Annotated in this window: 815 protein-coding genes, 10 tRNA genes, 1 other RNA gene, 9 pseudogenes and 3 riboswitches (2 of these 838 running past the window's edge); of the genes and pseudogenes, 376 read left to right on the top strand and 459 right to left on the bottom strand. The window is 72.4% G+C overall.

Features of this window, described 5'->3' with window-relative positions:
• On the bottom strand, positions 1–921 hold the 5' portion of the coding sequence (gene rpsA / locus R2D22_RS28000) for a 30S ribosomal protein S1 (protein WP_318107465.1). It extends 573 nt beyond the left edge of the window; the window shows 921 of its 1,494 coding nt (coding positions 1–921); its start codon is at positions 919–921; the stop codon falls past the left edge of the window.
• A gap of 346 nt (positions 922–1,267) precedes the next feature.
• On the opposite strand from rpsA, the gene R2D22_RS27995 reads away from it, so the two are divergent.
• Positions 1,268–2,089 (top strand): class I SAM-dependent methyltransferase, encoded by an 822-nt coding sequence (locus R2D22_RS27995; RefSeq protein ID WP_318107464.1) that lies wholly within the window; start codon positions 1,268–1,270, stop codon positions 2,087–2,089.
• An 86-nt stretch (positions 2,090–2,175) separates the two neighbouring features.
• On the top strand, positions 2,176–4,716 hold the full coding sequence (hrpB, locus tag R2D22_RS27990; protein ID WP_318107463.1) for an ATP-dependent helicase HrpB: 2,541 nt from the start codon (positions 2,176–2,178) through the stop codon (positions 4,714–4,716).
• On the opposite strand, the gene pgfA is transcribed toward hrpB, so the two are convergent.
• From pgfA to R2D22_RS27975, 3 genes are all read right to left on the bottom strand, one after another.
• A complete protein-coding gene (gene pgfA / locus R2D22_RS27985; protein WP_318107462.1) occupies positions 4,703–5,665 on the bottom strand; it encodes a cell envelope lipid trafficking protein PgfA in 963 nt (320 codons plus the stop codon). The two genes, hrpB and pgfA, sit on opposite strands and share 14 nt — an antisense overlap.
• A gap of 11 nt (positions 5,666–5,676) precedes the next feature.
• Positions 5,677–5,817 carry an SPW_0924 family protein gene (locus R2D22_RS27980; RefSeq protein ID WP_318107461.1) on the bottom strand — a complete coding sequence of 47 codons (141 nt, stop codon included), beginning with the start codon at positions 5,815–5,817 and terminating at the stop codon, positions 5,677–5,679.
• Between the two features lie 146 nt (positions 5,818–5,963).
• On the bottom strand, positions 5,964–7,706 hold the full coding sequence (locus R2D22_RS27975; protein WP_318107460.1) for a lytic transglycosylase domain-containing protein: 1,743 nt from the start codon (positions 7,704–7,706) through the stop codon (positions 5,964–5,966).
• A 219-nt stretch (positions 7,707–7,925) separates the two neighbouring features.
• On the opposite strand from R2D22_RS27975, the gene R2D22_RS27970 reads away from it, so the two are divergent.
• Positions 7,926–8,789 (top strand): DUF4184 family protein, encoded by an 864-nt coding sequence (locus R2D22_RS27970; RefSeq protein ID WP_318107459.1) that lies wholly within the window; start codon positions 7,926–7,928, stop codon positions 8,787–8,789.
• Positions 8,790–9,520: 731 nt separating this feature from the next.
• Here the strand turns inward: R2D22_RS27970 and polA are convergent.
• Complete coding sequence (gene polA / locus R2D22_RS27965) at positions 9,521–12,241, bottom strand: DNA polymerase I (protein ID WP_318107458.1); 2,721 nt, start codon at positions 12,239–12,241, stop codon at positions 9,521–9,523.
• Positions 12,242–12,387: 146 nt separating this feature from the next.
• On the opposite strand from polA, the gene R2D22_RS27960 reads away from it, so the two are divergent.
• The 9 genes from R2D22_RS27960 to R2D22_RS27920 all read left to right on the top strand — a co-directional run bounded on the left by R2D22_RS27960 (position 12,388) and on the right by R2D22_RS27920 (position 23,130).
• A complete protein-coding gene (locus tag R2D22_RS27960; protein WP_318107457.1) occupies positions 12,388–14,670 on the top strand; it encodes an FdhF/YdeP family oxidoreductase in 2,283 nt (760 codons plus the stop codon).
• A 91-nt stretch (positions 14,671–14,761) separates the two neighbouring features.
• Positions 14,762–15,253 (top strand): PaaI family thioesterase, encoded by a 492-nt coding sequence (locus R2D22_RS27955; RefSeq protein WP_318107456.1) that lies wholly within the window; start codon positions 14,762–14,764, stop codon positions 15,251–15,253.
• A 210-nt stretch (positions 15,254–15,463) separates the two neighbouring features.
• A complete protein-coding gene (locus R2D22_RS27950; protein WP_318107455.1) occupies positions 15,464–16,351 on the top strand; it encodes a trypsin-like serine protease in 888 nt (295 codons plus the stop codon).
• 49 nt (positions 16,352–16,400) lie between these two features.
• Positions 16,401–16,853, top strand: a complete 453-nt coding sequence (locus R2D22_RS27945; protein ID WP_318107454.1) for a hypothetical protein — start codon at positions 16,401–16,403, stop codon at positions 16,851–16,853.
• A gap of 442 nt (positions 16,854–17,295) precedes the next feature.
• On the top strand, positions 17,296–18,525 hold the full coding sequence (locus R2D22_RS27940; RefSeq protein ID WP_318107453.1) for a branched-chain amino acid ABC transporter substrate-binding protein: 1,230 nt from the start codon (positions 17,296–17,298) through the stop codon (positions 18,523–18,525).
• Between the two features lie 105 nt (positions 18,526–18,630).
• The gene (locus tag R2D22_RS27935) at positions 18,631–19,563 is read left to right on the top strand and encodes a branched-chain amino acid ABC transporter permease (RefSeq protein WP_318107452.1); all 933 of its coding nucleotides are present in this window, start codon (positions 18,631–18,633) and stop codon (positions 19,561–19,563) included.
• A gap of 5 nt (positions 19,564–19,568) precedes the next feature.
• Positions 19,569–21,341 (top strand): branched-chain amino acid ABC transporter permease, encoded by a 1,773-nt coding sequence (locus R2D22_RS27930; protein WP_318107451.1) that lies wholly within the window; start codon positions 19,569–19,571, stop codon positions 21,339–21,341.
• A gap of 5 nt (positions 21,342–21,346) precedes the next feature.
• Positions 21,347–22,417 carry an ABC transporter ATP-binding protein gene (locus R2D22_RS27925; RefSeq protein ID WP_318107450.1) on the top strand — a complete coding sequence of 357 codons (1,071 nt, stop codon included), beginning with the start codon at positions 21,347–21,349 and terminating at the stop codon, positions 22,415–22,417.
• Positions 22,414–23,130, top strand: a complete 717-nt coding sequence (locus R2D22_RS27920) for an ABC transporter ATP-binding protein (protein WP_318107449.1) — start codon at positions 22,414–22,416, stop codon at positions 23,128–23,130. Before R2D22_RS27925 ends, R2D22_RS27920 begins: the two co-directional genes overlap by 4 nt.
• Positions 23,131–23,192: 62 nt before the next feature.
• On the opposite strand, the gene R2D22_RS27915 is transcribed toward R2D22_RS27920, so the two are convergent.
• A complete protein-coding gene (locus R2D22_RS27915) occupies positions 23,193–23,846 on the bottom strand; it encodes an ANTAR domain-containing response regulator (protein ID WP_318107448.1) in 654 nt (217 codons plus the stop codon).
• Positions 23,847–23,946: 100 nt separating this feature from the next.
• Between R2D22_RS27915 and R2D22_RS27910 the strand changes: the two genes are divergently transcribed.
• Positions 23,947–24,021, top strand: a tRNA-Leu gene (locus R2D22_RS27910).
• Positions 24,022–24,130: 109 nt separating this feature from the next.
• Positions 24,131–24,913, top strand: coding sequence for a helix-turn-helix domain-containing protein (locus R2D22_RS27905; protein WP_318107447.1), 783 nt, complete (start codon positions 24,131–24,133; stop codon positions 24,911–24,913).
• Positions 24,914–24,917: 4 nt separating this feature from the next.
• Here R2D22_RS27905 and pyk read toward each other — a convergent pair whose 3' ends face one another.
• Entirely contained in the window at positions 24,918–26,348 is a 1,431-nt protein-coding gene (pyk, locus tag R2D22_RS27900) for a pyruvate kinase (protein WP_318107446.1), read from the bottom strand.
• A 135-nt stretch (positions 26,349–26,483) separates the two neighbouring features.
• Entirely contained in the window at positions 26,484–27,158 is a 675-nt protein-coding gene (locus R2D22_RS27895) for an SIMPL domain-containing protein (protein ID WP_318107445.1), read from the bottom strand.
• 132 nt (positions 27,159–27,290) lie between these two features.
• On the opposite strand from R2D22_RS27895, the gene R2D22_RS27890 reads away from it, so the two are divergent.
• The gene (locus R2D22_RS27890; RefSeq protein WP_318110019.1) at positions 27,291–29,090 is read left to right on the top strand and encodes a bifunctional metallophosphatase/5'-nucleotidase; all 1,800 of its coding nucleotides are present in this window, start codon (positions 27,291–27,293) and stop codon (positions 29,088–29,090) included.
• Positions 29,091–29,094: 4 nt separating this feature from the next.
• Here R2D22_RS27890 and R2D22_RS27885 read toward each other — a convergent pair whose 3' ends face one another.
• Together R2D22_RS27885 and R2D22_RS27880 are read right to left on the bottom strand one after the other, a co-directional pair.
• Positions 29,095–30,507 (bottom strand): lysine N(6)-hydroxylase/L-ornithine N(5)-oxygenase family protein, encoded by a 1,413-nt coding sequence (locus R2D22_RS27885; RefSeq protein ID WP_318107444.1) that lies wholly within the window; start codon positions 30,505–30,507, stop codon positions 29,095–29,097.
• Positions 30,504–31,889 (bottom strand): pyridoxal phosphate-dependent decarboxylase family protein, encoded by a 1,386-nt coding sequence (locus tag R2D22_RS27880; RefSeq protein WP_318107443.1) that lies wholly within the window; start codon positions 31,887–31,889, stop codon positions 30,504–30,506. The genes R2D22_RS27885 and R2D22_RS27880 overlap by 4 nt, the downstream gene beginning before the upstream one ends.
• Before the next feature lie 329 nt (positions 31,890–32,218).
• On the opposite strand from R2D22_RS27880, the gene R2D22_RS27875 reads away from it, so the two are divergent.
• Complete coding sequence (locus R2D22_RS27875) at positions 32,219–33,802, top strand: polymorphic toxin-type HINT domain-containing protein (RefSeq protein WP_318107442.1); 1,584 nt, start codon at positions 32,219–32,221, stop codon at positions 33,800–33,802.
• A 51-nt stretch (positions 33,803–33,853) separates the two neighbouring features.
• Here R2D22_RS27875 and pepN (R2D22_RS27870) read toward each other — a convergent pair whose 3' ends face one another.
• From pepN (R2D22_RS27870) to R2D22_RS27855, 4 genes are all read right to left on the bottom strand, one after another.
• The gene (gene pepN, locus R2D22_RS27870; protein WP_318107441.1) at positions 33,854–36,349 is read right to left on the bottom strand and encodes an aminopeptidase N; all 2,496 of its coding nucleotides are present in this window, start codon (positions 36,347–36,349) and stop codon (positions 33,854–33,856) included.
• Positions 36,350–36,504: 155 nt separating this feature from the next.
• Positions 36,505–37,485, bottom strand: coding sequence for an asparaginase (locus tag R2D22_RS27865; protein ID WP_318107440.1), 981 nt, complete (start codon positions 37,483–37,485; stop codon positions 36,505–36,507).
• On the bottom strand, positions 37,485–37,820 hold the full coding sequence (locus tag R2D22_RS27860; protein ID WP_318107439.1) for a chorismate mutase: 336 nt from the start codon (positions 37,818–37,820) through the stop codon (positions 37,485–37,487). Before R2D22_RS27860 ends, R2D22_RS27865 begins: the two co-directional genes overlap by 1 nt.
• 20 nt (positions 37,821–37,840) lie before the next feature.
• Positions 37,841–38,719, bottom strand: a complete 879-nt coding sequence (locus tag R2D22_RS27855; RefSeq protein ID WP_318107438.1) for a helix-turn-helix domain-containing protein — start codon at positions 38,717–38,719, stop codon at positions 37,841–37,843.
• An 82-nt stretch (positions 38,720–38,801) separates the two neighbouring features.
• Between R2D22_RS27855 and R2D22_RS27850 the strand changes: the two genes are divergently transcribed.
• Positions 38,802–40,583, top strand: a complete 1,782-nt coding sequence (locus R2D22_RS27850; protein WP_318107437.1) for a glycoside hydrolase family 35 protein — start codon at positions 38,802–38,804, stop codon at positions 40,581–40,583.
• 47 nt (positions 40,584–40,630) lie between these two features.
• Here the strand turns inward: R2D22_RS27850 and R2D22_RS27845 are convergent, their stop codons facing one another.
• On the bottom strand, positions 40,631–41,398 hold the full coding sequence (locus R2D22_RS27845) for a S1 family peptidase (protein WP_318110017.1): 768 nt from the start codon (positions 41,396–41,398) through the stop codon (positions 40,631–40,633).
• Between the two features lie 198 nt (positions 41,399–41,596).
• Between R2D22_RS27845 and R2D22_RS27840 the strand changes: the two genes are divergently transcribed.
• Positions 41,597–42,475 carry a hypothetical protein gene (locus R2D22_RS27840; RefSeq protein WP_318107436.1) on the top strand — a complete coding sequence of 293 codons (879 nt, stop codon included), beginning with the start codon at positions 41,597–41,599 and terminating at the stop codon, positions 42,473–42,475.
• Between the two features lie 56 nt (positions 42,476–42,531).
• Positions 42,532–43,989, top strand: a complete 1,458-nt coding sequence (locus tag R2D22_RS27835; RefSeq protein ID WP_318107435.1) for a HEAT repeat domain-containing protein — start codon at positions 42,532–42,534, stop codon at positions 43,987–43,989.
• Positions 43,990–43,998: 9 nt separating this feature from the next.
• On the opposite strand, the gene R2D22_RS27830 is transcribed toward R2D22_RS27835, so the two are convergent.
• Genes R2D22_RS27830 through hsaA form a run of 5 tightly spaced genes read right to left on the bottom strand, consistent with a single transcriptional unit; the run spans position 43,999 to position 49,106 of the window.
• Positions 43,999–45,660: an FAD-dependent oxidoreductase gene (locus R2D22_RS27830; RefSeq protein ID WP_318107434.1), complete on the bottom strand. Its 1,662-nt coding sequence runs from the start codon at positions 45,658–45,660 to the stop codon at positions 43,999–44,001.
• Positions 45,657–46,118, bottom strand: a complete 462-nt coding sequence (locus R2D22_RS27825) for a flavin reductase family protein (RefSeq protein WP_318107433.1) — start codon at positions 46,116–46,118, stop codon at positions 45,657–45,659. Before R2D22_RS27825 ends, R2D22_RS27830 begins: the two co-directional genes overlap by 4 nt.
• Positions 46,119–46,129: 11 nt before the next feature.
• Entirely contained in the window at positions 46,130–47,026 is an 897-nt protein-coding gene (locus tag R2D22_RS27820) for a VOC family protein (RefSeq protein WP_318107432.1), read from the bottom strand.
• Positions 47,027–47,070: 44 nt separating this feature from the next.
• Positions 47,071–47,931 (bottom strand): 4,5:9,10-diseco-3-hydroxy-5,9,17-trioxoandrosta-1(10),2-diene-4-oate hydrolase, encoded by an 861-nt coding sequence (gene hsaD, locus R2D22_RS27815; protein ID WP_318107431.1) that lies wholly within the window; start codon positions 47,929–47,931, stop codon positions 47,071–47,073.
• Positions 47,931–49,106 carry a 3-hydroxy-9,10-secoandrosta-1,3,5(10)-triene-9,17-dione monooxygenase oxygenase subunit gene (gene hsaA / locus R2D22_RS27810; protein ID WP_318107430.1) on the bottom strand — a complete coding sequence of 392 codons (1,176 nt, stop codon included), beginning with the start codon at positions 49,104–49,106 and terminating at the stop codon, positions 47,931–47,933. The genes hsaD and hsaA overlap by 1 nt, the downstream gene beginning before the upstream one ends.
• Positions 49,107–49,418: 312 nt before the next feature.
• Here hsaA and R2D22_RS27805 point away from each other — a divergent pair, with 312 nt between their 5' ends.
• The gene (locus R2D22_RS27805) at positions 49,419–50,297 is read left to right on the top strand and encodes an IclR family transcriptional regulator (protein ID WP_318107429.1); all 879 of its coding nucleotides are present in this window, start codon (positions 49,419–49,421) and stop codon (positions 50,295–50,297) included.
• Between the two features lie 527 nt (positions 50,298–50,824).
• Here the strand turns inward: R2D22_RS27805 and R2D22_RS27800 are convergent.
• From R2D22_RS27800 to R2D22_RS27770, 7 genes are all read right to left on the bottom strand, one after another.
• Positions 50,825–51,832, bottom strand: a complete 1,008-nt coding sequence (locus tag R2D22_RS27800; RefSeq protein WP_318107428.1) for a ferredoxin--NADP reductase — start codon at positions 51,830–51,832, stop codon at positions 50,825–50,827.
• Positions 51,822–52,052, bottom strand: coding sequence for a hypothetical protein (locus tag R2D22_RS27795; RefSeq protein ID WP_318107427.1), 231 nt, complete (start codon positions 52,050–52,052; stop codon positions 51,822–51,824). Before R2D22_RS27795 ends, R2D22_RS27800 begins: the two co-directional genes overlap by 11 nt.
• The gene (locus tag R2D22_RS27790) at positions 52,052–53,206 is read right to left on the bottom strand and encodes a 3-ketosteroid-9-alpha-monooxygenase, oxygenase component (protein WP_318107426.1); all 1,155 of its coding nucleotides are present in this window, start codon (positions 53,204–53,206) and stop codon (positions 52,052–52,054) included. The genes R2D22_RS27795 and R2D22_RS27790 overlap by 1 nt, the downstream gene beginning before the upstream one ends.
• Positions 53,203–54,243, bottom strand: a complete 1,041-nt coding sequence (gene dmpG / locus R2D22_RS27785) for a 4-hydroxy-2-oxovalerate aldolase (RefSeq protein WP_318107425.1) — start codon at positions 54,241–54,243, stop codon at positions 53,203–53,205. Before dmpG ends, R2D22_RS27790 begins: the two co-directional genes overlap by 4 nt.
• On the bottom strand, positions 54,240–55,133 hold the full coding sequence (locus R2D22_RS27780) for an acetaldehyde dehydrogenase (acetylating) (RefSeq protein WP_318107424.1): 894 nt from the start codon (positions 55,131–55,133) through the stop codon (positions 54,240–54,242). Before R2D22_RS27780 ends, dmpG begins: the two co-directional genes overlap by 4 nt.
• Positions 55,134–55,140: 7 nt before the next feature.
• Complete coding sequence (locus tag R2D22_RS27775) at positions 55,141–55,923, bottom strand: 2-keto-4-pentenoate hydratase (protein ID WP_318107423.1); 783 nt, start codon at positions 55,921–55,923, stop codon at positions 55,141–55,143.
• Positions 55,924–56,044: 121 nt separating this feature from the next.
• The gene (locus R2D22_RS27770) at positions 56,045–57,445 is read right to left on the bottom strand and encodes an MFS transporter (protein WP_318107422.1); all 1,401 of its coding nucleotides are present in this window, start codon (positions 57,443–57,445) and stop codon (positions 56,045–56,047) included.
• Between the two features lie 115 nt (positions 57,446–57,560).
• On the opposite strand from R2D22_RS27770, the gene R2D22_RS27765 reads away from it, so the two are divergent.
• Complete coding sequence (locus tag R2D22_RS27765; protein WP_318107421.1) at positions 57,561–58,028, top strand: MarR family transcriptional regulator; 468 nt, start codon at positions 57,561–57,563, stop codon at positions 58,026–58,028.
• Between the two features lie 51 nt (positions 58,029–58,079).
• Here R2D22_RS27765 and R2D22_RS27760 read toward each other — a convergent pair whose 3' ends face one another.
• A complete protein-coding gene (locus R2D22_RS27760) occupies positions 58,080–58,496 on the bottom strand; it encodes a hypothetical protein (protein WP_318107420.1) in 417 nt (138 codons plus the stop codon).
• 148 nt (positions 58,497–58,644) lie between these two features.
• Positions 58,645–59,616, bottom strand: coding sequence for an AraC-like ligand-binding domain-containing protein (locus tag R2D22_RS27755; protein WP_318107419.1), 972 nt, complete (start codon positions 59,614–59,616; stop codon positions 58,645–58,647).
• Positions 59,617–59,925: 309 nt separating this feature from the next.
• On the opposite strand from R2D22_RS27755, the gene R2D22_RS27750 reads away from it, so the two are divergent.
• Positions 59,926–60,666: a class I SAM-dependent methyltransferase gene (locus R2D22_RS27750; RefSeq protein ID WP_318107418.1), complete on the top strand. Its 741-nt coding sequence runs from the start codon at positions 59,926–59,928 to the stop codon at positions 60,664–60,666.
• Between the two features lie 444 nt (positions 60,667–61,110).
• Here R2D22_RS27750 and R2D22_RS27745 read toward each other — a convergent pair whose 3' ends face one another.
• Entirely contained in the window at positions 61,111–61,989 is an 879-nt protein-coding gene (locus R2D22_RS27745) for an SDR family oxidoreductase (RefSeq protein ID WP_318107417.1), read from the bottom strand.
• Between the two features lies 1 nt (position 61,990).
• A complete protein-coding gene (locus tag R2D22_RS27740) occupies positions 61,991–62,755 on the bottom strand; it encodes an SDR family oxidoreductase (protein ID WP_318107416.1) in 765 nt (254 codons plus the stop codon).
• Positions 62,756–62,823: 68 nt separating this feature from the next.
• Here R2D22_RS27740 and R2D22_RS27735 point away from each other — a divergent pair, with 68 nt between their 5' ends.
• Genes R2D22_RS27735 through R2D22_RS27715 form a run of 5 tightly spaced genes read left to right on the top strand, consistent with a single transcriptional unit; the run spans position 62,824 to position 67,147 of the window.
• The gene (locus R2D22_RS27735) at positions 62,824–63,582 is read left to right on the top strand and encodes an enoyl-CoA hydratase family protein (RefSeq protein WP_318107415.1); all 759 of its coding nucleotides are present in this window, start codon (positions 62,824–62,826) and stop codon (positions 63,580–63,582) included.
• Positions 63,579–64,460, top strand: coding sequence for a CoA transferase subunit A (locus R2D22_RS27730; RefSeq protein ID WP_318107414.1), 882 nt, complete (start codon positions 63,579–63,581; stop codon positions 64,458–64,460). Before R2D22_RS27735 ends, R2D22_RS27730 begins: the two co-directional genes overlap by 4 nt.
• Positions 64,457–65,167, top strand: coding sequence for a CoA-transferase subunit beta (locus tag R2D22_RS27725; protein ID WP_318107413.1), 711 nt, complete (start codon positions 64,457–64,459; stop codon positions 65,165–65,167). The genes R2D22_RS27730 and R2D22_RS27725 overlap by 4 nt, the downstream gene beginning before the upstream one ends.
• Positions 65,167–66,216 carry an NAD(P)H-dependent flavin oxidoreductase gene (locus R2D22_RS27720; protein ID WP_318107412.1) on the top strand — a complete coding sequence of 350 codons (1,050 nt, stop codon included), beginning with the start codon at positions 65,167–65,169 and terminating at the stop codon, positions 66,214–66,216. Before R2D22_RS27725 ends, R2D22_RS27720 begins: the two co-directional genes overlap by 1 nt.
• A 28-nt stretch (positions 66,217–66,244) precedes the next feature.
• A complete protein-coding gene (locus tag R2D22_RS27715; RefSeq protein ID WP_318107411.1) occupies positions 66,245–67,147 on the top strand; it encodes a tyrosine-protein phosphatase in 903 nt (300 codons plus the stop codon).
• A gap of 55 nt (positions 67,148–67,202) precedes the next feature.
• Here R2D22_RS27715 and R2D22_RS27710 read toward each other — a convergent pair whose 3' ends face one another.
• Positions 67,203–68,834, bottom strand: coding sequence for a DEAD/DEAH box helicase (locus tag R2D22_RS27710; protein ID WP_318107410.1), 1,632 nt, complete (start codon positions 68,832–68,834; stop codon positions 67,203–67,205).
• 221 nt (positions 68,835–69,055) lie between these two features.
• Between R2D22_RS27710 and R2D22_RS27705 the strand changes: the two genes are divergently transcribed.
• The gene (locus R2D22_RS27705) at positions 69,056–69,922 is read left to right on the top strand and encodes an SCO6745 family protein (protein WP_318107409.1); all 867 of its coding nucleotides are present in this window, start codon (positions 69,056–69,058) and stop codon (positions 69,920–69,922) included.
• Positions 69,923–69,964: 42 nt separating this feature from the next.
• On the opposite strand, the gene R2D22_RS27700 is transcribed toward R2D22_RS27705, so the two are convergent.
• From R2D22_RS27700 to R2D22_RS27685, 4 genes are read right to left on the bottom strand one after another with little or no spacing between them, the layout of a single operon-like run.
• Positions 69,965–71,122 (bottom strand): acetyl-CoA C-acetyltransferase, encoded by a 1,158-nt coding sequence (locus R2D22_RS27700; RefSeq protein ID WP_318107408.1) that lies wholly within the window; start codon positions 71,120–71,122, stop codon positions 69,965–69,967.
• A gap of 17 nt (positions 71,123–71,139) precedes the next feature.
• A complete protein-coding gene (locus tag R2D22_RS27695) occupies positions 71,140–71,766 on the bottom strand; it encodes a TetR/AcrR family transcriptional regulator (protein WP_318107407.1) in 627 nt (208 codons plus the stop codon).
• A gap of 25 nt (positions 71,767–71,791) precedes the next feature.
• On the bottom strand, positions 71,792–72,577 hold the full coding sequence (locus tag R2D22_RS27690) for an SDR family oxidoreductase (protein ID WP_318107406.1): 786 nt from the start codon (positions 72,575–72,577) through the stop codon (positions 71,792–71,794).
• Entirely contained in the window at positions 72,574–73,716 is a 1,143-nt protein-coding gene (locus tag R2D22_RS27685; protein WP_318107405.1) for an acyl-CoA dehydrogenase family protein, read from the bottom strand. The genes R2D22_RS27690 and R2D22_RS27685 overlap by 4 nt, the downstream gene beginning before the upstream one ends.
• A gap of 47 nt (positions 73,717–73,763) precedes the next feature.
• On the opposite strand from R2D22_RS27685, the gene R2D22_RS27680 reads away from it, so the two are divergent.
• Genes R2D22_RS27680 through R2D22_RS27665 form a run of 4 tightly spaced genes read left to right on the top strand, consistent with a single transcriptional unit; the run spans position 73,764 to position 77,312 of the window.
• On the top strand, positions 73,764–74,651 hold the full coding sequence (locus R2D22_RS27680) for an enoyl-CoA hydratase (protein ID WP_318107404.1): 888 nt from the start codon (positions 73,764–73,766) through the stop codon (positions 74,649–74,651).
• Positions 74,651–75,796, top strand: coding sequence for an acyl-CoA dehydrogenase family protein (locus R2D22_RS27675; RefSeq protein ID WP_318107403.1), 1,146 nt, complete (start codon positions 74,651–74,653; stop codon positions 75,794–75,796). The genes R2D22_RS27680 and R2D22_RS27675 overlap by 1 nt, the downstream gene beginning before the upstream one ends.
• Positions 75,796–76,860: an acyl-CoA dehydrogenase family protein gene (locus R2D22_RS27670; protein ID WP_318107402.1), complete on the top strand. Its 1,065-nt coding sequence runs from the start codon at positions 75,796–75,798 to the stop codon at positions 76,858–76,860. Before R2D22_RS27675 ends, R2D22_RS27670 begins: the two co-directional genes overlap by 1 nt.
• 32 nt (positions 76,861–76,892) lie before the next feature.
• Positions 76,893–77,312, top strand: a complete 420-nt coding sequence (locus tag R2D22_RS27665) for a hypothetical protein (RefSeq protein ID WP_318107401.1) — start codon at positions 76,893–76,895, stop codon at positions 77,310–77,312.
• Between the two features lie 33 nt (positions 77,313–77,345).
• Here R2D22_RS27665 and R2D22_RS27660 read toward each other — a convergent pair whose 3' ends face one another.
• Both R2D22_RS27660 and R2D22_RS27655 read right to left on the bottom strand, forming a co-directional pair.
• On the bottom strand, positions 77,346–77,816 hold the full coding sequence (locus R2D22_RS27660) for a pyridoxamine 5'-phosphate oxidase family protein (RefSeq protein ID WP_318107400.1): 471 nt from the start codon (positions 77,814–77,816) through the stop codon (positions 77,346–77,348).
• A 42-nt stretch (positions 77,817–77,858) separates the two neighbouring features.
• Positions 77,859–78,233: a VOC family protein gene (locus tag R2D22_RS27655; protein ID WP_318107399.1), complete on the bottom strand. Its 375-nt coding sequence runs from the start codon at positions 78,231–78,233 to the stop codon at positions 77,859–77,861.
• Positions 78,234–78,348: 115 nt separating this feature from the next.
• Between R2D22_RS27655 and R2D22_RS27650 the strand changes: the two genes are divergently transcribed.
• Complete coding sequence (locus R2D22_RS27650) at positions 78,349–79,752, top strand: M1 family metallopeptidase (RefSeq protein WP_318107398.1); 1,404 nt, start codon at positions 78,349–78,351, stop codon at positions 79,750–79,752.
• 19 nt (positions 79,753–79,771) lie between these two features.
• Here R2D22_RS27650 and R2D22_RS27645 read toward each other — a convergent pair whose 3' ends face one another.
• The 3 genes from R2D22_RS27645 to R2D22_RS27635 form a co-directional block, all read right to left on the bottom strand.
• Positions 79,772–80,488: a vWA domain-containing protein gene (locus R2D22_RS27645; protein ID WP_318107397.1), complete on the bottom strand. Its 717-nt coding sequence runs from the start codon at positions 80,486–80,488 to the stop codon at positions 79,772–79,774.
• A 103-nt stretch (positions 80,489–80,591) separates the two neighbouring features.
• On the bottom strand, positions 80,592–81,638 hold the full coding sequence (locus R2D22_RS27640; RefSeq protein ID WP_318107396.1) for an acyl-CoA dehydrogenase family protein: 1,047 nt from the start codon (positions 81,636–81,638) through the stop codon (positions 80,592–80,594).
• On the bottom strand, positions 81,635–83,182 hold the full coding sequence (locus R2D22_RS27635) for a FadD3 family acyl-CoA ligase (protein ID WP_318107395.1): 1,548 nt from the start codon (positions 83,180–83,182) through the stop codon (positions 81,635–81,637). The genes R2D22_RS27640 and R2D22_RS27635 overlap by 4 nt, the downstream gene beginning before the upstream one ends.
• Positions 83,183–83,326: 144 nt before the next feature.
• On the opposite strand from R2D22_RS27635, the gene R2D22_RS27630 reads away from it, so the two are divergent.
• The gene (locus R2D22_RS27630; RefSeq protein ID WP_318107394.1) at positions 83,327–83,941 is read left to right on the top strand and encodes a flavin reductase family protein; all 615 of its coding nucleotides are present in this window, start codon (positions 83,327–83,329) and stop codon (positions 83,939–83,941) included.
• Here the strand turns inward: R2D22_RS27630 and R2D22_RS27625 are convergent.
• Positions 83,839–84,483 carry a PadR family transcriptional regulator gene (locus R2D22_RS27625; protein ID WP_411977085.1) on the bottom strand — a complete coding sequence of 215 codons (645 nt, stop codon included), beginning with the start codon at positions 84,481–84,483 and terminating at the stop codon, positions 83,839–83,841. The two genes, R2D22_RS27630 and R2D22_RS27625, sit on opposite strands and share 103 nt — an antisense overlap.
• Positions 84,484–84,561: 78 nt before the next feature.
• Between R2D22_RS27625 and R2D22_RS27620 the strand changes: the two genes are divergently transcribed.
• The 3 genes and pseudogenes from R2D22_RS27620 to R2D22_RS27610 all read left to right on the top strand — a co-directional run.
• Positions 84,562–85,698: an LLM class flavin-dependent oxidoreductase gene (locus R2D22_RS27620; protein ID WP_318107393.1), complete on the top strand. Its 1,137-nt coding sequence runs from the start codon at positions 84,562–84,564 to the stop codon at positions 85,696–85,698.
• Positions 85,695–86,420 (top strand): glucose 1-dehydrogenase, encoded by a 726-nt coding sequence (locus R2D22_RS27615; protein WP_318107392.1) that lies wholly within the window; start codon positions 85,695–85,697, stop codon positions 86,418–86,420. Before R2D22_RS27620 ends, R2D22_RS27615 begins: the two co-directional genes overlap by 4 nt.
• A pseudogene (locus R2D22_RS27610) lies at positions 86,417–87,214 on the top strand (alpha/beta hydrolase); the annotation flags it as partial. The gene R2D22_RS27615 and the pseudogene R2D22_RS27610, both read left to right, overlap by 4 nt.
• A 75-nt stretch (positions 87,215–87,289) precedes the next feature.
• Here the strand turns inward: R2D22_RS27610 and R2D22_RS27605 are convergent.
• Positions 87,290–87,472, bottom strand: a complete 183-nt coding sequence (locus R2D22_RS27605; protein WP_318110011.1) for a superinfection immunity protein — start codon at positions 87,470–87,472, stop codon at positions 87,290–87,292.
• Between the two features lie 275 nt (positions 87,473–87,747).
• On the opposite strand from R2D22_RS27605, the gene R2D22_RS27600 reads away from it, so the two are divergent.
• The gene (locus R2D22_RS27600; RefSeq protein WP_318107391.1) at positions 87,748–89,604 is read left to right on the top strand and encodes a vWA domain-containing protein; all 1,857 of its coding nucleotides are present in this window, start codon (positions 87,748–87,750) and stop codon (positions 89,602–89,604) included.
• Positions 89,605–89,717: 113 nt separating this feature from the next.
• Here the strand turns inward: R2D22_RS27600 and R2D22_RS27595 are convergent, their stop codons facing one another.
• The 3 genes from R2D22_RS27595 to R2D22_RS27585 all read right to left on the bottom strand — a co-directional run bounded on the left by R2D22_RS27595 (position 89,718) and on the right by R2D22_RS27585 (position 96,953).
• Positions 89,718–91,178, bottom strand: a complete 1,461-nt coding sequence (locus R2D22_RS27595; protein ID WP_318107390.1) for a glutamate synthase subunit beta — start codon at positions 91,176–91,178, stop codon at positions 89,718–89,720.
• The gene (gene gltB / locus R2D22_RS27590; RefSeq protein WP_318107389.1) at positions 91,171–95,733 is read right to left on the bottom strand and encodes a glutamate synthase large subunit; all 4,563 of its coding nucleotides are present in this window, start codon (positions 95,731–95,733) and stop codon (positions 91,171–91,173) included. The genes R2D22_RS27595 and gltB overlap by 8 nt, the downstream gene beginning before the upstream one ends.
• Before the next feature lie 491 nt (positions 95,734–96,224).
• Positions 96,225–96,953 carry a VIT1/CCC1 transporter family protein gene (locus R2D22_RS27585; protein WP_318107388.1) on the bottom strand — a complete coding sequence of 243 codons (729 nt, stop codon included), beginning with the start codon at positions 96,951–96,953 and terminating at the stop codon, positions 96,225–96,227.
• Between the two features lie 228 nt (positions 96,954–97,181).
• Between R2D22_RS27585 and R2D22_RS27580 the strand changes: the two genes are divergently transcribed.
• The 7 genes from R2D22_RS27580 to R2D22_RS27550 are packed head-to-tail and all read left to right on the top strand — an operon-like array spanning position 97,182 to position 105,072.
• Complete coding sequence (locus R2D22_RS27580; RefSeq protein ID WP_318107387.1) at positions 97,182–98,180, top strand: ADP-ribosylglycohydrolase family protein; 999 nt, start codon at positions 97,182–97,184, stop codon at positions 98,178–98,180.
• Positions 98,177–99,448 carry an ADP-ribosylglycohydrolase family protein gene (locus R2D22_RS27575; RefSeq protein ID WP_318107386.1) on the top strand — a complete coding sequence of 424 codons (1,272 nt, stop codon included), beginning with the start codon at positions 98,177–98,179 and terminating at the stop codon, positions 99,446–99,448. The genes R2D22_RS27580 and R2D22_RS27575 overlap by 4 nt, the downstream gene beginning before the upstream one ends.
• A gap of 48 nt (positions 99,449–99,496) precedes the next feature.
• On the top strand, positions 99,497–100,684 hold the full coding sequence (locus R2D22_RS27570; RefSeq protein WP_318107385.1) for an ADP-ribosylglycohydrolase family protein: 1,188 nt from the start codon (positions 99,497–99,499) through the stop codon (positions 100,682–100,684).
• Positions 100,681–102,111 (top strand): ADP-ribosylglycohydrolase family protein, encoded by a 1,431-nt coding sequence (locus R2D22_RS27565; RefSeq protein ID WP_318107384.1) that lies wholly within the window; start codon positions 100,681–100,683, stop codon positions 102,109–102,111. The genes R2D22_RS27570 and R2D22_RS27565 overlap by 4 nt, the downstream gene beginning before the upstream one ends.
• On the top strand, positions 102,108–103,052 hold the full coding sequence (rbsK, locus tag R2D22_RS27560) for a ribokinase (protein ID WP_318107383.1): 945 nt from the start codon (positions 102,108–102,110) through the stop codon (positions 103,050–103,052). The genes R2D22_RS27565 and rbsK overlap by 4 nt, the downstream gene beginning before the upstream one ends.
• The gene (locus R2D22_RS27555) at positions 103,049–104,278 is read left to right on the top strand and encodes a CaiB/BaiF CoA transferase family protein (RefSeq protein WP_318107382.1); all 1,230 of its coding nucleotides are present in this window, start codon (positions 103,049–103,051) and stop codon (positions 104,276–104,278) included. Before rbsK ends, R2D22_RS27555 begins: the two co-directional genes overlap by 4 nt.
• A complete protein-coding gene (locus R2D22_RS27550) occupies positions 104,275–105,072 on the top strand; it encodes an HpcH/HpaI aldolase/citrate lyase family protein (protein ID WP_318107381.1) in 798 nt (265 codons plus the stop codon). Before R2D22_RS27555 ends, R2D22_RS27550 begins: the two co-directional genes overlap by 4 nt.
• A gap of 69 nt (positions 105,073–105,141) precedes the next feature.
• On the opposite strand, the gene lgt is transcribed toward R2D22_RS27550, so the two are convergent.
• The 11 genes from lgt to hisI all read right to left on the bottom strand — a co-directional run bounded on the left by lgt (position 105,142) and on the right by hisI (position 114,273).
• Positions 105,142–106,206, bottom strand: a complete 1,065-nt coding sequence (gene lgt / locus R2D22_RS27545) for a prolipoprotein diacylglyceryl transferase (RefSeq protein ID WP_318107380.1) — start codon at positions 106,204–106,206, stop codon at positions 105,142–105,144.
• Positions 106,207–106,312: 106 nt separating this feature from the next.
• Positions 106,313–107,134, bottom strand: a complete 822-nt coding sequence (locus R2D22_RS27540; protein ID WP_318107379.1) for a thioredoxin domain-containing protein — start codon at positions 107,132–107,134, stop codon at positions 106,313–106,315.
• 63 nt (positions 107,135–107,197) lie between these two features.
• Positions 107,198–108,013 (bottom strand): tryptophan synthase subunit alpha, encoded by an 816-nt coding sequence (gene trpA / locus R2D22_RS27535; RefSeq protein WP_318107378.1) that lies wholly within the window; start codon positions 108,011–108,013, stop codon positions 107,198–107,200.
• Entirely contained in the window at positions 108,010–109,248 is a 1,239-nt protein-coding gene (gene trpB, locus R2D22_RS27530; protein WP_318107377.1) for a tryptophan synthase subunit beta, read from the bottom strand. Before trpB ends, trpA begins: the two co-directional genes overlap by 4 nt.
• 375 nt (positions 109,249–109,623) lie before the next feature.
• The gene (gene trpM, locus R2D22_RS27525) at positions 109,624–109,833 is read right to left on the bottom strand and encodes a tryptophan biosynthesis modulator TrpM (RefSeq protein ID WP_318107376.1); all 210 of its coding nucleotides are present in this window, start codon (positions 109,831–109,833) and stop codon (positions 109,624–109,626) included.
• 6 nt (positions 109,834–109,839) lie between these two features.
• Positions 109,840–110,649: an indole-3-glycerol phosphate synthase TrpC gene (trpC, locus tag R2D22_RS27520; protein WP_318107375.1), complete on the bottom strand. Its 810-nt coding sequence runs from the start codon at positions 110,647–110,649 to the stop codon at positions 109,840–109,842.
• A 145-nt stretch (positions 110,650–110,794) separates the two neighbouring features.
• Positions 110,795–111,307, bottom strand: a complete 513-nt coding sequence (locus R2D22_RS27515) for a DUF2752 domain-containing protein (RefSeq protein WP_318107374.1) — start codon at positions 111,305–111,307, stop codon at positions 110,795–110,797.
• A 79-nt stretch (positions 111,308–111,386) separates the two neighbouring features.
• The gene (locus R2D22_RS27510) at positions 111,387–111,638 is read right to left on the bottom strand and encodes an HGxxPAAW family protein (RefSeq protein ID WP_318107373.1); all 252 of its coding nucleotides are present in this window, start codon (positions 111,636–111,638) and stop codon (positions 111,387–111,389) included.
• 102 nt (positions 111,639–111,740) lie between these two features.
• Positions 111,741–112,406: a TIGR02234 family membrane protein gene (locus R2D22_RS27505; RefSeq protein ID WP_318107372.1), complete on the bottom strand. Its 666-nt coding sequence runs from the start codon at positions 112,404–112,406 to the stop codon at positions 111,741–111,743.
• Between the two features lie 14 nt (positions 112,407–112,420).
• Positions 112,421–113,911: an anthranilate synthase component I gene (locus R2D22_RS27500; RefSeq protein ID WP_318107371.1), complete on the bottom strand. Its 1,491-nt coding sequence runs from the start codon at positions 113,909–113,911 to the stop codon at positions 112,421–112,423.
• An 11-nt stretch (positions 113,912–113,922) separates the two neighbouring features.
• Entirely contained in the window at positions 113,923–114,273 is a 351-nt protein-coding gene (gene hisI, locus R2D22_RS27495) for a phosphoribosyl-AMP cyclohydrolase (RefSeq protein ID WP_318107370.1), read from the bottom strand.
• 84 nt (positions 114,274–114,357) lie between these two features.
• Between hisI and R2D22_RS27490 the strand changes: the two genes are divergently transcribed.
• Positions 114,358–114,993, top strand: coding sequence for a TIGR03085 family metal-binding protein (locus R2D22_RS27490; protein ID WP_318107369.1), 636 nt, complete (start codon positions 114,358–114,360; stop codon positions 114,991–114,993).
• Here the strand turns inward: R2D22_RS27490 and R2D22_RS27485 are convergent.
• From R2D22_RS27485 to hisD, 10 genes are all read right to left on the bottom strand, one after another.
• Complete coding sequence (locus R2D22_RS27485) at positions 114,990–116,243, bottom strand: MFS transporter (RefSeq protein WP_318107368.1); 1,254 nt, start codon at positions 116,241–116,243, stop codon at positions 114,990–114,992. The two genes, R2D22_RS27490 and R2D22_RS27485, sit on opposite strands and share 4 nt — an antisense overlap.
• Positions 116,244–116,267: 24 nt before the next feature.
• Positions 116,268–116,855, bottom strand: coding sequence for an ArsR/SmtB family transcription factor (locus R2D22_RS27480; RefSeq protein ID WP_318107367.1), 588 nt, complete (start codon positions 116,853–116,855; stop codon positions 116,268–116,270).
• Positions 116,856–116,972: 117 nt separating this feature from the next.
• The gene (gene hisF / locus R2D22_RS27475; protein ID WP_318107366.1) at positions 116,973–117,728 is read right to left on the bottom strand and encodes an imidazole glycerol phosphate synthase subunit HisF; all 756 of its coding nucleotides are present in this window, start codon (positions 117,726–117,728) and stop codon (positions 116,973–116,975) included.
• Positions 117,725–118,126, bottom strand: coding sequence for a RidA family protein (locus tag R2D22_RS27470; protein ID WP_318107365.1), 402 nt, complete (start codon positions 118,124–118,126; stop codon positions 117,725–117,727). Before R2D22_RS27470 ends, hisF begins: the two co-directional genes overlap by 4 nt.
• Entirely contained in the window at positions 118,123–118,854 is a 732-nt protein-coding gene (gene priA, locus R2D22_RS27465) for a bifunctional 1-(5-phosphoribosyl)-5-((5-phosphoribosylamino)methylideneamino)imidazole-4-carboxamide isomerase/phosphoribosylanthranilate isomerase PriA (protein ID WP_318107364.1), read from the bottom strand. Before priA ends, R2D22_RS27470 begins: the two co-directional genes overlap by 4 nt.
• On the bottom strand, positions 118,854–119,501 hold the full coding sequence (gene hisH, locus R2D22_RS27460) for an imidazole glycerol phosphate synthase subunit HisH (RefSeq protein ID WP_318107363.1): 648 nt from the start codon (positions 119,499–119,501) through the stop codon (positions 118,854–118,856). Before hisH ends, priA begins: the two co-directional genes overlap by 1 nt.
• Positions 119,498–119,662, bottom strand: coding sequence for a hypothetical protein (locus R2D22_RS27455; RefSeq protein WP_318107362.1), 165 nt, complete (start codon positions 119,660–119,662; stop codon positions 119,498–119,500). Before R2D22_RS27455 ends, hisH begins: the two co-directional genes overlap by 4 nt.
• Positions 119,659–120,252, bottom strand: a complete 594-nt coding sequence (hisB, locus tag R2D22_RS27450; RefSeq protein ID WP_058941846.1) for an imidazoleglycerol-phosphate dehydratase HisB — start codon at positions 120,250–120,252, stop codon at positions 119,659–119,661. The genes R2D22_RS27455 and hisB overlap by 4 nt, the downstream gene beginning before the upstream one ends.
• Positions 120,249–121,382, bottom strand: coding sequence for a histidinol-phosphate transaminase (locus R2D22_RS27445; protein WP_318107361.1), 1,134 nt, complete (start codon positions 121,380–121,382; stop codon positions 120,249–120,251). Before R2D22_RS27445 ends, hisB begins: the two co-directional genes overlap by 4 nt.
• Positions 121,379–122,722 (bottom strand): histidinol dehydrogenase, encoded by a 1,344-nt coding sequence (gene hisD, locus R2D22_RS27440; protein ID WP_318107360.1) that lies wholly within the window; start codon positions 122,720–122,722, stop codon positions 121,379–121,381. The genes R2D22_RS27445 and hisD overlap by 4 nt, the downstream gene beginning before the upstream one ends.
• Positions 122,723–122,877: 155 nt before the next feature.
• Between hisD and R2D22_RS27435 the strand changes: the two genes are divergently transcribed.
• From R2D22_RS27435 to ybaK, 4 genes are all read left to right on the top strand, one after another.
• Positions 122,878–124,479 carry an oxidoreductase gene (locus R2D22_RS27435; RefSeq protein ID WP_318107359.1) on the top strand — a complete coding sequence of 534 codons (1,602 nt, stop codon included), beginning with the start codon at positions 122,878–122,880 and terminating at the stop codon, positions 124,477–124,479.
• A gap of 172 nt (positions 124,480–124,651) precedes the next feature.
• A complete protein-coding gene (locus tag R2D22_RS27430; protein WP_318107358.1) occupies positions 124,652–125,677 on the top strand; it encodes a hypothetical protein in 1,026 nt (341 codons plus the stop codon).
• Positions 125,678–125,682: 5 nt separating this feature from the next.
• Positions 125,683–126,420 carry an LON peptidase substrate-binding domain-containing protein gene (locus R2D22_RS27425; protein ID WP_318107357.1) on the top strand — a complete coding sequence of 246 codons (738 nt, stop codon included), beginning with the start codon at positions 125,683–125,685 and terminating at the stop codon, positions 126,418–126,420.
• 24 nt (positions 126,421–126,444) lie between these two features.
• Positions 126,445–126,990: a Cys-tRNA(Pro) deacylase gene (ybaK, locus tag R2D22_RS27420; protein ID WP_318107356.1), complete on the top strand. Its 546-nt coding sequence runs from the start codon at positions 126,445–126,447 to the stop codon at positions 126,988–126,990.
• Between the two features lie 10 nt (positions 126,991–127,000).
• Here the strand turns inward: ybaK and R2D22_RS27415 are convergent, their stop codons facing one another.
• From R2D22_RS27415 to R2D22_RS27400, 4 genes are read right to left on the bottom strand one after another with little or no spacing between them, the layout of a single operon-like run.
• Complete coding sequence (locus R2D22_RS27415) at positions 127,001–127,639, bottom strand: DUF2567 domain-containing protein (RefSeq protein WP_318107355.1); 639 nt, start codon at positions 127,637–127,639, stop codon at positions 127,001–127,003.
• A 48-nt stretch (positions 127,640–127,687) separates the two neighbouring features.
• Positions 127,688–128,512 carry an ABC transporter permease gene (locus tag R2D22_RS27410; protein WP_318107354.1) on the bottom strand — a complete coding sequence of 275 codons (825 nt, stop codon included), beginning with the start codon at positions 128,510–128,512 and terminating at the stop codon, positions 127,688–127,690.
• Positions 128,513–128,556: 44 nt separating this feature from the next.
• Positions 128,557–129,528 carry an ABC transporter ATP-binding protein gene (locus tag R2D22_RS27405; protein WP_318110009.1) on the bottom strand — a complete coding sequence of 324 codons (972 nt, stop codon included), beginning with the start codon at positions 129,526–129,528 and terminating at the stop codon, positions 128,557–128,559.
• 20 nt (positions 129,529–129,548) lie between these two features.
• The gene (locus R2D22_RS27400) at positions 129,549–130,868 is read right to left on the bottom strand and encodes an NYN domain-containing protein (protein WP_318107353.1); all 1,320 of its coding nucleotides are present in this window, start codon (positions 130,866–130,868) and stop codon (positions 129,549–129,551) included.
• Between the two features lie 227 nt (positions 130,869–131,095).
• On the opposite strand from R2D22_RS27400, the gene R2D22_RS27395 reads away from it, so the two are divergent.
• Positions 131,096–131,269, top strand: a complete 174-nt coding sequence (locus R2D22_RS27395; RefSeq protein WP_318107352.1) for a hypothetical protein — start codon at positions 131,096–131,098, stop codon at positions 131,267–131,269.
• An 81-nt stretch (positions 131,270–131,350) separates the two neighbouring features.
• On the opposite strand, the gene dnaE is transcribed toward R2D22_RS27395, so the two are convergent.
• Positions 131,351–134,893, bottom strand: coding sequence for a DNA polymerase III subunit alpha (gene dnaE / locus R2D22_RS27390; protein WP_318107351.1), 3,543 nt, complete (start codon positions 134,891–134,893; stop codon positions 131,351–131,353).
• A 170-nt stretch (positions 134,894–135,063) separates the two neighbouring features.
• Here dnaE and R2D22_RS27385 point away from each other — a divergent pair, with 170 nt between their 5' ends.
• From R2D22_RS27385 to R2D22_RS27365, 5 genes are all read left to right on the top strand, one after another.
• Positions 135,064–136,389 (top strand): DUF2252 domain-containing protein, encoded by a 1,326-nt coding sequence (locus tag R2D22_RS27385; protein WP_318107350.1) that lies wholly within the window; start codon positions 135,064–135,066, stop codon positions 136,387–136,389.
• Positions 136,390–136,471: 82 nt separating this feature from the next.
• Positions 136,472–137,161 (top strand): hypothetical protein, encoded by a 690-nt coding sequence (locus R2D22_RS27380; protein WP_318107349.1) that lies wholly within the window; start codon positions 136,472–136,474, stop codon positions 137,159–137,161.
• Positions 137,162–137,210: 49 nt separating this feature from the next.
• On the top strand, positions 137,211–138,026 hold the full coding sequence (locus tag R2D22_RS27375) for a DsbA family protein (protein WP_318107348.1): 816 nt from the start codon (positions 137,211–137,213) through the stop codon (positions 138,024–138,026).
• Positions 138,027–138,191: 165 nt separating this feature from the next.
• On the top strand, positions 138,192–139,838 hold the full coding sequence (locus R2D22_RS27370; RefSeq protein ID WP_318107347.1) for an alkaline phosphatase D family protein: 1,647 nt from the start codon (positions 138,192–138,194) through the stop codon (positions 139,836–139,838).
• Between the two features lie 316 nt (positions 139,839–140,154).
• Positions 140,155–141,114, top strand: a complete 960-nt coding sequence (locus R2D22_RS27365; RefSeq protein ID WP_318107346.1) for a zinc metalloprotease — start codon at positions 140,155–140,157, stop codon at positions 141,112–141,114.
• Between the two features lie 78 nt (positions 141,115–141,192).
• On the opposite strand, the gene R2D22_RS27360 is transcribed toward R2D22_RS27365, so the two are convergent.
• From R2D22_RS27360 to R2D22_RS27335, 6 genes are all read right to left on the bottom strand, one after another.
• Positions 141,193–141,762, bottom strand: a complete 570-nt coding sequence (locus R2D22_RS27360; protein WP_318107345.1) for a dienelactone hydrolase family protein — start codon at positions 141,760–141,762, stop codon at positions 141,193–141,195.
• Positions 141,763–141,783: 21 nt separating this feature from the next.
• Positions 141,784–143,370 carry a Na+/H+ antiporter gene (locus R2D22_RS27355; RefSeq protein ID WP_318107344.1) on the bottom strand — a complete coding sequence of 529 codons (1,587 nt, stop codon included), beginning with the start codon at positions 143,368–143,370 and terminating at the stop codon, positions 141,784–141,786.
• Positions 143,371–143,479: 109 nt separating this feature from the next.
• Positions 143,480–143,953: a GNAT family N-acetyltransferase gene (locus R2D22_RS27350; RefSeq protein ID WP_318107343.1), complete on the bottom strand. Its 474-nt coding sequence runs from the start codon at positions 143,951–143,953 to the stop codon at positions 143,480–143,482.
• Positions 143,950–144,891: an RluA family pseudouridine synthase gene (locus R2D22_RS27345; protein WP_318107342.1), complete on the bottom strand. Its 942-nt coding sequence runs from the start codon at positions 144,889–144,891 to the stop codon at positions 143,950–143,952. Before R2D22_RS27345 ends, R2D22_RS27350 begins: the two co-directional genes overlap by 4 nt.
• A gap of 17 nt (positions 144,892–144,908) precedes the next feature.
• Entirely contained in the window at positions 144,909–145,478 is a 570-nt protein-coding gene (gene lspA / locus R2D22_RS27340) for a signal peptidase II (RefSeq protein ID WP_318107341.1), read from the bottom strand.
• A gap of 60 nt (positions 145,479–145,538) precedes the next feature.
• Positions 145,539–146,276, bottom strand: coding sequence for a TraR/DksA family transcriptional regulator (locus R2D22_RS27335; protein WP_318107340.1), 738 nt, complete (start codon positions 146,274–146,276; stop codon positions 145,539–145,541).
• Between the two features lie 602 nt (positions 146,277–146,878).
• Between R2D22_RS27335 and ileS the strand changes: the two genes are divergently transcribed.
• Positions 146,879–150,049 (top strand): isoleucine--tRNA ligase, encoded by a 3,171-nt coding sequence (gene ileS, locus R2D22_RS27330; protein WP_318107339.1) that lies wholly within the window; start codon positions 146,879–146,881, stop codon positions 150,047–150,049.
• 503 nt (positions 150,050–150,552) lie between these two features.
• Here ileS and R2D22_RS27325 read toward each other — a convergent pair.
• The 16 genes from R2D22_RS27325 to rsmH all read right to left on the bottom strand — a co-directional run bounded on the left by R2D22_RS27325 (position 150,553) and on the right by rsmH (position 168,286).
• On the bottom strand, positions 150,553–151,638 hold the full coding sequence (locus tag R2D22_RS27325) for a DivIVA domain-containing protein (RefSeq protein WP_318107338.1): 1,086 nt from the start codon (positions 151,636–151,638) through the stop codon (positions 150,553–150,555).
• A 55-nt stretch (positions 151,639–151,693) separates the two neighbouring features.
• Positions 151,694–151,981, bottom strand: a complete 288-nt coding sequence (locus R2D22_RS27320) for a YggT family protein (RefSeq protein ID WP_318107337.1) — start codon at positions 151,979–151,981, stop codon at positions 151,694–151,696.
• Between the two features lie 82 nt (positions 151,982–152,063).
• Entirely contained in the window at positions 152,064–152,687 is a 624-nt protein-coding gene (locus tag R2D22_RS27315) for a cell division protein SepF (protein WP_318107336.1), read from the bottom strand.
• A gap of 141 nt (positions 152,688–152,828) precedes the next feature.
• A complete protein-coding gene (locus R2D22_RS27310) occupies positions 152,829–153,548 on the bottom strand; it encodes a YggS family pyridoxal phosphate-dependent enzyme (protein ID WP_318107335.1) in 720 nt (239 codons plus the stop codon).
• Positions 153,549–153,557: 9 nt separating this feature from the next.
• Positions 153,558–154,292, bottom strand: coding sequence for a peptidoglycan editing factor PgeF (pgeF, locus tag R2D22_RS27305; RefSeq protein ID WP_318107334.1), 735 nt, complete (start codon positions 154,290–154,292; stop codon positions 153,558–153,560).
• A complete protein-coding gene (gene ftsZ / locus R2D22_RS27300) occupies positions 154,289–155,503 on the bottom strand; it encodes a cell division protein FtsZ (protein ID WP_318107333.1) in 1,215 nt (404 codons plus the stop codon). Before ftsZ ends, pgeF begins: the two co-directional genes overlap by 4 nt.
• A 280-nt stretch (positions 155,504–155,783) precedes the next feature.
• Positions 155,784–156,590 carry a cell division protein FtsQ/DivIB gene (locus R2D22_RS27295; protein ID WP_318107332.1) on the bottom strand — a complete coding sequence of 269 codons (807 nt, stop codon included), beginning with the start codon at positions 156,588–156,590 and terminating at the stop codon, positions 155,784–155,786.
• 21 nt (positions 156,591–156,611) lie between these two features.
• Entirely contained in the window at positions 156,612–157,706 is a 1,095-nt protein-coding gene (gene murG, locus R2D22_RS27290; protein WP_318107331.1) for an undecaprenyldiphospho-muramoylpentapeptide beta-N-acetylglucosaminyltransferase, read from the bottom strand.
• 6 nt (positions 157,707–157,712) lie between these two features.
• Positions 157,713–159,053: a putative lipid II flippase FtsW gene (gene ftsW, locus R2D22_RS27285; RefSeq protein ID WP_318107330.1), complete on the bottom strand. Its 1,341-nt coding sequence runs from the start codon at positions 159,051–159,053 to the stop codon at positions 157,713–157,715.
• A 60-nt stretch (positions 159,054–159,113) separates the two neighbouring features.
• On the bottom strand, positions 159,114–160,625 hold the full coding sequence (murD, locus tag R2D22_RS27280; RefSeq protein ID WP_318107329.1) for a UDP-N-acetylmuramoyl-L-alanine--D-glutamate ligase: 1,512 nt from the start codon (positions 160,623–160,625) through the stop codon (positions 159,114–159,116).
• On the bottom strand, positions 160,607–161,677 hold the full coding sequence (mraY, locus tag R2D22_RS27275; protein ID WP_315890924.1) for a phospho-N-acetylmuramoyl-pentapeptide-transferase: 1,071 nt from the start codon (positions 161,675–161,677) through the stop codon (positions 160,607–160,609). Before mraY ends, murD begins: the two co-directional genes overlap by 19 nt.
• Positions 161,674–163,098, bottom strand: a complete 1,425-nt coding sequence (locus R2D22_RS27270; RefSeq protein ID WP_318107328.1) for a UDP-N-acetylmuramoyl-tripeptide--D-alanyl-D-alanine ligase — start codon at positions 163,096–163,098, stop codon at positions 161,674–161,676. Before R2D22_RS27270 ends, mraY begins: the two co-directional genes overlap by 4 nt.
• A complete protein-coding gene (locus R2D22_RS27265; protein WP_411977084.1) occupies positions 163,095–164,768 on the bottom strand; it encodes a UDP-N-acetylmuramoyl-L-alanyl-D-glutamate--2,6-diaminopimelate ligase in 1,674 nt (557 codons plus the stop codon). The genes R2D22_RS27270 and R2D22_RS27265 overlap by 4 nt, the downstream gene beginning before the upstream one ends.
• 42 nt (positions 164,769–164,810) lie before the next feature.
• Positions 164,811–166,775 (bottom strand): peptidoglycan D,D-transpeptidase FtsI family protein, encoded by a 1,965-nt coding sequence (locus R2D22_RS27260; RefSeq protein WP_318107326.1) that lies wholly within the window; start codon positions 166,773–166,775, stop codon positions 164,811–164,813.
• 4 nt (positions 166,776–166,779) lie between these two features.
• Positions 166,780–167,310, bottom strand: coding sequence for a cell division protein FtsL (ftsL, locus tag R2D22_RS27255; protein WP_318107325.1), 531 nt, complete (start codon positions 167,308–167,310; stop codon positions 166,780–166,782).
• Between the two features lie 16 nt (positions 167,311–167,326).
• Positions 167,327–168,286: a 16S rRNA (cytosine(1402)-N(4))-methyltransferase RsmH gene (gene rsmH / locus R2D22_RS27250; protein WP_318107324.1), complete on the bottom strand. Its 960-nt coding sequence runs from the start codon at positions 168,284–168,286 to the stop codon at positions 167,327–167,329.
• 332 nt (positions 168,287–168,618) lie between these two features.
• On the opposite strand from rsmH, the gene R2D22_RS27245 reads away from it, so the two are divergent.
• The 4 genes from R2D22_RS27245 (at position 168,619) to R2D22_RS27230 (ending at position 174,259) form a co-directional block, all read left to right on the top strand.
• Positions 168,619–169,167: a beta-class carbonic anhydrase gene (locus tag R2D22_RS27245; RefSeq protein ID WP_318107323.1), complete on the top strand. Its 549-nt coding sequence runs from the start codon at positions 168,619–168,621 to the stop codon at positions 169,165–169,167.
• 195 nt (positions 169,168–169,362) lie between these two features.
• Positions 169,363–170,382, top strand: a complete 1,020-nt coding sequence (locus R2D22_RS27240; RefSeq protein WP_318107322.1) for an AAA family ATPase — start codon at positions 169,363–169,365, stop codon at positions 170,380–170,382.
• Positions 170,382–171,833, top strand: coding sequence for a DUF58 domain-containing protein (locus R2D22_RS27235; protein ID WP_318107321.1), 1,452 nt, complete (start codon positions 170,382–170,384; stop codon positions 171,831–171,833). Before R2D22_RS27240 ends, R2D22_RS27235 begins: the two co-directional genes overlap by 1 nt.
• A complete protein-coding gene (locus R2D22_RS27230) occupies positions 171,830–174,259 on the top strand; it encodes a transglutaminase TgpA family protein (protein ID WP_318107320.1) in 2,430 nt (809 codons plus the stop codon). Before R2D22_RS27235 ends, R2D22_RS27230 begins: the two co-directional genes overlap by 4 nt.
• A gap of 176 nt (positions 174,260–174,435) precedes the next feature.
• Here R2D22_RS27230 and R2D22_RS27225 read toward each other — a convergent pair whose 3' ends face one another.
• The 4 genes from R2D22_RS27225 to R2D22_RS27210 form a co-directional block, all read right to left on the bottom strand.
• Entirely contained in the window at positions 174,436–174,825 is a 390-nt protein-coding gene (locus R2D22_RS27225; protein ID WP_318107319.1) for a DUF3040 domain-containing protein, read from the bottom strand.
• 270 nt (positions 174,826–175,095) lie between these two features.
• Positions 175,096–175,884, bottom strand: a complete 789-nt coding sequence (locus R2D22_RS27220) for a class I SAM-dependent methyltransferase (RefSeq protein WP_318107318.1) — start codon at positions 175,882–175,884, stop codon at positions 175,096–175,098.
• A 65-nt stretch (positions 175,885–175,949) separates the two neighbouring features.
• Positions 175,950–176,480, bottom strand: coding sequence for an SAV_6107 family HEPN domain-containing protein (locus R2D22_RS27215; protein ID WP_318107317.1), 531 nt, complete (start codon positions 176,478–176,480; stop codon positions 175,950–175,952).
• A 192-nt stretch (positions 176,481–176,672) separates the two neighbouring features.
• Positions 176,673–178,130 carry a purine-cytosine permease family protein gene (locus tag R2D22_RS27210; RefSeq protein WP_318107316.1) on the bottom strand — a complete coding sequence of 486 codons (1,458 nt, stop codon included), beginning with the start codon at positions 178,128–178,130 and terminating at the stop codon, positions 176,673–176,675.
• Positions 178,131–178,200: 70 nt separating this feature from the next.
• Between R2D22_RS27210 and R2D22_RS27205 the strand changes: the two genes are divergently transcribed.
• The 7 genes from R2D22_RS27205 (at position 178,201) to R2D22_RS27175 (ending at position 186,698) form a co-directional block, all read left to right on the top strand.
• A complete protein-coding gene (locus R2D22_RS27205; protein ID WP_318107315.1) occupies positions 178,201–178,926 on the top strand; it encodes a TetR/AcrR family transcriptional regulator in 726 nt (241 codons plus the stop codon).
• 30 nt (positions 178,927–178,956) lie between these two features.
• Positions 178,957–180,582 (top strand): amidohydrolase, encoded by a 1,626-nt coding sequence (locus tag R2D22_RS27200; protein WP_318107314.1) that lies wholly within the window; start codon positions 178,957–178,959, stop codon positions 180,580–180,582.
• Positions 180,583–180,737: 155 nt separating this feature from the next.
• Positions 180,738–181,577 (top strand): ATP-binding cassette domain-containing protein, encoded by an 840-nt coding sequence (locus tag R2D22_RS27195; RefSeq protein ID WP_318107313.1) that lies wholly within the window; start codon positions 180,738–180,740, stop codon positions 181,575–181,577.
• The gene (locus R2D22_RS27190; protein WP_318107312.1) at positions 181,549–183,636 is read left to right on the top strand and encodes a YhgE/Pip domain-containing protein; all 2,088 of its coding nucleotides are present in this window, start codon (positions 181,549–181,551) and stop codon (positions 183,634–183,636) included. The genes R2D22_RS27195 and R2D22_RS27190 overlap by 29 nt, the downstream gene beginning before the upstream one ends.
• Before the next feature lie 28 nt (positions 183,637–183,664).
• Positions 183,665–184,276, top strand: a complete 612-nt coding sequence (locus R2D22_RS27185; RefSeq protein ID WP_318107311.1) for a TetR/AcrR family transcriptional regulator — start codon at positions 183,665–183,667, stop codon at positions 184,274–184,276.
• A gap of 387 nt (positions 184,277–184,663) precedes the next feature.
• Positions 184,664–185,278: a DUF4126 domain-containing protein gene (locus tag R2D22_RS27180; RefSeq protein WP_318107310.1), complete on the top strand. Its 615-nt coding sequence runs from the start codon at positions 184,664–184,666 to the stop codon at positions 185,276–185,278.
• Between the two features lie 10 nt (positions 185,279–185,288).
• Positions 185,289–186,698, top strand: a complete 1,410-nt coding sequence (locus R2D22_RS27175) for a phytoene desaturase family protein (RefSeq protein WP_318107309.1) — start codon at positions 185,289–185,291, stop codon at positions 186,696–186,698.
• Here the strand turns inward: R2D22_RS27175 and R2D22_RS27170 are convergent.
• The 5 genes from R2D22_RS27170 to R2D22_RS27150 all read right to left on the bottom strand — a co-directional run bounded on the left by R2D22_RS27170 (position 186,692) and on the right by R2D22_RS27150 (position 190,988).
• On the bottom strand, positions 186,692–187,552 hold the full coding sequence (locus R2D22_RS27170) for a hypothetical protein (protein WP_318107308.1): 861 nt from the start codon (positions 187,550–187,552) through the stop codon (positions 186,692–186,694). The two genes, R2D22_RS27175 and R2D22_RS27170, sit on opposite strands and share 7 nt — an antisense overlap.
• Before the next feature lie 55 nt (positions 187,553–187,607).
• A complete protein-coding gene (metF, locus tag R2D22_RS27165; RefSeq protein ID WP_318107307.1) occupies positions 187,608–188,525 on the bottom strand; it encodes a methylenetetrahydrofolate reductase [NAD(P)H] in 918 nt (305 codons plus the stop codon).
• 150 nt (positions 188,526–188,675) lie between these two features.
• Positions 188,676–189,326 (bottom strand): thiamine phosphate synthase, encoded by a 651-nt coding sequence (gene thiE / locus R2D22_RS27160; protein WP_318107306.1) that lies wholly within the window; start codon positions 189,324–189,326, stop codon positions 188,676–188,678.
• Between the two features lie 86 nt (positions 189,327–189,412).
• The gene (locus R2D22_RS27155; RefSeq protein WP_318107305.1) at positions 189,413–189,778 is read right to left on the bottom strand and encodes an Rv2175c family DNA-binding protein; all 366 of its coding nucleotides are present in this window, start codon (positions 189,776–189,778) and stop codon (positions 189,413–189,415) included.
• 43 nt (positions 189,779–189,821) lie between these two features.
• On the bottom strand, positions 189,822–190,988 hold the full coding sequence (locus R2D22_RS27150; protein WP_362738811.1) for an NAD(P)/FAD-dependent oxidoreductase: 1,167 nt from the start codon (positions 190,986–190,988) through the stop codon (positions 189,822–189,824).
• Between the two features lie 195 nt (positions 190,989–191,183).
• Positions 191,184–191,296: riboswitch (TPP riboswitch) on the top strand.
• On the opposite strand from R2D22_RS27150, the gene thiO reads away from it, so the two are divergent.
• From thiO to R2D22_RS27120, 6 genes are all read left to right on the top strand, one after another.
• Positions 191,294–192,457, top strand: a complete 1,164-nt coding sequence (gene thiO, locus R2D22_RS27145; RefSeq protein ID WP_318107303.1) for a glycine oxidase ThiO — start codon at positions 191,294–191,296, stop codon at positions 192,455–192,457. (Overlaps the previous riboswitch by 3 nt.)
• On the top strand, positions 192,454–192,660 hold the full coding sequence (gene thiS, locus R2D22_RS27140; protein WP_318107302.1) for a sulfur carrier protein ThiS: 207 nt from the start codon (positions 192,454–192,456) through the stop codon (positions 192,658–192,660). Before thiO ends, thiS begins: the two co-directional genes overlap by 4 nt.
• A 5-nt stretch (positions 192,661–192,665) precedes the next feature.
• Complete coding sequence (locus tag R2D22_RS27135) at positions 192,666–193,460, top strand: thiazole synthase (RefSeq protein WP_318107301.1); 795 nt, start codon at positions 192,666–192,668, stop codon at positions 193,458–193,460.
• A 79-nt stretch (positions 193,461–193,539) separates the two neighbouring features.
• A complete protein-coding gene (gene pknB / locus R2D22_RS27130; protein WP_411977083.1) occupies positions 193,540–195,462 on the top strand; it encodes a Stk1 family PASTA domain-containing Ser/Thr kinase in 1,923 nt (640 codons plus the stop codon).
• Positions 195,463–195,468: 6 nt separating this feature from the next.
• Complete coding sequence (locus R2D22_RS27125) at positions 195,469–196,320, top strand: deoxyribonuclease IV (RefSeq protein ID WP_318107300.1); 852 nt, start codon at positions 195,469–195,471, stop codon at positions 196,318–196,320.
• A gap of 82 nt (positions 196,321–196,402) precedes the next feature.
• Positions 196,403–197,035, top strand: a complete 633-nt coding sequence (locus tag R2D22_RS27120) for a DUF4396 domain-containing protein (RefSeq protein ID WP_318107299.1) — start codon at positions 196,403–196,405, stop codon at positions 197,033–197,035.
• Positions 197,036–197,064: 29 nt separating this feature from the next.
• Here R2D22_RS27120 and R2D22_RS27115 read toward each other — a convergent pair whose 3' ends face one another.
• The gene (locus tag R2D22_RS27115; RefSeq protein WP_318107298.1) at positions 197,065–197,694 is read right to left on the bottom strand and encodes a sulfite oxidase-like oxidoreductase; all 630 of its coding nucleotides are present in this window, start codon (positions 197,692–197,694) and stop codon (positions 197,065–197,067) included.
• A 155-nt stretch (positions 197,695–197,849) separates the two neighbouring features.
• Here R2D22_RS27115 and bfr point away from each other — a divergent pair, with 155 nt between their 5' ends.
• On the top strand, positions 197,850–198,326 hold the full coding sequence (gene bfr, locus R2D22_RS27110) for a bacterioferritin (protein WP_318107297.1): 477 nt from the start codon (positions 197,850–197,852) through the stop codon (positions 198,324–198,326).
• Positions 198,327–198,342: 16 nt separating this feature from the next.
• Here the strand turns inward: bfr and R2D22_RS27105 are convergent, their stop codons facing one another.
• Both R2D22_RS27105 and R2D22_RS27100 read right to left on the bottom strand, forming a co-directional pair.
• Complete coding sequence (locus R2D22_RS27105; protein WP_318107296.1) at positions 198,343–198,588, bottom strand: (2Fe-2S)-binding protein; 246 nt, start codon at positions 198,586–198,588, stop codon at positions 198,343–198,345.
• Between the two features lie 120 nt (positions 198,589–198,708).
• On the bottom strand, positions 198,709–200,061 hold the full coding sequence (locus R2D22_RS27100; RefSeq protein WP_318107295.1) for a class II 3-deoxy-7-phosphoheptulonate synthase: 1,353 nt from the start codon (positions 200,059–200,061) through the stop codon (positions 198,709–198,711).
• A 92-nt stretch (positions 200,062–200,153) separates the two neighbouring features.
• On the opposite strand from R2D22_RS27100, the gene R2D22_RS36155 reads away from it, so the two are divergent.
• Both R2D22_RS36155 and R2D22_RS27095 read left to right on the top strand, forming a co-directional pair.
• Positions 200,154–200,210 (top strand): trp operon leader peptide, encoded by a 57-nt coding sequence (locus R2D22_RS36155; RefSeq protein ID WP_078513512.1) that lies wholly within the window; start codon positions 200,154–200,156, stop codon positions 200,208–200,210.
• A gap of 97 nt (positions 200,211–200,307) precedes the next feature.
• Positions 200,308–202,179, top strand: coding sequence for an anthranilate synthase family protein (locus R2D22_RS27095; protein WP_318107294.1), 1,872 nt, complete (start codon positions 200,308–200,310; stop codon positions 202,177–202,179).
• On the opposite strand, the gene R2D22_RS27090 is transcribed toward R2D22_RS27095, so the two are convergent.
• The 5 genes from R2D22_RS27090 to R2D22_RS27070 form a co-directional block, all read right to left on the bottom strand.
• Entirely contained in the window at positions 202,176–203,192 is a 1,017-nt protein-coding gene (locus tag R2D22_RS27090) for a 2-hydroxyacid dehydrogenase (RefSeq protein WP_318107293.1), read from the bottom strand. The two genes, R2D22_RS27095 and R2D22_RS27090, sit on opposite strands and share 4 nt — an antisense overlap.
• A 90-nt stretch (positions 203,193–203,282) precedes the next feature.
• Positions 203,283–204,311, bottom strand: a complete 1,029-nt coding sequence (locus tag R2D22_RS27085; protein WP_318107292.1) for a 6-phosphofructokinase — start codon at positions 204,309–204,311, stop codon at positions 203,283–203,285.
• Between the two features lie 144 nt (positions 204,312–204,455).
• On the bottom strand, positions 204,456–205,130 hold the full coding sequence (locus R2D22_RS27080; RefSeq protein ID WP_318107291.1) for a response regulator transcription factor: 675 nt from the start codon (positions 205,128–205,130) through the stop codon (positions 204,456–204,458).
• Positions 205,127–206,356, bottom strand: coding sequence for a MacS family sensor histidine kinase (gene macS / locus R2D22_RS27075; RefSeq protein ID WP_318107290.1), 1,230 nt, complete (start codon positions 206,354–206,356; stop codon positions 205,127–205,129). The genes R2D22_RS27080 and macS overlap by 4 nt, the downstream gene beginning before the upstream one ends.
• Positions 206,357–206,388: 32 nt before the next feature.
• Positions 206,389–207,120, bottom strand: a complete 732-nt coding sequence (locus tag R2D22_RS27070) for a lysophospholipid acyltransferase family protein (protein WP_318110005.1) — start codon at positions 207,118–207,120, stop codon at positions 206,389–206,391.
• A 222-nt stretch (positions 207,121–207,342) separates the two neighbouring features.
• Here R2D22_RS27070 and R2D22_RS27065 point away from each other — a divergent pair, with 222 nt between their 5' ends.
• Positions 207,343–208,125 (top strand): alpha/beta hydrolase, encoded by a 783-nt coding sequence (locus R2D22_RS27065; protein WP_318107289.1) that lies wholly within the window; start codon positions 207,343–207,345, stop codon positions 208,123–208,125.
• Complete coding sequence (locus tag R2D22_RS27060; protein ID WP_318107288.1) at positions 208,118–208,783, top strand: hypothetical protein; 666 nt, start codon at positions 208,118–208,120, stop codon at positions 208,781–208,783. The genes R2D22_RS27065 and R2D22_RS27060 overlap by 8 nt, the downstream gene beginning before the upstream one ends.
• Positions 208,784–209,048: 265 nt before the next feature.
• Here R2D22_RS27060 and R2D22_RS27055 read toward each other — a convergent pair whose 3' ends face one another.
• From R2D22_RS27055 to R2D22_RS27030, 6 genes are all read right to left on the bottom strand, one after another.
• On the bottom strand, positions 209,049–209,801 hold the full coding sequence (locus R2D22_RS27055) for an endonuclease/exonuclease/phosphatase family protein (RefSeq protein WP_318107287.1): 753 nt from the start codon (positions 209,799–209,801) through the stop codon (positions 209,049–209,051).
• A gap of 79 nt (positions 209,802–209,880) precedes the next feature.
• Positions 209,881–210,822, bottom strand: coding sequence for an ROK family glucokinase (locus R2D22_RS27050; RefSeq protein WP_318107286.1), 942 nt, complete (start codon positions 210,820–210,822; stop codon positions 209,881–209,883).
• A gap of 66 nt (positions 210,823–210,888) precedes the next feature.
• Positions 210,889–211,338: a DUF5304 domain-containing protein gene (locus R2D22_RS27045; protein WP_318107285.1), complete on the bottom strand. Its 450-nt coding sequence runs from the start codon at positions 211,336–211,338 to the stop codon at positions 210,889–210,891.
• An 86-nt stretch (positions 211,339–211,424) separates the two neighbouring features.
• Positions 211,425–212,603, bottom strand: coding sequence for an ArsA family ATPase (locus tag R2D22_RS27040; RefSeq protein ID WP_318107284.1), 1,179 nt, complete (start codon positions 212,601–212,603; stop codon positions 211,425–211,427).
• A gap of 43 nt (positions 212,604–212,646) precedes the next feature.
• Positions 212,647–213,090 (bottom strand): SRPBCC family protein, encoded by a 444-nt coding sequence (locus tag R2D22_RS27035; protein ID WP_318107283.1) that lies wholly within the window; start codon positions 213,088–213,090, stop codon positions 212,647–212,649.
• Positions 213,091–213,175: 85 nt separating this feature from the next.
• Positions 213,176–213,943, bottom strand: coding sequence for a metallophosphoesterase family protein (locus R2D22_RS27030; protein ID WP_318107282.1), 768 nt, complete (start codon positions 213,941–213,943; stop codon positions 213,176–213,178).
• 258 nt (positions 213,944–214,201) lie between these two features.
• Here R2D22_RS27030 and R2D22_RS27025 point away from each other — a divergent pair, with 258 nt between their 5' ends.
• Positions 214,202–215,998 carry an AMP-dependent synthetase/ligase gene (locus R2D22_RS27025; RefSeq protein ID WP_318107281.1) on the top strand — a complete coding sequence of 599 codons (1,797 nt, stop codon included), beginning with the start codon at positions 214,202–214,204 and terminating at the stop codon, positions 215,996–215,998.
• A 206-nt stretch (positions 215,999–216,204) separates the two neighbouring features.
• On the opposite strand, the gene R2D22_RS27020 is transcribed toward R2D22_RS27025, so the two are convergent.
• Positions 216,205–217,347, bottom strand: a complete 1,143-nt coding sequence (locus R2D22_RS27020; RefSeq protein ID WP_318107280.1) for a glycosyltransferase family 4 protein — start codon at positions 217,345–217,347, stop codon at positions 216,205–216,207.
• Between the two features lie 105 nt (positions 217,348–217,452).
• Between R2D22_RS27020 and R2D22_RS27015 the strand changes: the two genes are divergently transcribed.
• Positions 217,453–218,727: a glycosyltransferase 87 family protein gene (locus tag R2D22_RS27015; RefSeq protein WP_318107279.1), complete on the top strand. Its 1,275-nt coding sequence runs from the start codon at positions 217,453–217,455 to the stop codon at positions 218,725–218,727.
• Here the strand turns inward: R2D22_RS27015 and R2D22_RS27010 are convergent.
• Entirely contained in the window at positions 218,691–220,019 is a 1,329-nt protein-coding gene (locus tag R2D22_RS27010; RefSeq protein ID WP_318107278.1) for an MATE family efflux transporter, read from the bottom strand. The two genes, R2D22_RS27015 and R2D22_RS27010, sit on opposite strands and share 37 nt — an antisense overlap.
• Positions 220,020–220,112: 93 nt before the next feature.
• On the opposite strand from R2D22_RS27010, the gene R2D22_RS27005 reads away from it, so the two are divergent.
• Positions 220,113–220,637 carry a PadR family transcriptional regulator gene (locus tag R2D22_RS27005; RefSeq protein ID WP_318107277.1) on the top strand — a complete coding sequence of 175 codons (525 nt, stop codon included), beginning with the start codon at positions 220,113–220,115 and terminating at the stop codon, positions 220,635–220,637.
• A 6-nt stretch (positions 220,638–220,643) separates the two neighbouring features.
• Here the strand turns inward: R2D22_RS27005 and R2D22_RS27000 are convergent, their stop codons facing one another.
• The 5 genes from R2D22_RS27000 to R2D22_RS26980 all read right to left on the bottom strand — a co-directional run bounded on the left by R2D22_RS27000 (position 220,644) and on the right by R2D22_RS26980 (position 226,040).
• Positions 220,644–221,879, bottom strand: coding sequence for a hypothetical protein (locus R2D22_RS27000; protein WP_318107276.1), 1,236 nt, complete (start codon positions 221,877–221,879; stop codon positions 220,644–220,646).
• Positions 221,880–221,895: 16 nt separating this feature from the next.
• Positions 221,896–222,906: a C40 family peptidase gene (locus tag R2D22_RS26995; RefSeq protein ID WP_318107275.1), complete on the bottom strand. Its 1,011-nt coding sequence runs from the start codon at positions 222,904–222,906 to the stop codon at positions 221,896–221,898.
• Between the two features lie 208 nt (positions 222,907–223,114).
• Complete coding sequence (locus tag R2D22_RS26990) at positions 223,115–224,143, bottom strand: C40 family peptidase (RefSeq protein ID WP_318107274.1); 1,029 nt, start codon at positions 224,141–224,143, stop codon at positions 223,115–223,117.
• 256 nt (positions 224,144–224,399) lie between these two features.
• The gene (locus R2D22_RS26985; RefSeq protein WP_318107273.1) at positions 224,400–225,764 is read right to left on the bottom strand and encodes an NYN domain-containing protein; all 1,365 of its coding nucleotides are present in this window, start codon (positions 225,762–225,764) and stop codon (positions 224,400–224,402) included.
• Positions 225,765–225,797: 33 nt separating this feature from the next.
• A complete protein-coding gene (locus R2D22_RS26980) occupies positions 225,798–226,040 on the bottom strand; it encodes a hypothetical protein (RefSeq protein ID WP_318107272.1) in 243 nt (80 codons plus the stop codon).
• Between the two features lie 93 nt (positions 226,041–226,133).
• Between R2D22_RS26980 and R2D22_RS26975 the strand changes: the two genes are divergently transcribed.
• Together R2D22_RS26975 and R2D22_RS26970 are read left to right on the top strand one after the other, a co-directional pair.
• Positions 226,134–226,910, top strand: a complete 777-nt coding sequence (locus tag R2D22_RS26975) for a rhomboid family intramembrane serine protease (RefSeq protein ID WP_411977081.1) — start codon at positions 226,134–226,136, stop codon at positions 226,908–226,910.
• Positions 226,907–227,188, top strand: coding sequence for an Lrp/AsnC family transcriptional regulator (locus tag R2D22_RS26970; protein ID WP_318107271.1), 282 nt, complete (start codon positions 226,907–226,909; stop codon positions 227,186–227,188). The genes R2D22_RS26975 and R2D22_RS26970 overlap by 4 nt, the downstream gene beginning before the upstream one ends.
• Before the next feature lie 70 nt (positions 227,189–227,258).
• Here the strand turns inward: R2D22_RS26970 and R2D22_RS26965 are convergent, their stop codons facing one another.
• From R2D22_RS26965 to ctaE, 6 genes are all read right to left on the bottom strand, one after another.
• A complete protein-coding gene (locus R2D22_RS26965) occupies positions 227,259–228,692 on the bottom strand; it encodes an aminotransferase class V-fold PLP-dependent enzyme (protein WP_318107270.1) in 1,434 nt (477 codons plus the stop codon).
• A 205-nt stretch (positions 228,693–228,897) separates the two neighbouring features.
• Positions 228,898–229,014: riboswitch (SAM riboswitch) on the bottom strand.
• Positions 229,015–229,124: 110 nt separating this feature from the next.
• Entirely contained in the window at positions 229,125–230,189 is a 1,065-nt protein-coding gene (trpD, locus tag R2D22_RS26960; protein ID WP_318107269.1) for an anthranilate phosphoribosyltransferase, read from the bottom strand.
• A gap of 116 nt (positions 230,190–230,305) precedes the next feature.
• Positions 230,306–231,931, bottom strand: a complete 1,626-nt coding sequence (gene qcrB / locus R2D22_RS26955; protein WP_318107268.1) for a cytochrome bc1 complex cytochrome b subunit — start codon at positions 231,929–231,931, stop codon at positions 230,306–230,308.
• Entirely contained in the window at positions 231,928–232,980 is a 1,053-nt protein-coding gene (qcrA, locus tag R2D22_RS26950) for a cytochrome bc1 complex Rieske iron-sulfur subunit (protein WP_318107267.1), read from the bottom strand. The genes qcrB and qcrA overlap by 4 nt, the downstream gene beginning before the upstream one ends.
• Positions 232,977–233,786, bottom strand: coding sequence for a cytochrome bc1 complex diheme cytochrome c subunit (gene qcrC, locus R2D22_RS26945; protein WP_318107266.1), 810 nt, complete (start codon positions 233,784–233,786; stop codon positions 232,977–232,979). The genes qcrA and qcrC overlap by 4 nt, the downstream gene beginning before the upstream one ends.
• Positions 233,787–233,859: 73 nt before the next feature.
• On the bottom strand, positions 233,860–234,480 hold the full coding sequence (gene ctaE / locus R2D22_RS26940) for an aa3-type cytochrome oxidase subunit III (protein WP_318107265.1): 621 nt from the start codon (positions 234,478–234,480) through the stop codon (positions 233,860–233,862).
• Between the two features lie 177 nt (positions 234,481–234,657).
• On the opposite strand from ctaE, the gene R2D22_RS26935 reads away from it, so the two are divergent.
• Positions 234,658–235,059, top strand: a complete 402-nt coding sequence (locus R2D22_RS26935; protein ID WP_318107264.1) for a DNA-binding transcriptional response regulator — start codon at positions 234,658–234,660, stop codon at positions 235,057–235,059.
• Between the two features lie 18 nt (positions 235,060–235,077).
• On the opposite strand, the gene R2D22_RS26930 is transcribed toward R2D22_RS26935, so the two are convergent.
• The 4 genes from R2D22_RS26930 to ctaC all read right to left on the bottom strand — a co-directional run bounded on the left by R2D22_RS26930 (position 235,078) and on the right by ctaC (position 239,539).
• The gene (locus R2D22_RS26930; protein ID WP_318107263.1) at positions 235,078–236,331 is read right to left on the bottom strand and encodes a L,D-transpeptidase; all 1,254 of its coding nucleotides are present in this window, start codon (positions 236,329–236,331) and stop codon (positions 235,078–235,080) included.
• Between the two features lie 120 nt (positions 236,332–236,451).
• The gene (locus R2D22_RS26925; protein WP_318107262.1) at positions 236,452–236,850 is read right to left on the bottom strand and encodes a cytochrome c oxidase subunit 4; all 399 of its coding nucleotides are present in this window, start codon (positions 236,848–236,850) and stop codon (positions 236,452–236,454) included.
• Entirely contained in the window at positions 236,847–238,577 is a 1,731-nt protein-coding gene (ctaD, locus tag R2D22_RS26920; protein WP_318107261.1) for an aa3-type cytochrome oxidase subunit I, read from the bottom strand. Before ctaD ends, R2D22_RS26925 begins: the two co-directional genes overlap by 4 nt.
• Positions 238,574–239,539, bottom strand: coding sequence for an aa3-type cytochrome oxidase subunit II (ctaC, locus tag R2D22_RS26915; RefSeq protein WP_318107260.1), 966 nt, complete (start codon positions 239,537–239,539; stop codon positions 238,574–238,576). Before ctaC ends, ctaD begins: the two co-directional genes overlap by 4 nt.
• Positions 239,540–239,818: 279 nt before the next feature.
• On the opposite strand from ctaC, the gene R2D22_RS26910 reads away from it, so the two are divergent.
• On the top strand, positions 239,819–241,207 hold the full coding sequence (locus R2D22_RS26910; protein ID WP_318107259.1) for a cysteine desulfurase/sulfurtransferase TusA family protein: 1,389 nt from the start codon (positions 239,819–239,821) through the stop codon (positions 241,205–241,207).
• Between the two features lie 48 nt (positions 241,208–241,255).
• Here the strand turns inward: R2D22_RS26910 and R2D22_RS26905 are convergent, their stop codons facing one another.
• Positions 241,256–242,230 (bottom strand): carbohydrate kinase family protein, encoded by a 975-nt coding sequence (locus R2D22_RS26905; RefSeq protein WP_318107258.1) that lies wholly within the window; start codon positions 242,228–242,230, stop codon positions 241,256–241,258.
• Between the two features lie 132 nt (positions 242,231–242,362).
• On the opposite strand from R2D22_RS26905, the gene R2D22_RS26900 reads away from it, so the two are divergent.
• Together R2D22_RS26900 and R2D22_RS26895 are read left to right on the top strand one after the other, a co-directional pair.
• Positions 242,363–242,569 carry a hypothetical protein gene (locus tag R2D22_RS26900; protein ID WP_318107257.1) on the top strand — a complete coding sequence of 69 codons (207 nt, stop codon included), beginning with the start codon at positions 242,363–242,365 and terminating at the stop codon, positions 242,567–242,569.
• Positions 242,570–242,765: 196 nt separating this feature from the next.
• On the top strand, positions 242,766–244,262 hold the full coding sequence (locus R2D22_RS26895; protein ID WP_318110002.1) for a hypothetical protein: 1,497 nt from the start codon (positions 242,766–242,768) through the stop codon (positions 244,260–244,262).
• Positions 244,263–244,343: 81 nt separating this feature from the next.
• Here R2D22_RS26895 and R2D22_RS26890 read toward each other — a convergent pair whose 3' ends face one another.
• Entirely contained in the window at positions 244,344–244,700 is a 357-nt protein-coding gene (locus R2D22_RS26890) for a HesB/IscA family protein (protein WP_318107256.1), read from the bottom strand.
• A 274-nt stretch (positions 244,701–244,974) separates the two neighbouring features.
• Between R2D22_RS26890 and nadA the strand changes: the two genes are divergently transcribed.
• The gene (gene nadA / locus R2D22_RS26885) at positions 244,975–246,153 is read left to right on the top strand and encodes a quinolinate synthase NadA (RefSeq protein WP_318107255.1); all 1,179 of its coding nucleotides are present in this window, start codon (positions 244,975–244,977) and stop codon (positions 246,151–246,153) included.
• 81 nt (positions 246,154–246,234) lie between these two features.
• Here the strand turns inward: nadA and R2D22_RS26880 are convergent, their stop codons facing one another.
• The 5 genes from R2D22_RS26880 to R2D22_RS26860 all read right to left on the bottom strand — a co-directional run bounded on the left by R2D22_RS26880 (position 246,235) and on the right by R2D22_RS26860 (position 252,712).
• Positions 246,235–249,402, bottom strand: coding sequence for an efflux RND transporter permease subunit (locus R2D22_RS26880; RefSeq protein WP_318107254.1), 3,168 nt, complete (start codon positions 249,400–249,402; stop codon positions 246,235–246,237).
• Positions 249,403–249,573: 171 nt separating this feature from the next.
• Positions 249,574–250,260 carry a response regulator gene (locus R2D22_RS26875; RefSeq protein WP_318107253.1) on the bottom strand — a complete coding sequence of 229 codons (687 nt, stop codon included), beginning with the start codon at positions 250,258–250,260 and terminating at the stop codon, positions 249,574–249,576.
• Positions 250,257–251,495, bottom strand: a complete 1,239-nt coding sequence (locus R2D22_RS26870; RefSeq protein ID WP_318107252.1) for a sensor histidine kinase — start codon at positions 251,493–251,495, stop codon at positions 250,257–250,259. Before R2D22_RS26870 ends, R2D22_RS26875 begins: the two co-directional genes overlap by 4 nt.
• 109 nt (positions 251,496–251,604) lie before the next feature.
• A complete protein-coding gene (pspAA, locus tag R2D22_RS26865; protein WP_318107251.1) occupies positions 251,605–251,883 on the bottom strand; it encodes a PspA-associated protein PspAA in 279 nt (92 codons plus the stop codon).
• 25 nt (positions 251,884–251,908) lie between these two features.
• The gene (locus tag R2D22_RS26860) at positions 251,909–252,712 is read right to left on the bottom strand and encodes a PspA/IM30 family protein (protein WP_318107250.1); all 804 of its coding nucleotides are present in this window, start codon (positions 252,710–252,712) and stop codon (positions 251,909–251,911) included.
• 267 nt (positions 252,713–252,979) lie between these two features.
• Between R2D22_RS26860 and R2D22_RS26855 the strand changes: the two genes are divergently transcribed.
• Positions 252,980–253,576, top strand: coding sequence for a DUF3043 domain-containing protein (locus R2D22_RS26855; protein WP_318107249.1), 597 nt, complete (start codon positions 252,980–252,982; stop codon positions 253,574–253,576).
• 71 nt (positions 253,577–253,647) lie between these two features.
• Positions 253,648–254,394: a class I SAM-dependent methyltransferase gene (locus R2D22_RS26850; RefSeq protein ID WP_411977167.1), complete on the top strand. Its 747-nt coding sequence runs from the start codon at positions 253,648–253,650 to the stop codon at positions 254,392–254,394.
• A gap of 69 nt (positions 254,395–254,463) precedes the next feature.
• Here R2D22_RS26850 and R2D22_RS26845 read toward each other — a convergent pair whose 3' ends face one another.
• On the bottom strand, positions 254,464–254,670 hold the full coding sequence (locus R2D22_RS26845) for a hypothetical protein (RefSeq protein ID WP_318107248.1): 207 nt from the start codon (positions 254,668–254,670) through the stop codon (positions 254,464–254,466).
• A gap of 92 nt (positions 254,671–254,762) precedes the next feature.
• Here R2D22_RS26845 and R2D22_RS26840 point away from each other — a divergent pair, with 92 nt between their 5' ends.
• The 3 genes from R2D22_RS26840 (at position 254,763) to R2D22_RS26830 (ending at position 259,488) form a co-directional block, all read left to right on the top strand.
• Positions 254,763–255,965 carry a bifunctional adenosylcobinamide kinase/adenosylcobinamide-phosphate guanylyltransferase gene (locus R2D22_RS26840; protein ID WP_318107247.1) on the top strand — a complete coding sequence of 401 codons (1,203 nt, stop codon included), beginning with the start codon at positions 254,763–254,765 and terminating at the stop codon, positions 255,963–255,965.
• A gap of 558 nt (positions 255,966–256,523) precedes the next feature.
• Positions 256,524–257,636, top strand: a complete 1,113-nt coding sequence (gene cobT, locus R2D22_RS26835) for a nicotinate-nucleotide--dimethylbenzimidazole phosphoribosyltransferase (RefSeq protein ID WP_318107246.1) — start codon at positions 256,524–256,526, stop codon at positions 257,634–257,636.
• 91 nt (positions 257,637–257,727) lie between these two features.
• Entirely contained in the window at positions 257,728–259,488 is a 1,761-nt protein-coding gene (locus R2D22_RS26830; RefSeq protein ID WP_318107245.1) for a phosphatidylglycerol lysyltransferase domain-containing protein, read from the top strand.
• 7 nt (positions 259,489–259,495) lie between these two features.
• Here R2D22_RS26830 and R2D22_RS26825 read toward each other — a convergent pair whose 3' ends face one another.
• Complete coding sequence (locus R2D22_RS26825; RefSeq protein WP_318107244.1) at positions 259,496–260,245, bottom strand: hypothetical protein; 750 nt, start codon at positions 260,243–260,245, stop codon at positions 259,496–259,498.
• 88 nt (positions 260,246–260,333) lie between these two features.
• Between R2D22_RS26825 and R2D22_RS26820 the strand changes: the two genes are divergently transcribed.
• Entirely contained in the window at positions 260,334–261,098 is a 765-nt protein-coding gene (locus R2D22_RS26820) for an adenosylcobinamide-GDP ribazoletransferase (RefSeq protein WP_318107243.1), read from the top strand.
• A 35-nt stretch (positions 261,099–261,133) separates the two neighbouring features.
• Here the strand turns inward: R2D22_RS26820 and R2D22_RS26815 are convergent.
• The 6 genes and pseudogenes from R2D22_RS26815 to R2D22_RS26790 form a co-directional block, all read right to left on the bottom strand.
• A pseudogene (locus tag R2D22_RS26815) lies at positions 261,134–261,966 on the bottom strand (IS5 family transposase).
• Positions 261,967–262,003: 37 nt separating this feature from the next.
• Positions 262,004–262,810, bottom strand: a complete 807-nt coding sequence (locus R2D22_RS26810; protein WP_318107242.1) for an endo alpha-1,4 polygalactosaminidase — start codon at positions 262,808–262,810, stop codon at positions 262,004–262,006.
• On the bottom strand, positions 262,807–263,424 hold the full coding sequence (locus R2D22_RS26805; protein ID WP_318107241.1) for a spherulation-specific family 4 protein: 618 nt from the start codon (positions 263,422–263,424) through the stop codon (positions 262,807–262,809). The genes R2D22_RS26810 and R2D22_RS26805 overlap by 4 nt, the downstream gene beginning before the upstream one ends.
• Positions 263,425–263,576: 152 nt before the next feature.
• Complete coding sequence (locus R2D22_RS26800; protein WP_318107240.1) at positions 263,577–265,202, bottom strand: hypothetical protein; 1,626 nt, start codon at positions 265,200–265,202, stop codon at positions 263,577–263,579.
• Entirely contained in the window at positions 265,199–266,719 is a 1,521-nt protein-coding gene (gene pelF / locus R2D22_RS26795) for a GT4 family glycosyltransferase PelF (protein WP_318107239.1), read from the bottom strand. The genes R2D22_RS26800 and pelF overlap by 4 nt, the downstream gene beginning before the upstream one ends.
• A 31-nt stretch (positions 266,720–266,750) precedes the next feature.
• Positions 266,751–268,796, bottom strand: coding sequence for a hypothetical protein (locus R2D22_RS26790; protein ID WP_318107238.1), 2,046 nt, complete (start codon positions 268,794–268,796; stop codon positions 266,751–266,753).
• Positions 268,797–269,097: 301 nt separating this feature from the next.
• On the opposite strand from R2D22_RS26790, the gene R2D22_RS26785 reads away from it, so the two are divergent.
• From R2D22_RS26785 to R2D22_RS26760, 6 genes are all read left to right on the top strand, one after another.
• Positions 269,098–270,612: a leucyl aminopeptidase gene (locus tag R2D22_RS26785; protein WP_318107237.1), complete on the top strand. Its 1,515-nt coding sequence runs from the start codon at positions 269,098–269,100 to the stop codon at positions 270,610–270,612.
• A gap of 343 nt (positions 270,613–270,955) precedes the next feature.
• Positions 270,956–272,344, top strand: a complete 1,389-nt coding sequence (gene lpdA, locus R2D22_RS26780) for a dihydrolipoyl dehydrogenase (protein ID WP_318107236.1) — start codon at positions 270,956–270,958, stop codon at positions 272,342–272,344.
• Between the two features lie 63 nt (positions 272,345–272,407).
• The gene (sucB, locus tag R2D22_RS26775; protein ID WP_318107235.1) at positions 272,408–274,171 is read left to right on the top strand and encodes a 2-oxoglutarate dehydrogenase, E2 component, dihydrolipoamide succinyltransferase; all 1,764 of its coding nucleotides are present in this window, start codon (positions 272,408–272,410) and stop codon (positions 274,169–274,171) included.
• A gap of 130 nt (positions 274,172–274,301) precedes the next feature.
• Positions 274,302–274,925: a GntR family transcriptional regulator gene (locus R2D22_RS26770; protein ID WP_318107234.1), complete on the top strand. Its 624-nt coding sequence runs from the start codon at positions 274,302–274,304 to the stop codon at positions 274,923–274,925.
• Positions 274,926–275,381: 456 nt separating this feature from the next.
• On the top strand, positions 275,382–278,087 hold the full coding sequence (gene aceE, locus R2D22_RS26765; RefSeq protein WP_318107233.1) for a pyruvate dehydrogenase (acetyl-transferring), homodimeric type: 2,706 nt from the start codon (positions 275,382–275,384) through the stop codon (positions 278,085–278,087).
• 99 nt (positions 278,088–278,186) lie between these two features.
• Complete coding sequence (locus R2D22_RS26760) at positions 278,187–279,152, top strand: helix-turn-helix transcriptional regulator (RefSeq protein ID WP_318107232.1); 966 nt, start codon at positions 278,187–278,189, stop codon at positions 279,150–279,152.
• A gap of 212 nt (positions 279,153–279,364) precedes the next feature.
• Here the strand turns inward: R2D22_RS26760 and R2D22_RS26755 are convergent, their stop codons facing one another.
• A complete protein-coding gene (locus tag R2D22_RS26755; protein ID WP_318107231.1) occupies positions 279,365–280,288 on the bottom strand; it encodes an SDR family oxidoreductase in 924 nt (307 codons plus the stop codon).
• A 100-nt stretch (positions 280,289–280,388) separates the two neighbouring features.
• On the opposite strand from R2D22_RS26755, the gene R2D22_RS26750 reads away from it, so the two are divergent.
• Positions 280,389–280,907: a DUF4240 domain-containing protein gene (locus R2D22_RS26750; RefSeq protein ID WP_318109998.1), complete on the top strand. Its 519-nt coding sequence runs from the start codon at positions 280,389–280,391 to the stop codon at positions 280,905–280,907.
• A gap of 155 nt (positions 280,908–281,062) precedes the next feature.
• Here R2D22_RS26750 and R2D22_RS26745 read toward each other — a convergent pair whose 3' ends face one another.
• Positions 281,063–281,896 (bottom strand): SDR family NAD(P)-dependent oxidoreductase, encoded by an 834-nt coding sequence (locus R2D22_RS26745; RefSeq protein WP_318107230.1) that lies wholly within the window; start codon positions 281,894–281,896, stop codon positions 281,063–281,065.
• Positions 281,896–282,690, bottom strand: coding sequence for an SDR family NAD(P)-dependent oxidoreductase (locus R2D22_RS26740; protein ID WP_318107229.1), 795 nt, complete (start codon positions 282,688–282,690; stop codon positions 281,896–281,898). The genes R2D22_RS26745 and R2D22_RS26740 overlap by 1 nt, the downstream gene beginning before the upstream one ends.
• 128 nt (positions 282,691–282,818) lie before the next feature.
• Between R2D22_RS26740 and R2D22_RS26735 the strand changes: the two genes are divergently transcribed.
• Entirely contained in the window at positions 282,819–283,454 is a 636-nt protein-coding gene (locus R2D22_RS26735; protein WP_318107228.1) for a TetR family transcriptional regulator, read from the top strand.
• A gap of 46 nt (positions 283,455–283,500) precedes the next feature.
• Here the strand turns inward: R2D22_RS26735 and R2D22_RS26730 are convergent, their stop codons facing one another.
• Positions 283,501–283,992, bottom strand: a complete 492-nt coding sequence (locus R2D22_RS26730) for a GNAT family N-acetyltransferase (protein WP_318107227.1) — start codon at positions 283,990–283,992, stop codon at positions 283,501–283,503.
• A gap of 44 nt (positions 283,993–284,036) precedes the next feature.
• Here R2D22_RS26730 and R2D22_RS26725 point away from each other — a divergent pair, with 44 nt between their 5' ends.
• The 3 genes from R2D22_RS26725 to R2D22_RS26715 all read left to right on the top strand — a co-directional run bounded on the left by R2D22_RS26725 (position 284,037) and on the right by R2D22_RS26715 (position 287,039).
• On the top strand, positions 284,037–284,930 hold the full coding sequence (locus R2D22_RS26725) for a TIGR01777 family oxidoreductase (protein WP_318107226.1): 894 nt from the start codon (positions 284,037–284,039) through the stop codon (positions 284,928–284,930).
• 40 nt (positions 284,931–284,970) lie between these two features.
• Positions 284,971–285,510 (top strand): hypothetical protein, encoded by a 540-nt coding sequence (locus R2D22_RS26720; RefSeq protein ID WP_318107225.1) that lies wholly within the window; start codon positions 284,971–284,973, stop codon positions 285,508–285,510.
• A 185-nt stretch (positions 285,511–285,695) separates the two neighbouring features.
• Positions 285,696–287,039 (top strand): NAD(P)/FAD-dependent oxidoreductase, encoded by a 1,344-nt coding sequence (locus R2D22_RS26715; RefSeq protein WP_318107224.1) that lies wholly within the window; start codon positions 285,696–285,698, stop codon positions 287,037–287,039.
• Here the strand turns inward: R2D22_RS26715 and R2D22_RS26710 are convergent.
• The gene (locus R2D22_RS26710) at positions 287,036–288,496 is read right to left on the bottom strand and encodes an NsdA family TPR-like regulatory protein (protein ID WP_318107223.1); all 1,461 of its coding nucleotides are present in this window, start codon (positions 288,494–288,496) and stop codon (positions 287,036–287,038) included. The genes R2D22_RS26715 and R2D22_RS26710 overlap by 4 nt on opposite strands.
• 353 nt (positions 288,497–288,849) lie before the next feature.
• Here R2D22_RS26710 and lipB point away from each other — a divergent pair, with 353 nt between their 5' ends.
• From lipB to R2D22_RS26690, 4 genes are all read left to right on the top strand, one after another.
• Entirely contained in the window at positions 288,850–289,665 is an 816-nt protein-coding gene (gene lipB, locus R2D22_RS26705) for a lipoyl(octanoyl) transferase LipB (RefSeq protein WP_318107222.1), read from the top strand.
• Positions 289,666–289,779: 114 nt separating this feature from the next.
• Positions 289,780–290,733: a lipoyl synthase gene (lipA, locus tag R2D22_RS26700; RefSeq protein WP_318107221.1), complete on the top strand. Its 954-nt coding sequence runs from the start codon at positions 289,780–289,782 to the stop codon at positions 290,731–290,733.
• Positions 290,734–290,980: 247 nt separating this feature from the next.
• Positions 290,981–291,193, top strand: coding sequence for an SCO2195 family GlnR-regulated protein (locus R2D22_RS26695; RefSeq protein ID WP_318107220.1), 213 nt, complete (start codon positions 290,981–290,983; stop codon positions 291,191–291,193).
• A gap of 10 nt (positions 291,194–291,203) precedes the next feature.
• Positions 291,204–291,911, top strand: coding sequence for a DUF4191 domain-containing protein (locus R2D22_RS26690; protein ID WP_318107219.1), 708 nt, complete (start codon positions 291,204–291,206; stop codon positions 291,909–291,911).
• An 82-nt stretch (positions 291,912–291,993) separates the two neighbouring features.
• Here R2D22_RS26690 and R2D22_RS26685 read toward each other — a convergent pair whose 3' ends face one another.
• Positions 291,994–292,461 (bottom strand): RDD family protein, encoded by a 468-nt coding sequence (locus tag R2D22_RS26685; RefSeq protein WP_318107218.1) that lies wholly within the window; start codon positions 292,459–292,461, stop codon positions 291,994–291,996.
• A 220-nt stretch (positions 292,462–292,681) separates the two neighbouring features.
• Between R2D22_RS26685 and glnA (R2D22_RS26680) the strand changes: the two genes are divergently transcribed.
• Positions 292,682–294,106: a type I glutamate--ammonia ligase gene (glnA, locus tag R2D22_RS26680; RefSeq protein WP_318107217.1), complete on the top strand. Its 1,425-nt coding sequence runs from the start codon at positions 292,682–292,684 to the stop codon at positions 294,104–294,106.
• Between the two features lie 78 nt (positions 294,107–294,184).
• On the opposite strand, the gene R2D22_RS26675 is transcribed toward glnA (R2D22_RS26680), so the two are convergent.
• A complete protein-coding gene (locus R2D22_RS26675; protein ID WP_318107216.1) occupies positions 294,185–294,454 on the bottom strand; it encodes a hypothetical protein in 270 nt (89 codons plus the stop codon).
• 147 nt (positions 294,455–294,601) lie between these two features.
• Between R2D22_RS26675 and R2D22_RS26670 the strand changes: the two genes are divergently transcribed.
• Positions 294,602–294,961, top strand: a complete 360-nt coding sequence (locus R2D22_RS26670) for an arsenate reductase family protein (RefSeq protein WP_318107215.1) — start codon at positions 294,602–294,604, stop codon at positions 294,959–294,961.
• Between the two features lie 3 nt (positions 294,962–294,964).
• On the opposite strand, the gene R2D22_RS26665 is transcribed toward R2D22_RS26670, so the two are convergent.
• Entirely contained in the window at positions 294,965–295,825 is an 861-nt protein-coding gene (locus R2D22_RS26665) for an alpha/beta fold hydrolase (protein WP_318107214.1), read from the bottom strand.
• Positions 295,826–295,892: 67 nt separating this feature from the next.
• On the opposite strand from R2D22_RS26665, the gene R2D22_RS26660 reads away from it, so the two are divergent.
• The 3 genes from R2D22_RS26660 to R2D22_RS26650 are packed head-to-tail and all read left to right on the top strand — an operon-like array spanning position 295,893 to position 298,490.
• A complete protein-coding gene (locus R2D22_RS26660; protein WP_318107213.1) occupies positions 295,893–296,363 on the top strand; it encodes a MarR family transcriptional regulator in 471 nt (156 codons plus the stop codon).
• Positions 296,360–297,778, top strand: a complete 1,419-nt coding sequence (gene pdxR / locus R2D22_RS26655; protein ID WP_318107212.1) for a MocR-like pyridoxine biosynthesis transcription factor PdxR — start codon at positions 296,360–296,362, stop codon at positions 297,776–297,778. The genes R2D22_RS26660 and pdxR overlap by 4 nt, the downstream gene beginning before the upstream one ends.
• A 55-nt stretch (positions 297,779–297,833) precedes the next feature.
• Entirely contained in the window at positions 297,834–298,490 is a 657-nt protein-coding gene (locus tag R2D22_RS26650; protein WP_318107211.1) for an RlpA-like double-psi beta-barrel domain-containing protein, read from the top strand.
• Here the strand turns inward: R2D22_RS26650 and R2D22_RS26645 are convergent.
• Entirely contained in the window at positions 298,487–299,449 is a 963-nt protein-coding gene (locus R2D22_RS26645; RefSeq protein ID WP_318107210.1) for a Gfo/Idh/MocA family protein, read from the bottom strand. The genes R2D22_RS26650 and R2D22_RS26645 overlap by 4 nt on opposite strands.
• Positions 299,450–299,709: 260 nt before the next feature.
• On the opposite strand from R2D22_RS26645, the gene R2D22_RS26640 reads away from it, so the two are divergent.
• The 5 genes from R2D22_RS26640 (at position 299,710) to R2D22_RS26620 (ending at position 305,319) form a co-directional block, all read left to right on the top strand.
• Entirely contained in the window at positions 299,710–301,119 is a 1,410-nt protein-coding gene (locus tag R2D22_RS26640) for a hypothetical protein (protein WP_318107209.1), read from the top strand.
• A complete protein-coding gene (locus R2D22_RS26635) occupies positions 301,116–302,282 on the top strand; it encodes an ARPP-2 domain-containing protein (RefSeq protein WP_318107208.1) in 1,167 nt (388 codons plus the stop codon). Before R2D22_RS26640 ends, R2D22_RS26635 begins: the two co-directional genes overlap by 4 nt.
• 137 nt (positions 302,283–302,419) lie before the next feature.
• A complete protein-coding gene (gene glnII / locus R2D22_RS26630) occupies positions 302,420–303,454 on the top strand; it encodes a glutamine synthetase (RefSeq protein WP_318107207.1) in 1,035 nt (344 codons plus the stop codon).
• An 83-nt stretch (positions 303,455–303,537) separates the two neighbouring features.
• On the top strand, positions 303,538–304,449 hold the full coding sequence (locus R2D22_RS26625; protein ID WP_318107206.1) for a DUF6891 domain-containing protein: 912 nt from the start codon (positions 303,538–303,540) through the stop codon (positions 304,447–304,449).
• Positions 304,450–304,779: 330 nt separating this feature from the next.
• Positions 304,780–305,319, top strand: a complete 540-nt coding sequence (locus R2D22_RS26620; RefSeq protein WP_318107205.1) for a winged helix-turn-helix domain-containing protein — start codon at positions 304,780–304,782, stop codon at positions 305,317–305,319.
• A 7-nt stretch (positions 305,320–305,326) separates the two neighbouring features.
• Here R2D22_RS26620 and R2D22_RS26615 read toward each other — a convergent pair whose 3' ends face one another.
• Together R2D22_RS26615 and R2D22_RS26610 are read right to left on the bottom strand one after the other, a co-directional pair.
• The gene (locus tag R2D22_RS26615) at positions 305,327–306,760 is read right to left on the bottom strand and encodes a PepSY-associated TM helix domain-containing protein (protein WP_318107204.1); all 1,434 of its coding nucleotides are present in this window, start codon (positions 306,758–306,760) and stop codon (positions 305,327–305,329) included.
• Between the two features lie 45 nt (positions 306,761–306,805).
• The gene (locus tag R2D22_RS26610) at positions 306,806–307,480 is read right to left on the bottom strand and encodes a hypothetical protein (protein WP_318107203.1); all 675 of its coding nucleotides are present in this window, start codon (positions 307,478–307,480) and stop codon (positions 306,806–306,808) included.
• 107 nt (positions 307,481–307,587) lie between these two features.
• Between R2D22_RS26610 and R2D22_RS26605 the strand changes: the two genes are divergently transcribed.
• Both R2D22_RS26605 and R2D22_RS26600 read left to right on the top strand, forming a co-directional pair.
• The gene (locus tag R2D22_RS26605; RefSeq protein ID WP_318107202.1) at positions 307,588–308,634 is read left to right on the top strand and encodes an NAD-dependent epimerase/dehydratase family protein; all 1,047 of its coding nucleotides are present in this window, start codon (positions 307,588–307,590) and stop codon (positions 308,632–308,634) included.
• 32 nt (positions 308,635–308,666) lie between these two features.
• Complete coding sequence (locus R2D22_RS26600) at positions 308,667–310,085, top strand: DUF1996 domain-containing protein (RefSeq protein WP_318107201.1); 1,419 nt, start codon at positions 308,667–308,669, stop codon at positions 310,083–310,085.
• Between the two features lie 3 nt (positions 310,086–310,088).
• On the opposite strand, the gene R2D22_RS26595 is transcribed toward R2D22_RS26600, so the two are convergent.
• Positions 310,089–310,514 carry a hypothetical protein gene (locus R2D22_RS26595; RefSeq protein WP_318107200.1) on the bottom strand — a complete coding sequence of 142 codons (426 nt, stop codon included), beginning with the start codon at positions 310,512–310,514 and terminating at the stop codon, positions 310,089–310,091.
• Positions 310,515–310,628: 114 nt separating this feature from the next.
• Here R2D22_RS26595 and R2D22_RS26590 point away from each other — a divergent pair, with 114 nt between their 5' ends.
• The 4 genes from R2D22_RS26590 to R2D22_RS26575 all read left to right on the top strand — a co-directional run bounded on the left by R2D22_RS26590 (position 310,629) and on the right by R2D22_RS26575 (position 315,431).
• The gene (locus tag R2D22_RS26590; protein ID WP_318107199.1) at positions 310,629–311,420 is read left to right on the top strand and encodes a tyrosine-protein phosphatase; all 792 of its coding nucleotides are present in this window, start codon (positions 310,629–310,631) and stop codon (positions 311,418–311,420) included.
• A 56-nt stretch (positions 311,421–311,476) separates the two neighbouring features.
• Entirely contained in the window at positions 311,477–313,363 is a 1,887-nt protein-coding gene (locus R2D22_RS26585) for a hypothetical protein (RefSeq protein ID WP_318107198.1), read from the top strand.
• 74 nt (positions 313,364–313,437) lie between these two features.
• A complete protein-coding gene (locus R2D22_RS26580; RefSeq protein WP_318107197.1) occupies positions 313,438–314,322 on the top strand; it encodes a metal-dependent hydrolase in 885 nt (294 codons plus the stop codon).
• A complete protein-coding gene (locus tag R2D22_RS26575) occupies positions 314,319–315,431 on the top strand; it encodes a PDR/VanB family oxidoreductase (RefSeq protein WP_318109996.1) in 1,113 nt (370 codons plus the stop codon). Before R2D22_RS26580 ends, R2D22_RS26575 begins: the two co-directional genes overlap by 4 nt.
• A 40-nt stretch (positions 315,432–315,471) precedes the next feature.
• On the opposite strand, the gene R2D22_RS26570 is transcribed toward R2D22_RS26575, so the two are convergent.
• Positions 315,472–315,900 (bottom strand): hypothetical protein, encoded by a 429-nt coding sequence (locus R2D22_RS26570; RefSeq protein WP_318107196.1) that lies wholly within the window; start codon positions 315,898–315,900, stop codon positions 315,472–315,474.
• A 38-nt stretch (positions 315,901–315,938) separates the two neighbouring features.
• On the opposite strand from R2D22_RS26570, the gene R2D22_RS26565 reads away from it, so the two are divergent.
• Positions 315,939–316,652: a TetR/AcrR family transcriptional regulator gene (locus R2D22_RS26565; protein ID WP_318107195.1), complete on the top strand. Its 714-nt coding sequence runs from the start codon at positions 315,939–315,941 to the stop codon at positions 316,650–316,652.
• On the opposite strand, the gene R2D22_RS26560 is transcribed toward R2D22_RS26565, so the two are convergent.
• Positions 316,637–316,969 carry a 5-carboxymethyl-2-hydroxymuconate Delta-isomerase gene (locus R2D22_RS26560; RefSeq protein WP_318109994.1) on the bottom strand — a complete coding sequence of 111 codons (333 nt, stop codon included), beginning with the start codon at positions 316,967–316,969 and terminating at the stop codon, positions 316,637–316,639. The genes R2D22_RS26565 and R2D22_RS26560 overlap by 16 nt on opposite strands.
• 54 nt (positions 316,970–317,023) lie before the next feature.
• On the opposite strand from R2D22_RS26560, the gene R2D22_RS26555 reads away from it, so the two are divergent.
• Positions 317,024–317,539: a GNAT family N-acetyltransferase gene (locus tag R2D22_RS26555; protein ID WP_318107194.1), complete on the top strand. Its 516-nt coding sequence runs from the start codon at positions 317,024–317,026 to the stop codon at positions 317,537–317,539.
• Between the two features lie 56 nt (positions 317,540–317,595).
• On the opposite strand, the gene pulA is transcribed toward R2D22_RS26555, so the two are convergent.
• From pulA to R2D22_RS26520, 7 genes are all read right to left on the bottom strand, one after another.
• Positions 317,596–322,875 (bottom strand): pullulanase-type alpha-1,6-glucosidase, encoded by a 5,280-nt coding sequence (gene pulA, locus R2D22_RS26550; RefSeq protein WP_318107193.1) that lies wholly within the window; start codon positions 322,873–322,875, stop codon positions 317,596–317,598.
• A gap of 67 nt (positions 322,876–322,942) precedes the next feature.
• Positions 322,943–324,625, bottom strand: a complete 1,683-nt coding sequence (locus tag R2D22_RS26545; RefSeq protein ID WP_318107192.1) for a carbohydrate-binding module family 20 domain-containing protein — start codon at positions 324,623–324,625, stop codon at positions 322,943–322,945.
• 122 nt (positions 324,626–324,747) lie between these two features.
• Positions 324,748–325,815 (bottom strand): LacI family DNA-binding transcriptional regulator, encoded by a 1,068-nt coding sequence (locus R2D22_RS26540; RefSeq protein ID WP_318107191.1) that lies wholly within the window; start codon positions 325,813–325,815, stop codon positions 324,748–324,750.
• Positions 325,803–327,455 (bottom strand): glycoside hydrolase family 13 protein, encoded by a 1,653-nt coding sequence (locus tag R2D22_RS26535; protein ID WP_318107190.1) that lies wholly within the window; start codon positions 327,453–327,455, stop codon positions 325,803–325,805. Before R2D22_RS26535 ends, R2D22_RS26540 begins: the two co-directional genes overlap by 13 nt.
• A 65-nt stretch (positions 327,456–327,520) precedes the next feature.
• Positions 327,521–328,372, bottom strand: coding sequence for a sugar ABC transporter permease (locus R2D22_RS26530; protein WP_318109992.1), 852 nt, complete (start codon positions 328,370–328,372; stop codon positions 327,521–327,523).
• Between the two features lie 11 nt (positions 328,373–328,383).
• Positions 328,384–329,394, bottom strand: coding sequence for a carbohydrate ABC transporter permease (locus tag R2D22_RS26525; RefSeq protein WP_318107189.1), 1,011 nt, complete (start codon positions 329,392–329,394; stop codon positions 328,384–328,386).
• 24 nt (positions 329,395–329,418) lie between these two features.
• Positions 329,419–330,693 carry an extracellular solute-binding protein gene (locus R2D22_RS26520; RefSeq protein ID WP_318107188.1) on the bottom strand — a complete coding sequence of 425 codons (1,275 nt, stop codon included), beginning with the start codon at positions 330,691–330,693 and terminating at the stop codon, positions 329,419–329,421.
• Between the two features lie 289 nt (positions 330,694–330,982).
• On the opposite strand from R2D22_RS26520, the gene R2D22_RS26515 reads away from it, so the two are divergent.
• The 3 genes from R2D22_RS26515 to R2D22_RS26505 all read left to right on the top strand — a co-directional run bounded on the left by R2D22_RS26515 (position 330,983) and on the right by R2D22_RS26505 (position 334,707).
• Positions 330,983–332,635 (top strand): glycoside hydrolase family 13 protein, encoded by a 1,653-nt coding sequence (locus R2D22_RS26515; RefSeq protein WP_318107187.1) that lies wholly within the window; start codon positions 330,983–330,985, stop codon positions 332,633–332,635.
• Between the two features lie 25 nt (positions 332,636–332,660).
• Entirely contained in the window at positions 332,661–333,695 is a 1,035-nt protein-coding gene (locus R2D22_RS26510; RefSeq protein WP_318107186.1) for a LacI family DNA-binding transcriptional regulator, read from the top strand.
• A gap of 103 nt (positions 333,696–333,798) precedes the next feature.
• Entirely contained in the window at positions 333,799–334,707 is a 909-nt protein-coding gene (locus R2D22_RS26505; protein ID WP_318107185.1) for a phosphatase PAP2 family protein, read from the top strand.
• A 46-nt stretch (positions 334,708–334,753) separates the two neighbouring features.
• Here the strand turns inward: R2D22_RS26505 and R2D22_RS26500 are convergent, their stop codons facing one another.
• A complete protein-coding gene (locus tag R2D22_RS26500; RefSeq protein ID WP_318107184.1) occupies positions 334,754–336,322 on the bottom strand; it encodes an amidohydrolase in 1,569 nt (522 codons plus the stop codon).
• The gene (locus tag R2D22_RS26495) at positions 336,268–337,824 is read right to left on the bottom strand and encodes an APC family permease (protein ID WP_318107183.1); all 1,557 of its coding nucleotides are present in this window, start codon (positions 337,822–337,824) and stop codon (positions 336,268–336,270) included. Before R2D22_RS26495 ends, R2D22_RS26500 begins: the two co-directional genes overlap by 55 nt.
• A 103-nt stretch (positions 337,825–337,927) precedes the next feature.
• On the opposite strand from R2D22_RS26495, the gene R2D22_RS26490 reads away from it, so the two are divergent.
• A complete protein-coding gene (locus R2D22_RS26490; RefSeq protein ID WP_318107182.1) occupies positions 337,928–338,542 on the top strand; it encodes a TetR/AcrR family transcriptional regulator C-terminal domain-containing protein in 615 nt (204 codons plus the stop codon).
• 23 nt (positions 338,543–338,565) lie between these two features.
• On the opposite strand, the gene R2D22_RS26485 is transcribed toward R2D22_RS26490, so the two are convergent.
• Positions 338,566–341,553, bottom strand: coding sequence for a bifunctional [glutamine synthetase] adenylyltransferase/[glutamine synthetase]-adenylyl-L-tyrosine phosphorylase (locus R2D22_RS26485; RefSeq protein WP_318107181.1), 2,988 nt, complete (start codon positions 341,551–341,553; stop codon positions 338,566–338,568).
• A 156-nt stretch (positions 341,554–341,709) separates the two neighbouring features.
• On the opposite strand from R2D22_RS26485, the gene R2D22_RS26480 reads away from it, so the two are divergent.
• Together R2D22_RS26480 and R2D22_RS26475 are read left to right on the top strand one after the other, a co-directional pair.
• Entirely contained in the window at positions 341,710–342,213 is a 504-nt protein-coding gene (locus R2D22_RS26480) for a pyridoxamine 5'-phosphate oxidase family protein (RefSeq protein ID WP_318107180.1), read from the top strand.
• 9 nt (positions 342,214–342,222) lie between these two features.
• Positions 342,223–342,654, top strand: a complete 432-nt coding sequence (locus tag R2D22_RS26475; RefSeq protein WP_318107179.1) for a VOC family protein — start codon at positions 342,223–342,225, stop codon at positions 342,652–342,654.
• 1 nt (position 342,655) lies between these two features.
• Here the strand turns inward: R2D22_RS26475 and R2D22_RS26470 are convergent, their stop codons facing one another.
• Entirely contained in the window at positions 342,656–343,171 is a 516-nt protein-coding gene (locus tag R2D22_RS26470; protein ID WP_318107178.1) for a GNAT family N-acetyltransferase, read from the bottom strand.
• Between the two features lie 131 nt (positions 343,172–343,302).
• On the opposite strand from R2D22_RS26470, the gene R2D22_RS26465 reads away from it, so the two are divergent.
• The 4 genes and pseudogenes from R2D22_RS26465 to R2D22_RS26450 all read left to right on the top strand — a co-directional run bounded on the left by R2D22_RS26465 (position 343,303) and on the right by R2D22_RS26450 (position 344,942).
• Positions 343,303–343,563: an RICIN domain-containing protein gene (locus R2D22_RS26465; protein ID WP_318107177.1), complete on the top strand. Its 261-nt coding sequence runs from the start codon at positions 343,303–343,305 to the stop codon at positions 343,561–343,563.
• Positions 343,564–343,577: 14 nt separating this feature from the next.
• The gene (locus R2D22_RS26460; RefSeq protein WP_318107176.1) at positions 343,578–343,949 is read left to right on the top strand and encodes an RICIN domain-containing protein; all 372 of its coding nucleotides are present in this window, start codon (positions 343,578–343,580) and stop codon (positions 343,947–343,949) included.
• Positions 343,950–343,967: 18 nt separating this feature from the next.
• Positions 343,968–344,117 (top strand): annotated as a pseudogene (locus R2D22_RS26455) (ATP-binding protein); the annotation flags it as partial.
• 174 nt (positions 344,118–344,291) lie between these two features.
• On the top strand, positions 344,292–344,942 hold the full coding sequence (locus R2D22_RS26450; protein WP_318107175.1) for a hypothetical protein: 651 nt from the start codon (positions 344,292–344,294) through the stop codon (positions 344,940–344,942).
• A 399-nt stretch (positions 344,943–345,341) separates the two neighbouring features.
• Here the strand turns inward: R2D22_RS26450 and glnA (R2D22_RS26445) are convergent, their stop codons facing one another.
• Entirely contained in the window at positions 345,342–346,703 is a 1,362-nt protein-coding gene (glnA, locus tag R2D22_RS26445; protein WP_318107174.1) for a type I glutamate--ammonia ligase, read from the bottom strand.
• A 275-nt stretch (positions 346,704–346,978) separates the two neighbouring features.
• Between glnA (R2D22_RS26445) and R2D22_RS26440 the strand changes: the two genes are divergently transcribed.
• The 4 genes from R2D22_RS26440 (at position 346,979) to R2D22_RS26425 (ending at position 349,272) form a co-directional block, all read left to right on the top strand.
• Complete coding sequence (locus R2D22_RS26440) at positions 346,979–347,344, top strand: hypothetical protein (protein WP_318107173.1); 366 nt, start codon at positions 346,979–346,981, stop codon at positions 347,342–347,344.
• Between the two features lie 79 nt (positions 347,345–347,423).
• Complete coding sequence (locus R2D22_RS26435) at positions 347,424–348,101, top strand: DUF3105 domain-containing protein (RefSeq protein ID WP_318107172.1); 678 nt, start codon at positions 347,424–347,426, stop codon at positions 348,099–348,101.
• Between the two features lie 2 nt (positions 348,102–348,103).
• Positions 348,104–348,730 carry a DUF305 domain-containing protein gene (locus R2D22_RS26430; RefSeq protein WP_318109990.1) on the top strand — a complete coding sequence of 209 codons (627 nt, stop codon included), beginning with the start codon at positions 348,104–348,106 and terminating at the stop codon, positions 348,728–348,730.
• Between the two features lie 122 nt (positions 348,731–348,852).
• Positions 348,853–349,272 (top strand): CBS domain-containing protein, encoded by a 420-nt coding sequence (locus R2D22_RS26425; protein ID WP_318107171.1) that lies wholly within the window; start codon positions 348,853–348,855, stop codon positions 349,270–349,272.
• On the opposite strand, the gene R2D22_RS26420 is transcribed toward R2D22_RS26425, so the two are convergent.
• Both R2D22_RS26420 and R2D22_RS26415 read right to left on the bottom strand, forming a co-directional pair.
• A complete protein-coding gene (locus R2D22_RS26420; protein WP_318107170.1) occupies positions 349,257–350,102 on the bottom strand; it encodes an alpha/beta fold hydrolase in 846 nt (281 codons plus the stop codon). The two genes, R2D22_RS26425 and R2D22_RS26420, sit on opposite strands and share 16 nt — an antisense overlap.
• Complete coding sequence (locus R2D22_RS26415; protein WP_318107169.1) at positions 350,099–350,821, bottom strand: DUF998 domain-containing protein; 723 nt, start codon at positions 350,819–350,821, stop codon at positions 350,099–350,101. Before R2D22_RS26415 ends, R2D22_RS26420 begins: the two co-directional genes overlap by 4 nt.
• A gap of 165 nt (positions 350,822–350,986) precedes the next feature.
• Between R2D22_RS26415 and R2D22_RS26410 the strand changes: the two genes are divergently transcribed.
• Positions 350,987–352,741: an NAD+ synthase gene (locus R2D22_RS26410; protein WP_318107168.1), complete on the top strand. Its 1,755-nt coding sequence runs from the start codon at positions 350,987–350,989 to the stop codon at positions 352,739–352,741.
• A 21-nt stretch (positions 352,742–352,762) separates the two neighbouring features.
• On the opposite strand, the gene R2D22_RS26405 is transcribed toward R2D22_RS26410, so the two are convergent.
• From R2D22_RS26405 to R2D22_RS26395, 3 genes are all read right to left on the bottom strand, one after another.
• Entirely contained in the window at positions 352,763–353,785 is a 1,023-nt protein-coding gene (locus tag R2D22_RS26405) for an endonuclease/exonuclease/phosphatase family protein (RefSeq protein ID WP_318107167.1), read from the bottom strand.
• A gap of 171 nt (positions 353,786–353,956) precedes the next feature.
• A complete protein-coding gene (locus R2D22_RS26400; protein ID WP_318107166.1) occupies positions 353,957–354,568 on the bottom strand; it encodes a TetR/AcrR family transcriptional regulator in 612 nt (203 codons plus the stop codon).
• A 35-nt stretch (positions 354,569–354,603) separates the two neighbouring features.
• The gene (locus tag R2D22_RS26395; RefSeq protein WP_318107165.1) at positions 354,604–356,220 is read right to left on the bottom strand and encodes a DHA2 family efflux MFS transporter permease subunit; all 1,617 of its coding nucleotides are present in this window, start codon (positions 356,218–356,220) and stop codon (positions 354,604–354,606) included.
• A gap of 203 nt (positions 356,221–356,423) precedes the next feature.
• On the opposite strand from R2D22_RS26395, the gene panB reads away from it, so the two are divergent.
• The 3 genes from panB to R2D22_RS26380 all read left to right on the top strand — a co-directional run bounded on the left by panB (position 356,424) and on the right by R2D22_RS26380 (position 359,295).
• Positions 356,424–357,287 (top strand): 3-methyl-2-oxobutanoate hydroxymethyltransferase, encoded by an 864-nt coding sequence (gene panB, locus R2D22_RS26390; protein ID WP_318107164.1) that lies wholly within the window; start codon positions 356,424–356,426, stop codon positions 357,285–357,287.
• A 155-nt stretch (positions 357,288–357,442) separates the two neighbouring features.
• Positions 357,443–358,444, top strand: a complete 1,002-nt coding sequence (locus R2D22_RS26385) for an ATP-binding cassette domain-containing protein (RefSeq protein ID WP_318107163.1) — start codon at positions 357,443–357,445, stop codon at positions 358,442–358,444.
• Complete coding sequence (locus R2D22_RS26380; protein WP_318107162.1) at positions 358,441–359,295, top strand: ABC transporter permease; 855 nt, start codon at positions 358,441–358,443, stop codon at positions 359,293–359,295. The genes R2D22_RS26385 and R2D22_RS26380 overlap by 4 nt, the downstream gene beginning before the upstream one ends.
• Positions 359,296–359,343: 48 nt before the next feature.
• Here R2D22_RS26380 and R2D22_RS26375 read toward each other — a convergent pair whose 3' ends face one another.
• On the bottom strand, positions 359,344–363,018 hold the full coding sequence (locus R2D22_RS26375) for an AfsR/SARP family transcriptional regulator (protein ID WP_318107161.1): 3,675 nt from the start codon (positions 363,016–363,018) through the stop codon (positions 359,344–359,346).
• 159 nt (positions 363,019–363,177) lie between these two features.
• Between R2D22_RS26375 and R2D22_RS26370 the strand changes: the two genes are divergently transcribed.
• Positions 363,178–363,972, top strand: coding sequence for a site-2 protease family protein (locus tag R2D22_RS26370; RefSeq protein ID WP_318107160.1), 795 nt, complete (start codon positions 363,178–363,180; stop codon positions 363,970–363,972).
• 16 nt (positions 363,973–363,988) lie between these two features.
• On the opposite strand, the gene R2D22_RS26365 is transcribed toward R2D22_RS26370, so the two are convergent.
• Together R2D22_RS26365 and npdG are read right to left on the bottom strand one after the other, a co-directional pair.
• Positions 363,989–364,219 carry a hypothetical protein gene (locus R2D22_RS26365; RefSeq protein ID WP_318107159.1) on the bottom strand — a complete coding sequence of 77 codons (231 nt, stop codon included), beginning with the start codon at positions 364,217–364,219 and terminating at the stop codon, positions 363,989–363,991.
• Positions 364,220–364,290: 71 nt separating this feature from the next.
• Positions 364,291–364,995 carry an NADPH-dependent F420 reductase gene (npdG, locus tag R2D22_RS26360; RefSeq protein ID WP_318107158.1) on the bottom strand — a complete coding sequence of 235 codons (705 nt, stop codon included), beginning with the start codon at positions 364,993–364,995 and terminating at the stop codon, positions 364,291–364,293.
• Between the two features lie 117 nt (positions 364,996–365,112).
• On the opposite strand from npdG, the gene R2D22_RS26355 reads away from it, so the two are divergent.
• Both R2D22_RS26355 and R2D22_RS26350 read left to right on the top strand, forming a co-directional pair.
• A complete protein-coding gene (locus tag R2D22_RS26355) occupies positions 365,113–365,724 on the top strand; it encodes a hypothetical protein (protein WP_318107157.1) in 612 nt (203 codons plus the stop codon).
• 65 nt (positions 365,725–365,789) lie between these two features.
• The gene (locus R2D22_RS26350) at positions 365,790–367,061 is read left to right on the top strand and encodes an MFS transporter (RefSeq protein WP_318107156.1); all 1,272 of its coding nucleotides are present in this window, start codon (positions 365,790–365,792) and stop codon (positions 367,059–367,061) included.
• Here the strand turns inward: R2D22_RS26350 and R2D22_RS26345 are convergent.
• Positions 367,055–367,510: a copper-binding protein gene (locus R2D22_RS26345; protein WP_318107155.1), complete on the bottom strand. Its 456-nt coding sequence runs from the start codon at positions 367,508–367,510 to the stop codon at positions 367,055–367,057. The two genes, R2D22_RS26350 and R2D22_RS26345, sit on opposite strands and share 7 nt — an antisense overlap.
• Before the next feature lie 171 nt (positions 367,511–367,681).
• Between R2D22_RS26345 and R2D22_RS26340 the strand changes: the two genes are divergently transcribed.
• A complete protein-coding gene (locus R2D22_RS26340; RefSeq protein ID WP_318107154.1) occupies positions 367,682–368,257 on the top strand; it encodes an RNA polymerase sigma factor in 576 nt (191 codons plus the stop codon).
• Positions 368,254–368,985: a zf-HC2 domain-containing protein gene (locus R2D22_RS26335; protein WP_318107153.1), complete on the top strand. Its 732-nt coding sequence runs from the start codon at positions 368,254–368,256 to the stop codon at positions 368,983–368,985. The genes R2D22_RS26340 and R2D22_RS26335 overlap by 4 nt, the downstream gene beginning before the upstream one ends.
• On the opposite strand, the gene R2D22_RS26330 is transcribed toward R2D22_RS26335, so the two are convergent.
• Positions 368,982–369,212, bottom strand: coding sequence for a hypothetical protein (locus tag R2D22_RS26330; RefSeq protein ID WP_318109988.1), 231 nt, complete (start codon positions 369,210–369,212; stop codon positions 368,982–368,984). The two genes, R2D22_RS26335 and R2D22_RS26330, sit on opposite strands and share 4 nt — an antisense overlap.
• Before the next feature lie 65 nt (positions 369,213–369,277).
• On the opposite strand from R2D22_RS26330, the gene map reads away from it, so the two are divergent.
• Together map and R2D22_RS26320 are read left to right on the top strand one after the other, a co-directional pair.
• Positions 369,278–370,135: a type I methionyl aminopeptidase gene (map, locus tag R2D22_RS26325; protein WP_318107152.1), complete on the top strand. Its 858-nt coding sequence runs from the start codon at positions 369,278–369,280 to the stop codon at positions 370,133–370,135.
• 115 nt (positions 370,136–370,250) lie between these two features.
• Positions 370,251–370,901 carry a biliverdin-producing heme oxygenase gene (locus R2D22_RS26320; RefSeq protein ID WP_318107151.1) on the top strand — a complete coding sequence of 217 codons (651 nt, stop codon included), beginning with the start codon at positions 370,251–370,253 and terminating at the stop codon, positions 370,899–370,901.
• A 36-nt stretch (positions 370,902–370,937) separates the two neighbouring features.
• Here R2D22_RS26320 and R2D22_RS26315 read toward each other — a convergent pair whose 3' ends face one another.
• Both R2D22_RS26315 and R2D22_RS26310 read right to left on the bottom strand, forming a co-directional pair.
• Entirely contained in the window at positions 370,938–371,630 is a 693-nt protein-coding gene (locus R2D22_RS26315; RefSeq protein WP_318107150.1) for a PhzF family phenazine biosynthesis protein, read from the bottom strand.
• Entirely contained in the window at positions 371,611–372,465 is an 855-nt protein-coding gene (locus R2D22_RS26310) for a hypothetical protein (RefSeq protein ID WP_318107149.1), read from the bottom strand. The genes R2D22_RS26315 and R2D22_RS26310 overlap by 20 nt, the downstream gene beginning before the upstream one ends.
• Before the next feature lie 224 nt (positions 372,466–372,689).
• On the opposite strand from R2D22_RS26310, the gene efeO reads away from it, so the two are divergent.
• Genes efeO through R2D22_RS26290 form a run of 4 tightly spaced genes read left to right on the top strand, consistent with a single transcriptional unit; the run spans position 372,690 to position 376,989 of the window.
• Positions 372,690–373,844, top strand: a complete 1,155-nt coding sequence (efeO, locus tag R2D22_RS26305; protein ID WP_318107148.1) for an iron uptake system protein EfeO — start codon at positions 372,690–372,692, stop codon at positions 373,842–373,844.
• Positions 373,845–373,858: 14 nt separating this feature from the next.
• Positions 373,859–375,133 (top strand): iron uptake transporter deferrochelatase/peroxidase subunit, encoded by a 1,275-nt coding sequence (gene efeB / locus R2D22_RS26300; RefSeq protein ID WP_318107147.1) that lies wholly within the window; start codon positions 373,859–373,861, stop codon positions 375,131–375,133.
• 28 nt (positions 375,134–375,161) lie between these two features.
• Entirely contained in the window at positions 375,162–376,118 is a 957-nt protein-coding gene (gene efeU, locus R2D22_RS26295; RefSeq protein ID WP_318107146.1) for an iron uptake transporter permease EfeU, read from the top strand.
• Positions 376,000–376,989, top strand: coding sequence for an SCO2278 family lipoprotein (locus tag R2D22_RS26290; RefSeq protein WP_318107145.1), 990 nt, complete (start codon positions 376,000–376,002; stop codon positions 376,987–376,989). Before efeU ends, R2D22_RS26290 begins: the two co-directional genes overlap by 119 nt.
• An 83-nt stretch (positions 376,990–377,072) precedes the next feature.
• Here R2D22_RS26290 and R2D22_RS26285 read toward each other — a convergent pair whose 3' ends face one another.
• Positions 377,073–377,855 carry a bifunctional DNA primase/polymerase gene (locus R2D22_RS26285; protein WP_318107144.1) on the bottom strand — a complete coding sequence of 261 codons (783 nt, stop codon included), beginning with the start codon at positions 377,853–377,855 and terminating at the stop codon, positions 377,073–377,075.
• A gap of 420 nt (positions 377,856–378,275) precedes the next feature.
• Between R2D22_RS26285 and R2D22_RS26280 the strand changes: the two are divergent.
• A pseudogene (locus tag R2D22_RS26280) lies at positions 378,276–378,482 on the top strand (glycerophosphodiester phosphodiesterase family protein); the annotation flags it as partial.
• Here R2D22_RS26280 and R2D22_RS26275 read toward each other — a convergent pair.
• Positions 378,445–379,089 (bottom strand): TetR/AcrR family transcriptional regulator, encoded by a 645-nt coding sequence (locus R2D22_RS26275; protein WP_318107143.1) that lies wholly within the window; start codon positions 379,087–379,089, stop codon positions 378,445–378,447. The pseudogene R2D22_RS26280 and the gene R2D22_RS26275 overlap by 38 nt on opposite strands.
• Positions 379,090–379,274: 185 nt before the next feature.
• Between R2D22_RS26275 and ddaH the strand changes: the two genes are divergently transcribed.
• Complete coding sequence (ddaH, locus tag R2D22_RS26270) at positions 379,275–380,099, top strand: dimethylargininase (RefSeq protein WP_411977080.1); 825 nt, start codon at positions 379,275–379,277, stop codon at positions 380,097–380,099.
• Between the two features lie 27 nt (positions 380,100–380,126).
• Here the strand turns inward: ddaH and R2D22_RS26265 are convergent, their stop codons facing one another.
• On the bottom strand, positions 380,127–381,119 hold the full coding sequence (locus tag R2D22_RS26265; protein ID WP_318107142.1) for a small ribosomal subunit Rsm22 family protein: 993 nt from the start codon (positions 381,117–381,119) through the stop codon (positions 380,127–380,129).
• 264 nt (positions 381,120–381,383) lie between these two features.
• Here R2D22_RS26265 and R2D22_RS26260 point away from each other — a divergent pair, with 264 nt between their 5' ends.
• The gene (locus tag R2D22_RS26260; protein ID WP_318107141.1) at positions 381,384–382,670 is read left to right on the top strand and encodes a hypothetical protein; all 1,287 of its coding nucleotides are present in this window, start codon (positions 381,384–381,386) and stop codon (positions 382,668–382,670) included.
• A 50-nt stretch (positions 382,671–382,720) separates the two neighbouring features.
• Here the strand turns inward: R2D22_RS26260 and R2D22_RS26255 are convergent, their stop codons facing one another.
• Together R2D22_RS26255 and R2D22_RS26250 are read right to left on the bottom strand one after the other, a co-directional pair.
• Positions 382,721–384,016 carry a Bcr/CflA family multidrug efflux MFS transporter gene (locus R2D22_RS26255; protein WP_318107140.1) on the bottom strand — a complete coding sequence of 432 codons (1,296 nt, stop codon included), beginning with the start codon at positions 384,014–384,016 and terminating at the stop codon, positions 382,721–382,723.
• Positions 384,017–384,097: 81 nt separating this feature from the next.
• Positions 384,098–385,741: an alkaline phosphatase D family protein gene (locus tag R2D22_RS26250; RefSeq protein ID WP_318107139.1), complete on the bottom strand. Its 1,644-nt coding sequence runs from the start codon at positions 385,739–385,741 to the stop codon at positions 384,098–384,100.
• Between the two features lie 133 nt (positions 385,742–385,874).
• Between R2D22_RS26250 and R2D22_RS26245 the strand changes: the two genes are divergently transcribed.
• Positions 385,875–386,615 carry an SDR family oxidoreductase gene (locus R2D22_RS26245; protein ID WP_318107138.1) on the top strand — a complete coding sequence of 247 codons (741 nt, stop codon included), beginning with the start codon at positions 385,875–385,877 and terminating at the stop codon, positions 386,613–386,615.
• Between the two features lie 140 nt (positions 386,616–386,755).
• A complete protein-coding gene (locus R2D22_RS26240) occupies positions 386,756–387,202 on the top strand; it encodes an SRPBCC family protein (protein WP_318107137.1) in 447 nt (148 codons plus the stop codon).
• A 37-nt stretch (positions 387,203–387,239) separates the two neighbouring features.
• On the opposite strand, the gene R2D22_RS26235 is transcribed toward R2D22_RS26240, so the two are convergent.
• The 8 genes from R2D22_RS26235 to R2D22_RS26200 form a co-directional block, all read right to left on the bottom strand.
• Complete coding sequence (locus R2D22_RS26235) at positions 387,240–388,445, bottom strand: cytochrome P450 (protein ID WP_318107136.1); 1,206 nt, start codon at positions 388,443–388,445, stop codon at positions 387,240–387,242.
• A 90-nt stretch (positions 388,446–388,535) separates the two neighbouring features.
• Positions 388,536–388,859, bottom strand: a complete 324-nt coding sequence (locus R2D22_RS26230; protein ID WP_318107135.1) for a nuclear transport factor 2 family protein — start codon at positions 388,857–388,859, stop codon at positions 388,536–388,538.
• Entirely contained in the window at positions 388,856–389,548 is a 693-nt protein-coding gene (locus R2D22_RS26225) for a class E sortase (protein ID WP_318107134.1), read from the bottom strand. Before R2D22_RS26225 ends, R2D22_RS26230 begins: the two co-directional genes overlap by 4 nt.
• Entirely contained in the window at positions 389,545–390,330 is a 786-nt protein-coding gene (locus tag R2D22_RS26220; RefSeq protein ID WP_318107133.1) for a glycosyltransferase, read from the bottom strand. Before R2D22_RS26220 ends, R2D22_RS26225 begins: the two co-directional genes overlap by 4 nt.
• Positions 390,263–394,084 (bottom strand): hypothetical protein, encoded by a 3,822-nt coding sequence (locus tag R2D22_RS26215; protein ID WP_318107132.1) that lies wholly within the window; start codon positions 394,082–394,084, stop codon positions 390,263–390,265. The genes R2D22_RS26220 and R2D22_RS26215 overlap by 68 nt, the downstream gene beginning before the upstream one ends.
• Positions 394,081–395,199 (bottom strand): glycosyltransferase family 4 protein, encoded by a 1,119-nt coding sequence (locus tag R2D22_RS26210; protein ID WP_318107131.1) that lies wholly within the window; start codon positions 395,197–395,199, stop codon positions 394,081–394,083. The genes R2D22_RS26215 and R2D22_RS26210 overlap by 4 nt, the downstream gene beginning before the upstream one ends.
• Before the next feature lie 4 nt (positions 395,200–395,203).
• Entirely contained in the window at positions 395,204–397,420 is a 2,217-nt protein-coding gene (locus R2D22_RS26205; protein ID WP_318107130.1) for a glycosyltransferase, read from the bottom strand.
• 11 nt (positions 397,421–397,431) lie between these two features.
• Positions 397,432–398,115 (bottom strand): hypothetical protein, encoded by a 684-nt coding sequence (locus R2D22_RS26200; protein ID WP_318107129.1) that lies wholly within the window; start codon positions 398,113–398,115, stop codon positions 397,432–397,434.
• Positions 398,116–398,378: 263 nt separating this feature from the next.
• Between R2D22_RS26200 and R2D22_RS26195 the strand changes: the two genes are divergently transcribed.
• Positions 398,379–399,392, top strand: coding sequence for an FkbM family methyltransferase (locus R2D22_RS26195; RefSeq protein ID WP_318107128.1), 1,014 nt, complete (start codon positions 398,379–398,381; stop codon positions 399,390–399,392).
• Complete coding sequence (locus tag R2D22_RS26190; protein WP_318107127.1) at positions 399,389–400,126, top strand: class I SAM-dependent methyltransferase; 738 nt, start codon at positions 399,389–399,391, stop codon at positions 400,124–400,126. Before R2D22_RS26195 ends, R2D22_RS26190 begins: the two co-directional genes overlap by 4 nt.
• A 51-nt stretch (positions 400,127–400,177) precedes the next feature.
• Here the strand turns inward: R2D22_RS26190 and rnpB are convergent.
• Positions 400,178–400,577, bottom strand: an RNA gene (gene rnpB, locus R2D22_RS26185) — RNase P RNA component class A.
• A gap of 87 nt (positions 400,578–400,664) precedes the next feature.
• Between rnpB and R2D22_RS26180 the strand changes: the two genes are divergently transcribed.
• Together R2D22_RS26180 and R2D22_RS26175 are read left to right on the top strand one after the other, a co-directional pair.
• Positions 400,665–401,456 carry a MerR family transcriptional regulator gene (locus R2D22_RS26180; protein ID WP_318107126.1) on the top strand — a complete coding sequence of 264 codons (792 nt, stop codon included), beginning with the start codon at positions 400,665–400,667 and terminating at the stop codon, positions 401,454–401,456.
• A 216-nt stretch (positions 401,457–401,672) separates the two neighbouring features.
• Positions 401,673–402,479 carry a hypothetical protein gene (locus tag R2D22_RS26175; RefSeq protein ID WP_318107125.1) on the top strand — a complete coding sequence of 269 codons (807 nt, stop codon included), beginning with the start codon at positions 401,673–401,675 and terminating at the stop codon, positions 402,477–402,479.
• On the opposite strand, the gene R2D22_RS26170 is transcribed toward R2D22_RS26175, so the two are convergent.
• Complete coding sequence (locus R2D22_RS26170) at positions 402,430–403,863, bottom strand: RNB domain-containing ribonuclease (protein WP_318107124.1); 1,434 nt, start codon at positions 403,861–403,863, stop codon at positions 402,430–402,432. The genes R2D22_RS26175 and R2D22_RS26170 overlap by 50 nt on opposite strands.
• 94 nt (positions 403,864–403,957) lie before the next feature.
• Between R2D22_RS26170 and yaaA the strand changes: the two genes are divergently transcribed.
• Both yaaA and eda read left to right on the top strand, forming a co-directional pair.
• Entirely contained in the window at positions 403,958–404,725 is a 768-nt protein-coding gene (gene yaaA / locus R2D22_RS26165) for a peroxide stress protein YaaA (protein WP_318107123.1), read from the top strand.
• A 58-nt stretch (positions 404,726–404,783) separates the two neighbouring features.
• Positions 404,784–405,398, top strand: a complete 615-nt coding sequence (gene eda, locus R2D22_RS26160; protein WP_318107122.1) for a bifunctional 4-hydroxy-2-oxoglutarate aldolase/2-dehydro-3-deoxy-phosphogluconate aldolase — start codon at positions 404,784–404,786, stop codon at positions 405,396–405,398.
• A 40-nt stretch (positions 405,399–405,438) separates the two neighbouring features.
• Here eda and R2D22_RS26155 read toward each other — a convergent pair whose 3' ends face one another.
• The 4 genes from R2D22_RS26155 to R2D22_RS26140 form a co-directional block, all read right to left on the bottom strand.
• The gene (locus R2D22_RS26155; RefSeq protein ID WP_318107121.1) at positions 405,439–406,836 is read right to left on the bottom strand and encodes a bifunctional RNase H/acid phosphatase; all 1,398 of its coding nucleotides are present in this window, start codon (positions 406,834–406,836) and stop codon (positions 405,439–405,441) included.
• Positions 406,836–407,579 carry a zinc ribbon domain-containing protein gene (locus tag R2D22_RS26150; RefSeq protein WP_318109984.1) on the bottom strand — a complete coding sequence of 248 codons (744 nt, stop codon included), beginning with the start codon at positions 407,577–407,579 and terminating at the stop codon, positions 406,836–406,838. The genes R2D22_RS26155 and R2D22_RS26150 overlap by 1 nt, the downstream gene beginning before the upstream one ends.
• Positions 407,576–408,394 carry a Nif3-like dinuclear metal center hexameric protein gene (locus tag R2D22_RS26145; protein WP_318107120.1) on the bottom strand — a complete coding sequence of 273 codons (819 nt, stop codon included), beginning with the start codon at positions 408,392–408,394 and terminating at the stop codon, positions 407,576–407,578. Before R2D22_RS26145 ends, R2D22_RS26150 begins: the two co-directional genes overlap by 4 nt.
• A 77-nt stretch (positions 408,395–408,471) precedes the next feature.
• On the bottom strand, positions 408,472–409,512 hold the full coding sequence (locus tag R2D22_RS26140; RefSeq protein ID WP_318107119.1) for an ABC transporter substrate-binding protein: 1,041 nt from the start codon (positions 409,510–409,512) through the stop codon (positions 408,472–408,474).
• A gap of 245 nt (positions 409,513–409,757) precedes the next feature.
• Between R2D22_RS26140 and R2D22_RS26135 the strand changes: the two genes are divergently transcribed.
• The gene (locus R2D22_RS26135) at positions 409,758–410,894 is read left to right on the top strand and encodes a hypothetical protein (protein WP_318107118.1); all 1,137 of its coding nucleotides are present in this window, start codon (positions 409,758–409,760) and stop codon (positions 410,892–410,894) included.
• Positions 410,895–410,944: 50 nt separating this feature from the next.
• Positions 410,945–411,067 carry a hypothetical protein gene (locus R2D22_RS26130; protein ID WP_318107117.1) on the top strand — a complete coding sequence of 41 codons (123 nt, stop codon included), beginning with the start codon at positions 410,945–410,947 and terminating at the stop codon, positions 411,065–411,067.
• Between the two features lie 364 nt (positions 411,068–411,431).
• On the opposite strand, the gene R2D22_RS26125 is transcribed toward R2D22_RS26130, so the two are convergent.
• The 3 genes from R2D22_RS26125 to R2D22_RS26115 are packed head-to-tail and all read right to left on the bottom strand — an operon-like array spanning position 411,432 to position 414,340.
• Positions 411,432–412,376, bottom strand: a complete 945-nt coding sequence (locus R2D22_RS26125; protein ID WP_318107116.1) for a 3-oxoacyl-ACP reductase — start codon at positions 412,374–412,376, stop codon at positions 411,432–411,434.
• A gap of 11 nt (positions 412,377–412,387) precedes the next feature.
• Positions 412,388–413,464 carry a Zn-dependent alcohol dehydrogenase gene (locus R2D22_RS26120; RefSeq protein ID WP_318107115.1) on the bottom strand — a complete coding sequence of 359 codons (1,077 nt, stop codon included), beginning with the start codon at positions 413,462–413,464 and terminating at the stop codon, positions 412,388–412,390.
• 21 nt (positions 413,465–413,485) lie between these two features.
• On the bottom strand, positions 413,486–414,340 hold the full coding sequence (locus R2D22_RS26115) for a MaoC/PaaZ C-terminal domain-containing protein (RefSeq protein ID WP_318107114.1): 855 nt from the start codon (positions 414,338–414,340) through the stop codon (positions 413,486–413,488).
• 296 nt (positions 414,341–414,636) lie between these two features.
• Between R2D22_RS26115 and R2D22_RS26110 the strand changes: the two genes are divergently transcribed.
• The 5 genes from R2D22_RS26110 (at position 414,637) to R2D22_RS26090 (ending at position 419,770) form a co-directional block, all read left to right on the top strand.
• Positions 414,637–415,548, top strand: a complete 912-nt coding sequence (locus R2D22_RS26110) for an ABC transporter ATP-binding protein (RefSeq protein ID WP_318107113.1) — start codon at positions 414,637–414,639, stop codon at positions 415,546–415,548.
• On the top strand, positions 415,545–416,267 hold the full coding sequence (locus tag R2D22_RS26105; RefSeq protein WP_411977079.1) for an ABC transporter permease: 723 nt from the start codon (positions 415,545–415,547) through the stop codon (positions 416,265–416,267). The genes R2D22_RS26110 and R2D22_RS26105 overlap by 4 nt, the downstream gene beginning before the upstream one ends.
• A gap of 12 nt (positions 416,268–416,279) precedes the next feature.
• A complete protein-coding gene (locus R2D22_RS26100; RefSeq protein ID WP_318107112.1) occupies positions 416,280–417,449 on the top strand; it encodes a sensor histidine kinase in 1,170 nt (389 codons plus the stop codon).
• Positions 417,446–418,051 carry a response regulator gene (locus R2D22_RS26095; protein WP_318107111.1) on the top strand — a complete coding sequence of 202 codons (606 nt, stop codon included), beginning with the start codon at positions 417,446–417,448 and terminating at the stop codon, positions 418,049–418,051. Before R2D22_RS26100 ends, R2D22_RS26095 begins: the two co-directional genes overlap by 4 nt.
• 75 nt (positions 418,052–418,126) lie before the next feature.
• Positions 418,127–419,770: a serine/threonine-protein kinase gene (locus R2D22_RS26090; protein WP_318107110.1), complete on the top strand. Its 1,644-nt coding sequence runs from the start codon at positions 418,127–418,129 to the stop codon at positions 419,768–419,770.
• Positions 419,771–419,817: 47 nt separating this feature from the next.
• Here the strand turns inward: R2D22_RS26090 and R2D22_RS26085 are convergent, their stop codons facing one another.
• The 4 genes from R2D22_RS26085 to R2D22_RS26070 all read right to left on the bottom strand — a co-directional run bounded on the left by R2D22_RS26085 (position 419,818) and on the right by R2D22_RS26070 (position 425,314).
• Entirely contained in the window at positions 419,818–421,281 is a 1,464-nt protein-coding gene (locus R2D22_RS26085; RefSeq protein ID WP_411977078.1) for an MFS transporter, read from the bottom strand.
• Between the two features lie 73 nt (positions 421,282–421,354).
• A complete protein-coding gene (locus tag R2D22_RS26080) occupies positions 421,355–422,551 on the bottom strand; it encodes a lipid-transfer protein (protein ID WP_318107108.1) in 1,197 nt (398 codons plus the stop codon).
• Positions 422,552–422,560: 9 nt separating this feature from the next.
• Positions 422,561–424,759: an acyl-CoA dehydrogenase family protein gene (locus tag R2D22_RS26075; protein WP_318107107.1), complete on the bottom strand. Its 2,199-nt coding sequence runs from the start codon at positions 424,757–424,759 to the stop codon at positions 422,561–422,563.
• A gap of 84 nt (positions 424,760–424,843) precedes the next feature.
• On the bottom strand, positions 424,844–425,314 hold the full coding sequence (locus R2D22_RS26070; RefSeq protein WP_318107106.1) for a quercetin 2,3-dioxygenase: 471 nt from the start codon (positions 425,312–425,314) through the stop codon (positions 424,844–424,846).
• A gap of 96 nt (positions 425,315–425,410) precedes the next feature.
• Between R2D22_RS26070 and R2D22_RS26065 the strand changes: the two genes are divergently transcribed.
• From R2D22_RS26065 to R2D22_RS26050, 4 genes are read left to right on the top strand one after another with little or no spacing between them, the layout of a single operon-like run.
• Complete coding sequence (locus tag R2D22_RS26065) at positions 425,411–425,824, top strand: DUF4259 domain-containing protein (RefSeq protein ID WP_318107105.1); 414 nt, start codon at positions 425,411–425,413, stop codon at positions 425,822–425,824.
• Positions 425,825–425,844: 20 nt separating this feature from the next.
• Positions 425,845–426,267, top strand: a complete 423-nt coding sequence (locus R2D22_RS26060) for a helix-turn-helix transcriptional regulator (protein ID WP_318107104.1) — start codon at positions 425,845–425,847, stop codon at positions 426,265–426,267.
• A gap of 10 nt (positions 426,268–426,277) precedes the next feature.
• Positions 426,278–426,691: a VOC family protein gene (locus tag R2D22_RS26055; protein WP_318107103.1), complete on the top strand. Its 414-nt coding sequence runs from the start codon at positions 426,278–426,280 to the stop codon at positions 426,689–426,691.
• A gap of 8 nt (positions 426,692–426,699) precedes the next feature.
• Positions 426,700–427,083 (top strand): hypothetical protein, encoded by a 384-nt coding sequence (locus R2D22_RS26050; protein ID WP_318107102.1) that lies wholly within the window; start codon positions 426,700–426,702, stop codon positions 427,081–427,083.
• A 16-nt stretch (positions 427,084–427,099) separates the two neighbouring features.
• Here R2D22_RS26050 and R2D22_RS26045 read toward each other — a convergent pair whose 3' ends face one another.
• From R2D22_RS26045 to R2D22_RS26025, 5 genes are all read right to left on the bottom strand, one after another.
• Positions 427,100–427,963 (bottom strand): alpha/beta hydrolase, encoded by an 864-nt coding sequence (locus R2D22_RS26045; protein ID WP_318107101.1) that lies wholly within the window; start codon positions 427,961–427,963, stop codon positions 427,100–427,102.
• A 186-nt stretch (positions 427,964–428,149) separates the two neighbouring features.
• The gene (locus R2D22_RS26040; RefSeq protein ID WP_318107100.1) at positions 428,150–429,388 is read right to left on the bottom strand and encodes a cytochrome P450; all 1,239 of its coding nucleotides are present in this window, start codon (positions 429,386–429,388) and stop codon (positions 428,150–428,152) included.
• A 28-nt stretch (positions 429,389–429,416) separates the two neighbouring features.
• Positions 429,417–430,850, bottom strand: coding sequence for an NAD(P)/FAD-dependent oxidoreductase (locus R2D22_RS26035; RefSeq protein WP_411977077.1), 1,434 nt, complete (start codon positions 430,848–430,850; stop codon positions 429,417–429,419).
• Positions 430,798–431,043: a ferredoxin gene (locus R2D22_RS26030; RefSeq protein ID WP_318107098.1), complete on the bottom strand. Its 246-nt coding sequence runs from the start codon at positions 431,041–431,043 to the stop codon at positions 430,798–430,800. The genes R2D22_RS26035 and R2D22_RS26030 overlap by 53 nt, the downstream gene beginning before the upstream one ends.
• A 110-nt stretch (positions 431,044–431,153) precedes the next feature.
• Complete coding sequence (locus R2D22_RS26025; RefSeq protein WP_318107097.1) at positions 431,154–431,792, bottom strand: hypothetical protein; 639 nt, start codon at positions 431,790–431,792, stop codon at positions 431,154–431,156.
• Between the two features lie 114 nt (positions 431,793–431,906).
• Here R2D22_RS26025 and R2D22_RS26020 point away from each other — a divergent pair, with 114 nt between their 5' ends.
• Both R2D22_RS26020 and R2D22_RS26015 read left to right on the top strand, forming a co-directional pair.
• Positions 431,907–432,254, top strand: a complete 348-nt coding sequence (locus R2D22_RS26020) for a VOC family protein (protein ID WP_318107096.1) — start codon at positions 431,907–431,909, stop codon at positions 432,252–432,254.
• Between the two features lie 418 nt (positions 432,255–432,672).
• Entirely contained in the window at positions 432,673–433,044 is a 372-nt protein-coding gene (locus R2D22_RS26015; RefSeq protein ID WP_318107095.1) for a hypothetical protein, read from the top strand.
• A 72-nt stretch (positions 433,045–433,116) separates the two neighbouring features.
• Here the strand turns inward: R2D22_RS26015 and R2D22_RS26010 are convergent, their stop codons facing one another.
• From R2D22_RS26010 to R2D22_RS25980, 7 genes are all read right to left on the bottom strand, one after another.
• Positions 433,117–433,686 carry a hypothetical protein gene (locus R2D22_RS26010; protein WP_318107094.1) on the bottom strand — a complete coding sequence of 190 codons (570 nt, stop codon included), beginning with the start codon at positions 433,684–433,686 and terminating at the stop codon, positions 433,117–433,119.
• Positions 433,687–433,731: 45 nt separating this feature from the next.
• Complete coding sequence (locus R2D22_RS26005; RefSeq protein ID WP_318107093.1) at positions 433,732–433,920, bottom strand: hypothetical protein; 189 nt, start codon at positions 433,918–433,920, stop codon at positions 433,732–433,734.
• A 20-nt stretch (positions 433,921–433,940) separates the two neighbouring features.
• A complete protein-coding gene (locus R2D22_RS26000) occupies positions 433,941–434,084 on the bottom strand; it encodes a hypothetical protein (RefSeq protein ID WP_318107092.1) in 144 nt (47 codons plus the stop codon).
• 446 nt (positions 434,085–434,530) lie between these two features.
• A complete protein-coding gene (locus tag R2D22_RS25995; protein WP_318107091.1) occupies positions 434,531–435,022 on the bottom strand; it encodes a DNA-binding protein in 492 nt (163 codons plus the stop codon).
• Positions 435,023–435,154: 132 nt separating this feature from the next.
• Positions 435,155–435,526, bottom strand: coding sequence for a hypothetical protein (locus tag R2D22_RS25990; RefSeq protein ID WP_318107090.1), 372 nt, complete (start codon positions 435,524–435,526; stop codon positions 435,155–435,157).
• Entirely contained in the window at positions 435,523–435,726 is a 204-nt protein-coding gene (locus R2D22_RS25985; protein WP_318107089.1) for a DUF397 domain-containing protein, read from the bottom strand. The genes R2D22_RS25990 and R2D22_RS25985 overlap by 4 nt, the downstream gene beginning before the upstream one ends.
• Entirely contained in the window at positions 435,692–436,534 is an 843-nt protein-coding gene (locus tag R2D22_RS25980; RefSeq protein ID WP_318107088.1) for a helix-turn-helix domain-containing protein, read from the bottom strand. Before R2D22_RS25980 ends, R2D22_RS25985 begins: the two co-directional genes overlap by 35 nt.
• 85 nt (positions 436,535–436,619) lie before the next feature.
• Between R2D22_RS25980 and R2D22_RS25975 the strand changes: the two genes are divergently transcribed.
• The 5 genes from R2D22_RS25975 to R2D22_RS25955 all read left to right on the top strand — a co-directional run bounded on the left by R2D22_RS25975 (position 436,620) and on the right by R2D22_RS25955 (position 440,743).
• Positions 436,620–437,006, top strand: a complete 387-nt coding sequence (locus tag R2D22_RS25975; RefSeq protein ID WP_318107087.1) for an ATP-binding protein — start codon at positions 436,620–436,622, stop codon at positions 437,004–437,006.
• A 46-nt stretch (positions 437,007–437,052) separates the two neighbouring features.
• Entirely contained in the window at positions 437,053–437,688 is a 636-nt protein-coding gene (locus R2D22_RS25970; protein WP_318107086.1) for a class I SAM-dependent methyltransferase, read from the top strand.
• Positions 437,689–437,790: 102 nt separating this feature from the next.
• On the top strand, positions 437,791–438,672 hold the full coding sequence (locus R2D22_RS25965) for an N-acetylmuramoyl-L-alanine amidase (RefSeq protein WP_318107085.1): 882 nt from the start codon (positions 437,791–437,793) through the stop codon (positions 438,670–438,672).
• Between the two features lie 92 nt (positions 438,673–438,764).
• On the top strand, positions 438,765–439,634 hold the full coding sequence (locus R2D22_RS25960; RefSeq protein ID WP_318107084.1) for a DUF5336 domain-containing protein: 870 nt from the start codon (positions 438,765–438,767) through the stop codon (positions 439,632–439,634).
• Positions 439,635–439,735: 101 nt separating this feature from the next.
• Positions 439,736–440,743: an LLM class F420-dependent oxidoreductase gene (locus R2D22_RS25955; protein ID WP_318107083.1), complete on the top strand. Its 1,008-nt coding sequence runs from the start codon at positions 439,736–439,738 to the stop codon at positions 440,741–440,743.
• A gap of 9 nt (positions 440,744–440,752) precedes the next feature.
• Here R2D22_RS25955 and R2D22_RS25950 read toward each other — a convergent pair whose 3' ends face one another.
• Positions 440,753–441,298: a hypothetical protein gene (locus R2D22_RS25950; protein WP_318107082.1), complete on the bottom strand. Its 546-nt coding sequence runs from the start codon at positions 441,296–441,298 to the stop codon at positions 440,753–440,755.
• Between the two features lie 247 nt (positions 441,299–441,545).
• Between R2D22_RS25950 and R2D22_RS25945 the strand changes: the two genes are divergently transcribed.
• The 3 genes from R2D22_RS25945 (at position 441,546) to R2D22_RS25935 (ending at position 443,979) form a co-directional block, all read left to right on the top strand.
• Positions 441,546–442,403: a helix-turn-helix domain-containing protein gene (locus R2D22_RS25945; protein WP_318107081.1), complete on the top strand. Its 858-nt coding sequence runs from the start codon at positions 441,546–441,548 to the stop codon at positions 442,401–442,403.
• A 113-nt stretch (positions 442,404–442,516) separates the two neighbouring features.
• The gene (locus R2D22_RS25940; protein WP_318107080.1) at positions 442,517–442,972 is read left to right on the top strand and encodes a peptidase inhibitor family I36 protein; all 456 of its coding nucleotides are present in this window, start codon (positions 442,517–442,519) and stop codon (positions 442,970–442,972) included.
• 89 nt (positions 442,973–443,061) lie between these two features.
• Complete coding sequence (locus R2D22_RS25935) at positions 443,062–443,979, top strand: hypothetical protein (RefSeq protein ID WP_318107079.1); 918 nt, start codon at positions 443,062–443,064, stop codon at positions 443,977–443,979.
• Here R2D22_RS25935 and R2D22_RS25930 read toward each other — a convergent pair.
• The 4 genes from R2D22_RS25930 to R2D22_RS25915 all read right to left on the bottom strand — a co-directional run bounded on the left by R2D22_RS25930 (position 443,963) and on the right by R2D22_RS25915 (position 448,209).
• Positions 443,963–444,751: a DUF2690 domain-containing protein gene (locus R2D22_RS25930; RefSeq protein WP_318107078.1), complete on the bottom strand. Its 789-nt coding sequence runs from the start codon at positions 444,749–444,751 to the stop codon at positions 443,963–443,965. The genes R2D22_RS25935 and R2D22_RS25930 overlap by 17 nt on opposite strands.
• A gap of 149 nt (positions 444,752–444,900) precedes the next feature.
• Positions 444,901–445,974, bottom strand: coding sequence for a prenyltransferase/squalene oxidase repeat-containing protein (locus R2D22_RS25925; RefSeq protein ID WP_318107077.1), 1,074 nt, complete (start codon positions 445,972–445,974; stop codon positions 444,901–444,903).
• Positions 445,971–446,702, bottom strand: coding sequence for a class I SAM-dependent methyltransferase (locus R2D22_RS25920; protein WP_318107076.1), 732 nt, complete (start codon positions 446,700–446,702; stop codon positions 445,971–445,973). Before R2D22_RS25920 ends, R2D22_RS25925 begins: the two co-directional genes overlap by 4 nt.
• Positions 446,703–446,877: 175 nt before the next feature.
• The gene (locus R2D22_RS25915; RefSeq protein WP_318107075.1) at positions 446,878–448,209 is read right to left on the bottom strand and encodes a glycosyltransferase family 4 protein; all 1,332 of its coding nucleotides are present in this window, start codon (positions 448,207–448,209) and stop codon (positions 446,878–446,880) included.
• Between the two features lie 208 nt (positions 448,210–448,417).
• On the opposite strand from R2D22_RS25915, the gene R2D22_RS25910 reads away from it, so the two are divergent.
• Positions 448,418–449,044, top strand: coding sequence for a TetR family transcriptional regulator (locus R2D22_RS25910; protein ID WP_318107074.1), 627 nt, complete (start codon positions 448,418–448,420; stop codon positions 449,042–449,044).
• A 26-nt stretch (positions 449,045–449,070) separates the two neighbouring features.
• Here the strand turns inward: R2D22_RS25910 and R2D22_RS25905 are convergent, their stop codons facing one another.
• From R2D22_RS25905 to R2D22_RS25895, 3 genes are all read right to left on the bottom strand, one after another.
• On the bottom strand, positions 449,071–449,604 hold the full coding sequence (locus tag R2D22_RS25905; RefSeq protein ID WP_318107073.1) for a hypothetical protein: 534 nt from the start codon (positions 449,602–449,604) through the stop codon (positions 449,071–449,073).
• Between the two features lie 104 nt (positions 449,605–449,708).
• Positions 449,709–449,942, bottom strand: a complete 234-nt coding sequence (locus tag R2D22_RS25900; RefSeq protein ID WP_318107072.1) for a ferredoxin — start codon at positions 449,940–449,942, stop codon at positions 449,709–449,711.
• Positions 449,942–451,411 (bottom strand): aldehyde dehydrogenase, encoded by a 1,470-nt coding sequence (locus R2D22_RS25895; RefSeq protein WP_318107071.1) that lies wholly within the window; start codon positions 451,409–451,411, stop codon positions 449,942–449,944. The genes R2D22_RS25900 and R2D22_RS25895 overlap by 1 nt, the downstream gene beginning before the upstream one ends.
• Before the next feature lie 129 nt (positions 451,412–451,540).
• Here R2D22_RS25895 and R2D22_RS25890 point away from each other — a divergent pair, with 129 nt between their 5' ends.
• From R2D22_RS25890 to R2D22_RS25860, 7 genes are all read left to right on the top strand, one after another.
• Positions 451,541–452,581 (top strand): MBL fold metallo-hydrolase, encoded by a 1,041-nt coding sequence (locus tag R2D22_RS25890; protein ID WP_318107070.1) that lies wholly within the window; start codon positions 451,541–451,543, stop codon positions 452,579–452,581.
• 32 nt (positions 452,582–452,613) lie between these two features.
• Positions 452,614–452,779: riboswitch (cobalamin riboswitch) on the top strand.
• A 61-nt stretch (positions 452,780–452,840) separates the two neighbouring features.
• A complete protein-coding gene (locus tag R2D22_RS25885) occupies positions 452,841–454,103 on the top strand; it encodes a prenyltransferase/squalene oxidase repeat-containing protein (protein ID WP_318107069.1) in 1,263 nt (420 codons plus the stop codon).
• Positions 454,100–454,750 (top strand): SCO2322 family protein, encoded by a 651-nt coding sequence (locus tag R2D22_RS25880; protein WP_318107068.1) that lies wholly within the window; start codon positions 454,100–454,102, stop codon positions 454,748–454,750. Before R2D22_RS25885 ends, R2D22_RS25880 begins: the two co-directional genes overlap by 4 nt.
• A 1-nt stretch (position 454,751) precedes the next feature.
• On the top strand, positions 454,752–455,864 hold the full coding sequence (locus R2D22_RS25875) for an energy-coupling factor transporter transmembrane component T family protein (protein ID WP_318107067.1): 1,113 nt from the start codon (positions 454,752–454,754) through the stop codon (positions 455,862–455,864).
• Entirely contained in the window at positions 455,861–457,744 is a 1,884-nt protein-coding gene (locus tag R2D22_RS25870) for an ABC transporter ATP-binding protein (RefSeq protein ID WP_318107066.1), read from the top strand. Before R2D22_RS25875 ends, R2D22_RS25870 begins: the two co-directional genes overlap by 4 nt.
• Entirely contained in the window at positions 457,741–458,604 is an 864-nt protein-coding gene (locus tag R2D22_RS25865; protein WP_318107065.1) for an ECF transporter S component, read from the top strand. The genes R2D22_RS25870 and R2D22_RS25865 overlap by 4 nt, the downstream gene beginning before the upstream one ends.
• Positions 458,605–458,890: 286 nt before the next feature.
• Complete coding sequence (locus R2D22_RS25860) at positions 458,891–459,298, top strand: aggregation-promoting factor C-terminal-like domain-containing protein (RefSeq protein ID WP_318107064.1); 408 nt, start codon at positions 458,891–458,893, stop codon at positions 459,296–459,298.
• A gap of 84 nt (positions 459,299–459,382) precedes the next feature.
• Here the strand turns inward: R2D22_RS25860 and R2D22_RS25855 are convergent, their stop codons facing one another.
• Positions 459,383–460,561, bottom strand: a complete 1,179-nt coding sequence (locus tag R2D22_RS25855) for a steroid 3-ketoacyl-CoA thiolase (RefSeq protein ID WP_318107063.1) — start codon at positions 460,559–460,561, stop codon at positions 459,383–459,385.
• A 261-nt stretch (positions 460,562–460,822) separates the two neighbouring features.
• On the opposite strand from R2D22_RS25855, the gene R2D22_RS25850 reads away from it, so the two are divergent.
• From R2D22_RS25850 to R2D22_RS25840, 3 genes are all read left to right on the top strand, one after another.
• Positions 460,823–462,064: a cytochrome P450 gene (locus R2D22_RS25850; protein ID WP_318107062.1), complete on the top strand. Its 1,242-nt coding sequence runs from the start codon at positions 460,823–460,825 to the stop codon at positions 462,062–462,064.
• A gap of 66 nt (positions 462,065–462,130) precedes the next feature.
• Complete coding sequence (locus R2D22_RS25845) at positions 462,131–463,219, top strand: DUF2330 domain-containing protein (protein ID WP_318109982.1); 1,089 nt, start codon at positions 462,131–462,133, stop codon at positions 463,217–463,219.
• Positions 463,216–463,884: an O-methyltransferase gene (locus tag R2D22_RS25840; protein WP_318107061.1), complete on the top strand. Its 669-nt coding sequence runs from the start codon at positions 463,216–463,218 to the stop codon at positions 463,882–463,884. Before R2D22_RS25845 ends, R2D22_RS25840 begins: the two co-directional genes overlap by 4 nt.
• On the opposite strand, the gene R2D22_RS25835 is transcribed toward R2D22_RS25840, so the two are convergent.
• Entirely contained in the window at positions 463,881–464,192 is a 312-nt protein-coding gene (locus R2D22_RS25835; RefSeq protein ID WP_318107060.1) for a hypothetical protein, read from the bottom strand. The two genes, R2D22_RS25840 and R2D22_RS25835, sit on opposite strands and share 4 nt — an antisense overlap.
• Before the next feature lie 38 nt (positions 464,193–464,230).
• Between R2D22_RS25835 and R2D22_RS25830 the strand changes: the two genes are divergently transcribed.
• Positions 464,231–464,425, top strand: a complete 195-nt coding sequence (locus R2D22_RS25830) for a hypothetical protein (protein ID WP_318107059.1) — start codon at positions 464,231–464,233, stop codon at positions 464,423–464,425.
• 82 nt (positions 464,426–464,507) lie between these two features.
• Here R2D22_RS25830 and R2D22_RS25825 read toward each other — a convergent pair whose 3' ends face one another.
• Positions 464,508–464,738 carry a hypothetical protein gene (locus R2D22_RS25825; protein WP_318107058.1) on the bottom strand — a complete coding sequence of 77 codons (231 nt, stop codon included), beginning with the start codon at positions 464,736–464,738 and terminating at the stop codon, positions 464,508–464,510.
• Between the two features lie 113 nt (positions 464,739–464,851).
• Here R2D22_RS25825 and R2D22_RS25820 point away from each other — a divergent pair, with 113 nt between their 5' ends.
• Complete coding sequence (locus tag R2D22_RS25820; RefSeq protein WP_318107057.1) at positions 464,852–465,145, top strand: DUF3533 domain-containing protein; 294 nt, start codon at positions 464,852–464,854, stop codon at positions 465,143–465,145.
• A 27-nt stretch (positions 465,146–465,172) separates the two neighbouring features.
• On the opposite strand, the gene R2D22_RS25815 is transcribed toward R2D22_RS25820, so the two are convergent.
• Entirely contained in the window at positions 465,173–466,048 is an 876-nt protein-coding gene (locus tag R2D22_RS25815) for a PhzF family phenazine biosynthesis protein (protein WP_318107056.1), read from the bottom strand.
• A gap of 134 nt (positions 466,049–466,182) precedes the next feature.
• Here R2D22_RS25815 and R2D22_RS25810 point away from each other — a divergent pair.
• The 3 genes and pseudogenes from R2D22_RS25810 to R2D22_RS25800 form a co-directional block, all read left to right on the top strand.
• Positions 466,183–466,338, top strand: a pseudogene (locus tag R2D22_RS25810) (antibiotic biosynthesis monooxygenase family protein); the annotation flags it as partial.
• Positions 466,339–466,407: 69 nt separating this feature from the next.
• Positions 466,408–466,737 (top strand): antibiotic biosynthesis monooxygenase family protein, encoded by a 330-nt coding sequence (locus R2D22_RS25805; RefSeq protein ID WP_318107055.1) that lies wholly within the window; start codon positions 466,408–466,410, stop codon positions 466,735–466,737.
• 274 nt (positions 466,738–467,011) lie between these two features.
• Positions 467,012–468,364, top strand: coding sequence for an outer membrane protein assembly factor BamB family protein (locus R2D22_RS25800; RefSeq protein WP_318107054.1), 1,353 nt, complete (start codon positions 467,012–467,014; stop codon positions 468,362–468,364).
• Here the strand turns inward: R2D22_RS25800 and R2D22_RS25795 are convergent.
• Positions 468,288–468,617, bottom strand: a pseudogene (locus R2D22_RS25795) (recombinase family protein); the annotation flags it as partial. The gene R2D22_RS25800 and the pseudogene R2D22_RS25795 sit on opposite strands and share 77 nt — an antisense overlap.
• A 268-nt stretch (positions 468,618–468,885) precedes the next feature.
• On the opposite strand from R2D22_RS25795, the pseudogene R2D22_RS25790 reads away from it, so the two are divergent.
• Both R2D22_RS25790 and R2D22_RS25785 read left to right on the top strand, forming a co-directional pair.
• Positions 468,886–469,092, top strand: a pseudogene (locus R2D22_RS25790) (antibiotic biosynthesis monooxygenase family protein); the annotation flags it as partial.
• Positions 469,089–469,565 (top strand): GNAT family N-acetyltransferase, encoded by a 477-nt coding sequence (locus R2D22_RS25785; RefSeq protein WP_318107053.1) that lies wholly within the window; start codon positions 469,089–469,091, stop codon positions 469,563–469,565. The pseudogene R2D22_RS25790 and the gene R2D22_RS25785, both read left to right, overlap by 4 nt.
• A 6-nt stretch (positions 469,566–469,571) precedes the next feature.
• Here R2D22_RS25785 and R2D22_RS25780 read toward each other — a convergent pair whose 3' ends face one another.
• Positions 469,572–471,626: an MFS transporter gene (locus tag R2D22_RS25780; RefSeq protein ID WP_318107052.1), complete on the bottom strand. Its 2,055-nt coding sequence runs from the start codon at positions 471,624–471,626 to the stop codon at positions 469,572–469,574.
• 259 nt (positions 471,627–471,885) lie between these two features.
• Here R2D22_RS25780 and R2D22_RS25775 point away from each other — a divergent pair, with 259 nt between their 5' ends.
• The 3 genes from R2D22_RS25775 (at position 471,886) to R2D22_RS25765 (ending at position 474,299) form a co-directional block, all read left to right on the top strand.
• Positions 471,886–472,827, top strand: coding sequence for a peptidoglycan-binding domain-containing protein (locus R2D22_RS25775; protein ID WP_318107051.1), 942 nt, complete (start codon positions 471,886–471,888; stop codon positions 472,825–472,827).
• A 160-nt stretch (positions 472,828–472,987) separates the two neighbouring features.
• Positions 472,988–473,638 carry an HAD family hydrolase gene (locus R2D22_RS25770; protein WP_318107050.1) on the top strand — a complete coding sequence of 217 codons (651 nt, stop codon included), beginning with the start codon at positions 472,988–472,990 and terminating at the stop codon, positions 473,636–473,638.
• 253 nt (positions 473,639–473,891) lie between these two features.
• Entirely contained in the window at positions 473,892–474,299 is a 408-nt protein-coding gene (locus tag R2D22_RS25765) for a hypothetical protein (protein WP_318107049.1), read from the top strand.
• A 171-nt stretch (positions 474,300–474,470) separates the two neighbouring features.
• Here the strand turns inward: R2D22_RS25765 and R2D22_RS25760 are convergent, their stop codons facing one another.
• Positions 474,471–475,055, bottom strand: coding sequence for a TMEM165/GDT1 family protein (locus R2D22_RS25760; protein WP_318107048.1), 585 nt, complete (start codon positions 475,053–475,055; stop codon positions 474,471–474,473).
• Between the two features lie 499 nt (positions 475,056–475,554).
• Here R2D22_RS25760 and R2D22_RS25755 point away from each other — a divergent pair, with 499 nt between their 5' ends.
• From R2D22_RS25755 to R2D22_RS25740, 4 genes are all read left to right on the top strand, one after another.
• Entirely contained in the window at positions 475,555–476,211 is a 657-nt protein-coding gene (locus R2D22_RS25755; RefSeq protein WP_318107047.1) for an HNH endonuclease family protein, read from the top strand.
• Positions 476,212–476,337: 126 nt separating this feature from the next.
• A complete protein-coding gene (locus R2D22_RS25750; protein ID WP_318107046.1) occupies positions 476,338–478,032 on the top strand; it encodes an alkaline phosphatase D family protein in 1,695 nt (564 codons plus the stop codon).
• Positions 478,033–478,143: 111 nt separating this feature from the next.
• Positions 478,144–478,614, top strand: a complete 471-nt coding sequence (locus tag R2D22_RS25745; RefSeq protein ID WP_318107045.1) for a DoxX family protein — start codon at positions 478,144–478,146, stop codon at positions 478,612–478,614.
• Positions 478,615–478,946: 332 nt separating this feature from the next.
• On the top strand, positions 478,947–479,549 hold the full coding sequence (locus R2D22_RS25740) for a DedA family protein (protein ID WP_318109981.1): 603 nt from the start codon (positions 478,947–478,949) through the stop codon (positions 479,547–479,549).
• Here the strand turns inward: R2D22_RS25740 and R2D22_RS25735 are convergent.
• Both R2D22_RS25735 and R2D22_RS25730 read right to left on the bottom strand, forming a co-directional pair.
• On the bottom strand, positions 479,515–479,757 hold the full coding sequence (locus tag R2D22_RS25735) for a DUF2277 domain-containing protein (RefSeq protein WP_318107044.1): 243 nt from the start codon (positions 479,755–479,757) through the stop codon (positions 479,515–479,517). The two genes, R2D22_RS25740 and R2D22_RS25735, sit on opposite strands and share 35 nt — an antisense overlap.
• An 82-nt stretch (positions 479,758–479,839) precedes the next feature.
• Entirely contained in the window at positions 479,840–480,082 is a 243-nt protein-coding gene (locus R2D22_RS25730; protein WP_318107043.1) for a hypothetical protein, read from the bottom strand.
• 214 nt (positions 480,083–480,296) lie between these two features.
• On the opposite strand from R2D22_RS25730, the gene R2D22_RS25725 reads away from it, so the two are divergent.
• Complete coding sequence (locus R2D22_RS25725; RefSeq protein WP_318107042.1) at positions 480,297–481,055, top strand: GntR family transcriptional regulator; 759 nt, start codon at positions 480,297–480,299, stop codon at positions 481,053–481,055.
• On the opposite strand, the gene R2D22_RS25720 is transcribed toward R2D22_RS25725, so the two are convergent.
• Together R2D22_RS25720 and R2D22_RS25715 are read right to left on the bottom strand one after the other, a co-directional pair.
• Positions 481,056–481,616 (bottom strand): hypothetical protein, encoded by a 561-nt coding sequence (locus R2D22_RS25720; RefSeq protein ID WP_318107041.1) that lies wholly within the window; start codon positions 481,614–481,616, stop codon positions 481,056–481,058.
• A 300-nt stretch (positions 481,617–481,916) separates the two neighbouring features.
• Positions 481,917–482,540, bottom strand: coding sequence for a LysE/ArgO family amino acid transporter (locus R2D22_RS25715; RefSeq protein WP_318107040.1), 624 nt, complete (start codon positions 482,538–482,540; stop codon positions 481,917–481,919).
• A gap of 69 nt (positions 482,541–482,609) precedes the next feature.
• Between R2D22_RS25715 and R2D22_RS25710 the strand changes: the two genes are divergently transcribed.
• Positions 482,610–483,536, top strand: coding sequence for a LysR family transcriptional regulator ArgP (locus tag R2D22_RS25710; protein ID WP_318107039.1), 927 nt, complete (start codon positions 482,610–482,612; stop codon positions 483,534–483,536).
• Between the two features lie 3 nt (positions 483,537–483,539).
• On the opposite strand, the gene R2D22_RS25705 is transcribed toward R2D22_RS25710, so the two are convergent.
• The 5 genes from R2D22_RS25705 to R2D22_RS25685 all read right to left on the bottom strand — a co-directional run bounded on the left by R2D22_RS25705 (position 483,540) and on the right by R2D22_RS25685 (position 486,178).
• Positions 483,540–483,845, bottom strand: a complete 306-nt coding sequence (locus R2D22_RS25705) for an Imm32 family immunity protein (RefSeq protein WP_318107038.1) — start codon at positions 483,843–483,845, stop codon at positions 483,540–483,542.
• Between the two features lie 5 nt (positions 483,846–483,850).
• Complete coding sequence (locus R2D22_RS25700) at positions 483,851–484,441, bottom strand: SMI1/KNR4 family protein (RefSeq protein WP_318107037.1); 591 nt, start codon at positions 484,439–484,441, stop codon at positions 483,851–483,853.
• Between the two features lie 61 nt (positions 484,442–484,502).
• Positions 484,503–484,847 carry a hypothetical protein gene (locus R2D22_RS25695; protein WP_318107036.1) on the bottom strand — a complete coding sequence of 115 codons (345 nt, stop codon included), beginning with the start codon at positions 484,845–484,847 and terminating at the stop codon, positions 484,503–484,505.
• A gap of 856 nt (positions 484,848–485,703) precedes the next feature.
• Entirely contained in the window at positions 485,704–485,862 is a 159-nt protein-coding gene (locus tag R2D22_RS25690; RefSeq protein WP_318107035.1) for a hypothetical protein, read from the bottom strand.
• Positions 485,863–486,103: 241 nt separating this feature from the next.
• A tRNA-Val gene (locus tag R2D22_RS25685) sits at positions 486,104–486,178 on the bottom strand.
• A 162-nt stretch (positions 486,179–486,340) separates the two neighbouring features.
• Here R2D22_RS25685 and R2D22_RS25680 point away from each other — a divergent pair.
• From R2D22_RS25680 to R2D22_RS25670, 3 genes are all read left to right on the top strand, one after another.
• Positions 486,341–487,105 carry a DUF4097 family beta strand repeat-containing protein gene (locus tag R2D22_RS25680; RefSeq protein WP_318107034.1) on the top strand — a complete coding sequence of 255 codons (765 nt, stop codon included), beginning with the start codon at positions 486,341–486,343 and terminating at the stop codon, positions 487,103–487,105.
• 72 nt (positions 487,106–487,177) lie between these two features.
• Positions 487,178–488,545, top strand: coding sequence for a hypothetical protein (locus R2D22_RS25675; RefSeq protein ID WP_411977076.1), 1,368 nt, complete (start codon positions 487,178–487,180; stop codon positions 488,543–488,545).
• Positions 488,546–488,651: 106 nt separating this feature from the next.
• A complete protein-coding gene (locus tag R2D22_RS25670) occupies positions 488,652–488,870 on the top strand; it encodes an FmdB family zinc ribbon protein (protein ID WP_318107033.1) in 219 nt (72 codons plus the stop codon).
• Positions 488,871–488,910: 40 nt separating this feature from the next.
• Here R2D22_RS25670 and R2D22_RS25665 read toward each other — a convergent pair whose 3' ends face one another.
• The gene (locus tag R2D22_RS25665) at positions 488,911–489,567 is read right to left on the bottom strand and encodes a response regulator transcription factor (protein WP_318107032.1); all 657 of its coding nucleotides are present in this window, start codon (positions 489,565–489,567) and stop codon (positions 488,911–488,913) included.
• A complete protein-coding gene (locus tag R2D22_RS25660) occupies positions 489,558–490,715 on the bottom strand; it encodes a sensor histidine kinase (protein ID WP_318107031.1) in 1,158 nt (385 codons plus the stop codon). Before R2D22_RS25660 ends, R2D22_RS25665 begins: the two co-directional genes overlap by 10 nt.
• Before the next feature lie 108 nt (positions 490,716–490,823).
• Here R2D22_RS25660 and R2D22_RS25655 point away from each other — a divergent pair, with 108 nt between their 5' ends.
• Positions 490,824–491,450: a DedA family protein gene (locus R2D22_RS25655; protein ID WP_318107030.1), complete on the top strand. Its 627-nt coding sequence runs from the start codon at positions 490,824–490,826 to the stop codon at positions 491,448–491,450.
• Here R2D22_RS25655 and R2D22_RS25650 read toward each other — a convergent pair.
• Genes R2D22_RS25650 through R2D22_RS25640 form a run of 3 tightly spaced genes read right to left on the bottom strand, consistent with a single transcriptional unit; the run spans position 491,413 to position 495,908 of the window.
• Positions 491,413–492,291, bottom strand: coding sequence for an HAD family hydrolase (locus R2D22_RS25650; RefSeq protein ID WP_318107029.1), 879 nt, complete (start codon positions 492,289–492,291; stop codon positions 491,413–491,415). The genes R2D22_RS25655 and R2D22_RS25650 overlap by 38 nt on opposite strands.
• A complete protein-coding gene (locus R2D22_RS25645; protein WP_318107028.1) occupies positions 492,288–494,720 on the bottom strand; it encodes a phosphoribosyltransferase in 2,433 nt (810 codons plus the stop codon). Before R2D22_RS25645 ends, R2D22_RS25650 begins: the two co-directional genes overlap by 4 nt.
• A 12-nt stretch (positions 494,721–494,732) precedes the next feature.
• Positions 494,733–495,908, bottom strand: a complete 1,176-nt coding sequence (locus tag R2D22_RS25640; RefSeq protein ID WP_318107027.1) for an HpcH/HpaI aldolase/citrate lyase family protein — start codon at positions 495,906–495,908, stop codon at positions 494,733–494,735.
• A 190-nt stretch (positions 495,909–496,098) separates the two neighbouring features.
• Between R2D22_RS25640 and R2D22_RS25635 the strand changes: the two genes are divergently transcribed.
• Positions 496,099–496,878, top strand: coding sequence for a TerD family protein (locus R2D22_RS25635; RefSeq protein WP_318107026.1), 780 nt, complete (start codon positions 496,099–496,101; stop codon positions 496,876–496,878).
• 39 nt (positions 496,879–496,917) lie between these two features.
• On the opposite strand, the gene R2D22_RS25630 is transcribed toward R2D22_RS25635, so the two are convergent.
• The 6 genes from R2D22_RS25630 to R2D22_RS25605 all read right to left on the bottom strand — a co-directional run bounded on the left by R2D22_RS25630 (position 496,918) and on the right by R2D22_RS25605 (position 501,309).
• The gene (locus tag R2D22_RS25630) at positions 496,918–497,655 is read right to left on the bottom strand and encodes a TerD family protein (protein WP_318107025.1); all 738 of its coding nucleotides are present in this window, start codon (positions 497,653–497,655) and stop codon (positions 496,918–496,920) included.
• Positions 497,656–497,772: 117 nt separating this feature from the next.
• On the bottom strand, positions 497,773–498,921 hold the full coding sequence (locus R2D22_RS25625) for a DUF475 domain-containing protein (RefSeq protein ID WP_318107024.1): 1,149 nt from the start codon (positions 498,919–498,921) through the stop codon (positions 497,773–497,775).
• Positions 498,922–498,951: 30 nt separating this feature from the next.
• On the bottom strand, positions 498,952–499,527 hold the full coding sequence (locus R2D22_RS25620) for a TerD family protein (RefSeq protein ID WP_318107023.1): 576 nt from the start codon (positions 499,525–499,527) through the stop codon (positions 498,952–498,954).
• A 92-nt stretch (positions 499,528–499,619) separates the two neighbouring features.
• The gene (locus tag R2D22_RS25615; RefSeq protein ID WP_318107022.1) at positions 499,620–500,195 is read right to left on the bottom strand and encodes a TerD family protein; all 576 of its coding nucleotides are present in this window, start codon (positions 500,193–500,195) and stop codon (positions 499,620–499,622) included.
• A 129-nt stretch (positions 500,196–500,324) separates the two neighbouring features.
• Positions 500,325–500,783 (bottom strand): peroxiredoxin, encoded by a 459-nt coding sequence (locus R2D22_RS25610; RefSeq protein WP_318107021.1) that lies wholly within the window; start codon positions 500,781–500,783, stop codon positions 500,325–500,327.
• A gap of 103 nt (positions 500,784–500,886) precedes the next feature.
• On the bottom strand, positions 500,887–501,309 hold the full coding sequence (locus R2D22_RS25605) for a DUF3052 domain-containing protein (RefSeq protein WP_318107020.1): 423 nt from the start codon (positions 501,307–501,309) through the stop codon (positions 500,887–500,889).
• 418 nt (positions 501,310–501,727) lie between these two features.
• Between R2D22_RS25605 and aceE (R2D22_RS25600) the strand changes: the two genes are divergently transcribed.
• Both aceE (R2D22_RS25600) and R2D22_RS25595 read left to right on the top strand, forming a co-directional pair.
• Positions 501,728–504,460, top strand: coding sequence for a pyruvate dehydrogenase (acetyl-transferring), homodimeric type (gene aceE, locus R2D22_RS25600; RefSeq protein ID WP_318107019.1), 2,733 nt, complete (start codon positions 501,728–501,730; stop codon positions 504,458–504,460).
• A 46-nt stretch (positions 504,461–504,506) separates the two neighbouring features.
• Positions 504,507–505,301, top strand: coding sequence for a potassium channel family protein (locus R2D22_RS25595; protein WP_318107018.1), 795 nt, complete (start codon positions 504,507–504,509; stop codon positions 505,299–505,301).
• Here the strand turns inward: R2D22_RS25595 and R2D22_RS25590 are convergent.
• Positions 505,282–505,677: a peptidase inhibitor family I36 protein gene (locus tag R2D22_RS25590; RefSeq protein ID WP_318109977.1), complete on the bottom strand. Its 396-nt coding sequence runs from the start codon at positions 505,675–505,677 to the stop codon at positions 505,282–505,284. The two genes, R2D22_RS25595 and R2D22_RS25590, sit on opposite strands and share 20 nt — an antisense overlap.
• 152 nt (positions 505,678–505,829) lie before the next feature.
• Positions 505,830–507,446, bottom strand: a complete 1,617-nt coding sequence (locus R2D22_RS25585; RefSeq protein WP_318107017.1) for an MFS transporter — start codon at positions 507,444–507,446, stop codon at positions 505,830–505,832.
• A 115-nt stretch (positions 507,447–507,561) separates the two neighbouring features.
• Between R2D22_RS25585 and R2D22_RS25580 the strand changes: the two genes are divergently transcribed.
• The 7 genes from R2D22_RS25580 to R2D22_RS25550 all read left to right on the top strand — a co-directional run bounded on the left by R2D22_RS25580 (position 507,562) and on the right by R2D22_RS25550 (position 515,360).
• Entirely contained in the window at positions 507,562–508,203 is a 642-nt protein-coding gene (locus R2D22_RS25580; RefSeq protein WP_318107016.1) for a TetR/AcrR family transcriptional regulator, read from the top strand.
• Positions 508,204–508,416: 213 nt separating this feature from the next.
• On the top strand, positions 508,417–509,634 hold the full coding sequence (locus tag R2D22_RS25575) for an alpha/beta hydrolase (protein ID WP_318107015.1): 1,218 nt from the start codon (positions 508,417–508,419) through the stop codon (positions 509,632–509,634).
• Between the two features lie 87 nt (positions 509,635–509,721).
• The gene (locus R2D22_RS25570) at positions 509,722–510,588 is read left to right on the top strand and encodes a DUF4429 domain-containing protein (protein WP_318107014.1); all 867 of its coding nucleotides are present in this window, start codon (positions 509,722–509,724) and stop codon (positions 510,586–510,588) included.
• Positions 510,589–510,731: 143 nt separating this feature from the next.
• Positions 510,732–512,204 (top strand): sensor histidine kinase, encoded by a 1,473-nt coding sequence (locus tag R2D22_RS25565; protein WP_318107013.1) that lies wholly within the window; start codon positions 510,732–510,734, stop codon positions 512,202–512,204.
• Positions 512,201–512,887, top strand: a complete 687-nt coding sequence (locus tag R2D22_RS25560) for a response regulator (protein ID WP_318107012.1) — start codon at positions 512,201–512,203, stop codon at positions 512,885–512,887. Before R2D22_RS25565 ends, R2D22_RS25560 begins: the two co-directional genes overlap by 4 nt.
• Positions 512,888–513,120: 233 nt before the next feature.
• Positions 513,121–514,167, top strand: coding sequence for an alpha/beta hydrolase (locus tag R2D22_RS25555; protein WP_318107011.1), 1,047 nt, complete (start codon positions 513,121–513,123; stop codon positions 514,165–514,167).
• On the top strand, positions 514,164–515,360 hold the full coding sequence (locus R2D22_RS25550) for an acyltransferase family protein (RefSeq protein ID WP_318107010.1): 1,197 nt from the start codon (positions 514,164–514,166) through the stop codon (positions 515,358–515,360). Before R2D22_RS25555 ends, R2D22_RS25550 begins: the two co-directional genes overlap by 4 nt.
• Positions 515,361–515,441: 81 nt before the next feature.
• Here the strand turns inward: R2D22_RS25550 and R2D22_RS25545 are convergent, their stop codons facing one another.
• Together R2D22_RS25545 and R2D22_RS25540 are read right to left on the bottom strand one after the other, a co-directional pair.
• Positions 515,442–516,455: an aldo/keto reductase gene (locus R2D22_RS25545; RefSeq protein ID WP_318107009.1), complete on the bottom strand. Its 1,014-nt coding sequence runs from the start codon at positions 516,453–516,455 to the stop codon at positions 515,442–515,444.
• A complete protein-coding gene (locus tag R2D22_RS25540; RefSeq protein WP_318107008.1) occupies positions 516,452–516,862 on the bottom strand; it encodes a MerR family transcriptional regulator in 411 nt (136 codons plus the stop codon). The genes R2D22_RS25545 and R2D22_RS25540 overlap by 4 nt, the downstream gene beginning before the upstream one ends.
• Positions 516,863–516,949: 87 nt before the next feature.
• Here R2D22_RS25540 and R2D22_RS25535 point away from each other — a divergent pair, with 87 nt between their 5' ends.
• Entirely contained in the window at positions 516,950–517,768 is an 819-nt protein-coding gene (locus R2D22_RS25535; protein ID WP_318107007.1) for a serine hydrolase domain-containing protein, read from the top strand.
• Positions 517,769–517,789: 21 nt separating this feature from the next.
• On the opposite strand, the gene R2D22_RS25530 is transcribed toward R2D22_RS25535, so the two are convergent.
• From R2D22_RS25530 to R2D22_RS25510, 5 genes are read right to left on the bottom strand one after another with little or no spacing between them, the layout of a single operon-like run.
• Positions 517,790–518,482, bottom strand: a complete 693-nt coding sequence (locus R2D22_RS25530) for a hypothetical protein (protein WP_318107006.1) — start codon at positions 518,480–518,482, stop codon at positions 517,790–517,792.
• Positions 518,479–520,026 (bottom strand): ATP-binding protein, encoded by a 1,548-nt coding sequence (locus tag R2D22_RS25525; protein ID WP_411977075.1) that lies wholly within the window; start codon positions 520,024–520,026, stop codon positions 518,479–518,481. Before R2D22_RS25525 ends, R2D22_RS25530 begins: the two co-directional genes overlap by 4 nt.
• Positions 520,023–520,706, bottom strand: a complete 684-nt coding sequence (locus tag R2D22_RS25520) for a response regulator (protein WP_318107004.1) — start codon at positions 520,704–520,706, stop codon at positions 520,023–520,025. The genes R2D22_RS25525 and R2D22_RS25520 overlap by 4 nt, the downstream gene beginning before the upstream one ends.
• A 54-nt stretch (positions 520,707–520,760) precedes the next feature.
• Positions 520,761–522,350: a murein biosynthesis integral membrane protein MurJ gene (murJ, locus tag R2D22_RS25515; RefSeq protein ID WP_411977166.1), complete on the bottom strand. Its 1,590-nt coding sequence runs from the start codon at positions 522,348–522,350 to the stop codon at positions 520,761–520,763.
• A gap of 56 nt (positions 522,351–522,406) precedes the next feature.
• Positions 522,407–523,585 (bottom strand): lipid II:glycine glycyltransferase FemX, encoded by a 1,179-nt coding sequence (locus R2D22_RS25510; RefSeq protein ID WP_318107002.1) that lies wholly within the window; start codon positions 523,583–523,585, stop codon positions 522,407–522,409.
• A 191-nt stretch (positions 523,586–523,776) separates the two neighbouring features.
• Here R2D22_RS25510 and R2D22_RS25505 point away from each other — a divergent pair, with 191 nt between their 5' ends.
• Entirely contained in the window at positions 523,777–524,943 is a 1,167-nt protein-coding gene (locus R2D22_RS25505) for a L,D-transpeptidase (RefSeq protein ID WP_318107001.1), read from the top strand.
• Here the strand turns inward: R2D22_RS25505 and R2D22_RS25500 are convergent.
• Positions 524,936–525,607, bottom strand: a complete 672-nt coding sequence (locus R2D22_RS25500) for a pirin family protein (protein ID WP_318109975.1) — start codon at positions 525,605–525,607, stop codon at positions 524,936–524,938. The genes R2D22_RS25505 and R2D22_RS25500 overlap by 8 nt on opposite strands.
• Positions 525,608–525,690: 83 nt before the next feature.
• Between R2D22_RS25500 and fasR the strand changes: the two genes are divergently transcribed.
• The 5 genes from fasR to fabF all read left to right on the top strand — a co-directional run bounded on the left by fasR (position 525,691) and on the right by fabF (position 530,568).
• Positions 525,691–526,872 (top strand): fatty acid biosynthesis transcriptional regulator FasR, encoded by a 1,182-nt coding sequence (gene fasR, locus R2D22_RS25495; RefSeq protein ID WP_318107000.1) that lies wholly within the window; start codon positions 525,691–525,693, stop codon positions 526,870–526,872.
• Positions 526,873–526,961: 89 nt separating this feature from the next.
• Positions 526,962–527,873: an ACP S-malonyltransferase gene (locus tag R2D22_RS25490; RefSeq protein WP_318106999.1), complete on the top strand. Its 912-nt coding sequence runs from the start codon at positions 526,962–526,964 to the stop codon at positions 527,871–527,873.
• Between the two features lie 16 nt (positions 527,874–527,889).
• A complete protein-coding gene (locus tag R2D22_RS25485) occupies positions 527,890–528,891 on the top strand; it encodes a ketoacyl-ACP synthase III (protein WP_318106998.1) in 1,002 nt (333 codons plus the stop codon).
• Positions 528,892–528,977: 86 nt separating this feature from the next.
• Positions 528,978–529,226, top strand: a complete 249-nt coding sequence (locus R2D22_RS25480; protein WP_084897295.1) for an acyl carrier protein — start codon at positions 528,978–528,980, stop codon at positions 529,224–529,226.
• A 79-nt stretch (positions 529,227–529,305) separates the two neighbouring features.
• A complete protein-coding gene (gene fabF, locus R2D22_RS25475) occupies positions 529,306–530,568 on the top strand; it encodes a beta-ketoacyl-ACP synthase II (RefSeq protein ID WP_318106997.1) in 1,263 nt (420 codons plus the stop codon).
• 455 nt (positions 530,569–531,023) lie between these two features.
• On the opposite strand, the gene R2D22_RS25470 is transcribed toward fabF, so the two are convergent.
• Both R2D22_RS25470 and R2D22_RS25465 read right to left on the bottom strand, forming a co-directional pair.
• Positions 531,024–532,646: an outer membrane protein assembly factor BamB family protein gene (locus tag R2D22_RS25470; RefSeq protein ID WP_318106996.1), complete on the bottom strand. Its 1,623-nt coding sequence runs from the start codon at positions 532,644–532,646 to the stop codon at positions 531,024–531,026.
• A gap of 97 nt (positions 532,647–532,743) precedes the next feature.
• Entirely contained in the window at positions 532,744–533,238 is a 495-nt protein-coding gene (locus R2D22_RS25465; protein WP_318106995.1) for a DUF3145 domain-containing protein, read from the bottom strand.
• Positions 533,239–533,499: 261 nt separating this feature from the next.
• Between R2D22_RS25465 and R2D22_RS25460 the strand changes: the two genes are divergently transcribed.
• On the top strand, positions 533,500–534,378 hold the full coding sequence (locus R2D22_RS25460) for an SGNH/GDSL hydrolase family protein (protein WP_318106994.1): 879 nt from the start codon (positions 533,500–533,502) through the stop codon (positions 534,376–534,378).
• A 65-nt stretch (positions 534,379–534,443) separates the two neighbouring features.
• Here R2D22_RS25460 and R2D22_RS25455 read toward each other — a convergent pair whose 3' ends face one another.
• Positions 534,444–536,897 (bottom strand): glycoside hydrolase family 3 protein, encoded by a 2,454-nt coding sequence (locus tag R2D22_RS25455; RefSeq protein WP_318106993.1) that lies wholly within the window; start codon positions 536,895–536,897, stop codon positions 534,444–534,446.
• 170 nt (positions 536,898–537,067) lie between these two features.
• On the opposite strand from R2D22_RS25455, the gene R2D22_RS25450 reads away from it, so the two are divergent.
• Positions 537,068–537,640 (top strand): TetR/AcrR family transcriptional regulator, encoded by a 573-nt coding sequence (locus R2D22_RS25450; RefSeq protein WP_318106992.1) that lies wholly within the window; start codon positions 537,068–537,070, stop codon positions 537,638–537,640.
• Here the strand turns inward: R2D22_RS25450 and R2D22_RS25445 are convergent.
• Positions 537,637–538,473, bottom strand: coding sequence for an NAD(P)-dependent oxidoreductase (locus tag R2D22_RS25445; RefSeq protein ID WP_318106991.1), 837 nt, complete (start codon positions 538,471–538,473; stop codon positions 537,637–537,639). The genes R2D22_RS25450 and R2D22_RS25445 overlap by 4 nt on opposite strands.
• A gap of 58 nt (positions 538,474–538,531) precedes the next feature.
• Between R2D22_RS25445 and R2D22_RS25440 the strand changes: the two genes are divergently transcribed.
• Together R2D22_RS25440 and R2D22_RS25435 are read left to right on the top strand one after the other, a co-directional pair.
• The gene (locus R2D22_RS25440; RefSeq protein WP_318106990.1) at positions 538,532–539,470 is read left to right on the top strand and encodes a LysR family transcriptional regulator; all 939 of its coding nucleotides are present in this window, start codon (positions 538,532–538,534) and stop codon (positions 539,468–539,470) included.
• A gap of 8 nt (positions 539,471–539,478) precedes the next feature.
• Positions 539,479–540,207: a carbon-nitrogen hydrolase family protein gene (locus R2D22_RS25435; protein ID WP_318106989.1), complete on the top strand. Its 729-nt coding sequence runs from the start codon at positions 539,479–539,481 to the stop codon at positions 540,205–540,207.
• Here the strand turns inward: R2D22_RS25435 and R2D22_RS25430 are convergent.
• The 4 genes from R2D22_RS25430 to R2D22_RS25415 all read right to left on the bottom strand — a co-directional run bounded on the left by R2D22_RS25430 (position 540,195) and on the right by R2D22_RS25415 (position 544,350).
• The gene (locus R2D22_RS25430; RefSeq protein ID WP_318106988.1) at positions 540,195–541,028 is read right to left on the bottom strand and encodes an EI24 domain-containing protein; all 834 of its coding nucleotides are present in this window, start codon (positions 541,026–541,028) and stop codon (positions 540,195–540,197) included. The genes R2D22_RS25435 and R2D22_RS25430 overlap by 13 nt on opposite strands.
• 18 nt (positions 541,029–541,046) lie before the next feature.
• Positions 541,047–542,723, bottom strand: coding sequence for a serine/threonine-protein kinase (locus tag R2D22_RS25425; RefSeq protein WP_318106987.1), 1,677 nt, complete (start codon positions 542,721–542,723; stop codon positions 541,047–541,049).
• A 122-nt stretch (positions 542,724–542,845) separates the two neighbouring features.
• The gene (locus R2D22_RS25420; RefSeq protein WP_318106986.1) at positions 542,846–543,268 is read right to left on the bottom strand and encodes an organic hydroperoxide resistance protein; all 423 of its coding nucleotides are present in this window, start codon (positions 543,266–543,268) and stop codon (positions 542,846–542,848) included.
• 62 nt (positions 543,269–543,330) lie between these two features.
• A complete protein-coding gene (locus tag R2D22_RS25415; RefSeq protein WP_318106985.1) occupies positions 543,331–544,350 on the bottom strand; it encodes an NADP-dependent oxidoreductase in 1,020 nt (339 codons plus the stop codon).
• A 90-nt stretch (positions 544,351–544,440) separates the two neighbouring features.
• Between R2D22_RS25415 and R2D22_RS25410 the strand changes: the two genes are divergently transcribed.
• Complete coding sequence (locus R2D22_RS25410; RefSeq protein WP_318106984.1) at positions 544,441–544,902, top strand: MarR family winged helix-turn-helix transcriptional regulator; 462 nt, start codon at positions 544,441–544,443, stop codon at positions 544,900–544,902.
• A gap of 15 nt (positions 544,903–544,917) precedes the next feature.
• On the opposite strand, the gene R2D22_RS25405 is transcribed toward R2D22_RS25410, so the two are convergent.
• A complete protein-coding gene (locus tag R2D22_RS25405; protein WP_318106983.1) occupies positions 544,918–545,916 on the bottom strand; it encodes an SCO2400 family protein in 999 nt (332 codons plus the stop codon).
• A gap of 123 nt (positions 545,917–546,039) precedes the next feature.
• Between R2D22_RS25405 and R2D22_RS25400 the strand changes: the two genes are divergently transcribed.
• From R2D22_RS25400 to R2D22_RS25380, 5 genes are all read left to right on the top strand, one after another.
• The gene (locus R2D22_RS25400; protein WP_318106982.1) at positions 546,040–546,660 is read left to right on the top strand and encodes a hypothetical protein; all 621 of its coding nucleotides are present in this window, start codon (positions 546,040–546,042) and stop codon (positions 546,658–546,660) included.
• Between the two features lie 248 nt (positions 546,661–546,908).
• The gene (gene mreB / locus R2D22_RS25395) at positions 546,909–547,952 is read left to right on the top strand and encodes a rod shape-determining protein (RefSeq protein WP_318106981.1); all 1,044 of its coding nucleotides are present in this window, start codon (positions 546,909–546,911) and stop codon (positions 547,950–547,952) included.
• Between the two features lie 35 nt (positions 547,953–547,987).
• A complete protein-coding gene (locus tag R2D22_RS25390; RefSeq protein WP_318106980.1) occupies positions 547,988–549,505 on the top strand; it encodes a GAF domain-containing protein in 1,518 nt (505 codons plus the stop codon).
• 110 nt (positions 549,506–549,615) lie between these two features.
• Positions 549,616–551,067 (top strand): acyl-CoA synthetase, encoded by a 1,452-nt coding sequence (locus R2D22_RS25385; protein ID WP_318106979.1) that lies wholly within the window; start codon positions 549,616–549,618, stop codon positions 551,065–551,067.
• 343 nt (positions 551,068–551,410) lie between these two features.
• Positions 551,411–552,736: a carboxyl transferase domain-containing protein gene (locus tag R2D22_RS25380; protein WP_318109973.1), complete on the top strand. Its 1,326-nt coding sequence runs from the start codon at positions 551,411–551,413 to the stop codon at positions 552,734–552,736.
• A gap of 9 nt (positions 552,737–552,745) precedes the next feature.
• Here R2D22_RS25380 and R2D22_RS25375 read toward each other — a convergent pair whose 3' ends face one another.
• The 3 genes from R2D22_RS25375 to R2D22_RS25365 form a co-directional block, all read right to left on the bottom strand.
• On the bottom strand, positions 552,746–554,026 hold the full coding sequence (locus R2D22_RS25375; RefSeq protein WP_318106978.1) for an MFS transporter: 1,281 nt from the start codon (positions 554,024–554,026) through the stop codon (positions 552,746–552,748).
• Positions 554,023–554,469, bottom strand: coding sequence for a GNAT family N-acetyltransferase (locus tag R2D22_RS25370; RefSeq protein WP_318106977.1), 447 nt, complete (start codon positions 554,467–554,469; stop codon positions 554,023–554,025). The genes R2D22_RS25375 and R2D22_RS25370 overlap by 4 nt, the downstream gene beginning before the upstream one ends.
• Positions 554,470–554,564: 95 nt before the next feature.
• Complete coding sequence (locus R2D22_RS25365) at positions 554,565–555,065, bottom strand: MarR family winged helix-turn-helix transcriptional regulator (protein WP_318106976.1); 501 nt, start codon at positions 555,063–555,065, stop codon at positions 554,565–554,567.
• A gap of 111 nt (positions 555,066–555,176) precedes the next feature.
• Between R2D22_RS25365 and R2D22_RS25360 the strand changes: the two genes are divergently transcribed.
• Both R2D22_RS25360 and R2D22_RS25355 read left to right on the top strand, forming a co-directional pair.
• Positions 555,177–555,593, top strand: a complete 417-nt coding sequence (locus R2D22_RS25360; RefSeq protein ID WP_318106975.1) for an organic hydroperoxide resistance protein — start codon at positions 555,177–555,179, stop codon at positions 555,591–555,593.
• A 272-nt stretch (positions 555,594–555,865) separates the two neighbouring features.
• Entirely contained in the window at positions 555,866–557,926 is a 2,061-nt protein-coding gene (locus tag R2D22_RS25355; protein ID WP_318106974.1) for a phosphocholine-specific phospholipase C, read from the top strand.
• Between the two features lie 140 nt (positions 557,927–558,066).
• On the opposite strand, the gene R2D22_RS25350 is transcribed toward R2D22_RS25355, so the two are convergent.
• The 3 genes from R2D22_RS25350 to R2D22_RS25340 all read right to left on the bottom strand — a co-directional run bounded on the left by R2D22_RS25350 (position 558,067) and on the right by R2D22_RS25340 (position 558,458).
• Positions 558,067–558,140, bottom strand: a tRNA-Ile gene (locus tag R2D22_RS25350).
• 167 nt (positions 558,141–558,307) lie between these two features.
• Positions 558,308–558,380, bottom strand: a tRNA-Asn gene (locus tag R2D22_RS25345).
• Positions 558,381–558,385: 5 nt separating this feature from the next.
• Positions 558,386–558,458: transfer RNA gene (locus tag R2D22_RS25340), tRNA-Asn, on the bottom strand.
• Between the two features lie 147 nt (positions 558,459–558,605).
• Here R2D22_RS25340 and R2D22_RS25335 point away from each other — a divergent pair.
• The 5 genes from R2D22_RS25335 to R2D22_RS25315 all read left to right on the top strand — a co-directional run bounded on the left by R2D22_RS25335 (position 558,606) and on the right by R2D22_RS25315 (position 564,445).
• Positions 558,606–558,908, top strand: a complete 303-nt coding sequence (locus R2D22_RS25335) for a YtxH domain-containing protein (protein ID WP_318106973.1) — start codon at positions 558,606–558,608, stop codon at positions 558,906–558,908.
• Positions 558,909–558,995: 87 nt separating this feature from the next.
• Positions 558,996–560,435 carry a xylulokinase gene (locus R2D22_RS25330; RefSeq protein WP_318106972.1) on the top strand — a complete coding sequence of 480 codons (1,440 nt, stop codon included), beginning with the start codon at positions 558,996–558,998 and terminating at the stop codon, positions 560,433–560,435.
• Between the two features lie 98 nt (positions 560,436–560,533).
• Entirely contained in the window at positions 560,534–562,267 is a 1,734-nt protein-coding gene (locus tag R2D22_RS25325; protein ID WP_318106971.1) for an ABC transporter ATP-binding protein, read from the top strand.
• Entirely contained in the window at positions 562,267–564,192 is a 1,926-nt protein-coding gene (locus R2D22_RS25320; protein WP_318106970.1) for an ABC transporter ATP-binding protein, read from the top strand. Before R2D22_RS25325 ends, R2D22_RS25320 begins: the two co-directional genes overlap by 1 nt.
• A 34-nt stretch (positions 564,193–564,226) precedes the next feature.
• Positions 564,227–564,445: a hypothetical protein gene (locus R2D22_RS25315; RefSeq protein ID WP_318106969.1), complete on the top strand. Its 219-nt coding sequence runs from the start codon at positions 564,227–564,229 to the stop codon at positions 564,443–564,445.
• Positions 564,446–564,485: 40 nt separating this feature from the next.
• On the opposite strand, the pseudogene R2D22_RS25310 reads toward R2D22_RS25315, so the two are convergent.
• The 5 genes and pseudogenes from R2D22_RS25310 to R2D22_RS25290 form a co-directional block, all read right to left on the bottom strand.
• Positions 564,486–565,583, bottom strand: a pseudogene (locus tag R2D22_RS25310) (RNA polymerase sigma factor); the annotation flags it as partial.
• 139 nt (positions 565,584–565,722) lie between these two features.
• A complete protein-coding gene (gene dnaG, locus R2D22_RS25305) occupies positions 565,723–567,615 on the bottom strand; it encodes a DNA primase (RefSeq protein ID WP_318106967.1) in 1,893 nt (630 codons plus the stop codon).
• Positions 567,616–567,675: 60 nt separating this feature from the next.
• The gene (locus R2D22_RS25300; protein ID WP_318106966.1) at positions 567,676–568,935 is read right to left on the bottom strand and encodes an NAD(P)/FAD-dependent oxidoreductase; all 1,260 of its coding nucleotides are present in this window, start codon (positions 568,933–568,935) and stop codon (positions 567,676–567,678) included.
• 157 nt (positions 568,936–569,092) lie between these two features.
• Positions 569,093–570,424, bottom strand: coding sequence for a deoxyguanosinetriphosphate triphosphohydrolase (locus R2D22_RS25295; protein ID WP_411977074.1), 1,332 nt, complete (start codon positions 570,422–570,424; stop codon positions 569,093–569,095).
• 35 nt (positions 570,425–570,459) lie between these two features.
• On the bottom strand, positions 570,460–571,317 hold the full coding sequence (locus tag R2D22_RS25290) for a sirohydrochlorin chelatase (protein ID WP_318106965.1): 858 nt from the start codon (positions 571,315–571,317) through the stop codon (positions 570,460–570,462).
• 151 nt (positions 571,318–571,468) lie between these two features.
• Here R2D22_RS25290 and R2D22_RS25285 point away from each other — a divergent pair, with 151 nt between their 5' ends.
• From R2D22_RS25285 to R2D22_RS25265, 5 genes are read left to right on the top strand one after another with little or no spacing between them, the layout of a single operon-like run.
• Positions 571,469–572,386: a DUF4132 domain-containing protein gene (locus R2D22_RS25285; RefSeq protein ID WP_318106964.1), complete on the top strand. Its 918-nt coding sequence runs from the start codon at positions 571,469–571,471 to the stop codon at positions 572,384–572,386.
• Positions 572,383–577,371 carry a hypothetical protein gene (locus tag R2D22_RS25280; RefSeq protein WP_318106963.1) on the top strand — a complete coding sequence of 1,663 codons (4,989 nt, stop codon included), beginning with the start codon at positions 572,383–572,385 and terminating at the stop codon, positions 577,369–577,371. Before R2D22_RS25285 ends, R2D22_RS25280 begins: the two co-directional genes overlap by 4 nt.
• The gene (locus tag R2D22_RS25275; RefSeq protein ID WP_318106962.1) at positions 577,368–578,582 is read left to right on the top strand and encodes an ATP-binding protein; all 1,215 of its coding nucleotides are present in this window, start codon (positions 577,368–577,370) and stop codon (positions 578,580–578,582) included. Before R2D22_RS25280 ends, R2D22_RS25275 begins: the two co-directional genes overlap by 4 nt.
• Positions 578,569–582,093: a DUF5682 family protein gene (locus tag R2D22_RS25270; protein WP_318106961.1), complete on the top strand. Its 3,525-nt coding sequence runs from the start codon at positions 578,569–578,571 to the stop codon at positions 582,091–582,093. Before R2D22_RS25275 ends, R2D22_RS25270 begins: the two co-directional genes overlap by 14 nt.
• The gene (locus R2D22_RS25265) at positions 582,090–583,886 is read left to right on the top strand and encodes a hypothetical protein (protein ID WP_318106960.1); all 1,797 of its coding nucleotides are present in this window, start codon (positions 582,090–582,092) and stop codon (positions 583,884–583,886) included. Before R2D22_RS25270 ends, R2D22_RS25265 begins: the two co-directional genes overlap by 4 nt.
• A gap of 52 nt (positions 583,887–583,938) precedes the next feature.
• Here the strand turns inward: R2D22_RS25265 and R2D22_RS25260 are convergent, their stop codons facing one another.
• On the bottom strand, positions 583,939–584,658 hold the full coding sequence (locus tag R2D22_RS25260) for a hypothetical protein (protein WP_318106959.1): 720 nt from the start codon (positions 584,656–584,658) through the stop codon (positions 583,939–583,941).
• A 127-nt stretch (positions 584,659–584,785) separates the two neighbouring features.
• Here R2D22_RS25260 and R2D22_RS25255 point away from each other — a divergent pair, with 127 nt between their 5' ends.
• From R2D22_RS25255 to R2D22_RS25245, 3 genes are all read left to right on the top strand, one after another.
• On the top strand, positions 584,786–585,493 hold the full coding sequence (locus R2D22_RS25255; protein ID WP_318106958.1) for an aquaporin: 708 nt from the start codon (positions 584,786–584,788) through the stop codon (positions 585,491–585,493).
• An 82-nt stretch (positions 585,494–585,575) separates the two neighbouring features.
• Entirely contained in the window at positions 585,576–586,280 is a 705-nt protein-coding gene (locus R2D22_RS25250) for a SanA/YdcF family protein (protein WP_318106957.1), read from the top strand.
• Between the two features lie 158 nt (positions 586,281–586,438).
• Entirely contained in the window at positions 586,439–588,571 is a 2,133-nt protein-coding gene (locus tag R2D22_RS25245) for a molybdopterin oxidoreductase family protein (protein ID WP_318106956.1), read from the top strand.
• Here the strand turns inward: R2D22_RS25245 and R2D22_RS25240 are convergent.
• From R2D22_RS25240 to R2D22_RS25230, 3 genes are all read right to left on the bottom strand, one after another.
• On the bottom strand, positions 588,504–588,971 hold the full coding sequence (locus R2D22_RS25240) for a gamma-glutamylcyclotransferase family protein (RefSeq protein WP_318106955.1): 468 nt from the start codon (positions 588,969–588,971) through the stop codon (positions 588,504–588,506). The genes R2D22_RS25245 and R2D22_RS25240 overlap by 68 nt on opposite strands.
• Complete coding sequence (gene cutA / locus R2D22_RS25235; protein WP_318106954.1) at positions 588,968–589,294, bottom strand: divalent-cation tolerance protein CutA; 327 nt, start codon at positions 589,292–589,294, stop codon at positions 588,968–588,970. The genes R2D22_RS25240 and cutA overlap by 4 nt, the downstream gene beginning before the upstream one ends.
• A gap of 64 nt (positions 589,295–589,358) precedes the next feature.
• Positions 589,359–589,982 carry an NADPH-dependent FMN reductase gene (locus R2D22_RS25230; RefSeq protein ID WP_318106953.1) on the bottom strand — a complete coding sequence of 208 codons (624 nt, stop codon included), beginning with the start codon at positions 589,980–589,982 and terminating at the stop codon, positions 589,359–589,361.
• Positions 589,983–590,060: 78 nt separating this feature from the next.
• On the opposite strand from R2D22_RS25230, the gene R2D22_RS25225 reads away from it, so the two are divergent.
• The 3 genes from R2D22_RS25225 (at position 590,061) to R2D22_RS25215 (ending at position 592,260) form a co-directional block, all read left to right on the top strand.
• The gene (locus R2D22_RS25225; RefSeq protein WP_318106952.1) at positions 590,061–590,819 is read left to right on the top strand and encodes an aminotransferase class IV; all 759 of its coding nucleotides are present in this window, start codon (positions 590,061–590,063) and stop codon (positions 590,817–590,819) included.
• A gap of 193 nt (positions 590,820–591,012) precedes the next feature.
• Positions 591,013–591,525 carry a hypothetical protein gene (locus R2D22_RS25220; protein ID WP_318106951.1) on the top strand — a complete coding sequence of 171 codons (513 nt, stop codon included), beginning with the start codon at positions 591,013–591,015 and terminating at the stop codon, positions 591,523–591,525.
• Between the two features lie 111 nt (positions 591,526–591,636).
• Positions 591,637–592,260, top strand: coding sequence for a class F sortase (locus tag R2D22_RS25215; protein ID WP_318106950.1), 624 nt, complete (start codon positions 591,637–591,639; stop codon positions 592,258–592,260).
• A gap of 24 nt (positions 592,261–592,284) precedes the next feature.
• Here R2D22_RS25215 and R2D22_RS25210 read toward each other — a convergent pair whose 3' ends face one another.
• The gene (locus R2D22_RS25210) at positions 592,285–593,064 is read right to left on the bottom strand and encodes a TSUP family transporter (RefSeq protein ID WP_318106949.1); all 780 of its coding nucleotides are present in this window, start codon (positions 593,062–593,064) and stop codon (positions 592,285–592,287) included.
• 139 nt (positions 593,065–593,203) lie between these two features.
• On the opposite strand from R2D22_RS25210, the gene R2D22_RS25205 reads away from it, so the two are divergent.
• The 6 genes from R2D22_RS25205 (at position 593,204) to R2D22_RS25180 (ending at position 599,764) form a co-directional block, all read left to right on the top strand.
• The gene (locus R2D22_RS25205) at positions 593,204–594,397 is read left to right on the top strand and encodes an NAD(P)/FAD-dependent oxidoreductase (protein ID WP_318106948.1); all 1,194 of its coding nucleotides are present in this window, start codon (positions 593,204–593,206) and stop codon (positions 594,395–594,397) included.
• Positions 594,397–596,925, top strand: coding sequence for a nitrite reductase large subunit NirB (nirB, locus tag R2D22_RS25200; RefSeq protein ID WP_318106947.1), 2,529 nt, complete (start codon positions 594,397–594,399; stop codon positions 596,923–596,925). Before R2D22_RS25205 ends, nirB begins: the two co-directional genes overlap by 1 nt.
• On the top strand, positions 596,922–597,254 hold the full coding sequence (gene nirD / locus R2D22_RS25195; protein WP_318106946.1) for a nitrite reductase small subunit NirD: 333 nt from the start codon (positions 596,922–596,924) through the stop codon (positions 597,252–597,254). The genes nirB and nirD overlap by 4 nt, the downstream gene beginning before the upstream one ends.
• 46 nt (positions 597,255–597,300) lie before the next feature.
• On the top strand, positions 597,301–597,885 hold the full coding sequence (locus R2D22_RS25190; protein ID WP_318106945.1) for a TetR/AcrR family transcriptional regulator: 585 nt from the start codon (positions 597,301–597,303) through the stop codon (positions 597,883–597,885).
• A gap of 94 nt (positions 597,886–597,979) precedes the next feature.
• Positions 597,980–598,741 (top strand): SDR family NAD(P)-dependent oxidoreductase, encoded by a 762-nt coding sequence (locus R2D22_RS25185; protein ID WP_318106944.1) that lies wholly within the window; start codon positions 597,980–597,982, stop codon positions 598,739–598,741.
• A gap of 81 nt (positions 598,742–598,822) precedes the next feature.
• On the top strand, positions 598,823–599,764 hold the full coding sequence (locus R2D22_RS25180) for an oxidoreductase (protein WP_318106943.1): 942 nt from the start codon (positions 598,823–598,825) through the stop codon (positions 599,762–599,764).
• A 3-nt stretch (positions 599,765–599,767) separates the two neighbouring features.
• On the opposite strand, the gene R2D22_RS25175 is transcribed toward R2D22_RS25180, so the two are convergent.
• Together R2D22_RS25175 and R2D22_RS25170 are read right to left on the bottom strand one after the other, a co-directional pair.
• Entirely contained in the window at positions 599,768–600,178 is a 411-nt protein-coding gene (locus R2D22_RS25175) for a VOC family protein (protein ID WP_318106942.1), read from the bottom strand.
• A gap of 117 nt (positions 600,179–600,295) precedes the next feature.
• On the bottom strand, positions 600,296–601,369 hold the full coding sequence (locus R2D22_RS25170) for a hypothetical protein (RefSeq protein ID WP_318106941.1): 1,074 nt from the start codon (positions 601,367–601,369) through the stop codon (positions 600,296–600,298).
• A 193-nt stretch (positions 601,370–601,562) separates the two neighbouring features.
• On the opposite strand from R2D22_RS25170, the gene R2D22_RS25165 reads away from it, so the two are divergent.
• Positions 601,563–602,723, top strand: a complete 1,161-nt coding sequence (locus R2D22_RS25165) for an alkaline phosphatase PhoX (protein WP_318106940.1) — start codon at positions 601,563–601,565, stop codon at positions 602,721–602,723.
• Here R2D22_RS25165 and R2D22_RS25160 read toward each other — a convergent pair.
• From R2D22_RS25160 to R2D22_RS25145, 4 genes are all read right to left on the bottom strand, one after another.
• Positions 602,693–603,715, bottom strand: coding sequence for an ArsR/SmtB family transcription factor (locus R2D22_RS25160; RefSeq protein ID WP_318106939.1), 1,023 nt, complete (start codon positions 603,713–603,715; stop codon positions 602,693–602,695). The genes R2D22_RS25165 and R2D22_RS25160 overlap by 31 nt on opposite strands.
• A 543-nt stretch (positions 603,716–604,258) precedes the next feature.
• Complete coding sequence (gene ppdK / locus R2D22_RS25155) at positions 604,259–606,970, bottom strand: pyruvate, phosphate dikinase (protein WP_318106938.1); 2,712 nt, start codon at positions 606,968–606,970, stop codon at positions 604,259–604,261.
• Positions 606,971–607,362: 392 nt separating this feature from the next.
• On the bottom strand, positions 607,363–608,499 hold the full coding sequence (gene dusB / locus R2D22_RS25150) for a tRNA dihydrouridine synthase DusB (protein ID WP_318106937.1): 1,137 nt from the start codon (positions 608,497–608,499) through the stop codon (positions 607,363–607,365).
• Positions 608,500–608,606: 107 nt separating this feature from the next.
• Positions 608,607–608,780, bottom strand: a complete 174-nt coding sequence (locus tag R2D22_RS25145) for a DUF6243 family protein (protein ID WP_318106936.1) — start codon at positions 608,778–608,780, stop codon at positions 608,607–608,609.
• A gap of 213 nt (positions 608,781–608,993) precedes the next feature.
• On the opposite strand from R2D22_RS25145, the gene R2D22_RS25140 reads away from it, so the two are divergent.
• From R2D22_RS25140 to R2D22_RS25130, 3 genes are all read left to right on the top strand, one after another.
• Complete coding sequence (locus tag R2D22_RS25140; RefSeq protein WP_318106935.1) at positions 608,994–610,016, top strand: aldo/keto reductase; 1,023 nt, start codon at positions 608,994–608,996, stop codon at positions 610,014–610,016.
• Positions 610,017–610,055: 39 nt separating this feature from the next.
• The gene (locus tag R2D22_RS25135) at positions 610,056–610,643 is read left to right on the top strand and encodes a TetR/AcrR family transcriptional regulator (protein ID WP_318106934.1); all 588 of its coding nucleotides are present in this window, start codon (positions 610,056–610,058) and stop codon (positions 610,641–610,643) included.
• Positions 610,644–610,790: 147 nt separating this feature from the next.
• A complete protein-coding gene (locus R2D22_RS25130) occupies positions 610,791–611,540 on the top strand; it encodes a VC0807 family protein (RefSeq protein ID WP_318106933.1) in 750 nt (249 codons plus the stop codon).
• Between the two features lie 67 nt (positions 611,541–611,607).
• Here the strand turns inward: R2D22_RS25130 and R2D22_RS25125 are convergent, their stop codons facing one another.
• Positions 611,608–612,990: a glycine--tRNA ligase gene (locus R2D22_RS25125; RefSeq protein ID WP_318106932.1), complete on the bottom strand. Its 1,383-nt coding sequence runs from the start codon at positions 612,988–612,990 to the stop codon at positions 611,608–611,610.
• Between the two features lie 194 nt (positions 612,991–613,184).
• Here R2D22_RS25125 and R2D22_RS25120 point away from each other — a divergent pair, with 194 nt between their 5' ends.
• From R2D22_RS25120 to R2D22_RS25105, 4 genes are read left to right on the top strand one after another with little or no spacing between them, the layout of a single operon-like run.
• Complete coding sequence (locus R2D22_RS25120) at positions 613,185–614,183, top strand: metal ABC transporter substrate-binding protein (protein WP_318106931.1); 999 nt, start codon at positions 613,185–613,187, stop codon at positions 614,181–614,183.
• An 8-nt stretch (positions 614,184–614,191) separates the two neighbouring features.
• Positions 614,192–614,968, top strand: a complete 777-nt coding sequence (locus tag R2D22_RS25115) for a metal ABC transporter ATP-binding protein (protein WP_318106930.1) — start codon at positions 614,192–614,194, stop codon at positions 614,966–614,968.
• A 2-nt stretch (positions 614,969–614,970) separates the two neighbouring features.
• The gene (locus R2D22_RS25110; RefSeq protein ID WP_318106929.1) at positions 614,971–615,861 is read left to right on the top strand and encodes a metal ABC transporter permease; all 891 of its coding nucleotides are present in this window, start codon (positions 614,971–614,973) and stop codon (positions 615,859–615,861) included.
• A 46-nt stretch (positions 615,862–615,907) separates the two neighbouring features.
• Positions 615,908–616,330 (top strand): Fur family transcriptional regulator, encoded by a 423-nt coding sequence (locus R2D22_RS25105; protein WP_318106928.1) that lies wholly within the window; start codon positions 615,908–615,910, stop codon positions 616,328–616,330.
• Between the two features lie 69 nt (positions 616,331–616,399).
• On the opposite strand, the gene R2D22_RS25100 is transcribed toward R2D22_RS25105, so the two are convergent.
• From R2D22_RS25100 to R2D22_RS25075, 6 genes are all read right to left on the bottom strand, one after another.
• Positions 616,400–618,625: a hypothetical protein gene (locus tag R2D22_RS25100; RefSeq protein WP_318106927.1), complete on the bottom strand. Its 2,226-nt coding sequence runs from the start codon at positions 618,623–618,625 to the stop codon at positions 616,400–616,402.
• 169 nt (positions 618,626–618,794) lie between these two features.
• Positions 618,795–619,349 carry a YcxB family protein gene (locus tag R2D22_RS25095; RefSeq protein ID WP_318106926.1) on the bottom strand — a complete coding sequence of 185 codons (555 nt, stop codon included), beginning with the start codon at positions 619,347–619,349 and terminating at the stop codon, positions 618,795–618,797.
• Complete coding sequence (locus R2D22_RS25090; protein ID WP_318109970.1) at positions 619,346–620,179, bottom strand: isoprenyl transferase; 834 nt, start codon at positions 620,177–620,179, stop codon at positions 619,346–619,348. The genes R2D22_RS25095 and R2D22_RS25090 overlap by 4 nt, the downstream gene beginning before the upstream one ends.
• Positions 620,180–620,198: 19 nt before the next feature.
• Positions 620,199–620,948 (bottom strand): DNA repair protein RecO, encoded by a 750-nt coding sequence (gene recO, locus R2D22_RS25085; protein ID WP_318106925.1) that lies wholly within the window; start codon positions 620,946–620,948, stop codon positions 620,199–620,201.
• Between the two features lie 83 nt (positions 620,949–621,031).
• Positions 621,032–621,250, bottom strand: a complete 219-nt coding sequence (locus tag R2D22_RS25080; RefSeq protein WP_318106924.1) for a hypothetical protein — start codon at positions 621,248–621,250, stop codon at positions 621,032–621,034.
• Positions 621,247–621,444, bottom strand: a complete 198-nt coding sequence (locus tag R2D22_RS25075; protein ID WP_318106923.1) for a hypothetical protein — start codon at positions 621,442–621,444, stop codon at positions 621,247–621,249. Before R2D22_RS25075 ends, R2D22_RS25080 begins: the two co-directional genes overlap by 4 nt.
• Before the next feature lie 152 nt (positions 621,445–621,596).
• Between R2D22_RS25075 and R2D22_RS25070 the strand changes: the two genes are divergently transcribed.
• From R2D22_RS25070 to R2D22_RS25060, 3 genes are all read left to right on the top strand, one after another.
• Positions 621,597–622,430 (top strand): helix-turn-helix domain-containing protein, encoded by an 834-nt coding sequence (locus tag R2D22_RS25070; protein ID WP_318106922.1) that lies wholly within the window; start codon positions 621,597–621,599, stop codon positions 622,428–622,430.
• Positions 622,412–622,606: a DUF397 domain-containing protein gene (locus R2D22_RS25065; protein ID WP_318106921.1), complete on the top strand. Its 195-nt coding sequence runs from the start codon at positions 622,412–622,414 to the stop codon at positions 622,604–622,606. The genes R2D22_RS25070 and R2D22_RS25065 overlap by 19 nt, the downstream gene beginning before the upstream one ends.
• A 93-nt stretch (positions 622,607–622,699) precedes the next feature.
• A complete protein-coding gene (locus tag R2D22_RS25060) occupies positions 622,700–623,224 on the top strand; it encodes an RICIN domain-containing protein (protein WP_318106920.1) in 525 nt (174 codons plus the stop codon).
• Positions 623,225–623,303: 79 nt separating this feature from the next.
• Here the strand turns inward: R2D22_RS25060 and R2D22_RS25055 are convergent, their stop codons facing one another.
• Positions 623,304–623,759 carry a hypothetical protein gene (locus R2D22_RS25055; RefSeq protein ID WP_318106919.1) on the bottom strand — a complete coding sequence of 152 codons (456 nt, stop codon included), beginning with the start codon at positions 623,757–623,759 and terminating at the stop codon, positions 623,304–623,306.
• Between the two features lie 86 nt (positions 623,760–623,845).
• On the opposite strand from R2D22_RS25055, the gene R2D22_RS25050 reads away from it, so the two are divergent.
• Positions 623,846–624,700: a hypothetical protein gene (locus R2D22_RS25050; protein ID WP_318106918.1), complete on the top strand. Its 855-nt coding sequence runs from the start codon at positions 623,846–623,848 to the stop codon at positions 624,698–624,700.
• 5 nt (positions 624,701–624,705) lie between these two features.
• On the opposite strand, the gene R2D22_RS25045 is transcribed toward R2D22_RS25050, so the two are convergent.
• A complete protein-coding gene (locus R2D22_RS25045; RefSeq protein WP_318106917.1) occupies positions 624,706–625,152 on the bottom strand; it encodes a DUF3592 domain-containing protein in 447 nt (148 codons plus the stop codon).
• 92 nt (positions 625,153–625,244) lie between these two features.
• On the opposite strand from R2D22_RS25045, the gene R2D22_RS25040 reads away from it, so the two are divergent.
• The 3 genes from R2D22_RS25040 (at position 625,245) to R2D22_RS25030 (ending at position 628,175) form a co-directional block, all read left to right on the top strand.
• Positions 625,245–626,072: a hypothetical protein gene (locus R2D22_RS25040; protein ID WP_318106916.1), complete on the top strand. Its 828-nt coding sequence runs from the start codon at positions 625,245–625,247 to the stop codon at positions 626,070–626,072.
• Between the two features lie 89 nt (positions 626,073–626,161).
• Positions 626,162–626,638: a hypothetical protein gene (locus tag R2D22_RS25035; RefSeq protein ID WP_318106915.1), complete on the top strand. Its 477-nt coding sequence runs from the start codon at positions 626,162–626,164 to the stop codon at positions 626,636–626,638.
• 157 nt (positions 626,639–626,795) lie between these two features.
• Positions 626,796–628,175: an FAD-dependent oxidoreductase gene (locus tag R2D22_RS25030; protein WP_318106914.1), complete on the top strand. Its 1,380-nt coding sequence runs from the start codon at positions 626,796–626,798 to the stop codon at positions 628,173–628,175.
• 6 nt (positions 628,176–628,181) lie between these two features.
• Here R2D22_RS25030 and R2D22_RS25025 read toward each other — a convergent pair whose 3' ends face one another.
• From R2D22_RS25025 to leuA, 5 genes are all read right to left on the bottom strand, one after another.
• Positions 628,182–628,850: a response regulator transcription factor gene (locus tag R2D22_RS25025; RefSeq protein WP_318106913.1), complete on the bottom strand. Its 669-nt coding sequence runs from the start codon at positions 628,848–628,850 to the stop codon at positions 628,182–628,184.
• Positions 628,847–630,010, bottom strand: a complete 1,164-nt coding sequence (locus tag R2D22_RS25020) for a sensor histidine kinase (RefSeq protein WP_318106912.1) — start codon at positions 630,008–630,010, stop codon at positions 628,847–628,849. Before R2D22_RS25020 ends, R2D22_RS25025 begins: the two co-directional genes overlap by 4 nt.
• Before the next feature lie 58 nt (positions 630,011–630,068).
• Positions 630,069–632,147: an MMPL family transporter gene (locus R2D22_RS25015; protein WP_318106911.1), complete on the bottom strand. Its 2,079-nt coding sequence runs from the start codon at positions 632,145–632,147 to the stop codon at positions 630,069–630,071.
• A 174-nt stretch (positions 632,148–632,321) separates the two neighbouring features.
• On the bottom strand, positions 632,322–633,014 hold the full coding sequence (locus R2D22_RS25010) for a TerB family tellurite resistance protein (protein ID WP_318106910.1): 693 nt from the start codon (positions 633,012–633,014) through the stop codon (positions 632,322–632,324).
• Between the two features lie 205 nt (positions 633,015–633,219).
• On the bottom strand, positions 633,220–634,992 hold the full coding sequence (gene leuA / locus R2D22_RS25005) for a 2-isopropylmalate synthase (protein ID WP_318106909.1): 1,773 nt from the start codon (positions 634,990–634,992) through the stop codon (positions 633,220–633,222).
• Between the two features lie 294 nt (positions 634,993–635,286).
• On the opposite strand from leuA, the gene R2D22_RS25000 reads away from it, so the two are divergent.
• Together R2D22_RS25000 and R2D22_RS24995 are read left to right on the top strand one after the other, a co-directional pair.
• Entirely contained in the window at positions 635,287–636,342 is a 1,056-nt protein-coding gene (locus tag R2D22_RS25000) for a M4 family metallopeptidase (protein ID WP_318106908.1), read from the top strand.
• 3 nt (positions 636,343–636,345) lie between these two features.
• On the top strand, positions 636,346–636,615 hold the full coding sequence (locus R2D22_RS24995; protein ID WP_318106907.1) for a protealysin inhibitor emfourin: 270 nt from the start codon (positions 636,346–636,348) through the stop codon (positions 636,613–636,615).
• Positions 636,616–636,622: 7 nt separating this feature from the next.
• On the opposite strand, the gene era is transcribed toward R2D22_RS24995, so the two are convergent.
• The 5 genes from era to R2D22_RS24970 form a co-directional block, all read right to left on the bottom strand.
• A complete protein-coding gene (era, locus tag R2D22_RS24990; RefSeq protein WP_318106906.1) occupies positions 636,623–637,564 on the bottom strand; it encodes a GTPase Era in 942 nt (313 codons plus the stop codon).
• Between the two features lie 38 nt (positions 637,565–637,602).
• Positions 637,603–638,550 (bottom strand): WxL protein peptidoglycan domain-containing protein, encoded by a 948-nt coding sequence (locus tag R2D22_RS24985; protein WP_318106905.1) that lies wholly within the window; start codon positions 638,548–638,550, stop codon positions 637,603–637,605.
• Positions 638,551–638,621: 71 nt separating this feature from the next.
• Entirely contained in the window at positions 638,622–639,959 is a 1,338-nt protein-coding gene (locus R2D22_RS24980) for a beta-xylosidase (protein WP_318106904.1), read from the bottom strand.
• Between the two features lie 208 nt (positions 639,960–640,167).
• The gene (locus tag R2D22_RS24975; protein ID WP_318106903.1) at positions 640,168–640,527 is read right to left on the bottom strand and encodes a cytidine deaminase; all 360 of its coding nucleotides are present in this window, start codon (positions 640,525–640,527) and stop codon (positions 640,168–640,170) included.
• Between the two features lie 27 nt (positions 640,528–640,554).
• Entirely contained in the window at positions 640,555–641,376 is an 822-nt protein-coding gene (locus tag R2D22_RS24970) for a helix-turn-helix transcriptional regulator (protein ID WP_411977165.1), read from the bottom strand.
• 158 nt (positions 641,377–641,534) lie between these two features.
• On the opposite strand from R2D22_RS24970, the gene R2D22_RS24965 reads away from it, so the two are divergent.
• Entirely contained in the window at positions 641,535–642,935 is a 1,401-nt protein-coding gene (locus tag R2D22_RS24965) for an MFS transporter (RefSeq protein WP_318106901.1), read from the top strand.
• A gap of 7 nt (positions 642,936–642,942) precedes the next feature.
• On the opposite strand, the gene R2D22_RS24960 is transcribed toward R2D22_RS24965, so the two are convergent.
• From R2D22_RS24960 to R2D22_RS24940, 5 genes are all read right to left on the bottom strand, one after another.
• Positions 642,943–643,296, bottom strand: coding sequence for an MmcQ/YjbR family DNA-binding protein (locus R2D22_RS24960; RefSeq protein ID WP_318106900.1), 354 nt, complete (start codon positions 643,294–643,296; stop codon positions 642,943–642,945).
• The gene (locus R2D22_RS24955) at positions 643,293–644,594 is read right to left on the bottom strand and encodes a hemolysin family protein (RefSeq protein ID WP_318106899.1); all 1,302 of its coding nucleotides are present in this window, start codon (positions 644,592–644,594) and stop codon (positions 643,293–643,295) included. Before R2D22_RS24955 ends, R2D22_RS24960 begins: the two co-directional genes overlap by 4 nt.
• Before the next feature lie 19 nt (positions 644,595–644,613).
• Positions 644,614–645,111: an rRNA maturation RNase YbeY gene (gene ybeY / locus R2D22_RS24950; RefSeq protein WP_318106898.1), complete on the bottom strand. Its 498-nt coding sequence runs from the start codon at positions 645,109–645,111 to the stop codon at positions 644,614–644,616.
• Positions 645,112–645,123: 12 nt separating this feature from the next.
• The gene (locus R2D22_RS24945; RefSeq protein ID WP_318106897.1) at positions 645,124–646,149 is read right to left on the bottom strand and encodes a PhoH family protein; all 1,026 of its coding nucleotides are present in this window, start codon (positions 646,147–646,149) and stop codon (positions 645,124–645,126) included.
• 152 nt (positions 646,150–646,301) lie between these two features.
• A complete protein-coding gene (locus tag R2D22_RS24940; protein ID WP_318109968.1) occupies positions 646,302–647,372 on the bottom strand; it encodes a carbohydrate kinase family protein in 1,071 nt (356 codons plus the stop codon).
• A 298-nt stretch (positions 647,373–647,670) separates the two neighbouring features.
• Here R2D22_RS24940 and R2D22_RS24935 point away from each other — a divergent pair, with 298 nt between their 5' ends.
• On the top strand, positions 647,671–648,993 hold the full coding sequence (locus tag R2D22_RS24935; RefSeq protein ID WP_318106896.1) for an MFS transporter: 1,323 nt from the start codon (positions 647,671–647,673) through the stop codon (positions 648,991–648,993).
• A gap of 83 nt (positions 648,994–649,076) precedes the next feature.
• Here the strand turns inward: R2D22_RS24935 and R2D22_RS24930 are convergent, their stop codons facing one another.
• From R2D22_RS24930 to hrcA, 9 genes are all read right to left on the bottom strand, one after another.
• A complete protein-coding gene (locus R2D22_RS24930; RefSeq protein WP_318106895.1) occupies positions 649,077–650,117 on the bottom strand; it encodes an adenosine deaminase in 1,041 nt (346 codons plus the stop codon).
• A gap of 4 nt (positions 650,118–650,121) precedes the next feature.
• On the bottom strand, positions 650,122–651,024 hold the full coding sequence (locus R2D22_RS24925; protein ID WP_318106894.1) for a ribonuclease Z: 903 nt from the start codon (positions 651,022–651,024) through the stop codon (positions 650,122–650,124).
• 49 nt (positions 651,025–651,073) lie between these two features.
• Positions 651,074–651,433, bottom strand: a complete 360-nt coding sequence (locus R2D22_RS24920) for a histidine triad nucleotide-binding protein (protein WP_318106893.1) — start codon at positions 651,431–651,433, stop codon at positions 651,074–651,076.
• 123 nt (positions 651,434–651,556) lie between these two features.
• A complete protein-coding gene (locus tag R2D22_RS24915) occupies positions 651,557–652,669 on the bottom strand; it encodes a tetratricopeptide repeat protein (RefSeq protein WP_318106892.1) in 1,113 nt (370 codons plus the stop codon).
• The gene (locus tag R2D22_RS24910; protein WP_318106891.1) at positions 652,666–653,979 is read right to left on the bottom strand and encodes an ATP-binding protein; all 1,314 of its coding nucleotides are present in this window, start codon (positions 653,977–653,979) and stop codon (positions 652,666–652,668) included. The genes R2D22_RS24915 and R2D22_RS24910 overlap by 4 nt, the downstream gene beginning before the upstream one ends.
• 42 nt (positions 653,980–654,021) lie before the next feature.
• A complete protein-coding gene (locus tag R2D22_RS24905; RefSeq protein ID WP_318106890.1) occupies positions 654,022–654,765 on the bottom strand; it encodes a 16S rRNA (uracil(1498)-N(3))-methyltransferase in 744 nt (247 codons plus the stop codon).
• Positions 654,762–655,838 (bottom strand): nitronate monooxygenase, encoded by a 1,077-nt coding sequence (locus tag R2D22_RS24900; protein ID WP_318106889.1) that lies wholly within the window; start codon positions 655,836–655,838, stop codon positions 654,762–654,764. Before R2D22_RS24900 ends, R2D22_RS24905 begins: the two co-directional genes overlap by 4 nt.
• 297 nt (positions 655,839–656,135) lie before the next feature.
• Positions 656,136–657,275: a molecular chaperone DnaJ gene (gene dnaJ / locus R2D22_RS24895; protein WP_318106888.1), complete on the bottom strand. Its 1,140-nt coding sequence runs from the start codon at positions 657,273–657,275 to the stop codon at positions 656,136–656,138.
• The gene (hrcA, locus tag R2D22_RS24890; protein ID WP_318106887.1) at positions 657,276–658,292 is read right to left on the bottom strand and encodes a heat-inducible transcriptional repressor HrcA; all 1,017 of its coding nucleotides are present in this window, start codon (positions 658,290–658,292) and stop codon (positions 657,276–657,278) included.
• A gap of 147 nt (positions 658,293–658,439) precedes the next feature.
• On the opposite strand from hrcA, the gene R2D22_RS24885 reads away from it, so the two are divergent.
• A complete protein-coding gene (locus R2D22_RS24885) occupies positions 658,440–659,162 on the top strand; it encodes an MBL fold metallo-hydrolase (RefSeq protein WP_318106886.1) in 723 nt (240 codons plus the stop codon).
• A gap of 121 nt (positions 659,163–659,283) precedes the next feature.
• Positions 659,284–660,099 (top strand): DUF3097 domain-containing protein, encoded by an 816-nt coding sequence (locus R2D22_RS24880; protein WP_318106885.1) that lies wholly within the window; start codon positions 659,284–659,286, stop codon positions 660,097–660,099.
• A 91-nt stretch (positions 660,100–660,190) separates the two neighbouring features.
• Here the strand turns inward: R2D22_RS24880 and hemW are convergent, their stop codons facing one another.
• From hemW to lepA, 3 genes are all read right to left on the bottom strand, one after another.
• Positions 660,191–661,423, bottom strand: a complete 1,233-nt coding sequence (gene hemW / locus R2D22_RS24875; protein ID WP_318106884.1) for a radical SAM family heme chaperone HemW — start codon at positions 661,421–661,423, stop codon at positions 660,191–660,193.
• Between the two features lie 71 nt (positions 661,424–661,494).
• On the bottom strand, positions 661,495–663,387 hold the full coding sequence (locus tag R2D22_RS24870) for an AMP-dependent synthetase/ligase (RefSeq protein ID WP_318106883.1): 1,893 nt from the start codon (positions 663,385–663,387) through the stop codon (positions 661,495–661,497).
• Between the two features lie 224 nt (positions 663,388–663,611).
• Positions 663,612–665,483 (bottom strand): translation elongation factor 4, encoded by a 1,872-nt coding sequence (gene lepA, locus R2D22_RS24865; RefSeq protein WP_318106882.1) that lies wholly within the window; start codon positions 665,481–665,483, stop codon positions 663,612–663,614.
• A 182-nt stretch (positions 665,484–665,665) separates the two neighbouring features.
• On the opposite strand from lepA, the gene rpsT reads away from it, so the two are divergent.
• Positions 665,666–665,932, top strand: coding sequence for a 30S ribosomal protein S20 (gene rpsT, locus R2D22_RS24860; RefSeq protein ID WP_318106881.1), 267 nt, complete (start codon positions 665,666–665,668; stop codon positions 665,930–665,932).
• Positions 665,933–666,144: 212 nt separating this feature from the next.
• Here the strand turns inward: rpsT and holA are convergent, their stop codons facing one another.
• Positions 666,145–667,131, bottom strand: coding sequence for a DNA polymerase III subunit delta (gene holA / locus R2D22_RS24855; protein WP_318106880.1), 987 nt, complete (start codon positions 667,129–667,131; stop codon positions 666,145–666,147).
• A gap of 71 nt (positions 667,132–667,202) precedes the next feature.
• On the opposite strand from holA, the gene R2D22_RS24850 reads away from it, so the two are divergent.
• Complete coding sequence (locus tag R2D22_RS24850) at positions 667,203–667,448, top strand: hypothetical protein (RefSeq protein ID WP_318106879.1); 246 nt, start codon at positions 667,203–667,205, stop codon at positions 667,446–667,448.
• A gap of 58 nt (positions 667,449–667,506) precedes the next feature.
• Here R2D22_RS24850 and R2D22_RS24845 read toward each other — a convergent pair whose 3' ends face one another.
• The 8 genes from R2D22_RS24845 to leuS all read right to left on the bottom strand — a co-directional run bounded on the left by R2D22_RS24845 (position 667,507) and on the right by leuS (position 678,607).
• The gene (locus R2D22_RS24845; protein ID WP_318106878.1) at positions 667,507–668,049 is read right to left on the bottom strand and encodes a GNAT family N-acetyltransferase; all 543 of its coding nucleotides are present in this window, start codon (positions 668,047–668,049) and stop codon (positions 667,507–667,509) included.
• A 53-nt stretch (positions 668,050–668,102) separates the two neighbouring features.
• Positions 668,103–669,365: an MFS transporter gene (locus R2D22_RS24840; protein ID WP_318106877.1), complete on the bottom strand. Its 1,263-nt coding sequence runs from the start codon at positions 669,363–669,365 to the stop codon at positions 668,103–668,105.
• Complete coding sequence (locus R2D22_RS24835) at positions 669,362–670,024, bottom strand: winged helix-turn-helix domain-containing protein (RefSeq protein ID WP_318106876.1); 663 nt, start codon at positions 670,022–670,024, stop codon at positions 669,362–669,364. The genes R2D22_RS24840 and R2D22_RS24835 overlap by 4 nt, the downstream gene beginning before the upstream one ends.
• Positions 670,025–670,080: 56 nt before the next feature.
• The gene (locus tag R2D22_RS24830; protein ID WP_318109967.1) at positions 670,081–672,390 is read right to left on the bottom strand and encodes a ComEC/Rec2 family competence protein; all 2,310 of its coding nucleotides are present in this window, start codon (positions 672,388–672,390) and stop codon (positions 670,081–670,083) included.
• Positions 672,391–672,584: 194 nt separating this feature from the next.
• A complete protein-coding gene (locus R2D22_RS24825) occupies positions 672,585–673,490 on the bottom strand; it encodes a ComEA family DNA-binding protein (protein WP_318106875.1) in 906 nt (301 codons plus the stop codon).
• A gap of 321 nt (positions 673,491–673,811) precedes the next feature.
• Positions 673,812–674,657, bottom strand: coding sequence for a DegV family protein (locus R2D22_RS24820; RefSeq protein WP_318106874.1), 846 nt, complete (start codon positions 674,655–674,657; stop codon positions 673,812–673,814).
• A gap of 145 nt (positions 674,658–674,802) precedes the next feature.
• Positions 674,803–675,573 (bottom strand): hypothetical protein, encoded by a 771-nt coding sequence (locus R2D22_RS24815; protein ID WP_318106873.1) that lies wholly within the window; start codon positions 675,571–675,573, stop codon positions 674,803–674,805.
• A gap of 163 nt (positions 675,574–675,736) precedes the next feature.
• On the bottom strand, positions 675,737–678,607 hold the full coding sequence (gene leuS / locus R2D22_RS24810; protein WP_318106872.1) for a leucine--tRNA ligase: 2,871 nt from the start codon (positions 678,605–678,607) through the stop codon (positions 675,737–675,739).
• Positions 678,608–679,064: 457 nt separating this feature from the next.
• Here leuS and R2D22_RS24805 point away from each other — a divergent pair, with 457 nt between their 5' ends.
• Together R2D22_RS24805 and R2D22_RS24800 are read left to right on the top strand one after the other, a co-directional pair.
• Positions 679,065–680,231, top strand: a complete 1,167-nt coding sequence (locus tag R2D22_RS24805; RefSeq protein ID WP_318106871.1) for a hypothetical protein — start codon at positions 679,065–679,067, stop codon at positions 680,229–680,231.
• Positions 680,228–681,802, top strand: coding sequence for an NADH-ubiquinone oxidoreductase-F iron-sulfur binding region domain-containing protein (locus R2D22_RS24800; RefSeq protein ID WP_318106870.1), 1,575 nt, complete (start codon positions 680,228–680,230; stop codon positions 681,800–681,802). Before R2D22_RS24805 ends, R2D22_RS24800 begins: the two co-directional genes overlap by 4 nt.
• A 77-nt stretch (positions 681,803–681,879) precedes the next feature.
• On the opposite strand, the gene R2D22_RS24795 is transcribed toward R2D22_RS24800, so the two are convergent.
• Positions 681,880–681,952 (bottom strand) — tRNA-Ala (locus R2D22_RS24795).
• Between the two features lie 121 nt (positions 681,953–682,073).
• Here R2D22_RS24795 and R2D22_RS24790 point away from each other — a divergent pair.
• A complete protein-coding gene (locus tag R2D22_RS24790; protein WP_318106869.1) occupies positions 682,074–683,285 on the top strand; it encodes a glycosyltransferase 87 family protein in 1,212 nt (403 codons plus the stop codon).
• Here R2D22_RS24790 and R2D22_RS24785 read toward each other — a convergent pair.
• Together R2D22_RS24785 and R2D22_RS24780 are read right to left on the bottom strand one after the other, a co-directional pair.
• Positions 683,254–683,427: a hypothetical protein gene (locus R2D22_RS24785; protein WP_018846673.1), complete on the bottom strand. Its 174-nt coding sequence runs from the start codon at positions 683,425–683,427 to the stop codon at positions 683,254–683,256. The two genes, R2D22_RS24790 and R2D22_RS24785, sit on opposite strands and share 32 nt — an antisense overlap.
• Before the next feature lie 311 nt (positions 683,428–683,738).
• Positions 683,739–685,172 carry an MFS transporter gene (locus R2D22_RS24780; RefSeq protein WP_318106868.1) on the bottom strand — a complete coding sequence of 478 codons (1,434 nt, stop codon included), beginning with the start codon at positions 685,170–685,172 and terminating at the stop codon, positions 683,739–683,741.
• Positions 685,173–685,283: 111 nt separating this feature from the next.
• Between R2D22_RS24780 and R2D22_RS24775 the strand changes: the two genes are divergently transcribed.
• Complete coding sequence (locus R2D22_RS24775; RefSeq protein WP_318106867.1) at positions 685,284–686,180, top strand: helix-turn-helix transcriptional regulator; 897 nt, start codon at positions 685,284–685,286, stop codon at positions 686,178–686,180.
• Between the two features lie 22 nt (positions 686,181–686,202).
• Here R2D22_RS24775 and R2D22_RS24770 read toward each other — a convergent pair.
• The 6 genes from R2D22_RS24770 to R2D22_RS24745 all read right to left on the bottom strand — a co-directional run bounded on the left by R2D22_RS24770 (position 686,203) and on the right by R2D22_RS24745 (position 690,173).
• Positions 686,203–686,275 (bottom strand) — tRNA-Ala (locus tag R2D22_RS24770).
• Positions 686,276–686,404: 129 nt separating this feature from the next.
• Positions 686,405–687,058, bottom strand: a complete 654-nt coding sequence (locus R2D22_RS24765; RefSeq protein WP_318109965.1) for a histidine phosphatase family protein — start codon at positions 687,056–687,058, stop codon at positions 686,405–686,407.
• Positions 687,055–687,492, bottom strand: a complete 438-nt coding sequence (rsfS, locus tag R2D22_RS24760) for a ribosome silencing factor (RefSeq protein WP_318106866.1) — start codon at positions 687,490–687,492, stop codon at positions 687,055–687,057. Before rsfS ends, R2D22_RS24765 begins: the two co-directional genes overlap by 4 nt.
• 128 nt (positions 687,493–687,620) lie before the next feature.
• Positions 687,621–689,321: an LCP family protein gene (locus R2D22_RS24755; protein WP_318106865.1), complete on the bottom strand. Its 1,701-nt coding sequence runs from the start codon at positions 689,319–689,321 to the stop codon at positions 687,621–687,623.
• A gap of 19 nt (positions 689,322–689,340) precedes the next feature.
• A complete protein-coding gene (gene nadD / locus R2D22_RS24750) occupies positions 689,341–689,958 on the bottom strand; it encodes a nicotinate-nucleotide adenylyltransferase (RefSeq protein ID WP_318106864.1) in 618 nt (205 codons plus the stop codon).
• A gap of 53 nt (positions 689,959–690,011) precedes the next feature.
• Complete coding sequence (locus R2D22_RS24745; protein ID WP_318106863.1) at positions 690,012–690,173, bottom strand: hypothetical protein; 162 nt, start codon at positions 690,171–690,173, stop codon at positions 690,012–690,014.
• 244 nt (positions 690,174–690,417) lie between these two features.
• On the opposite strand from R2D22_RS24745, the gene R2D22_RS24740 reads away from it, so the two are divergent.
• On the top strand, positions 690,418–691,521 hold the full coding sequence (locus R2D22_RS24740; RefSeq protein ID WP_318106862.1) for a M48 family metallopeptidase: 1,104 nt from the start codon (positions 690,418–690,420) through the stop codon (positions 691,519–691,521).
• Here R2D22_RS24740 and R2D22_RS24735 read toward each other — a convergent pair.
• The 5 genes from R2D22_RS24735 to proB form a co-directional block, all read right to left on the bottom strand.
• Complete coding sequence (locus R2D22_RS24735; protein WP_318106861.1) at positions 691,518–692,603, bottom strand: SCO2583 family membrane protein; 1,086 nt, start codon at positions 692,601–692,603, stop codon at positions 691,518–691,520. The two genes, R2D22_RS24740 and R2D22_RS24735, sit on opposite strands and share 4 nt — an antisense overlap.
• Positions 692,604–692,676: 73 nt before the next feature.
• Positions 692,677–693,300 (bottom strand): SCO2584 family spore wall biosynthesis protein, encoded by a 624-nt coding sequence (locus R2D22_RS24730; RefSeq protein WP_318106860.1) that lies wholly within the window; start codon positions 693,298–693,300, stop codon positions 692,677–692,679.
• 77 nt (positions 693,301–693,377) lie between these two features.
• Positions 693,378–694,661: a glutamate-5-semialdehyde dehydrogenase gene (locus R2D22_RS24725; RefSeq protein ID WP_318106859.1), complete on the bottom strand. Its 1,284-nt coding sequence runs from the start codon at positions 694,659–694,661 to the stop codon at positions 693,378–693,380.
• A 100-nt stretch (positions 694,662–694,761) separates the two neighbouring features.
• The gene (locus R2D22_RS24720) at positions 694,762–695,250 is read right to left on the bottom strand and encodes a hypothetical protein (RefSeq protein WP_318106858.1); all 489 of its coding nucleotides are present in this window, start codon (positions 695,248–695,250) and stop codon (positions 694,762–694,764) included.
• A 142-nt stretch (positions 695,251–695,392) separates the two neighbouring features.
• On the bottom strand, positions 695,393–696,520 hold the full coding sequence (gene proB, locus R2D22_RS24715; protein WP_318106857.1) for a glutamate 5-kinase: 1,128 nt from the start codon (positions 696,518–696,520) through the stop codon (positions 695,393–695,395).
• A 229-nt stretch (positions 696,521–696,749) separates the two neighbouring features.
• On the opposite strand from proB, the gene R2D22_RS24710 reads away from it, so the two are divergent.
• On the top strand, positions 696,750–698,756 hold the full coding sequence (locus R2D22_RS24710; RefSeq protein WP_318106856.1) for a hypothetical protein: 2,007 nt from the start codon (positions 696,750–696,752) through the stop codon (positions 698,754–698,756).
• A gap of 40 nt (positions 698,757–698,796) precedes the next feature.
• Here R2D22_RS24710 and R2D22_RS24705 read toward each other — a convergent pair whose 3' ends face one another.
• From R2D22_RS24705 to rplU, 6 genes are all read right to left on the bottom strand, one after another.
• Positions 698,797–699,969, bottom strand: coding sequence for a glycosyltransferase family 2 protein (locus tag R2D22_RS24705; RefSeq protein ID WP_318106855.1), 1,173 nt, complete (start codon positions 699,967–699,969; stop codon positions 698,797–698,799).
• Positions 699,970–700,155: 186 nt separating this feature from the next.
• Entirely contained in the window at positions 700,156–702,264 is a 2,109-nt protein-coding gene (locus R2D22_RS24700; protein WP_318106854.1) for a hypothetical protein, read from the bottom strand.
• 142 nt (positions 702,265–702,406) lie between these two features.
• On the bottom strand, positions 702,407–703,906 hold the full coding sequence (locus R2D22_RS24695) for an SDR family NAD(P)-dependent oxidoreductase (RefSeq protein ID WP_318106853.1): 1,500 nt from the start codon (positions 703,904–703,906) through the stop codon (positions 702,407–702,409).
• 432 nt (positions 703,907–704,338) lie between these two features.
• Positions 704,339–705,778, bottom strand: coding sequence for a GTPase ObgE (gene obgE / locus R2D22_RS24690; RefSeq protein ID WP_318106852.1), 1,440 nt, complete (start codon positions 705,776–705,778; stop codon positions 704,339–704,341).
• A gap of 115 nt (positions 705,779–705,893) precedes the next feature.
• Positions 705,894–706,148: a 50S ribosomal protein L27 gene (gene rpmA, locus R2D22_RS24685; protein ID WP_318106851.1), complete on the bottom strand. Its 255-nt coding sequence runs from the start codon at positions 706,146–706,148 to the stop codon at positions 705,894–705,896.
• Between the two features lie 13 nt (positions 706,149–706,161).
• The gene (gene rplU, locus R2D22_RS24680; RefSeq protein WP_114036861.1) at positions 706,162–706,482 is read right to left on the bottom strand and encodes a 50S ribosomal protein L21; all 321 of its coding nucleotides are present in this window, start codon (positions 706,480–706,482) and stop codon (positions 706,162–706,164) included.
• A 391-nt stretch (positions 706,483–706,873) separates the two neighbouring features.
• On the opposite strand from rplU, the gene R2D22_RS24675 reads away from it, so the two are divergent.
• The 4 genes from R2D22_RS24675 (at position 706,874) to R2D22_RS24660 (ending at position 712,144) form a co-directional block, all read left to right on the top strand.
• Positions 706,874–708,481, top strand: coding sequence for a glycosyltransferase (locus R2D22_RS24675; RefSeq protein ID WP_318106850.1), 1,608 nt, complete (start codon positions 706,874–706,876; stop codon positions 708,479–708,481).
• Positions 708,478–709,074, top strand: coding sequence for an acyltransferase (locus R2D22_RS24670; RefSeq protein WP_318106849.1), 597 nt, complete (start codon positions 708,478–708,480; stop codon positions 709,072–709,074). The genes R2D22_RS24675 and R2D22_RS24670 overlap by 4 nt, the downstream gene beginning before the upstream one ends.
• A 127-nt stretch (positions 709,075–709,201) precedes the next feature.
• Positions 709,202–710,365, top strand: coding sequence for an acyltransferase family protein (locus tag R2D22_RS24665; protein ID WP_318106848.1), 1,164 nt, complete (start codon positions 709,202–709,204; stop codon positions 710,363–710,365).
• A gap of 180 nt (positions 710,366–710,545) precedes the next feature.
• Entirely contained in the window at positions 710,546–712,144 is a 1,599-nt protein-coding gene (locus R2D22_RS24660; RefSeq protein ID WP_318106847.1) for a N,N-dimethylformamidase beta subunit family domain-containing protein, read from the top strand.
• A gap of 108 nt (positions 712,145–712,252) precedes the next feature.
• On the opposite strand, the gene R2D22_RS24655 is transcribed toward R2D22_RS24660, so the two are convergent.
• From R2D22_RS24655 to R2D22_RS24560, 20 genes are all read right to left on the bottom strand, one after another.
• Positions 712,253–713,536 carry a nucleotide sugar dehydrogenase gene (locus R2D22_RS24655; RefSeq protein ID WP_318106846.1) on the bottom strand — a complete coding sequence of 428 codons (1,284 nt, stop codon included), beginning with the start codon at positions 713,534–713,536 and terminating at the stop codon, positions 712,253–712,255.
• A complete protein-coding gene (locus R2D22_RS24650) occupies positions 713,533–715,116 on the bottom strand; it encodes a glycosyltransferase family 2 protein (protein ID WP_411977164.1) in 1,584 nt (527 codons plus the stop codon). Before R2D22_RS24650 ends, R2D22_RS24655 begins: the two co-directional genes overlap by 4 nt.
• Positions 715,117–715,163: 47 nt before the next feature.
• Positions 715,164–716,747, bottom strand: a complete 1,584-nt coding sequence (locus R2D22_RS24645; protein WP_318106844.1) for a glycosyltransferase family 4 protein — start codon at positions 716,745–716,747, stop codon at positions 715,164–715,166.
• Between the two features lie 20 nt (positions 716,748–716,767).
• The gene (locus R2D22_RS24640) at positions 716,768–719,356 is read right to left on the bottom strand and encodes a glycosyltransferase family 4 protein (RefSeq protein WP_318106843.1); all 2,589 of its coding nucleotides are present in this window, start codon (positions 719,354–719,356) and stop codon (positions 716,768–716,770) included.
• Between the two features lie 100 nt (positions 719,357–719,456).
• Complete coding sequence (locus R2D22_RS24635; protein ID WP_318106842.1) at positions 719,457–720,473, bottom strand: Gfo/Idh/MocA family protein; 1,017 nt, start codon at positions 720,471–720,473, stop codon at positions 719,457–719,459.
• The gene (locus tag R2D22_RS24630; RefSeq protein WP_318106841.1) at positions 720,470–721,588 is read right to left on the bottom strand and encodes a DegT/DnrJ/EryC1/StrS family aminotransferase; all 1,119 of its coding nucleotides are present in this window, start codon (positions 721,586–721,588) and stop codon (positions 720,470–720,472) included. Before R2D22_RS24630 ends, R2D22_RS24635 begins: the two co-directional genes overlap by 4 nt.
• Positions 721,589–721,985: 397 nt before the next feature.
• Positions 721,986–725,891, bottom strand: coding sequence for an Rne/Rng family ribonuclease (locus tag R2D22_RS24625; RefSeq protein WP_318106840.1), 3,906 nt, complete (start codon positions 725,889–725,891; stop codon positions 721,986–721,988).
• 235 nt (positions 725,892–726,126) lie between these two features.
• Positions 726,127–726,906, bottom strand: a complete 780-nt coding sequence (locus R2D22_RS24620) for a TIGR03936 family radical SAM-associated protein (RefSeq protein WP_318106839.1) — start codon at positions 726,904–726,906, stop codon at positions 726,127–726,129.
• Positions 726,907–727,049: 143 nt separating this feature from the next.
• Entirely contained in the window at positions 727,050–728,183 is a 1,134-nt protein-coding gene (locus R2D22_RS24615) for a hypothetical protein (protein ID WP_318106838.1), read from the bottom strand.
• Positions 728,184–728,252: 69 nt separating this feature from the next.
• Positions 728,253–730,184 (bottom strand): TIGR03960 family B12-binding radical SAM protein, encoded by a 1,932-nt coding sequence (locus R2D22_RS24610; RefSeq protein ID WP_318106837.1) that lies wholly within the window; start codon positions 730,182–730,184, stop codon positions 728,253–728,255.
• A gap of 69 nt (positions 730,185–730,253) precedes the next feature.
• Complete coding sequence (locus R2D22_RS24605; RefSeq protein ID WP_318106836.1) at positions 730,254–731,876, bottom strand: CYTH and CHAD domain-containing protein; 1,623 nt, start codon at positions 731,874–731,876, stop codon at positions 730,254–730,256.
• Between the two features lie 50 nt (positions 731,877–731,926).
• Positions 731,927–733,126, bottom strand: coding sequence for a rod shape-determining protein RodA (gene rodA, locus R2D22_RS24600; protein ID WP_318106835.1), 1,200 nt, complete (start codon positions 733,124–733,126; stop codon positions 731,927–731,929).
• 4 nt (positions 733,127–733,130) lie between these two features.
• A complete protein-coding gene (gene mrdA / locus R2D22_RS24595; protein ID WP_318106834.1) occupies positions 733,131–735,359 on the bottom strand; it encodes a penicillin-binding protein 2 in 2,229 nt (742 codons plus the stop codon).
• A 19-nt stretch (positions 735,360–735,378) separates the two neighbouring features.
• Positions 735,379–736,041: a rod shape-determining protein MreD gene (gene mreD, locus R2D22_RS24590; RefSeq protein WP_318106833.1), complete on the bottom strand. Its 663-nt coding sequence runs from the start codon at positions 736,039–736,041 to the stop codon at positions 735,379–735,381.
• A gap of 12 nt (positions 736,042–736,053) precedes the next feature.
• On the bottom strand, positions 736,054–737,034 hold the full coding sequence (mreC, locus tag R2D22_RS24585) for a rod shape-determining protein MreC (RefSeq protein WP_318106832.1): 981 nt from the start codon (positions 737,032–737,034) through the stop codon (positions 736,054–736,056).
• 138 nt (positions 737,035–737,172) lie between these two features.
• On the bottom strand, positions 737,173–738,192 hold the full coding sequence (locus tag R2D22_RS24580; protein ID WP_033201091.1) for a rod shape-determining protein: 1,020 nt from the start codon (positions 738,190–738,192) through the stop codon (positions 737,173–737,175).
• Positions 738,193–738,475: 283 nt separating this feature from the next.
• Positions 738,476–738,889 (bottom strand): nucleoside-diphosphate kinase, encoded by a 414-nt coding sequence (ndk, locus tag R2D22_RS24575; protein ID WP_318106831.1) that lies wholly within the window; start codon positions 738,887–738,889, stop codon positions 738,476–738,478.
• Between the two features lie 64 nt (positions 738,890–738,953).
• Complete coding sequence (locus tag R2D22_RS24570) at positions 738,954–739,310, bottom strand: DUF4233 domain-containing protein (protein WP_318106830.1); 357 nt, start codon at positions 739,308–739,310, stop codon at positions 738,954–738,956.
• A 5-nt stretch (positions 739,311–739,315) separates the two neighbouring features.
• Positions 739,316–740,818: a bifunctional tetrahydrofolate synthase/dihydrofolate synthase gene (gene folC, locus R2D22_RS24565; protein ID WP_318106829.1), complete on the bottom strand. Its 1,503-nt coding sequence runs from the start codon at positions 740,816–740,818 to the stop codon at positions 739,316–739,318.
• A 124-nt stretch (positions 740,819–740,942) separates the two neighbouring features.
• A complete protein-coding gene (locus R2D22_RS24560; protein WP_318106828.1) occupies positions 740,943–743,564 on the bottom strand; it encodes a valine--tRNA ligase in 2,622 nt (873 codons plus the stop codon).
• A gap of 137 nt (positions 743,565–743,701) precedes the next feature.
• Here R2D22_RS24560 and R2D22_RS24555 point away from each other — a divergent pair, with 137 nt between their 5' ends.
• Positions 743,702–744,679 carry a hypothetical protein gene (locus tag R2D22_RS24555; protein ID WP_318106827.1) on the top strand — a complete coding sequence of 326 codons (978 nt, stop codon included), beginning with the start codon at positions 743,702–743,704 and terminating at the stop codon, positions 744,677–744,679.
• 76 nt (positions 744,680–744,755) lie between these two features.
• On the opposite strand, the gene clpX is transcribed toward R2D22_RS24555, so the two are convergent.
• From clpX to R2D22_RS24530, 5 genes are all read right to left on the bottom strand, one after another.
• The gene (gene clpX / locus R2D22_RS24550) at positions 744,756–746,039 is read right to left on the bottom strand and encodes an ATP-dependent Clp protease ATP-binding subunit ClpX (protein ID WP_318106826.1); all 1,284 of its coding nucleotides are present in this window, start codon (positions 746,037–746,039) and stop codon (positions 744,756–744,758) included.
• Positions 746,040–746,196: 157 nt separating this feature from the next.
• Entirely contained in the window at positions 746,197–746,859 is a 663-nt protein-coding gene (locus R2D22_RS24545; protein WP_189801817.1) for an ATP-dependent Clp protease proteolytic subunit, read from the bottom strand.
• A 62-nt stretch (positions 746,860–746,921) separates the two neighbouring features.
• Positions 746,922–747,539 carry an ATP-dependent Clp protease proteolytic subunit gene (locus tag R2D22_RS24540; protein ID WP_318106825.1) on the bottom strand — a complete coding sequence of 206 codons (618 nt, stop codon included), beginning with the start codon at positions 747,537–747,539 and terminating at the stop codon, positions 746,922–746,924.
• 235 nt (positions 747,540–747,774) lie between these two features.
• Entirely contained in the window at positions 747,775–749,160 is a 1,386-nt protein-coding gene (gene tig, locus R2D22_RS24535) for a trigger factor (RefSeq protein WP_318106824.1), read from the bottom strand.
• A gap of 183 nt (positions 749,161–749,343) precedes the next feature.
• Positions 749,344–749,420: transfer RNA gene (locus tag R2D22_RS24530), tRNA-Pro, on the bottom strand.
• Positions 749,421–749,551: 131 nt separating this feature from the next.
• Here R2D22_RS24530 and R2D22_RS24525 point away from each other — a divergent pair.
• Both R2D22_RS24525 and R2D22_RS24520 read left to right on the top strand, forming a co-directional pair.
• A tRNA-Gly gene (locus tag R2D22_RS24525) sits at positions 749,552–749,625 on the top strand.
• Positions 749,626–749,754: 129 nt separating this feature from the next.
• Positions 749,755–750,081: an amphi-Trp domain-containing protein gene (locus tag R2D22_RS24520; protein WP_318106823.1), complete on the top strand. Its 327-nt coding sequence runs from the start codon at positions 749,755–749,757 to the stop codon at positions 750,079–750,081.
• Here R2D22_RS24520 and R2D22_RS24515 read toward each other — a convergent pair.
• The 3 genes from R2D22_RS24515 to R2D22_RS24505 form a co-directional block, all read right to left on the bottom strand.
• A complete protein-coding gene (locus R2D22_RS24515; protein ID WP_318106822.1) occupies positions 750,078–750,272 on the bottom strand; it encodes a hypothetical protein in 195 nt (64 codons plus the stop codon). The two genes, R2D22_RS24520 and R2D22_RS24515, sit on opposite strands and share 4 nt — an antisense overlap.
• A 170-nt stretch (positions 750,273–750,442) precedes the next feature.
• Complete coding sequence (locus tag R2D22_RS24510) at positions 750,443–750,910, bottom strand: HD domain-containing protein (protein ID WP_318106821.1); 468 nt, start codon at positions 750,908–750,910, stop codon at positions 750,443–750,445.
• Positions 750,911–750,914: 4 nt separating this feature from the next.
• Complete coding sequence (locus R2D22_RS24505) at positions 750,915–752,060, bottom strand: SpoIIE family protein phosphatase (protein ID WP_318106820.1); 1,146 nt, start codon at positions 752,058–752,060, stop codon at positions 750,915–750,917.
• A 107-nt stretch (positions 752,061–752,167) separates the two neighbouring features.
• On the opposite strand from R2D22_RS24505, the gene R2D22_RS24500 reads away from it, so the two are divergent.
• A complete protein-coding gene (locus R2D22_RS24500) occupies positions 752,168–753,397 on the top strand; it encodes a GNAT family N-acetyltransferase (RefSeq protein ID WP_318106819.1) in 1,230 nt (409 codons plus the stop codon).
• Positions 753,398–753,460: 63 nt separating this feature from the next.
• Here the strand turns inward: R2D22_RS24500 and R2D22_RS24495 are convergent, their stop codons facing one another.
• Together R2D22_RS24495 and R2D22_RS24490 are read right to left on the bottom strand one after the other, a co-directional pair.
• On the bottom strand, positions 753,461–754,273 hold the full coding sequence (locus tag R2D22_RS24495) for an Fpg/Nei family DNA glycosylase (RefSeq protein WP_318106818.1): 813 nt from the start codon (positions 754,271–754,273) through the stop codon (positions 753,461–753,463).
• Complete coding sequence (locus R2D22_RS24490; RefSeq protein WP_318106817.1) at positions 754,273–754,767, bottom strand: ribose-5-phosphate isomerase; 495 nt, start codon at positions 754,765–754,767, stop codon at positions 754,273–754,275. Before R2D22_RS24490 ends, R2D22_RS24495 begins: the two co-directional genes overlap by 1 nt.
• A gap of 194 nt (positions 754,768–754,961) precedes the next feature.
• Here R2D22_RS24490 and R2D22_RS24485 point away from each other — a divergent pair, with 194 nt between their 5' ends.
• Positions 754,962–756,413, top strand: a complete 1,452-nt coding sequence (locus tag R2D22_RS24485; protein ID WP_318106816.1) for an amino acid permease — start codon at positions 754,962–754,964, stop codon at positions 756,411–756,413.
• 113 nt (positions 756,414–756,526) lie between these two features.
• Here R2D22_RS24485 and R2D22_RS24480 read toward each other — a convergent pair whose 3' ends face one another.
• Positions 756,527–757,120 (bottom strand): biotin transporter BioY, encoded by a 594-nt coding sequence (locus tag R2D22_RS24480; RefSeq protein WP_318106815.1) that lies wholly within the window; start codon positions 757,118–757,120, stop codon positions 756,527–756,529.
• A gap of 264 nt (positions 757,121–757,384) precedes the next feature.
• On the opposite strand from R2D22_RS24480, the gene R2D22_RS24475 reads away from it, so the two are divergent.
• The 3 genes from R2D22_RS24475 to R2D22_RS24465 all read left to right on the top strand — a co-directional run bounded on the left by R2D22_RS24475 (position 757,385) and on the right by R2D22_RS24465 (position 761,138).
• The gene (locus R2D22_RS24475) at positions 757,385–758,770 is read left to right on the top strand and encodes an amino acid permease (protein WP_318106814.1); all 1,386 of its coding nucleotides are present in this window, start codon (positions 757,385–757,387) and stop codon (positions 758,768–758,770) included.
• Positions 758,771–758,940: 170 nt separating this feature from the next.
• The gene (locus tag R2D22_RS24470; RefSeq protein ID WP_318106813.1) at positions 758,941–760,365 is read left to right on the top strand and encodes an amino acid permease; all 1,425 of its coding nucleotides are present in this window, start codon (positions 758,941–758,943) and stop codon (positions 760,363–760,365) included.
• A 128-nt stretch (positions 760,366–760,493) separates the two neighbouring features.
• The gene (locus R2D22_RS24465) at positions 760,494–761,138 is read left to right on the top strand and encodes a superoxide dismutase (RefSeq protein ID WP_318106812.1); all 645 of its coding nucleotides are present in this window, start codon (positions 760,494–760,496) and stop codon (positions 761,136–761,138) included.
• Between the two features lie 114 nt (positions 761,139–761,252).
• On the opposite strand, the gene R2D22_RS24460 is transcribed toward R2D22_RS24465, so the two are convergent.
• Positions 761,253–761,885, bottom strand: coding sequence for a mycothiol-dependent nitroreductase Rv2466c family protein (locus R2D22_RS24460; RefSeq protein WP_318106811.1), 633 nt, complete (start codon positions 761,883–761,885; stop codon positions 761,253–761,255).
• Between the two features lie 135 nt (positions 761,886–762,020).
• On the opposite strand from R2D22_RS24460, the gene pepN (R2D22_RS24455) reads away from it, so the two are divergent.
• Positions 762,021–764,576: an aminopeptidase N gene (pepN, locus tag R2D22_RS24455; RefSeq protein ID WP_318106810.1), complete on the top strand. Its 2,556-nt coding sequence runs from the start codon at positions 762,021–762,023 to the stop codon at positions 764,574–764,576.
• 148 nt (positions 764,577–764,724) lie between these two features.
• The gene (locus R2D22_RS24450) at positions 764,725–765,582 is read left to right on the top strand and encodes a hypothetical protein (RefSeq protein WP_318106809.1); all 858 of its coding nucleotides are present in this window, start codon (positions 764,725–764,727) and stop codon (positions 765,580–765,582) included.
• Here R2D22_RS24450 and R2D22_RS24445 read toward each other — a convergent pair.
• The 4 genes from R2D22_RS24445 to R2D22_RS24430 are packed head-to-tail and all read right to left on the bottom strand — an operon-like array spanning position 765,558 to position 768,082.
• Complete coding sequence (locus tag R2D22_RS24445; protein ID WP_318106808.1) at positions 765,558–766,025, bottom strand: NUDIX hydrolase; 468 nt, start codon at positions 766,023–766,025, stop codon at positions 765,558–765,560. The two genes, R2D22_RS24450 and R2D22_RS24445, sit on opposite strands and share 25 nt — an antisense overlap.
• A gap of 43 nt (positions 766,026–766,068) precedes the next feature.
• The gene (locus R2D22_RS24440) at positions 766,069–766,668 is read right to left on the bottom strand and encodes an HPP family protein (RefSeq protein ID WP_318106807.1); all 600 of its coding nucleotides are present in this window, start codon (positions 766,666–766,668) and stop codon (positions 766,069–766,071) included.
• Complete coding sequence (locus R2D22_RS24435) at positions 766,665–767,570, bottom strand: pyridoxamine 5'-phosphate oxidase family protein (protein ID WP_318106806.1); 906 nt, start codon at positions 767,568–767,570, stop codon at positions 766,665–766,667. Before R2D22_RS24435 ends, R2D22_RS24440 begins: the two co-directional genes overlap by 4 nt.
• 56 nt (positions 767,571–767,626) lie before the next feature.
• On the bottom strand, positions 767,627–768,082 hold the full coding sequence (locus tag R2D22_RS24430) for a VOC family protein (RefSeq protein WP_318106805.1): 456 nt from the start codon (positions 768,080–768,082) through the stop codon (positions 767,627–767,629).
• 140 nt (positions 768,083–768,222) lie between these two features.
• Between R2D22_RS24430 and R2D22_RS24425 the strand changes: the two genes are divergently transcribed.
• The 3 genes from R2D22_RS24425 to R2D22_RS24415 all read left to right on the top strand — a co-directional run bounded on the left by R2D22_RS24425 (position 768,223) and on the right by R2D22_RS24415 (position 773,453).
• A complete protein-coding gene (locus R2D22_RS24425; protein WP_318106804.1) occupies positions 768,223–768,765 on the top strand; it encodes a CGNR zinc finger domain-containing protein in 543 nt (180 codons plus the stop codon).
• A gap of 188 nt (positions 768,766–768,953) precedes the next feature.
• Positions 768,954–772,271: a S8 family serine peptidase gene (locus tag R2D22_RS24420; RefSeq protein ID WP_318106803.1), complete on the top strand. Its 3,318-nt coding sequence runs from the start codon at positions 768,954–768,956 to the stop codon at positions 772,269–772,271.
• Between the two features lie 162 nt (positions 772,272–772,433).
• Positions 772,434–773,453, top strand: a complete 1,020-nt coding sequence (locus tag R2D22_RS24415) for an aspartate-semialdehyde dehydrogenase (RefSeq protein ID WP_318106802.1) — start codon at positions 772,434–772,436, stop codon at positions 773,451–773,453.
• Here the strand turns inward: R2D22_RS24415 and R2D22_RS24410 are convergent.
• Positions 773,450–773,956 (bottom strand): DUF1203 domain-containing protein, encoded by a 507-nt coding sequence (locus R2D22_RS24410; protein ID WP_318106801.1) that lies wholly within the window; start codon positions 773,954–773,956, stop codon positions 773,450–773,452. The two genes, R2D22_RS24415 and R2D22_RS24410, sit on opposite strands and share 4 nt — an antisense overlap.
• 90 nt (positions 773,957–774,046) lie before the next feature.
• Here R2D22_RS24410 and R2D22_RS24405 point away from each other — a divergent pair, with 90 nt between their 5' ends.
• Both R2D22_RS24405 and pepN (R2D22_RS24400) read left to right on the top strand, forming a co-directional pair.
• Positions 774,047–775,333 (top strand): TerD family protein, encoded by a 1,287-nt coding sequence (locus R2D22_RS24405; RefSeq protein ID WP_318106800.1) that lies wholly within the window; start codon positions 774,047–774,049, stop codon positions 775,331–775,333.
• A 52-nt stretch (positions 775,334–775,385) separates the two neighbouring features.
• Entirely contained in the window at positions 775,386–777,959 is a 2,574-nt protein-coding gene (gene pepN / locus R2D22_RS24400; protein WP_318106799.1) for an aminopeptidase N, read from the top strand.
• 167 nt (positions 777,960–778,126) lie between these two features.
• Here pepN (R2D22_RS24400) and alc read toward each other — a convergent pair whose 3' ends face one another.
• Genes alc through R2D22_RS24380 form a run of 4 tightly spaced genes read right to left on the bottom strand, consistent with a single transcriptional unit; the run spans position 778,127 to position 782,203 of the window.
• Positions 778,127–779,272, bottom strand: coding sequence for an allantoicase (gene alc, locus R2D22_RS24395; protein ID WP_318106798.1), 1,146 nt, complete (start codon positions 779,270–779,272; stop codon positions 778,127–778,129).
• 59 nt (positions 779,273–779,331) lie between these two features.
• Positions 779,332–780,252 carry a LysR family transcriptional regulator gene (locus R2D22_RS24390; RefSeq protein WP_318106797.1) on the bottom strand — a complete coding sequence of 307 codons (921 nt, stop codon included), beginning with the start codon at positions 780,250–780,252 and terminating at the stop codon, positions 779,332–779,334.
• Positions 780,253–780,293: 41 nt separating this feature from the next.
• Positions 780,294–781,223, bottom strand: coding sequence for a DMT family transporter (locus R2D22_RS24385; protein WP_318106796.1), 930 nt, complete (start codon positions 781,221–781,223; stop codon positions 780,294–780,296).
• Positions 781,224–781,249: 26 nt separating this feature from the next.
• A complete protein-coding gene (locus R2D22_RS24380) occupies positions 781,250–782,203 on the bottom strand; it encodes an EamA family transporter (RefSeq protein ID WP_318106795.1) in 954 nt (317 codons plus the stop codon).
• A 143-nt stretch (positions 782,204–782,346) separates the two neighbouring features.
• Here R2D22_RS24380 and R2D22_RS24375 point away from each other — a divergent pair, with 143 nt between their 5' ends.
• The gene (locus R2D22_RS24375; RefSeq protein WP_318106794.1) at positions 782,347–782,868 is read left to right on the top strand and encodes a MarR family winged helix-turn-helix transcriptional regulator; all 522 of its coding nucleotides are present in this window, start codon (positions 782,347–782,349) and stop codon (positions 782,866–782,868) included.
• Positions 782,869–782,963: 95 nt separating this feature from the next.
• On the opposite strand, the gene R2D22_RS24370 is transcribed toward R2D22_RS24375, so the two are convergent.
• The 3 genes from R2D22_RS24370 to R2D22_RS24360 all read right to left on the bottom strand — a co-directional run bounded on the left by R2D22_RS24370 (position 782,964) and on the right by R2D22_RS24360 (position 785,633).
• A complete protein-coding gene (locus R2D22_RS24370; RefSeq protein ID WP_318106793.1) occupies positions 782,964–783,194 on the bottom strand; it encodes a hypothetical protein in 231 nt (76 codons plus the stop codon).
• Positions 783,195–783,263: 69 nt separating this feature from the next.
• Positions 783,264–785,342 (bottom strand): 4-alpha-glucanotransferase, encoded by a 2,079-nt coding sequence (gene malQ / locus R2D22_RS24365; protein ID WP_318106792.1) that lies wholly within the window; start codon positions 785,340–785,342, stop codon positions 783,264–783,266.
• Positions 785,343–785,345: 3 nt separating this feature from the next.
• On the bottom strand, positions 785,346–785,633 hold the full coding sequence (locus R2D22_RS24360) for a hypothetical protein (protein WP_411977073.1): 288 nt from the start codon (positions 785,631–785,633) through the stop codon (positions 785,346–785,348).
• A 234-nt stretch (positions 785,634–785,867) separates the two neighbouring features.
• Here R2D22_RS24360 and R2D22_RS24355 point away from each other — a divergent pair, with 234 nt between their 5' ends.
• Positions 785,868–788,918, top strand: coding sequence for a glycoside hydrolase family 84 protein (locus tag R2D22_RS24355; RefSeq protein WP_318106791.1), 3,051 nt, complete (start codon positions 785,868–785,870; stop codon positions 788,916–788,918).
• 72 nt (positions 788,919–788,990) lie between these two features.
• Here R2D22_RS24355 and R2D22_RS24350 read toward each other — a convergent pair whose 3' ends face one another.
• Positions 788,991–789,566 carry an HNH endonuclease gene (locus R2D22_RS24350; protein ID WP_318106790.1) on the bottom strand — a complete coding sequence of 192 codons (576 nt, stop codon included), beginning with the start codon at positions 789,564–789,566 and terminating at the stop codon, positions 788,991–788,993.
• Between the two features lie 242 nt (positions 789,567–789,808).
• On the opposite strand from R2D22_RS24350, the gene R2D22_RS24345 reads away from it, so the two are divergent.
• The 14 genes from R2D22_RS24345 to R2D22_RS24280 all read left to right on the top strand — a co-directional run bounded on the left by R2D22_RS24345 (position 789,809) and on the right by R2D22_RS24280 (position 809,416).
• Entirely contained in the window at positions 789,809–790,852 is a 1,044-nt protein-coding gene (locus R2D22_RS24345; protein ID WP_318106789.1) for a mechanosensitive ion channel family protein, read from the top strand.
• A gap of 174 nt (positions 790,853–791,026) precedes the next feature.
• Positions 791,027–792,241, top strand: a complete 1,215-nt coding sequence (locus tag R2D22_RS24340; protein ID WP_318106788.1) for an ROK family transcriptional regulator — start codon at positions 791,027–791,029, stop codon at positions 792,239–792,241.
• Between the two features lie 48 nt (positions 792,242–792,289).
• Positions 792,290–793,648 carry an ABC transporter substrate-binding protein gene (locus R2D22_RS24335; RefSeq protein WP_318106787.1) on the top strand — a complete coding sequence of 453 codons (1,359 nt, stop codon included), beginning with the start codon at positions 792,290–792,292 and terminating at the stop codon, positions 793,646–793,648.
• 7 nt (positions 793,649–793,655) lie between these two features.
• Positions 793,656–794,624, top strand: a complete 969-nt coding sequence (locus R2D22_RS24330) for a carbohydrate ABC transporter permease (protein WP_318106786.1) — start codon at positions 793,656–793,658, stop codon at positions 794,622–794,624.
• Between the two features lie 4 nt (positions 794,625–794,628).
• Positions 794,629–795,537, top strand: coding sequence for a carbohydrate ABC transporter permease (locus R2D22_RS24325; RefSeq protein ID WP_318106785.1), 909 nt, complete (start codon positions 794,629–794,631; stop codon positions 795,535–795,537).
• Positions 795,538–795,546: 9 nt separating this feature from the next.
• The gene (locus R2D22_RS24320) at positions 795,547–796,812 is read left to right on the top strand and encodes a 6-phospho-beta-glucosidase (RefSeq protein WP_318106784.1); all 1,266 of its coding nucleotides are present in this window, start codon (positions 795,547–795,549) and stop codon (positions 796,810–796,812) included.
• Complete coding sequence (locus R2D22_RS24315; protein ID WP_318106783.1) at positions 796,803–797,795, top strand: N-acetylglucosamine kinase; 993 nt, start codon at positions 796,803–796,805, stop codon at positions 797,793–797,795. The genes R2D22_RS24320 and R2D22_RS24315 overlap by 10 nt, the downstream gene beginning before the upstream one ends.
• Before the next feature lie 359 nt (positions 797,796–798,154).
• Positions 798,155–799,579 carry a hypothetical protein gene (locus tag R2D22_RS24310; RefSeq protein WP_411977072.1) on the top strand — a complete coding sequence of 475 codons (1,425 nt, stop codon included), beginning with the start codon at positions 798,155–798,157 and terminating at the stop codon, positions 799,577–799,579.
• A gap of 11 nt (positions 799,580–799,590) precedes the next feature.
• Complete coding sequence (locus tag R2D22_RS24305) at positions 799,591–800,643, top strand: glutamate ABC transporter substrate-binding protein (protein ID WP_318106782.1); 1,053 nt, start codon at positions 799,591–799,593, stop codon at positions 800,641–800,643.
• Between the two features lie 82 nt (positions 800,644–800,725).
• Positions 800,726–801,988 (top strand): coiled-coil domain-containing protein, encoded by a 1,263-nt coding sequence (locus R2D22_RS24300; RefSeq protein WP_318106781.1) that lies wholly within the window; start codon positions 800,726–800,728, stop codon positions 801,986–801,988.
• Between the two features lie 365 nt (positions 801,989–802,353).
• A complete protein-coding gene (locus R2D22_RS24295) occupies positions 802,354–804,819 on the top strand; it encodes a serine/threonine-protein kinase (RefSeq protein WP_318109962.1) in 2,466 nt (821 codons plus the stop codon).
• 2 nt (positions 804,820–804,821) lie between these two features.
• Positions 804,822–806,657 (top strand): protein phosphatase 2C domain-containing protein, encoded by a 1,836-nt coding sequence (locus tag R2D22_RS24290; protein WP_411977163.1) that lies wholly within the window; start codon positions 804,822–804,824, stop codon positions 806,655–806,657.
• A gap of 23 nt (positions 806,658–806,680) precedes the next feature.
• Positions 806,681–808,066, top strand: a complete 1,386-nt coding sequence (locus tag R2D22_RS24285) for a vWA domain-containing protein (RefSeq protein WP_318106779.1) — start codon at positions 806,681–806,683, stop codon at positions 808,064–808,066.
• A gap of 42 nt (positions 808,067–808,108) precedes the next feature.
• Positions 808,109–809,416: an FHA domain-containing protein gene (locus tag R2D22_RS24280; protein WP_318106778.1), complete on the top strand. Its 1,308-nt coding sequence runs from the start codon at positions 808,109–808,111 to the stop codon at positions 809,414–809,416.
• 54 nt (positions 809,417–809,470) lie between these two features.
• Here R2D22_RS24280 and R2D22_RS24275 read toward each other — a convergent pair whose 3' ends face one another.
• Positions 809,471–810,445, bottom strand: coding sequence for a methyltransferase domain-containing protein (locus tag R2D22_RS24275; RefSeq protein WP_318106777.1), 975 nt, complete (start codon positions 810,443–810,445; stop codon positions 809,471–809,473).
• A 103-nt stretch (positions 810,446–810,548) separates the two neighbouring features.
• On the opposite strand from R2D22_RS24275, the gene R2D22_RS24270 reads away from it, so the two are divergent.
• The 7 genes from R2D22_RS24270 (at position 810,549) to R2D22_RS24240 (ending at position 821,794) form a co-directional block, all read left to right on the top strand.
• Entirely contained in the window at positions 810,549–810,953 is a 405-nt protein-coding gene (locus R2D22_RS24270; protein WP_318106776.1) for a globin, read from the top strand.
• Positions 810,954–811,136: 183 nt separating this feature from the next.
• Positions 811,137–811,481, top strand: a complete 345-nt coding sequence (locus R2D22_RS24265; RefSeq protein ID WP_318106775.1) for a hypothetical protein — start codon at positions 811,137–811,139, stop codon at positions 811,479–811,481.
• A 2-nt stretch (positions 811,482–811,483) separates the two neighbouring features.
• Positions 811,484–812,236 (top strand): ABC transporter ATP-binding protein, encoded by a 753-nt coding sequence (locus R2D22_RS24260; protein WP_318106774.1) that lies wholly within the window; start codon positions 811,484–811,486, stop codon positions 812,234–812,236.
• On the top strand, positions 812,233–814,416 hold the full coding sequence (locus tag R2D22_RS24255; RefSeq protein WP_318106773.1) for a hypothetical protein: 2,184 nt from the start codon (positions 812,233–812,235) through the stop codon (positions 814,414–814,416). Before R2D22_RS24260 ends, R2D22_RS24255 begins: the two co-directional genes overlap by 4 nt.
• Positions 814,417–814,640: 224 nt before the next feature.
• Entirely contained in the window at positions 814,641–818,012 is a 3,372-nt protein-coding gene (locus R2D22_RS24250; RefSeq protein ID WP_318106772.1) for an ABC transporter permease, read from the top strand.
• A gap of 48 nt (positions 818,013–818,060) precedes the next feature.
• Positions 818,061–820,829 carry an ABC transporter permease family protein gene (locus tag R2D22_RS24245; RefSeq protein WP_318106771.1) on the top strand — a complete coding sequence of 923 codons (2,769 nt, stop codon included), beginning with the start codon at positions 818,061–818,063 and terminating at the stop codon, positions 820,827–820,829.
• The gene (locus R2D22_RS24240) at positions 820,826–821,794 is read left to right on the top strand and encodes an ABC transporter ATP-binding protein (RefSeq protein ID WP_318106770.1); all 969 of its coding nucleotides are present in this window, start codon (positions 820,826–820,828) and stop codon (positions 821,792–821,794) included. The genes R2D22_RS24245 and R2D22_RS24240 overlap by 4 nt, the downstream gene beginning before the upstream one ends.
• A gap of 510 nt (positions 821,795–822,304) precedes the next feature.
• On the opposite strand, the gene R2D22_RS24235 is transcribed toward R2D22_RS24240, so the two are convergent.
• From R2D22_RS24235 to ettA, 3 genes are read right to left on the bottom strand one after another with little or no spacing between them, the layout of a single operon-like run.
• Positions 822,305–822,961 (bottom strand): DUF8010 domain-containing protein, encoded by a 657-nt coding sequence (locus R2D22_RS24235; protein ID WP_318106769.1) that lies wholly within the window; start codon positions 822,959–822,961, stop codon positions 822,305–822,307.
• Positions 822,958–823,383, bottom strand: a complete 426-nt coding sequence (locus tag R2D22_RS24230) for an acyl-CoA thioesterase (protein WP_318106768.1) — start codon at positions 823,381–823,383, stop codon at positions 822,958–822,960. The genes R2D22_RS24235 and R2D22_RS24230 overlap by 4 nt, the downstream gene beginning before the upstream one ends.
• A 7-nt stretch (positions 823,384–823,390) precedes the next feature.
• Positions 823,391–825,055, bottom strand: a complete 1,665-nt coding sequence (ettA, locus tag R2D22_RS24225) for an energy-dependent translational throttle protein EttA (protein ID WP_318106767.1) — start codon at positions 825,053–825,055, stop codon at positions 823,391–823,393.
• Positions 825,056–825,402: 347 nt separating this feature from the next.
• Here ettA and R2D22_RS24220 point away from each other — a divergent pair, with 347 nt between their 5' ends.
• On the top strand, positions 825,403–826,785 hold the full coding sequence (locus tag R2D22_RS24220) for an ATP-binding protein (protein ID WP_318106766.1): 1,383 nt from the start codon (positions 825,403–825,405) through the stop codon (positions 826,783–826,785).
• A gap of 484 nt (positions 826,786–827,269) precedes the next feature.
• Here R2D22_RS24220 and R2D22_RS24215 read toward each other — a convergent pair whose 3' ends face one another.
• The 3 genes from R2D22_RS24215 to R2D22_RS24205 form a co-directional block, all read right to left on the bottom strand.
• Positions 827,270–827,755, bottom strand: coding sequence for an NUDIX domain-containing protein (locus tag R2D22_RS24215; RefSeq protein ID WP_318106765.1), 486 nt, complete (start codon positions 827,753–827,755; stop codon positions 827,270–827,272).
• 18 nt (positions 827,756–827,773) lie between these two features.
• On the bottom strand, positions 827,774–828,988 hold the full coding sequence (locus tag R2D22_RS24210) for a helix-turn-helix domain-containing protein (RefSeq protein WP_318106764.1): 1,215 nt from the start codon (positions 828,986–828,988) through the stop codon (positions 827,774–827,776).
• Between the two features lie 234 nt (positions 828,989–829,222).
• Positions 829,223–829,591 carry a winged helix-turn-helix domain-containing protein gene (locus tag R2D22_RS24205; RefSeq protein ID WP_318106763.1) on the bottom strand — a complete coding sequence of 123 codons (369 nt, stop codon included), beginning with the start codon at positions 829,589–829,591 and terminating at the stop codon, positions 829,223–829,225.
• Positions 829,592–829,736: 145 nt separating this feature from the next.
• On the opposite strand from R2D22_RS24205, the gene R2D22_RS24200 reads away from it, so the two are divergent.
• The 11 genes from R2D22_RS24200 to R2D22_RS24150 all read left to right on the top strand — a co-directional run bounded on the left by R2D22_RS24200 (position 829,737) and on the right by R2D22_RS24150 (position 836,329).
• Positions 829,737–830,069, top strand: coding sequence for an SCO3933 family regulatory protein (locus R2D22_RS24200; protein ID WP_318106762.1), 333 nt, complete (start codon positions 829,737–829,739; stop codon positions 830,067–830,069).
• Between the two features lie 2 nt (positions 830,070–830,071).
• Positions 830,072–831,430: an FtsK/SpoIIIE domain-containing protein gene (locus tag R2D22_RS24195; RefSeq protein WP_411977071.1), complete on the top strand. Its 1,359-nt coding sequence runs from the start codon at positions 830,072–830,074 to the stop codon at positions 831,428–831,430.
• Positions 831,431–831,511: 81 nt separating this feature from the next.
• Positions 831,512–831,685, top strand: coding sequence for a hypothetical protein (locus R2D22_RS24190; protein ID WP_318106761.1), 174 nt, complete (start codon positions 831,512–831,514; stop codon positions 831,683–831,685).
• Between the two features lie 77 nt (positions 831,686–831,762).
• Positions 831,763–832,458 carry a DUF2637 domain-containing protein gene (locus R2D22_RS24185; RefSeq protein ID WP_318106760.1) on the top strand — a complete coding sequence of 232 codons (696 nt, stop codon included), beginning with the start codon at positions 831,763–831,765 and terminating at the stop codon, positions 832,456–832,458.
• A 14-nt stretch (positions 832,459–832,472) separates the two neighbouring features.
• Positions 832,473–832,664: a mobile element transfer protein gene (locus R2D22_RS24180; protein ID WP_318106759.1), complete on the top strand. Its 192-nt coding sequence runs from the start codon at positions 832,473–832,475 to the stop codon at positions 832,662–832,664.
• Between the two features lie 20 nt (positions 832,665–832,684).
• Positions 832,685–832,843, top strand: coding sequence for a hypothetical protein (locus tag R2D22_RS24175; RefSeq protein WP_318106758.1), 159 nt, complete (start codon positions 832,685–832,687; stop codon positions 832,841–832,843).
• Between the two features lie 11 nt (positions 832,844–832,854).
• Positions 832,855–833,202 carry a SpdD-like protein gene (locus R2D22_RS24170; protein ID WP_318106757.1) on the top strand — a complete coding sequence of 116 codons (348 nt, stop codon included), beginning with the start codon at positions 832,855–832,857 and terminating at the stop codon, positions 833,200–833,202.
• Positions 833,203–833,290: 88 nt separating this feature from the next.
• On the top strand, positions 833,291–833,485 hold the full coding sequence (locus R2D22_RS24165) for a hypothetical protein (RefSeq protein WP_411977070.1): 195 nt from the start codon (positions 833,291–833,293) through the stop codon (positions 833,483–833,485).
• Entirely contained in the window at positions 833,482–834,867 is a 1,386-nt protein-coding gene (gene repSA / locus R2D22_RS24160) for a replication initiator protein RepSA (RefSeq protein ID WP_318106756.1), read from the top strand. The genes R2D22_RS24165 and repSA overlap by 4 nt, the downstream gene beginning before the upstream one ends.
• A 2-nt stretch (positions 834,868–834,869) precedes the next feature.
• Positions 834,870–835,067 (top strand): helix-turn-helix transcriptional regulator, encoded by a 198-nt coding sequence (locus R2D22_RS24155; RefSeq protein ID WP_318106755.1) that lies wholly within the window; start codon positions 834,870–834,872, stop codon positions 835,065–835,067.
• Positions 835,067–836,329: a tyrosine-type recombinase/integrase gene (locus R2D22_RS24150; protein WP_318106754.1), complete on the top strand. Its 1,263-nt coding sequence runs from the start codon at positions 835,067–835,069 to the stop codon at positions 836,327–836,329. The genes R2D22_RS24155 and R2D22_RS24150 overlap by 1 nt, the downstream gene beginning before the upstream one ends.
• Before the next feature lie 218 nt (positions 836,330–836,547).
• Here R2D22_RS24150 and R2D22_RS24145 read toward each other — a convergent pair whose 3' ends face one another.
• From R2D22_RS24145 to R2D22_RS24130, 4 genes are all read right to left on the bottom strand, one after another.
• Positions 836,548–837,930, bottom strand: a complete 1,383-nt coding sequence (locus tag R2D22_RS24145; protein ID WP_318106753.1) for a Cys-Gln thioester bond-forming surface protein — start codon at positions 837,928–837,930, stop codon at positions 836,548–836,550.
• A 211-nt stretch (positions 837,931–838,141) separates the two neighbouring features.
• Positions 838,142–838,681: a single-stranded DNA-binding protein gene (locus R2D22_RS24140; RefSeq protein ID WP_318106752.1), complete on the bottom strand. Its 540-nt coding sequence runs from the start codon at positions 838,679–838,681 to the stop codon at positions 838,142–838,144.
• 146 nt (positions 838,682–838,827) lie between these two features.
• Complete coding sequence (locus R2D22_RS24135) at positions 838,828–840,660, bottom strand: GTPase (RefSeq protein ID WP_411977162.1); 1,833 nt, start codon at positions 840,658–840,660, stop codon at positions 838,828–838,830.
• 13 nt (positions 840,661–840,673) lie between these two features.
• A complete protein-coding gene (locus R2D22_RS24130) occupies positions 840,674–842,281 on the bottom strand; it encodes a dynamin family protein (protein ID WP_318106750.1) in 1,608 nt (535 codons plus the stop codon).
• 336 nt (positions 842,282–842,617) lie between these two features.
• On the opposite strand from R2D22_RS24130, the gene R2D22_RS24125 reads away from it, so the two are divergent.
• From R2D22_RS24125 to pucL, 4 genes are all read left to right on the top strand, one after another.
• Positions 842,618–842,690, top strand: a tRNA-Arg gene (locus R2D22_RS24125).
• A 199-nt stretch (positions 842,691–842,889) separates the two neighbouring features.
• On the top strand, positions 842,890–843,240 hold the full coding sequence (locus R2D22_RS24120; protein WP_318106749.1) for an AraC family transcriptional regulator: 351 nt from the start codon (positions 842,890–842,892) through the stop codon (positions 843,238–843,240).
• Between the two features lie 26 nt (positions 843,241–843,266).
• Positions 843,267–843,965 (top strand): class I SAM-dependent methyltransferase, encoded by a 699-nt coding sequence (locus R2D22_RS24115; protein WP_318106748.1) that lies wholly within the window; start codon positions 843,267–843,269, stop codon positions 843,963–843,965.
• Positions 843,966–844,184: 219 nt separating this feature from the next.
• On the top strand, positions 844,185–845,102 hold the full coding sequence (gene pucL / locus R2D22_RS24110) for a factor-independent urate hydroxylase (protein ID WP_318106747.1): 918 nt from the start codon (positions 844,185–844,187) through the stop codon (positions 845,100–845,102).
• A 62-nt stretch (positions 845,103–845,164) separates the two neighbouring features.
• On the opposite strand, the gene crcB is transcribed toward pucL, so the two are convergent.
• From crcB to R2D22_RS24085, 5 genes are read right to left on the bottom strand one after another with little or no spacing between them, the layout of a single operon-like run.
• Positions 845,165–845,521 carry a fluoride efflux transporter CrcB gene (crcB, locus tag R2D22_RS24105; protein WP_318106746.1) on the bottom strand — a complete coding sequence of 119 codons (357 nt, stop codon included), beginning with the start codon at positions 845,519–845,521 and terminating at the stop codon, positions 845,165–845,167.
• A complete protein-coding gene (locus R2D22_RS24100) occupies positions 845,518–845,880 on the bottom strand; it encodes a DUF190 domain-containing protein (protein ID WP_318106745.1) in 363 nt (120 codons plus the stop codon). The genes crcB and R2D22_RS24100 overlap by 4 nt, the downstream gene beginning before the upstream one ends.
• Positions 845,877–846,305: a fluoride efflux transporter FluC gene (locus R2D22_RS24095; protein ID WP_318106744.1), complete on the bottom strand. Its 429-nt coding sequence runs from the start codon at positions 846,303–846,305 to the stop codon at positions 845,877–845,879. Before R2D22_RS24095 ends, R2D22_RS24100 begins: the two co-directional genes overlap by 4 nt.
• A gap of 34 nt (positions 846,306–846,339) precedes the next feature.
• Positions 846,340–847,710 carry an APC family permease gene (locus tag R2D22_RS24090; protein ID WP_318106743.1) on the bottom strand — a complete coding sequence of 457 codons (1,371 nt, stop codon included), beginning with the start codon at positions 847,708–847,710 and terminating at the stop codon, positions 846,340–846,342.
• A complete protein-coding gene (locus R2D22_RS24085; RefSeq protein ID WP_318106742.1) occupies positions 847,707–848,669 on the bottom strand; it encodes a carbon-nitrogen hydrolase family protein in 963 nt (320 codons plus the stop codon). Before R2D22_RS24085 ends, R2D22_RS24090 begins: the two co-directional genes overlap by 4 nt.
• Before the next feature lie 215 nt (positions 848,670–848,884).
• On the opposite strand from R2D22_RS24085, the gene R2D22_RS24080 reads away from it, so the two are divergent.
• Positions 848,885–849,595 carry a TetR/AcrR family transcriptional regulator gene (locus tag R2D22_RS24080; protein WP_318106741.1) on the top strand — a complete coding sequence of 237 codons (711 nt, stop codon included), beginning with the start codon at positions 848,885–848,887 and terminating at the stop codon, positions 849,593–849,595.
• A gap of 3 nt (positions 849,596–849,598) precedes the next feature.
• Here R2D22_RS24080 and R2D22_RS24075 read toward each other — a convergent pair whose 3' ends face one another.
• A complete protein-coding gene (locus tag R2D22_RS24075; protein ID WP_318106740.1) occupies positions 849,599–850,069 on the bottom strand; it encodes an anthrone oxygenase family protein in 471 nt (156 codons plus the stop codon).
• A 59-nt stretch (positions 850,070–850,128) separates the two neighbouring features.
• On the bottom strand, positions 850,129–851,691 hold the full coding sequence (locus R2D22_RS24070; RefSeq protein WP_318106739.1) for a vWA domain-containing protein: 1,563 nt from the start codon (positions 851,689–851,691) through the stop codon (positions 850,129–850,131).
• Positions 851,692–851,910: 219 nt separating this feature from the next.
• Here R2D22_RS24070 and R2D22_RS24065 point away from each other — a divergent pair, with 219 nt between their 5' ends.
• The gene (locus R2D22_RS24065) at positions 851,911–852,654 is read left to right on the top strand and encodes a helix-turn-helix transcriptional regulator (RefSeq protein ID WP_318106738.1); all 744 of its coding nucleotides are present in this window, start codon (positions 851,911–851,913) and stop codon (positions 852,652–852,654) included.
• A gap of 33 nt (positions 852,655–852,687) precedes the next feature.
• Here the strand turns inward: R2D22_RS24065 and R2D22_RS24060 are convergent, their stop codons facing one another.
• Both R2D22_RS24060 and R2D22_RS24055 read right to left on the bottom strand, forming a co-directional pair.
• Complete coding sequence (locus R2D22_RS24060) at positions 852,688–853,587, bottom strand: ABC transporter permease (RefSeq protein ID WP_318106737.1); 900 nt, start codon at positions 853,585–853,587, stop codon at positions 852,688–852,690.
• Positions 853,584–856,259, bottom strand: a complete 2,676-nt coding sequence (locus R2D22_RS24055) for an alpha/beta fold hydrolase (RefSeq protein WP_318106736.1) — start codon at positions 856,257–856,259, stop codon at positions 853,584–853,586. Before R2D22_RS24055 ends, R2D22_RS24060 begins: the two co-directional genes overlap by 4 nt.
• Before the next feature lie 200 nt (positions 856,260–856,459).
• On the opposite strand from R2D22_RS24055, the gene R2D22_RS24050 reads away from it, so the two are divergent.
• Complete coding sequence (locus tag R2D22_RS24050) at positions 856,460–857,650, top strand: S8 family peptidase (protein WP_318106735.1); 1,191 nt, start codon at positions 856,460–856,462, stop codon at positions 857,648–857,650.
• Here R2D22_RS24050 and R2D22_RS24045 read toward each other — a convergent pair.
• The 7 genes from R2D22_RS24045 to iolC form a co-directional block, all read right to left on the bottom strand.
• A complete protein-coding gene (locus R2D22_RS24045; protein ID WP_318106734.1) occupies positions 857,647–858,243 on the bottom strand; it encodes a DUF4291 domain-containing protein in 597 nt (198 codons plus the stop codon). The two genes, R2D22_RS24050 and R2D22_RS24045, sit on opposite strands and share 4 nt — an antisense overlap.
• A 57-nt stretch (positions 858,244–858,300) precedes the next feature.
• Positions 858,301–859,461 carry a calcium-binding protein gene (locus R2D22_RS24040; protein ID WP_318106733.1) on the bottom strand — a complete coding sequence of 387 codons (1,161 nt, stop codon included), beginning with the start codon at positions 859,459–859,461 and terminating at the stop codon, positions 858,301–858,303.
• 164 nt (positions 859,462–859,625) lie between these two features.
• A complete protein-coding gene (gene mmsA / locus R2D22_RS24035; RefSeq protein WP_318106732.1) occupies positions 859,626–861,128 on the bottom strand; it encodes a CoA-acylating methylmalonate-semialdehyde dehydrogenase in 1,503 nt (500 codons plus the stop codon).
• Positions 861,129–861,140: 12 nt separating this feature from the next.
• Positions 861,141–863,012, bottom strand: coding sequence for a 3D-(3,5/4)-trihydroxycyclohexane-1,2-dione acylhydrolase (decyclizing) (gene iolD / locus R2D22_RS24030; protein ID WP_318106731.1), 1,872 nt, complete (start codon positions 863,010–863,012; stop codon positions 861,141–861,143).
• A complete protein-coding gene (gene iolB, locus R2D22_RS24025; protein WP_318106730.1) occupies positions 863,009–863,827 on the bottom strand; it encodes a 5-deoxy-glucuronate isomerase in 819 nt (272 codons plus the stop codon). The genes iolD and iolB overlap by 4 nt, the downstream gene beginning before the upstream one ends.
• Before the next feature lie 58 nt (positions 863,828–863,885).
• Positions 863,886–864,794 carry a Cgl0159 family (beta/alpha)8-fold protein gene (locus R2D22_RS24020; RefSeq protein WP_318106729.1) on the bottom strand — a complete coding sequence of 303 codons (909 nt, stop codon included), beginning with the start codon at positions 864,792–864,794 and terminating at the stop codon, positions 863,886–863,888.
• Positions 864,791–865,807, bottom strand: coding sequence for a 5-dehydro-2-deoxygluconokinase (iolC, locus tag R2D22_RS24015; RefSeq protein WP_318106728.1), 1,017 nt, complete (start codon positions 865,805–865,807; stop codon positions 864,791–864,793). The genes R2D22_RS24020 and iolC overlap by 4 nt, the downstream gene beginning before the upstream one ends.
• Positions 865,808–865,931: 124 nt before the next feature.
• Between iolC and R2D22_RS24010 the strand changes: the two genes are divergently transcribed.
• Complete coding sequence (locus R2D22_RS24010; protein ID WP_318106727.1) at positions 865,932–866,849, top strand: sugar phosphate isomerase/epimerase family protein; 918 nt, start codon at positions 865,932–865,934, stop codon at positions 866,847–866,849.
• Positions 866,850–867,060: 211 nt separating this feature from the next.
• Positions 867,061–867,255, top strand: a complete 195-nt coding sequence (locus R2D22_RS24005; protein ID WP_318106726.1) for a helix-turn-helix transcriptional regulator — start codon at positions 867,061–867,063, stop codon at positions 867,253–867,255.
• Between the two features lie 27 nt (positions 867,256–867,282).
• On the opposite strand, the gene R2D22_RS24000 is transcribed toward R2D22_RS24005, so the two are convergent.
• Positions 867,283–869,511 (bottom strand): MMPL family transporter, encoded by a 2,229-nt coding sequence (locus R2D22_RS24000; protein ID WP_318106725.1) that lies wholly within the window; start codon positions 869,509–869,511, stop codon positions 867,283–867,285.
• Positions 869,512–869,674: 163 nt separating this feature from the next.
• Between R2D22_RS24000 and R2D22_RS23995 the strand changes: the two genes are divergently transcribed.
• A complete protein-coding gene (locus R2D22_RS23995; RefSeq protein ID WP_318106724.1) occupies positions 869,675–870,337 on the top strand; it encodes a TetR/AcrR family transcriptional regulator in 663 nt (220 codons plus the stop codon).
• Here the strand turns inward: R2D22_RS23995 and R2D22_RS23990 are convergent.
• Positions 870,315–871,526 (bottom strand): cation:proton antiporter, encoded by a 1,212-nt coding sequence (locus R2D22_RS23990; protein ID WP_318106723.1) that lies wholly within the window; start codon positions 871,524–871,526, stop codon positions 870,315–870,317. The two genes, R2D22_RS23995 and R2D22_RS23990, sit on opposite strands and share 23 nt — an antisense overlap.
• A 128-nt stretch (positions 871,527–871,654) precedes the next feature.
• On the opposite strand from R2D22_RS23990, the gene R2D22_RS23985 reads away from it, so the two are divergent.
• Positions 871,655–871,966, top strand: coding sequence for a cation transporter (locus R2D22_RS23985; protein WP_318106722.1), 312 nt, complete (start codon positions 871,655–871,657; stop codon positions 871,964–871,966).
• Between the two features lie 125 nt (positions 871,967–872,091).
• Positions 872,092–874,308 carry a heavy metal translocating P-type ATPase gene (locus R2D22_RS23980; protein WP_318106721.1) on the top strand — a complete coding sequence of 739 codons (2,217 nt, stop codon included), beginning with the start codon at positions 872,092–872,094 and terminating at the stop codon, positions 874,306–874,308.
• A gap of 541 nt (positions 874,309–874,849) precedes the next feature.
• Here the strand turns inward: R2D22_RS23980 and R2D22_RS23975 are convergent.
• The 5 genes from R2D22_RS23975 to R2D22_RS23955 all read right to left on the bottom strand — a co-directional run bounded on the left by R2D22_RS23975 (position 874,850) and on the right by R2D22_RS23955 (position 882,046).
• Positions 874,850–876,139 carry a citrate synthase gene (locus tag R2D22_RS23975; protein WP_318106720.1) on the bottom strand — a complete coding sequence of 430 codons (1,290 nt, stop codon included), beginning with the start codon at positions 876,137–876,139 and terminating at the stop codon, positions 874,850–874,852.
• 133 nt (positions 876,140–876,272) lie between these two features.
• Positions 876,273–878,522, bottom strand: coding sequence for an SF1B family DNA helicase RecD2 (recD2, locus tag R2D22_RS23970; protein WP_318106719.1), 2,250 nt, complete (start codon positions 878,520–878,522; stop codon positions 876,273–876,275).
• A gap of 271 nt (positions 878,523–878,793) precedes the next feature.
• Positions 878,794–879,618, bottom strand: a complete 825-nt coding sequence (locus R2D22_RS23965) for a sugar phosphate isomerase/epimerase family protein (protein ID WP_318106718.1) — start codon at positions 879,616–879,618, stop codon at positions 878,794–878,796.
• On the bottom strand, positions 879,615–880,898 hold the full coding sequence (locus R2D22_RS23960) for a dihydrodipicolinate synthase family protein (RefSeq protein ID WP_318106717.1): 1,284 nt from the start codon (positions 880,896–880,898) through the stop codon (positions 879,615–879,617). Before R2D22_RS23960 ends, R2D22_RS23965 begins: the two co-directional genes overlap by 4 nt.
• On the bottom strand, positions 880,895–882,046 hold the full coding sequence (locus R2D22_RS23955) for a Gfo/Idh/MocA family protein (RefSeq protein ID WP_318106716.1): 1,152 nt from the start codon (positions 882,044–882,046) through the stop codon (positions 880,895–880,897). Before R2D22_RS23955 ends, R2D22_RS23960 begins: the two co-directional genes overlap by 4 nt.
• Positions 882,047–882,147: 101 nt before the next feature.
• Here R2D22_RS23955 and R2D22_RS23950 point away from each other — a divergent pair, with 101 nt between their 5' ends.
• Complete coding sequence (locus tag R2D22_RS23950) at positions 882,148–883,194, top strand: LacI family DNA-binding transcriptional regulator (protein ID WP_318106715.1); 1,047 nt, start codon at positions 882,148–882,150, stop codon at positions 883,192–883,194.
• 37 nt (positions 883,195–883,231) lie between these two features.
• Here R2D22_RS23950 and R2D22_RS23945 read toward each other — a convergent pair whose 3' ends face one another.
• Positions 883,232–883,795, bottom strand: coding sequence for an ATP-binding protein (locus tag R2D22_RS23945; RefSeq protein ID WP_318106714.1), 564 nt, complete (start codon positions 883,793–883,795; stop codon positions 883,232–883,234).
• A 46-nt stretch (positions 883,796–883,841) separates the two neighbouring features.
• The gene (locus R2D22_RS23940) at positions 883,842–884,786 is read right to left on the bottom strand and encodes an EamA family transporter (RefSeq protein WP_318106713.1); all 945 of its coding nucleotides are present in this window, start codon (positions 884,784–884,786) and stop codon (positions 883,842–883,844) included.
• Positions 884,787–884,886: 100 nt separating this feature from the next.
• On the opposite strand from R2D22_RS23940, the gene R2D22_RS23935 reads away from it, so the two are divergent.
• Positions 884,887–885,801 (top strand): LysR family transcriptional regulator, encoded by a 915-nt coding sequence (locus R2D22_RS23935; RefSeq protein WP_318106712.1) that lies wholly within the window; start codon positions 884,887–884,889, stop codon positions 885,799–885,801.
• A 168-nt stretch (positions 885,802–885,969) separates the two neighbouring features.
• Entirely contained in the window at positions 885,970–887,790 is a 1,821-nt protein-coding gene (locus tag R2D22_RS23930) for a glycoside hydrolase family 3 protein (RefSeq protein ID WP_318106711.1), read from the top strand.
• 57 nt (positions 887,791–887,847) lie between these two features.
• Here the strand turns inward: R2D22_RS23930 and R2D22_RS23925 are convergent, their stop codons facing one another.
• The 9 genes and pseudogenes from R2D22_RS23925 to R2D22_RS23885 form a co-directional block, all read right to left on the bottom strand.
• Complete coding sequence (locus tag R2D22_RS23925; protein ID WP_318106710.1) at positions 887,848–889,296, bottom strand: S28 family serine protease; 1,449 nt, start codon at positions 889,294–889,296, stop codon at positions 887,848–887,850.
• Positions 889,297–889,383: 87 nt separating this feature from the next.
• Complete coding sequence (locus R2D22_RS23920) at positions 889,384–889,758, bottom strand: hypothetical protein (protein ID WP_411977161.1); 375 nt, start codon at positions 889,756–889,758, stop codon at positions 889,384–889,386.
• A 141-nt stretch (positions 889,759–889,899) separates the two neighbouring features.
• Complete coding sequence (locus R2D22_RS23915; protein WP_318106708.1) at positions 889,900–893,655, bottom strand: ABC transporter ATP-binding protein; 3,756 nt, start codon at positions 893,653–893,655, stop codon at positions 889,900–889,902.
• 111 nt (positions 893,656–893,766) lie between these two features.
• Positions 893,767–894,599 (bottom strand): annotated as a pseudogene (locus tag R2D22_RS23910) (IS5 family transposase).
• 60 nt (positions 894,600–894,659) lie between these two features.
• Entirely contained in the window at positions 894,660–895,535 is an 876-nt protein-coding gene (locus R2D22_RS23905) for a serine hydrolase (protein WP_411977160.1), read from the bottom strand.
• Positions 895,536–895,791: 256 nt separating this feature from the next.
• The gene (locus R2D22_RS23900; RefSeq protein ID WP_318106706.1) at positions 895,792–896,217 is read right to left on the bottom strand and encodes a hypothetical protein; all 426 of its coding nucleotides are present in this window, start codon (positions 896,215–896,217) and stop codon (positions 895,792–895,794) included.
• A 100-nt stretch (positions 896,218–896,317) separates the two neighbouring features.
• Positions 896,318–898,000, bottom strand: coding sequence for a thiamine pyrophosphate-binding protein (locus R2D22_RS23895; RefSeq protein WP_318106705.1), 1,683 nt, complete (start codon positions 897,998–898,000; stop codon positions 896,318–896,320).
• Between the two features lie 42 nt (positions 898,001–898,042).
• A complete protein-coding gene (gene speB, locus R2D22_RS23890) occupies positions 898,043–899,011 on the bottom strand; it encodes an agmatinase (protein ID WP_318106704.1) in 969 nt (322 codons plus the stop codon).
• Between the two features lie 44 nt (positions 899,012–899,055).
• Positions 899,056–899,898, bottom strand: a complete 843-nt coding sequence (locus R2D22_RS23885; RefSeq protein ID WP_318106703.1) for a nitrilase-related carbon-nitrogen hydrolase — start codon at positions 899,896–899,898, stop codon at positions 899,056–899,058.
• A gap of 120 nt (positions 899,899–900,018) precedes the next feature.
• On the opposite strand from R2D22_RS23885, the gene R2D22_RS23880 reads away from it, so the two are divergent.
• A complete protein-coding gene (locus tag R2D22_RS23880) occupies positions 900,019–901,503 on the top strand; it encodes a PucR family transcriptional regulator ligand-binding domain-containing protein (RefSeq protein WP_318106702.1) in 1,485 nt (494 codons plus the stop codon).
• A 56-nt stretch (positions 901,504–901,559) separates the two neighbouring features.
• Here the strand turns inward: R2D22_RS23880 and R2D22_RS23875 are convergent, their stop codons facing one another.
• On the bottom strand, positions 901,560–902,438 hold the full coding sequence (locus tag R2D22_RS23875) for an NAD(P)-dependent oxidoreductase (protein ID WP_318106701.1): 879 nt from the start codon (positions 902,436–902,438) through the stop codon (positions 901,560–901,562).
• Between the two features lie 241 nt (positions 902,439–902,679).
• Between R2D22_RS23875 and R2D22_RS23870 the strand changes: the two genes are divergently transcribed.
• Genes R2D22_RS23870 through R2D22_RS23860 form a run of 3 tightly spaced genes read left to right on the top strand, consistent with a single transcriptional unit; the run spans position 902,680 to position 905,648 of the window.
• The gene (locus tag R2D22_RS23870) at positions 902,680–903,837 is read left to right on the top strand and encodes an acyl-CoA dehydrogenase family protein (RefSeq protein ID WP_318106700.1); all 1,158 of its coding nucleotides are present in this window, start codon (positions 902,680–902,682) and stop codon (positions 903,835–903,837) included.
• Complete coding sequence (gene tesB, locus R2D22_RS23865) at positions 903,838–904,698, top strand: acyl-CoA thioesterase II (protein ID WP_318106699.1); 861 nt, start codon at positions 903,838–903,840, stop codon at positions 904,696–904,698.
• A gap of 23 nt (positions 904,699–904,721) precedes the next feature.
• Positions 904,722–905,648, top strand: coding sequence for a cation diffusion facilitator family transporter (locus R2D22_RS23860; RefSeq protein WP_318106698.1), 927 nt, complete (start codon positions 904,722–904,724; stop codon positions 905,646–905,648).
• A 4-nt stretch (positions 905,649–905,652) separates the two neighbouring features.
• Here the strand turns inward: R2D22_RS23860 and R2D22_RS23855 are convergent, their stop codons facing one another.
• Together R2D22_RS23855 and R2D22_RS23850 are read right to left on the bottom strand one after the other, a co-directional pair.
• Complete coding sequence (locus R2D22_RS23855; protein WP_318106697.1) at positions 905,653–906,432, bottom strand: phosphatase; 780 nt, start codon at positions 906,430–906,432, stop codon at positions 905,653–905,655.
• A gap of 81 nt (positions 906,433–906,513) precedes the next feature.
• On the bottom strand, positions 906,514–907,095 hold the full coding sequence (locus tag R2D22_RS23850) for an SACE_7040 family transcriptional regulator (protein ID WP_318106696.1): 582 nt from the start codon (positions 907,093–907,095) through the stop codon (positions 906,514–906,516).
• Positions 907,096–907,182: 87 nt separating this feature from the next.
• Between R2D22_RS23850 and R2D22_RS23845 the strand changes: the two genes are divergently transcribed.
• The 3 genes in view from R2D22_RS23845 to R2D22_RS23835 are tightly spaced (at most 7 nt apart) and all read left to right on the top strand, a layout consistent with a single transcriptional unit that may run on beyond the window.
• Complete coding sequence (locus tag R2D22_RS23845; protein ID WP_318106695.1) at positions 907,183–908,790, top strand: carboxyl transferase domain-containing protein; 1,608 nt, start codon at positions 907,183–907,185, stop codon at positions 908,788–908,790.
• Positions 908,791–908,797: 7 nt separating this feature from the next.
• Positions 908,798–910,723, top strand: a complete 1,926-nt coding sequence (locus tag R2D22_RS23840; RefSeq protein WP_318106694.1) for an acetyl/propionyl/methylcrotonyl-CoA carboxylase subunit alpha — start codon at positions 908,798–908,800, stop codon at positions 910,721–910,723.
• On the top strand, positions 910,720–911,608 hold the 5' portion of the coding sequence (locus tag R2D22_RS23835; RefSeq protein ID WP_318106693.1) for a hydroxymethylglutaryl-CoA lyase. 50 nt of this gene lie beyond the right edge of the window; the window shows 889 of its 939 coding nt (coding positions 1–889); its start codon is at positions 910,720–910,722; its stop codon lies off the right edge, out of view. The genes R2D22_RS23840 and R2D22_RS23835 overlap by 4 nt, the downstream gene beginning before the upstream one ends.

Here is a 911,608-nt window from a genome sequence, read left to right as displayed (position 1 = left end):
CAGCTTCGTGACCTTACCCGGGACGACCTGGCCGATCTGGTGGGTACGGGCGAACTGCTGCCACGGGTCCTCCTGGGTCGCCTTCAGCGACAGGGAGACACGCTCGCGGTCCATGTCCACGTCGAGAACCTCGACGGTGACCTCCTGGCCGACCTCGACGACCTCGGACGGGTGGTCGATGTGCTTCCAGGACAGCTCGGAGACGTGGACCAGACCGTCGACGCCACCCAGGTCCACGAAGGCACCGAAGTTGACGATCGAGGAGACGACGCCGGAGCGGACCTGACCCTTCTGGAGGGTCGTGAGGAACGTCTGGCGGACCTCGGACTGGGTCTGCTCGAGCCAGGCGCGGCGGGACAGGACCACGTTGTTGCGGTTCTTGTCCAGCTCGATGATCTTCGCCTCGAGCTCCTTGCCCACGTAGGGCTGGAGGTCGCGGACACGACGCATCTCGACCAGGGAGGCCGGGAGGAAGCCGCGGAGGCCGATGTCGAGGATGAGACCACCCTTGACGACCTCGATGACGGTACCGGTGACGATGCCGTCCTCTTCCTTGATCTTCTCGATGGTGCCCCAGGCACGCTCGTACTGGGCGCGCTTCTTCGAGAGGATCAGACGGCCTTCCTTGTCCTCCTTCTGGAGAACAAGGGCCTCGATCTCGTCGCCGACCTTGACGACCTCGTTCGGGTCGACGTCGTGCTTGATCGAGAGCTCGCGGCTCGGGATGACACCTTCGGTCTTGTAACCGATGTCGAGCAGGACCTCGTCCCGGTCGACCTTCACGATGACGCCGTCGACGATGTCGCCGTCGTTGAAGTACTTGATCGTCTCGTCGATCGCGGCGAGGAAGGCTTCCTCGTTACCGATGTCGTTGACCGCAACCTGCGGGGTGGTGGCGGTGGTCTCGGTGCTGCTCGTCATGTGGGAAAGGGCTCCGGTTACGGACAGAAAGTCGTAGGTACTGCTACGCCGAGAGCCCGTATCGCACTGAAGAAGCCGGACAGCCAATGAAGCGCCTTCCCGACGAACGGGGGGCGCCTCGAGAACCGAGGGGACTGCAACAGTTGCGAGCGCGGCCTGCTCCGTCTGAGGCGCGCAGGCCCGCAGCGCAACCTTTAGCATACGGGGGCAGCCGGACACGGTCAATGCGCGAAGCGCACACCCGGGGCAGATCGCCCTAAACCCGGCACAAGTCGTGTCCCCCCAGGCCACCCGGCCGGGGAGTCGGCACGGCCGACACTGAGCGCAAACTACAACGACGGGCGAGATGAACCAAGACCACGGACCGGACGAGGACGCGGAGGCGACACGCCGTGACGCGGGGGACGCGGAGAGCAGCCGCGCGAGCCGCGGCTGGTGGGACCGGAACGCCGACGAGTACCAGAACGACCACGGAGCGTTCCTCGGGGACGACCGGTTCGTCTGGGGGCCGGAGGGGCTCGACGAGGCGGAGGCGGGGCTGCTCGGCCCGGCCGGCGCGCTGAAGGGCCTCGACGTCCTGGAGATCGGCGCCGGCGCGGCGCAGTGCTCGCGCTGGCTGGCGGCGCAGGGCGCCCGGCCGGTGGCCCTGGACCTCTCGCACCGGCAGCTCCAGCACGCGCTGCGGATCGGCGGGGAGGTCCCGCTGGTGGAGGCGGACGCGGGCGCGCTGCCGTTCCGGGACGGCTCCTTCGACCTGGCCTGCTCGGCGTACGGCGCGGTGCCGTTCGTCGCGGAGCCGGTGAACGTGTTCCGGGAGGTGCGGCGGGTGCTGCGGCCGGGCGGGCGCTGGGTGTTCTCGGTGACGCACCCGATCCGCTGGGCGTTCCCGGACGAGCCCGGGCCGGAGGGGCTGAGCGTCGCCGCGTCGTACTTCGACCGCACGCCGTACGTCGAGCAGGACGAGACGGGACGCGCGGTGTACGTGGAGCACCACCGGACGATCGGCGACCGGGTGCGGGACGTGGTGGCCGGCGGGTTCCGGCTCCTGGACCTGGTGGAGCCGGAGTGGCCGGCGTGGAACAGCCAAGAGTGGGGCGGCTGGTCCCCGCTGCGGGGGAACCTGATCCCGGGCACGGCGATCTTCGTCTGCGAGCGGATCGACGACTGAACCCTCCTCACCTATTAGTCGTACGAGTGGGCCGGGGCTGTGGACAGTGAGCTCCGGCCCGCTCGGCGACGTACGAGACTGAACGCGTGATCCGAAACGACGCACTCGACCGCCTTCCCGTCCGTCACGCCGTGCCCGAGCTGCTCAGCGCGCTCGAGGAGCGCGGCGCAGCGGTGCTGTACGCGCCTCCCGGCACCGGCAAGACCACGTTGGTGCCGCTCGCGCTCGCGGGTCTTATAGGGGACGGGCCGCGGCGGCGGGTTCTGGTGGCCGAGCCGCGCAGGATGGCGGTCCGGGCGGCGGCGCGGCGGATGGCCTGGCTGCTGGGTCAGGAGGTCGGCGAGGCGGTCGGCTTCTCGGTGCGCGGCGAGCGCCGGTCAGGTCCGGCGACGCGGGTCGAGGTGGTCACCACGGGCGTCCTGCTGCAACGGCTGCAGCGCGATCCGGAGCTCGCGGGTGTCGACGTGGCGCTGCTCGACGAGTGCCACGAGCGGCATCTGGACGCGGACACGGCGATGGCGTTCCTGGTGGACGTGCGGGCGACGCTCCGGCCGGAGCTGAAGCTGATCGCGGCCTCGGCGACGAGCGACGCGGAGGCGTGGGCGCAGCTCCTGACGGTGCTCGACGGCAGCGGGCCCGCGCCCGTCGTGCGGGCGACGGGCGTGGGGCACGGTTACGGGGTGCGGTTCGCCGCGCCGCCCGCGGGCATCAGGCCGGCGCACGGCACCTGGGTGGATCCGGCGCTGCTGCGCCATGTGGCGGCGACGGTCCGGCTGGCCCTTGCGACGCACGACGGCGACGTCCTCTGTTTCCTTCCTGGCACCGGCGAGATCGCGCGGACGGCGGGGCTGCTCGCGGACGTCGACGCGGAGGTCCTCCAGCTGCACGGCCGCGCGCCCGCGGCGGTGCAGGACGCGGTGCTGCGGGGAGCCGAGCCGGGCGGGCGGCGGCGGGTCGTGCTGTCGACCTCGGTGGCCGAGTCCAGCCTGACCGTGCCCGGGGTGCGGATCGTGGTGGACTCGGGGCTCGCCCGGGAGCCCCGCATGGACCACGCCCGGGGCCTCGGCTCGCTGGCGACGGTACCGGTGTCGGTCGCGGCGGCGACGCAGCGCTCGGGCCGTTCGGGGCGCGAGGCCCCCGGCACGGTGTACCGGTGCTGGGCGGAGGCGGCGGACGGCGCCCGGGCCCGGTTCCCCTCCCCCGAGATCGAGATCGCCGACCTCGCGGACTTCGCGCTGCGGGTGGCCTGCTGGGGCGATCCGACTGCGGACGGTCTGGCGCTCCTGGACGCGCCCCCGGCCGGCGCGATGGCGGCGGCCCGTTCGGTGCTGACGGCGATCGGCGCGGTGGACGCGGAGGGGCGGGCCACGCAGCGGGGCGTACGGATGTCCCGGCTCGGGCTGCATCCGCGGCTGGCCCGCGCCCTGCTGGACAGCGCGCCCGAGGTCGGGGCGCGGCGGGCGGCCGAGGTGGTGGCGCTGCTGAGCGAGGAGCCGCCGCGGGAGTACGGGGACGACCTGGCCGCCGCCTGGCGGGAGGCCCGGCGGGGCGGCGACGGGTACGGGGCGCGCTGGAAGGCGGAGGCCAGGCGGTTGGAGCGGGCGCTGGGCGAGGCGGGGGCGGGCGCGGGCGCCCGGCGGGTCGTCGGCGACGACGAGGCGGCCGGGCTGGTGACGGCACTGGCGTTCCCGGAGCGGGTGGCCAGGGCACGGGACCAGGGCGGGTTCCTCATGGTGTCGGGCAGCGGCGCGGAGCTCGCCGACGGCTCGCGGCTGCGGGCGTCCTCGTGGCTGGCGGTCGCGGTGGCGGACCGCACGGCGCGCAGTGCCACGGCCAGGGTGCGCCTCGCGGCGGTCGTCGACGAGGAGGCCGCGCGGGCGGCGGCGGGGCATCTGCTGTCCTCGGGCACGGAGGTGCACTGGGAGGACGGCGACGTGGTCGCCCGGTCCGTGGAGCGCCTGGGGGCGGTGGAGCTGACGGTACGGCCGCTGCGGGAGGGCGCCGACCCCGGGCTCGTACGGCAGGCGCTGCTCGAAGGGCTGGAGCGGGAGGGGCCCGGGCTGCTGGCGTGGAGCAGGGAGGCGACGGAGCTGCGGGAGCGGCTGGCGTTCCTGCACCGCGAGGTGGGCGTGCCGTGGCCGGACGTGTCGGACGCGGCGCTGCTCGCGCGGGTCGACGACTGGCTGGAACCGGAGCTGTCGAGGGCCCGGCGGCGGGCGGACCTGGGGCGCATCGCCGCGGGCGAGGCGCTGCGCCGGCTGCTGCCGTGGGCGACGGGTGAGGCGGCCCGCCTCGACGAGCTGGCGCCGGAGCGGATCGAGGTGCCGAGCGGTTCACGGATACGGGTGGACTACGCGGGCGAGCGGCCGGTGCTGGCGGTGAAGCTCCAGGAGATGTTCGGGCTGACGGAGACTCCGCGGGTGGCGGGGGTGCCGGTGCTGGTGCACCTGCTGTCCCCCGCCGGCCGGCCGGCGGCGGTGACCGCCGACCTGGCGTCGTTCTGGCGGGACGGGTACCGCGCGGTGCGGGCGGAGCTGCGCGGGCGCTATCCGAAGCACCCGTGGCCGGAGGACCCGACGACGGTGCGGGCGACCCGGTACACCAACGCGCGGCTCAGGAGGGAGTGAGGACGCGGGGGCGGCGTCCGCGGGCTTCCAGCCAGAGGGCGAGACCGAGGAGCAGCAGCGCCAGGACGGTGAAGCTCCAGGGCAGATAGGAGACCAGCATGAGCACCATCAGACGGTTGGACTTCACCATCTCGACGGTGGCGTCCAGATAGTCGTCGCGGATCTTCACGTGGCCGGAGAAGGCGGTCACCTTGGGCTTGCCCATCATCTTCTCGGCGTTGCGCATCTCCTCCTGGTGGACCTCCTCGGCGTTGACGGGCGCTCCGGTGACCGGCTCGACCCAGAACGACCGCTTGGTGCTGTACCAGCGGGTCATGCCGGTGCTGTTGACGATCTCGGGGGTGACGCCTTCGACGGGCATCTTCTTGGGCATGGCGACGCGGGTCCACGGGACGGTCTGCTCGAAGTAGTAGACCTCCAGGCCGCGGAAGGTGCGGGTGCCCTTGTAGTGGATGGGGGCGGCGGTGCGGGTCTGGGCGTCGAAGTACTGGTAGTCCCGCTTCTCGGTGAGGAAGGGGAACTTGAACTCGATGCCGGTGCGGCGGACGGCGTCGCCGTCGACCATCTCGCCGGTGGCGTTGACCGGGTCCTGGGTGTGGGCGTCGAAGATGTAGCGCTCCGGGATCTGGGAGACCATCTTGCCGTCGGGGCCCATCACGTAGGAGAGGGCGTCCCAGACGACGACGTCGCGGCCGGCGTCGCGTTCGATCCGCTTCGACTCCTCCACGTTGCCCTTGAGGGTCTGGACGATGGTGATCTTGTCGACCTTCTCGGCTTTGAGGGTGGAGTAGTTCAGCAGGGTCGCCGGCTTCACCTCCAGGACCATCTCCTGGTACTGGTTCGACGGGATCTTGGCCAGCCGCGGGAAGGCGTACCAGCGCAGGGTGGGGGCCATCGCGGCGAAGAACACGGCGAAGGCGAGAAGGACCAGGCTCGCTCGGCGGCGCATCGGTTCTCCCCCTACTTCTTGGGGCCGGGGTCGGCCGTGAGCAGGGGTCTGGGTGAGGTCGACCCTTCGGGCGGCAACTCCACCACCGCGACGAGCAGGACGAAGAGGAGGACAGGAGCCAGTCCGATGGCGACGGCGACGAGGGCGCGCAAGTCGACCTCCCGGTACTCGATCTGATGCGGCGTCAGGTGGGCTGGGGCACCGTAGCAACGTGGCCGCGAGATGAGAACACGTTGCGCCCCTCCGTCCGGTGTGGACGGAGGGGCGCGAGGGAGAAGGGAGGCGCGGCGCGGCCTGGTCAGGGGGTGGCCGTCGGCTCCGGGGTGTCCGACGGGGTTTCCGAGGGCGTCTCGGACGGCGTCCCGGTCGGGGTCTCGGAGGGTGTACCCGACGGCGTCTCGGCCGGCGCCGGGGCGGTGACCTCGAGTTCGATGGTCAGGGTCGCGCCGCCAGTGGCGGTCAGGCGCAGCAGGAACGTGCCGGTCTCGCCGTCCGCGTAGATCTTGGGCAGGGTGAGCAGGCCGTTCGCGTCGGTCTTCAGCGCCGCGAGGGTGCGGATCGGCTTGCCCTCGGCGTCCTTGAAGTACGGGCCCTTGTCGTTGGCCTTCGGGTCCTCCGCCGAGGTGATCATGGTGGCGGTGAGGGCGACGCCGGAGGCGGCGGCGCCGTCGAGCGTGGCCTTGACCTGGACCGCGTCCGCGAACTCGGTGCCGGTGGTGGCCTTGAGGTCCTCGTCGGCGGTGCGGGCGAGCGCGTCGGCGCGGCGGGCGGTGACGGTGGCCTCGTACTGGACGGCGGCGAGGCTGCGGCCGACGACCGTGACCTTGACGGTGAACGTGCCGGTCTTCTCTCCGGCCCGCAGGGCCGGTGCGACGGCGGTGCCGTTGGCCGCGGTCTTCAGGGTGGCCGAGGTGGCGCCGCCGACGAAGCGGGTGTCGGTGTCGCCCACCAGCTCGAACTTCAGGGAGAGTCCGGCGACCGGCTTGCCCGCCGAGTCCAGCGCGAGAACCGAGGGGCGCGCGGTGAACAGCGCGCCGGCGGGCGCGGTGAGCGCGTCGGTGCCGTTGTCCTTGATACGGGCCACGGAGCCCGACGGCGAGGGGGTCGGGGTCGGCGTCGGCGTCGGGACCGGCGGCTTGGGAGTCGGGGGCGGCGTCGGGGTCGGGGTGGGCGTGGGGGTCGGCGTCGGCTGCGGGTCCGGGGTGTCGCTGCGGTCGTTGGGCAGCGTGCCCGTGCCGTCCGGGACCTGGTGGGTGCCGCGCTTGTAGTACTCGAACCAGGAGAGCACCGTGTGCAGGTACTCCGTCGACCGGTTGTAGCTGAGGATCGCGCGGTCGAGGTCCGCCTTCACCGCGAGGTCGCGGTCGGCGGCGCAGAGGTAGAGACCGGCGGCCTGGGCGGCGTCGTAGATGTTGTTCGGGTCCTTGCGGCCGTCGCCGTTGGCGTCCCGGCCCCAGGTCGCCCAGGTGGACGGGATGAACTGCATCGGACCGACGGCCCGGTCGTGGACGGCGTCGCCGTCGTACGCGCCGTCGTCGGTGTCGGAGATGTTCGCGAAGCCGACGCCGTTGAGGACGGGGCCCAGGATCGGCGAGAGCGTGGTGCCGTTGGCGTCCACGCGGCCGCCGCGCGCCTGGCCGGACTCGACCTTGCCGATGCCGGCGAGCAGCTGCCAGGGAAGGTTGCAGCCCGGGTCACTGGACCGCAGCGCCGCCTCGGCCTGTTTGTAGGCCGCGAGGACGGTCGCGGGTATGCCCGCCTCGGCGGGGCCGGTGACGACCGGCAGATCTATGGAAGTGCCGGGCGCGTTGGGCACGTTGAGCGGCGGCAGATCGGTGTAGTACGGGGAGTCGCCGGTGGCGGAGCCGCCCGGCGGCGTGGTGCTGTCGCCGGCACCGAGGGACGTGTCCCCGCCCGTCGTGTCCGAGGGCGGCGGGATCGCGCCGGGCCCCTGCGAGGCGGAGAGCGCGGCCACGGCGGCGGCGGCGATCGCCGTGCTCGTGGCGCCCTTACGGAGCCGGCGGCCGAATTGCGCTGCCATAGGTGTGGGTCCCCTCCCCGTCGACTCGCGCTCCCCGCGCGTGGACTCAGGCGACCCTACGGCAACTCCGCGCCGCGGAACACCGGCACTTGACCGGTTTTCACTCTTTCGTCACCTTGCTGACGCCCGCTATCCGGAACCGGTGTGTCGCAGAACCGTCGCGCATACTGGGCGTCGCCGCCGGGACCGCCCGGAAGCGACGAAACGGGGGGCCCGTACATGCCGTTCACGCTCAGCCATGCCGCCGCGGTGCTGCCGGGGATCCGGCGGGACGGGTCGGGGCGCGGGCCGCTACTGCCGTCGGCTCTCGTGGCGGGGTCGTTCGCGCCGGACATGACGTACTACGCGGCGAGCGTGTTCCCGGCGGCGATGCCGTTCGGCGACGTCACGCACGCGCTGTGGGGCGTCGTGACGGTCGACGTGGCGATCACGGCGGCGTTGGTGGGCTTGTGGCTGATGGTCCGTGAGCCGATGGTGGCGCTGGCGCCGGAGCGGTGGCGGGGGCGGGTGCTCGGCTTCGTACGGGGCGGGGGCGCCGGGGGGCGTTCGGCACCGGCACTCCGGTGGTTCGTCCCCTCGGCGGTGATCGGCGCCGCGACGCACGTGGTCTGGGACTCGTTCACGCACCTGGACCGGTGGGGGACGCGGGCGATCCCGGTGCTCGGGGACGTGGTGGCCGGGTTCCCGGTGTACACGTACCTGCAGTACGGGGGGTCGGCGGTGGCGCTGGCGGTGCTGGCGTGGTTCGTCGGCACGGGGCTGCGGAGCGTGCGGCCGGTGGCGTCGGACGTGCCGGCCCTGACCCGCCGGGGCCGGTGGGCGGCATGGTCGCTGCTGGGCGCTTGCGTGGCGGTGGGTGTGGTGCACCGGTGCGTGCGGTGGTACGCGTACTGGGGCGGGATCGAGACGCCGCTCGACATCGTCCCGACGGCCTGCTTCGGCGCGGGGGCGGGGCTGGCGGCGGGGCTGGTCCTGTACGGCGCGGGGGCGCGGTGGGTGTGGCGCCGGGGCGACGCCCGTGAGGACGCCCAGTCGACGACCCCCCACGAACCCGAACCCGCGGCCCCGTCACAACGGGTGTGACTCCCCCACCCCGCCCCTTCCCGAAACCCTGCCGGGGGCTGGTGAGTTGCTGAGCGAGTGGGGCCGGGGCCCACACCCGCGGGGAGCGGCAGCTCCGCGCCGCAAAAGAAACACGGGCCCCAGGCCCCACACCCCGCGGAGCGGCAGCTTCGCGCCGCGAGACAGGCACGGGGCCCAGGCCCCGCACCCCGCCGGAACGGCCGCTCCGCGCCCCACGCGACGGCCCGGCACGCCGTCGGCGACGGCTTCGCGTCGCACTTGCTGACCCGAACACCATCGCGGCAGCTTCCGCACCGCCCGGGCCGCAGGCCCCCACCCGCCGGAACGAGGAACCCACATCGCGCGCGACTGCCCCTCGCGCGATCCTCGGCAGCACGGCCCGGCACGCCGTCGGCGACGGCTTCGCGTCGCACTGCTGACCCGAACGCCGTGGCGGCAGCTTCGCGCCGCCCGGGGCCGCAGGCCCCCACCCGCCGGAACGGCGACCCCACATCGCGCGTGACTGCCCCTCGCAGCATCCGCGGCAGCTTCGCGCCGCGCGGGGCCGCAGGCCCCCATCCAACGGAACGGCGGCACCGCATCGCGCGTAACTGCCTCGCGCGCCCACCCGCGGCGGCTTCGCGCCGCAACGCGACGTGGTGGGGCGCGCCCCACCCCGCCGCGTCCCGCCCCGCCGCGCCCCCGTTCTCGGCGGGGGCGCGGTGGGGTGGAGGGGTGGAGGGGTGGAGGGGTCAGTGGGCGGCAGAGTCCCAGTTGGGGCCTACGCCTACCGAGACGTCCAGGGGGGCTCGGAGGGTGACCGCGTTGGACATCTTGTCGCGGAGCAGGGCTTCGACCGTGTCTCGTTCGCCGGGGGCGAGTTCGAGGACGATTTCGTCGTGGACCTGGAGGAGCATGCGGGAGGTCAGGTTCGCTTCCCGCAGGGCGCGGTCGACGTCGAGCATGGCGACCTTCACGATGTCCGCCGCCGTGCCCTGGATCGGCGCGTTCAGTGCCATCCGCTCCGCGGCCTCGCGGCGCTGGCGGTTGTCGCTGTTGAGGTCCGGGAGGTAGCGGCGGCGGCCCAGCATCGTCTCCGTGTAGCCCGTCGCCCGCGCCTCGTCGACGACGCGGCGCAGGTAGTCGCGGACGCCGCCGAAGCGCTCGAAGTACGTGTCCATCAGGGCACGTGCCTCGCCCGCCTCGATGTTCAGCTGCTGCGAGAGGCCGAACGCGGAGAGCCCGTACGCCAGGCCGTACGACATCGCCTTGATCTTGCGCCGCATCTCCGCGTCGACCGCGGACCGCTCGACGCCGAACACCTGCGAGGCGACGGTGGTGTGCAGGTCCTCGCCGGAGGCGAACGCCTCGATGAGGCCCTCGTCCTCCGACAGGTGGGCCATGACCCGCAGTTCGATCTGGCTGTAGTCCGCGGTCATCAGGGCCTCGAAGCCCTCGCCGACCACGAAGCCGTGCCGGATCGCGCGGCCCTCGTCCGTCCGTACCGGCACGTTCTGCAGGTTCGGGTCGGTGGAGGACAGCCGGCCCGTCGCGGCGACGGTCTGGCTGAAGGTGGTGTGGATGCGGCCGTCCGCCGCGACCGTCTTGATCAGGCCTTCCACCGTCGAGCGGAGGCGCGCCTGCTCGCGGTGGCGCAGCATGATCACCGGCAGTTCGTGCTCGGTCTGGCCGGCCAGCCACGCCAGCGCGTCCGCGTCCGTCGTGTAGCCGGTCTTGGTCTTCTTCGTCTTCGGCAGGTTCAGCTCACCGAAGAACACCTCCTGCAGCTGCTTCGGGGAGCCCAGGTTGAACTCGTGCCCCACCGAGGCGTGGGCCTCCTTGACCGCCTGCTGCACCGCACCGGCGAACTGCTGCTCCATCGCCTCCAGGTGGTCCCGGTCGGCCGCGATGCCGTTCCGCTCCAGCCGGGCGAGCAGCGCCGACGTCGGCAGTTCGACCTCGTGCAGCAGCTCCCGCGCGCCGACCTCGCCGAGCTTCTCCTCGAACGCGGCTCCGAGGTCCAGGATCGCCCGGGCCTGCGACATCAGGGCCTCCGCCTCGGCGGTGTCGTCCGCGCCGAAGGCGAGCTGCCCGTCCGACGCGGCCGCCGGGGCGAGCTCACGGCCCAGGTACTCGACGGAGAGCGCGTCCAGTGCGAAGGACCGGCGGCCGGGCTTGACCAGGTACGCCGCCAGCGCGGTGTCCATGGTGACGCCCGCGACCGACCAGCCGTGCTCGGGGAAGACCCGCATCGCGCCCTTGGCGTTGTGCAGGACCTTCGGCCGCTCCGGGTCGGAGATCCACGCGGCGAACGCCCGCTCGTCGGCCTCGTCGAGCTCGCTCGGGTCGAACCAGGCGGCGGCGCCGCCGGCCGAGGCGAGCGCGATCTCGCTGACGCTGCCGGTGCCCAGCGCCCAGCTGTCGACGCTGGCCAGGCCGAGCGGCTCCGCGCCGTGCTCGGCGAGCCACGGCGCCACCTCGCCGGAGCCGAGGACCGTGAAGTCCAGCTCGACGCCCGCGGCCGGCGCGGGGGCGGCCTCCTCGGCCGCGCCCGGGTCGACGGCGAGCAGCCGCTCCCGCAGCGACGGGTTACGGATCTCCAGCGTGTCCAGGACGAGCGCGACGGCCGTGCGGTCGTACGGGGCGCGCTCCAGGTCCGCCACGGTCTTGGTGAGCTCGACGTCCCGGACCATCTCTGTCAGGACGCGGTTGAGCTTGACCGCCTCCAGGTGGTCCCTGAAGTTCTGCCCGGCCTTGCCCTTGACCTCGTCGGCCCGCTCGACCAGCTCGGCGAACGACCCGAACTGGTTGATCCACTTCGCCGCCGTCTTCTCGCCGACGCCGGGGATGCCGGGCAGGTTGTCCGACGGGTCGCCGCGCAGCGCCGCGAAGTCGGGGTACTGCTGCGGGGTGAGCCCGTACTTCTCCTCGACCTTCTCCGGCGTGAACCGGGTCAGCTCGGAGACGCCCTTCGTCGGGTACAGCACCGTCACGTTGTCCGTGATCAGCTGGAAGGAGTCCCGGTCGCCGGTCACGATCAGGACCTCGAAGCCCTGGGCCTCGGCCTGCGTGGCCAGCGTCGCGATGACGTCGTCGGCCTCGAAGCCGTCGACCGCGAACCGCGGCGCGTGCATCGCGTCCAGCAGCTCGCCGATCAGCTCGACCTGCCCCTTGAACTCGTCGGGGGTCTTGGAGCGGTTCGCCTTGTACTCGGGGAACTCCGTCGAGCGCCACGTCTTGCGGGACACGTCGAACGCCACCGCGAAGTGCGTGGGCGCCTCGTCGCGGAGCGTGTTCGCCAGCATCGAGGCGAACCCGTAGATGGCATTCGTCGGCTGCCCGGTCGCGGTGGTGAAGTTCTCCGCGGGCAGTGCGAAGAACGCCCGGTACGCCAGGGAGTGTCCGTCCATGAGGAGCAGGCGCGGGCGGGTCTCTTCGGTCTTCTCGGTCTTCTTCGATGCTGTCTCGGCCACGGAGCGATCCTCCCACGGACCACTGACAATCCTGTTCCGCGGACCACTGCCGTTCCCGCTCCGCGACCACCGGGCTCCGCGCCGTCGGCGGGGCGTGACAGGATCGAAGACGTACGCCACAGGTCGACCGCTCAAAGGAGAGCGCGATGGTCAGCAAGCCGCCCGCAGGCGACCCGGTCCAGGACGCGCCGCAGGTCACCCCGCCGCAGCACGCCGCCGCCGGTCTGCCCGCCATCGGTCACACCCTGCGGATCGCGCAGCAGCAGATGGGCGTGAGCCGGACCGCGCGGACGCTGCTCAAGGTCAACCAGAAGGACGGCTTCGACTGCCCAGGCTGCGCCTGGCCCGAGGAGGACAAGCGGCATGTGGCGGAGTTCTGCGAGAACGGGGCGAAGGCCGTCGCCGAGGAGGCGACACTCCGCCGGGTGACCCCGGACTTCTTCGCCGCGCACCCGCTGAGCGACCTGGCCACCCGCAGCGGCTACTGGCTCGGCCAGCAGGGCCGGATCACGCAGCCGATGTATCTGCCCGAGGGCGCGGACCGGTACGAGGCGATCAGCTGGGAGCGGGCGTTCGCGATCCTCGGGGAGGAGCTGCGCGCCCTCGCCTCGCCCGACGAGGCGCTCTTCTACACCTCGGGCCGCACCAGCAACGAGGCGGCGTTCCTGCTCCAGCTCTTCGCCCGCGAGTTCGGCACGAACAACCTGCCGGACTGCTCCAACATGTGCCACGAGTCGTCCGGCTCGGCGCTGACCGAGACGATCGGCATCGGCAAGGGCAGCGTCTCCCTGGAGGACCTGCACCGGGCCGACCTGATCGTCGTCGCCGGACAGAACCCGGGCACGAACCACCCGCGGATGCTCTCCGCCCTGGAGAAGGCCAAGGCCGCCGGCGCGAAGATCATCTCGGTTAACCCGCTGCCGGAAGCCGGTCTGGAGCGGTTCAAGAACCCGCAGACCCCGCAGGGCATGCTCAAGGGCGCCGCGCTCACCGACCTCTTCCTGCAGATCCGCATCGGCGGCGACCAGGCCCTGTTCCGGCTGCTCAACAAGCTGGTCCTGGAGACGGACGGCGCCGTCGACGAGGCGTTCGTACGGGAGCACACGCACGGGTACGCGGAGTTCGCCGCGGCCGCCCGGGCCGCCGACTGGGACGAGACCCTGGCCGCGACCGGGCTGACCCGCGCCCAGATCGAGCGGGCGCTGGAGATGGTGCTCGCCTCGGAGCGGACCATCGTCTGCTGGGCGATGGGCCTCACCCAGCACAAGCACTCCGTGCCGACCATCCGCGAGGTGGTCAACTTCCTGCTGCTGCGCGGCAACATCGGCCGGCCCGGGGCCGGGGTGTGCCCGGTGCGCGGCCACTCCAACGTGCAGGGCGACCGCACGATGGGCATCTTCGAACGGCCGGCGCCCGCGTTCCTCGACGCGCTGGACAAGGAGTTCGGCATCGTCTCGCCGCGCCACCACGGCTTCGACGTGGTGCGCTCCATCCAGGCGCTGCGGGACGGCGAGGCGAAGGTGTTCTTCGCGATGGGCGGCAACTTCGTCGGCGCCACGCCGGACACCGAGGTCACGGAGGCGGCGATGCGCCGCGCCCGGCTCACCGTCCACGTGTCGACGAAGCTGAACCGCTCGCACGCGGTGACCGGCGCCCGCGCCCTGATCCTGCCGACGCTCGGCCGCACCGACAAGGACGTGCAGCAGAGCGGGCGGCAGTTCGTGACGGTCGAGGACTCGATGGGGCTGGTGCACGCCTCGCGGGGCAACCTGCCTCCGGCGAGCCCGCACCTGCTCTCCGAGCCGGCGATCGTGGCCCGGATGGCACGGGCGACCCTCGGGGACGGCTCGGCGACGCCGTGGGAGGCGTTCGAGCGGGACTACGCCACGATCCGTGACCGGATCGCCCGCGTGGTGCCGGGTTTCGATGACTTCAACGCACGCCTCGCGGCGGACCCGGGCGGCTTCGCGCTGCCGCACGCGCCGCGCGACGAGCGCCGCTTCCCGACCGCCACCGGCAAGGCCAACTTCACCGCCGCGCCGGTCGAGTACCCGCGGGTCCCGGAGGGCCGGCTGCTGCTGCAGACGCTGCGCTCGCACGACCAGTACAACACCACGATCTACGGCCTCGACGACCGCTACCGCGGCATCAAGGGCGGCCGCCGAATCGTCCTGGTCAACCCCGAGGACGCGGCGGCGCTGGGCCTGGCCGACGGCGCGTACACGGACCTGGTCGGCGAGTGGACGGACGGCACCGAGCGCCGGGCGCCCGGCTTCCGGGTGGTGCACTACCCGACGGCCCGGGGCTGCGCGGCCGCGTACTACCCGGAGACGAACGTGCTGGTGCCCCTGGAGTCCACGGCGGACATCAGCAACACCCCCGCGAGCAAGTCCGTGATCGTCCGTCTGGAACAATCACAGCCCGCCTAAGCGTTTGCTCAGGCGTTGCGCCACACTGAGACGACGAGCGACGACGTACGACCGCGTGCGACGACGTACGACCACGAACGGAGCCGGGCAAATGGGTGAGCAGACGACTGTGAAGTTCCCGCAGGAGGTCATCGACGAGTACGCCGCGCTCGGCGTCGATCTTCCCGCCCTCTTCTCGGCCGGGCACCTCGGCAACCGGATGGGCGTGCAGATCGTCGAGGCCTCGGCGGAGAAGGTCGTCGGCACGATGCCGGTCGAGGGCAACACCCAGCCGTACGGACTGCTGCACGGCGGCGCGTCCGCCGTCCTCGCCGAGACCCTGGGATCGGTCGGCTCGATGCTGCACGGCGGGGTCTCCAAGATCGCCGTGGGCGTGGACCTGAACTGCACCCACCACCGCGGGGCCCGCAGCGGCCTGGTGACCGGTGTCGCGACCCCGGTGCACCGCGGCCGATCCACCGCGACGTACGAGATCGTGATCACGGACGAGGCGGGCAAGCGGGTCTGCACCGCCCGGCTGACCTGCATGCTCCGTGAGGTCACCGCCAAGGACGCGGAGAACCTCCCCGGCGCCTCGGCCTGACCCCCCACGCCCCCGCCCCCGGCCGGTCACCAACGGTGACCGGCCGGGGGCGCCGCGCATCCCGGCCCGGCCCCCGCACAGGCCCGCCCGTCCCGCCCCCAACTCCCGCACCACCACCCCCTCTTGCCCTCCCGGCCCCTCAGCCGCTTCACTGGCGGCCCTCCCCCACAGGAGAACGCCCGACCACCCACGACACCGAGGGGTTCCTCCTTGACCGCCGTACGACGTGCCACCGCCGCAGCCACCGCTGTCACCGCCGCGGCCTGCGCTGCCGTCCTCGCCACCGCGATCCCGTCCGCAGCGATCAACTCGTACAACGCGACACCCGCGCCCGAGCGCACCGAGGTCGGCGCCCTCGTCGCCACCTGGGACAACGACGACGACCCCGCGACGCCCGACCGGGTCGACTGGGTCTGCTCCGGCACGATGATCGACGCCGACACCTTCCTGACCGCCGCGCACTGCACCACCGACTGGCCGGCGAACGTGAAGTTCTACGTCTCCCTCGACCAGGACGTGCAGGCCGGCCTCGACCGGGCCGCCGTGGAGCACCCCGGCGACCCGGCCGCCCAGGCGCGGGCCGTCGCCGTCGAGGGCACCGCGCACAGCCACCCGGCCTACCCCGGACCCGCCTCCGACACCCACGACATCTCGGTGGTCCAGCTCCCCGCCGCGCAGGTGAAGGCCCGCTGGTCGTTCACCCCGGCCACGCTGCCGAAGGCCGGGGCGCTCGGCGCGCTCGGCCCGCAGGGACTGAACGACACCGCCTTCGTCGTCGCCGGGTACGGCACCCAGGAGGCGCGCCGCGGCCCCGGCGGCCACACCCACCCGGGCGGCGGCGTCCGGATGAAGGCACCGGTCGGGTTCGACGCTCTGAACGACGCCTGGGTGCGGCTCGCGATGACCGCCCCGCAGGGCAACGGCGGTGCCTGCTACGGCGATTCGGGCGGCCCGAACTTCGCCACGCTGAACGGCAGACTCACCCTGGTCGCCACCACCATCACCGGCGATACGCCCTGCTACGCCACCAATGTCACGTACCGGCTCGACACCCCTGGCGCCCGTGACTTCCTGAAGCCCTTCGTCCGACTTCCGTGACCCGCAAGCCTGTTGTGCATCCGTGAGGGGAGCGCCTAGCGTTCCCCTCATGGGGCTCCCGCGGCACACCCCGGCCAGGACCGCTCTCCGCGCGGCCCTGGCCGTCTGCGTCCTGGGCACCCTGCCGGGCTGCACCCAGGGATCACCGCAGTCACCCCCGGCGCCCTCCGGACCGAAAAGCGCCGCCGACATCTGCACCGACCTCGTGGCGTACTGGGTGAAAGAGGCCCTGAAGGGCAGCAAGTGGGCCGGTCTGGACTGGGAGCAGAAGGGGCTGTCGAACGAGCAGCTGACCGTGCACGACGAGGTGCTCGCCGCCGCACGGCAAAAGGAACGCACCGACGGGCGGGACGCGGCGCTGACCTTCGCCGACGAGGAGAGCCGGCGGCGGTGCGCGGCGGCGAACGGCGCCACGGGAAGCTCGGAGAACTGGAGACCTCCGGGCAGCACCCCCTCGCCCGGACCCTCCTCCACCCCTCCACCCACCCCGCCATCCCCGTAACGCTGTGTGACTTTCACCAGCCCAGGGGGCAGATCGCGCCACTCTCCGTTCCGTCCGGTGGCGCCGGGGCGCGTGTCCGATATCCGGACGCGCCCCCAGGGGGCGGGACAGGACCAAGATTCATCCAAGCCCCTTAGCGGAACTGCGCGTTCTCACTATGTGAACACCCGGCAACCGCCCGCTATACCCCGGTTTGCCCCCCGGCTACCCACCATCTCTCCCCGTCGGCATAACAAGACAGTCACATCCTGACCTGGGCGCTCCCCCGACTTCACCCCCTGCGCCTAGAGTCACGGCCAGTCACCGCGCCGCCGGGCGCGTCCACTGCACGGCCCAGTAGCAAACCCCCGTACGGCCCGGCGTTGAAATACGGCACCTCTAGCTACCCAGCTACACGGCACCACCTCAGCTCGAGGGGGCCGCGCCAGGGAAAGGATGCATTGTGCGCAACCGTTCGTTGCTCGTTCTGACCACCGTGCTCACCACGGGAGCCCTCACCCTCACCGCCTGCGGTTCGCGCGACGACGGTGGCAAGGACAACTCCAAGGGCGGCACGACCGTCGTCATCGGCGTCGACGCCCCGCTCACGGGCTCGCTGTCCGCGCTCGGTCAGGGCATCAAGAACTCCGTCGACCTGGCCGTCCAGACCGCCAACAAGAACAAAGAAGTCCCGGGCGTCACCTTCAAGATCGAGGCCCTCGACGACCAGGCCACCCCGGCCACCGGCAAGGCCAACGCCACCAAGCTCGTCGGCATCAAGGACGTCCTCGGCGTCGTCGGCCCGCTGAACTCCGGCGTCTCCCAGTCCATGCAGGCGGACTTCGACAAGGCCAACCTGACCCAGGTCTCCCCGGCCAACACGAACCCCTCGCTCTCCAAGGGCGACAACTGGGGCAAGGGCGACTTCAAGCGCCCGTTCAAGACCTACTTCCGCACCGCCACCACCGACGTCATCCAGGGCAAGTTCGCCGCGAACTACCTGTTCAAGGACGCCGGCAAGAAGAAGGTCTTCGTCGTCAACGACAAGCAGACCTACGGCGCCGGCCTCGCCGCGATCTTCTCCGACGAGTTCAAGCGTCTCGGCGGCACCGTCGTCGACACCGACTCCGTCACCGTGAAGGAGACCGACTTCTCCTCCACCGCCAACAAGATCAAGGCGTCGGGCGCCGACTCCGTCTACTTCGGCGGCCAGTACCCCGAGGGCGGCCTGCTCTCCGACCAGGTCAAGAAGGCCGGCGCGAAGATCCCCACCATGGGTGGCGACGGCATCTACGACCCGGAGTTCATCAAGGCCTCCGGCGAGGCCAACGACGGTGACCTGGCCACCTCGGTCGGCTACCCCGTCGAGAAGCTCCCCACCGCCAAGAAGTTCATCGAGGACTACAAGGCGGCCGGCTACAAGGACCCGTACGCGGCCTACGGCGGCTACTCCTACGACGCCGCCTGGTCCATCATCCAGGCCGTCAAGGCCGTCGTCGCCGACAACAAGGGCAAGCTCCCCGAGGACGCCCGCGCCAAGGTCACCGAGGCCATGGCCAAGGTCTCCTTCGAGGGCGTGACCGGCAAGGTCTCCTTCGACGAGTTCGGCGACACCACGAACAAGCAGCTCACCGTCTACCAGGTCAAGAACGGCGCCTGGGTCGACGTGAAGTCTTCGACCTTCGAGGACTGATCCCCGCACTGCCCCGCACACGCACCACCTGAACCAAGCCGCGCGAGGGCGCAAACAGCGCCCTCGCGCGGACTCATATCCGACACGCTCATCGGAGGCCCTGCGGTGAACGAACTGCCGCAACAGCTGGCCGACGGCCTTGCCCTGGGTGCCCTTTACGGGCTCATCGCCATCGGTTACACGATGGTCTACGGCATCGTCCAGCTCATCAACTTCGCCCACGGCGAGATCTTCATGATCGGGGGCTTCGGCGCCCTCACGGCATACACGATCCTTCCCGACGGCACCCCCCTCGCCGTCGGCATCCCCGTGATGCTCATAGGTGGCGCGGTGGTCTCCGTCGCCGTCGCCATGGGAGCCGAAAGATTCGCCTACCGCCCCCTGCGCGGCGCGCCCCGGCTCGCCCCGCTGATCACGGCCATCGGTCTGTCGATCGTGCTCCAGCAGCTCATCTGGGGCTTCTACCCCGGAGCCAAGAGCAAGGTCACCTTCCCCGAGTTCAAGGGCGAAAGCTTCCAGCTCTTCGACGGCCTCGCGATCTCCCGCGCCGACGCGTTCGTCCTCGTGGCCGCCCCTCTCTGCATGATCGCCCTCGGCCTCTTCGTCTCGAAGAGCCGCAGCGGCCGCGCCATGCAGGCCACGGCACAGGACCCCGACACCGCGAAGCTGATGGGCATCAACACCGACCGCATCATCGTGATGGCCTTCGCCATCGGCGCCGCGTTCGCCGCGGTCGCAGCGGTCGCCGAAGGCCTCGACAAGGGCCAGATCCGCTTCGAGATGGGCTTCCTGCTCGGCCTCAAGGCCTTCACCGCAGCCGTCCTCGGCGGCATCGGCAACATCTACGGCGCCATGATCGGCGGCGTCGTCCTCGGTGTCGCCGAGACCCTCTCCATCGCCTACGTCGAGCACATCCCCGGGATGGACCAGTTCGGCGGCGGCGCCTGGAAGGACATCTGGGTCTTCTCCCTCCTCATCCTCGTGCTCCTGTTCCGGCCACAAGGCCTCCTCGGACAGCGCACCGCGGACAGGGCGTGATCGCGATGACGACCGACACCAAGACCCCCGAGACCCCCGAGACCCCGGACACCGCCGTCGCCCCCGCGCAGACGGACCCCCAGGGCCCCGGCCTCCTCCACTGGATCGTCGCCGCCGGCGGCCTCGCCACCGTCGCGAGCACCTTCCTCGCCTGGACCTACACCAGCGAGTTCCCCGGCGACCTCACCGTCAACGGCTACCCCGGCGGCCTCCAGGTCCTCACCCTGATCGGCGGCCTCCTCGTCACGCTGTTCGCCCTCGCGGGCCTCGGCGTCAAGGGCCTGCGCTGGCTCGTCCCGGCGGGCGCCAAGAAGGCGCTGGAATTCCTCGCCCTCGGAACCCTCGCCACCACCCTGTTCACCGTGCTCGCCATCGCGGTCGAACTGGGCGGCTTCATCCACCTGGAGCCCGGCGGCATCATCGCCGCCGTCGCCTCGCTGATCCCGATGGTCGCCTTCCGGCTGCCCGACGACAGCCGCACCCCGGCAAAGCCCAAGGAGCTCCCCTCCTGGGCCGAGATCCTGCTGCTCGTCGTCGTCTTCGCCGTCGGCCTGTACGCGGTCACCTACGGCATCTCCACCGAGTACGGCGAGCTGTTCATCGGCTACCTGATCCTCGCGCTCTTCGCCGCCGTCGCCCTCAAGAAGGCCGGCCTCACCGGCCGGATCTCCGCGATGGCCTCGAAGAACCGCCAGGTCGCCGCCATCGCCGCCTTCGTCGCCGCAGCCGCCTTCCCGTTCACGCAGACCACGGACACCTACACCGTCATCGCGGTGAACGCCCTGATCTTCGCGACGGTCGCCCTCGGCCTCAACGTCGTCGTCGGTCTGGCCGGCCTGCTCGACCTCGGTTACGTCGCCTTCCTCGGCGTCGGCGCGTACACCGCGGCCCTGGTCTCCGGCTCCACCGCCTCCGCCCTGGACATCGAACTGCCCTTCTGGGGCGCCGTACTCATCGGCGCCTTCGCCGCACTGGTCTTCGGCGTCGTCATCGGCGCACCGACCCTGCGCCTCCACGGCGACTACCTCGCCATCGTGACGCTCGGCTTCGGAGAGATCTTCCGCATCACCGTCAACAACATGGACGGCGACAACGGACCGCAGATCACCAACGGCCCCAACGGCATCCCGAACATCCCGGCGCTGAACATCTTCGGCTACGACTTCGGCGAGACCCACACCATCCTGGGCCTCGAACTCGGCACGTACGCCAACTACTACCTGCTGATGCTCCTCGTCATGGTCCTCGTCGTCGTGGTCTTCAGCCGCGCACAGGACTCCCGCATCGGCCGCGCCTGGGTCGCCATCCGCGAGGACGAGACCGCCGCCACCGCCATGGGCATCAACGGCTTCCGCGTCAAGCTGATCGCCTTCGCCCTCGGCGCCACCCTCGCCGGCGTCGCCGGCACCGTCCAGGCCCACTTCCAGGGCACCGTGCTCCCCGAGATGTACGTGTTCGCCGGCCCCGTCGCCCCGAACTCCGCGTTCCTCCTCGCGGCCGTCATCCTCGGCGGCATGGGCACCATCCGCGGCCCGATCCTCGGCGCCGCACTGCTCTTCCTGATCCCCGAGAAGCTGGCCTTCCTCAAGGACTACCAGCTGCTCGCGTTCGGCCTCGCGCTCATCCTGCTGATGCGCTTCCGCCCCGAGGGACTCATCCCCAACAAGCGGGCCCAGCTGGAATACCACGAGCACGACGAGAACGCTGACAAGCTCGACGTGCCGGAACAGCGGGCCTCCGCCGAATCCGGCGTCGGAACCGCGAAGGCGGGTGCGTGAACGCCATGACGACGACCACCACCACGGCCGCGGCCACCACCACGGCCGCCACCGTCCTCGACGCCAGCGGTGTCACCATGCGCTTCGGCGGCCTCACCGCCGTCCGCGGCGTCGACCTCACCGTCCGCGAAGGCGAGATCGTCGGACTGATCGGCCCCAACGGCGCCGGCAAGACGACCTTCTTCAACTGCCTCACCGGCCTCTACGTCCCCACCGAGGGACAGGTCAGCTACAAGGGCACGGTGCTGCCGCCCAAGCCGCACCTCGTCACGAAGGCCGGCATCGCCCGCACCTTCCAGAACATCCGCCTCTTCTCCAACATGACCGTCCTGGAGAACGTCCTCGTCGGACGCCACACCCGGACCAAGGAAGGCCTCTGGTCCGCGCTCCTGCGCGGCCCCGGCTTCAAGAAGGCGGAAATCGCCTCCCGCGAACGAGCCATGGAACTCCTCGAGTTCGTCGGCCTCGACGCCAAGGCCGAACACCTCGCCCGCAACCTGCCCTACGGCGAACAGCGCAAGCTCGAAATCGCCCGCGCACTCGCCAGCGACCCCGGCCTGCTGCTCCTCGACGAGCCCACCGCCGGCATGAACCAGAACGAGACGCGCACCACCGAGGAGCTCGTCTTCGCCATCCGCGACAAGGGCATCGCCGTCCTCGTCATCGAGCACGACATGAAGTTCATCTTCAACCTGTGCGACCGCGTGGCCGTTCTGGTCCAGGGCGAAAAGCTCGTCGAAGGCACCTCCGACGTCGTCCAGGGCGACGAGCGCGTCGTCGCCGCGTACCTCGGCACCCCGTACGAGGGCGCCCCGGGCGCGGAGGAGGTCGCCGAGGTCGAGGCGGCCGAGGCGCACGCGGACGAGGCGGCGGAGGAGACGGCCGAGACGGCCGAGACGGCCGACGCCCCGGCCGAGGAGCCCGCCGAGGCCGAGGCCGAGGCCGCCGCCGACGAGTCCGACGCCGAGACGGACTCCGACTCGGACTCCGACTCGGACGACTCCGACGACGCTCCGGAAGCCGCTTCCGAGAACGCCACGGACGCGGACAGCACCACCGAAGGAGACTCCAAGTGACCGCACTTCTCGAGGTCGAGGACCTCAGGGTCGCCTACGGCAAGATCGAAGCCGTCAAAGGCATCTCCTTCACCGTCGAAACCGGCCAGGTCGTCAGCCTGATCGGCACCAACGGCGCGGGCAAGACCACCACCCTGCGAACCCTCTCCGGACTGATCAAGCCCACCAGCGGCAAGATCACCTTCGACGGCCAGGTCCTCAACGGCATCCCGGCCCACAAGACGGTCTCGCTCGGCATGGCCCACTCCCCCGAGGGCCGGCACATCTTCCCCAAGCTCACCATCGCCGAGAACCTCCAGCTCGGAGCCTTCCTCCGCAAGGACAAGGACGGCATCGAGAAGGACATCCAGCGCGCCTACGACCTCTTCCCCATCCTGGGCGAACGTCGCAAGCAGGCCGCCGGCACCCTCTCCGGCGGCGAGCAGCAGATGCTGGCCATGGGCCGAGCCCTCATGTCCCAGCCCAAGCTGCTCATGCTCGACGAGCCGTCCATGGGCCTCTCCCCGATCATGATGCAGAAGATCATGGAGACCATCGCGACGCTCAAGGCCGAAGGCATGACCATCCTGCTCATCGAGCAGAACGCCCAGGCCGCCCTGTCCCTCGCGGACTACGGCTACGTGCTCGAAGTCGGCAAGATCAAGCTCTCCGGCACCGGCCAGGACCTGCTCGTCGACGACGAGGTGCGCAAGACGTACCTCGGCGAGGACTAGCAGCCACAGACGGAAGGCCCGCCCCACAACGCTGTGGGGCGGGCCTTCTACGTTTCCGAGGGCTACTGGCCCTTCGCGGCCTTCTTCTCCTCGGAGTCCTCGATGACCGCCTCAGCGACCTGCTGCATCGACATACGGCGGTCCATCGACGTCTTCTGGATCCAACGGAACGCGGCCGGCTCCGTCAGCCCGTACTCCGTCTGCAGAATGCTCTTCGCACGATCGACCAGCTTGCGCGTCTCCAGACGCTGCGAGAGGTCCGCGACCTCCTTCTCCAGCGCCCGCAGCTCCGCGAACCGGGAGACGGCCATCTCGATCGCCGGCACGACATCGCTCTTGCTGAACGGCTTCACCAGGTACGCCATGGCGCCCGCGTCACGGGCCCGCTCGACGAGATCGCGCTGCGAGAACGCGGTGAGCATCAGGACCGGGGCGATCGACTCACCGGCGATCTTCTCGGCGGCGGAGATGCCGTCGAGGACGGGCATCTTCACATCGAGGATGACCAGGTCGGGCTTGTGCTCCCGGGCTAGCTCGACGGCGGTGGCGCCGTCGCCGGCCTCACCGACGACCGAGTACCCCTCTTCTTCGAGCATCTCTTTGAGGTCGAGGCGGATGAGGGCCTCGTCCTCGGCGATGACGACACGGGTCGTCAGCGGCGGGACGTGCGACTGGTCGTCGTCGGCGACGGGCTGGGGCGACTCGGGGGCGGTCACGGGGGCTCCTCGTTACGGGGCACGGGTACTGCTCCCTAGAGAGTACCGACCTGCGGTAAAGTTTGAGACGCAAGGGGTCCGTGACTCCTTGCTTTCTAAGGCCCCAGTACTCCAACTGGTCAGAGAGGCCGCTCTCAAACAGCGGACAGTGTGGGTTCGAATCCCACCTGGGGCACTCGACCTTCACTTCCATGGTCGCCAATCATTAGGCGATCTTCACTCGCACCGGTGAACAGGCGCTCGATTCGCCTCCTCCTCGCGAGAAAGCCGCCAAAGTCGGCCAAATGTACGACCTGCATACGCGCCAACGAGCCCTGGCTCTCGTAGCCCAGGGCCGCAGCCTCAACTCCGTGAGCAAGCAGACCGGGATCTCGCGTGCGGCCATACGCAGTTGGCAGACACGCCTGGAACCTCGCCCTCGGATATCCGTACATTGCGCGCCCTGTGTGCGCTGCCGCCCCGTACCGGGCCGTCCCGCACCAGCAGAGGCGTACGCCTATCTCCTCGGGCTCTATCTCGGCGACGGCTGCATCAGCCCGCACCCGCGCGGAGGGCACCACTTGCGCATTGCCTGCGCCGACGCCTGGCCCGGCTTGATCGAGGCGTGCCGCAGAGCGATCCAGGCCGTCCGCCCCGAGGGCAAGGCGTACACCCTGCAGAAGCAGGGCTGCGTGGCAGTCACCAGCTACGGACGCCATTGGACCTGCCTCTTCCCGCAGCACGGGCCCGGCAGGAAGCACGAACGGCGCATCGCCCTCGAACCCTGGCAGGAGGAGATCGTCGCCACGCATCCCTGGGATTTCATCCGCGGGCTCATTCACTCCGACGGCTGCCGGATCACCAACTGGACTACCCGAATCATCGAGAGCGTACGGAAGCGGTACGAGTACCCCCGGTACTTCTTCACCAACACGTCGACCGACATCGTCCAGCTCTACACCGACGCCCTCGACATGGTCGGCGTCGAGTGGAAACCGCTCAATCAGAGCCGCGCCGCCATCACCATCTCCGTCGCCCGAAAGGCCTCCGTCGCGCTCATGGACGCCCACGTCGGCCCCAAGTACTGAGACCTCAGCCCGTCACCGGGTCCCCGATGTGGTGCACCCGGACCAGGTTCGTCGAGCCCGGGACGCCCGGCGGGGAGCCGGCCGTGATCACCACGATGTCGCCCTTCTTGCAGCGGCCGATGCGCAGGAGTTCCTCGTCGACCTGGGCGACCATCGCGTCCGTGGAGTCGACGTGTGGGCCCAGGAAGGTTTCCACGCCCCAGGTCAGGTTGAGCTGGGAGCGGGTGGCCGGGTCGGGGGTGAAGGCGAGGAGGGGGATGGGTGAGCGGTAGCGGGAGAGGCGTTTGACGGTGTCGCCGGACTGGGTGAAGGCGACGAGGAATTTGGCTTCGAGGAAGTCGCCGATCTCGGCGGCCGCGCGGGCGACGGCGCCGCCCTGGGTGCGGGGCTTGTTGCGGTCCGTCAGTGGGGGCAGCCCCTTGGCCAGGACGTCTTCTTCCGCCGCTTCGACGATGCGGCTCATCGTGCGGACGGTTTCGACGGGGTATCTGCCGACGCTGGTCTCGCCGGAGAGCATGACCGCGTCCGTGCCGTCGATGACCGCGTTGGCGACGTCGCTCGCTTCGGCGCGGGTGGGGCGGGAGTTGTCGATCATCGAGTCGAGCATCTGGGTGGCGACGATGACCGGTTTGGCGTTGCGCTTGGCGAGTTTGATGGCGCGCTTCTGGACGATGGGGACTTGTTCCAGGGGCATTTCGACGCCGAGGTCGCCGCGGGCGACCATGATGCCGTCGAAGGCGGCGACGATGTCGTCGATGTTGTCGACGGCCTGGGGTTTTTCGATCTTGGCGATGACGGGGAGGCGGCGGCCTTCTTCGTCCATGATGCGGTGGACGTCGTCGATGTCGCGGCCGGTGCGGACGAAGGAGAGGGCGATGACGTCGGCTCCGGTGCGCAGGGCCCAGCGGAGGTCGTCGATGTCCTTGTCGGAGAGGGCGGGGACGGAGACGGCGACTCCGGGGAGGTTGAGTCCTTTGTTGTCGGAGATGAGGCCGCCTTCGATGACGGTGGTGTGGACGTGGGGGCCGTCGACCTGGGTGACGTCGAGGGCGACGCGGCCGTCGTCGACGAGGATGCGTTCGCCTGTGGTGACGTCGGTGGCGAGGCCGGCGTAGGTGGTGCCGCAGCGGTGGCGGTCGCCTTCGACGGGTTCGACGGTGATGGTGAATTCGTCGCCGCGTTCAAGGAGTACGGGGCCTTCGCGGAAGCGGCCGAGGCGGATCTTCGGGCCTTGAAGGTCGACGAGGATGCCTACGCTGCGGCCGGTTTCGTCGGCGGCTTTGCGCACGTGGCGGTAGCGCTCCTCGTGTTCGGCGTGGCCGCCGTGGCTGAGGTTGAACCGGGCGATGTCCATTCCGGCTTCGACCAGGGCTTTGATCTGGTCGTATGTGTCGGTGGCGGGGCCCAGGGTGCAGACGATCTTTGCTCGGCGCATGGTTCGAGCGTAGGGCTTACCTGCGGGTAGGACATGGGGTCCTGATGTCTGGCCAACATCCTTTGGATGAAAGCTTGTTGACAACTCTTGAATCTGTGCGGGGCCTTGCTCTGATGAGCGTTTCTCTGTCGGTTTTCAGAGGGTCGGGGGGTGCATGGTGAAGCGGGCGGTGACTTCGGCGGTGACGGTCTGGCGTTGGGGTTCGAGGTCGAGTGGTGGGGTGGTGTCGGCGGTTTCGGCGGCGAAGGCCATGCGGGTGGTTCCGGCGAGGGGGTTGGGTGGCTGGGCGAGGCCGGTGTCGGAGAGTTCGATGAGTGCGGCGAGGGTGGTGCCGAGGGCGGCGGCGTATTCGCGGGCGCGTTGGACGGCCTCTCCGACTGCGGTGCGGCGGGCGTCGCCGTGGGCCGGGGAGTCGGGTCGGAGTCCCCACCAGGGGCCGTCGACCTGGGTGAGGTCGAGGTCGGCGAGTCGGGTGGTGAGTTCGCCGAGGGCGGTGAAGTCGTTGAGTTCTGCGGTGAGGTGGACGCGGCCGTGGTAGGCGCGGATGCGTTCGCCGCGGCCGTGGCGGCCGAGTTCGGGGGAGATGGAGAAGGCGCCTGTCTCGAGTTTTTCGAGCGCTTCGCCGTAGGACTTGATGAGGGTGAGGACGTCGCTGTTGCGGCGTGTGAGGTCGGCGAGTGCGGTGGTGCGGTCGGTGCCGCGGGCGCTGACGGTGACGCCGATGCGGGCGATCTCGGGGTCGACCTCGATGCGGGCTTCGCCGCGTACGGCGACGTGGGGTGCTTCGGGGGTAGGGGCGTCGGGGGTCATGGTGGGCTCCCTGGTGTGGGGCGGGTGCGGTCTCGAACACTTTCCCACTCCGTAACCGTGCAGGCCTGTTGCCGGCGTGGCGTGTGGGTCAGAATCTACGCGCGTCATGCATCACGAACTTGGGGAGAACACATGCCGCTGAACCGTCGGACGTTCCTGGGAAGCTCTGCTGCCGTCGGGGCCGGTGCCGCCCTTTCCGCGGGGGTCGCCGTCCCTGCGCAGGCCGCTCAGGGGCGCGGGCCGAGGCCGGCCAAGCGGTACTCCTTCACGGTCATGGGTACGACGGACCTGCACGGGAACGTTTTCAACTGGGACTACTTCACGGACAAGGAGTTCGACGACAAGGCGCACAACGACGTCGGTCTGGCGAAGATCTCCACGCTGGTCTCCCAGGTGCGGGAGGCGAAGGGCCGTGGGAACACGCTGCTGATCGATGCCGGTGACACGATCCAGGGCACGCAGTTGTCGTACTACTACGCGAAGGTCGATCCGATCACGCAGGTCGGTGGCCCGGTGCACCCGATGGCGCAGGCGATGAACGCGATCGGGTACGACGCGGCGGCCCTCGGCAACCACGAGTTCAACTACGGCATTCCGGTGTTGCGGAAGTTCGAGGAGCAGTGTGACTTCCCGCTGCTGGGTGCGAATGCGCTGGATGCCACGACGCTGCGTCCGGCGTTCGCGCCGTACAGCATTCATCGGCTGCGTACGCCGTGCGGCCGGGATGTGAAGGTGGCGATTCTGGGTCTGACGAATCCGGGTATCGCGATCTGGGACAAGGCGAATGTCACGGGGAAGATGGTGTTCCCGGGGCTGGAGGAGCAGGCGGCGAAGTGGGTGCCGAAGCTGCGTTCGATGGGTGCGGACGTGGTGGTGGTCTCGGCGCATTCGGGTTCCAGTGGTACGTCGTCGTACGGTGACCAGCTCCCGTATGTGGAGAACGCGGCGGGTCTGGTGGCCGAGCAGGTGCCGGGGATCGACGCGATCCTGGTCGGGCACGCGCACACGGAGATCCCGGAGTACCGGGTGAGGAACAAGGAGACGGGCAAGGACGTCGTGCTGTCCGAGCCGTTGAAGTGGGGGCAGCGGCTGACGCTGTTCGACTTCGATCTGGTGTGGGAGAAGGGCCGCTGGGTGGTGGAGAAGGTCGGTGCGCAGGTGCTGAACTCCAACACGGTGGCGGAGGACCCGGCGATCACGAAGTTGCTCGGTGACGAGCACAGCGAGGTCGTGGCGTACGTGAACCAGGTGATCGGTTCGTCGACGGCGGCGATGACCACGGCGGAGGCGCCGTGGAAGGACGAGCCGATCATCGATCTGATCAACCATGTCCAGGCGGAGACGGTGAGGGGGGCGTTGGCGGGTGGGGCGTACGCGGCGCTGCCGGTGCTGTCGCAGGCGTCGTGCTTCTCCCGGACGGCGCGGATTCCGTCCGGGGAGGTGACGATCAAGGATGCGGCGGGGCTGTACCCGTTCGAGAACACGCTGGAGGCTCGTCTGATGACGGGTGCGCAGCTGAGGGAGTACCTGGAGTACTCGGCGAGGTACTACGTGCGGACGGCGGCGGGTGCGCCGGTGGACACGGCGAAGCTGACGAACGCGGACGGGACGCCGGATTACAACTATGACGCGGTGTCGGGTTTGTCGTACGAGATCGACATCGCGAAGCCGGCGGGTTCGCGGATCGTGGGCCTGTCTTTCCAGGGGAGGCCTCTGGATCCGGCGGCGCAGTTCGTGCTGGCGGTGAACAACTACCGGGCGAGTGGTGGCGGTGCGTTCCCGCATGTCGCGAAGGCGCAGCAGTTGTGGGCGAATTCGGATGAGATCCGGAACACGATCATTCAGTGGGTGAAGGCGAAGGGGACGGTCGACCCGGGGCAGTTCGCGTCGGTGGACTGGAAGCTGACCCGGGACGGGGTGCCGGTGTTCTAGTCGGTCAGTCCTGTGTGAGGGGCGTCAGCTCCGGGCCTTGGGCCGGGATGCGTGGCGCCTCTTGCTGTTCCAGGCCGAAGCTGGTGAAGGCGGTGCGGCGGGGCAGGGGGTAGGGCTCTTTGCCGGTGAGGGAGTTGAGGATGGTGGCGCTACGCCAGGCGGCGAGGCCGAGGTCGGGGGCGCCGACGCCGTGGGTGTGTTTTTCGGCGTTCTGGACGTAGACGTTGCCGGTGACGGATTCGTCGAGGATGAGCCGGTAGGCGTGGTCGATGCGGGGGCGGCCGGTGGAGTCGTGGCGGAGGTAGGGGTCGAGGCCGGAGAGCATGCGGTCGACGGGGCGTTCGCGGTAGCCGGTGGCGAGGACGACGGCGTCGGTGGTGAGGCGGGTGCGGCTGGCCTGTTGGGTGTGTTCGAGGTGGAGTTCGACTTTGGTGGTGGCGACGCGGCCGGCGGTGCGGACGCGGACGCCGGGGGTGATGACGGCGTCGGGCCAGCCGCCGTGGAGGGTGCGGCGGTAGAGCTCGGCGTGGATGGCGGCGAGGGTGTCGGTGTCGATGCCTTTGTGGAGCTGCCATTGCCGGGGGACGAGTTCGTTGCGGACGGGTTCGGGGAGGGCGTGGAAGTAGCGGGTGTAGTCGGGGGTGAAGTGTTCCAGGCCGAGTTTGGAGTACTCCATGGGGGCGAGGGCTTCGGTGCGGGTGAGCCAGTGGAGTCGTTCGGCGCCGGCGGGGCGGGCGCGGAGGAGGTCGAGGAAGATCTCGGCGCCTGATTGGCCGGATCCGACGATGGTGACGTGGTCGGCGGTGATGAGGCGGTCGCGGTGGGCGAGGTAGTCGGCGGAGTGGTGGACGGGGACGCCGGGGGCGTCGGCGAGGGGGCGGAGGGGTTCGGGGACGTACGGTTCGGTGCCGACGCCGAGGACGACGTTGCGGGCGTAGGCGCGGCCGAGGGCTTCTGCTGCGCCGTGGGTGTCGATCTGGGTGAAGTCGACTTCGAAGAGGGCGCGTTCGGGGCTCCAGCGGACGGAGTCGACCTGGTGGCCGAAGTGGAGTCCGGGGAGGTGGTCGGAGACCCAGCGGCAGTAGGCGTCGTATTCGGCGCGTTGGATGTGGAAGGTCTCGGAGAAGTAGAAGGGGTAGAGGCGGTCGAGTGAGCGGAGGTAGTTGAGGAAGGTCCAGGGGCTGGCGGGGTCGGCGAGGGTGACCAGGTCGGCGAGGAAGGGGACTTGGAGGGTGGCGCCGTCGATGAGGAGTCCGGGGTGCCAGTGGAAGGCGGGGCGTTGTTCGTAGAAGGCGGTGGCGAGGCCGCCGGGGACGCCGTGGGCGAGGGCGGCGAGGGAGAGGTTGAACGGGCCGATGCCGATGCCCACGAGGTCGTGGGGGTGATCGTGGTCGTTCCGGGGGGTGCTGCCGGTCATCGGTCGGTGCTGCCTTCCACGAGGGTGATGATCTGGTGCAGGTCGTCGGGGGTGGTGTGGGGGTTGAGCAGGGTGGCTTTGAGCCAGAGGCGGCCGTCGGCGTGAGCGCGGCCGAGGACGGCGTGGCCGTGGGTGAGGAGGGTGCGGCGGATCGCGGCGACGGTGTCGTCGGTGGCGTGGGTGGGCCGGAACAGGACGGTGGTGAGCGGGGGCCGTTCGTGGAGTTCGAGGCCGGGGGTCTTGTCGACGAGGTCGGCGAGGTGTTCGGCGAGGTCGCGGCAGGTGTCGACGAGGTCGCCGAGGCCGGTGCGGCCGAGGGCGCGGAGGGTGACGGCGGTCTTGACGATGTCGGGGCGGCGGGTGGTGCGCAGGGAGCGGCCGAGGAGGTCGGGCAGGCCGGCGTCGGTGTCGTCGTCGGCGTTGAGGTAGTCGGCGGTGTGGGCGAGGGGGGCGAGGTCGGTGGTGTCGCGGACGGCGAGGAGGCCGGCGGCGGCGGGTTGCCAGCCGAGTTTGTGCAGGTCGATGGTGACGGTGCGGGCGCGGTCGAGGCCGGTGAGGAGGGTGCGGTGGGTGTCGCTGAACAGGAGTGGGCCGCCGTAGGCGGCGTCGATGTGGAGTTCGGCGCCGTGTGCTGTGCACAGGTCGGCGATCTCGGGGAGGGGGTCGATGCTGCCGGTGTCGGTGGTTCCGGCGGTGGCGGCGACGAGGAGGGGGCCGGTCAGGTCGGTGAGTGCTTCGTCGAGGGCGACGGGGTCGATGGTGCCGTTGGGGGTGGGGACGACGACGGGTTCGGGGAGGCCGAGGAGCCAGGCGGCGCGGTGGAAGGAGTGGTGGGCGTTGGCGCCGACGACGGCGCGGACGGATCCGTGGCGTTCGCGGGCGAGGAGCAGGGCGAGTTGGTTGGATTCGGTACCGCCGGTGGTGACGAGCGCGTCGGGGCGGGGCGCGTCGGGGTAGACCTGGGCGGCGAGGGCGGTGGTGACGAGGGTTTCGAGGGCGGAGGCGGCGGGGGCCTGGTCCCAGGAGTCCATGGAGGGGTTGAGCGCGGAGGCGGCGAGGTCGGCGGCGACGGCGAGTGCGAGGGGCGGGGTGTGGAGGTGGGCGGCGCACAGGGGGTCGGCGGGGTCGGCGGCGCCTGCGGCGAGGGTGTGGGCGACGAGTCGTAGTGCCTCGCCTGCTCCGTCGCCGGCTTCGGGGAGTGCGTCGCCGAGTCGGTCGTGTACGCGCCGGGCGACGGTGTCCGGGCCCCCGCCGGGCAGTGGGCCGCCGCGCTCGGCGGCGCCGGAGCGGAGGGCGTCGAGGACGGTGTCGAGGAGTGGGCGCAGGGCGTCCGGGCCGGAGGTTCCTCCGGCGAGGGGCGGGGGCGGGGGTGCGGCACGCATGGACGACAGGGTGCCGGGCTGTGCGGGGCGTGTCCGGTGACCGCGATCACGTAACCCGAACGGGGGACAGGGTCTTGCCAGGGTGCGGGGTCCGTGGTCGCGGGGGGCCTTGTCGTGTTTGGGCCCTGGGGTGGGTCTCCGGGCTCATGCCGATCTGACGATCCGTCACTACTTTGAGTGACATGCCCATAAGACGCAGCTGTCAGGCCCGGTCAGTGCGCACAGGCCTGTCGAGCATTCGGAGTGTTCCGCGCACACGGGCCCGGCTGTTGGGCCTTCGGGCCCATCGCGGGGGTCATGGTCAGTCGGGTCAGGGCGCGTTGGAGTACGTGGCGCTGATCATGGTCGTCGCCGCGATCATCGGCTCGCTGGTGGCGACCGGGGTCGGACCGGCCCTCGCCGACAAGTTCGTCACTCAGGTCTCGTGCCTGTTCGGCGGCAGCTGCGAGAGCGGTGACCTCGACGGGGGGCCGGTGGCTCAGGAAGGGGCCCCGGCCGCGGGTGATGCCCCGGACGGCGACGCGCCACCGCCCGCCGAGCCTCCGGCGCCGCCGGCGAAGACGCAGGCCCAGCTCGACTTCGAGGCGGCGCAGCAGGCGCTGGACCTCGCCAGGACCGAGCAGCGCACCAGCGACGAGAAGGCGAAGGCGATCGCCAAGGAGCTCGCCGAGATCCTCGCGGACGAGCTGGGGCTGAAGAACCCCTTCGAGTGCGTCATGACGATGGACCTCGCGACCTGCGGGCAGGCCGCCCTCGATGTGCTGACCGGTCTGATCGGCGGCGGCGCGGCGGGGAAGTTCGCGAAGAAGTACTGGAAGCCGTGGGACTGGGAGAAGGCCGCGGGCAAGATCAAGAAGGTCGTGGGGCTGGCCTGGGACCTGAAGGGCAGGATCGGCAGCGCCATCGACGCGCGCGGCAAGGTCAAGAACGCCGAGGACACCTTCAACACCGCGAAGGCGAAGCTCGACGCCGAGAACGCGGCCAAGCCGAAGCCCGAGGACCCGAAGAAGCCGCCGAAGAAGCCGGACGAGGAGGAGGAAGAGCCGGAGAAGTGCCCGCAGCCCCACAGCTTCCTGGCCCGCACACCGGTGCTGTTCGGTGACGGCAGCCGCCGTCCCATCGAGAGCGTGCGCCTCGGCGACCGCGTGGTCGCCACCAACCCCCTGACGGGCCGTACCGCGGTACGCCCGGTCACGCGGACCATCAGGACCACGGACGACAAGCACTTCACCGTCCTGACCGTCCTCTCGGGCGGCCGCACGCAGCAGTTGACCGCCACCGACACGCACCCGTTCTGGCTCACCGACCTGCGCCGCTGGGCGGACGCCGGCGACATCGTGGCCGGCGCCGGGCTGCGTACGCCGGAGGGCCGGACCGTGCCGGTGACGGCGGTCCGCCACTACACGCAGCGGCAGACGACGTACGACCTCACGGTGGACGAGATCCACACGTACTACGTGCTGGCGGGGGCCACGCCCGTTCTCGTTCACAACAACAATTGCGAGGACAAGGTCTGGGAGCCGTACCGTGAGGACGTCTCGCACGATTTCCAGGGACCTCTTCCGGCAGATGCGGGGATTCCGCCAGGGTCACGCCTTGCGCCGGGCTATTACACCTTCATCGTTCGCCCGGACGGTTCCGTGCGCGCCATACACGACGAAGTGATGAAGGCCCTCAACCCCACTGCCGGACACGTGTCCCTGGGTGAGAATCAAGGGGTGATCATGGCAGGGCGATTCGTTGTCGATACAAGCGGCAGGATCATCGAGGTCGACAATTTCTCCGGCCACTATGCCCCGAAGGACCTCCCGGGGTTCACTCCGCTGGAGGACATCACACGTGCCGCCTTCCGGCGACATGGTTGGGACATCGGAGACTCCTGGAAATACTATCCGGGGCGACCAGGCCGCTGACCTGCAGGGACCGGCCGACGCGGCGTCGGCCGGTCCCTGGACGGTACGTGCTCAGGCCTCGCGGACCCGCAGTGCCCTTGCCAGGTCGTCGAGCTGGTCGACGAGCTTGCGGTGGAGGGCCGGGGTGAGGTCCGGGTCGGTCAGGTGCTCCTGGCCCGTCGCCAGGGAGTGCGCGTCGATCGCGTACGCGGGGAAGGCGTAGCGGCCGGCGGCTTCGGCCATGGCGGGGCTGCGGCGGGCGGCCATCGCGGGGGCGTCCGCGTAGAAGCGGGGGACGTAGTCCTGGACGAGGGTGGACTGTTCCGGCTGCCAGAAGCCCTGGGCGGTGGCGGTGAAGAGGTAGTTCGAGAGGTCGTCCGTCTCGAACATCGCCGACCAGGCCGCCGCCTTGGCCTCGGCCGTCGGCAGGGCGGCGCGGCAGCGGGCCGCGCCCTCCTGGCCGGAGGCGGAGGGGTCGCGGGCGAGTTCGGCCTCGATGGCGGCCTCGTCGGTCGCGCCGAGGACGGCGAGCCTGGCGAGGATGCGCCAGCGGAGTTCGGGGTCGAGTTCCGGGCCGCCGTGGACGGTGCCCTCGTCGAGCCAGGAGGCGATCTTGTCGGGGGTGGTGGCGCTGTCGATGAAGGTGCGGACGGCCGTCAGGCGCAGGCCCGGGGAGTCGCCGTCCTCGGTGCGGCGCAGCAGGTCGCGGGCGATCTCGGTGATCGTGGCGAGTGCGGCGGGACGGTCCTCGGGGGCGGTGTAGCGGTCGGCGACCTGGGTGCGGGCGAAGCCCAGGACGCCCTGGACGACGGCGAGTTCGGTCTCCTCGGGCAGGTGGGCGAGGGCGGTCTCCAGGTAGGCGGCGGGCTCGAGTTCGCCGTCGCGGACCATGTCGCGCAGGGTGTTCCAGACGACGGCGCGGGTGAGGCCGTCGGGGATGCGGGAGAGGCCGCGCAGGGCCGCCTCCTCGGACGTCTCGTCGAAGCGGACCTTGGCGTACGTGAGGTCGCCTTCGTTGAGGACGACGAGGTCGGGGCGGCGTCCGGCGCGTACGGCGACGGAGTCGCCCTGCGGGACGTCGATCTCGAACTGTTCGCGCAGGACGAGCCGGCTGCCGTCGCGGTCGTACGCGCCGACCGCGATGCGGTGCGGGCGGTCGCCGTCCTGGTCGACGGTGAGGTGCCAGTACTTCTTCTCGTCGCCGTCCCCGACGACGGGCCGCAGCCGGTCCACGCCCGTCGTGCGCAGCCACTGCTCGGCCCAGCCGTGGACGTCGCGGTCGGTGGCGGAGGCGAGGCTGTCGATGAAGTCGGCGAGGGTGGCGTTGCCGAACTTGTGGCGCTTGAAGTGGGTGTTGATGCCTGCGAGGAAGTCCTTCTCCCCCATCCAGGCGACCAGCTGGCGCAGCGCGGAGGCGCCCTTGGCGTAGGAGATGCCGTCGAAGTTGAGGAGCGCGGAGGCGGTGTCGGGGACGGCCTCGGGGTCGGGGGCGACGGGGTGGGTGGAGGGGCGCTGGTCGGCGTCGTAGCCCCAGGCCTTGCGGGTGACGCCGAAGTCGACCCAGGTGTCGGGGAAGCGGTCGGAGCAGGCTTCGTTGACGGTCTGGAAGCCCATGTACTCGGCGAAGGACTCGTTCAGCCAGATGTCGTCCCACCAGCGCAGGGTGACCAGGTCGCCGAACCACATGTGGGCCATCTCGTGGGCGATGACCATGGCGCGGGTCTGTCGTTCGGTGACGGTGACGGCGGAGCGGTACACGAATTCGTCGCGGAAGGTGACCAGGCCGGGGTTCTCCATGGCGCCGGCGTTGAACTCGGGCACGAATGCCTGGTCGTAGGAGTCGAAGGGGTACGGCTCCTCGAACTTCTCGTGGTAGCGGTCGTAGCACGCCTTGGTGACGTCGAAGATCTCGTCGGCGTCCGCGTCGAGGTACGGGGCGAGGGAGCGGCGGCAGTGGATGCCGAAGGGCAGGCCGGCGTGTTCGGTGCGCACCGAGTGCCAGGGGCCGGCGGCGACGGCGACGAAGTAGGTGGAGAGCAGCGGGGTGGGTGCGGCCTTCCAGCGGCCGTCGTCCTGCTGCTCGGTGATGCTGTTGGCGAGGACGGTCCAGCCGTCGGGCGCCGTGACGGTCAGCTCGAAGACGGCCTTGAGGTCGGGCTGGTCGAAGGCGGCGAAGACGCGCTGCACGTCCTCCATGAACAGCTGGGTGTAGACGTAGGTCTCGCCGTCGGTGGGGTCCGTGAAGCGGTGCATGCCCTCGCCGGTGCGGGAGTACCGCATCGACGCGTCGATCCGCAGTTCGTGCTCGCCCTCGGTGAGCCCGGTGAGGGGCAGCCGGTTCTCCGTCAGGGCCTCGGGGTCGAGCGGGGTGCCGTCGAGGGTGGCGGAGCGCAGGGTGACCGGCTTCAGCTCGACGAAGGTGTCCCCGGGGGTGCGGGCGCTGAACCGGATCAGGGTGGTGGAGTCGAAGGTGTCGTCTCCGGTGGTGAGGTCGAGCTCCACGGCGTAGTGGTGGACGTCGAGGAGCTGGGCACGGGTCTGCGCTTCGTCGCGCGTCAGTACGGACATGGGCCCATGCTGCCTGATGGGTGGCGGGCGGGGCAGGGGGCGGCGGGCGTTCCGCTGTGGGCGAGCGGGCGTGCGGCGTCCGGGCGCCCGTCCGGTGGTGTCCGCGCGCCCTGTCGTCGCGCCGCGCGCCCCCGGGCCGAGGCGCGGTCAGGCGCTCAGGCAAGGCCCGTGCCCGTGAGGTGGGTGAAGGCGGCGGTGATGCCGGGGCGGTCGTAGCCGGCGGGTCCCTTGGCGCCGCTGGAGAGCAGCGCCTGGAGGAGCAGCCGGGCTTTGGCCGGGTCGAGGGGGCCGGCCGGGACGAGGCCGCGGTGGAGCATGTCGTACTCGGAGCCGGGGCCGCGGTAGGTCTGGGAGAGCGTCGCGCCGGCTCCGGTGCGGGAGGCCAGGACGACGGGGATGCGGGTGGCGAGTGCCTCCAGCGGCTCGACGAGCCAGGTCGGGACGTGGCCGGCGCCGAAGGCGGCGACGACGAGGCCGTCGAAGCGGTCGTCGACGGCGTCGAGGAGTTCGCCGCGGTCGCCGAGGGACAGGGTGACCAGGGCGACCCGTACGTCCGGGTCGAGGGTCAGCGGGCGGGTCGTGGCCGGGGCGGCGGGCCGCAGCAAAAGCCGTGGGACGCCCTCGACGACGTGTCCGAGGGGGCCGGCACCGGGCGAGGCGAAGGTGGCCACGGAGGTGGTGTGGGTCTTGCGGACGTGCCGGGCTGCGTGGATCTCGTCGGCGAGGACGACGAGTACGCCGAGGTCGCGGCAGCGCGGGTCCGCGGCGACCGCGACCGCGGCGGCGATGTTGGCGGGGCCGTCCGCGCCGGGCAGGTCGGGGCGGCGCATCGCGCCGGTGACCGCGATCGGCTCGCGCGTCTCGCACAGGAGGTCGAGGAGGAAGGCGGTCTCCTCCAGGGTGTCGGTGCCCTGGACCACGACGACGCCCGATCCGGCGGCGACCGTCGCCCGTACCTCGTCGGCCAGTGCGTGCAGGTCCGCCAGGGTCAGCGACGAGCTGGGCAGGCGGCGGAAGTCGCGGACGTCGACGTCGACGCCGGCGCCGCCGACGACCTCGGCGCCGGTCAGCCGGCTCGCGTCACCGCCCAGTGCCGAGATGGTCCCCCCGAGCGTGAAGACGGTGACGCGTCCCATCAGCGTGTTCCCTCCGTGCCGGCGGCGGATGCCTCCGCCGTGTCGGCGATGGTCTCGTGGTGCCGGATGACCTCGGCGATGATGAAGTTCAGCAGCTTCTCCGCGAACGCCGGGTCGAGCTTGGCGCTCTCGGCGAGCTCCCGCAGCCGGGTGATCTGCCGGGCCTCGCGCGCCGGGTCGGCCGGCGGCAGCTGGTGCTGGGCCTTGAGGACGCCAACCTGCTGCGTGCACTTGAAGCGCTCGGCGAGCATGTGGACGACCGCCGCGTCGATGTTGTCGATGCTCTCGCGCAGCCGGGTCAGCTCGGCCCGTACGGATTCGTCGATGTCGCTCATGGGCAGCGAGCCTAGCCCGATCATCCGGCGATCGTCGGAGGGTGTTCGGGATCCGGGATCCGGTCGCTCCAGCCGCCGGGCACGGCGCGTCCCTGCTGCTCACGGAAGCGGACGGGCGCGGTGCCCACTCTTCGGGTGAACAGCCGGGAGAAGTACGCCGGGTCGTCGTAGCCGACCCGGCGGGCGACGGCGGCGACGGGCAGTTCGGTGGCGGCGAGGAGTTCCTTGGCGCGGCCGAGCCGGATGGTCAGCAGGTAGTCCTTGGGGCTACAGCCGGCGGCGCGCCGGACGGCGGTGCGCAGCTCGGCGGGGGTCATGCCGTGCCGGGCGGCGTGTTCGGCGACGGACAGGGACTGGAAGGCGTCGCGGGCGAGGGCGGTGAGGACGGGGTCGCCCTCGGCGTTGGTGTCGGCGCGGGCGCGGCGCAGCGCGACGAGGAGTTCGTGGACGGCGGCGCCGGTCTCGACCTCCAGGAGCGGGTTGCCGCGCCGGGCGGCCCTGGCGATCCGGCCGATGGCGCTGCGTGCGCCGGCGGCGTCGGAGAGGGGGACGACGGGGCGGTCGGGTTCGATGTAGCCGAGTTCGGTGTAGGTGGTGGTGGCCGGTCCGGCGAAGTCGACGAAGGCCTCGTCCCAGCCGGCGCCGGGGTCGGCGGAGTAGTGGTGCGGGACGCCGGGGGTGAGCCAGATCAGCGCGGGGGCGGTGACGGTGGTGCGCCGGCCGTCGGGGCCGCGGTACCAGCCGCTGCCGGCGCTGACGACGACGGCGACGTGGTGGTCGAGGGTGCGCGGGCCGACGGTGGGCAGGGCGCCGTGCTGGAGGCCGACGCCGAGGCAGACCAGGCCGAGGCGGTGGTGGACCGGGCTGGGCGTGAAGTAACGCATCCAGGTGTGGTACATCCGGCGCCGCCTCCTCGTACGTCCAAACAGCGACGATCTTTGTCCATGGACCCGTCCTTCGCCAGAGGGTGAAGGTGGGCCCATGAGCGAGTTCGCCGTGGGTGACACGGACTTTCTGCTGGACGGGCGGCCGGTGCGGTTGCTGTCGGGGGCGCTGCACTACTTCCGGGTGCACGAGGGCCAGTGGGAGCACCGGTTGGGGATGCTCCGCGCGATGGGGCTCAACTGCGTGGAGACGTACGTGCCGTGGAACCTGTACGAGCCGGAGCCCGGCCGGTACGGGGACGTGGACGCGCTCGGCAGGTTCCTGGACGCGGTGGAGCGGGCCGGACTGTGGGCGATCGTGCGGCCGGGGCCGTACATCTGCGCGGAGTGGGAGAACGGCGGGCTGCCGCACTGGCTGACCGGGCCGCTGGGGCGGCGGGTGCGGACGGACGATCCGGAGTTCGTGGGGCCCGTGGAGGGCTGGTTCCGGCGGCTGCTGCCGCAGGTGGTGGAGCGGCAGGTCGACCGGGGCGGTCCGGTGGTGATGGTGCAGGTGGAGAACGAGTACGGCAGCTACGGCACCGACCGGGGGTATCTGCGGCGTCTCGCGGACCTGCTGGCGCAGTGCGGGGTGACGGTGCCGCTGTTCACCTCGGACGGGCCAGAGGACCACATGCTGTCGGGGGGTTCGGTGCCGGGGGTGCTGGCGACGGCGAACTTCGGCTCGGGCGCGCGGGAGGCGTTCGCGGCGCTGCGCCGCCACCAGCCGCGCGGGCCGCTGATGTGCATGGAGTTCTGGTGCGGCTGGTTCGACCACTGGGGCACGGAGCACGCGGTGCGGGACGCGGCGGACGCGGCCGGGGCGCTGCGGGAGATCCTGGAGTGCGGGGCGTCGGTGAACGTCTTCATGGCGCACGGCGGGACGAGCTTCGGCGGCTGGGCGGGGGCGAACCGGGACGGTGAGCTGCACGAGGGGGCGCTGCGGGCGACGGTGACCTCGTACGACTACGACGCGCCGATCGACGAGCGGGGGCGGCCGACGGAGAAGTTCTGGCGGTTCCGCGAGGTGCTCGCGGCGTACGCGGACGGACCGTTGCCCGAGGTGCCGGAGCCGCCGGCGCGGCTGGGTGCGCCGGTGTCGGCGGTGCCGGCCGGGTGGGCCGCGGCGGCGGAGGTGCTGGAGGTGCTGGGCGACGAGGAGCGGGTGGCGCCGCTGCCGCTGTCGTTCGAGGAGCTGGGCGTGGACCGGGGCCTGGTGCGCTACCGGGTGGAGGTGCCGGGGCCGCGGCAGCCGTACGCGCTGGCGGTGGCGGGGCTGCGGGACCGGGCGGTGGTGTACGTGGACGGGGTCCGGGCGGGGGTGCTCGACGAGGAGGACGCGGTGCTGCCGGAGCCGGTGGCCGGGCCCGCGGTGGTGGAGCTGTGGGTGGAGTCGCTGGGCCGGGTCAACTACGGGCCGCGGCAGGCGGAGCCGAAGGGGATCGCGGGCGGGCTGCGGCACGAGCGGCAGTACCTGCACGGGGTGCGGGCGCGGGGGCTGCGGCTCGACGCGTTCACGGCGGAGGCGGTCGGGAAGGTGCCGTTCGCGGAGCTGGAGCCGGAGCCGGGGCGTGGGCCGGGGCCCGGTGGCGGCGTCGGCGGCGGGCCGGGGCTGTACCGGGTGGTGCTGGACGTCGCGGGTGCCGGTGACGCGGCGCTCGCGCTGCCGGGGTGGGGCCGCGGGTTCGCGTGGGTGAACGGCTTCTGCCTGGGGCGGTACTGGTCGGTGGGCCCGCAGGAGTCGCTGTTCGTGCCCGGGCCGGTGCTGCGGGAGGGCCCGAACGAGGTGTGGGTGCTGGAGCTGGAGGGCCCGGCGGGCGAGCGGGTGGAGCTGGCGTGAACGGCCCGGGGGCGGGCCGTCGGCCCGCCCCCGGGAAGTGCGTCGTGTTACAGGCTCGCCGCCGCCGACTTGATGGCGGAGGCGAAGGTGGAGACCTCGGTGTAGACACCGGGGTACCCGGCCCGGGCGCAGCCGTAGCCCCAGCTCACGATGCCGACCTGGGTCCAGGCGCCTGCGTTGTCGCGGCGGAACATGGGGCCGCCGGAGTCGCCCTGACAGGTGTCGACGCCGCCCTCGTTGTAGCCGGCGCAGATCTCCTCGCCGGCGACGAGCTCGCTGTAGGCGCTCTTGCACTCGGCGTCGGAGACGAACGGCACGGTGGCCTTGCGCAGGTACCGCTGCTGGCTGCCGCCCTCGCGGGTGGCGCCCCAGCCGGCGACCGTGAACGTGCCGCTGTTGTACGCGGTCGTCTCGGCGATCTTGAGGTTGGGCAGTGAGGTGATCGGCGAGGCGAGCTTGATCAGGGCCCAGTCCTTGCCCGTCCCGTTGTAGCCGGGGGCCTGGTAGACCTTGGTCGACTTGACCTTGATCGCGCTGCTGCTCTGCAGGTCGACGACGCCCGCGGTCGCGGTGATGCTCGTGTTGTTGCCGGAGCCGCTCACGCAGTGCGCGGCGGTGAGGACGACCTGCGGGGTGATCAGCGAGCCGCCGCAGCCCATGGAGAGCCGGACCATCCAGGGGAACTCGCCCTGGGCGGCGCGGGTGCCGCCGACGACCGGCATGGTCCCGGCGGTGGCGGTGGAGGTGGGCTGGAGGCTGACCGCGGCGAGGACGACGGCGCCGGCCGCGACCGCTCTCTGCAGGAAACGCACCAGTGTGTTCTTCAACTGACTGCCTTTCGTGGGGGGTTGTTCCAGACGCGCGCCTCAACGACATGGCATGAGCCCGTCAAGGCGCGGTCCGATTGTCGGGACCGGCGTACGGGGCTCACAAGACCGCCTTTTCGGCCACGAGGACGTGCGGGGGCGCACGTAGAGTTGAGGGTGCGTGGACACGCGGAGGGGGTACCGATCGTGGCGAACGGTAGCGAAGTCGTACACGGTTTCCCGCACCTCGACACGGTGCACCGCGCGATCACCGCGCTCTACCGGCGCCTGTCGGCCGACGGTGTACTGACCTACACGGCCAGCGTCGCCCCCGCGGACATCGCCCTCGGCGACGACGAGGACCTCCACCTCGGGGCCCAACGGGTGGCAAGGACGCTGGTGCGGCACCTGCGGCTGCCGGAGGCGCGGATGGTCGTGAGCTTCCGGGAGATGGAGCACGCGGCGGCCGTCGAACTGGAGGCGGGCCCGGAGTACTTCGTCGAGCTCAACGACCGCTTCCGGCGGCACCGCCGGGACATCGGCGCGGCGCTCGCCCACGAGATCACCCATGTGCTGCTGCACCGGCTCGACCTCGGCTTCCCCGGCCACCGGGACAACGAGCTGCTCACCGACACGGTGACGACGTACCTCGGCGCGGGCTGGCTGTTGCTCGACGCGTTCCGCGAGGACGGGATGTCGAGCCAGAAGCTCGGCTATCTGACGCCGGAGGAGTTCGGGTACGTACTGGCACTGCGGGCCCTGGTCTTCGACGAGGACCCCTCCCCCTGGTTCACCAGCCCGCAGGCGTACGAGGCGTACGGGCGGGGCCGCGAGCGGGCGCTGCGCGAGGCGCGCAGGCCGCCGCTGGCCGGGGCGGGCTGGGCGCGCCGGCACCGGTACGTGAAGGAGCGCCGGCTCGGGCGGGCGGGGCCGGACGCGCCGTACGCCTTCGAGGGCGCGGGGGGCTCGCTGCGGGTCTCGTTCCCCTGCCCGACCTGCCATCAGCGGATCCGCGTGCCGGCGACGGGGCGGCGGATCCGGGCGCGGTGCGGGCTCTGCGGGACGGTCCTGGACTGCGAGCCGTAACGCGGGTCCGTCGCGCGGATTTGGCGCCGGGGGGCTTTGCGGGGGATGGTCGGTGTATGGACGATCTGTTCGAGGCGGTGCACGCGGGGGACGACGACGCCCTCGTCCGGCTGCTGCGCGCGGGAGCCTCCGCCGAGACGGCCGACGAGGACGGCGGGACCCTCCTCTATCTGGCGTCGGTGGCGAACCGTCCGGGCGCGGTCCGGAGCCTACTGGCCGCGGGGGCCGACCCGGAGCGCGGCAGCGGGCCGGACGCCGCGGACCTGCCGCTGTGCGGGGCGGCGTGCGGCGGGCACACCGAGGTGGTGCGGGCGCTCCTCGCGGCGGGCGCGCTGGCCGACCGGCAGGAGGAGTTCGGCTTCACGGCGATGGCGTGGGCGGTCCGGCAGGGCCACACGGACACCGTCCAGGCCCTCCTGGAGCACGGCGCGGACCCGTACCTGCCGGGGCCGGACGGGCTGCCGCCGCTGATCGCGGCGGCCCGCCGCGGCTCGGCGGGCTGCGTGCGGGCGCTGCTCGGCTTCGGCGCGGGGCCGGTGGAGGACGCGCTGCGCGAGGCGCGGGGATGGCTCGGCGCGGACGTCGAGGCGGGGCTGCTGCGGTCGCTGACGGAGACGTACGGGACGGAGTACGAACCGGTCGTACGACGGATCCCGGAGGACGGGGGGATCACGGTCGTGGTCGAGCTGCTGCGGGAGGACGGCACGCCGGGGCCGGGCAACGAGCAGCAGACCGGGCACGCGGCGATCGTCACGCTCCTGGAGGGCGAGCTGGGGCTGCGGACGTCGTTCGAGGAGCTGGCGGAGCGGGCGCTGCGCTGCGGGGACCCCGAGCTGGACGACTGGACGGAGTCGGTGGCGGCGCTGTGGCGGCGCGGCGACGAGGAGACGTTCCGGGCGGCGGCCGCGTACTGCGGGGCGGCCGGGGACGAGCTGCGGCAGGCGTTCGGGGCGAGCGTGCTGGGCCAGTTGCGGGAGTTCGCGCCGCGGTCGCTGCCGCTGCTGCGGGAGCTGTCCCGGGAGGCACGGGACGGTGCGCTGGTGGAGGCGGTGGTGGCGGGGCTCGGCCAGTTCGGGGACCCGGCCGCGCTGCCGGAGATCCTGCGGCACGCGGGCCATCCGGACCCGGAGGTGCGCCGCCGGGTCGCGGTGGCGGTGACCGGCCTGGTGCCGGAGGGCGACGCCCGCGCGGTGGACGCGCTGGTGGCGCTGAGCCGCGACGCGGACTCGGGGGTACGGGACTGGGCGACGCTCGCGCTCGCGGAGGTGCCGGGGGACGCGGCGGCGGTCCGCGAGGCGCTCGCGGCGCGCCTCGCGGACCCCGATCAGGACACGGCGGCGGAGGCCGCCCGGGGCCTGGCGATCCGCCAGGACCCCCGAGCGGTAGACACCCTGGTCCGGCTCCTTTCGACCGAACCCCCGGAGAGCGCCGCCCGCGACACGGCCCTGGCGGCCCTGGAATTCATCCAGGACCCGCGCCTGCGCACCCGCCTGGAGTGGACCACGCCGAGGTGACGGCGTGCGTCAGCCGGCGGCCTCGGCGTCGCGTTCCTCCGCCATCGTGTTCACCGCGGCCCACGCGAAGGCCATCGCCGGGCCGATCGTGGCGCCCGGGCCCGGGTACGTCTCGCCCATGACGGCCGCCGAGCAGTTGCCGGCGGCGTACAGGCCGGGGATCGGGGTGCCGTCCTCGCGGAGGACTCGGGCGTCCGGGTCGGTGACCAGGCCACCCTTGGTGCCGATGTCGCCGGGGTGGACCGGGATCGCGTAGAACGGGCCCTTGTCGAGCGGGGCGAGGTTCGGGTTCTTGAGCGTCGGGTCGCCGTAGTAGCGGTCGTAGACCGAGTCGCCGCGGCCGAAGTCCTCGTCCCTGCCCGCCTCGGCGAAGCCGTTGAAGCGGGAGATCGCCGCCTCCAGGCCCGGGGCGTCGATACGGCGGGACAGGTCCGCGAGCGTGTCCGCCTCGACCACGAAGTCCTTCCAGCCCTTCGGGAACGGCTGCCCGGGGAACAGGCCCGCGAAGATGTAGCGGGCCTTCGAGCGGGCGTCGAGGATCAGCCAGGACGGAACGGTCGTCGCCTCCGGCCGGTCGCAGGCGTACATCCGGTCCACGAACTCGTGGTACGGCGCCGCCTCGTTGGCGTACCGCTCCCCCGCCGCGTTCACGATCACCATGCCGGGGATGCCCCGGTCGGCGACCAGGAAGAACGGCTTCTCGCCGGGCGGGCAGACCGACGGCGCGCCCCACACCTTGTCGAGCAGGTCGGTCGCCGCGCCCAGTTCCTCGCCGAGCCGCAGCGCGTCGCCGGTCTGGCCCTCGGAGGCGTGCGTCCAGGCGGTGGAGGTGGGCGCGGGCAGGTGCTTCTCGCGCAGCTCCTGGTCGTGCGAGAAGCCGCCGGAGGCGAGGACGACGCCGCTCCTGGCCCGTACGGTCCGGCCGTCATCGAGCCGTACTCCGGTGACCCGGCCGTCCTCCGTCAGCAGTTCCGCCACCGGCGCCGACAGCCACAGGTCGCCGCCGAGCCGGTCCAGCGAGTACCGCATCCGTGCGATCAGCGCCTCGCCGAGCGAGAGCAGCTTGCGCCGGCCGGCGAGCGCCCCGACGGCCCGCAGGCCGACCCGCAGCGCCCGCCGCTTCCCGGCCCAGGTGCGGCCGACCATGTTGAGGAACCGGAAGTCGTACGACGTCATGGTCAGCCCGTACGTGGGCAGTCCGGCCCGGCGCATCGTGGCCGCGTGCGGGCCGAGCCGCTTGAGGTCCATGATCTGGGGTTCGATGGAGCGGCCCTGCGCCATGCCGCCGAGCGCCTCGGGGAAGTAGTCCGAGTAGCCCGGGGTGTACATGAAGCGGACCTCGGTGCGCTCGTGGAACTCCCGGACCATGCGCGGCCCGTGGCGCAGATACGCGTCCTTGCGCTCCGCCGGAACCCGGTCGCCGACGGTCGCGTCGAGGTAGGCGCGGGCCTTCTCGTACGTGTCGCCGAGTCCGGCCGCGTCGAGGTGCAGGTTGCCGGGGACCCAGATCGCGCCGCCGGACAGGGCGGAGGAGCCGCCGTACCGGTCGGTCTTCTCGACGACCAGGGCGGTCAGTCCGCGCAGCCGCGCGGTGATCGCGGCGGCGAATCCGGCGGCGCCGGAGCCGACGACCACGACGTCGTAGTCGTGTTCGGTCACGTGCTCGGTCACGAGAAGACCCCCGTTGCGTAGTCGCTGCGGTAGAAGACCAGCGGCGTGCCGTCCTCGCGGGCGTCGAGGGCGTGCACCCTGGCCGTGACGACGAGGTGGTCGCCGGCCTCGTGGACGGCGTGGACCGCGCAGTCGAGGGTGGCGAGGGCGCCGTCGATGTGGACGGCGCCGTCCTCGGTGGCCGTCCAGTCGAGGCCGTCGAACTTGCCGGGCCCGGGGCGGCCGAGCGCCGCACAGACCTCACGCTGGTCCTCGGCGAGGATCGAGACCCCGAACCGGCCGACGCGCTCGACCTTCGGCCAGCTGGTGGAGTTCTTCCCGACGCAGAGCAGGACGAGCGGCGGGGCGAGGGAGAGCGAGGCGAAGGACTGCACGGCCAGGCCCGCAGGCCGGCCGTCCTCGCCGGCGGCGGCGACGACCGTCACGCCGCTGGCGAAGTGGCCCAGGACGTGCTTCATCTGACGATCGGTCAGCCGTTCCACTGGTGGCCCCACAGGCTGTCGGAGGTGATCTCCTTCGTGGTCCAGGTGGCCGGGTCGACGATCAGCCCGTCCCAGCCGTACTCGACCTGGAAGCCGCCGGGGCCCTGGGCGTAGAACGAGACCATGTGGTCGTTGGAGTGCCGGCCGAGCGTGGAGGCGATCGGGATGCCGGCCGCGTTCATCCGGTCCAGGCAGTAGCCGACGGCGTCGAGGGAGTCCGTCTCGACCATGAAGTGGACGATGCCGGGCGGCAGGGCGCCGGGGTAGAGGCCGACGCTGTGGTGGCGGGCGTTGGGGCTGAGGAAGTTCATCCAGTAGAAGTCGTGGCCGGGCGCGCCGGTGGGCACGGCGACCGGCGGCAGCTTCATCCGGTCGCGGAGCTGGAAGCCGAGCAGGTGCTCGTAGAAGGAGACGGCGGCCTCCATGTCCGGGGCGGGCAGGACGACGTGGCCGAGGCCGAGGTGGTCGCCGGTGACGAAGCGGTTGCCGTACGGGGTGCCGAGCGGGGTGTGGTCCTGGGCCTGGCCCCAGTAGATCTCCAGGGGGTTGCCGGCAGGGTCCTCGACATGGACGAGGCCCTGGACGCGGCGCTCGGCGAGGGTGGCCTCGTCGGCGTGCTTCACGGGGAAGCCGTGGGCCTCCAGTTCCTCGGCGGCCTCGGTCAGGGCGCGGGCGTTCGGCACCTCGAAGCCGGCCGCGAGAAGCCGGTCGGTCTCGCCGGCGACGAAGGAGAAACGGCGGATCCGGTCGTCGATGCGGGCGTGCAGGACGGTGTCGTCCGAGCCCTCGCCCTCGACCATGCCGAGGATGTCGAGGGCGTAGGTGCGCCAGTCGGCGAGCTTGGCGGTCTCGATGCGGAGGTAGCCGAGCGAGCGGATGTCCATGGCGGGGGTCCTCAGTTCAGGTCGGTTCGCGCGGAAGGCGCGAGTCAGTGCGAGAAGAAGTCCAGGGCGAGGCGGTTGAACGCGTCGAACGCCTCGGTCTGCGCCCAGTGGCCGCAGTGCGGGAAGACGTGCAGCCGGGCGTCGGGGATGGCCTTGAGCGCGAGGAGCGCGCCGTCGAGCGGGTTGACGCGGTCCTCGCGACCCCACGTGAGCAGGGTGGGCCGGGTGATGCGGTGGGCCTCGCGCCAGAGCATGGTGTCCTGCTGCCAGGCCGGGTTGGCGAACGCCGCGCCCATCCGGGCGCTGCCGAGGCGGGCGTCCGGGTCGACGGCCTGGGTGTAGCGCTCCTCGACGAAGGCGTCGGTGACGATCGCCGGGTCGTACGCCATGGTCAGCAGGAACGCCCGCATGAGCTCCCGGGTGGGCTCGGGCGCGGAGTTGAAGGCGAAGAGCTGCTTGATGCCCGCGGTGGGGTCGGCCGAGAACAGGTTGACGGAGATCCCGCCGGGGCCCATCAGGAGCAGCTTGTCGACCAGGTGCTGATGGTCGAGGGCGATCCGGACGGCGGTGCCGCCGCCCAGCGAGTTGCCGATGAAGTGGGCCTTCTCGATGCCGAGTTCGCCGAGCAGGCCGGCAACCGCGGCGGCGCTGAAGGAGAAGTAGTCGCGGTCGAGTTCGGGCTTGTCGGAGCGGCCGAAGCAGGGCTGGTCGATCAGCAGGGTGCGGAAGTGCTCGGCGAAGACGGGCAGGTTGGCGCCGAAGTTGGACCAGGCGGAGGCGCCGGGGCCGCCGCCGTGCAGCATGATCACGACGGGGGCGTCGGCCGGGCCCGCCTCGTGGTAGTGGAGGGTGAGGCCGGCGGCGGTCTTGGCGGTGCGGGAGGTGTTCGCGTAGTCGAGGCTCATCACAGCATCGTGTCCTGGATGTCGAGACCGAGCACCGCCTGGCCGTAGAGCGCGAGGGCTCGTTCCGGGTCGTTGGCGGCGTGACCGCGGCCGGTGTGCACGTCGCGCCAGGCGCGCTGGACGGGGTTGGGGCCGGTGCGCATCGCGCTGCCGCCGGCGTTCTCCATCAGCAGGTCGACGGCGGCGACGGCCCGTTCGGTGGCCAGCACCTGGTCGCGCCGGGTCCGGGCGCGCAGCGCCATCGGGAGCGGCTCGCCGCGACCGGCCAGTTCGTACAACTCACCGATGTTCCGGGTGAGCTGGAGCCAGGCGGCGTCGATGTCGCTCGCGGCGCGGGCGATCCGTACCTGCGCGAAGGGGTCCTGGGCGACCTGCTGGCCGTACGAGACGCGGAACCGCTCGCGGGTGGCGGCGGCGTACGCCTCGTGGGCGCCCTCGGCGATGCTGACGATCGGGGTGGAGATGGTGGTGGTGAACACCGAGGCGTACGGGAGGCGGTACAGCGGCTCGGGGTTGACCTGCTGGCCGGGCGTGTCGAGCGCGGTGACCGGTCCGAAGCTGAGCGCCCGGTGCTCGGGCACGAACACGCCTTCACAGACGATGTCGTTGGAGCCGGAGCCGCGCAGGCCGACGGTGTCCCAGACATCGTCGATCCGGTACTCGGCGCGCGGCACGAGGAAGGTGCGCATGTCGACGGGCCGGCCGTCGGCGTCGGTGACCAGTCCGCCGAGCAGCGCCCAGTCGGTGTGGTCGCAGCCGGAGGAGAAGTGCCAGCGGCCGTCGAGGACGAAGCCGCCGTCGACGGGGGTGACCTTGCCGGTCGGCGCGTACGAGGAGCAGATCCGGGCGGCCGGGTCGGCGCCCCACACCTCCTCCTGGGCCTTCGCCTCGTACAGGGCGACGTGCCAGGGGTGGACGCCGACGACGGAGGCGACCCAGCCGGTGGAGCCGCAGGCCTTCGCGATCTCCTTGACGGCGGTGTAGAACACGGCGGGGTCGGCGGCGAATCCGCCGTAGGCGCGCGGCTGGAGCAGCTGGAAGAAGCCGGTCCCGGCGAGGTCCTCGATGGATGCCTCGGGGACCTTTCGGGCGGCCTCGGCCTCGGCGGCCCGCTCGCGCAGGACCGGGGCGAGGGCCCGGACGGCCTCGAGGACGGCTCCGGTGGCGTCGCTCATCGCGTGTCCTCTCTACTTCGAAAGGGGAGTGGAAGTGGCTGGACCGTACGCCCGAGGTGTTCCGGACCGACATACGGGGTTCCCGCTGAGCGGGAACCCGTCGGACCGGGCGTGGGTCCGGGGGACGGGTCGGCGGACGGTTCGGCGGACGGTTCGGCGGACGGTGAAGATGACACATCTTCAGGTGTTTCTATTAGAAATAAGTGGCGCAGGTGTCTTCCCGCCGGCCGGGCGGGCGTGGCAGGGTCTGCGAAACGTCACGGAAACACGTCGCGATGGCGCGGCGGCGCTCTGTCACCTGGGGAGACGTCCATGACCGCTGAGCTCGTCGGCGTACCGGCACCCGCTACGGCAGCCCCGTCCCTCCTGGAGAAGGCGGCGCGGGTGCTGGCCGCCTTCGACGGGCCCGAGCCGCGTCTCTCGCTCACCGAGGTGATCCGCCGCTCCGGCCTCCCCCGCTCCTCCGCGCACCGCATCCTGGACCAGCTGGTCCAGCTGCGCTGGCTCGACCGGGAGGGCCGGGACTACCGCATGGGCATGCGGATGCTGGAGCTCGGCGCGCTCGCCGCGCACCACAACCGGCTGCGACAGGCCGCGCTCCCGCGCCTGCACGCGCTGCACGAGTCGACCGGCCACCTGGTGCACCTGTACGTGCTCGACGGCGCCGAGATCGTCTGCCTGGAACGGATCGGCGGTTCCGCCGACACCGCCGTCCCGTCCCGGGTCGGCGGGCGGATGCCCGCGCACTCCACGGCGGCCGGCAAGGCGCTGCTCGCCTTCGGGGACCCGGGGGTCGTCGAGTCGGTCCTGGCGGCGCGACTGCGGGCGCACACGCCCCGTACGGTCGTCCAGCCGGCGCAGCTCCGCTCGCGCCTGGCCGCGGTCCGGGACCGGGGCGTGGCCTTCGACGAGGAGGAGACCTTCCGCGGGGTGTCCTGCGTGGCGGCCCCGCTGCGCGGCGCGGGCCGGGCGATCGCCGCGGTGTCGGTGTCGGGCCGGGGCGCGCACCGCGAGCTCGAACGCCTCGCCCCCGCCGTGCGGGCCTGCGCCCGCGCCGTCTGGCAGGACCTGTTCGGCCCCACCCGCCCACCCCGCAGACCGACACCCACCGAGTCGCTCCCCGCCCCGGACATGTCGGAGCAGGAGATGGACACGATGATGGGCTGGCTGTGGACCAGCGAGTGGATGTAGCGAGCGCCGGGAAGGCGGCCTGAGCGGATCCCGGCCGGGGGCCGGGCCGGGGCCGAGCGCCGGGCCGAGGCCAAGGGCCGGGCCGGGGCCGAAGGCCGGGCCGGGGCTGGAGGCCGGGCCGGGCGCTGGAGGCCGGGCCGGGGCTGGAGGCCGGGGTCGGAGTCGGGGCCGGAGGCCATGGCCAGGGTCGGGGCCGCGGGGCCAGCCCCGATCGGAGCCGCAGCAGCGGCCCACCGCGCGCCGGCCGCAGGACGGCCGATCACCGGTCCGGAGCCACCGAAGCCGAACCGGCGCCGGCCGGCTCCCGCGCGTCGCCCGGGGGTTCCGACGTCCACCCCTCCGCTGCCCGCAGCACGGGCGACCACCGAGCCCGAGGCACCGAAGCCGAACCGGCACGGGCCGGCACCCGCTCGTCGCGGGGCGCTCTGCCGTCCGCCCCTCCGCCGGCCGCAGCACGGCCGACCACCGGGGCGGAGCAGGTGCCCGGGCCGCGCGTGCGTCGTCCGGGCGGTTCGGCGTCCGGCCGCTCACTCGTCGTACGTGACCTCGACGTGGTCGCTCAGTGGGACGGCCTGGCAGGCCAGGGTGTAGCCGTCTGCGAGGTCGGCGTCCGTCAGGACCTCGTTGCGCAGCAGCTTCACCTCTCCCGCGACGATCCGGCAGGTGCAGGCCGCGCAGGCGCCCTCGCGGCAGGAGTACGGCGCGTCGACGCCGGCCTTGAGGAGGGCGTCGAGGAGCGGGACGTCCCGACCGCCGGGGATCGCGTGGACGTCGCCGTCCAGGACGACCCGGGCCGTGTAGGCGGGCGCGTCCTCGGACGGCGTGTCGGCGGCTGCCGGCCGGTCGAAGACGTCGTCGGCGAGGGAGAAGTACCGCTCGCGGCGGACGGTGCGTCCGCCGGTGGCCCGTACCGCCGCCTCCGCCGCGTCCATCAGCGGGCCCGGCCCGCACAGGTAGGTGTCGCGGGCCGCGTACGGCGCGACGGTCGCGGTGAGCGCGTCGGCGGTGGGCAGGCCCTGCAGCGACTCCAGCCAGTGGATCAGCGTGAAGCGGCTCGGGTAGTCCTCGGCCAGCTCGCGCAGCTCGTCGCGGAAGATGACGGCCGGCTCGTCGCGGTTCGCGTACACGAGGGCCACCCGCGCCCGCCCCGCCGCCAGCGCCGACTTGGCAACCGACACCACCGGCGTGATGCCGCTGCCGCCCGCCACCAGGAGCAGGTCGCGGTCGAGGTCGGCGGGACCGAAGGTGCCGGCCGGCGGCAGCACCTCCAGCTCGTCGCCGACCGCCACCTCGTCGCACATCCAGCCCGACCCGACCCCGCCGGGCACCCGCTTGACGGTGATCCGCGGCGGCTCCCCGGTGTGCGGGGAGCTGGCCAGCGAGTAGCAGCGGGCGCCGCGGCCGGGAATCCGTACCGTCAGGAACTGACCGGGTCGGTACGGGAGTTCGGCGCCGCCGGCGTCGAGGACCAGCGAGACGGCGTCGGCGGTCTCGCGGACCGCCTCCACCACCCGGACCGTACGGCTACCAGGCACCCGTCACCTCCAGGTCGCCCGCCGCGACGGCGGCGTCGATGCTGTCGCGGAGCGCGGCGCAGACCCGGACCCGGGCCGACGGCTCGCCGGCCGCGACCCGCTCGGCGATGCTCGGGCAGACCGCCGCGGCCTCCTCCGTCCACTGCACGGCGGTGTGCGCGGGGCTGAACTTCTCGCACAGCACCTGGTTGCCGCAGGCCCCGCACTCCACGGCGCGCATCAGGCCTCCTGCTCCGGTGCCTCTGCCTGCTCCTGCGCCCGCCTGGCGATGTTCCCGGCGACCTCGGCGCGCCAGGCCTCGTTGGCCCGCGTCGTGTCGATCTCGAACTCGAAGCGGCGCACCATCTCGTCCTTGACGTCGGCGGTGTCGACGTAGAACTGCTCGTACCAGCGGCGGAGCTGGTAGACCGGCCCGTCCTCCTCGCTGAGGAGCGGGTTGTCGATCCGGGTCTTGTTCCGCCAGACCTCGATGTCCTGCTCGAAGCCGACGGCGAGGCCGGAGGTGAACAGCTTCGCGGCGTCGTCGGCCTGCTCGTCGGTCATGCCGGGCAGCTTGCGCACGGTCGTGCCGTAGAGCAGGACGAAGCTGTTCGCGTCCACCGGGTAGTGGCAGTTGATGAGGACGCTCTCCATCTCCACGCCGCCGCCGATGTCCGACCAGACCCGGTCGATCATGTAGGACGGGCCGTAGTAGGACGCGTCGGAGCGCAGCGGGGCGCTGAGGTTGCCGAGGTCCATGTCCTCGCGCGGCGTGGACTCCAGGTACTGGGTGGCGACATGGCCGTCGAAGACGTTCTTGAAGTACGTCGGGAACGCGTAGTGCACGTAGTAGAAGTGCGCCATGTCGACGATGTTGTCGACGATCTCGCGGCAGTGGGAGCCGTCCACGCGGGCGGCGTTCCAGGACCAGGCGGACCACTCGCCGCTCTCGAGACCCTCGATCTCGGGGATGGTGACCTCGGGCGGGGGCGGGTTGCCCTCGGGGTCGTGCCAGACGAAGAGCTGCCGGTTGCGCTCCAGGGTGGTCCAGGCGCGGGTGCGGGCGCGCGGTGGGACGCGCCGGGCGTACGGGATGCCGGCGCAGCGGCCGTCGCCGGACCAGCGCCAGTCGTGGAACGGGCAGGCGACCGCGTCGCCCTTGATCGTGCCGTGGGCGAGGTTGCCGCCCATGTGCGGGCAGTAGGCGTTGAGGACGTGGAGCATCCCGTCGTCCTCGCCCTGGAAGACGACGAGCTTGGTGCCGAACGCCTCGATCTCGTGCGGCTTCCCGTCCTTGAACTCCTCGGCGAGGCCGAGGCAGTGCCAGCCGCGGGCGAACCGGGTGGGCGGGGTGCCGGCGTCGATGACGCGGGGTCCTTCGTCGATGGCGGTCATCGCGCGTTCTCCTTCTCCTTCACGGCGCCCTGCTCCCTGACGAGTTCGAGGGCGATGTCGATGAGCTGGTCCTCCTGGCCGCCGACCAGGCGGCGTTCGCCGGCCCGGAGCAGGATCTCGGCGCCGGGGACGCCGTACCGCTCGGCCTGCCGGTAGGCGTGCTTGAGGAAGCTGGAGTAGACGCCGGCGTGGCCCATGAGCAGGGCGAGCCGGTCGAGCCGGCACTCCTCGTCCATGACGGGCCGGACGACGTCCTCGGCCGCGTCGATGATCTTCAGTACGTCGATGCCGGTGCGGATGCCCATCTTGTGGCAGACGGCGACGAGCGCCTCGACGGCGGTGTTGCCGGCGCCCGCGCCGAGGCGGCGGGTCGAGCCGTCGATCTGCAGGGCGCCCGCCTTGATGGCGGCGATCGAGTTGCCGGTGCCGAGGGCGAGGTTCTCGTGGCCGTGGAAGCCGACCTGGGCGTCGTCGCCGAGTTCGGCGACGAGGGCGGCGACCCGGTCGGCGGTCTCGTCCATGACCAGGGCGCCGGCGGAGTCGACGACGTACACGCACTGGCAGCCGGCGTCGGCCATGATCCGGCCCTGGCGGGCGAGGTTCTCGGGGGTGGTGGAGTGCGACATCATCAGGAAGCCGACGGTCTCCAGGCCCATCTCGCGGGCCAGCCCGAAGTGCTGGACGGAGATGTCGGCCTCGGTGCAGTGGGTGGCAATCCGGCAGATCTGCGCGCCGTTCGCGTGCGCGGCGCGGATGTCGTCCTTGACGCCGAGCCCGGGCAGCATCAGGAACGCGATCTTCGCCCGGCGGGCGGTCTCGACGGCGGCCTTGATCAGCTCCTGCTCGGGGGTGCGGGAGAAGCCGTAGGTGAAGGAGGAGCCGCCGAGCCCGTCGCCGTGGGTGACCTCGATGACGGGCACGCCCGCGTCGTCGAGCGCGGCGACGACGGAGCTGACGTCCTCGGCGGTGAACTGGTGGCGCTTGGCGTGCGAGCCGTCGCGGAGGGACGAGTCGGTGATCCGGATGTCGTACGTCATCGCTGGCCCCTCTTGGCGAACTCCTCGCCGACCTTGGTGGCGGCGGCGGTCATGATGTCGAGGTTTCCGGCGTACGGCGGGAGGTAGTCGCCCGCACCCTCGACCTCCAGGAAGATCGCGACCCGGGCCATGCCTCCGTTGGCGTCGGACGGGTCGTCGAACTGCGGCTCGGAGCGCAGCCGGTAGCCGGGCACGTACGCCGCGACGTCCTCGGCGACCTGCTTGACGGAGGCGGCGATCGCCTCCCGGTCGGCGTCCTCCGGGATCGCGCAGAACACGGTGTCGCGCATGATGACCGGCGGGTCGGCGGGGTTGAGGATGATGATCGCCTTGCCGCGTCCGGCGCCGCCGATGGTCTCGATGCCGCGGGAGGTGGTCCGGGTGAACTCGTCGATGTTGGCGCGGGTTCCGGGGCCGGCCGAGACGGAGGCGACGGACGCGACGATCTCGGCGTAGGCCACGGGGACGACGCGGGAGACGGCGTACACCATGGGGATGGTGGCCTGACCGCCGCAGGTGATCATGTTGACGTTGGCGGCGTCGAGATGCTCGGTCAGGTTGGCCGGCGGGACGACGGCGGGGCCGACGGCGGCCGGGGTGAGGTCGATCGCGGTGATGCCGAGTTCGGCGTAGCGCGGGGCGTTGGCGCGGTGCACGTACGCGGAGGTGGCCTCGAAGACGAGGTCGGGCAGCTCGGACCCGGCGAGGAGTCCGTCGACCCCGTCGGCGCGGGTCTCGAGGCCGAGCTTGCGGGCCCGGGCGAGCCCCTCGCTGTCCGGGTCGACGCCGACCATCCAGCGGGGCTCGATGTGCGGGGAGCGGAGCAGCTTGTACAGCAGGTCGGTTCCGATGTTGCCGGAGCCGACGACGGCGGCGGTGAGCGTGGTCATCGTGGCCTCACTGGAAGGAGAGGGAGACGGATCCGAGCCCGCGGAACTCGGCGGTGTACGTGGACCCGGCGACGACGTCGACGGCGCGGGTGCAGGACCCCGGCAGGACGAGGTGACCCTTCTTCAGCGGCACGTCGAAGCGGGCGACGGTACGGGCGAGCCAGGCGACGGCGACGGCGGGGTCGCCGAGGACGGCGTCCGAGCGGCCGTCGGCGACGGGCAGGCCGTCGCGGTGCAGCACGGCGTCGATGGCGGTGAGGTCCAGCTCTCGGGGATCGACGCCGTCTCCGGTGGCGAAGCCGGCGGAGGAGGCGTTGTCGGCGATGGTGTCGGCGATGCCGATGCGCCAGTCGGCGATCCGGCTGTCGATCAACTCCAGTGCGGGGACGACGCGTTCGGTGGCGGCAAGGACGTCGGCGACGGTGCAGTCGGCCCCCGGCAGGTCGTCGCCGAGCACGAACCCGACCTCGACCTCGACGCGCGGGGCGCAGTAGCGGGAGAGGTCGACGGGGGTGGACGGGTCGAGGGCCATGTCGTCCAGGAGGTGACCGTAGTCGGGCTCGTGGACGCCCATCATGCGCTGCATGACGGGCGAGGACAGGCCGACCTTGTGCCCGACGACACGGGCTCCGGCGGCGATCCGGGCGTCGATGTTGAGCAGCTGGATCCGGTACGCGTCCTCGACGTCGATCCCCGGACACCGCTCCGCCAACGGCGCCACGGGCACCCGCCCGAGCTCGGCCCGCGCCAGCAGTCCGGCGGCCTCGCGAAGCGCTTCAGGTGTGAGCATGCGGCGAGGCTAGGCGGGCGCCCCGGAGACGGGGGAGCCCGCATTCCCACTGTGCGGGAATGCGGGGAGGCGGGGCCGTGGAGGCCCCGGTTCGGGGGCGGAGCCCCCGGGGGCCTTGCCGTCAGGGGCGGGGTGCCCGGTGGGGAAGGGCCAGGGCGAGGAGCGCCGCCGCCGCGTACGAGGCGACGACCCACGGCATCGCGTCGTCCACCGAGCCCGCCGAGAAGAACGCCGTGCCGACCACCGCCGCCCCCAGCGCCCCGCCGAACTGCTGGGCCGTCGAGAAGATGCCGGACGCCCCGCCCGCCAGTTCGCTCGGCGCGGTCGACAGGACGATGTTCACCAGCGGCACCACCAGCAGCCCCAGTCCCGCTCCGGCGACGACCAGACCCGGCACCATCGGCCAGGCTCCCGTGTGCACCGCCGCCCCGCCGTCCATCGCCACCCACACCCAGCCGTAGCCGCCCGCCATCGCCACCGCGCCCGCGACCGGGACGATCCGGCCCAGCCGTTCCGCCAGCGGGTCCGCGGCCGGCGCGGTCAGGAATCCGCCGGCCGAGAACGCCAGCATCAGGACGCCCGCCTCCAGCGGCGCGTACCCCTGCCGGCCCTGCAGCCAGATCGCGTACACGAGGAAGAACCCCTGCATCCCGAGCGCGAACAGCAGTTGCACCGCCAGCCCGAGCGAGAACGCCCGGACCCGGAGGATCCGTGCCGGCAGCAGCGTCCCGCGCCGCGCCAGCGCGGCGATCGCGAGCAGCCCGGCGCCCATCAGCGCCCAGCCCCACGCCGGCCAGTCGTACTCGCGGCCCTGCACCAGCGGCAGCACGATCGCGACGAGACCGCCCGCGAGCACCAGGCTGCCGGGCACGTCGGGCCGCGCGGCGGACCGTTCGCGGGTCGCCGGTACGAGGACGACCGCGGCGGCCAGGGTCAGCATCGCGACGGGGACGTTCACGAGGAAGACGGCGCGCCACCCGAGCCCGAACAGGTCCGCGTCCGTGAGCAGTCCGCCGAGCAGCAGTCCGAGCGCCGAGGCGAAGCCGGCCACCGCCCCGTACAGTCCGAACACCTTCCCCCGTTCTCTGCCCTCCCGGAAGAGACTGTGGAACGAGCCGAGGACCTGGGGCATCAGGACCGCCGCGGCCACGCCCTGCACCGCGCGCGCCGCGATCAACTGTCCGGGCGTCTGCGCGACGCCGCACGCGAGGCTCGCGAGTCCGAAGCCGGCGGTCCCGGCGAGGAACATCGCCTTGCGGCCGTACCGGTCGCCGAGGTGTCCTGCGACGATCAGGGTCGCCGCGAAGCCGAGCAGGTACGCGGAGACCGTCCACTGCAGCGCGCTGTCCGACGCGCCGAGGTCCTGCCCGATGGAGGGCAGGGCGACGTTGACGATGGTGACGTCGACCAGGTCCATCAGCGCGGCGATCATCATCACGACGGCGGCGGCCCAGCGGCGCGGGTGGACGACTGCGACACCGCCCGCGCCGTGCGCGGTGGTGGTGCCGGTTGCTGCGCTCATGGCGTGACCCCTCTTTTATTTCGTTCGCCCTAACGAAATAAAAGCTGACACACGGGCACGCGTGATCGCAACCCTTTCGTTCTACCGAACGAAATATTTATGAGAAGCTGCCTCCATGAGCGAGCAGAACTCCCGCCGCGCCGAGGTGATCGCCGCCCTCACCGAGGCCGGCCGCGACTCGAGCGCCGCCTCCGTCGCCTTCCACACGGCGGTCGCGGCGAAGCAGGACCTGGGCGCCACCGAGACCAAGACGCTCGACCTGCTCGAGCGGCACGGCGCGCTCACGGCGAAGGAGCTGGCCGAGCACTCGGGCCTCGCGCCCGCCTCGGTGACCGGGCTCGTCGACCGGCTCGAACGCAAGGGCTTCGTGCGCAGGGTGAAGCACCCGACGGACAAGCGCCGGGTGCTCGTCGAACCGCGCCCCGAGAAACTCGCCGAGCTCGCCCCGCTCTTCGAGGACTGGGCCCGCGAAGTGTACGAACTCTACGAGGAGTTCACGACGGAGGAGCTGGAGACGGTCACCCGCTTCCTCACCGGCGCGACCGCGCGCCAGCGCGAGGCGGCGAAGCGCCTGGCCGAGTAGGGCCTGGGCTCGCCGCCTCGGCGGACCCGGGTGTGTCACCCCGGGGGTCGATCAGAAGTGCGGGTCGAGCTCCGAGCCGAAGGTGTACGTGGCCCGCGTCGCGGTGAACTTCGGGTCGTTGAGGTACGCCGGCTGGTAACCGGGCTGGTACAGGCTGGACTTCTGCTCGTAGGACCCGCTGTGGGGCTTGATGCAGTCGGTCCACGTGTAGGTGCCCGCGGCCAGGTAGAGATCGCGGGACGGCGTGCGGGCGGCCCCGAAGATCTGCGTCCACGTGTACCAACCGCTGGCCAGGTAGATGCTCCTGCTGGTGCACGCCTCGGCGTCGGTCTCGATCGGGTCGCCGTCCAGCCACACACTCCGCGTGTTGTACGCGTTCTCCGCCGCGCTCGCGGGCGCCCCCGCCAGCGTCACGACCGCCGTCGCCGCGGCCGCCACGGCCGCCACCTTGCCGAACAGTCCAGACATGCGATGTCTCCCCTTCGATGAATGGTCAACCCATCGGCACGCACGCCATGAGCAGCCGCCGCAACTCACGCTGTGGTGCTCTCTTCAGCGGAGAATCTAGGGCTGGGCGGCGCCCGGCAGTGTGCAGGGCGTGCTGGGTTTGTGTGCTCTAAGTGCCGTGAGTGGCACGGGAGTTCGCGCGGTGTTCGGACGGGGTGATGCCGTAGGCGGCGCGGAACGCCCGGCTGAACCCGGTGGCGCTGGAGAAGCCCCAGCGGGCCGCGATCGTCTGGACGGACCGACTCCTCGGATCCGCCGATGCGAGGTCGATCCGGGCGTGTTCGAGGCGGCTGTGGCGGATGTGTGCCGAGACGGTCAGGGGCTGGTCGCCGAAGAGGGCGTGGAGACGCCGCAGGGACATGTTGTGCCGGTCGGCGATCAGCTGCGGAGTCAGGCCGGGGTCGCCGAGATTGTTCTCGACGAAGCGGTGGATCCGGTGCAGTGTCTCCCGCGCTCGGGCCTCGACAGGCGCCAGACCGGGGTCACCGAGCCGGCGCGCGAGAAACGCGGTGGCCAGGTCGAGGGCGACGGTCCCCATCGCGCACAGTTCCTCCGGGCGGCAGTGCGGGCCGTGGGTGACCAGCGACTTCAGGAAGTCGGCGAGGACGGCCCCCGAGCCCGCGTCAGCGGCCAGGTTCTGCGCGAGGAGCTTGTCCACCCGGTCAGCGCTCAGCGTCAGGTCCTGACGGGGGATCCGCAGGAGGACCGACTCGATCCGCCCGCCGGTGCATGCCCCCTCGCTGGGCCGTGAGGTGTCGGTGAGCACGAGTCCCCCCGTGACCGCCGATTCGTTGCCCCGCTGAGAGATCACGAGAGCGCCCTGGGTGAGGAGCGCCAGCTGTACGTGCTCGGGATCGCCACGCCGGACGTGCGTCGCGGTGCGGCGCGAGTCCACCGGCGAGCAGGCCACAGCGGTCAGCCGCACCACCCCCAGATCCAGGTCCGTGATGCTCGCCCGGAAGGCGTCCGGATGCCGGGTGCTGAGCATGACGGGCATCACCTCGTCGTTCACCGTCTTGCAGAACCAATCGAAGCGCTCCTCGTCCGCCCCGACGTCATCCGACGCAACCAGCAGCCCCATGCGATCCCCCATGCGTTCCCCCGTGCCTCGCCCGTGACGGCGATTCAGTGTCAGGACGCATGCTGTCCCAGGCGGGCCCGGTCCGTTGCGGTGTTCGCCGACGAGCCGGCGAAAGGACGGGCCGAGGCAGCGCCCGAGCCCCTCCCGCTCGTACGGGCGACCGGGACGGTGTCCGGATTCTTGTGGGTTCCGCCAGTACGAACGGCCGTCCGGGTTTGGGCAGACTGCCGAACCAGAGGCCGCGGCATGCCCCGGGCTTCGGGGGGGCCGTGGTCCGGTACGTGACCAGCCACAGGGGAGGACGGCACGATGAGTGTGCAGCAGTACGACGAGATCGGCGAGGCGTACGAGGGCTTCAAGGCCCTCCCGTTGGAGCAGTACGCGGTGGTGCCCAGCTTCCTGGCGATGGTGGGGGACGTGCGGGGCAGGTCGGTCCTCGACCTGGCGTCCGGAACCGGGTTCTACAGCCGGGAGTTCCGGCGGCGCGGCGCCACCGAGGTGCTGGGCATCGACATCTCCGGCGAAATGGTCGCGGTGGCACAGCAGTTGGAGAAGAACGATCCGCTGGGTGTGCGCTACGAGGTGGGCGATGTGGCCGAACTGCGGTCCTTCGAGGAGCGTTTCGACATCGGCCTGGCGGTGCAGCTGCTCAGCTACGCGAGCGACGTCGCCACGACGGAGCGGATGTGCCGCAACGTGCACCGGAGCCTGAAGCCCGGCGCCGACTTCTTCGTGCTCAACCAGTCGCCCGACTTCCGCTTCGACGGGCCGACGCCGGAGAAGTACGGCTTCCTCAGCGAGCTCACCGGCGAGGAGGGCGAGACCGGGCCGCAGGTCCGGATCACGGCCCTGCTCGACCCGCCGGTCTCCTTCGTAGCCAACCGCCCGCGCCGCGAGGTCTACGAGGAGAGCCTGCGGGCTGCCGGGTTCACCGACCTGACCTGGGTCCCCCTGACGGTCTCGGAGGCGGGCCTGCGCGAGTTCGGCCCGGACTTCTGGGCGGACTTCCATACCAACCCACCCCTCGAAATGCTCCACTGCCGCGCCTGACGGCAGACGCGACGGGGGCGGGCGGGCGCCCGGCGCGGCGGGCCGGCGGCCCGCCCTGTCGTCCAGTGCCGGCGCCCGGCCCCGGCGCCCGAGGAACACGGACCCGACGCCCGGACCTGGCCCGAAGGCCGGCGCCCGGACCCGAAGCCCAGGGTCGGCACGCAGGCGCGACTGCTGAGGCACGACGTGAGGGGCCGCGGGAGGCGGCGCCCCGCCGAACGGCCGTCCTGGCAGTCGGCGCGGCAGACCGACGGCCGAGGCCGGCGCGAAGGCCGGCGCCCGGACCCGACGCCCAGGGTCGGCGCGCAAGCGCGACGTCCGGGCCCGGGGGCCGGCGCGACGGCCGGTGTCCGGACGCGGAGCGGCGGCTGGCGCCTGCCTCTCGGGCGCCGGCCCCAGCACCCGGTTCCCGACCCACGGCACCCGGCCCCGGCCGCCGCTCCGTCATGACGCCCCGTACACCGGCCTCGGGTCCCTCGAGTCGGCCAGGAGCTTCAGGGTCGTGTCGCCCGCCTCGGCCGGTGTCCACCGGCCGTCGCGGTTCGCGGTCGGGCCTGGCTGCCAGCCCTCCATGACCGTGATGCGGCCGCCCTCCGCCTCGAAGACGCGGCCCGTGACGCCCGCCGAGGCGGCCGAGCCCAGCCACACCACCAGCGGGGACACGTCCTCCGGCGCGCCCTCCAGGCCGCCGAAGACCTCCTCGGTCATGCGGGTCCGGGCCGCCGGGGCGATGGCGTTGACCTGCACCCCGTACCGGCCCATCTCCGCCGCCGCGACCAGCGTCAGGCCGACGATCCCGGCCTTCGCCGCCGCGTAGTTGCCCTGGCCGACGCTGCCGAGCAGCCCCGCCCCGGACGTCGTGTTGATCACCCGGGCCGTCACCTCGCGGCCCGCCTTCGACGCCGCCCGCCAGTGCGCGGCGGCGTGCTTGAGCGGCAGGAAGTGGCCCTTCACATGCACCCGCATGACCGCGTCCCAGTCGTCCTCGTCGAGGTTGACCAGCATCCGGTCGCGCAGGAAGCCCGCGTTGTTGACCAGGGTGTCGAGCCGGCCGAACTCGTCGATCGCGGTCTCCACCAGCGACGCCGCGCCCTCCCCCGTCGCGATGTCGCCGCCGTGCGCGACCGCCTCGCCGCCCGCCGCGCGGATCTCGTCGACGACCTGCGCCGCCGGACTGTCCGGCCCCGGCCGCCCGTCGAGCCCCACGCCCAGGTCGTTGACGACGACCTTCGCCCCCTCGGCGGCGAACGCCAGGGCGTGCGCCCTACCGAGCCCCCGTCCGGCGCCCGTCACGATCACGACCCGTCCGTCGCAGATTCCCATCTCAGCTCTCCTTGTTGACAGTTGCGGCATCCAGAAAGGCGGGACGCTCCCCGCCGCCGTGCACGAGCAGCGACGCGCCGGAGACGTACCCCGCCCGGTCCGAGGCGAGGAACACGGCGGCCTCGCCGATGTCGGACGGCTCGGCGAGCCGGCCCAGCGGGACGGTCCGGCCGACCGCCGCGATCCCGTTCTCGTCCCCGTAGTGCAGGTGGGACAGCTCGGTGCGGACCATGCCGAGGACGAGGGTGTTGACCCGGACCTCCGGCGCCCATTCCACGGCCATCGAGCGGGCCAGGTTCTCCAGCCCGGCCTTCGCGGCGCCGTACGCGGCGGTCCCCGGCGAGGGCCGCGTCCCGCTGACGCTGCCGATCATCACGACCGAGCCGCGCGCCGCCCGGAGGTGCTCGTAGGCGGCGAGCGTGGCGGTCAGCGGCGCGGTCAGATTGAGCCCGACGACCCGCGCGTGCCGTTCCGCCTCGCCCTCTCCGAGCAGCCGGTACGGCGTCCCGCCCGCGTTGTTGACCAGCACGTCGAGGCGCCCGTACGACTCCGCGACGGCGTCGAAGAAGTCCCGTACCGCCCCGTCGTCCCGCAGGTCGAGGGGCCGGAACTCGGCCTCCCGGCCGCCCTCCTCGACCGGCTCGTCCGGCGGTCGGCGCGCGCAGACCACGACCCGCGCCCCGGCGCGCAGAAAGGCCCGGGCGATGCCCGCGCCCACGCCCCGCGTGCCACCGGTGACGACGGCGACCCTCCCGTCCAGCTCCATCGGCTGCTACCTTTCCTCACCAAGCAGTCACCTAACAAATGTTTGGTGGAAAGGTAGCTGATCCGCTCATGGGTGTCTCCACCTCAAGCCCGGACAAGGGCATCGCCCTCGTCACCGTCGACTTCCCACCCGTCAACGCGCTGCCCGTACAGGGCTGGTACGACCTCGCCGACGCCGTCCGCACGGCCGGCCGCGACCCCGAGATCCGCTGCGTGGTGCTCGCCGCCGCCGGCCGCGGCTTCAACGCGGGCGTCGACATCAAGGAGATGCAGCGCGAACACGGTTCGGGACGGCACTCCGCGCTCATCGGCGCCAACCACGGCTGCGCCGAGGCGTTCGCCGCGGTGTACGAGTGCGAGGTCCCGGTCGTCGCCGCGGTGCAGGGCTTCTGCCTGGGCGGCGGGATCGGCCTCGTCGGCAACGCCGACGCGATCGTCGCCGCCGACGACGCGACCTTCGGGCTGCCGGAACTGGACCGCGGCGCGCTCGGCGCCGCGACCCATCTGGCCCGGCTGGTGCCGCAGCACCTGATGCGGGCCCTGTACTACACCTCGCGCACCGCCACGGCCGCCGAACTGCACGCGCACGGCTCGGTCTGGAAAGTCGTGCCGCGCGAAGAACTGCTCGACGCCGCCCTGGAGTTGGCGGGCGAGATCGCCCGCAAGGACGGCTATCTGATCCGGCTGGCGAAGGCCGCGATCAACGGCATCGACCCCGTCGACGTACGCCGCAGCTACCGCTTCGAGCAGGGCTTCACCTTCGAGGCCAACCTCAGCGGGGTCGCGGACCGCGTCCGGGACACCTTCGGGAAGGAGCGGCAGGCATGACCGACGAGAGCACCGGCGACAAGACCATGACCCCGGACGAGGCGGTGGCCGGGCTGCGTTCCGGCATGACCCTCGGGATCGGCGGCTGGGGCTCCCGGCGCAAACCGATGGCCCTGGTCAGAGCGTTGCTCCGGTCCGAGATCACCGATCTCACGGTGATCTCGTACGGCGGCCCGGACGTCGGCCTGCTGGCCGCGGCCGGCCGGATCCGCAAGCTCGTCGCCGCCTTCACCACGCTCGACTCGATCCCCCTCGAACCGCACTTCCGCGCCGCCCGCGAACGTGGTGGCTTCGAGCTGACCGAGATCGACGAGGCGATGTTCATGTGGGGGCTGCACGCCGCCGCCAACCGCCTGCCGTTCATGCCCGTCCGGGCCGGCCTCGGCTCCGACGTCATGCGGGTCAACCCCGAGCTGCGGACGGTGACGTCGCCGTACCCGAACGACGCGGGCGTGCGGGAGGAGTTCGTCGCCGTCCCCGCCCTGCGCATGGACGCCGCGTTCGTCCACCTCAACCGCGCCGACCGGCTCGGCAACGGCCAGTACCTGGGCCCCGACCCGTACTTCGACGACCTGTTCTGCGAGGCCGCCGACACCGCGTACATCTCCTGCGAGCAGGTCGTCGAGACGGCCGAGCTCACCAAGGACGCGCCGCCACAGTCGCTGCTGGTGAGCCGGCACTCCGTCACCGGGGTCGTCGAGGCCCCGAACGGCGCCCACTTCACGTCCTGCGCCCCCGACTACGACCGCGACGAGCCGTTCCAGAAGCTCTACGCGACGACCCCCTGGCCCGAGTTCGCCGAGCGGTTCCTCTCCGGCGCGAGCGAGCACGACTACCAGACCGCCGTCCAGGCCTGGCACAAGGAGCAGCAGCAGTGATCACCCGCGCGGAATACTGTGTCGTGGCCTGCGCCGAGGCGTGGCGGGACAACGGCGAGGTGCTGGCCGCCGCGATGGCCCCGGTGTCGTCCTTCGGTGCCCGGCTCGCCAAGCGGAGCTTCGCCCCCGAGCTGCTGCTCACCGACGGCGAGGCGATGCTGGTCGGCCTGGACGGCTCCGTCGAGGGCTGGCTGCCGTACCGCAGGCATCTGACGATGGTCACCGGCGGCCGGCGGCACGTCATGATGGGCGCCAGCCAGATCGACCGGCACGGCAACCAGAACATCTCCTGCATCGGCGACTGGGAGCGCCCGGCGCGCCAGCTCCTCGGCGTGCGCGGCGCACCCGTCAACACCCTGAACAACCCGGTGAGTTACTGGGTCCCGAAGCACTCGCCGCGGGTGTTCGTCGAGAAGGTCGACATGATCAGCGGGGTCGGCTACGACCACGCCGTCGGCCCGTACCACCGCATCCCGCGGGTGGTCAGCGACCTCGGCGTGTTCGACTTCGAGACGCCGGACCGGACGATGCGGCTCGCCTCCCTGCACCCCGGCGTGACGGTCGACGAGGTGCGGGCGGCCACCGGCTTCGAGCTGGCGGTCCCGGACGAGGTCCCGTACACCCGCGAGCCGACGGCCGCCGAGCTGCGGCTGATCCGCGAGGTCATCGACCCGAAGGGCGTACGCGACCGGGAGGTCCGGGCCTGATGGAGACCGCGCTCACGAAGCTCACCGGGGTGCGGCACCCGATCGTCCAGACCGGCATGGGCTGGGTCGCCGGGCCACGCCTCGTCTCCGCCACCGCCGAGGCGGGCGCGCTCGGCATCCTCGCCTCGGCGACGATGACCGTGGACCAGCTGCGCAGCGCCGTCCGAGAGGTGAAGTCCCGTACGGACAAGCCGTTCGGGGTCAACCTGCGGGCTGACGCCGGGGACGCGCAGGACCGCGTGCGCATCATCGTCGACGAAGGGGTCAAGGTCGCCTCCTTCGCCCTGGCCCCCTCCCGTGAGCTGATCGCGCGACTGAAGGACGCGGGCGTCGTCGTCGTCCCGTCGATCGGGGCGCGGCGGCACGCCGAGAAGGTCGCGGCGTGGGGCGCGGACGCGGTGATCGTGCAGGGCGGGGAGGGCGGCGGGCACACCGGCGAGGTGGCGACGACGGTGCTGCTGCCGCAGGTCGTCGACGCCGTCGACATCCCGGTGGTCGCGGCCGGCGGCTTCCACGACGGGCGCGGCCTGGTCGCCGCGCTCTCGTACGGCGCGGCGGGCGTGGCCATGGGCACCCGCTTCCTGCTGACCTCGGACTCGACCGTCCCGGACGCCGTCAAGGCGAAGTACCTCGCGGCGACGGTGAAGGACGTCACGGTGACCACCGCCGTGGACGGACTGCCGCACCGGATGCTCCGTACGGAGATGGTGGCGGCGCTCGAACGTGCGGGCCGGGTACGGGCGTTGGCGCAGGCCGTGCGCCGGGCCGCCGGCTTCCGCAAGGTGTCCGGCCTGTCGTGGACCCGGATGGTCCGCGACGGGCTGGCGATGAAACACGGCAAGGACCTGTCGTGGAGCCAGGTCCTGCTCGCCGCGAACACCCCCATGCTCCTCAAGGCGTCCATGGTCGAGGGCCGCACCGACCTCGGCGTCATGGCGTCCGGCCAGGTCGCCGGCGTGATCGAGGACCTGCCGTCCTGCGCGGAGCTCGTCGACCGCGTCATGGCCGAGGCCGAGCACGTGCTCCGCACCCTGCCATCACCAGGGTGAATCCCTCATCCCGCAAGGGAGTTCAGACATGCCCCTGACCAGACGCGCTCTGCTGGGCAGCGCGACCGCCACCGCAGTGGCGGCCGTGCTCTCCCCCACCGCGGCGGCCGCACACCGTCGCCCACGCGTCACCGCCACCGCCATCCGGCAGATCCCGCTCCAGGGCGCGGTCAACGTCCGTGACGTGGGCGGCTACCTCACCTACACCGGCGACCGGGTCCGTCAGGGCCTGGTGTACCGGGGCGACGCGCTCGGCAAGCTGACGGACGCCGACCTCACGACCCTGGCGGGCCTCGGCCTCGGCAAGGTCGTCGACTTCCGCATCCCGCTGGAGATCCAGTACGACGGCGCCGACCGGCTCCCGGCCGGCCCGGTCGCCGTCTCCCGCCAGATCACCGACAACGGCCTGTTCGGCCAGCTGATGGCCGCGATCGGGTCGCGCGACCCGGTCCGGCAGGAGCAGATGCTGGGCAACGGCCGGGCCGCCGCGTTCATGCGCGAGGTGTACCGGTCGTTCGTGACGAGCGCCGAGAACCGCGCGGCCTTCGGCGCGACGCTCCGCGACCTGGCACGCCCGGGCTCCGGCCCGCTGCTGTACCACTGCACCTCGGGCAAGGACCGTACGGGCTGGACGAGTTACCTGCTCCTGAAGGCCCTGGGCGTCCCGGAGCAGTCGGCCGTCTCCGACTACCTGGCGTCCAACACCATCCGCGCCGCGTACGACGCGAGGGTCCGCGAGGGCCTGAAGCAGAGCGGCATGATGCAGAACCCGGACCTCATCATCCCCCTCCAGGAGGTCCGCAACGAGTACCTGGACACGGCACTGGGTGAGGTCCAGTCGTCCTACGGCAGCCTCTTCCGCTTCCTGACGGCCGGCCTGGGCCTGGACATCCCCACCCTCTCGGCCCTCCAGAACCGTCTGGTCGCCTGACCCGCCGCACACACCGGCGGCCCGCCGTCCCGGGCCGCCGAGCGCGTTGAGAGGGTCAGGAACCGGCTGCGGGCCTGCGGCGGCGGGCTCGGTTGTCGGGGGTGCGGGTGCCGGCGGACGTCGTGCCGGACCGGCTCGTGCCGGACTGGTTCGCGCCTGACTGGTTCGCGCCGCCGTTGCGGCGGGAGCGGTCGCCCGAGCCGGAGGCTGCGCCCGTGCCGGAGCGGCGGGGGGTCGACTCGGCGGTGGAGCCGGAGCCTCGGCCGCCGCGGCGGCGGTTGCGGGTGGCGGAGCCGGGCCTGGAGGACTTCGCGGACGGCTGCTGCGCGGGGATGGGGACCTCGATGACGACCGGGGTGCCGGAGGGCTCGCGGGCGCCCGTCAGGGTGGCGAGCTCAGGGTCGCTGGACTTGACCTGCGCGGTGCGCGGAGTGATGCCCGCGTGGGACATCAGGCGGGTCATGTCGCGCTTCTCCTCCGGCAGGACGAGGGTGACGACGCTGCCGGACTCGCCGGCGCGGGCGGTGCGGCCGCCGCGGTGCAGGTAGTCCTTGTGGTCCATCGGCGGGTCGACGTTGACGACCAGGTCGAGGTCGTCGACGTGGATGCCGCGGGCCGCCACGTTCGTCGCGACGAGGGCGGTGACCTGGCCGTTCTTGAACTGGTCCAGGGTGCGGTTGCGCTGCGGCTGGGAGCGGCCGCCGTGCAGGCCGGCCGCGCGGACGCCGCTGGCGAGGAGCTTCTTGACCAGCCGGTCCACCGAGCGCTTGGTGTCCAGGAACATGATCGTCCGGCCGTCGCGGGCCGCGATGCGGACCGTGACCTCCTTCTTGTCCGTGGCGTCGAGGACGTAGAGCACGTGGTGCTCCATCGTCGTGACCGCGCCCGCGGACGGGTCCACCGAGTGGACGACCGGGTCGTCCAGGAACATCTTGACCAGCCGGTCGATGTTCTGGTCCAGGGTCGCCGAGAACAGCAGCCGCTGCCCGTCCGGCGCGACCTGCTTCAGGAGCGCCGTGACCTGGGGCAGGAAGCCCATGTCGGCCATCTGGTCGGCCTCGTCGAGAACGGTGATCGCGACCTCGTCGAGGCGGACGTCGCCGCGGTCGATGAGGTCCTTCAGCCGGCCCGGGGTGGCCACCAGGACCTCGGCCCCGCGGCGCAGCGTGGCCGCCTGCCGGGTGATCGACATGCCGCCGACGACGGTCGCGATCCGCAGGTGCACGGCGGTGGCGTACGGGGAGAGCGCGTCGGTCACCTGCTGCGCCAGCTCCCGCGTGGGCACCAGGACCATCGCCAGCGGCGCCTTCGGCTCGGCGCGGCGGCCGTGGGTGCGGGCGAGCAGCGCGAGGCCGAAGGCGAGGGTCTTGCCGGAGCCGGTGCGGCCGCGGCCGAGGATGTCGCGGCCGGCGAGCGAGTTCGGCAGGGTCGCGCCCTGGATCGGGAACGGCTCGGTGACGCCCTGCGCGGCGAGCGTCTTGACCAGCGCGGCGGGCATGTCCAGGGCGTCGAACGACTCCACGGACGGCAGAGCGGGGGTGACGGTCTGCGGCGGCGTGAACTCGCGCGGCGGCGGAGGCGTGGCCGGGCCCCGGCCCTTGCCGGATCCCTTGCCGCCCCTCGGGGCGGCCTTGGGGGCGGCCTTCGCGGGGCGCCGCCGGGCGGCGGGGCGTTCGGAGCGGGTCATGGGTCTGCCTTCCTGGCGGCTGGGCACAGCACTCGCCGGGCGCCCGCGTGGGGTCCCGGCGAGGGGGCGTTCTGGGGTATCCGGAGAAGTTCCGGAGCATCCCGGAAACGATGACGCGCCTGAGGGTCATTCCCGTCAGGCGCGCATGAAGTCCATGGGTACCGAAACCACAACCAAGCGACCCTAGCACGCGCGCCCCACCCGTCCCGAGAATGGTCGCCATGGACACCACAAGCCGTACGCCGGTCCAGGAACCCCTCGCCCGGACCCTCTGGACCCTGTTCGAGCCACTGCACGCCGTCACCTATTTCGCTCCCGAGTGCGCTGCCGCGTTCGAGGAGGCCGGGCTGCGGGGGTTCTGGCGGGGCTATTTCGCGGGGCGCGCGGCGCCCTTCGGAGCGACCGGTCCGGCGCCTGTGACCTCGGCGTTCTTCAACTTCGCGCCGTCGATGGCGGCCCGCGCGCTGCCCGCCGTGTGGGAGAAGGTGCCGCCCGCCGAGGCGCTGCGGCTGCGCGCGGCGGGCGCCCGGGCGGCGCTGCGCCGGCTGCTCGCCGGCCTGGAGAAGGAGACGGAGCGGGCGGCGGAGCTGCTGGCGGCCCGCCTCGACGGGCTCGACTGCGCGGGCCGCCCGCTGGCCGCGGTGAACGCCGCGCTCCCCCGCCCCGAGGACGCGGCCGGCCTGCTCTGGCACGCCGCGACGGTGCTGCGCGAGCACCGCGGCGACGGCCATGTCGCGGCGCTGGTCGCCGCGGGCCTGGACGGCTGCGAGATCCTCGTCCTGCGGGCCGGCCACGACACGACGCGCACGGAGCTGCAGCCGTACCGGGGCTGGACCGACGACCAGTGGGAGGCGGCGATGACCCGCCTCGTACGACGCGGGCTGCTCACCCCGGACGGCCGCGCGACGGCCGAGGCCGACCGCCTCCTCGCCACGATCGAGGCGGCGACGGACACGGCGGCGGCGCGCCCGTGGGCGGACCCGGAGGACGCGGACGGGCTCGCCGCGCGGCTCCGCCCCCTGGCGGTGGCCGCCGGCAACGCCCTCCGCTGGCCCAACCCCATCGGCGTCCGCCGCACCACCGACTAGACGAAACTCACAGCCGGCACGGCCGCCACACCGCTACAGCCGCTACAGCCGCTCGATGATCGTCACGTTCGCCTGGCCCCCGCCCTCGCACATCGTCTGGAGGCCGAAGCGGCCTCCGGTGCGCTCCAGTTCGTTCAGCAGGGTCGTCATCAGCCGCACCCCGGTCGCGCCCAGCGGGTGGCCCAGGGCGATCGCGCCGCCGTTGACGTTGACGCGCTCCGGGTCCGCGCCGGTCTCCTTCAGCCAGGCGAGGACGACCGGGGCGAAGGCCTCGTTGATCTCGACGAGGTCGATGTCGTCGATGGTCATGCCGGTCTTCTTCAGCGCGTACGCGGTCGCCGGGATCGGGGCGGACAGCATGCGGATGGGGTCCTCGCCGCGCACCGACAGGTGGTGGACACGGGCCCTGGGCGTCAGGCCGTGTTCACGGACCGCGCGCTCGCTCGCCAGCAGCATCGCCGCCGCGCCGTCCGAGACCTGCGAGGAGCAGGCCGCCGTGATCGTGCCGCCCTCCACCACCGGGGCGAGACCCGCCATCTTCTCCAGGGTCGTGTCACGGCGCGGGCCCTCGTCCGCGGTGACGTCCCCGTACGCGACGGTCTCCCGCGTGAAGCGGCCCTCGTCGAGCGCGCGGATCGCCCGCTGGTGCGAGCGGAGGGCGAAGTTCTCCTGGTCGCGGCGGGTGATCCCCCACTTCTTCGCGATCAGCTCGGCTCCGTGGAACTGGTTGACCGGCGCGTCCCCGTACCGGGCCCGCCAGCCCTCGCTGCCCGCGTACGGCCCCTCGGTGAAGCCGAGCGGCTCCGCCGCCTGCCGGGACGCGAAGGCGATCGGGATCATCGACATGTTCTGGGTGCCGCCGGCGACCACCAGGTCCTGGGTGCCGGAGAGCACCCCCTGCGCGGCGAAGTGCACGGCCTGCTGCGAGGACCCGCACTGCCGGTCGACGGTGACGCCGGGCACCTCCTCGGGCAGTCCGGCGGCCAGCCACGCCGTGCGGGCGATGTCGCCGGCCTGCGGCCCGACGGTGTCGAGGCAGCCGAAGACGACGTCCTCGACGGCCGCCGGGTCGATCCCGCTCCGCTCGACGAGCGCCTTCAGCACGTGCGCGCCCAGGTCGGCCGGGTGGACGCCCGAGAGGCCTCCCCTGCGCCGGCCCACCGGGGTCCGCACCGCATCGACTATGTAGGCCTCGGCCATGACGACTCCTTCATCGGTTATGTGCGTACGGCGATGCCGTCGAGCACCATCGACAGGTACTGACGGGCGATCTCCTCCGGGCTGTGCTGCCCGCCCGGCCGGTACCAGGACGCCGCCACCCACACCGTGTCGCGCACGAAGCGGTAGGTGAGCCGGATGTCCAGGTCCGCCCGGAAGACCTGCGCGGCGACCCCGCGCTCCAGCGTCCCGAGCCACGCCTTCTCGAACTTCTGCTGCGAGTCGGCGAGGTAGTGGAAGCGGGGCTGGGCGCTCAGGTGCCGGGACTCCTTCTGGTAGATGGCGACGGCGGCGCGGTGCCGGTCGATCTCCCGGAAGGACTCGGTGACGAGGGCCTCGATGGTCTCCCTGGGGCCGAGGCCGGCGGCGAGCACGCCGTCGTACCCCTCCCACAGCTCGTTCAGGAAGGTGGAGAGGATCTCGTCGAGCATCGATTCCTTGGAATCGAAGTGGTAGTAGAGGCTGCCGGCGAGCATGCCGGCCGCGTCGGCGATCTTGCGGACGGTGGTGGCGTTGTACCCCTGGGCGGCGAACACCTCGGCTGCCGTGTCCAGGAGTTCACGGCGCCGCTCGGGAGTGGCGGTCACCTGGGTCTTCTTCTTGTTCGGCGCGTTCTTGTCAGGCACGGCTTCATTGTCGTCGCTTTCGCCGCTACGCCCGCTGGCTGCTGACCGAGACGGTCTCGCCGGTCATGTAGGACGAGTAGCCACTGGCCAGGAAGACGATCACGTTGGCGATCTCCCAGGGCTCGGCGTACCGGCCGAACGCCTCCCGTTCGGTGAGTTCGGCGAGCAGCTCGGCCGAGGTGACCTTCACCAGGTGGGGGTGCATGGCGAGGCTGGGCGAGACCGCGTTGACGCGGACGCCGTACTCCGCCGCCTCCACCGCCGCGCACCGGGTCAGCGCCATCACGCCCGCCTTGGCGGCGGCGTAGTGGGCCTGGCCGGCCTGGGCGCGCCAGCCGACGACGGAGGCGTTGTTGACCACGACCCCGCCGCCGCCAACCTCCTTGAAGTGCCTCAGCGCCGCCCTGGTACAGCGGAAGGTGCCGTTCAGGGTGACGTCGAGGACCCGGGTCCACTGCTCGTCGGTCATGTCGACGAGGGCCGCGGTGCCGCCGAGGCCGGCGTTGTTGACGACGACGTCGAGCCGGCCGTGCAGCCGTACCGCCTCCGCGAACAGCGCCGCCACCTGCTCCTCGTCGGTGACGTCGCAGGGGAGGGACGAGATGCGCTCCGCACCGAACTCCTCCGCCAGCGCCTCTTCCGTCTCTTTCAGGCGGCGGGCGTGGGCGTCGCTGACGAGGACCCGCGCACCCTCCTCCAGGAACCTGCGGGCGGTGGCCCCGCCGATGCCGGCGCCCGCGGCAGCCGTGATGACGGCGGTACGGCCGTCCAGCAGGGCGTGGCCCGGGACGTACGGCGGGACTGCGGTCATGCGCGCGCCTCCTTCGGCAGGCCGAGCACCCGCTCGGCGATGATGTTCCGCTGGATCTCGCTGGATCCGGCGTAGACGGTGTCGGCGCGGGAGAAGAGGAACAGCCGCTGCCAGTCGTCGAGTTCGTACGGTGCTCCGGCGGCGAGGGTCGACGCGGCCCCGCACACGTCCATGGCGAGTTCGCCGAGGTCGCGGTGCCAGTGGGACCAGGCGAGCTTGGCGGTGGAGGCGTCCACGTCGCCGCGCAGCGCGGTGGCCCGCAGGGTCTCCAGGCCGATCCACGCCTGGACCAGCCGGTCACGGATCAACGGGTCGGCGAGAGTGCCGTTGCGCCGGGCCAGTTCCGCCAGGCCCTCCCATTCGCGTCGGAAGCCGACCTGCTGGCCGAGCGTGGAGACGCCGCGCTCGTAGCCGAGGGTGGCCATGGCGATCCGCCAGCCGTCGCCGGGCGCGCCGACGACGTGGGAGGCGGGGGTGCGGGCGCCGTCGAAGAAGACCTCGTTGAACTCTCTGGTCCCGGTGAGCTGCACGATGGGCCGGATCTCGACGCCGGGCCGGTCGAGCGGGACGAGCAGGTACGAGAGCCCGCTGTGCCGCCGCGCACCCGGCGCCTCCGTGCGGGCGACGACGAAGCACCACTGGGACTCGTGGGCGAGCGAGGTCCAGATCTTCTGTCCGGTGACGACCCACTCGTCGCCCTCCCGCACCGCCCGGGTGCGGACGTTCGCCAGGTCGGAGCCGGCGTCGGGCTCGCTGTAGCCCTGGCACCAGAGTTCCTCGACGGCCCGGATCGGGGGCAGGAAGCGGGCCTTCTGCTCCTCGGTGCCGTGCTCGATCAGGGTCGGGCCGAGCAGCTGCTCGCCGATGTGGTTGACGCGGGCGGGGGCGTCGGCGAGCGCGTACTCCTCGTGGAACGCGATCTGCTGCTCGATGCTCGCGCCGCGCCCGCCGTACTGCTCGGGCCAGCCGACGCAGGTCCAGCCGTGGGCGGCCATGTGGCGTTCCCAGGCGAGGCGTTCGGCGAACGCCTCGTGTTCCCGGCCGGGCCCGCCGCGTCCCTTCAGGGCGGCGAACTCGCCGGTGAGGTGGGCCCGTAGCCAGTCGCGGACCTCGGTGCGGAACTCCTCGACGGTGCTCATGGCCGTACGTTAACCTACCAAACACTTGTTAGGGAAGGATGCTCGGAATGACCCAGGCTCCCGTCGACCCCACCGCGCCCGACGCCCCCGAGGCGCAGGCACCGCCCGTCCGGTACGAACGCCGAGGCCCCGTCGCGTACGTCACCATGAACCGGCCCCGCTACCGCAACGCCCAGAACTCCGCGATGACCTACGCCCTGGACGAGGCCTTCTACCGGGCGGCCGACGACCCCGAGGTGAAGGTCGTGGTTCTGGCCGGCGCCGGGGACCACTTCTCCGCGGGACACGACATCGGCACCCCCGAGCGCGACGCGCACCTGCCCTTCGAACGGCGCGCCGGGCTCTGGTGGGACCACTCCGACAAGCGGGGCGCGGAGGCGCGCTTCGCCCGCGAGTCGGAGGTGTACCTGGGCATGTGCCGGCGCTGGCGAGAGCTGCCGAAGCCCGTGATCGCCGCGGTCCAGGGCGCGTGCGTGGCGGGCGGGCTGATGCTCGCCTGGGTCTGCGACCTGATCGTGGCGAGCGAGGACGCGTTTTTCGCGGACCCGGTGGTGCGGATGGGCATCCCGGGCGTGGAGTACTTCGCGCACCCGTGGGCGATGCCGCCGCGGATCGCGAAGGAGTTCCTCTACACCGGGGACCGGATGCCGGCCCGGCGGGCCTACGAGCTCGGCATGGTGAACCGGGTCGTCCCGCGCGACGAACTGGCCGCTTCGGTGGACGAGTTGGCGCTGCGGATCGCCGAGATGCCGCGGATGGGCCTGGCGCTCACCAAGCGCGCGGTCAACCAGGCCGAGGACCTCCAGGGGCTGCACGCCGGCATGGACTCGGTCTTCGGCCTGCACCACCTGGCCCACGCGCACAACGCCGAGACGGCGGCGGACTCGCTGGGCGGCATGGACGTGGCCGCGATGAAGCGGAAGGCGACAGTCTGATGGACCTTCACGAGAGCGCGTCGATACGAGACTTCCGGGCCGAGGCCCGGGAGTGGCTGCGGGCGCACGTACCCGCCGAGCCGCTGCCGTCCCTGGAGACCGGCGAGGGCTTCGCCGCGCACCGGAAGTGGGAGGCCGAACTGGCCGCCGCCCGCTGGTCGGTGGTCTCCTGGCCGGAGGAGTACGGCGGCCGGGGCGTCGACATCTTCCACTGGCTGGCCTTCGAGGAGGAGTACTGGGCGGCGGGCGCGCCCGGACGGGTCTCGCAGAACGGCATCAACCTGCTCGCCCCCACCCTGTTCGACCATGCCACCGAGGAACAGCGGGCCCGGGTCCTGCCGTCCATGGCGACCGGCGAGGTGGTCTGGGCGCAGGCCTGGTCGGAGCCGGAGGCCGGCTCGGACCTCGCGTCGCTGAAGTCCAGGGCGGTACGGACGGACGGCGGCTGGCTGCTGTCCGGGCAGAAGACCTGGTCCTCGCGGGCCGCCTTCGCGGACCGCGCGTTCGGCATCTTCCGCACCGACCCGGAGGCCCCGAAGCCCCACCAGGGCCTGACGTACCTGATGTTCGACCTGCGGGCGCCCGGCGTGACGGTCCGGCCGATCGGCCGGCTGGACGGCAAGCCTGCGTTCGCCGAGCTCTTCCTCGACCGGGTCTTCGTGCCCGACGCGGACGTGATCGGCGAGCCGGGGCAGGGCTGGCGGATCGCGATGTCGACGACCGGCAACGAGCGCGGGCTGATGCTCCGCTCCCCCGGTCGCTTCCTGGCCGCCGCCGACCGTCTCGTACGGCTCTGGCACGAGCAGGGCGATCCCGGGGACACCGCGCTGCGGGACCGGGTCGCGGACGCGGTGATCGGCGCGCGGGCGTACGAGTTGTTCACGGCGGCGGGCGCGGCGCGGTTCGCCGGGGGCGCGACCATCGGCGCGGAGTCCAGCCTGAACAAGGTGTTCTGGTCCGAGTTCGACATCGCCCTGCACGAGACGGCGCTCGACCTGCTCGGCCCGGACGGCGAACTCGCCGACGGGGAATGGGCGGAGGGCCATGTCTTCTCCCTCGCCGGCCCGATCTACGCCGGTACGAACGAGATCCAGCGCGACATCATCGCCGAGCGCCTGCTCGGCCTCCCGAAGGGCCGCCGCTGATGGGATTCCTGCTCACCGACGAACAGCGGGACTTCGGCCGCTCGCTGGACGCGATGCTCACCGCCGCGGACACCCCGGCGGCGATCCGCGCGCGGGCCGGCGGCGACGCCGGGCCGGCCCGGGCGCTGTGGGCGCGGCTCGCGGAGGCGGGCGTGTTCGCGCTCGCGGTCCCGGAGGAGTACGAGGGCATGGGCCCGCTCCCGGTGGAGACGGCCGTCGCCTTCGAGGAGCTGGGGCGCCACGCGGCCCCGGGCCCGTTCGCGGAGACGGTCGCGTCGGCCGCGCTGCTGTCCGCGCTGGCGGAGGCGGGCACGGATGCCCCGGCGAAACGCCTGCTCCCGGCCCTGGCGGCGGGCGAGACGGTCGCCACGCTGTGTGCGGGTCCCGGGCCGTACGCCGCCGACGCCGATCTCGCCGACGTGGTCCTCGTCGTCGACGGGGACCGGCTCCTGCTCGCGCCCGGCCACGGGGCGGTACGGGAGTCCGCCGATCCGGCTCGGCGGCTCGCGCGACCCGAGGAGGGCGGCGAGCTGCTCGCGGCCGGGCCCGCCGTGGTGGCGGCCGCGGAACGGGCCCGCCGGTGGGCGGCGCTGGCCACGGCCGCGCAGTGCCTGGGGCTCGGGCGGGCACTGCTGGACCGGACGGTCGCGTACACGAAGCAGCGCACCCAGTTCGGCGTGCCGGTGGGGTCCTTTCAGGCGGTCCGGCACCGGCTCGCGGACGTGCTGATCGGCCTCGAGTTCGCCCGGCCGCTGCTGCACGGCGCGGCGCTCACGATGACCGACGCGGACGTGGCGGCGGCCAAGGTGACGGCCGGCGAGGCCGCGTACGCCGCCGCCCGCGCCGCGCTCCAACTGCACGGCGCGATCGGCTACACCGAGGAGCTCGACCTCTCCCTCTGGCTCCGCAAGGCCCGCCCCCTCCGCGACACCTGGGGCACCCCGGCGGAGTGCCGCGCGATCGTCCTGGCGGCCGCGCCGCTTCGGAGGCATGATGACCCGCATGACGGTCCACTGCCGAAAGGCGTATGGGGCGTAACCGTCCCGGCGCGCTCCGCGCCCTGAGAAAGACTGCAGGCCCCCCGATCCGGCGATGGGTGGAGGAGCTGCACCCGCCCATCGACCGGCTCTCGGTTGCCACCAGTTCCGCGATCCGGATCGCGGAACGGACCGGGCCCGACTACCACCTGGCGCCGGGCCGGACCGCCGAGTGCCTCGCCGCGTACCGCCGCTTCCTGTCCCGGCCGGGCTCCCGGCTCCTGCTGACCCGGTCCGACTGTCCGGCCTGCCCGGGCTGCGCCTACGACGACGTCGCGGAGGTCCGCGACGCGCTGGAAGCGGTCATGCTCGCCCTCCCGGCGCGGCCGCGTGCCGAGCTGCGCCGGCTGCTCGGGCCGCTCGACGCCGCGTTCCTCCGCCGAACGCTGCCGAACCCGGACCCCCGGCCGGACCGGTGGGACGGCCGGCAGGGCATGCGGGAGCCGTGGTGGTACCGCAGGGCGTACGACGACGACTGACCGCCGCACGCCGACCGGCGGCGCCGCGTCGCCTCAGGTGCGGCGGATCGTGCGGACGGGGCGGCCCGGGTGCCAGGTTCGGACGACGAGTTCGTCGTTCTCGACGGTCGTGCGGACCACCTCCGTCAGGTCGAGGCGGAACAGGTGGAACGGGAGCGGCGCGCCGATCGCCTTCGCGAAGCGGTCCAGGGTCTCCTGGTCGGTGGCCTCGATCGCCCGGCCGGAGACCCGGACGTCGCCGCCGCCCATCTCCGCGCCCTCGCCCGGGTTGGCGAGCAGCGAGAAGCGCGGGTCGCGCAGCAGGTCCTGCGCCTTGCGGGAGTCGGGCATCATCGTGAGGACGAGCTCGTCGAGCGGGAACTTCGCCTCCAGGCCGGTCAGCCGGGGCGAGCCGTCCTTGCGGAGGGTCGCGAGGACGTGGTGCGTGTACTTCCCGAAACGCTCGCGCACGGTCGCGGCGAGGTCCGGCTCGGCCTGCTGGAAGTCTGCCCAGGTGGTGGTCATGGCTCCTATGAAACCCTGGATACCCGACGTCTTCTGTCCGGATTACTCTGACCGCTCGCCCGCGCTGCGCTCCACGCAGAACTCGTTGCCCTCCGGGTCCGCGAGGGTCGCCCAGCCCGTGCCGTCCTCACGGCGATGGTCGCCGACCAGCGTCGCGCCGAGCTTCAGGAGCCGCTCGACCTCCTCGTCACGGGTGCGGTCCTGCGGCTGGAGGTCGAAGTGGACGCGGTTCTTGACGCTCTTGCCCTCGGGCACGGTCACGAACAGGATGCCGGTGCCCTCGTACTCCACCAGCGCCTCGGGGTCTCCGGGGGCGTCCTCGTCGGAGACCCTGCCGCCCACCACCTCCGCCCAGAAGACGGCCTGCGCGTACGCGTCGGAGCAGTCGAAGGTCACGTGCCTCACGAGAGATGCCATGCCGGCCAGTGTTCCCGACCCGTCCGCGCCCCGGCGAACGATTTACGCGCCGGAGCGCCGAGGAACGCCCCGGAACACCCCCGTCCGGACGTACGGGCGTTCTAGCGTGCTTGTCATGACCACTCTCAGGTACGGACGGGCGCTGCTGCCCGCCCTCGCGGCGCTCCTGCTGCTCCTCCCGCAGACGGCCGCGGCACGGGACGCGCGGGACGCCCGGGAGGTGCGGGAGGCGGCACCGGTCGCGGCGACACCGGACCGGCCCTCGTACGACGTGGCGCTGCGCTCCGACGCCGACGGCTCGCACTGGACCGGCCGGCAGACCGTGTCGTTCCGCAACGCCGCCCGTACGCCGCTGCGTTCGATCGACGTCCGGCTGTGGGGCAACGGCACCGACGGCTGCGGCGCCCCGGGTGCGCCGTCCCCGGTGCGCGTGAGCAAGGTCGCCGGCGGCACCCCGCGGCCCCTCACCGTCGGCTGCACCGCGCTGCGGATCGACCTGCCCGAGCCGCTGCCGTACGGGGCGCGGGCGAGGGTCTCCTTCGACGTCGCGATCACCGTCCCGGACCGCGTGCACCGCTTCGGCCGGGACGGCGCGCACCGCTACCTCGGCAACGCGCTGCCGCTGCTGTCCGTGCGCGACGCACAGGGCAGGCACCTCGACCCGGACGTCGGCTTCGGCGAGAGCTTCCACACCCTGGCCGGTGACTTCCGGGTCGTGCTCGACCACCCGAGCGCTCTGGTGGTCCCCGCGACGGGGACCACGACCCGGCGTCCGGGCGCGCAGGGCCGCACGGTGAGCACGAGTGTCGCGCGCGGGGTGAGGGACTTCGCCTGGGCGGCTGGCCCGTTCCGTACGAAGTCGGTGACCTCGCCCGGCGGCGTACGACTCAACGCGTACTGGACCGCCGCCACCCCCGCCGAGGGCGTCGCGCTCGACCTGAAGAACGCCGTCGGCTCGGTCGACGCGTTCGGGAAGCGGTTCGGCCGCTATCCGTACGGCGAGCTCGACCTCGTCATGAGCGACAACCTCGACGACTTCGGCAACATGGAGTTCCCCGGCCTCGTCCTGCTGTGGACCGAACCCGAGGGTTCCGCGGTCGTGCACGAGATCGCCCACCAGTGGTTCTACGGCATCGTCGGCAACGACCAGTTCGCGTCGCCCTGGCTGGACGAGTCCTTCGCCCAGTACGCCAACCAGCTGTACTACGGGGAGGACAACGCGACCTGCTGGGAGGACCAGGGCGCGTGGCCCAGCGACACGGCCGCGCTCACCCGGGCCATGGGCTACTACGCGGACGGCCGGCGCTCGGAGTTCGTCAGGGTCGTCTACATGCGCGGCGCGTGCGCCCTGCACGACCTGGAACGCGTCCTGGGCGGCCCGGCGATGGCACGCATGATGCGCGGCTACGTGCGCGACCACTGGCTGGGTGTCGCCACGACCGCTGACTTCAAGCGCGCGGCCCAGGCGGCGACGGCGCGGGACCTCGGCCCGTTCTGGACGGAGCACCGGATCCGCTGACGGGTCGAGCGGCCCCGACTCAGCGCACGATGCCCTGGGTCCGGGCCGCCGCCAGCCACGACGGGAACTCGGCGACCAGCCGGTCGTACAGCTCGGCGTCCGACACCCGGCTCGGGTTCTGGCCGGCGTGGAAGAAGCCGGCGTTGTCGATCGGGCGCTTCGCGGGGACGTCGAGCTCGTCGAGCTTGCGCAGGAACTCGAACTGCCGGCTGTTCGGGTCGCCGAAGCCGATGAACTGCCAGAACAGCGGCAGCTTCGCGGCCTTGCACAGGTAGCGCTCGGCGGCGAGCTTGTTGATCGGGCCGCCGTCCGTCTGGAAGACGACCAGCGCGGGCGCGGTGGATCCGCTGTCCAGGTAGTGGTCGATGACCGCGTCCATCGCCAGGTGGTAGCTCGTCTTGCCCATGTGGCCGAGCCCGGCGACGATCCGGTCGATCCGGCCCTGGTGGTCGGCGAGCGCGATGTCGGTCTCGGCGTCGATGTCGGTGGAGAAGAACACCACCGGCACCCGGCCGTCGTCGTCGAGGTGCGTGGAGAGGCCCAGCACCCGGTCGGCGAGGGCCTGCACGCTGCCGTCGTTGTAGTACGGCTTCATCGAACCCGAGTAGTCGACGACCAGGTACACGGCGACCCGCTGCCCGTCGAGGCCGTGCCTGCGGACCGAGTCCCCGGCCGTCTTGTACAGGCTGACCAGGGCCGGGGCGGTCTCCTCGATCTTGCGCAGGCTCAGGGCCATGGGACGGGTCTCCGTTTCGGCGTGCGGCGGCGCGCGGCGGGCGGCCGACGCGACTTCGCCGAGCGTACGTGACGTACCCGGCCGGCCGCCAAGGAGTCGCCGGTCAGGCCGCGTTGAGGCCGAGCAGACCGCCGAGCCTGGCGCGGTGCGCGGCCGGAGAGCCGAGCAGCGCGGCGGCGCCGTGGGCGCGCTTGAGGTGGTCGTGGGCGGAGTGCTCCCAGGTGATGCCGATGCCGCCGTGCAGCTGAACGGTCTCGGCGGCGACCCGCTGGTACGCCTCGGCGCACGCGGACTTGGCGGCGGCGGCGAGCCGGGCGGACTCCGGGCCGCCGTCGGCGTGTGCGGCGGCGAGCGCGAGCGAGCGGGCCGCCGCGACGCCCGCGTGCAGGTCGGCCAGCCGGTGCTTCACGGCCTGGAAGGAGCCGATGGGCCGGCCGAACTGGACGCGGTCCTTGGCGTACCGGACCGTGATCTCCAGGGCCCGTTCGGCGGCGCCGACGCACTCGGCGGCGAGCGCGACCGCGCCGACGTCCCGGACCCGCGCGAGGACCGCCGCGCCGTCCTCGGTCAGCAGCCGCGCGGGCGCGCGGTCGAGGACGATCCGGGCGAGCGGCCGGGTGCGGTCGAGGGTGGGCAGCGCCACGAACTCCGCGCCGGGCCCGTCGACCGCGAACAGGCCGAGCCGCCCCTCCGGCGTCCGGGCGAACGCGTACACGAGGTCGGGCGCGTCGGGTCCGGCGAGGACGTACTCCTTCATACCGGTGAGCCGCCAGGTGCCGTCGGGACCGGCATCCGCGTGGGCGGTCAGGTCGTCCGGCTCCCAGCCGCCCGCCTCCGCCCATGCCAGCGCGGCGATCAGCGTGCCGTCGACGAGGCCGGGGGCGAGGTCCGCGTCCGCGGCGACGAGCGCGGTGACGGCGAGGACCGCCGAGCCGAGGTACGGGGTGGGGCTCAGTGCCCGGCCCAACTCCTCCGACACGACGGCGATTTCCGGCAGACCGCAGCCCAGGCCGCCCTGCCTCTCCGGGATCGCGAGGGCGGCGGCGCCGAGCTGTTCGGCCAGCGGCCGCCAGGCGGCCGCACCCCCGTGGCGGGCGAGGACGGACCGTACCGCCGCGCGGAGGTCGTCCTGTTCCGGCGTGGTCCTCATGACTCTCCTCTCGCGGCGCGTCGCAGTTCGCCCTTGAGCAGCTTGCCGCCGGCGTTGCGCGGCAGCTCCCGCAGCGGGACGAAGCGGCGCGGCACCTTGAAGTTGGCGAGCCGTTCCCGGCTCCAGGCGGTCAGCTCGGCGGGGTCGAGCTCGCGGGTGGTGACGACGAAGGCGACGCCGACCTCGCCGAGCCGGTCGTCGGGGGCGCCGACGACGGCCGCGTCGCTGATCGCCTCGTGCCCGAGCAGTACGTTCTCGATCTCGGCGGGGTAGGCGTTGAAGCCGCCGACGACGTACATGTCCTTGAGCCGGTCGGTGATGGCGAGGTAGCCGCGCGCGTCGAGGACGCCGATGTCGCCGGTGCGCAGCCAGCCGTCAGCGTCCACCGCCTCGGCCGTGGCGGCCGGGTCGTCGAGGTAGCCGCGCATCACGTGGTAGCCGCGTACCTGGACCTCGCCGGGCTCGCCCGGCGGCAGGACGTCGCCGAGCGGGGAGGCGATCCGCACCTCGGTGCCGGGCAGCGGCAGGCCGACGGTGTGGGCGAGGGTGTGCGCGTCGGCGTCCGTCGGGCAGACGGAGACGACGCCGCCGGACTCGGTGAGCCCGTACGCGGTGAACACGTCGGGCGCGCCGAGCACGGTGCGCACCTCCTCGACGAGCGCCGTGGGGACGGAGGCGGCGCCGGTGCCGGCGAGGCGCAGCGCGGACAGGTCGTGGTCGGCGCGGCGCGGGTGGTGGATCAGGCCGTGGAAGACGGTCGGCGGGCCCATCAGGCAGGTGACGCGTTCGGCGGCCATCCGCTCCAGGATGCGGTCGGCGTCGTACACCGCCTCGGGGATCATCGCGACGCCCCGGAGCAGGCAGGCGAGCACCCCGGCCTTGTAGCCGAAGGTGTGGAAGAACGGGTTGACCAGCAGGTAGCGGTCGCCGGGGCGGAGGGTGACGAGCCGGGACCACTCCGCGTAGAGGCGCAGGGTCTGGGCGTGGGTGGACATCACACCCTTGGAGCGGCCGGTGGTGCCGGAGGTGTAGAGGATGTCGCAGAGGTCGTCGGGGCGTACGGCGGCGGCCCGGGCGGCGCGTTCGGCCTCGGGCACGGCGTCGCCGGCGGCGAGGTACTCGTCCCAGCCGGGGCCGTGCAGCGGGACGGTGGAGCGCAGGGCGCCGAGGTCCTCGCCGGAGCCGTGCAGGACGGCGGCGTAGTCGGTGCCGAGGAAGTCGTGCTCGGTGAAGAGCACGGTGGCGCCGCTGCGGCGGACGATGTCGGCCGCCTCGGCGGGCTTGTAGCGGGTGTTGACGGGGACGAGGACGGCGCCGACCCCGACCGCGCCGAGCGCGGCGGTGATCCAGTGGCGGCTGTTGGGTGCCCAGATCGCGACCCGGTCGCCGGGGCCGACGCCGTGCGCGAGCGCGGCGCGGCCGGCGGCGGCGATCTCGTCGTGCAGCCGGTCGAAGGTCCAGCGGACCTCGCCGTCGGCGAGTGCTTCGCGACCTGCGTGGACGGTGGCGGCCCAGCCGGGCAGAACGGCGATCGTTGCGGGCAACTCGCCTTTGATGGTTGGCAGTTGGGCGGAGAGACGGCCTTGCAAGGAGACACCCTCCCTACTTGACGAACGAGCGTGGGCGGTATCCAATCACAGGTGTTTCGGTTAGGCATATACCTAGTAGGAACATTCTCGGGAGGTTCCATGAGCACCACGCCCACACCCACGCCCCAGGCCACACCCGCAGCCACACCCGCAGCCGGAGCCACGCCGGACATCCGGTCCGCACTCGCCGGCTTCTGCACCGGCGTCGCCGTCATCACCGCACTCGACCCCGACGGCCGTCCGGTCGGCATGGCGGTGCAGTCGTTCTCGTCCGTCTCGCTGGACCCGCCGCTGGTCTGCTTCTGCCCGGCGCACACCTCGACGACCTGGCCGGCGATCCGCGCCGCCGGCCGGTTCGCGGTCAACGTCCTCGCCGCCGACCAGGAGGAGCTGTGCCGCCGCTTCGCGGTGACCGGCGGCGACAAGTTCGCCGGGGTGCGCTGGAGCCCCGGCCCGAACGGCGCGCCCCTGCTCGACGGCGCGCTCGCGACCGTCGTCTGCGAACTCGAGGACGTCCTGGACGGCGGCGATCACGCGATCGCCCTCGGCCGGGTCACCTCGCTGACCGCGCACCGGGACGACGCCGCGCCACTGCTCTACTTCCGCCGCACCTACGGGCGGGTACCGGGCTCCGGCGCCTCGCTCCGCCCGCGCGCCTCGAGCTCCTCGATGTCGGCGAGCATGGCGTCGGCCAGGTCGCGCTCGGACGCGTAGTACCGCTCGGCCCACTTGAGGGTGAGCATGGGGTACTTCCACGCCTCCTCGGACTCCGCTCCGGACACGTCCGCCTCGGCGCGCCGCCGCATCGACTCGGCGAACTCCCGGTGCTTGCCGAGCACTTCACGCATCTGCTCGGGTTCGAGGAGATGCCCGAGCCAGAGCCGCAGCATCGGCCCGTGCTTGAGCACCGGCGGATCGACGGGCGCGGTGCGGGCCCACGTGCGGACCGCCGTCATCCCCTCGTCCGTGATCCGGTAGACGCGCTTGTCACGGGTCCCGGTCTCCTGGGCGACCATCCGCGAGGTCGCGAAGCCGGCCTTCTCCAGGCGCTTCAGCTCGCCGTAGATCTGACTGAACGACGGGCTCCAGTAGAAGAAGCGCAGCGACCAGTCGGACCACTTCTTGAGGTCGTAGCCGGACAGTTCCTCACCGTAGGAGAGCAGTCCGAGCACCGCCCAGCTCGTCGCGGGAAGCCCCGGAATCTCCGGATCCTCTGCCTGACCAGCGGTCTTCTTCTCCGTCACGTCGTCCGTCACGCGCCAAAGTCTACGCACCCCTTCCACCGCCCACGTATGCCTGCTAGAAGTATTCCTATTCGAAATACAGGAGGTCCCGTGAAGTTCTCCATGATCTTCGAGGCACAGCTCGTCGACCCCACCCCCGAACGCGAACGCCAGGTCATCCACGACTGCGTCGAACAGGCCGTGTACGCCGAGGAGATGGGCTTCGACCGGATCTGGGCGGTCGAGCACCACTCCCTCACCCAGTACGCGCACATGAGCGCCTCCGAGATCTTCCTGACCTGGGTCGCGGCCCGGACGAAGAAGATCCGCATCGGCCACGGCGTGGTCACCATGCCGTTCGGCTACCAGCACCCGGTCCGGGTCGCCGAGCGCGCCGCGATGCTCGACGTGCTGTCCGGCGGCCGCGTCGACATCGGCGCCGGCCGGGGCGCCACCAAGCAGGAGATGCGGATGTACGGGGTGAACCCCGAGGACACGTATCCGCAGATGGAGGAGGCGCTGCGGATCTTCTCCGCCGCCTGGCGCGAGGAGCAGTTCGAGTGGCACGGCTCGCTCGACATCGGCCCCGGCGCGATCCTGCCGCGGCCGGTCCAGGACCCGCACCCTCCCCTGTTCATGGCGTGCTCCAAGCACGACACGCTCAAGCTCGCCGCCGAACTCGGCATCGGCGCGCTGGTGATGGGCTTCGCCGGGGCCGACGACGTGCGCGCGATGCGCAAGGTGTACGACGAGGCCATCGCGACCCGGGGCACCGACCGGCTGGTGTCGACCGAGGTCAACGACCACTTCTCGGCACTCTGCCCGACGATCGTGCTCGACGACGCGGCGGCGGCGCTGCGCATCGGCACCCGCGGGCAGCGGTTCTTCGCCGAGTCGATCGCGCACTGGTACGGCAACGCGCCCGCGCCGACCGGCTACTCGGACGACGAGGGCGCCGAGGACCACGTGGCGGCGATGACCCGGGGCCGCGAGGAGCTGGTCGCGAAGCTGCACGACGCGAACATCCCGGCGCGTCCGGTCGACACGGGGACGTACAACGCGGAGCACGCGTACGGCGACGCCGCCACGGCCATCGACTACGTCGAGCAGCTGCGGCAGATCGGCGTCGACGAGGTGATGTGCCTGATCCAGATGGGCACGGTGCCGCAGGAGGCCTGCATGGAGACCATCCGCCAGTGGGGCGAGAAGGTCATCCCGCACTTCCGGGCGCTGGAGACCTCGTCGTGAGCACGCTCGCCGGCAAGGTCGTGATCGTCACCGGCGCGGCCCGCGGCCAGGGCGCGACGGAGGCGCGGCTGCTGGTGGCGGCGGGAGCGCGGGTCGTGCTGACCGACGTACGGGAGAACGAGGGCCGGGCGGTCGCGGCGGAGCTGGGCGACGCGGCGGTGTTCGTCCGGCACGACGTGACCTCGGCGGAGGACTGGGCGAGGGTCACGGCGACGGCCACGGAGACGTACGGACGTCTGGACGCCCTGGTGAACAACGCGGCGCTGTGGCGCACCGCGCCGGTCCAGGACGAGACGGCCGATAACTTCGAACTCCTGCTGAGGGTCAACCTGTTGGGCCCGTTCCTGGGTATCCGGGCGGTGCTGCCCGCGCTGCGGGAGGCGAGCGGCGGTTCGATCGTGAACGTCTCGTCGACCGCCGGCCTGGTCGGGATCCGCGGCCACGCGGCGTACGGCTCCTCGAAGTTCGGGCTACGCGGCCTGACGCGGTCGTCGGCGCTCGACCTGGCGCCGTACGGCATCCGCGTCAACTCGGTCCACCCGGGTGCGATCGACACCCCGATGACGGCGGCGGTCGCCGACAAGGACTGGTCGCACGTGCCGCTGGGCCGGATGGGCCGCGCGGAGGAGGTCGGGGAGCTGATCGCGTTCCTGGTCTCGGACGCGTCCTCGTACGTCACGGGCACGGAGTTCACGGTCGACGGGGGGCTGACGACGGGATGACCGACCCCCTGACCCCGACGGCCCGCGCGGTCTGCGACGCGATGTCGGCCCACTTCCCGCCCCCGGGCGCTCCGGAAGCCCTGCGCACCGCCGCCCGCGCGGGCCTCCGCCCACCGCCGGAGTCGCCGTCGACGACGGAGGACCGGGAGGCGGCGGGGGTACGGGTCCGCGTGTACACCCCGCCGGACGTTCCCGGCGCCCCCGTCGTCGTGTTCGCGCACGGCGGCGGGTGGGTGCTGTGCGACCTGGACACGCACGACGGGCTGTGCCGGGGGCTTGCCGAGCGCACCGGGGCGACCGTCGTGTCGGTCGACTATCGGCGGGCGCCCGAGCACCGGCATCCGGCCGCCGAGGACGACGTGTTCGCCGTGCTGCGGTGGGCGGCGGAGACGTACCCCGGCCGGCCGCTCGTCGTCGCCGGGGACTCCAGCGGCGGCAACCTCGCCGCCGCGGCGGCGCTGCGGGCCCGGGACGGCGACGGGCCGGCGCTCGCCGGACAGCTCCTGCTCTACCCGGTGCTCGACCATCGGCTGGACGGCGTCTCGGCCGAGGCGTACGCGGAGGGCTTCTTCCACACCACCGCCCACATGCGCTGGTACTGGGAACAGTACCTGGGCCCGCACGGCGACCCCGTGTCCGCCTCTCCCGGCCTCGCCGCCGACGTCGCCGGACTTCCCCCGGCCCTGATCGTCCTCGCCGACTGCGACCCGCTCCGCGACGAGGGCCTGGCCTACGCCCGCCGCCTGTCGTCGGCGGGCGTCACCTCCCAGGTCCAGCTGCACACCGGCATGTTCCACGGCTTCCTCGGCGCGCGGGGCGTCCTGCCGGAGGCCGACGCTGCGCTGGCATCGGCGTCGGCCTGGCTGCGGCTAGTGGCGGCGCCCCGAGACGGACATGGCGAGGGCCACGACCCAGCCTATGAGCGTCCAGCCCAGGAAGATGTTGACGACCAGGACGGATCCTCGGTTGGGCGCGTTCCTGGCGAAGCCGATGAAGGCCGGCAGGAAGTAGAGCACCAGGCCGACCAGGGCGACGGGTAAGAAGGAATCCATGCTCATGCCAAGACGTTAGGCGGCGGCCCCTCGAAAGGCCATACCACCAAAGGCCCACCCTGTCCGCCCCGAAGGCCGGCAGCGTAGTCCCCGCCGCCGGCCTTCGCCTTTGCCTCGATTTCGGTTGCGATCGAGACGATTACCTCACCCCGACACATCAGAACTACGCGAAGCGCCAGGACTTCGCGACCTCCTCGACTTGCGGAACCATTCGCATCTGCACATCGTCATAGGAGTCGAGTTCGCCCCGCACAAGCTTCCTGGAGATCACCTTCATGTACCCGAGACCACGCCGACGACGCGCGCTCGCGGCCGTTTCCGTGCTGCTGCTCGGCGCGCTCCTGTCGCCGATGGCGACCGCGAGCGCCTCCCCCGCGGCCCCCGAGACCCCCGAGTCCGCCCGGATCGACCTGGTTCTCGACCTGTCCGGGTCGATGAACGAGAACGACGCCGGCGGCGAGACCCGGCTCGCCGCCGCCAAGCAGGCGGTCACCCGGATCATCGACACGGCCCCCGAGGAGGCCCCGCTGGGGCTGCGCGTCTACGGCGCCACGTACCCCGGAGAGGACAAGAAGCGAGGCTGCGCCGACACGCAGCAGGTCCTGCCGGTCTCTCCGATGGACCGGCCGGCGCGTGCCGCAGCCAAGAAGCGGGTCGCCGGCTTCAAGGCGGTCGGGTTCACCCCGATCGGCGTCTCGCTCCGCGCAGCCGCCGAGGACCTCGGCGCGAAAGGCGAGCGCCGCATCATCCTGGTCTCGGACGGTGACGACACCTGTGCGCCGCCGCCTCCGTGCGAGGTGGCCCGCGAGCTCAAGGCCCAGGGCATCGACCTCGCCGTGGACGTGGTCGGGTTCAGGACGCCCTCCTCGGCGCGTGCGCAGCTGAAGTGCATCGCGAAGGTGACCGGCGGGTCGTACGCCGACGCCGACGACGCCGACTCGCTGACGGCCGACCTGGGCGCCCTGTTCCGCAAGGCGTGGCGGACCTATCACGCCACCGGAAGGCCGGTCGCGGGCTCCCTGACCGGCTGCCAGGACGCTCCTCTGGTCACGCCCGGCCAGTACCTGGACAGGTTCACCGGTGGGCGTGACCTCTACTACCGCGTCAAGAAGCGGCCGGACCAGCTGCTCCAGGTGAGCGCCACCGCCGTCGCCGAGGAGGGGTACGGTCGCGGTTCCCTCATCACCGTCGCGGCCGGCCCTCCGGGCGACGGTGAACCCCGCGCCTGGCTTCGGGAGTTCGAGCAGTCGATGGGGTGGGCGAACGTCATCACCACCGGAGGCCGCAGCAAGCCCGGATCGGACAACGAGAAGCCCGCGCCGGGCGACGTCGGCTGCATCATGGTCGAGAACGACGTGACCGATTCCGGCGACAAGCCGATGCCCGTCGAGCTGCTCGTCGGCATCGCCGACAGGACGACCCGGGCGGCCGGCGCGCCGACCCCGAAGCCCCGCACCGGAGCCGACGCCGAGGGCGGCTTCTCCTTCAACAGCGCCACCCCCATCGGACCGGGCACCCACCGGCAGTCCATCGCCGTCGGTGAGGCCCCCTTCTGGCGGGTGGAGCTGAAGGCGGGCCAGAAACTGACGGTCAGGGCCGGCGTGGACATCCCGGCCGACTTCCCGAACACCGGCGGCACGACCGGGTGGAACCTCGACGTCTACAACGCCCAGCGCGAGTCGACGCAGTGCAACGAGAAGAACGACTCCACCGAGCTCCTCACGGGCAGGCGCGGGCACATCGAGCGGGTCTGCGGACCCTGGGAGATCACCGAGCAGGACGGCGCGAAGAGCTCCGACCCCAAGGGCTACGACGTGCCCGGCACGTACTACATCCAGGCGCAGATCGCCGAGCCGGACGCCAGGGCGAAGGGCCTCGTCGTACCGATCTCGCTGACCGTGGACATCTCCGGCACACCCCGCTCCGGAAACGGCCCGGTGTTCTCCTTCGGTGACGACGCCGCCCAGGGCCCCTCGCGGCCCGGTACGAACGGGAACGGCGGCACCACGACGGCCGCGAAGCACGAGGACTCGCCTCTGGAGAAACTCGCGCTGCCGGCCGGTGTCGGCGCCGGGGTCCTCCTGCTCGGCGGCATCGCCTTCTACGCCCTCAGGCGCCGCACGGCAGCCTGAGCCCGAACCCGCGCCGACAAGAACCGCGGCGCTCGTCCAGAGTCCGGTCGGGGACAGGGCGAGCGCCGCGTAGTTCCGTACGTCGTTGTACGGGACATTCAGGGGGTGGTGCGTCAGACCGTCAGGGAACGGTCCGTCGGGCGGATCGGGGCCGGCAGGTCGCTGGCGCCGGTCAGGAAGCGATCCACACCGCGGGCCGCCGAGCGGCCCTCGGCGATCGCCCACACGATCAGCGACTGACCGCGACCCGCGTCGCCGGCGACGAACACGCCATCGACGTTGGTGGCGAAGTCCGCGTCACGGGCGATGTTACCGCGCTCGTCCAGGTCCAGACCGAACTGTGCGACCAGACCGTTCTCGACGTCCGTGCCGGTGAAGCCCATCGCCAGGGTGACGAGCTGCGCGGGGATCCTGCGCTCCGTGCCCGGCTTCTGGGTCAGCTTGCCGTCGACGAACTCGACCTCGACCAGGTTCAGGAACTGGACGTTGCCGTCCTCGTCGCCCTCGAAGTGGGTGGTGGAGACGGAGTAGACCCGCTCGCCGCCCTCCTCGTGCGCCGAGGTGACCTTGTACAGCATCGGGAAGGTCGGCCACGGCTGGCCCGCGTTCCGCTCCTCGCCCGGCCGCGGCATGATCTCCAGCTGGGTGACCGAGGCCGCGCCCTGGCGGTGGGCGGTGCCCACGCAGTCCGCGCCGGTGTCGCCGCCGCCGATGACCACGACGTGCTTGCCCTCGGCCGTGATCGGCGAGGTCACGAAGTCGCCCTCGACGACCTTGTTGGCGAGCGGCAGGTACTCCATCGCCTGGTGGATGCCGTTCAACTCCCGGCCCGGGACGGGCAGGTCACGAGCGGTGGTGGCGCCCGCGGCGATGACCACCGCGTCGAACCGCTTGCGCAGGTCCGTCGCCGTCACGTCGCGGCCGACCTCGACGCCGGTGCGGAACTTGGTACCCTCCGCGCGCATCTGCTCGATGCGGCGGTTGATGTGCCGCTTCTCCATCTTGAACTCGGGGATGCCGTAGCGCAGCAGGCCGCCGATGCGGTCGGCACGCTCGTACACGACCACGGTGTGGCCGGCCCGGGTCAGCTGCTGGGCGGCGGCGAGACCCGCCGGGCCCGAGCCGATGACCGCGGCGGTCTTGCCGGACAGGCGCTCGGGGGCCTGCGGCTTGACGTCGCCGCCGTCCCACGCCTTGTCGATGATGGAGACCTCGACGTTCTTGATGGTGACGGCCGGCTGGTTGATGCCGAGCACGCACGCGGACTCGCACGGCGCCGGGCACAGCCGCCCGGTGAACTCCGGGAAGTTGTTGGTGGCGTGCAGCCGCTCGGACGCCTGCGACCAGTCCTCGCGGTAGGCGTAGTCGTTCCACTCGGGGATGAGGTTCCCGAGCGGGCAGCCGTTGTGGCAGAACGGGATGCCGCAGTCCATGCAGCGGCCGGCCTGCTTGCTGATGATCGGCAGCAGGGAGCCGGGAACGTAGACCTCGTTCCAGTCCTTGACGCGCTCGCCCACGGGGCGGGTCTCGGCGACCTCGCGCCCGGTGGTCAGGAAGCCCTTGGGGTCAGCCATTGGTCGCCGCCTCCATCATCTTCTCGGTGGTCTCCTGCTCGGAGAGACCGGCGAGCTCAGCGGCGTCCTTGGCGGCGAGCACTGCCTTGTACGTGGTCGGGATGATCTTGCTGAAGCGACTCGCCGCCGCGTCCCAGTCGGCAAGGAGCTTCTCGGCGACGGTCGAGCCGGTCTCTTCATGGTGGCGGCGCACGACGTCGTGCAGCCACGCCTTGTCGGAGTCCGAAAGGGCCTCGATCGCGCCCAGGTTGCCGGAGTTGACGTTGTCCCGGTCGAGGTCGATCACGTACGCGATGCCACCGGACATGCCCGCCGCGAAGTTGCGGCCGGTCTCGCCGAGGACGACCGCCGTACCGCCGGTCATGTACTCGCAGCCGTGGTCGCCCACGCCCTCGGAGACCACCAGCGCGCCGGAGTTGCGGACGCAGAAGCGCTCGCCGGTGCGGCCGCGCAGGAACAGCTCGCCGCCGGTCGCGCCGTAGCCGATGGTGTTGCCCGCGATGGTCGAGTACTCGGCCAGGTGGTCGGCCCCGCGGTCCGGGCGGACGATCACGCGGCCGCCGGAGAGGCCCTTGCCGACGTAGTCGTTGGCGTCGCCCTCCAGGCGGAGCGTGACACCGGCCGGCAGGAACGCGCCGAAGGACTGGCCGGCCGAGCCGGTGAACGTGATGTCGACGGTGTCGGCGGGCAGACCCGCGCCGCCGAACTTCTTCGTCACGTGGTGGCCGAGCATCGTGCCGACGGTGCGGTTGATGTTGCGGATCGCGACCTGGGCGCGGACCGGCTGGGCCTCCTCGGCGGAGGCCGCGTTCAGGGCCTCGGCAGCGAGCTCGATCAGCTCGTTGTCGAGGGCCTTCTCCAGACCGTGGTCCTGCTCGATCAGGGCGTGGCGGACCGCGCCCTCGGGCAGCTCGGGGACGTGGAACAGCGGGGCCAGGTTCAGGCCCTGCGCCTTCCAGTGGTGCACGGCGCGGCTGGTGTCCAGCAGCTCGGCGTGGCCGACGGCCTCCTCGATGCTCCGGAAGCCCAGCTCGGCGAGGAGTTCGCGCACTTCCTGGGCGATGAACTCGAAGAAGTTGACGACGTACTCGGCCTTGCCGGAGAACCGGTCGCGCAGCACCGGGTTCTGGGTGGCGATGCCGACCGGGCAGGTGTCCAGGTGGCAGACGCGCATCATGACGCAGCCGGAGACGACGAGCGGCGCGGTCGCGAAACCGAACTCCTCGGCGCCGAGCAGCGCGGCGATGACGACGTCGCGGCCGGTCTTGAGCTGGCCGTCCGTCTGGACCACGATCCGGTCCCGCAGCCCGTTGAGTAGCAGCGTCTGCTGGGTCTCGGCGAGGCCGAGCTCCCAGGGTCCGCCCGCGTGCTTCAGCGAGGTGAGCGGGGAGGCGCCCGTACCGCCGTCGTGGCCGGAGATGAGCACGACGTCCGCGTGGGCCTTGGACACACCGGCCGCGACCGTACCGACGCCGACCTCGGAGACGAGCTTCACGTGGATGCGCGCCGCCGGGTTGGCGTTCTTGAGGTCGTGGATCAGCTGAGCCAGGTCCTCGATGGAGTAGATGTCGTGGTGCGGCGGCGGCGAGATGAGGCCGACGCCCGGCGTCGAGTGACGCGTCTTGGCGACCCACGGGTAGACCTTGTGGCCGGGCAGCTGGCCGCCCTCGCCGGGCTTGGCGCCCTGGGCCATCTTGATCTGGATGTCGTCCGCGTTGACCAGGTACTCGCTCGTCACGCCGAAGCGGCCGGAGGCGACCTGCTTGATGCTGGAGCGGCGCGCCGGGTCGTACAGACGGTCCGGGTCCTCGCCGCCCTCACCGGTGTTGGACTTGCCGCCCAGCTGGTTCATGGCGATGGCGAGGGTCTCGTGGGCCTCACGGGAGATGGAGCCGTACGACATGGCGCCGGTGGAGAAGCGCTTGACGATCTCGGAGACCGGCTCGACCTCGTCGATCGAGATCGCTTCCCGGTCCGAGGTGAAGCCGAACAGGCCGCGGAGCGTCATCAGGCGCTCGGACTGCTCGTTGACCCGGTCCGTGTACTTCTTGAAGATGTCGTACCGCTTCGAGCGCGTGGCGTGCTGGAGGCGGAAGACGGTCTCCGGGTCGAACAGGTGCGGCTCGCCCTCACGGCGCCACTGGTACTCGCCGCCGATCTCCAGCGCGCGGTGCGCGGAGGCGACGCCGGAGACGGGGTACGCCTTGGCATGGCGGGCGGCGACCTCCTGGGCGACGACGTCCAGGCCGGCGCCGCCGATCTTGGTGGCCGTGCCGTCGAAGTACTTCGCGACGAAGGCGCTGTCGAGGCCGACGGCCTCGAAGACCTGGGCGCCGCGGTAGGAGGCGACGGTCGAGATGCCCATCTTGGACATGACCTTCAGGACGCCCTTGCCGAGCGCGTAGATCAGGTTGCGGATGGCCTGCTCGGGCTCCAGGCCCTCGATGAAGGTGCCGGCGCGGACCAGGTCCTCGACGGACTCCATCGCCAGGTACGGGTTGACTGCGGCGGCGCCGTAGCCGATGAGCAGCGCGACGTGGTGGACCTCGCGGACGTCGCCGGCCTCGACCAGCAGGCCCACCTGGGTGCGCTGCTTGGTGCGGATGAGGTGGTGGTGGACGGCCGCGGTGAGCAGCAGCGACGGGATCGGCGCGTGCTCGGCGTCGGAGTGCCGGTCGGACAGCACGATCAGGCGGGCGCCGCCCTCGATCGCGGCGTCGGCCTCGGCGCAGATCTCCTCGATGCGGGCGGCGAGCGCGTCGCCGTCACCGGAGACCCGGTACAGGCCGGAGAGGGTCGCGGCCTTCATGCCGGGCATGTCGCCGTCGGCGTTGATGTGGATGAGCTTGGCCAGCTCGTCGTTGTCGATCACCGGGAACGGCAGCATGATGTTGCGGCAGGACGCGGCCGTCGGGTCCAGCAGGTTGGCCTGCGGGCCGATGTAGGAGCGCAGCGAGGTGACGAGCTCCTCGCGGATGGCGTCCAGCGGCGGGTTGGTGACCTGCGCGAACAGCTGGGTGAAGTAGTCGAACAGCAGCCGCGGGCGCTCGGACAGGGCCGCGATCGGCGAGTCCGTGCCCATGGAGCCGATCGGCTCGGCGCCGGCACGGGCCATCGGGGCGAGGATGACGCGGAGCTCTTCCTCGGTGTAGCCGAAGGTCTGCTGGCGACGGGTGACCGAGGCGTGGGTGTGCACGATGTGCTCGCGCTCGGGGAGGTCGGAGAGCTCGATCTCACCCGTCTCCAGCCACTCCACGTACGGCTGCTCGGCGGCGAGGGCGGACTTGATCTCGTCGTCCTCGATGATGCGGTGCTCGGCGGTGTCGACGAGGAACATCTTGCCGGGCTGCAGGCGCCCCTTGCGGACGACCTTCGCGGGGTCGATGTCGAGGACGCCGACCTCGGAGGACAGCACGACGAGGCCCTCGTCGGTGACCCAGTAGCGGCCGGGGCGCAGACCGTTGCGGTCGAGGACCGCGCCGACCTGGACGCCGTCGGTGAAGGTGACGCAGGCCGGGCCGTCCCAGGGCTCCATCATCGTGGAGTGGTACTGGTAGAAGGCGCGCCGGGCCGGGTCCATGGAGTCGTGGTTCTCCCACGCCTCGGGGACCATCATCAGGACCGCGTGCGGCAGCGAGCGGCCGCCGAGGTGGAGCAGCTCCAGGACCTCGTCGAAGGAGGCGGAGTCGGAGGCGTCCGGGGTGCAGACCGGGAAGATCCGCGACAGGTCCTTGTCGGCGCCGAAGACGTCGGAGGCGAGCTGGGCCTCGCGGGCGGTCATCCAGTTCCGGTTGCCCTTGACCGTGTTGATCTCGCCGTTGTGCGCGACGAAGCGGTACGGGTGGGCCAGCGGCCAGCTCGGGAAGGTGTTGGTGGAGAACCGGGAGTGGACCAGGGCCACGGCGGTGGCGCAGCGGCGGTCCGACAGGTCCGGGAAGAAGGGCTCCAGCTGGCCGGTGGTCAGCATGCCCTTGTAGACGATGGTGCGGGCGGAGAGCGACGGGAAGTACGTGCCCGCCTCGCGCTCGGCGCGCTTGCGCAGCACGAACGCCTTGCGGTCCAGCGCGATGCCGGTGTTCTCGCCGTCGGCGACGAACAGCTGCCGGAAGACCGGCATGGTGGAGCGGGCGGAGGCGCCGAGCAGCTCGGGGGCGACGGGGACCTCGCGCCAGCCGAGGACGTTCAGACCCTCTTCGGACGCGATCGTCTCGATCTGCGAGACGGCCTGTGCGGAGCCGTCAGCAGGGAGGAAGGCGATGCCGACCGCGTACGCGCCCGCCTCGGGGAGCTCGAATCCGGCGACCTCGCGCAGGAACGCGTCCGGGACCTGGAGCAGGATGCCGGCGCCGTCGCCGGAGTCGGGCTCCGAGCCGGTGGCGCCGCGGTGCTCCAGATTGCGGAGAACGGTCAGCGCCTGTTCGACCAGCTCATGGCTGGCTACACCGGTGAGGGTGGCCACGAACCCGACACCACAGGCGTCGTGTTCGTTACGGGGGTCGTACATCCCCTGCGGGGCGGGGCGACCGTCCATGGGCGACCAGGCGTCGGAACGCATCGGCTCTCCCGTCGTCGTCGTGGCATGTGCAGTGCCGAGGGACGACGTTGGCCCTCCGCGAAATTTCGTGCAGGTTACATGATGGCTGGCTTCTCGGGAAGCGGATAGCTCATTCCAGCATGCGGACACCGCGGGATGCGATGAAGGATGTTCCAGGGGTGCTTCGATGGCGTTTTTGCTGAGGAGATCGAGAAGAGATCGGTTGTGTCCGGGGTCTTCGGCGACTCGTCGCGAAGAGCGAGCTTCATTGCTCGCGGCGCCTACGGCTCATGCCCGGTGGTCATGCATTCGAAACCGCCGGGTAATGGCTACGTATGTTGAGCTGTGCATAGTGTCTCACCGAGCTGCGGAATCCGCACAGGGACATATGTCACAGCGCGCCGAGACGCCGCTGACCTGCACCGATACACAGAACGCCCCCGCAGCGAGGCGGGGGCGTACCGGGCAGTAGGGGTCCTACGGGGGCGAATCCGTTCGGCCGTCCGTACGGGTCAGAGCACCGCGCCGAAGGCCATGCCGAGCCCGTACGTGACGGCCGCCGCGGCTCCGCCCAGCACGAGCTGGCGCAGGCCGCTGAACCACCAGCTGCGGGCGGTGACCCGGGCCACCAGCGCGCCGCAGGCGAACAGCCCGAGCAGCGCGAGCAGCACGGCCGGCCACAGGGCGGTGGCGCCGAGCAGGTACGGCAGGACCGGCAGCAGCGCACCGAGCGCGAACGAGGCGAACGAGGACACCGCGGCGACGGTCGGCGACGGCAGGTCGTCCGGGTCGATGCCCAGCTCCTCGCGGGCGTGGATCTCCAGCGCCTGCTCCGGGTCGCGGGAGAGCTGCATCGCGACCTCGCGGGCGAGCGCGGGCTCGACGCCCCGGGACACGTACAGGGCGGCCAGCTCCTCCATCTCGTCGATCGGGTGCTTGCGCAACTGCCGCCGCTCGACGTCGAGTTCGGCCTCGACGAGCTCGCGCTGCGAGGCGACGGAGGTGTATTCGCCGGCTGCCATCGAGAAGGCGCCCGCGGCGAGTCCGGCAAGTCCGGTGATGACGATGGTCTGCTGGGAGACCGCGCCGCCCGCGACGCCGGTCATCAGCGCGAGGTTGGAGACCAGTCCGTCCATCGCCCCGAAGACCGCGGGACGCAGCCAACCGCCGTTGACGTCACGGTGGGTGTGGTTGTCGCGGTGCGCCTCGTGGAGCGGCGCCTCGGTCTCGATGATGGACATGCTTCTCCCCTGTGTTTCCGGCGGGTTGGCTCACCCGCCGCCCCTCGACACCTCGAAAATACGCGCTATGTAAGGGGCTCGCCAGCAAGGCAGGCCGTACTTAGTAAGGCCCACCTGACTGCTGCGGAGGGGTGTCAGCCGGGTGACAGAGCCGTTTCTCCGACAGACCGGGACGCGCACGTGGCAGACATCGAGGAATCGGATCGATGCACGTGAAAGGCGAGCGAGATGGTGACGATTGCATGCGATCTGCGCGAGCGCGCCCGCGGTGCGCTGCTCGGCCTCGCGGTCGGTGACGCCCTCGGGGCGCCCGCCGAGAACATGCGGCCCTCGGAGATCCGCCGCCGATGGGGCAGGATCGAGGGCTTCGTGACGGACGCTCCGGCGGGGACGGACGACACCGAGTACGCGATCTTCTCGGGACTGCTGCTCGCCCGGCACGGTTCGGCGCTGACCGTGTCCCATGTCGAGCGCGCCTGGCACCACTGGATCGCGGACCTGGACGAGGGGCCGTTCCGCGGGGCGGGTTTCAGCGAGCGGGGCACCCTGGAGAACCTGCGGCGCGGTCTCGCCGCGCCCATCTCGGCGCAGCACCGGCACGCGTGGAGCGACGGACTGGCCATGCGGGCCGCCCCGTTCGGGGTGTTCGCGGCGGGCCGCCCGGCGGAGGCGGCCCGGCTCGTCGCCATCGACGGCAGCGTCAGCCACGACGGCGAGGGCATCTACGGCGGCCAGGCGGTCGCGGCGGGCGTCGCGGCGGCGATGACCGGCGCGTCGGTGACGTCGGTGATCGCGGCGGCGCTGTCGGTGGTCCCGATGGATTCGTGGACGGCCCGCTCCATGCGCCGCGCGGTCGTCGCCGCGCAGCGCCTCCAGCCGGACCCGCTGATCCGCGAACGGACCGTCCGCTCGGCCGTCGTGATCGGCGGCTACCCGTGGACGGATCTGGCCCCGGAGGCGGTCGCGCTGGCGTTCGGCGCGTACGCGGCGGCCCGCGGGGACTTCCGTACGGCGGTCCTGACCGCGGTCAACATGGGCCGCGACGCGGACACGACGGCCGCGGTGGCCGGCGCCCTCGCCGGCGCGAGCAGCGGCGCGGCCGCCATCCCGGAGGAGTGGGGCTCCGCGATCGCCCCGGTGGCCGGCAGCTGCCTGCCCTCGATGCGCGGCTATCACGTGCTGGACATCGCCGACCTGCTGACCCCGGACGAGGAGGAGGCCGCATGACGACGACGGACCCGACGCACAGGACGTACGGCACGGCCGAGACCGTGATGCCCGCCGCGGGCGGCGCGTGGGCACCGGCGCGGGAGACGGACGCGCTCGGACTCGCGGGACCTGGGGTCGTCCCGGTCCCGGTGGTCGCCGCAGCACCGGTCGCGCTCGGCACGGACCGGATCGAGGGGCTGCTGCTCGGCATCGCCGCGGGCGACGCCGCGGGCTGGCCGGCCGCCCGGCACCGGGCCGCCCGGATGCCCGAATGGACCCGGCGCCTCACCCGCGAACTCGACACCTTCGCCGAGCAGAACGCGACCACCACGCTGCCCGTCCCCATCGCCCTCAACCAGCCCCCCGAGCCGCTCCGCCTCGGCCCCTCCGACGACGCCGAGTGGGCGGTGTTCACCGCAGAGGCGGTGCTCGCCGCCGGCGGCCCGCTGTTCCGCGGGCTCGCCCCCGCGCACCGGCTGCGCGCCGCCGTCGACCTGGCCTGGAACTCCCTGGCCGGCCAGGTGGCCGCCGCCGCGGACCGCGCGCCCGAGGTCGAGTCGGCGGTGCTGCCGCTGCGCGCCCGGATCTCCGTACGGGCCGGACTCGGCAATCTGGCCACGGGGTTGCGCCCGCCCGCCACCGGTCACGACAACCCGCACTACTTCGACGATGCCGCCTGCGTCCGCGCCACCGTCCTCGCGCTCGTCCACCCCGGCGACCCGTCGGCCGCCGCCGAGCTCGCCGAGTTCGACGCGCGGTACACGCAGGACGGCGACGGCGTCCACGGCGCCCGCGCGATGGCGGCCGCGGTCGCGGCGGCGCTCGGCGGCGCGCCCGTCGACGCCGCGGTCGACGCCGCGCTCGAACAGCTCCCGTCCAGCACCGAGATCGGGCGCAACGGCCGGCACGCCGTGAAGATGGCCCGCGACGCGGCGACCGCGTTCGAGCTCGTCCCGCTGCTGGAGCACCAGATCGTCGACCACGTCTACAGCTACGGCATCGCGGCCGCGGAGACCGTGCCGGTCGCCCTCGCGCTGGCCACCGCCGCGCGCGGCGAGGCGTCCGCCGCGGTACCGGCGGCGGCGTGCCTGTCGCGCGTCGCGGACTCCGCGCCGGCCCTCGCGGGCGCGCTGACCGGCGCGCTCGGCGGGGCCGCGTCGCTCCCGGCGACCTGGCGGGACGCGTGCCGGACGCTCGCGGGCTGCGCGCTGCCGCGGCTCGCGGGCACGGATCTGGTGGAGCTGTCCCAACTCCTCGCGTACGCCCGGCTCGGCCGGGACCACTAGGGCGTGTTCCCGGGGCCACCAGGGGCCCCGGGATGGACAATTCGCCTCATGGCACCCACACCCCCCACACCCCTGGTCCCCTCCCCCGGCCCCTCCCTCGACGACCGGATCACCGGCAGCCTCGTCGGCGCCGCCGTGGGCGACGCCCTCGGCGGCCCGGTCGAGGGCTACACCCCCGACCAGATCCTCGAGCGGCACGGCGGGCGGATCACCGGCGTCGTCGGCCCCTGGAACGGCGACGCGTGGCGCACCGCCCGCCCGATCGCCCCGTACCACAAGGGCGACGGGCACGTCACCGACGACACCTTGATGACGCACGCGCTGATCCGCGTGTACGGGAAGGTCCGCGACCACCTCGACGCGTACGCGGTGGCGGACCACCTGGTCCCCGAGCTGGTCGGGAGCCCGGTGTGGATCCCCGAACTGGAGGCGGAGGCACTGCCCCTCCAGCGGATCTTCCTCGCCGAGAAGTGGATCGTGGCGCGGCTGCACTACGGCCACGTCGATCCGCGCGAGGCCGGCAACGGAAACATCGTCAACTGCGGTGCGGCGATGTACATGGCGCCGGTGGGCCTGGTCAACGCGGCGAACCCGGCGGCGGCGTACGCGGAGGCGCTGGACGTCGCCGGGGCGCACCAGTCCTCGTACGGGCGGGAGGCGGCGGGCGTGTTCGCGGCGGCGGTGGCCGCGGCGTGCGCGCCGGGCGCGACGCCGGGGTCGGTCGTGGACGCGGCGCTGCGCCTGGCGAAGGACGGCACGGCGGCGGCGATCGAGGCGGTCGCGGAGACGGCGGGACGCCACACCGACTTCGAGTCGGCCCTGGTGCCGCTGCGGGCGGCGGTCGCGCCGTTCGACTCGGTGGGCCCGGACTACCGGGCGCCGTCGCTGGGTGCCCGGCGCCCGTCCCGGCTGCACGCGATCGAGGAACTCCCGGTCGCCCTGGGCATGTTGCTGGTCGGCGCCGGCGACTACCGGCGTACGGTGCTGGGCGCGGTCAACTACGGCCGGGACTGCGACTCGATCGCGACGATGGCGGGCGCGATCGTCGGCGCGCTGCGGGGCGAGGCGGCGGTGCCCGCGGACTGGGCGAAGCAGGTGGCGGAGGCGAGCCGGCTCGACCTGCACGCACCGGCGGGCGTCCTGGCCGAGGTCGCCCACGAGGTCTTCGCCCACGACGCCCGACGCCGCCGCGCCCACGAGTCGGCGTACGCGGCCCTGACGGACTCGGCCCGATGAACCTGCGCGTGACCTGGGTCCAACCGGAGGACCTGGTGGGCCACGAGCTCCGCCAGGCGGCGGAGGACGGCCGCGACGCGACGGCCCTGGCCGCCCGCTGGCGGACAGCCGGCGGCCCGGCGGCCCCCACCACGGCAGGCTCCTCCCCCACCCCCCGCCCCGACCTCCGCCGACTGTCCGAGGACCTCCTGACAGCCCTGGCCGCCCTCCCGACCCCCTTGACCCCCGACGAACCCACCACCCTCCCCGCCATCCACGCGACCGCTTCCGGACGGAGGGACGGGGGCGGAGCCCCCGGTCTCGTCAGGGTTTCGGGGTGGGAGCCTCCCCCAGAGGCAGCTCTGGGGGAGGGCGGGGTGGGGCAAGTCCACCCGCTCCGGGCGCGGCTGCACGCCGCCTGGCTGGGGCGGGCCGCCGGGTGCCTGCTCGGGAAGCCTGTGGAGAAGCTGCCGCTGCACGCCATCCGGGCGCTCGCCCGCGCCGCCGGCAACTGGCCGCTCACCACCTGGTTCACCGAACGCGGCGTACCCCCCGCGCTCCTCGCCGCGCACCCCTGGAACCGCCGCTCCGCCGCCACCTCCCTCGCCGAGAACATCGACGGGATGCCCGAGGACGACGACCTCAACTACCCCCTCCTCAATCTGCTCCTCCTCCAGCGGTACGGCCGCGACTTCACCACCGCCGACGTCGCCCGCCTCTGGCTCGACGAACTCCCCGCCGGCCGCACCTTCACCGCCGAGCGCGTCGCCTACCGCAACCTCCTGGACGGCATCGAGCCCCCGCTCACCGCCGTCCACCGCAACCCGTTCCGCGAGTGGATCGGCGCGCTGATCCGCGCCGACGTGCACGGCTGGACGCACCCCGGCGACCCGCACGCCGCCGCCGCGCAGGCGTACCGGGACGCCTCGCTCAGCCACACCGCGAACGGCGTCTACGGGGCGATGTTCGTCGCCGCCGCCCTCGCCACCGCCGCGACCGGCACCGCCGACGTGCACCGGTCCCTCGCCGCCGGGCTCGCCGTGGTCCCGCCCCGCTCCCGGCTCGCCGTCGCCGTCCGGTTCGGCATCGAAACCGCCCGCACCACCCCGGACTTCGACACGGTCGTGGACCGTCTCCACGCCGCCCTCGGCGGGTACCACTGGGTCCACGCCGTCCCGAACGCCGCCCTCCTCGCCGCCGCGCTCACCCACGCCGACGGCGACTTCTCCCGCTCCATCTGCGCGGCGGTCTCCGGCGGCTGGGACACCGACTCCAACGGCGCCACCGCCGGCTCGCTCGCCGGGCTGCTCGCCGGCCACCCCGACCGGCTCCCCGAGCGCTGGACGGGCCCCCTCAAGAACCGGCTCGCCACCTCGGTCCCCTCCTTCGACGGGATCGGCTTCGACTCCCTCGCCGCACTCACGCACCAGGAGGCCGTACGCCCATGACCAGCATCGTCGTGCTCGGCAGCACGAACATGGACCTCGTCGCCTACGTCGCGAAGGCCCCCGCCCGCGGCGAGACCGTCACCGGCCGGGAGTTCCGCACGGTGCCCGGCGGCAAGGGCGCCAACCAGGCCGTCGCCGCCGCCCGCGCCGGCGCGGACGTCTCGATGATCGGCGCGGTCGGCGCGGACGAGTTCGGCTCCCGTCTCCGTGCCGCCCTCGAGCACTCCGGTGTCGACACCGACCTGCTCCGCACCTCGGAGGGCCCCTCCGGCACCGCCCACATCGTCGTCGACGACGAGGGCGGCAACGCGATCGTCGTCGTCCCCGGCGCGAACGCCACCGTCACCTCCCTCGACCACGGCGACGAAGCCCTGATCGCCACCGCCGACGCGCTGCTCCTCCAGCTCGAACTCCCCCTCTCCGCCGTCACCGCGGGGGCCGTCACCGCCCGCGGCCTCGGCGTGCGCACCGTGCTCACGCCGGCCCCCGCCCAGCCCCTGCCCAACGAACTCCTCGCCGCCACCGACCTGTTGGTGCCCAACGAGCACGAGGCCGCCACGCTCACCGGACTCGCCGACCCGCACGCCGCCGCCGAAGCGCTGCTGCGCAAGGTGCCCGAGGTCGTGGTCACCCTCGGCGCGGCGGGCAGCCTGTACGCGGCCCGGGGCGCGAAGCCCCTGGTCGTCCCGGCGCCCCGGGTCCGGGCCGTGGACACCACCGCCGCCGGGGACACCTTCGTCGGCGCTCTCGCCGTCGCCCTCGGCGAGGGCCGGCCGGTTCCGCAGGCCCTCGCCTGGGCGTCGGCCGCCGCCGCGCTCTCCGTCCAGCGCCCCGGCGCCTCGTCCTCGATGCCGTACCGCACCGAGATCGACACCGCATTCGACCCGACGCACGCCCGCCGTGACGACCGCGACGACCGCCAGGAGGCCGACGCCGTATGACCGACTCCGCCCCCACCTCCCCCGCGTCCGCCCCCACCTCCCCCGCCCCGCTCCACGGTCTCCGTGTCCTCGACCTCGCCACCCTCTTCGCCGGGCCGCTCGCGGCGATGATGCTCGGCGACTTCGGCGCGGACGTCGTCAAGGTCGAGCACCCCCGCAAGCCCGACCCGTCCCGCGGCCACGGCCCCGCCAAGGACGGTGTCGGTCTCTGGTGGAAGATGCTCGGCCGCAACAAGCGGACGATCACCCTCGATCTCTCGGCCCCCGGCGGCCGCGACACCCTCCTCCGGCTCGTCGCCGACGCCGACGTCGTCGTCGAGAACTTCCGCCCCGGCACCCTGGAGCGCTGGGGCCTCGGCTGGGAGGAGCTGTCCACCGTCAATCCGGGCCTGGTGCTGGCCCGGGTCACCGGCTTCGGCCAGTTCGGCCCGTACTCCCACCGCCCCGGCTTCGGCACCCTCGCCGAGGCGATGAGCGGCTTCGCCGCCATCACCGGCGAGCCGGACGGCCCGCCCACGCTCCCCCCGTTCGGTCTCGCCGACTCCGTCGCCGCTCTGGCGACGGCGTACGCGGTGATGACCGCGCTCACCGCCCGCACCGCCACCGGCCGCGGCCAGGTCGTCGACATGGCGATCATCGAGCCGATGCTCGCGGTCATCGGCCCGCACGCGCTCTGGTACGACCAGCTGGGCCACGTCCAGCCGCGCACCGGCAACCGCTCCCAGAACAACGCCCCGCGCAACACCTACCGGACCTCCGACGGCTCCTGGGTCGCCGTCTCCACCTCCGCCCAGTCGATCGCCGAACGCGTGCTGCGCCTGGTCGGCCGGCCGGAGCTGATCGACGAGCCCTGGTTCGCCGACGGCACCGGCCGCGCCGCCCACGCCGACGTCCTCGACGAGGCCGTCGGCTCGTGGGTCGCCCGGCACACCCGGGAAGAGGCGCTGGCGGCGTTCGAGAAGGCGGAGGCGGCGATCGCCCCGGTCTACGACGTCCGGGACGTGGTGGCGGACCCCCAGTACCGCGCCCTGGACACCGTCACCGAGGTCCCGGACCCCGAGCTGGGCCCGATCCGCATGCAGAACGTCCTCTTCCGGCTCTCCGAGACCCCCGGCGCGATCCGCTGGGCCGGCCGCCCGCACGGCGCGGACACCGCCGACGTGCTCGCCGAACTCGGCCTCTCCCCCGGCGAGATCACCGCCCTGCGGAGCGAAGGAGCCGTATGACCTTCCCCCTCACCTGGCTGTACGCCCCCGGGGACCGTCCGGACGTGGTCCGCAAGGCGCTGGCGTCCGGCGCCGACGTCGTGATTGTCGATCTGGAGGACGCGGTGGCCCCGGACCGCAAGGCGTACGCCCTCGACGCCACCGTCGACCTGCTGTCCGACCCGCACCCGGTCCCGGTGCACGTGCGCATCCACACCCCGCGCGACATCCCCCCACTGGCCACCCTCCCCGGCCTCAGCGGTTTCCGTGTTCCCAAGGTGACACAGGCCACCGACATCCGCCGGATCGCCGACGTCGTCCCCGGCCTGCCCCTGTTCCCGCTCCTGGAGAACGCCCTGGCCGTGGAGCACGCGTACCACATCGCCACCGCCCATCCGTCGGTGCACGGGATCGCCCTGGGCGAGGCCGACCTCCGCGCCGACCTGGGCGTACGGGAGGACGCCGGGCTCGACTGGCCGCGCAGCCGGATCGTGCTCGCGGCCCGCGCGGCGGCCCTCCCGCCGCCGGCCCAGTCGGTCCACCCGGACGTCCGTGACCTGGAGTCGCTGGCGGTGAGCTGTGCGCGGGGCCGCTCGCTCGGCTTCCTGGGCCGGGCGGCCATCCACCCGCGCCAGCTGCCGGTCATCGAGCAGGCCTATCTGCCGACGCCGGACGAGGTCGCCGGCGCGGAGGAGGTCGTCAAGGCCGCCGAGGCGGACGGCGGCGCGCTCGCGCTGCCGGACGGCCGGTTCGTCGACGCGGCCGTGGTCGAGGGCGCGCGCCGGGTCCTGAACCTGGCGGCCCGCAGGGGCTGACACGAACGGGACGGGCCGCCGGGACCTCATCGGTCCCGGCGGCCCGTCGCCGCGTCGTGATGCCGCCGGTCAGCTCTTGCCGGCCGCGCCCGCCCCGTTGCCCGCGCCGTCCTTCGACAGGTCGGTGACCCCGCCCTCGGCCGGGGTGTCCTCGGGGATGTCGTCCGAAGCCGCGTCCGAGGCGGCGTCCGCGACGTCCCGGTCGGCGGAGTCGTCCGCGTCCTTGCCGGCGTCACCCTCGGCGTCGGAGCCGGCGGCGTCGGCCTCCTTCTCCACGCCCGTCCCGGCGGCCTTCTCGGCGGCCTGCTTCGCTTCCTCGACCGCCGCCGGCTCCACGACCTCTTCCCGGCCCGGGCGGACCCGCGCCGAGACGACCATGTAGACGACCGCGAGCACGAAGACGCCGATCGCCGTCCAGACGTTCAGCCGCAGGCCGAGGATGTGGTGCGCGTCGTCGATGCGCAGGTACTCGGTCCAGACGCGACCCGCGCAGTAGGCGGCGACGTACAGCGCGAACGCGCGGCCGTGGCCCAGCTTGAAGCGGCGGTCGGCCCAGATGACCAGGAGCGCGACGCCGATGCACCACAGCGACTCGTAGAGGAACGTCGGGTGGTAGATCCCGGCCTCGCGGTTCGCGCTCGCGGAGATCTCCAGACCCCACGGCAGGTCGGTCGGCTTTCCGTACAGCTCCTGGTTGAACCAGTTGCCCCAGCGGCCGATCGCCTGCGCGAGGGCGATGCCGGGCGCGATGGCGTCCGCGTACGCCGGCAGCGGGATGCCGCGCCGCCGGCAGCCGATCCAGGCGCCCACCGCGCCGAGCGCGATGGCGCCCCAGATACCGAGGCCGCCCTCCCAGATCTTGAAGGCGTCGACCCAGTTCTCACCCTCGCTGAAGTACAGCTGGTAATCGGTGATGACGTGGTAGAGCCGGCCGCCGACGAGGCCGAAGGGCACCGCCCAGACGGCGATGTCGGCCACGGTGCCGGCTTTGCCGCCCCGGGCGATCCAGCGCTTGTTGCCGAGCCAGACGGCGACGAAGACACCGATGATGATGCAGAAGGCGTAGCCGCGCAGCGGAACCGGTCCGAGGTAGATCACACCGGTCGAGGGGCTGGGAATGTAGGCAAGGTCCATGGCAGGTCCGACGCTACCCTGCCGGGCGGGCGCTGCGGCAGCCCACCCGGCAACGTCTGCGTAACTAACCCCACAGAACCCAGCAGCCACACGGGCTCCAGGGGCCTCAGCCCGTGGTCGACGGGGAGGCGCTGCCCTTCTTCTTGCCCTTGTTCGCCTCGGCCACCCACTTCTTCAGGTTCGCCGGGGAGATCTGCTCGTTCCCCTTCGTCGGGAAGATCGATTCTCCGTTGAGCAGCACGGACGGCGTGCCGTTGAACGAGCCGCTGCGGAACGCCTCGTTCGACTTCTGCACCCAGGTGTCGTGCGTGCCGTCCTCGACGCAGCTGCGGAAGGCGGGGGTGTCCAGCCCCTCGACCTTGGCCGCCAGCTCGATCAGCTTGGCGTTGTTGCCGTAGGCGTCGTCCGTCTCCTCCGGCTGGTTCATGTAGAGCACGTCGTGGTACGGGGTGAACTTCCCGGCGTCCTGCGCGCAGGCCGCCGCGTTCGCCGCGCGCAGCGAGCCGCTGCCGCCCATGTTGCCGTCGATGAGGGTGGCCAGGTGGTAGTCGGTCTTGATCGCGCCCTCCGCCTCCAGCTCGTGGATGGTGTTCCGGAACGCGTTCTCGAACTGGGCGCACGCGGGGCAGCGGAAGTCCTCCCAGATCGTGAGCGTGGAGGGGGCGTCGGCCGCGCCCGTGGGGATGGCCGGCTTGTCGTCGCCGGTCGCGCCGCTGGGGGTGACGACCGGGCCGGCCTTGTCGGACCCCTCGTCGTCGCCGCCGCTCGCCGCGATCACGCCGATCACGGCCGCCAGACCGAGGACGCCGACGATCGCGGCGGACACGATCAGTACGCGCCGCTGCTTCTCCCGCGCCTTCTCGCGGTCTCGCTGTTGCTGGAGGCGCGCCCGGGCGCTCCGGTTTCCGTCATGGTTCTTCTCGCTCACGCCCGGCAAACGAACCGGGGAGGCACGGGCGTGCCTCCCCGGTCGCAGATCCACCCGTACGGGCTACGCGGTGCGGCGCACGCCCTCCGCGAGTTCGGCCGCCAGTTCCCTTACGGCGGCCAGTGCGGTGGCCTCGTCGGCGTCGAGCATCCGCTTCACGAAGGCGGAGCCGACGATGACGCCGTCGGCGAAGCCGGCGACCTCGCGCGCCTGAGCGGCGTTGGACACGCCGAGGCCGACGCAGACGGGAAGGTCGGCCGTGGCGCGGGTGCGGCGGACCAGGTCCGCGGCCTCGGCGCCGACGGACTCGCGGGTGCCGGTGACGCCCATCAGCGAGGCGGCGTAGACGAAGCCCGAGCCGGCGGCGGTGATGGTGGCGAGGCGCTCGTCCTTGCTGCTGGGCGCGACGACGAAGACGGTCGCGAGACCGTGCTTGTCGGCGTGCCGGCGCCACACCGCGGACTCCTGGACCGGCAGGTCGGGCAGGATGCAGCCCGCGCCGCCGGCCGCGGCCAGCTCCTCGGTGAACCGCTCGACGCCGTAGCGGTCGATCGGGTTCCAGTACGTCATGACCAGGACCGGCTTGCCGGTGGCCGCGTGGGCCTCCTTCACCGTGCGCATGACGTCGGCGATCCGGACGCCGCCGCGCAGGGCGATGTCGTCGGCGGTCTGGATGACCGGGCCGTCGAGCACCGGGTCGCTGTGCGGCAGTCCGACCTCGACGATGTCGGCGCCGCCGTCGAAGACGGCCTTGATCGCCTCGATGCCGCCGTCGACGGTGGGGAAGCCGGCCGGCAGGTACGCGATGAGCGCGGCGCGGTTCTCCGCCTTGGCCGTGGCCAGGGTGTCGCTCAGCAGCTGGATGTTCCCGGTCGTCACTTGGAGCCCTCCCCGTCGTACAGCCCGAAGTAGCGGGCCGCCGTGTCCATGTCCTTGTCGCCGCGCCCGGAGAGGTTGACGACGAGCAGCCCGTCCTTGCCGAGCTCCTTGCCGACCTCCAGCGCGCCGGCGAGGGCGTGCGCCGACTCGATGGCCGGGATGATGCCCTCGGTACGGGAGAGCAGGCGCAGCGCCTGCATGGCGGCGTCGTCGGTGACGGCGCGGTACTCGCCGCGGCCGGTGTCCTTGAGGTACGAGTGCTCCGGGCCGATGCCCGGGTAGTCCAGGCCGGCCGAGATGGAGTACGGCTCGGTGATCTGGCCCTCGTCGTCCTGGAGGACGTACGACCGCGAGCCGTGCAGGATGCCGGGCTCGCCGGCGGTGAGGGTGGCGGCGTGCTCGCCGGTCTCGACGCCGTGCCCGGCCGGCTCGCAGCCGATGAGGCGGACGTCGGAGTCCGGGATGAAGGCGTGGAAGAGGCCGATGGCGTTGGAGCCGCCGCCGACGCAGGCGATCGCGGCGTCGGGGAGCCGGCCGGCCCGCTCCAGGATCTGGCGGCGGGCCTCGACGCCGATGACGCGGTGGAAGTCGCGGACCATGGCGGGGAATGGGTGCGGTCCGGCGACGGTGCCGAAGAGGTAGTGCGTGCGGTCCACGTTGGCGACCCAGTCGCGGAACGCCTCGTTGATGGCGTCCTTGAGGGTGCGGCTGCCGGACTTCACCGGGATGACCTCGGCGCCGAGCATGCGCATCCGGGCGACGTTCAGCGCCTGGCGCTGGGTGTCGATCTCGCCCATGTAGATGGTGCACTCGAGGCCGAACAGGGCGCAGGCGGTCGCGGTGGCGACGCCGTGCTGGCCGGCGCCGGTCTCGGCGATGACGCGGGTCTTGCCCATGCGCTTGGTGAGCAGGGCCTGGCCGAGCACGTTGTTGATCTTGTGCGAGCCGGTGTGGTTGAGGTCCTCGCGCTTGAGGAACACACGGGCGCCACCGGCGTGTTCGGCGAACCGGGGCACCTCGGTGAGGGCGCTCGGGCGGCCGGTGTAGTTGACCATCAGGTCGTTGAGTTCGCGGGCGAACTCGGGGTCGGCCTTGGCCTTGTCGTACTCGACGGCGACCTCGTCGACGGCGGCGACGAGCGCCTCCGGGATGAACTTGCCGCCGTAGGCGCCGAAGTAGCCCTCGGCGGAGGGGACTTGGCCCTCGGCGTCGGGAATGAAGAACTCGCTGGACATGCGGATGCTCCTCGCGGGGCGGGTGCCCCGGGTGACGTGCGGTTGATGGTCACGTTACGCGCGCGCACGCGTCGCCGAGGCCACGCCGTGGCCCGACCACCTGGTCCCACCGCCGTGTGGGCAATCGTCCCGCGGGCGGGACGGGGTGGGCACACGGGACGGCACCCTGGCGGGTGCGTTCCGCCCAAGCACCCCGGCGCCCACGGGTGCGGCGCGCCTGCAAGCGTGGCCGCACACGAGGTGCGGGTACGAGCTTGGGGCGGACGCGCCCGCCAAGGGCGCCGTTCCGTTGTGCCCACCCGTTCCGCCCCAGCGGAACGAATGCCCACAACGGGGGGTGGGGTGGGCGCCCACGGCGGGCGGGGCCGGGTGCGGTCAGGCGTGGCTGGCGTATGTGGAGACGCGCGCTCGGCGCGGGCGCCATCGCATGCCGTTGACCTGGCCCGGCTCGTCGCCGATCACGTAGCGGACCCGTCGCCCGTGCACCCGCCGGGCCGGCGCACGGCAGCCGCGCGGACGGCAGCCGCGCGCCAGAGGCGCGTGGCAGGGCCCGGCGGCGGTACGCGCGGCGTGGCGGAGGGGCATGGAGTGTCAGCCCCGCCCGTGGCGGAGGGCCGGGTGGGCGCCGGCGGCGACCAGGTCGGCGACGGCGGCCTTGGGGTCACGGCCGGTCACCAGGGACTCGCCGACCAGCACCGCGTCGGCGCCGGCGTTGGCGTAGGCGATGAGGTCGTGCGGGCCGCGGATGCCGGACTCGGCGACCTTGACGATGCCCGCCGGGACCTCGGGGGCGACGCGCTCGAACGTGGAGCGGTCGACCTGGAGGGTCTTGAGGTTCCGTGCGTTGACGCCGATGATCCGGGCGCCCGCGTCGACGGCGCGCTCGACCTCCTCCTCGTCGTGCACCTCGACCAGCGGCGTGAGGCCGATGGACTCGGCGCGCTCGATGAGGGAGACCAGCGCCTCCTGCTCCAGCGCCGCGACGATCAGCAGCGCGAGGTCCGCGCCGTAGGCCCGGGCCTCCCACAGCTGGTAAGCGGTGACGATGAAGTCCTTGCGCAGCACGGGGATGTCGACCCGGGCGCGCACGGCCTCCAGGTCGGCGAGCGAGCCACCGAAGCGGCGCTGCTCGGTGAGGACGGAGATGACGGCCGCGCCACCCGCCTCGTAGTCCGCGGCGAGTCCGGCAGGGTCGGCGATCGCGGCGAGTGCCCCCTTGGACGGGCTGGAGCGCTTGACCTCGCAGATCACCTTGACGCCGTCGCCACGCAGTGCGGCGACGCCGTCCTTGGCCTGCGGGGCCTTCGCGGCGCGCTCCTTGAGCTCGTCGAGGGTGACCCGCGCCTGCCGCTCTGCGAGGTCGGCGCGCACGCCTTCGATGATCTCGTCGAGCACACTCACGCGAGAGGCCCCCTTCCGGGACGTTGACGGTGACGGTGCTGACTCCGGGGAACCGGGATCAGCACAGTCGATGGTATCCGCAGGACGGCTGAGCGCCCGCATCCGGTTGACGTGCGTCCCATTTGCTGGGATCGCGCCGCGCAGCTCATGGCGCGAGCGCGGACCCGAACGGCAGGTTCCGCACCACCGTGAAGACGACGAGGAGCGCCCCGAGCCCCCACCACCAGGTGTTGGGCACCGAGGTCCGCACGGGGAGCCCACGGACGGCGCGGACCAGCCACACGCCCATGAGGGCGGCGAAGATCACGTAGCCGGTCACGGCGAGCGCGTTGGAGCCGAAGGCGGCCGCGAACTCACCGTGGACGAACGCGTGCGCGCTGCGCAGGCCGCCGCAGCCGGGGCAGTACACGCCGGTGAACCGCAGCAGCGGGCAGACCGGGTAGTGGCCGGGCTCGTTGGGGTCGACGGTCCCGACGTACGCGAACGCGGCGGCGACGCCGGCGAGCGTGCCCAGCGGGGCGACGAGCCGGCGCGCGAGCGGCCGGGACTCCGGCCGCGGCGGCGGGGGCGGTACGTACCGGCCGGCCTGTGCCCAGGCGGTGCCGGGCTCGGCGGTGTCGCCACCGGCGGTCACGGAAGGTGTCGGCTTCACATCCACCTCGTGATTGTCCCCGCAAAGACATGAAGGCGCAGCCCGGTCGTGCCGGGCCGCGCCTTCATGTCGTACGCCAGGGGTCTCAGCGGGCCTGCACGGCGGCGGCCGCACGGGCGCGGGCCGCGATGGAGGCCTCGGACTCCTTCGGCGTGCCGAGGCCCATCATCTTCATGACGCCGCCGACGACAGCGCCGAGCAGGATGAGCGCCGCACCGGCCCAGAAGCCGGGCACGTTGGCAGCGACCATGAAGACGCTGGCGACGCAGAAGCCGATGAAGGAAATGGTGACACCGGTCCAGGCGGCAAGGGTGTGTCCGTGGGCGCTGCCCGCCATGAGTTGCTCCTCGGTAGCTGTAGCTCGGGGTGAGTGCCGTCTGTCTGCGCGGCCACTCGTGGACCATTGTCCCGCACGCAGGGTCACGGGGTGAACCGGGGGTCAGGCTTCGCGCGTCGGGTCCTCGCCGCGGTCGAGGGCCTTCCACAGGTCCTCGGGCCGGTCCGGGTCGACCGTGCCGCCGCCCCCACGGCGTGCGGCCGAACGAGGGGCTCCGGCCCGCTCGTACCGGCCACCCATGGCGGGCCAGCGGCTGCCGAAGCGGAGCGCGAGGAGCCCGGCCAGCAGGATGAGCACGGCGCCGGCGGTGGTCACGTACGGCCAGGCCGTGTGGGTGAGGCTCTGCACGGCCGCGGCGGTGTCGCCGCTGATCCGGGCGGCCTCCGCGTTCAGGGCGTCGCTGTCGGACGCGCCGAGGTACGCGGCGAGGGCCGCTCCGGCGCCGCTCAGCGCGAGCAGCCCGGAGACGAGGGCCCGGCCGGTGCGGCGGACGGCGAAGACGGCGACGAGGGCGGCCAGGCCGACCACGGCCAAAGCCGTCGGCACGCCGGTGACGGCGCCGCCGTCGGCCTCGACAGGCACGGTGCCGCCGCCCACGGCGGCGACGCCCTCGGCCCACGTCTGGCCGGAGGACAGCAGCACGACGGTGGCGCCGAGGGCGCCCAGGAGAAGGGCCACGGCCAGGCTGCGGCGGCCGGCGGAGGCGGCCGGTACGCCGGCGCGGGCGGCGCGGGGCTGGGGTACGGGTACGGCACTCACGTACCCCACTATCCCCTACGCGGTCAGCCGGCGTTCATCCGGTTGGCGGTGTGGACGGCGCGGAGCACCGCGGCGGCCTTGTTGCGGCACTCGGTGTCCTCGGCGACCGGGTCGGAGTCGGCGACGACTCCGGCGCCGGCCTGCACGTACGCGGTGCCGTCGCGGAGCAGGGCGGTGCGGATGGCGATGGCGGTGTCGGAGTCGCCGGCGAAGTCCAGGTAGCCGACACAGCCGCCGTACAGGCCTCGCCGGGACGGCTCCAGCTCCTCGATGATCTGCATCGCGCGGGGCTTGGGCGCGCCGGAGAGCGTGCCGGCCGGGAAGCAGGCGGTGAGCACGTCGAAGGCGGTACGGCCCGGGGCGACGCGGCCGGTGACGGTGGACACGATGTGCATGACGTGCGAGTACCGCTCGACCGACATGAAGTCGACGACCTCGACGGAGCCGGGCTCGCAGACCCGTCCGAGGTCGTTGCGGCCGAGGTCGACGAGCATGAGGTGCTCGGCGCGCTCCTTGGGGTCGGCGAGCAGTTCCTCGGCGAGGTCGTGGTCCTCCTGCGGGGTGGCGCCGCGGTGCCGGGTGCCGGCGATGGGGTGGACCATCGCCCGGCCGTCCTCGACCTTGACCAGGGCCTCGGGCGAGGAGCCGACGACGTCGAAGCCGTTCTCGAAGCGGAAGAGGTACATGTACGGGGACGGGTTGGTGGCCCGCAGGACCCGGTACACGTCGAGCGCGGAGGCCTCGCACGGGGTCTCGAAGCGCTGCGAGGGCACGACCTGGAAGGCCTCGCCGGCCCGGATGCGCTCCTTGATGTCCTCGACGGCCTCCTGGTACGACTCGCCGCCCCACAGGGCGGAGAACTCGGGCAGCTCGGACGGCGGCAGGGCGACCGGCACGGTCTCGACCGGGCGGGCCAGGTCGGCCTCCATCGCGTCGAGGCGGGTGACGGCGTCCGCGTACGCCTCGTCGACGCCGGTGTCGAGGTCGTTGTGGTTGATCGCGTTGGCGATCAGCAGGACGCTGCCGTCCCAGTGGTCGAGGACGGCGAGGTCGCTGGTGAGCAGCATGGTGAGCTCGGGGAGCCGCAGGTCGTCCCGGGTGCTGTCGCCGATCCGCTCCAGGCGGCGGACGATGTCGTAGCCGAGGTAGCCGACCATGCCGCCGGTGAAGGGCGGCATCCCGGACGCGAGGTCGCGCGGGGTGTGCAGGGCCTCGACGGTGGCGCGCAGGGCGGCCAGCGGGTCGCCGTCGACGGGGACGCCGACCGGCGGGGTGCCGAGCCAGTGGGCCTGTCCGTCGCGCACGGTGAGGGTGGCGTCGCTGCGGACGCCGACGAAGGAGTACCGCGACCAGCTGCGGCCGTTCTCGGCGGATTCCAGCAGGAAGGTGCCGGGGCGTTCGGCGGCGAGCTTGCGGTAGAGCCCGACCGGGGTGTCGCCGTCCGCGAGGAGCCGGCGGCTGACGGGGATGACGCGGCGGTCGGCCGCCAGCTTGCGGAACGTCTCGAGATCCATGGCGCCCGACCCTACTGTCCGAGGGGGAGCACGTCGGCGTCGAAGCAGGTCCGCGCGCCGGTGTGGCAGGCGGCGCCGACCTGGTCGACCTTGACGAGCACGGTGTCGGCGTCACAGTCGAGGGCGACGGACTTGACGTGCTGGACGTGGCCGGAGGTGTCACCCTTGACCCAGTACTCCTGGCGGCTGCGGGACCAGTAGGTGCAGCGGCCGGTGGTGAGGGTGCGGTGCAGGGCCTCGTCGTCCATCCAGCCCAGCATGAGCACCTCGCCGGTGTCGTACTGCTGGGCGATGGCCGGGACGAGTCCGTCCGGGCTGCGCTTGAGACGGGCGGCGATGGCCGGGTCGAGGTTGCTGCTCATGCGGCCATTGTGCCGTGACCGGCGGGTCTTCTCGGCGGACCGTCCACTGGGCGGACCGGTGTCGGGCGCCGTACGCTGGCGGGCATGTCGACCCATGCGAAGCGTGAACGGCTCCTTCTCGCCGACCTGTTGGAGGCGGCGGGCCCCGATGCGCCGACGCTGTGCACCGGCTGGCGGACGCGTGATCTGGCCGCCCATGTGGTGGTGCGCGAGCGCCGCCCGGACGCGGCGGCGGGGACGGTGGTCCCGGCGCTCAAGGACCGGCTGGACCGGGTGCAGGCGGAGTTCGCGGAGAAGCCGTACGAGGAGCTGATCCAGCTGATCCGGACGGGTCCGCCGCGGATGTCGCCGTTCACGATCAAGCAGATCGACGAGGGCGCGAACACGGTCGAGTTCTATGTCCACGCGGAGGACGTGCGGCGGGCCCAGCCGGCCTGGTCGCCGCGCGAGCTGGACCCGGTCTTCTCCGACGTGCTCTGGTCGCGCCTGGAGAAGGGCGCCCGGCTGCTGGGGCGGAAGGCCCCGGTGGGCCTGGTGCTGCGGCGTCCGGACGGCCAGACGGCCGTGGCCCACAAGGGCACGCCGGTGGTGACGGTCACCGGGGAGCCCGGGGAGCTGACGATGTTCGTCTTCGGCCGGCAGGACGCGGCGAAGGTGCAGCTGGACGGCGACCAGGAGGCGGTGGCCCGCCTCCACGAGGCCAAGCAGCTCGGGATCTAGGCGGCCGGAGCGGCCGGCCCGGGCAGCTCCGCGTGGCGCAGGCCCTTGACGGCGAGGCCGTAGACACCGCTGAGGGCGCAGATCGAGGCGCTGACGACGAAGACCGGGCCGAGGCCCCAGGCCCCGATGGCCGCGCCGGCGACCGGGAGGCCCAGTGGGGCGATGCCGAGGCTGCCGAGGCTGGAGACGGCGCTCACCCGGCCCAGGTAGGCGGGGTCGCACTCGGTCTGGATCAGGGCTCCGCACAGCGCCCCGGAGAGCCCGGCGAGCAGGCCGATCGAGAGGGCGACGGCGACCGCGACGGGCAGCAGCGGGACGTACGCGAGCGCGCCGATCGACACGGCTCCGACGACCATGGCCGCGTTGAGGACGGCGCCGGCCCGGGGTATCCGGCCCCTGACGGCGAGCAGCAGGGAGGCGCCGCCCGCGCCCGTACCGAAGCCGGCGAGGACCCAGCCGATGCCGGAGGCGCCCCAGCCGCGCTGCTCGCACAGCAGCGCCAGGCCGACGTTGAGCGGGCCGGCGAAGCCGAGGTCGCCGAGAAGGACGACGATCATCAGCGGGCCGAGGACCTTGTGCCGGCGCAGGTAGCGCATGCCTTCGGCGAGGTCGCGCAGGGCCGTGCCGTCGCGCGGCTCGTCGTCGCCGGGCATGGGGCGGATCTTCAGCGCGCAGAGCAGGGGCACGGAGACGGCGAAGAGCAGTGCGGCGACGCCGAAGGCGGTCGCGGGGCCGCCGAGGGCGACGGCGAGGCCGCCGAGCGGGGCACCGACCACGGCGCCGAGCCGGTAGCCGATGCCGCGCATGCCCTGGACGCGGGCGAGCTGCTCGCGCTCGGCGATCCGGGGCGGCAGGGCGCCCACGGCGGGCAGGAAGACGGCGTCGACGGTACCGAAGACGAGGGCGACGACGGCGAGGACCCAGAGGCCCGGTGAGGCGAGGAAGAGGACGGCGGCGAGGCCGAAGGTGACGAGGCAGCGGACGGCGTCGGAGCCGATGACGACCCGGCGCGGCCCGAGGCGGTCGGCGATCACTCCGCCGAAGAGCATGAGCAGGGCGCGCGGGACCGCGGAGACGGCCATCACCAGTCCGGCCTGGGCGGGGGTGCCGCTGCTGACGGCGGCCCAGGACAGGGCCAGGTAGTAGATGCTGTCGCCGAGCGTGGAGGCGGTGAACGCGCCGAGCCAGCGCAGCACGTTGGGGTCGCGGTGGGCGGGGCGGGAGGCGGCGGGAGGGGACGGAGCCGTCATCGTGCGCGTCGTCATGGCCATCGGTCAGCCCCGGTACGGGAAGCCGTGGAGGTGGACGGCGACCTTCTCGCGGCCCTCGGTGTCGCCGGCGTCCTCGGCGGCGCGGGCCCGCTGGTCGTACTTCTTGAGGACGGCGTCGAGTTCCTCGCCGAGGGCGGCCAGTTCGGCGGCGGTCAGCCGGGGCAGCCACTCGGAGCTGATCGCGGCGGAGCGCCACTCGTCGGACCAGGTGAGCCGCTCGTCCATGAAGCGGCGGTGGAGTTCGGTGCGCTGCTCGTTGACGGTGCGGCCGACGGCGTCGCTCGCGGCGGCCATCTCGGGGTTCCCGCGGACGTCCTCGTCGCGGATCGACACCCCGTACGAGCTGGGCTGCCACCAGCGTTCGCGGCCGTCGGCGGACTGTGCCTCGGCCTCCTCGATGAGTCCGTGCTCGGCGAGCTTGCGCAGGTGGTAGCTGACGAGGGAGACGGCCTCGTCGACCTGCTCGGCGAGCTGGGAGGCGGTGGCGGTGCGGGCGACGAAGAGGGCCCGGTAGAGGCGCATGCGCAGCGGGTGCGCGATGGCCTTCAGCGTGCCGAGGTCGGTGATCCGGCGGTTCTCCTGCGAGGTCATGTCCACGACCGTAGATACGAAAGAAATCTTGCGCAATAGAATTTGCACAAATAATCCTGCGTATCCGGGAAAGAAGAAGGGCCGCCGTGGGGGCCCTTCAGGAAACCGGAACCCGGCTCAGCGGACCGGGTGGCCCGCCTCCCGCAGCGTCTCCTTGACCTGCGAGATCCGCAGGTCGCCGAAGTGGAAGACGGAGGCCGCGAGCACCGCGTCCGCACCGGCCTCGATCGCCGGCGGGAAGTCGGACAACCTGCCGGCGCCGCCGCTGGCGATCACCGGCACGGTCACGTGCTTGCGCACGGCCGCGATCATCTCGGTGTCGTAGCCGTCCTTCGTGCCGTCCGCGTCCATCGAGTTGAGCAGGATCTCGCCCGCGCCCAGCTCGGCGGCCCGGTGCGCCCACTCGACGGCGTCGATGCCGGTGCCCTTGCGTCCGCCGTGCGTGGTGACCTCGAAGGAGCCGGACTCGTTGCGGCGCGCGTCGACCGACAGCACGAGGACCTGGCGGCCGAACCGCTCGGCGATCTCGCGGATCAGCTCGGGCCGCTCGATGGCCGCGGTGTTGACGCCGACCTTGTCGGCGCCGGCCCGCAGCAGCTTGTCGACGTCCTCCGGCGAGCGGACGCCGCCGCCGACCGTCAGCGGGATGAAGACCTGCTCGGCGGTGCGGCGCACCACGTCGTAGGTGGTCTCCCGGTTGCCCGAGGAGGCGGTGATGTCGAGGAAGGTCAGCTCGTCGGCGCCCTCGGCGTCGTACAGCTTGGCCATCTCGACGGGGTCGCCCGCGTCGCGCAGGTTCTGGAAGTTGACGCCCTTGACGACCCGGCCGTTGTCCACGTCCAGGCAGGGGATCACGCGTACGGCGAGACTCATGCGGCACCGTCCCCTCGGTAGGCCTCGACCTCGACCTCGACGACCAGTCGGGGGTCCACGAAGCCGGAGACGATGATCATCGAAGCGGCCGGGCGGACCGCGTCGAACAGCTCCTTGTGGGCGCGGCCGACCTCGTCCACGTCCCGCGCGTGGGTGATGTACATCCGGGTACGGACGACGTCCTCGGCTCCCAGACCCAGCTGCTTCAGGGCGTCGAAGGCCACGTTGAAGGAGTTGACGGTCTGCTCGTACGGACCGCCGTCGGCGATCGCGCCGCCGACCACGGAGGTGCAGCCGGCCACCAGGACGGTCCCGTTCGGCAGCTCCACCGCGCGGGAGTAGCCGAACTGCTCCTCCCAGGGCGCGCCGGTGACGACCTTGCGCACGGACTCGGTCATACGGCGGCCACCGCCTTCAGCGCCTCTTCCAGGGTGAACGCCTTGGCGTACAGCGCCTTGCCGACGATCGCGCCCTCGACGCCCTCGTCCACCAGGCCGGACAGCGCGCGCAGGTCGTCCAGGGAGGACACGCCGCCGGAGGCGACGACCGGCTTGTCGGTGGCCTTGCAGACGTTGCGCAGCAGCTCCAGGTTGGGGCCCTGCAGCGTGCCGTCCTTGGCGATGTCGGTGACGACGTAGCGGGCGCAGCCCTCGGAGTCGAGGCGGGCCAGGGTCTCGTACAGGTCGCCGCCGTCGCGGGTCCAGCCGCGGCCGCGCAGCGTGGTGCCGCGGACGTCCAGGCCGACGGCGATCTTGTCGCCGTGCTCGGCGATGACCTTGGCGACCCAGTCGGGGGTCTCCAGGGCCGCGGTGCCGAGGTTGACGCGGGTGCAGCCGGTGGCGAGGGCGGCGGCGAGCGTGGCGTCGTCGCGGATGCCGCCGGACAGCTCGACCTTGATGTCCATGGCCGCGGTCACCTCGGCGACCAGGGCACGGTTGTCGCCGGTGCCGAACGCGGCGTCCAGGTCGACCAGGTGGAGCCACTCGGCGCCGGAGCTCTGCCAGGCGAGCGCTGCCTGGAGCGGGGATCCGTACGAGGTCTCCGTGCCGGACTCGCCGTGCACGAGCCGGACGGCCTGGCCGTCGCGGACGTCTACGGCGGGGAGCAGTTCAAGCGTGCGGGACATCAGAGCGTTCCGATCCAGTTGGTGAGGAGCTGCGCGCCGGCGTCGCCGGACTTCTCGGGGTGGAACTGGGTCGCCCACAGGGCGCCGTTCTCGACCGCCGCGACGAACGGCTCGCCGTGCGTGGCCCAGGTGACCTTGGGGGCGCGGATGTTCTTGTTCCCGACCTCCAGGGTCCACTCGCGCACCCCGTAGGAGTGCACGAAGTAGAACCGGGCGTCGGCGTCGAGGCCGGCGAACAGCTCGGTGTCCGCCGGCGCGTCGACGGTGTTCCAGCCCATGTGCGGGACGACCGGGGCCTTCAGCGGCTCGACGGTGCCGGGCCACTGGTCGAGGCCCTCGGTCTCGACGCCGTGCTCGATGCCGCGCTCGAACAGGATCTGCATGCCGACGCAGATGCCCATGACCGGGCGGCCGCCGGAGAGCCGGCGGCCGACGATCCAGTCGCCGCGGGCGTCCGTGAGGCCCTTCATGCAGGCGGCGAAGGCGCCGACGCCGGGGACGAGGAGCCCGTCGGCGTTCATGGCGCGGTCGTAGTCGCGGGTGATCTCGACGTCCGCGCCGACCCGGGCGAGGGCCCGCTCGGCGGAGCGGACGTTGCCGAAGCCGTAGTCGAAGACGACGACCTTCTTCGGGGACGCGCTGCTCATGACCACACGTCCAGTCGCAGCACGCCGGCGGCGAGGGAGAGCGCGGAGGCCAGCGCGAGCACGGTGACGACGCTGCGGGACTGCTTCTGCTTGACGAAGGAGTAGACACCCCCGAGCAGGAACAGACCGACGATGATCAGGACGGTCGACAGGCTGTTCACAGGGCGCCCTTCGTGGAGGGAAGAATTCCGGCAGCGCGCGGGTCGCGCTCGGAGGCGTAGCGCAGGGCGCGGGCGAGCGCCTTGAACTGGCACTCCACGATGTGGTGGGCGTTGCGCCCGTACGGCACGTGGACGTGCAGCGCGATCTGCGCCTGGGCGACGAAGGACTCCAGGATGTGCCGGGTCATCGTCGTGTCGTAGGAGCCGATCATCGGCGCCATGTTCTCGGGCTCGGTGTGCACCAGGTACGGGCGGCCGGAGAGGTCGACGGTGACCTGGGCGAGCGACTCGTCCAGCGGGACGGTGCAGTTGCCGAAGCGGTAGATGCCCACCTTGTCGCCGAGCGCCTGCTTGAAGGCGGCGCCGAGCGCGAGGGCGGTGTCCTCGATGGTGTGGTGGGAGTCGATGTGCAGGTCGCCGTCGGTCTTCACGGTGAGGTCGAACAGACCGTGCCGGCCGAGCTGGTCGAGCATGTGGTCGTAGAAGCCGACACCGGTGGCGACATCGACCTTTCCGGTGCCGTCGAGGTCGATCTCGACGACGACGGACGTCTCCTTGGTGGTCCGTTCGACCCGTCCTACGCGGCTCATGCCTGCTGCTCCTTCTTGAGTGCGCGAACCGCTTCCAGGAACGCGTCGTTCTCTTCGGGGGTGCCCGCGGTGACCCGCAGCCAGCCCGGTACGCCGTTGTCCCGGACCAGGACGCCCCGGTCGAGGATCTTCTGCCACGCCTCGTGGGAGCCGGCGGCGCCGTCGAAGCGGCCGAACTGCACGAAGTTCGCGTCGGACGCGGTGACCTCGTAGCCGATCACGCGCAGTTCGTCGACGAGCCGGTCCCGTTCGGTCTTCAGCTGCTCGACGTAACCGAGCAGCGTGTCGGTGTGTTCCAGGGCGGCCAGTGCGGTGGCCTGGGTGACGGCGGAGAGGTGGTACGGCAGCCGGACCAGCTGGACGGCGTCGACCACGGCCGGGTGGGCCGCCAGGTAGCCGAGGCGGAGCCCGGCGGCTCCGAAGGCCTTGGACATGGTGCGGGAGATCACCAGGTTGGGGCGGCCCTCGATCAGCGGCAGCAGCGAGTCGCGGTGGCTGAACTCGACGTACGCCTCGTCCACCACGACCAGCGACGGCTTGGCGGCCTGGGCGGCCTCGTACAGGGCCAGGACGGTCTCCGCCTCGACCGCCGTGCCGGTGGGGTTGTTGGGCGAGGTGATGAAGACGACGTCCGGCGCGTTCTCGGCGATGGCCTGCTCGGCCGCCGTCACGTCCACGCGGAAGTCGTCGTCGCGCGGGCCGGAGATCCAGCCGGTGCCGGTGCCGCGCGCGATCAGCGCGTGCATCGAGTACGAGGGCTCGAAGCCGATGGCCGTGCGGCCGGGACCGCCGAAGGTCTGCAGCAGCTGCTGGAGGACCTCGTTGGACCCGTTGGCCGCCCAGACGTTCTCGACCGTGACCGGGTGCCTGCCGGTCTTGGTGAGGTACGCGGCCAGCTGGGTGCGCAGCTCGATCGCGTCCCGGTCGGGGTAGCGGTTCAGGCCGCGGGCGGCCTCGGCGACCCGCTCCGCGATCCGGGCCACCAGCGGCTCGGGCAGCGGGTACGGGTTCTCGTTGGTGTTCAGCTGGACGGGCACGTCGAGCTGCGGCGCGCCGTACGGGGACTTGCCGCGGAGCTCGTCGCGGATGGGGAGGTCGTCGATGCCGACGGTCCTGTCGTTCGTGCTCACTTGCTGTCCGGCACCTTCCATCCGAACCTCGCCTTGAGGGCCGCGCCGTGCGCCGGCAGGTCCTCGGCCTCGGCCAGCGTCACCACGTGGTGGGCGACCTCGGCGAGCGCGTCCCGGGTGTAGTCCACGATGTGGACGCCGCGCAGGAAGGACTGCACGGACAGGCCCGAGGAGTGGCAGGCGCAGCCGCCGGTGGGCAGCACGTGGTTGGAGCCGGCGCAGTAGTCGCCGAGCGAGACCGGGGCCCAGGGGCCCACGAAGATCGCGCCGGCGTTGCGGACCCGGGCGGCCCACGCGGCGGCGTCGGCGGTCTGGATCTCCAGGTGCTCGGCGCCGTACGCGTCGACGACCTTGAGACCGTCCTCCAGGTCGCGGACCAGGACGATCGCGGACTGCTTGCCGGACAGGGCCGGGACGATCCGGTCGTCGACGTGCTTGGACGCGGCGACCTGGGTCTTCAGCTCCGCCTCGGTGGCGGCGGCCAGCTCCTCGGAGTCGGTGACCAGGACGGAGGCGGCCATCGGGTCGTGCTCGGCCTGGCTGATCAGGTCGGCGGCCACGTGCACCGGGTCGGCGGTGGAGTCCGCGAGGACCGCGATCTCGGTCGGGCCGGCCTCGGCGTCGATGCCGATGCGGCCCTTGAGGAGGCGCTTGGCGGCGGCGACGTAGATGTTGCCGGGGCCGGTGACCAGGTTGACCGGGGCGCAGCCGGGCTCGTCGGCGGTGCCCTCGGTGCCGTACGCGAACATGGCGATGGCCTGGGCGCCGCCGGCGGCGTAGACCTCGTCGACGCCGAGCAGGGCGCAGGCGGCCAGGATCGTCGGGTGCGGCAGGCCGCCGAACTCCTTCTGCGGGGGCGAGGCGATGGCCACACCCTCGACGCCGGCCTCCTGGGCCGGGACGACGTTCATCACGACGGAGGACGGGTACACGGAGCGGCCGCCCGGCACGTACAGGCCGACGCGCTCGACGGGGATCCACTTCTCGGTGACCGTGCCGCCGGGCACGACCTGGGTGGTGTGGTCGGTGCGGCGCTGCTCGCGGTGGACGAGGCGGGCGCGGCGGATGGACTCCTCGAGGGCGGCGCGGACGGGCGGGTCGAGCTCTTCGAGGGCGCGGGCGATCGCCTCGGCGGGGACGCGGAGGCCGGAGACCCGCACGCCGTCGAATTTCTCTCCGTAGTCGATGACCGCTGCGGCGCCATGATGCCGGACGTCCTCGCAGATTGGCCGCACCGTCTCCAGGGCGGCTTCCACGTCGAACTCGGCACGGGGCAGCAGGTCGCGCAGCGCGCCACCCTGCGGAAGGGTGTCGCCACGCAGGTCGATTCGAGAGATCACGGGTCAATTCTCGCAGACCGCTTTCGGCGCCGGTCGCCCGTATCACTGGCTGATACAAGCCACACCGGGCACGGACTGTCACAGCTGACCGTTAGCGTTCAGTCCGTCACAGAGCGGGAAGAACGGCCGTACGAATCCGGAGACAGGGGGCGGCAGTGACCGAGCCGCGCGACGACAGTGCGCCGGAGGATCTCACCGGCGCGGAACGGATGATGTGGCAGGCGTTCAGGATCGGGGCGACCTGCGATCTGAGACAGGGCAGCCCGGTGCTCGACGATCCGTTCTCCGGGCGGGAGTGGCCGGCCGAGCGCACGGTCCGGGCGGACGTGGTGGCGCTGCTGCTGCTCGACGGACCGCCGGCCCGGTCCGGGCGTGTCTCGGCGCTGAAGCTGCGCGGGGCGCGGATCACCGGGACGCTGAACCTGGCGGGCGGCCTGATAGCGCCGTACGTGGAGCTGAACGGCTGCCGCTTCGACCACGAGCTGGTGCTGCCGGAGTCCCACTTCAGAACGCTGCGGATGGTGGAGTGCGCGATTCCGCGCATCGAGGCGGCGCGCCTGCACACGCAGGGCGACCTGCATCTGCCCCGGTGCCGCGTGGAGCGCGGGATCCGGCTCACGGACGCGCAGATCGGCACCGACCTCCTGATCAACCAGATCCAGGTGTGGCCGGACCGGCGGGGCCGGGCGATCACCGCGGACGGCCTGTCGGTGGCGCAGGACCTCCAGGCCGAACTGATCGAGACACACGGCGAGTTCAGTCTGCGCGGGGCGAAGGTCGGCGTGTCGCTGAGCCTGCGCGGCAGCCGGCTGCGCGGCGCGCGCGAGCGCCGCGCGCTGAACGCGCCGCAGCTGACGGTGGAGCGCTCGCTGTACCTGAACGCGGCCTGGGTCTACGAGCAGACGGGGAACTCCACGTCCACTCCCCCGTTCGGGGTCGGCGCCACCCCGGTGCACGGGGCGCGGCGGCAGCCGGTCGAGTGCCACGGCGGGGTGCGGCTCGACGACGGCCGGTTCGGGGACTCGGTGGACCTGCACCACGCCCGGTTCCTGCTGTCCGGGGCGCGCCGCGAGGAGGTGTCGCTGCGCCGGATCGTCACGCCCGAGCTGCGGTTCAACGGGGAGCGCCCGGCGGAGGGCCGGGTGGTGCTTAACGGGGCGAAGGTGGTGACGCTGATCGACCTGTCGACCAGCTGGCCGGGTCCCGGCGGCCTGGCGATCAACGGGTTCGGCTACGAGAACCTGGTGCCGTACGGGCACTTCCCGCTGGCCCGGCGGCTCGAATGGGTGGCGGCGGCGACGCCGGAGTACGCGCCGGAGCCGTACGAACGCCTGGCGACGGTGCTGCGCAACAGCGGTGAGGACGCCGAGGCGCGGCAGGTGCTGCTGGCCAAGCAGCGGCGCCGGCGCGAGACGCTGCCGGTGGCGGGCAAGCTCTGGGGATACGTACAGGACTGGACGGTGGCGTACGGCTACCGGCCGGGCCGGGCGGCGCTGTGGATGGCGGTGCTGTGGGCGGCGGGGGCGCTGGCGTTCTCGCGGTACGACCCGGTCCCGCTGAAGGCGGACGAGGCCCCGGTGTGGAGCGCCCCGCTGTTCGCGCTGGACCTGCTGCTCCCGGTGATCAACCTGGGGCAGGACGGGTACTGGCGGCTGACGGGTCTGTGGCAGTGGACGGCGGCGGCGCTGATCCTGCTGGGCTGGGTGCTCGCGACGACGGTGGCGGCGGGCGCGTCGCGGCTCCTGACCCGGGGCTGAGACCGGCGTGTCGCACGGGCGCGGGATGTGCGGGAGGGGCGTGCGAGGTGGCCGTATTCGCCCCCTCGCGTCCGCTTCCTTTGCATCTTCTTGACGTTCCGGAATACAACCATTCCGCCGCTACCAAAGCTTCACACTCGCCCACTGGCGCGGCCCCGACCTGCGGTTTTCAATGGTCCGCACCATGCCATCGCTCCGTGCCCTGTTCACCGTCCGCAGGGTCCGGCCCACCCCGCCGACCACGGGGCTGCCGCCGGACGGCGACGTGCTGCTCGACGCGCCGGACGACCGGCTCGGTCCGGCGCTGGTCGCGGCCGCCCTCGGCGACCACGAACCGGCCGCCAAGCTGCTCGCCACCACGCGGGACGCCGCCGAGTGGGAGAACCGGGACCGGTACACGGCCCGCCTGGCGACCTTCGCGCACAGCCGCGGCGAGTGGCTGGCCCAGTGGCTCGCCACCTCCCCCGGCGACCCCGACGCGCGGCTCGTCGAGGCGGAGCTCGCGGTGCGCCGGGCCTGGCAGTCGCCGACCCGGGCGGAGCGGCTGCGCGAACTCTCCCCGCTCGTCGACGCCGCGGTGGCAGCCGATCCGGCGGACCCGGTGCCGTGGCGCCTCGCGCTGGACCACGCGCGCGGCGCGCACACCGGCGCCGCCGTCTTCGAGGCCCGCTGGGAGCAGGCGGTGCGCCGCTCCCCGCACCACTACGGCTGCCATGTCGCCGCGCTGAAGTACCTGTCGGCGCCCTGGCACGGTTCGCACGGCGCGTGCTTCGACTTCGCCGAGCAGGCCGCCGACGACGCACCGGCGGGCTCGCTGGTGCAGGCGCTGCCGGCCCGCGCGGCCCTCGCCCAGCTGTTGAGCGGCGACGCCGCCGGAGCGGTGCCGGAGGCGCGGATCGACGCGGCGGCCGAGCGGGCGGTGGCGCTGTCCGCCGTGTACCCGGTCGGCGACCCGTGGCCGGCGGAGGTGCGCAACAAGCTGGCGTACGTGCTGATCGAGCGCGGTCGCCGGACGGAGGCGCTGGAGCAGTTCGGCCGGATCGGCCGGTACGCGACGTCCTTCCCGTGGGCGTCCGTCAGCGACGATCCGCTGGCCCGGTTCCTCGAGGCCAGGGACGCGGTGCGGTCCTGCGCGCCGGCCGCCGTGCCACGGTTCGGACGGGCCGGACACGGCCGCGCCCACGGCCATTACGCTTGACCGCTGTGACCACCGCTCGTCTGCCTCTCTTTCCCCTGAACGGGGTGCTGTTCCCGGGCCTCGTGCTGCCCCTGAACGTCTTCGAGGAGCGTTATCGCGCCATGATGCGCGAGCTGCTGAAGACCGCCGAGGACGAGCCGCGCCGTTTCGCCGTCGTCGCGATCCGCGACGGCCGCGAGGTCGCGCCGACCGCCCCGGGGCTGCCCGACCAGACCGCGCTGCCCGAGAAGGGTCCGGCGGCCGGGTTCGGGACGGACCCGATCCAGGCGTTCCACCGGGTCGGCTGCGTCGCCGACGCGGCGTCGATCCGGGAGCGCGCCGACGGCAGCTTCGAGGTGATGGCCACCGGTACGACCCGGGTCAAGCTGCTCTCCGTCGACGCGACCGGCCCGTTCCTGGAGGCCGAGCTGGAGGAGCTGCCGGAGGACCGGGGCGAGGGCGCGGGCGCGCTCGCCGAAGGCGTGCTGCGGGCGTTCCGCGCGTACCAGAAGCGGCTGGCGGGGGCCCGTGAGCGCTCGCTGACCACCTCCGAGCTGCCCGACGACCCGTCGGTGGTGTCGTACCTGGTCGCCGCCGCGGCGGTGCTCGACACCCCGGCCAAGCAGCGGCTGCTGCAGGCCCCGGACACGGCGACCCGGCTGCGCGAGGAACTGACCCTGCTGCGCAAGGAGACGGCGGTGCTACGGCATCTGCCGTCGCTGCCGGCGGTGGACCTCACCCGCGCGCCGACCAGCCCGAACTGAGCCCGAGCCGAACGAGGACTTCCGGTGGCGAAGAAGCAGAAGAAGCAGGCAGATGGGGCGCGCGAAGCGCATTCGAACAAGGGTGGTGGTGGGCGACGGGCGGGAACCCCGGCGACCGTCGCGCTGACGGCGGCCGGCACGCCCTTCACCCTGCACGCGTACGACCACGACCCCGCCTCGGCCTCGTACGGCGAGGAGGCGGCGGAGGCCCTCGGCGTGTCGCCGGACCGGGTCTTCAAGACGCTGGTCGCGGACGTGGACGGCGAACTGACCGTCGCGGTGGTGCCGGTGGCCGGCCAGCTCGACCTGAAGGCGCTGGCCTCGGCGGTCGGCGGCAAGCGGGCCGCGATGGCGGACCCGGCGGCGGCCGAGCGGACCACGGGCTACGTGCGCGGCGGGATCTCCCCGCTGGGGCAGCGCAAGCGGCTGCGTACGGTGCTGGACGCGTCGGCCTCGTCGCACGACACGATCTGTATCTCGGCGGGCCGCCGCGGCCTGGAGGTCGAACTCTCCCCCGCCGACCTGGCGGCCCTCACCTCGGCGGTGCTGGCCCCGATCGGCCGCGGCTGACCCGGGGTTCTCAGGGCTCGGTGCGGCGCGGCGGGACCTGCTCCCACGGGCCCCACTCCGGCTCCGCGTCGCGCGGGCCGAACAGGGTGGTCAGGGCGAGGTGCAGGATCATCGCCGCTATGGGCCAGGCCAGCAGCGCGCCCACGGTGTTCAGCTCCAGGGGCGCGTCGAACGCGACGCCCTTGCCGACGGCCCTGGCGTGCGCGACCACGTCGTCCGTGGGGCCTAGGAAGCTGCCGACGCCCCAGGCGACCGCGGAGCCGGCCAGGCCGCCCGCCGCCAGGCCGAGCACCAGCCCCACCCCGCCGTGCCGGCGCCAGAGGAACACCAGGAGCCCGGCGAGCGCCCCGAAGCCGAGGCCCAGCAGCGCGAACGTGCCGTCCGCGCCGATCGCCGCCTCGCCCTCGCTGTTCTTCAGGAAGACCGCCTTGCCGTCGGAAATCAGCGGGATCCGGGGAGCCAGCCACAGCCACAGCAGCCCGAACACCACGCCCGCGAGGGCCGAGAGCGCCACCACCCCGAGCGCGTCCCGCACCTCGTGCCGCGCGCCCGGGACGTCCGGGGCGGGCTTCGGGAAGGGCTCCGGCCACGGCGTGTCGCCGTGGGGCTGGGAGTGCGGCTGGTGAGGCGGCGTCAGAGGTGCGGTCACCCCGCCATCGTGCCAGGCGCACCGGCGGAGCGCCTCACCGAGGGGATCTCAGCGGACGGCGGCCCGCCGGTACGCCCGCGTCGCCAGGGCCAGCGAGACGACGCCGACCGCGCCGCACACGGCGAGGTCGAGCGCCACGGCGGCCCAGTCCGGGTGCCTGTCGAACGTCCGGGCCAGCGCCTCCACGCCGTAGGTGGACGGCAGCAGGTCGCGGGCGTACCCGACGAGTCCGGGCAGCCGCTCGGCCGGCAGCACGCCGAGCAGCAGCGCGGCCGACATGCCGAGCTGGCCGAGCAGGGTGGCCAGCTCCTGGCGGGGCGCGAGCAGGCCGAGGGCCGCGCCGAGCCCGGCGAGCGCGGCGCCGGCCAGCGGCACGACGGCCGCCAGGATCCACAGGTGGGTGAGCGGCAGCCCGTACAGCAGCGAGCCGGCGACGGCGGTGAAGGCCGCGCCGGGCGCGGTGAAGGAGGCGTACGCGGCGGCCGTGCCGAGCACCACCGAGGCGGGCGGCACGGGCAGCGTGGCGTAGTGGTCGAGCCCTCCGCCGGACCGGAGCTGGCCGAAGTACTGGGCGAGCAGGTTGAGCGCGACGAACGCGACGACGAGGACGGAGGAGCCGGCGACGACCGCGCGGGCCTCGGGGCCGCCGTCGACGACCCCGCGCATCAGCACCATGATCCCGACGGACTGGAAGGTCGCCACGAACAGCAGCGGGATCCGGGCCACCCGGGCCCGGGAGAGCTGGGCCCGGTACACCGCGGCGAGCGCGGGCAGCGCCCGGGCCCGCGGCGCGAGCGGGGCGGCCTCCTCCTCGCCGGACCGGGCGGGGGCGCCGAGGGCTCCGGAGGGGGCCTCCGCGGGCACGGTGCTCACCTGACGCTGCTCCTGTCCGATTCCACTGGGGGTACGCGTGGGGCTCACGCCTTCACCAGACCCTTCGCCGCCCCGCCGAGCGCGAGGTAGACGTCCTCCAGGCTCGGGGTGGCGAGGGTGAAGTCGTCGAGGGCGGCGAAGGCCGCTCCGCCGGTGACCGCGGCGACGGCCGCGCGGGCCTCGTCGGGGGCGAGCCGGAACACCCAGCGGCGGCCGGACTCGGTGGCCGACGCGCGCAGCGCGGCGACCTCCGGAACGTCCAGCGGGGGCCGCTCGCGCCAGACCAGCTCGACCCGGACCTCGCCGGCGACGCGCTCCTTGAGCCCGGCGGGCGTGTCGCAGGCGATGACCCGGCCGCGTTCCAGGACGGCGACCCGGTCGAGGACGGTCTCCGCCTCGATGACGTTGTGGGTGACGAGCAGGACGGTCGTGCCGTGCTCGGCGCGGCGGCGGTCGACGGCGGCCCAGACGGCGCGCCGGGCCACCGGGTCCATGCCGGTGGTGGGCTCGTCGAGGACGAGGACGGGGCGTTCGCCGACCAGGGCGGTGGCGAAGCAGGCGAGCCGGCGCTGGCCGCCGGAGAGCTTCTTCAGCGGCCGGCCGGCGATGCCGGTGAGCCCCAGCTCCTCCAGGACGGCGTCCCGCTCGGCGCGGGCGGCGGGCGCTGACAGTCCGCGCAGCCGGCCGGTGGTCTCGGCGGCGAGCGCGACGGTCAGCTCGTCGAGCGCGGTGGACTCCTGGCCGAGGTAGCCGATCAGCCTGGCCGCGCGCTCGGGGTGGCGCACGAGGTCGTGGCCGAGCATCCGGACGCTGCCGGAGTCTGGGCGCATCAGACCGGTGAGCTGGCGGACCAGGGTGGACTTCCCGGCGCCGTTCGGGCCGAGCAGGCCGAAGATCTCGCCGCCGCCCACGTCCAGGCGGATGCCGTCGGTGGCGCGCACCTCGGGCGTCGCGGGGGTCCCGCGTCTGCCGCGCGTGGCGGGGTACGTCTTGACCAGATCCCGCACCACGCACACCGTACTCACGAGGGAGGAGCCTACGCCGGTCCTCGGGTCTGCTCCGGGGCGGGGGCGTGTTCTGCGGCGGCCCGGACGTCGATCTCGCGCCAGAAACCGGCCCGGATCGCGTACCGGTCGTGCTCGTCGATCTGGTCGTCCTTGTGCGCGAGCAGGCCGAACCTGGCCGCGTACCTCAGCAGTTCGCCGTCGATGCGGTGCGGGACGCGCGGGTACATGCCGGCCAGGCGCTGGACGTGACTCTGTTCCGGAAGCCGTTCCATCCAGCGGCGGGCGAACACCTGGCCGACCTCGAAGGGGTCGCCGCCGACGGTCGTGATGTCCTCCTCGCGGTCGGCCCAGCGCTGCTCGGCGCTGGTGAGCTGGGCGAGGGTGGGCAGCGACGCGGTCTCGGCGGGCTCGCCGAGCGGGCCGCCGGGACGGTCGACCCAGCCCCGGTCGGAGGACCAGCGCAGCGTCGCGCCGCCGGCCGGTGCGGCGGGCGCGTGGCCGCCGGGGCCGCGCAGGCCGGCGAGGTCCTTGGGGGTGGGGACGCCCTTGACGCCGTGCTGCGGCGCGGCGGGCGCGCCGTTGACACCGTTCAGCCCGTTCTCGTCGGGCGCGGCGGACGGATCCGCGGGCGCGTCGACGCCGCCGTTCGCCGCCGCGGCGGCGGCAGCGGCGGCCGCGGCCTCGGCGGCCCGTTCGGCGGAGGCGGCGAGCGCGGACTCGGGCAGCGGCGCGGAGAGGATCGCGGCGATCTCGGGGCGCGGGGCGGGCGGCGGCGCGCAGATGCCGGTGAGGTCCTTGGCGCGGACGGCGCGGGTGATCCAGGTCCGGTCGAGCACCCGGCGTTCGTCGGCCTCGGCGACGAGGTCCTCGGACTGGTTGTAGTCGCCGTCGGCGGCCTGGACGGCCCAGAGGTGGACGGCGACGCCGTGTTCCTTGGCGGACATCAGGCCGGGCAGCAGGTCGCCGTCGCCGGTGACCAGCACGACGTCCGAGCAGGCGCGGTTCCTGGCCAGCTCGGTGAGCTCGGCGTGCATGGCGGCGTCGACGCCCTTCTGGGCCCAGCGGCCGTCGCTGCGGGTCAGCGCGCCGAGCCGGACGGTGACCCGGGGCATCACGCGCAGCCTGCGGTGCTCCGGCTGGGGCACCCGGTCGGGCGCGCCGTCGAACCAGTAGATCCGCAGCAGCGGCTGGGCGGTGTCGGCCTCGGCGCGCTCGCGCAGCCCCTGGATGAGGGCGGCGTGGTCGACCGTGATGCGGGAGCGGGCCGGTTCCCCGGCGAGCAGGCTCGCGGCGGCGCCCAGCAGATAGCCGGCGTCCACCAGAACGACGCAGCGGTCCACGTGTTCCACCCTCTTTCGGGAACCTCGGGATCGGGAGTGCTTCGGGTTGCTTCGAGTCTGCCCGACCGTCGCGGCGCAGACAGCGGGAACTCGATCATCGGCGTGGCGGAAGTCACTCGGTTTCTCCGGCGCGCCGCGATTACGGTCCGTAATGATCCAAAATGCGACGCTTCTCCCCCTGTGTGAGTCTGACAGCGGCCCTGGCCCCCAGACCCCCTTGAGGAGGCATCACTCCCATGGCCAAGAACCGCAAGCAGAACCGCAGTCAGCAGTCCGCTTCGCCGGCCGAGCGCGGAACCCAGCAGGCCCAGCAGATGTCGATGGAGTCCGAGGCGCAGAACCGCGCCTCTCAGGTCACTCCGGGCGACATCGCCCGCAAGGGTCGGCAGAAGCGCTTCGGCCACAACTGATCAGGCCTGAAGCCGTAGGCAAAGGGGCGCGCCCGTGACGACGGGCGCGCCCCTTGCGCGTGCGGCGGAAGGTCCGGCGGATCAGCCCGCCAGGCAGGACGGGCCGAGCAGCACCTTCAGGTCGCCGAAGAGCGCCGGATCCGGCTGGACGCGGTGCCGGTCGAGCCGGAGCACCGTGGTCGTGCGCGGACCCTGGAGCTTGATCCGCACCTCGGTGTTGCCCTTGTGGTGGCTGAGGATCTCACCGAGGCGGCTGACCATCGGCGGGGTGATCTTCAGGGCGGGGATGGTGAGGATCACCGGCGCGTTGGTCCCGGCGTTCGACAGGTCGGGGACCATCAGCTCCATGGCGACCAGCCGGGGCACGTCCTCGCGCTTGTCGAGGCGGCCCTTGACGAAGACCACCGCGTCCTCGACGAGCTGGGTGGAGACCAGCTGGTACGTGGCCGGGAAGAACATGCACTCGATCGAGCCGGCCAGGTCCTCGACGGTGGCGATGGCCCAGGCGTTCCCCTGCTTGGTCATCTTCCGCTGGAGTCCGGAGATGATGCCGCCGATGGTGACGACCGCGCCGTCCGCGTGCTCGCCGCCGGTGAGCTGCGAGATGCCGGCGTCCGTCTTGTCGGACAGCACGTGCTCCAGGCCGAAGAGCGGGTGGTCGGAGACGTACAGGCCGAGCATCTCGCGCTCCTGGGCCAGCAGGTACGCCTTCTCCCACTCCAGCTCGGAGAACTCGACGTCGAGGCCGAAGCCGGGCTCGCTGCTGTCCTCCTCGCCCATGCCGCCGAACAGGTCGAACTGTCCCTCGGCCTCCTTGCGCTTGACCGCCACGACGTTGTCGATCATCGGCTCGTGCTGGGCGACCAGCCCCTTGCGGGTGTGGCCCATGGTGTCGAAGGCGCCGGCCTTGATCAGCGACTCGATGGTCCGCTTGTTGCAGACCACGGCCTCGACCTTGTCGAGGAAGTCGGGGAAGGAGGAGTACTTCCCCTTGGCCTTGCGGCTCTTGATGATCGACTCCACGACGTTGGAGCCGACGTTCCGGACGGCGGTGAGGCCGAAGAGGATCACGTCGTCGCCCTGGGCGGCGAAGTTCGACTGCGACTCGTTCACGTTCGGCGGGAGCACCTTGATGCCCATCCGGCGGCACTCGTTCAGGTAGACCGCGGACTTGTCCTTGTCGTCCTTGACCGAGGTCAGCAGTCCCGCCATGTACTCGGCGGGGTAGTTCGCCTTGAGGTAGGCGGTCCAGTAGGAGACCAGGCCGTACGCGGCGGAGTGCGCCTTGTTGAAGGCGTACCCGGCGAACGGGACCAGCACGTCCCAGAGGGCCTGGATGGCCTGGTCGCTGAAGCCCTTCTTCTTGGCGCCGGCCTGGAAGATGGTGAAGTTCTTCGCCAGCTCGTCGGGCTTCTTCTTGCCCATCACGCGGCGGAGGATGTCGGCCTCGCCGAGCGAGTAGCCGGCGATGATCTGGGCGGCCTTCTGCACCTGCTCCTGGTACACGATCAGGCCGTAGGTGACGTCGAGGACCTCCCGGAGCGGCTCCTCCAGCTCCGGGTGGATCGGCGTGATCTCCTGCTGCTTGTTCTTGCGCAGGGCGTAGTTCGTGTGCGAGTTCATGCCCATCGGGCCCGGGCGGTAGAGCGCGGACACGGCGGAGATGTCTTCGAAGTTGTCGGGCTTCATCAGCCGCAGCAGGGACCGCATGGGGCCGCCGTCGAACTGGAAGACGCCGAGGGTGTCACCGCGCTGGAGCAGTTCGAAGGTCTTCGGGTCGTCCAGCGGCAGGGCGAGCAGGTCGAGGTCGATGCCCTTGTTGGCCTTCACCATCTTGACGGCGTCGTCCATGATCGTGAGGTTCCTGAGGCCCAGGAAGTCCATCTTGATCAGGCCGAGCGACTCGCACTGGGGGTAGTCCCACTGCGTGATGGTGACGCCGTCGGTGTGCCGCACCCAGATCGGCGCGTGGTCGACGATGGGCTCGCTGGACATGATCACGCCGGCCGCGTGCACGCCCATCTGCCGGACCAGGCCCTCGACGCCCTTGGCGGTGTCGATGACCTTCTTCACGTCGGGCTCGTTCTCGTACATCGCCCGGATCTCGCCCGCCTCGCTGTAGCGCGGGTGCGAGGGGTCGGTGATGCCGTTGAGGTCGATGCCCTTGCCGAGGACGTCGGCGGGCATGGCCTTGGTGAGCCGGTCGCCCATCGCGTACGGGTAGCCGAGCACGCGGGCGGAGTCCTTGATGGCGTTCTTCGCCTTGATCTTGCCGTACGTGCCGATCATGGCGACCTTGTCGGCGCCGTACTTCTCGGTCACGTACCGGATCACCTCGACGCGCCGACGCTCGTCGAAGTCGATGTCGACATCGGGCATGGAGACGCGCTCGGGGTTGAGGAAGCGCTCGAAGATCAGTCCGTGCGGGATGGGGTCGAGGTCGGTGATGCCCATCGCGTACGCGACGATCGAGCCGGCCGCGGAGCCTCGGCCGGGGCCGACGGCGATGCCCTGGCTCTTCGCCCACATGATGAAGTCGGCGACGACGAGGAAGTAGCCCGGGAACCCCATCTGGATGATGACGTCCATCTCGTACTCGGCCTGCTTCTGCCGGTCCTCGGGGACGCCTCCGGGGTAGCGGCGGGCCATGCCGCGCCGCACCTCCTCCTTGAACCAGGTGACGTTGGTGTAGCCCTCTTCCGGGATGTCGAACTTCGGCATGAGGTCACGCGGCTCGAACATGCCGGTGGTGTCGACCTGCTCGGCCACCAGGAGGGTGTTGCGGCAGCCCTCCTGCCAGGCGTCCGAGGAGTCGACGGCGTACATCTCGTCCGTGGTCTTCAGGTAGTAGCCGGTGCCGTCGAACTTGAAGCGGTCCGGGTCGGAGAGGTTCTTGCCGGTCTGGATGCAGAGCAGGGCGTCGTGGGCGGTGGCCTCGTGCGCGTACGTGTAGTGCGAGTCGTTGGTGACCAGCGGCGGGATGCCGAGCTTCTTGCCGATCTCGAGCAGCCCGTCACGGACCCGGCGCTCGATCTCGATGCCGTGGTCCATCAGCTCCAGGAAGTACCGGTCCTTGCCGAAGATGTCCTGGTACTCGGAGGCCGACTTCAGGGCCTCGTCGAACTGGCCGAGGCGGAGCCGGGTCTGCAGCTCGCCGGAGGGGCAGCCGGTGGAGGCGATCAGGCCCTCCGACCACTGGGAGATGGTCTCCTTGTCCATCCGCGGCCACTTCTGCAGCCAGCCCTCGGCGTACGCGTCGGATGAGAGCCGGAAGAGGTTGTGCAGACCGGTGGAGTTCGCCGCCCAGATGGTCTTGTGGGTGTAACCGCCGGAACCGGAGACGTCGTCCCGCTTCTGGTGCGGCTGGCCCCACTGGATCTTGCGCTTGTTCCGCCGGGACTCCGGCGCCACGTACGCCTCGATGCCGATGATCGGCGTCACACCGGCCTTCTTGGCCGTGTGGAAGAAGTCGTAGGCGCCGTGCAGGTTGCCGTGGTCGGACATGGCGATATGGGTCATGCCCATCTCGTTGCACGCGTTGAACATGTCCTTCAGCCGCGCGGCACCGTCCAGCAGCGAGTACTGGGTGTGGACGTGGAGGTGCGTGAAGGGCGGCTTGGTCACGGTGGGAGGCCTCCAGGAAACGGCGGACGACAGGCTGCGGACAGTCTGGGGGGTCAGCGTGGAAGTCTACGTCGGCCGACTGACAACGGGTGGGCACTCGGGGGTACCGTCGCGCGTTGGAGAACAACGAACACGCTGTCCCATTTGTCATGCACCAGGAGGCACCTTCGATGTCGGTCCCGCAGCCCACCGCAGCCGAGCGCGGTGAGCAGATCCTCACCGTCTTCGACACCGCCTTCGGGGAGCTCCTGGCCGCCGACCCGGCCGCTTTCCGGGTCAAGTTCCGCAAGATGGCCGGCTCCGCTTTCGCGTTCTACCGGGGCACGGCGTGCCTGTTCTACAAGGACCTGGAGGACGAGGCCGAGACCGGCCCGTACGTGGACGAGCGGACCGGCCGGGTCTGGATCCACGGCGACCTGCACGCCGAGAACTTCGGCACGTACATGGACGCCACCGGCCGGCTGATCTTCAACGTCAACGACTTCGACGAGGCGTACGTCGGCCCCTTCACCTGGGATCTGAAGCGGCTGTCCGCCTCCCTGGCGCTGATCGGCTACACCAAGGCGCTCAGCGACGAGCAGATCTCCCACCTGGTCCGGATCTACGCGGCCGCCTACCGGGAGCGGATCCACGCCCTGGCGACCGGCGCGAAGGACGACGACGTGCCGCCGTTCACGCTCGACACGGCGCAGGGCGCGCTGCTCGGCGCGCTCCGCGACGCCCGCTCGCTGACCCGGTTCGGGCTGCTGGAGTCCATGACGGAGATCCGCGACTTCGAGCGCCGGTTCGCGCCGGGCGGCGGCTCGATCGAGCTGGACGCGGCGACGCGGTACAAGGTCCTCGCGGCCTTCGACGGCTACCTGGAGACGCTGCCGGAGTCCTCGCTGGCCCGCCCGGACTCGTACCGGGTGAAGGACGTCGTCGGGCGGCGCGGGATCGGCATCGGCTCGGCCGGCCTGCCCTCGTACAACATCCTCCTGGAGGGCAACAGCGACGCCCTGGAGAACGACGTCGTCATCTACATGAAGCAGGCGCAGACGCCGGCGGTCTCGCGCCATGTGACGGACCCGGCGGTGCGCGGCTACTTCCGGCACGAGGGCCACCGCACGGTGATCTCGCAGCGGGCGCTGCAGGACCACGCCGACCCGTGGCTGGGCTGGACGGAGCTGGACGGGGCGGGTCAGCTGGTCGCCGAGGTCTCGCCGTACGCGGTGGACCTGGACTGGTCGGACATCGACGACCTGGACGAGATCGCGGTCACGGTCGCCGACCTGGGCCGGGCCACGGCGACGATGCACGCGGCGGCGGACGACGAGAGCGGCCACTCACTGGTGCCGTTCTCCACGGAGCGGGCCATCGACGCGGCGATCGCGTCGGACGAGGAGGGCTTCGCGGAGCTGCTCGTCGACTTCGCGCACGCCTACGGGGCGCGGGCCCGGGCGGACCACCAGATCTTCGTCGACCTGTTCCGCAACGGCCGGATCCCGGGCCTGTAGTCCGCTCCCACACGCCGGGCGGCCCGTTCTCATGGGGTTCTTAGGACGCTCCTACAGGAAGGCGTGGCACACTCACACCGCTATGGACATGTCTGGGACGCGGCTGAGGGGGCTGCGGGCGGCGATCTTCACGACCGTGGTCGTGACGCTGTCCGCCGCCTCCCATGTGCTGCTGTCCCGGGTCCCGCTGCCGCTGCTGACCGTCGCCGCCGTCGCGGCCGGCGTCTTCGCGGTGGCCTACGCGCTGGCCGGCCGGGAGCGGGGCTTCGGCCCGATCGCGGGCCTGCTGGTGCCGCTGGAGCTGGCCGCCGACACGGTCTTCACCTCCGGCCAGGACGTCTGTTACGGCCCCGCCGGCGGCCCGGTCGCCGGATCGCTGCGGTCGGTCGGGGTGGACGTGTTCTGCGGCGGCGCCGTGGGCGCGCCGCTTCCGGGCGTGGCCGCCGCAGGGAACGGCCACCCGGCCGCCGCCCTGCTCAGCTCCCCCGATCCCGCGCTGCCGTGGCTGCTGCTCGCCGCCCACGTGGTGGTCGGGCTCGGTGCGGCGGTCTGGCTGCGACACGGCGAGCGGGCGCTGGCCCGGCTGGCCGGCGCCGCGGCCGCGGGCGCGTTCCGGCCGCTTCGGCTGGTCGCCGCCCTGGCCCGTGCCCCGCGTCCCGCGCTCCGGCGCGGCGCGCGCCCGGCGGACCGGCCGCGCCGGTCCGTCCCGCGTCTTCTCGTGCACTCCGTCGGACGGCGTGGACCGCCGTGCCCGGGCTTCGTCCTCGCCTGAGCACCGCAGTCCCCCTTCCCTCTTTCTTTCCCGTACGGAGATCACGAACATGAGTGCACGCAACAGCCAGGCCAACAAGGCGGCGGCCCGCGAGCGACTGCGCCTGGAGCGCGAGCGCCAGGCCAAGAAGGACAAGGCGCGCCGGCAGGTGATCGTCGGTGTGTCCGCGGTGGCCGTCCTGGCAATCGCCGGCGGCATCGGCTACGCCGTCGTGCAGGCCAACAAGCCCACCCAGTGGGAGGCCGCGAAGGACGCCAAGAACGTGACCGCGCCGAAGAACACCGAGGGCGCGAACGGCACGACCGTCCTCATCGGCAAGCCGGCCGCGAAGAAGACGCTGGAGCTGTACGAGGACTCCCGCTGCCCGGTCTGCGCCAGCTTCGAGCAGGCCGTCGGCGAGACGGTGAAGAAGGACGTCGACGCCGGCAAGTACAAGATCAAGTACGTGGGCGCGACCTTCATCGACAACGCCACCCGCGGCGAGGGCTCGAAGAACGCCCTGTCGGCGCTGGGCGCGGCGCTGAACGTGAGCCCCGAGGCCTTCATGCAGTACAAGGCGGCGCTGTACTCGGCGAAGTACCACCCGGAGGAGAACGACGACAAGTTCGCGAAGGACTCCTACCTGCTGGAGGTCGCGAACACGGTGGACGCGCTGAAGGGCGACGCGGAGTTCAAGAAGAACGTGGAGAACGGCACGTTCGACGCGTGGGCGATGAAGATGTCGGCGGCGTTCGACAAGAGCGGCGTGAAGGGCACGCCGACGCTGAAGATGGACGGCAAGACCGTCACCGCGGCGGGCAGCGAGAACCCCCCGATGACGGCGGCCGAGTTCACCACGGCGATCGACAAGGCCCTCAAGAGCTGACGTCCCCGACGGCACACGCCGCGGCCCCCGGACCCCTCGACGGGTCCGGGGGCCGCGGCGTCGGAGGCGCAGCGCCTCGCGGGTCGCGACGTCCGGTCGAAGATTCGGCGAACTTTCCGGTTTTCGCCTGCGTGTTCGCCATACCGGTCAGTAATCTGACGACCCGTGACCAGTCTCATTCCCTCGGCTCCGAGCCGCCGCTCCGTCGTCAAGGCCGCCGCCGTCACGGCCGTCGCCGCCCCCGCCCTGGCCGCCGCCGCCTCGCCCGCCGCTGCCGACTCCTCCGCCCCCGCGTTCCTGCACGGCGTCGCCTCCGGCGACCCGCTGCCCGACGGCGTCCTGCTCTGGACGCGCGTCACCCCCACCCCCGACGCCGTGCCGGGCTCCGGCAAGGGCCCGGACGTCGCGGTCTACTGGGAGGTCGCCGAGGACCGCGACTTCGCCCGGACCGTCGCCCGCGGCACCGCCACCGCGACCGCCGGCTCCGACCACACCGTGAAGGCCGACGTCCGCGGCCTGCGCCCGGCCACCGCCTACTGGTTCCGCTTCACCGCGGGCGGCACCGTCTCCCCGGCCGGCCGGACCCGCACCACCCCGGCCGTCGACGCAGCCGCGCCCGGCGTCCGCTTCGGCGTGGTCTCCTGCTCCAACTGGGAGGCCGGCTACTTCTCCGCGTACCGCCACCTCGCCGCCCGCTCCGACCTGGACGCGGTGCTGCACCTCGGCGACTACATCTACGAGTACCAGAGCGGCGGTTACCCGGCAGAGGACCAGGTGGTGCGCCGCCACGAGCCGCTCCACGAGATCGTCTCGCTGTCCGACTACCGCACCCGGCACGGCAAGTACAAGACCGACGCCGACCTGCAGGCGCTGCACGCCGCGCACCCGATGATCGCGATCTGGGACGACCACGAGTTCGCCAACGACGCCTGGTCGGGCGGGGCGGAGAACCACACCCCGGAGACCGAGGGCGCGTGGGCGGCCCGGGTCGCCGCGGGCAAGCAGGCGTACTTCGAGTGGATGCCGGTCCGCGCCTCCACGGAGGGCACGGTCTACCGACGGCTGCGCTTCGGCAAGCTGGCCGATCTGCACCTGCTGGACCTGCGCTCGTTCCGGTCCCAGCAGACGAGCGTCGGCAACGGCTCGGTGGACGACCCGGAGCGGTCCATCACCGGCCGTGCCCAACTGGACTGGCTGAAGGCGGGGCTGGCCGGCTCGGACGCCACCTGGAAGCTGGTCGGCACCTCCGTGATGATCTCACCGGTCGCCTTCGGCGCGCTGCCCGCACACCTCCTGGAGCCGCTGGCCGAGTTGCTGGGCCTGCCGAAGGAGGGCCTGGCGATCAACGTGGACCAGTGGGACGGGTACACGGACGACCGTAAGGAACTGCTCGCGCACCTGACCCAGCGCGCCGTCCAGAACACGGTCTTCCTGACCGGTGACATCCACATGGCCTGGGCCAACGACGTGCCGGTGAAGGCGGCCACTTACCCGCTCTCGGCCTCGGCGGCCACGGAGTTCGTGGTGACCTCGGTGACCTCGGACAACCTCGACGAGATGCTCAAGGTCGCCCCGGGCACGCTCTCGGTGGTCGCGGCCACGGCGATCAAGGCGGCCAACCGCCATGTGAAGTGGGTGGACATGGACCACCACGGCTACGGCGTGCTGGACGTGACCGCCGAGCAGTCGCAGATGGACTACTACACGGTCTCGGACAAGCGCCGGCCGGACGCGACGTCGGCCTGGTCGCGCTCCTACCGGACGCGCAAGGGAACGCAGAAGGTCGAGCGGGTGTACGCGCCGGTGCGCTGAGGGTCGATTTTCAGCCACTCGGCGAACTGTTAACAGGAGATCACAGCATCACGGCGGGTGGTGGGTCACGGCGACCGAATCCGGACACACCACCCGCCGTTGTCACGTCTTTCGTTACGTGCGCATCTCAAACTCCGGAACTGGCGCAAATTTTTCTTCCGGATGCCCCGATTCGCCCCCTGAATGATTGGGCTTGATCATCGCTCCTCTGTGTCTGACATGAACCCGTAATCTCCCGGCGGTGGCGAGGAAGTGCCTCTCCACAACCCCCCGCAAGGAGTCACGAGTGCGTGCTCTTGTTCGTATAACGCCGCGTATGTCACGTCGTCTGCTCGGCGCTGTAGCCATGGCCGGAACCCTGGCCCTGGCTCCCCTCTCCGCGCCCACCGGCGCGGCTGCTTCCACCAACACCCTGGCCGGTGCCTCCGCCGAGGAGTGCGCCGACGGCTCCGCCGCCGTGTCCGCCGCCCGCAAGGCCAAGGGCACTGCCACGAAGGCCGAGCCCAACGAGGTCTCGGCCACCCAGGCCAAGGCGATGGACGCGGACCTGAAGAAGAGACTGGAAGCGGCCCGCACGAGCGGCAGCAGCCTCGCCGCCGGCGCGACCATCCCGGTCTACTTCCACGTCATCCACAGCGGCACCACCGGCAAGCTTTCGGCCACGGACATCAACAACCAGCTGGCCGTGCTGAACGCCGCCTACGGTGGCCAGGGCACCGGCAACGTGAACACCGGCTTCCAGTTCACGCTGGCCGGAACCGACTACACGGACAACGCCACCTGGTACAACCTGTCCTCCGGCTCGCAGGCCGAGAAGGACATGAAGTCCACCCTGCGCAAGGGCGGCGCCGGCGCGCTGAACTTCTACACCGCGAAGCTCGGCGGCGGCCTGCTCGGCTGGGCGACCTTCCCGTCCTCGTACAACTCCAGCCCGTCGATGGACGGCGTGGTCGTGCTCGACTCCTCGCTGCCGGGCGGCTCGGCCGCCAACTACAACGAGGGCGACACCGCCACCCACGAGGTCGGCCACTGGATGGGCCTCTACCACACGTTCCAGGGCGGTTGCAGCGGCAGCGGTGACTCCGTCTCCGACACGCCGGCCGAGAAGTCCCCGGCGTACGAGTGCCCGACCGGCCGTGACTCCTGCGTCAACAAGACCGGTGTGGACCCGATCCACAACTTCATGGACTACACGTACGACAACTGCATGTACCAGTTCACCGCGGGCCAGGTCGCGCGGATGAGCAGCATGTGGACCGCGTACCGCGCCGGCTGAGGCGCCGTCTGACGGAATGACGGGAAGGGCGCGACGGGTTGAGCCCCCGCCGCGCCCTTCTCCCGTACCGCCGTACGGCTACAGGCTCTCCAGGAACGCCAGGGCGATCGCCCAGGTACGCTCCGCCGCCTCCTCGTCGTAGTCGGGCAGCTCCGGGTCGGTGTACAGGTGCCCCGCGCCCGCGTAGCGGTAGACCTCCACGTCCGCCCCCGCCCGGCGCATCTGCAGGTACCAGGCGGACAGCCAGTCGTCCGACTCGAAGGGGTCGGGCTCGGCCACATGCAGCTGCACCGGCAGGTCGTCGACGGACGCGTTCGGCGCGAGGTCCGAGGTGCCGTGGAGCAGCAGCAGCCCGCGCGCCTTCTCGTCGCCGAGCGCCAGGGTCTGCGCGACGGACGCGCCGAAGGAGAAGCCCGCGTAGACCAGGCCGCGGTCCGAGTACGGGGCGGCCGCCAGGACGGCCCGCTTGAGCAGCTCGTCCTTGCCGATCTCGTCCCGGATCGCCATGGCCTCCTCGACCGAGTCGGCGGTCCGGCCCTCGAAGAGGTCCGGCGTCCAGACCCGGTGTCCGGCTTCCCGCAGCCGCTCGGCCGCGGACTCCACGGCGGGGCGCAGACCGTACACGGAGTGGAAGAGCATGATGTCCATCCGGCCATCCTGCCACCCGCTCTATCTCATGCTGCGCACGTCCAGCTGTCGCAGCACCCGGTCGACGACCTCCGGGTCCGCGCCCGGCTCGCTGCGGGCGGCGAGCACCGCGTGCCGGGCGGCCGACATCATCTCCCGCTGGATCCGGTGCACCGCCTTCAGTCGCTCGGCCCGCTTCACCAGGGCTTCGCGCCGCTCGTCCCCCAGCATGTCCGGGCTGATCCGGGCCCCGATGTCGAACGCGCCGCGCAGCAGCCGCTCCTGGACCTCCTCCGAGAGCTCCTCGACCTCCTCGATCTCCTTCAGCCGCTTCTTGGCCGCCTTGGCCGCGCGGATCGCGAGCTCCCGCTCCAGCCTCCGCTCCGCGTCGGCGTCCGCCTCCACCCCGAGCCGCTTCACCAGCCGGGGCAGGGTCAGCCCCTGGACGACGAGCGTCCCGAGGATCACGCAGAAGGCGATGAACACGATCTCGTCCCGGGCGGGGAAGGGTTCGCCGTCGTCGGTACGGAGCGGGATCGCCAGGGCCAGCGCCACCGAGGCCACCCCGCGCATCCCGGACCACCACATGACGACCGTCTCCCGCCAGCTCATCGGGATCTCCTCGTCCACGTCCCGGAGCGTGTGCAGCCGCTTCGCCAGCCAGGTGGCGGGCAGCAGCCACAGCAGCCGGACGAGGACGACGACCGCGAGGACACATGCGCCCCAGCCGACCATCGTCCAGCCGCGCCCCTCCGACACCCCGAAGACGACCACGAGTTCGAGGCCGATCAGGCCGAACGCGATGCCGGTGACCAGGGTGTCGACCACCTGCCAGAAGGTCTGTCCGGCGAGCCGCCCCATCACGTCGTCGGCGTCGCTCGCGTGCTCCGCGAGGAAGAGCGCGGTCACCAGGACGGACAGGACGCCGGAGCCGTGCAGTTCCTCGGCGAGGACGTAGCTCACGAACGGCACGAGGAGGGTGAGCCCGGTCTGCAGGGTGGCGTCCCCGAGCAGGTCGATGAGCCGGTTGGCGAGCCAGCCGATGAGCAGCCCCACGGCCACCGCGACGACGGCCGACAGGACCAGCTCGCCGAGCGCCTCGGGCCAGGAGAACGAGCCGCTGACCACGGCCGCGATCGCCACGTGGTACAGCACGATGGCGGTGACATCGTTGAACAGGCCCTCGCCCTCCAGGATCGACACCAGCCGGCGCGGCAGCCCGAGCGAGCCCGCGACGGCGGTAGCGGCGACCGGGTCGGGCGGGGCGACCAGCGCGCCGAGGGCGAGCGCCGCGGCGAGCGGCAGACCGGGGACCAGGGCGTCGGCGACGAACCCGACGGCGGCCGTGGTGACGAAGACGAGGGCGACGGCGAGCAGCAGGATCGGCCGGACGTTGGCGGCGAACTGCCGCCAGGAGGTGCGCTGCACGGTGGCGTAGAGCAGCGGGGGCAGCACCAGCGGCAGGATCAGCTCGGGCGGGATGTCGACGTTCGGGACGAAGGGTAGGTAGGCCAGCGCGATCCCGATGAGGGTCATCAGGACCGGCGCGGGGAGCCCGAGCCGGTCCCCGAGCGGCACGGTGAGCACCGCCCCGAGCAACAACAGGAACAGCAGGGCCAATTGGTCCACGGGGCGCCCCTCTTGCCTTGCGGTGCGTCGGCGAGCAGGGCTCAACCCTGCCACGCCGCCGGGCGATTCCCCCGGAACGCACCACCGGGCCGATGGCCCGGTCCCGGCGTCAGAGCACGCGCCGCATGGCCCGGTGCGGAATGCCCGCGTCCGGGAACTCGGGGCCGTACGCCACGTACCCCAGGCGCTCGTAGAAGCCCAGCGCGTGGGTCTGCGCGTGCAGGTCGACGGCGGTCAGGCCGCGCTCGCGCGCCGCGTCCTCGATGCCCCGGACCAGCGCCGCGCCGACGCCGAGACCGCGCGCCGCCTTCGAGACGGCGAGCCGGCCGAGCGAGCCGACGGACGCGTCGCCGCCGGTCTTGCCCAGCGCGTCCTCGCCGTGCAGCAGCCGGCCGGTGCCCAGCGGCACGCCGTCCGCGCGGACGGCCAGCACGTGCACGGCCGTCTCGTCGTAGCTGTCGTACTCGATCTCCGCCGGCACGTTCTGCTCGACGACGAAGACCTCCCGGCGGACGGCGAAGCAGGCGTCCCGGTCGTCGTGCGCGTGGGCCTCGCGGACCTCGTACGCCTCCGGGGTGCTCACGCGCTCTCCGCGGCGATCGCGTCGAGGGCGTGCTGCAGGTCGGCCGGGTAGTCGCTCTCGAACTCGACCCAGCGGCCGTCCGACGGGTGCTCGAAGCCGAGCCGCACCGCGTGCAGCCACTGCCGGGTCAGCTTGAGCCGCTTCGCCAGCGTCGGGTCGGCGCCGTAGGTGAGGTCGCCGACGCAGGGGTGCCGGTGCGCGGACATGTGCACCCGGATCTGGTGGGTGCGGCCGGTCTCCAGCTTGATGTCGAGCAGCGAGGCCGCCCGGAACGCCTCGATCAGGTCGTAGTGGGTCACCGAGGGCTTGCCGTCGGCGGTCACGGCCCACTTGTAGTCGTGCTGGGGGTGCCGGCCGATCGGCGCGTCGATGGTGCCGCTCAGCGGGTCGGGGTGGCCCTGCACGAGGGCGTGGTAGCGCTTGTCCACCACGCGGTCCCGGAACTGCGCCTTGAGCAGCGTGTACGCCCGCTCCGACTTGGCGACGACCATGAGGCCGGAGGTGCCGACGTCGAGCCGGTGCACGATGCCCTGGCGCTCGGCCGCGCCTGACGTCGAGATGCGGTAGCCGGCCGCGGCCAGGCCGCCGATGACCGTCGTCCCGGTCCAGCCGGGGCTGGGGTGGGCGGCGACGCCGACCGGCTTCACGATCACCACGATGTCGTCGTCGTCGTGGACGATCTCCATGCCCTCGACGGGCTCGGCCACGATCTGCACCGGCGCCGGGGCCCCGGGCATCTCGACCTCGAGCCACGCGCCGCCGCTGACCCGCTCGGACTTGCCGACGACGGAGCCGTCGACCAGGACTTTCCCGGAGGCGGCGAGCTCGGCCGCCTTCGTGCGGGAGAACCCGAACATACGGGCGATGGCGGCGTCGACGCGCTCGCCCTCCAGGCCGTCGGGAACGGGCAGCGTGCGGATCTCGGGACTCGTACTCACCCGTCGAGTATGCCTTGTCAGTCCTTGTGGACGGTGCCGTCGGGGTCCAGGCCCCGGAACGACAGGATCACGATCAGGAAGCCGCCGCACACGATCGCCGAGTCCGCGAGGTTGAAGACCGCGAAGTGCGCGGGCGCGATGAAGTCGACCACCGCGCCCTCGAACACGCCCGGCGCCCGGAAGATCCGGTCGGTCAGGTTGCCCAGCGCCCCGCCGAGCAGCAGGCCGAGCGCGATCGCCCACGGCAGGCTGTACAGCTTGCGGGCCAGCCGCACGATCACGAAGATCACGACCGTCGCGATGCAGGTGAAGATGATGGTGAAGGCCTCACCCATGCCGAAGGCGGCACCCGGGTTCCGGATGGCCTCGAACTTCAGCAGGTCGCCGACGACCCGGATCGGCTCGTGCCCCTCCAGCTTCGCCACGACCAGCATCTTGCTGCCGAGGTCGAGCAGGTACGCGAGCAGCGCGACCACGAGGAGCGCGACGATCCTGCGCCTGCCCCTGGGCTGCTCGTCGGGCGTCGCCTCGGCCTGGTCGGCCCCGTCCGAATCCGGCGTACCGATGATGCGCTCCGCCTCTGCCACGTGAGTCCCTCAACCCTAGGTGCCTGACTGTGCACGAGGGTACGGCACACACGTGCGGTGTCAGCCTCGGCGTTCCTGCTTCTGCTTGTCCTCCACGCACAGCGTGGCCCGTGGGAAGGCCTGCATCCTCGCCTTGCCGATGGGCTTGCCGCAGACCTCGCACAGGCCGTACGTGCCCGTGTCGAGCCGCTCCAGGGCGTGCTCGGTCTGCTCCAGCATCTCGCGGGCGTTGGCGGCGAGCGAGAGCTCGTGCTCGCGGGTGATGTTCTTGGCGCCGGTGTCGGCCTGGTCGTCGCCGGCCCCGTCGCCCGAGTCGCGCATCAGTCCGGTGAGCGCGGACTCGGAGGCGTGGATCTCCGACCGGAGCCGGAGCACCTCGCTCTCCAGCTCCGCGCGGGCCTCCGCGACCTCGGCCGGGGTCCAGGGGTCCTCCCCCGGCCGTACGGCCAGCTCACCGGCGCGGGCCTGGGGCACGGCGCCCGCGTCGGACACGCCCTCCGTCGCCGTCGCGCTGTGCACGGTCTTCTTCGCTGCCACCGTCCTGGCTCCCGTCTTGTCCGCCGCGGTCGCGGCCCTGGTCTTCGCCGCGCCCGTGCTCCTCGCGGCCTTCGTGGTCCGCTCGGCCGCGTTCTTAGGAGCGGTCCCGGTCGCGGGTTCGGCCGCCGTCTTCTTCACGGCGGTCTTCGCCACGGTCTTCTTCACCGTCTCCTTCGCGACCTTCTTCGCGTTCGCGGCCTTCTTCGTGCTCGTGCTCGCGGCCTTCTTCGTGGCGGTCGCGGCGGTCTTCTTCGCCACCATGTCGCGGCCCCTTCACATTTTGTGATCTTGCTCGCGAATCGTGCTGGGACGATAAATCGACACCAGCCCCGCGGCAACGGGGCACGCCGCCGGTCGCACCCGCCCCGCGTGGGGTGCGCGGCGAGCCTGCATCCGTTGTGCCCAGCTCCCCGCCCCGTAATCCGCCGCAGGAGCCCACCGGAAGTCCGGCCGGCCCCATGTGGCCATTCGGGTCATGTCCGGGCCCGCCGGGGAGCCCGGGGAAACCCGGCTGCCGGGGCCTCCGGAGCCCCGTACACTGTGGGGGTCCCCCCTGCTCGAGCGAAGCCGAGAGCTTGGGGGAGAGCGAAAGGCTTGGATGGGGACGAGTAGCGTCGTACGCAGCCAGGAGCGACCCGGGGACGGTGAGAGCCCGGGGGCGAGCCCGATGTGAACCATCACCCCGGAGCCGCCGGAAGAACGCCGTGGACCCCCGCGGCCAGTAGAACCGGCATCGTGACCCCAATGAGGGGGCTCAGGGCGTCCACGCCCCGGGCCAAGGAGGGTGGTACCGCGGGAGCCGCGCACGCGCGGGCGCTCGTCCCTCCGGACGGAAGAAACAGCAGTCCGCCGGAGGAAGATCGATGACGCAGTACCGCCAGGTGCCCGCCCAGGTCGACCTGCCCGCGCTCGAGCACGCCGTGCTCGATTTCTGGCGCGAGAGCAAGGTCTTCGCCAAGACCCTGGAGCAGTCCGAGGGCCGCCCCGAGTGGGTGTTCTACGAGGGCCCGCCCACCGCGAACGGCATGCCCGGCGCGCACCACATCGAGGCCCGCGTCTTCAAGGACGTCTTCCCGCGCTTCCGCACGATGCGCGGCTACCACGTCGCCCGGAAGGCAGGCTGGGACTGCCACGGCCTGCCGGTCGAGCTCGCCGTCGAGAAGGAGCTCGGCTTCTCCGGCAAGAAGGACATCGAGGCGTACGGCATCGCGGCCTTCAACGAGAAGTGCCGCGACTCGGTGACCCGGCACACGGACGCCTTCGCCGAGCTCACCCACCGGATGGGCTACTGGGTCGACCTGGACGACGCGTACCGGACGATGGACCCCGAGTACATCGAGTCGGTCTGGTGGTCGCTGAAGGAGATCTTCGACAAGGGCCTGCTGGTCCAGGACCACCGCGTCGCCCCGTGGTGCCCGCGCTGCGGCACCGGCCTGTCCGACCACGAGCTGGCGCAGGGCTACGAGACGGTCGTCGACCCGTCCGTCTTCGTCCGCTTCCCGCTGACCTCCGGCCCGCTCGCCGGCGAGGCCGCGCTGCTGGTCTGGACGACGACCCCGTGGACCCTGGTGTCCAACACGGCGGTCGCCGCGCACCCCGAGGTCACGTACGTGGTGGCGACGAACGGCGAGGAGAAGCTCGTCGTCGCGCAGCCGCTGGTCGAGAAGGCGCTCGGCGAGGGCTGGGAGACCACCGGGCAGACGTTCACGGGCGCGGAGATGGAGCGCTGGACGTACCAGCGCCCGTTCGAGCTCGTCGAGTTCCCGAGCGTCAGCGAGGGAACCAATGGGCACAGCCCCGCCGGGGCGCACTACGTCGTCAACGCCGAGTACGTGACGACCGAGGACGGTACGGGCCTGGTCCACCAGTCCCCCGCGTTCGGTGAGGACGACCTCAAGGTCTGCCGCGCGTACGGCCTGCCGGTCGTGAACCCCGTCCGCCCGGACGGCACCTTCGAGGAGGACGTGCCGCTGGTCGGCGGCGTCTTCTTCAAGAAGGCCGACGAGGCGCTCACGAAGGACCTGGACACCCGCGGCCTGCTGTTCCGGCACATCCCGTACGAGCACAGCTACCCGCACTGCTGGCGCTGCCACACGGCGCTGCTGTACTACGCGCAGCCGTCCTGGTACATCAGGACGACCGCGGTGAAGGACCGTCTCCTCGAGGAGAACGAGAAGACGAACTGGTTCCCGGAGTCGGTGAAGTACGGCCGCTTCGGCGACTGGCTGACCAACAACATCGACTGGGCGCTCTCCCGCAACCGCTACTGGGGCACCCCGCTGCCCATCTGGCGCTGCGAGGAGGGTCACCTGACGTGCGTGGGCTCGCGCGCGGAGCTGACCGAGCTGACCGGCACGGACCAGTCCGAGCTGGACCCGCACCGGCCGTTCATCGACGACGTCACGTTCACGTGCACGGCGGAGGGCTGCTCGCTCGCTGCCGTCCGCGTGCCGGAGGTCATCGACGCCTGGTACGACTCGGGCTCGATGCCGTTCGCGCAGTGGGGCTACCCGTACAAGAACAAGGAACTGTTCGAGAGCCGCTACCCGGCGCAGTTCATCAGCGAGGCGATCGACCAGACCCGCGGCTGGTTCTACACGCTGATGGCGGTCGGCACGCTCGTCTTCGACAAGTCGTCGTACGAGAACGTGGTCTGCCTGGGCCACATCCTCGCCGAGGACGGCCGCAAGATGTCCAAGCACCTCGGCAACATCCTGCAGCCGATCCCGCTGATGGACCAGCACGGCGCGGACGCGGTGCGCTGGTTCATGGCGGCCGGCGGCTCGCCGTGGTCGGCGCGACGGGTCGGCCACGGCACGATCCAGGAGGTGGTGCGGAAGACCCTCCTCACCTACTGGAACACGGTCGCCTTCCAGGCGCTGTACGCCCGTACGGCGGGCTGGGCGCCGAGCGCCGCGGACCCGACGCCGGCCGACCGCACGGTCCTGGACCGCTGGCTGCTGAGCGAGCTGAACGCGCTGGTGGAGCAGGTCACGGAGACCATGGAGGCGTACGACACCCAGCGCGCCGGCAAGCTGCTCTCGGCGTTCGTCGACGACCTGTCGAACTGGTACGTGCGGCGCTCGCGCCGCCGCTTCTGGCAGGGCGACAAGGCGGCGCTGCGCACGCTCCACGAGGTCATCGAGACGGTGACCCGCCTGATGGCCCCGCTCACCCCCTTCATCACGGAGCGGGTGTGGCAGGACCTGGTGGTCCCGGTGACGCCGGACGCGCCGGAGTCGGTGCACCTGGCGACGTGGCCGGAGGCGGACGCCGCGCTGATCGACCCGACGCTGTCCGAGCAGATGACGCTGGTCCGCCGCCTGGTCGAGCTGGGCCGGGCGACGCGTGCCGAGTCGGGCGTGAAGACCCGCCAGCCGCTGTCGCGCGCTCTGGTCGCGGCGACGGGCTTCGCGGCGCTGTCGGAGGAGCTCCAGGCCCAGATCACGGAGGAGCTGAACGTCGAATCGCTCGCGTCGCTGAGCGAGGTGGGCGGCTCGCTGGTCGACACGACCGCGAAGGCGAACTTCCGTGCGCTGGGCAAGCGCTTCGGCAAGGGCGTGCAGGACGTGGCGAAGGCGGTCGCGGCGGCGGACGCGGCGGCGCTGTCGCTGGCGCTGCGCGGCGGCGAGGCGCGGCTGGAGGTGAACGGCGAGCAGATCACCCTCACCCCCGAGGAGGTCATCATCACGGAGACCCCGCGGGAGGGCTGGTCGGTCGCCTCCGACCAGGGCGCGACGGTCGCGCTGGACCTGGAGATCACCCCGGAGCTCCGCCTCGCGGGCCTGGCCCGTGACGCGATCCGGCTGATCCAGGAGGCCCGCAAGAACAGCGGCCTGGACGTCGCGGACCGCATCGCCCTGCGGTGGACGTCGGACTCCCCGGAGACGGTCGAGGCCCTGACGGCGCACGCGGAGCTGATCGCCGACGAGGTTCTCTCGACGGACTACGCCACGGGCCCCGCGGACGACTCGTACGGCCCCCCCTTCACGGACGAGCCCCTCTCCCTGACCTTCCACCTCCGCAAGGCATAACCCCCACCCCCCGAAAGGCCCGGCCCCGACGGCCGGGCCTTTCGCCTTCCCCCACGCCCTCGCCGGGGCCTGGGGGCGGTACGCAGCCGAGCTTTCGGTGCGCCCCCGGGCGCGGAGCTGCCCGGGACCCGGGACCCGGGGCCCGGGGCCCGGGGCGCAGCCCTGGTTTCGGCGCCCCGCCGGGCGCCAAGCCGCCCGGGGGCCCGGGGCGCAGCCCGGTCTCGATGCCCCGCCGGGCGCCAAGCCGCCAGGGGGCCCGGGGCGCAGCCCCGGTTCCCACCGGTCCGCTGGGGAGCTGGGGCGCGGCCCCCGAGCCCCACCGGGCCGGGGTCCGGGGCGGAGTCCCGGTTTCGGGGAGGGGCGGGGTGGGGGAAGGCTCGCCGCAGGCGTAACCCGCCCGCACCCGCCCGCGCACCTGCCCACGGCAAAGGGCCGGGCCCCTGGATTGCTCCAGGGGCCCGGCCCTTGACTGCCGACTGGCTACGCGCTCAGCGCGCGCCGCTTCAGTTGTCGTCCTCGTCGATCAGGAAGCCGCGCATCGGCGCCGGCGCCTGCTGCATCGGCTGCGGCGCCTGCGGGCGGACCGGAGCCATCGGCTGGGTCATCGCCGGGGACATCTGCTGCTGGCCGCCGTACGACGGGGCTCCGCCCATCGTGCCGTTGCCACCGTAGGACGGCGCGCCCGCACCGGCCGACGCCATCGACGGGGACGGCGGCAGCGACGCGGTCGCCGGGGTCCGCGGCGGGGCCAGCGAGTCGTCCGCCTGGGTCTCCAGCTGACGCAGCTGGGACTCCAGGTACGACTTCAGACGCGTCCGGTACTCGCGCTCGAAGCCCCGCAGGTCCTCGACCTTGCGCTCCAGCGTGGCGCGGGCGGACTCCAGGGAGCCCATCGCGACGCGGTGCTTCTCCTGCGCGTCCCGCTCAAGAGCGTCCGCCTTGGCGCGGGCGTCCCGCTCCAGGCCCTCGGCGCGGGAGCGCGCCTCGCCGACGATCTTGTTCGCCTCGGAGCGGGCCTCGGCGATCGCCTGGTCGGCGGTCTGCTGGGCCAGCGAGAGGACACGCGCGGCACTGTCGCCGCCGGGGCCCTGACCGGGCTGCGGCAGCTGCTGCTGCGGGTGACCCATGGGGCCGCCCATCGGCGCGCCCATCGGACCGCCCTGCATGGGGCCGCCCTGCATGGGGCCACCCTGCATCGGGCCACCCATCGGGCCGCCCTGCATGGGGCCGGGGCCGTGACCGCTGGGGCCGGCGGGAAGCTGCGGAGCACCCGAGGGAAGCTGCGGCGGACCGCCCATCGGAGGCTGCTGCTGCACCGGCGGACCGGATATGGCGGCGGGCACGGGCGCGCCCGGACCGGGACGGTCCTGCGGCTCCGGCGGCTTGCGCATCCCCTGCTGCTGGTTCTGCGCGGCGGCACGCGTCGCCGCGGCCAGCTTGGCGCGCAGGTCCTCGTTCTCGCGGAGCAGGCGGGTCAGTTCGGCTTCGACCTCGTCGAGGAAGGCATCGACCTCGTCCTCGTCATAGCCTTCTCGAAGGCGGACGGTCGTGAACTGCTTGTTCCGCACGTCCTCAGGGGTCAGCGGCATCTCTTCTTCACCTCTACGTAGTCGTCGGCAGTCGGCAAGACCGTATCGTCCACATTCACCTCGCGCTGCTCACCACGGAGATCAGGATGTAGACGATGATCATCAGAACGAAGAAGGACAGGTCGAGTGCCACGCCCCCGAGACGCAGCGGCGGGATGAACCGCCGCAGAAGCTTGAGCGGTGGATCGGTGACAGTGTAGGTGGCCTCAAGAACGACCACCATCGCCTTGCCGGGTTGCCATGAACGGGCGAACTGGAAGACGTAGTCCATGACCAGCCGGAAGATCAGCACGACGAGGAAGCACGTCAGCGCGATGTAGACCACATGCAGTGCCACGCTCATTCCGCGCTTCCCTCTCCCCTGTTTCTCGTGCTCTCGCGTTGCTCACCGGCCTCGCGGCCGGGTCGTACCCGGTGTCGTGTTCTCAGCTCTGGTTGAAGAATCCGCCCTCTGCGATGCGGGCCTTGTCCTCCGCCGTGACATCGACGTTAGCAGGCGACAACAGGAACACCTTCTGCGTCACGCGCTCAATGCTGCCATGGAGCCCGAACACGAGTCCGGCAGCAAAGTCGACAAGTCGCTTCGCATCGGTGTCGTCCATCTCGGTGAGGTTCATGATCACCGGGGTGCCCTCACGGAAGTGTTCCCCGATGGTACGGGCCTCGTTGTACGTCCGCGGGTGCAGCGTGGTGATGCGGTAGGGCTCCCGCTCGGACACGACCTTGGGCATGATCACCGGCGCGCTCTTCTCCAGGCTCGGGCGTTCTGGTGTGATGGATGACACGGGGGCGATTCGCGCCGGACGTCCGCTTTCGGCGGGGAGCGCGGCGGGCACGTGCACCGGCTCACGTTGCGCCGGCGGCGCCACGACCCTTACGGGCTCTTCACGCTCGATCTGGCGGGGAGGCTGGTGGTGCCGGCGCTCGCGCTCGGGCTCCGGCTCCAGCTCGGGTTCGAAATCGTCGTCGGGATCGAATCCCTGGCCGTCGTACCCATCGTCCTCCACGAGGCCGAGGTAGACCGCCATCTTGCGCATTGCGCCGGCCATTCTCCGAGTCCTCCGCTCTGTGGTGGATCGCCCTGGTCACACATGCCGCAGCGCCGCCAGCGCGTCCGCGATCCACGAGGTCCGCCCGCTACCTGCGGGAATGACCATATTTTCTGCTGTGGTCCGACTTGCTTCGCGACGTTACCCGAGCCGGGGGCGGACTCCGAGTACCGCCGTACCGATGCGCACGTGTGTCGCTCCGGCCGCGACGGCCTCTTCGAGATCCGCGCTCATCCCCGCGGACACCATGTTCGCAGCCGGACGTGTCGCGCGCAGGGCAGTCGACAAATCCATCATCCGGTCGAACGCCGCGCGTTGCCGCCCCGCGTACGGTCCGGCGAGCGGCGCGACGGTCATCAGACCGTCGAGCCGCAGACCCGGCGCCGCGTCGATCGCGCCGGCCAACTCCTCGACCCCGTCCGGGGCGACGCCGCCGCGCTCGCCGCGCTCGCCGTGCTCGGCGTCGAGCGCGACCTGGACCAGGCAGCCGACCTCCCGCCCGGCCTTCTCCGCGGCCGCGGAGAGAGAGGAGACGAGCTTCAAGCGGTCGACGGACTGCACCACATCCGCATAACCCACCACGGAACGGACCTTATTGGTCTGCAACTGGCCCACGAAGTGCCATCGCAGATCCAGATCCGCACACGCGGCGGCCTTCGGCGCCGCGTCCTGGTCCCGGTTCTCGGCGACGTGACGCACACCGAGTTCGTGCAGGATCCTCACGTCGCTCGCGGGGTAGGTCTTCGTGACCACGATGAGGGTCACGTCCTCCCGCTTGCGGCCGGCCGCGTCGCACGCGGCGGAGATGCGCTCCTCCACCCGGGCCAGGTTCTCGGCGAGTTGGTTCTTACGGTCCGTCATTTCACTGCCTCATCCGTCAAACCAGACATATCCCGCGAGTCGTCCTGTGGTGCGGTCCCTGCGGTACGAGTAGTGGTCGCCCGACTCCCGGGTGCAGACCTCCGACGCGCGCCGGTCCCGTACCCCCAGCGCTTCCAGCTGGGCGTGCACTCCGGCCGTGACGTCGACCGCCGGGGTGCCCCAGCTGGTCTCGGCCCAGGCGGCCGGTTCGACCGCGGCGACCTCGGCCCGCATCTCCGCCGGCACTTCGTAGCACCGGCCGCAGACGGCCGGGCCGGTGCGGGCGATCATGCGGGAGGGTTCGGCGCCGAGCTTCGTCATGGCCTCGACGGCGGCCGGGACGACCCCGGCGACCATCCCGGGCCGACCCGCGTGGGCCGCCCCGACGATCCCCGCGACCGGGTCGGCCAGCAGGACCGGGGTGCAGTCGGCGGTCAGGACCGCGAGGACGAGTCCGGGCCGGGCGGTGACGACGGCGTCGACCGGGGGGAGTTCGGTTCCCGGCTCCCGGTCGGCGCCGAGGACCGCGACGTCCGCGCCGTGCACCTGGTTCATCCACACGACACGCGCCGGGTCGAGCCCCAGCGCCCCCGCCGCGCGCGCCCGGTTGGTCCGGACGGCGGCCGGGTCGTCCCCCACCGCTCCGCCGAGGTTGAGCTCCTCGTACGGAACGGCGCTCACCCCGCCCCACCGGTCGGTGAAGGCGAAGTGGGCGCCGCTCGTGTGGTCGTGCTGCCCTATCACTTCAAGAAGTCCGGGACATCCAGCTCTTCGGCCTGGGTGTCCGGGTACGGGCGGGCCGGCGGGACGACCGGCGGGGTGACCGGCGGCAGCGGGGTCTCGCCGACCGCCGGCGCCGGCTCGGCCGGGGCCGCGGGCTCGTCGCGCGGGGTCACGGTGCCGAGGCCGCCCAGCGGGCGGGGGGTCTCGGTCGACCGGGGCGCGGGGGCCGGCTCCTCGCGCTTGGCCGAGGCCGCGCCGAGGATGTTGTCGCGCCGGGCCGGCGGCTGCCCGCCGTCGAAGCCGGCCGCGATGACGGTGACCCGGACCTCGTCGCCGAGCGCGTCGTCGATGACGGCACCGAAGATGATGTTCGCCTCGGGGTGGGCCGCCTCGCTGACCAGCTGCGCGGCCTCGTTGATCTCGAAGAGACCGAGGTCCGAGCCGCCGGAGATGGAGAGCAGCACGCCGCGGGCGCCGTCGATGGACGCCTCCAGGAGCGGCGAGGAGATCGCCATCTCCGCGGCGGCCACCGCGCGGTCGTCGCCGCGCGCCGAGCCGATGCCCATGAGCGCCGAGCCCGCCTCGGACATGACCGACTTGACGTCGGCGAAGTCCAGGTTGATCAGGCCCGGGGTGGTGATGAGGTCGGTGATGCCCTGGACACCGCTCAGCAGCACCTGGTCGGCCGACTTGAACGCGTCCAGCACGGAGACCTGGCGGTCCGAGATGGAGAGCAGTCGGTCGTTCGGGATGACGATGAGGGTGTCGACCTCTTCACGGAGCTCGGCGATGCCGTCCTCCGCCTGGTTGGCGCGCCGGCGGCCCTCGAACGTGAACGGGCGGGTGACCACGCCGATCGTCAGGGCGCCCAGCGAGCGCGCGATGTTGGCGACGACGGGTGCGCCGCCGGTGCCGGTGCCGCCGCCTTCGCCGGCGGTCACGAAGACCATGTCGGCCCCCTTGAGGACCTCCTCGATCTCCTCGCGGTGGTCCTCTGCCGCCTTGCGGCCGACGGCCGGGTTGGCCCCGGCCCCGAGGCCGCGGGTCAGTTCACGGCCGACGTCGAGCTTGACGTCGGCGTCGCTCATCAACAGCGCTTGCGCGTCGGTGTTGATGGCGATGAACTCGACGCCCTTGAGACCGACCTCGATCATTCGGTTGATGGCATTGACACCACCGCCGCCGACACCGATGACCTTGATGACTGCGAGGTAGTTCTGCGGTGCTGCCACGTCGAAGGCCTCTCGCCTCGAGTTACGTGTCGCCGCTGCGCGGTGGTAGTCGCGTCGCGACGACGGATGCCGATTGGGGCGGTCCGGAATGCCGACCCAAACCCTAACGTTGAAGTTTAGGGTTACCAGTGTCTCTGTTCGCTGGACTCTTCCGAACAGGACACTAAGTCGACAAGTGGCGCACGTTCAACGAACACGCCGAACCTCCCGTTTTTCTTTTCACCCTATGTGATCACCCGTAGCGCTGGCCAACCAGGGTGCTGGCCAGCAGTGATGCGCGTCAACTCCGTGACGCCGCAGGGGCGGTCGGGGCGCTTACGTCGAAGTGTCCCGCTTTGGGTTCCGCTTTCATCAGAGCGGTGAGGACGCGCGCCTTGACGGCACCCTCCTCGCCGCTCCCCCAGAACACGGTGCGACCCCCGGTCAGCTCCAGGGTGAGGGAGTCGTACGACGCGATCCTGACGACACGGACGTCCCGGGCGATTTTCTCCGGGAGTTCGCCCGTCACGCCCACCGCCTCCATGAGCAGGCGGTCCGCGTCGAAGCGTCGCAGGCTGGGCGACCCCGAGGCGTTCATGACGAGCCGGGGCACGCCCGCGGGCGCCCGGTCCACGGTGGCGAACCTGACGCCGCCGGAGTCCACTTCGGTGAATTTTCCGCCCTTTTCCACCAGCAGGACGGGCTTTCGCTCGGTCACTTTCAGACCGATTCCGTGCGGCCAGGACCGGGTGACCTCCACCGAGTCGATGCGGGGCAGTTTCTCGAGCAGCCGGACCTCGATCGCGCCGGTGTCCACGGAGGCGAGCGGGGACCCGAGCGGGACGGCCGCGGCGGCCTCCACTTCCCGGCTCGTGAGGACCTCGACGCCCGAAGTCTTCACATGTTCCGCACGGAGCCAGGACGACCCGTAGAGCGCCCAGACCACGCCCGCGCCGAGCGCCACGGCGGCGGCCGCGGCGACCAGCGCGCGCGGTCCGCGCAGCCGGGCGAGCCGGCCGGGGCCGGGCCGGGAGCCGGGCGGCCGGGCCGACGGACCCTTCGGTTCGCGCGTTCCGCGCTTCTCTGCGGTCGTCGGTCCGGCTGCCACGCGGGTCTCCCTCCGGCCGCGCTACGCCTGTCGGCGGGCGGCGATCGCCTCGTACACCATGCCGACGAGCAGGTCGTCGGCGTCCCGGCGGCCGAACTCGGCGGCGGCGCGGGACATCTCGTACAGCCGGTGCGGATCGGCCAGTACGGGCAGGACGTTGCCCTGCACCCACTGCGGGCTCAGCTCCGCGTCGTCGACCAGCAGTCCGCCCCCGGCCTTGACCACCGGCTGGGCGTTGAGCCGCTGTTCGCCGTTGCCGATCGGCAGCGGGACGTACGCGGCCGGGAGCCCGACGGCGGAGAGTTCGGCGACGGTCATCGCGCCCGCGCGGCAGAGCATCATGTCGGCGGCGGCGTACGCGAGATCCATCCGGTCCACGTACGGTACCGGCACGTAGGGCGGCATTCCGGGCATGTTGTCGACGCGCGGCAGTTCGTTCTTCGGGCCGACCGCGTGCAGGATCTGGATGCCGGAGCGCTGGAGCACCGGGGCGATCTGCTGGACCACCTCGTTGAGCCGGCGCGCGCCCTGCGAACCGCCGGAGACCAGCAGGGTCGGCAGGTTGGGGTCGAGCCCGAACGCCGCCCGCGCCTCGGGGCGGACCCGGGCCCGGTCGAGGGTGGCGATGGTGTGCCGCAGCGGGATGCCGATGTAGCGGGCGCCCCGGAGCTTGGAGTCCGGGGTGGCGACGCCGACCCCGGCCGCGTACCGCGAGCCGATCTTGTTGGCCAGGCCGGGCCGGGCGTTGGCCTCGTGCACCACGATCGGCACGCCGAGGCGCTTGGCGGCCAGGTAGCCGGGCAGCGCGACATAGCCGCCGAAGCCGACCACGCAGTCCGCCTTGGTGCGCTCCAGGACCTGCTCGGCGGCCTTGATCGTGCCGCGCAGCCGTCCGGGGACGGTGATCAGTTCAGGGGTGGGCTTGCGCGGCAGCGGCACGGCGGGGATGAGCGCCAACTCGTAGCCCCGCTCGGGCACGAGCCGGGTCTCCAGGCCCTTCTCCGTGCCCAGCGCCGTGATCCCCACGCTGGGGTCCTGCCTGCGCAGGGCGTCCGCGAGGGCGAGCGCGGGCTCGATGTGGCCGGCGGTCCCCCCACCGGCGAGTACGACATGCACCGAAATTCACCGCTCTCCGGACGGACGCTTCTTGACGCGCCGTCGCATCGACTTCCATCTCACCCCGACCCGCTTGCCCCAGCCGGGGCGACGCATGGCCAGGGCCGCTTTCGCGGCGGGTTCCTGTCGCGCGAAGGCGATCAGCAACCCGACGGCGAACATGGTCGGCAGCAGGGCCGACCCTCCGTACGAGAACAACGGGAGCGGGACTCCGGCGATCGGCAGCAGACCGAGCACCGCACCGATGTTGATCACGGCCTGCGCCGTGATCCAGGTGGTCACGCCTCCCGCGGCATACCTGACGAAGGGGTCCTCCGTGCGTCCGGCCACGCGGATACCCGCATAGCCTAGAGCCGCGAACAGGGCGAGTACCGACAGCGTCCCCGCCAGCCCCAGTTCCTCCCCGGTGACGGCGAAGATGAAGTCGGTGTGCGCTTCAGGCAGTTGACCCCATTTTTCCACACTGGCACCCAGTCCGGAACCGAACCATCCGCCTGATGCCAGAGCATAGATTCCGTGCGCGGCCTGCCAGCAGGGGTCCCCCTCCCCGCCGGGGTCGCTGGCGCCGATGCAGGCGAACCGCTTCATCCGGTTCGGGCTGGTCTTGATGAGGATCAGACCGATCAGCGCGGCGACCGAGAGCACGCCGGCGAAGAGCCGGGTGGGCGCGCCCGCCGTCCAGAGCAGGCCGAAGAGGATCGCGGCCAGCACGATGGAGGTGCCCATGTCACCGCCGAGCATGATCAGCCCGAGCAGCATGAACGTTCCGGGAACCAGCGGGACCAGCATGTGCTTCCACTGGGTCAGCAGCTTCATGTCCTGCTTGCGGGCGAGCAGGTCGGCGCCCCACAGGATCAGCGCCAGCTTGCCGAACTCGCTGGGCTGGAGCTGGAACGGACCGCCCAGGTAGATCCAGTTCTGGTTGCCGTTGACCGAGTGCCCTATCCCCGGGATCTGGACGAGCACCATCAGGAAGACGGTGCCCATGAGCAGCGGGTAGGCGAGCGCGCGGTGCAGCTTGACGGGCATCCGGGAGGCCGCCAGGAGCAGGCAGCCGCCGATGACCGCGGCCAGGAACTGCTTGCCGAAGAAGTACGAGGCGGGCAGCTCGTACTTCAGCGCCGTGATCATCGAGGCCGAATAGACCATCACCAGGCCGAGGGTGGTGATCAGCAGCCCGGCACCCATGATCACGTAGTACGCGGTGAGGGGCCGGTCCCAGGCCCTGCGCGCCCGCTCGTACGTCCGCCGCAGGCCGCCCCGGCGGGACGGCCGCGGGGGTGCGGGGGCCCGGCCCCCGCCGCGTACGGCGGAGGGCCTGCGCGTCCCGGCGATCTTGCTCGGCATCAGTCGCTGTCCCCTCCAGTCGTGTCCGGCGCGGCCGCGCCGGACCTGAGGCTGGTCAGGTCAGGCGGGCCCGGTGCCGGTGCCGGTCTCGTTCTCGGCGAGGGCCCGGACGGCGTCCGCGAACGCCTCGCCGCGCTTGTTGTAGTTGGCGAACATGTCCATCGAGGCGCAGGCCGGGGCCAGCAGGACCGTGTCCCCCGGCCGGGCGAGCCGGGTCGCCTCCTGGACCGCCGCCGACATCGCCCCAGTGTCGGTCCGGTCAAGGTCGACCACCGGGACCTCGGGGGCGTGTCGCAGCAGGGCTTCCCGGATCAGCGCGCGCTCCGCGCCGATCAGGACGACCCCGCGCAGCCGGCCCGCGGACCGCTGCACCAGCTCGTCGAAGTCCGCGCCCTTGGCCAGGCCGCCGGCGATCCAGACGATCGGGTCGTAGGCCGCCAACGAGGCCTCGGCCGCGTGGGTGTTGGTGGCCTTGGAGTCGTCGACGTAGGCGACGCCGTCGACGTCCAGGACGTGCTCGATGCGGTGCGCGTCGGGGCGGAAGGCCCGCAGTCCGTCGCGTACCGCCCGCGGTTCGACGCCGAAGGCGCGGGCGAGGGCGGCCGCGGCGAGCGCGTTGGCGATGTTGTGCGGGGCCGGCGGCTGGACGTCGGAGACCTCTGCGAGCTCCTGGGCGTTCTTCTGCCGGTTCTCGACGAAGGCCCGGTCGACGAGGATCCCCTCGACGACGCCGAGCTGGGACGGGCCGGGGGTGCCGAGGGTGAAGCCGATCGCGCGGCAGCCCTCCTCGACGTCGGCCTCACGGACCAGGTCCTCGGTGGCCGGGTCGGCCACGTTGTAGACGCAGGCGACCGTGTTGCCCTCGTAGATCCGGCCCTTGTCGGCGGCGTACGCCTCCATCGAGCCGTGCCAGTCGAGGTGGTCCGGGGCGAGGTTGAGCACGGCCGCGGAGTGGGCGCGCAGCGAGGGTGCCCAGTGCAACTGGTAACTGGAGAGTTCGACGGCGAGCACGTCGTACGACTCGTCGCCGAGGACGGCGTCGAGGAGCGAGACGCCGATGTTGCCGACGGCGGCGGTCTTCAGGCCTGCCGCCTCCAGGATGGAGGCGAGCATCCGCACGGTCGTGGTCTTGCCGTTGGTGCCGGTGACCGCGAGCCAGGGCGCGGCGCCCGCCCGTCGCCCACCACCACCCTTGCCTGACTGCGCTGCGCGCAGGCTCTCCCCATAGCCGCGCAGGCGCCACGCCAGTTCGACGTCGCCCCAGACCTCGACGCCCGCCTCGGCGGCGGCGGCGAAGAGCGGCTTGTCGGGCCGCCAGCCGGGGGCGGTCACGATCAGCTCGGTGCCCTCGGGCAGGGTCGCCCCGTCGCCGAGCCGGACGGTGATCCCCTCGGCCTCCAACTCGGCGGCCTGGGCCTTGGAACGCTCGTCGTCGCCGTCGTTGACGACGGTCACGACCGCGCCGAGGCCGTGCAGGACGCGGGCGGCCGGGATGCCGGAGACCCCGAGCCCCGCGACCGTGACCCGCTTGCCCTTCCAGTCCACCGTCTCGCTCACTTCTCGGATGCCCATCCCGCGTAGAAGAGGCCCAGACCCACGATGACGCACATGCCCTGGATGATCCAGAACCGGACCACCACCAGGACCTCCGACCAGCCCTTGAGCTCGAAGTGGTGCTGGAGCGGCGCCATCCGGAAGACCCGCTTGCCGGTCATCTTGAAGGAGCCGACCTGGATGACCACGGACATCGTGATCAGCACGAACAGGCCGCCGAGCAGCGCGAGCAGCAGCTCCGTGCGGGAGCAGATCGCGAGGCCGGCGAGCGCGCCGCCGAGGGCCAGCGAGCCGGTGTCGCCCATGAAGATCTTGGCCGGCGAGGTGTTCCACCACAGGAAGCCGAAGCAGGCACCCATCAGGGCGGAGGCGACGACCGCGAGGTCGAGCGGGTCGCGGACCTCGAAGCAGGCGTTGGGGTTGGTCAGGGTCACGGCGTTGGCGCAGGACTCCTGGAACTGCCACAGGCCGATGAACGTGTACGCGCCGAAGACCATCACCGAGGCGCCGGTCGCCAGACCGTCCAGACCGTCCGTCAGGTTCACGCCGTTGGACATGGCCAGGATCATGAACAGCGCCCAGACCACGAACAGCACCGGGCCGATGGACCAGCCGAAGTCGGTGATGAAGGAGAGCTTCTCGGAGGCCGGGGTCAGCCCGCGCAGGTCGGCGAACTGGAGCGAGAGCACGGCGAAGGCGATGCCGACGATCAGCTGGCCGGCCATCTTCGCCTTGGCCCGCAGACCCAGCGACCGCTGCTTGACGATCTTGATGTAGTCGTCCAGGAAGCCGACCAGGCCCATGCCCGCCATCAGGAACAGCACCAGCACGCCCGAGTACGTCGGGTCCTCGCCGGTGATGACCTTGGCGAGCGCGTACGCGATGAGCGTGGCCAGGATGAAGGAGATACCGCCCATGGTGGGCGTGCCCTTCTTGCCGGCGTGGCCGCGCGGGCCGTCGTCCCGGATGAACTGCCCGTATCCCTTGCGGGCCAGCAGCTTGATGAGCAGCGGGGTGCCGATCAAGGTCAGGAAGAGCCCGATGGCTCCCGCGAAGAGGATCTGCCTCATCGGCCGGTGACCTCACCCTCGGCGGTGTTCTCGAGCAGTGCCAGTGCGACCTGCTCGAGCCCGACGGACCGGGACGCCTTCACCAGCACGACGTCTCCCGGGCGCAGCTCTCTGCGCAACAGGTCGATCGCCGCCTGCGCGTCGGACACGTGCACCGACTCCTCACCCCACGAACCCTCGTTATATGCGCCCAGTTGCAGCCAGGACGCTTCCCTGTCCCCGACCGCCACGAGCTTGCTGACGTTGAGCCGGACGGCGAGCCGCCCGACCGCGTCGTGCTCGGCGAGCGAGTCGTCGCCGAGCTCGGCCATCCTGCCGAGCACCGCCCACGTACGAGCCCCCCGGGCCTGAGCCGCCCTGCCCATGGCCGCGAGCGCGCGCAGGGCGGCTCGCATGGACTCGGGGTTCGCGTTGTAGGCGTCGTTGACGACCGTCACGCCGTCCGGACGCTCGGTGACCTCCATACGCCAGCGCGACAGGGTGCCGGCCTCGGAGAGCGCGGTGGCGATCTCCTCGACAGGCATGCCCAGCTCATGGGCGACGGCGGCCGCGGCGAGCGCGTTCGACACGTGGTGCTCACCGTACAGGCGCAAGGTCACGTCACTGCACCCGGTGGGTGTGTGAAGACTGAAAGAGGGTTGTCCGTTCTCCATGAGCCGGACATTCTCGGCACGCACGGCGGCGTCCTCGGCTTCGCCGAAGAGCACGACGCGGGCCTTGGTGCGGCTCGCCATGGCGCGGACGAGCGGGTCGTCGGCGTTCAGGACGGCGACGCCGCCGTCCTCCGGAAGCCCTTCGACGAGCTCTCCCTTGGCCTGGGCGATCTGCTCACGGCCGCCGAACTCGCCGATGTGGGCGGTGCCGACGTTGAGGACCAGGCCGATCCGGGGCGGGGTCAGGCCGGTGAGGTAGCGGATGTGGCCGATGCCGCGTGCGCCCATCTCCAGGACCAGGTGCTGGGTGTCCTCGGTGGCGCGCAGCGCGGTGAGCGGCAGCCCGATCTCGTTGTTGAGCGAGCCTGGCGTCCACACGGTCGGCGCGTGCTTCTGCAGGACCTGGGCGATCAGGTCCTTGGTGGACGTCTTGCCCGCCGAGCCGGTGAGGGCGACGACATCGGTACCGAGCCGCTCGACGACGGCGCGGGCGAGCGCGCCGAGCGCCGCCTGGACGTCGTCCACGACGATCGCGGGCACGCCGACGGGGCGGGCGGCCAGCACGGCTGCCGCGCCCGCCTCGACGGCGCGCACCGCGTAGTCGTGGCCGTCGACGTGCTCGCCGGCGAAGGCGGCGAAGAGGCTGCCGGGCCGCACCTCGCGGGAGTCGATGACGACGGGACCGGTGACCTGGACGGACGGATCCGGTATGTCGTACGACTGCCCGCCGACGATGGCGGCGATCTCGGCGAGGGAGAGGGCGATCACTGCTGCATCCCTGACTGGTCTCGTGACGACGGTGCGTTCTGCTGATGGGCGATCGCGGCGCGCAGCACCTCGCGGTCGTCGAAGGGGCGGACCACCCCGGCGACGTCCTGGCCCTGCTCGTGGCCCTTGCCCGCGACCAGGACGGTGTCGCCCGGCCGCGCGCGGGACACGGCCGCGGCGATGGCGGCGGCCCGGTCGGGTTCGACCAGGACGTCGCCGCGCTCGCCCGAGGGCACCTCGGCGGCGCCCGCGAGCATCGCGAGCAGGATCGCCAGTGGGTCCTCGGAGCGCGGGTTGTCGGAGGTCAGTACGGCGGTGTCGGCGAGCCGGGCGGCGGCGGCGCCCATCGGGCCGCGCTTGGTGGTGTCCCGGTCGCCGCCGCAGCCGATGACGACGTGCAGCCGGCCCTCGGTGACCTCGCGCAGCGAGCGCAGCACCGACTCGACGGCGTCCGTCTTGTGCGCGTAGTCGACGACCGCGAGGTACGGCTGGCCCGCGTCGACGCGCTCCAGGCGGCCGGGCACGCCGGGCACGGCGGCCACGCCGTCGGCGGCGGTCTGCGGGTCGAGCCCGGCGGCTGCCAGGGTGACGATCGCGGCGAGGGTGTTGGCGACGTTGAACGGGCCGGGCAGCGGGGCGGTGGCGGAGATCCGCTCGCCCTTGGGGCCGACGGCGGTGAACGTCGAGTCGGCGGCGCCCAGGACGACGTCCTCGGCGCGCCAGTCGGCGGCCGGGTCGCCCGCGGCGGAGAAGGTGGTGACCGGGACGCCGGCCTCCTTCGCCAGCCGGCGGCCGTACTCGTCGTCGAGGTTGATCACGCCCTGCTCGCTGCGTTTCGGCGTGAAGAGCTGTGCCTTGGCCCGGAAGTAGTCCTCCATGTCGGAGTGGAACTCCATGTGTTCCGGGCTGAGGTTGTTGAAGACGGCGACGTCGAAGACGCAGCCGTCGACCCGGCCGAGCACGAGGGCGTGGCTGGAGACCTCCATGGCGACCGAGTCGACGCCGCGTTCGCGCATGACCGCGAACAGCGCCTGGAGGTCGGTGGCCTCGGGGGTGGTGCGCTCCGACTTGATGCGCTCGTCGCCGATCCGCATCTCGACGGTGCCGATGAGTCCGGTCCTCCGGCCGGCCGCCCGCAGCCCGCCCTCGACGAGGTAGGCCGTGGTGGTCTTGCCGGAGGTGCCGGTGATGCCGAGCTGGAGCAGGCCGGCGCCGGGCCGGCCGTAGATCTCGGCGGCCAGCTCGCCCATCCGGCCGCGCGGGTCCTCGACCGCCAGGACCGGCAGGCCGGTCGCGGCGGCGCGCTCGGCGCCGCTCGGGTCGGTGAGGATCGCGACGGCGCCGAGGCCGGCGGCCTGGGCGGCGAAGTCGGCGCCGTGCAGCCGGGCGCCGGGCAGGGCCGCGTACACGTCCCCGGGGCGTACCGCCCGCGAGTCGTGGGTGATCCCGGTCACCTCGGCCTGGCCCGCGGTCTCGACACCCAGCCGTGCGGCCAGCTCGCCGAGCGGGGTCGGGGAGGGCTGCGCCGGGCGGGGCGGGGTGGTTCGGTACTGATCAGCTTGTGGCACGGCGGTGAGCGTACCGGGCGCACCCTGCGCAGGGCTAAATGGACCCTCGGGGGTGCGGGGGTCGGGCTTCCGGTTCCCGGAATCGGAGGTGATCGTTCTCACTGGTGCTCCCACCGGATCTGGGCTCGGTGTCAGGACGTGCGGTCAGGGCTTGAAGGCGACCGGAAGCCGGGGCGGTTCGGCGCCGGTCGGGGCGACGTGCAGGGTCTTGAGGGCGAACTCCATGACCTGCTTGTAGATGGGGCCGCAGATCTGGCCGCCGAAGTGACTGCCCTTGGTCGGGTTCTGGATGGCGCAGTAGACCGTGATGCGGGGCTTGTCGGCGGGGGCGAAGCCGGCGAAGGAGGCCGTGTAGCCGTTGTAGCGGCCGAGTTCGGGGTCGACCCGGTTGGCCGTTCCGGTCTTGCCGGCGACGCGGTAGCCGGGGATGGCGGCCTTGGTGCCGGTGCCCTCCTCGTCGCCGACCACGGACTCCAGCATCTGCGCGAGGGTCTTCGCGGTCTTCTCGCTGACCACCCGGGTCTGCTTGGGCTCGGCGGACGGGGTGAACCGCCCGTCGGGCCCCTTGGTGCCGCGGACCAGCGTCGGCTCGATCCGGACCCCGCCGTTGGCGATGGTCGAGTAGACGGAGGTGGCCTGCATCGCGTTGATGGACAGGCCCTGGCCGAACGGGATCGTGTACTGCTGCGAGGTCGACCACTTCTGCGGCGGGGCGAGGATGCCGGGGGTCTCGCCGGGGTAGCCGAGCCCGGTCGGGCTGCCGATGCCGAACTTGCGCAGGTACGAGTGGAGGACCTTGTTCGACTCGGCCTGGGTGTCCCCGAGCTGGCCGGTGGCCAGGATGGTGCCGATGTTGCTGGACTTGGCGAGGACGCCGCTCAGGGTCAGGTACCAGGTTTCGTGGTCGATGTCGTCCTTGAAGAGCCGGTCGCCGCGGTGCAGCCGGTTGGGGACGGTGACGTGGGTGTCGGCGGCGGCCGCGCCCTCCTCGAGCACGGCGGCCATGGACATGACCTTGCTGGTGGAGCCGGGCTCGTACGCGTCCTGGAGGGCGGCGTTGCCCATGGCGGCTGAGTTGGCCTGGCTGAGGTCGTTCGGGTCGAAGCCGGGGGCGTTGGCCATGGCCAGCACCTCGCCGGTCTTCGTGTCCTGCACTATCACGTAGCCGCGGTCCGCCCGGGACTTCTTCACCTGCGCGGTGATGGCCTGCTGGGCGGCCCACTGGATGTCCCGGTCGATCGTCAGCTCGATGTCGTCGCCGGGCACGGCCGGGGTGCCGCGGGAGCCGGCGGTCGGGACCTCGCGGCCGCCGGACTGGGCGTAGCGAATCTTGCCGTCCTTGCCGGCCAGCTCCTTGTCGAGCATGGACTCCAGGCCGCCCGCACCGCGGCCCTCGGCGTTGACGTACCCCAGTATCCCGGCGGCGAGTTCGCCGTTCGGGTACACGCGCTTGGTGCTGGGCTCGCTGAGGATGCCGCCGAGCAGGTTGATCCCGTTGCCGCCCTGGGAGGGCCGGGACTTCTGGGCGTAGACCTTCTTCAGGTCCTTGATCTGGTTCCAGACCTGAGGGGTCTGCCGGCGGGCGAGCAGCGCGTAGCGGGACTTGGGGGTGCGCAGCTTCTTGGCGAGTTCGGCGGGCTCCTTGCCGAGCAGCGGCGCGAGGAGCGCGGCGGCCTGCTCGGGGGCGTCGGGGCGCTTGCTCTCCTCGGGCGTGAAGAGCTTCGGGTCGGCGGTGATGTCGTACGCGTCGACGCTGGCGGCGAGCGCGATGCCGGCCCGGTCGGTGATCTCGCCGCGGTCTGCGGAGAGCGTGTACTCCTGGTAGCGGTGCTTCTCGGCCTTGGCCGCGTACGCGGCTGCGTCGACGGCCTGGACCTGGAGCAGCCGGACCACGAAGGCCAGCATGACGAGGGTCAGGCCGAGCGAGACGAGGCGGAGCCGGGGCCGCGGGCTGCCGAGCTTGATGGTGCGCGCCCTCGGCCGCGGCCGGGACGCGGGGCGGGCGGCGGGGCGGGCCGGGCGGCGGGCGGCCGGGCGGGGCGCGGCGGACGGGGTCCGGGGGCGCGCGGGGCCGGGGACCCGGCGGCGCGGGGGTTCCTTGGGGGGCACTGCGTCACCTGCCGGAGGTCGTCGGGGCGGGCGCGGTCGGGAGTGTCGCGGGGTCCTGCCGAGCGTTCGGCGGGGTGTTCTGCTGGGCGTTCGGCTGCGGCTTGCCGGCGGCGGGCGGGGGCGTGCGCGGCGGGGTGCCGCTGGGCGTCGGGGAGGGTTCCGGCGGCGGGGCGGACGCCTCCGAGCGCTCACCGCGGACCTTGCCGTCCGGGTCCAGGAAGGCGGGGCTGCCGCCCGGCACCATGCCCAGCTCGCGGGCCCGGCGCTCCAGCGCGTCGGGCGCGGAGTAGTCGTCCACGTCCCGCTGGAGGGCCTGCTCCTCGTCGGTCAGCTCGGTGGTGCGGGACTTGAGGTCGCGCAGCTTGAAGGAGCCCTGGTTGAGGGCGGAGTTCAGCAGCAGCAGGGTGATCAGGCCGCCGCCGAGGAGCACGACGACGAGCAGGACGAACGGGGTCCGGGCCGCGGTGCTGGGCCCCGACGGCATGAACCGCCCGAGCCGCGCGGCCCGCCCCTTCAGTGGCCCCTGCTTCGTCACCGTGCTTCCCCGTTCCTCACGAAGGCTCGTCCTCCCGGATCCGCTCCGCACCGCGCAGCCGGGCCGGGGCCGCCCGTCGGTTCTCCGCGATCTCCTGCTCCGTGGGCAGCTCGGCGCCACGGGTCAGCAGCTTCAGGCGGGGCTGGTACTGCTCGGGGATCACCGGCAGGCCGGGCGGCGCGGTGTTCGCCGCGCCCGCCGCGAAGACCTGCTTGACGATCCGGTCCTCCAGCGACTGGTACGACAGGACGACGACCCGGCCGCCCACCCGGACCGCCTTCACGGCCGCGGGGATCGCGTTCTCGACCGCCTCCAGCTCGCGGTTCACCTCGATGCGCAGGGCCTGGAAGGTGCGCTTGGCCGGGTTGCCGCCGGTGCGCTTGGCGGCCTGCGGCAGCGCGTCGCGGATCAGCTCGACCAGCCGGGCGCTGTTGCTGAACGGCTCCTTCTCGCGCTCCCGCACGATCGCCGAGACGATCCGCTTGGCCTGCTTCTCCTCGCCGTACGCCCGCAGGATCCGGACCAGCTCGCCGGCCGGGTAGGTGTTGAGCACCTCGGCGGCGCTGATCCCGGTCGTCTGGTCCATGCGCATGTCGAGCGGGGCGTCCTGCGCGTAGGCGAAGCCGCGGTCGGCCTCGTCCAGCTGCATGGAGGAGACGCCGAGGTCGAACAGGACCCCGTCGACGCGCGGGACGCCGAGCCGGTCGAGGACCTCGGGGAGCTCGTCGTACACCGCGTGCACGAGGGTGGCGCGTTCGCCGTACGGGGCGAGCCGCTCGCCGGAGAGGCGCAGCGCCTCCTTGTCCCGGTCCAGGGCGATCAGCCGCACCTCGGGGAACTGCCGCAGCAGCTCCTCGCTGTGTCCGCCGAGCCCGAGCGTGCAGTCGACGACGACCGCGCCCGGCCGTTGCAGTGCGGGGGCCAACATGTCCAGGCACCGCTGGAGCATCACCGGGACGTGTCGGTCGTTGCTCAAAGCCGCCCTCTCAGAATCCGGCGCGGCGCTCCGTACAGCCGGGGTCACAGCCGGGCCCCCCGTACGCAGCCGCCGCCCACGCGGGGAGAAACCACTGAAATCGCGCAATGTCTCCGTGAACTGCGCGTCACTTTAGTCCACAGGTCGGTGCGGTCAATCAACCGGCTGGCGCGTCGCCGGGGGCGTCGGGGACCGATGGGCAAATCGGACACCTCACCCGTTCGGACCCACCTTCCACCCGCCTGTGGGTTACCTCACAACAAGCCTCATTGACGTTCTTTGTCCGCTCTCACAGCGGGCCGGGGCGGAACGTGACCACTAACGTCATAGACATGTCGACCTCCGCGCACCCCTCAGCCGACACCGCCGACGCCATACGCTCCGACGGGTCCGTCACCGACCGCCTCGTCGAGGCGAACGAGCGCTACGCCGCCGGCTTCACCGACCCCGGCATGGACGCCCGCCCCGTCCTGAACGTCGCCGTCGTCGCCTGCATGGACGCCCGTCTCGACCTGCACGCCGCGCTCGGCCTCGAGCTCGGCGACTGCCACACCATCCGCAACGCGGGCGGCGTGGTCACCGACGACGTGATCCGCTCCCTCACCATCAGCCAGCGCGCCCTCGGCACGCGCAGCGTGGTGCTGATCCACCACACCGGCTGCGGTCTGGAGTCCCTCACCGAGGAGTTCCGGCACGAGCTGGAGATGGAGGTCGGCCAGCGGCCGGCCTGGGCCGTGGAGGCCTTCCGCGACGTCGACCAGGACGTGCGCCAGTCCATGCAGCGGGTGCGGACCTCGCCCTTCCTGCTGCACAGCGACGACGTCCGCGGCTTCGTCTTCGACGTGCACACGGGCCTGCTGCGGGAGATCGACCCGGCGTAGCGCCCGGGGCTCCGGCACCGGTCCCGACCGGTGCCGGAGCCTGTCTCGGCCCGTCGTAATCCGGCAAACCCCGGCATATCCGCGGCACTTGTCCACAGGCGAGTGACACGACGCGGCGAGCGAACAAGAATGCCGGTGTGACACCCCCTCGGAACCACTGGGGACGCGGTGTCGCGTTTCGGCGAGGAGGGCCGGGTGACGACCTATGACGAGCGAGCGAGCCTCTCAGATCTGACCACCACAGCGGAGCGGGTGCGCCGGTCGGTGGAGAGCGTGATCGAGGGCAAGCCCGAGGTCGTACGCCTTGCCCTGACCGTGCTGCTCGCGGAGGGACACCTGCTGATCGAGGACGTCCCCGGCGTCGGCAAGACCATGCTGGCCAAGACGCTGGCGCGGTCCGTGGACTGCTCGGTGCGGCGGATCCAGTTCACGCCGGACCTGCTGCCCTCGGACATCACGGGTGTGTCGATCTACGACCAGCAGCGGCGCGACTTCGAGTTCAAGCCGGGCGCGATCTTCGCGCAGATCGTCATCGGTGACGAGATCAACCGCGCCTCGCCGAAGACCCAGTCGGCCCTCCTGGAGTCCATGGAGGAGCGGCAGGTCACGATCGACGGGCAGACGTACGAGCTGCCCAGCCCGTTCATGGTGGTGGCCACCCAGAACCCGGTGGAGATGGAGGGCACGTACCCGCTGCCCGAGGCGCAGCGGGACCGCTTCATGGCCCGCGTCTCGATGGGGTACCCGAGCCCCGAGGCCGAGCTCCAGATGCTCGACGTGCACGGCTCGGTCTCCCCGCTGGACGACCTCCAGCCGGTGGCGCACGCCCATGACATCGTGAAGCTGATCGACGCGGTCCGCACGGTGCACGTCGCCGACGCGGTGCGCCGGTACGCCGTCGACCTGGTCGCGGCCACCCGCAACCACCCCGATCTGAGACTCGGGGCGTCGCCGCGCGCCACGCTGCACCTGCTCCGCGCCGCCAAGGCGTCCGCCGCGCTCAGCGGCCGCGACTACGTGCTGCCCGACGACCTCCAGGCGCTGGCCGCCCCGGTCCTCGCGCACCGGCTGCTGCCGACCGCGCAGGCCCAGCTGAACCGGCGCAGCGCCGATCAGGTCGTCCGCGACATCCTCCAGCGCACCCCGGTGCCGCAGGCCGCGCCGCCCGCCGGCCCGCTGTACGGCCAGCAGCAGCCCGGCACCCGGCGGCTGTGATGGCGGCCGCCGGACCCGCCGCCGCGACGGACGGCGCTCCGGGCGGCGAGCGGCCGGACACCGGGCGAAAGGCGGAGGACCGGGGCGGCCTGCGGGCCGCGTTCGCCGGTCTGACCACCCGTGGCCGGTCGTTCCTGGCCGCCGGGGTCGCCGCGGGCGTCTGCGCGTACGTGCTCGGCCAGGGCGACCTGCTCCGCGTCGGCCTGCTGCTCGCCGTCCTGCCGCTGATCTGCGTCCTCGTGCTGCACCGGACCCGCTACCGGGTCGCCGGCAGCCGCCGGCTGACCCCGGTCCGGGTGCCCGCGGGCGCCGAGGCCCGGGTGCACCTGCGGATGGACAACGTCTCCCGGCTGCCCACCGGGCTGCTCATGCTCCAGGACCACGTGCCGTACATGCTCGGGCCGCGGCCCCGGTTCGTGCTGGACCGGGTCGAGCCGGGCGGCCGACGGGAGGTCTCGTACAAGGTCCGCTCGGACCTGCGCGGGCGCTTTCCGCTGGGACCGCTGCAGCTGCGGCTCACCGACCCGTTCGGGATGTGCGAGCTGACCCGCTCGTTCAGCGCGTACGACACCCTCACGGTCGTCCCCCGCACCGAGCCGCTGCCGCCGGTGCGGCTCGCGGGCGAGTCGGCCGGGTACGGCGACGGCCGGCAGCGCTCGGTGGCGCTGGCCGGCGACGACGACGTCATCCCGCGCACCTACCGCTACGGCGACGACCTGCGCCGGGTCCACTGGCGCTCCACGGCCCGCTACGGCGAGCTGATGGTGCGCCGCGAGGAGCAGCCGCAGCGGTCCCGCTGCACGGTGCTGCTCGACACCCGCCGGATCGCCTTCCAGGGCGCCGGTCCGGAGTCGGCCTTCGAGTGGGCGGTCTCCGGTGCGGCGTCCGCGTTGGTGCACATGCTGGAGCGGGGCTACTCGGTCCGGCTGCTCACCGACGACGGCACGGCCGTGCCGGGCGAATCGGGCGAGGGCTTCGCCGGTTCGTCGACGGAGTCCGCCGAGACGGCGGGCCTGATGATGGATACCCTCGCGGTCGTCGACCACTCCGAAGGGGCCGGTCTCTCGCGCGCGTACGACGTGCTGCGTGGCGGCGACGAGGGGCTGCTGATCGCCTTCCTGGGCGACCTCGACGAGGAGCAGGCGACGCTGGCCGCCCGGCTGCGGCACCGCAGTGGCGCGGCGGTCGCCTTCGTCCTGGACAGCGGCGAGTGGCTGACCGGTGGTGCGGTGAGCGGCGCCGTCGAGCGCCGGCTGCGCACACTGCGCGAGGCCGGCTGGACGGCGCTGCCGGTGCGGCCCGGCGAATCGCTCGCCGCGCTGTGGCAGCAGGCCGGTGGCGCGGCCCGGACCGGGGCGGGCGCCCACGACCCCGGCACGTACGGCTCCGGCACGCACGGCTCCCGCGCCGCGGACGCCGGTACGACGAACCACCCGGGGGTACGGTCATGAGCGGCCGCGCGAGGCTGACGCTGTGCGCGTACGCCGCCACGCTGATGGCGGCGGGCGCGCTGATCCCGCTGGTCCGCCCCTCGTCCTGGATCCTGACGGCGGCGTTCCTGCTGGCCGTGCAGAGCGGTGTCGGCGCGCTGACCCGGCGGGTTCCGCTGGCCCGGCCGCTGACGATCGCCGCGCAGGCCGTCGTCACCCTGCTGGCGCTCACCCTGGTCTTCGTCCGTGAACAGGCGGTGCTCGGCCTCCTGCCGGGCCCGCAGGCGTTCCTGGGCTTCGCCACGCTGTTCGACGCGGGCGTGGCGGACGTGACCCGGTACGCGAGCCCCGCGCCGGCCACCGACGGCATCCGGTTGATGCTGGTCACCGGGGTGCTGGTGATAGGGCTGCTGGTGGACACGCTCGCGGTGACGTTCCGCGTCGCGGCCCCGGCCGGTCTGCCGCTGCTCGCCCTGTACTCGGTCGCCGCCGGACTGACCGGCGGCGGGGCGAGCCGGCTCTGGTTCCTGCTGGCCGCCACCGGCTACCTGCTGCTCCTGCTGGCGGAGGGCCGCGACCGGCTCTCTCAGTGGGGCCGGGTCTTCGGCGGGGTGCAGCAGCCCGGCCGCGCGGGCGCTCTGGAGTCGGGCGGGACGGCGTCGGCGCCGACCCGTACCGGGCGGCGGATCGGTGTGGCCGCGATGGGCCTCGCGCTCGTCGTTCCGATGGCGCTGCCCGCGCTGAGCGGCGGTCTGCTCGGCGGGGCCGGCCAGGGCGAGGGGCAGGGGAACGGGCGCGGCGGGACGATCTCCGCGGTGAACCCGCTGGTGTCCCTGCAGGACAACCTGAACCAGCCCGAGGACCGCGAGGTGCTCAGCTACCGGACCACCACGCGCGACACCTCGGACATGTATCTGCGTCTGGTGGCGCTGGACCAGTTCGACGGGACGTCGTGGAAGTCCTCGGTCCGCAAGGTCCAGGACGTGCCCCGGGAGCTGCCCGGCCCGGAGGGGCTCGGCGACGCCGTCGACCGGACCGGGGTGACCGCCAACTTCGTGGCCTCTCCCTCGTACGAGCAGAAGTGGCTGCCGATGCCGTACCCGGCGACCCGGGTCGAGATCGGCGGGCGCTGGCGGTACGAGCCGGCCGGCCGGATGCTGGTCGGCGACGACAAGCAGACCACCCGGGGCGTGCGGTACACCGTCTCCAGCCTGAAGGTGCGGCCGACGGCCCGGCAGCTGTCGGATGCGCCGCCGGCCCCGAACGGGCTGCGGCGCGAGTACACGAAGGTGCCGGCCGCGCTGCCGCCCGAGGTGGCGACGAAGGCCCGGGAGATCACCAGGGGCGCGGGCAACCCGTACGAGCAGGCGGTCGCGCTGCAGGACTGGTTCGCCCGGGACGGCGGCTTCCGCTACGACACGGAGGTCGCGTCGGGGACGGGCGTGCAGGCCATCAGCCGCTTCCTGAAGCAGAAGGAGGGCTTCTGCGTCCACTTCTCGTTCTCGATGGCGGCGATGGCCCGGACGCTGGGCATCCCGGCGCGGGTCGCGGTCGGCTTCACCCCGGGCACTCCGCAGCCCGACGGGCGGATCACGGTCGGCATACGGGACGCCCACGCGTGGCCCGAGCTGTACTTCGAGGGCGTGGGCTGGACCCGCTTCGAGCCGACGCCGACGCGCGGCACAACGCCGGCGTACACCCGGTCGGACGTCCCGACGGGCGAGAGCAGCGGGCCCGCGGAGCCGCAGGAGAGCGAGGCGGCCGTCCCGTCGGCGGCGCCGAGCAGCTCGGACGGCTGCACGCCGCAGCTGCGGCGGCAGGGCGAGTGCGGCACGGAGGACCAGGCAGGTGCGGTCGCGGCCTCGGACGACGGGATGCCGCCGCTGCAGATGGCACTGATCGGGCTCGGGGTCGCGGTGGTGCTGACACTGCCGTTCCTGCCGATGCTGTGGCGCAAGCGGGTACGGGCCGGACGGCTCGGGTCGGCCGGCCGGGCGCCTGAGGACGTGGCGGCGCGGGCGCTGGCGGCCTGGCAGGAGATCGTCGACACGGCGTGGGACTACGGGATCACGCCGGACGAGTCGCTGACCCTGCGCAGAGCGGCGGCCCGGATCGTCCGCCTCGGGCACCTGCAGGGTGACCCGGCGGACGCGGTGCACCGGGTGGCACGGTCGTTGGAGGAGGTGCTGTACGCCCCCGCCCCGCGGCCGGCCACGGCGCCCGCCGACGAGGTGGGGGTCGTACGGACCGGGCTCGCCGCCCTGGCGACCCGCCCGGAGCACTACCGTGCGCTGCTGGCGCCGCGTTCGTCCGTCAGGGTGATCTGGGCGGTCTCGGCCCGCTGGGCGGCGTTCGCCACCCGGGTGTCGACCCGGCGGGACGACCTGCTGGACCGCTGGACGGCGGCGGGCCGCCGACTGCTGCGCCCGTCCCGGCAGCGCGGCTGAGAGTCGGCGTGGGGCGTCGTCCCGCTGAGGCGGGACGACGCCCTACGCCGTGGCCGCGCCCGCCGGGACGCACATGGCGGGGCCGGACGTACCAGGGGCTCGACATGCCGCTGCCCCGGCGCGCGGATGCGGCCGGGGCAGCGGGGAGTTTCAGGTGGAGGACCGGGGAGGGGGCGTCAGTGCCCGCCGCCCTGCTGCTCGTCGCGGCGGCGCTGCCAGCGCTCCTCGATGCGGTTCATCATCGAGCGCCGCTGGCGCGGCTGCCGCCCGCCGGCGGCCTGCTGTTCACCGCGCTTGGGCGCCTTGCGCCAACCGGTGACGGCGAGGACCGCGCACCCCAGCATGACGAGGAAACCGATCACGCTGAGCCAGACCTGAACGAGCACCATTCCGGTCATGAGGAGCGCGATACCCACCAGGAAGCCGGCGACTGCCTGGTAGACCCGTCGCCGGGTGTACGTACGCAGTCCGCTTCCCTCGAGCGCTGTCGCGAACTTGGGATCTTCGGCGTACAGCGCTCGCTCCATCTGCTCGAGCATTCGCTGCTCGTGCTCCGAGAGCGGCACGGAGTCCTCCTAGTCGTCGGTCGCGGGGGCGACCGGATGCGGCCCTTTCAGGATAGGCAGGGAATCGCCCCCGTGAAACCCGCCCACTACGCGTAATCGCCAATCCGGGCCGCCACGGCGGTTCGGCTGCTGAGGCGTAGATTCCCCGACGGCCGATCCGTCATGCCGGATGGTGTCCCCCGATCATACGGGGCGAACCGCTCGATCGGGGGTCCTGTGGCGTACTCCATCTGCGGCTGCGTCCCTGATCAGCCCGTCGGTCGGGCGCGGTCAGGCGCGCTTCTCGCCGAGCACGTGCAACTGGGTGGCGACGGCGTGGAAGGACGGCAGCTCGGCGGCCGCCGCCTCCAGCTTCAGCAGGGCCTCCAGCGCGCCCGGCTCGGTGTCCACGAGGACGCCGGGGACCAGGTCGGCGAAGACCCGGACGCCGTGCACCGCGCCGACCTCCAGGCCGGCCGCCGCGGCCAGCTCGGTGAGCTGGTCGGCGGTGAAGCGGCGCGGCACCGGGTCGGCGTCGCCCCATCGGCCGTCCGGGTCACCGAGCGCGTGCCGGGCCTCGTTGAAGTGGCCGGCGAGGGCCCGGGCGAGGACCGCCCCGCCGAGCCCGGCGGCGAGCAGGCTGAGCGCGCCGGCGGGCCGCAGCGCGGCCACCGCGTTGCGCACGCCCTCGGCCGGGTCGTCGACGTACTCCAGGACGCCGTGGCACAGCACCGCGTCGTAGCCCTCGCGCTCGACGACGTCGAACAGGCCGCGGATGTCTCCCTGCACTCCGGTGACGCGGTCGGCGACCCCCGCCTCGGCGGCCCGTCGCTCCAGGGCGAAGAGCGCGTTCGGGCTGGGGTCGACGACGGTCACGCGGTGGCCGAGCCGGGCGACCGGGACGGCGAAGTTGCCGGAGCCGCCGCCGGTGTCGAGGACGTCGAGGGTGTCTTTCCCGGAGGCCTTGGCCCGGCGGTCGAGGGAGTCCTTGAGGACGTCCCAGACGACGGCGGTACGCAGGGAGGCACGCGACGGGCGCGTGGAGGTCTCCCGGGCGAAGACAGCGGAAGGGTCCGACACGGCAGTTGACTCCTCGTGGACGGGTGCGAACGCTTCCACCCTATGGCCTCGGCCGCACTCCCCGGTCATCCCACGGCGTCGCCCGCCCCCGGCTGCCTCGGCAGCACCGGCTGGAGCACCAGCAGGCGTTCGACCAGGCGCAGGAACATCATCGCGTCGCGCACCAGATCGTCGGCGTCCCTGCTGGTGGCGGCGCCGGTGATGCCCGCCTCGGCGCGGGCCCGGCGGGCCGCTCCGGAGGCGAAGAGGGCGCTCCACTCGGTCAGTTCGGGGGCTATCTCGGGGAGGACCTCCCACGCGCTGCGGATCCTGGCCCGCCGGCGCGGGTTGGTCTCGGGCCGGCCGCGGGCGGCGAGCACGGCGGCGGCGGTGCGGAGGGCGGCGAGGTGGGCGGTCGCGTACCGCTCGTTGGGCACGGGGAGCGTGGCCGCCTCGTCGAGGCCCGCGCGGGCCTGGGCGAGCAGGTCGAGGGCGGCGGGCGGCGCGGTGGAGCGGCGCGGCACCGGGTGGACGTCGGATGCCGGACCGGCGGTCGAGGGGGCAGGGCGGCCTCCAGGGCGGCGCCGGGGTGCGGCTGCTGCGGAGGAACTGGCCATGACGAGCCTCCTGTCGTCGTGTGACGGTTCTGTCGCCGTCTGCATCCATCGTGCAGGCCGCCACTGACAATCACTCCGACCTGGGCTTTCGCCCTCCTGTGTCCCGATACGCCGGTGGCCCGGCGGAAGTGGAGAAACGTTTCCCCTTCACTTCCGCCGGGCCGCCGGGCCGCCGGCGCCGTCAGTCGCGCCTCACGCCTGGGCGCGGGCGGCGAGGACGGTGCGGTCGCGGCGCATGAGGACCGCGTAGAGAACCGACGAGACGGCCATGCCGGCCGGCAGCGAGATGTCCACGCCGCCGAGGGCGGTGGCGACCGGCCCGGTGTAGAGGGTGTTGACGGACAGGGCGGCCGCGGCCACGCCCGCGAGGAGCGCGACGGCGCCGGACCGGTTGACGCCGCCGGTGTACCAGAACGGGCTGCCCGGGGTCTCGTCCGAGAGCGCCCGGCCGTCGTAGCGGAAGCGGCGCAGCACGATGTCGGTGGCGTACACGGCCATCAGCGGGCCGATCAGGACCACGATCACCTGCAGGGCGTTGCTGACGGTGTCGAGGAAGTTCGAGACCAGCAGGCCGTACAGGGTGAGCGCGACGGACACGGCGCCGTCGAAGAGGACGCTGACGGTACGGCGGATGCGCAGGCCGACGGCCTGGAGGGCGAGGCCGGCGCTGTAGGCGGTCAGGGCGTTGATGGCGATGGTGCCGACGACCAGGGCGATCAGGAAGATCGGGGTGAACCAGCCGGGCAGGATCGTCTGCAGGGCGGTCTGCGGGTCGGACATGTCGATCGCGGTGGCGGCGAAGGCGCCGAGCGAGCAGGTGATGACGCTCGGCACGAAGGCGCCGGACGCGGTCCAGCCGACGATCGCCTTCCGGGACGAGTCGGCCGGCAGGTAGCGGGAGAAGTCGGCGCTGGTCGTGTAGGACAGCGGGCCCGAGGCGATCATGGTGGTGCCGGCGATCAGGACGGCCCACAGCTCGACGCCGCTCAGCGGCTCGGCGGGCTGGTAGGAGAAGTCGGCGTGACCGATGACCGCGACGGCGAGGACGGCGAAGGCCGCGGTCAGCGCCAGGGTGATCGGCAGGTAGAGCTTCATGATCAGCGCGTGGCCGTAAACGCTGATGGCCAGCGTGAGCGCCGCGATGACCACGATGACGGCGACCTTGACCGGAGTGGTCGCGCCGATGCCCGTCTTCTCGACCAGGGCGAAGGCGGCGGTCGCGGCGGCGGCCAGATTGAGGGCGAAGTAGCAGACCGAAACGAACCAGCCACCGATCGCGTTGTTCACGCGGTTGCCGATGACGCCGTACAGCGCGCGGGTGACCACCTCGCTGGGGGCGCCGGCGGCCGGGCCGGAGGTCGCCAGGAGTCCGGTGAACAGCCAGAACAGGTTGCCGATGACGATCACGGCGACGGCCTGCCACAGGTTCAGCCCCATGAGCACCAGCGCACCGCCGATGACCAGGCTGAGGTAGTTCACGTTCGCCGCGGACCAGACGGAGAACAGGTCCCGCGGACGGCCGTGCCGCTCCGAGTCGGGGATGTGGTCGATGCCGTGGGCCTCGATGCGCCGGGCGCTCTCCGCGGCGGGCGGGGTCTCCCCCGGCGCTTCCTCGGCGTCGGGGTGGGGCTTTTCGATCGTGGACGCCATGCGGCCCTCCGGTTGGCTGGTATTCACCGCCTGCTTGCTTATTGGTCGCACACTCAATAGCATCCTCGGTATGTCGTCAAGCGTCCAGCGCAAACGAATTCGCAAATCTCCGGACGAGCGTCGGGCGGAGATCGTCGAGGCAGCGACCGCGATCGCCCTGACCGAGGGGCTGGAATGCGTCACGCTGCGTCGGATCGCCGACGAGCTCGACGTCCGACCCGGTCTGATCAGCCACTACTTCCCCTCCGTGGAGGATCTGGTGGCGGAGGCGTTCGGCAGTGCGGCGAGCGCCGAGCTCGACCGGCTGGTGCCCGTCGACCCGGCCGGCGCGACCCCCACCGAGCAGCTGGCCGCCTTCTTCGGGCACACCTCCGGGGCCGCGTACGACGCCATCAGCCGGCTCTGGATCAACGCCCGGCACCTCAGCCGCTACCGGGACGTGTTGCGCGACCGGGTCGCCGAGCAGGAGGCCGCCTGGCGCGGCCGGCTCGAGGGCGTCGTCCGGCGCGGGGTGGAGCGGGAGGAGTTCCGCACCCCCGATCCGTACGTGACGACCATCCAGATCCTGGTCGTGCTCGACGGCCTCGGGGCGCACGCGAACACCGACACCAGCAACCGGCCCGCCGCGGTGACGCGGATGGCCGTCGCCACGGCGGAGCGCGAACTCGGCCTGCCGAGCGGCGCGCTCGACGCCCGCCCCGCCACGGCACCGGACGCGGCACCGGAACCCGCCGCGGCACCCGGCTCGGACCCCGCGGCGGAGCCCGTCCCGAACCCTGCCGCCGTCCCCAACTGACCCTCCGCCTCCGTTCCCCAGGAGCTCCCCGTGCACAACCGTCTCGTCCTGCTCTCCGCCCGCCTGCTCGACCCGGTCACCGGCCTGTTCCTGCCGGAGACCGCACTGGCCGTGTCCGGCGGGCGGATCTCCGCGCTGGGCGACGACCGCGCGATCCGCGCGCTCGCGGACTCCTCGACGACGGTGGTCGACCTCAAGGGCGCCGTGGTGACGCCCGGCCTGGTCGACGGGCACATCCACCCCGTCTCCGGCGCCGAACTCACCCACGGCCTGAACCTGTCGGGCTGCACGGACCTGGAGCAGGTGCGCGCGGCGCTGGCCGGCGCGGTTCGCGAACTCGCCCCCGGCGCCTGGCTGCACGGCTGGGGCCTGGATCCGAACGTGTTCGGTGACGCGCCGGTGGAGACCGCCCCGTTCGACTCCGTCCTCGACGGCGTCCCGGCCCTGCTGCTGTTGTTCGACGCCCACTCCATGCTGGCCAGCCACCGCGCGCTGGAACTCGCCGGCGTCGACGGCCCGCGCACCTTCGACCAGGCCTCGGCCGAGGTCGTCTGCGACGCCGCCGGGCGGCCCACCGGGCTGCTCCTGGAGGACGCGGCCTGCGAGCTCGTGGAGCGCGTGGCCCCGCAGCCCACCCGCGAGGAGCGCCGCGACCGGCTCGCCGCCGCCCTGCGCGCCATGGCCGCCGCGGGTCTGACCGGCGGTCACGCCATGGACGCCAACGGCGACAGCCTCGCGTTCTACGAGGAGCTGGACGCGGCCGGCGAGCTGCCGCTGCGGCTGCGGGTCGCGCCCTGGTGCCAGCCGGGCACGGACACCGACGGGGTCCGCGAGCTGATCGAGCAGCAGGGCCGGGGCGGCGCCCTGTGGCGGACCGACGGCGTGAAGATCTTCATGGACGGCACCATCGACAACGGCACCGCCTGGCTGGAACACCCCGACTGCCACGGCGAGTCCACGGACGCCTTCTGGCCGGACCCCGAGGTCTACACCCGGATCATCGGCGAGCTGCACCGGGCCGGCGTGCCCACCGCCACCCACGCGATCGGCGACGCGGCGGTGCGGCACGTCCTCGACGCGGTCGAGAAGGCGCAGACCGACGGCGGGCGCGGGGTGCGCCACCGGGTCGAGCACATCGAGACGGTGCCCGACGACACCCTGAGCCGCTTCGCCGAGCTCGGCGTCATCGCGTCCATGCAGCCCACCCACTGCTGCGACTTCACCCGCGCCGACCACACCGACAACTGGTCCCGCCGCCTGGGCGAGGAGCGCGCCGGGCGTGCCTGGCGCTGCCGCGACCTGCGGGACTCCGGCGCCACCGTGCTCCTCGGCTCGGACTGGCCCATCGCGCCGTACCCGCCGCTGGGCGTCATGGCGGGCGCCCGTCACCGCCGGCCGACCCGCGACCTGACCCAGGACCCGCACGGCCCGGAGCAGGCGCTGACCGCCCTGGAGGCGCTCCGCGGCATGACCACCGACGCCGCGTACGCGGCCGGCGAGGAGCACGAGGCGGGCCGGATCGCGGTGGGACACCGCGCCGACCTCACCGTCCTCGCCGCCGACCCGCTCACCACCCCGGCGACCGAACTGCCGGACGTGCCGGTGCTGATAACCGTCCTCGACGGCCGCCCGACCCACCGCGACGCGAGCGTCTGATCCCACCCCGTCCCCCGGAACGGGGCCGCCGTCCACCCGACGGCGGCCCCGCTCTGTCCGTTTCGCCCCGAACCGCCCCTGCCCCTTTGCCTGAAGGGGTGGATCGGCGGTAAGTTTTTGCACTGACCGGTCAGTTCAAATGAGGGGGAGGAACCGTGGACAGCCAGGACGCCGTCCCGGAGAGCCCGCACGGGGCCGCGGTGGAGGCCGTGGGCTTCGGGGTGAAGGGCCCGCGGGGCTGGGCCTTCCGGGACGTGGGCTTCCGCGCCGAGCCCGGCTCGCTGGTGGCGATCGAGGGCCCGTCCGGCTCCGGCCGCACCTGCCTGCTGCTCGCGCTCACCGGCCGGATGAAGCCGACGGCGGGTCACGCCGAGGTGGGCGGCCTGCGGCTGCCCCGCAAGATGGCCGCCGTACGCCGGATCAGCGCCCTCGGCCATGTGCCGGGCGTCAGCGAACTCGACCCGGCCTTCACGGTCCTGGAGCACCTGCGCGAACGGGCGCTGCTCCAGCGCCGGTACGACGGTTCCGTCCGTGCCCTGCTCCGCTCCCCCGGCCGTCGCGCCGCCGCCACGCAGGCCCGGATCGACGCGGCCCTGGTGGCCTCCGGCCTCGACCTGGACGCGCTGCCGAAGGCCGAGCGGACCTCCGTACGGGACCTCGAACGGCTGGAGGCGCTCCGTCTGTCGGTGGCGCTGGGCCTGATCGGCGAGCCCCGGCTGCTCGCCGTCGACGACACCGACCTGAAGCTCTCCGACGCCGACCGCGCGGAGGCGTGGGCGCTGCTGCGCGCCGTCGCCGCCGCCGGCACCACCGTGCTGGCCGTGTGCAGCGAGGCCCCCGAGGACGCCCTGCGCATCACCACGAGCACGACGGGCACGACGGGCACTCCGGACGCGCCCGAAGCCGCCGGGACCACCGAAGCAGCAGAGAACACCGAAGCAGACACCACCGAGGAGGGGGCAGCCGATGCGCTCGCCGAGACTGGCCGCTCTTGAGCTGAAGCGCTTCGGCAGGGGGAAGCTGCCGCGCGCCGCGCTCGTCGCCGTCCTGCTGCTGCCGCTGCTGTACGGCGCCCTGTACCTGTGGTCCTTCTGGGACCCGTACAGCAGGCTCGACCGGATACCCGTCGCGCTGGTCAACGAGGACCGGGGCGCCACCGTCGCCGGCAAGAAGGTCGAGGCGGGCGACGACATCGTCGAGGGCCTGCGCGACAGCAAGGTCTTCGAGTGGCACGAGGTGTCCGACGCCGAGGCCCGCGAGGGCGTCGAGGACGGCACGTACTACCTGTCCCTGACCATGCCCCGCGACCTCAGCACGCGGATCGCGTCCAGCTCCGGCGACGCCCCGGAGACGGGCGCGCTCAAGGTGCGCACCAACGACGCCAACAACTACATCGTCGGGCAGATCTCCCGCACGGTCTTCTCCGAGGTGCGCACCGCCGCCTCCACCAAGTCGTCGCGGACCTTCCTCGACCGCATCTTCATCTCCTTCTCCGACATCCACGACGCGACCGCCGAGGCCGCCAAGGGTGCCAACCAGCTGAAGGACGGCACCGTCAAGGCCAAGGCGGGCTCCAAGAGCCTGGCCGACGGCCTGAAGAGCGCGAAGAAGGGCAGCGGCGACCTGGCCTCCGGCCTGAAGAAGCTGGACAAGGGCGCGGGCGATCTGGAGACCGGCTCGCGTCAGGTGGCCGACGGCACGCAGGTGCTGGCCGACAAGGTCAACGGGACCGCGGACAAGGTCCGTCCGTTCCTCAAGGACAACGGCAAGTCGATCGCCGACACCGCCCGTCTGGTCCGCGACTCCGCCAAGGCCGTCCGGCACAACCTGGACGACCTGGCCGAGCGCGCCCCGGCGGCCCGCACCGCCGCCCATGTCGCCGACGACGAGCTGGAGAAGCTGCACCGCGACGCGTGCGTGCTGAACCCGGCCCCCGACGCCAAGGCATGCAAGACGCTGAAGAAGGCGAAGGTCGCGGCCGACGACGTGGCGACCATCGCCGACGACCTGCACGAGCTGACCAAGGACAACAAGGGCGACCTGAAGAAGCTGAACGGCCAGCTGGTGACCCTGGAGAAGCAGGCGGACGGGCTGATCAAGCAGGCCCCGAGCCTGCACAAGAACCTGGAAGCCGCCGTCGCGAAGATCAACGCGCTCAACACCGGCGCTCACAAGGTCGCCACCGGGGCCGACAAGCTGCACACCGGGCTGAGCAGCGCCAAGACCGGCTCCAGCAGCCTGGACACCGGTGTCGGCAAGCTGAAGAAGGGCGCCGGGGACCTCGACGGCGGTCTGTTCAAGCTGGTCGACGGCTCGGGACAGCTCGCCACCGGCCTCGAGGACGGCGTGGAGAAGATCCCGGACTACGACAAGCCGCAGCGCGACCAGCGCACCGAGGTGATGGCCGACCCGGTCCGGCTCGCGTCCGAGTCGCTGCACAAGGCGCCGAACTACGGCACCGGCTTCGCGCCGTACTTCATCCCGCTCTCCCTCTGGGTCGGCGCCATGGTCGCGTACATGATCATCCAGCCGATGAACCGGCGCGCCCTCGCCGCCGGCGCCTCCGCCTGGCGGATCGCGCTGGCCGGCTGGCTGCCGGTCGCCGTGCTCGGGCTGCTCCAGGTCGCCGCGCTGATGTCCGTGCTGCACTGGGGCCTCGGGCTGCAGATGGCCCGGGCCGCCGGGACGATCGGCTTCCTCGTCCTGGTCACCTGCTGCTTCGCGGCGATCATCCAGTGGCTCAACGCCCGCTTCGGCGCGGCCGGCCGGATCCTGGTCCTCGCGGTGCTGATGCTCCAGCTGACCTCGGCGGGCGGCACGTATCCCGTCCAGACCAGCCCGGGCTTCTTCAACGCCATCCACCCCTACCTGCCCATGACGTACGTGGTCGAGGCGCTGCGCCGGCTGATCTCGGGCGGCGGCATCGGACCGGTCTGGCAGGCGTGCGCGGTGCTGGCCGCGTTCACCCTGGGCGCCCTGGCGCTGACGGCCGTCTCCGCGCGCCGCAAGCAGGTGTGGACGCTGGACCGGCTGCACCCCGAACTGAGCCTGTGATCCGGAGGGACCTGTGACAATCGGGCTCATGGACAGCAGCAGCACCAGACGCCAGGCCACCCGGGCCAAGCTGTACGAGGCGGCCGTGACGCTCATCGCGGAGCAGGGCTTCTCGGCCACCACGGTGGACGAGATCGCCGAGCGGGCGGGCGTCGCCAAGGGCACGGTCTACTACAACTTCAAGAGCAAGAACGAGCTGTTCGAGGAGTTGCTGCGGCACGGCGTCGGCCTGCTGACCGCCTCGCTCCGTACGGCGGCCGAGGAGACCGCCGCCCGCGGCGGCTCCCGGGTCGACGCGCTGGACGCGATGACCCGGGCCGGCCTGGTCTTCATCGAGCGCTACCCGTCCTTCACGCAGCTGTACGTCGCCGAGCTCTGGCGCACCAACCGGACCTGGAACTCCACCCTGATGGTGGTCCGCGAGCAGGCCGTCGCGGTGGTGGAGGGCGTACTGCGCGAGGGCGTCGCGTCCGGCGAGCTGAGCGAGGAGATCGACGTCCCGCTGACCGCGGCGGCGCTGGTCGGCATGGTGCTGGTGGCCGCGCTGGACTGGCGGGCCTTCCAGCCCGAGCGCTCCCTGGACGACGTACACAGCGCGCTGTCGCTGCTGCTGCACGGCCGGGTCGGCGGCAAGCCGTAGCCCGACCGGCGAAGAACCCCTGGGCGCGGAACACCAGGCTCGCCCCCCCCGGGCGCGGAAATCCGGGCAAAGAACGCGGAACGCACGACGCCGGTCCGGCGAGGCTCGATCCCCCCGAGCCTCGCCGAACCGGCGCCTTTTCGTGCCCCGTGGCACCCCGTGCCCCCGTGTGCCCCGTGGCACCCCCGTTCCGGCTGGTGCGCGGGCCCGTTCCGCCGCCCCGTGACGGCGGTGCGGGCCCGCGCCCCTTCCGTGGTCTCCACTCTCCCTTCCGCCCAGGTCCGGGCCCATCCGCATGCCTACTCATCCTGGCGACTAGGTACGGATACTCAGGTCTCCGTCCGAACGCCCATACGCGCCGCGCCCCGGCTGGTTACGATCACGTCCGTGTCCGTACTCCCCCTGGTCTTCACCAGCGGCTGGGCGAGCGGGATCAACGCGTACGCGGTGGTCCTCCTCCTCGGCGTCTTCGGCGTGACCGGCGTCTCCGACGAGGTCCCCGCCGCCCTGCAGCGCACCGATGTCCTGGTGGCGGCCGGTGTGCTGTTCCTGTGCGAGGCGGTGGCCGACAAGATCCCGTACGTCGACTCCGCCTGGGACTCCGTCCACACGGTGGTCCGGCCGGTCGCCGGGGCCGTCCTGGGCGCGCTGCTGGCCGGCGAGACCGGGTCGCTGCCGGAGCTGGCGGCGGCGGCCGTCGGCGGTTCGACGGCGCTGATGAGCCATCTGGTCAAGGCGGGCACCCGGATGGCGATCAACACCTCGCCGGAGCCGTTCACCAACGTCGGGATGAGCATCGCGGAGGACCTGGGCGTAGCGGGGCTGGTCACCTTCGCCATATTCAACCCGGAGGCCGCGGCGATCATCGCTGCGGTGCTGCTCGGCCTGGGTCTGGTGATACTGATCTTCCTGGTCTCGCGGATCCGGCGGTTCCTGCGCCGGCGGGCCCAGCGCCGCGAGGAGAAACGCCTCGCCCGCGAGGGCGTCGGGGGCGGCCCATAAAATCGCCGGCATGGCACGAATCGCAGTGATCGGGGCAGGTCTGGGCGCGATGGCCGCGGCGGCCCGACTGGCCGTGGCGGGGCACCGGGTGACGGTGTTCGAGCGCACGTCGACGTACGGCGGGGCCGTCGGCCGCTTCGAGCGGGACGGCTTCGCCTTCGACACCGGCCCCGGGCTGCTGCACCTGCCGGCGGTGTACCGGGACCTGTTCGTGAAGACGGGCAAGGAGCCCCTGGAGAGCCGCGTCGAGCTGACCCAGGTCGACCCGGCGAGCCGACACGTCTTCGCCGACGGCGTCTCCGTGGACCTGCCGAACGCTTCCCGCGCCGGCACGGTCGCCGCCCTGGACACGGCGCTCGGCGGCGGCGCGGGCGAGCGGTGGGGCGAGTTCCTGGTGCGGGCCCGCGAGGCCTGGGACCGGACCCGCCGGCCGCTCCTGGAGGAGCCGCAGCCCGCGGACGTGGCCCGGCTCGGCCGGGAGCCGTACCCCGCTCCGAAGGCGGGCTTCCTGCGCCGGCCCACGACCACGCTGGCCCAGGTCGGCGCGCGGGAGCTGCGCGACCCCCGGCTGGTGGCGCTGCTCGACGCGTACGCCTGGTCCTACGGCTTCGACCCGTCGACCGCGCCGGCCGCGGCGGCCGTCCTGCCGTACATGGAGCAGACCTTCGGCAGCTGGTACGTGAGCGGTGGCGTCCGGGCGCTCGCGGACGCGGTGTACGAGCGGTGCGTGGCCCGCCGGGTGGAGTTCGCCCTCGGCGCCGAGGTCACCGGCGTGCGGACGAAGGACGGCCGGGCGGCGGGGATCGAGCTGGCCGACGGGACGGTCGTCGACGCGGACCACGTAGTCGCGGGCGCACGCGTGCCCGCGCTGGACGACCTGGGCGGCCGGCCGCGCCACGGGTCTCCGGGCACGGGCCGGGTCGTCCTCTGTCTGGCGCTGCGCGGCGGGCGGGAGCCGGACGCGGTGCACCGCACGGTCGTGCACGCCGCGGCCGGACGGCCCACGGTGACGGTGCTGCGGCCCGGGGACCCGGCGCTGGTCCCGGACGACGCGCACGAGGCGGCGACGGTCACGGCGACGGTGTCCACCGCACCCGGACAGGACTGGGCGGAGTACGCGGAACGGATGCTGGGGGCCGCCGAGTCGGCGATCCCGGGACTGCGCGAGCGACTGCTCCACCACGAGGTCCGCACCCCGGACGACACTCTGCGGGAGACGGGCTCGGCCGAGGTGCCGGGCCCCGCGCTGGGCGGCGCCGACGGCCGGCACCTGCCCGCCGGCAACGTGTCCCCGCTGCCCGGCCTGTACTTCGCCGGCGGCTGGGCACACCCGGGCGGCGGGCTCGCCCACGCGGGCATGTCGGGCGCGCTGGTGTCGGGGCTGATCGTGGAGGGCGCGGACTTCCGCGGCTCTCAGTAGCGGTACTGCTGCTGGTCCTGGTCGTAGTAGCCGTACTGCGGCGACTGCGGCGGCTGCGCGGGCGGCTGCGGATGGGGCGGCTGCTCGCCGTCCCGCTGCTGCGGCACCCACACGCCACCGGGCGGGGTGTCGTAGCCGTACGGCGGGCCGTACGGGTCGGCGTAGCTCTGCTGGCCGCCGCCGGTGCCGTAGTCGTACGCGGCGTACTGCTGGTCGGTGCCGGGGCCGATGTACGGGTCCGAGTAGGCGGCGTACTGCTGCTGCGGGGCGCCGGTGCCGTAGTCGTACCCGGGCTGCTGGGCGTACCCGGGCTGCTGGTCGTAACCGGGCTGCTGGTCGTAACCGGGCTGGTAGGTGTCGTATCCGGTGCCGTAGCCCTCGCCGTAACCCTGCCCCGCGCCGGCCCGGCCCTGCCCCTGGTCGTACGAGGTGTCGTAGATGCCGTACTGGCCGGTGTCGTCGGGCATCGGCTCGGTGGCGTAGACGGCCGCGGGCTCGTCCGGGGCGGGCTCGGCCGGCTCGTACGCGAGCTCGGTGACCTCCAGGCGCGGGCCCTCGTCGGGGGCCCGGCCGGACCTGCGGCGGCGGCTCGCGCCGGGGCTGCCGCCGAGCGCCCAGCCGGTGGAGAAGCCGCGGCGGTAGGAGAGCGTGACATACGTCTGGCCGACGGCGAACGCGATCGCGCCCGCGATGATCACCAGAATCGACGGGAGCAGCACCCCGAGCACGACGCACAGGAAGCCGCTGAAGGCCAGCAGCCGCCAGCGCAGCCGCGCCTTGTACTGGAGCAGGACCTCACCGAGCAGCCACAGCGCGACGATCCCGAACGCGATGTAGAGAACCGTCCACCCCATGCCCGCCCGCCCCTCTCCTGCGGCCGTCGCCGCGGGTCGGGGCGGTTACGGCCGGTCACGACTGCTCGTGCAGTCCGAGATTCTCGTAGATCTCGAGCGTCGCGGTCGAGTTGTTCAGCGTGATGAAGTGCAGCCCCGGGACACCCTCGGAGAGCAGACGCGCGCAGAACTCGGTCGCGAACTCGATACCGATGGAGCGTACAGCGGCGGGATCGTCCTTGACGGCGAGCATCCGTTCTTTCACGTCCGCCGGGAACGCCGCGTTGCTCAGCTGGGGCAGCCGGTCGAGCGTCCGGGCGTTCACAACGGGCATGACCTCAGGGATGATCGGCGTCTCGCAGCCGGCCCGCTGGACACTGTCGCGCAGCCGCAGATAGTTCTCGGGATCGAAGAACATCTGGGTGATGGCGTAGTCCGCGCCGGCGCGGCACTTGTCCACGAAGTGCCGGATGTCCGTGTCCCAGTCGGAGGACCGGGGGTGCATCTCGGGGAAGGCCGCGACGCCGACGCAGAAGTCCCCGGACTCCTTGATCAGCCGCACCAGGTCGGCGGCGTACCGGACACCCTCGGGGTGCTCGATCCACTCGCCGAGCGGGTCGCCCGGCGGGTCGCCGCGCAGCGCCAGCATGTTCCGGATCCCGGCGTCCGCGTACTGGCCGAGGACGTTGCGCAGTTCGGCGACCGAGTGGTCGACGGCGGTGAGGTGCGCGACCGGGGTGAGGGTGGTGTCGGCGGCGATCTCCTGGGTGGCCTTGACGGTGCCGCCGCGGGTCGAGCCGCCGGCGCCGTAGGTCACCGAGACGAAGCTCGGGCCCACCGCCTCCACGCGCCGCAGCGCGTTCCACAGGCTCCGCTCGCCCTTCTCCGTCCGGGGCGCGTAGAACTCGAACGAGTACGAGGTCTTGCCGGACGCGAGGATGTCGCGGACCGTGCGGGCACGGTCGGAGCGGGTGGACGCGGTTCCTAGAGCCATAGGGGCAGGTTAGACGGGGTCCATGTACGGACGAAGGGGAGTCCACGGGCTGGACAGTTTTTTGGACACCTCTGGAGCAGGGCTGGACGCCGGCTGGACCAGCGCTGGACACGGCCGGACGAGGGACGAGGGATTCCGCCCGCCGGGGGGCTAGGCGAGCCGGTCGCGGACCCGCTTCGCCAGATCCGCGGCGGCCGCGGCCGGGTCGTCGGCCTCGGTGATCGCCCGGACGACGACGATCCGGCGGGCTCCGGCGTCCAGAACTTCGTCCAGATTCGACGCGTCGATGCCGCCGATGGCGAACCACGGCCGGTCCTGCGGGAGCGAGGCCGCGTACCGGACGAGGTCGAGGCCCGGGGCGTAGCGGCCGGGCTTCGTCGGGGTGGGCCAGCAGGGGCCGGTGCAGAAGTAGTCGACGCCGGGCTCCACGGCCGCGGCGGCGGCCTCGGACTCGGCGTGGCAGGAACGGCCGATCAGCACCCCCGCGTCGAGGATCGCGCGGGCGGCCGGCACCGGCAGGTCGCCCTGGCCGAGGTGCAGCACGTCGGCGCCGATGGCGTGGGCGACGTCGGCCCGGTCGTTCACGGCGAGCAGCTTGCCGTGCCGGCGGCAGGCGTCGGCGAACACGGCGAGGTGCTCCAGCTCCTCGCCGGCCTCCATGCCCTTGTCGCGCAGCTGGACGATGTCCACGCCCGAGGAGAGCACGGCGTCGAGGAACGCGAGCAGGTCGCCCTGGCGCTTGCGGGCGTCCGTGCACAGGTAGAGCCGGGCGTCGGACAGCTGGGCGCGAGGCGTGGACATGAGGCGTTCCCCCCGGGTGGTGCGGCGGTGCGCGGTCCGGGCGTCACCCGGACCGCGCACCGCCTGTCGGTCGTTCCTTGACGGCGTCAGAAGGCGAGCGCCTGGGCGCGGCGCTTCACCTCGGTGCCGCGATTCTCGCTGAGGGCCTGCGCGGGCGTGCCCGGCAGGGTCGGGTCCGGAGTGAACAGCCACTCCAGCGCTTCTTCGTCGGTGAAGCCGTCGTCCTTCAGCAGGGTCAGGGTGCCACTGAGGCCCTTGACCACCTTGTCGCCGTCGATGAAGGCGGCAGGCACCTGCAGAGCCCGGTTCTCACCGCGGCGCACGGCGATGAGCTGGCCCTCCTTGACCAGCTGGCGCACGCGCGTCACCTCGACGTCGAGCATTTCGGCGATGTCGGGGAGGTAGAGCCAGGCGGGGACGAGAGCATCGGTCTTTGCGTCAATCTCGGTCACGGGACAAGCCTGCCATCCCGGACTGACAGCCGGTAGTCGGGCCCTACCGGGCTGCGGCCTTCAGAGGGACGGCGGGGTCGGCGGCGCGCTCCGGATCGACCGGGGTGCCCGCCTCGATCAGCTTGCGCCCCTGGGCCAGGTCGCGCGGCCGGCCGACCGCGAGGAGGGCGACGGGGACCCCCTCGCGCAGCCAGAGCACCGACCAGGAGGCGTCGTCGGGGCCGCCGCGCCAGACCTCGGCGTCGGCGTGCGCGTGGTGCCCGGCGTACTGGACGAAGCGGCCGAACTGCTCGGACCAGAAGTACGGCACCGGGTCGTACGGCGGGGCGGCCGGTCCGTCGGCGATCCCGGCGGCGACGGTGCGCGGGCCCTGCAGCGCGTTGTCCCAGTGGTGGACGAGGAGCCGTTCGCCGTAGCGGGCGGACGGGAAGGAGGCGCAGTCGCCGACCGCGTACACGTCGGGCAGCGAGGTGCGCAGCCGGTCGTCGGCGGTGACCGAGCCGTCCGCGCCGAGCGCGATGCCGGAGCCGTCCAGCCAGCGGGTGGCGGGCCGGGCGCCGATGCCGACGACGACGGCGTCCGCGGGCAGCGTGCGGCCGTCGTCGAGGACGACCTCGCCGGGGGCGACCCGCGCGACGCGCGCGCCGGTGACGAGCTCGGCGCCGCTCTCGGCGTACCAGTCGGCCATCGGCCCGGCGACGTCGTCGGGCAGCGCTCCGGCGAGCGGCCGGTCGGCGGCCTCGACGACGGTGACGGCGCAGCCGGCCTGGCGGGCGGCGGTGGCGAACTCGGCGCCGATCCAGCCGGCGCCGACCACCACGATGTCGTGCCGGCGCTCCAGGACGGGCCCGAGGCGGACGGCGTCGTCGAGGGTGCGCAGCAGGTGCACGCCGGGGACGCCCTCCGAGCCCGGCAGGGTGACCGGGTTCGCCCCGGTGGCGAGGACGAGCACGTCGTACGGGACGGGGCCGGCCTCGGTGTCGACCTCGTGGGCGTCCGCGCGCAGCCCGGTCACCTCGACGCCGAGGCGCAGCTCGACGTCGAGGGCCTCGAAGTCGATGTCGAAGGCGGAGCCCTCCGCCTTGCCGAGGAGGACCGCCTTGGACAGCGGCGGCCGGTCGTAGGGCTGGTGAGGTTCGGCGCCGATGAGGGTGACGGTCCCGGTGAAGCCCTGCTCGCGCAGGGCGACGGCGGTCTGGACGCCGGCCATGCCCGCGCCCACGACGACGACATGCTGGGGTGCCTGCTTCTGCTCGCTCACCCGTCCACCTTACGCATCTGACGACTCGTCAGGAAGTCGGGTGGTCCGGCCCGTGGTCCGACCCGTGGCCGGGCGCTCCCCTCCCGCCCCGCCGGTCCCGCCCTTACAGCCCCCGGACGGCTGGGGTTAGGCTGACCGTCGACGTAGAGCACACGCGGGAGCCCGGACGCACCGGGCTGAGAGGGAGGCTGGGCGGCCTCCGACCGTACGAACCTGATCCGGGTCATGCCGGCGAAGGGAGGGGCTGGACGCCCATGCACGCACGTACCGAATCGGATGTCCTCGTCGTCGGGGGCGGGATCATCGGCCTGGTCACGGCCTGGCGCGCGGCCCTGCGCGGGCTGCGCACCGCGGTCGCCGACCCGGAGCCGGGCGGCGGCGCCGCGCGGGTCGCGGCCGGAATGCTGGCCGCGGTCACCGAACTCCACTACGGCGAGGAGACGCTGCTGGGCCTCAATCTGGCCTCCGCGCGCCGCTACCCGGACTTCGTCGCCGAACTCGCCGACGCCACCGGCCAGGACGTGGGCTACCGCGCCTGCGGCACGCTCGCCGTCGCCCTCGACGCCGACGACCGGGCGCACCTGCGCGAACTGCACGCCCTGCAGACCCGCTGCGGCCTGCAGTCGGAGTGGCTGAGCGGTCGCGAGTGCCGGCGCCTGGAGCCGATGCTGGCGCCGGGGGTGCGCGGCGGGCTGCGGGTCGACGGGGACCACCAGGTGGACCCGCGGCGGCTCGCCGACGCGCTGGTCACCGCCTGCGAGCGGGCCGGGGTGGTCTTCCACCGGTCCTGGGCCGAGCGTCTGACGGTGGTACGGGACCGGGCGGCGGGCGCCGTGCTCGCCGGCGGGACGGAGGCGGCGGCCGACCAGGTCGTGCTGGCCGGGGGCAGCCTGAGCGGCCGGCTCGACGGCGTCCCGGAGGAGGTGCTCCCGCCGGTGCGGCCGGTCAAGGGGCAGGTCCTGCGGCTGACCGTGCCGCCCGCGTACGCGCCGTTCCTGTCCCGGACGGTCCGCGCCGTGGTGCGCGGCAGCCATGTCTACCTGGTGCCCCGGGAGAACGGCGAGCTGGTCGTCGGCGCGACCAGCGAGGAGCTGGGCTGGGACACCACGGTGACCGCGGGCGGGGTGTACGAACTGCTGCGCGACGCGCACGAGTTGGTGCCCGGCCTCACCGAACTGCCGCTCACCGAGACCCGCGCCGGGCTGCGCCCCGGCTCCCCCGACAACGCGCCGCTGCTCGGCGCGACCGCGCTGCCCGGACTGCTGCTGGCGACCGGGCACTACCGCAACGGGGTGCTGCTGACGCCCGTCACGGGCGACGTGATGGCCGAGGTCCTGGCCACCGGGGTGCTGCCGGAAGAGGCGCGCCCGTTCAGCCCCCGCCGTTTCTCCTCCGTACGTCAGGAGCAGCCCGCATGAGTCTGAAGGTCTCTGTCAACGGGGAGCCGCGCGAGCTCTCCGGCCCCGTCGCGCTCGACGCGCTCGTCGCGACGCTGACGACGTCCCCGTCCGGGGTGGCCGCGGCCGTCAACGAGGCGGTCGTGCCGCGCAGCGAGTGGTCCGCGACCGTCCTCGGCGAGGGCGACCGGGTCGAGGTCCTCACCGCCGTGCAGGGAGGGTGAGCGCGATGGCCGACGACGTGTTCGTGCTGGGCGGGACCGAGTTCTCCTCCCGGCTGATCATGGGGACGGGCGGCGCGCCCAGCCTCGACGTCCTGGAACGCTCGCTGGTGGCGAGCGGGACGGAGCTGACGACGGTGGCGATGCGCCGCCTCGACCCGACGGTGCAGGGCTCGGTCCTCTCCGTCCTGGACAGGCTGGGCATCCGGGTGCTGCCGAACACGGCGGGCTGCTTCACGGCGGGCGAGGCCGTGCTGACGGCCCGGCTCGCCCGGGAGGCGCTCGGCACGGAGTGGGTCAAGCTGGAGGTCGTCGCCGACGAGCGGACCCTGCTGCCGGACGCGGTGGAGCTGCTGGACGCCGCCGAGACGCTGGTGGACGACGGCTTCACCGTGCTGCCGTACACCAACGACGACCCGGTCCTCGCGAAGAAGCTGGAGGACGTGGGCTGCGCGGCGATCATGCCGCTGGGCTCGCCGATCGGCTCCGGCCTGGGCATCCGCAACCCGCACAACTTCCAGCTGATCGTCGAGCAGGCCGGCGTGCCGGTGATCCTGGACGCGGGCGCGGGCACCGCGTCGGACGCGGCCCTGGCGATGGAGCTGGGCTGCGCGGCGGTGATGCTCGCCTCGGCGGTCACCCGCGCCCAGGAGCCGGTCCGGATGGCGTCCGCGATGCGGTACGCGGTGGAGGCCGGCCGGCTGGCGTACCGGGCGGGCCGCATCCCCCGCCGCCACTTCGCCGAGGCGTCCTCCCCGCACGAGGGCCGCGCCGCGCTCGACCCGGAGCGGCCGGCGTTCTGAGGCCCCCGCGCGTCACAGCTGCGCTGCAGTGCCGCTGTGACGCGCGGAGGGGCTCCGGACGGCTCGTAGACTCGACGCCGTGGACACGACCCTCAAGGACCCTTCCCCTAGCCCTTCGGGCTGGGGAGGCCCCAACGTCGGACAGCTGCTCGACGGCCGCTACCGCGTCGACGCGCGCATCGCCGTCGGCGGGATGGCCACCGTCTACCGGGCCATGGACACCCGCCTCGACCGCGTGCTCGCGCTGAAGGTCATGCACCCCGACCTCGCCACCGACGCGTCGTTCGTCGAGCGGTTCATCCGCGAGGCGAAGTCCGTCGCCCGGCTCTCGCACCCCAACGTGGTCGGCGTCTTCGACCAGGGCGCGGACGGCGCGTACGTGTACCTCGCCATGGAGTACGTGGCCGGCTGCACGCTGCGCGACGTGCTGCGCGAGCGCGGCGCGCTGCAGCCGCGGGCCGCGCTGGACGTCCTGGAGCCGGTGCTCGCCGCGCTCGGCGCCGCCCACCGGGCCGGGTTCGTGCACCGGGACATGAAGCCGGAGAACGTCCTGATAGGGGACGACGGCCGGGTCAAGGTCGCCGACTTCGGTCTCGTACGGGCCGTCGGCTCCACCACGAACACCACCGACACCGTCCTCGGCACCGTGTCCTACCTCGCCCCGGAGCAGATCGAGCACGGCACCGCGGACACCCGCGCCGACGTGTACGCCTGCGGCGTCGTGCTGTACGAGATGCTGACCGGCGGCAAGCCGCACACCGGCGACACCCCCGCCCAGGTCCTCTACCGGCACCTGAACACGGACGTCCCGGCCCCGTCCGCCGCCGTGCCCGGCCTCGCCCTCGAACTGGACGAGCTGGTCGCGGGCGCGACCGCCCGGAACCCCGACGTCCGCCCGTACGACGCGGTGGCGCTGCTGGCGTGGACCCGGGAGGCCCGCGCCACCCTCACCGACGAGCAGCTGGACCTGGTCCCGCCGCAGGCGCACCCCGAGGCGGAGCCCACCGACACGGACGACCGCACCACCGTCATCCCGCGGCCCTCCGCCACCTCGCGGCTCGCCGCGCCCCCGCCGGAGCCCCCGGCGCCCGCCCCGGCCCCCGGGCCCCTTCCGGCGTTCCGGCGCCGCGGCCCGCTCGTCGCGGTCCTCGCGGTGCTGCTCGTCCTCGGGATCGGCTCCGGCGTCTGGTACATCAACTCCGGGCAGTTCACCCGCGTCCCGAGCGTGCTCGGCCGGACCGAGGCCGAGGCCACGAAGCGGCTCGCCGACTCCGGGCTCGACGTCGCCTCGACCAAGCGCGCCTTCAGCGACGCGTACGCCCGCGGCACCGTCATGGACACCGACCCGGACCCGGGCGAGCGGATCCGCGGCAACGACGCGGTGACGCTGACGATCTCCCGCGGCCCCGAGATCGTGAAGGTGCCGAACCTCAAGGGCAAGCGTCTCGCCGAGGCGAAGAAGCTGCTGGCCGCCGACGGCCTGGTGCCCGGCGTGATCACCCAGGCGTTCAGCCAGGACATCCCGCAGGGCGCGGTGATCAGCTCAGACCCGGAGCCGGGCACCGAGCGCCGCCCCGACTCCGCCGTCGCCCTGGTCGTCAGCAAGGGCGTCCCGGTCGACGTCCCGGACGTCACCGGCGAGTCCGTCTCCGAGGCCACCACGACCCTCCGTGACGCCGGGCTGAAGGTGAAGGTCGCCCCCGAGCAGGTGTTCTCCCCCGAGGCGGCCGGCTCGGTCGCCGCCCAGTCCCTCGCCGAGGGCAGCCGGGCGGCCGCGGGTGACGTGATCACTCTGACCGTCTCCAAGGGCCCCCGCATGATCACGGTCCCCGACGTCACCGGCAAGGACGTGGACGAGGCGCGGGCGGCCCTGGAGGGCCTGGGCTTCGAGGTGAAGGTCCAGCGGACCTTCCCGTACCTCGGGACGACCGTCGCGAGCCAGGACCCGACCGGCACCGCCCCCGAGGGCAGCACGATCACCCTCAAGACCAAGGGAATCTAGAGACTCATGCGCAACCCCGTCGGCGGCCACGTCCCCGTGGCCGGCGGCCTCGCCAAGGTCGGCCTGGGCTATGCCCGCGAGCTGCGCGCCGAGACCGTCCAGGTCTTCGTCGCCAATCCGCGCGGCTGGGCGACCCCGCCGGGCAACCCGGCGCAGGACGAACTGTTCCGCGAGCAGTGCGCGGCCGAGGACATACCCGCGTACGTGCACGCCCCCTACCTGATCAACTTCGGCTCGCACACCGAGGCCACCGTGGACCGCTCCGTCGAGTCGCTGCGTCACTCGCTGCGCCGGGGCCGGGAGATCGGGGCGCTGGGCGTGGTCGTGCACACGGGCTCCGCGACCGGCGGCCGGCCGCGCGCGGAGGCGCTGGCGCAGGTACGGGAGCGGATGCGGCCGCTGCTCGACGAGCTGACGCACGACGACGACCCGTTCCTGCTCCTGGAGTCCACGGCCGGCCAGGGATCCTCGCTCTGCTCCCGCACCTGGGACTTCGGCCCGTACTTCGAGGCCCTGGACCACCATCCCAAGCTGGGCGTCTGCCTCGACACCTGCCACATCTTCGCGGCAGGCCACGACCTGGCGGGCCCGCACGGCATGATCCAGACGCTGGACCTGCTGGTGGAGACGGTCGGCGAAGGACGCCTGAAGCTGATCCACGCCAACGACTCCCAGGACGTCGTCGGCGCCCACAAGGACCGGCACGCCAACATCGGGGCGGGGAACATCGGCGCGGAGCCGTTCCGCGAGCTGATGAAGCATCCGGCCACCGAGAACGTGCCCTTGATCATCGAGACTCCGGGCGGCCGGGAGGGTCACGCCGCGGACATCGCGCGGCTGAAGGAGCTCCGCGACTGAAATTCCTGTTGAGGAATACCCCAGGGGGGTATACGGTTCCTGCTGTACGCAGGAACCGCTACCTGACGTTGGGGGCCTTCTCATGCAGCACGAAACGCACGCGGCGCACGACCGGCACGGCCACGAGGGCCACCACGACCACGCCCAGCACGCCCAGCACGCCCAGCACGCCGGTCACGACCACACCGCGCACGCGGGCCACGACAACCACGGTGCGCACGCCGACCACGGCGCGCACGCCGGACACGACGCCCACGCCCATCACCAGCACGGCGGCAAGGTGTCCTGGGCGATGGCCGCGCAGGCGACGCTGCACTGCCTCACCGGCTGCGCCATCGGCGAGATCCTCGGCATGATCATCGGCACCGCGCTCGGCTGGGGCAACATGCCGACGATGGCCCTCGCCATCGTCCTGGCGTTCTTCTTCGGCTACGCGCTCACCCTGCGCGGGATCCTGAAGGCCGGGGTCGACTTCAGGACCGCCTTCAAGGTCGCGCTCGCCGCCGACACGCTGTCCATCGCGGTCATGGAGATCATCGACAACGGCGTCATCGCCCTGTGGCCCGGCGCCATGGACGCGCACCTGACCGACGCGCTGTTCTGGATCGTCCTCGCCATCGCGCTCGGCGCGGCGTTCGTCCTCACCACTCCGGTCAACAAGTGGATGATCGGCCGCGGCAAGGGCCACGCCGTGGTCCACCAGTACCACCACTGACCATCGGTCAGCGACGAATCGGGCGCCGGTCAGAGTTCGGGACCGTCGCCCGGTTCTTCCTGGTACGAGTACCGCTGCTCGGTCCACGGGTCACCGATGTTGTGGTACCCGCGCTCCTCCCAGAAGCCGCGCCGGTCGGCGGTCATGTACTCCACGCCGCGGACCCACTTGGGCCCCTTCCAGGCGTACAGGTGCGGCACGACGAGCCGCAGTGGGAAGCCGTGTTCGGCGGTGAGCAGCTCGCCGTCCTTGTGGGTGGCGAAGATCGTGCGGTCCGAGTCGAAGTCGGAGAGCCGCAGATTGGCGCTGAAGCCGTACTCGGCCCAGACCATGACGTGGGTGACGTTCGGCGCCGGCGGGGCGAGTTCGAGGATCGTCCGGGCGGGCACCCCACCCCATTCGGCCCCCACCATGCTGAATTTCGTGACGCAGTGCAGATCGGCAACCACCGTGGAGAACGGCAGGGCCGAGAACTCCTCGTGGTTCCAGCAGCGCTTCTCGCCGTCCGCGGTCGCGCCGAAGACCCGGAACTCCCAGCGGTCCGGCTTGAACCGCGGCACCGGGCCGTAGTGGGTGACCGGCCAGCCGCGCTGCAGCCGCTGCCCCGGAGGAAGTTCCGACTGCCCTGCTTCCCGCTCTCCGCTGTCCGGCTGACCCATGTCATCCATGGTGACAGACCGGGAGGGGTGGTCATGACCAGGGCGCACCCCAACCGGGCAAGAGCTACTAAGCGTGTACTTACTGGACGCTCCCCATCCCCGGTGCGAGGATGCGCCCATTCTGCCCAGTGACATGCGTGGAAGGAGCCGCTGCGATGCAGGGCGACACCGAAGTCCTCGAGTTCCTCAACGAGCAGCTGACCGGTGAACTGACGGCCATCAACCAGTACTGGCTGCATTACCGCATCCAGGACAACAAGGGCTGGACGAAGCTCGCGAAGTACACCCGCGAGGAGTCCATCGACGAGATGAAGCACGCGGACAAGCTGACCGAGCGCATCCTGATGCTCGACGGCCTGCCCAATTACCAGCGGCTCTTCCACGTGCGCGTCGGTCAGACGGTCAAGGAGATGTTCGAGGCGGACCGGCAGGTCGAGGTCGAGGCGATCGACCGGCTGAAGCGCGGCATCGAGGTCATGCGGGCCAAGAACGACATCACGTCCGCCAACCTCTTCGAGGAGATCCTGGCCGACGAGGAGCACCACATCGACTATCTCGACACCCAGCTGGAGCTGATCGAGAGCCTGGGTGAGGCGCTGTACATCTCGACGCTGATCGAGCAGCCGAGCTGACCGGCCGAGCGGCGGCTCAGGCGGCTTCGGAGAGGCCCTCAGGGGACGAGGTGAGGGCCGGCAGCCCCTGCTCGACCAGATCCCGTCGCGGACAGTTGCCGCGCCCGAGAATGGCCTGAATGCGCCGTACACACGAGCCGCAGTCGGTTCCGGCCTTGCAGGCGGAGGCTATCTGGCGAGGGGTGCAGGCGCCCGCGTCCGCGTGCTCCTTGACCTGCTTCTCCGTCACGCCGAAGCACGAGCAGACGTACACGCGGTTCACCTCCCGCCGAGATCGATAAGGCTAACCTAACCTTACCCGGCGACCCTCAGGTGTAAAGACCGGAAAAGACTGTGGGGCGCGGATCACATGGATCCGCGCCCCACAGTCGTAGGAAGCTACTTACTGATCGCGGTACATCTCCGCCACCAGGAAGGCCAGGTCCAGCGACTGGCTGCGGTTGAGCCGCGGGTCGCAGGCCGTCTCGTAGCGCTGGTGCAGGTCGTCGACGAAGATCTCGTCGCCGCCGCCCACGCACTCCGTGACGTCGTCGCCGGTGAGCTCCACGTGGATGCCGCCCGGGTGGGTGCCGAGCTCCTTGTGGACCTCGAAGAAGCCCTTGACCTCGTCGAGCACGTCGTCGAAGCGGCGGGTCTTGTGGCCCGAGGCCGCCTCGAAGGTGTTGCCGTGCATCGGGTCGGTCACCCAGGCGACGACCGCGCCGGAGGCGGTGACCTTCTCGACGAGCTCCGGGAGCTTGTCCCGGACCTTGTCGGCGCCCATGCGGACGATGAAGGTCAGCCGGCCCGGCTCGCGGTCCGGGTCCAGGCGGTCGATGTACGTGAGCGCCTCGTCGACCGAGGTCGTCGGGCCCAGCTTGATGCCGATCGGGTTCGCGATCTGCGAGGCGAACTCGACGTGGGCGTGGTCGAGCTGGCGGGTGCGCTCACCGATCCAGACCATGTGGCCGGAGGTGTCGTACAGCTTGCCGGTGCGCGAGTCGGTACGCGTGAGGGCGCCCTCGTAGTCGAGCAGCAGCGCCTCGTGGGAGGCGTAGAACTCGACCGCGCGGAACTCGGCCGGGTCGGTGCCACAGGCCTTCATGAAGTTCAGCGCGTTGTCGATCTCGCGCGCCAGCTGCTCGTAGCGCTGGCCCGACGGGGACGACTTCACGAAGTCCTGGTTCCAGGCGTGCACCTGGCGCAGGTCGGCGTAACCGCCGGTGGTGAAGGCGCGTACCAGGTTGAGCGTGGAGGCGGACGCGTTGTACATCCGCTTCAGGCGCTCGGGGTCGGGAACACGGGCCTTCTCGTTGAAGTCGAACCCGTTGACGGAGTCGCCGCGGTAGGTCGGCAGGGTCACCCCGTCGCGGGTCTCGGTCCCCTTGGAGCGGGGCTTCGAGTACTGCCCCGCGATGCGGCCGACCTTCACCACGGGCACGGAGGCCGCGTAGGTGAGGACGGCGCTCATCTGGAGCAGCGTCTTGAGCTTGGCCCGGATGTGGTCGGCGGACACGGCGTCGAAGGCCTCGGCACAGTCGCCGCCCTGGAGCAGGAACGCCTCGCCACGGGCGACGGCTCCCATCCGGGCGCGCAGCTGGTCGCACTCGCCGGCGAAGACGAGCGGAGGATACGACTCGAGGTCCGCGATCACATCGCGCAGAGCCTCGGCATCGGGGTACTCGGGCTGCTGCGCCGCGGGCAGGTCTCGCCAGGTCGCCTTGGCGACGGCGTGGGATTCAGCGTTCACGGTCACGCATCCCACAGTACGTGTCGAATTGCTCCGTCCACGCCAGTGACCGATGGATGAGACGGACCTGACTCGAATCATGCGTTACGATCACCCCCATGTTCGCGCAGACGACCCAGAACTGGTGGTGGACCGCTCATCCGGCGGCCCACTGACTGCGCGTACACCGACACACGCGAAGGCCGCCCGAGGGGCGGCCTTCTTCGTTTTCCCGGGCCGTTCCTCCCTCACTCCGATGGAAGGAACGCACGCATGGACCTGTCCCGTCTGCTGGACGACTCCTGCCCCCCGTTCGCCCTGCTGCGCCGCCGCACCCCGGGTCGCGACCACGACACCGTCGAGGTGCTGATCGGCGCGGTGCACGAGGCCGAGCGCCTCGCCGACCTGCCCGTACGGGAGCTGCCGACGCTGGCGCTCGTGCCGTTCCGGCAGATCCGCGAGCGCGGCTTCGACGTCCGTGACGACGGCACGCCGCTGTCGGTGCTGGTCGCCGAGGAGGCGTACGAGCTGCCGCTCGCCGACGCGCTCGCGCAGCTCCCGACGCACGACGTGCGGGTGGAGGGCGGCGGCTTCGACGTCTCCGACGAGCAGTACGGCCGGATCGTGCGGCGGGTGATCGACGAGGAGATCGGCTCGGGCGAGGGCGCGAACTTCGTGATCCGCCGCACCTACACCGGCGAGATCCCGGGCTTCGGGCGGGCCGACGCGCTCGCCCTGTTCCACCGGCTGCTGGCGGGTGAGCGGGGCGCGTACTGGACGTTCGTCGTGCACACCGGGGACCGGACGCTGGTCGGGGCGAGCCCCGAGGTGCACGTCCGGATGTCGGGAGGCACCGTCGTGATGAACCCGATCAGCGGGACGTACCGCTACCCGGCCGGGGCCGCGCCGACGCCCGAGGACCTGCTGGAGTTCCTCGCCGACCGCAAGGAGACCGAGGAGCTCTCCATGGTCGTCGACGAGGAGCTGAAGATGATGTGCACCGTCGGCGACATGGGCGGGGTGGTGATCGGGCCACGGCTCAAGGAGATGGCGCACCTCGCCCACACGGAGTACGAGCTGCGCGGGCGGTCGTCGCTGGACGTGCGGGAGGTGCTGCGCGAGACGATGTTCGCGGCCACCGTCACCGGGTCCCCGGTGCAGAACGCCTGCCGGGTGATCGAGCGCCACGAAGTCGGTGGGCGGGGCTACTACGCGGGTGCGCTGGCGCTGCTGGGGACGGACGCCAACGGGGCGCAGACCCTGGACTCCCCCATCCTGATCCGGACGGCGGACATCGCGGCGGACGGGACGCTGCGGGTGCCCGTCGGGGCGACGCTGGTCCGGCACTCCGACCCGGCGTCCGAGGTCGCCGAGACGCACGCGAAGGCAGCGGGCGTGCTGGCCGCTCTGGGGGTGCGGCCGGGGAGGCCGGCCGAGGCGACCGGGCCCGTACCGCCGCGACTGGCGGACGATCCGCGGGTGCGGGCCGCGCTTGACGCCCGGCGGGCCGACCTGGCGCCGTTCTGGCTGAAGATGCAGGTCCGATCCGCGGAGCTGACCGGGCACGCGCTGGTGATCGACGCCGAGGACACCTTCACCGCGATGCTGGCGCATCTGCTGCGCTCCTCCGGCCTGGAGGTCTCGGTGCTCCGCTACGACGAGCCGGGGCTGCGGGAGCTGGCGCTCGCGCACGAGGGCCCGGTGGTGCTGGGCCCGGGGCCGGGCGACCCGGGCGACGCGGCCGACCCGAAGATGCGGTTCCTGCGCGGCCTGACCGCCGATCTCGTCCGGGACCACCGTTACGGTCTGCTCGGGGTCTGCCTGGGGCACGAGCTGATCGCGGCGGAGCTGGGGCTGGACATCGTCCGCAAGCGCACGCCGTTCCAGGGGGCGCAGGTGCGGATCGATCTGTTCGGGCAGGAGCAGACGGTCGGCTTCTACAACAGCTTCACCGCCCGCTGCGACGACCGGACGGCCACCGAGCTGGCGCTGCACCGCATCGAGGTGAGCCGGGACGCGGAGACCGGCGAGGTGCACGCGCTGCGCGGGCCCGGCTTCGCCTCCGTGCAGTTCCATCCGGAGTCGGTGCTGACGATGGACGGGGCCGCGGTGACGGCCTCGCTGCTGGCGGGGGTGCTCGTCTAGTCGTCGCCCTCCTGGACGACGGCGGCCGGGACCAGGACGTTCTCGCCGCGCCGGCCCGCGGTGTGGTCGAGGACGTTCTGGAGGGTCGCGGCGACGATCTGGGCGACCGCTTCCTCGGTGTAGTACGCCTGGTGCGAGGTGACGACCACGTTGGGGAAGGTGACCAGCCGGGCGAGGGTGTCGTCCTCGACGACCTCCAGGGACCTGTCCTGGAAGAAGAGCCCGGCCTCCGCCTCGTACACGTCGAGCCCGACGCCGGTGAACCGGCCCGCGCGCAGCTCGCCGACGAGGGCGTCGGTGTCGATCAGGCCGCCGCGGCTGGAGTTCACCAGGATCGCGTCGTCCTTCATCGACTTGAGGGCGCGCCCGTCGACGAGGTGCCGGGTGGCCGGTGTCAGCGGCACGTGCAGGCTGATCAGGTCGGACTCGGCGAAGAGCCGTTCCTTGTCGGTGTACGTCATGCCGAGGGCGACGCAGACCGGGTTCTCCGTGATGTCCCAGCCGAGCAGCCGGGTGCCGAAGCCGTGGGCGATCCGGGTGAACGCCTCGCCGATCCTGCCGGTGCCGAGCACGCCGACCGTGCTGCCGTGCAGGTCACGACCCATGAGCCCGTCGAGCCGGAAGTCGAAGTCGCGGGTCCGGGTGGCGGCGCGCACGATCCGCCGGTTGACCGCCATGGCCAGCGTCCAGGCGAACTCGGCGACCGAGTACGGGGAGTAGTGCGCGACGCGGGCGACGGTCAGGCCCAGTTGCTGGGCGACGCCGAGGTCGATGTTGTTGAAGCCGGTGGAGCGCTGGGCGATCAGTTTCGTACCGCCGGCGGCGAGGGTGCGCAGCACGCGAGCGCCGAGGTCCGCGTTGACGGACGTCGAGACGATCTCGTAGCCGGCCGCGATCGGCGCGGTGTCCTCGTTGAGGAAGACGTCCAGACAGCGCACCTCGTGGTGGCCCTCGAAGGCGGCCTCCAGCAGCGGCTTCTCGTCGGCCTGTACGCCGAATGCCAGGATCTCCACGACGCCCCTCCGGGGTTTGTGCCGTATTTGTCCGGTCACCGGCGAATATACGACCACCCCGGAGGAGGCGCGCGGGCCACGGCCCGGGCGTCAGCCGAAGAAGACGCCGACCTCCTGGTAGAGCGCGGGGTCGACCGTCTTGAGCTTCGCGGTGGCCTCGCCGATCGGGACGCGGACGATGTCCGTGCCGCGCAGGGCGACCATCTTGCCGAAGTCGCCGTCCCGGACCGCGTCGATGGCGTGCAGCCCGAAGCGGGTGGCGAGCCAGCGGTCGAAGGCGCTCGGGGTGCCGCCGCGCTGGACGTGGCCGAGGACCGTGGTCCGGGCCTCCTTGCCGGTGCGCTGCTCGATCTGCTTGGCCAGCCACTCGCCGACGCCGGACAGCCGGACGTGCCCGAAGGAGTCCAGCGTGCCGTCCTTGAGGACCATGTCCCCGTCCTTGGGCATCGCGCCCTCCGCGACGACGACGATCGGCGCGTACGAGGCCTTGAACCGGGAGGTCACCCAGGCGCAGACCTGCTCGACGTCGAAGCGCTGCTCGGGGATGAGGATGACGTTCGCCCCGCCGGCCAGGCCGGAGTGCAGCGCGATCCAGCCCGCGTGCCTGCCCATGACCTCGACGACCAGGACCCGCATGTGGGACTCGGCGGTGGTGTGCAGCCGGTCGATGGCCTCGGTGGCGATGCCGACGGCGGTGTCGAAGCCGAAGGTGTAGTCGGTGGCGGACAGGTCGTTGTCGATGGTCTTGGGCACGCCGACGCAGGGCACGCCGTACTCGTCGGAGAGCGTGGCCGCGACCCCGAGGGTGTCCTCGCCGCCGATCGCGATCAGCGCGTCGATCTCGGCCTTGGCGAGGTTGTCCTTGATCCGGCGGATGCCGTTCTCCTCGCGCAGCGGGTTGGTGCGCGAGGAGCCGAGGACGGTGCCGCCGCGCGGCAGGATGCCGCGGACGGCGGGGATGTCGAGCGGCACGCTGTAGCCCTCCAGCGGGCCGCGCCAGCCGTCCCGGTAGCCGGTGAACTCGTAGCCGTACTCCTGCACGCCCTTGCGGACGATGCCGCGGATGACCGCGTTGAGGCCGGGGCAGTCGCCGCCCCCGGTCAGTACTCCGACCCGCATGGAAGGTCCCTTCGCCGTCGTGGGTGACGTATGCGGGTCACGCTAGTGTGACCCGCGTCACCACAGACACGGCAGGAAAGGTGAATTCCGGGCAGATCGACGGCAGTTGACCGCCCTATTTCCACTCGATCGAGTGAAAGGTCGTCAGGCGTCGTCGAGACCGCGCTCGATGGCGTACCGGACGAGCTCGACCCGGTTGTGCAGCTGGAGCTTGCCGAGGGTGTTCTGGACGTGGTTCTGCACGGTCCGGTGCGAGATCACCAGGCGCTCGGCGATCTGCTTGTAGCTCAGACCCTTGGCGACCAGCCGGAGCACCTCGGTCTCCCGCTCGGTGAGTTGCGGGGCCTTCGGCTCGTCCCTGCCCTCGGCCGGCGCGGGTTCGGAGGCGAGCCGGCGGTACTCGCCGAGGACGAGCCCGGCCAGGCCAGGGGTGAAGACCGGGTCGCCGACGGCGGTACGGCGCACCGCGTCGAGGAGTTCCTCGGTGCTGGCGGACTTCAGCAGGTAGCCGGTGGCGCCGGACTTCACCGCCTCGAGGACGTCGGCGTGCTCGCCGCTCGCCGAGAGCACCAGGACCCGCAGCGTCGGGTCGGCACCGACGAGCTCCTTGCACACCTGGACGCCGGGCTTGGCCGGCAGGTTGAGGTCGAGGACCAGGACGTCGGGGGCGGCCGCGTGGGCACGGCGCACGGCCTGCTCGCCGTCGCCGGCCGTGGCGACCACGTCGAAGCCGTTCTCGGCGAGGTCGCGGGCGACCGCGTCCCGCCACATCGGGTGGTCGTCGACGACCATCACCTTGATCTGCTGCTGTTCGCTCATCGTCCGCGTCCTGCCTTCCCCCGTCCGTCACGGGAAGCCCGTGGAACCTTCAACTCGACCTCCGTGCCCTGGCCGGGGACCGAGATCAGCTCGGCGGTGCCGCCGATGTCGCGCAGCCGGCCCCGGATGGAGAGGGCGACGCCCATCCGGCCCTCGCCCTCGGCCTGGTCGAGCCGCCCCTCCGGGATGCCCGGCCCGTCGTCCCGGACGGTGACGATCACCTCGTCCGTCCAGTCCTCGACCAGGATCCACGCCCGGGCGTCCGGCCCGGCGTGGACCGCCACATTGTCCAGCGCGGCGCCGACGGCCGCGGCCAGTTCCCGGGCGGCGGCCGGCGGCAGCGGCACCGGGGCGCCGGGGTCCGCCAGGCTGACCTTCGCCCCGGCGCGGGGGGCGAGCAGGGTGCGCAGGTCGACCGGCGTGTCGTCGTCCGCGTCCGGCTCCTCGACGACCCGTACGACGGCTCCCTCCGACTCGTCCTCGGAGACCAGGGACGGCCGGGTGAGCCCGCCCGCGACCAGGGTGCGCAGGGCGATCTCCTGCTCGCCGGCCATCCGTCCGAGCTCGGCCGCCTCGCCGCCCAGCGCGGTGCCGCGACGCTGCACCATGGCGAGGACCTGGAGCACGCTGTCGTGGATGTCCCGGGCGAGCCGCTCCCGTTCACGGTTGGCGGCCTCGATCTCCAGGGCGCGGGCGAGGGTGCGCTCGGAGGCGCGGGCGACCTCGACGATGTAGCCGACGGCGACGGAGGCGACCCACACCAGGAGCACGTTGTGCAGGGTGTCGAGGCTGGGCGTGCCGCGCTCGACGAGGTTGGCGGCGGCGATCAGCGAGGAGGCGAAGGCCGCCCAGCGCCAGCCGCCCTTGATCGCGTACGCGAGGGCCACGCCGGCGGTCCATATGGACGGCAGGGTGGGCCCGTCGATGCTCTGTGCCTGCTCGTCGGCGAGCGGGGTGAGCAGGATGCCGGTGAGCGCGACGGTGAGGTCGACGGCCAGGAACCGCTTGGTGCAGCGGATCGCGCCGGACACCTGGGGCAGCGTGGCCAGGGTCCAGACGCACATCACCGCGAGGAACGCGATCGCGACCCAGGGGTGCTCGAAATGGTCCCGGCCGAAGACGAACAGCAGGACCGCGTAGATCATCGTCAGGACGCGGTAGCCGGTGAGCGCGCGCCACAGCGGCTGCTCGACCGACATGCGCACGACACGCTCGCGCTTGGCCATCTCCCCCACCCCCCGGCACCCCTCGCGGGGAGCTACGCGCCGGACTCTTCCCGCGCGGCGATCTCTTCCTTCACGGCCTCCTTGGCCGCCTTCTCGGCATCCGCGATCTGCCGCTTGGCGGCGGTCGCGTAGATGTCGACATACTCCTGCCCCGACAGCTTCATGATCTCGTACATGACCTCGTCGGTCACCGAGCGGAGGATGAAGCGGTCCGCCTCCATGCCCTGGTAGCGGCTGAAGTCGAGCGGCTTGCCGATCCGGATCCCCGGGCGCATCAGCTTGGGAACCACCTTGCCGGGCGGCTGGATCTTCTCGGTGTCGATCATCGCGACCGGGATCACCGGGGCGCCGGTCGCCAGCGCGACGCGCGCCAGGCCGCCGGGCTTGCCGCGGTAGAGCCGGCCGTCCGGGGAGCGCGTGCCCTCCGGGTAGATGCCGAACAGCTCGCCGCGCTCGATGACCCCGATACCGCTCCTGATGGCGGCCTCGCCGGCGCCGCGGGCGCCCGAGCGGTCCACCGGCAGCTGGCCGACGCCCTTGAAGAAGGCGGCGGTCAGCTTGCCCTTCACACCGGGCGAGGTGAAGTACTCGGCCTTGGCGATGAAGGTCACCTTGCGGTCCAGGACCGCCGGCAGGAAGAAGGAGTCGGAGAACGACAGGTGGTTGCTGGCGAGGATCGCCGGCCCCTCGGCGGGAATGTTCTCGAGGCCCTCCACCCAGGGCCTGAAGGCGAGCTTCAGCGACCCTCCGATGGAGAACTTCATTGCGCCGTAGATCAAGACCAGTCCTCCTGTGTTCCGTCGGTCGAAACCTTAACCCGTGCGGGCCCGCGCTCCCCCGCACGGGGGCGCGACGGCCCTGGTCGGTGTCGGTCCCGTCGCGTACGGTGAAGGCACCGTACGCACAGTCCCGTACAGCCCCGTTCAGCCCGTACTCCCGCGCACTCCCCCGTACGTCCCACCAGACCTCACGAACAGGAGACCGAGGTGCCGGTCCTTCCTGGAGCCGAGCCGTACCGCCACGAGGGCGGAGAGGTCGGCGTCCTTCTCTGTCACGGTTTCACCGGATCCCCGCAGTCGCTCCGCCCCTGGGCCGAGTACCTGGCCGAGCGCGGCCTCACGGTGTCGCTGCCGCTGCTGCCCGGGCACGGCACACGCTGGGAGGACATGCAGGTCACCACCTGGGAGGACTGGTACGCGGAGGTGGACCGGGCCCTGGAGGAACTGCTCGCGCAGTGCAGGACGGTCTTCGTCTTCGGACTCTCCATGGGCGGCGCGCTGTCGCTGCGGCTCGCGGCGAAGCACGGCGACCGCATCGCCGGCCTCGTCGTCGTCAACCCGGCGAACAAGGTCCACGGCCTCTCGGCGTACGCCCTTCCGGTCGCCCGGCACCTGGTGCGGACGACGAAGGGGCTCGCCAGCGACATCGCCAAGGAAGGCGTGGCGGAGGTCGGCTACGACCGGGTGCCGCTGCACGCCGCGCACTCGGTGCGGAAGTTCTTCCGGATCGTCGACAAGGAGTTGCCGCAGGTCACGCAGCCGATGGTGCTGCTGCGCAGCCCGCAGGACCACGTGGTCCCGCCGGCCGACTCGGCGCGGATCCTCAGCCGGGTGTCGTCCACGGACGTCACGGAGATCGTGCTGGAACAGAGCTACCACGTGGCGACGTTGGACCATGACGCGGAGCGCATCTTCGAGGAGAGCTGGGCCTTCATCGGCCGGCTCGCCACGGGCGTCGGGACGGCGAAGGGAAGCACGAGCGGTGGCTGAGCAGCAGGACGGCGGCGAGCGGGAGCCGCAGCCGATCGACGAGGAGGCCGCGTGGGCGGCGATCGTCGCCGGCTACGGCGAGGAGCCTGCCGACCCGCCGGGCGCGAAGCCCTTCAGGTCGGTGGAGGATCTCGCGCTGCCCGCGTACGAGGAGGGCTCCGACGAGACGGAAGCGGACTCCGGCTCCGCCGAGGACGACGACGCGGATGAGGACGGGGACGAGGACGAGGACAGAGCCGTCGACGGGAAGGCGGCCGGGGACACCTGGAAGCCCACCCTCGGCAGCTCGATCGTCTTCGCGCCCGGCGTCGGCCCGGGCGCCGGCCCGCGCGACTACTCGATCGCCGAGCCGGACGACGAGCCGGTGGCGCGCAAGAAGAGCAAGGGCGACGACGAGGACGACGAGGGCCACTTCGTCCCCCCGGAGCCGCCGCCGCTGCCGGAGGCCGACGCGACGACGAAGTTCGCCTGGATCGGCGTCATCGGCGGCCCGGTCCTGATGCTGCTCGCGGTCCTCTTCCAGTGGGAGATGACCTGGTGGCTGACGACGGTGTGCGTGGTCGGCTTCCTGGGCGGCTTCGCCACGCTGGTGGGCCGCATGAAGCACGACGACGATGACGACGGCCACGACGACCCGGGCCGCGGCGCGGTCGTCTGAACCACCGGACGCCGGCGCTCGCACCGCTCGGCGCCGGGGCGCCTCCCCGGCTTCGGCCGGCTGCGCCGGACTCCGTCCGCCGACGGGGTCCTCGGCCCCGTCAGCCCGTTACCCCGCCGGCACCCGCAGGGCGGCCAGGACCGGGAGACGGGCTGGATCCTTCCGACGCCGGCGCTCGCACCGCTCGGCGCCGGGGCGCCTCCCCGGCTTCGGCCGGCTGCGCCGGACTCCGTCCGCCGACGGGGTCCTCGGCCCCGTCAGCCCGTTACCCCGCCGGCACCCGCAGGGCGGCCAGGACCGGTAGATGGTCCGTGGCCGCCTTCAGGTCCGTGTCCGTGACGCCGGGGAGGTCGGTGGGGACGCCGCAGCCGAGGACCTCGACGCCGGGCGTGGCGAAGATCCCGTCGATCCGGCGGCGCGGGTCGCCCGGCGTGAACGTGTACTCGCCGCCCCAGGGGCGTACCGCCCGGCAGTCCTGGAGCTCGGTGGCCAGCCGTCGGAAGCTCCGACCCTCCGGGCGTTCGTTGATGTCCCCGGCGACGATGCCGTGCGGGACGTCCATGGCCTTCAGGTGGTCCAGGAGCATCCCGGTCTGGGCGTACCGCTCCTCGTCCTGCAGGCTGAGGTGACAGCTGATCAGCCCGAGCCGGGCACCGGCGATCCGTACGACGGCGGTGGCCAGGCCCCGCCGGTGCAGCCCGGGGGTGCGCGGCAGCAGCACGTCCTCGGTGCGTTCCACGGTGGCCCGGAGCGAGCACAGCAGCAGCGGGCCGGCGGCCGTCCCGCCGCCGCTCAGGATGAGCAGTTCGCTCCTGGCGGCGAGCCGGGCGGCGTGCTTGCGCCAGCGGAAGAAGACCGGCGCCTCCTGGACGAAGACCAGGTCGGGCGCGCAGGCGCGGACGACCCGGACGAGCGCGTCCTCGTCGTCCTTCAGTGAGCGGACGTTGTAGCTGAGCACCCGGAGCACGGCCGAACCGTCCGCCTCGGTCCGGGAGTCGGGCAGCGCGGAGTTCCCCATGTCCGGCAACATACGACACGTCGCCCGCCGCACCCAGAGGGCACGACGGGCGGGTGACGGTGCGTCGGGTGCGAGCCGGTCAGCCCTGGCGGGCCAGGTCGGCGGCGCCGACCAGTCCGGCCTTGTTGCCGAGCCGCGCCGCGAGGACCTGGGCGTGCGGGCGCCACTGGGCACCGATCAGCCAGCGGCGGAAGGACTTCCGGATCGGGTCGAGGACCAGCTCGCCCTCGTCCGAGACGCCGCCGCCGACGATGAACGCGGAGGGGTCGAAGAGCGATGCCAGGTCGGCGAGGCCGGCGCCGGCCCAGCGGGCCAGCTCGCGGAAGGAGTCCACGGCGACCGGGTCGCCCTGCCGGGCCGCCGCGCTGATGTGCTTGCCCTCGATGCCCTCGGGCGTGCCGTCGCCGAGCCCCAGCAGGATCCGGGCGTGCTCCGGGGTCGCGCTCGCGCGCTGCTTCGCGTATCGGACGAGGGCGCGGCCGGAGGCGTACTGCTCCCAGCAGCCCTGGCTGCCGCAGCCGCACAACAGGCCGTCCGGGACGACCCGGATGTGCCCGAACTCCGCCGCCACGCCGAAGCGTCCCCGGCGCAGCTTGTTGCCGATGATGATGCCGCCGCCGAGGCCGGTGCCGAGCGTGATGCAGATGACGTCGTCGTGGCCCTGGCCGGCGCCGAAGCGGTACTCGCCCCAGGCGGCGGCGTTCGCGTCGTTCTCCACGACGACGGGCAGCCCGACCCGCTGCTCGACCTTGTCCTTGAGCGGCTCGTGCCGCCAGTCGATGTTCGGCGCGAAGAGGACGGTGGCGCGCTTGTCGTCGACGTAGCCCGCGGCGCCGATCCCGACCGCCTCGATCTGGTACCCCTTGCCGGCCTCGGAGACCGCGGCGCAGATCGCGTCGACGATGCCTTCGGCGGTCGGCGGGGTGGGCACCGTGTGGGTGTCGAGGATCTTGCCGTCTTCGTCGACCACGCCGGCCGCGATCTTCGTTCCGCCGATGTCGACGCCGATGGTGAGTCCCATGTGTCCCTCAGTATTCGGTCGAGCCCCGCTAGGGCCAACCGTACCCGAGGGGGCCGGTCCTCCCGGTCAGTCCAGGTCGATGCTCTCGCCCGGTCCGGGGCCCTCCTCGCGCGGGTCGTCGCGCGGGTCGTTCTTCTCCGGGGCGCCCGCGCCGCGGGTCCAGCGGCTTTCCTGCCCCTCGACGGCGGAGCGGTACGCGGCGAGCAGTTCGTTGCCGGCCGCGGCGAGGTGGTCGAAGACCTGCGGGTTGCGCTCGATGACCGGCTCGACGACGGCCTTGGCCTGCTCGACGAACTGCTGGACGGCGCCCTGGGCGGCCATGCCCATCAGCGGTGACTTCAGCCCGGAGACCTTGTCGGCGACGGCCTCGAAGAGCCTGCGGAACTCATCGGCGGCCGAGCCCGGCTCCTGGCCGGCGGCGGCGCGGCGGCGGGCCTTCTCGGCCTCCAGGTCCTCGGCGCAGGCCCTGGCCCAGGCGTCCGAGTCGACGGAAGGACGCTCGGTGGCATCGCTCATGACGCTCTCCTCGGACGGGCCTCGTGGCGGGTTGTGCCGGGTTGCCGGTTTCTACGCTCGACGTTACCCGAACGGCGGCATCCCGTTCACGGGGTCCGCTCGGACGGAACGGCGTCCTTCGGCCACAGGCCGGGGTCGGGCGTGAAGCGGATCCGCAAGAAGCCGTCGACGAGCGCGGCGCCGGAGACGGTGCAGCGGCGCAGGACCGGGGCGAGCGGCAGGACGCGCCGGAACGGGCCGACACCGAGGAGCAGTTCGTCGCCGCGGCGGACCAGCGAGATGTCCCGCTTGGCGGCGCCGGGCACGGGCAGCCGCCAGGTGAACACGCCTCCGGGTTCGGCCGGGTCCTCGATCGCCGCGCGGGGAGCCGGGACGAGCCCCGGGTCGGGTGCGTCGGTGCCTTCGCCCGGGGCGAGCAGGGCAAGGTCCTCGGGACCGCGCGGGGCGCGGCCGAGGTGTGGGACTTCGTGCACGGAGCCGTACGCGGCGCGCAGGCTCTCCAGGTGGGTGCGCTGCTGTGCGGCGAGCCCGGCCAGCCACGGGTCCGGGGAATCGGCGGGCAGAAGGCGGTTGGCGACGACCCGGTCGACGGTGCGGCCGTGCAGGGCGAGGCCGAGGCGGGCGGTGCGCAGGGCGTCGTCGGCGGCCGGTCCGGGTTCGGCGACGACGCGTACGGAGGTGCTCGGCGCGTCGACGACGGCCTGTACGGCGGCGAGCTCGGCCTCCCAGCGGGCGGCGGTCCCGTACAGCCACTGGGCGGGCATGGGGACGCCCGCGAGCTGGGCCAGCATCGGGCGCAGCGCGCGGGCGGCCTGCCGCTCCGGCGGCAGGATCCGGCGCAGGTAGCGGCGGAGCTGCTCGGGCAGGGCGAGCAGGGCGACGGCCTCGGGGAGCGGCGGGAGGTCGGCGACGACGAGGTCGTGGTCTCCGGCGGCGGCCGTGCGCAGGGCGCGGAGCAGGGCGAACTGGGTGCTGCCGGGCAGCTCGGTCAGCTCCGCGTCCTCGAAGGGCACCGCGCCGAGCAGATCGAGCGCGGCGGCGGACCGGCTCTGGAGGGCGAGGAACTCCCGCCGGAAGTCGGCGGCGGGGTCCGGGCGGAGGAGGGCCGGCCCGGGGACGCCGTCCGCACCTTCGCCGAGGACGGCGTCGGCCTCGGCCGAGACCAGGAGCACCCGGCGTCCGGCCCGGGCCGCGGCGAGCGCCGTGGCCGCGGCGACGGTGGTGCGGCCTGAGCCGCCGGGGCCGGTGACGAGGATGATCCGCATGGGGTGACGGTACCGAGGCCCGGCGGAGCGCCGCGCGGCGGTCTTACGCGCCCGACTCCACGCGCTTCTTCAGGCCGGCCAGGGCGCGGTCGATGATGACCTTCTCCGCCTTGCGCTTGATCATGCCGAGCATGGGGATCTTGACATCGACCGTCAGCTGGTAGGTGACCTCGGTGCGGTCGCCGCCGCCCGTCGCCTTCAGCCGGTACGAGCCGTCGAGCGCTCGCAGCATCTGGGACTTGACCAGCGTCCAGCTGACCTCGTCGTCGCCGGTCCAGGTGTACGCCAGGGTGTGGTCGTCCTTGATGGCACCCGCGTCGAGGAGCAGCCTGACCTTTTCCGCGCGGCCGGCCTTGTCCGTCTCCAGGACCTCGGCCTCCTTCACCTCGCCGGTCCACTCCGGGTAGCGGGCGAAGTCGGCGATCACGCCCATGACGTCGGCCGGGGCCGCCTCGATGGTGATGCTCGAGCTGGTGTGTTCCGCCATCGCGGTGGCTCCTCGAGTGAGCGAAGGAAGAGGACGGACGAAGGCTATCGCGTGGCCCTCCGTCCCCGCCCCACCGCCCGGGGCGTCACCACTCCAGGGCCCACGGCCGTCCCGTCGCGGCGAAGTGACCGACGTTCACGCACTCCGTCGCGCCGATCCGCATCCGCCGGGCCAGCGGCTGGTGCACGTGCCCGAACAGGGCGTACTTCGGGCGGGTGCGCCGTATCGCCGCGAGCAGCGCCCCGCTGCCGCGCTCGAAGCGCCGGGCGACGGTGTCGTAGGTGAGCTCGGGGACCTCCGGCGGGATGTGCGAGCAGAGCACGTCGACCTCGCCGAGGGCCTCGACCTTCGCCGCGTACTCCTCGTCGGAGACCTCGTACGGGGTGCGCATCGGGGTGCGCAGCCCGCCGCCGACGAAGCCGAAGACGCGGCCGCCGATCTCCACCCGCTCGCCGTCGAGGACGGTGGTGCCGGGGCCGGCGTACTCCGGCCAGAGGCCGGGGATGTCGACGTTGCCGTACGTGGCGTACGTCGGGGCGGGGAAGGCGGCGAACAGCTCGGCGTACTGGCGGCGTACGGCGAACTCGATGGCGGTGTCGCGGTCGATGTCGAGGTCGGCCCACAGGCTGCGGCCCAGGTCACGGGCCTCTTCGAAGCGGCGGGCGGTGCGCAGCGCCACGATTCTGTCGGCGTTCTCGACCCCGAAGAGATCGGGGAAGATCCCGCGCGAATGGTCGGCGTAGTCGAGGAAGAGGACCAGGTCACCGAGGCAGACCAGCGCGTCGGCCCCGTCCCCCGCCTTGGCGAGGGCCTCGCTGTTGCCGTGCACGTCACTGACCACATGGACTCGCATGTCCCACACCTTAGGGCGTCGGACCTGCGGTTACTTGGGAGTCGTGAGAGCTGTGGATTACTGTGCGCGAAGCACAACCACGTGTGTGTGATGCACGGAACATCTGACCGGGACCCCCTACCGGGAACCGTGTACTGGTGGGTAACGTCCGGGCAGTCCAGTCGTGCTCTTCCCCCCACGAGAGCACCTCCCGGTCATGGACCGCACCGGTGCATCACACAGAGCCGTGGCGCCGGCGCCCGATGAGGAGCAGCAGTCTTGCGCGAGTTCAGCCTTCCGGCCCTGTACGAGGTCCCCACGGACGGCAACCTGACGGATCTCATCCGCCGCAACGCCTCCCAGCACCCAGACGTCGCCGTGATGGCGCGCAAAGTGGCGGGCGCCTGGGCCGACGTCACCGCCAAGCAGTTCCTCGCCGACGTGCGCGGGGTCGCCAAGGGCCTGATCGCCGCGGGCGTGGGGGTCGGCGACCGGGTCGCGCTGCTGTCCCGGACCCGGTACGAGTGGGTGCTGCTGGACTTCGCGATCTGGAGCGCGGGCGCGGTCACCGTGCCGGTGTACGAGACCAGCTCGCCGGAGCAGATCCAGTGGATCCTCGGCGACTCGGGCGCGACGCTCGTGCTCGTCGAGTCGGCGGCGCACCAGGAGTCGGTCGCCTCGGTGCAGGCCGAGCTGCCGGCCCTCAAGGGCGTCTGGCAGATCGAGGCGGACGCCGTCGCGCAGCTCACGGCGACCGGCGCTGACGTCTCCGACGAGCTGCTCGACGAGCGGATGTCGACGGCGCACGCCGACGACCCGGCGACGATCGTCTACACCTCGGGCACCACCGGCCGCCCCAAGGGCTGCGTGCTGACGCACCGGGCGTTCTTCGCCGAGTGCGGCAACCTGGTCGAGCGTCTGAAGCCGCTCTTCCGCACCGGCGACAGCTCGGTGATGCTCTTCCTGCCGGCCGCCCACGTCTTCGGGCGCATGGTGGAACTCGCGGCGGTCATGGCGCCGATCAGGCTCGGCTGCCTGCCGGACATCAAGAACCTCACCGACGAACTCGCCTCGTTCCGGCCCACCCTGATCCTCGGTGTGCCGCGCGTCTTCGAGAAGGTCTACAACTCCGCCCGGGCGAAGGCCCAGGCGGACGGCAAGGGCAAGATCTTCGACCGGGCGGCGCAGACGGCGATCGCCTACAGCCGGGCCACCAGCACGCCGCAGGGCGCTTCGCTCGGCCTGAGGATCAAGCACAAGGTCTTCGACAAGCTCGTCTACAGCAAGCTGCGTGCGGTGCTCGGCGGGCGCGGCGAGTACGCCATCTCCGGCGGCGCGCCGCTGGGCGAGCGGCTCGGCCACTTCTACCGCGGGATCGGCTTCACCGTCCTGGAGGGCTACGGCCTGACGGAGTCCTGCGCGGCGACGGCGTTCAACCCGTGGGACCGGCAGAAGATCGGCACGGTCGGTCAGCCGCTGCCGGGCTCGGTGGTGCGGATCGCCGACGACGGCGAGGTGCTGCTGCACGGCGAGCACATCTTCAAGGAGTACTGGAACAACGAGGCGGCCACGGCCGAGGCGCTGGCCGACGGGTGGTTCCACACCGGCGACATCGGCACCCTGGACGAGGACGGCTACCTCGCCATCACCGGGCGGAAGAAGGAGATCCTGGTGACGGCGGGCGGCAAGAACGTCGCCCCGGCGGTCATCGAGGACCGGATCCGCGCGCACGCGCTGATCGCGGAGTGCATGGTGGTCGGCGACGGCCGCCCGTTCGTGGGCGCGCTGGTCACCCTGGACGAGGAGTTCCTCACCCGCTGGGCCGCCGACCACGGCAAGCCGGCCGGCGCGACGGCGGCGACCCTCCGCGACGACGCGGAGCTGCTGGCGGAGATCCAGCGCGCGGTGGACGACGGCAACGCGGCGGTCTCGAAGGCCGAGTCGGTCCGCAAGTTCCGGATCCTGTCGGCCCAGTTCACCGAGGAGGCGGGGCACATCACCCCGTCCCTGAAGCTGAAGCGCAACGTGGTCGCGAAGGACTTCGCGGACGAGATCGAGGCGATCTACCGCGCGTAGCGCGGGAGTCGGACACCGAAGCCCGTGGCGCCCCTGAAGGGGGCGGCCACGGGCTTCGGTGCATCCCGGGGGAGAGAAGGCCGGGGACCGTCCGGCATCCGCACGGGGGCGCGCAGGGCTCGCCGGACGCCCGTCGCGGCGGCGACGGCCTTCGCGGCGCCCCGCGCGGGCCGTTCCCGGCAGGGGTTTCGCGGCGAACGGGCGCGCTACAGCAGCTTCTTCAGGTTCTCCGCGAGGAGGTCCCAGCGCCACTTCTCCTCGACCCATGCGCGGCCGCGTTCGCCCATGCGCCGGCGGAGTTCCGGGTCCTTGAGGAGGGTGACGACGCGCTCGGCGGAGTCCTCCGGGGCGGTGCCGCGGACGACCCAGCCGGTCTCGCCGTCGAGGACCGCGTCGGGGGCGCCGCCGGAGTCGCCGGCGACGACCGGCAGACCGGTGGCCGAGGCCTCCAGGTAGACGATGCCGAGGCCCTCGACGTCCAGGCCGCCGCGGCGGGTGCGGCAGGGCATCGCGAAGACGTCACCGGCGCCGTAGTGCGCCGGCAGCTCCTTCCACGGCACCGCGCCGGTGAAACGTACGGAATCGGCCACGCCGGTTTCACGGGCGAGCCGGTGCAGGGCGGCCTCGTACGGGCCGCCTCCGACGATCAGCAGCACCGCGTCCGGCACCTCGGCCAGGATCGCCGGCATGGCCCTGATCAGCGTGTCCTGACCCTTGCGCGGGACCAGCCGGGAGACGCAGACGACGACCGGGCGGTCCGTGAGCCCGAGGCGTTCGCGCACCTCGGCGCCGCCGGAGTCGGGGTGGAAGGTCTTCTCGTCCACGCCCGGCGGGAGCTGCGTCATCCTGGCCGCCGCCTCCGGCGTGAGCGCGGAGGCGATCCGGGAGCGGGTGTACTCGCCGAGGTAGGTGAGCGTGTCCGTGCCCTCGCCGATGCGCCGCAGCAGCTGCCGCGCGGCCGGGAGCTGCGCCCAGCCCGCCTCGTGCCCGTGGGTCGTCGCCACGATCCGCCGGGCGCCCGCGCGGCGCAGGACGGGCGCCATCAGGCCCAGCGGCGCCGCCGCGCCGAACCAGACCGACTCGCAGCCGTGCTCGCGCAGCAGCCCGACCGCGCGCGCTGTCACCCGGGGCGTGGGCAGCAGCATGGTGGTCCGGTCGCGCACCACCGTGAAAGGCTGCTCCGCGTCGAACGCCGCGGTGGCCGCCAGGCCCTCGCTGCCGCGCTTCCAGGTGGAGGCGTAGACGACGATCCGCTCGGGATCCAGACGGAGCGCCATGTTGTGCAGGAACGCCTGGATTCCACCGGGCCGTGGCGGGAAGTCGTTGGTTACGATCAAGGTCTTGTGCATCGCCGCCGACAGTAACCGACGGTCCCGCACGCTGGCTCGCGCACAACCCCGCCCGGCATCACAAACCCCGCATGTGCGGACATACAGGACAAGGACGAGGTAGGTATGACGGGCGCGACCGCGCGATCGACGATGACCGCACTCCGGCTCCCCCTCGCGGTGTGGGCCGTCACCCGGATCGTCCTGCTGCTCTGCGTGTTCAAGGTCGTCGTGGTCCCGGGCCCGGACGTCACCAGCGACATCTCGGTGATCTACCAGGGCTGGTACGAGGTCCTGAAGACCGGCACGTACCCGCTGGACGACGTCACCTGGCAGTACCCGCCCGGCGCCGCCCTCGCCGTCCTCTCCCCCGGCCTGCTGCCCTTCCTGGACTACCCGTCCGCCTTCTTCCTGCTCGCCTGCGCCGCCGACGCCGTCGTGTTCGGACTGCTGCTGTACGCGGGCCGGCGCCCGGGCCGCACCCTGCGCGGCGCGTGGCTGTGGGTCGCGGGCGTGCCTCTGCTCGGCCCGACCGCGTACGCCCGCTACGACCTGATGGTGACCGCGGTCGCCGCCGCCGCGCTCCTGGCGGGCCTGCGCCGCCCCGGCGTCCTCGGCGCGCTGGCCGCGTTCGGCGCGCTCCTGAAGGTGTGGCCGGCGCTGCTGCTCGCCGGTACCCCGCGCGGCCGGGCGACCCTGCGCTCCTGGTCCTCCGGGGCCGCCGTGGGCGTGGCGCTGCTGCTGGTGTTCAGCGCGTGGATGCCCGGCGGGTTCGCCTTCCTGACCTTCCAGCGGGACCGCGGCACGGAGGTCGAGTCGCTGGGTTCGCTGGTCTTCCACGTGGCCCGGCACTTCGGCTGGGAGGGCCAGGTGCTGCTGAACTACGGCTCGGTGGAGTTCCTCGGCCCGTACGTCCCGCTGGTCAGCACGGCGTCGATGGCACTGACCGCGGCCGTGTTCGGCTGGCTGCTGCTGTGGCGCATCCGAGCCCGGGAGTTCACGACGACGACCCCGGCGGACGCCGCGTTCACGGCGGTGCTGCTGTTCACGCTGACCAGCCGGGTGATCAGCCCGCAGTACATGATCTGGCTGGTGGGGCTCGCCGCGGTGTGTCTGGCGTACCGGTCCAGCAGGATGCGCAGGCCCGCCCATCTGGTGCTCGCGGCGACGGCGGTGACGCAGTTCGAGTTCCCGGTGTGGTTCTCGCACGTCGTGGACAGCGACCCGCTCGGCCTGGCCCTGCTGGTGCTCCGCAACGGCCTGCTGGTCTGGGCCTCGGTCGCCGCCTGCCGCGTCCTGTGGTTCCAGACGGTCACCGAGCCCCGGCTGCGCGCCACCGTCCCCGCGCCGTCCCGCGAGGCGGCTCAGCCCACCCGCGACAAGAGCCTGCTCGGCTCCTGATCCGCCGTCCGACCGGTGCGCCGGCGCAGTACGGCGAGGGCACCGCACTGCGCGGCCATCGCGAGCGCCATCGCCAGGCAGATCCCGGGCAGCCCCAGGCCGGCCGGACCTGACAGGCCGTACGCGAGCGGCAGCTGGAGCAGCACGCCCGCGAAGGTGATCCGGGCGAGCACCGGACTGGCGCCGCCGCCCTCGAACACCCCGGCCAGGGCGATGAACCCGGCCATGAGGACGAGGTACGGGCCGAGGCAGCGCAGGAACAGCGCCCCGGCGGCGGCGACGTCCGGCGCCGCGCCGAAGCCGCGCAGCACGAGGTCGGCGGTGAGCAGCAGGAGCACGGCCGCGGCCGTGCCGAGCGCGCCGCCGACCACGAGGGCCTGGCGGCCGACGACCCCGCGCGCGTCGTGGCCGGCCCCGAGCAGGTGGGCGGTGTGGATGGCGGCGGCCTGGCGCACCGCGTAGAAGGCCATGGTGGCGACGTACATGGCCTTGGTGGCGATGCCGTACGCGGCGACCTCGACGACGCCGAGGCGGGCGACGGTCGTGACGAGGGCGAGCGTTCCGGTCATCCGGACGACGAAGTCGACGGACATCGGCAGTCCGGTGGCGGCGGTGCGGCGCAGCGCCGCGAGGGTGCCGCCGGTGCCACCGGCCCGGGCGGACTCCTTCAGGAGGGCGTTGCGGCGCAGCGCGAACAGCCCGGCGGCGAGCGCGACGGCGCGCCCCGTGACGGTGGCGACGGCCGCGCCCCGGATCCCGTACGCGTGGATGAGCAGCGGGTCGAGGACCAGGATCAGCCCGTTGGCGAGGAAGGCGAGGCGCATCGGGGTGCGGGTGTCGCCCGCGCCCTTGAGGATGCCGTCGACGACGTTGCCGGCGAAGAAGACGGCCGTGCCGGGCAGCGCGATCGCGAAGTAGCCCGCGGCGAGCGGGAGGGCGGCGGAGTCGCCGAGGAGCAGGCGGGCCAGCGGCTCGCGGAGCAGGAAGCCACCGACGGCGACCGGCGGGATCAGCAGCGCGCAGAGCGCGGTCCCGCCGCGGACGGCGGCGCGCACACCGGCCGGGTCGTCCGCGCCGCGCGCCCGGGCGACGAGGACGGTGGTGCCGGAGCCGGCCATCAGCACGACGCCGAGCAGCACGTTCTCTACGTTGCCGGCCACGGCGACGGCGGCGACGGCGGCCGGTCCGAGACGGGCCACCCAGACCATGTTGATGACCCCGGCGGCGACGGACGCGAGCAGCTCGAAGTAGACGGGGTACGCGAGCGAGACGAGTCGCCTGCGGTGTTCCATGAATCCCCCTCGAATCGCGTACCTCGTTTCGAGGCACCTCGATGAGAGGTACCATGATGAGGGCAGACGCGACAAGTCCGAGAGGAGAGCGGGTTGCTGGAGCTGACGATCCTGGGCTTCCTGCACGACGGCCCGTTGCACGGCTACGAGTTGAAGGAGCGCATCCAGGCGCTGAGCGGCCACGTCCGGCCGGTCAGCGACGGCGCGCTGTACCCGGCGATCACCCGCATGGTGACGGCGGGCCTGCTGGAGAGCCGCACCGAACCGGGCGCGGGCGGAGCCTCGCGCCGGACACTGTCGCTCACGGACGCGGGCCGGGCGAGGCTGCGGGCCCTGCTCGGCGAGCCGAAGGACGCGGACATCTCCGACGGGCAGCGCTTCAACACCGTCCTGGCGTTCCTCGGCGTCCTCGGCGACCCCGCCGCGCAGGCCGCTGTCCTGCGCCGCCGGCTGGATTTCCTGGAGACCCCGGCCAGCTTCTTCTACCGCGACGGCGAACCGGTCCGCGCGGAGCGCGAACCGGACGTCTTCCGCGCCGGAATGCTCCGCATCGCCCGGGCGACGGGCACGGAGGAGAAGGCGTGGCTGCGGGAGACGCTGGCGGTGCTGGAGGGCTGACGCCCGTCAGGCCAGGCGTTCTCGCAGGTACGCCCGCCACTCGGCGGTGAAGGCGTCCGGTGTCGTCGACAGGACGTCGTGGAGGGCCTTCTCGACCGCGCCCGCGCGCCCCGGGTGGGCACCGACCGCCGCGTAGAACGCGGTCAGCTTCGCCTCGCCCCAGCGCTCGGCGACGAGTTCACAGGCCAGCCAGCCCGACTCGTACGCGCGGGCCAGCGCGTCCCCGTCGCCCGAGAAGGCGAACGCCTCGTCCTCCGGGAGCCGGTCCGGGGGCGTGCCGTCCTGGACCGCGCGGCGGAGTTCGGGCGCCGCCTGGGCGGCCGTGCGACCGCTGCCCCGGTACGCGGCCCAGTCCGCGAAGCCCTCCGAGAGCCACATCGGGGTGGCCGCCGAGGTGTGCGCGCGGGTCGCCACATGGGTCGTCTCGTGGGTCAGCACGACCTGTCGGCCGAAGGTGCCGAGCACCCCGTACGCGTCCGGGTTCACGATGACCCGGTCCGCGGGCGCGTCCGCCCCGCCGCCGGTCTCGCCGGTGGTGACCGCCGCGATCCCCCGGTACCCGGCCGCCGGGGCGCCGAGGAGCCGCCCCATCGCGTCCAGCGAGGCGGGCACGAGGATGACCACCCGGCCGGTCCAGGGCCGCGGCCAGGCGGCCGAGACAGCGGGCACCGCCCGGTCCGCCTCGGCGGCGATCGCACGCAGCCGCGCCGCGCTCTGGCCGACGCCCAGGACGAGGCTGCGCCCGCCGCGCACCACCTCGACGTCGCCCTGCTGCCAGAGCTGCTGGGAGGCCCCCGCGCCGTCGCGCTCGGCGGTGACGTACCAGCGGTCGTCCCGCTCGGTCAGCTCCAGCTCGCGCGGGGTCGTGACGGGGCCGGAGTCGTAGCCCCGGATCCGGTACCGGAGATCCGCGCGGACGACAGCCCGCCCCGGCCCGGTCCGGTCGATGTCGGTCACCCGGTACGTCCACGATCCGAACGGCACGTCCGCCAAGTGGTCGTACTCGCGCCGCGCGGCCGTCACGGCCGCCGTGGCACCGGGGTCGAAGGCGGCGACGTACCCGGCCGGATCGTGGCGGAGCACCGCCCCCGCACGGGAGTCGAGGAGCCGCTGGATCTCGCGGGCCGCGGGGTCGGCGGGCCCGGAGGCGGTCACACAGCCGGCGAGCAGCCCGGCGAGCGCGAGCAGGGTCAGCAGGACGACGACCGCGCGTCGCGCCCCTCCACTCCCCTGACCTGCCACCCTTCCGATCGTACGGTCACACCCGGGTGACCGTGACGTGGGACATCATCCCGACCGGGTCGTAGCGGACCTTGGCGCCCGGGTAGGGGGCGTGGATCACCTGCCCGTTCCCGGCGTAGATCGCCACATGGCTGGCGTCGCCCCGGTACGTCACGAGGTCGCCCGGCCGCGCCTGCGAGAGCGGCACCTGCCGGCCGGCGTGACGCTGCGCCTGCGAGGTGCGCGGCAGGCTGACGCCGGCCTGCCGGTACGACCACACCATCAGGCCGGAGCAGTCGAAGCCGGACGGGCCGGTCGCGCCCCACACGTACGGCCTGCCGACCGCGCTGCGGGCTGCCATCACGGCCGCGGCGGCCCGGGACGAGGAGGCGCCGAGGCCCTCCAGCGGCGGGAGTTCGCCGTCCCGCCCGGACCGGGACGCCCGGTCGAAGTCCGCCCGCTCGTCGGCGGGCAGCGCCGCAAGCACCCGCCGGGCCTCGGCGAGTTTGCGTTCGACGGTGCGCTTGTGCCGGGCCACCTGCTGTCGGCTGCGCTCCAGTTCGGCGAGCGCGCGCCCGGCCTCCTCGCGCACCTGCGCCGACCGGCGCAGTTCCTCGCGGAGTTCGCGGAGCGCGTCGCTCTGCCGGGCGGTCACCCGGTCGAGCACCGCGGCCCGGTCCAGGTAGGTGTCGGGCTTCGAGGAGAGCAGCAGGTCGAGCACCGGGTCGATGCCCCCGGAGCGGTACTGCGCCCCGGCCAGCGTGCCGAGCGCGCCGCGCATCCGGTTGATCCGCTCCTGGCCGCGCGCCACGCCGTCCCGGGCCCGGGAGACCTGCGCGCGCAGCCGGTCGGCGCGCTCGTCGGCCTTGTTGTAGCCCTCGGTGGCGCGTTCGGCCTCCTCGAAGAGCCGGTCGACGGTGGCCCTGGTGGCCTCCGGGCCGCCCTGCGGATCGGCGTTCGCCGGGACGGCGCCGCCGAGGGCCGCGGCGGCGGTGGCCGCCGCCGCGGACAGAACGGTGGCCTTGGAGGGCCGGCGATGGGACGCCACGTACGGCGCTCCTTTCCGCTGGACGCACAGGTCGCGTGCACGACGTGTGTGACGCCTGAGGCGTCGTCGCGACGGCAGACAGTAACCCGTCGACCACGGAGCGACCAACGAACGCGCCGCGTACGCACAGTGACGCCCCGCCGGAGATCACAGGTCACCGGCGGGGCGTGGAGTCAGCGGAGGAACGGGCGATTCGCCCGATCGGACGTCAGATGCGGACGCCGAACTGGAAGGTGCCCATGTAGTCCATGGACTCGTAGCGGACGACCGCGCCCGGCTTCGGGGCGTGCAGGATCGTGTTGTTGCCCGCGTACAGGCCCACGTGCGAAAGGCTGTTGAAGAAGACCAGGTCACCCGGCTTGAGCTGGCTGCGGCCGATCTTCACGCCGTCGTTCTGCTGCGTGTAGGTGGTGCGGCTGAGCCGGACACCGGCCTGCCGGTACGACCACTGCGTGAGACCGGAGCAGTCGTACGAGTTGGGGCCCTCGGCGCCGGAGACGTACGGCTTGCCGAGCTGCGTGGCGGCGGCGTTGAGGGCGGCGGCGCCGCGCTGGGAGGCGGGGACCTCGTTGCCGAGGTCGACGCGGTCACCGGCGGCGCGGCTGGCGCGCTGCTCCTCGGCCCGCATCTTGGCGCGCTCGTCGGCGGTCAGCGTGTTGAGCAGCTTCTGCGCCTCGGCGAGCTTGCCCTGGAAGGACTTCTTCTTCTCGCCGAGCGTCTTGCGGACGCTCTCCAGGTCGGCGAGCTTCGTGGTCGCCTCGGCCCGCTGCTGGGCGAGGGTCCGCTGCTTCTCCTGGATCGACTGGAGCACATCGGCCTGCTTGGCGCTCAACTGGTCGATCGCGGACGCCTTGTCGAGGTAGGTGTCCGGGTCGGAGGAGAGGAACAGCTGGATCGACGGGTCGATGCCGCCGGACCGGTACTGGGCGCTGGCGACCGAACCGATGCTGTCGCGCAGCGTGTTGAGCTCGGCCTGACCGCGGGCCACCTTGTCCTGAAGGGCGCTGATCTCCTTCTGGAGGTTGCCGCGGCGCTCCTCGGCCAGGTTGTACTGCTCCGTGGCCTCCTCGGCCTCGTGGTGGAGCTTGTCGACCTTCGACTTGACCTCGTCGACCTTCGGCTTCGGCGCGGCCTGGGCGCCGGCGTTGGCGGACAGGGCGACGGCCGCGGCGGCGGTGGCGGTGAGCACGGTCACGCGGGTGCGGCTCGGCTGCTTGGGACGACGGTGGGACGCCACGAAGGCGATCTCCTTCTGCCTCGAGCCGCCTGGCCGCGGGTGGGCAGGCGGTCCTTCACTGCCATCCCGGATGGATGATCAACCGCGCGAAGGTTCGAGGCCCGACCCTAGTGACCAAGTTGTGATCAGTTCAAATCCTCATGCGAAAAATCTCGCCCACGCAGCACATTATTTACATACACCACACGGGCAGTAGCGGCCACTTGACCCTGCGCCCTCCAGAATTCGGGCATTGCGCCCAGGAGTTGCCGAGCCCTCACGAGAGGCGCGAAAGGCGCTTCAGCAACAAGACGGACGCGACCGGCCGGGCGCCGGCCTTGGCGACGCCGTCGGCGACCTCGCGGTCGGTGGACACCACGACCACCGGCCGGCCGGGCGGCTCGGCGCGGACCAGCTGGCGGATCAACTCGTCCGCGGTGACGCCGGGCTTGGAGAACAGCACGCGCACCCCGCGCGGCGGCGCGAGCAGCACCGGGGCGGCCAGCTCGGCCCCGTCGAAGACGCAGGTGACCTCGGCGCCCGAACGGGCCGCGAGCGCGGACAGGCCGCCGAGCAGCCGCAGCCGCTGCTTCTCCAGCGGCATCGTCGGATAGCCGGTCTTGGTCACGTTGTAACCGTCCACCACCAGGTGCGCCTGGGGCAGCGCGAGCAGCTGGTCGAGGAGCGCGGGGTCGGTCTCGGACAGCGCGCGGTTGGCGATGTCCTTCGGCGACATCCGGCCCGGCTCCACCGCGTCGACCGTGTCGGCGGGGTGCACGGAGACCGGGGGCAGGGCCAGTTCGCGGCGCAACCCCTGCGCGGCGTCGAGCACGGTGTCGAGCAGCAGCCGCAGCCGCATGTCCTCCACCGAGCGCCCCTCGCGGGCGGCGCGCCGGCTGGCCTCCAGGGCCGCCTCCACCTCGCCGAGCCGGGACTTGAGCCGGCGGCTCTCGCTCTCGGCGGCCGACACCTGCGCTCCGGCCTCGGCCCGGATCGCGTCGATCTCGCCCTGGGTGCGGCGCAGCGCGGCCTCGCCGCGCTTCACGTCGCTCTGGGCGCTGCGCAGCTTGCGGTGAAGCGATTCCGCTTCCTTCCGGGCCGCCTCCAGGTCGTGGCGCAGCTGCTCGGTCTCGGCGCGGCCCCGCTCCTTGGCGGTCGCGACCTCCTCGCGCAGCCGCTCCAGTTCGCGCCGGCCGGCCTCGTCGGCCCGCTCGGCGTCGGCCCGCTGGGCCTCCTCGCCCGCGGCGGCCACCAGCTTGACCCAGCCGGCCGGCCGCAGCACGTACGCGGCGGCGGCGACGTCCACGGGATCGGCCGCGGCCGGCGGGGCGCCGGACTCGACCGCCCCGGCCAGCTCCGGCTCGGCCTCCCGGAACCGCTCGCCGATCCGCTGCCGGAACAGCGGGTCGCCCTCCAGGGCGGTGGCCATGGCGTTGCCCGCGAACTTGGCTCGGCGACTCGGGGTGAAACGGGCGTACTGCCGCAGAGCAGCCGGAAGCTCAGCGACCGTCAGCCCGCCGAAGGCGTCGGAGACCAGCGCGACGACCCGTCGCCGCACGCCTTCCGGCAGCGGTCGGTCGAGCGCCTCGGCGGCGTCGCCGGCCGCACCGGCCGGCTCACCGTCCCGTGCGGGCTGCTCCACGTTCCGTCACCTCGTTGTCGTCCGCGCCGTGCGTCAGGAAGCCGTACCCGGCCTGTCCACCAGTTCGATCTGGTCCACCGCGTTGCACCAGCGGCAGCGGACCGACTCGATGGTCTCACTGACCACCTCGCGCTCCTCCACGGTGGGCTCGCCGGCCAGGTCCAGATGGACGTACTCGACGACCTTCGAGGACCGTGTCACGTCGAAGCGGGTCAGGTTTCCGCAGAGCGTGCAGCGCCAGCGGGTCTCGGCGGTCGGCTGGGGAACCGTCGTCATCGTGCCGTCCTTCTTTTCCTGTCCAGGGGGCCCGCGGTGCGCCGTCGAACTGCGGAGGTACTGCCCGCAACCCTACGGCCTCCCGGGTATCCCATGTCGCGGCGAGGCACTCTGTCCCGCTCGGTCCCGGTACGACATGATCTGGGAGTGATCGACTGGCGGGGAACGGCGCGCAACGTGAGGCACGGACCGACGGTGACGTACGGCCTCATCGCGGCCTGCTGCCTGGTCTTCCTGATCGGTCCGGTGTCCGGGTTGAACCCGGTGTACGGCACGGGCGACCAGCTCCTCGCCGCGCAGAGCGACTGGTTCCGCCGCTGGGGGGTGGTCCCCGCCGAGCTGATGAGCAGCGAGCCGCACGCCCTGCTCACCCCGCTGACCGCACTGTTCGTACACGGCAGCTGGCTGCACCTGCTGGGGAACATGCTCTTCCTCTCCGTCTTCGGCGCGATGGCGGAGGAGCGGATGGGCGCGGTGGAGTTCCTCCTCTTCTATCTGGGCTGCGGATACCTCGCCCTGTTGGCGTACGCGGCCGCGCACGCCAACAGCGAGCAGACGCTGGTCGGGGCCTCGGGAGCGATCTCCGCGGTGCTGGGGGCGTTCCTGTTCCTCTTCCCCCGCGCCCGGGTGACCAGCCTGTTCCCCTTCCTGCTGTTCCTGCCGCTGCGCTTCCCCGCCTGGATGGTGCTGGTCTTCTGGTTCGTGCTGCAGTGGCTCGCGGCCCGCTCCGCGGGGCCGGGACCCGGCGTGGCGTACCTGGCGCACGTGGTGGGGTTCGCGGCCGGCTTCCTCTACGCCTGGGGACGCTTCCGCGGTGGCGCTAAGGTGAAGGCTCCAGCCGCGGCGACCGAGGGAGAACGCCAGCCATGATCACCGCGATCGTGCTCATCAAGACCAGCGTGGACCGCATTCCCGAGATCGCCGAGTCGATCGCGGCGCTCGAGAACGTCAGCGAGGTCTTCTCGGTGACCGGCACGTACGACCTGATCGCCATGGTCCGGGTCTCCCGCCACGACGACCTGGCGGACGTGATCCCCGGCCGCATCAGCAAGATCCCCGGTGTCGAGGGCACGGACACCCACGTCGCGTTCCGCACGTACTCGCAGCACGACCTGGAGGCGGCCTTCGCCATCGGCCTGGAGTCGTAGCGGGCCCTCATGACGGCACGGTGAAGGGGTCTCCCGTCCGGGGGACCCCTTCACTCGTACGAGTGGGTGCTCAGCCGCGGTCCGGGACGCAACGGCCGTCCTCGGTGCGGTAGTTCCACTGCGCGCCGTCGCGGACCAGCTCCTTCACGGCCCGCACGAACCGCTCCACGTGCTCGTCCGGCGTACCGGCGCCGAAGCTCACCCGGATGGCGTTGAGCGACCTCCCCCAGCCTTCGGCCGGGGGGACCCCCACCCCCGGCTCCGCCTCCGGCGCGCCGCACTCGCCGATCTGCTGCGGGTCGCTGCCCAGCAGGGTGCGGACCAGCGGGTGGGCGCAGAACAGGCCGTCGCGGACGCCGATGCCGTACTCGGCGGAGAGCGCGGCGGCGAAGTGCGAGCTGTTCCAGCCCTCGACGACGAACGAGATGACGCCGACGCGCGGCGCGTCGTCGCCGAACAGGGAGAGCACCTTCACCTCGGGCACCTCGGCCAGGCCGGCCCGGACGGTGTCGATCAGGTGCTGCTCGCGGGCGACCAGCGTGTCGAACCCGGCCTCGGTGAGCGCCTTGCAGGCGGAGGCGATGGAGTAGACGCCGATGACGTTCGGCGAACCGGCCTCGTGGCGCGCGGCGGTGGTGTGCCACTCGACGTCCACGCCGCCGTCGGTCCGGCGGGCCACCTTGCGCGACGCGCCGCCGCCGGCGAGGTACGGGGCCGCGTCCTGCAGCCAGTCGGCGCGGCCGGCCAGCACGCCGGAGCCGAACGGCGCGTACAGCTTGTGCCCGGAGAACGCGACCCAGTCGACGTCCAACTCCCGTACGGAGACGGGGTGGTGGGGGGCGAGCTGGGCGGCGTCCAGGACGATCCGGGCGCCGTGCGCGTGGGCGGCCGCGGCCAGCTCCCGTACCGGCCACAGCTCGCCGGTGACGTTGGAGGCGCCGGTCACGCAGACGAGGGCCGGGCCGTTGGGCTCACGGCCGGCGAGCGCGCGCTCCAGGGTGTCGACCGCCTGCTGCGGGGTGCGCGGCGCATTGAGGTAGGTGACCCGGGCGTCCTTCCAGGGCAGCAACGAGGCGTGGTGCTCGGTCTCGAAGACGAACACCTGGCAGTCGGCGGGCAGGACGGCGGCGAGCAGGTTGAGCGAGTCGGTGGTCGAGCGGGTGAAGACGACCTGGTCGTCCTCGCGGCAGTCGAGGAACTCGGCGACGGTGACCCGGCTGTTCTCGAACAGGTCGGTGGAGAGCTGCGAGAGGTACCCGGCGCCGCGGTGCACGCTGCCGTAGTACGGCGCGTACGCGGCGACGTCGTCCCACACCCGCTGCAGGGCCGGCGCGCTGGCCGCGTAGTCGAGCGCGGCGTACGTGACCTCGCCGCCGATCACGAGCGGGACGGTGACGTCGCGGCCGAGGACGGGCAGCGGGGCGGCACAGCAGGGGTCGGCGGCCGGCTCGGCGACGGCGGAGGTGGCGGCGGTGGCGACGGCGGCGTGCGGGCGTGCGGACATGGCGGTATCTCCCGGCAGGACAAGGCGAAAGGCGTGAAGGGGCCCGCAGGGCAGCACGAAGTGACGTGCCGGACACGGGTGTTGCCTCGACGCACGGCGAGAAAGGGGCCGCACGGAGGTGGGGAGGAGGGGGCCGGAGGCCCTAACGCATTCGCTTGCTCACGAGACTGCTCCCTTGAGGACCAGGACCCCAGGGTGTCGCAGGGGTCCGCGCTTGCCGTGGACCTTGCTGTCCACGGCCTGGTCTTCACCCGGGGCACCCCGCCACGGACGGAGGGTTGCCGGACAGCGAGCCGGGGCTTCGTAGCTGTCACTCATGACCTGGCCAAGAAGTTATGCCACGTGATCGCCCCGACGCAACCCGTGTCCGGGATCCGGGACGCGAAAGAGGGGCCCGGACGACCCCGGACCCCTCTGCCGCACGCCCAATCGCTACGCGTTGCTCACGGCCACCCAGCGCTCCAGCGCCCGGCGCGCGGACCCCGAGTCGATCGACTCGGCGGCCTGCTCCATTCCGGCCCGCAGCTGCTCCGCCAGGGTGCCGCTGCCGGGGTTCAGGGCGGTCAGTGCCGCCGCCGAATTGAGCAGGACGGCGTCCCGTACCGGACCGGTCTCGCCGGCCAGCAGGCGCCGGGCCACGTCCGCGTTGTACGAGGCGTCGGCGCCGCGCAGCGCCTCCACGGGGACCAGCTCGATGCCGACGTCCCGCGGGTCGAAGGACTCCTCGCGCACCGCGCCGTCGCGGACCACCCACACCTTGGAGGTGGCGGTGGTGGTCAGCTCGTCCAGGCCGTCGTCGCCGCGGAAGACCAGGGCGGAGGAGCCCCGCTCGGCCAGTACGCCGGCCATGATCGGGGCCATCCGAGGGTCGGCCACACCGGTCGCCTGTGCCTTCACCCGGGCCGGGTTGGTGAGCGGGCCGAGGAAGTTGAAGACGGTGCGCACGCCGAGCTGGCCGCGGGCCGCGGCGACGTGGCGCAGCGCCGGGTGGAACTTCACCGCGAAGCAGAAGGTCACGCCTGCCTCCTCGGCGACCTCGACGACCCGCTTCGGGGTGAGCTCCAGGTTGACGCCGAGCTTCTCCAGGACGTCCGAGGACCCGGAGGCGGAGGACGCGGCCCGGTTGCCGTGCTTGACGACCTTGGCCCCGGTGCCGGCCACCACGATCGCCGACATGGTGGAGATGTTGACCGTCTTCGCGCCGTCGCCGCCGGTGCCGACGATGTCCACGGAGGGGCCGGAGACGTCGATCAGGTTGGCGTGCGCGTACATCGCCTCGACCAGACCGGTCAGCTCCTGGACCGTCTCCCCCTTGGCCCGCAGCGCCACCGCGAAGCCGGCGATCTGGGCGTCGGTGGCCTCGCCGCTCATGATGCGGTCCATCGCCCACGCCGTGGCCTCGGTGCTCAGGTCCTCACCGGCCAGCAGGGTGTTCAGGACGACGGGCCAGGAGCGGCCCGCCGTGGTAGTGCCTCCAGCGGGGGTCACAGCGCTCATGGTCGCTCCTCGTCGTACGGAAAGTGGTTACCACCCTATCGATCTCCGGGGACGGCAAAGAGCCCCGTCCATCGAATGGACGGGGCTCTTGCCGTGGCGACCTTCAGGTCAGGGGATCAGTGGTGGCCGTGGCCGCTCTGGATCTCCTTGTACTCCTCGGCGGTGGGCTTGGCGATCTGGCTCTCCTCGCCGTAGTAACCGCGGTTGAGCTTGACCCGCAGCTTCTCCATGCGACCGATCTTCCGCTCGACACCGTTCTCGTCGACCGCCGCCGGCAGCTCGGCCGGCTCGTACTGCTCGTGCGCGGTGAGACGGTGCAGCTCGCCCTGGCTGAGCGGCGTGTGGACCTCGACGAACTCACCGTGCGGCAGGCGCTTGATGATGCCCGACTCGCGGCCGTGCAGCACCTTGTCGTGGTCGCGGCGCTGGAGACCCATGCAGATCCGCTTGGTCACGACGAACGCGATGACCGGGCCGACGAAGAAGAAGATCCGCACGAACCAGGTGATCGAGTTGATCGACAGGTTGAAGTGGGTGGCCCAGATGTCGTTGCCACCACCGACCAGCATGATCATGTACGCGGTGATCCACGCGACACCGAAGGCGGTGCGCGTCGGAGCGTTGCGCGGGCGCTGCGCGATGTGGTGCTCGCGCTTGTCGCCGGTGATCCAGGACTCGATGAACGGGTAGACCGCGATCGCAGCCAGGACCGCCGGGAAGATCGCCAGCGGGATCATCACGCCCAGGACCAGCGTGTGGCCCCAGAAGTTGATCTCCCAGCCCGGCATGACACGGATCAGACCCTCGGCGAAGCCCATGTACCAGTCGGGCTGGGCGCCGGTGGACACCTGGTCCGGGCGGTACGGGCCGATGGCCCAGATCGGGTTGATCGAGGCGATGGCCGAGATGATCGCGATGACACCGAAGACCAGGAAGAAGAAGCCTCCGGCCTTCGCCATGTAGACCGGCAGCAGCGGCATGCCGACGACGTTCTTGTTGGTGCGGCCCGGGCCCTCGAAGTGCGTGTGCTTGTGCACGAACACCAGGATGAGGTGGGCGACCACCAGGCCGAGCATGATGCCCGGCAGCAGCAGGACGTGGGCCGAGTAGAACCGGGCCACGAAGTCGCCGCCGGGGAACTCGCCGCCGAACAGGAACATCGACAGGTAGGTACCGACGATCGGCACCGACAGGATCGCGCCCTGCATGAAGCGGACACCGGTGCCGGAGAGCAGGTCGTCCGGGAGCGAGTAACCGGTGAAGCCGGTGAACATGCCCAGGAAGAACAGCAGGAAGCCGAACAGCCAGTTGATCTCACGCGGCTTGCGGAACGCGCCGGTGAAGAACACGCGCATCATGTGCACGAACATGCCGGCGAGGAAGATCAGCGCCGCCCAGTGGTGGATCTGCCGGATGAGCAGACCACCGCGCACATCGAAGGAGATGTGCATGGTCGAGTTGAACGCCTCGGACATCAGCTGACCCTGGAGCGGGATGTAGCTGCCGTGGTACTCCACCTCGTTCATCGACGGGTGGAAGAACATCGTCAGATAGACGCCCGTCAGGATGATGATGAGGAAGCTGTAGAGGCAGACCTCGCCCAGCATGAAGGACCAGTGGTCCGGGAAGATCTTCCGCATGTTGGCCTTGGCCAGCGTGTAGATCCCCAGGCGTCCGTCGGCCCAGTCGGCCACCCGCTCACCGGCGGGGGCCTTCTTCTGCGTATCCGTCACAGTGCTCATCCGCGCTCCCAGAATGCAGGACCGACGGGCTCGTCGAAGTCGCCGAGCGCCTCGAGGTTGCCCTTGGCGTTGACGCCGATCCGCAGCTGCGGCAGCGCGTGGCCGGCCGGGCCGAAGATGACCCGGGCGCCGTCGGACAGGTCGAAGGTGGACTGGTGGCACGGGCAGAGCACGTGGTGCGTCTGCTGCTCGTACAGCGAGATCGGGCAGCCCACGTGGGTGCAGATCTTCGAGAAGGCGACGATGCCCTCGTGCGACCACTCGAGCTCGCGCTTGTCCTTGATGTCCTCCGGCTGGATCCGGACGATCATCAGGGCGGCCTTGGCGATCTCGGTCTGGAAGTCGTGGTCGTGCTCCGAGAGGCCCTCGGGCATCGCGAAGGTCAGCGACCCGACCGCGACGTCCTCGGGACGCAGCGGCTCGTGGGTGTTCATGTTGATGAGCTGCTTGCCGTTGGCCCACAGGGTGACCCGGAGCTTCTTCTCGGGCAGCGGGCCCATGTCACGCAGCAGGACGATGCCGGAGAGCGGCACCATCGCGAGCGCGCCGAACATCGTGTTGCGGATCAGCTTGCGGCGGCCGAAGCCGGACTCGTCGGCACCGGCCGCGAAGTCCGCCATGACCTTGGCCTTGACCTCCGGGGAGGCGGCCATCGGGTGCCGCTCGTCCGCGATCTCGACGTCGGACATCAGGGTGCGGGCCCAGTGGACCGCGCCCGCGCCGATGAAGAAGAGGGCGAGGCCGAGGGTCCAGCCCAGCGCGAAGTTGAGCGCGCTCACCCGGCCGAACGGCCAGATGTACACGATCTTGTCGACCGGGAAGATCACGTACGAGGCGATGAAGCCGATGGTGGCCAGCATCGACAGCACGAACATGAAGGCGACCACACGCTCGGACCGCTTGGCGGCCCGCTCGTCGATGTCCTGGACGCGCGGCTTGTGGGGCGGAAGGCCCGGGTCGGCGAACGGGTCGTCGAGGACCTTCACCGCGCCGTGCGCGGTGTCCTGCTCAGCGGGCAGGTTCTCTTCTGGAATCTCTTGGCTACTCATGACTTCTTGGCCTTAGCGGTGTGGGCCGCAACCCAGACGGCAACTGCGATCAGTGCGCCGAGCCCGAAGACCCACGCGAACAGACCCTCGCTGACGGGACCGAGACCACCGAGCTTGAAACCGCCCGGGTTGTCGGCCTCATCGCTGTTGACGGCCTGGACGTACGCGATGATGTCCTTCTTCTCCTTCTCCGGCATGGTCGTGTCGGGGAAGGAGGGCATGTTCTGCGGGCCGGTCTGCATGGCCTCGTAGAGGTGCTTGGGGCTCACGCCCTCGAGGTTCGGGGCGTACTTGCCGTGCGTCAGCGCGCCGCCCTCACCGGTGAAGTTGTGGCACTGGGCGCAGTTGGAGCGGAAGAGCTCGCCACCCTTGGCGATGTCTGCGCCCTCGGGGCTGTACTGCTTCTCGGTCGGCTCGATCGGACCGGCGCCGAGCGAGGCGATGTACGCCGCCAGCTGGTCGATCTCCGCGTTCGAGTAGATGTTCGGCTTCTTGGGCACCTGGGCGCCCGGCTGCTGCGCCGGCATGCGACCGGTGCTGACCTGGAAGTCCACGGCCGCGGAGCCGACGCCGACCAGGGACGGGCCGTCAGTGGTGCCCTGACCGCCGGTTCCGTGGCAGCTGGCACAGCCGACGGAGTAGAGCTTCTTGCCCTCCTCGATGGCGAGGGACTGGGAGGTTTCTTCGGCCTGCGCCTTGTCCGCGGGTGCGAACGCGGCGTACAGCCCCCCAGTGGCCGCCAGCGCGAGAAGTAGGACGACGACCGCCGCCAGCGGATGGCGTCGTCGTGCGGAGAGCTTTTTCACGGATTACCCCGGTGTCAGGATCTTCTGCGTCGATCTTGCTGGATGTCTCGGTTCGCCTGGGTCGGCGGTCCGACTACTTGATCATGTAGATCGTGGCGAAAAGGCCGATCCAGACGACATCGACGAAGTGCCAGTAGTAGGACACGACGATGGCGGCGGTTGCCTGCTCGTGAGTGAATCTCTTGGCGGCGTACGTCCGGCCCAGGACCAGCAGGAAGGCGATGAGACCGCCCGTCACGTGCAGGCCGTGGAAGCCGGTGGTCAGGTAGAACGCCGAGCCGTACGGGTCCGACGAGAGCGAGAGACCCTCGTGCTTGACCAGCTCGGTGTACTCGAAGACCTGGCCGCCGATGAAGATCGCACCCATCACGAACGTGATGATGAACCACGCCCGGAGCTTCTTCACGTCGCCCCGCTCGGCGGCGAATACGCCGAGCTGGCAGGTGAGGGAGGAGAGCACCAGGATCGTGGTGTTGGTAGCCGAGAACGGGAAGTTCAGGGCCGAGGCCTGTTCTGCCCAGAACTCGGCACCCGTCACCGATCGCAGGGTGAAGTACATCGCGAAGAGGGCCGCGAAGAACATCAGCTCGGAACTCAGCCAGATGATGGTTCCGACGCTGGTGAGGTTCGGTCGATTGACCGACGGGTGCGCGTGCCCGGTTTCTACTGTCGTTGCTGTCGCCACGACCGACATTATGTCGGTCCCTTATCCCGCCCTCACTCCGGGGGGTGCCGTTCGGAGTGTCAGGCCCGTGTGTCCAGCCCGAACGGCCCATCGAAGCACCCTTCGAACAGGTGTTGAACGGCTGTTGACGGGGTGTGGGTCGGAGTAGCATCCGGCGCATCGGTTGATGACCTTCACGGAGGAACGATGCAGTCGAGCGCCACGGTCCTGGTCTACAGCGACGACGCGAACACCCGCGAGCAGGTGCGGCTGGCGGCCGGGCGCAGGCCCGCCTCCGACGTCCCTCCGGTGGAGTTCGTCGAATGCGCGACACTGCCCGCGGTCCTGAAGCGGCTGGACGAGGGCGGGATCGACGTGTGCGTGCTGGACGGTGAGGCGGTGCCGGCGGGCGGCATGGGCGTCTGCCGCCAGATCAAGGACGAGGTCTTCCACTGCCCGCCGGTGCTGGTGCTGATCGGGCGTCCGCAGGACGCCTGGCTGGCCACCTGGAGCCGGGCGGACGCCGCGGTGACCCTGCCGGTCGAGCCGGTCGAGTTCGCGGACGCCCTGGCGGGCCTGCTGCGCGCCCGGCTCGCGGTGGACGCCTGACGCCGGGCCCCGCGGGGCCTACAGCGACGGCCTGAGGCGGGCCGTGACGGCCGGGGTCACCGGGGTACCGGTGGACCCGGTCAGGGCGCTGCCCTTGAGCCACTTGTCCCAGGTCATGTTCCAGTCGCCGAAGCCGTTCCCGAAGGTGTCCATCGTGTCGCCGAGGCTGTTGACGGTGCGGACGATGTCGCCGGGGCGCACGGTCTCGAAGAACCAGGCCGCGTTTCCTGTCGACATGCCGACACAGCCGTGGCTCACGTTCGCGAAGCCCTGCGAGCCGACCGACCACGGCGCGGCGTGGACGTATTCACCACTCCAGGTGACGCGGGTGGCGTAGTAGACGGGCAGGTCGTACGACTCGGAGCTGCCCGCCGAGATACCGACGGTCGTGCTGCGCATCCGGACGAAGTACTCCTTGCCCAGCACCACCTTGATGCCGTTCCGGGTGGAGAAGCCCGGTTTGCCGGTGGTCACCGGAATGGTGTTGATCACTTTTCCGTTCCGGCGGACCGTCATCGTAAAGCTGCCGGCGTCCGCGACGGCCTCGAGCCGGTCGCCGATGGTGAGCGTGAGCGGCTTGACGGGGCCGCCGTAGAGCTTGTTCGCGACCTTGATGCCGGCCAGGTTGCCGGTGACCGCGACGGTCGCGCCGGTCGGCCAGTACTCCTTGGGCCGGTAGTGCAGCTTCTTGTCGTCGACCCAGTACCAGGAGCCCTCGACGGCCGGTACGGAGCGCACCTTGAGGGCTCGCTCGACGACCGCCCTGGCCTTCCTGTCCTTCACCGGCTGGTTCAGCTCGGCCGTGATGGGCTGCCCGACGCCGTACTTGCCCGCCTCCGGGCCGAATTTCACGGACAGGGCCGCCTTGGCCGGGGACGTCTCGAACGTCAGCGTACGGGTGCCTGGCGCGCCGTCGTCGTCCTCCGTGGACACGTGGACCGTGTAGCGCGTTCCGGCCGCCAGAGGGGCCGTGGAGCGCCAGCGCGCGCCGTCCGCGGACAGCTCGCCCGCCAGGTGGTGACCGGCCTCGTCGACGGCGGTCACGTCGGTGATCCGGCCGTCGCCGCCCTTGGCGGTGACCTCCAGCGGCTTGTCCGGGTCGGCCTTCTCGGGGCCGGAGGGCAGGTTGAAGGCGACCTGGCGGGTGGCGTCGTAGGGCTTCGCCGTCAGCGGATCGCCGTCCGCCCCGCCGCACGCGCTCGCTGCGGCGGTGACCGCTGCGGCCAGCAGAGTGCAGCTGAAAAGAGTCCGAATGCGCGGCGTGTCGTTCATGACATCACCGTAAGAACATTCCTTCGCCGCAGCGCGCGGAGTGACTGCAAACGAGGGGCCCGGACACTTCGTTGACGAAGCGTCCGGGCCCCTCGGGGTCCTGCGGGTGGTGCGGAGGTGCTACTGGTTCTGGTTCTCGCCGCGGTAGAACTCGAAGACCCAGCCGAAGATGCCGACCAGGATCAGCGGGGCGGAGAAGTACAGCAGCCACCAGCCGATGGCCACGCCCAGGAAGGCGAGCGCGCCACCGATGGCCAGCGACAGCGGCTGCCAGCTGTGCGGGGCGAAGAAGCCCAGCTCACCGGCCTCGTCCGCGACGTCGGCCTCCTTGTTGTCCTGCGCCATCGCGTCGACCCGCTTGGCCGTGAAGGCCAGGTAGTAGCCGACCATGATGCACAGCGCGAAGGCCAGGAAGAGGGCCGTGGTACCGGCCGGCTCCTTCGACCAGACGCCGTACAGGATCGCCATGGCGAGGATGAAGACGCTCAGCCAGATGAACATCTTGCCCTGGATCTTCACTTGCCGGCCTCCTTCTCACCCGCGAGGGCCTTCTCGCCGTGGTTCTCGAGCTGGTCGAGCGCCGCGATCTCCGGGTGGTGCAGGTCGAACGCCGGGGATTCCGAACGGATCCGGGGCAGGGTGAGGAAGTTGTGCCGCGGCGGCGGGCAGGACGTCGCCCATTCGAGCGAACGGCCGTAGCCCCACGGGTCGTCGACCTCGATCTTCTTGCCGTACTTGGCGGTCTTCCAGACGTTGTACATGAACGGCAGGATCGACATGCCCAGCAGGAACGAGGAGATCGTCGAGATCGTGTTCAGGGCGGTGAAGCCGTCCGCGTTCAGGTAGTCCGCGTAACGACGCGGCATGCCCTCGGCGCCCAGCCAGTGCTGCACCAGGAACGTGCCGTGGAAGCCGATGAACAGCGTCCAGAACGTCATCTTGCCGAGCCGCTCGTCGAGCATCTTGCCCGTCATCTTCGGCCACCAGAAGTGGAAGCCGGCGAACATCGCGAACACCACGGTGCCGAAGACGACGTAGTGGAAGTGCGCCACGACGAAGTACGAGTCGGAGACGTGGAAGTCCATCGGCGGCGAGGCCAGGATGACACCGGTCAGACCACCGAAGGTGAAGGTGACCAGGAAGCCGATCGTCCAGAGCATCGGGGTCTCGAAGGACAACGAGCCCTTCCACATCGTTCCGATCCAGTTGAAGAACTTCACGCCGGTCGGTACGGCGATGAGGAACGTCATGAAGGAGAAGAACGGAAGGAGTACGCCGCCGGTGACGTACATGTGGTGGGCCCACACGGTCACGGAGAGACCGGCGATCGCGATCGTCGCGGCGACCAGACCGATGTAGCCGAACATCGGCTTACGGCTGAAGACCGGGATGATCTCGGAGACGATGCCGAAGAACGGCAGGGCGATGATGTACACCTCTGGGTGACCGAAGAACCAGAAGAGGTGCTGCCACAGCAGTGCGCCACCGTTGGACGGGTCGAAGATGTGCGCGCCGAACTTGCGGTCGGCCTCCAGGGCGAACAGCGCCGCCGCGAGGACCGGGAAGGCGAGCAGGACCAGCACACCGGTCAGCAGCACGTTCCACACGAAGATCGGCATGCGGAACATCGTCATGCCGGGAGCGCGCATGCAGATGATCGTGGTGATGAAGTTGACCGAGCCGAGGATCGTGCCGAAGCCGGAGAAGGCCAGACCCATGATCCACATGTCGGCGCCGACGCCCGGCGAGCGGACCGCGTCCGACAGCGGGGAGTAGGCGAACCAGCCGAAGTCGGCCGCACCCTGCGGGGTGAGGAAGCCGGCCACCGCGATGATCGAGCCGAAGAGGTACAGCCAGTACGCGAACATGTTCAGCCGCGGGAACGCCACGTCGGGCGCGCCGATCTGCAGCGGCATGATCCAGTTCGCGAATCCGGCGAACAGCGGCGTCGCGAACATCAGCAGCATGATCGTGCCGTGCATCGTGAACGCCTGGTTGAACTGCTCGTTCGACATGATCTGCGTACCCGGACGGGCCAGCTCGGCGCGCATGAAGAGCGCCATGAGTCCGCCGATGCAGAAGAAGACGAACGACGTGACCAGGTAGAGCGTACCGATCGTCTTGTGGTCGGTGGTGGTCAGCCACTTCACCACGACGTTGCCGGGCTGCCTGCGTCGTACCGGGAGCTCGTTCTCGTACGAGTCCTCAGCCGCGGCCGCCCCGTGGGGTTCGTTGAGAATGCTCACAGCTTGTTCGTCTCCGCATTCCGGGCCGGGTCCGTCTGCTCAATGCCGGACGGGATGTAGCCGGTCTGCCCCTTCTCCGCCAGCTCCTTCAGGTGCTGCTGGTAGCGCTCCGGGGAGACCACCTTGACGTTGAAGAGCATCCGGGAGTGGTCGACACCGCACAGCTCGGCACACTTGCCCACGAAGGTGCCCTCCTGCGACGGGGTGACCTCGAAGGCGTTGGTGTGACCGGGGATGACGTCCTGCTTCATGAGGAAGGGGACCACCCAGAAGGAGTGGATGACGTCACGGGAGGTCAGGACGAACCGGACCTTCTCGCCCTTCGGCAGCCACAGGGTCGGACCCGGGTTGCCGGTCTGCGGGTTCCGGGTACCCGGAATGCCGTAGTCGTAGACGCCGCCGGCGTTCGCCGGGAAGTCTTCCCGGTACCTGTCCGGGATGGCCAGCAGGTTGGGGGCCTTCTGAGCGTCGCCCTTCACACCGGGGACGTCCTCGATGTAGTTGAAGCCCCAGCTCCACTGGTAGCCGACCACGTTGATGGTGTGGGCGGGCTTGGGAGCGAGTGAGAGGAGCTTCGACTCGTCGCGCGCGGTGAAGTAGAAGAGCACCGACACGATGATGAGCGGGGTGACCGTGTACAGCGCCTCGATGGGCATGTTGTACCGGGTCTGCGGAGGAACCTCGACCTTGGTGCGCGTGCGGCGGTGGAAGAAGACCGACCACAGGATCAGACCCCAGACCAGCACACCCGTGGCGAGCGCTGCCGCCCACGAGCCCTGCCAGAGGGAGAGGATCCGCGGCGCCTCTTCGGTCACCGGAGTGGGCATACCAAGGCGGGGGAAGTCTTCCCAGTTGTACGAGCAGCCGGTGGCTGTCGCCAGGATCAGGCCCGCAGTCAGCACCTGCGGCAGCTTCCGCCGCATCGGGCGCCGCGACGAGCGGTCGGAGCCGTTGGGACTCACGTAGCGCCTTCCCGAGAGTCTCGGCCCGCGCTAGGTCGGCCACGGCCGTCCGTCTCGCTGGTCGGTCGCCGCCCCGGCCGCGGGCAGGGGTTTGGATGTTTATGCGGACCAAACCCTACTGGACGCTATTTGGGGTCGCGCGGGGAGGGTGCCCAACGCGCCGCCGGAGTCCCCGAAGGGGTGGACCGCGTCATTCCGGGGGCGGGTTCCGGGGGCCCGATCGGCGGTGCGACAGGGGCATCTGACGGCCCCTCGCCCCGCTGGGGTTAGCGTGGCCGGATGCCGTACTTCGACACTGCTTCCGCCGCACCGCTGCACCCCGTCGCCCGCCAGGCGCTGCAGGCCGCACTGGACGAGGGCTGGGCCGATCCGGCCCGGCTGTACCGGGAGGGCAGGCGGGCCAGGATGCTGCTCGACGCGGCGCGGGAGACCGCGGCGGAGGCCGTCGGGTGCCGCCCGGACGAACTCGTCTTCACTCCTTCGGGGACACGCGCGGTCCACGCCGGTGTCACCGGAGCGCTCGCGGGGCGTCGGCGTGTCGGATCCCGGCTGGTCGTCTCGGCGGTGGAGCACTCCTCCGTACTGCACGCCGGAGAGGCGCACGAGGCGGCCGGCGGCACGGTCCACCAGGTGCCGGTGGGGCGGTCCGGCGCGGTGGACCCGGAGGTGTTCGCCGCCGCGCTGACGCCGGACACCGCCCTGGCGTGTCTGCAGTCCGCCAACCACGAGGTGGGCACGGAGCAGCCGGTCGCCGAGGCGGCCGAGGCGTGCCGGGCGGCGGGTGTGCCGCTGCTGGTGGACGCGGCGCAGTCGCTGGGCTGGGGGCCGGTCGCGGGCGGCTGGTCGCTGCTGGCGGGCAGCGCGCACAAGTGGGGCGGGCCGGCCGGGGTGGGACTGCTCGCGGTGCGCAAGGGGGTGCGGTTCGCGGCCCAAGGCCCGGCGGACGAACGGGAGTCGGGGCGTGCGCCCGGCTTCGAGAACATCCCGGGGATCGTCGCGGCGGCGGCCTCGCTGCGGGCGGTGCGGGACGAGGCGGCGGCCGAGGCGGTGCGGCTGCGGGCGCTGGTCGACCGGATCCGGGCGCGGGTGCCGGAGCTGGTCCCCGACGTGGAGGTGGTCGGGGATCCGGTGCGCCGGCTGCCGCACCTCGTCACCTTCTCCTGTCTCTATGTCGACGGGGAGACCGTGCTGCACGAGCTGGACCGGGCCGGTTTCTCCGTTTCGTCGGGTTCGTCGTGCACGAGTTCGACCCTGACGCCCAGCCATGTGCTGCGCGCGATGGGGGTGCTGAGCGAGGGGAACGTCCGCGTGTCGCTGCCCACGGGCACCGCGGAGGCGGACGTCGACCGGTTCCTGGAGGTGCTGCCGGGGGTGGTGGGCTCGATCCGCGAGCAGCTCGGCGTACCGGCGGTGGAGATCCGTACGGCCGCGGCGGAGGAGTCGTCGCTCGTGGTGGACGCGCTGGGGCGGCGCTGCCCGATCCCGGTGATCGAGCTGGCGAAGGTGATCGGGGACGTCCCGGTCGGCGGGACGGTCACGGTCCTCGCCGACGACGAGGCGGCCCGCCTGGACATCCCGGCGTGGTGCGAGATGCGCGGCCAGGAGTACGTGGGCGAACGCCCGTCCCCGAAGGGCGGGGTGGCGTACGTGGTGCGCCGGGTGGTGTGAGCGACACGAGGGGGTGCGGGGCGGCCGCCCCGCACCCCCTCGCTCACGTCAGGACAGGTGGGACCGGACCTCGGCCGCGGCCTCGTGGCCGTACGCCTTGGTGAAGCGGTCCATGAAGTGGGCGCGGCGCAGGGTGTACTCCTGCGTGCCGAGGGTCTCGATCACCAGCGTGGCGAGCATGCAGCCGACCTGGGCGGCCCGCTCCAGGCCGACGCCCCACGACAGACCGGTCAGGAAGCCCGCGCGGAACGCGTCGCCGACGCCGGTCGGGTCGACCTTGGCCTCCTCCTCCGCGCAGCCGACCTCGATGGCCTCCTCGCCGACCCGCTCGATGCGGACGCCGCGCGAGCCGAGGGTGGTGACCCGGTGGCCGACCTTGCCGAGGATCTCCTCGTCGGTCCAGCCGGTCTTGGACTCGATGAGCCCCTTCTCGTACTCGTTGGAGAAGAGGTACGTCGCGCCGTCCAGGAGGGTGCGGATCTCGTCGCCGTCCATCCGGGCGATCTGCTGCGAGAAGTCCGCGGCGAACGCGATCCCGCGGGTCCGGCACTCCTCGGTGTGGCGGAGCATCGCCTCCGGGTCGTCCGCGCCGATCAGCACCAGGTCGAGCCCGCCCACGCGGTCGGCGACGGCCTTGAGCTCGATCAGCCGGGCCTCGCTCATGGCACCGGTGTAGAAGGAGCCGATCTGGTTGTGGTCCTTGTCCGTCGTGCAGACGAAGCGCGCGGTGTGCAGCACCTCGGAGATCCGGACGGAGGCCGTGTCGACGCCGTGCCGGTCGAGCCAGCCGCGGTACTCGTCGAAGTCGAAGCCGGCCGCGCCCACCAGGATCGGCGCGCTGCCGAGCTGACCCATGCCGAAGCAGATGTTGGCGCCGACCCCGCCCCTGCGCACGTCGAGGTTGTCGACGAGGAACGACAGGGAGACCGTGTGCAGCTGGTCCGCGACGAGTTGGTCGGCGAACCTGCCGGGGAAGGTCATGAGGTGGTCGGTGGCGATGGAGCCGGTGACTGCGATACGCACGGCTGGCGCTCCTGACGGATACGGAAGGCGTTGACGATTCACGCTACCCGGTACCGGGGGTCGCGCCGAACAGCGGAAACTACCCCAGAGTAGGTCTTTTTTCTGTGGCGGGGGCGTGCATACGGTGCGCCTATGGCGAACCACACCGCTCCGCGCGAGCGCGACGAGTCCGAGATCACTCTGGCCGAGCTGCGCGGCGACAGCGCCCGGATGGCCCCGCACTGGGTGACCCCGGCGGCCGCCGCCCCCGCCCCGGTCTCCCCCGCGCTGATCCACGGGGTCGTCGTACCGCCCGCCTCGGCCCGGCTGGCCGACGCCGCGTTCGGGTACGGCGACTAGGCGACGGGGCGGCCGAGGGCCCGTCCGGCCGATCGGGGGAACCGCTCGCCGTCCCGTTCCGTCACACCGGTGTCTCCTGCCAGAGGAGCACGACGGACGAAGGAGCGAAGCGGTGAGCGGTACGGAGCCCCCCACCCCGGACACGCCCGACACCCCGGGCAGGCCCGGCACACCCGACCTGCCCGGCACCCCCGACCTGCCCGGCACGGCCGAGGCCCCGGGCCCGGACGACGCGCCCGAGGGCGCCCGGCGACGGTCCCGGCTGGTCGTGGCGTCGGTCGCGGTCGCCGCCCTGCTGATCGGCGGCGGCGGCGCGTACTGGGCGAGCACCGCCTCGGACGGCGGACGCGGTACGGACGACAGGGCGGCGGCCGCGGACGCGGCCGGCACTCCCCCGCCGCTGGTGCTCGACGGGCAGGGCGACGGGGGCCCGGGGATCGCCCCGGGTGAGCCCGACCCGAGCGGTGCGGTCTACAAGGCCGAGGGGCCGCTCCCGAAGGGTCCCGCCAAGGCCGCCGTCCACCGTGCCCAGGGCAAGGTGACCGCCGCCGAGGTGACCCGCCTCGCCGAGACGCTCGGCATCTCCGGCACGCCCCGGCTGAGCGGCACGCAGTGGCGGATCGCGCCGGAGAAGGACGCCGGCGGGGCGCGCCTCGACGTGGCCGTGGAGGCGCCGGGGACCTGGTCGTTCACCGTGGTGCCGGGCGCAGAGCAGGGCGACACCTGCAGCAAGGGCCCGGACTGCCCCGCGCCGGGCGGCAAGCTCCCCGGCGGCACGCCGGTGGACGAGGCGGCGGCGAAGGCGGCCGCGGCCCCGGTCCTGAAGGCGCTCGGCCAGGCGGACGCGGACGTCGACGCCCGCCAGGTGATGGGCGCGACCCGGGTGGTGAACGCCGACCCGAAGATCGGCGGGCTGCCCACCTACGGCTGGTCCACCGGCCTCCAGGTCGGCCCGGACGGCGAGCTGACCGGCGGCAGCGGCCGGCTGAAGGAGCCCGTGAAGACGGCCACGTACCCGGTGATCGGCGCGGAGAAGGCGCTGGAGCGGCTGAACGAGGCCGCCCGGGGCACCGGCCCGGTGGACATCGGCGGCTGCGCCACGGACCCGGCGGCGTCGAAGGACGGCGCGCGGCCGGCGCCCGAGTCGGGGAAGCACCAGGCCCCCTGCCAGGTGGCGTACGACCGGGTGGCACCGCAGGAGCTGACCGTGCGCGGCGCCGTCTTCGGCCTGGCCGCACAGTTCGCGGGCGGCCGTGAGGCGCTGGTGCCGTCCTGGCTGTTCGAGGTGGCGCCGACCGGGGCGAAGGCCGCGGCCGTGCACACCGTCGTGCAGACGGCGGTGGCGCCCGAGTTCCTGTCTCCGAAGCCGAGCCCGACGCCCACCCCGGTGCCGATCCCGTCCGACGACGCGGCCCCGCCGCGGCAGCTGCAGTCCTACACGGTGGACGGCACCGGCCGGAAGCTGTCCGCGACCTTCTGGGGCGGGGTGTGCAGCGACTACGGAATCACGGCGGCGGAGAGCGCCGACCGGGTGACCGTGACGATCACCGAGACGCCGCGGCAGCCTGACCGGGCCTGCATCATGATGGCCGTGGAGGTCACGAAGTCGGTGACGCTGAAGGCACCGCTGGGCGACCGGCAGGTCGTGGACTCGGCGAGCGGGGGCGTGGTTCCCCGGCAGGGCCCGAAGTAGCCCGCACGGGGACGTGTGGATACGCCGAAGGCGGCGGTCCCGGACCAGGTCCGGGGCCGCCGCCTTCGGCGTACGTACGGCTCAGCTGAACGAGTCGCCGCAGGCGCAGGAGCCGGTGGCGTTCGGGTTGTCGATCGTGAAGCCCTGCTTCTCGATCGTGTCGACGAAGTCGATCGAGGCGCCGCCCAGGTACGGGGCGGACATGCGGTCGGTCACGACCTTGACGCCGTCGAAGTCCTTCACGACGTCGCCGTCGAGCGAACGCTCGTCGAAGAAGAGCTGGTAACGGAGGCCGGAGCAGCCACCGGGCTGTACGGCGACGCGCAGCGCGAGGTCGTCGCGGCCTTCCTGCTCGAGCAGGGCCTTGACCTTGGCCGCGGCGGCGTCGGACAGGAGGATGCCGTCGCTGACAGTGGTCTTCTCGTCCGATACGGACATCTGCTTCTCTCCCGGTTTGTACGGAGACTGCTTGCCGACGGTTGCAACCGGCGGGGCCCCGGATTCATTCCGGGTCGAGGCCTTCTCTTTCCATGGCTTCTGCCTTCATGCTCGCACACCCGCCGAAGTACAGGCACCGGACCGCCGAAGGGGAACTCGTCACATCGACACTATGGACATCGTCAAAGTGACGTGAAGCGGTTATGATAGATAGCGTCATTTCGACGAAAAGCGTCTCCGCAGAAAAGTCCGCAGAAAAGAAAGGGTGTGTGACGTGACCACCGCCCAGCCCCTGGATGTCCAGCCGACGCCGCTCGCTCTCCTCCTGCTCGGCCGTGAGGCCGACCCGAAGAGCGAGCGCGGTGTGGAGTGTCCCGGTGACCTGCCCTCGCCGTCCGACCCGGACCTGGTGGCGCGCGCCCGCGCGGCCAAGGAGAAGCTCGGCGACAAGGTCTTCGTCCTCGGCCACCACTACCAGCGTGACGAGGTCATCCAGTTCGCCGATGTCACCGGTGACTCCTTCAAGCTGGCGCGCGACGCGGCGGCCCGTCCGGAGGCCGAGTACATCGTCTTCTGCGGTGTGCACTTCATGGCCGAGTCGGCCGACATCCTGACCGGCGACGAGCAGAAGGTCGTCCTGCCCGACCTCGCGGCCGGCTGCTCCATGGCCGACATGGCCACCGCCGAGCAGGTCGCCGAGTGCTGGGACGTGCTGACCGAGGCCGGCATCGCCGACGTCGTCGTTCCCGTCTCGTACATGAACTCCTCGGCCGACATCAAGGCGTTCACCGGCAAGCACGGCGGCACCATCTGCACCTCCTCCAACGCGAAGAAGGCGCTCGACTGGGCCTTCGAGCAGGGCGAGAAGGTGCTCTTCCTGCCCGACCAGCACCTGGGCCGGAACACCGCCGTCCGCGACATGGGCATGTCCCTGGACGACTGCGTCGTCTACAACCCGCACAAGCCGAACGGCGGTCTGACCGCCGACGAGCTGCGCGCCGCGAAGATGATCCTGTGGCGCGGCCACTGCTCGGTGCACGGCCGCTTCTCGCTGGACTCGGTCAACGACGTCCGCGAGCGGGTCCCGGGCGTGAACGTCCTGGTCCACCCGGAGTGCAAGCACGAGGTCGTCGCCGCGGCTGACTACGTGGGCTCGACGGAGTACATCATCAAGACCCTGGAGGCGGCCCCGGCCGGCTCGAAGTGGGCGATCGGCACCGAGCTGAACCTGGTCAAGCGCCTGGCGAACCGTTTCGCCGCGGAGGACAAGGAAGTCGTCTTCCTCGACAAGACGGTGTGCTTCTGCTCGACCATGAACCGGATCGACCTGCCGCACCTGGTGTGGGCGCTGGAGTCGCTCGCCGAGGGCAACCTCGTCAACCGGATCGAGGTCGACAAGGAGACGGAGAGCTTCGCGAAGCTCGCCCTGGAGCGCATGCTGGCGCTGCCGTAGCGGCGACCGGCACGAAAAGGGGCGGCCCCCCGCGCGATGCGCGGGGGCCGCCCCTTTCGTGGTGCGTGGCCCGGGGGCGGGTCAGACGTCGAGCGCGTCCAGGAGCGACGTGTCCGTGTCCGTGTTCGCCTCCGTCGGCTGCTCCGGGACGCCGTCCCGCTTCGCGCGCTTCGCGGCCTTCTTCTTCGCCCGGCGCTCCTTGCGGAGCTCGACCATCGCATAGAGCGTCGGCACGAGCAGCAGGGTCAGCAGGGTCGAGGTGACCAGGCCGCCGATCACGACCACCGCCAGCGGCTGGGCGATGAACCCGCCCTCGCCGGTGACGCCGAGCGCCATCGGGAGCAGCGCGAAGATCGTCGCCAGGGCCGTCATCAGGATCGGGCGGAGCCGGTGCCGGCCGCCCTCGACGACCGCCTCGACGACGCCCAGGCCCTGCGCCCGGTACTGGTTGATCAGGTCGATCAGCACGATCGCGTTGGTGACCACGATGCCGATCAGCATCAGCATGCCGATCATCGCCGGGACACCCATCGCGGTGCCGGTGATCACCAGCAGACCGAGCGCGCCGGTCGCCGCGAACGGGATGGAGACCAGCAGGATCAGCGGCTGGATCAGCGACTTGAAGGTCGCGACCAGCAGCATGAAGACGATCGCGATCGCCGCGAGCATCGCCAGACCCAGCTGGAGGAACGCGTCCGACTGGTCCTCGGAGACACCGCCGATGGACGCCGTGGCGCCCTCCGGCAGGTCGAGCGCGTTGATCTTCGACTGGAGTTCGGCGCTGACCGCGCCGGTGTTGTCGCCGGTCGGCTTCGCCGTGATCGTCGCGGCGCGGGCGCCGTCGATCCGGGTCATCGAGACCGGGCCGGGGACCAGCTTCACCTCGGCGATGTCGCCGAGCTTCACCGGGCCGAGCGGCAACGCCTTCAGCTCCGCCATCGTCTTCGCGGGCTTCGCCGCGGTGATGACGACCTCGCGCTCGGTGTCGTCCAGGATCGCCTTGCCGGCCGGGGTGCCGCGCACCGCCTGCGCCACGGCCAGGCCGAGCGTGGTGTCGTTGAAGCCGGCCTCGGCCGCCTTCGGGGTCGCCTTGACGGAGATCCGCGGCACGGACTGCGCCAGGTCGCTCTGGACGTCGGTGACGTCGTCGAGCTTCGCGACCTCGCCGCGGACCGCCTCGGAGGCCTTCTTCAGGACGTCGGCGTCGCCGGCCTTCACGACCACGCTGAGGTCCTGGCTGCCGAAGCCGTCGCCGGCCGCGATGGTGGTGTCGCCGATGCCGTCGAGCTTCGCCAGCTCGGCGTCGATCGCGTCGCGGACCTTCTCGTACGAGGCCGAGTCCGCCAGCTTCACCTGGTACGAGGCCTGGTTGGCGCCGGTGCCGCCGCCGAAGGCGGCCATGAAGCCGGACGAGCCGACGGTGACCTGGTAGTCCTTGACGCCCTCGGTGGAGGCGAGGACCTTCTCGACCTTCTTCGCCGCCTCGTCGGCGGCGGCCAGGCTGGTGCCGGGGGCCAGCTCCTGCTTGACGGAGAGGATCTCCTGCTCGCCCTGGTCGAAGAAGTTGGTCTTCAGGAGCGGGGCCATGCCGAAGGTGCCGACCAGGACGACGATCGCGATCGCCACGCTGGTGAGGCGGCGGCGGGTCGCGAACCGCAGGACCGGGACGTACAGCCGCTGGAGGCGGCTGCGGCTCTCCTTCTCCTCGGCGACCCGGCGGGCCTCGTCCGGGTCCTCGGACGTGCCCTTGGGCGCGCGCAGGAACCAGTACGAGAGAACCGGGACGACGGTCAGGGAGACGAGCAGCGAGGCGAGCAGCGCGGCCGTCACGGTGAGGCTGAACGAGCCGAACAGCTCGCCGACCATGCCGCCGACCAGGCCGATCGGCAGGAACACGGCGACGGTGGTGAGCGTGGAGGAGGTGACCGCGCCGGCCACCTCGCGGACCGCGGTGAGGATCGCCGCCTGGCGCTCCTCGCCGTAGCCGAGGTGCCGCTTGATGTTCTCCAGGACCACGATCGAGTCGTCGACGACCCGGCCGATGGCGATGGTGAGCGCGCCCAGGGTCAGCATGTTGAGCGACAGGTCGCGGGTCCACAGCACGATCAGCGCGAGCACCACGGACAGCGGGATGGAGACCGCGGTGACCAGGGTGGAGCGCAGCGAGGCGAGGAACACCAGGATCACGATGACCGCGAAGAGCAGGCCGAGCGCGCCCTCGGTGGTCAGACCGGAGATGGACTTGGAGACCGCCGGGCCCTGGTCGGAGACGACGGTCAGCTCGGCGCCCGCGCCGAGGTCCTTGCGCAGCTCGGGGAGCTTGTCCTGGACGGCCTCGGAGATGGCGACGGCGCTGCCGTCCTTGTCCATGGTGGCCATCACGGCGAGGCTGGGCTTGCCGTTGGTGCGGGTGATGGAGACCCGCGTGGACTCCTCCTGCTTCACGGTGGCCACGTCGCCGAGCCGGACCGGCTTCGCCGGCTTGCCGGAGGCGCCGGCGCCGGGCTGCGGGGCGATGCGCAGGTCCTGGATCTGCTGGAGCGAGGTGAACCCGCCGCCGACCTGGACCGTGCGGCTCTTGCCGGCCTCGGAGAAGGAGCCCGCCGGGATCGTCCCGCCGCCGGCCTTGATCGCCTCGGCGAGGGTCATGGCGTTGAGGCCGGCCGCCGCGAGCTTCGCGTCGTCGGGGGTGACGGAGACCTGGACGTCCTGGACGCCGTCGACGGAGACCTGGCCGACGCCGTCGATGTCCTCCAGGGTCGGGACGACCGTGCGCTGGAGCTGGTCGGCCAGCGCCTGCTGGTCCTTGTCGGAGGTGACGGCGAGGACGACGGTCGGGATGTCGTCGGTCGACCCGGCCACGACCTGCGGGTCGACGGAGTCGGGCAGCGCGATCCGGGCGCGGTTGACGGCCTGCTGGACGTCGGCGACGAGCTGCTTGGTGCCCTCGTCGCCGTAGTCGAAGGTGGCCATGATGACGGCGTTGCCCTCGGAGGCGGTGGCCGTGATGCCCTTGATGCCGTCGACGGCCTTCAGGGTGTTCTCGAGCGGTTCGACGACCTGCTTCTCGACCACGTCGGGGGACGCGCCCTGGTAGGGAGCGAGGACCGACACCATCGGCAGCTCGATGGACGGCAGCAGCTGCTGCTTCAGCTGCGGGATGGCGATCGCCCCGAAGACGATCGCGACGATCGACATCAGGCCTATAAGGGCCCGTTGCGCGAGGCTGAATCTGGACAGCCAGGACATGGGGTCTCTCTTCTGTGGCGTACGTACGCAGGAAGCGGGCGCCCCGCCCGAAGAGCTCAGTCAGGTACCGCCCGCCTATACCCTCCGCCACGGAGCGGGCCGTTCCGTCGGTCCCAGGTCCAGATCCTTTATGCCGCGCATACCGCGTTCGGAGTACGCCGGGGGTTCGGGCTACTCCACCCTTGGACGTACCAGGCCCGATTCGTACGCGGTTACCACCAATTGCGCCCGGTCGCGGGCGCCCAGCTTGGCCATCGCCCGGTTCACATGCGTCTTGACCGTGAGCGGGCTGACCTCCAGCCGGTCGGCGATCTCGTCGTTCGAGTGGCCGCCCGCGACGAGGACGAGCACCTCGCGCTCCCGGGTGGTGAGGGCGGAGAGCCGCTCGGAGTGCGCGCCGGGCCCGTCGCCCGGGTCCGAACCGCCGCCCTGCGCGAGGAACTTGGCGATCAGCCCCTTGGTCGCGGCCGGGGACAGCAGCGCCTCGCCGGCCGCCGCGATCCGGATGGCGTTGAGCAGTTCCTCCGGCTCGGCGCCCTTGCCGAGGAAGCCGGACGCGCCGGCGCGCAGCGACTGCACCACGTACTCGTCCACCTCGAAGGTGGTCAGCATGACGATCCGGACCGCGGACAGCTCCGGGTCGGCGGTGATCATGCGGGTCGCGGCGAGGCCGTCGGTGCCGGGCATCCGGATGTCCATCAGGACGACGTCGGCCCCGGCGGAACGGGCGAGCGCGACCGCCTCCGCGCCGTCGGCGGCCTCGGCCACGACCTCCATGTCGGGCTCGGAGTCCACCAGCACCTTGAAGGCGCTGCGGAGCAGGGCCTGGTCGTCGGCGAGCAGTACCCGGATGGTCATGCGTCCTCCCGCGTGCGGACCGTCACCGGCAGTATCGCCTGCACCCGGAAGCCGCCGCCGTACCGGGGGGCCGCGGTGAGCGTCCCGCCGAGCGCGGTGACGCGCTCGCGCATGCCGACGAGGCCGTGGCCGCCGGTGTCGTGCACCGCGGGCACGGGGCCGGGGGCGCCGTTGTCGAGGACGGTGACCTCGACGGTGCGGCCCACCCGGACGACGCTGACCTCGGCCTTGGCGTCCGGCCCGGCGTGCTTGCGGACGTTGGTGAGCGCCTCCTGGATGATCCGGTACGCGGCGAGGTCGACGGCCGCGGGCAGCGCGCCGTCCTCGTCGGCGCGGGCCACCTCGACGGGCAGGCCCGCGTTGCGGAAGGTGTCCAGGAGTTCGTCGAGGACGCCGAGGCCGGGGGCCGGTTCGGTGGGCGCCTCCGGGTCGCCGGACTGGCGGAGCAGCCCGACCGTGGCGCGCAGCTCGTTGAGCGCGGACCGGCTGGCGTCCCGGACGTGCGCGAGGGCCTCCTTGGCCTGGTCGGGGCGCTTGTCCATGACGTGCGCGGCGACTCCGGCCTGCACGTTGACCAGGGCGATGTGGTGGGCGACGACGTCGTGCAGGTCGCGGGCGATCCGGAGCCGCTCCTCGGCGACCCGCCGCCGGGCCTCCTCCTCGCGGGTGCGTTCGGCGCGTTCGGCGCGCTCGCGGATGGCGTTGATGAAGGCCCGGCGGCTGCGGACCGCGTCGCCTGCGGCGGACGCCATCCCGGTCCAGGCGAAGATCCCCAGGTTCTCCTGGGTGTACCAGGGGGTCTTGCCGAAGAACATCGCGGCGGCGGTCAGCACGGTCATGGTGAGCAGGCCGACGCGCCAGGTGGTGGGCCGGTCCGTGGTCGCGGCGACCGTGTAGAGCGCGATGACGGCGCTCATCGCGACGGGCGCGGGCGGGTCGTCGACGACCAGCTCGATCAGGGTGATGCCGACGGTGGCCGCGAGCACGGTCCGCGGGTCGCGCCGCCGCAGCACGAGCACGGCGGCCCCGAGCACCATGAACGCGACGCTGGTGGCGTCGGGGGTGCGATTGCCGAAGGTGGGCCCGTTGGGCCCGCCGTGCGGGTCGGCGAAGGACCCGGTGACCATGCAGACGAGCACGGCCACGGCGAGGCCCGCGTCGAAGGCGAGGGGATGCGCGCGGAGCCAGTCCCGACTCCGGGACAGCCCGCTACCGATGGACGTCACGTCGAGCAACGGTACGGGGTGCCGGGCCCGGGGGGCAGGCCCGGACGCGGGCGGCCCCGGCACCCTTGTGGGGCGCCGGGGCCGTCGGAGTGCGGTGCCCGGTCGGCTCGGCCCGGTGTCAGCCCGGGATCAGCCCGTTGTCCGAGAGCAACTCGCGGACCTCTTCGAGCGTGGCGTCGGGTGCCGGAAGGATCAGTTCGGAGGGTTCGAGCGCGTCGTCGGGGAGCGGTTCGCCGAGCTGGCGGATCGCGTCGAGCAGCGCGCCCAGAGTGCGGCGAAAGCCCTCCTCGTCGCCGCCCTCCATCTCTTCGAGCAGTTCGTCGTCGAGCTTGTTGAGCTCGGGAAAGCGGCTGTCCGCCACTTCCCACTGGCCCTCCCCCATGATCCTTACGATCATGACGCGTCCTTACTGCGAGTCGGGGCTACTGCTTGTCGAACCTCGGGTGGGAGGACTGCTGCGAGGACTGGGACTGCGCCTGGTCCTGCGTACCGCCCTCGATCGCCTGCTGCGAGGCGGACGGGCCGCCGGCCAGCTCGGCCTTCATCCGCTGGAGCTCCAGCTCGACGTCCGTACCGCCCGACAGGCGGTCCAGCTCGGCCTGGATGTCGTCCTTGGCGAGCCCGGAGTGGTCGTCCAGGGCACCGGAGGCCAGCAGCTCGTCGATCGCGCCCGCCCGCGCCTGCAGCTGGGCGGTCTTGTCCTCGGCGCGCTGGATCGCCACGCCGACGTCGCTCATCTCCTCCGAGATGCCGGAGAACGACTCCGCGATGCGGGTCTGCGCCTGGGCCGCGGTGTACGTGGCCTTGATCGTCTCCTTCTTCGTGCGGAAGGCGTCGACCTTGGCCTGCAGCCGCTGCGCGGCCAGCGTCAGCTTCTCCTCCTCGCCCTGCAGCGTCTGGTGCTGCACCTCGAGGTCGGAGACCTGCTGCTGGAGCGCCGCCCGGCGGGACAGCGCCTCGCGGGCCAGGTCCTCGCGGCCGAGCGCCAGCGCCTTGCGGCCCTGGTCCTCCAGCTTGGCGGACTGGCCCTGGAGCTGGTTCAGCTGCAGTTCAAGGCGCTTGCGCGAGGTCGCGACGTCCGCGACGCCCCGGCGCACCTTCTGCAGGAGCTCCAGCTGCTTCTGGTAGGAGTAATCGAGGGTCTCGCGCGGATCCTCGGCCCGGTCAAGGGCCTTGTTTGCCTTCGCGCGGAAGATCATCCCCATACGCTTCATCACACCGCTCATGGGCTTCGCGCGCCCCCTTCTGACGGACTCGGCTCAAGCACTCCAACAGAACCCACAGTACGGTTCCTGCCTCCATTACCGCACTGTTCGGGGCCGGATGCGCTCCTCCCCAAGGACGACTGCGCACCGCCCGTCTCCGGCCCAGGGAGTAGATGGACCTCGGGGGACCGTGTACGGCGTCCGGCCTCGTCCATCCAGACGCAGGCCGTTAGCGGATCGTTCCCGCCCGCACTGTGGTCCATGCCTGCCACCACGTACCCTGGCAATGTGTTCCGTAGCCGTTCGAAGGATGAGAAGGCCCCCACCGACCAGGTGACGGCGGACCTCTCCAAGCAGCCCCGCGACCCCGAGGCCCCGAAGGGCCGCCCGACCCCGAAGCGGAGTGACGCCCAGTCCCAGCGCCGCCGCGCGCAGACAGCACCGCTGGACCGCAAGGACGCCATGCGCCGGCAGCGCGAGGCGCGCCGCACGGACATGGCCAAGCAGCGCGAGGCCCTCGCGACCGGAGACGAGCGGTACCTGCCCGCCCGCGACAAGGGTCCGGTCCGCCGCTTCGTGCGTGACTTCGTCGACTCGCGCTTCGCCGTCGCGGAGTTCTTCCTGCCGATGGCGGTGGTCATCCTCGTCCTGTCGATGATCCGGGCCGGCAACCTGCAGCAGATCTCGCTGGTGCTGTGGCTCGGCGTCATCGTCATGATCGTGATCGACTCGATCGGTCTCACGATCCGGCTGCGCAAGCAGCTGAACGAGCGCTTCCCGAACGAGCCGAAGCGCGGCGCTGTCGCGTACGGCCTGATGCGCACGCTCCAGATGCGCCGTCTGCGGTTGCCGAAGCCGCAGGTCAAGCGCGGAGAGCGGCCCTGAGCACGGAGGCATTGCAGCCGGAGCCGGGCCCGGTCGTACCGGGTGTCCCGGGTGTCCCGGGCCGCGTCGGCCTGCCCGGCCTGCGCGAAGCGGTCCGGCACGAGCTGATCGCGCGCCAGCTCGACGAGCAGATAGCCGCCCGCTACCCCGTGGGGCAGCGGCTGCGGATCCTCGACGTCGGCATGGGTCAGGGCGCCCAGGCGCTGCGGCTCGCGCGGGCCGGTCACACGGTGACCGGCCTGGAGTCGGACCCGGAGCTGCTGAAGTCGGCCCGTGAGTCGCTGGCCACCGAGCCGGCCGGGATCCGCGAGCGGGTCCGGCTGATCGAGGGCGACGGCCGCGACACCGGCGTGCACTTCCTGCCGGGCAGCTTCGACGTGGTGCTCTGCCACGGCGTCCTGATGTACGTGCCCGAACCGGACGGGCTGCTCGCCGGCCTGGCCAGGATGCTGGCGCCGGGCGGTCTGCTCTCCCTGGTCGTACGGAACGCGGACGCCCTGGCCATGCGGCCGGGGCTCGCCGGGGACTGGCCGGGCGCGCTCGCGGGCTTCGACTCGGACACGTACCCGGACCGGCACGGCACGAAGGTGCGCGCGGACCGGCTGGGCTCCGTGACGGCGACGCTGGCGGGCATCGCGGCGCCGCTGCACGCCTGGTACGGCGTCCGCGTCTTCACCGACGGCGTGCCGCACGAGGCCGGGCTGCCGGCCGCGGACGAGCTGGAACGCCTGCTGGCGGCCGAGGACCGCGCGGGCCGCACCGACCCGTACCGGGGGATCGCGGCGCTGCTCCACCTGTGCGGGGTGCGGGGCCAGTAGCCCCGTCCTTCTCCACGGCGCCGGGGGTGGTCGCGTGTCGCGACCACCCCCGGTCGACCGCGGGCTCCGCTAGCCCTCCGCGTTCAGCGGCATCGGGCCGTAGATCTTCGTCGCGTCCTCGAACAGGACGACCTGGTCGGCGCCGCCCGCCAGGAGGTCCTTCCAGACCTCACCGATCCAGGACTCGGCGTCCCCCTGGGTCGTGAACTCCTCGGGTACGACCGAGGGCTCGACCTCGGTGCCGTCGGCCTTCTCGAACCGCCACGTCCATGCCATGTGCGCCTCCCGGAGCTCACCGGATGATCGGTTTCCTGCCCGCAGCGTAGCCGGGCGCGCACGCGCGGAGGGGACGCGGGAGGATCGTGACCGTGGAACTGACTCTGCTCGGCACCGGAGCCCCCGAGGGGCTCCCCCGCCCCGACTGCCCCTGCGCCCGCTGCGCCGTCTCCCGCGGTCCGTACGCGCGGGCCGCCACCGCGCTGCTCATCGACGGGGCGCTGCTGCTCGACCTGACCCCCGGGGCGGCGCTGGCCGCGGCGCGATCGGGGCACTCGCTGGCGGGTGTACGCCAGGTGCTGCTGACGCACCCGCACGACGGGCCGGCGGTCGAGCTGCCGCCCGGCCTGCCCACGGCGGGCCGGGTGCCGGACGGACGGGAGCTGACGCTGATCAGCGGGCACCGGGTGCGGGCGGTGTCGATGGACTCGCCCGGAACGGGGTACGAGGTGACCTCGCCGGACGGGGAGCGGCTGCTCTACCTGCCGCCGGGGGGCGCGCCGGCGGGGCTGCCGGACCACGGCCGGCCGCCGTACGACACGGTCGTCGGCGACGTGACCGGGCGCCCGGACGCGCTGGCGCGGCTGCGGGCGTCGGGGGCGGTCGGACCGGCGACGGACGTGGTCGCGGTCCACCTGGACCACGACGTGCCGCCCGGCCCGGAGCTGGACCGGCAGCTCGCGGCGGCGGGGGCGCGGGCGGTGCCGGACGGGACGACGCTGACGGTCGGCCTGTACCGCGAGGTCCCGGAGGTGCCGCGACGCACGCTGGTGACGGGAGGGGCGCGGTCGGGGAAGTCGCTGGAGGCGGAACGACGTCTGGAGGCGTTCCCGGAGGTGCTGTACGTGGCCACCGGCGGGACGCGGGAGGGCGACCCGGAGTGGGCGGAGCGGATCGGCGCGCACCGGGAGCGCCGGCCGGGCTCCTGGCGGACCGCCGAGACCTGCGACCTCGTCCCGCTGCTGGCCGGGGAGGGTCCGGCGCTGCTGATCGACTGCCTCGCGCTGTGGCTGACGGACGCGATGGACCGGGTCGACGCGTGGGACGACGAGCGGTGGGCGTCCGGCGGCCGGGAGTCGCTGCGCAGGCGGATCGACGAGCTGGTCGCCGCGGTCCGGGCGACGCGGCGGACGGTCGTCGCGGTCACCAACGAGGTCGGCTCGGGCGTGGTCCCCGCGACAGCGGCGGGCCGCCGCTTCCGCGACGAACTGGGGCGCCTGAACGCCGCGTTCGCCGACGAGTGCGAGCAGGTCCTGCTGGTGGCGGCGGGCCAGGCCCTGGTACTGCGCGACTGACGCCGCGGCCCGGCGCGGAGCGGCCCTGTCGCTGGTGCCGCGCGGCTGACGCCGCCGTACGCCGCGGCCCGGCGCGGGCCGGCGCGGGCCGGCCCCGGCCGAGCCCCGGCTCCGGCCTCCGGCCGGGTCGGGCTCCCCCACCCCGCCGCTCCCCGAAACTCTGACGAGACCGAGGGCTCCGCCCCCGACCCCCCGCCGCGCCGGCTCCGCGGCGCGAACACCCGCCCCGGGCGGGAGCCTGCGCACGTCGTGCGCCGCTGCGCCCCGAGGTGGGGGCGGGGCACGCGCGGCGGAGGCGGCGCCGGGGCAGAGCCCCCCTGGCCCGATGAGGGGCACCCGGGCACGCGCCGCGAGCCGGCGCGGCCCCACGCCGCCGGCGCCTGCGGACGCGGTGCCGGGGGGAGCCCCTGGCCTGGTGAGGGGCGCCCGGGCACGGCGCCCAGCCTGGGGAGCCGGTTCTGGTCGTGGGTGGCGAGCGGGCTGGCGGCTCGTGTGGGGTGGGGGCGGCGATATTGTTCCGGGACGGACCTGAAATCGATGACGTCACAAGGCGGACCCTTGAACCTGGACGACTTCTCCGATCTGATCGAGCGCCCCGACGGGGGGATACGGCGTGACGCCGAGGAGCGGCGCGAGCGGCTGGGCGTGGCCGTCGGGGCGCTCGGGCGGCTGGACGAGTTGGGCGAGTGGCTGGCCGCCGCGCAGCACTCGGTCCCGGTCCGAGCCGTCGAGCGGCCGAGGGTCGTGCTCTTCGCGGGCGACCACGGGGTGGCCTCGCTCGGGGTGTCCGGGCGGGAGGCCGTGGGTGCGTACGAGCTCGTCCGGGCCGTGCTGGAGGGCGCCAGTCCCGTCTCCGTGCTCGCCCGGCGCATGAACGTTCCGGTGCGGGTCGTCGACGCGGGCGTCGACTGCGACCCGGAGCTGCTGCCCGCCGAGGTCGTACGGCGCCGCGTGCGCCGCGGCACCGGGCGGATCGACGTCGAGGACGCGATGACCGCCGACGAGGCGATCGCCGCCATGGAGCTCGGCATCGCGATCGCCGACGAGGAGGCCGACTCCGGCACCGATCTCGTCGTGCTCGGCGATCTGAGCGTGGGCGGCACCACGCCCGCCTCGACCCTCGTCGCCGCGCTCTGCGGCACGGACGCCTCCGTCGTCACCGGCCGCGGCGGCGCGGGCATCGACGACCTGGCGTGGATGCGCAAGTGCGCGGCGATCCGCGACGCGCTGCGCCGCGCCCGCCCCGTCCTCGGCGACCAGCTCGCGCTGCTCGCGACCGTCGGCGGCCCCGACCTCGCCGCGACGACCGGCTTCCTGCTGCAGAGCGCCGTGCGCCGGACCCCGGTGATCCTGGACGGCGTGGTCTCCGCGGCCTGCGCCCTCGTCGCGCAGCGGGCCGCGTTCCGCTCGCCCGACTGGTGGCTGGCCGGCCAGCTGACCGGCGAGCCGGCACAGGCGAAGGCACTGGACCGGATGGCGCTCAACCCGCTGCTCGACCACGGCGTCCGTGTGGGTGAGGGAACCGGGGCGTTGCTCGCACTTCCCCTCGTCCAGGCCGCCGCGGCGCTCGCCGCCGAGCTGCCGGAGCGTCCGGCTCCCGAGCCGGAGCCCGAGCCGGAGCCGACCACTCCGGAGCAGCAGGACGAGACGGAAGCCGAGCCGAAGGGCTGATCAGGTGCCCGCACACGCCCGTCGCGCATCCGCGTGGCGGGCCGCTGCGGCACCCCGCCATGACCAGCGACGCCCCATATAGTCGCTTTTCATGGGAGAGGTCCGCTTGTCCACCGAAGGAAGGCCCCGCGGCACGGCCCGCTCGCGCCGCAGCGCAGCGTTCGCCGTCTGGTACCTGCGCGCCGTCACGTTCGTCAACTTCCTGAGCGCGGTCTGGGTCTCGCTCGGCCAGGACCTCCGCCGGCACAACACGGACGACTACTTCACCCCGTACCTGCTCACCGCCGGCTTCGCGTCCGGGGCGTTCACGCTCTTCCTCGCCGTCACCATGCGCCGCCGCAAACGCGCCGCCTGGATCCTCAACATCGTGCTCAGCGGCCTGTTCCTGCTGCTCTTCGCACTGGCGATGATCTTCCCGGAGATCCGGCAGCACGCCCAGAACTGGATCTCGCTGGGCCTGACCGCGGCCTTCGTCGTCGCCCTGCTGCTCGGCCGCAAGGAGTTCTACGCGAAGGGCGACCGCTCCAACCCGCTGCTCGCCGCGGCCGTCGCGGTCGGCGGCCTGCTCGTCACCTCGCTCCTCGCCGCCCTCCTGGTCACCTGGACCAACACGGCCACCGGCCCCTCCACCTTCCTGGAGCGCTGGCGGTACGGCGTGATGCGGCTGGTCACCCTCGCCGCGGACGACTCCCGCTTCCCCGCCATCTCCACCCCCGGCTGGGTCGACGTCACCATCAACGTGATGTCCACGCTGCTCCTGTTCGCGGTGCTGTTCGCCGCGTTCCGCTCCCGCCGGGCCGTGGACCCGCTCACCGACGAGGACGAGCACCGGCTGCGGATGCTCCTCGACAAGCACGGCGACCGGGACTCGCTCGGCTACTTCGCGCTGCGCCGCGAGAAGAGCGTCGTGTGGTCCCCGAGCGAGAAGGCCGCCGTCGCCTACCGGGTGGTCGGCGGCGTCTCGCTCGCCTCCGGCGACCCGATCGGCGACCCGGAGGCCTGGCCCGGCGCGATCGAGCCGTGGCTGGCGGAGGCCCGCGAGCACGGCTGGATCCCGGCCGTGATGGGCGCGAGCGAGGAGGCCGGCACGATCTACGCCCGGCACGGCCTGGACGCGCTGGAGCTGGGCGACGAGGCGATCGTCGACACGGCCGAGTTCACCTTGGAGGGCCGCGCCATGCGCACCGTCCGGCAGGCGTACAACCGGGTCAAGCGGGCCGGGTACGAGGTCCGGATCCGGCGCCACGAGGACATCCCGGCCGAGGAGATGGCCGTGCTGCTGGCCAGGGCGGACGACTGGCGGGACGGGGCGACCGAGCGTGGCTTCTCGATGGCGCTGGGGAGGCTGGGCGATCCGGCCGACGGGCGCTGCGTGATGCTGGAGTGCACGGACGGCAACGGCGACCTGCGGGCCGTGCTGTCGTTCGTGCCCTGGGGCCCCGAGGGCCTGTCGCTGGACCTGATGCGGCGTGACCGGGACTCCGAGAACGGCCTGATGGAGTTCATGGTCATCGAACTCCTGCAGCGCGCGAAGGAGATCGGGACCACGCAGGTCTCGCTGAACTTCGCGATGTTCCGGTCGGTCTTCGAGCGCGGCTCGAGGCTCGGCGCCGGTCCGGTGCTGCGGCTGTGGCGTTCGCTGCTGAGCTTCTTCTCCCGGTGGTGGCAGATCGAGTCGCTGTACCGCGCCAACGCCAAGTACCGGCCCATCTGGGAACCCCGCTTCATGCTCTTCGAGAAGAGCGCCGACCTGCTGCGCATCGGCCTCGCGGCGGGCCGCGCCGAGGGCTTCCTGGAGGCCCCCGGCCTGCCGAAGTGGCTGCACCGCAAGCACCTGGAGAGCGGACGCTGAGCGGCCGCTAGCGGGAGGCCCGCTCCTGGAAGCCGCCGACCACGTCCTGGAAGCGGCGGACGGCCTTGTTCCACCGCTTGTCGTGGTGGAACGCGCGCAGTCCCGCCCGGGCCCGGGCCTTCGGCCGCTTGGCGTACGCCTTGCGGGCCCACAGCGAGCCCGGGCGGGCCAGCCGGAGGGCGCCGACGATCGCCACGAACGGCACCAGGGTGCCGACGACGGCCATCCGGAACTTGCCCTTGAACAGGGCGACGAGCACGAAGAGGAAGTTCACCACCAGGGAGAGCACGAAGGCGGCGCGGTTCTCTCGCTCGTCGCTGGTGAGCTCGTTGACGCCGAGCGGCGAGAAGCCGGCCAGGGTGAGCATCACCAGGGACGCGGTGAGCACGACGACCTCGACGCTCTTGCGTCCGTCGTCGCTCCAGTACACGTCGTCCAGGTGCAGGATCAGCGCGAACTCGTCGAGGACGAGGCCCGCCCCCATGCCGAAGACGACCGCGAACACGCAGGGCGCGACGCCCTCCCGGCCGGTGGCGACCGCGCCGAAGCCGCCGACGATCGTGAGCACGACGCCCGGGACGACGTGGTGGATGTGCACCCCGCCGGCGCCGGAGACGTTGCGGAACGGCCCCTTGCCGGCCCGGATCATCCTGGTGATCGTCCGGGTGATCAGAAAGGTCAGGACGAAGGAGCCGAGAGCGAGGAAGAGCGGCAGCTTCCCCGGCTCGACGATGTTGATGTAGAACCAGTGACCCATGCCACCCTCTACCCTTTCGCCCGGTATCCGTACGGTTCATGCGGTATGCGTAACTTACCGGTCGGGGGCGGCGGCTACTGTGCCGCGCATGGACGGCATCCGGTTCGCCTTCGGCACGCTCACCGTGCTCCCCGCCCGTGTGACCCGCTGGGACCGGGACGCGGCACGGGCCGGCATGCTCTGCGCCCCGCTCGCCGGGCTGGTGGTCGGGCTCCTCGCGGGCGCGCTCGGCGGCGTGTTCCTGCTGCTCGGCTCCGGCCCGCTGCTCGCCGCCGTCGCCTCGGCCGCCGTCCCCGCGCTGCTGACCCGCGGCCTGCACCTCGACGGGCTCGCGGACACCGCGGACGGACTCGGCAGCGGCAAGCCCGCCGAGGACGCGCTGCGCATCATGAAGCAGTCGGACATCGGCCCGTTCGGCGTGATCACCCTGCTCTTCACGCTGCTCGCCCAGGTCGCGGCGCTGGCCTCGTTGTACGCCGAGGGCTGGGCGCGGGGCACGGTCGCCGCCGTCGTCGCGGCGGCGGTCGCCCGCCTCGCCCTCACCCACGCCTCGCGCTCCGGCGTTCCGGCCGCCCGGCCGGAGGGCCTCGGCGCGATGGTCGCGAGCACGGTGCCGGCCGGCCCGGCCGCCGCGCTGACCGGCGTGGTCCTGGCCGGCTGCGCCGCCGCCGGTGCGCTGTTCTCCCCGTACGACGCCCTGCGCCACGTCCTCGCGGCCGCCGCCGCCCTCGGCGTGGCGGCGCTGCTGCTGCGCCGCTGCGTGGCCCGCTTCGGCGGGGTGACCGGCGACGTGTTCGGCGCGGTGGAGGAGACGGCGGCGACCGCGGCGCTGGTGGCGCTGACGCTGGGTTAGCGCCGGAGCGGCGGCCCTAGGTCGTGTCCGGAAAGTCATGGGAGCCAGAGTCGGAGGCAGGCGAGGGTGACCATGGCTTGGTAGTGGACGGCGCGTTTGTCGTAGCGGGTGGCCAGGGCCCGGTTCTGCTTGAGCCGGCTGAAACAGCGTTCGACAACGTTGCGGCGCCGGTAGGCGGTCCGGTCGAGGCGGCAGCGTGTCTCGCCGCGGCGGATGCGCCCGTTGATCTGGTCGATCCGCTCCGGGATCGTGCAGGCGATCCCGCGTCGCCTCAGGTAGGCCCGGATCTTGCGGGCCGAGTAGCCCTTGTCTGCGACCACGCGCTGGGGCCGGGTCCGGGGCCTGCCGGGCCCCGGCCGGGCGACGCGGATCCGGTCCATGACCGCCTCGAACTGGGTGCAGTCGTTGACGTTCCCGCCGGTCAGGGTGAAGGCCAGTGGCCGGCCCTGGCCGTCGCAGGCCAGGTGGATCTTGCTGGTCAGCCCGCCGCGTGATCGGCCGAGTGCCTCGCCTTCCCAGGGCCCCCTTTTCGGGCCCCGGCCGCATGCTGATGCGCGCGGACCGTGGTCGAGTCCACGCAGACGATCGACCAGTCGACGGTCCCGACGGCGTCGGAGTGCTGCTGGACGTGGGCCAGCAGCCGGTCCCAGGTGCCGTCGGCGGACCAGTGCCGGAAGCGTTCGTAGACCGTCTTCCACGGCCCGTACCGCTCGGGCAGGTCACGCCAGGCGGCCCCGGTGGACAGCTTCCAAAGGATCCCGTTGACCACCTGGCGCCGGTCCCGCACGGGCCGGCCCATACGGCCCGGCGCCAGCAACGGAGCGATCAACGCCCACGACTCATCCGTCAGTTCATGTCGACGCACCACAAACGGAGTAACGAGCCAACAACTTTACGGACACGGCCTAGCAGGGCCGGCGCCAGGCCCCCAGCTCGTACTTCTTCAGCATCGAACTCATGCCCAGCCTGCGGGCCTCGGGACAGAACTCCCCGGTCTCCAGCTCGTACTCGACGTGGAAGACGGCCTTGCCCGCCCGGACGAACGGGGTGAGCCGCTCGCACTCGGCGTACTCGGCGCACTGCTCGTTGACCGCGAAGTCGAAGTCAAGGAGCAGGGCGGGGATCTGGTCGAGGTCGTTCTTCAGGCCGACCGCGAGTCCGCGGTCGTGGGCCAACCGGGCGATCAGGCGGTTGTAGCGGAGCTGGTCGGCCGCGGTGAGCGGAAAGCCGGTGCGGTTCGCGTAGCCGTCCATGTTGTCCGGCTCGACCGCGTCGAAACCCTTGGCGCGGCACATGTCGATCCGGGCGGCCATCAGCGGTTCGAGGAGGTCGGTGCGGCGGATGTCGAGCCAGCGCTCGCCCGGCCAGCCGTTGCTGCGGCCGAGCAGGGACGCGGGGAACTTCTCGGCGTCCGGGCGGAATTCCTCCCAGGCACCGGTGGACAGATAGCAGATCACCTTGCGGCCGCGCCGGTGCAGGTCCGCGACGGCGGAGGCGGGGTGGTCGAAGCCGTCGATGTCGTACACGGGGGCGTCCACGGCCGGATCCAGCCTGCCGCTGAGCTGCCACTGCCAGGCGAGGCCGGGCGCCGGCTGCCAGCGGTCCCCGGAGCGACCGCCGGAGCGGTCGTCCGACCGGTCGTCGTCCGGGGCGGAGGTGCAGGCGGTCAGCGCGAGCAGCAGGACGGTGAGCAGGGCGAGGAAACGTCTCACCGGGCGGCCTCCAGGGCGTGCGGCAGCGTGCCCCACGGATGCGCCCCTGCCCCCGGTACGGAGCACTGCACGCGCGAGGTGACCCGGGCGTCCGCGGGGGCGGCGTACACGAGGTGGCAGTACCGGTCGCCGGCCGGCAGATCGAGGTCCCGGTAGGTGTCCCACGGGCCCTCGAAGGTGACGAGCAGGTCGGCGAGCGGCGCGTACGAGGGGTGCGGCTGGGCCCCGTGGTTGAGCACCAGCGTCCCGGCCCCGGCGGCGCGGGCGGCCACGGCGAGGCGGTGGACGTGCGGGACGGCCTCCGGCGCGGTCGGCACCTGGTCGAGGAACGCGCCGTCGGTCCCGTACCAGTCGCGGTGCCGCAGCAGATCGGCGGCGACCTCGGCGTGCGGGCGGCGCCCGTAGTCCGTGTCGGTGTACCCGAGCACCCGCACCCGGGCCGCGCGCAGCCGCGCCGCGATGTCGGCGAAGGCCGGATCGGGCGCGGTGCCGGGGCCGTTCGCCGGGTTGAGCACCACCCCGTACAGCCGGGGCGCGGCGGCGAGCAGCGCGCCCCAGGCGTCGGGGCGCTCGGCGGGGTGCTCGTAGAACGGGACGAGGAGGGACGGGGTCACGATCGGAATCCCCCAGGGGTGTCGTGCGGAACGGGGGTGGGCGCGGGCCGTCCCGCGCCCGGGGTGCGTCGGGTGTCCGCGTGCGGGGCGGGTGCGGGCCGGGCGGGTGCGGGCCGGGCAGCGCGGGTTCGTCCGCTCGGCAAGAGGCCCCCTCACGCCCGGTGAGCCGTCGGCCGTACCAGCAGAGCACAGCTCAGGACGGCGAGCACGGCGGCGGCGGTCGCGGTGATGGCCGGGCCGGCCGCGGGGGCGGTGATCTGCGCGGCGGCGGCGAGCAGGCAGACCAGGGCGGCGCTCAGGACGGCGCCGAAGGCCTGGAGCAGCAGCCCCAGCCAGAGCACGACGCCGACCAACAACAGCGACACCGTCCGCGGGGCGTCGGGCGGGCCGGCGCCCGGCCAGGCCAGGGTGCCGGCGACGGCGAGCGCCAACAGCACGACGAGGTAGCCGGTGAGGCAGAGCGCGAGGGTGGTCGCGGCGGTGCGGCGGAAGGCGCGGGCGGTGGTGGTGACCCGCAGTCCGGCCCTGCTCTCGCCGCGGAACCGGTGCAGCAGCCACTCGGCCGGGCCCATCGAGAGGGTGAGCGCGACCGCCGAGGGGGCCGCCACCAGGTCGGCCGGGCCGGCCGAGGCGAGGACGTCGCCGACGGCCGCGTACAGCACCAACAGGCCGGTGCCGAGGCCGAACAGACCGTACGGCAGGGACGCGGCGAGCGACGGCCCGGCGCGGCGGTGCGCGCCGCCGGACGGTTCGGGTGCGGCGGCCGGCAGCAGCACGACGGCCGCGAAGGCGGCCGTCGCGGCGAGGGAGGCGAGCAGCAGCGCGATCCGGAGCGCGTCCGGCAGGTCGTACCGGAAGGCGAAGCCGGCCCCGGCGAGGGGTGACAGCGCGTACAGCAGGGCCCGTTCGCGACCGAGGACGAGCAGCACGGTCGCCGCGGCCAGGTAGAGCGCCTGCCCGGCCGCGAACGCGGCCGCCGACCACTCCCCCGGACCGGTCACGGCGACCGCCACGACCGTGCCGGCCAGCGCCCCGGCGGGCGCGCCGGTGAGCAGCGTCCGCACGGCGGCGGGCCGGTCGCCGAGGCCGAGCCAGGTGTACGCCCGGTGGGACAGCGCCTGGTTCCACACCCAGCCGGCGACCGCCCCGGCGAGCAGCGGCACCGTCCCCGAGGGCAGCCCGAACCGGCCGGGCGGCCCGGCGAGCAGCGGCGCGCCGAGCACGTACGCGAGCCCCGGCAGCGCGAACACCAGCCCGCGCAGCAGGCACCCGCCGAGCCCGGCGTGCCACGGCGCGGGCGCCGCGGCGGCGGCCGTGGGGTGCCGGCGCTCGACCCGCGCGTAGAGGTCCTCGGCGAGCGCGAAGGAGTCGGGGCGTCCGTAGGTGAGCCGGATGTGCTCGTCGGTCATGCCGTCGGACTCGAGGATCGCGGCGATCTCGTCGGGATGCACGGCAACGGCCGCCAACGCGTGCAGCCGATCGGCGAGTTCGTCGAGCGGATCCTCGGCGAGTCCGGCGTCTTCGCCGCCACGGGACCCGTGGGCGCGGGACGAGCCGTCGTCGGCGCACGGACCGTGCACGCAACCCACGCCGTCGGCACGGGACGAGCCGCCGGCAGGCACGCCGCACGCCGCCGCGGCGGCGGGGTGCCCCGGCTCGGCGTCGGCCCGTGGTCCGTCCGCGGCTTCGGCGCCGGGCGTCGCGACGCGTCGGGGGCGCGGGATCGACGGGAGGGTGTCCTGGGTCGCGCCTGGCTTCAGCCAGAGGGAGCCGCTCATGACAGGGTGCCTCCGCCGACGAGTTCCTGGCGCCAGGGGTCGGTGAGGCGGACCGTCCAGTCGGCCGCCGGGGCCTCCGGGACGGGTGGTTCGCCGGTCAGCTCGCGGTAGATGTTCCGGAAGCCGTCCACCGAACGGTGCAGGGTGAACCGGTCGACGACGCGCTGCCGCGCCCGGCGCCCGAGTTCGGCGCGCCGCGCGTCGTCCCGCAGCAGGTCCACGACCGCCGCGGCCATCACCGCGGGCTCCCGCGGCGGGACGACGAGGCCGGTGTCGCCGACCGCCTCGCGGACCCCGCCGACGTCCGTCGAGACGGTGGCCCGGCCGCAGGACATGGCTTCGATCAGCGAGAAGGGAAAGCCCTCGCTGATCGAGGAGAGCATCACGACGTTCCCGGCGGCGTACGCGCGGGCCACGTCGGAGACCCGGCCCTCGTACGTGATGCCGTCCGCCACGCCCAGTTCCGCGGCGAGCTTCTCCAGCCGGGTCCGGTAGTCCTCGCCGCCGGCCGGCACCGGGCCGAACAACCGCAGCCGCAGCTCGGGGAGTTCGGCGCGGGCGATGGCGTACGCCCGGATCAGCGTCGCCAGGTCCTTGATGGGGTCGATCCGGCCGGCCCAGCTCAGCGTGGGCGTCTCCGGCTCGGGCCCGGCGTACGGGAACGCGTGCGGGTCGACGCCGTTGTAGACGGTCCGGATGCGCTCGGCGGGCGCGCCGCCGCGCTCCTCCCAGCGCCGGTTGTACTGGTTGCAGGGGGTGATCAGACGGGCCTTGCGGTAGCCCAGCGTGTTGAGCTCCCGGTAGAAGGCGAGCAGCAGCGCCTTGACCGGCCAGCTCTGCGCCTCGGTGCGGTAGCCGAGGTAGCGCTCCCGCAGGTAGATGCCGTGTTCCGTGAGGAGGAACGGCACGCCCTCGAAGTGCTGGGCGGCGAGCGCGGGCAGCGTCGCGAGGCCGCTGGAGACGGCGTGCGCGACGCCGTCCGGGGATATCCGGGCGGCGAGCGGGCGCAGTGCGTGTTCCATCAGGTCGGTGGCGGTGAGGGCGTCGTGGACGGTGGGCCGGGCCGCGGCCGTCGGCAGGTGCGGCATGGACCAGATCCACATCAGGGAGCGCAGCACCGCCTCGGTGCGCAGCGCGGCGGTGAGCCGGCCGCGCCGGGCGAGCGCGGCCAGCGCGTACAGGCCCTCGCCGAAGTCGCAGCCCGCCGCCGGGTCGAGGAGCGAGAGCAGGAAGCGCTCGTACGTGTCGACGAAGCGGCGGCGCTCGCGCCCCACGAGCGGCCGGCGCGGGGCCGGCCCCTGCGTGGGTCCCCAGAGCGGGAAGGCGGTGTGGCGGCGGACGTTGGGCGGCAGCTCCCAGCCGACCGGCTCGCGGCCGCTGCCGGTGAGCGAGAGTACGGAGAAGTCGACCTCGGGCATGCCCCGGACGAGTTGGTCGCACCAGGTGCTGACTCCCCCGTGGACGTGCGGATAGGTGCCTTCGGTGAGCATGGTGACGTGACGGCCACTGCTCGGCATGTGCGTGTCCCCCCAGGACGTACGTGCTGTGCTACGCGGTCGGCAGCTTGAGCGTGATCGCGGTCTGCAGCGGCTCCGGGGTGGTCCAGTCGGAGCGCGCTCCGGCGTAAGGGGACCCGAACACCGCCGTACCGAGCAGGAGTTGCTTGCGGGTTCCCTCGGGCACGGTGACCGGGGCGGTCACTCCGGAGGGCGCCTTGACGGTGACGCTGGTGCCGACGCGGTACGCGGTGACCCGGCCCTCGGCGACGGCCTTCTCCCAGGCGGCGCGGCGGTCGAGTTCGGCGCCGACGTCCCGGTGGCGCGGGACGACGAGCGGGGTGTTGTCGGCGAACAGGGCGCGGTAGTCGGCGAGGACGCGGTCGAGCACCGGGTAGAGCAGCCGTTCCTCCGCGAGGTTGGACTGGTGCACGTAGTGCGGGCGCGGGTCGTTGGCCACGATGTGGGAGAGCGCGGTGCGCGCCTCCTGCGGGACGATCCGGTCGGCGTAGCCGGTGGCGGGGTCGAGCGGGGCGGGCAGGCAGGTCGAGGCGGGGTTGGACTCGCAGACGCCGCTGCCGCCGTCGGCGCGCGAGGTGTAGATCCAGTTGTACTCGTCGGTCATCTCGGCGGCGGTGCCCACGTTGTAGTACACGTTCATCGGGTGCCGGGGGACGGTCTTCGAACCGCCGACGGTCCGCTGCGCGGGTTCGCGGGAGTTGTCGGAGGCGAGCCACTTCACGCCGTTGTCGGCGAGCGCGCCGGCGAGGTTCGGGTTGTCGGCCGGCTGCTGCGGCAGGGTCTTCAGGCCGGAGTGCTCGCCGGTGACCAGCTCGGAGCGGTCCACCGAGATGCCCTTGCCGACGGCCCAGTTGTGGTTGTTCCGGATCTCCGCGGAGATCGCCGAGCGGCTCGTCCACAGCGTGTTCCCGGCGGTGTCCTCGGCGCACTGCCAGGGGACGGCGGAGGTGTCCTGCACGCAGCCGAGGAAGGGGTGGGTGTAGGTGTGGTTGACCCAGCGGTACTGGGCGCGGTCGGCGATCAGCCGGGCCGCGAGCGGGTCGGTCCCGCCGTGCGCGGTCTTCCACTGCTCGCCCTGGCCGCCGTTGTAGACCATGTCGAGGGTGAAGCCGGCGGACTTCTGCCAGGCTGCGGCGTACACGGCGTCGTCGGCGGTCATCCGGATGACGTCGCCGTCCTGCCCGTCGTCGCCGACGCAGTCGAAGTCGCCGGGGGTGCAGTTCCGTTCGGTGTTCCATCGGGCGTCGGGGGCGAAGACGTCGTCGACGTGGACGGAGAAATAGCTGCGGCTGCGGCCGAGGTGGACGCCCTGGGTCAGCCATTCGACGATGCCGCGGGCGAGTGCGCGGAACTGCCGCTGGTTGCGGTTGTAGGCGAAGGTGACGACGAGTTCGCGGCGGCCGTCGTGCGCGTACTCGCCGATCAGGCTGGCCCGGCCGCCGCCCTCGACGGGCAGGTCGAGGTAACTGGTGTAGCCGGCGCGGGGGCGGCCCGCGTAGCCGTAGCTCTCGGAGATCGCGGGGTCGTTGTCCTCGAAGGTCAGCGGCCCGTCGAGGTGCCGGAAGGGCCCGGCCCTGCCGGCCGCGGTGACGGAGGCGGTGACACCGTCCAGGACACCGGACCAGCCGCCCTCGTTCGTCCAGTCGAGGCCGACGCCGGGATGGGCCCAGGTGTAGGCGTCGACCTGCGGGATGCCGAAGGCGCTCTCGTACGCGGCGAGCGCGGACTGCTCCGCCGAGTCGGGGCCGAACGGCGCCTCGTGCGGGAGGACGACGCCCTGGTACTTGGCGCGGGGCCGGCCGTCGACCGTGTCGCTGAGGAACCCGGCGTCGACGACCGGGCGGTCCGGGTCGGTCAGATCGAGGGTGCGGTACGGGACGCCGGTGGCGCGCAGCTCGTCGGCGATCGCCCCGACGGTGGTGCTGCCGTCGTCCACGAGGAGGACGGTGAGGTCGATCCGCGGGACGGTCGCGGAGGCGGCCGGGCCGGCGGTGGGCACGACGGTGGCGAGCAGCGCGGCGGCGACGAGCGCCGCCCTCCGGGCCGTTCTGGGCATGCGGGACCGGTTCGGGTCCATCGGCTGGTTCCCCCCTCGGCAGGCCTCCGCCCCCTCGACCGGGGCGCGACCTGTGGAGATGATGCGAAGGCGCGAGTGCCGCGCTTGCGTGGACGAGGCGAGTGTGGATCAGCCAGGCAGGCCCACGGGGTAAACCTGGGACAGACACCACGGATGAGTGAACGGCCGCCGCCGTGAGCGAACCGAACGAGCGAGCGTAGGCTCGTTCACGGCGGTTCGCGGGCCGAAATACGATGCGGCGGGCACGGTCGGCCCATCCCTCGACCGCCACAGAACTCAATGGAAGCGAGATTTCACCACCGTGACTGCTCTCACTCTCAGCACTGCCGGCCCGGCGACGCTGCGCGCCGACGCCCTCGTGGTCGGCGTCGCCAAGTCCGGCAAGGGGCTCGTCGTCGCGCCCGGCGCCGAGGCCGTGGACGCGGCGTTCGACGGCAGGCTCGCCGCCGTCCTGGAGACCCTGGGCGCCTCCGGTGCCGAGGGTGAGGCCATCAAGCTGCCCGCCCCCGCCGGCGTGAAGGCCCCCGTCGTGCTCGCCGTCGGCCTCGGCACCGCCCCGGAGGGCGACGCGGAGTACGCCGCCGAGGCGCTGCGTCGCGCCGCCGGCACCGCCTCCCGCGTCCTGCACGGCTCGAAGAAGGCCGCCTTCGCGCTGCCGGTCGGCTCAGTCGAGGACGCCGAGGCGATCGCGGAGGGCGCGCTGCTCGGCGCGTACGCCTACACCGCGTACCAGGAGCAGAGCGGCAAGAACGCCAAGAAGCCGCTCGCCGAGGTGGCGCTGCTCGGCGGCAAGCCCCGCGACAAGGCATTCAAGGCCGCCGCGGAGCGCGCGCAGGTGCTGGCGGAGGAGATCAACCGCGCCCGTGACCTGATCAACATGCCGCCGAACGACCTCTACCCGGCCACCTTCGCCGCGACCGCGCAGGCCGTCGGCAAGGAGCACGGCCTCAAGGTGCAGGTGCTCGACGAGAAGGCGCTCGCCAAGGGCGGCTACGGCGGCATCCTGGGCGTCGGCAACGGCTCGGTGAACCCGCCGCGCCTGGTCAAGATCGCCTACACCCACCCGGACGCGGTGAAGACCCTGGCCCTGGTCGGCAAGGGCATCACCTACGACTCGGGCGGCATCTCGCTGAAGCCGGCCGGCCACAACGAGACGATGAAGTGCGACATGAGCGGCGCCGCCGCCGTGTTCGCCGCCGTCGTCGCGGCCGCCCGCCTCGGCCTCGCCGTGAACGTCACCGGCTGGCTGGCGCTCGCCGAGAACATGCCGTCCGGCACGGCCACCCGCCCGGGCGACGTGCTGCGCATGTACAGCGGCAAGACCGTCGAGGTCCTCAACACGGACGCCGAGGGCCGCCTGGTCCTGGCCGACGCGCTGACCCGGGCCTCCGAGGAGAACCCGGACGCGATCGTCGACGTGGCGACCCTGACCGGCGCGATGATCCTGGCGCTGGGCAACCGCACCTTCGGTGTGATGGCCAACGACGACGCCTTCCGCACCGAGATCCACGAGATCGCGGAGGAGGTCGGCGAGGCGTCCTGGCCGATGCCGCTCCCGGCCGACCTGCGCAAGGGCATGGACTCCCCGACCGCCGACATCGCCAACATGGGCGAGCGGATGGGCGGCGGCCTGGTGGCCGGTCTGTTCCTGAAGGAGTTCGTCGGCGAGGGCATCGCCTGGGCCCACCTGGACATCGCCGGTCCGGCCTTCAACGAGGGCGGCCCGTTCGGCTACACCCCGAAGGGCGGCACCGGCTCCTCGGTGCGCACCCTGGTGAAGCTGGCCGAGCGCACCGCCGAGGGCGACCTGGGCTGACCCCCGCCCGTGTGTGACGCGCCACCGCCCTCGGTCCGCCCGGACCGGGGGCGGTGGCGTTCCCCCGGCGGCCCCGCCTCGGCCCAGTCCCTGCTCACCGCTGCGGATTCCGCGGCCGGCGGCCACGGATTCCGTAGCTTCGTACGGTGCGGTAACCCCCGCGTACGGAAGATCGCCCCGTCTCAGACCGCGGCCCCGCGTCCCGTGTCCCGGCAACAAGTGCGAAGATGGGTTCTCGGCAGGACAGGGCCCCCACCACAGGGCCGAAATAAAGCGGCCGAACACCAGCCGCCGCCCGGTCAGAGAAGACCGGCGACCGGCGCACATGCATGGAGGACGTGACGTGGCGAACGACGCCAGCACCGTTTTCGACCTAGTGATCCTCGGCGGCGGTAGCGGCGGTTACGCCGCGGCGCTGCGCGGAGCGCAGCTGGGCCTGGACGTCGCACTGATCGAGAAGAACAAGCTCGGCGGCACCTGCCTGCACAACGGCTGCATCCCGACGAAGGCCCTGCTCCACGCCGGTGAGGTCGCCGACCAGGCGCGCGAGGCGGAGCAGTTCGGTGTCAAGGCCTCCTTCGAGGGCATCGACATCAAGGCCGTGCACAAGTACAAGGACGACGTGATCTCGGGCCTGTACAAGGGCCTGCAGGGTCTCGTCGCCTCCCGCAAGGTGACGTACATCGAGGGCCACGGCCGGCTCTCCTCCCCGACCTCGGTGGACGTCGACGGCCGCCGCGTCGAGGGCCGCCACGTCCTGCTGGCCACCGGCTCCGTGCCGAAGTCGCTGCCGGGCCTGGAGATCGACGGCAACCGGATCATCTCCTCGGACCACGCGCTGACCCTGGACCGCGTCCCGGAGTCCGCGATCATCCTCGGCGGCGGCGTCATCGGCGTCGAGTTCGCCTCCGCGTGGAAGTCCTTCGGCACCGACGTGACGGTGATCGAGGGCCTGAAGCACCTCGTCCCGGTCGAGGACGAGAACAGCTCGAAGCTTCTTGAGCGCGCGTTCCGCAAGCGCGGCATCAAGTTCAACCTCGGCACCTTCTTCCAGTCCGCCGAGTACACCGAGAACGGCGTCAAGGTCACGCTGGCCGACGGCAAGACCTTCGAGGCCGAGGTCCTCCTGGTCGCCATCGGCCGCGGCCCGGTCTCCGCCGGTCTCGGCTACGAGGAGCAGGGCGTCGCGATCGACCGCGGCTACGTCCTGGTCGACGAGTACATGCGCACCAACGTGCCGACGATCTCGGCCGTGGGCGACCTCGTCCCGACCCTCCAGCTGGCGCACGTCGGCTTCGCCGAGGGCATCCTGGTCGCCGAGCGGCTGGCCGGCCTGAAGCCGGTTCCGATCGACTACGACGGCGTGCCGCGGGTGACGTACTGCCACCCCGAGGTCGCCTCCGTCGGCATCACCGAGGCCAAGGCCAAGGAGATCTACGGCGCGGACAAGGTCGTCGCCCTCAAGTACAACCTCGCGGGCAACGGCAAGAGCAAGATCCTGAAGACCGCGGGCGAGATCAAGCTCGTCCAGGTCAAGGACGGTGCCGTGGTCGGCGTCCACATGGTCGGTGACCGCATGGGCGAGCAGGTCGGCGAAGCGCAGCTGATCTACAACTGGGAAGCGCTGCCGGCCGAGGTCGCGCAGCTGATCCACGCCCACCCGACGCAGAACGAGGCGCTCGGCGAGGCCCACCTGGCCCTGGCCGGCAAGCCGCTCCACTCGCACGACTGACGCTCACGTCATCACACGGGCGCGACGACCAACTTCCGCAATTCGTAAGGAGCAACCGAAACCATGTCGGTTTCCGTAACCCTGCCGGCGCTCGGCGAGAGCGTCACCGAGGGCACCGTCACCCGTTGGCTCAAGGCCGAGGGTGAGCGTGTCGAGGCCGACGAGCCGCTGCTCGAGGTCTCGACCGACAAGGTCGACACCGAGATCCCCGCCCCGGCTGCGGGCATCCTCGCCTCCATCAAGGTCGCCGAGGACGAGACCGTCGAGGTCGGTGCCGAGCTGGCGATCATCGACGACGGCACGGGCGCGCCCGCTGCCGCCCCGGCCCCGGCGGCCGAGGCCGCTCCGGCCCCGGCCGCCGCTCCGGCTCCGGCCGCCGAGGCCCCGGCCGCCCCGGCCCCCGTGGCCGAGGCCCCCGCCGCCGCCCCGGCCGGTGCCGCCTCCGGCACCGAGGTCGTCCTGCCCGCCCTGGGCGAGTCGGTCACCGAGGGCACCGTCACCCGCTGGCTGAAGTCGGTCGGCGAGTCCGTCGAGGCCGACGAGCCGCTGCTCGAGGTCTCCACGGACAAGGTCGACACCGAGATCCCGGCGCCGGTCTCCGGCGTCCTCCTGGAGATCACCGTCGCCGAGGACGAGACCGCCGAGGTCGGCGCCAAGCTCGCCGTCATCGGTGCCGCGGGTGCTGCCCCGGCCGCCGCCCCGGCTCCGGCCGCCCCGGCCCCCGCCGCCGCTCCGGCCCCGGTCGCCGCTCCGGCCCCGGCCGCCCCGGCTCCGGCGCCCGCCCCGGTGGCCCCGGCGGCCCCGGTCGCCGCTCCGGCTCCGGCCGCGCCCGCCGCCCCGGTGGCCGCCCCGGCTCCGGTCACCCCGGCTCCGACCGCCCCCGCCGCCGCACAGCCGGCGGAGGACGGCGCCTACGTGACCCCGCTGGTCCGCAAGCTCGCCACCGAGAACGGTGTCGACCTGGCGACCGTCAAGGGTTCGGGCGTCGGCGGCCGTATCCGCAAGCAGGACGTCCTCGCGGCCGCCGAGGCCAAGAAGGCCGCCCCGGCCCCCGCCGCCGCCGCTCCGGCCGCCGCCGCGAAGACCCCCGCCCTGGAGGTCTCCCCGCTGCGTGGCCAGACGGTCAAGATGACCCGCATGCGCAAGGTCATCGGCGACAACATGATGAAGGCGCTGCACGGCCAGGCCCAGCTGTCCTCGGTCGTCGAGGTCGACATCACCAAGCTGATGAAGCTGCGCGAGCAGGCGAAGGCCTCCTTCGCCGCCCGTGAGGGCGTCAAGCTGTCCCCGATGCCGTTCTTCGTCAAGGCGGCGGCCCAGGCACTGAAGGCCCACCCGGTCATCAACGCCCGGATCAACGAGGACGAGGGCACCATCACGTACTTCGACTCGGAGAACATCGGCATCGCCGTGGACTCCGAGAAGGGTCTGATGACGCCGGTCATCAAGGGTGCGGGCGACCTGAACATCGCCGGCATCTCCAAGGCCACCGCCGAGCTGGCGGGCAAGGTCCGGGCCAGCAAGATCACGCCGGACGAGCTGTCCGGTGCGACCTTCACGATCAGCAACACCGGCTCGCGCGGTGCGCTGTTCGACACGATCATCGTCCCGCCGAACCAGGTCGCCATCCTGGGCATCGGTGCCACGGTGAAGCGTCCGGCCGTCATCGAGACCGCCGAGGGCACCGTCATCGGCGTCCGCGACATGACGTACCTGACGCTGTCCTACGACCACCGTCTGGTGGACGGCGCGGACGCCGCCCGCTACCTGACGGCCGTCAAGGCGATCCTGGAGGCCGGCGAGTTCGAGGTCGAGCTCGGCCTGTGAGCGCACGCCACTGAAGCGCAAGCTACTGGGCTGTAACGAGCCTCACCTGCGGTGTCCCCGTCCGGATGTGTTTCCGGGCGGGGACACCGCCGTATTGTCTAAGAGTCAATGACTCCTAAGGAGCGGCCCCATGACCATGCCCGTCGTCCACTCCCTGCGCGAGCAGATCCGCGAGCACATCGTGGAGGGGATCGTGAGCGGCCGCTGGAAGCCGGGCGAGCGCATCGTGGAGCGTCGGATCGCCACCGAGCTGGAGGTCAGCCAGACGCCGGTGCGCGAGGCGCTGCGGGAGCTGGAGTCGCTGCGGCTGATCGAGTCGGCGCCGAACAAGGGCGTACGGGTACGGAACCTGACCGCGGCCGACCTGGAGGAGAGCTACCCCGTCCGGGCCGGTCTGGAGCAGATCGCGGCGGAGCTGGCGGCGGACCGGCTGGCGGCCGACTGCTCGGCCCTGGAGCCGCACGTGGCGGCGCTGTACGAGGCGGACGCGACGGCCGACGGGACGGCGCAGGTACGGCACACGGTGGCGTTCCACCGCGAGTTGGTGAAGGCGGCCGGGAACGGCGTACTGCTGCACACCTGGGAGGGCCTGGGCATCGAGGTCTTCACCGCGCTTTCGATCCGGTGGCTGGGCACGGTCCAGAAGTCCTACGCGGAGGAGCACCAGGAGCTCGTGGAGGCCTTCCGGCGCCGCGACCCGAACATCGGCGTCCTGGTCAAGTCCCACGTCCTGGGCTGCGCCCCCAGGGCGTAGGGGCGCGGGGCGCGCCCCGGGCTTCCCGGGTGAGGGCTGCGGGGGCGATGCCCCCGCACCCCTGCGGCAGCTTCGCGCCGCGACAAGCGCCCGACGACCGACCCCGCCGGGGTCCCCGGCCGCGTTCTTCGCCCGCCACCGCCGCCGGGCCTCGGGCGGGCCCCCGTCCGTGCCGGCGGCCGCTGTGCGCCGCGGCGCACACACGCGGGCCCGCTCATTCGTGCGAGGCCCCCCTCATCCGGCTCCTCACCTGCGAAAACAAGGCACCCGGTGCCCATTTTCGCGGCACCCTGTGCCGACTTTCTCGATCTGGAGAGGTTTTCCCCTTCCACCCTTTGATCGATCATCGATCGACGGCTTACAGTCTTCGGCGGGCCCCACCCGGCCCTTCGCCCTGTCCTGCCAGACAAGGCCCCCCTCTCCACCCCCGACCCACCTGTCCGGAAGGCGGCGATCATGACCGATCCCGTAGGCAAGATTCCGAGCGAGCTCGACCAGCTCCCGGACCGTGACACCGAGGAGACCGCCGAGTGGGCGGCCTCCCTGGACGCCGTCACCAAGGCCGCCGGCCCCCACCGGGCCGCCTACCTGATGCGCCGTACGCTCCAGCACGCCGAGGGCGCGGGCCTCGCCCTGCCCAAGCTCCTGGAGACGGACTACGTCAACACCATCCCCACCTCCGCGGAGCCGTCGATCGGCGAGTTCGGCGGCGACGAGGAGATGGAGCGGCGGATCACCGCCTGGAACCGCTGGAACGCGGCGGCGATGGTGACCCGCGGCTCCAAGCACGGTGTCGGCGGCCACATCGCGACCTTCGCGTCCGCGGCCTGGCTGTACGAGACCGGCTTCAACCACTTCTTCAAGGGGAAGGAGGGCGACGGCTCCGGCGACCAGCTGTACATCCAGGGCCACGCCTCCCCGGGCATCTACGCCCGCGCCTTCCTCGACGGCCGCCTCACCGAGGCGCACCTCGACAACTTCCGGCAGGAGTCCGGCGGCAACGGTCTGCCCTCCTACCCGCACCCGCGCCGCCTCCCCTGGATGTGGGAGTTCCCCACCGTCTCCATGGGTCTGGGCCCGCTCTCCGCGATCTACCAGGCGCGTTTCAACCGTTACCTGACGAACCGTTCCATCAAGGACGTCTCCGCCTCCCACGTGTGGGCCTTCCTCGGCGACGGCGAGATGGACGAGCCCGAGTCGACCGCCGCCCTCGCGCTGGCGGCCCGCGAGGGTCTGGACAACCTGACCTTCGTCATCAACTGCAACCTGCAGCGCCTCGACGGCCCGGTCCGCGCCAACTTCAAGATCGTGCAGGAGCTGGAGGCCCAGTTCCGCGGCGCCGGCTGGAACGTCGTGAAGTCGCTGTGGGGCAACGCCTGGGACGAGCTGTTCGCGCTCGACACCACCGGCGCCCTGGTCCGCCGCCTCCGCGAGGTCCCGGACGCGCAGGTGCAGACGTACCAGACCCGCGACGCCGCCTACATCCGCGAGGACTTCTTCGGCAAGGACGCGGCGCTCGTCGAGATGGCGAAGCTGCTGTCCGACGACAAGATCCTCGAGTGTTTCCACCTCTCCCGCGGTGGCCACGAGCCGCGCAAGGTGTACGCCGCGTACAAGGCGGCCCTGGAGTTCAAGGGCGCGCCGACGGTGATCCTCGCGCAGACCGTGAAGGGCTTCACCCTGGGCGAGGGCTTCGCGTCGAAGAACGCGAACCACCAGATGAAGAAGCTGACGGTCGACGAGTTCAAGAACATGCGCGACCTGCTCGAGCTGCCGATCTCCGACGCGCAGTTCGCCGACGGCCAGGTCCCGTACGGCCACCCCGGCGCCGACGCCCCCGAGGTCCGCTACCTCCAGGAGCGCCGCGCGGCGCTCGGCGGTCCGGCCCCGGCCCGGCGCGTCCAGCCGCTGGCCCCGCTGCCGGCCCCGGCCGACAAGACCTTCGCCGCCTTCGACAAGGGCTCCGGCACGCAGTCGGTGGCGACCACGATGGCCTTCGTCCGGCTGGTGAAGGACCTGGTCCGCGACAAGGAGACCGGCAAGCGCTGGGTCCCGATCGTCCCGGACGAGGCCCGTACCTTCGGTATGGAGTCGCTGTTCCCGTCGCTCGGCATCTACTCGCCGAAGGGCCAGACGTACGAGCCGGTCGACCGCGACCAGCTGATGTACTACAAGGAGGCCAAGAACGGCCAGATCCTCAACGAGGGGATCACCGAGGCCGGCTCGATGGCCGACTTCATCGCCGCGTCCACCGCGTACTCCACGCACGGTGAGGCGATGATCCCGTTCTACATCTTCTACTCGATGTTCGGCTGGCAGCGGACCGCCGACCAGATGTGGCAGCTCGGCGACCAGCTCGGCCGCGGCTTCCTCGTCGGCGCGACGGCCGGCCGCACCACCCTGACCGGTGAGGGCCTGCAGCACGCCGACGGCCACTCGCCGATGATCGCGGCGACCAACCCGGCCGCGCTGACGTACGACCCGGCCTTCGCCTACGAGGTCGCGGCGATCGTCAAGGACGGTCTGCGCAAGATGTACGGCGAGGCGGCCGAGGGCGAGGACCAGAACGTCTTCTACTACCTCACCGTCTACAACGAGCCGATGCCGCAGCCGGCCAAGCCGTCGGGCGTGGACGAGGGCATCCTCAAGGGCCTGTACCGCTTCAACACCGCCGAGTCCGCCGGCCTGGAGCTGCCCGCGAACGCGGCGCGGATCCAGCTGCTGGGCTCCGGCACGGCGATCCACTGGGCCCTCCAGGCACAGAAGCTCCTCGCCGAGGAGTGGGGCGTGGGCGCGGACGTGTGGTCGGCCACCTCGTGGACCGAGCTGCGGCGCGACGCGCTGGAGGCCGACGCGGCGCTGCTGCGCGGCGAGGAGCGCGTCCCGTACGTACGCCGGGCCCTGGAGGGCGTGGACTCCCCCGTCCTCGCCGTCTCGGACTACATGCGCCAGGTCCCGGACCAGATCGCGCAGTGGGTCGAGCAGGACTGGTCCTCGCTGGGCGCCGACGGCTTCGGCCTGTCGGACACCCGCGAGGCGGCCCGCCGCCACTTCGGCGTGGACGCGCAGTCCATCGTCGTCGCGGCCCTGGCCCAGCTCGCCCGTCGCGGCGAGGTCCCGGCCTCGGCCGTGAAGGAGGCGCGCGAGCGCTACGGCCTGTAAGGCCGGTCGACGAGGGGCGGCGCGCATCATCGGGGGTATGCGCACCGCCCCTCGCGCATACCCGGGAGATGCGCGCCGGCCCTCGCGCATCATGGGGGGATGCGCGCCGCCCGGCTGATCAAGATGGTCCTGCTCCTCCAGTCCCGTTCCTCGATGACGGCCGCCGAGCTGGCGGCCGAGCTCGAAGTGTCCGAGCGGACCATCACCCGCGATGCCCTCGCCCTCTCCGAGGCGGGGGTTCCGGTGTACGCGGACCGGGGCCGGGCCGGCGGCTACCGGCTGATCGGCGGGTACCGCACGCGGCTCACCGGGCTGGCGCGCGGCGAGGCGGAGGCGCTGTTCCTGTCCGGGCTGCCGGGCGCGCTGCGCGACATGGGCCTGGAGGACGCGGCCTCGGCGGCCCGGCTGAAGGTGTCGGCGGCGCTGCTGCCGTCCCTGCGGGACGCCTCCGAGTCGGCGGCGCGGCGCTTCCACCTGGACGCGCCGGGCTGGTACCAGGAGCCGGAGACGCCGGAGCTGCTGGCGCCGGTCGCTGAGGCGGTCTGGGACGACCGTCTGATGTCGGCCCGCTACCGGCGCGGCGACACCGAGGTGGAGCGCGAGCTCGCCCCGTACGGCCTGGTCCTGAAGGCGGGCGTCTGGTACGTGTGCGCCCGGCCGGCCGACGCGTCGATCCGTACGTACCGGGTGGACCGGTTCACCGCGGTCGCGGTCGGCGAGGAGCGCTTCGTCCGCGACCCGGAGTTCGACCTGCCGGCCTTCTGGACCGAGCGGGCGGCGGAGTTCGCCCGCTCCCTGCTCCGTGCCGAGGTGGTGCTGCGGCTGTCGGAGGCCGGCGTGCGGCGGCTGCCGTACGTGACGGACCGGGCGGCCGCCGAGGAGGCGCTCGCGGCGGGCACGCGGGACGCGGACGGCCGGCTGACGGCGACGCTCCTCGTGGAGAACGAGGAGGTCGCCTTCTCGCAACTGCTCGCACTGGGCCCGGAGGCGGAGGTCCTGGCTCCCCCCACCCTGCGCACCCGCTTCAGGGACGCGGCCAGGGGCCTGACCGCCCTGTACGACTGACGGCGGGACGGTCCGCCGGGCCGCCGGGCCGCCGCCGTCACGGCGCCGCTCGCCGGTCGGGGCGCTCGCGCACCGGCGCACGGCCGTGTCGTCCTCGGCCGACGGCCGCGGTCCACGGCGGCCCCGTCCGCGCACCGGACCGCGTGCTCGGTGGCCCTGACAGCCCGACACCCACGGCCACCCCGGCCACCGGCCGGCCCCGGCGCCCCGTGTCAGCGGTAGTCGTCCGGGGAGACGTTCTCGTCCGTCTCCTGGGCGATCAGGAAGCCCCAGGCGTCCGGCCGGGAGCCGTCCGTGTCGGTGAAGCCGTACTCCTTCGCCAGCCCGCCGCTGGAGAGCGAGCGGCCGTTCCAGCGGGCCCGGTCGGGGTCGGCCGCGAGTGCGGCGACCGCGCGGCCGACGTACGCGGGGGACTCGGCGACGCCGAAGCCCGGGACCTTCGCGGTCGCGTCCCGCCAGTTCTCCTCGGTCACCCCGAACGCCTCCAGCATCTGCTCGGAGCGCAGCCAGCCAGGGCTGATCGCGACCGCCGCGCAACCGACCTCCGCCAGGCCGCCGGCGAGCCCGAAGGCCATCCGGATCGGCGCGTTCTTGGCCAGGTCGTAGAAGAGGTTCTCGCGGAAGCGGGTGCCGTTGTACTCGGCCGTGCCGTCGGTGACCTCCACGACGAGGCCGCCGGAGTGCCGGACGAGCAGCGGCACCGCGAGCCGGGACGTGATGGCGTGCGTCTTCACGCCGAGTTCGAGCATGCGCAGCCCGCCGTCGAGGTCGGTCTCCCAGAACTTCTCGCCGAACTTGATCAGGTGCTCGCCGCCCCACACGTCGTTGACCAGCACGTCGAGCCGGCCGCGCTCCTTGTCGATCCGCTCGACCAGCGCCCTGACCTGCTCGATCTCCAGGTGGTCGGTGGGGACGGCGATGCCCTCGCCGCCCGCCGCGGTCACCAGCTCCGCCGTCTCCTCGATGGTCTCGGTCGTCCGCCCGACCTCGCTGGCCCTCGCCCGCGTGGTGCGTCCCGTCACGTACACCGTGGCGCCGGCCGCGCCGAGCGCCACGGCGATGCCGCGTCCCGCGCCCCGCGTCGCGCCGGCGACCAGTGCGATCCTGCCGCCGAGCGGCTTCGTCTCCGTCGTCATGAACAGGAGACTGCCAGGGAAAGGCGACACCTTCTGTCCGGTTTCATTTCGGTCGCTCCGGGTGCGTCGCCCTGTGGGAGGCCCGATGCTGGTTCCCGTGATGGACGAGACGGAGTTCTGGGAGATCATCGACTCCACCCGGGAGGCCTCTGAGGGCGACCCGGAGGAGCACGCCGACCTGGTCGTCGAGAGGCTGCTCCGGTTCGATCCGGACGCCGTGCTGGACTTCGCCCGTCACTTCGAGGCCCGGTACAACCGCGCGTACCGCTGGGACCTGTGGGGCGCCGCGTCGCTGCTGCTCGACGGCGCGGGCGACGACTCCTTCGACTACTTCCGCTGCTGGCTGATCGGCCAGGGGCGGGAGGTCTTCGAGGGCGCGGTGCACGATCCGGACGCGCTCGCGGAGCTGCTGGGGGACTTCGACGAGGAGATCGACGGGGACGGCGAGGAGCTGGGGTACGCGGCGGACGAGGCGTACGAGCGGCTCACCGGCGCCGAGGCCCCGGACCTGGGCATCCCGCCGCAGGCGGCGGAGCCGGAGGGCGTCGCGTTCGACATGACGGACGACGCGGAGCTGGCGGCGCGCTTCCCCCGGCTGTGGGACCGCTTCGGGGGTTAGGAGGGGGTGCTCCCCGAAGCGGTCCCGGTCTGTGAGGCACGGCCGTCTGTGAGGCGCGGGCCGAGGTCGGCCATAGGTGGGTACGGGCCCGGGGGCCCTACCCTCCCCCTAGGGCTTCGCCCTGGGGGGACCCCCTCCGGGCCCGTACCGGCCTGTCAGCCCACCTGGAGGGTGGGGTTCACCTGGCCGAGGATCATGTCCGTGCGCGGCTGGAGCGCGGGGAAGAGCTGCTCGGGCTGCGGGATCGCCCAGTACTTCCCCTCCGCGACCATGTCGAAGACGCGCGCGGCGTGCTCCTCCGGCGTGATCCCGAACTCGTCGCTCATCGCCTGGAGGTGGTCGGCGAAGCCCGCGAGCTCCGGCGCCGCGTCCTCGCCGGGGCGCGCCGCTCGGAAGATCTCGCTCTTGACCGAGCCGGGCGTCACCACGGACACCTGGACCGGCGCGCCCTTCATGAGCATCTCGTGGTGCAGCGACTCGGTGAGCGCGAGGACCGCGAACTTGGTGGCGCTGTACGGGGCCATCAGCGGGCTGGGCAGCAGTCCGCCGATGGACGACACGTTGACCACCCAGGCCCGCTCGCCGCGCTCCAGCATCCGGGGCACGAAGGCGCGGATCCCGTTGACGTAGCCGCCGATGTTGACGCGGAGCATCGCGTCCCAGCGCTCGGCCGGGATCTCCCAGGAGTAGCCCATGGCCATGATCCCGGCGTTGTTGACCAGCAGGTCGACGGTGCCGAAGCGGGCGTACGCCCGCTCGGCCAGCGCCTCGACGGCCGCCGGGTCGGCGACGTCGGTGACGACGGCCTCGACCTCGGCGCCGAGGGCGGACACCTCGCCCGCGGACTCGGCGAGGCGCACCGCGTCGATGTCCGCGAGGACCAGCTTCATGCCGAGCCCTGCGGCGTGCCGGGCGAGCCCGGCACCGATCCCGGAGGAGGCTCCGGTGATCACCGCCGTACGGCCGGCGAAGAGCTCCGCGGCGGACATCAGAAGTGCGTCCCGCCGTCGATCCGGACCTCGGTGCCGGTGATGAACCTGCCGTCCTCGGAGGCCAGCATGGCGACGACGCCCGCGACGGTCTCGGGGCCGGCGAAGCCCTGGCCGAGGGCGGGGGCGAGCTTGGTGAAGAGCGACCAGTCGGTGTCCTCGGGCAGGCCGGGGCCGGCGGACTGCTTGCTGGCGCCGCTGCCGTCGGTCATGCCGGAGGAGATGGAGCCGGGCTGGACGGCGGTGAAGCGGATGCCCTGCTTGGCGTACTCGGCGGCGAGCGCGTGGGTCATGGACTGGATGCCGCCCTTGCTGGCCGCGTAGGCGGCCATGTACGGGTGGGCGAACATCGCCGAGGTCGAGGAGAAGTTGACCACGGCCGCGTCGTTGCCCTGGAGCAGCGCCGGGATCGCCTCGCGGATGACGAGGAAGGTGCCGGTCAGGTTGATCCGGATGACCTGCTCGAACGCGTCGAGGCCGGTCTCGTGGGTGTGCGAGGAGCGCAGGATGCCGGCCGCGTTGACCAGTACGTCCAGGCCGCCGAGGGTCTCGACGGCGGCGGCGACGCCCTCCCGTACGGAGGTCTCGTCGGCGATGTTCACGACGAGAGTGGTGAGGCGGTCGGCGGCGTCGCCGGCCTTGGCGACGGTGTCCTTGAGGCCGTCCTCGCTGATGTCGGCGGCGACAACGCGACCGCCCTCGGCCAGCAGGCGCAGGACGGTGGCCTGGCCGATGCCGGAGCCGCCGCCGGTGACGAGTGCGCGGCGTCCCTCGTAACGGGTCAGCTGGTTCATGACGACAACCTCTCGATCTCAAGATTTCCGGAGCGATAACCACCGTACGCCTATGTGGCACGTTTTGCCATAGTTGCACGATGTGCATCTTCGGCATGATCGTCGAGCTCGGGCGTAGGCTACGTCCGGTGAGCACCAAGCCCCCCTCCCTCACCGAGCGACGCAAGGCCGCGACGCAGCTCGACATCGCCCGCGCGGCGGCCGAGCTGTTCACCGAGCGCGGCCCCGACGGCACCACGGCCGAGGACATCGCCCTGCGCGCCGGGGTCGCCCTGCGCACCTTCTACCGGTACTTCCGCTCCAAGCAGGACGCCGTCGCGCCGCTGCTCGCGGGCGGCGCGGACCGCTGGCGCGAGTCCCTGGCCGCCGCCGGGCCGGGCGCGACGGTGCCGGCCGCCCTGGAACACTCGATCGCCGAGGCGCTCGGCGCGGCCGACGAGGACGCGGCGGAGGGGCTGCGCTGGACCCGGGGACTGCTCCGGGCCGCGGCCGAGGACCCCGCACTGCGGGCGGTCTGGTACCGGGTCAACCAGGAGTCCGAGGAGAAGCTGCTGGCCGTCGTCGCGGAGCTGGCGGGCCCGGACGCGGACCCGCTGGAGGTCCGGCTGGCCGCCGCGGCGGCCACCGACGCGATCCGGGTGGCCCTGGAGGCCTGGGCGGAGACCGACGCGCCGGTACGCGGCGAGGGGGCCCCGGCCGAACTGGCGGTGCGCTGCCTGCGCGAACTGATGGGCGGCATGGGGCCGTTGACGCCGGGGCGGTGAGCCCGGCGGGAGTGGTGAGCCCGACGGAAGCGGGGACGGGCGGCGCCTAGAGCGAGCGGCCCATGAAGACGTCGTCGACGTACGCGCCGTCCAGCAGGAACTCCCCCGGCAGCACGCCCTCGACGGCGAAGCCCTCGGCCTCGTACAGGGCACGCGCGGGCGCGTTGTGACCGAGGACGCGCAGGGTGATCCGGCTCGCGCCCTGCCGCCGCGCCTCCTCGAAGGAGGCGCGCAGCAGCGCCCGGCCGACCCCGCGGCCACGGGCGTGCCCGGCCACGGCGAGGCCCTGGATCTGCCGGACGTGCGTGTGGCAGGCGAGCGGACTGGGCCGGTGCAGCCGCAGGAAGCCGTCCATGGTCCCGCCCTCGCCCTCGGCGACGAGGTAGTGCTCGGGCCGGTGGGTGGAGTCGAAGAAGGCATCGTACGGGGCCTGCGGCGCGGGCTGCACGGAGTGCAGGGTGGACCAGACGGCGCGGTCGAGTTCGCCGAGCGCAGCCTGGTCGGCGAGCCGGGCGGTGCGTATGTGCGGCGTAGTCATGCCCGCCACTGTGCCATGAGGGACCGGCGGGGCAGGATGGGCTCATGCAGCGTTCTCGTATCGCCGTCACCGGCGCGTCCGGACTCATCGGCTCCGCCCTCGTGCGCTCCCTGCGCGCGGACGGCCACGACGTCGTCCGCCTGGTGCGGCGCCCCGCCGTGGCGGCGGACGAGGTCGAGTGGGACCCGAAGCGGCTGTACGTGGACGTCGCCGGCCTGGTCGGCTGCGACGCGGTCGTCCATCTGGCGGGCGCGGGGGTCGGCGAGCGGCGCTGGACCGAGGCGTACAAGAAGGAGATCCGGGACAGCCGGGTGCTCGGGACGACCGCGATCTCACAGGCGCTGGCCTCCCTCGCGGAGCCCCCGAAGGTCCTGGTGTGCGGCACCGCGCTCGGCTACTACGGCGACACCGGAAGCAGCGCGGTGGACGAGAGCGCCCCGGCGGGCGAGGGCTTCCTGCCGTCGGTGTGCGTGGAGTGGGAGGCCGCGGCCGCCCCGGCGGAGGAGGCCGGGATCCGCGTCGCGTACGCCCGCACCGGGCTGGTGGTGGCCCGTCAGGGCGGCGCCTGGGGAAGGCTGTTCCCGATCTTCGGGGCGGGGCTCGGCGGCCGGATCGGGGACGGCCGCCAGTACTGGAGCTTCATCTCGCTGCACGACGAGGTGGCCGCGCTGCGCCACCTGCTCGACACGGAGTCCCTGTCCGGCCCGGTGAACCTGACCGCCCCTGAGCCGGTCACCAACCGCGAGGTCACGGCCGCGATGGGCCGCGTACTGCGCCGCCCGACCCCCTTCCCGGTGCCGGCCGCCGCCCTGCGCGTGGCCCTCGGCGACTTCGCCGCCGACGTCCTGGGCAGCCAGCGCGTGCTGCCCGGCCGGCTGCTGGAGTCCGGCTTCGCCTTCGCCTTCCCGACCATCGACGAATCGATCCGCGCCGCCTGAACGGCGGCCCGGATCTCAAGAGGGGGGACAAGCAGCCGTCATGAAGTGGTCCCGTGTGCTCAGGAACTCTCTCCTGTGCTGTCTCGCGCCGGCGTTCGCCGTCTCGTGCGCCGCTCCGTCCGGCGCGGGCGCCGACGGGCCGCCCCGCGCCTCGGCGAGCCCCGCGGAGAAGAAGTGCGACGTGCGGACCGAACCGGAGCCGATCAGGAAGCGCTTCCTGCAACTCGGGGAGCCGCGGCGGACCCGGTGGTGCGCCATCGTGCTGGGCGTCGAGAATTCGCGGGTGCCCGGCCCTACGGACGTGCGCATGGTCGCGGTCGTCGAGGTCACGCCGGATGCGTTGAAGAGGATCCTCGTGTACGGCACCTTCGCCCCTGCCGTGCCGGAGAACGTCCCGCCGGCCCTCGTCGACGCCGTCCCCGAACTGCGGGACGCGCGCTGGACCGCGAGCGAGGCGTTCGACGCGAGCGTGACGCGCGAGGCGTACACCGGAACCTTCTACGTCGACCGCGCGAAGCGGCTGGTTCTCGTCGACGCCGTGAACCCGGGGGCGGCCGACGCTCCCCTCGTGAGCAACTAGCCCGTACGCCCCGCAGGTCGGCGCCCTGTGCGACCCCCGTGCACCGGCTGCCCCGCCCGCACGGGGGGCGCCGCCGTACCGCGGTCCCTAGGCTCGATCTCCGAGCTCGATCCGAACTCGGGCATTCCGTGGCGCTGTTGGGGGCATGAGCCTCCCACCAGTCGCGCAGACCTGGGGAGGGGCACGTGCTCAGTAGCGCACGCCACACGGACGTCGTCGTCGTCGGAGCCGGGATAGCGGGCCTTTCCGTCGCCCACCGGCTGACCGGCGCCGGACTGACCGTCACGGTCCTGGAGGCCGCGTCGCGGACGGGCGGGCGGATGGCCACCGAGGTCGTGGACGGCTTCCGGCTGGACCGCGTCGGGCAGTTGCTCGGCGCCTCCGCGCCGGAGCTGCACGGCACCCCGGGCCTAGAGGGGTTGACGCTGCGTCCGTTCGCGTCCGGGGTCCTCGTCCACCACGACGGACGGTACGTCAGGACCATGGAACCGGCCCATGTCCGCGGGGTCCGGGCCACGGGGCCGGGAGGCTCCCACACCCTCTGGGGCGTAGGGGGCGCGCTCACCGTCGCGCGCGCCCTCGCGAGCGCCCCCCGCTCGCTGGACCAGGCCCGCCTCGGCGCGGCCCTCGCCCGCCTCGCGGCGACACCGGTCCCCCGACTGCTCGCCCGCCCGGAGCGGACCGCGCTCGACGCGCTGAACGCCCGGCTGCCCGCCCGTACCGTGCAGGGCTTCCTGCGCCCGCTGCTCGCCGCGCTGCTCGGCGACCCCGACCTGAGCACCTCCAGCCGGTGCGCCGATCTCGCCCTGCGGGCCTTCGCCCGGGGCGGGCTGTGCGTGCCGGCGGGCGGCGCGGCGACGGTCCCGGAGCTGCTGGAGGCCGAGCTGCCGCCGGGCACGGTACGCACCGGGGTGCGCGTCACGGAGGCGTCGATCAGCCGCGTGGCGACCGCCGACCACGGGGTGTTCCGCTGCCGCGCGGTGGTCCTGGCGACCGGCGGCCGGGCCGCGGCGGAACTGCTCCCGGGCCTGCGGGTCCCCGACTTCCGCACGGTCACGGTGCTGCACCACACCGCGCCCGCGCCGCCGCCGCTCGCCGAGCGGGCCCTGCTGCTCGAGTCCGATCCGGGCGGCCCGGTCGCGCACACGGCCGTGATGAGCGCGGTGGACCCCTCGCGCGCCCCGGCCGGCCGGGTTCTGGTCAGCTCCACCGTCCTGGGTCCGCCGCCGGACGATCTGGAGCGCCGGGTCCGCAAGCACCTGGCCGCGCTCTACGCCTGCTCGACGGACGACTGGGAGCTGCTCGGGCTGCACCACGACCCGGAGGCGATCCCGGCGATGCCGCCGCCGCACGACCCGCAGCGCACCGTGCGGATCCTCTCCGGCCTGTACGTCTGCGGCGACCACCGGACCACCGGCACCCCGCAGGCCGCCCTCGCCTCCGCGCGACGCGCCGCCCGGTCCCTGCTCGCGGACCTCGGCGTCCGCGAGGACCGCCGGGCCGCCGAGGAGACCCCGGTGGCCGCCTAGCCGATCGCCGCGACGCGGTCCCGGTACGTACGGACGGCGGCCGCGTCGCGGTACGGCTCCAGGCGGCGCTCGAAGTCGCGTACGTACTCCAGGGCGCGGGCCGAGCGCATCTCGGAGGCCTGCTGGGCCGCCTCCGCGCCCAGGGCGCACGCCTGGTCGAGCTCGCCGAGGCCCAGCCGGGCGGAGGCGAGCACGACGCGGCAGAACAGCCGGCTGCGGGCGAAGCCGGGGGCGCGCAGCTGGAGGGAGCGCTCGGCGTGCTGGGCGGCGGCGCGGTACTGCTGGAGGTCGCGATGGCAGTGGCCGAACTCGTCGGCGAGCTGCGCCTCGTCGAAGGCCCGTGCCCAGTAGGGCACCTCGTCGCCGGGCCGGGCGGCCTCCAGGGACCGCTCGGCGCGGGCCAGCGCCGCGCTGCACGCGCGTACCTCGCCGAGGACGCCGTGCCCGCGCGCCTCCACGGAGTGCAGCAGCGCCTGCACCACCGGCGGGGCGGAGCTGCCCACGCCCTGCTGCGCGACCCGGGCCAGCTGCACGGCCTCCCGCCCGTGGCCGAGGTAGACCGCCTGCCGGCTCATGGTGATCAGCACGTAGGAGCCGTACGCGCGGTCGCCGGCGGCCTGGGAGAGCCGCAGCGCCTGGACGAAGTACCGCTGGGCGAGGCCGTGCGCGGCGATGTCGTACGAGGTCCAGCCGGCCAGCCTGGTCAGGTCGGCGGCGGCCCCGAACAGGCGGCGACCGACGGCCTCGCCGTAGGTGCCGCGGAGCATCGGCTCGGCCTCGTGCTCCAGGTAGCGGACGAGGGCCTGGCGGGCGTGGCCGCCGCCGTAGGCGTGGTCGAGGGTGCGGAACAGCTCGCCGACGGAGCGCAGGGCGGCGATGTCCCCGGCGGAGACCCGTTGACCGGGGCCACGGTCGGTGCCGCGCTGGCGGGGCACCGAGGGCCGGCCCTGCGGCGGCACGCGGCCGCCCGCGGCGCCGGGCGGCGGCCCGGGGAGCGTCTCGCCGCGGCCGACCCGTTCGTCCGCCCGCCCGATCAGCCAGTCGCGGCTGGGCACGACGAGCCCGGCCGGGGTGAACGCGATCTTGCGCAGTTCGGCGTGGCTGCCGGAGTCCTTGCGCCACAGGCCGCCGACGATGTCCACGGCCTCCTCGGGGGTGGCCGCGAACTCGAGCCCCGCGTACACCGGCGCGCAGGCGTCGAGCCCCAGGTCCTGCGCGGAGAGCCGGCGGCCGAGGCGCCGGGTGAAGACCTCGGCGATCAGGGCGGGCGTGGTGCCGCGCGGTTGCTGGCCGCGGAGCCAACGGGTCACCGAGGTCTTGTCGTACCGCAGGTCGAGGCCGTGCTCCAGGCCGAGCTGGTCCACCCTTCTGGCGAGGCCCGCGTTGGAGAAACCGGCCTCGGCGATGAGCGCGGCGAGCTGGCGGTTCGGGATGCGCTGCGGGGGTCGTTCCGTCATCAGCTGTGCGGTCTCCTGCCTTCCGGGCCCGGGTGCAGCCCTCATGGAACGGCGTGAATTTAGCGGCCCGTACCGCCTGTGCCGCCACCTTCGCCCCACATTCATCCGATCGTGTGAGGAACGGGAGGGAGGGTTGCCGCCGGGCGGTGACCAGCGGCAACCCCGCGGGAACGGCAGCGGTCGGGCGAGGGGTCTCCGTGCCGTGCCGAGGGGTCGCTGCGCGGCAGACCGGACACCGGCCGGTCGGGGACGCGCGGCACCGCCGTACAGTGGCATGGGCGCGAATGACACATGGTGCCGCGCCGGCCCCGGGACGATCCTCGGGACCCGGCACCCGACGAGGAGGCTTTGCCGTGAGTGAGCTGCGATTCGTCCGTCTGGGCTTCGGCGGGGACGCCGTCGAGTACCAGGTGGCGTGGGACAAGCAGCGCGAGGTGCACGCCGCCCGGTTCGCCGACGAGGTCCCCGACACGTGTCTGCTCCTGGAGCACCCGCCCGTCTACACGGCGGGGCGGCGCACCGCGGAGAGCGAGCGCCCGCTGGACGGCACGCCTGTCGTCGACGTGGACCGCGGCGGCAAGATCACCTGGCACGGCCCCGGCCAGCTGGTCGGCTACCCGATCCTGAAGCTGCCGCGCCCGGTCGATGTGGTGGCCCACGTCCGCCGCCTGGAGGACGCGCTGATCCGCACGGCCGCCGAGTTCGGCCTGGAGACCACCCGGGTCGAGGGCCGCAGCGGCGTGTGGGTGCTGGGCGACCCGGTCGAGCAGCGTCCGTCGTTCGGCGGACTGAACCTGGACTTCGACCCCCGGCTGACCGACGAGGAGTTCGATCCGCGGCTCAACGGCCCGGAGTACGCTCCCTCCAACGCCGGCCAGCGACGTGAGGACCGCAAGCTGGCGGCGATCGGCATCCGGGTCGCCAAGGGCGTCACGATGCACGGCTTCGCGCTGAACGTGAACCCGGACAACACGTGGTTCGACAAGATCATCCCGTGCGGCATCCGCGACGCGGGCGTGGCCTCGCTCGCGAACGAGCTGGGCCGGGACATCACCATCGAGGACGTCCTGCCGGTCCTGGAGCGGCACCTGCGGGACGTACTGGAGAACGCGGACCTGAAGCCGCGCGAGATCGAGCGCGAGCCGGAGACGGCCCCCGCGTCCGCCTAGGGAATGCGCCGCGTTGGCCACAGGTTGGCCACACGTAAGCGCACGAAGCAAGGCAAACGAAATAACGGGCGTACTCTGGTGTGCGCCGAAGAATCGAAGCTACAGGGAGCCGATGTGTCCGCAGTCGCACCCGACGGACGCAAGATGCTGCGCCTGGAGGTCCGCAACAGCCAGACCCCCATCGAGCGCAAGCCCGAGTGGATCAAGACCCGGGCGAAAATGGGTCCCGAGTACACGAAGATGCAGAACCTCGTGAAGAGCGAGGGTCTGCACACGGTCTGCCAGGAAGCCGGCTGTCCGAACATCTTCGAATGCTGGGAGGACCGCGAGGCGACCTTCCTCATCGGCGGCGACCAGTGCACCCGGCGCTGCGACTTCTGCCAGATCGACACGGGCAAGCCCGAGGCGCTGGACCGTGACGAGCCCCGTCGGGTCGGCGAGTCCGTCGTCACGATGGACCTGAACTACGCCACCATCACCGGCGTCGCCCGCGACGACCTGGAGGACGGCGGCGCCTGGCTGTACGCGGAGACCGTCCGCCAGATCCACCAGCAGACCGCCGAGCGCGCGGCCGGCCGGACCAAGGTCGAGCTGCTCGCCCCCGACTTCAACGCGGTGCCGGAGCTCCTGGAGCAGGTCTTCGACTCCCGCCCCGAGGTCTTCGCGCACAACGTCGAGACGGTGCCGCGGATCTTCAAGCGGATCCGCCCCGGCTTCCGCTACGAGCGGTCGCTGGAGGTCATCACCAAGGCCCGTGACTACGGTCTGGTCACGAAGTCGAACCTGATCCTCGGCATGGGCGAGACCCGCGAGGAGATCAGCGAGGCGCTGCAGCAGCTGCACGCGGCCGGCTGCGAGCTGATCACCATCACGCAGTACCTGCGCCCGTCGGTCCGGCACCACCCCGTGGAGCGCTGGGTCAAGCCGCAGGAGTTCGTGGAGCTGAAGGAGGAGGCCGACGAGATCGGCTTTTCCGGCGTGATGTCCGGCCCCCTGGTCCGTTCCTCGTACCGCGCGGGTCGGCTGTACCAGCAGGCGATGGAGCGGCGCGGCGCCACCGCCGTGTGAATCGACTCACAAGTCATTACTGACGGGTAATGGCCGCATCGGCGCGGCCCGTACACCCTCCGCAGGTCGGAGCGGGGTACGGGCCGCGTCGTCGTTCACGGAGCCGTTCGTCCAGGCGCATCAACGTTTCATCAGTGTTTGACCACCGGCTCACACGCTGGTAACACCAGTCTGTGAGCCTGGCATCACTCACCGCCGCTGCTTACCCCCCACCTCATCTCATCCGCTCTTGAGGGAGGACCCCCGAATGCAGGCCGCGACGCACGTCCGCGCCACCGCCCTTCCGTCCGTGACCGACGCCCTGCGGGCCGTGGAGGCCCTGCTGCTCGGCAGCGGGCAGCGCACCGCCCGCCGCAACGCCTGGACCTCCGTCCTGGAGGACCGGCGCCGCGCCAAGGACCGGGTCGAGGCCCAGCACGTACTGGAGGCGGTGGCGGGCCGCACTTCCAGCGCCACGTAAACTTCAGGACATGGCGAGGAAGGCAAACACGAACACCGCTGGTGCCGCTGAGAACCAAGGGCGACTCAAGCAGATCGTTCTGACGTACAAGATGACCCGAAAGGCCGATCCGAAGGTCGGTCTTGTCGTCGCGGGTGTGGGCATCGTCGTTCTCGGCGTCCTCCTCGGGATCGGCTTCGCGATCGGTCACCCCATCTATCTCGGCATCCTGGGCTTCGTCCTGGCGCTGCTGGCGATGGCCATCGTCTTCGGCCGGCGGGCCGAGAAGGCGGCCTTCGGGCAGATGGAGGGCCAGCCGGGCGCGGCGGCCGCGGTCCTGCAGAACATCGGCCGGGGCTGGACCACCACCCCCGCGGTCGCGATGAACCGCAACCAGGACGTCGTGCACCGCGCGGTGGGCCGTGCGGGCATCGTGCTGGTGGCCGAGGGCAACCCGAACCGGGTCAAGACGCTGCTCGCGGCCGAGAAGAAGAAGATGGCCCGGGTCGTGGTCGACGTGCCGGTGAAGGACATCATCGTCGGCAACGAGGAGGGCCAGACCCCGCTGAGCAAGGTCCGCACGACCATGCTCAAGCTGCCGCGGGTGCTCTCCGGCCCGCAGGTGACGGCGACCAACGACCGGCTCCGGGCGATGGGCGACCTGATGAGCAACATGCCGCTGCCGAAGGGCCCGATGCCCAAGGGCATGCGGATGCCGCGCGGCGGAAAGATGCGCTGACGCGACGCACGCGAAGAAGGGCGCCCCGGCCGGATGGCCGGGGCGCCCTTCTTTCTTCGTGTCTCCGTGTCGCCCGGGGGGCTCAGATCCGGACCTGGACCGCGCCGGCGAGCCGGTCGTGCAGGCCGCGGCCGTCCCGGTCCCAGATCAGCGCCGGGATCGCGAGGCAGACCAGCACGCTGCGGACCACGACGCGGACGATGCCGAGCCGGCCGCCCTTGTCCGAGACCACGCGGAGCCCGAAGAGCCGCTTGCCGGGAGTGAAGCCGACCGTACCGACCGTGAGCACGCTCATGACCAGCAGGATCACGATCGCCCAGTTGCCGGTCGCCTGCTCGTAGCCGTCGGTGATCAGGCCGTATGCGATCAGCAGGCACAGCGCCCAGTCGACCGTGAGGGCGCCGATCCGCCGGCCCGGGCGGGCGATCGAGCCGGGCCCCTCCTCGGGCAGGCCGAGCTGCTCGCCCCGGTATCCGAAGTCGACGCCTGCGTCCTCGGCCGCCGCGCGCGGGCCGGAGAGCCATGATCCGAGTGCTTGCCTGTTGTCCACCCGACCACGGTACTGCGCCCGTTTTCGATCACTTCCGCCCGGGTGTCGACGGCGGCTGCGGAGGCCCGCCGCACCCCGCTCCGGTTAACTTGGGCGAAACAAATGGGTCATGATTGAGAAATCCCGTCTGCCTATGGTCGGGTGCAGCGTGTGCCACCGCACTGGCCGCACGACCGAGCTACAACCCCGCCCTTCCCAGGTCGGGAGTAGGAGGAGTTGGATGTCCGAGAAGCACGGGTTCCAGAACGCCGACGAGGTCCAGAAGTTCATCAAGGACAACGACGTCAAGATGGTCGACGTCCGGTTCTGCGACCTGCCCGGCGTGATGCAGCACTTCACGATCCCGGCGACGGCGTTCGACCCGACCGAGGAGCTCGCCTTCGACGGTTCGTCGATCCGCGGTTTCCAGGCGATCCACGAGTCGGACATGGCGCTGCGTGCCGACCTGTCCACGGCGCGGGTCGACCCGTTCCGCAAGGACAAGACGCTCAACATCAACTTCTTCATCCACGACCCGATCACGGGCGAGCAGTACAGCCGTGACCCGCGCAACATCGCCAAGAAGGCCGAGGCCTACCTCGCGTCCACCGGCATCGCGGACACCGCGTACTTCGGCCCGGAGGCGGAGTTCTACGTCTTCGACTCGGTCCGCTTCGAGACCTCGGCGAACCAGGGCTTCTACCACATCGACTCCGAGGCCGGCGCCTGGAACACCGGCAAGGAGGAGGACAACCGGGGCTACAAGGTCCGCTACAAGGGCGGCTACTTCCCGGCCCCGCCGGTCGACCACTTCGCCGACCTGCGCTCGGAGATCTCCCTGGAGCTGGAGAACGTCGGCCTGCAGGTCGAGCGCCAGCACCACGAGGTCGGCACCGCCGGCCAGGCGGAGATCAACTACAAGTTCAACACGCTGCTCGCCGCGGCCGACGACCTGATGCTCTTCAAGTACATCGTGAAGAACGTCGCCTGGCGCAACGGCAAGACCGCGACCTTCATGCCGAAGCCGATCTTCGGCGACAACGGCTCGGGCATGCACGTCCACCAGTCGCTGTGGTCGAACGGCGACCCGCTGTTCTACGACGAGGCCGGCTACGCGGGCCTCTCGGACACCGCCCGCTACTACATCGGCGGCATCCTGAAGCACGCCCCGTCGCTGCTCGCCTTCACCAACCCGACGGTGAACTCGTACCACCGCCTGGTGCCGGGCTTCGAGGCCCCGATCAACCTGGTCTACTCGCAGCGCAACCGCTCCGCCGCGATGCGCATCCCGATCACCGGCTCGAACCCGAAGGCCAAGCGCGTCGAGTTCCGCGCGCCGGACCCGTCCTCGAACCCGTACCTCGCCTTCTCGGCGCTGCTGCTCGCGGGCCTCGACGGCGTCAAGAACAAGATCGAGCCGGCCGAGCCGATCGACAAGGACCTGTACGAGCTGGCCCCCGAGGAGCACGCGGGCGTCGCCCAGGTCCCGACCAACCTCGAGGCCGTCCTCACCGCCCTGGAGGAGGACAACGAGTACCTGCAGGCCGGTGGCGTCTTCACGTCCGACCTGATCGAGACCTGGATCGACTACAAGCGCGCCAACGAGATCGCCCCGATCCAGCTGCGCCCGCACCCGCACGAGTTCGAGCTCTACTTCGACCTCTAAGCCGGAGCGTCCTCGACGAAAGGCCCCGCCGCCCTCCTTCGGGAGGGTGGCGGGGCCTTCGTCGTGCCGGTCGGTCGGTCAGCGGCGGAGGAGGGTGCGGACCATGCGGCAGGTGATGCCGGACGGGTTGTGCAGGCCGATGCGGTCGGCGGTGGTGCGTATCGTGGCGTCGTCCGCCTGCGAGGGCGCGTAGACGCCCGAGTCCATCAGGGCGATCGCGAGGCGCATGGCCTTCAGGCGGCGATTGTGGGTGATGTACCACTCGCGGGGCAGGCCCGCCGGGAGCGGCTTCCTCGTGAGGGGCTTCCAGGCTTCGAGGGGCAGCGTCGAGATGGTGGCGACAGCCATGCGGCGACCTCCTGGCGCAGGTGGGCGGGGGCCCTCCCCGGGACCCTCGCTTCAGCCTCTATTTTAGTGCCGCCCACTGACAATCGTCCCTGGCCAGACGGGCTTTGAGGGGGTCTGGTGGGGCTCGGGAGCGGTACCGTGGCGGGCATGGAGATCTGGATCAATCCCGCCTGTTCGAAATGCCGCAGCGCCATCAGCCTGCTCGACGCGGAGGGCGCCGAGTACACCGTCCGCCGCTACCTGGAGGACGTGCCGACCGAGGACGAGATCCGCGCCGTTCTGGACCGGCTCGGGCTGGAGCCGTGGGACATCACCCGGACCCAGGAGGCGGCCGCCAAGGAGCTCGGGCTCAAGGACTGGGCCAAGGACGCCGACTCCCGGGACAAGTGGATCGCCGCGCTCTCGGCACATCCCAAGCTGATCCAGCGGCCGATCATCACGGCCGAGGACGGCACGGCCGTGGTGGCGCGGTCCGAGGAGGCCGTGCGGGACGCGCTGTCGCGCTAGGCGCTACCGGCCGGCCGCCAGGAATTCCGCGATGCGGCGGAGGGTGTCCGGCGGCGTGGCCGGCGGGAGCGTGTGGTGCGTGGCGCCGGGGACGGTCACCGTCTCCAGGCGCGGCACCGCGGCCCGCGCGCGGGCCGCGACCCTGCGGACGTCGTGCGCCCTACTGTGCTCGGCGAGCAGGAGCAGCGTCGGCGGTGCCAGGCGCCGGAGTTCCTCTGGCCTCGGGCGGGGGCCGGTGACGGGCCGGACGGTCGGGAAGTCAGCGGTGCGGGCGTCCAGCTCCCGCCACGCGGGGTCCAGCGGGGCGCCCCTGGTCTCCCATGCCAGGAAGGCCCGGTTCCGGGCGGGGGCGGGGCGCAGCAGCATCGGCAGCGCGCGCAGCAGGTAGCGCGGGGTGAACCCGGTGAACGCGTTCGTGGGGTCGAGGAGCACCAGCCGGCCGACCCGGTCCGGCGCCCGGAGGGCGTGGTGGAGGGCGATCCAGGCCCCGTACGAGTGCCCGCAGAGCGCGGCGGACGTCAGGCCGAGCCCGTCGTACAGCGCGTCGAGCCAGGCGCTCAGGTCGTCGGCCGTACGCAGCGGCCGGTCGCCGGGGACGCTGCGGCCGGGGTCGCCGATCAGGTCGGCGGCGTACAAGCGGTGGGTCCGGCCGAGTTCGGCCGCGACGCCGTACCAGCCGGTGGAGGTCGCGCCGCCGCCGGGCAGGAGCAGCAGGGGCGGCGCGCCGTCGGGTCCGTACCGGTGGACGTGTGTGGTGCCGAAGGGCGTCGGTACGTCGAACGAGCTCGTGCCGGCGGGCCACTTGGCGAGGACCGCGTCGTACGCGGCGGAGAAGGCGGTGGAGAGGGCGGTGTCCTCGGGCATGATGCTCCTCAGTTATCTCGCCGAGCATTTATCTCGTTGAGCGAGATATTAGAGGAGGGTGGATCCGTTGTCCGAGAGTCCGGAGAGTCCCGAGCGGGAGATCTTCCATCTGCTGCGGGCCGTCACCGTCGCGTACGGGCTGCGCCAGGCCGCCTTCGCGAGCGAGAACGGGCTGCACCCCACCGACGTCCGCGCCCTGATCTGCCTGCTCGACGCTGAGCGCGCGGGGACCGACGCCACCCCCGGCGCGCTCGGCACGGAGCTCGGCCTCAACTCGGCCGGGACGACCGCGGTGATCGACCGGCTCGAACGCCTCGGCCACCTCTCCCGCGTCCGCGACCCCCGCGACCGGCGACGCGTCCTGCTCCGTGTCGACGACCGCGCCAAGGAGCTGGGCTGGGCATACTTCGGGCCGCTGATCCACCGTACGGAGGCCCTGCTGCGCGGCTTCGACGCGACCGAGGCGGCGGCGATCGACCGCTTCCTGCACGGGGTACGGGACATCCTGGCCGACGACGAGCGCGGAGCGGACACGTGACCGAGTCCGGGGCCCTCGGGGTCGACCTGCATCTGGAGCTGGCCGGCGGCGGCAGCCGGCGCGCGGCGCTCACCCGCGCCCTGCGGGACGCGGTGCGGGGCGGGCGGCTCGCGCCCGGGACCAGGCTGCCGCCGTACCGTTCGCTCGCCGCCGACCTCGGGATCGCCCGGAACACCGTCGCCGACGCGTACGCGGAGCTGGTCGCCGAGGGGTGGCTGACCGCGCGCCAGGGGTCGGGCACCCGGGTCGCCCGGATCGAGGCCCCCACGCCCGACGCCCCGGCGCCCTCCCCCGCGGTCGCGCCCGCCCCCACGTACGACCTGGTGCAGGGCAAGCCGGATCCCGCGACCTTCCCCCGCACGACCTGGGCCGCCGCCGCCCGGCGGGCACTGAACGCCGCGCCGCACGAGGCGTTCGGGCCGGGCGACCCGCAGGGGCGGATCGAGCTGCGGCAGGCCCTGGCCGCGTACCTGGCGCGGGTGCGCGGCGTACGCACCACGCCCGCGCGGATCGTCGTCTGCTCCGGCACGGCGCACGCGCTGCGGCTGCTCGCCCGGGTGGTCGGCGGGACGTGGGCGGTCGAGGAGTACGGCCTGCCGTTCCACCACCGCCTGCTTCTCGACGGCGGCGTACGGACCGTGCCGGTACCGGTGGACGAGGACGGGGCCCTGGTCGACGGGGTCCGCGGGCGGGCCGTGCTGCTCACGCCCGCGCACCAGTTCCCGACCGGCGGGCCCCTGCACCACGACCGTCGAGCGGCGGTGGTCGACCGGGCCCGGACGGGCGGCGCACTCGTCGTCGAGGACGACTACGACGCCGAGTTCCGGTACGACCGGCGGCCGGTGGGTGCGGTGCAGGGGCTGGCCCCGGACCGGGTGGTGCTGATGGGCTCGGTCAGCAAGAGCCTGTCGACGGCGCTGCGGCTCGGCTGGATGGTGCTGCCGGAGCCGCTGGTCGGCGAGGTCGTGGCGGCCAAGGGCGTACGGGAGCAGTACGCCTCCGTGATCGACCAGCTGACGCTCGCGGAGTTCCTGGCGGGCGGGGCGTACGACCGGCACGTACGGCGGATGCGGCAACGGCACCGGTCCCGGCGCGACCGGCTGACCGAGGCCCTGGCGGACCGCGTCCCCGAGGTCCGGGTGACCGGGATCGCGGCCGGGCTCCACGCCGTGGTCGAACTCCCGCCGGGCACCGAGGCGCGGGCGCTCGCGGCGGCGGAGCGACGGGGCGTCGCCGTCGAGGGGCTGGCCGGGTTCCGGCATCCGCGGAGCACGGCGGAGCCGCGGGACGGGCTGGTCGTGGGGTACGCGACCCCGCCGGAGCGGCGGTACGGACCGGCGCTCGACGCGCTGTGCGCGGCGCTCCGCGAGGCTCTGGGGCCACCGGCCAACAGAAGTGACCTGAGGGAGAGTTGAGCAGAACCGGCGTGCTACTCGTACGTAACGGCACACGGACCGAAAGGAGCCCGACGTGTCACGCAAGAGGACGCTCAGCCCGAGGAAGAAGGTCGCGCTGCTGGCCGGCGCGGTCGCGCTGGTCGGCGGGACGGCGGTGGTGGTGACCGGGACCAGTCAGGCGTCGACGGCCTGCGACGGCCTGGCCGGCGCGCTCGCCAACAACGAGAGATTCATCGCGGACCAGCGGGCGAACCCGGACGCCCTGTCGGACGCCCGGATCGCCAATCGGGAGGCGGTGATCGCGGAGATCCGCCGCAAGCAGGCCGCGTCGGGCTGCGGAGGCGAGGCGGCACAGCCTCCGGCCGCCGCCCAGCCTCCGGCCGCACAGCCTCCGGCCGCCGCACAGCCTCCTGCGGCCCAGCCCCCGGCCGCCCGGCCGCCCGCCCGACCGCCCGTTTCCGTCCAGCCGCCCGCCGCCGGCGGTGACGTGGTCTGCCCCGGCTCCACCGTCACGCTCTCCGGGGAGGGCGGCGCGCCCGCCGCGTCCAGCAACCAGTTCCCGCTCGGCACCCGCCTGAAGGTCACGAACCTGGACAACGCCAGATCCACGACCGTGGAGGTCACCTCCGTCTCCGGCAGCTGCGCACTCCTGAACAACGCGGCCTTCGAGCAGGTCCGCGAGCCCGGCAAGTTCCTGATCCGCAAGGCCCGCATCGAGCGCGTGGGCTAGCCGGCCGACGGTGCCGCCGCGCGCACGGCACCGTCCCCGGCACCACCCCCGGCCCCGACGCTCCCCTCGGCCTCGGCCAACAGCTCCGTCAGCCGGACCCCGAACCGTATGTCGCAGGCGTGCGGCACTCCCGTCCGCGCCGCCTCCAGCAGGGCGTCGACCGCGCCCGTGAACGCCGACCGGGCGTCGCCCCAGTCCGGCAGCTCCACGCTCCCCCGCTCCCCGTACAGCGTCAGGCCCACCTCCGCGGCGGCCGGCGGGGCACTCAGGGTGACCGTCGCCGTGCTGCTCGCTCCCGACGCGTGGCGCATGGTCAGGTGCCGGGTGTCGGCCGGGCCCGCCACGGCGCGTATCTCCGTGACGTCGCCCAGCACCGGCAGCAGCACCGACAGGACGTGCGGCCCCACGTCCCACAGCCCACCCTTCTCCCGCCGCCACGGCGACGCGGCGTAAGGGCTTTGGGAGCCGGAGCCGTACAGCGAGCCCAGCCAGTGCGCGCGGGCCGTGAACCAGCCGCCCGCCCCGGCCTGTTCGTCGATCCAGCGGACCGTGGGCCCGGCGAACCGCAGCGTGCAGAACACGACCGAGGCGACGCCGGCCCTCTCCGCCGCGTCGGCCGCCGCCCGCGCCGCGGCGGGCGCCGTCGCCACCGGCTTGTCGAGCAGCAGATGACACCCGGCCTCGGCGGCCCGGACCGCCAGCGGGGCCTGCACGTCCGGCGGCAGCGCGAAGGCGACCGCGTCGCACGCCGCGAACAGCGCGTCCAGATCCTCGTACGCCCGCGTGCCGTGCCCGGCGGCCAGCTCCGCCGCCGCCCCGGCCCGTCTCCCCCACACCCCGGCGAACTCCACACCGGCATGTGCCGCCAGCGCGGGCGCGTGCGTGGCCCCCGCCCAGGGGCCGGTGCCGACCAGTCCCACCCGGGTCGTACGGGGAGTGGCCACCGAAGTCTCCGTCATGCCCCAAGTCTGCCCGCCCCGCCGACTTCGCGGGCCGCCTGTGGAAAAGCCCGTCGCCTCCCGCCTCCACGAACCGCCGCCCTCCTTCACGAACCCACGGCCCGAAACTCCGTACGCCCCGCCCCTCCCCCGGTGTTACGTTTCCTCCGCCGGCCGCGGGACTCCGGTGCGACTTCCGGGACCTGCCTTTGAAGCAACGTTTTCGCTGTTCGTGCCCCCATTCCCCGGCCGGCGCCCAGACACGAGAGCCCGGGGGAGCCATGTCGGAGACGGTCACCGATCTCGTCGCCGCCGAGGACGTGCTGTTCTTCGTGAACGCGGCCGTCACCGCCACCGGGCAGCGGGAGTTCCGCTCCTCCGCCGCCGAACAGCGGCTGTCGCTCGCCTTCCTGCACGAGTACGTGCGGGTCAACTACCGGCCCCTGTACGCGGCCTGCCTGGCGCTGGACGTCAACGACCACAACGCGGCCCTGATCGTCGAGCACCTGCTGCGCACCCCGCACGAGGCCGGCGCGGAGGAGGGCCGGCTGATCGCCGCCCGCCTCGCGCTGCTGCCGCCGCAGCGGGTCTACCGGCTGTTCCGCGCGCTGCGCGCCGCGAAGGTCAACAACCGCCGCACCCGCGCGATCGTCCGCGACTGGCTGGCCGCCCGGCCCGACCTCGGCCTGGACGCGGTGAAGTACCGCGCCGGTCTGAAGGCCGCCGCCCGCCATCTCCACCTGCCGCTGCCGGACGACGAGACCGGTGACTTCCTGTTCGCGCCGCGCCGCCGGGCCCGCTACGACCACGCCCTGCTGGACGCGCACCGCCGCGCCCACCACGACCAGCGCGCGGTCTACGAGCTGCCGTTCACCGTGGCCGAGGGCTTCGCCGCCCGGCACGGCGTCCCGCGCGGGGTGTTCCTGGAGCGGATCGCGCCCCGGATGACCCGGCTCGAGCGGCTGCGCACCCAGCGGCACGCGGGTGTGGCGGCCGACCTGTCCACGATGCCGCTGACCCGGCTCGCGCTGTACGTGCTCGCGCTCCCCTTCGAGGAGCGCGCGGCGCGGCGCACGGAGCTGACCGGCGCGCTGCGGGCCGCCGCCGCACGGGCCGCGGGGCCGTACGCGGGGACCTGGGGCCGGGTCGCCGCCGTGCTCGACGACAGCTACTCCTCCTCCGGCTCGGGCGTGAAGCGCCGCCGGCCGCTGGCGGTGGCGCTCGGCTGCCATTTCCTCCTGGAGGCTCTGGCGGGGTCGTACTCCGCGCACTGGACCTCGGGCGGCACGGACCCGCTACTGGTCCGGCCGCACGGGCCGACCCCGCTCGGTCTGCGCGTGCTCGACGCACTGGAGGCCCCGGGCCCCGCCCCGGACCGGTTGGTGATCGTCTCGGACGGCTGGGACAACGCCCCGCCCGGCCTCGCGGGCGAGGTGCTGCGCGTCTGGCGGACCCACCTGGACCCGGAGCGCCGCACGGCGGCCGTGCATCTGAACCCCGTATACGACCCGGACGGCTTCGACGTGCGCCGGCTCGCGCCGAGCGTGCCGACCGCCGGCGTCCGGGACGCGGAGGACCTGCCCGCGCTGGTGGAGATCGCGCAGTTCGCGGAGGGCCGGACCGGCCTGGCGGAGCTGCGCGCCTATCTGGACCGCCGGGTGGAGCTGTTCCTGAAGGAGGCGGTCCGGTGACCGGGATCGACCTGACCGGCCTGGAGGTCCGCCCCGCGCAGGTGTGGGGCGGCGTCCGGCTGGTCCCGCTGGTGCGCGCGGCGCCGGTCGCGGGGCTGCGGCTGCACCGCGAGGTGTACGCGTGCTCGGGGCACGGGGTGGACGTCGGCGACGGCACCGCGTACACCTCGTACATCCCGCACGGCTTCGTCGCGGACTGGTCCGGCGAGGGGGCGGGCGCGGAGTCGGCGGCGTACGGCTCCCGGCTCGGGGGCGAGCCGCGGACGGTCCCGGTGCGCGGCCCGCACCACCGGCTCGCCAAGCGTCAGCGCGCGAAGAGCGGGCGGGCCGAGCCGCGGCTGCGCTTCCTGCCGCTGCACCTCGCCCTGGAGGGCTATCTGGCGCTGCATTTCGGCGGCCCGTCCACGGTCTGGGAGGAGTGGTCCCGGGAAGCGGTGCGCCAGGGTCTGTCGCCGCGCGCGGAGGCGGCGTACGCGGGCTGGTCGGTGCCCGGGCTCGGCGAGGCACTGCGGGTGTTCGAGATCCACCCGGGGCAGTGCGGTCTGATGCTGTACGTCGCCGACGCGCTCGCCGCCGCCTTCGTCGTGCCGCACCCGGACGACTACCGCCTGCTGCACCCCACCCTGGTGGAGGACCTGTACGGGGAGCTGGTGCACCAGTACGCCCACTACGGCGCGCCGGTGCCCGAGTTCACGGCGCGGATCCGGGACGCCGCCGGGGGCGGACGGACGCTCGCGGACCTGCGGGCCGCGGCCGTCGCGCAGGAGCGGGACTGGGCCGCGGGGCACGACGGGCTGATGGCCCGCGACCTGCTGGAGACCTCGTACGCCTTCGAGCGGGTGTACCGGATGGACGGCTTCGAGCTGCTGCGCTTCCTGCCTCCGTTCCGGCGGGGCGGGACGGAGCAGCACATCGGCGAGCTGATCACCGACCACAAGGGGCGCACGGCGTACCTCAAGACCTTCCGGCTGTCCGAGAACCAGATCCGGCGCGGTCATCTGCTGCAGCGGCTGGCGGACCACGACTGGCACCTGGGCCGGACCGCGGAGGCACTGGGGACCTCGTACCGGGAGCTGGTGCTGCGGATCCAGCGGGCGGGCTTCGGATCGCTGCTGAACGCCCACGAGGTCGCACGGCGACTCAGGGAGACAAAGGAAGGCTGAGTAACACGGGGTTCACAAACGGGCAACCGACGGGAAATCCCGTGTTGCGAAGCTGCGCGCATACCCCCGCAGCTCTCGCAGCGTCGCGAGCCGCAGCAAGTCTCCCGCAGCAGCAGCACGCCAAAGGATGAGGCACCGTGACCTTCAAGGCCGAGTACATCTGGATCGACGGCACCGAGCCGACCGCCAAGCTTCGTTCGAAGACGAAGATCCTGACGGGCGACGCCTCCGCCGAGCTCGCCGACCTCCCCATCTGGGGCTTCGACGGATCCAGCACGAACCAGGCCAAGGGCCACGCCTCGGACCGCGTCCTCAAGCCGGTCTTCGTCTGCCCGGACCCGATCCGCGGCGGTGCCGACATCCTGGTGATGTGCGAGGTCCTGAACACGGACATGACGCCGCACGAGTCCAACACCCGTGCCGCGCTGGCCGAGGTCTACGCGAAGTACGCCGCTCAGGAGCCGATCTTCGGCATCGAGCAGGAGTACACCTTCTTCGACGGCGAGCGTCCGCTCGGCTTCCCGGTCGGCGGCTTCCCGGCCCCGCAGGGCGGCTACTACTGCGGTGTCGGCGCCGACGAGATCTTCGGCCGTGACATCGTCGAGGCGCACCTGGAGAACTGCCTGAAGGCGGGTCTGGGCATCTCCGGCATCAACGCCGAGGTCATGCCGGGCCAGTGGGAGTTCCAGGTCGGCCCGCTGGCGCCGCTGGACGTCGCGGACCAGCTGTGGGTGGCCCGCTGGCTGCTGTACCGCACCGCCGAGGACTTCAAGGTCTCCGCGACCCTCGACCCGAAGCCGGTCAAGGGCGACTGGAACGGCGCGGGCGCGCACACCAACTTCTCCACCAAGGCGATGCGCGAGGGCTACGACGCGATCATCACCGCCTGCGAGTCGCTGGGCGAGGGCTCGAAGCCGCTCGACCACGTCAAGAACTACGGCGCCGGCATCGACGACCGTCTGACCGGTCTGCACGAGACGGCCCCGTGGGACAAGTACTCCTACGGCGTCTCGGACCGCGGCGCCTCGGTCCGCATCCCGTGGCAGGTCGAGCAGGACCAGAAGGGCTACATCGAGGACCGCCGCCCGAACGCGAACGTCGACCCGTACACGGTGACCCGCCTGCTGGTGGACACCTGCTGCGAGGCCCTGGAGAAGGCCGGCCAGGTCTGATCCGGACGAAGCACGAGCGCGCCCCCTGCCGGGACCGGCAGGGGGCGCTCCGCGTTGTCAGTGGGCTCTGTCACAGTGAGGGCATGCTCGACATCACGGTCAGGACCGAGAACTGGCAGCACCACGTGCGCGTTTCGGAGGAGACGCTGCGGGACCTCGCGCTGCGGATCGGCGGCGACGGGGACCGCTTCCTGGTGGTGCAGCGGATCCCGGACATACCGGACGAGTTCATCCAGGTGTGGCACGAGGACGGCGGCGGCTACCAGTTGGAGCACCGGGCCGGCGGCCCCGAGCGGCATTACGTCGTGGAGGGCGGCGACGCGGAGCGGGTGGCGGCGGTGATCGTCCGCTGGGCGCGCCGCGAGACCGCCTGGGACCACGGGCTCGGCTGGGCGCTCGCGGACCTGCCGCTTCCCGAGCCGGTGCCGGAGATCGACGAGGAGATCCGGGGCGTGCTGGAGGACCGGGTGCGGGAGCTGTTGCGCTGCGGCTACGACGACCGGGAGCGGCTGTCGGAGGCGGCGGAGCACCACCTGGTGGAGGGCGAGGTCCGGCCGGTGACCCGGGCGCAGGCGTCCGCCCTGGTGGACCGGCTGTGGCTGGAGCGGGTGGAGGAGATGGCCGGCTGGGCCGGGACGACCGATCCGGAGCGCGTCACGGCCGCGTTCGAGACGCTGGAGGGCGCCGGCATCACCGCCCGGGAGAACTTCACCTGCTGCCGGAACTGCGGGACGACGGAGATAGGCGGCGAGGGCGAAGAGGACGCACGGGGGTTCGTGTTCTTCCACGCGCAGTGCACGGAGGGCGCGGCGAACGGCGGCCCGCTGTATCTGCTGTACGGCGGCTTCGACGGCGTCGCGGAGACGACGACGGCGGTGGGCCGGGAGGTGACGGACGCGCTGCGCGGGCAGGGTCTGACCGTGGAGTGGGACGGGTCTCCCGAGTCGTCGATCCTGGTCACGGGTCTCGACTGGCGGAAGCGGCTGACGGGTTGACGGTCCGCCCGCCGGCCGGCGTGTCCCGCGCATGTCCGGGGCATGACGTACGTCATGGCCGGATGGGGGCTGCGCAGGGCGTTTCCCTGCTGGTTTAATAGGGATATGGCCCGCATCCAGAACGACACCGCTTCGAGGCGTTTCGACCTCGAGCCGTTCTGGCCTTCCCGGCAGCACCACGACTACGACCGGTGCTGTCGACGCGTGAGGAACGCGCCGGCCCTCTAAAGCCCGACCGGATCCGTGTCCGGTCCCTGGCCTTCGGCCGACGCGCATGACGTACGACGACGAACCGTCCGTCCGTGACTCGCGCGAAAGAGCTGAACTCTCATGGCCCACACCCAGGCTGCCGCGTTCCCCTCCCCTCTCCGTCCCCGCCTCCGTGCCGTCGCCCCCGACGAGGCCGCCGATCTCGCCGGGGTCGCCGAGTACCTCCCGCCGGGCGCCACGCTCCTGCCCGCTCCACCGCACGCCCTGCCCGCACTGCCGGGACGGCCGCCGATGGTCGGCTACCTGGTCCTGGTACCGGCCGACGCCCAGCAGCCGCCGCTCTCCGGTGCGCACACGGCCACCGCTCCGGGCGCCGCCGACGGGCCGGTGGCCATCGACGGCGCCCAGCGGATCGCCCTCGTCGACGGCAAGCCGCTGGACCTGACGTACCTCGAGTACGAGCTGCTGGCCCATCTCGTGGCCCACCCGCACCGGGTGCACACCCGCGACCAGCTGGTGACGACGGTGTGGGGCTACGGCCACGTCGGCGACGGCCGGACCGTCGACGTCCATGTGGCCCGGCTGCGCCGCAAGCTGGGCGCCGAGTACCGCCGCACGATCCAGACCGTGCGGCGGGTCGGCTACAAGTACACGCCCTGACCGAGGGTCAGTGACGCGCGGCGGGGTCCCCGGACCGGGACCTCGCCCGCGCCGCCAGGCCGAGCGCGACGTCCACGGCGAGGAAGACCAGAAGGCTGATGCCGAGCAGCGGCACGAACCAGCCGACCAGCGCGGTCCCGGCGAGCAGCGGCAGCAGCACGGTCGGCGGAACCTTCCGCCACGCGCCGCGGGCGACCGGCCGGCCGGGCCGGCGCAGCCACCACATCCGGTAGCCCCAGACGACCAGCAGGATCAGGGCGAGCGCGAGGGCGGCGAGGGCGAGCTGGTTGACCAGGCCGAGGAAGACGCCGGAGTGGGCGTCGATCCCGAACCGGGTCAGCTTCGCGAGCAACGGGTAGTCGGCGAACCTGAGCTCGTCCATGACCGTGCCGTCGGCCGGGTTCACGGCCACCGAGTCGAGGTGGACCGGGAACTGGGTGTCGGTCTCCTTGACCACGTAGCCCTTGCCCTCGGCGGGCAGCACGACCGACATGCTCCCGTCGATGCCGGCCGCGCGGGCCGCCTCGACGACCTTGTCGACGCCGACGTCGGGTCCGGTCGCGGCGGGAGCGGCCGCGCCGCCGCCGTGGCCCGCGTGCCCTTCGTGGCCGGAGCCGCCCTCGCCGCCCTCGCCTATGACGGCGGAGACGGTCGGGGTGGCACCGTCGAGCTGGGCGCGGACCAGGTCGATGTTCTCGCCCGCGTACGTCGACCAGGTGAGGCCCGTCGCGGAGAGGCCGAGCAGGCCGGCGGCGGCCCACAGGCCGAGCGAGCCGTGCCAGGAGAGCGTGCGGCGGCGGGACTTCGGACCGCGCTCGGGGACGAACAGTTCGCGCCGGGCCTTGCGCCGGCGGCCGATCCACAGCGCGAGGCCGCCGAGGGCGACGACCCACATCCAGCTGGCGGCCGTCTCGCTGTACAGGCGTCCGGTCTCACCGAGCTTGAGGTTGGCGTGGAACTCCGACAGCCAGGTGCGCACCGGCAGGGCGCCGGAACCGCCGTAGCTGGGCAGCTGTCCGCGGACCTCGCCGGTGTACGGGTCGACGAAGACGGCGAGGGACTTGCCCTCCTCGACGTCCGGGTCGTCCATCAGGACGCGGGTGGTGGCGCCGGGCTCGGCAGAGGGCCAGACGGCGGTGACGGTGCCGTTCGGGTTGACCTTCTTCGCCGCGTGGACCTGCTGCGACAGCGGGACGGTCTCGTCTCCGACGGGGACGGTGAGTTCGTGCGCGTACACGATCTTCTCCGCCTGGTAGGAGAGCGCGTACAGCAGGCCGCTGACGGCGGCGATCAGGAGCAGCGGGGCGACGAGGACGCCCGCGTAGAAGTGCAGCCGCAGGACGAGGGGGCGCAGGGCGCTCCAGGTGGATCTCCGGCCGGAGGTCTCGGGGGCGGCGGGCGCGTCGGTGCTTTCCGGGCGCGCGGAACTGTCAAGGGTCATGACTGTCCTAGGAGTCGGTGTCGACGTGGGGAACCGGCCCCCAGGTCAGACGTGTCCTCCGAGGGCCGTGGTGCGGGGTACGGACAGCCGGGGCGGCCCGCGCCGGGAGAGGGCGTGGGCGAGGACGACGCCGTGCAGCCGCCGGGCGTACGGGCGCGGGCGGACGGGGCCCGCGGGCTCGGGGGCGGGGACGGCGAGGTCGCCGACGGCCAGGAGCAGCCGCAGCGGAGTGAGGGCCGCCGCTCCGGCGGAGCGGGCCAGGGAGAACAGCGCGGCCTCGCCGCGGGCCAGCCACAGGCCGCAGACCAGTGCGGCGAGGAGGTGCGCGGCGGTCATCCCGAGCGCCCCGTGCCCGGCTGCCGCGCCGCTCATGTCCATGGCGCCGCTCGTGCTCATGGCGCCCATGTCCATCGCACCGCCCATGTCCATGCCCGCGTGGGACATCGTCGACGTCCCGGTCGCGCGGGCCTGGCCGACCGAGAAGATCTGGTGCAACGCCGTCTGGACGGCGAGGAGTCCGGCGCCGATGGCGAGCGTGCCCCGCCGCCGACCGCAGACCGCCCAGGCCGCCGCGCCCGTCACGGCGAAGGCGAGGAGCAGGGTGCGCGTCGGTATCTCGTGCGCGGACATGGACAAATGCCCCACGGCGGCCAGTGTCACGCACACGGCCGCGAAAAGTGCGGCTCGCAGGGCGCGCAGCGGCGACCGGGCATCTGTCATGTCGGCCCCATGGTGTCACCCCGCCCTCCGCCGCGGGAGACCGCCTCCTCTCTCCCGAGAGCAGAAAGACGGGCGCCGGGGTCCTCGCCCGGGGCAGAGTCGTCGCCATGACTCGACTGCTGATTCTCGGAGGCACGGAGTTCGTCGGCCGCGCGATGGCGGAGGCCGCCGTCGGCCGGGGCTGGGACGTGACCGTCTTCCACCGCGGACGGTACGAACCGCCCGCCGGGACCGTCTCGCTGCTCGGCGACCGGACCGGTCGCGACGGGCCGCCCGTGCCCGCGACGGGGAGCTGGGACGCGGTGGTCGACACCTGGTCGGCCGCACCGTCCGTGGTCCGCGAGGCGGCCCGCGAACTCGCCGGCCGCGTGGGCCGGTACGTGTACGTGTCGAGCCGTTCGGTGTACGCCTGGCCCGCGGCGGCCGGGCTGACGGAGGACGGACCGCTGGTGGCGGGTTCGCCGGACGCCGGCGACGGCGTCCCGTACGGGGAGGCCAAGCGGGGCGGCGAGCTCGCCGCCGTCGGGGCCTTCGGCGCGGACCGGGCGCTGCTGGTGCGGGCCGGGCTGATCCTCGGGCCGTACGAGAACATCGGCCGGCTGCCCTGGTGGCTGAACCGGATCGCCCGCGGCGGCCCCGTCCTCGCGCCGGGTCCGCGCGAGCTGCCGATCCAGTTCATCGACGTGCGCGACCTCGCCGAGTGGACGCTGGACGCGATCGCGGCCGAGCGCTCGGGCCCGTACGACCTGGTCTGCCCGCCCGGGCACGCCACCATGGGCGAGCTGCTCGACGCGTGCGTCCGGGCCACCGGCGCGGACGGGACGGCGGCGGACGCCCGGCTGTGCTGGACCCCGCCCGAGGCGGTCCTCGCGGCGGGCGTCGCGCCCTGGACGGAGCTGCCGGTGTGGATGCCGCCGGGCGAGTCCCACGACGCGATGCACACCTCGGACGTCTCCAAGGCCGTGGCCGCGGGGCTGCGCTGCCGCCCGGTGGCGGAGACGGTCGCGGACACCTGGGCCTGGCTGACGGAGATCGGCGGGACCGCCCCGCACCGCCCGGACCGCCCGGCGGTGGGACTGTCCGCGGAACGCGAGACGGCGGTACTCGCGACAGCACCGGCGGCGGTCCCCGTCACGAATCCCGGGGGACGCTGAACGCCCCACCCGTCCCGTCCGTATGAACGCCCATGGGAAGGACTCGAAAACGTTCGACACTCGCGAGCCGGGCCATCGTCGCGTCGGCCGCACTGATTCTGGGCGGCGGTGGCCTGGTGGCCGTCAACGTCTACGCGTCGGCGGGTCAGGGCCAGTGGGGCCAGAACCCGTCCGGCCCCCGGCAGCCCGCCATGTCCACCATCGACTGCCCCGACGTCGGCGCCGAACTGACCGAGGTGCCACAGGGAGCAAGGGGCTCCGTGGACCGGGAACTCGCCACCCTCGACGGGCAGATCACGGTGGCGTACCAGCGGTTCGCCGACAACCGGGAACGGATCGCCCAGGACCCGGAGTTCGCGCGGCAGCAGATCCTGCAGCCGCTGCAGAACGAGCGGCTGGTCATCCTGCAGCGGATCGTCGCGCTGATCGACCGGGAGGGCGGCGAGCCGCCGAAGAAGCTGGAGAGCCTGGCCCCGTGCACCCTGCGCGCGGACGACGAGAAGGGCGGCGGGGCGGGAGGCGGGGACGACGGGGCCGGGCAGGACCAGGGCAAGGGACAGGCGGGGAACGGGCCGGAGGCCTCGGACTTCGTCGACATCACGTCCGTGCAGCCGAACGTGAAGCAGCCCCGGGTGCGCAGCGGCGCGTCCCGGGGCTCGTTCACGACGAACTGCGGCCGCAACCAGAACGGCAAGTTCAACCCGGACAACGTGATCGTCGCCCCGGGCGTGAGCAACGGCGCGCACCACATGCACGACTACGTCGGCAATCAGGCCAACGACGCCTTCGCCGACGACGACGACCTCGCCAAGGGCGCGACCAGCTGCCGCAACCAGGGCGACCGGTCCACGTACTACTGGCCGGTGCTGCGGCTGCAGAACGGGCAGGCCGAGAACGACGCGCAGGCGGACGGCGGCGGCAACGACCAGAACGTCGGCGAGATCCAGACGCCGGCGCAGGTCACGCTGAAGTTCGTCGGCAGCCCGGTGTCCCGGGTGACGGCGATGCCCCGGTTCCTGCGGATCATCACGGGCGACGCCAAGGCGTTCACGAACGGGGACGCCAACGCCAACGCGTCGTGGTCGTGCACCGGGTTCGAGAACCGGCAGCTGAAGGACAAGTACCCGATCTGTCCCGAGGGCAGCAAGGTCGTCCGGACGTTCAAGTTCCAGAGCTGCTGGGACGGACAGAACACGGACAGCGCGAACCACCGCACCCACGTCGCGTTCGCCGACGCGGCCGGACGCTGCAAGAACGGCTTCCGGGCCATTCCGCAGCTGGTGCAGCGGATCGTGTACGACGTGCCGCCGGGGCCAGGTTTCGCGGTCGACTCGTTCCCCGAGCAGCTGCACAAGCCGGTGACCGACCACGGGGACTTCATCAACGTCTTCGACGAGCGGCTGATGCGGCGGCTGGTCGGCTGCCTGAACGACGGCCGCCGCTGCGCGTAGACGTCAGTGATGCGAGCCGTGCGAGCCGTGCGAACCCTGCGGCCGGTGCGGCGGGGCGGTCTCGACCGTCCCGCCGAGCCGGCCGCGCACGGCTGTCACGGTGCGCTCGTCGCCGGCGACCACCCAGCGGCGGCCGACGAGGTACGAACCGCCGTAGTCCTTGGCCTGGTTGATCCAGTCGCGCTGGCCGCGGTCGGTGGCGAAGGTCAGCAGGACGTACTTCCCGTCGTCGGTCGCGCAGGACGCCTGGCGCAGCTCGGCGGAGTCCGTCCGGACGTCGGGCCGGTCGCACCGGGCCCGCTCGGCGAGCTGCTCCAGGGTGCCGCTCGCCTCCTGGGGCACGTCCGGGCCACCGCCCGCTCCGCACCCCGCCACCAGCACCGTCGCGGCCAGAAGGGCCGCCGTCACCGCGGTTCGCTGCGTACGCATGGGGTCATCGTGCCGGTTCGACGGGGCGTCCGGGGGCCGAACGCCAGGACTGGTACGACCCGATCGATTACGGTTTCGTACGTAAATGGACGATACGTACGAGAAGAGACGCACATGCCCGCCATCCCCGCGACCACCGTGGCCAACCTCCGCGACCTGGGGAGCCTGCCGCTCGCCGGCGGCCGTACGGTCCGCCCGGGGCTGCTCTTCCGTTCCGGGCAACTGGACCGGCTGGACCCGGCGGACGGGATCGTGGCGGCCCTCGGCATCCGCACGGTGGTGGACTTCCGCACCGAGGGCGAACGGACGGACCGGCCGGACCACGTCCCGGCGGGCAGCCGGGTGGTCCTGGCGGACGTGCTCGCCGATCATCTGGCGGCCAGCGGGCTTCCGCCGGCGGCCCGGCTGAAGCGGCTGCTCGCCGACCCGGCGCTGGCGGAACAGACGCTCGGCGGGGGCAGGGTGCGGCGGGCCTTCGAGAACACCTACCGGGCGTTCGTGTCGACGGACTCGGCGCGGGCCTCGTACCGGACGCTCCTGACGGAACTGGCGGACCCGGCGGCGACCCCGCTGCTCTTCCACTGCACGGCGGGCAAGGACCGTACGGGGTGGGCGGCGGCGATCGTGCTGGCACTGCTCGGCGCGGACGAGGCGACGCTCCGGGAGGAGTACCTGTCGGTGAACCCGGCGGTGCGCCAGGCGTTCGCGCCGCTGGTGGAGGGCTTCACGGCGCAGGGCGGCGACCCGGAGCTGGCGCTGGCGATCATCGGGGTCGCGCCGGAGTACCTGGCGGCTGCCCTGGACGAGGTCGCGGTGCGGCACGGCTCGATGGAGAAGTACGTACGGGAGGGCCTGGGGATCCCGGACGACGTGGTGGACCGGATCCGCGGGCACCTGACGGCCTGACCGGCACACATCAAGATCCGGGGTGACCATCGGATCATTCGCTCGTTCTGCTGAATGTGAGCACCCAGGAACTCGACCCCGCGTCCCCCGGCCCCTCCTCCGGGCCCATCGACGTCGAGCAGGCCGAGGCCGCCCTCGTCGAGCACTATCCGCGGCTCGTGCGGATCGCATATCTCGTGCTGCCCGCCGCGCTCGGGCGCAACCGGCGGGTGCTGGCCGCGCACGCGCTGGTGCAGCGCTCGCTGCCGCGGCGGCGGACGGGCGGGGCGGCGGTGCCGGGGCCGCGGCGGGCGGAGGACGCGGTCGACCCGGGGTACGCGTACGTGCGCGGCGAGGTGCTGCGGCAGGCGCTGCGTCGCCGGGCGCGGGTGCCCTCGCCGGTGCCGCACATTTGGGGGCTGCGGGTGTTCCCACGGGCCGGCGGCACGGATGAACTCGCCCTGGACCAGCGGCTGTCGGAGCTGACCGGCGCCGGCCGGGCGGCGTACGTACTGCGCGGCCTGGAGCGGCAGGGCGACGCCGAGGTGCGGCGGGTGCTCGCCGCGGCCGGGGTGGCGGACCCGCGGGCGGCGCTGGCCGAGGCGGACACCGTCGAGGGCATGCACACGCTCCTGGAGTCGCCGGAGTTCGACCCGTGCTCGCTGCAGGCCCGGCCCACCGACCTGATGCGGCGGCGTCAGCACGGCCGGGCCGCGCTGGCCGCGACGGCCGCCGCGCTGGTCTGCGGCGCGCTCCTCGGGCTGCCCGGGGACGGCTGGGGGCCGGGCGGCGCGGCGGCCCCGGCGTACGCGCGCAATCCGGCGGCCGAGGCGGCGCTCGACCCGGGGCAGCTGCGTCGGATCGCCCCGGCGGTCTGGCAGAGCTCGGCCCGCACCGACTTCTCGGTGTGGCCGGAGCGCGGCGCGCTCACCGGCGACCGCGCTCTGCTGCGCCGGGCGCTCGCGGTGTGGGCGCGGCCGGGCCGGAAGGTGCACACCTCGGCGACGCCGGGGACGCCGCCGGGCCCGCCCATGGGACCGCCGCAACTGCTGTACGCGGGCGAGGTGGACGGCTCGCGCGTGGTGCTGTTCCACGACGGGCTGCGGGCGGTCCGGTACGCCGAGCCGGCCGAGGGCACCAGCGGCGCGGCGCTCGACTTCGCGCGGACGGACGGCGCCGACGCGGCCGGGTCCGCAGCGCTCGTGGTCTCCCGTACCTCGGCGAACGTCCGCTATCTGACGGCTCCCTGGGTCCGTTCGGCGGCGGTACGGGACCTGCTGCGGCCGGCGAAACCGGTGGTGCCGCTGACGCGGGACCAGGACGGGGTGACGAGTCCGGTGCTCAGCCCGGCGCAGGCCCCTGGCTGCTCGGCGTGGCCGGTGCTGCAGATCCGGGACGAGCGGGTCGAGCGGCTGCTCGCGGACCTGGGCGAGCTGACCCCGGCCCGGCTGACCTGGGGCGCGCCCGGCGCCGAGGCGGACGTGACGGGGCGGGCTGCGCGCGCGGCGTGGGCGCGGACGGCCTGCCTGCTGCCGTCGGTGCGCTCGCACGGGGTGCGGGCGGTGAACTCCTGGCAGTTCGCGCAGCAGCGGCTCCCGGCGGGCGGCGGGCGGGCGGACTGGCTGTGCACCCGCGCGGAGACCTGGCGGGGCACGGGTGCGCGGGTGCTGGCCCAGTTCCAGGCGCCGGGCGCGCGGACGGGCGCCGTGGCGGCCACGTCGGAGGTCTCGCCGGCCTGCGGGTCGCGCGACGCTCGGGTCCTGGCGGGCGTGCTGTGGCAGGCCCGCACCGGGCAGTGGTACGTACTGGCCGCCGGGACACGGGAGTTCACGTCCCTGAGCACGACCGGTGGGGTCCGCGCGCACGAGGAGGGCCGGTTCCTGGCCGCCGAGGCGACGCGCGGGGCGCGCGCCGACCTGACCGGACGGCTGAGCAGCGGCCTGCGGATGGCCGCACTGCGATGACCGCCACACCCCGGGCACGAAATCCACGCGCACACACCTGTTGACGGAACCGTACCCCTCAGTACATTGACATCATGTCTAATACGCAGCCTGCACCGGTGGCGTCGGAGCACATCGAGCTCAAGGCCCGCAAGGTCTCCTTCGACTGGCGCGAGACCCCGCTCCACTGGGTTCCCGGCGACCCGTTCACCACCCACACCATCAACGTGCTGCACCTGCTGCTCCCCGCGGGCGAGCGCTGGTTCATCCACGTGTACAAGCAGGTGCTCCCCTACATCACCGACGACCGGCTGCGCGAGGACGTCATCGGATTCATCGGCCAGGAGGCCGTGCACTCCCAGGCCCACGACGACGTGCTGCCGCGCCTCAAGGAGCTGGGTCTCGACCCCACCCCGTACACGGCGCAGGTCGACTGGTTCTTCGAGAAGCTGCTCGGCGACAAGACCCTGCCGCCGGGCCGGCCGCGCCGCTGGTGGCTGATGGAGCGGGTCGCGCTGATCGCCGCGATCGAGCACTACACCGCGTTCCTGGGCGACTGGGTGCTCAACGCCGAGGAGCTGGACCGGCGCGGCTGCGACCCGGCCATGCTGGACCTGCTGCGCTGGCACGGCGCCGAGGAGGTCGAGCACCGCTCGGTCGCCTTCGAGCTGTTCATGCATCTCGACGGCAGCTACCGGCGGCGCGCCCGCACCTGGGCGCTGGCGTTCTCGGCGCTGGTCTTCTTCTGGCAGCGCGGGGCGCGGTTCTTCATGGAGAACGACCCGACGCTGATCGACGGCAAGGCGTCCGTGGGCCAGTTCGTCCGCAAGGGCCGGGAGGGCGTACTGCCCTCCACGCCCGACATGCTCCGGTCGATCCCCCGCTACCTGAGCCGCGCCTACCACCCCTCGCAGGAGGGCGACACCGCCCAGGCGGTCGCCTACCTCGCGTCCTCCCCCGGCGCCAACGGAGGTCGCTGAGCATGCCCCGTCTGCGTACCGTGGTCCTGGTCGCCGGGGCCGCGCTGCTGGCACGGCGCGCCATGCGGCGCCGCATCCAGCAGTCCCCGCTGTGGCCGATGCCCACGCTCGAAGAGCCGATATCCGGCCGGGGTCCGGGCACGACGGTCCCGCGCTTCGTCCGCGTCGCCGAGCGCACCTCGCCCGCCGAAGGCGTCGCCGAGCTCCGGCTCGAAGGCTCGGGGCTGCCCGGCTGGCAGCCGGGCGCGCACATCGACCTGGTCCTGCCGTCCGGCCTGGTCCGCCAGTACTCGCTGTGCGGCGACCCGGCCGACACCGGCGCGTACACCGTCGCCACCCGGCTGATCGGCGAGGAGCAGGGCGGCCGGGGCGGCTCGGCCGAGGTGCACGAACACCTCCACGAGGGCGCCGAGATCCAGATCCGCGGCCCCCGGAACCGCTTCCCGCTGGTCCAGGCCCCCGCATACGTGTTCGTCGCGGGCGGCATCGGCATCACGCCGGTACTGGCGATGGTCCGCGCGGCGGCCGCGGCCGGCGCCGACTGGCGGCTGCTGTACTGCGGGCGCAGCCGGGCCACCATGCCGTACGTCGACGAGGTCGAGAAGCTCGGCTTGGAAGGCGGGCGAAGCGAGACGGGGGTCCCCCCGGACGGAGTCCGGGGGAGGACGACGGTCGTCGCCGAGGACGAGTCCGGGCTGCCGGACCTGGGCTTCCTGGCCGGCGTGGCGCCGGAGACGGAGGTCTACTGCTGCGGCCCGGACGGTCTGATGGACGCGGTGTCCGCGGCCGTGCCGGAGGGCCGGGCGCCGCGCCTGGAGCGCTTCTCGGCCTCCGCACCGGCCGGCGGCACCGCCTTCGAGGTCGAACTGCGGCGCTCCGGACGCACGGTGGAGGTGGCGGCCGGGCAGTCGGTGCTCGCCGCCGTCCGAGAGCAGGTGCCGGACGTCTCGTACTCCTGCGAGCAGGGCTTCTGCGGCACCTGCCGGCAGCGGGTGATCGCGGGCGAGGTCGAGCACCGGGACGAGCTGCTCACCGACGCGGAGCGGGACGACTCGATGCTGATCTGCGTCTCGCGGTGTGCGGGCGAGCGGCTGGTGCTCGACCTCTAGCTCCGGCGACGGCTCCGACCCCGACCCCGGCTCCGGAACGTCAGGGAAGGATCAGCCAGTCGGCGACCAGCGCGGCGAGCAGGCCACCGGCGAGCAGCCAAGTACCCAGACGGGTACGGCCGTTGCGGGACAGCTCGATCACGACGCCGCAGAGGATCATGGCGAGCCCGTAGACGCCGACGACGAGGACGGAGGTCCGGCTGGCCAGCCGGACCACCAGGACGACCGCCATGGCCACCAGCAGGACCGACGCGGCGGCGATCCGAAGCCGCCGTGCCTGCCGGGGAGTCAGCCCGTCGGACGCGTCCTCGTCGGCGTCGTCCCCGGTGGGCGCGTCCTCCTCGGGGGCGTCCTCCGGAGCGCCTTCGGGGGCGTCGTCGACGGGTGCGGCCTCCGCGGGAGCGCGCTCCTCGGGGGCCTCCTCGGTGGTGGTGTCCTGGCCGGTGGTGTCCTGGTCGGAAGCGCTCATGTGGTGGGAGCGTAACGGACGCCCGTTAGGCTGTTCGCATGACGACCGGGGTACGCCGCAGGATGGGCGTCGAGGAGCGCAGACAGCAACTCATCGGGGTGGCGCTGGAACTGTTCAGCCACCGCTCCCCCGACGAGGTCTCCATCGACGAGATCGCAGCCGCCGCGGGCATCTCGCGGCCGCTCGTCTACCACTACTTCCCGGGCAAGCAGAGCCTGTACGAGGCGGCCCTGCGACGGGCGGCCGACGAGCTGGCGGGCCGCTTCCTGGAGCCCCCGCAGGGGCCGTTGGGGGCCCGGCTGCTGCGGGTGATGGGCCGGTTCTTCGACTTCGTCGACGAGCACGGCCCGGGTTTCGCCGCGCTGATGCGCGGCGGTCCGGCGGTCGGCTCCTCCACCACGAACGCGATGATCGACGAGGTGCGGCAGGCCGCGTACGAGCAGATCCTGGCCCACCTGGAGGTCGGGAAGCCGTCCGCCCGGCTCGAGATGGTGGTCCGCTCCTGGGTCTCGCTCGCCGAGTCCACCGCGCTGCTGTGGCTGGACGGGCGCCGCATACCGCGCGCCGAGCTGGAGTTGCAGCTGGTGCACGACTTCGCGGCGCTGGCCGCGGTGAGCGCCGCGTACGACGACGGGATGGCGGATCTCGTCGTCCGCATGCTCGCGGACGAGCCCGCCGACGGGCCGTTCGGCGACCTGGTCGGCCGGCTCCTGGACCTCGCCCCGCGGGTGCCCGCTCAGCGGTTGCGGTAGGACGGGTCGAGGTCGCGCACCTCGGCGGAGATCCTCACCCCGTCGCTCTGCTTGAGGTGGCGCGGCAGCAGGTCGAGCACCGCCTCGGCGAGCCGCGCCTTGGCCTCCCCGGTCCGGCCCGGGAGCAACGCGATGTCGACGTGCACGACCACGTCGTCGGTGGAGCCGTCGCCGCAGACGCTCTCCTCGATCTCGCGGAACCGGGTCTTGCAGCTGTCGGTCGTGGCGTCGACCGTCGCCACGACGATCGGGTGCAGCGCGAGCGCGAAGCCGCGCCGGTCGAGGGGCGCGGAGTAGTCGACGGTGATCTGCGGCATGGAAGCGGGCTCCTGGTCGTACTGGTGTCTGGGCACACCTTTACGGTGATCACCATGACGACACAAGTGACCTTCCGGCAGGCGGACGAGCGCGATCTGGACCTTTTGGTGGGGCTGTACGAAGGAGCGGCGCGCTGGATGGCGCGGTCCGGTTCCGTCCAGTGGCGGCCCGGCGGCCGGGGCGCGGAGTACTTCCGCGGCCGGATCTCCGAGCGCGAGGTCTGGCTGGCGTACGCGGCGGAAGGCGGCCCGCTGGTCGGCTCGTACGAGCTGTGGTGGGACGACGAACCGGCCTGGGGCCCGCAGCCGCCCGTCGCCGGGTACGTGCACGGGCTGATGATCGACCGGGACACGGCACCCGCGGGCACGGGGGCCACGCTCCTCGCGGACGCGGAGGCGCGGATCACGGCCGGGGGGCGCGGGCTCGCCCGGCTCGACTGCCTGGCGCGCGTCGAGCGGCTGCGGTCCTACTACGAGAAGGCGGGCTACCGGGTCGTCGGCGAGAACACGGGCAAGCCCCAGCCCGACGGGTCCCACAACCGGTTCACGCTGATGGAGAAGTCCCTCTGAACGCCGCCGAGGCCGGCCGGGGGAGCCGGCCGGCCTCGGGGCGTGCGGGTCGCGGGTCAGCGTGCGGTGAACACCGCGACCGTCCGGGCCGGGACCGTGAAGGTGCCCGAACCCGCCTCGTACGAGGCGGACTTCACCGTGGCGTCGGCGCCGGACGCCTGGACCGGGTGAAGGGCGTAGCTCTTGTCGGCCAGGGCGGCGACCCGCTGGGCCTGCCGGTCCGGGGTGGCGTTGAAGACCACCACCAGGTCACCGAGGCGCATGGTGATCACGCCGGGGGTCTCCTCCGGGCCGGACAGCGGGAAGGACAGGGAGTCCTGGACCCGGCCGGCGGTGGCGAGCGAGAAGACCGGCTCGGTGGTGCGGATCCGCTGGAGGTCCCGGTACGCGGCCGAGGCCCCGTCGATCTGCGCGCAGCCGACGGTGAGGGCCGGGTTCACCAGGAGCGGCCTCGCGTACCCCCACTTGGACGTGTTGTCGGCGGCCGGCGGCAGCCCGCGGCCGAAGCCGTTGCCCTCCCGGCAGTCCCAGTGGACCGCGTTGAACCAGTCACCGCTGTCGTACGAGTTCCGGTCGAGCGACTTGGAGCGGAGCAGGTCGGAGCCCGCCTGGGAGAGCGCCGGGCCCTGCGAGAGGGTCGCGGTGGCCATGGCGAGGACCTGCATCCTGGCCCGGTCGGCCGGGGACGTGTCCGCCGGGAGCTTGAAGGCGAGCGCGTCGTACAGGGTCTCGTTGTCGTGCGCGTCGGCGTACGCGAGGGCGTCGCCGGGCGCGTCGGCGTACCCGGCCGCAGCGCCGTTGTAGTCGACCTGGGAGCCCTTGACCGTGCGGCCCGAGGTGTCCGTGAAGGAGTAGGACGCCAGGTTGCCGGTCAGTCCGACCTTGATCAGGTCCTGGTAGTGGAGCAGCCGGGCCTTCTGCTCGGCCGGAGTTCCGTTGGCCCTGGACGTGTTGGGGTCGGTGAAGAGGCCGGAGGCGAATCCCTGGACGCCCGGGTCCTCGTCGAAGGGCCCGCCGCCGCGGACCGCGTCGCGGGCCCGGTCGGAGAAGGTCGCGACGCCGGTCCCGGCCATGTTCTTCTGGGTGGCCTGGACGAACCGGGCGTCGTCGGCGATCTCGCCGAAGTTCCAGCCCTCGCCGTACAGGACGATCGCCCTGCCGTCGACGCCGTCCTTCTCGACGGTCAGCGCGTCGAGAGCCGCGCGGACGGCGAGGATGTTCGCCTTCGGGTGGTGGCCCATGAGGTCGAAGCGGAAGCCGTCGACCTTGTACTCCTTCGCCCAGGTGACGACCGAGTCCACGACGAGCTTGCCCATCATGGCGTTCTCGGGCGCGGTGTTGGCGCAGCAGGTGGAGGTCGCGACGGAGCCGTCGGCCTGGAGCCGCTGGTAGTAGCCGGGCACGATCTTGTCGAGGACGGACTTGTCCGACTGGCCGGCGGCGACGGTGTGGTTGTAGACCACGTCCATCACCGTGCGCAGGCCGCTGCCGTTGAGCGCCTGCACCATCCGCCGGAACTCGACGGTGCGCTGCGTGCCCTCGGGGTCGGTGGCGTACGAGCCCTCCGGCACGGTGTAGTGCAGCGGGTCGTAGCCCCAGTTGTACGCGTCCTTCGCCGCGGCGGCGGCCACGCAGGCCTGCTGCTCCTCGGAGTCGGGCGCGTACACCTTCAGGTCGCAGGCGGGGGCGGACTGGTCGGACTTCTTCTCGGGGACGGTGCCGATGTCGAAGGCCGGGAGCAGGTGGACGTACGAGGTGCCGGAGGCGGCCAGCGCCTTCAGGTGCCGGGAGCCCTTGCTGTCGGGGTCGGTGAAGGCGAGGTAGGTGCCGCGGTGGTCGGCCTTCGCCGTCGGGTCCGCGAGGGAGAAGTCGCGGATGTGCAGCTCCTGGATCTGCGCGTCGCGCAGCGGTACGGCGGCCGGCTTGGCCAGCTTCTGCCAGCCGGGCGGCGCGAGCCGGGCGTCGGCGAGGTCGACGACCAGGCTGCGGGCCGAGTCGGTGGTCAGGGCGGTGGAGTACGGGTCGGTGACCCTGTTGGTGACGAGCTTCTGGACGCTGGGCGCCCAGACCTTCACCGCGTACCGGTACGGCTTGCCGGTCCAGGTGGCCGGGCCGGTGACCGACCAGACGCCGGAGGCGTCGTCGCGGCGCATCGGGACGGTCTTCCCGTCGAGTTCGAGGGCGACGGACCGCGCGGTCGGCGCCCACAGGGACAGCGTGGGGCGGCCTGCGCGGAAGACCGGGCCGAGGGCGGCCTTGGTCGCCTTCGCCGCGTACAGGTCGTCGAGCACGCCCGCGGTCTGCACGCCGGTCGCGGCGAGCAGGGCGCCGTTGGCGGCGCGCTGGGTGGCGATCAGCTGCCCGCGCAGCGAGCCGCGGACGCGGTCGGCGTCGCGCGGGTCGACGGTGAACGCCGGGTAGTCCTCGAGGTGCGGGAACTTCGCCTTCTGCGCGTCGGTGAGGGCGCCCGGGTTCAGGCGCAGCCACCGGCCCTCGGCGCTGAGGGCCCCGTCGGTGACGGTGATGCCGCCGTCGGCCGCGTACACGAGCTGCTGGCTGGTGGCGTCGGTGGCCTTGACCTTCCAGACGACCGTGTTCCGGTCGATCCACTGCGCCTCGGCCTTGCCGAGGTCGAGGCTCGGCGTGCCGCCGGTCTGCGGGAGCAGGTACCCGGGCTTTCCGGCGAGCAGCCAGACCTCGTTGCCGTAGGTGGCGAGGTCGAGGGACTGGTCGGTGGGCAGGTCCTTCTGGTCGCCCTTGTGCAGGATGTACGAGAGGGACGTCGCGCCCGGGGAGAGCGGCACCTCGTAGACGGCGCCGTACGCGTCGACGCGTACCGGCATGAGGGGCTTGGACCAGTCGGTGGGCTGGGCGGCGCCGGTCCAGGTGTGCAGACCCCAGCCGTCGTAGTCGCCGTCGGGCCGGTTGTAGTGGACGACGGCCTTGCCCTTGTCCTGCGGCGGGTACGCGCCGTCCGGCGCGGAGTCCGCCTGGCCGGCGGCGCCCTGCGTGATCCAGACCTGGCCGGTGCGGCCGAGGCTGATGCTTCGCTGCGGGCCGTCGGCGGTCCCGTCCTTCTCGACGGTGTACGCGACGCTCGACGCGCCTTCGGCGACGGGCACCCAGGCGAACGCGCCGTAGGCGTCCCGGCCGGTGAACGCGGCCTCCTTGCCGTCGGCCTTCAGCGTCCAGCCGGCGTAGTCCCCTGCGGGGCGCTGGTAGTGCACCACGGCGTACGGGCGCTGGACGGCCACCGGCTTCTCGGCGGGCGGGACGGGCGGGGCCGTGGTCCCGGCGAGGGCGCTCGCGGTGCGGCCGGCACTGTCGACGACGACGGCCTTGTAGCGCACGGGCGTTCCGGCGGCGGCGGTGATGTGGTGGCTCACCTGGTACGGGGCGTGGTCGGCGGAGCCGAGGACCTTCCAGGGGCCGTCGCCCTGCTGGGCGGCGAAGACGACGCGGTTGAGGCCGCCGCCCCGGACGCCCGCGGAGACCTGGCCGTCCGGGGTCGCCGTCAGGGTGAGCGAGGGCGCGGCAGAGGGCGCCGCGAGCGGCCGGCCGGCCTTCAGGACGAGCGAGGAGAGCGCCGGGACGGTGACGGTGATCCGGCCGTCCTCGGCGGCGACGGCGCCCTGGCCGCCGTACAGGACGCGGAAGTCCTGGGAGCCGACGGGGAAGGTGACGGTCTTCGGCGTGGTCGCGCTGTTGGCGGCGACGACGTACTCGGTCCGCTCCTCGGCCGCGTCCGTACGGGAGAAGGCGTAGACGGAGCCCTCGGCGTACCGCTCCTGCTGGACGCCGTCGCGCAGGGCCGGGTGCGCCTTGGTGAGCCGCGACAGCTCGGCGATCGACTTGTAGACCGGGTGGTTCGGGTCGTACGCGTCGGAGGCGTGGGTGCGGGCGGTGCCGATCTGGTCGTCGTCGAGGTAGTCCGCGGTCTTCGAGGCGAAGAGGGTCTGGCGGGCGTCCTTGTCGCCGCCGGGGCCGGTGAAGCCCTGCTCGTCGCCGTAGTAGACGACGGGGTTGCCGCGGGAGAGGAACATCAGCTCGTTGGCGAGCCGGGCGCGGTCCAGGAGTTCGGCGTCGGCGGCGTCCGGGTGGTCCTGCTTCAGGAACGCGCCGATGCGGCCCATGTCGTGGTTGCCGAGGAAGGTCACCTGCTCGTAGGCGTTGGCCTTGTCGGTGGTGTACCGGTGGTCCTCGGCGAAGACCTTGGCGAGCCGGTCGGCGCCGGCGCCCTGCGAGGCGAAGGCGCGGGCGGCGTCCTGGAAGGGGAAGTCGAGGGTGGCGTCGAGCCGGCCGCGGGTGACGTACGGGGCAGTGACGGCGGGGTCGGCGGAGTACACCTCGCCGAACATGAAGAAGTCCTCGCGGCCCTGCGTCCTGGCGTAGGCGTCGAGGGCAGTGGCCCACTGGGTCCAGAAGTCGAGGTCGACGTGCTTGACGGTGTCGATGCGGAAGCCGTCGATGTCGAAGTCACGGACCCACTTCTGGTAGATCCGCTTCATGCCGTCGACGACCTCGGGACGCTCGGTCCACAGGTCGTCGAGTCCGACGAAGTCGCCGTACTCGGCGGACTCGCCGGCCCAGGTGGAGTCGCCGCGGTTGTGGTACATGGCCGGGTCGTTGAGCCAGGACGGGACCTTGCCGCCCTTGCTCTCCGGCGTGTACGGGAACGAGTCCGCGTCGACGGCCGGGATCCCGTTCCGGTCGTCGAAGGGCCGGCCGGAGGCGTCGAGGTACGGGTAGGCGCCCTTGGGGCGGTAGCCGTACTTCTTCTCGGCGTAGTCGACGGTGTCGGCGGTGTGGTTGGTGATGACGTCGAAGAAGACCTTCATGCCCTTGGCGTGGGCGGCGTCGATCAGCTTCTCGAGGTCGGCGTTGGTGCCGAAGTGCGGGTCGACCTGGGTGAAGTCGGTGATCCAGTACCCGTGGTACCCGGCGGAGGCGTCCTTGCCGGTGCCCTGGACGGGCCGGTTCTTGAAGATCGGCGCCATCCAGATGGCGGTGGTGCCGAGGCCCTTGATGTAATCCAGCTTCTGCGTCAGCCCCTTGAGGTCGCCGCCCTGGTAGAACCCCTTGTCGGCGGGGTCGAACCCGGTCTCGAGCCGGGTCCCGGTGAGCCCGCCGCGGTCGTTGGCCGCGTCCCCGTTCGCGAACCGGTCCGGCAGCACGAAGTAGAACTGCTCGCGGGTGAGGTCGTGACGGGCGGGCTGCGCGGCGAGCGTCTTGTCGGAGGGCGGGGGTGGGGGTGCCTTCGCTGTCGCGGGCAGGGCCGGTACGAGGGCCGCGCACAGGGCGGTGGCCACGACGGCCGCCGTTCTCTTGCGTATCACGGGGTGCTCCCAGGAGGTACGGGAAAGGGGTCCGCCCCGGACGGGGCGGACCTCACGGGAGGGAAGATCAGCTGCGGAAGGTGTCGTTCAGGACGACCTGGCCCGAGGCGGGAACGGTCGCGACGCGGTTCGCGCCGGACTCCCAGGTCACGTTGCCGGCCGCGTCCTTGCGGAGGTACTTGTACTCGAAGGCCGTTCCGGCGGGCAGGGAGGCCGTCAGCTTCCAGACCGGGTACGACGCAGGGTCGAGCTTGAGCGCGGCGGACGGGGACCAGTTGCCGAGTTCGGTGCGGTTGCCGGTGACGTAGATGTTCTGGCCCGGCGACGTCGTCGCGGTGACGTTGAACGACGCTCCGGCCGCCACCGGCGCCGCGCACGTCCGCGCGTTCGCGTGCAGCGCCACCGCCGTGTTCGGCGCGAGCGTCGCCGTGAACTGGCCGGAGGTATTCACCGTCACCGCCGTGTCGCGCTGCACGTCGCAGTAAGTGCCCGCCGGAAGCGACGTCTGGAACGTGCGGGTCAGCGCCCCGGCCTCGTGGTTGATGGCCACATACGCCTTCGCGCCCCGGCCGAAAGCGATCGCGTTGCCGCCGTTGTCCCACCAGTCCGTCATGCCCTGGCCGCGCGCCGCGTTGCGGAAGCCGACCATCGAGGCGATCTCGCGCCAGGCGTGCTGGCACTTCCAGCCGCCGGTGTAACACGCGCTCACCTGGCCGCCGCCCGGCGCGCCCGCGTCCTTGTCGGACCACTCGTAGCCCGAGTGGACGTCCGGCGAACCGTACGGCCAGGCGAGCATGAAGACCGACGCCAGCGTGTAGTTGGCGCCGTCCTTGTAGTTGAGCGTGTCGCCGACGCGTTCCGTGTCGTGGTTGTCGACGAAGACGCCGGACTGGCCGGACGGCATGTAGCCCCAGCCCTCGCCGAAGTTCTTCAGGTACGCGAGCTTCTCGTTCTGGAAGACCCGCTTGAGGTCCCGCGCGTAGCGGAACTCCTGCACGTCCCCGTTGCCGAGGTACTCGCTCGGCGAGACGGCCTCACCGGCCCCGTATATCGCTTCCTGCTTCCAGTACACGGACGGGTTCGTGAGGCGCGACTTGATGTTCGCGAGATCGGCCGCCGGCATGTGCTTCGCCGCGTCGATCCGGAAGCCGTCGACGCCCAGCGACAGCAGGTCGTTCAGGTAGCCGGCGATCCGGCCGCGTACCCAGTCCTCGCCGGTGTCCAGGTCGGGCAGGCCGACGAGTTCGCAGTTCTGGACCTCGGCGCGGTTCGTGTAGCCGCCGATCGTGGCGCGGCAGTCGTCCATGTCGGCGCCGGAGTAGAGCCCCGGGTAGTCGTACTTCGAGAACGAGGTCCCGCCCGTTCCCGTGCCCGACGCGTTCGCCATGTGGTTGATGACGGAGTCCGCGACGACCTTCACCCCCGCCGCATGGCAGGTGTCCACCATGCTCCTGAAGGCGGTGCGGTCGCCCAGCGGGCCCGCGATCCGGTAGCTGACCGGCTGGTACGCGGTCCACCACGCCGAGCCCTGGATGCGCTCCTGGGGCGGCGAGACCTGGACGTACCCGTACCCCGCCGGCCCGAGCTGCTCCGTGCACGCCTTCGCCACCGAGGCGAACTTCCACTCGAACATCACCGCGGTGACGTCCTTCTCACCGGGGGGAGCGGCCTGCGCGGTGGGGGGTGCCGTGACGGCCACAGCGGCTCCCGCCACGAGGGCGAGTGCAGCGGCCACGGTCCTTCTGGCCATTGTTCCTCCTGCTGACGTCGATGTCGCAAGAAGTTGCCGCAAGTAACAGCAACTGTTTTCAGCCGTGACCGTAGGGGTGCCTTGACGTCCGGTCAACCCTCCGGACGCCCCGACGCACGTCGTTACGAAAGAAGTTGCGGCCCCTGCGCGGTCGAACCGCGCACCACCAGCTCCGGCTGGAACACGAACTCCGTGCGCTGCACGGGGTTCCCCTCGATCTCCTCGATCAGCGTGCCCACCGCCGCCGTCGCCATCGCCTGCACGGGCTGCCGCACCGTCGTCAGCGGCGGGTCGGTGAACGCGATCAGCGGGGAGTCGTCGAAGCCGACGACGGAGACGTCCCGGGGCACGTCGAGCCCGCGCGCCCGTACGGCGCGGATCGCGCCCAGTGCCATCAGGTCGGAGCCGCAGACGATCGCCGTGCAGCCCTGGTCGAGCAGCAGGTCGGCGGCCGCGTGACCGCCCTCGACGCCGAACAGCGTCGGCCGGACGTGCGCCTCCGCCGCCGCCCGCTCCATGCCGAGCAGGCCGTGCAGCGCGGCGGTGAACCCCTCCGCCTTGCGCCGGGACGGCACGTACCGGGTCGGGCCGATGGCCAGGCCGATCCGCTCGTGCCCCAGGTCCACCAGGTGCTGGACGGCCATCCGTGCCGCCGAACGGTCGTCCGGCGAGACGAAGTTGGCGTCGATGCGCTCGTTGAAGCCGTTGATGAGGACGAACGGGACGCCCCGGGCGGCCAGTTCGACGTACCGCCCGGGATCGGCGGTGGCGTCGGCGTGCAGCCCGGACAGGAAGACGATGCCGGCGACACCCCGCTCCACCAGCTGCTCGACGAGTTCGTCCTCGGTCGCGCCGCCGGGCATCTGGGTGCACAGCACCGGGGTGTAGCCGTGCCCGGCGAGCACCTGCTCCACGACCTGCGCAAACGCCGGGAAGATCGGGTTGATCAGCTCCGGCACGACCAGGCCGACCAGGCCGGCGCTGCGCCGTCTCAGCCGGACCGGCCGCTCGTAGCCGAGCACGTCGAGCGCGGCCAGCACCTTGTGCCGGGTCGCGTCGGCCACGCCCACCTTGCCGTTGAGCACCCGGCTGACGGTGGCCTCGCTGACCCCGGACTGGGCCGCGAGGTCCGCGAGCCGCGGGGCGCCCCCTCCGGCGCCCCGCGGCAGGGGGATCGTCACACCGCCCACCAGACGGTGGTGTCGGCCGGCACCTCGGCGGCGCCGTCGACGATCCTGATCTCCTCGTTGGAGAGGATGTACCGGCCGGGCAGCGGGACGGTGATGGCCCGGCCGGTGGTGTTGGCGGTGCAGACGAAGCCGTCACGGCGGAAGGAGAGCACACCCTCGGGTGCCTCCAGCCACTCGACGCCCTCGCCCGCACCGAGTTCGGGTCGCGCCCGCCGCACGGCGAGCGCGCTGCGGTACAGCTCCAGGGTGGAGCCCGGGTCGCCGGCCTGCGCCTCGACGCTCAGGCTCCCCCAGCCGGTCGGCTGCGGCAGCCAGGAGCCACCGGCGCCGAAGCCGTACGAGCTGCCCTCGACGGTCCACGGGATCGGCACCCGGCAGCCGTCGCGGAAGCCGTCCTGGCCGGTGGCCCGGAAGAACGACGGGTCCTGGCGCACCTCGTCCGGCAGGTCGGTGACGTCCGGCAGGCCGAGCTCCTCGCCCTGGTAGACGTACGCGGAGCCGGGCAGCGCCAGCATCAGCAGCGTCGCGGCGCGGGCCCGGCGCAGGCCGAGCTCCCGGTCGCCGGGGGTGCGCAGCTGGGTGCCGAGGCCGGCCGGGTTGGCGAACCGGGTGGCGTGCCGGGTGACGTCGTGGTTGGACAGCACCCAGGTGGTGGGCGCGCCGACCGGGCGCATCGCCTCCAGCGAGGCGTCGATGACGGTACGCAGCTCGGCGGCGTCCCAATGCGTGCCCAGGTACTGGAAGTTGAAGGCCTGGTGCATCTCGTCGGGGCGCACGTAGTTCGCGGTGCGCTCGACGGTCGGGGTCCAGGCCTCGGCGACGAGGACGCGCTCCCCGTCGTACTCGGAGAGCACCTGCCGCCAGGAGCGGTAGATCTCGTGGACGCCGTCCTGGTCGAAGAACGGCATGACGTCGTTGCCGAGCAGCTTCAGCTGGTCGTGGCTGCCGATGTCGGGCAGGCCCTCGGCCTTGACCAGGCCGTGGGCGACGTCGACGCGGAAGCCGTCCACGCCCATGTCGAGCCAGAAGCGCAGGATGGAGCGGAACTCGTCGCGGACGGCGGGGTGTTCCCAGTTGAAGTCGGGCTGCTCGGGCGCGAACAGGTGGAGGTACCACTCGCCGTCCGCGACGCGGGTCCAGGCCGGGCCGCCGAAGATGGACTCCCAGTCGTTGGGCGGCAGTTCGCCGTTCTCGCCCTTGCCGGGGCGGAAGTGGTAGCGCTCGCGCAGCGGGGAGCCGGGGCCCTCGCGCAGCGCGCGCTGGAACCACTCGTGCCGGTCGGAGGAGTGGTTGGGCACCAGGTCGACGATGATCCGCAGGCCCAGCTCGTGCGCCTCGCGGATCAGCGCGTCGGCGTCGAGCAGGCTGCCGAACATCGGGTCGATGGCCCGGTAGTCGGCGACGTCGTAGCCGGCGTCGGCCTGCGGGGAGGCGTAGAACGGGCTGAGCCAGACGGCGTCGACGCCGAGGTCCCTGAGGTACGGCAGCCGGCTGCGGATGCCCTCCAGGTCGCCCATCCCGTCGCCGTTTCCGTCGGCGAAGCTGCGCGGATAGACCTGGTAGATCACCGCGTCGCGCCACCAGCCCGTGTCCGTGCCGGTGGTCGGGTCGGCTGCGGGGGCGGCGAGGTGCTGGGTCATGTCTTCCCTGGGTAGTAAGGGGCGAGTGCGTACGGAGGAGGGCGGCGGCCCGGACACCGCGGCGCCTACGACTTGGTCGCGCCGGCGGTCAGGCCGGAGACCAGGTGGCGCTGGACGAGTCCGAAGACCACCGCGGCCGGGGCGGCGATCAGGACGGCCGCGGCGGTCAGCGAGCCCCACTCGGCGGTGTACTGGTTGACGAAGGACTGCAGGCCGCCGGCGAGCGTGAGGTTCTCCTCGCCGGTCATGAACGCGGACGCGTAGGCGACCTCGGCCCAGCCGGTGATGAAGGTGTAGAACGCGGTGACCGCGAGGCCCGGCTTGGCGAGCGGCATGATCAGCCGCCAGAAGGTGCCGAAGGGGTTGAGTCCGTCGACCCTGCCGGCCTCGTCGATCTCGACCGGGATGCCGTCGAAGTACCCCTTCATCATCCAGGCGCAGAACGGCACGGCGACGGTGAGGTAGGTGACGACCAGGCCGACCGGCTGGTTGAGCAGCCCGAGCCCGGCGAGCAGGTTGTACAGCGGCACGATGAGGATCGCGACCGGGAACATCTGGGTGATGAGCAGCATCCACATCAGCGGGCGCAGGCCCGGGAAGCGGAAGCGGCTGACCGCGTAGCCGGTGGTGGCGGAGATGAACACGCCGATGACGGTGGTCAGTCCGACGACGATCAGCGAGTTGCCGAGCCAGGTCAGGAACTCGGTGTCCTTGATGACGTGGGTGTAGTTGCCGAGGGTGAAGTTCTTCACCAGGTGGGTGTCGAACGCGTCCGTCTTCGGCTTGAACGACGTGACCACCAGCCACAGCGGCGGGAAGACCGCGATGACGGCGGCGACGATCAGGGTGAGGTGCAGGCCGACGGAGGCCAGCGGCGAGCGTTCGCCGCGCGCCCGCACCTTGCGGGGCGTCGGCATGGTCTTGTCGGTCACCACTGGTCTCCCTGCTTCTTGAGCGCACGGCGGTAGACGACCGCGATCACCGACAGGAGGAGCAGGATCACCACGCCCCAGGCGGCGGAGGCCGCGTAGTCGCGCGGGCTGTTGACGAACGAGAGCCGGTACGCGTACGTCACGAGGATCTCGGTGGAGTCGCCCGGGCCGCCCCGCGTCAGCAGGAAGATCACCGGGAACATGTTGAAGGTCCAGATGGCGCTGAGCAGGATCACCGTGGAGGCGACCGGACGCAGACCCGGCATCGTGATGTGCCGGAAGCGCTGCCAGGCGCTCGCGCCGTCCATCTCGGCGGCCTCGTACAGCTCGCCGGGGATGGACTGCAGCCCGCCGAGGACGGCGACGAGCATGAAGGGCACGCCGAGCCAGACGTTCACCGCGATGACGGAGACCTTGGCCCAGGTGGGGTCGTTGAGCCAGCCGATGGCGTCGATCCCGCCGCCCTGGAGCAGCTTGTTGAACAGGCCGTTGCGCTCGTTGAAGAGCAGCCGCCAGGTGAAGACGGAGACGAAGGCCGGCACGGCCCAGGGCAGGATCAGGGCCATGCGGTAGAAGCCGCGTCCCTTGATCTTGCGGTTCAGCATGTTGGCCAGGACGAGTCCGAGGCCGAAGGAGAGGGCGACGCAGACCACGGTCCACACCAGGGTCCAGCCGAGCCGGTCCCAGAAGACGCTGTCGGTGAGGACCGCCTTGTAGTTGTCGAGACCGACGAACTCGTAGGTGGCCGGGATGTGGTTGACGCCGATCGTGCGCTCGACGTTCGCCTCGTTGGCGTCGGTCAGCGACAGGTAGACGCCGCGCACCAGCGGATAGCCGATGATCACGCCGATCACGATCACCACCGGGGCGATCATGCTCCAGGCGTACCAGTGGGTGGCCAGCGCGTGACGCAGCCTGCCCGGGTGCTTGTCAGTGCGGCGGCCGCGGCCGCGGGCGCTGTGCGCGCCCGCGGCCTTCGCCACCGACTGGCTGGTGTCGACAGCCATGGGTCGGTCAGCCCTTCTCACTCTTTACTTGTAGTCCTTGAGGAGCTTGCGGTACGCCTCGCCGGTGTCGGCCGCCGCCTTCTCCGGGGAGGCCTTGCCGCCCAGGACGTTGGCCATCTGCAGCTTGATCGGCTCGAAGAGCGAGTTGCCCTGCGGGATCCACGGGCGCTCGACGGCCTTGTCGACGGCCGGCTTGAAGAACTGGACCATCTCGTTGCTCGCGACGGTCGGCTGCGCGTAGACCGAGGTGCGGGTCGGCAGCAGGCTCAGCTTCTCGGTGGTCTGCTGCTGGACCTTGGCGGAGCTCATGTACTTGGCGAACTCGTAGGAGGCGTCCAGGTTCTTGGAACCGGCGTAGACGGAGAGGTTCCAGCCGCCCTGCGGGGAGCCCTGGGCGACGCTGCCGGCCGGGACCGGGGCGATGCCGAGGTTCTTCGGGTCCTTGAACTCGGCGCCGGCGCGGGAGTCCTCGATGGCCCACGGGCCGTTGAGCATCATCGCGACCTTGCCGGTCTTGAACGCGTTCTGCATGTTGTTCCAGCCGTCGGAGGCGTCGGTGATCGCCGCCTTCGAGTCGACCAGGTCCTTGATGGTCTTGTACGCGTTGACGCCGGCCGGGTTGTCGATGACGACCTTCTTGCCCTTGGCGTCGACCATGTCGCCGCCCTCGCCGTACAGGAAGGGGAGGAACCAGTACGGGTCGTCGCCGCGCAGGTAGAGGCCGGTCTTGCCGGGCGACTTCTCGCTGATCTTCTTCGAGGCGGCCTTCAGCTCGGTGAGCGTCTTCGGCACCTCGACGCCGGCGTCCGCGAGCATCTTCTTGTTGTAGAAGAGCGCCATCGTGTCGATGACCTGCGGGACCGCGTAGGTCTTGTCGTTGAACTTCGTGGACGCGGCGGCCTGCGGCAGCCAGTCGTTCTGCTTCTCGATGGCAGGGGTGCCGTCGAGCGGGGCGAGGTAGCCGAGGCTCGCGAAGTCGGCGACCCAGGCGACCTCGGTGCGCATGACGTCCGGGGCGCCCGAGTTGCCGCCGGCCGCGTTCTTGAACTTGGCGTTGGCCTCGCCGAAGGGAACGTTGACGTACTTGACCTTCACCTTGGGGTGGAGCTTGGTGAAGCCCTCGGCGAGCGCCTGGTAGGTGCCCTTCTCGGCCTCGTTCGAGGTGTCCCAGAAGGTGACGGTGCCGGAGAGCTCGCCCGAGCTCTTCTTGTCGCCGTCCTGACCGTCGTCGCTTCCGCACGCCGCAACGGTCAGACCCAGGGCCGCGACCAGCGCGGTGGCCGCTATGCCACGCCGCATGTGAACTCCTTCAACAGATCCCGGGGGGAAGAGGGGCGAAGACCTGACCTCTGCGACCGCTCCCTCGCGGCGCGCCGGGTTGCCAGGAACGTAACAGGGATGAAAACAAGCCGAAAGACCTTGCGAGAACTTTCTGCAAGGCCAGCGGATCGTTACATCCGCGTGTCCGTACAGTTGCCGACAGATCGCTTGACACGCGCGTGGACTGCGCCGTTGCGCCCTTGCAGCGCCCGTACGGGGTCTGCAAGGCTTTGCAGGACTGGTTGCAGGACCGAGAGGGACACCGCACATGGCCCAGGAACTGACCTCCCCGCCGCCGGCACGGCTTGCAAGCCCTTGCGACGGGTCTTCCGGCCCGACGGCCCCGTGGTGGCGGGACGCCGTCATCTATCAGGTGTACGTCCGCTCCTTCGCGGACAGCGACGGCGACGGCGTCGGGGACCTGCGCGGCGCCCGCGAGCGGCTGCCGCACCTGGCCCGGCTGGGCGTCGACGCGGTCTGGCTGACCCCGTTCTACGCCTCCCCGCAGGCCGACGGCGGCTACGACGTCGCCGACTACCGGGCCGTCGACCCCGTCTTCGGCGACCTCCAGGACGCCGACGACCTGGTCCGCGCCGCGCACGAGCTGGGCCTGAAGGTGATCGTCGACATCGTCCCGAACCACACCTCCGAGCGGCACCCGTGGTTCGAGGCGGCCCGGGCGGGCGCCGGCCCCGAGCGGGACCGGTACGTGTTCCGGCCCGGCCGCGGCCCGGACGGAGCCGAGCCGCCCAACGACTGGGAGTCGGTCTTCGGCGGCCCCGCGTGGACCCGGGTCGCCGACGGGTCCTGGTACCTCCATCTCTTCGCGCCCGAGCAGCCCGACCTGAACTGGAACGACGCCGGGGTCCGGGCCGAATTCGACTCGGTGCTGCGGTTCTGGCTGGACCTGGGCGTGGACGGCTTCCGGATCGATGTGGCGCACGGCATGGTCAAGGCGGACGGCCTGCCCGACATCGGGCACGGCAAGCAGGCCAGCCTCATCGGCACCCAGCGGCTGCCGTTCTTCGACCAGGACGGGGTGCACGAGATCCACCGCGGCTGGCGGCGCCTGCTGGAGTCGTACGGCCCCGGCCGCATCGGCGTCGCCGAGGCCTGGGCGCCCACGCCGGAGCGGCTCGCCCTGTACGTGCGCCCCGACGAACTCCACCAGGCGTTCAACTTCCAGTTCCTGAACTGCCCCTGGGACGCGGCGGCGCTGCACCGGGTGATCGACGAGTCGCTGCGCGCCACCACGGCGGTCGGCGCGCCGACGACCTGGGTGCTCTCCAACCACGACGTGGTCCGGCACCGCACCCGGTACGGCGGCCTGGCGCGGGCCCGGGCGGCGGCGCTGCTGATGCTGGCGCTACCCGGCTCGGCGTACGTCTACCAGGGCGAGGAGCTGGGACTGCCGGAGGTGGCGGAGCTGCCGGACGAACTCCGCCAGGACCCGGCGTTCTGGCGCGGCGAGGGACAGGACGGGCTCCGCGACGGCTGCCGGGTGCCGCTGCCGTGGACGCTCCGAGGCCCCTCGTACGGCTTCGGGCCCGGCGGCTCCTGGCTCCCGCAGCCCGCGGACTGGAGCGGGCTGAGCGTCGAGGCGCAGACCGGCGACCCGGCCTCGGTGCTCGAGCTGTACCGCCGCGCCCTGGAACTGCGCCGCGCCCACCCGGCGCTCGGCGCGGGCGAGGGCGTGGAGTGGCTGCCCGCCCCGGAGGGCGTGCTGGTGTTCCGGCGACGGGCGGCGGAGGGCGACGTGCTGGTGGTCCTGAACACCGGTGCCGACGACGTGGAGCTGGAACTCCCGGCGAAGGCGCCGCGGCTGCTGCTGAGCAGCGCGGAGGACGCCGTCGGCACTGCCCGCGAGGATGTACAGGACGTCCGGGTTGCCGCCGATTCCTGTACCTGGTGGGCAATCTGACGTGCGACCGGTACAGTCCAATCCCATGACCGCGCGGCTTGCCGACATCGCAGCCCAGGCGGGGGTCAGTGAAGCCACAGTCAGCCGCGTGCTCAACGGCAAGCCCGGTGTGGCCGCGGCCACCCGTGAGTCCGTGCTTGCCGCGCTCGACGTCCTCGGCTACGAGCGTCCGGTGCGACTGCGCCGGCGCAGCGCCGGACTGGTCGGACTGATAACCCCCGAACTGGACAACCCGATCTTCCCCGCGCTCGCGCAGGTCATCGGGCAGGCCCTGACCCGGCAGGGCTACACCCCCGTCCTCGCGACGCAGACCCCGGGCGGGTCCACCGAGGACGAGCTCACCGACATGCTGGTGGAGCGGGGTGTCTCGGGGATCATCTTCGTCTCCGGGCTGCACGCGGACACCACCGCGGACACCTCGCGCTACGACCAGCTGCGCGGCAAGGGGGTTCCGTTCGTCCTGATCAACGGCTTCTCCCCCAAGGTGCAGGCCCCCTTCGTCTCGCCGGACGACCGGGCCGCGATGCAACTGGCGGTCACGCATCTCGCGGCGCTCGGGCACACCCGGATCGGGCTCGCCGTCGGGCCGAAGCGGTTCGTGCCGGTGCTGCGCAAGATCGAGGGCTTCCGGCGCGGCATGAACGAGCGGCTCGGGCTGTCCCCGGAGGAGTCCGAGGAGCTGGTCCAGCACTCCCTGTACACCCTGGAGGGTGGTCAGGCCGCGGCGACCGCGCTGATCGAGCGGGGCTGCACGGCGATCGTCTGCGCGAGCGACATGATGGCGCTCGGCGCGATCCGGGCCGCCCGGCAGCAGGGGCTGCGGGTGCCCCGGGACGTCTCGGTGGTCGGCTTCGACGACTCCCCTCTCATAGCGTTCACGGACCCGCCGCTGACGACCATCCGGCAGCCGGTCCAGGCGATGGGCCAGGCGGCGGTGCGGGCGCTGCTCGAAGAGGTCGGCGGCACCCCCGCGCCGCACAGCGAGTTCGTGTTCATGCCGGAGCTCGTGGTGCGCGGATCAACAGCTTCCGCCCCCTCCCCCGGACAGCGAAACCCCTGATAGAACCGTGGTTCCGGCTCATCCTCGAGTCGGACCGCGTGCACCGGGAACCCGTTCGAGGGATGATCGGTCGTAGGGCGTGAATCTGGCAGACTCTCCTCCTATGGGTGAAACGACCGTGAATCGATCGGAAGGCCGCGAGGCGGCCACCCCGTCACCCCCGTCACCCATCAAGAACGGTGCCGGAGTGAGGGCACGCCTGCGCGCGCCCCGCCGCCCCCGGATCTGGTTCGAGATCCTGCTCATCGGGCTCAGCTACTGGACGTACTCGCTGATCCGCAACGCCGTGCCGGAGCAGAAGGCTGAGGCGCTGAAGAACGCCGACTGGGTCTGGCAGACCGAGAAGTCGCTCGGTCTGGCCTTCGAGGAGGCGGTCAACCACGCCGTCAACTCGGTGACATGGCTGGTCGTGTCGATGAACTACTACTACGCGACCCTGCACTTCATCGTCACCATCGGTGTGCTCGTGTGGCTGTACCGCCGGCAGCCGGGCCGTTACGCGGCGTCGCGCACGGTCCTGTTCGCCACCACCGGTGTGGCGCTGGTCGGTTACTACCTGTATCCGCTCGCGCCGCCCCGGCTGATGAACGGCCAGAACTTCGTCGACACCGTGCTGATGCACCAGACCTGGGGCTCGATGGCCTCCGGCAACCTCAAGCACATGTCGAACCAGTACGCGGCGATGCCGTCGATGCACATCGGCTGGTCGCTGTGGTGCGGACTGATGATCTTCTTCCTGGCGTCGGCCCCCTGGAAGAAGATCCTGGGCCTGCTCTACCCGGCCCTGACCCTCGTGGTCATCGTGGCGACGGCCAACCACTTCTGGCTGGACGCGGTCGGCGGCATGGTCTGCCTGGCGTTCGGCTTCGCCGTCTCGTACCTCTGGTACGGAGCGCTGCCGCAGCGGCTGCCGAAGCAGGTGGAGAGCAGGCGGGTGCAGTCGTCCGGTCCGCCTCCGCCGTCGGAGGCGGACCGGGACACCGCGCCGGAGCGGGTCCGCTCAGGCACGTGACGGGCGGGGCTCAGCCCCGGTACCTGACCGGAGCCGCCCCGGCCCCTCAGCCGCGGTACGTGACGCGGCCGCCGGCGATCGTGAGCCGGATCGGGGCCTGCTCGGTCTCGTCGGCCGGGGCCTCGGCCGGGTCGACGGCGAAGGCCGTCAGGTCGGCCCGGAAGCCGGGCGCGATCCTGCCCGCCACTGCCTCCTCCCCCGCCGCGTAGGCGGCGTGCGTCGTGACGCCCTCCAGCGACTCCAGGCCGGTGAGGCCGGGGCGGGCGGAGGCGGCGCCGCGCGGACGCTGGGCGGTGGCGAGGACCTGCCGGGCGTCGTAGTGCGCGATCGGCCAGTCGGAGCCGAGGGCGAGCGCCGCGCCCGCGTCCCGCAGGTCGCGGATCCGCCACGCCCGGCCGGCCCGCTCGTCGCCGAGCCGCTTGGACCACTCGTCCGTGTGGTCGGCGCGGGTGTACGCGGTGTGCGGGGGCTGCATCGAGGCGGCGACGCCGAGCGCGGCGAACCGGCCGAGCTGGTCGTCGGGCACGGTCTCGATGTGCTCGATGCGGTGCCGCGGGCCGCCGGGGCCCAGCGCCTCCACCGTGTCCAGGACGTTGCGGACGGCCGCGTCCCCGATGGCGTGGGTGGCGGTGCCGACCCCGGCGCGGTGCAGATGCCGCACGGCGGCGGCGTAGCCGGCCGGGTCTGGCCAGAAGGCGTCCGTGCCCTGGCCGTGGCAGTCGGCGTGCTCCAGCCAGGCGGTGCCGCCCTCGACCGTGCCGTCCATGAAGAACTTCACGCCCGCGACCTGCCACAGCCGCCCGGACCGGCTCTGCAGCCGGACCAGCTCGTCCAGCTCCGCCGCGTCCGCGCCCGGCATGCACCAGGGCGCGAGGCGCAGCCGTACCGGCAGGTCGCCCTCCGCCTCGACGGCGGCGAGCAGCCCGGGCACGTCGGGGCCGCCGAGGTCCATGACATGGGCGGAGGTGAGCCCGGTGGCGGCCATCTCGGAGAGCAGCTCGACCAGCCGGGAGCGCCGCTCGTCGGTGGACCGGACCGGCAGCACCGCGGTGAGCAGGTCCATGGCGGCGTGCTCGTTCAGGTGGCCGGTGGGGATGCCGTCGGCGTCGCAGACGATCTCGGAGCGCTGTGCGAAGCTCCGCGGGCCGTCGATGCCGGCGGCCTCGAGGGCCGGGCCGGTGGCGAGGATGGAGTGTCCGTCGTAGAGCCGGAGGCAGGCGGGTACGCCGTCGAGGACGTCCTCGATCAGGGCGCGGTGCACCGCCCGGCCGCCGAACACGTTGTGGTCGAGGCCGTAGCCGATCACCCAGCCGTCGCGGCGGTCGGCACCGGCGAGCACGGCCCGCAGCTCGTCGAGGTCGCGGACGGCCGAGAGGTCGGTGCCGGAGAACATCTCCAGGCCCCAGACGGGGTGGCTGTGCGCGTCGGTCAGGCCGGGGGTGAGGGTGGCGCCGCCGAGGTCGATCGTCTCGGTGCCGGGACCGGCCCAGGCACGGGCGTCGGTGTCGTCGCCGAGCGCGGTGATCAGTCCGGCGCGGACGGCGACGGCGGTGTGGGCGGTCAGCTCGGGCGTGCGGACGCGGGCGTTGACGAGGACGAGGTCGGGTGCGGACACGACGGCGCTTCTCCTTCGGTGGACGGGGTGTCGGTGGCGGGCGCGGTGCCGGGCTCGGTCCCGGGATCGGTCCGGGGCTCGGCGGCGAAGTTCGCGTACACCTCGGGGCGGGTGCGGCGCAGTCGCCGGGCCAGGGCGAGGCCGAGGACGAACACGGCGGGGACGACGGCGACGAGCACGGTGTTGACCAGCGGCGGGGCGGCCGTGAAGAGGTCCATGTGCGTGATCACCAGCCAGATCGCCCCGGAGAGCAGGACCACCGCGACGGCGGGGGCGACGGTGGTGCGCAGCACGCCCTCGGTGTGCGTGATCTTCCGGAAGAAGAACGGCACGGCGAGCGCGGCGAGCAGCTGGAGCGCGAGCAGGCCGATCATGCCGGGGGTGTTCACCCAGAGCAGCAGCTGCTGGTACGGGTCGGCCCCGGCCAGTGCAAAGCCGAGGACCACGACCGCGCCGAGCACGGTCTGGGCGATGCCCGCGGCGTACGGGGAGCGGTGGCGCGGGTGGATCCGGCCGAAGGACCGGGGCAGCACGCCCTCCTCGGCGAGCGCGAGGCCGTAGCGGTTGATCGCGTTGTGGAAGGCGAGCAGGGAGGCGAGGACGCTGGTGACGATGAGGACGTGCATCAGGTCGGCCGCCCAGCCGCCGACGAAGGTGGTGATGGCGGTGAAGAACAGCCCGGCCGGATCGCCGCCCGCGGCCTCGACGACCTTCGCGTCACCGAAGGCCTGGATCGCGATCCACACCACGAAGGCGTAGAACAGCCCGAGGAAGCCGACGGCCAGATAGGTCGCGCGCGGGACGGTGCGGTCGGGGTTCTTCGCCTCGCGGCGGTAGATCACCGTGGACTCGAAGCCGGTGAACGCGGCGAACGCGAAGGCGAGGACGCCCGCGGTGCCGGGGACGAGCACGTTGCCGGGGGCGAAGGAGGCGAGCGACAGGCCGTCCGCGCCGCCCTTGAGCAGCACGCCGCCGGCGAGCAGCACGAGGATGCCGGTCTCGGCGACGAGCAGGAGGCCGAGGACCTTGGCGCCGAAGTCGATCGAGCGGTAGCCGCCGTACCAGATGAGCAGCAGCCCGGCGAGCGAGACCGGGAGCCAGGGGATGTCGACGCCCCACAGGGAGTGGGCGGTGTCGGCGGTGGCGGTGCCGAGCAGGCCGTACACGCCGATCTCCATGCCGTTGTAGCCGAGCATGGCGAGCAGGGCGGCGGCGATGCCGAGGGGCTTGCCGAGGCCGCGGGTGATGTACGCGTAGAACGCGCCGGCGCTCTTCACGTGGCGGCTCATGGTCGTGAACCCGACCGCGAAGATCGCCAGGGTGATGCCGGCCAGCAGGTAGCCGGTGGGGGCGCCGATGCCGCCGAGCACGATGGCGATCGGGGCGACGCCGGCCATGACGGTGAGCGGGGCGGCGGCCGAGACGACGAAGAACGAGATGTCGGCGGTGTTGAGGGTGCCGGTTCTCAACCCCTCGGACGTGTCGGGGGTGGGTGCGGTCATAGGTGGGGAAGCCCTTCCGAGGCAGGAAACCTAAAGGCTTTCGGTTTCGGCAATGTAGCCTCGTCCCGACGATCCGGGAAGACCTGAACTGGGGGAACCGACGATGGGCCGGCCGCGCAAGGCGCTGCTCGACCGCGAGCGCATCACCAGCACCGCGCTGGAACTCGTGGACGCGCAGGGAGAGTTCAGCGTTCCGCAGATCGCGCGGAAACTGGGCGTGCAGACGGCCTCGGTGTACCACCATGTGGACGGCCGGGACGGCATCGTGGAACTCGTGCGCGAGCGGGTCTGCGCCGCCATCGACCCCGCGACGCTGCGCCTGGAGGGCTGGGACGAGGCGATGACCGCCTGGGCCCGCTCCTACCGGGCGGCCTTCGCCGCCCACCCGCGGGCGATCCCGCTGCTCACCACGTCACCGGTCCGCGCGCCGATGGTGCTGCTCCAGTACGAACAGGCCGTCACCCGGCTCCTGGACGCGGGCTTCGCGCTGCCGGACGTCATGCCGGTGATCATCGGCCTGGAGAACCTGGTCCTCGGCTCGGCGCTGGACATGGCGGCCCCCGAGGCGATGTGGGAGCTCACGGACGAGGCGGAGACCCCGCAGCTGGCCCGCGCCCTCGGCGTGACCGACACCCGCTCGGAGGCCGCGTTCGAGCTGGCCCTGACCGGGTACGTGGCGTACCTGCGGACACTGCTGGAAGCGGACGACCCGGCGTAGCCCGGCCCGGCGAAGGGCCCTGACTACGCCCCGTAGAACAGCTCCTCCACGACCGCTCGTGCCCGCCGGGTGATCCGCCGGTAGTCGTCGACCATCTCACCGACGTGGCCGGGCCCGTACCCCAGGTACCGCCCCACGGCAGCCAGCTCGCGGCCGTCCGAGGGGAACGTGTCGCCGGGCCGGCCGCGGACCAGCATCACCGCGTTGCGCACCCGGGTGGCCAGCACCCACGCCTCGTCGAGGATCTGCGCCTCGTCGCCCGGGATCAGCCCCGCCGCGTGGGCGTGGGCGAGCGCCTCGCGGGTCCGGGTGGTGCGCAGCCCGGGCAGCTCCCAGCCGTGCTGCATCTGGAACAACTGGACGGTCCACTCCACGTCCGACAGCCCGCCCCGGCCCAGCTTCGCGTGCAGGGTGGGGTCCGCGCCGCGCGGCAGCCGCTCGCTCTCCATCCGGGCCTTGAGCTTGCGGATCTCACGGACCGCGTCCTCGCCCAGGCCCTCCATCGGGTACCGCAGCGGGTCGATCAGCTCCACGAACCGCGCGCCCAACTCCGGGTCCCCCGCCATCGGCTCGGCGCGCAGCAGCGCCTGCGCCTCCCAGACCAGCGACCAGCGGCGGTAGTAGGCCTCGTACGAGCCGAGCGTGCGCACCAGCGGGCCGCTCTTGCCCTCCGGGCGCAGATCGGCGTCGATCAGCAGCGGCGGGTCGGCGGTGGGCAGTTGGAGCAGCCGTCGCATCTCCTCGACGACCCGGTTGGCGGCCCGGGCGGCCTCCTGCTCGTCGACGCCCTCGCGCGGCTGGTGCACGAAGAGCACGTCAGCGTCGGAGCCGTAACCCAGCTCGTGGCCGCCGAAGCGGCCCATGCCGATGACCGCGAAGCGGGTCGGCAGTTCCTCGCCCCAGCCGGCCCGGACGGCGGCCCGCAGCGCGCCCGCGATGGTCGCCGCGTTCAGGTCGGTGACCGCGTTGCCGACCCGGTCGACCAGGGCGCCGGGGTCGGGTTCGCGGGGGTTGTCCTCGGTGCCGTACGAGCCGATCAGGTCGGCGGCGGCGGTACGGAACAGCTCGCGGCGGCGCACTCCGCGGACCGCCGCGACGGCCTGTTCGGCGTCGTCGGCGCGGCCGACCGCGGCCAGCACCTCCTGCTCCAGGTGGTCCCGGCCGCGCGGCTTCAGGCCCTCCGGGTCGCCGAGGATGGCGACCGCCTCGGGGGCCCGCAGCAGCAGGTCGGGGGCGAGCCGGCCGGCCGACAGGACGCGGGCCAGGTTCTCCGCCGCGGCGCCCTCGTCGCGCAGCAGCCGCAGGTACCAGGGGGTCTTGCCGAGCGCGTCGGACACCTTGCGGAAGCCGAGCAGGCCCGCGTCCGGGTCGGCCGAGTCCGCGAACCAGCCGAGCAGTACCGGCAGCAGGGTCCGCTGGATCGCGGCCTTGCGGGACATCCCGGCGGTCAGCGCCTCCAGATGGCGCAGGGCGGCGGCGGGATCGGCGTACCCGAGCGCCTCCAGGCGCTGCCCGGCCGCCTGCGGGCTGAGCCGGATCTCGCCGGGCGCGAGCTGGGCGACCGCGTCGAGCAGCGGCCGGTAGAAGATCTTCTCGTGCAGCCGCCGGACCACGGAGGCGTGCCGCCGCCACTCCTTGTTCAGGTCGGCGACCGGGTCGGTGCGCAGGCCGAGGGAACGGCCGAGCCGGCGCAGGTCGGTCTCGTCCTCGGGTACGAGGTGGGTGCGGCGCAGCCGGTACAGCTGGATGCGGTGCTCCATGGCGCGCAGGAAGCGGTACGCGTCGTCCAGTTGGGCGGCGTCGGCGCGGCCCACGTAGCCGCCGGCGGCGAGCGCGCCGAGCGCGTCGAGGGTGCTGCCGCTGCGCAGCGTGGCGTCGCTGCGGCCGTGCACCAGCTGCAGCAACTGGACGGCGAACTCGACGTCCCTCAGGCCGCCGGGACCGAGCTTCAGCTCGCGGTCGATCTGCGCGGCGGGGATGTTGTCGACGACCCGGCGGCGCATCTTCTGCACGTCGGGGACGAAGTTCTCCCGCTCGGCGGCCTGCCAGACCAGCGGCGACACCGCCTCGATGTACTCGGCGCCCAGCTCCGGGTCGCCGGCCACCGCGCGGGCCTTGAGCAGTGCCTGGAACTCCCAGGTCTTGGCCCAGCGCTGGTAGTAGGCGAGATGGGAGCTGAGGGTGCGCACCAGCGGACCGTTGCGGCCCTCGGGGCGCAGGTTGGCGTCGACCGGCCAGATGGAGCCCTCGACGGTGGTCTCGGAGCAGATCCGCATCAGGTGCGAGGCCAGCCGGGTGGCGGCCTGCATCGCCTTGCCCTCGTCGGCACCCTCCACCACCTCGGCCACGAAGATCACGTCGACGTCGGAGACGTAGTTGAGCTCGTGACCACCGCACTTGCCCATCGCGATGACCGCGAGCCGGCACTGGGCGGCGTCGGCGGGCGCGGCCGTCCGGGCGATGGCCAGAGCGGCGCGGAGGGTGGCGGTGGCGAGGTCGGCGAGCTCGGCGGCCGTCTGGGCGACGTGGGTCGTGCCGCACACGTCGCGGGCCGCTATGGCGAGCAGGCAGCGCCGGTAGGCGACCCGCAGCGACAGCGGGTCGACGGCCTCGGCGAGCCCCTGCTCGAACTCGGCGACCCCGGGGTGCAGGTCGGCGGCCTCGTACGTGACCAGGGCCTGCCAGTCGCGGGGGTGCCGGGCCAGGTGGTCGGCGAGCGCCTCTGAGGACCCGAGCACGCCGAGCAGCCGGTCGCGGAACGGCTTGGCGGAGAGCAGGGTGGTGGTGAGGGTCTGCCGCTCGTCCTCGGGCTGCGCCTCGACCAGCCGTACCAGGCCGTGCAGCGCGAGGTCGGGGTCCGCGGTGGCGCCGAGCGCGTCGAGCAGCACGGAGTCGTCGCGCAGCGCGGCCAGCTCGGGCAGGTCGAGCAGCCGCTCGGCGCGGGACGGGTCGGTGAAACCGTGCCGCAGCAGCCTGCTGAACGTGCTGCTCCTGCGCCCCGGTCCGGTCATCCCGCCGCTCCCTCCAGCCGCGTCACCTCGTGCGGAACGAGCCTATCCGCAGCGATGAGTCCGCGCCGCGAGCGGAGTCTTCACCGCAGCAGGACCGCGTCGGGACTGCCTCAGGAACTGCCTCAGGAACTGCCTCAGGAATCGGGAGGAACCATCATGGAACCGCGGACCACGGAACTGGATCCCCGTTACAGCGACCCGAAGGCCGGGGCACTGCCCTGGCATCAGGCGCAGGAGCGGCTGGCGGCAGCCGAGATGTTCTGGCTGACGACGGTACGCCCGGACGGCCGCCCCCACGTGACCCCGCTGATCGCCGTCTGGTCCGCCGGCGCGCTGCATTTCTGCACCGGCCCCGACGAGCGCAAGGCCCGCAACCTGGCGGAGAACCCGGAGGTCGTGCTGACCACCGGCTCGGGCCGGTTCGACGAGGGGACGGACCTGGTGGTGGAGGGCGCGGCGGAGCGCGTCACGGACGAGACGCGGCTGCGGGCGCTGGCGGCGGCGTACGAGGAGAAGTACGGCGCGGAATGGCGGTTCGAGGTGCGGGACGGCACGTTCGTGGGCGACGGTGGACCCGCCGTGGTGTTCGCGGTCGCCCCGCGCACGGCCTTCGGCTTCGCGAAGGGCGACCCGTTCGGCCAGACCCGCTGGCGCTTCTGAGGAGGGCGCATGAACTGGACGCTGGAAGTCGTACCGGTCCCCGTCACCGACCTGGAACGGGCGAAGGAGTTCTACGCCGACAGGGTCGGCTTCACCGTGGACCTGGACAACGAGGTCGCCCCCGGCGTGCGCATCATCCAGCTCACCCCGCCCGGCTCGCGCTGCTCGATCGCGATGCTGTCCGGCATGCCGGAGGCCCCCGGCGCGGGCTCGATGGCCCCGGGCTCGCTGCACGGCCTCCAGCTGTGCGTCACGGACATCGAGGCGGCCCGCGCGGAGCTCGTCGACCGCCACGTCCCGGTCAGCGCGATCCGGCATGTCGGCGCGACGGGCTGGGAGGACGGCAGGGGCGACACCTGGAACTCGTTCATGACCTTCGCCGACCCCGACGGGAACACCTGGGTCGTCCAGGAGGCCCCGTCGGAACTGTCGGAACGCTGAGTCAGGCGGAGCCGGTGCCGGCCGCGAACTCCAGCCGGTAGTACCGCACGCGCTCGTCCTCGCCCGCGTACGTCATCCCGGCGGCCTCCATCACCCGCTGCGAGGGGAGGTTGTCCAGGTTGGCGTCGCCCTTCACGCCGGCGGCTCCGGCGTCACGGGCGATCCCGATGAGCCCGCCCAGCGCCTCGCGCGCGTACCCCTGCCCGCGCGCGTCCGGCACCAGGCTGTAGCCGACGGTCGCGAACCGCTCCTCGTCCGGCGGCCCGTGGAAGCCGATCCCGCCGATGGCGAAGCCGTCCTCCCGCCGCCGTATCTCGTACGCCCGGTACACCCCCGGGTCCCCGCGCTCCGCACAGCCGCGCAGGAAGCCACGGCCCCCGTTCCGGCTCCCGTCCTCGGGATACCCCTTGGCCCACCGGTCGCCGGGCAGGGCCTCGCCCTCGACGATCCGCTCGGCCTCGGCGACGGACAGCGGGTGCAGCAACAGCCGCTCGGTGACCACAGATTCGATCTTCACCGCCGCAGTCTCGGCGGCCCCGCCGGGCCGGGTCAACACGTTTCCGGCCGGATGCGATCACGAGTGTGGGCTGCATAGCCTGGAACCAGGGACCAGGAACTCGGGGTGCTTCGTTCGGCGGGAGGAACCCCATGCCAGAGGAACCCATCGAGAACCCCTACCGCCCGTCGTTCGAAGGGCCCCTGTTCAACACGGAAACGCAAATGGCGATGATGCCGGAGGGCGGCCTGAACGGTGAGGGATTCGGCATCGTTCGGAAATTCATCGGGCCCGCTCAGCGCTGGCGTGCGCAAGAACTCGCAGACGGTTCCTACAGGATCCTTCACACGTCCTCGGGGAAGGTATTGGACGTGGCCGGCGCGTCGATGCGGAGTGGCGCCCACCTCCCGTGAGTGGAACGACCTTCATGACGCAGCTCTACCACGATCCTGATTCGGTGCCGGATCTGCGGATTCAGTTCCAACGCGTACCGCCGTCCGGTCTCTTTCGCATCGCCACGCCGGAATTCCGGACGAACGACGATCCGGCCGGCCAGCCCAAGGTCCTCGACATCGAGGGGGCGTCCACGGCGAGCGGGGCCCGGGCCATCCTCTGGGACTGGCACGGCGGGAAGAATCAACTGTTCGCCATCAGTCCGTCGGGCGAGAAGAGGGGATACACGATCAGGGCGGAGCACTCCCTGAAGGTCATCCAGATAGGCGAGGGTGGATTCGGGGGCATCGGGCCGCTCGTCCAGGCGGACTTCACCGGCGACGACACCCAGACGTGGCTGCTCTGAGACAGGGCCCTGGGGGCCGGCAAGGTCCTCTCCGACCGCCTCGAGCGCCTCCAGCCCGTCCTGGCCGCCCGCGGCGTCGTCGTCGACCGGGGCCGCACCAAGACCGCCCGCTACATCGAGATGACCCGCCCGCCGCTCCCGTCGCCCGACGAGCAGGCCGGAATGTTCTGGACCGCGCCGCACGGGCCGCCGATGGCCGCCGCCGAGCAGTGGCCCGACCCGTGGTTCGAGCGCTGGGAGCCCGCCGTGCCCGCCGGCTGAGGGCTACGGGCCGTCAGAAGTCGTGCCCCATTGGCCGGATATGGTCGAGGCGCTCTTGCGGGCCGGTCCTACGCTGGAGGCATGGCCACCGATCCCTTGTTGAGACAAGGCCCCGACTCGACGGATCTGGTCCTGCGCGCCGGCCCGACCGGGCCGGTGTGGAACGCGCTGATCTCGGTGGGGCCGGCGCTGTTCACTCCGCTCGCCTTGGGCGGGCCGACCCTGGTCGTCGCCCTCTGGATGGCGCTGGCCGGGACGCGGGCGTCGACCGTGTTCGTGGTGGTGGGGGTGATCGCCGGGCTGGAGTACCTGATCGGCTGGTCGGCGCTGGCCTTTTCCCGGGCCCGGGACATCCTGCGGGTGGAGTTCGCTCCGGCCGGGGAGCCCGCGTCCCTGCGGCTGGTCCGGGGCGCCGGGCCGGACGTCTGGCTGCCCGTCGAGACCCTGCGCGAGGTGCGACTGACGCACAAGGTGGTGGAGCCGTACCAGGGGGACTACAAGCCGGCCGTCTCCACGCTCGCGCTGGAACTCGTCCTACGGGGCTCCCGGGAGCGGATCGCGCTCCCGTTCGGCGGCGACCCGCAGCGGCTCGCCGACGCGTTGAAGGCTCTGCTCGGCCCGGGTGGGATCGTGGTGGCGCTGCGCACCGAGCGCAGCACGCGCGATCGGCCGCAGCCCAACTCCCGCTGGACCTCTGGCGGTTCGGCCTCGGCCGGCTCGGGTGGCGGCTGACCCCGGGCTGCCCGTGACGCTCCCCGGCCGGGAGCGCCCGTCGATGCAACCGGCGGCGGGTGGTGCGGGGCAGCCTGCCGCGACCCGGGCGCGTTGAGCCGCCGGGTCGACTGTTGCGGGCGTTCGCCGGCTTCGGGGCGGCGGCACTGGATGGCTACGTTGGCGCCCTCCTGCTTGAGGATTCATCCCTGCGGCGCGCGGCTGTGGCAGCGATCAGCCGCTGGAACAGCGACGTGCCGACTGCCGCGCGACGTGTCCTGCCGCTGCTCGAACGAGGGCCCCGATCCGACGTCCGACGGCCCAGGGACGGCCCAGGCCGTGTGAGACGGCTCAGGGCCGACGGTTCGCCACCGTCGGCCCTGAGCGTCATTTCCAGGCTCTAACTGCTCTGACCTGCGCTTACAGAACCGGCAGGTTCTTCCGCAGTTCGAAGGCGGTGACCTCGGAGCGGTACTCCTCCCACTCCTGCTTCTTGTTGCGCAGGAAGAAGTCGAAGACGTGCTCGCCCAGCGTCTCGGCGACCAGTTCGCTCTTCTCCATCAGGTCGATCGCCTCGCCGAGGTTCTGCGGGAGCGGGGCGATGCCCATCGCGCGGCGCTCGGCGTCGGAGAGGGCCCAGACGTCGTCGTCGGCGCCGGCCGGGAGTTCGTAGCCCTCCTCGATGCCCTTCAGGCCCGCGGCGAGCAGCACCGCGTACGTCAGGTACGGGTTCGCGCCGGAGTCGATGGAGCGGACCTCGACGCGGGCGGAGCCGGTCTTGCCGGGCTTGTACATGGGGACCCGGATCAGGGCCGAACGGTTGTTGTGGCCCCAGCAGATGTACGAGGGGGCCTCGCCGCCCGCGCCCGCGCTGCGGGCCGAGCCGCCCCAGATGCGCTTGTAGGAGTTGACCCACTGGTTGGTGACGGCCGAGATCTCGGCGGCGTGCTTGAGCAGGCCGGCGATGAAGGAGCGGCCCACCTTCGACAGCTGGTACTCCGCGCCCGACTCGTAGAACGCGTTCCGGTCGCCCTCGAAGAGCGACAGGTGGGTGTGCATGCCCGAGCCGGGGTACTCGGAGAACGGCTTCGGCATGAACGTGGCCTGCACGCCCTGCTCGAGGGCGACCTGCTTCATGACCAGGCGGAAGGTCATGATGTTGTCGGCCGTGGAGAGCGCGTCGGCGTAGCGCAGGTCGATCTCCTGCTGGCCGGGCGCGCCCTCGTGGTGGCTGAACTCCACGGAGATGCCCATGGACTCGAGCATCGTGATGGCCTGGCGGCGGAAGTCCATGCCGACGTTCTGCGGGGTGTGGTCGAAGTAGCCGGAGTTGTCCGCGGGGGTCGGCCGGCTGCCGTCCAGCGGCTTGTCCTTCAGCAGGAAGAACTCGATCTCGGGGTGGGTGTAGAAGGTGAAGCCGAGGTCCGAGGTCTTGGCCAGCATCCGCTTGAGCACGAAGCGCGGGTCGGCGAAGGACGGCGAGCCGTCCGGCATGAGGATGTCGCAGAACATCCGCGCGGTGCCGGGGGCCTCGGCCCGCCACGGCAGGATCTGGAAGGTTCCCGGGTCGGGCTTGGCGATCATGTCGGACTCGTAGACCCGGGCGAAGCCCTCGATCGCCGAGCCGTCGAAGCCGATGCCCTCGTCGAAGGCCTGCTCGAGCTCGGCGGGGGCCACGGCGACCGACTTGAGGAAGCCGAGCACGTCGGTGAACCACAGGCGCACGAACCGGATGTCGCGCTCCTCGAGCGTACGGAGGACGAACTCCTGCTGCTTGTCCATCTACGTTCCTACCCATCCTTGCTGGTCAGGCCGCCTGCTCCCACCGCCTCGGGGCTCATCGGGGGGCACCTGAGCATCCCACCACATGGTTTCGTGCACGTTGCACACCCATACTGCCTGTTCAGATGTGGCGCAGGTAACGGGGGAGCGGCCGATCCCGACCGGTATTCGCCCGATCGTTCCCGCCCACCCTGCCGGTGGAGGGGCGCGGACCACTACGATCTCGGCCCATGGGGGTCCCGCGGCACGTCCGCATCCCACGTCACGCGCGTCCCATGGCACTGCTGAGTGCCGTGGCGGCGCTGCTCGGCGTACTCCTCCTCTGTCCGGACATCGGCCGGCCCTCGCACGGCGTCGCCGGGCCCTCGCACGGCGGGGACGGGATCACGGCCGGCCGGACGGTTGCTCCGGTCGGGCCCCATGCCCTGAACGAGTACCTCTGCCCGTACGACCGCGGCGACTGCCGTCTCCTCCCCGCCCTGAGCCCCGCGGTGCTCACCGCCCCGCCGCCGGCCGCGCCGGTCGAGGCGGCCGGTCCCGTGCCCCGCGCCGCCGCCTCGGACGGCGGCGGCCGGATCCCGCGCTCCGGCGCCCGCCCGCGCGCGCCGGACCTGCACGTCCTCCAGGTTCTGCGGACATAGCCGGGCCTGTCTGTCCCGCACGCACGTGTCCCGCATGCACGCCGACCATTCCGCATTTCACGAAGAAGGACGTTTCCCCATGGCTGCCAACCGCTCCGCCACCGCCGACCGCCGCGCCCGAATAGAGGAGATGCGCAAGGCCGAGCAGGCCCGTGAGCGCCGCAACCGGATCCTGACCCTGGGCATCGCCGGTGTCGTCACCCTCGGCCTCGTCGGCTTCGGCGGCTGGGTGCTCAACAAGGAGTCGAACGAGAAGGAGCAGAAGGAGGCCGCCGCCAAGGCTCCGGTGAAGGACGAGAAGTCCTGGGACGCCAAGAAGCTCGGCCGCAACCACGTCACCACTCCGGTGACGTACCCGATGAAGCCCGCGGTGGGCGGCGACCACCACCAGGTGTGGATGAACTGCTCCGGCGACGTCTACAAGAAGGCCGTCCCCGAGGTGAACGCCGTGCACTCGCTGGAGCACGGGGCCGTCTGGGTGACGTACAACGACAAGGCCGACGCCGGTGACGTGAAGAAGCTGGAGACGAAGGTCGGCAAGACCCCGTACTCCCTGATGAGCCCGGTGAAGGACCAGGCCGGCGCCATCATGCTGTCCGCCTGGGGCAAGCAGGTCACCGTGGACGGCGCGGACGACCCGCGCGTCGACCAGTTCTTCACCAAGTACGTCCAGGGCCCGCAGACCCCCGAGCCGGGCGCCGCGTGCACCGGCGGGATGGGCGCGGAGGGCCAGACCGGTGCGGGGATGGGTCAGTGAGGCTGAACCGCACGCACTGGGTGGCGATCACCGCGGTCGTCCTCGCGCTGCTCTTCGCCGGGTACGCGACGGTGAGCAGCGCGTGGGGCGGTGAGCCCGCCGCGGCCGCGACGCCCACCCGGGAGTCGGCGGACGCGGGTTTCGCCCGTGACATGGCGGTCCATCACCAGCAGGCGGTGGAGATGTCGTTCATCGTGCGGGACCGCACGCAGGACGAGGAGGTGCGCCGCCTCGCGTACGACATCGCCAACACGCAGGCCAACCAGCGCGGCATGATGCTGGGCTGGCTGGACCTGTGGGGGCTGCCGAAGGTGGAGTCCGGGACCGAGCCGATGACCTGGATGGACATGGGCATGCACATGCCCGAGGGCGCCCTCATGCCGGGCATGGCCACGGCCGCGGACCTGGCGAAGCTGAACACGCTGAGCGGCCGGCAGGCCGAGGTCTTCTACCTCCAGCTGATGATCGACCACCACAGGGGCGGCGTGCACATGGCCCAGGGTTGTGTCGAGCGGTGCTCCGTGGAGGTCGAGCGGAACCTGGCGCAGGGCATGGTCGACGCCCAGCAGTCGGAGATCGACCTGATGACGGACCTGCTGAAGAAGCGGGGCGCGGCCCCGCGCGCCTGAGCCCGTGCCGTACGGCCGGCCGGCCCCCGCGACCCGCTGCAGTCGCGGGGGCCGCGCCGTCCACGGACAATGAGGGGTGCTCGGGGACGTACGCACGACGTTTCTACGGAGGTACGCACCCCATGACCACGGCCAAGGACATCATGCACACCGGCGCCCAGTGGATCGCCCGGCACGAGACGCTCGACCGGGCCGCCCAGATGATGCGCGACCTCGACGTGGGCGCGCTGCCGATCGCGGACGAGGAGGAGCGGCTCTGCGGCATCATCACGGACCGCGACATCGTCGTGAAGTGTGTCGCCATGGGCCACGACCCGGCGAAGATCACCTGCGGCCAGATGGCCGAGGGCACCCCGCGCTGGATCGAGGCGGGCTCCGACGTCAGCGAGGTACTGAACGAGATGACGGGCCACCAGATCAAGCGGCTGCCCGTGATCGAGAACAAGCGCCTGATCGGCATGATCAGCGAGGCCGACCTGGCGCAGCACCTGGACGACGACCAGATCAAGGAGTTCTGCGCGCGCGTCTACACGTCGCACTGATCCAGGTCCAGAACCGCCCGGGCCACCGCGTCCGGCCGGTCCAGCATCATCAGATGGCCCGACGGCTCGACCGCCTCGAAGCGGGCGCCGAGCCGCCGGGCCAGTCCGCGCTGGCGCTCCGCCCAGCGGGGCGAGCCGTCGGGCGCGGCGAGGACGGTGACCGGGAGGCCGGCCGGCAGCGGCGACCGCGCGCGCAGCGCGAGGAGCTCGGCGGCGACGGCCCGGTAGTGGGCGTTCTCCAGGAGCGCGCCGTTCATGACCCGTGAGGTCGCGTAGCAGCGGCGGACCAGGGCGGCCGGGGCCGGGTCGCCGCCCGAGTGCCGGGAGAGCCGTACCGCGGCCCGCCGGGCGAGCGGGCCGACCGCGGCGGGCACGCCGAGGGCCGTCAGCACGGCGCCGAGGCCGCTGACCGCGGCGGTGCGCAGGGCGGGGGCGGCCGGGACGCGGGCGTGCTCCTCGACGGAGGAGTCGACGAGGACGAGCCCGGCGGTGCGGCCGGGGTGCATCCGCGCGAACGCCTCGGCGTGGAACCCGGCGAGGGAGTGGCCGACGACGGTGGCCGGGCCCGGCAGCCCGAGGGCGTCCAGCAGGCCGGCGATCCGGTGGGCCTCGGCGGCGGCGCTCGGGGCGGCGGGCGCGGGGGCGGACAGGCCGTGGCCGGGGCGGTCGAAACGGACGACGGTCCGGTACGGGGCCAGCAGCGGGACGACGGGGTCCCAGTCGAACCAGCTCATCGCCAGTCCCGCGCTCAGCACGCAGACCGGCCCGGTCCCGTCGACGACGACGTGGTGCGCCACTCCCCCGACCCGTACGAAACGCTCCGCGCTCACCGCGCCGCCCCTGCCCGGGGCCGCTCGGCCGGGGCGGCCGGGGCGGCCGCCCGGCGCTCGGCCACCGCGAGGACGACGATCCAGGCCACCACGCACAGGAGTTGGACCCGCTGCGCCGCCCCCAGCCCCCACGTGCCGTTCCCGGCCTCGAACGCGGCGATCGCGCCCAGGGTCCAGCCGGTGGCGGCGAGCCCGACGACGACCAGCACCGCTCCGGTACGGGCGAGCGGCGGCCGGTCGCGGTAGCGGCGGGCCGCGACGGTCAGGGCGACCATCCCGACCAGCGCGCCCACCATGGCGAGCGCCGAACTGGTGGCGTGCGCCGTATGGGTGAGGGGGACGAGACCGGCGGCCTCGCGGGCCGCGCACGCCGCGTCGGCGGTGGGTGTGCAGCTCAGCGGCAGCCGCGAGTCCGCCACGGTCGACGCGCCGAACAGCGCGAGCCCGGCCCACCCGACGACCGCCCAGAGCCGGCGCTCCGTCCGCAGCAGCGCCCAGCAGGAGCCCGCGAGCAGCAGCAGACCGGCGACCAGGTCGGTGGTCCGGAACAAGGTCCCGTACGGCTGGTCGGTGGCGGCGAGTTCGGAGACGTACGTCCGGACGGGGTCGAGCCCGGTCCGGACGAAGACCTCCGTCAGCCAGGCGCTGTAGGCGAGCGCACCGAGTAAGAGCAGGGTGACGGCGGCCCGCGGGGCGCCGATTCGGGGCGTACGAGACATGATGCGCCCCATGCTAGGTACCGGGAGTTAAGAAGCGCGTTCGCTCCCCCGGTGTTCCGGGCGATGTCGACGGATACCCCTCAGGGGTAGGCCGGCAGGCAGGACGACCGGTCGGCGGCCGCGATCCCAGGACATCGCGTCGATTTGACGATTACACTGGGCGGCGTGCCTCAACTACGCCTCGCACTGAATCAGATCGACTCGACCGTCGGCGATCTCGCCGGGAACGCCGAGGCGATCGTCCACTGGACCCGGCACTCCGCCGAGCAGGGCGCGCATCTGGTCGCGTTCCCCGAGATGGTGCTGACCGGCTATCCCGTCGAGGACCTGGCCCTGCGCTCGTCCTTCGTGGCGGCCTCCCGGGACGCGCTGCGCGCCCTCGCGGCCCGGCTCGCGGACGAGGGCTTCGGGGAGATCCCGGTGGTCGTCGGCTATCTCGACCGCTCCGAGAAGGCTCTGCCCCGGCTCGGCCGGCCCGCCGGCTCCCCCGAGAACGCCGGGGCCGTGCTGCACCGCGGCGAGGTGGTGCTCCGCTTCGCCAAGCACCACCTGCCCAACTACGGCGTCTTCGACGAGTACCGCTACTTCGTGCCGGGCGACACGCTGCCGGTCGTGCGGGTCCGGGGCGTCGACGTGGCGCTCGCCATCTGCGAGGACCTGTGGCAGGACGGCGGCCGGGTGCCGGCCACCCGCAGCGCCGGCGCCGGGCTGCTGATCTCCGTCAACGCCTCCCCGTACGAGCGGAACAAGGACGACACCCGGCTCGAACTCGTCCGCAAGCGCGCCCAGGAGGCGGGCTGCACCCTCGCGTACGTGGCGATGATGGGCGGCCAGGACGAGCTGGTCTTCGACGGCGACTCGATCGTCGTCGACCGGGACGGCGAAGTGATCGCGCGCGCCCCGCAGTTCTCCGAGGGCAGCGTGCTGCTCGACCTCGACCTGCCCGCGGCGCGGGCCGACGCCCCCACCGGGGTCGTCGACGACGGGCTGCGGATCGAGCGGGTGGTGCTCTCCGAGGAGCCGGTGCCCTCGTACGAGCCGCAGCTGACCGGCGGTTACGCGGACCGGCTCGACGACGACGAGGAGGTGTACTCGGCGCTGGTCGTGGGCCTGCGCGCGTACGCCGCGAAGAACGGCTTCTCGTCCGTGCTGATCGGCCTGTCCGGCGGCATCGACTCGGCGCTGGTCGCCGCGATCGCCTGCGACGCGCTCGGCCCGCAGAACGTGTACGGCGTCTCCATGCCCTCGAAGTACTCCTCGGACCACTCCAAGGGCGACGCGGCCGAACTGGCCAGGCGGACCGGGCTCAACTTCCGCATCGTGCCGATCGCCCCGATGTTCGACGCGTACATGGACGCGCTGGGCCTGACCGGGCTCGCGGAGGAGAACCTGCAGTCCCGGCTGCGCGGCACGATGCTGATGGCGATCTCCAACCAGGAGGGCCAGATCGTGCTGGCGCCCGGCAACAAGTCCGAGCTGGCGGTGGGCTATTCGACGCTGTACGGCGACTCCGTCGGCGCGTACGGCCCGATCAAGGACGTCTACAAGACGACGGTGTTCCGGCTCGCCCGCTGGCGCAACCGGGCCGCGGAGGAGCGCGGGCAGGTCCCGCCGATCCCGGAGAACTCCATCGCGAAGCCACCGAGCGCCGAACTGCGCCCGGACCAGGTGGACACCGACTCGCTGCCGGACTACGACGTCCTGGACCGGCTCCTGGAGCTGTACGTCGACCGTGACCAGGGCCGGGAGGCGATCGTCGCGGCGGGCTTCGACCCGGAGCTGGTCGCGCGGACGCTGCGGCTGGTCGACACCGCCGAGTACAAGCGCCGGCAGTACCCGCCGGGCACGAAGATCTCCGCGAAGGGCTTCGGCAAGGACCGCCGGCTCCCCATCACCAACCGGTGGCGGGAACACGCCTGACGGTTCACCGGGAACGAGGGCTCAGAGCTGCACGCGGGCGGCGACCGGAAGGTGGTCGCTGCCCGTGCGGGGCAGCGACCAGGAGGTCACCGGTTCGACGCCCTTGACCATGATCTGGTCGATCCGGGCCATCGGGAACGACGCGGGCCAGCTGAACCCGAAGCCGTCGCCGGCCGCGCCCTGGGTGGACCGCATCTGGGAGGTGACGGCCTTGAGCGAGCGGTCGTTCATGGTGCCGTTGAGGTCGCCGAGCAGGACCACCCGCTCCAGCGGCTCGTCGGCGATGGCCTCGCCGAGGTGGTCGGCGCTGTCGTCGCGCTGGTTGGCGGTGAAGCCGGCGTCCATCCGGACCCGTACGGACGGCAGGTGGGCGACGTACACGGCGACCTCGCCCTGCGGGGTGGTGACCGTGGAGCGCATGGCGCGGGTCCAGCCCATCCGGATGTCGACGGGGCGGGTGTCGCGCATCGGGTGCTTGCTCCACAGCCCGACCGTGCCCTGGACGTCGTGGTACTTGTACGCCCCGGCCAGGGCGTCCTCGTAGACCTTGACCATGTGCGGGGCGAGTTCCTCCAGGGCCACCACGTCGGCGCCGGACGCGGCGAGCAGCCGCGCGGTGCCCGCGGGGTCGGGGTTCTCGGCGTTGACGTTGTGGGTGGCGACGGTCAGGTCGCCGCCCGTCCCCGACTTGTCGGTGAGTAGCCCGCCGAACAGGTTGAGCCAGACGAGCGCGGGGAGAAGCAGAGCGATCAGCGCGGTCGCCGAGCGCCGTACCAGCGCGAGGACCAGGAGGACCGGGACGAACAGGCCGAGCCAGGGCAGGAAGGTCTCGGTGAGGCTGCCGAGGTTGCCGACGCGGTTGGGGATTTCGGCGTGGAACACCATGAGCAGCGTCAGGAGCACGGCGCACACCGCGAGCAGGACGCCGCGCCGCCAGATCCCCGGGTCGTGCCGGAGCCGTTGGGCGAGGGACCGGAACCGCGAGCGGGGACGGTCGTTCCGCACGTCGCCGTTCTCCGTCTCCGTCATGTCCACTCGCGCCATCACGCCGTCCTCACTGCCTTGCCCGTGCTGCTGTGCCGCTCCGCGACCCGACGTCGACAGTAGGCGATGACGGGTCGGCCGTACTGCCACGAGGACGACGGATCGGCGTGGCGGGTTCCTGCAGGTGGCACGGGTGGAACGGCTGTGACAGAACGCGCACATTCGTGTGGGTCAGTCCCGGGGGCGCACCCCGTCCAGGATCGCGTCGACGACCGACGCGGGGAAGTCCGGGGAGAGGTCGGCGGCGGGCTGGAGGACCGTACGGAGCAGCAGCGGACCGACGAAGAGGTCGTTGACCAGCTCCAGGTCGAGGTCGGCGCGGATCTCGCCGGTCTCGACGCCGCGGCGCAGCGCGTCGATGCCGAGCCGGCGGCGCGGCTCGATGGCGATGCGGTGGTACTGCTCCCAGAGCTTCGGATAGAGCTGCATCTGGGAGAACACGTTCCGCAGCAGCGCGGAGCGCTTGGCCAGGCCGCGCTCGCGCATCGTCGAGAGCATCACGATCAGGTCGTCGCGGACGGAGGTGCCGGGCAGGACCGGGTCCGGCGGCTCGATCGACCGGACGACGTCGACGAAGAGCTCCTCCTTGCCCTGCCAGCGACGGTAGATCGTGGCCTTGCCGACGCCGGCGGTGCGGGCGATCCGCTCGATGGACAGCCCGACGAGCGGTACGCCCTCCTCCAGGAGGGCGATCACGGCCCCGATGATCGCCTGCTCGGCCGCCTCGCTGCGGGGGCGGCCGCGCCGGGCGGGGCCGGCGGGCGGCTCTTCTTCCAGGGTCACGTTCCGCTTCACCTCTCGTCCGCGGTGATCTTTTCCTACCGCACCGATTCTCCCGCCTCCGCCGGCCGCTCCGGCACCGCGGAGGCTCCGGGGGCGGCGGCGCCCGCCGGCCCGCGGCCGGGCAGGTAGCGGGCCACCACCAGGGCGCCGACCAGGGCGACGCCCGCCGAGGCGAGGGCGGTGACGTGCATGGCGTCGAGGAAGGCGTCGTACGCGGGGGCCAGCAGCGCCTTCCCCGCCGGGCCGAGCGTCGAGGCGGCGCCGAGGGTGGCCTCGATGGACTCCCCCGCGGTCTCCCGCAGCCCCGCCGGGAGCGCGCCGAGGTGTCCCTCGATCTCGCCGCGGTAGGTGCTGGAGAGCACCGAGCCGAGGACGGCGACGCCGAGCGCGCCGCCGACCTGGCGGAAGGTGTTGTTGATCGCCGAGCCGGAGCCGGCCTTCTCGCGGGGCAGCGCCTGCATCACGGCCACGGTGACCGGCGTCATGATGTGCGCCATCCCGGCGCCCTGGACGAAGAAGACGACCTCCATCAGCCAGACCGGCGTCGACGCGTCGAAGAGCGCGAAGGCCCCGAGCCCGACGGCGACCGCGAGCATGCCGGCCGTGCACACGGCCTTCGTGCCGAAGCGCTCGACGACCAGCCGGGCCCGGGGCGCGAAGACCGTCTGCGCGACGGCCAGCGGCAGGATCAGCAGCCCGGCCTGCAGGGCGCTGTACCCCCGCACGCTCTGCAGGTAGAACGCCGAGAAGAACGTGACGCCCATCAGGGAGAAGAAGACCAGGGCGATCGCGGCGACCGCGGCCGAGAAGGCCGGCTTGCCGAAGTACGACATGTCGACGGCCGGGTGGTCGCTGCGCTTCTCGTGCCGCACGAACAGCGCGAGCACCGCGAGGCCGCCGAGGACCGGCACGAGGACGGTGACGTCCGTGACGCTGCCGAGCTCGCCACTGCGGATGATCCCGTACACCAGCAGGACCAGGCCGAGCACCGACAGGAGCACGCCCGGCAGGTCGATCCGGCCCGGCCGCGGGTCCTTGGAATCCGGTACCAGCCAGGCCATCAGCGCGAGCGCGACCAGCACCACGGGCACGTTGACGAGGAAGATCGACCCCCACCAGAAGTGCTCCAGGAGGATACCGCCGGTGATCGGGCCGATGGCGATGGCCAGGCCGACGCCGCCGGCCCAGATGCCGATGGCGCGGGGCTGCTCGTCGCGCTCGAAGACGTTCATCAGGACCGCCATCGTCGCGGGCATCACGAACGCCCCGCCGAGGCCCATCACGGCCCGGTAGCCGATGAGCTCGCCGGGTGTGCCGGACAGGGCGGCGAGCGCCGAGCCGATGCCGAAGACGGTGATACCGGCGAGCAGCACCTTCTTGCGGCCGAGCCGGTCGCCGAGGAGCCCCGCGGTGAACAGCAGCCCGGCGAAGACGAGCGTGTAGGAGTTGATGGCCCACTCCAGCTCGCCCTGGGTGGCGCCGATGCCGGTGGGCGCGGGGGCGGCGATCGTCCGGACGGCGACGTTCAGGATCGAGTTGTCGAGGACGACGATGAGCAGGCTCAGCATGAGGACGCCGAGGATCGCCCAGCGCCTGCGGTGGACGGCCTCCGGGACGCGGGACGGCGGGAGACCGAGGGAAGGCTGCGACATGCGGACCAGCGTAGCCCATTTTCGATACGAGACCGTCTCGTATATAAATTCTTTACGTTTCCCGGGTGTGAGTTCCTGGGTGTGAACAGCGCCACTGACCCGCCGCTCCGGCGTACTTCCCCCGCCGCCGCGCGAAGTGCCACCATGGATCTGGTCCGGGGACGCCGTCAGGGCGCCTCGAGATGACGAAGGAGCCGTTCACCATGACGCTTCAGGCTGCCCAGAAGCAGGCACCCGACAGCAGCAAGGCGCTGTACGGCGGCAAGGGCACGCGCCGCATCACCGTCCACGACATCGCCGCCGCGAAGACCCGCGGCGAGAAGTGGCCCATGCTCACCGCCTACGACGCGATGACCGCGTCGGTCTTCGACGAGGCCGGCATCCCGGTCATCCTCGTCGGGGACTCGATGGGCAACTGTCACCTCGGCTACGACACCACCGTGCCCGTCACGATGGACGAGATGACGCTCCTGTCGGCCGCCGTCGTACGGGGCACCAAGCGCGCCCTCGTCGTCGGCGACCTCCCCTTCGGCTCGTACCAGGAAGGGCCCGTCCAGGCCCTGCGCAACGCCACCCGGCTGGTCAAGGACGCGGGTGTCGGCGCGATCAAGCTGGAGGGCGGCGAACGCTCCCTCCCGCAGACCGAGCTGCTCGTCCAGGCCGGCATCCCGGTCATGTCCCACCTGGGCCTGACCCCGCAGTCCGTGAACACCATGGGCTACCGGGTGCAGGGCCGCTCCGACGAGGCCGCGCACCGGCTGCTCAGCGACGCGAAGGCGGCCCAGGACGCGGGCGCGTTCGCGGTCGTCCTGGAGCTGGTGCCGGCCGAGCTGGCCGCCGAGGTCACCCGCTCGCTGCACATCCCGACCATCGGCATCGGCGCCGGCGCCGGCACCGACGCGCAGGTCCTCGTCTGGACCGACATGGCGGGCCTGACCGGCGGCAAGGTGCCGCGGTTCACCAAGCAGTACGCCGACCTCCGCGCCACGCTCGGCGACGCCGCGCGCGCCTTCGCGGAGGACGTCAGCGGCGGGGCGTTCCCCGCCGAGGAGCACACCTTCCACTAGTCCCGCCGGCCCCTGCACGCACTGGCCACTGCGGTACGGACGACAGCCCGCCGACTTCCCCCATCGGCGGGCTGTCGGCGTGTCCGGGGTCTGTCGGGGGCTGTCGGCGGGGCTGTCGGCCGTCTGTCGGTGGGTTGTCGGTGGCGGCTGGTCCCATGAGGGACATGACGCGATCACACACCAACGCCGTCGAGGTACGGGGCCTCGTGAAGCACTTCGGCGAGACGAAGGCGCTGGACGGAGTCGACCTCGACGTCCGCGAGGGCACCGTCCTCGGGGTGCTCGGCCCCAACGGCGCCGGCAAGACCACCCTCGTCCGCTGCCTGTCCACCCTGCTCGTCCCGGACGCCGGCACCGCCGTCGTCGCCGGCTACGACGTGGTGCGGCAGCCCCGACAGCTCCGCCGCACCATCGGCCTCACCGGCCAGTACGCCTCCGTCGACGAGAAGCTCTCCGGCTGGGAGAACCTCTACATGATCGGCCGGCTGCTCGACCTGTCCCGGGGGGACGCCCGGCGCCGCGCCGACGAGCTCCTCGAACGGTTCTCGCTGACCGAGGCCGCCAAGCGCCCCGCGATGCAGTACTCCGGCGGCATGCGCCGCCGGCTCGACCTGGCCGCCTCGATGATCGGCAGCCCGGCCGTGCTGTACCTGGACGAGCCCACCACCGGTCTCGACCCGCGCACCCGCAACGAGGTCTGGGACGAGGTCCGCCGGATGGTCGCCGAAGGCGCGACCGTCCTCCTCACCACCCAGTACATGGAGGAGGCCGAGCAGCTGGCGAGCGAGCTGACGGTCGTCGACCGCGGCAAGGTCATCGCCAACGGACGGGTCGACGAGCTGAAGACTCGGGTCGGCGGGCGCACCCTGAAGGTCCGCCCGGCCGACCCGGCCGACCTGCCCGCGATGGCCGCAGCGCTGCGCGAGACCGGTCTCGACGGCCTGGCCGGCGCGAGCGTCGTCCCGGACGACGGCGCGCTGTACGTGCCGATCCTGAGCGACGACCAGCTGACCGCCGTCGTCGGCCTGTTCGGCGCCCGCGGCTACGCCATCGCCGACATCGGCACCCATCTGCCCAGCCTCGACGAGGTGTTCCTCGCCATCACCGGCGAGAAGGCCGCCGTCTCCGACCCGACCGCCCAGGAGGTCGCCGCATGAGCACCACCACGCTCCCCCAGTCGCCGGTCGACGCCGGCGTTCCCGCGCCCGCGAAGCGGGTGCCCGCCGGCGAGGGCCGGATCGGCCTGCGGGCCAACCTCCGCCACATCGGCGCACTGGCCCGGCGCAACGTGCTGCAGATCAAGCAGGACCCGGAGTCGATGTTCGACGCGGTCTTCATGCCGATCATCTTCATCCTGCTCTTCGTGTACGTCTTCGGCGGCGCGATCGCCGGCAAGGGCAACAACACCGCGTACGTCAACTACGTGACGCCCGGCATGATGGCGATGATGGGCATGAACATCGCCATGGGCGTCGGAGTCGGCATCAACGACGACTTCAAGAAGGGGGTCATGGACCGGTTCCGGACGATGCCGATCGCCCGGTCCTCCGTCCTCATCGCGAAGATCGTCGTCGAGCTCGGCCGGATGATGGTCGCCACCGCGATCCTGCTCGGCATGGGCTTCCTGCTCGGCATGGAGATCCAGACGAACGTCCTGGGCATGTTCGCGGCGATCGGGCTGTCCGCGGTCTTCGGCGCCTCGCTGATGTGGATCTTCATCCTGCTCGGTCTCACCATGAAGACGGCCCAGGCCGTCCAGGGAATGGCCATGCTCGTGCTGATGCCCCTGCAGTTCGGCTCCTCGATCTTCGCCCCGCCGACCTCGATGCCCGGCTGGCTGGAGACCTTCACCGACTACAACCCGCTGTCGAACCTCGCCGACGCCGCCCGGAACCTGATGATGGGCGGCCCGGTCGCCGACTCCGTGTGGATGACGCTCGGCTGGTCGCTGGCGATCACGGTGATCACCGCGCCGCTCGCCGTCGCCAAGTTCCGCAAGAAGACCTGACCGGCCCTGGGGTCGGAGGCGTACGGGGGTTCGGGGGCCTACGGGGGTTCAGGACTCGGCGCGTCTTCTGATCGCGTCGGCGCGGTCGAGCAGGGCGGCGGCCTCCTCCAAGGAGAGGCCGTCGCCTTCGGCGTACGCGGCCTCGAACTCCGCCGCGCCGAGGCGCGACCGGGCCAGCTCGGTGGCCCGGGCGAGGTTCTCCCGCTCCATCGGCGGCGGCAGGTGCGCGGCCGGGAGCAGCCCCTCGTACGCGCCGAGCAGCACCGCGGCGGTACGGGCCCCGGGGCCGCCGAGCCCCGCCAGCGCCCAGGCGGCGGTGATCAGATGGATCGCCGGCATCTGCGGGGCGACCATCATCGACAGCGCGCCCAGGGAACGGCCGTACGCCTTGCCGGCGAGCTCGAAGGCCGAGTCGTACCGCTCGTCGAGGTTGTCCACCCACGCCAGGCTGCCGAGCGTGAAGCCCTCGAAGATGGACAGGGTCTCGTTGCTGAAGTCGTCGAGCAGCCGCAGCAGATGGGTACGGGCCTCGGCGGTGCGACCGGTCCGGCCGAGGAGCAGCGCGAGGAAGATCCGGGCGGCGAGCATCGGCTCGTGGCCGCGGCCGTGCGCGCCCTCGACGACCTCCCGCAGGATCACCTCGGCCTCCTCCCGGCGACCGGTCTCGATCAGCATGTCGGCGTAGCGGGCCCGCAGCAGCGCCATCTGCGACTGGGCGCCGATCCGCTGCGCGTACTCGATGGCGGCGGCGAAATCCTCGGCGGCGCCCTTGAACTCGAGCTGCCGCTCGCGGGCCTCGGCGCGCGAGGACAGCGCCTCGGCCGCGCCCCAGGCGTCGTCGAGCCGGACGAAGATCGTCAGGCTCTCCTCGGCGTCGGCGCAGGCCTGCTCGGCCCAGTCGGAGCGGTTGGCGAGCAGATTGGCACGCAGCTGGAGGGCGTTGGCGAGCTCCCACTCGTAGCCGTGGCGGCGGCAGGCGGCCACGTTGGCGTCCAGGGCCTCGCGCATCCGGCCGGGCTCGCCGATGAGCAGGACGCCGAAGACGACGAAGGAGCCGGGCAGCCGGCAGGTCTGCGGGAGACCCGGCGGATAGACGGCGGTGATCCGCCGCAGCCGCGCGACGCCCTCGGGCCTGGTCCACCGGCCTGTCTCGTGGTCCATGTTGAGCAGCTCGATCAGCCGTACCCCGCGCCGGGCCTCCCACAGCTGCTCCTCGACCAGCGGCGGCGGCGCGGCGGTGCACGGCTCGTGCAGCGGGACGACGGGCGGGACCGACGGCCCGAACGGGTCGGGCCCGAGCGCGGCGACCGCCTCGGCCCAGTGCAGGGCGTCGGCGCGCAGGTCGCGCATCTGCCAGTACCAGAGCAGCGCGTGCACGAGGACGAGTCCCTCGTGCTCGTCCCGGGCCTCGACGGCACGCTGCAGCGCGGTGCGCAGATTGCCGTACTCGAGCCCGAGCCGGGCGACGGCCGCGACCTGGCGGCCGGTGCGCAGCTCGGGGTCGGTGAGGCGGACGAGTTCCCGGTAGTGGGTGAGGTGGCGGCGCTCCGCGGCCGCCCGGTCGCCCGCCTCGTCGAGCCGCTCGGCCGCGTACTCGGCGACGGTCTCCAGGAGCCGGTAGCGCATGCCGGTCTCGCCCGGTGTGGCGACGACGAGGGACTTGTCGACGAGGGAACCGAGCAGGTCGAGCACGTCGGGCCCGCCCGGCGTGCCGCAGACGGCCTCCGCCGCCTCCAGGTCGCAGCCGCCGGTGAACACCGAGAGGCGGCGCAGCACCGCGTGCTCCGCCTCGCCGAGCAGCTCCCAGGACCAGTCGACGACCGCCCGCAGCGTCTGCTGCCGGGGCAGGACCGTACGCGCGCCCGAGGTCAGCAGCCGGAACCGGTCGTCCAGGCGGTCCGCGATCTGGCGCGGCGTCAGCATGCGCAGCCGGGCCGCCGCGAGCTCGATCGCCAGCGGCATGCCGTCCAGGCGGCGCACGATCTCCGCCGCCGCGTCCGGATCGTCGGCGGCGTCGAAGCCGGGGCGCACCGCCGCCCCCCGCTCGCCGAACAGCCGCACGGCCGTGTCCTGCGGCAGCGGCCCCAGCGGTCGCACCGACTCCCCCGGCACGCCCAGCGGCTCCCGGCTCGTCGCCAGCACCGTCACGCCGGGACAGCGTGCGAGCAGCAGCTCCGCCAGCGTCGCCGCCGCGCCCACCACGTGCTCGCAGTTGTCCAGCAGGAGCAGCATCCGGCGCCCGGCGCAGTGCTCGACGAGCCGGCCGATCGGGTCCTCCCCGAGACGCAGTCCCTCGGCGCCTGCGCCGCGCAGGACGGTCTCGCGGGCGCCCAGCGCGCCGAGGACGGCCTCGGTGACGGCTTCCGGGTCGGTGACGGAGGCGAGTTCGACCAGCCAGACGCCGTCGGGCCAGGCTCCGCCGACGCGGTCGGCGGCCTCCTGGGAGAGCCGGGTCTTGCCCGCGCCGCCGGGGCCGAGGAGGGTGACGAGCCGGCCGGTCCGCAGGTCCTCCTGGAGGGCGGCGATGTCGTCCTCCCGCCCGACGAAGCTGGTGAGCCGCGCGCGGAGGTTGCCGAGGGGCGGGGTGTGCGGGGTGGGACGGGGGTGCGGAGCGGGGGTGGCGTGGCCGGCGCCGAGGGGCAGGCCGCCGGACCCGGCGGCGGCCTGGGCGGCCGGGCCGGGGCCGGGCGGTCCGGCGGGCGGCACCACGTGCTCCGTCCCCGGGGCTCCGGCACGGGCCGGGGCGGCAGCGCCGGCGTCCGGCGGCGACGCCTGGCCGGCCGGTGTACCACCGAAGACCGGCGGCGCCTCGCCGCGGGCGCCTGGGCCGGACGGACCGGCGGGCGGCACCGTGTGCCTGAGCCCCGTCCCGCGTGCTCCGGCACGGGCCGGGCCCACGGGGGCCGGGCCCACAGGGCCGACGCCCGGCTGCGGCGCCGAGCCGCCCGGGCCGCCGGGGCCGGACGGACCGGCGGGCGGCACCGTGTGCTCCGTCCCGGGGGACAGCAGCTCCGCGTGGAGGGCGCGGAGTTCGGGGCCGGGGTCGGCGCCGAGCCGGTCGGCGAGGAGGCGGCGGACGGCGTCGTACGTCTGGAGCGCCTCCGCGGGGCGGCCCGCCGCGCGCAGCGCGCGCAGGCGCAGGGCCTGGAGGGACTCGTCGAGCGGGTGCTCCGCGGTGAGCGCGGCGAGCTCCGGAAGCGCCGACTCCGCGCCGCCTCGCTCCAGTACGGCCTCCGCGCGGGCCCGGCGGGCCGCCAGCCGGCGGGCCTCCCAGCGGGCGGCCTCCGCCGTGCGGTCCGGCAGGTCGGCGAGGACCGGCCCGCGCCAGAGCCCGAGCGCCTCGTCGAGCAGCGGCGCCGCCTGCTCGGGGTCGCCGGCCGCGAGTTCCCGTACGCCCTCGCCGACCAGGCCGTCGAACCGGAACAGGTCCACGTCGCCGGGCTCGGCCGCGAGCCGGTAGCCACCCTCCGCCGAGGCGACGGTGTCGTGGCCGAGGGCCCGGCGAAGGCGTCCGACGAGCGCCTGGAGCGCGGCGACCCCGTCGGCCGGCGGGTCGCCGTCCCACACCTCCGCCACCAGGACGCCGACGGGGACGGCCCGCCCCGCGCGCAGCGCGAGCGCGGTCAGCAGGGCCCGCAGCCGGGGCCCGCCGACCGGGACGGGCGTCCCGTCGGCCGTGTGGACCTGCGTGGAACCGAGGACGGAGTAGCGCACGCCCCCCATTCTCCCCGTCCGCCGCCGGCGGAACGGCGAGAGGTCGCCACGCCAGGAACTCCACGGCCCCCGCGGAACGTTCGACCGGCACGACGAGCACCGATGATGAAGGACCCGCACCACCGAAACCGCGCCACCTCCACCCGCACGAGCCCGAGGAGCCGCCCAATGCCCACGGCGACCACGCGCAGGCACGAACGCCGGATCAGCCCGGTCTTCCTGGCGATCCTCGCCGTCATGGCCGTGAGCGGCTGGGCGGTGTGGACGGACTTCGCGTCCTCGCCGGGCGTGGCGATCTTCCTGTTCGTGTCGGCGGCCTGGATCGTCTCGCTCTGTCTGCACGAATACGCGCACGCCCGCACCGCGCTGCACAGCGGCGACCTGACGGTCGGCGCGAAGGGCTACCTGACGCTGAATCCGCTCGCGTACACGCACGCCGTGCTGAGCATCATCCTGCCGCTGCTGTTCGTGATCATGGGCGGCATCGGTCTGCCGGGCGGCGCGGTGTTCATCGAACGGCACCGGATCCGGGGCCGCTGGAGACACAGCCTGATCTCGGCGGCCGGCCCGCTGACGAACGTGCTGTTCGCGGTCGTCTGCACGGCGCCGTTCTGGCTGGACGCCCTCGACGGGGTGCCGCTCGCCTTCCGGTACGCGCTCGCGTTCCTCGCGATGCTCCAGATCACGGCCGCGCTGCTGAACCTGCTGCCGGTGCCGGGGCTGGACGGCTACGGCGTGGTCGAGCCGTGGCTCAGCCACGGCTTCCGGCGGAAGATCGAGCCGTACGCGCCGTACGGCTTCTTCGTGGTGATCGCGCTGCTGTTCGTCCCGGCGATCGGCGGGGCCTTCTTCGACGGGATCGACGCGCTGCTGCAGTCCCTCGGGGTACGGCCGTTCGACCGGTCCTGCGGCTGGGAGCTGTACCGCTTCTGGGAGACGGCACCGGAGGTCTGCGGGGTCTGACGGGCCCGCACGGGCGTCAGGACTGCGCGGCCGCGGTCTTCGCCCGGCGGATGTAGTACCAGGCCATGTTGGAGGACAGACCGGCGAGCAGCACCCAGATCACGCCGAGCCAGCTGCCCGAGACGAAGGAGACGACGGCCGCCGTCACCGCGAGGGCGCAGACGACGAGGGCGTACAGAGCGAGGCGGGGCATGGGGGTCGGCTCCTGTCCGGGTACGGCGTGCGGTGCCCGTCCAGTGTCCCCCATGCCCCGTTCCGGCCCGACATCGGCCGGACGTGTCCGGCGGGCGTCGGCCCGGCCTCGGCCGGGCGCGTCGGTCAGACGTCGGTGACGCGCAGGCCCGCGTGGGCCTTGTAGCGGCGGTTCACCGAGATCAGGTTGGCGACCAGCGACTCGACCTGGTGGGCATTGCGCAGACGGCCCGCGAAGACGCCGCGCATGCCGGGGATGCGGCCGGCCAGCGCCTGCACGAGGTCGGTGTCGGCACGGACCTCGCCGAGCACCATCACGTCCGTGTCGATCTCCTCGATCGACTCGTCCTGGAGCAGGACCGCGGACAGGTGGTGGAACGCGGCGGTGACCCGCGACTCCGGCAGCAGGGCGGCGGCCTGCTCGGCAGCGCTGCCCTCCTCCGGCTTCAGCGCGTACGCGCCCTTCTTGTCGAAGCCGAGCGGGTTGACGCAGTCGACGACGAGCTTGCCGACCAGCTCGTCGCGGAGCGACTCCAGCGTCTTGGCGTGCCCGTCCCACGGCACGGCGACGATCACGATGTCGCTGCGCCGCGCGCACTCGGCGTTGTCCGCGCCCTCGATGCCGAGGCCGAGTTCGGCGGCGGCGGTCTCGGCCCGCTCGGCGGCCCGGGACCCGATGATCACCTTCTGGCCCGCGCGGGCGAGCCGGTAGGCGAGGCCCCGGCCCTGGTCACCGGTGCCGCCGAGGACGCCGACGACGAGCCCGGAGACGTCCGGGAGGTCCCACGGGTCCTTGGCGGGAGCCTTCTGCGCACTGTCAGTGGAAGTCATGGCCCCGACATTACTGGCCGGTCGGCGGCGGGTGACGGGCCGCGGTCGGTTTCCCGTACGGGTGAGGTGCCCGGAACCGGCGGCGGACGGGCCGGGCCGACGGCAGGATGCGGTGCCATGGATGCCGTACGTGTCGCGTTGCTGCGTGAAGTGCTGGCGGGGACCGAGTGGCCGGCGGCGGCCCGCCGGTTCGCCGGTGCCCTGCGCTCCTCGGTGCTGCCCCACGGCGGTGGTCTGCTGCTGGTGGGCACGGCGCAGTACGAGCCGTGGCATCTGGCCGCGCACCTGGTGGACGAGGCGGCCTGGTCCGGCCGGCCCGAGCTGGCGCCGACGCTGGTGCGGCACCGGGCACGGCCCGGCGACCCGGCCCATCTCGCGGTGGGCCTGAGCCGCCTGGAGTCGGCCGGACGCGGATCGACGCTGCTGATGGTGGCGCCCCGGCGGCCGGACGCGCCGCTCCTGGAACGGGTGCACGACGCCCGCCGGGCCGGGGCGACGGTCCTGTCGCTCGACGGCGGGGACGCGGAGGTGCACGGCCTCGCGCACGAGACGCTGACCGTGGCCGAGGGCGCGGCGGAGGTCGACCTCGACACCGTGCAGCACCTGGTGAGCGCGGCGACCGGCGAGAACGGCCTGCCCACGGTGGCGCCGGGCGCGCGGCGCGGCTTCCGCGACCGGCTCTCCCGGCTCGCGGACCAGCTGACGTCCCCACCGCCCGCACGCTGGTGACACCGCACCCCACGGCGCGGTAATTCGGTTGCCGCGGGTTCCGGCGGCGCGGAGCATGGCGCCCCGTGTCCCTCTCCTCCGTTCTCCCCGACCTCTCGCCGTGGCGCTCGTCGCGCGACTTCCGGCTGCTCTGGGTCCAGGGTCTCGTCACGTACTTCGGCAGCTTCATGGCGCTGGTCGCGCTGCCGCTCCAGATCAAGGAGCTGACCGGTTCGCCGCTCGCGGTGGGCGCGATGGGTGCGGTGGAGCTGGTCCCGCTGGTGGTCTTCGGGCTGTACGGCGGCGCGCTGGCGGACGCGGTGGACCGGCGGAAGGTCATCCTCGGCACGGAGGCGGGACTCGGCCTGCTGGCCGTGGTGCTGCTGGTGAACGCGGTGGCGCCGGAGCCTGCGCTGTGGCCGCTGTACGTGGTGGCGGCGGGCGTGTCGGCACTCGCGGGGCTCCAGCGCCCGGCGCTGGACTCGCTGATGGCCCGGATCGTGCCGCACGACCAGCAGACCGCTGCGGCCGCGCTGAACTCGCTGCGCTGGCAGGTCGGCGCTATCGCCGGGCCCTCGCTGGCGGGTCTGGTGGTGGCGTTCGCGGGGCACTCGACGGCGTACGCGGTGACGGTGGGCACGTTCGCCGTGTCCGTCCTGCTGTGTCTGCGGCTGGCGCCCGCGCCGGCCGCGCACGACGCGGACCGGCCCTCGCTGCGCGGGATCGTGGAGGGCGCGCGGTACGCCTGGTCCCGGCCGGTTCTCCTGGGCACGTACGCGATCGACCTGGCGGCGATGTTCTTCGCCTTCCCGAACGCGGTCTTCCCGTTCCTCGCGGACGAGCTGGACGCGGACTGGTCGCTCGGCCTGATGTACGCGGCGGGCTCGGTGGGCTCGCTGCTGGTGGGCCTGACCAGCGGCTGGACGTCGAAGGTACGGCGGCACGGGCTGCTCGTGGCGGGCGGCGCGGCGGGGTGGGGCCTGGCGATCGCCGCGGCGGGCTGGTTCTCGAACGTGTGGCTGGTGCTGGTGTGCCTGGCGTTCGCCGGTGCGGGCGACATGCTGAGCGGGCTCGGCCGCTCGACGATCTGGAACCAGACGATCCCGGAGGAGCTCCGGGGCCGTCTGGCGGGCATCGAGGTGCTCTCGTACAGCGTCGGCCCGCAGCTGGGCCAGCTCCGCGCGGGGGCGATGGCGGGCTGGACGGGGACGCGGGCGTCCGTCTGGACGGGCGGCGTCGCGTGCGTGGCGTCGGTCGCCGTGCTGGCGGCCGCCCTGCCGAGACTCCTGGCGTACGACGCGGCGACGGACGAGGACGCCGCCCGCCGCAAGGCGGAACGGGACACGGTCGGTCAGTAGCCGGTGCCCGGGGACGGGGGCTCGTTCGTGGGGGCCTCCGCGCCGCCGACCGTGATCTCCGTCTTCATCCCTTGGTCCTTGTGCCCGTCGACCGGACAGTAGACCTCGTAGGTGCCGGACTTCAGGGTCACCCGGAGCGTGGTCGAGGCGCCGGGTTCGACCGTTTCGGACCTGTTCTCCCCGCCGGGGCCCTCGATCTCCAGGGCATGGTCGTGCCCGCCGGTGTTCTTGGCGACGAAGTCGTAGACGCCGGGTTCGAAGGTCTTCTCGGACAGCGTGATGCGGAAGTCGGCCAGATCCGCGTCGACCTTCGTCACCCCGTTCTGCGCGGGCGGAGGCGTCGTCGAGCCCCCGCCGTCGCCGTCGCCCCCGCCGCAGGCCGCGAGCACGGCCGTCAGGCCGCCCGCGGCGAGCCCGAGCGCGACGCGGTTCCGAGTTCGGGTCGTCATGGCTGAGCCCTTCGCAGAGTTCCGTACAGCAGTGGATGCGGTGGATGCGGTGGATGCCGCAGATGCAGTGGATACGGACGAACCGCGCCCGGGGATCGTCCGGGAGAATGGACGGGGCCTTCCCGCGCAATCCCCGCGGGGAGTCGGACCGTATCCACTGGTGTGCAGCACATGGGCCTTCCCAGCGGACGGGTGTCGGACGAGGCACTGCTGTCCGGCCTGACGACGGGCGATCCGGAGATCGCCGTCGCGTTCGTGCGCCGTTTCCAGCGCACCGTCTTCGGCGTCGCCGTCGCCGTCCTCGGCGATCCCCAGCTCGCCGAGGACATCGCCCAGCAGACCTTCGAGCGGGCCTGGCGGCATGCCCAGGTCTACGACTCGCGCCGCGGCTCCGTGAAGACGTGGCTGACGACCATCGCGCACAATCTGGCGATCGACGCCGTACGGGCGCGCCGGGCCGGGCCGGTCGCCCCGGAGGACCTGGACGCGCTGCTCGACCTCGTGTCGGACGCCGACACCCCCGAGCGGCGGGCGCTCGCCGACGAGACCTCGGACCGGGTGCGGGCCGCGCTCGCGACCCTGCCGCGGGAGCAGGCCCGGACGCTGGTGATGGCGGGGATCTACGGGATGACCGCGCGGGAGATCGCCGGCCTCGAGCACATTCCGCTCGGCACGGCGAAGAGCCGGATCAGGGCGGGCATGGGGAAACTGCGGACGGCCCTCGGCGCGGAGGAGTTCCGGCCATGAGCGAGCTGCGCGGGACGAGCGGCATGAACGGCGGGGACTGCGAGCGGCTGCGGGAGCTCGCCGCCGAGCTGGCCCTCGGCGTCCTCCCGGCCCGGGAACGCGCCGAGGCGGTCGCCCACCTGGACCGCTGCCCGGACTGCCGGGAGTACGTCGAGCGGCTGACCCTCGTCGGCGACGGCCTCCTCGGTCTGCTCCCGGGGGCGGAACCTCCGGTGGGCTTCGAGACCCGGGTCACGAACCGCCTGGCCCCGGCGCGGCCGGAGCCGCGCGGGCGCCCCGGCCCGCTCGGCCGCCCCCGCCCCCGCCGACGCCTGCGGCTCGCCGTCGCAGCGGCCGCGGCGGCGCTGGCCTGCGGGTTCGGGGGGTGGGCCGTCGGGACGGCGGTCGTGGGCGCCTCGGCCCCCTCCTCGCAGGTCCAGGAGCAGGACGGTCTCCTGGAGGCCGCCCTGGTCTCGGGGCACCACGAGGTGGGGCGGATCTTCGCCCATCCCGGCACGCCGGGTTCGCAGGGCTGGGTGTACATGTCCGTCGACCTGGAGCAGGCCGGGAACGGCACGGTCCACTGCCGTCTGGTGCGCGCCGACGGCACCACGGTCGCCGTGGGCTCGTTCGCCCTCAGGGACGGCTACGGCTACTGGGGCGCGCCGGTCTCCGTGGACCCCGCGACGGTGACCGGCGCCCGGCTGCTCGCCGAGGACGGTTCCGTCCTCGCGACCGCCCGGTTCTAGTCGGGGGTGTCGTCCGTGCGCGGGGTCTCGTGCCACTTGGGATCCGTGTCCCACTCCAGGTTGCGTTCCTGGGCCGTCTGCATCGCGTGCTCGGCCTCCTCACGGCTCGCGTACGGGCCGAAGCGGTCCTTCGCCGGGCACTCCGGCCCCTCCTCGACCTTCTTGTGCTCCAGGCAGTAGAACCACTCGCCCGGCTTGCCGACCGTGCGCCTCTTGAACAGGGCCATCTCCCGCTCCTTCATCCGTCGCTCTGACGCCATGCTGCCCCACCCCGCCTGGTTAGACTCGCTGCATGTCTGGCCAGTCGCTGCTCGTGCCCGGGGAGCTCTCCCCCCACCGCTCCGTCCCCGGAGCCATCCGCCGTCCCGAGTACGTCGGGAAGCCCGCCCCCGCCCCGTACACCGGGCCCGAGGTGCAGGACTCCGAGACCATCGAGCGGATGCGCGTCGCCGGCCGCATCGCCGCGCGGGCGATGGAGGAGGCCGCGAAGCACATCGCCCCCGGAGTCACCACCGACGAGCTCGACCGCGTCGCGCACGAGTACATGTGCGACCACGGCGCGTACCCCTCGACCCTCGGCTACCGCGGCTTCCCGAAGTCGCTGTGCGCCTCGGTCAACGAGGTCATCTGCCACGGCATCCCGGACTCCACCGTGCTGCGCGACGGCGACATCGTGAACCTCGACGTCACCGCGTACATCGGCGGCGTGCACGGCGACAACAACGCGACCTACCTCTGCGGCGACGTCGACGAGGAGTCCCGGCTGCTCGTGGAGCGCACCCGCGAGTCCCTGAACCGGGCGATCAAGGCCGTACGGCCCGGCCGCCAGGTCAACATCATCGGCCGGGTCATCGAGTCGTACGCCAAGCGCTTCGGCTACGGCGTCGTCCGGGACTTCACGGGGCACGGCATCAACTCGTCCTTCCACTCCGGTCTGATCATTCCGCACTACGACTCGCCCCACCACACGACGGTGATCCAGCCGGGCATGACCTTCACGATCGAGCCGATGCTGACCCTCGGCACCCACGAGTACGACATGTGGGACGACGGCTGGACCGTGGTCACGAAGGACCGCAAGCGGACCGCCCAGTTCGAGCACACGCTGGTGGTCACGGACAGCGGCGCCGAGATCCTCACGTTGCCGTAGGCCGTTCGCGGGGTAGCGTCTTTACCGACAGGCTGTCGGGAACCAGTTGACTTAGGCAAGCCTAAGGAGAAGGATCACCACTGGTTCCCGTCCCGATCGGTCCCGGAGGCCCGCCTTGACCACGCCCTTCTCCACGCTGATCCGCACCGCCTCGCAGGAGCAGCACACCGAGGCGGAGACGTCGACCTTCATGACCGACCTGCTCGGCGGCCGACTGGGCGTGGACGCGTACGCGCGCTACACCGAGCAGCTCTGGTTCGTGTACCGGGCACTGGAGGACGGCGCGGAGGTACTGCGCTCCGACCCGGTCGCGGGGCCGTTCATACAGCCGGAGCTGTTCCGCACCGCCGCCCTGGAGCAGGACCTCGCCCACCTGCGGGGCGCGGACTGGCGCGCCGGCCTCTCCCCGTTGCCGGCCACCGCGGCGTACGCCGCCCGGGTCGCCGAGTGCGCCCGCGACTGGCCGGCCGGGTACGTGGCCCACCACTACACCCGCTACCTGGGCGACCTCTCCGGCGGCCAGATCATCCGTGACCGCGCCGAGCGCGCCTGGGGCTTCGCCCGCAAGGGCGACGGCGTGCGGTTCTACGTCTTCGAGGAGATCGGCAACCCGGCCGCGTTCAAGCGGGGTTACCGCGAACTCCTGGACAGCGTGAACGCGGACGACCTGGAGCGGCAGCGGATCGTCGACGAGTGCAAGCGGGCGTTCGACTTCAACGGCGCGGTGTTCCGCGAGCTGGCGGGCGAGTTCCCGATCAGCGCGTAGCGGCCGCGGCAGGAGGCCGCGACCGCCGACGGCCGTTCAGATCGTCATCGTCCGCTCGAGCCGCACCCGGCCGCCCAGTTCGATCAGGCCGTCCGGGCCGGGAGCGGTCAGGAGCTGGGAGCCGAGGCCCTGGGTGATGTTGAGGGCGCGGCCCAGTTCGGCGGTGAGCAGCAGGGCCGCCGCGCCGGTCGCCTCGTCCTCGTCGATGCCGTCCCCGCGCCCGGGGAACCCGCGGGCGCGCACGCGGCCGGCCGCCTCGTCCTCCCATGCCCAGGCGTAGATCCACTCTCCCGGCTCGGGCACCTCGAGCGCGTCGACCTCCTCGGCGGAGGCGTACCGCCGCAGGGTGCGCGGCGGCGCCCATTCCGCGCGGGCCTCGATCCAGGTGAACTCGCCGTCCCCGCGCACCCACACCTCGCCCGCCTGCGGCCGGACGACCTCCAGGTCGAGCAGCCAGGCCGCGCCGATCAGCGGGTATCCGGCGAACGGCAGCCGCACGCCGGGGGTGTAGATGTCGACCGCACCGCGCTCGGGGTCGTCGACGAACACCGTCTCGCTGAAGCCCAGTTCCTTGGCGAGCGCCTGCCGGGACGCCTCGTCGGGATGCGTGCGCCCGTCGCGTACGACGCCGAGGGCGTTGCCGAACCGTCCGTCGCCCGCGCAGAAGACGCGCAGGACGTCGATGTCGGTGCCCCGGTCGGCGAAACGGCTAGTAGCGGTCGTGTTCATGGCGGAATTGAAGCATCAACGCGTCCCACTCCGCCGGTCCGCCCGGAATCGGCCATGCCCGCGTGGCCTCCTCGTCGTACGGGACGGCGAGGGCGGCCGCGCCGAAGGACCGGGCCAGCATCCGGCGCGCGGACTCCTCCTCCGGGGCGAGCGCGGCCATCCGCTCCTCGTAGTACGCGGTCGTGGCCGCGAGTACCGAGGCGCGCGTCGCGTCGTCCGCGCCGCGCATCAGTACCAGCGACGCCGGTTCCTGATCCTCCGCCAGGGCCGCCACCGCCCGGTCGTGGCCGTCGAGGACGACCCAGCCGTCGAAGGCGGACACCCACCACAGCAGCACCGGCGGCAGGACGCCCTCCCGGGCCTGGCGGCGGTACGCCTTGACGCGCGGCGCGTCGGCGGCGGAGAGCGGGCGCAGCGGGACGACGCCGTTCCAGCCCGCGACCCAGTCGAGATACGCCTCGGGCCAGGTGCGCGGGAGCTCCCGGCGCCACGCGCCGTACGGCAGCGTCGACCGCTCGGCCAGCAGCCAACGGCCGTCGTGCAGCGGTCCGTCGGGGGCGTCGGCGAGCAGCCCGGCGTACCCGTGGCGCCGGTCGGGCACGCGCCGGGCCTCGTCGGCGCGCAGCGGCGGGAGCGGCGAGCGGTACCCGGCGCGGCGGAGCAGCGCCACTCCGTCCCGGTCCGCGTCGACCCGTGCGAGCAGCACCGCCCGGCCGTCCTGACGCAGCAGCATGCGCCGGCCGTCGGTCATCTCCATGCGCAACGACGGCGGTTCGGCCCGGCCGGTGACGGTCAGGGCGAGCGCTCCGGGCAGGTCTTCTCGGGAGAGGCGCATGACCGCACGCTAGCGCCCATAACAAATCATTACGAAAGGCGCATCTCACCCCGCTTGACCAGTACTTGACCGATGCATGGGGACCCCGTGAACCCGCCGTGATCGAGCCGTGTCCACCCCGTCCGGCCTGAGAGGTGAATCACAGGAGGGGTGGGTATGGCTGAGGTAAGGCTCGGTTAAGTTAGGTCCGCCTCACCGCCTCTCTCCCCTCCCCAGGAGCCCACATGCGAGCCGTCCGTCTCTCCGTCGTCACCGCCGCCGCGACCGCGGCTGCTCTGACCGCCGTCACGGGCTGCACCGAGAAGAGCGACGCCAAGGGCGACGCCCACGGCGCCGTCTCCGTCGTCGCCAAGGACGACTCCTGCGAGGTCTCGAAGAAGGAGTTCCCGGCCGGCCACCTGGAGCTGGCCGTGGAGAACAAGGGCAGCAAGGTCACCGAGGTCTACATCCTCTTCCCGGACGACCGCATCGTCACCGAGCGCGAGAACATCGGCCCCGGCACCAAGGCGAAGATCACCGCCGAGGTCAAGGCCGGCGACTACGAGATCGCCTGCAAGCCCGGCATGAAGGGCGACGGCATCCGCCAGAAGGTCAAGGTCACCGGCGGCACCACCGCCAAGCGCTCCCCCGAGATGGACGCCGCCGTCGCCGCGTACCGCCAGTACGTGCAGACGCAGGCCGACGAGACCCTGCCCAAGGTGAAGGTCTTCACCGACGCCGTCCGCGCCGGCAACATCGAGGCCGCGAAGAAGGCGTACGCCGACTCCCGCATCGGCTGGGAGCGCACCGAGCCGGTCGCCGAGTCCTTCGGCGACATCGACCCGAAGGTCGACGTCCGCGAGGACGGCCTCGAGGCGGGCCAGGACCCGGCCAAGGACTGGACCGGCTGGCACCGGCTGGAGAAGGCGCTCTGGCAGGACAAGAAGATCGGCGACCGTGAGAAGCAGCTCGCCGACACCCTCGACAAGGACCTCGCCGACTGGGTGAAGCGGGTCGGCAAGGCCGAGATCACCCCGACCTCCATGGCCAACGGCGCCAAGGAACTCCTCGACGAGGTCGCCTCCGGCAAGGTCACCGGTGAGGAGGAGCGTTACTCCCACACCGACCTGGTCGACTTCAAGGCGAACGTCGAGGGCGCGCAGAAGTCCTTCGAGCTGCTCAAGCCCGTCGCGTCGAAGAACGACCCGAAGCTGGTCGCCGAGCTCGACAAGCAGTTCGCCGCGCTGAACACGCTGCTCGACAAGTACCGCGCGGACAAGACCACGTACGTCTTCACCCCGTACGACCAGGTCGGCAAGGAGCAGCAGAAGGAGCTCTCGGACGGCGTCAACGCGCTGGGCGAGCCGCTCTCCAAGCTCGCCGCCGCGGTTGTGAAGTAAGGGAGATCGCGACCATGTCCGAGACCGTCGACGAGAACGAGTCCACCGGCTCCGCCGCCCCCTCGCGCCGCAGCGTCATCGGCTGGGGCGGTGCCGGGCTCGCGCTCGGCGCCGCCGCGGCGGGCGGCGCCGCCGTCGCCCTGAACCGCGCCGGCGACGCCACCGAGAACGTCGCCGCCGCCGGCGGCGCGGTCCCCTTCCACGGTCCGCACCAGGCCGGCATCGCCTCGGCAGTCCAGGACCGGCTGCACTTCGCCGCCTTCGACGTGAAGACGAAGGACCGGGCCGAGCTGATCCAGCTCCTGAAGGACTGGACCCGGGCCGCCGAGCGGATGACGCTCGGCCAGGAGGTCGGCGAAGGCGCGTACGGCGGCCTCCCGGAGGCCCCGCCGGACGACACCGGCGAGGCCCTGGGCCTCAAGCCGTCCCGGCTCACCCTCACCATCGGCTTCGGCCCCTCGCTCTTCGACGAGCGGTTCGGGCTGAAGGACCGGCGGCCCGAGGCCCTGGTCGACCTGCCGAAGTTCCCCGGCGACAACCTCGACAGGGCGCGCAGCAACGGCGACATCTGCGTCCAGGCCTGCGCGGACGACCCGCAGGTCGCCGTGCACGCCATCCGCAACCTGGCCCGGATCGGCTTCGGCAAGGTCGCGGTGCGCTGGTCGCAGCTCGGCTTCGGCAAGACGTCCTCGACGACCCCCGACGCCCAGACCCCGCGCAACCTGTTCGGCTTCAAGGACGGCACCCGCAACATCGCGGGCACCGACACCGCCCGCCTGGAGAAGCACGTCTGGGTCTCCGGCAAGGGCGCGGAGGGCCCCTCGGCGTGGATGGCCGGCGGCTCGTACCTCGTCGCCCGCCGGATCCGGATGAACGTCGAGATCTGGGACCGCACTCCGCTCGCGGAGCAGGAGGACATCTTCGGCCGCGACAAGAAGGAAGGCGCTCCGGTCGGCAAGGCCAAGGAGCACGACGAGCCGTTCCTGCCGGCCATGAAGCCGGAGGCGCACGTCCGCCTCGCGCACCCGGACTCCAACAACGGGGCGACGATCCTGCGCCGCGGCTACTCCTTCACGGACGGCACGGACGGTCTCGGCCGCCTGGACACGGGCCTGTTCTTCCTCGCGTACCAGCGCGACGTCCGCAAGGGGTTCATCCCGGTGCAGACCTCGCTGGCCCGCTCGGACGTCCTCAACGAGTACATCCAGCACGTGGGTTCGGGCATGTTCGCCGTTCCGCCGGGCGTCCGCGACAAGGACGACTGGTGGGGCCGGGCGCTGTTCTCCTGACCCCCGCATCTCGAAGGAGGGGACCGACGTGTTCGGGAACTATCTGATCGGCCTGCGCGAGGGCCTGGAGGCCAGCCTGGTCGTCTGCATCCTCATCGCGTACCTGGTGAAGACGGACCGCCGTGACGCGCTGAAGCCGATCTGGATCGGCATCGGCGTGGCGGTCGGCGTGGCGCTGGCCTTCGGCGCCGGCCTCGAGTTCGGCTCGCAGGAGCTGACGTTCGAGGCGCAGGAGGCGCTGGGCGGCTCGCTGTCGATCCTCGCGGTCGGTCTGGTGACCTGGATGGTCTTCTGGATGAAGCGCACCGCGCGGCATCTGCGCTCGGAGCTGCACGGCCGGCTGGACGCGGCCCTGCAGATGGGCACCGGCGCCCTGGTCGCCACGGCCTTCCTGGCCGTCGGCCGGGAGGGCCTGGAGACCGCGCTTTTCGTGTGGGCTTCGGTGCGCGCCTCCTCGGACGGCACGTCGGCCCCGCTGATCGGGGTGCTGCTGGGCCTGGCGACGGCGGTGTTCCTCGGCTGGCTGTTCTACCGGGGCGCGCTGAAGATCAACCTGGCGAAGTTCTTCACCTGGACCGGCGGCATGCTGGTCGTGGTCGCCGCGGGCGTCCTCGCGTACGGCGTGCACGACCTCCAGGAGGCGCGCTTCCTCGGCGGCCTGGCCGACAAGGCGTTCGACGTCTCCGCGACGATCCCGCCGGACAGCTGGTACGGCACCCTGCTCAAGGGCGTCCTCAACTTCCAGCCCGATCCGACGGTGCTTCAGGTCACGGTGTGGGCGCTGTATCTGATCCCGACGCTCGCACTGTTCCTCGCCCCGGTAGGGTTCGGACGTCCGGTGCGGGTGGAGGAGCAGAAGGCAACCGATGAGAAGGCTGAGGCCGGCGACGGCGGTCGTGGCGACGACGGTGCTGGCGCTGACGGCGAGCGGCTGCGTGACGGTGCACGGCGAGCTGGAGCTCGTTCCGGCGGTGACGAAGTCTGAGGCCGAACAGGCCCTGAAGGACTTCACCGACGCGTACAACAAGGCCGACAAGGCCTATGACCCGGCCCTCGACGCGGGCCGGGTCACCGGCCCGCTCGGCGCCATCAACCAGGCGGGCCTGAAGGCCCGTTCGGTGACGAGCCCGGGCGGCAACCCGCGGCACAGGCCGCTGGAGCTGACGGACGCGAAGTTCACGATCCCCAAGAAGGCGGGCTGGCCGCGCTGGTTCGTCGCGGACACCGACGCGAACCGGGACCGGGCCGGCGCCAAGACCGACGACCGGTGGCTGCTGGTCTTCGTGCGCAACGGCAACGAGCAGCTGTGGGAGGTCGCGCACCTGGCGATCCTCACCCCGGACGAGGTCCCGGTGTTCAAGCAGAAGGACGGGTACGCGGTGCCGGTCGCCGCGAACTCCCAGACGCTGGCGGTCGCGCCGAAGGACCTGGGCACGCGGTACGTCTCGTACCTTCGGACGGGCGAGCCCGGCATGTTCGCGCCGGGGGCGCACACCACGTTCTGGCGGGCCTCGCGCGCGAAGAACGCCAAGCGGCTGGGTCTGGCGACGCAGTACGTCGACCAGACCATGGACGACGGCGACAACGCGCCGCTCGGTCTGGAGACCGAGAACGGCGGGGCTCTGGTGTTCTTCGGCATCCGCTACTTCGAGCGGCAGACCGCCGCGCAGGGCTACCGGCCGAAGGTCGACGCCGATGTGAAGGCGCTGATGACCGGCGAGGTGAAGAACACCGTCACCAAGGAGTGGGTGTCCGACCAGGCGGCGCTCGTGAAGCCGGCGTCCGGGGCGACGGACAAGGACGCGGTGGCGATAGCGGGACGGCTGCAGGGCGTCACGGGCGCGAAGGGCGAGTAGGGCTCGCCGGGCGCGGCGCCGGGGAAATCGACGAGGAGGGGGCGGCCGGTGGCCGCCCCCTCCTCGTTCGTCCCGCGTCGTCGTCAGTGGTTGAGCGGCCAGGCCGGCTCGTGCCGCCCCGGGTCGCCGTCCGCGGCTCGCGCGTCGGCGTACCGGGCGCAGGCGTCGGTGAGGGTCTCCAGGAGGGTCAGCGGGTCCGGGAGCGCGTGCTCCGGGCCGCGTACCCACTCCACCGTGCGGTCGTCACCGGGCAGCCGGGCCGGCGGGACGAGGACGTAGCTGCCCCGGCAGTGCCAGCGCAGGCCCGGGTGCTCGTCCATGGTCTCGGGGTGGCAGTCCAGCTCGCAGGGCCACCACTCGTCCTCGTCCTCGGGGGTGCCCCGGGTGGCGGTGAAGAACAGCATCCGGCGCTCGTCGGCGGGCAGTTCCTCCTCCGGCACGGCGGCGCCGGACTCGGCGACCGGGCCGACGTCGACGCCGTCGGCGAGCAGCCGCTCCAACGCGGCGCGACCGGCGTCCAGCGGAACGTCGAGGACGTCGTGGACCATGCCGGTCGCGGTGATGAAGTTGGCCTCGGGCTGATTCCGGGACCAGCGCTCGATCTGCGCGCGGTCCGTCGTCGACTGGGTCTGCCAGGCGAAGGAGACGGGATGCCGGGCCGGCGTGGGACAGCCGATGCGCTCGCAGGAACACCGGTAGCCGACGGGGTACGCGGCGGGGGCGAGGGGCAGACCGGCGGCGGCGGTGGCGAGGAGCAGGTTCTCGCGGCGGTCGGCGTCGTCCGCGGCGGTCCGCCGGGGGCGTCGGCGCAGCCACTGCGCGAGTTTGCTCTCCGTGCCGCGGTAGCGGCCGATGCCGTCGCCCATCTATCCCCTCACACCTGTGCTCGTCCCGGCCCACGCGCGGGTCCCGCCGCGTGTCGAAGCTGCTGCCATGGTCCCACCATCCTGCGCCCCGGGTGACCGGAGTCCCCAACCGGGGTACGCATCGCCCGTGCCGAACGCGACGCCATCGGGTCCGCTGGGCTCGCTCATCGCCCTGGCCCTGGCCTGCCAGGCCCTCGTGCTGCCGCCGCTGGACTGGGGACCGGGGCCTCGGGGGCCGAACGGGAATGGGTTCGCCCGGGCGGCCGGCAGGCGGCCCGCACCCCCGCGCGGGTGACCATCGACACACTTCCGGAGCCGTCCCGCGGGGTGGTCTGGACGGCGCACCGCGGCGGCGCGCTCGAGCCCCCGGAGAACAGCACGGCCGCACTGTCGAAGGCGTACGCGAGCGGAACGGCGCAGGTCCTGGACGTGGACGTGCGGATGCTCCGGGACGAGGACCTGCGCCGCGCGCTCCGGTCCGGCGTCCCCCGGGTCTGGGCCCACACCGTGAACACCCCCACGGACCGCGACCGCGCCCTCCGCCTCGGCTGCGACGGCGTCATCACGGACGCCCCGGAGCGACTGGGTCCTACGGGCGGGGGGCGAGCCCGCGCAGGACGTGGGTGACCAGGGCGTCCGCGTAGGCGTGGGTGAGGGGCACGGTGCGGTACTGCCAGCGCTGGGCGATCGGGGCGGTGAGGAGTTCCGCGGCGATCCGGAGGTCGGTGTCGGGGGCGATGTCGCCGTCCTCGCGGGCGGCCTCCAGCCGGCGGAGGTAGTAGGTGAGCTGGGGCTCCACCAGCTTCTCGGCCATCTGGGCGGCGAACTCGGCGCTGACCAGGCCCTCGGCGGCCAGGGCCCGGGTCGGGCCGTCGTACTTGGGGTCGCCCAGCTCGTCGACGGTGGCCCGCAGGACGTACCGCAGGTCCGCGGCGAGGTCGCCGGTGTCCGGGATGCCGCTCGCCCCCTCCTCGCCGTGGGCGGCTCCGCCGAGCGCGTCGTTCGCCTGCGCCGCGAGGTCGAGGTACGCGTCGAGCAGAACGGCCGCCTTGGAGGGCCACCAGCGGTAGATGGTCTGCTTGCCGACGCCGGCGCGGGCGGCGATGCCCTCGACGGTGGTCTTCGCGTAGCCCGCCTCGGTGACCAGCGCGAGGGCCGCGTCGAAGATGGCGCGGCGGGAGCGCTCGCTGCGGCGGGAGGCGTCGGGGGCCTTGGAGGCCTTGGCAGAGGTCATGGGGCCAGCCTTGAACGAGACGAGCCGTCTCGTCAAGCCGGTGGGCCGTCGCACGGGTGGGTGATCCGCATCGTCCCGGACTGTTACCCGGAACCACCCGATCGGTTCACTGCGCGAACGCCGCTGACGACGGACCATGGCTCCACGCACACACCGTGCGCCCTGTCTTTCGTGAGGAGCCCTCATTGCGCTCATCGCCGCGCGAGGCATCGCCCCGCCGTTATCTGATGTGCCCACCCGCGCACTTCAGGGTGACGTACTCCATCAACCCATGGATGGACCCCGCGAAACCGGTCGACCTCCGTCTGGCCCTCGCCCAGTGGGAGGACCTGCGGGACCGCTATCTGGCCCTCGGCCATACGGTCGACCTGCTCGACCCGCAGCCCGACCTGCCCGACATGGTCTTCGCCGCCAACGGCGCGACGGTCGTCGACGGCCGCGTGCTCGGCGCGCGGTTCGCCCACCCGGAGCGCACCGCCGAGGCCGCGGCCCATCTGGAGTGGTTCCGCGCCCACGGGTTCACCGAGATCCACGAGCCGGAGCACGTCAACGAGGGCGAGGGGGACTTCGCGGTCACCTCCTCGTACCTGCTGGCCGGCCGGGGCTTCCGGTCCAGTCCGCTGTCGCACGACGAGGCCCAGGAGTTCTTCGGCCGCCCGGTGATCGGTCTCGACCTGGTGGATCCGCGGTACTACCACCTGGACACGGCGCTGTGCGTCCTGGACGACGCGGCCGACGAGATCATGTACTACCCGGGGGCCTTCTCCCCCGGCAGCCGCGCGGTCCTGGCCCGGTTGTTCCCCGACGCCCTGATCGCGGGCGAACGGGACGCCGCGGCCCTCGGCCTGAACGCGGTGAGCGACGGCCGCCACGTCCTGCTCCCGCAGGCGGCGACCGGGCTGTTCGGCCCGCTCCGGGACCGCGGCTTCGACCCGGTCCCGATGGACCTGGGCGAACTCCTCAAGGGCGGCGGCAGCGTGAAGTGCTGCACCCAGGAGCTGCGGATGTAGCCTCCTGAGCGCCCGCCGGGGCGGCTCCTACCCCTCCGGGGGCCAGGCGTCGCCCCACTCCGCGTCCCGAGCCGCCTTGTACAGCGCGCCGTGCCGCTTCGTGACGGTGCTCCGCGACAGCCCCTCGTCCTCCGGGCCGCACAGGTCGAGCAGCACCTGCCCCTTGCGGATCTGCGGCCGACGGGTCACCCGGGAGAGCGCCGGGGTCGTGGCGAACCGGGTCGCCACGACGTAGCTGAACTTCTCGTCCTCGTACGGCAGCGAGCCGCCCTTCACCTGCCGGTGCAGCGACGACCGGCTGACCCGCGCCGCGAAGTGGCACCAGTCCGTGCCCGGCACGATCGGGCAGGCCCCGCTGTGCGGACACGGCGCGGCGACCCGCAGCCCGGCCCCGATCAGCAGCTCACGGGCGGCGATGATCCGCTCGTACCCGTCGGGCGTGCCCGGCTCCACGATCACGACCGCCTGCGCCGTGCGCGCCGCCTCGGTCACGACCGCGGTCCGGTCGGCCTCGGTCAGCTCCTTCAGGACATAACTGATCGTCACCAGGTCCGTCTCGTCGAGCCGCATCGCCGCGCCGATCCGCGCCCGCCGCCACTCCGCCTCGAACGCCCCGGCCGCCAACTCCCGGCCGAGCGCGAGCGCCGGCTCGGCCCAGTCGAGGACCGTGGTGCGCGGTCCGCCGTCGACCTCGCCCTCCCATGCCTCCGCGACCGCCCAGCTCGCCGAGCCGGTGCCGCCGCCGATGTCGGTGTGCGTGGCCGGCCGCCAGTCCGGCGCCGCGTCGCGCAGCGCGTCGAGCGCCGCCCGGACCGCCTCGAAGGTGGCCGGCATCCGGTACGCGGCGTACGCGGCCACGTCGGAGCGGTCGCGCAGCACGGGCGCGTCGGTCGGGGTGGTCCCCCGGTAGTTGGCGATCAGCCGCTCGACGGCCCGGGCGGCCTGGCTCGGCGGCAGCCCGTCGAGCAGCCCGGCGAGGGCGGCGCGCAGGGCGTCGGCGGTACGGGGAGAGGCGTTCACCGGGACATTTTAGGCGTGCCCCGGGACACCCGGACGAACGCGCTTCCGGTGGCCGGACGGGCGCGTTCTCGGTGGCCGGATGCGTGGCCCTACCGTCGCGTATCCATTGCTAGGCTGGCCGCCGTTGTCGGGGAGGGGGCAGAGCTGTCCAGGCGTGGTGTTTTCAGCAGATTCGGCGGATTCGGTCGCTTCGGCGGCGGCGGATCGGGCGGAGCCGGACTCGGCTCGAGCCTGGGCGCGACGCCCAGAGAGCGTTTCGTCCGCATGTCGATGCTCGGCGGCCTGGGCATCCTCCTGATGCTCCTCGTGCTGTCCATGTGCGACGCGGGCTCGGCCGCCGAGGACGCCAAGAAGAAGAAGCCGGCGAAGATCCCCGGTCCGGCGACGAAGCTCACCGTCCCGTACGGCTACGACACCGCGAAGGGCTGGGAGGCCGCCGACGCCTCCCCGGAGTACGCGGTCGCGCAGTCCTCCGGCCTCATCGGCTACCTGGAGCGCGCCGGGGACTTCCAGTACCGGCTGCGTGCGGTGGAGGCCAAGACCGGGAAGACCAAGTGGGCGGGCGAGCCGTGGCGGCCGTTGACGGCCGCGGGCAGCTTCCCGCGGGTGCTGTCCGTCACCAAGGGCGAGAGCCAGTACTTCGTGGCCTGGTCGTACGGCAGCACCAGGGCCGAGGGGCTGAACGCCGCCGGGAAGTTCATCTCGCTCGACATCTACGACACCGCCGACGGCGGCCGGCAGCGCGTGGAGGTCCCCTGGGCCGTGGCGCCCGTCGTCACCGGTACCGGCCCCGGCATCCTGATCTCGGACGGCAAGGCGAAGAGCTCGGTCGTCGACCCGGAGACCGGCGAGATCGACTCGATCCCGCCGGACAAGCTCGGCTACCCCGGGAACTGCGCCAACTGCCGCACCCTGACCGAGGTCCTCGCGATCACCGACAAGGGCCTGCTGGTGAGCGGAGCCCGGGAGTTCTGGGTGCTGGGCGGCTGGTTCAGCCGGAACCTCGCCCCGCGCGGGGCCGAAGTGACCAGCGGCCTGCCGACGTCGGTGACCTCCAAGCACGTGCTGGCCCGCTGGCACCACGCGGCGAAGACGCCCAAGGCGGCCACCCACGAGATCTGGGCGGTGCACGACCTCGCCACCGGCAAGATCGTGGTCCAGGCCGAGTGCCGCCGGCCGACCATAGCCCCGAGCGAGTACCCGCAGGCCAAGACCTCCCCGGACGGGCGGTTCCTGGTCGCCGGCAGCCTGGCCTTCGACCTGGAGGACAAGAAGGGGTACTGCTTCGAGGACCCCGACGGCACCAACCGCCTCACGCTGGTCTCGGTCACCGACGAGGGCACGGTCTTCGGCGCGGCCGGCGTGCGCAGCGCGGGCGACGCCCTCGCGGGCGCGGGCGCGCCGCTGATGGTCGACATGTGGACCGGCGAGCCGGAGCTGATGGACTCCAACGTCCGTCTCCCGCAGGCCGAGACGCTGGGCGTGGGCCTGTTCCGCTGGACGGACGCGAAGAACCGCCGGCATCTGATCGCGTACCACCTGAAGGACTGAGAACGGAGCGGCCCCGGGACCTTGCTCCCGGGGCCGCTCCGTTTCGTCGGTCAGGCGCCGGTCTCGCCCGTCGCCCCCGTCCGCCAGGGGCGGCACAGCAGCAGGAAGCAGCCGAGCGCGGCGACCGCGCAGGCGAGCTGCACCACGGCCATCGGGACCGCCGTCGCCTCGCCCGCGATGCCGACGAGCGGCGAGGCGATCGCGCCGATCAGGAACGACGAGGTGCCGAGCAGCGCGGAGGCCGAACCGGCCGCGTGCGGGGTGCGCATGAGCGCCAGCGCGTTGGTGTTCGGCATCGCGAGCCCCATCGCGGACATCAGCACGAACAGCCCCGCCGCGATCCCGGCGAGCCCCACCTCGCCGAACACCCCGGCCGTCATCAGCACCAGCGCCCCGGCCGCCAGCGTGATCACCGCGAGTCCGAAGCCGAGGGCCTTGTCCAGGCTGACCCGGCCGACCAGAAGCTTGCCGTTGATCTGGCCGACGGCGACGAGCCCGACCGAGTTGAGCCCGAACAGCAGGCTGAAGGTCTGTGGCGAGGCTCCGTAGATCTCCTGGACGACGAACGGCGAGGCCGAGATGTACGCGAAGAGCGCGGCGAAGGCGAGTCCGCCCGCGAGCATGTAGCCGGTGAACACCCGGTCGGCGAGCAGTCCGCGCATGGTGCGCAGCGCCTCGCCGACGCCGCCCTCGTGCCGCCGCTCGGGCGGCAGCGTCTCGTGCAGGAACCGCCGGACCACGAGGGTGAGCACGACGCCGACGGCGGTCAGGACGTGGAAGACTCCGCGCCAGTCGGTGATCCGCAGGATCTGGCCGCCGATGAGCGGGGCGATGATCGGGGCGACGCCGGAGATCAGCATCAGGGTGGAGAAGAACCGGGCCATCTCGACCCCGTCGTACAGGTCGCGGACCACGGCCCGGGCGATGACGATGCCGGCCGCGCCGGCCAGTCCCTGGAGCAGCCGGAAGGCGACGAGCAGTTCGACGCCGGGCGCGAAGGCGCAGACCGCGGTGGCGGCGACGTACACGATCATGCCGACGAGCAGCGGACGTCGCCGGCCCCACCTGTCGCTCATGGGACCGACGACGAGCTGGCCGAGGGCCATGCCCGCCAGGCAGGCGGTGAGGGTGAGCTGCACCGTCGCGGCGGGCGCGCGCAGCGCGTCGGTGACCTGCGGCAGGGCGGGCAGGTACATGTCCATGGAGAGCGGGGGCAGCGCCGTCAGGCCGCCCAGGACGAGGGTGACGAGCAGCCCGGCGCGCCGGGCGGCGGCGACGGGCGTGCGGGACGGTATGTGGCCTTCGTCTCGGCCCTCGGTCGTGGTGGTCCGGCCGCTCTCCGGCATCGACAAGCTCCGTTTCGTTGAATGCGGAGCCATCGTCTCAGCTCGGCCGGACCACCCGACACGGTCACGCCCCCGGCAGGGTCACGCCGGGGTGAGGCCCGGGTTCCCCGCCTCCGTCACGAGAGACGCGGCCGTCGTGACCGGCGCACCGGGCGTGGTCACGGCCGCGACCGTACGGAAGTCCGCGCGGGCCCGGTCCGGGCCGAGCTCGACCGTCACGTAGCCACGGCGCCCGTTGTAGAACTTCAGGTGCGGGTTGGCGGCGGTGAGGTCGCCGTAGTTCGCCGGGCGGTCGGAGCCGTCCTTCCCGCTGCTGACGGAGGTGGCGACGATCTCGGTGCCGACGGTCCGGGACGCCGGGTCGCGGAAGTCCGCCTTGATGTCGAGGCCGTACCCGACGTGGACGTCGCCGGTGAGCACCATCAGGTTGTCGACGCCGGCCGCCGCGGCCCCGTCGAGGATCCGCCGCCGGGATGCCGGGTAACCGTCCCACGAGTCCATGGACAGCTTGAACGCCGCGGTGGGGACGTTGCGCCGCTCCGAGAAGACGACCTGCTGCGGCACCACGTTCCAGGTGGCGCGCGAGGCGCGCCAGCCGTCGAGCAGCCAGCGCTCCTGCGTCTCCCCGGTCATCGTGCGCGCCGGGTCCTCGGACTCGGGGCCGGGGACCTGCCAGCCGTCGCCGTACGCCTGGTTGGAGCGGTACTGGCGGGTGTCGAGGATGTCGAACTGGGCCAACTGCCCGAACCGGAGCCGGCGGTACAGCCGCATGTCCGGGCCCTCGGGCCGCTGCGGGGCGCGCAGCGGCTGGTTCTCCCAGTACGCGCGGTAGGCGGCGGCCCGGCGCAGCAGGAACTCCTCCGGAGGGACGTCGTTCTCCGGGATGTCCCCGGCGTAGTTGTTCTCCGTCTCGTGGTCGTCCCAGGTGACGACGAACGGGTGGGCGGCGTGCGCGGCGCGCAGGTCGGGGTCCGACTTGTAGAGGGCGTAGCGCAGCCGGTAGTCCTCCAGGGTGAGGGTCTCCCTGTTGAAGACGGCCGGCAGGCGGCGGTCGGTGTAGGCGCGGGCGCCGCCGGTGGCGGTCACGGCGTACTCGTACAGGTAGTCCCCGAGGTGGAAGACGACATCGAGGTCCTCCTCCGCGAGATGGCGGTAGGCCGTGAAGTAGCCGTCGTGGTACGCCTGGCAGGACACGGCGGCGAGCTTCAGACCGGCGGGCCGCGCGTGCTCGGCGGGCGCGGTGCGGGTGCGGCCGACCGGGCTGATCCAGTCCCCGGCGCGGAAGCGGTAGAAGTAGGCGCGGTCGGAGTCGAGGTGGTCGACCTCGACATGGACGGTGTGCTGGAACTCGGGGTGCGCGGTGGCGCGGCCTCGCCGGACGATCCGGGTGAAGCGCTCGTCGTGGGCGAGTTCCCAGAAGACGGAGACCCGTTCGGGCGGCAGGCCGGAGTCGGGTTCGAAGGGACGCGGGGCGAGCCGCGTCCACAGGAGGACGGAGCCGGGCAGCGGGTCGCCGGACGCCACGCCGAGGGTGAACGGGTCATCGGCGATCCGCTTCCCGTCGAGCTCGGCGGCGCTCGCGCTGCCGGCCGCGGGAAGTCCGACGGAGAAGGCGAGCGCGGCGGCCGCCCCGGTGACGGTGAGGAATCTGCGGCGACCGATGTGACGGTCGAAGTGCCGTGCGGCGGCGCGGAATTCGGGATGGTGACGATCCACGGGTGTCATATGCCCCTCCCCTGTCGGCAGTGATGTGACGCATTGGAGTGGCACGGGACGTCGCTGGGTTGTCGGGTACAGAACATCCGCGTGTCGGACGGATGAGTGTTCCGTGCACCGATCTGCCGTACGCTGCGCGGCCATGAGCATCGCAGTGGTGACGGGAGCGGGTTCGGGCATCGGGCGCGGCGTCGCGCTGGCCCTGTCGGCGGCGGGCTGGACGGTCGCGCTGGCGGGCCGCCGGGCCGAGCCCCTGGAGGAGACGGCCCGTCAGGCGGCCGGGGAGACGTCGGTCGTGCCGACCGACATCACGGACCCGGCGGCGGTCGTGGCGCTGTTCGCGACGGTCCGGGACCGCTTCGGCCGGGTCGACCTGCTGTTCAACAACGCCGGCTCGTTCGCGGGCGGCGGGACCCCGGTGGAGGACCTGGCGTACGAGACGTGGCGTCAGGTCGTCGACGTCAACCTGACCGGCTCGTTCCTCTGCGCCCAGGCCGCGTTCCGGACGATGAAGGAGCAGTCCCCGCAGGGTGGCCGGATCATCAACAACGGCTCGATCTCCGCGCACGTACCGCGCCCGCACTCGGTGGCGTACACGGCCACCAAGCACGCGATGACGGGTCTGACGAAGTCGCTGTCCCTGGACGGCCGGCCGTACCGGATCGCCTGCGGGCAGATCGACATCGGCAACGCGGCCACCGAGATGACGGCGCGGATGCAGACCGGGATCCTGCAGGCGAACGGCGAGACGGCCGTGGAGCCGGTGATGGACGCGGCGGACGTGGCCCGCACGGTGGTGCACATGGCGGGGCTGCCGCTGGAGGCGAACGTCCAGTTCGCGACGGTGATGGCGACGGCGATGCCGTACATCGGGCGCGGCTAGCGGGCCGAGGTGCGCCCGTGCACCGACGCCGCCACCCTGGAAGGCATGAGTCCAGCGACACACGACGCCCTCGGCCCCCGGGGCATCGCGAGCGGGGCACGTCGTCCGGGCGTCCGCCCTCCGGAGGGAGCGTGGCCGGCGTGGCCAGGAACCGACGCCTGATCCTGAGTACTCCGTCCGAGGTCTGGGGCCTGCTGTCGGACGGCTACCGCTACGGAGAGTGGGTGACAGGAACCCAGCAGGTCCTCGCTGCGGACCCGCACTGGCCTGAAGTGGGTGCCCGCCTGCGGGTACGGGTCGGCATCGGCCCGGTGGCCCTCGAGGACACCTGTGTCGTCCGGATCAGCGAACCCGAGCGCCGCCTGGAGTTGGAGGCGAAGGCGGATCCCTTCGGCGCGGCCCGCATCGCCATGCGCCTGATCCCCTGGGCCGAGCACACCCTCGTCATCCTCGACTGGCACCCCCTTCGGGGCCCCGGCACCCGGATGCACGGGCTCCCTGTCGACTACGTCGTCGCCGTCCGCAACGGCATGATGCTGACGAAGCTGGCGCGGATCGCCGTACGCGAACACGACGGGAGCCGTTGAGCCGCGTCGCAGGACGAGGCAGGAGGACCGCATGCGTCTAGCGGGCGAACCTCAGCGGGAGGTACTTGATCCCGTTGATGAAGTCGGAGCGCATGCGCCGGGGCTCGTCCGTCGTCTCGACGTGCGGGTGACGGCGCAGCAGCTCACGGGTGAGCGCCTTGATCTGCGTACGGGCGAGTCCGGCGCCGAGGCAGAAGTGGGGGCCGCCACCGCCGAAGGTGAGGTGGTCGTTGGGGCTGCGGCGCAGGTCGAGCACGTCGGGGTCGGCGAACACGGACTCGTCGCGGTTGCCGGAGGTGTAGAAGAGCACGGCCTTCTGCCCCTCGCGGATCTTCTGCCCGCCGATCTCGGTGTCGCGGGTCGCTGTGCGCCGGAAGTTGTGGATCGAGCCGTTCCAGCGCAGGAGTTCCTCGGTGGCACTGGTCCACAGCCCGTCGTCGTCGATCCCGGCGACGAGCTGGGCGCGGGCGGCCGGGTGCCGGGCGAGGGTGAGCAGCGCGCCGGCGAGCAGGTTGCGGGTGGTCTCGTTGCCGGCGACGACCAGGGTCACGAAGAACAGGTCGATCTCGTGGGCGGTGAGCCGCTCGCCGTCCACCTCGGCGTGGACGAGGGCGGTGAGGATGTCGTCGCGGGGCTCGGCCCGGCGGCGGGCGGCGAGTTCGTCGCAGTACGCGTAGATCTCGGCCGCCGCGACCTGCCCGTCCTCCTCGGTGGTACGGAAGTCCGGGTCCTGGAAGCCCACGAGCCGGTTGCTCCACGCGAAGATCCGGTCCTCGTCGGCGGCCGGCACCCCGACCATCTCGCAGATCACCTGGAGCGGCAGCCGGGCGGCGACCTCCTCGACGAACTCGACCTCGCCGCCGCGTGCGGCCACGGAGTCGGCGAGCAGTTCGGCGCGGCGCTGGATGTCCTCCGCGAGTCGCCGGATCATGCGCGGCGAGAAGACGGTGCTGACGAGCCGTCGGTACCGGGTGTGCCGGGGCGGATCCATGCCGAGCAGGCTCAGCGCGAGGGTTTCGAGCGCCTCGGGCGTCTGCTCCCGGATGAAGAACGACCCGCGCTCGACGGACCACAGCTCCGGGTCGCGGCTGGCGGCGACGATGTCGGCGTGCCGGGTGAGCGCGAAGAACCCGTCGCCGTCGTCGCCGAGCGGGTGCCAGTGCACCGGCGACTCCCGCCGCAGGTACGCGAACTGGTCGTACGGGACCTCCCGGGCCCAGGTGTCCTCGAGCAGGTCGATCACGACGCCCCCTCGGAGTCGTACCGGCGGCAGTACGACCCCGAGGAACCCACATTCCTGACGAACTATCAAGACACGTGACGCCGAAGGCCGCTATGCCTGCCCGGTGTCGAAGCGGGCCACCTTCCCGTCCTCCACGGTGAACTGCCACTTCGTCCGCATCTCGCCCCAGGTGTCGTTCCGGTACCGCGCGACGAGTGTGAGCCCCTCGTCCTTCTCGGACTCGACCTCCATGTGTCCGCGCGAGGAGAAGATCTCCTTCTCGGTCCACTGCGCGAGATCGCGATCCGACCCGTCGTCGGACATGGTGGCCGCGGGCGTGAGCGCGAGCCGGAAGGCGTCCTCGTCGTTGGCGTTGAGCGCGGTGACGAAGGCGCGCACGGCCGCGTTGCTGAGCCGGTCCACGGGAATGGTCATCGGTCCTCCAGGTGTGGTGTGTCGTCGGTCAGGGGCACCCGCCGCGCGAGATGGCCCCACCAGATCAGCCGGTAGTCCGAGGTGAACTCCGGAGTGCAGGTGGTCAGGGTGATGTACCGGCCGGGGCTGCGATAGCCGGACTCCGGAGGGATCGGATCCAGGACCGAGTAGTTGTCCGCGTCGGTCTGCGGCAGCTGCCGGTCCAGGACGTAGTGGTACGCGGCCGACGCGGTCCTGACGACGACCTCGTCGCCGACGCGCAGCTCGTCGAGGTGGCGAAACGGTTCACCGTGCAGGTTGCGATGCCCCGCCAGACCGAAGTTCCCCTCCTCCCCGGGGAGTTCGGTGTCCGGGTAGTGCCCCACGGCTCCGTCGTTCAGGACGCGTGCCTTGTCGATGCCCTGTGCGACGGGGAACCGTGCGGGGTACCCGAGCTCGGCAAGGCGCGGGATGCTGATCTCCCCGAGCGGCGCACCGTCCTTCGGCTGCGGCAGCCTCACCTTCCGGACCGGAGGCGCCTCGGTCGCCGCCGGAGCCCCGGCGGCCGGCGGCGGAGCTTCGCCGCGCTCGGTTCCGGGGACGCCGTGGAGAACGCACACCGCGGCCGCGGCCGGCAGCAGGACGAGCAGTCCCGACCATCGCGGCAGACGGCGCCACGTCGGTACGGGGCGGGCCGGGTCCCGCGTCATGACCGCGCCCGCGGGCGCAGGCCCAGCAGCGAGAGGCCGACGGCGAGGTACTCGCAGCTCTTGAGCAGCAACAGACCGCCGACCAGCCGCGGATCGCGGCTGATCCGCCAGCCCCGCAGGCCGAGCCGTACCAGCCGCAGCGGGCTGGCCTGGATCGCGAACTGGCGCGGCTGCTTCATGGCGTACCGGTGGGCGGTGGCCGCGTAGAAGGCCTTCTTCCGCATCGTGGTGCCCAGCCGCGTCCGTCCTTCTCGGTGCTCCAGGGCGTGGCCGGTCACACCGATCCGGGCGCCGGCGGCCCGTACCCGCAGGTCCAGGTCCTTGTCCTCGCCCCAGACGAAGTTCTCGTCGTGCCCGCCGACCCGCTCGTACAGCTCGCGGGGCATGCACCGCACACCCTCGACCCGCGGATCGCCGTCGTGGCAGCTCTTCTCCAGCACCTTGCAGCGGGCCCAGAAGCCCTCCCCCACGGAGACCTCCGGGATGACCAGCGCGTCGTACCCCTGGCGGTCGATCATGTCGCGGCACTCCGACAGCAGTCCGGGGGGTGCGGTCATGTCGGTGTCGAGGTGCAGCACGAGCCTGCCCCGGGCGAGCGCCGCGCCGCGGCGGCGTCCGGCGGGCATGGTGGGGTTGTCGTGGATCACGCGGACGTCGAGGCCCTGGCCGCGGAACGCGGCCGCGGTGCCCTCGAGATCGTCGGACGAGCTCGCGTCATCGTTCAGAACGACTTCCACCCCCTCGCAGTCCTGCGCGGCCAGCGAGGCGAGCAGTGGGGTCACCAGTTGCGCACTGTTCCTGGCGGGAATCACCACCGAGATCAGCGGGCTTCTGGCGGGGGACGGCGTCAGCGTCATCTCCGGACTCCGAAAGGCGTGGGGGAAGGATGGGCGGGATCGAGGGTGAGGTGGGGGCCGGCCGTCTCCGGGGGCGGGCCGGCAGGGTGGTCCTGAGCAGGCAGAGCAGCGAGGCGGCGACGGCGGCGAACCACCAGCGGTCCGGCCCGAACCCGGCATCGAGGACGGCGTCGCCGTGCCCGCTGACCACCCAGGCCTGCCGGTAGCCGTCCACTTCGAGGGCGCGGGCGGTCCAGCCCGCCGGCAGCCCGCTCAGCCGCCACTGCGCGTGGAACGAGTCGCGCAGGGCCACGACGGTGCTCCCCCGCAGGTCCGTGAGGGTGATCCGCTGGTGGCCGGCGCCCAGGCGCCGCACCTGGGCCGCCGGTTCGGCCGGTGCCGTGGCGGGCGCCGCGGGGGTGATGCGCACGGTCAGCGGATCCGGGGTCCTGGCCACCCGCACGTCCGTGTACTCCACCCGGGTCGTCCCGGCGTCGTCGCCGTCCGCGTAGAGGTAGAGGGCCAGTTGACGGGTGCCCGGCCGGGGCGTGACGCGTGTGTCGAACGTGGTCCAGCCGGTGCTGTCGGCGAGCGGGGGCAGATCGGCGCAGCGGTCCGGTCCGTCCTGCCACAGACACATTCTGGCCGGGCTGCCGGACAGGGTGCGGTAGCGCAGGGAGAGGCGGTAGCTGCCCGTGAGCCGGCCCTCCGCGGGGTCTTCGGCGCGGTCCGGGCCCGGGTCCGCGGCGGCCACGACGGCCGCCACGCAGGCGGTGTGGGCGTTCGCCCGCAGCTGTACGGAGCCGGGCCCGAGGTGCCGTGCGGCGAGCCCCGCGGCGCGGAATCCGCGGTCGTCCCTGCGGGCGCAGTCGCCCAGCCCGCCGAACAGGGCCGGCTGGGCCGTACCGCCCGTCTGCCGCACCTCGATCCGGTGCCGGCCCGCCTGCGCACTGCCCTCGACCGTGGCCGACGGGACCTCGGGAGCCTCCGCGCTGCCGGCCACCGTCAGGGCGGCGGCATGCGCGTCGGCGTACTCCGCGACCGTGGGCATCCCGGCGCCCGGGAGCCCGTCCGCGTAGGCGTAGAGCGCCGCGGAATCGGTGCCGGGATCGAGCCTCACCACGGCGTGCCAGGTGCGCCAGGCACGGTCCGCCGGCAGAGTGCGGGACACCGCGCAGCTGTCCGGGCCGTTCTGCCACAGGCAGACGCGCGGACTGCCGGCGCCGAGCGAGCGGTAGCGCAGCGAGACGGACACCAGACCGCTGTCGGGGACACCTTCCAGCGGCATGCGAAGGCAGGTGGTCCCGGTGCGGGCCGTGACGGCCCAGGAGCCGCCGGAGCGCCGGTCCAGGCGCCGGTCGGCGCCCAGGCGGCTGCACGAGCCGTTGCCCTGCCGCGACCACTCGGACATCAGCTCGCCGGAGCCGTCGGGCACCGCTACGCCCACCTCGTCGCCCGGGCTGACGGCGACCGGCGTGTCCGCCTGCCAGGGCAGCACGGAGCCGTCGACCAGCAGGGCGGCCGGAGGCCCTTCGGTGCCCTCGTCCAGGAAGATCCGCATGCCGGGTGCGGTGGGCAGGTCGTCGCCGTCGACGCGGACCCGGTGGGCGTCCGTGAGCTCCACCTGGGGCGTCCCGTCGGCGAGGTACCGGGGCCGGTAGCTGGTGCTCGTGCCCCTGTCGACACCGATCCGGTACGTGCCCGCCCTGCGCAGGACGAGGTCCTGCGTGGTGTCGCCGGAGACGGTGAGGTGGGCGCTGTCCACCGGCGCGGAGGAGTCGGCCGTGGTCGCGGCTCCCTGCGCGGCCGCCCGGGCGGTGACCCCGGCCTCGACCGGCCGGTTGAGGACCAGTCGGCCGCCGCGGCTGGGAGCGGCCGGCAGTTCGTAGAGGTCGGCGACCTCGGTGGCGGCCGTGCGGCGCACGCCGTTCATCCGGGCCAGCGTGCGGCCGAGCCTGTCCGGGGAGGCGATCTCGTCGTCCGTGATGACGAGATCGCGCCGGACGACGACCTGGTCCACGTCGAGCGCGCGCAGCGCTCCCAGTGCGGCACCGGTGTCGCCGCGCTCCAGGCTTTCCTCCGCCAGCGCCAGCAGGTCGGCCAGTTGCGGCGAGGCGTCGAAGTAGCCGCCGGGCAGGCGCTGCAGAAGCGGCCGGGTCAGCAGTTGCTGCGGGACGGAGTCGGTGCCGTGGTAACCCCATCGGGTCAGCACCTGGTAGTAGTTCTGCAGCGGGAGTTCGAGCACCTTGCCCGGAGCCTTGGACGCGTTGGCCCGCTCGGCAACGTGGTGCCACGCGGCCGGCACGCGGACGGAGGCGGCCGGCAGCGGATCGCGGTCCTGCTCGACCAGCGCCCCGGTCCACAGCGGTGCCGGATAGGCGACCGCGCCGAGGACCACGGCGGCGGTCGCCGCACGCAGCCCCCGGCGGACCCCCCCGCGCATCGGGACGACCCGGTCCAGCACCCGTTCCACGGCCGCTCCGGCGAGCAACGACACCAGCAGCACCAGCAGCACGCCGAACTTGCTCATCGGCTCGCGGAACATCCACATGCCCGGCACGTACGTGTACAGCCAGTCGTTGAGGCCGGCCAGCGGCGGGTGCAGCCCCTTGCAGAGGAGGACCAGGACGACGCAGAATCCGCCGAGCACGCGCAGGGCGCGCCGGGTCCGCGGCGGTCCCGGCGGGAAGGCCGCCCCGGCCAGGGCGAGCAGGGGCGGCACCCAGCGCAGCGCGGCCCACGGCCAGGAGTCCATCGCCCGCGCGAACGGGTAGTACTCGCTGTAGGTCCAGCCCCAGTGGGCGTTCAGGGTGACGATGTTGGTGAGCGTGTTCCGCGCCTGGGTCCATGCCCAGGCCGCCGCGTTCGTCTGGGCGCTGAACACGGTGGCGGAGCTGCCGCCCTGAAGGGTGATCAGCTGAGGGACCAGCCACCACAGCTGCAACCCGATCACCAGCGGCGCGGCCCGCAGGGCCAGGCGCAGCACCGACCGGGCCCGGCCGGGGGCGGACAAGGCGCCCACCGCGCCGAGTACGGCGACGCCGATGAACACGATGGCCAGCAGCGGGGGGTTCATGCCCAGGTAGCACAGGGGCAGCGTGGTCAGCGCCACGGTCCGGGGCCTGACCTTCCGGCCCTGCGCGGCGCGCACCAGCTGTCCGCCGAGGAAGGCGGTGAGCGCGCCGGCCAGCGCGGGCAGCGGGTTGAGCAGGGTGACGAGGACGTACACGTTGGCGACGGAGAGCACTCCCGCGGCGGCGGCCGCGACGGGACGGCGCAGCCAGCACGAGGCCAGGAAGGAGGTGCCGGCGGCGGCCGCGCCGAGGATCAGCGCGTACAGCACGACCTGGGCAACGGGTGCGCCCAGGCCCACGGCGGCGCACAGCTTGATCAGGACGACGTCGGGGAGCCGGGAGATCTCGTACGAGGGCCCGCCCGCACCGGTGATCTGATGACTCCACACGCTGCCCAGGTCGGCGGCCAGCCCGTCCCGGACGAACGGGCCGACGTCACCGGCGGCGAAGAACCGTCCCGGCCGGAACCAGAGCAGCGGGAGGACGGCTCCGGTCAGTGCGGGCAGCAGGTAGCGCAGCAGCGGGTCCCGGTGGCGCCGGGCCCGGTCGGCGACCGCCGCCGGGCCCGGCACGCCCGCGGGACGCGGAAGAGTGACGGAGGAGAGGGGGAAGAGCCGGGAGGTCACTGCTCGGTGTCCGCCTCGTGCCTCGTCAGCCTGCCACGACGTCTTCCGGCGGATCCGGTGGCCCGCAGCGCGGTGTCCAGGAACCGTTCGGCCACCTCGTCCCAGGGCACCGCTCCGCCCGCCCAGCCCTGGGGCGCGGGAGCGGCCGCAAGACCGGGGAGTTCCCGAGCCAGCGCCGCCGCCAGCGCCGCCGGGTCGGGCGGCACCAGCGTGCCGCCCGCGGCCGCGACGGAGTCCCGCAGCCCCGGCCGGTCGTAGCCGACGGTGGGCGTGCCCATCGCCGCGGCCTCGTCCACGACGAGGCCCCAGCCCTCCCGGATGGAGGTGACGACGAGCGCGTGGGCCCTGGCGAGCAGGGCGTCCCGCTCCTCGGTGGACACCCGGCCGTGGAAGGTCACTCCGGGCGGGGCCGTGCGCTCCAGCCGGTCGCGCTGCGGCCCGTCCCCGACGATCCACAGCTGCGCCGCGGGCAGCACCCGGCGGAGCAGTTCGAACGCCGTGATGGCGTGGTCCACCTGCTTGACCGGTGCGAGCCGGCCGAGGAACACCACGGTCGGCCGTTCCTCACGGGGCACGCTCGGCCGGGGGCGGCGCGTGATCCCCTCGGGAACCAGGTGCAGGTCCCGGAGCCCGTACTCCCGCAGCGAGTCACGGCTGGAGGGCGACACGGTCAGCACCGGCGTGCCGCGCAGGGAGCGCAGCCAGTACGGCTCCGCGAGATGTCGCCCCGCCCAGGACAGCGGGGGCGGGAACTCGGCCGACCAGATCTCCCGGGCCACCTGGTGCACCAGAGCCACCGTCGGCGTTCCGCGGGCCCAGCGGGCGCACCCGAAGGGACGCGTGTTGACCTCGTCGATCAGCAGGTCGTGGCGGCCGGCCGGTTGTGCGGCGTACCACGCGCGGGCCTCCTTGTAGACCGTCAGCCGGGAGCCGCGCCGGTGGACGGTGACGCCGTCCCGGACCTCGACGGCGGGGGCCCCGTCGGCCGCACCGGCGAACCAGGTCACCTCGTGCCCGCCGGCGGCCCACCGGGTGAGTAGTTCACGGGTGTACACCTCCGCGCCACCGGCGGCCGGGTGTGCCAGGTCCTTCCAGTTGAACAAGCAGATGCGCATGGGTTCAGCCCTGGGTCTCGGGAACCGTCCGCAGCACGGGCTGCGGACCGATCGCGGTGGTGGTCGGACGGGGAAGCCCGGGCCGCCGGAGCAGCGGCCGGGTGCGGCTCACGCGGAGACTGAGCTGGACCGTGTCGATCAGCATGAGCAGCACGGCCATGAAGCTGACGGTGCTGGTAAAGCGGGTCCTGAGCCTCACGGGCACCACGGCGAAGCGCCGGAAGCCGTGCCGCTGGAGCAGTGCCAGCAGCTCCAGGTCGAAGGCGAACCGCGGCTCCCTGCACAGCGGGAGGATCGAGGCGAGGGCCTCGCGCCGGAACACCTTGATTCCGGTCTGCGTGTCGTGGACGGGTAGGTGGAACAGCAGCCGCGTCACGCGGCGGTAGGTGTGGGAACACACCCAGCGCGCGATCTCCGAGCGGTGCGAGAGCGCGGCCGGCTGCGCGGTCTTGGCCCCGATCGCCGCGTCCGCGCCCTGGATCCGGGCGACGTCCAGCAGTGTCGGGAGGAGGTCGGCAGGTACGTCCCCGTCGGCGTCGATGAAACCGATCCAGCGCCCCCGGCTGTGGGAGAACCCGGTGCGCACGGCCGTGCCCTTGCCGCCGTTCACCGGATAGCCGACCCGCACGAGCCGATGGTGCGTCACGTCGTCGAGGAGTCGCGGACTGCCGTCGGTGCAGCCGTCGGAGACCGCCACCACCTCGTACGGAAGACCGTAGCCGTCCAGGACCCGCAGGACGTCCTCGACGTGCCGACGAAGCGCGGGTCCGGGGTTGTAGTACGGGATGACGATACTGACGTCGAGGTCGGCGGCGCGGTGCAGCAGGCCGCCGCCGGCCCGCTCGGCCGGGCCGTTCGGGCCGTTCGTGCCGTTCGGCAGGGAGGGAACGACGGCCGCCGGGTGCCGGCCCCGACGGGTCCGCGGCACGTCGTACAGCGCACGGGCGACGGAGAGTCCGGCGGCGACGGCCAGCGCGGCGGCGACGCCCTCGGGGGTTCGGGGCAGCAGCAGGAGCAGTACCGCGAAGGCGAGCGCCCCGGTCCAGCCGCCGCTCATCGCGGAGCCGTTGGTGGCGTGGTAGTGCAACAGCACGGTGAGAGCGACCAGCAGGGTCACGGCGACACCGAGACACAACCCCAACAGAGCGCCGATCCGATAGGCGTCACCGAACATCAGGGGCACCAGGGAGTGCCCGCCCAGCGTCAGCGCGCCGGTCGCGACCGTGCCGGCGAGTCCCGCGGCGGCCAGCGCCATGCCGAGTGCGCGACCGGACGCGGCGGCGTCCTGCGAAGCGAGCCGGTCCAGCAGGAACAGCAGGATCACCTGGGCGGCGCACACCAGCGCCTTGGCCAGAAAGGCGGCGGCGGCGTACCTGCCGGACTCCTCGGCGGGCAGCCACCGGCGGGCGAACACCACGTCGATGCCGGTGAGCACCCACAGCCCGGTCATGGTCGTCACCGCTGTCGTCGCCACGCGCGGTGCGAGGCGCAGCACGACCGTCCGGCTGTGGGGGGCGCGCCGGCCCAGCACACGTGAGGCGATCAGCAGCGACACCGCGGTGACGGTCTCGCCGAGCACCGTCGCCGCCACGACGCCGAGCGCCCCGTGCCCACCGTGCAGGAACAGCACCGTGGCCGCCAGTCGCACCGACGCCCCGGCCGCCGTCGGCAGGACCACGGCGGCCAGGCCGTGGCTGCCGTAGGCCCAGGCCCACAGCACCGCGCAGGCGGCGCTGGGGATCAGGAAGAGATCGGCCAACAGGAGAGGGAGGACGGGAATCCGAAGGGCCGCGCCGAGCGGCCAGGCCAACGGGGCCGATACGGCGGCCAGAACGGTCGCCAGGATCAGCACCCGCCGCAGGAGCTGCTGGGGCCGGACGGCCTGTCCGCGCTCCCTGGCCCGTACGACGGTCGCGGCCAGCACGGTCTGCACCGCGGCGAGCGGTACCCCGAGCGCGGCGACGAGGGAGAGGAGGGAGGCGACGGTGCCGTAGTCGGCGGGACCCAGCAACCGGCAGGAGACGGTGTGTACGAGGAGGTCGGCCGCCCCGGACAGCACGACCAGGACCGCGCACAGGACCGTGCCCGGCAGGCGGACACGCGCGGTCGGCGCCCCGGCGGCGGGACCCACGAGCCCCGCCGCCTTGTCAGTGTTACTGCGCGCCTGGGCAGCGGTGCCGTGACGGAACACGTGCCGGCTGCGCATCTGATGCTGCGTCATGGAGCTGCAGCTCAGCCTCGCGTCCTGCGGTGCGCGCGGACCGCGAGCAGGGCGGCGCCGGCCAGCGCCGTCGCACCCAGCGCGGTGGCCGCCGCGGCCGTCGACCAGGGATCGTCCTGCGTTCCGGCGGCCAGCGCGCCCGTCGACGAGGGGGCGCCCGGCGCACCCGCGGCCAGGGTGGACCGCTCGGCGGCCGTCACCCCGGTCTCGGCCAGGCTGTGGCCCGTGCGACACGTGACCTTGATCTTGGCGGTCTCCAGCAGCGTGCCGCCCCGCGCGTCCGACCCGACGGCCTTGATGGTGTGCCAGCCCCGGTCGACGCCAACAGGCAGCGTCACCGTCTTGGTGAAGGTGCCCGTGGGCCCGGCGAAGGCCTCACCGAGGGAGTGCTCGTGGGAGTGCAGGCTCAGCCGGACGGTGGCACCCGGGGTGTAGCCGCTGCCCGAGACACCCAGCTTGGACCCGCCGCACAACTGATGGTCGTAGAACTTCAGGTGCAGCTTGCCCTTGTGCACCGGATAGTCGCCGTGGCCGCTGTGATCGCCGTCGCCCACGGGCTGCAGGACGGCGACCGCGGGCGCGGCCGCCGGGGCGGGCACGGCGACGGCCTGCGCGACGGGGCCCGCCGCGAGAGCGCTGGTCAGCAGGGAGACGGCACCGAAGGACAGTGCCCTGATTCTGATCTGACTGGTCATGGGTTCTTCCTGAGAGGAGGTCCTCGTCCGGGCAGAGCACCCGGCAACACGAGAAGGACATATCTCCGCAGACAGGGTGAATGGGGCACTTAATGCATCTTTATCACTCAGTCAGACTTGTGAGTTGCTCCGCGCGTTGAGGCACCCGGGTGGAACCGGGGGCGCTCCACCGGGGTGTTCCGCCCTCCGGCGTCCGCACCGGCCGACCATCGGTCGGAACCAGACCTCGAGGGACGCGGCACCGACCGCAGGGAGACTCATCGATGGACCTCAGACAGCGCGCCGCCATGGCGGTGATCCGCACCGGCCGACAGTGGCTCGGTCGCACCCAGGTGGCCCGGTGGCCGCTGGCCGGCGCCGTCGTCCGGCAGATCGTCCACCTCGGGTACGGCTCACGGCCGACCCGCACCGCCTTCCGCGACCTGGAGCTCACCGTCCCGCCGTCGGGCTCCTCCATCACCGCGGGCCTGCTCGGCGGGTACTACGAGACCATCGAACTCGACCTCTTCGAGCGGCTGTGCGCCGAGAGCCGGACGGTCGTCGACGTCGGAGCCAACCTCGGGGTCTACAGCTGCCTGGCGGCCCGTCGACTTCCGCCGGGCGGACGGGTGGTGGCGTTCGAACCGGTTCCCGAGAACCGCGCTCTGCTGCGCGAGAACGTCGAGCGCAACGCCGCGCGCGGCGCCGGTGAGGCCGGCGTCGACGTCGTCGTCGAACCGCTGGCCGTGGGTGCGGCGGCCGGGACGGCCGTGCTGCGTCTGGCACGGGACTGCGGACAGCACTTCGTCACCGTGGACGGGAGCCGGGGCGTGCCCGTACGGCAGGTCGCCCTCGACGACCACCTGCCCGGACTGCTCGGCGACGGCCCGGACCGCAGTCCCGTCGACGTCCTCAAGGTCGACACGGAGGGGTACGAGGGCCACGTCCTGCGCGGCGCCCGTCGCATCCTCGCCGAGGACCGCCCCACGCTGCTGGTCGAGTACTGCCGTGACACCCTGACCCGGGCCGGCTTCCGCGTGGAGGAGTTCGCCGACCTCCTCGCCGAGGTGTACGACACGATCCACGTCGTCGACGCGACGGCCGCGTGCGTCCGTACCGGCGCCCCGCGCGACCTCCTGACCCGGCCCTACGGCAATCGCCTGTTCAACATCGCAGCCGCCGCACGCCCCGAGCACGCGGCCGTCCTCGCCGCCTGGGCCGCGCGGCACACCGGCCGCCCGCGGCACGCCGCCAGACACACACGGCCCCTCGTCCCTGCCACGGAGGACACACGGTGACCACACGCACCATCGCCCCGCGCGGGCTGCGCGACTTCTACGAGGACCCTGCCGTGCCCGTCGCCTCCGGCGACGCCCGCAGCCACCGTCAGGCACGGCTGCTCGCCGCCGCACTCGGGCCGGCCGCCGCCGCGGGCCCGGCGACCGTCCTCGACATCGGCTGCGGCGACGGCACCGCCGGGAGCGTCGCCGCACGCCACCTCACGGGTCACCGGCTCGTCGGCGTGGACTGGTCCCACGACGCCCTGCGCCGCGCCCGCACCCGTCTGCCGCACGTCGTACGCGGCGAACTCAGCGACGGGGGGCTGCCGTTCGCCACCGGATCCGCCGACGCGGTGCTGTTCAGCGAGGTGATCGAGCATCTCGTCGACCCCGACGGCGCCCTCGACGAGCTGCACCGGGTCCTCCGGCCCGGCGGCCATCTCATGCTCTCCACGCCGAATCTCGCCGCCTGGTACAACCGTGCGCTGCTGCTCGCCGGCGTGCAGCCGGTCTTCTCGGAGGTGAGCCTGCGCCGCATCCACGGCCGCCCCGGCAGCGAGGTCGTCGGCCATCTGCGCCTGTACACCGCCCGCGCGCTGCGGGAGTTCGTCGGCGCGGCCGGGTTCGACGTGGTGCAGCTCGCCGGAGCGCCCTTCCACGGAGTGCCGCGCCCGCTGCGCCTCGTGGACCGCCTGGCCTGCGCGACCCCTCCCCTGTCCTCGCTCCTCCTGCTGCATGCCAGGAGGAAATGACCCGGAAGGGGAGATGACCCGGAAGAGGGGATGCCCCGGAAGGGGGTGAGGCAGACGAGTCGGGCTGTACGCCGGGTTCTGTCGCCCGGTCGCCTCGCGGCGGCCGGGGAGACGGCCATCCATCTAGGACCGGTGTTGCCACCGGCCTCGTGCGGTCTACCCGCGAACTCGGGCGGGCAGCCCTCGATCGTCCGCGCAGGAGCACCGGAGTGCTCCCTCTTGACCTTGCTCCGGGTGGGGTTTACCTAGCCGCCTGAGTCACCTCAGGCGCTGGTGGTCTCTTACACCACCGTTTCACCCTTACCGGGGACCGAGGTCCCCGGCGGTCTGTTTTCTGTGGCACTGTCCCGCGGGTCACCCCGGGTGGGCGTTACCCACCACCCTGCCCTGTGGAGCCCGGACGTTCCTCGGGAGGATCTTGCAATCCCCACGCGGCCGTCCGCCCGGCTCGTCTGCCGTGCCGACCATGCTACCCGTCGTGCGGCGTCCGGCCGACACCGCTTGACCTTGTCGCAGCGTCAGGGTTTCTACTGAGGCCATGCGTATCGGCGAGATCGCCGCGCTCGTCGGGGTCACCCCGCGGGCCGTGCGGCACTACCACCAGCTCGGGCTGCTGCCCGAGCCCGTGCGGCGGGCCAACGGGTACCGGTCGTACACCGTGCGGGACGCCGTGCTGCTCGCCCGGATCCGGCGCCTGACCGAGCTGGGGCTCGGGCTCGACGAGGTGCGGGACGTGCTCGCGGACGACGGGGGGCGGGAGCTGGTCGAGGTGCTGGAGGAGCTCGACGACGACCTGCGCCGGCAGGAGGCCGTGCTCCACGAACGGCGGTCGCGGCTCGCCGGGCTGCTCGCGCAGGCGCGGGCGGGGCGGCTCACCGCCGAGGGGCCCGTCTCCCCCGCGCTCGCGGAGCTGTTCCACGACATGGCGCAGGCGTCCGCGGGGCTGCCCGAGTCGCCGATGGCGGCCAAGGACCGGGAGATGCTGACGCTGCTGGAGACCGTGGCGCCGGCGGGGGCGGAGCGGGAGCGGTTGATGGGGGCGATGCGGGCGATGGCGGAGGCGCCGGGGGCGGCGGCGCGGGCGCACGACGTGTATGTGCGGCTCGACGCCCTGGCCGACGCGTCCGTCTCCGACCCTCGTGTGGCCGAGGCCGCGGGGGCGCTGGCCGATCTGTTGCCGCCGGAGGTCGTCTCCGGGCTCGGTGACGACGGGGGCGTCCCGGGTGACAGTGCCCTTGCCGATGTCTTCTTCGCCGAATTCTCGCCGGCGCAGGAGGCCGTGATCCGTCTCGCGCTGCGGCTGGTGCGGGAGCGCGCGGGGGCGGGGTGAGGGGGTCCGTGCGTGGTGCCGCGGGTGCCGTTCCGGGGGTCGCATTCGGGACTGCATGATTTACGGCGCCTTCGGGTCCCTCGTCCGCTCGGCGTTTCCCGCGCGCCACAAATCACGCTTCACGTCCCGAACACGACCCCCTCCACGTCCCCCGCTCCTGTCCGTCCCGTCCGACCCGACCGTGCCCTGGAGGTCCCGGTGAATCCTCTCGTCCGTGTGCTGCGCGGGGTCGCCTACACCGCGCTGCCTGCCGAGATCGTGCTTGTCGTCCTCTTCGTTGCTGGAGTGCGCGTTCCTGAATTCGTGGTGGTCGTCGCCGAAGGGGTCGTGCTCGGGTTGTTCGTCGCGGAGGTCGCCGCCTACGCGACCTTGCGGCGGCGAGGGCTGTCGCGGCAGGAGGCCGCCGGGGTGCTGGTGCCCGAGGCCGTGCTGAGGCTGATCGGGCATGAACTGCGGCTGATGGCCAGTCTCGGGTTGTGGGTGATGCGGCGGCGGGTGGGGGTGGGTGCGGCGGCGCGGGCGTTCTCTCATGCCCGTGACCAGGCCGCGCTCATGTACGGGTTCGCGTTCGTGTGTCTCGTCGAGACCGTCGGGATGTCTTATCTGCTGGCTGATCTGCCGGTCGTGCACGCCGTGGTGCTGGTTCTCGATGTGTACACGGTGATGTTCGTGCTCGGGCTGCACGCCGCCTCCGTCACTCGGCCGCATGTGTTGTCCGACGACTCGTTGCGGCTGCGGCAGGGGGCTCATGTCGATGTTCGGGTTCCGCTCGGGCTGATCGCCTCGGTGCGGCACGAGTCGTTGTTCACGCACGACAAGGCCGACGGCGAGCTCGACCTCGCCGTCGGATCCCAGACGTCCGTCACCGTCGAGCTGAGCGAGGCCGTGAACGCGCCCCGCTTCCTCGGCGGGCCCCGGGCCGTCCGCATCCTCCGCTTCCACGCCGACGAGCCCCGGGAGCTGGTACGGGCGCTCACGCAGGCGCGAACCGCACTTTCGCCGAGCCCGGGTCAGCCTGTGTGAGGCGGACGCGGAGCCATGCGCCGAGGGGGAGGTCGTCGCCCTCGACCCTGGCGACGACCGCCGGGTCGTCCAGGTGGACCGTGCCGACCGTCGGCTCCTGCTCCTTGACGTCGATCACGTACGCGTCGAAGAGTTCGCCCACGCGGGGCTGGAGCAGCGCCGCCTCCACCGTGTCCACGCACTCGCGTTCGACCGTGTTGGCGCGTCGTGCGCCCTCGGCCATCTCGTCGGGGAGTGCTGCGAGCCCGGCGGTCGCCCATTCGGGGGGTTCGCGGCCGGCTACGGCGGCGACGCAGAGTTCGCCCGCGTAGCGGTCGACCAGTCTGCGGAGGGGCGCTGTGCAGTGGGTGTACTCGTCGGCCACGGCCGCGTGGATCGCGGGTGTGGGCAGCTTGCCGTCGGTGAAGACCGTGTAGCCGGCGCCGCGCAGGAGGGTCGTGCAGTCCTGGAGGAACGCGGCGTGCCGCGGGTTGCGCGGGTCGAGGCGACGAACGACGTCGGCGTACGAGACGTGGTGCGGCCAGTCGACGCCGAGTGCCTTGGCCGAGCGCCGCAGCCGGGCGACCGCGCCGTCCGGGGCGGTGGGCAGGGTGCGCAGGACGCCCGTTCCGGCGGCGGTCATGATGTCGGCCGCGGCCATGCCGGTGAGCAGGGAGATCTGCGCGTTCCAGGCGTCGGCGGGGAGCGGGGCGCGGTAGTGCAGGGAGTACGAGCCGTTCCGGTCGACGATCTCCTGCTCGGGGACGCCGAGGGAGATGCCGCCGCGTTCGGCTTCGAGGGCCTCGCGGAGCCGGCCGATCTCGCGGAGCAGGGCGAGGGGTTCCTCCGCGGTGCCGTCGTCGATCTGCTGCTGGACTCCCGCGTAGTCGAGCCGGGCGCGGCTGCGGACCAGGGCGCGGCGGACGTCGGTGGCGACGCGGCGGCCGCCGGCGTCCAGGTCGATGCGCCAGAGGAGGGCGGGGACGGTCTGATCGGGGAGGAGGCTCGCGGCTCCCTCGGAGAGCACGGGCGGGTGGAGCGGGACCTTGCCGTCGGGGAAATAGAGGGTCTGGACGCGGTGGTGGGCCTCGTTGTCGATGGCGCCGCCCGGGGTGACGAACGCGGCCACGTCCGCGATGGCGTAGTGGATGCGGTAGCCGTCGGCGCGGCGGGCCAGGTGCATGGCCTGGTCCAGGTCCGTGGCGCCCGGCGGGTCGATGGTGAAGAGGGGGAGGTCGGTGGCGTCGTCGGCGGGGAGCCGGGGGGCCTTCGCCGCGGTCTCCGCCTCGGCCAGGACCGCGGGCGGGAAGGCGTCGGGGATCGCGAGCTCGGTACGCAGTGCGCGCAGGGCGGCCCGGAGGGGAGCCTCGGCTGCGCCGGTCACGTGGAGGTGGCGGCGGGGCATGGACCGAGCGTATGGCGGGGGGCGGGGTGCGGCACTTTGTAGGCTGGGCCGGGGCCGCACCCCCATCCCCTTGTACGTACGAATGGAGAACCACGTGCTCGTGCTGTTGCCGCCGTCGGAAGGTAAGGCCGCTTCCGGGGGCGGGGCGCCGCTGAAGGCGGAGTCGCTGTCGCTGCCGGGTCTCGCCGAGGCGCGGGCCGCGGTTCTGGACGAGCTCGTCGAGCTGTGCCTGGCCGACGAGGAGAAGGCGCGCGAGGTCCTTGGGCTGAGCGAGGGGCTGCGGGGGGAGGTCGCGAAGAACACCGGGCTGCGGACGGCGGGCGCGCGTCCTGCCGGGGAGATCTACACCGGCGTGCTCTACGACGCCCTGGGCCTGGCGACGCTGGACGCGGCGGCGCGGAAGCGGGCGCGGGCGTCGCTGCTGGTGTTCTCCGGGCTGTGGGGTGCCGTGCGGGTGGACGACCGGATTCCGTCGTACCGCTGCTCGATGGGTGTGAAGCTGCCCGGGCTCGGCGCGCTGGGCGCGCACTGGCGCGGGCCGATGGCGACGGTGATGCCGGAGGCCGCCGGGGACGGGCTCGTGCTCGACCTGCGCTCGTCGGCCTACGCGGCGGCGTGGCGGCCCAAGGGCGAGGTCGCGGAGCGGACGGCGACGGTGCGGGTGCTGCACGCGCCGACGCGGAAGGTCGTGAGCCACTTCAACAAGGCCACGAAGGGCCGGATCGTGCGGAGCCTGCTGGAGGCCGGGGCGGCGCCGAAGGGGCGGGCGGAACTGGTGACTGCGCTGCGGGATCTGGGGTACGTGGTCGAGGACGGGGCCAAGGCCGGGGTGCTCGACGTGCTGGTGGACGAGATCCACTAGCGTTGCATTCTGCGCAACGCTCGTTGCACCTCTTGCTTCGCCTGGGCAGGATGGGCGCATGATGAGCGTTGTCGACCTTGCCCCCGTCGTGCCCGTCGTCGTGATCGAGGACGCGGACGACGCCGTACCACTGGCCCGCGCGCTGGTCGCGGGCGGACTGCCGGCGATCGAGGTGACGCTGCGGACGCCCGCGGCGCTCGAGGCGATCCGCGCGATCGCGGCCGAGGTGCCGGAGGCGGTCGTCGGCGCGGGCACGGTCGTCTCCGCGGCGAACGTCACGGGTGCGTCGGCCGCGGGGGCGCGGTTCCTGGTGAGCCCCGGCTGGACGGAGTCCCTGCTGGACGCGATGCGCGCGTCCGGGGTGCCGTTCCTGCCGGGCGTCTCGACGACCTCGGAGGTCGTGGCGCTACTGGAGCGCGGGGTGCCTGAGATGAAGTTCTTCCCGGCGGAGGCCGCGGGCGGTGTCGCGTATCTGAAGTCGCTGTCCGGCCCGCTGCCGCAGGCCCGGTTCTGCCCGACCGGCGGCGTCACGCTCGCCTCGGCCCCGTCGTACCTCGCCCTGCCGAACGTCGGCTGCGTCGGCGGTACGTGGATGCTGCCGAAGGCGGCGCTGGAGGCGAAGGACTGGGGACGGGTGGAGGCGCTGGCCCGCGAGGCGGCGGCGCTGGGCTGACAGCGGGGCCGGGCGCGGTGTGCGCCCGGCCCCGCTGCGTTCAGCGCAGGTGGGACGTGTCGTTCAGGAGGCGTACGGACGCGTTGCCGTCCGCGTAGTACGCCACGGCCGAAAGCGAGGCCGCCGACAGTTCCATGCGGAACAGGGACTCCGGCGGGGCGCCGAGGGCCAGCCGCACCAGGGTCTTGATCGGTGTGACGTGGGTGACCAGGAGGACCGTGCGGCCCGCGTACTCCGCGGCCAGTTCGTCCCGGGTCGCCGACACGCGGCGGGCGACGGCCGTGAAGCTCTCGCCGTCGCCGGTCGGTTCGGCCTTCGGGGAGGCGAGCCAGGCGTCGAGGTCCTCGGGGTACCGCTCCCGTACCTCGCCGAAGGTCAGGCCCTCCCACGCGCCGAAGTCCGTCTCGCGCAGCCCGTCCTCGATCCGTACGTCCAGGCCCAGGCGGGCGCCGACCGCCTCCGCGGTCTGCCGGCAGCGCTTGAGCGGCGAGCTGACGATCTCCTGGATCGTGCCGCGCGCGGCGAGCGCCTCGGCGACGGCGTCGGCCTGACGCAGCCCGGCCGACGACAGCTCGGGGTCGTTGCCGCCGCTGCCGGAGAACCGCTTCTCCGGCGTGAGCGCCGTCTCGCCGTGCCGGAGGAGTACGAAGGTGGCGGGGGCGCCCATGTCGGCGGTGGCCCCCCAGCCCCGGGCGGGAGCGGGGGTGGCGGGCTCGGCCGCCGTACCGCCGTGCCGCACCGCGTACGCCGCGCCGCCCGCGGCCGCTTCGAAGTCGCCCGTCGCCGTGGTCGGCGTCGTCAGCGACGCCCGGGCCTGAGCGGCCAGGGTCTCGTCGGGGACGAAGAGCGGTTCGGCCGTCGTCGCGCGGGCCGTCGAGGACAGCGCCGCACGGGCCTTCGCGGCGCCCGCGGCCGCGTCGCCGGGCGGGCCGGCCGGGGCCGGCGGGAGCGCCGCCGCGTTGCGGGCCGCTGCGGCGTCCAGGCCGGCCGTCGAGTCCGACGGCTGCCACTGCTCGCCGCGCTTGCCCGCGTCCATCGCCTCGTTGGCGAGCCGGTCCGCGTGCTTGTTCCGCTCGCGCGGGATCCACTCGTAGCGGACCTGGCCGGCCGGCAGGATCCGGCCCGCCTCCGCCGCGAGCGGCTTCATGTCCGGGTGCTTGATCTTCCAGCGGCCGGACATCTGCTCGACGACCAGCTTGGAGTCCATCCGGACGAGGATCGACACGTCGGCCGCGCCGCCGGTCAGCTCGCGTGCCGCCGTCAGGCCGGCGATCAGGCCCTTGTACTCGGCGACGTTGTTCGTCGCGACGCCGATGTACTCGGCCCGCTCCGCCAGCGTCTCGCCGGTCGCCGCGTCCAGGACCACCGCGCCGTACCCGGCGGGCCCGGGATTGCCCCGGGAGCCGCCGTCCGCCTCGACGATCAGCCGGGCTGCCATTACAGGCCGGACTCCGCCGTACGGACCAGGATCCGGCGGCAGTTCTCGCAGCGCACCACGGTGTCCGCGGCGGCCGCGCGGACCTCGTTCAGCTCGGTGATGTTCAGCTCGATGTGGCAGCCCTCGCAGCGGCGCTGGTAGAGGCGGGCCGCGCCCACGCCGCCCTGCTGCTCGCGGAGCTTCTCGTACAGCTTCATCAGGTCCGCCGGCACAGAGCCGGCGACGAGCTCGCGCTCCTTGCCGACCGAGGCGGCCTCGCCGTCCAGCTCGGCCTGCGCGGCGTCGCGGCGGGCGGTCGCGTCCTCGGTCTTGGCCTGGACGGCGCCGACGCGCTCGGTCAGCTCGGCGACCCGCTCCTGCGCGGACTCGCGGCGCTCCATGACCTCGAGGACGACGTCCTCCAGGTCGCCCTGGCGCTTGGCGAGCGAGGCGATCTCCTTCTGGAGGTTCTCCAGGTCCTTCGGCGAGGAGACCGCGCCGGAGTCGAGACGCTGCTGGTCCCGGGTGGAGCGCTGGCGCACCTGGTCGACGTCCTGCTCCGCCTTGGTCTGCTCGCGGGCGCAGTCGCTCTCCTCCGTCTGCGCGGCGACGAGCAGGTCGCGCAACTGCGTGAGGTCCTTGGTCAGCGACTCGATCTCGGCGTGCTCGGGCAGCGACTTGCGCTTGTGCGCGAGCTGCTGGAGGCGGACGTCCAGGGCCTGGACGTCGAGGAGGCGGATCTGGTCGGCGGGCGCGGCGTTCAGTTGGGGGCTCCAGAGGAATCGTGGTGGGAAGACCAGGGGTCGGTGACCGTCTTCGAGACGTGGACGCGCAGGTCCCAGCCGTGGCGGTCGGAGATCTCGTCGAGCTGCGCGGCGGCCTGCTCGCACCAGGGCCACTCGGTGGCCCAGTGCGCGGCGTCGACGAGGCCCAGCGGAGATTGTTGGGTGGCCTCGGACACCGGGTGGTGGCGCAGGTCGGCGGTGAGGAACGCGTCCACACCGGAGGCCCGCACGACGTCGAACAGGCTGTCGCCGGAGCCGCCGCTGACGGCGACCCGGCGCAGGATCATGTCGGGGTCGCCTGCCACACGGATGCCCTGCGCGGTGCCGGGCAGCCGCTTCGCGGCGCGCTCGGCGAAGGCCCGCAGCGTCTCGGGGTGGTCGAGCTCGCAGATCCGGCCGAGGTTGTTCTCGGGGACGAGCGGTCCGGTGACCCGGAGGTCGAGGGCGCCGGCGAGGGCGTCGGAGACTCCGGGGTCGGCGGTGTCGGCGTTGGTGTGCGCGACGTGCAGGGCGATGTCGTGCTTGATCAGCGTGTGCACGACGCGGCCCTTGAAGTGGGAGGCCGCGACCGTCGTCGTACCGCGCAGGTAGAGCGGGTGGTGGGTGACGATCAGGTCGGCGCCGAGCGCGATCGCCTCGTCGGCGATCTCCTGGACGGGGTCGACGGCGAACAGCACGCGGCCGACCTCGGCGTCGGGGTCGCCGCAGACGGTGCCGACGGCGTCCCACTGCTCGGCCCGCTCGGGCGGCCAGAGGACGTCGAGTTCGGCGATGACTTCGGAGAGACGGGGCACGGGGGAAAGGCTACCTGTCCCCCGCGCCCCGCCGCCCTGGCCTGTGGACGGGCTTGTCCACAGGCCAGGGTCGCTCCCTACTTCTTGACGAGGTCCGCGCGCAGGTCGTCGAGGACCTCGTCCGCGGCGGTGACGCCGAGGCCCAGGTACCAGGTCTCGTCCGGGACGTCCTTGGCCTGGCCGGCCTTGACGGCCTTGAGGTTCTTCCAGAGCGGGTTGGCGATCGCGGTGTCGCGCTTGGTGGCCTTCGGGTCGCCGTAGACGCCGCTGAAGATCCAGTCGCCGTCGGCCTCGTCGATCTTCTCCGGGCTGATCTCGGCGGCGAGGTCGTCGATCTGCTGGTTCACCGGCCGGGGCAGGCCGGCGTCCTCGAGGATCGTGCCGATGAAGGAGGCGCGGGCGTACAGGCGGATCTTGCCCGGCAGGTAGCGGACCATGGAGACGGTCGGCTTGTCCGGGCCGATGTCGGTGCCGAGCTGCTTCGCCTTGGTCTCGTACGCGGCGAGCTTGGTCTTGGCGTCGGCGGTCTTGTCCAGGGCGGCGGCGTTCAGGAGGTAGTTCTCCTTCCAGGTGAAGCCGGGCCGGATGGAGAAGACGGTCGGGGCGATCTTCGAGAGCTCCTGGTACTTGTCCGCGGCGCGCAGCTGGCTGCCGAGGATGAGGTCGGGCTGCAGGTTGGCGATCGCCTCGAGGTTGAGGTTGTTGATCGTTCCGATGGACTTGGGGTTCCCGGCGTCCTTCTTCAGGTACGTGGGGATGCCATCGTCACCCTCGGACGGCGCATAGCCGACGGGCTTGATCCCGAGCGAGACGACGTTGTCCAGCTCGCCGACGTCGAGCACGACGACGCGCTTGGGGGCGGCCTTCAGCTCGGTCCTGCCCATGGCGTGGGTGAGGGTGCGGGGGAACTGGCCGGGCTTGGCGTCCGTGCCCATGGCGGCGGTCTTGGCCGCCGCGTCGCCGAAGCCCTTGCCGCCCTGGGCGACGTCCTTCTTGCCGGCCTCGGCCTTCTTCTCCGAGGTGGCGCCGGTCGCGCCGTCGCCGCCTCCGCAGGCGGCGAGGGAGAGGGCGGCGGCGAGGGCGACGGCTGCGGCGGTGCCACGGCGGCGGAGGGACATGGGGCGGACTCCTGTACGGGACGGTGACGGGTGCGGGTCGGGAGCGGCTTGGGGCGACCCCGAGCGGAGCCTCGGACTCCACTTAGGGTCGCCTTACCTTACCCATCTCCCTCATCTCCAGCACAATCACCCCCTCCCGCTCAGGAGAATCGATTCGCGGCCACCCTTATGTGTGAAGTGCCAGGTCTCGTGTTGTTCGGCAGGAAGTGCGAAAACTAGCTTCGATGGCCGGAGGTGACGAGTCGATGACAGCGTGTGCCATCGAGGCGGCCGCGGGGAACGACGGCGCGGCACGGCCGACGAAGTTCATGATCACGGCGAACGGGGCGTACGCGGCCCGGCTCGCGGGGAGCGGCGACGCGCTGTACGCGGAGCGCTGGACGCTCGACGGGCCGGAGCCGTACGCGGTGCCGCTGCCGCTCGACCAGCCGGAGGAGCCCGACACGCAGGTGCTGCCGCTGGCGGACGGCCGCGTGCTCATCTGCCGGCGGGTGGCGGGACGGCAGGCGTTCTCGCTGCTGTACCCGACGGGGCCGCGGACCGGCGAACTGCCGCTGGGCGCAGTCGGGTCCGGGGCGGACGGGTCCGGGCCGGTCGCGGAGCTGCGGCTGCTGCCGCCGTCGCCGGACGGCACGTGCGCGTACGCGACGGCCGTCGGCCCGGACACCACGGAGCTGTGGCTGGTGGCGGGCGGGGCGTTCGGGCCGGAGCGGGTGGCGGAGATCAAGGGCGCCTGCACGGGCGGGGTGTGGCTGGACCGTACGGGGCGGATGCTCGCGCTCGACCGACGCCTCGACGACGGGCCGGTGAAGGCGGTGGCGGTCGACCTGGAGCGGGGCGGTGAGGTGACGCCGCTGCTCCAGATCACCGAGGAGAGCGACGACCGGCTGCTGCTCGCGGACCCGGACAGCGGGCTGCTGATGATCGGCTCGGACGCGCCGTCGCCGGGGCGGGAGCGGCTGGGGTGGGGGGTGCTGGGGAGTACGCGACCGGTGCGCTTCCCGGAGTGCCTCCGGCCGGTGGACGCGGACGTGACTCCGTTCGCCGTGCAGCCGGGGCAGGTGCTGCTCCCGGAGAGCTGCTGGGTGGCGCTGCGGGTGGACGCGGGGGCGGGCAGCTGGGTGGGCATGTGGCGGCCCACGTCGCGCCGGTTGCTCCAACTGGCCTCGCCGCTGGGGTGGCTGGCGGGGGCGGGCCTGTGGACGCCGGAGGCGGTGCTGCGGCTGCCGTACGCGACGGACGGCGTGCCGTGCGGCCTGGCGGGTCTGGAGGTCCCGGAGGAGCCGCCTGAGCCGGCGCCGGTGGTGGAGGTCTGCCGTCCGGTTCCGCTGCAGCAGGCGCCGCTGACGGGTGCAAGTCCGCGGCCCGGCAAGGCTCGTTAGACTCACGCCCCGCTAGGCACGAAAGCGATCAACACGGGGTGAGTTCCACCATGCAGGAAACCAGCAAGGACACGACCGAGACCGCAGCAGGCCGCCACCGCGGCGCCCCGGCCCCCCAGGAGGAGCCCACAGGCGCCCCCCACGGCCGCCACCGCCGCGACGGCGAGGAGTAGGGGCCGGGCGGAAGTCCCCCACCCCGCCCCTTCCCGAAACCCTGCCGGGGGCTGGTGGGGGTGAGGGCAGGGGGCTCACGTCCCGCGCCGAACCCGCCGGGCCCACGGCCCGGCGGAGCAGAGGGACACGGGGGGGCGAAGCCCCCGACCCCCGAAGCGGCAGCTCCGCGCCGCAAGCCCGGGGACGCCCCCGGACTCCGTCCGGGGAGGGCGGGGTGGAGGGTTTGACGCTCGCCCCCGCCACAGGGGGCAGCGCCGCCGCCCCAGGCACCACCGAGCGGCAGCTTCGCGCCGCACAGGGCAGGAGCCCCCGGACTGCGTCCGGGAGGGGGAGGTGGGGGCGGTATCCGCCCCCACCTCCCCCTCAGGACTCGTGCTTCAGGCCCAGGATCTCCGCTGCCGCGAAGGTTTCGCCCTGGGGGCGGGTTGCGTAGTGGGGGGTCAGGAGGCTGTCCAACTCCTCGTACGTGAAGGTGGACTTGGCGGTGTCGAACTTCGCCGCGACCTTCGGGCGGTCCACCACCGCGACCATGCCGCCGTGGACGACCAGGAGTTGGCCGTTCACCCCGGCCGCGGCCGGGGAGGCCAGGTAGCCGACCAAGGGGGCCACGTGGTCGGGGGACAGGGGGTCGAGTTCGCCGGCGTGGGGTTCCGCGAAGCCGGCGAAGACGTCCTCCGTCATTCTCGTCCGCGCCCGCGGACAGATCGCGTTGGCCGTCACGCCGTACTTGGCCAGCGCCAGCGCCGTGGACGTCGTCAGGCCGACGATGCCGCCCTTCGCCGCCGCGTAGTTCGGCTGGCCGGCCGAGCCCGCCAGGAACGCCTCCGACGAGGTGTTGACGATGCGGCCGTAGACCCCCGTCTCCCCCGCCTTCGCGCGGCCGCGCCAGTGCACCGCGGCGAAGTGCGTCGTGTTGAAGTGGCCCTTCAGGTGGACCCGGATGACCGAGTCCCACTCGTCCTCGCTCATCGAGAAGACCATCCGGTCCCGCAGGATCCCCGCGTTGTTGACCAGGATGTCCAGCTTCCCGAACTGCTCCACCGCCAGGTCCACCAGACCCCGCGCCGTCTCGAAGTCCGCGACGTCGCCGAGGTGCGCGACCGCGCGCCCGCCGGCCGCGCGGATCTCCTCCGCGACCTGCTCCGCCGGCGCCGCCGACGCCGCGCCCGATCCGTCCCGGCCCGGCTGCCCGTAGTCGTTGACGACGACGGCCGCGCCGAGCCGGGCGAGTTCGAGCGCCTCGGCCCGGCCGAGCCCCCGCCCCGCGCCCGTGACGATCGCGCTCAGGCCCTCAAGAGGGAGTGACATCCAGGGTCCTCTCAGATCTCGATGCACGTACGCAGCGCCACGCCCGTACGCATCTGGTCGATCGCCTCGTTGATCCCGGCGAGCGGCACCCGGTGGGTGATCAGCGACGCCAGGTCGATCCGGCCCGCCCGCCACAGCGCGATGGCCCGCTCGTACGAGGTGAGCACGTCGCCGCCGCCGTACATCGACGGCAGGATCTTCTTCTCGTCGAAGAACAGCTCGAACATGTTGAGCTGCAGGAAGTCGTCGAGCGCGCCCGCCCCGACGACGCACAGCGTGCCGCCGCGCCGGGTCGTCTCGTACGCCGTCCGCGCGGTCGCGGACTTGCCGACCACCTCGAAGACGTAGTCGAAGCCCTCCCCGGCCGTGATCCGCTGCTTCGCGTCCGCCAGCGCGTCCGGCGCGACCGCCTCCGTCGCGCCGAACCGCAGCGCCGCCTCCCGCCGCGACTCCACCGGGTCGACCGCGACGATCTGGGCGGCGCCCTTCAGCTTGGCGCCCTGGATCGCGGAGATGCCGACGCCGCCGCAGCCGATCACCGCGACCGACGAACCGGCCTCCACCTTCGCCGTGTTGATCGCCGCGCCGAGCCCGGTCGTGACGCCGCAGCCGATCAGCGCGGCGATGTCGAACGGCACGTCGTCCGGGATGGGCACGGCGCAGCCGGCGGCGACCACGACCTCCTCCGCGAACGTCCCCGTCCCGGCGAAGCCGAAGACGTCCCCGCCGGGCCGCTTGAAGTTGGGCACGCCCGCGTTCATGAAGCTGGCCAGGCACAGCTGCGTCTGGCCGCGCTTGCACGCCGCGCAGGTGCCGCAGGCCGGCAGCCAGCACAGCAGCACCCGGTCGCCGGGGTTCAGCCCGGTGACGCCGTCGCCGACGTCGAGGATCTCGCCCGCGCCCTCGTGCCCGGGGACGAACGGCGCCGGCTGCGGCAGCACCCCGCTCATCGCCGAGACGTCGGAGTGGCAGAGGCCGGTGGCCCGGACCCGGATGCGTACCTTGCCGGGGCCGAAGCCCACCGCCTCGACGTCGTCGAGGACTTCCAGTTTCTCCTGGCCTATCTCGTGCAGTACGGCTGCGCGCATGGTGCGGCTCCAATCACGAAATCACGCGTGTTCGACGACGGTGTCGGCGAGGACCGGAGCGTCGTCCCGTTCCGCGGCCGTCACGGACACCTGGACGTGGCCGTCCCCGGCCCACATCCGGATGCGCAGGGTCTCGCCGGGGAAGACCACCCCGGCGAAGCGGGTGCGGTACGAGCGGACGCGCGCGACGTCGCCGCCGAGCAGCGTGTCGACGACCGCCTTGAGCGTCATCCCGTACGTGCAGAGCCCGTGCAGGATGGGCCGGTCGAAGCCGGCCAGCTTGGCGAACTCGGGGTCGGCGTGCAGCGGGTTCCAGTCGCCGGAGAGCCGGTACAGCAGCGCCTGCTCCTCGCGGATCGCCCGTTCGACCGTGCGGTCCGGCGCGCGGTCGGGCAGCTCGGTGCGGGCCGAGGGCCCGCGGTCGCCGCCCCAGCCGCCCTCGCCGCGGACGAAGATCTGGGAGTCGCTGGTCCACAGCGGCCCGTCGTCGTCGGCGGCCTCGGAGCGCAGGACGAGAACGGCGGCCTTGCCCTTGTCGTACACGGCGGCGACCCGGGACGTGGACACGGCCCGCCCGCCGACCGGGATGGGGCGGTGCACGGTGACGGTCTGCCCGCCGTGCAGCACCGCGGCGAGGTCGATGTCGATCCCGGGGGCGGACAGGCCGCCGACGACGGCCGTTCCGGCGCCCGCGACGGTGGCGAAGCTGGGCAGGACGTGGAGCCGGGACTCGAGGGTGTAGCGGAGCTCGTCGGGGTCCGTCGCGGGGACGCCCGCGCCGAGGCCGAGGTGGTAGAGCTGGATGTCCTTGTGGTCCCAGGAGATCTCGGCGCTGCGGGGCTCGGCGGCGATCGCCTTGGCGGCATCGATGGGCATGTGGATGCTGCTCCTTGAGGGAGGTAAAGACCTCGGTGCGACCGTCCGCACCGTCGGCCGCACCGAGGCCGTGCGGGACCGGCCCTGTCACATCCGTTCTGGCCGTTCTAGAACGCGTTCTAGGCCGGTGGTCCCCATGTATAGCCGAGCCTTCGGTAGTTGTGAACCCTCTTCGCTGACGAAGCGTCAGATAACCGGCGGCACACCGGCCGTCGGGGGACCCAGGACATTTGTCACCGCCGGGTCCGTACATTCACTCCTGCCGCGCCTCGCCGCCGCTCCGTAGCGTCGTCGGCATGAGGAACGAGCCCGCAGTCGCCTTCGAGACTGTCACCAAGTCCTTCGGGACGGTCCGCGCCGTGGACGCCGTCGACCTGACGATCCGGCGCGGCGAGACCGTCGCCCTCCTCGGCCGCAACGGCGCGGGGAAGTCCACCTCCATCGGCCTGCTGCTCGGCCTGGACGAGCCCGACTCCGGCCGGGTCCTGCTGTACGGGGACGCCCCCGCGAAGGCCGTCCGGGCCGGCCGGGTCGGCGCGATGCTCCAGGAGGGGCGCGCCGTCCCCCGGGTCACCGTCGGCGAGCTCCTCGCCTTCGTCTCCCGCGCCTACCCGTCGCCGATGCCGGTGGCCGAGGCCCTGGAGCTGGCCGGGCTGACCGAGTTCGCCGGCCGCCGGGTCGACCGGCTGTCCGGCGGCCAGACCCAGCGCGTCCGGTTCGCCGTGGCGCTCTCCGGGAACCCCGAGCTGATCGTGCTCGACGAACCGACCGCGGCGCTCGACGTGGAGGCCCGGCAGGTCTTCTGGGACGCGATGCGCGGCTATGCCCGGCGCGGCAACACGGTGCTGTTCTCCACGCACTACCTGGAGGAGGCCGACGCGTACGCGGACCGGATCGTGGTCGTCGACCACGGCCGGGTCCTCGCGGACGGGACGGCGGCGGAGCTGAAGCGGAACGCCGGCGGCAGCACGGTCGCCTTCGACCTGGCAGGCGGCCCCTCGGACGGCCTCGAACTGCTCCCCGGGGTCACCTCCGTGGAGGTCCGCGGCGACCGGGCCCGGCTCCGTACCGACGACTCCGACGCGACCGTCCGGGCGCTCGCCGCCGCGGACGCGGTCCGCGGCCTGGAGGTCGCGCCGCTCTCCCTGAACGACGCCTTCCTCTCCCTGACCTCCGCCCACCGGAAGACCCTGGAGACCGTCCGATGATCACCGCGTACGTGAAGCTGGAAGTCCGCCGCACCCTGCGCGACGTCGGGTTCGCGATCGGCAGCATCGGGGTGCCGGTGATGATGTACCTGCTCTTCACCAACCTCGGCGGCGGCGACGCCGGTGGGTGGAAGACCGCCTCCATGGTCGGCATGGCCGCGTACGGCGCGCTGAACGCGGCGCTCTCGGTGGGCGGCGGGGTCGCCGAGGACAAGTCGATCGGCTGGCTGCGGCAGCTGCGGGTCACCCCGATGACCCCGCGCCAGGTGGTGGTCGGCCGGACGCTGACCGGTGCGGTCGTCGTGGTGCCCGCCATCATCGCCGTGATGGCCGCCGGCGCCCTGGTCAACGGGGTCCGGATGGACGCCTGGCAGTGGCCGGTGGTGGCCCTCGTGCTCTGGCTCGGCTCGCTGCCGTTCACCCTGCTCGGCCTCGGCAACGGCTACCGCCTGACGCCGCAGGCGACGGGTGTGGTGAACATCGCCTCGAACATGGGTCTCGCGGTGGTCGGCGGCCTGTGGTTCCCGACCGAGCTGTTCCCCGGCTGGCTGCGCGCCATCTCCGGTTTCACGCCCACCAACCGGTTCGCCGAGCTGGGCCGGGCGATCGCGGAGGGCTCCGCGCCCCATCTCGTGACGGTGGCGGTCATCACCGTCTGGACCTTGCTCTTCGGCGCGTACGCGGTGTTCTCGTACCGTCGTTCCGCCAGGACGATCTGAGGGGGAGCCGGGATGCGCGCGTTCGGAGGACCGGGCGGGGAGAGCAGGCGGCGCAGGGCGTGGCGACCCGAGAGCATGGGCCCGCCGAACGGTTTCTCGTTGCTGCCGTGGCTGCTGATGGGGATGGGCGCGGTGTCCAACCTGCTGCAGGGCCGGAACCCGCATCCGGTCGCCGCGGGTGTGGGCGTGTTCCTCTTCAACTCGCTCTACGTCGCGGTGGTGATGCGGGCCTTCAACCGGAGGATGCGCGAGGCGCCGACCACGTGGTGGCTGCTGGGGCTCCTGACGGCGGTCACGCTGGCCCTGGCGATCGCCTTCGGCGGCCCGTACCTGCTCTTCTTCCCGCTCCTCGGTCTGGCCGTCGGCTCGGTCACGCGGGGCCGGCGGGTGCCGCAGGTGGTGTTCCCGCTGGTGGTGACCGCAGGGGTGGTGGCCGGGGTGCGGGACGGGTGGGGCGCGATCAACGTCGCGTACGGGACGTTCATCTCGTCCATGGTGACGGCGGCCGTTCTCGCCCTGTCGGAGACGGTGAAGGAGCTGCGTGAGACCCGGCAGGAGCTGGCCCGGACGGCGGTGGAGAAGGAGCGGCTGCGGTTCTCCCGCGATCTGCACGACCTGCTCGGGCACACGCTCTCGGTCATCGTGGTGAAGTCGGAGGCGGCGCGCCGGCTCGCGCCGCGGGACCTGGACGCGGCGCTGGTCCAGATCACCGACATCGAGTCGGTGGGCCGGCAGGCGCTCACCGAGATCCGCGAGGCGGTCACCGGCTACCGGGAGGGCAGTCTCGGCACCGAGCTGGACCGGGCCAGGGACGCGCTGACCAGCGCGGGAATCGAGCCGGTGGTCCGCCGGTCGGGGCCGCCGCTGCAGCCGCAGACGGAGGCGCTGTTGAGCTGGGTGGTCCGCGAGTCGGTGACGAACGCGCTGCGGCACAGCGGGGCGACACGGTGCGAGATCGAGGTGGCGGGCGGCCCGGAGCAGGTGCGTCTCACGGTGAGCGACAACGGCCGGGGGACGGACGACGAGTCGGGTCCCGGCAGCGGTCTGAAGGGGTTGCGCGAGCGGGTGGCAGCCGCAGGCGGCACTCTTGAATCGGGACCGGTCCCCCGGGGCGGGTTCCGGGTCGTCGCGGAACTCCCCGTAGAGGCCCTGGTGTCGACGGAGCTGGAGCCGACCGAATGATCAGAGTCCTTCTCGCCGAGGACCAGGGCATGATGCGCGGCGCGCTGGCGCTGCTCCTGGGGATGGAGCCGGACATCGAGGTCGTCGCCCAGGTGGGCCGGGGGGACGAGATCGTGGAGGCGGCGCTGGTGAACCGCCCCGAGGTGGCGCTGCTCGACATCGAACTGCCGGGCCGCAGCGGCCTGGACGCGGCGGCCGACCTGCGCGAGGAGGTGCCGGACTGCCGGGTGCTGATCCTGACGACCTTCGGGCGGCCCGGCTACCTGCGCCGGGCGATGGAGGCCGGGGCGGCCGGCTTCCTGGTGAAGGACGGCCCGGTGGAGGACCTCGCGGCGTCGATCCGCAAGGTGCTGCGCGGCGAGACGGTCATCGATCCGGCGCTGGCCGCGGCCGCGCTGAGCGCGGGCCCGAACCCGCTGACCGCCCGGGAACGCGACGCGCTGGGCGCGTCGGTGGACGGCGCGACGATCGCCGACATCGCCGCGACGCTGCACCTCTCGGAGTCGACGGTACGGAACTACCTGTCGTCCGCGATCGGCAAGACGGGCACCCGCAACCGCATGGAGGCGGTACGAGCCGCCCGGCAGCAGGGCTGGCTCTGAGCGGACCCCCTCCTCGCGCCCCCTGTCGCCCTCGTGGTCAACTGAGCGTCGATCGAGAGATCTTGGGGGGGTTCGATGACGGAGACGACGGCGGTGTTCCGGCCGCTGCGGGAGGACGATCCGCGCCTGGTGGGTCGCTATCGCCTCGCCGCCCGGCTCGGCGCGGGCGGCATGGGCCAGGTCTACCTGTCGCACACGCCCGGCGGACGACCGGTGGCCGTCAAGGTGGTGCGGCCCGAGCTGGCCGACGACCCGGACTTCCGCAAGCGGTTCCGCCGGGAGGTCGGGGCGGCCCGGCGGGTCAAGGGCGCGTACACCGCGGAACTGATCGACGCCGACGCGGACGGCGTCCGGCCCTGGCTCGCCACGCTGTACGTTCCAGGGCCCTCCTTGGCCGAGGTCGTCGCCCGGCACGGCCCGCTGCCGGCGCCGGCCGTGCTGTGGATGCTGGCGGGGGTGGCCGAGGCGCTGCAGGTCATCCACGGCGAGGGGATCGTGCACCGCGACCTGAAGCCGTCGAACGTCCTGCTGGCCGCCGACGGACCGCGCGTGATCGACTTCGGCATCTCGCTGGCCGCCGACGCCACCTCGCACACCGCCACGGGCGCCGTCATCGGCACGCCGACGTTCATGGCGCCCGAGCAGGCCTCCGGGGGCGAGATCACCGCGGCGACCGACGTGTTCGCACTCGGCCAGACAGCGGCGTTCGCCGCGCTCGGGCAGCCGCTGTACGGGGAGGGCACGTCGGCCGGCGTGCTGTACCGGATCGTGCACAACGAGCCCGAGCTGGACCGACTGCCCGCGCAGCTCCGCCCGTTGATCGCCCGCTGTCTGGCCGCGGACCCGAATCAGCGAGCCGCCCCGGCGGAGATCGTCGAGTGGTGCCGGCAGCGGCTCGGCCCGGACGCGGACGGCGGCGGGGCGCCGCCGGTCTGGCAGGAGCTGCGTGGCCCGGACCTGCCGGTCCCGGCGCCGGTGCCGCACCCCACCCCGGTCGTGACGCAGGCGGTGTACGCCCGCAACGAGCCGTTCGCCCCGCCGCAGCCACCGCCCCCGGCGAGCCCCGAGGAGCGGCGGGCCCGCCGCCGCAGGGCACTCGTCACGACGGTCGCCGTGATGGCGGGGGTGCTGCTCCTCGCGGGGCTGGTGAGCATGATCGCGGACGGCGCGGGCCGGCTCCTGGAGCGGAGCGCATCGGTGACGCCGAGCGGGAAGGCGTCCCTCGCACCGGACCCCAAGGGCACTCCGGGTACCAAGGACTCCGCCCGACCGTCGTCCCCCGGTGCGACGACCACGCCGAATCCGCGGCGCGCCCCGACGGACGCCGAACCACCGGAGGCCACGCTCTACCCCAGCCTGTGGCTCGGCATCGAGAACTCGATGGACCTCACCGAGCCGATCCGGCCGATGGGCCGGGAGGACCGCAAGGGAGACATCCGGCTCAACTGCGAGTACGGCTGCATGCTGAAGAGCCGCAGCAGTGTGATGACCCTGCTCGACGGCAAGCAGCGCGGCACGTACGCGACATGCCGCGCCGCCCTCGGCCGCTCCGCCCGCCACGACCTTCCGCTGGCCGGGGCGAAGACGGGCAGCGACATCTGCGTCAAGCTCGAGTCCGGGGACATCGCCCTGCTCGAAGTCAAGACGAAGTCGACGGCGGTGCCGTCACTGGCCTTCGTGACGGCGGACCTGAGGATCTGGCGCCCCGAACGGCCCTGACCGGCGCCACGCGCCCGGCAGGATCCGGCCTGATCCTGAAGACACCCCTAGGCCTTCTCGCTCGCCGTCCCGGAAGGCCTCGGAAGCCACAGCAGCATCAGCACCACCGCCGCGAGGAGGACGCCGGTGGCGGTGCGGAAGGCGAGGGCGTAGCCCTCCGTCAGGGCCTCGGGGCTCGTCCGGCCGCCGGTGCGGGCGGCGGCGACGGTGGACAGGACCGCGAGGCCCAGTGCGCCGCCCATGGTGCGGGAGGTGTTGACGAGGCCGGAGACGAGTCCGGCCTCGCCGGGGGCGGTGCCGGAGGTGGCGAGGGAGGCCAGCGGGGTGATCACCAGGCCCATGCCGACCATCATCAGGACGCCCGGGCCCAGGATGGTGACGAGGAACGAGCCGTCGGCGGTCATGGTCGACTGCCAGCCGAATCCGGTCGCCGCGACCAGCGCGCCGAGGACGGCGAGGTTCCGGGCCCCGGTGACCGGGATGAGCCGCGGGGCCAGTTTGGAGCCGACGATGACGCTCACCGAACTGGGCACCAGGGCGAGTCCGGCCTGGAGCGGGGTGTAGCCGAGGACGCCCTGCGCGTACACCGTCATGAAGAACCACATGCCGAACGAGGTCGAACCGACCACCAGCATCGACACGTTGGCCGCCGCGACCGCCCGCGACCGGAACACCCGCAGCGGCATCAGCGGGGCCGCCGTACGGGCCTCCACGGCGACGAACGTGCCGAGCAGCGCCAGTCCGCCGAGCAGCGGTACGAGGGTGGCCGAGGCTCCCCAGCCGGTCTGCTCCGTCTGCGCGATGCCGTACGCGACGGCCGCGAGGCCGCCGGTGACCAGGATCGCGCCGGGCAGGTCGAGCTTCCGGCCACCGCCGGTACGGCTCTCGGTCAACCACAGGACGCCACCCGCCATCACGAGCACGCCGACGGGGACGTTGATGAGCAGCACCCAGCGCCAGGAGAGCAGGTCCACCAGGACGCCGCCGACGAAGCCGCCCGCCGCGCCGCCGGCCGCGCCGACCGCGGTCCAGGTGCCGATGGCCCGGGTCCGGGCGGGCCCGGCGGGCACGGCGGCGGTGACGAGGGTGAGCGTCGCGGGCGCGAGGACGGCGGCGCCGAGGCCCTGCACGGCCCGGGCGGCCACCAACTGCCACCCTTCCTGGGCCAGTCCGCCGGCCACCGACGCGGCGGTGAACAGCCCGAGCCCGAGCAGGAAGATCCTCTTGCGGCCGAAGAGGTCCGCGGCCCGCCCGCCGAGCAGCATGAACCCCGCGAAGGCGATCGAGTACGCGTTGACCACCCATTGCAGCCCCACGGCCGACAGCCCGAGGTCGGAACGCATCGACGGCAGCGCGACGTTCACCACCGACACGTCGAGGACGACGAGGAACTGTGCGGCGCACGCGGCGAGGACGACGAGCCAGGTGCGGGGGTCGGGACGTGCGGGGGCGGGCTTCTCGGCTGCGGGTTGTTCGGCGGCGGGGGACGCGGTGCGCTCGGGGTGGGCCATGGCTGTCATGGTCGCAGACGGCCACTGCCCCGTACATCGGGATTCGGCCCCACCCCCGTACCGGTCCTGAGACCTACGACCTGCGCAGCATCGTCACCACCGCCGCGCCGCCGAGACCGATGTTGTGCGCGAGCCCGACGCGGGCCCCGTCGACCTGTCGCGGGCCCGCCTCGCCGCGCAGCTGCCAGACCAGTTCGGCGGCCTGCGCGAGCCCGGTGGCGCCCAGCGGGTGGCCCTTGGAGATCAGCCCGCCGGACGGGTTGACCACCCAGCGCCCGCCGTACGTCGTCGCGCCGGACTCGACGAGCTTGCCCGAGGCGCCCTCCTCGCACATGCCGAGCGCCTCGTAGGTGAGCAGCTCGTTGATGGAGAAGCAGTCGTGGAGTTCGACGACGTCGACGTCCTCGATGCCGAGCCCGGAGGTCTCGTACACCTTGCGGGCGGCGGCCCGGGACATCGGCCGGCCGACGACGTCGATGCAGGAGCCGGAGGCGAAGGACTCCTCGGTGTCGGTGGTCATCGCCTGGCCGGCGATCTCCACGGCCCGGTCGTGCAGCCCGTGTTCGACGACGAAGCGCTCGGAGACGACGACGGCGGCCGCCGCGCCGTCGGACGTGGGCGAGCACTGGAGTTTGGTCAGCGGCCGGTGGATGGTCTTCGCCGCGAGGATCTCCTCGACCGTGTACACGTCCTGGAACTGGGCGCGCGGGTTGTCCGCGGAGTGCCGGTGGTTCTTCGCGCCGACCGCGGCGAGCTGCGCCTCGGTGGTGCCGTACCGCTCCATGTGCTCGCGGGCCGCGTTGCCGAAGATCTGCGCGGTCGGCGGGGACATCTCGAAGCCGTGCCCGGCGGCCATCACGCCGTAGTGCCGGGCGACCGGAGACGTCTTGAAATCGCCCCCGTCGGAGCCGCCGCCGAGCGCGCCGCGGGCCATCTTCTCGAAGCCCAGCGCGAGCACGCAGTCGCTGATGCCGCCCTCGACGAACTGCCGGGCCATCATCAGCGCGGAGGAGCCGGTCGCGCAGTTGTTGTTGACGTTGTAGACGGGCACGCCGGTCAGGCCGAGTTCGTACGCGGCGCGCTGCCCGGCCGTCGAGGCCTGGAAGCAGTAGCCGACGGGCACCTGCTGCACCTGCGCGTACGCGACCCCGGCGTCGGCGAGCGCGGCGGTGCCGGCCTCCTTCGCCATGTCCCAGTACTGCCAGTCGCGTGTCTCGGGCTTCTCGAAGTTCGTCATCCCGACGCCGACGATGTACGCCTTCATGGCCATGGTTCTCCTTCAGTCCCTGGGCAGGCCGAGAATGCGCTCGGCGACGACGTTGAGCTGAACCTGCGTGGTGCCGCCGGCGATGGTCAGGCAGCGGGACATCAGCAGCCCGTGGACGGCCCGCTCCCCCGCGCCCTCGCGCACCGCGCCGGCCGGGCCGAGGAGTTCGAGCGCCAGCTCGGCGACCTTCTGCTGGTGTCCGGTCTGCACGAGCTTGCGGACGCTGGCCCCCGCTCCGGGTTCCAGGCCGGAGACCTGGAGCAGCGTGGTGCGCAGTCCGATGCAGCCGAGCGCGTGCGCCTCGGCGACGAGCGCCCCGATGCGTACGGCGACGGTGTCGTCGACCCGGTCCGCAGCCCCGATGAGGGCCTCCAGACCGGTGTCGAAGGCGACCTGGTCGGCCATGTGGACGCGTTCGTTGCCGAGGGTGTTGCGGGCGACCTTCCAGCCGCCGTTCACCTCGCCGACGACGGCGTCGGGAGGCAGCAGCACATCGTCGAACCAGACCTCGTTGAAGAGCGAGTCCCCGGTGATCTCCTTCAGCGGCCGGATGTCGATCCCGGGCCCCTCTCGAGTGTCACCGGCCTTCATGTCGACGACGAAGTACGTGAGCCCCTGGTGCTTGGGGGCGTCGGGGTCGGTCCGGGCGAGGAGGATGCCGTAGTCGGCCCACTGGGCGGCGCTCGTCCAGACCTTCTGACCGTTGATCCGCCAGCCGTCCTCGGTGCGTTCGGCGCGGGTGCGCAGGGAGGCGAGGTCGGATCCGGCGCCAGGCTCGCTGAACAGCTGGCACCACAGCAGTTCGCCGCGGAGCGTGGGGGCGAGGTAGCGCTCCTGCTGCTCGGTCGTGCCGTACGCGAGCAGCGAGGGCACGACCCAGGTGGCGATGCCGAGCCCGCTCGGGCTGACCCCGGCGGCCGTCAGCTCCTGCTGCACGGCGAGCTGCTGCACGGGCCCGGCGCCGAGCCCGTACGGCGGGGGCAGGTGCGGGGCGGCGTAGCCGGTGGGCGCGAGGGCGCGGCGGGCGGCCTTCGGGTCGAGTCCGCGGGCCGGTGCGATCGCCTCGCGCGCCTCGGCCCGGTAGGCGTCGGCCTCGGCCGGCAGCTGGAGCCGCAGCTCGCGCCGGGTCCCGGCGGCGGCGAGCCGGACGGCCCGCGCGCGGTGGGTGTCGCCCGCGCCGAGGAGCTGGCGGGCGACGACGGCGCGGCGCAGGTGGAGATGGGCGTCGTGCTCCCAGGTGAACCCGATGCCGCCGAGGATCTGGATGCAGTCCTTGGCGCAGCCGTACGCGGCGTCGAGCGCGGCGGAGGCGGCGAGGGCGGCGGTGAGGGCGCGGACGTCGTCGGTCGCGTCGGGGTCGTCGGCGGCGAGGGCGGCGTCCCAGGTCAGGGCGCGGGCCTGTTCGAGCCGGACGAGCATGTCGGCGCAGAGGTGCTTGATGCCCTGGAACTGTCCGATCGGCCGGCCGAACTGTTCGCGCGTCTTGGCGTACTCGACGGCGGTGTCCAGCGCCCGTCCGGCGGTCCCGCAGGCGTCGGCGGCGTACAGGACGGAGGCGAGGTCGCGTACGGGGCCGGTGCCGGGGCCGTAGGCGAGGACGCGGTCGGCGGGGACAGTGACGGACGCGGCGGTGACCTCGGCGGTCGGCCGGGTGGGGTCGGCGCTGTCGTGGACGCGTACGGCGAGGGCGTCGGCGTCGACGGCGGCCCAGAGGACGGTGCCGTCGGCGGTCTCGGCGGCCAGGATCATCAGGTCGGCCTGCGCGCCGCCGAGCACCGGCGGGGCGGTCCCGGTGAGCAGCAGCCCGCCGTCCTCGGCGGGTACGGCGGTCAGCGCGCCGGCCCCGAGGGCGACGGCGCCGGTCCGGCGCCCGGAGGCCAGCTCCTCGACGAGCCCGCCCTGCCCGGCGCGCCGCAGGATCTCGGCGGCGAGGACGGTCGGCAGGTACGGGCCGGGCAGCACGGCCCGCCCGGCCTCCTCCAGGACGACGGCCAGGTCGGCGAGTCCGCCGCCGCCTCCGCCGTACTCCTCGGGCAGGTGCAGCCCGAGCAGCCCCTGCTCGGCGAGCGCGTCCCAGTGACCGGGGCGGACGGTGGCGGTGCCGGGTACGTCGAGGTGCTTGCGCACCTCCTCGGCCGGCGCGACCCGGGCCAGCAGCCCGCGGACCGCCTTGGCGAGCTCCCGCTGTTCGTGCGTGATGGCGATGCCCATGGCAGGGCAGACTAGAACACGTTCCAATCTGACGGAAGGTCAGATGCGCCGGGAATCACGCGCGTAGTTGTGCGAGGACCGGCCCTAGCCCTCCGGCGACCTCACCTGCATCCCGTAGCGGGCCCCGACCTCCGCGATCCGCGCGATGTCCGGCGGTCCTTCGGGGACGGGGGGAAGCGTGTTCGACGTCGCGGGTTCGCCCACCTCGGCGAAGAACTCCTCGAAGCCTCCCGGCTGGTACACGGAAAGGAACTTGGCGGTCCCCACCGGTTCCGGCTGTTCCCAGACGCCCGCCGGAATGTGCACGAAGGACCCGGGACCCGCCTCCACGACCTCGCCGTCGAGGTGGAAGCGCATCCGTCCCTCCAGGACGTAGACCGTCTCGCTGCAGTCGTGCGTGTGCGGCGGCGGGCCCATGCCCTCGCGCACCGTGAACTCGATGACGGTCATCGCGCCGCCGGTGTCGGCGGCCCCCACCTTCACCGTGTACAGACCGCCCAGCACCCAGTACGAGCGTCCCTCCCCGGGCTTGTGCGTCACCATTTGCTCGCCCATGAGGAAAAACCTCCTCTCCTCCAGCGTCCGACCGCCCGGGGACCGCCGCAACCGCCGGAGGCGGCGTTGTCAGTGCCACCTGCCACGATGCCTCCCATGGGTACCTGGGACATCGGACACTTCGACAACGACTCGGCGGCGGACTTCGGGGGCGCCCTCGGCGACCTGCCTCGGCACGAACGCCCCGGACTGATCCGCGCGCAGTTCCTCGCGGTGATCGGGACGGGCGAGGAGTTCCTCGACTCGGACGAGGCGGCGACGGCCCTCGCCGCCGCGGCGCTCGTGGCGGCGCAGTGCCCGGGCGGCGACCCGGTCACCACGGCCTACGGCCCGGACGAGCCGCTGCCCGAGCTGCCCCTGGACCTGCGCCCGCTCGCGGTGCAGGCCCTGGACCGGATCCTTGGCCCGGACTCCGAGCTGGTGGAGCTGTGGGAGGAGTCGGCGGACGGCGGCCTGTGGCGGGACGGCGTGCTGCGCCTGCGCGGCACGATCGCGGCCGCGACGTCCTGACCCTGTGCGATCGTGGAGGGGTGACTTCGCTGGAGGATCTTGCCCGGCTGCGTCGGGCCCGTGACCAGATGGACCGGGACTACGCGGAGCCGCTCGACGTGGCCGCGCTGGCGCGGACCGCGCTCATGTCGACCGGCCATTTCGCCCGCAGCTTCCGGGCCGCCTACGGCGAGACGCCTTACAGCTATCTCATGACCCGCCGCATCGAACGGGCGAAGGCCCTGCTGCGGCGCGGCGACCTCTCGGTGACCGAGGTCTGTTTCGAGGTCGGCTGTACGTCACTGGGGTCCTTCAGCTCCCGGTTCACCGAGCTGGTCGGCGAGAGCCCCAGCGCGTACCGGGCCCGCGACCACGGCGACGTCGCCGACATCCCCGCCTGCGTCGCCAAGGTCCACACCCGACCGGTCAGGAACGGAGAAGCGAAAGCCGCGCCCCACGCCTAACGTCGTGGGCATGGACATCAACCTCTCCCAGTGCTTCATCGCCGTCGACGACCACGACAAGGCCCTCGGCTTCTACCGCGACATCCTCGGCCTGGAAGTACGCAAGGACGTCGGCTACGAGAACATGCGCTGGGTCACCCTCGGCTCCCCCTCCCAGCCCGACGTGAACATCGTGCTCGAACCCCCGCTCGCCGACCCCAGCGCCTCCGCCGCCGACCGCGAGACCTTGAACGAGCTGCTGGCCAAGGGCCTGCTGCGGGGCGTCATCTTCACCACCGACGACGTCGACGCGATCTTCGAGAAGATCCGCGCCGCCGGCGGCGACGTCCTCCAGGAGCCGGTCGACCAGCACTACGGCGTCCGTGACTGCGCCTTCCGCGACCCCGCCGGCAACATGATCCGCTTCCAGCAGCCGAGCAGCTAGCCGACGCCATGGCACGACCCATCTACTACGTCGACCGCTCCGACATCCGCGAGGGCAAGCTCGCGGATGTCCGGAGCGGTCTGCGCGACCTCGCCGCGTTCGTCGAGGAACGCGAGCCGCAGCTGCTCGCCTACCACTTCTACATCGACGAGTCCGCGTCCACTATGACCCTCATCGCCACCCACCCGGACTCGGCGTCGATGGAGTTCCACATGGAACTCGGCATGGAGCGCTTCCGCGCGTTCAGCACGCTCATCCGCATGACATCCATCGACGTCTACGGCGACCCGAGCACGGCCGTCGTCGCCCGCCTCCGCGAGAAGGCCGAGATGCTCGGCGGCGGCACGGTCACCGTCCACACGGAGCAGGCGGGCTTCAGCCGGTGGCCGTGACGGTGCCGCCGGCGCTTCAGACGAGTTTCGTCAGCAGCTCCGCGAAGACGCCGGGCCTGCTGAAGTAGCCGACGTGCGAGGCCGCGAGGGTGTGCACGTCGAAGGGATGGTGCGGGGTCAGCGCGTCCGCCGCGCGGATCATGTGGTCCTGGACCGCCAAGGGAAGGCTCCGGTCGTCGGAGAGTCGTACGTACGTGTGCGGCACCCGCCCCCACGCGTCGGCCCGGACCAGCGCTCCCGGCTCCATCACCGCGTAGGTCTCGTCCGGGTCCAGGGAGTCGAGCAACAGCCGGAACTGATGGTCGGTCGAGTCGGCCATGATGGCGGCCTTCAACGCGGCGAACACCTCCGGATCGGCGTGGGCGGCCCGCCAGTTCAGCCGGGCCACCCCCGGATCGCCCTCGCGCGGCACGGCGATCCGGGCCACCGCGGCGTCCATCAGGTTGTCGTCGGCCACGTCCCACGCCTCGGTGAGCATGGCCGGATCCGCGAGGCAGAGCGCGGAGAGGTAGACCACCCGGTCCAGCAGGGCCGGTACGGCGTTGGCCACCGCGCTGATCGTCAGCCCGCCGAGGCTGTTGCCGACCAGGACGACCGGGCCCGACGGGGCGAGCCGCCGCACGACGCCCACCACATGGCGGACGTTGTCCGCCAGCGTGACACCGCGCACCGGGGAGGGCGCGGCGGCGAACGCCGCCACGTCCTGGGGCTGCTGGTAGTAGGCGGCCGGAATGCCGGCCAGGTCGCCGTGGCCGGGCAGGTCCACAGCATGCGAACGGTAACCGAGCAGGGCCAGTTCGTTCTGCAACGGGCCCCAGGCCCGGGCGTTGCTGGAGCCGCCGTGAACGCATACGAAAACGGGGCGCGAGTCTGCGCGCATGGTGAAGATCCTCGTCATCCTGAGGTGAGGTGAATGGTGGACGTGGGACCCGGTGTCGGCGGACCGACACCACGGTCAGCGCGTCGACCGGATGCGCAGCGCGTACCAGTTGTGGATGACAGAGGACATGCGAGGCAACGTAACAGCCGGCTCCGTAACCCGCACCGCCTTTTTCGCCGACGGGCGCTAGGGGCGGATCCCGTCGCAGGTGATGTGCAGGTGGCGCGGGCCGCGCAGGACCGCGTTCTGCCGGTACGGGGGCGGGTCGTCGACCAGGCGTGGGTTCTCCAGCCTGCGGGCCAGCTCGGACAGGGCGAGTTGGGCCTCCAGGCGGGCGAGCGGGGCGCCGAAGCAGCTGTGGATGCCGCTGCCCAGGCCGAGGTGCTGGATGTCCGGGCGGTCCGGGTCGAAGCGGTCCGGGTTCTCGAAGCGCAGGGGATCGCGGTTGCCGGACGCCAGGACCAGCCAGAGGGACGAGCCCTTGGGGATCGTGACGCCGCGGACCTCGATGTCGGCGAGCGTGGTGCGCTGCGGCAGCAGCTGCACCGGCGGCTCGAAGCGCAGCAGTTCCTCGACCAGCGGCACGACCAGCTTCGGTTCGGCCCGCAGCCGCTGCAGGACGTCGGGATTGCGCAGCAGCGTCAGCATGCCGTTGGTGATGAGGTTGACCGTGGTCTCGTGCCCCGCGATCAGCAGCAGCGCCGCGGTGCTGAGCAGCTCCATCGTGGTCATCTGACCGTCCTCGCCCCTGGACGTGGCCAGTTGGGACAGCATGTCGTCCCCGGGGTTCTTGCGGCGCTCCTCGATCAGCCCGGCCAGGTACATGCCCAGCTCCATCCGGGCCTCGTTCGCACCCTTGCCCCGCTCGGCGGGATCGGCGTCCGGGTCGGGGTCCAGGCTCGCGGCGAGGGTGTCCGCCCAGGTGTGGAAGCGCGACTCGTCCTCGCGCGGCACCCCGAGCAGCCGGCAGATCACCGTCACCGGGAACGGGTACGAGAACTGTTCCACCAGGTCGATCCGGCCGGGGTCGTCGATGCCGGCGATGAGGCCGTCGACGATGTCGTGGAGCTCCGGGCGCATGTCGTCGACCCGGCGGGGCGAGTGGGGCGGGCCGAAGTGCCGGTTGGTCATGCGCCGCATCCGGTCGTGCTCCGGCGGGTCGAGCTTCAGGAAGCCCGGCGGCAGGGCGCCCTCCTGCGGGGTGGTCTCCTCGGCCAGCGGATCGGCGCCGGCCGAGGCCAGGTTGCGGGCGTCGGAGCTGATCCGGGGATCGTGCAGAAGGCTGCGGATCTCGTAGTACGTGCTGATCACGTACGGACCGCCGTCCTCGTGGTGGACGGGCGTCTTCCGCAGCTCCTCGTAGATCGGGTACGGATCGGCCCGGTTGGCGTGGTCCAGGATCTGGTGCAGCAGCGATTGCGTCATGGCAGGTCGTCCTCGTGGCCGTGCGGGGTCAGTGCGCGGGGATGAACGTGATCCGGCGGTCGGCCGGCGAGTAACCGCTGAGGGTCACGGTCGGGCCGTGGGAGGGCACGGACGGGTCGGGGAAGTCCGCGTCCATCGGCCGCTGTCCGTCCGGATGCCGGTCGACCGTGGGGAACGACGGCGGGAACGGCGCGGTGCTCTCGATCAGCTCCTGGTAGAACGGCAGCCACCGGCCGTGGTCGAAGGAGACGGCGCCGATCACGCGCCCCTGGTACCCGTAGACGCCGACGAACCGGCGGCTCTCCAGCGAGCCCTGCGCGATGAGGATCTCCGTCCCCATCGACGGCACTCCGACCGACTTGATGTTGACGCCGAACTGCGAGGACCAGAAGGCCGGTACCTCCATGTGCGGCAGGCGGTCCGTGCTCTCGCTGATCATGTTGTGCGCCGCGATCCCCGCCTGGGCGACCGCGTTGCCCCAGTGCTCCAGGGACAGGAACTGGTAGCCGAACAGGGGGTGTGGGCAGCGCGCGACGTCACCCGCCGCGTAGATGTCGTCGGTGACGATTCCTCGGATGTCGAAGGCGCGGCAGCCGGCGTCGCAGGCGATGCCGCGGGGGCCGGCCCCGAGTCCCGAACCGGCGAGCCATTCGGTGTTGCGGAGGGCGCCGAGCGAGACGACGACCACGTCGGTCTCGACCGTGGAGCCGTCCGACAGATGGGCGGCGCGCACCCGTCCCGAGGCGTCCCCCTCCAACGCCGTCACCATGACCCCGCACCGCAGGTCCACCCCGTGCTCGCGATGCAGGCCGGCGGACACCGCGCCGATCACCCCGCCGAGCGCGCCGACCAGGGGCGACGCGCCGCGTTCGGCAACGGTGACGGGGATGCCGCGTTCACGGCAGGCGGAGGCGACCTCCGAGCCGGCGAACCCGCCCCCGATGACCAGGACCCGCTTGGGCCCGTCGGCGAGCCGCCGGGCGAGCGCGGCACCGTGGTCACGGGTCCGCAGCACGAAGACGCCGTCGAGCTCCGCCTCCTCCTCGCGCGGCCACGGGCGTGCCCGGACCCCGGTGGCGATCAGCAGCCGGTCGTACGGCACCTCGTCGCCGTCGGCCAGCCGCACCCGACGGGCGGCCATGTCCAGGCCCGCGGCGGGAACGCCGAGCCGCCAGGTCGCGTCGACGGACCGGAGCCGGGGCAGCGCGGTGCGGTCCGCGCGCGCCTTGCCCAGCAGCACCTGCTTGGACAGCGGAGGGCGGTCGTACGGCTCCCCGGGCTCGTCGCCGATCATGGTCAGAGACCCCTCGAAGCCCTTGGCCCGCAGGGTCTCGGCGGCCCGCAGGCCGGCCAGCGAGGCGCCGACGACGACGATGCGGCCCTCGCGCTTGAGCTGCTCCAAGGCTCCGTCACCGCGCACCGGACACCGCCTCGGCCGAGGCGTCGACGGCGTCCACGGCATCGACCGCGTCGACGAGGATGGCCTGGACGGGGCACGCCGCGGCGGCCTGAGCCAGCTTCGCGCGCTGCGCCTCGTCGGCCTCCGGGTCGTACAGCAGCGCCTCGTCGCCGTGCATCGTGAAGATCTCGGGAGCGAGGAACGCGCACTGCGCATACCCCTGACAGCGGTTCAGATCGACGGCAATCCTGACCACGGGAACGGTCCTCTCCGACGGGCCCGGTCGAGTCCCCCGCACACACTCTGGGTGGCCGGGCGGGCCGCGGCGACGGGGAGCGGACCGTTCGAGTGAGCGGTGCGGCCGGATCAGGCCGAGGCGGCGGGCCGTGCCGTGCCGGGACGCCGCCCCCACAGGATGTTCAGGCTCAGGAGCAGCACCCAGGCCGGAAAGACCAGCTCGGACCAGGGCACGGACGCTCCCACGACGAGCAGCGTCAGGCCCGCCAGATAGCCGAGGACGACGAGCGGACGTGGGAGCGCGCCCAGCCGGCGGCCGATGCTCGAGGTGGTGATGACGAACACCGCCGCCATCCGCATGGCGTACGTGGTCAGCAGCGCGTAGGCGACGTCACGGCCGAAGGACGAGCCCTGCCCGCCCTCGTCGAGAACCGTCCAGGCCGCCGCGGCGGCGCCGAACAGGGTCGCGACGAAGATCAGACCGCTGCCCAGCAGCACGGTGGAGAGGAACTTGTCCTCGCGCTCGCCCGCCTGCTCCCGCAGCGCCCCCATGAACCACAGGAACGCGATCCCAGCGAACGGGACCAGCTCCAGCGCCGTCCGCACGGCGCTCCGCTCCCCGGCGTCGACGGTCACCCCGTCCCCGTCGGCGCCGCCCGGCAGCGCGACGCGCACCAGAACGATCGCCGTGGCCGTCAGGATCGCGAACACCACCCCGGCCACACCGGCGGCTCTGGGTGGCGCAAGGCGCTTGTACTTCCACTCCATGGTCTCCAGACACCAGGGAGCGCGGGACTCACGCCACCGGGATCACCCGGGCGGAAGACCTCGGGTGCGCCATACAGTCGTGCAGAGCCTCAGTCCTGCCACTTGGAGTAGTCGATGGCCGTTCGCCGTGTCGTACCCAATGTCCAGTCTTCGGCTGTGCGGGAGAGCCGGGACTTCTATGGCCTGCTCGGGTTCGAGGAGGTCATGAACCACGGCTGGATCATGACCCTGGGCTCCCCGTCGAACCCGGCGGCCCAGATCAGTTTCATGGCCGACGACAAGACCGCCCCGGTCACGCCCGACCTGAGTGTCGAGGTGGAGGATGTGGACGCGGCGTACGAGGCCCTGCGCGCCAGCGGCGCGGAGATCGTGCACCCGTTGCAGGACGAGGAATGGGGCGTGCGCCGGTTCTTCGTCCGTGACCCCAACGGCCGGGTGATCAACGTGCTGGGCCACCGCTGACGCTCCGCCTAGGGCCTGTTCCACGTTTGGATCATCTGGGTCAGAGGCTGCGGAGCCAGATGACGGCACCGCGCAAGTCGAGTCCGGCAAGGTAGCTGGCGGGAGTCTTGTCACAGTGGCCAGACCCCGCCACTCTTTGATCTTGGGTCGACCAGAAGCCGTAGCGTTCAGGGATGTCACGCCACGGGCTCCCTGTCACCACGCCGGCCTGAGCCTCTACCGCATCGTCCGCGAGCTACACACCCTCCTCGCGACATGGACCGGCGTATGCCCCACCTGCCACCGCGGCATACCCACACCAGCCCCAACCTGACCAAGCCCTACTAGGCTTCGCGGCGAGTTCCCGCGTGGCTGGTGGCGCTCGGCGCGATGGTGGATTACCGGAATCCGTGAACTGGCACTGACCACTGTGGCGGCTGTGACCACCGTGGTGTTCGTCGGCGAGATGGTGCGCTCCGTGCAGCATCGCAACGAGCCGAGGACCCTGGCGCGTCTGGCCGGCACGTTCGAGGGGTACGTGGCCAGCCTCTTGGCCAGCAGCGCAGGCTTGGTCGTTCTGGCCACCCTGGCGATCAAGGACAGTCTGCCTGTGGTGCTGACGGCGTTGCTGGCCGGGTGGTGTCTGCTCAACATCGCCATCAGTCCCACGGTGTTCGTCGTGGCGGCCCGGTCGAGGATCCGGCAGCCGGCAGCGTGGGCTGAGCTGGATTTCGTCGAGCAGCACGCGCCCAAGTACGGCCGGCCACCGGAGACGATTGAGGAGTACCGGGCGCAGCAGCTCCAGGAGTAGGTGTCAGAGAAAAGACAGAACCCCGTGGACATGATGTCCACGGGGTTCTGTGCTGCCTAGGTGGTGCGGCAATCAGCTGTGCTGGTTGCAGTCCTTGGCCATCAAGGCCTTCGCCTGGTCGCTGTCGGCGGGGATGAGCTGGACCTGGTCGATCGAATAGGCGAAGGTATACCCGAGCGTGATCATGCTGTTCGACATCGAGATCGAGCCGGATCCCAAGTCAGTGCCTGTCTGGTCGGAGCCGTTGACGTCGTCCCAGAGCACACTGGTCCGGCTGTCGTTGATCGTGCCGGTCGAGAGAACCTGGTACTGACCCGTGTCGGTCTTGCCGTCCTTGACGATGGAACCGTGCTTGATGTCGTCGAGGGCCTTCGTTGTCAGCTGGCACTGCTGGTCGCCAGCGGTGACGTTGATGTACGTGATCTTGTGGCCTTCGACGGCTGCGATGCCGCCGCGCTCCCCGTCGGTGATGGAGATGTAGGCACCGTCGAAGCTGGAAGCCTGGCTGCTGCTGGGGCTCCGGGAGGAAGCAGCATCGCTGCTCCCGCCGCAGGCGGTGAGCATGAGCGCGCCCCCGGCCAGGGCCACGGCGGACACGGCGATCCTGGTCCGCGTCGCATGCGCAGTCCTGGTGGTCTTCATGGCGTTCTTCCTTCGTTCGTTCTGGATGGTCGGTCGGGGTCAGCTCTACGGAGGCTGGGTCGGTGGCATCTGCGGGATCGCAGACGCCTGACGCGACGGCAACCGGATGAGGACGGCAGCAGCCAGCATCACGACCGACAGCAGCGCCAGGAGCACCACGCCTGCTCCGACGGAGGCGTAACGGGTGCCGCTGGCGGAGCCCAAGGTCCCGAAGCCGTCGATCACGTCGATCAAGCCTGCGACGGTGCCACGACTCAGGCGGTTATGCGGGACCACTTCACGTTGAGGAGGATCGTCAGGATGAACGCGGCGATGGCCACGAGCATGACGCAGAGCAGGAAGCCGACCTCGTCGCTGAAGTAGTTGACCGAGAAGCCTATGGCCGAGGTGACCGGCATGAACAGCGCGCGGCCCGCTGCTCGGCCGTGACAACGGGCGGAACCTGCGGTCGCGGCGGCACGGCCTGTGACGCTGTTGCATGGCCCTGTGTCGGCTGCTCGGGTAACTGAGGCTGATCCTCAGTCATAACCGCCCCCGCTTCATCTTGTTCAGTCCTGCGTGTCCAGGCGGTGCCATCTTCACAGGGACCAGCGTCTCGGCTCCACAGTTCCACACTGCATCCCCGAGACCCGCCTCCCGACCACGCCCGGGAGCCGAAGCTGGCCCCCTTGAGGACCACCTGACCGGCTTCCGAGCCTTCTTCTCGTACATCAGCACTTGCGAAGGCATTCACAAGCCCACTATCACTATCGCAGATTGATGTACCGGATGTACCACCTGACGACAGAAAGCCAGTCAAAGTCGCCTATGAATAGGTGACTTTGACTGGCCAGGACTCAGTCTGTCAGGCGTCTTCTCGGAGGTTGCCGAGTCGATGCTCAGTCAACGCCAGTGCGACTTCGGACTGGTTGAGCGCGTGCTCGCCGTCCTGGATGCGCCACTGCAGACGCTGCACGGGCGGGGCATCTGCTTCTTGGACTGCCAGGTCGCCGAGTTCACGCAGCTCTGCGTACACTCCCTGCAGCTGTTCCTCGTGGTGTGCTGACCGGACCCTGAGGCGGCCAGCCCACTCTTCCCACCAGCGCACCCGCGACTCGCGGTCGAGCGTGGTCTTCCCCTCGATCCAGGCACGGAGCTCGGTTGGGTCGACGTCACTCGGGAGCCCCGTGGCAAAAGGCCCCTCGGGTTCCGGCATGTCGATAGGGATGTGCGACAGCAGCACCGCGGGGGTCGTGTTGAGCACGTAGGCGATCGCGACGAGATCATCGACGGTCAGGGGGCGATCGCATCGCTCCATCTCCGCGAGAGCGTCGGCTGAGATCGGGTGATCGAGCATCGAGACACCACGCCGGCCTGAGCCTCTACCGCATCGTCCGCGAGCTACAGACCCTCCTCGCGACATGGACCGGCGTATGCCCCACCTGCCACCGCGGCATACCCACACCAGCCCCAACCTGACCAAGTCCTACTAGTCCCGCCCGAGGGCCCGGCGCAGGCGGCTCTTGACGGGCGGTTCGGCGGGGACGAGCTCCTCGGCGTGCTCCAACTGCGCGACGGAGAAGCGGACCAGGCGCGAGCTGGTGTACGGCTCCTTCTTCTCGTCGTGCCAGTGCGAACGCAGGATCTCCACGAGCCAACTCGCCTCGGAGGTACGGAAGACCCGCCGCCCGACCTGCGGGATGGTGTCCACCGGCCACTCCTTGCCGTCGTCCCGGCAGGCCCGCGTCAGCTCGGTGGCGCGCGCGACGGCCTGCGCGCGGTCGCCGTCGACGTGGACGGTCCGCAGGAGTACCCAGTCGTCGTACCGCGCGCCCTCGACCAGGACGTACCAGTCGCTCACCGACCGATCCGGTCCTGCGCCGCGGCCTCGACGAATGCCGCGAAGGCGGCGGGGGCGAGGGTGAGGACGGGGCCGGCGGGGTTCTTGGAGTCGCGGACGGCGACGTGGGGGGCGAGGTCGGCGACCTCGATGCAGTCGCCGCCGGTGTTGCCACTGAACGAAGACTTACGCCACCGCGCGTTCTTCGGGCCGCTCCCCATAACGTTCCTCCATCACGCGCAAGATCAGTTCCGCCGAATCCTCCACGGAAAGGGCGGAGGCCTGCAAGTGAGCGTAACGAAGCGTTGCTTCGCGCACCGTCTCAGGATTGGCCGTCGTGTGCCCCGAGATGACGTCCTCCGTGTAGACCACGTCAGGGTCATCGTCGAACCGGAGCAGGTTGAACGATCCGATCAAGCTGGCGTGCTCGCCTGCCTCGTACGGGAGAACCTGCACCCGGACCCAGCGCTGGTCCGAGTAACTCAACAGGCGCTCCAGTTGGTTACGCATCACATCGTGGCCGCCGATCGGCCTGTGCAGCGCGGCCTCGTCCAACACGACCCAGACCATGGGTGGGCGGTCCCTCTTCAGGATTCGCTGGCGCTCCATTCGTGCCGCGACGAGATCGCTCAACCTCTTCGGCAACCCCGTTGCCAGTACCGACCGCGCGTACGCCTCCGTCTGCAACAGGCCGTAGACCAGCTGCGACTGGTAGGTCGAGATGTACGCCGCCTTCGCCTCCAGCTCCGCGTACGCCTGGAACCACGCCGGCAGCTGACTCCGCAGCACCAGCCCCACCAAGCGACTGAACACCCCGCCCGTCAGCAGCGCCGCGTCGACCCGTTCCGAGAACTCCCGCGTCGGGACCTTCTTCGCCGTCTCGATCTGGCCGATCAGAGAACCCGTGCAGTAGACGAGCCGCCCCAGATCCGGCTGCTTGAGGTTCGCCTCCTCTCTCAGCCGTCTCAACTCGGAGCCGTAGTAGTCCAGCGGAGACGCGCTGGGATCCAGGTCACGGATGTTGCTCACCGCGCGGGTCACCCCCAAACGAACGCCCGCAGGCGTTGGGTTCGGTCCGTAGCCGAGCGTAACCAACCGACCGCACTCTGATGGCATGAATCACGTAACTGAGGCGACCTACCGCATGGGGTTCACCGTCGGTGAGCACTCCGCCCGCCACATGCGCCGCATCCTGCGCAGCTTTCTCGTCCACTGGCGGCTGCCCCACCTCGTCGACGCCGCCGAGCTCGCGCTCACCGAGCTCGTCGCGAACGTCGTGCGGCACGTGCCGGACCGGCGGTGCGCGGTGATCGTGCTGCGCGAGCCGTACGGGCTGCGGGTCGAGGTCGCTGACGGGGTGCCCGGCTCGGTCGCCGCGAAGGGCGGGGATCCGCTGGACGAGGGCGGGCGGGGGTTGCTGCTGGTGGAGGCGGTGACGGACCGGTGGGGGGTGGAGGAGGCGGGGGACGGGAAGAGGGTGTGGTTCGAGTGCGACGCGTAGGGCACGATGGGCGCCCGGACCCGCGTACCCGTCAGTAGGAGATCCCATGCCCGCCCCCGAGATCCTTTCCGCCTTCGAGTCGGCCAAGGGCTTCATGCCCGTCAAGGAGGGGCTGGCGCTGTACGAGGCCGCCGCCGAGGCGGCGAAGCTCGGGCTTCCGCTCCTCGAGGTCGGGACGTACTGCGGCCGGTCGACGATCCTGCTGGCGGACGTGGCGCGGGAGGCCGGGGTGATGGCGGTGACGGTGGACCACCACCGGGGCAGCGAGGAGCAGCAGCCGGGGTGGGAGTACCACGACCCGACGGTCGTGGACCCGGAGGTCGGACTGATGGACACGCTGCCGACGTTCCGCCGCACGCTGCGCAAGGCGGGTCTGGAGGACCACGTGATCGCCGTCGTCGGCCGCTCGCCGCAGGTGGCGAAGGTGTGGGCGGGCGAACTCGGCTTCGTGTTCATCGACGGCGGGCACACCGACGAGCACGCCACGAACGACTACGAGGGCTGGGCCCCCAAGGTCGCCGAGGGAGGTCTGCTGGTCGTGCACGACGTGTTCCCGAACCCGGAGGACGGCGGCCAGGCCCCGTACCGGATCTACTGCCGGGCCATCGAGTCGGGGGCGTTCGAGGAGATCTCGGTCACCGACTCGCTCCGCGTGCTGCGCCGCGTGGGCGCGGGGATCTGAGCGGATCCGGGCCCGTCGCCCGCCGCCTGCCGCGCGGCCGAATGTCCGGTCTGTCGCGGCGGGGCTCGAACAACTGACGGCCCCGCGCCGTAGAGTCGCGGGGTGCCCCACCACCGGAAGATCCTCGCCGTCACGCTGTCCGCCGCCGCCTGCGCCGCGCTCGCCGGGTGCGGCAGCGGCTCCGGCGCCGCACCCCGGGCCGCCGCGAAGAGCCCCACGACGAAGAGCCCCACAGCGAAGGGTCCCGACGCGAAGAGCGGGGTGAACCCGGCCGCGTCCGCGCCGGCGCCCGGCGCCGCCCGCGCCGCGCTGCCTCTCGCCGGCCGGACCGTCGTCGTCGACCCGGGGCACAATCCGGGTAATTTCCAACACACCGCCGATATCAACAAGAAGGTCGATATCGGGACCCATCCCAAGGAATGCGACACCACGGGTACCTCCACCGCGGACAACTACACGGAAGCCGCATTCACCCTGGATGTTTCACACCGTCTGCGGGATCTCCTCAAGGCGCAGGGTGCGACGGTCGTCCTCACCCACGACGCCGACCGGCCCTTCGGGCCGTGCATCGACGAGCGCGCCCGCCTCGGCAACGCCGCGAAGGCCGACGCCGTGGTGTCGGTGCACGCGGACGGTTCGGCCGCGGGACACCGGGGTTTCCACGTGATCCTGCCCGCCCTCGTCCAGTCGGGGGCCGCGGACACCTCGAAGATCGTGGGGCCGTCGCGTACCCTCGGCGAGCGCATCGCCACACACTTCGCGAGCGCCACCGGCACGTCGCCGGCCAACTACATTGGTTCCGGCACCGGGTTGGACATCCGCTCGGACCTCGGCGGGCTGAATCTCTCGACCGTTCCCAAGGTCTTCCTGGAATGCGGCAATATGCGTGATCCGAAGGATGCCGCGTTGCTCTCGAATGCGGCATGGCGCCAGAAAGCGGCGCGGGGAATCGCGGACGGCATCGGGACCTACCTGAAGGGGTAGCCCCCACGGGACGATAGATTCGTCCGTACGACGGTGCCGCCCCCGTGCCTTGCGCCACCCCGACGAGACGACCCGACGAAGGACTCTTTCACGTGAATATCCGTGCGCTCACCCGAGGCGACGGCGTGGTGATCGGAGCAGCGGTCCTGCTGTTCATCGCCTCGTTCCTGGATGTCTCCAGCTGTAACGCCGCGGCCAGCATCTGCGACCGGGTGCCCTCGACGTTCTCCTGGGAGATCTCCCAGCTCGGCTGGGGCGCCTTCTTCCTGGGTATCGCCGGCGGCGCCCTCGTGGTCGTGTCGCACGGCCTGCCGCAGCCCCGCAAGGTCGCGGGTCTGGACCTGGCCCAGGTCGGTGCCGCGTTCGCCGTGGCGGCGGCCTGGAACCTGCTGATGTGGATCTTCGAGTCCACCAACGTCGGCGCCGGTCTCATCCTCGGCACCATCGCCGCCCTGGCGCTGGCCGGTGCCGCTGTCGCCGCCCCGCTGGTGCCCGCGCTCAAGGCGCCGCTGGTGACCGCGCCGAAGCCGCAGGCCCCGCAGCCGTACGGCATGCAGCCGGGCCAGCAGGGCCACCCCGGTCAGCCGGGTGTCCAGGGCGGCTACGGCTACCCGGGCGCGCAGCAGCACCAGCCGTACGGCGCCCAGCCGGGTCAGCCGGGCGACCCGCACGCCCAGCAGGGCCAGCCCTTCGGCGCCCAGCAGGGTCAGCCGCAGCCGGGTGCGCCGGAGCAGCAGCACGGCGCCCAGCCGCAGCCGGCCGCCGACTTCGCGCCGTTCTGGTTCGCCGTCCCGGTCGCCCGCCCGCTGTACGCGGAGGACGGCTCGCAGGCGCCGATCGCCGAACTGGCCCCGGGTACCTGGTACCTGGCGGTCGACAAGCGCGGTGACGCGCTGGTGGCGCAGACCCAGGACGGGCGTCGCGGCGTCCTCCAGGACACCACGGGCATCCAGCACGGCTGATCCCGCCCGCTCCTCACCGACGGCCCCTCGCCCTTCCGGGCGGGGGGCCGTTGGCGTACAGTCCGAGCGGAACTGACAGTCCGTCAGAAAGGCTGCCGGCCATGCGACTCGGACTCGCCCTCGGCTACTGGGGCCGCGGCCCCTCCCCCGCGCACCTCGAACTCGCCCGCGAGGCCGAGCGGCTGGGCTACGACTCGGTGTGGACGGCCGAGGCGTGGGGCTCGGACGCCTTCACCGCCCTCACCTGGATCGCCGCGCACACCTCCCGCATCCGGCTCGGTACGGCCGTCGCGCAGATGGCCGCCCGTACGCCCACCGCCACCGCCATGCACGCGCTGACGCTCGACCACCTCTCCGGCGGACGGATGATGCTCGGCCTCGGCCTGTCCGGCCCGCAGGTGGTCGAGGGCTGGTACGGCCGGCCGTTCCCGCGCTCCCCGCTGACCGCGACCCGCGAGTACGTGGACGTGATCAAGCAGGTACTGCGGCGCGAGGGGCCGGTGGCGCTCGACGGGCGCTTCCACTCCCACCCGTACGCGGGCGAGGACGGCACCGGCCTCGGCAAGCCGCTCAGGCCGATCACCCACCCGCTGCGGGCGGACCTGCCGGTCCTGCTCGGCGCGGAGGGCCCGAAGAACGTCGCCCAGACGCTGAAGATCGCCGACGGCTGGCTGCCGCTGTACTGGTCGCCGACACGGTACGCGGACGTGTACGGCGTCGCCGCGTTCCCCGAGGACTTCCTCGTGGCGCCCATGGTCCGGGCACAGGTCTGCGACGACGTCGCCGAGGGCCTGCTGCCGGTCAAGGCGATGCTCGGCTTCTACATCGGTGGCATGGGTCACGCGGCCCGCAACTTCCACGCGGACCTGATGGGTCGCATGGGCTACGAGGCCGAGGCCCGGCGCATCCAGGAGCTGTTCGCGGCCGACCGCCGCGAGGAGGCCGTCCTTGCCGTACCGGACGCCTTCGCCGACGAGATCGCCCTGGTCGGCCCGCGCGAGCGGATCGCCGAACGCCTCGCGGCCTGGCGCGCGGGCCCGGTCACCGACCTGCTGGTCACGGCCCCGGACCTGACGACGCTGCGGGTGCTGGCGGAGCTGAACGCCTGACGCCCTGCCTCAGCCGCCGAGTTGGGCGAGGCTCGGCACCTTGTCGGTCACCGGGGCGCCCGCGCTCTTCCCGGCGTCCTTCACGTTGTTGATGACGCCTTCGAGCGAGCCGACGTCCGCCTCGGTCGCCTCGCCCGTGCGGAGCTTCGTGCCGAGGTCCTTCAGCGACTCGATGCCCGCGGTGAGCGGGGCGACGGCCTTGGAGAGCAGGGCGTCGCCCTTGGCGTTGTTCACCGCCGCCTTGAGCCGGTTGTACGCGAACGCGCCGGCCAGGCCCGCCTTCACCACCGCGAACTTCTGGCCGTCCGCGCCCTTCTTGAACTTGCCCGCCCGGTACGGCTTGACGATCCACTGGTAGGTCGCGCCGGCCGCCAGGCCCGCGTTGGCGACGAACCGGGTCTTGGCCAGCTTCTGCTGCTCGAACGAGGCGCTGGGCGTCGCCGCGGCGCTCGCCGCCGGGTCGTCGTCACCCCCGCACGCGGTCGTCGTCACCAGCAGGGTGCCGGACAGGAGCAGCGCGGCGGCGGAGCGGCGTATCGGGGCGGAACGGGGCACGGCGGAACCTCCCTGGGAGCTGTGGCGTCAGCCTCGCCCCGCCCCCACCGTTGCGCCACCCGGGCGACTCCGAACGGGTTCCACACCCCGTTCGCGCGTCCCTCGTTGTTGGCGTCACCGCAGGTCAGGGGCCTGGGACATCCCTCTCCGTCCCTGGGACGCCGACGTCTCTGGCCCGCCGTCCGACTCCCTCCGAGAGTGATCGTGAACGACGGCCCGGGACGGTTCCGGGCCGAGGGGGGCGAGCGTGAGACGTCGTGTGTGCGCAGCCGGTGGCTGCCAGTGGTTCATCGCGAAGCCCGATGCCCGACTCCGGTCGGGCATCGGCGCGTACCGCGGATTCCGGTCGACGGCGGGCCTGCCGCAGGAGCGGCTGGTGGTGCCGAGCGGGAGGGTGTCGCTGCTCATCGGGTTCGGCGGCGAGATGCGGCTCGGCCGGACGGGCCGCAGGGCGTCGGGGACGCCGGCGCCGGCGCCGGTGCACACCTCGGTGGTGTCCGGTCTGCACACCCGGGCCCGGGTGCTCGGACATCAGGGCGACCTCCACGGGGTGGAGCTGTCCCTCGCGCCCTGGGCGGCGTACCGCCTCCTCGGCGCCTCCCTCGGGGAGCTCGCGGACACGGTCACCGATCCGGCCGACGTCCTGGGCGGCCGGGTGCGGGACCTCGGCGCGGCCCTTGAGGCGGCCCCGGGGTGGCGGGAGCGGTTCGCGCTGCTCGACGAGGCCCTGCTGCGCTGGACGGCCCAGGCCGAACCGTCCCACGAGCCGTCCCCCGCCGTCCTGGAGGCGTGGCGGCTGCTCGACCGGACGGGAGGTGCCCTGCCGATCGGGGAGCTGGCCGCCAGGACCGGCTGGAGCCTGCGGCACCTGGAGAACCGCTTCCGGGAACAGATCGGCCTCACCCCGAAGCGGCTGGCCCGCATCCTGCGGCTGAACCGCGCGATCCGGCTGCTGGACACGGGCGCCACGGCCACCGACGTCGCGGTCGCCTGCGGGTTCTACGACCAGGCCCATCTCAGCCGCGAGTTCACGGCGATGACGAGCATGCCGCCCGGCCGCTTCCTGGCGGCGAGGGGCGAGGCGAGCGCGTGGCTGGCCGGCTGAACGGGCGGCTCCGCGCGGTGCGTTTTTGTCCAATACACAGCGGTGCGACGGGTGTCAGCCTGTCTGCGCGCGCGACCCGTCGGGTCGCACACGACAAGAAGGTGGATCAGAGGATGAGCAAGAGCACTGCCCTCCGCAAGCGGGCCGCGGCCCTCGTCGGCGCGACCGCGCTCCTCGTGGGCGGCGGCATCGCCACCGCCGGCCCGGCCGCGGCGGACTACATGTGCGACCCGGGGTACCACTGCCTCTACTGGGGCGGCTACATCGGCGACAGCGCCTCGCACGACTACTACAACAGCGACGCCGACTTCCGGAACGACACCTTCAACACGAACCCCGGCACCGGCGGCTACGGCCAGACCGTGGACGACAACGTGTCGTCCGTCAGCAACGCCAGCACCGGCGGCTACGAGACCCACCTGTACCGCGACCCGGGCTACGCCGGCGGGCTGCTGTTCTGCGTCAACCCCGGCAGTGAGGCGTGGGGCGCCGACCTGGCCGACTTCACGCAGGAGGACCAGGCCAGCTCCATGAAGCTCCGCCCGTCGACGACCATCCACTGCTTCTGATCGACGAAGCAATCGATCGGGGCCCGGCGCCACGGGGGTGTTCCGGGCCCCACCCGCTGTCCAGGATCCAGAGAAAGGCGGACGCCACCATGTCCGGGACCACGCGCCCGCGCCGCGCCGCGCTCGCAGTCGCCGTCGCTCTCGTCGGCGGAGCGGCCGTCGTCGGCGGCACCATGCTGTCCTCGTCGGGCGAACCGCGGCCTCCCCAGCGGCCCGTCGCCGCCACCTCACGGCTGCACGCGCTGCCACCGATCACCGACCGCCTCTTCACCTGGACGGACACCCACGAGCGAAGCGCCGAGGCCCAGCGGCAGGTCGCCATCGCCTGCATGGCCGAGCGCGGATTCCACTACGCCCCCGTCGCGCACAAGGGGACGGCCGGCGAGGACCAGCGGCCGCAGCTGTTCGGCCTGGAGTCCTCCTTGCCGCCCCGCGCCGCCCCGCCGGTGGCCGAGAAGCCGCCGAAGCCCGGCAGCCCGGAGACCACCGCGGCGTACGGGAAGGCGCTGTTCGGCGACAAGGACAAGCGCGTCACGGCCAAGGGCGTGCAGGGCATGAAGGTGTCCCGGCCCGGCAACGGATGTCTCGCCGAGGCCGAGACGCGGATCCTCGGCGACGGCCGGATGCGCTGGCTCCAGGTGCGGATCATGCTCTTCGAGGCACAGGAGCAGGCGCGGGCCGACCTGGAGAAGGACACATCCTTCAAGAGCGCGACCACGCGCTGGCAACAGTGCATGAAGCGCCACGGGTTCGCCGGGCAGCGCGACCCGCAACAGCTTCTGATGTCACTCCGTGACGACCAGGCCCGGCGGGGCAATCCCGTCCTCAACGCGGACCTGAGCTGCAAGCACGACACCGGCTACCTGGACACCGCCTACACACGGCTCGCCGCCGTCCAGCAGCGGTGGCTCGACCGGAACCCGGCCGTCACCAAGGACTGGACGGCGTTGCTCGCCCGTCAGGACAAGACCTCTCGCGAGGTCCTGGGCCCTACTTCTCCTCGCTAGGGATGAACCGGCCCGTGCAGCTGCGCGGTCCTTCCTTGTCGCCGACCTTCGGCAGGGCCGCGCAGACCCACACCGAGCCGTCGTCGGGGGCCGCGATCAGCGGCGTGTAGACGTCCCGGTCGTAGTGCACGACATCGGCCTGCGCGGCGCCGTCGGAGTTGTTGACGACGACGGTGGCGCCGATCTGCGCGAAGGAGATCCGTCCCCACGCCGCCTGGCACGCCTTGCTGTAACGGAGCTCGATCACCAGGTCCTTGGGGATCGAGCCGGTGCGTACGGTGACCGCGTCGGCACCGCAGTTCATCTTCTTCGGGTCCCGGCCCTCGCACCCGGTTCCGGTGCAGCCGGTAGCCGGGCCCGCGACCTTCACGGCCGGCTTCGGGGTCCGCGGCTTCTCGTCGTCGGACGCGAAGGCGGTGTAGGCGACGACAACGGCGCCCGCCGCCAGGAGGACTCCGAGCACGACCGAGAGCCACAGGGCCCGGCGGCGCCCGGGCCGCACGGGCTCGACCGCCACGTCGGCCGCGTCCTGGGCGTCTTCGCCGGCCTCGCCCTCCGACGTCCGCTCCCCCTCCGCCCGGTCCCAGAGGGCGAGCAGCGCCGCCGGGTCCTGCTCGCAGGCCCGGGCGATGCCCTCCACGGCGGCCCGCGGCGGGAACTGCTTCCCGTTGACCCACCGCTCCCACGACGACTTCGCGTAGTGGGTCCTCTCGCCGAGCTGGGCGAAGCTCAGCCCGGACGCCTTCTTCAGGGCGAGCAGTTCGCCCGCCAACTCCTCGGCCGGGGCCGTGGATCTACCACTGACAGAACCTTGACGGTCCACTGACTCTGTTCTCCCGCAACATGCGCATGTTCATGCCACTCATGAACGCGCACATATTAGAGCTCGAATGTGACGGTTCAGAGCGCGAATGTGACGGCTCAGCAGCAGTCCGGCTCCAGGCCGCGGGGCAGCCTGTCCCCGCCGAAAACCGCCACCGTCGCCTCGTCGCCGCCGAGCGCCGCGACCGCGAGCAGCAGGGAGCCGGCGGTCCAGGTGGTGAGCTCCTCGGGCCAGACCGCGCGGTCGCCCTCGAACACGTACCCCGTCCAGTACATGCCGCCCTCGGCGCGCAGGTGCTGGATGGACTGCAGGATCTCCAGGGCCCGGTCGGACTCCCCCATCGCCCAGAGCGTGAGCGCGAGTTCGCAGCTCTCGCCGCCGGTGACCCAGGGGTTGGGCAGCACGCAGCGGACCCCGAGGCCGGGGACCACGAAGTCGTCCCAGTGCGCGTCGATGCGCGCCTTGGCCTGCGGGCCGGTCACCGCACCGCCGAGGACCGGGTAGTACCAGTCCATGGAGTAGCGGGACTTGTCGAGGAACCGCTGGGGGTGCTGCCGGATCGCGTGCCCGAGCGCCCCGGTGGCGAGCTCCCAGTCCGGCTGCGGCTCCTCGCGCGCCTCGGCGATCGCGAGGGCGCAGCGCAGCGCCTGGTGGATGGAGGAACTGCCGGTCAGCAGCGCGTCGGTGACGGGCGTGCCGTCGGCCTCGCGCTTCCAGCCGATCTGTCCGCCGGGCTGCTGGAGGGCGAGCACGAACTCGGTCGAGGCGTAGACGGCCGGCCACATCCGGTCGAGGAAGCCGTCGTCGCCGGTGGCGAGGTAGTGGTGCCAGACGCCGACGGCGAGGTACGCGACGAAGTTGGACTCGCGGCCCCGGTCCGTGACGTCGTCCGGGTCGCCGTCGTGGTAGGCCGCGTACCAGGAGCCGTCGGCGTTCTGGTGCCGGGCCAGCCACTCGTAGGCGCGGGCCGCGGCGGCGTGCTCGCCGGCCGTGTCCAGCGCCATGGCGGCCTCGGTGTGGTCCCAGGGGTCGAGGTGGTGACCGCGGAACCACGGGATCGCGCCGTCCTCGCGCTGGACGGCGAGTATCCCGGCGACGGTCTCGGCGGCCTGCTCGGCGGTGAGGACGCCGGGCAGGACGAGATGCTCGGCGATCCGCTCGGGAGAGGTCACGCGTCGGCCTTGGGCAGGTGCGGCTTGGTCGCGTAGACCACGAAGCTCTTGCCGACGACCGGGTTGAGCAGTTGCTCGGTGACCCGGGTCAGGGCGGGCTTCTTCATGATGTCCCAGACCAGGAGCTTGTGGTACGCGCGGACCGGCAGCGCCTTGTCGTTGTCCACGCCGAACGCGCACTTCAGCCACCAGTACGGCGAGTGCAGGGCGTGCGCGTGGTGACTGCCGTACGGCCGCAGGCCGGCCTGGCGGATCTTGCCGAGCAGCTCGTCCGCCTTGTAGATGCGGATGTGGCCGCCCTCGACCTCGTGGTACTCGTCCGACAGCGCCCAGCAGACCTTCTCGGGGCCGTAGCGCGGGACGGTGATCGCGATCCGGCCGCCGGGGCGGAGGACCCGGACCATCTCGGCGAGGACGCCCTTGTCGTCCGGGATGTGCTCCATGACCTCGGAGATGATCACGACGTCGAAGGACTCGTCCGGGAACGGCAGGTTGAGCGCGTCGCCCTCCATCGCGGTGGCGGTCGCACCGGCCGGCGCCTCGCCGGCCTCCTTCATGGCCGCGAACCACTTGGCGACCTCGCGGATCTCCTCGCCGTTCTGGTCGAGGGCCACCACCTGGGCGCCGCGCCGGTAGCACTCGAAGGCATGCCGGCCCGCGCCGCAGCCCAGGTCGAGCACACGGTCGCCGGGAGCAAGCGGAAATCGGGTGAAGTCGACGGTCAGCACGAGGACGTCCTGCTTTCACTGGTTACGAGGGTTGTGGCGGGGGGCCCGCCAGTGGTTTGTGGGCAGGCGTTCCGCAGGGCGATGGGGGCACCCCCTGCTCGAGCGGAGCCGAGAGCTTGGGGGAGGGTGGGCACAAACCGACCACCGGGCCGCACCCGGCGACGGCGGCGAGGCGTCACCGGCGCACCCCGGCGCCTTGCCGGGCGATGGCCTCGCGGTACAGCTCCGCGGTCCCCTGGGCGGCCCGCGCCCAGGTGAACCGTTCGAGCACGCGGGCCCGGCCGGCCGAACCGAGCCGAGCGCGCAGCTCACCGTCACCGAGCATCCGCCCAAGCGCCGCGGCAAGCGCCCCCGCGTCGCCGGGCGGCACCGCGAGGCACGTCTCCCCGTCGGGCCCGGCGACCTCCGGAATCGCCCCACCGGTCGTGGCGACGAGCGCCGTCCCGGTCGCCATCGCCTCCGCGGCCGGCAACGAGAACCCCTCGTACAGCGACGGCACGCACGACACCTGCGCCGACCGCACGAGGTCGACCAGCTCCGCGTCCGAGATGCCCTTCACGAACCGGACCGCGTCCTCCAGCCCGTACCGCTCGATCGCCTGGGCGACCGGCCCGTCCTCGGCGCGCTTGCCGACGACGACGAGGTGCGCGGCCGGGTTCTCGGTGCGCAGCTTCGCGAGCGCCTCGACGAGATGGATCAGGCCCTTGAGCGGGACGTCCGCGCTGGACGTGGTGACGATCCGGCCGGGCACCTCCGCGACCGACGGGTCGGGCGACCACAGATCGGTGTCCGCGCCGATGTGCACGACGCGGATCCGCTCCGGCCGTACGCCGAGGTGCTCGACGATCTCCTGCTCGGAGGAGCCGGAGACGGTCAGCACGGACGGCAGCCGGCGGGCGACCCGCTTCTGCATCCGTGTGAACGCGTACCAGCGGCGGACCGACGCGCGCCGCTTCCAGCCGTCGGCGGCGTCCAGCTCCAGCTGCCGGTCGACGGTGATCGGGTGGTGGATCGTGGTGACGAGCGGCGCGCCGATGGCCGAAGGCCCGCCGAGCAGTCCGTACCCGAGCGTCTGGTTGTCGTGCACGACGTCGAACGCACCGCGGCGCGCGGCGAGCAGCCGCCGCGCCCGCAGGGAGAAGGTGAGCGGCTCGGGGAACCCGCCGGTCCACATCGTCGCGACCTCGAGCGCGTCGACCCAGTCCCGGTACTCCTCGCGCTTCGGCGTGCGGAAGGGGTCGGGCTGCCGGTACAGGTCGAGGCTGGCCAGCTCGGTCAGCCGGAGGCCGGCGAGGTCCTCGCCCTCGTCCAGAACCGGGTACGGCTGCGAGCCGATGACCTCGACGCTGTGGCCGAGCCGGGCCAGCTCGCGTGAGATGTGCCGGACGTAGACGCCCTGACCACCACAGAACGGGTTCCCCTTGTACGTGAGGAGAGCGATCCGCAACGGACGGTCACCGTCATGGGCACCCGCGAGGGGGCCTGCCTCTACGGCCTCGGCGGTCACTGGCGGCCCCCTGTTCGGCTTGCGTTTCGCGGGAGCGTAACCGCTCGCGCTAATCTAGAACAAGTTACAGACTTGATCGTTCTTGATCCTTCAAGAAGCATCGAATCTACCGGCAGGTAGCGCCACTGTGAGAGCCGGAGCAGGTGATTCGCGCCACGGCGCGACGCCCCGCCATACTGGCGCGAACCAACGCCACGGAACGGGACCCATGACCGCGGAAGACAGACCAGCGTCGCCGCCCCTGACGGAACGCCAGGAGGCCCGCCGCCGCCGCATCCTCCACGCCAGTGCCCAGCTGGCGAGCCGGGGCGGCTTCGACGCCGTACAGATGCGCGAGGTCGCCGACGCGGCCGGGGTCGCGCTCGGCACGCTGTACCGCTACTTCCCTTCCAAGATCCACCTGCTGGTCGCGACGATGCAGGACCAGCTGGAGGGCCTGCACACCACCCTGCGCAAGCGGCCCCCGGCGGGCGACGACGCGGCGCAGCGGGTCGCCGAGACGCTGATGCGGGCGTTCCGCGCGCTCCAGCGCGAACCGCACCTGGCGGACGCGATGGTGCGGGCGCTGACCTTCGCGGACCGGAGCGTGAGCCCCGAGGTGGACACGGTGTCGCGGCAGACCACCAAGATCATCCTGGACGCGATGGGGCTCGACCACCCGACCCCGCAACAGCTCTCCGCGGTCCGGGTGATCGAGCACACCTGGCACTCGGCACTGATCACCTGGCTGTCCGGCCGGGCGTCGATCGCGCAGGTGAAGATCGACATCGAGACCGTGTGCCGGCTGATCGACCTGACGTCGCCGGGGACCGATCCCGGCCCCCGGCACGACTGAGCGTCTCGGCGCCAGGACGTCCCGCCCTACTTCTTGTTCTTCTCCAGGTCCGCCTTGAACAGCGCCGCGCACTCCGGGCCGGTGTCGGTGCCGACGAACATGACCATCTTCAGCATGCCCATGCTGTGGTTGCTCGCCTTCAGCTGCCAGTTGCTCTTGGCCAGGGTCTTGATCGTCGAGCCGCTCTTGTCGAGGCTCTGGCCCTCTGTCCAGCCGCCCCCGGTCAGCGCCGTGACGGTGTCCGTGTAGGACTTCTTCGGATCGGCGGCCTTCTCGGCATCCGCCGTCCACGACACCATGCAGTCCTTCAGCTCGGCCGGCACCGGGTCGCCGGTGGCGTCCTGCGCGAAACCGGCGCCGGTCGCCGCGGTCTCGATCTCCTTCTTCACCGCGTCGGCCGTCAGCTTCTCGCCGCCCGCCTCCGAACCGCCGCCGGTGCCGGCCGAGGACGACCCGCCCGTCGTGGACGAACCGCCCTTGTCCGCACCGCCCTCGGTACCGCAGCCCGCGACCAGCAGCATCACACCGGCGGCCGCAGCCGCCACCATCGCCTTGCGCACGACTCTCCCAATCCTGGGTGCACGCGGGCCTGTTGCCCCCGTGATCAAGGCAGAAGTTTTGCACGCGTGAACGACTCCCCGGTCACTCCTTCGTCACCGCTGCGTCACTCCTCGGGCGGGAACACCGACTCCCCGCCGTCCAGGAGGGTGATGGTGATGGCCTCCACGGGACAGCCCTCCGCCGCCGCGAGCACCTGCTCGTCGGCGTCCGCCTCGGGCACCTGCGGGTGCGACTGGCGGGCCCCGTCGAGCCGGAAGCCCTTCGGCGCGTGGTTCACGCACATCCCGGAGCCGATGCAGACCCTCCGGTCCACCTCGACGTGCCAGCGGTCTCCCATCACGCCTCCTCCGGTCCCTCGTACCCGCCCGGCAGGTGGATCATCTTGTGCTCCAGGTACGCGGCCAGTCCCTCCGGCCCGAACTCCCGCCCCACACCGGAGTTCTTGAAGCCGCCGAACGGTCCGAGCATGTCGAGGCTGAAGGTGTTGACGTTGAAGGTGCCGGTGCGCACCCTGCGGCCGAAGTCGATGCCGTGCTCGACGTCCGCGGTCCACACACTGCCGCTGAGGCCGTAGTCGGAGTCGTTCGCGATCCGCAGCGCCTCGGCCTCGTCGCCGTACGGCAGCAGGCAGATGACCGGGCCGAAGATCTCCTCGCGGGCGATCCGCATGGAGTTGTCGACCCCGCCGAACAGCGTCGGCTCCACGTACCAGCCGCGCTCCAGGCCGGCCGGGCGGCCGCCGCCGGTGAGGACCTTCGCGCCCTCGTCCTGGCCGATCCGGATGTAGTCGAGCGAACGCTGCTGCTGACGCTGCGCGACCAGCGGGCCGACCTGCGTCGCCGGGTCGAGCGGGTCGCCGACCACCAGGGCGCCGGCCGCGGCCGCGAACGCCTCGGAGATCTCGTCGTACCGGCTGCGCGGGACGAGGATCCGGGTCTGCGCGACGCACGCCTGGCCGTTGTTCATCCAGGCGGCCGGGACGATGCCGGCGACCGCGGTCTCGAGGTCGGCGTCCGGGAGCACCACCGCGGCGGACTTGCCGCCGAGTTCGAGGGTGACCCGGGTGAGGTTGCGCGAGGCGACCTCCATGACGCGCTTGCCGGCCGCGACCGAGCCGGTGAAGGAGACCTTGTCGATGCCGGGGTGGCCGACCAGGTACTCACTGACCTCCCGGTCCGCGGGCAGGATCGACAGCACACCCTCCGGCAGCCCGGCCTCGGTCGCGATCTCGGCGAGCAGGTACGCGTCGAGCGGCGACTCCGGCGACGGCTTGAGGATCGCCGTGCAGCCGGCCAGCAGCGCCGGTCCGAGCTTGGCGGCCGCGGTGAACTGCGGGACGTTCCAGGGCACGACGGCGGCGACCACGCCGACCGGCTCCTGCCGGACGAGGATCGGCCCCAGCGCGCCGGCCCGCCGCTCCTCGTACCGGTAGCCGCGGGCGACGTTGATGGCCGCGTCCCAGACCATCATCGCGCCGAGCGCCTGCGCCATGATGCTCCACGAGTACGGGGAGCCGTTCTGCGCGCTGATGAGTTTGCCGATCTCGTCGTACCGGACGGCGATCGCGTCCTTGATCCGGGTGACGACCGCGATCCGCTCCTCCAGCGACATCCGCGGCCAGGGACCCTCGTCGAACGCCCGGCGGGCGACCGCGACGGCCTTGTCGACGTCCGCCTCCGAGGCGTGCGGCACCCGCCCGATGACCTGCTCGGTGTGGGGCGAGATCACGTCGATGACGCCGGAGCCGAGCGGGTCGGTCAACTCCCCGCCGATGAACAGCTTTCCGTGCTCCACAAGCTCGGTCATGGCTGATTGCCTCCCGTGGACCGGCGACTTCGGCGTCGACGCGGTGTCGGTTCTGACGCTGTTTCAGAACTGATATCAGTTCTAGTTATAGTGAGCAATGGCCGTACTGGTACGTGGAGATGAGGGATCATGACCCGAGTGACCGAGCATGGCGGCGGCGTCTGGTCCATCCGGGTGCCGATCCCCGACAATCCGCTCGGCCACACGCTCGTCCATCTCCTCGACACGGACCGCGGCCCCGTCCTGATCGACACCGGCTGGGACGACCCCGCCTCCTGGGACGAACTCACCGGCGGGCTCGCGGAGCTCGGCACGTCCGTGCCCGAGATCCACGGCGTCGTCATCACCCACCACCACCCCGACCACCACGGCCTCTCGGAGCGGGTCCGGGAGGAGTCCGGGGCCTGGATCGCCATGCACGCCGCCGACGCCGCCGTCGTCCGGCGTACCCGCTCGTCCGAGCCGGGCGAGTGGCTCGACTACCTCGCGCGCAAGCTGGCCGCCGTCGGCGCGCCCGAGGAGCACACCGCGCCCCTGCTCGCGGCCCGCGCCGCCGGCGGGCGGATGCGGACCCTGCCCGGGCTGCGCTCCGCCCTGCCCGACCGGGAGATCGTCCCCGGCGAACTGCTCGACCTCGCGGGGCGGCGGCTGCGCGGCATCTGGACGCCCGGTCACACCCCCGGGCACGTCTGCCTGCACCTGGAGGAGGAGCACCCGGCGAACCTGCCCGGCCGCGGCCGGCTCTTCTCCGGCGACCACCTGCTGCCCGGGATCAGCCCGCACATCGGCCTGTACGAGGACCCTGACGACGCGACCGTCACCGATCCCCTCGGCGACTACCTCGACTCCCTGGAGCGGATCGGCCGGCTGGGCGTCGCCGAGGTGCTCCCGGCCCACCAGCACGCCTTCACCGACGCCGCCGGGCGCGTACGGGAACTGCTCGACCACCACGAGGAGCGGCTGACCGGACTCCTCGGACTCCTTGCGACGCCACTGACACCGTGGCAGCTCGCCGAGCGGATGGAGTGGAACCGGCCGTGGGAGCAGATCCCCTACGGCTCCCGGAACATCGCCGTCAGCGAGGCGGAGGCGCACCTGCGACGGCTCGTGAAGCTGGGGCGCGCGGAGGCGGTGCCGGGGACGGAGCCGGTGGCGTACGCGGCAGTGTGAGGTCGGCGTGTGAGGCCGCTCGCACCCCGGCTTCACGCGGAGTACCTGCCGGTAGAGTGTGCGAGTCGTCATCATGCCCGTACGGGGGGAAGCCGGTGCAATTCCGGCACTGACCCGCAACCGTGAGCCACCGTCCATCTGGCGGTGGTGAGTCGGAATGCCCCGTCGGGACGTGACCGCCGGCACCGTCGAGGAATACGGAGCCGAGCCTGGTGCCCGAAGCGTGCCGGAGCCCGGCCCGCAGGAGAGGCCCGCCCGCATGACCACCGTCCGCCGCGCCGCCGCGGCGCTCGCCGCCACCGCCGTGCTCTGCACCGCCGGTGCCGGGATCGCCGCCCCCGCCGCGTCCGCCGCGCCCTCTCCCGCCCCGTCCCCGGTGATCCCGTCCGGCCTGTACGGCGTGAACGACCCCACCTACGACGGCGTCTGGCGCCAGTCGCTCGCGTTCATCGCGCAGCACTCGGTCGGCATCAAGCCCGCCCAGGTGTCCGTGGACTGGCTGATGGGCCAGCAGTGCGAGAGCGGCGCGTTCACCTCGTACCGGCCCGACCCGGCCAAGAACTGCGACCCGGCCACCATGCTGGACACCAACGCCACGGCCGTCGCGCTCCAGGCGCTGTCCGGCACCGAGCGGCCGAAGGTCGCCGAGGGCGGCGCCACGGACGCGGTCACCCAGGCCGTCAAGTCGGCCTCCGGCTGGCTGAAGAGCGCCCAGAACCCGGACGGCGGCTGGGGGTACAACCCCGGCAGCCCCAGCGACGCCAACTCCACCTCGATCGTCATCGGGGCGCTCGCCGCGAGCGGCGAGAAGCCCGGCGCGGTGAAGTCGACGACGGGCAGGACCCCGTACGACGCGCTGCTCACCTTCGCGCTGCCCTGCTCCGACAAGGCCGGGCCGGGCGCGTTCGCGTACCAGCCGGACAAGTCCGGCAAGCTGTTCGCCAATGCCGACGCGACGGCCGCCGCCGCGCTGGCCGGCCTCGGCAAGGGCATCCTCGCCGGCAACGTGCAGCCGCAGCAGAACCCGAGCTGCGAGGACAAGACCCCGCAGACCATCGACCGGGCCGCGCTCAACGGCGCCTCCTACCTGGCCGCCGCGCTGGAGAAGACCGGCCACCTCCTCAGCCCGCCGATGCCCGGCGCGACCGACCCGGCCGAGCAGCCCGACTTCGGCAACACCGCCGACGCGGTCGTCGCGCTGGGCGCGTCCGGCCACACCCAGCAGGCCACCGGCGCGCTCACCTGGCTGGAGAAGAACGCCCCCGCGTGGGCGAAGACCAACGGACCGGCCGCGTACGCGCAGCTGATCTTCGCGGCGAAGGCGATGGGCGCGGACCCGCACAAGTTCGGCGGCACCGACCTCGTCGAGGGCCTCAACGCGACCGGCCCGGCGCCGCAGGGTCCGGAGACGACCGGCAACCACGCCGAGGACGAGGGCTCGTTCAACATCTGGTGGATCATCGGCATCGGCACGGTCGTCGGCGTCGGCATCGGGTTCCTGCTGAGCGGGCGCAAGAAGTGAGGGGCCGACTGGGCGCCGCCGTCACGGCGGTCCTGCTGACGCTGCTCGCCGCCGCGCCCGCGCAGGCGGCCGGGTACCGCTACTGGTCGTTCTGGGACGGCGCCGCGGGAAAGTGGGCGTACGCCACGCAGGGCCCGGCGACCGCCCGCCCCGCGGACGGCGACGTCAACGGCTTCCGGTTCGCGCTCAGCGTGGACTCCGCCGACGCGGCGCGGCCGCGCACCGCCCCGGACTTCGCGAAGGTCTGCGCGGACACGCCCCCGAAGGCGGGTACGAAGCGGGTCGCGGTCGTCATCGACTTCGGCACGCCCGAGGACGCCGCGGACGGCGGCACGCCGCCGGAGCAGCGCACCGGCTGCGCGCGGATCGGCCCGGACGGGACGAGCGCGGAGGCGCTGGCGGCGGTGGCGAAGCCGCTGCGGTACAACAGCGCGGCGCTGCTGTGCGGGATCTCGGGGTACCCGAGGACGGGCTGCGGGGAGCAGGTGGAGGTCCCGGCGAAGACGGCGGGCAAGCCGACGTCGAAGCCCTCGGCGGCCGGGAAGGACGCGGACTCCGGGCCGTCGGTCGGCGTCGTGGCGGGCGGGGCGGCCGTACTGGCCCTCGGTGCGGCCGGGCTGTGGCAGGCGCGCCGCCGACGCGGCTGACATGAGATCTTCCGTCGTGGAGTCGATCCGCGCGCCTGAGGCGACCCGTTCCAACGCGCTGCACGCCGGCGCGTGGTGGCTGTGGGCCCTGGGCCTGGCGACGGCCGCGTCCCGGACGACGAACCCGCTGCTCCTCGGCCTGATCGTCGGGGTGGCGGGCTATGTGGTCGCGGCCCGCCGCACCGACGCGCCCTGGTCGCGCTCGTACGGGGCGTTCGTGAAGCTGGGCCTGGTCGTGGTGGCCGCGCGGCTGGTGTTCACGGTGGTCCTCGGCTCGTCGATCCCGGGCACGGAGGTGCTGTTCACGCTGCCGGAGCTGCCGTTGCCGCAGTGGGCGCAGGGAGTACGGATCGGGGGCCGGGTCACCGCCGAGCAGGTGGTGTTCGCGCTGTACGAGGGCGCGAAGCTGGCGACGCTGCTGATCTGCGTGGGCGCGGCGAACGCGCTGGCGAACCCGGCGCGGCTGCTGAAGTCGCTGCCGGGCGCGCTGTACGAGGCGGGGGTGGCGGTCGTCGTCGCGATGACGTTCGCGCCGAACATGGTCGCCGATGTGGCCCGGCTGCGGACCGCGCGGCGGCTGCGCGGCCGGTCGCCGGGCGGGGTGCGGGCGGTGCTGCAGATCGGGCTGCCGGTCCTGGAGGGCGCGCTGGAGCGGTCGATCGCGGTCGCGGCATCGATGGACGCGCGGGGGTACGGCCGTACGGCGCAGGTTCCGGCGGCGGTCCGGCGGACGACCAATGTGCTGACGCTGGGCGGGCTGCTCGGGGTGTGCGCGGGTACGTACGGGCTGCTGGCGGCCGAAGGCGCTTCGTACGGGCTGCCGCTGTTGCTCCTCGGGCTAGCGGCGGCGGTGGCCGGGCTGCGGCTCGGCGGCAGGCGCGCGGCGCGGACCCGGTACCGGCCGGACCGGTGGGGGGTGCGGGCCTGGCTGGCCGCCGGATCGGGCGTGGCGGTGGCCGGGCTGATGATCTGGGCGAACGGGTACGCGCCCGAGGCGCTGCATCCCGGGGTGGTCCCGCTGGTGTGGCCGCAGTTGCCGGTGTGGCCGGCGTTGTCCGTACTGCCGGGGTTGTTGCCGGCGTGGGTGGCCCCGGTGCCGAAGGAGTCGTTGTGATCGTCTTCGAGAACGTCGAGGTGGCGTACGAGGAGGACGGCGGGAAGCCGACCTTGAGCGGGGTGGACCTGACCGTCCCCGAGGGCGAACTGGTCCTGCTGGTGGGCCCGTCGGGAGTCGGCAAGTCGACTCTCCTGGGCACCGTGTCGGGTCTGGTCCCGCACTTCACGGGAGGGACGCTGCGGGGCCGGGTGACGGTCGCGGGGCGGGACACCCGTACGCACAAGCCGCGCGAACTGGCAGACGTGGTCGGCACGGTGGGCCAGGACCCGCCCGCGCACTTCGTCACGGACACGGTCGAGGACGAGCTGGCGTACGGCATGGAGAGCCTGGGGCTCGCCCCGGCGGTGATGCGGCGCCGGGTCGAGGAGACGCTGGACCTCCTGGGCCTGGCGGAGCTGCGCGACCGCCCGATCGCGACGCTGTCCGGGGGCCAGCAGCAGCGGGTCGCGATCGGCTCGGTCCTGACCACGCACCCGAAGGTGCTGGTCCTCGACGAGCCGACGTCCGCGCTGGACCCGGGCGCGGCGGAGGAGGTCCTCGCGGTCCTGCAGCGCCTGGTACACGACCTGGGCACGACGGTCCTGATGGCGGAGCACCGCCTGGAACGGGTCGTCCAGTACGCGGACCGCGTGATCCTGCTCCCCGGCCGGGGCGCGGCGCCGGTGATGGACACCCCCGAAGCGATCATGGCGACCTCCCCGGTCCACCCCCCGGTGGTGGCCCTGGGCCGCGCGGCGGGCTGGAGCCCGCTGCCCCTGACCGTGCGGGACGCCCGCCGCGCCGCCGGCCCCTTGCGGGCCCGCTTGCTGGGCCGAACCCCGGGGACTCACGTCCCCGACCCCCCGGAAAGGCCCGGGGCGGGCGGCGCACCTGCAGGCGCCGGAACGGCCGCCGGGCAGGTGGCCACGCCGGCCCGTACCGGGGGCGAGGCAACCGGGCCGTCGGGCCGCGCGGGCGGGACGCCCGGGCGCCCGGCGGGGTCCGGAGGCGCAGCCGCCGAACCGACGCGCGGCGGCGGGCCGCAGGCCGCGGCAGAGCCTCTGATGAGTACGGCCGGGACGGGGCGGGGTGGGGGACTCCTCCCGTTCCGGCGGCGCCCCGCCGCCCCCGTCACCCCCCACGACGCGCTCGTCGACGTCCGCGCCCTCGGCGTGCGCCGCGGCCGGGTCGAGGCGCTGCGGCGGGTCGATCTGACCGTCCGCGCCGGGGAGACCGTCGCGCTCATGGGGCGCAACGGGGCCGGGAAGTCCACGCTGCTCGGCAGCCTCGTCGGGATGGTCGAGCCGACCTCCGGCAGCGTGCTCGTCGCGGGGCACACCCCGCACCGCGCCGACCCCCGCGAGCTGATCCGGCACGTCGGGCTCGTCCCGCAGGAGCCCCGCGACCTGCTGTACGCGGACACCGTCGCCGCCGAGTGCGCCGCCGCCGACACGGACGCGGCGGCGGCCCCCGGCACCTGCCGCGACCTCGTCTCCGCCCTGCTCCCCGGCGTCACCGACGACATCCACCCCCGCGACCTCTCCGAGGGCCAGCGCCTGGCCCTCGCGCTGGCCCTCGTCCTCACCGCCCGCCCGCCGCTGCTCCTCCTCGACGAGCCGACCCGCGGTCTCGACTACGCCGCGAAGGCCCGCCTCGTCGACGTGCTGCGCGCCCTCGCCGCCGACGGCCACGCGATCGTGCTGGCCACCCATGACGTCGAGCTGGTCGCCGAGCTCGCGCACCGGGTGGCGATCCTGGCCGGCGGCGAGATCGTCGCGGACGGCCCGACCGCCGAGGTCGTGGTCTCCTCTCCGGCCTTCGCGCCCCAGGTCGCGAAGATCCTCTCCCCGGAGCCCTGGCTCACGGTCGCCCAGGTGCAGGAGGCCCTTCAGCGATGAGCCCCCGCCCGGTCCGTCTCGGCCCCCGCGCCGCCGCCGCCATCGCGCTGATCTCGCTCCTCGGGGTCATGGCCTTCGGCTGGCCGCTCCTCGCCGACGCGGACGCCGCCGTCACCTCGCACGCCGGCGACGCCCCGTGGCTGTTCGCCGCGCTGCTGCCGCTGCTCGTCGCCGTGGTCGTGGCGACCGTCGCCGACAGCGGCATGGACGCCAAGGCCGTCGCAATGCTCGGCGTCCTCGCCGCGGTGGGCGCGGCGCTGCGCCCGCTGGGCGCGGGCACGGCCGGCCTGGAGCCGATGTTCTTCCTGATGGTGCTGAGCGGCCGGGTCCTCGGCCCGGGCTTCGGCTTCGTCCTCGGCTCGGTGACGATGTTCGCGTCCGCCCTGCTCACCGGCGGTGTGGGCCCGTGGATGCCGTTCCAGATGCTCTCGATGGCCTGGTTCACGATGGGCGCGGGCCTCCTCCCGGGCTCTCACAGGCTCCGCGGCCGCGCCGAGCTGCTGCTCCTCGCCGCGTACGGCTTCCTCGCCGCGTTCGCGTACGGCGCGATCATGAATCTGCAGGGCTGGCCCATCGTGACCGGCCTCGGCTCGGGCGCCTCCTTCGAACCGGAGGCCCCGGTCCACGAGAACCTGCTCCGCTTCGCGGTCTATTACGTGACGACGTCCCTCGGCTGGGACCTGGGCCGCGCCGCCCTGACCGTCGTCCTCACCCTCACCGTCGGCGGACCGCTCCTGAAGGCCCTCCGCCGGGCCACACGACGCGCGAGCTTCGAGGCCCAGGTCACATTCGAGGGCCCTCACAGGCCCCTTCCCGGTGAGCCGCCCCACAGGACCCACGTCACATACGACGTGAAATAGGAGACGGTTCCGCCCCTCCGTAAACCACCCACAACCCCCTCCTACCTGCACTGATTCGGACATACCGCACCCCCACGGCTCTCCGGACATCCGATTCGTCCTAGTAAGAGGGGGTCGTTGCCAGGGCTTCCGGACCCTGCTTCTCTGGAGTCGTCGCCGGGCAGCAGCGCAACCAGCGCAGCGCCTCGGACAGGCCACTCCCCCAGTTCCCGGGTCTCCCGGGCTCTGGTTCCGGCTTGCCTGAAACGCCCGGCGACAGCCCATGTCCCCGACGTTAGGTCGCGTTTTGTTCCGCTCCATCGCCACCCGTGCCAACAACCGCAAGAAGACCCTCGCCGTCTCCGCAGCCGTGCTGCTGAGCGCCTCGGGTGCGGTCCTCGGCACGACGGCCTCGGCTTCCGCTGCTCCCACCGACGCGAAGTCGATCGCCAAGCAGATCGTCCCCGCCTCGCAGTTCGCGTCGTTCAGCAAGATCGTGGAGCACGAGTCGGGTTGGAACCCCTCCGCCACCAACGCGTCCAGCGGCGCGTACGGCCTGGTCCAGGCCCTGCCGGCCTCGAAGATGGCCTCGGCGGGCTCCGACTGGAAGACGAACCCGGCCACCCAGATCAAGTGGGGCCTGAACTACATGAACGAGCGCTACGGCAGCCCGAACGGCGCCTGGGCGTTCTGGCAGGCCAACGGCTGGTACTAAGAGCCCCGGCTCCCGGCCTCACCGCGCGACCGCAAGGCCCCGCCTCCCCTCGGAGGCGGGGCCTGCGGCGTTCCCCGAGGAGCGTCACAACCGCTGGATGATCGTCCCCGTCGCCAGTGCCCCGCCCGCGCACATCGTGATGAGCGCGAACTCCTTGTCCCGTCGCTCCAGCTCGTGCAGCGCCGTCGTGATCAGCCGCGCCCCGGTCGACCCCACCGGGTGACCGAGCGCGATCGCGCCGCCGTTGACGTTGACCTTCTCCAGGCCGTTCAGGTCGGACTCGAACTCCTGGGCCCAGCTGAGCACCACGGACGCGAACGCCTCGTTGATCTCGACGAGGTCGATGTCCTTCAGCGACATGCCCGCCTTGCCGAGCACCGCGCGGGTCGCGTCGATCGGCCCGTCCAGGTGGAAGTGCGGGTCCGAGCCGACCAGCGCCTGGGCGACGATCCGGGCGCGCGGCTTCAGCTTCAGGGCCCGCGCCATCCGCTTGGACGCCCACATGATCGCGGCGGCGCCGTCGGAGATCTGCGAGGAGTTGCCGGCGGTGTGCACGGCGGTCGGCATGACCGGCTTGAGGCGGGCCAGGCCCTCCATGGTGGTGTCGCGCAGCCCCTCGTCGCGGTCGACCAGCCGCCACATGCCCTGCCCGGCGGCCTGCTCCTCCTCGGTCGTCGGCACCTGGACGGCGAAGGTCTCCCGTTTGAACCGCTCCTCGGACCACGCGATCTGCGCCCGCTCCTGGGAGAGCAGCCCGAGCGAGTCGACGCGCTCACGCGTGAGGCCCCGCCGGCGGGCGATGCGCTCGGCGGCCTCGAACTGGTTGGGCAGGTCGACGTTCCACTCGTCCGGGAAGGGCTTGCCCGGTCCGTGCTTGGAACCGGAACCCAGCGGGACCCGGGACATCGCCTCGACGCCGCAGGAGATGCCGACGTCCACGACCCCGGCCGCGATCATGTTGGCGACCATGTGGCTCGCCTGCTGCGAGGAGCCGCACTGGCAGTCGACGGTGGTGGCGGCGGTCTCGTACGGCAGCCCCATCGCGAGCCAGGCGTTGCGCGCGGGGTTCATGGACTGCTCGCCGGCGTGGGTCACCGTGCCGCCGACGATCTGCTCGACGCAGTCGGGCTGGATGGCCGTGCGGCCGAGCAGTTCCCGGTAGGTCTCGCCCAGCAGGTAGGAGGGGTGCAGATTGGCGAGCGCGCCTCCGCGCTTGCCGATGGGGGTGCGTACGGCTTCGACGATGACGGGTTCCGCGGCCATGAGCTCGTCCTCTCCTCGCAACCCGGCGGGGGCGTCCCGGCGCCCACCCCGGGGAACTAGTACGCGTTCTAGTTCTGAGTGCAGTCTTATGACTGCTACCCCGGGTACGCAAGGGTTGTGCACCGCTCGAACCCCGGTTGCGCGCCACTTCGCGCGCGCCCCCTCCGGCAACAGTTCCCGCCACGGCCCTTGCCAGTTGTAGAACTCGTTACTACCTTTCCGGCAACATCTGACGGGCCATCAGACATGGAGTGTGCCGCGATGACGTGCCCCCATCTCCCCGAAGGGTTCGACGCCACCGACCCCGACCTGCTCCAGTCCCGCATACCCTTCCCGGAGTTCGCCCAGCTACGGCAGACCGCGCCCGTCTGGTGGTGCCCCCAGCCGCGCGGCGTCACCGGCTTCGACGACGAGGGGTACTGGGCCGTCACCCGGCACGCGGACGTCAAGTACGTCTCCACACACCCCGAGTTGTTCTCCTCCACCGAGAACACCGCGGTCATCCGCTTCAACGAGCACATCACCCGGGACCAGATCGAGGTCCAGAAGCTGATCATGCTCAACATGGACCCGCCGGAGCACACCCGGGTCCGCCAGATCGTCCAGCGCGGCTTCACCCCGCGGGCGATCCGCACCCTGGAGACGGCACTGCGCGAGCGCGCCCGCGCGATCGTCGCCGAGGCGAAGCGGAATGCCGCCGCGGACGGCTCCTTCGACTTCGTCACCCGGGTCGCCGTCGAACTCCCGCTCCAGGCCATCGCCGAACTGATCGGCGTACCACAGGAGGACCGGGCCCGGATCTTCGACTGGTCGAACAAGATGATCGCGTACGACGACCCCGAGTACGCGATCACCGAGGAGATCGGCGCCGAGGCCGCCATGGAGCTGATCGGCTACTCCATGAACATGGCCGCCGCCCGCAAGGAGTGCCCGGCGAAGGACATCGTCAGCCAGCTCGTCGCAGCCGAGGGCCAGGGCAACCTCTCCTCCGACGAGTTCGGCTTCTTCGTGCTGCTGCTCGCCGTCGCCGGCAACGAGACCACCCGCAACGCCATCAGCCACGGCATGCACGCCTTCCTCACCCACCCCGACCAGTGGGAACTCTTCAAGCGCGAGCGGCCGGCGACCGCCGCCGAGGAGATCGTCCGCTGGGCCACCCCCGTGGTCTCCTTCCAGCGCACGGCGACCCAGGACACCGAGATCGGCGGCCAGAAGATCAAGAAGGGCGACCGGGTGGGGATGTTCTACTCCTCCGCCAACAACGACCCCGAGGTCTTCGAGAACCCCGAGACCTTCGACATCACCCGCGACCCCAACCCGCACCTCGGATTCGGCGGCGGCGGCCCGCACTTCTGCCTCGGCAAGTCGCTCGCCATCCACGAGATCGAGCTGATCTTCAACGCACTCGCCGACGAACTGCCCGACCTGACCCTGGCGGGCGAACCGCGCCGGCTGCGGGCGGCCTGGCTCAACGGCATCAAGGAACTCCAGGTCCGCGCCTGAGGGTTCCGAGGTTTGGACGCCCGTGGCCGGAACCGATTGCTCCGATCGGTAGTCTCACACCCCATGATGCGGGGCAGACAAAGAATCCTGACACTGGTGTTCGCGCTCCTGGCGCTGCAGCTCGGCTCGCTGGTCTCACCGGCCTGGGCCTGCGGCTGCGGCGCCATGGTGCCCACCCGCGACCAGAGGATCGGGGTCGACCGGGAGACCTCGGTGGTGCGCTGGAACGGCCGTACCGAGCAGATCGTCATGCGCTTCACCGTGCGCGGGAACGCCCAACGGGCCGCCTGGATCATGCCGGTACCGGCCCGGGCCGACGTCGAGCTCGGCGACCCGCAGCTGTTCGACGACCTCTCCTGGCTCACCCGGCCCGAGGAGAAGGAACGGCACTACTTCTGGCCGCGCAGCGGCGACTGGCCGTTCGCGGACAGCGACGGCGCGGGCGCGGCGGCGCCCCCGCCCGGCGCGGGCGGCGGGGGCGTCGGCGTGGTCGGCCGCGAACGCCTCGGCCCCTTCGACGTGGCCCGGCTGACCGCCACCGACCCGAAGGCGCTCAGCGGCTGGCTGAAATCCAACGGTTTCGAGCTGTCGGACCGGCTGTCCGACGCGCTCCAGCCGTACGTGGACCGCAAGTGGGAGTACGTCGCCGTCCGGCTCGCCCCGGACGAGAAGGGCGCGACGCTCGGCGGCGACCTGGACCCGCTGAAGATCCGCTTCGCCAGCCACGAACTCATCTACCCGATGCGGCTGTCCCGGCTCGCCAAGACCCCGCAGTCGCTCGGCCTGTACGTGCTCGCCGACCACCGCATGGAGCCGCAGTCCCGGATCGGCGGCGCGAAGCCCGAGGTCTTCTACGCGGGCAGGATCAATCCGGAGGGGCCGGTGGCGGCCCTCACCGACGGCAAGCCGGCCTATCTCACCGCGATCGACCAGGAGTTCCCCGACCCGTCGAAGATCGACGGCGACCACCTGCTGAGCGCGGCCGACTCCGACACCCCGTACCGGGAGTACTACTACACCGACCGGCTGCTGACCGTCGGCGACGGCATCCCCGTCTGGCTGCTCACGGTCCTCGGCGTACTGGCCGCGGCCGGCGGGACGTTCGTGGCGGTACGCCGCCGACGGCGACCCGCTGCGGTACGTTCGGCCGCATGACCCAGGAGCAATGGACCACCGTCGACCGTTACTTCACCGATCTCCTCGCCCCCGCGGACGAGGCCCTGACCGCCGCGCTCGCGGACAGCGCGGCGGCCGGACTGCCGGCGATCAACGTGGCCCCCAACCAGGGCAAGCTGCTGCATCTGCTGGCGGTCGCGCAGGGCGCGCGGAACATCCTGGAGATCGGCACGCTCGGCGGGTACAGCACGATCTGGCTGGCCCGGGCGCTGCCGGTGGACGGCCGGCTGGTCACCCTCGAGTACAACCCGGCCCACGCCGACGTGGCCCGCGCGAACATCGCGCGGGCCGGCCTGGACAAGGTCGTCGAGGTCCGCACCGGCGCGGCCCTCGACACCCTGCCGCAGCTGGAGACCGAGGGCGCGGGCCCGTTCGACCTGACGTTCATCGACGCGGACAAGGTCAACAACCCGCACTACGTGTCCTGGGCCCTCAAGCTGTCCCGCCCGGGCAGCCTGATCGTCGTGGACAACGTCGTACGCGGCGGGAAGATCGCCACCGAGCACCCGGACGACGCGGCCGTCACCGGGACCCGCGAGATGTTCGAACTGGTCTCCCGCGAGCCCCGGCTGGACGCGACGGCGTTCCAGACGGTGGGCGTGAAGGGCTACGACGGCATGCTGCTGGCGCGGGTGGTCGGCTAGTCCGTCGCGCCCCCGGAGCGCGGCGCGGTCGCCTCGTCCGGGCGCGCCCACCCGCCCCGGCGCCGGGTCTCGTCCTCCTGGGCCAGGCGGCGCAGGACGGCGAGGACCGGCTCCAGCAGAAGCACGACGATGGCGGCGTGCTCGGCCAGCCTGAAGCGGTCCCCGGCGTCGTCGACCTCCTTGATCCGGTCCAGGTCGAGCTTCGCGGCGGCCGCGGCCAGCTCGGCGTAGGGCAGCAGGTCCTCGGTGCTGTAGTCCGCGCCGATGCGGCCCAGGTCCATGAGGCTCGCGGCGAGGGCGCGCCGCACTCGCCGGGCCGCTCCAGCGCGAACCGCACCCGCCGACCATGACGGTGCTGACCAACCCCGCGGCCGGCAGCTTCGGCTCCGCCATGGCCGCCGAGATCAACCGGAAGGTCGTTGCCACGACCTCCGTACAGGTGGGCTGCGGGCTCACCCAGGAGCTCGGGCGGCAGACCGCGCAGCACCCCGCGTCCGACGGGCCGGCCGTCCCGCCGCGCCCGGGGCCGCCGCCCAGCTGATGATCGCCGACCCCGTGAAGGTCCACGTCGAGGAGGGGCACCCGCTCGGCACCCACAGCGGCCTCGGTCTGAGCGCCTTCTTCTACGCCCTCGTGCTGGTCCTCGGCGGCATGCTGGGCGCGAACGTGATCCACGCCCAGGTGGACACGGCCCTCGGGTACATGGCCAACGACAAGGGCCCGTTCCGCTTCGTCAAGCCCGCCCAGCAGATGACGCGGTTGCAGCACTTCGTGGTCTGCTCGGTGCTCATGGTCGTCCTGTCGATGCCGACCTCCGCGCTCGCGATGGCCGGCGCGATCGGCGTCGTCGGCATCGACGCCTCGCACCTGGGCCTGCTGTGGATCTTCGGAGCATGCGCCACGGCGGCGATGGGCATCACCGTGCTGGCCCTGCTCGCCGTGTTCGGCACCCCGGGCCCGATCCTCGATGCTGCTCCTGATCGGCCTGGCCATCCCGTCGGCCGGCGCCACCATCCCGCTCCAGGCACTCCCGGACTTCTACCGCTTCCTGGCGGAGTTCGAGCCGTTCCGCCAGGTGGTCGACGGTGTCAGGTCCATCCTCTACTTCGGCGCGCGGACCGACGCCGGGCTCGGACGCGCCTGGATCACGACCGCTCTCGGCTTCACCGGGTCGCTCGTCCTCGGCCTGGCCCTCACCCGCCTCTACGACCGCAGGGGGCTGCACCGCTCGGCCCTCCAACTGTCCGAGGCCCGGCTTTAGACGGTCGACGGATGTCGACGGACACGGCTAGGGCATGCGGACGCTGTGCATGACCTTCGCGGCGCCGCCCAGTCGGATCAGCGGGCCCGACGGGCCGCGCCGTGTGGTGGCGGTGATCGTGGCGGGGCTGCCGAGCGAGTCGCCCATGTCGACGGCGATGTCGGTGATGCCCCGACCGGACAGGTGAGCGGCGAGACATGCGGTGCTGTTGGCGTTGGCGATGTCCTCCGGGACACCGATCGCCGGGGCGAACATGCGGGCCGCGACGCGGCCGTCCTGCGTCGGCACGGAGTGGACGAAGCAGCCGAGGAAGCCGAGACGGTCACAGGCGGACCGGAGCCGTTCGAAGTCCGGGGAGAGGGCCGCGAGAGCGGACCGCGAACGAACGGGCACCAGCAGCCGCGATCGCCCCACCCCGGCGACGCGGGTGCCCGGAGCGAGCGCGTCCGAAGGGACGCCGAGCGCGGGCAGGACGAGGTCGCACTCGATCGCGGTGGGCTCGCGCAGGTCGACGGGACCGGGGTCGAAGGCGGCTTCGACGTGCGTCTCCTTCCGTACCGACCGACCGGCGAAGACACGCCCCTCCGTACGGAGGGTCGCCCTGTACTCCTCGCCCCCGGCCCGCTCGGCGAGAAGGGCCAGAGCGGCGACCGTCCCGTGGCCGCACGCGGGCAGTTCTCCCTGGGCGGTGAAGAAGCGGAGGGAAGCCGTGGAACTCCCGGGTCGGTCCTCGCGCACCGCGACGAAGACGGCGTGCGACGTCCCCGTCAGAACCGGCACCCGCCGGCGCTCGGCGTCACTGAGCGCAGCCTCGTCCATCACCGCGGTGGGGCTGCCGCCTCCGCCGTCGCGCAGACACGCGCGCACGATCGCGACGGGCAGACCGCGTCCGCCGGTCAGCATCCGGGAAGCCGGTCGGTGAGCATCACGCGAAGCACCGTACCGACACCTCGCCCTCCCTACCCCTCACGCCGCTTCGACCGGCGGATGCAGGAGACTGCACGCACGTGATCAAGGCGGGGTGCCGTGCCCGGCCTGTGCTTCCCGAGACGTGTCGTACGCCCAGTGTGGTGAAGATCAACGTCCTGACCGTCCCGGCCGAGCAGCGCGAGGTCCTGGAGCAGCGCTTCGCGTCCCGGGCGGGGTCCGTGGAGGGCTCCGACGGCTTCGAGTGGTTCGAGCTGCTGCGCCCGCAACAGGTGCGCTGATGTACCACTCAGTTGCTCACGTCCTCCTGACAATCCTTGCGGCAGGATGGGCACATGAGCGTAGTCAAGATCAACGTACTGACCGTGCCGGCCGAGCAGCGCGAGACGCTGGAGAAGCGCTTCGCACACCGCGCCCACGCGGTGGAGAACTCCGACGGCTTCGAGTGGTTCGAACTTCTCCGCCCGGTCGAAGGCACCGACAACTACCTCGTCTACACGCGCTGGCGCGATGAGGAGTCTTTCCAGGCTTGGCTTGAGGGCCCCATGAAAGCAGCGCACCAGGGCGGCAGTGAAGAGAGCGGTGAGAAGCCCAAGCCGGCCGCCTCCGCTTCGACCTTGTGGTCCTTCGATGTAGTCCAGCAGGCTGCGCCCAAGAACGCCTAGCGAGCTCGTGCACAAGTTGGCGGTGAGACGTCGTGGACTTCGGACAAGTGCAACTCGGCTTCGGCCTCGCCGATCGACGAGGCGAAGCCGGCCGACGTCGAGCGCGAGGTTGCGGTGCCTGTCAGCGCGTAGGACCTGCACGTCGCACCGCCAGAAGCGCCCCGGATCTTCAAGGATCTGGGGCGCTTCGCCGGCTTAGGGACGATCCGGCACGGCTACGGACGAGAGCTGTGCGGGTGATCACGTCTCCCCTAGTCTGACGGAGCCTTGACGTATGGCAGCGCGCACGACCGGCGACGCGAGACCGGGACGGGAGCGGTGGCTTTCGTCCCGCGAGGGAACGCGGCGGCTCCGCCCCCTGCTCGCGGCCGTTGCCGCGCTGGTCGTCGGCCTCACTGCGGGCTGCTCCGCCTCAGGGGGCTCGATGCGCGTTGTCTGGGATGCCCCGGTCGACGACAGTGCCCGGGACTACGGCAACGGTGCCTGGCTCGTCGACGACACACTCGTCCGCAGTCGGTACGACGCCGTCACCGCCTTCGACGCCCGGTCGGGCGACCGGCGCTGGGAGTACGCACCGCCCGGTCAGGACCATGTGTGCGCGGTCGGTCGTCGTACGGCCGGTTCCGTCGTCCTGCTGGCGCGGGGGGACCGTGGCCCGGGCGGTCAGGGCTGTGCGACCGTCGCCGCGCTGGACCTCACGACCGGCCGTGAGCTGTGGCACGTACGGCGCGCCCCGGCCGACCTCACCGAGTCGCTCACCGACATGGTCGCCGCCGGGGGCGGGCTCGCCGTACTGCGGGACGGCGACGACCGATGGGCACTCGAGACGATCCAGCCTACTGTTCAAGGCTCGCAGTCCCTGCGCGCTTTCGACCTGCGGACCGGCGCCCCGCGCTGGAAGGCGGCAGTCCCGGCGGGCTGCGTGCCCGAACGGGTCGCGGCCGGCGAGCGGCTGGTCCTCGCGGTGCTCACCTGCGGCCGCACCGAACTGCGGCTGGCCGCGTTCGACAAGGCCGACGGGAAGGCACAGTGGTCCGCGCCGCTCGGCGGCCGCCCGACTCCGGGCACGGACGCGGAGGTGACGCTGCTGTCGACCGATCCCGTGGTCGTGCAGGTCGGCGGGACCGTGCAAGGCGGCCTGCCGGGCGCATACCTCGCCTTCGGCGAGGACGGGACGCCCCTGAGCCGGATCGAGCCCACCGGTGGTCACGGCACGAGCCAGTCGCACAGGCCCGAGGTTGTGGCGGTCGCGGACGGGCGGCTCTACGCCGCCGCCGAGACCAAGCGCGGTAAGGAGTACGTGAACCGGGTGGTCGCCTTCGACCTTCTGAAGGGCACCGAAGTGTGGCGGAGCGACCTGGCCTCCGGCCGCGGCTTCCTCGCACTCGAAGCGGCCGGCGGCCGAGTGACCGCCCTCGTCCGCATGCTCGCACGCAGGCATGACGACACGGACGAACTGCTGGTCCTCGACGCAGCCACCGGCGACGAACAGGACACCAGCGACACCGGGGCCGACATCGACCACAAGGCGGGCGAACTCACGGACCTGCTCATCCACGAGGACCTGGTGGTCGTCGTGCGGTGGGGCCGGGGCGTTCGGCCCTTCTCGGTGTACGAGCGCGGATGAGGTCTGGGATCGCTCCCCGTGTCGGGGTTGAGGGCGCGCGCCTTGCGGGAACGGATTCCGCAGATGCGCGGATTGCGCAGCACGGTCTTGAGTTGATGTCGACGATGGGCCGTCGGTGCCGCTCCACCACGTCGATGGCGCCCTCAAGATGGCGGTTGTCGCGCGTGAGACGGTCGATGTCGTAGACGATCAGCCCGTCAAGACGTTGTCCGTCCGGCGCTCGACCGGCCTTGAGGTCCTCCAACGCGCCTTCGAATACGGGACGGACGACGCGATGAACGAAGCGTCCGTCGGGGAGACGAACACGCTTCTTGCGCCATGCGGACGTATCCGGCTCGTATTAGATGTGCACGCAGGTGCCACCATGCCGGCCGATGTAATGCCGGGCGTCCCGCTCCTGCTCCTTGGTACTTTTGATGTCACGGCCCGTCATGGGGCTGCGTCGACGCTCTAAGTTCCCCCACTGCGCGCGAGAGACCAAGTCATCTTCGCTCATGCTTCGTAAGGTACGTATGAACACCATGCGCCCACTGGAGGGCACCGACCAGTACCTGGTGTACACCCGCTGGCGCAGCGAGGAGGACTTCCAGAACTGGATGAACGGTTCCATGAAGGCCGCGCACCAGGGCACGGCGGGCGGCAAGGGCGGGGCCGAGCGCCCGAAGCCGGCGGCCACCGGCTCCACCCTGTGGTCGTTCGAGGTCGTCCAGCAGGCGTCGCCCAAGTGAGCTGGTCCTTCCACCCCGAGGCTGTCGGCACGGCCGATTCCACGGCGCTGCGCCGCGACTACTACGACGACGTCGCCAGCCGCTACTGGAAGCGGCCCGCGACCGAGGCGGAGATCGACGAGGGGCTGACGAACGACGGCGTCGAGCTGCTCACCCCGCCGACCGGGCAGTTCCTGGTGGCCCGGTACGGGGACGAGCCGGCAGGCTGCGGCGGCGTGCTCCTGCTCGACGAGGAACGCGCCGAACTGACCCGCGTCTTCCTGCGCCACGCCTTCCGCGGCAAGGGCGGCGCGAACGCTCTGCTGCGCACCCTGGAGGACGAGGCGCGCGCCCTGGGCGCCCGGCAGATGGTGCTCAACACCCGCCTGGACCTGATCGAGGCCCGCACGCTCTACTCCCGCAACGGCTACGCGGAGATCCCGGCGTACTGCGAGGGCCCGTACATGGACATCTGGTATGGCAAGGAGCTCTGAGCTCTCCTACGGGTGGTGGTGGTCGCCGGGCGGTTCGGGGTCGTGGGGGCGCTCGCCGTCCGAGCCGCACAGCTCGGCGGTCAGCTCCTCGACCAGCTGGACCAGGTCGGTCGGGCGCTCCGGGCCCCACCAGTCGCCGAGCAGCTCGGCCAGGGACTCCTCGCGGGCGCGGGCGAGCTTCGCGGCGGCCTCGACGCCCGCGTCGGTGAGGATCAGCTGCAAGCCCTCCCGGCGGGCCAGGCCCCGTTCCTCGATCTGCCGGGCCGCCTCGGTGACCGCCCGCAGCGGCACCGTGGTGGTCTCGGCCAGCCGGGCCGGTTCGACCGTGCCGTGCCGCTTGATGCGCAGCAGCAGCCAGCTCGCGGCGGGCAGCAGGTCGTACCCGGCCTTCACGGTGATCTTCACGTACACGGCCTTGCGGCCCTCGCGGGAGCCGAGCACCGACAGGGCGCGGGCGCACTCGTCGTACGAGGACCGCTCGACCGGGTTGGACGCGAGGGTCTCGCTCGCGTCGGGCGCGGTGACCGAGCCGCGCAGCCGGTCCTCCTTGAGGAACCAGGACACGACGAAGGCGACGAGGACGACGGGCGCGGCGTACAGGAACACGTCGGTGATGGACGTGGCGTACGCGTGCAGCACCTCGGGGCGCAGGTCGGGCGGGAGTTCGGCGATGCCGCGCGGATCGCCGGCGATCCCGTCGGCGCTCAGGCCGGGCGGCAGCTCCCGGCCCGCGAGGACGTCGTCCAGCTTGTGGTTCAGCCGGCTGGTGAAGATCGTGCCGAAGACGGCGACGCCGAAGGACGCGCCGATGGAGCGGAAGAAGGTCGCCCCCGAGGTCGCCACGCCCAGGTCCTGGTACGAGACGGCGTTCTGCACGACGAGCACGAGGACCTGCATGACCAGGCCGAGCCCGGCGCCGAAGACGAAGAACGAGATGCTCATCATCCAGTCGGAGCTGGTCTCCTTCAGCTCGTTGAGCAGCAGCAGCCCGATGCCGGTGACCCCCGTTCCGGCGATCGGGAAGACCTTCCAGCGGCCGGTGCGGGAGACGATCTGGCCCGACGCGGTGGACGTGATCAGCATGCCGAGGACCATCGGCAGCATGTGCACGCCGGACATCGTCGGGCTGACGCCCTGGACGACCTGGAGGAACGTCGGCAGGTAGGTCATGGCACCGAACATCGCGAAGCCGACGATGAAGCTGATGACGGAGACCAGGGTGAACGTCCGGATCCGGAAGAGCTTCAGCGGCAGGACGGGTTCGGCGGCGCGCTGCTCGACCCGCACGAACCAGACGAGCAGCACGGCCCCGAGCACGGCGAGGCCGATGATCTGCGGCGAGTCCCAGTCCCACGTGGTGCCGCCGAGCGAGGCGACGAGCACCAGGCAGGTGGCGACCGAGGCGATGAGGAACGTGCCGAGGTAGTCGATGGTGTGCCGGGTGCCGGGGGCCGGGATGTGCAGGGCGGCGGCGATGACGAACAGGGCGACGACGCCGATCGGCAGGTTGATGTAGAAGACCCAGCGCCAGGACAGGTGCTCGGTGAACAGGCCGCCGAGCAGCGGCCCGAGGACGCTGGTCGCGCCGAACACGGCACCGAACAGCCCCTGGTACTTGCCGCGTTCGCGCGGCGACACGAGGTCGCCGACGATCGCCATCGACAGCACCATGAGCCCGCCGCCGCCGAGGCCCTGGACCGCGCGGAAAGCGATGAGCTGCGGCATGTTCTGCGCGATGCCGCAAAGGGCCGAGCCGGCGAGGAAGATGACGATGGCGCCCTGGAAGAGCTTCTTGCGGCCGTACTGGTCGCCCAGCTTGCCCCACAGCGGCGTGGCGGCGGTGGACGCCAGCATGTAGGCGGTGACCACCCAGGACAGGTGCTCCAGGCCGCCGAGTTCGCTGACGATGGTCGGCAGTGCGGTGGAGACGATGGTCTGGTCGAGTGCGGCCAGCAGCATCCCGAGCAGGAGCGCGCCGATCGGGATCATGACCCCGCGCCGGCTCGCGCCCTCCTGGGGAGCGGGGGCGCCTGCGTCGGAAGTCCGCATTTCCTGGGCCATCGGCGTCTCCTCCTGGCCGGGACGGGCTCCGGCTCAGCTCCATCCTGGGGTTTCCGTCCCGTTATGGCCTCTCGAGCGGGGATCCGTGCCCGGCCGGACATCTGCGGGCTGCATAATCACTGGCAGTTCAAGGGGAGGGAACACAATGGCCGGATACGTCTGCCCAGAATGCGGTGCGCCGCCGAGTCCGGACGGCGGGCCCGAGCTGGCCTGCGCGTGCGCTGCCCGGGCCCTGCGCGCGGCCGAGACGGCCGCGGAAATGGCCGCGGCAGAAGACTTCGACCCGCTGCGGATACGCCCGTACGTGAACCTGGAGGCGTCGGGCGCGGAGGCGGATCCGCACGTACCGATGCCGCCCGCGGACCTGCCCACGGTCGTGCCCGAGGGACTGGATCCGGCCACGGCGGCGATGCCGATGCCGATGCCGGCCGTTTCGCATGACGGCATGGATGCGGGCGCGGGTGCGAGAGCGGGCGCGGGTATCGGGTACGCGGCGGAGTCCGGGGGCGGGCCGCAGGCGTACAACGAGGGCGACGCGTCCGAGACCATGCCGCTGCTGCTCGACCGGGCCGCGTTCGGCGCGCCGCCGGAGGCGGACCCGGAGCACGAGCCGCCCGGCCGGCGCCGCGGACTGATGGTCGCGCTGGTCGCGGGCCTCGCCGTGGCCGGAACCGCGGCCTTCGCCGTCGGCGTGCTCGGCGGCGACGACCAGGACGGCCTGGCGGGCCCCGACGCCGCCAGTTCGTCGACCGCGCTGCTGGTGTCCGAGGCGCCGACACCGACGCCGTCGGAGTCCGAGTCGGAGTCGGACCGGGAGTCGGCGTCCCCGTCGACGTCCGAGTCCGCGAGCCGGTCGGCGTCGCCGTCCGCCTCCCCGTCCCGTACGGCGTCGGCCGCGGCGCCGCGCCGCTCCACGAGCGCGCCGGCCCCGTCCACCTCGTCCTCCCGGGCGGAGCCGCCCACCGGACCGGAGGACGGCGGACCGACGCTGAGCCGCGGCGACTCCGGGCCGGAGGTCCTTGAGCTGCAGCGCCGCCTGAAGGAGATCTGGGCGTACAAGGGTCCGGAGAACGGCGAGTACTCCGGGAAGGTCGAGGAGGGGGTCGCGTCCTTCCAGTCGTACATGGACATCGAGGAGGACCCCTGGGGCGTGTACGGCCCGGCGACGCGCGAGGCACTGGAGGCGGTGACCTCCGGCTGACGGGTGGGCCGAGCGAGGGCGGACGGGCGGCGCGGAGGCCGGGTGGCGCCGAGGGCCCCTCGTTTTGTATCGTGAAGAAACAAAGTGGCCCCGCTCGCACTCCCTGACCGGCGAGCGGGACCGCTTCGTTCGTCGCACCCGGCTCCCTGGAGACCACTCCATGCTCACCGCCCGCGCCCTCCTCCTCGACATGGACGGGACCCTCGTCAACTCCGACGCCGTCGTGGAGCGCTGCTGGCGCCGCTGGGCGGAGCGGCACGGACTGGACCCGCACGACGTCCTGAAGGTCGTGCACGGCCGTCAGGGCTACGCCACGATGGCCGCGCTGCTGCCGGACCGCCCGATGGAGCAGAACCACGCGGAGAACAGGGTGATGCTCGCCGAGGAGACCGCCGACCTCGACGGCGTCGTACCGGTGCCCGGCGCCCCCGCCTTCATGGCCACCGTCGCCACGCTGCCGCACGCTCTCGTCACCTCGGCCGACGAGGCCCTCGCACAGGCCCGGATGGGCGCGGCCGGGCTCCCGATGCCGGCGACCCGGGTGACCGCGGAGCGCGTCGGCGCCAGCAAGCCGGACCCGGAGGGCTTCCTGAAGGGCGCCGCGGAGCTGGGCGTCGACCCGGCGGACTGCGTGGTCTTCGAGGACTCCGAGGCCGGTATCCAGGCGGGCCGCGCGGCCGGGATGCGCGTGGTGGGCGTCGGCCCGCGCGCGGCGGCCTTCGGCCCCGACCTGCACGTGGCGGACCTGACGCGACTGCGGGTCGAACCGGCCGACGATGGCACCATCGCGCTGCACGCCGACACCGACTGACGCCACTCAAGGCACGAAAAAGGGGCACCCCCGCGAAGGGGGCGCCCCTTTTTTCGTCGCCCAGGGCAGCACGAGAGATGCACTGACCTGCGATTTCACACGCTGGCACCACCTCACGGCGGGCGTGACGCCACCTCTGGCACCAATAGAGCTCCCCAATGGCACCACACGTGTGCCGTGATGGCGTCACGAACGCGGGGCCGGTTCACGAGAACCGACCCCGAGCCGAACCACAGCCGAAGGAGCCCGCACCATGTCCCTCAACCTGACCGCCCAGGACAAGAACACCCTCCGGACCGCCGCGTACGGCGCCGTCTCGCTGCTGGCCGCCGGCGACGCCGCCGGCTCGCCCCACAAGGTCGCCACCCACGGCAGCATCGCCCTGGCCTCCGCGACCGGACCGGTGGGCCACGTGCTCGCCGAGAAGTCGAAGATCGAGAACCTGGACGGCAAGTCCGTGGCCGCGATCGCCGACAAGGTGCTGCCCGCCCTGACGGCGGCCATGGACCTGCTGAAGAAGCAGGACCCGGCGGAGGCCGACAACTTCCGCGGCATCATCGCCGTCGCGATCGAGGCCGGCACCCGGGCGCACAAGGGCGAGCCCGGCCCCGTCCTGGCCGAGATGACCCGCAAGATCAACGGGGCCCTCGACGCCGCGTGAGGGCACGGGAAGCCGCGGAACTCCCCCGCTCCCGCGACCCCCGCGCACCCGAAAGCGGCCGGACCGTCTGCGGCACGGCCGGCCGCTCCTCGCTCTCGCACCCCTCGCTCACGCGGGGCTCAGAACCTGAGCCTCGCTCACGCGGGGCTCAGAACCTGACCGACGCCGCGATCACGCCGCGATCGCCTCGTACAGGCTGAAGCCCGCCAGCGCGATCATCAGGCAGGCCGCGATCCTGGTGATCAGGCGCAGCGGCACGTACTTCATCAGCGTCCGGCCGCCGACGATGCCGAGACCGGCGACCGCCCACAGCGCCAGCACCGCGCCGATGCCGACCGAGACCGGGTTGTCGTAGCGGGCGGCGAGGTTCGCGGTCATGATCTGCGTCAGGTCGCCGAACTCGGCGACCAGGATGAGCATGAAGCCCGCCCCGGAGACCTTCCAGAAGGACTGGTCGGCCGGGGCCTTGATCTGCTCGTCGTCGTCATCGTTCTTCTTGAGCAGCAGCATCGCCGCGCCCGCGAGGAACAGCACACCGACCACGGCCTGCACCAGCCGGTGCGGCAGCAGGGTCAGCACGCTGCCCGCCGCGATCGCGAGGGCGACATGGACGGCGAAGGCGGCGGCGACACCCGCGAAGACGTACGACGCCTTGTAGCGGGTGCCCAGCATCAGACCGGCGAGCGCGGTCTTGTCGGGCAGCTCGGCGAGGAAGACGACACCGAAGGTGATCGCCAGGATCGTGAAGCTGAACACGGAGCAGGTTCCTCAATCGGTAGGGCGTGACCGTACCGAGAGATCCGTTTCAGGGGTCGCTTCGGCTCGGCAACGCCATGAAATGACACATGGACATCGCGGCCGAAGGTCTCGCTGGCGGGCCTCTGACGAGGCCGCCTCCGGGCGCCGGCTGGAACGAGTCCAGCAGTATGTCGACGGTCCGGCGAAGAGCTACTCCCCTTCTGCTCGCTCAAGCATACGACACCCCGTCGACGCCCCCGAGGGCCGAAAGTCCTTCGCCCCGGCGGCGGGTGCGGCGTGACCCAGCTCACAACCGCAACGAAACGGACATAGATTCCAGCCAACCCCAAGACGGGACAGGGGAATTGGTGAGGTGTCACCGCAGCCCTTGATGTGACGTGCCCATGTCGCCACCCTGTTACCTGGCGCACCCCCCACAGCAACCTCGCGCCACGACGATGGCCACGCCGTCCGGTGGGCGGCATGGCCAAGGTCCCCCCACGACAAGGGAGTTCGCATGTCCGGTGTCTACGCGCGTCGATTCGCGCGCCGTCTCTCCGTGCTCACCGCCACCGCCGCCCTCACCGTCACCGGCCTCCTGGCCACCGCGCCGACCGCCCAGGCGGCCATGCCCACCCCGGTCAGCGCGGCCACCGCCCGTACCTACCTCGCCTCGCTCACGGTCAAGGCGGAAGGTTCCTCCACCGGCTACAGCCGGGACCTGTTCCCGCACTGGATCACCCAGTCGGGCGCCTGCAACACCCGCGAGGTGGTCCTCAAGCGCGACGGCGCGAACGTCGTCACGGACTCCAGCTGCGCCGCGGTCAGCGGCAGCTGGTTCTCCCCCTACGACGGCGCCACCTGGTACGCCGCCTCGGACATCGACATCGACCACATGGTCCCGCTCTCCGAGGCATGGAAGTCCGGCGCCAACTCCTGGACCACGGCCAAGCGCCAGTCCTTCGCCAACGACCTCACCCGCCCGCAGCTCATCGCGGTCACCGACAACGTCAACCAGGCCAAGGGCGACCAGGACCCGGCCGAGTGGCTGCCCTCCGTCACCTCGTACCGCTGCACCTACGTCCGCGCCTGGGTGCACACGAAGTACTACTGGGGCCTGAGCGTCGACTCCGCGGAGAAGAGCGCGCTGCAGTCCGTACTGAACGGCTGCTGAGGCGCCCTTCAGGAAGGAACCCCGGAGCATTCCCCTTTCAGGAACCCGGGAGCATCCCTCCGTCGTTCCGTCGGCGTCCTTGGGTACGTACGGGCAGGACGGCGGGACGACGGAGGGGAGCACTTCATGGCGGCCGGACTCAGACTCGGTCCACTGCTGAGACACGTCGACGGGGCGGGCGGCGGCACCGCGACCGTCTGGGTCGAGGCCGACCGCCCGTGTACGGCGCGCGTACGCTGCGCGGACGACGGCAGCGGGGGCAGCGGCGCGGAGGGCAGCGCGCGCACCTTCCAGATCGCCGGGCACCACTACGCCCTCGTCCCGGTGACCGGCCTGACACCCGGCGTCGCGACCCCGTACGAGGTGCTGCTCGACGACCGCCCGGTGTGGCCGCCGCCCGGCTCCGGCTTCCCGCCCAGCACCATCCGCGTCCCCGACGCGTCTCCGGGCGCGGAGCTGCGGGTGGCGTTCGGGTCCTGCCGCTGGGCGGCGAAGCCCGTGGGCGAGCACGACCCGGTCGGTCCCGACGCCCTGGACACCCTGGCGACGACGCTCGCGGCGGCGCTCGCCGCCGATCCGGACGCCGAGCGGCCCGACGTCCTGCTCCTCCTCGGCGACCAGGTGTACGCGGACGAGACCTCCCCGGCCGTCCGCCGCCGGCTGGCGGCCCGCCGCGACCTGCGCGAGCCCCCGGGCACCGAGGTCGGGGACTACGAGGAGTACACCTGGCTCTACGACGAGTCCTGGCGGGACCCGGAGGTGCGCTGGCTGCTCTCCACCGTCCCCAGCTGCATGATCTTCGACGACCACGACGTCATCGACGACTGGAACACCAGCGCCTCCTGGCTGGCCGGCATGCGGGCCACGCCGTGGTGGCGCGAGCGCATCCTGAGCGGCCTCATGTCGTACTGGGTCTACCAGCACCTGGGCAATCTCTCCCCCGCCGAACTGGCCGCCGACCCGCTGTACGCCGAGGTGTGCGCGGCCCCCGACGGCACCGAGCCGCTGCGCCGGTTCGCGGCCGAGGCGGACGCCGATCCGGCGCGCACCCGCTGGAGCCACCGCCGCGACCTCGGCCGGACCCGGATCGTCACGATCGACACCCGTGCGGCCCGGGTCCTCGACGAGGCCGGGCGGGCCATGCTCGACCCGGACGAGGCGCGCTGGGTGCGCGAGCAGGTGCTCGACGCGCCTGGATCGTACGACCACCTGCTCGTCGCGACCTCCCTGCCATGGCTGCTGCCGCCGCTGATACACGACGCCGAGACATGGAGCGCGGCCCTGTGCCGGGGTGAACGGGGGCCGCGGTGGGCCCGGTTCGGGGAAGACCTGCGGCAGCGGTCGGACCTGGAGCACTGGGCGGCGTTCCCGTCCTCGTTCGCCTGGCTGACGGAGCTGCTGGCGGAGGCGGGCCGGGGGCCCGGGGCGCCGGCGACGGTGTGCGTGCTGTCGGGGGACGTGCACCACGCGTACGTGGCGGAGCCGGTGGGAACGGCGGGAGCAGGAACACGGGTGTTTCAGCTGACCTGTTCACCGTTGCACAACGCGATACCGGGTGTGGTGCGGCTCGGGTTCCGCTTCGGCTGGAGCCGGGCAGGAGCGCGGCTGGGGCGGGCGCTGGCGCGGCACGGCCGGGTGGGGCGGCGGTCGTTCGACTGGCGCAGGACGGGCGGGCCGTGGTTCGGCAACCAGTTGATGACGCTCACACTGAGCGGGAGGTCGGCGAGGCTGCGGCTCGACCGGACGAAGGCGGTACGGGGCGGCGGGGCGCGGCTGGTGAAGGCGGACGAGCGGTCGCTGACGCCGGAGGACGCCGACTGACGCCCACATACTGAGAAAGGCTTAATGTTGAACTTGCAAGCACTATTCAGGCTTGCCTAACCTAAGGGCTCGTCGGTGTCGTCCCCCGTGACCGAAGGAGCCCCTCCCCCCATGAACACCCTTGCGTCCCGCCTGAATCAGTCCCAGCCGTACGCCCTCGGCCTGTTCCGCATCGTCGTCGGCCTGCTCTTCGCCTGCCACGGCGCCGCGTCCCTGTTCGGCGTGCTCGGTGGCGCGGTGGGTGGCGGCACGGTCCCGACCGGCCTCTGGCCGTTCTGGTACGCGGCGGTGATCCAGCTGGTCGCCGGAGCCCTGGTGCTGCTCGGCATAGGCACCCGCAGCGCGGCGTTCGTGGCGTCCGGCTCGATGGCGTACGCGTACTTCAAGATGCACCAGGCCGAGGCACTGTTCCCGCTGCAGAACGGCGGCGAGTCCTCGGCGCTCTTCTGCTGGGCGTTCCTGCTGCTGGTGTTCACCGGCCCGGGCGCGCTGGCGGTGGACGGCCTGTTCGCGAAGCGCGGCGCGGCTGCGGGCGCGGAGGGCGAGGAGCGGACCGAGCCCAAGGCCGCGGCGCTGGCGTAGCCGTACCGACGACGGACCGGTGGCGCGGGTCCGGAAGAGGCGCGGCGCCGGAATCGTGGCGCGGGCCAGAATCGAGGCGCGGCGCCGGAATCGAGGCGCGGCGCCGAAATCGAGGCGCGGGCCGGAATCTAGGCGCGGGTCCGGATCGAGGCGCGGCGCCGGATCGAGGCACGGGCCGGAATCACGGCCTCCGCGACCGGAATCCCGGCCTCCGTGGCTGAAATCCCGGCCGAAGAACCGAAATCGTGGCCGACGGGCCGGAATCGCCGAAAGGTTCCGGCCCGTTCCGCGTACCGGCGTGATCACCGGGCGTACGCTCTACGCCTGTGAACGTGCTCGACAGCGTGGGGCCGCTGACCGCCGGCCCGTGGATCTACGCCGCCGTCGCCGCGTCGGTCCTGCTGGACGTGTTCCTGCCGGTGCTGCCGAGCGGCGTCCTGGTGGTCACGGCGGCGACGGCCGCCGCGGCGACCACCGGCGCGCCAGTCCCTTCCCTGCCGGCGCTGCTGCTGTGCGCGGCGACGGCCTCGGTGCTCGGCGACCTCGCGGCGTACCGGCTCGCCTGGCACGGCGGGCCGCGGCTGGACCGCGCGCTCGCCCGCTCGCGCCGCCTGCGCAGCGCGCAGGAACGTCTCGGCAGCGCGCTCGCGCGGGGCGGCGGGGTGCTGGTGGTCCTGGCCCGCTTCGTACCGGCCGGGCGCTCGGTGGTCTCGCTGGCCGCGGGCGCGGCCCGGCGCCGCGTACAGGACTTCCTGCCCTGGTCCGCCCTGGCGGGCGTGGCCTGGGCCGGGTACAGCGTGGGACTCGGCTACATCGGAGGCCAGTGGCTGGGCGCGACCTGGCTCGGTGCGGGGGCCTCCGTCCTGGCGCTGTTCCTGGCCGGGACGCTGGCCGGCTTCGTCATACGGCGTCCGGCACCGGCTCCGGCTTCTTGAGGCCACGCACCTCCAGGTGCTCCAGGAGGGCGCGGGTGGCGTCGGCGATCTCGTCGACGGCCCGGTCGAACACCTCCTGATTGTGCGCGGCCGGGGCGCGGAACCCGGAGACCTTGCGGACGTACTGGAGGGCGGCGGCCCGGATGTCGTCCTCGGTGGCCTCGTGGGGCAGGACGGGCGGACGGAGCGTCTTGATGCTGCGGCACATGCTTCCAGTGTGCGCCCGGGGAGACGGAAGCGGGCGGAGTCGACGGAGGAAGCGGCCGACGAAGCGCCCACTCCCCGGCCACTCAGAGCAGATCGCCGCGACTGCGGGCGTTGGCCTCGGCGGCGCGGGCGCGCAATTCGCGCAACGGGGTGGCGAGTTCGACGTCGGAGGGTCGGGCCTCCCACTCGCAGCCGCCGTGCACGGGTCGGATGAGCAACCGGCCGGCGACGCTGTCGACGTAGAAGCCGACGCGCCCGGTGGCGTTGTCCCGGACGAGATCGCCGACCTCGGGCAGGCCGGGACCGATTGCGGGGTCGTGCGTCATGGTCCCTCCGTCCTGGCCTGCGACATCTCCTACGAGTACCGGGGTGCGGATCTCCAGAGATACACCCAGAGAAGCCCTGAGACACTCCCCTGTCAATGTTTCTCTAGAGATGTCCCCCGATGGATGGATCGGGTGCACGGGACGGCGCACACGCGTGCCGCCACGCCCAGGGGCGCGCCGTAGGGTGTCCCCCGACGAAGGGAGTGGGTCCCCCATGGCTGACCAGGGCAGCGACCGTCGGCCCAAGTACCGGCGCATCGCGGACGAGTTGAGATCCGCGATCCAGGAGGGCACGTACGGGCCCGGCGACCGCCTCCCGGGCGAGAACGACCTCATGGCGACGTACGACGTGGCCAGAATGACGGCCCGTCAGGCGCTTTCGGTGCTCCGGGACGAGGGGCTGGCAGAGGCCCGGAAGGGCGCGGGGGTCTTCGTCCGGTCGTTCCGCCCGATCCGCAGACGCGGCATTCCGCGGCTGGCGCAGGGGAACTGGGGCACGGGCCGGTCGGTCTGGTCGGCGGACATCGAGGAGCGCGCGCTGCTGGTGGACCAGATCGAGGTGACGGAGGCACGGGCGACGGCGCGGACCGCGGCGGCGCTGGGCGTGCCACCGGACTCGCCGCTGTGCGTGCGGAGCCGCCGCTTCGTCCTCGACGACAAGCCGGTCCTGCTCTCGGTGTCGTACCTGCCGGCGACGGTCGCCGCCGGCACGGCTATCACGACCCCGGACACCGGCCCGGGCGGCACGTACGCGCGCCTCGCGGAACTGGGCTGCAAGCCCACCCACTTCCGCGAGGAGATCCGCTGCCGCATGCCGACGGCCGACGAGTCGGCCCGCCTGTCCCTGACACCGGGAACGCCGGTCATCCTGATCTGCCGGACGGCGTTCACGGAGCAGGGGCAGCCGGTCGAACTCAACGAGATGACCCTGGACTCGGGCTCGTACGTCCTGGAGTACGACTTCGACGCGTGATCAGTCGCCCTCGGCCAGCCCCATCTGACTCCAGTCGACGGTGAAGGGCTGCTTGAGGAACCGGAAACCGCCGGAGTCCTCGCCCTCGACGTAGAGGAGGGCACCGAGGTCTGGCTCCTCCCCGTCGGGCGGGAGGAGTTCGGCGACCGCGTTCCTCGTGTACGCGGGAACCATCTCGGGGATGTCGGTGAAGTACTCCGCCGGATCGAGTTCGAGGATCCGGCAGGCCCGATGGATGAGGCAGGGCCCGGGAGGGGTCCAGTAGAACTTCCCGCTGCAGCTGTAGTGCGCCAGGCAGTGCGCGAGCATGCCCCGCCGCAGGGGTTCCGGCTCCTTGACCCGTACGGCGAGGGAGGCCATCCGCACCGCGTACATGCCGAACATGCCGACGGCGTGCCTGGCGGTGAACCGGGCCAGCGTCTCGAACTGCCGTTGCCCGGTGAGCGCGGCGAGCGCGCTGTCGATGTCCGCGTCGAGCGGGCAGGGCAGTTCGTCCTCCTCGTACGCACGCGTCTTGAACCGCGGCGGATTCAGCCGCTCCCAGAGGTCTTCAGACAGCAAAGCGCGCCTCCCCCTGGCGGAGCTCCCCGAGCCCGCGAAGCCCGCACAGCTCCCCCGGAAGCCGCAAGCGCTCCCCACTCTTCCCCGTTTCGCTCATGCGAAGCACCCTAACGGGGAGTGGTCGGCCACTTGTTCAGGGAGTCCGGGCGCCGGCCGTAGTCATGCGCGGGTCGGCAAGCCCGGAGCCGGCCTGGACGGCCATGGGCGACCTTGGACGGACCTGGACGACCGTGGGCGGACCTGGACGGCTCTGGACGGACTTGAATGGCTCTGGACGGACCTGGACGGACCTGGACGGCTCTAGACGCCGACGACGAGCATTCCGCCCATGGCCAGCATGGTCGCCGCGACGAGCCCGTCCAGTACGCGCCAGGCCTTCGGCCGGGAGAGGATGCCGCTCAGCAGCCGGGCGCCGAAGCCCAGGGCGAAGAACCAGCTCAGGCTGGCCAGGGCCGCGCCCAGGCCGAAGGCCCAGCGCAGGTCGCCGCGGTCGGAGGCGAGGGAGCCGAGGAGCAGCACCGTGTCCAGATACACGTGCGGGTTCAGCCACGTCATGGCGAGGCAGGTCAGGACCGCCCGGCGGGCCGAGCCGGCCTCCGGTCCGCCCGTGGTCAGGGCGGCGGCCGGATCGGGCCGCAGCACGCGCCGGGCCGCGAGGAAGCCGTAGCCGAGCAGGAACGCCCCGCCCGCCAGGCCCACCACGGTCAGCGCCGCCGGCCAGGCCGTGACGACGGCGCCCACCCCGGCCACGCCGAGCGCGATGAGCACCGCGTCCGATACGGCGCAGATCGCGACCACGGCGAGGACGGCGTGGCCGCGGGCGCCCTGGCGCAGAACGAACGCGTTCTGGGCGCCGATGGCCACGATGAGGGAGAGACCGGTTCCGAATCCGGCGAGCGCGGCGGCTAGGAGGCTGCTGGTCATGGCTTCGACCATAAGGACGGCCTATGGATGAGTACAGCTAAAGATTCTTAAGTACCCTTAGCCCTACTTATGGAAGAGCTCCCCCTGGACCAGGTCCGGACGCTGCTCGCGGTGGTCGACGAGGGCACCTTCGACGCCGCGGCCGCCGCCCTGCACGTGACCCCGTCCGCCGTCAGCCAGCGCGTCAAGGCTCTGGAGCAGCGGACCGGCCGGGTCCTGCTGTTGCGTACGAAGCCGGTGCGCCCCACCGAGTCCGGCGAGGTGGTGGTCCGGTTCGCCCGCCAGCTGGCACGGCTGGAACGGGACGCCCGCGCCGAACTGGGCCTGGCGGCCGAGCAGGGCCCGGTCCGGATCCCGATCGCGGTGAACGCGGACTCCCTGGCCACGTGGTTCCTGCCCGCGCTCACGCGGGTTCCGCAGGACCCGCCGATCTGCTTCGAGCTCCACCGGGAGGACGAGTCCCACACCACCGCCCTGCTGCGCGAGGGCCAGGTGATGGCGGCGGTCACCTCGTCGCCCGACCCGGTGGCCGGCTGCACGGTCCGGCGGCTCGGGCTGGCCCGCTACCGGGCCGCGGCCACACCGGAGTTCGCCGCCGCCCACCTCACGGGATCCCTACCGGAGGACCTGGGCGTGGCCCCGACCGTGGTCTTCGACCGGCGCGACGGCCTCCAGGACGCCTTCGTCCGGTCCCTCACCGGCGGCCGCTGGGGCGCCGGGCCGACCCGCCACCTGGTACCCACATCCGACGGGTTCCGCGACGCGGTGGCCTTCGGCCTCGGCTGGGGCATGGTCCCCGAGCCCCAGGCAGAACCGCTCCTGCGCTCCGGCCGCCTGGTGGAACTGGCCCCGACGCACCCGATGGACGTCCCGCTGTACTGGCAACAGTGGAAACTGGACTCCCCCGCCCTGTCCAAAGTCGCCGAGGTGGTGGCAACAGCCGCCGCCGAAGCCCTCCTGACCGACGAGGGAAGCGCCCCCCGAGAACACCGATGACGACTACGAGGGATCCGGTCCCTCCCCATCGCTGCGCTCGAGGACCAGGCCGACGGACCCGTCCTCCAGTCCGTTGCTGTCTTCGAGGTGCAGGTGGGCGCCGTCCGGAACCCCTTCGCCGGCCAGCACCAGAAGATGCCCGGCGAGCGCCCTGAGACCCGCGGCGTTCGCCTCGATGACGACCTCACCCCCGAGGTTCCGCACCTCGATCCGGGCGTCGTCATCCCAGGAGAAGCGAAGCGCCGCCCCGTCGACGGCGGCCGTGACGTGAGTGCTCTCGACCGGCGCCGAGCCGCTTCCGGAAGTCATGGACCTCATACCTCCGCGAACCAGGAGCGACCCTGCGCCCAGTGGGTCACCCAGCCCGTGAAGCCAGGGATACCGGGCATCACGGCGTCGGACGACTGAGAACCGAAGGGCATCGCGCCCTCGCCGGCGATCTGCCAGACGTGACCGCGCTGGGGGCCGGTGACGATCAGGTGCCAGTACATGCCGCAGCCGTCGGTGCCCAGCAGCAGCGAGCCGTGGTCGAACACGGGGTCCGTTCGTGCCTCGAACTCCTCCTCCGACAGGGCCTCCTCGTCCCCCTCCGCCTCCCACAGCCACGCCGCCGTGAGCGGAAAGGGTTCGGCAAGCAGGCGCACGGGGCGCTGCGCGCCCCAGTCCGAGGGTGTTTCCGCGAGGGGCAGCAGTCCGTAGTAGGGCGGTCCGGCACGCAGTCCGTCGCAGACCTCCGCCACGAACGTGCGGTACGGCTCCGGAAGCACGACGCCATGCTCCCCCTCGAACCCCCGCACCGCCTCCCAACCAGCCGGCGGCAGAGCCTCGGGCCGACCCGCGAAAACCTCGCGAAGAACAGCCAACTCGCCCGGATCGCAGCTTTCCGTATTCATGCCGACCATCATGCAGGACCCCGAAGAACCGGCCCAGGCATCCGGATGAGGCGCACGTGTCCGGCACGCGTGCTCAGAGCTCGACCCGCTCGCTCACGACACCGTCAGCAGGCTCCCCGTAGCGGAGCACGACGTGCGCCGGCCGAAACCGAAGCGCTCGCAAGCCCGGCTCCATCACGCGGTACAGAACGACTGCGTCAGGCCCGTAGGCGAAGATGACCACCTCGCCCCCACCGAACTCATTGCCGTCGACCTCACCGACACCCGCAGCCGCGACCGCGGCCCCGATGGACCGCTCGGCCTCAAAAACCAGTGCCCACTGATCAGGTTCACCGAGATCGTCGCCACCCAGCTGGAAGCGAGCAATCACGGCGTGCTCGGGAGGTGCCGCCGGCAAGCCGAAGAGTGCGTCCTGCATGGCGGCTGTTGGGTGCCCAAGACTGCGGCGCCCGACCGACACCCGCTTGGTAGGTCCGATCAGGCTCCGTCTGAGCCCGCCTTGCCCATGGGTGTCGGGCCCTCGATGCGAACTACCCGCGAGGAGGTCGTTGGGGTGCTGGGCCAGCCGTCCAGGACGAGTGCCACGGCCGTCGACTGTGGTCGCGGCGGCTCCTGTACTTCGCTGCTGTTCTGCTCAACTGAATCCAGCCGTCCCCACTGAGCGTACGCCCGCTCGATCTCGGCTACGTACTGCCCGAGATGAAAGTGCACCTCCTCGATGGCCCTCCCATCGAAGCCCGGGTACATCAGGTCGGTCCAGACCACGATTTCGCCCTGCAGTCGTACTCCGATGCCGAGGCTGGCAGGGCCTGCTTCGGGCCGATGCTGTGTCGCGACGCTTACCTGGCGGGCGGCATCAGTGGGGTAGAGCGGTCCCCCAGGACGGAGAAGCCACCTCGGATGCAGGCCGGCCGCTCGACTGTCACTGCGCGACACCATGTCGAGGCCATCGACGAACAGGTACGTGTGTAGGGAAGTACACGCTGATGGTCCGGGACAGGTGCTGATGAGCAGGGTGCTGATCGCACCGCGGCTTCGAAGATCGGGCTGCCTGAACCGAAGCCCACGCGGGGGCCTACGCGGCATCTGCCTTCTGTGACGACATGCGCAGATCATAGCGAAGCCCCGATTCGGAAGATCTGGTCCACGGATCGCGACTGACCTGGGCAGTTTCTGATCCGGGATCTGGCCTCATTTCGGCCGGTGCTGCCCGTGATTCCCCGCCGGGTCCCGTCCGATCGGGCAAGTAGCGGGCATGGCGCCCCGGCGCCCGATCAGTGATCGACCGTGCCGCCCAGCGCGAAGAACAACATGCCAACGGCGCCCATGAGCACAATCGGCACGACGATGATCAGCAGAATGATTCGGAGAGTGCGCAGCAGGCCAGTCCCTGCCTCGGTCAGTGTGTCCCGTATCGGGTCTTGATCAGTCATGAGTCCCTCTCCGGCAGCAATGTACGGCGGGGGCGGCGGGGCGGCTTTGGCGATATGTTCTCAGGGCCCTGCGTCGGTCGGCGTCTGCGGGCCTGTCTTCCCGGACCACAGGGAATGCCACGAGCCAGATGGATCGGCTCCTGGGAGGGCACCCGCAGCCGTGATCGACCGCCCCTTGCTGCATGTGGCATCCACGTGGCATGGAGAAGCCCCCAACCGTGATCGGTTGGGGGCTTCTCGCTGGTGGGCGCGGACGGTTTCGAACCGCCGACATCTGCTTTGTAAGAGCAGCGCTCTACCCCTGAGCTACGCACCCGTGGAATGAAGCAACAGCGTACATGGCGTTCCGGTGTGTCCGGCAAACCGATACCGGGGCTGGGGGTAACCCCACCATCGATGGGGTGGTGAGCCGGATCGAGCGGGGTGGTGGGGGTGCGTAGGTTGAGGGGGCAGTCAGACGCGTCAGACGGGGGTCATCGTGGCCGCACATCGTATCCGCACGTTTCTTGCCACCGGCGGGGTCGTGATCGGCGCGCTCGGGGTGACCGGGTGCGGGAGCGCAGACGTCGGCGGTGCGCCGGTCGAGCGGAAGAACTTCGCGTTCAGCGGCGACGCGCTGACCGTGGACTCCGACAATTCGGACCTGGAGATCGTGCCGGGGGACGTGACGGACATCCGGGTGACCCGGCAGGTCGACGGGTGGGTGTTCCTCGGGGAGGGGCCGAACCCGACCTGGCGGATGGAGGGCTCGAAGCTCGTGCTGCGGGTGGAGTGCGACGCCGTCGCCAGCAACTGCGGGGCCCGGCACACCGTGACGGTGCCGCGCGGGGTGGCGGTGACCGTCGAGGACCAGAACGGGGACATGACGCTCGACGGGTTCGCCACTCCGCTGACCGTGCGGTCCGAGAACGGCGATGTACGGATCCGCAACCAGGGCGGGCCGCTCGACCTCGGCAGTGAGAACGGGGACGTCCATCTCGAGAGCGGAACTCTCAAGACCCTGGTCGCGCGGACCGAGAACGGGGACGTCGCGATCACTCTGCGCGCCGTCCCGGAGAAGGTGGAGGTGAGCAGCGACAACGGGGACGTCGACCTCCGGCTGCCGCGCGGCTCGTCGTACGACGTCGCCGGCTCCAGCAACAACGGCGACCTCAGCATCGACGTGCCCAACGACAAGGCGAGCACCCACCAGGTGTCCGCTCGTAGCGAGAACGGGGATGTCGCCGTGCGCGCGGCGAACTGACGGACCCGTGTGTTCGTCCTTACCTGGTGGGAGAATGAACCGGGCAGGGCGGACACGGCACGGGAGAGGGATGTGGCGGCGACCCATGCGAGGGGCAGTGCGGCAGGTGCCGTGCTGGGGCTGATGATCGGGGCGCCGTTGCTCGCCGTCGCGATGCTGCCCGCCGCGTTCGCCGGAAGCGGCGGTACGTCGCGGCGCTGGTTCGGCGGGCGTGCCGAGAGTCAGCGGGCCGAGGCGCAGGCCGCGAAGGACGCGGCGGCCGCCGCGTTCTACGAGCTCGACACCGCGCAGCGCGGGCTGCGGCTCTCGATCGAGACGATCACCGCCGTGGACAGCTCGCCGGGCGCCCGCCGGGCCGTGGACGACTTCGCGGCGCTGGGGCGGCGGATCGACGACGTCAGCCACGCGTACATCACGGCCGTGGACGCGCACGACCTGGACCGGGACGACCTCGATGCCTCGGTCGCCGCCCGCGCGCGGGCGGAGCTGACCCGGGCCAAGGACGAGCTGGTACGGGTGAAGGGTGAGCTCGACCGGTTCGAGCAGGGCATCGGGCCGCTGCTGGACAAGGCCGAGACGCAGCTCGCCCGCCTCGCCCCGGCCGTCGAGCGGGCGCGACAGGCGCTCCGCGACGCGAGCACCGCTCTCGACACGGTGCGCCAGTCCGGAATGAGAGCGGACGATCTCGCCACCCGCCTCGCCCAGCTCGGCCCCGAGCTCACCAGACTCAACGAGGGCGCGGGCCGGCACGGCGTCCCCGAGACGCTCAAGCGCGCCGACCGCGTCCTGCGCGACGCCGAGGCCGTACGCGCCGAGGCCCAGCGGCTCCCCGAGCGCGCCGCCGAGATCGACAAGCGCCTGGTCTCCCTCCGCACCCGCGCCCAGGCGCTGACCACCCGGGCCGACGGTGTCGAGCCCGTCCTCAGCGAGCTCCGCCGCCGTTTCGTCGCCGCCTGCTGGCAGGACCTCCAGCACGTGCCCGAGCAGGCCGCCGATCACGTCCGGCAGGCCGAGGAGAAGCTCCGCGAGGCCGGCAAGGCGCGTGACGAGCAGCGCTGGCCGGACGCCACCAGTCTCCTCGCCACCGTCCGCGCCCTGCTCAACACGACCGACGAGGCCGTGTCGGCGGCCGGTGACCGGCTTCGTCGGCTCGACGCCGTCGCCAAGGACCCCCGGCAGGAGATCGACCGGACCCGGTTCACCGTCCGCGACGCGCAACGGCTCGCCATGGACGGCCGCCACACACCCGACCCGCGCCACGCCCGTCCGCTCGACGACGCCGTCGCCCGGCTCGATCGCGCCGTCGCGGGCCTGGAGGGCCGCCACCCCGACTACTGGCACTTCCTCAACGAGATGGAGGCCGTCCGCGCCACCGCCGGCCATGTCGTCGAGCTCATCCGCGAGCAACGCGGCAGCGGCAGCCGTACGGGCCGGTCGTGATGGCCCGTACTCCGGTGAGGGCGCGGCGCTCCCCGTCCGGAGTCCCGCACCCTCACCTTCGATGATGGCGCGGAACATGCGCGGCTGGGCCGCTAGCCTGGTCGGCATGCCTCGTTACGAATACCGCTGCCGGACCTGCGACGACACCTTCGAGCTGAGCCGTCCGATGGCCGAGTCCGGTGACCCCGCCGACTGCCCCGCCGGGCACGCCGACACCGTCAAGCTGCTCTCCGCCGTCGCGGTCGGTGGCACGGCGAAGGGCGGGCCCGCGCCCGCCCCCGCGGGCGGTGGCGGCGGGTGCTGCGGCGGAGGCGGCTGCGGCTGACGGCACGGCCGCCCCTGCCCCACGGCCGTGGTTCCGGCGGTCAGCTGCCCAGGTAGCGCAGGACCGCCAGCACCCGTCTGCTGTAGCCCTCCGTCGTCCCGGTCAGTTCGAGCTTGTCGAAGATCGCGTTGATGTGTTTCTCCACCGCGCTCTGCGAGACGTGCAGCCGGGTCGCGATCGACGCGTTCGTGTGGCCCTGGGCCATGGCCGCCAGCACGTCCCGCTCGCGGGGCGTGAGGCGGGCCAGCGGGTCGGCGTGGGTGGAGCGCGCCAGCAGCCGGCGCACGACCTCCGGGTCGAAGGCTGTCCGTCCCTCCCCCACCCGCTCCAGCGCGTCGAGGAACTCGTCGACCTGAGCCACCCGGTCCTTCAGCAGATAGCCGACCGCTCCCGAGTCCGCCGCCTCGCCGGTCAGCAGCTCGGTGGCGTATCTCTTCTCCACGTACTGCGAGAGGACCAGGACGCCCACCGACGGCCAGCGCCGGCGGATCTCCAGGGCCGCCCGCAGGCCCTCGTCCGTGTGCGTCGGCGGCATCCGGACGTCCGCGACGACCACGTCCGGCGGCTCGGCCTGCACCGCCGCCACCAGCTCGACTGCCGTGCCGACGGCGGCCCGCACCTCGTGCCCCTCTTCGACGAGGAGGCGTACGAGCCCCTCCCGCAGCAGCGTCGAGTCCTCGGCCAGCATCACGCGCACGGCAGTCCCGCCCGTACCACCGTCGGCCCGCCGGCCGGACTGTCCACGGCGAAGACGCCGTCCAGTGCGGCGACCCGGCTGGCCAGACCGGTCAGCCCGCCGCCGAACGGGTCGGCCCCGCCGCCTCCGTCGTCCCGTACCCGCACGATCAGGTCTCCTCTCTCGTCTTCGGTGATCCGCACGTCGATCCTGGTCGCCCCCGCGTGCTTCACCACGTTGGTGACGCACTCGGAGACGATGAAGTACGCCACCGTCTCCACCTGCTTGTGCAGCGGGCGCCCGACCTCGTAGGTCAACCGGACGGGCAGCGGGCTGCGTTCGGCGACGGACTCCAGTGCCGCCTTCAGCCCCGCCTCGTCGAGTACGGCCGGGTGGACCCGCCAGGCGACCTCGCGCAGTTCGGCCAGCGCCCGCCGGCTCTCCTCGTGGGCCTGGAGCAGGAGTTCCGCGGCGCGCTGGGGCTCCCGGCTGCGGCGTGCCCGGCCCAGCAGCATGCCCAGCGCCACGAGCCGCTGCTGGACGCCGTCGTGCAGGTCCCGCTCGATCCTTCGGCGTTCGTCGTGGATGGCGTCCACGACATCGGAGCGGCTGGTGGCGAGCTGCTCGATGCGGCGCTCCAGCTCGTCCTGCTGGTCGCCGACGAAGCGCACCGCCAGGTGCTCCTCGAGGGTGGCGACTCCGAATATCCCCTGGAGTCCGAGGAAGAGGAGGAACAGCCCGCCGAACCCGCTCAGCATCACGAGCCAGGGGTGCTCGATGTCGGTGACCATCCAGCCGACGAGGGCGAAGACGGTGAGTCCCACGCCGTACATCCCGACGAAGAGGACGGTCATGCCGAGCAGCCCGAGCGGCCAGCGCAGGGCGAGATAGCGTATGGACTGCGCGTCCGTGTCCTCGTGTATGTCTTGATAGCCGGACGGCAGCCGCACGTCGTGGAAGTGTTCGAGGCGGCCGGCCTCGAAGCGGACGAGCCACCGGCCCACCGCTGTCACCCGGCGCAGGACCGCGCGCCGGCCGCGCGGCCAGACGAGGACCGGCAGCAGCACCACGCCCGTGAGCAGGGCGCAGACCAGCTCGATGAGCGCGCTGCCGGCCCCGATGACCAGCCCGAGCGCGTAGCGAGCGCATTTCACAGCCAGGCGTTTCATGATCGACCACGCTAGTCGCGGCGGCCGGACGGCGTACTGCGGAAAACCTCAGAAACCTCTGCGGTCGACCGCAGTCCGCCAGCGAGCCCGGAAATCCAGCATGGAGCCATGGAGAAATGGATCAACAGCCTCATGGACTCGCTCGGCGCTCCCGGCGCCGGGATCGCCGTCGCGCTGGAGAATCTCTTTCCGCCGATACCGAGCGAAGTCATCCTGCCGATGGCCGGCTTCGCGGCGGCCACGGGCCGGATCGGGCTGCTCGCGGCGCTGTTGTGGACGACGGCGGGTTCGGTCGTGGGCGCGCTCGCGCTGTACGGCGTGGGCGCGCTGCTCGGCCGGGAACGGACGCTCGCGATCGCGGCCCGGCTGCCGCTGGTGAAGGTGAGTGATGTCGAACGCACGGAGGCGTGGTTCGTCCGGCACGGCGCGAAGGCCGTGTTCTTCGGGAGAATGGTGCCGATCTTCCGCAGCCTGATATCCGTGCCCGCGGGGGTGGAGCGGATGCCGTTGCCGGCGTTCCTCGCACTGACGACGCTGGGCAGCGCGATATGGAACACCGCCTTCGTGCTCGCCGGTTACGCGTTGGGCGACAACTGGGAGCAGGTCACCGGCTTTGTGTCGGTGTACTCGAAGGCGGTGCTCGGGACGGCGGTGGTTGCGGTGCTGTGCTTCGTCGGGATACGCCTGGGCGGCTTGCTCAGGCCGGGTCAGGGAGCGCGTCGGCAGCGCCGTTGAGCGGGCCGGGCACGGTGGCGCGGTGGATCTGTGCCGCGGCGCCGAACCGGCGGAGGATCTCCTCCCCTGCCGCGACCCCGCGGTGGGCGAGCGCGTCGAGGTGGGGCGCCGTCCAGTCGCCGTCGGCGAGTTCGCCGTGGCCGGGCCGCCAGGCACAGTCGGCGGCGAGGAGCAGGTCGGCGTCGAGGAGCGAGTCGCCGGCGGCCAGGGTGAGCGTGGCGCCGGTGCGGCGGGCGACCTCCCGCATCGCGGCGCTCTTGGTGAGCGGCTTGGGGACGGCGTAGACCTTGCGGCCCTGGAGGGAGACGGTCCAGCCGCGTTCGCCGGCCCAGGCGGTGAACTCTCCGAGCCACTCCTCGGGCATCAGCTCGCGCTCGACGACCAGGTAGGCGAAGAGGTCCTCCGCGACGCGGTGCTTGCGCACCCAGGCGGGGTCGGTGGTGGCGGTGAAGCGGGCGCGGATCTCGGCGAGCGGGGCGCACTCGGCGGAGAGGTTCTGGAGGACGGAGGCGTGCCAGTCGTGGTCGGTGAGGCCGTCGACGAGGAGGTGACCGCCGTTGGCACAGATCGCGTAACGGGGGGTGGGGACGGGGAGGCGGATGCGCTGGTACTGCTTGCGGGTGCGGGTCGTCGTGGGGACGAAGACGGTGTCGGCGGCGAGCTGTTCGAGGAGCCCGGCGGCGGTCTCGGTCATGTACGACAGGGGCCTGCTCTCGTGGACCTCGACGCAGAGCAGACGGGGCGCGTGCGCGTCAGGCATGCCGAGTGCGAGCGCGGCGGACGAGTAGATGAGGGTGCGGTCGAGGTCGCTGGCGACGAGGACGGTGCCGGAGGCGGTCACTGGTTCACCACCGCCTTGCCGTCGGCGCCTGTCGCACCCCTGGTGAACTGGGGGTGGATCAGGCCGACGCAGGTATAGGGGAGTTCGTCCACCTCTTCGACGGGGACCCCACGCTGTTCGGCGAGCAGGCGGACGTGGTCGAGGTCGGCGCCGGCGCCTCGCTGGGCGAGGATCTTCCAGGGGACGCGGCGCAGCAGGACGCGGGTGGTCTCGCCGACGCCCGGCTTGACGAGGTTGACGTCGTGGATGCCGTACTCCTCGCTGATCCGCTCGACGGCGGCCCAGCCCTCCCAGGTCGGGGTGCGGTCGGCGGCGAGGAGTTCCTTGGCCTCGGCGTCGACGGCGTCGACGACCTCGTCGAAGCGGGCGGCGACGGCGTCGAGGAAGTCGTTGGAGACGTCGGCGCCGGAGAGTTCGCGGTAGTACTTGCCGCCGTGGAAGTCGTCGGGGCCGACGAGGTCGGCGCGGAGCACGGTCCGCGATATCAGGCCGGAGACGGTGGAGTTGAGGCAGGCGGAGGGGATGAGGAAGTCCTCGCGGGTGCCGTAGGTGCGGACGCAGGAGCCGGGGTCGGCGAGGACGGCGATCTCGGGGTCGAAGCCGTCGAAGTCCTTGAGAGCCTCGGCGAGTTCACGGGTGATGGCGCCCTTGCCGGTCCAGCCGTCGACGAAGACGACGTCGGCGGGGTCGTGGTGGGCGGCGAGCCAGCGCAGGGCGTTGGCGTCGATGCCCCGGCCGCGGACGATGGAGACGGCGTAGTGCGGCAGGTCGAGGCCGTGCCGGTACTGGGCCCAGCGGCGCATCAGGACGCCGACGGGGGTGCCGGCGCGGGCGAGGGAGACAAGTACGGGCCGGCCGGACCGCTCGGCGAGGACGGTCTCGGTGACGGTGCCGACGGCGCGGGCGATGCGCGTGGCGGAGGTGTCCAGGGCGGCGTGGAAGAGCTGCTGGTACTGCTCGCTCGGCTGGTACTCGACCGGCAGGGACTCGGCGTAGTGGGCGCCACCGCTCTGGATGGCCTCCTCGCGCTCCTCGGTCGGGGCCTCCAGTTCGACCTCGGAGAGGTCCTGCAGCAGCCAGCCGACCTCCTCGGGGGCGTACGAGGAGAAGGCGGGACCGCGCAGCGGCTCGGGCAGCATCGAGGCACCTCGGGGGGTGTGGGAAGGGACGACGGCGAGCACGACGTGCGGAATGTACGCAGCCAGCCGGGCGAGCAGCCCGTCGGGGGCGTGGAGTTCCGGCGTGTCGGCGGTGGAGTCGACGACGGCGACGACGGCGTCGAAGCCGGCACCCGCGACGTTGTAGGCGTAGCGGTCGCCGGGGCCGTCGGCGGGGGTGTCGTGGGCGGGGAAGACGAGTCGGGTGCGGATCGCGTACCCGGGGTCGTCGACGGCGAGTACGGGCGAACGGGTGGTGGTCGAGTACGAGACGTCGGCCCCGGTCTCCTCCAGCGCGTGGGCGAGGCGGAGCGGGGCGTACATCAGCTCCTCGTTGCCGAGGAAGAGGACGCGGGGCGGGCGGTCGTCGCCGGGGGCGGCCGTCGGCAGCGTGGCGGCGAGGCGGGCCGTCATGTCCGGGAGGGCCGTCTCCAGGAGGGCCCGGTGGGCGGGGGTGAAGCCGTGCCGGCCGCCGTCGGGGACGCCGGCGGGCCAGGCCAGGTCGACGCGCACGGGCGCGGCAGCAGTGGCCGTGTCCTCGGCGCGCGGCGTCGGGACGGCCGGTGTCTCGTGGGCCGCGACGAGTTCCTGGCCCTTGGCGAGGACGCCGTCCGGGAGGCGGACGGTGCCGCGGGCGCCGGTGACCAGGTCGATCCGGGCACCGATCTCCGCGCCGAAGGCCTCCAGCCGGCCGAGGTCGTCGGACGAGCGCATGTCGACCAGGGCCACGACGACGTAGCGGTCGCGCGGGTAGCGGCCGTGCAGGTCGCGGATGGTGTTCAGGACGGTGTTGCCGGTGGAGAACTCGTCGTCGACGAGGACCAGCGGGCCGTGGCCGGCCAGCAGCTTGGGGTCCTCGGGGAGCAGCAGGTGGGAGGTGGCGTGGGAGTGGGACTCCTCGAAGCCGCCGGCGGGGGCCACGCCGGCGACGGGGCGGCGGGTCGAGTGCAGGTACGGGACGTGGCCGAGGCCGTCGGCGACGGAGTGACCGAGGCCGGTGGCGGTCTCCGCGTAGCCGACGACGACCGCGTCCGCCGCGGCCGGGCCGAGCAGCTCCCCGGCCCGTACGCCGAGGGCGCGCCCGTGCCCGTAGACGATCGAGGGACGCTGCGGCACGTGCTTGCCGAGCACGTTCGACACGAGCAGGTGCGCCCGCTTCGGGTTGCGCCGCAGGGCGAGACCGAGGAGGTCCCGCAGATCACCGTCTCCGACCAGTTCGACGCCCAGTCGCTCGGCGACCCACGTTCCCGTCCAGACCACGTCCTCGTTCACCGTTCCCCTTCGTCAGCCGGCGAGGCCGGCGGTGAGCAGCTCCACGAAGCCGACGTCCTCCCGGGCGACGCCGAAGGCCTCGGCGCGCAGCAGGGTCCGCTCGGCCCACGCGCGGTGGGGCTTCACTTCATTCATTTTGTTCGTATATGCGGAGCGCAGCACTCCGCCGCCGCCCCGTTCGGGCCGCAGGATGTCCTGGGCGTCGCTGAACTCCTCGTGACTGACCACGGAGAGTGCGTGCACCGGCACCACGTGCGAGGGGTGGATGCAGGTCTTGCCGAGCAGTCCGTTGGCCCGGTCGAGCTCGATCTCGCGGAGCAGTCCGTCGAGGTCGTGCTCGATGAGCGCGGTGCGAAGTTCCTCCGCCCGCCCCTCCAGGAAGGGGCTGCGCCGCAGCTGCGGTTTGAACATGCGCTCCTGGACGCGGAAGTACTCCCAGACGGGCCCGGTGATGGTGAATCCGGTGCCGTCGGAGCGGCCGAGCACGTTCACCACGTCGGCGATGACATGGGCGACGAGCTGGACGTCGTACGCGGTCATGTCTGGCGAGCGGCGCAGCCCGTAGGCGGAACAGAAGTCGGTGACGCCGAGGCGCAGGGCGAGGACCCGGTCGCGGTACTTGTCGACGATCCGGGCGATGCCGGCGAGGGTCTCGGCGCGGGTCTCCAGGTGGAGCAGTTGCGGGGACTCCAGCACGGGCATGGCGAAAAGTCGCCGTCCGCTCGCGTTCTCCGCGAGGGTGAGGGCCTCCAGGAAGCCCGCGCCGCGCTCCTCGGTGAACTTCGGCAGAACGAATCCGGACAGCAGCCGGACGGTCTCGCCGAGCCGGCTCACCAGGTCGGGAATCTGGCGGGGTTCACGGACCCGGATGAAGAGCAGGGGCGTTTCCACGCCGTCGGACGCCTCGTGGGCGGCGAGATCGGCGAACTGGCGGACGAGGTTGGCCTCGGCGGCCTCCACGTCGTGGTCGTCGATCGAATCCTCCAGGCAGAGCACCATGGAGACGACACCGCGCGCGGCCTGTTTGCGCACGTCGTCGGCGAGTTTGGGGCGGGTCGCCGGGCTGTAGAGCGTGGCGCCCAGGGCCGCGGCGAGCGTGCGCGCGGGAGAGTCGGCCGTGAACTCGGCCGGCTCCTGGTGGAACAGCCCAGCCCGTGACGCGGGCGGGATGTGCCCGAAATGACGCATGTAGATCCCCCGACTGGCTTCCAAGGCCGTGACGACATGTGGCCGGTAATAGTACGTAGGTACGGGTGTCCAGAGTTCCCCGTGTGCATGAAATCCAGGTAACTCGTCCGTATCCCTCCCCTCCCGTGTGCGTACTTCGCACGGCGTGTACCGGCCCCCGCGTTGTCCGCGGGGCTGCCGGGGAGGCAGGATGACGACCATGACGCACGCGATGCAGAAGGGCTCCAACGTCCCCCTCGACACCGCGGCCGTACGGGCCGTGCTCCGCTGGACCCCGGGCCCCGGGGTCCCCGACGTGGACGCCTCGGCCCTGCTGCTCGGCTCCGACGGGCGCGTGCGTTCGGACGAGGACTTCGTCTTCTACAACCAGCCGCGCCATCCCTCGGGCCTGGTGCGGCGGCTGTCGAAGAAGCGGGAGGCGGACGGCCTGACCGACACGGTCGAGGCCGATCTGGGCGCGCTCGACCCGTCGGTGGACCAGGTGGTGATCGCGGCGTCCTCGGACGGCGGGACCTTCCGGAACGTGAGCGATCTGCGGATCCTGCTGTACGACGCGGGCGCCGCCGGCCGGGAGCCGCTGGCGCTGTTCGACGTGAAGGCGGAGACCGGCGAGGAGACGGCGGTCATCTGCGGCGAGCTGTACCGCCGCGGCGAGGGCTGGAAGTTCCGTGCGGTGGGTCAGGGCTACCCGACGGGCCTGGTCGGTCTCGCGACCGCGTTCGGCATCTCGGTGGACGAGGCGGCCGAGGAGCCGGCCGTGAACGGCACTCCGGTCCCCTCCGGTCCGGCCCCCTCCGGTCCGGACGCCGACGCGACGGTGGTGCACACCCCGATCCCGCCGCAGCCCGCCGTTCCGCCGGCCCCGATGCCCGCCTACGGCTATCCGCAGCCCGTCACGGCGTCCGCGCCGCCCGGCCCCGCGCCGGAGTTCCGGCTGCCGCCGATGGGCCCCCAGTTCGTCCGCCCGTAGGGGGACGACCGCCGCTAAGACCGGCTCCGCCGCCACGCGTCAGGCCTTCGTCTTGAAACCGCGGCCCCACTGGAGACCCCAGCCGTAGAGCCGGTCCAGTTCGGCCTGGAACCCGTAGACGAACTTGACCTCCCGGCGGACCGTGAGTTCGTCCTTGACGTTCTCCACGCTGAACACGGCGCACGAGCGGGCCTGCGGGGCGCGCTCGTCCAGTTCGATCTCGATCCGGGGGCCGTTGCTCGGGTAGAGCGTCATCTTGGCGTGGGTGCGATCGAAGGCGGGCGTCTGGTCGTAGATGTAGACGAAGAACAGCAGCCGCTTGATCTTGTCCCGGTGGTCGAGGTTGACGTAGATCGTCTCGCCGGAGGGCGAGCCGAACCGGTCGTCGCCGCTGAGCTTCACGTACGGCGGCGCGTTCACGTCGCCGAAGTAGCTGCCGAGCGGCTGCACGACGCCCTTGCTGCCGTCGGTGAGCTCGTAGAGGCAGCCGATGTCCAGGTCGACGTTGACGACGCCCTGGGTGTGCCCCTGGACGACCTCGGGCTTGAAGAGCTTGGACGGGTTCCGCAGCAGCCGGCCGCTCTGCTTGGAGCGGCCCTCGATGTCCGAGGTGCGCATCCGCCAGGAGAGGTTGACCCGCAGGTTGCCGGTGGCGGCGCCCTGTTTGGTCAGGGAGACCGACGGACGCCGCTTGGTCAGCTCGATGGCGTTGCTCGCCGCGCTGCCTGAGTCGAACTGGGCGTCCCTGCCCCGCCACAGACTGTCCCAGAAGGCCATGCCTCCCCCACCCCCACCTGTCCCGCCGTGCCGCTGTCCACGTGTCCTGACATGAGCCGCGGGGCGGCCGGGTGAACCGGCCGCCCCGCAGAGAAGCGTTCCTCATACTCCGGGGTGTCACACCCCCGACGACACCTCGGTCTTGTCGCCCGGGGCGTCAGCGTTTCCCTCGGCATCCGCGAGCCGCTTGTTGCGGCGCACCGAGGACCAGAAGGACCAGGCGATCAGCGCGACACCGATGAGGCCGGTGACGACCTCGGGGATCTGGTACTGGATCGTCACCATGAGGAGGACGGCCAGCGCGCCGATGGCGTAGTGGGCGCCGTGCTCCAGGTAGACGTAGTCGTCCAGGGTGCCCTGGCGGACCAGGTAGACCGTGAGCGAACGGACGTACATGGCGCCGACGCCGAGGCCGAGCGCCATCAGGACGATGTCGTTGGTGATGGCGAAGGCGCCGATGACACCGTCGAAGGAGAACGACGCGTCCAGGACCTCAAGGTAGAGGAACATGAAGAAGGCGGCCTTGCCGGCCAGCTGGACGACCGTCACCTGCTTGCCGCTGCGCACGGCCTCTTCCTCGGCCTCGTGCTCGCGCTCCTCCTCCTCTTCGAGCTTGTTCTCGAAGTAGCCGGAGAGACCGCCGACGATGAGGTACGTGATCAGACCGGCGATGCCGGAGATGAGCACCGTCTGGGCCTTGTCGGCGTGCGCGCCACCGTGCTGGTGGGCGTTGGTCGCGAACGTCATGGCGCTGACCAGGAGGACGATCAGGGCGATGCAGACCGACAGCATGTCGACCTTGCCGAGCTTGGCCAGCGGCCGCTCGATCCAGCGCAGCCACTGGATGTCGCGCTCCTCGAAGATGAAGTCGAGGAAGATCATCAGCAGGAACATGCCACCGAAGGCCGCGATCGACGGATGCGCGTCGGTCACGAGTTCCTGGTAGCGATCGGCATCGTTGAACGCGAGATCGACGGCCTCGATGGGGCCGATCTTGGCGCTGATGGCGACGATCACGACGGGGAAGACCAGTCGCATGCCGAAGACGGCGATGAGCACACCGATGGTGAGGAAGATCTTCTGCCAGAAGGCATTCATCTTCTTCAGGATTCCGGCGTTGACCACCGCATTGTCGAAGGACAGCGAGATCTCGAGGACGCACAGGATCGCGACGATCCCGAACGCTTCCCACCCCCCGTAGAGCACCGCTGCGACCAGACCGAGCGCCGTAATGGCGAACGACCAGCCGAAGGTTTTCAGAACCACTGTCTACCCCATCGTCTTAAGTACGCGGCTTTACGAAACGTTGACCCCGAAGTCTAGAGCGATGCCCCGGAGCCCGGACGCGTACCCCTGACCTACCGCCCTGAACTTCCATTCGCCGTTGTAGCGGTAGAGCTCGCCGAAGATCATCGCGGTTTCGGTGGAGGCGTCCTCGGAGAGGTCGTAGCGCGCGAGTTCCTGACCGTCGGCCTGGTTCACCACGCGGATGAACGCATTGCTGACCTGGCCGAAAGTCTGGCCGCGGTTGTCCGCCTCGTGGATCGAGACCGGAAAGATGATCTTGTCGCAGTACGTCGGAACCCTCGTCAGGTCCACGATGAGCGACTCGTCGTCGCCGTCCCCCTCGCCGGTGAGGTTGTCACCGGTGTGCTCGACCGAGCCCTCGGGGCTCCTGAGGTTGTTGTAGAAGACGAAGTACTCGTCCCCGAGCACGCGCCCCGACTGGCACAGCAGCGCGCTGGCGTCGAGGTCGAAGTCCGCTCCGGTGGTCGAGCGTGCGTCCCAGCCGAGGCCGACGAGCACCTGGGTGAGATTGGGTGCGGCCTTGGAGAGGGAGACGTTGCCTCCCTTGGCGAGCGTGACGCCCATGACGATGGTTCCTCCCCGGTCAGGTGTTTCTCCTACAGGCACGTCCGGCGCCGCACGGAACGTGCGGCGCCGGACGGTGTCGGGTGCGCGACTCAGACGTTGACGCCGAAGTCCGCCGCGATACCGCGCAGACCCGAGGCATACCCCTGTCCGACGGCGCGGAACTTCCACTCGTCGCCGTTGCGGTACAGCTCGCCGAAGACCATGGCGGTCTCGGTCGAGGCGTCCTCGGAGAGGTCGTACCGGGCGATCTCGGCGCCGCCGGCCTGGTTCACGACGCGGATGAACGCGTTGCGCACCTGGCCGAAGGACTGCTGGCGGTTCTCGGCGTCGTAGATCGACACCGGGAAGACGATCTTGGCGACGTCCTGCGGGACGCCGGCCAGGTTGACCTTGACCTGCTCGTCGTCACCCTCGCCCTCACCGGTGAGGTTGTCGCCGGTGTGCTCGACCGAGCCGTCCGCGCTCTTCAGGTTGTTGAAGAACACGAAGTCCTGGTCATTGCGGACCTTGCCCTCCGCGCTCACCAGAATGGCGCTGGCGTCCAGGTCGAAGTCCGTTCCGGTGGTGGTGCGGACGTCCCAGCCGAGACCGACGGTGACGGCGGTCAGGCCAGGGGCCTCCTTGGTCAGCGAGACGTTGCCGCCCTTGCTGAGGCTGACTCCCACGAGTCCCTCCATTGGTTTCCAGGGGCAGCGCCCCCGTCGTGCGTTGGCATCGGATCAACGATTGGATCCTAGTGAGCGGTTCCCGGCCAGGGCAGTCTTTTGCAGGGTGTCGGGCCGCGGGACGCCGGATCAGAGGGTGTCGAGCGCCTTGAGGTAGTCGTTCAGGTCGCGGGCGTCCGGCAGGGCGTTGACGACGGTCCAGCGGACGACGCCCTCCTTGTCGATGATGAACGTGCCGCGCACGGCGCAGCCCTTGTCCTCGTCGAAGACGCCGTAGGCGCGCGAAGCCTCGCCGTGCTTCCAGAAGTCGGAGAGCAGCGGGTAGTCGAGGCCCTCCTGGTCGGCGAAGACGCGCAGGGTGTGGATCGAGTCGTTGGAGACGGCGAGGAGCTGGGTGTCGTCGTTGACGAACTTCGGCAGGTTGTCGCGCAGCTCGCACAGTTCGCCCGTGCACACGCCGGTGAAGGCGAAGGGGTAGAAGAGGAGCACCACGTTCTTCTCGCCGTGGAAGTCGGAGAGCCTCACGGTGCGGCCGTGGTTGTCCTTGAGCTCGAAGTCCGGGGCCTTGGTGCCGACCTCGATCGTCATGACAGACGTTTCCCTTCACTGCGCCGAAGTGGTGAACCCCCAGCCTACGCACGGAGCCCCCGCCGAACGTATTCGGCGGGGGCTCCGGTGCAGCGTCGGGGGATCAGCGCTTCGGGGTGGCCAGGCGGGTGCCCGTCCAGTCCTTCGCGACGCTGATGCTCTTGGTCTGGGAGAGACCAGCTGTCTGCGCGGCATCGCTGATGTCGCTCGGCTCGATGTAGCCGTCGCGGCCGGTCTTCGGGGTCAGCAGCCACACGTTGCCGCCGTCCTCAAGGAGACCGATGGCGTCCACCAGGGCGTCGGTGAGATCACCGTCCTCGTCACGGAACCACAGCAGCACGACGTCCGCGACGTCGTCGTAGTCCTCGTCCACGAGTTCCTGACCGATGGTGGACTCGATGCCTTCACGGAGATCCTGATCGACGTCGTCGTCGTAGCCGATCTCCTGGACCACCTGTCCGGGCTCGAACCCCAGCCTTGCAGCCGGGTTGGTCCGCTCCTCCGCGTGGTCCGCGGTCGCGCTCACGGCTTGCCTCCTGATCGTTTTCGGGAATTGTGTTGCGGCCCGCGCGCGTGCGCACGGTGTTGGCCGTAGTCCACACGGGCTGGGCGGATCGCGCAAGTACCCGGCCACCGAGACCGCCGAAACGGTGACGTTTGGGGCCGTCTCGCCGCAACCTCCGGGAGCCGGACCGTACGCTCCGTGATCGCACCCACACCCTTCGTCCTGGTTTACAACCTTCCGCGGCTTCAGTCTGCCGAACTCACCGACGAAACGCATGCGCGGGTTGGGCGTAAGGTTGCGATTTGACCGACCGGGCGGCGCCCGGGGGGTTACCTCCCGGTAGAGATGACGTTTGGGTCCACGGGGTACACGATGGTTCCTCGACACCGCCGGCAACCGACCCGTCACCCGTGGCTCCACCGAACAGCGAAGGAACAGCGTGGCTTCCGGATCCGATCGCAACCCGATCATCATTGGCGGCCTGCCCAGCCAGGTCCCGGATTTCGATCCCGAGGAGACCCGGGAATGGCTCGACTCGCTCGACGCGGCCGTCGACGAGCGCGGCCGTGAGCGGGCCCGCTACCTGATGCTCCGCCTGATCGAGCGGGCCCGCGAGAAGCGCGTGGCCGTGCCCGAGATGCGCAGCACGGACTACGTCAACACCATCGCCACCAAGGACGAGCCGTTCTTCCCCGGCAACGAGGAGATCGAGCGCAAGGTCCTCAACGCCACCCGCTGGAACGCCGCGGTGATGGTCTCCCGCGCCCAGCGTCCGGGCATCGGGGTCGGCGGTCACATCGCCACGTTCGCCTCCTCCGCCTCGCTGTACGACGTCGGCTTCAACCACTTCTTCCGGGGCAAGGACGAGGGCGACGGCGGCGACCAGATCTTCTTCCAGGGGCACGCCTCCCCCGGGATCTACGCCCGCGCGTTCCTGCTGGACCGGCTGAACGAGACGCAGCTCGACGCGTTCCGCCAGGAGAAGTCGAAGTTCCCCAACGGCCTGTCGTCGTATCCGCACCCGCGGCTGATGCCGGGCTTCTGGGAGTTCCCGACCGTCTCCATGGGCCTCGGCCCGCTGGGCGCGATCTACCAGGCGCGGATGAACCGCTACATGGAGGCGCGCGGCATCGCCGACACCTCCAAGTCGCACGTCTGGGCGTTCCTCGGCGACGGCGAGATGGACGAGCCGGAGTCGCTCGGCCAGCTGACCATCGCGGCCCGGGAGAACCTGGACAACCTCACCTTCGTCGTCAACTGCAACCTGCAGCGGCTCGACGGTCCGGTGCGTGGCAACGGCAAGATCATCCAGGAGCTGGAGTCGGTCTTCCGCGGGGCCGGCTGGAACGTCATCAAGCTGGTCTGGGACCGCTCCTGGGACCCGCTGCTCGCGCAGGACCGCGACGGCGTGCTGGTCAACCGGATGAACACGACGCCGGACGGCCAGTACCAGACGTACGCGACGGAGACCGGCGCCTACATCCGCGACCACTTCTTCGGCGACGACCACCGGCTGCGGGCCATGGTCGAGAACATGACCGACGACCAGATCCTGCACCTGGGTCGCGGCGGTCACGACCACAAGAAGATCTTCGCGGCGTTCTCGGCGGCCAAGGCGCACAAGGGCCAGCCGACGGTGATCCTCGCCAAGACCATCAAGGGCTGGACGCTCGGCCCCAACTTCGAGGGCCGCAACGCGACCCACCAGATGAAGAAGCTGACGGTCGACGACCTCAAGGGCTTCCGCGACCGGCTGCACATCCCGATCACGGACCAGCAGCTGGAGAGCGGCCTGCCGCCGTACTACCACCCCGGCCGGAACTCGGAAGAGATCCAGTACATGCACGACCGCCGCAAGGCGCTCGGCGGGTACGTGCCCACGCGTGTGGTCCGCGCCAAGCCGCTGGTCCTGCCGGACGAGAAGACCTACGCGGCGGTGAAGAAGGGATCGGGCCAGCAGTCGATCGCCACCACGATGGCGTTCGTCCGGCTGCTCAAGGACCTGATGCGGGACAAGGAGATCGGCAAGCGGTTCGTGCTGATCGCGCCGGACGAGTACCGCACGTTCGGCATGGACTCCTTCTTCCCGAGCGCCAAGATCTACAACCCGCTGGGTCAGCAGTACGAGGCCGTGGACCGCGAGCTGCTGCTCGCGTACAAGGAGTCCCCGACCGGCCAGATGCTGCACGACGGCATCTCCGAGGCCGGCTGCACCGCCTCGCTGATCGCGGCCGGTTCGGCGTACGCCACGCACGGCGAGCCGCTGATCCCGGTGTACGTCTTCTACTCGATGTTCGGCTTCCAGCGGACCGGCGACCAGTTCTGGCAGATGGCCGACCAGCTCGCCCGCGGCTTCGTGCTGGGCGCGACCGCCGGCCGTACGACGCTGACCGGCGAGGGCCTGCAGCACGCCGACGGGCACTCGCAGCTGCTGGCTTCGACGAACCCGGGCTGTGTCGCGTACGACCCGGCCTTCGGCTTCGAGATCGCGCACATCGTCAAGGACGGCCTGCGGCGCATGTACGGCCCGGAGGCCGAGGACGTCTTCTACTACCTGACGGTCTACAACGAGCCGATCCAGCACCCGGCCGAGCCGGAGGACGTGGACGTCGACGGCATCCTCAAGGGCATCCACCTCTACAAGCGGGGCGAGTCCGGGGCGATCCCGGCGCAGATCATGGCCTCCGGCGTCGGCGTGCCGTGGGCGATCGAGGCCCAGCGGATCCTCGCCGAGGAGTGGAACGTCCGGGCGGACGTCTGGTCGGCGACCTCGTGGAACGAGCTGCGCCGCGAGGCCGTCGCGGTGGACGAGCACAACCTGCTCCACCCCGAGGAGGAGCAGCGCGTCCCGTACGTGACCCGCAAGCTCCAGGGCGCCGAGGGGCCGTTCGTGGCGGTCTCCGACTGGATGCGTTCGGTCCCGGACCAGATCTCGCGCTGGGTGCCCGGCCCGTACACCTCGCTGGGCGCGGACGGCTTCGGCTTCGCGGACACCCGCGGCGCCGCCCGCCGCTACTTCCACATCGACGCCCAGTCGATCGTCCTGGCCGTGCTCACCGAGCTGGCCAGGGCCGGCAAGGTGGACCGCTCGGCGCTGAAGCAGGCCGTGGACCGCTACCAGCTGCTCGACGTGGCCGCCGCGGACCCGGGCGCCGCGGGAGGCGACGCGTAGGAGTGCGATCGCGGGGGGCGAATGCGCCCCCCGCGCCCTGCCTACGATGCCCGGCATGAAGGAACGCTGGGAACGCCATACCCAAACGCCGCTGCTGGCCCTGGCAGTGGCGTTCGGCCTCGCGTACGCCGTGCCGATCGTGGCGCCGGACGCCGACCGCTGGGTCCACGAGCTGTGCCTGGCCGTGGAGTGGGTGGTCTGGGCCGCCTTCGCCGTCGACTACGCCGTGCGCTTCGCTCTCGCGCCCGCCAAGTGGCGGTTCGTCCGCGGCCATCCGCTGGATCTGCTGGCGGTGCTGCTGCCGCTCGTGCAGCCGCTGCGGCTGCTGCGGGTGGTGTCCACGCTCCTCCTCGTGGGCCGGCGGGCCCGGATGGCCCCGCAGGTGACGCTGACGACCTATGTCGCGGGCGCGGTCGTCGGGCTGATGATGTTCGGCTCGCTGGCCGTGCTGCACGTGGAGCGCACCGCCCCGAACGGCAACATCAAGACCCTGGGCGACGCGGTCTGGTGGTCGTTCACCACGATGACGACGGTCGGCTACGGCGACCACGCGCCGACCACCGGCCTGGGCCGGGTGCTCGCGGTGGGTCTGATGCTCTCGGGGATCGCCCTGCTCGGTGTGGTCACCGCGAACATCGCCGCCTGGTTCATCTCCCGCTTCGAACGGGACGACGCGCAGGAGCGCCGCCAGACCGCGCTCCTCGAGGCGCTGACCGTCGAAGTACGGGAACTGCGGGCCGAGGTCGCCCGGCTCCAGACGGCGCCGCCCGCCGCGCAGGCAGCGCAGGCCGCCGCGCCCGCGCCCGATCCCGTGCCTTCCCCTACCGCTCCCAGATCTTGAAGGCTCTGACCTGGTAGGGACTCTGCGGCACCCAGGTGCCCGTCCCCGGGTACGTCTCGAACTGGCCGGTCTCCGCGCACTCGGCGGACTGGTACGTCGTGACCGGCCGGCCGGTCCGGTTGGCCAGCGCCTGCGCGACGGCCCCGGCCGGCAGCGGGACGCAGCTCTCGATGTCCGTGTCGGCCAGCTCGTGCATGCTCGCCCTGCCCCGGAAGTCGGCCTTCGGCCAGAGGCACAATTGCCCGGCCCCGCAGGGCCCGAGCTTCGGCGAGGACGCCGCAGTCGAAGGCGCCGCAGTCGAAGCCGCCGCAGTCGAAGGCGCCGCACTCGTGGACGGTGCGCCCGCCAGGAGCGCCGGCAAAGCGATGAGCGCCATCGCCGCCGCCCAGGCCGTCTTCCTGCTCGTGTTCTCGTACATCTCGATACCCCCCCGTTTCGTCACTCTCCGTAACTGAAATCTTGGGGGATCTCACCGACCGTTGGGAAGGGGGGTCAAGCCCCCTTCCCCCGATCGGATGAACCGGCGCGTCAGATGTGGGCCGCGCCCGCGCCCGCCTCCGCGTTCTCGCCGCGCTTGGTCAGCGTCGCGACCAGCGCCGCGACGACCGCGACGACACCGGCGACGGTGAACGCCAGGCCCATGCCCGACATGAACGTGTCGTGGATGACCTTGCCGATCGTGGCGAGCAGGTCCGGGGTCATCCCCGGCACCTTCGCCAGCTCCGGCGGCACGACACCGAACTCCGCGGCCTGCTCCAGCTTCGGGTCCGCCGGGAACGGGATGCCCGCGTCCTTCCAGTTCTCCGCGAACACGTTGCCGACCTTGGACGACATCACCGCGCCGAGGACCGCCGTGCCGAGCGCGCCGCCGACCTGCATCGCGGCCTGCTGCAGACCGCCCGCCACACCGGACAGCTCCATCGGCGCGTTGCCGACGATGACCTCGGTGGCGCCGACCATGACCGGGGCGAGGCCCAGGCCGAGCAGCGCGAACCACAGCGACATGGCGAGTGTGCCGGTCTCCGGGGTCAGGCTGATCATGCCGAACATCGCGATCGCGGTGCAGGCCATGCCGCCGACCAGCGGGATGCGCGGCCCGAACTTGGTGATCAGCGCGCCCGCCAGCGGCGAGGAGACGATCATCATCGCGGTCAGCGGCAGCAGGTGCAGACCGCTGTCGACCGGGCTCAGACCCTTCACGCCCTGGAGGTAGAAGGTGACGAAGAACAGCCCGCCCATGAAGGCGAAGGCCATCAGGACCATCAGCACCACGCCGGCCGACAGCGGGACGGAGCGGAACATGCCCAGCGGGATGAGCGGCTCCTTGACCTTCGTCTCCCAGAGGGCGAAGAGCACGAAGAGCAGGACCGCGCCGCCCAGGCAGGCCCAGGTGTTGCCGCTGCCCCAGCCCCACTCGGAGCCGGCCTGGATGATGCCCCAGATCAGTGAGCCCATCGCGCCGGAGAGCAGCAGGATGCCGAGCACGTCGAAGGAGCGCGGCGCGTTCTCGGCGCGGTGGTCCTTGAGGATCACCAGGCCGAAGACCAGCGCGATCACGCCGACCGGCACGTTGATGAAGAAGACCGACTGCCAGCTGACGTGCTCGACCAGCAGACCGCCGACGATCGGGCCGCCCGCGGTGGAGGCGCCGATGACCATGCCCCAGATGCCGATGGCCATGTTCAGCTTCTCGGCGGGGAAGGTGGCGCGCAGCAGGCCGAGCGCGGCCGGCATCAGGAGCGCGCCGAACAGGCCCTGGAGCACGCGGAACGCGATCACGAGGCCGATCGAGTCCGAGAGGCCGATCGCGCCGGAGGCGGCCGCGAAGCCGGCGATGCCGATCAGGAAGGTCTGGCGGTGGCCGAAGCGGTCGCCGAGCTTGCCCGCGGTGATCAGCGCGACCGCGAGGGCGAGCAGGTAGCCGTTGGTGATCCACTGGACGTCGGCCATCGAGGCCTTGAGGTCCTTCTGGATGGCCGGATTGGCGATGGCGACGATCGTGCCGTCCAGCGCGACCATCATCACGCCGACGGCCACGGCGAAGAGCGTCAGCCAGGGGTGTCCGCGGAGCCCCTTGGCCTGCGCCGGTGCAGGGGCGGGATCCTGCGGCCGCGGCGCCTTGTCGAGCGTGGTCTGACTAGTCATGCCAGGAGGCTAATGTCAGCGACTGACAATTGACAAAGCAGTTCACACGTCGGTAACTGTCATGTTGCTCACAGGTACCCTGATCCGGTCCAAGTGGCGAGAAGAGGACCATCAAGTGACGTCTACCGGTCCGGCTACCGGGTTGCGCGAGCGGAAGAAGCAGCGCACGCGCGACGCGCTGCTGCGGGCCGCCCTGGAGCTCTTCACCACCAAGGGCTACGAGCGGACCACCGTGGACGAGATCGCCGACGCGGTGGACGTCTCCCAGCGCACCTTCTTCCGCTACTTCGCGAGCAAGGAGGACGTGGCCTTCGCCCTCCAGCAGATGGTCGAGCAGCGCTTCGTCCGCGCGCTCGAGGAACGTCCGGCGGAGGAGGGCCCGTTCGACGCGATGCGCAACGCGGTCCTGTGCGCCTGGGACTCGATCGGCGAGGCGATCGAGTCCGTCGTCCCGGTCGAGCTGTACCTGCGCACCTTCCAGGTGATCGAGTCGACCCCGGCGCTGCTCGCGGTGCACCTGCGCCGCTCCATCGAGATGGAGGACAGCATCAGCCGGCTGATCGCCGAGCGCGAGGGCCTGGACGTGGACGAGGACCCGCGGCCCCGGGTGGCGGTCGCCGCGTTCAGCGGCGTGATGCGGGTGGCCGGACAGCTGTGGGGCCGGGGTACGGACACCTCCCTGGACGCGATCCGCGCCATGACCGAGCGCTACCTCGACCACCTGGGCCCGACGCTGGCCGCCGACTGGCGGAAGTGACCCCGGAGACCTCTCGGACCCCCGCAGACCTCTCGGACCCCCGGGCCCCGCGGCGCCCCGGTCACCCCCGGACCTCCGGTCGGCTCCAGTCCTCCGGTCAGCCCCCACGCGCCTACCCACCGTCACCGGTAACCGGCGGTATTCCCTCCCTCGGGAGTGATCCCCGTCACCCCCGTCCCGGCCCAACGCGGCCGTCTCCTAGGGTGTCCCGCAGTGACTTCCTTCGACTCCTCCCCCACACTCGCCGCCTGGCGCATGCTGCTCGCGCTCGCCGTGGTGTTCGTCCTGCTCGCGACCACGGGCTGGACCAAGGTCAGACATCAGCCCGGGTCGGAGGACCCGCACCGGGCCGCGCTCGCCGCCTGGACGCACGGCTCGGCCGGTCACCGGCGGCTGCCCGACCCGTCCGCGCCCGCCCGTACGATCGCCGCCTTCTTCGACGCGATCGGCTCCGCGCGGGGCCGGCGCCTCGCCGACGAGCACCCGCTCGTCGTCGGCAACCTCAACGGCGCCCCGGTCACCCTGCGCTACCGCGCCAACCGTCTCTCCCTCGGCCGGGCGCTCGACGCCGAGCGGCACCGCCTGGACGGCAGCGGCCCGCGGCTCAGCGCCGACGGCCGGCGGGACGCCGTCCGCCGCGCCCACCGGTTCGCGTCGCTGATGCGGCCGGGCCGGCAGATCCTCGCGTTCGACCCCGTCGGGTCCGGCCGCACCGCCGAGGTCCTCGGCGACCTGAAGCGGGCCCGCCGCGTCTCGGTGATCGTGCCGGGCGTCGACACCAACCTGCTCACCTTCCAGAAGACCCACCGCAAGTACTCCGCCCCCGCCGGCATGGCGAGTTCGCTGTACGCCGCCGAGCGCAGGGCCTCGCCCCACACCCCGGTCGCCGTCATCGCCTGGGCCGACTACACCTCCCCCGTCGGCGTCGGCATCGACGCGGCGATCGGGCGGCTCGCCGAGAGCGGCGCGGTCCGGCTCGTCGACATGACGGCCTCGCTGCCCGGCACCTCGCGCGTCACCCTCTTCTGCCACAGCTACGGCTCCGTGCTCTGCGGGGTCGCCGCGCCACGGCTGCCGGAGCGCGTCACGGACGTCGCGGTGGCCGGTAGCCCCGGGATGCGGGTCGACAGCGCGGCCGACCTGGCCACCCGCGCCCGGGTGTGGGCGATGCGGGACGCGGACGACTGGATCCAGAACGTGCCCAACCTGGAGCTCGGCGGGGTCGGCCACGGGGCCGATCCCGCGGACCCCGCGTTCGGCGCGCGGTTGCTGTCCGCGGCCGGTGCGGACGGTCACACCGGCTATTTCGAGCCGGGCACGGAGAGCCTCGACAACTTCGCCGACATAGGGGTCGGTGCGTACCAGGCACTCACCTGTGCGAGCGCCGACAGCGCTTGCCGCAGTGGAATCTCCGGCGGGGTGGACGCCTGACGCGCGTAGAGCGCACGGGAGTTCGCCGGGGTATCGGCCGGGTGGGGAGGGGCGACGCCACGGCACATGCCGCATACGATGAGGCGCATGGGTGATGTGCTGGCCGGAATTCATGCCACCTGGGAGTTCGAGACCGACTCCGTGCTCATCCGCTTCGAACGGGGGATCCGTACGCCGAGACTGTTCCAGGCGCTGCGCGAACGGCGCGTGCCGCACGAGGCGTTGACCGCGGTGACGCTGACGGCGGGCAAGCGCGGGACGGTGGTACTGCACGCGGTCCCACGACCAGGGGCCGATCCGCTGATGGAGGCGGCCGCGGGACAGCTCAAGGAGGGCTGCGACCCGTACCGCCTCGTGCTGCCCGCCGACCGCGAGACGCTGGCGGAGTACTACGCGGACGAACTGCGCCCCCTGGTCGCGGCGGACGCGGGACCGTCGGACGGCTTCCTCGTACCGGCGCCGGAGGGACCGCAGTCCTTCAAGGCGTACGACGGCAGGGCGAGCTTCGACGGTACGGCGGAGGTCGCCTTCCGCTGGTCGTGGACGGGGGCCTCGTCGGCGAAGTGGAAGGCGGGCGACCAGGCGTTCGCGGTGCGCGAGCTGAGCGGGGTGGAGTGGCGCTCCCCCGACGTCCTCGACGGCTACCTGCGGCTGCTGCGGCGCGACCGGGACTCCGGTACGCAGCCGGCGCAGGCGGATCTGGACCCGGCGGCGGTCGTCTTCGGCCTCGGGTACGGGCCGGTGCACGAGTCGCTGCCGTTCGCGGCGGCGGTTCTCGCGGCGATCCGGGACGCGGACGACGACGCGCCTGCCGTGGCGGTGACGGCGGGCGCCCGGCGCGACCCGGCGGACATCGCGGAAAGGATCCGCCACCTCGGGGACCTGCACCGGGCGGGGCTGGTGACGGACGAGGAGTTCACGGCGAAGAAGCGGGAGCTGCTGGCGGAGCTGTAGGCCGGCGGCGGAGCTCTAGGCCGGCGGCAGAGCTGAGGCCGGGGCGACGGCCTTCGGGCCCGCGTCATACCTGGGTATCGGTCGCCGGACCGGTCCTCGGTATGACGTCGGGGCGGGGGCGTCCTGCCTAGGGTGGGCGCGTCATGAGTAACGCATCGCCTTCGCCCGAACCCGAATCCGCGCCCGCGCCGCCGGAGCCCGCGCCCCCGCCGCCGGAGCACCCGCCCACGCCGGCATCGGAGCCCACGTCGGCATCCGAGCCCACGCCGGCGACCGCCCGCCTCCGCGCCCTGCTCCACCGCGCCGTCCCCGCGACCGCCCGGGAGCCGCTGCACGCCCTCGGCGTCGCGCTCGCCACCCCGACCCGGCCCGGCGCGCCGCTGCTCGCCAAGGCGTCGTCGCGGTGGCTCCGGCGGCTGCCGTACGCCGTCGCCTTCGCGTTCGTCGCCACGCTGCTGCCGGTCACCATCACGGTCCTCATGAACGAATACCGGCTGAACGGCGCACTCGCCGGGGCGCTCGGCACCGCGCAGACCGCGCCGCTGCTGCTCGCCGTGACCCGCCCGCTCCAGGCCTGGTGGATCATCCTGCCCGCCGACTTCCTGGGGGCGCTCGCCCTGATCGCGGCGGACGGGACCGCCGGCAGGCCGTGGCCCTGGACCCCCATGGTCGTGGTCGGCTACCTGGCCCTGATGCTCGCCGTCGGACTGCGCGAGCCCCGCCGGACGCTGCTCGGCGTGTGGCTCCTGACCGGCCTTGCCGGGTGGGTGTGCGAGCTGCTCGCGCCCGAACTCAGCGAGCCCGTGCACGTCCTGCTCTTCGTGCTCAGCGGCGTCCTGCTCCTCATCACCGGCACCCTGCGCGAGCGCGGCGACGCGCAGCGGCGGCTGGTCGAGCAGGAGACGATCAGCGAGGCGGAGCGGGCCCGGCGCACCCTGCTCGAGGAGCGGGCCCGGATCGCGCGCGAGCTGCACGACGTCGTCGCCCACCACATGTCGGTGATCACGGTCCAGGCGGACTCGGCGCCGTACCGGATCCCGGACCTGCCGGAGGCCGCGCGGGAGGAGTTCGGCTCGATCGCCGTGGCCGCGCGCGAATCGCTGGCGGAGATGCGGCGGCTGCTCGTGGTGCTCCGGAGCGAGGGCACGGAGGGCGAACGCGCCCCGCAGCCCGGCCTGGACCGGGTGCAGCAACTGATCGAGGCGACGGTACGGGCCGGGGTACCGACGGAGCTGTCGCTGGCGGCGGAACTGGAGGACGTGCCGCAGGCGGTGGACCTCTCGGCGTACCGGATCGTGCAGGAGGCGCTGGCGAACGTGATGCGGCACGCGCCGGGCGCGCGGACGCGGGTGTCGGTGCAACCGGAGGAGAGCGGCGATTGGCTGACCGTGCTCGTCGTCAACGGACCGTCGGAGGAGCGGGGTTCGCGCCGTGGGCCGCTGGAGAGCGGCGGGACCGGGCACGGCCTGATCGGCATGCGCGAGCGCGTACGGTTGACCGGCGGCACGCTGGACACCGGGCCGCTGCCGGACGGCGGCTTCCGGGTCGCGGCGCGGCTTCCGCTGCGTACGGACCCCCTGTCGCCGACGGCCTCACCGACGAAGGGCTCTCTGTGACCATCCGCGTGATCATCGTCGACGACCAGGCCATGGTGCGGGCGGGGTTCGCCGCGCTGCTCTCGGCGCAGACGGACATCGACGTGGTCGGCGAGGCGCCGGACGGCCGGGCGGGCGTCGAGGTGGCGCGGTCCACGCACCCGGACGTGGTCCTGATGGACGTGCGGATGCCGGAGATGGACGGGCTCACGGCGGCGCGGGAGATCCTCACCGGCGGGGTGGGGGCGGTGCACCGGCCGCGCGTCCTGATGCTGACGACGTTCGACGTGGACGACTACGTGTACGAGGCGCTGCGCGCCGGGGCGTCCGGGTTCCTCCTGAAGGACGCGCCGCCGGCGGACCTGATCGCGGCGGTACGGGTGGTGGCGGCGGGCGAGGCGCTGCTCGCGCCGTCCGTGACGCGTCGCCTGATCGCCGACTTCGCGGCGCAGCGGCCGGCGCCGCGGCGCGACCGGGCGTCCCTGCGGCTGAACGGGCTGACGCCGCGGGAGACCGAGGTCCTGGAGCTGATCGCGCGGGGCCTGTCGAACCAGGAGATCGCGGATCGGCTGGTCCTGGCGGAGCAGACCGTGAAGACCCATGTGGGACGGGTCCTGGCCAAGCTGGACCTGCGGGACCGGGCCCAGGCGGTGATCTTCGCGTACGAGGCGGGAGTGGTACGCCCGGGCGACGGCGTGATGTGACGCGCCCCGCCTGACGGCCCCGGCCCCCGACCGGCCCCCGGCCCCCGGCCCCCGACCGGCCTCCGGCCCCCACCCTGGGGACAACCCCCGCCCCGGGGTGGGGACGGCCGGTCGTTCCGGGGATACCCCGGTATCACGTGCCACTTGGCCCCCCGGTGGGACGTGCCGTCACCCTTCGTCTTCCTACCTTCCTCCCGTCAACGACGTGGAAGAGGACGAAGGAGGGCCCCGGCATGCGGCGGTACAAGAGGACGCTGGCCACGGTGGCGCTCGTGGTCACCATGGTGACGGGGACCGCGGGGTGGGCTTCCGGTAACGCGCAGCAGGCCGTGACCGGGGGACCGGAGGGCGTGCGGGCGTGGGTCGCGGACGGTCTGCCCGACCCGCAGCGGATGACACCGCGCCAGATCGACGCGTTCTTCGACGAGTTGAGCCCCGCCGCGCGGGAACGGCTCGCCCTCCGCCACCCCGCGGTCGTCGGGAACCTCGACGGCGCCCCCGTACGGCTCCGGTACGCGGCCAACGCGCGCTCCCTGGAGGGGGATCCGCGGTTCGCCGGGCGGCAGGTGCTCGCCTACGACCCGCGCGGGCGGGGCCAGGTGGCCGTCGTCGAGGGTGATCTGGAGCGGGCCGAGCACGTCGCCGTCGTGGTCCCGGGGTCCGACGTCGACGCCGCCCGGAGCGAGTCGCTGCTCGACAAGGCCGAGGCGCTGTACGAGGCCACGGGCGAACGGGTCGCGGTCGTCGCCTGGGCCGGGTACACCACGCCCGTCGGCGTCGGCTGGGACGCCGCCACCGGCGGCCTTGCCGAGGCGGGAGCCGGGCGGCTGGTCCGCTTCGCCGAAGGGCTCGCCGCCACCGGCGCGCCCGAGCCCGCCGTGTTCTGCCACAGCTACGGCTCCGTGGTCTGCGGACTCGCCGCCCACGAGCTCAAGGCCCGGGACATCGTCGTCCACGGCTCCCCCGGCCTGCGCGCCGACAACGTCGCCGGACTGCACACCTCCGCCCGTGTCTGGGCCGCGAAGGACCCCGACGACTGGATCTCCAAGGTTCCGAACGTCCGGCTCCTCGGGCTCGGCCACGGCGCCGACCCCACCGGCCCCGGGTTCGGGGCCCGGCCGGTACCGGCCGCCGACGCCCAGGGCCACGACGGCTACTTCGCCCCCGGCACCCAGTCCCTGCGCGCCTTCGCCGCCATCGCGGAGGGCGACGTCGCCGACGGAGACGTCGCCGACGGAGACGTCATCGACGGAGGCGTCATCGAGGGAGACGTCCGATGAGCCTCGCCCACTCCGTCCGCGCCATCGACGCGCGCACCCCCGCCCACCGCGACCGCGCGATCGACGGGCTGCGGGCGCTGGCCCTGCTCGCCGTCCCCACCGGGCACTGGCTGCTCGGCGGGTTCACCCTCACCGCCGACGGCGCGATCCACAACGCCAGCCCGCTCTCGGCGCTCGGCGGGCTCGCCCCCGTCAGCTGGGTCCTGCAGATGCTCGGGATCTTCTTCCTGGTCGGCGGGTTCGCCTCCGCGCTGTCGTACGCGCGGCACGACGGCCCCGCCCGCGACTGGCTCAAGGGGCGGCTGGCCCGCCTCGGCCGGCCCGTGCTCGGCGTCACCGCCGTCTGGGCCGCGCTGCTGCCGCTGCTGCACCACGGGTTCGGCGTTCCCTACGGCACGCTGCGGACCGCGTCCACCCTCGTCGTCCAGCCCCTGTGGTTCGTCGGCGTCTACACGGTGATCACCGCGCTCACCCCGTACTGCGTCCGCGCCGCGCGCCGCCTGGGTGTGTGGGCAGCGGCCCCGCTGATCGGCACGGTCGCGGTCGTCGACGCACTGCGCTACGGGCCCTACGCCGACGCGGTGCCGGGCTGGCTGAGTGTCGTCAACATCCTGCCGGGCTGGATGTTCGCGTACCAGATCGGCGTCGCCTGGGCCGGGGGCCGGGTCACCCGGCGGCACGCCTGGGGGCTGCTGCTCGGCGGCGCCGCGCTGTTCGCCGCGCTGCTGCTCGTCTTCGGCTACCCGGCGTCGATGGTCGGCGTGCCCGGCGAGGCGCGCACCAACTCCCACCCCCCGTCGCTGCTGGTCCTCGCCCTCGCCGCCGCGCAGAGCGGTGCGGCGGTCCTGCTCCGGGAGCGGTTGGGCCGGCTGCTGCGCAGGCCCGCGCTCTGGGCGCCGGTCGTCGTGATCAACCTGTCGGCGATGACGATCCTGTGCTGGCACCAGACGGCGATGCTCGCCGCCGCGATCCCCGCCTCGTCCGCCGGAGAGATCACCGGCCTGCTCGGCGCGCCGGACACGGTCGGCTGGGTCCTCGCCCGGCTGGCCTGGATGCCGGTCTTCGCCGGACTGCTGGTGCTGTTCGGGCGGTACACGCGGCACTTCGAGTCGCCCTGGGCGAACACCGGGACGGCGCTGCGCGCCACGGCCGGGATGCTGGCCGCGGGGTTCGCGGTGTTCGCCCTGGGGTGAGCCGGTGGCCGGCCGGCCCCCGCCACTCCCGGCCGACGCCTGCCACTCCCGGCCGGCCCCGCCGCGCCCGGCCCGCCCTCGCTACTCCCGGGCGGCCGAGGTGAACGTCATGTCCGGGTACCGGTCCCCGGCCACCTGCGCCGCCATCGGCTCCAGCTCGGCCAGCTCGGCGTCCGTGAGCGTGATCCGGGTGGCCGCCGCGTTCTCCTCCAGGCGGGAGCGCTTGCGGGTGCCGGGGATCGGGACGACCGTCAGGCCGTGCACCGCGGCCCGCTGCTGGACCCAGGCGAGCGCGACCTGCGCGGCCGTCGCCCCGTGCGCCGCCGCGATCTTCAGGACGGGGGCGAGCAGCGCCGCGTTCCGTTCCGCGTTCTCGCCGCTGAAGCGCGGCTGGTGGCGGCGGAAGTCGCCGTCCGACAGTTCCTTCGTGGCGTCCGCGAACGCGCCGGTCAAGAAGCCCCGGCCCAGCGGCGAGTACGGGACGAACGCGACGCCCAGCTCCGCCGCCGCGCCGACCGCGCTGCGCTCCACGTCCCGTGAGAACAGCGACCACTCCGACTGGAGCGCGGTGATCGGGTGCACGGCGTGCGCCTCGCGCAGCTCCGCGCCGGTCACCTCGCTCAGCCCGAGGTGTTTCACCTTGCCCTCGCGCACCAGCTCGGCCATCGCGCCGACGGACTCGGCGAGCGGCACGGCGGGGTCGCGGCGGTGCATGTAGTAGAGGTCGACGGCCTCGACGCCGAGCCGGCGCAGGCTGCCCTCCACCGCCTGCCGGATGTACGCGGGGTCGTTGCGGACGGCCCGGTAGTGCGGGTCGTCGGCGCGCCGCTCTATGGCGAACTTGGTGGCCAGGGTGATCTCGTCGCGGTGCGCGGCGACGAACGGCGCGAGGAACTCCTCGTTGGCGCCCTGCCCGTACACATCGGCCGTGTCGATCAGGGTGACGCCGTTCTCCAGCGCCGCTTCGAGGGTGTCGCGGGCCGCGGCCTCGTCGGTCGCGCCGTAGAACTCGCTGATGCCCATCGCGCCGAAGCCCTGGACGCCGACCCGGGGGCCGTCCGTGCCGAGTCGTACGGTGTCGATCCTGCTGGTCATGGGGTCGTGCCTCCGCAGATGCTTCCGTAGTGGCTGATCTTGAAGTCGAGGACGGAGAGCGTGTCCTGGAGCTCGGCGATCCGGTCGATCACGTCGCGCCGGGTGGCCTCCAGGAGCTCGCGCCGTTCGGCGTGCGTGTGGGCTCCCGCCCGCACCAGCTCCGCGTACCGGACCATGTCGGCGACCGGCATCCCGGTCAGCCGCAGCTTGCCGACGAACTCCAGCCAGCCGAGGTCGCGTTCGCTGAAGCGGCGCTGCCCGGTGTGCGAACGGTCGACGTGCGGCATCAGCCCGATCCGCTCGTACCAGCGCAGGGTGTGCGCGGAGAGTCCGGTCAGGGCGGCCACCTCGCTGATCGTGTAGCGGTCCTTGCCGGCAAGTACGGTCGTGGTCTCGGTCACGCTCATGACCTCCACGCTAAAACGTTGGAGTGCACTCGAAGCAAGTGAGGGACGGAAGCGAGTCGGGGATGCGGGGGAAGTAGGCTCGACCGCATGCAGAGCCTGGCACTGATCGAGAACTGGCCCGTCCCCACCGCGGCCGCCGCCGTCGTCCGCGCGGACGGCACCCTGGCCGGAGCGCACGGCCCGACCGGCCGGCGTTTCCCGCTCGCCTCGGTCACCAAGCCGCTCGCCGCGTACGGCGTCCTCGTCGCGTACGAGGAGGGGGCGATCGACCTCGACGAGCCGGCCGGGCCCGAGGGCGCGACCGTACGGCACCTCCTCGCGCACACCTCGGGGCTCGCGTTCGACGAGAACCGGGTGATGGCCGCGCCCGGGACGCGCCGGATCTACTCCAACACCGGCTTCGAGGTCCTGAGGGATCTCGTCGCCAAGGCGACGGACATCCCGTTCGCCGATTACCTGCGCCAGGCCGTCCTGGAGCCGCTCGGCATGCACGCGACGACGCTGGAGGGCTCGCCGGCGAAGGACGCCGTCTCGACGGTGGACGACCTGGTGCGGTTCGCGGCCGAGGTGCAGGCGCCGCGGTTGCTCGACGCGCGGACGGTGCTGGACGCGATGACGGTGACGTACCCCGGCCTGACCGGCATCCTGCCGGGCTACGGCCACCAGCGGCCGAACGACTGGGGCCTGGGCTTCGAGATCCGGGACGGCAAGGCGCCGCACTGGACGGGGGCGGCGTCCTCGCCGCGCACCTTCGGGCACTTCGGGCAGTCGGGCACGTTCCTGTGGATCGACCCGGACGCGCGCGCGGCCTGCGTCGCGCTGACCGACCGGGCCTTCGGCCCGTGGGCGATCGAGGCGTGGCCGCCGTTCACCGACGCGGTGCTGGCGGAGCTGCGCGCGGCCTGACCGCTCCGTGGGAGCCGGGGGTCATTCGCAGCGGGCGGCCGGGAGTTCGCCGTCGCGGCCGAGGAGGATCACCTCGACGTCGCCGGAGTCGGGCGCCTCGGCGTAGGCCGCCGTGCAGATGATCTGCTGCACGGCGGCGCCGTCCAGGCCCTCCAGCCTGAGCTCGCTCCTGATCCAGATCTTCCGGGAGGGCGCGTGGGTGCTTCCGGGGGTGTGCACGGGAGTCCCACCGCTGCCGGCGCTGCCGCCGTCTCCCCCGCCCCCTACGCTCCCGCCGCTCGTCCGCCGGTCCCGGCCGCCGTGCGCCCAGGCCGCGGCGTCCTCCTCGCGGTAGGCGATCTCGAAGCCCTTCAGACCTGCCTCGGGGATGCGGCTGTGCAGGCCGGCGGCGCGCTCGGCGTCGGTCGTGCCGTGCGTCAGGGCGGCGAGTATCTTCCCGGCGCCCATCGGACCCGAGTCCGCGCTACCGGTGCCGCTCTGCGGGGCGCGCGCGTCGTCGAGCGGGTTGTACCGGGACCGGACGACCGGGACGAGCCGCCCGTCCTCGGACACGAAGAACAGCGTGATCCGGTCCGGTCCCTCGGGCGAGACCCCGACGGTCGCCGCGCCGCCGGCCTCCACCACGTCGCTCTCCTGGATGCCGCAGCCGGTGACGGCGAGCGAGAGGGCGGCGAGGGCGACCGCTGCCCGGCCCAGGCGTGTCGTTCGTGTCATGCGGTGTCCTCCCCGCCGGTGAGCGGGATCTCGACGGTGAAGACGGCACCGCCGGACGGGCCGTTGGCGGCCCGGACCGTGCCTCCGTGCAGCCGTACGTTCTCCAGGGTGATCGCCAGCCCGAGGCCGCTGCCGGCCGAGCGGGTACGGGCCCGGTCGGCCTTGTAGAACCGGTCGAACACGTGCGGCAGGACGTCCGGGGCGATGCCCGGCCCCCGGTCCGCGACCTCCGTGACGAGCCAACTGCTGAGGTCCGCCGCCCGGAACTCGGTGGTGAGCCGCACGGTCACCGGCGGGCGGCCGTGCCGCAGGGCGTTGCCGACGAGATTGGCGACGACGACGTCGAACCGGCGCGGGTCGAGGCGGGCGCGGATGCCGGTGGGAAGTTCCGTGACGACCTGTGCCGGGTCGGTCCAGTGGCGGCTCAGGAGGGTGCGCCGGATGGTCTCCGCGACGTCCACCTCGTCGGTGTGCAGCCCTGCGGCGCGGGCGTCGAACCGGGAGATCTCCATCAGGTCCTCGACGAGGACGGCGAGCTTGCCGGTCTCGGCGCTGATCAGGCGGACCGCGGCGGCCGTGTCGGGGTCGAGGTGGGCGGCGTCCTCGTCGAGTACCTCGGTGACGGCGAGCATCCCGGCGAGCGGGGTGCGCAGCTCGTGCGAGACGTCGGAGGCGAACTGGCGGGCGCGTGCCTCGGCGGCGCGGAGTTCGGCGACGGAGTGCTCGAGCGCGGCGGCGGACGCGTTGAACGTGCGGGCCAGGTCGGCGAGTTCGTCGCCGCCCTTGACCTGGATCCGGGTGTCGAGCCGGCCCTCCCCCACGTGGTGCGCGGCGCGCCGCAGATCGCGTACGGGACGCAGCACGCTGCGCGCGGCGAGCAGCGCGGGGATCAGGGCGACGGCCAGGGCGGGCAGCGCGCCGTCGCGGGCGGCGACGACCATCGCGCGGATGTTGGCGTCCTCGGCGTCCAGCTCCATCACGGCGTACAGGACGAGACCGGTGGGCCGCGCCTCGGCGCCGGGCGCGGGGGCGAACACGGCGGGGACGGCGACGGTCAGGTACGAGTGGCCGCCGCCGACCACCCGCTGGAAGCTGCCGCGCGGCGCGCCACGCGCGGCGCGGCGCAGCTCGGAGGTGATGACGGAGGAGGTGGGACTCGTACTGGACGAGAGGCGCATGCTCCCGTACTCGGCGTACACCCGCCACGGGCGCGGCTTGCCCTGCCGGGCGATCTGCTGGAGCCGCAGCTGGAAGCTGTTCGGGTCGACGGGCAGTTGGAGGTCGAGCCCCTGGATCTGGTCCCGGAAGTGCGAGACGGCGGTGTCCTGGGTCTGTTCGAGGATGGCGTTGCGCGCGGCACGGTAGGTGAGCGCGGCGGTGGTCCCGCAGGACAAGGCGGCGACCAGCAGAAACGCCACGACCAGCCGCGTCCGCAACCCGGACCGCGCCGACCGCACCCGCCGCCGGAGTCCCCCGAACCCCCGGTCCGCACCGGGGCGAGTGAGCGGCGCCGCCTCCGCGGCGCGCCTTCGTCGGGGGCTCACAGGGGCCCGAAGCGGTAGCCGAAGCCGCGGAGGGTCTGGATGTAGCGGGGGGTGCCGGGGACGTCCTCGATCTTGTTGCGGAGGCGGCGGACACAGGCGTCCACCAGGCGGGCGTCGCCGTGGTAGCTGTGCTCCCAGACGTGCTCCAGGAGCTGTTGGCGGCTGAAGACCTGCTCCGGCGCGGCGGAGAGGTGGAGCAGGAGCTTCAGTTCCGAGGGGGCCAGGGCGACCCGTACGCCCGACTTGGCGACCGCGAGGCCGGTGCGGTCGATGGCGAGTTCGCCGTGGAACTCCACGGCCGGCCGGCCGGCGCCGGGCTCCTCGATCCGCCGCAGGACGGCGCGGATACGGGCCTCGATGACCTCGGTGCGGGCGGGCTTGACGATGTAGTCGTCGGCCCCGGCCTCCAGGCCGACGACGACGTCGAAGTCGTCGCCGCGCGCGGTGAGCATGATGATCGGCAGCTGGCTGTCCTCGCGGACCCGCCGGCAGACCTGGACGCCGTTCATGCCGGGCAGCATGAGGTCGAGCAGCAGCAGATCGGGGCGGAACTCGCCGAGCAGCGCGAGCCCGGCCTCCCCGGTGGCGGCGCCCCGCACCTCGTGCCCCCGCCGCCGGAGCCCGAGTTCGACCCCTTCACGGACGGAGGGGTCGTCTTCTATGAGCAGCACACGAGGCATCGAAGCAGTATCCCAAGGTCGAATGTACGGGCGGAGTGCCGGGTGGTGGATCGCTCAGTCCGGGCGGCGCGGCCCCGCCGCCCGGCGGCGGGCCGCCGCCAGCAGCGCCTGCACCTCGCGCAGCCGCAACGGGCGGGCCAGCAGGGCGAAGACGCCCGCGATCACGAGCCCGCCGGCGGCGCCCGCGCCGGCCGGCCCCGCGGGGGCGGCCACGACGGTCGCGGCCAGGCCGAGCCCGGCCGCCGGCACCGCGGCGAGCAGCAGCCGCGCGAGCGCTGCCGGCGCGGAGTCCGCGCCCCGCCGTCCCGTCGGCCCCGCGCCCCGCAGCCGCCGGCTCAACGCCCAGCCCGTCGCCGCCCATCCGGCCCACAGCGCCACCGAGTACGCCGCCGCCATGCCGGTGACCGCCCAGCGGGCCGGGAGCACCTCGTACGCCGCCCACGACAGTGCCGCGTTCGTGCCGGCGATCAGCAGGTTCAGCAGGAAGGGGGTGCGGGTGTCCCGCAGGGCGTAGAACGCGCGGGTGAGGACGTACTGGCCGGAGAGGGCGATCAGTCCGGGCGCGAAGGCCATCAGCGTGGCGGCCATCCGGCGGATGTCGTCCGCGTCGGTGCGGCCGTACTGGAAGACCAGCGCGAGCACCGGCACGGCGAGGGCGAACAGCGCGCACGCCGCCGGGACGATCGCCGCCGCGCTCGTGCGCAGCGCGTACCCGACGTCCCGCCGCACCCCGGCCCGGTCGCCGTCCGTGGCCGCCGCGCTCATCCGCGGCATGAGCGCGGTGACCAGGGAGACCGTGACGATGCCGTGCGGCACGGCCCACAGCAGGTACGCGTTGTTGTACGCGGCGAAACCGGCGCCGCCGTCGACGCCCAGCGCCTCCGCCCGTACCCCCGCGGCCGTCGCGAGCCGGGTGGTCACCCAGTACGCGGCCTGGTTGGTGAGGACCAGCAGCACCAGCCAGCCGGCCGACCGCAGCGGCGTGGCGAGCCCGCTGCCGCGCCAGTCGAACCGCGGTCGCCAGCGGAACCGCGCCGCGCGCAGCACCGGTACGAGCGCCAGCGCCTGGACGGCGATGCCCGCCGTGGTGCCCCAGCCGAGCAGCGCGGTCTCTCGGGCGGTGACCTCCGCGCCGTCGGCCACCGCGAGGTACAGCGCGAACACGGCGATGACGACGACGTTGTTGAGCACCGGCGTCCACATCATCGCGCCGAACCGGCCGCGCGCGTTGAGCACTTGGCCGAGCAGCGTGAACAGCCCGAGGAAGAAGATCTGGGGCAGGCAGTAGCGCGCGAAGGCGACCGTCATGGTCCGCCGCGCGCCCTCGTAGTCGGTGTACAGATCGACGATCGCGGGGGCCGCGAGCACCGCGCCCGCCGTGAGCGCGAGCAGCGCGAGCCCGCAGACGGTGAGCAGCCGGTCGGTGTACGCGGCGCCGCCGTCCTCGTGCTCCTTCGCCGCCTTGACCAGTTCGGGCACGAACACCGCGTTGAGCGCCCCGCCGAGCAGCAGCATGTACACGATGGTCGGGACGGAGTTGCCGACGGCGTACCCGTCCGCGAGCGCCCCGACGCCGAGGGCCGCCGCGACGACGGCGGAGCGGACGAATCCGGTGGCCCGCGAGACGACCGACCCGGCCGCCATCACCGCTCCGCTGCGCAGCACGGACGACGCACGCCCCTCCGGGGCCGCGGTGGCCGTCACCGGCGGGCCAGATACGCCTGGAAGGCGCGGTACAGCGTGTGGTTGGCGGTGCCCTGCATCGGTGTCTCCCACTCCCCCAGCGTCTCGACGACCTGTCCGCCCGTGCCGAGCTTCCAGCGCAGCAGCCCGTGGGCGCGGTCGTCCGGATCGAGGGTGGAGGGTACTCCGCGCATGTCGTAGACGTCGGCTCCGGCGGCCTGCGCGTCCCGCATCATGCGCCACTGCAGGGCGTTGGAGGGGCGGACCTCGCGCCGGTGGTCGGCGGACGCGCCGGTCTGGTACCAGACCCGCCGGCCGACGGTGATCATCGTGTGGGCGGCGAGGATCTCGCCCTCGTGGCGGGCGAGATAGAGCTTCATCCGGCCGGGTTCCTCGGCGTTGAGGAGCGCGTACTGCCGCTCGTAGTACGAGAGGTCGCGGCCGAGCCGGAAGCCGTCGCGTTCCTCGGTGATCCGCAGCAGCCGGTAGAACTCGGGCAGGTCGGCGGCGCCGCCGACGGCGACCTCCACCCCGGACCGGTCCGCCCGGCGGACGTTGCGTCGCCATTCCTGGTTGAGCCCGGCCCACAGGTCGTCGGTGGTACGGCCGGCCAGCGGCACCTGGTAGACGAACCGGGGCTGGGCGTCGGCGCCGTCCTCCGCGTCGCCGCCGCAGCGCTGCCAGCCGCGGGCGCGCAGCCGCTCCGCGACGGCGGTGCCGAGCGGGTCGACCTCGCAGGCGAGCACGTCGGACAACCGCCGTCCGCTGCCCGTCGCGGTCTTGAGCCGGGCCGCGTCCCAGCGCCGGAAGGCGGGCGTGGGCCCGAGGCGTACGGCGAACGCCCCGGCGGCGCGCAGGTGGTGGAGCAGCGGCGTGAGCCAGCTGTCGATGTCCGGGTCCGACCAGTCGGCGACGGGGCCTTCGGGCAGGTAGGCGAAGTACTTGCGGGTGCCGGGGAACGGCCGCAGCAGGACCAGCGCGGCGCCGGTGAGCCGTCCGGACGCGGGCCCCCAGCCGAGGAACAGCGGCCGCCAGCCCTCCTTGACCCCGGCCCAGGACGGGCACTGCAGGAAGCTGGGGCCGTCGGGCTCGGTGGCGCGGGACGCGACGAACGCCCGGTAGGTCTCGGCGGTCACGGGGCCGAGCCGTACGTCCCCGGCGCCGGGTGCGGCGGCCGTCACGAGCAGCGCTGACACAACGGGAGCCTCCTTGTTCCGCCCCCTCGGTGGTGGGGGCGCACAGCAGGCTCACAGCCGAATGCGACCGCTCCACGCGGCGATTGTGACCGGACGATGACCGTTCCTCTGCAGCGGCCGTCACATGGGGTTTCCGGTGGTGGGAGCGGCCTACAGTCCGGGCATCCCACCCTTTTCCGGAGGCTTCCGTGATGTCTGCGCGCACTCGAATACGGCCCGCTCTGGCCGCCGTCGCCCTGTGTTCCGTCCTGACCGCCTGCACGTCGGGGGCGGCCGGCTCGCCGCGCGAGGCGACCGGCAGGACGACGGAGCCTCCGGCGAAGGTGACGGTGGCGGCCCCGGCCGCCGGCCGGGTCGTGACCGTGACCGCGACGGGCGGCACGCTGACCGGGGTGGAGGTCGTCGACGCGAAGGGCACGGTGCTCGCGGGCCGGGTCGCGGCCGGCGGGACGTCGTGGGTGTCGGAGCGGCCGGCGATGCCGGGGACCTCGTACCGCGTGGCGGCGACGACGCGGACGGCCGGCGGGACGACAGGGACGACCCGCTCCACCTTCTCGACCGCCGAGGCGGAGCAGGTCAACAAGCTGACCCTGGCGCCCGGCAAGAACACCACGGTCGGCGTCGGTCAGCCGCTTTCGATCGTCTTCGACCGTCCGGTGACGCACAAGGCCGCGGTGGAGAAGCAGTTGAGGGTGACCACCTCGAACGGGACCGAGGGCTCGTGGGGCTGGCTGAAGGACTGGTCGGGCAAGGACAGGGCGGACTGGCGGCCGAAGGAGTACTGGAAGCCCGGCACGAAGGTCACCCTGGACGCGCGGCTCGGCGGCACCGACTCGGGCGGCGGCTGGTTCGTCCGCGACTACCGGACCGGTTTCACGATCGGCCCGCGGCAGGTCGTGAAGGTCGACCTGGACGAGAAGCGGCTCACCCTGGAACGGGACGGCCGGGCGGTCCGCACCATCCCGGTCTCCGGCGGCACGCCCGGCGGCGACCGGCGCTCGTGGCGGGGCACGGCGGTGCTGATGGCCAAGGAGGGCACGATCCGGATGAACTCCGAGACGGTCGGGCTCGGCGACGCCTACAACAAGATGGTCTCCTATTCCATGCGGCTGACCTGGTCCGGCATGTACGCGCACGCGGCGCCGTGGAACGCGGCGTACTTCGGCCGCGCGAACCGGAGTTCGGGCTGCATCGGCATGAGCACGGCGCAGGCCTCGTCGTTCTACGAGTCCGTCCGGGTCGGCGACCCGTTCGAGATCAAGGGCGCCGAGACCAAGGGCACGGTGGCGGAGGGCAACGGCTACGGGGCGTGGAACCTGAGCTGGGAGGCCTGGAAGGCGAAGAGCGCGCTCAGCTGAAGGAGCGGCGCGGGTCGCGCATCTCCCAGAGCAGTACCTCCGCGTCGCCGGTCGCCATCAGGGCGAGGTCCCGCGCGTCGGTGATCCTGGCCGCGTCGCCCGCGGCCAGCTCCTCGCCGTCGACGCGGACCGTGCCACGGACGACGTGCGTGTACACGAAGTCGGCGTCGGGGACGGCGGTGCGCTCGCCCGCCTCCAGGCGGCGCACGTGCAGCATCGCCGCGGCCTCGGGGAGGGCGTACGGGGTGGAGTCGGCGATCCCGGGGACGATCTCGTACCCGGGCTCGCCGCCGGGGTCCAGCGGGGCGAGCCACATCTGCACGAAGACCAGCGGCACGTCGGCGTCGTTGCGCTCGACGTGCCGGACGCCGCCGGCGGAGCTGAGTCGCTGCACGTCGCCGGCCCGGACGGTGGTGGCGTGGCCCGCCGAGTCGCGGTGCGTCAGCTCGCCCTGGACGACCCAGGTCACGATCTCGGTGTGGCTGTGCGGATGCTCCTCGAACCCGGCGCCGGGCGCGAGCCGCTCCTCGTTGCAGGCGAGGATCGCGCCGAAACGCAGGTTGTCGGGGTCGTAGTGGCCACCGAACGAGAACGCGTGCGACGTCTCGATCCCGGCGGCCGGATCACCACCGGGGTACCGCTCCCCGGCCCGCTGAATGCGCATCACGGGCTTACCGTACGGCCTCGTCGTCCCCGTCCGTCCACGCCCGTGCGCGTCCCGGTACGCCGATAAGGCACCCTTAGTCCGTGCCCGAACCCACGAACGCCGCCCATCCGCACTCCGCGACCCTGAAGCGCCTGGAGCAGTCGTCGGGGCGGCTCGCCGCCCATGCGATCGCCCGCATGGACGAGACGCTGCCGTGGTACCGGGCCATGCCGCCCGAGAACCGGTCGTGGATCGGCCTGGTCGCCCAGGCCGGTATCGCCGCGTTCACCGAGTGGTTCCGGCACCCGGAGACCCCGCAGGCGATCTCCACCGACGTCTTCGGCACCGCGCCCCGCGAGCTGACCCGCGCCATCACGCTGCGCCAGACCGTGGAGATGGTCCGGACGACGATCGAGGTCATGGAGTCGGCGATCGACGAGGTCGCCGCGCCCGGCGACGAGTCCGTGCTCCGCGAGGCGCTGCTGGTCTACGCCCGCGAGATCGCCTTCGCCACCGCGCAGGTGTACGCGCAGGCCGCCGAGGCGCGCGGCGCCTGGGACGCCCGCCTGGAGTCGCTCGTGGTGAACGCGGTGTTGTCCGGCGAGGCAGACGAGGGCGCGGTGTCCCGCGCCGCCGCGCTCGGCTGGAACTCGCCCGACCACGTCTGCGTCGTGCTCGGCACCGCGCCGGACGGCGACAGCGAGCTCACCGTCGAGGCGATCCGGCGGGCCGCCCGGCACGCCAAGCTCCAGGTCCTGACCGGTGTGCTCGGCGACCGGCTGGTCGTCATCGCGGGCGGCAGCGACAACCCGCTGGCCGTCGCGAAGGCGCTGATCGGCCCGTACGCGGCGGGCCCGGTCGTGGCCGGCCCGGTCGTACCGGACCTGCTGGCGGCGACGCGGTCCGCGCAGGCCGCCGCCGCCGGACTGAAGGCCTGCTCGGCGTGGCAGGACGCCCCGCGGCCCGTCCTGGCGGATGATCTGCTGCCGGAGCGCGCGATCGCCTCCGACCCTGCGGCGCGCGAGCAGTTGGTGGAGGAGATCTACAGACCGCTGGAGGAAGCGGGCTCGGCGCTGCTGGAAACACTGAGTGTCTATCTGGAGCAGGCGAGCAGTCTGGAGGGCGCCGCGCGGATGCTCTTCGTGCACCCCAACACCGTGCGCTACCGGCTCCGACGTGTGACCGACGTCACCGGTTGGTCACCCTCCGACGTCCGGTCGGCGTTCACGCTGCGGATCGCCCTGATCCTGGGGCGTCTGGCCGACGGGGATACGCAGTCCTAGACTTTTGTCGGACATCAACAATTCCCCCGACGGTTCTTGGTCCCTGTCCTCACGGGCGTCCGGAACCGTCCACAAGAGAGAGTGTGAGGGTGCTCGTACTCGTCGCTCCCGGCCAAGGCGCTCAGACGCCCGGCTTCCTGACTCCCTGGCTCGAACTGCCCGGCGCCGCCGACCGCATCGCGGCATGGTCGGACGCCATCGAGCTCGACCTCGCCCACTACGGCACCAAGGCCGACGCGGACGAGATCCGCGACACCGCGGTGGCGCAGCCGCTGCTGGTGGCCGCCGGCCTGCTGTCCGCCGAGGCGCTCGGCATGCGGCCGAACGCCGTCGCCGGCCACAGCGTCGGTGAGATCACCGCGGCCGCCTTCGCGGGCGTCCTCGACGAGACCGCCGCGCTGCGCTTCGTCCGCACCCGCGGCCTGGCGATGGCCGAGGCCGCCGCGATCGTCGAGACCGGCATGTCCGCGCTGCTCGGCGGGGACCCCGAGGTAACGCTTCCGCACCTGGAGAAGCTCGGCCTGACCCCGGCGAACGTGAACGGCGCCGGCCAGATCGTCGCCGCCGGCACGCTGGAGCAGCTCGCCGCGCTGGAGGCGGACAAGCCCGAGGGCGTCCGCCGGGTCGTCCCGCTGAAGGTCGCGGGCGCGTTCCACACGGTCCACATGGAGCCCGCGGTGGCGAAGCTGGCCGACGCGGCGCGTGAGCTGACGGTGGCCGACCCGACCCTGCCGTACGTCTCCAACAAGGACGGCGCGACGGTCGCCGCGGGCGCCGACGTCGTCTCGCGCCTGGTCGGCCAGGTCGCCAACCCGGTCCGCTGGGACCTCTGCATGGAGACCTTCAAGGCGCTCGGCGCGACGGCGCTGGTCGAGGTCTGCCCCGGCGGCACCCTCGTCGGTCTGGCCAAGCGCGCCCTTCCGGGCGTCGAGACGCTCGCCCTGAAGACCCCCGACGACCTCGACGCGGCCCGCACGCTGCTTTCCGAGCACACAGCCTGAGAAGGAGCCGTAGCGCATGTCGAAGATCAAGCCCAGTAAGGGCGCCCCGTACGCACGCATCCTCGGTGTCGGCGGCTACCGCCCGACCCGTGTGGTGCCGAACGAGGTGATCCTCGAGACGATCGACTCGTCCGACGAGTGGATCCGCTCCCGCTCCGGTATCTCCACCCGCCACTGGGCCTCCCCCGAGGAGACCGTGAGCGCGATGTCGGTCGAGGCGGCCGGCAAGGCCATCGCCGACGCCGGGATCACGCCGGAGCAGATCGGCGGCGTGATCGTCTCCACGGTGTCGCACTTCAAGCAGACGCCGGCCGTCGCCACCGAGATCGCGGACAAGATCGGCGCGGTCAAGCCGGCCGCGTTCGACATCTCCGCGGGCTGCGCCGGCTTCGGCTACGGACTGACCCTGGCCAAGGGCATGGTCGTGGACGGCTCGGCGGAGTACGTCCTCGTCATCGGCGTCGAGCGGCTCAGCGACCTGACCGACCTGGAGGACCGCGCGACGGCCTTCCTGTTCGGCGACGGTGCGGGCGCGGTCGTCGTCGGCCCCTCGAAGGTGCCGGCCATCGGCCGGACCGTGTGGGGCTCCGAGGGCGACAAGTCCGAGACCATCAAGCAGACCGTGCCGTGGACGGACTACCGCGACGGCGAGGTCGAGAAGTTTCCCGCCATCACGCAGGAGGGTCAGGCGGTCTTCCGCTGGGCCGTCTTCGAGATGGCCAAGGTCGCCCAGCAGGCACTGGACGCCGCCGGTATCTCGGCGGACGACCTGGACGTCTTCATCCCGCACCAGGCCAACATGCGGATCATCGACTCGATGGTGAAGACGCTGAAGCTGCCGGAGCACGTCACGGTCGCCCGTGACGTGGAGACCACCGGCAACACCTCGGCCGCCTCGATCCCGCTCGCGATGGAGCGGCTCCTGGCGACCGGGCAGGCGAAGAGCGGCGACACCGCGCTCGTCATCGGCTTCGGGGCGGGTCTCGTCTACGCCGCGACGGTCGTTACCCTCCCCTAGGCGCCGTACGGATCGTTCCGGACGGGGTCGCAGCAGCACCTCAGCACCATCTGAACAACCTGATCAACCATCGAAGGAGCGCCGACATGGCCGCCACTCAGGAAGAGATCGTTGCCGGTCTCGCCGACATCGTGAACGAGATCGCCGGTATCCCGGTCGAGGACGTCCAGCTGGACAAGTCCTTCACCGACGACCTGGACGTCGACTCGCTGTCCATGGTCGAGGTCGTCGTCGCCGCCGAAGAGCGCTTCGACGTCAAGATCCCGGACGAGGACGTCAAGAACCTCAAGACGGTCGGCGACGCCGCCGATTACATCCTGAAGCACCAGGGCTGATTCGGCCCCTGCTGACTCGGTCTGCCACCCGGCGGTGGCGCCGTTTTTCGACCATCACACACGTGGAGAAAGAATTCCTGTGAGCTCGACCAATCGCACCGTGGTCGTCACCGGTATCGGCGCAACCACACCGCTGGGTGGCGACTCGGCCTCGACCTGGGAAGGTCTGCTGGCCGGCCGCTCCGGCGTGAAGCCCCTGGAGGGCGACCGCTTCGCCGAGCTGCCCGTCCGGATCGCCGCGCTCGCCGCGGTGGACCCGGAGGAGGTGCTCCCCCGCCCGCTCGCCCGCAAGCTGGACCGCTCGGCGCAGTTCGCGCTGATCGCGGCCCGCGAGGCGTGGGCCGACGCGGGCTACACCGCCCCCGCAGGTGAGGACGAGAAGATCGCGCCCGAGCGGCTCGGTTCCGTCATCGCCTCCGGCATCGGCGGTGTCACGACGCTGCTCGACCAGTACGACGTGCTGAAGGAGAAGGGCGTCCGCCGCGTCTCCCCGCACACCGTGCCGATGCTGATGCCGAACGGCCCCTCCGCGAACGTCGGCCTGGAGGTGAACGCCCGGGCGGGCGTGCACACCCCGGTCTCCGCGTGCGCGTCGGGCGCCGAGGCGATCGGCTACGCCGTCGAGATGATCCGTACCGGCCGGGCCGACGTGGTCGTCGCCGGCGGCACGGAGGCGGCGATCCACCCGCTGCCGATCGCGGCGTTCGCCAACATGATGGCGATGTCCAAGAACAACGACGAGCCCACGAAGGCCTCGCGTCCGTACGACACCGCCCGCGACGGCTTCGTGCTCGGCGAGGGCGCGGGTGTCGTGATCCTCGAGTCCGAGGAGCACGCGAAGGCCCGTGGCGCGCGGATCTACTGCGAGGCGCTGGGCCAGGGCCTGTCGGCCGACAGCCACCACATCGCGCAGCCCGAGCCGACCGGCCGGGGCATCGCCGCGGCGATGCAGAACCTGCTGGACTCGACGGACCTCAAGCCGTCCGAGGTCGTCCACCTCAACGCGCACGCCACGTCGACGCCGCAGGGCGACGTCGCCGAGATCAAGGCGCTGCGCAAGGTCCTGGGCGACGACCTGGACCACGTCGCGATCTCCGCGACGAAGTCGATGACCGGCCACCTGCTGGGCGGCGCCGGCGGCATCGAGACCGTCGCGACGGTCCTGGCGCTGCACCACCGCACGGCCCCGCCGACCATCAACGTCGACGAGCTGGACGAGTCGGTCGAGGCGGACATCGTCCGCGAGGAGCCCCGCGAGCTCCCGCAGGGCACGATCGCCGCGATCAACAACTCGTTCGGGTTCGGCGGCCACAACGTGGTGCTGGCGTTCCGGACGGTCTGACCCGCCCGCCGGACGGCGTCCGGCACAGCGCTCCGAAGCCCGCGAAGCGGTGCGAGGGGCGCAGAGGGAGAGGTCAACTCGTTCGGGTTCGGCGGCCACAACGTGGTGCTGGCGTTCCGGACGGTCTGACCCGCCCGCCGGACGGCGTCCGGCACAGCGCTCCGAAGCCCGCGAAGCGGTGCGAGGGGCGCAGAGGGAGAGGTCAACTCGTTCGGGTTCGGCGGCCACAACGTGGTCCTGGCGTTCCGGACGGTCTGACCCGCCCGCCGGACGGCGTCCGGCACAGCGCTCCGAAGCCCGCGAAGCGGTGCGAGGGGCGCAGAGGGAGAGGTCAACTCGTTCGGGTTCGGCGGCCACAACGTGGTGCTGGCGTTCCGGACCGTGTGAGTGTTCTGACGTGATCCCGAGGCCCCGTCGGCTTGTGCCGGCGGGGCCTTCGGGCTTCTCGGGCGGGGTCAGCGGAGGAGATAGAGGGACGGTTCCGGGCCTCTGGGCCAGATGTTGACGACGACGTGGCCGCCCGTCACGGGGACCAGTTCGGCGACGGTCGGGGGCCGCGGGGCCGCAGGGGCGTCGAGGGCGCCGCGCAGCGTCCCGGTGGCGTCCAGGGTCAGGATCCGCGTGCCGCGGCTGCCCTCCAGCACCGCGACCCGGCCGTCGTCCGCGCGGGCCAGCGCGTCGAAGCTCGTCCCCTCGGGCCCGTACCGCCACAGGAGGTGGCCGTCCGTCAGGGAGTGCGCGATGACCGCGTCCGGGAGCGAGGTGTTCCGCGTCGCGGCGAGGGCGATCAGCGCGTCGCCCACGACGACCGGCCGCCCCTCGCCGGCGCTGCTCGCCCACATGCCCATGGGCATGACCACGTTCCCCGCCGGACCCGAGATCGGCACCGTCACCGTGGGGCCGCGGCCCTTGTCGTCGTAGCCGAGCAGCGCGCGCGTGCCGCGCGCGTCCTCCTCGCGGATCGCGACGACCGCCGGCCGCACCGAGACCACGAAGGCCTGCGTCGGGGTCTCCACCGGCAGCCGCGCCGTCCAGCTCTCCTCGCCGGTCACGGTGTCCAGGGCGACGAGCCGGGCCGTCGCCCCACCGCACTGCTCGACGAGGAGCGTGCGCTCGGCCGTCGCGTCCAGGGCCTGGGCACCGCAGCCCGCGCCCAGCGCGCGCCGCCACCGCTCGGCGCCGGTCTCCGCCGACCTGGCCCGAACCGCCCCGTCCTCGACCGCCAGCGCGGTCGCCCCGGCGACCGCGAGCGTCCCGTGACCGAGTCCCGTGGCCACGCCCGCGCCGCCGACGCGCCGCTGCCACAGCGCCTTCCCGTCGCTCGCCCGGACCGCGACCAGCGTCGCGCAGGGCTTGCCGTGCCGGCCGTACGCGACGAGGCCGACGCCCCGCTCGGCCCGTACGGACGTCGCGCAGACCGCCTCCCGGGCGGGCGCGGGCGACGTCCAGCGCACGGCGCCGTCCTCGACGGCGTACGCGGACAGCCCGTCGAGCCGGACGTGGACGACGGCGTCGCCGAGGCCCCACACGGCGGGCGACTTACCGGCGGTGGGCCCCGGCGCGGCGACCTGCCAGGCGGCCCCGGCGGACGCCGCCGAGCGGGACGGCGACGGGGACACCGACGCCGACGCCGACGCCGATGCCGAGGGTGTCGGGCCCGCGTGCGCTGCCGGCGCCGGAGCCGTACCGGTCAGTGCCTGGTAGCCGAACACCCCGCCCGCGCCGCCCGCGACCAGGCCCACCACCAGGCCGATCGCGAAGGCCGTCTCGCCCCATGCGGGCGGGGCGGGCTTCCCCGCCGACTTCGCAGAGGCCGCCTCCACCGCGTCGCGGACCTCGCCGTCCGCCTCCGCCGTCTCCGCTTCCCCGTCCCCGTCGTCGTCCCCGTCGAGCGCCCCCACCACGCCCATCAGCACGACCGCCCCGACCCCGAGCCCGACGGCCCAGGCCAGTGTCCGGCCCCATGGGCCGCCCGTCGCCGCCAGGTACACGAAGCCGACGAACAGCACGGCGGCCACGCTCGCGACCGCCGCGCACAGCAGAACGGCGGCCGCTTCGGCCGCCGCACGTGCCCGCATGAGAAACCCCCGCCCCCGGCGCACCCCCTGCGCGCCCCGGGCGGAGACTAACGCCCCGAACCCGACCCCGACCTGAACGGAGTCGGACGACTTGGGGTCAGACGACTTGGTGGAGCCAGCGCACCGGCGCGCCCTCGCCGGCGTAGCGGAAGGGCTCCAGCTCGTCGTCCCAGGGCTTGCCGAGGAGCTTGGCGATCTCCGCCTCCAGCTCCGACTCGCCGCGCGTAGAACGGGCGAGCGCGGCCCGCAGCCGGTCCTCGGGGATCAGGATGTCGCCGTGCATGCCGGTGACGGCGTGGAAGATGCCCAGCTCGGGGGTGGCGCTGTAACGCTCGCCCTCGGCGGTCGGGCAGGGTTCCGCCGTGACCTCGAAGCGGAGCATCTGCCAGCCGCGCAACGCGGACGCGAGCTTGGCCGCCGTGCCGGTCTGGCCCTTCCAGGAGAACTCGGCTCTCCAGGTCCCGGGGGACGCGGGCTGGCGGATCCAGTCGAGCTGGACCCTCGCACCGAGGACACCCGCCACCGCCCATTCGACGTGCGGGCAGAGCGCGCGCGGTGCGGAGTGAACGTACAGAACTCCACGTGTCGTCACCGGGACCTCCAGTGTGGGACGAGGTTCGCCTTGCCCAGCGGCCTCAGTAAACAACATCGAGGGTAGAACTACGCAAACCCCCGAAAAAGGGACAGCATGTGACGTGATGTAATTTACCGGAGCCGGTCGGCGGAGACGCCTCTGGTTCGACGGGGGAAAAACTACCGTGCCGCACCCTCATTGGGGTGACGTACGGTCGGTCAAGGGGCCGGTGGACACCAAGCTTTCACTCGCCAGGACGCCGACGGAGGGGGCCGAGGGATGCGCGCGGGGCGACGATTCCGTACCGCTGTCGCCGGAGGACTGGCCGCGCTGCTGTGCGCGGCCACGCTCTCCGGCTGCGGACCGGAGACGGTCGGAGCGGCGGCGCGCCCCTCCCCCAAGCCGTCCCCGACGCCGGTCTGGGACCGCAGCCCCGCCTCGATCGCCGCCGTCGGCGACTCCATCACGCGCGGGTTCGACGCCTGCTCGGTGCTGGCGGACTGCCCCGAGGTCTCCTGGTCCACCGGCACGGAGACCGCGGTGAACAGCCTCGCCCTGCGCCTGCTCGGCCCGGCCGGGGCCGCGGCCCGCAGCTGGAACCTCGCCCGTACGGGTGCACGGATGGCGGAACTGCCGGAACAGATGGCGCGGGCGGCTGCCGAGAAGCCGGAGCTGGTGACGGTGATGGCGGGCGCGAACGACGCCTGCCGGGACACTCCGGAACTGATGACCCCGGTCGCCGACTTCAAGGCCTCCTTCGCCGCGTCGATGGCCAGGCTCCGGGCCGGCGCGCCGAAGGCGCAGGTGTACGTGACGAGCGTGCCGGACCTGAAGCGGCTCTGGTCGACCGGGCGGGACAACCCGATGAGCCGTCAGATCTGGAAGCTCGGCATCTGCGGCTCGATGCTCGCGGACCCCGAGGACCTGGGCGCGGACGCCGAGAAGCGGCGCGCGCGGGTGCACGAGCGGGTGATCGCGTACAACGGGGCGCTGCGCGAGGTGTGCGCCGCGGACCCCCGCTGCCGCTACGACGGCGGGGCGGTCTTCGGCTTCGCCTTCGACGGCGAACAGCTCAGCCCCTGGGACTTCTTCCACCCGAGCAAGGACGGCCAGGCACGGCTCGCGGAGATCGCGTACCGGCAGGTCACGCGCGTGTAGCGGCGCGCAGGACCCCGGGGCGGTCGTCAGGTTCCGCCCCGGGGCCGGTCTGCGGTGCGCCGGGGTCAGAGCCCCAGCGTCACGGCCAGCCGCTCGTCGGCGACCGAGTGCGCGGCGACGACCCGGTACTCGCCCGGCACGAACGCCCAGCCGCCCCGCTCCTCGTCCCAGATCTCGAACGCGCGGCGCGGCAGCGGGATCTCGACCTCGACGGACTCCCCGGCGCCGGCCTCGACGCTCCCGAACGCGGCGAGCCAGCGCGCCGGGCGCTCGACGGAGTCCGCGGTCGGGGCGAGGTAGATCTGCACGACCTCGCGGCCGGGGCGGGCGCCGGTGTTGGTGATCCGGACCCTGGCCGCGTCCGGGGTCGCCTCCAGGGAGTCGTACGACCAGGTCGTGTAGCCCAGGCCGTGCCCGAAGGCGTACGCGGGGGCCGCGCCGGCCTTGTCCCAGGCCCGGTAGCCGATGAACACGCCCTCCTCGTAGGAGAGTTCGCCGGCGGTCGGGGCGACCTCGGTGACCGGGGCGTCGGCGAGGGCGACGGGCCAGGTGGTGGGGAGCCGGCCGCCGGGCTCCTCGGCGCCGGTGAGGACGTCGGCGAGCGCCGCGCCGCCCTCCTGGCCGGGGAACCAGCTGAGCAGCACCGCGGCGACGTCCTCGCGCCACGGCAGCTCGACCGGGGAGCCGGCGTTGACGACGACGATCGTGTTCGGGTTGGCCGCGGCGACGGCGCGGACGAGGTCGTCCTGGCGGCCGGGCAGGGCGAGGCCGGTGCGGTCGAAGCCCTCGGACTCGACCCGCTCGGTCGTGGCGACGACCACGACGGCGGTGTCGGCGGCGCGGGCGGCCTCGACGGCTTCGGCGATCAGTTCGTCGGGGTCGCGGCGCGGACCGAGGTGGACGAAGGAGAACATGACCGCGGGCAGCGGGGCCGCGAACTCCTTGTCGAGGGTGTGCAGCAGGGACACCTCGACGGTCTCGCCCGCGGTGAGTTCGACCCGGCCGCGTTCGACGGGCGAGCCGAAGAACGCCTCGAACGGGTCGGTCTCCGGGCCCAGTTCCTGCACGCCGTCGAAGAGGGTCCGGCCGGCGACGGTGAGCGTGTACGCGCCGAGGCCGCGGGTGCCGAAGGCGTGCGCGCCGGTCTCGCGCGGGGTGAACGTGCCGACCACCTCGATGGAGGCGAGGGTCTCGTGCGTGACGCCGGCCGGGAGGTCGTCGCCGATCCACTGGACCTGGCCGCTCGGCAGCGACCCCTCGCCGAGGATCTCGCCGGCGGCGTCGCGGCAGCGCGCGCGGAGGGTGAATCCCTGGTCGGCGGGGGCGAGTTCCTCGCTCGGGTCGGCGCCGATCGCGTAGGTCAGGGCGCCCTCGGCAAGGGCGGCGGTGAGGCCGTCGAGCGGGGAGACCACGTGGTCGGGGAAGACCTGGGCGGAGCCGCCGCCGAGGACGCGGGCGTCGCGGGCGGCCGCGCCGGACAGGGCCACCGTCCGGCCCGCCGCCAGGGGCAGGGTGCCGTTCTCGTTGCGTACCAGGACGAAGCCGCGGCGGGCGATCTCACGGGCGAGCGCGTCGCCGTCGATCGCGGCCGGGGGCTCGGCGACGGCCGGCGGGGCGCCTTCGAGGGCGCCGACTCGGGCGGCGAGCCGCAGGACGTTGCGTACGGCGGCGTCGACGGCGGACTCCGCGACCTCGCCGGCCCGGACGGCGGCGGCCAGCGCCTCGCCGTAGACCGTGTCGGGGCCGGGCATCGCGACGTCGAGGCCGCCCTCGATGTCGCCGACGGTGGAACGGGCGGCCATCCAGTCGGAGACGTTGTAGCCGTCGAAGCCCCACTCGCCGCGCAGGACCTCGTTCACGAGGTGGTGGTGCTCGGTCATGGTGGTGCCGTTGACCCGGTTGTAGGCGGTCATGATGCCCCAGGGGTGGGCGTTCGTGACGATCGCCTCGAAGGGGGCGAGGTACAGCTCGCGCAGCGGGCGCGGGGCGATCCGGTTGTCGACCGTGAAACGGTCGGTCTCGGCGTCGTTGGCGACGAAGTGCTTGACGGTGGTGCCGACGCCGCCCTCCTGGACGCCCTGCACGTAGCCGGTGGCGACGGCGCCGGTGAGGTACGGGTCCTCGCTGTACGCCTCGAAGTGCCGGCCGCCGAGCGGCGAGCGGTGCAGGTTCACGGTGGGCGCGAGCAGCACGTGGACGCCCTTGCGGCGGGCCTCCTGGGCGAGCAGCCGGCCGGCCCGGCGGGCCAGGGCCGGGTCCCAGGCGGCGGCGAGCGCCGTCGGGGAGGGCAGCGCGACGGAGGGGTCGTCGGCGGTCCAGCGGACACCGCGGACGCCGATCGGGCCGTCGGACATGACCACGGAGGCCAGGCCGATCTCGGGCAGGGCCGGCAGCGACCACATGTCCTGACCGGCCAGCAGTCGCGTCTTGGCGTCCAGGTCGAGCTTGCCCAGTGCCGCCTCGACCGCCGCTTCCCTCAGCCCCTCGTCCGGACTGTCGTCCCGTGCGATGTCCGCCATGGCCGTTCCTCCTCGTTGACGTACCGGATGGCGCCCATCGTGCACCGACCTACCTGTAGATCGGTAGGTTCCGTGACGAGTTCGTTATCCTACGGCTCCGAGGATGGCGTACGGTCCTGTCCGGCGGACGCAAGAGTCCGACGGACGCACGCGGAGAGGAGGCCACGACCATGGCGCGGGCCAGGAGCGAGGAGCGGCGCGGGGACATCCTGCGCGCCGCTCTCGAAGTGATCGCCGAGCGCGGCTACCGGGGGGCGACCCTCGGCTCGGTCGCCGAGCGGGTGGGCCTCACCCAGCAGGGGCTGCTGCACTACTTCCCGACGAAGGAGGCGCTGCTCGTCGCGGTCCTCCAGGAGCGCGACCGCTGGGACACCAGCGGCGGCCGGGACCGCGAGGGCTGGCGGCTCGACCTGCTGGAGTCCCTGGTCGAGTACAACGCGATGCGGCCGGGGATCGTACAGACCTTCTCCGCGCTGCTCGGCGAGAGCGTGACGGACGGCCATCCGGCGCGGGAGTTCTTCACCGAGCGGTACGCCCAGGTGCGGGAGAACATGGCGCGGGTGCTGCGCCTGGAGTTCGGCGAGCGCCTCGCGGGCGGCCTGACCCCCGAACAGGCCGCGCCGCTGCTGACGGCGGTGATGGACGGGCTCCAGTACCAGTGGCTGCTCGACCCGGCCGCGGTGGACATGCCGGCGGCGTTCCGGGACTTCGTCCGACTGCTGACCGGCGGGGAGGAGCGCTAGCGCCGGCCCTGGCGGGCGAGCGCGGCCAGGTCCTCGGCGGCCAGCTCCGGGTCCTCGGTGAGCGCGCGGTGGACGGCTTCGAGGACCGGCAGCTTCGCCTGCGCCGTGGCCAGGGCCACGTCCTTCGCGGCGAGCGCGACCGGGAAGTGCGAGCCGGTCGCGGTGGCGCGGCCGGCGACGCCCCCGACGGGGCCGGCGGTCAGCGCCCGTACCGCGAGGTCCCGGGGCAGGCCGAGCGCGTCGGCGAGCTCCAGGGTCTCGGCGACGACCGCGACCCCGCCGATCACGGCGTTGATCAGGACGAGCTTCAGGGCCGCGCCGGTCCCCGGACCGCCACAGGCGGTGACCGAGCCGAGCCGGGCGAGCACCTCGTCGACCAGTGCGGTGTCGCCGCCCGCCAGGATCAGCAGCTCACCGGAGGCCGCCCGGTCGACGCTGCCCATGACGGGGGCGTCGATCAGCGTGACGCCGTCGGGGAGCCGGGCCTCGAGCGCGGCGACCGTGTCCGGGCCGATCGTGGAGGTGTCGATCCAGTGGGTGCCGGGACGCAGGCCCGGGATCATCGCGTCCGCGACGGCGAGGGCGGCGGCCGGATCGGCCAGCATCGTGATCACGACCTCCGCGTCCCGGACGGCCTCGGCGGGGCTCGTGGCCCGCTCGGCGCCCTCCGCGACCAGGGTGTCGGCCTTGCCGGGCGTGCGGTTCCACACGGTCAGCGGGTGTCCGGCGGCGAGCAGCCGGCGGGCCATCGGGAGGCCCATGCCGCCGGTGCCGAGGAAGGCGATCTTCTGAAGGGGTGCCTGCGAGTGCGTCGGAAGGTGCGTGGTGTCCATGGCCTCGACGCTAGGGAGGCCCGCGTCATGCGACAAGCGAATGTCTAGCATGGCATCCATGCCCACTCCGCATGGTCAGACCGGTCTGTACGAGGTCTTCCTCGCCGTCGCCCGCGAGGGCTCCTTCACCGCCGCCGCCCGCACCCTCGGCTACACCCAGTCCGCGGTGTCCCGGCAGGTCCAGACCCTGGAGGACGAGGTCGGCGCGGAGCTGTTCGAGCGGCTGCCGCGCGGGGTCCGGCTCACCGAGCCGGGCCGGGTGCTGCTGCCGCACGCGGAGGCGGTACGGGACCGGCTCGCCGCGGCCCGCGCGGAGCTGGAGGCGCTGCGCACCCTGGACGGCGGGCTGCTCCGGGTCGGCTCGTTCTCCAGCGCCAACGCCGCTCTCGTGCCGCGCGCGCAGGCCGAGTTCCGGCGCCGGCATCCGGGAATCGCGGTCACCCGGACCGAGGGCCCGTCGGTGAAGCACCTGGGGCTGCTCGCGGCCGGCGAGGAGGACCTGGCGGTGGTGAGCCCGGCCGTCCCGGTCGCCACGCCGGAGGGGGTGACGCTGCATCACCTGCTGGACGAGCCGATGCTGGTGGCCCTGCCGCGCGATCACGCGCAGTCGGGGCGGCGCGCGGTGCGGCTCGCAGAACTCGCCGACGAGGAGTGGATCGTGGGCAACGAGCGGCTCGGGGACACCCTGTTCCGCCCGGTCGTGGCCGCCGGGTTCACGCCCCGTACCGCGCTCGTGGTGCACGACTGGCTCGCCAAGCTGGGCGCGGTCGCCGCGGGCCTCGGCATCACCCTCGTACCCGCCCTCGCAGCGGCGGCGGTGCGGCGGGACGTCTCGCTGGTCACGGTCCATCCGGACGACATGCCCTACCGCCGGGTCTGCGCGGCGACCCCGCACACCCCGACGCACGCCGCCCGGGCCTTCCTCGGGCTGCTCCGCGAGACGGCGGCGGAGCTCCGGGGGTCACGGGGTTTTCCCCGGGACCCGCGGCGGCCATGATGGCGTCCATGATCGTCGCAGCAGCGCAGTTCGCCCCCGTCCCCGGGGACATCGAGGCCAACGTCCGCACCGCCGCCGGGCTGATCCGCGCGGCCGGGGCGGACGGCGCCCGCCTCGTCGTGTTCCCCGAACTCGTCCTGACCGGCTACGAACCGACCCGGATCGGCGCCGACCCGGCGCTCCACCTCGCCGAGGACGACGTCCGGCTCACCCCGCTCCGCGAGGCCTGCCGCGCGGTGTCGGCGGCCGCCGTCGTCAACGGGCCGATCCTCCGCGGCGCGGGCGACCGGCCCGGCCTCACCTCGCTCGTCCTCGGCCCGGACGGCGGGCTCCTCGCCCGCTACGACAAGCTGCACCTGCACGGCATCGAGCAGGAGGTGTTCGCCGAGGGCACCGCCGACGGCCGCTTCGAGCTGGACGGCGCCCGGTTCGCCCTCGCCACCTGCTACGACAACCGCTTCCCGGACCTCGCCGAGCGGGCCGCCGCCGACGGCTGCACGGTCTATCTGGCGAGTTCGGTGCTCGACGTCGGCAACGACTCGTTCGAGAAGGTCTATCCGGTGCGGGCCCGGGACTTCGGCCTGTACGTGGTGCTCGGCAACGTCCTCGGCGTCAGCGAGGCGGGCCGCTGCGAGGGCCGCAGCGGGGCCTGGGGCCCGGACGGCGAGCGGATCGCCGACGCGGGCACGGAGCCGGGGTTCGTCCTCGCCGTGATCCCCGCGCCTCAGGACGCGTAGGGGTTCCCCGGGACCGGCCGGTGCTGCGAGGCGGGCGACATCCGAGCGGCCGGCCGGTCGTCCGGCTCCTCGTCCGGCTCCTGGTCCTCGCCCGTCAGCTCGCGGGCCATCAGCGTCGCGCCTGCGACCGCGCCGGGCATCAGGAACACCGCGACCAAGGGCACCAGGAAGGCGAGGGTCAACGGCACGCCGAAACCGAGCGTGGCCTTCCGCCGACCGCGCAGCATCCGCAGCCGGTCGTCGAGCTCGACCTTGCGCCGCTGCAGCGCCACGGCGGTGAGCTCGTGGGTGAGGAAGAAGCCGGAGACGCAGAAGCCGATCACCGGGACGACCGTCTGGCCGATCACGGGGATGAAGCCGCAGCCGAAGAGCAGGATGCCGAACAGCGCCACGCGCAGCAGGATCTTCAGGCTGTCCCGGGCGGAGATCCACAGCTCCCGCCAGAGCGGCAGCCCGGACTCCGGGACCTCGCCGCCCTCGGAGCGGTCGACCGCCTCGGACAGCGACTCGTAGAACGGCTGGCCGATCAGGAGCGTGACGGCGGTGAAGGTGATCACCGCGAGGAACAGCCCGAAGGCGAAGACCAGGCCGGTCAGGAAACCCCGGAACAGGCTCTGCCAGGGGGAGGTCCAGTCGTCGGCGAAGGGCGTCGCCCAGGCTGTCAGGTCGTCGGCGCCGTACCCGAGGCCGACCAGCGCGCCCGCGTACAGGACCAGCGTGACGAGGCCGGGCAGCAGCCCGAAGCCGAACCAGCGCCCGTGCCGGAGAACCCACCGCTGGCCGTTCACCAGGTGACGGAAGCCCACCCCAAGATCGTGCATGCGTTCACCCTAGTGGGCCTACGGGACGAAGGACTCCACGGCCTTGTCGAAGTGGGCCCGGGTCTCCCCGGCGCGCTCCGCGGGCCCCGACACCCACACGTCGTACAGCCGGCCGTTCTGCTCCCAGCACAGGTCGTAGGTGTGCCGGGCGCCCTCCGAGGCCCTGAATCCGTTCCAAGTGAACTGCCACAGGGCGGCGGGCATGCCCTGCCGGGTGGTGGGCGTGAGCGAGTTGTCGCGGAAGCCGGGGTTGGTCTCGGAGCCGCGGGCGTCGGCGGCCCGCATCGAGGCCATCGGCCCGCCCGGTGGGATCTTGCCGACCTTGATCCCGACCCGGAAGGTCTCGTCCGGCGTGATGTAGAAGACCCGCTCGCCCTGCGGCGAGCGCTCCGCCGTCTCCGGCACCATCAGGCTGAATCCGCGGTCGTCGGTGACGTACTTGTAGCCCGGCGGCGCGTCGACGGGCGCGGACGAGGAGGCGAGCGCGGAGGGCGACGAGGAAGGGGCGGCCGTCGGTCCGGGTGCGGGCGCCGACGTGTCGGCCCCGGGGGCCGCGGTGGAGGTCGCCGTGGTGACCGGCGTCGAGCTGCCCGCGGCGACGGCTCCGGTGCCCGGGTCCCGGTCGCCGAGCAGGAGCACCGCGGTCACCGCTCCGGCGCAGGCCGCGACGGCTCCGGCGGCGATCAGGGCCGCCCGGGCGCCCCGGTGCCCGTCGCGCCCGTCCCTTCCGTCCCGCCCGTCCCTTCCGTCGCGGCCGTCGGCCCCGTCCCGCCCGCGCGGGGCGTCCGTCGCGGCCGGAGTCCGCCGGACGTGCTCGGTCGGGGTGTACGAGAGCCCCGCGCCGGCCGGCGTCCGCTCCGGGTCCGTCCCGGCCGCGCAGGCGGCGAGCAACCGACGCGCCTCCTCGGCGCCCGTCCGCTTGTGCGGGTCCCGCTCCAGCAGGCCCTGGACGAGCGGCAGCAGCGGGCCGAGCTTCGGCGAGGGCTTGATCTCCTCGAAGACGACGGCGTGCAGCACGGCGGCGATCGAGTTCCGGCGGAACGGCGACTCGCCCGCCACGGCCGCGCACAGCAGCACGCCGAGCGACCACAGGTCGGAGGCCGGGTCGGCGGCGGCGCCCTGCATCCGCTCGGGTGCGGTGTACTCGGGCGTGCCGACGAAGGCCCCGGTGCCGCTGATGGTGGTCGCCGTGCCGGGCAGGCTGGCGATGCCGAAGTCGGTCAGTACGACGCGGCCGGTGCCCGCTTCGAGCAGGACGTTCGCGGGCTTCACGTCCCGGTGCAGCACGCCGTGGGTGTGGGCGGCGCAGAGCGCGTCGAGCAGCGCGAGCCCGGCGCGGGCGGCCTCCTCGGGGGTCATCGCGCCGCCCGGGCGGGCCAGCCGTTCGGCGAGCGAGCCGCCGTCCACGAGCTCCATCACGATGCAGGGCCGGCCCTCGTGCTCGACGACGTCGTGCACCACGACGACGTGCGGGTGCCGGATCCGGGCGACGGCCCGCGCCTCGCGCAGGGCCCGCGTCGGATCGGCGTCGCCGTCCAGCGTCAGTTCCTTGACGGCGACCTGCCGCCCGAGCAGCTCGTCGGTGGCGCGCCGCACGACGCCCATGCCGCCCCGGCCGAGCGGCTCGCCCAGGCGGTAGCGCCCGCCGATGACGACCGTGCCGTCGCCCCTGTCCGGCCCGTTCTCCTGCGACACTCCGCGTCCCCCGTCCACCGACCAGGGTCATGATGCCGCACATGAGCGAAGGGCCGCACCCCGGTCGGTCGGGGTGCGGCCCTTCGCCGCGCAAGGGGTTCCGGTGGAACCCGTGGTCGAACTCAGACGGCGAGTTCGACCGTGATGTTGCCGCGGGTCGCCTTGGAGTACGGGCAGACCTGGTGGGCCTTCTCGATCAGGCTCTTCGCGGTCTCGGCGTCCACGTTCGGGATGGTCGCGGAGATCTTGACGATGATGCCGAAGCCGTCGTCGTTCTTGCCGATGCCGACCTCGGCGGTGACCGTCGAGCCGGCGATGTCGGCGTTCTCGTTGCGGGCGACCACACCGAGGGCGCCCTGGAAGCAGGCGCTGTACCCGGCGGCGAAGAGCTGCTCGGGGTTGGTGCCGGCGCCGGAGCCGCCCATGGCCTTGGGCGGGTTGACGACGACGTCGAGCGAGCCGTCGTCGGTGGCCACCCGGCCGTCGCGCCCGTTCTCGGCGGTGGCGACGGCGGTGTACAGGACGTCGGACTGCGTGATGGACATGCTGTCTTCCCTTTTTTCGTTCGCCGCGACTCGCGCCCACGATCGCGACGGCTGAGGGAAGACTAACGGGTCGCCGAGACGATCATCTTCCCGGTGTTCTCGCCGCGGAGCAGTCCGAGGAAGGCCTCCACGCCGTTCTCGATGCCCTCGACCTCGGTCTCGCGGTACTTCAGCTCGCCGGAGCGCAGCCAGCCGCCGACCTCCTGGACGAACTGCGACTGGAGACCGTAGTGGTCGCCGACGAGGACGCCCTGCAGGCGCAGGCGCTTGCCGATGATCATGGCCATGTTGCGCGGGCCCGGCACCGGCTCGGTGTCGTTGTACTGCGCGATCATGCCGCAGATGGTGGCGCGGCCGTGCACGTTGAGCGAGGAGATCGCGGCCTCGAGGTGGTCGCCGCCGACATTGTCGAAGTAGACGTCGATGCCGTCCGGGGCGGCCTCGCGGAGCTGGTCCTTGACCGGGCCGTTCTTGTAGTTGAAGGCGGCGTCGAAGCCGAGCTCCTCGACCAGGTACTTCACCTTCTCGTCGGAGCCGGCCGAGCCGATGACCCGGGAGGCGCCCTTCAGCTTCGCCATCTGGCCCACCTGCATGCCGACGGCGCCGGCCGCGCCGGAGACGAAGACCGCGTCGCCCTCCTTGAAGGAGGCCACCTCGAAGAGGCCCGCGTAGGCGGTGAGGCCGGTCATGCCGAGGACGCCGAGGTAGGCGGAGAGCGGGGCCAGGTTCGGGTCGACCCTGGTGGCGTGCTGGGCGGGCACGTCGGCGTACTCGCGCCAGCCGAGGCCGTGCAGCACGTGGTCGCCGACCGCGAAGCCCTCGGCGTTGGAGGCGACGACCTCGCCGACCGCGCCACCGTCCATGGGGTGGTCCAGCTGGAACGGCGGGATGTACGACTTCACGTCGTTCATGCGACCGCGCATGTACGGGTCGACGGAGAAGTGCAGGTTCCGGACCAGGATCCGGCCCTCGGCGGGAGCGGCGACGGGCACCTCGCGCAGCGCGAAGTCCGCGGGGGTCGGCCAGCCGTGCGGGCGGGCGACGAGGTGCCATTCACGGCTGGTGGCGGGAAGGGCGGACATGGGCAGTACCTCCTGGAAAAGTTTCACGTTATGAAACAACCATGCTCCTGAATATTTCAGGATGTCAAGCATCTGGGTAGGATGGTGCCCATGGCCACCTCACACACGACCCCGCCCTCGACCCCGCGCGTCGACCCGCTGACCCTCGAAGTCGTCGAGCTGATCGGCACGGTCGTGGCCCGGTACTACGACGAGTACGAGCACGCGGCCGCGGAGCACTCGCTGACCGGCGCGCAGGCCCGGGTGCTCGGGCTGATCTCGCTGGACCCGGCCCCGATGCGCAAGATCGCCCGGAAGCTGAAGTGCGAGCCGTCGAACATCACCGGCATCGTGGACCGGCTGGAGGGGCGCGGGCTCGTCGAGCGCCGCCCGGACCCGGCCGACCGGCGGGTCAAGCTGGCCGCGGCCACGGACGAGGGCCGGCAGACCGCCAAGGCGCTGCGCGAGTCGCTGGACTTCGCGCGGGAGCCGCTGGGCCGGCTCAGCGAGGCGGAGCGGACCATGCTCCGCGACCTGCTGAAGCGGATGCTCGGCGAGGACGTCGAGCTGTAGCGGGCAGCCGCGCGGCTACACGCACCACCACAGGAACGGGGTGCAGGAGGGACTCGGCGTCGGGCTCGACGGCGGCGTGGAGGACGTCGGCGGCCGGCCGTCGTTCGGGAGCTGCGAGGGCGTGCCGCCGGGCGCCGGGGCCGACGAGGAGGCCGACGGCGAGGCGGACCCCGAGGGGCGCGGACGTTCAGGGGTGGGGCTGGGGCTCCGCGGGACACCGGCGCCCTGGCGCGTACCGGTCCGTGTCCCCTTGCCCGTGCCGGTTCCGTCGCGCTTCACCGGGCTCGGCGCCTCGGAGGTGGCGGAGGCCGGGAGGTCGACCGGGGACGGGCCGCCGTCGGGCTGCGTCGGGTCGGCGGAGGGCTCGGACGGAAGCTCCGTCTCGGCCACGTCGTCCTGTCGTACGGCGGTGGCGGCGCCGCCCTCGTCGGACTCGGTCATGACCTGGACCAGGCCGACCGCTCCGGCCGCGAGGACCAGGCCGACCGTCCCGGCCAGGACCGTACGACCCCGGCCCCTGCGCCGGCCGCGCGAGCGGCGCGGCCGCTCGGCCGCCGCACGGCGCGAACGGGCCCGGTGCCCGGCGGAGGCGTCGCCGCCCGCGGACCCGGCGGACCGGGACGCCGCGGGCTGCTCCAGGGGGTCCAGTTCGAAGACGTGGTCCTCGACCGCGAGCGGGTCCACGGGCTCCGGCTCGACGACCGGCGCCTGCCCGTGCCCCTGCCCCTGCCACGGCGGCTGATGAGGCTCGGGCTGCGGGTGCCGCTGTGGCTGCGGGTGCTGCTGCATCGGTGCGGCCTGCGGACGCATCCACTGCTGGTCGGGATGCGGGGCCGGCTGCGGCCACGACTGCGCGGCCTGCGGCGGCTGGGGCGGCAGGAAGACCGGCCCGGGAGCAGGGGCGGGCGCGGGAGCGTAGCGGGCGTCGTACCGCAGCTCCTCTGCGGGCGTCCCGCATCCGGCACAGGCGAGGGCTCCGTTGAGATGCCGTCGGCACTGATGGCAGAAGTCCATGGCGCCCGAACGCTACGCGGCCCCCGGATCGCACAGATACCCGAGGACGTGAAGGTCCTGTGAGGAAAGCGCAGGTCATCGGCGTGCCGTCGTGTATCTCCCTCTTCGGGCAGGATGACCCACATGAACTCGGCCGACCCCGGCGCCCCTTTCGGGCCACGCTCGTTCCAACTCGTGCTGCTGCGCCGGATGGCGGACCACCAGCCGGGGCTCGTGGAGGACGCGCTGCGCGAACTCGGCGCGACCCGGTCCGAGATGCGGGAGGCCAACCGGATCTGGCAGTCGTGGGCGCACGCGCGGCGCGGACCGGGCGAACTGCACCGCTACCGGCAGGCGCTCGGCGAGCCGGTGGCCCGCCGGGCCGTCGCGGAACTGGGCGTCGCGCTCGGCGCGCTGTCCGACCCCGAGGCCGGGGCGGAGATCCTGCAGTGGGACCTCCCGCTCTGGCCCGACCTGCGCTGGGAGGTGCTGACCGGCCGGGCCGGCCCGAAGAGCCCGCCGCAGGTGTGGGGCAGCGCCCTCACCCGTACGCCGGGAGCGTCCTCCCCCGTCCTGCGGACCGCTGCCGACCTGCGGCCCTGGGGCTGCACCTTCGGCGAGGTCCGGCACGCCTTCCCGGACGCCGTGCCCCGCGAGGGCGACGCGCCGACCCGGTCCCGGCTCGACTTCACCGACCGCGACGGCACCGTGTGCGCGGCCGAGTTCACCTGGGGGCTGTTCCAGCGCCTCCGCCGACTCACGTAACCCGCCCCCTCCACCGACTCCCGTCCGGCCCTCCGGCGACCCCCGTCCGGCCCTCCACCGGCCTCCCGCTGACCCTCCGTCGGCCCCCGCGCACCCCCGACCGGCGCAGCTCGACGCGCGCTCCGGCCGAACCGGCCGCACGATGCGAAAAGCACCATCACCGCGCGCGAGACCCAGCACCTCGCGCGCACCGCACCACCCACTCGCCTACCGCACTCGTGCCAGCACCGCACTCCGGAGGGTCGGTCATGACCGTCAGTCTCGATCAGTTGCGCCGTTGCCATGTGGCCGTGGACCTGGGAGCCGCCAGAACCCGGGTCTTCGTGAAGGGCGCTGGCCTCGTCGTCGACGAGCCCAGCGTCGCCGCAGTGAACACCCGGACGGGAGCGCTGATCGCCGTCGGCGCCCTGGCCGAGAAGATGACCGGGCGCACGCCCGACTACATCCGGGTCATGCGCCCGGTGTCCGGCGGCAGCGTCGTCGACATCGAGATGGCGCAGCGGATGCTGCGTCATCTGCTCGGCGAGAAGCTCCGCCGGCAACTGCGCCGCAAGCCGCGGCTGCGGGCCGCCGCCTGCACCCCGCACGAGGCCGACCCGCTGGCGCAGCGCGCCACCGTCGAGACGCTCGTCGGGCTCGGCGCGCGCCGGGTCGAGCTGGTCGACACCCTGATCGCGGCGGCCGTGGGCTGCGGCCTGCCCGTGGAGCAGCCCACCGCGACCATGATCATGGTGTGCGGGGCGGCGACGACGCAGGTGGCCGTGCTCTCGCTGGGCGCGATCGTGACCGCCGAACGCATCCCGGTCGGTGGCGACGCCATCGACCACGCGGTCATCCAGCACCTGCGCCACCAGCACGAACTGATGCTGCCGAGCCAGTCCGTGCGCCCGCTGCAGCTCGCCCTGAGCGGCAACGGGCTGACCCCGCACGGCCCGACGTCCACCGAGATCCACGGCCGGGACGTGGCGACCGGCCTCGCCCGCTCCGTGCAGGTCGACACCGCCGCCGTCCGGGACGCCATCCACACCCCGCTCACCGCGGTGCTCGACGGCATCGGCAAGATCCTGCGGGACTGCCCGCCGGACCTGGTGGCCGACCTCGCCGACCGCGGCATCATGATGGTCGGCGGCAGCGCGCTGCTGCCCGGCCTCGACCAGATGCTGCGGGACGCGACCGGCATGCCGGTGCACATCGCGGAACGGCCGGACGTCTGCGCCATCCTCGGGCTCGGCTCGATGCTGGAGGGCCGGATCCAGCCGTTGGTGCTCGATCCGCTCGCCGAAGCCGAGTGACCGGCCGGGGGAACGAATCGGAGCCGCGGCTCCCGATGCTGCTGGAGGCCGTGCTCGACGTCGGCACCGACCTCGAACTGCGCGCCACCCTCCAGCACCTGGTGGACACCGCGACCGAGCTCACCGGAGCCCGGTACGGCGCGCTCGGGGTCGTCGACCCCGAGCGCGGCCGGCTCACCGAACTGTTCACCTCCGGCATCACCGACGCCGAACGGGAGCGGATCGGCCCGCTCCCGGACGGCCGGACCGGGCTGATCGGCACCCTGTTCCAGGACCCCCGGCCGCTCCGCGTGGACGACCTGACGACCGATCCGCGCTCCTCCGGCGTACCGCCGGGCCACCCCGGAATGCGCTCCTTCCTCGGCGTCCCGATCCGCGTCCACGCCGAGGTCTTCGGCAACCTGTACCTGACCGAGAAGCGCGACGGGCCGTTCACCGACCGGGACCTCGCGATGCTGCGGGTGCTCGCCTCCCAGGCCGGCATCGCGATCGGCAACGCCCGGCTGTACGAGACCGCCCGGCAGCGGGAGCGCTGGATCGACGGCGCCGCGGCGGTGACGACCGCGCTGCTCGCCGGGGAGCCCGCCGAGGACGCGCTGACGACGGTCGCCGAACGGGCCAGGATGCTCGCCGACGCCTCGGCCGGGGTGGTGCTCCAGCCCACCGAGGCGGGCGGCATGGAGATCGTCGCCGCGTCGACGCCGGACGACCCGGGGGACCTGATCGGCACGACGATCGCGCCGGGCTCCCCCGTACTGGAGCAACTGCTCGGCGGTGAGCCGGTGTTCGTGGAGGACTCGGCGACCGACCCCCGGATGACCACGCACGTACGGTCGCGGTTCGGGCCCTCGATGATGCTGCCGCTGCAGAGCGGCGGGAAGCTGATCGGCACCCTCGCCCTCCCCCGGCGGCGCGGCGACCGCCCGTACACGGCGGTGGAGCGGCTGCTCGCCGCGCAGTTCGCCTCGCAGGCGGCGCTCGCGCTGGTGCTCGCCGACGCGCAGCACAACCGGGAGCGGCTCGCCGTGTTCGAGGACCGCGACCGGATCGCCCGCGACCTGCACGATCTCGTCGTCCAGCGGCTGTTCGCGACGGAGATGATGCTGGAGTCGACCCGGCGGCGGGCGGCGGAGTCCGCGGAGGAGTCCCCGGACGAGAGCGTGCTGCTCGGGCGGGCGGTGGACGAGCTGGACTCCACGATCCAGGAGGTCCGCACCACGATCTTCGCGCTCCAGCAGCCGCCCGCGGAGGCGCCGACGTCGTTCCGGGGCCGCGTACTGCGCGAGACGGCGGGCGCGGCGGCGCTGCTCGGCTTCCAGCCGTCGGTGCACTTCACCGGGCCGGTGGACACGCTGGTGACCGAGCCGGTCGCGGACCGGTTGCTCGCCGCGCTGCGCACGGCGCTCGCGGCGGCCCACCGCCGCCCCGGCGTCACGACCATCGAGGTCCTCGTCTCGGCCCCCGCCCGACCGCCCGAGGGCACGCCGCCGGTGCGGCTGCGGGTGACGGAGCGGGGCACGGAGACGCGGACCGTGACATGGCCGTCGGGGTGAGGAACGTCGCAGTACGTCGGCCGTGCCGTACGGGCAGAATTCCTCTCGGCATCCCCCAAGCTCTCGGCTTCGCTCGTGCAGGGGGGACCCCCACGCGAGGAGGACGACCGTTGAGCGCGCTCTTCCCGGCCCTGGCGGCCGGCACCGAACGCCGGGACCGACCCGCCCTGCGCTTCGGCGCCGACGCCCTGACGTACGCCGAACTGGCCGCCGCGGCGGGCGCCGTGGCCGCCCGGATCGGGGACGCGGACCGGGTCGCCGTGTGGGCGACCCCCACGGCCTCGACGGCGGTCGCGGTGGTGGGCGCGCTGCTCGCCGGCGTTCCCGCCGTACCGCTCAACCCCCGCACCGGGGAACGGGAACTGGCGCACATCCTCGGCGACAGCGCGCCGGCCCTGGTGCTCGCCGGCCCGGACGAGCAACTGCCCGCGGGGCTCGCGGGCGTGGAACGGGTGGACGTGGACGTACGGGGCCGGGGCCCGGAGGTCGCCGAACCCGCCGACGCCGAGAGGGCGGCGCTCGTCGTCTACACCTCCGGCACCACCGGCCCGCCCAAGGGCGTCGTGCTGTCCCGGCGGGCGATCGCCGCCTCACTGGACGCGCTGGCGGACGCGTGGGAGTGGACGGAGGCGGACGTGCTGGTGCACGCGCTGCCGCTGTTCCACGTGCACGGGCTGATCCTGGGCGTGCTCGGCCCGCTGCGGCGCGGCGGCTCGGTCCGGCACCTCGGCGGGTTCTCGACGGCGGGGGTGGCGAGGGAACTCGGCGCCGGCGGCGGCACGCTGCTGTTCGGCGTGCCGACGATGTACCACCGGATCGCGGACGCGCTCGACGACGAACCGGAGCTGGTCCGGGCGCTCTCCGGGGCGCGGCTGCTGGTGTCGGGCTCGGCGGCGCTGCCGGTGCACGACCACGAACGGATCGCGGCGGCCACGGGCCGTCAGGTCGTCGAGCGGTACGGGATGACGGAGACGCTGATGCTGTGCAGCGTCCGCCCGGAGGCGGGGCCGCGGCCCGGGTCGGTGGGGCTGCCGCTGGGCGGCGTGGACCTGCGCCTGGTGGACGACGACGGCTCGGTGCTCGGCGCGTACGACGGGGAGACGGTCGGCGAGATCCAGGTGCGGGGTCCGAACCTGTTCACGGAGTACCTGAACCGGCCGGACGCGACGGCCGCGGCGTACGACGGTGACTGGTTCCGCACCGGCGACATGGCGGTCCGGGACGCGGACGGCGCGGTCCGGATCGTGGGCCGCCGGGCGACCGACCTGATCAAGAGCGGCGGCTACAAGATCGGCGCGGGCGAGATCGAGAACGCGCTCCTGGACCACCCGGGCGTCCGCGAGGCGGCGGTCACCGGCGAACCGGACCCGGACCTCGGCGAACGCATCGTCGCCTGGATCGTCCCCGCGGACGCGGAGAAGCCCCCGTCGGCGGAGGAACTGGCCGCGCACGTCGCGTCCCAGCTGGCCCCCCACAAGCGCCCTCGCGTGGTCCGCCACCTGGAGGCCCTGCCCCGCAACGACATGGGCAAGGTCCTGAAGAAGGCGCTCGGCCGTGCCTGACCCCCGCCCGTCCGCACGCGACGTGATCGCCCTGGTGACGGACCACTTCACCCGCGCGGGGCCCGCCGAGGCGGAGGGAAGCGGTTCGGCGCGCGAGCCGCGGCCCGGGGCACCGCGCGAGCCGGCTGCCGACTGGTTCCCCGAGGACGAGCCCTCGGCGGGCCGCGCGGCCGACTGGACGCCGGAGGACGTGGAGGCCACGCGCCGACCGGACGGCGGCAGTGCCCGTGCGGCCGGGCGGTCCGGGACGGACGGACCGACCCGGACGGCCGGCCGCGCCGGGGCCACCGGACAAGTCCCGGCGGGCGGACCGACCCCTGCGGACGGGCCGGAGGAGGCCGGCGTGCCGGCTCCCGGCGACGAGACGGCACCCGCCGCCCGACCGGCCCCGGCCGACGGCCCCATCCAGTGGGCCGGTTACGACAACGCGCGGGCCGTCGCGTCCCTGCGCACCGGCGAGGACGAGTCCGTGGTGTACGGCACCGCGAGCATCGGCGGGCGGCCGTGCGTGCTCGTGGCCTTCGAGTTCGGGTTTCTCGGCGGCTCGTTGGGACGGGCGGCCGGGGACCGGCTGGTGGCGGCGTACCGGGCGGCGGCCGAGCGGCGGATCCCGCTGGTGTCGCTGGTCGCGACCGGCGGCAGCCGGATGCAGGAGGGCATGGTCGCCCTCATGCAGCTGCAGCGCGTCGCCGCGGAGACGGTGCGGCTGCGGGAGGCGGGCGTCGCGCACGTCGCGGTGCTGCGCGACCCGGCCACCGGCGGCGGCTGGGCGACGGTCGGCGCGGGCGCGGACGTGGTGCTCGCCCTGCCGTCCGCCCAGGTCGCCTTCGCCGGCTCCCGCGTCCGCCCGCCGGACGCCGACCCGGCCGCGTACACCGCGGAGGACCAGTACGCCCACGGACATGTGGACGCCGTCGTCCGCCCGGAGGAGCTGCGCGACACGCTGGCGCTGTGGCTGCGGCTGCTGTCCGCGCCCGCCGACGGCCCCGGCGCCGGCCGGCCCGCCCCCGCTCCCCCGCCGCCGGCGTTCGCCGGTCCGGCGGGCGGCGGCGAGCCCGGCACCGGGTGGGAGGCGGTACTGCGGGCGCGGGACACCGCCCGGCCGCGGTCCGGCGCTTACCTGGACGCGTACTTCGAGGTGCGGGCGACGGTGCACGGGGACCGGGCGGGCGGGGCGGACCCGGGCGTGGAGTGCGGGTTCGGGGTCCACGAGGGCCGCGTCGTCGCGTACGCCGCGCAGGACGGCGGCGCGACCCGGCCGGCCGGGTTCCGGACCGCCGCGCGGCTGATCCGGCTCGCGGACCGGCTCGGCGTCCCGGTCCTCACGCTGGTCGACACCCCGGGCGCCGCCAACGACGCGGTGGCGGAACGGGCGGGCGCGGGCCCGGCCATCGCGGACGCGTTCGCGGCGATCGCCGCCGCCCGGGTCCCGGTCACGACGCTGCTGATCGGTGAGGGCGGCTCCGGCGGCGCGCTCGCCCTGGCCGCCCCGGGCAACACCTGGGCCACGTCGGACAGCTACTTCTCCGTGATCGCGCCCGAACTGGCCGCCGCCATCCTCAAACGCCCGCCCGCCGAGGTCCCGACCACCGCCGACCAGCTCCACATCCGCCCCCAGGACCTGGTGGAGCTGGGGATCGTGCGCGGGATCGTGCCGCGCGGGACGTGAACGCGGTCGTCAGGCAGAGGGGTTGACAGCGTCGTACCGGCGGAAGCCCGGGGCGTAGAGGGCGAGGAGGCCGATGGCGAGGACGCAGGCGATGCCGCCGCCGGTGATGGCGACGGCGGGTGAGGTCAGGTCGGCGACCGAGCCGGCCAGGAAGTCGCCGAGGCGGGGGCCCCCGGCCACGACCACGATGAAGACGCCCTGGAGCCGTCCGCGCATCTCGTCCGGGGCGGCGACCTGCATCATCGTGTTGCGGAAGATCATGGAGACGGTGTCGGAGTAGCCGGCGAGGGCGAGCAGCAGCAGGCCGAGCCAGAGGTTCCTGGTCAGCCCGAAGACCGCGACGGCGGTGCCCCAGCAGCCGACGGCGATCAGGATCGCCTGGCCGTGGTGGCGGATGCGGCCCTGCCAGCCGGAGAGCACGCTGCCGAGCAGCGCGCCGACGGCCGGCGCGGCGACGAGCAGGCCGGTGGTGCGGGCGTCACCGCCGTACCAGAGCACGGCGATGGCCGGGAAAAGCGCGCGCGGGTGGGCGAGGATCATCGCGCAGAAGTCGGACAGGAACGTCATCCGCAGGTTGGGCCGGGTGGCGAGGAACCGCAGCCCGTCGAGGACGGACGCGCGCTTGGCCCCGGTGCGCTCGGGCAGCATGGCGGGCAGTCGCCACATCGCGTAGAGCGCGGCGAAGAAGGCGACGGCGTCGATCGAATACGCGGTCTGGAAGCCGCCGACGCCGACCAGCAGGCCGCCGAGGCTGGGGCCGACGAGCATGCCGAAGGTCGTGGTCATCGAGTTCAGCGCGTTGGCGGCGCGGAGCTGCTCGGCGGGCAGCAGCCGCGGGATCATCGACGACCGCGCCGGGGAGTTGAGCGCGGCGCAGACGGCCTGCAGGGCGACGATCCCGTACAGGAACCAGACCCGTTCGAAGCCGGCGAACGCGGCGGTCGCGAGGGCCGCGGAGAGCACGGCGGAGCCGGTCGCGCTGGCGAGGCCGAGCTTGCGGCGGTCGACGGTGTCGGCGATCGCGCCGCCGTACAGACCGAAGACGATCAGCGGGACCAGGGAGAAGAGGCCGACGAGCCCGACCGCGAAGGGCGAGTGGGTGATGTCGTACACCTGGAGCGAGACGGCGAGCGAGGTCATGCCCTGGCCGACCCAGGAGACCGTGTTGCCGAACCAGAGGCGACGGTAGTGGGGCGAGGTCCTCAGCGGGGTGAGGTCGGCGAACAGGCGGCGCCGGCTCTGCTCGCGCTCACGCTCGTGCTCCTGCTCCTCCTCCTGCGTGGCGCTCACGCGACGTCGTACCGGAGCTCGGGGCGGGCCCAGTGGATCCGGTCGGCCGGTGCGATCGTCCCGGTGCGGCGCGCGCCGGTGCGGAGGTAGAAGTCCTCGGCGGGCGGATGCGCGACGACCCGTACGGAGTCCAGCCCGGCGGCCCGGGCCTGCTCGGTCATGTGCGCCATCAGCAGCCGCCCGATCCCCCGGCCCTGCGCGTCGTCGGCGACGAAGGCGAGGTCAAGCTCGGCCTCGTCGACCAGCAGCGCGTAGAAACCGAGGACGCGCCCGCGCTCGTCGACGGCGACGTGCACGACGTGGTGCTCGATGTACGTCCCTCCGACCACGTAGCCGTCGACCATGGCGGCGTAGTCGCCCCGGTACGCGGCGGATTTCCGGACGAGCTGACTGAGACGACGCGAGTCGTCGGCGGTCGCCCGCCGGAGGGTGATCGAGGACATGGGCCGAGTATAGGAGCGACCCCGGCTTTTAGTCCTTACGTTTTATCTGGCGGACGCCCCGGACCGGCCCCCGCCCCGTCGGGATGGCCCCCGGATCAGCCGCAGAGCGCGTCGCCGTCGGCGGCCAGGGCCTCGGGGTCGACGCCGTCGAGCCGGGCGGAGAGCGCGTTGAGCCGGGTCCGCAGGTCCTGGATCTCCTCCAGGGACAGCCCGGTCGCGGCGGCGATCCGGCGCGGCACGTCCAGGGCCCGGTCCCGCAGCGCGACGCCGGCACCGGTCGGCCGGGCCGTGACGGAGCGCTCGTCCTCGACGCTGCGCCGGCGTTCGACGTAGCCGGCCGCCTCCAGCCGCTTGAGCAGCGGCGACAGCGTGCCGGAGTCCAGCCGCAGCCGCTCCCCGATGCCCTTCACGGGCAGCTCGCCGTGTTCCCAGAGCACGAGCATGACGAGGTACTGGGGGTAGGTGAGGCCCAGCTCCTTGAGCGCGCCGCGATAGATCCCGTTGAACGCGCGCGTGGCGGCGTGCAGCGAGAAGCAGATCTGATGGTCGAGACGGAGGAAGTCCTCGTCCCGCACCGTGCCGAGCGTCGTCTCCATGACCCCAGAGTACGTCACATACGCGCGATTGAGTTGTGCACAACTGAATCGTGCGCTATCAATGAAGCACGACACCGCCGCAAGACCCCGACGAAGAGGACAAGGACCGACATGAACGCGCTGTACACCGCCGTCGCCACCGCCAACGGCCGCGAGGGCCGCGCCGTCAGCTCCGACGGCCACATCGACCTCCCGCTGGCCCACCCCCAGGCGCTCGGCGGCAACGGGCAGGGCACCAACCCCGAGCAGCTCTTCGCCGCCGGCTACGCGGCCTGCTTCGCCAGCGCCATGGGCGTGATCGCCCGCCAGGAGAAGATCGACATCTCCGACGTCTCGGTGACCGCAGAGGTCAGCATCGGCAAGGACGCCGCGGACGACGGCTTCGGCCTCGCCGTCGTCATGCGCGCCGAGTTCCCGGACCACCTCCAGGGCGAGCCGGGGCACGCGCTGCTCGAGAAGACCCACGCGTTCTGCCCGTACTCCAAGGCCACCCGCGGCAACATCCAGGTGGAGCTCGTCGTCGAGTGACGGCGGGCCGCGCGGCCGCGGCCGAGCGGACATCAGAACACCCCGAAAACGAACGCCCCTTGTGCGAATCTCTCGCCAAGGGGCGTTCGTATGTGGTTGTTTACGTTCGAGTACGGGGGATTCTCCGGGCGTACGACGGGAAGTCACGAGACGGCCGCCGGGCGGTGACCAGAGGGCGCTCTCCTTGGGGCGCTTTCCTCGGGACCCCGCCACCCACCCGGCAGCTCCCGCACCCGTCCACCTGTCCACTCCACCACGGAGGACCACCCCCAATGGCCGACCTCAATCGCCGCCGGTTCCTGCAGCTGGCGGGCGGCGCCACCGCGTTGACCATGCTCTCCGACAGCATCGCCCGCGCCGCCGCGATCCCGGCGCAGGGTTCCACGGGTACGATCCAGGACATCGAGCACATTGTCGTCCTGATGCAGGAGAACCGTTCCTTCGACCACTATTTCGGGGCGATGAAGGGCGTACGCGGCTTCGGCGACCCGCGCCCCGTCAGGCTCCCGAGCGGCAAGTCCGTCTTCCACCAGGAGGACAACTTCGGCAACACCACGCTGCCCTTCCGCCCGACCAGCGACAAGCTGGGCATGGAGTACCTCCAGGGCCTGAACCACGACTGGCAGGGCGGCCAGAGCGCGTGGAACAAGGGCAAGTACAACAACTGGATCCCGGCCAAGACCAAGGCCACGATGGCGTACCTCACGCGTGAGGACATCCCGTTCCACTACGCGCTCGCGGACGCCTTCACCGTCTGCGACGCGTACCACTGTTCGTTCATCGGCGCGACCGACCCCAACCGCTACTACATGTGGACCGGTTACGTCGGCAACGACGGCACGGGCGGCGGCCCCGTCCTCAACAACGCCGAGGCGGGCTACGGCTGGACTACCTACCCGGAGCGCCTGGAGGCGGCCGGGGTCTCCTGGAAGATCTACCAGGACATCGGCGACGGTCTGAACGCCGGCGGCTCGTGGGGCTGGATCAACGACGCCTTCCGCGGCAACTACGGCGACAACTCGCTCCTCTACTTCAACAACTACCGCAACGCCCAGCCCGGCAACCCGCTCTACGACAAGGCCCGCACGGGCACGAACGCGAAGGCCGGCGAGGGCTACTTCGACATCCTGCGCGCCGACGTGCAGGCCGGCCGGCTGCCGAAGGTCTCCTGGATCGCCGCGCCCGAGGCGTTCTCGGAGCACGCCAACTGGCCGTCCAACTACGGTGCCTGGTACATCGCGCAGGTGCTGGACGCGCTGACCTCGAACCCGGACGTGTGGGCGAAGACGGCCCTGTTCATCACGTACGACGAGAACGACGGCTTCTTCGACCACGTGGTGCCGCCGTACGTCCCGGCCGACGCCTCGTGGGGCAAGTCCACCGTCGCGACCTCCCTCGACTGGTTCAAGGGCAAGATCGGCTACGCGGCCGGCCCGTACGGCCTCGGCCCGCGCGTCCCGATGCTCGTGGTCTCGCCCTGGTCGACCGGCGGCTACAGCTGCTCGGAGACCTTCGACCACACGTCGATCATCCGCTTCATGGAGGCCCGCTTCGGCGTCCACGAGCCGCAGATCTCGCCCTGGCGCCGCGCCGTCTGCGGTGACCTGACCTCGGCGTTCGACTTCTCCCGCACGCAGACCACGCCGGCCGTGCTGCCGCCGACCGACGGCTACTTCCCGCCGGACCGCAACCGCCACCCCGACTTCCCGGCCACCGCCCCGGCCGTCGGCACCATGCCCCGCCAGGAGCCGGGCTCCAGGCCCACCCGCCCGCTGAAGTACGCGCCGTACGTGGACGGCGCCGCCGACACCGCGGCGGGCACCTTCCGTCTCACCTTCAGCGGCGGCCCCGAAGCGGGCGCCCAGTTCTACGTCACCTCGGCGAACCGCACCGACGTGCCGTGGACGTACACGACCGAGGCGGCGAAGTCGATCGCGGACGTCTGGAACACGAAGTGGTCGAACGGCGTCACGGACCTCACCGTCCACGGCCCCAACGGTTTCCTGCGCCGCTTCCGCAACCCCGGCAAGGCCGCGGGCCCCGAGGTCATCGCCCGCCACAACGCCGCCACCGGCAAGCTGGACCTCACCTTCACCAACGCCGGCTCCGCCGAGGCCCGCCTCACGGTCTCCAACGCCTACGCCGGCACGCCCGCGACGGTCACCGTCGCGCCCGGCGCCACGGTCCCCCTCTCCCTCGACCTGACCTCCTGCCACCACTGGTACGACGTCACCGTGACCGCCACCACGACCGCCGACTTCGTGCGCCGCCTCGCCGGCCACATAGAGACCGGTGCCTCGAGCTCCTCCGACCCGGGCATCCTCACCTACTGACCCTCGCCCCCGCCCGGCGATCCGCCGGGCGGGGGACGGAACGCGCATGCCCCCGGCGTGTCGTACGTGTCGTACGTCACGCCGGGGGCATGGTGTGGTCGCGGCACAGATGGAAACGTTCCTGCACGGGCGACCCGGAGTGGGGCGGGTGGGACTCGAACCCACGGCCGACGGATTATGAGTCCGCTGCTCTAACCGGCTGAGCTACCGCCCCTTATCGGTGTGGCGCGTACATGTGTGCGCGCCGTCTGCCGCAGCATAGCCGCTCATACGATCTCCTGCTCCGGATGCTCGGCGATGCCCGACCATGAGGACTTCGCGCCGTGCCGCGCGGTTCCCGGAGACGCGAAAAAGGACCCCGAAGGGTCCTCTTCCGTTCCGCTCCCCCGGCTGGACTCGAACCAGCAACCCTCCGGTTAACAGCCGAATGCTCTGCCAATTGAGCTACAGGGGATCGCGCTCCCCCGACTGGACTCGAACCAGTAACCTGCCGGTTAACAGCCGGCTGCTCTGCCAATTGAGCTACAGGGGATTGCTGCGTTGCACCGAACGTACCCACCTGGGGTGTTCCCGGGCGGCGCTCGCTCGCTGCGACACATACATTAGCGCAAGCAGGGGGGTGCTCCGCCAATCGGTATCCCCCAGGGACGCACCGACGCTCCAGGGAAGGATCGCAGCCATGCGGTACAAGCTGACGTTCGTCGCGGGAATGGCCCTCGGTTACGTCATCGGCACCCGGGCCGGGCGCGAGCGCTACGAGGAGATGAAGAAGTCGCTGCGCGACCTCTCCCAGAATCCTGCCGTGCGCAACGCCGCCGAGTCCGCGGCGACCAACGGCCGGGAGTACGCGGGCCGGGCGTACCACGCGGTGAGCGAGAAGGTCGGCGACAAGCTGCCCAGCTCGCTGACCGACCGGGTCCGCAAGGCACGCGGACGCGGAAGGGACGACTTCGACGACGAGTGGGGCACCAGCAACACCTGACCCACGCCCGTCGAACACCTGACACGGACCCGGTGCCGCTTCCGAGCGCGGATACGGCACCGCTCCGCGTGCGGCAGAATCTTGAGTATGGGGATAGTCGCCGGTCTGGACAGCTCTACTGGTTTCACGCGCATCGTCGTCTGTGACACGGACACGGGCGCCGTCATACGGCAGGGCTACGCCCCGCATCCCGTCGAGCCCAAGGCTGCCGACGTCGACCCGCAGGCCTGGCTGCTCTCGCTCGGCGAGGCTGCGACCGGCGGGCTGCTCGAAGGCGTGCAGGCGATCGGCGTCTCCGCGCAGCAGCACGGCCTGGTGCCGCTGGACCGGCAGGGCGCGCTGGTGCGGCCCGCGATGGTCGGCAACGACAAGCGGGCACAGATCGCCGCGGCCGACCTCGTCGAGGCCTTCGGCGGCCGGCAGGCCTGGGCCGAGGCGGTCGGCTCGGTGCCCCAGTCCGGGCAGCCGGTGGCCAAGCTGCGCTGGCTTGCCCGCAGCGAGCCGGACGCCGCCGCCCGCGTCGCGATGCTGATGCAGCCGCACGACTGGCTGGTGTGGCAGCTCCTCGGCCGGCCGGTGCGCCGGACCACGGACCGCGGCGCCGCCTCGGCGACCGGTTACTGGTCGGCGGCCACCGGCGCGTACCGTCCCGACCTCGTCGAGCTGGCCCTCGGCCACCAGGCGGCGCTGCCGGAGGTGCTCGGCCCCTCCGACGCGGCCGGGACGACGCCCGAGGGCCTGCTGATCTCCGCCGGCACCGGCGAGACGATGGCCGCCGCGTTCGGGCTCGGGGTCGGGCCCGGGGACGCGGTCGTGTCGCTCGGCGCGTCCGGCTCGGTCATGGCCGTGCACCACGAGGCGCTGGCCGACCCGCGCGGGATGATCACCTCGTTCGCCGACGCGGCCGGCATGCACCTGCCCGTCGTGCACACCTCCAACGCGGTACGGGCGCTGCGCGGCACCGCGGACATGCTCGGCGCCGAGGACCTGGCGGAGCTGTCCGCGCTGGCCCTGAAGTCCACGCCCGGCTCCTCCGGCCTGGTCCTGCTCCCCTATCTGGAGGGCGAGCGGACCCCGCAGCTGCCGCACACCGCGGGCACGCTGAGCGGGCTGCGGCGCGAGTCGATGAAGCCGGAGCACCTGGCGCGGGCCGCGTTCGAGGGCATGCTGTGCTCGCTCGCCGACGCGATGGACGTTCTGCGTGGCCGCGGGGTCGAGGTGCGGCGGGTGTTCCTGCTCGGCCAGGCCGCCGAGCTGCCGGCCGTCCAGGCGCTGGCCCCGGCGATCTTCGGGGCGCAGGTCGTCGTCCCCCAGCCGGCCGACTACGCGGCGCTCGGCGCGGCGCGGCAGGCCGCGTGGGCGCTCGGGGTCGCTCAGGGCACCCTTCCGCCGCAGACCCCGCCGGCCTGGCAGGGGGCGGCCGCCCAGGTGCTGGAGCCGGGCGACGAGCTGGCGGTGGGTCAGGCGGTGCGGCAGCAGTACACGGCGACGCGGGAGCAGATCCACCCGGGCGCGTTCTCCGCCTGAGTCCGGTCGGCCCCGGCCCGGAAAGTCGGGCGCCGGGGCCTCAAGGTCCGGCAAAACCGAGTCGTAACGCCCCGGGGGCACGGGCGATAGTAGAACCCGTGCTCATAAGACTTCTCCGAACCCATCTCGGACCGTACCGAAAGCCCATCGCCCTGTTGGTGGCCCTGCAGTTCCTGCAGACCTGCGCCACCCTCTACCTGCCGACCCTGAACGCGGACATCATCGACAACGGTGTCGTGAACGGGGACACCGGCTACATCCTGCGGTTCGGCGCGCTGATGATCGCCGTGTCCGTGCTCCAGGTCGTCTGCAACGTGGGCGCCGTGTACTACGGGGCGCGGACCGCGTCCGCGCTCGGCCGGGACGTCCGCGCGGCGGTCTTCGCGCGGGTGCAGTCCTTCTCGGCCCGTGAGGTCGGGCAGTTCGGCGCGCCCTCGCTGATCACCCGGACCACGAACGACGTCCAGCAGGTGCAGATGCTGGTCCTGATGGCGTTCACCCTGATGGTCTCGGCGCCGATCATGTGTGTCGGCGGCATCGTGATGGCGCTGTCGCTGGACGTGCCGCTGTCGGCGGTGCTGCTGGCGGTGGTGCCGGTGCTGGGCATCGCCGTCTCGCTGATCGTGCGGCGGATGCGGCCGCTGTTCCGGACCATGCAGGAGCGGCTCGACACCGTGAACCGGGTGCTGCGCGAGCAGATCACCGGCAACCGGGTCATCCGCGCCTTCGTCCGGGACGGGTACGAGGCCGGGCGCTTCCGCGGGGCGAACACGGACCTGACGGACGTGTCGATGGCGACGGGCCGGCTGATGGCGCTGATGTTCCCGACCGTCATGACGGTGGTGAACGTGTCGAGCGTGGCGGTGGTCTGGTTCGGGGCGCAGCGCATCGACAGCGGCGGGATGGAGATCGGCGCGCTGACCGCGTTCCTCGCCTATCTGATGCAGATCGTGATGGCCGTGATGATGGCCACCTTCATGTTCATGATGGTGCCGCGCGCGGAGGTGTGTGCCGAGCGCATCGAGGAGGTGCTGGCCACCGAGTCCAGCGTCGTCCCGCCGAAGGCGCCGGTACGCGAGCTGGACCGGCACGGCCACCTGGAGATCCGGGGCGCGGACTTCCGCTACCCGGGCGCCGAGGAGTCGGTGCTCCGTGACGTGCGGCTGGTGGCCCGGCCGGGCGAGACGACCGCGATCATCGGTTCGACCGGCAGCGGCAAGTCGACCCTGCTCGGCCTCGTGCCGCGGCTGTTCGACGTCACGGGCGGCGAGGTGCTGGTCGACGGCGTCGACGTGCGGACGCTCGCCCCGGAGCTGATGGCGAGGACCGTCGGCCTGGTGCCGCAGAAGCCGTACCTGTTCTCCGGGACGGTGGCGACCAACCTGCGGTACGGGAAGCCGGACGCGACCGACGAGGAGCTGTGGCACGCGCTGGAGGTGGCGCAGGCCGCCGACTTCGTGCGGAAGCTGGAGAACGGGCTGAACGCGCCGATCGCGCAGGGCGGCACCAACGTCTCCGGTGGCCAGCGGCAGCGGCTCGCGATCGCGCGGACGCTGGTCCAGCGGCCGGAGATCTATCTGTTCGACGACTCGTTCTCGGCGCTGGACTACGAGACGGACGCGCTGCTGCGCGCGGCGCTGGCGCGGGAGACGTCGGAGGCGACCGTGGTGATCGTCGCCCAGCGGGTGTCGACCATCCGGGAGGCCGACCGGATCGTGGTCCTCGACGAGGGCCGGGTCGTGGGCGCCGGACGGCACCACGAACTGATGGCGGACAACGAGACGTACCGGGAGATCGTGCTCTCCCAGCTGACCGAGGCGGAGGCTGCCTGATGGCCGGTCCTGGCGGACGCATGATGATGGGCCAGTCCGGTGAGCGGTCCATGGACTTCAAGGGCTCCGGCAAGCGGCTGCTGAAGCAGCTGGCGCCGGAGCGCGGCGCGCTGTGGCTGATGCTGCTGGCCGGTGTGCTCAGCGTGGCGGCCTCGGTGGTCGGGCCGAAGATCCTCGGCAGGGCGACGGACCTGGTGTTCGCGGGCGTCATCGGCCGCGACATGCCGGCGGGCGTCACCAAGGAACAGGCGATCGCGAAGCTGCGCGCGGACGGCGACGGCGGCATGGCGGACATGCTGTCCGGGGTGGACTTCACGCCCGGGCAGGGCATCGACTTCTCGGCGGTCGGCCAGGTGCTGCTGCTGGTCCTCGCGGTCTACGTGGCGGCCGGTCTGCTGATGCTGGTGTCGACCCGGATGTCGATCAAGGTGATCAATCGGACCGTGTACCGGATGCGCGAGGACGTCCAGGCGAAGCTGGCGCGGCTGCCGCTGTCGTACTTCGACAAGGCCAAGCGCGGCGAGGTGCTGAGCCGGGCGACCAACGACATCGACAACATCTCGCAGACCCTGCAGCAGTCGATGGGGCAGCTGATCAACTCACTGCTCACCATCGTCGGCGTGCTGGCGATGATGTTCTGGATCTCGCCGCTGCTCGCGCTGGTGGCGCTGGTGACGGTGCCGCTGTCGGTGGTCGTGGCGGCGCGGATCGGCAAGCGCTCGCAGCCGCACTTCGTGCAGCAGTGGAAGTCCACCGGCCGGCTGAACGCGCACGTCGAGGAGATGTACTCCGGGCACTCCCTGGTGAAGGTCTTCGGGCGGCAGGAGGAGTCGGCGCGGGACTTCGCGGAGCAGAACGAGGCGCTGTACGACGCCGGGTTCAAGGCGCAGTTCAACAGCGGCGTGATGCAGCCGGTGATGTTCTTCGTGTCGAACCTGAACTACGTGCTCGTCGCCGTCGTCGGCGGTCTGCGGGTCGCCTCGGGCTCGCTGTCGATCGGTGACGTGCAGGCGTTCATCCAGTACTCGCGGCAGTTCTCGATGCCGCTGACGCAGGTCGCGTCGATGGCGAACCTGGTGCAGTCGGGCATCGCCTCCGCCGAGCGGATCTTCGAGCTGCTCGACGCGGAGGAGCAGGCGCCGGACGCCCCGGAGACCGAGCGTCCGGAGCAGCTCAAGGGCCGGGTCGCGCTGGAGAACGTGGCGTTCCGCTACGAGCCGGACAAGCCGCTGATCGAGGACCTGTCGCTGACGGTGGAGCCCGGTCAGACGGTCGCGATCGTCGGCCCGACGGGCGCGGGCAAGACCACGCTGGTGAACCTGCTGATGCGGTTCTACGAGGTGACCGGCGGCCGGATCACCCTCGACGGGGTGGACGTGTCCGCCATGTCGCGGGAGGACCTGCGGGCCGGCATCGGCATGGTGCTCCAGGACACCTGGCTGTTCGGCGGCAGCATCGCCGACAACATCGCGTACGGCGCGTCGCGTGGGGTGACCCGGGAGGAGATCGAGGAGGCCGCGCGGGCCGCGCACGCGGACCGGTTCGTCCGGACCCTCCCGGACGGGTACGACACGGTCATCGACGACGAGGGCTCGAACGTCAGCGCCGGCGAGAAGCAGCTGATCACCATCGCGCGGGCGTTCCTGTCCGACCCGGTGATCCTGGTCCTCGACGAGGCGACCAGCTCCGTCGACACCCGTACCGAGGTGCTGATCCAGAAGGCCATGGCCCGCCTCGCGCACGGCCGTACGTCCTTCGTGATCGCGCACCGGCTCTCCACGATCCGGGACGCCGACGTGATCTTGGTGATGGAGAATGGGGCCATCGTCGAGCAGGGCACCCACAGCGAACTGCTGGCGGCGGAGGGCGCGTACGCGCGCCTGTACGCGGCCCAGTTCGCCCAGGCGGTGGCCGAGGTCGACTGACCGAACGACCGGAACGAAGGGGGAATCGGACGCGATGGCGGACGAGAACGGGATCGGGAACGAGAAGCAGGCGCAGAACAGCGGCATTGTTCTGTGGATGCCGATCGGACTCAGCCTGGGCATCGGCCTCGGGCTGCTGAGCGACAACCTGGGCATGGGCATCGGCCTCGGTGTCGGGCTCGGTGTCGCCATCGGCGCCGCCTTCGACGCCGCGAAGAAGAAGCGGCAGGAGGAGTCCGGCCCGGAGGCGTGAGTCCCGTACGGGGCCGGCCGGACCGCGCGCCCGGCCGGCCTCAGTCGAGGTAGCCGCGCAGCTGGTCGGCGAAGGCGTGGTCGCGCAGCTTGCCGAGGGTCTTGGACTCGATCTGGCGGATGCGTTCGCGGGTCACGCCGAAGAGCCGGCCGATCTCCTCCAGCGTGCGGGGGCGGCCGTCGTCGAGCCCGTACCGGAGCTGGACGACCTTGCGCTCGCGCTCGCCGAGCGTGGAGAGCACCGCGTCCAGGTGCTCGCGGAGCAGCAGGAACGCGGCGGACTCCACGGGGGACGCCGCGTCGCCGTCCTCGATGAGGTCGCCGAGGGCGACGTCCTCCTCCTCGCCGACCGGCGCGTGCAGCGAGACCGGCTCCTGGGCGAGCCGCAGCACCTCGCTGACCCGCTCGGGCACCAGGTCGAGCTGGGCGGCGACCTCCTCGGGGGTGGGTTCGTAGCCGCGCTCCTGGAGCATCCTGCGCTGGACCCGGACGACCCGGTTGATCAGCTCGACGACATGGACCGGGACCCGGATGGTGCGGGCCTGGTCGGCGAGGGCGCGCGACATGGCCTGGCGTATCCACCAGGTCGCGTACGTAGAGAACTTGTAGCCGCGGGCGTAGTCGAACTTCTCCACCGCGCGGATCAGGCCTAGGTTGCCCTCCTGGACCAGGTCGAGCATGGTGAGCCCGCGGCCCACGTACCGCTTGGCCACGGAGACCACGAGCCGCAGGTTCGCCTCGATGAGCCGCCGCTTCGCCATCCGGCCCATGACCACGAGCCGGTCCAGGTCGAGCGCGAGCCGGGAGTCCAGGTCGGGGGTCCGCACGAGCTTCTCCTCGGCGAACAGCCCGGCCTCGACGCGGCGGGCCAGCTCGACCTCCTCCGCCGCGGTGAGCAGCGGGATGCGGCCTATCTCGCGCAGGTACTGGCGGAACAGGTCCGAGGTGGGCCCGTTTCCGCCGAGGTCGGGGCGGCGCCGCGCCGGCTCGGGCGTCTCCTCCACGAGCTCCTCGGGGGCCGGCTCCTCCGCCGGCTCCGGAGCCTCGGCCTGCCGTTCCGCGTCCTCGGGCGCTCCGCGCTGCTCGGGCACGGCATCCGCCGGGGTGAGGGTCTCGGTCTGCACGGGGGCGACCTCCAGGGCTCCGAGGGCTCAGGCACCGGGACCCAGTGTGGCGTACGACACATCGTCGCCACGAGGGCTGTGCGGCGACTTTCTGAGTCCGGGGCGTAAGGGAACCGTTACCCAGCGAGAGCGGGGTCAAGCGAGCCCGGCCGGATCAGAGTGCCGCCGCGCCGTTCGTGCGCAGGGACTGGCCGTACTGGGTGAGCACCCACAGCTCGTTCTGCACGGCGGACACCTGCTCGGGAGCGCCGTGCGCGCCGAGGCGGGCCAGGGTGCCCTGGACGTCGCGGATCCGGCGGTCGACGGCCCGCAGCCGGACGGTGACCAGCTGGTCGCCGGCGTAGGCCTCGTCCACGGCCTTGGCGAAGATCGCCTCGACGGCCAGTTCCCGGACGAGGGACCGGACCGTGTCGTCCGGGGCGGCCTCGAGGACCGCGTCCAGGTAGTCCGCGGGAGCGTCGGTGGCGCCGCCCGCGTCCTGGACGCACTGGCGCACCGCCGCGTACGGCGGGGCCGTGAACTCGTCCACGCCGTACGCGTCGAAGGCGGGCGAGACCAGGGCCGGGTACTGGAGGGCGAGCTTGAGCAGCTCGCGCTCGGTGCGGTGAGCGGGGCTGCGCAGGTTGAGCGCGGGCCCGGCGGGCGCGACGGGGGCCTGGACCTGGGGGGCGGCCTGCTGCCGGTTCGACTGGGGCGCGGGGCCCTTGCCGCCGTTGCCGCGCTGCCAGCGGGCGATCTGCGCGACCCGCTTGACGACGAACTGGGTGTCGAGGATGCCGAGGAGCCCGGCGAGCTGGACGGCGACCTCGTGCTGCGAGGCGATGTTCTTGATCCGGGCCACGATCGGCGCGGCCTCGTCGAGCGCGGCGGCCCGGCCGGCCGGGGTCTCGAGGTCGTAGCGGTTCACGATCTGGCGCAGCGCGAACTCGAACAGCGGGGTGCGCGGCTCGACGAGTTCGGCGACGGCCTCGTCGCCCTTGGCGAGGCGGAGCTCGCAGGGGTCCATGCCGTCCGGCGCGATCGCGATGTACGTCTCGGCGGCGAACTTCTGGTCGTCCTCGAAGGCGCGCAGGGCGGCCTTCTGGCCGGCCGCGTCGCCGTCGAAGGTGAAGATCACCCGGGCCGAGCCGTTATCCATGAGGAGCCGGCGCAGGATCTTGATGTGGTCGCCGCCGAAGGCAGTGCCGCAGGTGGCGATGGCGGTGGTGACACCGGCCAGGTGGCAGGCCATGACGTCGGTGTAGCCCTCGACGACGACGGCCCGGCTGACCTTGGCGATCTCCTTCTTCGCCAGGTCGATGCCGTACAGCACCTGGGACTTCTTGTAGATCGGCGTCTCGGGGGTGTTGAGGTACTTGGGCCCGTTGTCGTCGTCGCGGAGCCGGCGCGCGCCGAAGCCGACGACCTCGCCGCCGACGTCCCGGATCGGCCACATCAGGCGGCCGCGGAAGCGGTCGATGGGGCCGCGCCGGCCGTCCTGGGAGAGACCGGAGAGGATCAGCTCCTTGTCGGAGAAGCCCTTGCCGCGCAGGAAGCGGGTGAGGTGGTCCCAGCCGGCCGGGCTGTAGCCGACGCCGAAGTGCTCGGCGGCGGCCTGGTCGAAGCCGCGCTCGGCGAGGAACTTCCGGCCGATCTCGGCCTCGGGCGAGCCGAGTTGGTCGGCGTAGAACTCGGCGGCGACCTTGTGGGCCTCGATCAGGCGGATCCGCTCGCCGCGCTGGTGGCCGGGGTTGTAGCCGCCCTCCTCGTAGCGCAGGGTGATGCCCGCCTTGGCGGCGAGACGCTCGACCGTCTCCGAGAAGGAGAGGTGGTCGATCTTCATCACGAAGGCGATGGTGTCGCCGCCCTCCTGGCAGCCGAAGCAGTGGAAGAGACCCTTGCTCGGGCTGACCTGGAAGGACGGGGACTTCTCGTCGTGGAAGGGGCAGAGCCCCTTCAGATTGCCGCCGCCGGCGTTGCGGAGCTGGAGGTACTCGGACACGACGGCGTCGATCGGGACCGCGTCCCGTACCGCCTTCACGTCGTCATCGTTGATCCTGCCTGCCACGCAGGAATTCTACGGGGCGGCGGGGGCGGTCCGGGGCGGCCGGACGGGACCTTCCGGCGGTCAGACGAGGCTCTCCAGGGGCACGGAGGGGTCTGCGAGGGCGTCCGGGTCCACGGCCGCACCGGACCGGATGAGCTTCTGGATCGCTTCTGTGACGTCCCACACATTCACGTTCATGCCGGCGACGACCCGGCCCTCGCGCAGCCAGAAGGCGATGAACTCGCGCTTGCCGACGTCGCCGCGCGCCACGACCTGGTCGTACGAACCGGGCGGCGCCCAGCCCGAGTACTCCATGCCGAGGTCGTACTGGTCGGAGAAGAAGTACGGGACCCGGTCGTAGGAGACGTTCCTGCCGAGCATGGCGAGGGCGGCGGCGGGGCCGCCGTTGAGCGCGTTGGCCCAGTGCTCGACGCGGATCCGGGTGTGGAGGAGCGGGTTCTGGGCGGCGGCCACGTCGCCGGCGGCGAAGATGTCCGGGTCGGAGGTGCGCAGGCTCGCGTCGACGGCGATGCCGCCGCCGTCGGCCCGGTCGACGAGGGCGAGCCCGGCGTTCTCGGCCAGCGCGGTGCGCGGGGCGGCGCCGATCGCGGCGAGCACGGCGTGCGCGGGGTGCTCCTCGCCGTCGGCGGTGCGCACGGCGAGGACCATGCCGTCCTGGCCCACGATCTCGGTGAGCATGGCGCCGAAGTGGAAGCGGACGCCGTGGTCGGTGTGCAGGTCGGCGAAGAGCTGGCCGAGCTCGGGGCCGAGGACACGGTGCAGCGGGGTGGGCTCGGGCTCGATGATCGTGACCTCGGCGCCGTAGCCGCGGGCGGCGGCGGCGACCTCCAGGCCGATCCATCCACCGCCGGCGATCACCAGGTGGCCGTTGTCCCGGCCGAGGGAGGCGAGGACGTGCCGCAGCCGGTCGGCGTGGGCGAGCCGGCGCAGGTGGTGCACGCCGGCGAGGTCGGTGCCGGGGATGTCGAGGCGGCGCGGCTCGGCGCCGGTGGCGAGGAGCAGCTTGTCGAAGCGGATCACGGTGCCGTCACCGAGGCGGACGGTGCGGGCGTCCCGGTCGACTGCGGTGACGGGCTGGCCGAGGTGCAGCTCGATGTCGTTCTGCGCGTACCAGGCGGGCTCGTGGACGAAGACGCTGTCCCGCTCGGCCTTGCCCGTCAGGTAGCCCTTGGAGAGCGGTGGGCGTTCGTACGGGTGGTCGCGCTCGTCCCCGATGAGGATGACCCGGCCGGAGAATCCCTCGGCGCGGAGCGTCTCCGCCGCCTTCGCCCCGGCCAGGCCCCCGCCGACGATGACGAAGGTCTGATCTGCGTCGACCACTTGATGCCTCCTCGTTGCGACCGGTTCTACGCTACGCCTTCGGGCGTACGACGGGCCGTACCGCCCCGGCGCTTCCAGCGAGCGTCCCGCACGGAGCGTGATGGCGGAAGAGGGTCCGATCCGGAGTGGCTCGTTCAGGCACGGCGGGGGCCGGGCGTCAGGCGCGACGGGCGGTGAGGCGGTCGTGCAGGGTGCGGGCGGACGCGTCGGTGAGGGACGCGATCTGATCGACGATGACCCGCTTGCGCGCACGGTCGTCGGGGGCGGCCAGGAACAGTGCCCGGAACTGCGGTTCGAGGCTGTCCGGGGCGCGTGAGGTGAGCGCCTCGGCCAGTTCGGCGAGGACGATCCGCTGGTCGGCCCGGAGTGCCTCCTGCTCGGCGCGCTGCATGACGTACCGGTCCGCGACGGCCTTGAGGACCGCGCACTCGTTGCGGGTCTCGCGGGGGACGACGAGTTCGGCGGCGTACCGGGTGAGCCGCCCGGAGCCGTACGCCGCCCGCGTGGCGCCCTCGGCGGCGAGGCAGAACCGGCCGATGAGCTGGCTGGTGGCGTCCTTGAGCCGGGCCTGGGCGACGGCGGATCCGTCGTAGCCGTGCGGCCACCAGTCCTGCTCGACGAGCCGGTCGAGCGCGTCGGCGAGCTCCTGCGGGTCGGTGTCCTCGGGTACGTAGCGGCCGACGGCGACCCGCCAGATGTCGTCCCGCTCGGGCTCGGCGTAGAGCAGGTTGGGGTCGATGTGCCCGGCGTGCAGGCCGTCCTCGAAGTCGTGGACGGAGTACGCCACGTCGTCGGACCAGTCCATGACCTGGGCCTCGAAGCACTTGCGGTGCCCGGGGGCGCCTTCGCGGATCCAGTCGAAGACCGGCCGGTCGTCCTCGTACACGCCGAACTTGGGCGAGCCGGGGTGGGCGGGGTGACCGCCGCGCGGCCAGGGGTACTTGGTGGCGGCGTCGAGCGCGGCGCGGGTGAGGTTGAGCCCGACACTGACCGGCGCGCCGGTCGCGGGGTCGGCGATGAACCGCTTGGGTTCGATCCGGGTGAGCAGGCGCAGGGACTGGGCGTTGCCCTCGAAGCCGCCGCAGTCCTTCGCGAAGTCGTTGAGGGCCTGTTCGCCGTTGTGCCCGAAGGGCGGGTGGCCCATGTCGTGGGAGAGGCAGGCGGCCTCGACGAGGTCGGGGTCGCAACCGAGCGCGGCGCCCAGCTCGCGGCCGACCTGGGCGCATTCGAGGGAGTGGGTGAGCCGGGTACGCGGGCTGGCGTCCCAGGCATGACTGCGCGTGCCCGGTGTGACGACCTGCGTCTTGCCGGCGAGCCGGCGCAGCGCCGCGGAGTGCAGCACCCGCGCGCGGTCGCGCTGGAAGGCCGTCCGGCCGGGCCGCTTGTCGGGCTCGGCGGCCCAGCGCTCGATGGCCGCCTCGTCGTAGCCGGGGGTGTCCGTGATGCCGTCGATGCCGCCGATGCCGTCCATGCCGTCCATGCCGTCCATGTCCCGAAGGTAACCGGAGGGACGGACAGGTGGGGCTAGGCGGCGGCGAGTTCTCGCCCGGGGGTGGGGGTGCGGGTGGTTCCGAGGGCATGGTCGTAGCGGTGGAGGACCAGGCGGGCCAGGGCGGGGTGGCCGGCCAGCGGGGCGGCGGCGATCCAGGGGGCCTGGGCGGCGCTGCGGGTGGCGAAGAGGCCGGGGGCGGTGAAGAGGGAGGCGACGGCGACCCGGTGCCGGCCGCGGGCGGCCAGCGCGCGGACCGCCTCGGGGACCGTGGGCGTGGCGGCGGAGGCGTACGCGGCGACGACGGGCACGCCGAGGCGCTCGGCGAGCAGGGCGGCCGTGCGGCGGATGTCGGCGGCGGACTCGGGGGCGCGCGAGCCCGCGGAGGCGAGGACCACCGCGGTGTTCCGGGAGGCGCCGTGCGCCCCGGTCCAGCCGGCCTCGACGAGGCGTTCGTACAGCGCCTCGACGAGCAGGGGGTGCGGGCCGAGCGGGGCGGCGACCCGGGTGCGCAGCGCCGCCGCGGCCGCGGCCGCGGCGGGCAGGTCGTGGGTGACGTGGTGGCCGCGGCCGAACAGCAGCGGCACGAGCACCGCGTGGCCGCCGGGGGCGAGGCCGGCGAGGGTGTCGGGGAGCAGCGGGGCGTTCAGCTCGATGTGGCCGAGGCGGACGTCGAGTCCGGGGCGGAGCTCGCGGACCCGGTCGAGCAGGTCGTGGACGGCGGGGAGCGCGCGGGGGTCGCGGCTGCCGTGGGCGACGGCTACGAGGGTGGGAGTGCTCATGGGTCTGCGCGTTCCGTCGAGTCGGACATGACTCAGCTGGGTGCCGAGCTGGGCGGTGATCCGGCCGAGCAGCTGGGTCGCGCCGGCGAAGGTGAGGTCCGGATCCGTCATGGACCGATCCTGACGGCGGCAGATTGCCGCGCCGTTGCGTGGGCGTCACGAGTGTTTTCCACAGGCTCACCGGGCGGGCCGGGGTGCTGTCAGTCCGGTCACCTACTGTGATCGCCATCGGAACCGGATGGGTCGGGGAGGCGGTCTCGCCATGGGCTGGATCGATACGGAGAGCGGCGGCTACGCCGTCACACTGGAGGGCACCAGGGTGCTCTGCCGGAACGCGGCCGGGCGCACGCTCAAGCAGGTGCCGCCGAAGCTGAAGGACGACCCGGAGGTCGTGCGGCTGCGGCAGCTCGCGGAGTGGCTCGAGCGGCACGAACGGGAGTGCCGCGAGCAGGTCGACGCGTGGCTGGTGCGCTCCCTCCCGGTGCCGGTGACCCTGCTGGCCCGGGTGTGGCCGGACCCGGCGTGGCGGGCCGCGCTGCGGGACCTGGTGGTCGCGCCGGTGGGCGCGGACGGCGCGGCGGACGTGGCGCGGGCGGGCTTCCTGCGGGACGCGGACCCGGATCCGGAGCGGGGGCTCGGGGTCGTCGACCTCGACGGCGACTCGGTGCGTCTTGGCCCGGCGCAGGGCGTGGAGTCCGTGCTGATCCCGCACCCGGTGCTGCTCCTGGACGACCTGGACGAGCTGCGCGAGTTCGCGGCGGAGCTCGGCGTGGAGCAGGGCGCGGAGCAGTTGTTCCGCGAGGTGTGGCGGCGGCCGGAGGACGCGGGGGCCGGGGAGTCCGGGGAGGGCGCCGTCGACGAGTGGCGGGCTTACGCGGACGGGAAGTTCGAGCAGTTGCGGCACGCCACGGCGCGCGCGGCGGCGCTGGGCTACCGGGTCCGCGGCGGTCACGCGGTGTGTCCGCTGGTGGAGGACGGCCGGTCGCTGGAGGCGGCGTACTGGCTGGGCGAGGACTACCCGGACGCGGAGGGCTGGACGGGCTCGCTGGAGTGGCGGGACCGGACGGGCCGGCGGCTGCCGCTGGCCGAGGTGGGGCCGGTCGCCTGGTCGGAGGGCGAGCGGATGGCCGCGCTGGTGTACGCGAGCCGGGTCGTGGACGAGGAGGGGGACGCCCGATGAGCGGGAACGACAGGAACGCGACCGCGGAGGCGCTGCTCGGGGCGGGGGCGGTGCTCCCGGTGGCGGCGGGCACGGACCGCGGGGCCGGCGCGGGGGCGGCGGCGGACGGCGTGGACGTGCTGACCGCGCGGACGTACGCGCATCCGGCGCTGGAGGACCGGCCGGTGGTGCGGCTGGTCCCCGAGGCGGTCGCGGCGGCGGAGGACCTGGCGCTGGAGTACCTCGGGTTCGCGGCCGGCGGGGCGCCCGAGCCGGTCGGCCGGGTGCGCCGGCAGTCGCTGGGCTTCCCGGCCTGGGCGCTGGTGAACGACCCGGCGAACGGGCACCACGCGCTGGCGGTGGTGAAGGAGATGGAGCGGCTCACCCGGCTGGTCGCCACCAAGCCGGGACTCGCGAAGGAGGGCTTCGACGAGATCGGCGTCCGGCTCGACCGGTCGGTGCCGCACTTCCTGCCCACGTACTACGAGCAGGTCGCCCGGCTGTTCCTTGCCGCCGAGGCCCGGCAGCAGGCGTCGACGTTCTTCGGGAAGGCGCGCGCCGCAGAGCAGCGGCACGCCCTGGCGGTCGACGAGGAGCGGCTGCGGGAGGTGTTCCTCGAGTTCGCCGGGGCGGGCGCGCTGACCGCCAAGGCGCTGCGCGACCACGCCAAGAGCCTCACGTCCCGGCTCGCGTCGGCGGAGGCGTACGACAGCTTCCGCACGCTGTCGCTGGAGCGCTGCGCGGCGGGTCTCGCCCCGTACGCGGGCATGCTGGAGGATCTGCGGCGGCTGGCGAAGGGGGCCGGTCTGGACGCGGCGGCCGAGGAGCGGACGCTGCTCGCCGAGATCGTGCAGACGGGGGCGATCGGCCGCGCGGCAGCCGGGTTCTGGAAGTCGGCGCTGCCCGGCCTCAAGGCCGCTGCGGCCGGGGACCCGGCGGTGCGGCGGCGGCTGGCGACCCTGCAGCCCGCGGCGCACGTCGAGGACGCCGCGACGTTCAACGCCTTGTGGTTGGGGCTGCTCGACGCCTGCGGGGCGACCGAGCTGCTGCTCGACGGGACGGTCCCGGCGGCACCTTGGCTGAGCACGTGGTCGGCGAACCGGCGGCGCGGCTGGGGCCAGTGCGGGCGGATGGAGGCCGAGCTGGCCCTGGTGGAGCGGATGGCGCCGCGGCTGATCGCGGACAGGACGCCGGTCCGGCTGTTCGAGGGCCGCGGCTGGCGCGGCCAGGCGGGCGCCGACGTGCTTGACCTCTGCCTGGCGCTGGGCGTGCCGGTCGCGCCCCCGGAGACGGACCAGCACATCGACATCGGCTTCTGGCTGCGGGACGAACAGCCGGGCCGGCGCGATCTGGCCGCGCTCGCCGCCGACGAGCGGTTCGGGCCGTTGCTGAGGGCGTCGGTGGAACAGATCGCGGGCACGAGCATCGGCTCGGCCCGGCTCCTGGAGATCGTGGAGCACCCGGCGCTGCGCACGGTCCTCGTGGGCTGGATCGGCGACCGGGCGGACGACCTGGAGCGGCCGATAGGACTGCCGGGACTGAACGAGCAGCTGACCCGGCTCTCGCGGTTCTCGTCCCCGGCCGTGCTCGCCGCGGCGCCGGAGGCGGTGGACCGGATCACGGCGTTCTCGGCGGCGACGGTGCTGGAGCGCACGCTGCGCGCGGGCGTCCTGGACGAGCTGGGCTGGCCCGCGCTCGAGGAGGCGCTGGACGGGCTCGGCACGGTCGACCCGAAGGCCCGTGGCGGGCGGCGCAGTCATGGAGAGCTCTGGTACCGGGTGGCGGACGCCTGGCCGGCGCTGGTGGTGCGGCTCGGTCTGGACGTGGCGCTGGTCGGCGCGGAGGAGGTGCTCGACCGGCGGACGCTGTCGCTGCCGACGCCGAGCCAGGGCCGCTGGGACGAGCCGACGATCCGCCACGTCGACGGCCAGTGGCTGGTGGCGAACGGGCACGGCGACGCCCGGCGGGCGGTCTGGTCGGGGCGGCCGGCCGACGCGTTCAAGCCCTCCGGGGAGCTGCGCGACACGTGGGACCACTTCCACGAGCCGTCGCTGGCACTGCCGGACGGCGGCCGCTGCTTCGGCGGCCGTCCGGTCCGTGCCGGGGACACCTCGTTCGCGGCCGAGCACCGCGCGGTCGCCTCGGACGGCATCTCGGTGTGGGTGCTGCACGACGACCGGTGGTGGGAGTACGACCCCGCCTCGGCGCGGCGCGGCCGGGCGGCGGCGCCCGGGTTCTTCGACTCGGCGCTGGAGGACGCGGCGGGGCAGCGGCTCGTGGAGCGGGCCTGCCGGCTGCTGCCGGTCGCGCCGGGCATGGAGTCCTCGCCGTTCGGCAGCAAGGACGGCCTGCTCGGCTGGTGGGTGCGGCACGACCCGAAGGCCGGGACGATGACGGCCTGTTCGGTGGACGGCACGACCGGCCCCGCCGTGCCGACGGCCGCCGACGCGGTGGGCGTGCACACCACGCAGGGCGTCCCGACACCGCCGCTGCGGCTGCCCGGTGGGGCGGTGCTGCAGCCGCGCGAGTCGGCGCGGTTCGACCGGCACGTCGAGCTGTACGACGCCGACGGCGTGCGGCTCTCCAAGTACGACCTGGGCGACCGGGGCGGGCGCTACGCGGCCGGTACGGAGCTGGTGCCGCCGCTGGCGTACTGGCACGCGCTGCGGCCCCGCGACGAGGCGGGTTCGGCGCGGCTGCGGGCGGTCACGGCGGCGGACGCGCGGGCGCTGCTCGACGCGGTCGCCGGGGGCGCCGCGCCGGGCGAGGCAGTGGCCCGGGTGCTGCCGGAGCTGACGCATCCGCTGCTGGCCGCCGGAGTCGCCGGGGTCGTGAAGTTCGCGGCGGAGTGCGCGGACCGGCTGGCGAAGCTGGCGGAGAAGGCGGAGCAGGGGCGGGACGAGGCGGCCGTGCGGGTCGTGGAGGAGACGCGGACCCGGTACGCGCTGGACGGACCGCTGATGTCGGCACTGCACGGCCTGGACGACGGCGTCCAGCCGAACGCCTGGCTGCCGCACGGCCCGGACGTGGACCTGGCGATGCAGCAGGTCCACCGACTCGCGGAAGTACTGGGCGGGGATGACGTGGCCGTGCCCGACGGGCGGAGCGAGCGCTTCCGGGAGACCCGGGTGCCGTGGCAGGCGTTCGCCGGGGACGGGGTCGCGAGCCTGGTGGTGCGCGCGCTGTCGCCGCTGACCGAGGACCGGGACCGCGCGGCCCTCGTCGAGTTCGTCGAGGCGCTCCTCGAGCCGGTCGCCGACGGCGACGCGGTCTTCGTGGACCCGCGCGGACGGCTGCGGACCGTCGAGCTGAAGTCCGTCTGGAACCGACAGGCTCCCAGCGGCGGCGAGCACCTCGGCGCGGTCCGGCGGGACGGACGGCGGCAGTTGCTGATCACCCGTCGCCTGCGGGTCCACGACGACGACGCGTTCTGGGAGGCGGTGGAGTACGACCCCGAGGGCCGGTTCGGGGCCTGGGAGGGCTTCACCGAGACGGAGTCCCTGGTGCTCGGCGCGCCGGGCGACCCGGTGCGCGCCCCGGCGGTGCGCGAGGCGCTGCGGATGCTGCGGGAGCGCGGCCCGGCGGCCTACCGGCCGGAGCGGACCGCTGAGTTCGCCGAGGGCGCGGGCGTGGCGCCGGCGGGCGCCGCCCTGGTGCTGCTCGGGCTGCCCGGGATGACCGGCTGGGGCCGCGACGCCCTGCTGCCGGCGGAGATCCTGGCCACGATGGGCGCGAGGGTCGCCGAGGCGGAGACGGCCCGGGAGACGGTCAAGGAGCTGTCCATGGCCGAACGGCGCGAGTTCACCGGCCTGTTGCTGCCGGTGGCGCCCGGGGACGTGGCGGCCGTGTGGGAGCACGGCTTCGACGTGGCGGCGGCGGTCGGGCGCTGGGTCGCGGTGCGCGGCCGGCGGCGGGTCCCGCCGCCGGAGCTGGTCACCAAGGCGGCGGCCGAGCTGGCGCCGAGCCGGATGGCCGAGAGCGTCCTGAACCCCGAGACGCAGCCGGAGCTGACCGGGCGCACGGTGCAGGGCATGGTCGAGCAGAGGATGCGGCCCGCCGAGCCCGAGAAGCTGCTGACCGGCGACCATCTGCACCAGTACGTCCGGGCGTTGACCTGGCTGGCGTACCGGCTTCCCTTCGGCGACCCGCTGCGCGCGGTGATGCCGATGACGCTGCGGATGCTGCGGGAGCGCCTTGCCGACCCCGGGCTGCTGCTCGACCTGCACGTCGACTGGGACCCGGAGGGCCGTTCGGCCGCGAAGGCGTTCCGGGAGCGGTGCGGGCTGCCCGCACAGGGCGGCACGGACGCGGACGGGGTCGTCGAGGTCACCGACGGGCTGGTGCTGTGCCCGATGGAGTACAACCGCGAGGCCGAGGAGGTGTGGGTGCGTCCGGCGGCGCTGCTGGACGGACCGGCCGGGCTGACGGGCGGGAACCACCCGACGGTGAAGCTGCTGGAGGCTGTGGCACGGCCCTCGCACCAGCTGGAGGCGCTGAAGACGGTGCTGAGCGACGTGTTCGAGGCGCTGCTGACGCCCGCCGGCTCGGACGGCACGGCGGGCGCGGCGCAGTACGCGGTGCACAGCGCGCCGGAGCTGGTCGCGGCGGCGGCCGGGCGGTTCGGCCTCTCCGAAGACGCGGCGGCGCTGTACCTGATGCTGCTCGCGCTGCCCGATCCGACCGACCGCAAGCAGGCCGAGTGGACCGGGTGGAAGCCCGCCCGGCTGAAGAAGGCCCGGGCCGAACTGGCCGCCGGGGAGCTGGTGGTGGAGGCGAAGCGGGCCCGTGCGGGCAGGACGCTGTTCCTGCCCGGCGGCTGGCAGGAGGCGAAGTCCCCGCAGCTGCCGATGGAGACGTGGAAGCGGTCGATGCTGCCGGCGGAGCACTACGCGTTCGTGGTGCCGGACCGTCCGGTGGCCGCGCTGTTCGCGGACGCGTGGCAGCGGGTGGTGGACGGCGACGCGCCGGGCTACGTGGAGTTCGAGGGCCGGGGAGGCAGGCGATGAGCGGGGTCGGGGACGCGACGGCCGGCGCGACGGGCGCCGGTCCGGGCGGGCGGCAGGTCGCACTGGTCGAGGACCGGTACGCGGCGGAGCTGGAGTTCCTCGCGGCGTACGACGACGGGCCGCGGCCGCCGGCCTGGCGGCTGACGCCGCGCGCGGTGGTGCTGTTCGTGTGCGGTTCAGGCGGCGAGGAGCTGACCGCCCCGGACGGGCGGCGGACGACGGTGACACGGAAGTTCGTCGGCGACCGGGCGCTGGTCGAGCGGTGTGTGGTGACGCTGGCCGGGGAGCGCGGGCTGCTGCTCGTCGGCGAGCCCGGCACGGCCAAGTCGATGCTGTCCGAACTGCTCGCGGCGGCGGTGTGCGGCACGAGCACGCTCACCGTCCAGGGCACCGCCGGCACGACGGAGGACCAGCTGCGGTACGGCTGGAACTACGCGATGCTGCTGGCCAAGGGGCCGAGCCGGGAGGCGCTGGTGCCGTCGCCGGTGCTGACGGCGATGACCCGGGGCGCGGTGGCCCGCGTGGAGGAGATCACCCGCTGCCTGCCGGAGGTCCAGGACTCGCTGGTGTCGCTGCTGTCCGAACGTCGGATGGCGGTGCCGGAGCTGGCGGGCGGCGACGGCGCGGGTGCTGGTGCTGGTGCTGGTGCTGGTGCTGGTGCTGGTGCTGACGGGACGGTGCACGCGGCGCCCGGTTTCACGCTGATCGCCACGGCGAACCTGCGCGACCGGGGCGTCTCGGAGATGTCCGCCGCGCTGAAGCGGCGCTTCAACTTCGAGACGGTCGGGCCGATCGGCGACCTCATGGAGGAGACCGCGCTGGTGCGCCGGCAGGCGACGGCCGCGCTGGAGCGCGGCGGCGCGGAGTTCGCCCTGGACGACGCCGTGCTGGAGGCGCTGGTGACCGCGTTCCGCGACCTGCGGACCGGGCGGAGCGCGGAGGGCTGGGAGGTGGAGCGCCCGTCGACGGTGATGTCGACGGCGGAGGCGGTACAGGTGGCCGCGTCGATGGGGCTGGGCGCGGCGTACCTGGGCGACGGCCGGGACGTGCTGCGCACGCTCCCGGGCCATCTGCTCGGCACGGTCCGCAAGGACGATCCGGCCGACCACGCCCGTCTCCTCGGCTACTGGGACGGCCCGGTACGGCGCCGCGCGGAAGGCGGCGCGGCGCTGTGGCGGACGCTGTGGGACCTGCGCGATGAGCTCGGCTGACGCGGCCGGGCCCGGGGAGGCCGGCTCGCCCGGGGAGGTGCTGGAGCGGCTGGCGGGGTGCCGTGAGCCGTATCTGATCGGCGTGCGGCACCACTCCCCCGCGCTGGCGGCGGCGGTGCCGTCGATGCTGGCGGCGGCCGCGCCGGACGTCCTGCTGGTGGAGCTGCCGGAGGAGTTCGCGCCCTGGCTGCCGTACCTGGCGTCCCCGGAGACGGTGCCGCCGGTGGCGCTGGCCGGGGGCGGGGCGGGCGGCGAGCTGGTGTTCCTGCCGTTCGCGGAGTTCTCCCCGGAGCTGGCGGCACTCCGCTGGGCCCGGGAGGCGGGCGTCGAGGTCGTCCCCTTCGACCTGCCGTTGTCGGAGCGCTCGGAGCGGACGGGCGCACGGGACGCGGACGGGCGCGGCGAGCGGCTCGGCGTCGTCGAGGCGCTGCGGGCGCGGGCCGGGGGCCGGGAGGACGACGACCTCTGGGACCGCCTGGTCGAGACGTCCGCGCCGGGGGCCGAGGCGGAGGCGCTGCGCCGTGCCGGGCTGCTCGTCGGCTGGGCGCTGCGCGCGGACGCGTCGTCCGTCGACCCGTGCGACCTGCGCCGCGAGGCGCACATGCGGCGCCGCCTGGCCGAGCACGCGGGCCGCCGGACGGCGGCGGTGATCGGCGCGTTCCACGCCCCGGCGCTGCTGCCGGAGCCGGACGGTCACCCCGAGGCTGACCCGGTCCCCCGGGCCCGGGGCCGCGCTGAGGTCGTCACCTCGCTGGTGCCGTACCAATACGCACTGCTGGACGAGCGGTCCGGCTATCCGGCGGGGATCCGGGACCCGGAGTGGCAGCACGGGGTGTACCGAGCCGGGGGCGATGTCGGTGCGCTGGACGAGCTGTTGATCGGGACCGCCGTGCGGATCTGCGCCGCCGTACGGGAGTCCGGGCATCCGGCCGGGCCGCCCGACGCGCGGGAGATCGTGCGGGTGGCCCGTGACCTGGCCGCCCTGCGCGGCCGGCCGGCGGCGGGGCGCGGCGAGCTGGTGGAGGCCGTGCAGTCGGTGCTCACCCAGGGCCGGTTGATGGGCCGGGGCCGGGTGGTGGCCGCCGCGATGGAGCGGACGCTGGTCGGCAGCCGGCGCGGCGTCCTCGCGCCGGGCACGCCCCGCTCCGGTCTGGGCCCGGCCGTCGAGGCGCTGCTCGCCGAGCTGGCGCTGCCGCGTCCCGACGCGCCGGAGTCGCGCGAGCTGCGGCTCGACCCGCACCGCAGCGAGCCGGACCTCCGGCGCGAACTGGCCCTGCGGCGGCTCGCGGTCTGCCGGGTGCGGTACGCGGAGCCCGGCGCGGTCGCCGGGGTGGGCGGCGCGGACGCGCTGACCACGCGGTGGACGGCCGCCTGGTCACCGGCGACGGCTGCGTCGCTGGACCTGGCCGGGCTGCACGGCGTCACCCTGGAGCAGGCCGCGGAGGGCGTGTTGCGGAGCCGTCGCGCCACGCAGGAGCAGGCGGGCGGACCGACGGCCGCGGAGGTACTGGAGGGGCTGCGCGACGCGGCCGGGTGCGGGCTGCCGGAGACGGCGGCCGAGTGGCTGACGGCGCTGGCGTCGGCGCTGCCCGCCGCGGGCACGCTGCCCGAACTCCTCGACGGACTCGCCCTGGTGGACACGCTGCGCGCGGGTCATGTGCCGGGCCTCCCGGCGGGCTGGGCGAAGGACCGGCTCGACGCCGCGTACGAGGCGCTGGCCGCTGCGGGCGTGCGTGCCCTGGACGGCCTCGCCGGCTCCACGGACCGGGAGGACGCCCGGGCGCTGGTGGCGCTCGCCTGCCAGACGGACGCGGACCGCGGCGGACTGCGGCTCGCCGACGCGCTGGCCCGCCTGGACGCGGACGGGACGCCGCTGATCCGGGGTGCGGCGGGCGCGGCACGGGTGCTGCTCGGGCAGCGCGACGCGGCGGGCTTCGGCACGCTGCTCGCGTCCCGCGCGGACGGGGCGACGACGCCCGAACTCCGTGCGGAGCTGGCCGGGTTCCTGTGCGGCACGCTGCTGGCGGCGGGCCCGCTGCTCGAGACCTCCGACGCGCTCGATCCGCTGATCGAACGTGTCGAGGCGCTCTCCGACCGCCGCTTCCTGACCCGTCTCCCGGCCCTGCGTTCCGGCTTCGACACCCTCTCCCCTGCCGCCCGCACCCGCCTGCTGACCGTCGTCGAGGACCGCACCGGCGTCCGCGCCGGCACCCTGTCGGGTCCGGTCACCGACGCGACGGCCCTGGCCCGCCTGACCGAGGCGGACCTCGCGGGCCGCGAGGCCCTCGCAAGGCTCGGCCTGCCGGTACCGGGCCCCGGTGAGGGCGCCGACTCCGCCCTGCCGCACGCGACGGGCGTCGGCGCACGGCCCCCGGCCGACGCCGCGTCCGGCGGCGGCGTGATCGCCGCCGGGGAGCGGTGGCGGCTCGTGCTGGGACGGGCCGGCGGACTGAGCGCTGACGGCGGGCGGGTGGCGGCCGCGCTGGACGAGTTGTACGGCGGGGGGCGCGGGGAGGGCGCACGGGGCGAGGAGCACGGTGCGGGCGCCGGTGACGAGGCCCCGTTCCCGGACGTGCGGGCCTGGTCGGAGGAGCTGGCCGCGCTGTTCGGGCCCGGCGTGCGCGAGGAGGTGCTCGCCGCGGCGGCGCAGGCCGGCCGGGTCGACGCCGCGCTGGAGCTGGACCCCGCCGCCGCCCGCCCCTCGGTGGAGCTGCTCCGCACGGTCCTCTCGTACGCCGGCGGCCTTCCCGAGGAGCGGCTCGCCCGGCTGCGGCCGCTCGTCGCGCGTCTCGTACGGGAGTTGACGGACGTACTGGCCCGGCGGCTGCGCCCCGCGCTCACCGGGCTCGCCCATCCGCGCCCCACCCGCCGGCCCGGCGGACCGCTGGACCTCGCGCGCACGCTGCGGGCGAATCTGGCGACCGCCCGGCGGGACGCGGAGACCGGCGCCGTGACCGTCGTACCGGAGCGGCCGGTGTTCCGGACGAGGGCCCGGCGGGAGTCGGACTGGCGGCTGGTCCTGGTGGTGGACGTGTCCGGGTCGATGGAGGCGTCCACGATCTGGTCGGCGCTGACGGCCTCGGTACTGGCCGGAGTGCCCACCCTCAGTACGCACTTCGTGGCCTTCTCCACCCAGGTCCTCGACCTGAGCGGCCATGTCGAGGACCCGCTGAGCCTGCTCCTGGAGGTCCGCGTCGGCGGCGGCACGAACATCGCCCGCGGGCTGCGGCACGCGCGGAGCCTGGTGACCGTGCCGTCCCGGACGCTCGTCGTCCTGGTCAGCGACTTCGAGGAGGGCGGGCCGACGGCCCCGCTGCTCGGCGAGGTCCGGGCGCTGGTGGACGCGGGCTGTCACGTCCTGGGCTGCGCCTCCCTGGACGACGCGGGACGGCCCCGGTACTCGGCGGGCGTGGCGGGCCAGTTGGTGGCGGCGGGGATGCCGGTCGCGGCGCTGAGCCCCTTGGAGCTGGCCCGCTGGGTCGGCGAACGGATCGGAGGTGAACGGCGGTGACGGCGACGGGACTTCCCCCGGTCGCGGCGGAGGTCGCGGCAGGCGCGCTGGACCTGCTCCCCGCACGGCTGCGCAAGCGGGTCGACGGGGCGGCGGCGAAGGCCGCCGCGTGGCGGGTGGAGCCCGCACCGGACGGCGCGAACGGCGTGGGGGCGGTACGCGTCCGGGTGGCCGACGAGACGACGGTGACCCTGACGACGACGGACGGCGTCGTCGCCTCGGCGGACGCGGCCATCTGCGACTGCCTCCTGGCTCCGGCCTGCCTGCACCGCGCGGCGGTCCTGGCGTCGGCCCCGCTGGCGGAGACGGGGCCGGGACCGGACGAGCCGGAGACAGGGCCGGGACCGGGACCGGACGAGCCGGAGACGGAGGCGGACCCCGAGCCGGAGTCGGCCCAGGAGCCCGGCTCCCCGGCCGCACCGACTCCCGCCCAGCTCCGGGCCCTCGACGCCCTGCGGGCAGTCGGCGAGCGGGTGTTGGTCGCCGGAGTCGGTGGCGCCGGGGCGGTCGTACGGGCCGAGACCGTACGGGCGGCCCACGCGGCGCGGGTGGCCGGGCTGCACCGGGCCGCCGCGGTCGGGCTCCGGATCGCCCGGCGGCTCGGCGAGGCACGGGCGGAGGAACCGGGGTTCCGGCTGGACGCGCTCGGCGCGGACCTGACGGAGCTGTTCGCGCTGGCGCTGCGCCCGACGTCGGCGGTCGGGACCGCGCGGCGCACGTACCGTCCCGCCCAACCCCTGCGGCTGACCGGGCTGTTCACCGAGCCCGTGGTCACCGCGTCCGGCTACGCGGGCGTCACGACGTACGCGCTCGCGCCGGACGGGGCCCTGCACACGCTGGCGGACGTCCGGCCGGGCGGCGCGGAGCGGGTCGCGCAGGCGGCGGCGTCGACCGTTCCGGGCGGCTGCACGGTGTCGCTGCGGGAGCTGGGTGACGGCGGCGGGGTGCTCCTCACATCGCCGACGGTGTCGTACGACGGCCGCGTCGGCGCTGGGGGCGGCGTCCGGTCGGTCGGCGTGTCCGGGACCGGGTGGTCCGAGGGGCCGGCGGACGCGCTCTGGCGGCGGCCTCCCGCCGAGCAGTTCGCGGCGTCCGACGGCGGCACGGAAGTCCGCACGCACGACGGGGACGGCGCGGAAGGCGACGACCCGCGCGCCGGCCTGCTGTTCCTGCGCGGCACGGTCGCCCCGGACGGACGCTTCGCTGTGGCGGACGGTCCGACGGTGGCCCTGTACGCGCCGGACGAGCGCCCCGAACTGCCGTACGCGGAGAACCTGCGACTGTTGGCCGCCCGGCCGGGCCTGCGGATACGCCTGGTCGCGCGGGTGGTGCCGGGGCGACCGGGCGGGGTGCACGCGCTGGCCGCGGCATGGGAGGGCCGGGACGGCGCGGTGGTCCGGGCCGACCTGGGGCTGCGCCGGATCCACCGCACGGATCTGCCCGACCCGGCGGCGACGAGCACGATGGACGCCCCGTCCGGGCCCGTTCCCGCGCTGCCGGTGGAACTTGAACTGCTGCGCCGCGCCGTGGAGCGCGCCGTCGCGGGCGGCCGTCCGGTCGCCGCGGCGGCCGACGCGGACCTGCCGCGTCGGCTCCGCGCCACGGGCCTGGCCACCGCCGCCGCCTGCGCCGAGGCCCTGCGCGGCGCCGCCGCGTCCCGGACCCACGACGCCCTGGGTCGTCTGGTCCCGGCGGACCCGGCCGCGTACGCCCGCGCCTGGCTCACGGCCTCGGTCTACGCCGCGGCGGCGACCAGGTCCCTCCTGACCGCCGCCTGGTCCCCGTCCGCCTGACCGACCCCGCCGGCACGCCCGCGACCGACCTTGCGACCGCGACCGCTCGCGCTCAGCCCGCGTCCAGCCAGACCCGCAGCGGGCCGGTCTCCGTGAAGCCGGCGGCGAGGGCGTCGGCCAGCGCGTCGCCGTGCTCGTAGCCCACGATCGGCGCCGCCGGGTGCCGGGCTGCCGCGGCGGCCACGGTGGCCGACCATGCGTCGGCCACCGGGCAGGGGCCCGTGGCGAAGAGGTTCGAGACGCCGACGACACCCGCGGCGGCCGTCAGGACGGCGCCCGCGACGGTGCCGCCCGTCGACGGGTCGAGGCCCGCGAGGACCGTCGTGGCCGGGTCGGTGAGGAGCCCGGAGCGGAAGAGCCCGGCCGCGTCCTCGTCGTCCCCGCGCCAGGCCGTCTCCCAGGCCGCCAGCTCCGCCTCGGTACGGACCGCCGCCCACTCCGTGCCCGGCACCTCGGGCCCGTTCACCGGCAGACCCGTGGGTCGCCGGATCCACGACGCCTCGAAGAGCAGGTCGAAGCCCTCGGCCGACAGGTCCAGCGTCGCGTGGCTGTCCTTGACCGAGGCGTACGGAGTGCCGCGGTCGATCCCGGGCAGGACGTCCGCCGCCGCCGCGTCGGCCGTCAGCGTCACCGCGTCCGGGTAGTACAGCGGCGTCCGGCGCGCGTTGGTCCAGGCCCGCGCGCCGAAGACGCCCGGCCGGCCGTGCGCCCGGCACATCGCCTCGCACCACTCCGCGTTGTTCCGCGCGGCGTTCATATTCCCCGTAGTCATGAAGTGATCTTGGCAGAGAGCCCCCGCCCGCCCCTCGCGCCCCCGTGCGCCCCCGGACCCCCTCTCCCCATTCTTCCGAGACATGGAATACATTTTCCGAAAACGGGTACACAAGGGGGCCGTCTTCATGAGCACTCAGCGCACGCTGCCACGCCGGGCCGTCGCCGAACTCGTCGGCACCGCGTCCCTGGTCGCCGTCGTCGTCGGGTCGGGCATCCAGGCCAGCGCACTCAGTCCGGACGTCGGCGTCCGGCTGCTCGCCAACTCGCTCGCCTCCGCGATCGGCCTCGGCCTGCTGATCGCCCTGTTCGGACCGGTCTCCGGCGCACACCTCAACCCCGTCGTCACCCTCTCCGAGTGGTGGTCGAACCGCCGCACCACCCGCGTCCGCGAGGCCGCCCTGTACATCGCCGCCCAGCTCTCCGGCGCGGTGACCGGGGCCCTGCTCGCCGAGGCCATGTTCGGGCGCGCCCCCGGCACCTGGTCCACCCAGATCCGGTCCGGGTCCCATCTCCTGCTCGGTGAGATCGTGGCCACCGCCGGGCTCGTCCTGCTCATCCGCGGGCTCCAGCGGATCGACCGCGCCGCCCTCATCCCCGTCGGGGTCGCCTCGTACATCGCCGCGGCCATCTGGTTCACGTCCTCCGGCTCGTTCGCCAACCCCGCCGCGACCGTCGGACGGTCCTTCTCGGACTCCTTCACCGGGATCGCGCCCGGCTCGCTGCCCGGCTTCATCGGGTCCCAGCTCCTCGGCTGCGTGCTCGGCATCGGCCTCGCCGCACTCCTCTACGGCCCGAACCGCGCCCCCAGGCCCGCCGACATCGCCACCGGGTGAACCGCGCGCACTCCACGAGCGTCCGATCATGTGACCGACACGATCGAAGCGCGCACGCGCACCCGCACCTGGAGGACTCCGCATGGCACGCGTACGGGACCGGCTCCGCACCGCGGTCGCGCGGGTGCGCATTCCCCGCACGCGGCGCGGTCGCCGCCGCGCCGTCCAGGCCGTCATGCTCGGCACCGCCCTCGCGCTCACCCCGGCCACCTGGATGCACACGGTGGCCGACGGCCGGCTCCGTACCACCGCCGACGTCCCCGCGCAGGACGTCGCCGTCGTGTTCGGCGCGGGTCTGTGGAAGGGGCGTCCGACCCCGTACCTCGCGCACCGCCTCGACACCGCCGCCGAGCTGTACCGCAACGGCAAGGTCAAGGTCGTCCTCGTGACCGGTGACAACAGCCGGGTCGAGTACGACGAACCCGACGCCATGCGCACGTACCTCACCGCCCGCGGCGTACCTGACGGCCGGATCGTCAGCGACTACGCGGGCTTCGACACCTGGGACTCGTGCGTGCGTGCCAAGAAGATCTTCGGCGTCGACCGCGCGGTCCTGGTCACCCAGGGCTTCCACATCCGACGGGCCGTGGCGCTCTGCGGGGCCGCGGGCGTGGAGGCGTACGGGGTCGGCGTCGCCGAACCGCTCGACGCGACCTGGTACTACGGGGGCACCCGCGAGATGATCGCGGCCGGCAAGGCGGCGCTGGACGCGGCCCTCAAGCCCGACCCGCACTTCCTGGGCGACCGCGAGCCGGGCGTGACGGAGGCTCTGGCGTCCGCCCACTGAACCCTGACCTCCGCCCCCGCCCCGCCCCCGCCCCCGCCCCCGCCCGTAGACGATCCCCGCCCCCTCACCTCCCCCACCCCCACCGGCAGAGCAACTCGCACCGCGCCCGTAATGCGGGGCGACCCCGCCCGTAACACGGCCGTCGCACGCTGGGACGCATGTCCGACGTCATCGCCGCCCCCACGCACTGCCCGTACTGCGCCCTGCAGTGCGGCATGTCGCTCCGCCCCACCGGCCGGCCGGAGCTGCCCGTCGAGGTGGTCGAGCGGTCGGACTTCCCCGTCAACCGGGGCGCGCTCTGCGGCAAGGGCCGCACCGCCCCCGCCGTGCTCTCCTCCCGGGTCCGGCTGACCGAGCCGCTGGTCCGCTGCCCTGACACAGGCAGGCTCGAACCCGCCACCTGGGAGGAGGCCCTCGCCGCCGTCGCCGATGGGCTGCGCCGGACCCGCGCCGACCACGGTCCCGATGCCGTGGGGGTCTTCGGCGGCGGCGGCCTCACCAACGAGAAGGCGTACCTGCTCGGCAAGTTCGCCCGGCTGGTGCTCGCCACCTCGCAGATCGACTACAACGGCCGCTTCTGCATGTCGTCCGCGGCGGCCGCGCACAACAGGGCCTTCGGCCTCGACCGCGGGCTGCCGTTCCCCCTGGAGGACATCCCGCACACCGGCTGCGTGATCCTCGTCGGATCGAACCTGGCCGAGACGATGCCGCCGGCCCTGCGCTACCTGACCGAGCTGAAGGCGAACGGCGGCAAGCTGATCGTCGTCGACCCGCGCCGCACCCGCACCGCCGAGCAGGCCAACCTCCACCTCGCGCCGCGTCCGGGCACCGACCTGGCGCTCGCCCTCGGTCTGCTGCACCTGGTCGTCGCCGAGGGGCGTACGGACGAGGAGTTCATCGCCGCCCGCACCGACGGCTGGGAGGCCGCCCGGGCCGGGGCGATGGCGCACTGGCCCGAGCACGTCGAGCGGATCACCGGCATCCCGGTCCCGGAACTCCGCGAGGCCGTAAAGATGTTCTGCGACGCGCCCTCCGGCATGGTGCTCACCGCCCGCGGCCCCGAGCAGCAGTCCAAGGGCACGGACACCGTCGGCGCGTGGATCAACCTCTGCCTGGCGACCGGCCGGGCCGGCCGCCTCTACTCCGGATACGGCTGCCTCACCGGCCAGGGCAACGGCCAGGGCGGCCGCGAGCACGGTCAGAAGGCCGACCAGCTGCCCGGCTACCGCAAGCTCGACGACCCGGCCGCCCGCGCGCACGTCGCCGGGGTGTGGGGGGTCGCGCCGGATTCGCTGCCCGGGCCGGGCCGCAGCGCGTACGAACTCCTCGACGCGCTCGGCGGCGAGGTGAGATCACTGCTCCTGATGGGCTCCAACCCGGTGGTCTCAGCGCCGCGCGCCGCACACATCGAGGGGCGGCTGCGCTCGCTGGACTTCCTGGCCGTCGCCGACGTCGTGCTGTCCGAGACCGCCGAACTCGCCGACGTCGTGCTGCCGGTGACGCAGTGGGCCGAGGAGACCGGCACCACGACCAACCTGGAGGGCAGGGTGCTGCTGCGCCGGCAGGCGCTCACCCCACCCGCCGGGGTGCGCAGCGACCTCCAGGTGATGAATGCCCTGGCCTCCCTGCTCGGCTGGGAGAAGGGCTTCCCGACGGACCCGGAGGAGGTCTTCGACGAGCTGCGCCGCGCCTCGGCCGGCGGCCCGGCGGACTACTCCGGCATCGACTACCGCCGCGTCCAGGAGGAGAACGGCGTCTTCTGGCCCTGCCCGGCGGGCACCGACGACAGCGCGGCGGAACACCCCGGCACCCCGCGCCTCTTCCTCGACCGGTTCGCCACCGCCGACGGCCGGGCCCGGTTCGTGCCCGTCGTGCACCGCGCCGCCGCCGAGGAGACCGACGCCGACTACCCCGTCGTCCTGACGACCGGCCGGGTGGTCTCCCAGTACCAGTCCGGGGCGCAGACCCGCCGGGTGGACGAGCTCAACGCCGCCGCCCCCGGCTCCTTCGTGGAGCTGCACCCACGGCTCGCCGAACGGCTCGGGGTTGCCGACGGCGAGCGGGTCGCGGTGGTCTCGCGGCGCGGCCGGTCGGTGGCCCCCGCCCGGATCACCGCGGCCATCCGCCCGGACACGGTCTTCATGCCGTTCCACTGGCCGGGCGAGGGCCGGGCCAACACGCTCACCAACCCGGCGCTCGACCCGGTCTCCCGGATGCCGGAGTTCAAGGTGTGCGCGGTGCGCCTGGAGCCCGCCGCGGAGTCCCCCGCGGATTCCGCTGCGGACGCGTGAGCCAGTCGCCGCCGTCGATGAGCGGGCCGAGCGCGACGCCCGGCGCGGCGAAATAGACCCAGGCCGGGACGGTCGCGCCGTCCCGCAGCCGGCGCACCTCGCACCGGTGCCGCTCGTAGAGGTTGCGCGGGTGGCCGGGCCCGAAGTAGTCCTCCAGCCGGTCCAGTACGGCGAGCAGCTCGCCGTAGGCGCCGGGCGCGGCGGTCACCAGCTCGCCCGCGATCCGGCCGTCGCCGGGGGTGGCGTACGGGTAGCCGGGGCCGTCGTACAGGAGCGCGCCTTTCAGCCGGGCGGGCTCCTCGGCGGCGGTGCGGCCGCGCAGGAACGCGTCGTGGTTGGGCTCGCCGGGGCGAAGGGTCCCGTAGACGAAGAACGGCAGTTCGCCGGCCGGATCGCTCACCGCTCGGCCGTCTCGGCGGCGATCCACTCCAGGTAGGCGGCGGAGCCGCGCACCACCGGGGTGGCCACGATCTCGGGCGTCTCGTAGTCGTGCGCGGCCAGGAGGTGCGCCTCCAGGGCGTCGTACCGCTGCTCGGTGGTCTTGAGCAGCACCTGCCACTCCTCCGCCGTCTCCACGGCATCCTTCCAGCGGTAGACCGAGGTGACGGGTCCGGAGACCTGCGCGCAGGCGGCGAGGCGCGCCTCGACCGCGCCGCGCGCCAGCGCCTCGGCCTTCTCGGCGCTGTCGGTGGTGGTGAGGACGGTCAGGGCCGCGGGCGTCACGGCGCTCTCCCTTCGCGGGGTCCGGGGACTCGGAGCTGCCCTCACCGTACGCGGGACCGTCCGCTCAGCCGGTGTACGGGACCCGGGACTTGGCGTCCTTGAGGGCACGGCCCCACCAGGCGACCTGGTCGAGCAGGCTCTTCGCGGCGGCGTCCGCCGCGGCGGGATCCTTGTGGGCGCCGTCCTCGTCGAAGTGGGAGCCGGCGTTCTGGAAGGAGACCGTGTCGCGGACGGTGACGGTGTGCAGCTCGGCGAAGACCTGCCGGAGGTGCTCGACGGCGCGCAGGCCGCCGGAGATCCCCCCGTAGGAGACGAAGGCGACAGGCTTGGCCTGCCACTCGCTGTAGTGCCAGTCGATGAGATTCTTCAGGGCGGCGGGGAAGGAGTGGTTGAACTCGGGGGTGAGGACGACATAGGCGTCGGCCTCGGCGAGCCGGGGCGAGACCCGGTCGAGTTCGGCGCGGGTGGCGGCGTCCGGGTCCCAGGAGTGAGCGGTCGGCAGATCGTGGTCGGCGACGTCGACGACGTCGACGGTGAAGTCGTCGCGCTCGGCGACGCGGGAGAGGAACCAGTCGGCGATGACGGTGCCGAAGCGCTGGGCCCGGTTGGAGCCGATGACGACGGCGAGCCTGAGAGGGGCGGTGGGGGCGGAGGCGGCGAGGGGCGCGGAAGGCGTCGTGAGGTCCATGCCGGAGAGCTTGTTACCTCAAGTTTGCTTGAGGTCAAGCACTGCCGGGAACTGCGAACCAGCACCTACGGTGGAACCATGACAATCGCGCCCGTTCACATCGAAATCGACGGCATACCCGCCCCCGATCCGGCGCTGACCGCCTCGCTCATGAGCGGGTACGGCCACTTCACCGCGATGCAGGTGTGCGACGGCCGGGTCCGCGGCCTGGCCCTCCACCTGGCCCGGCTGGACGGCGCACACCAGGAGCTGTTCGGCGCGGGCCTGGACGCCGGCCGGATCAGGATGCTGACCGACAGGGCGCTGCGCGGCTCGGGACGGCGGGACGCGTCGGTGCGGGTGTACGGGTACGAGGACGCGCTCGTCGTCACGGTACGGGAGCCGTTCACGCCGGACCCGTCGCCGCAGCTGCTGATGTCGGTGCCGTACGTGCGCCCGGCGGCGCACCTCAAGCACCTGGGCGGCTTCGGCCAGGCGTACCACCGGCAGGCGGCGGCTCGCGCGGGCTTCGACGAGGCGCTGCTGACCGGGCCGGACGGGGCGGTCGCGGAGGGCGCGATCACCAATGTGGCGTTCTGGGACGGGGAGCGGCTGGTGTGGCCGTCGGCCCCGCATCTCACCGGCGTCACGATGGCGCTGCTGACCCGGCGGCTGCCGTGCACGCTGAGCCCGGTGACGCTGGCCGACCTGCCGTCGTTCCGCGCCTGCCTGGTGACGAACTCGCGCGGCATCGCCCCGGTGACCCGCATCGACCGGGTCCCGTACCCGGTCGACGAGGCCCTGATGGCGCGGGTGGAGGCGGCGTACGAGCAGGTGCCCTGGGATCCGATCGGGTAATCCGTCACCCGTTCGGGGCGGAGTTCCGCGGCGCGCGAGGAAAACCGCTCCGACCTGCGACGATGTCACGTAGACAAGCCGACACGCCGACACTGTCGGCGCAATCTGACCCTCCATCAGCAGGCGTGCGGGGCGGGCTGCGCCTTACCTCGGAATCAGGAACACCGAACCGTCGCGCGCCCCGGAGGACCCCATGCGCACCACTGCCCGCCTGCTCACCGGAACCGCGCTGACGGTCGTCGCGATCGGCGCCCTCGGGGCACCCGCGGCGCTCGCGAACAACGTCCAGCCGCTGGAGATCAATCCGGCCTCGGCGACCCCGGGCACGACGGTCACCGTCAACACCCTCGCCTGCGGGCCGAACGGGCACGGCATCGGCGACGCCCGCTCCGTCGGCGACGGTGAGTTCCAGCTCAACCCCAGCACCCACAAGGAGGTCGTGGTCGGCCAGTTCACCGTCCCGCAGCACGCCCAGCCGGGCACGTACGGGATCTCGGTGGCCTGCGACAACGGCAAGACGGCCAGCGGCGACCTCGTGATCAGGCATCACGGCGGGCAGCCGAGCGGCCATGTGCAGACCGGTGTCGGCGGCAGCATCGGCCCCGACACCGCTCAGGTCGCGACGGGCGTGGCGGTGCTGGCCGCGGCCGTCGTGGGCGGTACCTGGCTCCTGCGCCGCCGGGCGAGCGGCGCGCAGGACAGCTGACGGGACCGGCGGCAACTGCCGTCCCGCGGACCGCCCGCCCCGCCCCCGCCACGTGCCCGCAACGGCCCGGCGGGGGCGGGGCCACTCTCCTCCTACGTCGAGGTCAGCAGCGTGAGCAGCAACAGAAGCAAGGGCTGGGGCATAGCGGTCGCCGCCATCGTCGGCGTGTGGCTGGTGCAGAACGGCTCCGGTGACGTCACCCCGCCGATCCCGTCCGCCGCGCAGGCCTTCGCCGCCGGCGGCGACTTCCACACGGACGCGGCCGCCGACCCGCTGCCACCCTCCGAGCCGGTCCGGCTGCGCATCCCGAAGATCGACGTGGACGCCCCGGTGATGCGGCTCGGGCTGGGCGCGAAGGGCGCGCTCGACGTCCCGCCGGCCGCCGACCCGAACCTGGCCGGCTGGTACAAGGACGGCACCCCGCCCGGCGCGGGCGGCACCGCGATCGTGGCCGGCCATGTCGACAACCAGCAGGGTCCCGCGGTCTTCTACGCGCTCGGCGCGCTCCAGAAGGGCCATCGCGTGGAGGTGCTGAGGAAGGACGGCCGGACCGCCGTGTTCACGGTGGACGCGGTGGAGGTGTACGACAACGACGCCTTCCCGAACCAGAAGGTATACGGCGACCGGGACCGGGCCGAGCTGCGCATCATCACCTGCGGGGGCGGCTTCGACAAGAAGTCCGGCGGCTACCAGGGCAACGTGGTCGCCTTCGCCCACCTCATCGGGGTGCGCTGACCCCCGGGTCCGGGTCTCGGCGTCCTACCCCCACTGGTCGAACGCCAGCTTCGCGACCAGCGAGAACACCACACAGAGCAGCACCCCGCGGACGAACTCGGCGCCCTTGCTGAGCGCCATCCGCGCGCCGATCATCCCGCCGGCGAGGTTGAACGCCGCAAGGATCGCGGCGAGCTGCCACAGCACGGTCCCCTGGTAGGCGAACATCGCGAGCGCGCCGCCGTTGGTGCAGACGTTGACGATCTTGGCGGTGGCGGAGGCGGTCACCAGGTCGAGGTGGAGCACGGCGGTCAGCCCGAGCACCAGGAACGTGCCGGTGCCGGGGCCGAACATCCCGTCGTAGAAGCCGACGCCGCCGCCGACCAGCAGGATCGCGGTGACCACCCGGGCCCGGTTCACCTCGCCCCGCTTCTCGGTGTCCGTCCCGAAGGACGGCTTGAACATCACGAACGCGGCGACCCCGACGAGTACCACCATGATCAGCGGGCGGAGCACCGCCTCGTTGATCCCGGCGGCGAAGAACGCCCCGGCCGTGGAGCCCGCGAGCGCCGCGAGACCGACCTTCACGGCCGTCCCGACCTTGACCGGCGCCTTGCGGACGAAGGTGACGGCGGCGCCGGAGGTGCCGACGATGGCGAGCGCCTTGTTGGTGCCGAGCGCGTACGTGTGGTGAAGGTGGGGCAGGCCCAGCAGCAGGGCGGGCAGCATCACCAGCCCTCCCCCGCCGACCACCGCGTCGATCCAGCCGGCCACGAGGGCGGCCACACACAGCAGGACGAGCGTGGTCAGCGATATGTCAGGCATGATCACGACCCTATCCACTCCGCCGCGGCACCCGGTGCCACGACCTCACATCCGGCCGGACCGCGGACTGAGGTCAGCGTTCCGTACGGGAAACAGTCGGGATGCCGTCGGGTAACACCGGCCGCGCACTCTTCCGGGTATGAGTACACGGATCGTGGTGGTCGGCGGCGGAACGGCGGGCGCCCGGCTCGCCCAGCGCCTGCCGGTCACCCTGCTCGGCGAAGAGCCGCACGCACCGTACAACAGGGTGCTGCTGGCCGACGTGCTCGCAGGCCGGTACGCACCCGAGGTGATCGCGCTGCCGGCCGCCCGGGAGCCGGTGAGGCGGGGCGTGCGGGCGGTACGGATCGACCGGGCGGCCCGCTTCGTGGAGTGCGCGGACGGGTCCCGGGTCGGCTACGACCGGCTGGTCCTGGCCACCGGGTCGAACCCGGTGCTGCCGCCGCTGCGCGGCCTGCGCGACGCGCGGCTGCCGTCCGGCGTGCACTCCTTCCGCACCCTGGACGACTGCCTGGCGCTGCGGTCCGTGGTGCGGCCCGGCGTGAAGGCGGTCGTCATCGGCGGCGGTCTGCTCGGCGTCTCGGCGGCCCGCGCGCTCGCGGCACTGGGTGCCGAGGTGATGCTGGCGCAGCAGGGCGAGCGGCTGATGGAGCGCCAGCTGGACGCTCAGGCGTCCGCGCTGCTGCGCACGCACGTCGAGTCGCTCGGCGTCGAGGTGCACACCGAGTGCCGGGTCAGCGGCCTGCGGCAGCGGGACGGCGCCGTGACCGCGGTCGAGCTGGCGAACGGTTTCGTGCTCGACGCGCAGGTGGTCGTCCTCGCCTGCGGGGTCCGGCCGCGCGTCGCCCTGGCCCGCGAGGCGGGCCTGGAGGTGAACACCGGCGTCGTCGTCGACGACGAACTGCGCACCTCCGACCCGTACATCCACGCGATCGGCGACTGCGCGGAGCACGCGGGACGCGTCTACGGCCTGGCCGGCCCGGCCCTGGACCAGGCGGACGTCCTGGCGGACGTGCTCCTGGAAGGAGCCGGTGGGACGCCGGGCTACACCGGCACCCGGGCGCTCACCCGCCTCACCCTCTCCGGCCCCGACGGCCTGGATCTCGCCGCCTTCGGCGAGGCGACCGCCGGGCCCGGCGACGACGTCGTGGAGCTGACGGACGCGACCCGACGCGTGTACCGCAAGGTCGTCGTCCGCGGCGACCGGCTGGTCGGCGGCGTACTCCTCGGCGACCTCGGCGCCGTGGGCACACTCGCCCGGACCTGGGAGGGCGACGAGGCCCTGCCCGACGCTCCCCTGCTCCACCTGCTCACCCAAGACGGAGGCTCCTGATGACCGTGCACACCCCCACCATCGTCCTGGTCGGCCACGGAATGGTCGGCCAGCGGTTCCTGGAGGCGCTCGCGGACCGGGGCGTCACCGAGCGGGCCCGTGTCGTGGTGCTCTGCGAGGAGCCCCGGCCGGCCTACGACCGCGTCCAGCTGACCTCGTACTTCTCGGGGAAGACGCCGGACGACCTGTCCATGGTCGAGGACGGCTTCATGGCGAAGCACGGCATCGAGCTGTACGTCGGCGACGCGGCGGAGACGATCGACCGCGCCGCCCGCACGGTCACCGCCCGCTCCGGGCAGGTCTTCGCGTACGACACCCTGGTCCTGGCCACCGGCTCGTACCCGTTCGTGCCGCCGGTCCCGGGCAAGGACGCGCACGGCTGTTTCGTGTACCGGACGATCGAGGACCTGCTCGCCATCGAGGAGTTCGCGAAGACCGCGACGACCGGCGCGGTCGTCGGCGGCGGCCTGCTCGGCCTGGAGGCGGCGGGCGCGCTCAAGGGTCTCGGACTCGACACGCACATCGTGGAGTTCGCGCCCCGGCTGATGCCGGTGCAGGTCGACGAGGGCGGCGGCGCGGCCCTGCTGCGCACCATCGAGCAGATGGGGCTGACCGTCCACACCGGGACCGGCACCCAGGAGGTGGTGACCGAGGACGGTCATGTGACGGCCATGCGGCTGTCGGACGGCTCCGAACTCGCCACCGACATGGTGGTGTTCTCCGCGGGTGTGCGCCCCCGCGACCAGCTGGCCCGCGACTGCGGCCTGGACGTCGGCGAGCGCGGCGGCATCGCGGTGGACGAGCAGTGCCGCACCTCCGACCCGGCGGTGTTCGCGATCGGCGAGTGCGCGCTCGCCGCGGACGGCCGGGTGTACGGCCTGGTCGCGCCGGGCTACGAGATGGCGCAGACCGTCGCGGCGGCCCTCGCCGAGGAGGCCGGGGACGGATTCACCGGCGCGGACCTGTCCACCAAGCTGAAGCTGCTCGGCGTCGACGTCGCCTCGTTCGGCGACGCGCACGGCACCGCCGAGGGCTGCCTCGACGTCGTCTACTCGGACTCCCGCTCCGGCGTGTACAAGAAGCTCGTCGTCGACGGCGAGGGCGTGCTGCTCGGTGGCGTCCTGGTCGGTGACGCGGAGTCGTACGGTCTGCTGCGCCCGCTGACCGGTTCGGTCCCGCCGGTCTCGCCCGAGCAGTTGGTGCTGCCGGCGGGCGCGGGCGCGCCGGTCGCGCTGGGCCCGTCCGCGCTGCCGGACGACGCGGTGATCTGCTCCTGCCACAACGTCACCAAGCATGCGATCGGCCAGTGCAGTTCGTTGCCCGAGGTGAAGAAGTGCACCAAGGCGGGCACCGGCTGCGGCAGTTGTGTGAAGGTGATCGAGAAGCTGCTGCCGGCGGCGGCCGACAAAGGGCTCTGCGGCTGCTTCTCGTACACCCGCAGCGAGCTCTACGAGATCACCCGCACTCTGCGGCTGACCTCCTTCGCCGAACTCCTCGACTCGCACGGCCGGGAGGAGGCGCGCGGCGGCGACGGCTGCGAGGTCTGCAAGCCGACCGTCGGCTCGATCCTGGCCAGCCTCAACAACGGGTACATCCTGGACGGCGAGCAGGCGTCGCTGCAGGACACCAACGACCATTTCCTCGCCAACCTCCAGCGCAACGGCTCGTACTCGGTCGTGCCGCGCGTCCCGGGCGGTGAGATCACCCCGGACAAGCTGATCGTGATCGGTGAGGTGGCCCGCGACTTCGGGCTCTACACGAAGATCACCGGCGGTCAGCGGATCGACATGTTCGGCGCCCGGGTGGACCAGCTGCCGGGGATCTGGACCCGGCTGGTCGACGCGGGCTTCGAGTCGGGGCACGCGTACGGCAAGTCGCTGCGCACGGTGAAGTCCTGCGTGGGACAGACCTGGTGCCGCTACGGCGTGCAGGACTCGGTGAAGATGGCGATCCAGCTGGAGCTGCGTTACCGGGGCCTGCGCTCGCCGCACAAGCTCAAGTCGGCCGTCTCCGGCTGCGCCCGGGAGTGCGCGGAGGCGCAGTCCAAGGACTTCGGCGTCATCGCGACCGCGAGCGGCTGGAACCTGTACGTGGGCGGCAACGGCGGAGCGACCCCGCGCCACGCGGACCTGCTCGCGCAGGACCTGTCGGACGCCGAACTGGTCCGGCTCATCGACCGGTTCCTGATGTTCTACATCCGCACCGCGGACCGCCTGGAGCGCACCTCGACCTGGCTGGAGCGCCTGGAGGGCGGGCTCGACCACCTCCGGGACGTGGTGGTGCACGACTCGCTGGGCCTGTGCGACGAGCTGGAGTCGCTGATGACGGCGCACGTCGCGGACTACCAGGACGAATGGGCACAGACCCTGGACGACCCCGAGCGGCTGCGGCGCTTCGTGTCCTTCGTGAACGCCCCGGACGCCCCGGACCCCTCGGTGCGGTTCGTGCCGGAGCGCGACCAGATCAAGCCGGACCTGACCGTCCTCACCCTCGGAAGCACCCGCCTGGAAGGAGCCTCGGCCCGATGAAGCTCGAACTCTCCCACGACACCGCCGCGGACGCGTGGATCGCCGTCTGCGAGACCTCCCGGCTGACGCCGGGCCGGGGCGTGGCCGCCCTGCTGCCGGACGGCCGGCAGGCGGCGCTCTTCGTGGACCGCGCCGGACGGGCGTACGCGATCGAGAACCGCGACCCGTTCACCGGGGCGCAGGTGCTGTCCCGGGGGCTGCTCGGCTCGGCGGGCGGGCGGCCGTTCGTCGCCTCGCCGCTGCTGAAGCAGCGCTTCGACCTGGAGACCGGGAAGTGCCTGGACGACGACGAGGTCGCGGTGGCGGTGTTCCCGGTCCGTACGGTCTGACCGCCTTACTTGACCGAGCGTTCCAGATGGTCGTAGGTTTGAACACGTGGCCAGGACCAAGGAATTCGATCCGGACGCCGCGCTCCAGGCAGCGCTCGAACTGTTCTGGCGGCGCGGCTACGAGGCGACGACGATGTCGGACCTCGTCGAGCACCTCGGGATCGGCCGCGCCAGCATCTACGCGACCTTCGGCAACAAGCACGAGCTGTACCTGAAGGCGCTGGACCGCTACACCCGGGCCAACACGCCGGCCCTGACCGCCGAGCTCGCCGAGCCGGAGAGCGGGCTCGACGCGGTACGGCAGGTGGTGCGGCGGTTCGCCGCCGAGGCGGGGTCGGACGAGGTCCGGCTGACCGGCTGCTTCATCACCAACTCGGCGGCCGAACTGGGCCCGCACGACGAGGTGGTCGCGCGGCGGGTCGAGCGGAACTGGGAGCAGCTCGAGACGCTGCTGTACGCGGCTCTCGTACGGGCCCGCGCCCGGGGCGAGCTGCCCGCCGACCGCGATCCGCAGGCGCTGGCCCGGATGCTGGGCGTGATGCTGCAGGGCATCCGCGTGGTGGGCAAGGCGTCGAGCGACCCGGCCCGGGTGCGCGACGCGGCGGAGCAGGCCCTGACACTGCTGGACTGATTGCTTTTCACTGGAGAGAAGGGCGCCTCGCGGCGCCTTTTCTTCGGCCCTCATATTGGAACGCACGGTCAAGAATTCAGAGGAGTCGTCACTCATGTCCGCACGCTTCACCGGCCGCACCGTCCTCGTCACCGGCGCCGGCAGCGGCCTCGGCCGCGCCACCGCGCTCGCCTTCGCCGCCGAGGGCGCCCGGGTCGTGGTCTCCGGGCGCACCGCCGCGACCCTGACGGAGACGGTCGGCCTGATCGAGGCGGCCGGCGGCACCGCCGCCGCCGTCACTGCCGACGTGGCCCGCGCCGAGGACACCAAGGAACTGGTCCGGCGCACTGTCGAGACCTTCGGCGGCCTGGACGTGGCCGTCAACAACGCCGGCATCTTCCGCGGCGGTGCGAGCACCGGCGCCTTCCCCCTGGACGCCTGGCAGGAGCTGCTCGACACCAACGTCACGGGCGTCCTGAACTCCCTCCAGGCCGAGATCGCCCACATGCGCGGCCACGGCGGCGGGGCCATCGTCAACATCTCCTCCAACCTCGGCCCGCACCGCCGTTTCCCCGGGCTGGCCGGCTACTCGGTGTCGAAGGCCGCCGTCTCCGCGCTGACCCGCGCCGCCGCACTCGACCACATCGGCGAGGGCATCCGGATCAACGCGGTCAGCCCGGGCGCGGCGGAGTCGGCGATGTCGCTGCTGCCGGGCGAGACCGAGGCCGACCGGGAGCTCCGGATGAAGGGCGCCTCGCCGCTCGGCCGGGTCACCGCGGCCCACGAGGTCGCGGCGGCGGTGCTCTACCTGGCCTCGGACGACGCCGGCGCGGCGGTCGGCACCGACCTGGTGATCGACGGCGGGGTCGCCGCCTGACCCGCCCCGTCCAGTCGCCGCCCGGCGGTCGTAGGCTGTGCGGACCTTTCCCTACTCGGAAGTAAGAACGAGGAGGTCCGCATGGCCACGACCGGCTCCGGAGCCTGGGGCATACGCAGCATCCCCGACCAGCGCGGGCGCACCGCCGTCGTCACCGGCGCCAACAGCGGCATCGGCCTGGTGACGGCGCGCGAACTCGCCCGCCGCGGGGCACGGGTGGTGCTCGCCTGCCGCAGCGAGAGCCGCGGCAGCCGGGCCGTGGAGCGCCTGCTGGCCGAAGTCCCGGACGCGACGGCCGAGTTCCGTCCGCTGGACCTCGCGGACCTCGGCTCCGTCCGGGAGTTCGCCGCGGCGCTGCCGTACGAACGGCTCGACCTGCTGGTCAACAACGCGGGCGTGATGGCGCTGCCGTACGGCCGGACCGCGGACGGCTTCGAGACGCAGTTCGGCGTGAACCACCTCGGGCACTTCGCCCTCACCGGCCTGCTGCTCCCCCGGCTCCTCGCCGCTCCCGGCGCCCGGGTGGTCTCGGTCTCCAGCGGGTTCCACGCGCTGAGCGATCTCGACATGGGCGACCTGAACAGCGAGCGGAAGTACCGGCGCTGGATCGCCTACGGCCGCTCCAAGACCGCCAACCTGCTCTTCGTGCACGAGCTGGCGCGCCGGCTCGGGGCCGCGGGCGCGGAGCTGGTCGCGGCGGCGGCCCATCCGGGCTACGCGGCGACGAACCTGCAGTCGGCGAGCGCGCGGCTGGAGGGGCGGCGGGGCGCCGAGCGGCTCATGGAGCTCGGCAACCGGATCATCGCCCAGCCGGCCGAGGCCGGGGCGCTGCCGACGCTGTACGCGGCGACGGCGGCCGGGGTGCGGCCGGACTCGTTCACCGGGCCCTCGTTCCTGATGTGGCGGGGCGCGCCGGCCCGGTCGTGGCGCGCCCGGTGGACTCTGGACGACGTCGCCGGGGAGCGGCTCTGGGTGGCATCGGAGCAGCTCACCGGCGTGACGTACGAGTTCCCCGGAAGCTGAGCCTCAGCCCTGGACGACGGCCGGGTCCATCCACATGACCTCCCAGTGGTGGCCGTCCAGGTCGGTGAAGGAGCGGCCGTACATCGTGCCGTAGTCCATCGGCTCCTTCGCGTCCGTGGCACCGGCGGCCATCGCACCGTCGACGAACTCGTCGACCTTCGCGCGGCTCTCGGCGCTCAGCGCGATCAGCACCTCGCTGGTCTTCGACGCGTCGGCGATCTCCTTGCCGGGCTTGGTGAACTCCTTGAACTTCGCCTCGGTCAGCAGCATCGCGACGATCGTGTCGCTGATGACCATGGCGGCGGCGGTCTCGTCGGTGAACTGCGGGTTGAAGGAGTAGCCGACCTTGTTCCAGAAGGCCTTCGACGCGTCGAGGTCCTTGACCGGCAGGTTGACGAAGATCATCTGAGTCATGGCAGTGTCTCTCTCGCTTCTCGCTCGGTGTCACGCTGTCGAAGGGGTAGACGGCGGTGCCTGGCGGAACTCATCGGCCTCCCGGAAAAATCTTCCGGGAATCCGGTCCGCCCCGCCTCACGAGGCGGCCGGCGGAGCGGCGAGACTCCAGCGGTGGAGCGTGCTCGTGCTCTCGTCGTAGGTGAGCCAGGTGCCGTCGCCGAGGGGCCGGGCGAATCCGTCCACCGGGCCGTCCGGATAGGCCAGCAGGCCGCGTATCTCCAGGGTGCGGGCGTCGAGGAGCCAGTGCCGGGGGTCGCCGCCCTCGTCGTCGTACTCGGTGGTGGAGCCGATGACGGTGTCGGCGTCGACGAATCCGCAGCTCCAGTCCCAGCAGGTCGGGTCCTCGTCCTCCTCCGCCTCGGGCGGTTCCCCCTCGGCGAGGACCGCACCGTCCAGCGCGTGCAGGGTCATGTCCTGCCCGTAGTGCTCCACCGTCAGGAAGCCGGCGTGCTCCTGATGGACGTCCATCAGGATGCGGTCCATCGTCTCGTTGAGGTCCCAGGTCGTCAGCTTCTCCCCGTCCCAGCGGCCCCAGTACAGCAGGATGCCGTCCTGGCCCATGCCGATGTCGAGGGCCATGTGGACGCCGTCGGGGTGCGAGAGGTGGTGCGAGCCCGACGTCACGCTGTCCAGCGGCAGCCGGGCCAGCTCACGGCCGTCCCGCGCGTCGAGCACGACCCACAGCTCGTCGTACTCGGTCTCCGGGTCGACGACGTGCGCCCACACGAGGCGGCCGTCGTCGGACACCCGACAGGAGCCGTGCTCGCTGCCCCGGCAGACCTGCTGCTCGTCGCCCGTGTGCAGGTGCCCGATCTCCTGGTCCCAGCAGCCGTGCCGGTACTGCCAGAGCGTCCGGCCGTCCGCAGCCACGGCCCGTACCTCGCGCTGGCCCGAGAACACCGCGAACGTGCCGTCCGGACTCACCGAGTGGACGCCCCAGTCCCATCCGGGCCAGGGCATGGGGAAGACGACCGAAGGCGCCCGCTCCCCGGTGAAGAGCTCGTCCAGGTCGAAGACCTCCAGCTCGGTTCCGTTCTTCAGCAGGGCGCGACGGGCGCCGCCCGCCCGGCTCTCGAAGGCGAAGCCGTTCAGCAGTCCGCCCGCGCCCAGGAGCCGTACGGAGTCGCGCAGTTGTACAGGGATCGACATGTGCCGACCGTAGCGGCCGCCGCCGACAGCGCCCCGCTCAGGCCGCGTCCTGCCCCGACCGCGACCCGACGCTTCCGCTTCATCGCTCGTTGCGGCACCGTCAACTCCGTACTCCTAGGTTCCGGAAGCGCGCGACCCCCGCCGTCCGACCGGGTGGCGGGGCGGGTCACCACCACCCCCTCTGGAGTGAGACGTGGAGCGACGCAGTTTCCTGCGCGGAGCGGTCATCGGCACGTCGGCGGCCGCCTTCGGCGGCACCCTGATGCGCGGGGCCGCCTACGCGGCTCCCGCCCAGCCCGGCCCCGGCCCCTACGGGGCCCTCGGCTCGGCCGACGCCAACGGCATCCAGCTGCCCGGCGGATTCAGCAGCCGGGTCATCGCCCGTTCCGGCCAGACGGTCGGCGGCACCTCGTACACCTGGCACAACGCCCCCGACGGCGGCGCCTGCTTCGCCGACGGCACGGGCTGGATCTACGTGTCCAACTCGGAGATCAACCCCTCCGGCGGCGCGAGCGCGGTGAAGTTCAACTCGTCGGGTTCGGTCACCGGCGCGTACCGCATCCTGTCCAACACCCGGCAGAACTGCGCGGGCGGCAGGACGCCGTGGAACACCTGGCTGTCCTGCGAGGAGGTCAGCCTCGGTTACGTCTACGAGACCGACCCGTACGGCGTGAACGCGGCCGTCCGACGCGACGCCATGGGCAAGTTCAAGCACGAGGCCGCGGCCGCCGACCCGGTCCGCAAGGTGATCTACCTGACCGAGGACGAGACCAGCGGCTGCTTCTACCGCTTCATCCCCACCACCTGGGGCAACCTGTCCTCCGGCACCCTGCAGGTGATGGTCGCCGGCACCGGCACCTCCGGCTCCTTCACCTGGCAGAACGTGCCGGACCCGGACGGCTCCCCGACGGCCACCCGCAGCCAGGTCTCCGGCTCGAAGAAGTTCAACGGCGGCGAGGGCTGCCACTACGCCAACGACACCGTCTGGTTCACCACCAAGGGCGACAACCGCCTGTGGCAGCTGAACCTCGCCAACAGCACCTACGAACTCGCCTACGACGACTCGCTCGTGGTCGGCGGCGGCGCCCCGCTCACCGGCGTGGACAACGTCACCGGCTCGTCCTCCGGCGACCTGTTCATCGCCGAGGACGGCGGCAACATGGAGATCTGCATCATCACGCCGGACGACGTCGTCGCCCCGTTCCTGCGGATCACCGGCCAGTCCAGCTCCGAGATCACCGGACCGGCCTTCTCCCCCGACGGCACCCGGCTCTACTTCTCCAGCCAGCGCGGCACCACCGGCAGCTCCTCGGGCGGCATCACCTACGAGGTGACCGGCCCGTTCCGCGCGTAACAGACCGCGCCCCGTACGGCGTCGCCGAGCAGGGCGGCGCCGAGCGGGGTCAGCGTGTGCAGGACCGCGTTGCCGTGCCGGAGCGTCGCGACCAGGCCGGCCTCGCGGAGCACGCCCGCGTGCTGGCTCGCCGAGGCGAGGGACACCCCCGTCCGGCGGGCCAGTTCGCTCGTGGTGCTGCCGTCGCCGACGGCCCGCAGCACCTCGGAGCGGGTCTGGCCGACCAGCCGCGCGAGGGACGGCCCGCCCGGCTCGCGCACGGTCGGCGACTCGCAGTGGGTGACCGGGTAGACGAGCACCGGTGGCAGCAGCGGGTCGCGCAGCACGACCGCGTTGCCCCGGCAGAAGTACGAGGGCTGGAGCAGCAGTCCGCGCCCCTCCAGGTGGATGTCTCGGTCGACCGGGTAGTCGGCCTCCAGGACCGGTGCCCGCCAGCGCAGCATCGGCGGCAGCGAGGCGAGCAGTTCGTCCGCCCCGCCGTCCAGGACGGCCCGGCCGCGGATCGCCCGGTCGGCGTCGACGCGGGCCTGCACCTGCGACCAGTACGGCGCGATGGCGGCCCGGTGGTAACCGCGCAGGGCGTCGGCGAGCCGGCCGCGCGCCTCGCCGCGGCCCTCGGCGAGCGCGGCGAGCGCGCCGGGCAGGGAGCCGTCGGTCCGGCCGGCGCGGGTGCTGCCGAGCAGCCGCAGCTCGGAGCGGAGCCTGCCGGAGGGCGTGTCGCGGAGTGCCTGGAGGCCCTCGTCGAGGCCCAGGACGCCCTCCGCCGGCGTCAGGAAGTCGGGAAAATAGCCGCGTCCGGGTACCAGTGCGGCCAGGAGTCGTGTTTCACTGTTCAACCGCTTCCGGGTTTCCGAACGCCATTCCCGGTAGACCGTCGAGCCGCGCCGGTCCCTTAACCGGTGAAAGCTGAGAATCGTTTCCCACAGAACGTCCGGCCGGGCGGCCATCCGCACCCCGGCCAGATCTTCCCCGGTGAAATGAATACGCAGCACTGAACCCACCCCTGTGCACTCGCAATCGCCCCCCGCGACGAGTATGCACACCATCACAGGATGTTACCAGGGTGTTTAAGCCACAGTTGAAACGCATCGCGGCGGACCGGCCGGAAACGAAAAGCTGTGCGTGTCGGGCAGGAAACCTTCAGGACCGAGGTGGCGCGGCGAAGACCGTGGGGGGCTTCGCGCGTCCGGCGGCGGTACGCGAGGGTTGCGGCTCACTTGCCCGGCACGGGTAATGGGCGCGGCCTCCGGGTGGGGATCCGGAGGCCGCGCCCCACCCTCCCTTTGCGGGACGAATGGCGGAAACCCATCAAGCCGACCGTGACACCGGCATTGCTCCGGAGTTCAACAGGTCCAATTTCAACCGGCCGTGAACGAACACGAGCCGACATTTCCGCAACGGGACAAAAAACGACGGGGCGGACACCTCCGCACAAGGTGTCCGCCCCGTCTCTTCTGCTGACCGGAGCCGTCGCCCATCGGTTTGAGGGTCGGGGACGAGCGACGGCTCCGGGGTCTTCGTTACTGAATGGCTGATCAGCGGCTGTCGCTGCCGGCCGATCCGGCCGCCGCGCGGCCCGCCTCGAGGCGCGCCACCGGGATCCGGAACGGCGAGCAGGAGACGTAGTCGAGGCCGACCTCGTGGAAGAAGTGCACCGACTCCGGGTCGCCGCCGTGCTCGCCGCAGACGCCGAGCTTGATGTCCGGGCGGGTGGCCCGGCCGGCCTCGACGGCGCTGCGGACCAGCGCGCCGACGCCGTCCTTGTCGATGGTCTCGAAGGGGCTGACGCCGAAGATGCCCTTCTCCAGGTACGCGGTGAAGAAGCTCGCCTCCACGTCGTCCCGGGAGAAGCCCCACACCGTCTGGGTGAGGTCGTTGGTGCCGAAGGAGAAGAACTCGGCGGCCTCGGCGATCTGACCGGCGGTCACGGCGGCGCGCGGCAGCTCGATCATGGTGCCGAGCGCGAGCTTCAGCTCGACGCCGGTCTTCGCCGAGACCTCGGCGATGACCTTCTCGGCGTCCTCGCGGACGATCTCCAGCTCCTGGACGGTGCCGACGAGCGGGATCATGATCTCGGCGCGCGGGTCGCCCTTGGCGTCGATGCGCTCGGCCGCGGCCTCGGCGATCGCCCGGACCTGCATGGTGAACAGGCCGGGGATGACCAGACCGAGACGGACACCGCGCAGACCCAGCATCGGGTTCTGCTCGTGCAGCCGGTGCACGGCCTGGAGCAGGCGCAGCTCGTTCTCGTGCGGCTCCTTGCGGGCCTCGGCGAGCGCGACACGCACCGACAGCTCGGTGATGTCGGGAAGGAACTCGTGCAGCGGCGGGTCGAGCAGCCGGACCGTGACGGGCAGGCCGTCCATGGCCTCGAAGAGCTCGACGAAGTCCTTCTTCTGCAGCGGCAGGAGGGCCTTCAGGGCCTCCTCGCGCTCCTCGTCGGTGTCGGCGAGGATCAGCTTCTCGACCATCTCGCGGCGCTCACCGAGGAACATGTGCTCGGTGCGGCACAGGCCGATGCCCTGGGCGCCGAAGCGGCGGGCGCGCGAGGCGTCCTCGGCGTTGTCGGCGTTGGCCCGTACGCGCAGCCGGCGTACTCGGTCCGCGTACGCCATGATCCGGTGCACGGCCTGGACCAGCTCGTCGGCGTCGTCGGCGCCGGCGTGCATGCGGCCCTCGAAGTACTCGACGACCGGGGACGGCACGACGGGCACCTCGCCGACGTACACCTTGCCGGTGGAGCCGTCGATGGAGACGACGTCGCCCTCCTCGATCACCACGCCGGAGGCGGTGGTCATCCGGCGGCGCTTGGTGTCGACCTCGAGCTCCTCGGCGCCGCAGACACAGGTCTTGCCCATGCCGCGGGCGACGACGGCGGCGTGCGAGGTCTTGCCGCCGCGCGAGGTCAGGATGCCCTCGGCGGCGATCATGCCGTCCAGGTCGTCCGGGTTGGTCTCGCGGCGGATCAGGATGACCTTCTCGCCGGAGCGCGACCACTTGACGGCCGTGTAGGAGTCGAAGACGGCCTTGCCGACCGCCGCGCCCGGGGAGGCGGCGATGCCGCGGCCGATCTGCTCGACCTTCGCGGTCTCGTCGAACTTCGGGAACATCAGCTGGGCCAGCTGCGCGCCGGTGACGCGCTGCAGCGCCTCGGCCTCGTCGATCAGGCCCTGGTCCACGAGCTGGGTGGCGATGCGGAAGGCGGCACCGGCGGTGCGCTTGCCGACGCGGGTCTGGAGCATCCAGAGCTGGCCGCGCTCGATGGTGAACTCGATGTCGCAGAGATCCTTGTAGTGGGTCTCCAGCGTCGTCATGATCTCCATGAGCTGGTCGTACGACTTCTTGTCGATCGACTCGAGCTCGGCGAGCGGCACGGTGTTGCGGATACCGGCGACGACGTCCTCGCCCTGCGCGTTCTGCAGGTAGTCGCCGTAGACGCCGGCGTGGCCGGAGGCGGGGTCGCGGGTGAACGCGACGCCGGTGCCGGAGTCCGGGCCGAGGTTGCCGAAGACCATGGAGCAGACGTTGACCGCGGTGCCCAGATCGCCCGGGATGCGCTCCTGGCGGCGGTACAGCTTCGCGCGGTCGGTGTTCCAGGAGTTGAAGACCGCCTCGATGGCGAGATCCATCTGCTCGCGCGGGTCCTGCGGGAAGTCCCGGCCCGTCGCGGTCTTGACGATCTTCTTGAAGTGCTCGACGACCTTCTTCAGGTCGGCGGCGTCCAGATCGGTGTCGCTGGCGACCTTCTTCGCGGCCTTGGCCTCGTCGAGGGCGTCCTCGAAGAGCTCGCCGTCGACGTCGAGGACGGTCTTGCCGAACATCTGGATCAGGCGGCGGTACGAGTCCCAGGCGAACCGCTCGTTGTCGGCCTGGGCGGCCAGACCGGCGACGGACTCGTCGGACAGGCCGATGTTGAGGACCGTGTCCATCATGCCGGGCATGGAGAACTTGGCGCCGGAACGCACCGAGACGAGCAGCGGGTTGTCGGCCTGGCCGAGCTTCTTGCCCATCTGCTTCTCGAGGGCGTCGAGGTGCGCGCTGACCTCGTCGCGGAGCTCGACCGGCTCGGAGCCGGACTCGAGGTAGACCTTGCAGGCCTCGGTGGTGATCGTGAAGCCGGGAGGAACCGGGAGGCCGAGGTTGGTCATCTCGGCCAGGTTCGCGCCCTTGCCACCGAGCAGGTCCTTCAGGTCCCTGTTGCCCTCGGTGAAGTCGTACACGAACTTCTGATCTTTGTTTTCCGACACGGGTCTCGACTCCTCGAGGACTCGGTGGCTGCCCTGACGGCGAGGAACATACCCAGATCGAAGGCGTCTGGGTATGTACGCCTACCCGTCATGCGGCCTTAACCACCCGTCCGCCAGCAGATCCAATGTTTCCGAGGAGTAGCCGACATCTTCAGACGTCGAAGGCCGCTTGACCCAGTAGTGAAGATTCTCGCTCATGTGAGCGCGGAATCGACCAGTTGCGTTCAACACTTGAACACAAAGGGGTGGCACTGAGTGCCACCCCTTTCGAGAAGTGGACCCCTCGAAACATGCTCATCTGAGCGCAAGCCTGATCAGGGGTGGCGAGAATCACGCCGCCAGAACGGCTCGATTCCCACGATCCGGACGGGCTCCGACGCCTTCCGGACCGCTCAGCCGCCCGAGGTGTCGAGTTCTGCGTCGGCGCTGATCGCAGCGCAGTCGTAAGGGTCCTTGAGCCAGCCTTCGGGCAGGACGACGCGGTTGTTGCCCGACGTGCGGCCGCGCGGGCCGTCCGCGCCCGCGGGCCACGACTGGTCCAGGTCGAGCTCGCTCAACTGAGCGCGCAGTTCGTCCAGAGATGAGGTGATCGCCAGCCTCTTACGCATCTCGGAGCCGACCGCGAAGCCCTTGAGGTACCAGGCGACGTGCTTGCGGAAGTCGATGACACCCCGTGTCTCGTCGCCGATCCACTCGCCGAGCAGCGTCGCATGCCGCACCATCACGTCGGCCACCGTCCGCAGCCCCGGCGTCGCGTAGTCGCCGGTCCCCTCGAAGCCCGCCACCAGGTCTCCGAAGAGCCACGGCCGGCCCAGGCAGCCGCGGCCCACCACGACGCCGTCGCAGCCGGTCTCGCGCATCATCCGCAGTGCGTCGTCGGCGGACCAGATGTCGCCGTTGCCGAGCACCGGGATCTCCGGGACGTGCTCCTTGAGCCGGGCGATGGCGTCCCAGTCGGCGGTGCCGCCGTAGTGCTGCGCCGCCGTACGGCCGTGCAGCGCGATGGCGGTGACTCCCTCCTCGACCGCGATCCGGCCCGCGTCCAGGTACGTGATGTGGTCGTCGTCGATGCCCTTGCGCATCTTCATCGTGACCGGCAGGTCGCCGGCGTTGCCGACGGCCTCGTTGAGGATCGCGCGCAGCAGCGGCCGCTTGAACGGGAGCGCGGAGCCGCCGCCCTTGCGGGTCACCTTCGGGACGGGGCAGCCGAAGTTCAGGTCGATGTGGTCGGCGAGGTCCTCGTCGACGATCATCCGCACCGCCTTGCCGACGGTGATCGGGTCGACGCCGTACAGCTGGATCGACCGCGGCTTCTCGGTCTCGTCGAAGTGGATCAGCTGCATGGTCTTCTCGTTGCGCTCGACCAGCGCCCGCGTCGTGATCATCTCGCTCACGAAGAGCCCCTTGCCGCCGGAGAACTCGCGGCAGAGGGTGCGGAAGGGGGCATTGGTGATGCCGGCCATCGGGGCGAGCACCACCGGGGGCTGCACGATGTGCGGCCCGATGGCGAGGGGAGAGAACGCGGTCATCCAGCCATTGTCACCCATACGCCGCACGGTCCGTCGGCTCCGGACGCGCGAGGGCCCCGGGTCATCGTGATGACCCGGGGCCCTTGCGTTCGCCTACGAGGGTGCGGCTAGGACTCGTTGCCCTGCGCGCGCTCGCGCATCTTCTTCAGCAGCTCCTGCTTCTGGTCCGCGGCCGTCCTGCGGTCGGCGTTGCGGCCCTGAGCGGCGCCGTGCTGTTCGGCGCGGGACAGCTTCTTGCGCTGTCCGCCGACGCCGAGGAGGTTGTTCCGGCCCTTGGCCATGGGTTCTCCCATCGGGGTGAGACGTGATCCGGGAATCGTCGGGGCGTCGGGCGGGCACCGGGGCCCGCCGCGCTCTCACTCGTAGATCTGGAAGAACGAGTACATGCCGGTGACGCTACCCAACCGGGCGGGGACCGTCACACCGATTTCGACTTCACGCCATGACGGATGACAGATGTTGAAATCTGTCATCCGTCATGCCATAGTTGTCGCATGGCAACCATCAAGGCACTTCCCACCCGTCCGCTGGGCGTCACCGGCCCCCAGGTATCCGCTCTCGGTCTCGGTTGCATGGGCATGTCCACCTGGTACGGCGAGGCCGACCGCGCCGAGTCGATCGCGACGATCCACGCGGCGCTCGACGCCGGCGTGACCCTGCTCGACACCGGCGACTTCTACGGCATGGGGCACAACGAACTGCTCATCAACGAGGCCCTGCGCACCGCGCCGGCGGAGGCCCGCGAGAAGGTGCTGACCAGCGTGAAGTTCGGCGCCCTGCGCAGCGTCGAGGGCGATGTCATCGGGATCGACGGCAGCCCGGCGGCGGTGAAGAACTTCGCGGCTTACTCCCTCCAGCGCCTGGGCATGGACCACATCGACGTCTACCGGCTCTCCCGGCTCGACCCGCGGGTCCCGATCGAGGAGACGGTCGGCGCCATCGCCGAGCTGGTCGAGGCCGGGCACGTCCGGCACATCGGCCTCTCCGAGGTCGGTGCGGACACCCTGCGCCGGGCCGCCGCCGTCGCCCCGATCGCGGACCTGCAGATCGAGTACTCGCTGATATCGCGCGGCATCGAGGAGAAGATCCTGCCGACCGCCCGCGAGCTGGGCATAGGCATCACGGCGTACGGCGTGCTGTCGCGCGGGCTGATCAGCGGGCACTTCACCCGCGACCTCCAGCTGGCCCCCGGCGACTTCCGCGGCTTCAGCCCGCGCTTCCAGGGCGAGAACCTGCACCGGAATCTCGGCCTGGTCGACCGGCTGCGCGCCGTGGCGGACGCCAAGGGCGTCACCGTCGCGCAGACGGCCATCGCCTGGGTGCTCAGCCGCGGCGAGGACATCGTGCCGCTGGTCGGCGCCCGCCGCCGGGACCGGCTGGCGGAGGCCCTCGGCGCGCTGGACGTGACGCTGGACGCGGCGGACCTGGCCGCGATCGAGCAGGCCGTACCGGCCGGGGCCGCGGCCGGCGAGCGCTACCCCGAGGAGCAGATGGCGCATCTGGACAGCGAGCACTGACGCATCCGGCCGCCGCGCACTGACAGGTACTGTCATTCCATGGCCGCCACCGAGACCCTGACCGCCGAGCGCATCCTCGAAGCCACGGAGGAGGTGCTGCGCCGCTACGGCCCCGCGAAGGCCACGGTCGTGGACGTCGCCCGGGTGCTCGGCGTCTCGCACGGCAGCGTGTACCGGCACTTCCGTACGAAGGCGGCGCTGCGCGAGGCGGTGACGCATCGCTGGCTGTCCCGGACGGAGACGGCGCTGGCGGAGCTCACCTCGGCCACCGGCCGCCCGGCGCCGGAGCGGCTGCACGCCTGGTTCGCGGGGCTCTTCGAGGCCAAGCGGCACAAGGCCGGGGACGACCCCGAGCTGTTCGCGACGTACGGCGTGCTGATCGACGAGAGCAGCGGCGTGGTCGAGGAGCACGTCGAGGTGCTGGTCGGCCAGGTCCGCGCCATCGTCGAGGACGGTGTGCGCAGCGGCGAGTTCACCGCTCCCGAGCCCGACGCCACCGCCCGTGCGCTGTTCAGCGCGACGGCGCACTTCCACGACCCGGCATACGCCGAGGAGTGGCGCAAGAACACCGTCGAGGCGGAGTTCGACGCGCTGGTCGGGCTGCTGCTGCGCGGGCTGCGCGCCTGACTGCGGGGCTTCGGAGGCGCGGGCAGGTTCCGGAGGGCACAGCTCCGGTCGGTTTGGTGATCATTTGGCTCGGAGTTGCCCGTTCCCTGTCCTGGACATGACTAGCGTCTTCCCGCACTGGCCGCACCCAGCACTCCAGGGGGAACCTTGTCCGCGCAGGACACACCCGCCACGACGACCGCCGACTCCCGGCCGCAGCCGCCCGCCCGCTCCGGCGCGGCCTCCGCGATCGGCTGGGTCCTGACCATCGGCCTCAACGTCGTGGCGCCGATCATCACGTACAACCAGCTGTCGGAGCACGGCTGGAGCGATTTCAGCGCGCTGCTCGTCAGTGGCGCCTGGCCGGTCCTGGACAGCGTGATCAGCCTCGCCTGGCGGCGCAAGCTGGACGAGTTCGGCATCGTCGCGCTGGTGTTCCTGGTGATCACGGCCGTCGTCTCGCTGGTCGGCACGCACTCCCCCCGCGCCCTGCTGATCAAGGACTCCGGAGTGACCGGGCTGTTCGGGCTGCTCTGCCTCGTCACCCTGTTCGCGCGCCGGCCGCTGATGTTCTACTTCGGCCGCAAGTTCGCCACCGACGGAACGCCCGCGTCCACGGCCTGGTGGAACGGCATGTGGCAGTTCGACGGCTTCCGCTCGACCATGCGCACGATGACGGTGGTGTGGGGCGTGGCGTACATCGCCGAGGCGCTCGTCCGGATCGGGCTCGCCTTCGTCCTGAGCACCTCCACCATGGTGATCGTCAGCCCGATCATGATCTACGGCGTGCTCGGCGGGCTGGCGCTGTGGACGGCCTGGTTCAGCAAGCGGCGCGCCGCCGAGGGAGCCCGCCGGCAGGCGGCCGCCGAGGCCGCGCAGGCCGCCGCGGCAGCCCGGGCCGAAGCCACGACTGCTTGAGCCCATGGCGAAGGCCCCCGGTTCCGTGCTCGGAACCGGGGGCCTTCGCCGTCGCGTGCGTGGTGCGTCAGCAGCCCAGCAGACGGCTGCCCAGGTAGCCCTGGATCTGGTCCAGGGAGACGCGCTCCTGCTTCATGGTGTCGCGCTCGCGCACGGTCACCGCGTTGTCGTCGAGGGTGTCGAAGTCGACGGTGACGCAGTACGGCGTGCCGATCTCGTCCTGACGGCGGTAGCGGCGGCCGATGGCGCCGGCGTCGTCGAACTCGATGTTCCAGTTCTGCCGCAGGTCGGCCGCGAGGCCCTTGGCCTTCGGCGAGAGCTGCGCGTTGCGGGACAGCGGCAGCACGGCGACCTTGACCGGCGCGATGCGCGGGTCGAGGCGCATCACGGTGCGCTTCTCCATGACGCCCTTGGCGTTCGGCGCCTCGTCCTCGGTGTACGCGTCGAGCAGGAAGGCCAGCATGGTGCGGCCGACACCGGCGGCGGGCTCGATGACGTACGGGGTCCAGCGCTCCTGCGCGTCCTGGTCGAAGTACTGCAGTTCGTTTCCGGACGCCTTGGAGTGCGCCTTCAGGTCGTAGTCGGTGCGGTTGGCGACGCCCTCGAGCTCGCCCCACTCGCTGCCGCCGAACTGGAAGCGGTACTCGATGTCGGCGGTGCGCTTGGAGTAGTGCGAGAGCTTCTCCTGCGGGTGCTCGAACCAGCGCATGTTCTCCTCACGGAGACCCAGACCCGTGTACCAGTTCCAGCGCTGCTCCATCCAGTACTCGTGCCACTGCTCGTCCTCGCCCGGCTTGACGAAGAACTCCATCTCCATCTGCTCGAACTCGCGGGTGCGGAAGATGAAGTTGCCCGGGGTGATCTCGTTCCGGAACGACTTGCCCATCTGCGCGATGCCGAACGGGGGCTTCTTGCGCGCGGTCAGCTGCACCTGGGCGTAGTTGGTGAAGATGCCCTGGGCGGTCTCGGGACGCAGGTAGGCGACGGAGCCGGAGTCCTGGGTCGGGCCGAGGTGGGTGGAGAGCAGGCCGGAGAACTGCTTCGGCTCGGTGAAGGTGCCCTTGTTGCCGCAGTTGGGGCAGTTGAGGTCGGCGAGGCCGTTCTCGGGGAGGCGGCCGTGCTTCTCCTCGTACGCCTCCTCCAGGTGGTCGGCGCGGTAGCGCTTGTGGCAGGAGGTGCACTCGGTCAGCGGGTCCGTGAAGGTGGCGACGTGGCCGGAGGCCTCCCAGACCTCGGTGGCCAGGATCACGGACGAGTCGATACCGACGACGTCCTCGCGCGAGGTGACCATGTAGCGCCACCACTGACGCTTGATGTTCTCCTTGAGCTCGACACCCAGCGGTCCGTAGTCCCAGGCGGCCTTCTGGCCGCCGTAGATCTCACTGCAGGGGTAGACGAAGCCACGGCGCTTGCTCAGGCTGACGATGGTGTCGATCTTGTCGGCGGCCACGGTGCTCTCTTCATTACGTCGACGGATTGAAATAGCGGCGCGAAGCGCCTCGATGGGGGGTGGTGGTCGGGAGACGGGCGGGCGAATGCCTCAGGTTACCGGCGGGCCGGGGCCCCGGATCAAATCGGTAGGGGGCTCAGGTCACTTACCTGCTTTGTTGACAATCGTTTCCACCTTTGTTGAAAATGACTGTCATGAACGTACGCCGCCTCATACCCGTCACCGCCCTCACCGGAGCCGTCGCGCTCGGTCTCGTCACGCTCTCCGCCTGCGGCGGCACCTCCGACGCGGCCGACAAGGGGTCGGACGGCAAGCTGGACGTCGTGGCGTCGTTCTATCCGATGCAGTTCCTCGCAGAGCGGATCGGCGGCGACCGCGTCTCCGTCCAGACTCTCACCAAGCCGGGCGTCGAGCCGCACGACCTGGAGCTCAAGCCGCGGCAGATCGGCCGGCTCGAGGACGCGGACGTCATCCTCTATCTCAAGGGCGTGCAGCCCGCCGTCGACGAGGCGATCGAGCAGACCGGCGTGAAGAACACCGTCGACGCCGCCACCCTCACCGAGCTGGAGGAGCACGGCTCCGGCGAGGACCACGCCCACGGCGGCGAGTCCGCCGGGGAGCACGCGGAGCACGAGGGCGAGCACGGCGGGCACGATCACGGGTCCGAGGCCGGCGCCGACCCGCACATATGGCTCGACCCGGTGAAGTACGCCGAGGTCGCCAAGGGCGTCGGCGCGGCCCTGAAGAAGGCCGACCCGGACCACGCGGCCGACTACCAGAAGAACACCGACGCCCTGGTGAAGCAGCTCGGCGATCTGGACACCGCCTTCGCGCAGGGCCTGAAGAACACCTCCACCAGGACCTTCATCACCACCCACTCCGCCTTCGGCTACCTCGCCGAGCGCTACGCCCTGGACCAGGAGGGCATCAAGGGCCTCGACCCCGAGTCCGAGCCCAGCCCCGCCCGGATCAAGGAACTCCAGGACAAGGCGCGGAAGGAGAAGGTCAGCACCGTCTTCTTCGAGACCCTTGCCAGCGACCGGACCGCGAAGACCCTCGCGAAGGACACCGGCCTGAAGACCGACGTCCTGGACCCGCTGGAGGGAATCACCGACCGGTCCGAGGGCGATGACTACTTCGAGGTCATGCAGGCCAACCTGGCCGCCCTGAAGACGGCCCTCGGCGCGAAGTGAGAGCAGTCATGAGCAACGCAGTCACGGACGCCCCCGTCATATCCGTCCGCGGCGCCACGGCGGCGCTCGGCGCGCGCCCCGTCCTGCGCGGCGTGGACCTGGCCGTCGGGCGCGGCGAGGTCGTCGCCCTGCTCGGCGCCAACGGCTCCGGCAAGTCGACCGCCGTCCGGTCCGTGATCGGGCAGGTCCCGCTCACCGGCGGCACCGTCGAGCTGTTCGGCACCGAACTGAAGCGGTTCCGCGACTGGGCCCGCGTCGGCTACGTGCCCCAGCGCACCACCGCCGCCGGCGGCGTCCCCGCCACGATCCGTGAGGTCGTCACCTCCGGCCGACTGTCCCGCCGCCGCTTCGGCCTGCTGGGCAAGGCCGACCGGGCCGCCGTCGACCGGGCGATCGACCTGGTCGGCCTCGCCGACCGCGCCAAGGACTCCGTCGCCGCGCTCTCCGGCGGCCAGCACCAGCGCGTGCTGATCGCCCGCGCGCTCGCCGCCGAACCCGAGCTGCTGATCATGGACGAGCCGATGGCCGGCGTCGACCTGGCCAGCCAGGAGATCCTCGCCGACACCCTGCGCGAGCAGGTCGCCGGCGGCGCGTCCGTCCTCCTCGTGCTGCACGAACTCGGCCCGCTGGAGCCCCTCATCGACCGCGCCGTCGTGCTCCGCGACGGCTGCGTCGTCCACGACGGGCCGCCCCCGAAGGCCGTCGGCCAGCACGCGCTGCCCGGCCACGACCACGTACATCCGCACGCGGCCGACGAGCCGCTCCGCACGGGACTGCTGAGCTGATCATGGAATTCCTGCAGGACGACTTCATGCTGCGGGCGCTCCTCGCGGCCGTGCTCGTCGGCATCACCGCGCCCGCCGTCGGCATCTTCCTCGTCCAGCGCCGCCAGGCGCTGATGGGCGACGGCATCGGCCACGTCGCCATGACCGGTGTCGGCCTCGGCTTCCTCATGTCGACCAACCCGGTGTGGACGGCCACCCTCGTCGCCGTCGCCGGCGCCGTCGTCATGGAGCTGATCCGGGCGTACGGCCGCACCCGCGGCGACATAGCGCTCGCGCTGCTGTTCTACGGCGGCATGGCCGGCGGTGTCGTGCTCATCGACCTGGCCGACGGCTCCAACGCCAACCTGCTCTCGTACCTCTTCGGCTCGCTGTCGACGGTCTCGCAGGAGGACGTCACCGCGATCGCACTGCTCGCCGCCTTCGTGATCCTGGTGACCGTGGGCCTGCGCCGCCAGCTGTTCGCGGTCAGCCAGGACGAGGAGTTCGCCCGCGTCACCGGCCTGCCGGTGCGCTTCCTGAACCTGCTGATCGCGATCACCGCCGCGGTCACCGTCACCGTCGCGATGCGGGTCGTCGGCCTGCTGCTGGTCAGCGCCCTGATGGTGGTCCCGGTCGCCGCGGCCCAGCAGCTGTCCCGCTCGTTCCGCGCGACCTTCGTGATCGCCGTGCTGATCGGCACCGGCGTGACCCTGGCCGGCACGATCACGACGTACTACCAGGACGTGTCCCCCGGCGCGACGATCGTGCTGTACGCGATCGGCGCCTTCGTCGTCCTGACCGCCCTCGCGGCCCCGCTGGCCCGGCGCCGGGCCAGGGCCGCCGAGACGGCCGCCGCCGCGTGCGACGTGGCCGTCCCGGCCACGCGCAGGGCCACGGACGACGTCACGGTCTAGCCGCCTGGCAGAATGGCAGCGGCATTCGACTTGTGAGGAGGCACCTGTGGCGACGGCAGGACCCCCCGTACGCGGCCGGTCGACCCGGCAGCGGGCCGCCGTTTCGGCGGCGCTGAACGAGGTGGACGAGTTCCGCAGCGCGCAGGAGCTGCACGACATGCTCAAGCACCGCGGCGACTCGGTCGGCCTGACCACGGTCTATCGCACGCTGCAGTCGCTGGCGGAGGCCGGCGAGGTCGACGTGCTGCGCACCAGCGACGGCGAGGCGGTGTACCGCCGCTGCTCGTCCGGCGAGCACCACCACCACCTGGTCTGCCGCGTGTGCGGCAAGGCCGTCGAGGTGGAGGGCCCGGCGGTGGAGCAGTGGGCGGAGACGATCGCGTCCCAGCACGGGTACGTGAACGTGGCGCACACCGTGGAGATCTTCGGCACCTGCGCGGAGTGCGCGGAGGCAGCCGCCGAGGGCTGACGGCCCCGGGAACCGCATCCGTACCCCGCCGTGCCGGCATCACCGGCACGGCGGGGTACGTCGCGTTCGCTACCGGTTCTCGCGGGTGACTTCCTCCTTGACGCGCTCCGCCTCCGCCTCGATGTCCCGGTGCACGGCGGGGCTGTAAGTCCGCTCGCGGATCACCTCGACCATCCGGTCCATCGTCCGCCGGGCCCGATCGGGGTCACCGGCCCTGGCCTCCATGCGGGCGCGGCGCTTCATCGCCCAGCCCAGGGTGAGGTTGTCGACGCCCCGGTCCGCCAGTGTGGCGTCGACGACCCGGTCCAGGTTCCGGATGCTCTCGCTGGGGTCGGCGGACCTCGTGGTCAGCCGCTTGTCCGCGCTGAGGTACTTGAAGTCCCGGGAGGCGTTGGCGCCCTTGACCAGCTGCGGGTAGACCGCGAGCGGGTGGTCGGAGTACCGGTCGAGCACCTCCTCCAGGGCCATGTTCCCGGAGCTGAGCATCTCGCTGTCGGAGCCGAGGAGGTGGAAGAGCATGCCCTGCTCGTCGCCCATCATCAGCTCGGCGACGTTCTCGTCCTGCTCCGTGCGGGGCGAGCGGACGGTCACCTGGTGGACCTGGGAGAGCACCCGGGAGCCGTCCGACGCGATGTACTGGGCCCGCAGCTGGTAGCGGCCGGGCTGCTGGAAGTACAGGCCGTCCTTGCCGTAGCCGATGTAGAAGCTCTCGTAGATCGCGGGCCGCTCGGCGTCCAGCCGGACCTCGGTCTCCGTCTCCACGCAGCGCGTCATCGGCGGCCGGTAGATCCTCGTCTCGCCGGACGGGCCGCAGATGGCGATGCTGGTGAGGCCGTCCTTGGGGTCCAGCCGCCCGTGGGTGCTGCGTCCACGCTGGTCGGTGGTGGACAGCCGGAGTTCGACCACGACGGGCTGGCCGAACCGGAAGGCGTTCTCGGAGCGCAGCTCCAGGGCGAGGCCCGAGTTGTCGGCCAGGGGATCACCGAAGAGGTCCGGGTCGACCTCGGCGGCGCCGAGTCCGAACGGCTGCCCGCCCATGACCACGTTGCGGTGGAAGCCGTGCCGCAGGTGGATGAGCTCGTTCTCCGTGAACTGGAAGGGGAACGCGGCCCAGTAGGCGGCGGGGCCGCCCGGTGCCGGCGGCGGGGGCTGGAAGTTCTGCACGTAGTTCATCCACGACAGATCGCCCAGACCCCCGTTGGGACCCAGGGGCTGCGGCGGGACGGCAAGGTCCTTCTGGAACGAGTGGAGCAGGTTGAACGCGTGGCCCAGCTCGTGGACGTAGGTCCGCAGCTGCGCCCGCTGGCTGGCCGGGTCGGAACCCTTGATCTTGTCATGGAAGACCGCGCTGCCCTGCCTCTGGAAGGCGCCGAGACCGTCGAACATGATCCCTCGGACGGTGGGGTCCACATAGGACGTGGCCACCAGCATCCAAAGACGCCACAGGGGAGCGTCCTGCCAGAGGCTGAAGTGGTTGACCATCGCATTGTGCAGCTCGGCGTCGTCCCACGTGGCGTCAGCGCCGGCACCGGAGGTGTCGATGACGCTGGGAACCCCGGCCGTCTGCACCTCGATGCCCGCCTCGTCGTACGCCTTCGGCACGCTCAGGACGCGCGCGGGGCTCGAGGCGGGCTGCGGAAGCGAGCCGGTGTCGTACGAGACGAACGGCACGGTCCCGGCGACGGAGTCCTGTTCCAGCTGGATGCTCCGGAAGTGCGGGGACATGAACGCGCACTGGAACGTCGCGGTCGGTGCGGACCCCTCGGGGCCCGCCGAGAACTGCACGATCGCCATGCCCGGCTGCGGCGGCCCCCCGGCCCCGCGCGGAATGGTCACGCGCACATGCCGTGAGGCGACGGGGAAGCTGAACCTTCCCTGCCCTTCGATCTTGACCACCCCGGGTTCGGAGGTGATCGTCGGCGCCTCGACGATGAAGGAACCGACGTAACTGGTGGTGGCGCCGGTGGTCTGGAAGAAGTCGCCGCTCACCCGCATGGTCGGCCTGAAGCCGTCCACGTCGACACGCAGCTCCAGCTGCTGCTGTGCACCGGCGCTGCGATACCGCCCGCGCACCAGCCGCGGTGTGGAATCCGCCGCGTCCCTGAGCGCGATGTGTGCTTCCAGCTGTGCCACTTTCGCCTGGAGCTGGGCCGTCTGTTCCGGCCCTTCGGGCAGGGTGGACACCGCTTCGGTCAGCTGCTCCACCTCGGACGGTCTGATCAGGTCCTCGATCTTGTAGACCTGCGCCGGCTGGGCGTGCCCGTCGAGTGACGTGGGGTCCGTGGTGACTGCCATGACGGTTCGTGCTCCTCTGCTCGCGGCCGAGGCCCGTCGCTTCGGCCTGGCAGTCCCAGCCGAGCACGGCGGCAGAGAACCGTCACGCGGAGCGACCCTGTTGGAGTGGCGTCCGGTTCCCTGCCGCGATGGCAGTCACTCTGCGTAGAGAAAGCCAGTTCCTCGAGACTCAGCGGCCGGCCCGCTGCGAGCGTCGGTCCAGGATCGCGCGCAGCCGGTCCGCGTCCCCCGTGGCGAGGCCGCGCTTGGGCAGGACGACGAGGCCGACCCCGTTCTTGTCGGGTGACATCATCACGAAGAGGTCGTCGGTCTCGGTGTACCGGCTCATCAACGGCCACCGGTACGTCATGTCGATGTCCCGTGCCATCAGGGTCAGTCCGGTCGCGTCGTCCACGACGGTCCGGAACTCGCCCTGGGAGGCGTACAGCCGGTGCACCTGCCGTCCCTGGAGCGTGGGCGTCAGCACCATCAGGCCCAGGATGAACACCAGCGCGAGCAGGCACACGAAGACCGACGCGTAGGCGGGACGGCCGCCCGGCCCGTCGAAGCTGACCACCAGCGAGTAGAGCGCGCCGACCGCGGCGATCAGCCCCACACCGTTCTGCAGCCGCCCCGCCGGCGTGGCCTTCCCCCGGGCCCGGATCGCGCCCACCGAGTCCGCGAGCTCCGGCACGTACGCCAGCTCCACGCGGTCCTGCACCTCGACGCCCCCCGCCCCCGTCATGCCTTGCGGGCCTTCTCCAGGACGGCGAGGTCCGCCGGGTCGACGCCGCCGAAGCGGCGGTCGCGGGAGGCGTACTCGACGCAGGCCCGCCACAGGTCACGCCGGTCGAAGTCCGGCCACAGCACGTCCTGGAAGATCATCTCGGCGTAGCTGCTCTGCCAGATCAGGTAGTTCGAGGTGCGCTGCTCGCCGCTGGGCCGCAGGAACAGGTCGACGTCCGGCATGTCCGGGTAGTACAGGTACTTCTGGAAGGTCTTCTCGTTGACCTTCGCCGGGTCCAGCTTCCCCGCGGCGACGTCCCGCGCGATCGCCTGTGCCGCGTCCGCGACCTCCGCGCGCCCGCCGTAGTTGACGCAGAAGTACAGCGTCATCGCGTCGTTGTTCTTCGTCTGCTCCTGCGCGACCTGGAGCTCCTGGACGACCGACTTCCACATCTTCGGCATCCGGCCGACCCAGCGGATCCGGATGCCCAGCTCGTCCATCTCGTCGCGGCGGCGGCGGATGACGTCCCGGTTGAAGTTCATCAGGAAGCGGACCTCCTCGGGCGACCGCTTCCAGTTCTCGGTGGAGAAGGCATAGAGCGAGAGGTTCTTCACGCCGATCTCCAGGCAGCCCTTGAGCACGTCGAGCACGACGCCCTCGCCGACCTTGTGCCCCTCGGTGCGCGGCAGGCCACGCTCCTTCGCCCAGCGGCCGTTGCCGTCCATCACACAGGCGACGTGGTTCGGCACCAGCTCACCGGGGAGCTTCGGCGGGCGGGCACCGGACGGGTGCGGCTCGGGGATCTTGTACTCCCGGCGCTGCCGTCCGAGGATTCCGCGTCGTGCGATGGCCATGGCGATGAATCTCCTAGCTCTTCTCTACGTACCGCAGGGAGCGCAGGCCGCGCTCCAGGTGCCAGTGCAGATAGGCGGACACGAGCCCGCTGCCCTCCCGGACGTGACGCGGCTCGCACGAGTCCGCCGTCGCCCAGTCGCCAGTGAGCAGCGCGCTGAGCAGGCCGATGGCCTCCGCAGAGGGTACGACGCTGCCCGGCACCCGGCAGTCACCGCATACGACCCCGCCGGCCGCGACCGAGAAGAACCGGTTCGGCCCGTGGATGCCGCACTTCGCGCAGTCGGCGAAGCTGGGCGCGTAGCCGTTCACGGCCAGCGAGCGCAGGAGGAACGCGTCGAGGACGAGGTGCGGCGCGTGCTCGCCGTTGGCGAGCGTCCGCAGCCCGCCGACGAGCAGCAGGTACTGCTGGACGGCCGGCTCGCCCTCGTTCTCGGTGAACCGCTCGGCCGTCTCCAGCATCGCCGTACCGGCGGTGTACCGCGCGTAGTCCGTGACGATGCCGCCGCCGTACGCGGCAATGGTCTCGCTCTGCGTGCAGAGCGGCAGCCCGCGCCCGACGAGATCGCTGCCGCGCGCGAAGAACTGCACGTCGACGTGCGAGAACGGTTCGAGGCGCGCCCCGAACTTCGACTTCGTCCGGCGCACCCCGCGCGCGACGGCGCGTACGCGTCCGTGACCGCGCGTGAGGATCGTGATGATGCGGTCCGCTTCACCCAGCTTCTGGGTGCGCAGCACGATGCCGTCGTCGCGGAACAGACTCATGGCCCCATTGTCCCGTACGACCGGGCCCGCCCGGACCGGTACGACGGCACGAGCGGGCCCGGAATGAACGGGTTGAGAGGGATTCAGGGCACTTCGCCACGACTCCGTGCGTTCACGTGCGCGGTGGCGGCGCGGAGCCGCTCGGCCGCGGTCGCGACCCGCACGCCGTCCGGCTCGCAGTCCCACTCCCGGCCGCCCCCGAGCGGCCTCAGCTGGAGGTACGGCCCCACGTGCCCCATGACCGTGCCGACCCGTCCGGTACGGATCTCCACGACGTACGCCCCGATGGGCAGGCCATTCATGACCGACCTCCTTCCTCCGGCAGCACGGCGGCCAGCTTTCGGGCCGTGTCCACCGTGATGCGCCCCAATTCGATGAGCGACCGAGGAGACGCGGCGGCGAGGAACAGGGCGTCCAGCCCGAGCGAGGGCAGCACGATTCCGTTGCGCTCCAGCGCCGCGCGCAATTCCTCGATCACCTCCCTCGTCTCGTTCACGGACTCCGACGATCGCTTCCTGCCCTGTTCCTGCACCGGGGGTCCCTTTCCGAATCCATTTCCCGCTTACCGCACCAAGGGTGGGGGCTCTTCCGTAGAATCGGGAGACTCACGGTCGCTACAAGTAACGCGTAGGGCAGGGGAGTTAATCCATGGCCAGAGGCGCACGGCAGGACGCGTGGGAGTTCTTCGGCGCGGAGCTGAAACGGCGCCGCGAGGCTGCGGGAATGACGCAGGGGGAACTCGGCCGGCGAGTGTTCGTTTCGGGCGGATACATCGGCCAGTTCGAACAGGCGATTCGGAAACCGCAGTTGGATGTGGCGCAACGGATCGATGAGACGCTACAAACCGATGGTTTTTTCGAGCGGCTGTGCCGCACACTGATCGACAAGTCGCCTTACGCCCACTATTTCGCGCCGGTGGCTGAGCTGGAGCGGTTGGCAACGAAGATCTGCGAGTTCGAGCCCGCCGTGATACCCGGCCTGCTGCAGACGCCCGAGTACGCGCGTGCCGTGACGCTGGCAAGCAACCCTCTCGCGACGAGCGAGTACGTCGACGAGGCGGTACGGGCACGCATGGATCGGAAGAGAATCCTGCAGAATTCCGGCCAGCCGGAGTACTGGGCCATCCTGCACGAGACCGCCCTCCGCGTCCCGGTAGGCAGCTCCGCCGAGATGGCGGAACAACTCGACCACGTGTCCTCGCTGATGCGGGAACGCCAGCTGCTGCTCCAGGTGCTGCCGTTCGCAGCCGGAGCGTACGCACAGATGGGCAAGCCGCTCAGGCTGATGGAGTTCGAGGACGCTCCCCCAACCGCCTATACAGAGGCCGTGTATTCGGGGAACCTGCTGGACGATCCGGCAGTAGTGAAGCGCGCACAGTCCGCCTACGATCTGCTCAGGGTCGCCGCGCTGTCGCCGAAGGCGTCCCTGGCCCTGCTCGAGTCGGCGGCGGAGGACTACAGACGATGCGCGAGTACGACCTGAGCACCGCCCAGTGGCGCAAGAGCAGCTACAGCGACGGCGACAGCGGCAACTGCATCGAGGTCGCTGCCGGCGTCGCCGGCATCGTCCCCGTACGGGACTCCAAGGTCCCCCACGGCCCCGTCCTGCTCCCCTCCACCGCCGCCTGGGCGGCCTTCGTGGAGTCGATCAAGAGGTAATTACCCCCCGAAGTCGATCATGGCCAACTATGATCGACCATGACCAACAGCCATGTCCTGCAAGGACTTTGGTGTTTCTTTTTGGGGGGGAACATGTTCGCAAGGATCAAGTCGAGCAAGACCGCCAGACGCGCGATGACGCTGGCCGCCGCGAGCCTGGCGATGGTCGGCGGCAGCCTCGTGACGGCACCGACGGCCTCCGCGGCCTCGTTCAGTGGCCGGTTCATCAACGTCGCGACCGATCTCTGCATGGACGGCAGCGGCAACGCCGGGCCCGGCGCCGCCGTGATCCAGTGGGGCTGCAACGGGGGTGCGAACCAGCGCTGGTACGCGAGCACCGACTCCCGCGGGCGCCAGACGATCCGCAACGCCGCGAGCGGCCTGTGCCTGGACCGGCACGACGACACCCGGATGGGCGCCACGCTGATCCTCTGGTACTGCAACGACAAGTGGAACCAGGTTTTCAGCTTCGACCCCTCGTGGGGCCCGGACGACATCCGGAACGACCCTTCCGGCCACGTGATCGACGTCCCGGGAGGGACCGGAGTCTGGGGTACCCAGCTCATCATGTGGGAGAACAACGGCGGGTCGAACCAGTGGTGGCGGCTGGCGCAGTAGCTCCGTAGCAGCATGACGCCGTCGTCCCCCTCCGCGTTCGACGCGGAGGGGGACGACGGCGTCAGGGGCTGGGGAGGGGTCAGGCGGGGCTGAGGATCAGGCCCACCACAGCCAGCACGCCCACCGCGAAGGCCAGGAGCATCATCTTCTTCGCGCCCCGCACGCCGTCCCGCCGGAACCGGACCTCCTTGCGGACTGTCGCCATCGTCCCCACGAGCACGTGCTTCACGTTGTCGGGGTGATAGACCAGCGGGTACGCGCTGCCGACCACCATCGCGGGACTGACCTTCTCCCCCGTTTGGTGAAGGACGGTGTCGCCGTTCAGGGTGCCGAACTCGAACATGCCGTGCAGGTAGCCCCCGTCGCCGATCCGTTCCAGGCCCACGAGGCGCGACTCGACCTCGATGCCCGATTCGGCCAGGTCCCTGATCTTCTTCAGTTCCTTCCCCTCGCCCTGGATCATCAACGGGCCGAAGAGGAGGCCGGCCAGGGACGCGAAGAGGGAACACACCAGCACCACGATCACCAGAATCACAGGCGGACCGTACGACACCTCAGGTCCCGACCGAAACCCCCATATTGCCTTCACCAGCAAGGACTTCGCGCCTTACGATCTCGCGCATGTCGATCACTTCGCCCATACCCGTCCTCCAGGGCGACAGGGACACCGAACTGCGCGCCGACGGCACGGACCTGTTGCTGCGCCGCCGGGACGACGAGCTGCGCATCCCGCTGGCCGCGATCACTCACGTACGCGCCGAAAGGCGTGTCGTCGCAGTCGAGTTGACGGCCCCGGCGGGCGTCGAGCCGGTCGTGTACCGGATCGAGGACGTGAGCGCGGCGGGCGCGACCGTCTTCGCGGACGTGGTGAACGCCGCGCTGCCCGAGCGCGCCGAGGGCACGGAGACGATCGACGGCTCCTCGCTCGTCGTCACCCGCAGCCTGCGGTCCGCCGCGGACGTCGATGAGGAGGCCGAGGAGGACGAGGACCTGGAAGGTCCCGGGCTGTTCGCCGCCGACCCGTGGCTGCGCCACACCCTCTGCGTCGCGGCGGGGCTCCTCGCCGTCGCCGTCGGGGTGGCCGGCCAGAGTTGGAGCCGCGGCATCGCGACGCTGCTGCTCGGGCAGGCCGGCGCGGTGGTCATCCACGTCACCCTGATGTTGATCATGTGCTGGTGGTTGCCCTGGTATCTGCCCCGGTACGGCATCACGGTGGACGCCGAGCAGGTCTACCGGAGCGGCACGACCGCCCTTGCGTACACGGACGCCGACGGGGTGACGCGTCACATCCAGGGGCTCGCGCAGAACGGCACGGCCCGGGTCGCCTACTCCCCGCGGAAGCCTCAGGTCGCGGTGGTCTCCCGGCCGTTGAAGATCGCGGCAGGCGAGCTGACCATGTTCCTCTTCATGGCCGGCATCGCCGCGCTCCTCGCGTACGGGACGTACCGGCTCGCGCTCCCCGCCTTCGGCGGATAGCGCGCTCAGGGGCTGAGGACGAAGCCGGTGATCGAGAGGACGCACACGGCGAGGGACCAGAACGCGAGCCGCTTCGCGCCCCTCAGGTTGCCCTCCCGCTCCCGGCGCTCCTTGCGGACGGTCTTCATCGTTCCCAGCTTCAGGCGGGTCGGGAACCTGGGGTGGTACACGAGGGGGTACGTGTCGCCCACGACGTGGACGGGGGAGGCAGTCACACCCCTCTGGTGCTGCAGCTTCTGACCGTCCGACCCCTGCCACTCGTAGTGGGCGATCGAAGTCCTCGTGCTCCTGGTCGGCCCCAGGTGGGTCAGACGCGCCTCGACCTCGATACCGACCTCCGCCAACTCCGCCGCCCTCTTGCCGTCTTCGCTCTCGCCCTTCATCCACATCAGGGAGAAGCCGAAGAGCAGCACGGACAGCACGGCGAAGCAGAGGAGCAATCCTTCGATCATGAGCGGACCGTACGACAGCACAGGACCCGACGGGAACCCCCACACCCCCTTCACCGGCCCGCGGTCCGGCTCCTACGATCACGTCCATGCCGATGACTTCGCCCATACCCGTCCTCCAGGGTGACCAGAGCACCGAACTCCGCTCCATGGGCGAGGAGCTGCTGCTGCGCCGCCCGCACGACGAACTGCGCATCCCGCTCGCGGCGATCGCCCGGATACGCGTCGAAAGGCGTGTCGTCACCGTCGAGTTGACGGCCCCGGCCGGGATCGAGCCGACCGTGTACCGGATCGAGGACGTGAGCCGGGCCGCCGCCGACGCCTTCGCCGACGCGGTGAACGCCGCGCTGCCCGCACGTACCGCCGGGGAGGACGCGGCCGACGGCTCCGCGCTCGTCACCACCCGCACCCTGGGGTCCCCCGACGAGGACGACGAGGACGGGCCGGAACCGGTGCCGCTGTTCGTCAAGGGTGCGGCGGTCGTCGTCGGCGTCGGGCTCGCGGCCCTGTCCGCCTTCGTCGGGGTCGCCACGGAGCACGTGGGCCGCGGGGTCGCGGTGCTGCTGGTCGGCGGCGTCGGCGCGCTGTTCGCCTTCGGCGTCGTCTCCGCACTCTGGACCCTCTGGGAGAACTGGTACCTGTCCCGCCACGGCATCACGGTCGACGCGACGCAGGCATGGCTCGACGGTCAGGTCTCGTACGTGTACACCGACACCACGGGGAAGACCCACACCCACCCCGAATCGGTCGAGGACGAGACCATCCGGGTCGCGTACAGCCCGCGAAAGCCCCGCAAAGCGATCCTCTGCCAAGGCTGGGGCCACCAGGTCAAGGGCCTGTTCGTCGTCCTGTTCCTGCTCGCCCTCGCCTCTCCCGCCGTGTACGGGGCGTACGCCCTCGCCTCCCCCGCCTTCGGCGGCTAGCCCCGACCCTGAGTTCTCCGAGGTACCCGCATCTCCTCGCCGCCGCGAAGGTGGTCGCTGTAAGACGGTTTCGACAGAGGGGGACACACATGGTCACGAAGAAGAGCCTCGCCGCCTCCGGGGCGGCGCTCGCGCTGGCGGGCACGCTGCTCGCCGGTTCGAGCGGGTCGGCCGGCGCGGCGCCGCGCGGTGAGGTCACCGCGGCGGTCACCTGCGGCGATCTCGCCTACCTGAGCGACCCGGCGGTGGCCACCGGCCAGACGACGGTCAAGCAGGCCAGCGGCGAGACCGGCACCGCGCAGATCCGGTCCGGGTGGTACAACGGCAGGCAGTACGGCTGGGCCAAGGCCTCCAGCTCCGCGTGGAGCAGCCTGAACATCGTGTTCGAGGTCGACGTGAACGGCGACCGCAAGGCGGACTGCCGCTACTCCAGCCCGGTGAGCAGCCGGATCTACACCGCGGCCAAGGCGACCCACTCGTCCAGCGCGGTCGCGTTCCGCGCCTGCATCCTGTTCTCCGTCTCCAACGGATGCGACGCCGCCGCCACCAAGACCGGCTGGTGGTAGACAGGAACCTCTAGACCCAAGGCCCGCCTATGGAACCCATAAGCGGGCCTTATGAGGTCATAGACCGGGGGTGGGTACCGATCCGCTCGGGGCGTTATTTAGGGTGACCTAAGTGTCGGTGATCTCTCCGGCACGTCGCTTGCGAAGGGAACCTGACATGCCCCGCCCCCTCCGGGTCGCGATCGTCGGCGCCGGCCCCGCCGGAATCTACGCCGCCGATGCGCTGCTGAAGTCCGAGGCCGCCAACGAGCCGGGCGTGTCCATCGACATCTTCGAGCGGATGCCGGCCCCCTTCGGCCTGATCCGGTACGGCGTCGCGCCCGACCACCCGCGCATCAAGGGCATCATCACCGCCCTGCACCAGGTGCTCGACAAGCCGCAGGTGCGGCTCTTCGGCAACGTGAACTACGGCGCCGACATCCACCTCGACGACCTGCGCGCCTTCTACGACGCGGTCGTGTTCTCCACGGGCGCCATGTTCGACCGCGAGCTGCGCATCCCCGGCGTCGAGCTGGACGGCTCGTTCGGCGCCGCCGACTTCGCGTCCTGGTACGACGGCCACCCTGACGTGCCGCGCACCTGGGAGCTGGAGGCCGAGAAGGTCGCCGTCCTCGGTGTCGGCAACGTGGCCCTCGACATCGCCCGCATCCTCGCGAAGACGGCGGACGAGCTGCTGCCGACCGAGATCCCGGCGAACGTCTACGACGGTCTGAAGGCCAACAAGGCCGTGGAGATCCACGTGTTCGGCCGCCGCGGCCCGGCGCAGGCGAAGTTCTCCCCGATGGAGCTGCGCGAGCTGGACCACTCCCCGAACATCGAGGTCATCGTCAACCCCGAGGACATCGACTACGACGAGGGCTCGATCGCCGAGCGGCGCAAGAACAAGCAGACCGACATGGTCGCGAAGACCCTGGAGAACTGGGCGATCCGCGACATCGGCGACCGCCCGCACAAACTCTTCCTGCACTTCTTCGAGTCGCCCGTCGAGATCCTCGGCGAGGACGGCAAGGTCGTCGGCCTGCGCACCGAGCGCACCGAGCTGGACGGCACCGGCAACGTGAAGGGCACCGGGCAGACCACCGACTGGGACGTCCAGTCCGTCTACCGCGCCGTCGGCTACCTCTCCGACGAGCTGCCCAAGCTGCCCTGGGACACCGCCACCGGCACCGTTCCCGACGAGGGCGGCCGGGTCGTCCAGGAGAACGGCGAGCACCTGGCGTCCACGTACGTCACCGGCTGGATCCGGCGCGGCCCGGTCGGCCTGATCGGCCACACCAAGGGCGACGCCAACGAGACCGTGGCCAACCTGCTGGACGACCACGCCAACGGCCGGCTGCTCACGCCCATCTCGCCGGAGGAGGACGCGGTCGTCGCGTTCCTGACCGAGAAGGGCCTCACGTACACGACGTGGGAGGGCTGGTACGCCCTGGACGCCGCCGAGAAGGCGCTCGGCGAGCCACAGGGCCGTGAGCGCGTGAAGATCGTCGAGCGCGAGGACATGCTGCGCGCGAGCAACGCGGTCACGCCGGAGCGGTGAGCCCCGTCACGCCGAACTGATCCCGGGTGCGACCAGGCCCGACTCGTAGGCGATCACCACGAGTTGGGCCCGGTCGCGGGCCCCGACCTTGCCCATGATCCGGCTGACATGCGTCTTCGCGGTGAGCGGGCTCAGGCCCAACGCCTCCGCGATCTCCGTGTTGTTGAGGCCCCGGGCGACGAGCCCGAGGACCTGGCGCTCCCGCTCCGACAGGTGCTCCGGGCCGCCCGTTCTCGGCGGGCCGTCCGGGACCGCCAGGACCCGGGAGATCAGCCGGGCCGTCGGGCCCGGCGACAGCAGGGACTCCCCCGCCGCCACCGTGCGGATCGCGTCCAGCAGCTCCGCCGGGCGGATGTCCTTCACGACGAAGCCCGACGCGCCCGCCCGCAGCGCCTCCACCACGTGCTCGTCGGTGTCGTACGTGGTCAGGACCAGGACCTTCACCCCGGCGAGGTCGTCGTCGGCGGCGATCAGCCGGGTCGCCTCGATGCCGTCCAGGTCGGGCATCCGGACGTCCATCACGACCAGGTCCGCACGGGCCGAACGCGCCAGCTCCACCGCCTCCCGGCCGGTGCCCGCCTGACCCACGACCTCCATGTCGGACGCGGAGTCGACGAGCATCGCGAACGACGCCCGGACCAGCGTCTGGTCGTCCGCCAGCAGGACGCGGATCACGCCATCACTTCCCTCGTACCGAGCGGCAGGCTCGCCGTGACCTCGAAACCCCCGCCGGTGCGCGGGCCGGCGTCCAGTGTGCCGCCGACGCTGCGCGCGCGTTCCCGCATCCCGAGAATCCCGTAGCCGGAGCCGCTGGTTCCCCCCGGGGCCTCGCCGTCGTCCGTCACGCTCACCGTCAGCACCTCGCCCGCCAGGCCCACATCGACCCGTACCGCCGCCGAAGGCCCCGCGTGCCGAACCGCGTTGGTCAGCGACTCCTGCACGATCCGGTACGCGGCCGCGCCGACCGCCGCCGGCACCTTCGCGTCCCCGGTCCGCACCGACAGGTCCGCCCGCGCGGACCTGACGAGGTCGGGCAGGCCGCTCAGGTCGGGCAGCGGCCCCTCCTGGAGGGCGGGCCCGTCGGCGCGGAGCACGTCCAGCGTCGTACGGACCTCGGCGCGGGCCTCCCGGCAGGTGTCCGCGATGCCGTCGAGCGCCTTCGCGAGGGCCGCCCGGTCCAGCCGGTCCGGGTCCGCGACCAGGACGTGCGCGGCGACGGAGGTCTGCACACCGATCAGGGTGATCGTGTGGGCGAGCAGGTCGTGCAGGTCGCGGGCGATCCGCAGCCGCTCCTCGGCGACCTTCCGCTCGGACTCCCGCTCGGCCTTCTCCACCACGCTCTGGACGAGTTGGCGGTAGAGCCGGATGCTCGTGCCGAACACCAGCATCGCGATCACCCAGCCGGAGACCCGCAGCACCTCGTCGACCTCGTGCGGGTTGGTGACCACCTGGATGGTGAGCGTGACGCCGGTGACCAGCACCCCGACGAGCAGCGTGCGGCGCGGGCGGCCGGTCGCGGCGACCGTGTACAGCGCGGCCATGGAGGCCGGGATCGGCGCCAGGTGCATGTAGTCGAGCGCGTGGTACGGCGCGACCAGCGCGACCACGACCAGCATCACCGCCAGCGGTCGCTTGCGGCGCCAGGCCAGCGGGACGTGCACGGCGAGCAGCAGCGCCCAGCCGAGCGCGTCCGGCCGCCGGCCGTCGTCGACGGTCAGGGCGAGCACGGTCGCGACGACGGCGAACCCGGCGGCGAGCATGCCGTCGCACCGCACCGGGTACGGCGCGGCCTGCGGGTCACGGGTGAAGGCGGCGGCGATGTCCACAGGGCCCATCCTCCCTGCGGGCGGGGGCCGTTGGCAGCCCCCGCCCGCTTTCGTGTGTCCGTCGGTGTCAGACCCCGGCGGGTGTCCTCTCGACTTCCCGCCCGGCGGGCGACGCGGGCCGCCGGGCCAGTGGGCCGGGCCACCACACCTTCCGGTTCAGGAGCACGCTCGCGCCGGTCACCAGGTAGGTCCGGACGAGGAAGGTGTCGAGCAGGACGCCGATCGCGATCACCAGGCCCAGCTCGGCCAGCTGCACCATCGGCATGTTGACCAGGACCGCGAAGGTGGCGGCGAGGACCAGTCCGGCAGAGGCGATCACGCCACCGGTGGTGCGCAGCGCGGTCAGCGCCGCGGCCCGCGGTTCGGTGCCGTCCATGCACTCCTCGCGCATCCGGTGCATCAGGAAGATGCCGTAGTCGACGCCGAGGGCGACCAGGAAGACGAAGGAGAGCAGCGGCAGTCCGGGATCGGTGCCCTCGAACCCGAGGAGTGGTTCGAAGACCAGCCCGCCGATACCGAGGGCGGCGCCCCAGACGGCGACCACGGCGACGACCAGGATCATCGGGGCGACGAGGCTGCGCAGCAGCAGGATCAGGATGAGCAGGACGGAGCCGAGGACGAGCGGCACCACCACGTTCCGGTCGCGGGCGCTGGTCTCCCTCAGGTCGAGCTGCTCGGCGCTCGGGCCGCCGACGTACGCGTCCTTCCCGAGGTCGGCCCTCAGGTCCTTGATGGTCGCGGTCTCGGCGGCGGTCTGGGGCGCGGCCTCGGCGACGACGGAGATCTCCGTCCAGCCGCCGCCGGCGCGCCCGCGCTCGGCGCTGAGCACCCCGTCGGCGGCGCGGGCCGTCCGCAGGGCACGGTCCGCGTCCGGGGTGCGGGCGATGACTGTGATCGGCTGGGTGCCCATGTCCGGGTAGGCCGCCGCCAGCGTCTCCATCCCGGCGATCGACTCCGGGGTGGAGGTGAAGGAGTCCTGCTGCTTCAGGGCCCCGGGCAGGTTGAGCGTGCCGAGCGCGAGCGCGGCGAGCGCGGCGGCGCCGGTGACGAGCACCGCGACGGGCCGGCGGCCGGCCGAGCTGCCCATGGCTGCGAACAGCGAGCGGCGCGCGACCTTCGGCTCGCTGCCGTACGCCGGGACCAGCGGCCAGAACACCCGGCGGCCGAGGACCACGAGGAGCGCGGGCAGCAGGGTCGTCATGGCGACCAGCGCGCACAGCACGCCGACGGCGGCCGTCGGACCCATCCCGCGGCTGCTGTTCATGTCGGCGGCGAGCAGGCACAGCATCCCGACGGTGACCGTGCCGGAGGAGGCGAGGACGGCCGGTCCGCAGCCGCGCAGGGCGGCGGCCATGGCGTCGTACGGGCGCGGGACGCGGCGCAGTTCCTCGCGGTAGCGGGAGACGATCAGGAGGGCGTAGTCGGTGCCGGCGCCGAAGACCAGGATCGTCATCACGCCCGTGCTCTGGCCGGAGACGGAGATGTCGAAGCCCTGGTGCAGGCCGTAGGTGACGGCCATCGACAGGAAGTCCGCGACACCGGCGACGACCAGCGGCACCAGCCACAGGAAGGGGCTGCGGTAGATCAGCACGAGCAGGATCGCGACGACCGCGACGGTCGTGTAGAGCAGCGGCCCGTCGAGGGAGTTGTAGACCTCGCCCGCGTCGGTGGCCAGCGCCCCGGGGCCGCCGACCTCGGCGGTGACGGTCTCCCGTACGTCGTGCACGAAGGTGTCGCGGGCCTTCTCGTCCGTACCGGGCTCGGTGCTGGACACCGCGTACATCAGCGTCGTGCCGTCCTTCGACGGCACCGGCCGCGGGGTGGCCGCGAGCCGGTGTTCGGCGGCGACGGCGGCGACCTCACGGGCGGCGCCGGACCGGTCCGCGGCGGTGAGCCCGCCGTCGCGGTGGTAGACCAGCACGAGGTCGGTGGACTCGCCGCCGGGCAGCTGCTCGGTGATCTTCGCGACCTGGGTGGAGTCCGCGCTCGCCGGCAGATAGTCGACCGGCCGGTCCTTCTGGACGTCGCCGAGCTTCCCGGCGAACGGCGCGGCGAGGGCGAGCACGATCACCCACAGCGCCAGCACCCCCCAGGGGACGGCCCGCCGCCCTCCGCGTTCCTCGATCGTCCTGTTCGGGGCCCCCATGACGCCCCTCCCCTCCGTGTCGTCCGATGCGTCGCTCCCAGCGTCCCGGCGGGGGCGGGCCGATTCGTCGGACCCGTGACCGAGATGGGCGGTACGACCGGAGGCGTGGAAGGACGGCGGCTACTCCCCGGGGAGTACGGCGGGGAGTACACACACGGGAGGGGCGCGGCGGAACTACAGCGGCGTGCGCGCCTCCGCGAGGAGACGGGCCGTGTCGTCCGCGGCGAGCGAGAGCGCGTTGCCGACCGTGGTCAGCACGTCCCGCTCGGACGGTGTGTACGCGCCGTCCGCGAGGGCGATCCGGGCGCCCTGCAGCAGGATCGACTCGCGCCCGGCCTGCGCCAGGTGCGGGGAGAGCGGCTCCAGCGCCTCGTGCAGCTCGATGGCGAGCGCCGCTCCGCACGGGCCGGCGTCCGGGATGAAACGTCCGGTGTCGGCGGCGAGCGCCTCGACGAGGTCGGTCAGCTGGAGGCCCGTGCAGCCGTCGAACCCGGCGGCGCGGACGGCCTGCACGGCGGTGTCCACGGCCGTGCGCGAGGAGGTGCCGCCGGCCGCGAGAACGGCGAGGGCGACGGTGTGCACCGCGTCCCGCAGCATCGCGGCGAAGCGCGAGGTGGTGGGGTGGTCGAGGGCGTCCGTGCCGAAGTGGGTCTGGCAGGCGGCGCATTCGACGACCGGTCCGGCGAATCCGCGCGGCAGCAGCGGGACGCCGAGGATCGCGAAGCGCCGACGGCCGGTACGGCGGCGGTAGTTGCGGTCTCCGCCGCACTCGGGACAGAAGAACTCGCCGTCCCCCACCGTGTTCCACGAGGTGCGAATGCCGCAGACGCGCACTTTTCGCCCCTGTCCACCTCGAAGTGAGCGCACGCCGCACCTCCGTCGTGTTTCAGCAACATTGCTGCGTGGGCGTGATGTTAGCCACATCTGTGATGTGACGTCAGCACCTCGTCATCAGTTCGCCACCGAGATGGCCGAGACACGCCATGGAAAAGGGCAGTGCCCCGCTTCCCCCGAACGGAGGAGGCGGAGCACTGCCCGGAGCGACGGAGAACCGGTACGCCGGCCCGACGCGTCAGCGCGCGGAGCGGTTGACCGCCGAGATGACCGCCTTCAGCGAGGCACGCGTGGTGTTGGCGTCGATGCCGATGCCCCACAGGACCCTGCCGTCGATGGCGCACTCGATGTACGAGGCGGCCTGCGCGGAGGCGCCCTCGCTCATCGTGTGCTCCTGGTAGTCCAGCAGTCGGGCGTCCACGCCGATCGACTGCAGGGCGTCGAAGAAGGCCGAGATCGGACCGTTGCCGGATCCGGTCAGGACGGTGTCGACGCCGTCCACGACCGCCTCCACCTTCAGGGTGTCGGTGCCGTCGGTGTCCGAGGTGGACTGGCCGGAGCGCAGCTGGATGCGACCCCATCGAGCCGCGGAGTCGTCCGGGTTCGGCAGGTACTCGTCCTGGAAGACCGACCAGATCTGCGCCGGCGTGACCTCGCCGCCCTCGGCGTCGGTCTTCGCCTGGATGATCCGCGAGAACTCGATCTGCATCCGGCGCGGCAGGTCCAGCTTGTGGTCGTTCTTCAGGACGTACGCGATGCCGCCCTTGCCGGACTGCGAGTTGACCCGGATGACCGCCTCGTAGGAGCGGCCCACGTCCTTCGGGTCGATCGGCAGGTACGGGACCGCCCACTCGATGTCGTCCACCGTCTTGCCCTGGGCGGCCGCGTCGGCCTCCATGGCGTCGAAGCCCTTCTTGATGGCGTCCTGGTGGGAGCCGGAGAAGGCCGTGTAGACCAGGTCGCCCGCGTAGGGGTGGCGCGGGTGGACCTCCATCTGGTTGCAGTACTCGCTGGTCCGGCGGATCTCGTCGATCTGCGAGAAGTCGATCTCCGGGTCGACGCCCTGGCTGAACAGGTTCATGCCCAGGGTGACCAGGTCGACGTTGCCGGTCCGCTCGCCCTGCCCGAACAGGCAGCCCTCGATGCGGTCCGCGCCGGCCATGATCGCCAGCTCGGCCGCCGCAACGGCGGTGCCGCGGTCGTTGTGCGGGTGCACGGAGACGCAGATGTGCTCGCGGCGGGTCAGGTTCCGGGACATCCACTCGAACCGGTCCGCGTGCGTGGACGGCGTCGAACGCTCCACGGTGGCGGGCAGGTTCAGGATGATCTCGCGGCCCGGGCCGGGCTGCCAGACGTCACAGACCGCCTCGCAGACCTCCAGCGCGAAGTCCAGCTCGGTGTCGGTGAAGATCTCCGGGCTGTACTGGTAGCCGAAGGTCGTCTCCGGGCCCAGCAGCTTCTCGGCGTACTCCATCACCAGGCGGGTGCCGTCGACGGCGATCTGCTTGATGTCGTCCTTCGAGCCGCGGAACACGACCCGGCGGAACGTCGGCGCGGTGGCGTTGTACAGGTGGACGGTCGCGCGCTTGGCGCCGACCAGGGACTCCACGGTCCGCTCGATCAGGTCCTCGCGGGCCTGGGTCAGTACGGAGATGGTGACGTCGTCCGGGATCGCGCCCTCTTCGATGATGGAGCGGACGAACGCGAAGTCGGTCTCGCCGGAGGACGGGAAGCCGACCTCGATCTCCTTGTAGCCCATGCGGACCAACAGGTCGAACATCTCCCGCTTGCGGGCCGGGCTCATCGGGTCGATCAGGGCCTGGTTGCCGTCACGCAGGTCGGTCGACAGCCAGCGCGGCGCCTTGGTGATCCGCTGCTCCGGCCAGGTGCGGTCCGGGATGTCGACGGCCTCGTACCGGCCGTACTTGTGGATCGGCATGCCGGACGGCTTCTGCAGGCGCGTCGCGTTGGTGATGGGCGTCGGGCGGCTGACGAACGGAGACTGGGACATTGCGTAGGGCTCCTCGGGGTCCTGCGGGAGGGACGGCCGACTGTCGAACGCAACACCAGGTCCCGCGGGGAGGGAGTCGGCCTACGACTACAGGCCCTCGCCGCGGCAGCTAAGGAGAAGCAGCCCGAAACGCATGATGTGCGAAACCATAGCCGAGGTCCGGTGGAGGCGGACGTCCCGTTTCAGTATGCGGGACGCCCCCGAAGTCAACGGCGAAATGTGGGCCATCACTCCATTTCGCCAATCATGCTCGCAGGTAGTGACACGGGAGTGACGCAGTGCCACTCTCGCGGCATGGATTCCCTTCACCCAGTCTTCTGCACGATCGTGCCGCCGCACCTTCTCGACCGGCTCGCCCGGGCCGAGAATCCGGCGATCTCCGCGGCCGCGCGCCGCACCCTGGTGTCCGACGCGGCGCGCCGGACCCAGCGCCGTCTGACCACCGTCCTGGGCGCTCCGTCCGTGGGCGCCGGAGCGGAGGCCGGCGTCCCGAACAGGAGCGTCCACGACGCGGAGCACGGCACGAAGCTGCCGGGCACCCTGGTCCGCGGCGAGGGCGACGACGCCACCCAGGACGCCACCGTCAACCGTGCGTACGGCGGGCTCGGCGCGACCTTCGAGCTGTTCAGGGCCGCGTACGGCCGGGACTCGATCGACGGCGCGGGGCTGCCGCTGATCGCCTCCGTCCACTACGACGAGAACTACGGCAACGCCTTCTGGGACGGCGAGCAGATGGTCTTCGGCGACGGGGACGGCGAGATCTTCCTCGACTTCACCCTGCCCGTCGACGTCATCGGCCACGAGCTGGCCCACGGTTTCACCCAGTACACCGCCAACCTGACGTACTTCGGCCAGCCGGGCGCGCTCAACGAGTCCGTCTCCGACGTGTTCGGCTCGCTGGTCAAGCAGTACGCCCTCGGCCAGACCGCCGAGCAGGCGGACTGGCTGATCGGCGCCGGCCTGCTGCACGAGAACGTCCAGGGCGTCGCGCTGCGCTCGATGAAGGCCCCGGGCACCGCGTACGACGACGACGTCCTCGGCAGGGACCCGCAGCCCGCGACGATGGACGACTACGTCCGCACCGGCCGGGACAACGGCGGGGTGCACATCAACTCCGGCATCCCCAACCACGCCTTCTACCTGCTGGCCACCGCGCTCGGCGGCAACGCCTGGGAGCGGGCCGGCCAGATCTGGTACGACGTGCTCACCGGCGGGGTGCTGGAGGTCGACGCGAGCTTCACCGACTTCGCGAAGGCCACCGTCAAGGCGGCGGCCGACCGGTACGGCCAGGGCGACGAGCACGAGGCCGTGGTGAAGGCGTGGTCCCAGGTGGGCGTGGGTACCCAGTAACGCATGCGCATCCAGGTACACCGCACGGGCGGGTTCGCGGGCATCGAGCGGTACGCCGAGGTCGACACCTCGGAGCGGCCCGACGCCGCGCACTGGGAGGCCCTGGCCACCCGGGCCCTCGCCCCGCACCGTGAGGACGAACCGTCGGCCGTGGTCCCGGACGGTTTCTCGTACGAGATCACGGTCGACGGCCGGTCGGTCAGCTGCCGCGACCCGCACCTGACGCACGAGCAGCGGGAGCTGATCCGGATGGTCCTGAAGGAAGGGGCGTAGCCCCGGATCAGAAGCCGAGCTTCCTGAGCTGCTTGGGGTCCCGCTGCCAGTCCTTCGCGACCTTCACGTGGAGGTCGAGGAAGACCGGGGTCCCGAGCAGCGCCTCGATGTGCTTGCGGGACTTCATGCCGACCTCCTTGAGGCGGCTGCCCTTCGGGCCGATGATGATGCCCTTCTGGCTGGGGCGCTCGATGTAGACGTTCGCGTGGATGTCCAGGAGCGGCTTGTCCGCCGGACGGTTCTCGCGCGGGATCATCTCCTCGACGACCACCGCGATCGAGTGCGGCAGCTCGTCCCGCACGCCCTCCAGCGCGGCCTCGCGGATCAGCTCCGCGACCATGACCTGCTCCGGCTCGTCCGTGAGGTCGCCCTCCGGGTAGAGCGGCGGGGACTCCGGCAGCAGCGGGATCAGCAGGTCGGCGACGAGCTGCACCTGCTTGTTGCCGACGGCCGAGACGGGGACGATCTGCGCCCACTCGAAGCCCAGCTCCTTGCCGAGCAGATCGATCGCGATGAGCTGCTCGGCGAGCGTCTTGGAGTCGACCAGGTCGGTCTTGGTGATGATCGCGACCTTCGGGGTCTTCTTGATCCCGGCGAGCTCCTTGGCGATGAAGCGGTCGCCGGGGCCGAGCTTCTGGTCCGCGGGCAGACAGAAGCCGATCACGTCGACCTCGGCCCAGGTCGTGCGGACCACGTCGTTGAGGCGCTCGCCGAGCAGGGTGCGCGGCTTGTGGAGGCCCGGCGTGTCGACCAGGATCAGCTGCGCGTCCGGCCGGTGCACGATGCCGCGCACGGTGTGCCGGGTGGTCTGCGGCCGGTTCGAGGTGATGGCCACCTTCTGGCCGACCAGAGCGTTCGTGAGGGTGGACTTGCCCGCGTTGGGGCGGCCGACGAAGCAGGCGAAGCCGGCCCGGTGGACGGCTTCGGTTTCAGGAGTGCGAGCGCTCATGGGGGCCATTGTCCCCGATGCGGGACCGCACCACGTACTCAGTGCCCGACCGCCTCGCGTCGGCGGCGCAGCAGCCACCACCCTCCGGCGCCCGTGCCGGCCGTGAGCAGCACGACGCCGACCAGCCAGGGCAGGGCCAGGAACGACGCGTGGGCGGACTCCCGCACGTCCTTCGCGGTGGCCGTGAGGGTCACCTGCCCCCAGTCGAACTGGGGTGCGTCGGCCCAGCGCTCGGTGAGCCGGATCTTCTGCCGGGGCAGCAGCTCGGAGGGGATCCTCGCGAGGTTCCGGTCGAGCAGGGTCCGGCCGAAGACGCCCTCGGCGCGCAGCGCGACCCGCGGGTTGAGGGTGACGTTGCCGCGGTTGTGCAGCGTGTACGAGACGAGCGCGCTGCTCTCCCGGGTGCCGGGGACGAGCGGCCGGTCCTGGGCGAGGGTGACGTCCTCGACGGAGAGCGCGGGGACGGTCGGGCCGTTGACCCGGAGGTAGACGCGGGCGCCGACGGCACGCTGCACGCCGACCGCGACGGAGCCGTCGCCGCCGGAGGCGATCCGCTCGTCGAGGGCGACGACGGCCCCGGGGTGGTCGCCGGGCTCGGCGTCGGCGGGGACGCTCAGGGTGAAGGGGACGGTCACCCTGGAGCGGGCCGGGACGGTGACCCGGTCGTTCGCCGGCCTGATCCAGGCCCCGGCGCCGGTCTGCTTCTCGCCGCGGGTGCGCACGGCGAAGCCGCCGTCCCGCGCGGTGTTGTAGGCGTCGGCGCCGTAGAGGCGGAAGGTCAGCGGGCCGGCGGTCTTGTTGCTGACGGTGACCTTGTCCGTGACGGAGCTGCCGGCGTCGGCGGAGAGGTAGAAGTACGGGCGGCTGCCGAGCTGCGAGGCGGCGGGGAACACGGCCCACTCGCCGTTCTCGGCGGCGTGGCCGGTCCCGGGCGCGCCGAGCAGCAGCACGAGGAGGACGACGATCAGTGCGGAGGTCTTGCGCACGGTGCGGGACTCCTGGGGTCGGAAGCGGGCCGACCGGGTGCGCGCCCGGCCCGCTGTTTTGTGGTGCCGGCTCAGGTCAGGGTCAGCGTGAGCAGGCCCGCGTACGTGCCCGGGGCCGTGAAGGCCGGGACGGCGAGCGAGACCTTGGCGCCGACGGTGAACTCACCGCCGGTGACCGTGCCGTTCGGCGTGGAGGCGAGGGTGGCCCCGCCGCTGCCGACCGATCCGGCCGAGCCCGGAACACAGGTGCTGGGGCTCCCGGCCTTGGTGGTGCAGGCAGGGGTCCAGCTGAGCTTGTCCGCGCCGATCGAGCCGCCGGCCCCGGTGAAGTCGGAGACCTTGCCGGTCAGGGACCAGCCCGCGGGGCCGCCGCGGAAGTCCTTGACGGTGACCGTCTGCAGGTCGCCGGTCGCCGCGCCGCCCTGACCGAAGTCGACGGACGACAGTTCGACGGTGTCACCGGCCTGGGTCATCGACAGCTCGCCCGCGTTGACCGCCGCGTTGAGCTTCTGGCTGCCCGGAGGCGGCGGGGTGTTGTCGATGACGGTGTACCTCGCCGGTCCGGCGCCCTTCTCCGGGTCCCAGGCGGCGCCCTCGTACGCGACGACCCCGCTGGTCGTCTTGTCGTTGACCGCCAGACGGGCGACGAAGCCGCCCTCGCTGTCCGTCGTGACCGTCATCCTGTCGGCGGTCTCGGCGGCCCCGGCCCGTCCGACGACGGTGACCTCGGCGAGCGGGGTGAACTTGGCGCCGGTGACGGTGACCCGTTCGCCGGGCGCCCCGGAGGCCGTGCCGAGCGAGATGTTCCGCTCGTTGGCGCCCGGCTGCGCGGTGGCCACGACCGTCTCGGAGACCGGTGCGGGCGGGTTGGTGACCGTACAGGGGGTGTCCAGCTCCATCAGGTAGCTGGTGTGGATGTTGTAGTCGCCGGGCGACAGGGTGATCGAGCCGGGCTGCGTGACCGTGAAGGTGCCGGTCATGGAGAACGGCGGGAAGGAGCCCTTGGGGGGCACCGGGTCGTTCTTCTTGGGGCCTGCGACGGTGACCGCGCCGGACTGGGCGCCGCCGAGGGCGACCTTGCCGGTCGGGGTCATGATGTCGGCCGGGAGGGCCAGGTCGACCGGGTTGGACGCGGCGGGCTTGGTCACCGTGTAGGTGACGGTGACCGTGTCGCCGACCTTGGGCGTCGGGTTGTCGACGGTGATCTGGGCGGTGGTGGTGCCGTCGATGGGCGGGATGCCGGCGATCGGCGGCGGCACGCAGTGCGTCGCGAAGTCGACCGGGGCCGACGCGAGTGCCGCGGCGCCGGCGGGCGCGGCGAGGGTGCCGCCGCCGGCGAGCACGAGAGCGGTGACGCCGAAGGCGGCGGTCCAGCGCCGTCTTCGGGTCCTGGTCCGGAGCAGTGCCATGTGTGCCCCTCCTCTGGGATGAGAGGGCGCCATTGACGGCCGCGCGGCAAGAGAAGTCAATGCAATCGAAATGCGCCGACTGATGACCCATCAGATACTGTCAAGATCGAGCCACAAGATCGACGTTTCCGCAGGTGGGCAGGCATGGAAGCGGGGCCCGGCATTCCGCCGAGCCCCGTTCGACCGGTTCGCCGGTCCGGCCGGTTCGTCAGCCCGCGGTGACGGCGGCGCGCAGCTTTCCGTCCGGCCCGGCGAGCAGCACCGGGGTCTCGGGGCCGCCCAGGTCCCGTACGGCGGCGCGGTCCGCGTCCGAGGCCGCCTCGGCGTTCGAGACGACGGCCGCGGCCTCGAGCGACTGCGCGCCGCTGGCGACGGCCATCGCGACCGCCGTCTGGAGCGCGCTGAGCTTGAGCGAATCCAGGGCGACGGTCCCGGCGACGTACGTCCGGCCGGTCTCGTCGCGCACGGCGGCACCCTCCGGCACACCGTTGCGGGCGCGGGCGCTGCGCGCCAGCGTGATGATCTTGAGGTCCTCGGCGCCGAGGTCGCCGTGCTCGCTGAGTGTCATGATCCGAGCATAGGTCGGCGGTCCCGCTCAGCCCGCCACCGGGTACATGGCCCCCCGCCGGCCCTCCGGCGAGACCAGCCACTCCAGCTTCGCCGCCGTGTCCGCCACCGGCAGCGGGGTGTGCAGCACGATCACGAGATCGGGACGGGCGGGCACCGTCAGCTGGGTGGACTCCACGACCAGCTCGCCGACCAGAGGGTGCTCCATCTCCTTGCGGTTCTGGCCGCCCGGCAGGATGTCCCGCCGCTCCCACAGCTCGGCGAACTCCGCACTGGCCGCCTTCGCCTCCTCGACGACCGCCTGGAACCCGTCGTCGTCCGGGCACTCCGAGCAGGCGGACCGGAACTGCGCGACGACCTTCGGCGCCAGCTCGGCCCAGCCCTTCGACCGCGCGCGGTACAGCGGGTCGGTGAAGAAGGCGATCAGGCAGTTCTGGGTGATCTCCGGCCGCATGCCGAGCACGATCGCCGCCGCGTCGTTGTACAGCACGGTGTTCCAGTACCGGTCCATGATGTGCGCGGGGAACGGCATCCACGCGTCGATGAGCCGCCGCAGCCCCTGGCACATGTCCCGGTCCTCCGGGGCCGGCTCCAGGGCCGGCGGGTTGAGCGCCGCCAGTACGTACAGATGGCGCCGCTCCGCCGGGCTCAGCCGCAGCACCCGCGCCACCGAGTCCAGGACCTGCGGCGAGACGGTGATGTCCCGGCCCTGCTCCAGCCACTGGTACCAGGAGACTCCCACCCCCGCGAGCACGGCGACCTCCTCGCGGCGCAGCCCGGGCGTACGGCGCCGGGCGCCACCGTCCGGCAGACCGGCCTCCGAGGGGCTCACCCGGGCCCGACGGCTCATCAGGAACTCGCGGAGTTCGGCCAGTCGGCGGGTTTTCGCGCCGCTGCTCTCGAGTGCGGTGGCCACGTGTGCTTCCTCCCCCTGGATGCCTGGTGGTGCGACCAACAGGATAATTTCCCGCTCCCCACGGTTGTTCCCGCGACCGGAGGGTGGACGGCATGGCAACCCTGACCACTCCCCCGTCCGCCCCCGCCGCCGACCCCGGCCTGACGGGACGCACCCGGCTGATCCTCTTCGTGCTGTGCGCGGCCCAGTTCATGGTGGCGCTCGACTTCTCCGTCCTGAACGTGGCGCTCCCCGCGCTCGGCGCCGACCTCGGACTGAGCTCCTCCGCCCTCCAGTGGGCGGTCACCGCGTTCGCCCTGCCGTCCGGCGGCTTCCTGCTGCTCTCCGGGCGGCTCGGCGACCTCTACGGGCGCAAGCGGCTGTTCCTCGCCGGGCTCGCCCTCTTCGGCACGGCCTCGCTGCTCGCCACCTTCGCCTGGGACCCGGCCTCCTTCCTGACCGGCCGGGCCCTCCAGGGCCTCGGCGCGGCGGCGATCGTGCCGACCGGCATGTCGCTGCTGACCACCACCTTCCCGGAGGGCCCGCTGCGCGACCGGGCGCTCGGCATCTCCGGCACCCTGCTCTCGCTCGGCTTCACGGTCGGCATGGTGCTCGGCGGGGTCATGACCGACACGCTCGGCTGGCGCTCGACGATGGGCCTGCTCGCCGTGTTCACCCTGATCGTGCTGCCGCTCGCGCCGGGGCTGCTGCCCGAGTCGCGGACGCCGGAGCGCCCGCGGCTCGACGTGCCCGGCGCGGTGACCGTCACCGGCGGTCTGCTGGCACTGATCTACGCCCTGTCGACGGCCGCGGAGCGCGGCTTCGGCGGCGCGGACGTACTGGTCACGCTGGTCGCCGGCATCGCACTCCTGGTGGCGTTCGTGCTCGTGGAGTCGCGGCACGACGCCCCGCTGGTCTCGCTGCCGATGCTGAAGCGGCGCACGGTCGCCTTCGGCAACCTCGGCGGACTGATCACCTTCTCGATGATGTCGACCGTCGTCTTCGTCCTGACGCTCTACCTCCAGCAGACGCTGAAGCTCTCGTCCTTCGCCACCGGCCTGGTCTTCGGCGTGCAGGGCGTCGTCTCGGTCTTCGCCGGGACGGTGGCGCCGAAGGTGATCGGCCGGCTCGGCGCCCGGCGCACGCTGGTGCTCTCGCTCGCCGGGCAGGGCCTGTTCGTGGCGGCGATCCTGGGCATCGGCGCCGAGTCGGGCGCGATCCTCGCGGCCGTCGCGGTCTCGCTGGCGTCCATGTGCCACCTCGGCGCGATCATCTCGTACGGCGTGACCGTCACCTCGGGCGTCCCGGACGAGGAGCAGGGCCTGGCCACCGGTCTGGTGACCACGACCCAGCAGGTCGGCATCACGATCGGCATCCCGCTGCTCGGCGTGCTCGCGACGACCGGCACGCGCCTGTACGACGGGGTGCGCACCGTCCTTCTGCTGGACGCGGCGATCGTGCTGGCCGCGGCGCTGCTGCTCGCGGTGGGCCTCCGCAAGGGGCGCGCCGCCTGACCGGAGCCTACGGGCGGTCGAGCTTGAGCCGCTCCGCCCGGGGCAGACCGGCGACCACGAGGTCGTACGAGTCCTCGATCAGCTCCCGGACCATCCGGTCCGGGAGCTCGCCCACGGTCACCGTGTTCCAGTGCCGCTTGTTCATGTGGTACCCGGGGGCGATCGCCGGGTACTCCTCGCGCAGCCGTACCGCGTCGTCCGGATCGCACTTGAGATTGATCGTCAGCGGTTCCCCGTCCAGCGCGCAGAGGGCGAACATCTTGCCCTTCACCTTGAAGACGGAGATCTCGGGGCGGAACGGGAACTCCTCCGTCGCGGCGTTGAAGTCCAGACAGAACGCCCTCAGCTGCTCCGCGTTCACGCACTCTCCTCCGGATCGGGTTCGGGTTCGGGCTCCGCGAGCACCGTCACGATCTTGTTCCGGCGGCCGGCCGGCGACTCCGCCGTGAGCCGCAGCGAACGCCCGTCGGGCAGCTCCACGACGGCCGAGGCGCCCGCGATCGGGACCCGGCCGAGCGCCTTCGCGAGCAGCCCGCCGACCGTCTCGACGTCCTCGTCGTCGTACTCGTCCGCGCCGAAGCCGTACAGCTCGCCGAGGTCGCCGATGTCGAGGCGGGCGGTGACCCGGTAGCGGTCGTCGCCCAGCTCCTGGACCGGCGGCAGCTCGCGGTCGTACTCGTCGGTGATCTCGCCGACGATCTCCTCCAGGATGTCCTCGATCGTGACGATGCCGGCCGTGCCGCCGTACTCGTCGATCACCACGGCGACGTGGTTGCGCTCCTGCTGCATCTCGCGCAGCAGGTCGCCGGCGTTCTTCGTGTCGGGCACGAACGCGGCCGAACGCATCGCCGTCGAGACGAGGTCCGCCTCCGACTCGCGGTTGATGTGCGTCTTGCGGACCAGGTCCTTCAGATAGACGACGCCGACGATGTCGTCCTCGTTCTCCCCGGTGACGGGGATCCGCGAGAAGCCGGAGCGCAGCGCGAGCGTCAGCGCCTGCCGGATCGTCTTGTACCGCTCGATGCAGACCAGGTCGGTGCGCGGCACCATCACCTCGCGCACGAGGGTGTCGCCGAGCTCGAAGACCGAGTGCACCATCCGGCGTTCCTCGTCCTCGATCAGCGACTCCTGCTCGGCGAGGTCGACCATCGCCCGCAGCTCGGCCTCGGAGGCGAAGGGGCCCTTGCGGAAGCCCTTGCCCGGGGTGAGCGCGTTGCCGATGAGGATCAGCAGCTGCGGGATCGGGCCCATCACGCGGGCCAGCGGCAGCAGCACGTACGCCGCCGCCGTCGCGGTGTTCAGCGGGTGCTGGCGGCCGATGGTCCGCGGCGAGACGCCGACGGCGACGTACGACACGAGCACCATGACGGCGATCGCGACGAGCAGCGCCTGCCAGGTCTCCTGGAAGTACTCCAGGCAGGCGTACGTGACGAGGACGCCGGCCGCCATCTCGCAGGCGACCCGGACGAGCAGGGCCACGTTGAGATAGCGGGTGGGGTCGGAGGCGACCTGGGCGAGCTTGTCGGCGCCGCGCCGCCCGGACCGTACGGCCTCGGCGGCGCGGAAGCTGGACACCCGGGCGAGACCGGCCTCGGCGCAGGCCGCCAGCCAGGCCACGACGACCAGGGCGACCGCGCCGAGGATCAGTGAAACGTCCATCGAGGACCCGGGCCCCCGGTCAGGAGACGGTCGGCGCCGGGGACGGGCCGGTCAGGCCCTTCTCCGCGCGCCAGCCGTCGACGATGGCCGCCTGGAGGCCGAACATCTCGGCCTTCTCGTCGGCCTCCTCGTGGTCGTACCCGAGCAGGTGCAGCACTCCGTGCACGGTGAGGAGCTGGAGCTCCTCGTCCATGGAGTGCTTCGTCGGCGCGTCCTCGCCCTGCTTGGTCGCGACCTCGGGGCAGAGCACGATGTCGCCGAGGAGCCCCTGCGGGGGCTCCTCGTCGTCCTTCGTCGGCGGACGCAGCTCGTCCATCGGGAACGACATGACGTCCGTCGGGCCCGGCAGATCCATCCACTGGATGTGGAGCTGCTCCATCGCCTCCGCGTCCACCACGATCACCGACAGCTCGGAGAGCGGGTGGATGCGCATCCGCGCCAGCGCGTAGCGGGCGATGTCGAGGATCGCCTGCTCGTCGACCTCGGTACCGGACTCGTTGTTGACGTCGATCGACATGGTGCGCTGTGACTACTTCCCGTTGGAGCCGTTCCGGCTGTCGTACTGCTCGTACGCGTCGACGATACGGCCGACGAGCTTGTGCCGGACGACATCCTGCGACGTGAGCGTCGAGAAGTGCACGTCCGGGACGCCGTCCAGGATGTCGCGCACCTGTCGCAGACCGCTCTTCGTGCCGCCGGGCAGGTCGACCTGGGTGATGTCACCGGTGATGACGATCTTCGAGTCGAAGCCGAGGCGGGTCAGGAACATCTTCATCTGCTCGGGGTTCGTGTTCTGCGCCTCGTCGAGGATGATGAACGCGTCGTTGAGCGTCCGGCCTCGCATGTACGCCAGCGGCGCGACCTCGATCGTCCCGTTCGCCATCAGCTTGGGGATGGAGTCCGGGTCGAGCATGTCGTGCAGCGCGTCGTACAGCGGACGCAGGTACGGGTCGATCTTCTCGTAGAGCGTGCCGGGCAGGAAGCCGAGCCGCTCGCCCGCCTCGACGGCCGGGCGGGTCAGGATGATCCGGGTGACCTGCTTGGACTGCAGGGCCTGGACCGCCTTGGCCATCGCCAGGTACGTCTTGCCGGTGCCGGCGGGGCCGATGCCGAAGACGATGGTGTGCTTGTCGATGGCGTCGACGTAGCGCTTCTGGTTGAGGGTCTTGGGGCGGATCGTGCGACCGCGGCTGGAGAGGATGTTCTGGGTGAGCACCTCGGCCGGGGTCTCGTCCTGGCCGTTGCCGTTCTCGCTCGCCCTGAGCATGGCGATCGAGCGTTCCACTGCGTCCTCCGTCATCGGCTGACCGGTGCGGAGCACCAGCATCATCTCGTCGAACAGGCGCTGGATCAGCGCGACTTCCGCCGCATCACCGGTCGCCCGGACCTCATTGCCCCGGACATGGATGTCGGCGGCCGGGAACGCCTTCTCGATCACGCGGAGCAGGGAGTCGCCGGAACCGAGAACGGTCACCATCGGATGCTTGGCGGGCACGGTGAACCGCGCCTGCGCCTGACCGGGCACTCCCTCGTGGGCTGTGGATGTCTGAGTCATGGGCCGGCACTGTGGCCTGCACATACCTCCCGCTGCAGGGTTCTCGCTGCTCGACAACCTCTCGGGTACCAAGCCTACGACTTGTCACTGACAAGGCCGAAGCCTTTTACGCGGGGGCGTGCGGCGGGGGCTCCACGCCGGGGGCGCGGGCCTCAGGCCGGGGCGGCGCGGAAGCCGATCGTGGGGACGGCGCGGCGCAGCGGCCAGGGGCGGGCCTCGGCGGGCAGCAGCCCCTCCAGGAAGGCGTACCGGTCGCGCAGCGCCGCCGGGTCCTGGCCGGCGTGCTCCTGGGCCTTGTGCCACCAGGCCGCGACCTCGCCCCAGCCGGGCGCGGAGAGCGAGCCGCCGAACTCCTGCACCGACAGGGCGGCGATCAGGCCGGCGAAGGCGAGGCGGTCGGCGAGCGGCCAGCCGGCCAGGGTACCGGTGACGAATCCGGCGACGAAGACGTCCCCGGCGCCGGTCGGGTCGAGCGCGGAGACCTGGATCGCCGGGACCTCGGCGGTCTCGCCGGTCCCGCCGTCCACCGCGTACGCGCCCTCCGCGCCGAGCGTGACGACCGCGTACCGGACCTTGTCGGCCAGCGCCCGGGCGGCGGCCCGGGGGCACTCGGTCCGGGTGTAGCGCATGGCCTCCACCGCGTTCGGCAGGAACGCCTCGCAGTGCTCCAGGTCGGTCAGGCCTGCCAGGTCCCAGCGGCCGGTCTCGTCCCAGCCGACGTCGGCGAAGATCCGGGCCCCGGAGCGGGCGGCGCGGACGATCCACTCCTCGCTGCGGCCGGGCACCAGGGACGCGACGGCGGCCCGGGCGTGCGGCGGGTAGGCGGGCGGCGCGCCACCGTCCAGCGGCGGGGCGTCGTGGCCGTGCGACACCATGGTGCGCTCGCCCTCGTAGGCCATCGAGACGGTGACCGGCGAGTGCCAGCCGGGAACGGTCCGGGACAGGGACAGATCGATGCCCTCGCCCTGTTCCAGGGCGTCCCAGCAGTACTCGCCGTAGTGGTCGTCGCCGAAGGCGGCGGCCAGCGAGGTGCGCAGGCCGAGCCGGGCGAGCGCGGTGGCCATGTTGGCGACGCCGCCGGGGCTGGAGCCCATACCGCGGGCCCAGGACTCGGTGCCGCGGACGGGCGCGCTGTCGAGCCCGGTGAAGATGATGTCCAGGAAGACCATGCCGGTGAGGAAGACGTCGCAGGGCGGGTCGGCCGGGCCGCGGACGGCGCCCAACGGGTCGACTCCGGCGGTGCGTTCGCTGTCTTCTCCCCTGGTGGTCACGGCAGGCTCCCGGGTCGTGGTGCGGATCTGGCCAGTGTGCCCGAAGGGGACCGGGCGACGCGGGTGACGCAGCCGGAAAGGACACTCCGCTACCCGGCAGGTCCGGCCCCAAACCCATGGTGACCCAGATCACGGATCGAAAGGGTTCATAGCGCCTTCACCAGGCGCGCGGGCGCTTGATACACATGGTGCCGCGATCCCGTGCAACACCGGGCGCTCCACCTCCCGCCCCTTGTTCTCTGGAACGCCCATGTCGTCGCGCCCGCGGGCCCCCTGGCCCCTCGTCGCCCTCTTCACGGCCGGCTACGTCGCCCCGTACCTCCTGCCCACCGTCGTCGGACGGCTCTCCGCCGGGCTCGGCCTCGCCCCGGCACAGGCCGGCCTGGCCGGCTCGGTGCTGCTGCTCGCCTCGGCGTGCGCGGGCTTCACGCTCGCGTCGCGGGTGGAGCGGATCGGCCCGCGCCGCGCGGCGCGGGCGGGCCTGCTGGCGATGGTGGCCGGCTACGGCACGGCGGCGGCGGCTTCGCTCGTCCCCCTGGTGATCGCGGGCGCGGTCGTGGGCGGCTTCGGCTCGGGCACGGCGACGGCGGTGGCCGCGGCGGGCATCGCCGGACAGCGCGACCCGCACCGCGCGTCGACGCTTGGCCTGCTGTCGGTCTCGGCGACGGCAGGCGCGCTGTACCTGACGCTCCCCCACCTGGGCCCCGGCCACGGGCTGCCTTTCGCCTCGATCGCGACCGTGGCGGCGGCGGTGTGGCCCACGACGAGGGGGCTCGCGGGGAGCGGCGTGGGGCCGACGGCCGGGACGCCCACGCTTTCCGGCTCTCCGCTGCCGCACCGGCGCGCCGGCGCGGTGCTGGCGGGGGCGATCCTGCTGTGGTCACTCGCGCAGAACGCCCTGTGGGGCGTCAGCGGGCGCATCGGCGTGACGCAGGCCGGGCTCGGCGAGGTCACGGTGGGCGCGGTGTTCGCGGTGGCGCTGGGCGCGGGCCTGGTGGGGGTGACGGCCGCGGGCGTCCTGGGCTCGCGGCTCGGGCGCGCCGTGCCGATCGGCGCGGGCACGGTGACCATCGCGGTGTGCGTGTGGGCGAGTTCGGGGGCGGACGGGCTGGCGTCGTTCGCGACGGGCGAGATCCTGTGGAACGCGGTCTACCCGATCGTCCTCTCGTACCTGATCGGCCTGGCCGCCTCGCTGGACCCGCGGGGTCGCTGGGCGGTGCTGGTCGGCTCGGCGTCCTCGCTGGGCGTGGCCTGCGGCCCCTTCACCGGCAGCCTCCTGTCGGAGGCGGCGGGCTACCCGGGGATGGGCCTGGTCCTGGGCGCCCTGCTCCTGACGGTGGCGGTCCCCATGACGGCGGTCGCCCTCCACACGTCGGGCCGCCCCCTGGTCCCCGGCTCCGTCCACCGCCGCGGCGGCGCCCCGGCAGCGGTCCTGGCCGGCCGAACACCCGCCCCGACGGGCCCCCTCCCCCAGATGGGCGCCCCGGAACAGCCGATCGCGGAGATCCCCCTGAAAACCCGCCGCACCCCCCGCACAGCGTTCCGCCTGGCCCGCCCGGGCAACCGCGGGTAGCAGGCGGGGCCGCCGAAAGGGCGCGCCCGCGGTGGGTCGCGGCGAGGTGGGGCTGGAGTCCGCCGCAGGCGCCCCCGCCCGCGCTACGCGCCGTCGAAGTCGTGCGCCTCGACCTCTGCCAGGTACCGCGCCCGCCGCGGCTCGTCGTCGTCGAGGAACGACGCTTCGAAGGAGTTGCGGGCCAGTAGCCGGAGCTGGTCCGGCGACAGTCCCAGCGTCGCTCGGACCGCGTCGAAGTTGTCGCCCACGTACCCGCCGAAGTACGCCGGGTCGTCGGAGTTCACCGTGACCACCAGCCCCGCCGCCAGCATCGACGGCAGCGGGTGGTCCGCCAGGGTGTCGACCGCGCGGAGGCGCACGTTGGAGAGGGGGCACAGGGTGAGGGGGACGCGGTCGCGGACCAGCCGGGACACCAGCTCCGGGTCCTCCATCGACCGCAGACCGTGGTCGATCCGCTCCACGCCGAGGACGTCCAGCGCCTCCCGCACGTACGCCGCCGGGCCCTCCTCGCCCGCGTGGGCGACCCGGCGCAGCCCCAGCGCGGCGGCCGCCTCGTACACCTCGCGGAACTTCGCCGGCGGATGCCCGACCTCCGCCGAGTCGAGGCCGACGCCGGTGATCCGGTCCAGGTACGGCCTCGCCGCCTCCAGCGTCGCGAGCGCCGACTCGGCGGACTCGTCCCGCAGGAAGCACATGATCAGCCGCGTCGAGACGCCGTGCCGCTCCTCGCTGCGGTCCAGCGCGGCGCCCAGGCCCTCGACGACCGTGCCGAGCGGCACCCCGCGGGCGGTGTGCGCCTGCGGGTCGAAGAAGATCTCGGCGTGCCGCACACCCTGCGCCGCCGCCCGCGCCAGATACGCGTCGGCCAGCTCGGTGAAGTCCTCGGCGGTCCGCAGCACGGCCATCAGGCCGTAGTACAGGTCGAGGAACGACTGCAGGTCGCTGAACCGGTAGGCGGCCCGCAGCTCCTCCGTGTCGCGGTAGGGAAGCTCGACGCCGTTGCGCGCGGCGAGCGCGAAGGCCAGCTCGGGTTCGAGCGTGCCCTCGATGTGGAGGTGGAGTTCCGCCTTCGGCAGGGGTCGGGACTGCGGGCGGGGCTGTGGGTGGGGCTGCGGGTGGTCCACGGTGCTATCTCTTCGGTAGGGGGACCCGCGCGAGGTCCTGGGCGATCGTCAGCTCCCCCTCGAAACCGGCCGCGCGCGCCTGCCGTTCGAACTCGGCGGGGTCGCCGTACCGCTGGGAGAAGTGGGTGAGGACGACGTGCCGCACGCCGGCGTCGCGGGCGACGGCCGCCGCCTGCCCCGCCGTCAGATGCCCGTGGTCGGCGGCGAGCCGCGCGTCCTCGTCGAGGAAGGTGGACTCGATGACGAGCAGGTCGCACCCCTCGGCGAGCGCGTGCACGCCGTCGCAGAGGCGGGTGTCCATGACGAACGCGAAGCGCTGCCCGCGCCGCACCTCGCTGACCTCGTCGAGGGTGACCCCGCCCAGCACGCCGTCGCGCTGGAGCCGCCCGACGTCCGGACCCTTGATGCCGTGCTCGGCGAGCTTCCCGGGCAGTATCCGCCGTCCGTCCGGCTCGGTGAGCCGGTAGCCGTACGACTCGACGGGGTGGGACAGCCGGTACGTGTCCAGGGTGTACGCGGGCGTCGTCGCGAGCACTCCGTCGGCGGCGACCGGCGACTCGGTCAGCTTCACCGTCTCGCGGTAGGCGGTGGCGTACCGCAGCCGCTCGAAGAAGTGCTGCCCGCTCGCCGGATAGTGCGCGGTGACCGGATGCGGCACCTGGTCGAGGTTGATCCGCTGGATCACCCCGGCCAGGCCGAGCGAGTGGTCGCCATGGAAGTGCGTGACGCAGATCCGGTTGATGTCGTGCGCGGCGACCCCGGCCCGCAGCATCTGCCGCTGCGTGCCCTCGCCGGGGTCGAAGAGGATGCCCTCGCCGTCCCAGCGGAGCAGGTAGCCGTTGTGGTTGCGGTGCCGGGTCGGGACCTGGCTCGCGGTGCCGAGGACGACGAGTTCGCGTACGGACAAGACGGATCCTTCTCGGGTACGGGTCGGCGCGCGGCGTGGCGCGGCTCGGTTATCCGGGCGGCCAGTTGAGCCCGCGGCCACCGAGCACGTGCAGGTGCGCGTGGAACACGGTCTGCCCGGCGCCGCTGCCGGTGTTGAACACCACGCGGTATCCGGTGTGCTCGACCTTCTCCAGCTCGGCGACCTCGCGGCTCTCGCGCAGTATGTCGGCGATGATGCCGGGCTCGGCGGCGGCGAGCGAGGCGGCGTCGGGGTAGTGAACCCGCGGAATGACCAGGACGTGCGTGGGCGCCTGCGGGTTGATGTCCCGGAACGCGACGGTGGTCTCGGTCTCCCGCACGATCGTGGCGGGCACCTCCCCGTCCACGATCTTGCAGAACAGGCAGTCGCTCTGCGGCTCTCCGGCCATGGACCCGGCCTCCTCGATCAGTGACGATCAGTACCCGTGCATGCTATCGGCCGCCGCGGACAGCCCGACCGCACCCGGGGCAGCACCCCTGCGTGGCCCTGCGCACGAGCCTGTGCACAGGCCCTACGCCCGGCCCGGCTCGCGGCGGCGCAGCGCCGCGCGGCTGACCCAGTAGGTGATCACCACGGTCCAGAACAGCGGCCCGCCCAGCGCGGCGACGAACCCGGCGTCCGCCTGCCACAGCGCCAGCGTCAGCACCGAGTGCAGCCCGAGCAGCCCCACCGCCGCGGCCATCGCCAGGACCGGCCGGCAGCCCCGCGCGACCAGCAGCAGCGGGCGCCGCACCCGCGGCGGCACCCGGCGGAGCATCCACAGCGCCCAGCCCGCCCACGCGCCGACGAGCACGGCCGCGCCGATCACCGCCGGGACCACCGCGTCGGCGCCGGTGCCTCCGGTGCGCAGCGGCGCGGAGCCGAGGGCGGCCGCGAAGAAGCCGATCAGGGCCACCCAGCGGGCCCCGGCCGCGGTCCCCCACGCCATGGTCTCCAGGTTGAACCGGGCCTCGCGGTCGTCCCGGTCGAGCGCCGCGGAGTCGACGAAGCCCTCCGCCGCCTTCGTCCACGCCCCGCGCCGGAACCAGCGGCCCCGCATATGGATCAGGGAGAGGTTGTTGTGCGCCTCGCTGCTCTCCGGGTTGAGCCGCAGCGCCGTCTCGTACGCCCGCTTCGCGGTGCGGTGGTCGCCGAGGCGCTGTGCCGTGATGCCGACGAGGAAGTGCGCCGCGTCCTCCTCGGGTCCGAGCTCGACGGCCCGGCGCGCGGCCTCGTACGCCTCGACCTTGCGGGCCGGCGTGCCGGACCAGTCGACGGGCCGCTGGGCGGCCGCGTCCACCGCCCGGTCGAGGGCGGCGCCGAGCGCGTAGTGGCTGCCCCAGAACTGCGGGGCGAGCTCGACGGCCCGCCGGGCGCTCTGCTCGGCCTCGGGGAAGGCCCGCAGCGCCAGCAGCACGTCGGTGCGGACCATCCAGGCCGTGACGCCGTCCGGCTCGGCCCGCAGCGCCTCGTCGACGGTGGACAGCGCCTCCTGCTCCTGGCCGAGGCGGTGCCGGCAGCGGGCCAGCAGCACGAGCGCGTCCGCGTCGTCCGGTGCGGTCGCCAGGTGCTGGGCGGCCAGGGCGGCGGCCTGCTCGTACCGTCCGGCGTCGTAGAGCGCGTCGGCGCGCAGCAGGGCGGTCACAGCTTGCGCTTCTTCTTCAGGTACGCGAGGAGGTCGTCGTACATGCCGCCGTCGTTGGCGAACGTGGCGACGTTGCGGGCGGAGGCGAACCAGGGGTCGGTCGACGGCCGGATCTGTTTGGCCGCGCCCAGCAGGTCCTTGGTGGTGATCATGCGGATGTGCCCGGTGCGGGCGGAGTCGAGCAGCGCCGTCTCGGCAGCGGACTCGCACACATGGGCCAGGTCGGCACCGGAGAAGTCCTCGGTGGCCTTGACCAGTTTGGGCAGGTCGACCGATTCGATGGGCCGCTCGCGCAGGTGGTAGCGGAGGATCGCGTCGCGGGCGGCGGCGTCCGGTGGCAGGACGAGCAGGGTGCGGTCGAGCCGGCCTGGGCGGCGCAGCGCGAGGTCCACGTCCCAGGGGACGTTGGTCGCGGCGAGCACGAACACGCCCTCGTTGGCGGCGCTGTCGATGCCGTCCAGCTCGGTGAGCAGCTGGTTGACGACGTTGCGCAGGCCGCCGTGGTGGGTGCGGGAGCGCTTGGCGCCGAGGGCGTCCAGCTCGTCGAGGAAAACCACACAGGGGGCCGTGCGGCGGGCGGTCTCGAAGATGTCGTGGACGTTCTTCTCGGACGTGCCGATCCACATGTCGAGGATGTCGGAGAGCGAGACCGACAGGAAGTTCGCGCCGAGTTCGCCGGCGACGGCGCGGGCGATGAAGGTCTTGCCGCAGCCGGGCGGGCCGTACAGGAGCAGGCCGCCGCGGAGGGACTTGCCGTACAGCTTGCGCAGTTCGGGGTTGCGCATGGGGGCGAGGAACGCGGCCTCCAGGCGGTCCTTGACCTCCTGCATGCCGCCCACGTCGGCGAGACGGACGGCGCCTGGGGCGTCGACGTCCCAGGCGGAGACGTCACCCGGGTCGTTGCCGGGGCCGTCGGCGGCGAGCGGGTCCTCGAGGCCGCTGCCGCTGTCGTCCGCGAAGCGGGGGCCGACGAGGTCGCCGACCTGCTGCTCGGCGGCGTCCCAGTCGAAGACGGGCGGTCCGGCGGGGGCGGGTGCGACCGGCCCCTCCGACGCCGCGACCGGGCTCTGCGGCGCGGTGGCCGGGCTCTGCGGCGCGGTGGGCGGGAAGCCCATCGCGCGGGCCATCAGGGCGCGGGCGTCCGCGTCGCCCGGCGCGTGCTGGAGGGCGACGGCCGCCTCCGCGACGGCCTCGTCGTTCCGCCCCTCGGCGAGCAGCAGTTCGGCGAAGTGCAGCCGCAGGGGCACGTCGGCGGGCGCGGCGGCCACCGCCGCGCGCAGGCTCCGCAGGATCGGGGACTCGTCGGACATGCAGCCACCATAGGGACGGACGGGGGTCCCCCGTCCACCGGGTCAGGACCAGCGGCCGGTGCGCCCCAGGAGCAGCGCGGTCGCGGCGGTGCCGGCGGTGGAGGTGCGCAGCACGCTGTGGCCGAGCCGGTACGGCTTGGCGCCCGCCTCCTCGAAGACCGCCAGCTCCTCCGCCGAGACGCCCCCTTCGGGCCCGACGACCAGCACGATCTCGCCCTCGGCGGGCAGCGCGGCAGAGGCGAGGGCGCCGCTGGGGTGGTCCCGGTCCTCGTGCAGCACGGCCGCGAAGTCGGCGTCCGCGAGGAGCGCGGCGACCTGCTTCGTCGTCATCGCGTCGGCGACCTCGGGGAACCGGGTGCGGCGCGACTGCTTGCCGGCCTCGCGGGCGGTGGCCCGCCACTTGCCGAGCGCCTTGAGGCCCCGGTCGCCCTTCCACTGCGTGATGCAGCGGGACGCCGCCCACGGCACGATCGCGTCGACGCCGGTCTCCGTCATGATCTCCACGGCGAGTTCGCCCCGGTCGCCCTTGGGCAAGGCCTGGACGACGGTGATCCGGACGGTGGGCGCGGGATCCTCGTACGCGGCGGAGACCTGGACGGTCAGCTGGTCCTTGCCCTCGGCGGCGAGCACGGTGCAGTCGGCCCAGGCTCCGCGGCCGTCGGTGAGCACGACGTCCTCACCGGCCCGCAGCCGCTTCACGGAGACCGCGTGCCGGCCCTCGGAGCCGTCGAGGAGGAACGTCCCGGTGCCGGGAACGGCGTCGACGACGAAGACGGGTGCGGTCATGAGGCGCTCCTGTGGGCCAGCGCGGCAAGTGCGGTGTCGAGTTCGGCGGCCAGCACCTCGACGAGCTGCCCGGCGGGCAGCTCGCGGGCCATCCGATGGCCCTGCCCGGCCCACAGGGCCATGCCCTGGGCGTCCCCGGCGGTGGCCGCGGCCTTGCGCAGCGGCGCGGTGAGGTGGTGGATCTCGGGGTAGCCGGCGGGGGCGTACGGGCCGTGTTCGCGCATGAACCGGTTGACCAGGCCGCGGGCCGGGCGGCCGGAGAAGGCGCGGGTCAGCTCGGTGCGGACGAACAGCGGGTCGGTCAGGGCCTGCTTGTGCAGCAGGTGCGCGCCGGACTCCGGGCAGACCAGGAACGCGGTGCCGAGCTGCGCGGCGTCGGCGCCTGCGGCGAGGACGGCGGCGATCTGGCCGCCGCGCATCAGGCCGCCGGTGGCGACGATCGGCAGCTGGACGGTCTCCCGTACCTGGGTGACCAGCGCCAGCAGTCCGAGGCCGGCGCCGTCGGACGCGGGGTCGTCGCGATGCGTCCCCTGGTGTCCGCCCGCCTCCACGCCCTGTACGCACACGGCGTCGGCGCCGGCCCACTGGGCGGCCCGGGCCTCCTCGGCGGAGGTGACGGTGACGATGGTGAACGTGCCGACACGCGCGAGGGCGTCGAGGGTGTCCCGGGTGGGGCAGCCGAAGGTGAACGAGACGACGGGGACGGGGTCGTCGACGAGGATGGCCAGTTTGGCCTCGTACCCGTCGTCGCGCCCGTGGTCGGCGTCGCCGAGCGCGGTCTCGTACCAGGCGGCCTCGCCGGCGAGCTGGTGCCGGTACACCTCGACGGCGCCGGCGTCGGGGCTCTGCCCGGACGGCGGCATGAACAGGTTGACCCCGAACGGCTGCCCGGTGAGCCCCCGGACCTGCTTGATCTCCTGGTACATCCCGGCGGTGGTCTTGTAACCGGCCGCCAGGAACCCCAGCCCGCCGGCCTCGCAGACCGCCCCCACCAACTGGGGGGACGAACCTCCACCCGCCATGGGTGCCTGCACGATGGGGTATCGGCAGAGATCGTTCAGCGCGGAGGACATGCGGCCATCGTGCCACGACGCGAGCGACCCCCCGAACGCACGCCGACGGGGTGCGGGCCGCGTATCGGTGAGCCGCCCGCACCACGGCTGCCGCCAGGGCCCGAGGCCGAGGGAGGCGGTGGCCTCACACCGCGGCGCGAGGCCGCCTCGGCGGGAGGCCCACGGCCTCCGGCCGCGGAGCCTGCGCGCGCTTGCGCCGCGCGGCCCTGCTGCCCGGCCCGGCCCCGGCGGACGCGCGAAGAGGGGGCGTGCCCCGCGCATCGCGCGGGGCACGCCCCCTCTTCGTCCGCTACCGGCCTACCGGCCGTTGAACGCGTCCTTCAGGCGCGAGAACAGGCCCTGCTGCCCCGGCTGGAACTGCCCCGTCGGGCGCTCCTCGCCGCGGAGCTTGGCCAGTTCGCGCAGCAGCCGCTCCTGCTCCGGGTCGAGCTTCGCCGGGGTCTGGACCTCGACGTGGACGATCAGGTCGCCGCGCCCGCCGCCGCGCAGGTGCGTGACGCCCCTGCCGTGCAGCGGGATCGACTGGCCGGACTGCGTGCCCGGGCGGATGTCGACCTCTTCGAGCCCGTCCAGGGTCTGCAGCGGCACCTTCGTGCCGAGCGCGCCCGCCGTCATCGGGATCGTCACCGTGCAGTGCAGGTCGTCCCCGCGCCGCTGGAACGTCTCGTGCGGCAGCTCGTGGATCTCCACGTACAGGTCGCCGGCGGGGCCGCCGCCCGGGCCGACCTCGCCCTCGCCCGCGAGCTGGATGCGGGTGCCGTTGTCGACACCGGCCGGGATCTTGACCGTGAGCGTCCGGCGGGAGCGGACCCGCCCGTCGCCCGCGCACTCCGGGCACGGGGTCGGGACGACGGTCCCGAAGCCCTGGCACTGCGGGCACGGCCGCGAGGTCATGACCTGGCCCAGGAAGGACCGGGTGACCTGCGAGACCTCACCGCGGCCGCGGCACATGTCACAGGTCTGCGCGGAGGTGCCGGGCGCGGCACCCTCGCCGGAGCAGGTCGTGCAGACGACCGCCGTGTCGACCTGGATGTCCTTCGTCGTGCCGAAGGCCGCCTCGTTGAGCTCGACCTCCAGCCGAATCATCGCATCCTGGCCGCGCCGCGTCCGCGACCGCGGGCCGCGCTGCGAGGCCGTGCCGAAGAACGCGTCCATGATGTCGGAGAAGTTGCCGAAGCCGCCCGCGCCGAAGCCGCCGGCCCCGCCCGCGCCGCCCGAGGCGGACAGCGGGTCACCACCGAGGTCGTAGACCTGCTTCTTCTGCGGGTCCGAGAGCACCTCGTACGCGGCGTTGATCTCCTTGAAGCGCTCCTGCGTCTTCGGGTCCGGATTCACATCCGGGTGAAGCTCGCGGGCGAGGCGCCTGAACGCCTTCTTGATCTCGTCCTGCGATGCGTCGCGGCGCACGCCGAGTACGGCGTAGTAGTCCGTGGCCACTTACGACTCCGCCAGGATCTGTCCGACGTAACGTGCCACTGCGCGTACCGCTCCCATCGTTCCGGGGTAGTCCATGCGGGTCGGTCCGACCACGCCGAGTTTGGCGACGGCCTCGTCGCCCGAACCGTAGCCGACCGCGACGACGGACGTGGACGTGAGGCCCTCATGGGTGTTCTCGTGCCCGATCCGTACGGTCATGCCCGAATCCTTGGCCTCGCCGAGCAGCTTGAGGAGCACGACCTGCTCCTCGAGTGCCTCCAGCACCGGCCTGATCGTGAGGGGGAAGTCGTGCCCGAAGCGGGTGAGATTGGCGGTGCCGCCGATCATCAGCCGTTCCTCGTGCTCTTCCACCAGGGTTTCCAGCAGGGTCGCGAGCACCGCCGAGACCGTGCCGCGGTCCTCCGCCTCGAAGGACTCCGGCAGGTCCTGCACCAGCTGCGGCACGTCCGCGAAGCGGCGGCCGACGACCCGGCTGTTCAGCCGGGCCCGCAGATCCGCCAGCGAGGTCTCGCCGAACGGCGCGGGGCAGTCGATCATCCGCTGCTCGACGCGGCCGGTGTCCGTGATCAGCACCAGCATCAGCCGGGCCGGGGACAGCGACAGCAGTTCCACGTGCCGGACCGTCGAACGGGTCAGCGACGGGTACTGCACGACCGCGACCTGCCGGGTCAGCTGCGCGAGCAGCCGGACCGTGCGGCCCACGACGTCGTCGAGGTCGACCGCGCCGTCCAGGAAGTTGTGGATCGCGCGCCGCTCCGGCGTCGACAGCGGCTTGACGCCGGCCAGCCGGTCGACGAACAGGCGGTAGCCCTTGTCGGTGGGGATGCGTCCGGCGCTGGTGTGAGGCTGGGCGATGAAGCCCTCCTCCTCCAGGACCGCCATGTCGTTGCGCACGGTGGCCGGCGAGACACCGAGGTTGTGCCGCTCGGTGAGCGCCTTGGAGCCGACCGGCTCCTCCGTCCCGACATAGTCCTGGACGATGGCGCGCAGCACCTCGAGTCTGCGTTCGCTGAGCATCGTGCGCACCTCCAGCTGTCGTTCCGGTTCCGGTTGCTCCCTGTTTGGCACTCGCCCTGCCCGAGTGCCAGGAATCCCCTGGCCAGTGTACGGCGGCGCACATCGCTCCTGGCAAGGAGGCGGCACGCCGACCGATAGCGTCACGGTATGGATGTCGATTGGGAAGAGCACGGGTGGGAACGGCTCGCGGACGGGGTCGGACGGAGGCGGCTGCCGGTCTGGGACGCCACTGTGGGCCTCGTTCTGGGCGAGCGGGCGGTGCTTCTGTACGACACGGGATCCTCGCTCCGGGAGGGCGCGGAGCTGCGGGCGCAGGTGCAGGCGATGACCGGCCGAAAAGTGACGCACATCGCACTCGGGCACCCGCATTTCGATCACGTACTCGGCACGGCGGCGTTCTCCGGGGTGGAGGTGTACGGCGCGGTCGGCCTCGACACGCTGCTGCGCGGCCGGGAGCGGGAGGCGCTGCGGCTGGACGCGGTGCGCCAGGGGCTCGACGCGGACGAGGCGGCGGAGGCGGCGGACGTGCTGGTGGTGCCGCACCACGTGGTGTCGGGCGAGTGGACGCTGGACCTGGGCGGCCGGCAGGTGCTGCTGGCCAATGTCGGCCCCGGCCACACGGGCCACGACCTGGCGGTGCTGGTCCCGGGCGCGCCGGAGGTGGTGTTCTGCGGCGACCTGGTGGAGGAGTCGGGCGAGCCGCAGGCGGGCCCGGACGCCATCCCGGCCCGCTGGCCGGCCGCCCTGGACCGGCTGCTCGCCCTGGGCGGCGAGGACGCGCTGTACGTACCGGGCCACGGCGCGGCGGTGGACGCGACGTTCGTCCGCGGGCAGCGGGATGAGCTGGCACGGCGCTTCGAGGTGGCATAACGTCCCCCAAGTGCGTGCCTACAACCCAGATCTGACGCCCCCTTGACTGCGCTCCCCGGGGGCAACCCCCGGACCCCCGGCAGAAACCCTCCTCATCGCAGGCTCGGACGGAATCAACCCGATGCGTAGCTACAACCCAGATCTGACGCCCCCTTGGAAGCGGTCCGCTCCCGTGCCGGAGGTACCGGCGGAGGCGGACCTCGTCGTCGAGGAGGTCTCGACGGGCTTCTGCGGGGCGGTGATCCGCTGCGAGGCGGGCACGGTCACGCTGGAGGACCGCTTCGGCAAGCACCGCGTGTTCCCGCTGGAGCCCCGCGGCTTCCTCCTGGAGGGCAGGGTCGTCACGCTGGTGCGTCCGTCGTCGCCGACGACGGCACACCCGACCCGTACGGCCTCCGGGTCGGTCGCGGTGCCGGGCGCGCGGGCCCGGGTGGCGCGGGCGGGCCGGATCTACGTGGAGGGCCGGCACGACGCGGAGCTGGTCGAGAAGGTCTGGGGCGACGACCTGCGGATCGAGGGGGTGGTCGTGGAGTACCTGGAGGGCATCGACGACCTGCCGGCGATCGTCGCGGAATTCGCCCCCGGCCCGGACGCGCGGCTCGGCGTCCTCGTCGACCACCTGGTCCCGGGCTCGAAGGAGTCCCGCCTGGCGGCGGCGGTGACGGGTGACGACGTCCTGGTGGTGGGCCACCCGTACATCGACGTCTGGGAGGCGGTGAAGCCGTCCTCGCTGGGGATTCCGGAGTGGCCGCGGGTCCCGTACGGCCAGGACTGGAAGACGGGCGTGTGCCGGGCCCTGGGCTGGCCCTCGGACAACACCGGGGCGGTCTGGCAGGCCATCCTGAAGCGGGTGACCTCGTACAAGGACCTGGAGCCGTCGCTGCTGGGCCGCGTCGAGGAGTTGATCGACTTCGTCACGGACGGCGGCCCGGCATGACGCCCACGGGCCGCCCGACGCCCCGAGCCGCCTGACGCCCACGGGCCGCCCCCGGCGATTCACCCGCCGGGGTGACCCGTCCACCAGGTGATCAGTCCACCAGGTCCCTGACCACCGCGTCGGCTAGTAGCCGCCCGCGCAGCGTCAGGACGGCGCGCCCCGTCTCGTACGCCTCCCGGTCGAGCAGCCCGTCCGCGAGCGCTCTGCGGGACGACTCGAGGCCCGCGGGGCGGAGGATGTCCAGCTCCACGCCCTCCTTCAGGCGCAGCTCCAGCAGGATCCGCTCCACCCGCCGGTCCTCGTCGGCGAGCAGCTCCCGCCCGGCGCCGGGCGACTTCCCGGCCGCCAGCGCCGCCGCGTACGCCCCCGGGTGCTTCACGTTCCACCACCGCACGCCGCCGACGTGGCTGTGCGCGCCCGGACCGGCGCCCCACCAGTCGGCGCCGCGCCAGTACAGCTCGTTGTGCAGGCAGCGGCCGGACTCGGAGGTGGCCCAGTTGGACACCTCGTACCACTCGAAACCGGCCTTCGACAGCACGTCCTCGGCGATCAGGTACCGGTCCGCGTGCACGTCGTCGTCCGTCATCGGGACCTCGCCGCGCCGGATCCGGCGGGCGAGCTGCGTGCCCTCCTCGACGATCAGCGCGTACGCGCTGACATGGTCCGGGCCCGCCCCGATCGCCGCGTCCAGAGAGGCCCGCCAGTCGTCGTCGGACTCCCCGGGCGTGCCGTAGATCAGGTCCAGGTTGACGTGCTCGAAGCCCGCCGCCCGGGCCTCGCCGACGCACGCCTCTGGCCGGCCGGGCGTGTGCGTCCGGTCGAGGACCTTGAGCACGTGCTGCCGGGCGCTCTGCATGCCGAAGGAGATCCGGTTGAACCCGCCGTCCCGCAGCTCGGCGAGGTAGGCGGGGTCCACGGACTCCGGGTTCGCCTCGGTCGTCACCTCGGCGTCCTCCGCGAGCCCGAACTCGTCCCGGACCGCCGCCAGCATCCGTACGAGGTCCCCGGCGGCGAGCAGCGTGGGCGTGCCGCCGCCGACGAAGACGGTCCGCACCGGCCGCGGGTCGTCCCCGAGCACCTTCCGGGCGAGCCGGATCTCCTCGACGACCTGCTCGGCGTAGTTGTCCCGGGACGCGAGCACGCCGCCGGTCCCGCGCAGCTCGCTCGCGGTGTACGTGTTGAAGTCGCAGTAGCCGCACCGCGTCGCGCAGTACGGCACATGCAGATAGAACCCGAGCGGCCGCTCCCCCGCCCCTTCCAGGGCGTGCACGGGCAGCGCCCCGTCCTCGGGCATGGGCTCACCATCGGGCAGTACGGAAGGCATGAGCCCATTGTCCCGTACCGCCCGAGGTGACCCCCCGGCCTGTGGAAAACCCCGGTCCCGGGGTCGAGGCCCTATGCCTCCCGGGCGCCCGCGTACATCTCGTCGATGAGGTGCTGGTACGTGCGCTCGACGACCGGGCGCTTCATCTTCAGGCTCGGCGTGAGCTCGCCGTGCTCGACGTCGAGGTCGCGCGGGAGCAGGCGGAACTTCTTGATCGTCTGCCAGCGCTGGAGGCCCTCGTTGAGCCGCTCGACGTAGCCCTGGATGAGCGCCTCGACCTGCGGGGAGCCGACGACCTCCGCGTACGACTTGCCGCCGAGGCCGTTCTCGGCAGCCCAGCCCTGGATGGCGGGCTCGTCGAGGGCGATGAGCGCGCTGCAGTAGTTCCGGTCGGCGCCGAGGACGACGATGTTGGAGACGAACGGGCAGACGGCCTTGAAGTTGCCCTCGATCTCGGTCGGCGCGATGTACTTGCCGCCCGAGGTCTTGAACAGGTCCTTCTTGCGGTCGGTGATCCGCAGGTAGCCGTCGGCGGACAGCTCGCCGATGTCGCCGGTGTGGAACCAGCCGTCCGCCTCCAGGACCTCGGCGGTCTTCTCCGGCAGGCCGTGGTAGCCCTCCATGATGCCGGGGCCGCGCAGCAGGATCTCGCCGTCGTCGGCGATGCGGACCTCGGTGCCGGGCAGCGGCTTGCCGACGGTGCCGGTGCGGTACGCCTCGCCCGGGTTGACGAAGCTGGCGGCGCTCGACTCGGTGAGGCCGTAGCCCTCCAGGATGTGGATGCCGGCGCCGGAGAAGAAGTAGCCGATCTCGGGCGCGAGGGCGACCGAGCCGGAGACGGCGGCGCGCAGCCGGCCGCCGAAGGCCTCGCGGAGCTTCGAGTAGACCAGCGCGTCGGCCACCTTGTGCTTGGCGGTGAGACCGAAGGGCGCGGAGGCGGTGCCGGTGCGGCGGAAGTTGTCCTGGGTGACCTTGGCGTACTCGCGGGCCACTCCGGCCGCCCACTGGAAGATCTTGTACTTGGCCCCGCCGCCCTCGCGGGCCTTGGCGGCGACGCCGTTGTAGACCTTCTCGAAGATGCGCGGGACGGCCGCCATGTAGGTCGGCTGGACCACCGGCAGGTTCACGATGATCTTGTCGATGCGGCCGTCGACGGCGGTGACGTGGCCGACCTCGATCTGGCCGGAGGTCAGCACCTTGCCGAAGACGTGCGCGAGCGGCAGCCACAGGTACTGGACGTCGTCCTGGGTGACGAGGCCCGTCGCGGCGATGGCCTTGGCCATGTACGACCAGTTGTCGTGCGGAAGGCGGACGCCCTTGGGACGGCCCGTCGTACCCGAGGTGTAGATCAGGGTGGCGAGCTGGTCGGCGGTGATGGCCGAGACGCGCTCCTTGACCGCCTCCGGGTGCTTCTCCAGGTACGCCGCTCCGCGGACCTCCAGGTCGGCCAGGGTGAGGACCCAGCCCTCCGGATCGCCCTCGGCGCCCTCCTCGATGCCCTCGGCGTCGAGGACGACGACGTGGTGCAGGTCGGGCAGCTCGGAGCGGCGCTCGCGGGCCTTGGCCAGCTGGGCGGCGTTCTCGGCGATCAGCACCCGCGACGCGGAGTCGGACAGGATGAACGCCGACTCCTCCGCGTTGGTCTGCGGGTAGATCGTGGTCGTGGCGGCGCCCGCGCACATCACGCCCAGGTCGGCGAGGATCCACTCCACCCGGGTGGCGGAGGCGAGCGCGACGCGCTCCTCCGGGTTGACGCCGAGATCGATCAGGCCGGCGGCGATCGCATACACCCGCTCGGCGGCCTGACCCCAGCTGAGCGACTTCCACTCGTCCGCGCCCTGGCCGGAAGTAGCTGGTACGGGGTAGCGGTAGGCCTCCGCATCGGGAGTCTGCGCGACGCGCTCAAGGAAGAGGGCTGCCACGGAGGGCGGCCGGTTCTCGATCAGGGTCTGTGTGTCGCTCACGACGTCCTCCGGGCGGCGGCGGTGCCTTCAGGTGGTGCGTATTTAACTGGCGAGTAACCTACGAGCCGGGATCAGAGTAGTTGGCCGAAGACCGCTGCGTAAGAGCCTGCGGCCCGCCGCTTCATACCCGGTTCATAACGAACGGGCCCCCGCGCGGTGACGCGGGAGCCCGTTCGATCGAGGCATCGGCTATCCGGCGGACACCTACCGGGGCGCTCCCCGGGTTACTTCTTGGCCTTGCCGCCGGCCGAGTCGTCGCTCGACAGGACGGCGATGAACGCCTCCTGCGGGACCTCGACCGAGCCGACCATCTTCATCCGCTTCTTGCCTTCCTTCTGCTTCTCCAGCAGCTTCCGCTTACGGGAGATGTCACCGCCGTAGCACTTGGCGAGGACGTCCTTGCGGATGGCGCGGATGGTCTCGCGGGCGATCACCCGGGAGCCGATGGCGGCCTGGATCGGCACCTCGAAGGCCTGCCGCGGGATCAGCTCGCGCAGCTTGGCGACGAGCCGGACGCCGTACGCGTACGCCGCGTCCTTGTGGGTGATCGCCGAGAAGGCGTCCACCTTGTCGCCGTGCAGCAGGATGTCGACCTTGACCAGGCTGGACGCCTGCTCGCCGGTGGGCTCGTAGTCGAGCGAGGCGTAACCACGGGTCTTGGACTTCAGCTGGTCGAAGAAGTCGAAGACGATCTCGGCGAGGGGGAGGGTGTAGCGGATCTCCACCCGGTCCTCGGAGAGGTAGTCCATGCCGAGGAGGGTGCCTCGGCGGGTCTGGCAGAGCTCCATGATCGAGCCGATGAACTCGCTGGGGGCGAGGATCGTGGCGCGTACGACGGGCTCGTACACGTCGTTGATCTTGCCCTCGGGGAACTCGCTCGGGTTGGTGACGGTGTGCTCGGAACCGTCCTCCATCACCACGCGGTAGACCACGTTCGGGGCGGTGGCGATGAGGTCGAGGCCGAACTCGCGCTCCAGCCGCTCCCGGATCACGTCCAGGTGGAGCAGGCCCAGGAAGCCGACGCGGAAGCCGAAGCCGAGGGCCGCGGACGTCTCCGGCTCGTAGACCAGCGCGGCGTCGTTGAGCTGCAGCTTGTCCAGGGCGTCGCGCAGCTCGGGGTAGTCCGAGCCGTCGAGCGGGTAGAGCCCGGAGAACACCATCGGCTTGGGGTCCTTGTAGCCGCCGAGGGCCTCCGTGGCGCCCTTGGTCAGGCTGGTGATCGTGTCGCCGACCTTGGACTGCCGGACGTCCTTCACACCGGTGATCAGGTAGCCCACCTCGCCGACGCCGAGGCCGTCGGCCGGCAGCATCTCGGGCGAGTTGGTGCCGATCTCGAGCAGCTCGTGGGTGGCGCCGGTCGACATCATCTTGATGCGCTCGCGCTTGTTGAGCTGGCCGTCGACGACACGGACGTACGTCACGACGCCGCGGTACGAGTCGTAGACGGAGTCGAAGATCATCGCGCGGGCGGGGGCGTCGGCGACGCCGACCGGCGCGGGGACGTCGCGGACGACGCGGTCGAGCAGCGCCTCGACGCCGAGGCCGGTCTTGGCGGAGACCTTCAGCACGTCCTCCGGCTGGCAGCCGATGAGGTTCGCCAGCTCCTCGGAGAACTTCTCCGGCTGGGCGGCCGGCAGGTCGATCTTGTTCAGCACGGGAACGATCGTGAGGTCGTTCTCCATCGCCAGGTACAGGTTCGCCAGCGTCTGCGCCTCGATGCCCTGGGCCGCGTCCACGAGCAGGATGGTGCCCTCGCAGGCCGCCAGGGACCGCGAGACCTCGTACGTGAAGTCGACGTGCCCGGGGGTGTCGATCATGTTGAGGATGTGGGTGTTGCCCTGCCCCTCGCCCTCGGTGGGCGCCCAGGGCAGCCGGACCGCCTGGGACTTGATCGTGATGCCGCGCTCACGCTCGATGTCCATCCGGTCGAGATACTGGGCGCGCATCTGCCGCTGGTCGACCACACCGGTCAGCTGGAGCATCCGGTCGGCAAGCGTGGACTTGCCGTGGTCGATGTGCGCGATGATGCAGAAATTGCGGATCAGAGCCGGGTCGGTACGGCTCGGCTCGGGCACGTTGGTAGGAGTCGCGGGCACGCAGGGTCTCGTCTCGGGGCGATGTCGGATCGATACGTAGGCTCCATCGTCCCATGACTGCGGTGCTGCGCTCGGTTTGGGCGGCCGTGGGGCGTCCTGATACCGTGGACAGCTGTGTTTCGTATGCCCTCTCAGCTGCGAGCACATCCTGAGGAAACATCGAACCTGTAAAGGCTCTTCCAGTGGCGAACATCAAGTCCCAGATCAAGCGGAACAAGACGAACGAGAAGGCGCGCCTGCGCAACAAGGCCGTCAAGTCCTCGCTCAAGACCGCGATCCGCAAGGCCCGCGAGGCCGCTGCCGCCGGCGACGTCGAGAAGGCCACTGTGGCCGCTCGCGAGGCGTCCCGTCAGCTCGACAAGGCTGTCTCGAAGGGTGTCATCCACAAGAACGCCGCCGCCAACAAGAAGTCGGCGCTGGCCACCAAGGTTGCCACCCTCCAGGGCTGAGCTCTGATGTAACCGCCGGAAAGGACTCAGCGGTCCCTCTCACCCGCTCCTGACCGGCCCCCGGCCTCGCACGCGAGACGCGTTCGCCACGCGTGTGCGAGCCACCCAGCACCACGTCGAAGGCCCCGCTCCCACCCTTCCCCAGGGCAGGAACGGGGCCTTCGCCGTCGGCGGGGGTCATCCGGGTCTGCGGGTCCGCGGGTCCTCTGGGGCTAGCGCCGCATGCGGGCGGCTCGGGCCACCGCCACGACGGCCTTCTCGAGCGCGTACTCCGGGTCGTCGCCGCCGCCCTTCACGCCGGCGTCCGCCTCCGCGACCGCGCGCAGCGCGACCGCGACGCCGTCCGGCGTCCAGCCGCGCATCTGCTGCCGGACCCGGTCGATCTTCCACGGCGGCATCCCCAGCTCCCGCGCGAGGTCCGCCGGCCGCCCGCCCCGCGCCGACGACAGCTTGCCGATCGCCCGTACGCCCTGCGCGAGCGCGCTGGTGATCAGTACGGGCGCGACGCCGGTCGACAGCGACCACCGCAGCGCCTCCAGCGCCTCGGCCGCCCGGCCCTCCACCGCGCGGTCCGCGACGGTGAACGACGACGCCTCCGCGCGGCCCGTGTAGTAGCGGCCGACGACCGCCTCGTCGATCGTTCCCTCGACGTCCGCCGTCAGCTGCGACACCGCCGACGCCAGCTCCCGCAGATCGCTGCCGATCGCGTCCACCAGCGTCTGGCACGCCTCCGGCGTCGCCGACCGCCCGAGGGCCCGGAACTCCTGCCGGACGAACGTCAGCCGCTCCGCCGGCTTCGTCGTCTTCGGGCAGGCGACCTCCCGCGCCCCCGCCTTGCGCGCCGCGTCGAGCAGGCCCTTGCCCTTGGCCCCGCCGGCGTGCAGCAGCACCAGCGTGATCTCCTCCAGGGGCGCGTCGAAGTACCCCTTGACGTCCTTGATCGTGTCCGCGGAGAGGTCCTGCGCGTTCCGCACGACCAGCACCTTCCGCTCCGCGAAGAGCGACGGGCTGGTCAGCTCCGCCAGCGTGCCGGGCTGCAGCTGGTCCGCGTTGAGGTCCCGTACGTCCGTGTCGGCGTCGGCCGCCCGGGCGGCGGCCACCACCTCCCGCACGGCACGGTCGAGCAGCAGCTCCTCCTGACCCACGGCGAGCGTGATCGGGGCGAGGAGGTCGTCGGTCGAAGTCTTCCTGGTTGCCATCGCCGTCCAGCATCCCACGCGGCACGGACACTCCCTTCGGCGCCGGAACGGCGATACCGGAGAATGTGCACGTGAGCGATGTGAGACACGTACTGGTACTCCCCGACCGCGATGCCGCGGAGGAGGCCGCCGAGGAGCTCGCGGACCGTTTCGGCGTCGCCGAGGAACCGCAGCTCGTCCGCGACGCCCTGGCCGGCGAGGACGACGCCGAGGACGCGCAGTGGCTGGTCGTCGTGGAGGACCCGGAGTCCCGCCTCGACCCGACCGCCCTGGACGCGTTCGCCGCCGAGTACGAAGGCTGGCTGGAGGCCCCGTAGCCCCGCTCCGCGTCCCTCAGCCCCTCTCGAAGAGTCAGCCCCGAGGCGTTACGGCCGCCTACCTCTTCGCGTCCGGCTTCCAGTCCTCGACGAGCAGCCCGAGCAGCACCTCGTCGAGGAACTCGCCCAACACCCAGGCCGAGGAGCGCAGTACGCCCTCGCGGACGAAGCCGTTGCGCTCGGCGGAGCGCAGCATGGCGTGGTTGTCCGCCAGCGTCTCGATCTGCAGCCGGTGCAGGCTGCGCACGGCGAAGCCGTAGTAGCACAGCGCCGAGACGACGTCGGTGCCGTAGCCCTTGCCGCGGGCGGACGGCAGCAGTCCGAGGCCGATGTGCGCGGACCGGTTGTGGGTGTCGATGCCCCACAGCGTCGCGCTGCCGATCAGCGTGCCGCCCTCCGACTCCACCACCGAGAAGGGGACGTGCCCCTCCTTGGTGTCGTCGGTGAAGAGCCGCGGATCCTTCGTACCGGGCGTGATCGGCCGCCAGGGCCCGCCCTCGGCCCGCGCGGCGTTGACCACGTCGTCGAAGAGCTCGGTCCGCAGGATCGGGATGTCGTCCTCGTGCCGGGCCCTGAGCCCGACCTTGCCACCTCTCAGCATGCGAGCTTCCTATCCGGCCCGGTACGCCGTCCGCAAACCAATAAGGCGGGCGGCTAGGCCGCGACGGGCTCCTCCTCAACGCCCTTGGGCAGTTCGCGAGTTCCGGGAACGGGCGACGGGAGGAGCCACAGCACGGCGAACACGGCGCCGACCGTGGCGATCCAGAGCGTCGGGCGCAGTCCGACCGCGGTGCCGAGGAAACCGGCGGCGAGCGCCCCGAGGGGGCGGAAGCCGTGGTTGAGGGTGCGGAAGGCGCCCATGACGCGGGACCGGACCGCGTCGGGTATCAGCGCCATCTGCAGGGAGCCGCTGGAGATGTCGACCAGCATCACGCCGAGGCAGGAAAGGAACTCGGCGGCGAAGAACACCGCGACGACCAGGGGCGTCGGGCCCTCGGCGAGCGGGATCAGCACCAGCGGCAGCGTGAAGCCGACGAAGCCGAGGACGATGGACGGCCCGATGCCGAAGCGCCGTACGACCGCTCCGGAGCACATCGCGCCGATCAGTCCGCCGACCGCGCCCGCGCCGAGCACCAGGCCGAGGACGCCGGCGCTCAGGCCCCGTTCCGTCGTCGCGTAGAGCACGAACAGGGTGTGGAACATGTAGTTGAAGAACTGGACGGTCCCCGCGGCCGCGAACATGGCCCGCATCGACCGGTCACGGACGACCCAGCGCAGACCCTCGGTGAAGTGGCCCTTGTCGACCGGGGCGGGTGCGGGCTCGGCGGGCGCGATCCGGGCCAGGTACCCGGCCGAGATCAGGTACGTGAAGGCGTCCGCGACCAGCGCGACGGGGGCGGTGAGGAACTGGACGAGCAGACCGCCCGCGCTCGGCCCGGCGAGCCAGGCCGCCGAGCGGCTGCCGTTGACCAGGGAGTTCGCCTGCACATAGCGCTCGGTGGGAACGAGCGCCGCGAACAGCGTGGCGTTGCAGGCGTCGAAGAGCACGCTCAGCGCGCCGACGCCGAAGGTCACCGCGTACAGCTGCCAGAGGCTGAGCACGTCGAGCAGATACGCCACGGGCAGCGTGAGCAGCAGCACCGCCCGGGCCAGGTCGGCGGCGATCATGGCGCGGCGACGCCGTGCCTGCCGGTCCGCCCATGCTCCCAGGGGGAGGTTGAGCAGGAGCGACGGGAGCAGTCCGGCCGTCGTGAGCCAGCTCATCTCGGCCGCACCGGCGCCGAGGACGAGCACGGCGGCGAGCGGGATCGCGATGAGCGTGATCTGGTCGCCGGCGAGGGAGACCGTCTGTCCGGTCCAGTACCTCCGGAACGTCCGCTCGCGCAGCAGGTCCGGTATGCGCTCGACGATGCTCACTCGTCGCCCTCCTTCTTGGATGCCTCGGGGACCTCGCGGACCTCGGGGACCTCTTCCGGGATCTCGCGGTCCAGGAAGGCGATCCGCAGCACGCTGACGGCTCGGGCCCCCTCCGGCCGCCCGCCCGGGTCGGTGTCTCGCTCTTCGTAGGGACGCAGCAACTCGCGCATCCGCTCGCCGAGTTCGGTCAGCTCCTCGGGGGTGAGGTAGACCAGGCTGTCGCCGAACTGCTCGGCCTCCCGCCACTCCCGCGGCAGCTGATGCCGCCTCTCCATGGCCCGCGTCAGCCGCTTGAAGTAGTGCTCGGCGACCGCGACGGTCAGCGAGTCGGCCGCCTGGGCGACCCCCGAGTCCTCGCTGTGGTCCGGCCAGTGGGTGAACCGGGCCGTGGCCCGCCAGGGCTTCTCCCGCCCCCGCCCGCCGGGGGCCTCCTCGACGAGCCCGTACTTGGCGAGTATCCGCAGGTGGTACGAGCAGCTGGCGACGGACTCCCCGGTCAGCTCGGCCGCCCGCGTCGCGGTGAACGGGCCGCTGCGACGCAGCAGGCCGACCAGCGCCATCCGGGTCGGGTGGGCGTACGCCCGCAGGGCCCGGGGGTCGGTGAGCCGGACACTGCGGGGCGTCTCGTCGCCCGAGGGTGGTTCGGCGCTCGGCGTCATGCATGTAAAGCTATCTTTAGAAAGACTCCTTTACAAGCACCCTCTGAGCAACTTCCCTACAAGGACCTCCACACCCGTATCCCGCCCGCCACCGCGATCGCCCCGTCCCGGTCCGTCCGCAGCACATGTGCCCCGCCGTCCCGCAGTGCCCCGACCGTCCGGGGCGAGGGATGCCCGTACGTGTTGTCCGCGCCGACCGACACCAGGGCGAGCCTCGGCCGGACCGCGCGTATCAGCTCCGGGTCCTGGTGGGCGGACCCGTGGTGGGCGACCTTGAGCACGTCCACCGGCCCGAGCTCCGGATGTGCCCGCAACAGCCCCCGCTGCGCCGGAGGTTCGAGGTCCCCGAGCAACAGCAGCGTCAGCCCGCCGGCGGTCCGCGCCCGCAGCGTCACACTCGCGTCGTTCGGCCCGTCCATGACGCCCCCTCCGCTGCCGCCCGGTCCCGCGCCCGTCCACAGCACCTCCCACTCCAGTCGTCCGACCCGCCGTCGCTCCCCCGGCATCGCCCGGACCACCGGCACCCCCGCGGCCAGCGCGGTCCGCCGCACGAACGCCGCCTGCCCGGGCGGCTCTTCGAGACCGGTCACCTGGATCGCCCCGACCGAACGGCCCCGCAGCACCCCCGGCAGCCCCGCCACGTGGTCCGCGTGGAAGTGCGTGAGCACCAGCAGCGCCACCCGGCGCACCCCCAGCTCGCGCAGACAACGGTCCACCGGCACCGGGTCGGGTCCCGCGTCCACCACGACCGCCGCGTCCCCGCCCGCCGCCAGCACGGTCGCGTCGCCCTGTCCCACCTGGCACATCACGAACTCCCAGTCCGGCGGCGGCCATCCGGAGACCAGCCGGGCCAGCGGCGGCGGCCGCACGACCGCGAGCGCCAGCAGCAGAACGCATCCGGTCGCCCACCACCGCCGGTACGGCACCCACCGCACCGCCGCGACCACGAACCCGGATGCCACGGCCAGGACCAGCCCACCGGTCCACCCGCCGGGCCAGCCCGTCTCCGCGCCCGGCAGCTCCGCCCCGGTCCGCGCGACCCCCGCGATCCACCCCGCCGGCCACCCGGCGACCCGGGCCACGACCTCGGCGACGGGCAGCGCCACCGGCGCCAGCCCCAGCGCCGCGAACCCGAGGACCGTCGCCGGTGCCACCGCCGCCTCGGCGAGCAGATTGCACGGCACCGCCACCAGGCTGACCCGCGCGGCGAACACCGCCACGACCGGGGCGCACACCGCCTGCGCCGCCAGTGCCGCGCCCAGCGCCTCGGCGATCCGGCCGGGCACCCCGCGTCTCCGCAGCGCGGCGCCCCAGCCCGGTGCGACGGTGAGCAGCGCGCCCGTCGCCAGGACGGAGAGCAGGAACCCGTAACTCCTGGCCAGCCAGGGGTCGTAGAGCACCAGTGCCAGCACGGCCGCGGCCAGCGCCGGGATCAGCGTCCGCCGCCGGCCCGTCCCGATCGCGAGCAGCGTGACCAGTCCGCAGGCCGCTGCCCGCAGCACGCTCGGGTCGGGCCGGCACACGACCACGAAGGCGAGCGTGAGCGCCCCGCCGGCCGCCGCGGTGGCCCGCAGCGACAGCCCGATCCGGGGAGCCAGGCCGCCGCGTTCGGCTCGCAGGGCCCGGCCCGGCTGCCCGATGAGCAGCAGCAGGATGATTGTGAGGTTGCTTCCGGACACGGCGAGGAGGTGCGTCAGGTCGGTGGCCTCGAAGGCGTCGCGCAGGTCGGGCGGGACACGGGAGGTGTCCCCCACGACGAGCCCGGGCAGCAACGCCCGCGCGTCCGCGTCGAGCCCGTCGGTCGCGCGCCGCAACCCCGCCCGCAGCTCCCCGGCCAGGCGCTGGGCCGCGCCGGGCGGTCCGGTGACGCGCGGCGGCCCGCTGTCGTCGACCCGCAGCATCGCCGCGTACGGATCTCCCTGCCGCATCGGCGGCGCCGCCCGCGCGGTCATCCGTACCCGGGTCGACGGCAACAGCCGCAGCCACTCCCGGTCGGCCGCCCCGGCCCGTACGACGACGAGCACGGGCGTCCTCGTTCTGACCGCCGATCCGCTCCCCAGCCCCTCGCCGCGGCCGTGCGCCGTCACCTCGATTGCCTCGCCGTCGAGGACCACCGCCGCCGGAGCCGCCCGGTCGCCGCGGACCACCGGCCGCGTCCGGCGGGGATCGGAGGTCACCGTCACCTCCGCGGTCAGGCGGCCGTGCTCCCCGGCCAGGCCGGGCAGCGGGCCGCGTCGCAGATCCGCGGCGTGCAACCCCGCCGAGGCCGCACCGGCGGCCGCGCAGAGCAGCACCGCCGCACAGGCCGTCGCCCGCAGCCCCGGTACGGGACGGCAGCGTGACGCGCGTACGCGCACCACGGCCATGAGCAGCGCGGCCCCCGCCACACAGACCCCCACCGCTGCCGCGACCCACCCTCCGGCCGCTCCCAGGGCGAGGGCGGCGGCCGCCCAGGCGGCCAGCGCCGGTGCCACCAGCCGGAGATCGGCCGGGCCCTCCTGCCACGGTGCGTCGCGGTCGCAGAGCCCGTCCGCCGCGCCCTCGTCCACGTCCCGCCGGCTCACGGCCGCACCAGCGGTTCGAGGTCGGCGAACCTGCGTGCGCCGATTCCGTTCACCTCGCGCAGCTCGGCGACGGAGCGGAAACCGCCGTGCTCCGTGCGGTAGTTCAAGATGTGCTGGGCGAGCACCGGCCCGACGCCGGGCAGCGTGTCCAGTTGTTCCACCGTCGCGGAGTTGAGGCTGACGGGCGCCCCCGCACCGGCCCCGCCCGGCGCCCCGCCCGGCGGCGCGGGGCCGCCCACGGGTCCGCCGCCCGCTCCGGGAACACCGACGACCACCTGCTCCCCGTCCATCAGGACCCGGGCGCGGTTGATCCCGGTGACGTCCGTGCCGGGGTGTACGCCGCCCGCCGCCCGCAGCGCGTCGGCCACCCGCGAGCCGGCCGGCAGACTCAGGATCCCGGGCCGCCGCACCTTGCCGCTCACGTCCACCACGACGGCCGGCGGCCGAGCCGTCGGCGACGCGCTCCCGTCCGCCCCCGCCGGAGCGGGCAGCCCCGTTCCACCCGACGCGCCAGCCCCGGGCGGTGCGGCACGGACCACCTCGGGCACCCGGACCTGCTCGGGCCGCCCGGCCAGGAAGTGCCGCCCGGCCAGGCCCGCGGCCACCACCAGCACCACCGTCAGCGCCACCAGCGTCCGGGGCTCGAGCCCGCAGCGCAGTCGCACCCACACCGGCAGCCGCTCCCGCAGCGCCTCCCCGAGCCGCTCCAGCCGCCCGGGCACCGCAGCGGACAGCGGGGGCGTCGCAGGCGTCGGACACGTCGGCGCGTCCGGCTCCGGGGCCGCCACGACCTCCCCTTCGCCCCAGTCGTCGGGCGCACCCGGCTCGAGCCCCCGGAACAGCGCGTCGCCCCGGCTCCGCGCCTCACCCCCGCCCGCGAGCGCCGCGTGCCGCCCTCGCACGTGTGCGCGCCGCGTCGCCCGCCCCGGGGGCGAGCCGCGGACGCCCCGGCGCACCCGTCCGTCCGATCCGGGCGCGCGGCCGGGCCCGCTCGTCGCCCCCGCCCTCCGCACCGGAGCCGCGGTCGCGGCCCCGGCCCCGGTCCGGGTCCCGATCGTCGAAGGAGATGTGGTCGTGTTCGTTGCCGCTGTCGAGGAATCCGCTCGAAGTCCCATGAAGTCGACGGTAGGCACATCCGTCCGAACCCGCTGAGCAGCCCGGATTCCGGTGGAAAACCAGCGAGTTGTGGAAAAACACGCCACCCTTGCGGGTGAGTACGCCGGCTAGCGCGGCGAGACGACCACCGCGAGCAGGCCCGGCCCGGTGTGCGCGCCGATGACCGCGCCCACCTCGCTGACGTGTAGTTCCGCCACCCCGGGCACCCGGTCCCGCAGCCGCTCGGCCAAGGCGGCGGCCCGCTCGGGCGCGGCGAGATGGTGCACGGCGATGTCCACCGGGCTGCCGCCCGCGCGCTCGACCGCGATCTCCTCCAGGCGCGCGATCGCCTTCGACGCGGTGCGCACCTTCTCCCTCAGCTCGATGCGCCCGCCGTCCAGTTCGAGCAGCGGCTTCACCGCGAGCGCCGACCCGAGCAGCGCCTGCGCGGCCCCGATCCGGCCGCCCCGGCGCAGGTAGTCCAGGGTGTCGACGTAGAAGAACGCGGACGTCCCGGCGGCCCGCTTCTCCGCCGCCGCCACCGCCTCGTCGAGCGTGCCGCCCGCCTCCGCGACCTCGGCCGCGGCCAGAGCGCAGAACCCGAGCGCCATGCCCATCATCCCGGTGTCGAGCACGCGGACCGGCACGGGCGCGTCCTTCGCCGCGAGCACCGCGGCGTCGTACGTGCCGGAGACCTCCGCGGACAGGTGCAGCGAGACGATCCCCGTGGCGCCGGCCTCGGCCGCCGCCCGGTAGGCACCGGCGAAGTCCTCGGGGCTCGGCCGCGAGGTGGTCACCGGCTTCCGCTTCTGCAGCGCCTGGGTGAGCACGCGGGCCGAGACCTCGGTGCCCTCCTCGAGGGCCTGGTCGCCGATGACGACGGTCAGGGGGACCGCTGTGATGCCGTGCCGCTCCATCGCCTGGGGTGGCAGGTAGGCCGTGGAATCGGTGACGATCGCGACATGCCGGGACATGAGCGGGAGGTTACCCGCCGGGGCCGCCCCACGGCAGCCCGGCCCCCGCTCCGTCCGCGCGCGCGTCGTCCGAAGCGCCCTCCCGAGCGCCGCTCACGTCCGTCTCACGTCCGGCTCACCGGCCGGAACGGCCCGCCGTCGAGGGTCAGTTCGTGGTCTCCGGGCGGGCCGACTTCTCCCACGGGTACGCCGTGCGCCGCGGGTCGCTCGCCGGGAGCTGGCGAGGCTGCTGCGGCTCGTCCGCCCCGGGCTCGGCCGCGGGCTCCGCCTCGCCGGGCCACGTCTGTCCCTGCTCGGCCTCCGGCGCCGCCGCACCGGCCTTCGGCCACGAAGCCGTGCCCGATGCCGGTACCGGCTCGGCTTCCGGTTCCGGGTCGGACCAGTGCCGCAGCGCGCCGGCCTCCATGTCGATCTCGGCGCTCAGCGAGGCCAGGTCGTCGTCCGCGAACTTGCGGGCGCGGTCCCGGGCCGCCCAGCGCAGCGACTCGGCGGACTTGGTGATCTGCTCGGTCCGCTCCCGTAGGCCCGGCAGCTGCGCCGCCACCCCGGCCCGGTCGGGCTCGCGCTCCAGGCGCTTGAGGTCCTCGTCCAGCTCGCGCCCGTGCGTGCTCAGCCGCTTGAACAGGTCGAGGGACTCGCGCAGCGAGGCGTCCTCCACCGCGCCGTGCTCCAGCGCGGCCTGCGTCGCACGCATCGACGTGCGCAGCGAGAGCCGCAGCTGCGCCAGCTCGCCCGCCACCCCGCCCTGTCCGTAGCTGCGGGCGCGCAGCGCCGTGTCCTCGACCGTGCGCTTGGCCTGGTCGATGGTGCGGTCGACGCCGCGGGCGGCCGCCCTGGCGACCCTCACGGTGGCGTACACCCCCAGCGCCACGAAGGCGAGGAGCAGCAACGCCATGATCGTGATCGCGGTTGCCATGGACCTCGCCCTCCAGCTGCTGTTGTCGTTCTTCCACGGTAAACGGAACGGGCAGGCCGAGGGTTCCATCGGAACCCCCAACCTGCCCGTAGGGGAAAACCCGGTGCCGCCCGGGCCGCCCGGGGCCCGCCCGGGAGCGGGCGCCGGGGTCGTGCTACGACCGCTACGCCACGATGTTGACCAGCTTCGGCGCGCGCACGATCACCTTGCGGATCTGCGCGTCGCCCAGCGCCGCGACGACGGCCGGGTCGGCCAGCGCCAGCGTCTCCAGCTCGGCGTCGGTGATCGACGGCGAGACCTCCAGGCGGGCCTTGACCTTGCCCTTGATCTGCACGACGCAGGTCACGGTCTCGTCCACGACGTACGCCGGGTCGGCCACCGGGAAGTCCTGGTGGACGACCGACTCGGTGCGGCCCAGCCGGCGCCACAGCTCCTCGGCGATGTGCGGGGCCAGCGGCGCGACCAGCAGTACCAGGCGCTCGGCGACCGACCGGGCCAGCGGGCCGCCCACCTTGGTCAGGTGGTTGTTCAGCTCGGTGACCTTGGCGATGGCGGTGTTGAAGCGCATCGCGGCCATGTCCTGCGAGACGCCGTCGATCGCCTTGTGCAGCGCGCGCAGCGTGTCGGCGTCGATGTCGGCGTCGGCGGTGTCCACGACGGTGGCCTCGCCGGTCGCCTCGTCGACGATGTTGCGCCACAGCCGCTGCAGCAGCCGGTACTGGCCGACCACCGCGCGGGTGTCCCACGGGCGGGAGACGTCCAGCGGGCCCATCGCCATCTCGTACAGGCGCAGGGTGTCCGCGCCGTACTCGGCACAGATCTCGTCCGGCGTGACGGCGTTCTTCAGGGACTTGCCCATCTTGCCCAGGACGCGGCTGACCTTCTCGCCCTCGTACCAGAAGCCGCCGTCGCGCTCCTCGACCTCGGCCGCGGGCACGGCGATGCCGCGCGCGTCCCGGTAGACGAAGGCCTGGATCATGCCCTGGTTGAACAGCTTGTGGAACGGCTCGGCCGAGGAGACGTAGCCCAGGTCGAACAGCATCTTGGACCAGAACCGCGCGTACAGCAGGTGCAGCACGGCGTGCTCGGCGCCGCCGACGTACAGGTCGACGCCGCCGGTGGGCATGCCCTCGCGCGGACCCATCCAGTACTGCTCGACGGTCGGGTCGACCAGCTTCTCGGAGTTGTTCGGGTCCAGGTAGCGCAGCTCGTACCAGCAGGAACCGGCCCAGTTGGGCATGGTGTTGGTCTCGCGGCGGTACTTCTTGGGGCCGTCGCCCAGGTCCAGGGTGACGTTGACCCAGTCCTGGTTGCGGGACAGCGGCGGCTCGGGGCGCGTGTCGGCGTCGTCCGGGTCGAAGGTGCGCGGCGAGTAGTCGTCGACCTCCGGCAGCTCCAGGGGCAGCATCGACTCGGGCAGCGCGTGTGCGACGCCGTCCTCGTCGTAGACGATCGGGAAGGGCTCGCCCCAGTAGCGCTGCCGGCTGAACAGCCAGTCGCGCAGCCGGAAGTTGACGGTGCCCTCGCCGATGCCGCGGTCGGTCAGCCAGGCGGTGATCTTCTCCTTGGCCTCGACGACGCCCAGGCCGTCCAGGGAGATCTCGCCGTTGGCGGAGTTGATCAGCTTCGCGTCGTACGACACGAAGGCGTTCTCCCACGTCGACGTGTCCGTGCCGCGGCCGTCGGTCGGCTCGACGACACACCGGATCGGCAGCTCGAAGGCGCGCGCGAACTCGAAGTCGCGCTGGTCGCCACAGGGCACGGCCATGATCGCGCCGGTGCCGTAGCCCATCAGCACGTAGTCGGCGATGAAGACGGGGACCTGCTCGCCGCTGACCGGGTTGGTCGCGTACGCGCCGGTGAAGACGCCGGTCTTGTCCTTGGCCTCGGCCTGCCGCTCGACGTCGGACTTCGAGGCGGCCTGCTTGCGGTACGCGGCGACGGCCTCGGCCGGAGTGGCGTGACCGCCGGTCCACACGTCGTGGGTGCCCTCGGGCCAGGCGGCCGGAGTGATCTTCTCGACCAGGTCGTGCTCGGGGGCCAGCACCATGTAGGTGGCGCCGAACAGGGTGTCCTGACGGGTGGTGAAGACGGTGATCGCGTCGTCGCCGACGGCGAAGTCGACGCGGGCGCCCTCGGAGCGGCCGATCCAGTTGCGCTGCTGCAGCTTGATGGCCTCGGGCCAGTCCAGGCCGTCCAGGTCGTCCAGCAGGCGGTCCGCGTAGGCGGTGATGCGCATGTTCCACTGGCGCAGCTTGGCCTTGAAGACCGGGAAGTTGCCGCGCTCGGAGCGGCCGTCGGCGGTGACCTCCTCGTTGGCCAGCACGGTGCCCAGGCCGGGGCACCAGTTGACCGGCGCGTCGGAGGTGTACGCCAGGCGGTACTCGCCCAGGACGTCGGCCTTCTCGACGGCGCTCAGCGCGGCCCAGTCGCGACCGCCGGGGACGTCACGGGTGCCGTTCTCGAACTGCTCGACCAGCTCGGCGATCGGGCGGGCCTTCTTCGCCTCGTCGTCGTACCAGGCGTTGAAGATCTGCAGGAAGATCCACTGGGTCCACTTGTAGTAGTCCGGCTCGATCGTGGCGAAGGACCGGCGCTTGTCGTGACCCAGGCCCAGCCGGCGCAGCTGGACCTTCATGTTGTCCATGTTGGCCTCGGTGGACACGCGGGGGTGCGTGCCGGTCTGCACGGCGTACTGCTCCGCCGGCAGGCCGAAGGCGTCGAAGCCCAGGGTGTGCAGCACGTTGTGGCCGGTCATGCGCTGGTGCCGCGCGTACACGTCCGTGGCGATGTAGCCCAGCGGGTGACCGACGTGCAGACCCGCACCGGAGGGGTACGGGAACATGTCCATGATGAACTTCTTGGGGCGGGCGACGACCGCCGGGTCCCCGGCCAGGTCACCCGTCGGGTTCGGCGCCTCGTAGGTGCCCTCGGCGTCCCAGAAGTCCTGCCAGCGTGCCTCGATGTCGGCGGCCATGGCCGCCGTATACCGATGCGGGGCCGCCGTCTCGGCAGCCGAATTCATCTCGCTCATGATCCTTGAAGCTCCATCGATCGTCTCTGCCCACTGCCCGCGAACTGCACTGCCACGAAATGAAAAATCCCCTCGCACAGGAGGGGACGCCGCGCCGATTCCGACCGGATCTTTCATCCGTCGGGACTGATCAGCGCGGCTCGCTAAGCAGAAGGCGTACGGCACGCATGGCGTCAGGGTACCGCAGGGCCCGATCGGGCCGCACCGCTGTTCCGCCCAGCGGCCGCAGAGGGCGGCCCGGGAGTCCCGGCCGCCCGGGTTACTCCGCGTATCGCCCCTATCCAGGGCAACCCCAGAGTCAGTTTGCGCGATAGCCAGGTGTAAACCCGCAAACCACCTACCCGTCGGTATGGAGCGACTTAGCATGCGGCAACGGGACCGCTTATCCGCACCATTCGGAGTCGCCCCCATGAACCCTCATCGCAAGATCCGTTCATCGCCCGGGCCGAAAGCCGGTATGAGCCGGCCGGTTCAGGGCGGAGTTTCGGTCGCGGCGCTGGTCGTCATTCCGCTCCTCGCCGTGGGCGGCGGAGACGGCTTCCGCGCCGCGCTCGACTTCACCACCGGCGTGCTCTCCCTCGTGTCGCTCACCGCGTCCGTGGCCTGGGGCCTGATAGCCACCGACCGGCTGCTGCTCACAACCCGGCAGCGGCTGCTGGCCCAGGGCATCCACCGCGCGACCGCGGTCGCCTCGCTCGGCTTCCTGCTGCTGCACGGCACGGTCAAGGTCTCCCTCGGACACGTGGAGCCGCTCGGCGCGTTCATCCCCTTCGGGCTCGGTGTCACCGGCACCGAGGGCCTGATCGGCTTCGGCTCGCTGGCCGGCCTGCTCATGATCGTCGCCGCCTCGACCGGGGCCCTGCGCAGCGCCCTGGCCGGCCGGGGCCGGATCGCCGCCCGCTGGCGGCCACTGCACATGCTGGCGTACCCGGCCTGGTGCTGCGCGCTGGTCCACGGCCTGTACGCCGGACGCGCCCCCGCGACCTGGGTGGTGGTCATGTACTGCCTGTCCCTGGCCGGGGTCGCCACCGCCGTCGCCCTGCGCATGCTGCCCGCTCCGACGCGGCAGCGGCTGGCCGACCGCCTCCTGGCACTGACCGGGCTCCGCGAGGAGCGCCCCGAGGAGCCCCGCGAAGCGAGCCGGGAGGCCGAACCCGAGCCGTACAGCTCGGGCGCCGCACAGGGCCCTCTGCGGGCCTTCACGGAGCGGTACGGAAACGCCTCCCCGGAGCCGTACGCGGCCTCGTACACACCCCCGTACGCGACCCCGTACACAAGTGAGGTCCGCCGGGAGCAGGGGGCCCGCCCGGCCTCGCTCGACACCACGACGGTCCGGACCCGTCCCCGGCTGACCGCGTCCGCCCCGGCCGCCGCTCCCTCGCCCGCTCCGACCGGCGGCTTCTCCGCCGCGTACCGGGCCGTGTCGGACCTCCCGCTCGCCGAGCGCGTGCCCATGACCGAGGAGCTGCCGATCGTCCCCGACCCCGCGCCCCGACCCGGCCACTGGCCCGCCCCCTCTCCCCCGCCGCCGGCCTACGCCAACCCCGCCGAACCCGTGCCCGGCCCGCTCGGCCGCCCCGCCCCGGGCGAGCCCTGGACCGCACCCGCAGGAGACCGCCCGTGAACGCCCCGCTCCCCGACGTCCCCGAAGTCCGTGTCGTCGGCCTTCCCCAGCTCACCCAGGGCTTCGACCTGGTGGAGCGGCTCGACCTGGCCATGCACCTGAAGGTGCACGGCCCGCTCGAACCGATGAACGGCGAGCGGCTCGCCCAGCTCGCGGACGACATATCCCTGCGCGGCCGCGGCGGCGCGGGCTTCCCGTTCGGCCGCAAACTGCGGTCCGTGGCGCAGGCCGCGATCCGGCGCGGTGTCCGGCCGGTCGTGGTGATCAACGGCAGTGAGGGCGAGCCCGCCTGCCGCAAGGACACCGTCATGCTCAACCGCGCCCCGCACCTCATCCTGGACGGCGCCCTGCTCGCCGCCGAGGCGCTCGGCGCGCGCACACTGATCGTGGCCGTCACCCGCAACTCGACGGAGATCTCGGTCCGGGCCGCCCTCGCCGAGCGCGGGTTGTCCGACCGGCGCGGCCAGCCGCTGCGCGCCCGCGTGGTGCGCACCCCGGAGCGGATGGTGTCCGGCGAGGCGTCGGCGGTGATCCGCGCGGCGGGCGGCGGCCCGGCGCTGCCGGCGGGGCGCCGCGAGCGGGCCGCCGAGTCGGGCGTCGGCGGCGCTCCGACGCTGCTGTCCAACGCGGAGACCTTCGCGCAGCTCGCCGTCGCCGCCCGGGTCGGCCCGCGCCGCTACGGCAGCACCGGCCTCGACACCGAGCCCGGGACGGTCCTGCTGACGATCTCGGGGGCCGTCGCCCGCCCGATGGTGGTCGAGGTGCCCACCGGCGTACCGCTGCGGTACGTGCTCCAGCTCGCGGGCGCCCCGCCGCTGCCGCAGGGCGTGCTCACCGGCGGGTACCACGGCAACTGGATCGACTCCGTGGCCGTGCACAACGCCGTGGTGTCGCGGGAGTCCCTGGCGGCCGTCGGCGGCGCGCTGGGCGCGGGCGCGATCCTGCCGATCGGCCCGGAGACCTGCCCGCTGGGCGAGTCGCTGCGGGTGGCGAACTGGCTGGCCGCCGAGACGGCGGGCCAGTGCGGCCCCTGCCGGCTCGGCCTGCCGGCGGCGGCCGGCGGACTGTCGGACGTGCTGAACGGCGGCGGACCGGCGGCCCTGGAGGCGCTGCGCGAGGTCACCCAGGCCGTGAAGGGCCGTGGCGCGTGCAAGCACCCCGACGGCTCGGCCCGGTTCTTCGCGTCGACCCTGTCCGCGTTCACGGACGATCTTGCCGCGCATGTCCTGGACGGCGGCTGCGGCCGTCCCACGATCGGGGTGCTGCCGCTGCCCGCGCCCGGCTACCAGGATGCGGAGGAGTCGATCCCGAGCGGCGAGAAGCTGGCGGTGGACTGGACGCTCTGCCAGGGCCACGGGCTGTGCGCGGACATCGTGCCCGAGCTGATCCGGCTGGGCCCGGACGGCTACCCGGCGCTCGCCGACGCCTCGGTGCCGGTGCATCTGCGCGGGCGGGCGCAGCGCGCGGTGCGCCGCTGTCCCGCGCTGGCGCTCCGGGTGGAGCAGGCCCCGCAGGAGCGGCCCGTGCTGCCGGCGTCGAACCGCAAGGCGCTGGGCAGCGGCCGGGGTTGACCCCTCCGCAGCCCGAGGTGTGACGTGACACACGAAGAAGCGGGCCATCCGATCCGGATGACCCGCTTCTTCTTCTGTGGAGCTAAGGAGAATTGAACTCCTGACCTCCTGCATGCCATGCAGGCGCTCTACCAACTGAGCTATAGCCCCTTGCTCTGCGTCTCCGTCTTGGTTTCCCTCGCGGCGACAGACAGAACATTAACCGGCTCCCCGTGGGATCACCAAATCGGTTTCCCGGAGGTCCGGACGGCGGCCGGTAGGGTCGCCCTCTGTGACCGTGACCGTGATCGCCGCATCCCGCGTCCGGCGCTGGCCCCTGGCCACCGCCGCGACGGCCTGCCTGTTCTCGCTCATAGCCTTCTGGGCCGCGCAGCGCGCCGCCCATGTGTCGATGCTCGACCTGATGGTCTACCGGGCCGAGGGCGAGACGGTACGGGCCGGCGGGGACCTGTACGCGATGCGCGCCACCTCGGCGAACCTCGCCATGACGTACCCGCCCTTCGCGGGTCTGCTGTTCACCCCGCTGACACTCGTCGGCGTCCCGGAGATGCGCACCCTGGCCACGGCCGGGAACCTGCTGCTCCTGGTGGCACTGGTCCATATGTCGCTGCGGCTGGTGACGCCCGGCCGGTCCCGGACCGCGCAGTGGAAGGCGACGTTCTGGGCGGCCGCCGTCCTCGTGTGGTGCGAGCCGGTGTGGACGACGCTGCGGTACGGGCAGATCAACCTGCTCATCGCGGTCGCGGTGCTCTGGGACCTGACCCGGCGCGAGGGGAACCGGTGGGCCGGCGTGGGCATCGGTCTGGCCGCCGCGGTGAAACTCACCCCGGGGCTGTTCGCGGTGCTGCTGCTCGCGGTGGGCCTGTTCCGGCTGCGGGAGGCGGGCTGGAACCACTGGCTGCGCCAGGCGGCGACGGCCACGGCGGTGTTCCTCGGGACGACGCTGGTCAGCGCCCTGATCCTGCCGCACGACTCGAAGCGGTTCTGGACCGAGACGCTGTTCGAGACCGGGCGCGTGGGCTTCGCGGAGGAGACCGCGAACCAGTCGCTGCGCGGGGTGCTGGCCCGGCTGATGCACACCGACGACCCGGGCATGTGGTGGGCGGTGTCCGCCGCGTTCCTCGGGGTGGTGGCGATGACCCTCGCGGTGCGGGCGGCGCTGCGCGGTGACAAGGCGCTCGCGGTGGTGGTGTGCGCGCTGACCGCCCTCATGATCAGTCCGATCTCGTGGTCGCACCACTGGGTGTGGTGCGTGCCGCTGCTGATCCTGCTCGCGGACCGGGTCGGCGCGGTCTGGCCGGTGGCCGTGGTGGCGCTGGCCTTCGCGTCGTTCGCCCTGTGGTGGGTGCCGCACGACCCGGGCCGTCCCGAACTGGACCAGAACGCCGGGCAGATGCTGCTGTCCGGGGTCTACCCGCTGGTGGCGACGGGACTGCTCGCGGGATACGCGCTCACGCGGTGGCGAAGGAGTAGAACCGCTTGAGCGTGCAGTGCTCGTCGAGCAGCCGCCCGTAGATCGGCTCCCCCTCGAGTTCCCGGTAGGTCTCGATGGGGTCGCCCTTTATGATCAGCGCCCGCGCGCACTCCTCGCACCAGTACTGGTACTCGGGGTTGACCGGGTCCATGTCCCTGACGATGGGCGTACCGCTGCCGCACCAGTCGCACTTCCGCCTGTGGGCACCCATCACTCAGCTCCAGCTGTGGCCGCAGGCCGTGCACACGTAGGACACTCCGCCGTTGTCGCCGAGAACCTGGGCGACATGGGACGACCCGCACGACGGACAGTGGAGGGGAGCGCGGGTCTCCGCACGGTACTCCGCCGCGGCGAGCAGATCATCCGTCTGCCCGGAACTGCTCGCGGCCATCGCACATTCCCTCCCGCCCGGACCGTCGTCCCCCTCCGGCGGTCCGATTCTGCCATGGCCCCGCAAGGGGGTCAGCGGCGTCGGCGGACCAGACCACCGATCGCGCCCAAGATCGACGCGAAGCAGAGCGCGAGGGCGCAGATCCACAGCGCGTCGGCGGAGGCGTGCGGACCCGGCGCGTCCAGCCGGTTCAGGAAGAGCGTGCCGAACGTCGCGACGCCTACCAGCTGTCCGAGCTGGGTCACGGTGGCCAGCAGACCGCTGGCGTCGGCCGCGTCCTCGGGCCGTACGGTGGCGAGTGCGCCGGTCAGCGCGGGGCTGAAGGCCAGCGAGAGGCCCGCGCCGACGGCGGCAAAGGCCACGTACAGCCCCGCCCCACCGGTCGAACCGTCGCCCAGCACCCACCCCACGGCGAGCGTTCCGGCCGCTGTGAGCGCGAAGCCGCCCGGGACCAGGAACCGCTGCCAGGAGGCCGGCCAGCGCCGCCACGTGAGCCCGACCGCGCCGAACACGACCGCGGTCGGCGCGAACGTCAGCCCGGCGCGCAGGGCGCTGAACCCGAGCCCGCCCTGGACGTGCAGGGTGAGGGTGAACAGAAAGCCCGCGTTGACGGCCATCGCCACGGCGATCCGCAGCACCGCCCGCCCCATCCCCGGGCTGCGCAGCACCCGCGGGGCGACCAGAGGGGCGCCGCCCCGGCCCGCGAGCCGGGACTCGTGGGCGAAGAACACCGCGAAGACGGCCACGGAGGCGGCGAGGGAGAGCCAGGACCACAGGGGCCAGTCCTGCTCCTGCCCCAGGACCAGCGGGACGGTCAACAGCGAGACGGAGACGGCGAGCAGGACCAGGCCGGGCAGGTCGAGCGGGCGGGCCCGGCCGGCGTCGGCACGCTCGTCGCGGGGCAGCACGCGCACCCCGAGCACCAGCAGCACGAGCCCGATGGGCACGTTGACCAGGAAGACCGGCCGCCAGCTCGCCCCGAACAGGTCGGCGCTGACCAGGATTCCGCCGGCGACCTGACCGGCCGCGGCCCCGGTCGCGAGGACCGCGGCGTACGCGCCGAGGGCACGCAGCCGCCCCTCGCCGGTGAAGTTGCGCTGGATCAGACTCAGCACCTGCGGGATCATCAGCGCCGAGCCGGCGCCCTGGACCACCCGGAAGGCGATCAACTGGCCGGTCTCCGCGGCCAGTCCGCAGGCGAGCGAGGCGGCGGTGAAGAGCGCCAGGCCGACCAGGTACATCCGGCGGTGCCCGATGCGGTCGCCGAGCCGGGCGCCGGTGATCAGCAGCACCGCGTACGCGATGGTGTACCCGGCCACGATCAGCTGAAGTCCCGCCCCGGACGCGGCGAGTTCGGTGCGGATCGTGGGCGCGGCGACATTCACGATGAAGACGTCGAGGAGTGCCATGAACTGCGCGGCGAGCACGACTCCGAGCAGCAGCCCGGACCGGTTGTCGGTGCCACCGGCTTTACTGAGTACGGGACGTGAGGTGGTCGTCGTCATGACAGTCAGCGTGCCGCCGGTCCGGTACGGGTAACGAGAGCCCGCCGATACTGGTGGTGACAGTACCTGGCAACGGCGGTACGGCTCCTCGACGATGGGGGTGTGACGACCATGGCAGCACCGACACAACGCCGCAGGCCGGAGCTGGCGGCGTTCCTGCGCAGCCGCCGGGCCCGGGTGACACCGCAGGACGTGGGGATGCCGCCCGGCTTACGCCGGCGGACGCCCGGGCTGCGCCGCGAGGAGGTCGCCCAGCTCTCCGGCGTCGGCGTCACCTGGTACACGTGGCTGGAGCAGGGCCGGCCGATCAACGCCTCGTCGCAGGTGCTCGACGCGGTGGCGCGCACCCTGCGTCTCGACCCGCCGGAGCGGGAGCACCTCTACCACCTGGCCGAGGTGGCGTACGCGCCCGACAGCGAGGACGGGGTCCAGACGGTCGGTCCGGAGCTCCAGGGCATCCTCGACGCCCTGCACCCGCACCCCGCGGTGATCTACAACGGCCGGTACGACATCCTCGCGACCAACGGCGCGTACCGGACGCTCTTCATGACGCCGGAGCACGAACTCTTCGGGGTGCGCAACGTCCTGTGGACGCTGTTCACGGTGCAGGAGGCGCGCTGCCCGCTGGTGAACCGGGAGCAGGAGCTCCCGCTGATGGTGGCCCAGTTCCGGGGCTCGTACGGGCGGCACGTGGGCGAGCCCGCCTGGGAGACGTTCGTGCGGCGACTGTCGGAGGCGAGCCCGGAGTTCGCCCGGCTGTGGGCGAGCGGCGACGTGGTGCCGCCCGGGGCCCGGGTGAAGACCTTCCGTCACGACGCCGTGGGCGAGCTGCGGATGACGTCGGTCTCGCTGAGCGTCAACGGGATGCCGGAGTGCCGGATCGTGGCGTACACGCCGAACGACGACCGCAGCCGGCGGGCGATGGCCCTGCTCTGCCCGAGCGAGGCGGAGAGCAGGGCGGGGAGCGAGGCGGGGACGACGGCGGAAACGACGAATCCCGCCCCCTGACGGGGACGGGATTCGGTGACTGTGGAGCTAAGGAGAATTGAACTCCTGACCTCCTGCATGCCATGCAGGCGCTCTACCAACTGAGCTATAGCCCCTCGTGTTCTTCGCGCTCCGCGCTGCGAACAAGAAGAACTTTAGCCTGTGACCTGCCGGAAAGTGAAATCCGGGTCCGGGCAGATCTCCCGGGGGTTGTCCGGGCGGCTTCCCGCCGGGGCGACCGGCGGTCAGTCGTCGTCGCCGAGGACCGGCTCGGGCAGCGTGCCGGCGTTGTGCTCCAGGAGCCGCCAGCCGCGGGCGCCCTCGCCGAGCACCGACCAGCAGCAGTTGGACAGCCCGCCCAGGCTCTCCCAGTGGCGGGCCTCCAGCTCGAGCAGCCGGCCGATCGTGGTGCGGATCGTGCCGCCGTGGCTGACGACGACGAGCGTGCCGTCCTCGGGCAGCTTCTCGGCGTGCTCCAGGACCACCGGTGCGGCGCGGTCGGCGACCTCGGTCTCCAGCTCGCCGCCGCCCCGGCGCACGGGCTCGCCGCGCTTCCAGGCGGCGTACTGCTCGCCGTACCGCGCGACGATCTCGTCGTGCGTCAGGCCCTGCCACTCCCCCGCGTAGGTCTCGCGGAGCGCGGAGTCGTGGGCGACCTGATGGCCGGTGAGCGCGGCCAGCTCGGCCGCCGTGGCCGCCGCGCGCTTCAGGTCGGATGCGACGATCGCGTCCGGCTTCAGGGCGGCGAGCAGCCGGGCGGCACGGCGCGCCTGGGCGACGCCGGTCTCCGTCAGCTCGATGTCCGTGGAGCCCTGGAAGCGGCGCTCCAGGTTCCAGGAGGTCTGGCCGTGCCGCCAGAGGACGATCCTGCGGCCGGTGCCGGGCTTGGCGGCGCTCAGCTCAGCTCACCGTCCGTCTCGTCGGCGCCGGTCAGCGCGGCGTGCTCGGCGGCCTTGCCGCGGGTCTTGAGGGCGTCCTCGGGCAGGGGCAGCTCGGGGCAGTCCTTCCAGAGCCGCTCCAGGGCGTAGAAGACCCGCTCCTCGCTGTGCTGGACGTGGACGACGATGTCGACGTAGTCCAGGAGGATCCAGCGGGCGTCGCGGTCGCCCTCCCGGCGGACCGGCTTGGCGCCGAGGTCCTTGTTGAGGCGCTCCTCGATCTCGTCGACGATCGACTTGACCTGGCGGTCGTTGGGTGCGGAGGCGAGCAGGAAGGCGTCGGTGATCGACAGCACATCGCTGACGTCGTACGCGATGATGTCGTGCGCGAGGCGGTCGGCCGCCGCCTGGGCGGCGGCGCTGACGAGCTCGATGGAGCGGTCCGTGGCGGTCACAAGCAGGCTTTCGTCGGTGGTCGGGAACACATCCAGGGTCTCACGGACCGCCGACACCCCGGAAAGCCATTACGTCACGCCCCGGTGGGGCCGGTCCTTCGGGGACCGGCCCCACCGGGGCGCGCGGCTCAGGATCCGCCCTTGACCTTGTAGTCGCTGCCCAGGACGACGGTGACGTCGGCGCTTCCGGCGGTCGTGCCCTTCTTCACCGAGCCGGCCGGCAGCCCCAGGGTCTTGGCGACCTCCGCGGCGGCGGCCTTGTGGAGCTCGTCCTTGTAGACGACCTGCGACTTCGACTCACGGTCGGCCTTGGCGCCGCCGAGGAACGCGTAGCCGCCGTTGATCAGCACGATCCGGGCGGCCTCGGTGGCGTCCGGGTTGCCGCTGCCGTTGCGGATCGCGACACGGACCGCCGCGCCCTGCTCGGGGGCGCTGACCTTGCCGCCGAGGATGTCCTTGACCACGCCGCCGCTCGCGGACTCGCTGAGCGCGCCGTCCTGGCCGACCGGCAGCAGCGCCGTCTTGTAGTCGCCGCCCTTGGCGTGCTCGGCGAGCTTGGCGAGCGAGGCCCCGAGGTCCTTCTCCGGCAGAGACGGGTCGAGGATCTGCGCCAGCGTCTCGACGGTCATCGTGGCGGCCTTCGGGTCGCCCGACATCTTGCGCAGCACTCCGTACATGACCTGGCCGAAGCGCTGGAGCTGCTTGGCCTCGGCCTCGCCGGCGCCGCGGTACGTGGCGTAGGCGACGGCGGCCCGGCCGTTCAGGGTCTGGTTCTCGCCGCGCTTGACCAGCGGCGCCTCGCCCTTCTTCTCACCGGGGACGTCCGCGTCGGTGGTGATGTCGATGTTGCCGACCAGCTCGACGAGCCTCTCCAGGAAGGGGGTGTCGAGCCGCCAGGTGCCGGTGATCTTGGTGCCGAGTAGGTTGCCGATGGCCTCGCGGGTGCCGGTGGAGCCGTCGTCCTCGACGGACTTGCCGAGCGTGGTCGCGGAGCCCTCGTCGTCGGCGACGGTGAGCGCGTTCGGCAGCAGGACGGTGGTGCCCTGTTTGGTGGTGGTGTTGTCGACGAGCAGCGCGGTGGACGTGCCGCCCTTCTGGGTGTTGTGCAGATGGACGACGATCACGTCCCGCTGCTGCGGGCCCGTCGCGGTGTTCTGCGGGCGTTCCCCCGACTCGCCGAGGCCCGGGAGCTTGCCGGCCGACCACAGGTAGCCGACGCCGCCGATGGCGACGAGGGCGAGGACGACGACCAGCGCGACGATCCGGTTGCGGCCGCGGCGCCGGGCCTCCTCGCGCCGCTCCGACCGGCTCTCGGTGAACTTGAGCCAGTCGATGACGTCCTCGGAGTCCTCGTCCGGCTCCTCGATGAACGAGAACTGCTCGGTGCGGTAGTCGCGGTCCTCGCCGCCGGGACCCTCCGGGGCGCCGCGGCGCTGGCCCGGGACGCCGGCGGGCGCGGCCACCGGGGCCGCGGGCGGCGCGGGCCGGTAAGGCTGCTGCTGCGCCTGTGGCTGCTGGTGACCGTACGGGTCGTAGGGCTGCTGCCTGCCCTGCGGAGGGGCCTGCGGGGCCTGCTGACCGTAGGGGTCGTACGGCGCCTGCTGCGGCGGCGCGGGCTGCTGCTGTTGCTGCTGCGCGTAGGGGTCGTAGCCGTACCCCTGCGGCTGCTGGGGCTGCTGCTGGGCGTACGGGTCGTAGTCGTACCCCTGGGCCTGCTGCGACTGCGGTGGCTGGTGCGTCTGCTGGTACACCGGCTGCCCGTACGCGTCGTAACCGATGATCTGCGGCTGCGGGTAGTACGGGTCGTACGGACTCTGCTGATCGTTCACCGGTGCCCCTCTCCGAGGCTCACTCGCCGCGGTACAACTGGCGCTTGTCGATGTAGCGCACCACACCGTCCGGCACCAGGTACCAGACCGGATCCCCCTGCGCGACTCTCCCCCGGCAATCCGTGGAGGAGATCGCGAGGGCGGGCACCTCGACGAGCGAGACCCCGCCCTTCGGCAGGCCGTCGTCGGTCAGGTCGTGGCCCGGCCGGGTGACGCCGATGAAGTGGGCGAGCCCGAAGAGCTCCTCGGCGTCGCGCCAGGTGAGGATCTGGGAGAGCGCGTCGGCGCCGGTGATGAAGAACAGGTCCGCGTCGGCGTTGAGCGCGCTCAGATCCCGCAGCGTGTCGATCGTGTACGTCGGTCCGCCGCGGTCGATGTCGATGCGGCTGACCGAGAACTGCGGGTTCGACGCCGTCGCGATGACCGTCATCAGATAGCGGTCCTCGGGCGCCGACACCGCCTTGTGGCTCTTCTGCCACGGCTCCCCGGTCGGCACGAACACCACCTCGTCGAGGTGGAACAGGGCGGCCACCTCACTGGCGGCCACCAGGTGTCCGTGGTGGATCGGGTCGAACGTCCCGCCCATCACACCGAGGCGGCGCTTGCCGCGGCCAGTAGGCACTTCCTGCTCTCCCATGCGTGCAGAGCCTACTGGCACGACGGCGCGCTCCCTCCGGGCGGTCGGCCGGATCAGCGGTCGCGGTTGAAGCGGGTGGTGATCCACAGCAGCAGGAGCAGCGCGAGGAGGGCGCCGCCGCCGGTCACGTACGGGTTCAGGCTGTCGTGGTTGCCGCCGTGCTCGGCGCCCTCCGCGAGGCTGACCAGGTTGAGGGCGGTGCTGTGCAGGCTCATCTTCGGCAGGACCAATCGATCGGGGATGGGAGCGAGACTTCGCGCACATCGTATGCGGGCGCTCCGGGCACGCTCACGCCGACTCAGTCGTTGTCGTAGTCGTCGTCACCGTGGCGGCACCTCGCACGCCCGGTTCATCCACAGCGCCGGGGTTGTCCACAGGCTCCGGCGGACCGTGGGGCCAGGACCTAGGCTGGGGTCCGTCAGGGGGACGAGCGAGATCTCGTACGAACAGGGGGCATCCATGACCGACGACACGGACAGCACGCAGGGGAAGGTTCCGAGCAGGCAGCGCAGGCGCTTCCCGGACATCTCCTCGCGGGCGTACGAACACCCCGCGGACCGGTCGGCTCTGGTCGCGCTCCGCAAGCTCAGCGGCTTCGACACGGTCTTCAAGACGCTCAGCGGGCTGCTGCCCGAGCGCAGCCTGCGGCTCCTCTTCCTCTCGGACTCCGTGCGGGTGAGTGACGCGCAGTTCACGCACCTCAACGACATGCTGCGGGACGCCTGTTACATCCTGGACCTGGAGAAGATCCCCCCGATGTACGTCACGCAGGACCCGAAGCCCAACGCGATGTGCATCGGGCTCGACGAGCCGATCATCGTCGTGACCACCGGCCTGGTGGAACTGCTCGACGAGGAGGAGATGCGGGCCGTCGTGGGCCACGAGGTGGGTCACGCCCTCTCCGGCCACGCGGTGTACCGCACGATCCTGCTCTTCCTGACGACCCTGGCGGTGAAGATCGCCTGGATCCCACTGGGCAACATGGCGATCATGGCCATCGTCACCGCGCTGCGGGAGTGGTTCCGCAAGTCGGAGCTCTCCGCGGACCGGGCGGGGCTCCTGGTGGGCCAGGACCTCCAGGCGTCGATGCGGGGTCTGATGAAGATCGCCGGCGGCAACCACCTGCACGAGATGAACGTGGACGCGTTCCTGGCGCAGGCAGAGGAGTACGAGGCCGGGGGCGACCTGCGGGACTCCGTGCTGAAGATCCTGAACGTCCTGCCGCGCACGCACCCCTTCACCACGGTGCGGGCGGCGGAGCTGAAGAAGTGGGCGGAGACCCGCGACTACCAGCGGATCATGGACGGCCACTACCCGAAGCGCTCGGAGGACAAGGACACCTCGGTGACCGACTCGTTCCGCGAGTCGGCCGGGCACTACGCCGAGTCGGTGCGGACGAGCAAGGATCCGCTGATGAAGCTGGTCGGCGACATAGCGGGCGGCGCGGGCGACCTCGCGGGCGACCTGAGCGGCAGGCTCCGCAGCCGGTTCGGTGGCAAGGACGGCAGCACCGGCAACGGCACCGGCGCCGGCACCGAGGACACCGGCAAGGCGGAGAGCTAGAGCACGGGCTGGGCCTTCGGGGAGAGGGTGCCGCAGAGCGGTGCGACGGTGTTCTCGCCGACGGCGTACGGGTCGGTGACGGCGGGGGCGCCCGTGCCGGGCGCCTGCTCCCCGGCCAGCAGGGGCCGCAGCGTGCCGCGGGAGTCCGGGACGCAGGCCTGCGGGCCGGCCTCGACGCGGCTGGTCAGCAGCTCCGCACGGTGCATCCGCAGGTCCTCGCGGTCGAACCGGAACTGCACCTCGCGGTGGACGGTGAACAGCGAGGCGGCGGGTGCCGGGCCGGAGCCGGAGACCGCGGGCCGCAGCGCGTAGGTGAAGGTGTGGTCCGAGGTCACCTCCAGCACGCCTGCGTCGATCTCCGCGAAGTGCAGGGTGCCCTGGACGCGGGTGGAGGTGCCGACGACCGCCTCCCGGGCCGAATCGAAGCGGACCAGCCAGCCGGCGGGGGCGTGCCGGCCGTCGGTCCGGGGCGATTCGAGGCTGCTGTCGAACTGGGCGAGCTGGTCCGGGTCGATCAGCAGGCGCACCGGCCGGGCGGTCGAGCCGGCCAGCACGTCCGGGTCCAGGGAGGAGGCCACGAGGTAGTCCTTGGCCACCGACAGCGCGGTGACGACCTGGCTCTCCGAGAAGTGTTCGGTGCGGCCCACGTCGGGCGGCAGGTTGATGCCGGCCGCTCCGGTGCGGTACTCGGCGGCGGGGCTGTGCGCGAGCAGCTCGGCGGGTTCGCCGCCCGGTACGCGGCCCTGGGGGGCCAGCGGGGTCATGGTGGTCCGCAGCGGCTCGGCGCGGTGCACGGCGGGCGGCTGGTACGGGTTGCGGACGCCCAGGTAGATGGCGGTTCCGAAGGCGAGGAGGATCAGCAGCACCAGCAGCAGGGGCTGCTTGGAGCGGCGGCCGGAGTCGAACCCGGGCCGGGAGCGCACGGCGCGGGCGTGCTCCCCCATCCGCTCCTGGGCGGAGAACTCCTGGAGGCGGGCAGCACGGATGAACGACTCGTCGAAGACGACGGATCGGTACTCGTCCTCACCACCGCCGGGGAGTCCCTCGGGTGTCCCCTCAGGCGGGTCGCCACTCCCTGCCATACCTTCAGGGTAGGTCGGCGGAGGCTTCGGTAAACGCCCAGGTACACGTCAAGTTCAGAAGAATGCCCACGACTCAGGGCGTAGGGGGCACGGCTGGCACAGGCGCGCCCGGGTACGGGGTGGAGGCCGAGGGTCCGACGGCGGTGGGGACGACGGCGGGGGCCACGGCCGAGGTGGCGCCCGGGGACGGGATGTCGATCCCGCTGGTGGTCGTCGGGGCCGGGGCGGGGTCCTGGCGGTTGGCCGTGGCGCCCCGGTAGACGGCGGTGAAGGCGAGGGCGACCATGCCGACGCCCATCACCAGGGCGAGCACCCAGGCGACCGGCCGGTGCCAGCGGGCTGAGTTCCGGTAGGGGCGCAGGGCGCCGCCGTGGCGGCCGTACGGCCCGGAATCGTCGTCGTCCTCGTCGCCGTAGCCGTCGTGGTCGAGGAGGCGGCCGGGGCCGTAGCCGTCCTCGTAGAGCTCGTCCTCGGAGGGGCCGCCGCCGGCTCGGGCCCGGGCGGCGTCCGCCTCGGCGCGGGCCTGGGCGGCCGCGAGCAGCCGCTCGACGGCGGTGGGCTCGTGGAACTCGGCGGCCCGGACGAAGTCCTCGTCGAACACCACGGAGGCGAAGTCCTCGTCCGCGCCTCCGCGGTCGACAGAGTCCTCGGGGTCCCCACCGTCCTGGAACGGCTTGCCCCCCACGTCGTCCGGCACGGATTCAGAGTAGACCTGGGAGGTGCTTTTGGGCAGGGAGAGTGCGAACTATCCCTGCTCGATCCGGACCCATCCGGTCACCGTACGTGACCATCGCCGGTGACGATGTACTTCGTGGAGGTCAGCTCCGGAAGGCCCATCGGGCCCCGGGCGTGCAGCTTCTGCGTGGAGATCCCGATCTCGGCGCCGAAGCCGAACTGACCACCGTCGGTGAACCGGGTGGAGGCGTTCACGGCGACCGTGGTGGAGTCGACCAGCTGGGTGAAGCGGCGGGCTGCGGCCTGGGAGGTGGTGACGATCGCCTCGGTGTGGCCGGAGGACCACAGGCGGATGTGCTCCACCGCCTTGTCGAGCGAGTCGACGACCGCGGCGGCGATGTCGTACGAGAGGTACTCGGTCTCCCAGTCCTCCGGGGTGGCGGGGACGACCGTGGCCTTGGTGCCCTCGGCACGGGCGAGGACCCGCTCGTCGCCGTGGACGGTCACGCCGGCCTCGGCGAGGGCCGCGAGCGCGCGCGGCAGGAAGGCCTCGGCGATGTCCTGGTGCACGAGGAGGGTCTCGGCGGCGTTGCAGACGCTGACCCGGTGGGCCTTGGAGTTGATCAGGATGTCGACGGCCATGTCGAGGTCGGCCTGGGCGTCCACGTAGACGTGGCAGTTGCCGGTGCCGGTCTCGATGACGGGGACGGTGGACTCCTCGACGACCGTCTTGATCAGCGAGGCGCCGCCGCGCGGGATGAGGACGTCGACGAGGCCGCGGGCGCGCATCAGCTCGCGCACCGATTCGCGGGACTCGCCGGGGACGAGCTGGACGGCGTCGGCGGGCAGCCCGGCGCCGCCGACGGCGTCGCGCACCACCTTCACCAGGGCGGTGTTGGAGGAGTACGCGGAGGACGAACCGCGCAGCAGGACGGCGTTGCCGGACTTCAGGCAGAGCGCGGCGGCGTCGACGGTCACGTTGGGCCGGGCCTCGTAGATGATGCCGACGACACCGAGCGGAACGCGGACCTGGCGCAGGTCGATGCCGTTGGGGAGCGTCGAGCCGCGGACGACCTCGCCGACGGGGTCGGGCAGGGCGGCGACGTCGCGGACGTCGGCGGCGATGGCCCGGACCCGCTCGGGGGTGAGGGTGAGTCGGTCGATGACGGCCTCGCTGGTGCCGGCCTCGCGGGCGCGGGCGACGTCCTCGGCGTTGGCCTCGATGATCTCCGCGGTCCGTACCTCGAGCGCGTCCGCGATCGCCAGCAGGGCGTCGTCCTTGACCGCGCGCGGAAGTGGCGCGATTTCGGCGGCGGCGGCGCGGGCGCGGTAACCGGCCCGGGCGACGGGGGAAAGGTTGTCGAGGGGCGTGAGCGAGGTCATGTCCGCAGGGTACTGGCACCGCCGCGGACACCCCTCGTACATCCCGGAGTACGAGACATGACCCTGGACAGGTCGAGCCGGTCGGGCCGGGTCTGCCAGGTCAGAACGGGTGCACGCCCACCGGTGCGGCGGGCGGCGGACCGTACCCCTCGGCGATCCGCTGGTGGTACGTCTCGCGGTCGATGACCTCCAGGCCGACGATCTCCCAGGGCGGCAGCTTGGCGGTCTGCCGGTGCTCGCCCCACAGCCGCAGCGCGACCGCGGCCGCGTCGTGCAGGTCGCGGGCCTCTTCCCAGTACCGGATCTCGGCGTGATCGTTGGCGTAGCGGCTGGTCAGCAGGAACGGGTGGTCGTGGGCGAGCTGCTCGAGCCCGCGCCTGACCTCCTTCAGCGGGGCCTCCGGCCCCGAGACGCTGAGCGTGATGTGCCAGAGCTTGGACACCACCAGCTCCTCGGCGCGCTGCTCGGCGCGCGACTCGTCCGCGTCCGTCCCGTTCGCCGCCGCACCGAAGTCGGCTCCGGTCTCGACGCTCGTCAGGGCGCGTTCGGACGTCCCGCGGGGCGGAGCCCCTGGGCGCGCTCGTCTCACCGGCGGCCTCCTGTTGTGATGCGTGTGGTGCTGTGCTGTACCGCGCCTCGTCTTGCCCCCGAGACAAAGTTGACCAGTCCTGGACGGGATGTGGGGCGGTTTTGGTGAAGGTCTCCGACGGATGACCGGAGTTTCAGCCGTTTCAGGTCCGGACCACGACCAGATCGTCCCGGTGTACCACTTCGCGCTCGTAGGCCGGTCCGAGCTCCTTGGCGAGCTCCCGTGTGGAGCGGCCGAGCAGCTGGGGGATCTCCTTGGCGTCGAAGTTGACCAGGCCGCGGGCGACGGCGCGGCCGGTGGAGTCGCGCAGCTCGACGGGGTCGCCGGCGACGAACTCGCCGTCGACCGCGGCGATCCCGGCCGGCAGCAGCGACTTGCGGCCCTCGACGACGGCGCGCACGGCCCCGTCGTCCAGGGTGAGCGAGCCCTGCGGGGTGGAGGCGTGGGCGAGCCAGAGCAGCCGGTCGGCGGAGCGGCGGCCGGTGCGGCGGAAGTACGTGCCGGTGTCGCGGCCGGCGAGCGCGTCGGCGGCGCGGCTGGCGGAGGTGAGTACGACGGGGATGCCGGCGGCGGCGGCGATCCGGGCGGCCTCGACCTTGGTGACCATGCCGCCGGTGCCGACGCCGGCCTTGCCGGCCGCGCCGATCTCGACGTGCGCGATGTCGTCCGGGCCGGTGACCTCGGCGATCCGTGAGCTGCCGTCCTTGGCCGGGTCGCCGTCGTAGAGCCCGTCGACGTCCGAGAGGAGGACGAGCAGGTCGGCGCGGACGAGGTGGGCGACGAGGGCGGCGAGCCGGTCGTTGTCGCCGAACCGGATCTCGTCGGTGGCCACGGTGTCGTTCTCGTTGACGACCGGTACGGCGCCCATCTCCAGGAGCTGGTCCAGCGTCCGGTAGGCGTTGCGGTAGTGGGCCCGGCGGCTGGTGTCGTCGGTGGTGAGGAGCACCTGGCCGACGCGGACGCCGTAACGGGCGAAGGAGGCGGTGTAGCGGGCGACGAGCAGCCCCTGGCCGACGCTGGCGGCGGCCTGCTGCCGGGCCAGGTCCTTGGGGCGGCGGGTCAGTCCGAGCGGAGCGAGGCCGGCCGCGATGGCTCCGGAGGAGACGAGGACTATCTCCTTCTCGCCGCCGCTGCGGACCTTGGAGAGGACGTCGACGAGGGCGTCGACGCGGTCCGCGTCGAGGCCGCCCGCGGCGGTGGTCAGCGAGGACGAGCCGACCTTGACGACGATCCTGCGGGCTTCCGTTACGTACTGCCTGGCCACTGTCACAAGTCCGAATCTATGCCAGGCGCGGCGGCGGTCGCCTCCGTATTCCAGTCGCTGGACAGGGGCTGGACAACGGCCCGGATCTCCCCTCTGTCGCCGCCCGCCGCGTAAACCCCGCGCCCGGGCCGGGTCGGTTCAGGTGAACTTCCCGCCCGTTCCGGGCGAATCGGCCACCGCGGCTCGTTTGACCCTTGCCCGGTCCCCCACCGGTCCCGTCCCCAGGAGACCCGCCGTGCCCTCTCTCGTACGTTTCCGCCGGTCACGCCGGCGGTTCGGTCCGCTCGCGGCGCTCGGCGTCGCCTTCGCCGGCCAGGTCGCCGGGGCCGTCGGCCCGGACGCCCGCGTCCTCGCCGCCTCGACCGCCGCCGGGCTGGCGCTGGAGGTGATGCTGAACCGCCGGCACCGCCGGCTGAGCCGGGTGCTCTCCAAGGCCCGCGCCGATGTGATGGTGCGCCAGCTGATCCGCGACCTGCTGCTGGTGGCCGGGCTGATGAACCTGGAGCCGCACGGCCCGGGGATGCGGTATATGCCGCTCTGTTACGGCCTGTTGCTCTGCTACGCGCTGTACTTCGCCTGCCAGGGCGCGGTGGCCAAGGTGCGCCGCTCCCGCACGCTGCCGGTACTGACCCGCAACATCGACGCCTCCGCGCTGCGGCTCCGCCCGGCGCCGCCCGCGCTGCTCACCCGGCACCCCGGGGTGCGGCTGATCGGCTCCGGGCTGCCGGCCACGGCCGGACTGGTGGCGGCGGCGCTGACCGGCGACGGCCGGTGGGCCGGGGGTGGGGTCGCGCTGTCCGTGCTGCTCGCGGGCACGGGTCTGGCGGTGTTGCTGGCGTGGCTGCTGCCGGGGCGGCGGCCGGCCGGCGAGGCGGAGGTGCTGGCTTGGTTCGACGCATGGCTGACGGAGTACCGGCCGACGGTCGGGATGTACTTCTCGGGCGGCACCAGCTCCGCGTACCAGGCCAACATGTGGCTGGAGCCGCTGGCCGCGCTGGGCGGCCGGCCGGTGATCGTGCTCCGCGAGCGGTTCATGATGCAGAAGATCGGCGCGACGGACCTCCCGGTGATCTGCGTGCCGAAGGTCGCACACCTGATGCGCCTCGAACACTCCACGCTCGGTGTGCTGATCCACCCGGCGAACTCGGGCAAGACCTCGCAGGTGCTGCGGATCCCCTCGATCAAGCACGCCTTCGTCAACCACGGCGAGAGCGACAAGCTGTCCAGCTGCAATCCGTACGCGAAGGCGTACGACGAGGTGTGGGTGGCCGGTCCGGCGGCGCGCGAGCGGTACGCGCTGGCCGAGGTGGGCGTGGACGACCGCGACGTGGTGGAGATCGGCCGGCCGCAGCTGACGCCGATCCTGCCGTACTCGGGGCCGCCGGCCGGGCGGCCGGTGACGGTGCTGTACGCGCCGACCTGGGAGGGCTGGACGGACGACCCGGGGAACACCTCGGTGATCCTGGCGGGCGAGAACCTGGTGCGGGCGCTCCTCGCCGACCCCGGCGTACGGCTGCTCTACAAGCCGCACCCGATGACCGGGTCGGTCGATCCGCGGGCGGCGGCGGCCGACGCGCGGATCCGCCGACTGGTGCAGGACGCGGCCGGTCCGGCCGCCGGCAAGGAGACGGCGGCGCGTCGGCCGGCGAAGGAGCGGCGCGCGTTCCCGGCGCGGGCGGACGGCGCGGAGCGGATGCTGCTGCAGGGCGTGCCGGAGCCGGGGCGGGCGTCGGCGCACGCCGCCGGGGAGGCGGCGTGGGACGAGGCGTACTGGGCGGCGCTCGGGCCGCGCGAGCACCGCGTGGTGACGGGGGCGCGGCCGGCCCTGTACTCCTGCTTCAACCGGGCGGACCTGCTGATCAGCGACGTGTCGTCGGTGGTCTCGGACTTCCTCGCGAGCGGGAAGCCGTACGCGGTGGCCAACACCGGCGGGCTGTCCGAGGACGAGTTCCGGGCGGTGTTCCCGACGGTCCGCGCGGCGACGGTGCTGACGCCGGACGGGCGCGGGGTGCCGGCGCTCCTGGAGGCGGTGCGGGATCCGTCGAAGGACCGGCTGGTGGCGGTGCGGGCGGAGCTGAAGGAGCAGCTCCTCGGCCCGGCGGACCCGCCGTCGCCGGTCCGGTTCGCGGCGGCAGTGGAGGCGCTGGCCCGGCGGGCGGCGGCGCGAGGCGCGCGGACGGCCGTGCCGGCGCCGCGTACGGCCACGGAGCCGGACGCCGCCGCCCGGCGGGACAGGACCTGAGGCGCGGTCCGGCGGCCCCATGGACCGCCGCCGGACAGCTCTACCTCCCGGACCCCACCAGCCTCCGCCGCACCGCGCCCGCCACTCGCCGCGCCTTGCGGCGCAGGCGCCGGTGCAGCGGCGGGCCGACGATCTCGTACGCGGCGTCCGGGATGCCGGCCGCGCGGTCGCGGAAGTGGGGCAGGGCCAGGTAGGTGCGGCCGCGGGAGGTGACCTTCTCCGCCTTCTGCCGCGTGCGCTGGAACTCCAGGACCGCCATCAGCTCCGCTCCCTTACCGAGCGCGGCGCAGGTGAGGCGGAGCCGGTCCTCGGGCTTGAGGAGGCGGGCCACGCCGGGGGTCCAGTACTTCTTCATCAGGGGCGCGGCGAGCTCCAGCTTGTGCCGCAGCGCCTCCTCGTCCTGGCGCAGCAGTACGTGGCCGAACTGCGGGAGCAGGGTGGTCGCGAAGGGCCGCACCATCAGCTGGTCCCGCTTCTTCCCGGGCCGTTCGTGCTCCGCGATCAGCTCCATCAGGCGCTGCGCGGACACGAACCGGATGTCGTAGTGCCCGGTCTTGGTGATGTGCTTCCCGTCGTCGCGGCCCACCAGGTAGTAGCAGGTGGGGTCGGCGACGACGGAGACCCCGCTGCCGCGCAGGTACGCCTCCATCGTGAACAGCGCGTCCTCGCCGGTCCGCATGGAGGTGTCGAAGCGCATGCCGTGGCGGACCAGAAGCTCGCGGCGGAACAGCTTCTGCGCGCTGAGCGTGAACTTGACGTTGGATGTGTAGATGTCGGCGCGTTCGACGGTGGCGCCCCACATCGACTTGGGAGCCCCGCGGTTGACGCCGACGACCTTGCCGAGGATCACGTCGGTGCCTGCCCGATCGCCCATCGCGACCATCCGCTCAAGGGCCTCCTCGCCGAAGTGGTCGTCGGCGTCGAGGAAGAACACGTACCGGCCCTCGGCCAGTTCGATGCCCGTGTTGCGGGGGCCGCCGGGGCCACCGGAGTTGGCCTGGTGGACGACGCGGGTGCGGACCTTGCTGCGGGCCGCGAACTCGTCGAGGTACTCCCCCGTCCCGTCGGTGGAACCGTCGTCGACGGCGACGATCTCGACGCGGTCCGCGCCGATCGTCTGGTTCTCCACGGATTCGAGGCACTTCACGAGGTACGGCATGGCCTCGTACGCCCCGATGATCACGGTGACGTCGGGGCTGGGATGTTCGGTCATCGGCACCTGCGCTTGCGGACGTACGAGAGGCGGTGGGGCGCCAGGGAGCGCGCAGTCTGACACGCCCGGCCGCGGACGTACAAAGGCCCGCGAACACTGTCGGACAGTGTTCGCGGGCCTTTTCACGTGCACGAACGCCCCTTTTCCGGGCGCGTCCGGTGCGCTGCGGCGCGCCGATCGGCAGGGTCAGCGCGCGGCCGGGGTCCGCTCCTCGGGCTCCAGGGAGTCCTCGGCCTCGCGGTCGACCTCGGGTGCGGTCGGCTGGTCCGCGAGCCGCTGGGCGAGACCGCTGTTGCGGGCCTCGGCCTTGGCCGCGAGGGTGCGCAGCGCGGTGTTGAAGCGGTCGATGGAGCTGGGAGAGTCCGGGCCCAGCAGGTACCGGCGCAGGTCCCGGCGGGCGTCGGTGAGCGTGTCGGCGACCGGGTCGGCGACCGCCTCGATCAACTGGCCGAGCTCGGTGGCCGAGTTGGTGAGGACGATGGCGGCACGGACTGCCGTGTTCTGCCGCTTGAACTCCTCCGCGCCCAGCCCGGCCGAGTCCGTCACCGCGTACGGCTTGCCGCTCGCGATGAAGTCCGAGACCACACTGGAAATGTCCGAAACCATTCCATCGGCTTCGTTGAAGCAGTCGTAGAGCTGCGGCCGGGAACCGGTGACGACCTTGTGCTCCCACCAGCCGAAGGAGCGCCAGTACGCGTCGTTCCACTCGGCCCGCAGGCGCCGGGTCTCGGCCAGCCGCTCCGGGTCGGCGAGCGCGACCCGCGACTCCTCCGACTCGTCGCCGCCCTTGCGGAACGGGTTCTCCAGGACGGCGAGGCGCTCCCCGAGCCGGGCCAGCTCGGCCCGGGCGGCGTCCTGGCCGGCGGCGGCCGAGGCCGCCTCCTTCGCCCAGCGGGGCTCGGCCGCACGGGCCGCCGCGGCGTCCGCGATCATCTTCTTGATGCGCGCGTCGACGGCCCTGGCCTTCGGATTCACCAGACCGGTGAAGGGGTGCGGCTTGTAGATGAGCCGCACCGGGGTCTTCGAGGTGAGCAGCGCGCGGACGATGTTCTCGCCGGCCAGCAGCAGCGATGTGTTGCCGGGGTTGGCGTCCCAGCCCTCCCAGGTGGGGGCGTACAGGATGGTGGGGATGGGGTTCTTCGGGGTGCCGGTCCAGCTCTTGATCGGCGCCAGCTGGGGGCGGCCGACCTCGACGATGTCCTCGTCGCGGACGCCGACGTCGGCGAGCGCGTACCGGTCGCGGCCGGCCCGGCCGGCCGTCCAGACCTCGTCGTAGACCTTGGAGAACGGGTTCACGCTGGCGAGCTTGTCGCTGTCGCCGTGGCCGATGAAGACGTGCTTCATCGTCGGCACGCGCAGCATGTGGATGTTCTTGCCGACGTTGGCGGGGTACAGGCAGACCCGCGCGGAGGAGAGGTCCAGGTTCATCATGTGGGTGCCGCCGGGCACGCAGATGATCGGGACGTTCGTGGCGGCGAGCTTGGGGACGAGGGTCCGCTCGCGCATGACGATCAGCGGGCGGCCGTCGATCTTCTCCATGGTGTCCAGCCACATGTTGACCTGGTACGCGGACTCGTCGGAGCCGGAGAAGTACAGGACGACGGTGGGCTGGTACTCGCGCGTCCAGTTGCCGATCGCCTTCATCACGGCCGGCGTGGAGGGCACCAGGCGGCTGCGGCGCAGGTACGGGACGAGGAGCAGGACGTACAGGAGGCCGAGGCCGAGGGTGACGGCGACGCCGATGTAGCCGGCGGCCGTGCGGCCGGTGCCGGCGGCCCACAGGAGGCCCGCCATCGCCGGGATGTCCAGGTGGAGCATCTTCTCGCCGGAGCGGCTCAGCAGCGCCTTCGGCGGCGCGTCCGCGATCCGCACGGCGTGCAGGTCGACGTTGCGCGTCACGACCGGCATGGTGCGGCGGATCCGGATCAGGGTCGCGATCGCGCCCTGCGGGGCCTGGAGGGCGTAGAAGAGGAGGAAGCAGGCGACCGCCGCGTAGAAGATCGGCTCCTCGGCGAGGTTCTCGCGGGCGAGCAGCAGGATCAGCAGGAGCTGGCGCACCAGGAAGCGGATCGGCAGACCCGCTCTGACCTTGGCCAACCGGTCCACCAGGTAACTGCCCTTGTGATGCAGGTACCGGTCGGCGGCGTAGGTCACGGCGCTCGCGCCGGCGAACAGCCAGATGTTGGGCATCAGGGCACCGGCGAGCACGCACGGATACCCCAGCGCCATGAGCAGAGCGGCGGCCAGCTCTGACCTGCTGCCCACGCGCGCCAGGCGAATGGCGGTCGAAATCACGAAGAACCTGCTCCAGAGGGGGGGTGCAGCTTATTCACATGGAACATGGGGGGAAATCCGAAGAAACGGACGTTCATGAACTCGGGCCTCTGCAGTGGCGCATTGGCTACTGAGAGGCCCGATAAAACACATCTGGCGAGTATTACACATCTTCCTGTCGGTCAAGCACGGCGGCCAGCGCCTGCTCGAACCCGGACGCTTCGGACGCCTCGCGGGTCGGGTCCTGCTGCCGGACGTCGATGACATGACCGGTCAGTTCGGACAGCAGGACGTCGAGCGAGGTGCGCGCGACGGCCTCGGAGGAGAGCAGCGTCCCGGCAGGCTCCTGGCCGAAGGCCTTGGTGCGCATCGGGGTCGCCGTCCGCTCCGGGTTGACGCAGTTGACCCGGATTCCGTCGCCGGCCCATTCGTCGGAGAGGGCCTGGGTGAGGTTCACCATGGCCGCCTTGGTCGACGAGTAAAGGCTGTACTCGGCGCGGCCGCGAGTGTAGCTGGAGGAGGTGTAGAGGAGCAGCTGGCCCTTGGTCTCCGCCAGATACTTGTACGCGGCACGGGCAATCTGGACCGGCGCGAGGTAATTGACGTGCAGCGCTTCCTGAATGGTCGCGTTGTCGGTTTCCGCGAGCTTTCCGATGCGGAGCACGCCGGCGGTGTTGATCACGTAGTCGATGCGGCCGGTCTCGGAGTACGCCTTGGTCAGGGCCTCGTCGATGTGCACCGGGTTCTCGACGTGGGTGCCGGTGGTGGAGCGGCCGAGGGCGTAGACCTTGGCGCCGTACCGCTCGGCGAGCGCGGCGACGTCGGCGCCGATGCCGTACGAGCCGCCGAACACCACGAGCGTGCGGCCTTCGAGGAGCTCGCGGTAGCGGGCCTCGTCGGCGGGGCGGGGGGCGGCGGAGGAGGCCAGCTGGAACAGCTTGTCGGCGATGAAGACGTCGACGGGCTGGGTGACCTTCATGTTGTACTCGTCGCCCGCGACCACGTGGATCGGCACGTCGGGCAGGTACTTGAGCACGACGCTGCAGTCGTCGGTGGCCTGGAACTTGGGGTCGCCGGCGGCGATCTCGTAGGCACGGCGGATCGTGGAGAGCTTGAACGCCTGCGGGGTCTGGCCGCGGCGGAGCCGGGAGCGGTCCGGGACGTCGGTGATGAACTCGCCGTCCTCGCCGTGGGTGCGGGTCACGATGATCGTGTCCGCGGAGGGAATGGCGACGTCGACGGCCTGGTAGCGGTCGAGGGCGTCGACACAGTCCTTGATCACGCGCTGTGACAGAAGCGGACGGACCGCGTCATGGAACAGGACGTTGAGGTCCTCGCCGTCCGCCAGGCCCTCCCCCAGGGCCGCGATGGCGCGCTCGGTGGTCTCGTTGCGGGTGGCGCCGCCCTCGATGATGCGGGTGACCTTGGTGAGTCCGGCCTTGGCGACGATCTTCTCGATCTCGGGAACGAACCCGGGTGCCATCAGCACGATCACGTCGTCGACGGACTCGGCCTGCTCGAAGATCGTCAGCGTGTGCTCGATGACCGCCTTGCCCGCGATCTTCAGCAGCTGCTTCGGGATCGCGAGGCCGACGCGCTGTCCGGTACCGCCCGCCAGGACGACTGCCGTGGTGCGGGGCTTGGCTTCATGCGGCACAGACACAGAACGACCTACCTTGCGACGACTGGGGGACGGTGTGATGGTCGCACTCTCCGTGACCGTCCCGCAAGGCGGACGGCGACGGTCCCACATCGGCCGGACATGCTCTGTTCACCGCGTGCGCAGGGGCGTTGAGCCCCTCACCGCCACGGCCCCCCGTGACCGATCCCACAACCCCGAAGGGCCGGCCACACCCGTGACCGACCCCTCGTACACCGCCCTTAGAACGGGTCGAACTCGTCGTACTCGCGCTGCGCGTCGTCGCGCTCCGCCTCGCGGTCCTTGCGGCGCTGCGCGGCCGGACGCGGGGCCTCGAGACGGTGGGCTGAATCCCTCCATGGCCACCACTCGCACCGCTCGGCCCCAGGGGGCCTCCCGGGCTTCGGGCGCCTGCGCCGGACTCCGTCCGTCGGGTCCGGCGCGGGCCCCGCCCCCTTAGAACGGGTCGAACTCGTCGTACTCGCGCTGCGCGTCGTCGCGCTCCGCCTCGCGGTCCTTGCGGCGCTGCGCGGCCGGACGCGGGGCCTCGAGACGGTGGTCCTCGCCGCGGCGGCCGAGCATCTCGGCGCCGGCCATCATGGTCGGCTCCCAGTCGAAGACGACCGCGTTCTCCTCGGAGCCGATGGCGACGCCGTCGCCGGCGCGGGCACCGGCCTTGCTCAGCTCGTCCTCGACGCCGAGGCGGTTGAGGCGGTCGGCGAGGTAGCCGACGGCCTCGTCGTTGTTGAAGTCGGTCTGGCGGACCCAGCGCTCCGGCTTCTCGCCGCGCACGCGGTACACGTCCTCGTGCTCGTCGTAGGTGACCGTGAAGCCGGCGTCGTCGACGGCCTTCGGGCGGATGACGATCCGGGTCGCCTCCTCCTTCGGCTTCGCCGCACGCGCCTTCGCCACGATGTCGGCCAGCGCGAAGGACAGCTCCTTCAGGCCGGTACGGGCGACCGCCGAAACCTCGAAGACCTGGTAGCCGCGGCCCTCGAGGTCCCCGCGGATCATGTCCGCGAGGTCCTTGCCGTCCGGGATGTCGATCTTGTTGAGGACGACGATGCGCGGCCGGTCCTCCAGACCGCCGTACTGCTTCAGCTCCTCCTCGATGATGTCGAGGTCGGAGACCGGGTCGCGGTCGGACTCCAGCGTCGCCGTGTCCAGGACGTGCACGAGCACGGAGCAGCGCTCGACGTGCCGCAGGAACTCCAGGCCCAGGCCGCGGCCCTGGCTCGCGCCGGGGATCAGGCCGGGGACGTCGGCGATGGTGTAGACGGTCGAGCCGGCGGTGACCACGCCCAGGTTCGGGACCAGCGTGGTGAACGGGTAGTCCGCGATCTTCGGCTTGGCGGCCGAGAGCACCGAGATCAGCGAGGACTTGCCGGCGCTCGGGTAGCCGACGAGCGCCACGTCGGCGACGGTCTTCAGCTCCAGGACGATGTCCCGGGCCTCGCCGGGCTCGCCGAGGAGCGCGAAGCCGGGGGCCTTGCGGCGGGCGGAGGCCAGCGCGGCGTTGCCGAGGCCGCCGCGGCCGCCCTGGCCGGCGATGAAGGTGGTGCCCTGTCCGACCAGGTCGGCGAGCACGTTGCCCTTCTTGTCGAGCACGACGGTGCCGTCCGGCACGGTCAGGACGAGGTCCTGGCCGTCCTTGCCGGAGCGGTTGTCGCCGGCGCCGGGCTGACCGTTGGTCGCCTTGCGGTGCGGCGAGTGGTGGTACTCGAGGAGCGTGGTGACGGACTGCTCGACGGTCAGGATGACGTCGCCGCCCCGGCCGCCGTTGCCGCCGTCGGGTCCGCCGAGCGGCTTGAACTTCTCCCGGTGCACGGAGGCGCAGCCGTGGCCTCCGTTACCCGCGGCGACATGCAGCTCGACGCGGTCCACGAAGGTGGTCATGGTTGTTCCTCCTGCTTTTACGGGAATGTCTACTGCTTAACACGCGAAAGGCGGACCTGCTTCCCGCCGGACGAGTCCGGGCGAGGAAGTGAGGTCCGCCTCCGCAGTGATCCGATCAGGCGACCGGAACGATGTTCACGACCTTGCGGCCACGGAAGGTGCCGAACTGCACCGAGCCGGGCTGCAGGGCGAACAGGGTGTCGTCGCCACCGCGACCGACGCCCGCGCCCGGGTGGAAGTGGGTGCCGCGCTGACGGACGAGGATCTCACCAGCGGAAACGACCTGACCGCCGAAGCGCTTCACGCCGAGCCGCTGGGCATTGGAGTCGCGACCGTTCCGGGTGGACGATGCGCCCTTCTTGTGTGCCATTGCTCAGTCCCTCTTACTTCGCAGCCGTCGGAATGCCGGTGACCTTGATCGCCGTGTACTGCTGGCGGTGACCCTGGCGACGGCGGTAGCCGGTCTTGTTCTTGTAGCGCAGGATGTCGATCTTGGCGCCCTTGTGGTGGTCCACGACCTCGGCCGTGACCTTGATGCCGGCCAGGACCCACGGGTCGCTGGTGACGGCGTCGCCGTCGACCACGAGCAGGGTCGAGAGCTCGACCGTGTCGCCGACCTTGGCAGTGGAAATCTTGTCAACCTCAACGATGTCGCCGACAGCAACCTTGTGCTGGCGACCACCGCTGCGCACGATGGCGTACACGCGGATCTCTCTCTCGCTCGAAGGGGAACCTCTGAAGCCAGCCGTCCCGGTCGAAACTGCACGGGCGGCCTCCCCCGCACCGCAAGCGGCCCGGGAGGTGAGTTGCTCAGTGGCTGGCGTGCACGTAGACACGCCGACGGTCAAGGTTACGAGGCCGGGCCCGACGGGTCAAACCGGCCCCCGGGAGGTCGTGGCGCGCGCCCCGCGCCACCGCCCGCGCCCCCTCTGCGCCACCGTCCGCGCACCCTCGGTGAACAGGGTGGACGACGTGTGTTCGGGATAAAGGCAGACAACCACCACCGGACACCTGACGGTACCCTCGACGAGGGGTTCCGCTCGGGTCCGATTAACCGTACGGTCCGTGTTCCTGCCTCGATCGTGGAGCTGCACCGTGCCGACACCCGAAATACCCGATGAACGGCTGGCGACCATTGCGCAGTGGGCCATCACCCGCATGTCCCGCGCCGAGCGGCCGCTGGTGGCCGAACGGATCCTCGGTGCCGCCGGACAGCGGGTGCGCGATCCCCGGATCAGGGCGGACATCCTCATGGACGGGGCCGAGGCCCGGCTCGCCAAGGGCCATGTGCCGCGGCACCTGACCAAGGCGTACACGGCCCAGCTGCAGCGCGCCGACGAGGAGCACGCGGCGGGCCGCTGGGCCGCCGCCGGCAGCGAGGCCACGCGGGCGCTGCTGCTCGCCTACCACCGGGTGCTGCACGTCGACGGCCTCAGCTCGCCGCTCGCCGAGCACCCCGACCGCTTCACCGGCCCGCTCCGCAGGAGCCGCGCAGCCAAGGCGCTGCGCCGGCCGCGCGGGCGCCGGGGGGCGGCCGAGGCTCCGCCGGCCGGCCGACGGCAGCGGATGCTCTTCGTCCACCACGACAACGACAACTTCCTGCGCCCCGTCATGGAGCGCTACGCCGACCACCCGGACGTGGAGGTGCGGGTCCTCGACACCGCCGCCGACCCCGTGGTCGGGCCGCTGGCGAAGGGCGTCACCCGGATCGTCCAGCGGGCGATGGGCGGCCAGGTCGCGTACGGCAAGGAGCTGGAGGCGGCGCTCCGCCCGCACCTGGACTGGGCGGACACCGTCTTCATCGACTGGTGCGCGATGGCGGCTGCGGTGTTCACCCTGGTGGACCCGGCCGACACCCGGATCGTCGTCCGGCTGCACAGCTACGAGGCGTTCAGCCTCTGGCCGCACATCGTGGACTTCTCCCGCGTCGACGACCTGATCTTCGTCAGCGAGCACCTGCGCGACATGTGCGTCGCGGCCGTGCCCGCGCTCAAGGAGAAGGGCGCGCCCCGGCTGCACGTCGTCGACAACGCCGTCGAGCTGGCCCCGTTCGCCCGCCCGAAGGCGGACGACGCCCGGTTCACGCTCGGCCTGGTCGGCGTGGGGCAGGTGGCGAAGGACCCGCGCTGGGCACTGGAGGTGCTGCGGCTGCTGCGGGAGAAGGACGAGCGCTACCGGCTGCACCTCATCGGCTCCCCGATGGACCCGGGCATGGGACCGGCGGCCGCCCGCTACCACCGTGACTACGCCCGCGAGCTGGCCCGCCTGGAGGCGGCCGGCGCGGTGCGGCACATCGGCCAGACCCCGGACGTGCCGGGCGCGCTGTCCGAGGTCGGCGTGATCCTCAGCTCCTCGGTACGGGAGAGCTGGCACCTGGGCCTGGTCGAGGGCGCGGCGAGCGGCGCGGTGCCCGTCGTCCGCGACTGGCCGTTCTTCGCGGCGCAGCCGCACGGCGCGCGGGCGCTGTTCCCGGACTCCTGGGTGGTCGCCACGCCGGAGGAGGCCGCGGCGCGGGTGCTGCGGCTGACGGCGACCGAGGAGGACTGGCGCAAGGCCGGCTCCGAGGCCGCCGCGCACGCGATGGCCGCCTGGGACTGGGCGCACGTACAGGGTGATTTCGACCAGCTGCTGCTGGCCGCGGACCGGGCCGTATGCTCACCTGACGGAGAGGCCGCAGAGGCACTGGGAAAGGCAGCAGAGTGAACTACAGGGTCCAGCCCACCGCGCAGGTCGACGAGACCGCGGAGATCGGTGCCGGCAGCAGCGTCTGGGAGCTCGCCCAGATCCGCGAGAAGGCCAGGCTCGGCGAGGGCTGTGTCATCGGCCGCGGCGCCTACGTCGGCACCGGCGTGCAGATGGGCGACAACTGCAAGCTGCAGAACTACTCGCTGGTGTACGAGCCGGCCGAGCTCGGCAACGGCGTCTTCATCGGCCCCGCGGTGGTGCTCACCAACGACCACAACCCGCGTTCGGTCGACCCGGAGTTCAAGCAGAAGCGCGGCGGCGACTGGGAGGCCGTGGGCGTGAAGATCGCCGACGGCGCCTCGATCGGCGCGCGTTCGGTCTGCGTGGCCCCGCTGGAGATCGGCCGCTGGGCGATGGTCGCGGCCGGCGCGGTCGTCACCAAGGACGTCCCGGACTTCGGGCTGGTCGTCGGCGTGCCGGCGCGGCAGATCGGCTGGGTCGGCAAGTCCGGCGTCCGCCTGGTCGAGCGCGAGGGCGAGCCGGGCGTGTGGGAGTGCCCGAGGACGGGCGAGCTGTACCGCGAGTCCGACGGGACGCTGACGGAGGCCTGAGCCCCGTTCCGCGACGTGACAAAGAGGGGACCGGTCCGCCGGTCCCCTCCGTCGTACCGTCACCCGGCCGGCGCATAGGATGGCCGGATTCCCCGCCCCCGGCGCCCCGAGCATGCGAGGCCGACACATGTCCCAGACCGACGTCCAGGTCCCCGACCGACTGGACACGAGCGACGGACCGCAGCCCGCCGGCCAGGCGGCCGCACCCAAGGCCGCACCGGCCCGCCTCTACGCCCTGGACGCGCTGCGCGTCGTCGCCGCGCTGTCCGTGCTGCTGTTCCACTTCACCGGCGTGGACGCGGCGTCCGGCGCGAACTGGGGCGTCAACCCGCGGGAGCTGTTCCCGTGGCTGTTCCCGTTCACCAAGTACGGCTCGTACGGGGTGCAGCTCTTCTTCATCATCAGCGGGTTCGTGATCTGCCTGTCGGCCTGGGGGCGGACGCCGGGCCAGTTCGTGAAGGCCCGGTTCCTGCGTCTGTTCCCCGCGTACTGGTTCTCCATCGTGGTGGCCCTGGTGGTGTGGCGCGGGCTGCCGGACGGGGAGCGCGCGGTGCCGTCGTTCAGCGACGCGCTGACGAACGTGACGATGCTCCAGGTCCCGCTGAAGGCCTCGCACCTGGTGGGCGCGTACTGGACGCTGTGGGTGGAGCTCACCTTCTACCTGCTCTTCCTGGTCGTGATCTGGAAGGGCCTGGACTACAAGCGGGTTTCGGTCTTCTGCTGGCTGTGGCTGCTGGCGAGCGTGCTGGCGCAGCAGGACCCGAACATCCCGCTGGCGGGCATCTTCGCGCAGCCGCTCAACACGGCGCTGTTCGTCGGCGGCATCGCGATGTATCTAATGTACCGGTTCGGCCCGGACCTGAAGCTGTGGGGTCTGCTGGCGGCGAGCTGGCTGGTGATGCAGAGCGACCTCATCGAGCACGCGGACGGCCAGCTGGCCAAGGGGTACGACCGCTCCCCGTACGTGGCGCTCGCCCTGGTGACGGTCTTCTACCTGCTGGTACTGGCCGTGGCACTGCGGAAGCTGGAGTGGGTCTCCTGGAAGTGGCTGACGACGGCCGGTGCGCTCGTCTACCCGCTGTACCTGCTGCACGAGGAGCTGGGCTGGGCCGCGATCCGCGAGATGTACGAGCGCGGGCTCGGGCCGTGGCCGACGCTGGCGATCACCACGGTGGGGCTGCTGGTGCTGGCGTGGCTGACGCACGTCCTCGTGGAGAAGCCGTCGGTGAAGTGGCTGAAGGCGGCGCTGGCGCGCGAGTCGGGCGCCCCGAAGGAACTGCCGCGCGCCTAGGCCCGTGCGTCTCCGGCGGGCGCCGTACGGCCCAAGAACCCCGTAGCAGAGTGGAATTCAAGCGTCCACCACGGCGGGTCGAACGCGATGTGAGCATTCTCCGAAGAAACTTCGTCGCCGGGTACAACCTCGAATGATCGAACTCCGTCTACCTCCCCGGAGTATCCGGGAGGCAGGAACATGGGGAATCGATCGCGCCGCACGGTGCTGGGGCTGCTCGGGCTCGGGACGGCCGGGGCCACCGCCTACGCACTGCGCGACCTGGGCTCGCCGGCGACGGCCGACGCCCGCGGCAGCGGGACGCCGTCGCGCGATGCCAAACCGTCGGTGACCGAGCCCGCCGTACCCGAGCCGTCGGCCTCCGTGCTGGCCGAGAACCGCCTGCCGGGCTCCCGGAAGTGGATCCAGTACCGCGACAACGTCATGTCGTCCAACGACAAGCGCGGCAACATCATGGGGTACGCGTCGACCACGTCGGCGGGTCACGGCGAGACGGTCGACTTCCACGTCTCCGTGCGCGGCAGCCAGAACTACCGAATAGCGATCTTCCGGATCGGTGACTACGGCGGCGCCGGCGCCCGGCTGATGACGACCAGCGCGCCGCTGAAGGGCGTCCGTCACCCGGTGCCCGAGGCCGACCCGAAGACCGGCGCCATAGAGTGCCGGTGGCCGGTCTCCTGGACCCTGCGCATACCCGCCGGCTGGATGTCCGGCCTGTACCAGGCCGTGTTCACCGCCGACGACGGCTACCGCAGCAGCACGCCGTTCGTCGTGCGCGAGCCGCAGCGCGCCTCCGACCTGCTGGTCGTGATCCCCTTCGCCACCTACCAGGCGTACAACATGTGGCCGAAGGACCAGCGCATCGGCAAGAACCTGTACCGGGGTTACCTGCCCGACGGGAAGCTCGGCGGCACCGAGAACCGCGCCTACAAAGTGTCGTTCGACCGCCCGTACTCCGGCAGCGGCGTGCCGAGCTGGTTCAACATGGACACCGGCTTCGTGCGCTGGACCGAGGCCGCCGGCTACGACGTGACGTACGCGAGCAGTCTCGACCTGCACGACGGGACGATCGACCCCGCCAAGTACCGCGCGGTCTTCTTCCCCGGCCACGACGAGTACTGGTCGATGCCGATGTTCGACGCCGCGACGAAGGCCTCGAAGGCGGGCCGCAACCTGGCCTTCCTCGGCGCCAACAATGTCTACTTCCACGTCCGGATGGAGCCCTCGGGCGCCGGCACCCCGAACCGGCTGATGGCCTGCTACAAGTCGGCGCACGACCCCACGCCGGACGCCGCGGGCCGCACCTCGCGCTTCCGCGAGATCACGCTCGACGGCCGCCACGCCGAACAGCAGCTGCTCGGCATCCAGTTCAACGGCATCGTGCCCGTGGAGAAGCCGGCGCCCCTGGTGATCAAGAACGCCCAGCACTGGCTGTGGGCGGGCGCCGGGGTGCGCGACGGCCAGAAGCTCGACGGCCTGGTCGGCATCGAGGCGGACGCCTTCGACCCGAGGGCCCTCGCACCGGCGGGCGCCAAGCGGACCCTGCTCGCCGAGTCGCCGTACCACGACTCGCGCCCCGAGGTCACGCACCGGACGATCCAGCACACCGCGCTCACCGAGCTGCCCAGCGGCGCGGCGGTGTTCGCGGCCGGAACGTTTCACTGGCCCATCGCCCTGGTCGACGACGACTCCTGGGGCAAGGAGAAGATCAAGGACCCGGCGGCCCGTGCCGCGATCCGCACGGCCACCGCCAACCTCGTCGACAGGATGCTCACGTAGCCCTGCCGTCCCCGGCCGTGCCGGGCCCGCTCCCCCACGGGTCCGGCACGCGAAGGGCCCCGCCCCCGGCCGTGGCCGGGAGCGGGGCCCTTTCGCGGTACGGGGGCGTCAGCCGCCGATGACGACGCGACGCACGCCGGCCCAGTTCGCCGGGTCCGTGGTGCGGCGGCCGTCGACCAGGACGGTGACGTCCGGCAGGTCGGAGGCGGCCAGCGAGCGGTACTCGGCGTGGTCGGCCTGCAGGATCGCGGCCGTGACCGTCTCACCGCGGTGGGCCGGCAGCTTGTGCGCCTCCAGCTCCTCGGCGGTGTACATCGGGTCCGAGACGAACGGGACCGCGCCGCGGGCCTTGAGCGCCTCGACGGTGCCGTACACGCCGGAGAACGCGGTCTCCTTCACGCCACCGCGGTACGCGGCGCCGAGCACGAGCACGTTCACGCCGGCCAGGTCGCCGTACGCGGCCGCCAGCAGGTCCACCGCGTACTCCGGCATCGCGGCGTTGGCCTCACGGGCCGAGCGCACGACGGTCGCCTCCGGGTCGTTCCACAGGTACATCCGCGGGTAGATCGGGATGCAGTGGCCGCCGACGGCGATGCCCGGCTGGTGGATGTGGCTGTACGGCTGCGAGTTGCAGGCCTCGATGACCTTCTTGACGTCGATGCCGTTCTTGTCGGCGAACCGGGCGAACTGGTTCGCCAGGCCGATGTTGACGTCGCGGTAGGTGGTCTCGGCGAGCTTCGCCAGCTCGGACGCCTCGGCGGTGCCCAGGTCCCACACGCCGTTCGGCTGCGGCAGGTCCTCACGCTCGTCGAAGTCGAGGATCTGCTCGTAGAACTCGACACCGGCCTTGGTGGAGGCCTCGTCGATGCCGCCGACGAGCTTCGGGTAGCGGCGCAGGTCCGCGAAGACGCGGCCGGTGAGCACCCGCTCCGGGGAGAAGACCAGGTGGAAGTCCTCGCCTGCGGTCAGGCCGGAGCCCTTCTCCAGCATCGGCGCCCAGCGGGTGCGGGTGGTGCCGACCGGCAGGGTGGTCTCGTACGAGACGAGGGTGCCCGGCTTGAGGCCCTTGGCGATGGCCTCGGTGGCGGCGTCCATCCAGCCGAAGTCCGGCACGCCCTCGGCGTCCACGAACAGCGGGACGACGACCACGACGGCGTCGGACTGCGCGACGGCGGCGGTGGTGTCGGTGGTCGCGGACAGCAGACCGGCGCCCACGGTCTCCTTGAGGAGACGGTCGAGGTCGAACTCGCCCGGGAAGGGCTCGGTGCCGGCGTTGACCAGCTCGACGACCTTCTCGTTCACGTCCGCGCCGATGACCTTGTGGCCCTTGGCGGCGAACTGCACGGCGAGCGGCAGGCCGATCTTGCCGAGCGCGACTACACAGATATTCATCGGGTCAGTTTCCTCTTCACACGGGACATCGTCTGGCGCAGTCGCTTGCCCACGCCGAGCGCCGGCTCCCAGAGCGGGGCCGTGGTGATCACGAGCCGCCCCTTGGAGTTCGCGGTGGCCGAGACACGGTACGGGACGGTCTCTCGCCAGCGCCGCGCGAGCGGCAGCGGGCGGCCGTCGGTCCGCACCGGGATCTCGTACGTCGAGCCTGCCACATCGAGATAGGCGCGGACACCGAGGGTGGCACGGGACACCTTCAGCGGGAACCGGCCGTGCAGCACGGTGCTCCGGCCGTCCTCGGCCGGCTCGCTGCGCTGCTCGCCGCCCGGGGCGGGCAGTTCGGTGCCGACGGGCAGCCTGCGGCCGCCGGCCTTGTCGGCGCTCTTGGGCATCGCCCGGTCGGCGAGCCGCAGCACCGCCGAGCCGGCCTGTCCGGTCACCGGGACGCGCACCGAGAGGGAGACGGCCAGGTCCTGACCGGTCTGGTCCCACTCGGCGGACACAAGTCCGGTGCCGGCGGACAACAGCTTGGGCACGGCCTCGCCGATCACCTCGAAGAGGCGGTCCGGCAGACCGAGTTCCGGGTCGCGGAAGCCGGGGTAGCGGACGTACGCCCGCTCGTCCTCCAGCAGGAACGGCGAGCCGTCGCCCTGGGTGTCGGCGGTGATCGCCTCGACCAGCCGGTCCACGGCCCCGGCCTGCGCCAGGGCGATCCGCACCCGGCGCTGCACGTCCATGGAGTCGCGCAGCGGCTCGGTGAAGTACTCGTCGGCGAGCTTGGCGATGCCGGCGCAGAGCTCGACCTGGGTGGCGCGGTCCAGCGACGGGAAGTCGTCCTGGATGAGTTTGGCGAGCTCCCAGGTGAAGTGCCGCTTGAAGACCCAGTCGCGCTTCGGTCCGGGCTCGATCAGCTCGGCGGTGTACGCCATGATCCGCTCGACGCAGTGCAGCCGGGCCAGGTGGTTCGCGCGGTAGGTGATGTTGCTCGCGTCGCCCCGCTTGACCGCGTAGTAGCAGGTGTAGTCGGCGACCACGGAGATCTTGCGGGCCTTGACGCACGCCTCGATGGTGAACGGCTGGTCGCTGCCGACCGGCATGTCCTCGGGGAAGCGCAGTCCGAGCTTCTCGACCAGCTCGCGGCGGAACAGCTTGGTGTTGGCCAGGGTGAACGGCAGGGCGGAGTCGTAGAGGCTCACGTCCGGGTCGTTCTTCTTGTACAGCGCCTGGTGCACGTACCGGCCGTTGGTGCCGACCATCTTGCCGACGACGACGTCCGACTCGTTCTCGTCGGCGCACTTCACGAGACGCTTCAGGGCGTCCTTGCCGAGGTAGTCGTCGGAACCTATGAAGTACACGTAGCGGCCGGTGGCCTGGTCCAGGGCCCGGTTGCTGGGCGCGGCCGGCCCGCCGGAGTTCTCCTGGTGGACCACCTTGACGGTCTTCGGGTACTTCGCGGCGAACCGGTCCAGTTCCTTGCCGCTGTCGTCGGTCGAGCCGTCGTCGACCGCGACGATCTCCAGCCGGTCCAGGCCGATGCTCTGCCCGACGAGCGAGTTCAGGCACTCGGTCAGGTACGGCATCGTGTTGTAGACGGCGACGACGACGGTGACGTCGGGGGTTCTCGTCGTCACGCTCCGGCCTCCGCGGCGCCCGGGACCAGGCGGGTGTACAGGCGGTCGAGGACCTCGGCCTGTGCCTCCCACGTCCAGGTGTCGAGCAGCCCCGGCTTGTCGTAGGCGGCCTTGTACTTGTCCGGATCGGCGAGCACGGCCTTGATCGCGCGCACCAGGTCGTCGATGTCCTCGGCCTTGCAGACCTCGCCCTGGCCGGTGGAGCGGGTGACCTCGGACATGGTCTTCACGTCGCTGACGACCAGCGGCAGCCGGGCGTGCGAGTACTCGAAGAACTTCGTGATCAGCGCGATCTCGTGGTTCGGCCAGTGGTGGATCGGGATGCAGCCGACGTTCGCCGCGGACAGGAAGCGGACCACCTGGTAGTGCGGCACGTACGGGACGGCGTGCAGCCGGTCCCCGACGCCCAGCTCGGCGGCGCGCTTCAGCAGCCCCTGGATGTAGCCGGCGGCCGGGGCGGGGACGACGAACGCCATGTGGACGCCGTCCAGCTTCGGCAGCGCCTCCACCATGTCGCCGAGGCCGCGCTGCGGACCGGGCGAGCCGCTGTAGACGACGAGCGGGACGTCCGGGCCGATGCCGCACAGGGCACGCAGGTCCGGGACGGGCTCGGCGTCCTCCAGGGCCGGGTCGGTCTCCACCGGGCGGTCGGGCGCGTTGAGGACGACGGTCGGCTGCTCGCGCAGGCCGTGGCGCTCCTTCAGCAGGTCGCCGAGGCCCTCGGAGACGGTGACGACGGCGTCGGCGTACGGGGCGAACTCGCTCTCGTGCGCGGTGTTGCCCGGGATCCAGTGGGCGTTGTCCTCCCACGGGCGGACGCCCGGCAGGAACTCGTGCGCGTCCCAGACCAGCTTGCAGACACGGCCCTTGGCGCGGGCCCGCACGGCGGCGCGGGCACCGACGCCGAGCATCCGGAAGTCGTTGGCGTGGATGAGATCGGGCTTCAGGGCGTCGATCTCGGCACCGTACGTCAGCTCGTAGTCCCAGAGCACCGGCTCCAGGCGGCGCCAGGCGCGCTTGCCCTTGGCGGCCTTCCACGTGGCGGTGAACGCGCGGTCGACCGGACCGCGCAGCGCCTTGCCGGCCTTCAGCGCCTGGCGGGACTGCCGGGCGCGGAAGCCGATCCACTTCTGCATGAACTTCGACGCCGGGCCGGCCACGACCAGGCGGGCCTGCTCGGTCTTCCGGAACAGCGGCGAACCGACGGCGTCCGGGACGACCTTCAGCGCGGCGCGCCGGGTCGCGACGTCCGCGCGCCAGGCCTTGGCCCACTGCTGGCGGTAGGCCGACATCGGGCCGGGCTGGTACGCGAACGGGCGGCGCAGCAGCGAGCGGTGCCGCTCGGCGTGCCGCTTGGCCAGCGGGGTCTTCAGCGGCAGCAGCTTGACCTCGGCGTCGCCGAGCTTCCAGGTGCGTCCGTTGCCGGAGCGCACCAGGCCGAGCAGTGTGACGTCCCAGCCGGCCGCGGCCGCGGACTCCGCGGCCTTCTGCACGCGCGAGTCACCCTCGACCTTGTTGTCGACCAGCATGACGACGCGGCCCTTGCGGGGACGAGGCGCGCCGGCACTCTGCGATTCCATGAACAGCCTTTCTGGACCGATCACTTGAGGAAGCCGCTCAGGACCTGGGCGGTCCAGGTTCCGTCGTGGTAGGTGTGGGCGAATTCGACCGAGTCACGGCCGATGCGGGCCGTGCCCTCCCGGTCGTCGAGGAGCGACTGCAGCACCTCGCGGAGGTTCTCGGGGGTCGCGCTGACGATCGGCAGCGCGCCCTCGGTGACGGCCTTGACCTCGTCGCTGATGTAGCCGACGACCGGCCGGCCGGCCGCCATCGCCTCGACGGCGAAGGTGCCGTAGCTGCCGGTGGTGAACTGGTCGAGCACCAGGTCGCTGCTCTGCACCAGCTCGCGCATCTCGGCCCACGGGATGCCCTCGGCGAGCTTGAACTCGATGACGCCCGCGTCGTGCAGCTCGGTGAGGAGCGGCATGATCCGGTCGGTGCCCTTGGTCCAGCGCTTGGAGGGGGCGTGCAGCACGACGGGCCGCTCGCGCTCCATGACCGGGTGCTCGCTCGCCCAGGACTTCACGTCGACGACGAGCGGAGCCCACTTGGCCGTGGGCAGGTCGTCGAGCAGGTCCGGGGTGGTGACGAACAGCGGCAGACCGGCCTCGTCGGCGATCTTCTTGTTCAGCTCGGCCTTGGCCTGGAGCTTCTCCGCGATGCCCTCGGGGGCGTCGTGGAACAGGGACCAGGTGTGCCGGCGCATGTGGTCGCCGGGGTGCCGGATGTCGCTGCCGTGGGCGAGCAGACCGACCTTGACCTTGGCCTGCTTGAGCGCGTCCAGGTCGCCCCGCACGGAGGAGCCGTTGAGGTAGCCGAAGACGGGCATGAACGCGTCGACGAGCAGGTGCGTGTAGCGCCCGACGACCCGCTCGACCTGCTGGAACTGGACGTCCAGCTCGCGCAGCCGGGTCGCGTCGACGTACACGTCGGCCGGGTAGTCGAAGGACTCGGGCCGCTTGTTCATCACGACCTCGACCGACACGTCGGGGTTGAGACGCGTGATGGCCTGCGCGTACGCGGCGCCCTGGCCGGCGTAGTTGGCCGGGCCGAGACCGAGCTTGACCTTCGTGTTGCCGAGCTTCTTCCAGACCGGCTGGCCGTCGGCGGTGGTGATCTCCACCTCGCGGACCGCGCCGGGGGTCTCCTGGACGGTCCAGGACACCTCGGGCCGCGGGCCGGGCGGGGTCTTCTTCGACAGCTCGCGGTACAGCTGGAGCAGCTTGCCGCTCTGCGCCTCCCAGGACAGGTCCGTCAGGACGTCCTCGGTGATCGCCTCGGCGAGCTGGTCGCGGTGCTTCATGGCACGGGTCGCGGCGGCGGCGAAGGTCTTGGGGTCGTCCCAGGTCCACACCTCGCCCAGGCGGTGCTCCTCGACGTACGCCTTGATGACCTTGACGTCGCTGGTGACCAGCGGCAGCCGGGCCTGGAGGTACTCGGAGACCTTCGTGGGAAGGGAGACCTCGCAGTTGGGGACCTTCTTGAACGGGGTGAGGCCCACGTCCGCGGAGGACAGGTAGTCGGCGACCTCGTGCTGCGGCACGTACGGCACCAGGTGGATCCGGTCGCGTACGCCGAGCGCCTCGGCCTGCGCGAGCAGCTCCTCCAGGAGCGGGGTCGTCCGGCCGACGACCAGCGCCAGGTGGTAGCCCGGCAGCTCCGGCATGCCGTCGATGACCGCGTCGACACCGCGCTCGCGGCCGATCCAGCCCGAGTAGACCATCAGCGGCACGTCGGGGCCGAGACCGCAGGCCGCGCGGACCGAATTGCTCGACTTGCCGCCGCCGATGACCTCGCGGACCGGCGAATTGCCCACGACCAGCGGCAGCTTGCGCAGCCTGTGGTCGTTCTTCAGCAGCTCCGCCATCTGCGTCGAGACCGTGACGACCGCGTCGGCGCGGCCGATGAACTCGGCCTCCATCGCCGGCAGGGCGTACGCCTGGCGCTTGTTGGGCCACTCGACGCCCTTGATGTACTCGTGCGCGTCGTACAGCCAGGCACAGCGGTGCCCGGCGGCCCGGAGCCGCGCGGCGCTGCGCGCGGCCGTGACGATCATGGTGGCGTCGTTGGCGTGGATGACGTCCGGCTTGATCTTCTCGATCACCGGGCCGAAGGCCAGGTCCAGGTCGACGACCTGCGGCCAGTCACGACGCCAGTCGCGCACCGGCGCCGGGTCCTTGGGCTTGCGCCGCTGCTCCCACTTGAAGGCCCGGACGCGGAAGCGGTGCACGGCCCGGCGGGCGCGCAGCAGCGCCTTGAGGGAGGTACGCCGCGGGGTGCCGGCCCAGCCGGCCTCGGCGGACTTCTGGCGGACCCAGGCGCGGTACGCGGCGCTGTAGCGATTCAGCGCGGCCTGGTCCTGGATGTGGAACTGGGTCGCGGCGGCGCGCACCGGGTGTGCCTTGCGCGCGTTCACCGCCCGGAGGTACTCCATGCCCACGGGAACCCGGATCACGTCGATCGGGCCCATCTTGGAGTGCTGGACGCGCTTGGTGTCGCTCCTGCCGATCAGGGTGACGTCCCAGCCGTCGCGGGCGGCCGCGACGGCGGTCTTCTGTACCCGCGAGTCGCCGGTGATTCCGTTGGCGACGATCACCGCGAGCCGCGGCCGGCGGGCTGGGGATTCCATGAGCTACTTCCTCCGGTGGAAGACTTACGTTCGGCGTCCCCGGCTTCCACCCTGGGAAGCCGGGGACCGGCGGGCAGCGGCCACCCGCCGCCGAGATGGGTCAGGCAGCTCCACCGCTGATGCCGTCGAGACGGACAGTAGTCCGGTCGGCGGCCGACTGGAGAACCGCCGCGGCGACCTCCACCGTACGCAGACCCTGGCGCAGCGTGCAGATGTCGGCGTCCTCGCCGCGCACCGCGTCGCGGAACAGCTCGTGCTCGACGAGCAGCGGCTCACGCTTGGCGATGGCGTAACGGATCATGTCGCCCTCGGACACACCGCGGAACGCCTGCAGCGCCTCCCACTCGGTCGCCTGGGCGGCGTTGGAGTAGAAGGTGAGGTCGGCGGTGAGGGTGTCGGCGATGAAGCAGCCGCGCTCGCCGGTGACCGAGGTGAACCGCTCCTTCAGCGGGCTCAGCCAGTTGACGAGGTGGTTGACCATCGTGCCGTCGGCGAGCTGACCCACCGCGGAGACCATGTCCTCGTGCGGACGGCCGGACTTCGACACCGTGTGGGCGGCGATCGAGGTGTACGACTGGCCGGTCACCCAGGCGGTGAGGTCGATGTCGTGCGTCGCGAGGTCCTTGACCACGCCGACGTCGGCGATGCGGTGCGGGAACGGGCCCTGGCGGCGGGTGACGACCTGGTACACGTCGCCCAGTTCGCCGGCCTCCAGGCGCTCGCGCAGCGAACGCAGCGCCGGGTTGCAGCGCTCGATGTGGCCCACGCCGGCCACCAGGCCGCGGGACTCGAACGCCTCGACGAGACGGCGGGCGCCCTCGACGGTGTCCGCGACGGGCTTCTCGATGAGCGCGCCGACACCGGCCTCGGCCAGCTTCAGGCCGACTTCCTCGTGGAGCGCGGTCGGGGCGGCGACGACGGCGTAGTCGATGCCGAGCGCGATGAGCTCCTCGACGGTCGACAGGACCGGAGCGCCCTGCGCCCAGCCGTTCTTGTCGCCCATCGGGTCGACGACACCGACGAGCTGGACGCCGTCGAGCCCGGCGAGCACGCGGGCGTGGTGGCGTCCCATGGAGCCGAGGCCGATCAGGCCGGCTCGCAGTGCAGCGGCAGTCACAGGTTCTCTCCCAGCGCGTTCACGGCGGTGACGATGCGCTCCAGGTCGTTCTCGGACAGGGACGGGTGGACCGGCAGGGAGACGACCTCGGCGGCCGCCTTCTCCGTCTCGGGCAGGTCCCAGTTGCGGCCGGCCTTCTGGTCCGGCTCCCAGTACGGCTTCAGACGGTGGATCGGCGTCGGGTAGTAGACCGCGTTGCCGATGCCCGCCTCGGTGAGCTTGGCCATCGCGGCGTCGCGGTCGCCCTTCACCCGGATCGTGTACTGGTGGTAGATGTGCCGCGCGCCCGGGGCGAGGATCGGCGTGACCACGTTCTCGGCGTTGATGTGCTCCGAGAGGTACGCGGCGTTGGCGATGCGCCGCTCGGTCCAGCCGGCGAGCTTGCCGAGCTGGACGCGGCCGATCGCGGCGTTCACGTCGGTCATGCGCATGTTGGCGCCGACGATCTCGTTCGCGTAGCGCTGCTCCATGCCCTGGTTGCGCAGCAGGCGCAGGGTGCGGGCGATCTCGGCGTCGGCCGTCGAGATCATGCCGCCCTCGAGCGAGTGCATGTTCTTCGTCGGGTAGAAGCTGAAGGTGCCGCCGGTGCCGAAGGCGCCGACCGGCGTGCCGCCCAGGGCCGCGGCGTGCGCCTGGCAGGCGTCCTCGACGACCGCGAGCTTGTGCTTGTCGGCGATCGCCATGATCTTGTCCATGGCGGCCGGGTTGCCGTAGATGTGCACCGGCATGATCGCGGCGGTCCGCGGGGTGATCGCGGCCTCGACGGCGGCGGGGTCGATGTTGAAGCTGCTCGCCTCGATGTCGACGAAGACGACGTCGGCGCCGACCAGGCGGACCGCGTTCGCCGAGGCGGCGAACGAGAAGGACGGGACGATCACCTCGTCGCCCGGGCCGATGCCCATGGCCATCAGAAGGAGGTGCAGCGCAGAGGTACCGGAGTTGACGGCGACGCAGTGGCGTCCCTCGACGACCTCGGAGAACTCCTCCTCGAAGGCGGCCACCTCGGGGCCCTGTACGACGCGGCCGGTGCGCAGAACGCGTACCGCGGCCTCGATCTCATCTTCACCGATGACCGGGCGGGCAGCGGGAATGGGCTGCTCGTTGATGCTCGGCATGGACGTCCTCCTTGAACACCGCAAAAGCTCTATGTGGCAGAGGTCTGGGGTGTTGCGGACGTCTCGCGAGGCCGCGCGTACCCCTCCGGCGCGATGCCGACGCCCTACCGAGGAATGCCGGGACCGGTCTGTCCCGGAGCCGGGTCGGTCACCGACCGTAGCCCCGGGGCGTAGCCCGCAGACGGCGGCGACCGGGCGTCACATTATCAGGAATTTCCTAGTCAATTTCGGGGCCGTTTACGTGGCCAGGCATCAATTCTGAAACAAAGTCCCTGTACCGTCCGGGCCTTCGAGAGCGGCGCCACAGGAACTTCAGCAGTTACTCACCATTCGTTCAGGTAAGACACGAAGGGCGAGTGACGGCCGTCACGAGACGGCCGTCACTCGCCACTCTCCGCTACTGCTCGGCTGCGGCGGTCTTCTTGGCCGCCGCCTTCGTGGCCTTCTTCGCGGTCGTCTTCTTGGCCGCGGTCTTCTTGGCCGTCGTCTTCTTCGCGGCGGCCTTCTTGGCCGTCGCCTTCTTGGCGGTCTTGCGCGCGGCGGCCTTCTTGGCCGGCGTGACCTCCTCCTCCGCCTCGGACGCGGACGCGGCCTCGGCGGCCTCCGTCGTGGCGGTCACCACGACGACGGCGGCCTCCTCCGAACCGGCCGGAGCGCCGGCGGGAGCGGTGGCCTTGCGGACGACCCGTCGACGGGCCCGCGGCGGGGCGGCCACGGGGGCCTCCTCGACAGGAGCCTCGGCGACGACCTCGGCCGGGGCGGCCTGGGTCTCGGCGACGACGACCGGCTCGGCCTCGGCGACCGGGGCCTCGGCGACCGGGGCCTCGGCGACCGGCTCCGCGACGGCCGGCGAACCGGCCGGGGCCGTCGCCTTGCGGGTGGCGCGGCGACGGGTACGCGGGGCCGGGGCGGCCTCCTCGACGACGGCCGGCGCGGCCTCGGCGACGACCGGCTCCGGCTCGGTGACCGGCTCGGTCACGACCGGCTCGACGATCTCGACCGGCTCGGCGGCGGGCTGCGGGGTCGAGACCACCGGAGCGGACACCCGGCGGGTCGCCCGGCGGCGGCCGCGGCCGCGCTTCGCGGCCTCCTCCGCCTCGGCGACGGAGCCGTACAGCTCCTCGTCGGGAGCGATGGGCTCGGGCAGGGCGACCGGCGGCGCGATCTCCGCGGCGACCTCGGCCTCGGTCTCGACGGCCTCGGTCTCCGCGACCTCCGCCACCTCGTGCTCGTGCTCGTGCTCGTGGACGTGCTCGGCGCCGCCGCGGCCGCGCTTCTTCGCCCGCTTGCCGTTGCCGCCGCCACCGTGGGTGGTCGGCTGCTCCATGTGCACGATCACACCGCGGCCGTTGCAGTGGACGCAGGTCTCGGAGAAGGACTCCAGCAGACCCTGGCCGACCCGCTTACGGGTCATCTGCACCAGGCCCAGCGAGGTGACCTCGGCCACCTGGTGCTTGGTCCGGTCCCGGCCCAGGCACTCCAGGAGGCGACGCAACACCAGGTCGCGGTTGGACTCCAGGACCATGTCGATGAAGTCGATCACGACGATGCCGCCCAGGTCGCGCAGCCGCAGCTGGCGCACGATCTCCTCGGCCGCCTCCAGGTTGTTCCTGGTGACCGTCTCCTCCAGGTTGCCGCCCTGGCCGGTGAACTTGCCGGTGTTGACGTCGACGACGATCATCGCCTCGGTCTTGTCGATCACCAGCGAGCCGCCGGACGGCAGCCAGACCTTGCGGTCCAGCGCCTTCATCAGCTGCTCGTCGATCCGGTACGTCGCGAAGACGTCGACCTCGCTCGTCCACTTGGACAGGCGGTCGGTCAGGTCCGGGGCGACGTGGTTCACGTAGCCGTGGATGGTCTCCCAGGCGTCGTCACCGCTGACGATGACCTTCGAGAAGTCCTCGTTGAAGATGTCGCGGACGACCCGGACGGTCATGTCCGGCTCACCGTAGAGAAGGGTCGGGGCGTTGCCGCTCTTCGCCTTCTTCTGGATCTCCTCCCACTGCGCCTGCAGACGCTCGACGTCACGGCGCAGCTCGTCCTCGCTCGCACCCTCGGCGGCGGTGCGCACGATGACGCCCGCGTCCTCGGGGACGATCTTCTTGAGGATGGTCTTCAGACGGGCCCGCTCGGTGTCCGGGAGCTTGCGGCTGATGCCGGTCATCGAGCCCTCGGGGACGTACACGAGGTAACGGCCCGGCAGGGAGACCTGGCTGGTCAGACGCGCGCCCTTGTGACCGATCGGGTCCTTCGTCACCTGGACGAGGACCGACTGGCCGGACTTCAGCGCGGTCTCGATGCGGCGCGGCCCGTTGGCCATGCCGAGCGCCTCGAAGTTGACCTCGCCGGCGTACAGGACCGCGTTGCGGCCCTTGCCGATGTCGACGAACGCGGCCTCCATCGACGGCAGCACGTTCTGGACCTTGCCCAGGTAGACGTTGCCGACGTACGAGGTGGCCTGCTCCTTGTTGACGTAGTGCTCGACGAGCACGTTGTCTTCCAGGACGCCGATCTGGGTGCGCTCGCCGTTCTGGCGGACGACCATGACGCGCTCGACGGCCTCACGGCGGGCCAGGAACTCGGCCTCCGTGATGATCGGGACGCGGCGGCGGCCCTGCTCGCGGCCCTCGCGGCGGCGCTGCTTCTTCGCCTCCAGACGCGTCGAGCCCTTGATGGACTGGACCTCGTCGGACGGCTCGGCCTTCTCACGGGCCGGGCGGGGCTCGCGGACCTTGACGACCGTACGGACGCCGTCCTCCTCGGCCGCCTCGGCCTCACCGGCACCCTCGCCGCTGCGGCGACGACGACGGCGGCGACGGCGGGAGCTGCTGGAGCCGGACGACTCGCGGCCCTCGGCCTCCTCCTCGCCCTCGGACTCCTCCTCCTCGGCCTCCTCGGCCTCGGACTCGGCGTGCGCCTCCTCGGCCTCCTCGGTCTCCTCGACCTCGGCGGACTCGCCGCGACGACGGCGACGGCCGCCCCGGCGGCGACGGCGGGAGGGACGGTCCTCGTACTCGTCCGTCTCCTCCGCCTCGACGGCCTCGGGCTCCTCGGCCTCGACCTCGGGCTCCTCGGCGACCGTGCTCGGCACGGGCTCGACGGCGACGGGCTCGCCGCGGCGACGACGGCGACGGCGGCCGGTCTCGGCGCGCTCGACGACCTCGGCCTCGACGGTCTCGACGACCTCGGCGGTCTCCTCCGTCTCCTCGTCCTCCTCCGGCTCCACGGCGGCGGCAGCGGCCATGGCGGCAGCGGTCTCCGGCGTCTGGAACATCGGCTCGGTGAACACCGGCGCCTGGAAGACGGCGACGGAGGGCCGGGTGGCGCGACGGCCGCGCGCGGGCTTCTCCTCCTCGGCCTTCGCGGGGGCCACCGGCTCGGAGGTGAACTGCGGCGAGGTGGCGCGGCGGCGGGTACGGCCACGGGTGGCGGCCTGCTCGGCGGCGGCGACCTCGGCGGCGGCCGGGGTGTCGACGGCGATCTGCTCGACGACGTCCTGCGGCAGCGTCTCGCCGGCGGTCTCGGCCTCGGCGGCGACCGGCTCGGGCGAGGTGACCTTGCGGGTGGCGCGGCGGCGGGTACGGGCCGGCGGCGCGGCCTCGACGACCGGCTCCGGCTCGGCGACCGGCTCGGCCTCCTCCGCCACGGCCTCGACCACGATCTCCTCGGCCACGGCCGGGGACGTCACGGGGGCGGTGGCCTTGCGGGTGGCACGGCGGCGGGTACGGGCCGGCGGCGCGGCCTCGACGACCGGCTCCGGCTCGGCGACCGGCTCGGCCTCCTCCGCCACGGCCTCGACCACGATCTCCTCGGCCACGGCCGGGGACGTCACGGGGGCGGTGGCCTTGCGGGTGGCGCGGCGGCGGGTACGGGCCGGAGCGGCCTCCTCGACGACCTCGGCGGCTTCGGCGGCCGGGGCCTCTTCGACGGCCGGGGTCTCCTCCGCCGGCGCGGCGGTGGTGGCCTTGCGGGTGGCACGACGACGGGTCCGCGCGGGCGGCGCGGTCTCCTCGACGGCCAGGGTCTCCTCGACCTCGGCGGCCACGGCCTCCGCGGCCTGCGGCGTCGCCTCGGGCGCGGTGGCCCTGCGGGTGGCACGGCGGCGCGGACGCGCCGGAGCGGCCTCCTCGACGACCTCGGCGACCGGCGTCTCCTCGACGACCGGTGCGGTGGCCTCGGCGGCCGACGCGTCGGCGGCGACCGGCGGGCCCGCGGGGCGGGAAGCGGCGCGACGCCTACGGCGCGGCGGCAGCTTGTCTCCGGGGGCGCTGTTGTTCTCGTTGTCTTCGTGCTGCTCGAGCATGCGGGCGGTTCTCCCGTCACGCTCCCGGGCGCCGCGCCTGATTCCGGTCCGGCGGCACGTCCGCGTGATGAGCGCGGTACCGCCGTCCGGGGCGCGGGCGCCGCACGGGAGCTCTGTGTCTGGCTCGCCGGTTCCGTACGCCCCATGCGTACGGCCTGGCGAAAGTCTCCTGGTCAGTGCGCGGCCCGACCCAGGTGGCTCCCGAGGTCCAGGGCTGCGCTACGACGACCGCTCCCTACGCGGAACCGGTACCCGGCGCCGTCGCCGGGGCGGTCGCGGCGGCCGTGGGTGAAGCGGCCGTGACTGCCTCGCGGTCGGGCGCGAGCGGGTCGGTCACCGTGCCGGACTCCTCGTCGAAGAGCCCCTGCGCCAGCCTGGTCACCGCTGCGGGGACCGGCGGCGCCAGGTCGGCCACAGCTCGGAGACCGGACAGGACGTCGTCGGGTCGCACGGCAGGTGTCACGTGCCGAACAACCAGCCGCAGTATCGCACAGGGGCCCTCCACCGGCCTATCAGCCGGTGGACGAGCCGCGGTGAGCTCCGCGACGGCGGAACGGGCGTCGAAGGTGCGCATGCCGTTCTTCGTCTTGCGCTGCACCTCGACCGTCTCGGCGGCGAGGAAGGCCTCGACGGCCTTCTGCGCGTCCTCGACTGCCACTCCGTCGAGCCGGAGCTCCCACACGGAGGCGGTGAGCCGGTCGGCGAGCCCGGAGGTCCGGGCCTCGACGGCGTCGGTGATGTCCAGACCGGCCGGGAGCGACTCGTCGAGCAGCGCCCGGAGGGTCTCCGGGTCGCGCGTCTCGGTGAGGGCGATCTCCAGGTACTCGGCCTCGGAGCCCGTACCCGTGGGGGCGGCGTTGGCGTACGACACCTTCGGGTGCGGGGTGAAACCGGCCGAGTACGCCATGGGCACCTCGGCGCGGCGCAGCGCACGCTCGAACGCGCGCTGGAAGTCACGGTGGCTGGTGAACCGGAGGCGGCCGCGCTTGGTGTAGCGCAGTCGGATGCGCTGCACCGCAGGTGCGGGCGGCGGGCCTTCGGGCTGTCGCTTGCCCAGTGGTTCTTCTCCTCGGTGCGGGGCGGGCGCGGGTGGCGCGCCGCCCTCGAAATGCGGTGGGTACCGGTGGTACGGGTCGTCCCTGGTGGGCTTCGCCCGGATCACCCCCGCTTTCGCAGGGAGATCTCGGGGGCGGGTGCCACGCCGGAGACAGCAGTTGTACTACCCAGAGTACGCGCCTGGGTCACCGCCGGTTCCACAGCCTCGGTGCTCCGGGGCCCGCCGACCAGGGCGCGCCAGGCGTCGCGGCGGGCCTGCCGCACGGTGTCCCGGGCCGAGACGAGCGCGGCCCGGGCGGCCCGGCCGGCCTCGACGGCGACGGCGCGGGCGGGCGCCCAGACGCGGTCGCGGACGAAGTGCCCGACGGGGGTGCACACGTCCCGGTAGAACCAGGCGACGGGCCGCCCGACCAGGTTCCACGCCACCCACTTCACCGCCCTCCCGACGGCCCGGGACACGTACCCCGCGATCCGCCAGCAGACGACGAGCGCGTCCCCGACCTCCCGCCCGACGGGCACGAGCACCCGCCGCCACAGCCAGGAGAGGGGCACGACGATCCCGTACGTGACGACCGGCACGACCAGGTGCCGCCACGGCCACACGAACAGCGCCGTGACGAGACCGCGGCCGAGCGGCGCGAGCACGGAGCCGTACAGCCAGGCGGCCGGCACGACGATCCCGTACCGGACGAGCGGCACCACGACGTACGTCCAGAGCGCGCCGAGCGGCGCGACGACCAGCGTCGCCAGGGCCCAGGAGAGCCCGTGCCCGAGCGGCGTGACGAGATGCCGGTACAGCCAGACGGCGGGAACGGCGATCCCGTACCGGGCGACCGGCACGACCACGTACCTCCACAGCCCCACCCACGGCCACACGAACACCGCCTTGAGCAGCCACGACAGCCCGATGCCGAGCCGCTCGACGATCCACCCGAAGACCACCGCGACACCCGTGAGGAACCAGGCCAGGGCGTGCCCCACGGGCGTGAGCACATGCCGGTACAGCCAGCCGGCCGGAACCCCGACGACCCGCCCGAAGAACCAGGCCAACGCCCGCCCGACGGGCCGCACCATCGTCCGGTCCACGAACCGCGCGCCGACGACGAGGACGTCCCACAGCATCCGCACCGGCACCACGACCACGAGCACCACGACCCGCACCGGGATCCTGATGAACGCCGTCAGACACCCCTCGGGCCCGGGACCGGTCACCGGCTGCGGTTTCTCGATACTCATGCCCGAAATGACGCGACGACCCGGCCCGAGGTTTCCTCCCCGGACCGGGCCGTCACCCGAATGCGTTCCCTACTGCTTGACGACGCTCAGCGGCAGCAGCTTCTTGCCCGTCGGGCCGACCTGGATCTCGGTCTGCATGGCCGGGCAGACGCCGCAGTCGAAGCACGGGGTCCAGCGGCAGTCGTCGACCTCGGTCTCGTCGAGGGCGTCCTGCCAGTCCTCCCAGAGCCAGTCCTTGTCGAGACCGGAGTCCAGGTGGTCCCAGGGCAGGACCTCCTCGTAGGTGCGCTCGCGCGTCGTGTACCAGTCGACGTCGACGCCGTGGGCCGGGAGGGTCTTCGCGGCGCAGTCCATCCAGCGGTCGTACGAGAAGTGCTCGCGCCAGCCGTCGAAGCGGCCGCCGTCCTCGTACACCGCGCGGATGACGTGGCCGACGCGGCGGTCGCCGCGGGAGAGCAGGCCCTCGACGATGCCGGGCTTGCCGTCGTGGTAGCGGAAGCCGATGGAGCGGCCGTACTTCTTGTCGCCGCGGATCTTGTCGCGGAGCTTCTGCAGGCGGGCGTCGGTCTCCTCGGCGGAGAGCTGCGGGGCCCACTGGAAGGGGGTGTGCGGCTTGGGGACGAAGCCGCCGATCGACACCGTGCAGCGGATGTCGTTCTGGCCGGAGACCTCGCGGCCCTTGGCGATCACGTTGACCGCCATGTCGCCGATCTGGAGGACGTCCTCGTCGGTCTCGGTCGGCAGGCCGCACATGAAGTACAGCTTCACCTGGCGCCAGCCGTTGCCGTAGGCCGTCGCGACGGTCCTGATCAGGTCCTCTTCCGAGACCATCTTGTTGATGACCTTGCGCATGCGCTCGGAGCCGCCCTCGGGGGCGAAGGTGAGGCCGGAGCGGCGGCCGTTCCGCGTCAGCTCGTTCGCGAGGTCGACGTTGAAGGCGTCCACGCGGGTCGAGGGGAGGGAGAGGCCGATCTTGTCTTCCTCGTAGCGGTCCGCCAGGCCCTTCGCGATGTCACCGATCTCGGTGTGGTCCGCGGAGGACAGCGAGAGGAGGCCGACCTCCTCGAAGCCGGTCGCCTTGAGACCCTTCTCGACCATCTCGCCGATGCCGGTGATGCTTCGCTCCCGCACGGGGCGCGTGATCATGCCGGCCTGGCAGAAACGGCAGCCGCGGGTGCAGCCGCGGAAGATCTCGACGGACATCCGCTCGTGGACCGTCTCGGCGAGCGGGACCAGCGGCTGCTTGGGGTACGGCCACTCGTCGAGGTCCATGACGGTGTGCTTGGACACGCGCCACGGCACGCCGGAGCGGTTGGGGACGACGCGGCCGATGCGGCCGTCCGGGAGGTACTCGACGTCGTAGAACGCCGGGATGTAGACCGAGCCGGTCTTGGCGAGGCGGAGCAGGACCTCCTCGCGGCCGCCGGGGCGGCCCTCCGCCTTCCAGCGGCGGATGATCTCGGTCATGTCGAGGACGGCCTGCTCGCCGTCGCCGACGATCGCCGCGTCGATGAAGTCCGCGATCGGCTCGGGGTTGAAGGCGGCGTGGCCGCCGGCGAGCACGATCGGGTGGTCGACGGTGCGGTCCTTGGACTCCAGCGGGATGCCCGCGAGGTCGAGGGCCGTGAGCATGTTGGTGTAGCCGAGCTCGGTGGAGAAGCTCAGGCCGAACACGTCGAAGGCGCCGACGGGGCGGTGGCTGTCGACCGTGAACTGCGGCACGTTGTGCTCGCGCATCAGCTCTTCGAGGTCCGGCCACACGCTGTAGGTGCGCTCGGCGAGGACGCCCTCACGCTCGTTGAGTACCTCGTAGAGGATCATGACGCCCTGGTTGGGCAGACCGACCTCGTACGCGTCCGGGTACATCAGAGCCCAGCGGACGTCGGCGGACTCCCACGGCTTGACCGTGGAGTTCAGCTCTCCACCGACGTACTGAATCGGCTTCTGCACGTGCGGGAGCAGAGCTTCGAGCTGCGGGAAGACAGACTCGGCAGCAGACATCTCGAACCTTCGTGAGCTGGCATGGGGCGACTCTCAAGCGTACCCCGGTGCTCAGGGACTCCCGTCCGGCTACAGATCCGCGGTCTCTGCGGCGGCCCAGGCCTCCGGCAGCTCGCGCTCCGTGCGCGCCGCAGCGGCCTCCTCGCGGCCGTACAGCAGCCCCCAGGTGAAGGCGTTCTCACCGGCGCCGTGGGCCTGGACGGCGAGGGCGCGCAGGGCTTCGCGGGCGACGACGCTGTCCTGGTGCTCGCCGAGCAGGCTCTGTACGGCCTTGACGCGGGAGGCCAGCTTCTTGGCGGGCTTGCCGAGGGTGGGGGTGGCGACCTCTGCGGCGTAGCGGGCGCGTTTGGCGGCCTTGCGGGCCTCGTGGAGGGCGAGGTCTCGGTCGTGGCCCGGGTCGAGGCCGAGGGCGTGGTCGACGGCGGCGGAAAGGCGGCCGTGGGCCTTGAGGACGGCTTTCGGCAGGACGTCGGCGGCGGGGCGGCCGGCGCGCTTCCGCAGCGGCGGGTCGGTGAGCAGAGCGTCGAGGGCGTCCAGGAGGGCGAGGTGGCGCGGGGAGTCGAGGGCGGCGAGGCTGCGGCGACGGGCGTCGCCGGAGCGGGCGGCGTCCCAGATGCGCAACCGGTTGCGGAGCGGCCCGAGGAGGAGGGGGCGGGGGGTGTCGTCGAGGTGGCCGCGCAGGCGGGCGACGAGAACCTCCTGGTCGCGGGCGTGGCCGAGTTCGCCGGCGAGCCACTTGAGCTCGTCGCGGACCGGGTCGGTGGCGGTGCGGTCGAGGACCTTGCGGTAGGTCTTGAGGGCGCTGCGCAGGCGTCGGCAGGCGACGCGCATCTGGTGGACCGAGTCGGGTAGATCGCGGCGGACGGCGGGGTCGAGGGCGACGAGGGCGTCCCGCTGCCGGCGCACGTACGCGAGCACGGCGGCCCCGGCGGTGCCGGAGTCGAGGTCGGCCTCTCCAGCGGCGCCTCCTCCGGCGCGGCGGGCGTGCTTGGCGACGCGCTTTCCGTCGGGGTCGTGGACGTCGTCCCGTGCCTGTGCCTCGCCCGAGCGCCGTGCCGCCTTCGCCGCGGCCTTTCCGGCGCGGTCCTTCCCCGCGGTCTCTTCCAGGGCCCTGGCCAGCTTCGAGGGAGCCTCGGAGGGGCGGACGCCCGCCCTCTTCAAGCGCTTCTCGACCGCGTCGAGGACCTTCTGGTCCGCGCCGTCGGCGAGTTCGACCTCGATCTCGGTCCAGTCCGCCGTCGCCCCCTCCCCAGGGCCGAGCCGTTCGGCGTGGACCGTGTCGACGGAGAGTTCGGCGAGCAGCGCGCCGTCCTCGGCCCGCAGGTGGTGGACGGCGCGCGAGGAGCGCAGGCGCACGACCGGAAGCACCTCGCCGTCGCGGACGCGGGAGCGGAGGAGCCCCGCCAGGACACGCGGGAGCGTGTCCGAGAGCGGGGCTCTGATCTCGTCACGGATTCCGGAGGCGACGGGGAACTTCAGGTGCCAGCCGGCGTCGCCGCCGCCCGTGCGGCGCCGCAGGGTGAGTGAGTCCGCGGCGAGCCGCAGGTCGGGGGTGTCGTAGTAGACCGCGTCGAGTTCGTCGACGCCCCGGTCCTCGACGGACGCGACCCCGGCCGCCCGCGTCAGGTCCGGCAGCTCCGTCCGGTCGGTGGCTTCGTACTTCCGCTCGATCTCGCGCTTCGTCTCCGCCATGAATCGAATCTAGACGCAGCGTGAACGGAACGGCAGTACGTCTTGCGCCGTTATGCCGACATCGGGCGCTGCACCCTGATCGACTGCAGGAGTCCGATCGCCACCCACACCGCGAACATCGACGAGCCGCCGTACGAGACGAACGGCAGCGGCAGGCCGGCCACGGGCATGATGCCGAGGTTCATGCCGATGTTCTCGAAGGCCTGGAAGGCGAACCAGGCGATGATCCCGGCCGCGACGATCGTGCCGTACAGCTCGGTCGTCTCCCGCGCGATGCGGCAGGCGCGCCACAGGATCACGCCGAGCAGCACCAGGATCAGCCCGGCGCCGAGGAAGCCGAGTTCCTCGCCGGCGACGGTGTAGATGAAGTCGGTCTGCTGCTCGGGCACGAACTGGCCGCTGGTCTGGTGGCCCTTGAAGAGCCCCGCGCCGTACAGCCCGCCGGAGCCGATCGCGATGCGCGCCTGGTTGGTGTTGTAGCCGACGCCGGCCGGGTCGAGCTCGGGGTTGGCGAACGCGGCGAAGCGGTTGATCTGGTATTCGTCGAGCATCCCGAGCGCGGTGACGAGGACGGCTCCCCCGATGCCCGCGCCGATCAGTCCGAGCACCCAGCGGTTGGACGCCCCGGAGGCGAGCAGGACGCCGAGCACGATGACGCCCATGACCATCACCGAGCCGAGGTCGGGCATCAGCATGACGATGCCCATGGGGAGGCAGGCGAGGCCGAGCGCCTTGGCGACGGTGCCGTGGTCGGGATGGAGCTGGTCGCCCGCGTCGACCTTCGCCGCGAGCAGCATCGCCATGATCAGGATGATCGTGATCTTCACGAACTCGCTGGGCTGGAGCGAGAAGCCGCCGCCGACCACGATCCACGCGTGCGCGCCGTTGATCGTCGCGCCGAGCGGGGTGAGCACGGCGAGGATCAGCACGATGGAGATGCCGTACAGGATCGGCACCGCGCCGCGCAGGGTGCGGTGGCCGAGCCAGATCGTGCCGATCATCAGGCAGAGGCCGATGCCGGTGTTCAGGACGTGCCGGAACAGGAAGTAGTACGGGTCGCCCTGGTTGAGCTCGGTGCGCCCCCGGGTGGCGGACCACACGAGCAGCGAGCCGAGCAGGGACAGGGCGAGGGCGGACAGCAGGATCGGCCAGTCGAGCCGCCGGACGACGGAGTCGCGGGCGGTCAGCTTGGCGAAGGCCCCGCGCTCGGGGGCGTACCGGGAGACGGAGAAGCCGGTGCGTGCGTTCATCGGGTCAGAGCCTCCCGGCCCTCGGCGGGCCCGCGAGCGGCGGGACGCTGGGCTGCGGCTCGGGCGGTGAGGACGGATCCTGGCCGGCGGCCTGCTCACCCTCCGGCTTGACCAGCTGCGCGTCGGGGTCGTACGGCTTGATCACGGGCGCGTCGATGCTGCCGTCGCTCTGGATCCTCGGCAGGGTCTTCTGCGGCTGGGGCAGCAGGGCCCGCTTGAGGTCCTGGTTGCCCTCGTCGTCGAGGCCGTAGAGGGCGTCGTAGATGTTGCGCACGGCGGGGCCGGAGGCGCCGGAGCCGGTGCCACCCTGGGAGATCGTCATGATGATCGTGAACTCGCGGGTGTAGGTGGCGAACCACGAGGTGGTCTGCTTGCCGTAGACCTGGGCGGTGCCGGTCTTGGCGTGCATCGGGATCTTGTCCTGGGGCCAGCCGCCGAACCGCCAGGCGGCGGTGCCGCCCGGCTCGACGACGGACTTCAGGCCCTTGTCGAGGTCGCGGATGGTCTGCGCGTCGACCGGCAGCCGGCCGTGGGCCTTGGGCTTGATCTCCGTGACGTTCTTGCCGTCGGGGCTGATCAGGGCCTTGCCGATGGTGGGGTTGTAGAGGGTGCCGCCGTTGCTGATGGCGGCGTAGGCGGTGGCCAGCTGGATGGGCGTGATGAGCAGGTCGCCCTGTCCGATGGAGAAGTTGATGCTGTCGTAGGCCTTGAGCTGGTTGCCCTCCAGGCAGTTCTCGTAGGAGAGCTGCTGGATGTACGTGCCGCCCTTCTTCCCCTCCTTGCACCAGGCGTCCTTGTTCGCCTCCCAGAAGTTCTGCTTCCACTGGCGGTCGGGGATGCGGCCCTTGACCTCGTTGGGCAGGTCGATGCCGGTCTCGCCGCCGAAGCCGAACTCGTGGGCGGTGCGGTAGAACCAGTCCTTGGCGCCCTTCTTGGGCTTGAGGCCGCCGTCGCGCGACCACTGCTCGTGGCCGAGGCGGTAGAAGACGGTGTTGCAGGAGAACTTGAGGGCGTCGCCGAGGGTGATGGGGCCGTGCCCCTGGGACTCGAAGTTCGCGAAGCTGGTGTTGCCCATGCTGTACGAGGAGGTGCAGGGGTACTTGTCGTAGAAGTCGTGGCCGGCGCGCACGGCGGCGCTGGCGGAGACGACCTTGAAGACGGAGCCGGCCGCGGCCTGGCCCTGGATGGCCCGGTTCAGCAGCGGGTAGTTGGAGCCCTTGCCGGTGAGCGCGGCGTAGTCCTTGCCGGAGATGCCGCCGACCCAGGCGTTCGGGTCGTAGTCGGGCTGCGAGGCCATCGCGACGACGCGGCCGGTCTTGGACTCCATGACGACGACGGCGCCCGCGTCGGCCTCGTACTTGCGGCCGGTGATCTTGTCCGTCTCGTTCCGGACGGTCTTCATCGCCGCGGCGAGTTCGTACTCGGCGACCGCCTGGACCCGGGCGTCGATGCTGGTGACGAGCGTGGAGCCGGGCACGCCCGGGTCGGACTCGGTCTGGCCCATGACCCGGCCGAGGTTGTCGACCTCGTAGCGGGTCACGCCGGCCTTGCCGCGCAGCGCCGTGTCGTACGTGCGCTCGATGCCGGAGCGGCCGACCTGGTCGGAGCGGAGGAACGGCGAGTCGCCGTCCTTGGCCTTCTCGATCTCCTCGTCGGTGACGGGCGAGAGGTAGCCGAGGACCTGAGAGGTGCGGGCCTTGCCGGGCGCCGGGTAGCGGCGTACGGCGGCGAGTTCGGCGGTGATGCCGGGGAAGTCCTCGGAGGCCTCCCGGATCGTCAGGGCCTGCTGCGTGGTGGCCTCGTCGGTGACGGGGATCGGCTGGTAGGGCGAGCCGTTCCAGCAGGGCTTGGGGGTCTTGGAGTCGCAGAGCCGGATCTTGTTGATGACGTCCTGGGGCTTCATGCCGAGGACGCCGGCGAGCCGGGTGAGGACGGCCTTGCCGTCGTCCTTCATCTTCAGCAGCTCGGTGCGCGAGGCGGAGACCACGAGCCGGGTCTCGTTGTCGGCGAGCGGGACTCCGCGGGCGTCCAGGATGGTGCCGCGGACGGCGGGCTGGACGACCTGCTGGACGTGGTTGCCCTTGGCCTCCGCCGTGTACTCCTTGCCGTTGCGGATCTGGAGGTACCAGAGCCGCCCGCCGAGCGTGAGCAGGAGGGAGAAGACCAGGACCTGGATGATGACGAGCCGGATCTGGACCCGCTGGGTCCGCCCGGTCTCCGGAATGTTGCTCATGCTGCCGCTGCCCCCTCGGTCACAGTCGCTTGACTCCCTTGATGCGTCCGGCCCGTGTGGCGCGGCTGCGGGCGGCCTTCACGCGCAGGCCGCTGCGCTGGGCGCCGATCCGCAGTCCGGTGCCGGAGGAGAGCCATCCGGAGGAGACGTCTCCGGCGCTGCTCGTCTCGGCGAGCGGGTCGTTGTCGACGCGTCGGGCGAGGGCCATGATCAGCGGCACGGTGAAGGGGGCCAGCAGCAGGTCGTACAGGGCCGCGGTGAACAGCAGGAAGCCGAGGCCGACATGGCGGGCGGCGGTGTCGCCGACGAGGGCGCCGACGCCCGCGTACAGCAGGGTCGTGCCGACGGCGGCGGCGACGACCACGGCCATCGGGCCGGAGGCGGATCTGAGCTGGCCCTTCTCGGGCCGGAAGAGCCCGGCGACGTAGCCGATGACGCAGAGCACGAGGGCGTAGCGGCCCACGGCGTGGTCGGCGGGCGGTGCCAGGTCGGCGAGCAGGCCCGCGCCGAAGCCGATGAGGGCGCCGCTGACGTGGCCGTACACGAGCGCGAGGGCGACGACGGTGAGCAGCACCAGGTCGGGGACCGCGCCGGGGAGTTGGAGGCGGGCGAGGACGGAGACCTGGACGACGAGGGCCACGACGACGAGCGCCGCGGAGAGCAGGATCCGGTTGATCTTCATGAGTGGGTCCCCCTACCGCTCGGTCTGTCCGTCGGTCGGCTGCTGTCCTTGCGGCTGCTGTCCCTGCTGCTCCTGACCGGGCGGCGGCGGGGTGACCGTGACGGTGACGGTCGGTACGGGCCTGGGCTTGGCGGGCTTGGGCGGCAGCACCATGTCGCGCGGGTCCGTGCGCGGGGCCTGGACGACGACGCCGACGATGTCCAGCTTGGTGAAGCCGACGTACGGGCGGATGTAGACGTTGCGCGTCAGGCCGCCGCCCATGGGGTCGACGCGGACGATCTCGCCGACCGGGACACCGGGGACGAACGGCTTGGAGCCGTGCGAGCCGAAGGTGACGAGCCGGTCGCCGGGCTTGACCTTCGCCTTGCCGTTGAGCAGTTGGACGAGCAGCGGGCCGTTGCCCTGGCCGGTGGCGAAGCCGAGTTCGCTGGTCTTCTCCAGGCGGGTGCCGACGGTGAAGTCCGGGTCGTTGGCGAGCAGCACGGTCGCGGTGGACGGGCCGACGGTGGTGACCCGGCCGACGAGTCCGGCGCCGTTGAGCACGGTCATGTCGCGCTTGATGCCGTCGTCGGCACCGGCGTCGATGGTGACGGTCCAGGAGAAGCCCTGCGCGGCTCCTATGGCGATGACCTCGGCGGCCTTGATGCCGTACTGGCCGGCTCCGGCCTTCTTGAGCATCCCGTCGAGTTCGGCGACCCGGCTGCGGTTGCGGTCGTCGCTGCCGAGCTTGGCCTTGAGGGCGGCGTTCTCGTGCTCCAGGGCGGCGATCCGGGTGTGCCGCTCGCCGGAGTCGCGTACCGCTCCTATGGCGTTGCCGACCGGGTCGACGGCTGCCGCGACGCCGTTCTCGATCGGCCCGAAGGCCGCGGCGGCGGCCCGCCGGGCGCCGTCCACCGGTGACTCCTCGCCGCCGCGGATGTCCACCGTGATCAGTGCGAACGCGATGACGACCAGCAGTACCAGGAGTAGCCGGCTCTCTCGTGTGTCCCTCACGTGCGGCGGCCGTGCCTTTCCTCTTGGTTCGATTGGTACAAGCAGTTGGTACGGGTTCGTGCCGTTATATCAACGATCGGCTGTACGAGGGTTCTTGCCACCCGTACAGCCGATCGGCGGTGATGTGTCGCCGAGTCGTTATCGGCGCGGCTGGGCGTCGAGGACCTGCTGCAGGGCCTCGAACTCCTCCACGCACTTGCCGGATCCGAGCGCCACCGAGTCCAGCGGGTCCTCGGCGATGTGGATCGGCATGCCGGTCTCGCGGCGGAGCCGCTCGTCCAGGCCGCGCAGCAGGGCGCCGCCACCCGTGAGAACGATGCCGCGGTCCATCACGTCACCGGAGAGCTCGGGCGGGCACTTGTCGAGCGTGGTCTTCACCGCGTCGACGATGGCGTTGACCGGCTCCTCGATGGCCTTGCGGACCTCGGCGGCCGAGATGACCACGGTCTTGGGCAGGCCGGAGACCAGGTCGCGGCCGCGGATCTCGGTGTGTTCGTCCTTGTCGAGGTCGTAGGCGGAGCCGATGGTGATCTTGATCTGCTCGGCGGTGCGCTCACCGAGGAGGAGCGAGTACTCCTTCTTGATGTGCTGGATGATCGCGTTGTCCAGCTCGTCGCCGGCCACCCGGATGGACTGTGCCGTGACGATTCCGCCGAGGGAGATGACGGCGACCTCGGTGGTGCCGCCGCCGATGTCCACGACCATGTTGCCGGTGGCCTCGTGGACCGGGAGGCCCGAGCCGATGGCCGCGGCCATGGGCTCCTCGATGATGTGCACCTGGCGGGCGCCGGCCTGGGTCGAGGCCTCGATGACGGCGCGGCGCTCGACTCCGGTGATGCCGCTGGGGACGCAGACGACGACACGCGGGCGGGCCAGGTAGCGGCGCTTGTGGATCTTGAGGATGAAGTAGCGGAGCATGCGCTCGGTGATCTCGAAGTCGGCGATCACACCGTCCTTGAGCGGGCGCACGGCGACGATGTTGCCGGGGGTGCGCCCGATCATCTTCTTCGCCTCGGAGCCGACGGCCAGGATGCCGCCGGTGTTCGTGTTGATGGCGACGACCGAGGGCTCGTTCAGGACGATGCCACGACCCCTGACGTACACCAGCGTGTTGGCGGTCCCGAGGTCGACAGCCATGTCACGGCCGATGAACGACATAGAGTTCCCCTTGTTTCCCATGAGGATGCGTCGGGCCTTCCCAATAAGAGCGTTGACGGCTTCTCAGGTCGGCGAGGTGGTGGTGCCGCATGTGCGGTGGCGTGGAGGTTTCCATCGTAGTGCCGCCCACGGGAGTACCGCGCGGTGGACCACCTCTGTATAGCTGACGAGATGACGCAGCGAACCGTTCCCGGTTCTTCAGTTCATATGCCTGGGGGCGACCGAATTCCTTCGGTCGCCCCCAGAGCGTTGCTGCGATCGGCTGATACCGGGTCAGGATCGGTCAGACGAGACCCGGGAAGAAAATCTTCAGTTCTCGCATGGCGGACTCCTCGGAGTCCGAGGCGTGGATCAGGTTCTCCCGGACGATCGTGCCGAAGTCGCCCCGGATGGAGCCGGGGGCGGCGGCGATCGGGTCGGTCGGGCCGGCGAGGGTGCGCAGACCCTCGATCACGCGCTCGCCCTCGACCACCATGACGACGACCGGGCCGGACTGCATGAAGCCCATCAGCGGCTCGTAGAACGGCTTGCCCTTGTGCTCGCCGTAGTGCTGCTCCAGCGTGTCCTGGTCCAGCTCGCGCAGCTCCAGGGCCGCGATGGTCCAGCCCGCCTTGCGCTCGATGCGGCCGATGATCTCGCCGATCAGGCCACGGCGGACGGCGTCGGGCTTGAGCAGGACGAGCGATCGCTGGCTCACGGGGGGAACTCCTTCACGTGCGGTGTGCGGGTCTCCGAGGCTACAGGGCCCGGAGCCCCCGCCATCACGCAGCGTCAGGCCCTGCCGAGGCCTGGGCGGCCGCCCAGCGCGCCTTCACGTCGTCGATCCGCCGCCCGTAGTGCACCGAGGCCCACCACAGTCCCGCGAACACGGCGCCCAGGAAGAACATCACCGGCAGCACGAACCCGCTGGCGATCAGCGCGATCTGGAGCGCCCAGCCGAGCTGCACCCCGCCCGGACGGGTGATCATCCCGCACAGCAGCACGGACAGCAGCATCGCGATCCCGCACACGGTCCAGACCGTGGACATCGCCAGCGTGTCGTCCTTCATGGCGACGAGACCGGCGAAACCGATCACGAAGAACTCGCCGATCAGCGTGGAGGCACAGAGGGTACGCAACGGATTCAGCCCTTCCCGAGGAGCAGTCGGGCCTCGCCGACCGTGAACACGGAGCCGGTCACGAGCACGCCGGCACCCGCGTACTCGCCCTCCTCCTCCGCCAGCGTGATCGCCGCCTCGATCGCGTCGTCCAGACGGGGCTCGACCACCACCCGCTCGTCGCCGAAGACCTCCACGGCGATCGCCGCGAGCGCGTCGGCGTCCATCGCGCGGTGCGTGGAGTTCGCCGTCACCACGATCTCCGCGAAGATCGGCTCGAAGGCCTCGAGGAGGCCCTTCACGTCCTTCTCCGCGCTGGTCGCGACCACACCGATGAGCCGCGAGAAGCCGAAGGACTCCGAGACGCCCTCCGCGGCCGCCGCCGCGCCCGCCGGGTTGTGCGCCGCGTCCAGGATCACCGTCGGCGACTTGCGCACGACCTCCAGGCGGCCCGGCGAGGCGACCGAGGCGAAGGCCCGGCGGACCGTGTCCACGTCCAGCGTGCGGGCGTGCTGCGCGCCGATCCCGAAGAACGCCTCCACCGCCGCCAGCGCGACCGCCGCGTTGTGCGCCTGGTGCGCGCCGTACAGCGGCAGGAACAGGTTGTCGTACTCGCCGCCGAGGCCGCGCAGGGTCAGCAGCTGGCCGCCGACCGCGACCTCGCGGGAGACGATCCCGAACTCCATGCCCTCGCGGGCCACCGTCGCGTCCACCTCGACGGCCTTCTTCAGCAGCACCTGCGCCGCGTCCACCGGCTGCTGCGCCAGGATGACCGTCGCGTCCTGCTTGATCACGCCGGACTTCTCGGCGGCGATCTCGGCCGGCGTGGAGCCCAGCCGGTCGGTGTGGTCGAGCGAGATCGGGGTGACCACGGCCACCGAGCCGTCGATCACGTTCGTCGCGTCCCACGTGCCGCCCATGCCGACCTCGACCACCGCGGCGTCCACCGGCGCGTCCGCGAAGGCCGCGTACGCCATGGCGGTGAGCACCTCGAAGAAGGAGAGCCGGTACTCCTGCTGGGTGTCGACCATCTCCACGTACGGCTTGACGTCCTCGTACGTCTCGATGAAGCGCTCGGCCGAGATCGGCGCGCCGTCCAGGCTGATCCGCTCGGTGATCGACTGGACGTGCGGCGAGGTGTAGCGGCCGGTGCGCAGCTCGAAGGCCGACAGCAGCGCCTCAATCATGCGGGCCGTGGACGTCTTGCCGTTGGTGCCCGTGATGTGGATCGAGGGGTACGCCCGCTGCGGCTCGCCCAGTACGTCCATCAGCGCCGCGATCCGCGTCACCGACGGGTCCAGCTTCGTCTCGCCCCAACGGGTGGCGAGTTCGGTCTCCACCGCACGCAACGCCTTGTCGACCTCGGGGTCGAGGGGACGCGCGGGGACGGCGTCGGCCTGCGGCGGTCCGGCCTGGGCGCGCAGGGTGCGGCTGCCGGCCTCGATCACCGCCAGGTCGGGATCACGGTCTGTTTCGGCGTCGATGATCTCGTCGAAGTCATCGGACTCGTCGCGGGGCTGCTCACTCACGGGCCCAGTCTACGGAGGAGTGCCGACAGCGCCGTGGACGCACCCCTTTCGGGACGTTCGCCGCATCCCGGCGGAATGCGAGAGGGGCCGGAACCGTACCGGTCCCGACCCCTCTCACCTGCGCTTACGCCTGGGGCAGGCGGTCCAGCTGCGCCTTGATGCGGGCGATGTCCTCGTCCGCCTTGGCGAGCCGGGTACGGATCTTGTCGACCACGTTGTCCGGCGCCTTGGCCAGGAAGGCCTCGTTGCCGAGCTTGCCGTTGGCCTGCGCCTTCTCCTTCTCGGCGGCGGCCAGGTCCTTCGCGAGCCGCTTGCGCTCGGCGGCCACGTCGATGGTGCCGGACAGGTCGAGGGAGACCGTCGCGCCGCCGACCGGCAGGGAGGCGGTGGCGGAGAAGCCCTCGCCCTCCGGCTGGAGGCGCAGCAGCTGGCGGATGGCGGCCTCGTGCGGGGCGAGCGCCGTGCCGGCCAGGTCCAGGCGGGCCGGGACCTTCTGGCCGGGCTGCAGGCCCTGGTCGGCGCGGAACCGGCGGACCTCGGTGACGACCTGCTGGAGGTTCTCGATCTCCGCCTCGGCCGTGTCGTCGCGGAAGCCGCTGTCGGCGGGCCACTCGGCGATCACGACGGACTCGCGACCGGTGAGGGTGGTCCACAGGGCGTCGGTGACGAACGGGACGATCGGGTGCAGCAGGCGCAGCATGACGTCCAGGACCTCGCCGAGGACCCGGCCGGAGACCTTGGCCTGCTCGCCGCCGGCGAAGAACGTGGTCTTCGACAGCTCGACGTACCAGTCGAAGACCTCGTCCCAGGCGAAGTGGTACAGCGCGTCGCTGAGCTTCGCGAACTGGTAGTCCTCGTAGAGGGCGTCGACCTGGGCGACCGTCTTGTTGAGACGGGACAGGATCCACCGGTCGGTCGCGGACAGCTGCTCGACCGGGGGCAGCTCGCCCTCGATCGTGGCGCCGTTCATCAGCGCGAAGCGGGTCGCGTTCCAGATCTTGTTGGCGAAGTTCCGGGACGCCTTGACCCAGTCCTCGCCGATCGGGACGTCGACGCCCGGGTTGGCGCCGCCGGCCAGGGTGAAGCGGACGGCGTCGGAGCCGTACTCGTCCATCCAGTCCAGCGGGTTGACCACGTTGCCGAAGGACTTCGACATCTTCTTGCCGTTCTGGTCACGGACCATGCCGTGCAGGGCGATGGTGTGGAACGGCGGGGTGCCGTCCATCGCGTAGAGGCCGAACATCATCATCCGGGCGACCCAGAAGAAGAGGATGTCGTAGCCGGTGACCAGGACGGAGTTCGGGTAGAACTTCGCGAGGCTGTCGGTCTGCTCGGGCCAGCCCAGCGTGGAGAACGGCCACAGGCCGGACGAGAACCAGGTGTCCAGGACGTCCGTGTCCTGGTGCCAGCCCTCGCCGCTCGGCGGCTGCTCGTCCGGTCCGACGCAGACGACCTCGCCGTTCGGGCCGTACCAGACCGGGATGCGGTGGCCCCACCAGAGCTGGCGCGAGATGCACCAGTCGTGCAGGTTGTCGACCCAGTCGAAGTACCGCTTCTCCATCTCCTGCGGGTGGATCTTGACCTTGCCGTCGCGGACCGCGTCACCGGCGGCCTTCGCGAGCGGGGCGACCTTGACCCACCACTGCATGGACAGGCGCGGCTCGATGGTGGTCTTGCAGCGCGAGCAGTGGCCGACGGAGTGGACGTACGGACGCTTCTCGGCGACGATCCGGCCCTCGGCGCGCAGCGCGGCGACGATGGCGGAGCGGGCCTCCAGGCGGTCCAGGCCCTGGAAGGGGCCGTGGGCGGTGATGACGGCGCGCTCGTCCATGACGGCGAGGTTCGGCAGGCCGTGGCGCTGGCCGATCTCGAAGTCGTTCGGGTCGTGCGCCGGGGTCACCTTGACGGCGCCGGTGCCGAACTCGGGGTCGACGTGCGTGTCCGCGACGACCGGGATGCGGCGGCCGGTCAGCGGCAGCTCGATCTCGGTGCCGACGAGGTGCTTGTAGCGCTCGTCGTCCGGGTGGACGGCGACGGCGGTGTCGCCGAGCATCGTCTCGGCGCGGGTGGTGGCGACGACGATCTCCGCGTCCCCGGAGCCGTACCGGATGGAGACGAGCTCGCCGTCGTCGTCCTGGTACTCGACCTCGATGTCCGAGATCGCCGTGAGACAGCGCGGGCACCAGTTGATGATGCGCTCGGCGCGGTAGATCAGCTCGTCGTCGTAGAGCTTCTTGAAGATGGTCTGGACGGCCTGCGACAGGCCCTCGTCCATGGTGAAGCGCTCACGCGACCAGGCGACGCCGTCGCCGAGCCGGCGCATCTGGCCGGAGATCTGACCGCCGGACTCGGCCTTCCACTGCCAGACGCGCTCGACGAACGCCTCGCGCCCCAGGTCGTGACGGGACTTGCCCTCCTTGGCGAGCTCGCGCTCGACGACGTTCTGGGTGGCGATGCCGGCGTGGTCCATGCCCGGCTGCCACAGCGTCTCGTAGCCCTGCATCCGCTTGCGGCGGGTGAGGATGTCGATCAGCGTGTGCTCGAAGGCGTGGCCCAGGTGGAGCGAGCCGGTGACGTTCGGCGGCGGGATGACGATCGTGTACGGCGGCTTCTCGCTGTTCTCGTCCGCCTCGAAGTAACCGCGCTCTACCCAGCGCTCGTACAGCTTCCCCTCTACTTCGGCCGGCGCGTACTGGGTCGGCAGTTCGGGGTTGGCTGCTGGCTGCTGCTGAGTGTTCTCGGTCACGGGGCCAGTTTAGAGGTGTCCCGGGCCCGCCTGAAACGCGATTGTTCCGTAACGGTGTGCCCCCCGGCGCCCTCGCAGGTCACCGCTTCCGTCAGGATGTTCGGCAGGCATAAACATCCTGTGAGGGGAACCCCTTAATGAGCTACAACCAGCCGGGACCGTACGGTGGTCAGCCGCAGCAGCCCGGACCGTACGGACAGCCGGGCCCCTACGGTCAGCAGCCGCAGGCCCCCCAGCCCGGCTACGGGTATCCGCAGCAGGCGCCGCAGCCGGGTTACGGCTATCCGCAGGGCGGCGTCCCGCCGCAGCAGCCCTATGGGCAGCCCGGTCCCTACGGGCAGCCGCAGCAGCCCGGGCCGTACGGTCAGCAGCCGCAGCAGCAGTACGGGCAGGGCCCGGGCTTCCCGCCGCCGGCTCCACCGAAGAAGAAGACCGGCCTGGTCATCGGTCTGGTCGTGGTGCTCGCCGCGGTCGGCGTGGGCGGGTACTTCCTGCTCGGCGACGGTGGTGGCGGCCTCGGTGGCGGCAGCGTGAGTGACGACACCAAGGGCTACAAGATCGCGGCCCCGGAGACCGTCGGCGAGTACAAGAAGACGCCGGGCACCGCCGACAAGCCGCTCGACGCGACGCAGAAGGCGAAGGCCACGGCGCTCGGCATCAACAACCCGGCCCAGACCGTCGCCCAGTACAAGACCGACACCGCGCCCATGAAGGGCAAGCAGCTGACGCTCAGCGGCCTGTACGGCGACATCGCCGACCCCGAGAAGGCGCTGGACAACTACTTCGCGAGCATCGGCAAGAACACCGAGCAGCAGGAGGCCGGTCTCAAGATCGAGCCCGTCGGCACGGCGGAGACGGTGACGCCCTCCGGGTTCGAGGGCGCGCTCATGAAGTGCCAGATGGTCAAGATGAGCAGCACCAAGCCGACGGGCAACCCGGCCGGCGGCCCGAGCGAGCTGCAGATCCCGACCTGCGCGTGGGCGGACTACTCCACGCTCGGCGCGGTCAACGTCATCGACCTGGCGACCATGATGACCGGCCAGTCGTCCGTGCAGCAGGCCGAGGTGGCCGACCTGGCGGCGAAGCTGTACGCGACGGCCCGCACCAAGGCCTGATCCACGGGATCAACACGCAGGGGCGCCCGGCCGGTTGGAGGATCCGGCCGGGCGCCCCTGCGTATGTCCCGTGCGGTTACGCGCTCTTCTCGTGCCGGCCGTCGTTCTTGACGATCCGAGGCACCAGCGTCGGGTTGACGTTGTTGTGCACGACGTCGGCGGTGATGACCACGCGGGCCACGTCCTTGCGGGACGGGACCTCGTACATCACCGACATCAGGACCTCTTCCATGATGGCCCGCAGCCCGCGCGCGCCGGTGCCGCGCAGGATCGCCTGGTCGGCGATGGCCTCCAGGGCCGGGCGGTCGAAGTCCAGCTCCACGCCGTCGAGTTCGAAGAGCCGCTGGTACTGCTTGACCAGCGCGTTGCGCGGCTCGACGAGGATCTTGAGCAGGGCCTCGCGGTCGAGGTTGTGGACCGAGGTGATGACCGGGAGACGGCCGATGAACTCGGGGATCATCCCGAACTTCACCAGGTCCTCGGGCATGACCTCCTGGAACTGGTCGCTCGCCTCGATCTCGCGCTTGGAGCGGATGGTCGCGCCGAAGCCGATGCCCTTGGCGCCGGCCCGCGACTCGATGATCTTCTCCAGGCCGGCGAAGGCGCCGCCCACGATGAAGAGCACGTTCGTCGTGTCGATCTGGATGAACTCCTGGTGCGGGTGCTTCCGCCCGCCCTGCGGCGGCACGGAGGCGGTGGTGCCCTCCAGGATCTTCAGCAGCGCCTGCTGGACGCCCTCGCCCGACACGTCGCGCGTGATGGAGGGGTTTTCACTCTTCCGCGCGACCTTGTCGATCTCGTCGATGTAGATGATCCCGGTCTCGGCCTTCTTGACGTCGTAGTCGGCCGCCTGGATCAGCTTCAGCAGGATGTTCTCGACGTCCTCGCCGACATAGCCCGCCTCCGTCAGCGCCGTCGCGTCGGCGATGGCGAACGGGACGTTGAGCATGCGCGCGAGCGTCTGGGCCAGCAGCGTCTTGCCGGAGCCCGTGGGGCCCAGCAACAGGATGTTGGACTTCGCCAGTTCGATGGCGTCGTCCCGGCCCTGCGCGCCGCCGTTCTCGCCGGCCTGGACGCGCTTGTAGTGGTTGTACACCGCGACGGAGAGGGCCTTCTTCGCGGGCTCCTGCCCGACGACGTACCCCTCCAGGAACTCGTAGATCTCGCGGGGCTTGGGGAGTTCCTCCCACCGCACCTCGCTCGTCTCGGCGAGCTCCTCTTCGATGATCTCGTTGCAGAGGTCGATGCACTCGTCGCAGATGTACACACCGGGGCCTGCGATGAGCTTCTTCACCTGCTTCTGGCTCTTTCCGCAGAACGAGCACTTGAGCAGGTCGCCGCCATCACCGATGCGTGCCACGAGGTGCTTCCCCTTCGCCTGGGAGCGGCTTGGTTCAGCCGACTCCTGGTGCCTCATATCCGACGGTACCTTGCCGGGCCCCCCGTTCGGGCCCCCCTTGGCACGGTTCACATCGAAGCGGTACTTCTGAGGAACCGTGCCAGGGGAAGGTCGAGCGTCAGGCTGCCGCGGCGGCCGTGCTCTTGCGGGTCGAGACGATCTGGTCGATCAGGCCGTACGCGAGCGCGTCCTCGGCCGTAAGGATCTTGTCACGCTCGATGTCGTCGCGGATCTTCTCGATCGGCGTCGACGAGTGCTTCGCCAGCATCTCCTCGAGCTGGCTGCGCATGCGCAGGATCTCGTTGGCCGCGATCTCCAGGTCGGAGAGCTGCTCGCGGCCGGTGCCACCGGAGGGCTGGTGGATCAGTACACGGGCGTTCGGCAGGGCCATCCGCTTGCCGGGGGTGCCGGCGGCGAGCAGCACGGCCGCGGCGGAGGCCGCCTGGCCCATGCAGACCGTCTGGATGTCCGGCTTCACGAACTGCATCGTGTCGTAGATGGCGGTGAGCGCCGTGAACGAGCCGCCGGGGCTGTTGATGTAGATCGAGATGTCGCGGTCCGGGTCCATCGACTCCAGGCACAGCAGCTGCGCCATGACGTCGTTGGCGGAGGCGTCGTCGATCTGCACGCCGAGGAAGATCACACGCTCCTCGAAGAGCTTCGCGTACGGGTCGTACTCGCGCACGCCCTGCGAGGTGCGCTCGACGAAGCGCGGGACGACGTACCGGTTGTCCATCGGCGCGCCGGTGTAGAGACCGCTCGGGGAGAGGTTGTTCTGCATCTGGATGTTCACCGTCCTGGTGGCGTTCGGCGGGGGCTGGGGCTCTTCGGCGGCTGCCGGGCTCAGGCGCCCGTGCCGCCGCCGCCGGGAACGCCCGCGGCGTGGGTGATGATGTCGTCGATGAGGCCGTAGTTCTTGGCCTCCTCCGCGGTGAACCAGCGGTCGCGGTCACCGTCGCGGATGATCGTCTCGACGGTCTGACCGGAGTGGAGCGCGGTGATCTCGGCCATGCGCTTCTTCGTCCGCAGAAGGTACTCGGCCTGGATCTTGATGTCCGAGGCGGTGCCGCCGATGCCGGCGGAGCCCTGGTGCATCAGGACGTCGGTGTTCGGGAGCGCGAAGCGCTTGCCGGCGGTGCCGCCGGTGAGCAGGAACTGGCCCATCGAGGCGGCCATGCCCATGCCGATGGTGACGACGTCGTTGGGGATGTACTGCATGGTGTCGTAGATGGCCATGCCGGCCGTCACGGAGCCACCGGGGCTGTTGATGTAGAGGTAGATGTCCTTCTCCGGGTCGGCGGCCAGGAGGAGCATCTGTGCGGTGATCTTGTTGGCGATCTCGTCGTCGACCTGCTGGCCGAGGAAGATGATCCGCTCGCCGAGCAGCCGGTTGTAGACATGGTCGCCGAGGCCGCCACCGATGGACGGCTCACCCGCGGCGTAAGGCTTCAGATTCGTCACGTATCCACCTGCTCGTCTCCGACGGCGCACGTTGCCGTCTCAGCGTCTCGTTCGGAGGGCACTGCCCTCGTATTCATGGACCCTAACGCCCAGGTAGGACAACGCCATCCCGGTTCCCGAACTGTTCGCTCGGAGCGCAAGGTGCCGGGGCCCGTTTGCGGGACGGGGAAGGGCCCGGACGCGCGTGCGTCCGGGCCCTTCCTGTCACCGGCCGACGAGGCGGCCGGCGGCGGGCTTACTTGGCCTCGGCCTCGGCGTCACCGTCGACGGCGGCCTCGACGACCTCGGCGGCCTCCTCGACCTCGTCCTCGTCGTCGGAGAGGTCGACGACCTCACCCTTGGTGTCGAGGACCTTGGCGGCCTCCACGACGACCGCGAGGGCCTTGCCGCGGGCGACCTCGCCGACGAGCATCGGCACCTGGCCGCCCTCGACGACGGCCTGGGCGAACTGGTCCGGGCTCATGCCGGAGGAGGCGGCGCGGCGCAGCAGGTGCTCGGTGAGCTCCTCCTGGCTGACGTTGAGCTTCTCCTTGTTGACGAGCTCATCCAGGATGAACTGCGTCTTGATGCCCTTCTCGGCCTGCTCGCGGGTCTCCGCGGTGAACTCCTCCTCGGTCTTGCCCTGGATCTCCAGGAACTTCTCGAGGGTGAGGCCCATCTGGCCGAGCTGGTGGTGCTCCAGGTTGTGCTTGCGGGTGTTGATCTCGTCCTCGAGAAGCTTCTCGGGCATCGGGACCTCGACCAGCTTGATGAGCTCGTCGAGGACGCGCTCCTGGGCCTGGGTGGCCTGGTCGAACTGCTTCTGGTTCTCGAGGCGCTTGCGGGCGTCGGCCTTCAGCTCGTCGAGGGTGTCGAACTCCGACGCGAGCTGCGCGAAGTCGTCGTCGAGCGCGGGGACCTCGCGGGCGGCGACGGCGGTGACCTTGACGGTGACCTCCGCGTCCTTGCCCTCGGCGGAGCCGCCCTTCAGCTGCGAGGTGAAGGTGGCCTCGCCGTCGGCCTCCAGGCCGGTGACGGCCTCGTCGATGCCGTCGAGCAGCTCGCCCGAGCCGATGGTGTACGAGACGCCCTGCGCGACACCGTCGGGCAGCACCTCGCCGTCGACCTTGGCCTCCAGGTCGATGGTGACGACGTCACCCTCGGCGGCGGCGCGCTCGACCGGGGAGGTGGAGGCGAAGCGCTCGCGGAGCTGCTCGACCGACTTCTCGATGTCCTCGTCGGTGACCTCGACGGCGTCGACGGTGACCTCGATGCCGGAGTAGTCCGGGATCTCGATGGTCGGGCGGATGTCGACCTCGGCGGTGAAGGCCAGCAGCTCGCCGTCCTTCAGCTCGGTGATGTCGACCTCGGGCTGGCCGAGCGGGTTGACCTCGGCCTCGTTCACGGCCTCGGTGTAGAACTTCGGAAGCGCGTCGTTGACGGCCTCCTCCAGCACAGCCCCGCGGCCGAACCGCTGGTCGATCACGCGAGCCGGGATCTTGCCCTTGCGGAAGCCCTTGACCGTGACCTGCTGGTTGATCTTCTTGTACGCCGCGTCGAGGCTGTCCTTGAGCTCCTCGAAGGGCACCTCGACAGTGAGCCGAACCCGGGTCGGGTTCAGGGTCTCCACGGCGCTCTTCACGGTTCGGTCTCCTTGGTGGCTGATTCTGGGATGCGGTCGGCTCCGCGGTGGCGGTTCCGGCCGATCGGCCCGGTCAGAGAGACACACGGGCACGTAGCCTGCATAGTAACCGCAAGCCGGATGCGCCCCACAATGCGATCTTGCCCCGCACGGTGATCACAAGGTGAGCTGCGGCGATGCAGATGGTCGGGGTGGCGGGATTTGAACCCACGGCCTTCCGCTCCCAAAGCGGACGCGCTACCAAGCTGCGCCACACCCCGTCGGTGCGACACGTAGGGTACATGCCCGAGGACACTGCGACGCCCCCTCCGAAAGGGGCGTGCGGCCACCGCTCCGGACCCGCTAGGATGCACACCGTGCCGCGGACCTCGTGACCTGCGGCGCGACGCATGCGGGCGTAGCTCAATGGTAGAGCCCTAGTCTTCCAAACTAGCTACGCGGGTTCGATTCCCGTCGCCCGCTCCACTCGGCTCAGGGCCGGGCGGGAGGTTCGTCCTCCGGCCCGGCCCTGATGCGTTGCGGTGGCCGGTCCGCCGCGGGGCGTGAGAATGGACGGAGCGACTCTTCGTACTGTCCGCGGGATCGGAGACCGGTATGTCGGACCTCAAGTTCGAGCAGAAGCGCGCGCTGTCCCGGGTCGAGGCGGCCGATCAGCTGGAGGCGCTCGCGACGGCGCTGCGCGAGGGCGGGGAGGCCGAGTTCGAGCTCGCCCCCGTGACCCTGAGCATGAAGATCCCCGACGAGCTCCGCAGCGAGATCGAGGTCGAGGTCGGCGACGGCGAGATCGAGCTGGAGATCGAGTTCAAGTGGTCGATCGAGCCCGGCTCGTCGACCACCGCGGCGGCCCCGGCGGCGGCGCCGCCGAAGGCGGCCACCGGCCGGGGCAGGGCCACGAAGCGCTCCGCGGCGAAGAAGTCCTAGAACTTGATCGAGTTGATCGTCTGCGCTATCGAGTCGAGGAAGCGCTGGATGTCGTCCGCCATGCCCGTGGAGGCGAGGAAGAAGCCGAAGAGCGCGGCCACGACGGCGGGGCCGGCCTTCAGAGATCCGCCACGGACCAGTACGACGAGGACGATGCCCAAAAGAAGCACCACAGACAGTGAAAGGACCACAACTGATCACACCCCTGGTCGGTCCGCCTAGCCGGCCGGGGGACACACGAATCACGCGCCCCCGCTCCCCCCATCGTGCCACCAACCACGGCCCGTTGGTTCCCCGGTGACGAATCGTCGCCGTACGGATCGGGCCACTTCGGCGACATCTGGGCGCCGGAGCACGGGAATTAGGCTTGATCGTTCCGTTCGAGGCCGAGGAGCGCCCTCATCCGCGCGTACTTCTCGGTCAGCCGGAGGCGGGTCGCCTCGTCGAGGACCGCGAGCCGGACCGGGTCGGCGTTGTGGGCGAGGTCGGACTCCTTGACCAGGAGGGCGCCGGGCGTCGCGAGGATCCGGGCGGCGTACGACTCCGGGGGCTCGCCGGGGCGTTTGGTGAGGGCGAGGACCATGTCCTTGACGGAGCGCGGGAGTCTGGCCCGCTCGAGCCGGTCGGCGGAGAGCGCATCGTCCTCCACCGCGTCGTGCAGCCAGGCCGCGGCGATCTGCTCGTCGCTGCCGCCCCGGGCCCGTACGCCGTCGGCGACCGCCCGGAGGTGCTCGGTGTACGGGCGTCCGGCCTTGTCGGTCTGGCCCTCGTGGGCCGCGCGGGCGAGGGCCTCGACGGCGGCGAGCGTCAGGTGGGGCGGCGTGGTCATGGCATCAGGCCTGTCGGGAGATCAGCAGGAGCGCGCGGTCGTCGTTCACGTCCTTGGCGCAGGCCTCGATCAGGTGCCAGGCCGCGCCCTCGAAGCCGGAGGCGACGTACCGGTCGGCCTCGCCGGTGAGCCGGTCGATGCCCTCGGCGATGTCGCGGTCGGCGGCCTCCACCAGGCCGTCGGTGAAGAGCATCAGCACGTCGCCGGGGCGCAGCGAGCCCTTGACCGGGTGGAACTCGGCGCCGTCGTACACGCCGAGAAGCGGGCCCTCGGCGGCCTTCTCCTCCCAGCGGCCGCTGCCCGCGTGCAGCTGGAGGGCGGGCAGGTGGCCGGCCGAGAGGAGTTCGTAGTCGCCGGACTCCAGGTCGAGGACGAGGTGGATGGAGGTCGCGAAGCCCTCGTCCCAGTCCTGGCGCAGCAGGTAGCCGTTGGCGGCGGGCAGGAAGCCGTGCGGGGGCAGCGAGCCGAGCAGGCCGCCGAAGGCGCCGGAGAGCAGCAGGGCGCGGGAGCCCGCGTCCATGCCCTTGCCGGAGACGTCGGTGAGCAGGACCTCGAGGGTCCGGCCGCCGTTGGTGCGGGCGGCGACGACGAAGTCGCCGGAGAAGGACTGGCCGCCGGCCGGGCGGAGCGCCATCTCGCGGTGCCAGCCCTTGGGCAGCCGGGGCAGGGCGCTCTGCACCCGGATGCGTTCGCGCAGGTCGAAGAGCATGGTGCCGCCGCGCCGCCAGGGCACGCCGACGCGGGCCCTGAACTGGGCGATGAGCAGGCCGAACAGTCCGCACGCGGCCACCACCAGGACGGTGCCGGGCGTGACGGCGACGCCGGAGCGCGGGTACGGGCCGAGCACCAGCGACTCGATGATCAGCGCGCCGGCGGCGGCCGCGTACAGGCCGAGCAGGCTGGCGGGCCGCAGCAGCAGTCCGCCGGCCACGATCGGCAGCACGAGGGCGGCGGGCGCGCACCACACCGGGTTGACGAGCGTGCCGCAGGTGATCGCCGGGATCATCAGCAGCAGCCCGGCGAACGCCACCCAGTCGGAGCCTTCGCCGCGGAAGTAGTCGACCCCGGACCGGCGCAGGCCGATACGGGCCCGGTGTGCGCCCTTGCGCAGCCGGGCCACGTGCGAATCCACTCCCGCGCGACTTCCCATTGGCCTGGACCCTATCCACCCGATCGGACCTCGTGCAGGGGGACCCCGGAGACATTGCGCGCGAAATCGGGTCGCCCGGGGCGGCGGGCCGCTGATATCGATGGCATATGACGACTGAACCGCGGGTGCTCGGCCCGGCCGAGTGGGACGACTGGTACGGGAACCTGGAACTCGCGTTCGGCGGGGTCCCCGAGGCTCCGGAGGAGCGCGCCCTCTGGCGCGAGTTGGCCGAGTTCGACCGGTTCATCGGTGTCTGGGACGGCGAGCGGCCGGTGGGCACGGCGGGGGCGTTCTCGTTCCGGCTGTCGGTGCCCGGCGGGGCGATCGTGCCCACGGCGGGCGTCACGATGGTCAGCGTGGCCGCGACGCACCGGCGGCGCGGGATCCTCACCTCGATGATGCGGCGCCAGCTCGACGACGTACGGGCGTGGGGCGAGCCGCTGGCCGTGCTGACCGCCTCCGAGCCGGTGATCTACGGCCGCTTCGGGTACGGCGTCGGCACGTACGCGGCGCGGGCGACGATCGACACCACGCGGGTGCGGCTGACCGTGCCGGAGGGCACGGACGACGTGGTGCTGCGGCAGGCCGACCCGGTGAAGGCCGTCGGGGCGTGCGAGGCCGTGTACGCGCGGCTGGTCCCCCGCCGGCCGGGGATGCTCGCCCGGCAGCCCGGCTGGGAGGCGGTGCCGCTGCTCGACCCTGCGGGCGAGCGGGGCGGCGCGTCGCCGATGCAGTGCGTGCTGGCGGAGCGGGACGGGGAGGTCGTCGGCTTCGCCCGGTACGCGATCAAGCCGGAGTGGAGCTTCGCCGGGGCGAACGGCTCGGTGTCGGTGAAGGACATGGGGGCGCTGGACCCGGTGGCGGAGGCGGCGTTGTGGCGGTTCCTCTGCTCGATCGACCTGACGACGTCGGTACGGATCCACAGCCGGCCGGCGGACGACGCGTGGCAGCACCTGGTGAGCGACATCCGGCGGTGCGAGCCGACGCTCCGGGACTCGCTGCACGTGCGGCTGGTGGACGTGGGCGCGGCGCTGTCGTTGCGGGCGTACCAGGCGCCGGTGGACGTGGTCCTGGAGGTCGCGGACGCGTTCTGCCCGTGGAACGAGGGGCGGTGGCGGCTGCGGGGCGGGCCGGACGGGGCGACGTGCGTCCGCACGGAGGACGCGGCGGATCTGGCGCTGTCCGTGCGGGAGTTGGGGGCGGCGTACCTGGGGGGCGTGTCGTTGACGTCGCTCGCCGCGGCGGGGCGGGTGCGGGAGCTGCGCCCCGGGGCGCTCTTCGCGACGTCCGTCGCCTTCGGGTGGGCCGTTGCCCCGTGGTTGCCGCACGGGTTCTAGGCGCGGCGCCGTCGTGGGTTGTGCCCACCCGTTCCGCCCTGCGGAACGTGTGCCCACAACCCGTTACGGGCGGTCCTGGCAGGTCGGGCACCAGAAGAGGTTTCTTGCCGCCAGGTCCGCCGTGCGGATCTCCGTGGCGCAGATGTGGCACGGAAGGTTCGCGCGGCGGTAGACGTAGACCTCGCCGCCGTGGTCGTCGACGCGCGGCGGGCGGCCCATCGCCTCGGGGGTGTGCTCGGGGCGGACCGTGTCGATGCGGTTCAGGCGGACGCCCTCGCGCATCAGCTCCGCCAGGTCCGTCCAGATCGCGTCCCACTCGCGCCGGCTGAGGTCCCGGCCCGCGCGGTACGGGTCGATGCCGTGCCGGAAGAGGACCTCGGCGCGGTAGACGTTGCCGACGCCCGCGATGACCTTCTGGTCCATGAGCAGGGCCGCGACCGTGGTGCGGGACCCGGTGATCCGCCGCCACGCCCGGTCCGGGTCGTCACCGGCGCGCAGCGGGTCGGGGCCGAGCCGGTCGTGTATCGCCTGCTTCTCGGCGTCGGTGAGCAGCGCGCAGGCCGTGGGGCCGCGCAGGTCCACGTACGACTCCGGGTTCGCGAGCCGCAGCCGGACGGTGTCGGTGGGCGGCGGGGCCGGGGCGTCGCCGAAGTTCACCTTGCCGAAGAGGCCGAGGTGGATGTGGACCCAGCCGAGTCCCTCGAAGCCGAGGAAGAGGTGCTTGCCGTGCGCGTCGACGTCCTCCAGGACGCCGCCGTCGAGCAGGGCCGCCGAGTCGGCGAACTTGCCCTGCGGGCTGGTCACCCGCACGGACCGGCCGCCGAACCGTTCCCGGTGGTCGGCGGCCAGTCGGTGGATCGTGTGCCCTTCGGGCATCAGGCGGTCGGCTCCTGCGGGTGGTGGGCCGGGATGGGGGGCATGACGCCCTCGGTCTCGTACGCCGTCAGCATCTCGATGCGGCGGGTGTGACGCTCCTCGCCCGAGTACGGGGTGTTGAGGAAGATCTCGACGAACTTGGTGGACTCCTCGACGGAGTGCATCCGGCCGCCGATGGCCACGACGTTGGCGTTGTTGTGCTCGCGGCCGAGGGCGGCGGTCTGCTCGCTCCAGGCGAGGGCGGCGCGCACCCCCTTCACCTTGTTCGCGGCGATCTGCTCGCCGTTGCCGGAGCCGCCGATGACGATGCCGAGGCTGTCCGGGTCCGCGGCCGTCTTCTCCGCGGCGCGCAGGCAGAACGGCGGGTAGTCGTCCAGGGCGTCGTAGATGTGGGGTCCGCAGTCGACGGGCTCGTGGCCGTGGGCCTTGAGCCACTCGACGAGGTGGTTCTTGAGTTCGAAGCCGGCATGGTCGGAGCCGAGGTACACGCGCATGGCTCCGAGTGTGGCACGGCGGGAGCGGGGTAGCGGTCAGCGGGGTCGGAGGCCCGCCGGGCCGACCTCCGGCCGCCCGGACCGTCCGTCCCCCAGATAACGATCCGGAATACACCCTTCCGCAACCTCCCGGTCCCGGTGTTCTCTTTTCGGGCTCGCGACCCGAGCCCCTCCCCTCATGCAAGGAACCGTCCATGAACACGCAGCCGACCCTCACGAAGGAAGGCGGCAGCACCGGATCCACCGGTGATTCGCAGCCCTCCGACGGTCTCAAGGCCGGTCTCAAGAACCGCCACCTCTCGATGATCGCCATCGGTGGCGTCATCGGCGCGGGCCTCTTCGTCGGCTCCGGTTCCGGCATCGCCGCCGCCGGTCCCGCGATCCTGCTCTCCTACGCACTCGTCGGCGCGATGGTCGTCTTCGTGATGCGGATGCTCGGCGAGATGGCTGCCGCACGGCCGTCCTCGGGCTCCTTCTCCGCCTACGCCGACCGGGCGCTCGGCCGCTGGGCCGGCTTCACCATCGGCTGGCTGTACTGGTTCTTCTGGGTCGTCGTGCTCGCCGTCGAGGCGACCGCCGGCGCGAAGATCCTGGAGAGCTGGATCCCCGCCGTGCCGCAGTGGGGCTGGGCGCTGATCGTGATGGTCGTGCTCACCGCGACGAACCTCGCCTCCGTCGCCTCGTACGGCGAGTTCGAGTTCTGGTTCGCCGGCATCAAGGTCGTCGCGATCGCCGCGTTCGTGGTGGTCGGCCTGCTCGCCGTCTTCGGCGTCCTGCCGGGCTCGGACAACCCGGGCGCGGGCTTCGCGCACCTCACCGACGCCGGGGGATTCTTCCCGATGGGCGCGGGCGCGATCCTCACCGGTGTCCTGATGGTCGTGTTCTCCTTCATGGGCAGCGAGATCGTCACCCTGGCCGCGGGCGAGTCCGAGGACCCGCAGCGCGCCGTGACCAAGGCGACCAACAGCGTGATCTGGCGCATCGGCGTCTTCTACCTGGGCTCGATCTTCGTCGTCCTGACGCTGCTGCCGTGGAACGACAAGTCGATCGTCGACAAGGGCTCGTACGTCGCCGCGCTCGACTCGATCGGCATCCCGCACGCCGGCCAGGTCATGAACGTCATCGTGCTCACCGCCGTGCTGTCCTGCCTGAACTCGGGCCTCTACACGGCCTCCCGGATGGCGTTCTCGCTCGGCGAGCGCGGTGACGCCCCGAAGGCGTTCGCCCGCACCAACAAGCGGGGCGTGCCGACGGCCGCGATCCTCGGCTCGGTCGTCTTCGGCTTCGTCGCGGTGTTCTTCAACTACAAGTGGCCCGACACCGTCTTCGCGTTCCTGCTGAACTCCTCCGGCGCGGTCGCGCTCTTCGTCTGGCTGGTCATCTGCGTCACCCAGCTGAAGATGCGCGGCATCATCCAGCGCGAGTCGCCGGAGAAGCTGGTCGTGAAGATGTGGCTCTTCCCGTACCTGACCTACGCGACCGCCGCCATGATCGTCTTCGTCCTGGGCTACATGGTCTACGACGGCGGCTCCAACCGTGAGCAGGTCGTGCTCTCGCTGCTGGTGGCGGCGCTCGTCCTCGCGATCGGCATCGTCAAGCAGCGGTTCGCCAAGGCCGGGGCCGAGACGGAGCTCGAGAAGATCTGAATCCGTACCTGACGGCGCATGTCAGGTACGAACGGAAGGCTCTCCGTACACCGATCACCTCGGGAACGGAGAGCCTTCTCATGTCCGTCGCAGCCCAGCACGCCTTCCGACGGTCAGCCCTTGCGGCCGACGAGCTTCCAGGTGGCGGGCAGCAGGCCCATGGCGAGCGCGGCCTTGAGGGCGTCGCCGATCAGGAACGGGGTGAGGCCGAGCGCGACGGCCTTGGCGAACGGCATGCCGGTGGCCAGGGCCAGGTAGGGGACGCCGACCGCGTAGATGATCGCGGAGCCGAGCACCATGGCGCCCGCCGTGCGCGCCACCGAGCGGTCGGCGCCGCGGCGGGCGAGGGCGCCGACGACGGTGGCGGCGAGCAGCATGCCGAGGATGTAGCCGAAGGTCGGCATGGCGAAGCCCGAGGCGCCCTCGGCGAACCACGGCACGCCGGCCATGCCGGCGACCGCGTAGAGACCCAGGGCGAGGAAGCCGCGGCGGGCACCGAAGGCGGTGCCGACGAGCAGCGCGGCGAAGGTCTGGCCGGAGACCGGGACCGGGGAGCCGGGGACCGGGACGGAGATCTGCGCGGCGAGGCCGGTGAGCGCGGCGCCGCCGACGACCAGCGCGATGTCGCGGGTACGACCGGACGGGATCAGGTCGGCGAGGACCTGGCCGGGGCGGAGGGAACGGACGGGGGCGACAGCGGTGCTCATCGGTACTCCGCGGGGTGAGGGGTCGGGTGGGCCTGATCGACCGTAGTCGAGGGGTGAGCGTCCGATCACGGTCAGCGGCCGACAAAGGCGAAGGCGAGGGCTTGGTGGAGATCACACAAAGGCGCCGGATCATGCCGCGCACCACGTGACGCTCGTCACGGGGAACTCCGGCCAGGAGGTCCTTTTTGCGCCAGGGGCGGTTCACCGGAGAGACTGTGGGGTCTCCATAAATCGCCGAGCGCCCCGAGAGTACGAGCCGCCCCCATGCACGACGCCCCGCCGTCCCCCCTGGCCGCCGAACCCGAGCCGCTCTCCCATGGTCTGAAGCAGCGTCATCTGACGATGCTGGGTCTCGGCGGGGTCATCGGCGCGGGACTGTTCGTCGGCTCCGGCGCGGGGATCGCGGTCGCCGGTCCGGGCATCGTGCTCTCGTACCTGATCGCCGGCGCGCTGGCGATGCTGATCATGCGGATGCTCGGCGAGATGTCGGCGGCGATGCCGGCCTCGGGCGCGTTCTCGGTGCACGCGGAGCGGGCGCTGGGCCGCTGGGCCGGTTTCTCGGTGGGCTGGCTGTACTGGTTCCTGCTGGTCGTCGTGCTCGCGGTGGAGGCGACGGGCGCGGCGCGGATCGCGCACGGCTGGGTGCCCGGGGTGCCGCAGTGGACCTGGGTGCTGGTCTTCATGCTGGTGTTCACCGGGGCCAACCTCGCGGCGGTGAAGAACTTCGGCGAGTTCGAGTTCTGGTTCGCCGCGCTCAAGGTCGGCGCGATCGTGCTGTTCCTCGTGCTCGGCGTGCTGGCGATCGTCGGCCTGCTGCCCGACACCGACCCGGTCGGCCTGACGAACCTCACCGGCCGGGGCGGCTTCCTGCCCAACGGCTGGGAGGGCGTGGTCTCCGGCGTCCTCGCGGTGATCTTCGCGTTCGGTGGCCTGGAGGTCGTCACGATCGCGGCGGCCGAGTCGGAGGACCCGGCCCGCAACGTCGCCCGCGCGGTGCGCAGTGCGGTGTGGCGCATCCTCCTCTTCTACGTCGGCTCGATGCTGGTCATCGTGACGCTGCTGCCCTGGACGTCGATGAAGCCGGGCGAGTCGCCGTACGTCGCCGTGCTCGACGCGATCGGGGTCCCGGCGGCCGGCCAGGTGATGAACGTCGTGGTCTTCGTGGCACTGCTGTCGGCGCTCAACGCGAACCTGTACGGCTCCTCCCGGATGATCTTCTCGCTCGCCGAGCGCGGGGAGGCCCCGAAGGGCCTGCTGCGGATCACGGCGGGGGGAGTGCCGCGGCGGGCGGTGCTGGCGTCGGTGGCGTTCGGCTTCGTCTCCGTCCTGCTCAATCTGAAGTGGCCGGACTCGGTCTTCCTCTATCTGCTCAACTCGGTCGGCGCGGTGCTGCTGTTCGTCTGGGGACTGATCGCCGTCTCACAGCTGCGGCTGCGCCGCCGGATCGAGCGGGAGGAGCCGGAGACGCTGACGCTGAAGATGTGGGGCTTCCCGTGGCTGACGTGGACGGCGCTGGCCGGGATGGCCGCCGTCCTCGTCCTGATGCTGACCGACGACGCGGCGCGCCCGCAGGTGCTGTGGTCGGGCTCGGCGACCGGGGCGGTGCTCCTGGTGGCGGGCGTGCGGGAGTTGCGGGACCGGCGCCGCTGAGTCCGGCGAGGGGCTACCGGCCGTACTACCGGGGCGTACGAAAAGAAACCGGATCTTCACGTTGTGTGAAGCTCGTGCCCGTATAGCGGACATCCGTTCCCTGTGAGCGGTGCACGCCCACAGACTGTGGCGCGTCCCCCCTCGTCTCACTCTCTGAACAGGGCAGGTTCATGTCTCGGACCACCGCGCCCCCGCCCGTCGACCGCAAGGACGACGGCGCGACCCTGTCGCACGGGCTCAAGCAGCGTCACCTCTCGATGATCGCACTCGGCGGTGTCATCGGCGCCGGCCTCTTCGTCGGCTCCGGCGCCGGCATCGCCGCAGCCGGACCGTCCATCGTCCTCGCATACGCGCTGTCCGGCCTGCTGGTCATGCTGGTGATGCGCATGCTGGGCGAGATGTCGGCCGCGTACCCGTCGTCCGGCTCGTTCTCCTCGCACGCCGAGCGGGCCTTCGGCTCCTGGGCCGGCTTCACCGCAGGCTGGGCGTTCTGGGTGCTGCTCAGCGTCGCCGTGGGCCTGGAGGGCATCGGCGCGGCGAAGATCGTCACCGGCTGGCTGCCCGGCACCCCCGAGTGGGCCTGGGTCGCGCTCTTCATGGTGGTCTTCTGCGTCACCAACCTGGCGGCCGTGAAGAACTTCGGCGAGTTCGAGTTCTGGTTCGCCGCGCTCAAGGTCGGCGCGATCGCGCTGTTCCTGGGCCTGGGCGTGCTCGCCATCCTGGGCGTGCTGCCCGGTACCGAGTCGCCCGGTACGAGCAACCTCTTCGGTGAGGGCGGTTTCCTGCCGAACGGCAGCGAGGGTCTGGTCATCGGTCTGCTCGCCTCGGTGTTCTCGTACGGCGGCATGGAGACGGTCACCATCGCCGCCGCCGAGTCCGAGAACCCGGTCAAGGGTGTCGCGAAGGCCGTGCGGACCGCGATGTGGCGCGTGTCGCTGTTCTACGTCGGCTCGATGGCCGTCGTCGTCACGCTCGTCCCGTGGAACGAGAAGGCCGTCGCCGAGAAGGGTCCGTACGTCGCCGCGCTCGACCACCTGGGCATCCCGGCCGCCGGTCAGATCATGAACATCGTGGTGCTGATCGCCCTGCTGTCCGCGATGAACGCGAACATCTACGGCTCCTCGCGCATCGCCTTCTCGCTGGTCCAGCGCGGCCTCGGCCCGAAGGTGCTCGGCAAGATCTCCAGCGGTGTGCCGCGCCCGGCCGTGCTCGCGTCCTGCTTCTTCGGCTTCGTGTGCGTGGGCCTGAACTACTGGTCCCCCGAGACGATCTTCCCGTGGCTGCTGAACATGATCGGCGGCGTGATCCTGGTCGTCTGGATCTTCATCGCGGTCTCGCAGCTCGCGCTGCGCCGCCGGCTCGAGCGCGAGGCGCCCGAGAAGCTGGTCGTGAAGATGTGGGCCTTCCCGGTCCTGACCTGGGTGGCGCTGGCCGGTATGGCGGTCATCTTCTTCCTGATGGCCCGCGAGGAGGGCACCCGCGTGCAGCTCTACGCGACCGGCGCCATGACCGTGGTGCTGGCCGTCATCGGCATCGTCCGCCAGAAGACGGCGGCGAAGGCACCGGAGACCGAGGGCGCGCTCCAGGACGCCTGACGCCCCGCAGCGACGACGAGAACCCCCGGACCACACCGCGGTCCGGGGGTTCTTCGTGTTCTCATGATCTTCTTGCTGCTAGCCTGCACTTGCATATGATGTGCAATAAGCAGGTGGAGGGGTTCGGCATGGCGATCTACACACTTCCGGAACTGCCGTACGACTACGCGGCGCTGGAGCCGGTGATCAATCCGCAGATCATCGAGCTGCACCACGACAAGCACCACGCGGCGTACGTGAAGGGGGCGAACGACACCCTGGAGCAGTTGGCGGAGGCCCGCGACAAGGAGCAGTGGGGGACGATCAACGGCCTGGAGAAGAACCTGGCGTTCCACCTCTCCGGCCACATCCTCCACTCCATCTACTGGAACAACATGAACAGCCCGAAGGACGGTGGCGGCGGCGAGCCGCTGGCCGCCGACGGGGTGGGCGACCTCGCCGACGCGATCAGTGAGTCCTTCGGCTCCTTCGCCAAGTTCAAGGCCCAGCTGACCAAGGCCGCCGCGACCACCCAGGGCTCCGGCTGGGGCGTCCTCGCGTACGAGCCGATCAGCGGCCGGCTGATCGTCGAGCAGGTCTACGACCACCAGGGCAACGTCGGCCAGGGCTCGGTACCGGTCCTCGTCTTCGACGCCTGGGAGCACGCCTTCTACCTCCAGTACAAGAACCAGAAGGTCGACTTCATCGAGGCCATGTGGCAGGTCGTCGACTGGCAGGACGTGAACAAGCGCTACCGGGCGGCCAGGGCCAGCATCCCGCTCATCGCCATCTGACCAGCGCCCCGCAGTCGTCCCGCTCGTGATCGTCTTCTCAACCTTCACCTGCGGGCGGACAAGAGAACGACCCCCGCGAAGACTGGATTCGCGGGGGTCGTTCGGTTCCTCGGACTACTCGAAGCTCGGGGCCGCCGTGCGGGTGCGCTTGATCTCGTAGAAGCCGGGCGTCGACGCCACCAGCAGGGTGCCGTCCCACAGCCGGGCCGCCGACTCGCCGCGCGGGGTCGGGGTGACGACCGGGCCGAAGAACGCGACCTCGTCGCCGTCCGGGCCGGGCACCGCGATGACCGGTGTGCCGACGTCCTGGCCGACCTTGTCTATGCCCTCCTTGTGCGAGGCGCGCAGCTGCGTGTCGTACTCGTCCCGGTCCGCGTACTCGGCGAGCGAGGCCGGCAGGCCGACCTCCTCCAGGGCGGCGACGATCGCCTCCTTCGTGGCGCCCTCGCCGTTGTTGTGGAAGCGGGTGCCGAGCGCCGTGTAGAGCTTGCCGACGTACTCGTCGCCGTGCAGTTCCTTGGCCGCGGTCACGACGCGGACCGGGCCCCAGGCCGCGGTGAGCAGCTCGCGGTACTGCTCCGGCAGCTCGTCCAGCTTGTCCTCGTTGAGGACGGCGAGGCTCATCACCTTCCACCGCACATCGACCGGGCGGACCTTCTCCACCTCGAGCATCCAGCGGGAGGTCATCCAGGCCCACGGGCACATCGGGTCGAACCAGAAGTCTGCGGTGGTCCTGCTCTCGGACATCTCACTCCTCATGGATGAATGCGTACGGTGCCTCGGGGGCAACGCCACCGCCGGCCGGGGGCATTCCCGGCGTGCCGGGCGTCAGCCGCACATGGGAGGATCGCTGCTGACCAGACGAGCCACGAAGGAGTGACCGTGCCCGGTGAGAACCTGTCCCGCGACGAGGCCCGTGAGCGGGCCGAGCTGCTGTCCGTCGACGCGTACGAGGTCGCCCTCGACCTGCGCTCGGCGGTCGGGGAGTCAGCAGACGGGGAGGGCGTGCGCACCTTCCGTTCGGTGACGACGATCCGCTTCCGGCGCACGGGCGAGGGCGACTCCACCTTCGTCGACCTGATCGCCCCGGCGGTCACCTCGGTGACCCTCAACGGGCGGGAGCTCGACCCGGCGGCCGTCTTCGACGGGGCGCGGATCGCGCTGGACGGACTCGCGGACGACAACGTGCTCGTCGTGGACGCGCAGTGCGCGTACAGCCGGACCGGCGAGGGCATGCACCGCTTCGTCGACCCGGAGGACGGCGAGGTCTACCTCTACACGCAGTACGAGCCGGCCGACGCGCGCCGGGTGTACGCGAACTTCGAGCAGCCCGACCTCAAGGCCCCGTACCGCTTCTCGGTGACCGCGCCCGAGGCCTGGACGGTGTGGAGCAACGGCGTCGGGGAGCAGGACGCCGACGGGGTGTGGCGGTTCGCGGAGACGGCGGCGATCTCCACGTACATCACGTGCGTGGTCGCGGGGCCGTACCACTACGTCACGGACACGTACACCCGTGGGGACATCGAGATCCCGCTCGGCGCGATGTGCCGCAAGGGTCTCGCGAAGCACTTCGACGCGGACGACGTCTTCCTGATCACCAAGCAGGGCTTCGACTTCTTCCACGACAACTTCGACTACCCGTACCCCTTCGGGAAGTACGACCAGGCCTTCGTCCCCGAGTACAACCTCGGCGCGATGGAGAACCCGGGCATGGTGACCTTCCGCGAGGAGTACATCTACCGGGGCAAGGTCACCCAGGCCGCGTACGAGCGCCGGGCGAACGTCATCCTGCACGAGATGGCGCACATGTGGTTCGGCGACCTGGTCACCATGGTCTGGTGGGACGACCTGTGGCTGAAGGAGTCCTTCGCGGACTTCATGGGCTCCTTTTCGCTGGCCGAGGCGACCCGCTTCACCAACAGCTGGGTCACCTTCGCCAACAACCGCAAGTCGTGGGCCTACCGGGCCGACCAGCTGCCGTCCACGCACCCGATCACGGCCGACATCCGTGACCTGGAGGACGCGAAGCTGAACTTCGACGGCATCACGTACGCCAAGGGCGCGTCGGTGCTGAAGCAGCTGGTGGCGTACGCGGGCCGGGACGCCTTCCTGGAGGGCGCGCGCCGCTACTTCAAGCGGCACGCGTACGGGAACACGCGCCTGGCGGACCTGCTTTCGGTCCTGGAGGAGACCTCCGGCCGGGACATGAAGACCTGGGCGAAGTCCTGGCTGCAGACCTCGGGCGTCAACGCGCTGACGCCGGTCGTCACCTACGACGCCGAGGGCCTGATCACCGAGCTGGCGGTGACGCAGGACGGTGACGAGCTCCGCCCGCACCGCGCCGCGGTGGGCCTGTACCGGCTGTCGCCGGAGGGCGAGCTGGTGCGTTACGCGCGGGCCGAGGCGGACGTCACCGGCGCGCGCACGGTCGTGGCCGAACTGACGGGCGCCGAGCGGCCGGACCTCGTCCTCGTCAACGACGACGACCTCACGTACTGCAAGATCCGCTTCGACGAGGGTTCGCTGACGACGCTGCGGGCGCACCTCGGCGACATCACCGATCCGCTGGCCCGCGCGCTGTGCTGGTCGGCGCTGTGGAACCTGACGCGGGACGGCCTCATGCCGGCCCGGGACTTCGTCGCGATCGCGCTGGACTTCGCGGGCCGCGAGACCGACATCGGCGTGCTGCAGATGGTGCACGCCTGGGCGCAGTCGGCGCTGACCCACTACGCGGCCCCCGCGTGGCGCGAGGAGGGTGGCCGACTGCTCGCCGAGGGCGGGCTGCGCGAGCTGCGGGTCGCCGCCCCTGGCAGCGAACAGCAGCTGACCTGGGCGCGGTTCTTCGCCGCGACGGCCTCGTCGGACGCCGACTTCCAGCTCCTGGAGGGGCTGCTGGACGGCACCGCGAAGATCGACGGGCTCGACGTCGACCAGGAGCTGCGCTGGGCGCTGCTCGCGCCGCTGGCCGCGCACGGCAGGGCGGACGAGGAGCGGATCGGCGCGGAGCTGTCCCGCGACGACACGGCGACCGGCAAGCGGCACTCGGTGCGCTGCCTGGCCTCGCGGCCGTCGGAGGCGGTCAAGGCGCAGGCGTGGGCGGCGGTCGTGGAGTCCGACGCGCTGTCCAACGCGCTGGTGGAGGCGACCATCGCGGGCTTCGTGCAGCCCTCGCAGCGGCAGCTGATCGCGCCGTACGCGCCGAAGTATTTCGAGGTCATCGAGCGGGTGTGGGCGGACCGGTCGATCCAGATCGGCATGGACGTGGTCCGCGGCCTGTTCCCGGGGCTGCAGGACTCCCCGGAGACGCTCGCGGCGACGGACGCCTGGCTCGCCGCGCACCCGTCGGCGGCCCCGGCGCTGCGCCGGCTGGTCCTGGAGGCCCGTGACGACCTGGCCCGCGCGCTGCGGGCGCAGGCCTGCGACGCCGCCGCCGGCTGATCCGGTACGACGAACGGCGCGGCGCCACTCGAACGGCGCCGCGCCCTTCGGTCGTCGAACGCGCGTACTTTAGGGCAGGCTTGTCCGGATTGCGCGACGGCCTTGTAACAGCGGTTAGTTGAGGTTCGTACGGCGGAAGACCCCCCGCATGAACCACAACGCCCCCATCTCCCCCCGCCCCCTCCCCCGCTCCGGCGACGACCGCCTCCAGGAGGCGCTGCACCACGCGCGCCGCCGCGGCGGCGCCGTCCCCGCGCAGGGCCCGGACGCGATGATCACCGGTCTCGCCGCGCTCGCCCTGCACCGTTTCGCCTCCGCCCCGCCGACCGCGATGGTGGACCGGATCGACGTCCTGGTCCCGCGGATCCGCCGGCTGCGGTCCACCGCACGGGTGCGGGTGGTGCGGGCCGCCGAGCTGCCCGAGCCGGTGCAGATCGACGGCGTGCCGGTGGCGCCGGTCGCCCGGGCGCTCGCGGACGCGGTCGACGAGCTCTCCGACGCGGGCGTCGTCCGCCGGCTGCTCACCGAGGCGGTGCGCGGCGGCCACTGCGAACCGGGCGTGGTGGTACGGGAGTTGAACCGGGCGCGGCTGCTGTCCCGGCCGCACGTGGTGGACGCGGTCGACTCGCTGCTCGCCGAGGGCCGGGCGCTCGCGGAGGACCGGCTGTACGAGATGGTGCGCTCCTTCGGGCTGCCCGACCCGCTGTGGAACGTGGACCTGCGGCTGGCCGGCGGCCCGCACCTGGGCGGCCTGGACGCGTACTGGCCTGACCAGGCCGTCGCCGTGGAGCTGGACACCCGCTCGCCCCGTCAGGACGACGACGCGCTGTGGTCCGAGTACACCCGCAAGCGGGAGGTCCTGGAGCGGCTCGGCATCACCGTCGTGCACGTCACGCCGCGCAAGCTGCGCGACGCGATGGAGCAGCAGGCGACCGTGGTCCGTACGGCGCTGATGGCCGCGACGGACCGGGACCCGGCCGCCTACGTGGTCGTCCTGCCGCGGTGAGGGAGCCGGCCGAGCGGGGGCCGCTCGCGCCACAGCGCGAGACCCGTGTCGACGAGTTCGACGTGGTCGAGCCGCTCGACCTCGTCGAGCGGGAACCAGGCGGCCAGGTCGGTGGAGCCGCCGACCTCGTTGCGCAGTTCGCCGCCGGTGAGCCGGCACTCGTAGACGATGCGCAGGCCCTGCCAGTCGGCGTCCGCGCCGAACCGGCGTGACCAGCGGCGTCGTATCGTGTCGACGCCGAGCAGCCGGGTCGCCTCGACGAGGTGACCGGTCTCCTCCTCCACCTCCCTGACCACGGTGTCGAGCGGATCCTCGCCGTGATCCATGCCGCCGCCGGGCAGTGTCCACTGCCGGGTGCCGTCCCGGGCCACCCAGCGGGCGAGCAGGATCTGGTCGTCGCGCACACACACGGCGTAGGCCGCCACCCTCAACTCCTGGACCATGGAGCGAGATTAGGGGGCGGCACCGTAGGCCCGCCCCCCGCTGTCACCAATAGGTCGGATAGCGGCGGCCGGTGAGGCGCGAGCCGATGAGTCCGGCGGTCACCAGGAGCGCGCAGGCCAGCGCGACCAGTCCGACGAACGTCCGGAACGGCGGGTCCTGGAGCGCGACGATGACCGCGGTGGCGGCGGCCGGGGAGTGCGGGGTGCGGGCCAGCATCATCACGCCGAGCGCCAGTCCGCCCGCGACCGCCGCGGTCCACAGGCCGGGACCGGCGATCGCGAGCACGGCGAAGCCGGTGAGCGTGGAGAGCAGCTGGCCGCCGATGACCGAGCGGGGCTGGGAGAGCGGCAGGTCGGGCGCGCCGGCGACGAGCGCCATGCTGGCGGCGAGCGGCGGGATGAGCAGCGGGTGGTGGACGACCCCGCCGAGGGCGACGAGGCAGAGCAGCGCGACGGTGCTGAGCGCCGTCGCCGCGAGGACGGTACGGAGCCGGGGGCGCGGGGGGCCGGCGGCGGCGACCCGGGCGATCCGGGCCGCCCAGCCGGTGCGGGCGGGAGCGGGGGCGTGGACGGTGTCGTGGTCGTGGGGCGCGGGGCCGGGTACGACGGCCGCGGGGGCCTCCGCCTCGGCCGTCTGCGTCACTCCGCCCATTGCGCTCCTTCGTCGAGGGGAGGGTTGGCCGGCGAGTAGTCGGGCGCCGACCAGCGCAACGGACTCGCCCCCTCCGATTCCACAGTTTGTTGAATTCTAACGTAGGTCGTCCGGCCCTCCGGTCCGAACTCCGTGCGCGCGGTCCCGGTGATCTGCAGCGTGTCGCCCGTGCTCCAGTCGAGAAACAGCAGGCCGGCGCGGCCGTCGGCCTCCAGATTGCCGAGGGTGAGGAACATCGAGTTCCCCTGGTAGTCGGGCCAGGCCAGCTCGGTCGGCGAGACGACTCTCACAAATCCGGGATTCCCGCCGCGGTGGCTGGCGTCGACCCCGTCCGGCGCGGAGGTGGCGACGAAGAAGGTGTCGGCGGCGCGGATGAACCGCTCCTGGGCGGGGCCGAGCGCCCGGCCGCGCCGCACGGCACCGGCACGGGCGCCGGGCTCGGCCCCGTACAGCTCGCGCTTCTGGAGGTACTTCGGGCAGTTCGCGAAGACCTGCCCGGCCTCGACGGCCAGGCCGCGCGCACTGGGTGACGCGATGCCGTTGAGTCGCATCCGGCGGCGGGTGCGGGGGTCGAGGGCGATCGTGCCGACCGGCGCGCCGCCGTCGAAGGCCCCGTCGAGCGGATCGCCCTCGGGGAGGCCGCCGGCGATGGAGATCCGCGCCGGGCCGGTGGCCCGCACGAAGCCGGGCGCACCGGTCAGCAGGGAGCTCCACACGTCTCCCTCGGCGTCCGCCGCGCCGAGCACCAGCATGGGCTGGAGTTCGAGGAAGGCGGCGGCGACGGGTTTGATGCCGGCGCCGATCGAGCGGCCGACATGGTCGGCGAGGTCGCGGACCCCGACTCGCTCCTGAACCGCCAGGGAGCCGGGGTGGTAGGCGGGTGCGGTGTCCATGAGGTCCTCCTGACGGTGGCGGTGCGGGGGCGAGAGGGACCGACGGGCCGTACGGCCTAGAAGAAGCCGCAGGTCGGGGCCGACTCGTTGGGGGCTTCCGCGCCCTCCGCGCCGGTCGGGGCGTAGATCTCCAGGCGGGTGCCGTCCGGGTCGTGGAAGAAGATGCCGCCGGACGCCGCACCCTCGCGATGGGCGACGACGCCCTCGTACGCGAAGGAGACGTCCCGCGCCTTCAGCGCGGCCTCCGCGGCGCGCACGTGGTCGATGGACTCGGCCTCGAAGGCCAGGTGGTGCAGGCCCGCGCGGCCGGAGTCGTACGCACCCTCCGCCTGCTGCCACAGCGTGACGACGAGCTTGCCGCCCTGACCGAGGAAGGCGAAGCGCTGCCCCTCCTCCTTGCCCTCGCCGATCACCTCGAAGCCGAGGACCTCGCCGTAGAACGCCAGGGACCTCTCGATGTCCGTGACGTTGATGCCGATGTGCCCCGTGCTCAGCGTGCCGATCGCAGACATGACTGTCCCCTCGTCGCGTGGCCGGCCCTCGTCGGGCTAACCTCTTAATCCGACTTTAGAGGTTAGGTGCGGCCGAGCGCAACCGGTCACGTACTCTTGAGGGGTTAGCAACGAGGCCAACGGAGCGAGGGAGTCCGTCCATGACCGTTTCCGACCCCCGCCCGCTCACCGGTGAGCCCGTCTCCCTGGACCTGCTCAACACCCGGTGGATGAAGGAGGGCGTACGGCAGGACCTCCTCACCGATCCGGCCGGCCTGGCGGTCTGGCTGACGGCCAACGGCCTCGACGACCGCTTCACCGCCGACGCGACGACGCTCCGGCACACCCTGGCGGCCCGGGACGCGCTCAAGGGACTGGTCGACCGGCCCGGCGACCCCGCCGCCACCGAGCGCCTCGACGCGATCCTCGGCCACGGCCGGATCCGCGCCACGCTCACCACCGAAGGGCCCGGCGAGCGGCCCGAGTTCCGCGACCCGGCCTGGGGTCCCGCCTGGACGGCCGCCCGCGACTACCTCGACCTGCTGCGCACCGCGCCCGACCGGATCAGGTCCTGCGCGCACGAGGCGTGCATCCTGCACTTCTTCGACACCTCGCGGAACGGCACGCGACGCTGGTGCTCGATGGCGGTCTGCGGCAACCGGGCCAAGGCCTCGCGCCACTACGCCCGTACAAAGGAAAACTAACCATCGCCGCGAATCACCCCTGTTGGGGGTGATTCGCCCCCCGTGGCGTATGTCCCCCTGTGGCGGATGTACGCCACTCGCGCATTCCGCCACTCGACAACTCTCCACAAACCCTGGTCATTTACGAAAGGCTGAGCGGTCATCCGGTACCGAAATCCGGACCCTCTCTTTCACATCCAGGGATGTAAATGACCACCCCCGAATCGCAGAGCTCCATACCCGGGCGCTCGACCCCCGGGCACAGACGGGCGGCCCGCGTCGCCGCGGCCGCCGGACTGGTGACCGCGCTGATCGCGGCCGGTGCCGCTCCGGTCCTGGCCGCCGACGACCCGGCGACCACTCCCCCGGTCAAGTCCTCCGACTCCGCGGACAAGCTCGGCGCCACCGACGCCCAGCGGCTCGACGCGGCCGAGGCCGCGGGCGAGAAGAACGTCACCATCCTCGTCGCCACCGCGCCCGGCGCCACCGAGCAGGTCGCCGGCCAGCTCGACGCCGTCCCCGGCGGCTCCGTCGGCAAGCGGGACGACAAGCTCGGCTACGTCCGCGCGACGCTGCCGACCGCCAAGGCCGACGCCGCCATCACGGCGGCCACCAAGCTCTCCTCCGTCCAGGCGGTCGACCTCCAGGCCGAGGTCGTCCTGGACGACCCGACGCCGGACGCGGGCGCCAAGGGCTCCGCCGCGGGTGCCACCGCGACGACGTACCCGGCCCCGGGCAAGAACACCCCGGCGAAGAACCCGTACAACCCGTCGCACGAGACCGGCGCGGTCGAGTTCGTCGAGGACCACCCCAAGGCCGACGGCCGCGGCGTGACCATCGGCATCCTCGACTCCGGCGTCGACCTCGGTCACCCGGCACTGCAGAAGACCAGCACCGGCGAGCGCAAGATCGTCGACTGGGTCACCGCCACCGACCCGCTGACCGAGGGCGACGCCACGTGGCGCGCGCAGGTCACCCCGGTCGCCGGCCCGGTGTTCACCGCCGGCCAGCAGTCCTGGAAGGCCCCCGAGGGCGCGTACCAGTGGAGCCGCTTCAGCGAGGCGATCACCGCGGGCGGCGACCCGGCCGGTGACATCAACCGCGACGGCGACACCACCGACGTCTTCGGCATGCTGTACGACCAGGCCACCGGCACCGTCCGCGTGGACACCGACCAGAACAACGACTTCACGGACAACGAGCCGATGAAGCCGTACAAGGACGGTTTCCAGGTCGGGTACTTCGGCACCGACAACCCGGACACCGAGGTCGCCGAGCGCACCCCGTTCGTCGTGGAGATCCGCAAGGACGTCCCGATGGACCCGCTGGGCGGCACCTGGGTCGGCCAGAAGCGCGACTTCGTCAACATCGGCATCGTCGAGTCCTCGCACGGCACCCACGTCGCCGGCATCACCGCCGCCAAGGGCCTCTTCGGCGGCCGGATGAACGGCGCGGCCCCCGGCGCGAAGATCGTGTCCTCCCGCGCCTGCACCTGGACCGGCGGCTGCACCAACACCGCCCTCATGGAGGGCATGACGGACCTCGTCGTCAACCGCGGCGTCGACATCGTCAACATGTCGATCGGCGGCCTGCCCGCGCAGAACGACGGCGACAACGTCCGCGCCCGCCTGTACACCCGGCTGATCGACGAGCACGGCGTCCAGCTGGTCATCTCGGCCGGCAACTCCGGCCCGGGCATCAACACGATCGGCGACCCCGGCCTGGCCGACAAGGTCCTCTCGGTCGGCGCGGCCATCTCCCAGTCCACCTGGGCGGCCAACTACGGCTCCGCCGTGGAGAAGAAGTACGCCATGTTCCCCTTCTCCTCGCGCGGCCCGCGTGAGGACGGCGGCTTCACCCCGACCATCACCGGTCCCGGCTCGGCCGTGAACACCATCCCGACCTGGCAGGCCGGCGCCGGCGTGCCCGAGGCGGGCTACACCCTGCCCGCCGGTTACGGGATGCTCAACGGCACCTCGATGTCCTCCCCGCAGGTCGCGGGCGCGAGCGCGCTGCTGCTCTCCGCCGCGAAGCAGAAGGGCATCGAGCTCTCCCCGCTCACCCTGCGCACCGCGCTCACCTCGACCGCGACGCGGATCCCGGGTGTCGCCGCGCACGAGCAGGGCTCCGGCCTCATCGACATCAACGAGGCCTGGGAGTCGATCGAGGACGGCGCGACCGCGCACGACTACAAGGTCGAGGCCCCGGTCGACACCGTCATCTTCCCGGCCCCGCACACCGGCACCGGCGTGTACGACCGCGAGGGCGGCCTGAAGGTCGGCCAGAAGAAGACGTACGACGTCACCATCACCCGGACCTCCGGCCCGGCGTACGGCGTGCGGCACGAGCTGAACTGGAAGTACAACGACGGCACCTTCAAGGCGGCCACCGCGTACGACTACATCACGCTCCCGCTGAACAAGCCGGTGACCGTCAAGGTCGAGGCGAAGCCGCAGACCGCCGGTGTGCACAGCGCCATCCTGGAGCTGGACGACGAGCGCACCGAGGGCGTCGACAAGCAGATCCTGTCGACCGTCGTGGTCGCCAAGGACCTGGCCGCGCCCGGCTACGCGTACTCCGCGTCCGGCACGGTGCAGCGCAACAGCCACAAGTCGTACTTCGTGAAGGTCCCGGCCGGCGCCAAGTCCCTCGAGGTCGCCCTCGGCGGCCTGAAGGAGAAGAGCCAGACCCGGTTCATCGCGATCCACCCGTACGGCGTGGCCATCGAGTCGACCGCGTCCACCGCGTGCTACCCGCACTACAACCCGGCCAACACCTGCCGTCCGGACCTGCGTTCGTACGCCAACCCGACGCCGGGCGTCTGGGAGATCGAGGTCGAGTCGCGTCGCACGTCGCCCGACCTGGACAACCCGTTCAAGCTGGACGTGTCGGTGCTGGGCGCGAACTTCGACCCGGCCGTGCAGACCGTCGCCGAGGCGAAGGTCGGCACCCCGGCCGCCGTCGAGTGGACGGTGACGAACAAGTTCGCCGGCATCGAGGGCAAGCTCAAGGGCGGCTCGCTGGGCTCGGCCAAGGTCGAGACCCCGACCATCCAGCACCACGAGCAGCAGACGAGGACCGTCACCATCGGTGAGGGCGTCGAGCGGCTCGACGTGGCCATCGGCAACACCTCCGACAAGGCCGCCGACCTCGACCTGACCGTGCTGCTGAACGGCAAGCAGGTCGGCCAGTCGGCGGACGGCGACTCGGAGGAGTCCGTCTCGCTGGCGAAGCCGGCAGCGGGCACGTACACGATCGTCGTCGACGGCTACTCGGTGCAGGCGGCGGGCGGCACGACCTTCGACTACAAGGACGTGTACTACTCCGCCTCGCTCGGCAGCGTCCAGGTCGACGCGGCGAAGACGTACCCGCTGGCCAACGGCGGCTCCGCCAAGGTCGGCGCCGAGGTGCTGGTCGCCGGTGCCGCGCCCGAGGGCCGGCAGTTCTTCGGCGAGGTCCAGCTGGTCAACGCGCGCGGCACGGTCGCGGGCGCGGGCAGCGTGGTGATCGGCAAGGTCACCCCGTAACAGCCCGGAACGATCACTGAGGGGCGGGTGCCGCAACCGGCGCCCGCCCCTTCGTCGTCTTGGCAGGCGTCCCGATCCTCGGACAATGGATTGGACAAGCAGCCCCGGGTGATACCCATCATGGAGCGGCAGCACCCTGCACAAACGTACGGAGGAGTCCCCGTGAAGGTCGGAATCGTCGGAGCCACCGGTCAGGTCGGCACGGTCATGCGCAAGATCCTCGCCGAGCGGAAGTTCCCGATCGACGAGCTGCGTCTCTTCGCCTCCGCCCGGTCCGCCGGCAGCGTCCTGGACGGCATCACGGTCGAGGACGCCGCCACCGCCGACTACACGGGCCTGGACATCGTGCTGTTCTCCGCCGGCGGCGCCACCTCCAAGGCGCTCGCCGAGAAGGTCGCCTCCCAGGGCGCCGTGGTGATCGACAACTCCTCCGCCTGGCGCCGCGACCCCGAGGTCCCGCTGGTCGTGTCCGAGGTCAACCCGCACGCGATCAAGGACCGCCCGAAGGGCATCATCGCCAACCCGAACTGCACCACCATGGCCGCCATGCCGGTGCTCAAGCCGCTCCACCAGGAGGCCGGCCTGACCGCGCTGGTCGCCACCACGTACCAGGCCGTCTCCGGCTCCGGCGTGGCCGGTGTGGCCGAGCTGGACGGCCAGGTCAAGGCCGTCGCCGACCGCGCGACCGAGCTGACCCACGACGGCGAGGCCGTGGCCTTCCCGGAGCCCGGTGTCTACCGCCGCCCCATCGCCTTCAACGTGGTCCCGCTGGCCGGCAACCTGGTCGACGACGGCTCGCACGAGACCGACGAGGAGCAGAAGCTCCGCAACGAGTCCCGCAAGATCCTGGAGATCCCGGAGCTCAAGGTCTCCGGCACCTGCGTGCGCGTCCCGGTCTTCTCCGGCCACTCGCTCCAGGTCAACGTCCGCTTCGAGCGTCCGCTGAGCGTGGAGCGCGCGTACGAGCTGCTGAAGGACGCGGAGGGCGTCGAGCTCTCCGAGATCCCGACCCCGCTCCAGGCGGCCGGCAAGGACGCCTCGTACGTGGGCCGCATCCGCGTCGACGACACGGCCGAGAACGGCCTCGCGCTCTTCGTCTCCAACGACAACCTCCGCAAGGGCGCGGCCCTGAACGCGGTCCAGATCGCGGAGCTGGTGGCGGCGGAGCTCAAGGGCGCCTAAGCGCCCTGAGGTCGGCGCACCTCGAAGTGGAAGCAGCCGTACTCGACGGCCCTGACGTGCACCAGGGCGACGTCCGGGTCGGCGAAGGCCTCCGCGAACGCCTTGTCGAAGCCCTCAGAGGCCGTCTCCGGGATCTCCAGGAGGCGGCCTCCGACGATCCGGCCCCGCGCGTCGTAGCGGCGCAGCGTGCGCAGGGCGCCCGGGCGCGCGAAGGGGTACGCGTCGGAGTCCTGCGGTCCCTCGCACTCCTCTGCGTGGACGAAGACCGGGCCCTGCTCGTCGTACGCGCCCGGCTCCGCGCCGGTCCCGGCCGCCCAGCGGCGCAGCGGGGCGTACGAGACGAGGGCGATCCGCTCCCCCGGCCCGGCGAGGCGCAGACAGCAGCGCAGCGGCTCTCCGCCCTCGGTCGCGGTGTACGGGACGCAGGGGCGCCCCGCGTCGTCATCGGTGCGCAGCTCGGCGAGGGCGGCGGGCTCGACGGCCCGTGCGGTGTATTCGGTCATGGGCCCAGCCTCGCGCGCGTACGACGATCACCGCTGGCGGAATTCGGACAACGCGTTCGAAGACGGGCCTTCGGGTGACAGGATCCGGGCATGACCCAGATACCGAAGGGCGCCAACATTCCGGTGCCCGCGCAGGCGCTCCAGGTCGCGGTGAGCTGGCTGACCGGGGCCGGGGTGCCGGACGTGGACGTGTCGGCGCTGCTGCTCGACGCGAGCGGGCGGGTGCGCGGGGACGCGGACCTGGTGTTCTACAACCACGGGACGCATCCCTCGGGCGCGGTGCGGCATCTGGGCAAGTCGGCGCCGGGCGCTCCGGGCGCGGCGACCGCGGACTGGCTGTGGCTGGACCTGGCGCGCGTCGAGCCGGAGGTGGAGCGGATCGTCGTCGCCGCCTCGGCGGACGGCGGCCCGTTCGGGCGGGTGCCGGGGCTCGACGTGCGGGTGGCGGACCCGTCCGGCGGGCCGGTGGCGTACTTCGCGATCGGGGACGCGACGACGGAGACCGCGTTCGTCTTCGGCGAGTTCTACCGCCGGACCGGCGGCTGGAAGTTCCGCGCGGTCGGGCAGGGGTACGCGTCCGGCCTGGCCGGCCTCGCGACGGACTTCGGCATCGTCGTCGAGCCCCCGCCGGCCCCGATCCCGGGCCCGGGCTACGTCCCGCCCCCGGCGGCCCCGTACCAGCCGCCCACCGCTCCGTACCAGCAGCCGGCCCCGTACCAGCCGCCCGCAGCCCCGGCCCAGGCCCCGTACCAGCAGCCCCCGGCGGCGCCCGTGCCCGCGCCGTACCAGCCGCCCGCCGCGCCCGCGTACGACCCCTTCTCCTCCTCCTTCCGGCCCTCCACCCACCAGGGCCGCGGCAAGGAGACCGTGCACTGCGACCCGGCGATCCCGCCGGGCTGGGCGCTGCTCGAGATCGAGGCGTACAACTCCATCTCGACGACCATCGAGTCCTGCGACGCCTACGGCCGCGCCGAGGACTTCCTGCTCATGGCGTACGAGGACGACGTGCACGCCCGTACCGTCGCCCTGGTCCCCCGCGACCGCCCGCTGGCGCTGCGCGTCGAGGCCGACACCCCCTGGACGCTGCGCGTCCTGCCGCTCACCCACGCCCGCCGGTTCGACGGCCACATCGAGGGCCACGCACACGATCTGGTGATCTACGAGGGCCCGGCCGGTGTCCTGGACTTCTTCCACGGCGGCGAGTCGAACTTCACCGTCCATCTGCACACCCCGCCCGAGTACCCGGAGTACGACGAGGAGGACCAGGACCTGCTGGTCAACGAGATCGGGGACACCCGGGTGAGTGCCCCGGTGCCCGGCCCCGGGCTGCTCCGGATCAGCGGCGACGGCCCTTGGAAATGCGCCGTGCGCCGTTGACGCGCCCCGTGGAAGGATGGGCCAAACGTCACGAAACCGAGGAGTTGACCGGGTGCCTGGCACAAACCTGACCCGTGAAGAGGCGCAGCAGCGGGCGAAGCTGCTGACCGTGGACGCGTACGAGGTCGAACTGGACCTCACCGGTGCGCAGGAGGGCGGCACCTACCGGTCCGTCACCACCGTCCGCTTCGATTCCGCCGAGGAGGGCGCCGAGACCTTCATCGACCTCGTCGCCCCCACCGTGCACGAGGCCGTGCTCAACGGCCACGCGCTGGACGTCGCCGCCGCGTTCCAGGACTCGCGGATCGCCCTGCCCGGGCTGAAGGCCGGCCGCAACGAGCTGAGGGTCGTCGCCGACTGCGCGTACACGAACACCGGCGAGGGCCTGCACCGGTTCGTCGACCCGGTCGACGACCAGGCTTACCTGTACACGCAGTTCGAGGTCCCGGACGCGCGCCGCGTCTTCGCCTCCTTCGAGCAGCCGGACCTGAAGGCGACCTTCCAGTTCACAGTGAAGGCCCCGGCCGGCTGGACCGTGATCTCCAACAGCCCCACCCCGGAGCCGAAGGACGACCTCTGGGTCTTCGAGCCGACGCCACGGATCTCCACGTACATCACCGCACTGATCGTCGGCCCGTACCACGCGGTGCACTCGACCTACGAGAAGGACGGCCGGACCGTCCCGCTGGGCATCTACTGCCGCCCGTCGCTCGCCGAGTTCCTCGACGCGGACCACATCTTCGACGTCACGCGCCAGGGCTTCGACTGGTTCCAGGAGAAGTTCGCGTACGACTACCCCTTCGCCAAGTACGACCAGCTGTTCGTGCCCGAGTTCAACGCGGGCGCGATGGAGAACGCGGGCGCGGTGACCATCCGCGACCAGTACGTCTTCCGCTCGAAGGTGACGGACGCCGCGTACGAGCGCCGCGCCGAGACGATCCTGCACGAGCTCGCCCACATGTGGTTCGGCGACCTCGTCACCATGGAGTGGTGGAACGACCTCTGGCTGAACGAGTCGTTCGCCACCTTCACCTCGGTCGCCTGCCAGGCGTCCGTGCCGGGCACCCGCTGGCCGAACGCCTGGACCACCTTCGCCAACGCGGAGAAGACCTGGGCGTACCGGCAGGACCAGCTGCCGTCCACCCACCCGATCATGGCCGAGATCAACGACCTGGAGGACGTGCTCGTCAACTTCGACGGCATCACGTACGCCAAGGGCGCCTCGGTCCTGAAGCAGCTGGTGGCGTACGTCGGCCAGGACGAGTTCTTCAAGGGCGTCCAGGCGTACTTCAAGCGGCACGCCTTCGGCAACACGCGTCTGTCGGACCTGCTGGGCGCGCTGGAGGAGACCTCCGGCCGTGACCTGAAGGCCTGGTCGAAGGCGTGGCTGGAGACGGCCGGCATCAACATCCTGCGCCCGGAGATCGAGACCGACGAGAACGGCACGATCACCGCGTTCGCCGTCAGGCAGGAGGCCCCGGCGCTGCCGGCCGGCGCCAAGGGCGAGGCCGTGCTGCGTCCGCACCGGATCGCGATCGGCCTGTACGACCTGAAGGACGGCAAGCTGGTCCGCACCGACCGGCTGGAGCTGGACATCGCCGCCGCCGGCCTGACCGACGTGCCGCAGCTCGTGGGCCGCACCCGGCCGGCGGTCGTGCTGCTCAACGACGACGACCTGTCGTACGCGAAGGTCCGCCTCGACGAGGTGTCGCTGAAGAACGTCACCGCGCACCTGGGCGACTTCACCGAGTCGCTGCCGCGCGCGCTGTGCTGGGCCTCGGCCTGGGACATGACCCGCGACGGCGAGCTGGCCACCCGGGACTACCTGGAGCTGGTGCTGTCCGGCATCACCAAGGAGTCCGACATCGGCGTGGTGCAGTCGCTGCAGCGCCAGGTGAAGCTGGCGATCGAGCTGTACGCGGACCCGGCCTGGCGTCCGGCCGGGCTGACCCGCTGGACGGAGGCCGCGCAGGAGCAGCTGCGGGCGGCCGCCCCGGGCAGCGACCACCAGCTGGCGTGGGCGCGCGCGTTCGCCGAGACCGCGCGCACGGACGCGGAGCTGGACCTGCTGGCGGGTCTGCTGGACGGCGGCGTGGTCGTCGACGGCCTGGTCGTGGACACCGAGCTGCGCTGGGCGTTCGTGCAGCGGCTCGCGGCGACCGGCCGGTTCGACGAGCCGGAGATCGCGGCCGAGCTGGAGCGGGACCGTACGGCGGCGGGCGAGCGGCACGCGGCGACCGCGCGGGCCGGGCGTCCGACCGAGGCCGCGAAGGCAGCGGCCTGGGCGTCGGTCGTCGAGGACGACAAGCTGGCGAACGCCGTGCAGGAGGCGGTCATCGCGGGCTTCGTGCAGACCGACCAGCGCGAGCTGATCGCCCCGTACACGGCGAAGTACTTCGCCTCCATCAAGGGCATCGCGGAGACCCGCAGCCACGAGATCGTGCAGCAGATCGTGGTCGGCCTCTACCCGACCCTCCAGGTCTCGCAGGAGACGCTGGACGCGACGGACGCGTGGATCGCGGAGAACGACCCGGCTCCGGCGCTGCGCCGCCTGGTGACCGAGTCGCGCGCGGGCGTCGAGCGGGCCCTGAAGGCCCAGGCGGCGGACCGGGCCGCGGCGAAGTAGTACCCGTGGCACCGGTGCGAACCGGTACGTGAACACGGCGAAGGGGCACCCTCCCCCACGGAGGTGCCCCTTCTGTCGTTGCACGGGCGCTTCGTCGAGCCCGCGTTGAGAACCGCCCGGTGGCGCGGGCGTTCGTGCGCGCCGCGCCACCGGGCGGAGTTCGTGGGTCAGCCGTTCAGTTCCTCGTAGCGGGCCCGCAGGTGGGCCGCGCCCTGCTCGGTGAGCGCGCCGTGCAGCCGCATCCGGGCCACGCCGCCGTCGGGGAAGGCGTCGAGGCGGACGTGGGTGACGACGGCCTGCGCGGGGAGCTTGAAGCGGTGCAGGGTGTCGGGCTGCAGCTTGGTCCGCGGGATGATCTCGAACCACTCGCCGCTGTCGCCGTTGCGGCCCTGGAGCGCGATCCAGCCGGCCGAGTTGCCCTTGAGGTAGGCGGTGTCGATCTCGACGGCGCGGACGGCGCCCTGCGCGGCGAGCCGGAAGCGCACCCAGTCGTTGGTGCCGCGGACCCGGCGGCGGCGGTTCTCCCAGCCGTCGTCCATCTTGCGGGAGGTGCCGGGCAGGATGATCTGGGTCGGCGAGGAGTAGAACTTGTCCGACGCGTCCTCGTACGCACCGCCGTTGAGGACGGAGATCAGGTCGAGGGTGCCGAGCAGCTCCAGCCACTCGGGGTCGGGCACGACCTCGCCGTGCACGCGGAGGCGGGCGACGCCGCCGTCGGGGTGCTGGCAGAGGCGGAGGTGGGTGTAGCGGCGCTCGGCGGTGATCTCGAAGCCGTTGGCGGCGTGGCCGCGCACGGGGGTCGGCGGGACGAGCTCCTCCCACTTCACCTCGTCGGAGAGCAGCTGCTCCGGGCTCGGGGAGCCCTCGACGGAAGCGGCCTGGATGCTGACCTTCTGCGGGTAGTTGCCGCGGAAGTGAGCGGTGTCGACGATGATGCCGCGGATGACCCCGGGGGCGCCGAGGCGGACGATCGCCCAGTCGTGGTCCTCGGGGGCGGGGAAGACGTTCTCGGCGTCGGCGCCGCGGCGGCGGCGGGTCTCCCAGCCGTCCATGATCTTGCCCTTGTGCCCGAAGTGCTCCGGGTCGAAGACCGCCCGCTCGCGGACGAGGAGGTTCTCGCGCTCGGCGAAGAACTCGTCGTTCGCGGCGACGACACCGGCGCCGAGACGGCGGTCGGCCAGGTCGACCAGCTCGGTGAAGGGGAAGTCACCGGTGCGGTAGTCGGCGTACGGGTCGCCGCCGGAGTACGGGGCGGCGTCGTTGGCGTGCGGGTCCTGGTTCTCGGCGTTCTCGGTGTTCTCGGCGAAGGTCATGCCTCGACTGTGCCGCGTCCGGACCCGCCCGGTCCATCGAATGTTTTCGACGGTCCTTTTCAGTTCTGCTGAACGGTTTCCCGGCGGGCCGCGGCCTGCCGGAGCGCACCCAGCACCTTGGCCAGGGCCGGGCCCTCCTCCGCGCCGCGCCGGACGGCGGCGACGACGTGACGGCGCGGCTGGTCGGCGGCGAGCACCCGCATGACGACCCCGCCGGGGCGCTCCGCGGACGCCATCCGGGGCACCAGGGCGACGCCCATGCCGGCCTCGACCATGGCGAGGATCGCCGTCCAGCCGGCGGCGCTGTGCGCCTGTTCGGGCACGAAGCCGGCCGCCTCGCAGGCGGCGATGGTGATCTCGGACCACGGTCCGGAGCCGCCGAAGATCCACGGCTCGGCGGACAGGTCGGCGAGCCGCAGCCCGGGCGCGCCGGCGAGCGGGTGCCCGGCGGGCAGGGCGACGTCGAGCGGGTCGGCGAGCAGCGGGACACGACTGAACTTGGGGTCGCGCACGGAGGGGGCGTGGGCGGCCAGCGAGAGGGCCAGGTCGACGTCTCCGGCGCCCAGGAGTTCGTACGCCTCCGCCGCCTCGGCCTCCCTGACCCGTACGCCAAGCCCGGGGTGGTCGGCCCGCAGCTGCTGCACGGCGGGCACGACGAGCGCGGGCACGGCGGTGGAGAACGCGGCGACCCGCACCTCGCCGGCCTCGCCGCGCAGGTAGCCGGCCAGTTCGGCGTCGGCGCGCTCCAGTTGGGCGAACACGGACTCGGCGTGCCGGAGCACGAGGTGGGCGGCGTCGGTGAGCCGGACGCGCCGCCCGTGGGCCTCCAGGAGCGGCACGCCAAGCTGTTTGGCGAGGTTGGTGAGCTGCTGGGAGACGGCCGAGGGGGTCATCCGCAGCGTCTCCGCGGTCGCGGTGACGGTGCCGCGGTCGCGCAGGGTCCGCAGGATCTGGAGCTTCTTGATGTCCCACTCGGTCATGGGCCGCAACCTACCGGGCGCGCCGCCCCGCTCCGGCGCGGTCACCGGCTCCGGGCCGAGGCCAGGGCGACCCCGCCCAGGATCAGGGCCATGCACGCGCCGCCGAGGAGGCCCAGGTCCTCGCCGAGCAGGGCGTACGAGAGCAGGGCCACGCAGACCGGCTGGAGGTAGTAGACGACTCCGGCGCGGCCCGCGCCGATCAGGGCGACGGCCTTGTTCCAGGCGAAGAAGGCGACGGCGGAGGAGGCGACGCCGACGTAGACGAGCTGGCCGACGGTGCCGGCGGTGGGCCGGAAGCCACCCTGGGTTGCGACGCTGACCGCGAAGGCCGGGGCGAGCATCAGGGTGCCGAGCACGAAGGTGGCGAAGAGGAAGACCAGGCCGCCGAGTTCGGCCGGGCGGCGCTTGAGCAGGGCGCTGTACGAGGCGAAGGCGACGGCCGCCGCCATGGCCCACAGGTCGCCGACGGCGAAGTCGGCGGCGAAGGAGCCGCGGCCGACGAGGAGCAGGACGCCGGCGAGGGCGACGGCCATCCCGGTGACGCGGCGCGGGCCGAGCCGGCCGCCGCCGAGCCGCTCGTACACGGCCATCAGGACCGGCGAGGCGGCCATGATCATGCCCATGTTGGCGGCGCTGGTCGCGGTGCCGGCCTGGTTGATCAGGGTGTTGTAGACGGTGATGCCGAGCAGCGAGGCGAGGGTGAGGAAGCCGAGATGCCGCCGGATCAGCGCCCGCTGCCGCCAGGTCTCGCGGGCGGCGAACGGGGCGACGGCGACGATGGCGACGATCCAGCGCCAGAAGTTGTGCTGGATCGGGGGGACGGTGTCGTGCAGGGCCCTGGCCACGACGAAGCTCCCGGACCAGACGACCGTGGCGACGGCCGCCAGGAGAAGACCGAGGCCGGCTCCCCGCGCAAGGCGCTCGGCGGGGGCCGGCCGTTCGTCGGTGACACGGTGGTCCAGGGAGGTCATGGGGTCCTTTCGGTTCGGGTGCGCCCCTACCGTCGCACCCCGGAAACCTCCAGGTCCATCGAAACTTCCTGAGCTTTCCTTTCAGGAGAGCTGAACGACCCGGCGACCGGCGCGGTCTTCTTCGGGGCCCGCGGACCCATCTGGCCGACCAGCGTGGCACCGAAGGCGATCACCATGCCGACCAGCTGCACCGGGCCGAGCGCCTGGCCGAGCGCGGCCCACCCGATGACGGCCGCGGTGATCGGCGAGAGCGGGCCGAGCAGCGTGACGGAGGAGGCGCTCAGCCGCTCGATGCCGCGGAACCAGAGGAAGTACGAGACGGCGGTGTTGCCCAGGGCGAGGTACGCGTAGCCGGCCAGGTTGGTGGCGTCCAGGGCGGGCGGGGCGCCCTCGATCAGGAAGGCGATCGGCAGGATGATCAGGCCGCCCGCGGTGAGCTGCCAGCCGGTCAGGGCCAGCGCACCGACGCCCTCCGGGCGCCCCCAGCGCTTGGTGAAGACGGTGCCCGCGGACATCGACAGGGCGGACAGCAGACCGGCGGCCACGCCGACGACGTCCAGCGCGGCGCCCGCCTTGAGCACGACCAGACTCACTCCGAAGGCCGCCGCGATCGCGGTGAGCAGGGACTTCGACGTCGGGCGGTCACCGAGGAAGAGGGCCGCGAGGCCGACGACGAAGAGCGGGCCGACCGAGCCGACGACCGCCGCCACACCGCCGGGCAGCCGGTACGCGGCGAGGAAGAGCAGCGGGAAGAAGGCGCCGATGTTGAGCGCGCCGAGCACGGCCGCCTTCCACCACCAGGCCCCGGTCGGCAGCTTCCGGGTGAGTCCGAGGAGCAGCAGGCCGGCGGGCAGGGCGCGCATCAGACCGGTGAACAGCGGCCGGTCGGGCGGCAGGAACTCGGTGGTGACGAAGTAGGTGGAGCCCCAGGAGATGGGGGCGAGCGCGGTCAGTGCGACGACGGCGGCCTTGCGGGACATGACGGATCCCCCCTGCGGAGACGGGTGCGACCGGGTGGCCCGGAGCGGGCCGATCGGCTTGGCAGTAATTAACTTAGCACTAAGATACTTTCTTGCAAGTGGCTTTCTTGCCATCGAGTCGCCACGGAGGGAAAACTGACCCCATGGAGAAGCGCACCCCCGCCCCCGGCCCCGCCCGCGACGCCGTCGACGCCATCGCGGACCAGTGGGCCGTCGTACGACCCGACCTGGAGACCCTTCCGATGGCCGTCTTCGGCCGGATCTACCGGCTGTCGGCGGCGATGCGCGGCAGGGTGGACAAGGCGTACTCGGCCCACGGAGGCATGGGACTGGGGGAGTTCGACGTGCTGGCGACGCTGCGCCGCTCCGGGGCGCCGTACACGCTGTCGCCGCGCGAGCTGGCCGCGACGCTGATGATCACCACCGGCGGGATGACCGGCCGGCTGGACAAGCTGGAGAAGGCCGGGCTGCTCACCCGCAGCCCCGACCCGAACGACCGGCGCGCGCTGCGGGTGACGCTCACCGAACATGGCCGCGAGCTGGTGGACGAGGCGGTGGGCGCGGGGCTGGCCCAGCAGCGGGCGGCCCTGGAGGCGGCGCTCACCGAGGAGGAGGCGGAGCAGCTCGCGGGGCTGCTGCGCAAGCTGCTCGCGACGACGGTCTGACGTTCCGTGCGCGGGAACGCCTGAAGGAACGCACACGAGGGCGCCGTACGGTCCATGACGGACCGTACGGCGCCCTCGCGGGAATCAGCGGGTGGTTACGCCTGCTTCTTCGACTTGTCGAGCACCATCACCAGACCGCAGATCACCAGGAACAGCGCGATCGGCAGGCCCACGAACAGGCCGAGCGTCTCGGCGACACTCAGCTTGGGGGCCGGGTCGTCACCGTCGTCACGCGTGAGCGCGAGCGCGGGGGACGACATGAGCAGCATCATCAGCGTCGTACCGGCCGTCACGGCGCCGGCGCGCAGGGCGTTCTTCTTGTCCACGGTGCAAACGTAGCGAACGCCCTGACGGACCGCGCGCCCGGGGGTGCCGTACGGGCCCCTCAGCGCCCCTCACCCCTCAGTACGCGCCCCCGCGCCCGGTCCGCCGAACAGGTCCAGGAGGCGGTGCAGCCGGGGCGAGCCGGCCAGTTCGTCGAGCGTCAGCGGGCGGCCCGAGGCGTCCGCGACCGGCAGCCGCCAGTTCGGGTACTGGTCCCAGGTGCCCGGCAGGTTCTGCGGCCGCCGGTCCCCCACCGCGTCCGGCAGCCAGATCCCGACCATCCGGGCCGGGGTGCGCAGCAGGAACCGGTGCACGGCCCGCACCTCGGCCTCCTCGTCGCCGATGCCCTCCGGCAGCAGGCCGAGCCGGTCCAGGTAGCCGAGCCACTCGGCGACCTCCGCGCGGTCGGCCGCCCGCTCCCGGCCCAGCTCTCCGGGGAGCAGCCCGAGCCGGTGCCGCAGCTCCACGTGCTCGCCCGTCAGCCGGGCGGCGGTGGACGGCAGGTCGTGCGTGGTGGCGGTGGCGACGCAGCCGGCCCGCCAGCGCTCCGGGGCCAGCGGACGGCCGTCGCCCGCCCAGTCCCGCTCGAACCAGAGCACCGAGGTGCCGAGCACGCCGCGCCGTTCCAGCGCCTCGCGCACCCCCGGCTCGACCGTCCCGAGGTCCTCGCCGACGACGAGCGCGCCCGCCCGGTGGGCCTCCAGGACCAGGACGGCGAGCATCGCCTCGGCGTCGTACCGGACGTAGGTCCCCTCGGTGGGCTCGCGGCCCTCCGGCACCCACCAGAGCCGGAACAGGCCCATCACGTGGTCGATGCGCAGAGCCCCGGCGTGCCGCAGCATGCCCCGCAGCAGCCCGCGGTACGGGGCGTGGCCGGAGGCGGCGAGCGCGTCCGGCCGCCACGGGGGCAGCCCCCAGTCCTGGCCGCGGGCGTTGAACGCGTCCGGCGGGGCACCGACGGACATCCCGGCGGCGAAGGCGTCCTGCCCGGCCCAGGCGTCGGAGCCGTCCGGGTGGACGCCGACCGCGAGGTCGTGGACGACCCCGACGGCCATCCCCGCCTCCCGGGCGGCCCGGGAGGCCGCCCCGAGCTGCCGGTCCGTCAACCAGGCCAGCCGGCAGTGGAAGTCGACCAGGGCGGCCAGCTCGCCGTCGGTCCGCACCACGGCCTCGGCGGAGCGCGGATCGCGCAGCTCCGCCGGCCAGTCGCGCCAGTGGTGGCCGTACCGCTCGGCGAGCGCGCAGTAGGTGGCGTGGTCCTCCAGGGCACGGCCGTGCTCGGCGAGGAAGTCGCAGTACTCCGCCCGCCGGCCGGGCCCGAGCGGCACCGTCGCGACGAGCTCCAGGGCCCGCCGCTTCGCCGCCCACACCGCGTCCCGGTCGATCAACGCGCCCTTGTTCAGGACCCGTTCCCGCAGCTCCCCCGCTTCCTGGAGGACGGCGTCGAGCTCGGCGCGGTACTCGGGACCGACGTACCCGAACTCCGGGATCTCCTCGATCCGCAGATGGACCGGGTCGGGGAAGCGGCGCGAGGACGGCCGGTACGGGGACGGATCGACGGGCGCGCCGGGCACCGCCGCGTGCAGCGGGTTCACCTGGACGAACCCGGCCCCGTGGGTACGGCCCGCCCAGCCGGCCATCTCCCGCAGGTCGCCGAGGTCACCCATGCCCCAGGAGCGCGCGGACAGCACCGAGTACAGCTGGACGAGCAGCCCGTGGACGCGCTCCGGGGGCTGCGGCAGCCGCTCGGGCGCGACGACGAGCGTGCTCCGGGAGGACCGGCCGTCGGGGGCTTGCGCCTCGATCCGGTACACGCCGAGCGGCGGCGCGGACGGGTCGTCGGGGCTCCAGTCGAGGCGCGCGCCGTCCTCCGTGGTGACCCGCAGCGCCGTGCCGGGCGGCAGTCCGTCGAGCGCCCGGGGCGCCGGTTCGCCGCGCCACAGGACCAGGGTGGCCGGAAGCAGCCGCTCCCGGGCGTCCCGTTCGGCCGCGGCGAGGGCGGCGGCGACGGCCTCGGGCGTGGACGCGTCGACGTCCAGGGCACGCAGCACGGTCACCACGGTCGCGTCGGGGACGCGGACGGTGACGCCCTCGGAGGGGGCGTACTCGGTGGCGACGCCGTGGAGTTCGGCGAGGCGGGCCAGGGTCACTTCTCACACTCCTGGGGACTCCGTACCGCCCGCGGTGCCGTGGGCGGTGGGTTCGCTGGTCAGGGGCGCCGCGTCGGTCAGCGGCGGCTCGCTGGTCAGGGGGGCGGTGTCGGCGAGCGGGGGCTCGCTGGTGAGCGGCCCCGGCTCGGTGGGCACGGGGCGGCGCGGGGCGGGGACGTGGGGCTGCGGCTGGGCGGACGCGGCCACGGAGGCCTCCCGTTCGTGTCGGCGTACGGAACACGCGTGCGGCTCGGGTGCCGACCACGCGTGCGGCTCGGGTGCGGAACACATCAGCCCTACCCAGCGGGCGTCGCCGCAGACGTGCCGCGTGACGCCGGTCACCCTCCGTTCTACCCGCGGAACGTGGCGCAGGGGCGCCACCCCGCCGGGCAAAACCGACAGATCGACCACCGGCGTTGACACCTTCGGCGAGCGGGTGGTGGGCTCGTAACCCACTCGTGATGTACGGGTGGGCCACAGGGCGGAAGCGGCACCCGGCCGGAGCGGCGTCGAGGGGAGACGGACGTGCACCTGGGACGCGGCAGGCGGACGGCGACGGCGGTCGCGGCCGCCGTCATCGGCGGACTCCTCGGCGGCGGCACGGCCGCCCCCGTGTACGCGGCCCCGGTCTCCCCCGTCACCACCCCCGACGAGCAGCGCGCCGACGTCCCCTCGGTCTGGCCGCGCCCCCAGTCCCTCACCGCCTCCGCCGCGGCTCCGGTGGCCCTCGGGACCGATGTCGTCCTGCTCGCGGATGCCGACGCCGACCCGTACGCCGTGGCGGCGCTGCGCGAGGCGCTGCGCGCCGCCGGGGTGCGTACGGTGCACACCGCGCTGCCCGGCCGGGGACCGGTGATCCGGCTGTCCGGCCCGGCCGGTGACGGGACGTCGGGCGCCGCGGAGGCGCTGCGGGCGCTGCGCGCCCCCGAGCGCGCCGATCTGCCCCGGGGCGGCTACCGGCTGGCGACCGGACGCCACGCGGGCCGGGACACCGCCGCCCTCGACGGGGTCGGCCCGGACGGCCTGTTCCACGCCGTCCAGACAGTGCGGCAGCTGATCACCGACAGACCGGGCGGCGCCGGGCGCGAGATACCGGCCGTGCTCGTCCGCGACTGGCCCGGCTCGGTCGTCCGCGGCATGACCGAGGGCTTCTACGGCCGTCCCTGGACCCGCGAACAGCGCCTCGCCCAGATCGACTTCCTCGGCCGGACGAAGCAGAACCGCTTTCTGTACGCCCCCGGCGACGACCCGTACCGGCAGACCCTGTGGCGCGACCCGTACCCCGCCGCCGAGCGGACCGCGTTCCGCGAACTGGCCGAGCGGGCCCGCGCCAACCACGTGACGCTCGCCTGGGCCGTCTCGCCCGCGCAGTCCATGTGCCTGGCGTCCGACGACGACGTGAAGGCGCTCACCCGCAAGATCGACGCCATGTGGGCGCTCGGCGTGCGCGCCTTCCAGCTGCAGTTCCAGGACGTCAGCTACAGCGAGTGGCACTGCGACCGGGACGCGGACACCTTCGGGAGCGGGCCGCGGGCTGCCGCCGAGGCGCACGCCCGGGTGGCCGGCGCGGTCGCCCGTCACCTCGCCGAACGGCACCCGGACGCCGAGCCGTTGACGCTGATGCCGACCGAGTACTACCAGGACGGCGCGACGGCCTACCGCAAGGCGCTCGCCGCGAAGCTCGACGACCGGGTGCAGGTCGCCTGGACGGGCGTCGGGGTGGTGCCGCGCACCATCACCGGCCGCGAACTGGCCGGGGCCCGGGACACGTTCCGGCATCCGCTGGTCACCATGGACAACTACCCCGTCAACGACTACGCGCAGGACCGGCTCTTCCTCGGCCCGCACACCGGCCGCGAACCGGCCGTCGCCGCCGGCTCGGCCGCCTTCCTGGCCAACGCGATGGAGCAGCCGGCCGCGTCCCGGATCCCGCTGTTCACGGCCGCCGACTACGCCTGGAACCCGAAGGGCTACCGCGCCCAGGAGTCGTGGCGGGCCGCCGTCGACGATCTCGCGGGCGCCGACCCGAAGGCCCGCGAGGCGCTGCACGCGCTGGCCGGCAACGGGGCCTCCTCGCTGCTCGACCCGGCCGCGGAGTCCGCGTACCTCAAGCCGCTGATGGCGGCGTTCTGGCGGACCCGCGGGGGCGCCGACCCGGCCGCCCGGGACCGCGCGGCGGGCGAGCTGCGGGCCGCGTTCACCGTGATGCGCGAGGCGCCCCAGCGGCTCGGCGGCACGGCCGGCGGACTGCTCGACGACGAGGTGCGGCCCTGGCTGGAGCAGCTGTCGCGGTACGGCCTCGCCGGCGAGACGGCGGTCGACATGCTGCAGGCCCAGGCGCGCGGCGACGGCGCCGCGGCCTGGCAGGCGCAGCTCCTGCTGGAGCCGCAGCGCGGCGCGCTGACCAGGTCCACCCGGGCGACGGTCGGCAAGGGCGTCCTCGACCCGTTCCTGGCACGGGCCGTGACGGAGTCGGCGGCCTGGACGGGCGCGAACCGGGCGCGCGAGGCCGCGCCCTCGCCGGGGACGGCCGCGGAAACGGGCGCGTACACCGTGCGGCTCGACCGGCCCAGGCCGGTGGAGTCCGTGACGCTGATGACCGAGCCGGGCACCGGCGACGCGGCGCGGGTGGAGGCGTATCTGCCGGGCGAGGGCTGGCGGGAGCTGGGCCCGGTCTCGCCGACCGGCTGGACGCAGACGGACGCGAAGGGACTGCGCGCCCAGGCGGTGCGGGTCGTGTGGACCGACGGCCGGGCGCCCGGGGTCCGCTCGCTGGTGCCGTGGTTCGCGGACGATCCGCAGGCGGAGCTGGAACTGGCCCGGACGGAGGCGGACGCGGAGATCGGCGGCCCGGCGCAGCGGATCGGCGTACGCCTGGTGGGGCGGCGGCCGGGCGAGGTGCGCGGCACGCTGACCGCGAGGCCGCCGAAGGGGGTCTCGGTACGGCTGCCGAAGGAGATCCGGGTGCCGCGCGGCACCGGGGCGACGGTGCCGCTGATCGTGTCGGTGGCGGCGGGCACGCCGGCCGGGGCGTACCGGGTGCCGGTGTCGTTCGCGGGCGAGGAGCAGGTGCTGACCGTGCGCGCCTTCCCGCGCACCGCCGGACCGGACCTGGCCCGGACGGCCACGGCGTCCTCGTCGGGCGACGAGACACCGGACTTCCCGGCGGCGCTCGCGGTCGACGGCGACCCTGCCACGCGCTGGTCGTCCCCGGCGGAGGACGGCGCCTGGTGGCAGCTGGAGCTGCCGCGGCCGGCCCGGATAGGCCGGGTGGTGCTGCACTGGCAGGACGCGTACGCGACCCGGTACCGGGTGCAGGTCTCCGCGGACGGCCGTACCTGGCGCACGGCGGCCACGGTGCGCGACGGCCGGGGTGGCCGCGAGTCGGTACGGATGGACGCGGCGGACACGCGGTTCCTGCGGGTGCAGGGGGACGCGCGGGCGACGGAGTACGGGTACTCGCTGTGGTCGGTGGAGACGTATGCGGTTGCGGCGCCGGAGGGCGACCCCGAGGAGGGGAACACGCCGCCGGATCCCCCGGCGGACGGGCGGCCGGAGGATCGCCCGGAGGAGTGAAGGCCGGGGGCGAAGGCAGGGAGTGAAGGCCAGGGGCGCCGCGGGTGCGGCGCCCCTTGTGGTCCTGCTACGTCAAAGGCCCGGACTCGGCACCGTGGCCACTCCCTCGCGGGGTGGGGACACGGCATCGATCCGGGCCATCGCGTCGTCCGCGCCGTACGGCTGGAGGTACGGCAGCCAGCGCGGGTCTCGGTGTCCCGTGCCGATGATCCGCCAGGCCAGTCCGGTCGGCGGCGCGGGTTGGTGGCGGAGCCGCCAGCCCAGCTCCCGCAGGTGCCGGTCGGCCTTGACGTGGTTGCAGCGGCGGCAGGCGGCCACCACGTTGTCCCAGGCGTGCGTCCCGCCCCGACTGCGCGGAATGACGTGGTCGACGCTGGTTGCGACGCCACCGCAGTACATGCAACGCCCGCCGTCGCGGGCGAAGAGGGCTCTGCGGGTCAAGGGAACGGGCCCCCGGTAGGGGACCCGCACGAACCGCTTCAGTCTGACCACACTCGGTGCGGCGACGACGCGGGTCTCGCTGTGCAGGAAGGCGCCGGACTCCTCGAGGCAGAGTGCCTTGTTCTCGAGGACGAGGACGAGCGCGCGGCGGAGCGGTACGACGCCGAGGGGCTCGTACGACGCGTTGAGGACCAGGACATGTGGCACGGATGCCTCCTATACGCCGGCGGCGCGTGGCTCGCGCCGGGACGATCTGCTCTCAGTCTCTCCTCATGCCTGGTCGGAGCGCCACCACGTACACGTAACGGGCCCGGGGTGTTCCGGCGTGTTCTCGACCACACTCCCTGTCTTCCCGCGTGAGGTGCCTCTCTCCCTCGAACAGGACAGCGGGAGCACACCCGACGCCCCGTTAGTGTGGTTGGTCTGTACGCGATGCATGGAGGTCTCCCGTGTCCGACCCGAGTTCCGGTCCCGTCACCCTCGACGAAGCAGCCCAGAAGGCGAGCAACGCGGCGGGTTGGGTGGAGGAGAACTGGGCCACCTGGTTGAACACGGGCCTGCGGATCCTGCTGATCCTGCTGGTGGCGTTCCTGCTGCGGATGGCGGTCCGGCGGGCCCTGACGAAGCTCATAGAGCGGATGAACCGCTCGGCCCAGGCGGTGGAGGGCACGGCGCTGGGCGGTCTGCTGGTCAACGCGGAGCGGCGGCGGCAGCGCTCGGAGGCGATCGGCTCGGTCCTGAGGTCGGTGGCGTCGTTCCTGATCCTGGGCACGGCCGGCCTGATGATCCTCGGCGCGTTCGCGATCGACCTGGCGCCGCTGCTGGCCTCGGCCGGTGTCGCGGGTGTGGCGATCGGCTTCGGCGCGCGGAACCTGGTGACGGACTTCCTGTCCGGCGTGTTCATGATCCTGGAGGACCAGTACGGCGTCGGCGACTCTGTCGACGCGGGTGTGGCGTCCGGCGAGGTCGTCGAGGTGGGCCTCCGGGTCACGAAGCTGCGCGGCGACAACGGTGAGATCTGGTACGTCCGCAACGGCGAGATCAAGCGGATCGGCAACCTGAGCCAGGGCTGGGCGACGGCGGCGGTGGACGTGACGGTCCGCCCGACGGAGGACCTGGACAAGATCAACTCGATCATCGTCGAGGTGGCGGACGGCCTGGCCAAGGACGAGCCGTGGAACGAGCGCCTGTGGGGCCCGGTGGAGGTGCTGGGCCTCAACGAGGTCCTGCTGGACTCCATGACGATCCGCGTCTCGGCCAAGACGATGCCGGGCAAGGCCCTCGGCGTGGAGCGCGAACTCCGCTGGCGCATCAAGCGCGCCCTGGACGCGGCGGGCATCCGCATCGTCGGCGGCATCCCCGCCCAGGCGGAGGAGTCGACCCCCGACCCCACGGCCGGCATGTCCGCCCCCTCGGCCTTCGCCAACGCCACGTCCCCCCAGTCGGCAGCGGCCACCCCCCTCCCGAGCGCCAACCCGAACCTGTCGAAGTAGCACCCCGCTCACGGGTGCCGGACCCCCGGCGCCCCCGTAGGTAACGCTTTGGTTGCCTCGGGGGTGGCGGGGGTTCCGGTGTCTTGACGGGGGTGTGGGGGGCGCCTTAGCTTCCTGGCAACCGAATAGGAAAGTTTCCTAACAGTGCGGGAACGAAGGGCGGGTGCAGGCGCCATGGCCGGGACCACTCCGGGAACACCCGGGACTCCGCGGGTGCTGCGGGCCATGAACGACCGGGCCGCGCTCGACCTGCTGCTGGAGCACGGGACGCTGTCGCGGACGCGGATCGGGAAGCTGACCGGGCTGTCCAAGCCCACCGCCTCGCAGCTGCTCGCGCGGCTCGAGGCCGCCGGGCTCGTCGTCGCCACCGGGACGACCGCCGGTCGGCCGGGGCCCAGCGCCCAGCTGTACGCGCTCGACCCGCGCGCCGGGTACGCCGCCGGGCTCGACGTCAATCCGTACCGGATCCTCGCCGCCGTCGCCGACATCACCGGCGAGGTCGTCGGCGAGTACGAGCTGCCCACACCCGGGCGCGACCGCCACGACGTCGTCGGGCAGGTGCGGACCGCGCTCGACGGGGCCGTCAAGGACGCCGGGATCGCGCTCGGCGACGTCCGGCGGCTCGTCATCGGGACGCCCGGGGCCTTCGACCCGGCCACCGGACGACTGCGGTACGCCTCCCACCTGCCCGGCTGGCACTCCCCCACCCTCCTCGACGAACTCGCCGCGGCCCTGCCGATGCCGTTCGAGTACGAGAACGACGTCAACCTCGTCGCCGTCGCCGAGCAGCGCCTCGGCGCCGCCCGCGGGCACCAGGACTTCGTCCTCCTCTGGAACCAGGAGGGCATGGGCGCCGCCCTCGTGCTCGGCGGCCGGCTGCACCGAGGCTTCACCGGCGGCGCCGGCGAGGTCGGCTTCCTTCCGGTGCCCGGCACCCCGCTCGTCCGCGGCGTCACCAAGGCCAACAGCGGCGGCTTCCAGGAGCTCGCCGGCGTCCAGTCCGTCCCCCGGATCGCCCGCGCCATCGGCATCGACACCCCGGAACAGCCGTACGTGACCACCACCGCGGCGCTGCTCGCCACGGCCTCCGAGGAGCACGGCTCCGACCCGCTGTACGCCCAACTCCTCGACCGGTACGCGGAACGGCTCGCCACCGGACTCGCCTCCCTCGTCGCCGTCCTCGACCCCGAACTCGTCGTGCTCGCGGGCGAGGCCGTCGTCCCCGGCGGCGAACCCCTGCGCGCCCGCGTCCAGGCCGAGCTGACCGAGCTCGCCGCCGCCCGGCCGACGCTCGTCCTCTCCGCCGTGCCCCGGCGACCCGTCCTGCGCGGCGCGCTGGAGAGCGCCCTCGCCTCCACGCGCGACGACGTCTTCGACACCTCTCGCTGATCCACCGCCCCCCTCTCGCCGCCCTCCACCCCCAAGGGAGCCTTCGCCATGCCCGTACGCCTGCCCGAACGCCCGCGCCGCGCCCGCCGTGCGGCGCTCGCCCTCGCGTCCGCCGCGTCCCTCGCCCTGCTCGCCTCGGCCTGTACCGGCCAGTCCGCCGGCGGCACCGGCGACGACCCGAAGGCGAAGGCCACAATCACCTTCTGGCACGGCTGGTCCGCCCCGTCCGAGGTGAAGGCCGTGAACGACAACGTGAAGCGGTTCGAGGCGGACCACCCGAACATCAAGGTGAAGGTCGTCTCGAACATCACCGACGACAAGATCCAGCAGGCCCTGCGGGCCGGTGGCTCCAACGCCCCCGACGTGGTGTCGTCCTTCACCACCGACAACGTCGGCAAGTTCTGCTCCTCCGGCGCGTTCGCCGACCTGAAGCCGTTCCTCGACAAGTCGAAGATCGACCTCGAGAAGACCTTCGCCAAGTCCCGTCTCGACTACACCCAGTTCGAGGGCAGGCGCTGCAGCCTCCCGCTCCTCGGCGACGCCTACGGGCTCTACTACAACAAGGACGCCTTCGAGGCCGCCGGCATCACCGAACCGCCGGAGACCTGGAGCGAGTTCGACGCCGCCGCCGTCAAGCTGACCAAGGCGAAGGGCGACTCGTACGAGCGGCTCGGCTTCATGCCGGTCTTCCACGGCTACGAGTCCACCCCCGGCCACCTCGTCGCCCAGTGGGGCCCCACCTACTTCGACGCGGCCGGCAAGTCGAACATCGCCAAGGACCCGGCCTTCGCGAACATGTTCACCTGGCAGAAGAACCTGGTGAACAAGCTCGGCGGGTTCGCGAAGCTGGAGAAGTACCGCAACACCTTCGGCGACGAGTGGGGCGCCAAGCACCCCTTCCACACCGGCCAGGTCGCCATGCAGCTGGACGGCGAGTGGCGCCTCGGCATGGCCATGGACGCCAAGCTCCCCTTCGAGATAGGCGTGGCCCCGCTGCCCGTCGCCGACGACCAGCGCGACGAGTACGGCAAGGGCTACCTGTCCGGCACGATCGTCGGCATCGCCGCCACCAGCAAGAAGCAGAACGCCGCCTGGGAGCTGGTGAAGTACATGACCACCGACACCGACGCGGTGGTCAACTTCGCCAACGAGCTGCGCAACGTGCCCTCCACCAACGAGGCCCTGACCTCGCCCGAGCTGAAGCTCGACCCGCGCTTCAAGACCTTCCTCGACATCGCGCGGCACGCGAAGTCCAACACCACCCCGGCCTCCGTCAACGGCGGCGTGTACCAGGTGACGCTGCAGGAGTTCGGCTATCTGTACGAGTCCGGGAAGGAAACCGACCTGAAGGGTGGTCTGGAACGGACCGCGCGACAGATCGACACGGACATCGAGAAGGCCAAGTAGCACCGCGATGACCACCCACACCATGCGGTCGAAGCGCCGGAGGTCGGCCCTTGCCGCGAAGCGCAGAAAATCGGCACTGCGGACCGCGGCCTTCATGTCGCCCTGGCTGGTGGGCTTCACCGTCTTCTTCGCCTACCCGCTCGTGTCCACCGTGTACTTCTCGTTCATGGAGTACGACGGCTTCCAGGCGCCGGTCTTCAACGGGCTGGAGAACTGGAGCTACGTCTTCACCGACTATCCGGCGTTCTGGCCGGCGATGCGCAACACGCTGTGGCTGGTCGTCGTCATGGTGGCCTGCCGGGTCGTCTTCGGCCTCGGCGTCGGGCTCCTGATCACGAAGATCAGGACGGGGGCGGGCGTCTTCCGCACCCTGTTCTACCTGCCCTACCTCGCCCCGCCGGTCGCGGCGACGCTCGCCTTCGTCTTCCTGCTCAACCCCGGTACGGGTCCGGTCAACTCGGTCCTGGCCGACGTCGGCATCCCGGCCCCCGGCTGGTTCATGGACCCGACGTGGTCCAAGCCCGCGCTGACCGCGCTCGCGGTCTGGGGCGTCGGCGACCTGATGGTGATCTTCATGGCCGCGCTGCTCGACGTACCGAAGGAGCAGTACGAGGCGGCGGAGCTGGACGGCGCCTCGCCGTGGCAGCGGTTCCGCTACGTGACCCTGCCGAACATCTCCCCGATCGTGATGTTCGCCGTGGTCACCGGGGTCATCCAGACCATGCAGTACTACACCCAGCCCCTGGTGGCCGGGAAAGTCGCATCCGGCATCATCGGCAACAGCGGCCAGCAGTTCGAGCCGGGCTACCCCGAGAAGTCGACCCTGACCCTGCCCCAGCTCGTCTACAACCTGGGTTTCCAGCGCTTCGACTACGGCTCGGCGTGCGTGATCGCCCTCGTTCTGTTCGCCCTCGCGATGGCCTTCACCGCGCTGCTGATGCGGCGCCGCGGCGGCCTCGTCCCGGCAGGTGACTGACGCCATGACCACTGTGATCGACCGCATCGACCGGCCGAGCGCCCCGGCCCCGGCCGGCGGCGGCGCTGCCGCCGGCCGTACCGCCCGCCGCAAGGCGCTGCTCCACTGGATCGCCGTGCACGCGCTCGGCGTCGCGGTCGCACTGTTCTTCGTGCTGCCGTTCGTGTTCGTGTTCCTGACCTCGTTGATGAGCGACCAGCAGGCACTCACCCGGGACCTCGTCCCGGACACCTGGGAGTGGGGCAACTACACGCGGGTCCTGGACACTCCGGGCTTCCTCACCTGGTGGCGCAACACCCTGCTGTACGCCGGTCTGGGCACCGTCCTGACCGTGCTCTCGTCCGTGCCCGTCGCGTACGCGCTGGCCAAGTTCCGCTTCCGCGGGCAGCGGCTCGCGCTGATGCTGGTCATCTCGATGATGATGCTGCCGCCGCAGGTGGTCATCATCCCGATGTACCTGTTCTGGGCGAAGCAGATGGACCTGTCCGGGTCGCTGTGGCCGCTGATCATCCCGATGGCGTTCGGCGACGCGTTCTCCATCTTCCTGCTGCGGCAGTTCCTGCTGACCATCCCCGACGAGTACATCGAGGCGGCCCGGATCGACGGCTGCGGCGAGTTCCGCACGCTGCTCAAGGTCGTGCTGCCGATGGCCAGACCGGGCATCGCCGCCATCGCGCTCTTCCAGTTCTTCTGCTGCTGGAACGACTACTTCGGGCCGCAGATCTACGCCTCCGAGAACCCGGGCGCCTGGACGCTGAGTTACGGCCTGGAGTCCTTCAAGGGCGCGCACCACACCGACTGGAACCTGACCATGGCCGCGACCGTACTGGTCATGGCCCCTGTGATCCTCGTGTTCTTCTTCGCCCAGAAGGCGTTCGTCGAGGGAGTCACACTCACCGGAGTGAAGGGCTGACAGAAGACAATGAAGCTGGCTGTCGTGGGGGGCGGCTCCACCTACACCCCCGAACTGATCGACGGATTCGCGCGGCTGCGCGACACCCTGCCCATCACCGAACTCGTCCTCGTGGACCCGGCCGCCGAGCGGCTCGACCTGGTCGGCGGGCTCGCCCGGCGGATCTTCGCCCGGCAGGGCCACGACGGGCGGATCGTCACCACCTCCGACCTCGACGCCGGCGTGGACGGCGCGGACGCCGTCCTGCTCCAGCTGCGCGTCGGCGGACAGGCGGCCCGCGAGCAGGACGAGACCTGGCCGCTGGAGTGCGGCTGCGTCGGGCAGGAGACCACCGGCGCGGGCGGCCTCGCCAAGGCGCTGCGGACCGTGCCGGTCGTCCTGGACATCGCCGAACGGGTCCGGCGGGCCAACCCGAACGCCTGGATCATCGACTTCACCAACCCGGTCGGGATCGTGACGCGGGCGCTGCTGCGGGCCGGGCACAAGGCCGTCGGGCTGTGCAACGTCGCCATCGGATTCCAGCGGAAGTTCGCGGCGCTGCTCGACGTCGCGCCGTCCGAGGTGCACCTCGACCACGTCGGGCTCAACCACCTGACCTGGGAGACCGCGGTGCGGCTCGGCGGTCCGGAGGGCGAGGACGTACTGCCCCGGCTGCTCGCCGAGCACGGCGAGGCGGTCGCCGCGGACCTGCGGATGCCGCGCGAGCTGGTCGACCGGCTCGGCGTCGTCCCCTCGTACTACCTGCGGTACTTCTACCTGCACGACGAGGTGGTGCGGGAGCTGGGCCGCAAGCCGTCGCGGGCCGCCGAGGTCGCGGCGATGGAGCGGGAGCTGCTGGCCATGTACGGGGACCCGGCGCTCGACGAGAAGCCGGCGCTGCTCGCCAAGCGCGGCGGGGCGTTCTATTCGGAGGCGGCCGTGGACCTGGCGGCGTCGCTGCTGGGCGGCGGGGGGTCGCCGTACCAGGTGGTGAACACGTACAACAACGGCACGCTGCCGTTCCTGCCGGACGACGCGGTGATCGAGGTGCAGGCCGCGGTCGGCGCGAAGGGCGCGACGCCGCTGCCGGTGCCGCGGCTGGACCCGCTGTACGCGGGGCTGGTCGCGCACGTGACCGCGTACGAGGACCTGGCCCTGGATGCGGCGCTGCGCGGCGGCCGGGAGCGGGTTTTCAAGGCGCTGCTCGCGCACCCGCTGGTAGGGCAGTACGAGTACGCCGAGGGGCTCACCGACCGGCTGATCGCGCACAACCGGGAGCACCTGGCGTGGGCGTGAGCGGGGGGCAGGTCGCCGTGCTGGCGATCGACGCGGGGAACAGCAAGACGGACGTGGCGCTGGTCGGCGCGGACGGGTCGGTCCTCGGGACGGCGCGCGGCGGGGGGTTCCAGCCGCCGCTGGTGGGGGTCGAGGCGGCCGTGGACGTACTGGGCGCGGCGGTCGCCGAGGCGGCCGGGGCGGCGGGGCTCGACGCACCGCCGTACGCCGAGCATGTCTCGGCCTGCCTGGCCAACGCGGATCTGCCGGTCGAGGAGGCCGAGTTGACGACCGCGCTGGAGCGGCGCGGCTGGGCCGGTACGACGGAGGTGCGCAACGACACCTTCGCGATCCTGCGGGCCGGGGTGGACGAGCCGCGCGGCGTCGCGGTGGTGTGCGGGGCGGGGATCAACTGCGTGGGGATGCTGCCGGACGGCCGGACCGCCCGGTTCCCCGCGATCGGGCGGATCTCCGGGGACTGGGGCGGCGGGGGCGGCCTCGCTGAGGAGGCGATGTGGTTCGCCGCGCGGGCGGAGGACGGCCGGGGCGAGCCCACCGAGCTGGCCCGCGCGCTGCCCGCGCACTTCGGGCTGCCGACGATGTACGCGCTGATCGAGGCGCTGCACCTGGGCCTGATACCGAGCGGGCGGCGGCACGAGATGACGCCGGTGCTGTTCGCGGTCTCGGCGGCCGGGGACGCGGTGGCGCGGTCACTGGTCCACCGGCTCGCCGAGGAGGTCGTCGCCATGTCGACGGTCGCGCTGGCACGGCTCGGCCTGCTCGCCGAGGAGGCCCCGGTGGTCCTCGGCGGCAGCGTCCTGGCCGCGCGGCACCCGGTCCTGGACACCCGCATCACCGAACTCCTCGCGACGAGGGCCCCGAAGGCGGAACTCCGCGTGGTCTCGGCCCCTCCGGTCCTCGGCGCGGCCCTCCTGGGCCTGGACCGAGTGAACGCGGACGCTACGGCGGCAACCCGCCTGCGAAAGCGGTACGCAGCGGCCTAGGAGCGCGGCCCCCCGGCGGCGCCGGGGGCCGCCGGGGGCGCCGGGGGCCGCCGGGGGCGCCGGGGGCCGCCGGGGGCGCCGGGGGAGCGTTCTCGATTCCGTGCGCCCCCCGAGGGAACCGAATCCGGCCGCCGGTCGTGTTCCCTCGGGGGGCGTTTCACGTGCGGACGGGTCGCTGTTCGGCCCAGGTTGTGGCGGGGGTGGGCAACGGGACGGGTGGGGGCGTGGGGCACGATGGCGACAAGATCGAGTCATTCCCGGTGTGCGTGTCGGCCGCTCCGGCCATACTGCTGGCCGGGTAGTCGTCCCCCGAACCGACGGGAGGACGGTCCGACGTCGGCGACCGAGGGGGAGGTCACGTGACATACCCGCCGAACGCGCATCCCGCGCCGGCACCGCCGCAGGCGCCCTCGCCCGGGACGGTCGTCCTCGGCGCCGTGCCCGCGCAGCGCCCCGCGCCCGAGGGCCCGCACCGCGCGAGCGGGGTCTGGGCCGAGGGCCGCGAGCGCCTGCGCCGCGCCGCCACCACCGAGCCCGGCCGGCTGCAGATCATCGGCGCCGTACTGGCCGCTCTCGTGGTCGCGTTCGGCGCCGTGACCGCCCTCGAGATCTCCGACCGCGCCTCCTCCGCGGACGACGTGGTGAGCCGCAGCCAGCCGCTGAGCGCGGACGCCGCGAGCATCTACCGTTCCCTCGCCGACGCCGACACCGCCGCCGCCAGCGGCTTCCTGGCCGGCGCGCAGGAGCCCGCCGGCGTCCACCAGCGGTACACGGACGACATCACCACCGCGTCCCGGCTGCTGGTCAAGGCCGCCGCGAACACCGAGGGTTCGGTGGAGTCGGCCCGCGAGATCGCCACGCTGAGCGAGCACCTCCCCCGCTACACCGGCCTGGTCGAGCGCGCCCGGGCCGCGAACCGCCAGGGCCTGCCGCTCGGCGGCGCCTATCTCCGGTACGCCAACCAGCAGATGACGACGGAGCTGCTGCCGGCCGCCGAGCGGCTGTACGCGGCGGAGACGGCCCGGCTGCACGCGGACGACGAGGACGCGCGGGCGCTGCCGTACCTCTCCCTCGCACTCGGCCTGATCGCGCTGGCGGCCCTGGCCGCCGCCCAGCGCCGCAACTACCTGCGGACGAACCGGGTGCTGAACCACGGTCTGCTCGCGGCGACCGCGGCCGCCCTGGTCGTCCTGCTGTGGCTGGTCGTGGGGCACACGGTCGCCCGCGCCGAGCTGAACAACGCCCGCGAGCACGGCCAGGACTCGCTGCAGGTGCTGACCACGGCCAGGATCAACTCCCTCAAGGCGCGCGCCAACGAGAACCTGACCCTGGTCGCCCGTGGCGCGGTGCTCACCGACGACGGCAAGAACGACAAGTACGAGACCGAGCACACGGCCGGCATGGAGGCGCTGACCACGGCGATCGCCCAGGCCCGGGAGCTCGCCGACGACGACGCCGGGCGCGACCCGGTCTCGGATGCGGCGGAGCGGATCGCCGAGTGGAAGCAGCGCCACGCGGGCGCCCGGGCGACGGACAACGCCGGTGACTACGAGGGCGCGCTGGTCCGGGTGATCGGCGCGAAGGAGTCCACCGGCGAGTCCTTCGACCAGGTCGACGCGGCGCTGAAGAAGGCGCTCGACCACGAGCAGGCGGAGTTCACCCGGTCCGCGTCGGACGGCCGGGGAGCGCTGACCGGCCTCCCCCTCGGGGCGGGCGTGCTGGCGGTGCTCGGCGCTGTGGGGGCGATCATGGGCATCAACCGCAGACTGTCGGAGTACCGGTGAGAGGGGGAGAGATGACGGACGTCACAGGGCGCGGGCGGCGGGCGGCGGCCCGGATCGCCGGCCGGTTCAAGGGCTGGGGCGGGGTCGGCGCGATGGCCGTCGCGTGCGGCGTGACCGCGGCCCTCACCCTCGTACCGCTGACGCACGCCGGTGCGGACGCGGACACGTCCGGGGGACGTACGGGTGCCGGCGCCGGCTTCGGTACGGGCGTGCAGGTGAAGGCCGAGGCCCCGTGCCGGGACCCGGAGGCCTCGCTCACCCCGTCCACCGCCGACGGTCCCGCCGTCGCCGCCATCAAGGCGCGCGGCCGGCTCGTCGTGGGCGTCGACCAGAGCAGCTACCGCTGGGGCTACCGCAATCCGACGACCCGCACCCTGGAGGGCTTCGACATCGATCTGGCCCGGGCCATCGCCAAGGACCTCCTGGGCGGCGAGGACAAGATCATCTTCCGGGCCATCCCGACCAACCAGCGGATCGCCGCCCTGGAGGGCGGCAAGGTCGACCTCGTGGTCCGCACGATGACGATCAACTGCAAGCGGATCGGCCAGGTCGCCTTCTCCACCGCCTACTTCCAGGCCGGGCAGCAGGTGCTCGCGCCCAAGGACTCCGCGATCACGGGGTACGACGCCTCCCTCACCGGCAAGCGGATCTGCACGGCCGAGGGCTCCACCGCCTACGAGGCCCTGGAGCAGAAGTCGTTCGGGGCGGTGTTCAAGGACGAGGGCGACGGCACCAAGGACGACAAGGACCTGCTCACCGTGCCCAACCAGCTGGACTGCCTGGTCCGGCTCCAGATGGGCGAGGTCGACGCGGTCGTCACCGACAACGCGCTGGCGGCCGGCCAGGCCGCGCAGGACCCGGCGGTCGAGCTCAAGGGCAGGCCGTTCACGACCGAGTACTACGGGGTGGCCGCGAAGCTCGGCAACGACGACCTGGTGCGCCGGGTCAACCAGGTGCTCGTGCAGTACCGGCAGGGCCCGTGGACGGCAGCGTACGAGAAGTGGCTGAAGGCGGATCTGCCCGGCATCGCCGGGCCGCCGGCGCCGAAGTACAAGAGCGGCTGACCCGCCGGCCGCTGCGGGCGGCGGGCGGCAGGGGACTCGACAGGTGACGGCAGCAACAGCGGCAAGAGCGGAGAGGTGATCGATGGGCGTCGCGGGACCTCCTGGTCCGGTGATGGATCGGGACGAGGTGGACCGTGCGATGGCGCGGCTCGGCGCGGAGCACAAGGCGATCGAGGACTCGCTCCTCGCGCTCCAGGACCATGCCGGCCGCCGCCTCCTGGAGGGCGCCCGGCTCACCGGGACGACCCAGGACCGCTGGACCGCCACGGAGCGGACGATCACGCTGCTCTGGACGTACTTCGACGCCTACACCGCCGCCCTGCACACCGTCCGTGAGCTGCGCGCCCGACGGCGCTGGCCGGGACGCGAGGAGCTGGTGGAGCTGACCGAGCGGCTGCGCGGCGAGAGCGTGACGGTCGGCGGCGGCGCGGCCCTCGCCGAACGGTTCTCGCTGGAGAGCCTGGTGGACCGCATGAACGAGCTGTACGCCGGTTCGCTGGACACGGTCGTGACCGCCGACGCGGTCTGGTCCGCGCTGCCCGCGCGGATAGACCTGCTCGCCGCCGAGCTGGGCCGCACCCGCTCCCTCGCGCACTCCGTCGGCGTGCGCCCCGGTGAGCACCCGGCCGGCGACGAATTGGAGGCGATCACCGCCGAACTGACCGTGCTGCGCGAGCAGGTGGTCTCGGACCCGCTGGCCTTCTGGCGTCCCGCGCAGGGCAGTTCGGCGCCCGGCGGCGGCCGGCCCGACACCGAGCGGTACGACGGGGCGGCCCGCGCCCTGGAGGACGTACGCCGGGAGATCGAGGCGGTCCTCGCGGTCCGGCAGGACTCCGAGGAGCGGCTGCTGCGGCTGCGCGACGTGCTCTCGCGCGCGGACCGCACGCTGGCCGAGGCGCGGGCGGCCCGCGGCGAGGTGCTGGCGAAGATCGCCGCGTCCGAGGTTCCGGCGGTCAGCGGACCGCCGACCGTCCTGCAGGAACGGCTCGCGACGGCCGCGGAGTACCGCAGGCACGCGCAGTGGCACCGGCTCTCGCCGCTCCTGGAGTCGCTCGAACAGGAGGCGGAGGACGAACTGCTGCGCGCCCGCGAGTCGTTGACGGCGGTGACCGCGCCGCTCGCGGTCCGCGCGGAACTGCGCGGCCGGCTGGACGCGTACAAGGCGAAGGTGGCCCGGCACGGCTGGGCGGAGGATCCGCTGCTGATCGAGCGGTACGACACGGCCCGCCGCATGCTGTGGAGCGCCCCGTGCGACCTGCGGGTCGCCGAACAGGCGGTGCTCCGCTACCAGCAGGCGGCGACCGAGGCCCTGACGGGCCCCGGTGACGCGAGGGGGACACGGTGAGCGGGGCGGAGAACGGCCAGGGAGGCCAGGTGCCGGGCACGAACGGCGGTGCGGGCGCGACGGGTGGCGGGGCCACGCCTGCGGCCGCCGGTGCGACCGGCGCGGCCGGCTGTCAGCGGCCCGGGTGCGAGGGCGCGTACGAGGACGTGGGCGGCGGCGCGCTCTACTGCGACACCTGCGGGCTCGCCCCGATGCTGCCGCCCGGCGGCACGACGGGCACGACCGGCACGACCGCCTCCACGGGGTCCGTCAGCGGGCCGCACAGCCAGGTGACCAACCAGGCCGCCCCGCGCGCCGCGGCGGCCTCCGCACGGCCCGCCGGGGCCTCCTGCCAGCGGCCGTCCTGCGTCGGCACGTACGAGGACATGGGCGGCGGCGAACTGTACTGCGACACCTGCGGGCTGGCCCCGGTCGTCGCGCCCGGGGGCATGCTGCAGTCCTCCCCGACCGGTGTGGCCGTGGCCGGCAAGGGGTCGAGCAGCTCGTCGAGCAGCTCCCGCTCCTCGTCGCGGAGTTCGGCGGCCTCCGCACGCTCCTCGCGCTCGTCGCGCTCGTCGACGTCCCGACGCTCCGTCTCCGGCCGGCTCTCCCGCTCGCTCTCCGGGGCGAGCACCGCCCGGTCCGTCTCGGTGCGCAGCTCCGGCTCGTCCACCGGCCAGTCCGGCCGCAACCGGCTCGGCGCGGGCCTGGTCGCCATACCGGAGGTGCCGCGCCCGGACCCGCGTTCGGCGGTGATGGCGAACCCCGAGGTGCCCGAGCGGAAGCGATTCTGCTCGCGCTCCGACTGCGGCGCGCCGGTGGGCCGCGCGCGCGGCGACCGGCCGGGCCGTACCGAGGGCTTCTGCACCAAGTGCGGGCACCCGTACTCCTTCGTGCCGAAGCTGCGCGAGGGCGAGATCGTGCACGGCCAGTACGAGGTGGCGGGCTGTCTGGCCCACGGCGGCCTCGGCTGGGTCTACCTGGCCGTGGACCGCGCGGTCTCCGACCGCTGGGTGGTGCTCAAGGGCCTGCTCGACACCGGTGACCAGGACGCGATGGCCGCGGCGATCTCCGAGCGGCGCTTCCTCGCCGAGATCGAGCACTCCAACATCGTCCGGATCTACAACTTCGTCGAGCACCTGGACCAGCGGACCGGCTCGCTCGACGGCTACATCGTCATGGAGTACGTCGGCGGCAAGTCGCTCAAGGAGATCGCCAACGCCCGGCGCGGCCCGGACGGCCGGCGCGACCCGCTGCCGGTCGAGCAGGCGTGCGCGTACGGGATCGAGGCGCTGGAGGCGCTCGGCCACCTGCACAGCCGCAACCTGCTGTACTGCGACTTCAAGGTCGACAACGCGATCCAGACCGAGGACCAGCTCAAGCTGATCGACATGGGCGCGGTCCGCCGCATGGACGACGACGAGTCGGCGATCTACGGCACGGTCGGCTACCAGGCCCCGGAGGTCGCCGAGCTCGGCCCGACGGTGGCCAGCGACCTGTACACGGTGGCACGCACGCTCGCGGTGCTGGCCTTCGACTTCCAGGGGTACACGAACGTCTTCGTGGACTCCCTGCCGGACCCCGACAACATCGAGGTGTTCCGGACCTACGAGTCGTTCTACCGGTTCCTGGTGCGGGCGACCGACCCCGACCCGGCGCGCCGGTTCGCCTCCGCGCAGGAGATGGCGGAGCAGCTGACCGGTGTGCTGCGGGAGGTCGTGGCGCTGCAGTCGGGCCGGCCGCGGCCGGCGCTGTCGACGCTGTTCGGCACGGAACCGAAGGTCACGGACACCGAGTTGTTCGCGGAGCTGACCGGGGACGTGTCGGCGCTCGGGGCGCGGACCGTGCCCACGGGCGTCGCCGGGCTGTTCGGCGGCCGGAACCGGAAGGCGACGGCCGCGCTGCCGCCCTCGGCCACGGGGCCGTTCCTCGCGCTGCTCGACGTACGGGCCACGTCGCTGGCGCTGCCGGTGCCTCGGGTCGACCCCGGCGACGCCAACGCCGGCTTCCTCGCCGGTCTCACGGCCGCCGCGCCCGCCGAGCTGATCACCGCGCTCGCCGCGGCCCCCGCGCCCTCCCTGGAGCTACGGCTGCGCGAGCTGCGGGCCCGCCTGGAGATGGGCGAACTCGGCCCGGCCGGGCAGGCGCTGGCCGTCCTGGAGGAGAAGCACCCGGACGACTGGCGGGTGGTCTGGTACCGCGGCGTCGTCGCGCTCGCGACCCGCGACTACGAGAACGCGGCGCTGTCCTTCGACGCGGTGTACGACGCCTTCCCCGGCGAGCCGGCGCCGAAGCTGGCGCTGGCGGTCTGCGCGGAGGTGCTGGGCCAGCTGGACAACGCCGCGGAGTACTACCGCCTGGTGTGGACGACGGACCCGTCGTACGTCAGCACCGCGTTCGGGCTCGCCCGGGTGCAGCTGGCGGCCGGGGACCGGGCCGGCGCGGTGCGGACGCTGGAGTCCGTGCCGGAGGCGTCCATCCACTACACGGCAGCCCGGGTCGCGGCGGTACGGGCACGGCTGCGGCGGCGCGCCGCGCACGACCCGCTCGCCACGGACCTGACGGCGGCTGCGGCGCAGGTCGCGGCGCTGCAGAACTTCGGTCTCGACGCGGTGCGCCGGGAGCGGTTGTCGACGGAGGTCCTGGGTACGGCACTGGACTGGGTACTCTCCGGAAGTCCCGGTGCCCGGCCCGGCCGGACGCTGCTGCTCGGCAGTGAACTGGACGAGCGCGGGCTGCGCTTCGGGCTGGAACGCTCGTACCGGGTGCTCGCCCGGCTGGCCCAGCGCGGCGAGGAGCGGATCGAACTGGTGGAGCGGGCGAACCGCCTCCGCCCCCGGACGTGGGTGTGATGATGGACCGGAAACCGCAGACCCGACTGGCAGCCTGCCCCGGCTGCGCGGAGCCGCTGGAGTCGGGTGATCGTTTCTGCGGCGCGTGCGGCTACGCGCTGACGGCTGCCCAGGCCCCCCCCTCCGAGGACCGCCCCACGGTGGTCCTCGGCGCCACCGCTCCGGCCCCGGCCGGGGCCCAGGGCGAGGACCCGGACGTCGCCTGGCCGGCCCCGGCCCCCCGCGCCCCCGGCGACCAGTCCACCCCCACCCAGCACCCGGGCGACCTCCCGGCCACGGACTCGGGCGGCGGCTCACCGACGACAGGCGACCCGGGCGGGCTGGCCACGGCAGCCACACCGAGCGTGGCGGGCACGGCGGGTGAGGCAGGCGTGCAGGTGGCAGGCGGCCCGGGCACGGCGGGCGCGCTCGGCACGCCGGGCGCGGGCGGCGCGGCTGAAGACCCGGCGAGCGCGGCAGGCGTGCAGGGCCCGGCAGGCGCCCCGGGCGCGCTGGGCGCGGCAGGCACGCTCGGCGTGCCGGGCGCGGCCGGAGACCCGGCGAGCGCCTTCGGCGCGGCCGAGGCAGGGCCGCAAGCCGCCGCCGGACCGCAGGCCGGCCCCGCGCAGGACGGGTCCGCCTTGGGCCCGGCCGCCGGTGCCGGCCCGACGCGGCCGGCCGCCGCCGAGCCGTGGGCCGCGTCGGCGGTCGGCGCGGCGGGGGCGGACCTCGCCGGTGCGGCGGTCCGCCACGACGAGCCGCAGGCGGCCCCCGCCGCGACGGCGCCGGACGCCCCGGCCGCCCCCACGGCGCCGGAGGCGCCCGCCCCCGTCCCCGCGCAAAGCGCCTCGCACGACGGGGACTTCGAGCTGGCCGCGCCCGACCCACGGGTCGGGCAGGTCGCGGCCGGTGGCGCGAAGGTGTGCGTGGCCTGCCGGGCCGGGCGGGTGGACACCGACGGGTACTGCGAGAACTGCGGGCACGCGCAGCCCCGCGAGCGGGACCACATGGAGCGCGAGCTGGACTCCGTCGCCGCCGTGAGCGACCGCGGCCTGCGGCACCACCGCAACGAGGACGCCTTCGCCGTGTCCACCACCGCGCTGCCCGACGGCTCCCCCGCCGTCCTCGCGATCGTGTGCGACGGCGTCTCCTCCGCCACCCGCCCCGACGACGCCTCCGCCGCCGCCGCGAGCGCGGCCGGCGAGGCGCTGCTGGCCTCGCTGCCCCGCGGCACGCACCCGCAGCAGGCCATGCACGAGGCGATCGTCGCCGCCGCCGACGCGGTCAACTCCCTCGCGGAGGAGCCCGGCTCGGCGCGCGACCACGCCCCGCACCGGCAGCAGAACGCGCCCGCGTGCACGATCGTCGGATCGGTCGTCGCCGGCGGCCTGCTCGTCGTCGGCTGGGTCGGCGACAGCCGCGCGTACTGGGTCCCGGACGACCGCTCGACCCCGCCGGCCCGGCTCACCGAGGACGACTCGTGGGCCGCCCAGATGGTCGCCGCGGGCCTGATGAACGAGGCCGAGGCGTACGCGGACGAGCGCGCCCACGCGATCACCGGCTGGCTCGGCGCCGACGCGTACGAACTGGAGCCGCACACGGCCGCGTTCAAGCCGGACCGCCCCGGCGTGGTCGTGGTCTGCACGGACGGGCTGTGGAACTACGCCGAGGGCGCCGAGGAGATGGCCCGGGTCGTACCGCCGGACGCGGCCGCGCGCCCGCTGCACGCCGCGCAGGTCCTGGTCGGCCACGCGCTGGACGGCGGCGGGCACGACAACGTAACAGTGGCGCTGCTGCCGTTCGCCCTGCCGCCCCAGGGGGCAGGATCGGCCTACGGCACCCCCAGCCCCACCGCGTGAGCCTTCGTACAGGAGCCGAATCGATGGCCAACTTCTCCAAGTCGACCGTGCCGCACTTCTCGGTGGAGGTGTACCAGAACGAGTTCCTGCCGGAGGGCGGGCGCGAGGTCAACGCGATCGTGACGGTCACCGCCACCGGCGGCGGCACCCTCGGCGCCGGTGTGCCGCTGCAGCGGAGCGCGCCGGGCGCGAGCGCGTCCGCCGAACCGTCCACCGGTCCGTCCACCGGTCCGTCCGCCTCCGCCGCCGTCGTGATCATGGTCGACTGCTCGGGTTCGATGGACTACCCGCCGACCAAGATGCGCAACGCCCGCGACGCCACCGCGGCCGCCGTCGACACGCTGCGCGACGGCGTCGCCTTCGCCGTCGTCGCCGGCACGCACGTGGCGAAGGAGGTGTACCCCGGCGACGGCGGGCTGGCCGTCGCGGACGACCGGACCCGCGCCGAGGCGAAGGAGGCGCTGCGCCGGCTCTCCGCGGGCGGCGGCACCGCGATCGGCACCTGGCTCCGGCTCGCCGACCGGCTGCTCTCGGGCGCCGACGCACCGATCCGGCACGGCATCCTGCTCACCGACGGGCGCAACGAGCACGAGTCCCCCGCCGACCTGAAGGCCGCCCTGGACGCCTGCGCGGGCCGCTTCACCTGCGACGCCCGCGGCGTCGGCACGGACTGGGAGGTCAAGGAGGTCACCGGGATCGCCTCGGCGCTGCTCGGCACCGCCGACATCGTCGCCGACCCGTCCGGGCTCGCCGCGGACTTCACGCGGATGATGGAGGACGCGATGGGCAAGGAGGTCGCGGACGTCCAGCTGCGCCTGTGGACCCCGGTGGGCGTGGAGATCCAGTACGTGAAGCAGGTCGCGCCGACGGTCGAGGAGCTGACCGGCCGGCGCACCGAGGCGGGCCCGCGGGCGGGCGACTACCCGACCGGCTCGTGGGGCGACGAGTCCCGCGACTACCACGTGTGCGTCCGGGTGCCGGAGGCCGCCGTGGGGCAGGAGATGCTCGCGGCGCGGGTGTCCCTGGTCCGCCCCGACCCGGCGGGCGGCGCCCCGCAGACGCTGTCCCAGGGGCTGGTACGGGCGGTGTGGACGGACGACATGGCGGCCTCGACCTCGATCAACCCGCAGGTGGCGCACTACACCGGGCAGGCAGAGCTGGCGCAGGCCATCCAGCAGGGCCTCGATGCGCGCAAATCGGGAGATTTCGACGGGGCGACGGCCAAGCTCGGTCGAGCGGTGCAGCTCGCGGTGGCTTCCGGGAACACGGACACCGCGAAACTCCTTTCGAAGGTGGTGGACGTCGTCGACGCGGCGACCGGTACTGTGCGTTTGAAGGCGAAGGTCGCGGAAGCGGACGAGATGACACTCGAAACCCGCTCCACCAAGACGGTTCGCGTGAAGAAGTAGCCCGGCCACAGGGGCCGGACGACGAGAGGGGGAAGCACCGACATGCCGACCTGCCCGAACGGACACCAGTCGGTCTCCGACGACTGGTGCGAGGTCTGCGGCCATCGCATGGCCGGGGCGGGCGCGCCTGCGGGTGCCGTGCCGCCTCCACCGCCCCCGGCACCCGGCTACGGGTACCCCGGCGGCGACCCGAACGCCACCGCCCAGGCGGAGCTCTGCCCGCAGTGCCGCACGCCGCGCGAGGCGCTGGCGCCGTTCTGCGAGGAGTGCCGCTGGAACTTCCTCACCAACACGGCGACCTCGTACCAGCCGCCGGCCCCGCAGGGGATGCCCGGCCCGCCGCCCGGCCTGAACCTGCCGCCCGGCTTCCAGACCGGCCCCGGCCCGCAGGGCCCGCCGCCGATGCCGCAGGCCCCGCAGCCGCCGGACCCGTTCGACTACCAGGGCTCGCGGCCGTCGCAGATGAACCGCCCGGCCGAGCCGCTGTCCTCCGACCCGGGTCACCACCAGGGTCCGCCGCCCCCGCCGCCCGCGTTCACGCAGCCGGGCCCGCCGCAGCCTCCCGGCCCGCAGGCCGGTCCGCCCGCGCCCGGTCCGCAGCCCGGCCCCCCGGCGCCGCCGGCGTTCCTCCAGCAGGGACCGCCGCCGGTGCCGCAGGCGCCGCAGCAGCCGGGCGCCGACGACTGGATGCTGCCGCCGCCGTCGCACGCCCAGTCGGCCTCGCCGATGGCGCCGCCGGCCCCGCACGCGCCGCAGCAGCCGCAGCCGCACGCCCCCGCGCCGCAACAGCATCAGCCGCCGCAGGCCCCGCAGCAGTTCCCGGGCCAGCCGCCGCTGCCGCCGCACCTGGGCGGACCGCAGCAGGCGCCGCCGCAGGCACCGCAGCAGCAGCAGTTCCCGGGCCAGCCGCCGCAGTTCCAGGCGCAGCCCCCGGCCCCGGCGGGCTGGACCGCGGTGATCGGCCCGGACCGCGAGTACTTCCTGGCGATGATGCAGCGCAGCGGACCGGAGGCGTCGGGCCTGAACCTGCCCGCGTACTCCCCCGAGCAGCACCTGCCGCTGGACGGCAACCAGGTGACGATCGGCCGCCGCCGCCACTCGACGGGCGAGTCCCCGGACATCGACCTGTCGGTGCCGCCGGAGGACCCGGGCGTCTCCCACCAGCACGCGGTGCTGGTGCAGCAGGCGGACGGCTCGTGGGCGGTGGTGGACCAGAACTCCACCAACGGCACCACGGTCAACGGCGCCGAGGAACCCATCCAGCCCTACGTCCCGATCCCGCTCCAGGACGGCGACCGGGTGCACGTGGGCGCCTGGACGACGATCACCGTCCGCCGCGGCCGGATGTAGCCTCTGCCGCGCACGACCGCCGGCCGGGGCCGGGGCCCGATCCGAGAGACAGGCCTAGTTCCCGTCCGGCATCCCGAGGGGCCACGCGTAGGGCCCCTCGGGATCGTCGAGCCACGCCCACTGGCGGCCGTCGGCGACCGTGACCCCGAAGCGGTCGCGTCCCGGCCGCCGTTCGCGCTGCCAGAGCGAGTACGCCTCGCGCGCGTCCAGCACGGCGGCCGTCAGCGTGAGCGCGAAGCGGAACGTCTCGCTGTCCAGGGCCTTGCGGGGCAGCCCGGTGAGGCGGCCCTGCGGCGCGGGCGGAGTGCCGCGCAGCGGGACGAAGTACGCCGGGGTCGCCAGGAAGCGGCCCTCCGCGTGGCGCGCGTCGCGCACCGTCAGCAGGATCAGCCCGGTGGACAGCGGGGCGAGGATCCGCGCGCCGGGCCGGCACTGGCCGAGCCAGGCGTACGGGACCGACGGCAGCGTGCAGGTCGCGACGATCCGGTCGAACGGCGCCCGCGTCGGGCAGCCGCCCGCCCCGTCCCCGGTGATCACCGCGGGCCGGTGGCCGGCCGCGGCCAGGTGCGCCCGCGCGGACGCGGTGATCTCCTCGTCCAGGTCGATCGTGGTGACCCGGTCGTCGCCGAGCCGGTGGCACAGCAGGGCCGCGTTGTAGCCGCTGCCCGCGCCGATCTCCAGGACGTCGTCCCCGTCCCGTACCTCCAGGGTCTCCAGCATCAGCGCCATCAGCGAGGGCTGACTGCTGGAGGAGACCAGCTCGCCGTCGCGCATCCGGACGGCCAGCGGCTCGTCCCGGTACGCGCCGCGCAGCCAGCGGTCCCGCCGCGCGGGGTCCGGGTCGTCGAACCGCAGCAGGTCGGCCCCGCCGGCGTAGTACGACGGCACGAACAGGTGCCGCGGGACCTCGGCGAACGCGGCCCGCCAGGCGGGATCGCGCAGCGCGCCGTACGCCTCGATCTCGCGCAGCAGCATTCGCCGGGCCCACGCGCCCTCGGCGGCGAACGCGTCCTGCTCCGGAGCGGCCATGCCTCCACTGTGCACCGCCGGCCGGCGGGGGCGGGGCGAGGGCGGGGTCCGCGGAGGTCCTAGGGCTCGGGTCCTCGGCCGGGCGGTCTGAGACCATGGAGCGGTGAACGAGATTCCGCGCGGCACACTTCAGGAGCAGACCTTCTACGAGCAGGTCGGCGGCGAGGAGACCTTCCGACGCCTCGTCCGCCGCTTCTACCAGGGGGTGGCCGACGACCCGCTGCTGCGCCCCATGTACCCGGAGGAGGACCTGGGACCGGCGGAGGAGCGGCTGGTGCTCTTCCTGATCCAGTACTGGGGTGGCCCCCGCACGTACAGCGACCACCGCGGCCACCCGAGGCTGCGGATGCGGCACGCCCCGTTCACCGTCGACAAGGCCGCCCACGACGCCTGGCTGCGGCACATGCGCGACGCCGTCGACGAGCTGGGGCTCTCCGAGGAGCACGAGCGGCAGCTGTGGAACTACCTCGCCTACGCCGCTGCCTCGATGGTCAACACGGCGGACTGACCCCCGGGACGACGGTGACGTTCCGCGATCGGTTGGCCACCTTCCGGTCAACCGGCGTCGCGTTCCGGCCAATGCGCCGTCACTCCCACCCCGGCTCACACATTCGCCGCTAACTTCACAGCCGCAACACATCGAACGGACATCCGCACCCGGCGGATGTCCTTCTTCTTGTGGAGGTTCAACGTGCAACGGAGAACCACGCGACTGGGCGCTCTGGCAGCGGGCGCCGTCACCGCACTGCTGGCCGGCGGTACGGCCCAGGGCAGCGCGTACTACGTCTACCACGGCAGCGATTTCGGCTACATCAGCACCGATCACAGCTACGTACGTGTATGCGACCGCGAAGTCGACGGCTTCAACGTCTACTCCGACTACACCCGCCTGTCCGGTGCCACCGGCCGCGTGGAGGAGACCGGCGGCTACTGCAGGTCGGGCGGTTCGGCCGGCTCCGCCGTGTACAGGCTGCGCACCTGCGAGAACTATCCGTTCGCGCCCGACTCGTGCTCCGGCTGGAAAGAGCACTACTGACCATGACCGCCTCCCTCACCCTGGACGTCTCCGGCCTCACCTGCGAGGCCGGCGGTCGCACCCTCCTGCGCGACGTCGCCCTGACGGCCCGCGCGGGCGAGTCGCTCGCCGTGACCGGCCCCAGCGGCAGCGGCAAGTCCACGCTGCTCGCGGTGCTCGCCGGGCTCCGGCCGCCGCGGTCCGGGACGGTCCGGGTGTGCGGGACGGACACCGCCACGCTGCGGCCCGCGAAGGCCGCGGCGTGGCGGCTGCGCACGATCGGCTTCGTCTACCAGTTCGGCGAGCTGCTCCCCGAGCTGAGCGCGATCGAGAACGCGGCCCTGCCGCTGCTGATCGGCGGCACCGGCCGGGCACAGGCGTACGGGACGGCAGGACGGCTGCTCGACGAGCTCGGGGTGGGGAAGGTCGCCGACTCCCCCGCGGACGTCCTCTCCGGCGGCGAGCGGCAGCGGGTCGCGGTGGCCCGCGCCCTGTCGACCCGACCGCCGCTGATCGTCGCGGACGAGCCGACCGGCGCCCTCGACGAGCAGGCCACCGACGACGTCTGCGAGCTGCTGTTCTCGCTCCCGGAGCGGTACGGCACGACCGTGCTCACCGTCACCCACAACCCGCTGGTGGCGGTGCACGCCGACCGGCGGCTGCACCTGCGGGACGGCCGGCTGGAGGAGCTGACGGAGGCGCGGGCGGAGGCGGAGGCGCCGGACGCCGCGAGGTCCGAGGTGTCCGAACCGGCGTCTGCGGAGGCCGAGGCGTGAGGCGTCGCGGGGCCACCGCGCAGCTGCTCGCCGTCGGGCGCCGGGCCGCCGATCGCGGCCGGGACCCCCGGCACACCGTCCAGGCGCTCTGCCTGCTCCTCGCCGGGGTCGCCGCCGGCCTGCTGATCTGGGGCATCCAGGTCAACGCCGCCGTGTACGGGGCTCGGGACGCCCGTACCGAGGCCCGGCTCCCGGTCCGCGCGGCGGAGGGCACCGCTCCGGCCCTGTGGTGGGCGGACGGTGCGGACACCGTGGGCGACCGGGCGTTCTCGGTCGTCACGGTCGAACCGGTCGCCGACGGCGCCCCCCTGCCGCCCGGCCTGACGCGGTGGCCCGGCCCCGGTGAGGCGTTCGTGTCCCCCGCGCTGCGCGCCGCGCTGCCGGCCGCCGACACCCGGTACGGCCGGCTCGCCGGCACCATCGCCCCGAGCGGGCTCAAGGATCCGGGCGAGTTGTTCGTCTACCGCCGGCCGCCCCCGGACGCCGGGTTCGCGGGCGCCGGTTCGGCGTTCCCGGTCACCGGCTTCGGCGCCCCGTTCGTCGATCGCGCCTTCTTCATGGGCGACGGCTTCGACCGCGCCGAGGCCGACCTGTACTGGCTCATGGCACCGCTCCTCGGGCTGCCCGTGGTTGTCCTGCTCGTCGTGGCCGCCCGGCTCGGCGCGCGCGGCAGGGACCGCCGGCTCGCCGTGCTGCACGCGATGGGCGCGGGCCGCTCCGTCCGCGCCCGGATCGCCGCCGGGGAGTGCCTGCGGCCGCTGGCCGCGGGCGTCCTCGCCGCCGGTGCGCTGCTGACCGTCCCCGTCCTCACCGGAGTCACGCTGCCGGTGACGGGGTACGAGATCGCCGCCCGCGATCTCGCCGCCCTGCGCTGGGCGTTCCCGCTCTCGCTGATCGCCGTCTGGGCCGTGCTGTGCCTGGCCTTCGCGGCGCTGCATCTGCGGGTCGGCCCCCTGCCGGGCGCGCGCCCCCGGGCCGTCCGGGAGCGGCTCGCGACCTGGCCGGGACGGTTCTGCGGGCTCGGCACGCTGTTCGCGCTCTGGGGCGCGATGCTCGGCGGCGAGGCCGGGATGCGGCTCTTCATCCTCGGGACCTTCCTGGCACTGGGCGGCCTGCCGCCGCTCCTCGGCCGGGCGGCCGCGCACGTCTCCGGCAAGCTGATCCGGCGCAACGAGGGCGACCCCGCCCGGCTGGTCGGCGCCCGCTGGGCGGGGGCGCATCCCGGGGTGCTCGCCCGGACCACCGCCGCGATCGCGGTGCTCCTCGGGCTGCTGGCCCAGGTACAGATCGCGGTCACGGAGCTGACCACGGAGGCGCAGCACGCCCGCGCGCTCGCCACCCGCCTCGACGGCCGGCTGACGCAGGTGGAGGGCGCGCGCGACCCGCGGCAGGCCGCCCGGTTCCTGGACGCCCTCGCGCCGGGCGACCGGGTACTGCGGGTCCTCGCCCCGGACGACGGCCGTCCGCCGGTCTTCGTCGGCGACTGCCGGGCCCTGGCGGCGTTCTCGCCGATGACCCGCTGCCCGCGCGACCGGGCGCTCCCGGCGGAGCAGGTGTTCACCGCCCGCACCCCGCGCACGGAGGCCCTGCGCTGGAGCAGCTTCGGCGCGGTGAACGTCCGGGCCGCGACCGGGCCGGACGAACTGCTGCAGGGCAGGAGCGCGTTCATCGTCCTCACGGGCGAGTCCGCCGGCGGCATCGACCGGGTCAAGAGGGCCGCGTACCGGGCCTTCCCGCAGCCCCAGGTCGGCGTGCCCGGTGCGGACCGTGTCATCGGCGCCGCCGCCCGGGCCCGGATCGCCGACTGGGTGCTGCTCGTCGCGGGCGCCGGGCTCGCGCTGCTCGTCGTGACCGGCTCGGCGAGCCTGCTGCACGCCTTCCTCGACCGGGCGGACGAGCTGCGCACGATGGCCGGTTACACCTCCGGCGCCGCCTTCCATCTGCGGGTCGCCTGGTGGGGCATGGGTGTGCCGACGGTCTGCGCGCTGGCCCTGGCGACGCTCTTCGCCGGGCTGCTCGCCGGGTTCAACCTCGCCTTCCTCGCGCCCTCCGGGGGCTCCCCGGCCGGCCTGCTCGGCGGCGGACTCACGCTCGCCGTGCTCGCCTGCGCGGCGGCGACGGTCGCGGGCGGCCTGCTCGGGGCCCGGTACACGCACCGCTGGGTGCCGCGCGGGGACTGACCGGGCGAACCCGGCGCGACGGGACGCCCGTTGACCGATTTCGTTGACTGAATGTACGGCTCCGCACACGGACGGGCGGAATCCGGTGACGGTGCGCCGGATAACGGTCACGATCGAGTCAAGGTCGACCGTCACGGCGGTGCAAGCGGTTTCCACAACCGATGCCCTCTGAAAGCATCCGGTGGACGTTTCGGGGTCACCGGGGGACGACTTCAGGGGGATGGGTGACGGGGTTCGTACTGCTGCGCGTCAGGGCGCACCGGCTGCTGCTGACCGCCGCGCTCCTCGCGGTCCTGCTGACCACCTCCGTCCTCGCCGCCCTCGCCGGCTTCTCCGGCTCCGTCGGCGACGCCGCCCTGCGCTCCACGCTCCAGGGCCGCGACGCGGCGGGCGCGGCGCTCGTCGTCACCGCGCAGGTCCCCGTCGACAAGCGGGCCGAGGCGGACGCTGTGGCCCGCGAAGGGGCCCGGAAGACCTTCGCCGGACTCCCGGTGGACGTACGGAAGCTGGAGCGCTCAGGGCCGTACGCGCTGCCGCGCACCCTCCAGGACCCCGCCGCCCGCCGCGGCCAGCCCGATCTGACGCATCTGGCCGCGCTCGACCGTTCACGGATCACCCTCGTGCGCGGGGCGCTCCCCAAGAGCTCCGGCGCCGGCGCCGGGACCGTCGAGGTCGCCGTGCCCGAGTCCGTGGCCAAGCGGCTGCGCGTCGAACTCGGCGCCGTGCTCGACCTCACCGACCGGCTCGACGACAAGCGCTCGCTGAAGGCCCGGGTCACCGGCGTCTACCGGCCGGCCGATCTCGCCGACATGTACTGGCAGTTGGACGAGGCCGCCGGCCGCGGCGTGCGCACCCTGGACTTCACCACGTACGGGCCCCTGCTCGCCGACCCTGCGCTGCTCGGCTCCGGCCGGCTCCCCCGGGGCGAGACGGCCTGGCTCGCGACCGCGGACTTCACGGGCGTGACGACCGACCGGATCGCCTCCCTGCGCGACGCCGCCACCTCCGGTTCCGCGGCGCTCGCCGCCGACGCCGCCCCGTTCGGCGGCGGGACGGTGACCGCGCAGACCTCGCTGCCGACCGTGCTCCAGCAGACCGAGCGGGCCCTGCTGGTGTCCCGGTCCACCCTGCTGATCGTCGCCGTGCAGCTGGTGCTGCTCGCCGCGTACACGCTGCTGCTGGTCGCCCGGCTGCTCAGCACCGAACGGTCCGGGGAGACGGAACTGCTGCGGGCGCGCGGCGGTTCGCGCGGCCGGATCGTGTGGCTCGCCTCCGTCGAAGCGCTGTTCCTCGCCCTGCCGGCGGCCCTGGCCGCACCTCTGCTCTCCGGCCCGCTCACCGAGCTGCTCGCCGAGCGTTCGACGCTCGCCGACGCCGGGCTGCGTCTCGACGCGGCGCCCGCCGGGGAGGTGTGGCTGGTGGCCGCCCTGGCCGCGGTCTGCTGCGCGGCCGCGGTCGTCGCGCCCGCACTCGCCGGCGGCGACGGAACGATCCAACTGCGGAAGAACCGTTCGGCGGCACTGCCCGCGTCGGTGCGGGCCGGGGCCGACATCGGTCTGCTGGTGATCGCGGCCGTCGCGTACTGGCAGCTCGACCGGCAGACCACCACGTCCGGCGCGGGCGGCGCGCTCAGCGGCGACCGCGAGGGCCGGCTCGGCATCGATCCCCTGCTGGTCGCCGCGCCCGCGCTGGCGCTGCTCGCCGGAACGGTGCTCACGCTGCGGCTGCTGCCGCCCGCCGCCCGGCTCGCGGAGAGGCGCGCGGCCGGCGGCCGGGGGCTGCCCACGGCGCTCGCGGGCTGGCAGGTCAGCCGCCGCCCGCTGCGCGGCGCGGGCCCGGTGCTGCTGCTCGTGCTCGCGGTGGCGATGGGCATGCTGGCGATCGGCCAGAGCGCCTCGTGGGGCCGCTCTCAGGACGACCAGGCCGACTTCCGCGCCGGGTCGGCCGTACGGGTCTTCACCTCGAAGGGCGGGGAGCCCGGGCAGGCAGGTCTGTACGCGGGGCTGCCGGGCGTGCGGGTCGCCGCGCCGGCGCTCCGCGGCAACATGGGCCTCGACCACGGCCGCACCGCGACCGTGCTCGCCCTGGACGTGGCGAGCGCCGCCACCGGGGACGGGATGCTGATGCGCGGGGACCAGGCGGACCGGCCCGTCCGCGACGTGCTGAAGAAGCTCACGCCCGGCGTGCGCGGGACGGCGACGCCCGGCCTGCGGCTCCCGGACGGAACCGAGGGCCTCGCCTTCGACATGCGGCTCGTGTCGGCGTCCACCCACCTGTCCCCGCCGCACGTGAGCGTCGTCGTGGAGGACCGGTTCGGCATCCCGTACCGGCAGAGCCTCGGCAATCTCCCGGGCGACGGGAAGGTCCACCGGCTCACCACCGACCTCCGCTCGGAGAAGGCCCCGCAGGGCGGCGAACCCATGGCGCCCGCCGGGCCGTTGACGCTGACGGCGCTGGAGGTCGACGGGCAGACCGAGTTCGGCGAGGGCGGCGCCGAGGAGCTGTCCGTCCGCTCGGTGACCGCCGTCCGCAAGGGCGGCGCCGGGCAGCCGGTGGACACGGCAGGCGCGTTCGGGCGCTGGAAGACCGATCTGCGTCAGGACACCATCGACCGCTCCGAGCCGGAGCCCTCGTCGCCGAAGCCGACTGGTACAGGCGCGGCACCGCTGACGCTCGCGTACGGACTCGACGCGGGCGACGAAACCTCCCCACTCGGCCTGGGCCAGGGATTCAGCCTGCGGCTCACCCCTGTAGGGACGACCGCGGTGACCCGGCTGGACGGGGTGGCGTCGGACGCCTTCCTGGCCGCAGCCGCGGCGAAGCCCGGCGACACCGTCGACGTCACCGTCGGCGGGCGGACCGTGCCGGTCCGGATCGTCGAGTCCGTCCGGCAGCTGCCGACGACGGGGGCGGGCGCGGCCCCGGTCTCCGCGGGGGCGGCGCCGGAGGGGGACGGCGGCGGGCTGCTGGTCGACCTGCGGGCCACGAACCGGCTGCTCGGCCGGCTCCCGGGCGGCCCGGTCCTGCAGCCCAACGAATGGTGGCTGGCGACCGAGCCGGGCCGCACGGGCGCGGTCGCGGCGGCCCTGCGGGCGCTGCCGGACACCGACCCGGCGCAGGTCCTGGTACGGGACGAGACGGCGGAGGAGCTCGTCGGCGACCCGCTCGGTGCGGGCCCGCGGTCCGCGCTGATGGCCGTCGCGGCGGTCGCGGCGGCGCTGGCCGCAGTGGGCTTCGCGGTGAGCACGGCCGGGTCGATGCGGGAACGGGCCGGCGAGTTCGGCCTGCTGCGCGCGCTGGGCGCGCCGCGCCGGCAGCTGGCCCGCCTGATCGCCGCCGAGCAGGGGCTGCTGATCGCCATCGGCCTGCTGGTGGGCCTGGCGCTCGGCGCGGTCCTGACCCGGGCGGTGGTCCCGCTGGTCGTCCTGACCGGGCAGGCCGCCCGTCCGATCCCCTCGGTCCTGGTCGAACTGCCCGTCCCCCAGGTCGCCCTGCTGATCGCCGCGGTCGCGGCGGTGCCGCTGCTCATCGTCGCCGTGATCGCGCTGCGCCGCGAGGACCCGGCGACGACCCTGCGGACCCAGGGGGCGGAATGACGACCGCCCCGCCCGTACCCGTAGCCAGCCCCCTGGGAGGCAACTGACATGGCCCACAAGCCCGTTGCCACCGTCGCTCCGTGGGTGCGGACGCGCTTGCGGACCGCGCCCGGGGCCGCGTGCGCGGTCGCGCTGCTCGTGCTCGTCACCGCGTTCCTGGCCGCCGCGCTGCCCCGCGCCGTCGACGTGTACGAGACCGCGGGGCTGCGGCACGCGATCGACTCGGCGGAGCCGGCCGACCGCGTCGTCGAGGTCGTCACCGGCGACCGGTACAGGCCGCACGAGGTCCTGCCGGACCGGCTCGCCCAGGACCACGCCGACATCCTGGAACAACTGCCGCCCTCCCTGAGGACGCTGCCCGCCGACTCCGCGTACGGCGTGCGGTCCACGAAGCGCGTCGAGGGCATGGACACGTGGCTGCCGAAGCCGTACAAGACACGCCCGCAGCTGACGCTGTCCTCGCAGTCCGGCATCGAGCGGCACAGCACCCTGCGCGCGGGCCGGTTCGCGACGAAGGGCGCCGAGCCGGAGGCCGTCGTCACCGTCGAGACGGCCGAGGCCCTCCGCATCGAGCCGGGCGCCGTCGTCCACGTCCCGGGCAAGAACGCCCAGCCGGTCGGCATCCGGATCACCGGGATCGTCGAGCCCAGCGCCCCGCGCAGCGCCTACTGGTCGTACGAGCCAACCCTGCGCACTCCCGTGTACGCGGCCGTCCCGGACGCCCAGGGGCCCGAGTTCTACTGGGAGGCCGCGCTGCTCCTCGCCCCGGACGCGGCCGACACGATCCTGCGGACCACCGGCGGCTCCGACGTGTACTGGCGGCTCGCGCCCGCGAGCGGCCACCTCACCGGGCGGGACGTGCCCGAGCTCGCCGCCGCTCTCAACTCCCTCACCCGCGGCCCCGACCTCGTCCGGATGCGGCACATGGTCGGAGCCACCACGGCCGTGAACTCCGGCCTCGGTGACGTCGTCGAGACCTTCTCCGGCATGCGCGCGGCGATCTCGCCCGTCGTCGCCGTCGCCGCGTTCGGGATGGGCGCGGTCGCGGCGGTCGTGCTCGCCATGACCGGCGGCCTGTTCGCCTCCCGCCGGTACGCCGAACTCGCCCTGCTCCGTTCGCGCGGCGGCTCGCTCTCCGGCATCGGCGTGCGGCTGCTCGGCGAGACGACGGTGACGGCGGTACCGGCCGCGGCGCTCGGGCTGCTGCTCGCCGTGCTCGCCGTCGACGGCTCCGACAGCGGCGCGGCGGGCTCCGCCCGGTTCCTGCCCGCGCTGGCCGCGGCCGGCGGCGTCGCGCTCGTCGCCGTCGTGGCGCTGCCACTGCGCGCCCTGTACCTGCACCGCAGGCCGCAGTTGCACGGCGCGCGCGACGACCTCGTGGACGCGCGGCCGTCGCGCCGCCGGACGGTCGCCGAGCTGACGCTGCTCGTGCTCGCCGTCGGGGCGGTCGTCGCCCTGCGCAGGCGCGGCACCGGGGACGCCGGGGACCATCTGGTCAGCGCGGCGCCGGTGCTCGTCGCGCTGATCGCCGCGCTGGTCCTCGTACGGCTCTATCCGCTGCCGCTGCGATGGGCGGCCCGGCCGGCGGCGCGGCTGCGCGGCGCGGTCGGCTACCTGTCGCTGGCGCGCGCCGGACGCTCATCCGCGAACGGCGCGCTGCCGCTGCTCGCGCTGCTGGTGGCGCTGACGACGACGGCGTTCGGCGGTTCGGTCCTCGCCGGTGTCGCGGACGCCCGGGACCGGGCCGCGGTCCTCGCGACCGGCGCGGACGCGCGGATCGCCTCGCCGGTCGAGTGGAACCCGCTGCCCGCGGGCCTCGAACGGGCCGTGCGCGGCTCGGCCGGGGTGCGGGACGCGGTGCCGGTGCAGATCGAGTACGGGGTGTCGCTGCCGTCGCGGGTGACCGGCTCGGTGGAGGCGAAGAACGTCACGCTGGTGGGCGTCGACCCCGGCCGGTACGCGCGGCTCGCCCGCGAGACGGACATCGGCGCGTTCCCTGAGTCCCTGCTGCGGTCCACCGGGTCCCGCGAAGGCGGGCGCGACCGGGTGGTGCCGGTCATCGCCTCGCCCGCGGTCGCGGAGCGGCTCGGCGCGGACCCGTTCGGGATCGTGTCGGTCGCCGGCGAGTTCAAGGTGAAGGTGGTCGCGGTGCGCACGCACACCCCCGCCGTGCCCGACGCGGACTTCCTGCTGGTCAACAGCGCCGACCTGAACCGCGCCGCGCCGACGGCACTGCTGGTCTCCGCGCGGGCGGGCGGCCTCGACGGCGCGGCCCTGCGGGGTGCCGTACGGGCCGCAGGGGCGAAGGACTTCACGGTGCGGCTCCGTCAGGAGCAGCGCACCGCGTACGTGGACTCGCCGATGCAGACGGGCGCGGAGCGGGTGTACGTGACGGCGATCGGCGCGGGCGCCGGGTACGCCGGCCTGGCCGTGCTGCTGTCACTGGTGCAGTCCTCGCCGGAGCGGGCCACGCTGCTCGCCCGGCTGCGGACGATGGGCCTGAACCGCCGGCAGGGCCGCCGGCTGCTCGGCCTGGAGGCGCTGCCGCAGGCGGTGCTCGCGGCGGCCGGCGGCACGCTGGTCGGCTGGGCGACGATCCTGCTGCTCGCGCCCGGCGTGGACCTGGTGCGGCTCGCGCTGGCCGCCGCGCCCGGGCTGACGACCCTCGACCACGCGACGCTGCGGGCCGACGCGTGGTCGCTGGCGCTGCCCGCGGCCGGGGTGGTGCTGCTGACGGGAGCGGCGGCGGGACTCCAGGCGTGGTGGGCCGCGCGCAGCGGATCGATCAAGGAACTCAGGGCAGGAGACACGCGATGACCGACACGACTCTGGCGGAGCTGGAGCAGCGGGCGACGGCGCGGCGCGACCGGCCCTCGTACGGGCACGACGCCCTGATCGCCTGCGACCGGCTGGTCCGCATCTTCACCACGGACGGCGTGGAGGTGCAGGCCCTCCAGGGCCTGGACCTGCTGGTGAAGGAGGGCGAGCTGATGGCCCTGGTGGGCGCCTCGGGCTCGGGCAAGTCCACGCTGATGAACATCCTGGCGGGCCTGGACGTGCCGACGGCGGGCGCGGCGAAGGTCGCGGGCTGCGACCTGCTGTCCATGGACGCGAAGGCCCGCCTGCGGTACCGGCGGGACGTGGTCGGCTTCGTCTGGCAGCAGACGGCGCGCAACCTGCTCCCGTACCTGACGGCGGCCCAGAACGTGGCGCTGCCGATGCAGTTGCGCGGCGGCACGAAGCGCAAGGCGAAGGCCGAACGAGCCGAGGCCCTCCTCTCCATGCTCGACATCGCGGACTGCCGCGACCGCCGCCCGCACCAGATGTCCGGCGGCCAGCAGCAGCGCGTCGCGATCGCGGTGGCCCTGGCGAACAACCCGTCGGTCCTGCTCGCCGACGAACCCACCGGCGAGCTGGACTCGGCCACCGGCGAACAGGTCTTCGCGGCCTTCCGCCGCGCCAACGAGGAACTCGGCACGACGATCGTGATCGTCACCCACGACCAGGCGGTCGCCTCCGAGGTCCGCCGCACGGTAGCCATCCGCGACGGCCGCACCTCCTCGGAGGTCCTCCGCCGCACCGAGGTCGACGCGGAAGGCCAGGAGTCCCTGGTAGCCCGCGAATACGCCATGCTCGACCGAGCCGGCCGCCTCCAGCTCCCGGCCGACTACACCGAAACCCTGGGCATGGAACACCGCGTCATGCTCGAACTCGAACCCGACCACATCGGCGTCTGGCCGGACGACGCGGCCCGGGGAGACGACCCGAAGGACGAGGGGTAGGGCGGGGGCTGCCGGGCCGGCGAGGGGCGGCGCGGCTGCCGCCCACCGGGCGGCGCGGGCAGCGGACGGGCGGTGCGGCCCGTCGGCGCGAAGCTGCCGTGCAGCAGGGTGGCGCGGGCGACGCGGGCGGCGGCAGGCGGGCGGCACGGGCCTGCGACGCGAAGGTGCCCCGCAAGCGGGTCGCAGACGGCGCAGCCTGCTGGAGGGTCGCTCCTGGACAGGACACGTGCGGCGCGAAGCTGCCGCCCACCAGGCGGCGCGGACGGCGGGGGCGGCGGCGCGAAGCTGCCGCACACCAGGCTGGCGCGGACGGCGGGGCCTGCGGCGCGAAGCTGCCGCACACCAGGCTGGCGCGGACGGCGGGGCCTGCGGCGCGAAGCTGCCGCACACCAGGCCGGCGCAGCCGCGGAGCGGCTGGCGCGGCGCCTCAAGCCACCACCACCCGCGGCGCGAAGCTGCCGCACCGCAAGGGGTGCGGGGCGTCGGCCGCGCAACACCGCCAGAACCGCCTCAGGACGGGGTGAGGGTCAGGGTGGGGGTCGTGCGGAGGGCGACGGAGCCGTACGGGGTGCGGAGGCGGAGCCAGGGGCCGGCGGCCAGCAGGGACACCGGGACCTCGTGCGGGGGCAGGAAGCCCAGCGACTGCGCGGCGTGCACGGCCCGCAGCGGGAGCCCCGTGTCCGCGACGGTCCGCGACCAGATGTCGCGGCCGATGCGGTCCCGCTCCGCCCGGTTCCGCCGCTCCTGCGGCAACGCCTGGTCCCGCGCACGGAACTCCGCGACCGCCGCCGCCACGACGGCCCGCAGCGCGGGGGCGCCCGGCACGCCCTCGACCGGCGCCCAGCCGCCCCGCGGCGGCAGCACGCCCGCCCACGGCGGCCCGGTGACCGCGCCCGGCACGACCGCCTTGCCGGCCGACTCCTCGATGCCTTCGAGGAGTTCACCGGCGGACACGGTCACGTCCAGCTCCACCACGTCCGCCAGCCGCGCCGTACGGATCGCGAGGACCTCGAACGACGGCGGCCGCCCGAACACGGCGAGCGCCCCGCCGCCCGCCTGGAGGCGGACGGCCGCGGCCCGGTCGTAGCGGAGCAGCCGGCCCAGGAAGGCGGCGAGGTCCGCCGCCTCCCTGGCGTCGGCGAAGTGCAGCGGCGCGATCACGCTCATGCGGCGGAGGACATCCCGTCGTCCACGTACTCCTCCAGGAAGGAGCGCTCCTCCGCGGAGATCCGGCGCGGCCGCTGGGCCTCCATGTCGAAGGGGACGACGACGGTCGAGGCGCGGACGTACGTGACGTCCGGGTCCTTGATCTCGTACGCGATCGTCAGCGACGCCGCGCCTATCTTCGTCACCCACGACTCGATGGTGACCGGCGCGTGCCGGTGCACCAGCGGCCGCTTGTAGTCGATCTCGTGCCGGGCCACGACGGACCCGCCGGAGAACGACGGCGAGCCGTCGCCCGGCGCCAGCCGGAACATGAAGTCGATCCGCGCCTCTTCCAGGTACCGCAGGAAGACGACGTTGTTGACGTGCCCGAAGGCGTCCATGTCCGACCAGCGCAGGGGGCAGCTGTAGATGTGGCGAGCCATGAACCGATCAGCCCCGGGTCAGCTTCTTGTACGTGGCACGGTGCGGACGGGCCGCGTCCGCGCCGAGGCGCTCGATCTTGTTCTTCTCGTACGACTCGAAGTTGCCCTCGAACCAGAACCACTTGGACTCGCCCTCGTAGGCGAGGATGTGCGTGGCGACCCGGTCGAGGAACCAGCGGTCGTGGGAGACGACCACGGCGCAGCCGGGGAACTCCAGGAGCGCGTTCTCGAGCGAGGACAGGGTCTCGACGTCGAGGTCGTTGGTCGGCTCGTCGAGAAGCAGCAGGTTGCCGCCCTGCTTGAGGGTGAGCGCGAGGTTGAGGCGGTTGCGCTCACCGCCGGAGAGCACGCCGGCCGGCTTCTGCTGGTCCGGGCCCTTGAAGCCGAACGCGGAGACGTACGCCCGCGACGGCATCTCGACCTGGCCGACGTTGATGTAGTCCAGCTCGTCGGAGACGACGGCCCACAGCGTCTTCTTGGGGTCGATGTTGGCGCGGCCCTGGTCGACGTACGAGACCTTGACGGTCTCGCCGACCTTGATGTCGCCGGAGTCCGGCTGCTCCAGGCCCTGGATCATCTTGAACAGCGTGGTCTTGCCGGCGCCGTTCGGGCCGATGACGCCGACGATGCCGTTACGGGGCAGCGTGAAGGACAGGTCGTCGATCAGGACCTTCTCGCCGAAGGCCTTGGAGAGGTTGTTGACCTCGACGACGATCGAGCCCAGACGCGGGCCCGGCGGGATCTGGATCTCCTCGAAGTCCAGCTTCCGCATCTTGTCGGCCTCGGCCGCCATCTCCTCGTACCGGGCGAGACGGGCCTTGGACTTGGCCTGACGGCCCTTGGCGTTGGAGCGGACCCACTCCAGCTCCTCCTTCAGACGCTTCGCACGCTTGGCGTCCTTCTGGCCCTCGACCTTGAGGCGGCTGGCCTTGGCGTCGAGGTAGGTGGAGTAGTTGCCCTCGTACGGGTGGGCGCGGCCGCGGTCGAGCTCGAGGATCCACTCGGCGACGTTGTCGAGGAAGTACCGGTCGTGGGTGACGGCGACGACGGTGCCGGGGTACTTGGCGAGGTGCTGCTCCAGCCACTGCACGGACTCGGCGTCCAGGTGGTTGGTGGGCTCGTCGAGGAGCAGCAGGTCGGGCGCCTCGAGGAGGAGCTTGCAGAGCGCGACGCGGCGGCGCTCACCACCGGACAGGTTGGTGACCGGCCAGTCGCCGGGCGGGCAGCCCAGGGCGTCCATGGCCTGCTCCAGCTGGGTGTCGAGGTCCCACGCGTTGGCGTGGTCCAGGTCCTCCTGGAGCTTGCCCATCTCGTCCATGAGCGCGTCCGAGTAGTCGGTCGCCATGAGCTCGGCGACCTCGTTGAAGCGCTTCAGCTTCCCCATAACCTCGGCGGCGCCGTCCTGCACGTTCTCCAGGACCGTCTTGGACTCGTCGAGCGGCGGCTCCTGGAGGAGCATGCCGACGGTGTAGCCCGGGGACAGGAACGCGTCACCGTTGGACGGCTGCTCAAGACCCGCCATGATCTTCAGCACGGTGGACTTACCGGCGCCGTTCGGGCCGACCACACCGATCTTCGCGCCGGGCAGGAAGCTCAGCGTCACGTCATCGAGGATGACCTTGTCGCCGTGCGCCTTGCGCGCCTTGCGCATCGTGTAGATGTACTCAGCCAAGAGAAACCGTCCGGCAAAGAGTGAGTGGGCAGATACACCCCATCTTGCCTGACCGCCACCCCCGGGGGCGAACCAGTAGGCGGGGCACCCCCTGACCTGCGCGTTCCCGGGTCACCCTCGTAGCCGACCTGTCACCGTTGGTCGCCCCCGGTCGCCCCTGAGCCCCCTCGCACGGCCCACAGACGGCCCGGCACGCCCACCCGAAGCGGCGCCCTGGCTTGCACGAGCAAGCCCCTCGACCACGCGTCGACACATAGAGTTAGTGACCCACACAGCATGGAGCGGCGAGGGTGCGTCCCCCTCGAAGGTTCCACGGAAAGTCGCGAATAACCCGAAAAGGGGGGGTCTTGTTCGAGACGGTGCAGATTTCGACAGAGCAGGTAGAAACGCTCCTTGAGCGCCAAGAGGGGCACTTTATCGACTTCAAAGACAAGCGGATCGCACCCGCGAAGGTAGCTCGGGCAGTGTCCGCCTTCTGCAATGCAGACGGAGGGGACCTCTATATCGGTATAACCGAGACCGCATCTGGATTCCACTGGGACGGATTCGGAGACCCAGAAGACGCGAATCAGCTTGTCCATGCACTGGAAGAAGTCTCTCCTTTCGGGACAGACCTTGACGGGGAGTTCCTGTTTGCCGAGCAACTTCCCGGCTACGTCCTGCACATCAACGCAAGAAAATCTCGAACCATCCGAAAGACTGCCGATGGGAAGATCTACAAACGCCTCAGCGCTCAGAACGTCCCGGTAGTCTCGGAAGAGGCTCTTACCGCGCTCCGCCGGCAAAAGGGTCTCGAATCGTTCGAGTCCGAGACACTGCCAATCGGCGTAGACGTCGTGACAAACTCGGAAGCGATTATCGAGTACCTCCTCAGCGCGGTGCCCGTTTCAGAGCCAGAAACCTATCTGAGGAAGCAACACCTCCTCGTTTCAGGAAATCCGGTTGTGGCTGCCGCGCTCCTCTTTGCTGACGAGCCTCAAGCGTGCCTTCCAAAGCGGTGCGGGATCAAGATCTACCGGTACAGCAGCGAGGAGCAGTCACGGGATCGGCTTGTCGAGGACCCTGTGACCATCGAGGGAGCCCTCTACAAACAGATCTATGACGCTGTCGATAGGACTGTCCAGGTCGTATCTGCGGCGGCATACCTCGATGAAGATGGCCTTCGCAACGTCAAGTATCCCCATGAAGCGTTGCACGAGATCATCACTAACGCCGTGCTTCACCGGGACTACTCAGTAACAGATGACATCCACATTCGAATCTTCGAGAATCGAATTGAGATCCAGAGCCCAGGACGACTGCCGGGCCATATTACGACCAGCAACATTCTCGACGAACGCCTCAGCAGGAACCCGTACCTTGTTCGCCATTTGAATCGATTCCCGAATCCACCGAATAAGGACGTGGGCGAGGGCCTCAACACGGCCTTCGAGTCGATGAAGAAACTGAACCTTCGCTCTCCTATCATCACCGAGGGTGTTAATTCAGTCCTGGTAACCGTTCGACATGAAAGTCTCGCTTCCCCTGCCCAACAGGTGGTGGAGTACCTGAACGACAATGATTCCATCAAGAACGAGCAGGCTCGCAAATTGACCGGGATCGGCAGCGAGAGCAAAATGAAGAAAATCTTCGAGACTCTTATCGAAGCAGGCGAAATCGAGCATAAACCAGGAACGGCTGGTCGCGGGTACGCATACCAGCTAAAGCGAAAGGGAGACGATCCCGCGTAACACGGCACAGCGGGTCACCGGGCTCCCTCGCCCAAAGCTCGCCCAGCTCCCATCCCGTCTGCCGTCGACCCACACACCGTGGAGCGGACGCGGGTCCTGGCGTCCAGGTGGAGCGCGCCACTGTACGAACGACCTGGACGCCAGGGCCCGTGTCTGCTCGGCTCTGCCTGGGTCGATGGCAGACGGGATGGGAGCCCCTCACCTCCACCACGACGCTGCCGGCAGACGCCCACAGGCCCCGTCCATCCCGGAGCCTGAGCGCCCCCGCCGGAGGCATCGCCCTGGCCGGCACGTCGCGCACTCGCTCCAGCCACGTCGTGGTTCTTCCCGCCCATCAACCCGAGCCGTCAGGCGTGCGGACGGCGGCCGGGCTGGAGCGGGGCGTAGACAGGAGCGCAGGCCCGGACGACGGGCCGCGCGCACCGCGCCGTGCGCGGTGGGTGCCTTGATGAAGTAGAGAAACTCTCACCGCACCTCGGTCCCTCTATGCCGCGAGGCGGTCCGGACGCTCTCCGTGCTCCAGGTACACCGGAGCCGCTGCCGCGCGGGCTTCCACGGCCGCTGAGATTCGTCGAGCCAAACGAGGGATCGTGCGCTGGTGGACATCGTCCAGGGAGAGGAAAGCGATGCTCTTGATCTCGTCGGCCTGCAAGGTGACTCGATCCAGGGTCTCCGCCGAGAGCTGACCACCGTCGAAGAGGTAGAGCACCTTGTCGCCCTCGTTTGCGCTGGGCGCCCAGTCAACGGCCAGCAGGCGTCCAAGTTGCGGAGCGATGCCCAACTCCTCTCGGACCTCGCGAACGGCAGCTTGCAGCGGTGATTCGCCTGCCTCGACGTACCCGCCGGGGATGTCCCAGTAGTCCTTGTACGTGGGCTCCACCATGAGGACCCGACCCCCGGCATCAAAGAACAGCGCACCCGCGGCCATGCGCGGATGCGCCATCCTCAGTTCGTGCTCGTTCGCTGCCATGCAGCCGAGCGTACCGACTCAGATCACGTGCAGGCGGTTGGCCAGATCAGCCATGGCACGACTCGGTCGGCCGCGCTGGTTGCGGACCCAACTCAGCACAAGCTCTCGCGCGAGATAGTGGCTCCGTACCTGCTCGGGCGCCCACCGCTCCGCTTCGAGGACCATCGCCAAGGCATCGTCCACACGGTTGTGCGCACTCAAGGCTCGGGCCACCTCAAGGTTGTGCCGTGTCCGGCGCTCGGTCGGCAAGGCACTCGTATCGATCTGCGGTCCCAGGTCGACGGCAACCTGCATGTCTCCCAGCTCGGCAGACGTGGCCACGCGGTGGATCGCCACGTTGGTCGGCCCGAAAGCGGTCCACACGTGGTTGGCGTCGCGCCCAAGTTGCCGCGCCGCCCGGTCGGCTTCAGCCAGGAAAGCCCCGGTAGTGGAACGATCGTCCGCACGCGCTGCGGCCATGGAGCCGGCGAGGAAGAGAGTCCCGTAGATCGACAGGAAGTCTGGGGCCGCAGTGCTGAGCCCCGGGCGGAGGTAGTCCGAAGCATCGCCGACCAACTGCACGGCAGCGTCGAAGCGACCGTTGGACAAGAGACAGTGAGCCACCGACCGGAAGAGTGAACCTGTCACCACCGCGTTGCCCGACTGCTGAGCAGCGGCCAAGCCTCGATCCGCAGCGATCCATGCAAGGTCGGTCTCACCGAGCTTCGTGAGCACCATGGCGGCACCTTGGTAGGTCATGGCCATCAGCTCGTGGGCCTTGTCGCGCTCCTGACCCTCGTACGCCTGGGCCGCGATGAGCACATCAGCAAGGAGAAGCGGAAGCCGGCGCGTCGCGAATCCGTACCGTGATTCCTGGTAGGCGTCCCAGACTTCGGCGACGTTGTCGCGCAACTCGTCGAGAGGCGTCGGCTCCCCCTCGGTCGTCACCCCCAGAAGCGGCGTGAGCTGGCGGTAGTTCATCAGCGCCGATCGCAGTGCCGGCACCGTACGAGTGCCGCTGTCGGGCGTCCAGTCCATGAGGGTGGGTTCGGCGAGCAGATCGCCAAGGGTCACGTCCAGGGCATCGGCCAGTGACTTGATAACCGAGAGCCTGTCCAGCTCCAGTCGGTTGTTCTCGGCCTTGCTCAACCAGTCGACCGTGCGCCCGACGAGTCCGGCCAAGACCTCCTGGGACATGCCCCGCCGGCGGCGATACCAAGCAACGCGCTCGCCGGTCGTCAGGTTCGTCGTCATTCCTCGCATGGGAAGAGCGTCCCCCCGCCTCGTCACGCGACCCCGGAGAGTTTTTCCGGGGTAGTACTACGGACCGGTCCTAGCGTTGCTGACTACCCGAGGGGTTGTCAGACGGAACGTGCGACGAGGGGGCCACGATGGCACTTACCCCAGCAGAACAGTTAAAACTGCTCGACGAGATCAAGGGGATTGGCAGGGATCTTGCGGATCTGGCCCGCAGAGCCGACGCGGTGATCACTGCGCTCGCGTCTGCTGCCTCACCAAGTCCTCAAGTTGATCCATGCGCTCGGCGAGACGTCGTACATCCCGCCGGACCTCCGCGAGGTACTCAGTGATCTGCTCGAACTCCGGGCTGCGCTTGGGCTCTTGCCCTTCGCCAGGCAGGGTGGCAAAACTGCCCTTCCCCTGGTGGGAGATCACATAGCCGTCCTCGCGTAGCCGAGCGATCGCCTGGCGCGCGACGGTGCGCGAAACGCCGTGATCAGCCATCAGCTGTGCCTCAGACGGCAACTTCTCGCCCGGCGGAAGCTCCCCGTCCCGGATCATGCGCTTGAACTCGTCGGCGATCTGCAAGTACGCAGCGCGACCGGTGAAGTCGGCCATAGCCCCTCTCAATGTGTCGTACCTAGTGCAGCACATCGCGTAGATCCAAGTCGAGGAGCACTTGACACACCAAGTAGTACAGGCCCATTCTCTAACCCAAGATGACGTACTAAGTACGTCAGGTTCTCGACCTAGGAGCGCGCTCATGCGTCAGATCCCCGTCGACACGTCCACCGCCGTTGCGATGGTGGCCCAGCCCCCGACCCCGAAGATCGCGAACCGTCAGACCGGTGAGGTCGCGACCGACCGCGAGACCGGCGCCACGATGATGGTGGTCGACGTCATGTTCGTGATGGACGGCAACGCCGAGATCCTGAGCCTGGCCGTCCCGGAGACCGGCGTCCCCCGCGACCTGACGATGGGCACCCCGGTCGCCCTGACCGGTGTCATCGCCCGGCCGTGGGAGCGGGACGGCCGGCACGGCATCGCCTTCCGCGCCGTCGCCGTCACCCCGATCACCGCCGCGAAGGCGGCCTGACCGTGACTGCCTTAACGGTCACGCTGGCGCTGGTCGCCACGGTCGCACTGCTGCTGCGGTGGCAGCGACCGGCCTGGTACTGGATGACCTTCGGCATCGTCTTGGCGGTGGTGCGGGTCCTGGTCCGGTACTCGTCGGTCATGGACGCGTGCGGGCTGACCGTCCCGCCGTCCCGATGGCGTCTGGCGCTGGCCCGGATGGCGAGCCGGCCGGTCCCGGAGTCTCGGGCTCCGCGGATTCTGCGGCTTCGACCGACCCGAACCGGTCTGGTCCTGCGGGTGAAACTGCGGGCCGGCCAGGACGCCTTCGACTTCTCGGCCTCCGCGGACCGGCTGCGGCACTCGTTCGTCATGCAGAACGTCACCGCCCGCGAGATCCGCTCGGGTGTGGTCGAGCTGCGGATGACCGGCTACGACGTCCTCAAGCGCGTCCACATGCCCACCCTCGCCTCCGGCCCCGGCCCAATGCGGGTTCCAGTGGCGATGCGGGAGGACGGAGAGGTGTTCTACCGCGACTACAGGCAGACCCCGCACGCGCTGAACGTCGGCGCGACCCAGTCCGGCAAGTCCGTCTACCAACGCAACTTGGTCGCTGGCCTCGCCGCCCTGGACGTCGCCCTCGTCGGCATCGACTGCAAACAGGGCGTCGAACTCGCCCCGCTCGCACGTCGGTTCACCGCACTCGCCGACAACCCGGACACCGCCGCCGAACTGCTGGATGCGCTCGTCGAGCACATGGCGGACGTCTATCAGCTCATCCGCCGTGAACAGCGGCTGAGTGCGGACGTCCCGGACGCGGAGATCACCGCCGACATCTGGGACCTGCCCGACGACCTGCGCCCGACCCCGATCGTCCTGGTGGTCGACGAGGTCGCCGAACTCGCCCTCTACGCAACGAGGGACGAGGAGAAGCGCCGCGACCGGATCATCACCGCACTCGTACGCCTCGCCCAGCTCGGCCGCGCAGCCGGCATCTACCTGGAGATCTGCGGACAGCGCTTCGGCTCCGAACTCGGCAAGGGCATCACGATGCTCCGCGCCCAGCTCACCGGCCGTACCGCGCACCGGGTGAATGACGAGACGTCGGCGAACATGGCCTTCGGTGACATCGCCTCGGACGCTGTCCTGGCCACGATCCAGATCCGCACCGACCGGCCCGGCACCGCCGTTGCCTGCGACTCCTCCGGCGGCTGGGTCCGCATCCGCACCCCGCACCTCACGCTTCGGCGGGCCGTGAACACCTGCAACTCCCATGCCGATCGCACCCCGGCAATTGCTGCCTTGACCGCCTTCCGCCCGGTCCTGCCGAGCCTGGTCAAGGCCCCGGCCCCGGCGACCGAGACGGCCCCCGTGCTCGCCTGACACACCCCCGCACACCGGTTGGCGTGACCGCCTCGCGCCAGGTCCCTACCCCGCCCATGCCCGAACCGGAAGGACATCGTCATGGCCGCTCGGAAGACCGCCCGCAAGGCCGCGCCGAAGAAGTGCCCGGACTGCTCCGGCGCCGGTGAGACCGCCGAGACCGTACGCGTCGGCTCCCGCACCCGCCGCGACACCGACCACCGCCAGGCCGCCGTCTGCCTGACCTGCCTCGGCACCGGCGAAGCCACCGACTGACCCGCCGGGACCGGGCGGCCGGCCACTCCGCGCCCCGCCCCGTCCCGGCCCCACAACCCCAGGAAGGAGGAACCGCGATGCGCTCGACACTCCGCCCGGACGCCGTCCTCGTACAAGCAGTGATCGCCGGTGCCCTGTCCTTCTCCCACCTGCACGACCTCGCCGCAGCCGCCGGCCAGGACGGATGGAAGGCGTGGGCCTACCCCATCTCCGTCGACCTGCTCTTGGTCGCTGCCTGGCGTCGACTACGGACACTCCGAGAGACCGGCGCCCCGACCCGTTCGGCCTGGACCTGGTTCACCGTTGCCCTGGCCGCATCGCTCGGCGCGAACGTCGCCACCGCCGGCCTCCTCGACCTCACCAACGTCCCCGACTGGCTGCGCATCCTCGTCGCCGGATGGCCCGCCCTCGCCTTCCTCGGCGGCACACTCCTCGCCCACACCCCGGCGCCTGCGGCTGAACCCTCGGCCACAGTCGTAGACCTGGTGGAGTCGCCGGCGGTCGAGACGGCCATCGAGCGGGGCGGCACCGCAGAGCTGCAACCCGACCCGGAGCCCGCGCCGGCGCTGCCCGCCGTCGAGCCGGAGCCGGTGACTGATCCGGTCCCTGCTCCGCCCGCTGTTGCAGTACCGCCGGCGCTGGTCGCTCACGCCCGGAAGGTCGCCGACGACCACCACGCGCGGACCGGCTCACCGATCGACACCGACACCCTGCGCGCCCGCCTCGGTGTCCCGCCCGTGATGGCCGACGCCATCTCCGCCCAACTCGCCTGAAAGGAGAACGCCTCATGCCCGCCCGCGACTTCTTCCACTCCGTGATGCGGATCGGCCCGGTGCAGATCGGCACCCGCCGCGACCGTCACGGCCACACCAGGCACGCCGCGGTGTGCACCACGGACGGCTGCGGCTGGTCCTCGGACTACTCCAGCTCCTCGGCCGCCCAGCTCGCCGCCCGCACCCACCGCTGCACGCCTCGCTGACCACGAAGGAGAACCACGTCATGGACGTCCCGCTCTGGCTCGCCCTGATCATCGTCGGCGCGCTCGGCATCAAGCTCATCCGCCCGCCCTGGTGGCTCGTCGCCGTGATCCTCCTCGGCGGCTACCTCCTCGCCGACAGCGTCCTCGCCCCCGCCATCGACACCGCCATCAACAAGTAGGGAGAAAGCCGATGTTCCGCCCCCGCGTCCCGGTCAACCCGCTCCCGACCGGCCTCGTCACCCCGCTCGTCCAGCCGGTCACCACGACCGACATCGAGCCCCGTCCCACCGACGAGCCGACCACCTGCGGCCTCGACCACACGCCCGCGCCGGTCCCGGCCGCGCCCCGCGTCCAGGTCCCGGCCGTCCGCCTCACCCCGACCGGACTGGTCGCCGTCGTCGCCAGCGGCGCCGGACTCGTCCTGGTCGTCGGCGCGGTCCTGGTCTCGATGCTCCTCGCCGTCGCCGTCAGCGCCGCCTCGGTCGCCGTCTGCGCCGCCGTCCTGCGCTCGCTCCTGAACGACCAGCACCGCCGCTAGTCGGGCCTCCGGGCGGCCTAAACCGCCAAGTCTCCGCCGCCTGGAAGCCCTGCCCCTGCCCAGCCACAGAACCGGAAGGAACCCACCCATGATGGCCCACCACGACCACACCCCGGCCCGGATCTGCTCGAACTGCGACGGACACGCCTCCGTTGCCGTCACCCTCGGCGTCCGCGACCACGCCGGTCACCTGCGCACGGTGACGGCTCACTGCCCGGTCTGCCACGGCAGCGGCACCCGCCCCACCCGTCGTCCGCTCACCGTTCCGGCGGTGTCCGCGTGACCGACACCGCGACCCTCGCGGGCCTGGACCCGGCCACCCTGAGCGACATGCTTCGGGTGGCCGGGTCCCCCGGCTTCGACCGCTGGCGCGAGCAGATCCACCGCACCGGCGGCTGCTCCAACCCCATCCACCTTCAGGGCTGGACGCTCTCCCAGGACAAGACAAGCGGCGAGACCCTGCACCGCTACTCCACCGACACCGAGCCCGGTGGTCGGCTCCGGATCGCCTGCGGCAACCGCCGCGCCTCCCGCTGCCCGGCCTGCGCCTGGACCTACGCGGGCGACACGTACCACCTCATCCGCGCCGGCCTCGCAGGAGACGACCGACGAGACATCCCCGCCGCCGTCCGCGACCACCCCCGCGTCTTCCTCACCCTCACCGCCCCGTCCTTCGGCCCGGTCCACAACCGGCCCGACAACCGGCCCTGCCGCTGCGGCACCCACCACCCCGAGGACGATCCCGCCCTCGGCAACCCGCTCGACCCCGACAAGTACGACTACGCCGGGGCCGTGCTGTTCAACAACCACGCGGGACAGCTCTGGGACCGGTTCGCGAAACGCCTCCGCCGCGAGATCGCCGCCTCCGCCGGCTTGTCGCAGCGGGAGTTGAAGGAGGTCGCCCGGCTCTCCTACGGGAAGGTGGCTGAGTTCCAGAAGCGCGGAGCCGTGCACTTCCATGCTGTGGTCCGCCTCGACGGGCCGGACGGTCCCGGCACCCCGCCGCCGTCCTGGGCCACGACCGAGCTCCTCACCACCGCCATCCAAGCTGCTGCGGCGCACTCGTACACGACCGTCACCGTCCCCGCCGCCGGCGACCAGCCCTCCCGCCGCCTGCGCTGGGGCACCCAGCTCGACATCCGACCCGTCAAAGCCTTCGACGACGGCTCCGACATCACCGAACAGGCCGTCGCCTCCTACATCGCCAAGTACGCCACCAAGGCCGCCGAGACCACCGGCAGCCTCGACCGCCGCATCGGCAACCGCGAAGCCCTCTTACTCCTCGGCGTCCCCGACCACACCCGACGCCTCGTCGAAGCCTGCTTCGACCTCGACCCGCTCTACCCGGACCGGCGCCTGACCGCCTGGGCCCACATGCTCGGCTTCCGCGGCCACTTCAGCTCCAAGTCCCGCCAGTACTCCACCACCCTGAGTGAGCTGCGGCAGACCCGCGCCGACTACCGAGCCGCCCAGGAACGCACCGCGCGTGGCCTCGACGACATCGAGCCGGACACCGTCCTCGTCCTGACCTCCTGGACGTACGCCGGCCAAGGCCACACCCCCGGCGAAGCCGCCCTGGCCGCGTCCATCGCCCGGGACATCCAGCTCAACCGCGAAACCGCCCGCGAAGCACTTCGTGCACTGCCTGACGAGAAGGAGTGGTGACCATGCCCCAGAGCCTCCCGGACCGGTTCCTGACCCCGCTCGACGTCGCCGAACTCCTCGGCGTTCCCCTCGAAACGGTCTACCAGTGGCGCCGCAAGCGGACCGGGCCCCGCGGCTTCCGCGTTGGTCGCCACGTTCGCTTCGACCCCGCCGACGTGCGGGCCTGGGTGGAAGCCCAGATGGAAGGGGCTGCCGCCTGATGGCTGGCCACATTCAGGACCGCTGGTACAGGGTCGAGACGACCCCGGACGGCAGGGCGGTCAAGGTCAAGACCGATCGCTACGGCACCGGCATGCGCTATCGCGCGCGCTACATCGGTCCCGACGGTACCGAGAAGAGCAAGAGCTTCCCGGACAAGCAGAAGCGCTTGGCTGACGTCTGGCTGACCAACATCGAGGCCGACATGGCGCGCGGCCAGTACATCGACCCCAAGGCGAGTCGGACCACCTTCCGGGAGTACGCCGAGCGTTGGATGGCCGCGCTCACCACCGACTTGAGCAGTCGTGCTGCTGTTGAAGGCCGGCTGCGCCTTCACGCGCTGCCTCACCTCGGCGGGCGTCCCATCGGCTCGTTCCAGGCGGAGCACATCCGTGACTGGAGTCGGCGGCTCGAAGAGACCGTGGCGTCGGCCTCTTACCGGCGGCTGATCTTCGACGCGGTGTCCTCGGTACTCAATGCTGCCGTGGACGATCGGCTGCTCGCCTCGAACCCGTGCCGGGCCCGTTCGGTCAAGGCTCCGCGGCCGGCCCCGACGCGCGTGCATCCCTGGTCCGCCTCGCAGGTGTTCGGGGTGCGGGCCAACCTGCCCGAGCGGTTTCAGGCGATGGCGGACGTCGGGGCCGGGTGCGGGCTTCGTCAGGGCGAGATCCTCGGGCTCGCGGTCGACAACATCGGCGACCTCGGCTGGCTCTACGTCCGCCAGCAGGTGAAGAAGGTCCGCGGTGGCCTCGTCTTCGCCCCACCCAAGCGCGGGAAGCTCCGGGATATACCGCTCGACCCCGAGGTGTCGACCGCCCTCCGCGAGCACATGAAGCGCTTCCCGCCGGTCGACGTCACCCTGCCGTGGCTCACGCCCAACGGGCCCAAGGTGACGCACCGGCTCGTCTTCACGGCCGCCGCCGGCACCGCGCTGTGGAGCAACGCGTTCAATGACCAGACCTGGAAGCCCGCACTCGCCGGCGCCGGGATCATCCCCGTTCCCGAGAAGGGACACCGCTACGCAGCCGCCCGCGAGCACGGGATGCACGCCCTCCGGCACTTCTACGCCTCGGTCCTCCTGGACGCCGGCGAGAACATCAAGGCCCTGAGTCTCTATCTCGGGCACAGCGACCCCGGGTTCACGCTCCGGGTCTACACGCACCTGATGCCGAGCAGCGAGACGCGGACCCGGAAGGCCATCAGCGCCATGTACCGAGCCGCCGGCCACGCTCACGACGGCCCAGAGACGGCCCAGGCTGCCTGAGACGGCCCCTCATCGGCGGGAAACCTGCTGGTGAGGGGCTGTTTTGTGCCCTCGCTCGGAGAGAAACACCCCATCTTGCCTGACCGCCACCCCCGGATGGAAACCAGTGGGCCGCCGGAACGCGGGACGGCCCCGGTGCCGACACGGGACGGCCCCGGTACGCGGGGCGTACCGGGGCCGTTCGTCACGCGGTGTCGCGGGGCGTCACCTGGTGTCGCCTACTCGCCCGCCGCCTTCTTCTTGCGGAGGAAGAAGACCGCGCCGCCGCCGACCACCACGAGGGCGACGGCGATGCCGGCGATCATCGGGGTGGCGTTGGAGCTGCCGGTCTCGGCGAGGTCGCCGCCGCCGGAGGTGCCGCCCGTGGTGGCCGCGGAGGGCTGCGGGGAGGGCTGCTCGGACGGGGTGCCCGGGGTGGCCGTCTTGCAGTCGAGGACGCCCTTGAAGGTCTTCTCGAAGCCGTTCGGGCCGGTGATGTCGAACTCGTACGCCTGGTCCTCGGCGACCGGGATGGTGACGGTCTTGGACTCGCCCGGCGCGATGGTGACCTTCTGGCCCTTGAGCTCGAAGGTGAAGGGCTCGTCGCCCTTGTTGGACGCGGTGATGTCCACGCCGCCCTTGGCGCAGTTCTTCTCCGCCGAGAGCGCCGGGATCGCACCCTTCTTCGCCCAGGTCGCGGTCGCCTTCGCGGTGACGGTGGAGGTGCTGGTGCCGGCCAGGATCAGGGTCTGGCTGCGGGTCTCGCTGACGAAGGCGCGGCCGATCGGGACCGTGGTGTCCGCCTGGACGTTCAGCGTGGCGGAGGCGTCCGCGGCGCCGGCCGGGACGTCGAAGAAGATCTTCGCGCCGTCGGCGGCGGACTCGACGGCCTTGCCGTCCTTGTCGACGATCTTCACGCCGGCCGGCGCGCCGGGCGCCAGGCTCAGCGCGGCCTTCGACGCGTTGGTGCTGACGGTGATCGGGCCGAGACGCTCACCGGGGTGACCGGCGACGGACGGCGGGTCGAGGGTCAGGGACGCGCCCGGCTCCTCGAGGTTCTTCGCCTCCTTCTCCAGGTACTCGGTCAGCTTCTGCGCGTCGGCGTCCGCCGGCGTGGCCTCGACCTTGTCGGAGAAGTGCCAGATCGCGGCCTGGGTGCCGGCCGCGGCGGTGTCCTCGGTGAGCTTGCCGGCGCCGACCTTCTTCGCCAGCGCGGCGAGGTCGTTCACCTGCGGGAAGGAGTTCTGCAGGATCCAGCGGATCTTGCCCGCGTTCGGGTTGTTGTGCAGCGACGACTGGTCCCAGCCGACCTCCTTGTACTCCGTGCCCTTGCGGGCCGGGGTGCGCAGGTCGATGCAGTACGTCTGGATGGCGCCGCCGGGGCGGACGGCCATCTCGAAGAGACCGGCCTCGGCGTTCCACTTCTCGCCGTCCGACTCCTCGATCGTGACGGTGTCGTGGATGGCGAGCCTGCCGAGCGTGGCATTGGCCCCGCCGGAGTTCTGCACGCCCTCGTCGGCCATTGCCGGTCCCGCGACGGCTATCGCACCCGCCGCGACGAGGCCAGAGACCACGGTCGCGGCTGCAAGGCGGGCAACGCCGCGCCTCCGAACAGAAAACATTTGGATTCCCCTTCAGGCGAGGCGGCTCCGCGTCGTTGGTCGGTACGCGTGGGGGGAGCGCTTCGCCGGCAGACTCAAGTGCCGCATGAGTACGCGGGAATCCTAGGGAGACGGGCGCCCCTGATCCCCCGTCATGCCATCAGATAACCATTCCGAATCGTAATCGTTATCACCGCGACCGACACTGTCGACAAATCAGTACAACTGCAGGTCAGAACTGGGCCGTCGAGCGTTCTACGGAGGGTGGCACGGGCGTCACGGACCCTTCGATTCCGCTTTGCGTCCGCACATTCATGGATGCGTCGACTGGTGCGACACCCCGCGCGTACTCCCCCTGGTGGTCCGCCTGATGGCCCGCCTGGTACTCCCGTTGGTGCTCCGCCGACGTCCCGCTCCGCGTCGTTCTCCTGAACGCCGCCGTCCCGCGCGTCAGATCGTGCCCGGCTGCCACCGCGTCGACGTCCACGAACGTCCGGTGCTTCCCCTCCCGTTCCTCCTCACGGACCCTCAGCCTCCCGTGCACCACCAGCGGATCGCCCACCGCGACCGAGGCGGCGAGGTTCGCGCCCAGCGTCCGCCACGCGAACACCGTGTAGAAGCTGGTGCTTCCGTCCGCCCACGCCCCCTGCTCCCGCACCCAGCGCCGGCCGGTCACCGCGAACCGGAACCGCGCCACCCCGCCCGACGCCGTCTCGCGGTACTCCACCCCCGTCGCCACGTTCCCGACCAGCGTCACCGTCGTCCCGTTCATGTCCCGACCCCCTGTCCGTCCCGTCCTGTCCCGACCCGGCCCGAGCCGACCGGCCGACTGCCGTCCGTGCCTCCGCCTCCATGCTGGACGGCGCACGCGGATCCCGCCGGGGCCTGTGGACGGACGCCGGAGTGGGGACAACTCCGTCACCCGCGCGAGGGACCCGAGGCCGTCACGTACTGCTCCCGCACCTCCCGGTACCGCATCAGCTCCGCCGCCACCGGATCCAGCACCCGCGCCCGTCCGCACGCCGCCGCGGCCTCCCGCAGCCGCCGCTCGGCCTCCTGGCCGTACCGCCGCGCCGGGCCCTTCGCCGCCGCCGCGCACGCCCACTCCACCAGCGGCCCGCCGACGATCCCGCCGAGCATCACCAGGACCGGCGGCAGCAGCCCCGGATCCAGTACGCCGATGATCTGGCCCACCAGCCACAGCGCGCCGAAGATCTGCAGCAGCGTCATCGACGCCTGGACGAGGACGGCCGCCGGCCACCACGCGGGCCGCGGCGGTCGGCCGGCCGGTTCGCCCGCCTGCACGGCGAGTTCGTCCAGCGCCTCCGGCAGCCCCTCCGCCCCGCGCTCGGCCGCCTCGCGCACGGCCAGCGCCCACGGCGCCGGCAGGCCCAGGGACGCCTCGTCCGAGACGATCCGCACCGCCTGCTCGACGCGCTGCCGCGCGGTCGGCTCGTCCTCCACCGGCGACTCCATGCGCGGGTCCGTGGTCCCGTGGTCGCGTGTCCGCTCGTACCAGCGCCAGAGCCGCAGCCAGGGCGTCCCGCAGGCGCGGTTGGCGTTGCGCACCCATGCGCGCTCGGCGGCCTCGCCCGCGGCGCCGGCGCCCACGGCGACGGCGAGCCGGGCGGCGAAGTCCTCCCGGGACCGCTCGCCGAGGCCGGGTCTGCCGTCGGCGACGTACACCGGGCGCAGCCGGCGCGCAGCCGCGTCGACGTCCGCGGAGAGGCGGCGGGCGGGCGCGGTCCGCTCCTGCACGAACCGGCCGAGCAGCTCCCGCAGTTCGCCGACGCCCTCGCCGGTCAGCGCGGACAGGGACAGCACGGTCGCGCCGGGTTCGCCGTGCTCGCCGAGGGCCATGCCGTCGTCGTCGAGCAGTCGGCGCAGGTCGTCCAGGACGAGGTCGGCGGCCTCGCCGGGCAGCCGGTCGATCTGGTTGAGAACGACGAAGGTGACCTCGGCGTGGCCCGCGAGGGGGCGCAGATAGCGCTCGTGCAGGGCGGCGTCGGCGTACTTCTCCGGGTCCACGACCCAGATCACGGCGTCGACCAGCGCGAGCACCCGGTCGACCTGGTCGCGGTGGGCGGTGACCGCCGAGTCGTGGTCGGGCAGGTCGATCAGCACCAGGCCCTGGAGGTCGGCGTCGGCGGCCCCGCCCGCGAGCGGCCGGCGGCGCAGCCGTCCGGGCACGGCGAGCCGGTCGAGCAGCCCGGCCGCGCCCTCGGACCAACTGAGCGCGATCGGGGCGGAGGTGGTGGGCCGGCGCAGCCCGGTCTCGGAGACGGGCACCCCGGCGAGTGCGTTGAACAGCGTCGACTTGCCGCTGCCGGTCGCCCCGGCGATGGCGACGACGGTGTGCCGGGAGGACAGCCGCTGGCGGGCGGTGGCCTCGTCGAGCACCCGGCCCGCCTCGGCGAGCGTCTCCGTCTCCAGACGGGCCCGGGACAACCCGACCAGCTCGTGCAGGGCGTCGAGCCGGACCCGCAGGCTGCCGCCGTACGCACTGCCGACGGGCAGCAGCGGATCGCGCCGCTCCCCGTCCTCCGGGGCGTCGAGATCGGCACGCTCGGCACGGTCGGCCAGGCGCCCGGCCGCGTCGAGGTCCCCCACCTCACGATCACGACCGCCGCCACCGCCGTCGCCGCCACCGTCGCCACCGATGCCGCCGTCGCCCGCGTCCGGTCCCCCCGGCGGCGTGGCCCGGCCGGCCACCCGGCGCGCGATCAGTCCGTCGTCCCAGCGGTCGTCCACCGTACTCACCGGCTCACTTCTCCTTCTTCAGTACGGACAGCGCGGCGATCAGCGCGGCCTGCGGCTCCGGCGTCACGTCGAGGGCGTCGAGGGGGGCGAGGCAGCGGTCGCGTTCGGTGTTCAGGACCCGGTCGAGGTACTCGGCGACCAGCTCGCCGCCCTTGTCGCGGAGCCGCAGCGCGCCCTGCGCGCCGAGGAGTTCGGCGAGCCGGTCGCCCGCGCTGCGGGTGCGCCGGCCGCCGAGCAGCACGGCGGCGAGCAGCGCGGCGACGGTCTCGGCGTCGGGCGCGGAGGTGCGTTCGAGGCCGCGCAGCTCCTCCTCGGCGAGTTCCTCCAGCTCGCGCCGCCAGCGTCGTACGGCGATCCCGATCCGCTCGCCGGACTCCCGGTCGTGGACCCCGTGGGCACTGCGCCGCCCGTGGGCGGCGATCGCGCCGGCCGCGGGCTCGCGCCGCCAGGCGTCGCGGACCCGCTGGTCGGCGGCGGCCACCGCGCACTGGAGCAGGGCGCCGAGGGATTCGGCGAGGGAGTCCAGGAGTTCGGCGGCGGAGCTGTCGCGGGGGTAGCCGCGCCAGCGGGTACGGGCGTCGCCGGCGAGCACCGCCCCGCGGGCCAGCCGGTCGCGCACCCGCTCCGCCTGGTCCTCGTACGCGGCCTCGACGGCGCCGCCGAGCCGGACCGCGGCCGCGTACTGGGCGGCGACGGCTCCGGCGAGTTCGGGCATGCGGGTGTCGAGCGAGTCGATGACGCCCGCGGCGGTGCGGCCGAAGGCCTGCTGGCGGGCGGCCGGGTCCTGGGCGCGGTGCGCGAGCCAGCCGCGCAGCGGGGCGACGGCGGTGTCGGGGAGCAGTCCGCTGCCGCCGCCTGCGGATTCGGGGAGTTCGGGGATGGTGAACCGGGGCACCTCGCCGAGTCCGGCCTTGGCGAGCAGCGCCTCGTACTGCCGCGACACCTCGCCGATGACCTGGTGCGGGACGCGGTCGAGGACGGTGATGAGGGTGGCGTCGTACTCCTTGGCCGTACGGAGCAGGTGCCAGGGGACGGCGTCGGCGTACCGGGAGGCGGTGGTGACCATGACCCAGATGTCGGCGGCGCAGATCAACTCGGCGGCGAGGACCCGGTTCTCGACGACGAGCGAGTCGATGTCCGGGGCGTCGAGAAGGGCGAGGCCGGGCGGCAGGGAGGAGGCGGTCTCGACGCGCAGCACGTTGTCCTCGGCGGGCTCCTCCGCGGGCTGGTCCTCGTGGTTCTGCGGCAGCCAGACGCGGGTGAGTTGGGGCAGCACGCGCATGCCCGCGAACCAGTGGTGGTCGTCGGGGTGGCAGACGAGGACGGGCGTACGGGTGGTCGGCCGGAGCACCCCTGCCTCGCTGACACGGCGCCCCACAAGGGAGTTGACGAGGGTGGACTTGCCCGCGCCGGTGGATCCGCCGACGACCGCGAGAAGGGGAGCGTCGGGATCTTTGAGCCGGGGCACCAGATAGTCGTCGAGCTGTGCGAGGAGCTCGGCGCGGGTCTGCCTGGCCCGTGGCGCACCGGGAAGGGGGAGGGGAAGACGCACCGCGGCGACTCGGTCGCGCAGGGCGGAGAGTGCGTCGATCAGCTGAGGCCGTTCTTCCAAGGTCACCACATGCGAAGAATGCCCAATTTTGGAGCCTTTTTGAAGCGTATAGACGTCCCTGCGCGCCGATATTGCGGACCGGTCACGGGGTGACGGACGGAACGGACAGAAGGGGCGAGCGGACCTCAGGCATAACGAGTGCACAACACCCGAGCCGAGAGGCGCGAAAAGCGCTGCGTGAATCGCACCTGCCTGCGATTATCGTTCCGCTTCACCGAACCTCCACATCGTGCCACGCAGGTGAAGCAACCGGGCCAGGGTGATCGGAGCCCTATCCTTGACCCGGCACGGCCACGGGCGTCCCGAAGGGACACCCGAGCCACCGGGCCACCACCGGCCCCCGTAGCTCAGTGGATAGAGCAGGTGCCTTCTAAGCACTTGGCCGCAGGTTCGAGTCCTGCCGGGGGCGCTCCACCGGGACCCTTCTTCGGAAGGGTCCTTTTTGCTGCTCCGGGTGACCGCGATGACGGCGCCGAGGACCAGGACCAGCGCGCCGGCGCTCTGGAGAGGGCCCAGGGTCTCGCCCAGGAGAAGCCGCCGGCGACCTGGCGCGGGAGGAGCGCCTCACCGCCACCGTCCTGGCGCTCGCGGAGCGGGGCGCGACCCGGGTGCCGAGCGGGCGGACGCTGGTCGGGGACGCACGGCGCCGGGCCGCCAGGCGGGCCCACGCCCTGCTGAACGAGGCCTTCCTCGAACCGATGTCCGCGGACGACCTGGCCGCGGCGGCCGGCTGCGGCCGCTTCGTGCTGTACCGGGCCTTCCGCGAGGAGTCCGGGCTGGCACCGAGCGACTACCAGTGCCTGCTGAGGCTCCGCCGGGCCCGGCGGCTGCTGACCCGCGGGACGTCGCCGGCGGACGCCGCGGCATCCGCCGGTTTCGCCGACCAGGCCCACCTCAACCGCTGGTTCAAGCGTGCGTACGGCGTCACTCCGGCGACCTACCAGCGTGCGGCGCACTGACGTCACCGGGCCCTAGGCTCGGCAGAATGAGCGACGACGACGCCGAGGCGCCGGCCGAGGCGCGGCCGGCCGAGGCACAGCTTGCCGAGGCACAGCGGCAGCACTGGCAGAGCACCTACACCGCCCACCCCGGCATGTACGGCCAGGAGCCGTCCGCCCCCGCCGTGCACGCCGCCCGGGTCTTCCGCGCGGCGGGCGCCGAGGAGGTCCTGGAGCTGGGTGCCGGGCACGGCCGCGACAGCCTGTACTTCGCCCGCGAGGGCTTCACCGTCCGGGCCACCGACTTCAGCCCCGTCGGCCTGGAACAGCTCCGGGAGGCCGCCCGGGTCCAGGACGTCGCCGCGCGCGTGACGACCGAGGTCCACGATGTCCGCGACCCGCTGCCCCTGCCGGACGCCTCCGTCGACGCGGTCTTCGCGCACATGCTGATGTGCATGGCCCTGTCGACCGAGGAGATCCGCGCCCTGGTCGGCGAGGTCCGCCGCGTACTGCGTCCCGGCGGGACCTTCGTCTACACCGTCCGCCACACCGGCGACGCCCACTACGGCGCCGGGACCGCCCGTGGGGACGACATCTACGAACACGGCGGCTTCGCGGTGCACTTCTTCCCCCGGCAGCTCGTCGACTCCCTCGCCGACGGCTGGACCCTCGACGAGGTCCACGCCTTCGAGGAGGGCGACCTGCCCCGCCGCCTGTGGCGCGTCACCCAGACCCTGCCCCGCTGAGCAGGGGCCCCGACAGCGCCGCGGCGGTGGGCACGCCATTGCCAGCGGCCGGAATGGCACTTATCTTCGAGCCGACACCTACGGACCGGGATGCTCGTCAGTCCCGGGGCGGCTCCGCTTCTGCCGGGGCCGGACGGCGGGGAGCGGGCCTCCTTCGTGAGGGCGCTGGACGCCGGGCGTACGGGATCTTCGTATCCGCGTACCCGCAGGAGCAGGCACATGAGCAAGCACGTCCTCGCCCAGAACCAGTACGGCAAGGCCGAGAACCGCATCGTCGCGATCACCCGCAAGGGCTCGGACGGTTCCTGGCACGAGATCCGCGACCTGAACGTGTCCGTGGCGCTGCGCGGCGAGTTCCGCGACGTCCACCTGACCGGCGACAACGGCAACTGTCTGCCGACCGACACGACCAAGAACACCGTGTACGCGTTCGCCAAGGAGCACGGCATCGCGTCGCCGGAGGCCTTCGGCATCCTCCTCGCCAAGCATTTCGTGTCCTCGCAGCCGGTCATCCACGAGGCGCAGATCCGCATCGAGGAGTTCGCCTGGGACCGCATCCCGGTGCCGACCCGCAAGGAGCAGCACTCCTTCGCGCGCAAGGGCCAGGAGGTCCGCACCGCGCAGATCACGTACGGCGGGAGCAGCGGCCTCCAGGTCATCTCGGGCCTGAAGGACCTGACGGTGATGAACTCGACGAACTCCGAGTTCCACGGGTACATCAAGGACAGGTACACGACGCTGCAGGAGGCGTACGACCGCATCCTGGCGACCAAGGTGACGGCGCGCTGGGCCAGTTCGGCCACGGCCGCCGAGGACACCGAGCACGACTGGGACCGCTCGTACAAGAAGGTCCGCACGCACATGCTGGAGGCGTTCGCTGAGACGTACAGCTACTCGCTCCAGCAGACGCTGCACGCGATGGCGGACCGGGTCCTGGACAACGTCCCGAGCGTCAACGAGGTCCGGCTCAACCTGCCGAACAAGCACCACTTCCTGGTCGACCTGGAGCCCTTCGGGCTGAAGAACGACAACGAGGTGTACTTCGCCGCCGACCGGATGTACGGCCTGATCGAGGGCACCATCCACCGCGACGGCGTCCGCCCGGTGATCGCCACCAGCGACTGGATCACTGCCTGACGCGTCTCTGGACGCCTGACCCGTCTCAGGACGCCTGACGCGCTCAGGACGCCCGACGCGTCTCAGGACAGCAGCCCGGCCGCCTCGGTTCCCAGCCATACGGCTGCGAGCCCGGCGGCCAGGCTCGCGGCGACGTTGGCCGCCGCGTACCCCTTCGCCCCGCTCTCGTACAGCTTCAGCGTCTCGTAGGAGAACGTGGACCACGTGGTGAGCGCGCCGCACAGTCCGGTGGCGAGCAGCAGCTGTGCCTGGGCGGAGGTGACGCCGGTGAGCGCGCCGAGCACGAACGAGCCGACGACGTTGACCGTGAACGTCCCCCAGGGGAACACCGAGTCGTGCCGGGCCTGCACGGCCCGGTCGGTGAGGTAGCGCAGCGCCGCGCCGACGGCGCCGCCCGCGAGCACCAGCAGCCAGTTCACTCCCGCTCCACCGCGCCCGATCCGTCCCGGCCCGTGTACCGGACGACCTCGCAGTCGTCGAGGATCACGAGGCCCTCGGTGACCAGTTCGTCGAGCTGCGGCAGGAACGCGCGGATCCGGTCCTCGGTGTCCACGATCAGGACGGCGACCGGAAGGTCCTCGCTCAGCGAGAGCAGCCGCGCGGTGTGCACCAGGGACGACCCGCCGAAGCCCTCGATGCCGCGGAAGACGGACGCCCCGGCGAGGCCGGCCGCGTGGGCACGGTGCACGATCTCGGAGTACAGCGGCCGGTGGTGCCAGGTGTCGCTCTCCCCGACGAGGACCGTCAGCCGCAGGGCCCTGCCCGCCAGTCGCGTCATCGTGCTCTCCTCACCCGTGCGCCACGGGCCGCCCGTACGCCACGGGTCGCCGTGGTCGCGGCCCACACCGCGGCGAGGGCCACCGCTGCCGTCGCCCCCATGTATGCCATGGCGCGGACGGCGTCCCCCGTTTCCAGGAGTCGCCGCGTGTCGAGGGTGTACGTCGAGAAGGTGGTGAACCCGCCGAGGACGCCGGTGCCGAGGAACGGGCGGACGAGCGGGTGCGGCGGGGCGGCGGTCTCCGTCACCGCGACCATCAGGACGCCGATGAGGGCGCAGCCGAGGACGTTCACCCCGAACGTGGTCCAGGGGAACGCCCCGGCCCGGGTCGGCCAGGCCAGCGCCGCGCCGTACCGCGCGGCCGCGCCGAGCGCGCCGCCGACGGCGACGACGCCGACGACCGGCAGCTGTGCACGCGAGAGCATGCGCCCAGGCTAGTCGGCGCCACCGGCGGTTCTCCTACCCGAGCGCGCTCGCGCTCAGTTCGGGCGTCGGGCGGCTGAACCCGCGCGTGAGCCAGAGCAGATAGGCGAATCCGGCGGCCAGCCAGCAGCCACCGATCGTCAGGGCGACCGAGCTGAGCTGCGTCATCAGGTACAGGGTGACGCACACGCCGAGCGCCGGCGCGACGACGTAGCCGAGCGCCTTCACGCCGTCCACGCCGCGGTTGCGGACGAAGAACACGACGACGCACACGTTGACGACGGTGAAGCCGAGGAACGCGCCGAAGTTGATGAACGAGGTCGCGGTCTCCAGCGAGATGTCGAGGCCGATCAGGCTGACCGCGCCGGTCAGGACGAGGCACGGCACCGGGGTCCCGGTACGGGCGTTCAGCGCGCCGAAGAACCGCTTCGGCAGCACCCCGTCGCGGCCCATGATGTACAGCAGCCGGCTGGAGCTGAGCTGGACCGCGAGCCCGGAGGCGAAGCCGCCGACGATCGCGGCCATGTTGGTCCAGTCGGCGAAGGTCTGGCCGCCGATCTCGACGGACATGGTGTACGCGACGATCTGCGGGTCGTCGAAGACCCCGCCGGGGTGGACCAGTTGCATCACGTACGCCACGGCCGCGAAGAGCAGGCCGCCGATCGCGATCACGAGCACGACGGCGCGCGGGATGGTCCGTCGGGCGTCCCTGGCCTCCTCGGAGAGGGTGGTCACCGCGTCGAAGCCGAGGTACGAGTACGCGGCGACGGCCGCCGCGGCAGAGATGCCGGCGAGACCGCTCTCCGCGTTCCAGAACGGCGCGGTGTACGACTGGGGCGGCCGGTCGGCGAGGTGGACGAGGCAGTACGCGACGAACAGCAGGACGAGGAAGACGGCGAGGCCGGTCAGCACCTTGTTGACGCGGTCGGTCAGGGTGAGGCCGATGATGTTGACCAGAGTCGTCAGCCCGGCGTTGATCAGCATCCAGGCCCAGACCGGGACGCCCGGGAACTGCGCGTTGAGGTAGAGCGACTGGACGAGCCAGGCGACCATCGGCAGGAACAGGTAGTCCAGGAGCACCGCCCAGCCGACGAGGAAGCCCACCCGGGAGCCGATCAGCTTCCGCGCGTACGAGTACGCCGAGCCGGACACCGGGAAGTGGCGGGCCATCTTCGCGTAGCTCAGCGCGGTCAGGAACATCGCGCCGGTGGCGACGAGGAAGGCGGTGGGCGCGGTGCCGGCGCTCACCTCGGCGATCACGCCGAAGATCACCATGACCAGGCTGGGCGCCATGTAGGCGAGACCGAAGGTCACCACCGAGGCGAGCGAGAGGCGCCCGGTGAGGCGGCCGGGCTCGGCGGCGGCAGCGGAGGTCCGTACGTGCTGCGTCTCCCTCATCTCGCTCATCGGGCCACGACCTCTCCGGCGGAGGCACCCATGGCCTGGGCCTGGGCTGGGGCCTGGGCTGGGGCCTGGGCCGCCGGTCGCAGGTCCTCCGGGGTCCACGGGGAGACCTGCGGGCGCCAGGACGCGGGGTCGATGCGGCCGTTGTAGAGCGGCAGTTCCAGCGGGGTGTCGTCGGCCGTGAAGTGGTCCCAGGGCCAGGAGTCGCCGCCCGTGCCGTACTTCCGCGCGGCCGCGACCCGGTCGAGGTCCACGACGGCGAGCAGGGTGGTCTCCTCCGTGCCGACGGCGGCGACCTGGACGTGCCCCTCGGGGTCGACGAGCAGGCTCCGGCCCTGCGCGGTCGGGGCCGCGCCGTTCACGCTGGCCACCCAGACCTGGTTGACGATCGCGTTGGCCGTGTTGACCGGGATCTCCTGGGCGCGGCCGGACGTCGAGGTCTGCACGAGGTTGACGATCAGCTCCGCGCCCATCCAGGCGAGATGCCGGGTGACCTCGGGGTACCAGGAGTCGTAGCAGATGGACAGGCCGATCCGGCCGGTCCCGGGCATGTCGAAGACGACGAACTCGCGGCCGACGCACATGGGCTCGTACGGGCGCCAGGTGAAGATCTTCCGGTACCGGGCGACGAGTTCCCCGTCCGGCCCGTAGACGACGGCGGTGTTGTAGACCTTGCCGTCCACGCCGCGCTCCAGGACCGTCCCGGGGATCAGCCAGATCCCCAGCTCGCGGGCGAGCGCGCCGAGGGCCTTGCCGCGCGGGCCGTCGAGGGGCTCCGCGTACGTCTCGTAGTACGCGTCGAGGGTCATCGTCTCCATGCCCTCGGAGCACAGGTGCAGCTCGGGGTAGACGACGAGCTCGGCCCGGTTGGGCGACTTCATGCGCAGCCGGAGGCCTTCGGCGAACTGCTCGAAGGACTCGGCGGGGGCCTGCACGAGGGCGAGGCGTATATGCCGGCTCATGGGATTCCTGACGACGGGGTGGCGACGGGGGCCACGGGTGACGACGGGGATGCGGGGGGGACCACGGCGGGGACGCGGCGGGAAGACGCGGGTGAACGGCGTGGTCCGACAGAGGGAACCCGATCCGAAACACTGTTGTCAACGGTGTTGGCAATTTCCTGGGAAACCCGTTGGTAGGGTCACGGGAGCCGCCCGAGCGAGGAGAGCCGAGAGCCATGGCGAAGAAGACCGCGACGACCGCGGCCGCGCAGCCGAGCCGCCGGGAGCGCAGGGAGCTGCGACAGGAGGCGGCGGTCAGCTCGGCGTTCCTGCTCGCCGAGCGGGAGGGCATGGCCGGGCTCTCGATGCGCCGGCTCGGCCAGGAGCTCGACGTCGACGTGACCGCCCTCTACCGGCTCTTCCGCGACAAGGACGAGCTGCTGCTCGCGGTGGCCGAGCGGACCATCCGGATGATCCTCGACGAGATCGGGGAGGGCCCGGAGGGCGAGTCCTGGCAGGACGCCCTGCGGCGGATCGCCGAGGGCACCTGGCTGATCCAGACCCGCTACCCGGCGATCACCGCGCTCACCTTCGCGCGCACCACCGGCGGCCCGGCCGAGCAGAAGATGGTGGAGCTGATCCTCTCCGCGTTCGCGCGCTCGGGGCTGCCGGCGGCCCTGGCCGTGCTCCACTACCGGACGTACGTGGACACCACGCTCGGCCTCTGCGCGCACTCCGCCGCGCTCGGCTCACTGGACCCCGAGGTGCGCGAGAAGGACGAGACGACCTGGACGCGCGTGTACGCCCGGCTGCCCGAGGCGGCCCATCCGGTCACCCGGACCTACATCGACGAGCTGAGCAGCGTCACGCCGAAGGCGATCTACGACAACGCGGTGGAGGCGGTGCTCGCCGCGGTCGAGCGGGCCGCGGCGAGCCAGGACGGCTAACGGTTACGTCAGCGACGCGGCGATCAGCAGGCCGAATCCGGCGGTGATCAGCAGCGTGCGGACGCGGTGGAGGGCGTTCCAGCGCGACTCGAAGGCGGCGCGGACGGCGGCCGGGTCGTCGCCCGGGCCGCCCTCCGAGGCCGCCAGCGCGTTGTTCAGCGGGATGTTGCCCGCGATCGTGACCAGGTGGTTGAGCACCACACAGGCCAGCCCGGCCACGATCAGCCACTTCTGGGTGTCCGAGCGCCCGTCGATCGGCACCAGGAGTGCCGCGACGGGGAAGGCCACGATGCCGAGGAAGACGACGAGGAACACGGGCTTCGGCACGTACTCGTTGATCCGCCGCATGGCGTGCACGAATTCCGTGTCCGTGAGCCGGCCCAGGGCGGGCATGATCCCGGTCCAGAAAATGAGCATGAAACCGGCGTAGAGCCCGGTGCATCCGACGGCGAGAGCGAGCAACAGGGTGGGCATGGCCCCATCATGACGCCCTGTCACCCGCTCCGCAGCGCATTACGCGAGGCCGGTGGCCCTCAGCCCTCCCTCTGGAGCCGGTCCGCCTGCACGATCGCGTCGGTCAGCTCCCGTACCGACTTCGATTCGGCCCGCTCCGCGAGCGCCCCGGCCTTCGTCGCCAGCTCCTTGTACCCGGGCGCGCCCGGCAGCGCTCCGCCGCGCAGCCGGTCGGCGAAGTACGCGGCGATCGCGGTCAGCTGGAGGCTGTCGTGCCCGCCGCCCCACACCGAGCCGGCCAGGACCCCGGTCTCGACCGAGCCGGTCTGCTCGTGCGGGGCCCGGTTCGCCGGGTCGAGCCAGCGGACGGTGGCGGTGGCGAGGTGGCCGGAGCGGCCGGCGCGGACCTTGACCGCGTACAGGGCGGTGACGGTGTGGCCGGCGCCGACCTCGCCGCCGTCCACCCGGTCGTTGCGGAAGTCGTCGTCGGCGACCTCGCGGTTCTCGTAGCCGATCAGCCGGAACTGCTCCACGGTCTGCGGGTCGAACGCGACCTGCGCCTTGGCGTCGCGGGCGCGCAGCTCGATGTGGGCGGGCAGCTGGTCGACGAAGACCTTGCGGGCCTGCTCGGAGGTGGAGACGTACGTGGTGTGCCCGTCGCCCTTGTCGGCGAGCTGCTCCATGAACGCGTCGCCGTACTCGCTGCCGACGCCGACGCCGAACAGGGTGATGCCGTACGCCCGGCGCTCCTCTTCGATCCGGCGCAGGATCGACTGCGCCTCGGTGTCACCGGTGTTGGCGAGGGCGTCGGAGAGCAGCACGACGCGGTTGGTCGCCCCCGCCCGCCGCCCCTTCACGGCGACGTCGTAGCCGGTGCGGACGCCCGCCTCGACGTTCGTGGACGAGGTGGTCTCCAGGCTGGAGACCTCGCGCCGGATGCGGTCCCGGTTGCCGCCCACGCGGGTCATCGGCAGCCGGGTCTCGGCCTCGTCGCTGAAGGTGACCAGGGCGATCGAGTCGTCGTCGCGGAGCTCGCCGGTCAGGACGCCGAGGGACTCCTTGACCAGGTCGAGACGGCCCGGCTCGGCCATCGAACCGGAGATGTCGACGACGAAGGTCAGCGCGGCCGGCGGGCGCGGGCCCTGCCGGTCGGTGGCGCGGGTCGCGAGCCCCACCCGGACCAGCGACCAGCCCTCCTGGGTGGTGCGGGCGCCGTCGACGGTCACGCTGAAGCCGTCGCCCTCGGGGCGCTTGTAGTCGGGACGGAAGCTGTTGACGAACTCCTCGGGCCGTACGGTCTCCGGCGCGGGCAGCCGCCCCTCGGAGAGCGAGCGGCGGGCGTAGCCGTACGAGGCGGTGTCCACGTCCAGCGCGAAGGTGGACAGGTAGTCGGGGGCGGGCGCGACGGAGCGCTGCTCGCCCTCGGGCGCCACGCCGCGGGAGGCGTCAGCGCCGGCCGTCGAGCCGTTGCCGCCGGTCGAACCGCCGCCGCCGACCGTTCCGTTCGGGCCGCTGAGCCCGGGCCGGTCGGCGTGCTTGGCCGCCGAGCCGCCGCGGCCCTCTCCGGCACAGCCGGTCAGCAGCATGCTTGCGGCGAGCAACCCGCCCGCGAACGCCCGCGCCCGCCTCTGTCGTCGATCCATGTCATCTCCCCCTCCGGGTCCGGCACTTGTGAATGTGACGTCCCGGACGGCCCGAAGGAGCAGACGAAGGAGTTGCGGATGGATCTCAATGCGGCAACGGCCCTCTCCCGTGGCAGGGACTCGCCATCACCCGACCTGGGTCTTGTCACCGTACGGAGTCACATGCGTACATGGAGTGGCGCACACCGATTTCTGCGGGGGGTGGTCACGGTGGCGGACATGGCGGTTTCCGTGCTCGGCCGAGAGACGTCCGCACGACGGACGACCGGCGCCTCGGCGCGGGATGGGACCGCGGCGCGGGACGGGACCGTGGTGGCGTCGCGGCCGTCCGGGCGGCCGGTGCGCGGGGTGCGGCAGGTCAGTGCCGCGCTGGCCGGTCTCGCCGCCTCCGCGCGGCACGAGTTGCTGACCTTCGACGATCCGGCCGCCTCCGCGGGCCGTGCGATCCCCGAGCCGTTCCTGGAGCTGGCAGGAGCGTGCATGCGGACCGCGGCGGAGCGGGCCGGATCGGTCCGGCGGATCGTGCCCCGGCACGCCCTGCCGCAGCTCGCCGGGACGCTCCGGGCGGCGGGCCGCGCCCGGCTCACGCAGTCGATCCCCTTCAAGATGATCGTCGTGGACCGCCGGGTCGCGGCGGTCCCGCTCGATCTCGAACTGCTCTACAACGGACTGCTGTTGATCCGCGACCCGGTCGTCGTCCAGGCCCTCGTCCGCGCCCACCACGCCTGCTGGGACGCCGGAGAGGAGCTGACCGGAGCCGTCGTCCCGCCACGCGAGCTGCCCCGGCAGCTGCGGCCGGTGCTGGAGGCGCTGCTCGCGGGGCAGACCGACGAGGCGGCCGCCGCCCGGCTCGGGATGTCGGGCCGGACGTACAGCCGGCGGGTCGGCGAGCTGATGAGCGCCCTCGGCACGACGAGCCGCTTCCGGGCGGGTGCGGAAGCGGCTCGTCGGGGGTGGTTGTGAACGGGGGGATCCCGGGCGCCGGAGCGCGTGGCGTCAGGACACGATGTCCTTGCGGGAGAAGCCCCGGAAGGCGAGCGCGAACAGGATCAGCGCGTACGTCACCGAGATCGCCGCCCCCTTCGCCATGCCGCTCCACTCCAGCTGCGGCTGGAGCGCGTCGGCCCAGGCGAACTGCCAGTGCGCCGGCAGGAAGTCGCGCCAGTCCCCCAGTGCGGTGACCGCGTCCAGGACGTTCCCGATGATGGTCAGCCCCACCGCGCCGCCGACCGCGCCCAGCGGTGCGTCGGTGCGGGTGGACAGCCAGAACGCGAGCCCGGCGGTGACCAGTTGGGAGACGAACACGAACGCGACGGCCAGCGCGAGCCGCGGCACGGTGTCCGCGGTCGCCAGCGCCCCGCCGGTGGGCAGCTTGAGCGGCCCCCAGCCGTAGGCGATCGAGCCGACCGCCAGGGCGACCAGCGGCAGCAGCACCATCGCCGCCGCACTGAACGCGAGCCCGACGGCCAGCTTCGACCGGAGCAGCCGGGCGCGCGGGACGGGCGCGGCCAGCAGATAGCGCAGCGAGGACCAGCTCGCCTCCGAGGCGACGGTGTCGCCGCAGAACAGCGCCACGGGGACCACCAGCAGGAACCCGGCCGAGACGAAGAGGCAGGTCGCGGCGAAGTTGGCGCCGGACGCGGTCGCCGTGTCCATCAAGGTGATCCGGTTGTTGCCCCGGCCGTCCGGGGTGCCGCCGATCCAGAAGGCGATCAGCAGCACGAACGGCAGGGCGGCCAGGATGCCGCCCATGACCAGCGTGCGGCGGCGCTTCAGCTGGCGCAGCGCCTCGACGCGCAGGGGCAGCGTGTGCCGGGCCCGGTAGCCGGGCGCGGTCGCGACGAGCGCGTCCTCCGCGCGCCCGTCCACGCGTTCGTTCTCCGCGAGTGCGGTCATGCGGATCCTCCTCCGATCAGGGTGAGGAACGCGTCCTCCAGCCGGCGGTGGGGGCCCACCCCGGTCAACGGCACGTCCAACCGGACGAGTTCGCCGATCAGGGCGGTGGCGTCGGCGCCGTCGAGCCGGACGAGGACGCCGCCCTCGGTCGGGGCCGCGGAACCGACGCCGGGCAGCGCGCCGATCTTCTCGACGAGCGGCTCGGAGAGCTCCCCGGCGACGGTCACGAGCAGGGTGTCGCCGGCGCCGGTGATCTCCTCGACCGGTCCTGCCTGCACCAGCCGGCCCCGGTCCATGACCACGAGGTGCGTGCAGGACTGCTCCACCTCCGACAGGAGGTGGCTGGAGACGATGACGGTCCGGCCCCCGGCCGCGTACCGGATCATCACGTCCCGCATCTCGCGGATCTGCGGCGGGTCGAGCCCGTTGGTCGGCTCGTCGAGGATGAGCAGGTCCGGCAGGCCGAGCATGGCCTGGGCGATGGCGAGGCGCTGCCGCATGCCCTGCGAGTAGGTGCGCACCGCGCGGGCGAGGGCGTCGCCGAGGCCGGCGATCGCCAGGGCCTCCTCGATGTGCGCGTCCTCGACGGGCCGCCCGGTGGCCTTCCAGTACAGGTCGAGGTTGTCCCGGCCGGAGAGGTGCGGCAGGAAGCCCGCGCCCTCGACGAACGCGCCGACCCGGGAGAGGACGGGCGCGCCGGGCCGGATCGCCTGTCCGAAGACCCGGATCTCGCCGTCGTCCGGGGTGATCAGGCCCATCAGCATCCGCAGGGTGGTGGTCTTCCCGGCCCCGTTGGGGCCGAGCAGGCCGAGCACCTGGCCCTGCTCGACACGGAAGGAGAGGTCCCGTACCGCATACCGGTCGGTGGCCCCGGCGTACTTCTTCGTCAGGCCGGTGATCTGCAGCGGCACGGCGGCCAGTGCGGGGTCCGGAGCGGGTGCGGTGGTGCGGCGGCGTGCGGTGAGCAGCAGGACGGCCGCGATCAGCGCGCCGGCCGCGGGCAGCCCCCACACCCACCAGGGCAGCCCGGCCGCCTGGGTCCGTACGGCCGGTGCGGTGGGCACGGTGAGCGCGCCCTGCGGGGTCACCGTGTACGTGGCGGGGGCGGCGGGCGAGGCGTAGCCGAGGTCGGTGGCGGCGAGCACGAGCCGCAGCCGGTGCCCGGCCTCGACCTCGTGGTCGACGGCGGGCAGCGTGAGGTCGACGGTCCGGCCCTCCTCGGCGCCCTCGATCCTGACGGGGGACACGAGTTGGGCGGGCAGGACCTGCTGCCGGCCGTCCGGCCCGACGTCGTACACCTTGCCGAACAGGACGGCCTCGCCGCTGTCGGAGGCGACCTTCACGCGGACGGTGGGCGAGCCGGTGATGCGCAGGGGCGCGGTCAGCGGTGCGGAGTCGAAGGCGGCGAACTGGCCGGGGAAGTCCATGGAGAGTCCGACGCCGAGCGAGGAGAACGAGGCGAGCGAGCCGCCGACGCCGGGGACGGCGGAGATGGCGGGCGGGTTGGCGCCGGCCGGGTTGGCGAACGTCCGGGGCCGGTCGGCGAGTGCGACGGCGCGGGCGCCGGCGGACAGGCCAGGGTACCGGTCGGCGGTCGCGCCGCGGAGCAGGGCCTGCCCGTCGGTGGAGTCGACACCGCCGGCCCGGCTGACGCGGAAGGCGGGACCGGTGTCGGCGTTCTTGTCACCCTTGAGGTGGCGGTCGAACCAGGCGCCGATGCGGGCCTCGACGCGGTCCGCCTCGCGGTCGCCGCCGTCGTGTCCGCCGGCGATCCAGTCGACCGCGACGGGGGCGCCGTTGGCGGCGATCGCCTCGGCCATGGCGTCGGCGTGGGAGAGCGGGAACAGCGAGTCGGTCTGGCCCTGCACGATGAGCGCGGGCACCTTGATGCGGTCGCCGACGGCCGAGGGGCTGCGGGCCTCCAGGAGCGCGCGGGCGGCGGCGTCGGGCTTCCCGGCGACGGCGACGCGCTGGTACAGGGCGCAGAGTTCGTCGGTGAACCGCCCGCAGGCGGAGGCGGGCGGACCGGCGGACGGTCCGGCGGCGGAGGAGGGGCCCGCGCCGACCGACCCCACGGACCCGGTCGAGAAGAAGATCCCCGCCCAGAGCTTCTTGAAGACGCCTTCCGGGAACAGCGCGTCGGCGAGGTTCCAGTAGGTGATCGCCGGGGCGATGGCGTCGACACGGGTGTCGTACCCGGCGGCCAGCAGCGAGATCGCGCCGCCGTACGACGCGCCGGTGACGCCGACGCGCGGGTCGCCGTCCTTGTCGAGCCGGACCTCGGGCCGCTCGGCCAGCCAGTCGATCAGCCGCCGGACGTCCTCGACCTCGTGCGCGGGGTCGTTGAGCCCGATCCGCCCGGTGGAGCTGCCGAAGCCGCGGGCGGACCAGGTGAGCACGGCGTACCCGTCCCGGGCCAGCTTCTCGGCCTGGGCGCGCACGTCGTCCTTGCTGCCGCCGAAGCCGTGCCCGAGGAGCACGGCGGGCCGTCGGCCGTCTCCCCCGGCGGTGAAGTACGAGGTGTCGATCCGCGCCCCGGGCAGGTCGAGGACCTGGTCGGCGCGGCGCACGGGCGGCGGTTGGTCCGAGGCGACGGCGACCCACGTCCCGCCGCCCGCGAGCACGGCGAGGACGGCGACGACCGCGGCCCACCGGGGAAGTCGGAGCTTCATGCCGAAAACCCTACGGGCAGCCCCGGCCCGTAGGAGCGCCCGTCAGGCGGAGCCGGGCGGCCTCCTTGAGGCGTACGGGGAGGTTCCGCGTACGCCAGGCGCGGTATGTGTACGTCACGTGTGACCCTCTTGTGCCGCACATGACAACAAGAGACTCTGTGGCACCCCCCGATCGGACAACGAAAGGTCAGGTGCCCTGCATGCGTGCTGCCACCTCCCGGTTCCGTCGTCTCGGAACGCTCATACCCGTCGTCGCGCTCACCGCCGGACTGCAGTTCGCCGCCTCCCCCACGGCGCAGAGCGCGACCGTCGGAGACCTGCGGCTCGCGCCCGAGTCCCTGGCCGTCGAGAACAGCTGGATCGTCGTCCTGAAGGACGGCTCCACGCACGCGGCCGACCTCGGTGTGACGCCGAAGCACGAGTACCGCTCGGTGCTGAAGGGCTTCTCGGCGACCATGTCGCGGGCGCGGGCCGCGGCGCTGTCCGCCGACCCGCGGGTGGCGTACGTCGAGCAGAACGCGACGGTGCGGATGTCCGGGACGCAGCCGAACCCGACGTGGGGGCTGGACCGGATCGACCAGCGGAACCTGCCGCTGTCGTCCTCGTACACGTACGACACGACGGCGTCGAACGTGACCGCGTACATCATCGACACCGGGATCCGCACCTCGCACGGCGAGTTCGGCGGCCGGGCGTCGGTCGGCACGGACACCGTGGGCGACGGGCAGAACGGGCAGGACTGCCAGGGCCACGGCACGCACGTCGCGGGCACGGTCGGCGGCGCGACGTACGGCGTCGCCAAGGGTGTGCAGCTGGTGGCCGTCCGGGTCCTGGGCTGCGACGGGTCCGGCACGAACGCGGGCGTCATCGCGGGCGTCGACTGGGTGACCGCGCACGCCCGGAAGCCGGCGGTGGCCAACATGAGCCTGGGCGGCGGGGCGAACGCCTCGCTCGACGCCGCGGTGAAGCGGTCGATCGCCTCGGGCGTGACGTACGCGATCGCGGCGGGCAACGGCCTCCCGCTGCTCGGCCTGCCCGCGAACGCGTGCAACTACTCCCCGGCGCGCGTGCCGGAGGCGATCACGGTCGGGGCGACGGACAACACGGACCGCCGCGCGTCGTTCTCCAACTACGGCACCTGTGTGGACCTGTTCGCGCCGGGCGTGAACATCACCTCGGCCTGGAAGGACAACGACGCGGCGACGAACACCATCTCCGGCACGTCCATGGCCACCCCCCACACGACAGGCGCGGCGGCCCTCTACCTCGCCGCCCACCCCACGGCCACCCCGGCGCAGGTCAGCACCGCGATGACTGGCAGCGCCACCCCCGACAAGGTCCAGAACCCCCTCACCGGCTCGCCGAACAAGCTCCTGTACTCCCGCTTCTAGCCGGCGAGACGCCCGAGGAGCCCGGCACCCCCCGGATACTCCCGCTCCTCGGGCAACAGCCGCCGCGCACCGTCCAGGTCCCCGCCCCGGACCAGCGCGTGCACCTCGTGCGCGAGCGGCGTGACGTCGCGGATGCCGACGATCCACTCGTCCGCGTAGAGCCGCGCGGCCTCCCCGGACAGCCCGAGCTGGAGGGCGCGGTGCGGCAGCCCGGCCAGGTGCAGGTCCCGCTCGGGGTCCCACTGCACCCGGGCCGGCGCCCGGCGCAGCTCCCGCTGCCAGGAGGCCCGGTCCGGGTGGAGGCCCCGGACGTAGTGCGACAGGCAGGCGTTGCGGAGCGCCCAGGCGAAGCCCTCCCGGGTGATCTCGACGGCGAGGACGGTCTCCTGACCTTCCTTCAGGCCCCAGCCGCAGCGGTACATCATCCACAGGAAGCTGGGCTTGATCCACGTCATGCGGTCCCGCTTCCACGCGGCCGGGAAGCGGCCGTCGCGGGCGGCCGGGGGGCCGATGGCCGGGCCGTACGCCTGGTAGACGGTGATCGTCGTGTCGGTGTACGTGGCGCGGATCTGGTGCTGGGGCGGAACGGACATGGCCCCCAGGGTGCGTCGACGCGCACCCCGGGGGCCACTGGTTTTGCGGGGCTGCCGCTACGGGACGTTCGGGGTCGTCTCGCAGGTCTGGGTGGCGCTGTCGGAGCCGGCCTCGCCGTCGCAGACGTCCGGTCCGTCGGCGCCGCCGTCGAGGTCGTCGTCGCCGGGGCCGGCGCGGAGGGTGTCGGCGCCCGCGTCGCCGCGGAGGTCGTCGCGGCCGCCGGCCGAGCCGACGGTGGCCGAGATGTCGTAGTTCGTGTTGTCGCCGAAGACGACGTCGTTTCCGCCTCCGCCCTCGATCCGGTCGTCGCTCGCCGAGCTGAGGTTGGCGTCGACTACGGAGCTCTCGCCGACCAGGATCTCGGCGCCGGTGCCGCCGATGATGTGGTCGCGGCCGGAGCCGGTGGCGTAACCGCCCTGCGCGCTGCGGATGTTGTGGTCGCCGATCTGCAGTCCGCCGTCGGCGCCGCCGTTCAGGGTGTCGTCGCCGCCGTTGCCGCTCGCGTTCCCGGTGGCGTCGCTGTCGCCGATCAGGAAGTCGGTGAGGCCGTCGCCGCCGAGCAGCAGGTCGTCGCCCGCGCCGTCGGCGTCGCCGGCGAGGCCGCGGGAGTCGCCGACCATGTCGTCGTTCGCGCCTCCCCCGTCGAGCTGGTCGCGCCCGCCGCCGGAGGCGCGCGCGCCCATGCTGTCGCCGATCACGACGTCGGCGTCGTCGCCGCCGTACAGGCGGTCGTTGCCGCCGCCGGTGGCAACGGCCGTCGCGCCGGCCGAGAAGCTGTCGCCGACCAGGATGTCGGGCCCGGCGCCGCCGTACAGCTGGTCGTTCCCGGCGCCCGACACGTTGCCGCTGGGGCTGTACGCGTCGCCGACCAGCCGGTCGCTCTCGGTGCCGCCCTCGATCTGGTCGTTGCCGGCGCCGCCGGAGACGGTGTCCCCGCCGCCCAGAGCGCAGATCCGGTCGTTGCCGCCGAGTCCGTTGATGAAGTCGACGCCGGACGTCCCGACGATCACGTCCGCGCCGCTCGTCCCGTCGGTGGTCTCGCCCGGCGTCGTGATGACGATCGTGGCCGGGCGGCCGAGGCAGGTCGGCGCCGCCGCGCCCGCCTCGGCCGCGCCGAGGCCGAGGACGCCTCCGAGTACCAGCGCTCCGGCGCATCCGCTCGCGGCGATGCGACGCAGCCGCGTCCTGGCTCCGGTTCCCTGACGACTGCTCGTCATCCTTGGTCCTTTCGGTCGGCTCGGTCGTCGTCCGTGCTGACCGATGCCCCGCCGAAATGCGCCCGGTAACGACGCGGACGCGCAGTGCAACCGGATGGCGGCGCGAAACGGCCCGTACGGATCCTCCGATCCGTACGGGCCGTTCGTGCCGTGCCTGCCGTGCGTCAGTGGTTGCGCGGGAAGCCCAGGTCCACGCCGGCCGGGGCCTCGGACGGGTCGGGCCAGCGGGTGGTGACGACCTTGCCGCGGGTGTAGAAGTGCACGCCGTCGTTGCCGTAGATGTGGTGGTCGCCGAAGAGCGAGTCCTTCCAGCCACCGAAGGAGTGGTAGCCCACCGGCACCGGGATCGGCACGTTCACGCCGACCATGCCCGCCTCGACCTCCATCTGGAAGCGGCGCGCGGCGCCGCCGTCGCGGGTGAAGATCGCGGTGCCGTTGCCGAACGGCGAGCCGTTGATGAGGGCGAGGCCCTCCTCGTACGTGTCGGCGCGCAGCACGCACAGCACCGGGCCGAAGATCTCGTCGCGGTACGCGTCGGAGTCCGTGGAGACCTTGTCGAGCAGGGACAGGCCGATCCAGTGGCCGTCCTCGTAGCCCTCGACGGTGTAGCCGGTGCCGTCGAGCACGACCTCGGCGCCCTGGGCCGCCGCGCCGGTCACGTACGAGGCGACCTTGTCGCGGTGGACCTTGGTGATGAGCGGACCCATCTCGGAGGTCGGGTCGTCGCCGGGGCCGATCTTGATCTTCTCGGCGCGCTCGCGGATCTTCTCGACCAGCTCGTCGCCGATGGAGCCGACCGCGACGACCGCGGAGATCGCCATGCAGCGCTCGCCAGCGGAGCCGTACGCCGCGGAGACCGCCGCGTCGGCGGCCGCGTCGAGGTCCGCGTCCGGCAGCACCAGCATGTGGTTCTTCGCGCCGCCGAGCGCCTGGACGCGCTTGCCGTTGGCGGAGGCGGTGGTGTGGATGTAGCGGGCGATCGGGGTGGAGCCGACGAAGGAGATCGCGGAGACGTCCGGGTGCTCCAGGAGCCGGTCGACGGCAACCTTGTCGCCGTGCAGGACGTTGAACACGCCGTCCGGCAGGCCCGCCTCGGCGAGCAGCTCGGCGATCTTGAGGGACGCCGACGGGTCCTTCTCGCTCGGCTTGAGGACGAAGGTGTTGCCGCAGGCGATGGCCAGCGGGAACATCCACATCGGCACCATGGCCGGGAAGTTGAACGGCGTGATGCCGGCGACGACGCCGACCGGCTGGCGGATCGCGGCGACGTCGACCCGGTTGGAGACCTGGGTGGACAGCTCGCCCTTGAGCTGGACGGTGATGCCGCAGGCCAGGTCGACGATCTCCAGGCCGCGGGCGACCTCGCCGAGCGCGTCGGAGTGCACCTTGCCGTGCTCGGCGACGATCAGCTCCGCGATGGCGTCACGGTTCGCGTCGAGCAGCGCCCGGAACTTGAACAGGACGGTGGTGCGCTGGGCCAGCGAGGACTGCCCCCAGGTCTGGAACGCGTCCTTCGCGGCGGCGACCGCGGCGTCGACCTCGTCGACCGAGGCGAGGGCCACCTGGGTGGTGACGGCGCCGGCGGCCGGGTCGGTGACCGGGCCCCAGTTGCCCGACGTGCCTTCGACGGTCTTGCCACCGATCCAGTGGTGGACGGACTTCGTCATGACATTGCTCCTTCACAGATGGCGGCGTCGGGCTGTGACGTGCCGGTCGTACTGCTCTCGCGCCTTGACCGCCGACGGGCGGGTCGCGGTCTCGGCCACGGGCACATCCCACCACGCCTCGGCCGGGGGCGGGCCCGACACAGTGTCGGGCGTTTCGGTCTCGACGTAGACACATGTGGGAACGGTCGCGGCACGGGCGTCGGCGAGCGCTTCTCGCAGGTCACCAATGGTGCGGGCGCGCAGCACCCGCATGCCGAGGGAGGCCGCGTTGGCGGCCAGGTCGACCGGGAGCGGCGGTCCGGTGTACGTCCGGTCGGCGACCCGGTAGCGGTAGGCGGTGCCGTACCGCTCGGCGCCGACGGACTCGGAGAGCGAGCCGATCGAGGCGTAGCCGTGGTTCTGCAGGACGACCACCTTGATCGGGACGTCCTCCTGCACGGCGGTGACGATTTCGGTCGGGTTCATCAGGTACGTCCCGTCGCCGACGAGCGCCCAGACGGGCCGGCCGGGGGCCGCGAGGGCGACACCGATGGCCGCGGGGATCTCGTAGCCCATGCAGGAGTACCCGTACTCGACGTGGTACTGGTCGGCGGACCGGGCCCGCCAGAGCTTGTGCAGGTCGCCGGGGAGCGAGCCGGCCGCGTTGATCAGGATGTCGTCCTCGGTGACCAGAGTGTCGAGGACGCCGAGGACCTGGGCCTGGGTGGGCCGGGCGTCCTCCCGGCCGGTGTACGCGGCGCTGACCCGGGCCTCCCAGCGTTCCCGTCCGGCGCGGTACTCGTGCTCGTAGGCCGGCGCGACACCGAAGCCGTCGAGCGCCGCGCGCAGCTCCTCCAGGCCGGCGCGGGCGTCGGCGACGAGCGGCAGTGCGGCGAGCTTGTGGGCGTCGAAGCCGGTGATGTTGAGGTTGACGAAGCGGACGCCGGGGTTCTCGAAGAGGGTGCCGGAGGCGGTGGTGAAGTCGGTGAGGCGGGTGCCGACGCCGACGACCAGGTCGGCGGTGCGGGCGAGGTGGTCGGCGACGGCGGTGCCGGTGTGGCCGATGCCGCCGACGTCGGACGGGTGGCCGTGCGGCAGTGCGCCCTTGCCGGCCTGGGTGGCGGCGACGGGGATGCCGGTGGCGGCGGCAAGGACGCGCAGCGCGGTCTCGGCGCCGCTGTGCTTCACCCCGCCGCCGGCGACGATCAGCGGCCGCGCGGCGTCGCGGATCGCGTGCACCGCGGCGGAGAGTCCGGCCGCGTCGGGCCTCGGGCGGCGGACCGGCCAGACCCGGTCGGCGAAGAACGCGACGGGCCAGTCGTACGCCTCGGCCTGCACGTCCTGCGGCAGGGCGAGGGTCACCGCTCCGGTCTCCGCGGGGTCGGTGAGGGTCCGTACCGCGGCGAGCGCGGCGGGGATCAGTGCCTCGGGGCGGGTGATCCGGTCGAAGTACTTCGAGACGGGCCGCAGGCAGTCGTTGACGGACAGGTCGCCCGCCCAGGGGACTTCGAGCTGTTGCAGCACGGGGTCGGCGGGGCGGGTGGCGAAGGTGTCGCCGGGCAGCAGCAGCACGGGGAGCCGGTTGACGGTGGCGAGGGCGGCGCCGGTGACCAGGTTGGTCGCGCCGGGCCCGATGGAGGTGGTGACCGCCTGGGCGGAGAGCCGGTTCGACTGGCGCGCCCAGCCGACGGCCGCGTGCACCATGGCCTGCTCGTTGCGGCCCTGGAGGTACGGCATGTCGTCGGCGTACTCGACGAGCGCCTGCCCGATCCCGGCGACGTTCCCGTGGCCGAAGATGCCCCAGGTGGCGCCGATCAGCCGCTGCCGGACGCCGTCGCGCTCGGTGTACTGGCAGGCCAGGAAGCGCACCAGGGCCTGCGCGACGGTCAGCCGCTCCGTGCTCATCGGTAGCCCTCCGTGTGGTCGGGGTGGAAGCGGATCCGCCACTCCCGTTCGGCGCCCGGGCCCGCCATCACGTTCAGGTAGTACATGGCGTGGCCGGGCTGGGCGACGGACGGGCCGTGCCAGCCTTCGGGGACGAGGACGACGTCACCCGTGCGGACCTCGGCGAGGAGGTCGGCGCCGCCGGGGCGGGACGGGGAGATCCGCTGGTAGCCGAGGCCCTCGCCGGCGATCTCGTAGTAGTAGATCTCCTCCAGCTCGGACTCCTCGCCGGGGACGTGCTCGTCGTGCTTGTGCGGCGGGTACGAGGACCAGTTGCCGCCGGGTGTGACCACCTCGACGGCGATCAGCCGGTCGCAGGCGAACGCGCCGGCGGCGGCGAAGCCCCGGACCTCGCGGGCCTGGACACCGCTGCCGCGGGCCTCGACGGGAACCTCCGGCGCGGGGCCGTAGCGGGCGGGGAGTCGTCGCTCGCACTTCGCTCCTGCCAGGGCGAAGCGGCCTCCCGCGCCGGAGGTGATCAGCGCGCGGGCGTCCCTCGGCACGTACGCGAAGTCGGTGACTCCGTCGAACACGCTTGTGCGGCCCCGCAGTTGGAAGATCTCACCGTTCACGCGAACGGTACAGCCGCCGGCGAGCGGAAGCACGGTCCATTCGAAGTCCCCGGCGGCGAGGGTCAGCTCCTCGCCGGGCGCGAGGTCGGCGACCCGGAGCGCGGAGTACGTCCAGCCGGCCCGTTCGGGGTCGACGCGCAGGGAGTACGGGGGCTCGGCGGTGCTCCCGGCGGGCAGATGGAGATCGGAGCCGGTCTTGTCCATGTTCCTTCCGTACCCTTCGGGAGTCCGTCTCAGCGCCGGCGCCTCGGCGACCGGCCTCTCAGCGCCCGGCCAGGAGTCCGGCGGCGGTGTCCACGGCGGCGGCCACGTCGTCGTCGGGCGGGTAGAGCAGCGAGCGGCCGACGACCAGGCCGCGGACGGTGGGCAGGCGCAGCGCGCCGCGCCACTTCTCGTACGCCGCGTCCTGGTCGGGGCCGACGTCGCCGCCGAGGAGCACCGCGGGCAGCGTGGACGTCTCCATGACGCGGGCCATGTCGTCGGGGTTCTCGGTGACGGGAACCTTGAGCCAGGTGTACGCGGAGGTGCCGGCGAGCCCGGAGGCGACGGCCAGGGACGTGGTGACGGCCTCGGCGGACAGGTCGTTCCGGAGCCGGCCGTCGGGGCCGCGTCGGCAGACGAAGGGCTCGACGAAGACGGGCAGCCGGAGCGCGGCCATGGCGTCGACGGTGCGGGCCGCGGTGTGCAGGGTGTCGAGGGAGCCGGGGTCGTCGTAGTCGATGCGGAGCAGCAGCTTGCCGGCGTCGAAGCCGAGGCGGGCGAGGTCCTCGGGGCGGTGGCCGGTGAACCGGTCGTCGAGTTCGAATGCGGCGCCGGCGAGGCCGCCGCGGTTCATGGAGCCGACGGCCAGCCGGTCCTCCAGGGCGCCGAGCAGGAGCAGGTCGTCGAGGATGTCGGCGGAGGCGAGGACGCCGTCGACGCCGGCCCGGGACAGCGCGAGCCGGAGCCGTTCGAGCAGGTCGAGGCGGCCCGCCATGGCGAGCGGGCGGTCGCCGACGGCGAGTGCGCCGCGGGCCGGGTGATCGGCGGCGATGATCAGCAGCCGGCCGCTCGGGCCGAGCAGCGGGCGGCGCCGGCGGCGCGCGGCGGCCTCGGCCACGGCCTCGGGATGCCGGGCCCGGACCTGGACGAGCTCGTCCAGGTCGATGGGGGTGGGGGCGGGAGTGGTCACGGGCGCCCTCCCGGGGGTCGCCGGGCTTCCTCGGCGCGGACCGTGCCGTCGGCGAGGGCCTGCTCGATCTCCTCGTCGTACGGCATGGCCGAGGAGCAGGCGAGGCGGGCGGCGACGAGGGCGCCGGCGGCGTTGGCGTACCGCAGGGTGTGCTCCAGCGGCCGTCCGGCAAGGAGTCCGTGGCAGAGCGCCCCGCCGAAGGCGTCGCCCGCGCCGAGCCCGTTGACCACGTCGACGGCGACGGGGGGCACGTCGGCGCTCTCGCCGTCGGCGGTGACCGCGAGGACGCCCTTGGGTCCCTGTTTGACGACGGCGAGCCGGACCCCGGTGGCGAGCAGCGCGTGGGCGGCGGCGTGCGGCTCGCGCTCACCGGTCGCGATCTCGCACTCGTCGAGGTTGCCGACGGCGACGGTGGCGTGGCCGAGGGCCTCGCGGTAGCGCCGGCGGACCTCGGCCGGGTCGGGGTCGTCCCAGAGCATTGGCCGCCAGTCGAGGTCGAAGACGGTGTGCCGCCCGTCCGTCGCGGTGCGGGCGCGGGAACGCAGGGCCTCCAGGGTGGCGGTTCGGCTGGGTTCGGCGCTGAGGCCGGTGCCGGTCATCCAGAAGACCCGGGCCGCGCCGATGGCGGCGAGGTCGAGTTCCTCCGGGCGGATCTCCAGGTCGGGGGCCTTGGGGCGGCGGTAGAAGTAGAGCGGGAAGTCGTCGGGCGGGAAGATCTCGCAGAAGGTGACCGGGGTGGGGAGCCCGTCGACCGGGGTGACCCAGCGGTCGTCGACGCCGAACGCGCGCAGCTCGCGGTGCAGGTACGCGCCGAACGGGTCGGCGCCGGTACGGGTGACGACGGCGGTGCGGCGGCCGAGGCGGGCGGCGGCGACGGCCACGTTGGTGGCGGATCCGCCGAGGAACTTGCCGAAGGTCTCCACGTCGGCGAGCGGCACCCCGGCCTGGAGCGGGTACAGGTCCACCCCGATGCGCCCCATGGTGATCACGTCGTACGGGTCCTGCCGCTGCATGCACGCCGCCTCTCGTGTGGCCTGGCACCAGATCTAGTCCCCGCTCCGGAAGCGTGTCAACATTTTGTCCTTACATTCGGACGAACTCTTGACCCCTTCCCCGCCCGCGACCAAGCTGAGCCGCATGACACCGACGTCCCCGCAGTCGTCCCTGTCCCGGATCCGGATCGGCTCCGCCCCCGACTCGTGGGGCGTGTGGTTCCCCGACGATCCCCGCCAAGTGCCCTGGCAGCGTTTCCTCGACGAGGTCGCACGGGCCGGGTACGGGTGGATCGAACTCGGCCCGTACGGCTATCTGCCCACCGACCCGGCGCGGCTCACCGAGGAGACCGAACGGCGCGGGCTGCGGGTCTCGGCCGGCACGGTCTTCACCGGGCTGCATCACGGGCCCGCCGTCTGGGAGCGGACCTGGGCGCACGTCGCCGACAACGCGGTACTGGCCCGGGCCGTGGGCGCCGAGCATCTCGTCGTCATCCCGTCGTTCTGGCGGGACGACAAGACCGGCGAGGTCCTGGAGGACCGCACCCTCACGGCGGAGCAGTGGCACCATCTGACCTCGCTGACCGAGCGTCTGGGCCAGGAGGTCCAGGACCGGTTCGGGCTGCGGATCGTGGTCCATCCGCACGCGGACACCCACATCGACACCGAGGAGAACGTGGCCCGGTTCCTCGACGCCACCGATCCGGAGCTGGTGGCGCTCTGCCTGGACACCGGGCACTACGCGTACTGCGGCGGCGACAGCGTCAAGCTGATCGAGACCTACGGCGAGCGGATCGGCTACCTCCATCTCAAGCAGGTGGACCCGGAGATCCTGGCCCGGGTGGTCGCCGAGGAGCTGCCGTTCGGGCCGGCCGTGGCCCGGGGCGTGATGTGCGAGCCGCCGGCCGGGGTGCCGGCGCTGGAGCCGGTGCTCGCGGCGGCGCAGGCGCTCGGGGTGGAGCTGTTCGCCATCGTCGAGCAGGACATGTATCCCTGCCCGCCGGACAAGCCCTATCCGATCGCCGAGCGCACCCGCCGTTTCCTGCGCTCCTGCGGCGCCTGACCGGGCGCCGCTTTTGTCTCGCCTGTCCCTCCTTCGTCACGCGTGTCTCCGTTACGCGGGCTTTCCGTCACAGCTGTTCGACAAGCCCTCTCCCTCCGTAGGGGGGACTCGTTCACCGGGCACAGGCTCAGTGATCACCAGCGCTCGCGCCCCAGCTCCCCCGACGGCACCCCCCGGCCGCAGCTGCGGCGCACGCAGGGAGGTGCCACGCATGGACAGAAGACTCTGGTCGTACAAGGACATCGCCGCGCACATCAAGGTGCAGCCGGACACCGTCCGCTCCTACCGGAAGCACGGTCTGCTCCCGCCGCCCGACCAGGTGGAGAACGGAAAGCCCTACTGGTACGCGGACACCATCCACACCTGGGTGTCCAACCGCCCCGGCAACCGCTCCCGCAGGCCCTGACGCCCGCCCCCGCCCCGAGGGGGCCGGTCAGCTCCCCACCGGCTCCTTCTCCCGGTCACGCTCGGGCTCCGCCGCGCCGGATATCGGCTCGCCGCCCTCGCTGATGCCGAACCGGTCGTGGAACCGGCGCAGCGGGCCGGGGGCCCACCAGGTCAGCCGGCCGGTCAGCTTCATCACGGACGGGACCAGCAGGCTGCGGACGACCATCGCGTCCATGAGGACGGCCAGCGCGACCCCGAGGCCGAGCATCTTGGTGTTGGTCACCCGGGAGGTGCCGATGGCCACCATCACCACGGCGAGGATCACCGCGGCGGCCGTGATCAGCCCGCCGGTACGGCTCAGCCCGAACCGCACGGAGTGCTCGTGGTCCCCTGTCGCGTCGTACTCCTCCTTTATCCGGGAGAGCAGGAAGACGTCGTAGTCCATGGAGAGCCCGAAGGCGACGCAGAACATGAGCACCGGCAGGGTCGTCTCGATGTCCCCGGTCGGGGTGAAGCCGAGCAGCCCGGACAGGTGCCCCTCCTGGAACACCCACACCATCGCGCCGAACATCGCGGTCAGACTGAGCGCGTTGAGCAGCACGGCCTGGAGCGGGATGAGCACGCTGCCGGTGAGCAGGAAGACCAGCAGCAAGGTGACGACGGCGATGATCCCCAGCGCCCAGGGCAGCCGCTCGCCGATGGCGTGCTTGGAGTCGGTGAGCACGGCGCCGATGCCGCTGACCGAGGTGTCGAACGGGGCGGGTTCGGCGCGCAGTTCGCCGACCAGGGACTGGGCACGCGGTCCGACGCCCTCGCCCTCCGGCAGCACGGTGAAGTACGCGTGCTGCCCCTGGACCACCGGTCCGTCCACCCGCACCGTGCCGGGCAGCGCGTCGATCCGCGTGCGGTAGTCGGCGTACTGCGCGGGCGTGGCCCGGCCCTCGGCGAGCACGGTGAGCACGCCGCCGGGGCTGCCGGGGAAGTCGTCCCGCAGGGTGTCCTGGACGACCCGGGACTCGGAGGTGGTGGGCAGCTGCCGGTCGTCGGCGGTGCCGAACGACACGTTCAGGAAGGGCAGTCCGAGCAGGACCAGGCCGACGACGGTGGCCACGGCGAACACCGGGGCCCGGCGCATCACCAGCGCCGCCGCCCGCGCCCACCCCGCGCCGGACTCCCGCCCGGCATCGGCCTCGCCGGCGCCGCGCCGGCGCCGGAACAGCCGCCGCAGGTCCAGCGCGTTCACCCGGTCGCCGAGCAGCACCAGGGCGGCGGGCAGCAGGATCAGCGCGGCGGCTGCCGCCAGCAGCACCACGGCGATGCCCGCGTAGGCGAAGGAACGCAGGAAGTACTGGGGGAAGACCATCATCGCGGCGAGCGAGACCGCGACCGTCAGGGCGGAGAACAGGACCGTCCGCCCCGCCGTGCGCAGGGTGGTCGCCACCGCCGTCCGCGTGTCGGCCCCGCCGGCCAGCTCCTCCCGGAACCGGCGGACGACGAACAGGGCGTAGTCGATCGCGAGTCCGAGCCCGAGCGCGGTGGTGAGGTTCATGGCGAACACGGACACGTCGGTGAACTCGGTGATCCCGCGCAGGACCGCGTTGGTCCCGATGATGGCGACGATGCCGATGCCCAACGGCAGCAGGGCCGCGACGGCGCTGCCGAAGACCATGACCAGCAGCACCAGCGTGACCGGCAGCGCGATCAGCTCGGCGCGCAGCAGGTCCTCCTGGATGGTCGTCTGCATCTCGTGCCGCACGGCGACCGGCCCGCCGACGGACACCTCCACCGGCCCGTGCGTGCCCCGGAACTCGGGGGCGATCCGCTCCAGGGTCTCGCCGGCGGCCTTCTCGTCGCCCTCGATCCGGGCGGCGACGACGCCCTGGCGCCCGTCCGCCGAGCGCAGCGCCGGCGCCTTGGTGCCCCAGTACGAGCCGACGCCGGAGACGCCCGGTTCGGCGTCGAGCCGCTCGGCGAGCCGCGTCGCCTCGGCGGCGACCGCCGGAGCGTCGACGCCGGCCTTGCCGCCGTCTATCAGCAGGATCAGGTTGGACTGGGAGGCCGGGAACTCGCGCTCCAGGACCTCGGTGGCGTACGTGGACTCCGCGTCCGGGTCCTCCCAGCCGCCGCTGCCCATCCGGTCGGCCACCCCGCTCCCCGCGAGGACCGCCAGGGCGGTGATCACCAGGGCCAGCAGCAGCGTGAGGCGCGGCCTCGCGGTGGTGAACCGCGTCCACCCGCCGCCCCGTACGGGTGGTGAATTCTTGACTTCGGCCATGACGCGGTGTCCCCTTCACCGAGACCCGACCACCCGCTTCCGGGCAGGTGGCAAGGGTCGTCCATTGCCATAGACTGGCAAACACGAGACATCGCTCGCGTTTTTCAAGAATGCGAGCGACCACTCGTGTTTGTCAAACGCGTCACGAAAGCTGGGGACGGACATGTCCGAGGAACCCGCGCCGCGCCGCCGCCAGGCCCGTGGCGAGCGCCGCATCACGCAGCTGCTCCAGGCCGCCGCGAGCGTCTTCTGCCGCACCGGGTATTCGGCCGCCAGCACCAACGCCATCGCTCGCGAGGCCCAGGTCTCCCCGGGCACGCTCTACCAGTACTTCCCGAACAAGGAGGCGATCGCCGTCGAGCTCGGCGGGCGCCTGCTCCAGCAGATGCGCGAGACGCACGGGCTGGCCTTCGACGCGGCGAACCTGGACCTCCCGCTGCCCGAGCTGGTGGACGCGGTGCTCGAACCCGTCATCGATTTCAACTGCCGGAACCCGGCCTTTCTGGCGCTGATGCACGGCAGCGGCGACATCCCCGGCCGGATCGCCGAGGAGCACGACGCCGTGCACGCGTCGATGCTCGGCCGGATCGCCGACGTCATCGGGAAGTTCGTCCCCTCGCTCCCCGCCGACGACCGCGGCCGGGTCGCCGACATGACCCTCGGGATCGTCAAGGCCGGGCTCGACCTGGTGCTCGCCGCCCCCGAGGGCCCCGCGCGGGAGGCGACCGTCGCCGAGCTGAAGAAGGCCGTGGTCCGCTACCTCGCTCCGCTCCTGGAGCCGGACCCGGACGCCCCGGCGCGCCTCACCACGACTCCGAGCTCGTGACCCGCTCGCCGGACCGCGCCTTCTCCCCGGCGCGCGTCCGGCACTTGAGCGCGAGGACCGGAAAGAGCAGCACGGACACCATCCCCGCGCCGACCAGAGCCGCCGCCTCGCCCGCCTCCAGCGTCCCGGCGTCCACGCCCATCGTGGTGATCGCGACGACCAACGGCAGCGCCGTGGAGCCGTACAGGACCAGCGAGGCGCGGCTGCGCGGCGCGAGGTCGCGCGGGGCGAGGAGCCAGATCGGCCCGCCGCGCACGACCAGGAACAGCACGAGGAAGACAGGCAGGAGCAGCAGCGTACGGCCGCCGGCCAGCAGCGAGTCGAGGTCGAACTCGATGCCGGTGACGACGAAGAACAGCGGCACCAGGAAGCCGAACCCGACCGCCTCCACCTTCTCCAGGATCGCCGGCCCCTCCTCAGGCGCGGCGCCGGTCAGCAGCAGCCGGGTGACCAGACCGGCCGCGAACGCGCCGAGCAGGACGTCGAGTCCGAGCACCTCCGCGGCCCCCAGCATCAGCGCGAGCAGCAGGAACACGAACCGGACCGCGAACTGCCCGCTGGTGTGCAGGGTCGTCACGACGACCGTGGAGAACCAGGGGCGGCGGGGCCGCAGCGCCCAGTAGACCGCGCCCGCCGTCAGCGCCGCGAACACCGCGAGCAGCGCGGTCGACTCGCCGGGCCGGCGCCCGCTCAGGAGCAGCGCCATCGCGATGATCGGCCCGAACTCGCCCACCGAGCCGAACGCCATCACCACCGACCCGAAGCGGCCCTGCAGCTCGCCGGCGTCCCGCAGCACCGGCATCACGGTGCCGAGCGCCGTGCTGGTCAGGGCCACGCCGATGTACACGCCCTTCGTGTAGCCGCCGGCCAGCAGCACGCCGAGCCCGAGGCCGGCCGCCAGCGCGATCAGCCAGGCCCAGACCGAGCGCCGGAGGGTGTCGCCGCGCACCTTGCCGAACTCGATCTCGTACCCGGCCAGGAAGATCAGCATCGCGAGCCCGAGCTCGGAGAGCGCGTCGATCAGCTCGTCCGTCTCCGCCCAGCCGAGGACGTCGGGGCCGACGAGGATGCCGAGCAGGATCTCGAAGATGACCAGCGGGACCGGGAGTCTGCGTCCCGCCGCGTAGGCCAGCAGGGGCGCCAGAACGGCGATGGACATGATGAGAATCAAGGTCCCCGAGTACGACATATCGGGTATCTACCATGGCCGTGACGGGAATCGGTCCGCGGCGCGACTTGGATTCATACCCCCCAGGGGTATACAGTGTGGTTCCGTACCCGGGCACCACACCGCACCGCCCCGAAGAGGAGAACGCCATGACCGCCGAGACGAAGACCGAGCTCCCCCAGGCCACCGGCTCCTGCTGCTCGTCCACCGGTTCCTGCCACGACGGCGCGGCCGACGCGCAGGCCGGCGGCGTCACCACGGTCTACGAGGTCAAGGGCATGACCTGCGGGCACTGCGAGGGCGCGGTGAGCAGCGAGATCGCCGAGATCGCCGGCGTCACCTCGGTCAAGGCCGTGGCGTCCACCGGCCAGGTCACCGTGGTCTCCGAGGCCCCGCTCGACGAGGCCGCCGTCGCCGCCGCCGTGGACGAGGCCGGCTACGAGCTGGTCGGCCGGGCCTGAGCCCCGGCAGGCCGAGGCCGGGCCTGCGCCTCGGCGTACCGGGTCGCGCGTGAACCTCGGCCCGCAGCACCTCCGCAGGGTCGTACCGTGGCACGGTACGACCCTGCTCCCCTTTGGACGCGCACATGACCTCCAGCACCACCACCGAGCTCCTCGTCGGCGGCATGACCTGCGCGTCCTGCGCGGCCCGGGTCGAGAAGAAGCTCAACCGGATGGACGGAGTCACCGCCACCGTCAACTACGCGACGGAGAAGGCGCGGATCGAACACCCTGCGGAGGTCCCGGTCGCCGATCTCATCGCGACCGTCGTCAGGACCGGCTACACCGCGGAACTCCCCCCGCAGCCCGAACCGGAACCGGCCCCCGAGTCCGACACGCGGGAACACGCGGCGCCCGACGAGACCGCCGCGCTGCGGCAGCGGCTCGTCGTCTCCGCGCTGCTGTCCGCGCCCGTGATCCTGCTCGCCATGGTCCCGGCCCTGCAGTTCGACAACTGGCAGTGGCTGAGCCTCACCCTGGCCTCGCCCGTCGTGGTCTGGGGCGGACTGCCGTTCCACCGCGCCGCCTGGACCAACCTCCGGCACGGCGCGGCCACCATGGACACCCTGGTCTCGGTGGGCACGATCGCCGCCTACGGCTGGTCCCTGTGGGCGCTGTTCCTGGGCGACGCCGGGATGCCCGGCATGCGGCACGGCTTCGACCTCACCGTCTCGCGCGCCGACGCCGCCTCCACGATCTACCTGGAGGTCGCGGCCGGGGTCACCGTGTTCATCCTGCTCGGCCGCTGGCTGGAGGCGCGCGCCAAGCGGAAGGCGGGCGCCGCGCTCAGGGCACTGATGGAGCTGGGCGCGAAGGACGTCGCCGTACTGCGGGCGGGGCGCGAGGCACGGGTCCCGGTGGGCGAGCTGCGCGTCGGCGACCGGTTCGTCGTCCGCCCCGGCGAGAAGATCGCCACCGACGGCACCGTCACCGAGGGCGTCTCGGCCGTCGACGCCTCGATGCTGACCGGCGAGTCCGTGCCGGTGGACGTGACCGCGGGCGACGCCGTGACCGGCGGCTGCGTGAACACCTCGGGCCGGCTCGTCGTCGAGGCCGCCCACGTCGGCGCCGACACCCGGCTCGCCCGGATGGCCGGGCTCGTGGAGGACGCCCAGAACGGCAAGGCGGAGGTGCAGCGCCTCGCCGACCGCGTCGCCGCGGTCTTCGTCCCGGTCGTGATGGCCATCGCGCTGGCCACCCTCGGCTTCTGGCTGGCCACCGGCGCCGGCCCGACCGCCGCGTTCACCGCCGCCGTCGCCGTCCTGATCATCGCCTGCCCGTGCGCCCTGGGCCTGGCCACCCCGACCGCCCTCATGGTCGGCACCGGCCGCGGCGCGCAGCTCGGCATCCTCATCAAGGGCCCGGAGGTTCTCGAGTCCACCCGCCGCGTCGACACGGTCGTCCTCGACAAGACCGGAACGGTCACCACCGGCCGGATGGAGCTGCGCAAGGTGTACGTCGACGGGGACACCGACGAGGCCGGGCTGCTGCGCCTCGTGGGCGCCCTGGAGCACGCCTCCGAGCACCCGGTCGCCCGGGCGATCGCGGCCGGCGCGGCGTACCGGGTGGGCCCGCTTCCCGAGGTGTCGGGCTTCGAGAACGTGCCCGGACTCGGGGTCCGCGGCACGGTCGACGGCCACCACGTCCTGGCCGGCCGCCCGGCACTGCTCGAAGCGGCCGGGATCGTCCCGCCGCCACTGCCGGACGACCACGCGAGCACCGCGGTCGCGATCGCCTGGGACGGGACGGCGCGCGGTGTCGTCACGGTCGCGGACGCGGTGAAGGACACCAGCGCCGAGGCGGTGGCCCGGCTGCGCGCCCTGGACCTGACGCCGGTCCTGCTGACCGGCGACAACCGGGCGGTCGCCGAGGCCGTCGCCGCCGAGGTCGGCATCGACGAGGTGATCGCCGAGGTGCTGCCTCAGGAGAAGGTCGAGGTCGTCCAGCGGCTGCGGGCCGAGGGGCGGACGGTCGCCATGGTGGGCGACGGCGTGAACGACGCGGCGGCGCTCGCGGTCGCGGATCTGGGGCTGGCGATGGGCACGGGCACGGACGCCGCGATCGAGGCCGGCGACCTGACTCTCGTACGCGGTGACCTGCGGGTCGCGGCGGACGCGATCCGGCTCTCCCGGCGGACCCTCGCGACGATCAAGGGCAACCTTTTCTGGGCCTTCGGCTACAACGTCGCCGCGCTGCCGCTGGCCGCGGCAGGACTTCTGAATCCCATGATCGCGGGCCTCGCGATGGCCTTTTCGTCCGTTTTCGTCGTATCCAACAGCCTGCGACTTCGGGCGTTCACGTGAATTCACGTTCACGTGACGCACAGGACCTTCACAAAGAGACCTAGATCACAGATATTTAGGGGTAACCATCTGGGCTGTTCGCGAGTCTAAGTGGGCGATGCCAGGAACGTCTTGGGGGACGTTCATGGGATGTCTTGGGGGACGTCCCAGGCAAGCGTTGGCCGGGGCACGTGCACCGGGGAGCTTTGAGCGGCCCTCCCGTACGTACGTACCCCGGCAGACCGCGCAGACCCGCGCTTCTGCTGAACCCGGCAGACGCCCGGCCCGGATCCCGTGGGGGGAATCCGCACCGGGGATATGGGAAGCGCCCCGCTCGCCGACCCGTGGGGGGATCGGAAGCGGGGCGCTTCTCGGTTTTACGGCGCGAGCCGGGCGCTCGACGAGCACACCCGATGCTCAGCGGACCTCAGGTCAGCGGGCCTCGACCGGGACGAAGTCGCGCAGGACCTCACCCGTGACACCTCTCACCCGGGGGACAACCCCCGGACCCCCGGCCGGGGGTCAACGGGGGCCGCACACCCGATGCTCAGCGGACCTCGGGTCAGCGGGCCTCGACCGGGACGAAGTCGCGCAGGACCTCACCCGTGTAGATCTGACGCGGGCGGCCGATGCGGGAACCCGGCTCCTTGATCATCTCGTGCCACTGGGCGATCCAGCCGGGCAGCCGGCCGAGCGCGAAGAGCACGGTGAACATCTCGGTCGGGAAGCCCATCGCGCGGTAGATGAGACCCGTGTAGAAGTCCACGTTCGGGTAGAGGTTGCGCGAGACGAAGTAGTCGTCGGAGAGCGCGTGCTCCTCCAGCTTGAGCGCGATGTCCAGCAGCTCGTCGGACTTGCCGAGCGCGGAGAGGACGTCGTGCGCTGCCGCCTTGATGATCTTGGCGCGCGGGTCGAAGGACTTGTACACCCGGTGGCCGAAGCCCATCAGGCGGACGCCGTCCTCCTTGTTCTTCACCTTGCGGATGAAGGAGTCGACATCGCCGCCGTTGGCCTGGATGCCCTCCAGCATCTCCAGGACCGACTGGTTGGCGCCGCCGTGCAGGGGGCCCCACAGGGCCGAGATGCCGGCGGAGATCGAGGCGAACATGTTCGCCTGCGAGGAGCCGACCAGACGCACGGTGGACGTCGAACAGTTCTGCTCGTGGTCCGCGTGCAGGATCAGCAGCTTGTCGAGCGCGGAGACCACGACCGGGTCCAGCTCGTACTCCTGCGCCGGGACCGAGAAGGTCATGCGCAGGAAGTTCTCGACGTACCCGAGGTCGTTACGCGGGTAGACGAACGGGTGGCCGATCGACTTCTTGTACGCGTACGCCGCGATCGTCGGCAGCTTGGCCAGCAGCCGGATCGTGGACAGGTGACGCTGCTTCTCGTCGAACGGGTTGTGGCTGTCCTGGTAGAAGGTGGACAGCGCGGAGACCACCGAGGAGAGCATCGCCATCGGGTGGGCGTCCCGCGGGAAGCCGCGGAAGAAGTTCTTGACGTCCTCGTGCACCAGCGTGTGCTGGGTGATCTCGTTCTGGAACGTCGTGAGCTCATCGGCCTTCGGCAGTTCGCCGTTGATCAGCAGGTACGCCACCTCGAGGAAGGTGGACTGCTCGGCCAGCTGCTCGATGGGGTAGCCGCGGTACCGCAGGATGCCCTGCTCGCCGTCCAGGTAGGTGATGGCGGATTTATAGGCGGCGGTGTTGCCGTATCCGCTGTCCAGCGTGACCAGACCGGTCTGGGCTCGGAGCTTCCCGATGTCGAAGCCCTTGTCGCCGACGGTGCTCTCGACCACCGGGTAGGTGTATTCACCGTCCGCGTACCGCAGTACTACAGAGTTGTCGCTCACGTCATCCCTCACCGACGTAGTGCCTCTTCTTCGAGGTGCCCTGACTGTCTCTACCATCCCCCATTTGGCTCAGCAGAGTGCACTCGGGGTCGACCAATGGGCCGTTTGGCGGCACTCAGTGCCGTCAACCTGCTCATCCTGCCCCCTTCGCCCCGGTTGGGGAAAGTCCGCCGAGCCGATGGGCCAGCGCGGTACACCTGCGACCCGCGGTAACCGTGCGCACGGCCTGACCGATCGCCTTCCTCGATCCGACCAGGACGACCAGTCGCTTCGCCCGGGTGACGGCGGTGTAGAGGAGGTTCCGCTGGAGCATCATCCAGGCCCCCGTGGTGATCGGGATCACGACCGCGGGGTACTCACTTCCCTGCGAACGATGGATGGTCACAGCGTAGGCATGGGCCAGCTCGTCCAGCTCGTCGAATTCGTACGGCACCTCCTCGTCCTCTTCGGTCCGTACGGTCAGCCGCTGCTCCACGACGTCGAGCGAGGTCACCACCCCGACGGTGCCGTTGAAGACCCCGTTCGCCCCCTTGTCATAGTTGTTGCGGATCTGGGTGACCTTGTCTCCTACCCGGAAGACCCGGCCGCCGAACCGCTTCTCCGGCACGTCGGGCCGGGCGGGGGTGATGGCCTGCTGGAGCAGTCCGTTGAGCGTGCCCGCGCCCGCCGGGCCGCGGTGCATGGGAGCCAGCACCTGCACGTCCCGGCGCGGATCGAGGCCGAACTTCGCCGGGATCCGGCGGGCCGCGACCTCCACCGCGAGCCGGCCCGCGTCCTCCGTCTCCTCCTCGGCGAAGAGGAAGAAGTCGGGCAGGCCGGTGGTGAGCGGGTGCTGCCCCGCGTTGATCCGGTGCGCGTTGGTGACCACGCCGGACTGCTGGGCCTGCCGGAAGATCCGGGTCAGCCGGACTGCCGGCACCGGGCTGTCCGGGGCCAGCAGGTCGCCCAGGACCTCACCCGCGCCGACCGACGGCAGCTGGTCCACGTCCCCCACCAGGAGCAGATGGGCGCCCGGCGCCACGGCCTTGACCAGCTTGTTGGCGAGCAGCAGGTCCAGCATCGACGCCTCGTCGACCACCACCAGGTCCGCGTCCAGCGGACGGTCCCGGTCGTACGCGGCGTCCCCGCCCGGCTTGAGCTCCAGGAGCCGGTGGACGGTGGAGGCCTCGGCGCCGGTCAGCTCGGCGAGGCGCTTGGCGGCCCGGCCGGTGGGCGCGGCCAGCACGACCTTGGCCTTCTTCGCCCGGGCCAGCTCCACGATGGAGCGGACCGTGAACGACTTGCCGCAGCCCGGGCCGCCGGTGAGCACGGCGACCTTCCGCGTCAGGGCGAGCCGGACGGCCTCCTCCTGCTCGGGCGCGAGCGAGGCCCCGGTCCGCTCCGAGAGCCAGGCCAGGGCCTTGTCCCAGGCGACGTCCCGGAAGGCCGGCAGGCGGTCCTCGTCGGTCCGCAGCAGCCGCAGGACCTGGGCGGCGAGGGACAGCTCGGCGCGGTGGAACGGGATCAGGTAGACGGCGGTGACCGGCTCGCCCTCCGGGCCCGGCACCGTCTCGCGCACCACGCCCTCCGGGTCCTCGGCCAGTTCGGCGAGGCACTCGATGACCAGCCCCGTGTCCACCTGGAGCAGCTTCACCGCGTCGGCGATGAGCTGCTCCTCGGGCAGGAAACAGTGCCCCTGGTCGGTGGACTGGGACAGCGCGTACTGGAGCCCCGCCTTGACCCGCTCCGGGCTGTCGTGGGGTATGCCGACCGACTGGGCGATCTTGTCCGCGGTGAGGAAGCCGATGCCCCAGACGTCGGCGGCCAGCCGGTACGGCTCGTTCTTCACGACGGAGATCGAGGCGTCCCCGTACTTCTTGTAGATGCGCACGGCGATGGAGGTGGAGACGCCGACGGTCTGGAGGAAGACCATGACCTCCTTGATGGCCTTCTGCTCCTCCCAGGCGGCGGCGATCTTCTTCGTCCGCTTCGGCCCGAGCCCGGGCACCTCGATGAGCCGGGCGGGTTCCTTCTCGATGATGTCCAGGGTCTCCAGGCCGAAGTGGCTCGTGATGCGGTCGGCGAAGACCGGACCGATGCCCTTGACGAGGCCGGAGCCGAGATAGCGGCGGATGCCCTGGACGGTGGCGGGCAGCAGCGTCGTGTAGTTCTCCACGGTGAACTGCTTGCCGTACTGCGGGTGGGAGCCCCAGCGGCCCTCCATCCGCAGCGCCTCCCCCGGCTGCGCGCCGAGCAGCGACCCGACCACCGTGAGGAGATCCCCGGCACCGCGCCCGGTGTCGACGCGGGCGACCGTGTAGCCGTTCTCCTCGTTGGCGTAGGTGATCCGCTCGAGCACGCCTTCGACGACCGCGAGACGGGGACCGGGCACGGAACTGGACATGCCCCGACGTTAGCGAAGCCCTCGGACACCGCGTGCGGCCTGTGGACAACGAGCGCCCGTACGTCCTGTGCACAACGGGCCTGTGCACAACGGACCTATGGCCTGCGGGCGTACAAGGGGCCCGGTCCCCCCGGGCCGGGCCCCACGCGTTCCCCCTCCGTCAAGGCCTCCCGAAATCCCCCCGGATCCCCTCCCCGGAAGCCTTGATGCCCAGTACGACATCCGTCACCGCGGAAGGGTTGCACGGATGCGGCCGGTTATTTTTCCGGAATCACGATTCCACGATCGCCTCGAAGCGCTTCAGCGTCTCCTCCAGGACCTCCACCCCGTCCCGGGCCCAGAGTTCGTCGTTGAAGAGCTCCACCTCCACCGGGCCCGTGTAGCCGGCCGCGGCGGCCAGTTCGCACCAGGCGGCCAGGTCGATCGCGCCGTCGCCGAGCTGTCCGCGGCCGTTCAGGACGCCCGCGGGCAGCGGGGTGGTCCAGTCGGCGAGCTGGAAGGAGTGCAGCCGGCCCTCGGCGCCCGCGCGGGCCACCGCCGCCGGGGCGCGGTCGTCCCACCAGACGTGGTACGTGTCGACGACCACCCCCACCTGTTCCGCGGGGAAGCGCTCCGCGATCTCCAACGCCTGGTCCAGGGTGGAGACGGCGCAGCGGTCCGCCGCGTACATCGGGTGCAGGGGTTCGATCGCGAGGCGGACGCCGCGCTCCCCGGCGTACGGGGCGAGTGCGGCGATCGCCTCGGCGATCAGGGCGCGTGCGGCCGGCAGGTCGCGGCTGCCGGGGGCGAGCCCGCCGGAGACGAGGACGAGGGTGTCCGTGCCCAGGGCCGCCGCCTCGTCGATCGCGGCGCGGTTGTCGTCGAGCGTGGCGGCCGTGGTCGGTCCGGCCGTGAAGAAGCCGCCGCGGCACAGGGTGGTGACGGTCAGTCCGGCGTCCCGTACGAGGGCCGCCGCGGCCTCGACCCCGTACGCCAGGACCGGCTCGCGCCACAGGCCGATGCCGCGGACGCCGAGCCGTACGCAGTGCGCGACCAGCTCGGGCAGCGGCAGCTGCTTGACCGTCATCTGGTTGATCGAGAAGCGGTCGCGGTTCATCGGTCGACTCCGTACACCGTGAGCAGGGACCTCATCCGGGACTCCGCCAGCCCCGGGTCCGGGAACAGGCCCAGTCCGTCGGCCAGTTCGTAGGCGCGGGCGAGGTGCGGGAGCGAGCGTGCGGACTGCAGGCCGCCGACCATCGTGAAGTGGTCCTGGTGGCCGGCCAGCCAGGCGAGGAAGACCACGCCCGTCTTGTAGAAGCGGGTCGGCGCCCGGAAGAGGTGCCGGGACAGCGCGACCGTCGGGTCCAGGCGGGCCCGGAAGCCGTCGACGTCCCCGGTGTCGAGGACCCGTACCGCGTCGGCGGCCAGCGGGCCCAGCGGGTCGAAGATGCCGAGCAGCGCGTGACTGAAGCGCCCTCCCACCGCGGGTTCCTCCCCCGCGATCAGCTCCGGGTAGTTGAAGTCGTCGCCCGTGTAGCAGCGGACGCTCTCCGGGAGGCGGCGGCGCAGGTCGATCTCGCGCTCCGCGTCGAGCAGGGAGATCTTGACGCCGTCGACCTTGTCCGGGTGCTCGGCGACGACCTGGAGGAACGTCTCGGTGGCGGCGTCCAGGTCGGACGAGCCCCAGTAGCCCTCCAGGGCCGGGTCGAACATCGGGCCCAGCCAGTGCAGGATCACCGGCTCGGCGGACTGGCGCAGCAGGTGCGCGTACGTGTCGAGGTAGTCGTCGGGGTCCTGTGCGGCGGCCGCGAGGGCCCGGGAGGCCATCAGGATCGCCCGGGAGCCGGTCTCCTCGACGAGCGCGAGCTGCTCCTCGTACGCCTCCCGGACGGCCACGAGGTCGGCGGGTCCGGTGAGTTGGTCGGTGCCGACGCCGCAGGCGATCCGGCCGCCGACGGCCTTCGCCTCGGCCGCCGACCGCCGGATCAGCTCGGCCGCGCCGGTCCAGTCGAGGCCCATGCCGCGCTGCGCGGTGTCCATCGCCTCGGCGACGCCGAGTCCGTGCGCCCACAGGTGCCGCCGGAACGCGAGGGTGGCGTCCCAGTCGACGGCGGCGGGCCCGTCGGGCGAGGTGTCGGCGTACGGATCGGCGACGACGTGCGCGGCGGAGAACACGACCCGGGACCGCAGAGGCGGTGCCGGCGCGACGCGGTGGGAGGCGGCGTCCGCCGATCCGGCGGGCGCGACGCCGTGGGCGCCGCCCGCGACCGGCGCGGTCCCTGCGGCGGGGGCCGGGCCGGCCCCGGCCGGCGCACCGCCGGCCGGTCCTCCGGCCGCGACACCCCTCGGCGTGTACTCGCGTACGCCGCCGCCCTCCTCCGGCAGCCGGATCACAGCGTGACCTCCGGGACCTCGATGCGGCGGCCCTCGGCCGACGAGCGCAGCCCGAGCTCCGCGAGCTGGACGCCGCGGGCGCCGGCCAGGAGGTCCCAGTGGTACGGGTCGCCCTGGGTCACGTGGCGCAGGAACAGCTCCCACTGGGCCTTGAAGCCGTTGTCGAACTCGGTGTTGTCCGGGACCTCCTGCCACTGCTCCCGGAACGGCTCGGTGGCGGGGATGTCCGGGTTCCAGACCGGCTTCGGGGTGGCCGAGCGGTGCTGGACGCGGCAGTTGCGCAGCCCCGCCACCGCCGAGCCGTGCGTGCCGTCGACCTGGAACTCCACCAGCTCGTCGCGGTCGACCCGGACCGCCCAGGAGGAGTTGATCTGCGCGACCGTCCCGCCCTCCAGCTGGAAGATGCCGTACGCGGCGTCGTCGGCGGTCGCCTCGTACGGCTTGCCGCGCTCGTCCCAGCGGCGCGGGATGTGCGTGGCGACCTGGGCGGTCACGCTCGTCACCCGGCCGAACAGCTCGTGCAGCACATACTCCCAGTGCGGGAACATGTCGACGACGATCCCGCCGCCGTCCTCCGCCCGGTAGTTCCACGACGGGCGCTGCGCCTCCTGCCAGTCTCCCTCGAAGACCCAGTAGCCGAACTCGCCGCGCACGGACAGGATCTCGCCGAAGAAGCCGCCGTCGATGAGCCGCTTCAGCTTCCGCAGGCCCGGCAGGAACAGCTTGTCCTGGACGCAGCCGTGGCTGATGCCGGCGGCCTCGGCCAGGCGGGCCAGTTCCAGCGCGCCGGCGAGGTCGCCGGCCGTCGGCTTCTCGGTGTAGACGTGCTTGCCGGCCGCGATCGCCTTCTTGATCGCGTCGACGCGGGCGGAGGTGACCTGCGCGTCGAAGTAGATCTCGACGGTCTCGTCGGCGAGGACGGCGTCCAGGTCGGTCGACCACTCGGTGAGGCCGTGCCGCTCGGCCATCTCGCGCAGCGCGTGCTCACGACGGCCGATCAGCACGGGTTCGGGCCACAGCACCTCGCCGTCGCCGAGCGGCAGCCCGCCCTGCTCGCGGATCGCGAGGATCGAGCGTACGAGGTGCTGGCGGTATCCCATCCGTCCCGTGACGCCGTTCATGGCGATCCGGACTGTCCTGCGTGTCACGGTGTTACCTCCGATAGAAAGCGCTTTCTACACGAGGGGACGCTAGCCTGCCGACTGCACCCCGGACAAGGGGCGCGTCCGACTCTCCCCGGAGGTACGCGATGACCGTCACGCTGGCGGATGTGGCCGCGCGCGCACGGGTGTCCCCGGCCACCGTCTCCCGCGTCCTCAACGGCAACTACCCGGTCGCCGAGGCCACGCGGGAGCGGGTGCTCCAGGCCGTGGACGAGCTGGACTACGTGCTGAACGGTCCGGCGAGCTCACTCGCCGCCGCCACCTCCGACCTGGTCGGGATCCTGGTCAACGACATCGCAGACCCGTTCTTCGGGATCATGGCGGGCGCGGCGCAGAGCGCGATCGGAAGCACCGCGTCCGGGCGGGCCGGCGGCGAGAAACTGGCGGTCGTCTGCAACACGGGCGGCTCGCCCGAGCGCGAGCTGATGTATCTGACGCTGCTGCAGCGCCAGCGGGCCGCGGCGGTGGTGCTGACGGGCGGGTCGTACGAGAGCCCGGAGCACTCGGCGGCGACCGCGGCGAAGCTGGCGCGGCTCGCGGAGGCGGGGACCCGGGTGGTGCTGTGCGGGCGGCCGCCGGTACCGGGGGACGGTACCGCGGCGACGCTCGCCTTCGACAACCGGAGCGGGGCCCGGCAGCTCACCGAGCACCTGCTGTCGCTGGGCCACCGGCGGATCGGCTACATCACCGGCCCCGACGGGTACACGACGACCCGGCACCGCCTGGAGGGCCACCGGGCGGCCCTCGCGGCGGCGGGGCTGGACGACGCGCCCACGGTCCACGGCCCGTACGAGCGGGCCGCCGGCTACGAGGCGGCGCGCGAACTCCTGCGCCGCGACCCGGACCTGACGGCGATCGTGGGCGCCAGCGACACGGTCGCGCTCGGCGCGTGCGCGGCGCTGCGGGACCTGGGCCTGAGCATCCCCGGCGACGTCTCGGTCACCGGCTTCGACGACCTGCCGTTCGCCATCGACACGGCCCCCTCCCTGACGACGGTCCGTCTCCCCCTCCAGGAGGCGGGCCACCGGGCCGGCCTCCTGGCCATGGGTACCGAGGACGTCCCGCCGGGCACGGTGACGACGATCGGCGCGGAGCTGATGGTGCGGGGTTCCACGGCGGCGCCGCGGGGGTGAGGGCCCGAGGTTCGACCGCGCCCCAGCGGGGGTGGGATCAGGCGGCGCCGAGCTCGGTGGCGAGCCCCGTGGCCGCCAGGACCGCGTCGACCGTCTCGTCCACCGTCAGGTCGGCGTTGTCGATCCAGACCCCGTCGGCCGACAGCTCCGCGCGCATCGCCTCGTCCAGGAAGGCCCAGTTGGTCGTCAGGCGCTTGTGGCGGGCGTTGTTGCGCTCCCACGCCTTGTCCGGGCCCGGGGCCAGGAACACCGGCAGGAAGCGCTCGGTACGCACCTGGGAGCGGTAGAAGTCGAGGTGGCTGCGGCGGACGACGACGTCGTCGAGGACCGGCAGGAAGCCGGCCGCGGTGAAGCTGTCCGCCAGCAGGCTCGCGTTGCGGGCGCGCAGGAAGATCTGCCGGTCGGCCTCCGGGTCGCCGTCCGGGTCCGGCCAGTGGCAGCCGGAGACGATCAGCGACTGGAGCCCGTCGACCTCGACGTGCGCGGACCGCGCGAACCGCGCCGCGAGCGCGGCGGCCACGGTCGTCTTGCCGCTGCCGGGGATGCCGCTGAGCAGGACGACTCCGGGGGCGGGGGAGACGTCGACGGGTACAAGATCCATGCCGACACGTTAACCCCCGCCCCGCGGACGACCCTCGGGGAGCGGACTACGACCGGCCCCCGACCGGGACCGGCGCGACCGCCGACGGATCCGGTTCCACGGCCTTCCCGGCCTTCCCGGCCTCCCCGGCGTTCCCGCCGCCGAACCTGATCGACGTCAGCGCCACGCCCCCCACCAGCAGCGCCGCCGCGCACCAGCGCAGCGGGCTCACGCCCTCACCCAGGATCAGCGCCGCCGAGGACATCCCGAAGACCGGCACCAGCAGCGAGAACGGGGCCACCGACGAGGCCGGGTAGCGGCGCAGCAGCCACGCCCACGCGCCGAAGCCGAAGATCGTGGTGATCCAGGCGACGTAGACGATCACGCCGACGCCCGTCCAGTCGAGGCCGCGCAGCGCCGCCAGGTCCCGCTCCGGGCCCTCCAGGAGGAGGGAGAGCGCCACCAGCGGCACCACCGGGACGGTGCACGTCCAGACCATGAAGTTGAGCGCGTCCGGCGGGGCCGCCTTGCGGGTCAGGACGTTGGAGACGCCCCAGCAGGCCGCCGCCGCGACGCACAGGCCGAAGCCCACGAGCGGTCCGGAGGCGCCCTCGTCGTACGCGGCGACGCCGATTCCGGCGAGCGCCACCGCCATGCCCGCGACCTGGAGCGGACGGGGCCGCTCGCCGAGCGCGACGAAGGCGATCAGGGCCGTGAACACGGCCTGGACCTGGAGGATCAGCGAGGAGAGGCCGGCCGGCGCGCCCAGGTCCATGCCCGTGAACAGCAGGCCGAACTTGGCCACGCCCAGGGCCAGTCCGACGCCCACGATCCACTTCCAGGCGACCTTGGGCCGGCCGACGAAGAAGACGGCGGGCAGGGCGGCGGCGAGGAAGCGCAGGGCGGAGAACAGCAGCGGCGGGAAGTGGTCGAGACCGATCTCGATGACGACGAAGTTGACCCCCCAGACCGCGGCGACGAGCGCGGCGAGGGCGATGTGTACGGGGCGCATGACCCCGAGCATCACCCTCCCCGACCATGTAGCACCAGCGCGGATCTCTTCATGGTTGGATGAAGCAACGCTTACGGAAGCGACCCGTACGGAGGGACCCATGCTCGATCTCGGCCGGCTCCGGGCGCTGCACGCCGTCGCCGTGCACGGCAGCGTCAACGCCGCGGCCGCCGCGCTCGGCTACACGCCGTCCGCCGTGTCGCAGCAGATCGCAAAGCTGGAGCGGGAGACCCGGACGACACTCCTGGAGCGCCAGGGCCGGGGCGTCCGGCTCACCGACGAGGCCCATCAACTCGCCTCCACCGCACAGCAGTTGCTCTCCATCGTGGAGGAGGCGGAGGTACGGCTCGAAGAGCGCCGCGGGGTGCCGTCGGGGCGGCTCGCGATCGGCTGCTTCGCCAGCGCGGCGCGCGGCCTGATGCCGCGGGTGCTCGCGGAGCTGGCGCGCCGTCACCCGGCCCTGGACGCCCGACTGACGGAGGTGGACCCGCACCTGTCCATCGACCTGGTGGCGCGCGGCGCGATCGACCTCGCGGTGGCGCACGACTGGGACATCGCGCCGCTCCCCGCGCCGCCCGGGGTCGAGCAGGCGGTCGTCGGCGACGACCTGTGCGACGTGCTCGTCCCGCAGGGGCATCCGCTCGCGGAACGGCCGACGGTACGGCGCGAGGACCTGGCCGACGAGCGGTGGATCACGCAGCCGCCGGGCACGGTGTGCCACGACTGGCTGATGCGGACGATGCGGGCGGCGGGCTGCGAGCCGCGGATCGTCCACCAGGCGGAGGAGAACCACACGCAGGTCGCGCTGGTCGCGGCCGGGCTCGGGGTGGCGCTGGTGCCGCGGCTCGGGCGCGGCGCGCTGCCGTCGGAGGTGACGACGGTACGGCTCGACCCGGTGCCGAAGCGGCAGCTGAGCGCGCTGTGGCGGGCGGGGGCGGCGCGGCGGCCGGCGATCACGGAGACGGTTCGGACGCTGCAGGAGCTGTGGCCGTCGGTCAGTTCGGCGGGCTCCTGACGCCGTCACCGGCGTAGCTCTCACGCCGCGGAACGTATGCCCACAACAGGGCCCAGCCGCGACGCGTTCTTGCGCGGGTTCTTGACCTGGCAGTTACTTTCGGGCTATCCGTGCACCTTGGAAGTTTCCTTCAGAACTCGAACCCCAGCTCGGCCGGAAGGAGCACCAGTGCACCACCGCGCCACCTCCCGACGTACCCTCCTCACCGTCACCGCCGCCACGGCGGTCGCCGCCGTCACCGGCGTCGCGCTGCCCGCGGGCAGCGCGTTCGCCGAGGGCCACGACCAGGCGCTCAGACAGTTCGTCGCCCGCATGTCGCTGGAGGAGAAGGTCGGCCAGCTCTTCGTCATGCGGGTGTACGGCCACTCGGCCACCGCACCCGATCAGGCGGACATCGACGCCAACCTCAAGGAGATCGGCGTCCGTACCGCCGCCGAGCTCGTCGCCAAGTACCACGTCGGCGGCATCATCTACTTCGCCTGGGCGCACAACACCCGCGACCCGCGCCAGATCGCCGAACTGTCCAACGGCATCCAGCGGGCCGGTCTCGCCCAGCCGACCCCGCTCCCCCTGCTCATCTCCACCGACCAGGAGCACGGCATCGTCTGCCGGGTCGGCAAGCCGGCCACACTGATGCCCGGGGCGATGGCGCTCGGCGCGGGCGGCTCGCGGGCCGATGCCCGCAAGGCGGCGCAGATCGCCGGGGCCGAGCTGGCCGCCGTCGGCATCCGGCAGAACTACGCGCCGGTCGCCGACGTCAACGTCAACCCGGCCAACCCGGTCATCGGCGTCCGCTCCTTCGGCTCGGACCCGCAGGCAGTCGCCGGTCTGGTCGCCGCGCAGGTGCGCGGGTACCAGAGCGGCGGGGTCGCCGCGACGTCGAAGCACTTCCCCGGACACGGGGACACCGCGACCGACAGCCACTACGGCCTGCCGACCATCACGCACACCCGCGCGCAGTGGGGCGAGCTGGACGCGCCGCCGTTCCGGGCCGCGATCGCGGCGGGCATCGACTCGATCATGACGGCGCACATCGTCGTGCCCGCGCTCGACCCGAGCGAGGACCCGGCCACCCTGTCCCGCCCGATCCTCACCGGCATCCTGCGCGAGGAACTGGGCTACGACGGCGTCGTGGTGACCGACTCGCTCGGCATGGAGGGCGTCCGCACCAAGTACGGCGACGATCGCGTCCCGGTGCTCGCGCTCAAGGCGGGCGTCGACCAGCTGCTCAACCCGCCGAAGCTGGACGTGGCCTGGAACGCCGTGCTGAACGCGGTGAAGAGCGGCGAGCTGACGGAGGCCCGGCTCGACGAATCGATCCTCCGGATCCTGCGGCTCAAGGCGAAGCTGGGCCTGTTCCGGGACCCGTTCACGGACCCCGACGACGTGTTCGACACCGTCGGCACGGACGCGCACCTCGCCGCCGCCGACCGGATCGCCGAGGAGACCACGACCCTGCTGGTCAACGAGGGCGGGATGCTGCCTCTGGACCGGCGCACCCACTCCAAGGTGCTGGTGGTGGGCGCCGATCCGGCCTCGCCGTCCGGCTCCACCGGGCCGCCGACCGCGACCCTCGCCGGCGCGTTCGCCGAACTCGGCTTCACCGCACGGGCGCTGTCCACCGGGATCACCCCGACCGCCGCGAAGATCGAGGAGGCGGTGGCCGCCGCGGCCGGGCAGGACGTCGTCGTCGTCGGCACGTACAACGTCACCGCGGCCAGCCCGCAGCGGACCCTGGTGTCCCGGCTGGTGGCGACCGGCGTCCCGGTCGTCACGGTGGCGATCCGCAACCCGTACGACGTGGCCCAGATCAGCGGGCAGCGGGCGACCGTCGCCGCGTACTCCTGGACCGACGTCGAACTACGGGCCGCGGTTCGGGTGATCGCGGGTGCGGCGCGGCCGCAGGGCCGGCTGCCCGTGCCGATACTGCGCGCCGACGATCCGGCGCGGGTGCTGTACCCCGTCGGCCACGGGCTGTCCTACTCGTGACGTGACGACGCCGCGCCCGGCGGGATCGGATCCCGCCGGGCGCGGCGCGCTCGCTGCCTACGGACGACGCGCGTGCTGGCGCGTCACCTCCGGGTCGGCGGTGTCGAGCGTCGCGTCGAACCGGGCCAGCGGCTGCGCGGCGGCGGCCGCCGGGGCCTCGACGCCCGCCCAGGCGAGGATGCGGGCGGTGGCCTTCTCCCGCTCGGCGTCGGTCAGACCGGCCACGTTCGCGCCGTGGTTGGCGCCCGGGGCGGTGAACACGTAGCTGTCACGGGCGCCGCGGCCGAGGTGGAACGGCTCCGCGCCCCACGGGTCGTTGCCGCCGTACACGAACAGCATGCGGTTCGCGTTCTTGCGGACCCAGTCGTCCACGTCGCGCATGACCCACGGCTTGAACGTCGTCGGTATCTCGCGCGGCACGAAGTTCCGGGCGGGCTGGTAGCCGTACCGGGTCAGGCCGTCGAGGTGCGGCAGCGCGATGGTGGGCGAGCCCATCTCGGTGGCCGCCTGGTAGTAGTACGGGGTGTACGGCTCCAGGCCCTGGTCGGTGTAGAACGACCAGCCCGAGTACGCGTCGATGGTCTCGTACACGGCGTCGTCGGTGGCGGTCGCCGCCTCGGGGATGTTGGCGCAGTCGGCCTCGCCGTAGTACTGCCAGAAGCCCCAGACGAAGTCGAGGACGACGGCCTCGTACGCCTTGTCGAGCGAGCCGACGGTGTTGAAGGTCGCGCCCTCGGCGTCGGCCCACTCCTTGTACTTCTTCTCCAGCGGCGCGCGGCGCACGAGCGCCTCGCGCTGCAGCGCGTTGAGGCGGTCGCGGCACTCCTTCGTGCCGACCTTCTCGAAGAACCGGTCGTAGGCCGAGTCCTCCTTGTTCACCACGTCGTTGGGGGCGACGTACGCGACGACGCCGTCCATGTCGCGCGGGTAGAAGCGCTCGTAGTACGTGGCGGTCATTCCGCCCTTCGAACCACCCGTGGAGAGCCAGTTCTTGGAGTAGACCGCCTTCAGGGCGGTGAAGATGCGGTGCTGGTCGCTGGCGGCCTGCCAGATGTTCAGCTTGCTCCAGTCGGCGGGCTGCGGCCGGGACGGCGTGAAGAAGCGGTACTCCATGGAGACCTGGTTGCCGTCGATGATGCGAGTGGGCTCGCGCCGGCTGGGGGTGGTGCTCAGGCCGTAGCCGCTCGTGTGGAACACGGTCGGCCGGTCGGTGTCCTTGTGCAGCACGGTGATCCGCTGCTGGAACGTGCCCGCGGAGGGGCGGCGGTGGTCCACCGGCTGCGTGTAGTTCAGGACGAAGAAGCGGTACCCGGCGTACGGCTTCTCCTCGATCAGGCTCATCCCGGGGATCGCCAGCAGGCGGTCCTTGATGTCCGTGCCGACCGCGCTGTCCGCGGTGGCGGACCCGAGCCCGGTGGCCGGCTCCGCGGCGGTGGCCGCACCGGTCGCACCGACGGTTCCCATGAGCACCGCGAGCGACAGGATCCCTGTCAGCGCCTTGCGCATTCACCCTCCCCTTGATTCACAACGGTGTCGCGAACCTAGCGGGGGCAACGTGCGTACCGCCAGACCCTGTTGGCCCTTACCTGTGCTTCAGCACAGGATCCAGCCGGTCGAGCCCGACCGGCCGGCGACGGTGCCGGTGGCACGGACGCAGCGGTTGAGGGCGTGCACGGTGACGGGCCCGGCCTGCCGGGTGAACTGCCCCGAGTCGACGGCGGCGTGCCCGCCGCGCGGCTGGAGCTGGACGCTCATGGCGCGGCGCGGTCCGGGGTTCTTGGCCACGGCCATCGCGCAGGCGTAGTGGCGGGTCCGGTAGACGCGCAGCTCGCCGGTGGCGAAGGTGACGGTCTTGGCCGGGCGTCCGCTGCACACCGAGGCGGCGTCGGCCTGCTGCGCCCCCGGAACGCCCACGCCCAGGGTGAGCGCGCCCGCCGCGAGGCTCACCGCCAGCACCCGGGCCACCAGCCGTTCGCTCCGTACCTTCGCACCGTCGAACACGTGGGTCCCCTCCCGCATCAGAGCCGTACGTGCGTACGACGCGGGAGCGTACCCTTCGGTTGCCTTCTGCTCGATCGCCTTCCGGAACGCGGGCGTCCGTACCGGCCGTCAGACGCGCTCCGGCTCCTCCTCGCCGATGAAGGTGCGCCACAGCATCGCGTACCGGCCGTCGCGGGCCAGCAGCTCGTCGTGGGTGCCGTCCTCGGCGACCCGGCCGCCGTCCATCACGACCACCCGGTCCGCGCGGGCCGCGGTGGTGAGCCGGTGCGCGACGACGAGGGTGGTACGGCGGCCGGCGAGGCGGTCGGTGGCCGCGTTGACCTGGGCCTCGGTGGCCAGGTCGAGGGCGGCCGTGGCCTCGTCGAGCAGCAGCACGTCCGGGTCGACGAGTTCGGCGCGGGCGAGCGCGATCAGCTGGCGCTGACCGGCCGAGAGGTTCCGGCCGCGCTCGGCGACCTCGTGCAGGTAGCCGCCGTCGAGCGTGGCGATCATGTCGTGCGCGCCGACCGCGCGGGCCGCCGCCTCGACCTCGGCGTCGGTCGCGCCGGGGCGGCCGTACGCGATGGCGTCGCGGATCGTGCCGGCGAACAGGTACGCCTCCTGCGGGACCACGCCGAGCCGGTGCCGGTACGCGGTGAGGTCGAGCTCGCGCAGGTCCGTGCCGTCGGCGGTGACCCGGCCGGCGGTCGGGTCGTAGAACCGCGCCACCAGCTTGACCAGGGTCGACTTGCCCGCGCCGGTCTCGCCGACGAAGGCGACGGTCTGGCCGGCCGGGATGCGCAGGTCGATGCCGCTGAGCGCCGCTTCGTCGGAGCCGTAGGCGAACGACACGTCCTCGAAGGCGATGTCGCCGCGCAGCGACAGCACGTCCAGCGGCGCGGCGGCCTCGGCGGTCGACGTCGGCTCCTGGAGCAGCTCCTGCATCCGCTTCAGCGAGACCGCGGCCTGCTGGTAGCCGTCGAAGACCTGGGAGAGCTGCTGCACGGGGGCGAAGAACAGGTCGATGTAGAGCAGGTACGCGACGAGCGCGCCGGTCGTCAGGGTCCCGGCCTCGATCCGGTTCGCGCCGACGATCATGACCGCGGCGGCGGCCACGGACGACAGCAGGGTGACGAACGGGAAGTAGACCGAGATCAGCCACTGGCCGCGCACCCTGGCCTCGCGGTAGCCGGAGCTGCGCTCGGCGAACCGGGCGGCGCCGTCCTTCTCGCGGCCGAAGGCCTGCACGATCCGCAGCCCGGAGACCGACTCCTGGAGGTCGGCGTTGACGACGCTGATCCGCTCCCGGGCCAGCTCGTACGCCTTCACGCTGGAGCGGCGGAAGTAGTACGTGGCGACGGCGAGCACCGGCAGCGTGGCGAAGACGACCAGGGCCAGCTGGAGGTCCAGGACGAGCAGCGCGACCATGATCCCGAAGAAGGTCACGACGGAGACGAACGCGGTGACGAGCCCGGTCTGCAGGAACGTCGACAGGGCGTCCACGTCCGTGGTCATCCGGGTCATGATCCGGCCGGTGAGCTCGCGCTCGTAGTAGTCCAGGCCGAGCCGCTGGAGCTGGGCGAAGATCTTCAGCCGCAGCGAGTAGAGGATCCTTTCGCCGGTGCGCCCGGTCATCCGGGTCTCGGCGGTCTGCGCGACCCACTGCACGAGCACCGTCAGCAGCGCGAGGGCGGAGGCCGCCCAGACCGCGCCGACGGCGAGCCGGTTCACGCCCTCGTCGATGCCGTGCCGGATCAGGATCGGCAGCAGCAGGCCCATGCCGGCGTCGACGGCGACCAGGCCGAGGCTGGCGAGAAGGACGAGACCGAAGCCGCGCAGCAGCCGGCGCAGCCCGTACGAGTCCTCCGGGGCGACCGCCCGAGCCTCGTCCACCTGCGGGGTGTCCACGGCCGGCGGCAGCGCCTCCACGGCGGCGAGCAGCTCCGGGGTGGCCCCGGGGGCGGCGCTCTCCTCGGCGGCGGTCTCCTCCCGCACCCACAGGGCGGGGGTCAGGCCGCGCTCGGCGTCGTACTCGGCGTCCAGCTCGGCGCGCAGGGCGCGGTCCTCGACGAGCTCGTCGTCCACGTCGGCCGGCAGGACGTGCCCCGGCGAGACACCGCCCAGCTCGTCGGGGTCGGTGAGCAGCCGGCGGTAGAGCGGGGAGCGCCGCTCCAGCTCCTCGTGGGTGCCGATGTCGGAGAGCCGGCCGTCGTCGAGGACGGCGATCCGGTCGGCGAGGCCGAGGGTGGAGCGGCGGTGCGCGATGAGGAGGGTGGTGCGGCCGGCCATGACCGAGCGGAGCGCCTCGTGGATCTCGTGCTCGACGCGGGCGTCGACGGCGGAGGTGGCGTCGTCGAGGAGCAGCAGCCGCGGGTCGGTGAGGATCGCCCGGGCGAGCGCGATGCGCTGGCGCTGGCCGCCGGAGAGGGTGAGGCCGTGCTCGCCGACCTTGGTGTCGTAGCCGTCCGGCAGCTCGGCGATGAAACGGTCCGCCTGAGCGGCGCGTGCGGCCGTCTCGATCTGCTCCTGGGTGGCACTTGGCTGCCCGTACGCGATGTTCGCACGGACGGTGTCGGAGAACAGGAAGCTGTCCTCGGGGACCAGGCCGATGGCGGCCCGCAGCGATTCGAGGGTGAGTTCGCGGACGTCGTGGCCGCCGACGAGGACGGCGCCGTGGGTGACGTCGTAGAAGCGCGGCAGGAGGAGGGAGACGGTGGACTTGCCGGAGCCGGAGGCACCGACGACGGCGACGGTCTCGCCGGGGCGGATCTCCAGCGAGAAGCCGTCGAGGACGGGGCTGGTCTTCCCGGAGCCGTCCTCGTACCCGAACGAGACGTCGTCGAACTCGACCGTCGCGGGTGCGTCGGCGGGCAGTTCCTTCGTGCCGTCCTCGATCGCCGGCTCGGTGTCGATCAGCTCCAGGACGCGCTCGACGCCGGCCCGGGCCTGCTGGGCGACGGTGAGCACCATGGCGAGCATGCGGACCGGGCCGACGAGGGAGGCCAGGTAGGAGGAGAAGGCGACGAAGGTGCCGAGGGTGATCTGGCCGCGGGTGGCGAGCCAGCCGCCGAGCGCGAGGACGGCGACCTGGCCGAGCGCGGGGACGGCCTGGAGGGCCGGGGTGTACTTGGCGTTGAGCCGGATGGTGCGCAGCCGGCCAGCGAACAGCTTGCGGCTCGCGTCGCGGATCTTGCCGGTCTCCTGCTCCTCCTGCCCGAAGCCCTTGACGACCCGGACGCCGGTCACGGCCCCGTCGACGACCCCGGCGACGGCGGCGGCCTGCGCCTGCGCGTACCAGGTGGCGGGGTGCAGCCGGGTGCGGCTGCGCTTGGCGATGAACCAGAGGGCGGGGGCGACGGCGAGGGCGACGAGGGTGAGCGGGAGGGACAGCCAGGCCATGACGACCAGGGAGATCAGGAAGAGCAGGAAGTTGCCGATCGTCATGGGCAGCATGAACAGCAGGCCCTGGATCAGCTGGAGGTCGCTGGTGGCCCGCCCGACGACCTGGCCGGTGGACAGCTCGTCCTGACGCCGCCCGTCGAGCCGGGTGATCGTGCCGAACATGTCGGTGCGCAGGTCGTGCTGCACGTCGAGCGCGAGCCGGCCGCCGTAGTAGCGGCGGATGTAGGTCAGGGCGTAGACGAGGACCGCGGAACCGATGAGCAGCCCGGTCCAGACGGCGAGGGAGCGCGTGTGCGTGCCGATGACGTCGTCGATGATCACCTTGGTGATCAGCGGCACGATCGCGAGCAGCGCCATGCCGGCCAGCGAGGACCCGAGCGCGAGGATCACGTTCAGCCGGTACCGCCATGCGTACCCGGCCAGCCTGCGCGCCCAGCCGTCCTGTTTCCGGCCGTCTCCGTCTTGTTTCCGCCCCGCCGCCACGTGGTGCCTCCCGTTTCCGCTGCTCTACCGGAAGGCACCAACGCGGGTGGGGTGGGATTTCATCCCGCCCGGGCGAAGTGGGGTCTCAGGTCCTAGGTCGTGTCCGGAAAGTCATGGGAGCCAGAGTCGGAGGCAGGCGAGGGTGACCATGGCTTGGTAGTGGACGGCGCGTTTGTCGTAGCGGGTGGCCAGGGCCCGGTTCTGCTTGAGCCGGCTGAAACAGCGTTCGACAACGTTGCGGCGCCGGTAGGCGGTCCGGTCGAGGCGGCAGCGTGTCTCGCCGCGGCGGATGCGCCCGTTGATCTGGTCGATCCGCTCCGGGATCGTGCAGGCGATCCCGCGTCGCCTCAGGTAGGCCCGGATCTTGCGGGCCGAGTAGCCCTTGTCTGCGACCACGCGCTGGGGCCGGGTCCGGGGCCTGCCGGGCCCCGGCCGGGCGACGCGGATCCGGTCCATGACCGCCTCGAACTGGGTGCAGTCGTTGACGTTCCCGCCGGTCAGGGTGAAGGCCAGTGGCCGGCCCTGGCCGTCGCAGGCCAGGTGGATCTTGCTGGTCAGCCCGCCGCGTGATCGGCCGAGTGCCTCGCCTTCCCAGGGCCCCCTTTTCGGGCCCCGGCCGCATGCTGATGCGCGCGGACCGTGGTCGAGTCCACGCAGACGATCGACCAGTCGACGGTCCCGACGGCGTCGGAGTGCTGCTGGACGTGGGCCAGCAGCCGGTCCCAGGTGCCGTCGGCGGACCAGTGCCGGAAGCGTTCGTAGACCGTCTTCCACGGCCCGTACCGCTCGGGCAGGTCACGCCAGGCGGCCCCGGTGGACAGCTTCCAAAGGATCCCGTTGACCACCTGGCGCCGGTCCCGCACGGGCCGGCCCATACGGCCCGGCGCCAGCAACGGAGCGATCAACGCCCACGACTCATCCGTCAGTTCATGTCGACGCACCACAAACGGAGTAACGAGCCAACAACTTTACGGACACGGCCTAGGACCGTCCTGTGCCGCCCCTCAGTACGCCGGTCCGCGCTCCGGCACCGGCACCGTGGCCTCCTGCGGGACGGCCGGCGGAGTGATCACCGAGTTCATCGTCGCGGTCGGGTTGAGGTTCTTGTGAACGGCGCGCGCGACACGCTGGATGGTTTCGACGCCGTAGTTCATCGTCGTGCTGTCGTGCGTCAGGACGGTGATCGTGTAGTTCTTCGTGCTACTGGTGAAGGCCCCGATGCTGTGCACCCGCCAGCCGTGGGTGGCTCGCGAGAGCCAGCCGTTCTTGACATGGACCTTCAGCGTGCTGGGGGCACCGGCCGGGGTGCCCCAGCGCTGCGACGAGACGACCGCGTTCATCAGCTGCAGGATGTAGCTGCGCGAGGCGTCCGTCAGCAGGCCGTTCCTCACCGTGATGCGTGACAGGAGCTTCTGCTGGTCATAGGCGGTGATCTGGGTGAGCCCCCAGTAGCCGCCGGAGCCCGGGACGGTATTGGTCAGCCCGGCGGCCCGGAGGAAGTTCTGGATCTTGGTCACACCGAGCTGGCGCCACAGGGCGCTGGTCGCGGTGTTGTCCGACTGGGTGATCATGGCGTTGGCGCGGGACTTCTCGGTGGCCGTCAGCGCCCGGCCGGTCTTCTGCGCGTCCCACAGCAGGGTGGAGAGCACGATCACCTTGACCACGCTGGCGGAGTCGAACCTCTGGTCCTTCCGCAGCGAGCAGCTCGTACCGGTGACGCGGTCGTTGACGAAGACGGCGGCCGTCGTGGCGCGGCCCGCCAGGGCGGCGTTGACGTCCCCGGTCAGTTTGGCGGCGAGGCCCGGGGTGAGCGAGGTGCAGGTCACGGTGGGGGTCGCGGCGGTGGCAGGCGCCGCCGACAGGGCGGTCGGCACGAGCACTCCCACGGCGAGCGCCGCACCGAGAGCGCCGCGTCCGCGGCGGCGGGATATGGAGTGGTGAGTCACACACCGGAAGACTCACCGGCGACCGAACGGTTGCACGGAAAACGAGCACGATTTCGTCACGTCCGGACATGCGAGAACCCCCGCCACGTGGTGCCTCCGGTTTCCGCTGCTCTACCGGAAGGCACCGACGCGGGTGGGGTGGGATTCCATCCAGTGGGCTCTCAGGCCCTAGGACCTGCGGGGACGGGGGCTAGAAGGGACCTGCCAGGGTCACGGAGATGCCGTTGGTGGTGTCGGTGACCACCACGTTGCTCCAGACCAGGCTCATCGGAGGGCTGCACTTCGGCTGGAAGTTCGCCGTGACCGTCACGCTGAAGTTGGCCTTGCCGTTCTGGACGGGGAACTGTCCGCCGCCACCGAAGGCCTGCTTGTTCTCGGCCGACGGCTTGTTGCCGCCCTTGTTGACGCACTGGGCGTCGGCGGTGACCTGGATGTTGACCTGCTCCAGGTTGCCGAGGCCGGCTTCCTTGCCCTTGACCGTCAACGTGCTGCCGGAGGCAGTCGCGGTCGGTGTACCGACGAAGTGGGCGCTTCCCGCCTCGGCGGAGGGGGCGAGGAAGCCCACGATGGCGATGGCCACGCCTGCGGGCACCAGGAATGCGGAATGACGACGCATGAGATTTCGCCTCATCGGGTACTTGCGCTGCGCATGCGTAGGTCATCCGAGAGATCACATGTGCCACCAGAATATGTCAGGATGGCCGATATGCCCATGCTTACTGGTGAGTTGGTGCGAACATGCGCAGAACTGCGGGTAGCACCACCACCGAAGGGCCGGGCGCAGCAAGCGCTTTCCGCAGGTCCGCGGTCAGCGTTGCGGGCGTCGTCCGCACCGCCGGAACGCCGAAGGACTCCGCGAGGGCCACAAAGTCCGGCCTGGTCAGCTCCGTTCCGGCGGTCTCGCCGAACGCGTCCGTCATGTACTCGCGCAGGATGCCGTAGCCGCCGTCGTCGACGATCAGCCAGGTGACGTCGAGTCCGTACTGCCGCGCCGCGGCCAGCTCGGCGACGCCGTACATCGCACCCCCGTCGCCGGAGACCGCGAGGACCGGGGTGCCGGGCTCGGCGACAGCCGCGCCCAGGGCCGCCGGGAAGGCGTAACCGAGCCCCCCGGCGCCCTGCGCCGAGTGCATGGTGTTCGGGCGGCGGGCGTCGAACCCGGCCCACGCCCAGTACGCCAGGATCGTCATGTCCCAGAAGCTCGGCGAGCGATCCGGCAGGGCGGCGCGGATCGAGGCGAGGAGCTCCTGCTCCGCACCCAGGTCCTGGGCGTCGATCCGGGTGCGTACCTTCGTCAGGACCTCGCGGACCCGGTTCGGGGCGTCGGTGTCCTCGCGGGGTCCGACCGTCTCCAGGAGCGCCTGGAGGGCCAGGCGGGCGTCCGCGTGGATTCCGAGGGCCGGGTGGTTGGACTCCAACTTGCCGAGGTCGGCCTCGATCTGCACGATCCGGCCGCGCGGCGCGAAGGTGTGGTAGTTCGAGGACAGCTCGCCCAGGCCGCTGCCGACGACCAGGAGGACGTCCGCGTCCTCCAGGAAGTCCGTGACGTGCCGGTCCTCCACCCACGACTGGAGGGACAGCGGGTGCGTCCACGGGAACGCGCCCTTGCCGCCGTACGTGGTGACCACCGGCGCGTCCAGGCGCTCCGCGAGCTGCTTCAGCTTGCCCGCCGCGTCGGCGCGCACGACCCCGCCGCCCGCGACGATCACCGGCCGCTCCGCCCCGGTCAGCAGGTGCGCGGCGAGCGCGGTCAGCTCGGGACGCGGGGGCAGCTCGGGCGGGGTCGCGTCCACGCCGGTGACCTGCGGCAGCAGGGTCTCGGCGCGCAGCACGTCCTCGGGGATCTCCACCCAGACCGGCCCGTGCGGGGCGGTCAGCGCGGACTCCCAGGCGGCGGCGACGGCCGACGGGATCTGGGAGGCGGCCCGCACGGTGTGCACCGACTTCACGATGTCGCGGACCGACGCCTGCTGGTCCTTCAGTTCGTGCAGGTAGCCGTGCCGGCCGCCGCCGAGGCCGGCGACCGGGATCTGGCTGCTGATCGCCAGGACCGGCGCGGACGCCGCGGCCGCCTCCTGGAGCGCGGCCAGCGAGGTCAGCGCCCCCGGGCCGGTGGAGAGCAGCAGCGGCGCGGCCTCGCCGGTGATCCGGCCGTACGCGTCTGCGGCGAAGCCCGTGTTGTTCTCCACCCGCAGTCCGACGAACCGCAGGTCGGAGCGGCGGACCGCGTCGAACATCGCGAGCGCGTGCTGCCCCGGCAGACCGAAGACGGTCGTCGCACCGAGGCCGCGCAGCGTCTCCACGACCAGGTCCCCGCCCGTGCGGCCGGGCGGCGGCGCGAGGGCCGCCGCCGTCTGTGCCGCGGTCGGACGGAGGACGAGGTCGTGGTCGTGCGTCACGCGCGTACGTGCCCTTCGGTCGTCGGGGCCGCCCCGGGGCGGTCAGGCCTGCCGGGCCGCCGCGATCTGGCGGCTCATGATCGTGGTCAGCTCGTACGCGGTGTGCGAGGCCGCGACGGAGGTGATCTCGGCGTGATCGTACGCCGGGGCCACCTCGACGACATCCGCGGAGACCAGGTTGCAGGAGGACAGGCCGCGCAGGATCTCCAGCAGCTCGCGGGAGGTCATGCCGCCCGCCTCGGGGGTGCCCGTGCCGGGCGCGTGGGCCGGGTCGAGGCAGTCGATGTCGATGGAGATGTACAGCGGGCGGTCGCCGATCCGCTGGCGCAGCTGGTCGGCGACCTCGTCCGCGCCACGGCGGTAGACGTCCGCGGACGTCACGATGCCGAAGCCGAGCTTCTCGTCGTCGGTGAGGTCCTGCTTGCCGTACAGCGGGCCGCGGGTGCCGACGTGCGACAGCGCCTCGGTGTCGAGGATGCCCTCCTCGACGGCGCGGCGGAACGGGGTGCCGTGGGTGTACTCGGCGCCGAAGTACGTGTCCCAGGTGTCGAGGTGCGCGTCGAAGTGGAGCAGGGCGACCGGGCCGTGCTTCTTCGCGACGGAACGGAGGAGCGGGAGGGCGATGGTGTGGTCGCCGCCCAGGGTCATCATCCGGGCGCCGGTGCCGAGCAGCTCGTCGGCGGCGGCCTCGATCGTCTCGACGGCCTCGTTGATGTTGAACGGGTTGACGGCGATGTCACCGCCGTCCGCGACCTGCGCGAGGGCGAACGGGGACGCGTCCTGCGCCGGGTTGTACGGGCGCAGGAGGCGGGACGCCTCGCGGATCGCGTTGCCGCCGAAGCGGGCGCCGGGGCGGTAGGAGACACCGGAGTCGAAGGGCACACCGACGACGGCGACGTCGGCGGTGCCGACCTCGTCGAGGCGGGGCAGCCGGGCGAAGGTCGCGGGACCCGCGTAGCGCGGGATGCGGGAGGAGTCGACGGGGCCGCGGAACTGCTGCTGCTCGCTCATGGTGGGGTGCCTTTCTGGGGTCGTGCGGGGGAAGTCGGCGGGGGTCAGAAGTCGTAGAGCTCGGGGCGCCGGTCCTGGAAGACGTCGTTGTGCTCGCCGATCCGCTTGTCCCGGGCCTGACCCAGGGCACAGGCGGCGACGAGCAGCGACTCGCCGGTCTCGTCGGCCGGCCCCGCGAGCGGGAAGCCGTCGGGGTCGGTGATCACGGAGCCACCCGTCCACTCGACGCCGTTCTCCGTCCCCGCGCGGTCGCACGCGGCGACGAACATCCGGTTGACGGCGGCGTCGGCCTGGACGCGGACCACCTCGGCGGCGCGCTCGCCCTCGGGGCGCGGGAAGAGCGGCCAGTTCACGGGGGCGCACAGCAGGTCGGCGCCCCGGAGGGCGACGTCGCGGACCCACTCGGGGAATTCGACGTCGTAGCAGACCATCACCCCGATCCGGCCGACGGCCGTGTCCACGACCGGCGGACGCTCGTCACCGGGGACGAAGACGGCCTTCTCGACGGCGCCGAACAGGTGGGCCTTGCGGTACAGCGCGCGAACACCGGCCGGGTCGATCAGCACGGCGGAGTTCCGTACGACTCCGTTCTCGTCCCGCTCGCAGAACCCGGCGACGAGGATCAGGTCGTGGCGGGCGGCGGCCTCGACCCAGGCCGTGACGGTCGGGCCGTCGACGGGCTCCGCCAGCTCGGCCGCGTGCGCGGCGTCGCGGAAGACGTAGCCGGTGTTGGCCAGTTCGGGGAGGACGAGGACCTTCACGCCGGCGGCCGCGGCCGCCTCGATCGCCCGGTCGGCGGCGGCGCGGTTGCCTGCGACGTCGCCGACGGCGAGGGAGAGCTGCGCGCAGGCGACGAGGACGGTGTCCGCCGTCGGGGTTCCGTGCATGGGCCGGGGCGCTCCTTCATGCCGAGTTCTGGGTGAATCGTCCGCAAGCTACGCCGCCGGGGTGCGACCGGACGATCGCCCGGGGGGCGAATCTTCTCGTGTCGGGTGGACACTGTGTCCATGACGCTCACGCTCGCCGATCTCGTCGCCCGCCCCGATCTGCGGCTCGCCGTCGCCGCCGGGGCCGGCGGGCTCGACCGGCCGGTCCTCGCGGCGCACGCGTCGGAGCTGGTCCGGCCGGGGCACTGGCTCCAGGGCGGCGAGCTGCTGATGACGATCGGACTGCTGCTGCCGATGGAGGCGGAGGCGTGCCGGGCGTACGTGGACGACCTGCGGGCGAGCGGGGCGAGCGCGCTGGCGCTGGGGCTCGGCGCCGCCCTCCCCCATCAGTCTGCGCCACCGTTGCTGGTCGCGGCGGCGGAGGCCGCGGGGCTGCCGCTGCTGACCGTTCCCGACGAGGTGCCGTTCATCGCGGTCACGAAGGCGGTCTTCGCGGCGCAGGCGGCGGAGCAGCGGGCGGCTCTGGAGAACGCCGTCGACACGCAGCGGCGCCTGACGGCGGCGGCGGCCTCGGGGCGGGGTCTCGCGCCCACGCTGGAGGCGTGGACCCGGGCGACCGGCGTGTCCGCGGTGGTGACGGATCCGGTGGGGCGGGTGCTGGCGACGGGGGGCGGCGGGCTGCCGCCCGGTGCGGACGAGCTGATCCGGCGGGTGGCCACGCGGGGGATGCAGGCCAGCGCGGTGAGCTCGGCGGGCGGGGAGCAGGTCGAGGTGCAGCCGCTCGGGGCGCGGCGGCTGCGGGGAGTGCTGGTGCTCGCCGGGGAGCTCGGGGCGGAGACGCGGCTGCTGGTGTCGGGGCTCGTGGCGCTGCTGTCGCTCGAGCTGGAGCGACGGCACCTCGCCGACGAGCCGGAGCGGCGGCGGCGCGCGGCGCTTCTGGGTCGGCTGCTCGCCGAAGGGAGGTCGGCCGAGCAGGCCGGGGACGCGTTGGCGGCTGCCGGGCTGGCGGCCCCGACGGTTCGTGCGGTGACCGTGGCCGCCCGTAGCCCCGAGGACGCGGCCGAGGTCGCCGCGGACCTGGCGCTCGCGCTGCCGGGCGGTCTGACCCGTACCGACGGGGCCGTCGTGGAGGCGGTCGCCGGCGAGGACACCGACGTCCTGGAGCTGCTGGCCCGGTTCGCCCCGGGCTGCCCGGCCGGCATCGGGGCGCCGGTGGCCCCGGAGGCGGCGCTCACCTCGCTGCGGCAGGCGACCGGGCTGCTGGAGGTGAGCCGCAGGTCCGGGCGCCCGGCGGAGGCGCGGCGGAGCCACTCCAGCCGGCTGCTCCTCGGCCTCGGCGACCGGGACGCGCTCGCCGGGTACGCGGACACGGTGCTCGGGCCGCTCGACGTGGCCGACCCGTCCGGCGACCTGGTGGAGACCCTGGCGACCTGGCTGGACACCGGCTGCTCCTGGGACGAGACCGGCCGCCGCCTCGGCCTGCACCGGCACACCGTGCGCAACCGTCTCGACAAGGCGATGCGCCTGACCGACCGCCGCCTCGACGACGGCGACGACCGGTTCGACCTCTGGCTCGCCACCCGTGCGCGGCGCGCGGCGTTGTGAGCTCACGCCCGGAGGTCGGGGCGCCGTTGAGGACGCCACGACACGGGGCCGGCACCTCACTCCAGCGGCGGCAGCAGTTCGAAGAGGCTGGAGAAGCCCTGGTCGCCGTGGCCGGCGGCGATGCGGCGGTCCATGAGGTCCTTGACCTCGCGCATCCGGACCGCCTCCACGCCGACGGACGCCCGGTGGGCGATCATGTCGTTCATGAGCGCCGCCTGGACGTTCAGGGAGCCGAGGTCGGGCCCGTACGCGCCGTCGGCGACCGCCTCGGCCATCGAGTCGAGCAGCCCGGGGAAGGCGGCCAGCGAGCCGGCGGCGCGCTCGGTGAAGGCCCTGACGTCGAGGCCCTCGGCCCTCACCAGCTTGAGTACGTGCAGGAAGCCGATGAGCAGCTCGTAGGCGAACGCGACCTGGGCCATGAACTCCACGGCCGCCGCGCCGGCGTCCTCGCCGTGGTACGCGATGCCGCCCAGGGCCTTCAGCGTCGGCTCGTGGGCCTCGTACGCCTTGGCCGAACCGCTGAACGGGAACATGACGCGCTCGGTGCCCACGTACGGCGGGTCGCCCATGATCTTGCCGTCGATGTACGCGGCGCCGTGCTCCTTCGCCCAGAGCTCGTTGGCCCGCGCCTGGGCGGGCGAGCCGCTGGTGACGTTCACGAGCACCTTGCCCGTGACCGCGGACTCGACGGAGGCCAGCACCTCGTCGACCGCGGTGCCGTCGAGGAGGCAGACCACGACGAGCGGGCTCGCCGCCACCGCCTCCGCGGCCGTCGCGGCGGAGCCGGCGCCGGCCTCGACGAGCGGCGCGGCCTTGCTCGCGGTCCGGTTCCAGACCGTCGTGGCGAATCCGCGGTCGAGGAAGGTCCTGGCGATCGCCGAGCCCATGTCTCCGAGGCCGAGCACCGTGACCCGGGTCGTTGTCGATGACGTCATCGTCTTCCCTTCGGTACGTACGGAACGACTGCCGAAGTTAGGGCACCGACCTGCGCCGATCAGCCCGCTGAGGACGATGTCGGTCAGAAGGACCACGCGGCTACGACCTTCGACCGAGCCCCCGCGTTGTGACGGGCGTGACGCTCCAGGTCTCTGGACAGGCCGGATGACTGGCCGGTAACTTTGTCTTGCCTGAGCAAGCGCTTAGACAACCTGGCCCGCACACCGGAGGAGACGCACCGTGCGCCGTACCGTATTCAACGAGGACCACGAGGCGTTCCGGGAGACCATTCGCGCCTTCATCGAGGCCGAGGTCGTCCCCGTCTACGACGAGTGGTTCGCGGCCGGCCAGGCGCCGCGCGACTTCTACTACAAGCTCGGCGAGCTGGGCGTCTTCGGCATCAACGTGCCCGAGGAGTTCGGTGGCGCGGGTCTGGACACGCACAAGTTCGAGGCCGTCCTCTACGAGGAGACCTCGCGTGCGGGTGTCGCGTTCGGCGGGTCCGGCGTGCACGTGCTGCTCGCCCTGCCGTACATCAAGATGCTCGCGAGCGACGAGCAGAAGAAGCGCTACCTGCCGAAGTTCGTCTCCGGCGAGGAGATGTGGGCGCTCGCCATGACCGAGCCGGGCACCGGTTCCGACGTCGCGGGCATGAAGACCACCGCCAAGCTCTCCGAGGACGGCACCCACTACGTCCTCAACGGCGCCAAGACCTTCATCACCGGTGGCGTGCACGCCGACCGCGTGATCGTGTGTGCGCGTACGTCGGCGCCGTCCGCCGAGGACCGCCGGTTCGGCATCTCGCTGTTCGCCGTGGACACCAAGTCCGAGGGCTACTCCATCGGCCGCAAGCTGGACAAGCTCGGTCTGCGCACCTCCGACACCGCCGAGCTGGCGTTCGTCGACGTCAAGGTTCCCGTCGAGGACCTGCTCGGCGAGGAGGGCAAGGGCTTCTACTACCTCGGCCACAACCTGGCCTCCGAGCGCTGGGGCATCGCCTTCGGTGCGTACGCGCAGGCCAAGGCCGCGGTGCGGTTCGCCCAGCAGTACGTCACGGACCGCACGGTCTTCGGCAAGCCGGTGGCGCACTTCCAGAACACCAAGTTCGAGCTGGCCGCCTGCCAGGCCGAGGTGGACGCGGCCGAGGCCGTCGCCGACCGCGCCCTGGAGGCCCTGGACGCGGGTGAGCTGACCCCTGCCGAGGCCGCGAGCGCCAAGCTGTTCTGCACCGAGGTCGCGCACCGCGTCATCGACCGCTGCCTCCAGCTGCACGGCGGCTACGGCTACATGAACGAGTACCCGATCGCCCGCCTGTACGCGGACAACCGCGTCAACCGCATCTACGGCGGCACCAGCGAGATCATGAAGTCGATCATCGCCAAGTCGATGGGCCTGTAAGTGCCCGAAGCTCTGGATTCCCTGCTCGATCTGCTCGATCTCGAGCGGATCGAGCAGGACATCTTCCGGGGCGAGTCCCGGTCCTCGATCGTCCCCCGCGTCTTCGGCGGCCAGGTGGCCGCCCAGGCGCTGGTGGCGGCCGGGCGGACCGCCCCGGCGGACCGGCTCGCCCACTCGCTCCACTCGTACTTCCTGCGCCCCGGCGACCCGGGCGCGCCGATCGTCTACAACGTCGACCGGATCCGCGACGGACGCTCCTTCACGACGCGTCGCGTGGTCGCCGTCCAGCACGGTCAGCCGATCTTCCATCTCTCGGCGTCGTTCCAGACGTCCGAGGAGGGGCTGGACCACCAGTACGACATGCCGGCCGCACCGGAACCGGAGTCCCTGCCGACGGCCGCGGAGATGCTCCCCCGCCACCTCCCCCGCGAGGTCGCGGACCGGCTGATCGAGGCCCGCGCCGCCGTGGACCTGCGGTACGTCGAGACCCCGCCGTGGGGCTCGGTCGGCACGCCGCGCGAGCCGCGGTCGCAGGTGTGGTTCCGCACGAACGGCAAGCCCGCGGACGATCCGCTGCTCCACATGTGCCTGGCGACCTACGTCTCCGACATGACGCTCCTCGACTCGGTGCTGCTCGCCCACGGGCGGGGCGGCTGGGCCGTGGGCGACGTGGTGGGCGCCTCGCTCGATCACGCGATGTGGTTCCACCGGCCCTTCCGGGCCGACGAGTGGCTGCTCTACGACCAGGAGTCGCCCACGGCTTCGGGCGGGCGCGGGCTCGGGCAGGCCCGGATCTGGACGCAGGACGGGAAGCTGGCCATCACCGTCATTCAGGAGGGTGTCGTTCGCGTCCCGCGCTGACGGCCGGACATACCGTCCGATCCATGGCGGAGAACGAAGAAAGCACCTTCACGGTCATCGTGGCGGCGGCGGCGAATCTCGGGATCGCCGCCGCCAAAGCCGTTGCGGGGGTGATCTCCGGATCGAGCGCGATGCTCTCCGAGGCCGCCCACTCGGTCGCCGACACGGTCACCGAGGTCATGCTGCTGACGGCCCTGAAGCGCAGCGCGAAGCCCGTCGACGAGGACCACCCGATGGGATACGCGCGCGAGCGCTACGTCTGGGCGCTGCTCGCCTCCGTCGCCACCTTCGTCGGCGGCGCCGTCTTCTCGGTCTACGACGGCATCCACACCCTCGTCCACGGCGAGGAGCTGGGCGACCCGCTCATCTCGTACATCGTGCTCGCCGTCGCCTTCGTCCTGGAGGGCCTCTCGCTGCGCACCGCGGTCCGGCAGGTCCAGGGGGAGGCGGAGCGGGCCGACGCCTCGTTCGGCCGCTATCTGCGCCGGACGCCCGACACCACCGTCAAGGCCGTGGTGATGGAGGACTCGGCGGCCCTGGCGGGGCTGATGCTGGCGGCGGGCGGACTGCTCGGCGTCGAGATCACGGGCGACAGTGTCTGGGACGGTGTGGCCTCGATCCTGATCGGTCTGCTGCTCGTCTATGTGGCCTGGGTGCTCGGGCGGTCCAACACCGAGCTGCTGGTCGGGCGCCCGTTGCCGAAACCGATGCGGGAGGCGATCCGCGCGGAGATCCTGTCGGTGCCGCACGTCGTCGGGGTGGTGGAGCTGACGACGCTGATCCAGGGCCCGGACGAGTTCCTGATCGCGGCGAAGGTCGACTTCCGCGACGTCTCCTCGGCCGGGCAGGTCGAGTGGGCCTGCGAGGAGGCCGAGCAGCAGATCAGGGAGCGCTTCCCGGCCGTGCGGCGGGTGTACCTGGATCCGACGCCCGGGGTCGGGCGCCGGTGACCGGTCAGAGCAGGCCGGCGGCGTTCAGCAGGTACTCCGTCATCGGTTCGTAGTACCGGGGGTCGATGACGTGGTCGTCGAGGGGGACGGCGACCTGGAGGGTGCCTTCCGCCTCGGCGAGGAAGAGCGCGGGGTCGTTGCAGTCGGCGTACCCGATGGCGTCGATGCCGCGCTGGGCCGCGCGGCCCGCCCAGCCGTGGTCGGCGACGACGAGGTCGGGCAGCGGGCTGCCCTCGGCCTCCAGCGCGTCGAGGATCGCGTTCATCGGCTCCGGCGAATGGGTGTGCCAGAGGCTCGCGCCGCGCTCGAAGAGGGAGACGTCGGCGAACTGGACGACGTACCCCTCGTCGGCGACGAGCCCGCCGGGGATGCGGACGATGTCGCAGCCGGCGGCGCGCAGCGCGGCGGCGGTGCGGCTGTGCAGGTCGATCAGCGAGCCGGGGTGGCCGGTCGCGAAGAGCACCCGCTCGTTGCCGGCGGCGGCCTTGCGCAGCCGGGCGGCGGCGCGGTCCAGGGCGTCGACGGTCAGCTCGGGGTCGATGGTGTCCTGGCCGAAGCGGTGCGCCGGGTCGTCGTTGACGCCGCAGCGCTCGGCCATGACGGCGAGGACGTCCTGCTCGTCGGCCCACCGGTCGCCGAGCTCCAGGCCCAGCCAGTAGTGCCGGTCGCCGTTGGCGAGCTTGCGGTAGTGGGAGAGGTTGTTGTCGCGCGGCGTGGCGACGTCTCCCGCGATACGGGTGCGGACCAGTTGTTCGACGAGGGCGTCACGGCTGAGTATCGGCATGCGACTCATTGTGACCGAGTCCGACCGTTCACGAGCAATCGTTCCGGTTTCCGGACCGGTGTACGTGGGTAATCGCGGTGACTACTCCGTCGCCAGGGCGTCGAAGGCGCCGTTCGCGAGGCGGCGCAGCAGCTCCTCCATGGCGTTGCGGCCGAGCGCGCCCAGGTGCGGCGTGGAGTTGAGCAGGCCGAAGACGGCGTGCACGGCAGCCCGGACCTCGGCCTCGCCGGCCACCGGGTACAGCTCGCGGACCACGGCGACCCAGAGTTCGACGTACCGCCGCTGGAGCTGCCGGACCCGCTTGCGGTCCTCGTCGCGCAGGCGGTCCAGCTCCCGGTCGTGCAGGGTGATGAGGGGGCGGTCGTCGAGCGCGAAGTCGATGTGTCCGTCGATGAGGGAGGACAGGACCTCGCGCGGGCTGCCGTCCGCTCCGTCGACGCGGAGCATGCCGCCGTCGAGCAGCCGCTCACTGATGCCGACCAGCAGCTCGGCGAGCATCGCGTCCTTGCCGGCGAAGTGCCGGTAGAGGCCGGGACCGCTGATGCCGACCGCTGCTCCTATCTCGTCCACGCCGACGCCGTGGAAGCCGCGCTCGGCGAAGAGGCGCGCGGCCTCCTTGAGGATCTGCTCGCGTCGCGTCGGGGCGTCGGTCCTGGTGCTCATGGAAGCGATTCTAGACAACCGGGTTAGCGGTCGTTAACCTGACTGACATACGTTAACGCTCATTAACCGAGCAAGGGAGCTCGAGAAATGCAGCAGGCACCTGTGCTGACGAGCGCGGCCGACCCCGCGTCGGAGGCCTGGAAGGCCAACGAGGCGGCCCACACCGAGCTGGCCGAGACGCTGCGCGCCAAGCTCGCCGCGGCCGCGCTCGGCGGCGGCGAGAAGGCCCGCGCGCGCCACACCGCGCGCGGCAAGCTCCTGCCCCGGGACCGCGTCGACAGCCTCCTCGATCCCGGCTCGCCGTTCCTGGAACTGGCCCCCCTCGCGGCGAACGGGATGTACGGCGACCAGGCCCCGGCGGCCGGCGTGATCGCGGGCATCGGCCGGGTCTCCGGCCGCGAGTGCGTGATCGTCGCCAACGACGCGACCGTCAAGGGCGGCACGTACTACCCGATGACGGTGAAGAAGCACCTGCGGGCCCAGGAGGTGGCGCTGGAGAACCGGCTGCCCTGCCTCTACCTGGTCGACTCGGGCGGTGCGTTCCTGCCGATGCAGGACGAGGTGTTCCCGGACCGCGAGCACTTCGGGCGGATCTTCTACAACCAGGCCCGCATGTCGGGTGCCGGGATTCCGCAGATCGCGGCCGTGCTCGGGTCGTGCACGGCCGGCGGGGCGTACGTCCCCGCGATGAGCGACGAGGCCGTGATCGTCCGGAACCAGGGCACCATCTTTCTGGGTGGCCCGCCGCTGGTGAAGGCCGCGACCGGCGAGGTCGTCACGGCGGAGGAGCTCGGCGGCGGCGAGGTGCACTCCCGTACGTCGGGTGTGACCGACCACCTGGCGGAGGACGACGCGCACGCGCTGCGGATCGTCCGGAACATCGTCGCCACGCTGCCCGAGCGCGGCCCGCTGCCCTGGTCGGTGCAGTCGGCCGAGGAGCCGAAGGTCGACCCGGCCGGGCTGTACGGCGCGGTGCCGGTCGACTCGCGCACGCCGTACGACGCCCGCGAGATCATCGCCCGGCTCGTGGACGGCTCCCGCTTCCAGGAGTTCAAGGCCGAGTTCGGGCAGACGCTGGTCACCGGCTTCGCCCGGATCCACGGCCACCCGGTCGGCATCGTCGCCAACAACGGCATCCTGTTCGCCGAGTCCGCCCAGAAGGGCGCGCACTTCATCGAGCTGTGCGACCAGCGCGGCATCCCGCTGCTGTTCCTGCAGAACATCTCCGGCTTCATGGTCGGCCGCGACTACGAGGCCGGCGGCATCGCCAAGCACGGCGCCAAGATGGTGACGGCGGTCGCGTGCACCCGGGTGCCGAAGCTGACCGTGGTCGTCGGCGGCTCGTACGGGGCCGGCAACTACTCGATGTGCGGCCGGGCGTACTCGCCCCGCTTCCTGTGGATGTGGCCCAACGCCAAGATCTCGGTCATGGGCGGCGAGCAGGCCGCCTCCGTGCTGGCCACGGTCAAGCGCGACCAGCTCGGCGACGCGTGGAGCGCCGAGGAGGAAGAGGACTTCAAGGCCCCGATCCGTGCGCAGTACGAGACCCAGGGCAACGCCTACTACGCGACGGCCCGGCTCTGGGACGACGGGGTCATCGACCCGATGGAGACCCGCCAGGTCGTCGGCCTCGCGCTGACCGCCTGCGCCAACGCCCCGCTCAGCGACCCCGCCTTCGGCGTCTTCCGGATGTGAGTGACAGATGACCATGTTCGACACAGTGCTCGTCGCCAACCGCGGCGAGATCGCGGTGCGCGTCATCCGCACGCTGCGTGCGATGGGCGTCCGCTCGGTGGCCGTCTACAGCGACGCGGACGCCGACGCGCGACACGTCCGGGAGGCCGACACGGCGGTCCGGCTCGGCCCGCCGCCGGCGGCGGAGTCCTACCTGTCCGTGCCCGCGCTGATCGAGGCGGCGCGGCGGACCGGCGCGCAGGCCGTGCACCCCGGGTACGGCTTCCTCGCGGAGAACGCGGGGTTCGCCGCGGCGTGCGCGGAGGCGGGGCTGGTCTTCATCGGCCCGCCGGCGTCCGCGATCTCGCTGATGGGCGACAAGATCCGCGCGAAGGAGACGGTGAAGGCGGCCGGCGTCCCGGTGGTTCCGGGCGCGGCCGACCCCGAACTGGAGGCGGCGGCGCGGGAGCTGGGCGCGCCGGTGCTGCTGAAGCCCTCGGCGGGCGGCGGCGGCAAGGGCATGCGGCTGGTCCGTGACCTGTCGGTGCTCGAGGAGGAGATCGCGGCGGCGCGGCGCGAGGCGCGGTCGTCGTTCGGCGACGACACGCTGCTCGTGGAGCGGTGGATCGACCGGCCGCGGCACATCGAGATCCAGGTCCTCGCGGACGCGCACGGCAACGTCGTGCACCTCGGCGAGCGCGAGTGCTCGCTGCAGCGCCGCCACCAGAAGGTGGTGGAGGAGGCCCCGAGCGTCCTGCTGACCCCGGAGATCCGGGAGTCGATGGGCGCGGCGGCGGTCGAGGCGGCACGGTCCTGCGGGTATGTCGGCGCGGGCACGGTGGAGTTCATCGTTCCGGGCGGCGATCCGTCCTCGTACTACTTCATGGAGATGAACACCCGCCTCCAGGTGGAGCACCCGGTGACCGAACTGGTCACCGGAGTGGACCTGGTGGAGTGGCAGCTGCGGGTGGCGGCCGGCGAGGAGCTGTCCTTCGGACAGTCCGACGTGACGCTCGACGGCTGGGCGATCGAGGCGCGGATCTGCGCGGAGGACCCGGCGCGTGGGTTCCTGCCGTCCGGCGGCACGGTCCTCGCCCTGAACGAGCCTGCGGGCGACGGAGTCCGCACGGACTCGGGCCTGTCGCAGGGCACGGAGGTCGGCAGCCTGTACGACCCGATGCTCTCGAAGGTCATCGTCCACGCCCCGACCCGCGAGGCGGCCCTCCGGAAGCTGCGCGCGGCCCTGGCGGACACGGTGACGCTGGGCGTCCCGACGAACGCGGGGTTCCTGCGGCGGCTCCTCGCGCACCCGGACGTCGTCTCGGGTGAGCTGGACACGGGCCTGGTGGAGCGGGAGGCGGAGAACCTGGTGCCCCGGGGCGTCCCGGACGAGGTCTACGCGGCGGCAGCGGCGGTACGGCTCGCGGAGCTGGCCCCGGAGCCTCGCGACGGCTGGACGGACCCGTTCTCGGTGCCGAACGGCTGGCGTCTGGGCGGCCGTCCCATGCCGCTCGCGTTCCCGGTACGGGTTTCGGGACTCGAACCCACGACGGCACAGGCGCCCGAGGGCGCGCGCGTCACGGCCACGGACGTCACGGTCACCGTGGACGGGATCTCCCACCGGTTCCACCGCGCCGGGACCTGGCTCGGGCGGGACGGGGACTCCTGGCACGTACTCGACCACGACCCCGTCGCCGCCGCGCTCAGCGGTGCCCGGCACGGCGGGGCGGACACGCTCGCCGCGCCGATGCCCGGGACCGTGACCGTCGTCAAGGTGGCCGTGGGGGACGAGGTCGAGGCCGGGCAGAGCCTGCTCGTCGTCGAGGCGATGAAGATGGAGCACGTCATCTCCGCCCCGCACGCCGGCACCGTCACCGAGCTGGACGTGACGCCCGGGACCACCGTCGCCATGGACCAGGTGCTCGCCGTCGTGGCTCCGAGGGAGGAAGCATGAGCGTGTCCGGGCTGCCCATGACCGTGGCCGACCCCGCCCTGCCCGCCCGCGTGCGGATCCACGAGGTCGGGGCGCGGGACGGGCTGCAGAACGAGAAGACCGTCGTCCCGACCGACGTGAAGGCCGAGTTCGTGCGGCGGCTCGCCGACGCCGGGCTCGACACCGTCGAGGCGACCAGCTTCGTGCACCCGAAGTGGGTGCCGCAGCTGGCCGACGCGGAGGACCTGTTCCCGCGCGTACGGGAGCTACCGGTACGGCTCCCCGTGCTCGTGCCGAACGAGCGCGGGCTCGACCGCGCGCTCTCCCTCGGCGCCCGCCACATCGCCGTCTTCGCGTCCGCCACCGAGTCGTTCGCCAAGGCCAACCTCAACCGGACCGTCGACGAGGCGCTCGCCATGTTCGAGCCGGTCGTCACCCGGGCCATAGAGCAGGGCGTCTCCGTCCGCGGCTATCTGTCGATGTGCTTCGGCGACCCCTGGGAAGGGGCCGTGCCCGTCGAGCAGGTCGTCCGGGTCACCAAGGCCCTCGCCGAGATGGGCTGCGACGAGCTGAGCCTCGGCGACACGATCGGCGTCGCCACCCCCGGCCACGTCACCGCCCTCCTGAAGGGCCTCAACGAGGCGGGGGTGCCCACCTCCCGTCTCGCCGTGCACTTCCACGACACGTACGGCCAGGCCCTGTCCAACACGCTCGCCGCGCTCCGGCACGGCGTGACCACGGTCGACGCCTCCGCCGGCGGCCTCGGCGGCTGCCCGTACGCGAAGAGCGCCACGGGCAACCTCGCCACCGAGGACCTCGTGTGGATGCTCGACGGTCTCGGCATCGAGACCGGCGTCGACCTCGGCCGCCTGACCGCCACCAGCGCGTGGATGGCCGAACAGCTGG

Origin of the sequence: Streptomyces sp. HUAS YS2, from assembly GCF_033343995.1 — a bacterium.
Taxonomy (GTDB): domain Bacteria; phylum Actinomycetota; class Actinomycetes; order Streptomycetales; family Streptomycetaceae; genus Streptomyces; species Streptomyces solicathayae.
This window is presented reverse-complemented; position numbering and strand designations above follow the sequence as displayed.

Bases quoted from the DNA above. Each gene is read 5' to 3' on its own strand.
- ybeY (WP_318106898.1), bottom strand. From the start codon at position 645,111: ATGTCGATCGACGTCAACAACGAGTCCGGTACCGAGGTCGACGAGCAG.
- R2D22_RS26250 (WP_318107139.1), bottom strand. From the start codon at position 385,741: ATGACACCCGTGGATCGTCACCATCCCGAATTCCGCGCCGCCGCACGG.
- R2D22_RS25780 (WP_318107052.1), bottom strand. From the start codon at position 471,626: ATGGCCCAGGAAATGCGGACTTCCGACGCAGGCGCCCCCGCTCCCCAG.
- R2D22_RS27585 (WP_318107388.1), bottom strand. From the start codon at position 96,953: ATGTCCATCATCGAGACCGAGGCGCCGCTCCACGAGGCGCACCGCGAC.
- macS (WP_318107290.1), bottom strand. From the start codon at position 206,356: ATGGCCAAGCGCGAGCGTGTCGTGCGCATGTCGGTCGAGCAGCCGCTG.
- R2D22_RS26225 (WP_318107134.1), bottom strand. From the start codon at position 389,548: ATGACGCGGGACCCGGCCCGCCCCGTACCGACGTGGCGCCGTCTGCCG.
- R2D22_RS26570 (WP_318107196.1), bottom strand. From the start codon at position 315,900: ATGAGCGCTTCCGACCAGGACACCACCGGCCAGGACACCACCACCGAG.
- R2D22_RS26910 (WP_318107259.1), top strand. From the start codon at position 239,819: ATGCCGTACTTCGACACTGCTTCCGCCGCACCGCTGCACCCCGTCGCC.
- R2D22_RS27680 (WP_318107404.1), top strand. From the start codon at position 73,764: ATGACCCAGGCTCCCGTCGACCCCACCGCGCCCGACGCCCCCGAGGCG.
- R2D22_RS26730 (WP_318107227.1), bottom strand. From the start codon at position 283,992: ATGACTACGCCGCACATACGCACCGCCCGGCTCGCCGACCAGGCTGCG.
- R2D22_RS23925 (WP_318106710.1), bottom strand. From the start codon at position 889,296: ATGCGCAAGGCGCTGACAGGGATCCTGTCGCTCGCGGTGCTCATGGGA.
- R2D22_RS27575 (WP_318107386.1), top strand. From the start codon at position 98,177: ATGACGACGACGGACCCGACGCACAGGACGTACGGCACGGCCGAGACC.
- R2D22_RS25520 (WP_318107004.1), bottom strand. From the start codon at position 520,706: ATGCCTCGTGTGCTGCTCATAGAAGACGACCCCTCCGTCCGTGAAGGG.
- R2D22_RS25170 (WP_318106941.1), bottom strand. From the start codon at position 601,369: ATGTCGATCCCTGTACAACTGCGCGACTCCGTACGGCTCCTGGGCGCG.
- R2D22_RS24955 (WP_318106899.1), bottom strand. From the start codon at position 644,594: ATGGACGTTTCACTGATCCTCGGCGCGGTCGCCCTGGTCGTCGTGGCC.
- R2D22_RS25410 (WP_318106984.1), top strand. From the start codon at position 544,441: ATGGCCACCTCACACACGACCCCGCCCTCGACCCCGCGCGTCGACCCG.
- R2D22_RS27650 (WP_318107398.1), top strand. From the start codon at position 78,349: ATGACCACTCTCAGGTACGGACGGGCGCTGCTGCCCGCCCTCGCGGCG.
- R2D22_RS25555 (WP_318107011.1), top strand. From the start codon at position 513,121: ATGCGGCGGTACAAGAGGACGCTGGCCACGGTGGCGCTCGTGGTCACC.
- R2D22_RS26140 (WP_318107119.1), bottom strand. From the start codon at position 409,512: ATGTCCCTCCGCCGCCGTGGCACCGCCGCAGCCGTCGCCCTCGCCGCC.
- panB (WP_318107164.1), top strand. From the start codon at position 356,424: ATGACGCTTCAGGCTGCCCAGAAGCAGGCACCCGACAGCAGCAAGGCG.
- R2D22_RS26365 (WP_318107159.1), bottom strand. From the start codon at position 364,219: ATGGGGGACACTGGACGGGCACCGCACGCCGTACCCGGACAGGAGCCG.
- R2D22_RS25970 (WP_318107086.1), top strand. From the start codon at position 437,053: ATGCCCGCCCCCGAGATCCTTTCCGCCTTCGAGTCGGCCAAGGGCTTC.
- R2D22_RS24100 (WP_318106745.1), bottom strand. From the start codon at position 845,880: ATGACGCGACTGGCGGGCAGGGCCCTGCGGCTGACGGTCCTCGTCGGG.
- R2D22_RS26615 (WP_318107204.1), bottom strand. From the start codon at position 306,760: ATGACCCTTGACAGTTCCGCGCGCCCGGAAAGCACCGACGCGCCCGCC.
- R2D22_RS26055 (WP_318107103.1), top strand. From the start codon at position 426,278: ATGGACATCAACCTCTCCCAGTGCTTCATCGCCGTCGACGACCACGAC.
- R2D22_RS25670 (WP_318107033.1), top strand. From the start codon at position 488,652: ATGCCTCGTTACGAATACCGCTGCCGGACCTGCGACGACACCTTCGAG.
- R2D22_RS27205 (WP_318107315.1), top strand. From the start codon at position 178,201: ATGTCGTCAAGCGTCCAGCGCAAACGAATTCGCAAATCTCCGGACGAG.
- R2D22_RS25060 (WP_318106920.1), top strand. From the start codon at position 622,700: ATGTTCGCAAGGATCAAGTCGAGCAAGACCGCCAGACGCGCGATGACG.
- R2D22_RS24945 (WP_318106897.1), bottom strand. From the start codon at position 646,149: ATGACTCAGACATCCACAGCCCACGAGGGAGTGCCCGGTCAGGCGCAG.
- R2D22_RS26725 (WP_318107226.1), top strand. From the start codon at position 284,037: ATGCAGCGTTCTCGTATCGCCGTCACCGGCGCGTCCGGACTCATCGGC.
- R2D22_RS24185 (WP_318106760.1), top strand. From the start codon at position 831,763: ATGCGCTCGACACTCCGCCCGGACGCCGTCCTCGTACAAGCAGTGATC.
- R2D22_RS25850 (WP_318107062.1), top strand. From the start codon at position 460,823: ATGACGTGCCCCCATCTCCCCGAAGGGTTCGACGCCACCGACCCCGAC.
- rbsK (WP_318107383.1), top strand. From the start codon at position 102,108: ATGACCAGCATCGTCGTGCTCGGCAGCACGAACATGGACCTCGTCGCC.
- R2D22_RS26485 (WP_318107181.1), bottom strand. From the start codon at position 341,553: ATGACCGGACCGGGGCGCAGGAGCAGCACGTTCAGCAGGCTGCTGCGG.
- R2D22_RS24040 (WP_318106733.1), bottom strand. From the start codon at position 859,461: ATGACGAGCAGTCGTCAGGGAACCGGAGCCAGGACGCGGCTGCGTCGC.
- R2D22_RS24060 (WP_318106737.1), bottom strand. From the start codon at position 853,587: ATGACCGCACTCGCGGAGAACGAACGCGTGGACGGGCGCGCGGAGGAC.
- R2D22_RS26490 (WP_318107182.1), top strand. From the start codon at position 337,928: ATGGGCCGGCCGCGCAAGGCGCTGCTCGACCGCGAGCGCATCACCAGC.
- R2D22_RS25955 (WP_318107083.1), top strand. From the start codon at position 439,736: ATGCGACTCGGACTCGCCCTCGGCTACTGGGGCCGCGGCCCCTCCCCC.
- glnA (WP_318107174.1), bottom strand. From the start codon at position 346,703: ATGGACAAGCAGCAGGAGTTCGTCCTCCGTACGCTCGAGGAGCGCGAC.
- R2D22_RS26020 (WP_318107096.1), top strand. From the start codon at position 431,907: ATGGCCGTTCGCCGTGTCGTACCCAATGTCCAGTCTTCGGCTGTGCGG.
- R2D22_RS27755 (WP_318107419.1), bottom strand. From the start codon at position 59,616: ATGGGGCTGCTGGTTGCGTCGGATGACGTCGGGGCGGACGAGGAGCGC.
- R2D22_RS23990 (WP_318106723.1), bottom strand. From the start codon at position 871,526: ATGTCGTACTCGGGGACCTTGATTCTCATCATGTCCATCGCCGTTCTG.
- R2D22_RS23965 (WP_318106718.1), bottom strand. From the start codon at position 879,618: ATGAACCGCGACCGCTTCTCGATCAACCAGATGACGGTCAAGCAGCTG.
- R2D22_RS24230 (WP_318106768.1), bottom strand. From the start codon at position 823,383: ATGGCTCGCCACATCTACAGCTGCCCCCTGCGCTGGTCGGACATGGAC.
- R2D22_RS25015 (WP_318106911.1), bottom strand. From the start codon at position 632,147: ATGGGGGCCCCGAACAGGACGATCGAGGAACGCGGAGGGCGGCGGGCC.
- R2D22_RS25875 (WP_318107067.1), top strand. From the start codon at position 454,752: ATGAGATCTTCCGTCGTGGAGTCGATCCGCGCGCCTGAGGCGACCCGT.
- R2D22_RS27175 (WP_318107309.1), top strand. From the start codon at position 185,289: ATGGCACGAATCGCAGTGATCGGGGCAGGTCTGGGCGCGATGGCCGCG.
- R2D22_RS25550 (WP_318107010.1), top strand. From the start codon at position 514,164: ATGAGCCTCGCCCACTCCGTCCGCGCCATCGACGCGCGCACCCCCGCC.
- R2D22_RS25405 (WP_318106983.1), bottom strand. From the start codon at position 545,916: ATGGACTTCTGCCATCAGTGCCGACGGCATCTCAACGGAGCCCTCGCC.
- R2D22_RS23945 (WP_318106714.1), bottom strand. From the start codon at position 883,795: ATGGATCTTGTACCCGTCGACGTCTCCCCCGCCCCCGGAGTCGTCCTG.
- R2D22_RS24200 (WP_318106762.1), top strand. From the start codon at position 829,737: ATGCGTCAGATCCCCGTCGACACGTCCACCGCCGTTGCGATGGTGGCC.
- alc (WP_318106798.1), bottom strand. From the start codon at position 779,272: ATGACCTTCGCCGAGAACACCGAGAACGCCGAGAACCAGGACCCGCAC.
- R2D22_RS24980 (WP_318106904.1), bottom strand. From the start codon at position 639,959: ATGGCACTGCTCCGGACCAGGACCCGAAGACGGCGCTGGACCGCCGCC.
- R2D22_RS25820 (WP_318107057.1), top strand. From the start codon at position 464,852: ATGCTGCTCCTGATCGGCCTGGCCATCCCGTCGGCCGGCGCCACCATC.
- R2D22_RS27245 (WP_318107323.1), top strand. From the start codon at position 168,619: ATGTCGACCTCCGCGCACCCCTCAGCCGACACCGCCGACGCCATACGC.
- R2D22_RS24660 (WP_318106847.1), top strand. From the start codon at position 710,546: ATGGGGAATCGATCGCGCCGCACGGTGCTGGGGCTGCTCGGGCTCGGG.
- R2D22_RS25775 (WP_318107051.1), top strand. From the start codon at position 471,886: ATGGCCGCGGCAGAAGACTTCGACCCGCTGCGGATACGCCCGTACGTG.
- R2D22_RS26040 (WP_318107100.1), bottom strand. From the start codon at position 429,388: ATGACGCAATCGCTGCTGCACCAGATCCTGGACCACGCCAACCGGGCC.
- R2D22_RS27595 (WP_318107390.1), bottom strand. From the start codon at position 91,178: ATGGCTGACCCCAAGGGCTTCCTGACCACCGGGCGCGAGGTCGCCGAG.
- recD2 (WP_318106719.1), bottom strand. From the start codon at position 878,522: ATGTCCAGTTCCGTGCCCGGTCCCCGTCTCGCGGTCGTCGAAGGCGTG.
- R2D22_RS24490 (WP_318106817.1), bottom strand. From the start codon at position 754,767: ATGCGCGTGTACCTCGGCTCCGACCATGCCGGCTTCGAACTCAAGAAC.
- R2D22_RS25420 (WP_318106986.1), bottom strand. From the start codon at position 543,268: ATGTCCATCACGCAGTCCGACGTCCTGTACACCGCCGTCGCCACCGCC.
- R2D22_RS27335 (WP_318107340.1), bottom strand. From the start codon at position 146,276: ATGGTGGCGAAGAAGACCGCCGCGACCGCCACGAAGAAGGCCGCGAGC.
- R2D22_RS26230 (WP_318107135.1), bottom strand. From the start codon at position 388,859: ATGACCATTCCCGTGGACCGGCTCAGCAACGCGGCCGTGCGCGCCTTC.
- R2D22_RS24655 (WP_318106846.1), bottom strand. From the start codon at position 713,536: ATGAATATCTGTGTAGTCGCGCTCGGCAAGATCGGCCTGCCGCTCGCC.
- R2D22_RS26115 (WP_318107114.1), bottom strand. From the start codon at position 414,340: ATGCCCATCGATGCCGCCAAGGCGATCGCCGCCGAGCCCCGCAGCGCC.
- R2D22_RS24435 (WP_318106806.1), bottom strand. From the start codon at position 767,570: ATGGACACCGCACCCGCCTACCACCCCGGCTCCCTGGCGGTTCAGGAG.
- R2D22_RS27210 (WP_318107316.1), bottom strand. From the start codon at position 178,130: ATGGCGTCCACGATCGAAAAGCCCCACCCCGACGCCGAGGAAGCGCCG.
- era (WP_318106906.1), bottom strand. From the start codon at position 637,564: ATGAGCGCTCGCACTCCTGAAACCGAAGCCGTCCACCGGGCCGGCTTC.
- R2D22_RS23980 (WP_318106721.1), top strand. From the start codon at position 872,092: ATGACCTCCAGCACCACCACCGAGCTCCTCGTCGGCGGCATGACCTGC.
- R2D22_RS26970 (WP_318107271.1), top strand. From the start codon at position 226,907: ATGATCACCGCGATCGTGCTCATCAAGACCAGCGTGGACCGCATTCCC.
- R2D22_RS24340 (WP_318106788.1), top strand. From the start codon at position 791,027: ATGGCCGGGACCACTCCGGGAACACCCGGGACTCCGCGGGTGCTGCGG.
- R2D22_RS24610 (WP_318106837.1), bottom strand. From the start codon at position 730,184: ATGTCTGCTGCCGAGTCTGTCTTCCCGCAGCTCGAAGCTCTGCTCCCG.
- R2D22_RS24180 (WP_318106759.1), top strand. From the start codon at position 832,473: ATGCCCGCCCGCGACTTCTTCCACTCCGTGATGCGGATCGGCCCGGTG.
- R2D22_RS26035 (WP_411977077.1), bottom strand. From the start codon at position 430,850: ATGCCGTGGACGCCGTCGACGCCTCGGCCGAGGCGGTGTCCGGTGCGC.
- R2D22_RS26560 (WP_318109994.1), bottom strand. From the start codon at position 316,969: ATGCCGCAGATCACCGTCGACTACTCCGCGCCCCTCGACCGGCGCGGC.
- R2D22_RS24325 (WP_318106785.1), top strand. From the start codon at position 794,629: ATGACCACTGTGATCGACCGCATCGACCGGCCGAGCGCCCCGGCCCCG.
- R2D22_RS25840 (WP_318107061.1), top strand. From the start codon at position 463,216: ATGACCCAGGAGCAATGGACCACCGTCGACCGTTACTTCACCGATCTC.
- priA (WP_318107364.1), bottom strand. From the start codon at position 118,854: ATGTCCCGCACGCTTGAACTGCTCCCCGCCGTAGACGTCCGCGACGGC.
- ctaE (WP_318107265.1), bottom strand. From the start codon at position 234,480: ATGTCGGTCGTGGCGACAGCAACGACAGTAGAAACCGGGCACGCGCAC.
- R2D22_RS27670 (WP_318107402.1), top strand. From the start codon at position 75,796: ATGGGATTCCTGCTCACCGACGAACAGCGGGACTTCGGCCGCTCGCTG.
- pyk (WP_318107446.1), bottom strand. From the start codon at position 26,348: ATGCGCCGAGCAAAGATCGTCTGCACCCTGGGCCCCGCCACCGACACA.
- metF (WP_318107307.1), bottom strand. From the start codon at position 188,525: ATGGCTCTAGGAACCGCGTCCACCCGCTCCGACCGTGCCCGCACGGTC.
- R2D22_RS23860 (WP_318106698.1), top strand. From the start codon at position 904,722: ATGGCGGAGAACGAAGAAAGCACCTTCACGGTCATCGTGGCGGCGGCG.
- R2D22_RS26195 (WP_318107128.1), top strand. From the start codon at position 398,379: ATGGACCTCAGACAGCGCGCCGCCATGGCGGTGATCCGCACCGGCCGA.
- R2D22_RS27735 (WP_318107415.1), top strand. From the start codon at position 62,824: ATGGGTGTCTCCACCTCAAGCCCGGACAAGGGCATCGCCCTCGTCACC.
- R2D22_RS24835 (WP_318106876.1), bottom strand. From the start codon at position 670,024: ATGACGCCGAGCGCCGAACCACCCTCGGGCGACGAGACGCCCCGCAGT.
- efeB (WP_318107147.1), top strand. From the start codon at position 373,859: ATGTCCGAGACCGTCGACGAGAACGAGTCCACCGGCTCCGCCGCCCCC.
- R2D22_RS25255 (WP_318106958.1), top strand. From the start codon at position 584,786: ATGAGCACTCAGCGCACGCTGCCACGCCGGGCCGTCGCCGAACTCGTC.
- R2D22_RS25745 (WP_318107045.1), top strand. From the start codon at position 478,144: ATGAACACCCTTGCGTCCCGCCTGAATCAGTCCCAGCCGTACGCCCTC.
- R2D22_RS23935 (WP_318106712.1), top strand. From the start codon at position 884,887: ATGCTCGATCTCGGCCGGCTCCGGGCGCTGCACGCCGTCGCCGTGCAC.
- R2D22_RS25535 (WP_318107007.1), top strand. From the start codon at position 516,950: ATGCAGAGCCTGGCACTGATCGAGAACTGGCCCGTCCCCACCGCGGCC.
- R2D22_RS24905 (WP_318106890.1), bottom strand. From the start codon at position 654,765: ATGACCGCACCCGTCTTCGTCGTCGACGCCGTTCCCGGCACCGGGACG.
- R2D22_RS23850 (WP_318106696.1), bottom strand. From the start codon at position 907,095: ATGAGCACCAGGACCGACGCCCCGACGCGACGCGAGCAGATCCTCAAG.
- R2D22_RS25400 (WP_318106982.1), top strand. From the start codon at position 546,040: ATGAACTCGGCCGACCCCGGCGCCCCTTTCGGGCCACGCTCGTTCCAA.
- hsaA (WP_318107430.1), bottom strand. From the start codon at position 49,106: ATGAGCGACGCCACCGGAGCCGTCCTCGAGGCCGTCCGGGCCCTCGCC.
- R2D22_RS26100 (WP_318107112.1), top strand. From the start codon at position 416,280: ATGCGCGCGTTCGGAGGACCGGGCGGGGAGAGCAGGCGGCGCAGGGCG.
- hisF (WP_318107366.1), bottom strand. From the start codon at position 117,728: ATGAGTCTCGCCGTACGCGTGATCCCCTGCCTGGACGTGGACAACGGC.
- R2D22_RS24375 (WP_318106794.1), top strand. From the start codon at position 782,347: ATGGAGAAGCGCACCCCCGCCCCCGGCCCCGCCCGCGACGCCGTCGAC.
- R2D22_RS25145 (WP_318106936.1), bottom strand. From the start codon at position 608,780: ATGGCCAAGGGCCGGAACAACCTCCTCGGCGTCGGCGGACAGCGCAAG.
- rpmA (WP_318106851.1), bottom strand. From the start codon at position 706,148: ATGGCACACAAGAAGGGCGCATCGTCCACCCGGAACGGTCGCGACTCC.
- R2D22_RS24085 (WP_318106742.1), bottom strand. From the start codon at position 848,669: ATGAGCCGGCATATACGCCTCGCCCTCGTGCAGGCCCCCGCCGAGTCC.
- R2D22_RS26310 (WP_318107149.1), bottom strand. From the start codon at position 372,465: ATGCGCCTCTCCCGAGAAGACCTGCCCGGAGCGCTCGCCCTGACCGTC.
- R2D22_RS26740 (WP_318107229.1), bottom strand. From the start codon at position 282,690: ATGAACCAGCTGACCCGTTACGAGGGACGCCGCGCACTCGTCACCGGC.
- R2D22_RS25715 (WP_318107040.1), bottom strand. From the start codon at position 482,540: ATGACCAGCAGCCTCCTAGCCGCCGCGCTCGCCGGATTCGGAACCGGT.
- mraY (WP_315890924.1), bottom strand. From the start codon at position 161,677: ATGAGGCAGATCCTCTTCGCGGGAGCCATCGGGCTCTTCCTGACCTTG.
- R2D22_RS23995 (WP_318106724.1), top strand. From the start codon at position 869,675: ATGTCCGAGGAACCCGCGCCGCGCCGCCGCCAGGCCCGTGGCGAGCGC.
- R2D22_RS27395 (WP_318107352.1), top strand. From the start codon at position 131,096: ATGGCCAAGAACCGCAAGCAGAACCGCAGTCAGCAGTCCGCTTCGCCG.
- R2D22_RS26170 (WP_318107124.1), bottom strand. From the start codon at position 403,863: ATGCCCCGCCGCCACCTCCACGTGACCGGCGCAGCCGAGGCTCCCCTC.
- R2D22_RS25390 (WP_318106980.1), top strand. From the start codon at position 547,988: ATGCTGCTGGAGGCCGTGCTCGACGTCGGCACCGACCTCGAACTGCGC.
- gltB (WP_318107389.1), bottom strand. From the start codon at position 95,733: ATGCGTTCCGACGCCTGGTCGCCCATGGACGGTCGCCCCGCCCCGCAG.
- R2D22_RS26245 (WP_318107138.1), top strand. From the start codon at position 385,875: ATGAGCATCGCAGTGGTGACGGGAGCGGGTTCGGGCATCGGGCGCGGC.
- R2D22_RS25415 (WP_318106985.1), bottom strand. From the start codon at position 544,350: ATGTCCGCCCTTCCCGCCACCAGCCGTGAATGGCACCTCGTCGCCCGC.
- R2D22_RS27780 (WP_318107424.1), bottom strand. From the start codon at position 55,133: ATGACCACGCTCACCGCCGCCGTCGTCGGCTCCGGCAACATCGGAACC.
- R2D22_RS24190 (WP_318106761.1), top strand. From the start codon at position 831,512: ATGGCCGCTCGGAAGACCGCCCGCAAGGCCGCGCCGAAGAAGTGCCCG.
- R2D22_RS25175 (WP_318106942.1), bottom strand. From the start codon at position 600,178: ATGACTCAGATGATCTTCGTCAACCTGCCGGTCAAGGACCTCGACGCG.
- R2D22_RS26285 (WP_318107144.1), bottom strand. From the start codon at position 377,855: ATGGGCGACGGCATCGGCCGCTACCGCGGCACGGAGAGCAAACTCGCG.
- R2D22_RS27700 (WP_318107408.1), bottom strand. From the start codon at position 71,122: ATGGCCGAGGCCTACATAGTCGATGCGGTGCGGACCCCGGTGGGCCGG.
- R2D22_RS25225 (WP_318106952.1), top strand. From the start codon at position 590,061: ATGACAATCGCGCCCGTTCACATCGAAATCGACGGCATACCCGCCCCC.
- leuS (WP_318106872.1), bottom strand. From the start codon at position 678,607: ATGAGCGAGATGAATTCGGCTGCCGAGACGGCGGCCCCGCATCGGTAT.
- R2D22_RS24380 (WP_318106795.1), bottom strand. From the start codon at position 782,203: ATGTCCCGCAAGGCCGCCGTCGTCGCACTGACCGCGCTCGCCCCCATC.
- sucB (WP_318107235.1), top strand. From the start codon at position 272,408: ATGTCGGTTTCCGTAACCCTGCCGGCGCTCGGCGAGAGCGTCACCGAG.
- R2D22_RS27820 (WP_318107432.1), bottom strand. From the start codon at position 47,026: ATGGACATCCGCTCGCTCGGCTACCTCCGCATCGAGACCGCCAAGCTC.
- R2D22_RS26590 (WP_318107199.1), top strand. From the start codon at position 310,629: ATGCCCGCCATCCCCGCGACCACCGTGGCCAACCTCCGCGACCTGGGG.
- hsaD (WP_318107431.1), bottom strand. From the start codon at position 47,931: ATGAGCCTCGACTACGCGAACACCTCCCGCACCGCCAAGACCGCCGCC.
- R2D22_RS27050 (WP_318107286.1), bottom strand. From the start codon at position 210,822: ATGGGACTCACCATCGGCGTCGACATCGGCGGAACGAAGATCGCGGCC.
- hisI (WP_318107370.1), bottom strand. From the start codon at position 114,273: ATGAGCAGCAACCTCGACCCGGCCATCGCCGCCCGTCTCAAGCGCAGC.
- R2D22_RS24470 (WP_318106813.1), top strand. From the start codon at position 758,941: ATGTCTCGGACCACCGCGCCCCCGCCCGTCGACCGCAAGGACGACGGC.
- R2D22_RS24500 (WP_318106819.1), top strand. From the start codon at position 752,168: ATGACGACTGAACCGCGGGTGCTCGGCCCGGCCGAGTGGGACGACTGG.
- R2D22_RS27040 (WP_318107284.1), bottom strand. From the start codon at position 212,603: ATGCGGATCATCCTCGTCACCGGCCCCGGCGGCTCAGGCCGCACCACC.
- R2D22_RS24965 (WP_318106901.1), top strand. From the start codon at position 641,535: ATGGCAACCCTGACCACTCCCCCGTCCGCCCCCGCCGCCGACCCCGGC.
- R2D22_RS26825 (WP_318107244.1), bottom strand. From the start codon at position 260,245: ATGGGTCACTGGTTCTACATCAACATCGTCGAGCCGGGGAAGCTGCCG.
- R2D22_RS25295 (WP_411977074.1), bottom strand. From the start codon at position 570,424: ATGGACGGCATGGACGGCATGGACGGCATCGGCGGCATCGACGGCATC.
- R2D22_RS26440 (WP_318107173.1), top strand. From the start codon at position 346,979: ATGGCACTGCTGAGTGCCGTGGCGGCGCTGCTCGGCGTACTCCTCCTC.
- npdG (WP_318107158.1), bottom strand. From the start codon at position 364,995: ATGACTTCCACTGACAGTGCGCAGAAGGCTCCCGCCAAGGACCCGTGG.
- trpB (WP_318107377.1), bottom strand. From the start codon at position 109,248: ATGTCCAGCGAGTTCTTCATTCCCGACGCCGAGGGCCAAGTCCCCTCC.
- R2D22_RS25000 (WP_318106908.1), top strand. From the start codon at position 635,287: ATGGATTCCCTTCACCCAGTCTTCTGCACGATCGTGCCGCCGCACCTT.
- R2D22_RS24075 (WP_318106740.1), bottom strand. From the start codon at position 850,069: ATGCCCACCCTGTTGCTCGCTCTCGCCGTCGGATGCACCGGGCTCTAC.
- R2D22_RS26800 (WP_318107240.1), bottom strand. From the start codon at position 265,202: ATGAGCGGCTCCCTCTGGCTGAAGCCAGGCGCGACCCAGGACACCCTC.
- mreB (WP_318106981.1), top strand. From the start codon at position 546,909: ATGACCGTCAGTCTCGATCAGTTGCGCCGTTGCCATGTGGCCGTGGAC.
- R2D22_RS27315 (WP_318107336.1), bottom strand. From the start codon at position 152,687: ATGGCCGGCGCAATGCGCAAGATGGCGGTCTACCTCGGCCTCGTGGAG.
- R2D22_RS26530 (WP_318109992.1), bottom strand. From the start codon at position 328,372: ATGCCGACGCCCCGCAAGGTGCGGGCGCGCGGCGAACGCTCGCCGCTG.
- R2D22_RS25315 (WP_318106969.1), top strand. From the start codon at position 564,227: ATGGCGGACGAGAACGGGATCGGGAACGAGAAGCAGGCGCAGAACAGC.
- R2D22_RS27805 (WP_318107429.1), top strand. From the start codon at position 49,419: ATGACCGCTGAGCTCGTCGGCGTACCGGCACCCGCTACGGCAGCCCCG.
- R2D22_RS24885 (WP_318106886.1), top strand. From the start codon at position 658,440: ATGGATGTCGATTGGGAAGAGCACGGGTGGGAACGGCTCGCGGACGGG.
- R2D22_RS25080 (WP_318106924.1), bottom strand. From the start codon at position 621,250: ATGAATGGCCTGCCCATCGGGGCGTACGTCGTGGAGATCCGTACCGGA.
- R2D22_RS27570 (WP_318107385.1), top strand. From the start codon at position 99,497: ATGGCACCCACACCCCCCACACCCCTGGTCCCCTCCCCCGGCCCCTCC.
- R2D22_RS24475 (WP_318106814.1), top strand. From the start codon at position 757,385: ATGCACGACGCCCCGCCGTCCCCCCTGGCCGCCGAACCCGAGCCGCTC.
- R2D22_RS24275 (WP_318106777.1), bottom strand. From the start codon at position 810,445: ATGGCCGCTCCGGAGCAGGACGCGTTCGCCGCCGAGGGCGCGTGGGCC.
- R2D22_RS25250 (WP_318106957.1), top strand. From the start codon at position 585,576: ATGGCACGCGTACGGGACCGGCTCCGCACCGCGGTCGCGCGGGTGCGC.
- R2D22_RS26745 (WP_318107230.1), bottom strand. From the start codon at position 281,896: ATGTCCGCCGCGGAGCTCTTCGCCGGCCGTACGGCGGTGATCACCGGA.
- R2D22_RS27115 (WP_318107298.1), bottom strand. From the start codon at position 197,694: ATGGGTCAGCCGGACAGCGGAGAGCGGGAAGCAGGGCAGTCGGAACTT.
- R2D22_RS27975 (WP_318107460.1), bottom strand. From the start codon at position 7,706: ATGGCAGCGCAATTCGGCCGCCGGCTCCGTAAGGGCGCCACGAGCACG.
- R2D22_RS26085 (WP_411977078.1), bottom strand. From the start codon at position 421,281: ATGGCCCACCCCGAGCGCACCGCGTCCCCCGCCGCCGAACAACCCGCA.
- R2D22_RS26790 (WP_318107238.1), bottom strand. From the start codon at position 268,796: ATGGACCCGAACCGGTCCCGCATGCCCAGAACGGCCCGGAGGGCGGCG.
- R2D22_RS26210 (WP_318107131.1), bottom strand. From the start codon at position 395,199: ATGCGCATCTGCTTGTTCAACTGGAAGGACCTGGCACACCCGGCCGCC.
- R2D22_RS25485 (WP_318106998.1), top strand. From the start codon at position 527,890: ATGTCGAAGATCAAGCCCAGTAAGGGCGCCCCGTACGCACGCATCCTC.
- R2D22_RS27500 (WP_318107371.1), bottom strand. From the start codon at position 113,911: ATGGATCTCGAGACGTTCCGCAAGCTGGCGGCCGACCGCCGCGTCATC.
- R2D22_RS27905 (WP_318107447.1), top strand. From the start codon at position 24,131: ATGTACGACCTGCATACGCGCCAACGAGCCCTGGCTCTCGTAGCCCAG.
- R2D22_RS24215 (WP_318106765.1), bottom strand. From the start codon at position 827,755: ATGGCAGCGAACGAGCACGAACTGAGGATGGCGCATCCGCGCATGGCC.
- R2D22_RS27710 (WP_318107410.1), bottom strand. From the start codon at position 68,834: ATGACCCGCTCCGAACGCCCCGCCGCCCGGCGGCGCCCCGCGAAGGCC.
- R2D22_RS26080 (WP_318107108.1), bottom strand. From the start codon at position 422,551: ATGGCCATGAAGGCGTACATCGTCGGCGTCGGGATGACGAACTTCGAG.
- R2D22_RS24260 (WP_318106774.1), top strand. From the start codon at position 811,484: ATGACCGCCTCCCTCACCCTGGACGTCTCCGGCCTCACCTGCGAGGCC.
- R2D22_RS25700 (WP_318107037.1), bottom strand. From the start codon at position 484,441: ATGATGGTCGGCATGAATACGGAAAGCTGCGATCCGGGCGAGTTGGCT.
- R2D22_RS24235 (WP_318106769.1), bottom strand. From the start codon at position 822,961: ATGAGCGTGATCGCGCCGCTGCACTTCGCCGACGCCAGGGAGGCGGCG.
- R2D22_RS26880 (WP_318107254.1), bottom strand. From the start codon at position 249,402: ATGTCCTGGCTGTCCAGATTCAGCCTCGCGCAACGGGCCCTTATAGGC.
- R2D22_RS25865 (WP_318107065.1), top strand. From the start codon at position 457,741: ATGAGCCCCCGCCCGGTCCGTCTCGGCCCCCGCGCCGCCGCCGCCATC.
- R2D22_RS27855 (WP_318107438.1), bottom strand. From the start codon at position 38,719: ATGTACCACACCTGGATGCGTTACTTCACGCCCAGCCCGGTCCACCAC.
- R2D22_RS27550 (WP_318107381.1), top strand. From the start codon at position 104,275: ATGACCTTCCCCCTCACCTGGCTGTACGCCCCCGGGGACCGTCCGGAC.
- R2D22_RS23880 (WP_318106702.1), top strand. From the start codon at position 900,019: ATGACGCTCACGCTCGCCGATCTCGTCGCCCGCCCCGATCTGCGGCTC.
- R2D22_RS24280 (WP_318106778.1), top strand. From the start codon at position 808,109: ATGCCGACCTGCCCGAACGGACACCAGTCGGTCTCCGACGACTGGTGC.
- R2D22_RS27640 (WP_318107396.1), bottom strand. From the start codon at position 81,638: ATGAGGACCACGCCGGAACAGGACGACCTCCGCGCGGCGGTACGGTCC.
- R2D22_RS27880 (WP_318107443.1), bottom strand. From the start codon at position 31,889: ATGCGTGCCGCACCCCCGCCCCCGCCCCTCGCCGGAGGAACCTCCGGC.
- pepN (WP_318107441.1), bottom strand. From the start codon at position 36,349: ATGTCCGTACTGACGCGCGACGAAGCGCAGACCCGTGCCCAGCTCCTC.
- R2D22_RS26395 (WP_318107165.1), bottom strand. From the start codon at position 356,220: ATGTCGCAGCCTTCCCTCGGTCTCCCGCCGTCCCGCGTCCCGGAGGCC.
- R2D22_RS26690 (WP_318107219.1), top strand. From the start codon at position 291,204: ATGGCGAGGAAGGCAAACACGAACACCGCTGGTGCCGCTGAGAACCAA.
- aceE (WP_318107233.1), top strand. From the start codon at position 275,382: ATGACCGATCCCGTAGGCAAGATTCCGAGCGAGCTCGACCAGCTCCCG.
- R2D22_RS27925 (WP_318107450.1), top strand. From the start codon at position 21,347: ATGACGACGACCACCACCACGGCCGCGGCCACCACCACGGCCGCCACC.
- R2D22_RS26075 (WP_318107107.1), bottom strand. From the start codon at position 424,759: ATGGGCATCGCCATCACGCACGAACAGCGGGAGCTCGCCAAGGCGGTC.
- R2D22_RS25655 (WP_318107030.1), top strand. From the start codon at position 490,824: ATGGAGAAATGGATCAACAGCCTCATGGACTCGCTCGGCGCTCCCGGC.
- R2D22_RS24360 (WP_411977073.1), bottom strand. From the start codon at position 785,633: ATGTGTTCCGCACCCGAGCCGCACGCGTGGTCGGCACCCGAGCCGCAC.
- R2D22_RS24480 (WP_318106815.1), bottom strand. From the start codon at position 757,120: ATGAGCACCGCTGTCGCCCCCGTCCGTTCCCTCCGCCCCGGCCAGGTC.
- R2D22_RS24330 (WP_318106786.1), top strand. From the start codon at position 793,656: ATGACCACCCACACCATGCGGTCGAAGCGCCGGAGGTCGGCCCTTGCC.
- R2D22_RS26405 (WP_318107167.1), bottom strand. From the start codon at position 353,785: ATGGCGCGAGTGGACATGACGGAGACGGAGAACGGCGACGTGCGGAAC.
- R2D22_RS27120 (WP_318107299.1), top strand. From the start codon at position 196,403: ATGCAGCACGAAACGCACGCGGCGCACGACCGGCACGGCCACGAGGGC.
- R2D22_RS25440 (WP_318106990.1), top strand. From the start codon at position 538,532: ATGCCCACTCCGCATGGTCAGACCGGTCTGTACGAGGTCTTCCTCGCC.
- R2D22_RS25445 (WP_318106991.1), bottom strand. From the start codon at position 538,473: ATGGACACCACGCACCTTCCGACGCACTCGCAGGCACCCCTTCAGAAG.
- thiS (WP_318107302.1), top strand. From the start codon at position 192,454: ATGAGTCTGAAGGTCTCTGTCAACGGGGAGCCGCGCGAGCTCTCCGGC.
- R2D22_RS25330 (WP_318106972.1), top strand. From the start codon at position 558,996: ATGGGGATAGTCGCCGGTCTGGACAGCTCTACTGGTTTCACGCGCATC.
- hisH (WP_318107363.1), bottom strand. From the start codon at position 119,501: ATGAGCAGCGCGTCCCCGAAGAAGGTCGTCGTCTTCGACTACGGCTTC.
- R2D22_RS26375 (WP_318107161.1), bottom strand. From the start codon at position 363,018: ATGGGGGGCGTGCGCTACTCCGTCCTCGGTTCCACGCAGGTCCACACG.
- R2D22_RS27190 (WP_318107312.1), top strand. From the start codon at position 181,549: ATGCGCTCGCCGAGACTGGCCGCTCTTGAGCTGAAGCGCTTCGGCAGG.
- R2D22_RS26980 (WP_318107272.1), bottom strand. From the start codon at position 226,040: ATGACGACGGTTCCCCAGCCGACCGCCGAGACCCGCTGGCGCTGCACG.
- R2D22_RS27135 (WP_318107301.1), top strand. From the start codon at position 192,666: ATGGCCGACGACGTGTTCGTGCTGGGCGGGACCGAGTTCTCCTCCCGG.
- R2D22_RS26125 (WP_318107116.1), bottom strand. From the start codon at position 412,376: ATGTCACTCCCTCTTGAGGGCCTGAGCGCGATCGTCACGGGCGCGGGG.
- R2D22_RS24775 (WP_318106867.1), top strand. From the start codon at position 685,284: ATGGCAGCACCGACACAACGCCGCAGGCCGGAGCTGGCGGCGTTCCTG.
- R2D22_RS27660 (WP_318107400.1), bottom strand. From the start codon at position 77,816: ATGACCACCACCTGGGCAGACTTCCAGCAGGCCGAGCCGGACCTCGCC.
- R2D22_RS24615 (WP_318106838.1), bottom strand. From the start codon at position 728,183: ATGAGTATCGAGAAACCGCAGCCGGTGACCGGTCCCGGGCCCGAGGGG.
- R2D22_RS27365 (WP_318107346.1), top strand. From the start codon at position 140,155: ATGTCACGTCGTCTGCTCGGCGCTGTAGCCATGGCCGGAACCCTGGCC.
- R2D22_RS25975 (WP_318107087.1), top strand. From the start codon at position 436,620: ATGAATCACGTAACTGAGGCGACCTACCGCATGGGGTTCACCGTCGGT.
- R2D22_RS26200 (WP_318107129.1), bottom strand. From the start codon at position 398,115: ATGACCAGTCAGATCAGAATCAGGGCACTGTCCTTCGGTGCCGTCTCC.
- R2D22_RS25500 (WP_318109975.1), bottom strand. From the start codon at position 525,607: ATGCGCATTCAGCGGGCCGGGGAGCGGTACCCCGGTGGTGATCCGGCC.
- R2D22_RS26155 (WP_318107121.1), bottom strand. From the start codon at position 406,836: ATGGCAGCCCGGCTGATCGTCGAGGCGGACGGCGGCTCCCGGGGCAAT.
- R2D22_RS24920 (WP_318106893.1), bottom strand. From the start codon at position 651,433: ATGGCCGGAGAGCCGCAGAGCGACTGCCTGTTCTGCAAGATCGTGGAC.
- R2D22_RS26340 (WP_318107154.1), top strand. From the start codon at position 367,682: ATGGGCCTTCCCAGCGGACGGGTGTCGGACGAGGCACTGCTGTCCGGC.
- R2D22_RS25620 (WP_318107023.1), bottom strand. From the start codon at position 499,527: ATGGGCGTCACGCTCGCCAAGGGAGGCAACGTCTCCCTCTCCAAGGCC.
- R2D22_RS24175 (WP_318106758.1), top strand. From the start codon at position 832,685: ATGGACGTCCCGCTCTGGCTCGCCCTGATCATCGTCGGCGCGCTCGGC.
- R2D22_RS27970 (WP_318107459.1), top strand. From the start codon at position 7,926: ATGCCGTTCACGCTCAGCCATGCCGCCGCGGTGCTGCCGGGGATCCGG.
- R2D22_RS24605 (WP_318106836.1), bottom strand. From the start codon at position 731,876: ATGGCGGAGACGAAGCGCGAGATCGAGCGGAAGTACGAAGCCACCGAC.
- R2D22_RS25815 (WP_318107056.1), bottom strand. From the start codon at position 466,048: ATGCTGACCGGCGGACGCGGTCTGCCCGTCGCGATCGTGCGCGCGTGT.
- R2D22_RS25110 (WP_318106929.1), top strand. From the start codon at position 614,971: ATGGAATTCCTGCAGGACGACTTCATGCTGCGGGCGCTCCTCGCGGCC.
- R2D22_RS26890 (WP_318107256.1), bottom strand. From the start codon at position 244,700: ATGTCCGTATCGGACGAGAAGACCACTGTCAGCGACGGCATCCTCCTG.
- mreD (WP_318106833.1), bottom strand. From the start codon at position 736,041: ATGAAGATCAACCGGATCCTGCTCTCCGCGGCGCTCGTCGTCGTGGCC.
- obgE (WP_318106852.1), bottom strand. From the start codon at position 705,778: ATGACCACCTTCGTGGACCGCGTCGAGCTGCATGTCGCCGCGGGTAAC.
- R2D22_RS25770 (WP_318107050.1), top strand. From the start codon at position 472,988: ATGCTCACCGCCCGCGCCCTCCTCCTCGACATGGACGGGACCCTCGTC.
- iolC (WP_318106728.1), bottom strand. From the start codon at position 865,807: ATGCAGCGGCAGGACCCGTACGACGTGATCACCATGGGGCGCATCGGG.
- R2D22_RS26750 (WP_318109998.1), top strand. From the start codon at position 280,389: ATGGACGAGACGGAGTTCTGGGAGATCATCGACTCCACCCGGGAGGCC.
- R2D22_RS25690 (WP_318107035.1), bottom strand. From the start codon at position 485,862: ATGACTGATCAAGACCCGATACGGGACACACTGACCGAGGCAGGGACT.
- R2D22_RS25260 (WP_318106959.1), bottom strand. From the start codon at position 584,658: ATGACTACGGGGAATATGAACGCCGCGCGGAACAACGCGGAGTGGTGC.
- R2D22_RS24010 (WP_318106727.1), top strand. From the start codon at position 865,932: ATGACACCGACGTCCCCGCAGTCGTCCCTGTCCCGGATCCGGATCGGC.
- R2D22_RS26090 (WP_318107110.1), top strand. From the start codon at position 418,127: ATGACGGAGACGACGGCGGTGTTCCGGCCGCTGCGGGAGGACGATCCG.
- R2D22_RS26290 (WP_318107145.1), top strand. From the start codon at position 376,000: ATGAGAAGGCTGAGGCCGGCGACGGCGGTCGTGGCGACGACGGTGCTG.
- glnA (WP_318107217.1), top strand. From the start codon at position 292,682: ATGTCCGAGAAGCACGGGTTCCAGAACGCCGACGAGGTCCAGAAGTTC.
- R2D22_RS23940 (WP_318106713.1), bottom strand. From the start codon at position 884,786: ATGCGCCCCGTACACATCGCCCTCGCCGCGCTCGTCGCCGCGGTCTGG.
- R2D22_RS27485 (WP_318107368.1), bottom strand. From the start codon at position 116,243: ATGACGGCTCCGTCCCCTCCCGCCGCCTCCCGCCCCGCCCACCGCGAC.
- R2D22_RS27835 (WP_318107435.1), top strand. From the start codon at position 42,532: ATGGACGATCTGTTCGAGGCGGTGCACGCGGGGGACGACGACGCCCTC.
- R2D22_RS26720 (WP_318107225.1), top strand. From the start codon at position 284,971: ATGAAGTGGTCCCGTGTGCTCAGGAACTCTCTCCTGTGCTGTCTCGCG.
- R2D22_RS25800 (WP_318107054.1), top strand. From the start codon at position 467,012: ATGGCAGCGCGCACGACCGGCGACGCGAGACCGGGACGGGAGCGGTGG.
- R2D22_RS25030 (WP_318106914.1), top strand. From the start codon at position 626,796: ATGCCCCGCCCCCTCCGGGTCGCGATCGTCGGCGCCGGCCCCGCCGGA.
- R2D22_RS27490 (WP_318107369.1), top strand. From the start codon at position 114,358: ATGTCGACCCATGCGAAGCGTGAACGGCTCCTTCTCGCCGACCTGTTG.
- R2D22_RS24725 (WP_318106859.1), bottom strand. From the start codon at position 694,661: ATGACCTCGCTCACGCCCCTCGACAACCTTTCCCCCGTCGCCCGGGCC.
- R2D22_RS25210 (WP_318106949.1), bottom strand. From the start codon at position 593,064: ATGCCTGACATATCGCTGACCACGCTCGTCCTGCTGTGTGTGGCCGCC.
- dusB (WP_318106937.1), bottom strand. From the start codon at position 608,499: ATGACCGCGTTCTCTCCCCTCGCCATCGGGCCGCACATCGTGCAGCCC.
- R2D22_RS26845 (WP_318107248.1), bottom strand. From the start codon at position 254,670: ATGGCATGGACGTGGCGGTTCGAGAAGGCCGACGGCACCGAGGTCGAG.
- murD (WP_318107329.1), bottom strand. From the start codon at position 160,625: ATGGGCATCCGAGAAGTGAGCGAGACGGTGGACTGGAAGGGCAAGCGG.
- R2D22_RS27740 (WP_318107416.1), bottom strand. From the start codon at position 62,755: ATGGAGCTGGACGGGAGGGTCGCCGTCGTCACCGGTGGCACGCGGGGC.
- R2D22_RS26435 (WP_318107172.1), top strand. From the start codon at position 347,424: ATGGCTGCCAACCGCTCCGCCACCGCCGACCGCCGCGCCCGAATAGAG.
- R2D22_RS24335 (WP_318106787.1), top strand. From the start codon at position 792,290: ATGCCCGTACGCCTGCCCGAACGCCCGCGCCGCGCCCGCCGTGCGGCG.
- R2D22_RS26450 (WP_318107175.1), top strand. From the start codon at position 344,292: ATGGCCACCGATCCCTTGTTGAGACAAGGCCCCGACTCGACGGATCTG.
- R2D22_RS25460 (WP_318106994.1), top strand. From the start codon at position 533,500: ATGCGCGCGGGGCGACGATTCCGTACCGCTGTCGCCGGAGGACTGGCC.
- R2D22_RS25585 (WP_318107017.1), bottom strand. From the start codon at position 507,446: ATGACTAGTCAGACCACGCTCGACAAGGCGCCGCGGCCGCAGGATCCC.
- R2D22_RS27890 (WP_318110019.1), top strand. From the start codon at position 27,291: ATGCCGCTGAACCGTCGGACGTTCCTGGGAAGCTCTGCTGCCGTCGGG.
- R2D22_RS24785 (WP_018846673.1), bottom strand. From the start codon at position 683,427: ATGGACCCGGTCAACCCCGAGTACCAGTACTGGTGCGAGGAGTGCGCG.
- R2D22_RS24650 (WP_411977164.1), bottom strand. From the start codon at position 715,116: ATGCCGTACCTGACCGAGTGCCTGAACTCGCTCGTCGGGCAGAGCATC.
- thiO (WP_318107303.1), top strand. From the start codon at position 191,294: ATGCACGCACGTACCGAATCGGATGTCCTCGTCGTCGGGGGCGGGATC.
- R2D22_RS26475 (WP_318107179.1), top strand. From the start codon at position 342,223: ATGAACTGGACGCTGGAAGTCGTACCGGTCCCCGTCACCGACCTGGAA.
- R2D22_RS25855 (WP_318107063.1), bottom strand. From the start codon at position 460,561: ATGGCCGCGGAACCCGTCATCGTCGAAGCCGTACGCACCCCCATCGGC.
- R2D22_RS25545 (WP_318107009.1), bottom strand. From the start codon at position 516,455: ATGACCAGCAGGATCGACACCGTACGACTCGGCACGGACGGCCCCCGG.
- R2D22_RS26625 (WP_318107206.1), top strand. From the start codon at position 303,538: ATGCTCGACATCACGGTCAGGACCGAGAACTGGCAGCACCACGTGCGC.
- rodA (WP_318106835.1), bottom strand. From the start codon at position 733,126: ATGAACGCACGCACCGGCTTCTCCGTCTCCCGGTACGCCCCCGAGCGC.
- R2D22_RS26695 (WP_318107220.1), top strand. From the start codon at position 290,981: ATGCAGGCCGCGACGCACGTCCGCGCCACCGCCCTTCCGTCCGTGACC.
- R2D22_RS27470 (WP_318107365.1), bottom strand. From the start codon at position 118,126: ATGACCGAGTCCGTGCGCAAGGTCGTCACCGGCGCGCCCTGGGAGGAG.
- pspAA (WP_318107251.1), bottom strand. From the start codon at position 251,883: ATGATCGTAAGGATCATGGGGGAGGGCCAGTGGGAAGTGGCGGACAGC.
- R2D22_RS24580 (WP_033201091.1), bottom strand. From the start codon at position 738,192: ATGTCGTTCATCGGCCGTGACATGGCTGTCGACCTCGGGACCGCCAAC.
- R2D22_RS27030 (WP_318107282.1), bottom strand. From the start codon at position 213,943: ATGCGAGTCCATGTGGTCAGTGACGTGCACGGCAACAGCGAGGCCCTC.
- R2D22_RS26620 (WP_318107205.1), top strand. From the start codon at position 304,780: ATGGCCCACACCCAGGCTGCCGCGTTCCCCTCCCCTCTCCGTCCCCGC.
- R2D22_RS23840 (WP_318106694.1), top strand. From the start codon at position 908,798: ATGACCATGTTCGACACAGTGCTCGTCGCCAACCGCGGCGAGATCGCG.
- mmsA (WP_318106732.1), bottom strand. From the start codon at position 861,128: ATGACGAAGTCCGTCCACCACTGGATCGGTGGCAAGACCGTCGAAGGC.
- R2D22_RS26205 (WP_318107130.1), bottom strand. From the start codon at position 397,420: ATGACGCAGCATCAGATGCGCAGCCGGCACGTGTTCCGTCACGGCACC.
- R2D22_RS26860 (WP_318107250.1), bottom strand. From the start codon at position 252,712: ATGAGCGGTGTGATGAAGCGTATGGGGATGATCTTCCGCGCGAAGGCA.
- R2D22_RS25070 (WP_318106922.1), top strand. From the start codon at position 621,597: ATGGCCAGAGGCGCACGGCAGGACGCGTGGGAGTTCTTCGGCGCGGAG.
- R2D22_RS24465 (WP_318106812.1), top strand. From the start codon at position 760,494: ATGGCGATCTACACACTTCCGGAACTGCCGTACGACTACGCGGCGCTG.
- R2D22_RS25455 (WP_318106993.1), bottom strand. From the start codon at position 536,897: ATGGCGGACATCGCACGGGACGACAGTCCGGACGAGGGGCTGAGGGAA.
- R2D22_RS25765 (WP_318107049.1), top strand. From the start codon at position 473,892: ATGTCCCTCAACCTGACCGCCCAGGACAAGAACACCCTCCGGACCGCC.
- R2D22_RS24170 (WP_318106757.1), top strand. From the start codon at position 832,855: ATGTTCCGCCCCCGCGTCCCGGTCAACCCGCTCCCGACCGGCCTCGTC.
- R2D22_RS25135 (WP_318106934.1), top strand. From the start codon at position 610,056: ATGGCCGCCACCGAGACCCTGACCGCCGAGCGCATCCTCGAAGCCACG.
- qcrA (WP_318107267.1), bottom strand. From the start codon at position 232,980: ATGAGTAGCCAAGAGATTCCAGAAGAGAACCTGCCCGCTGAGCAGGAC.
- R2D22_RS25065 (WP_318106921.1), top strand. From the start codon at position 622,412: ATGCGCGAGTACGACCTGAGCACCGCCCAGTGGCGCAAGAGCAGCTAC.
- R2D22_RS26670 (WP_318107215.1), top strand. From the start codon at position 294,602: ATGGAGATCTGGATCAATCCCGCCTGTTCGAAATGCCGCAGCGCCATC.
- R2D22_RS26535 (WP_318107190.1), bottom strand. From the start codon at position 327,455: ATGACCCAGCACCTCGCCGCCCCCGCAGCCGACCCGACCACCGGCACG.
- R2D22_RS27215 (WP_318107317.1), bottom strand. From the start codon at position 176,480: ATGGCCAGTTCCTCCGCAGCAGCCGCACCCCGGCGCCGCCCTGGAGGC.
- R2D22_RS24430 (WP_318106805.1), bottom strand. From the start codon at position 768,082: ATGTCTGCGATCGGCACGCTGAGCACGGGGCACATCGGCATCAACGTC.
- R2D22_RS24290 (WP_411977163.1), top strand. From the start codon at position 804,822: ATGGACCGGAAACCGCAGACCCGACTGGCAGCCTGCCCCGGCTGCGCG.
- R2D22_RS27230 (WP_318107320.1), top strand. From the start codon at position 171,830: ATGAGCGGCCGCGCGAGGCTGACGCTGTGCGCGTACGCCGCCACGCTG.
- R2D22_RS26010 (WP_318107094.1), bottom strand. From the start codon at position 433,686: ATGAAGACCACCAGGACTGCGCATGCGACGCGGACCAGGATCGCCGTG.
- R2D22_RS24780 (WP_318106868.1), bottom strand. From the start codon at position 685,172: ATGACGACGACCACCTCACGTCCCGTACTCAGTAAAGCCGGTGGCACC.
- R2D22_RS26380 (WP_318107162.1), top strand. From the start codon at position 358,441: ATGAGCACCACCACGCTCCCCCAGTCGCCGGTCGACGCCGGCGTTCCC.
- R2D22_RS24555 (WP_318106827.1), top strand. From the start codon at position 743,702: ATGAGCTACAACCAGCCGGGACCGTACGGTGGTCAGCCGCAGCAGCCC.
- R2D22_RS26110 (WP_318107113.1), top strand. From the start codon at position 414,637: ATGAGGAACGAGCCCGCAGTCGCCTTCGAGACTGTCACCAAGTCCTTC.
- R2D22_RS26935 (WP_318107264.1), top strand. From the start codon at position 234,658: ATGCAGTCGAGCGCCACGGTCCTGGTCTACAGCGACGACGCGAACACC.
- R2D22_RS27865 (WP_318107440.1), bottom strand. From the start codon at position 37,485: ATGGGACGCGTCACCGTCTTCACGCTCGGGGGGACCATCTCGGCACTG.
- R2D22_RS25630 (WP_318107025.1), bottom strand. From the start codon at position 497,655: ATGGCCTTCTGGGACAGTCTGTGGCGGGGCAGGGACGCCCAGTTCGAC.
- R2D22_RS27070 (WP_318110005.1), bottom strand. From the start codon at position 207,120: ATGAAGTTCTCCATCGGAGGGTCGCTGAAGCTCGCCTTCAGGCCCTGG.
- R2D22_RS25285 (WP_318106964.1), top strand. From the start codon at position 571,469: ATGGGCTGGATCGATACGGAGAGCGGCGGCTACGCCGTCACACTGGAG.
- R2D22_RS23950 (WP_318106715.1), top strand. From the start codon at position 882,148: ATGACCGTCACGCTGGCGGATGTGGCCGCGCGCGCACGGGTGTCCCCG.
- R2D22_RS25735 (WP_318107044.1), bottom strand. From the start codon at position 479,757: ATGTGCCGCAGCATCAAGACGCTCCGTCCGCCCGTCCTGCCCCACGAG.
- dmpG (WP_318107425.1), bottom strand. From the start codon at position 54,243: ATGACGTACGACATCCGGATCACCGACTCGTCCCTCCGCGACGGCTCG.
- R2D22_RS26425 (WP_318107171.1), top strand. From the start codon at position 348,853: ATGACCACGGCCAAGGACATCATGCACACCGGCGCCCAGTGGATCGCC.
- R2D22_RS24410 (WP_318106801.1), bottom strand. From the start codon at position 773,956: ATGACCGAATACACCGCACGGGCCGTCGAGCCCGCCGCCCTCGCCGAG.
- R2D22_RS24740 (WP_318106862.1), top strand. From the start codon at position 690,418: ATGACCGACGACACGGACAGCACGCAGGGGAAGGTTCCGAGCAGGCAG.
- R2D22_RS27555 (WP_318107382.1), top strand. From the start codon at position 103,049: ATGACCGACTCCGCCCCCACCTCCCCCGCGTCCGCCCCCACCTCCCCC.
- R2D22_RS24145 (WP_318106753.1), bottom strand. From the start codon at position 837,930: ATGTTTTCTGTTCGGAGGCGCGGCGTTGCCCGCCTTGCAGCCGCGACC.
- R2D22_RS27580 (WP_318107387.1), top strand. From the start codon at position 97,182: ATGGTGACGATTGCATGCGATCTGCGCGAGCGCGCCCGCGGTGCGCTG.
- R2D22_RS25140 (WP_318106935.1), top strand. From the start codon at position 608,994: ATGGCAACCATCAAGGCACTTCCCACCCGTCCGCTGGGCGTCACCGGC.
- R2D22_RS25570 (WP_318107014.1), top strand. From the start codon at position 509,722: ATGGGTGATGTGCTGGCCGGAATTCATGCCACCTGGGAGTTCGAGACC.
- R2D22_RS26515 (WP_318107187.1), top strand. From the start codon at position 330,983: ATGGCCCAGGAACTGACCTCCCCGCCGCCGGCACGGCTTGCAAGCCCT.
- R2D22_RS26180 (WP_318107126.1), top strand. From the start codon at position 400,665: ATGCGTATCGGCGAGATCGCCGCGCTCGTCGGGGTCACCCCGCGGGCC.
- R2D22_RS25825 (WP_318107058.1), bottom strand. From the start codon at position 464,738: ATGCCGACGACGCCGATCGCGCCGGCCATCGCGAGCGCGGAGGTCGGC.
- R2D22_RS25940 (WP_318107080.1), top strand. From the start codon at position 442,517: ATGAGCAAGAGCACTGCCCTCCGCAAGCGGGCCGCGGCCCTCGTCGGC.
- speB (WP_318106704.1), bottom strand. From the start codon at position 899,011: ATGAGCGAGCAGCAGCAGTTCCGCGGCCCCGTCGACTCCTCCCGCATC.
- R2D22_RS25230 (WP_318106953.1), bottom strand. From the start codon at position 589,982: ATGGACCTCACGACGCCTTCCGCGCCCCTCGCCGCCTCCGCCCCCACC.
- R2D22_RS27645 (WP_318107397.1), bottom strand. From the start codon at position 80,488: ATGGCCCTGAGCCTGCGCAAGATCGAGGAGACCGCCCCGGCCCTGGTC.
- R2D22_RS24050 (WP_318106735.1), top strand. From the start codon at position 856,460: ATGCGTGCTGCCACCTCCCGGTTCCGTCGTCTCGGAACGCTCATACCC.
- R2D22_RS25750 (WP_318107046.1), top strand. From the start codon at position 476,338: ATGGCGGCCGGACTCAGACTCGGTCCACTGCTGAGACACGTCGACGGG.
- R2D22_RS24705 (WP_318106855.1), bottom strand. From the start codon at position 699,969: ATGACCGAACATCCCAGCCCCGACGTCACCGTGATCATCGGGGCGTAC.
- R2D22_RS26095 (WP_318107111.1), top strand. From the start codon at position 417,446: ATGATCAGAGTCCTTCTCGCCGAGGACCAGGGCATGATGCGCGGCGCG.
- R2D22_RS27235 (WP_318107321.1), top strand. From the start codon at position 170,382: ATGGCGGCCGCCGGACCCGCCGCCGCGACGGACGGCGCTCCGGGCGGC.
- R2D22_RS24205 (WP_318106763.1), bottom strand. From the start codon at position 829,591: ATGGCCGACTTCACCGGTCGCGCTGCGTACTTGCAGATCGCCGACGAG.
- R2D22_RS26610 (WP_318107203.1), bottom strand. From the start codon at position 307,480: ATGACAGATGCCCGGTCGCCGCTGCGCGCCCTGCGAGCCGCACTTTTC.
- R2D22_RS27690 (WP_318107406.1), bottom strand. From the start codon at position 72,577: ATGACCGCAGTCCCGCCGTACGTCCCGGGCCACGCCCTGCTGGACGGC.
- R2D22_RS24845 (WP_318106878.1), bottom strand. From the start codon at position 668,049: ATGCTGAGAGGTGGCAAGGTCGGGCTCAGGGCCCGGCACGAGGACGAC.
- R2D22_RS27945 (WP_318107454.1), top strand. From the start codon at position 16,401: ATGGGGCTCCCGCGGCACACCCCGGCCAGGACCGCTCTCCGCGCGGCC.
- R2D22_RS27055 (WP_318107287.1), bottom strand. From the start codon at position 209,801: ATGGGGAACTCCGCGCTGCCCGACTCCCGGACCGAGGCGGACGGTTCG.
- R2D22_RS26510 (WP_318107186.1), top strand. From the start codon at position 332,661: ATGACCGCGCGGCTTGCCGACATCGCAGCCCAGGCGGGGGTCAGTGAA.
- R2D22_RS26070 (WP_318107106.1), bottom strand. From the start codon at position 425,314: ATGGGCGAGCAAATGGTGACGCACAAGCCCGGGGAGGGACGCTCGTAC.
- R2D22_RS26555 (WP_318107194.1), top strand. From the start codon at position 317,024: ATGACGACACAAGTGACCTTCCGGCAGGCGGACGAGCGCGATCTGGAC.
- R2D22_RS24520 (WP_318106823.1), top strand. From the start codon at position 749,755: ATGTCGGACCTCAAGTTCGAGCAGAAGCGCGCGCTGTCCCGGGTCGAG.
- R2D22_RS26255 (WP_318107140.1), bottom strand. From the start codon at position 384,016: ATGCCGGAGAGCGGCCGGACCACCACGACCGAGGGCCGAGACGAAGGC.
- R2D22_RS24300 (WP_318106781.1), top strand. From the start codon at position 800,726: ATGGGCGTCGCGGGACCTCCTGGTCCGGTGATGGATCGGGACGAGGTG.
- nirD (WP_318106946.1), top strand. From the start codon at position 596,922: ATGAAGCTCGAACTCTCCCACGACACCGCCGCGGACGCGTGGATCGCC.
- pgfA (WP_318107462.1), bottom strand. From the start codon at position 5,665: ATGCGCCGCCGAGCGAGCCTGGTCCTTCTCGCCTTCGCCGTGTTCTTC.
- R2D22_RS25045 (WP_318106917.1), bottom strand. From the start codon at position 625,152: ATGATCGAAGGATTGCTCCTCTGCTTCGCCGTGCTGTCCGTGCTGCTC.
- murJ (WP_411977166.1), bottom strand. From the start codon at position 522,350: ATGGCGGCCGGGTCGGTCGTCTCGCGGGCCACCGGATTCGTCCGCTCC.
- R2D22_RS26830 (WP_318107245.1), top strand. From the start codon at position 257,728: ATGGGAGAGGTCCGCTTGTCCACCGAAGGAAGGCCCCGCGGCACGGCC.
- R2D22_RS24055 (WP_318106736.1), bottom strand. From the start codon at position 856,259: ATGAAGCTCCGACTTCCCCGGTGGGCCGCGGTCGTCGCCGTCCTCGCC.
- R2D22_RS27045 (WP_318107285.1), bottom strand. From the start codon at position 211,338: ATGAGCGATGCCACCGAGCGTCCTTCCGTCGACTCGGACGCCTGGGCC.
- R2D22_RS26900 (WP_318107257.1), top strand. From the start codon at position 242,363: ATGGCGAACCACACCGCTCCGCGCGAGCGCGACGAGTCCGAGATCACT.
- R2D22_RS24450 (WP_318106809.1), top strand. From the start codon at position 764,725: ATGAACCACAACGCCCCCATCTCCCCCCGCCCCCTCCCCCGCTCCGGC.
- efeO (WP_318107148.1), top strand. From the start codon at position 372,690: ATGCGAGCCGTCCGTCTCTCCGTCGTCACCGCCGCCGCGACCGCGGCT.
- R2D22_RS27010 (WP_318107278.1), bottom strand. From the start codon at position 220,019: ATGGAACACCGCAGGCGACTCGTCTCGCTCGCGTACCCCGTCTACTTC.
- R2D22_RS24630 (WP_318106841.1), bottom strand. From the start codon at position 721,588: ATGCCGAGCATCAACGAGCAGCCCATTCCCGCTGCCCGCCCGGTCATC.
- R2D22_RS27995 (WP_318107464.1), top strand. From the start codon at position 1,268: ATGAACCAAGACCACGGACCGGACGAGGACGCGGAGGCGACACGCCGT.
- R2D22_RS24320 (WP_318106784.1), top strand. From the start codon at position 795,547: ATGAAGCTGGCTGTCGTGGGGGGCGGCTCCACCTACACCCCCGAACTG.
- R2D22_RS25985 (WP_318107089.1), bottom strand. From the start codon at position 435,726: ATGGGGAGCGGCCCGAAGAACGCGCGGTGGCGTAAGTCTTCGTTCAGT.
- R2D22_RS26460 (WP_318107176.1), top strand. From the start codon at position 343,578: ATGACGCAGCTCTACCACGATCCTGATTCGGTGCCGGATCTGCGGATT.
- R2D22_RS27430 (WP_318107358.1), top strand. From the start codon at position 124,652: ATGGTCCGCACCATGCCATCGCTCCGTGCCCTGTTCACCGTCCGCAGG.
- R2D22_RS25895 (WP_318107071.1), bottom strand. From the start codon at position 451,411: ATGACCGAGCTTGTGGAGCACGGAAAGCTGTTCATCGGCGGGGAGTTG.
- R2D22_RS25270 (WP_318106961.1), top strand. From the start codon at position 578,569: ATGAGCTCGGCTGACGCGGCCGGGCCCGGGGAGGCCGGCTCGCCCGGG.
- R2D22_RS24995 (WP_318106907.1), top strand. From the start codon at position 636,346: ATGCGCATCCAGGTACACCGCACGGGCGGGTTCGCGGGCATCGAGCGG.
- R2D22_RS26345 (WP_318107155.1), bottom strand. From the start codon at position 367,510: ATGACGACCCGAACTCGGAACCGCGTCGCGCTCGGGCTCGCCGCGGGC.
- R2D22_RS24390 (WP_318106797.1), bottom strand. From the start codon at position 780,252: ATGACCGAGTGGGACATCAAGAAGCTCCAGATCCTGCGGACCCTGCGC.
- R2D22_RS25040 (WP_318106916.1), top strand. From the start codon at position 625,245: ATGACTTCGCCCATACCCGTCCTCCAGGGTGACCAGAGCACCGAACTC.
- R2D22_RS24900 (WP_318106889.1), bottom strand. From the start codon at position 655,838: ATGTCCTCCGCGCTGAACGATCTCTGCCGATACCCCATCGTGCAGGCA.
- R2D22_RS25220 (WP_318106951.1), top strand. From the start codon at position 591,013: ATGCGCACCACTGCCCGCCTGCTCACCGGAACCGCGCTGACGGTCGTC.
- R2D22_RS26495 (WP_318107183.1), bottom strand. From the start codon at position 337,824: ATGACCGCACCCACCCCCGACACGTCCGAGGGGTTGAGAACCGGCACC.
- R2D22_RS23985 (WP_318106722.1), top strand. From the start codon at position 871,655: ATGACCGCCGAGACGAAGACCGAGCTCCCCCAGGCCACCGGCTCCTGC.
- R2D22_RS26770 (WP_318107234.1), top strand. From the start codon at position 274,302: ATGACCATGCCCGTCGTCCACTCCCTGCGCGAGCAGATCCGCGAGCAC.
- R2D22_RS25320 (WP_318106970.1), top strand. From the start codon at position 562,267: ATGGCCGGTCCTGGCGGACGCATGATGATGGGCCAGTCCGGTGAGCGG.
- R2D22_RS24405 (WP_318106800.1), top strand. From the start codon at position 774,047: ATGACCCAGATACCGAAGGGCGCCAACATTCCGGTGCCCGCGCAGGCG.
- R2D22_RS27825 (WP_318107433.1), bottom strand. From the start codon at position 46,118: ATGAAGCACGTCCTGGGCCACTTCGCCAGCGGCGTGACGGTCGTCGCC.
- R2D22_RS26565 (WP_318107195.1), top strand. From the start codon at position 315,939: ATGACGACCGGGGTACGCCGCAGGATGGGCGTCGAGGAGCGCAGACAG.
- R2D22_RS25355 (WP_318106974.1), top strand. From the start codon at position 555,866: ATGGCCGACCTCAATCGCCGCCGGTTCCTGCAGCTGGCGGGCGGCGCC.
- qcrB (WP_318107268.1), bottom strand. From the start codon at position 231,931: ATGAGCACTGTGACGGATACGCAGAAGAAGGCCCCCGCCGGTGAGCGG.
- R2D22_RS25640 (WP_318107027.1), bottom strand. From the start codon at position 495,908: ATGCGTCATTTCGGGCACATCCCGCCCGCGTCACGGGCTGGGCTGTTC.
- R2D22_RS25185 (WP_318106944.1), top strand. From the start codon at position 597,980: ATGTCCGCACGCTTCACCGGCCGCACCGTCCTCGTCACCGGCGCCGGC.
- R2D22_RS27600 (WP_318107391.1), top strand. From the start codon at position 87,748: ATGTACCCGAGACCACGCCGACGACGCGCGCTCGCGGCCGTTTCCGTG.
- R2D22_RS26330 (WP_318109988.1), bottom strand. From the start codon at position 369,212: ATGGCCCTGTTCAAGAGGCGCACGGTCGGCAAGCCGGGCGAGTGGTTC.
- R2D22_RS26975 (WP_411977081.1), top strand. From the start codon at position 226,134: ATGTCGCGGCGAGGCACTCTGTCCCGCTCGGTCCCGGTACGACATGAT.
- R2D22_RS25480 (WP_084897295.1), top strand. From the start codon at position 528,978: ATGGCCGCCACTCAGGAAGAGATCGTTGCCGGTCTCGCCGACATCGTG.
- R2D22_RS26600 (WP_318107201.1), top strand. From the start codon at position 308,667: ATGGGAAGGACTCGAAAACGTTCGACACTCGCGAGCCGGGCCATCGTC.
- R2D22_RS27035 (WP_318107283.1), bottom strand. From the start codon at position 213,090: ATGGCGGAACACACCAGCTCGAGCATCACCATCGAGGCGGCCCCGGCC.
- R2D22_RS26675 (WP_318107216.1), bottom strand. From the start codon at position 294,454: ATGGCTGTCGCCACCATCTCGACGCTGCCCCTCGAAGCCTGGAAGCCC.
- trpM (WP_318107376.1), bottom strand. From the start codon at position 109,833: ATGCCCCTCCGCCACGCCGCGCGTACCGCCGCCGGGCCCTGCCACGCG.
- nadD (WP_318106864.1), bottom strand. From the start codon at position 689,958: ATGGGAGAGCAGGAAGTGCCTACTGGCCGCGGCAAGCGCCGCCTCGGT.
- R2D22_RS27730 (WP_318107414.1), top strand. From the start codon at position 63,579: ATGACCGACGAGAGCACCGGCGACAAGACCATGACCCCGGACGAGGCG.
- R2D22_RS26965 (WP_318107270.1), bottom strand. From the start codon at position 228,692: ATGTCCGCACGCCCGCACGCCGCCGTCGCCACCGCCGCCACCTCCGCC.
- R2D22_RS24425 (WP_318106804.1), top strand. From the start codon at position 768,223: ATGACCGTTTCCGACCCCCGCCCGCTCACCGGTGAGCCCGTCTCCCTG.
- R2D22_RS24830 (WP_318109967.1), bottom strand. From the start codon at position 672,390: ATGGCCGTGGTGCGCGTACGCGCGTCACGCTGCCGTCCCGTACCGGGG.
- R2D22_RS25725 (WP_318107042.1), top strand. From the start codon at position 480,297: ATGGCTGACCAGGGCAGCGACCGTCGGCCCAAGTACCGGCGCATCGCG.
- R2D22_RS26000 (WP_318107092.1), bottom strand. From the start codon at position 434,084: ATGCCGGTCACCTCGGCCATAGGCTTCTCGGTCAACTACTTCAGCGAC.
- R2D22_RS25890 (WP_318107070.1), top strand. From the start codon at position 451,541: ATGACCCGAGTGACCGAGCATGGCGGCGGCGTCTGGTCCATCCGGGTG.
- R2D22_RS26595 (WP_318107200.1), bottom strand. From the start codon at position 310,514: ATGCGTACGCAGCGAACCGCGGTGACGGCGGCCCTTCTGGCCGCGACG.
- R2D22_RS24080 (WP_318106741.1), top strand. From the start codon at position 848,885: ATGGCGAAGAAGACCGCGACGACCGCGGCCGCGCAGCCGAGCCGCCGG.
- R2D22_RS24285 (WP_318106779.1), top strand. From the start codon at position 806,681: ATGGCCAACTTCTCCAAGTCGACCGTGCCGCACTTCTCGGTGGAGGTG.
- R2D22_RS24805 (WP_318106871.1), top strand. From the start codon at position 679,065: ATGAGCCGGCCGGTTCAGGGCGGAGTTTCGGTCGCGGCGCTGGTCGTC.
- R2D22_RS26930 (WP_318107263.1), bottom strand. From the start codon at position 236,331: ATGAACGACACGCCGCGCATTCGGACTCTTTTCAGCTGCACTCTGCTG.
- R2D22_RS27715 (WP_318107411.1), top strand. From the start codon at position 66,245: ATGCCCCTGACCAGACGCGCTCTGCTGGGCAGCGCGACCGCCACCGCA.
- R2D22_RS27510 (WP_318107373.1), bottom strand. From the start codon at position 111,638: ATGGCGGGCAGCGCCCACGGACACACCCTTGCCGCCTGGACCGGTGTC.
- R2D22_RS24090 (WP_318106743.1), bottom strand. From the start codon at position 847,710: ATGAGCGAGATGAGGGAGACGCAGCACGTACGGACCTCCGCTGCCGCC.
- R2D22_RS27095 (WP_318107294.1), top strand. From the start codon at position 200,308: ATGGACCTGTCCCGTCTGCTGGACGACTCCTGCCCCCCGTTCGCCCTG.
- R2D22_RS27630 (WP_318107394.1), top strand. From the start codon at position 83,327: ATGAGCACCACGCCCACACCCACGCCCCAGGCCACACCCGCAGCCACA.
- R2D22_RS26710 (WP_318107223.1), bottom strand. From the start codon at position 288,496: ATGACGGAACGACCCCCGCAGCGCATCCCGAACCGCCAGCTCGCCGCG.
- R2D22_RS25710 (WP_318107039.1), top strand. From the start codon at position 482,610: ATGGAAGAGCTCCCCCTGGACCAGGTCCGGACGCTGCTCGCGGTGGTC.
- R2D22_RS27770 (WP_318107422.1), bottom strand. From the start codon at position 57,445: ATGAGCGCAGCAACCGGCACCACCACCGCGCACGGCGCGGGCGGTGTC.
- R2D22_RS25430 (WP_318106988.1), bottom strand. From the start codon at position 541,028: ATGCACGATCTTGGGGTGGGCTTCCGTCACCTGGTGAACGGCCAGCGG.
- R2D22_RS24000 (WP_318106725.1), bottom strand. From the start codon at position 869,511: ATGGCCGAAGTCAAGAATTCACCACCCGTACGGGGCGGCGGGTGGACG.
- R2D22_RS25115 (WP_318106930.1), top strand. From the start codon at position 614,192: ATGAGCAACGCAGTCACGGACGCCCCCGTCATATCCGTCCGCGGCGCC.
- R2D22_RS25245 (WP_318106956.1), top strand. From the start codon at position 586,439: ATGTCCGACGTCATCGCCGCCCCCACGCACTGCCCGTACTGCGCCCTG.
- R2D22_RS25050 (WP_318106918.1), top strand. From the start codon at position 623,846: ATGTCGATCACTTCGCCCATACCCGTCCTCCAGGGCGACAGGGACACC.
- R2D22_RS24510 (WP_318106821.1), bottom strand. From the start codon at position 750,910: ATGACCACGCCGCCCCACCTGACGCTCGCCGCCGTCGAGGCCCTCGCC.
- bfr (WP_318107297.1), top strand. From the start codon at position 197,850: ATGCAGGGCGACACCGAAGTCCTCGAGTTCCTCAACGAGCAGCTGACC.
- R2D22_RS26580 (WP_318107197.1), top strand. From the start codon at position 313,438: ATGTCTAATACGCAGCCTGCACCGGTGGCGTCGGAGCACATCGAGCTC.
- R2D22_RS26640 (WP_318107209.1), top strand. From the start codon at position 299,710: ATGTCGGAGACGGTCACCGATCTCGTCGCCGCCGAGGACGTGCTGTTC.
- R2D22_RS25020 (WP_318106912.1), bottom strand. From the start codon at position 630,010: ATGGGCCCTGTGGACATCGCCGCCGCCTTCACCCGTGACCCGCAGGCC.
- R2D22_RS26355 (WP_318107157.1), top strand. From the start codon at position 365,113: ATGGATGCCGTACGTGTCGCGTTGCTGCGTGAAGTGCTGGCGGGGACC.
- R2D22_RS25180 (WP_318106943.1), top strand. From the start codon at position 598,823: ATGGCCACGACCGGCTCCGGAGCCTGGGGCATACGCAGCATCCCCGAC.
- R2D22_RS25275 (WP_318106962.1), top strand. From the start codon at position 577,368: ATGAGCGGGGTCGGGGACGCGACGGCCGGCGCGACGGGCGCCGGTCCG.
- holA (WP_318106880.1), bottom strand. From the start codon at position 667,131: ATGGCAACCAGGAAGACTTCGACCGACGACCTCCTCGCCCCGATCACG.
- R2D22_RS25335 (WP_318106973.1), top strand. From the start codon at position 558,606: ATGCGGTACAAGCTGACGTTCGTCGCGGGAATGGCCCTCGGTTACGTC.
- R2D22_RS26875 (WP_318107253.1), bottom strand. From the start codon at position 250,260: ATGACCATCCGGGTACTGCTCGCCGACGACCAGGCCCTGCTCCGCAGC.
- R2D22_RS24820 (WP_318106874.1), bottom strand. From the start codon at position 674,657: ATGTCCCGGCATGTCGCGATCGTCACCGATTCCACGGCCTACCTGCCA.
- R2D22_RS23845 (WP_318106695.1), top strand. From the start codon at position 907,183: ATGCAGCAGGCACCTGTGCTGACGAGCGCGGCCGACCCCGCGTCGGAG.
- R2D22_RS24295 (WP_318109962.1), top strand. From the start codon at position 802,354: ATGGGCGGCGGCGAACTGTACTGCGACACCTGCGGGCTGGCCCCGGTC.
- R2D22_RS24420 (WP_318106803.1), top strand. From the start codon at position 768,954: ATGACCACCCCCGAATCGCAGAGCTCCATACCCGGGCGCTCGACCCCC.
- R2D22_RS24665 (WP_318106848.1), top strand. From the start codon at position 709,202: ATGTCCCAGACCGACGTCCAGGTCCCCGACCGACTGGACACGAGCGAC.
- leuA (WP_318106909.1), bottom strand. From the start codon at position 634,992: ATGTCCCAGTCTCCGTTCGTCAGCCGCCCGACGCCCATCACCAACGCG.
- R2D22_RS24210 (WP_318106764.1), bottom strand. From the start codon at position 828,988: ATGACGACGAACCTGACGACCGGCGAGCGCGTTGCTTGGTATCGCCGC.
- mrdA (WP_318106834.1), bottom strand. From the start codon at position 735,359: ATGAGCAACATTCCGGAGACCGGGCGGACCCAGCGGGTCCAGATCCGG.
- hemW (WP_318106884.1), bottom strand. From the start codon at position 661,423: ATGCCTTCCGTACTGCCCGATGGTGAGCCCATGCCCGAGGACGGGGCG.
- R2D22_RS25505 (WP_318107001.1), top strand. From the start codon at position 523,777: ATGTCTGCGCGCACTCGAATACGGCCCGCTCTGGCCGCCGTCGCCCTG.
- R2D22_RS26050 (WP_318107102.1), top strand. From the start codon at position 426,700: ATGGCACGACCCATCTACTACGTCGACCGCTCCGACATCCGCGAGGGC.
- R2D22_RS27085 (WP_318107292.1), bottom strand. From the start codon at position 204,311: ATGCGGGTCGGAGTACTGACCGGGGGCGGCGACTGCCCCGGCCTCAAC.
- R2D22_RS26645 (WP_318107210.1), bottom strand. From the start codon at position 299,449: ATGACGGAGACTTCGGTGGCCACTCCCCGTACGACCCGGGTGGGACTG.
- pelF (WP_318107239.1), bottom strand. From the start codon at position 266,719: ATGCCGAGCAGTGGCCGTCACGTCACCATGCTCACCGAAGGCACCTAT.
- R2D22_RS24070 (WP_318106739.1), bottom strand. From the start codon at position 851,691: ATGGATCGACGACAGAGGCGGGCGCGGGCGTTCGCGGGCGGGTTGCTC.
- trpD (WP_318107269.1), bottom strand. From the start codon at position 230,189: ATGAGCGCTGTGACCCCCGCTGGAGGCACTACCACGGCGGGCCGCTCC.
- R2D22_RS26520 (WP_318107188.1), bottom strand. From the start codon at position 330,693: ATGCGGCGTGGCATAGCGGCCACCGCGCTGGTCGCGGCCCTGGGTCTG.
- R2D22_RS26480 (WP_318107180.1), top strand. From the start codon at position 341,710: ATGGAACCGCGGACCACGGAACTGGATCCCCGTTACAGCGACCCGAAG.
- R2D22_RS24240 (WP_318106770.1), top strand. From the start codon at position 820,826: ATGACCGACACGACTCTGGCGGAGCTGGAGCAGCGGGCGACGGCGCGG.
- recO (WP_318106925.1), bottom strand. From the start codon at position 620,948: ATGAGTCTGTTCCGCGACGACGGCATCGTGCTGCGCACCCAGAAGCTG.
- R2D22_RS24115 (WP_318106748.1), top strand. From the start codon at position 843,267: ATGAGCGACGACGACGCCGAGGCGCCGGCCGAGGCGCGGCCGGCCGAG.
- R2D22_RS25755 (WP_318107047.1), top strand. From the start codon at position 475,555: ATGTCCGGTGTCTACGCGCGTCGATTCGCGCGCCGTCTCTCCGTGCTC.
- R2D22_RS26275 (WP_318107143.1), bottom strand. From the start codon at position 379,089: ATGACCTCTGCCAAGGCCTCCAAGGCCCCCGACGCCTCCCGCCGCAGC.
- R2D22_RS25360 (WP_318106975.1), top strand. From the start codon at position 555,177: ATGAACGCGCTGTACACCGCCGTCGCCACCGCCAACGGCCGCGAGGGC.
- R2D22_RS26065 (WP_318107105.1), top strand. From the start codon at position 425,411: ATGGGTACCTGGGACATCGGACACTTCGACAACGACTCGGCGGCGGAC.
- R2D22_RS25635 (WP_318107026.1), top strand. From the start codon at position 496,099: ATGACGACCATGACGCACGCGATGCAGAAGGGCTCCAACGTCCCCCTC.
- ileS (WP_318107339.1), top strand. From the start codon at position 146,879: ATGACGCAGTACCGCCAGGTGCCCGCCCAGGTCGACCTGCCCGCGCTC.
- R2D22_RS26760 (WP_318107232.1), top strand. From the start codon at position 278,187: ATGCGCGCCGCCCGGCTGATCAAGATGGTCCTGCTCCTCCAGTCCCGT.
- R2D22_RS24045 (WP_318106734.1), bottom strand. From the start codon at position 858,243: ATGTCCGTTCCGCCCCAGCACCAGATCCGCGCCACGTACACCGACACG.
- R2D22_RS27480 (WP_318107367.1), bottom strand. From the start codon at position 116,855: ATGACCTCGCAGGAGAACCGCCGGATCACCGACCTCGGCACGCTGAAG.
- R2D22_RS24935 (WP_318106896.1), top strand. From the start codon at position 647,671: ATGTCGTCGCGCCCGCGGGCCCCCTGGCCCCTCGTCGCCCTCTTCACG.
- R2D22_RS25590 (WP_318109977.1), bottom strand. From the start codon at position 505,677: ATGGCGCTCATCGCTTTGCCGGCGCTCCTGGCGGGCGCACCGTCCACG.
- R2D22_RS24505 (WP_318106820.1), bottom strand. From the start codon at position 752,060: ATGGGAAGTCGCGCGGGAGTGGATTCGCACGTGGCCCGGCTGCGCAAG.
- R2D22_RS25120 (WP_318106931.1), top strand. From the start codon at position 613,185: ATGAACGTACGCCGCCTCATACCCGTCACCGCCCTCACCGGAGCCGTC.
- R2D22_RS25035 (WP_318106915.1), top strand. From the start codon at position 626,162: ATGGTCACGAAGAAGAGCCTCGCCGCCTCCGGGGCGGCGCTCGCGCTG.
- R2D22_RS26045 (WP_318107101.1), bottom strand. From the start codon at position 427,963: ATGCGCGCAGACTCGCGCCCCGTTTTCGTATGCGTTCACGGCGGCTCC.
- R2D22_RS25830 (WP_318107059.1), top strand. From the start codon at position 464,231: ATGACGGTGCTGACCAACCCCGCGGCCGGCAGCTTCGGCTCCGCCATG.
- R2D22_RS27895 (WP_318107445.1), bottom strand. From the start codon at position 27,158: ATGACCCCCGACGCCCCTACCCCCGAAGCACCCCACGTCGCCGTACGC.
- R2D22_RS27720 (WP_318107412.1), top strand. From the start codon at position 65,167: ATGGAGACCGCGCTCACGAAGCTCACCGGGGTGCGGCACCCGATCGTC.
- R2D22_RS27760 (WP_318107420.1), bottom strand. From the start codon at position 58,496: ATGTCTGGACTGTTCGGCAAGGTGGCGGCCGTGGCGGCCGCGGCGACG.
- R2D22_RS27310 (WP_318107335.1), bottom strand. From the start codon at position 153,548: ATGACGGACCGTAAGAACCAACTCGCCGAGAACCTGGCCCGGGTGGAG.
- R2D22_RS25885 (WP_318107069.1), top strand. From the start codon at position 452,841: ATGACCACCGTCCGCCGCGCCGCCGCGGCGCTCGCCGCCACCGCCGTG.
- R2D22_RS27705 (WP_318107409.1), top strand. From the start codon at position 69,056: ATGGACACCACAAGCCGTACGCCGGTCCAGGAACCCCTCGCCCGGACC.
- R2D22_RS27185 (WP_318107311.1), top strand. From the start codon at position 183,665: ATGGACAGCAGCAGCACCAGACGCCAGGCCACCCGGGCCAAGCTGTAC.
- R2D22_RS25730 (WP_318107043.1), bottom strand. From the start codon at position 480,082: ATGACGCACGACCCCGCAATCGGTCCCGGCCTGCCCGAGGTCGGCGAT.
- R2D22_RS27170 (WP_318107308.1), bottom strand. From the start codon at position 187,552: ATGGGGTGGACGGTTCTCTACATCGCGTTCGGGATCGTCGCGCTGTGG.
- map (WP_318107152.1), top strand. From the start codon at position 369,278: ATGTCTGGCCAGTCGCTGCTCGTGCCCGGGGAGCTCTCCCCCCACCGC.
- R2D22_RS27125 (WP_318107300.1), top strand. From the start codon at position 195,469: ATGCGCAACCCCGTCGGCGGCCACGTCCCCGTGGCCGGCGGCCTCGCC.
- R2D22_RS24975 (WP_318106903.1), bottom strand. From the start codon at position 640,527: ATGACACTCAGCGAGCACGGCGACCTCGGCGCCGAGGACCTCAAGATC.
- R2D22_RS27020 (WP_318107280.1), bottom strand. From the start codon at position 217,347: ATGCACAAGACCTTGATCGTAACCAACGACTTCCCGCCACGGCCCGGT.
- R2D22_RS26665 (WP_318107214.1), bottom strand. From the start codon at position 295,825: ATGCCCGAGGACACCGCCCTCTCCACCGCCTTCTCCGCCGCGTACGAC.
- lgt (WP_318107380.1), bottom strand. From the start codon at position 106,206: ATGGACCTTGCCTACATTCCCAGCCCCTCGACCGGTGTGATCTACCTC.
- R2D22_RS27655 (WP_318107399.1), bottom strand. From the start codon at position 78,233: ATGGCATCTCTCGTGAGGCACGTGACCTTCGACTGCTCCGACGCGTAC.
- R2D22_RS26465 (WP_318107177.1), top strand. From the start codon at position 343,303: ATGCCAGAGGAACCCATCGAGAACCCCTACCGCCCGTCGTTCGAAGGG.
- R2D22_RS24460 (WP_318106811.1), bottom strand. From the start codon at position 761,885: ATGTCCGAGAGCAGGACCACCGCAGACTTCTGGTTCGACCCGATGTGC.
- R2D22_RS26120 (WP_318107115.1), bottom strand. From the start codon at position 413,464: ATGCGCGCAGCCGTACTGCACGAGATAGGCCAGGAGAAACTGGAAGTC.
- R2D22_RS26315 (WP_318107150.1), bottom strand. From the start codon at position 371,630: ATGAACACGACCGCTACTAGCCGTTTCGCCGACCGGGGCACCGACATC.
- R2D22_RS25095 (WP_318106926.1), bottom strand. From the start codon at position 619,349: ATGACGGGGGCGGGGGGCGTCGAGGTGCAGGACCGCGTGGAGCTGGCG.
- R2D22_RS24880 (WP_318106885.1), top strand. From the start codon at position 659,284: ATGCGTAGCTACAACCCAGATCTGACGCCCCCTTGGAAGCGGTCCGCT.
- R2D22_RS24495 (WP_318106818.1), bottom strand. From the start codon at position 754,273: ATGCCCGAAGGGCACACGATCCACCGACTGGCCGCCGACCACCGGGAA.
- R2D22_RS27080 (WP_318107291.1), bottom strand. From the start codon at position 205,130: ATGAGCGAACAGCAGCAGATCAAGGTGATGGTCGTCGACGACCACCCG.
- R2D22_RS24305 (WP_318106782.1), top strand. From the start codon at position 799,591: ATGACGGACGTCACAGGGCGCGGGCGGCGGGCGGCGGCCCGGATCGCC.
- R2D22_RS26025 (WP_318107097.1), bottom strand. From the start codon at position 431,792: ATGGAGTGGAAGTACAAGCGCCTTGCGCCACCCAGAGCCGCCGGTGTG.
- R2D22_RS24095 (WP_318106744.1), bottom strand. From the start codon at position 846,305: ATGCTCTCGCGTGCACAGCTGCCGGTCGTCGGCGTCGTCGCCGTCGGC.
- R2D22_RS26415 (WP_318107169.1), bottom strand. From the start codon at position 350,821: ATGTCTCGTACGCCCCGAATCGGCGCCCCGCGGGCCGCCGTCACCCTG.
- R2D22_RS25290 (WP_318106965.1), bottom strand. From the start codon at position 571,317: ATGACGGATCCGGACCTCACCTTCGCCGGCGCGACCCAGCTGCTCGGC.
- R2D22_RS25365 (WP_318106976.1), bottom strand. From the start codon at position 555,065: ATGGAGACGACGCTCGGCACGGTGCGGGACGAGGACTTCCTCCGTCTC.
- R2D22_RS25995 (WP_318107091.1), bottom strand. From the start codon at position 435,022: ATGCTCGATCACCCGATCTCAGCCGACGCTCTCGCGGAGATGGAGCGA.
- R2D22_RS27765 (WP_318107421.1), top strand. From the start codon at position 57,561: ATGAGCGAGCAGAACTCCCGCCGCGCCGAGGTGATCGCCGCCCTCACC.
- R2D22_RS25450 (WP_318106992.1), top strand. From the start codon at position 537,068: ATGGCGCGGGCCAGGAGCGAGGAGCGGCGCGGGGACATCCTGCGCGCC.
- R2D22_RS26755 (WP_318107231.1), bottom strand. From the start codon at position 280,288: ATGACGACGGAGACGAAGCCGCTCGGCGGCAGGATCGCACTGGTCGCC.
- R2D22_RS27565 (WP_318107384.1), top strand. From the start codon at position 100,681: ATGAACCTGCGCGTGACCTGGGTCCAACCGGAGGACCTGGTGGGCCAC.
- R2D22_RS25100 (WP_318106927.1), bottom strand. From the start codon at position 618,625: ATGGCAGTCACCACGGACCCCACGTCACTCGACGGGCACGCCCAGCCG.
- R2D22_RS25660 (WP_318107031.1), bottom strand. From the start codon at position 490,715: ATGAAACGCCTGGCTGTGAAATGCGCTCGCTACGCGCTCGGGCTGGTC.
- R2D22_RS24625 (WP_318106840.1), bottom strand. From the start codon at position 725,891: ATGCTCGAGCAGCACGAAGACAACGAGAACAACAGCGCCCCCGGAGAC.
- R2D22_RS25910 (WP_318107074.1), top strand. From the start codon at position 448,418: ATGACCGCGGAAGACAGACCAGCGTCGCCGCCCCTGACGGAACGCCAG.
- R2D22_RS24385 (WP_318106796.1), bottom strand. From the start codon at position 781,223: ATGACCTCCCTGGACCACCGTGTCACCGACGAACGGCCGGCCCCCGCC.
- R2D22_RS25530 (WP_318107006.1), bottom strand. From the start codon at position 518,482: ATGACACGAACGACACGCCTGGGCCGGGCAGCGGTCGCCCTCGCCGCC.
- R2D22_RS27885 (WP_318107444.1), bottom strand. From the start codon at position 30,507: ATGACCGGCAGCACCCCCCGGAACGACCACGATCACCCCCACGACCTC.
- R2D22_RS23900 (WP_318106706.1), bottom strand. From the start codon at position 896,217: ATGCGTCGTCATTCCGCATTCCTGGTGCCCGCAGGCGTGGCCATCGCC.
- R2D22_RS26130 (WP_318107117.1), top strand. From the start codon at position 410,945: ATGCAGGAAACCAGCAAGGACACGACCGAGACCGCAGCAGGCCGCCAC.
- R2D22_RS27605 (WP_318110011.1), bottom strand. From the start codon at position 87,472: ATGGATTCCTTCTTACCCGTCGCCCTGGTCGGCCTGGTGCTCTACTTC.
- R2D22_RS24545 (WP_189801817.1), bottom strand. From the start codon at position 746,859: ATGCAGAACAACCTCTCCCCGAGCGGTCTCTACACCGGCGCGCCGATG.
- R2D22_RS27675 (WP_318107403.1), top strand. From the start codon at position 74,651: ATGGACCTTCACGAGAGCGCGTCGATACGAGACTTCCGGGCCGAGGCC.
- R2D22_RS26370 (WP_318107160.1), top strand. From the start codon at position 363,178: ATGCCCACGGCGACCACGCGCAGGCACGAACGCCGGATCAGCCCGGTC.
- R2D22_RS27685 (WP_318107405.1), bottom strand. From the start codon at position 73,716: ATGAGCACCGTCGAGGAGTTCCGCACCGAGGTCCGCGACTGGCTACGG.
- R2D22_RS25280 (WP_318106963.1), top strand. From the start codon at position 572,383: ATGAGCGGGAACGACAGGAACGCGACCGCGGAGGCGCTGCTCGGGGCG.
- R2D22_RS27850 (WP_318107437.1), top strand. From the start codon at position 38,802: ATGAGCGAGTTCGCCGTGGGTGACACGGACTTTCTGCTGGACGGGCGG.
- R2D22_RS27960 (WP_318107457.1), top strand. From the start codon at position 12,388: ATGGTCAGCAAGCCGCCCGCAGGCGACCCGGTCCAGGACGCGCCGCAG.
- R2D22_RS27150 (WP_362738811.1), bottom strand. From the start codon at position 190,988: ATGGCCGGCGTCCAGACCGCCGTCGCCCTGCGCGAGCAGGGCTTCACC.
- R2D22_RS27015 (WP_318107279.1), top strand. From the start codon at position 217,453: ATGACGGGCGCGACCGCGCGATCGACGATGACCGCACTCCGGCTCCCC.
- R2D22_RS24155 (WP_318106755.1), top strand. From the start codon at position 834,870: ATGCCCCAGAGCCTCCCGGACCGGTTCCTGACCCCGCTCGACGTCGCC.
- R2D22_RS27745 (WP_318107417.1), bottom strand. From the start codon at position 61,989: ATGGGAATCTGCGACGGACGGGTCGTGATCGTGACGGGCGCCGGACGG.
- R2D22_RS27860 (WP_318107439.1), bottom strand. From the start codon at position 37,820: ATGAGCGACATCGACGAATCCGTACGGGCCGAGCTGACCCGGCTGCGC.
- R2D22_RS25900 (WP_318107072.1), bottom strand. From the start codon at position 449,942: ATGGGAGACCGCTGGCACGTCGAGGTGGACCGGAGGGTCTGCATCGGC.
- iolB (WP_318106730.1), bottom strand. From the start codon at position 863,827: ATGGACAAGACCGGCTCCGATCTCCATCTGCCCGCCGGGAGCACCGCC.
- hrcA (WP_318106887.1), bottom strand. From the start codon at position 658,292: ATGCTCAGCGAACGCAGACTCGAGGTGCTGCGCGCCATCGTCCAGGAC.
- R2D22_RS27790 (WP_318107426.1), bottom strand. From the start codon at position 53,206: ATGACCGCCATCGACGAAGGACCCCGCGTCATCGACGCCGGCACCCCG.
- R2D22_RS25805 (WP_318107055.1), top strand. From the start codon at position 466,408: ATGAGCGTAGTCAAGATCAACGTACTGACCGTGCCGGCCGAGCAGCGC.
- R2D22_RS25610 (WP_318107021.1), bottom strand. From the start codon at position 500,783: ATGACGATCGAGGTCGGCACCAAGGCCCCGGACTTCGAGCTCAAGGAC.
- R2D22_RS26545 (WP_318107192.1), bottom strand. From the start codon at position 324,625: ATGGCCAGAAGGACCGTGGCCGCTGCACTCGCCCTCGTGGCGGGAGCC.
- R2D22_RS24005 (WP_318106726.1), top strand. From the start codon at position 867,061: ATGGACAGAAGACTCTGGTCGTACAAGGACATCGCCGCGCACATCAAG.
- R2D22_RS26335 (WP_318107153.1), top strand. From the start codon at position 368,254: ATGAGCGAGCTGCGCGGGACGAGCGGCATGAACGGCGGGGACTGCGAG.
- R2D22_RS25595 (WP_318107018.1), top strand. From the start codon at position 504,507: ATGCCCGGCATGAAGGAACGCTGGGAACGCCATACCCAAACGCCGCTG.
- R2D22_RS24745 (WP_318106863.1), bottom strand. From the start codon at position 690,173: ATGAGCCTGCACAGCACCGCCCTCAACCTGGTCAGCCTCGCGGAGGGC.
- R2D22_RS26105 (WP_411977079.1), top strand. From the start codon at position 415,545: ATGATCACCGCGTACGTGAAGCTGGAAGTCCGCCGCACCCTGCGCGAC.
- R2D22_RS25565 (WP_318107013.1), top strand. From the start codon at position 510,732: ATGAGTAACGCATCGCCTTCGCCCGAACCCGAATCCGCGCCCGCGCCG.
- R2D22_RS24150 (WP_318106754.1), top strand. From the start codon at position 835,067: ATGGCTGGCCACATTCAGGACCGCTGGTACAGGGTCGAGACGACCCCG.
- eda (WP_318107122.1), top strand. From the start codon at position 404,784: ATGATGAGCGTTGTCGACCTTGCCCCCGTCGTGCCCGTCGTCGTGATC.
- R2D22_RS24065 (WP_318106738.1), top strand. From the start codon at position 851,911: ATGGCGGTTTCCGTGCTCGGCCGAGAGACGTCCGCACGACGGACGACC.
- R2D22_RS27775 (WP_318107423.1), bottom strand. From the start codon at position 55,923: ATGCTCACACCTGAAGCGCTTCGCGAGGCCGCCGGACTGCTGGCGCGG.
- R2D22_RS25205 (WP_318106948.1), top strand. From the start codon at position 593,204: ATGAGTACACGGATCGTGGTGGTCGGCGGCGGAACGGCGGGCGCCCGG.
- iolD (WP_318106731.1), bottom strand. From the start codon at position 863,012: ATGAGCACGGAGCGGCTGACCGTCGCGCAGGCCCTGGTGCGCTTCCTG.
- R2D22_RS26385 (WP_318107163.1), top strand. From the start codon at position 357,443: ATGAGGGACATGACGCGATCACACACCAACGCCGTCGAGGTACGGGGC.
- R2D22_RS24970 (WP_411977165.1), bottom strand. From the start codon at position 641,376: ATGAGCCGTCGGGCCCGGGTGAGCCCCTCGGAGGCCGGTCTGCCGGAC.
- R2D22_RS23885 (WP_318106703.1), bottom strand. From the start codon at position 899,898: ATGCACGGAACCCCGACGGCGGACACCGTCCTCGTCGCCTGCGCGCAG.
- ftsW (WP_318107330.1), bottom strand. From the start codon at position 159,053: ATGCCGAGCAAGATCGCCGGGACGCGCAGGCCCTCCGCCGTACGCGGC.
- R2D22_RS25370 (WP_318106977.1), bottom strand. From the start codon at position 554,469: ATGTCCTCGATCACCCTCCGGCGGGCGACCGCCGACGACTCGCGTCGT.
- R2D22_RS27320 (WP_318107337.1), bottom strand. From the start codon at position 151,981: ATGAGCGTGGCACTGCATGTGGTCTACATCGCGCTGACGTGCTTCCTC.
- R2D22_RS27375 (WP_318107348.1), top strand. From the start codon at position 137,211: ATGAGTGCACGCAACAGCCAGGCCAACAAGGCGGCGGCCCGCGAGCGA.
- R2D22_RS24910 (WP_318106891.1), bottom strand. From the start codon at position 653,979: ATGTCCGACGAGTCCCCGATCCTGCGGAGCCTGCGCGCGGCGGTGGCC.
- R2D22_RS25935 (WP_318107079.1), top strand. From the start codon at position 443,062: ATGTCCGGGACCACGCGCCCGCGCCGCGCCGCGCTCGCAGTCGCCGTC.
- R2D22_RS24640 (WP_318106843.1), bottom strand. From the start codon at position 719,356: ATGGAATCCCCAGCCCGCCGGCCGCGGCTCGCGGTGATCGTCGCCAAC.
- R2D22_RS26135 (WP_318107118.1), top strand. From the start codon at position 409,758: ATGACAGCGTGTGCCATCGAGGCGGCCGCGGGGAACGACGGCGCGGCA.
- R2D22_RS24165 (WP_411977070.1), top strand. From the start codon at position 833,291: ATGATGGCCCACCACGACCACACCCCGGCCCGGATCTGCTCGAACTGC.
- R2D22_RS24140 (WP_318106752.1), bottom strand. From the start codon at position 838,681: ATGAACGGGACGACGGTGACGCTGGTCGGGAACGTGGCGACGGGGGTG.
- R2D22_RS24735 (WP_318106861.1), bottom strand. From the start codon at position 692,603: ATGGCAGGGAGTGGCGACCCGCCTGAGGGGACACCCGAGGGACTCCCC.
- R2D22_RS25695 (WP_318107036.1), bottom strand. From the start codon at position 484,847: ATGCAGGACGCACTCTTCGGCTTGCCGGCGGCACCTCCCGAGCACGCC.
- R2D22_RS25845 (WP_318109982.1), top strand. From the start codon at position 462,131: ATGCGGGGCAGACAAAGAATCCTGACACTGGTGTTCGCGCTCCTGGCG.
- R2D22_RS27750 (WP_318107418.1), top strand. From the start codon at position 59,926: ATGAGTGTGCAGCAGTACGACGAGATCGGCGAGGCGTACGAGGGCTTC.
- R2D22_RS27930 (WP_318107451.1), top strand. From the start codon at position 19,569: ATGACGACCGACACCAAGACCCCCGAGACCCCCGAGACCCCGGACACC.
- thiE (WP_318107306.1), bottom strand. From the start codon at position 189,326: ATGTCCACGCCTCGCGCCCAGCTGTCCGACGCCCGGCTCTACCTGTGC.
- pucL (WP_318106747.1), top strand. From the start codon at position 844,185: ATGAGCAAGCACGTCCTCGCCCAGAACCAGTACGGCAAGGCCGAGAAC.
- R2D22_RS26605 (WP_318107202.1), top strand. From the start codon at position 307,588: ATGACTCGACTGCTGATTCTCGGAGGCACGGAGTTCGTCGGCCGCGCG.
- R2D22_RS26820 (WP_318107243.1), top strand. From the start codon at position 260,334: ATGGACGGCATCCGGTTCGCCTTCGGCACGCTCACCGTGCTCCCCGCC.
- hisB (WP_058941846.1), bottom strand. From the start codon at position 120,252: ATGAGCCGCGTAGGACGGGTCGAACGGACCACCAAGGAGACGTCCGTC.
- R2D22_RS26505 (WP_318107185.1), top strand. From the start codon at position 333,799: ATGGGTGAAACGACCGTGAATCGATCGGAAGGCCGCGAGGCGGCCACC.
- R2D22_RS23855 (WP_318106697.1), bottom strand. From the start codon at position 906,432: ATGCCGATACTCAGCCGTGACGCCCTCGTCGAACAACTGGTCCGCACC.
- R2D22_RS27795 (WP_318107427.1), bottom strand. From the start codon at position 52,052: ATGCGCGCCGTGGAGTGCGGGGCCTGCGGCAACCAGGTGCTGTGCGAG.
- R2D22_RS27385 (WP_318107350.1), top strand. From the start codon at position 135,064: ATGTCGGTCCCGCAGCCCACCGCAGCCGAGCGCGGTGAGCAGATCCTC.
- R2D22_RS27325 (WP_318107338.1), bottom strand. From the start codon at position 151,638: ATGCCGCTGACCCCTGAGGACGTGCGGAACAAGCAGTTCACGACCGTC.
- R2D22_RS24815 (WP_318106873.1), bottom strand. From the start codon at position 675,573: ATGGCAACCGCGATCACGATCATGGCGTTGCTGCTCCTCGCCTTCGTG.
- R2D22_RS23875 (WP_318106701.1), bottom strand. From the start codon at position 902,438: ATGACGTCATCGACAACGACCCGGGTCACGGTGCTCGGCCTCGGAGAC.
- R2D22_RS25435 (WP_318106989.1), top strand. From the start codon at position 539,479: ATGATCGTCGCAGCAGCGCAGTTCGCCCCCGTCCCCGGGGACATCGAG.
- R2D22_RS24245 (WP_318106771.1), top strand. From the start codon at position 818,061: ATGGCCCACAAGCCCGTTGCCACCGTCGCTCCGTGGGTGCGGACGCGC.
- R2D22_RS27380 (WP_318107349.1), top strand. From the start codon at position 136,472: ATGGACATGTCTGGGACGCGGCTGAGGGGGCTGCGGGCGGCGATCTTC.
- R2D22_RS27360 (WP_318107345.1), bottom strand. From the start codon at position 141,762: ATGGACATCATGCTCTTCCACTCCGTGTACGGTCTGCGCCCCGCCGTG.
- R2D22_RS24645 (WP_318106844.1), bottom strand. From the start codon at position 716,747: ATGGAATCGCAGAGTGCCGGCGCGCCTCGTCCCCGCAAGGGCCGCGTC.
- R2D22_RS25470 (WP_318106996.1), bottom strand. From the start codon at position 532,646: ATGCGGGCACGTGCGGCGGCCGAAGCGGCCGCCGTTCTGCTGTGCGCG.
- R2D22_RS26525 (WP_318107189.1), bottom strand. From the start codon at position 329,394: ATGGCTGTCGACACCAGCCAGTCGGTGGCGAAGGCCGCGGGCGCGCAC.
- nirB (WP_318106947.1), top strand. From the start codon at position 594,397: ATGACCGTGCACACCCCCACCATCGTCCTGGTCGGCCACGGAATGGTC.
- R2D22_RS25540 (WP_318107008.1), bottom strand. From the start codon at position 516,862: ATGAGCGTGACCGAGACCACGACCGTACTTGCCGGCAAGGACCGCTAC.
- R2D22_RS26260 (WP_318107141.1), top strand. From the start codon at position 381,384: ATGTCGATGCTCGGCGGCCTGGGCATCCTCCTGATGCTCCTCGTGCTG.
- R2D22_RS24485 (WP_318106816.1), top strand. From the start codon at position 754,962: ATGAACACGCAGCCGACCCTCACGAAGGAAGGCGGCAGCACCGGATCC.
- R2D22_RS27955 (WP_318107456.1), top strand. From the start codon at position 14,762: ATGGGTGAGCAGACGACTGTGAAGTTCCCGCAGGAGGTCATCGACGAG.
- R2D22_RS25705 (WP_318107038.1), bottom strand. From the start codon at position 483,845: ATGACTTCCGGAAGCGGCTCGGCGCCGGTCGAGAGCACTCACGTCACG.
- R2D22_RS24445 (WP_318106808.1), bottom strand. From the start codon at position 766,025: ATGGTCCAGGAGTTGAGGGTGGCGGCCTACGCCGTGTGTGTGCGCGAC.